General features: G+C 62.5%; 818 protein-coding genes, 14 tRNA genes, 1 other RNA gene, 42 pseudogenes and 3 riboswitches (1 of these 878 only partly in view). Of the genes and pseudogenes, 378 read left to right on the top strand and 497 right to left on the bottom strand.

Annotated elements, in window-relative coordinates; all coding sequences use genetic code 11:
* A protein-coding gene (locus V4R08_RS15330) for a YihY/virulence factor BrkB family protein (protein ID WP_442935671.1) crosses the window boundary here: on the bottom strand, positions 1 to 1046 show its 5' portion. Its footprint begins 34 nt before the window's first position; the window shows 1046 of its 1080 coding nt (coding positions 1–1046); it begins with the start codon at positions 1044 to 1046; its stop codon lies beyond the left edge, outside the window.
* 440 nt (positions 1047 to 1486) lie between these two features.
* Here V4R08_RS15330 and V4R08_RS15325 point away from each other — a divergent pair, with 440 nt between their 5' ends.
* The 4 genes from V4R08_RS15325 to V4R08_RS15310 are packed head-to-tail and all read left to right on the top strand — an operon-like array spanning position 1487 to position 4126.
* Entirely contained in the window at positions 1487 to 2488 is a 1002-nt protein-coding gene (locus tag V4R08_RS15325; protein WP_442935689.1) for a DUF3618 domain-containing protein, read from the top strand.
* Positions 2485 to 3024 carry a hypothetical protein gene (locus V4R08_RS15320; protein ID WP_335580117.1) on the top strand — a complete coding sequence of 180 codons (540 nt, stop codon included), beginning with the start codon at positions 2485 to 2487 and terminating at the stop codon, positions 3022 to 3024. The genes V4R08_RS15325 and V4R08_RS15320 overlap by 4 nt, the downstream gene beginning before the upstream one ends.
* Positions 3024 to 3419, top strand: a complete 396-nt coding sequence (locus V4R08_RS15315) for a phage holin family protein (protein WP_335580116.1) — start codon at positions 3024 to 3026, stop codon at positions 3417 to 3419. Before V4R08_RS15320 ends, V4R08_RS15315 begins: the two co-directional genes overlap by 1 nt.
* On the top strand, positions 3416 to 4126 hold the full coding sequence (locus tag V4R08_RS15310) for a hypothetical protein (RefSeq protein ID WP_335580115.1): 711 nt from the start codon (positions 3416 to 3418) through the stop codon (positions 4124 to 4126). The genes V4R08_RS15315 and V4R08_RS15310 overlap by 4 nt, the downstream gene beginning before the upstream one ends.
* A gap of 296 nt (positions 4127 to 4422) precedes the next feature.
* On the opposite strand, the gene V4R08_RS15305 is transcribed toward V4R08_RS15310, so the two are convergent.
* The gene (locus V4R08_RS15305; protein WP_335580114.1) at positions 4423 to 5574 is read right to left on the bottom strand and encodes an IS4 family transposase; all 1152 of its coding nucleotides are present in this window, start codon (positions 5572 to 5574) and stop codon (positions 4423 to 4425) included.
* 172 nt (positions 5575 to 5746) lie between these two features.
* Here V4R08_RS15305 and V4R08_RS15300 point away from each other — a divergent pair, with 172 nt between their 5' ends.
* Positions 5747 to 6169 carry a low affinity iron permease family protein gene (locus tag V4R08_RS15300; RefSeq protein ID WP_335580113.1) on the top strand — a complete coding sequence of 141 codons (423 nt, stop codon included), beginning with the start codon at positions 5747 to 5749 and terminating at the stop codon, positions 6167 to 6169.
* Between the two features lie 327 nt (positions 6170 to 6496).
* On the opposite strand, the gene V4R08_RS15295 is transcribed toward V4R08_RS15300, so the two are convergent.
* Genes V4R08_RS15295 through V4R08_RS15285 form a run of 3 tightly spaced genes read right to left on the bottom strand, consistent with a single transcriptional unit; the run spans position 6497 to position 11953 of the window.
* Positions 6497 to 9760 carry an error-prone DNA polymerase gene (locus V4R08_RS15295; RefSeq protein WP_335580112.1) on the bottom strand — a complete coding sequence of 1088 codons (3264 nt, stop codon included), beginning with the start codon at positions 9758 to 9760 and terminating at the stop codon, positions 6497 to 6499.
* A complete protein-coding gene (locus V4R08_RS15290) occupies positions 9757 to 11277 on the bottom strand; it encodes a Y-family DNA polymerase (protein WP_335580111.1) in 1521 nt (506 codons plus the stop codon). The genes V4R08_RS15295 and V4R08_RS15290 overlap by 4 nt, the downstream gene beginning before the upstream one ends.
* Positions 11198 to 11953: an ImuA family protein gene (locus V4R08_RS15285; protein ID WP_335580110.1), complete on the bottom strand. Its 756-nt coding sequence runs from the start codon at positions 11951 to 11953 to the stop codon at positions 11198 to 11200. The genes V4R08_RS15290 and V4R08_RS15285 overlap by 80 nt, the downstream gene beginning before the upstream one ends.
* A 177-nt stretch (positions 11954 to 12130) precedes the next feature.
* Here V4R08_RS15285 and V4R08_RS15280 point away from each other — a divergent pair.
* Positions 12131 to 14193: pseudogene (locus tag V4R08_RS15280) on the top strand (ATP-dependent helicase).
* A gap of 166 nt (positions 14194 to 14359) precedes the next feature.
* Here V4R08_RS15280 and V4R08_RS15275 read toward each other — a convergent pair.
* On the bottom strand, positions 14360 to 15397 hold the full coding sequence (locus tag V4R08_RS15275) for an IS5 family transposase (protein ID WP_335580109.1): 1038 nt from the start codon (positions 15395 to 15397) through the stop codon (positions 14360 to 14362).
* Positions 15398 to 15481: 84 nt separating this feature from the next.
* On the opposite strand from V4R08_RS15275, the pseudogene V4R08_RS15270 reads away from it, so the two are divergent.
* From V4R08_RS15270 to V4R08_RS15240, 7 genes and pseudogenes are all read left to right on the top strand, one after another.
* A pseudogene (locus tag V4R08_RS15270) lies at positions 15482 to 15775 on the top strand (SOS response-associated peptidase); the annotation flags it as partial.
* A 387-nt stretch (positions 15776 to 16162) separates the two neighbouring features.
* Positions 16163 to 16429 (top strand): hypothetical protein, encoded by a 267-nt coding sequence (locus V4R08_RS15265; protein ID WP_335580308.1) that lies wholly within the window; start codon positions 16163 to 16165, stop codon positions 16427 to 16429.
* Positions 16430 to 16533: 104 nt separating this feature from the next.
* Positions 16534 to 18021, top strand: a complete 1488-nt coding sequence (locus V4R08_RS15260) for a DNA cytosine methyltransferase (RefSeq protein ID WP_335580108.1) — start codon at positions 16534 to 16536, stop codon at positions 18019 to 18021.
* Complete coding sequence (locus V4R08_RS15255; protein WP_335580107.1) at positions 17978 to 19522, top strand: ATP-binding protein; 1545 nt, start codon at positions 17978 to 17980, stop codon at positions 19520 to 19522. The genes V4R08_RS15260 and V4R08_RS15255 overlap by 44 nt, the downstream gene beginning before the upstream one ends.
* Positions 19519 to 22299, top strand: coding sequence for a Z1 domain-containing protein (locus V4R08_RS15250; RefSeq protein ID WP_335580106.1), 2781 nt, complete (start codon positions 19519 to 19521; stop codon positions 22297 to 22299). The genes V4R08_RS15255 and V4R08_RS15250 overlap by 4 nt, the downstream gene beginning before the upstream one ends.
* Positions 22296 to 23273, top strand: a complete 978-nt coding sequence (locus tag V4R08_RS15245) for a PD-(D/E)XK motif protein (RefSeq protein WP_335580105.1) — start codon at positions 22296 to 22298, stop codon at positions 23271 to 23273. The genes V4R08_RS15250 and V4R08_RS15245 overlap by 4 nt, the downstream gene beginning before the upstream one ends.
* A complete protein-coding gene (locus V4R08_RS15240) occupies positions 23270 to 24589 on the top strand; it encodes an AIPR family protein (protein ID WP_335580104.1) in 1320 nt (439 codons plus the stop codon). The genes V4R08_RS15245 and V4R08_RS15240 overlap by 4 nt, the downstream gene beginning before the upstream one ends.
* 76 nt (positions 24590 to 24665) lie before the next feature.
* Here V4R08_RS15240 and istB (V4R08_RS15235) read toward each other — a convergent pair whose 3' ends face one another.
* Positions 24666 to 25427, bottom strand: coding sequence for an IS21-like element helper ATPase IstB (gene istB / locus V4R08_RS15235; protein ID WP_335578154.1), 762 nt, complete (start codon positions 25425 to 25427; stop codon positions 24666 to 24668).
* Between the two features lie 15 nt (positions 25428 to 25442).
* The gene (istA, locus tag V4R08_RS15230) at positions 25443 to 26981 is read right to left on the bottom strand and encodes an IS21 family transposase (protein ID WP_335578153.1); all 1539 of its coding nucleotides are present in this window, start codon (positions 26979 to 26981) and stop codon (positions 25443 to 25445) included.
* A gap of 171 nt (positions 26982 to 27152) precedes the next feature.
* Between istA (V4R08_RS15230) and V4R08_RS15225 the strand changes: the two are divergent.
* A pseudogene (locus V4R08_RS15225) lies at positions 27153 to 27965 on the top strand (AIPR family protein); the annotation flags it as partial.
* On the opposite strand, the gene V4R08_RS15220 reads toward V4R08_RS15225, so the two are convergent.
* Both V4R08_RS15220 and V4R08_RS15215 read right to left on the bottom strand, forming a co-directional pair.
* On the bottom strand, positions 27962 to 29110 hold the full coding sequence (locus V4R08_RS15220) for a restriction endonuclease (protein ID WP_335580103.1): 1149 nt from the start codon (positions 29108 to 29110) through the stop codon (positions 27962 to 27964). The pseudogene V4R08_RS15225 and the gene V4R08_RS15220 overlap by 4 nt on opposite strands.
* A gap of 133 nt (positions 29111 to 29243) precedes the next feature.
* Positions 29244 to 29537, bottom strand: coding sequence for a hypothetical protein (locus V4R08_RS15215; RefSeq protein ID WP_335580102.1), 294 nt, complete (start codon positions 29535 to 29537; stop codon positions 29244 to 29246).
* A gap of 212 nt (positions 29538 to 29749) precedes the next feature.
* Here V4R08_RS15215 and V4R08_RS15210 point away from each other — a divergent pair, with 212 nt between their 5' ends.
* Both V4R08_RS15210 and V4R08_RS15205 read left to right on the top strand, forming a co-directional pair.
* Positions 29750 to 30607 carry a L,D-transpeptidase family protein gene (locus V4R08_RS15210; RefSeq protein WP_335580101.1) on the top strand — a complete coding sequence of 286 codons (858 nt, stop codon included), beginning with the start codon at positions 29750 to 29752 and terminating at the stop codon, positions 30605 to 30607.
* Positions 30608 to 30878: 271 nt separating this feature from the next.
* Positions 30879 to 32126, top strand: a complete 1248-nt coding sequence (locus tag V4R08_RS15205) for an IS256 family transposase (protein WP_335580307.1) — start codon at positions 30879 to 30881, stop codon at positions 32124 to 32126.
* A gap of 632 nt (positions 32127 to 32758) precedes the next feature.
* Here V4R08_RS15205 and V4R08_RS15200 read toward each other — a convergent pair.
* Positions 32759 to 32854, bottom strand: a pseudogene (locus V4R08_RS15200) (AAA family ATPase); the annotation flags it as partial.
* Positions 32855 to 32865: 11 nt separating this feature from the next.
* On the opposite strand from V4R08_RS15200, the pseudogene V4R08_RS15195 reads away from it, so the two are divergent.
* The 8 genes and pseudogenes from V4R08_RS15195 to V4R08_RS15160 form a co-directional block, all read left to right on the top strand.
* Positions 32866 to 33509, top strand: a pseudogene (locus V4R08_RS15195) (IS1380 family transposase); the annotation flags it as partial.
* A gap of 368 nt (positions 33510 to 33877) precedes the next feature.
* A pseudogene (locus V4R08_RS18245) lies at positions 33878 to 34303 on the top strand (IS21 family transposase); the annotation flags it as partial.
* A 545-nt stretch (positions 34304 to 34848) separates the two neighbouring features.
* Positions 34849 to 36387 (top strand): IS21 family transposase, encoded by a 1539-nt coding sequence (istA, locus tag V4R08_RS15185; protein ID WP_335578153.1) that lies wholly within the window; start codon positions 34849 to 34851, stop codon positions 36385 to 36387.
* 15 nt (positions 36388 to 36402) lie between these two features.
* Positions 36403 to 37164: an IS21-like element helper ATPase IstB gene (gene istB, locus V4R08_RS15180; RefSeq protein ID WP_335578154.1), complete on the top strand. Its 762-nt coding sequence runs from the start codon at positions 36403 to 36405 to the stop codon at positions 37162 to 37164.
* A 147-nt stretch (positions 37165 to 37311) separates the two neighbouring features.
* Positions 37312 to 37803, top strand: coding sequence for a recombinase zinc beta ribbon domain-containing protein (locus V4R08_RS15175; protein ID WP_335580306.1), 492 nt, complete (start codon positions 37312 to 37314; stop codon positions 37801 to 37803).
* 96 nt (positions 37804 to 37899) lie between these two features.
* Positions 37900 to 38667 carry a hypothetical protein gene (locus V4R08_RS15170; protein ID WP_335580099.1) on the top strand — a complete coding sequence of 256 codons (768 nt, stop codon included), beginning with the start codon at positions 37900 to 37902 and terminating at the stop codon, positions 38665 to 38667.
* Positions 38663 to 38860, top strand: a pseudogene (locus tag V4R08_RS15165) (ATP-binding protein); the annotation flags it as partial. The gene V4R08_RS15170 and the pseudogene V4R08_RS15165, both read left to right, overlap by 5 nt.
* 222 nt (positions 38861 to 39082) lie before the next feature.
* Positions 39083 to 39292, top strand: a pseudogene (locus V4R08_RS15160) (transposase); the annotation flags it as partial.
* Between the two features lie 428 nt (positions 39293 to 39720).
* On the opposite strand, the gene V4R08_RS15155 reads toward V4R08_RS15160, so the two are convergent.
* The 3 genes from V4R08_RS15155 to V4R08_RS15145 all read right to left on the bottom strand — a co-directional run bounded on the left by V4R08_RS15155 (position 39721) and on the right by V4R08_RS15145 (position 41296).
* On the bottom strand, positions 39721 to 39882 hold the full coding sequence (locus V4R08_RS15155) for a hypothetical protein (protein WP_335580098.1): 162 nt from the start codon (positions 39880 to 39882) through the stop codon (positions 39721 to 39723).
* Complete coding sequence (locus tag V4R08_RS15150) at positions 39879 to 40121, bottom strand: hypothetical protein (protein ID WP_335580097.1); 243 nt, start codon at positions 40119 to 40121, stop codon at positions 39879 to 39881. Before V4R08_RS15150 ends, V4R08_RS15155 begins: the two co-directional genes overlap by 4 nt.
* 812 nt (positions 40122 to 40933) lie before the next feature.
* Positions 40934 to 41296 carry a PRC-barrel domain-containing protein gene (locus tag V4R08_RS15145; RefSeq protein ID WP_335580096.1) on the bottom strand — a complete coding sequence of 121 codons (363 nt, stop codon included), beginning with the start codon at positions 41294 to 41296 and terminating at the stop codon, positions 40934 to 40936.
* A 425-nt stretch (positions 41297 to 41721) separates the two neighbouring features.
* Between V4R08_RS15145 and V4R08_RS15140 the strand changes: the two genes are divergently transcribed.
* On the top strand, positions 41722 to 41877 hold the full coding sequence (locus V4R08_RS15140) for a hypothetical protein (RefSeq protein WP_335580095.1): 156 nt from the start codon (positions 41722 to 41724) through the stop codon (positions 41875 to 41877).
* 575 nt (positions 41878 to 42452) lie between these two features.
* Here the strand turns inward: V4R08_RS15140 and V4R08_RS18240 are convergent.
* From V4R08_RS18240 to V4R08_RS15120, 5 genes and pseudogenes are all read right to left on the bottom strand, one after another.
* A pseudogene (locus V4R08_RS18240) lies at positions 42453 to 42583 on the bottom strand (IS256 family transposase); the annotation flags it as partial.
* Positions 42584 to 42772: 189 nt separating this feature from the next.
* Positions 42773 to 42961 (bottom strand): hypothetical protein, encoded by a 189-nt coding sequence (locus tag V4R08_RS15135; RefSeq protein ID WP_335580094.1) that lies wholly within the window; start codon positions 42959 to 42961, stop codon positions 42773 to 42775.
* Between the two features lie 164 nt (positions 42962 to 43125).
* Positions 43126 to 44997, bottom strand: a complete 1872-nt coding sequence (locus tag V4R08_RS15130; RefSeq protein WP_335580093.1) for a PAS domain-containing HWE histidine kinase family protein — start codon at positions 44995 to 44997, stop codon at positions 43126 to 43128.
* A 784-nt stretch (positions 44998 to 45781) separates the two neighbouring features.
* On the bottom strand, positions 45782 to 45976 hold the full coding sequence (locus V4R08_RS15125; RefSeq protein ID WP_335580092.1) for a hypothetical protein: 195 nt from the start codon (positions 45974 to 45976) through the stop codon (positions 45782 to 45784).
* 461 nt (positions 45977 to 46437) lie between these two features.
* Positions 46438 to 46731: a hypothetical protein gene (locus tag V4R08_RS15120; RefSeq protein WP_335580091.1), complete on the bottom strand. Its 294-nt coding sequence runs from the start codon at positions 46729 to 46731 to the stop codon at positions 46438 to 46440.
* 108 nt (positions 46732 to 46839) lie between these two features.
* Between V4R08_RS15120 and V4R08_RS15115 the strand changes: the two genes are divergently transcribed.
* Positions 46840 to 47196, top strand: coding sequence for a hypothetical protein (locus tag V4R08_RS15115; RefSeq protein ID WP_335580090.1), 357 nt, complete (start codon positions 46840 to 46842; stop codon positions 47194 to 47196).
* A gap of 5 nt (positions 47197 to 47201) precedes the next feature.
* Here the strand turns inward: V4R08_RS15115 and V4R08_RS15110 are convergent.
* Together V4R08_RS15110 and V4R08_RS15105 are read right to left on the bottom strand one after the other, a co-directional pair.
* Positions 47202 to 47861: pseudogene (locus V4R08_RS15110) on the bottom strand (IS3 family transposase); the annotation flags it as partial.
* Positions 47862 to 47959: 98 nt separating this feature from the next.
* Complete coding sequence (locus V4R08_RS15105) at positions 47960 to 48667, bottom strand: IS630 family transposase (RefSeq protein WP_335580089.1); 708 nt, start codon at positions 48665 to 48667, stop codon at positions 47960 to 47962.
* Positions 48668 to 49213: 546 nt separating this feature from the next.
* Here V4R08_RS15105 and V4R08_RS15100 point away from each other — a divergent pair.
* Positions 49214 to 49708 (top strand): annotated as a pseudogene (locus V4R08_RS15100) (IS110 family RNA-guided transposase); the annotation flags it as partial.
* A gap of 116 nt (positions 49709 to 49824) precedes the next feature.
* Here V4R08_RS15100 and V4R08_RS15095 read toward each other — a convergent pair.
* The 3 genes and pseudogenes from V4R08_RS15095 to ku all read right to left on the bottom strand — a co-directional run.
* A pseudogene (locus tag V4R08_RS15095) lies at positions 49825 to 50033 on the bottom strand (zincin-like metallopeptidase domain-containing protein); the annotation flags it as partial.
* 39 nt (positions 50034 to 50072) lie between these two features.
* Positions 50073 to 50392 (bottom strand): annotated as a pseudogene (locus V4R08_RS15090) (hypothetical protein).
* Between the two features lie 5 nt (positions 50393 to 50397).
* Positions 50398 to 51330, bottom strand: a complete 933-nt coding sequence (gene ku, locus V4R08_RS15085) for a non-homologous end joining protein Ku (RefSeq protein ID WP_335580087.1) — start codon at positions 51328 to 51330, stop codon at positions 50398 to 50400.
* Between the two features lie 384 nt (positions 51331 to 51714).
* Here ku and V4R08_RS15080 point away from each other — a divergent pair, with 384 nt between their 5' ends.
* A complete protein-coding gene (locus V4R08_RS15080; RefSeq protein WP_442935670.1) occupies positions 51715 to 51915 on the top strand; it encodes a hypothetical protein in 201 nt (66 codons plus the stop codon).
* Between the two features lie 15 nt (positions 51916 to 51930).
* Here the strand turns inward: V4R08_RS15080 and V4R08_RS15075 are convergent, their stop codons facing one another.
* Complete coding sequence (locus tag V4R08_RS15075) at positions 51931 to 52128, bottom strand: DUF3606 domain-containing protein (protein WP_335580086.1); 198 nt, start codon at positions 52126 to 52128, stop codon at positions 51931 to 51933.
* A gap of 117 nt (positions 52129 to 52245) precedes the next feature.
* On the opposite strand from V4R08_RS15075, the gene ligD reads away from it, so the two are divergent.
* Positions 52246 to 53166 carry a non-homologous end-joining DNA ligase gene (gene ligD, locus V4R08_RS15070; RefSeq protein WP_335580085.1) on the top strand — a complete coding sequence of 307 codons (921 nt, stop codon included), beginning with the start codon at positions 52246 to 52248 and terminating at the stop codon, positions 53164 to 53166.
* A 630-nt stretch (positions 53167 to 53796) separates the two neighbouring features.
* Here the strand turns inward: ligD and V4R08_RS15060 are convergent.
* The 7 genes and pseudogenes from V4R08_RS15060 to V4R08_RS15030 form a co-directional block, all read right to left on the bottom strand.
* Positions 53797 to 54033 (bottom strand): annotated as a pseudogene (locus V4R08_RS15060) (HAD hydrolase-like protein); the annotation flags it as partial.
* Between the two features lie 69 nt (positions 54034 to 54102).
* A complete protein-coding gene (locus tag V4R08_RS15055) occupies positions 54103 to 54342 on the bottom strand; it encodes a hypothetical protein (protein WP_335580084.1) in 240 nt (79 codons plus the stop codon).
* Positions 54343 to 54588: 246 nt separating this feature from the next.
* Positions 54589 to 54759, bottom strand: a pseudogene (locus tag V4R08_RS15050) (helix-turn-helix domain-containing protein); the annotation flags it as partial.
* Positions 54760 to 55133: 374 nt separating this feature from the next.
* On the bottom strand, positions 55134 to 55595 hold the full coding sequence (locus V4R08_RS15045; protein WP_335580083.1) for a low affinity iron permease family protein: 462 nt from the start codon (positions 55593 to 55595) through the stop codon (positions 55134 to 55136).
* A 337-nt stretch (positions 55596 to 55932) separates the two neighbouring features.
* The gene (locus V4R08_RS15040) at positions 55933 to 56160 is read right to left on the bottom strand and encodes a transposase (protein WP_335580082.1); all 228 of its coding nucleotides are present in this window, start codon (positions 56158 to 56160) and stop codon (positions 55933 to 55935) included.
* On the bottom strand, positions 56144 to 56563 hold the full coding sequence (locus V4R08_RS15035; protein WP_335580081.1) for a hypothetical protein: 420 nt from the start codon (positions 56561 to 56563) through the stop codon (positions 56144 to 56146). The genes V4R08_RS15040 and V4R08_RS15035 overlap by 17 nt, the downstream gene beginning before the upstream one ends.
* A 179-nt stretch (positions 56564 to 56742) precedes the next feature.
* Positions 56743 to 58038, bottom strand: a complete 1296-nt coding sequence (locus V4R08_RS15030; RefSeq protein WP_335580080.1) for a hemolysin family protein — start codon at positions 58036 to 58038, stop codon at positions 56743 to 56745.
* Positions 58039 to 58545: 507 nt separating this feature from the next.
* Here V4R08_RS15030 and V4R08_RS15025 point away from each other — a divergent pair.
* The 6 genes from V4R08_RS15025 to terL all read left to right on the top strand — a co-directional run bounded on the left by V4R08_RS15025 (position 58546) and on the right by terL (position 65355).
* On the top strand, positions 58546 to 58956 hold the full coding sequence (locus tag V4R08_RS15025; protein WP_335580079.1) for a DUF3489 domain-containing protein: 411 nt from the start codon (positions 58546 to 58548) through the stop codon (positions 58954 to 58956).
* A gap of 61 nt (positions 58957 to 59017) precedes the next feature.
* Complete coding sequence (locus tag V4R08_RS15020; protein WP_335580078.1) at positions 59018 to 59473, top strand: DUF2924 domain-containing protein; 456 nt, start codon at positions 59018 to 59020, stop codon at positions 59471 to 59473.
* Positions 59470 to 61128: a recombinase family protein gene (locus V4R08_RS15015; RefSeq protein ID WP_335580077.1), complete on the top strand. Its 1659-nt coding sequence runs from the start codon at positions 59470 to 59472 to the stop codon at positions 61126 to 61128. The genes V4R08_RS15020 and V4R08_RS15015 overlap by 4 nt, the downstream gene beginning before the upstream one ends.
* A gap of 465 nt (positions 61129 to 61593) precedes the next feature.
* A complete protein-coding gene (locus V4R08_RS15010) occupies positions 61594 to 63030 on the top strand; it encodes a site-specific DNA-methyltransferase (protein WP_335580076.1) in 1437 nt (478 codons plus the stop codon).
* Positions 62945 to 63409, top strand: coding sequence for a DUF5681 domain-containing protein (locus V4R08_RS15005; RefSeq protein WP_335580075.1), 465 nt, complete (start codon positions 62945 to 62947; stop codon positions 63407 to 63409). The genes V4R08_RS15010 and V4R08_RS15005 overlap by 86 nt, the downstream gene beginning before the upstream one ends.
* Positions 63409 to 65355 (top strand): phage terminase large subunit, encoded by a 1947-nt coding sequence (terL, locus tag V4R08_RS15000; protein ID WP_335580074.1) that lies wholly within the window; start codon positions 63409 to 63411, stop codon positions 65353 to 65355. The genes V4R08_RS15005 and terL overlap by 1 nt, the downstream gene beginning before the upstream one ends.
* 593 nt (positions 65356 to 65948) lie before the next feature.
* Here the strand turns inward: terL and V4R08_RS14995 are convergent.
* Positions 65949 to 66503, bottom strand: a complete 555-nt coding sequence (locus V4R08_RS14995; protein ID WP_335580073.1) for a thioredoxin family protein — start codon at positions 66501 to 66503, stop codon at positions 65949 to 65951.
* Between V4R08_RS14995 and V4R08_RS14990 the strand changes: the two genes are divergently transcribed.
* Positions 66478 to 67248: a hypothetical protein gene (locus V4R08_RS14990; protein WP_335580072.1), complete on the top strand. Its 771-nt coding sequence runs from the start codon at positions 66478 to 66480 to the stop codon at positions 67246 to 67248. The genes V4R08_RS14995 and V4R08_RS14990 overlap by 26 nt on opposite strands.
* Before the next feature lie 4 nt (positions 67249 to 67252).
* Here the strand turns inward: V4R08_RS14990 and V4R08_RS14985 are convergent, their stop codons facing one another.
* Positions 67253 to 67729 (bottom strand): GNAT family N-acetyltransferase, encoded by a 477-nt coding sequence (locus tag V4R08_RS14985; protein WP_335580071.1) that lies wholly within the window; start codon positions 67727 to 67729, stop codon positions 67253 to 67255.
* Positions 67730 to 67764: 35 nt separating this feature from the next.
* On the opposite strand from V4R08_RS14985, the pseudogene V4R08_RS14980 reads away from it, so the two are divergent.
* Positions 67765 to 69159 (top strand): annotated as a pseudogene (locus V4R08_RS14980) (DEAD/DEAH box helicase); the annotation flags it as partial.
* Between the two features lie 599 nt (positions 69160 to 69758).
* On the opposite strand, the pseudogene V4R08_RS14975 reads toward V4R08_RS14980, so the two are convergent.
* Positions 69759 to 70748: pseudogene (locus V4R08_RS14975) on the bottom strand (IS3 family transposase); the annotation flags it as partial.
* A gap of 369 nt (positions 70749 to 71117) precedes the next feature.
* Between V4R08_RS14975 and V4R08_RS14970 the strand changes: the two are divergent.
* On the top strand, positions 71118 to 71771 hold the full coding sequence (locus tag V4R08_RS14970) for an integrase core domain-containing protein (protein WP_335580070.1): 654 nt from the start codon (positions 71118 to 71120) through the stop codon (positions 71769 to 71771).
* On the opposite strand, the gene V4R08_RS14965 is transcribed toward V4R08_RS14970, so the two are convergent.
* Complete coding sequence (locus V4R08_RS14965; protein WP_335580069.1) at positions 71763 to 71912, bottom strand: hypothetical protein; 150 nt, start codon at positions 71910 to 71912, stop codon at positions 71763 to 71765. The two genes, V4R08_RS14970 and V4R08_RS14965, sit on opposite strands and share 9 nt — an antisense overlap.
* A gap of 89 nt (positions 71913 to 72001) precedes the next feature.
* Here V4R08_RS14965 and V4R08_RS14960 point away from each other — a divergent pair, with 89 nt between their 5' ends.
* Positions 72002 to 72535: a hypothetical protein gene (locus tag V4R08_RS14960; RefSeq protein ID WP_335580068.1), complete on the top strand. Its 534-nt coding sequence runs from the start codon at positions 72002 to 72004 to the stop codon at positions 72533 to 72535.
* An 81-nt stretch (positions 72536 to 72616) separates the two neighbouring features.
* Positions 72617 to 73571, top strand: a protein-coding gene (locus tag V4R08_RS14955; protein WP_442935650.1) for an IS630 family transposase whose coding sequence is annotated in 2 segments (ribosomal slippage) — positions 72617 to 72936 and positions 72935 to 73571 — 957 coding nt in all. Because the reading frame shifts where the segments join, the coding sequence is not laid out codon by codon here.
* Positions 73572 to 73676: 105 nt separating this feature from the next.
* Here the strand turns inward: V4R08_RS14955 and V4R08_RS14950 are convergent.
* Positions 73677 to 73979 carry a cupin domain-containing protein gene (locus tag V4R08_RS14950; protein ID WP_335580067.1) on the bottom strand — a complete coding sequence of 101 codons (303 nt, stop codon included), beginning with the start codon at positions 73977 to 73979 and terminating at the stop codon, positions 73677 to 73679.
* Between the two features lie 494 nt (positions 73980 to 74473).
* On the opposite strand from V4R08_RS14950, the gene V4R08_RS14945 reads away from it, so the two are divergent.
* Positions 74474 to 75268: a sensor histidine kinase gene (locus tag V4R08_RS14945; RefSeq protein WP_335580066.1), complete on the top strand. Its 795-nt coding sequence runs from the start codon at positions 74474 to 74476 to the stop codon at positions 75266 to 75268.
* Here V4R08_RS14945 and V4R08_RS14940 read toward each other — a convergent pair.
* From V4R08_RS14940 to V4R08_RS14915, 6 genes are all read right to left on the bottom strand, one after another.
* Positions 75194 to 76468, bottom strand: coding sequence for an IS256-like element ISNha10 family transposase (locus V4R08_RS14940; RefSeq protein ID WP_335580065.1), 1275 nt, complete (start codon positions 76466 to 76468; stop codon positions 75194 to 75196). The two genes, V4R08_RS14945 and V4R08_RS14940, sit on opposite strands and share 75 nt — an antisense overlap.
* 1208 nt (positions 76469 to 77676) lie before the next feature.
* Positions 77677 to 77892, bottom strand: coding sequence for a hypothetical protein (locus V4R08_RS14935; RefSeq protein WP_335580064.1), 216 nt, complete (start codon positions 77890 to 77892; stop codon positions 77677 to 77679).
* A gap of 37 nt (positions 77893 to 77929) precedes the next feature.
* On the bottom strand, positions 77930 to 79228 hold the full coding sequence (locus V4R08_RS14930; RefSeq protein WP_335580063.1) for a glycoside hydrolase family 130 protein: 1299 nt from the start codon (positions 79226 to 79228) through the stop codon (positions 77930 to 77932).
* Between the two features lie 43 nt (positions 79229 to 79271).
* On the bottom strand, positions 79272 to 81548 hold the full coding sequence (locus V4R08_RS14925) for a glycosyltransferase family 4 protein (protein ID WP_335580062.1): 2277 nt from the start codon (positions 81546 to 81548) through the stop codon (positions 79272 to 79274).
* Positions 81545 to 82504 carry a class I mannose-6-phosphate isomerase gene (locus tag V4R08_RS14920; RefSeq protein ID WP_335580061.1) on the bottom strand — a complete coding sequence of 320 codons (960 nt, stop codon included), beginning with the start codon at positions 82502 to 82504 and terminating at the stop codon, positions 81545 to 81547. Before V4R08_RS14920 ends, V4R08_RS14925 begins: the two co-directional genes overlap by 4 nt.
* A gap of 442 nt (positions 82505 to 82946) precedes the next feature.
* On the bottom strand, positions 82947 to 83156 hold the full coding sequence (locus V4R08_RS14915) for a cold-shock protein (RefSeq protein WP_011509387.1): 210 nt from the start codon (positions 83154 to 83156) through the stop codon (positions 82947 to 82949).
* A 265-nt stretch (positions 83157 to 83421) separates the two neighbouring features.
* Between V4R08_RS14915 and V4R08_RS14910 the strand changes: the two genes are divergently transcribed.
* The 7 genes from V4R08_RS14910 to V4R08_RS14880 all read left to right on the top strand — a co-directional run bounded on the left by V4R08_RS14910 (position 83422) and on the right by V4R08_RS14880 (position 85820).
* A complete protein-coding gene (locus V4R08_RS14910; protein ID WP_335580060.1) occupies positions 83422 to 83673 on the top strand; it encodes a hypothetical protein in 252 nt (83 codons plus the stop codon).
* Complete coding sequence (locus V4R08_RS14905; RefSeq protein WP_335580059.1) at positions 83670 to 83921, top strand: hypothetical protein; 252 nt, start codon at positions 83670 to 83672, stop codon at positions 83919 to 83921. The genes V4R08_RS14910 and V4R08_RS14905 overlap by 4 nt, the downstream gene beginning before the upstream one ends.
* Before the next feature lie 44 nt (positions 83922 to 83965).
* Entirely contained in the window at positions 83966 to 84094 is a 129-nt protein-coding gene (locus tag V4R08_RS14900) for a hypothetical protein (RefSeq protein ID WP_335580058.1), read from the top strand.
* 532 nt (positions 84095 to 84626) lie between these two features.
* Positions 84627 to 84878: a hypothetical protein gene (locus tag V4R08_RS14895; protein ID WP_335580057.1), complete on the top strand. Its 252-nt coding sequence runs from the start codon at positions 84627 to 84629 to the stop codon at positions 84876 to 84878.
* The gene (locus V4R08_RS14890) at positions 84875 to 85144 is read left to right on the top strand and encodes a hypothetical protein (protein WP_335580056.1); all 270 of its coding nucleotides are present in this window, start codon (positions 84875 to 84877) and stop codon (positions 85142 to 85144) included. The genes V4R08_RS14895 and V4R08_RS14890 overlap by 4 nt, the downstream gene beginning before the upstream one ends.
* Positions 85137 to 85433, top strand: a complete 297-nt coding sequence (locus V4R08_RS14885) for a hypothetical protein (protein WP_335580055.1) — start codon at positions 85137 to 85139, stop codon at positions 85431 to 85433. Before V4R08_RS14890 ends, V4R08_RS14885 begins: the two co-directional genes overlap by 8 nt.
* Positions 85434 to 85544: 111 nt before the next feature.
* The gene (locus V4R08_RS14880) at positions 85545 to 85820 is read left to right on the top strand and encodes a DUF1488 family protein (RefSeq protein ID WP_335577866.1); all 276 of its coding nucleotides are present in this window, start codon (positions 85545 to 85547) and stop codon (positions 85818 to 85820) included.
* Between the two features lie 130 nt (positions 85821 to 85950).
* Here the strand turns inward: V4R08_RS14880 and V4R08_RS18235 are convergent, their stop codons facing one another.
* Together V4R08_RS18235 and V4R08_RS14875 are read right to left on the bottom strand one after the other, a co-directional pair.
* Positions 85951 to 86106 (bottom strand): KTSC domain-containing protein, encoded by a 156-nt coding sequence (locus tag V4R08_RS18235; protein WP_442935688.1) that lies wholly within the window; start codon positions 86104 to 86106, stop codon positions 85951 to 85953.
* Positions 86107 to 86220: 114 nt separating this feature from the next.
* Positions 86221 to 86750 (bottom strand): annotated as a pseudogene (locus V4R08_RS14875) (IS3 family transposase); the annotation flags it as partial.
* A gap of 604 nt (positions 86751 to 87354) precedes the next feature.
* Here V4R08_RS14875 and V4R08_RS14870 point away from each other — a divergent pair.
* Positions 87355 to 87573 carry a hypothetical protein gene (locus V4R08_RS14870; RefSeq protein WP_335580047.1) on the top strand — a complete coding sequence of 73 codons (219 nt, stop codon included), beginning with the start codon at positions 87355 to 87357 and terminating at the stop codon, positions 87571 to 87573.
* Positions 87563 to 89635 (top strand): recombinase family protein, encoded by a 2073-nt coding sequence (locus V4R08_RS14865; RefSeq protein ID WP_335580054.1) that lies wholly within the window; start codon positions 87563 to 87565, stop codon positions 89633 to 89635. Before V4R08_RS14870 ends, V4R08_RS14865 begins: the two co-directional genes overlap by 11 nt.
* 11 nt (positions 89636 to 89646) lie before the next feature.
* Here V4R08_RS14865 and V4R08_RS14860 read toward each other — a convergent pair whose 3' ends face one another.
* Both V4R08_RS14860 and V4R08_RS14855 read right to left on the bottom strand, forming a co-directional pair.
* Positions 89647 to 89820: an integrase core domain-containing protein gene (locus tag V4R08_RS14860; RefSeq protein WP_335580305.1), complete on the bottom strand. Its 174-nt coding sequence runs from the start codon at positions 89818 to 89820 to the stop codon at positions 89647 to 89649.
* Positions 89754 to 90191 (bottom strand): hypothetical protein, encoded by a 438-nt coding sequence (locus V4R08_RS14855; protein ID WP_335580314.1) that lies wholly within the window; start codon positions 90189 to 90191, stop codon positions 89754 to 89756. The genes V4R08_RS14860 and V4R08_RS14855 overlap by 67 nt, the downstream gene beginning before the upstream one ends.
* A 276-nt stretch (positions 90192 to 90467) precedes the next feature.
* On the opposite strand from V4R08_RS14855, the pseudogene V4R08_RS14850 reads away from it, so the two are divergent.
* A pseudogene (locus V4R08_RS14850) lies at positions 90468 to 90749 on the top strand (DDE-type integrase/transposase/recombinase); the annotation flags it as partial.
* Positions 90750 to 90878: 129 nt separating this feature from the next.
* On the opposite strand, the gene V4R08_RS14845 reads toward V4R08_RS14850, so the two are convergent.
* From V4R08_RS14845 to V4R08_RS14835, 3 genes are read right to left on the bottom strand one after another with little or no spacing between them, the layout of a single operon-like run.
* Positions 90879 to 91034: a hypothetical protein gene (locus tag V4R08_RS14845; protein WP_335580313.1), complete on the bottom strand. Its 156-nt coding sequence runs from the start codon at positions 91032 to 91034 to the stop codon at positions 90879 to 90881.
* On the bottom strand, positions 91016 to 91378 hold the full coding sequence (locus V4R08_RS14840; protein WP_335580053.1) for a class I SAM-dependent methyltransferase: 363 nt from the start codon (positions 91376 to 91378) through the stop codon (positions 91016 to 91018). Before V4R08_RS14840 ends, V4R08_RS14845 begins: the two co-directional genes overlap by 19 nt.
* A gap of 17 nt (positions 91379 to 91395) precedes the next feature.
* Positions 91396 to 92106: a class I SAM-dependent methyltransferase gene (locus tag V4R08_RS14835; protein WP_335580052.1), complete on the bottom strand. Its 711-nt coding sequence runs from the start codon at positions 92104 to 92106 to the stop codon at positions 91396 to 91398.
* 220 nt (positions 92107 to 92326) lie between these two features.
* Here V4R08_RS14835 and lpxD point away from each other — a divergent pair, with 220 nt between their 5' ends.
* Positions 92327 to 93367 (top strand): UDP-3-O-(3-hydroxymyristoyl)glucosamine N-acyltransferase, encoded by a 1041-nt coding sequence (gene lpxD, locus V4R08_RS14830; protein WP_335580051.1) that lies wholly within the window; start codon positions 92327 to 92329, stop codon positions 93365 to 93367.
* A 45-nt stretch (positions 93368 to 93412) separates the two neighbouring features.
* Positions 93413 to 93667: pseudogene (locus V4R08_RS14825) on the top strand (transposase); the annotation flags it as partial.
* A gap of 206 nt (positions 93668 to 93873) precedes the next feature.
* On the opposite strand, the gene V4R08_RS14820 reads toward V4R08_RS14825, so the two are convergent.
* From V4R08_RS14820 to V4R08_RS14805, 4 genes and pseudogenes are all read right to left on the bottom strand, one after another.
* Entirely contained in the window at positions 93874 to 94698 is an 825-nt protein-coding gene (locus tag V4R08_RS14820) for an IS5 family transposase (RefSeq protein ID WP_335580050.1), read from the bottom strand.
* 65 nt (positions 94699 to 94763) lie between these two features.
* Positions 94764 to 94940: pseudogene (locus V4R08_RS18335) on the bottom strand (DsrE family protein); the annotation flags it as partial.
* Between the two features lie 463 nt (positions 94941 to 95403).
* A complete protein-coding gene (locus V4R08_RS14810; protein WP_335580049.1) occupies positions 95404 to 95649 on the bottom strand; it encodes a hypothetical protein in 246 nt (81 codons plus the stop codon).
* Positions 95650 to 95730: 81 nt separating this feature from the next.
* Positions 95731 to 96162 carry a hypothetical protein gene (locus tag V4R08_RS14805; RefSeq protein ID WP_335580048.1) on the bottom strand — a complete coding sequence of 144 codons (432 nt, stop codon included), beginning with the start codon at positions 96160 to 96162 and terminating at the stop codon, positions 95731 to 95733.
* A gap of 513 nt (positions 96163 to 96675) precedes the next feature.
* Between V4R08_RS14805 and V4R08_RS14800 the strand changes: the two genes are divergently transcribed.
* Positions 96676 to 96894, top strand: coding sequence for a hypothetical protein (locus tag V4R08_RS14800; protein ID WP_335580047.1), 219 nt, complete (start codon positions 96676 to 96678; stop codon positions 96892 to 96894).
* Positions 96884 to 98956: a recombinase family protein gene (locus tag V4R08_RS14795; RefSeq protein ID WP_335580046.1), complete on the top strand. Its 2073-nt coding sequence runs from the start codon at positions 96884 to 96886 to the stop codon at positions 98954 to 98956. The genes V4R08_RS14800 and V4R08_RS14795 overlap by 11 nt, the downstream gene beginning before the upstream one ends.
* A 34-nt stretch (positions 98957 to 98990) precedes the next feature.
* Here the strand turns inward: V4R08_RS14795 and V4R08_RS14790 are convergent, their stop codons facing one another.
* Positions 98991 to 99683 (bottom strand): hypothetical protein, encoded by a 693-nt coding sequence (locus V4R08_RS14790; RefSeq protein WP_335580045.1) that lies wholly within the window; start codon positions 99681 to 99683, stop codon positions 98991 to 98993.
* Positions 99684 to 100014: 331 nt separating this feature from the next.
* The gene (locus V4R08_RS14785) at positions 100015 to 100239 is read right to left on the bottom strand and encodes a hypothetical protein (protein ID WP_335580044.1); all 225 of its coding nucleotides are present in this window, start codon (positions 100237 to 100239) and stop codon (positions 100015 to 100017) included.
* A gap of 248 nt (positions 100240 to 100487) precedes the next feature.
* Between V4R08_RS14785 and V4R08_RS14780 the strand changes: the two genes are divergently transcribed.
* Both V4R08_RS14780 and V4R08_RS14775 read left to right on the top strand, forming a co-directional pair.
* A complete protein-coding gene (locus V4R08_RS14780; RefSeq protein WP_335580043.1) occupies positions 100488 to 100688 on the top strand; it encodes a hypothetical protein in 201 nt (66 codons plus the stop codon).
* An 84-nt stretch (positions 100689 to 100772) separates the two neighbouring features.
* The gene (locus V4R08_RS14775; protein ID WP_335580042.1) at positions 100773 to 101009 is read left to right on the top strand and encodes a hypothetical protein; all 237 of its coding nucleotides are present in this window, start codon (positions 100773 to 100775) and stop codon (positions 101007 to 101009) included.
* Between the two features lie 43 nt (positions 101010 to 101052).
* Here the strand turns inward: V4R08_RS14775 and V4R08_RS14770 are convergent, their stop codons facing one another.
* Positions 101053 to 101334, bottom strand: coding sequence for a DUF3551 domain-containing protein (locus V4R08_RS14770; RefSeq protein WP_335580041.1), 282 nt, complete (start codon positions 101332 to 101334; stop codon positions 101053 to 101055).
* A 449-nt stretch (positions 101335 to 101783) separates the two neighbouring features.
* Between V4R08_RS14770 and V4R08_RS14765 the strand changes: the two genes are divergently transcribed.
* Positions 101784 to 102224: a hypothetical protein gene (locus V4R08_RS14765; protein WP_335580040.1), complete on the top strand. Its 441-nt coding sequence runs from the start codon at positions 101784 to 101786 to the stop codon at positions 102222 to 102224.
* Between the two features lie 208 nt (positions 102225 to 102432).
* Here V4R08_RS14765 and V4R08_RS14760 read toward each other — a convergent pair.
* A pseudogene (locus V4R08_RS14760) lies at positions 102433 to 102831 on the bottom strand (helix-turn-helix domain-containing protein); the annotation flags it as partial.
* 68 nt (positions 102832 to 102899) lie between these two features.
* Between V4R08_RS14760 and V4R08_RS14755 the strand changes: the two are divergent.
* Positions 102900 to 103931, top strand: a complete 1032-nt coding sequence (locus V4R08_RS14755) for an IS110 family RNA-guided transposase (protein ID WP_335580039.1) — start codon at positions 102900 to 102902, stop codon at positions 103929 to 103931.
* Between the two features lie 255 nt (positions 103932 to 104186).
* On the opposite strand, the pseudogene V4R08_RS14750 reads toward V4R08_RS14755, so the two are convergent.
* A pseudogene (locus V4R08_RS14750) lies at positions 104187 to 104531 on the bottom strand (transposase); the annotation flags it as partial.
* Positions 104532 to 104690: 159 nt separating this feature from the next.
* Between V4R08_RS14750 and V4R08_RS14745 the strand changes: the two are divergent.
* The 4 genes and pseudogenes from V4R08_RS14745 (at position 104691) to V4R08_RS14730 (ending at position 106731) form a co-directional block, all read left to right on the top strand.
* On the top strand, positions 104691 to 104945 hold the full coding sequence (locus V4R08_RS14745; protein WP_335580038.1) for a hypothetical protein: 255 nt from the start codon (positions 104691 to 104693) through the stop codon (positions 104943 to 104945).
* A 498-nt stretch (positions 104946 to 105443) separates the two neighbouring features.
* A pseudogene (locus tag V4R08_RS14740) lies at positions 105444 to 105602 on the top strand (ATP-binding protein); the annotation flags it as partial.
* A 310-nt stretch (positions 105603 to 105912) separates the two neighbouring features.
* A complete protein-coding gene (locus V4R08_RS14735; RefSeq protein ID WP_335580037.1) occupies positions 105913 to 106260 on the top strand; it encodes a Vch_cass14 family protein in 348 nt (115 codons plus the stop codon).
* A gap of 60 nt (positions 106261 to 106320) precedes the next feature.
* On the top strand, positions 106321 to 106731 hold the full coding sequence (locus V4R08_RS14730) for a DUF2237 family protein (RefSeq protein WP_335580036.1): 411 nt from the start codon (positions 106321 to 106323) through the stop codon (positions 106729 to 106731).
* Positions 106732 to 107357: 626 nt separating this feature from the next.
* On the opposite strand, the gene V4R08_RS14725 is transcribed toward V4R08_RS14730, so the two are convergent.
* On the bottom strand, positions 107358 to 107546 hold the full coding sequence (locus V4R08_RS14725) for a hypothetical protein (protein ID WP_335580035.1): 189 nt from the start codon (positions 107544 to 107546) through the stop codon (positions 107358 to 107360).
* A 472-nt stretch (positions 107547 to 108018) separates the two neighbouring features.
* On the opposite strand from V4R08_RS14725, the gene V4R08_RS14720 reads away from it, so the two are divergent.
* A complete protein-coding gene (locus V4R08_RS14720) occupies positions 108019 to 108195 on the top strand; it encodes a hypothetical protein (protein WP_335580034.1) in 177 nt (58 codons plus the stop codon).
* A gap of 106 nt (positions 108196 to 108301) precedes the next feature.
* Here the strand turns inward: V4R08_RS14720 and V4R08_RS14715 are convergent, their stop codons facing one another.
* Positions 108302 to 108715 carry a transposase gene (locus tag V4R08_RS14715; protein ID WP_335580033.1) on the bottom strand — a complete coding sequence of 138 codons (414 nt, stop codon included), beginning with the start codon at positions 108713 to 108715 and terminating at the stop codon, positions 108302 to 108304.
* A gap of 194 nt (positions 108716 to 108909) precedes the next feature.
* Positions 108910 to 109194, bottom strand: a pseudogene (locus V4R08_RS14710) (transposase); the annotation flags it as partial.
* Positions 109195 to 109574: 380 nt separating this feature from the next.
* Here V4R08_RS14710 and V4R08_RS14705 point away from each other — a divergent pair.
* Positions 109575 to 109715 (top strand): hypothetical protein, encoded by a 141-nt coding sequence (locus V4R08_RS14705; protein ID WP_335580032.1) that lies wholly within the window; start codon positions 109575 to 109577, stop codon positions 109713 to 109715.
* A 926-nt stretch (positions 109716 to 110641) separates the two neighbouring features.
* Here the strand turns inward: V4R08_RS14705 and V4R08_RS14700 are convergent.
* A pseudogene (locus V4R08_RS14700) lies at positions 110642 to 110784 on the bottom strand (IS5/IS1182 family transposase); the annotation flags it as partial.
* Between the two features lie 159 nt (positions 110785 to 110943).
* Here V4R08_RS14700 and V4R08_RS14695 point away from each other — a divergent pair.
* Positions 110944 to 111874: pseudogene (locus V4R08_RS14695) on the top strand (IS701 family transposase); the annotation flags it as partial.
* A gap of 223 nt (positions 111875 to 112097) precedes the next feature.
* On the opposite strand, the pseudogene V4R08_RS14690 reads toward V4R08_RS14695, so the two are convergent.
* The 7 genes and pseudogenes from V4R08_RS14690 to V4R08_RS14660 form a co-directional block, all read right to left on the bottom strand.
* Positions 112098 to 112323, bottom strand: a pseudogene (locus tag V4R08_RS14690) (IS256 family transposase); the annotation flags it as partial.
* A gap of 48 nt (positions 112324 to 112371) precedes the next feature.
* Positions 112372 to 112671 (bottom strand): annotated as a pseudogene (locus tag V4R08_RS14685) (ABC transporter permease subunit); the annotation flags it as partial.
* Between the two features lie 81 nt (positions 112672 to 112752).
* Positions 112753 to 114045: a phospholipase D-like domain-containing protein gene (locus V4R08_RS14680; RefSeq protein ID WP_335580031.1), complete on the bottom strand. Its 1293-nt coding sequence runs from the start codon at positions 114043 to 114045 to the stop codon at positions 112753 to 112755.
* 55 nt (positions 114046 to 114100) lie between these two features.
* Positions 114101 to 114877 (bottom strand): hypothetical protein, encoded by a 777-nt coding sequence (locus V4R08_RS14675; RefSeq protein ID WP_335580030.1) that lies wholly within the window; start codon positions 114875 to 114877, stop codon positions 114101 to 114103.
* Between the two features lie 502 nt (positions 114878 to 115379).
* A complete protein-coding gene (locus V4R08_RS14670) occupies positions 115380 to 118715 on the bottom strand; it encodes a UvrD-helicase domain-containing protein (protein ID WP_335580029.1) in 3336 nt (1111 codons plus the stop codon).
* Positions 118712 to 121363, bottom strand: a complete 2652-nt coding sequence (locus tag V4R08_RS14665) for a PD-(D/E)XK nuclease family protein (protein ID WP_335580028.1) — start codon at positions 121361 to 121363, stop codon at positions 118712 to 118714. The genes V4R08_RS14670 and V4R08_RS14665 overlap by 4 nt, the downstream gene beginning before the upstream one ends.
* A gap of 303 nt (positions 121364 to 121666) precedes the next feature.
* Positions 121667 to 127087 carry a PDDEXK-like endonuclease domain-containing protein gene (locus V4R08_RS14660; RefSeq protein WP_335580027.1) on the bottom strand — a complete coding sequence of 1807 codons (5421 nt, stop codon included), beginning with the start codon at positions 127085 to 127087 and terminating at the stop codon, positions 121667 to 121669.
* A gap of 632 nt (positions 127088 to 127719) precedes the next feature.
* Here V4R08_RS14660 and V4R08_RS14655 point away from each other — a divergent pair.
* The 3 genes from V4R08_RS14655 to V4R08_RS14645 are packed head-to-tail and all read left to right on the top strand — an operon-like array spanning position 127720 to position 130256.
* Positions 127720 to 128127: a DUF3489 domain-containing protein gene (locus V4R08_RS14655; protein WP_335580026.1), complete on the top strand. Its 408-nt coding sequence runs from the start codon at positions 127720 to 127722 to the stop codon at positions 128125 to 128127.
* Between the two features lie 3 nt (positions 128128 to 128130).
* A complete protein-coding gene (locus V4R08_RS14650) occupies positions 128131 to 128625 on the top strand; it encodes a DUF2924 domain-containing protein (RefSeq protein ID WP_335580025.1) in 495 nt (164 codons plus the stop codon).
* On the top strand, positions 128622 to 130256 hold the full coding sequence (locus V4R08_RS14645) for a recombinase family protein (protein ID WP_335580024.1): 1635 nt from the start codon (positions 128622 to 128624) through the stop codon (positions 130254 to 130256). Before V4R08_RS14650 ends, V4R08_RS14645 begins: the two co-directional genes overlap by 4 nt.
* 819 nt (positions 130257 to 131075) lie before the next feature.
* Here the strand turns inward: V4R08_RS14645 and V4R08_RS14640 are convergent.
* Together V4R08_RS14640 and cpdR are read right to left on the bottom strand one after the other, a co-directional pair.
* Positions 131076 to 131150: transfer RNA gene (locus V4R08_RS14640), tRNA-Val, on the bottom strand.
* A 74-nt stretch (positions 131151 to 131224) separates the two neighbouring features.
* Complete coding sequence (gene cpdR / locus V4R08_RS14635) at positions 131225 to 131584, bottom strand: cell cycle two-component system response regulator CpdR (protein ID WP_009797255.1); 360 nt, start codon at positions 131582 to 131584, stop codon at positions 131225 to 131227.
* A 188-nt stretch (positions 131585 to 131772) separates the two neighbouring features.
* Between cpdR and V4R08_RS14630 the strand changes: the two genes are divergently transcribed.
* Entirely contained in the window at positions 131773 to 132657 is an 885-nt protein-coding gene (locus V4R08_RS14630) for an N-formylglutamate amidohydrolase (protein WP_335580023.1), read from the top strand.
* A 522-nt stretch (positions 132658 to 133179) separates the two neighbouring features.
* A complete protein-coding gene (gene hisN, locus V4R08_RS14625; RefSeq protein WP_335580022.1) occupies positions 133180 to 133962 on the top strand; it encodes a histidinol-phosphatase in 783 nt (260 codons plus the stop codon).
* Positions 133963 to 134270: 308 nt separating this feature from the next.
* Here the strand turns inward: hisN and V4R08_RS14620 are convergent, their stop codons facing one another.
* Complete coding sequence (locus V4R08_RS14620) at positions 134271 to 135302, bottom strand: PcfJ domain-containing protein (RefSeq protein ID WP_335580021.1); 1032 nt, start codon at positions 135300 to 135302, stop codon at positions 134271 to 134273.
* 578 nt (positions 135303 to 135880) lie between these two features.
* On the opposite strand from V4R08_RS14620, the pseudogene V4R08_RS14615 reads away from it, so the two are divergent.
* Both V4R08_RS14615 and mobA read left to right on the top strand, forming a co-directional pair.
* A pseudogene (locus V4R08_RS14615) lies at positions 135881 to 136021 on the top strand (sulfurtransferase FdhD); the annotation flags it as partial.
* Positions 136011 to 136664, top strand: a complete 654-nt coding sequence (gene mobA, locus V4R08_RS14610) for a molybdenum cofactor guanylyltransferase MobA (RefSeq protein ID WP_335580020.1) — start codon at positions 136011 to 136013, stop codon at positions 136662 to 136664. The pseudogene V4R08_RS14615 and the gene mobA, both read left to right, overlap by 11 nt.
* A 203-nt stretch (positions 136665 to 136867) precedes the next feature.
* On the opposite strand, the gene V4R08_RS14605 is transcribed toward mobA, so the two are convergent.
* Genes V4R08_RS14605 through V4R08_RS14595 form a run of 3 tightly spaced genes read right to left on the bottom strand, consistent with a single transcriptional unit; the run spans position 136868 to position 139546 of the window.
* Complete coding sequence (locus V4R08_RS14605) at positions 136868 to 138256, bottom strand: ATP-binding protein (RefSeq protein ID WP_335580304.1); 1389 nt, start codon at positions 138254 to 138256, stop codon at positions 136868 to 136870.
* 19 nt (positions 138257 to 138275) lie between these two features.
* Complete coding sequence (locus V4R08_RS14600) at positions 138276 to 139004, bottom strand: response regulator (protein WP_335580019.1); 729 nt, start codon at positions 139002 to 139004, stop codon at positions 138276 to 138278.
* Positions 139001 to 139546, bottom strand: a complete 546-nt coding sequence (locus tag V4R08_RS14595; protein ID WP_335580018.1) for a MarR family winged helix-turn-helix transcriptional regulator — start codon at positions 139544 to 139546, stop codon at positions 139001 to 139003. Before V4R08_RS14595 ends, V4R08_RS14600 begins: the two co-directional genes overlap by 4 nt.
* Positions 139547 to 139981: 435 nt before the next feature.
* On the opposite strand from V4R08_RS14595, the gene V4R08_RS14590 reads away from it, so the two are divergent.
* A complete protein-coding gene (locus tag V4R08_RS14590) occupies positions 139982 to 141094 on the top strand; it encodes a branched-chain amino acid aminotransferase (RefSeq protein ID WP_335580017.1) in 1113 nt (370 codons plus the stop codon).
* Positions 141095 to 141129: 35 nt separating this feature from the next.
* Here V4R08_RS14590 and V4R08_RS14585 read toward each other — a convergent pair whose 3' ends face one another.
* From V4R08_RS14585 to uvrC, 6 genes are all read right to left on the bottom strand, one after another.
* Positions 141130 to 142560, bottom strand: coding sequence for an MATE family efflux transporter (locus tag V4R08_RS14585; protein ID WP_335580016.1), 1431 nt, complete (start codon positions 142558 to 142560; stop codon positions 141130 to 141132).
* Between the two features lie 17 nt (positions 142561 to 142577).
* The gene (gene prmB / locus V4R08_RS14580; RefSeq protein WP_335580015.1) at positions 142578 to 143603 is read right to left on the bottom strand and encodes a 50S ribosomal protein L3 N(5)-glutamine methyltransferase; all 1026 of its coding nucleotides are present in this window, start codon (positions 143601 to 143603) and stop codon (positions 142578 to 142580) included.
* Positions 143603 to 144070, bottom strand: coding sequence for a molybdenum cofactor biosynthesis protein MoaE (locus tag V4R08_RS14575; protein ID WP_335580014.1), 468 nt, complete (start codon positions 144068 to 144070; stop codon positions 143603 to 143605). Before V4R08_RS14575 ends, prmB begins: the two co-directional genes overlap by 1 nt.
* A 22-nt stretch (positions 144071 to 144092) precedes the next feature.
* A complete protein-coding gene (gene moaD / locus V4R08_RS14570; protein ID WP_335580013.1) occupies positions 144093 to 144344 on the bottom strand; it encodes a molybdopterin converting factor subunit 1 in 252 nt (83 codons plus the stop codon).
* Positions 144341 to 144958, bottom strand: coding sequence for a CDP-diacylglycerol--glycerol-3-phosphate 3-phosphatidyltransferase (gene pgsA / locus V4R08_RS14565; protein ID WP_335580012.1), 618 nt, complete (start codon positions 144956 to 144958; stop codon positions 144341 to 144343). The genes moaD and pgsA overlap by 4 nt, the downstream gene beginning before the upstream one ends.
* A 136-nt stretch (positions 144959 to 145094) precedes the next feature.
* The gene (gene uvrC / locus V4R08_RS14560; protein WP_335580011.1) at positions 145095 to 147170 is read right to left on the bottom strand and encodes an excinuclease ABC subunit UvrC; all 2076 of its coding nucleotides are present in this window, start codon (positions 147168 to 147170) and stop codon (positions 145095 to 145097) included.
* Between the two features lie 274 nt (positions 147171 to 147444).
* On the opposite strand from uvrC, the gene V4R08_RS14555 reads away from it, so the two are divergent.
* Positions 147445 to 148065 (top strand): outer membrane protein, encoded by a 621-nt coding sequence (locus V4R08_RS14555; RefSeq protein ID WP_335580010.1) that lies wholly within the window; start codon positions 147445 to 147447, stop codon positions 148063 to 148065.
* Between the two features lie 155 nt (positions 148066 to 148220).
* Here the strand turns inward: V4R08_RS14555 and V4R08_RS14550 are convergent, their stop codons facing one another.
* From V4R08_RS14550 to V4R08_RS14530, 5 genes are all read right to left on the bottom strand, one after another.
* A complete protein-coding gene (locus tag V4R08_RS14550; protein WP_335580009.1) occupies positions 148221 to 148436 on the bottom strand; it encodes a cold-shock protein in 216 nt (71 codons plus the stop codon).
* A gap of 261 nt (positions 148437 to 148697) precedes the next feature.
* The gene (locus V4R08_RS14545; protein WP_335580303.1) at positions 148698 to 149552 is read right to left on the bottom strand and encodes a 23S rRNA (adenine(2030)-N(6))-methyltransferase RlmJ; all 855 of its coding nucleotides are present in this window, start codon (positions 149550 to 149552) and stop codon (positions 148698 to 148700) included.
* Positions 149553 to 149981: 429 nt separating this feature from the next.
* The gene (locus V4R08_RS14540; RefSeq protein WP_335580302.1) at positions 149982 to 150899 is read right to left on the bottom strand and encodes a 4-(cytidine 5'-diphospho)-2-C-methyl-D-erythritol kinase; all 918 of its coding nucleotides are present in this window, start codon (positions 150897 to 150899) and stop codon (positions 149982 to 149984) included.
* Between the two features lie 136 nt (positions 150900 to 151035).
* Positions 151036 to 152817: a tetratricopeptide repeat protein gene (locus V4R08_RS14535; protein ID WP_335580008.1), complete on the bottom strand. Its 1782-nt coding sequence runs from the start codon at positions 152815 to 152817 to the stop codon at positions 151036 to 151038.
* 196 nt (positions 152818 to 153013) lie between these two features.
* On the bottom strand, positions 153014 to 154675 hold the full coding sequence (locus V4R08_RS14530; RefSeq protein WP_335580007.1) for an electron transfer flavoprotein-ubiquinone oxidoreductase: 1662 nt from the start codon (positions 154673 to 154675) through the stop codon (positions 153014 to 153016).
* 190 nt (positions 154676 to 154865) lie between these two features.
* Here V4R08_RS14530 and V4R08_RS14525 point away from each other — a divergent pair, with 190 nt between their 5' ends.
* On the top strand, positions 154866 to 155735 hold the full coding sequence (locus tag V4R08_RS14525) for a uracil-DNA glycosylase (RefSeq protein ID WP_335580006.1): 870 nt from the start codon (positions 154866 to 154868) through the stop codon (positions 155733 to 155735).
* Positions 155736 to 155746: 11 nt separating this feature from the next.
* Here V4R08_RS14525 and V4R08_RS14520 read toward each other — a convergent pair whose 3' ends face one another.
* The 5 genes from V4R08_RS14520 to ypfJ form a co-directional block, all read right to left on the bottom strand.
* Entirely contained in the window at positions 155747 to 157255 is a 1509-nt protein-coding gene (locus V4R08_RS14520; RefSeq protein WP_335580005.1) for a glycosyltransferase family 39 protein, read from the bottom strand.
* Between the two features lie 104 nt (positions 157256 to 157359).
* Entirely contained in the window at positions 157360 to 158088 is a 729-nt protein-coding gene (gene rnhB / locus V4R08_RS14515) for a ribonuclease HII (protein WP_335580004.1), read from the bottom strand.
* 112 nt (positions 158089 to 158200) lie between these two features.
* Positions 158201 to 159364, bottom strand: a complete 1164-nt coding sequence (locus tag V4R08_RS14510) for a PA0069 family radical SAM protein (protein WP_335580003.1) — start codon at positions 159362 to 159364, stop codon at positions 158201 to 158203.
* A 62-nt stretch (positions 159365 to 159426) separates the two neighbouring features.
* On the bottom strand, positions 159427 to 159990 hold the full coding sequence (gene moaB, locus V4R08_RS14505) for a molybdenum cofactor biosynthesis protein B (protein WP_335580002.1): 564 nt from the start codon (positions 159988 to 159990) through the stop codon (positions 159427 to 159429).
* A 102-nt stretch (positions 159991 to 160092) separates the two neighbouring features.
* The gene (ypfJ, locus tag V4R08_RS14500) at positions 160093 to 161016 is read right to left on the bottom strand and encodes a KPN_02809 family neutral zinc metallopeptidase (protein ID WP_335580001.1); all 924 of its coding nucleotides are present in this window, start codon (positions 161014 to 161016) and stop codon (positions 160093 to 160095) included.
* 383 nt (positions 161017 to 161399) lie between these two features.
* On the opposite strand from ypfJ, the gene V4R08_RS14495 reads away from it, so the two are divergent.
* Together V4R08_RS14495 and V4R08_RS14490 are read left to right on the top strand one after the other, a co-directional pair.
* The gene (locus V4R08_RS14495) at positions 161400 to 162530 is read left to right on the top strand and encodes a site-specific DNA-methyltransferase (protein ID WP_335580000.1); all 1131 of its coding nucleotides are present in this window, start codon (positions 161400 to 161402) and stop codon (positions 162528 to 162530) included.
* Between the two features lie 168 nt (positions 162531 to 162698).
* Complete coding sequence (locus V4R08_RS14490; protein ID WP_335579999.1) at positions 162699 to 163385, top strand: glutathione S-transferase family protein; 687 nt, start codon at positions 162699 to 162701, stop codon at positions 163383 to 163385.
* A gap of 401 nt (positions 163386 to 163786) precedes the next feature.
* Here V4R08_RS14490 and V4R08_RS14485 read toward each other — a convergent pair whose 3' ends face one another.
* Complete coding sequence (locus V4R08_RS14485; protein WP_335579998.1) at positions 163787 to 165001, bottom strand: A/G-specific adenine glycosylase; 1215 nt, start codon at positions 164999 to 165001, stop codon at positions 163787 to 163789.
* 28 nt (positions 165002 to 165029) lie between these two features.
* Between V4R08_RS14485 and V4R08_RS14480 the strand changes: the two genes are divergently transcribed.
* The 4 genes from V4R08_RS14480 to V4R08_RS14465 all read left to right on the top strand — a co-directional run bounded on the left by V4R08_RS14480 (position 165030) and on the right by V4R08_RS14465 (position 171451).
* Positions 165030 to 165509 (top strand): DUF721 domain-containing protein, encoded by a 480-nt coding sequence (locus V4R08_RS14480; protein ID WP_335579997.1) that lies wholly within the window; start codon positions 165030 to 165032, stop codon positions 165507 to 165509.
* A 134-nt stretch (positions 165510 to 165643) separates the two neighbouring features.
* Positions 165644 to 166306 (top strand): DsbA family protein, encoded by a 663-nt coding sequence (locus V4R08_RS14475; RefSeq protein WP_335579996.1) that lies wholly within the window; start codon positions 165644 to 165646, stop codon positions 166304 to 166306.
* 420 nt (positions 166307 to 166726) lie between these two features.
* Positions 166727 to 170233, top strand: a complete 3507-nt coding sequence (gene smc / locus V4R08_RS14470) for a chromosome segregation protein SMC (RefSeq protein WP_335579995.1) — start codon at positions 166727 to 166729, stop codon at positions 170231 to 170233.
* Between the two features lie 147 nt (positions 170234 to 170380).
* Positions 170381 to 171451 carry a small ribosomal subunit Rsm22 family protein gene (locus V4R08_RS14465; RefSeq protein WP_335579994.1) on the top strand — a complete coding sequence of 357 codons (1071 nt, stop codon included), beginning with the start codon at positions 170381 to 170383 and terminating at the stop codon, positions 171449 to 171451.
* A gap of 19 nt (positions 171452 to 171470) precedes the next feature.
* Here V4R08_RS14465 and V4R08_RS14460 read toward each other — a convergent pair whose 3' ends face one another.
* A complete protein-coding gene (locus tag V4R08_RS14460; protein ID WP_335580301.1) occupies positions 171471 to 171824 on the bottom strand; it encodes a YbaN family protein in 354 nt (117 codons plus the stop codon).
* A 268-nt stretch (positions 171825 to 172092) separates the two neighbouring features.
* Between V4R08_RS14460 and V4R08_RS14455 the strand changes: the two genes are divergently transcribed.
* The 4 genes from V4R08_RS14455 to V4R08_RS14440 all read left to right on the top strand — a co-directional run bounded on the left by V4R08_RS14455 (position 172093) and on the right by V4R08_RS14440 (position 175828).
* Complete coding sequence (locus V4R08_RS14455; protein WP_335579993.1) at positions 172093 to 172653, top strand: LemA family protein; 561 nt, start codon at positions 172093 to 172095, stop codon at positions 172651 to 172653.
* 175 nt (positions 172654 to 172828) lie between these two features.
* Entirely contained in the window at positions 172829 to 173986 is a 1158-nt protein-coding gene (locus V4R08_RS14450; protein ID WP_335579992.1) for a M48 family metallopeptidase, read from the top strand.
* A 202-nt stretch (positions 173987 to 174188) separates the two neighbouring features.
* Positions 174189 to 174944: a P-loop NTPase family protein gene (locus V4R08_RS14445; protein ID WP_335579991.1), complete on the top strand. Its 756-nt coding sequence runs from the start codon at positions 174189 to 174191 to the stop codon at positions 174942 to 174944.
* A gap of 215 nt (positions 174945 to 175159) precedes the next feature.
* Positions 175160 to 175828: a hypothetical protein gene (locus tag V4R08_RS14440; protein ID WP_335579990.1), complete on the top strand. Its 669-nt coding sequence runs from the start codon at positions 175160 to 175162 to the stop codon at positions 175826 to 175828.
* A 41-nt stretch (positions 175829 to 175869) separates the two neighbouring features.
* On the opposite strand, the gene V4R08_RS14435 is transcribed toward V4R08_RS14440, so the two are convergent.
* Positions 175870 to 176409, bottom strand: coding sequence for an adenine phosphoribosyltransferase (locus V4R08_RS14435; protein WP_335579989.1), 540 nt, complete (start codon positions 176407 to 176409; stop codon positions 175870 to 175872).
* Between the two features lie 130 nt (positions 176410 to 176539).
* On the bottom strand, positions 176540 to 178702 hold the full coding sequence (locus tag V4R08_RS14430; protein ID WP_335579988.1) for an anthranilate synthase component I: 2163 nt from the start codon (positions 178700 to 178702) through the stop codon (positions 176540 to 176542).
* 286 nt (positions 178703 to 178988) lie between these two features.
* Here V4R08_RS14430 and V4R08_RS14425 point away from each other — a divergent pair, with 286 nt between their 5' ends.
* Positions 178989 to 179486: a YbhB/YbcL family Raf kinase inhibitor-like protein gene (locus V4R08_RS14425; protein ID WP_335579987.1), complete on the top strand. Its 498-nt coding sequence runs from the start codon at positions 178989 to 178991 to the stop codon at positions 179484 to 179486.
* A 76-nt stretch (positions 179487 to 179562) separates the two neighbouring features.
* On the opposite strand, the gene V4R08_RS14420 is transcribed toward V4R08_RS14425, so the two are convergent.
* A complete protein-coding gene (locus tag V4R08_RS14420; RefSeq protein ID WP_335579986.1) occupies positions 179563 to 181629 on the bottom strand; it encodes a cytochrome c1 in 2067 nt (688 codons plus the stop codon).
* A gap of 63 nt (positions 181630 to 181692) precedes the next feature.
* Positions 181693 to 182220 (bottom strand): ubiquinol-cytochrome c reductase iron-sulfur subunit, encoded by a 528-nt coding sequence (gene petA, locus V4R08_RS14415; protein WP_335579985.1) that lies wholly within the window; start codon positions 182218 to 182220, stop codon positions 181693 to 181695.
* A gap of 197 nt (positions 182221 to 182417) precedes the next feature.
* On the opposite strand from petA, the gene V4R08_RS14410 reads away from it, so the two are divergent.
* Genes V4R08_RS14410 through V4R08_RS14400 form a run of 3 tightly spaced genes read left to right on the top strand, consistent with a single transcriptional unit; the run spans position 182418 to position 183925 of the window.
* Positions 182418 to 182888, top strand: a complete 471-nt coding sequence (locus V4R08_RS14410) for a tRNA (cytidine(34)-2'-O)-methyltransferase (RefSeq protein ID WP_335579984.1) — start codon at positions 182418 to 182420, stop codon at positions 182886 to 182888.
* On the top strand, positions 182885 to 183517 hold the full coding sequence (queE, locus tag V4R08_RS14405) for a 7-carboxy-7-deazaguanine synthase (RefSeq protein WP_335579983.1): 633 nt from the start codon (positions 182885 to 182887) through the stop codon (positions 183515 to 183517). The genes V4R08_RS14410 and queE overlap by 4 nt, the downstream gene beginning before the upstream one ends.
* Positions 183518 to 183559: 42 nt before the next feature.
* Positions 183560 to 183925, top strand: coding sequence for a 6-carboxytetrahydropterin synthase (locus V4R08_RS14400; RefSeq protein ID WP_335579982.1), 366 nt, complete (start codon positions 183560 to 183562; stop codon positions 183923 to 183925).
* Here V4R08_RS14400 and V4R08_RS14395 read toward each other — a convergent pair.
* Positions 183922 to 184515: a tetratricopeptide repeat protein gene (locus V4R08_RS14395; RefSeq protein WP_335579981.1), complete on the bottom strand. Its 594-nt coding sequence runs from the start codon at positions 184513 to 184515 to the stop codon at positions 183922 to 183924. The two genes, V4R08_RS14400 and V4R08_RS14395, sit on opposite strands and share 4 nt — an antisense overlap.
* A gap of 470 nt (positions 184516 to 184985) precedes the next feature.
* On the opposite strand from V4R08_RS14395, the gene hemF reads away from it, so the two are divergent.
* The gene (gene hemF / locus V4R08_RS14390) at positions 184986 to 185873 is read left to right on the top strand and encodes an oxygen-dependent coproporphyrinogen oxidase (protein WP_335579980.1); all 888 of its coding nucleotides are present in this window, start codon (positions 184986 to 184988) and stop codon (positions 185871 to 185873) included.
* 7 nt (positions 185874 to 185880) lie between these two features.
* Here hemF and V4R08_RS14385 read toward each other — a convergent pair whose 3' ends face one another.
* From V4R08_RS14385 to V4R08_RS14370, 4 genes are read right to left on the bottom strand one after another with little or no spacing between them, the layout of a single operon-like run.
* Positions 185881 to 187137: a CCA tRNA nucleotidyltransferase gene (locus V4R08_RS14385; protein ID WP_335579979.1), complete on the bottom strand. Its 1257-nt coding sequence runs from the start codon at positions 187135 to 187137 to the stop codon at positions 185881 to 185883.
* Positions 187134 to 187397, bottom strand: a complete 264-nt coding sequence (locus V4R08_RS14380) for a DUF6111 family protein (protein WP_335579978.1) — start codon at positions 187395 to 187397, stop codon at positions 187134 to 187136. Before V4R08_RS14380 ends, V4R08_RS14385 begins: the two co-directional genes overlap by 4 nt.
* The gene (locus tag V4R08_RS14375; protein WP_442935669.1) at positions 187394 to 188071 is read right to left on the bottom strand and encodes a CoA pyrophosphatase; all 678 of its coding nucleotides are present in this window, start codon (positions 188069 to 188071) and stop codon (positions 187394 to 187396) included. The genes V4R08_RS14380 and V4R08_RS14375 overlap by 4 nt, the downstream gene beginning before the upstream one ends.
* Complete coding sequence (locus V4R08_RS14370) at positions 188068 to 188673, bottom strand: DUF1285 domain-containing protein (protein ID WP_335579977.1); 606 nt, start codon at positions 188671 to 188673, stop codon at positions 188068 to 188070. The genes V4R08_RS14375 and V4R08_RS14370 overlap by 4 nt, the downstream gene beginning before the upstream one ends.
* Positions 188674 to 188897: 224 nt before the next feature.
* Here V4R08_RS14370 and V4R08_RS14365 point away from each other — a divergent pair, with 224 nt between their 5' ends.
* The 6 genes from V4R08_RS14365 to V4R08_RS14340 all read left to right on the top strand — a co-directional run bounded on the left by V4R08_RS14365 (position 188898) and on the right by V4R08_RS14340 (position 198905).
* Positions 188898 to 189923 carry an AAA family ATPase gene (locus V4R08_RS14365; RefSeq protein ID WP_335579976.1) on the top strand — a complete coding sequence of 342 codons (1026 nt, stop codon included), beginning with the start codon at positions 188898 to 188900 and terminating at the stop codon, positions 189921 to 189923.
* On the top strand, positions 189923 to 190864 hold the full coding sequence (locus V4R08_RS14360) for a DUF58 domain-containing protein (protein WP_335579975.1): 942 nt from the start codon (positions 189923 to 189925) through the stop codon (positions 190862 to 190864). The genes V4R08_RS14365 and V4R08_RS14360 overlap by 1 nt, the downstream gene beginning before the upstream one ends.
* Positions 190864 to 193677, top strand: coding sequence for a DUF4159 domain-containing protein (locus tag V4R08_RS14355; protein WP_335580299.1), 2814 nt, complete (start codon positions 190864 to 190866; stop codon positions 193675 to 193677). The genes V4R08_RS14360 and V4R08_RS14355 overlap by 1 nt, the downstream gene beginning before the upstream one ends.
* 128 nt (positions 193678 to 193805) lie before the next feature.
* Complete coding sequence (locus V4R08_RS14350) at positions 193806 to 195869, top strand: hypothetical protein (RefSeq protein WP_335579974.1); 2064 nt, start codon at positions 193806 to 193808, stop codon at positions 195867 to 195869.
* Between the two features lie 175 nt (positions 195870 to 196044).
* Positions 196045 to 196476, top strand: a complete 432-nt coding sequence (locus tag V4R08_RS14345; protein WP_335579973.1) for a DUF2946 domain-containing protein — start codon at positions 196045 to 196047, stop codon at positions 196474 to 196476.
* A 218-nt stretch (positions 196477 to 196694) separates the two neighbouring features.
* Positions 196695 to 198905 carry a TonB-dependent receptor gene (locus V4R08_RS14340; protein WP_335579972.1) on the top strand — a complete coding sequence of 737 codons (2211 nt, stop codon included), beginning with the start codon at positions 196695 to 196697 and terminating at the stop codon, positions 198903 to 198905.
* Positions 198906 to 198978: 73 nt separating this feature from the next.
* On the opposite strand, the gene V4R08_RS14335 is transcribed toward V4R08_RS14340, so the two are convergent.
* Both V4R08_RS14335 and V4R08_RS14330 read right to left on the bottom strand, forming a co-directional pair.
* Positions 198979 to 199512, bottom strand: coding sequence for a GNAT family N-acetyltransferase (locus V4R08_RS14335; protein WP_335579971.1), 534 nt, complete (start codon positions 199510 to 199512; stop codon positions 198979 to 198981).
* Between the two features lie 69 nt (positions 199513 to 199581).
* Complete coding sequence (locus V4R08_RS14330) at positions 199582 to 200070, bottom strand: NUDIX domain-containing protein (protein WP_335579970.1); 489 nt, start codon at positions 200068 to 200070, stop codon at positions 199582 to 199584.
* Positions 200071 to 200182: 112 nt separating this feature from the next.
* Here V4R08_RS14330 and mbfA point away from each other — a divergent pair, with 112 nt between their 5' ends.
* The 3 genes from mbfA to V4R08_RS14315 all read left to right on the top strand — a co-directional run bounded on the left by mbfA (position 200183) and on the right by V4R08_RS14315 (position 202877).
* Complete coding sequence (mbfA, locus tag V4R08_RS14325) at positions 200183 to 201139, top strand: iron exporter MbfA (RefSeq protein WP_335579969.1); 957 nt, start codon at positions 200183 to 200185, stop codon at positions 201137 to 201139.
* Positions 201140 to 201233: 94 nt separating this feature from the next.
* Complete coding sequence (locus V4R08_RS14320) at positions 201234 to 202139, top strand: metallophosphoesterase family protein (protein WP_335579968.1); 906 nt, start codon at positions 201234 to 201236, stop codon at positions 202137 to 202139.
* Between the two features lie 102 nt (positions 202140 to 202241).
* Positions 202242 to 202877: a nucleoside deaminase gene (locus V4R08_RS14315; RefSeq protein WP_335579967.1), complete on the top strand. Its 636-nt coding sequence runs from the start codon at positions 202242 to 202244 to the stop codon at positions 202875 to 202877.
* 158 nt (positions 202878 to 203035) lie between these two features.
* Here the strand turns inward: V4R08_RS14315 and V4R08_RS14310 are convergent, their stop codons facing one another.
* The 4 genes from V4R08_RS14310 to V4R08_RS14295 all read right to left on the bottom strand — a co-directional run bounded on the left by V4R08_RS14310 (position 203036) and on the right by V4R08_RS14295 (position 204558).
* The gene (locus tag V4R08_RS14310; protein ID WP_335579966.1) at positions 203036 to 203392 is read right to left on the bottom strand and encodes a DMT family protein; all 357 of its coding nucleotides are present in this window, start codon (positions 203390 to 203392) and stop codon (positions 203036 to 203038) included.
* A 130-nt stretch (positions 203393 to 203522) separates the two neighbouring features.
* A complete protein-coding gene (locus V4R08_RS14305; RefSeq protein ID WP_335579965.1) occupies positions 203523 to 203780 on the bottom strand; it encodes a DUF3297 family protein in 258 nt (85 codons plus the stop codon).
* The gene (locus tag V4R08_RS14300) at positions 203777 to 204253 is read right to left on the bottom strand and encodes a glutathione peroxidase (RefSeq protein WP_335579964.1); all 477 of its coding nucleotides are present in this window, start codon (positions 204251 to 204253) and stop codon (positions 203777 to 203779) included. The genes V4R08_RS14305 and V4R08_RS14300 overlap by 4 nt, the downstream gene beginning before the upstream one ends.
* Before the next feature lie 47 nt (positions 204254 to 204300).
* Positions 204301 to 204558 (bottom strand): DUF6894 family protein, encoded by a 258-nt coding sequence (locus V4R08_RS14295; RefSeq protein WP_335579963.1) that lies wholly within the window; start codon positions 204556 to 204558, stop codon positions 204301 to 204303.
* A gap of 425 nt (positions 204559 to 204983) precedes the next feature.
* Here V4R08_RS14295 and V4R08_RS14290 point away from each other — a divergent pair, with 425 nt between their 5' ends.
* The 6 genes from V4R08_RS14290 (at position 204984) to V4R08_RS14265 (ending at position 212719) form a co-directional block, all read left to right on the top strand.
* Positions 204984 to 207836, top strand: a complete 2853-nt coding sequence (locus tag V4R08_RS14290; protein ID WP_335579962.1) for a bifunctional transaldolase/phosoglucose isomerase — start codon at positions 204984 to 204986, stop codon at positions 207834 to 207836.
* A 282-nt stretch (positions 207837 to 208118) separates the two neighbouring features.
* Positions 208119 to 209132: a phosphogluconate dehydrogenase (NAD(+)-dependent, decarboxylating) gene (gene gnd / locus V4R08_RS14285; protein ID WP_335579961.1), complete on the top strand. Its 1014-nt coding sequence runs from the start codon at positions 208119 to 208121 to the stop codon at positions 209130 to 209132.
* Positions 209132 to 210646: a glucose-6-phosphate dehydrogenase gene (zwf, locus tag V4R08_RS14280; RefSeq protein ID WP_335579960.1), complete on the top strand. Its 1515-nt coding sequence runs from the start codon at positions 209132 to 209134 to the stop codon at positions 210644 to 210646. The genes gnd and zwf overlap by 1 nt, the downstream gene beginning before the upstream one ends.
* Positions 210643 to 211383, top strand: coding sequence for a 6-phosphogluconolactonase (gene pgl, locus V4R08_RS14275; RefSeq protein WP_335579959.1), 741 nt, complete (start codon positions 210643 to 210645; stop codon positions 211381 to 211383). The genes zwf and pgl overlap by 4 nt, the downstream gene beginning before the upstream one ends.
* On the top strand, positions 211380 to 211916 hold the full coding sequence (locus tag V4R08_RS14270; protein ID WP_335579958.1) for a gluconokinase: 537 nt from the start codon (positions 211380 to 211382) through the stop codon (positions 211914 to 211916). Before pgl ends, V4R08_RS14270 begins: the two co-directional genes overlap by 4 nt.
* Positions 211913 to 212719, top strand: a complete 807-nt coding sequence (locus V4R08_RS14265; protein ID WP_335579957.1) for an HAD family hydrolase — start codon at positions 211913 to 211915, stop codon at positions 212717 to 212719. The genes V4R08_RS14270 and V4R08_RS14265 overlap by 4 nt, the downstream gene beginning before the upstream one ends.
* Before the next feature lie 54 nt (positions 212720 to 212773).
* Here V4R08_RS14265 and V4R08_RS14260 read toward each other — a convergent pair whose 3' ends face one another.
* The 5 genes from V4R08_RS14260 to V4R08_RS14240 all read right to left on the bottom strand — a co-directional run bounded on the left by V4R08_RS14260 (position 212774) and on the right by V4R08_RS14240 (position 220359).
* On the bottom strand, positions 212774 to 214567 hold the full coding sequence (locus tag V4R08_RS14260; RefSeq protein WP_335579956.1) for a glycoside hydrolase family 15 protein: 1794 nt from the start codon (positions 214565 to 214567) through the stop codon (positions 212774 to 212776).
* Between the two features lie 282 nt (positions 214568 to 214849).
* The gene (locus V4R08_RS14255; protein WP_335579954.1) at positions 214850 to 216640 is read right to left on the bottom strand and encodes a putative bifunctional diguanylate cyclase/phosphodiesterase; all 1791 of its coding nucleotides are present in this window, start codon (positions 216638 to 216640) and stop codon (positions 214850 to 214852) included.
* A 323-nt stretch (positions 216641 to 216963) separates the two neighbouring features.
* Complete coding sequence (locus tag V4R08_RS14250) at positions 216964 to 217422, bottom strand: carboxymuconolactone decarboxylase family protein (protein WP_335579953.1); 459 nt, start codon at positions 217420 to 217422, stop codon at positions 216964 to 216966.
* Positions 217419 to 219077 (bottom strand): MDR family MFS transporter, encoded by a 1659-nt coding sequence (locus V4R08_RS14245; RefSeq protein WP_335579952.1) that lies wholly within the window; start codon positions 219075 to 219077, stop codon positions 217419 to 217421. Before V4R08_RS14245 ends, V4R08_RS14250 begins: the two co-directional genes overlap by 4 nt.
* A 124-nt stretch (positions 219078 to 219201) precedes the next feature.
* Entirely contained in the window at positions 219202 to 220359 is a 1158-nt protein-coding gene (locus V4R08_RS14240; protein WP_335579951.1) for an HlyD family secretion protein, read from the bottom strand.
* A gap of 150 nt (positions 220360 to 220509) precedes the next feature.
* Between V4R08_RS14240 and V4R08_RS14235 the strand changes: the two genes are divergently transcribed.
* Complete coding sequence (locus V4R08_RS14235; RefSeq protein ID WP_335579950.1) at positions 220510 to 221421, top strand: LysR family transcriptional regulator; 912 nt, start codon at positions 220510 to 220512, stop codon at positions 221419 to 221421.
* 223 nt (positions 221422 to 221644) lie between these two features.
* Here the strand turns inward: V4R08_RS14235 and V4R08_RS14230 are convergent, their stop codons facing one another.
* The 6 genes from V4R08_RS14230 to V4R08_RS14205 form a co-directional block, all read right to left on the bottom strand.
* Positions 221645 to 222595: a multicopper oxidase domain-containing protein gene (locus V4R08_RS14230; RefSeq protein ID WP_335579949.1), complete on the bottom strand. Its 951-nt coding sequence runs from the start codon at positions 222593 to 222595 to the stop codon at positions 221645 to 221647.
* Positions 222596 to 222660: 65 nt separating this feature from the next.
* Positions 222661 to 223017 (bottom strand): c-type cytochrome, encoded by a 357-nt coding sequence (locus V4R08_RS14225; protein ID WP_335579948.1) that lies wholly within the window; start codon positions 223015 to 223017, stop codon positions 222661 to 222663.
* Positions 223017 to 223694, bottom strand: a complete 678-nt coding sequence (locus V4R08_RS14220; protein ID WP_335579947.1) for a c-type cytochrome — start codon at positions 223692 to 223694, stop codon at positions 223017 to 223019. Before V4R08_RS14220 ends, V4R08_RS14225 begins: the two co-directional genes overlap by 1 nt.
* A 22-nt stretch (positions 223695 to 223716) precedes the next feature.
* The gene (locus V4R08_RS14215) at positions 223717 to 224793 is read right to left on the bottom strand and encodes a multicopper oxidase domain-containing protein (RefSeq protein ID WP_335579946.1); all 1077 of its coding nucleotides are present in this window, start codon (positions 224791 to 224793) and stop codon (positions 223717 to 223719) included.
* 314 nt (positions 224794 to 225107) lie between these two features.
* Complete coding sequence (locus V4R08_RS14210) at positions 225108 to 225758, bottom strand: tetratricopeptide repeat protein (RefSeq protein ID WP_335579945.1); 651 nt, start codon at positions 225756 to 225758, stop codon at positions 225108 to 225110.
* A 341-nt stretch (positions 225759 to 226099) separates the two neighbouring features.
* A complete protein-coding gene (locus V4R08_RS14205; protein WP_335580298.1) occupies positions 226100 to 226528 on the bottom strand; it encodes an RrF2 family transcriptional regulator in 429 nt (142 codons plus the stop codon).
* Positions 226529 to 226955: 427 nt separating this feature from the next.
* Here V4R08_RS14205 and V4R08_RS14200 point away from each other — a divergent pair, with 427 nt between their 5' ends.
* The 3 genes from V4R08_RS14200 (at position 226956) to narH (V4R08_RS14190) (ending at position 232278) form a co-directional block, all read left to right on the top strand.
* A complete protein-coding gene (locus V4R08_RS14200; protein WP_335579944.1) occupies positions 226956 to 229301 on the top strand; it encodes a molybdopterin-containing oxidoreductase family protein in 2346 nt (781 codons plus the stop codon).
* Between the two features lie 279 nt (positions 229302 to 229580).
* Positions 229581 to 230375 (top strand): hypothetical protein, encoded by a 795-nt coding sequence (locus V4R08_RS14195; RefSeq protein WP_335579943.1) that lies wholly within the window; start codon positions 229581 to 229583, stop codon positions 230373 to 230375.
* A gap of 361 nt (positions 230376 to 230736) precedes the next feature.
* Complete coding sequence (gene narH / locus V4R08_RS14190; protein ID WP_335579942.1) at positions 230737 to 232278, top strand: nitrate reductase subunit beta; 1542 nt, start codon at positions 230737 to 230739, stop codon at positions 232276 to 232278.
* Positions 232279 to 233238: 960 nt separating this feature from the next.
* Here the strand turns inward: narH (V4R08_RS14190) and V4R08_RS14185 are convergent.
* Both V4R08_RS14185 and V4R08_RS14180 read right to left on the bottom strand, forming a co-directional pair.
* Positions 233239 to 233631: a hypothetical protein gene (locus tag V4R08_RS14185; protein ID WP_335579941.1), complete on the bottom strand. Its 393-nt coding sequence runs from the start codon at positions 233629 to 233631 to the stop codon at positions 233239 to 233241.
* Positions 233631 to 235931, bottom strand: a complete 2301-nt coding sequence (locus V4R08_RS14180) for a TonB-dependent receptor (RefSeq protein WP_335579940.1) — start codon at positions 235929 to 235931, stop codon at positions 233631 to 233633. Before V4R08_RS14180 ends, V4R08_RS14185 begins: the two co-directional genes overlap by 1 nt.
* Positions 235932 to 236215: 284 nt before the next feature.
* Between V4R08_RS14180 and V4R08_RS14175 the strand changes: the two genes are divergently transcribed.
* Both V4R08_RS14175 and V4R08_RS14170 read left to right on the top strand, forming a co-directional pair.
* Positions 236216 to 236881 (top strand): response regulator transcription factor, encoded by a 666-nt coding sequence (locus tag V4R08_RS14175; RefSeq protein ID WP_335579939.1) that lies wholly within the window; start codon positions 236216 to 236218, stop codon positions 236879 to 236881.
* A gap of 38 nt (positions 236882 to 236919) precedes the next feature.
* Positions 236920 to 238176 (top strand): ATP-binding protein, encoded by a 1257-nt coding sequence (locus V4R08_RS14170; protein WP_335579938.1) that lies wholly within the window; start codon positions 236920 to 236922, stop codon positions 238174 to 238176.
* On the opposite strand, the gene V4R08_RS14165 is transcribed toward V4R08_RS14170, so the two are convergent.
* Both V4R08_RS14165 and V4R08_RS14160 read right to left on the bottom strand, forming a co-directional pair.
* Positions 238157 to 239554 (bottom strand): sensor histidine kinase, encoded by a 1398-nt coding sequence (locus V4R08_RS14165; protein WP_335579937.1) that lies wholly within the window; start codon positions 239552 to 239554, stop codon positions 238157 to 238159. The two genes, V4R08_RS14170 and V4R08_RS14165, sit on opposite strands and share 20 nt — an antisense overlap.
* On the bottom strand, positions 239555 to 240229 hold the full coding sequence (locus V4R08_RS14160) for a response regulator transcription factor (protein WP_335579936.1): 675 nt from the start codon (positions 240227 to 240229) through the stop codon (positions 239555 to 239557).
* A 306-nt stretch (positions 240230 to 240535) separates the two neighbouring features.
* Between V4R08_RS14160 and V4R08_RS14155 the strand changes: the two genes are divergently transcribed.
* The 3 genes from V4R08_RS14155 to V4R08_RS14145 all read left to right on the top strand — a co-directional run bounded on the left by V4R08_RS14155 (position 240536) and on the right by V4R08_RS14145 (position 246534).
* Entirely contained in the window at positions 240536 to 241792 is a 1257-nt protein-coding gene (locus tag V4R08_RS14155) for an efflux RND transporter periplasmic adaptor subunit (protein ID WP_442935668.1), read from the top strand.
* A gap of 20 nt (positions 241793 to 241812) precedes the next feature.
* A complete protein-coding gene (locus V4R08_RS14150; protein ID WP_335579934.1) occupies positions 241813 to 244965 on the top strand; it encodes an efflux RND transporter permease subunit in 3153 nt (1050 codons plus the stop codon).
* A gap of 126 nt (positions 244966 to 245091) precedes the next feature.
* The gene (locus tag V4R08_RS14145; protein ID WP_335579933.1) at positions 245092 to 246534 is read left to right on the top strand and encodes an efflux transporter outer membrane subunit; all 1443 of its coding nucleotides are present in this window, start codon (positions 245092 to 245094) and stop codon (positions 246532 to 246534) included.
* 396 nt (positions 246535 to 246930) lie between these two features.
* On the opposite strand, the gene V4R08_RS14140 is transcribed toward V4R08_RS14145, so the two are convergent.
* The 3 genes from V4R08_RS14140 to V4R08_RS14130 all read right to left on the bottom strand — a co-directional run bounded on the left by V4R08_RS14140 (position 246931) and on the right by V4R08_RS14130 (position 248403).
* Positions 246931 to 247536: a heme-binding beta-barrel domain-containing protein gene (locus tag V4R08_RS14140; protein WP_335579932.1), complete on the bottom strand. Its 606-nt coding sequence runs from the start codon at positions 247534 to 247536 to the stop codon at positions 246931 to 246933.
* A 430-nt stretch (positions 247537 to 247966) separates the two neighbouring features.
* Positions 247967 to 248042: transfer RNA gene (locus tag V4R08_RS14135), tRNA-Ile, on the bottom strand.
* 157 nt (positions 248043 to 248199) lie between these two features.
* Positions 248200 to 248403 (bottom strand): hypothetical protein, encoded by a 204-nt coding sequence (locus V4R08_RS14130; protein ID WP_335579931.1) that lies wholly within the window; start codon positions 248401 to 248403, stop codon positions 248200 to 248202.
* Positions 248404 to 248856: 453 nt separating this feature from the next.
* Here V4R08_RS14130 and flhA point away from each other — a divergent pair, with 453 nt between their 5' ends.
* Both flhA and V4R08_RS14120 read left to right on the top strand, forming a co-directional pair.
* On the top strand, positions 248857 to 251094 hold the full coding sequence (gene flhA / locus V4R08_RS14125) for a flagellar biosynthesis protein FlhA (RefSeq protein ID WP_335579930.1): 2238 nt from the start codon (positions 248857 to 248859) through the stop codon (positions 251092 to 251094).
* A gap of 323 nt (positions 251095 to 251417) precedes the next feature.
* Positions 251418 to 251618, top strand: a complete 201-nt coding sequence (locus V4R08_RS14120; RefSeq protein WP_335579929.1) for a hypothetical protein — start codon at positions 251418 to 251420, stop codon at positions 251616 to 251618.
* Positions 251619 to 251818: 200 nt separating this feature from the next.
* Here the strand turns inward: V4R08_RS14120 and fliJ are convergent, their stop codons facing one another.
* Positions 251819 to 252238: a flagellar export protein FliJ gene (gene fliJ, locus V4R08_RS14115; RefSeq protein ID WP_335579928.1), complete on the bottom strand. Its 420-nt coding sequence runs from the start codon at positions 252236 to 252238 to the stop codon at positions 251819 to 251821.
* Between the two features lie 109 nt (positions 252239 to 252347).
* Positions 252348 to 253676, bottom strand: a complete 1329-nt coding sequence (fliI, locus tag V4R08_RS14110; protein WP_335579927.1) for a flagellar protein export ATPase FliI — start codon at positions 253674 to 253676, stop codon at positions 252348 to 252350.
* Positions 253677 to 253893: 217 nt separating this feature from the next.
* Here fliI and V4R08_RS14105 point away from each other — a divergent pair, with 217 nt between their 5' ends.
* Together V4R08_RS14105 and ctrA are read left to right on the top strand one after the other, a co-directional pair.
* Positions 253894 to 254061 carry a hypothetical protein gene (locus tag V4R08_RS14105; RefSeq protein ID WP_335579926.1) on the top strand — a complete coding sequence of 56 codons (168 nt, stop codon included), beginning with the start codon at positions 253894 to 253896 and terminating at the stop codon, positions 254059 to 254061.
* Positions 254046 to 254747 carry a response regulator transcription factor CtrA gene (gene ctrA / locus V4R08_RS14100; RefSeq protein WP_335579925.1) on the top strand — a complete coding sequence of 234 codons (702 nt, stop codon included), beginning with the start codon at positions 254046 to 254048 and terminating at the stop codon, positions 254745 to 254747. Before V4R08_RS14105 ends, ctrA begins: the two co-directional genes overlap by 16 nt.
* Positions 254748 to 254949: 202 nt before the next feature.
* Here ctrA and V4R08_RS14095 read toward each other — a convergent pair whose 3' ends face one another.
* The 6 genes from V4R08_RS14095 to chpT all read right to left on the bottom strand — a co-directional run bounded on the left by V4R08_RS14095 (position 254950) and on the right by chpT (position 261674).
* Positions 254950 to 255816 carry a CheR family methyltransferase gene (locus V4R08_RS14095; RefSeq protein WP_335579924.1) on the bottom strand — a complete coding sequence of 289 codons (867 nt, stop codon included), beginning with the start codon at positions 255814 to 255816 and terminating at the stop codon, positions 254950 to 254952.
* On the bottom strand, positions 255813 to 256964 hold the full coding sequence (locus V4R08_RS14090) for a protein-glutamate methylesterase/protein-glutamine glutaminase (protein ID WP_335579923.1): 1152 nt from the start codon (positions 256962 to 256964) through the stop codon (positions 255813 to 255815). The genes V4R08_RS14095 and V4R08_RS14090 overlap by 4 nt, the downstream gene beginning before the upstream one ends.
* A 77-nt stretch (positions 256965 to 257041) precedes the next feature.
* On the bottom strand, positions 257042 to 257407 hold the full coding sequence (locus V4R08_RS14085; RefSeq protein WP_335579922.1) for a response regulator: 366 nt from the start codon (positions 257405 to 257407) through the stop codon (positions 257042 to 257044).
* A gap of 68 nt (positions 257408 to 257475) precedes the next feature.
* The gene (locus V4R08_RS14080) at positions 257476 to 257946 is read right to left on the bottom strand and encodes a chemotaxis protein CheW (protein WP_335579921.1); all 471 of its coding nucleotides are present in this window, start codon (positions 257944 to 257946) and stop codon (positions 257476 to 257478) included.
* An 11-nt stretch (positions 257947 to 257957) separates the two neighbouring features.
* Positions 257958 to 260696 (bottom strand): hybrid sensor histidine kinase/response regulator, encoded by a 2739-nt coding sequence (locus tag V4R08_RS14075; RefSeq protein ID WP_335579920.1) that lies wholly within the window; start codon positions 260694 to 260696, stop codon positions 257958 to 257960.
* A 330-nt stretch (positions 260697 to 261026) separates the two neighbouring features.
* A complete protein-coding gene (gene chpT / locus V4R08_RS14070) occupies positions 261027 to 261674 on the bottom strand; it encodes a histidine phosphotransferase ChpT (protein WP_335579919.1) in 648 nt (215 codons plus the stop codon).
* A gap of 189 nt (positions 261675 to 261863) precedes the next feature.
* On the opposite strand from chpT, the gene V4R08_RS14065 reads away from it, so the two are divergent.
* Complete coding sequence (locus V4R08_RS14065; protein WP_335580297.1) at positions 261864 to 262643, top strand: 3'(2'),5'-bisphosphate nucleotidase CysQ family protein; 780 nt, start codon at positions 261864 to 261866, stop codon at positions 262641 to 262643.
* A gap of 116 nt (positions 262644 to 262759) precedes the next feature.
* On the opposite strand, the gene V4R08_RS14060 is transcribed toward V4R08_RS14065, so the two are convergent.
* Complete coding sequence (locus V4R08_RS14060) at positions 262760 to 263266, bottom strand: YHS domain-containing (seleno)protein (protein WP_335579918.1); 507 nt, start codon at positions 263264 to 263266, stop codon at positions 262760 to 262762.
* A gap of 115 nt (positions 263267 to 263381) precedes the next feature.
* Here V4R08_RS14060 and V4R08_RS14055 point away from each other — a divergent pair, with 115 nt between their 5' ends.
* From V4R08_RS14055 to V4R08_RS14040, 4 genes are all read left to right on the top strand, one after another.
* Entirely contained in the window at positions 263382 to 264011 is a 630-nt protein-coding gene (locus V4R08_RS14055; protein WP_335579917.1) for a DUF1134 domain-containing protein, read from the top strand.
* A gap of 118 nt (positions 264012 to 264129) precedes the next feature.
* Positions 264130 to 265395 carry a coiled-coil domain-containing protein gene (locus V4R08_RS14050; RefSeq protein WP_335579916.1) on the top strand — a complete coding sequence of 422 codons (1266 nt, stop codon included), beginning with the start codon at positions 264130 to 264132 and terminating at the stop codon, positions 265393 to 265395.
* A gap of 236 nt (positions 265396 to 265631) precedes the next feature.
* Positions 265632 to 265706 (top strand) — tRNA-Val (locus tag V4R08_RS14045).
* Positions 265707 to 266026: 320 nt separating this feature from the next.
* Positions 266027 to 267130 carry a GTP pyrophosphokinase gene (locus tag V4R08_RS14040; RefSeq protein ID WP_335579915.1) on the top strand — a complete coding sequence of 368 codons (1104 nt, stop codon included), beginning with the start codon at positions 266027 to 266029 and terminating at the stop codon, positions 267128 to 267130.
* A 198-nt stretch (positions 267131 to 267328) separates the two neighbouring features.
* Here the strand turns inward: V4R08_RS14040 and V4R08_RS14035 are convergent, their stop codons facing one another.
* The 4 genes from V4R08_RS14035 to putA all read right to left on the bottom strand — a co-directional run bounded on the left by V4R08_RS14035 (position 267329) and on the right by putA (position 273213).
* Positions 267329 to 267586, bottom strand: coding sequence for a hypothetical protein (locus tag V4R08_RS14035; RefSeq protein WP_335580296.1), 258 nt, complete (start codon positions 267584 to 267586; stop codon positions 267329 to 267331).
* A gap of 117 nt (positions 267587 to 267703) precedes the next feature.
* Positions 267704 to 268378, bottom strand: coding sequence for a metallophosphoesterase (locus tag V4R08_RS14030; protein ID WP_335579914.1), 675 nt, complete (start codon positions 268376 to 268378; stop codon positions 267704 to 267706).
* Positions 268379 to 268464: 86 nt separating this feature from the next.
* Positions 268465 to 270012 (bottom strand): acetolactate synthase large subunit, encoded by a 1548-nt coding sequence (locus tag V4R08_RS14025; protein WP_335579913.1) that lies wholly within the window; start codon positions 270010 to 270012, stop codon positions 268465 to 268467.
* A 192-nt stretch (positions 270013 to 270204) separates the two neighbouring features.
* A complete protein-coding gene (gene putA / locus V4R08_RS14020; protein ID WP_335579912.1) occupies positions 270205 to 273213 on the bottom strand; it encodes a bifunctional proline dehydrogenase/L-glutamate gamma-semialdehyde dehydrogenase PutA in 3009 nt (1002 codons plus the stop codon).
* 264 nt (positions 273214 to 273477) lie between these two features.
* Between putA and V4R08_RS14015 the strand changes: the two genes are divergently transcribed.
* Positions 273478 to 274062, top strand: coding sequence for a hypothetical protein (locus V4R08_RS14015; protein WP_442935667.1), 585 nt, complete (start codon positions 273478 to 273480; stop codon positions 274060 to 274062).
* Between the two features lie 217 nt (positions 274063 to 274279).
* On the opposite strand, the gene V4R08_RS14010 is transcribed toward V4R08_RS14015, so the two are convergent.
* The 4 genes from V4R08_RS14010 to V4R08_RS13995 form a co-directional block, all read right to left on the bottom strand.
* Complete coding sequence (locus V4R08_RS14010) at positions 274280 to 274480, bottom strand: cold-shock protein (RefSeq protein ID WP_011511778.1); 201 nt, start codon at positions 274478 to 274480, stop codon at positions 274280 to 274282.
* Between the two features lie 273 nt (positions 274481 to 274753).
* On the bottom strand, positions 274754 to 275086 hold the full coding sequence (gene sorB / locus V4R08_RS14005) for a SorB family sulfite dehydrogenase c-type cytochrome subunit (RefSeq protein WP_335579910.1): 333 nt from the start codon (positions 275084 to 275086) through the stop codon (positions 274754 to 274756).
* Between the two features lie 11 nt (positions 275087 to 275097).
* Positions 275098 to 276306: a SorA family sulfite dehydrogenase catalytic subunit gene (gene sorA / locus V4R08_RS14000; RefSeq protein WP_335579909.1), complete on the bottom strand. Its 1209-nt coding sequence runs from the start codon at positions 276304 to 276306 to the stop codon at positions 275098 to 275100.
* Between the two features lie 220 nt (positions 276307 to 276526).
* A complete protein-coding gene (locus V4R08_RS13995) occupies positions 276527 to 276775 on the bottom strand; it encodes a hypothetical protein (protein WP_335579908.1) in 249 nt (82 codons plus the stop codon).
* Positions 276776 to 277145: 370 nt separating this feature from the next.
* On the opposite strand from V4R08_RS13995, the gene V4R08_RS13990 reads away from it, so the two are divergent.
* Positions 277146 to 278768, top strand: a complete 1623-nt coding sequence (locus tag V4R08_RS13990) for a glycosyltransferase family 39 protein (RefSeq protein ID WP_335579907.1) — start codon at positions 277146 to 277148, stop codon at positions 278766 to 278768.
* Between the two features lie 142 nt (positions 278769 to 278910).
* Here V4R08_RS13990 and V4R08_RS13985 read toward each other — a convergent pair whose 3' ends face one another.
* Complete coding sequence (locus V4R08_RS13985) at positions 278911 to 279963, bottom strand: YcjF family protein (RefSeq protein WP_335579906.1); 1053 nt, start codon at positions 279961 to 279963, stop codon at positions 278911 to 278913.
* Positions 279960 to 281429 (bottom strand): YcjX family GTP-binding protein, encoded by a 1470-nt coding sequence (locus V4R08_RS13980; protein WP_335579905.1) that lies wholly within the window; start codon positions 281427 to 281429, stop codon positions 279960 to 279962. The genes V4R08_RS13985 and V4R08_RS13980 overlap by 4 nt, the downstream gene beginning before the upstream one ends.
* A gap of 222 nt (positions 281430 to 281651) precedes the next feature.
* Between V4R08_RS13980 and trhA the strand changes: the two genes are divergently transcribed.
* Both trhA and V4R08_RS13970 read left to right on the top strand, forming a co-directional pair.
* Entirely contained in the window at positions 281652 to 282323 is a 672-nt protein-coding gene (trhA, locus tag V4R08_RS13975; protein WP_335579904.1) for a PAQR family membrane homeostasis protein TrhA, read from the top strand.
* Between the two features lie 196 nt (positions 282324 to 282519).
* The gene (locus tag V4R08_RS13970; RefSeq protein ID WP_335579903.1) at positions 282520 to 283695 is read left to right on the top strand and encodes an isovaleryl-CoA dehydrogenase; all 1176 of its coding nucleotides are present in this window, start codon (positions 282520 to 282522) and stop codon (positions 283693 to 283695) included.
* A gap of 162 nt (positions 283696 to 283857) precedes the next feature.
* On the opposite strand, the gene V4R08_RS13965 is transcribed toward V4R08_RS13970, so the two are convergent.
* Complete coding sequence (locus tag V4R08_RS13965; RefSeq protein ID WP_335580295.1) at positions 283858 to 284667, bottom strand: DUF2927 domain-containing protein; 810 nt, start codon at positions 284665 to 284667, stop codon at positions 283858 to 283860.
* A gap of 215 nt (positions 284668 to 284882) precedes the next feature.
* Positions 284883 to 285446, bottom strand: coding sequence for a L,D-transpeptidase (locus V4R08_RS13960; RefSeq protein WP_335579902.1), 564 nt, complete (start codon positions 285444 to 285446; stop codon positions 284883 to 284885).
* Positions 285447 to 285979: 533 nt separating this feature from the next.
* Here V4R08_RS13960 and V4R08_RS13955 point away from each other — a divergent pair.
* The 4 genes and pseudogenes from V4R08_RS13955 (at position 285980) to V4R08_RS13940 (ending at position 294928) form a co-directional block, all read left to right on the top strand.
* The gene (locus V4R08_RS13955; protein WP_335579901.1) at positions 285980 to 287806 is read left to right on the top strand and encodes an autotransporter assembly complex protein TamA; all 1827 of its coding nucleotides are present in this window, start codon (positions 285980 to 285982) and stop codon (positions 287804 to 287806) included.
* Entirely contained in the window at positions 287806 to 292263 is a 4458-nt protein-coding gene (locus V4R08_RS13950; protein ID WP_335579900.1) for a translocation/assembly module TamB domain-containing protein, read from the top strand. The genes V4R08_RS13955 and V4R08_RS13950 overlap by 1 nt, the downstream gene beginning before the upstream one ends.
* Positions 292264 to 292278: 15 nt before the next feature.
* Positions 292279 to 292374, top strand: a pseudogene (locus V4R08_RS13945) (integrase catalytic domain-containing protein); the annotation flags it as partial.
* A 154-nt stretch (positions 292375 to 292528) separates the two neighbouring features.
* Positions 292529 to 294928 carry a glucan 1,4-alpha-glucosidase gene (locus tag V4R08_RS13940; RefSeq protein WP_335579899.1) on the top strand — a complete coding sequence of 800 codons (2400 nt, stop codon included), beginning with the start codon at positions 292529 to 292531 and terminating at the stop codon, positions 294926 to 294928.
* Positions 294929 to 295004: 76 nt separating this feature from the next.
* Here the strand turns inward: V4R08_RS13940 and V4R08_RS13935 are convergent, their stop codons facing one another.
* The 6 genes from V4R08_RS13935 to V4R08_RS13910 form a co-directional block, all read right to left on the bottom strand.
* Complete coding sequence (locus V4R08_RS13935; protein ID WP_335579898.1) at positions 295005 to 295601, bottom strand: hypothetical protein; 597 nt, start codon at positions 295599 to 295601, stop codon at positions 295005 to 295007.
* Positions 295598 to 296215, bottom strand: a complete 618-nt coding sequence (locus tag V4R08_RS13930) for an SCO family protein (protein WP_335579897.1) — start codon at positions 296213 to 296215, stop codon at positions 295598 to 295600. Before V4R08_RS13930 ends, V4R08_RS13935 begins: the two co-directional genes overlap by 4 nt.
* Positions 296212 to 297666 (bottom strand): cbb3-type cytochrome c oxidase subunit I, encoded by a 1455-nt coding sequence (locus V4R08_RS13925; RefSeq protein WP_335579896.1) that lies wholly within the window; start codon positions 297664 to 297666, stop codon positions 296212 to 296214. The genes V4R08_RS13930 and V4R08_RS13925 overlap by 4 nt, the downstream gene beginning before the upstream one ends.
* Before the next feature lie 22 nt (positions 297667 to 297688).
* Positions 297689 to 298225 carry a cupredoxin domain-containing protein gene (locus tag V4R08_RS13920; RefSeq protein WP_335579895.1) on the bottom strand — a complete coding sequence of 179 codons (537 nt, stop codon included), beginning with the start codon at positions 298223 to 298225 and terminating at the stop codon, positions 297689 to 297691.
* Between the two features lie 391 nt (positions 298226 to 298616).
* Entirely contained in the window at positions 298617 to 299933 is a 1317-nt protein-coding gene (locus tag V4R08_RS13915) for an ATP-binding protein (protein ID WP_335579894.1), read from the bottom strand.
* Positions 299927 to 300589: a response regulator gene (locus V4R08_RS13910; RefSeq protein WP_335580294.1), complete on the bottom strand. Its 663-nt coding sequence runs from the start codon at positions 300587 to 300589 to the stop codon at positions 299927 to 299929. The genes V4R08_RS13915 and V4R08_RS13910 overlap by 7 nt, the downstream gene beginning before the upstream one ends.
* Before the next feature lie 437 nt (positions 300590 to 301026).
* On the opposite strand from V4R08_RS13910, the gene V4R08_RS13905 reads away from it, so the two are divergent.
* Positions 301027 to 301809, top strand: coding sequence for a COG4705 family protein (locus V4R08_RS13905; RefSeq protein ID WP_335579893.1), 783 nt, complete (start codon positions 301027 to 301029; stop codon positions 301807 to 301809).
* A gap of 16 nt (positions 301810 to 301825) precedes the next feature.
* Complete coding sequence (locus tag V4R08_RS13900) at positions 301826 to 302635, top strand: transporter (protein ID WP_335579892.1); 810 nt, start codon at positions 301826 to 301828, stop codon at positions 302633 to 302635.
* A 263-nt stretch (positions 302636 to 302898) separates the two neighbouring features.
* On the opposite strand, the gene V4R08_RS13895 is transcribed toward V4R08_RS13900, so the two are convergent.
* The 15 genes from V4R08_RS13895 to V4R08_RS13825 all read right to left on the bottom strand — a co-directional run bounded on the left by V4R08_RS13895 (position 302899) and on the right by V4R08_RS13825 (position 316755).
* Positions 302899 to 303720 (bottom strand): S1 family peptidase, encoded by an 822-nt coding sequence (locus tag V4R08_RS13895; protein WP_335579891.1) that lies wholly within the window; start codon positions 303718 to 303720, stop codon positions 302899 to 302901.
* Between the two features lie 5 nt (positions 303721 to 303725).
* Positions 303726 to 304358, bottom strand: coding sequence for a hypothetical protein (locus tag V4R08_RS13890; protein ID WP_335579890.1), 633 nt, complete (start codon positions 304356 to 304358; stop codon positions 303726 to 303728).
* 13 nt (positions 304359 to 304371) lie between these two features.
* Complete coding sequence (locus V4R08_RS13885) at positions 304372 to 306732, bottom strand: nitric oxide reductase activation protein NorD (RefSeq protein WP_335579889.1); 2361 nt, start codon at positions 306730 to 306732, stop codon at positions 304372 to 304374.
* A 91-nt stretch (positions 306733 to 306823) separates the two neighbouring features.
* Complete coding sequence (locus tag V4R08_RS13880; protein WP_335579888.1) at positions 306824 to 307747, bottom strand: CbbQ/NirQ/NorQ/GpvN family protein; 924 nt, start codon at positions 307745 to 307747, stop codon at positions 306824 to 306826.
* A gap of 19 nt (positions 307748 to 307766) precedes the next feature.
* Complete coding sequence (locus V4R08_RS13875; protein ID WP_335579887.1) at positions 307767 to 307985, bottom strand: hypothetical protein; 219 nt, start codon at positions 307983 to 307985, stop codon at positions 307767 to 307769.
* Positions 307982 to 308617, bottom strand: a complete 636-nt coding sequence (gene parA / locus V4R08_RS13870; protein ID WP_335579886.1) for a ParA family partition ATPase — start codon at positions 308615 to 308617, stop codon at positions 307982 to 307984. The genes V4R08_RS13875 and parA overlap by 4 nt, the downstream gene beginning before the upstream one ends.
* Positions 308618 to 308620: 3 nt before the next feature.
* Complete coding sequence (locus V4R08_RS13865; protein ID WP_335579885.1) at positions 308621 to 308887, bottom strand: 4a-hydroxytetrahydrobiopterin dehydratase; 267 nt, start codon at positions 308885 to 308887, stop codon at positions 308621 to 308623.
* Between the two features lie 420 nt (positions 308888 to 309307).
* Complete coding sequence (gene csoS1, locus V4R08_RS13860) at positions 309308 to 309658, bottom strand: alpha-carboxysome major shell protein CsoS1 (protein ID WP_498038906.1); 351 nt, start codon at positions 309656 to 309658, stop codon at positions 309308 to 309310.
* A 40-nt stretch (positions 309659 to 309698) separates the two neighbouring features.
* A complete protein-coding gene (gene csoS1 / locus V4R08_RS13855; protein WP_335579884.1) occupies positions 309699 to 309995 on the bottom strand; it encodes an alpha-carboxysome major shell protein CsoS1 in 297 nt (98 codons plus the stop codon).
* A 101-nt stretch (positions 309996 to 310096) separates the two neighbouring features.
* Positions 310097 to 310345 carry a carboxysome peptide B gene (locus tag V4R08_RS13850; RefSeq protein ID WP_335579883.1) on the bottom strand — a complete coding sequence of 83 codons (249 nt, stop codon included), beginning with the start codon at positions 310343 to 310345 and terminating at the stop codon, positions 310097 to 310099.
* Positions 310345 to 310602 carry an alpha-carboxysome shell vertex protein CsoS4 gene (csoS4, locus tag V4R08_RS13845; protein WP_335579882.1) on the bottom strand — a complete coding sequence of 86 codons (258 nt, stop codon included), beginning with the start codon at positions 310600 to 310602 and terminating at the stop codon, positions 310345 to 310347. The genes V4R08_RS13850 and csoS4 overlap by 1 nt, the downstream gene beginning before the upstream one ends.
* A gap of 13 nt (positions 310603 to 310615) precedes the next feature.
* On the bottom strand, positions 310616 to 312127 hold the full coding sequence (locus tag V4R08_RS13840; protein ID WP_335579881.1) for a carboxysome shell carbonic anhydrase: 1512 nt from the start codon (positions 312125 to 312127) through the stop codon (positions 310616 to 310618).
* A gap of 11 nt (positions 312128 to 312138) precedes the next feature.
* Positions 312139 to 314823, bottom strand: a complete 2685-nt coding sequence (locus tag V4R08_RS13835) for an alpha-carboxysome scaffolding protein CsoS2 (protein ID WP_335579880.1) — start codon at positions 314821 to 314823, stop codon at positions 312139 to 312141.
* 104 nt (positions 314824 to 314927) lie between these two features.
* Positions 314928 to 315254, bottom strand: coding sequence for a ribulose bisphosphate carboxylase small subunit (locus V4R08_RS13830; protein WP_335579879.1), 327 nt, complete (start codon positions 315252 to 315254; stop codon positions 314928 to 314930).
* A gap of 79 nt (positions 315255 to 315333) precedes the next feature.
* Positions 315334 to 316755, bottom strand: a complete 1422-nt coding sequence (locus tag V4R08_RS13825; protein WP_335579878.1) for a form I ribulose bisphosphate carboxylase large subunit — start codon at positions 316753 to 316755, stop codon at positions 315334 to 315336.
* A 211-nt stretch (positions 316756 to 316966) separates the two neighbouring features.
* On the opposite strand from V4R08_RS13825, the gene V4R08_RS13820 reads away from it, so the two are divergent.
* Complete coding sequence (locus tag V4R08_RS13820) at positions 316967 to 317899, top strand: LysR family transcriptional regulator (RefSeq protein WP_335579877.1); 933 nt, start codon at positions 316967 to 316969, stop codon at positions 317897 to 317899.
* Here the strand turns inward: V4R08_RS13820 and V4R08_RS13815 are convergent.
* Genes V4R08_RS13815 through V4R08_RS13800 form a run of 4 tightly spaced genes read right to left on the bottom strand, consistent with a single transcriptional unit; the run spans position 317889 to position 323772 of the window.
* Positions 317889 to 318215, bottom strand: coding sequence for a P-II family nitrogen regulator (locus V4R08_RS13815; protein WP_335579876.1), 327 nt, complete (start codon positions 318213 to 318215; stop codon positions 317889 to 317891). The genes V4R08_RS13820 and V4R08_RS13815 overlap by 11 nt on opposite strands.
* A complete protein-coding gene (locus tag V4R08_RS13810) occupies positions 318212 to 321325 on the bottom strand; it encodes a DUF2309 domain-containing protein (RefSeq protein WP_442935666.1) in 3114 nt (1037 codons plus the stop codon). Before V4R08_RS13810 ends, V4R08_RS13815 begins: the two co-directional genes overlap by 4 nt.
* Positions 321310 to 322068, bottom strand: a complete 759-nt coding sequence (locus V4R08_RS13805; protein ID WP_335579874.1) for a hypothetical protein — start codon at positions 322066 to 322068, stop codon at positions 321310 to 321312. The genes V4R08_RS13810 and V4R08_RS13805 overlap by 16 nt, the downstream gene beginning before the upstream one ends.
* Positions 322069 to 322074: 6 nt before the next feature.
* Complete coding sequence (locus V4R08_RS13800) at positions 322075 to 323772, bottom strand: proton-conducting transporter transmembrane domain-containing protein (RefSeq protein WP_335579873.1); 1698 nt, start codon at positions 323770 to 323772, stop codon at positions 322075 to 322077.
* A gap of 226 nt (positions 323773 to 323998) precedes the next feature.
* Here V4R08_RS13800 and V4R08_RS13795 point away from each other — a divergent pair, with 226 nt between their 5' ends.
* Positions 323999 to 324292 carry a hypothetical protein gene (locus V4R08_RS13795; RefSeq protein WP_335579872.1) on the top strand — a complete coding sequence of 98 codons (294 nt, stop codon included), beginning with the start codon at positions 323999 to 324001 and terminating at the stop codon, positions 324290 to 324292.
* Positions 324293 to 324548: 256 nt separating this feature from the next.
* Here V4R08_RS13795 and V4R08_RS13790 read toward each other — a convergent pair whose 3' ends face one another.
* The 9 genes from V4R08_RS13790 to V4R08_RS13750 form a co-directional block, all read right to left on the bottom strand.
* Positions 324549 to 326231, bottom strand: coding sequence for a methyl-accepting chemotaxis protein (locus V4R08_RS13790; protein WP_335579871.1), 1683 nt, complete (start codon positions 326229 to 326231; stop codon positions 324549 to 324551).
* A 390-nt stretch (positions 326232 to 326621) separates the two neighbouring features.
* Positions 326622 to 327680 carry a class I SAM-dependent methyltransferase gene (locus V4R08_RS13785; protein ID WP_335579870.1) on the bottom strand — a complete coding sequence of 353 codons (1059 nt, stop codon included), beginning with the start codon at positions 327678 to 327680 and terminating at the stop codon, positions 326622 to 326624.
* 187 nt (positions 327681 to 327867) lie between these two features.
* Complete coding sequence (locus tag V4R08_RS13780) at positions 327868 to 329112, bottom strand: class I SAM-dependent RNA methyltransferase (RefSeq protein WP_335579869.1); 1245 nt, start codon at positions 329110 to 329112, stop codon at positions 327868 to 327870.
* A gap of 123 nt (positions 329113 to 329235) precedes the next feature.
* Complete coding sequence (locus tag V4R08_RS13775) at positions 329236 to 329970, bottom strand: TlyA family RNA methyltransferase (protein WP_335579868.1); 735 nt, start codon at positions 329968 to 329970, stop codon at positions 329236 to 329238.
* A 144-nt stretch (positions 329971 to 330114) separates the two neighbouring features.
* Positions 330115 to 332043, bottom strand: a complete 1929-nt coding sequence (gene dxs, locus V4R08_RS13770; RefSeq protein WP_335579867.1) for a 1-deoxy-D-xylulose-5-phosphate synthase — start codon at positions 332041 to 332043, stop codon at positions 330115 to 330117.
* Positions 332044 to 332612: 569 nt separating this feature from the next.
* On the bottom strand, positions 332613 to 332864 hold the full coding sequence (locus tag V4R08_RS13765) for an exodeoxyribonuclease VII small subunit (protein WP_335579866.1): 252 nt from the start codon (positions 332862 to 332864) through the stop codon (positions 332613 to 332615).
* Positions 332865 to 332934: 70 nt separating this feature from the next.
* A complete protein-coding gene (locus V4R08_RS13760) occupies positions 332935 to 333864 on the bottom strand; it encodes a histone deacetylase family protein (RefSeq protein WP_335579865.1) in 930 nt (309 codons plus the stop codon).
* 106 nt (positions 333865 to 333970) lie between these two features.
* Entirely contained in the window at positions 333971 to 334732 is a 762-nt protein-coding gene (locus tag V4R08_RS13755; RefSeq protein ID WP_335579864.1) for a crotonase/enoyl-CoA hydratase family protein, read from the bottom strand.
* Positions 334733 to 334760: 28 nt separating this feature from the next.
* Positions 334761 to 336545, bottom strand: coding sequence for an acyl-CoA dehydrogenase family protein (locus V4R08_RS13750; RefSeq protein ID WP_335579863.1), 1785 nt, complete (start codon positions 336543 to 336545; stop codon positions 334761 to 334763).
* A gap of 311 nt (positions 336546 to 336856) precedes the next feature.
* Between V4R08_RS13750 and V4R08_RS13745 the strand changes: the two genes are divergently transcribed.
* From V4R08_RS13745 to V4R08_RS13735, 3 genes are all read left to right on the top strand, one after another.
* Positions 336857 to 336931, top strand: a tRNA-Gln gene (locus V4R08_RS13745).
* Positions 336932 to 337132: 201 nt separating this feature from the next.
* Entirely contained in the window at positions 337133 to 337789 is a 657-nt protein-coding gene (locus tag V4R08_RS13740; RefSeq protein ID WP_335579862.1) for a TULIP family P47-like protein, read from the top strand.
* Positions 337767 to 338240 (top strand): TULIP family P47-like protein, encoded by a 474-nt coding sequence (locus V4R08_RS13735; protein ID WP_335580292.1) that lies wholly within the window; start codon positions 337767 to 337769, stop codon positions 338238 to 338240. The genes V4R08_RS13740 and V4R08_RS13735 overlap by 23 nt, the downstream gene beginning before the upstream one ends.
* A gap of 84 nt (positions 338241 to 338324) precedes the next feature.
* Here V4R08_RS13735 and aroC read toward each other — a convergent pair whose 3' ends face one another.
* Both aroC and V4R08_RS13725 read right to left on the bottom strand, forming a co-directional pair.
* Positions 338325 to 339425: a chorismate synthase gene (gene aroC, locus V4R08_RS13730; RefSeq protein ID WP_335579861.1), complete on the bottom strand. Its 1101-nt coding sequence runs from the start codon at positions 339423 to 339425 to the stop codon at positions 338325 to 338327.
* Positions 339426 to 339552: 127 nt separating this feature from the next.
* On the bottom strand, positions 339553 to 340146 hold the full coding sequence (locus V4R08_RS13725; protein ID WP_335580291.1) for a histidine phosphatase family protein: 594 nt from the start codon (positions 340144 to 340146) through the stop codon (positions 339553 to 339555).
* A 38-nt stretch (positions 340147 to 340184) separates the two neighbouring features.
* Between V4R08_RS13725 and V4R08_RS13720 the strand changes: the two genes are divergently transcribed.
* Positions 340185 to 341180 carry an alpha/beta fold hydrolase gene (locus tag V4R08_RS13720; protein ID WP_335579860.1) on the top strand — a complete coding sequence of 332 codons (996 nt, stop codon included), beginning with the start codon at positions 340185 to 340187 and terminating at the stop codon, positions 341178 to 341180.
* A gap of 122 nt (positions 341181 to 341302) precedes the next feature.
* On the opposite strand, the gene V4R08_RS13715 is transcribed toward V4R08_RS13720, so the two are convergent.
* From V4R08_RS13715 to V4R08_RS13680, 8 genes are all read right to left on the bottom strand, one after another.
* Positions 341303 to 342319 carry a WD40 repeat domain-containing protein gene (locus V4R08_RS13715; RefSeq protein ID WP_335579859.1) on the bottom strand — a complete coding sequence of 339 codons (1017 nt, stop codon included), beginning with the start codon at positions 342317 to 342319 and terminating at the stop codon, positions 341303 to 341305.
* Positions 342319 to 343380, bottom strand: coding sequence for a CobW family GTP-binding protein (locus V4R08_RS13710; RefSeq protein ID WP_335579858.1), 1062 nt, complete (start codon positions 343378 to 343380; stop codon positions 342319 to 342321). Before V4R08_RS13710 ends, V4R08_RS13715 begins: the two co-directional genes overlap by 1 nt.
* A gap of 146 nt (positions 343381 to 343526) precedes the next feature.
* Positions 343527 to 344453 (bottom strand): metal ABC transporter substrate-binding protein, encoded by a 927-nt coding sequence (locus V4R08_RS13705; RefSeq protein ID WP_442935665.1) that lies wholly within the window; start codon positions 344451 to 344453, stop codon positions 343527 to 343529.
* Between the two features lie 11 nt (positions 344454 to 344464).
* Positions 344465 to 345334, bottom strand: coding sequence for a metal ABC transporter permease (locus V4R08_RS13700; protein ID WP_335579856.1), 870 nt, complete (start codon positions 345332 to 345334; stop codon positions 344465 to 344467).
* A gap of 7 nt (positions 345335 to 345341) precedes the next feature.
* On the bottom strand, positions 345342 to 346100 hold the full coding sequence (locus V4R08_RS13695; RefSeq protein WP_335579855.1) for a metal ABC transporter ATP-binding protein: 759 nt from the start codon (positions 346098 to 346100) through the stop codon (positions 345342 to 345344).
* A gap of 1 nt (position 346101) precedes the next feature.
* Positions 346102 to 346290, bottom strand: a complete 189-nt coding sequence (locus tag V4R08_RS13690; protein ID WP_335579854.1) for a hypothetical protein — start codon at positions 346288 to 346290, stop codon at positions 346102 to 346104.
* Positions 346291 to 346431: 141 nt separating this feature from the next.
* On the bottom strand, positions 346432 to 346806 hold the full coding sequence (crcB, locus tag V4R08_RS13685) for a fluoride efflux transporter CrcB (RefSeq protein WP_335579853.1): 375 nt from the start codon (positions 346804 to 346806) through the stop codon (positions 346432 to 346434).
* Positions 346807 to 347087: 281 nt separating this feature from the next.
* Positions 347088 to 347687, bottom strand: a complete 600-nt coding sequence (locus tag V4R08_RS13680; RefSeq protein ID WP_335579852.1) for a superoxide dismutase — start codon at positions 347685 to 347687, stop codon at positions 347088 to 347090.
* Between the two features lie 248 nt (positions 347688 to 347935).
* Between V4R08_RS13680 and V4R08_RS13675 the strand changes: the two genes are divergently transcribed.
* Entirely contained in the window at positions 347936 to 348373 is a 438-nt protein-coding gene (locus V4R08_RS13675; protein WP_335579851.1) for a DUF2147 domain-containing protein, read from the top strand.
* Positions 348374 to 348398: 25 nt separating this feature from the next.
* Here V4R08_RS13675 and V4R08_RS13670 read toward each other — a convergent pair whose 3' ends face one another.
* On the bottom strand, positions 348399 to 350870 hold the full coding sequence (locus V4R08_RS13670) for a heavy metal translocating P-type ATPase (RefSeq protein ID WP_335579850.1): 2472 nt from the start codon (positions 350868 to 350870) through the stop codon (positions 348399 to 348401).
* Between the two features lie 55 nt (positions 350871 to 350925).
* On the opposite strand from V4R08_RS13670, the gene V4R08_RS13665 reads away from it, so the two are divergent.
* Positions 350926 to 351201: a metal-sensitive transcriptional regulator gene (locus V4R08_RS13665; RefSeq protein WP_335579849.1), complete on the top strand. Its 276-nt coding sequence runs from the start codon at positions 350926 to 350928 to the stop codon at positions 351199 to 351201.
* Between the two features lie 408 nt (positions 351202 to 351609).
* Positions 351610 to 351786 carry a hypothetical protein gene (locus V4R08_RS13660; RefSeq protein ID WP_335579848.1) on the top strand — a complete coding sequence of 59 codons (177 nt, stop codon included), beginning with the start codon at positions 351610 to 351612 and terminating at the stop codon, positions 351784 to 351786.
* A gap of 105 nt (positions 351787 to 351891) precedes the next feature.
* Here V4R08_RS13660 and istB (V4R08_RS13655) read toward each other — a convergent pair whose 3' ends face one another.
* The 13 genes from istB (V4R08_RS13655) to V4R08_RS13595 all read right to left on the bottom strand — a co-directional run bounded on the left by istB (V4R08_RS13655) (position 351892) and on the right by V4R08_RS13595 (position 367288).
* A complete protein-coding gene (gene istB / locus V4R08_RS13655) occupies positions 351892 to 352653 on the bottom strand; it encodes an IS21-like element helper ATPase IstB (protein ID WP_335578154.1) in 762 nt (253 codons plus the stop codon).
* A 15-nt stretch (positions 352654 to 352668) separates the two neighbouring features.
* The gene (istA, locus tag V4R08_RS13650; RefSeq protein ID WP_335578153.1) at positions 352669 to 354207 is read right to left on the bottom strand and encodes an IS21 family transposase; all 1539 of its coding nucleotides are present in this window, start codon (positions 354205 to 354207) and stop codon (positions 352669 to 352671) included.
* Between the two features lie 256 nt (positions 354208 to 354463).
* A tRNA-Met gene (locus V4R08_RS13645) sits at positions 354464 to 354540 on the bottom strand.
* A gap of 410 nt (positions 354541 to 354950) precedes the next feature.
* Positions 354951 to 355088 (bottom strand): hypothetical protein, encoded by a 138-nt coding sequence (locus V4R08_RS13640; protein ID WP_335579847.1) that lies wholly within the window; start codon positions 355086 to 355088, stop codon positions 354951 to 354953.
* Positions 355089 to 355294: 206 nt separating this feature from the next.
* The gene (locus V4R08_RS13635; RefSeq protein WP_335579846.1) at positions 355295 to 355438 is read right to left on the bottom strand and encodes a hypothetical protein; all 144 of its coding nucleotides are present in this window, start codon (positions 355436 to 355438) and stop codon (positions 355295 to 355297) included.
* 343 nt (positions 355439 to 355781) lie between these two features.
* The gene (locus V4R08_RS13630) at positions 355782 to 356855 is read right to left on the bottom strand and encodes a tellurite resistance/C4-dicarboxylate transporter family protein (protein ID WP_335579845.1); all 1074 of its coding nucleotides are present in this window, start codon (positions 356853 to 356855) and stop codon (positions 355782 to 355784) included.
* A gap of 116 nt (positions 356856 to 356971) precedes the next feature.
* Entirely contained in the window at positions 356972 to 358225 is a 1254-nt protein-coding gene (locus tag V4R08_RS13625) for an MFS transporter (protein WP_335579844.1), read from the bottom strand.
* Positions 358226 to 358485: 260 nt separating this feature from the next.
* Positions 358486 to 359163: a respiratory nitrate reductase subunit gamma gene (narI, locus tag V4R08_RS13620; RefSeq protein WP_335579843.1), complete on the bottom strand. Its 678-nt coding sequence runs from the start codon at positions 359161 to 359163 to the stop codon at positions 358486 to 358488.
* A gap of 34 nt (positions 359164 to 359197) precedes the next feature.
* Positions 359198 to 360235 carry a nitrate reductase molybdenum cofactor assembly chaperone gene (locus V4R08_RS13615; RefSeq protein ID WP_335579842.1) on the bottom strand — a complete coding sequence of 346 codons (1038 nt, stop codon included), beginning with the start codon at positions 360233 to 360235 and terminating at the stop codon, positions 359198 to 359200.
* Between the two features lie 150 nt (positions 360236 to 360385).
* Positions 360386 to 361927, bottom strand: coding sequence for a nitrate reductase subunit beta (narH, locus tag V4R08_RS13610; protein WP_335579841.1), 1542 nt, complete (start codon positions 361925 to 361927; stop codon positions 360386 to 360388).
* A gap of 65 nt (positions 361928 to 361992) precedes the next feature.
* A complete protein-coding gene (locus V4R08_RS13605) occupies positions 361993 to 362670 on the bottom strand; it encodes an FKBP-type peptidyl-prolyl cis-trans isomerase (RefSeq protein ID WP_335579840.1) in 678 nt (225 codons plus the stop codon).
* Positions 362664 to 366308: a nitrate reductase subunit alpha gene (locus V4R08_RS13600; protein WP_335579839.1), complete on the bottom strand. Its 3645-nt coding sequence runs from the start codon at positions 366306 to 366308 to the stop codon at positions 362664 to 362666. The genes V4R08_RS13605 and V4R08_RS13600 overlap by 7 nt, the downstream gene beginning before the upstream one ends.
* The gene (locus V4R08_RS13595; RefSeq protein ID WP_335579838.1) at positions 366308 to 367288 is read right to left on the bottom strand and encodes a c-type cytochrome; all 981 of its coding nucleotides are present in this window, start codon (positions 367286 to 367288) and stop codon (positions 366308 to 366310) included. The genes V4R08_RS13600 and V4R08_RS13595 overlap by 1 nt, the downstream gene beginning before the upstream one ends.
* A 623-nt stretch (positions 367289 to 367911) precedes the next feature.
* On the opposite strand from V4R08_RS13595, the gene V4R08_RS13590 reads away from it, so the two are divergent.
* The 4 genes from V4R08_RS13590 (at position 367912) to cyoD (ending at position 372408) form a co-directional block, all read left to right on the top strand.
* Entirely contained in the window at positions 367912 to 368658 is a 747-nt protein-coding gene (locus V4R08_RS13590) for a hypothetical protein (RefSeq protein ID WP_335579837.1), read from the top strand.
* Positions 368659 to 369471: 813 nt separating this feature from the next.
* Positions 369472 to 371451 carry a cbb3-type cytochrome c oxidase subunit I gene (locus V4R08_RS13585; protein WP_335579836.1) on the top strand — a complete coding sequence of 660 codons (1980 nt, stop codon included), beginning with the start codon at positions 369472 to 369474 and terminating at the stop codon, positions 371449 to 371451.
* Complete coding sequence (locus V4R08_RS13580) at positions 371448 to 372065, top strand: cytochrome (ubi)quinol oxidase subunit III (protein WP_335579835.1); 618 nt, start codon at positions 371448 to 371450, stop codon at positions 372063 to 372065. The genes V4R08_RS13585 and V4R08_RS13580 overlap by 4 nt, the downstream gene beginning before the upstream one ends.
* Before the next feature lie 37 nt (positions 372066 to 372102).
* Positions 372103 to 372408, top strand: coding sequence for a cytochrome o ubiquinol oxidase subunit IV (cyoD, locus tag V4R08_RS13575; RefSeq protein WP_335579834.1), 306 nt, complete (start codon positions 372103 to 372105; stop codon positions 372406 to 372408).
* Between the two features lie 571 nt (positions 372409 to 372979).
* Here the strand turns inward: cyoD and V4R08_RS13570 are convergent.
* From V4R08_RS13570 to coxB, 8 genes are all read right to left on the bottom strand, one after another.
* Positions 372980 to 373729 carry an SURF1 family protein gene (locus V4R08_RS13570; protein WP_335579833.1) on the bottom strand — a complete coding sequence of 250 codons (750 nt, stop codon included), beginning with the start codon at positions 373727 to 373729 and terminating at the stop codon, positions 372980 to 372982.
* Positions 373726 to 374118, bottom strand: a complete 393-nt coding sequence (locus V4R08_RS13565) for a DUF983 domain-containing protein (RefSeq protein ID WP_335579832.1) — start codon at positions 374116 to 374118, stop codon at positions 373726 to 373728. The genes V4R08_RS13570 and V4R08_RS13565 overlap by 4 nt, the downstream gene beginning before the upstream one ends.
* A 72-nt stretch (positions 374119 to 374190) precedes the next feature.
* A complete protein-coding gene (locus tag V4R08_RS13560) occupies positions 374191 to 375045 on the bottom strand; it encodes a cytochrome c oxidase subunit 3 (protein ID WP_335579327.1) in 855 nt (284 codons plus the stop codon).
* A 102-nt stretch (positions 375046 to 375147) separates the two neighbouring features.
* A complete protein-coding gene (locus V4R08_RS13555) occupies positions 375148 to 375813 on the bottom strand; it encodes a cytochrome c oxidase assembly protein (protein ID WP_335579328.1) in 666 nt (221 codons plus the stop codon).
* Between the two features lie 5 nt (positions 375814 to 375818).
* On the bottom strand, positions 375819 to 375983 hold the full coding sequence (locus V4R08_RS13550; RefSeq protein WP_335579329.1) for a cytochrome c oxidase system small membrane protein: 165 nt from the start codon (positions 375981 to 375983) through the stop codon (positions 375819 to 375821).
* Positions 375984 to 376000: 17 nt separating this feature from the next.
* Positions 376001 to 376939: a heme o synthase gene (locus V4R08_RS13545; RefSeq protein WP_335579330.1), complete on the bottom strand. Its 939-nt coding sequence runs from the start codon at positions 376937 to 376939 to the stop codon at positions 376001 to 376003.
* 156 nt (positions 376940 to 377095) lie between these two features.
* Positions 377096 to 378715, bottom strand: a complete 1620-nt coding sequence (gene ctaD, locus V4R08_RS13540) for a cytochrome c oxidase subunit I (protein WP_335579331.1) — start codon at positions 378713 to 378715, stop codon at positions 377096 to 377098.
* Positions 378716 to 378813: 98 nt separating this feature from the next.
* Positions 378814 to 379671 (bottom strand): cytochrome c oxidase subunit II, encoded by an 858-nt coding sequence (gene coxB / locus V4R08_RS13535; protein ID WP_335579831.1) that lies wholly within the window; start codon positions 379669 to 379671, stop codon positions 378814 to 378816.
* Between coxB and V4R08_RS13530 the strand changes: the two genes are divergently transcribed.
* Positions 379670 to 380095 carry a hypothetical protein gene (locus V4R08_RS13530; RefSeq protein WP_335579830.1) on the top strand — a complete coding sequence of 142 codons (426 nt, stop codon included), beginning with the start codon at positions 379670 to 379672 and terminating at the stop codon, positions 380093 to 380095. The genes coxB and V4R08_RS13530 overlap by 2 nt on opposite strands.
* Before the next feature lie 424 nt (positions 380096 to 380519).
* A complete protein-coding gene (gene tsaA, locus V4R08_RS13525; RefSeq protein ID WP_335579829.1) occupies positions 380520 to 380972 on the top strand; it encodes a tRNA (N6-threonylcarbamoyladenosine(37)-N6)-methyltransferase TrmO in 453 nt (150 codons plus the stop codon).
* A 69-nt stretch (positions 380973 to 381041) separates the two neighbouring features.
* Here tsaA and V4R08_RS13520 read toward each other — a convergent pair whose 3' ends face one another.
* Positions 381042 to 382310, bottom strand: a complete 1269-nt coding sequence (locus V4R08_RS13520) for a hypothetical protein (protein ID WP_335579828.1) — start codon at positions 382308 to 382310, stop codon at positions 381042 to 381044.
* Between the two features lie 152 nt (positions 382311 to 382462).
* Positions 382463 to 382627 carry a hypothetical protein gene (locus tag V4R08_RS13515; protein ID WP_335579827.1) on the bottom strand — a complete coding sequence of 55 codons (165 nt, stop codon included), beginning with the start codon at positions 382625 to 382627 and terminating at the stop codon, positions 382463 to 382465.
* A gap of 147 nt (positions 382628 to 382774) precedes the next feature.
* On the opposite strand from V4R08_RS13515, the gene V4R08_RS13510 reads away from it, so the two are divergent.
* The 5 genes and pseudogenes from V4R08_RS13510 to V4R08_RS13495 form a co-directional block, all read left to right on the top strand.
* Entirely contained in the window at positions 382775 to 382972 is a 198-nt protein-coding gene (locus V4R08_RS13510) for a hypothetical protein (RefSeq protein WP_335579826.1), read from the top strand.
* A 518-nt stretch (positions 382973 to 383490) separates the two neighbouring features.
* Positions 383491 to 383781 (top strand): hypothetical protein, encoded by a 291-nt coding sequence (locus V4R08_RS13505; protein ID WP_335579825.1) that lies wholly within the window; start codon positions 383491 to 383493, stop codon positions 383779 to 383781.
* 246 nt (positions 383782 to 384027) lie between these two features.
* On the top strand, positions 384028 to 385077 hold the full coding sequence (locus V4R08_RS13500) for a CobW family GTP-binding protein (RefSeq protein WP_335579824.1): 1050 nt from the start codon (positions 384028 to 384030) through the stop codon (positions 385075 to 385077).
* A gap of 804 nt (positions 385078 to 385881) precedes the next feature.
* A pseudogene (locus tag V4R08_RS18230) lies at positions 385882 to 386166 on the top strand (transposase); the annotation flags it as partial.
* 86 nt (positions 386167 to 386252) lie between these two features.
* Positions 386253 to 386576, top strand: a pseudogene (locus V4R08_RS13495) (transposase); the annotation flags it as partial.
* Between the two features lie 169 nt (positions 386577 to 386745).
* On the opposite strand, the gene V4R08_RS13490 reads toward V4R08_RS13495, so the two are convergent.
* Together V4R08_RS13490 and V4R08_RS13485 are read right to left on the bottom strand one after the other, a co-directional pair.
* Positions 386746 to 386907: a hypothetical protein gene (locus tag V4R08_RS13490; protein WP_335579823.1), complete on the bottom strand. Its 162-nt coding sequence runs from the start codon at positions 386905 to 386907 to the stop codon at positions 386746 to 386748.
* 1137 nt (positions 386908 to 388044) lie between these two features.
* The gene (locus V4R08_RS13485; protein WP_335579822.1) at positions 388045 to 388794 is read right to left on the bottom strand and encodes a hypothetical protein; all 750 of its coding nucleotides are present in this window, start codon (positions 388792 to 388794) and stop codon (positions 388045 to 388047) included.
* 771 nt (positions 388795 to 389565) lie between these two features.
* Here V4R08_RS13485 and V4R08_RS13480 point away from each other — a divergent pair.
* Positions 389566 to 389973, top strand: coding sequence for a DUF59 domain-containing protein (locus V4R08_RS13480; RefSeq protein WP_442935664.1), 408 nt, complete (start codon positions 389566 to 389568; stop codon positions 389971 to 389973).
* Positions 389974 to 390511: 538 nt separating this feature from the next.
* Here the strand turns inward: V4R08_RS13480 and V4R08_RS13475 are convergent.
* Positions 390512 to 391051, bottom strand: a complete 540-nt coding sequence (locus tag V4R08_RS13475; RefSeq protein WP_335579821.1) for a c-type cytochrome — start codon at positions 391049 to 391051, stop codon at positions 390512 to 390514.
* 189 nt (positions 391052 to 391240) lie between these two features.
* Between V4R08_RS13475 and V4R08_RS13470 the strand changes: the two genes are divergently transcribed.
* Positions 391241 to 391504: a hypothetical protein gene (locus tag V4R08_RS13470; RefSeq protein ID WP_335579820.1), complete on the top strand. Its 264-nt coding sequence runs from the start codon at positions 391241 to 391243 to the stop codon at positions 391502 to 391504.
* 20 nt (positions 391505 to 391524) lie between these two features.
* Here V4R08_RS13470 and lysA read toward each other — a convergent pair whose 3' ends face one another.
* From lysA to argH, 3 genes are all read right to left on the bottom strand, one after another.
* Complete coding sequence (lysA, locus tag V4R08_RS13465; RefSeq protein ID WP_335579819.1) at positions 391525 to 392790, bottom strand: diaminopimelate decarboxylase; 1266 nt, start codon at positions 392788 to 392790, stop codon at positions 391525 to 391527.
* 12 nt (positions 392791 to 392802) lie between these two features.
* Positions 392803 to 393081: an LPS translocon maturation chaperone LptM gene (gene lptM, locus V4R08_RS13460; protein ID WP_335579818.1), complete on the bottom strand. Its 279-nt coding sequence runs from the start codon at positions 393079 to 393081 to the stop codon at positions 392803 to 392805.
* A gap of 91 nt (positions 393082 to 393172) precedes the next feature.
* The gene (argH, locus tag V4R08_RS13455) at positions 393173 to 394570 is read right to left on the bottom strand and encodes an argininosuccinate lyase (RefSeq protein ID WP_335579817.1); all 1398 of its coding nucleotides are present in this window, start codon (positions 394568 to 394570) and stop codon (positions 393173 to 393175) included.
* A gap of 107 nt (positions 394571 to 394677) precedes the next feature.
* On the opposite strand from argH, the gene tlpA reads away from it, so the two are divergent.
* The gene (tlpA, locus tag V4R08_RS13450) at positions 394678 to 395352 is read left to right on the top strand and encodes a thiol:disulfide interchange protein TlpA (protein WP_335579816.1); all 675 of its coding nucleotides are present in this window, start codon (positions 394678 to 394680) and stop codon (positions 395350 to 395352) included.
* 113 nt (positions 395353 to 395465) lie between these two features.
* On the opposite strand, the gene V4R08_RS13445 is transcribed toward tlpA, so the two are convergent.
* From V4R08_RS13445 to V4R08_RS13425, 5 genes are all read right to left on the bottom strand, one after another.
* Positions 395466 to 396347: a 3-hydroxybutyryl-CoA dehydrogenase gene (locus V4R08_RS13445; protein ID WP_335579815.1), complete on the bottom strand. Its 882-nt coding sequence runs from the start codon at positions 396345 to 396347 to the stop codon at positions 395466 to 395468.
* Between the two features lie 101 nt (positions 396348 to 396448).
* Positions 396449 to 397393, bottom strand: coding sequence for an electron transfer flavoprotein subunit alpha/FixB family protein (locus tag V4R08_RS13440; protein WP_335579814.1), 945 nt, complete (start codon positions 397391 to 397393; stop codon positions 396449 to 396451).
* The gene (locus V4R08_RS13435) at positions 397390 to 398142 is read right to left on the bottom strand and encodes an electron transfer flavoprotein subunit beta/FixA family protein (RefSeq protein WP_335579812.1); all 753 of its coding nucleotides are present in this window, start codon (positions 398140 to 398142) and stop codon (positions 397390 to 397392) included. Before V4R08_RS13435 ends, V4R08_RS13440 begins: the two co-directional genes overlap by 4 nt.
* Positions 398143 to 398399: 257 nt before the next feature.
* On the bottom strand, positions 398400 to 398972 hold the full coding sequence (locus V4R08_RS13430; RefSeq protein WP_335579811.1) for a cob(I)yrinic acid a,c-diamide adenosyltransferase: 573 nt from the start codon (positions 398970 to 398972) through the stop codon (positions 398400 to 398402).
* Positions 398973 to 399015: 43 nt separating this feature from the next.
* Complete coding sequence (locus V4R08_RS13425) at positions 399016 to 399213, bottom strand: twin transmembrane helix small protein (protein ID WP_335579810.1); 198 nt, start codon at positions 399211 to 399213, stop codon at positions 399016 to 399018.
* Between the two features lie 145 nt (positions 399214 to 399358).
* On the opposite strand from V4R08_RS13425, the gene V4R08_RS13420 reads away from it, so the two are divergent.
* Positions 399359 to 400252, top strand: a complete 894-nt coding sequence (locus tag V4R08_RS13420; RefSeq protein ID WP_335579809.1) for a YihY/virulence factor BrkB family protein — start codon at positions 399359 to 399361, stop codon at positions 400250 to 400252.
* On the opposite strand, the gene V4R08_RS13415 is transcribed toward V4R08_RS13420, so the two are convergent.
* Both V4R08_RS13415 and gluQRS read right to left on the bottom strand, forming a co-directional pair.
* Positions 400179 to 401426 carry an ATP-binding protein gene (locus V4R08_RS13415; protein WP_335579808.1) on the bottom strand — a complete coding sequence of 416 codons (1248 nt, stop codon included), beginning with the start codon at positions 401424 to 401426 and terminating at the stop codon, positions 400179 to 400181. The two genes, V4R08_RS13420 and V4R08_RS13415, sit on opposite strands and share 74 nt — an antisense overlap.
* Before the next feature lie 104 nt (positions 401427 to 401530).
* Positions 401531 to 402403 (bottom strand): tRNA glutamyl-Q(34) synthetase GluQRS, encoded by an 873-nt coding sequence (gluQRS, locus tag V4R08_RS13410; RefSeq protein WP_335579806.1) that lies wholly within the window; start codon positions 402401 to 402403, stop codon positions 401531 to 401533.
* Between the two features lie 46 nt (positions 402404 to 402449).
* On the opposite strand from gluQRS, the gene V4R08_RS13405 reads away from it, so the two are divergent.
* Positions 402450 to 403103, top strand: a complete 654-nt coding sequence (locus V4R08_RS13405) for a DNA-3-methyladenine glycosylase family protein (protein WP_335579805.1) — start codon at positions 402450 to 402452, stop codon at positions 403101 to 403103.
* A gap of 168 nt (positions 403104 to 403271) precedes the next feature.
* The gene (locus V4R08_RS13400; protein WP_335579804.1) at positions 403272 to 404801 is read left to right on the top strand and encodes a PAS domain-containing hybrid sensor histidine kinase/response regulator family protein; all 1530 of its coding nucleotides are present in this window, start codon (positions 403272 to 403274) and stop codon (positions 404799 to 404801) included.
* A gap of 156 nt (positions 404802 to 404957) precedes the next feature.
* Here V4R08_RS13400 and V4R08_RS13395 read toward each other — a convergent pair whose 3' ends face one another.
* Positions 404958 to 406718, bottom strand: coding sequence for a chloride channel protein (locus V4R08_RS13395; RefSeq protein WP_335579803.1), 1761 nt, complete (start codon positions 406716 to 406718; stop codon positions 404958 to 404960).
* A 368-nt stretch (positions 406719 to 407086) separates the two neighbouring features.
* On the opposite strand from V4R08_RS13395, the gene V4R08_RS13390 reads away from it, so the two are divergent.
* Together V4R08_RS13390 and V4R08_RS13385 are read left to right on the top strand one after the other, a co-directional pair.
* A complete protein-coding gene (locus V4R08_RS13390) occupies positions 407087 to 407644 on the top strand; it encodes an HNH endonuclease (protein WP_335579802.1) in 558 nt (185 codons plus the stop codon).
* Positions 407645 to 407772: 128 nt separating this feature from the next.
* A complete protein-coding gene (locus V4R08_RS13385) occupies positions 407773 to 408744 on the top strand; it encodes a S1C family serine protease (RefSeq protein ID WP_335579801.1) in 972 nt (323 codons plus the stop codon).
* 83 nt (positions 408745 to 408827) lie between these two features.
* On the opposite strand, the gene V4R08_RS13380 is transcribed toward V4R08_RS13385, so the two are convergent.
* Complete coding sequence (locus V4R08_RS13380; RefSeq protein ID WP_335579800.1) at positions 408828 to 409280, bottom strand: RrF2 family transcriptional regulator; 453 nt, start codon at positions 409278 to 409280, stop codon at positions 408828 to 408830.
* 103 nt (positions 409281 to 409383) lie between these two features.
* Here V4R08_RS13380 and V4R08_RS13375 point away from each other — a divergent pair, with 103 nt between their 5' ends.
* Together V4R08_RS13375 and V4R08_RS13370 are read left to right on the top strand one after the other, a co-directional pair.
* Positions 409384 to 409578 (top strand): hypothetical protein, encoded by a 195-nt coding sequence (locus V4R08_RS13375; protein ID WP_335579798.1) that lies wholly within the window; start codon positions 409384 to 409386, stop codon positions 409576 to 409578.
* Positions 409575 to 409997, top strand: coding sequence for a group III truncated hemoglobin (locus V4R08_RS13370; RefSeq protein ID WP_335579797.1), 423 nt, complete (start codon positions 409575 to 409577; stop codon positions 409995 to 409997). Before V4R08_RS13375 ends, V4R08_RS13370 begins: the two co-directional genes overlap by 4 nt.
* Before the next feature lie 7 nt (positions 409998 to 410004).
* Here V4R08_RS13370 and V4R08_RS13365 read toward each other — a convergent pair whose 3' ends face one another.
* Together V4R08_RS13365 and V4R08_RS13360 are read right to left on the bottom strand one after the other, a co-directional pair.
* On the bottom strand, positions 410005 to 410676 hold the full coding sequence (locus V4R08_RS13365) for a DsbA family protein (RefSeq protein ID WP_335579796.1): 672 nt from the start codon (positions 410674 to 410676) through the stop codon (positions 410005 to 410007).
* A 6-nt stretch (positions 410677 to 410682) separates the two neighbouring features.
* Positions 410683 to 411156, bottom strand: a complete 474-nt coding sequence (locus tag V4R08_RS13360; protein WP_335579795.1) for a hypothetical protein — start codon at positions 411154 to 411156, stop codon at positions 410683 to 410685.
* A gap of 290 nt (positions 411157 to 411446) precedes the next feature.
* Between V4R08_RS13360 and V4R08_RS13355 the strand changes: the two genes are divergently transcribed.
* Positions 411447 to 411692 (top strand): PsiF family protein, encoded by a 246-nt coding sequence (locus V4R08_RS13355; protein ID WP_335579794.1) that lies wholly within the window; start codon positions 411447 to 411449, stop codon positions 411690 to 411692.
* Positions 411693 to 411791: 99 nt separating this feature from the next.
* Here V4R08_RS13355 and V4R08_RS13350 read toward each other — a convergent pair whose 3' ends face one another.
* Positions 411792 to 412334, bottom strand: a complete 543-nt coding sequence (locus V4R08_RS13350) for a disulfide bond formation protein B (protein WP_442935663.1) — start codon at positions 412332 to 412334, stop codon at positions 411792 to 411794.
* A gap of 294 nt (positions 412335 to 412628) precedes the next feature.
* On the opposite strand from V4R08_RS13350, the gene V4R08_RS13345 reads away from it, so the two are divergent.
* Positions 412629 to 412713: transfer RNA gene (locus tag V4R08_RS13345), tRNA-Leu, on the top strand.
* A gap of 32 nt (positions 412714 to 412745) precedes the next feature.
* Here the strand turns inward: V4R08_RS13345 and V4R08_RS13340 are convergent.
* The 5 genes from V4R08_RS13340 to V4R08_RS13320 form a co-directional block, all read right to left on the bottom strand.
* Positions 412746 to 413384 (bottom strand): hypothetical protein, encoded by a 639-nt coding sequence (locus V4R08_RS13340; protein ID WP_335579793.1) that lies wholly within the window; start codon positions 413382 to 413384, stop codon positions 412746 to 412748.
* A 377-nt stretch (positions 413385 to 413761) separates the two neighbouring features.
* Positions 413762 to 414004, bottom strand: a complete 243-nt coding sequence (locus V4R08_RS13335; RefSeq protein WP_335579792.1) for a hypothetical protein — start codon at positions 414002 to 414004, stop codon at positions 413762 to 413764.
* A gap of 174 nt (positions 414005 to 414178) precedes the next feature.
* Positions 414179 to 414367 (bottom strand): hypothetical protein, encoded by a 189-nt coding sequence (locus V4R08_RS13330; protein WP_335579791.1) that lies wholly within the window; start codon positions 414365 to 414367, stop codon positions 414179 to 414181.
* 222 nt (positions 414368 to 414589) lie between these two features.
* Positions 414590 to 415171 carry a YqaA family protein gene (locus tag V4R08_RS13325; protein ID WP_335579790.1) on the bottom strand — a complete coding sequence of 194 codons (582 nt, stop codon included), beginning with the start codon at positions 415169 to 415171 and terminating at the stop codon, positions 414590 to 414592.
* 158 nt (positions 415172 to 415329) lie between these two features.
* Positions 415330 to 415734 carry a hypothetical protein gene (locus V4R08_RS13320; RefSeq protein ID WP_335579789.1) on the bottom strand — a complete coding sequence of 135 codons (405 nt, stop codon included), beginning with the start codon at positions 415732 to 415734 and terminating at the stop codon, positions 415330 to 415332.
* 222 nt (positions 415735 to 415956) lie between these two features.
* Here V4R08_RS13320 and V4R08_RS13315 point away from each other — a divergent pair, with 222 nt between their 5' ends.
* The 6 genes from V4R08_RS13315 to V4R08_RS13290 all read left to right on the top strand — a co-directional run bounded on the left by V4R08_RS13315 (position 415957) and on the right by V4R08_RS13290 (position 423618).
* Positions 415957 to 417018, top strand: a complete 1062-nt coding sequence (locus V4R08_RS13315) for an ABC transporter substrate-binding protein (RefSeq protein WP_335579788.1) — start codon at positions 415957 to 415959, stop codon at positions 417016 to 417018.
* Positions 417019 to 417039: 21 nt separating this feature from the next.
* Positions 417040 to 418836: a glucan ABC transporter ATP-binding protein/ permease gene (locus tag V4R08_RS13310; RefSeq protein WP_335579787.1), complete on the top strand. Its 1797-nt coding sequence runs from the start codon at positions 417040 to 417042 to the stop codon at positions 418834 to 418836.
* A 198-nt stretch (positions 418837 to 419034) separates the two neighbouring features.
* The gene (locus V4R08_RS13305) at positions 419035 to 420417 is read left to right on the top strand and encodes a serine hydrolase (RefSeq protein ID WP_335580288.1); all 1383 of its coding nucleotides are present in this window, start codon (positions 419035 to 419037) and stop codon (positions 420415 to 420417) included.
* 193 nt (positions 420418 to 420610) lie between these two features.
* A complete protein-coding gene (locus V4R08_RS13300; protein WP_335579786.1) occupies positions 420611 to 422293 on the top strand; it encodes a long-chain fatty acid--CoA ligase in 1683 nt (560 codons plus the stop codon).
* Positions 422294 to 422464: 171 nt separating this feature from the next.
* Positions 422465 to 423031, top strand: coding sequence for a DUF924 family protein (locus V4R08_RS13295; protein ID WP_335579785.1), 567 nt, complete (start codon positions 422465 to 422467; stop codon positions 423029 to 423031).
* A gap of 101 nt (positions 423032 to 423132) precedes the next feature.
* On the top strand, positions 423133 to 423618 hold the full coding sequence (locus tag V4R08_RS13290; RefSeq protein ID WP_335579784.1) for a peroxiredoxin: 486 nt from the start codon (positions 423133 to 423135) through the stop codon (positions 423616 to 423618).
* Positions 423619 to 423735: 117 nt separating this feature from the next.
* Here the strand turns inward: V4R08_RS13290 and rnhA are convergent, their stop codons facing one another.
* Genes rnhA through ispH form a run of 3 tightly spaced genes read right to left on the bottom strand, consistent with a single transcriptional unit; the run spans position 423736 to position 426136 of the window.
* Positions 423736 to 424191 (bottom strand): ribonuclease HI, encoded by a 456-nt coding sequence (gene rnhA / locus V4R08_RS13285; RefSeq protein ID WP_335579783.1) that lies wholly within the window; start codon positions 424189 to 424191, stop codon positions 423736 to 423738.
* Complete coding sequence (locus tag V4R08_RS13280) at positions 424188 to 425168, bottom strand: homoserine kinase (protein WP_335579782.1); 981 nt, start codon at positions 425166 to 425168, stop codon at positions 424188 to 424190. Before V4R08_RS13280 ends, rnhA begins: the two co-directional genes overlap by 4 nt.
* Positions 425169 to 425173: 5 nt before the next feature.
* Positions 425174 to 426136, bottom strand: a complete 963-nt coding sequence (gene ispH, locus V4R08_RS13275) for a 4-hydroxy-3-methylbut-2-enyl diphosphate reductase (protein ID WP_335580287.1) — start codon at positions 426134 to 426136, stop codon at positions 425174 to 425176.
* A gap of 252 nt (positions 426137 to 426388) precedes the next feature.
* Here ispH and V4R08_RS13270 point away from each other — a divergent pair, with 252 nt between their 5' ends.
* A complete protein-coding gene (locus V4R08_RS13270) occupies positions 426389 to 427084 on the top strand; it encodes a DUF1013 domain-containing protein (RefSeq protein ID WP_335579781.1) in 696 nt (231 codons plus the stop codon).
* A 289-nt stretch (positions 427085 to 427373) separates the two neighbouring features.
* On the opposite strand, the gene V4R08_RS13265 is transcribed toward V4R08_RS13270, so the two are convergent.
* The 6 genes from V4R08_RS13265 to V4R08_RS13240 all read right to left on the bottom strand — a co-directional run bounded on the left by V4R08_RS13265 (position 427374) and on the right by V4R08_RS13240 (position 433909).
* Positions 427374 to 427634 carry a hypothetical protein gene (locus tag V4R08_RS13265; protein ID WP_335579780.1) on the bottom strand — a complete coding sequence of 87 codons (261 nt, stop codon included), beginning with the start codon at positions 427632 to 427634 and terminating at the stop codon, positions 427374 to 427376.
* 143 nt (positions 427635 to 427777) lie between these two features.
* Entirely contained in the window at positions 427778 to 429703 is a 1926-nt protein-coding gene (locus V4R08_RS13260) for a propionyl-CoA synthetase (RefSeq protein ID WP_335579779.1), read from the bottom strand.
* Between the two features lie 563 nt (positions 429704 to 430266).
* Positions 430267 to 431352 carry a class II fructose-bisphosphate aldolase gene (fba, locus tag V4R08_RS13255; RefSeq protein ID WP_335579778.1) on the bottom strand — a complete coding sequence of 362 codons (1086 nt, stop codon included), beginning with the start codon at positions 431350 to 431352 and terminating at the stop codon, positions 430267 to 430269.
* A gap of 121 nt (positions 431353 to 431473) precedes the next feature.
* On the bottom strand, positions 431474 to 432346 hold the full coding sequence (locus V4R08_RS13250; RefSeq protein ID WP_335579777.1) for a phosphoribulokinase: 873 nt from the start codon (positions 432344 to 432346) through the stop codon (positions 431474 to 431476).
* Between the two features lie 20 nt (positions 432347 to 432366).
* Complete coding sequence (locus V4R08_RS13245) at positions 432367 to 433404, bottom strand: class 1 fructose-bisphosphatase (RefSeq protein ID WP_335579776.1); 1038 nt, start codon at positions 433402 to 433404, stop codon at positions 432367 to 432369.
* Between the two features lie 428 nt (positions 433405 to 433832).
* Positions 433833 to 433909 (bottom strand) — tRNA-Pro (locus tag V4R08_RS13240).
* Between the two features lie 67 nt (positions 433910 to 433976).
* Here V4R08_RS13240 and V4R08_RS13235 point away from each other — a divergent pair.
* Both V4R08_RS13235 and V4R08_RS13230 read left to right on the top strand, forming a co-directional pair.
* Entirely contained in the window at positions 433977 to 434963 is a 987-nt protein-coding gene (locus V4R08_RS13235; protein WP_335579775.1) for an L-threonylcarbamoyladenylate synthase, read from the top strand.
* 10 nt (positions 434964 to 434973) lie between these two features.
* Positions 434974 to 436410 (top strand): FAD-binding oxidoreductase, encoded by a 1437-nt coding sequence (locus V4R08_RS13230; protein ID WP_335579774.1) that lies wholly within the window; start codon positions 434974 to 434976, stop codon positions 436408 to 436410.
* A 207-nt stretch (positions 436411 to 436617) separates the two neighbouring features.
* Here the strand turns inward: V4R08_RS13230 and V4R08_RS13225 are convergent.
* Positions 436618 to 437384: pseudogene (locus tag V4R08_RS13225) on the bottom strand (SOS response-associated peptidase).
* 63 nt (positions 437385 to 437447) lie between these two features.
* Between V4R08_RS13225 and V4R08_RS13220 the strand changes: the two are divergent.
* The 4 genes from V4R08_RS13220 (at position 437448) to V4R08_RS13205 (ending at position 439412) form a co-directional block, all read left to right on the top strand.
* Positions 437448 to 437960 (top strand): hypothetical protein, encoded by a 513-nt coding sequence (locus tag V4R08_RS13220; RefSeq protein ID WP_335579773.1) that lies wholly within the window; start codon positions 437448 to 437450, stop codon positions 437958 to 437960.
* 100 nt (positions 437961 to 438060) lie between these two features.
* Entirely contained in the window at positions 438061 to 438492 is a 432-nt protein-coding gene (locus tag V4R08_RS13215; RefSeq protein ID WP_335579772.1) for an NUDIX hydrolase, read from the top strand.
* A 78-nt stretch (positions 438493 to 438570) separates the two neighbouring features.
* Positions 438571 to 438948, top strand: a complete 378-nt coding sequence (locus tag V4R08_RS13210) for a TIGR02301 family protein (protein WP_335580286.1) — start codon at positions 438571 to 438573, stop codon at positions 438946 to 438948.
* Positions 438949 to 439145: 197 nt separating this feature from the next.
* Positions 439146 to 439412, top strand: a complete 267-nt coding sequence (locus tag V4R08_RS13205; RefSeq protein WP_335579771.1) for a hypothetical protein — start codon at positions 439146 to 439148, stop codon at positions 439410 to 439412.
* 148 nt (positions 439413 to 439560) lie between these two features.
* Here the strand turns inward: V4R08_RS13205 and V4R08_RS13200 are convergent, their stop codons facing one another.
* A complete protein-coding gene (locus V4R08_RS13200) occupies positions 439561 to 440895 on the bottom strand; it encodes a dihydroorotase (RefSeq protein WP_335579770.1) in 1335 nt (444 codons plus the stop codon).
* A gap of 161 nt (positions 440896 to 441056) precedes the next feature.
* Between V4R08_RS13200 and ygfZ the strand changes: the two genes are divergently transcribed.
* The 4 genes from ygfZ (at position 441057) to V4R08_RS13180 (ending at position 443750) form a co-directional block, all read left to right on the top strand.
* On the top strand, positions 441057 to 441938 hold the full coding sequence (ygfZ, locus tag V4R08_RS13195; protein WP_335579769.1) for a CAF17-like 4Fe-4S cluster assembly/insertion protein YgfZ: 882 nt from the start codon (positions 441057 to 441059) through the stop codon (positions 441936 to 441938).
* A complete protein-coding gene (locus V4R08_RS13190; RefSeq protein WP_335579768.1) occupies positions 441935 to 442561 on the top strand; it encodes a DNA-3-methyladenine glycosylase I in 627 nt (208 codons plus the stop codon). Before ygfZ ends, V4R08_RS13190 begins: the two co-directional genes overlap by 4 nt.
* A complete protein-coding gene (locus V4R08_RS13185) occupies positions 442558 to 443169 on the top strand; it encodes a YfbR-like 5'-deoxynucleotidase (RefSeq protein ID WP_335579767.1) in 612 nt (203 codons plus the stop codon). The genes V4R08_RS13190 and V4R08_RS13185 overlap by 4 nt, the downstream gene beginning before the upstream one ends.
* A gap of 74 nt (positions 443170 to 443243) precedes the next feature.
* Complete coding sequence (locus V4R08_RS13180; protein WP_335580285.1) at positions 443244 to 443750, top strand: tyrosine phosphatase family protein; 507 nt, start codon at positions 443244 to 443246, stop codon at positions 443748 to 443750.
* A 54-nt stretch (positions 443751 to 443804) separates the two neighbouring features.
* Here V4R08_RS13180 and V4R08_RS13175 read toward each other — a convergent pair whose 3' ends face one another.
* From V4R08_RS13175 to V4R08_RS13005, 35 genes and pseudogenes are all read right to left on the bottom strand, one after another.
* Positions 443805 to 444575 (bottom strand): gamma-glutamyl-gamma-aminobutyrate hydrolase family protein, encoded by a 771-nt coding sequence (locus tag V4R08_RS13175; RefSeq protein ID WP_335579766.1) that lies wholly within the window; start codon positions 444573 to 444575, stop codon positions 443805 to 443807.
* Positions 444576 to 444855: 280 nt separating this feature from the next.
* Positions 444856 to 445446 carry a hypothetical protein gene (locus V4R08_RS13170; protein WP_335579765.1) on the bottom strand — a complete coding sequence of 197 codons (591 nt, stop codon included), beginning with the start codon at positions 445444 to 445446 and terminating at the stop codon, positions 444856 to 444858.
* A gap of 117 nt (positions 445447 to 445563) precedes the next feature.
* Entirely contained in the window at positions 445564 to 446550 is a 987-nt protein-coding gene (gene acuI, locus V4R08_RS13165) for an acrylyl-CoA reductase (NADPH) (protein WP_335579764.1), read from the bottom strand.
* Between the two features lie 48 nt (positions 446551 to 446598).
* Positions 446599 to 447852, bottom strand: coding sequence for an MFS transporter (locus tag V4R08_RS13160; protein ID WP_335579763.1), 1254 nt, complete (start codon positions 447850 to 447852; stop codon positions 446599 to 446601).
* Between the two features lie 165 nt (positions 447853 to 448017).
* Positions 448018 to 449409 carry a cell wall hydrolase gene (locus V4R08_RS13155; protein ID WP_335579762.1) on the bottom strand — a complete coding sequence of 464 codons (1392 nt, stop codon included), beginning with the start codon at positions 449407 to 449409 and terminating at the stop codon, positions 448018 to 448020.
* Between the two features lie 306 nt (positions 449410 to 449715).
* Complete coding sequence (ppdK, locus tag V4R08_RS13150) at positions 449716 to 452544, bottom strand: pyruvate, phosphate dikinase (RefSeq protein WP_335579761.1); 2829 nt, start codon at positions 452542 to 452544, stop codon at positions 449716 to 449718.
* 452 nt (positions 452545 to 452996) lie between these two features.
* On the bottom strand, positions 452997 to 454919 hold the full coding sequence (gene ftsH, locus V4R08_RS13145) for an ATP-dependent zinc metalloprotease FtsH (protein ID WP_335579760.1): 1923 nt from the start codon (positions 454917 to 454919) through the stop codon (positions 452997 to 452999).
* A gap of 389 nt (positions 454920 to 455308) precedes the next feature.
* Positions 455309 to 456346 carry a tRNA lysidine(34) synthetase TilS gene (tilS, locus tag V4R08_RS13140; RefSeq protein ID WP_335579759.1) on the bottom strand — a complete coding sequence of 346 codons (1038 nt, stop codon included), beginning with the start codon at positions 456344 to 456346 and terminating at the stop codon, positions 455309 to 455311.
* Positions 456347 to 456638: 292 nt separating this feature from the next.
* The gene (gene ybgF / locus V4R08_RS13135; protein WP_335579758.1) at positions 456639 to 457601 is read right to left on the bottom strand and encodes a tol-pal system protein YbgF; all 963 of its coding nucleotides are present in this window, start codon (positions 457599 to 457601) and stop codon (positions 456639 to 456641) included.
* Positions 457602 to 457855: 254 nt separating this feature from the next.
* Positions 457856 to 458350 carry a peptidoglycan-associated lipoprotein Pal gene (gene pal / locus V4R08_RS13130; RefSeq protein ID WP_335579757.1) on the bottom strand — a complete coding sequence of 165 codons (495 nt, stop codon included), beginning with the start codon at positions 458348 to 458350 and terminating at the stop codon, positions 457856 to 457858.
* Positions 458351 to 458630: 280 nt separating this feature from the next.
* Positions 458631 to 459374 carry an N-acyl amino acid synthase FeeM domain-containing protein gene (locus V4R08_RS13125; RefSeq protein ID WP_335579756.1) on the bottom strand — a complete coding sequence of 248 codons (744 nt, stop codon included), beginning with the start codon at positions 459372 to 459374 and terminating at the stop codon, positions 458631 to 458633.
* A gap of 298 nt (positions 459375 to 459672) precedes the next feature.
* Positions 459673 to 462006, bottom strand: a complete 2334-nt coding sequence (locus tag V4R08_RS13120) for a putative bifunctional diguanylate cyclase/phosphodiesterase (protein WP_335579755.1) — start codon at positions 462004 to 462006, stop codon at positions 459673 to 459675.
* Positions 462007 to 462190: 184 nt separating this feature from the next.
* Positions 462191 to 463549, bottom strand: a complete 1359-nt coding sequence (gene tolB, locus V4R08_RS13115; protein WP_335579754.1) for a Tol-Pal system beta propeller repeat protein TolB — start codon at positions 463547 to 463549, stop codon at positions 462191 to 462193.
* A gap of 45 nt (positions 463550 to 463594) precedes the next feature.
* Positions 463595 to 464539, bottom strand: coding sequence for a cell envelope integrity protein TolA (tolA, locus tag V4R08_RS13110; protein WP_335579753.1), 945 nt, complete (start codon positions 464537 to 464539; stop codon positions 463595 to 463597).
* A 1-nt stretch (position 464540) separates the two neighbouring features.
* Positions 464541 to 464999 carry a protein TolR gene (gene tolR / locus V4R08_RS13105; protein ID WP_335579752.1) on the bottom strand — a complete coding sequence of 153 codons (459 nt, stop codon included), beginning with the start codon at positions 464997 to 464999 and terminating at the stop codon, positions 464541 to 464543.
* Between the two features lie 31 nt (positions 465000 to 465030).
* Positions 465031 to 465744: a protein TolQ gene (gene tolQ, locus V4R08_RS13100; protein WP_335579751.1), complete on the bottom strand. Its 714-nt coding sequence runs from the start codon at positions 465742 to 465744 to the stop codon at positions 465031 to 465033.
* Positions 465745 to 466220: 476 nt separating this feature from the next.
* On the bottom strand, positions 466221 to 466718 hold the full coding sequence (locus V4R08_RS13095) for a DUF2852 domain-containing protein (RefSeq protein WP_335579750.1): 498 nt from the start codon (positions 466716 to 466718) through the stop codon (positions 466221 to 466223).
* 269 nt (positions 466719 to 466987) lie between these two features.
* Positions 466988 to 467701, bottom strand: a complete 714-nt coding sequence (locus tag V4R08_RS13090) for a TetR/AcrR family transcriptional regulator (RefSeq protein WP_335579749.1) — start codon at positions 467699 to 467701, stop codon at positions 466988 to 466990.
* A 155-nt stretch (positions 467702 to 467856) separates the two neighbouring features.
* The gene (locus tag V4R08_RS13085; RefSeq protein ID WP_335579748.1) at positions 467857 to 468279 is read right to left on the bottom strand and encodes a YciI family protein; all 423 of its coding nucleotides are present in this window, start codon (positions 468277 to 468279) and stop codon (positions 467857 to 467859) included.
* Positions 468280 to 468508: 229 nt separating this feature from the next.
* The gene (locus V4R08_RS13080) at positions 468509 to 468982 is read right to left on the bottom strand and encodes a VOC family protein (RefSeq protein ID WP_335579747.1); all 474 of its coding nucleotides are present in this window, start codon (positions 468980 to 468982) and stop codon (positions 468509 to 468511) included.
* A 136-nt stretch (positions 468983 to 469118) separates the two neighbouring features.
* Positions 469119 to 469340: pseudogene (locus V4R08_RS13075) on the bottom strand (acyl-CoA thioesterase); the annotation flags it as partial.
* Positions 469341 to 469811: a VOC family protein gene (locus tag V4R08_RS13070; RefSeq protein ID WP_335579746.1), complete on the bottom strand. Its 471-nt coding sequence runs from the start codon at positions 469809 to 469811 to the stop codon at positions 469341 to 469343. It abuts the pseudogene before it with no gap.
* Positions 469812 to 469972: 161 nt separating this feature from the next.
* Positions 469973 to 470419, bottom strand: coding sequence for a tol-pal system-associated acyl-CoA thioesterase (ybgC, locus tag V4R08_RS13065; RefSeq protein WP_335579745.1), 447 nt, complete (start codon positions 470417 to 470419; stop codon positions 469973 to 469975).
* A 14-nt stretch (positions 470420 to 470433) separates the two neighbouring features.
* Positions 470434 to 470655 (bottom strand): type II toxin-antitoxin system HicB family antitoxin, encoded by a 222-nt coding sequence (locus V4R08_RS13060; RefSeq protein WP_335579744.1) that lies wholly within the window; start codon positions 470653 to 470655, stop codon positions 470434 to 470436.
* Positions 470656 to 470894: 239 nt separating this feature from the next.
* Positions 470895 to 471935: a Holliday junction branch migration DNA helicase RuvB gene (gene ruvB / locus V4R08_RS13055; protein ID WP_335579743.1), complete on the bottom strand. Its 1041-nt coding sequence runs from the start codon at positions 471933 to 471935 to the stop codon at positions 470895 to 470897.
* 181 nt (positions 471936 to 472116) lie between these two features.
* On the bottom strand, positions 472117 to 472734 hold the full coding sequence (gene ruvA, locus V4R08_RS13050) for a Holliday junction branch migration protein RuvA (protein ID WP_335579742.1): 618 nt from the start codon (positions 472732 to 472734) through the stop codon (positions 472117 to 472119).
* Positions 472731 to 473246, bottom strand: coding sequence for a crossover junction endodeoxyribonuclease RuvC (gene ruvC, locus V4R08_RS13045; RefSeq protein ID WP_335580284.1), 516 nt, complete (start codon positions 473244 to 473246; stop codon positions 472731 to 472733). The genes ruvA and ruvC overlap by 4 nt, the downstream gene beginning before the upstream one ends.
* Before the next feature lie 187 nt (positions 473247 to 473433).
* Complete coding sequence (gene mgtE, locus V4R08_RS13040; protein ID WP_335579741.1) at positions 473434 to 474801, bottom strand: magnesium transporter; 1368 nt, start codon at positions 474799 to 474801, stop codon at positions 473434 to 473436.
* Between the two features lie 389 nt (positions 474802 to 475190).
* Positions 475191 to 475937, bottom strand: coding sequence for a YebC/PmpR family DNA-binding transcriptional regulator (locus V4R08_RS13035; RefSeq protein WP_335579740.1), 747 nt, complete (start codon positions 475935 to 475937; stop codon positions 475191 to 475193).
* A 148-nt stretch (positions 475938 to 476085) separates the two neighbouring features.
* Positions 476086 to 476619 carry a DUF488 domain-containing protein gene (locus V4R08_RS13030; protein ID WP_335579739.1) on the bottom strand — a complete coding sequence of 178 codons (534 nt, stop codon included), beginning with the start codon at positions 476617 to 476619 and terminating at the stop codon, positions 476086 to 476088.
* A 3-nt stretch (positions 476620 to 476622) separates the two neighbouring features.
* Entirely contained in the window at positions 476623 to 477444 is an 822-nt protein-coding gene (locus V4R08_RS13025) for a TIGR00282 family metallophosphoesterase (RefSeq protein WP_335579737.1), read from the bottom strand.
* Between the two features lie 2 nt (positions 477445 to 477446).
* Positions 477447 to 478037 carry a 5-formyltetrahydrofolate cyclo-ligase gene (locus tag V4R08_RS13020; protein WP_498038907.1) on the bottom strand — a complete coding sequence of 197 codons (591 nt, stop codon included), beginning with the start codon at positions 478035 to 478037 and terminating at the stop codon, positions 477447 to 477449.
* 42 nt (positions 478038 to 478079) lie between these two features.
* Positions 478080 to 478240, bottom strand: a non-coding RNA gene (ssrS, locus tag V4R08_RS13015) — 6S RNA.
* 188 nt (positions 478241 to 478428) lie between these two features.
* Positions 478429 to 478812, bottom strand: a complete 384-nt coding sequence (locus V4R08_RS13010) for a cell division protein ZapA (protein ID WP_335579735.1) — start codon at positions 478810 to 478812, stop codon at positions 478429 to 478431.
* Positions 478809 to 479141, bottom strand: a complete 333-nt coding sequence (locus V4R08_RS13005) for a DUF4164 domain-containing protein (protein ID WP_335579734.1) — start codon at positions 479139 to 479141, stop codon at positions 478809 to 478811. Before V4R08_RS13005 ends, V4R08_RS13010 begins: the two co-directional genes overlap by 4 nt.
* Before the next feature lie 281 nt (positions 479142 to 479422).
* Here V4R08_RS13005 and tkt point away from each other — a divergent pair, with 281 nt between their 5' ends.
* The 7 genes from tkt (at position 479423) to V4R08_RS12970 (ending at position 487935) form a co-directional block, all read left to right on the top strand.
* Complete coding sequence (gene tkt / locus V4R08_RS13000; RefSeq protein ID WP_335579733.1) at positions 479423 to 481414, top strand: transketolase; 1992 nt, start codon at positions 479423 to 479425, stop codon at positions 481412 to 481414.
* A gap of 147 nt (positions 481415 to 481561) precedes the next feature.
* Entirely contained in the window at positions 481562 to 482569 is a 1008-nt protein-coding gene (gap, locus tag V4R08_RS12995) for a type I glyceraldehyde-3-phosphate dehydrogenase (RefSeq protein ID WP_335579732.1), read from the top strand.
* A 138-nt stretch (positions 482570 to 482707) separates the two neighbouring features.
* Entirely contained in the window at positions 482708 to 483904 is a 1197-nt protein-coding gene (locus tag V4R08_RS12990) for a phosphoglycerate kinase (protein WP_335579731.1), read from the top strand.
* A 116-nt stretch (positions 483905 to 484020) separates the two neighbouring features.
* Positions 484021 to 485052: a class I fructose-bisphosphate aldolase gene (locus V4R08_RS12985; RefSeq protein WP_335579730.1), complete on the top strand. Its 1032-nt coding sequence runs from the start codon at positions 484021 to 484023 to the stop codon at positions 485050 to 485052.
* Positions 485053 to 485307: 255 nt separating this feature from the next.
* Positions 485308 to 486009: a thiamine phosphate synthase gene (locus V4R08_RS12980; protein ID WP_335580283.1), complete on the top strand. Its 702-nt coding sequence runs from the start codon at positions 485308 to 485310 to the stop codon at positions 486007 to 486009.
* Complete coding sequence (locus tag V4R08_RS12975; protein WP_335579729.1) at positions 486006 to 487079, top strand: tetratricopeptide repeat protein; 1074 nt, start codon at positions 486006 to 486008, stop codon at positions 487077 to 487079. Before V4R08_RS12980 ends, V4R08_RS12975 begins: the two co-directional genes overlap by 4 nt.
* Positions 487080 to 487143: 64 nt before the next feature.
* On the top strand, positions 487144 to 487935 hold the full coding sequence (locus V4R08_RS12970) for an inositol monophosphatase family protein (protein ID WP_335579728.1): 792 nt from the start codon (positions 487144 to 487146) through the stop codon (positions 487933 to 487935).
* 142 nt (positions 487936 to 488077) lie between these two features.
* Here V4R08_RS12970 and V4R08_RS12965 read toward each other — a convergent pair whose 3' ends face one another.
* Positions 488078 to 491239: a multidrug efflux RND transporter permease subunit gene (locus tag V4R08_RS12965; protein ID WP_335579727.1), complete on the bottom strand. Its 3162-nt coding sequence runs from the start codon at positions 491237 to 491239 to the stop codon at positions 488078 to 488080.
* Between the two features lie 6 nt (positions 491240 to 491245).
* Positions 491246 to 492454 (bottom strand): efflux RND transporter periplasmic adaptor subunit, encoded by a 1209-nt coding sequence (locus V4R08_RS12960; protein WP_335579726.1) that lies wholly within the window; start codon positions 492452 to 492454, stop codon positions 491246 to 491248.
* 462 nt (positions 492455 to 492916) lie between these two features.
* Here V4R08_RS12960 and V4R08_RS12955 point away from each other — a divergent pair, with 462 nt between their 5' ends.
* The 3 genes from V4R08_RS12955 to V4R08_RS12945 all read left to right on the top strand — a co-directional run bounded on the left by V4R08_RS12955 (position 492917) and on the right by V4R08_RS12945 (position 495663).
* Complete coding sequence (locus V4R08_RS12955; protein ID WP_335579725.1) at positions 492917 to 493981, top strand: flagellar motor protein MotA; 1065 nt, start codon at positions 492917 to 492919, stop codon at positions 493979 to 493981.
* 147 nt (positions 493982 to 494128) lie between these two features.
* Positions 494129 to 495157, top strand: a complete 1029-nt coding sequence (locus V4R08_RS12950; protein ID WP_335579724.1) for a peptidoglycan -binding protein — start codon at positions 494129 to 494131, stop codon at positions 495155 to 495157.
* 44 nt (positions 495158 to 495201) lie between these two features.
* Positions 495202 to 495663, top strand: coding sequence for a GNAT family N-acetyltransferase (locus V4R08_RS12945; protein ID WP_335579723.1), 462 nt, complete (start codon positions 495202 to 495204; stop codon positions 495661 to 495663).
* 110 nt (positions 495664 to 495773) lie between these two features.
* On the opposite strand, the gene V4R08_RS12940 is transcribed toward V4R08_RS12945, so the two are convergent.
* Complete coding sequence (locus tag V4R08_RS12940) at positions 495774 to 497657, bottom strand: ABC transporter transmembrane domain-containing protein (protein WP_335579722.1); 1884 nt, start codon at positions 497655 to 497657, stop codon at positions 495774 to 495776.
* A 151-nt stretch (positions 497658 to 497808) separates the two neighbouring features.
* Between V4R08_RS12940 and rpmE the strand changes: the two genes are divergently transcribed.
* The gene (gene rpmE / locus V4R08_RS12935) at positions 497809 to 498036 is read left to right on the top strand and encodes a 50S ribosomal protein L31 (protein WP_011511916.1); all 228 of its coding nucleotides are present in this window, start codon (positions 497809 to 497811) and stop codon (positions 498034 to 498036) included.
* Between the two features lie 173 nt (positions 498037 to 498209).
* Here rpmE and rcdA read toward each other — a convergent pair whose 3' ends face one another.
* On the bottom strand, positions 498210 to 498731 hold the full coding sequence (gene rcdA, locus V4R08_RS12930) for a protease adaptor protein RcdA (protein WP_335579721.1): 522 nt from the start codon (positions 498729 to 498731) through the stop codon (positions 498210 to 498212).
* Positions 498732 to 499349: 618 nt separating this feature from the next.
* Complete coding sequence (locus V4R08_RS12925) at positions 499350 to 499541, bottom strand: DUF1192 domain-containing protein (protein WP_335579720.1); 192 nt, start codon at positions 499539 to 499541, stop codon at positions 499350 to 499352.
* A gap of 133 nt (positions 499542 to 499674) precedes the next feature.
* On the opposite strand from V4R08_RS12925, the gene V4R08_RS12920 reads away from it, so the two are divergent.
* Both V4R08_RS12920 and V4R08_RS12915 read left to right on the top strand, forming a co-directional pair.
* Entirely contained in the window at positions 499675 to 500673 is a 999-nt protein-coding gene (locus V4R08_RS12920) for an NAD(P)H-quinone oxidoreductase (RefSeq protein ID WP_335579719.1), read from the top strand.
* Positions 500674 to 500890: 217 nt separating this feature from the next.
* Complete coding sequence (locus V4R08_RS12915; protein WP_335579718.1) at positions 500891 to 503767, top strand: EAL domain-containing protein; 2877 nt, start codon at positions 500891 to 500893, stop codon at positions 503765 to 503767.
* Between the two features lie 245 nt (positions 503768 to 504012).
* Here V4R08_RS12915 and V4R08_RS12910 read toward each other — a convergent pair whose 3' ends face one another.
* A complete protein-coding gene (locus V4R08_RS12910; protein ID WP_335579717.1) occupies positions 504013 to 504663 on the bottom strand; it encodes a YqgE/AlgH family protein in 651 nt (216 codons plus the stop codon).
* 136 nt (positions 504664 to 504799) lie between these two features.
* On the opposite strand from V4R08_RS12910, the gene V4R08_RS12905 reads away from it, so the two are divergent.
* Together V4R08_RS12905 and V4R08_RS12900 are read left to right on the top strand one after the other, a co-directional pair.
* Complete coding sequence (locus V4R08_RS12905; RefSeq protein ID WP_335579716.1) at positions 504800 to 505654, top strand: protein-disulfide reductase DsbD domain-containing protein; 855 nt, start codon at positions 504800 to 504802, stop codon at positions 505652 to 505654.
* Between the two features lie 133 nt (positions 505655 to 505787).
* Positions 505788 to 507164: a flippase gene (locus tag V4R08_RS12900; RefSeq protein WP_335579715.1), complete on the top strand. Its 1377-nt coding sequence runs from the start codon at positions 505788 to 505790 to the stop codon at positions 507162 to 507164.
* A 34-nt stretch (positions 507165 to 507198) separates the two neighbouring features.
* Here V4R08_RS12900 and V4R08_RS12895 read toward each other — a convergent pair whose 3' ends face one another.
* From V4R08_RS12895 to cysG, 9 genes are all read right to left on the bottom strand, one after another.
* On the bottom strand, positions 507199 to 507987 hold the full coding sequence (locus V4R08_RS12895) for a 3-hydroxybutyrate dehydrogenase (protein ID WP_335579714.1): 789 nt from the start codon (positions 507985 to 507987) through the stop codon (positions 507199 to 507201).
* Positions 507984 to 509180 carry a DUF3734 domain-containing protein gene (locus V4R08_RS12890; RefSeq protein ID WP_335579713.1) on the bottom strand — a complete coding sequence of 399 codons (1197 nt, stop codon included), beginning with the start codon at positions 509178 to 509180 and terminating at the stop codon, positions 507984 to 507986. Before V4R08_RS12890 ends, V4R08_RS12895 begins: the two co-directional genes overlap by 4 nt.
* A 91-nt stretch (positions 509181 to 509271) precedes the next feature.
* Positions 509272 to 509778 carry a CAP domain-containing protein gene (locus tag V4R08_RS12885; protein WP_335579712.1) on the bottom strand — a complete coding sequence of 169 codons (507 nt, stop codon included), beginning with the start codon at positions 509776 to 509778 and terminating at the stop codon, positions 509272 to 509274.
* A 222-nt stretch (positions 509779 to 510000) separates the two neighbouring features.
* Positions 510001 to 511050 (bottom strand): sulfate/molybdate ABC transporter ATP-binding protein, encoded by a 1050-nt coding sequence (locus tag V4R08_RS12880; protein ID WP_335579711.1) that lies wholly within the window; start codon positions 511048 to 511050, stop codon positions 510001 to 510003.
* Positions 511040 to 511909 (bottom strand): sulfate ABC transporter permease subunit CysW, encoded by an 870-nt coding sequence (gene cysW / locus V4R08_RS12875; protein ID WP_335579710.1) that lies wholly within the window; start codon positions 511907 to 511909, stop codon positions 511040 to 511042. Before cysW ends, V4R08_RS12880 begins: the two co-directional genes overlap by 11 nt.
* A gap of 11 nt (positions 511910 to 511920) precedes the next feature.
* A complete protein-coding gene (gene cysT, locus V4R08_RS12870) occupies positions 511921 to 512706 on the bottom strand; it encodes a sulfate ABC transporter permease subunit CysT (protein WP_442935687.1) in 786 nt (261 codons plus the stop codon).
* 75 nt (positions 512707 to 512781) lie between these two features.
* Positions 512782 to 513771 carry a sulfate ABC transporter substrate-binding protein gene (locus V4R08_RS12865; protein ID WP_335579708.1) on the bottom strand — a complete coding sequence of 330 codons (990 nt, stop codon included), beginning with the start codon at positions 513769 to 513771 and terminating at the stop codon, positions 512782 to 512784.
* Between the two features lie 124 nt (positions 513772 to 513895).
* A complete protein-coding gene (locus V4R08_RS12860) occupies positions 513896 to 514618 on the bottom strand; it encodes a phosphoadenylyl-sulfate reductase (RefSeq protein ID WP_335580282.1) in 723 nt (240 codons plus the stop codon).
* A gap of 38 nt (positions 514619 to 514656) precedes the next feature.
* Complete coding sequence (gene cysG / locus V4R08_RS12855; RefSeq protein ID WP_335579707.1) at positions 514657 to 516093, bottom strand: siroheme synthase CysG; 1437 nt, start codon at positions 516091 to 516093, stop codon at positions 514657 to 514659.
* Positions 516094 to 516349: 256 nt separating this feature from the next.
* Here cysG and cysD point away from each other — a divergent pair, with 256 nt between their 5' ends.
* The 3 genes from cysD (at position 516350) to V4R08_RS12840 (ending at position 521483) form a co-directional block, all read left to right on the top strand.
* On the top strand, positions 516350 to 517156 hold the full coding sequence (cysD, locus tag V4R08_RS12850; RefSeq protein WP_335580281.1) for a sulfate adenylyltransferase subunit CysD: 807 nt from the start codon (positions 516350 to 516352) through the stop codon (positions 517154 to 517156).
* A 24-nt stretch (positions 517157 to 517180) separates the two neighbouring features.
* Complete coding sequence (gene cysC / locus V4R08_RS12845) at positions 517181 to 519106, top strand: adenylyl-sulfate kinase (protein WP_335579706.1); 1926 nt, start codon at positions 517181 to 517183, stop codon at positions 519104 to 519106.
* A 205-nt stretch (positions 519107 to 519311) separates the two neighbouring features.
* Positions 519312 to 521483 (top strand): malate synthase G, encoded by a 2172-nt coding sequence (locus tag V4R08_RS12840; RefSeq protein WP_335579705.1) that lies wholly within the window; start codon positions 519312 to 519314, stop codon positions 521481 to 521483.
* 90 nt (positions 521484 to 521573) lie between these two features.
* On the opposite strand, the gene V4R08_RS12835 is transcribed toward V4R08_RS12840, so the two are convergent.
* Positions 521574 to 521729 carry a Thivi_2564 family membrane protein gene (locus V4R08_RS12835; RefSeq protein WP_335579704.1) on the bottom strand — a complete coding sequence of 52 codons (156 nt, stop codon included), beginning with the start codon at positions 521727 to 521729 and terminating at the stop codon, positions 521574 to 521576.
* A gap of 212 nt (positions 521730 to 521941) precedes the next feature.
* Here V4R08_RS12835 and V4R08_RS12830 point away from each other — a divergent pair, with 212 nt between their 5' ends.
* Entirely contained in the window at positions 521942 to 522298 is a 357-nt protein-coding gene (locus V4R08_RS12830; RefSeq protein ID WP_335579703.1) for an ElaB/YgaM/YqjD family protein, read from the top strand.
* Positions 522299 to 522421: 123 nt separating this feature from the next.
* Positions 522422 to 522865, top strand: coding sequence for a hypothetical protein (locus V4R08_RS12825; protein ID WP_335579702.1), 444 nt, complete (start codon positions 522422 to 522424; stop codon positions 522863 to 522865).
* 37 nt (positions 522866 to 522902) lie between these two features.
* Here the strand turns inward: V4R08_RS12825 and V4R08_RS12820 are convergent, their stop codons facing one another.
* Complete coding sequence (locus tag V4R08_RS12820; RefSeq protein ID WP_335579701.1) at positions 522903 to 523319, bottom strand: hypothetical protein; 417 nt, start codon at positions 523317 to 523319, stop codon at positions 522903 to 522905.
* Positions 523320 to 523645: 326 nt separating this feature from the next.
* Positions 523646 to 524452, bottom strand: coding sequence for a response regulator (locus V4R08_RS12815; RefSeq protein ID WP_335579700.1), 807 nt, complete (start codon positions 524450 to 524452; stop codon positions 523646 to 523648).
* Between the two features lie 260 nt (positions 524453 to 524712).
* On the opposite strand from V4R08_RS12815, the gene V4R08_RS12810 reads away from it, so the two are divergent.
* Positions 524713 to 524931 (top strand): NepR family anti-sigma factor, encoded by a 219-nt coding sequence (locus V4R08_RS12810; protein ID WP_335579699.1) that lies wholly within the window; start codon positions 524713 to 524715, stop codon positions 524929 to 524931.
* Positions 524932 to 525477, top strand: coding sequence for a sigma-70 family RNA polymerase sigma factor (locus V4R08_RS12805; protein WP_335579698.1), 546 nt, complete (start codon positions 524932 to 524934; stop codon positions 525475 to 525477). It begins immediately after the preceding gene.
* Between the two features lie 65 nt (positions 525478 to 525542).
* Here V4R08_RS12805 and V4R08_RS12800 read toward each other — a convergent pair whose 3' ends face one another.
* The 3 genes from V4R08_RS12800 to dapF all read right to left on the bottom strand — a co-directional run bounded on the left by V4R08_RS12800 (position 525543) and on the right by dapF (position 529601).
* Positions 525543 to 527213, bottom strand: coding sequence for a CHASE domain-containing protein (locus tag V4R08_RS12800; RefSeq protein WP_335579697.1), 1671 nt, complete (start codon positions 527211 to 527213; stop codon positions 525543 to 525545).
* A gap of 244 nt (positions 527214 to 527457) precedes the next feature.
* Complete coding sequence (mtaB, locus tag V4R08_RS12795; RefSeq protein WP_335579696.1) at positions 527458 to 528729, bottom strand: tRNA (N(6)-L-threonylcarbamoyladenosine(37)-C(2))-methylthiotransferase MtaB; 1272 nt, start codon at positions 528727 to 528729, stop codon at positions 527458 to 527460.
* Positions 528729 to 529601 carry a diaminopimelate epimerase gene (gene dapF / locus V4R08_RS12790; RefSeq protein WP_335579695.1) on the bottom strand — a complete coding sequence of 291 codons (873 nt, stop codon included), beginning with the start codon at positions 529599 to 529601 and terminating at the stop codon, positions 528729 to 528731. The genes mtaB and dapF overlap by 1 nt, the downstream gene beginning before the upstream one ends.
* A 262-nt stretch (positions 529602 to 529863) precedes the next feature.
* Between dapF and V4R08_RS12785 the strand changes: the two genes are divergently transcribed.
* From V4R08_RS12785 to leuC, 9 genes are all read left to right on the top strand, one after another.
* Positions 529864 to 530583, top strand: a complete 720-nt coding sequence (locus V4R08_RS12785) for a GyrI-like domain-containing protein (RefSeq protein ID WP_335579694.1) — start codon at positions 529864 to 529866, stop codon at positions 530581 to 530583.
* Positions 530580 to 531299 carry an SIMPL domain-containing protein gene (locus tag V4R08_RS12780; RefSeq protein ID WP_335579693.1) on the top strand — a complete coding sequence of 240 codons (720 nt, stop codon included), beginning with the start codon at positions 530580 to 530582 and terminating at the stop codon, positions 531297 to 531299. Before V4R08_RS12785 ends, V4R08_RS12780 begins: the two co-directional genes overlap by 4 nt.
* Before the next feature lie 303 nt (positions 531300 to 531602).
* Complete coding sequence (gene ffh / locus V4R08_RS12775; RefSeq protein WP_335579692.1) at positions 531603 to 533144, top strand: signal recognition particle protein; 1542 nt, start codon at positions 531603 to 531605, stop codon at positions 533142 to 533144.
* A 169-nt stretch (positions 533145 to 533313) separates the two neighbouring features.
* Positions 533314 to 533646: a 30S ribosomal protein S16 gene (gene rpsP / locus V4R08_RS12770; protein WP_335579691.1), complete on the top strand. Its 333-nt coding sequence runs from the start codon at positions 533314 to 533316 to the stop codon at positions 533644 to 533646.
* A gap of 105 nt (positions 533647 to 533751) precedes the next feature.
* Positions 533752 to 534285, top strand: coding sequence for a ribosome maturation factor RimM (rimM, locus tag V4R08_RS12765; protein ID WP_335579690.1), 534 nt, complete (start codon positions 533752 to 533754; stop codon positions 534283 to 534285).
* A 126-nt stretch (positions 534286 to 534411) separates the two neighbouring features.
* Positions 534412 to 535146 (top strand): tRNA (guanosine(37)-N1)-methyltransferase TrmD, encoded by a 735-nt coding sequence (gene trmD / locus V4R08_RS12760; RefSeq protein WP_335579689.1) that lies wholly within the window; start codon positions 534412 to 534414, stop codon positions 535144 to 535146.
* A 220-nt stretch (positions 535147 to 535366) separates the two neighbouring features.
* Entirely contained in the window at positions 535367 to 535747 is a 381-nt protein-coding gene (gene rplS / locus V4R08_RS12755) for a 50S ribosomal protein L19 (RefSeq protein ID WP_011511952.1), read from the top strand.
* A 132-nt stretch (positions 535748 to 535879) separates the two neighbouring features.
* Complete coding sequence (locus V4R08_RS12750; RefSeq protein WP_335579688.1) at positions 535880 to 536005, top strand: hypothetical protein; 126 nt, start codon at positions 535880 to 535882, stop codon at positions 536003 to 536005.
* A 76-nt stretch (positions 536006 to 536081) separates the two neighbouring features.
* Positions 536082 to 537488, top strand: coding sequence for a 3-isopropylmalate dehydratase large subunit (gene leuC / locus V4R08_RS12745; protein ID WP_335579687.1), 1407 nt, complete (start codon positions 536082 to 536084; stop codon positions 537486 to 537488).
* Between the two features lie 245 nt (positions 537489 to 537733).
* Here the strand turns inward: leuC and V4R08_RS12740 are convergent, their stop codons facing one another.
* On the bottom strand, positions 537734 to 538018 hold the full coding sequence (locus V4R08_RS12740) for a hypothetical protein (RefSeq protein WP_335579686.1): 285 nt from the start codon (positions 538016 to 538018) through the stop codon (positions 537734 to 537736).
* Here V4R08_RS12740 and V4R08_RS12735 point away from each other — a divergent pair.
* A complete protein-coding gene (locus V4R08_RS12735; protein ID WP_335579685.1) occupies positions 538002 to 538358 on the top strand; it encodes a hypothetical protein in 357 nt (118 codons plus the stop codon). The genes V4R08_RS12740 and V4R08_RS12735 overlap by 17 nt on opposite strands.
* A 68-nt stretch (positions 538359 to 538426) precedes the next feature.
* Here V4R08_RS12735 and V4R08_RS12730 read toward each other — a convergent pair whose 3' ends face one another.
* On the bottom strand, positions 538427 to 538738 hold the full coding sequence (locus V4R08_RS12730) for a hypothetical protein (protein ID WP_335579684.1): 312 nt from the start codon (positions 538736 to 538738) through the stop codon (positions 538427 to 538429).
* Positions 538739 to 538883: 145 nt separating this feature from the next.
* Between V4R08_RS12730 and V4R08_RS12725 the strand changes: the two genes are divergently transcribed.
* Entirely contained in the window at positions 538884 to 539291 is a 408-nt protein-coding gene (locus tag V4R08_RS12725; RefSeq protein ID WP_335579683.1) for a hypothetical protein, read from the top strand.
* A 107-nt stretch (positions 539292 to 539398) separates the two neighbouring features.
* Here V4R08_RS12725 and V4R08_RS12720 read toward each other — a convergent pair whose 3' ends face one another.
* Complete coding sequence (locus V4R08_RS12720; RefSeq protein ID WP_335580280.1) at positions 539399 to 539725, bottom strand: hypothetical protein; 327 nt, start codon at positions 539723 to 539725, stop codon at positions 539399 to 539401.
* 139 nt (positions 539726 to 539864) lie between these two features.
* Between V4R08_RS12720 and V4R08_RS12715 the strand changes: the two genes are divergently transcribed.
* Both V4R08_RS12715 and leuD read left to right on the top strand, forming a co-directional pair.
* Positions 539865 to 540266, top strand: coding sequence for a metallopeptidase family protein (locus tag V4R08_RS12715; protein ID WP_335579682.1), 402 nt, complete (start codon positions 539865 to 539867; stop codon positions 540264 to 540266).
* A gap of 57 nt (positions 540267 to 540323) precedes the next feature.
* Complete coding sequence (gene leuD, locus V4R08_RS12710) at positions 540324 to 540929, top strand: 3-isopropylmalate dehydratase small subunit (protein ID WP_335579681.1); 606 nt, start codon at positions 540324 to 540326, stop codon at positions 540927 to 540929.
* Positions 540930 to 541041: 112 nt separating this feature from the next.
* On the opposite strand, the gene V4R08_RS12705 is transcribed toward leuD, so the two are convergent.
* Positions 541042 to 542076 carry an aspartate-semialdehyde dehydrogenase gene (locus tag V4R08_RS12705; RefSeq protein WP_335579680.1) on the bottom strand — a complete coding sequence of 345 codons (1035 nt, stop codon included), beginning with the start codon at positions 542074 to 542076 and terminating at the stop codon, positions 541042 to 541044.
* Between the two features lie 502 nt (positions 542077 to 542578).
* On the opposite strand from V4R08_RS12705, the gene V4R08_RS12700 reads away from it, so the two are divergent.
* Complete coding sequence (locus V4R08_RS12700; protein ID WP_335579679.1) at positions 542579 to 542971, top strand: hypothetical protein; 393 nt, start codon at positions 542579 to 542581, stop codon at positions 542969 to 542971.
* Positions 542972 to 543154: 183 nt separating this feature from the next.
* On the opposite strand, the gene leuB is transcribed toward V4R08_RS12700, so the two are convergent.
* The gene (leuB, locus tag V4R08_RS12695; RefSeq protein ID WP_335579678.1) at positions 543155 to 544267 is read right to left on the bottom strand and encodes a 3-isopropylmalate dehydrogenase; all 1113 of its coding nucleotides are present in this window, start codon (positions 544265 to 544267) and stop codon (positions 543155 to 543157) included.
* A gap of 222 nt (positions 544268 to 544489) precedes the next feature.
* Between leuB and V4R08_RS12690 the strand changes: the two genes are divergently transcribed.
* Complete coding sequence (locus V4R08_RS12690) at positions 544490 to 545686, top strand: YbfB/YjiJ family MFS transporter (protein ID WP_335579677.1); 1197 nt, start codon at positions 544490 to 544492, stop codon at positions 545684 to 545686.
* A 7-nt stretch (positions 545687 to 545693) separates the two neighbouring features.
* Here the strand turns inward: V4R08_RS12690 and V4R08_RS12685 are convergent, their stop codons facing one another.
* The 3 genes from V4R08_RS12685 to V4R08_RS12675 form a co-directional block, all read right to left on the bottom strand.
* On the bottom strand, positions 545694 to 546203 hold the full coding sequence (locus V4R08_RS12685; protein WP_335579676.1) for a superoxide dismutase family protein: 510 nt from the start codon (positions 546201 to 546203) through the stop codon (positions 545694 to 545696).
* A 94-nt stretch (positions 546204 to 546297) separates the two neighbouring features.
* A complete protein-coding gene (locus V4R08_RS12680; RefSeq protein ID WP_335579675.1) occupies positions 546298 to 547083 on the bottom strand; it encodes a molybdopterin-dependent oxidoreductase in 786 nt (261 codons plus the stop codon).
* Positions 547084 to 547094: 11 nt separating this feature from the next.
* Complete coding sequence (locus V4R08_RS12675) at positions 547095 to 547724, bottom strand: cytochrome b/b6 domain-containing protein (RefSeq protein WP_335579674.1); 630 nt, start codon at positions 547722 to 547724, stop codon at positions 547095 to 547097.
* A 297-nt stretch (positions 547725 to 548021) separates the two neighbouring features.
* Here V4R08_RS12675 and V4R08_RS12670 point away from each other — a divergent pair, with 297 nt between their 5' ends.
* The 5 genes from V4R08_RS12670 (at position 548022) to V4R08_RS12650 (ending at position 553254) form a co-directional block, all read left to right on the top strand.
* Positions 548022 to 549563 (top strand): malonate--CoA ligase, encoded by a 1542-nt coding sequence (locus V4R08_RS12670; protein ID WP_442935662.1) that lies wholly within the window; start codon positions 548022 to 548024, stop codon positions 549561 to 549563.
* Positions 549564 to 549785: 222 nt separating this feature from the next.
* The gene (sdhC, locus tag V4R08_RS12665; RefSeq protein WP_335579673.1) at positions 549786 to 550184 is read left to right on the top strand and encodes a succinate dehydrogenase, cytochrome b556 subunit; all 399 of its coding nucleotides are present in this window, start codon (positions 549786 to 549788) and stop codon (positions 550182 to 550184) included.
* A 29-nt stretch (positions 550185 to 550213) separates the two neighbouring features.
* Positions 550214 to 550588, top strand: a complete 375-nt coding sequence (gene sdhD / locus V4R08_RS12660; protein ID WP_335580278.1) for a succinate dehydrogenase, hydrophobic membrane anchor protein — start codon at positions 550214 to 550216, stop codon at positions 550586 to 550588.
* Positions 550589 to 550591: 3 nt separating this feature from the next.
* Complete coding sequence (gene sdhA / locus V4R08_RS12655) at positions 550592 to 552415, top strand: succinate dehydrogenase flavoprotein subunit (protein ID WP_335579672.1); 1824 nt, start codon at positions 550592 to 550594, stop codon at positions 552413 to 552415.
* Between the two features lie 56 nt (positions 552416 to 552471).
* The gene (locus V4R08_RS12650) at positions 552472 to 553254 is read left to right on the top strand and encodes a succinate dehydrogenase iron-sulfur subunit (RefSeq protein WP_335579671.1); all 783 of its coding nucleotides are present in this window, start codon (positions 552472 to 552474) and stop codon (positions 553252 to 553254) included.
* A 232-nt stretch (positions 553255 to 553486) separates the two neighbouring features.
* On the opposite strand, the gene V4R08_RS12645 is transcribed toward V4R08_RS12650, so the two are convergent.
* Positions 553487 to 553915: a CAP domain-containing protein gene (locus V4R08_RS12645; protein ID WP_335579670.1), complete on the bottom strand. Its 429-nt coding sequence runs from the start codon at positions 553913 to 553915 to the stop codon at positions 553487 to 553489.
* Between the two features lie 182 nt (positions 553916 to 554097).
* On the opposite strand from V4R08_RS12645, the gene V4R08_RS12640 reads away from it, so the two are divergent.
* Together V4R08_RS12640 and V4R08_RS18225 are read left to right on the top strand one after the other, a co-directional pair.
* Entirely contained in the window at positions 554098 to 554331 is a 234-nt protein-coding gene (locus V4R08_RS12640; protein ID WP_335579669.1) for a hypothetical protein, read from the top strand.
* 205 nt (positions 554332 to 554536) lie between these two features.
* The gene (locus tag V4R08_RS18225) at positions 554537 to 556495 is read left to right on the top strand and encodes an OmpA family protein (RefSeq protein WP_442935661.1); all 1959 of its coding nucleotides are present in this window, start codon (positions 554537 to 554539) and stop codon (positions 556493 to 556495) included.
* Positions 556496 to 556648: 153 nt separating this feature from the next.
* On the opposite strand, the gene V4R08_RS12625 is transcribed toward V4R08_RS18225, so the two are convergent.
* From V4R08_RS12625 to V4R08_RS12595, 7 genes are all read right to left on the bottom strand, one after another.
* A complete protein-coding gene (locus V4R08_RS12625) occupies positions 556649 to 557878 on the bottom strand; it encodes an argininosuccinate synthase (RefSeq protein ID WP_335579666.1) in 1230 nt (409 codons plus the stop codon).
* A gap of 76 nt (positions 557879 to 557954) precedes the next feature.
* Complete coding sequence (locus tag V4R08_RS12620) at positions 557955 to 558743, bottom strand: phosphatase PAP2 family protein (RefSeq protein ID WP_335579665.1); 789 nt, start codon at positions 558741 to 558743, stop codon at positions 557955 to 557957.
* Positions 558744 to 558791: 48 nt separating this feature from the next.
* A complete protein-coding gene (locus tag V4R08_RS12615; protein ID WP_335579664.1) occupies positions 558792 to 559268 on the bottom strand; it encodes a hypothetical protein in 477 nt (158 codons plus the stop codon).
* 68 nt (positions 559269 to 559336) lie between these two features.
* Entirely contained in the window at positions 559337 to 560530 is a 1194-nt protein-coding gene (rlmN, locus tag V4R08_RS12610; RefSeq protein ID WP_335580277.1) for a dual-specificity RNA methyltransferase RlmN, read from the bottom strand.
* Between the two features lie 136 nt (positions 560531 to 560666).
* The gene (locus V4R08_RS12605; protein ID WP_335580276.1) at positions 560667 to 561158 is read right to left on the bottom strand and encodes an invasion associated locus B family protein; all 492 of its coding nucleotides are present in this window, start codon (positions 561156 to 561158) and stop codon (positions 560667 to 560669) included.
* A gap of 564 nt (positions 561159 to 561722) precedes the next feature.
* Entirely contained in the window at positions 561723 to 562100 is a 378-nt protein-coding gene (locus V4R08_RS12600) for a YkvA family protein (RefSeq protein WP_335580275.1), read from the bottom strand.
* Between the two features lie 102 nt (positions 562101 to 562202).
* Complete coding sequence (locus V4R08_RS12595; RefSeq protein WP_335579663.1) at positions 562203 to 562508, bottom strand: 4a-hydroxytetrahydrobiopterin dehydratase; 306 nt, start codon at positions 562506 to 562508, stop codon at positions 562203 to 562205.
* A 484-nt stretch (positions 562509 to 562992) separates the two neighbouring features.
* Between V4R08_RS12595 and fdxA the strand changes: the two genes are divergently transcribed.
* Both fdxA and V4R08_RS12585 read left to right on the top strand, forming a co-directional pair.
* Complete coding sequence (fdxA, locus tag V4R08_RS12590; protein ID WP_335580274.1) at positions 562993 to 563331, top strand: ferredoxin FdxA; 339 nt, start codon at positions 562993 to 562995, stop codon at positions 563329 to 563331.
* 54 nt (positions 563332 to 563385) lie between these two features.
* Positions 563386 to 563760, top strand: a complete 375-nt coding sequence (locus V4R08_RS12585) for a DUF488 domain-containing protein (RefSeq protein ID WP_335579662.1) — start codon at positions 563386 to 563388, stop codon at positions 563758 to 563760.
* A 101-nt stretch (positions 563761 to 563861) separates the two neighbouring features.
* On the opposite strand, the gene htpG is transcribed toward V4R08_RS12585, so the two are convergent.
* On the bottom strand, positions 563862 to 565763 hold the full coding sequence (htpG, locus tag V4R08_RS12580) for a molecular chaperone HtpG (RefSeq protein WP_335579661.1): 1902 nt from the start codon (positions 565761 to 565763) through the stop codon (positions 563862 to 563864).
* Positions 565764 to 566154: 391 nt separating this feature from the next.
* On the opposite strand from htpG, the gene V4R08_RS12575 reads away from it, so the two are divergent.
* Genes V4R08_RS12575 through V4R08_RS12560 form a run of 4 tightly spaced genes read left to right on the top strand, consistent with a single transcriptional unit; the run spans position 566155 to position 569308 of the window.
* Positions 566155 to 566889 carry a PepSY-associated TM helix domain-containing protein gene (locus V4R08_RS12575; protein ID WP_335580273.1) on the top strand — a complete coding sequence of 245 codons (735 nt, stop codon included), beginning with the start codon at positions 566155 to 566157 and terminating at the stop codon, positions 566887 to 566889.
* A gap of 10 nt (positions 566890 to 566899) precedes the next feature.
* Complete coding sequence (locus V4R08_RS12570; RefSeq protein ID WP_335579660.1) at positions 566900 to 567406, top strand: DUF2271 domain-containing protein; 507 nt, start codon at positions 566900 to 566902, stop codon at positions 567404 to 567406.
* 60 nt (positions 567407 to 567466) lie between these two features.
* Entirely contained in the window at positions 567467 to 568276 is an 810-nt protein-coding gene (locus tag V4R08_RS12565; protein ID WP_335579659.1) for a DUF4198 domain-containing protein, read from the top strand.
* A gap of 9 nt (positions 568277 to 568285) precedes the next feature.
* Positions 568286 to 569308, top strand: coding sequence for an FAD:protein FMN transferase (locus tag V4R08_RS12560; protein ID WP_335579657.1), 1023 nt, complete (start codon positions 568286 to 568288; stop codon positions 569306 to 569308).
* Between the two features lie 58 nt (positions 569309 to 569366).
* Here the strand turns inward: V4R08_RS12560 and V4R08_RS12555 are convergent, their stop codons facing one another.
* Positions 569367 to 570053, bottom strand: a complete 687-nt coding sequence (locus tag V4R08_RS12555; RefSeq protein WP_335579656.1) for a Fe2+-dependent dioxygenase — start codon at positions 570051 to 570053, stop codon at positions 569367 to 569369.
* A gap of 82 nt (positions 570054 to 570135) precedes the next feature.
* Positions 570136 to 572616: a TonB-dependent receptor gene (locus V4R08_RS12550; protein ID WP_335579655.1), complete on the bottom strand. Its 2481-nt coding sequence runs from the start codon at positions 572614 to 572616 to the stop codon at positions 570136 to 570138.
* 346 nt (positions 572617 to 572962) lie between these two features.
* On the opposite strand from V4R08_RS12550, the gene exbB reads away from it, so the two are divergent.
* The 4 genes from exbB to V4R08_RS12530 are packed head-to-tail and all read left to right on the top strand — an operon-like array spanning position 572963 to position 577660.
* Positions 572963 to 574045, top strand: a complete 1083-nt coding sequence (gene exbB / locus V4R08_RS12545; RefSeq protein ID WP_335579654.1) for a tonB-system energizer ExbB — start codon at positions 572963 to 572965, stop codon at positions 574043 to 574045.
* A gap of 5 nt (positions 574046 to 574050) precedes the next feature.
* On the top strand, positions 574051 to 574503 hold the full coding sequence (gene exbD, locus V4R08_RS12540; RefSeq protein ID WP_335579653.1) for a TonB system transport protein ExbD: 453 nt from the start codon (positions 574051 to 574053) through the stop codon (positions 574501 to 574503).
* 35 nt (positions 574504 to 574538) lie between these two features.
* Positions 574539 to 575252: an energy transducer TonB gene (locus V4R08_RS12535; protein WP_335579652.1), complete on the top strand. Its 714-nt coding sequence runs from the start codon at positions 574539 to 574541 to the stop codon at positions 575250 to 575252.
* The gene (locus V4R08_RS12530; protein ID WP_335579651.1) at positions 575249 to 577660 is read left to right on the top strand and encodes a preprotein translocase subunit SecA; all 2412 of its coding nucleotides are present in this window, start codon (positions 575249 to 575251) and stop codon (positions 577658 to 577660) included. The genes V4R08_RS12535 and V4R08_RS12530 overlap by 4 nt, the downstream gene beginning before the upstream one ends.
* Positions 577661 to 577731: 71 nt before the next feature.
* Here the strand turns inward: V4R08_RS12530 and ctaD (V4R08_RS12525) are convergent, their stop codons facing one another.
* Both ctaD (V4R08_RS12525) and V4R08_RS12520 read right to left on the bottom strand, forming a co-directional pair.
* On the bottom strand, positions 577732 to 579336 hold the full coding sequence (gene ctaD, locus V4R08_RS12525) for a cytochrome c oxidase subunit I (protein WP_335579650.1): 1605 nt from the start codon (positions 579334 to 579336) through the stop codon (positions 577732 to 577734).
* A gap of 600 nt (positions 579337 to 579936) precedes the next feature.
* Positions 579937 to 580833: a LysR family transcriptional regulator gene (locus V4R08_RS12520; RefSeq protein ID WP_335579649.1), complete on the bottom strand. Its 897-nt coding sequence runs from the start codon at positions 580831 to 580833 to the stop codon at positions 579937 to 579939.
* A 282-nt stretch (positions 580834 to 581115) separates the two neighbouring features.
* On the opposite strand from V4R08_RS12520, the gene V4R08_RS12515 reads away from it, so the two are divergent.
* From V4R08_RS12515 to V4R08_RS12495, 5 genes are all read left to right on the top strand, one after another.
* The gene (locus V4R08_RS12515) at positions 581116 to 582321 is read left to right on the top strand and encodes an amino acid ABC transporter substrate-binding protein (RefSeq protein ID WP_335579648.1); all 1206 of its coding nucleotides are present in this window, start codon (positions 581116 to 581118) and stop codon (positions 582319 to 582321) included.
* Between the two features lie 166 nt (positions 582322 to 582487).
* Positions 582488 to 583351, top strand: a complete 864-nt coding sequence (locus V4R08_RS12510; RefSeq protein ID WP_335579647.1) for a branched-chain amino acid ABC transporter permease — start codon at positions 582488 to 582490, stop codon at positions 583349 to 583351.
* Positions 583352 to 583362: 11 nt separating this feature from the next.
* A complete protein-coding gene (locus tag V4R08_RS12505) occupies positions 583363 to 584295 on the top strand; it encodes a branched-chain amino acid ABC transporter permease (protein WP_335580272.1) in 933 nt (310 codons plus the stop codon).
* Complete coding sequence (locus V4R08_RS12500; protein WP_335579646.1) at positions 584292 to 585026, top strand: ABC transporter ATP-binding protein; 735 nt, start codon at positions 584292 to 584294, stop codon at positions 585024 to 585026. Before V4R08_RS12505 ends, V4R08_RS12500 begins: the two co-directional genes overlap by 4 nt.
* Complete coding sequence (locus tag V4R08_RS12495) at positions 585023 to 585754, top strand: ABC transporter ATP-binding protein (protein WP_335579645.1); 732 nt, start codon at positions 585023 to 585025, stop codon at positions 585752 to 585754. Before V4R08_RS12500 ends, V4R08_RS12495 begins: the two co-directional genes overlap by 4 nt.
* 103 nt (positions 585755 to 585857) lie before the next feature.
* Here V4R08_RS12495 and dusA read toward each other — a convergent pair whose 3' ends face one another.
* From dusA to V4R08_RS12480, 3 genes are all read right to left on the bottom strand, one after another.
* Positions 585858 to 586856, bottom strand: coding sequence for a tRNA dihydrouridine(20/20a) synthase DusA (dusA, locus tag V4R08_RS12490; protein ID WP_335579644.1), 999 nt, complete (start codon positions 586854 to 586856; stop codon positions 585858 to 585860).
* A gap of 49 nt (positions 586857 to 586905) precedes the next feature.
* Complete coding sequence (gene metE, locus V4R08_RS12485; protein WP_335579643.1) at positions 586906 to 589242, bottom strand: 5-methyltetrahydropteroyltriglutamate--homocysteine S-methyltransferase; 2337 nt, start codon at positions 589240 to 589242, stop codon at positions 586906 to 586908.
* 108 nt (positions 589243 to 589350) lie between these two features.
* A riboswitch (cobalamin riboswitch) is annotated at positions 589351 to 589554 on the bottom strand.
* Positions 589555 to 589594: 40 nt separating this feature from the next.
* Positions 589595 to 590263 carry an epoxyqueuosine reductase QueH gene (locus tag V4R08_RS12480; RefSeq protein ID WP_335579642.1) on the bottom strand — a complete coding sequence of 223 codons (669 nt, stop codon included), beginning with the start codon at positions 590261 to 590263 and terminating at the stop codon, positions 589595 to 589597.
* Positions 590264 to 590451: 188 nt separating this feature from the next.
* Positions 590452 to 590673: riboswitch (cobalamin riboswitch) on the top strand.
* A gap of 114 nt (positions 590674 to 590787) precedes the next feature.
* On the opposite strand from V4R08_RS12480, the gene V4R08_RS12475 reads away from it, so the two are divergent.
* Both V4R08_RS12475 and V4R08_RS12470 read left to right on the top strand, forming a co-directional pair.
* Positions 590788 to 593679 carry a ribonucleoside-diphosphate reductase subunit alpha gene (locus tag V4R08_RS12475; protein WP_335579641.1) on the top strand — a complete coding sequence of 964 codons (2892 nt, stop codon included), beginning with the start codon at positions 590788 to 590790 and terminating at the stop codon, positions 593677 to 593679.
* A gap of 63 nt (positions 593680 to 593742) precedes the next feature.
* Positions 593743 to 594921 (top strand): ribonucleotide-diphosphate reductase subunit beta, encoded by a 1179-nt coding sequence (locus V4R08_RS12470; protein WP_335579640.1) that lies wholly within the window; start codon positions 593743 to 593745, stop codon positions 594919 to 594921.
* A 127-nt stretch (positions 594922 to 595048) separates the two neighbouring features.
* Here the strand turns inward: V4R08_RS12470 and V4R08_RS12465 are convergent, their stop codons facing one another.
* Positions 595049 to 595495, bottom strand: a complete 447-nt coding sequence (locus tag V4R08_RS12465) for a VOC family protein (RefSeq protein WP_335579639.1) — start codon at positions 595493 to 595495, stop codon at positions 595049 to 595051.
* 131 nt (positions 595496 to 595626) lie between these two features.
* Between V4R08_RS12465 and V4R08_RS12460 the strand changes: the two genes are divergently transcribed.
* On the top strand, positions 595627 to 596097 hold the full coding sequence (locus V4R08_RS12460; RefSeq protein WP_335579638.1) for a MarR family winged helix-turn-helix transcriptional regulator: 471 nt from the start codon (positions 595627 to 595629) through the stop codon (positions 596095 to 596097).
* 28 nt (positions 596098 to 596125) lie between these two features.
* On the opposite strand, the gene V4R08_RS12455 is transcribed toward V4R08_RS12460, so the two are convergent.
* The 10 genes from V4R08_RS12455 to soxX form a co-directional block, all read right to left on the bottom strand.
* Positions 596126 to 597166, bottom strand: coding sequence for an MBL fold metallo-hydrolase (locus tag V4R08_RS12455; protein WP_335579637.1), 1041 nt, complete (start codon positions 597164 to 597166; stop codon positions 596126 to 596128).
* Between the two features lie 90 nt (positions 597167 to 597256).
* Complete coding sequence (locus V4R08_RS12450; RefSeq protein ID WP_335580271.1) at positions 597257 to 597739, bottom strand: GlcG/HbpS family heme-binding protein; 483 nt, start codon at positions 597737 to 597739, stop codon at positions 597257 to 597259.
* A 184-nt stretch (positions 597740 to 597923) separates the two neighbouring features.
* Positions 597924 to 598376 carry a DsrE family protein gene (locus V4R08_RS12445; RefSeq protein WP_335579636.1) on the bottom strand — a complete coding sequence of 151 codons (453 nt, stop codon included), beginning with the start codon at positions 598374 to 598376 and terminating at the stop codon, positions 597924 to 597926.
* 8 nt (positions 598377 to 598384) lie between these two features.
* Positions 598385 to 598816, bottom strand: a complete 432-nt coding sequence (locus V4R08_RS12440) for a DsrE family protein (protein WP_335579635.1) — start codon at positions 598814 to 598816, stop codon at positions 598385 to 598387.
* A gap of 26 nt (positions 598817 to 598842) precedes the next feature.
* Positions 598843 to 600585 carry a thiosulfohydrolase SoxB gene (gene soxB / locus V4R08_RS12435; protein WP_335579634.1) on the bottom strand — a complete coding sequence of 581 codons (1743 nt, stop codon included), beginning with the start codon at positions 600583 to 600585 and terminating at the stop codon, positions 598843 to 598845.
* Positions 600586 to 600811: 226 nt separating this feature from the next.
* Positions 600812 to 601138: a hypothetical protein gene (locus V4R08_RS12430; RefSeq protein ID WP_335579633.1), complete on the bottom strand. Its 327-nt coding sequence runs from the start codon at positions 601136 to 601138 to the stop codon at positions 600812 to 600814.
* The gene (gene soxA, locus V4R08_RS12425; protein WP_335580270.1) at positions 601135 to 601926 is read right to left on the bottom strand and encodes a sulfur oxidation c-type cytochrome SoxA; all 792 of its coding nucleotides are present in this window, start codon (positions 601924 to 601926) and stop codon (positions 601135 to 601137) included. The genes V4R08_RS12430 and soxA overlap by 4 nt, the downstream gene beginning before the upstream one ends.
* A 98-nt stretch (positions 601927 to 602024) precedes the next feature.
* Positions 602025 to 602336, bottom strand: a complete 312-nt coding sequence (gene soxZ / locus V4R08_RS12420; protein WP_335579632.1) for a thiosulfate oxidation carrier complex protein SoxZ — start codon at positions 602334 to 602336, stop codon at positions 602025 to 602027.
* 29 nt (positions 602337 to 602365) lie between these two features.
* Positions 602366 to 602863, bottom strand: coding sequence for a thiosulfate oxidation carrier protein SoxY (gene soxY, locus V4R08_RS12415; protein ID WP_335579631.1), 498 nt, complete (start codon positions 602861 to 602863; stop codon positions 602366 to 602368).
* A gap of 25 nt (positions 602864 to 602888) precedes the next feature.
* On the bottom strand, positions 602889 to 603236 hold the full coding sequence (gene soxX, locus V4R08_RS12410; protein WP_442935686.1) for a sulfur oxidation c-type cytochrome SoxX: 348 nt from the start codon (positions 603234 to 603236) through the stop codon (positions 602889 to 602891).
* Positions 603237 to 603406: 170 nt separating this feature from the next.
* On the opposite strand from soxX, the gene V4R08_RS12405 reads away from it, so the two are divergent.
* Positions 603407 to 604081, top strand: a complete 675-nt coding sequence (locus tag V4R08_RS12405) for a DUF938 domain-containing protein (RefSeq protein WP_335579630.1) — start codon at positions 603407 to 603409, stop codon at positions 604079 to 604081.
* A gap of 261 nt (positions 604082 to 604342) precedes the next feature.
* Here the strand turns inward: V4R08_RS12405 and V4R08_RS12400 are convergent.
* From V4R08_RS12400 to V4R08_RS12385, 4 genes and pseudogenes are all read right to left on the bottom strand, one after another.
* Positions 604343 to 604633, bottom strand: a pseudogene (locus V4R08_RS12400) (amino acid ABC transporter substrate-binding protein); the annotation flags it as partial.
* Positions 604632 to 605363, bottom strand: a pseudogene (locus V4R08_RS12395) (response regulator); the annotation flags it as partial. The pseudogenes V4R08_RS12395 and V4R08_RS12400, both read right to left, overlap by 2 nt.
* A 1-nt stretch (position 605364) precedes the next feature.
* Positions 605365 to 607104 (bottom strand): ATP-binding response regulator, encoded by a 1740-nt coding sequence (locus V4R08_RS12390; RefSeq protein ID WP_335579628.1) that lies wholly within the window; start codon positions 607102 to 607104, stop codon positions 605365 to 605367.
* A complete protein-coding gene (locus V4R08_RS12385) occupies positions 607104 to 609230 on the bottom strand; it encodes a sensor histidine kinase (protein WP_335579627.1) in 2127 nt (708 codons plus the stop codon). The genes V4R08_RS12390 and V4R08_RS12385 overlap by 1 nt, the downstream gene beginning before the upstream one ends.
* A 344-nt stretch (positions 609231 to 609574) precedes the next feature.
* On the opposite strand from V4R08_RS12385, the gene ugpB reads away from it, so the two are divergent.
* A complete protein-coding gene (ugpB, locus tag V4R08_RS12380; RefSeq protein WP_335579626.1) occupies positions 609575 to 610900 on the top strand; it encodes a sn-glycerol-3-phosphate ABC transporter substrate-binding protein UgpB in 1326 nt (441 codons plus the stop codon).
* Between the two features lie 216 nt (positions 610901 to 611116).
* On the opposite strand, the gene phaR is transcribed toward ugpB, so the two are convergent.
* A complete protein-coding gene (gene phaR, locus V4R08_RS12375; RefSeq protein WP_335579625.1) occupies positions 611117 to 611728 on the bottom strand; it encodes a polyhydroxyalkanoate synthesis repressor PhaR in 612 nt (203 codons plus the stop codon).
* Positions 611729 to 612039: 311 nt separating this feature from the next.
* Here phaR and V4R08_RS12370 point away from each other — a divergent pair, with 311 nt between their 5' ends.
* The 3 genes from V4R08_RS12370 to yddG all read left to right on the top strand — a co-directional run bounded on the left by V4R08_RS12370 (position 612040) and on the right by yddG (position 615138).
* Positions 612040 to 613218: an acetyl-CoA C-acetyltransferase gene (locus V4R08_RS12370; protein ID WP_335579624.1), complete on the top strand. Its 1179-nt coding sequence runs from the start codon at positions 612040 to 612042 to the stop codon at positions 613216 to 613218.
* A 151-nt stretch (positions 613219 to 613369) separates the two neighbouring features.
* Positions 613370 to 614095: an acetoacetyl-CoA reductase gene (gene phbB, locus V4R08_RS12365; RefSeq protein ID WP_335579623.1), complete on the top strand. Its 726-nt coding sequence runs from the start codon at positions 613370 to 613372 to the stop codon at positions 614093 to 614095.
* A gap of 176 nt (positions 614096 to 614271) precedes the next feature.
* Complete coding sequence (yddG, locus tag V4R08_RS12360; RefSeq protein ID WP_335579622.1) at positions 614272 to 615138, top strand: aromatic amino acid exporter YddG; 867 nt, start codon at positions 614272 to 614274, stop codon at positions 615136 to 615138.
* A 21-nt stretch (positions 615139 to 615159) separates the two neighbouring features.
* Here the strand turns inward: yddG and V4R08_RS12355 are convergent, their stop codons facing one another.
* Positions 615160 to 616521 carry an AmpG family muropeptide MFS transporter gene (locus V4R08_RS12355; RefSeq protein WP_335579621.1) on the bottom strand — a complete coding sequence of 454 codons (1362 nt, stop codon included), beginning with the start codon at positions 616519 to 616521 and terminating at the stop codon, positions 615160 to 615162.
* Positions 616522 to 616608: 87 nt separating this feature from the next.
* Between V4R08_RS12355 and V4R08_RS12350 the strand changes: the two genes are divergently transcribed.
* Complete coding sequence (locus V4R08_RS12350) at positions 616609 to 616908, top strand: GIY-YIG nuclease family protein (protein ID WP_335580268.1); 300 nt, start codon at positions 616609 to 616611, stop codon at positions 616906 to 616908.
* Positions 616909 to 616984: 76 nt separating this feature from the next.
* Here V4R08_RS12350 and V4R08_RS12345 read toward each other — a convergent pair whose 3' ends face one another.
* A complete protein-coding gene (locus V4R08_RS12345; RefSeq protein ID WP_335579620.1) occupies positions 616985 to 618199 on the bottom strand; it encodes a DNA recombination protein RmuC in 1215 nt (404 codons plus the stop codon).
* 150 nt (positions 618200 to 618349) lie between these two features.
* On the opposite strand from V4R08_RS12345, the gene def reads away from it, so the two are divergent.
* The 3 genes from def to truA are packed head-to-tail and all read left to right on the top strand — an operon-like array spanning position 618350 to position 620571.
* The gene (gene def, locus V4R08_RS12340; protein ID WP_335579619.1) at positions 618350 to 618877 is read left to right on the top strand and encodes a peptide deformylase; all 528 of its coding nucleotides are present in this window, start codon (positions 618350 to 618352) and stop codon (positions 618875 to 618877) included.
* A gap of 24 nt (positions 618878 to 618901) precedes the next feature.
* Complete coding sequence (fmt, locus tag V4R08_RS12335) at positions 618902 to 619834, top strand: methionyl-tRNA formyltransferase (protein ID WP_335579618.1); 933 nt, start codon at positions 618902 to 618904, stop codon at positions 619832 to 619834.
* The gene (gene truA / locus V4R08_RS12330) at positions 619834 to 620571 is read left to right on the top strand and encodes a tRNA pseudouridine(38-40) synthase TruA (RefSeq protein WP_335579617.1); all 738 of its coding nucleotides are present in this window, start codon (positions 619834 to 619836) and stop codon (positions 620569 to 620571) included. The genes fmt and truA overlap by 1 nt, the downstream gene beginning before the upstream one ends.
* Before the next feature lie 137 nt (positions 620572 to 620708).
* Here truA and V4R08_RS12325 read toward each other — a convergent pair whose 3' ends face one another.
* From V4R08_RS12325 to rpmH, 10 genes are all read right to left on the bottom strand, one after another.
* Positions 620709 to 621269 (bottom strand): phosphorylase family protein, encoded by a 561-nt coding sequence (locus V4R08_RS12325; RefSeq protein ID WP_335579616.1) that lies wholly within the window; start codon positions 621267 to 621269, stop codon positions 620709 to 620711.
* Positions 621266 to 622435: a succinyl-diaminopimelate desuccinylase gene (gene dapE / locus V4R08_RS12320; RefSeq protein WP_335579615.1), complete on the bottom strand. Its 1170-nt coding sequence runs from the start codon at positions 622433 to 622435 to the stop codon at positions 621266 to 621268. The genes V4R08_RS12325 and dapE overlap by 4 nt, the downstream gene beginning before the upstream one ends.
* A gap of 13 nt (positions 622436 to 622448) precedes the next feature.
* Entirely contained in the window at positions 622449 to 623294 is an 846-nt protein-coding gene (dapD, locus tag V4R08_RS12315) for a 2,3,4,5-tetrahydropyridine-2,6-dicarboxylate N-succinyltransferase (RefSeq protein ID WP_335579614.1), read from the bottom strand.
* Between the two features lie 249 nt (positions 623295 to 623543).
* Positions 623544 to 624254: a pyrimidine 5'-nucleotidase gene (locus V4R08_RS12310; protein ID WP_335579613.1), complete on the bottom strand. Its 711-nt coding sequence runs from the start codon at positions 624252 to 624254 to the stop codon at positions 623544 to 623546.
* On the bottom strand, positions 624251 to 625147 hold the full coding sequence (gene argB, locus V4R08_RS12305; RefSeq protein ID WP_335579612.1) for an acetylglutamate kinase: 897 nt from the start codon (positions 625145 to 625147) through the stop codon (positions 624251 to 624253). Before argB ends, V4R08_RS12310 begins: the two co-directional genes overlap by 4 nt.
* A 151-nt stretch (positions 625148 to 625298) precedes the next feature.
* A complete protein-coding gene (locus V4R08_RS12300; RefSeq protein WP_335579611.1) occupies positions 625299 to 625685 on the bottom strand; it encodes a DUF423 domain-containing protein in 387 nt (128 codons plus the stop codon).
* Positions 625682 to 626335, bottom strand: a complete 654-nt coding sequence (gene yihA / locus V4R08_RS12295; protein ID WP_335579610.1) for a ribosome biogenesis GTP-binding protein YihA/YsxC — start codon at positions 626333 to 626335, stop codon at positions 625682 to 625684. Before yihA ends, V4R08_RS12300 begins: the two co-directional genes overlap by 4 nt.
* Positions 626336 to 626502: 167 nt before the next feature.
* Positions 626503 to 628332, bottom strand: coding sequence for a membrane protein insertase YidC (gene yidC, locus V4R08_RS12290; RefSeq protein WP_335579609.1), 1830 nt, complete (start codon positions 628330 to 628332; stop codon positions 626503 to 626505).
* A 70-nt stretch (positions 628333 to 628402) separates the two neighbouring features.
* Positions 628403 to 628738 (bottom strand): ribonuclease P protein component, encoded by a 336-nt coding sequence (gene rnpA, locus V4R08_RS12285; RefSeq protein WP_335579608.1) that lies wholly within the window; start codon positions 628736 to 628738, stop codon positions 628403 to 628405.
* 23 nt (positions 628739 to 628761) lie between these two features.
* Entirely contained in the window at positions 628762 to 628896 is a 135-nt protein-coding gene (gene rpmH, locus V4R08_RS12280) for a 50S ribosomal protein L34 (protein ID WP_011512070.1), read from the bottom strand.
* Positions 628897 to 629225: 329 nt separating this feature from the next.
* Here rpmH and V4R08_RS12275 point away from each other — a divergent pair, with 329 nt between their 5' ends.
* Both V4R08_RS12275 and V4R08_RS12270 read left to right on the top strand, forming a co-directional pair.
* Positions 629226 to 630704 (top strand): ATP-binding protein, encoded by a 1479-nt coding sequence (locus V4R08_RS12275; RefSeq protein ID WP_335579607.1) that lies wholly within the window; start codon positions 629226 to 629228, stop codon positions 630702 to 630704.
* Between the two features lie 245 nt (positions 630705 to 630949).
* Positions 630950 to 631026: transfer RNA gene (locus V4R08_RS12270), tRNA-Arg, on the top strand.
* 287 nt (positions 631027 to 631313) lie between these two features.
* Here V4R08_RS12270 and V4R08_RS12265 read toward each other — a convergent pair.
* From V4R08_RS12265 to V4R08_RS12250, 4 genes are all read right to left on the bottom strand, one after another.
* A complete protein-coding gene (locus tag V4R08_RS12265; protein ID WP_335579606.1) occupies positions 631314 to 632813 on the bottom strand; it encodes an efflux transporter outer membrane subunit in 1500 nt (499 codons plus the stop codon).
* Positions 632814 to 632937: 124 nt separating this feature from the next.
* On the bottom strand, positions 632938 to 636228 hold the full coding sequence (locus tag V4R08_RS12260; RefSeq protein ID WP_335579605.1) for an efflux RND transporter permease subunit: 3291 nt from the start codon (positions 636226 to 636228) through the stop codon (positions 632938 to 632940).
* Positions 636225 to 639338: an MdtB/MuxB family multidrug efflux RND transporter permease subunit gene (locus tag V4R08_RS12255; protein ID WP_335579604.1), complete on the bottom strand. Its 3114-nt coding sequence runs from the start codon at positions 639336 to 639338 to the stop codon at positions 636225 to 636227. Before V4R08_RS12255 ends, V4R08_RS12260 begins: the two co-directional genes overlap by 4 nt.
* Positions 639335 to 640597 carry an MdtA/MuxA family multidrug efflux RND transporter periplasmic adaptor subunit gene (locus V4R08_RS12250; protein WP_335579603.1) on the bottom strand — a complete coding sequence of 421 codons (1263 nt, stop codon included), beginning with the start codon at positions 640595 to 640597 and terminating at the stop codon, positions 639335 to 639337. The genes V4R08_RS12255 and V4R08_RS12250 overlap by 4 nt, the downstream gene beginning before the upstream one ends.
* 515 nt (positions 640598 to 641112) lie before the next feature.
* Between V4R08_RS12250 and V4R08_RS12245 the strand changes: the two genes are divergently transcribed.
* Positions 641113 to 642015 (top strand): efflux RND transporter periplasmic adaptor subunit, encoded by a 903-nt coding sequence (locus tag V4R08_RS12245; RefSeq protein ID WP_335579602.1) that lies wholly within the window; start codon positions 641113 to 641115, stop codon positions 642013 to 642015.
* Positions 642016 to 642030: 15 nt separating this feature from the next.
* Here V4R08_RS12245 and V4R08_RS12240 read toward each other — a convergent pair whose 3' ends face one another.
* Positions 642031 to 642909 (bottom strand): caspase family protein, encoded by an 879-nt coding sequence (locus tag V4R08_RS12240; RefSeq protein WP_335580267.1) that lies wholly within the window; start codon positions 642907 to 642909, stop codon positions 642031 to 642033.
* A 410-nt stretch (positions 642910 to 643319) separates the two neighbouring features.
* Between V4R08_RS12240 and V4R08_RS12235 the strand changes: the two genes are divergently transcribed.
* Together V4R08_RS12235 and V4R08_RS12230 are read left to right on the top strand one after the other, a co-directional pair.
* Positions 643320 to 645059: a hypothetical protein gene (locus tag V4R08_RS12235; protein WP_335579601.1), complete on the top strand. Its 1740-nt coding sequence runs from the start codon at positions 643320 to 643322 to the stop codon at positions 645057 to 645059.
* A gap of 99 nt (positions 645060 to 645158) precedes the next feature.
* Positions 645159 to 645770 (top strand): pyridoxamine 5'-phosphate oxidase family protein, encoded by a 612-nt coding sequence (locus tag V4R08_RS12230; protein ID WP_335579599.1) that lies wholly within the window; start codon positions 645159 to 645161, stop codon positions 645768 to 645770.
* A gap of 51 nt (positions 645771 to 645821) precedes the next feature.
* On the opposite strand, the gene V4R08_RS12225 is transcribed toward V4R08_RS12230, so the two are convergent.
* From V4R08_RS12225 to V4R08_RS12210, 4 genes are all read right to left on the bottom strand, one after another.
* On the bottom strand, positions 645822 to 647735 hold the full coding sequence (locus V4R08_RS12225) for an AsmA family protein (protein ID WP_335579598.1): 1914 nt from the start codon (positions 647733 to 647735) through the stop codon (positions 645822 to 645824).
* Between the two features lie 49 nt (positions 647736 to 647784).
* Entirely contained in the window at positions 647785 to 650907 is a 3123-nt protein-coding gene (locus V4R08_RS12220; protein WP_335579597.1) for an efflux RND transporter permease subunit, read from the bottom strand.
* A complete protein-coding gene (locus V4R08_RS12215) occupies positions 650907 to 651746 on the bottom strand; it encodes an efflux RND transporter periplasmic adaptor subunit (protein ID WP_335580266.1) in 840 nt (279 codons plus the stop codon). The genes V4R08_RS12220 and V4R08_RS12215 overlap by 1 nt, the downstream gene beginning before the upstream one ends.
* 206 nt (positions 651747 to 651952) lie before the next feature.
* Complete coding sequence (locus tag V4R08_RS12210; RefSeq protein WP_335579596.1) at positions 651953 to 652162, bottom strand: hypothetical protein; 210 nt, start codon at positions 652160 to 652162, stop codon at positions 651953 to 651955.
* A 191-nt stretch (positions 652163 to 652353) separates the two neighbouring features.
* Here V4R08_RS12210 and V4R08_RS12205 point away from each other — a divergent pair, with 191 nt between their 5' ends.
* The 4 genes from V4R08_RS12205 (at position 652354) to otsA (ending at position 658051) form a co-directional block, all read left to right on the top strand.
* Positions 652354 to 653784, top strand: a complete 1431-nt coding sequence (locus tag V4R08_RS12205; protein WP_335580265.1) for an MFS transporter — start codon at positions 652354 to 652356, stop codon at positions 653782 to 653784.
* Between the two features lie 44 nt (positions 653785 to 653828).
* Positions 653829 to 654593, top strand: coding sequence for a trehalose-phosphatase (gene otsB / locus V4R08_RS12200; protein WP_442935685.1), 765 nt, complete (start codon positions 653829 to 653831; stop codon positions 654591 to 654593).
* Positions 654590 to 656383, top strand: coding sequence for a glycoside hydrolase family 15 protein (locus V4R08_RS12195; protein WP_335579594.1), 1794 nt, complete (start codon positions 654590 to 654592; stop codon positions 656381 to 656383). The genes otsB and V4R08_RS12195 overlap by 4 nt, the downstream gene beginning before the upstream one ends.
* Before the next feature lie 195 nt (positions 656384 to 656578).
* Positions 656579 to 658051: an alpha,alpha-trehalose-phosphate synthase (UDP-forming) gene (gene otsA, locus V4R08_RS12190; RefSeq protein ID WP_335579593.1), complete on the top strand. Its 1473-nt coding sequence runs from the start codon at positions 656579 to 656581 to the stop codon at positions 658049 to 658051.
* A gap of 206 nt (positions 658052 to 658257) precedes the next feature.
* On the opposite strand, the gene V4R08_RS12185 is transcribed toward otsA, so the two are convergent.
* Positions 658258 to 658395, bottom strand: coding sequence for a hypothetical protein (locus tag V4R08_RS12185; RefSeq protein WP_335579592.1), 138 nt, complete (start codon positions 658393 to 658395; stop codon positions 658258 to 658260).
* Positions 658396 to 658498: 103 nt separating this feature from the next.
* On the opposite strand from V4R08_RS12185, the gene V4R08_RS12180 reads away from it, so the two are divergent.
* From V4R08_RS12180 to V4R08_RS12160, 5 genes are all read left to right on the top strand, one after another.
* Positions 658499 to 658588: transfer RNA gene (locus V4R08_RS12180), tRNA-Ser, on the top strand.
* 167 nt (positions 658589 to 658755) lie between these two features.
* Positions 658756 to 659040 (top strand): hypothetical protein, encoded by a 285-nt coding sequence (locus V4R08_RS12175; RefSeq protein WP_335579591.1) that lies wholly within the window; start codon positions 658756 to 658758, stop codon positions 659038 to 659040.
* Between the two features lie 162 nt (positions 659041 to 659202).
* A riboswitch (cobalamin riboswitch) is annotated at positions 659203 to 659421 on the top strand.
* A 232-nt stretch (positions 659422 to 659653) separates the two neighbouring features.
* The gene (locus V4R08_RS12170) at positions 659654 to 660679 is read left to right on the top strand and encodes a FecCD family ABC transporter permease (RefSeq protein ID WP_335579590.1); all 1026 of its coding nucleotides are present in this window, start codon (positions 659654 to 659656) and stop codon (positions 660677 to 660679) included.
* Entirely contained in the window at positions 660676 to 661458 is a 783-nt protein-coding gene (locus V4R08_RS12165; RefSeq protein WP_335579589.1) for an ABC transporter ATP-binding protein, read from the top strand. The genes V4R08_RS12170 and V4R08_RS12165 overlap by 4 nt, the downstream gene beginning before the upstream one ends.
* 5 nt (positions 661459 to 661463) lie before the next feature.
* A complete protein-coding gene (locus tag V4R08_RS12160) occupies positions 661464 to 662363 on the top strand; it encodes an ABC transporter substrate-binding protein (RefSeq protein WP_335579588.1) in 900 nt (299 codons plus the stop codon).
* Between the two features lie 182 nt (positions 662364 to 662545).
* Here the strand turns inward: V4R08_RS12160 and recQ are convergent, their stop codons facing one another.
* The 4 genes from recQ to V4R08_RS12140 all read right to left on the bottom strand — a co-directional run bounded on the left by recQ (position 662546) and on the right by V4R08_RS12140 (position 668288).
* Positions 662546 to 664420 (bottom strand): DNA helicase RecQ, encoded by a 1875-nt coding sequence (recQ, locus tag V4R08_RS12155; RefSeq protein WP_335579587.1) that lies wholly within the window; start codon positions 664418 to 664420, stop codon positions 662546 to 662548.
* 264 nt (positions 664421 to 664684) lie between these two features.
* Positions 664685 to 664948, bottom strand: coding sequence for a hypothetical protein (locus V4R08_RS12150; protein ID WP_335579586.1), 264 nt, complete (start codon positions 664946 to 664948; stop codon positions 664685 to 664687).
* A 68-nt stretch (positions 664949 to 665016) separates the two neighbouring features.
* Positions 665017 to 666372 (bottom strand): S41 family peptidase, encoded by a 1356-nt coding sequence (locus V4R08_RS12145; protein ID WP_335579585.1) that lies wholly within the window; start codon positions 666370 to 666372, stop codon positions 665017 to 665019.
* On the bottom strand, positions 666369 to 668288 hold the full coding sequence (locus V4R08_RS12140; protein ID WP_442935660.1) for an extracellular solute-binding protein: 1920 nt from the start codon (positions 668286 to 668288) through the stop codon (positions 666369 to 666371). The genes V4R08_RS12145 and V4R08_RS12140 overlap by 4 nt, the downstream gene beginning before the upstream one ends.
* A 405-nt stretch (positions 668289 to 668693) precedes the next feature.
* Between V4R08_RS12140 and V4R08_RS12135 the strand changes: the two genes are divergently transcribed.
* Positions 668694 to 669950, top strand: coding sequence for a cyclopropane fatty acid synthase (locus V4R08_RS12135; protein WP_335580264.1), 1257 nt, complete (start codon positions 668694 to 668696; stop codon positions 669948 to 669950).
* Positions 669951 to 670288: 338 nt separating this feature from the next.
* A complete protein-coding gene (locus V4R08_RS12130; protein ID WP_335579583.1) occupies positions 670289 to 671461 on the top strand; it encodes a PRC-barrel domain-containing protein in 1173 nt (390 codons plus the stop codon).
* Between the two features lie 286 nt (positions 671462 to 671747).
* Here V4R08_RS12130 and V4R08_RS12125 read toward each other — a convergent pair whose 3' ends face one another.
* The 9 genes from V4R08_RS12125 to V4R08_RS12085 all read right to left on the bottom strand — a co-directional run bounded on the left by V4R08_RS12125 (position 671748) and on the right by V4R08_RS12085 (position 681233).
* A complete protein-coding gene (locus tag V4R08_RS12125; protein ID WP_335579582.1) occupies positions 671748 to 672197 on the bottom strand; it encodes a c-type cytochrome in 450 nt (149 codons plus the stop codon).
* Between the two features lie 173 nt (positions 672198 to 672370).
* Entirely contained in the window at positions 672371 to 673222 is an 852-nt protein-coding gene (locus tag V4R08_RS12120) for a carbohydrate ABC transporter permease (protein WP_335579581.1), read from the bottom strand.
* Between the two features lie 2 nt (positions 673223 to 673224).
* Positions 673225 to 674196 (bottom strand): carbohydrate ABC transporter permease, encoded by a 972-nt coding sequence (locus V4R08_RS12115; protein ID WP_335579580.1) that lies wholly within the window; start codon positions 674194 to 674196, stop codon positions 673225 to 673227.
* A gap of 26 nt (positions 674197 to 674222) precedes the next feature.
* Positions 674223 to 675269 (bottom strand): ABC transporter ATP-binding protein, encoded by a 1047-nt coding sequence (locus tag V4R08_RS12110; protein WP_335579579.1) that lies wholly within the window; start codon positions 675267 to 675269, stop codon positions 674223 to 674225.
* Between the two features lie 15 nt (positions 675270 to 675284).
* Positions 675285 to 676721, bottom strand: coding sequence for an ABC transporter substrate-binding protein (locus V4R08_RS12105; RefSeq protein WP_335579578.1), 1437 nt, complete (start codon positions 676719 to 676721; stop codon positions 675285 to 675287).
* A gap of 312 nt (positions 676722 to 677033) precedes the next feature.
* Positions 677034 to 677390, bottom strand: a complete 357-nt coding sequence (locus V4R08_RS12100; RefSeq protein ID WP_335579577.1) for a cytochrome o ubiquinol oxidase subunit IV — start codon at positions 677388 to 677390, stop codon at positions 677034 to 677036.
* Entirely contained in the window at positions 677387 to 678010 is a 624-nt protein-coding gene (locus V4R08_RS12095) for a cytochrome c oxidase subunit 3 (RefSeq protein ID WP_335579576.1), read from the bottom strand. Before V4R08_RS12095 ends, V4R08_RS12100 begins: the two co-directional genes overlap by 4 nt.
* A complete protein-coding gene (locus V4R08_RS12090; RefSeq protein WP_335580263.1) occupies positions 678007 to 680049 on the bottom strand; it encodes a cbb3-type cytochrome c oxidase subunit I in 2043 nt (680 codons plus the stop codon). Before V4R08_RS12090 ends, V4R08_RS12095 begins: the two co-directional genes overlap by 4 nt.
* A gap of 65 nt (positions 680050 to 680114) precedes the next feature.
* Positions 680115 to 681233 (bottom strand): cytochrome ubiquinol oxidase subunit II family protein, encoded by a 1119-nt coding sequence (locus tag V4R08_RS12085; protein WP_335579575.1) that lies wholly within the window; start codon positions 681231 to 681233, stop codon positions 680115 to 680117.
* A gap of 700 nt (positions 681234 to 681933) precedes the next feature.
* Here V4R08_RS12085 and V4R08_RS12080 point away from each other — a divergent pair.
* On the top strand, positions 681934 to 683316 hold the full coding sequence (locus V4R08_RS12080) for an NAD(P)/FAD-dependent oxidoreductase (protein WP_335579574.1): 1383 nt from the start codon (positions 681934 to 681936) through the stop codon (positions 683314 to 683316).
* A 66-nt stretch (positions 683317 to 683382) separates the two neighbouring features.
* Here V4R08_RS12080 and V4R08_RS12075 read toward each other — a convergent pair whose 3' ends face one another.
* From V4R08_RS12075 to V4R08_RS12045, 7 genes and pseudogenes are all read right to left on the bottom strand, one after another.
* Positions 683383 to 684948: a GMC oxidoreductase gene (locus V4R08_RS12075; RefSeq protein ID WP_335579573.1), complete on the bottom strand. Its 1566-nt coding sequence runs from the start codon at positions 684946 to 684948 to the stop codon at positions 683383 to 683385.
* Between the two features lie 22 nt (positions 684949 to 684970).
* Positions 684971 to 685780 (bottom strand): SDR family oxidoreductase, encoded by an 810-nt coding sequence (locus tag V4R08_RS12070; protein WP_335579572.1) that lies wholly within the window; start codon positions 685778 to 685780, stop codon positions 684971 to 684973.
* 44 nt (positions 685781 to 685824) lie between these two features.
* Entirely contained in the window at positions 685825 to 686784 is a 960-nt protein-coding gene (locus V4R08_RS12065) for a VOC family protein (RefSeq protein WP_335579571.1), read from the bottom strand.
* Positions 686781 to 687683 (bottom strand): SMP-30/gluconolactonase/LRE family protein, encoded by a 903-nt coding sequence (locus V4R08_RS12060; RefSeq protein WP_335579570.1) that lies wholly within the window; start codon positions 687681 to 687683, stop codon positions 686781 to 686783. Before V4R08_RS12060 ends, V4R08_RS12065 begins: the two co-directional genes overlap by 4 nt.
* A 5-nt stretch (positions 687684 to 687688) precedes the next feature.
* Positions 687689 to 688078, bottom strand: a complete 390-nt coding sequence (locus V4R08_RS12055; protein ID WP_335579569.1) for a cupin domain-containing protein — start codon at positions 688076 to 688078, stop codon at positions 687689 to 687691.
* Positions 688079 to 688140: 62 nt separating this feature from the next.
* Positions 688141 to 688602, bottom strand: a complete 462-nt coding sequence (locus tag V4R08_RS12050) for a DoxX family membrane protein (protein WP_335579568.1) — start codon at positions 688600 to 688602, stop codon at positions 688141 to 688143.
* 657 nt (positions 688603 to 689259) lie between these two features.
* A pseudogene (locus V4R08_RS12045) lies at positions 689260 to 689379 on the bottom strand (IS5/IS1182 family transposase); the annotation flags it as partial.
* On the opposite strand from V4R08_RS12045, the pseudogene V4R08_RS12040 reads away from it, so the two are divergent.
* The 5 genes and pseudogenes from V4R08_RS12040 to V4R08_RS12020 all read left to right on the top strand — a co-directional run.
* Positions 689379 to 689759, top strand: a pseudogene (locus V4R08_RS12040) (IS66 family transposase); the annotation flags it as partial. The pseudogenes V4R08_RS12045 and V4R08_RS12040 sit on opposite strands and share 1 nt — an antisense overlap.
* Positions 689760 to 689816: 57 nt before the next feature.
* Positions 689817 to 690571, top strand: a protein-coding gene (locus tag V4R08_RS12035) for an IS5 family transposase (RefSeq protein ID WP_335577532.1) whose coding sequence is annotated in 2 segments (ribosomal slippage) — positions 689817 to 690150 and positions 690150 to 690571 — 756 coding nt in all. Because the reading frame shifts where the segments join, the coding sequence is not laid out codon by codon here.
* A 108-nt stretch (positions 690572 to 690679) separates the two neighbouring features.
* A pseudogene (locus V4R08_RS12030) lies at positions 690680 to 691681 on the top strand (IS110 family RNA-guided transposase); the annotation flags it as partial.
* Positions 691682 to 691830: 149 nt separating this feature from the next.
* Positions 691831 to 692436 (top strand): hypothetical protein, encoded by a 606-nt coding sequence (locus V4R08_RS12025; RefSeq protein ID WP_335579567.1) that lies wholly within the window; start codon positions 691831 to 691833, stop codon positions 692434 to 692436.
* Between the two features lie 75 nt (positions 692437 to 692511).
* A pseudogene (locus V4R08_RS12020) lies at positions 692512 to 693632 on the top strand (LA2681 family HEPN domain-containing protein).
* Positions 693633 to 693938: 306 nt separating this feature from the next.
* On the opposite strand, the gene V4R08_RS12010 reads toward V4R08_RS12020, so the two are convergent.
* The 3 genes from V4R08_RS12010 to V4R08_RS12000 all read right to left on the bottom strand — a co-directional run bounded on the left by V4R08_RS12010 (position 693939) and on the right by V4R08_RS12000 (position 695482).
* Positions 693939 to 694015, bottom strand: a tRNA-Arg gene (locus V4R08_RS12010).
* Positions 694016 to 694027: 12 nt separating this feature from the next.
* On the bottom strand, positions 694028 to 694237 hold the full coding sequence (locus V4R08_RS12005; protein ID WP_335579564.1) for a hypothetical protein: 210 nt from the start codon (positions 694235 to 694237) through the stop codon (positions 694028 to 694030).
* Positions 694238 to 694387: 150 nt separating this feature from the next.
* On the bottom strand, positions 694388 to 695482 hold the full coding sequence (locus tag V4R08_RS12000) for an HD-GYP domain-containing protein (protein ID WP_335579563.1): 1095 nt from the start codon (positions 695480 to 695482) through the stop codon (positions 694388 to 694390).
* A gap of 309 nt (positions 695483 to 695791) precedes the next feature.
* Between V4R08_RS12000 and V4R08_RS11995 the strand changes: the two genes are divergently transcribed.
* Positions 695792 to 696151 carry a hypothetical protein gene (locus V4R08_RS11995; RefSeq protein WP_335579562.1) on the top strand — a complete coding sequence of 120 codons (360 nt, stop codon included), beginning with the start codon at positions 695792 to 695794 and terminating at the stop codon, positions 696149 to 696151.
* A 173-nt stretch (positions 696152 to 696324) separates the two neighbouring features.
* Here the strand turns inward: V4R08_RS11995 and V4R08_RS11990 are convergent, their stop codons facing one another.
* Both V4R08_RS11990 and V4R08_RS11985 read right to left on the bottom strand, forming a co-directional pair.
* Entirely contained in the window at positions 696325 to 697038 is a 714-nt protein-coding gene (locus tag V4R08_RS11990) for a polysaccharide biosynthesis/export family protein (protein WP_335579561.1), read from the bottom strand.
* Positions 697039 to 697140: 102 nt separating this feature from the next.
* Entirely contained in the window at positions 697141 to 697455 is a 315-nt protein-coding gene (locus V4R08_RS11985) for a hypothetical protein (RefSeq protein WP_335579560.1), read from the bottom strand.
* 525 nt (positions 697456 to 697980) lie between these two features.
* On the opposite strand from V4R08_RS11985, the gene rpsT reads away from it, so the two are divergent.
* From rpsT to recF, 4 genes are all read left to right on the top strand, one after another.
* Complete coding sequence (gene rpsT, locus V4R08_RS11980; protein WP_335579559.1) at positions 697981 to 698247, top strand: 30S ribosomal protein S20; 267 nt, start codon at positions 697981 to 697983, stop codon at positions 698245 to 698247.
* 1410 nt (positions 698248 to 699657) lie between these two features.
* A complete protein-coding gene (dnaA, locus tag V4R08_RS11975) occupies positions 699658 to 701085 on the top strand; it encodes a chromosomal replication initiator protein DnaA (RefSeq protein WP_335579558.1) in 1428 nt (475 codons plus the stop codon).
* Between the two features lie 205 nt (positions 701086 to 701290).
* Positions 701291 to 702409 (top strand): DNA polymerase III subunit beta, encoded by a 1119-nt coding sequence (gene dnaN, locus V4R08_RS11970; RefSeq protein ID WP_335579557.1) that lies wholly within the window; start codon positions 701291 to 701293, stop codon positions 702407 to 702409.
* Positions 702410 to 702576: 167 nt separating this feature from the next.
* Positions 702577 to 703716: a DNA replication/repair protein RecF gene (recF, locus tag V4R08_RS11965; protein WP_335580262.1), complete on the top strand. Its 1140-nt coding sequence runs from the start codon at positions 702577 to 702579 to the stop codon at positions 703714 to 703716.
* 172 nt (positions 703717 to 703888) lie between these two features.
* On the opposite strand, the gene V4R08_RS11960 is transcribed toward recF, so the two are convergent.
* A complete protein-coding gene (locus tag V4R08_RS11960; RefSeq protein ID WP_335579556.1) occupies positions 703889 to 704095 on the bottom strand; it encodes a hypothetical protein in 207 nt (68 codons plus the stop codon).
* A 324-nt stretch (positions 704096 to 704419) separates the two neighbouring features.
* Here V4R08_RS11960 and gyrB point away from each other — a divergent pair, with 324 nt between their 5' ends.
* On the top strand, positions 704420 to 706861 hold the full coding sequence (gyrB, locus tag V4R08_RS11955) for a DNA topoisomerase (ATP-hydrolyzing) subunit B (protein WP_335579555.1): 2442 nt from the start codon (positions 704420 to 704422) through the stop codon (positions 706859 to 706861).
* 75 nt (positions 706862 to 706936) lie between these two features.
* On the opposite strand, the gene V4R08_RS11950 is transcribed toward gyrB, so the two are convergent.
* Positions 706937 to 708070: an FUSC family protein gene (locus V4R08_RS11950; RefSeq protein ID WP_335579554.1), complete on the bottom strand. Its 1134-nt coding sequence runs from the start codon at positions 708068 to 708070 to the stop codon at positions 706937 to 706939.
* 254 nt (positions 708071 to 708324) lie between these two features.
* Between V4R08_RS11950 and V4R08_RS11945 the strand changes: the two genes are divergently transcribed.
* Entirely contained in the window at positions 708325 to 708927 is a 603-nt protein-coding gene (locus tag V4R08_RS11945) for a hypothetical protein (RefSeq protein WP_335579553.1), read from the top strand.
* 28 nt (positions 708928 to 708955) lie between these two features.
* Here V4R08_RS11945 and V4R08_RS11940 read toward each other — a convergent pair whose 3' ends face one another.
* Together V4R08_RS11940 and V4R08_RS11935 are read right to left on the bottom strand one after the other, a co-directional pair.
* Positions 708956 to 709699, bottom strand: a complete 744-nt coding sequence (locus V4R08_RS11940; RefSeq protein WP_335579552.1) for a DUF4336 domain-containing protein — start codon at positions 709697 to 709699, stop codon at positions 708956 to 708958.
* A gap of 148 nt (positions 709700 to 709847) precedes the next feature.
* Positions 709848 to 710132 carry a DUF1330 domain-containing protein gene (locus V4R08_RS11935; protein ID WP_335579551.1) on the bottom strand — a complete coding sequence of 95 codons (285 nt, stop codon included), beginning with the start codon at positions 710130 to 710132 and terminating at the stop codon, positions 709848 to 709850.
* A 212-nt stretch (positions 710133 to 710344) separates the two neighbouring features.
* Here V4R08_RS11935 and V4R08_RS11930 point away from each other — a divergent pair, with 212 nt between their 5' ends.
* The gene (locus tag V4R08_RS11930) at positions 710345 to 711265 is read left to right on the top strand and encodes a pirin family protein (protein WP_335579550.1); all 921 of its coding nucleotides are present in this window, start codon (positions 710345 to 710347) and stop codon (positions 711263 to 711265) included.
* Positions 711266 to 711272: 7 nt separating this feature from the next.
* Here the strand turns inward: V4R08_RS11930 and V4R08_RS11925 are convergent, their stop codons facing one another.
* Positions 711273 to 712274: an adenosine kinase gene (locus V4R08_RS11925; protein ID WP_335579549.1), complete on the bottom strand. Its 1002-nt coding sequence runs from the start codon at positions 712272 to 712274 to the stop codon at positions 711273 to 711275.
* A 122-nt stretch (positions 712275 to 712396) separates the two neighbouring features.
* On the opposite strand from V4R08_RS11925, the gene murJ reads away from it, so the two are divergent.
* The 4 genes from murJ to V4R08_RS11905 all read left to right on the top strand — a co-directional run bounded on the left by murJ (position 712397) and on the right by V4R08_RS11905 (position 716578).
* Positions 712397 to 713956, top strand: a complete 1560-nt coding sequence (gene murJ, locus V4R08_RS11920; RefSeq protein ID WP_335579548.1) for a murein biosynthesis integral membrane protein MurJ — start codon at positions 712397 to 712399, stop codon at positions 713954 to 713956.
* A 209-nt stretch (positions 713957 to 714165) separates the two neighbouring features.
* The gene (gene trpS, locus V4R08_RS11915) at positions 714166 to 715209 is read left to right on the top strand and encodes a tryptophan--tRNA ligase (protein ID WP_335579547.1); all 1044 of its coding nucleotides are present in this window, start codon (positions 714166 to 714168) and stop codon (positions 715207 to 715209) included.
* Between the two features lie 105 nt (positions 715210 to 715314).
* On the top strand, positions 715315 to 715809 hold the full coding sequence (locus V4R08_RS11910) for a universal stress protein (protein ID WP_335579546.1): 495 nt from the start codon (positions 715315 to 715317) through the stop codon (positions 715807 to 715809).
* A 193-nt stretch (positions 715810 to 716002) separates the two neighbouring features.
* Complete coding sequence (locus V4R08_RS11905; RefSeq protein WP_335579545.1) at positions 716003 to 716578, top strand: NifU family protein; 576 nt, start codon at positions 716003 to 716005, stop codon at positions 716576 to 716578.
* A gap of 156 nt (positions 716579 to 716734) precedes the next feature.
* Here V4R08_RS11905 and V4R08_RS11900 read toward each other — a convergent pair whose 3' ends face one another.
* On the bottom strand, positions 716735 to 717865 hold the full coding sequence (locus V4R08_RS11900) for a tlde1 domain-containing protein (RefSeq protein WP_335579544.1): 1131 nt from the start codon (positions 717863 to 717865) through the stop codon (positions 716735 to 716737).
* Positions 717866 to 718172: 307 nt separating this feature from the next.
* On the opposite strand from V4R08_RS11900, the gene tsaB reads away from it, so the two are divergent.
* From tsaB to pnp, 18 genes are all read left to right on the top strand, one after another.
* Positions 718173 to 718871 (top strand): tRNA (adenosine(37)-N6)-threonylcarbamoyltransferase complex dimerization subunit type 1 TsaB, encoded by a 699-nt coding sequence (gene tsaB, locus V4R08_RS11895; protein WP_335579543.1) that lies wholly within the window; start codon positions 718173 to 718175, stop codon positions 718869 to 718871.
* Positions 718868 to 719350: a ribosomal protein S18-alanine N-acetyltransferase gene (gene rimI / locus V4R08_RS11890; protein WP_442935659.1), complete on the top strand. Its 483-nt coding sequence runs from the start codon at positions 718868 to 718870 to the stop codon at positions 719348 to 719350. Before tsaB ends, rimI begins: the two co-directional genes overlap by 4 nt.
* A gap of 153 nt (positions 719351 to 719503) precedes the next feature.
* The gene (locus tag V4R08_RS11885; protein WP_335579542.1) at positions 719504 to 719953 is read left to right on the top strand and encodes a Fur family transcriptional regulator; all 450 of its coding nucleotides are present in this window, start codon (positions 719504 to 719506) and stop codon (positions 719951 to 719953) included.
* Between the two features lie 149 nt (positions 719954 to 720102).
* Positions 720103 to 721524 (top strand): tRNA (N6-isopentenyl adenosine(37)-C2)-methylthiotransferase MiaB, encoded by a 1422-nt coding sequence (gene miaB, locus V4R08_RS11880; RefSeq protein ID WP_335579541.1) that lies wholly within the window; start codon positions 720103 to 720105, stop codon positions 721522 to 721524.
* A gap of 58 nt (positions 721525 to 721582) precedes the next feature.
* Positions 721583 to 722578, top strand: coding sequence for a PhoH family protein (locus V4R08_RS11875; protein WP_442935658.1), 996 nt, complete (start codon positions 721583 to 721585; stop codon positions 722576 to 722578).
* Between the two features lie 71 nt (positions 722579 to 722649).
* Complete coding sequence (ybeY, locus tag V4R08_RS11870; protein ID WP_335579539.1) at positions 722650 to 723159, top strand: rRNA maturation RNase YbeY; 510 nt, start codon at positions 722650 to 722652, stop codon at positions 723157 to 723159.
* The gene (locus tag V4R08_RS11865; protein WP_335579538.1) at positions 723160 to 724284 is read left to right on the top strand and encodes a hemolysin family protein; all 1125 of its coding nucleotides are present in this window, start codon (positions 723160 to 723162) and stop codon (positions 724282 to 724284) included.
* A complete protein-coding gene (gene lnt, locus V4R08_RS11860) occupies positions 724281 to 725885 on the top strand; it encodes an apolipoprotein N-acyltransferase (RefSeq protein ID WP_335579537.1) in 1605 nt (534 codons plus the stop codon). Before V4R08_RS11865 ends, lnt begins: the two co-directional genes overlap by 4 nt.
* Before the next feature lie 214 nt (positions 725886 to 726099).
* Positions 726100 to 726519, top strand: a complete 420-nt coding sequence (locus V4R08_RS11855; RefSeq protein ID WP_335579536.1) for a helix-turn-helix domain-containing protein — start codon at positions 726100 to 726102, stop codon at positions 726517 to 726519.
* A 32-nt stretch (positions 726520 to 726551) separates the two neighbouring features.
* Positions 726552 to 727316 (top strand): tRNA (guanosine(46)-N7)-methyltransferase TrmB, encoded by a 765-nt coding sequence (trmB, locus tag V4R08_RS11850; protein ID WP_335579535.1) that lies wholly within the window; start codon positions 726552 to 726554, stop codon positions 727314 to 727316.
* Between the two features lie 329 nt (positions 727317 to 727645).
* Positions 727646 to 728437 carry a ribosome maturation factor RimP gene (gene rimP / locus V4R08_RS11845; RefSeq protein WP_335580260.1) on the top strand — a complete coding sequence of 264 codons (792 nt, stop codon included), beginning with the start codon at positions 727646 to 727648 and terminating at the stop codon, positions 728435 to 728437.
* A 3-nt stretch (positions 728438 to 728440) separates the two neighbouring features.
* Complete coding sequence (nusA, locus tag V4R08_RS11840; RefSeq protein ID WP_335579534.1) at positions 728441 to 730051, top strand: transcription termination factor NusA; 1611 nt, start codon at positions 728441 to 728443, stop codon at positions 730049 to 730051.
* Positions 730052 to 730126: 75 nt separating this feature from the next.
* Complete coding sequence (locus V4R08_RS11835) at positions 730127 to 730810, top strand: RNA-binding protein (RefSeq protein WP_335580259.1); 684 nt, start codon at positions 730127 to 730129, stop codon at positions 730808 to 730810.
* Between the two features lie 50 nt (positions 730811 to 730860).
* Entirely contained in the window at positions 730861 to 733455 is a 2595-nt protein-coding gene (infB, locus tag V4R08_RS11830) for a translation initiation factor IF-2 (protein WP_335579533.1), read from the top strand.
* 134 nt (positions 733456 to 733589) lie between these two features.
* Positions 733590 to 734003 (top strand): 30S ribosome-binding factor RbfA, encoded by a 414-nt coding sequence (gene rbfA / locus V4R08_RS11825; RefSeq protein ID WP_335579532.1) that lies wholly within the window; start codon positions 733590 to 733592, stop codon positions 734001 to 734003.
* A 5-nt stretch (positions 734004 to 734008) separates the two neighbouring features.
* Positions 734009 to 735181: a tRNA pseudouridine(55) synthase TruB gene (gene truB, locus V4R08_RS11820; RefSeq protein ID WP_335579531.1), complete on the top strand. Its 1173-nt coding sequence runs from the start codon at positions 734009 to 734011 to the stop codon at positions 735179 to 735181.
* Between the two features lie 2 nt (positions 735182 to 735183).
* Positions 735184 to 735453, top strand: coding sequence for a 30S ribosomal protein S15 (rpsO, locus tag V4R08_RS11815; RefSeq protein WP_011508643.1), 270 nt, complete (start codon positions 735184 to 735186; stop codon positions 735451 to 735453).
* A gap of 323 nt (positions 735454 to 735776) precedes the next feature.
* Positions 735777 to 737939 (top strand): polyribonucleotide nucleotidyltransferase, encoded by a 2163-nt coding sequence (pnp, locus tag V4R08_RS11810; RefSeq protein WP_335579530.1) that lies wholly within the window; start codon positions 735777 to 735779, stop codon positions 737937 to 737939.
* Positions 737940 to 738235: 296 nt separating this feature from the next.
* Here pnp and V4R08_RS11805 read toward each other — a convergent pair.
* A pseudogene (locus V4R08_RS11805) lies at positions 738236 to 739135 on the bottom strand (LysR substrate-binding domain-containing protein); the annotation flags it as partial.
* Positions 739136 to 739392: 257 nt separating this feature from the next.
* Here V4R08_RS11805 and katG point away from each other — a divergent pair.
* Positions 739393 to 741594 (top strand): catalase/peroxidase HPI, encoded by a 2202-nt coding sequence (gene katG / locus V4R08_RS11800; RefSeq protein WP_335579529.1) that lies wholly within the window; start codon positions 739393 to 739395, stop codon positions 741592 to 741594.
* Between the two features lie 97 nt (positions 741595 to 741691).
* Here katG and fabI read toward each other — a convergent pair whose 3' ends face one another.
* The 3 genes from fabI to fabA all read right to left on the bottom strand — a co-directional run bounded on the left by fabI (position 741692) and on the right by fabA (position 744561).
* Positions 741692 to 742525, bottom strand: coding sequence for an enoyl-ACP reductase FabI (fabI, locus tag V4R08_RS11795; RefSeq protein ID WP_335579528.1), 834 nt, complete (start codon positions 742523 to 742525; stop codon positions 741692 to 741694).
* A gap of 196 nt (positions 742526 to 742721) precedes the next feature.
* Complete coding sequence (gene fabB, locus V4R08_RS11790; RefSeq protein ID WP_335579527.1) at positions 742722 to 743945, bottom strand: beta-ketoacyl-ACP synthase I; 1224 nt, start codon at positions 743943 to 743945, stop codon at positions 742722 to 742724.
* A gap of 91 nt (positions 743946 to 744036) precedes the next feature.
* Positions 744037 to 744561 (bottom strand): 3-hydroxyacyl-[acyl-carrier-protein] dehydratase FabA, encoded by a 525-nt coding sequence (fabA, locus tag V4R08_RS11785; protein ID WP_335579526.1) that lies wholly within the window; start codon positions 744559 to 744561, stop codon positions 744037 to 744039.
* 576 nt (positions 744562 to 745137) lie between these two features.
* Here fabA and irrA point away from each other — a divergent pair.
* Positions 745138 to 745629: an iron response transcriptional regulator IrrA gene (irrA, locus tag V4R08_RS11780; RefSeq protein ID WP_335580258.1), complete on the top strand. Its 492-nt coding sequence runs from the start codon at positions 745138 to 745140 to the stop codon at positions 745627 to 745629.
* Between the two features lie 121 nt (positions 745630 to 745750).
* Here the strand turns inward: irrA and V4R08_RS11775 are convergent, their stop codons facing one another.
* Positions 745751 to 746236 (bottom strand): SH3 domain-containing protein, encoded by a 486-nt coding sequence (locus V4R08_RS11775; RefSeq protein ID WP_442935684.1) that lies wholly within the window; start codon positions 746234 to 746236, stop codon positions 745751 to 745753.
* A gap of 574 nt (positions 746237 to 746810) precedes the next feature.
* Between V4R08_RS11775 and V4R08_RS11770 the strand changes: the two genes are divergently transcribed.
* Positions 746811 to 747812, top strand: a complete 1002-nt coding sequence (locus V4R08_RS11770) for a 2-hydroxyacid dehydrogenase (RefSeq protein ID WP_335579525.1) — start codon at positions 746811 to 746813, stop codon at positions 747810 to 747812.
* A gap of 151 nt (positions 747813 to 747963) precedes the next feature.
* Here the strand turns inward: V4R08_RS11770 and V4R08_RS11765 are convergent, their stop codons facing one another.
* Positions 747964 to 748764, bottom strand: a complete 801-nt coding sequence (locus V4R08_RS11765; RefSeq protein ID WP_335579524.1) for a HesA/MoeB/ThiF family protein — start codon at positions 748762 to 748764, stop codon at positions 747964 to 747966.
* Positions 748765 to 748883: 119 nt separating this feature from the next.
* Here V4R08_RS11765 and V4R08_RS11760 point away from each other — a divergent pair, with 119 nt between their 5' ends.
* Complete coding sequence (locus V4R08_RS11760; RefSeq protein ID WP_335579523.1) at positions 748884 to 750227, top strand: serine protease; 1344 nt, start codon at positions 748884 to 748886, stop codon at positions 750225 to 750227.
* Between the two features lie 143 nt (positions 750228 to 750370).
* Here V4R08_RS11760 and mutM read toward each other — a convergent pair whose 3' ends face one another.
* On the bottom strand, positions 750371 to 751252 hold the full coding sequence (gene mutM / locus V4R08_RS11755) for a bifunctional DNA-formamidopyrimidine glycosylase/DNA-(apurinic or apyrimidinic site) lyase (protein WP_335579522.1): 882 nt from the start codon (positions 751250 to 751252) through the stop codon (positions 750371 to 750373).
* A gap of 91 nt (positions 751253 to 751343) precedes the next feature.
* On the opposite strand from mutM, the gene ubiE reads away from it, so the two are divergent.
* The 11 genes from ubiE (at position 751344) to trxA (ending at position 768309) form a co-directional block, all read left to right on the top strand.
* The gene (gene ubiE, locus V4R08_RS11750; protein WP_335580256.1) at positions 751344 to 752105 is read left to right on the top strand and encodes a bifunctional demethylmenaquinone methyltransferase/2-methoxy-6-polyprenyl-1,4-benzoquinol methylase UbiE; all 762 of its coding nucleotides are present in this window, start codon (positions 751344 to 751346) and stop codon (positions 752103 to 752105) included.
* Positions 752102 to 753670 (top strand): 2-polyprenylphenol 6-hydroxylase, encoded by a 1569-nt coding sequence (gene ubiB / locus V4R08_RS11745; RefSeq protein ID WP_335579521.1) that lies wholly within the window; start codon positions 752102 to 752104, stop codon positions 753668 to 753670. Before ubiE ends, ubiB begins: the two co-directional genes overlap by 4 nt.
* A 61-nt stretch (positions 753671 to 753731) precedes the next feature.
* On the top strand, positions 753732 to 755168 hold the full coding sequence (gene coaBC / locus V4R08_RS11740; protein WP_335579520.1) for a bifunctional phosphopantothenoylcysteine decarboxylase/phosphopantothenate--cysteine ligase CoaBC: 1437 nt from the start codon (positions 753732 to 753734) through the stop codon (positions 755166 to 755168).
* Entirely contained in the window at positions 755165 to 755623 is a 459-nt protein-coding gene (dut, locus tag V4R08_RS11735) for a dUTP diphosphatase (RefSeq protein WP_335579519.1), read from the top strand. The genes coaBC and dut overlap by 4 nt, the downstream gene beginning before the upstream one ends.
* A gap of 216 nt (positions 755624 to 755839) precedes the next feature.
* Positions 755840 to 758356 (top strand): sensor histidine kinase, encoded by a 2517-nt coding sequence (locus tag V4R08_RS11730; RefSeq protein WP_335579518.1) that lies wholly within the window; start codon positions 755840 to 755842, stop codon positions 758354 to 758356.
* The gene (gene tsaE, locus V4R08_RS11725) at positions 758353 to 759876 is read left to right on the top strand and encodes a tRNA (adenosine(37)-N6)-threonylcarbamoyltransferase complex ATPase subunit type 1 TsaE (RefSeq protein ID WP_335579517.1); all 1524 of its coding nucleotides are present in this window, start codon (positions 758353 to 758355) and stop codon (positions 759874 to 759876) included. Before V4R08_RS11730 ends, tsaE begins: the two co-directional genes overlap by 4 nt.
* Positions 759877 to 759970: 94 nt before the next feature.
* Complete coding sequence (locus V4R08_RS11720) at positions 759971 to 760291, top strand: PilZ domain-containing protein (RefSeq protein WP_335579516.1); 321 nt, start codon at positions 759971 to 759973, stop codon at positions 760289 to 760291.
* 152 nt (positions 760292 to 760443) lie between these two features.
* The gene (locus V4R08_RS11715; RefSeq protein WP_335579515.1) at positions 760444 to 761166 is read left to right on the top strand and encodes a nucleotidyltransferase family protein; all 723 of its coding nucleotides are present in this window, start codon (positions 760444 to 760446) and stop codon (positions 761164 to 761166) included.
* 86 nt (positions 761167 to 761252) lie between these two features.
* Positions 761253 to 764405, top strand: coding sequence for a double-strand break repair protein AddB (gene addB, locus V4R08_RS11710; protein ID WP_335579514.1), 3153 nt, complete (start codon positions 761253 to 761255; stop codon positions 764403 to 764405).
* A complete protein-coding gene (addA, locus tag V4R08_RS11705; RefSeq protein ID WP_335579513.1) occupies positions 764399 to 767890 on the top strand; it encodes a double-strand break repair helicase AddA in 3492 nt (1163 codons plus the stop codon). Before addB ends, addA begins: the two co-directional genes overlap by 7 nt.
* Before the next feature lie 98 nt (positions 767891 to 767988).
* Positions 767989 to 768309: a thioredoxin gene (gene trxA, locus V4R08_RS11700; RefSeq protein ID WP_011508667.1), complete on the top strand. Its 321-nt coding sequence runs from the start codon at positions 767989 to 767991 to the stop codon at positions 768307 to 768309.
* A 214-nt stretch (positions 768310 to 768523) separates the two neighbouring features.
* Here the strand turns inward: trxA and V4R08_RS11695 are convergent, their stop codons facing one another.
* The 11 genes from V4R08_RS11695 to V4R08_RS11645 all read right to left on the bottom strand — a co-directional run bounded on the left by V4R08_RS11695 (position 768524) and on the right by V4R08_RS11645 (position 778531).
* On the bottom strand, positions 768524 to 769867 hold the full coding sequence (locus V4R08_RS11695; protein WP_442935683.1) for a bifunctional folylpolyglutamate synthase/dihydrofolate synthase: 1344 nt from the start codon (positions 769865 to 769867) through the stop codon (positions 768524 to 768526).
* The gene (accD, locus tag V4R08_RS11690; protein ID WP_335579511.1) at positions 769849 to 770793 is read right to left on the bottom strand and encodes an acetyl-CoA carboxylase, carboxyltransferase subunit beta; all 945 of its coding nucleotides are present in this window, start codon (positions 770791 to 770793) and stop codon (positions 769849 to 769851) included. Before accD ends, V4R08_RS11695 begins: the two co-directional genes overlap by 19 nt.
* A 186-nt stretch (positions 770794 to 770979) precedes the next feature.
* Positions 770980 to 771816: a tryptophan synthase subunit alpha gene (gene trpA / locus V4R08_RS11685; RefSeq protein ID WP_335579510.1), complete on the bottom strand. Its 837-nt coding sequence runs from the start codon at positions 771814 to 771816 to the stop codon at positions 770980 to 770982.
* A complete protein-coding gene (trpB, locus tag V4R08_RS11680; RefSeq protein ID WP_335579509.1) occupies positions 771813 to 773057 on the bottom strand; it encodes a tryptophan synthase subunit beta in 1245 nt (414 codons plus the stop codon). The genes trpA and trpB overlap by 4 nt, the downstream gene beginning before the upstream one ends.
* A 147-nt stretch (positions 773058 to 773204) precedes the next feature.
* The gene (locus V4R08_RS11675; RefSeq protein WP_335579508.1) at positions 773205 to 773882 is read right to left on the bottom strand and encodes a phosphoribosylanthranilate isomerase; all 678 of its coding nucleotides are present in this window, start codon (positions 773880 to 773882) and stop codon (positions 773205 to 773207) included.
* Between the two features lie 297 nt (positions 773883 to 774179).
* Positions 774180 to 774533 (bottom strand): LapA family protein, encoded by a 354-nt coding sequence (locus tag V4R08_RS11670; protein ID WP_335579507.1) that lies wholly within the window; start codon positions 774531 to 774533, stop codon positions 774180 to 774182.
* Between the two features lie 84 nt (positions 774534 to 774617).
* Positions 774618 to 774923 carry an integration host factor subunit beta gene (locus V4R08_RS11665; protein WP_011508674.1) on the bottom strand — a complete coding sequence of 102 codons (306 nt, stop codon included), beginning with the start codon at positions 774921 to 774923 and terminating at the stop codon, positions 774618 to 774620.
* A 167-nt stretch (positions 774924 to 775090) separates the two neighbouring features.
* Positions 775091 to 776068, bottom strand: a complete 978-nt coding sequence (gene sppA / locus V4R08_RS11660; protein ID WP_335579506.1) for a signal peptide peptidase SppA — start codon at positions 776066 to 776068, stop codon at positions 775091 to 775093.
* Positions 776069 to 776264: 196 nt separating this feature from the next.
* Positions 776265 to 777005 carry a sulfate transporter family protein gene (locus V4R08_RS11655; RefSeq protein WP_335579505.1) on the bottom strand — a complete coding sequence of 247 codons (741 nt, stop codon included), beginning with the start codon at positions 777003 to 777005 and terminating at the stop codon, positions 776265 to 776267.
* 87 nt (positions 777006 to 777092) lie between these two features.
* Positions 777093 to 777587 carry a peroxiredoxin family protein gene (locus V4R08_RS11650; RefSeq protein ID WP_335579504.1) on the bottom strand — a complete coding sequence of 165 codons (495 nt, stop codon included), beginning with the start codon at positions 777585 to 777587 and terminating at the stop codon, positions 777093 to 777095.
* Complete coding sequence (locus tag V4R08_RS11645) at positions 777584 to 778531, bottom strand: YiiX/YebB-like N1pC/P60 family cysteine hydrolase (protein ID WP_335579503.1); 948 nt, start codon at positions 778529 to 778531, stop codon at positions 777584 to 777586. The genes V4R08_RS11650 and V4R08_RS11645 overlap by 4 nt, the downstream gene beginning before the upstream one ends.
* Positions 778532 to 778876: 345 nt before the next feature.
* Between V4R08_RS11645 and V4R08_RS11640 the strand changes: the two genes are divergently transcribed.
* Both V4R08_RS11640 and V4R08_RS11635 read left to right on the top strand, forming a co-directional pair.
* Positions 778877 to 780313, top strand: coding sequence for a flavin monoamine oxidase family protein (locus V4R08_RS11640; RefSeq protein WP_335579502.1), 1437 nt, complete (start codon positions 778877 to 778879; stop codon positions 780311 to 780313).
* On the top strand, positions 780310 to 780981 hold the full coding sequence (locus tag V4R08_RS11635) for a Dph6-related ATP pyrophosphatase (RefSeq protein ID WP_335579501.1): 672 nt from the start codon (positions 780310 to 780312) through the stop codon (positions 780979 to 780981). The genes V4R08_RS11640 and V4R08_RS11635 overlap by 4 nt, the downstream gene beginning before the upstream one ends.
* Positions 780982 to 781233: 252 nt before the next feature.
* Here the strand turns inward: V4R08_RS11635 and pheT are convergent, their stop codons facing one another.
* The 6 genes from pheT to infC all read right to left on the bottom strand — a co-directional run bounded on the left by pheT (position 781234) and on the right by infC (position 787156).
* The gene (pheT, locus tag V4R08_RS11630) at positions 781234 to 783687 is read right to left on the bottom strand and encodes a phenylalanine--tRNA ligase subunit beta (protein WP_335579500.1); all 2454 of its coding nucleotides are present in this window, start codon (positions 783685 to 783687) and stop codon (positions 781234 to 781236) included.
* On the bottom strand, positions 783684 to 784169 hold the full coding sequence (locus tag V4R08_RS11625; protein ID WP_335579499.1) for an endonuclease domain-containing protein: 486 nt from the start codon (positions 784167 to 784169) through the stop codon (positions 783684 to 783686). Before V4R08_RS11625 ends, pheT begins: the two co-directional genes overlap by 4 nt.
* An 86-nt stretch (positions 784170 to 784255) precedes the next feature.
* Positions 784256 to 785353, bottom strand: coding sequence for a phenylalanine--tRNA ligase subunit alpha (gene pheS, locus V4R08_RS11620; RefSeq protein WP_335579498.1), 1098 nt, complete (start codon positions 785351 to 785353; stop codon positions 784256 to 784258).
* A gap of 162 nt (positions 785354 to 785515) precedes the next feature.
* Positions 785516 to 785875, bottom strand: coding sequence for a 50S ribosomal protein L20 (rplT, locus tag V4R08_RS11615; protein ID WP_011508683.1), 360 nt, complete (start codon positions 785873 to 785875; stop codon positions 785516 to 785518).
* Positions 785876 to 785951: 76 nt separating this feature from the next.
* Positions 785952 to 786152 carry a 50S ribosomal protein L35 gene (gene rpmI, locus V4R08_RS11610; RefSeq protein WP_011508684.1) on the bottom strand — a complete coding sequence of 67 codons (201 nt, stop codon included), beginning with the start codon at positions 786150 to 786152 and terminating at the stop codon, positions 785952 to 785954.
* Between the two features lie 464 nt (positions 786153 to 786616).
* On the bottom strand, positions 786617 to 787156 hold the full coding sequence (gene infC / locus V4R08_RS11605; protein WP_335580255.1) for a translation initiation factor IF-3: 540 nt from the start codon (positions 787154 to 787156) through the stop codon (positions 786617 to 786619).
* A gap of 224 nt (positions 787157 to 787380) precedes the next feature.
* Here infC and V4R08_RS11600 point away from each other — a divergent pair, with 224 nt between their 5' ends.
* Positions 787381 to 788154, top strand: a complete 774-nt coding sequence (locus V4R08_RS11600) for an alpha/beta hydrolase (RefSeq protein WP_335579497.1) — start codon at positions 787381 to 787383, stop codon at positions 788152 to 788154.
* A 61-nt stretch (positions 788155 to 788215) separates the two neighbouring features.
* Here V4R08_RS11600 and V4R08_RS11595 read toward each other — a convergent pair whose 3' ends face one another.
* The 3 genes from V4R08_RS11595 to V4R08_RS11585 form a co-directional block, all read right to left on the bottom strand.
* Entirely contained in the window at positions 788216 to 790456 is a 2241-nt protein-coding gene (locus V4R08_RS11595; RefSeq protein ID WP_335579496.1) for a T6SS phospholipase effector Tle1-like catalytic domain-containing protein, read from the bottom strand.
* A gap of 255 nt (positions 790457 to 790711) precedes the next feature.
* On the bottom strand, positions 790712 to 792439 hold the full coding sequence (locus V4R08_RS11590) for a PAS domain-containing protein (RefSeq protein WP_335579495.1): 1728 nt from the start codon (positions 792437 to 792439) through the stop codon (positions 790712 to 790714).
* A 283-nt stretch (positions 792440 to 792722) separates the two neighbouring features.
* A tRNA-Gly gene (locus V4R08_RS11585) sits at positions 792723 to 792797 on the bottom strand.
* A gap of 240 nt (positions 792798 to 793037) precedes the next feature.
* On the opposite strand from V4R08_RS11585, the gene V4R08_RS11580 reads away from it, so the two are divergent.
* The 3 genes from V4R08_RS11580 to V4R08_RS11570 are packed head-to-tail and all read left to right on the top strand — an operon-like array spanning position 793038 to position 794939.
* A complete protein-coding gene (locus tag V4R08_RS11580) occupies positions 793038 to 793964 on the top strand; it encodes a tetratricopeptide repeat protein (protein ID WP_335579494.1) in 927 nt (308 codons plus the stop codon).
* A gap of 57 nt (positions 793965 to 794021) precedes the next feature.
* The gene (locus V4R08_RS11575; RefSeq protein WP_335579493.1) at positions 794022 to 794696 is read left to right on the top strand and encodes an LON peptidase substrate-binding domain-containing protein; all 675 of its coding nucleotides are present in this window, start codon (positions 794022 to 794024) and stop codon (positions 794694 to 794696) included.
* A 45-nt stretch (positions 794697 to 794741) separates the two neighbouring features.
* Positions 794742 to 794939, top strand: coding sequence for a Trm112 family protein (locus tag V4R08_RS11570; RefSeq protein ID WP_335579492.1), 198 nt, complete (start codon positions 794742 to 794744; stop codon positions 794937 to 794939).
* 91 nt (positions 794940 to 795030) lie between these two features.
* On the opposite strand, the gene V4R08_RS11565 is transcribed toward V4R08_RS11570, so the two are convergent.
* The 4 genes from V4R08_RS11565 to tesB all read right to left on the bottom strand — a co-directional run bounded on the left by V4R08_RS11565 (position 795031) and on the right by tesB (position 798398).
* On the bottom strand, positions 795031 to 796371 hold the full coding sequence (locus tag V4R08_RS11565) for an ammonium transporter (RefSeq protein WP_335579491.1): 1341 nt from the start codon (positions 796369 to 796371) through the stop codon (positions 795031 to 795033).
* Between the two features lie 37 nt (positions 796372 to 796408).
* Complete coding sequence (locus V4R08_RS11560; protein WP_335579490.1) at positions 796409 to 796747, bottom strand: P-II family nitrogen regulator; 339 nt, start codon at positions 796745 to 796747, stop codon at positions 796409 to 796411.
* A 285-nt stretch (positions 796748 to 797032) separates the two neighbouring features.
* Positions 797033 to 797371 carry a P-II family nitrogen regulator gene (locus V4R08_RS11555; protein WP_335579489.1) on the bottom strand — a complete coding sequence of 113 codons (339 nt, stop codon included), beginning with the start codon at positions 797369 to 797371 and terminating at the stop codon, positions 797033 to 797035.
* Positions 797372 to 797537: 166 nt separating this feature from the next.
* Positions 797538 to 798398 carry an acyl-CoA thioesterase II gene (gene tesB / locus V4R08_RS11550; RefSeq protein WP_335579488.1) on the bottom strand — a complete coding sequence of 287 codons (861 nt, stop codon included), beginning with the start codon at positions 798396 to 798398 and terminating at the stop codon, positions 797538 to 797540.
* Positions 798399 to 798599: 201 nt separating this feature from the next.
* Between tesB and V4R08_RS11545 the strand changes: the two genes are divergently transcribed.
* Entirely contained in the window at positions 798600 to 799820 is a 1221-nt protein-coding gene (locus V4R08_RS11545; RefSeq protein WP_335579487.1) for a ubiquinone biosynthesis hydroxylase, read from the top strand.
* 141 nt (positions 799821 to 799961) lie between these two features.
* Here the strand turns inward: V4R08_RS11545 and V4R08_RS11540 are convergent, their stop codons facing one another.
* Genes V4R08_RS11540 through V4R08_RS11530 form a run of 3 tightly spaced genes read right to left on the bottom strand, consistent with a single transcriptional unit; the run spans position 799962 to position 802784 of the window.
* A complete protein-coding gene (locus tag V4R08_RS11540) occupies positions 799962 to 800573 on the bottom strand; it encodes a Smr/MutS family protein (protein WP_335579486.1) in 612 nt (203 codons plus the stop codon).
* Positions 800570 to 802069, bottom strand: coding sequence for a murein transglycosylase A (gene mltA / locus V4R08_RS11535; protein ID WP_335579485.1), 1500 nt, complete (start codon positions 802067 to 802069; stop codon positions 800570 to 800572). The genes V4R08_RS11540 and mltA overlap by 4 nt, the downstream gene beginning before the upstream one ends.
* Before the next feature lie 10 nt (positions 802070 to 802079).
* Positions 802080 to 802784: a Tim44/TimA family putative adaptor protein gene (locus V4R08_RS11530; RefSeq protein WP_335579484.1), complete on the bottom strand. Its 705-nt coding sequence runs from the start codon at positions 802782 to 802784 to the stop codon at positions 802080 to 802082.
* Positions 802785 to 803249: 465 nt separating this feature from the next.
* On the opposite strand from V4R08_RS11530, the gene secB reads away from it, so the two are divergent.
* Entirely contained in the window at positions 803250 to 803729 is a 480-nt protein-coding gene (secB, locus tag V4R08_RS11525; RefSeq protein ID WP_335579483.1) for a protein-export chaperone SecB, read from the top strand.
* A gap of 127 nt (positions 803730 to 803856) precedes the next feature.
* Here the strand turns inward: secB and dnaQ are convergent, their stop codons facing one another.
* The 4 genes from dnaQ to V4R08_RS11505 are packed head-to-tail and all read right to left on the bottom strand — an operon-like array spanning position 803857 to position 806675.
* Complete coding sequence (dnaQ, locus tag V4R08_RS11520; RefSeq protein ID WP_335579482.1) at positions 803857 to 804576, bottom strand: DNA polymerase III subunit epsilon; 720 nt, start codon at positions 804574 to 804576, stop codon at positions 803857 to 803859.
* Between the two features lie 22 nt (positions 804577 to 804598).
* Positions 804599 to 805198, bottom strand: coding sequence for a dephospho-CoA kinase (gene coaE / locus V4R08_RS11515; protein WP_335579481.1), 600 nt, complete (start codon positions 805196 to 805198; stop codon positions 804599 to 804601).
* Between the two features lie 16 nt (positions 805199 to 805214).
* A complete protein-coding gene (locus V4R08_RS11510) occupies positions 805215 to 805823 on the bottom strand; it encodes a Maf family protein (protein ID WP_335579480.1) in 609 nt (202 codons plus the stop codon).
* A 9-nt stretch (positions 805824 to 805832) separates the two neighbouring features.
* Entirely contained in the window at positions 805833 to 806675 is an 843-nt protein-coding gene (locus V4R08_RS11505) for a pyruvate, water dikinase regulatory protein (protein WP_335579479.1), read from the bottom strand.
* Between the two features lie 462 nt (positions 806676 to 807137).
* Here V4R08_RS11505 and hemJ point away from each other — a divergent pair, with 462 nt between their 5' ends.
* Positions 807138 to 807557: a protoporphyrinogen oxidase HemJ gene (gene hemJ, locus V4R08_RS11500; protein ID WP_335579478.1), complete on the top strand. Its 420-nt coding sequence runs from the start codon at positions 807138 to 807140 to the stop codon at positions 807555 to 807557.
* Between the two features lie 336 nt (positions 807558 to 807893).
* Positions 807894 to 809159 (top strand): transcription termination factor Rho, encoded by a 1266-nt coding sequence (rho, locus tag V4R08_RS11495; protein WP_011508716.1) that lies wholly within the window; start codon positions 807894 to 807896, stop codon positions 809157 to 809159.
* Positions 809160 to 809221: 62 nt separating this feature from the next.
* Here rho and V4R08_RS11490 read toward each other — a convergent pair whose 3' ends face one another.
* Both V4R08_RS11490 and V4R08_RS11485 read right to left on the bottom strand, forming a co-directional pair.
* A complete protein-coding gene (locus tag V4R08_RS11490; RefSeq protein WP_335579477.1) occupies positions 809222 to 810136 on the bottom strand; it encodes a phosphatase PAP2 family protein in 915 nt (304 codons plus the stop codon).
* Between the two features lie 144 nt (positions 810137 to 810280).
* Complete coding sequence (locus V4R08_RS11485; protein WP_335579476.1) at positions 810281 to 812332, bottom strand: thioredoxin domain-containing protein; 2052 nt, start codon at positions 812330 to 812332, stop codon at positions 810281 to 810283.
* 113 nt (positions 812333 to 812445) lie between these two features.
* Between V4R08_RS11485 and mnmE the strand changes: the two genes are divergently transcribed.
* From mnmE to V4R08_RS11455, 6 genes are all read left to right on the top strand, one after another.
* Positions 812446 to 813822, top strand: coding sequence for a tRNA uridine-5-carboxymethylaminomethyl(34) synthesis GTPase MnmE (mnmE, locus tag V4R08_RS11480; RefSeq protein WP_335579475.1), 1377 nt, complete (start codon positions 812446 to 812448; stop codon positions 813820 to 813822).
* 176 nt (positions 813823 to 813998) lie between these two features.
* The gene (gene mnmG, locus V4R08_RS11475) at positions 813999 to 815864 is read left to right on the top strand and encodes a tRNA uridine-5-carboxymethylaminomethyl(34) synthesis enzyme MnmG (protein WP_335579474.1); all 1866 of its coding nucleotides are present in this window, start codon (positions 813999 to 814001) and stop codon (positions 815862 to 815864) included.
* A gap of 254 nt (positions 815865 to 816118) precedes the next feature.
* Positions 816119 to 816817, top strand: a complete 699-nt coding sequence (rsmG, locus tag V4R08_RS11470) for a 16S rRNA (guanine(527)-N(7))-methyltransferase RsmG (RefSeq protein ID WP_335579473.1) — start codon at positions 816119 to 816121, stop codon at positions 816815 to 816817.
* Complete coding sequence (locus V4R08_RS11465; RefSeq protein WP_335579472.1) at positions 816814 to 817674, top strand: ParA family protein; 861 nt, start codon at positions 816814 to 816816, stop codon at positions 817672 to 817674. The genes rsmG and V4R08_RS11465 overlap by 4 nt, the downstream gene beginning before the upstream one ends.
* A 212-nt stretch (positions 817675 to 817886) precedes the next feature.
* The gene (locus tag V4R08_RS11460; protein WP_335579471.1) at positions 817887 to 818771 is read left to right on the top strand and encodes a ParB/RepB/Spo0J family partition protein; all 885 of its coding nucleotides are present in this window, start codon (positions 817887 to 817889) and stop codon (positions 818769 to 818771) included.
* 48 nt (positions 818772 to 818819) lie between these two features.
* A complete protein-coding gene (locus tag V4R08_RS11455; RefSeq protein ID WP_335579470.1) occupies positions 818820 to 819107 on the top strand; it encodes a GIY-YIG nuclease family protein in 288 nt (95 codons plus the stop codon).
* Positions 819108 to 819210: 103 nt separating this feature from the next.
* Here V4R08_RS11455 and holA read toward each other — a convergent pair whose 3' ends face one another.
* The 3 genes from holA to leuS all read right to left on the bottom strand — a co-directional run bounded on the left by holA (position 819211) and on the right by leuS (position 823628).
* On the bottom strand, positions 819211 to 820239 hold the full coding sequence (gene holA / locus V4R08_RS11450) for a DNA polymerase III subunit delta (protein WP_335579469.1): 1029 nt from the start codon (positions 820237 to 820239) through the stop codon (positions 819211 to 819213).
* Between the two features lie 166 nt (positions 820240 to 820405).
* Positions 820406 to 820990, bottom strand: a complete 585-nt coding sequence (lptE, locus tag V4R08_RS11445; RefSeq protein ID WP_335579468.1) for an LPS assembly lipoprotein LptE — start codon at positions 820988 to 820990, stop codon at positions 820406 to 820408.
* Positions 820977 to 823628 carry a leucine--tRNA ligase gene (leuS, locus tag V4R08_RS11440; protein WP_335579467.1) on the bottom strand — a complete coding sequence of 884 codons (2652 nt, stop codon included), beginning with the start codon at positions 823626 to 823628 and terminating at the stop codon, positions 820977 to 820979. Before leuS ends, lptE begins: the two co-directional genes overlap by 14 nt.
* 165 nt (positions 823629 to 823793) lie before the next feature.
* On the opposite strand from leuS, the gene V4R08_RS11435 reads away from it, so the two are divergent.
* Together V4R08_RS11435 and V4R08_RS11430 are read left to right on the top strand one after the other, a co-directional pair.
* The gene (locus tag V4R08_RS11435) at positions 823794 to 824498 is read left to right on the top strand and encodes a glutathione S-transferase N-terminal domain-containing protein (protein ID WP_335579466.1); all 705 of its coding nucleotides are present in this window, start codon (positions 823794 to 823796) and stop codon (positions 824496 to 824498) included.
* Positions 824499 to 824531: 33 nt separating this feature from the next.
* Positions 824532 to 825209, top strand: a complete 678-nt coding sequence (locus V4R08_RS11430) for a YggS family pyridoxal phosphate-dependent enzyme (protein WP_335579465.1) — start codon at positions 824532 to 824534, stop codon at positions 825207 to 825209.
* A 181-nt stretch (positions 825210 to 825390) separates the two neighbouring features.
* Here V4R08_RS11430 and V4R08_RS11425 read toward each other — a convergent pair whose 3' ends face one another.
* On the bottom strand, positions 825391 to 825960 hold the full coding sequence (locus V4R08_RS11425; RefSeq protein WP_335579464.1) for a L,D-transpeptidase family protein: 570 nt from the start codon (positions 825958 to 825960) through the stop codon (positions 825391 to 825393).
* A 219-nt stretch (positions 825961 to 826179) separates the two neighbouring features.
* On the opposite strand from V4R08_RS11425, the gene V4R08_RS11420 reads away from it, so the two are divergent.
* Positions 826180 to 826866, top strand: coding sequence for a response regulator transcription factor (locus V4R08_RS11420; protein ID WP_335579463.1), 687 nt, complete (start codon positions 826180 to 826182; stop codon positions 826864 to 826866).
* Between the two features lie 83 nt (positions 826867 to 826949).
* Complete coding sequence (locus V4R08_RS11415; protein WP_335579462.1) at positions 826950 to 827399, top strand: cyclic nucleotide-binding domain-containing protein; 450 nt, start codon at positions 826950 to 826952, stop codon at positions 827397 to 827399.
* A gap of 42 nt (positions 827400 to 827441) precedes the next feature.
* Here V4R08_RS11415 and V4R08_RS11410 read toward each other — a convergent pair whose 3' ends face one another.
* The 6 genes from V4R08_RS11410 to hslV all read right to left on the bottom strand — a co-directional run bounded on the left by V4R08_RS11410 (position 827442) and on the right by hslV (position 835516).
* Complete coding sequence (locus tag V4R08_RS11410; protein ID WP_335579461.1) at positions 827442 to 828257, bottom strand: exodeoxyribonuclease III; 816 nt, start codon at positions 828255 to 828257, stop codon at positions 827442 to 827444.
* Positions 828258 to 828498: 241 nt separating this feature from the next.
* Positions 828499 to 829260, bottom strand: a complete 762-nt coding sequence (locus V4R08_RS11405; RefSeq protein ID WP_335580254.1) for an outer membrane lipoprotein carrier protein LolA — start codon at positions 829258 to 829260, stop codon at positions 828499 to 828501.
* A gap of 355 nt (positions 829261 to 829615) precedes the next feature.
* Positions 829616 to 832087, bottom strand: coding sequence for a DNA translocase FtsK (locus V4R08_RS11400; protein ID WP_335579460.1), 2472 nt, complete (start codon positions 832085 to 832087; stop codon positions 829616 to 829618).
* 12 nt (positions 832088 to 832099) lie between these two features.
* Positions 832100 to 833371, bottom strand: coding sequence for an aminotransferase class I/II-fold pyridoxal phosphate-dependent enzyme (locus V4R08_RS11395; protein WP_335579459.1), 1272 nt, complete (start codon positions 833369 to 833371; stop codon positions 832100 to 832102).
* A 207-nt stretch (positions 833372 to 833578) separates the two neighbouring features.
* Positions 833579 to 834880 (bottom strand): ATP-dependent protease ATPase subunit HslU, encoded by a 1302-nt coding sequence (hslU, locus tag V4R08_RS11390; protein ID WP_335580253.1) that lies wholly within the window; start codon positions 834878 to 834880, stop codon positions 833579 to 833581.
* A gap of 81 nt (positions 834881 to 834961) precedes the next feature.
* Positions 834962 to 835516 (bottom strand): ATP-dependent protease subunit HslV, encoded by a 555-nt coding sequence (gene hslV / locus V4R08_RS11385; RefSeq protein WP_335579458.1) that lies wholly within the window; start codon positions 835514 to 835516, stop codon positions 834962 to 834964.
* Between the two features lie 270 nt (positions 835517 to 835786).
* On the opposite strand from hslV, the gene hisB reads away from it, so the two are divergent.
* From hisB to coaA, 7 genes are all read left to right on the top strand, one after another.
* Entirely contained in the window at positions 835787 to 836380 is a 594-nt protein-coding gene (gene hisB / locus V4R08_RS11380) for an imidazoleglycerol-phosphate dehydratase HisB (RefSeq protein WP_335579457.1), read from the top strand.
* A 26-nt stretch (positions 836381 to 836406) separates the two neighbouring features.
* Complete coding sequence (locus V4R08_RS11375) at positions 836407 to 836931, top strand: DUF2628 domain-containing protein (RefSeq protein ID WP_335579456.1); 525 nt, start codon at positions 836407 to 836409, stop codon at positions 836929 to 836931.
* Positions 836928 to 837578, top strand: coding sequence for an imidazole glycerol phosphate synthase subunit HisH (gene hisH, locus V4R08_RS11370; RefSeq protein ID WP_335579455.1), 651 nt, complete (start codon positions 836928 to 836930; stop codon positions 837576 to 837578). The genes V4R08_RS11375 and hisH overlap by 4 nt, the downstream gene beginning before the upstream one ends.
* A complete protein-coding gene (gene hisA / locus V4R08_RS11365; protein WP_335579454.1) occupies positions 837566 to 838315 on the top strand; it encodes a 1-(5-phosphoribosyl)-5-[(5-phosphoribosylamino)methylideneamino]imidazole-4-carboxamide isomerase in 750 nt (249 codons plus the stop codon). The genes hisH and hisA overlap by 13 nt, the downstream gene beginning before the upstream one ends.
* A 14-nt stretch (positions 838316 to 838329) precedes the next feature.
* Positions 838330 to 839106 (top strand): imidazole glycerol phosphate synthase subunit HisF, encoded by a 777-nt coding sequence (gene hisF, locus V4R08_RS11360; protein ID WP_335579453.1) that lies wholly within the window; start codon positions 838330 to 838332, stop codon positions 839104 to 839106.
* Positions 839107 to 839184: 78 nt separating this feature from the next.
* A complete protein-coding gene (locus V4R08_RS11355; RefSeq protein ID WP_335579452.1) occupies positions 839185 to 839508 on the top strand; it encodes a phosphoribosyl-ATP diphosphatase in 324 nt (107 codons plus the stop codon).
* Between the two features lie 14 nt (positions 839509 to 839522).
* Entirely contained in the window at positions 839523 to 840479 is a 957-nt protein-coding gene (coaA, locus tag V4R08_RS11350; protein ID WP_335579451.1) for a type I pantothenate kinase, read from the top strand.
* Between the two features lie 23 nt (positions 840480 to 840502).
* Here coaA and V4R08_RS11345 read toward each other — a convergent pair whose 3' ends face one another.
* The 5 genes from V4R08_RS11345 to rsmI all read right to left on the bottom strand — a co-directional run bounded on the left by V4R08_RS11345 (position 840503) and on the right by rsmI (position 847092).
* A complete protein-coding gene (locus V4R08_RS11345; protein ID WP_335579450.1) occupies positions 840503 to 842758 on the bottom strand; it encodes a response regulator in 2256 nt (751 codons plus the stop codon).
* 356 nt (positions 842759 to 843114) lie between these two features.
* The gene (locus V4R08_RS11340) at positions 843115 to 844653 is read right to left on the bottom strand and encodes a YifB family Mg chelatase-like AAA ATPase (RefSeq protein WP_335579449.1); all 1539 of its coding nucleotides are present in this window, start codon (positions 844651 to 844653) and stop codon (positions 843115 to 843117) included.
* Between the two features lie 99 nt (positions 844654 to 844752).
* Complete coding sequence (gene gshB / locus V4R08_RS11335) at positions 844753 to 845694, bottom strand: glutathione synthase (protein WP_335579448.1); 942 nt, start codon at positions 845692 to 845694, stop codon at positions 844753 to 844755.
* A gap of 49 nt (positions 845695 to 845743) precedes the next feature.
* Positions 845744 to 846151, bottom strand: coding sequence for a YraN family protein (locus V4R08_RS11330; protein ID WP_335579447.1), 408 nt, complete (start codon positions 846149 to 846151; stop codon positions 845744 to 845746).
* Positions 846148 to 847092: a 16S rRNA (cytidine(1402)-2'-O)-methyltransferase gene (gene rsmI, locus V4R08_RS11325; RefSeq protein ID WP_335579446.1), complete on the bottom strand. Its 945-nt coding sequence runs from the start codon at positions 847090 to 847092 to the stop codon at positions 846148 to 846150. Before rsmI ends, V4R08_RS11330 begins: the two co-directional genes overlap by 4 nt.
* A gap of 319 nt (positions 847093 to 847411) precedes the next feature.
* Here rsmI and V4R08_RS11320 point away from each other — a divergent pair, with 319 nt between their 5' ends.
* The gene (locus V4R08_RS11320; RefSeq protein WP_335579445.1) at positions 847412 to 848608 is read left to right on the top strand and encodes a penicillin-binding protein activator; all 1197 of its coding nucleotides are present in this window, start codon (positions 847412 to 847414) and stop codon (positions 848606 to 848608) included.
* 126 nt (positions 848609 to 848734) lie between these two features.
* Here V4R08_RS11320 and hemW read toward each other — a convergent pair whose 3' ends face one another.
* The 3 genes from hemW to rph all read right to left on the bottom strand — a co-directional run bounded on the left by hemW (position 848735) and on the right by rph (position 851346).
* The gene (hemW, locus tag V4R08_RS11315; RefSeq protein ID WP_335579444.1) at positions 848735 to 849895 is read right to left on the bottom strand and encodes a radical SAM family heme chaperone HemW; all 1161 of its coding nucleotides are present in this window, start codon (positions 849893 to 849895) and stop codon (positions 848735 to 848737) included.
* Positions 849882 to 850523 (bottom strand): RdgB/HAM1 family non-canonical purine NTP pyrophosphatase, encoded by a 642-nt coding sequence (gene rdgB, locus V4R08_RS11310; protein ID WP_335580252.1) that lies wholly within the window; start codon positions 850521 to 850523, stop codon positions 849882 to 849884. Before rdgB ends, hemW begins: the two co-directional genes overlap by 14 nt.
* 109 nt (positions 850524 to 850632) lie before the next feature.
* Complete coding sequence (rph, locus tag V4R08_RS11305; protein ID WP_335579443.1) at positions 850633 to 851346, bottom strand: ribonuclease PH; 714 nt, start codon at positions 851344 to 851346, stop codon at positions 850633 to 850635.
* Between the two features lie 178 nt (positions 851347 to 851524).
* Between rph and hrcA the strand changes: the two genes are divergently transcribed.
* Together hrcA and grpE are read left to right on the top strand one after the other, a co-directional pair.
* Complete coding sequence (hrcA, locus tag V4R08_RS11300; RefSeq protein ID WP_335579442.1) at positions 851525 to 852613, top strand: heat-inducible transcriptional repressor HrcA; 1089 nt, start codon at positions 851525 to 851527, stop codon at positions 852611 to 852613.
* 101 nt (positions 852614 to 852714) lie between these two features.
* Positions 852715 to 853308: a nucleotide exchange factor GrpE gene (gene grpE, locus V4R08_RS11295; protein WP_335579441.1), complete on the top strand. Its 594-nt coding sequence runs from the start codon at positions 852715 to 852717 to the stop codon at positions 853306 to 853308.
* Between the two features lie 56 nt (positions 853309 to 853364).
* Here grpE and V4R08_RS11290 read toward each other — a convergent pair whose 3' ends face one another.
* Entirely contained in the window at positions 853365 to 854303 is a 939-nt protein-coding gene (locus V4R08_RS11290; protein ID WP_335579440.1) for a hypothetical protein, read from the bottom strand.
* 428 nt (positions 854304 to 854731) lie between these two features.
* On the opposite strand from V4R08_RS11290, the gene dnaK reads away from it, so the two are divergent.
* The 6 genes from dnaK to V4R08_RS11260 all read left to right on the top strand — a co-directional run bounded on the left by dnaK (position 854732) and on the right by V4R08_RS11260 (position 860847).
* Positions 854732 to 856630: a molecular chaperone DnaK gene (gene dnaK, locus V4R08_RS11285; protein WP_335579439.1), complete on the top strand. Its 1899-nt coding sequence runs from the start codon at positions 854732 to 854734 to the stop codon at positions 856628 to 856630.
* Between the two features lie 155 nt (positions 856631 to 856785).
* A complete protein-coding gene (gene dnaJ, locus V4R08_RS11280) occupies positions 856786 to 857922 on the top strand; it encodes a molecular chaperone DnaJ (RefSeq protein WP_335579438.1) in 1137 nt (378 codons plus the stop codon).
* 95 nt (positions 857923 to 858017) lie between these two features.
* The gene (locus V4R08_RS11275) at positions 858018 to 858620 is read left to right on the top strand and encodes a class I SAM-dependent methyltransferase (RefSeq protein WP_335579437.1); all 603 of its coding nucleotides are present in this window, start codon (positions 858018 to 858020) and stop codon (positions 858618 to 858620) included.
* A gap of 94 nt (positions 858621 to 858714) precedes the next feature.
* Positions 858715 to 858858 carry a hypothetical protein gene (locus V4R08_RS11270; RefSeq protein ID WP_335579436.1) on the top strand — a complete coding sequence of 48 codons (144 nt, stop codon included), beginning with the start codon at positions 858715 to 858717 and terminating at the stop codon, positions 858856 to 858858.
* A gap of 241 nt (positions 858859 to 859099) precedes the next feature.
* Positions 859100 to 859915, top strand: a complete 816-nt coding sequence (dapB, locus tag V4R08_RS11265; protein WP_335579435.1) for a 4-hydroxy-tetrahydrodipicolinate reductase — start codon at positions 859100 to 859102, stop codon at positions 859913 to 859915.
* A 308-nt stretch (positions 859916 to 860223) separates the two neighbouring features.
* Positions 860224 to 860847, top strand: a complete 624-nt coding sequence (locus tag V4R08_RS11260) for a 2,3-bisphosphoglycerate-dependent phosphoglycerate mutase (protein WP_335579434.1) — start codon at positions 860224 to 860226, stop codon at positions 860845 to 860847.
* Positions 860848 to 860854: 7 nt separating this feature from the next.
* Here V4R08_RS11260 and V4R08_RS11255 read toward each other — a convergent pair whose 3' ends face one another.
* Both V4R08_RS11255 and V4R08_RS11250 read right to left on the bottom strand, forming a co-directional pair.
* Positions 860855 to 861760 (bottom strand): methylated-DNA--[protein]-cysteine S-methyltransferase, encoded by a 906-nt coding sequence (locus V4R08_RS11255; protein ID WP_442935657.1) that lies wholly within the window; start codon positions 861758 to 861760, stop codon positions 860855 to 860857.
* A gap of 56 nt (positions 861761 to 861816) precedes the next feature.
* Positions 861817 to 862341 (bottom strand): DUF2244 domain-containing protein, encoded by a 525-nt coding sequence (locus V4R08_RS11250; protein ID WP_335579432.1) that lies wholly within the window; start codon positions 862339 to 862341, stop codon positions 861817 to 861819.
* A 22-nt stretch (positions 862342 to 862363) separates the two neighbouring features.
* Between V4R08_RS11250 and nth the strand changes: the two genes are divergently transcribed.
* The gene (gene nth, locus V4R08_RS11245; RefSeq protein ID WP_335579431.1) at positions 862364 to 863125 is read left to right on the top strand and encodes an endonuclease III; all 762 of its coding nucleotides are present in this window, start codon (positions 862364 to 862366) and stop codon (positions 863123 to 863125) included.
* A gap of 192 nt (positions 863126 to 863317) precedes the next feature.
* Here the strand turns inward: nth and rpsA are convergent, their stop codons facing one another.
* The 3 genes from rpsA to aroA all read right to left on the bottom strand — a co-directional run bounded on the left by rpsA (position 863318) and on the right by aroA (position 867408).
* A complete protein-coding gene (gene rpsA, locus V4R08_RS11240; RefSeq protein WP_335579430.1) occupies positions 863318 to 865018 on the bottom strand; it encodes a 30S ribosomal protein S1 in 1701 nt (566 codons plus the stop codon).
* A 414-nt stretch (positions 865019 to 865432) separates the two neighbouring features.
* The gene (gene cmk / locus V4R08_RS11235) at positions 865433 to 866062 is read right to left on the bottom strand and encodes a (d)CMP kinase (protein WP_335579429.1); all 630 of its coding nucleotides are present in this window, start codon (positions 866060 to 866062) and stop codon (positions 865433 to 865435) included.
* On the bottom strand, positions 866059 to 867408 hold the full coding sequence (gene aroA, locus V4R08_RS11230; protein ID WP_335579428.1) for a 3-phosphoshikimate 1-carboxyvinyltransferase: 1350 nt from the start codon (positions 867406 to 867408) through the stop codon (positions 866059 to 866061). Before aroA ends, cmk begins: the two co-directional genes overlap by 4 nt.
* A gap of 145 nt (positions 867409 to 867553) precedes the next feature.
* On the opposite strand from aroA, the gene V4R08_RS11225 reads away from it, so the two are divergent.
* The 5 genes from V4R08_RS11225 to ilvD all read left to right on the top strand — a co-directional run bounded on the left by V4R08_RS11225 (position 867554) and on the right by ilvD (position 871303).
* The gene (locus V4R08_RS11225) at positions 867554 to 867976 is read left to right on the top strand and encodes a TIGR02300 family protein (protein WP_335579427.1); all 423 of its coding nucleotides are present in this window, start codon (positions 867554 to 867556) and stop codon (positions 867974 to 867976) included.
* A 181-nt stretch (positions 867977 to 868157) separates the two neighbouring features.
* Positions 868158 to 868233: transfer RNA gene (locus tag V4R08_RS11220), tRNA-Ala, on the top strand.
* Positions 868234 to 868456: 223 nt separating this feature from the next.
* Entirely contained in the window at positions 868457 to 868882 is a 426-nt protein-coding gene (locus V4R08_RS11215; protein ID WP_335579426.1) for an Hsp20 family protein, read from the top strand.
* A 91-nt stretch (positions 868883 to 868973) separates the two neighbouring features.
* Positions 868974 to 869240: a BQ00720 family protein gene (locus tag V4R08_RS11210; protein ID WP_335579425.1), complete on the top strand. Its 267-nt coding sequence runs from the start codon at positions 868974 to 868976 to the stop codon at positions 869238 to 869240.
* Between the two features lie 221 nt (positions 869241 to 869461).
* Positions 869462 to 871303: a dihydroxy-acid dehydratase gene (gene ilvD / locus V4R08_RS11205; protein WP_335579424.1), complete on the top strand. Its 1842-nt coding sequence runs from the start codon at positions 869462 to 869464 to the stop codon at positions 871301 to 871303.
* Between the two features lie 459 nt (positions 871304 to 871762).
* Here the strand turns inward: ilvD and V4R08_RS11200 are convergent, their stop codons facing one another.
* The 5 genes from V4R08_RS11200 to V4R08_RS11180 form a co-directional block, all read right to left on the bottom strand.
* Positions 871763 to 872161 (bottom strand): DUF930 domain-containing protein, encoded by a 399-nt coding sequence (locus tag V4R08_RS11200; RefSeq protein WP_335579423.1) that lies wholly within the window; start codon positions 872159 to 872161, stop codon positions 871763 to 871765.
* A 270-nt stretch (positions 872162 to 872431) separates the two neighbouring features.
* On the bottom strand, positions 872432 to 872893 hold the full coding sequence (gene ptsN / locus V4R08_RS11195) for a PTS IIA-like nitrogen regulatory protein PtsN (protein WP_335579422.1): 462 nt from the start codon (positions 872891 to 872893) through the stop codon (positions 872432 to 872434).
* A gap of 250 nt (positions 872894 to 873143) precedes the next feature.
* Complete coding sequence (gene hpf / locus V4R08_RS11190; protein ID WP_335579421.1) at positions 873144 to 873731, bottom strand: ribosome hibernation-promoting factor, HPF/YfiA family; 588 nt, start codon at positions 873729 to 873731, stop codon at positions 873144 to 873146.
* A 56-nt stretch (positions 873732 to 873787) separates the two neighbouring features.
* On the bottom strand, positions 873788 to 875428 hold the full coding sequence (rpoN, locus tag V4R08_RS11185; protein ID WP_335579420.1) for an RNA polymerase factor sigma-54: 1641 nt from the start codon (positions 875426 to 875428) through the stop codon (positions 873788 to 873790).
* Between the two features lie 214 nt (positions 875429 to 875642).
* A complete protein-coding gene (locus tag V4R08_RS11180; RefSeq protein ID WP_335579419.1) occupies positions 875643 to 876020 on the bottom strand; it encodes a DNA-directed RNA polymerase subunit N in 378 nt (125 codons plus the stop codon).
* A gap of 165 nt (positions 876021 to 876185) precedes the next feature.
* On the opposite strand from V4R08_RS11180, the gene V4R08_RS11175 reads away from it, so the two are divergent.
* The 3 genes from V4R08_RS11175 to V4R08_RS11165 all read left to right on the top strand — a co-directional run bounded on the left by V4R08_RS11175 (position 876186) and on the right by V4R08_RS11165 (position 877979).
* A complete protein-coding gene (locus V4R08_RS11175) occupies positions 876186 to 876518 on the top strand; it encodes a hypothetical protein (RefSeq protein ID WP_335579418.1) in 333 nt (110 codons plus the stop codon).
* Between the two features lie 190 nt (positions 876519 to 876708).
* Positions 876709 to 877608 carry a DUF6662 family protein gene (locus V4R08_RS11170; RefSeq protein ID WP_335579417.1) on the top strand — a complete coding sequence of 300 codons (900 nt, stop codon included), beginning with the start codon at positions 876709 to 876711 and terminating at the stop codon, positions 877606 to 877608.
* A 23-nt stretch (positions 877609 to 877631) separates the two neighbouring features.
* Positions 877632 to 877979 carry a cupredoxin domain-containing protein gene (locus V4R08_RS11165; protein ID WP_335579416.1) on the top strand — a complete coding sequence of 116 codons (348 nt, stop codon included), beginning with the start codon at positions 877632 to 877634 and terminating at the stop codon, positions 877977 to 877979.
* 88 nt (positions 877980 to 878067) lie between these two features.
* Here the strand turns inward: V4R08_RS11165 and lptB are convergent, their stop codons facing one another.
* The 4 genes from lptB to V4R08_RS11145 form a co-directional block, all read right to left on the bottom strand.
* Positions 878068 to 879072 (bottom strand): LPS export ABC transporter ATP-binding protein, encoded by a 1005-nt coding sequence (gene lptB, locus V4R08_RS11160; protein WP_335579415.1) that lies wholly within the window; start codon positions 879070 to 879072, stop codon positions 878068 to 878070.
* Between the two features lie 216 nt (positions 879073 to 879288).
* The gene (locus V4R08_RS11155) at positions 879289 to 879963 is read right to left on the bottom strand and encodes an LptA/OstA family protein (protein WP_442935656.1); all 675 of its coding nucleotides are present in this window, start codon (positions 879961 to 879963) and stop codon (positions 879289 to 879291) included.
* 8 nt (positions 879964 to 879971) lie between these two features.
* A complete protein-coding gene (gene lptC, locus V4R08_RS11150) occupies positions 879972 to 880751 on the bottom strand; it encodes an LPS export ABC transporter periplasmic protein LptC (RefSeq protein ID WP_335579414.1) in 780 nt (259 codons plus the stop codon).
* Positions 880752 to 881005: 254 nt separating this feature from the next.
* Positions 881006 to 881626 (bottom strand): ribonuclease D, encoded by a 621-nt coding sequence (locus V4R08_RS11145; RefSeq protein WP_335579413.1) that lies wholly within the window; start codon positions 881624 to 881626, stop codon positions 881006 to 881008.
* Between the two features lie 276 nt (positions 881627 to 881902).
* On the opposite strand from V4R08_RS11145, the gene V4R08_RS18220 reads away from it, so the two are divergent.
* Positions 881903 to 882667: an NYN domain-containing protein gene (locus V4R08_RS18220; RefSeq protein WP_442935655.1), complete on the top strand. Its 765-nt coding sequence runs from the start codon at positions 881903 to 881905 to the stop codon at positions 882665 to 882667.
* 408 nt (positions 882668 to 883075) lie between these two features.
* On the opposite strand, the gene V4R08_RS11130 is transcribed toward V4R08_RS18220, so the two are convergent.
* Positions 883076 to 883711: a hypothetical protein gene (locus V4R08_RS11130; protein ID WP_335579412.1), complete on the bottom strand. Its 636-nt coding sequence runs from the start codon at positions 883709 to 883711 to the stop codon at positions 883076 to 883078.
* Positions 883712 to 884218: 507 nt separating this feature from the next.
* A tRNA-Leu gene (locus V4R08_RS11125) sits at positions 884219 to 884305 on the bottom strand.
* Between the two features lie 150 nt (positions 884306 to 884455).
* On the opposite strand from V4R08_RS11125, the gene V4R08_RS11120 reads away from it, so the two are divergent.
* Positions 884456 to 885424, top strand: a complete 969-nt coding sequence (locus tag V4R08_RS11120; protein WP_335579411.1) for a complex I NDUFA9 subunit family protein — start codon at positions 884456 to 884458, stop codon at positions 885422 to 885424.
* 35 nt (positions 885425 to 885459) lie between these two features.
* Here V4R08_RS11120 and V4R08_RS11115 read toward each other — a convergent pair whose 3' ends face one another.
* Entirely contained in the window at positions 885460 to 886266 is an 807-nt protein-coding gene (locus V4R08_RS11115) for an undecaprenyl-diphosphate phosphatase (protein WP_335579410.1), read from the bottom strand.
* Between the two features lie 179 nt (positions 886267 to 886445).
* Between V4R08_RS11115 and V4R08_RS11110 the strand changes: the two genes are divergently transcribed.
* Positions 886446 to 887138 carry a glutathione S-transferase family protein gene (locus V4R08_RS11110; protein WP_335579409.1) on the top strand — a complete coding sequence of 231 codons (693 nt, stop codon included), beginning with the start codon at positions 886446 to 886448 and terminating at the stop codon, positions 887136 to 887138.
* Between the two features lie 211 nt (positions 887139 to 887349).
* Here the strand turns inward: V4R08_RS11110 and panE are convergent, their stop codons facing one another.
* The 4 genes from panE to ggt form a co-directional block, all read right to left on the bottom strand.
* Positions 887350 to 888270, bottom strand: coding sequence for a 2-dehydropantoate 2-reductase (gene panE, locus V4R08_RS11105; RefSeq protein WP_335579408.1), 921 nt, complete (start codon positions 888268 to 888270; stop codon positions 887350 to 887352).
* Between the two features lie 66 nt (positions 888271 to 888336).
* Positions 888337 to 889686: an MATE family efflux transporter gene (locus tag V4R08_RS11100; RefSeq protein ID WP_335579407.1), complete on the bottom strand. Its 1350-nt coding sequence runs from the start codon at positions 889684 to 889686 to the stop codon at positions 888337 to 888339.
* 20 nt (positions 889687 to 889706) lie between these two features.
* The gene (locus V4R08_RS11095) at positions 889707 to 890309 is read right to left on the bottom strand and encodes a DUF2239 family protein (protein ID WP_335579406.1); all 603 of its coding nucleotides are present in this window, start codon (positions 890307 to 890309) and stop codon (positions 889707 to 889709) included.
* A gap of 138 nt (positions 890310 to 890447) precedes the next feature.
* On the bottom strand, positions 890448 to 892193 hold the full coding sequence (gene ggt, locus V4R08_RS11090) for a gamma-glutamyltransferase (protein WP_442935654.1): 1746 nt from the start codon (positions 892191 to 892193) through the stop codon (positions 890448 to 890450).
* 109 nt (positions 892194 to 892302) lie between these two features.
* Here ggt and V4R08_RS11085 point away from each other — a divergent pair, with 109 nt between their 5' ends.
* The gene (locus tag V4R08_RS11085; RefSeq protein ID WP_335579405.1) at positions 892303 to 893697 is read left to right on the top strand and encodes an MFS transporter; all 1395 of its coding nucleotides are present in this window, start codon (positions 892303 to 892305) and stop codon (positions 893695 to 893697) included.
* Positions 893698 to 893712: 15 nt separating this feature from the next.
* Here the strand turns inward: V4R08_RS11085 and V4R08_RS11080 are convergent, their stop codons facing one another.
* The 5 genes from V4R08_RS11080 to V4R08_RS11060 all read right to left on the bottom strand — a co-directional run bounded on the left by V4R08_RS11080 (position 893713) and on the right by V4R08_RS11060 (position 900361).
* Complete coding sequence (locus V4R08_RS11080) at positions 893713 to 894696, bottom strand: c-type cytochrome (RefSeq protein WP_335579404.1); 984 nt, start codon at positions 894694 to 894696, stop codon at positions 893713 to 893715.
* The gene (locus V4R08_RS11075; RefSeq protein WP_335579403.1) at positions 894693 to 895355 is read right to left on the bottom strand and encodes a c-type cytochrome; all 663 of its coding nucleotides are present in this window, start codon (positions 895353 to 895355) and stop codon (positions 894693 to 894695) included. Before V4R08_RS11075 ends, V4R08_RS11080 begins: the two co-directional genes overlap by 4 nt.
* A 53-nt stretch (positions 895356 to 895408) precedes the next feature.
* Positions 895409 to 897001 carry a bifunctional phosphoribosylaminoimidazolecarboxamide formyltransferase/IMP cyclohydrolase gene (purH, locus tag V4R08_RS11070; RefSeq protein ID WP_335579402.1) on the bottom strand — a complete coding sequence of 531 codons (1593 nt, stop codon included), beginning with the start codon at positions 896999 to 897001 and terminating at the stop codon, positions 895409 to 895411.
* A gap of 101 nt (positions 897002 to 897102) precedes the next feature.
* Positions 897103 to 898857 (bottom strand): heparinase II/III family protein, encoded by a 1755-nt coding sequence (locus tag V4R08_RS11065; RefSeq protein WP_335579401.1) that lies wholly within the window; start codon positions 898855 to 898857, stop codon positions 897103 to 897105.
* A 151-nt stretch (positions 898858 to 899008) separates the two neighbouring features.
* Positions 899009 to 900361 carry an RsmB/NOP family class I SAM-dependent RNA methyltransferase gene (locus V4R08_RS11060; RefSeq protein ID WP_335579400.1) on the bottom strand — a complete coding sequence of 451 codons (1353 nt, stop codon included), beginning with the start codon at positions 900359 to 900361 and terminating at the stop codon, positions 899009 to 899011.
* Positions 900362 to 900550: 189 nt separating this feature from the next.
* On the opposite strand from V4R08_RS11060, the gene V4R08_RS11055 reads away from it, so the two are divergent.
* The gene (locus V4R08_RS11055) at positions 900551 to 900769 is read left to right on the top strand and encodes a DUF1674 domain-containing protein (protein ID WP_335579399.1); all 219 of its coding nucleotides are present in this window, start codon (positions 900551 to 900553) and stop codon (positions 900767 to 900769) included.
* A gap of 176 nt (positions 900770 to 900945) precedes the next feature.
* Positions 900946 to 901530 carry a thermonuclease family protein gene (locus V4R08_RS11050; RefSeq protein WP_335579398.1) on the top strand — a complete coding sequence of 195 codons (585 nt, stop codon included), beginning with the start codon at positions 900946 to 900948 and terminating at the stop codon, positions 901528 to 901530.
* A gap of 64 nt (positions 901531 to 901594) precedes the next feature.
* Here V4R08_RS11050 and V4R08_RS11045 read toward each other — a convergent pair whose 3' ends face one another.
* The 3 genes from V4R08_RS11045 to V4R08_RS11035 form a co-directional block, all read right to left on the bottom strand.
* On the bottom strand, positions 901595 to 902113 hold the full coding sequence (locus tag V4R08_RS11045; RefSeq protein WP_335579397.1) for a L,D-transpeptidase: 519 nt from the start codon (positions 902111 to 902113) through the stop codon (positions 901595 to 901597).
* Positions 902114 to 902356: 243 nt separating this feature from the next.
* The gene (locus V4R08_RS11040) at positions 902357 to 903988 is read right to left on the bottom strand and encodes a lysine--tRNA ligase (protein ID WP_335579396.1); all 1632 of its coding nucleotides are present in this window, start codon (positions 903986 to 903988) and stop codon (positions 902357 to 902359) included.
* A gap of 108 nt (positions 903989 to 904096) precedes the next feature.
* On the bottom strand, positions 904097 to 905017 hold the full coding sequence (locus V4R08_RS11035) for an ABC transporter substrate-binding protein (protein ID WP_335579395.1): 921 nt from the start codon (positions 905015 to 905017) through the stop codon (positions 904097 to 904099).
* 81 nt (positions 905018 to 905098) lie between these two features.
* On the opposite strand from V4R08_RS11035, the gene V4R08_RS11030 reads away from it, so the two are divergent.
* Positions 905099 to 907156, top strand: coding sequence for a glycosyltransferase family 2 protein (locus tag V4R08_RS11030; protein ID WP_335579394.1), 2058 nt, complete (start codon positions 905099 to 905101; stop codon positions 907154 to 907156).
* Here V4R08_RS11030 and V4R08_RS11025 read toward each other — a convergent pair.
* The 3 genes from V4R08_RS11025 to V4R08_RS11015 all read right to left on the bottom strand — a co-directional run bounded on the left by V4R08_RS11025 (position 907147) and on the right by V4R08_RS11015 (position 908765).
* Positions 907147 to 907740, bottom strand: a complete 594-nt coding sequence (locus V4R08_RS11025; protein ID WP_335579393.1) for an SCO family protein — start codon at positions 907738 to 907740, stop codon at positions 907147 to 907149. The two genes, V4R08_RS11030 and V4R08_RS11025, sit on opposite strands and share 10 nt — an antisense overlap.
* Before the next feature lie 66 nt (positions 907741 to 907806).
* Positions 907807 to 907980, bottom strand: a complete 174-nt coding sequence (locus V4R08_RS11020; protein ID WP_335579392.1) for a hypothetical protein — start codon at positions 907978 to 907980, stop codon at positions 907807 to 907809.
* 326 nt (positions 907981 to 908306) lie between these two features.
* Positions 908307 to 908765: a hypothetical protein gene (locus V4R08_RS11015; RefSeq protein ID WP_335579391.1), complete on the bottom strand. Its 459-nt coding sequence runs from the start codon at positions 908763 to 908765 to the stop codon at positions 908307 to 908309.
* Positions 908766 to 909050: 285 nt separating this feature from the next.
* Between V4R08_RS11015 and V4R08_RS11010 the strand changes: the two genes are divergently transcribed.
* The 3 genes from V4R08_RS11010 to V4R08_RS11000 all read left to right on the top strand — a co-directional run bounded on the left by V4R08_RS11010 (position 909051) and on the right by V4R08_RS11000 (position 910732).
* Positions 909051 to 909746 (top strand): RNA polymerase sigma factor, encoded by a 696-nt coding sequence (locus V4R08_RS11010; protein WP_335579390.1) that lies wholly within the window; start codon positions 909051 to 909053, stop codon positions 909744 to 909746.
* Positions 909747 to 909843: 97 nt separating this feature from the next.
* On the top strand, positions 909844 to 910365 hold the full coding sequence (locus V4R08_RS11005) for a DUF4142 domain-containing protein (RefSeq protein ID WP_335579389.1): 522 nt from the start codon (positions 909844 to 909846) through the stop codon (positions 910363 to 910365).
* A gap of 10 nt (positions 910366 to 910375) precedes the next feature.
* Complete coding sequence (locus V4R08_RS11000) at positions 910376 to 910732, top strand: cupredoxin domain-containing protein (protein WP_335579387.1); 357 nt, start codon at positions 910376 to 910378, stop codon at positions 910730 to 910732.
* Between the two features lie 25 nt (positions 910733 to 910757).
* Here the strand turns inward: V4R08_RS11000 and V4R08_RS10995 are convergent, their stop codons facing one another.
* Both V4R08_RS10995 and V4R08_RS10990 read right to left on the bottom strand, forming a co-directional pair.
* Complete coding sequence (locus V4R08_RS10995) at positions 910758 to 911330, bottom strand: hypothetical protein (RefSeq protein ID WP_335579386.1); 573 nt, start codon at positions 911328 to 911330, stop codon at positions 910758 to 910760.
* A 32-nt stretch (positions 911331 to 911362) separates the two neighbouring features.
* A tRNA-Gly gene (locus tag V4R08_RS10990) sits at positions 911363 to 911436 on the bottom strand.
* A 504-nt stretch (positions 911437 to 911940) separates the two neighbouring features.
* Between V4R08_RS10990 and V4R08_RS10985 the strand changes: the two genes are divergently transcribed.
* Entirely contained in the window at positions 911941 to 912303 is a 363-nt protein-coding gene (locus V4R08_RS10985) for a LysR substrate-binding domain-containing protein (protein ID WP_335579385.1), read from the top strand.
* A 310-nt stretch (positions 912304 to 912613) separates the two neighbouring features.
* Here the strand turns inward: V4R08_RS10985 and V4R08_RS10980 are convergent, their stop codons facing one another.
* On the bottom strand, positions 912614 to 913822 hold the full coding sequence (locus tag V4R08_RS10980; protein ID WP_335579384.1) for a cytochrome c oxidase assembly protein: 1209 nt from the start codon (positions 913820 to 913822) through the stop codon (positions 912614 to 912616).
* Positions 913823 to 914109: 287 nt separating this feature from the next.
* Here V4R08_RS10980 and V4R08_RS10975 point away from each other — a divergent pair, with 287 nt between their 5' ends.
* Positions 914110 to 914799, top strand: coding sequence for an SCO family protein (locus V4R08_RS10975; protein WP_335579383.1), 690 nt, complete (start codon positions 914110 to 914112; stop codon positions 914797 to 914799).
* 9 nt (positions 914800 to 914808) lie between these two features.
* Here the strand turns inward: V4R08_RS10975 and V4R08_RS10970 are convergent, their stop codons facing one another.
* The 4 genes from V4R08_RS10970 to V4R08_RS10955 form a co-directional block, all read right to left on the bottom strand.
* On the bottom strand, positions 914809 to 915225 hold the full coding sequence (locus tag V4R08_RS10970; protein ID WP_335579382.1) for a copper chaperone PCu(A)C: 417 nt from the start codon (positions 915223 to 915225) through the stop codon (positions 914809 to 914811).
* 19 nt (positions 915226 to 915244) lie between these two features.
* A complete protein-coding gene (locus tag V4R08_RS10965) occupies positions 915245 to 916366 on the bottom strand; it encodes a cytochrome c oxidase assembly protein (protein WP_335579381.1) in 1122 nt (373 codons plus the stop codon).
* A gap of 256 nt (positions 916367 to 916622) precedes the next feature.
* A complete protein-coding gene (locus tag V4R08_RS10960; RefSeq protein ID WP_335579380.1) occupies positions 916623 to 918311 on the bottom strand; it encodes a glycosyltransferase family 39 protein in 1689 nt (562 codons plus the stop codon).
* Between the two features lie 143 nt (positions 918312 to 918454).
* The gene (locus tag V4R08_RS10955; protein ID WP_335579379.1) at positions 918455 to 919258 is read right to left on the bottom strand and encodes a Crp/Fnr family transcriptional regulator; all 804 of its coding nucleotides are present in this window, start codon (positions 919256 to 919258) and stop codon (positions 918455 to 918457) included.
* Positions 919259 to 919374: the final 116 nt, after the last annotated feature.

Raw genomic sequence — 919374 nt, 5'->3', positions numbered from 1 at the left:
GTGGTCTCATGCTCCATCTCCGCGTCGAGTTCCGCCCCGAACAGGATCACAATCGCGGAGATCCACAGCCAGGTCATGAAGCCGATAACCGCGCCAAGCGAGCCGTAGGTCTCGTTGAATTTACCGAAATCGGCTGCGTACCAGGAGAACAGGGCCGATGCGACGAGCCAAAGGATCGTCGCGACCGCGCTACCCCACGTGATCCATCGCCACCGTGGCGCCTCGCGGTCGGGGCCGAAGCGGTAGATTAGCGCCAGCGCCAGCGCCAGGCCAACGAACATCGCGGGCCATCGCGCGAGCCGGACGAGAAGGTCGGCGAAGTTCGAGAGTCCAACGTAGGTCAGGACGACCGGCAAGACCACGATAGCACCGAGGGCGGCGAGAGCGAACAATATGGCGGTCATAGTGAACGCCAGCGACCGCGCGTTCAGCTTGACAAGCCCGCGCGTTTCCTTCTCGCCGTAAACGATGTTGAGTGTGTCGAACAGCGACTTCATCGCGGCATTGGCGCTCCACAGGGAGACGGCCAGGCCGATCAAAAAAGTCAGGCCCAGCGTCTGATTGCCCTTCGAAGCGACGCGGGTGAGCTGCTCGCGCGCCACATCGATGGCACCGCTCGGAATAAACCCGGAGACCTGATCGAGATGTTTTGCAATTGTACTAGGATCCGAGAACAGGCCGTAGATGGCAACCAAGGCAGCCAGCGCCGGAAAAATCGCGAGCAGGGAGTAGTAGGTCATGCCGGCAGCCAATGCCAGGATGCGGTGATTGGACATGTTGGCGTAAACGCTCAACAGGATGTCCTTCCAGCCCCGGGCCGGTATCTCCGAGGGCGTCGTCGCCGAGCGGCCAGGATTGTTGCCTTCGGTCGTTAGAGGGGCTGTCGAAGCATCCCGGCTCGCCTCCTTTCTTCGCGAGGGGACCTCCTTTTGCGCAGGTGCGTGCCGACCGGCGACAATGGCCGTCATCAACAGACCAAGTGCAGCAGCGATACGCCACCCCCCGCCCCGGGACTGTCCGCCCGGTCCGTTTCCGGTTTCAATCATGAACTCCTCCGGCCATGCTAATCGCATTCCCGAGGCGGAGTTCCGTACCTTTGGAGCGAGCGACGGTTTCGAGCATCGTAACAACTGATGCTAATGTTTCTGAGTTCTAGAACCTCAAAGTGGTCTGCAGACCAAAAACCGATGTGCTCCGGAGTCGCTTCCCGGCCAGTGGCCGACGGAAGGAACCGCGCCACCGCCGGATGGCTAATAATGTATTGGAAGTTCGGCTGCACGGTCGACCCGTCTTAATCTTGATATGCCGCCGTTACCAGTCCTTCGAAGCTCCTCCCGTCATGCAAGCGGCGCAGCGTGATCCCCGATACCGCCGAGCTATCAAAGCCATCGCGGAGAGTGCGTGTCCCGCCGACCGCCAGGCTCGCGGAGGAACGATTCACCAGAGCGGGAGTTCGCTTCAAACAAACGATAAGGCGGTGACGGCCATGACACGATCCCTTGAGGAATTAAGATCCGAGTCCGAGCGTAACCGGGCCGAGCTCGCGGCGACGGTCGATCGGCTAAGGGAGCAGATCACCGACACGGCGGAAGACCTGCGCTACAAGGTTTCACCGCAAGGGATCAAGTCGGAGGTCTCCGAGTTCGTCAGCCGAAAAACCCATAGTTGGCTTGATGCGTTCAAGCAGCAGGTCATGGAACATCCGATGCAGGCAATCGCCGCCGGGAGTGCGGTTGCGGTGCCCGCGCTGCGGCTGGCACGGGGATTTCCACTTCCTCTGCTGATGATGGGCGCAGGCCTTGCCCTGACTTCGAAGTCGATGCGCGCCCGCGCAGCGGGCGCGGCCGCTCCGGCGGTGGAAACGGTCAAGGAAATGGCAGGTGAAGCCGCCGGGCGCGTTCAATCTTTCGGCGAGGATGCGGTTGACGCGGCCTCCCAGATAGGGCGCCGGGCCACCGACCGGGTAAGCGAGGCTCAAGCTAGGGCGGCCGGAGCGGCCGACGCTATGACTGACCGGGCGGCGCGGACCACCGACAGAGTGAAGGCCGGCCTGGATGCCGCCTCGGAAACCGCGAAAGGCAAGATCGAGCAGGTTCGCTCGACCGCACGCGACAAGGCTAACGCGGCCCCGGAAACCGCCCAGCAGATGATCGGCGACAATGCCGCCCTGATCGCCGGTCTGGGAGTTGCGATCGGCGCGATCATTGCGGCTTCCCTCCCCGACACCCGGGCGGAGGCCGGAGTCCTCGGCAAGGCGAGTGGCGGCGTAAAGCGCGCGGCTGGCAAGGCCGTCCAATCCGGATTCGAAAATGCCAAGGATGCGGTGCTGTCGGCGGCCGATGCCGCCGCAAAGAGCGTGTCCCAGGCGGATCTCGGCAAATCCGCCGACGACATGACGCGAGATGTGTCCGAAAGACTGAAGGAAGCAGCCGACGACATCGTATCCGCGGCATTCAATCCTTCTCAAACCAAAGAGAACCCATCATGAGCGAATTTGATATGCATATCCGAGAAGGCGCTTCTCAGGGCCAAGACTCGACTTCCTCCCAAAGTCTGAAGAACCAAGTCGCTGATGCAGGCGCCGAAGTCAGGCAGCGCGCGAGCGATGCGCTGCGGGCGTCAACGGATGTCGCGCGCGACAAGTTCAAGGAGGCCTCCGACGCCGCTGCGGAGGTGGCGGAAGAAGCTGCGGATCGGTTCCAGGACAAGGCCGAGGAGCAGCAGCGCTCCGGTGCGGACTTCATAGGCCGGCTTGCCGGGAACATTCGGCAAGCCGCCCATGCATTCGACAACGACGCGCCGTTTGCCGCGCGCGGCATCAATTCCGGCGCCGACTACGTGGAAGATGCTGCCGAGAAGATTCGCAACGGGACCTTCCGCGATCTCGTGGACGGGGCCTCCGACTTCGCGAAGCGGCAGCCGGCCGCCTTCCTCGGACTGTCGGTGCTCGCCGGCTTCGCAGCAGTGCGTTTCTTTAGAGCTTCAGGAAAACACACCATATCCTCACACGAGGAGGACGCGTGATGAGCACCCAATCCGATCTCGGGACGATCTCAACCCTTCTCGGCGATGCGCTTTCGCAGTTCGCCAAACTTTTCCAGAACGAAGTCGAACTTGCCAAGGTCGAGCTAGGCGAGAAGGTCCAGCGGGTCGGTTGGGCGGTTGGTCTTTTGGCGGCGGGAGCGGTCCTGGTCATTCCCGCGCTCGTCATGGCCCTGTTTGCGCTCTCGGCCGTCTTGATGGCGGCCGGCTGGTCGCCGCCGATTTCATACCTTGTCTCCGCGGTGGTTGCCGCAGCGATTGCCGGCGTGTTGTTTGCCGTTGGCTTGAACCGGCTGGACCCGCGCAACTTGGCGCCTCGTGAAACGATGGGTCAGCTCGAGAAGGACAAGGCGACCGTGAAGGACATGGTGCGATGAGCAGTTTTCTGAACAATCTGACGGTATCGGTTCGCGAAAATCCGATTTCTGCCGCGCTGATCGGCGGCGGCGCGCTATGGCTCTTGATTGGAAACGAGAGGCTGAAGACCGCGGCAAATTCGGTAAGCGCGGCAACCGCACCATTCGCCGATATTGGTGCCGATCTGCGGTCGAGCGCGCCCGAATTCACAAACAGTCCGCCGACCGTTCCGGAAATAGACCATGGATCATTGCAGCATGACGGCCATACGGTGCGCGAGGCCACCAGCGCGGCATCCGAGGTGGCATCCGGTGCCGCAAACGCGATCAAAGATCGGTTCGGAGAAGGGGTCACTTACGCACGCGAGAGTTTCAGCAAGGCGGCCGAGACGCTTCCCCAGAAGGAGACCATAGCGAAGGTCCAATCCTCCCTTTCCGATCTGCTCGAGAGACAGCCGCTGGTGCTCGGCGCCATAGGTTTGGCGGTCGGTGTTGCCGTCGCAGGTGCGTTCACTGCGTCGGATCTCGAAAATGAATGGCTCGGTGAACTCGGTGACCGCGTCAAAGAGGACCTGAAGACGCGTGCCGGAGCGGTCTCGCAAAGCGTGCGGGAGGCTTCCGACTCGCTAAAAGCCGAACTTGGTGACATCGGATCGGAAGCCGTAGATCGGCTGCCCGAGACTGCCCGCTCCGCGATCAATGCAGCCCGTGAGAAGGCAAGCGCGTAACTTAAAACGACATCGACCGGGAGCAAGCGCCAAAGTGCGGCCAGCATCTCAGGGACAAGTTTACGCCGGGCCATCTGCCGGATCGAGCGCCTAACTGTGAATCGGCAAAGGGGTCAGATCACTGCAGGTGCCGGCAGTAACGTCATAAAGACAATCGAAAAAGGCGGATAGGATCGGCGCTGATAGTGACCCATTCCGACGTAGATTTCGTTGCTTCTCACGAGGAGTCACTGCTGAAAGTTTCAAGGGCTTTGTTCAGCGCCGGTTTACACCTTAGAGCTCAGGTATCCCCTCATTCACACGCATGAGAACGTTTGATTTAGCGCGGCGTGTTGATTGATGTATTCGCTAAACCGCGCGACAAGCGGGCGCAGGCGGACATCCGGCATGTTTGGGATCAACTCGTAGAGCATGCATCCCTGGCGGAACAGCGAATGAGTTCGGCGCTTGGCGGTGTTGACCTTGAGATGGCGATCCATACCGAGGCTCTCGCCGGCTGCGCCGAGCAGCGTCAAAAGCACGATGGCGAAGGCGTTCAAAAGAAGAAGCCTGTCGCGGCGTTGCGGATCGGCGATGCGAAGAAAGCCTAACCCCATGCCGAAGCGAAGGTCCTTGGTGTCGCGAAACCCCGGCTCGATCGTCCAGCGCCGGGCGTAATGGTTGGTGATTTCGCGCGCCGTCGCTTCAGCGTTGCTGGCGGCCAGACACCAGGCCGCTTTCAAGTCCCTGGCGTGCACACAGACGACCGCCCCAACCTTGTGCCGACCCGCCGTGACCTCGGCGGCGCCGAGCTTGCGCGCCCGTCCGCCCTTGCCAACCCACGCGGCGGCGGCGCGCGTCTCGCCATCGGCCGCCGTAACATGAATGTTGCCGCGAAAGCGGATAACGTAATCGAACCCCAACGTATCGAGAAAGCCGAACAGCTTCGTGTCGCCGAAGCCTCGATCAGCAAGGATGGTCACCGCGACGCCATCGGGAAGACTCTCTGCCAAGCGCGCCAGACAAAGGTCCTCGAAGTCGTTGCGGCTGTCCTTCAGTTCGTCCTTCAGGACGGTCAGCCATAACAATGGCGTCGCCCGGCCGTGGTTGGAAACGAGATTCAACGCCAGCGTCGTCTGATCGTCCGCGTCAAAATCCGTCCAGTCCATGGCGACGACAATCGCCTTTCGCTGTCCGACGATCTGGGTCACCCAGGCGGCGAACATGTCCCACACGACAATGCCCTGATTGCTCAACAGCCAGTCAACCTGCTTGATGGCGTGCTTGCCAAGCAGACCGCGCGCCTGGGCCAGCGAGTGGCCGATGATCGACACTGCGAGCGATGCACTCGTCATGACGCCGAGCGCACCATTGGCCAAGGACGCCACGCGCTTGGCATGGAGGTTATCGGCGAAGATTCCAGCGAGAAAGTCGTGAACAAAATCAATGCGCTTGATCGGACGGCTCATGGTGGCGGCTCGTAAGGATGCAATTCGCGATCCTCATGAGGTGCCGGACAAATCAGGCCCATCTGAGTCCGCCAAAATGAGGGGAGTCATGAGACCTTAGAGAGGATTATTGGAACAAGAGTTCCTCCTCCGCGTCATTCTGTCAGGCAACAAGTGCCTTGACGGAGTCCAAATGGCCAGGGCATCGCGTGTAGAACATGCAAACGAGCGGAGCAAAGATAAACAAAGCAGCAGCGCGCAGCTTTTCGGCGAGATCGCAAATAATGCGTCGCGGCAGGCTGGTCGCGCGCCAATCTTTGTCGCCGCTGTCGCGCTTGTTTTGATTTGGGCGTTTACAGGCCCGTTATTCGAATGCTCCGACACCTGGCAATTGGTGATCAACACCGGCACGACCATCGTGACGTTCCTGATGGTGTTTTTGATTCAGAACTCCCAAAACCGAGATGGTGCGGCTATTCAGGTCAAACTAGACGAGTTGATTCGGGTGAGTATGGCGCGGAATTCGTTTGTCGGAATTGAGCATCTGACCGACGAAGAACTCAAGGACATTCGCGCTTGGCCACGCTGGTCTGGCCCATCTCGATGCCAAGTTTGAGAAGTTCACCATGGATTCTCGGCGCTCCCCACAACGGATTGGCATCGCGGATCAGCCGGCGAATTTCCAACGGCACCGCCGGTCGACCGCAGCGATGCTTCGATTTCCAGCGCCAATACAATCTGAAACCGACACGATGCCAACGGATCACGGTGTCCGGTCGGACGATTGCCAGTGCATCATGCCTCAAGCGCTACTCGCGACCGCAGCAGGTCCATCACCATTCCAAAGATCAGTCTGCACAAATCCAACAGCGGGCAGCAGCATCGCCCAATTCTCGATCAACCGCCAGCCGGATTGCGTTTGCGACAGGGACACGTCTCCCCGCTACCGGAAATCCCGCGATTTCACCTTAATGCTGTCGATGAGCAGATCCGGCACGTAGATGTCCCGGGGGCTCGGCCCCTTCGGCACGCTGCGCGCGTCAATCCCAGAACTGCCGTGATGGAATTCGTCGCCGCGCCCGTGCGATAGCGGGAATGCGTCATCGCGGTCTCCAACGCCGGCGAGGTCCGCGGACAAATCCATGAGATTGTTGGCGACGAGGTGCACGACCTCGCCCTCGCGCTGAATGCGTCCCTGAACGGCAATCATCCCTGCGGCAAGGATGATGCGGCGCTGGCGTTCATAGAGCGACGGCCAGATCACCAGGTTGGCAACGCCGGTCTCGTCCTCAATCGTGATGAACATGACGCCCTTGGCGGACCCTGGCTTCTGTCGCACCAGCACCAGGCCGGCGGTCGTCAGCCACTTGCCGTCGCGGGCGTTCATCGCGGCGGCGCAGGTAACGATGCGACGGCTTGAGAGGTCCGCCCGCAAGAAGCTCGCCGGGTGTTGCCGCAGCGTGAGGCCCACGTGCCGATAATCCTCGACGACCTCGCCTCCGGACGTCATCAGCCGCAACGACACGGTCGGCTCGCGAACTTCCTGGATAGTCCGGGCCTCCCGCTGCGTGGCGGCGGCGAACAATTCCAGCGGTTCGTCCCGCAGCGCTTTGAGCGCCCACAGCGCCTCCCGCCGTGCCAGCCCCAGCGATTCATTCATCGCATCGGCTTTCGCCAACTGCACCAGCGATGCAACCGGGATATCCGCACGGCGCCAGAGATCGTCGACGGATTCGAATGGCCGGTCCGCACGGGCGGCGACGATCTCGGCACCATTCTTGTTTGATAGTCCGCGCACCTGCCGAAACCCCAGTCGGACCGCGAATCCGTCGTCGTCGATCGGCTCCAGCGTGCAATCCCACCGCGAGGCGTTGATGCAGACCGGCCGGACTTCGACGCCATGGTCGCGCGCATCACGAACAATTTGTGCAGGCGCGTAGAATCCCATCGGCTGGGCGTTCAAGAGCGCGGCGCAGAACACGTCCGGATGCCAACACTTCATCCATGATGATGCGTAGGCGATGAGCGCGAAAGACGCAGCATGGCTCTCGGGAAATCCGTAGCTCCCGAAACCTTCGAGCTGGCTGAAAGTCCTTTCGGCAAATTTCTTGTCGTAGCCGCGGTCCACCATGCCGTCGACGAGCTTGTCCTTGAATTTGGACACGCCACCGGTGAACTTAAAGGTCGCCATGGCGCGGCGAAGCTGGTCGGCTTCGCCCGGCGTGAAGCCCGCGCATTCGATGGCGACACGCATGGCTTGCTCCTGGAAGAGAGGCACACCCAGCGTCTTGCCGAGCACTTTCTCAAGCTCGGGCTTCGGAAACACCACCGGTTCCTTGCCTTCACGCCGGCGCAAATAAGGATGGACCATGTCGCCCTGGATCGGACCTGGCCGGACGATGGCGACCTCGATGACGAGATCGTAGAACGTCCGGGGCTTCATCCGTGGCAGCATCGCCATCTGGGCGCGGCTCTCGATCTGGAAGGTGCCGAGTGTGTCGGCCTTCCGGATCATGGCGTAAGTCCGAGGATCCTCGGAAGGGATCGTCGCAAGATCCAGTTCGATACCCTTGGCTTCGGCCAGGAAGTTGAAGGCGCGCTTCATGCAGGTGAGCATGCCAAGTGCCAGGCAGTCGACCTTCATGAACTTCAGGGCGTCGATGTCGTCCTTGTCCCATTCGATCACTTGGCGGTCGGGCATCGCCGCCGGTTCGATCGGCACCAGTTCGTCCAGGCGGTCATGGGTCAAAACGAAGCCGCCCGGATGCTGCGAGAGATGTCGTGGCGTCCCGATCAGTTCACGGGCGAGAACGATTGCCAGCTTGAGCCGCCGGTCGTCGAGATTCAGATTGAGTTCTTCGCCATGCTTGGGCTCGACGCCTTCCTCCGACCAACCCCAGATCTGCGACGACAGCAGCTTGATCAGGTCCTCGGTCAGTCCGAGCGCCTTGCCGACGTCGCGCAGCGCACCTTTTGCGCGGTACCGGATGACGGTCGAGCAGAGCGCCGCATGGTTGCGGCCGTAGGTCTCGAACACCCACTGCATCACGATCTCGCGGCGCTCATGCTCGAAGTCGACATCGATGTCGGGCGGCTCGCGGCGCTCCTCGGAAACGAAGCGCTCGAACAGGAGATCGTTGCGCTCCGGATCGATTGAGGTGATGCCGAGCACGTAGCAGACGGCGGAGTTCGCGGCAGACCCCCTGCCCTGACACAGGATGTCCTTAGACCGCGCGAAACGGACGATCGAGTTCACCGTCAGGAAGTATGGGGCATATTGCAGCCGCTCGATCAATCTCAGTTCGTGCTCGAGCTTGGGCCTGACCTCGTCGGGCAGGCCCTCCGGGTAGCGCTCCGCCGCACCCTTCCAGGTCAGCTTCTCCAGCGCCTGCTGCGGTGTCAGGCCCGGCATGGTCCGTTCTTCCGGATACTGATAGGCAAGCTCGTCCATGCTGAAGGTGCACCGGGCGGCAATTTCGGTCGCGCGGGCGATCGCTTCCGGATAGCGCGAGAACAGCCGTGTCATCTCGTCGGGCGGTTTCAGATACCGGTCCGCGTGCCGTTCGCGGCGAAAGCCGGCCTCATCAATCGTGACGTTGTGACGGATGCAAGTGACGACGTCCTGCAGGATGCGGCGCGCAGGTTCATGAAACAGAACGTCGTTGGTGACGACCGCCGTTACCTGCAAACGCTGCGCCAGAATGTTCAGTTCGTGAATTCGCATCTGGTCGTTCGGACGCCGGCGCAGCGTCAGCGCCATATAGGCGCGGTCGCCGAACGTGTCGCGCAGGCGACAAAGCCGCAGCGCGCAGGCATCGTCAGCCACGTCCGGAACAAGCACGGCGATCAAGCCTTCGGACCAGTCGACGAGATCTTCCCAGTTCAAGATGCATTTCGCTTTACCGCCGCGCTTCTTGCCGATTGAAAGCAACCGGCAAAGCCGTGAGTACGCCGGCCGGTCTGTCGGGTAAACCAGGACGGACATGCCGTCGGCGAGATCGAGGCGGCAGCCGACGATCAGGCGCACGCCGGCCACCTTGGCGGCCTCATGGGCGCGCACGATGCCGGCGAGGCTGTTGTGGTCCACTATCGCCAGCGCTTCGATGCCGAGCGACGCGGCATGCGCGAACAGTTCCTCGCAGGACGACGCTCCCCGCAGGAAGGAGAAGTGCGACGTGACCTGGAGCTCGGCATAACGGGACGTCATCCGAAAATCCCGTGCAGAAACCACTTGTGAGACCCGGTCGCCGCGTCCTCGCCGTCGCCAGCGCGAAAAATCCAGAAACGTTCACCGGCATCGTCCTCGACCTGGAAGTAGTCCCGGACCGCGATCAGCTCGGCGTCGCGCTTCCACCACTCGCCGAATACTCGCTCGGGACCGTCGGCTCTCCTGACGCGCCGCCGCAAACCCCGCCAGGTGAAATTGACCGGCGGATGGTCCGGAAGCAGCGCGACCGTCTCGATGAGCTCAGGCGCGGCTAATAACCGGGCAGGACGGGGCCAATGCGCGGGCCAACTCTCTTCGGAGACTGGGGCGGCTGCGGCGACTCGCCGGAATGATCGTTCCGGAACATCACTCGCCACAGGTTCGAACCGATAAAGCCGGGTCTCACCGACCCGGTTTGAGAGGATGTCGATCAGCCCGGATATATCCGCTTCCGGCTCGTCGACCAGCGACGAGATCGTCTGCTTTGTATTGAACGGATCGACCGCGGTTGCCGCGAGCCGCATGATCTCGATGCCGAAGCCGGGGTCGACCTTCTCGATCTTGTCACAGAGCAATCGCGTCAGCCGCTTCGCATCCCGCACCGGCTGGGCAGTCCCGATTCTGATCGCCTGCACCCGGTTGTCAACCAGCCCGAACAGCAGATCGAGGCGCCGGGCTCCGAGACCCCGCAACTCCATTTCCTGGCAGAGCTGTATGGTCATTTTGGCGACATAGCGGGCGATGGTCTCTGGTGCGCCGATCGGTTCGGCGAAAAGCTGCTGCGTCTCGATGATGTCCGGAGGCCGGACGGATTCGATGGGATCGCCGGTCCGGCCGGTGGCTTGGTCCATCCTGCGGCCGAGCTCGGGACCGAACCTTAACGTGAGTGGTGCACGGGGCGTGGCCAGCAGATCGGATACCCGTTCGAAACCAAGCCGGCGAAGATCGTCGACCATGTCGGCAGTCAGCCGTAGCGCCGCGATCGGCAGCGGCTTGATCCTCTCGGCGCTTTCACGTTCGGGAATAACCAAACTCGACTGGGCCGCAAACCGAGCCAGTGCGTATGCAGCACCTCGTGTGTCCGCCATCGCCGCGCGCGCCGTTATGCCGACACTTTCCAGGCGCGAAATCATGTCGGCCAGTATAGCGTCCTCGCCACCGTGGAGGTGGCTGGCACCTGTCGCATCGATGACGAGGCCGTCCGGACCGTCGATGGCGACGACCGGTGAGTAGCGCAGCGCCCAGACAGCGAGACGCTCGAGCGCCTCACCGTCTGCAGCGGGATCCGCGTGATGGATCATAAGCTCCTTCACCAGGGCCTGCGCCTTTGTCGCGGGCATTCCGACGCGCAGGCCGATCCGTATCGCGACCGCATTCGCCGCAACAACCTCGCGCCGTCGTCCGGCCTGGCCTACCAGCACAAGCGGCATCGTTGGATCAGGCGCTGCGGCGCCCATCTTGCGTCGTAGCCGATCGGTCGGCCACGTCGGCAGGTAAAGCGAGACGACCCTGGACATCACACGCATCCATTACAAAGTCCGCGCTTTCGCCGGCGCGGCATCGGATCAACTCAAGCAGCCATCGGGGGCGGCCAACGCCCGGCACAGGCAATGGACTCGATGGCAGCGTCGATACCCGCCATCTCGTCGCCGACGCCGTCGGCTGTCCGAAATCCGCCGCTTCGGTCTGCCGTCGCCACCGTCGCACCGCGATCGCGATCGAACCCGATGTTTCGGCTGCGAGCGACAATCGCCGCGACGACGTCATCGAAAGCCGCGCGACCTCCGCGACCACCGCACCCAGCCCGCCGTGACGGACGCCTTCCTCAAAACACGCGAACACGGATTTCTCGTCACAGGCGTCGACGTAGATGACACGGTCCGCAGCGAGGCCCACCTGCGCCAGGGCCGGCGCGAACAGATCCTGCCGGGTGATGCACCACAGAACCTTGCCCTTGGTGCGCGCGGCGATCCCGGCGGCGAACAAGGCGGCCGCTGCGCCGTCGATAGCGGCATTGCCACCTCCCGCCACTTCGTGCAGTGCCCCGAGCGCAAGGCCGCCGCCCGGTAGCCGGCTGTCGATGGCCTCCACGCCGAACGGAAGCACTGTCCTGGCGCGCAACGGCACGCTCTCAAAGCGTTGAATTTGCTCGCGAAGCCGCAGAACGGCGGGTGGTTGGACCGAAGCACTCATGCCCTCTTCTACATTCTCGGGACGGGATTGTTCTTGATTTGTTCGTATTGCTCGATAAGAGTCAAACGGTTCGTTTGGGTTCCAATGCGATGGGTTCGCGCAAAAAAAGCGGAAGTCGTTGTGACGACGAAGGGAATCGCGGAGTCTGTTTTTTTCTATTCAAGGACGATCACCATCGTGCAGCCAGCGGCCACCTACCTCGACAGTCTCAATCCGGAACAGCGGTGCGCCGTCGAGCACGGCGCCGCGGGACCGGGCCCCTTCGCGCCCTTGCTGGTGATAGCCGGTGCTGGATCCGGCAAGACCAACACGCTGGCGCATCGGGTCGCGCACCTGATTGTCAACGACGCCGACCCGCGGCGCATCTTGCTGATGACCTTCTCGCGCCGCGCCGCCTCCGAGATGACCAGGCGAGTCGAACGGATCGCCCGCAAAGTGATGGGCGACAATGCCGGTGTTTTGACCGACGCCTTGGCCTGGTCTGGCACCTTCCATGGTATCGGGGCGCGGCTGTTGCGCGATTATTCAGACCAGATCGGACTCGATCCCCAGTTCACGATTCACGACCGCGAGGATTCCGCCGACCTGATGAATCTCATCAGGCATGAGAAAGGATTCTCGAAAACGCAGAGCCGGTTTCCGACCAAGGGCACGTGTCTCTCGATCTATTCGCGTTGCGTCAATGCCGAGACTGCGATCGAGCAGGTGCTTGGTGCATCCTATCCGTGGTGCTCCGGATGGGCGACTGAGCTGAAGGAATTGTTCGCGGCCTACGTCGAGGCCAAGCAAAAGCAGAACGTGCTCGACTACGACGACCTCCTGCTCTACTGGGCGCAGACCATGAGCGATCCGGCGCTGGCCGACGATATCGGCGGCCGCTTCGACCACGTTCTCGTTGATGAGTACCAGGACACCAATCGACTGCAGTCGTCGATCCTGCTGGCGCTGAAGCTTGGTGGCCATGGCCTCACGGTGGTCGGTGACGACGCGCAATCGATTTACTCGTTCCGCGCGGCAACGGTGCGCAACATCCTTGATTTTCCCACGCAATTCTCGCCTCCCGCCAGCGTCATCACACTCGATCGCAATTACCGTTCGACGCAGACCATCCTCGCCGCTGCAAACGGCGTGATCGATCTGGCGAAGGAGCGCTTTACCAAGAACCTCTGGACCGAACGGGCATCGGGCTCGAAACCTCAACTTGTCACGGTACACGACGAAGCCGACCAGGCGCGCTTTATCGTCGAGCGCATTCTCGAAAACCGCGAATCCGGCACTCTGCTTAAGGAGCAAGCGGTGCTGTTTCGGACCTCGAGCCACAGCGGTCCGCTCGAAGTCGAACTGACCCGGCGAAACATTCCGTTCGTCAAGTTCGGGGGCTGAAGTTTCTCGATGCCGCGCACATCAAGGATATGCTGGCGTTGCTGCGGTTCATCGAGAATCCGCGGGATCGCGTCGCCGGATTCCGCCTGCTGCATCTGCTACCCGGTGTCGGACCGGCATCGGCGCAACGCGTCCTCGAGCACATGGCGGAAGCCGCAGATCCAATCGCCGCGCTCTCTAGTATCCTCGCTCCGCCCCGCGCCGGCGACGACTGGAAGGCTTTTATACAGGCCGTTGGCGAACTGCGCTATTCGGAATGGCCCTCCGACCTTGAGCGTGCGCGGCTCTGGTACGAACCGCATCTTGACCGCATCCACGAAGATGCGGATACCCGGCGTGCCGATTTGATCCAGCTCGAGCAAATTGCCAGCGGCTACTCGTCCCGTGAAAAATTTCTCACCGAACTAACGCTTGATCCTCCGGATGCCACCAGCGACCAGGCCGGCGTGCCGCTCCTTGATGAGGACTACCTGATCCTGTCGACGATCCACTCCGCCAAAGGGCAGGAATGGAAATCGGTGTTCGTGCTCAACGTGGTCGACGGCTGCATGCCGTCAGATCTCGGAACCGGCACGTCCGCCGAGATCGAGGAAGAACGCCGGCTTCTTTATGTCGCCATGACGCGGGCCAAGGACGATCTGCATCTTGTCGTGCCGCAGCGCTTCTTCACGCATGGCCAGCATACGTACGGCGACCGTCACGTCTATGCCTCAAGGACACGATTCATCCCGGATCGGCTGCTCGGGTTGTTCGAGAAGACGGCGTGGCCGCTTGCGATTGCCGGGGCCGCCGCGCGGACCACAGGCCAGGGCCCGCGCATCGACGTCGGCGCCCGCATGCGCGGGATGTGGCGGTAGGAATTTCAAGTGTGCAATCTTTAGGGCACCTCGAACAATGACGTTTTTATTGTTGGATCTCCCGCAGCTGTGGCGTGACGCTCGTTTTCACTGTTGATTTTCCGGGGAAGCGGTTGCGTTTACGCGATCTGCGTCCGGTTTTATGCGTACCGGGCGCACGACACCCTCATGTGGCGGCCATTCGTTCCAGCGTGACAAGACGGCGGATGTTGTAGGCGAGGTTCTGGAGGCCGATTTTGGCTTTCGCCCGAACAATGCCAATCGTCCGTATTATCCGACCACCCGGAGAGGTTTGTTGAGCGCCAAACACGTGCTCGACGCGAGCCCGAATCTTGCTCTTTTTGCGGTTCGCATTCTCCTGCGCCTTCGATAGCGGATGATTGCGGCTCGCGCGCTGATGAATCCGACTGCGCAAGCCGCGTACCTTGAGCTTCGCCTCGCTCTCGGCCGACCGATAGGCGCTGTCCGCGTAAACATCCGCAGACGTATTGGTTTTGTTCAGAAGCCCATCGAATTTCTGGCTGTCATGCACGCTCGCGTCGGTCACGTCATACTGCCGGATCAGCTTGTGCCTGGCATCGGCATTCACATGGTTCTTGTATCCATAGAAACTCTTGCCGTGCTTCTTGGTCCAGCGCGCATCCTTGTCTTTCTGCCGGTTTTTCGACGGATCTTTCTTCCAGGTCCGGGGCGTCTTGCCGGCCTTCACATCCTCATTTTCATCACGGCTATTACGCTGCTTGGGAACCGGAACAATCGTCGCATCAACCATCTGACCGCCGCGAGCGATGTAGCCTCTCGCTTCCAAATGCTGGCCAAAACGCTCGAACAGTTTCTCAATCAGACCGGCCTTCGCAAGCGTCTCCCGGAACAACCAAAGCGTCGTGCCGTCGGGAATGCTGTCCTCGATGCCAAGCCGCAGAAACCGCGTGAACGACAGGCGGTCACGCACCTGATACTCAACCTGTTCGTCGGATAGATTGTAAAGCGATTGCAACACCAGCATCCGAAACATGACCATGACATCAATCGGCTTGCGGCCGGCGTTGCTCTTCTTTTTACTCGCCGGTGTCAATGTCGCCGCCTCAATCTCGGCGCGGAAGCTCTCAAACGGCACCACCCGATCAATCATCTCAAGCGGATCGCCCTTCGCGGAAATCACCGCAAGCCGCTTGTCCGCATCAAAAAAACCGAATTGACCCATCGTATCCGCATCCCCTCCCATTGCGACAGTTAGACTCGCACAAATTCAGGAAGGGTCGCTATTTTTCGAGCTGCCCTTTATTCCATGACCACGAATGTTCAAGCCATCCGGCGACTGTTTCAGGTCGACGCTTCGAACGACACGTCCGGCAATCTGCCGGCGATGCTTGGCATTTACCCTGACTATTCCGCGCCGATCGTTCGCAACGGCGCCTCTGGACGCGAGATTGCGATGGCGCGCTGGGGCATGCCGTCGTCGCAAAAGGCGCTGATGGATGCCACCAAAAAGCGCGCAGAGAAACTGCAGGCCAAGGGCAAGACCGTCGACTTCAAGGAACTGCTGCGTATGGGGCCAGACAGCGGGACCACGAACATCAGATGCCCAAATCTCTGCCTCAAGCGTTGCCCGCGACCGAAACAGATCGACAACCGTCCAACCAATGAGCCTGCAAAGGTCCCTCATGATATGACAGCATCGCCCGATTCTCCGTCAACCGCCAGCCAGATGAGGTTTGCGACAGGGACAGCGGTAGCCGACGGTGAGAAGCGACCGAATGATATCGGCACGCGTAGCCGTCAACGAAGTGATGCCGTTTAGCGAACTGAACCGTCCCAAAAAATCGCCGCCTCAAGAATACCCATAAAACGCTTCCGTTGACATCGGCACAGGCACTGGCCAGCAAGAAGTCAAACTGGTATTCGCCGCGCCTGGCAAAAAGGATGCTGCTAAGTGGCAGATATCGTAACTCCGACTCGTCGATCCGAAATGATGAGCCGCATCCGGGGAAAGGGAACCAAACCCGAGCTGCTGGTCAGGAGCGCTGCGCACGGGCTCGGCTTCAGGTTCAGACTTCACGTGAAGAAGCTGCCCGGGTCGCCCGATGTGGTTTTCCCAGCAGAAAGATTGCTCTATTTGTCCACGGCTGTTTCTGGCACAGGCATCAGGGGTGTCCTTATTGCTATGTGCCTAAGTCGAATATACAATTCTGGCGGGAAAAGTTTAAGAACAACGTCCTACGCGACAGACGCGTAAGGACGGGGCTGGAGGAGATGGGTTGGCGCGTCGCAGTCATCTGGGGGTGCGAAACCGCGGATTCTGACAGCCTCCGAGAGGTTGAAGGAAGTGCTTGGTCGCCGATGATTACAGCTGATGCGCTGCAGATTCGCCAAAGGAAGCTCGCTCGGTTGCGCTCGGGCGGAAGCCCGCGTGCCCTGGAAATCTGTTCGGGTGCCGGCGGCCTGTCTCTGGGGTTGCAGACCGCGGGAATCGAACTTGCCGCTCACGTCGAGATCGATCCCGAGGCGGCTGAGAGCTATGCCCTCAATTTTGCCAACGGTCGTGACCTGAAGGGCCCCTGGGCTCTCCCGCGGAACATGGAATCGGTTTCGGCGGCAGAACTGATAACCGACCTGGGGCTGCCGACCTCAGCGGCAGACTCGTTCGACGTTCTGGCGGCCGGACTACCCTGCCAGGCCTTTGCCCGCATCGGCAGATCGAAGCTGCGCTCCGTATCGGGTGGCAAGGAAGATGCCTTTCAACAGGACCCACGCGCATCGCTCTATCGCCGGTTTCTGAAGTACGTCGAGGATACACAGCCTCTCGCAATCGTTATCGAGAACGTTCCGGACATTCTCAACTTCGGCGGTCACAATGTGCCGGAGGAGATATGTGAACATCTAGAAGCTGCCGGATATTCGACGGGATACACCCTGCTCAATGCTGCTTACTTCGGCGTGCCTCAGATTAGGGAACGGCTTTTCATCGTAGCGTTTGCTCACGTCCTTGGAGAACAGCCGCGCTTCCCCGTGCCCACTCATTTCGCCGAGCTGCCGAGTGGTTATCAGGGGACGCGTAGGGTAGCGCTCAAGCATGTTGACCAGAACAGCGGGCGCTTTCACCGGCTTCACGAACCCGCCGATTCATTGAAGGCAGCCGTGGGAGCCAGGGCGGCGCTTGCCGACCTTCCGCGAATAACCGAGCACGTCGATGATCCCCGAGTTATACGCCGACGCAAGCTCACCGAGGTACTGCCCTATCGTGAAAGCAAGAAGGCTTTGTCAGAATACGCCAGCATGATGCGAAACTGGGAGGGCTTCTCGACTGCTGCCGGCACGGATGGCCACCTTGTGCGCTTGACGCCGCGAGACTTCCCGATCTTCGAAGCGATGGATCATGGTGCCGACTATCCTCAGGCAAGAAAGCTCGCCGAGAAACTGTTCAAGGAAGCCCTGAGCCGAAAGCGTCTGAACGGCATCCACAAGAACTCTTCTGCCTATCGCGATCTCCGCGCGGAAATAGTGCCGCCCTACGATCCCGACAAGTTTCCGAACAAGTGGTGGAAGCTCGACCCCGCAAAGCCATCGCGCACACTGACGGCTCACATGGGCAAGGATACCTACTCGCATATCCACTACGACGGTCAGCAGTGCCGGACCATCTCCGTGCGCGAAGCTGCGCGCCTTCAGTCGTTCCCAGATGGTTTTGCCTTTGCCGGGGCGATGAACGCCGCCTTCCGGCAGATTGGCAATGCGGTGCCGCCGCTGCTCGGTCTTGCGGTTGCGCGCGTCTTGAAGGAGCAGCTTGATCGAGCTGTGCAATCTGCAGACAATCTTCAGGTTGCCTAGGGACATGGCAAGAGAGCGGCCCGTCGAGATCAAGCCGTCGGCAGCAGCTCTGATAGAGTCTCTCAGGGGTCTGGGTTATTCGCCCGAAACCGCAATCGCCGACCTGATCGACAACAGCATTGCTGCGAATGCTGCAACGATCGCACTCGAACTGCACTGGAACGATGGCAGTCCTCAGGCTGCGCTCCTGGATGACGGCAATGGCATGGATCGCCACACGCTTGCCGAGGCCCTGCGCTTCGGTGGCATCGGTCCATCCTCTGCTCGTATGGCCGGTGATCTCGGCAGGTTCGGGCTCGGCCTGAAGACTGCGTCCCTGTCGCAATGCCGACAGCTCACGATCATCAGCCGATCCGCTGGCGAGACATCGGCGCTGGTCCTCGATATTGACGAAATTACGAAGCGCGGCTGGTTTGCAACCAGGCCGGCCACGCCGTCGCAACATCCGCTGGCCGCGAAGCTGCTTAAGCTCAAACACGGCACGCTGGTCCTCTGGGATCGCATGGACTCACTTGGTGGCCTGTCGGGGCTTGAGAAGGAGACTTTCTACCTGCGCATGGAAGAAATCCGGGCTCACCTCGGCATGGTCTTCCATCGATTTATCAATGGTGACGCACGCAAGCTCACCATCATCCTGAACGGGCGACCAGTAAAAGCCTGGGACCCGTTTCAGACCGCGCATCCTGCGACGCGAGAGCTGCCCTCGGAGCGTGTCCGCCATGGTGGCTCCGCCTTCACGGTCAGACCGTATGTGCTGCCTCACCGCGATCGGTACGCCAACGAAACGGAATACGAGGCCGCCGGAGGCCCCGGCGGCTGGGCAGCACGGCAGGGATTCTATGTCTATCGCGGAAAGCGATTGCTCGTCGCCGGCAGCTGGCTGGGTCTCGGTGGTGCGCGAACCTGGACGCGCGATGAGGCCAGCCGTCTTGCCCGCATCGAAGTTGACCTCCCGACCGACCTCGACAGAGACTGGCGCATTGATGTCCGCAAATCGCAGGCACGCCCTCCGGGCGTACTCCGGGCTCGTCTGACAGCGATTGGTAGCCGTTGCCGCCGGGAGGCCGGGAAGTGTTTTGCATTCCGGGGGCATGGTCCGCATGCGCCCGGCCTGCCCCATGCCGTGCCCGCCGTCTGGGTCGCCGTGCCCGGACCGAAAGGACTTCAGTACAGGATCAATCGCGATCACCCTGTCATCGCAGCATGCCGGGACAGCGCGGGAGGCGTCCGTCCCTTCAATGCAGTTCTGTCGATCATCGAACGAAGCGTGCCGGTCGAACGTATATGGCTGGATATTTCGGAATCCGACGGCGCTGCTACGGCGGCACTCGCTCCTGACGAGATTTCGCAGCTCGGCGACCAGCTGCTTGAACTTGGCAAGGTCCTACCGGCATCCATGACGCCCGATCAACGCGCGGATGTGCTTCTCCGAAATCTTCCAGGCGATCTGACAAAACTCAGGACGGAACTGTTGCGCAGGATGCGGGGAGCGGCAGCATGACAGACGTTGTTGAAGCTCTCGCTCTCAGAGCGAGAAAAATTCTGCAGATGCAGAAGGAAGCGGGCGAGGAAATAAATCGAGACGCCATCGCCAAGCTCGTAGAGATCGACTCGCAGACATTCGCTCTGATGACTAGGCAGCCGGTCAGCGCCGAGCAGAAGGAGGCCGCCGCACGAATGCTCTGGACGATCTTCGTCACGGAGCAAGGCCCCGCACTCGCGTTGAAGGACAAGGAAAGGCCCGCCCCATGGTATCTTGGCGGTCGCCGACAACCCGGCGCATTCATGCAGCGCTACCTCTACAAACTGGAGGAGGATGGTTGGCCCAATGAATCGATCGTGCAGCTTCAGGACAGTACCGCACGCATTCTGGAAGTAATGGATGACCCGGAACGTCCGGGAAGCTGGGACTGGCGCGGCCTTGTTGTGGGTGACGTGCAATCAGGGAAGACCGCCAGCTATGCCGGCGTCGTGAACCGTGCGGCGGATGCGGGCTATCGCATCATCATCGTGCTGGCCGGGATGCACAAAATACTGCGACTCCAGACACAGAAGCGATTCGACAAGGACTTCCTCGGGTACGATACCAATCCGAAGACGCGTCGACCCAATCAGCCCATGCGCATAATTGGAGTTGGAAATTTCAACGCGCAGCTCATCGTCGACAGCCTGACCATGGCTGATCCCAATGGCGACTTCAGTCAGCGCATGGCCGATCAGTCCAACTTTTCGCCCGTAAATCAACCTTGCCTGCTTATCGTCAAGAAGAACGTAAAAGTTCTGGAAAATCTAAACAACTGGATCGCGCGTCTGCCTGGACCGGCAAAGGCAGCGCCGGTTCTTGTCATTGATGACGAGGCGGATCAGGCCTCGGTCGATACGGGAGACCAGCCTTTCCTTGAGGACGGCACGTTCGAGCCCGATTACGATCCAAAGCGCGTCAACGGCGAGATCAGACGTCTGCTCATGTCATTCGACCGCAGGGTTTACGTCGGCTACACCGCCACTCCGTTTGCCAACATCCTCATTCACGATGAGCGGTCGGCAATCGACTATGGCCCGGATCTCTTTCCATCGACCTTCATCGTTTCGCTCACGCCGCCCGATGACTACTTCGGCCCGGCCGGTGTCTTCGGCACTAACGACGACCCGGACAATCCTGGCCTGCCCCTGGTCCGGCCTTTCGATCAGACTCAGGAAGACTGGATACGACAGAAGCACGACAAGTACTTCAAACCGCGCTTCAACAATCAGGATGTCATCCCGCCAAGCCTGGAGGAAGCGATCGACGCCTTTCTCCTGACCTGTGCTGCCCGCGCGGCGCGAGGCCAGGAGCGCGAACACAATTCGATGCTGGTTCACGTATCACGCTTTGTAGATGTTCACGACGAGGTTCATCGCCAAGTCGAAAGATACTTGCGCGAGACGCGCGCGATGATTTCGAACGGCGACCGCGAAACCATGCAGCGCCTGAAGAGGATGTGGGAGTCCGACTATCTCCCGACCATGGAAGCGGTTCGACCGACCGTTTACGGACGCAACACGATTTCTGTGACCTGGGATCAGATTCTATCGGTCATCGCGGAAAGCTCCGACAAAATCCAGGTGATTACGGCGAACGGAAAGACCAAGACCGATATCGACTATGACGGTTACAAGGAAACCGGGTACTCAGTTATCGCAGTAGGTGGCGACAAGCTTTCGCGTGGCCTTACGCTTGAAGGTCTTTCCGTCACCTATTTCCTGCGCGCCTCGCAGCAATACGACAGTCTTCTCCAGATGGGCCGCTGGTTCGGTTATCGCCGGGGATTTGCCGACCTGTGCCGGCTGTTTACGACCCCGGACATGGAGGACTGGTTCCGTTACGTCGCGACTGCGCAGAGAGAATTGCGCGAGCAGTTTTTTGAAATGGCTCAGGTGAATGCCACGCCGAAGGACTTCGGGCTCAAGATAGGCGTTCATGATATTCTGGAAGTGACCGCAAGGAACAAGCAGCGACACGGCGAGCTGCGCCAAAGCAGCTATGCCGGCGAAGGCAAGGTGCAGACGGTCATGTTCCGTGACCGCCAGACCGTCGAACGCAATGCAGCGATAACCGACGATTTCATATCGAGCCTTGGAGCAGGCACCGACAGTCCACGCCGCCCGGGCCCGGGAAACAGGACAGCCGAGGGCACGCTCTGGAACAAAGTCGCCGGCCGAGAAATCGCCGAATATCTCAAGAACCTGACATTTCCACCGGAAAGCTCTCAGGTTGATGGGAAAAAGCTGGCGGACTTCATCAACGACCAGCTGGCCATGCAGCCCCCCGAATTGACCAGCTGGACTGTTTTCCTGGCCACCGGCAGTGAGAAGGAGGTTAACTTGGCGGGACGCCGCAGAAGGTGCGTCCTGCGCAACCCGAGAAAGCCGCGCAACGGTCAGCAATCGCCAGAGGATCGATTCATTATCGGGACGGCGCTGAGCCCCTTGGATCAGGCGATTGATCTGACTGATGCTGAGTTAGACCAAGCCCTCGCTACGACCAACCTGGAAAGAAGGTCCCGCGGTAACGTGCAATCTGACACCAACGTCCCGTCGGGCGAGTTCATCCGCAAGGTCCGGGGTACGCGCCCGCAGAACGGTCTCCTGATCATCTACCCTATTGATCCGGACAAGGCCGAAGTTGAGCCGACCGACCGGCCAGTCATCAGCGTGGTTGTCAGCTTCCCGGACAGTGGCGCAGCAGACAAACGGGTCTACCTGATCAACAGCGTACGGCAGCGTGAAGAGTCATGACCGCCTGGCTGGATGTCCTCAACAACGCCTGGAATGAACTCGCGCAGACGAGCCCCATTGCACGCCAATATCGGACGAAACTGATCTCGAAAGACGTTCCACTGGATATCTTTGCGGGCATGCGGGCCGCTGACGGCGCACCCTGCCTGATGCTCCAGACCATGCCGGCACCCGAAACGCTCTTCGAGCTTGGTGGAATGCGGTTGAGCACCACGGCCGACCAATCTGGGCCGTTTCTCGTATTGTCGCTGGAAGACAGAAGCAGACGTGACCTGTTCTCGACTATCTGTGCAGATGTTGTCGCTTCCGCGGCGCAGATCGGAGCGGCGGACCCGCTGAATCAGTTTGTCGCACGCCTGAATGCCTGGAGGCAGTTCCTTCGGGAACGACGCATCGGACTATCGCGACCGGAAACGATCGGTCTCATCGGAGAACTTATCGTTCTGGAAGAGCTGCTTGCGGTAAGCCCAGACAGCCTGTCCGCTTGGCAGGCCCCCGATGACGGTCTGCACGACTTCCAGCGTGGTGGTCAGGCGCTCGAAGTCAAGACCGGGCTTGGGCCATCGTCTTCGATTACGATTTCGAAGCTGGATCAGCTTGACGCTGCGGGCCTTCGGCAGCTCGAACTTCTGCATGTGAGACTTGTCGAAGCGCCCGGAGGGCGTTGCCTGCGCGACATCATGACCGCGATCGACGACCTTCTGCCGGATGAAGCGTCTCGACGCGCGTTCGCTAACGCGCTTCTGAGCCGCGGCCTCATGCCGGATGACGATGCTGCCAGACTTACACCCAGGGTTCAGCAACGGTCCATCGATGCCTATTCCGTTTCCGAAGGCTTCCCGCGTCTGCTCCGCGAAAACCTGCCGACTGCCATTACCGAAGCAACCTACACGCTTGACCTCCGATCCATCGCCGTCTTTGCCGCTGACGCGACTGCTACTCTGGGGGCGTTCATGCAAGGAGGTCACGCATGACGGACGACGTGATCGCGAAGTTCGCCGAGGAACTCGCCCGGGAAGTTGAGGGTTCACTGTCAGACGACGAACCTTTTTCGCAGGAAATCTTTACTCGACTGATTCTTGAACGCCTTGAAGACGCCAATCACCTGGACGGCACGTTTCCGCTGTTCCAGCAGGGCCGCGTCCGCAACGCAATCTATCGCGTTGATGGCTACTCATTCGATGAAGAACGGTCCCGGCTGGAGCTTTTCACAACCATCTATCGCGAGGAGCTACCTCCGACGCGGGTTCCGCAGCCCGAAGTGAACCGGGCTTTCGAACGCGCGATCCGCTTCGTCAATGCTTGCGTCGAGGGACTTGCCACGCAGCTCGAACCTTCCAACAGCGACGCGAGCGACCTTGCGAGACTTATCGAGTCTCAGGTGAAGACCCTGGGAAGCGTCAAGATCACCCTTCTCACCAATGGCGTGGTCGACAAGACCACGGGGTCTACCGACTGGCGCGACCACAGGGTCGAGTTCGATACCTACGACATCGTGCGGCTGCAAAGAGTCCTTGGTCAGGGCGAAACGCGCGCAGATATCACGGTGGATCTTCAGGCGCTCACGGGCGGCCCTGTCCCGTGTCTCCATGTCCCCAGTCAGGCCGGCGAATACGATGCCTACCTGTCGGTGCTGCCGGGCGAGGCCCTTTCGCGCATCTATGAAAGATATGGCGTGCGTCTCCTCGAATTGAACGTGCGCGCGTTTCTTGGACTGCAGGGCCGGAAGAGCGTCAACTCCGAACTCAGGCGCACCATCGCCGACCAGCCTTCGATGTTCCTGGCGTATAACAACGGCATCGTTGCAACCGTAGACGACCTTGAGATCGTAAGCGACAAGGCCGGACGACCGTCGATCAAATCACTGAAGGGCCTGCAGATTGTAAACGGCGGCCAGACGACAGCGTCGCTTCACCGGGCGCGTCGCAAGGAAAATCTCAATCTCGGCAATGTCGCCGTGCCCGTGAAGATCATCAAGGTCGGCGGCGCCGATCTGAGCGAGATGGTTGCTTCCATTTCGCGAGCAGCGAACCGCCAGAACACTGTGCAGCTCGCGGACTTCTCCGCAGGCGATCCCTTCCATCAGCTTATCGAAACTCTGGCGAACAACACGTGGCTTGACGACGGCAAGGGGCGCTGGTTCTACGAGCGCGCCAGGGGCTCCTACTTGGCTGCAGAGCAGAAGGCAGCCTACCGAAAGTCTGACCAGCAGAGCTTCCGGGCGCAGACGCCCAAGCAGCGCCGGCTGCGCATTTCGGTGATCGTGAGCGGCGATTTCACTCGATGGTGAGCGCTCGTTTCATTTGATCGTGAGCAGACATTTCAGGCGATCATGAGCAGCCGCTTTGGCCGACTTGGTGATTGGTTCAGGGGTTCGCGGCTTCGTCAAGCGTTCTGTTTCGCGCGTTCTGTTTTCGCATGCTTTCTCCGCTGAGTTGGAGGCGGTGGGCGTTGTGAACGAGGCGGTCCAGGATGGCGTCGCCCAATGTTGGGTCGCCGATGACGGCGTGCCATTGATCGACCGGGACCTGGCTGGTGACGACGGTGGAGGCGCGACCGTGGCGATCATCGAGGATCTCGAGAAGGTCGCGTCGCTCTGACGGGTTGAGCACCGACAGGCCCCAATCGTCGAGTACCAGCAGCTGCACGCGGCTGATGGTTTTGAGCAGGCGGCCATAGCGGCCGTCGCCGCGGGCCAGCGCGAGCGCCTCGAACAGGCGGGGCACGCGATGGTATTGGACCGATCGATTGTCGCGACAGGCCTTGTGGCCAAGTGCACAGGCAATCCAACTTTTGCCGAGCCCGGTTGCCCCGGTGATCAGCAGGTTCTGATGACGGGCGATCCAATCGCCGGCGATCAATTTGGCGAACACAGCGCGATCGATGCCGCGCGGCGTGCGCAGGTCGATATCTTCCACGCATGCGTTTTGCCGAAGGGCTGCGAATTTGAGGCGGGTGGTGAGACGTTTGGTGTCGCGCTCTGCGGCCTCGCGATCAACCAGCAAGCCGACGCGCTCCTCGAACGACAGCGCGTTGAGATCGGGTGATCGTCGTTGTTCCTCCATGGCCTTGGCCATGCCGGTCAAGCCGAGCGTGATCAGCCGTTCGTGGGTAGGATGTGTCAGCATAGGGATCTCCAGGGTTCAGTGGAAATAGTCCTGACCGCGGATGTTGCCGTGGCGCAGGGGGTGGTCGTCGGTTGCCTCGTCGAGGAATGCGCGATCCAGTCCGTTCTTGAGGATCGAACGGATCGAGGCGACGGAATGCGCCTTGATCAGGATGCCGCGCCGGCAGGCGGCGTCGATGCGGGCATCGTCGTAGCTCCTGGTCAGCGCCAGGATGCCGAGGCAGGTGCGAAAGCCTTGTTCTGGATGCGGCCGGGCCGCGATGACGGCCTGGAAAAACGCCGCGGTCGATGGGCCGATCTTCTCGCCGGCGGCGATCAGCCCTCCCGGCGTCCACTTGCCGTAGCGGCGATGCGCGCTCGGCATGTGGTCGGCAATTGTGGTGTGGCCGCGCCGGTTCGGCGCACGCGGGTGGCTGGCAATCCTCTGGCCCTTGTGGAAGATCTCGACCGTCTTGTCGGTGATGCGAACATCGACGAGTTCACGGATCAGGCGATACGGCGTGGAATACCAATGGCCATCGACCTCGACGTGATAATCGGGGGCGACGCGGCAACGCTTCCAGCGCGCAAAGACATAGGGCTGCTCCGGCAACTCCCCCAGCTTGGGACGGTCGACCTCGGCAAACAGTTCGGCACGGCTGGTGCCGAATCCGCGCATCTGCCGGGCGTTGAGCTCGACAACCAGGGTACGAATCGCAGCATTCAGCTCTGCCAGGGAAAAGAACCGTTGATTGCGCAGGCGCGCCAAAATCCAGCGCTGTGCGATCTGGACGGCGACCTCGACCTTGGCCTTGTCCTTCGGTCGTCTCGGCCTCGCCGCAAGGATCGCGGTGCCGTAATGACCGGCCATCTCGGCATAGGTTCGGTTGATCCCGGGATCGTAGCGATCGGGGTTGGTCACGGCGGCCTTGAGATTATCGCAGACCACGAACTTCGGCACGCCGCCGAGATACCTGAACAGGTTGGTATGCACGCCGATCCAGTCGGACAGGCTCTCGCTTGGGCAAGCCTCGGCGTAGGTGTAGTTCGAGGCTCCCATCGCCGCGACGAACAGCTTCATGGCGTGCGCTTCGCCGGTGATCGGATCGACGACGTCGATGGTGTCGCCGGCAAAATCAACGAACACCTTCTCCCCGCCGATGTGGGTCTGGCGCATCGACGGGCGCACGCGGTTCTTCCAGGCCTCGAAGGTCGTGCAAAACCAGGTGTAGCCAAAGCCGTCCGGATTGGCGGCGCGATACTCTTCCCAGAGCAGCAGGCGCGTCACGCTGCGGCGGCGAAGCTCCTTCTCGACAAAAGCCCAGTCCGGTATCGGGCGCCGGTCGCTTTGCGACGCTGACGCCGGTGCCGGGAATAGCAACAGTTCCAAGCCATCGTCGTCCATTCCTTCCGGAAGTGGCCAGGCGAGCCCCGCCAGGCGCGCTCGCCGCACGTAGCCATGGACCACGCCATTACTCACCCCCAAGGTCCGCGCGATGACCCGCTCGGTCAACCCTTGGTGCCTCAAACGTAAAACTTCTCTGATCCGGCGCATCGACAATCTCTCGGTAGGCATCGGGCTTCCTCATCGGTTGAATGAGGAACCCGTAACCCGGTTGAGTTTGTCGGCCGAAGCGTCAGGCACCCGCGAAAGGGGTGCTCACGATCGCCTGAAATCGCTGCTCACGATCCCGCGAAATCCCTGCTCACGATCATCTGAAATCGGTGCTCACGATCCCGCGAAACACGCAGCCGGCTCAGCAAGCTTGATGTGGCGCGCTATCTGACCGCGTGGGATGGCCTGCCCTACCGCGTCTGCCTCGGCGGCCAGAAGAACTTCCAGCACTACATGCAGCGCATGAAGGACAGCAATCCACCTCCGCCCGACACGACATGGTTCAAGCGGCTCGTCGCGAAAGCCATTTTCTATCGCGCGGTCGAAAAGAAGATTCGGGCGATGAAGTTTCCTGCGTACGCTGCGCAGATCACCGCCTATGCGGTGTCCGGTCTCGCCCAGAAGACCGGGGGCCGTGTCGACTTCGAGCGAATCTGGTCCCAGCAATCCGTCAGCACAGAGCTTGAAAAGCTGGTCGAGGCCTGGGCACCTCAGATTGACACGCTGCTGCGCCAGTCGGCCGGGCAAAAAAACCCCAGCGAATGGTTCAAGAAGGAGGAGTGCTGGCTCGATATCGTGAATCGGCTGCCGCCACTGTCCGACCCGCTCCCGCCAGAACTCTCGTACGCCGGGGCAGATGATGACGACGACGCATCCTCCGTGCCTGTCCGAGCCCATTCCGTCGTCGACTACGAGCGGATCGAGCAGTGCATGCATGTCCCCGCCGCAACTTGGCTTGAAATTGCCGAGCGCGGGCAGAAGGCAGGTGTTGTTCACTGGAAAGTTGCGGGGATCTGCCGAACGCTTGCCAGCTACGCCGCCGGCGGATGGGACAAGAAGCCGTCAGCCAGACAGGCAAAGCCGGCCCTTGAGGCCTTCCAGGCCTGTCAACGTGGCGGCGTGATCCAAAGTGACGCTGCGATAGTGGCGGCCATTCCCAGCTAAGCGGATTTGGGAAATTCCTCGGAAAGCCAAGCGACGACCGTCGCCGCGCTGCCCTTTCCATTTCTGCGGAGCAGCTCCACGATGTCGGCTGCAGAGACAACCACGATCGGGTGCTCGTCTTCCTTGATTTCCTTGTAGGCCTGCAGATCAACCCAACTTGTCGTTACAAGCACACCGAACTGGCGATGTCTGAGGCGGGAAATCAGGCGCGACATTTCACGGACGCCAACTGAATTCGTCGCTGAGTAGCACTTTGCTTCCAACGCAAAGTCAACGAGGATCCCGCTCGATCCCACACCCACGCGAAGCTGACCGACGCCATCGCGCCCTCCGTCCCGCGAAGGCCGCGTTACGTCGAGGGTCACGGCGTCGGGCATCATGAAGCAGGTGATCGCGGCAGCGCAGTGTTCGAACGCATGCGGGCTCCCCTCGAAGTGGTCGCGGATAGCCTGAACAATTGCCTCGCCTTCCTTGTCCGCCGGCAGCTGTTCGATCTTGCTGCGGTACTCAAGCGAACGCGTCGCCATGAGCGCCTGACGACGACCGGTCTTTACCCAGGTCTGCCAGACCTCTGGCGCAAGGCTGTCCTCAGGTTTTCCGGCAATCAGACTGTCGAGCCATGCTCGGGAAATCGTCGATGCGTTCAGTACCGTAAATCTCGCGCGATAGTTCTGAAACCGCTGCCCTTTCGCCGTTCTCCAGATGGCAACAAGCTCCTCCGACGAGTCCAGATCAGACGCCCCCGGCACCGCCAGTCCGAGGAAAATCATGTCGCGCCAGGTACCAGCTCCCGCGAAGATGAAGGTGGGCGGGACCTCGCGTCTGCCTTCGGCGCCTGACCGTGCCGCCGTGAATATCTTCTGCAGGATGAGATTGCCGTCGCGTCCGGTATCGTGCAGCTCCCGTCCGGGCTGCTTGTTGTCCCCATAGTACGTGAAGACACCCATCTCGCGGTCGAGTGAATCCGGCCAGTCCGGATCAGCGAGACTCGATGTAAGGACAAGCATGTGAAGCTTGCCCGCCACCTTTCCTCGCTTGCGGAAGCCTCCTTGACTATCCACCCGCAGCAGACTTGGCAGCGGATCGTCGCCCGCGTTGCCATGGCGGCCGCCCTGATAACATGCGTCAACGTGCAGCTCGGACACAGCCAACTGGTCGACAGGTATTGTTCGCACGTTTGCTCTCCCCTGCGCTTGTTCCCGCGACCACGAATTCTGCGCAAGCTGATGAACCGCGAGGTGCAGAGCTGTTTGCCCCACACCGGAAACGGTGTGGGGCTTAATCTATTCCCAGGCGTTTTTTTGTGATCTGCCAGCCCGCCAATTGTGTAGGCGCCTTGGCCAGCGAAGTCCCTATTTCAACTGCTCCATAGTCGCGAATCTTGATCTTGCCATCGGCTGTCTTGCCAAATGCGTTTTTCTTCACGTCGTTCAACCAAGTCGGAGGCGCTGACGTACTCTCGTACTCAGCATCGTCAAGGTCGCCCAGTTTCTCCATCATCAGAAAACGGCCTGACTCACTTATCCCGAGAATCTGTCCGAACTTCGTCTTGAACACCGTTTCCAGCCGCACTGCTTCCTGCTTGAACTCTTCGGTAATGTCCGTCCATCGCGTTTGCCGTCGGGTCCTCCTGTCGCGTCCAGCGCTACCAGAAAGCCCTCCATTTTTCCCGCGCAAGTCCAAGCGTTAACGACGACTAACGGCTCGAGCCCCAGCGAAATCGCTTCAAAGTTTATTATAATTTTCTGAGGTATTTCTACCAGGAAATGGATCTGGGGAAAAATATGAGGAAGCGGGCCAAACGTGCAAAGACCAAGCCGCTAGCACTTCCGGTGGTAGGAAGGGTTGCGATTGGCGCCATGGCCTCTGCCGCATTGGCGTACAGCTTGCTGTCTCGTCCTGCGAGCGTTCGATCCACACAGAGGCCGCCCGTGCACCAAGTCCAGGCACCGTCAACTCCAGCTCGCGTATCAATTCCAGTTCACGTAGCATCAGCTCCAGCTGCAATCTCAGTCCCGGCGCCACGGGTCGAAACACCAAAAGCCGCTGACGCTCCCGGCAGACTTGTTCGGCAGGTGGTTGACTACGTAAGCCATCAGACGCCAGGCACCGTCATCATCGATACAGGAAATACTTTCCTTTATCTCGTTCTGAACGAGGGGCAAGCGATGCGCTACGGCATCGGGGTTGGCCGCAAAGGTTTCACATGGTCCGGCGAACAGACTGTGGCTCGGAAAACTGAATGGCCGGATTGGCGTCCACCCGCGGAGATGCTGTCGCGTCAGCCTTATCTCCCGCGGTTTATGGCGGGCGGTCCCGGCAATCCGCTCGGCGCTCGGGCGATGTACCTGGGCGAGACCGAATATAGAATTCACGGTACCAACAAGCCAGATACGATCGGAAAGCGGGTTTCGTCCGGTTGTATCCGGCTGACCAATGAGGACGTCATGGACCTTTATGAGCGAGTGAAAGTCGGAGCAAAAGTGATCGTGTTTCCGGCAACCGCTGCGCGTCGAGCATCGCAGCAAACGCCGCCTGACGCCCCCATCCGATGGCCGGATCCGGCATCGCCGTCGAACCGGCCATCGGCAACCAACGCGCAGATGCCGTCATCTCGACCGAAGATGGCTGAGGCTCAGTAACTCAATTTTTCAGAGGTCTGCAACTGAACTGACGCTGATATCCAAGTCGTGAGTTTTGAATCAACTCGTGGCTGTGTGTGCCGAAAACGTCATCCGAGTTGATGATGAGACGGAAACGCCTAAGCCGGCGGAATGATCGGGTTGCTTTGTTTCGTTCGGTGCCGTCGCGGGAGTGGTTGGAATTGAAGTTGGCGTAGTCTCCGGGTGATCAACCTCGAATCATCCGACGTTGGAGCGTCGAACAGGAGACCACGCCATGACCATAACTACCATGAATACCGATGCCGATCATCGTGGGGCTGAGGCTGCCCGCTATCTTTTCGACGATTGGTTTGACCCGATCGAAGCCGGCCTGCGCGAGCGGGTGCGCGGCTTCATCGAGACGATGCTGGAGGCGGAGTTGGATGCGGTGCTTGCCCGTCCGCGTTATGGGCGGCATCCGGTCGAGCGCGATGATGAGGCCGGTGTTGCCGGCCACCGCCACGGTCGCCGGACGCGCACGTTGACCGGAACGTTCGGCGCGACCGAGATCGCGGTGCCACGAGCGCGCCTCGACGCCGGTGACGGCAAGACGGCGGAATGGAAGAGCAAGGCCCTGCGTGCTTACCAACGGCGCACACAGGCGGCCGATGCGCTGATCGCCTCGGTCTATCTTTCCGGCACCAACATGCGGCGCGTGCGGCGTGCACTTGCCGCGCTGTTCGGCGGCGCGATCGGCAAGGACGTGGTCAGCCGCACCTGGCGCAAGGTCAAGACCGACTGGGATGCATGGAACGCCCGCTCGCTGGCCAATGAGCCGATCGTGCGCCTGATCCTCGACGGCACGGTGGTCCGCGTCAGGCTCGATCGCAAGGCGACCGCGATCTCGCTGCTGGTGGTAATCGGCTTGCGCGAGGATGGCCAGAAGGTCCTGCTTTGCGTCAAGAACATGGGCGGCGAGACGGCGGAGGCTTGGCGCACCGTCCTCGATGATCTCGTCGGGCGCGGCCTGCGTCGGCCCGAATTCCTTATCGTCGATGGTGGCAAGGGGCTCGATGCCGCCATCGCCGCGTTGTGGGATGGCGTTCCCGTTCAACGCTGCACGGTTCACAAGCACCGGAATCTGCTTGCCCATGCCCCCGAGCGCCTGCATGAGGAGATCAGCGCCGATTACACCGACATGATCTATGCGGCCACGCCCGAGGAGATCGAGAGCCGTCGCAAGGCCTTCCTGCGCAAATGGCGGCTCAAATGCCGTGCGGTGGCCGACAGCCTGGAAGAAGCCGGCGAGCGCCTCTTTGCGTTCACCCGCCTGCCGCCGAGCCAGTGGAAAAGCGCGAGGACAACGAATGCCATCGAGCGTCTGCACGAGGAGTTCAAGCGGCGCATCAAGTCCCAGACGGTGCTACCTTCGGCCGAAACCGCGGCCATGCTGTTCTGGGCGCTGATGGCGTCTGGGCAAATCTCGATGGGCAAGATCGACGGATGGAGGGCGCTGCCTGCCAAGCCGCTCGATCAGCAGATTGACCTCGCCGCATGAAACGATAATCTCGACCTACCGGAGGCTGCGCCTCGAATTCCAACACAATCCGCTACGGCACCTTTCGTTCTGGCCGTCCTGGTCTCGCCATTCGAGTCGAAGTTGCGCCTTAAACGCGGTGCTTCGACATCAGTTGATTGTCTTGAGGCGCAGGCTGCATGGTCGCGTCCGACTCGTGAACCAAGATCGCTGGTTCTTTATCCAGCTGTATCACTGGTTTCTGTCGATCCTCACATGATGCCGTGCGGATTCCGATTAATTCCGGCCGGGTATTCCGATTTGAAGCCGGCCGGGTTTTTGGAAGTCGGCATTTTCGTTTGGGTCAGTCCCTCAGGCATCAAGTCCCTCGTTGACCAACGAGGGGAAGCGGATGCCGGCCAAGAGAGAACTGACCATGCGACAGATACGACAGATGCTGCGGCTTGCCCGTGATGGGGTGAGCGCCCGGGAGATCAGGCGCACGCTCGGCGTGGCGCGCAGCACGATCCAAGCGTGCCTCGACTGCCGGGCTGGCGTGGCCTTTGGCGGGCGATCTGACCGACGCTGTTCTTGAAGCGCGTGGCGTCCTTGGCCAATGGTGTGCTCCGCGTCATGACGAGTGCATCGCTCGCAGTGTCGATCATCGGCCAGTGTAGCCGAGCCAGCTTCTGGTACTCGCGCCGGAAGGTCGGAAGCTTGAGGGTTTTGAGATAATGGGAGAGCAGGATCTCGGGCACATTAGTGCTCATGCCGCTTCCTCCTCTCGCTATTCAACGCTCATTATGACGAACGCTGTTCCTGCCGATCCACGTCTACGACACGGAGAAGAGCCGGCCCGTGGCGGTCGTGCTGCGGCCCGGCAAGACGCCAGGCGGCGTCGAGGTGCGCGCCCATCTGCGAAGTCTGGTCCGGCATATCCGGACGCGGTGGCACAAGACGCGAACTACGGTCCGTGGCGACGGGCACTATGCCCGGCCGGAGGCGATGACGTGGTGCGAAAACAAGGGCATCGATTACATCTTCGGCCTGTCTGGCACCAAGCCGCTCGCCAGAAAAGTCGACGAGGTCGCTGACGACATCCGCACCCGACGCGCCATCGAGAACCTGCCGGTTCTGCGCGGCTATACCGAGACGCGCCACAAGGCCAAGCCTTGGGATCGCGAACGGCGCACCGTCGCCCGTATTGAGGCGACGATGCTCGGCCTCAACATCCGCTTCGTCGTCACCAGCCTCGATGCCGGCTCGGCCGAGTGGATCTACGACAGCCTGTATTGCGCGCGCGGCCAGGCCGAGAACCTGATCAAGCTGTATAAGACGCAGCTCGCCTCCGATCGCACCAGTTGCCGTTCGGCGCTCGCCAACCAGGTCCGTCTCGTGCTCCATACCGCCGCTTATTGGCTGATTGCGCGCTCCGGGCCATGGCGACCGGGGTTTCCGGTTGATGGCGACCAGCATTTCCAGTCGATGACGACCACCTGTTCCGGTTGATGGCGACCAGGGCAACAGGGCTGTGGGTGGGCGTGATGAACGCCGTTGGGTGATCCGCGAATCAGCCGGACCTCGCTCCTTTTTCCCAAGGAGCAGGAATGGCCCAATCGAGATTACCCATGCGCAAGATCCGCGATGTACTGCGGCTGTCGGCCGCCGGCCTATCCAAACGCCAGATTGCAGCGAGCCTGGGCATCGGCCCGACCGCTGCCGGGGCGTGCCTGCGCCGGGCGCGTGAGGCCGGTATCAGTTGGCCACTGCCCGACGATCTCGGCAACGACACGCTGGAACGCCGCCTGTATCCGGCGCCTGCGGCCGCGACCAGGGACTGGCGGTCTTTGCCGGACTGGCCGGCGGTCCATCGCGAGTTGCGCCGCAAGGGCGTGACGCTGCAGCTGGTGTGGGAGGAGTACCGCGCTACCCATCCCGACGGCTACGGCCGCAGCTGGTTCTGCGAACTCTATCGTGCCTGGGAAGGCCGCCTGTCGCCGACGATGCGGCAGGCGCACGTGGCCGGCGAGAAGCTGTTCGTCGATTATGCCGGCACGACGATCGACATTTTTGACGCGACGACTGGCGAGGTGCATGCCTGCCAACTGTTCGTCGCAGCGCTTGGTGCCTCGAGTTACACCTACGCCGAGGCGACGGCCACGCAGTCGCTACCTGACTGGATCGGCTCGCACACACGGGCTTTCGCTTTTTTCGGCGGCGGTGTCTCATTTAACGGTCGTAAACCCGCGCCACGGCCTTGCGGGTCAGCGTCTCGAGCTCGTGACGCTGCGTTCGGCACGTGGTCCGGCGCCGGTGGCTGGATGGCATATGTTCGCGCACTGTCGTGTGGCGGCGGTTGGACGACGAGCGCACATGGACGGCGACGCGATTTCCGTGGCCCCCGCTACTTCCACTGAGGAGACGACACTAATGCTGACCCATGGAGGTACAGGCGCGACTGAGCTTGGTCTTCGCTAAATTCCGCGAGCTTCGCAGTGCCCGGGCTGTCATGCGCTATCTGCGCAAAAACGATCTGCCGCTGCCGGTACGCCCTATCCTCGGGCCGGCGCCGCACGATGTGGTATGGCGTGCGTGTTTCGCGGGATCGTGAGCACCGATTTCAGATGATCGTGAGCAGGGATTTCGCGGGATCGTGAGCAGCGATTTCAGGCGATCGTGAGCACCCCTTTCGCGGGTGCCTGACGCTTCGGCCGACAAACTCAACCGGGTTACGGGTTCCTCATTCAACCGATGAGGAAGCCCGATGCCTACCGAGAGATTGTCGATGCGCCGGATCAGAGAAGTTTTACGTTTGAGGCACCAAGGGTTGACCGAGCGGGTCATCGCGCGGACCTTGGGGGTGAGTAATGGCGTGGTCCATGGCTACGTGCGGCGAGCGCGCCTGGCGGGGCTCGCCTGGCCACTTCCGGAAGGAATGGACGACGATGGCTTGGAACTGTTGCTATTCCCGGCACCGGCGTCAGCGTCGCAAAGCGACCGGCGCCCGATACCGGACTGGGCTTTTGTCGAGAAGGAGCTTCGCCGCCGCAGCGTGACGCGCCTGCTGCTCTGGGAAGAGTATCGCGCCGCCAATCCGGACGGCTTTGGCTACACCTGGTTTTGCACGACCTTCGAGGCCTGGAAGAACCGCGTGCGCCCGTCGATGCGCCAGACCCACATCGGCGGGGAGAAGGTGTTCGTTGATTTTGCCGGCGACACCATCGACGTCGTCGATCCGATCACCGGCGAAGCGCACGCCATGAAGCTGTTCGTCGCGGCGATGGGAGCCTCGAACTACACCTACGCCGAGGCTTGCCCAAGCGAGAGCCTGTCCGACTGGATCGGCGTGCATACCAACCTGTTCAGGTATCTCGGCGGCGTGCCGAAGTTCGTGGTCTGCGATAATCTCAAGGCCGCCGTGACCAACCCCGATCGCTACGATCCCGGGATCAACCGAACCTATGCCGAGATGGCCGGTCATTACGGCACCGCGATCCTTGCGGCGAGGCCGAGACGACCGAAGGACAAGGCCAAGGTCGAGGTCGCCGTCCAGATCGCACAGCGCTGGATTTTGGCGCGCCTGCGCAATCAACGGTTCTTTTCCCTGGCAGAGCTGAATGCTGCGATTCGTACCCTGGTTGTCGAGCTCAACGCCCGGCAGATGCGCGGATTCGGCACCAGCCGTGCCGAACTGTTTGCCGAGGTCGACCGTCCCAAGCTGGGGGAGTTGCCGGAGCAGCCCTATGTCTTTGCGCGCTGGAAGCGTTGCCGCGTCGCCCCCGATTATCACGTCGAGGTCGATGGCCATTGGTATTCCACGCCGTATCGCCTGATCCGTGAACTCGTCGATGTTCGCATCACCGACAAGACGGTCGAGATCTTCCACAAGGGCCAGAGGATTGCCAGCCACCCGCGTGCGCCGAACCGGCGCGGCCACACCACAATTGCCGACCACATGCCGAGCGCGCATCGCCGCTACGGCAAGTGGACGCCGGGAGGGCTGATCGCCGCCGGCGAGAAGATCGGCCCATCGACCGCGGCGTTTTTCCAGGCCGTCATCGCGGCCCGGCCGCATCCAGAACAAGGCTTTCGCACCTGCCTCGGCATCCTGGCGCTGACCAGGAGCTACGACGATGCCCGCATCGACGCCGCCTGCCGGCGCGGCATCCTGATCAAGGCGCATTCCGTCGCCTCGATCCGTTCGATCCTCAAGAACGGACTGGATCGCGCATTCCTCGACGAGGCAACCGACGACCACCCCCTGCGCCACGGCAACATCCGCGGTCAGGACTATTTCCACTGAACCCTGGAGATCCCTATGCTGACACATCCTACCCACGAACGGCTGATCACGCTCGGCTTGACCGGCATGGCCAAGGCCATGGAGGAACAACGACGATCACCCGATCTCAACGCGCTGTCGTTCGAGGAGCGCGTCGGCTTGCTGGTTGATCGCGAGGCCGCAGAGCGCGACACCAAACGTCTCACCACCCGCCTCAAATTCGCAGCCCTTCGGCAAAACGCATGCGTGGAAGATATCGACCTGCGCACGCCGCGCGGCATCGATCGCGCTGTGTTCGCCAAATTGATCGCCGGCGATTGGATCGCCCGTCATCAGAACCTGCTGATCACCGGGGCAACCGGGCTCGGCAAAAGTTGGATTGCCTGTGCACTTGGCCACAAGGCCTGTCGCGACAATCGATCGGTCCAATACCATCGCGTGCCCCGCCTGTTCGAGGCGCTCGCGCTGGCCCGCGGCGACGGCCGCTATGGCCGCCTGCTCAAAACCATCAGCCGCGTGCAGCTGCTGGTACTCGACGATTGGGGCCTGTCGGTGCTCAACCCGTCAGAGCGACGCGACCTTCTCGAGATCCTCGATGATCGCCACGGTCGCGCCTCCACCGTCGTCACCAGCCAGGTCCCGGTCGATCAATGGCACGCCGTCATCGGCGACCCAACATTGGGCGACGCCATCCTGGACCGCCTCGTTCACAACGCCCACCGCCTCCAACTCAGCGGAGAAAGCATGCGAAAACAGAACGCGCGAAACAGAACGCTTGACGAAGCCGCGAACCCCTGAACCAATCACCAAGTCGGCCAAAGCGGCTGCTCATGATCGCCTGAAATGTCTGCTCACGATCAAATGAAACGAGCGCTCACCATCGAGTGAAATCGCCGCTCACGATCACCGAAATGCGCAGTATGGCGTAAGGCAAATAGTCCACGGATCCTCAGCATTCTCCAAAATCCGGCCTATGCCGGGGCGTATGTTTATGGGCGGCGGCGGCTGGAAGGCGGGCGAATCCGTCGCGGCATTTATCGTCCGAAGACGACCAAGGTCCCCATCGCGGACTGGGAGGTTTGCCTTCAGGCTGCCCATCCTGGTTACATCGGCTGGGAGGAGTTCATGGAGAACCAGAGGCGACTGGCAAACAACATCAACCGCTACGAAGCCGGCCATTCGGGCGTGCCGCGCAAGGGAGCGGCGCTGCTGCAGGGTATCGCTGTTTGTGGACGATGCGGTCGCCGGATGAGCCTGCGCTATAGCGGTCCTGCGGGCGATTACCCCGTCTACACGTGTCGTGCTGACCGCGACCAGGATGGAGGCCCGTTATGCCAGGAAGTGCGCGCGCTACCTGTCGACGCGCGCGTCGAAAGCACCCTGCTCGAGGCTTTGACGCCGGACAAAATCGCCATCGCCATCGCCGCGTTGGGCTAGGTCGAAGCGGAGACGCGTCAGCTTGAACGCCAGTCGGCGCTGCGGCGCGAACGAGCACGCTATGAGGCGGAAAGAGCACGGCGCCAATATGATGCGGTGGAACCCGAGAACCGCTTGGTGGCGCGTTCGTTGGAGCGCGTCTGGGAAGAAAAGCTGCGCGCCGCCGAGGCGGTCGAGCAGGAGTACGGATGTTGGCGATGCGATGAGCCTCTGGTCTTGACCGAGCCGGATCGCAAAGCATTACAAAAGCTGGGCGAAGATCTGCCCGGCATCTGGCATTCCCCCTCAACGACGTCGGCCGAACGCAAAGGCATCCTGCGCCTCATCATCTGCGAAGTGATCCTCGACCAGAAACGGTTCCAAGGTCAGGTCTGGTTCAAGATCGTGTGGCAGACCGGAGCGACCAGCGAGCACCGCCTTCAAAGACGCGTCCACACCTATGGCGACTACATCGATCTGGAGCGGCTGCGGAGTCGCGTGATCGAACTCAACACCGCCGGCAAAATGGACCGGGAAATCGCCGCAACGCTCAACGTGGAAGGCTTCCTGGCGGCACGTGGCTGTAAGTTCAAGGGCGAGAACGTATGGCTGCTGCGAACACGTTGGGGCATTCCCACCGTCAAGATCAATGGAACGAGCGTCAATCCCGCCCAATGGCCGGACGGGACCTATTCCGTTCAAGGCGCGGCAGCGGCTTTGGGCATCACGCCGCAGACCGTGTTCGACTATCTCGCTCGTGGATGGATCGAGGGACGTCAATTAACGAAGGGACAGCCATGGCAAATCGAATTGTCAAACGACCGCATCACAACACTGCGGGCAAAAATCCAGCGCACCAGACGATCAAGGAAGCAGGCGTCATGACAGCTTTGGTGAGCCGACATTCGCCGACGCCATCCTCGATCGTCTCGTGCACAATGCCTATCGTCTCGCCCTCGACGGTCCCTCGATGCGGGATCCGAAGATGGCCAAACCGGATGCTGCGGCGCCGGCCACAGATACGGCGGACGCGATGACAACAATAATCGCCAAGCCAGCCAAGGGTGCAAACAAATGAACAGCACCACCAGCCGTCCACCCGTGCGCAGCGCTCCGTCTGACTCGCGGCGGTCACTGCGCGCCGCGCACGGGCTCCACCTGAAGCTTGACCGAAACCACGAATACTGAGATCAAAACATGCATCCAACGGCGCCATCTCGCTCACGCGCCGCCCTGGTCGTCATCGACCGGATCAAGTGGTCGCCATGCACCGGAACGCATGGTCGTCATCACCGGAATGCGCAGGCTGATGCTGACCGTGCGCGACGCCATTCCCAAAGGCCAGGAATTGGCCACTGCCGAGTTCGCGACGCTGCGTCTTCGTCTCTTGAAAATTGCCGCCCGTGTCGTCGAGACCGCGAGCCGCATTCGCCTCGCGTTCGCCGCGGCATGTCCCGAAGCCGACCTCTTCCGCAGCTTGCCGGGCTCGCTGCTGCCACACGGTCCTTGACCGCCGGGGCGTGCACCCCCCTTCGCCCAACCCATCCCTCAAGCGCGTTGCAAAGTACCGGTCGTCAGGCGGTGAAAAGCCGAAGGCAATCCTGTGCGCCTCGTCCGAGCAGATGTGCGGCCACATCAATCGAACCAAAAAAACCGCACTCTCACGAATAGGACGGGCTAAAGGATCATAATGACAATTGCGTCTGAAGGCACAGCACGAATTGAAAATAGAAATCCAGTGGATTTTGCGGGAGATGGTGAGAACTCCGCCACTGAAAGCACAGTGGAAACTCCCTCACGGACACCGCCACATGAGTGCGCAGCCAGAAAGCCACAGGAATTGAAAGATATTCCACAGCACGGCGCGAGGTCCAGGAGCCCTGTCTTGCGGTGGGAAGAAAGTGTCCCGTTCCAATATGGCGATTGTCGCCGGCATCGTCATCGTTGCTCTGGTTTTGTGGTTGAGGCATTAAGCTGCCGAAGTTCCTCCTCGTAGTCCTTGGCTAGTTTTAGGAGCCGTTTCTCGGTAGAGGGATCGGCACCCTTTGCCAGCCTGCGGCAACGCTCGATCTGCCTCTCAATAAATCCCTTGTCGATCATTTTGCATCGCGTCGTCCGGTACGGGGATTAAGCGGTCCCTTCGGTTCTCGAACAAGCCCCTCAGGCAAGACGGGCTCTGTACCTGGCAATGGTTCAGCGCGGACATCTGCCCCGTGCTGGGCTTTTTGATGGGGAGTTGACGTATCCTTGACTTGATCGGGCTGGGGCAGACCTTCCTTGCTCACGGGGCCGTAGGCTCCGCTGCGCTCGTCCCTGTTGTCAGTGCTGAATTCGCTCATGAGAACACTTTCGATTTCTTATGTTTTAACCCGCTCATGTGAGTTTTGCGTATGCGTATGCCGGGTTTCATCAAGCCGCAGTTGACGACCCTCAAAATGAAGGCGCCGGGCAAAGGCTACCTGCATGAGATACAAGTTTGACGGCTACTAGGTTCAAATCCATACTGGCAGCGCCCCTCGCGCCTCACTCGCAACGGCCGCTACTGGGTCAAACGCGTTTCAAGCATTGCCGGCGCGCCGGATATTCGTCCGGCCATCATTGATGGGAGGTGGTGGTCCTCCATGAGGGACGAACCAACTTCTCCGAACTGCCGGCCGAACTCGCAGGCGGGCGTCAGGATCGTTTGTTATACATACGCCTTCGACCTTCTGTGGCTCGATGCGAAAGACCTCCGCAAATCCGCCGCAGGTTGAAGGTAAGGCTGTCGCCGGTCGCGGCACGCGGTCCTGCAAGGCTGTGAGGGGGAGCACCTGCAGGGCCGTGCGAGCGGGGTTACAGGAAAAGAGACGAACTGCACGACCCGTCAGTACAAATATCGGGGCAGCGCCTAGTTCCTCTTCGTTCATAGAAGGCCGCGAGGCTGCTTGCGACCCGCCGAGTTAGCTCAGGCTGCAAAATATACGAGATAGACAATCACGAAGGCCACTACGACCAGTCCAATCCCTGCGACCAGTACGTTACGTACCGTGGGGCCACGCTCTGCACCTCGCGCTTCGATTGCAGTTTCAACTATGCGTCCGTTTTCTCGTTTCATTCGTTATCTCCTGAGTACGCCTTTTCGATAAATGGGAAAGTCGACCGAGTAGGATATTCAGCCTGGACGTATCACGACGTCGTTGTAGTAGTCGTCGAGCTCCGCATAACGGGCGTTCCAGTCAAAGACGGTCTCGGTGCCGTGCTTCGGAGCGCCTTTCAGCCGGCTCCCACTTATGTCACTGCGGTAGCCGCCTAGCTCGGAGTCGTACCTCAGGACCTTCCAAGGCACCGGATAATGATCGTCGCCGATGCCGAGAAAGCCACCAAAGCTCAACACCGCGTAGCAAATCTTCCCGCTAGTTTTGTCAACCATAACGCGTTCGATCGAACCTATCTTTTTGTCATCGGCCCCGTAGACCGCTTTCCCCGACTCTTTATCGCTGTCGATCAGGTTGCTGGCTCTGCTTTCGGTGGGCATGGGCTTCTCCTCGTTAAGGAGGAGAAAGCCGCCGGAGCAGCAAACGTTCCTTGGGCCGCGGGCGTACCTTTATGAAAAACAGCGACATTGTGCCGCGTAGATATGGCCCGTGAGTAACCGTGTAACGCACGACGCTTCAATGTGTCACCGAAATCAAGCTTTCGTCCGGAACCATGGGGGGAGATCCTTCATTGCCCTTCCGTTCGCCACAGTGCGATTGACCATGCTTCATGCGTGCTGGACGCAAGCGCTCCCGACTGGATCGACGCCCATGTCCGAAATCCGTGCTTATGATCCCGTGAGATCCGTGCTGACGATGCGGAGAATACGCACTTTTGCTCGGCACCGTACCCGTCGGCTAGCCGCGGCTTAGCGCCAGCTTCGAGAATCGCATAGACATGGTGATCAACCTTCAGGAGTGAGCAATGGCCAAAAACGCAAAGAAGTCGGCAAAGAAAACGCCGAAGGGCTATCGCAAAAAAGACGGGAAAGAAAGCCGTCAAAACGGGCGCGAAAAAGAGCGACGCTCAAAAGAAGAACGGCCGCTCAAGTCGTCGATCGTGGTCGAAAGACGATATTAAGCAGCTCAAGACCTTCATTAAGGAAAACACCCCGACCCGATTAATCGCGATGAAGCTAAAGCGCTCCGAGATATCGGTCCGTGGGAAGGTGCAGCGCGAAGGATTGTCGCTCGCGCCAACCAATCGAAGCCCGAGAGACTAGCCCTGCCCTACCACGCTTGTTACGGCGCCACCAACTAGCGAGCTGGAAGGCGCACATCCATTGCGGAACCGTCGTACAAGACCGTGCGCAAACAAAACTAAACACCATGCGAGCAATTAACTTCAGTGAGCTATTGGGGGATTGCGCTCAAGGAATTTTGCGAGTTGCGAAGACCTTTGTTCTTTTTCAAAGCGCGGGCTTCGGTGCTCCGAGTGACCGCCAGTAATGACAATCCGCGACCCGTCGGGCCGAATCACGACAATTTGGACTCCCCGCCCAACGGGGTCCTCTTCGATAGCAAACATCGGTTCTAGTTGTTTCATGGGGATTAAACGGATCAACGATAAAATGAACGTCTTAAACAACGCCGATGAGACAGTTTGGTTTCGACTGCAGCCGAGCGCCAGTGTCTCCTCGATATAAAAGCCTACGCGCCGCCGAGATGCAGCCCGTCGATTTGCCCCATCAGAAGGTCCAACGGGATAGATCGGACGTCATGAAGCCGGCCAACCGCGCCGCCGACAGCGCTACGAACCTCCGCAAGGCCGCCGACTTCGAAACCCCGAGGGCGGTGCCCCGCTTCAACCGATCGATACGGACGCTGAGCAAATGCACGTCATCCCCCGTCGGATTTCCTGCATGCGCTTCGCAAAAATGGCTTTGCCGAACGGCTAATCCGATCGATCCGGCGTGAATGCTTGCCAAGGTGAAGCTGGTGCGGCGGCCTTGTCCCGGATGCCCATGGCGCGCAAATCAGCGGGTGACGACCGCGCCATAGATTTGATCCCGATCGCGGAGCAGGCATTTTGGGGCATCATCCCAAGGGAACGCCTCCGTGATCTGACGCGCAATCCATTCCGCTGTCGGATTTGTTGTGACGTTGATCCAGACGAGGTCTGTGCTGTCGAGCCCGACGATGACGAAGGCTGTGGACCACTTCATTGTCCTGGGCGGACTGCACCATCAATATGCCAGGGTTTGATTTGCGGTAGGCACAGCCTGCGCTCGCTTGTCGCCCGGTTTAGCGAATACATCAATCAACACGCCGCGCCAAATCAGACCTTCTCATGCGTGTGAATGAGGGGATACCTGAGGGCTTGCTCCCCTTATGCTTGCGATCCTTCCTCCCAGTCGGCGGAAAGGGGAGCGACGATTTCGCAGACAATTCCGGCTCGATCATAGGTGATCTGCACATCGCCGTTAAGTTCGAAGGCCAGCACACGTTCGATCAATTGCGAACCGAATCCCTTTCGGCTGGGCTGTGAGACGGTAGGACCTTCCCGCTCCTGCCAACGAAAGCTAAATCCGGGGAAGCCGCGTTGCTCGATCCCCCACCTGATCGTGACCCTGCCGGTCGGGACCGAAAGGGCGCCATATTTGGCCGCATTCGTCGCCAGCTCGTGCAGAGCCATAGTCAACGCCAACGCGGATTTCGGCGAGAGTCGCAGATCTGGCCCGTCGATTTCGAATCGCTGACGCCCATGCATGGTAAGTATCTGCGCAACAATATCCCTCAGTTCCGCGCTATCCCATTTCTCGCGGGTGATTAGATCGTGACCATTCGACAATGCCAACAAACGCCCCTCGAATTTCCGAAAATCCTCGCTTTCACTCCCCTGGGTCTGGAAGCTTTGTCGCGCGATGGCGAGTACCGTTGACAGATTGTTCTTGAGCCTGTGCTTCATCTCACGCAGCAGCGTGATGTTTAGCCGTTCGGCTGCTTTGCGATCAGTGATATCGCGGGCAATCTTGGACGCGCCGATGATATGATCGTCACTATCTCGAATCGGTGAAATCGTCAGTGATAAATCGACCGGGCTGCCGTCCTTCCGTTGGCGGACAGTCTCGAAATGCTCGACACGCTGGCCGCTGCGCAGCCGTGCCAGAATATCGGGCTCCTCGTTCTGCCGATCCTCCGGAATCAGGATCGTAATGGGTCGACCGACGACTTCTTCGGCTGAATAGCCGAACAACCGCTTTGCTCCGGCGTTCCAACTCATAATGACGCCATCAAGATTCTTGCTGATGATTGCATCGTCAGAGGATTCGACGATTGCGGCAAGATGCCCGCTCGCTAGCTCGGCTCGCTTCCGGTCGCTGATGTCAACCGCAACGCCGGGCATCCGCCAAGGCTTGCCGGTGTCGTCATAAAAACATTTGCCATGCACTTCAAGCCAGCGGATCGTGCCATTCTTGCTCAACACGCGATATTCGAGGAGGCATTTCTCTCCTGTCACAATCGCTTGCTGTATGGCGTCGCTGACCCGCTCAACATCATCCGGATGGATAGCCGAGAGATAGTCGGCAAGCGGAGCGCCGCTGGCGGCCTTCTCAGGGTTTACCGAAAACATCGTCGCGAAGCAGGCATCCGAATAGACCGTATTCGTTCGGAAATCAGTATCAAAGGTTCCGATCATGCCGGCCGCCGCCAATGCGTAGGAGAGGCGTTCTTCTGTCATTGCCAACGCGCGCTCGGCGGAGACGCGCTCCGTCGTTTCGTCGACAATGCACAAAACGCCGTCGACGCGGCCTGTCTCGTCATGAATCGGAGAATAGGAAATGTTGAAGTAAGCGGTTTCCGGGTAACCGCGCCGCTCGATATGAAAGGGCCTGTCTCTCGCGGACATTGTTTCGCCGGTCAGCAGAACGTGTGTTAGCAACGGTTCGAGGTCGCCCCACAACTCCGCCCAGTTCTCTCGTGCCGGTCGTGCAAGCGCCGTCGGGTGCTTGTCGCCAATCGTGGAGGCGTAGGCGTCGTTATATAAAGCCAGGAATTCCGGACCCCAAAACAGCACGATTTGCGCCTTTGCCGGTAACATAAGCCCCACGGCGGCCCTCAGATGCGCGGGCCATCGGGAAATAGGCCCCAAGCTCGTCTTGGAAAAGTCGAAAGCACGAATAAGCGGACCCATCTTGCCGCCGCGAAACGGGAAAGCCTCGTTCTGGTTCCCGGCCGCTTCCGGGTTCTTGTCGAGCATGGCATGTGTCTCGAAATAGGGGCGGCGATATTACATATCCGCCATTCGAATAATAGGCTTTTCGACATGGCGAGACGCGAGGCAACCCACCTAGGCTTTTCGGTTTCTTCGTGGAGTTCACGTCGAATATCCAAACGTTAGAGCGCGCTTAAATCATCCGGCACGTCGCCAAATTCGCGCCACGCGCCGGCGCGTCGTCAACGAGCGAGACAGATTTTGAGTCAGCCCCTCGTCTCTCAAGATGTCCTCGATGACCCGCAGCGCTGAGCGCAAATTCGGCCTTTAACTTGCGCAGGTCACGCTGCGAGCCGGGACAGCAGCGCGGTTTGGATCACGCGCTTGCCACGCGCGTTCAAATTCAAGTTCACTCGCATCCACGGTCTAAAGTTCCACCGATGGAACCGACTGGAACCTTCCATGCCTCGATTTCCTATTTTGGCCGCAGAAGCCCGCCCTTCCGTCTTGTTAGCTAAACCCTGCCGCGGAGAGTATTGGAAACGCCCAAAATCGCTGTCGGGGCCACCTCGGGCGATTTAAACGCCTTCCCCGGTCAGGAGGTTGGATGTTCTCCCGGTTTCCCATGGAACTTCGCTGAAACCTGAACCGGATGCTGAGTTCCCGGTTCGATTTCATTCCGCTGCTGCTGGAATTGGCGCTGGAACTCTCTGCACGGAAACCCGTTCGCAACATCTATCCGTCATTCTCGAAGATGATAAGACCGCCTCGAAGATTAAGAAGATAATAGGGACCGCGCATTGTAGCGATGCGCGGTCCTGTAACTTTTTTACTTTTGCTGTTGGCTTTTAGTGTGCGCCTGTTCGCTTAACTGATTTGCCGTCTGCGAGTGCTGTTGGGCTGTCTTTGAATGTTCCGTCCCCTTGGCGTGGTCACCCTTGCCGTGGCTCTCGGCCGCCGAACGATGGGACTTTGCCGCGTTTTCGTGATTCTCGGCAGCTTTATTATGTGCATCTTTTGGCATTGTTGAGTCTTTCTTCTATTGCGCTCCCAGCGCGCTACAACCCGCCACTCTTCGCGTTGTTCCTGCGCATTGCACATAAGGCGATTTACAAAGCGCCCAAACCGCTCGGCACTTCACCAAACGATTTCAGCACAACCGCGTCCCCGAACTCCCGCTGCCGGATCGCCCGTGTACGACTGAACGCCACAGCACCGATATGTCCCTCAGTTCGCGCTAATCGTTCGGCGCGCATGATTGCCGCACTCGCGCTTGTACATTCATTCGCGAGGCTCAGAACCGGCTTCGCCAATGCCGAACGGCAGTGCTACATAATAGGTTACATCCGCCATGATTGGATCACCTGAAACACCCGGCCACGATGCAGGCGAACACGTCACCAGCGCCGCAACCCGTCCCGCCCGCCCGTTGAATATTCTTCCAGTCACCCACCTCAGACGATTGAAGTCGCGTTCGCCAGCCCATTAGCGCCGCGTGTCATTCACCGCGCCATGCTGTCTCAGCAGCTTCGCAGTCTCGGCTAGATGTTCGGGGCCGTCGTCACCGCTTAGTATGCCCATGAGGCGCTTTTCGCGTTCGCCGTCCGCGATCAAGTTTAAGTCGATGATTTTCTCTAAGTCGACAGCAAGCCCGTGATATGTGGCTGCCAGCATTTTGAAAATGTCGCGCTTTGTCTTATTCGCGGCAGTTTCGCTAATCGTCAGGCAGTCCTCGGCGTCGGAGCGAAGCTTCTCCAAATACAATTTGATATCTTTCATCGTCCATGCCCTCGAATGAACAGTGATCAATAACCGCAGCATATAATGCTGACCAGCGCGCCGGGTTCCGTCTTGACCGCGCGGAGAGTATGTTCTTTTTTTGTTCTCATGAAGTCAAGCGATCCAAAACGACGTTTTCCCGCACCGTGGCGAGTCCTCCGGGACGGGGCGGGACCATTCGTAATCAGCGACGCCAAGGGCGTCCCGCTCGCATACGTGCCGTTCCGCGACGATCTTCAAGGCATCGGCTTCGCGCATAACCATCTAACGTCCGATGAGGCGCGGCGCATTGCCAACGGCATCGCGCGGTTGCCCGAGTTCTTGATGCAGCGGAAGGATTTTCATCAACGCGGTGGCGGCGAATATCGGTGGAAGAGATCGCGCCCCTACCATGCCGCACTTGAAGACAGCTATTCGAACAACCCGTCACTGATCTTGCCCGGGATTAGCGTCTCCCTTGGCTAAATGGATTATGCTGCGTTCCTGTCACTCCCCGCAAGCTGCTTTTTCTCGGCAACCTGCGCCTTCTCGAAGTTCATGGGGCTGAGATAACCCAGCGTCGAATGAAGCCGACGATGGTTGTAGAATTGAAGCCAATCCATCACCTCGTCCTTCGCCTCGCGGCGCGTTTTGAACCGCATCCCGTGGAGCCGCTCGACTTTCAATGAACCGAACAGCGTTTCGGTGACGGCGTTGTCCCAGCAATCGCCCTTGCGGCTCATTGATCCCAGCATGCCAAAGGCCTTCATCTGCTTCTGGAAGTCGCCGCTGGCGTATTGGCTGCCGCGATCGGAATGGAAGATCAGGCCAGAGTCCGGATGCCGCCGGAACTAGGCCATCCGCAGGGCATCGATCACAAGCTGGCGTGTCATACGCTCGTGCATTGCAAAACCCACCACATGCCGACTGAACAGGTCGATAACGACAGCAAGATACAGCCAGCCCTCGTCCGTCCGGATATAAGTGATGTCGCCTGTCCAGACCCGGTTCGGCCGCGGCGCGTTGAAGTTCCGCTCCAGCAGATTCTGCGAGACCGGCAGGGCGTGATTGGAGTTCGTCGTTGCATTGAACTTCCGCTTTCCCCTTGCCTGAAGGCCGTCGGCCTTCATCAGCTTGCGTACTCGTTTCTCAGCGGCTTACGATCAAGGCTCCCAGCTTGTTGCTAAAAGTCCGGGAAGCGCCCTCCTGATGGCTGGTTTTATCGGCTTCGCACTAGGCGTGATCTTGACTAAAGGATCGCAACCGCCGCGGAATAGTCTCCAACGATACTACGATCGATATACTCGTTAGCGGGCGCATCAAATTCGCGACGGTGGGCACGAAGGCAATGTTTCCTGAGCGCATAGTGGCGCAAGACCGACCGGACGAATTTGAAGAAGGAGCCCTCGATGAGATTGAGCCACGAGCCATGCTTGAAGGTAAACTCGAAGCGTCCAGTCGGTCGAACGTCGAGCCAGGCTCTTGTTTCTCTCGATATGTGCGCAGAATGATTGTCGAGGATCAGCTTGATCGCGGTGCCGGCCGGATAAGCGGCGTCGGGATGCTTGAGGAATTCGATGAACTCCCGGCTGCGGTGGCGGTCTCTGACGAGCGCATAGACCTTCCCGGTAAGCAGGTCGATTCCGGCCAACAGGCTCAGCGTGCCATGACGTTTGTACTCGTAATCCCGCGCAAAGGTGGCGTGGACGCCGGGCTTGGGCGGCAAATCGGGTGCCGTCGTGGCAATGGCCTGGATTCCCGGTTTTTCGTCGTAGGAAACAATCGCCACTCGCTTGATGGCTTTGCGCGACTTGGCGGCGGCTCTCTTCAGAACCTGGACCTCGCGATAAACGCACAGAACCTCCGCCATCTTCTGTTCGAACTCGGCATCGCGACGTTCCAGATAGTGGCGCACCTTGTGCGGTTTGATTTCCTCCTGGCCGAGGATTTTGCACATCTCAAGGCCGTTGCCACCTATCTGAAATCACTGTCAGCGACGGGATCGGATCAAGCCGCGCGTGGATCTTCGCAAAGCGCATCCGGCATGGGTGCAACGATTTATGCCGATGCCTGCTCCGCCTGCCATCAACCGGGACTATTCCCGTCATTGAAGGGCGACGCCATCGTGCAATCAGCAAAACCGACGACGGTGATTCGGCTAATCCTCAACCGGGTTTCGGCTGGAAATTATCCGACGAACAAATAGCTGTCGTCGCGGGCTACATCCGAAGGGCCTGGGGCAACAAAGCCGCGTCGGTATCGGCAAGCGACGTCAGCGATCTGTGCAAAGCCGTACAGGACGCTTCGAGCGCGAATAACGAGATGGCGGGTTGAAGACTTTCTGGCCGATAAGAAAGTGCTGACGGGAACATTTATTGCGCTTTTGTGCGCACTCAAGAGTCCGCGGAGGCTCTTCGTCGCGGAAGGACTGGCGGGCCACGCTCGACGATGATGAGCACTATATCTACACCATAGCCTAGCGGAGTTATGAGCTACGCGTCCGTCCATCGCAGATCAGATCGAGGCGTTGATCGAGCAGATCGACAAACTCGAACGGGAGATTGTCGCGGGGGCAAAGCGTGACGAGGATATGCGGCGTCTGGCCACGATACCGGGCGTCGGTCCGATCACGGCGGCGCCCATCAAGGCGCTTGTTCCAGATCCCGGCGGGTTCAAATCCGGCCGTCACTTCGCCGCCTGGCTGGGATTGACGCCGAGGTCTCATTCGAGCGGGGGCAAGGAGCGGTTGGGCGGAATATCGAAGATGGGCAATCCGGAGCTCCGCTCCCTGCTTGTCCTCGGCGCGAGCTCTGTCCTGCGACGCGTGCGAGGCAACGATAAAGCGCCGAAATGGCTGAGCGCGCTTCTGGCACGACGGCCCTACAAAGTCGTGGCCGTCGCGCTCGCCAACAAGACGGCGCGGGTCATTTGGGCGCTTTTAACCAAGGCCGGGACATATCGGGGCCCGGAGCCGGCAAATGGCGTAGCGAGCGCTTGAACCGGAAGTCGGCCAAAACGAACTGACCGGCGCGGTAGCCGGCAGAGGCGAGGTGCACAAAGCAGACGATGATTCCCATGTGATCATGCTAGGCGGGTCGTTCCACATATGACACATCAGGCCGCCTCCTCGCGTTCGGCCTGCGGTTGGAGGCTGTGAAATAGGCGACGGCTCGCTGCGCATGGGCGGCAGCTGAAAAGATGGCCTGTCGGTCGTTGGCGAGCACGGCGATCCAGCTTGCCACATAGGCTGCGTGGTCCGGTCTCGGCTCGAGCTCGGGAACGATGCCGAGATCGGCGCAAACCAGGGCCGATCCTATTTCGGCAGCTACGTGAAAGATCGCAGGGAAAGGGCGAGGGAAGAGCTATGTGGGCCCGATTTTCGCGTACCATTCGGCGTATGACGTGTTTTTGGCCATGTGCCGATTGAGGTTGGCGAACCGTCGGTCCACCAGACCGGGCGACGCTCGCCGAGCGCCCGTTTTACCTCGTCCACGGCGTGGTGCGCGGCGGCCTCCGTCTTGAGATCGGTGTTCATTTTGGCATCGTGGACCGCGCGACGGGCCGCCATCAGCCGGCGGACAAGATCGCCTCGCTTTGTTTCGTCGAGGCTAGGATTCGCCATGCGCCAAAGCCTGCCACGGACGACGAAGTAGCGACCGTCCGGCGTCACGGGATGTTTCACTTGACCTATGCCGATTTCCGCCGCGACTTGACGGAGGATTTCGTCGGCGCCTCTTTGGCCGGTTTCTTTCCGGCAATCGGCATCAGCATCTCCTTTTGGCCGGATGCGGCCTTCTTCGGCTTCTTTCCCGCAGCCTTTTTGGGCGCCGCAGCAGTCGCGGTCGTGCCGCCGCCTATGCTCTTGCGCAGCGCGTCCATCAGGTCGACAACGTTCTCGCCGCGAGGCCGGTCCTTCGCTGCGATCGGCTTGCCGGCGCGCTTTTGGTTGATCAGATTGAGGAGAGCGGTTTCGTACTGGTCCTCGAACTTGTCGGGCTCGAAGTGGCCTGCCTTCTGGTTGACGATGTGCTTGGCGAGGTCGAGCATGTCCTTGGTGACTTTGACGTCCTGGATATCGTCGAAATATTCGGCCGGATCGCGGACTTCGTACGGATAGCGCAGCAGCGTCCCCATCAGTCCCTTGTCCATCGGCTCCAGCGCGATGATGTGCTCACGATTGGTCAACACCACGCGTCCGATCGCGACCTTGTTCATCTCGCGGATGGTTTCGCGGATGACGGCGAAGGCGTCATGGCCGACCTTGCCGTCCGGACGCAGGTAATAGGGACGGATCAGATATCGCGGATCGATCTCGGTGCGGTCGACGAACTCGTCGATCTCGATGGTCCGAGTCGATTCCAGCGCGACGTTCTCAAGCTCTTCCATCGACACCTCGATGAAGGTGTCGGTATCAACCTTGTAACCCTTGACGATATCCTCGTTGGCCACCTCCTCACCGGTGTCCGCATCAACCTTGGTGTACTTGATGCGGTGGCCGGTTTTTCGATTAAGCTGGTTGAACGAAACCTTTTCGGATTCGGACGTCGCCGGGTAGAGAGCTACCGGACAGGTAACGAGCGAAAGGCGCAGGAAGCCTTTCCAGTTCGCGCGAGGGTCCATTGTACGCGGTACTCCATCGAGGGGCGGCTTCGACTCAAGACAATTGGGGGATCTTGGTTCCGACAACCGCAACATCAAAAGCATCGTTTTTTGGGTTCAGCCGAATGATGCACGAATGGAAAATCGGAAATCCCAACGTCGGCGGTGGAAACGTACCTGCCTGCGTCCTGTCGCCCGGCCGACGAGAGATGCGCCTGGCAGACCGGAGGCCGCCCAGACAGTATTTCTGCCGACGCCAGACCGCGCGGGCAGATCGCGCCAGTGTTTCCTGCCTGAGCGAGCGCGAGCTTGGCAAGCGCACGCAGGATTCGTCCAGGCAGGAGCCATTGCAATGCTGAAGACAAGCGAGCGACGACCGGCGATCCGGACCTCCGGGAATGGGCGATGTCCGTGCTGCAGGAGGCGCACGCCATCCACGAGTGCGAATTCCACGGCTGGGTCAAGGACCGGGCCGATCCGCATGCCCGCGATCACAGTGTCAGCATCGCCCGGCAGCATCTGCCCACAAGCCTGTCTCCGGACGCCGCCGAAGCGGAGGTCCGGGAGGTTCTCGATTCCATCGGGGACACTTTCCCGCCGCGGTGACGGCGTGCTAGAGCGTTACTTTTTGCGGGCCAAACGTTTTTCGACCTTATTGCGGACGTTGCCGACCTTCTTGACGGCCTTCTTCACGGCCTGCGCCGAGCGGCTCGTCTTTTTGGCCTCATAGCTCACTTCGTATTTCTGACCGCCAGCGACCCGCGCCCGGTCCTGCTTTCGGCCTCGGGCCGTCTTGGTCGTCTTCTTCGCTGCTGCCATTGGTGTCTTCTCCTGACTGATCGTTCCGATACAGCAACGCGACAAGGATTCACCGGTTCCGGAACGAATCCGATTGCGCCCGATTGAGTCGGCTGTCGTGTTTGCTTGGAGTCGGTTGTGGCGTTTCAGCGTAAGAAAACTGACGCGATCGACGTCAAGGCATCTTTGCCGGGCTTCATCGAACCGGCATTAGCCTCTGTAGCCGATAAGGTACCCTCCGGATCCCGCTGGATCCACGAAATAAAGTTCGACGGCTACCGCGTCCAGATCCACTTGGCCAACCAAGCCATCAAGGTCTTCACTCGAAGGGGCCACGATTGGACGCAACGTTTCAAGAAGGTCGCGCATGATGCCTGGCACATCAAGGCCGGCTCCGCCGTCATCGACGGCGAGATCGTGGTCCCGGCCGCCGACGGCACGACCGACTTCTCCGTCCTGCAGAAAGAACTTAGAGGCAAGTCCACGCGCATCGTGTTGGTGGCGTTCGATCTGCTCTATCTAAACGGCCGCGATCTCCGGAAGCTGCCGCTATTCCAGCGCAAGGCCGAGCTGAAAAAGATCTGCGCCGGCACCAATGTCCAGCTCAGTGAGAGCTTCGAGATCGACGGACGCGAGATGTTCGCCCACGTCTGCAAGGTCGGCCTGGAAGGCGTCGTGTCGAAGGTCCGCGATAGCGCCTACCCCACCGGACGCAGCAACGACTGGGTCAAGAAAACCTGCGCGCAGCGGGAGACCCTGACCATTGCTGGATTCGTGCTCGACGGCACGAAGTGGAACGGACTCTACGTCGGCAGGCGCAACGGCGACGGCCTGATCTACGCGGGCAAGGTCGACCACGGGTTTGACAAGTCGTCCGCGGCGGATCTTCAGAAAAGACTGAAGCCGCTGATCCGGGGCACGCAGCCCTACACCAGGCGCATCGCCCACAAGGCCATCTGGGTCGAGCCGAAGCTTCTTGCAGAAATCGAATACAGGGCGAAATCCGCTGAGGGGAAGCTCCGGCATCCGGTCTTCAAAGGCCTGCGGGAAGATCTATGACGCACGCCGCCTAACGCGTCTTATGGCGGCGTCGCCAGAAAACCGCCGGTAGGGAGTGACCCGGCTTGAAAGAAGTTCGCTGATAGATGCCGTGCGTGTAGCGACGATCCGGACGTCATCGCCGCGACCATGAAGAAGCCCGGCATCGTTCTCAAGCGCCCTGTCGGATCCAACGGATCCAACGGACCGTTCAGCGAGGACGCCGACATTCCGACCATCTCGGTGATAGCAAACCAGCGAAAACATCCCCTCACTCGCGTTCCGAAGCCGAAGAAAGCTGTTGCTCGTGCCTTCGACGTTCTTCCTTCGCCGCACCCTGGCGGAAGAGATTGCTGTCGGCGCCCCAGGCATCCAACGCCGCTTCATCGATGGTGCGGCGATCGCCTTATCGAAGAACCCCAGTGAGGTCTGGTAGTTTTCTTGCCATCGGCCGTTTACCGCGCGAGCAGGGAATCTTTGAAGCGAGCCAACAATGCGGCCGGCCCCGGAATTACTTGGACGCAACCAGCCTGCCGCAACGAGCTCTTCGTGAAACCACCGCAGAGCACGCCGATGGTCGCGATCCTCGCCTTTCCCGGCTTCGGCATCGTAGGGTGTGTCGCCGATCGCGACAGCTTCCGCGCCGCCGATCTCAAGTTTCTTCAGGACCACTTCGAAGATGTCGGGCGACGGCTTCGATTGCTCGACGTCGTCCGAAGACGTCGTCACGTCGACCAGATCGCCGATGCGCGCGATGTCGAGGTACTTATCCAATTCGTCTTTCGTGGCTGAGGATGCGATGGCGCTCCTGATGCCGGCATCTCGCACACGCTGAAGCAGATCGGGGACCGCGGAGAAGGGACGCACCAAGTGGAGCTTGGTCACCATGGCGTGGAACATCAAGCGAATGTTTGCGCTCAGCAACGGTTGACCCCGCCGCTCAGCCGCGCTTGCCAATTACGATGTCGGCTGTAGCTCGACGCGGTGTGCGATGGCCCAGATGAACCCATCACCTTCGACGTTGTCGAGCCCGCGCAACAGGAACCACGCGGCGGCGGCGCGCGTCTCGCCATCGGCCGCCGTGACATGAATGTTGCCGCGAAAGCGGATAACGTAATCGAACCCCAACGTCTCGAGAAAGCGTCGCGCCGATCGGTCTTCACCGAGATGCTGGCGCGCCTTGCCCAGTACCCGCACTGCCGTCGTTCATGCTCGAACCAGATCCCGCATGGCTTCGTGCGCGACGTCCGGTACCCAGACAGCTGTCAATTCGCCCGCTCGGTTGTCGTGGCGTTCGTAGAAGCGCCAGACCGAGGTCGTACCGGTTTTCAGCCGCTTTTCGGACTTGAGCCGCGCGCGAATCTCTTCGAGCGTCAAGTCCGGCTCCGCTGCGACCAGATCAAACAGCCATTGGCGGTGCACCTCAAGCGGCGAGCGACTGTGGCCCGTGCCGGGCAATGCCGCTACACTGCCCGTTGTCGCCCAGCGCTCGATCCAATGGATTGCGGTCGAGGCGCCGAGACCGAGCACCCGCGCCGCTTCCCGTCTGCTCTCGCCGTCTTCGAAAAGCGCTACCGCCCGCACCCTGAGGTCCTTCGAGTATCCCTTCGCCATCGCGCGATACCTCGCCGTTGCTGTCAAAGCAACCGAATCTGATTTGCGCGTCTCTGGGAACCCCCTTACGGTTCCGATTCACATCAACCGAAAACCGCTCTAGCAGCAGCCTTTCAGTAGGGGCGGGCCATCCATAATGAAGGGAGTCATGAGCCTGACGACCGGTGTTGGCATGGAGGCTCTTGGGGAGGCGAATAAGCAGAAGCTATCAGAAGTTGCATTTCGGGAAGGGCTTCCAACGTCATTTGTCCGCCCGTCCGACTCCCGATCCACCTGTCCTTATCGTAAATCAAATCCGGGTATATTGATGATTCAGTCCCCCAGAATCGGACGACAGAGAATGCGTCCTGCTGTTACAGAGCGAGAACTCACAATCAATCGGAGACCCGACCGGCGGCCTGCTTAGCCTTTTTTATTGATCGCACCTCTATTTCGCTGGCCTTAGCCCGACGTTCGCACTTTTCGCGAATTTGGTCGAGCTCATCATCCGTCAGATGCTCAATTCCGACAAATGAATTATGCGCCGTACTCACTCGGATCAACTCGTCTAATTTGACCTGAATAGCCGCGCCATCCCGGTTCTGAGAGTTTTGAATCAAGAATACCATTAGGAAAGTTACGATTGTCGTGCCGGTGTTGATCACGAGCTGCCATGTATCCGAGTAGTCGAAGAACGGACCGGTGATAGTCCAAATCAGAACCACGGCGACAGCGGCGACAAAAGTCGGAGCGCGGCCGGCCGCCCGCGACGTGCTGTTCGCGATCTCGCCGAACAGCTGTGAGCTACGGCTGCGCTTCTTGTCCTCGACCCGATCGTCTGCTTGCTCTGCGCGCATACGGATCCAAGCCTCTTGTGGGACGGTTTGTTGTCGGACAGGATGACGCGCTCACGAAACTTTTGTTCCAATAACTTGCACACCGCCGCGCGGAGTTGCACTTTCCCAACCCGCGGCGTGCAAGCACCCATTAACCGGAACCGAGCCTCATTGTGCGGCTTCGCGGTTTACAGCCAAGGCGCCATCAGGCAAACGTCTGATCAGGCAGCTTTGGGCCGCCGCGCGACTGCCAGAAGCATCCCGCCTCATTCGAGGTCAGCCGCCCACCGTCGAAGGGCAGCAGCCACCTTTTTGGCGTGAACGACTGGAAACGAGAAGGGCTGAATCATATCATGGGTCATGGCGGGCGTGGCGTTGACGGTTGAAGGTGATGGTTTTGGCTTCGCAACCGAACCCTACGCCGCATCAGCGCTTTACACCACCACGCGGCGGCGGCGCGCGTCTCGCCATCGGCCGCCGTGACATGAATGTTGCCGCGAAAGCGGATAACGTAATCGAACCCCAACGTCTCGAGAAAGCCGAACAGCTTCGTGTCGCCGAAGCCTCGATCAGCAAGGATGGTCACCGCGACGCCATCGGGAAGACTCTCTGCCAAACGCGCCCAGAAGGTCCTCGAGGTCGTTGCGGCTGTCCTTCAGTTCGTCCTTCAGGACGGTCAGCCATAACAATGGCGTCGCCCGGCCGTGGTTGGAAACCAGATTCAACGCCAGCGTCGTCTGATCGTCCGCGTCAAAATCCGTCCAGTCCATGGCGACGACAATCGCCTTTCGCTGTCCGACGATCTGGGTCACCCAGGTGGCGAACATGTCCCACACGACAATGCCCTGATTGCTCAACAGCCGGTCAACCTGCTTGATGGCGTGCTTGCCAAGCAGACCGCGCGCCTGGGCCAGCGAGTGGCCGATGATCGACACTGCGAGCGATGCACTCGTCATGACGCCGAGCGCACCATTGGCCAAAGAAGCCACGCGCTTGGCATGGAGGTCATCGGCGAAGATTCCAGCGAGAAAGTCGTGAACAAAATCAATGCGCTTGATCGGACGGCTCAGGGTGGCGGCTCATAAGAATGCGATTCGCAATCTTCCTGGGGTGCCGGACAAATCAGGCCCATCTGAGTCCGCCAAAATGAGGGGAGTCATGAGGGGTACTAGTCCTTTAGGTCTGGTATTTTGGCGACTAATACCTTGGCAATACGACGACCATCGAGATCGACGATCTCGAACCGCCAACCGTGGGCGTCGATCTTTTCGCCGACATTCGGAATGGTACCGAATTGCTGCAGCAAGAAACCGGCAAACGTCTGATACTTTCGGGAAGCTGGCAGAGGGATGTCGAGCAGCTGTGCGAATTCGATCGCCGGCATCCAGCCGGAAATAAGATACGATCCACCGCCGCGCCTGACGACGGCAAGTTCTCCTGGCCCTTCTTCCGTGTGGAAGCTGCCGACAATCGACTCCAAGATGTCCGCACTCGTTACCACGCCCTGGAATGTTCCGTATTCGTCGTGAACGAGCCCCATGTGAACGGGCGAGTCCCGCAAAATTGAGACGACGTCGCGCGCATCGAGCGTCTCCGGAATGATCGGTGCCTGACGGATCAGTTGCCGCGTGTCGGGAGTTCGTCCCGACAAATAGTCGTCCAGCAGATCCTTGGCCTGCACGATGCCGAGCGCCGCATTGCGATCGCCATCGAATACGGGCAGCCGTGAATGTGGACTGTCTGAAAACGCCGCCCGAATAGCTTCCGACGTATCGGAGAGATCAATCATGCTGACTTCGTGACGCGGTGTCATGACCGCGCCGACGGGCAGATCGCCGAGCCGCATGACACCAGCGATCATTTCCTTTTCTCCCGGTTCAAGGATGCCGGCGTTCTCGGCTTCGACGACCAAGGTATGGATCTCTTCTTCGCTGATCTTCTCTTCGGCATCGCCGCGCTGTCCGAGCAGCCACAGCAGGGATTTTCCGGAGCGATCAAGCAACCACACCAACGGCAAAGAAATCTTCGCAAGGAGCACCATGTAGGGTGCGACGCGGACCGCGACCGCTTCCGGATCACGCAACGCAATCTGCTTGGGAACGAGTTCACCGACAATAAGGGATGCATAGGTGATAATCGTCACTACCGCGCCGACACCGGCCGCGTGGGCCACGCCCTGCGACAATCCAAGCTGGACGAACGAATTCGTCAGACGCAAACCGAGGGTGGCTCCCGAAAAGGCACCGGACAGTACGCCGATCAGAGTAATCCCGATCTGGACCGTGGAGAGAAATTTGCCCGGGTCGGACGCGAGCGCGAGTGCGCGCCGCGAACCCTTGACTCCCTTTTGGACGAGACCCGTCAGACGGGCTGGGCGCGAAGACACGACGGCAAGTTCGGACATCGAAAGGAGGCCATTGATCACGATCAAGGCGGTAACGATCCCGATTTCAACGGCCAACATTGTGTGCCTATCTGGCTTGTCCGGCTGCAGATCATGGTTTTAATAAGAGTTGCTAAATCCGTCCAATTGGCCAGAGGGCGCCTGAAAGCTGGCGAGCGTGGGTTGGCAAGGGCGGACGGGCGCGCAACTCCGCGACGCCGAGGTCACGGCGGGTCGGCACAAGGTTGGGGCGGTCGTCTGTGTGACATGCACGCCAGGGACATGAAAGCGGCTTGGTATCTGGCCGCCAGCGTGGCAAATGACCGGACTACTAATGCCGTGTCAAAAGAAAACCGTGAGGGTCCGACGTCCGGATGCCTACTGAAACTAAAATGCTGTCGTCGAGCGGCGGCATGGAAGGAGCAATAAGATTGCTCAGAAACCCCTGGCATTGCTGGGCGATTGGAGCGTTACTGTCGGCGCGTTAGGTACCTCCTTTGGCCACTGAACAGCCTGCCCCGCCGGTGTTTTTGCCGTGACGGGGTTCCGGTGGTGGCAGCGATGATGCTGCCCCAACGGAGACGTCACATGGCCAAAACACAGTCCCGCAAAACTGCATCCCGATCACCGGCGGCGCCCAAGCGCGCAAAGTCAACGCGCCGTGCACCGACCAAGACCGCCAAGGTTGCAGCAGTCAAGAAGAGCAGCTCAGCACCAGCTCGATCGTTGGATCCGCCGGTGCGGCATCGCGCCGTCAGCAAGCAAGCTCGGGTCATCGAGATGCTGATGAAGCCTGAGGGTACAACGATTGACAACATCATGAAGGCCACAGATTGGCAGCAACATTCGGTGCGCGGCTTCTTCGCTAGTGTCATACGGAAGAAGCTCAAGCTTACGTTGATATCAGAAGCTGCTGAAGCCGGTCGGATTTACAAAATAACTGGAAACGACGCGTCAGCCGCGTCGACCGGTTCGAAGGCCGACAAGGCTGCGGCCTGATGCCATGGCGCGAAGTCCAGGATCACGAAAGCCTGTCAGTCGACGACTTATTAGTTTGTCAATGGAAGACGGGATTGCGCATTTGCGCAGTCTCGATCTGATTGGCCTACAATCTCGCTGGCAGAGTGTTGTGGGGCGGCCGGCCCCAGAACACCTGCCCAAGCATCTGCTGTTCGGCATTCTCGCCTATCGCATCCAGGCCGATGCGCTCGGGGATCTCGATGCTGCGACGATTCAACTCCTGAAGCGTGCGGCTACCGTACAATCTTTGGACGAAATCTTGCCGCTCGTAGCGGCTCAGGATCAGCGCAAGCAAGCTATGTTGCTTGGCACTGTGTTAACGCGGGAATGGAACGGCCAACATTATCGGGTGATGGTCGTCGAAGGCGGCTTCGCTTTCGAGGGCAAGAGCTTCGACAGCCTGTCCAAGATTGCATTCGCCATCACGGGCACGAACTGGAATGGACCGCGCTTCTTTGGTCTCCGCGCCGGAAACGGCAAGGGAGTACGAACATGAAGCCGGCCGACAACCGAATCGTTCGATGCGCGATCTATACGAGGGTCTCAACTGACTCTGGCCTTGATCAGGAGTTCAACTCGCTGGATGCCCAGTATGACGCATCCCAAGCCTATATCCGAAGCCAGGCGCATGCGGGCTGGACGCTGATCAAAGCGCGATACGACGATGGTGGGTTCTCTGGCGGATCGACCAATCGCCCTGCCCTACAGCGGCTGCTCGCAGATATCATGGCACACCGGATCCACATCATTGTCGTCTATAAGGTGGACCGGCTCACCCGCTCTCTGGCTGACTTCGCCAAGCTGGTCGAACTGTTCGATGCCCATGGCACCTCTTTTGTCTCTGTTACTCAGCAGTTCAACACCACCACATCAATGGGGCGCCTGACACTAAACGTCCTTCTTTCCTTTGCGCAATTTGAGCGTGAGGTCACCTCCGAGCGCATCCGCGACAAAATCGCTTCTTCTAAACGCAAGGGGCTGTGGGTCGGCGGCATGGTGCCGCTTGGTTACATCCTCAAGGACGGTCAGCTTCACATTCACGAGGAAGAGGCCAATATCGTTCGGCTGATTTTCCAGCGCTATCTGGAACTCGGCGGCGTCAACCGCCTCGTTAAGGACCTGAAGGAGCGAGGCTTCAGGTCGAAGGTCCGGCAGCTGGCGTCAGGTGGAACGCGAGGGGGCGTTCCGTTCACGCAGGGGCCGTTGTTTTACATGCTACGGAACCGCTTCTATCTCGGCGAGGTCAAGTTTAAGGGTGAGATTTTGCCTGGACCTCAGCCTGCCCTGCTCGACCGCGCACTGTTTGATGCTGCGCAGCAAAGGCTGACCGAACAGTGGTCACATCGCACGACGACACGTATCCGAACACGCGCCCTCCTTGCTGGGCTGCTGTTTGATGACGCAGGCCATCGGATGATCTTGACCTACTCCAGTCGGGACTGCGTTCGCCATCGCTATTACGTCTCTGCGCCCTGCATCCGTGGTCAGACGGATAAGCCTGTTGGCTGTGTCACCCGCGTGCCTGCGTCAGAGATCGAAGTCACGATCTCCAAGGCGGTCATTGCCAACACGAACATAGATGAACCGCTTTCGAACGATACGTTGTCTCGAGAAACGATTGAGCGGTTCGTCACCCGGATTGAGGTTCGCAAGAACCAGTTGGCGCTCAATCTGAGGTTTGGTGAAAATGATATCCAGCGGATCCAGAGCCACCACGATCCGGATCCGGCTGAGCACCGCGCTGTCACCTCACGCATCGTCGTCGTGCCCTGGAAGAAGCCATCAAGGTCCACCCGGGAGATCTTGCTGCCGGCGAATACGCCAGAGCATCGCGCCAGGCCTATGAAGGCCGAACGCCGGTCGGCTCTCATCCGATCGATCGGCCGCGGCCGGCTTTGGCTTCAGGAAATCGTGGACGGCCGCGAGACGATCGAAAGCCTTGCCACCCGGCAACATTGCAGCACGCGACATATCAATATGACGATCTCGCTCGCCTTCCTTGCACCGGCCCTTGTGACAGCCGCCGTTGAAGGACGTTTCCCGCGCGGGGTCGGTGTCGCTGCCCTCCGCGATGCGCCGGCTGAATGGCCTCAGCAGATGAGTCGCCTCGGCTTGGCACCGACAGGCGCTCCCGATTCTGCCAATCGGTGACCGGCCCTTATTTCATCGGTCTGATTCCCAGGAACGGGAAATTGTGCGGCAGAGACAGAGCCCCAAACCCGGCCCAGACGGGTCACGGAGACCGCGCCTCCGCAGATCAAAATGCGAAAAAGCCCGCCAACAGCGGGCCTTTTTCGTCAGTCTCTGGAAATGTGAAAAATAACAGACTGGGTGGTGGCGGACGCAGTCGGATGCGAACCCGTCTTGCGACCGTGCACGCGGCGGAATGGGAAAAATAATGGGAAAAGTTAGGCAAATCACTGCGACTCGAACGGCAAAATGCAGAAAACACCTGTGCCACAGGCATATCTGAGGATTTTGAGGTAAAAAAATAAATGGGAAAACACCTCATAGAATTGGGAAAATTGGCAAAAGAAATGGGAAACTTCTCAAGGTCTTTGATTCGCAATCGGTGAGTTGCACAAACCTTTATAAACGCCATGCTTGGGGGGCGCCGTGAGGACGCTGGCTATCAAATATAAAGACCCGCGCAAGCTCAAACCTCGCCTCAAAAACCCTCGCACGCATACGCCCCGGCAGGTCAAACAGATCGCCGCCAGCATCCAGGAGTTTGGCTTTATCAATCCCGTTCTGATCGACAGCTCGGACTGCATCGTCGCCGGCCACGCACGGATTGCTGCCGCCACGTCCCTTGGCATGACGGACGTTCCGACCGTCAGGGTCGACCACCTAAGCCCGACCCAAATCCGGGCCTACGTTATCGCCGATAACCGACTTGCCGAGAAGGCAGGATGGGACCCCAAGCTGCTTGCCTTGGAACTGCAGGAGCTTTCCGTCCAGCCGAATTTCGATGTGACGGTCACCGGCTTCGAGATGGCCGAGATCGATCTGACTATCGGCGAGGCGAGCGAGAACGAACTGGACGAGGCAGACGCCATCCCCGAGGTCGATCGCTCCCTGCCCGCAGTATCGCGGCCCGGCGACTGCTGGCAGATCGGCAACCATTTTCTGCTGTGCGAGGACGCCCTCAAGCCGAACAGTTATGAACGCCTCCTCGGGGGCAAACGGGCACAGATGGTGTTCACTGATCCGCCTTACAACGTACGGATCGCGGGCAACGTTTCTGGTTTGGGCAAGAATCGGCACCGGGAATTTGCCATGGCATCGGGCGAAATGACCCGGCGGGAATTCACGAATTTCCTGCGGCGCGCTCTGACGAATCTCGCAGAATTCAGCGTCGATGGCTCGATCCATTTCGTATGCATGGATTGGCGACATATCCGGGAGTTGGCCGATGCCGCCGATGATGCATATACGGAGCTCAAGAACATCTGCGTCTGGTCGAAAAGCAATGCCGGTATGGGCTCGCTATATCGCTCCGCTCACGAGTTCATTTTTGTCTACAAGAACGGCCGCGCCAAGCACATCAACAATGTCGAGCTTGGGCGATTCGGACGAAGCAGAACGAATATTTGGCAATATACCGGTATGAGTAGTTTTGGGAAGGACCGGGACGTCACACTTGCCGGACATCCGACTCCGAAACCACTTGCACTTGTTAGCGACGCCCTTCTCGACTGCTCGAAACGAAGCGGCATTGTGCTGGATGCGTTTGCCGGCAGCGGCACCACGTTGCTCGCCGCCGAGAAGACCGGCCGGCGGGGATACGGCATCGAACTGGATTCGCACTATGCTGATCTCATCATTCAGCGATTCGAAGGGATCTATGGCTTGAGAGCCATACATGTAGAGTCTGATTTGAGTTTCGATCAAATTCGGGTCCAGCGGACGGAGCGCAACAATAATGGCGAAGCGGATGCGGTTAACGCCAGAGGGAAGAAGTCGGATGGGCAAAAACCCGTCCGGCGGAAAGCAAACACTTCGCGCAAACACAACGCGCGACAAAGAAGACCCAGCCGCAAACAAAGATGAATATTCGATTGGCCACGGCAAACCACCGAAACAAACTCAATTCAAAACGGGCGATGGCCGAGTTCGGCCCGGTCGCCCCAAGGGCAGCAAAAATATTGCCACTCTCGTACTGGACGCCGCACGTGACCAAGTCACCGTAGCCATCGATGGGAAGAAGCGAAGAATATCGAAAGCTCAGGCAGCTGCGATACACCTCGCGAACGCGGGCGCAACAGGAAACGAAAAGCTGTTGTTGAAATTCATCGATTTGATTGCAGGCATCGAAGCACGCGCCGAAGCTGCCAGACCTTCCGACTACCCTTTTAACGATACCGATAAAACGGTGATCGAGGAAATCTATCGACGCCTGCGGCCATACGACGAGCGGGGGAGCGACTGATGACCCTATCTCCTGCAGAGATGACCGCCGAAATCTACCGGCAGGACCTGCTTGCATTCATCCACCGTTCTTTTCTTGAGCTAAATCCATCGGCGACATTCGAATACAATTGGCATCAGGAAGTAATTGCGCGAGCCCTCGAAGATGTTGCTTACGGTAATTGCAAAAGGCTCATCATCAATGTTCCACCGCGACACCTGAAATCTCACTCTGTATCCATCGCGTTCCCGGCTTGGTTCCTGGGACATTTCCCGGAAAAGCAGGTGGCTTGCGTCTCTTATTCCCAGGATTTTTCCGATACTTTGGCACGCCAGTCCCGTCGCATCATGAACAGTACATTTTATCAAGCATTGTTCGACACCAGGGTTTCTCCCAGAAGAGACACCGTAGCTGACTTCGAAACCACCCAGGGCGGCTTCCGATTCTCCACCTCAGTCGGAGGTGGGTTCACGGGTCGTGGTGGAGACGTCATTGTAATCGACGACCCTTTGAAGGCGGATGAAGCGCTGTCGGATGCACGACGCGACAGCGTGAATGAATGGTTCAACAATACGCTGCGGAGTCGTCTCAACAAGCAAGTCGAAGGTGCGATCGTTATAGTGATGCAGCGGCTACACGCCGACGATCTGGTAGCTCATGTCCAAAAGACGGAGAATTGGACAGTACTGTCGTTTGCGACGATCGCCGAGGAGGACGAATCCTACGAGATTCGAACGCCGTACCAAACCAGTCGGTTTCATCGAAAGGAAGGAGTGATTCTTCAACCGTCCCTGACGCCGTCCGCGACCCTGAAGGCGCTGCGCGAGACAATGACGCCGTACCATTTTGCGGCCCAATATCAGCAAAACCCGCAACCGCCAGAAGGCCACATCGTCAAGCGCGAGTGGCTAAAGTTCTATACTCCAGACAAGAAGCCTGCCGATTTTGGAACGATTCTTCAAAGTTGGGACACGGCCGTCAAGGACACCGAGCTTGCAAATTTCAGCGTCTGCACCACCTGGGGAGTTAAGGACAACAAAGCCTATTTGCTCGACATTTTCCGTAAAAGGCTTTTATTTCCCGATCTTAAAAAATCCGTCCAAAGTCTCGCTGAACGGCACAATGCGACGGTCGTTTTGATCGAAGATATGTCATCCGGGTCTTCTTTGATTCAGCAATTGCGTGGCGAAGGCCTTTCTAAGGTGCAGGCCGCGCCCACCCTGGACGGGAACAAGATCATGCGATTGTATGGCCAAACGTCGATGATCGAAGGCGGACGCGTTCTGTTTCCGAAATCGGCAGATTGGCTCGATACCTACTTGAACGAACTGCTGTCGTTTCCAAGCTCGAACTATGACGACCAGGTCGATTCCACAGTCTACGCGCTGGCTTGGATTACCCAAAATCCGAGATGGCGCGGCAATCTTATCAAGCAGGCGTGGATTCACTATTACACTGCCCTACCTGCAGATCAGCGATACAAGCGCGTTTTCTTATCCTGGGACACTGCGATCCAGGACGGCGGGCAAAGTGACTGGACGGTGTGCACGGTCTGGATGCGCCTTGGCGACATATATTATTTGCTGCACGTAGAACGTGGCATTTACGAGTACCCCGAATTGCGGAAAGTGTTCGTTGATCTCGTACAAAAATACGATCCAGAACAGATCCAGATCGAGGAAACTGCAATAGGTATAGCGCTCAAAAGCGACCTCAACTTACCGGGGCGCTCATCAATCAAACTTCAACCCATCGAGCAAGATCGGAAAGGTCGGCTCTATACACAGCAGGTCGCATTTAAAGACGGCGCTGTGCAGTTTCCCAAACACGCGTCATTCATGTCGCAGGTCGAAAAAGAACTTCTCAGCTATCCTTACGGAGAGACCGACGACATCGTTGATAGTATCAGTCTGGCTCTCAAATACGGTGGGACGGGATATGACACCACTTTGAGCTGGGTAGGATGAGGAATGGGACCCACACCACCATTCTTGAGACCCGTCAAGATCGCGTTGCCAACGTCGGTGTGTGTTTCGGCCCGGGTTTGGACGCCGATTCGGCGCCTGGGTCACTGTTCCCGCATCAATAGAATCAAAACGTTAGATTACGCGTGCGACCGATTGAGGGGGTCAAAGTTCAATCAGCATTCACAACCGGCGTACGGCCAATGACTGATAAGCTCACCAGAGCGCAGATCGTGGCGGCAAAGTTCGAAAGTGGAAAGGTCTTTTTTGCCCTCCTCCCCTCCGTGGCTACCGGATCTGGCGGCAGAACTATTCGCTTTCCCTCAATCGCGGCACGACGATCAGGTCGACAGCATCAGCCAGGCTCTCGCCCACGAATTCAGCGGGTATGACGAGACAATGAACTGGGTCAATTTCCTTTGACAGCAGCCTGGAGCCCGCCGATGCGGGCCCTCGTGCTGCTTGCCTCTCAGATCGAATTGTATTTTGGAACGCCCGCTGCAGCCGACCAATGGTGGCGCGACAGGCCGGAACCTTGGGCGCGCAGACCGTGTTGCGGTTGCGTAGCCGGTACGGCCTATGATGAAGGATCGGCTTTATGCATCCTTCCATTTGATCGAGCAGCCAATGGACGGCTGTTGGTCAGCGGGCGCCAGACCGGTGCTCGCAATCGCGCGCATGGCCTCGACAAGCTCTCGGGGCGCCTCCGCGCGGGGCGGAGTTTTGCGGCCTTCGTCGAGCCGACCGCGGTACTTGAGTTTGCGGTCAGCGCTGTAACCGAAGAAGTCCGGCGTACACACCGCCCCATACGCTCGCGCCACTGCTTGGGTCTCGTCGTGCAGATAAGGAAATGGGAAACCATGAGCCTTGGCGAAATGCTTCATATTTTCAAATGAATCTTCGGGATGGCTCGCCGCATCGTTCGAGCAAATCGCCACAAAACCAATGCCCTCCGACATGAGCACCCGCGCGTCCGCAGCCATGCGGTCGATCACCGCTTTGACGTAGGGGCAATGGTTGCAGATGAAGACGACGACGGTGCCCTTTCCGCCCGCAAGGTCGTCCAGTCCGTAAGTCTTGCCGTCGGTCGCTGGAAGCCGAAACTCCGGCGCCGGCGTATCGAAAGTGACCTGGGTGGTTGTCATCGCCATCTCGCATCTCCTTGTGACGGAAATAGAAATATATGTAATCGCGGAAGCAGCTGGCGTTCTGTGGGCCGTGAAGGCGAAAGCGAAGCCCGGGCGAACCGAACTGGCATTTCATCACCCGGAACACGTGCTCGACCTTGGCGCGGATTTTCCGAACCACGAAAAAGTCCATCGCGGCGATCCCGTCAGCGTGATTACGAAGGAACGTCTTCCAACCCTGCGATGGAGCCCTCCTCCGCGCCATATACTTGGCCACGCTGGTCTGGCCAATCTCGATGCCAAGCTGGAGAAGCCCGCCATGGATCCGCGGCGCTCCCCACAACGGATTGGCGACGCTCATCTCACGGATCAGCCGGCGAATTTCCAACAGCACCGCCGGTCGACCGCAGCGATGCCTCGATTTCCAGCGCCAATACAATCTGACACCGACACGATGCCAACGGATCACGGTGTCCGGTCGGACGATTGCCAGTGCATCATACATCTTGCGAAACAGTCGGCAGACACCTCCCAATATCAGTCTGTCAATCGAGATGAAGGGAGGTCTTTTGGGACGGGTTCGCCGCAATACATTGATTTGTTGCCTCAAGACCAGAATTTCTGCCTCAAGCGCTGCTCGCGACCGCAGCAGGTCCATCGCCATTCCAAAAATCAGTCTGCACAAATCCGACATCGGGCAGCAGCATCGCCCAATTCTCGATCAACCGCCAGCCGGATTTCTTTTGCGACAGGGACAGCGAAGATCTGATCGATCAGTGTATTAGCGCACGGGACGTGACGCACATTGGCGAGCGGCTCATGAACCAGTTCGGTACTTCAAGAACGAGTTCCTGCTTGATCACAACAAAGCCGACACTCCGATAAAATGTCGCGTTGATTTCTAGATCCGTCTCCAGCCATGCCGAGGCAGAGAGCGCATCCATACGCTGGCAGCAGTGCATCATTAAACGCCGCCCAATTCCGTGCCGCCGATATGCCGGCAGCACGACCAAGGGACCAATGTGCCAGTGCGGCTCGCGCGGGTCGTTCCGTTCCCAGGCAGCGAGCCAACGATGGACACGCAACAGAACCGCGGGCCGGATGCTGGTCAAGAGTGCAAGGCCAATGCGCAGCCTGCCACTCAGCGTCGGACGACACCGGCCGGGCTGGATCATGCCCAGCACGCCGATTAGTACACCATGCACGTAGGCGCCCAGCACCTCCCCATTGGAATGGGCATAGCGAACCAAATGAAAAAGGAACCGTAACAGGCGCTGTCGTCGTGGTGGCGCCCGGCGATTCGGGCCGCGCCTTCCGTCTCGGCTATGCCAGGTGGTGGCTGCCGCTAGCTATCGATTCCAACCGCGAATTGCGCAGCTTCAGGCGCTTCGAGCACGAACACGCCATCGCGGACTTCAGGGAAGTCGGCGACCTCGTGCGGGCGCATGCGACCGACAAGGTGATCAGCTCGCTGGTGCATGACCTGCCTTCGTCGGCCTCAGTGCCCCGGCAGTCCGAATTAGGCTTGCTGCGTCACCAGATGGGTCTGCAGCGGCCGAGCCGTTCGATCCGCGACATGATCGGGGCGATGCCGGAGAGCTTTGGCAAGCTAGCGCCCTGCGTGCTGATGTCACCGCTGTCGATCGCGCAGTATCTGCCGACCAACCACACCCTGTTCGATGTCGTGATCTTCGACGAGGCTTCGCAGATAGCAACCTGGGATGCCGTCGGCGCTATCGCGCGTGGTCGTCAGACAATCATTGTCGGTGATCCCAAGCAACTACCGCCGACGAACTTCTTCGGCCGCAACGATGACGACAGCGACGACGTGCCGGAGTTCGACCGCGATCTCGAAAGCATCCTCGACGAGGCCGCAGCATCCGGACTGCCGACGCGCCGCTTGCGCTGGCACTATCGCAGCCGCCATGAATCGCTGATCGCGTTCTCGAACTGGCACTATTACGAAAACAATCTGATCACCTTCCCGAGCCCGGTGACGCAGGACGAAGCAGTCTCGCTCACCTTCGTGCCAACCGGCATCTATGACCGCGGCAAAAGTCGCACCAATCGTGAGGAAGCGCGCGCCATTGCCGTCGACATCCGCCGCAAGCTTGAAGCCTGGCTGGTGCTGCCGGAGACGCAGCGGCAAACCATGGGCGTGATTACCTTCAACGTGCAGCAGCAAACCCTGATTCAGGACTTCCTCGACGACGCTCGGCGCGAAAACCCGGCGCTCGAATGGTTTTTCGCCGATGACCGCATCGAACCGGTGATCGTCAAGAACCTGGAGAACATCCAGGGCGATGAGCGCGACGTGATCTATTTCTCGATCACCTTCTGCCGCGATGCAGCCGGCAAGCTGCCGATGACGTTCGGCGCCATCAACCGCGACGGCGGCGAGCGCCGTCTCAATGTTGCGGTCACGCGCGTTCGCCGGGAGCTGAAGGTGTTTTCCGGCATTCGAGCCGACGATATCAATCTCGATCGCACGAAGGCCGTTGGCGTTCGCCATCTCAAGGCGTTCCTTGATTACGCAGTACGCGGCGCCATCGCGCTGCCGGCGCAGGACAGCGGCTCGCAAGGCAAAATGGAATCGCCGTTCGAGGAGGCCGTAGCCGTGCAATTGGAGCGACGCGGTTGGCAGGTGGTCGCGCAGGTCGGCGTGTCCGGCTATCGCATCGCCGTCGCGCCGCATATTGCCTTCCGCGCGCCGCAGGGCCCGGAACACCGCCGCAGCCTGGCCGAAATCTCGATCGCCGAACTGGCTGACTTCGTGCTGTCGCACCCCCGCGTGCTCGACGAAGGCGATCCTCCGCTAGTGCTGGCACGGCTCATGCTAGTCGAACGATTGGCCGCGCCATCCCGAGATCGGCTCATGGAGGCGATCGCGCAGGCTCGGATTCTGGACGTGTAGACTTGAAACCTTGAAACTCTCTTACTAGCCCTCAATGGTCGCCTTGCATTGCCTCGATTGAACGAACTTAAATTTAGAAAATCTCGTGCGCGATCAGAGGCACAAACTCCTCCGTCTCGGGTTTCTGCAACTTTCCCAATCGTGCTCGAACACCAAAGACGATGCCTTGCCCTAAGTTGATTGAACGAGGGGACACGGGATCCCGAAAGAGCTCTGCCCAAAATGGCGTGGTGACGGGCGAATCAGCTTTGGAAAGAATGAGAGCTAATTGATCGCGGTCAAAATCTAAGTGTTTCGTCGTCAGATAATTTGAGACTGATCAGGCATTACGAGAAGGGAGGCTCTGGTTCATCAGGGGTTAGAGTTTAAGCGGCCTGCAGTCGATGCTGCAAGCGGCGGTTTGCGATGGTCTCGCGCTTGATGCGCTGACCTTCTGAGAGGATCGTCTCAGCCCTGCCGAAGTAAACGTCGGCTGGCGTGAGGTTTTTGATGCTCTCATGATAGCGAACGTGATTGTAGTGCTCGACGAAGGCGCGGATCTGTCGTTCGAGATCTCCGGGCAGGTAGTAGTTGTCGAGCAGAATGCGGTTCTTCAGGGTCTGGTGCCAGCGCTCGATCTTTCCCTGGGTTTGCGGGTGATAGGGAGCGCCGCGCACATGCTGCATGCCCTTGCCTTCGAGCCAATTGGCCAGATCGTCAGCGACGTAGCTCGCCCCATTGTCGCTGAGAAGCCTCGGCCGGTGAGCAACGGTGATGTGATCAAGGCCCGATGCTGCCAGCGCCTGGTCGAGCGTGGCCGTGACGTCGGAGGCACACATCGTGGGACCGAGCCTCCAGGTCACGATGTAGCGCGAGAAGTCGTCGAGCACGGTCGAGAGGTAGTACCAGCCCCAGCCGGTGATCTTCAGGTAGGTAAAATCCGTCTGCCAGAGTTGGTTGATGGCGGTGGTCTTGTCCTTGAACTCGTTCGCGGCCTTGATCACCACATAGGCCGGGCTGGTGATGAGGTCGTGCGCCTTCAGCAGCCGATAGACCGAAGCCTCGGAGACAAAGTACTTCCGCTCATCGGTGAACCGCACGGCCAGCTCCCGCGGCGACAGCTCGGGAAGTTCCAGCGCCAGGTCGACGATCTGGCGGCGGACATCGTCGGGGATGCGATTCCAGACGCGGTCCGGTCGGGAACGGTGGTCAGCCAGCACCTCAGGCCCGCCGCCACGATAGCGATTATACCATTGGTAAAAGGTGGCGCGGGGAATACCGAGTTTGTCCAGGGTGCGCTTGGCGGGCAGGTGTGATTGCTCGACCAACTTGATAATCTCTGCCTTCTCAGATGCAGGATATCTCATTGTGTACCGAAAACTTATCCGAGTTGATGACGTGATGAAATCACCTAAACTGGCGAAATGATCGGGCTGCTCTGTTTCGCTTTGGCCGTCCTGGCCTCGCCATTCAAGTCGAAGTTGCGGCTTGAGGCTGAGAACGCGGCGCTTCGGCATCAGTTGATGGTTTTGCGGCGCAAACTGCGTGGCCGTGTTCGACTCGCAAACAGCGATCGCTGGTTCTTTGTCCAGCTGTATCGCTGGTTCCCGTCGATCCTTCAGGTTCTCACCATCATCCGTCCCGAGACGCTCATCCACTGGCACCGGTCTGGCTTTCGCTGCTATTGGCGCTGGAAGTCACGATCTTTGGGAGGTCGGCCGCAGATCGCGACGGGACTGCGCGCGTTGATCCGGCAGATGAGCATCGAAAATCCGCTTTGGGGCGCGCCACGCATCCACGGCGAACTGCTCAAGCTTGGGTTTGAGGTCGCTCAATCAAGCGTCGCCAAGTACATGGTCAAACGGCGAGGACCGCCACGCCAAGGGTGGCGGACCTTCCTGCGTAATCACGCACCGGATATTGCCGCTATGGACTTGTTCGTTGTCCCGACTATCGGTTTCGACGTGCTTTATGCCTTCGTTATCGTCCGGCTAGACCGCAGAGACATGGTCTGGATCAACGTCACAGCAAACCCGACGGCAGAATGGGTTGCACATCAGATAACGGAGGCATTTCCTTGGGATGATGCCCCAAAATATCTCATCCGCGATCGGGACCAAATCTATGGCGCGGTTGTCACCCGCCGATTGCGCGCCATGGGCATTCGAGACAAGCCTACCGCACCGGCTTCACCCTGGCAGAACGGCTTCGCCGAACGGCTGATCGGATCGATCCGGCGCGAGTGTTTGGACCACATCATTGTCTTGGGCGAGGCGCATCTGCGCCGAATTCTGAAATCCTATGCTGGCTATTACAACGGCGTCAGAACGCACCGATCATTGAACGAAGATGCGCCGGTCTCTCGTCAAATTCAGCGGACCGGGTATGAGTCATGCTGAAGGCGCTGCCTGGGCCGGAAACGCCCGACATCCGCCGGCGAGATGAAGCTTCCCAACCAGGACCTCGTAGGGTAAGGGCAACTCCCCGAGCAGCGTCTTGCTCTTCGGCACCGTCTTGCTACCTTTCTTCCGCTTGGCCATCGGGTAACCTCCGAGGTCAGGTCAGTCCGATCCTGCGTTCGAGCGCCAGGTCGGCCGCTTTGGTCAGCATGTTATCGGAGCTTGTCGTCGTGGGGAAGAAAGAGAGCATCGCCCATCACGAGGCCGGACACGCCGTGATCGCGCGCGTGCTGGACATCCCGGTAAGCTACGCGACCCTCGATGCACTCGACGGTGCCAGCGCCGTGGTGACGACGTCAAAGGCGACGCACCTCGCCCCCGACGACCTTGAGGCGCCGGAGAAGTACGCCATTGTGGCGCTGGCCGGCCCGCAGGCCCAGCATCACTATCGTCCCATGTCCCGCGCGGCCCAGAATCGCGCGTGCGACGGTGGCTGGCGCGTGGATCGCGCCAACGCGAGCAGCCTCCTGGCGATGCTGGTTTTGCGGCAGCACGGCAAGCCGGCGGTGCCGGGCAGCTACGTCGAGTTGGACGGCCCCGAGACAGAGGACTTCGGCCGCCTGTTCAGCCTTACGACCCAAAAGACTGCCGATCTAGTCGAGGAAAACTGGCCTGCGATCCAGCGCGTCGCTGCGGCCCTGCTGAGCCGTCCCGCACTTACCGAAGAGGATATCGACGCCCTAATCGCGGCTCACGACAACTAGAGCAACGGGTTGTCAGTTGGAATCGAAAGCGATTCACAAATCAGGCTGAAAATGATTCAAAGTATGCGGAGGTGATTTGCCATGCCGTATCCTTTGTCGAACGATCTTCGTGAACGTGTTGTGGCGCATGTCGAGGCGGGGCATTCCTGCCACCATGCGGCGGAGCGCTTCGGAACTTCGGTGTCTTTCGTCGTCAATTTGATGAGGCTCTGGCGGCAGACCGGCCGGGTTGATCCACGGCCTCGCGGCGGCTTCCGGCATGGCAAGCTCGCGCCCCACCGGGACTTTATTCTCGCTGCTGTGGCGGCCCGCGATGACATCACCATGCCTGAGCTGGCGAAAGAACTGTCGAAAGCCAAAGGCGTCAAAGCCGACCCGTCGACCCTTTCGAAGTTTCTGATCGCCTGCGGGCTCAGCTTCAAAAAAAACTCTTCGGGCCAGCGAACAAGACAGACCTGAACTGGCCAAGGCCCGGGCCGAGTGGAAAGTGGGCCGCCAGCCCATCATGCGCAAGCAGCGCGAGCGGCTGATCTTCATTGACGAGACCGGCACCACCACCAAGATGACGCGCCTGCGCGGACGCTCAACAAAAGGCACACGGTTGAACAGCAAGGCTCCCTTCGGCCATTGGGGCACGCAGACCTTCGTGGCGGGCCTCAAGTGCGACGGCCTCATCGCCCCCTGGGTCATTGATGCCCCAATGAACCGGGTGATCTTCGAGACCTATGTCGAAACCCAGCTCGCGCCCGCCCTCAAGCCAGGCGACGTCGTCATCCTCGACAACCTCTCCAGCCATAAAAGTGAGCGGGCCGAAAAAGCGATCCGGGCGCAAGGCGCATGGCTCCTGTTCCTGCCGCCCTATAGCCCGGACCTCAATCCCATTGAAATGGCCTTCGCAAAACTCAAGGCCCATCTACGCGCCAGGGCTGTCAGAACCATCGACGATCTTTGGAAGGCCATCGGCAACATCTGCGCGCTCTTCTCTCCGCATGAGTGCTCAAACTACTTCAATGCCGCCGGATATGGATTTAAATGAGCGCCCGATGCTCTAGCTGGTCTATTTTGTTCCGATGCTTAAATCTGCGTTCGAGCCCTGCCTTCCCTCCGGGGCAACCGCCGTTCCTGACCGTCCCGAGTGGATTCACGAGGTCAAGCACAAGGGCTGATCCATATGCGTGCGGATCACTTCGACCAACATCAACTCCGACAGGCGGTTGAGAACAGTTTGGCTTCCGGCGCGCTTGCTGTTCGCCTCCCTCGCGGCGAAGCGAATGAAATTATCGAGCAGTCCGTCCGACGTGGCTGTCCCGCCCCCACAGCGGATGAAGCGCGGCAGCGAATCGAGCAGCGGATTGAACGGGCGCACGTCGCAACTGAAAAAGCCGCAGATCATGGGCGTCGCTTGGGCCTCCGCTGCCGGCCGTAAGCTTGAATGGCGACGCATTGTCGTCGGCCGGCAGACAGGCGGTCTCAAATCCATCTTTTCCATGAGATTCAGTAAAGAGCGTTGAACAGCCCCTGGGGCATGGGCAAGCCAACACGCAACGAACAATTCGCAAAATACTACCTTCGCGCCGCCGGCGTCGCAGCCATGTGGATCGGCGTGGAGGGGGCATGTCGGTGCGCAGGACGTGGTCTCGATCGAGATCGAGCCCTGTCGCGTCGGCTACTCGCGTCCGATGACTCGACTTCACCGAAATAACGGATCTCTCCGTTTCGGCCGCCGTCTGCAACCGCGACCGCATTCAGCCTCAATACGCGGGGTTCGTCGAGCGTTTGATGTACCAAAGTCTCGCCGGCAACTTGAGAACAGGTCGAATGACCACGGTTTTGAACGGCAAAATAACTCCTGAAGGCGATGCCCGCCGACTGGTCGCGCAAGCGCAGGGTTATGGATGGCTGCCACCTTACATTTCCATATATCGCAAAGATTGAGAGGTGTCGCTCAACGGCGCGGCACCGCCTCACGACTTTCTGGAGGCAGAGAATGTCAGCCTTCGGTTGCTGTTGGCGCAGCCCGAAATCGATGCCCAGGGTTTGCTGGCTCAGGCCGGCATTGACGCCCGCGAGCGTGAGGCATCCGACAAGCTGCAGAAGCTGATCCTGGAAGAGCTTCATCATCGCATCAAGAATACGCTCGCGACGGTCAGCGCCATCGCCACCCAGAGCCTTCGCCACGTGAAGGGCGCCGAACACGCGCAGCACGCCATCGCGGGCCGGCTGCAGGCGCTCGGACGAGCTCACGATCTCCTTCTACAGGCAAGGTGGAACAGCGCCGACCTTGGCCATATCATCCGCAGCGCCACCGAGGCCTTCGACAATCCGGACGTTCCGAAATTCTCGATTGCAGGACCGGACATCCAGATGGCGTCGGGCGCCGTGATCGCCATAGCCATGACGCTCAATGAACTCTGCACGAACACCACGAAGTTCGGAGCCCTGTCGGAGCCAACTGGGCACGTCGACGTCGCCTGGACGCTGGATCCAAAGACGCAGCGCGTGCACCTGGCATGGACCGAAATGAACGGTCCAGTAGTTCACGCTCCGGAAAACCACAGTTTCGGGACGCGCCTCATCGAGACGCTAGGCAAGCAGCTCAAAGGGGATGTCCCGATCGCTGTTGAACTACGCGTCGGGCCGACGTTGGCGGAATGGATGTTACGCAGCCCTCGTGACGTGGGCAACTGGTTTGATCGTCATGCGATTGTGGTGAGCTTGAAGGGCCGCTCGTAGTACCGATAGTTGTTTGTGCGCCTTCAATCGTCGGAAGCCCTTGTTGGCCTCGATCATGCCGGCCGCGACCCATCGCAAGGCCATACCGGCATCCCGCCAGCGTTTGACGTTGCGGGTGACGCGGCGAATGGTGCCCATCATGTTCTCGGCGATGTTGGTACAGGCGAGCGATCGACGAAGCTCCTTCGGCAGCTTCAACCGGACAATGGTCAGGATTTCGTCGAGGCCTTCGAGGATGCTGGCCGCTACGCCGGGCCATTGCTGGTCGAGTCGACGCGCGAGATTGCGGATCAATTTTTCAGCCTTGTCGGCGTCATCGAGCTCCCAAGCCTGACGCAGCACCCGACGGGTGGCCGCATGATGCTCTTTCGGCAGGCGTTCCATGATGTTGCGCGCCTTGTGGATCTGGCAGCGCTGGATCGCAGCGGCCGAACCGAAGGTGCGGCGGATCGCCTTCGACAATGCCTTCGCGCCGTCGACGATAAACAGTCTTGGCATCGTCGGGTCGAGCCCGCGCGCGACCATGTTGTCCAGCAGGGCCTGAACCGTTGCGGCGTTCTCGCTCGCCCCTTCCACCAGCGCCAGCGGATGCTTATTGCCTTCGCCGTCAACCCCGATCGCGGCGACCAGCACGAGATCGCCGCCGAGATGCAACCCGTCGATTTGCACCACCAGAAGGTCGAGCGCGGATAGATCGGCAGCCATGAAGTCGGCCAGCCGCGCCGCCGACAGCGCTACGAACCTCCGCGAGGCCGCCGACTTCGAAACCCCCGATCCGGGCGGTGCCAGCACGTCACCCTCGGGCAGCCGGACAGCGCGACCGAACCGGCGCGTCGACACATTGATCAGCATCAGGTTCATCGCCCAGCGACCGAGCCAGTCCTCCTGCGCCGCCGTTTCCCAGCTCGGGATCGTGATCTCGCGGCCGTCCACGCCCCGGGCCCGCGGGCGCTCGACCTCGATCTTGCCGCCGTGGAAGCCGATCCGTCCCCGCGTTCGGCCCCAACGGTGCGCCCGCCGCGCCGCATCGCGACCGTGGCGCGGCCCGCAGGCCGCCGTGACATCCGCCTCCATCATCGTGCCGAGCACTTCGATCCCTGCCGTAAGGCAGAACCGATCGAAGCTCGCCCGCACTTCCGCAAACGCTTCGTCCACAGCTCCGGTCGCCGGCAAACCAGCCGGTGTGATATCTCTCGTCATGGCGTTGCTCTCCTTGTGGAATCAGCACCCCGAGCCTACCGGCTCAAGGTGGGCAACGCCGACCTCTTCAAAAATTCAACAGAACCCGGGACATCCCCCTGCTCAAGGGCGACGTGCAATTGACGTATCAGCCGGCAGGTTTCGTCTACGCGATCGACATGCCGTTGGCTTCCCTGACGTCAGCGGGTGGCGGCGGAATAAGTAAATAGAGGCGTTACCCGCGGAATCGATGATGCCGACGGTTCCTTGAGAGACCAACCAACTTATCTTCCTTGACCGTCAAAGCACTTGATAATGTGTGGTGATCTCGGAATATGATCACGGCCTGTCCACATTGCCGTCATAGGCTGTTGCCCGAGAATTTCACAAATGGAGTTTCAAGCCTAAGCCGTGAATATTAATCGGCGCCGAACTTGGCAGATGACCGCTCTCAAGGGATCAAGCGGGAGACGTGCACAACTTCGCCGATCGTATTATCCCCGAGCGTGGCATCCGTTATGGCCGCGCGGCGATGATCCCAACCTCGGCTAAGGCGAAGCGCCGCCCGAAGGCATACTTGAGGCGTTGATATAGCGATTTGGGATTCTGTGGAAAGCGAGGTCGAGTCTGCATGGCGTGGCTCCTTTGTTTGCCGAAGGCGGGAGCGCAACACTCTCAGTCACCGATAAAACGCCGGAGTCCGGGCGGTGAGGAGCGCTCAGAACGCCGCAAGCGCCGTTCATTATTCGACTTTTGCGGCGAGGAAGCCGAATCAGGGAGGCTCGATCCGTTAGGTGCTGCACCAAAGGGATGCTTCCGTCGTCCACCGGGCATTGCACTTAGAGCAGTGCCATTTGTTGGTAACGGCATGGAGCGAATATTGTGAGCTCACGGGTGCTGTTACGATATACCCGCAAGCGCAGGTATCAGTCCCCTCGGGTCGCGAACTTCGAATAGGCAATTCACGAGCGACGCGGTTTGCCCATTTGCGCTCTGAGCTTCTCTGAAGATGAATTGGATAGATGATAGCGTTCATAGCTGGCTCCCTCTGTGGGCGGGGAGCACGGGAACGTCTCTCTGTCGCCGGCGCCGATGATAGTGTGCTGGCGATTATTTCTATATGGGAAGCCCGGCGGCGGTCTAAACTCTGCCGCAAAAGCTGTTCGCAGATTTTTTAGGACTTCTGGAGTTACCAACTACCGACACGACACCAGCAGCAGCCAAAATCATCATGAAGTCGGTGACGGACCGAGATTCGGCGCGGCTTGCTCACCGCGGATCGCACGGTCGAGCGCGTCCACCAATCCCTGGATCTCCATGAATTTCGTTCGAGCGCGCTCTGCCTTGTCGCGGTCAAATGGCGCGGCGAGCACCTTGGCATGGGCATCGCGGTCTTCGATCATTCGATCCCGCGCCTTCTTCAATGTATCGAGCCGTTCACTCATGTCGGATCTCCCTGACGTTGAACTGGGACGGCCATCATCACCCGCCCATGGCTTTCATCAAGGCGGCGATTTCGATGGTCGCAAAATTGGAAAAGGTATCGGAGACCGCGTAAGGAAAGATGATCTTGTCGTTGTGTCGCATTGCGCCGCACGTATAAACGACGTTCGGAACGTATCCCTCTCGTTCCGAGGGGTCGGGCCGAAGCAAGGGCTCGCGCAAACGGCCGATCACCTTCGAAGGATCATTTTTGTCGAGCAACGCTGCTCCGATCGAATACTTCCGGACCGGTCCGACGCCGTGCGTCAGCAACAGCCATCCCTCGTCGAGTTCGATCGGCGATCCGCAGTTGCCGATCTGTACGAACTCCCACGGGAATTGTGGCTTCAAGATCGCCTGCCCGCCATCCCAGGTGTACAGATCATCCGAATAGATCAGATAGACGTTCTCGTTATCTTGTCGCGCGATCATCGCGTATTTGCCACCGATCTTGCGGGGAAATAGCGCCATGCCCTTGTTGCGCGCCGCGCTGCCGTTCAGCACCGACAGGCGAAACGAAACGAAGTCGGAGGTCTCGATCAGTTCGGACCGGATCGCCCGTCCGCTGTAGGCGGTATAGGTTGCGTAGTAAGTTCTTCGGCTGCCCTCGCGGAATTCAACGAAGCGCGCATCCTCGATTCCGTTGGATTGCGATGCCGTGACGGGAAAAATCACTCGCTCGCTGATATCTTCATCGGCCTGGAATGCGACCTCGATATCGTCTTTCTCAAGATCATAGACCGGATCGACGATCTTGGGGCTCGATGCAAGGCGGGCAGCGGAATCTACGCTGACGGTTCCGTCGGCAGCGATAACGCCGGATCGAAACGTCAACGACGACACATGGCCTTCGCCGACCGCGCGAAGGCTCAGAACAAACCGCAGACTGCCTTTCGGCGTGTCCGACTGATCCGGATGCGCCACGATGCTGGGATTGAATAGCGCGGATGCCTCAAACGAATATTCATTCAGGAAGTAAGCGCCAATCAGTTGGCGCTGTACCTGCGTGAAAGCGGCGTGCTCGGCCAGCGCGCCTTCCATCTCTTCGGCGCGCGTCTCGAATACCCGCAGCAGGTTGCGGTGCCGCCCCTGAAAATTCTCCAGGACGTCGGCCAACTGGCTCGCTGCGGCATCGGCATCAAGGCTTAAAACTCTGTCCACGATATGGTTGGCGCGGGTCTTGTCCGTCGGGTTGAGGTCGCGTGGCTCGGTTGCCGGTTTGAAAGACCGCACAATTACGCGGCTCGGGTCGGGCCGCAGAGATAGCGCCTGACGGTTCAGGAATGGATGTTGAGACAAGGAATCCTCGGATTGTTTGACGAGGTGTGAACGTTCGAGTTCGTCAGGCCACGCGCGGCAGGAGATTCGCGCGGCTCTCGCTGAGGCGCGCAATCTGGCGAATTTCGCAAAGACCTAGAAGATAAGACACCACGGATTCGCCCCCGCGATTCTCGTTGGGACGATCGGGGTGCAGGCCATCGCGACAGCTCCCGGTTTCCAGATCGACCAGAGAGACCGACAGATCATTGCTGCCGAGGAACCATGCGAACACGCGCGCCGCTTCGGCCTTCCACTCCACGTCATGATCGGCGCGCCACGCCGCAAGACAGGCGGCGATGGTCGCGGCCGCTTCCAGCGGCTGTTGATCGAACGCCTGGGGCGGCTTTCGCCTGTCGGAAAATCCTTCGGTGCCGACGGGTCTGAACTGACCGGTGGTGGAGGTCTGCTGCGTCACGAGCCAGTGCAGGGATTTCAGACCGGCTTCGAGATAGGCCGATGTCTTAGTGGCGATGCCGGTCAGGATCAGTGCTTGCGGCAAGCGAGCATTGTCATAGGCCAGCCCTTCCTCGAACCAGAGCCAGTCCGGCGTCTCGACCGCGGCAAGAATCGACATTAATCTATTCACGAGAAGAAGGCGAAGGCTGATCGCCCGCGCATCATTGACAACCGCGGCGCAGTAGGCGTCGAGCCCCAGCAACACGAATGCCCACGCGCGCGGTGAACCAAGTTTCTCCGCGGTTGACATGACGTCGGCGAACAGCGCCGCCGCCCATGTCCGCCGGGACGGGTTTGCGTCAGCAAGCGCACACACGCCCAACGCCCAGAGCGTTCGGCCATGGCTATCCTCCGATCCCGCGTCTTCAAGCCAGCTGCGATTGAAGCCCATGAAATTGCGGAAACGTTTCGTGTCGGGATTCCATGCATGCTGGACAAAAGCGGCGAAGCGGGCCGTCAGCACCTCAGGCAGGCGTTGCTCGCCGGGATTGTTGAGCGCGCATGCCAACAGCAGCGCGCGCGCATTGTCATCAATGCAATAGCCGTGAGAGCGATCCGGCACGCAGTGAACGGCGTGCTGAAACAGGCCGGTATCGTCGCACATCGACAGGAAATGATCGATCTGCATTTCCGGCGGAGCATGGCTGTCTCGCAACAACGTGCTGGTGTCCGATCGGGCAATCGTCTTGAGCCGATGCCTGCGGCCGGCATTTTCAAACACGGACATGTAGCGATCCGCCGTTCGTTCCCACGTCATGGAGCGGCTGCTCGAATAGGCACGCTTTCGCATCGCCTGCCGCAGCGCGTCGTTCTTCAGCAGCTTTGCAATCTCGCTGCCGATCGCTGCAGCATCGCCAAACGGCACCAGAATGCCGCGGCCGTCAGCAAGCAATTCCCTCGCATGCCAATATGGCGTGGAAACGACGGCTTTCCCCAGCCCAAAACTGTAAGCCAGCGTGCCTGACGTCATCTGGGCTTCGTTGAGATAAGGCGTGACGTAGACGTCGCACATGGAAATGAAATCGAGCAGCGTCTTCTGATCGACAAACTGATCCAGAAACACCACGTGATCCTCGACGCCGGCCTTGCGGGCGCGCTCGATGAGACTCTCACGATAAGCCTCGCCCTGATCCCGCACCAGGTTCGGATGGGTGGCGCCGAGAACGACGTAGACGGCATCCGGCCGGCTTTTGAGAATGGACGGCATGGCATCGATCATGACCTCGACGCCCTTGTTGGGTGAGAGCAGACCGAACGTCAGAATTACCGCTCTGTTGGTGAATCCGAGCTTGGCTTTGGCTCCGTCCGGCTCGACGAATTCAAACTCCGGAATGCCGTGAGGGATGACTTCGATCTTTTCGTCGGGCACCTGATAGACCGCGCGCAACAGTTCGCGGCCCTTTTCGGCCATGACGACGATCTTGGACGAAACCGCCACGATGCGCGAAAGCACGTCGCGCTGCGCGGTTGTCGGTTCGGACAGAACCGTGTGCAGCGTCGTGACGATCGGCATGGTGAGCCGCGACAGCAGCACCATGATGCGATCGCCGGCCTCGCCTCCGAAAATACCAAATTCGTGCTGCAGAGAGACGGCCTCGAACTTACCGCCGTTCAGGAAATCCGCTGCCCCGATATAGTCTTCGAGGCGGCTATCGTTGATCTGGAAACCGACGGTGGGCGGATAATCGTAGAGCTGATCATGATCGGTCATGGCCACGATGGTAGCTTCGAGATCCGGACGAGAGTCGGCGACGGCGCGCTGGAGATCGGTGGTGAAGGTCGCAATTCCGCACCGGCGGGGCAATGAGTTGCCAATCAACGCCATGCGATTCAGCGTGGTCATGTCTGTGCCTCCTGTTCTGCGAACGGCGGCAGGTGTTCGGACGCAGTCTGCGTTGATGGCGCGCACGCAGAAACCGGACCGGTAACGGTGCCGATATTGCTCTGCTGCTCAAGCGCGCTGGAATTTACATTCGGGCCGAGATAGGCGAGCAAGCCCATCACACCCTCATCACCGGTTTCGATTCCGGCCCGATCCGCGTCCGCAAAAATGGCATCGCCGCGAGATGCGTCGATCAAACCGATCCGGGCATGGCCTCCGAGAACCAAAACCCAGGTCTCTTCCGGCGCGTCGAGCATCCAGATGGAATTTACCGGAAGATCGAACTGCTCCAGTACAAAATGCGGGCTGACGACGAGCGCGGTTCTTGCTTCGGTCAGCTTATGCGGCGGTAGCTGAGATTCGGCCGGTCCTGTTTTGGCAACGGCCACGGCATGATCGACATGCAATTCACGTTGCCGTCCATAGTCGAACAGGCGAAAGGTGGCGTCGCTTTGCTGCTGGATTTCCGCAAGAACGATTCCGGCGCCGATGGCATGAATGGTGCCCGCAGAGACGAAGATCGCATCGCCGTTACGAACCGGGCGCCACTGCACCTTATCAGCGATGGAACTGTCTTCGATCGAAGCGCGCAACTCCGCTGATGACAGCGGATGTTTCAAACCAACGGCAACCTGCGCGCCGGGCTTCGCAGAGAGAATATACCAGGCCTCAGTTTTGCCGTTCGGCAGGCCGATGGACCGCGCAAAATCGTCGTCCGGATGAACCTGAATGGATAGCGGCTCGGCTGTGAACAACAACTTGAGAAGCAACGCCGATTTTGGCGCGACGGCATCAGCACGTTCGAACCACAGCTCACCGATCGCATCTCCGTTTGCAGGTGCCGCAGCCCATGGCAGCAAATCGGTGCTTCCCCAAGGCTTGCGATGCATTTGCATAACGGCATGTTCGATCGTCACATGGCCTCCCGGGCCTCCGGCTCACAAATCGAACCGACACGAGATGGGGTAACGCCGCTCACTGCTGTGAGCGCGGCGCGATCCTGATTTAAAAGCTAAGCTAATGCGTCGTTCGCGATGCACAGCATCGCGGTTCAGGTGGCGGCAACGAAATCTTCATGCCCACATTCAGCGGACGTGTCGCGACCGAGCTTTAACAAGGTCGAATTGCTGCCGAATTCCGCGCCAGCGCTATAATTAGGCGCTTCGTATTCATGCGCTCTTTCAAGCCAAGTAGCCATGGCTATCTTGGCACAAATGCCGCCCGATAACTGAGAACCCGTCGGCTTCGCAGCCGACGGGTTCCATCACACTTCGATAACCTGGAGAACGCCTCCCATTGAGAGACGCGCAGCCGATCTAGAGGTCCCAGTACATCCGTGGGTATCTCAAATCGGCGGATTTAATCGACGCGAAGGTTTTCAGCACTGGTCTTGCCGCGCATGCTGTCGGTCTTGGCTTCGAACGAAACCTTCTGACCGTCATTGAGGGAACTCAGACCAGCGCGTTCGACCGCGCTGATATGAACGAAGATATCCTGTCCGCCACCGTCAGGCTGAATAAAGCCGAAGCCCTTTGTCGCGTTGAACCACTTCACTGTTCCAGTTGCCATTATAGTCTCCAAGATGCGCGAAAGCGCGTTCGCTCGCACGACGTCCGTGCAAGTTTGATCCGAGTTCAGCGATGTCTTGGGGAGTAGAGCCGGTTTCGGCGCGGTCAACAAGCCAGAGCGACAGTTCGAATTTGACCTACATATGGTGACTTAGGGAAAATACAAGGGCCCGGTCAAATCACGTCACATTTGGTGTCCTGCGTTATGAGGGCAGGTCCGGAATTAATAAATAGCTATTAGACCGGAAAGAGCGCACGTCTACGGAATGTCGCCTCAAACGCAATTTCTCGTGCAGGCTTTTAACGCCGCAAAAGGCGACCAGTTGAAGCCAGACAGGCCGATTGTGTGTCGATCAGCAGAGGGCGCCCGTCGGACCGCGCAGAGGCTCGCACTGTCCAAGGCAGGCGTCGTTGCCTTCTCGATAACCTCTGATGATGAAACCGGCGACTATGACGAGGAGCCGACGGTCTTTTATCGGGAAGGACAGATCCCAGACGAATTTAGTGCGATGCCATGACGGGCGCGCTGTCGATGCTATTTTCTGAAAACGGATTACCAGATCTTCCGATAACTTTGATCGAACCGCATCGAAACCGGGAAGGCGTTTGGCGCATCAAGTTCTGCTACGCAGATCGTGAACCGCTCTCCATGAGTTCGGTTCAGGCTTCGACATTGGCCGACAACCTTCATCAAATAAGTGAAACCGAGTTGGCCGACGAGATCGACGACGCAGTTCGAAGTACGAAACGCTACTGCTCGATGTGAGTGCGCTGTTTAAAGAGACGCGTTCTCAACGAGAGGAGATCCCCGTGGCAAAAAGCAATCGAGAGTCGAAGAAGCCAAAAAAGGAAAAGGCAAAGATCATCGCGGCAGCACCAAGTCAAAAGGGCACTGTGGCCTGGCAGCCAAACTTCGGTGCGGGCAAAAAGAAGCCGTGAGCCGACAGCTATCGAGGCATGACCGCCATCAAAGTTATCGAATTAGCTTCTTGCTTCATTGGGTTGAGTATTCGCGCTCCCGCTGAAGTGTACTGGGCTCTGGATGCGACCCCTGTCTTGAGCAGGTCTCGCAAAGCCGGTTTCGCGTGCGAGACAGCCAGTCGGCGGCCGCGCCATGCTGACCACCGTCACCGCGGATACCAGAAGGTTGTGCACCGCTGTGACGAGAATAGAATAGAACTTGGCGAGAAGGTTGTCCGATGCTGATTGATTGGGCGGAGTGGAAGGCGGAGCGAACTTCGGTCGCAAGCCTGATCCTGCAGACATCATAGATGACACAAATCGTCCAGCCGCCTTTGGCGCTGCGGCGTAAGGTGAGGCGGGCTGCGCCACAAATAAACGCAGTCGTCCTGTACAGGTGGCGACAAAGCCTGACGATACAAGGCCTTCACCGCACGATGACGTGGCTCGCGTTGCCTTCGGCTGAAAGTTATCGTTAGCGAGCCGGGCCGAAAGAGCGCATTATCCGGACATGTTCAACTATGACGCCAGCGCGGACCTCTACACGAAGCGCTCCGGCATGAAGGCGCACCGGAAAACGACGTACCGGCGCTTTTCGAACGCGGCCGAGGCGATCCATTTTGCCATGGAAAGCCTCACGCCAGAGTTGCTTGAGAATGCGCTGCTCGAGGTCGGCGAGGAGCGGTTCACCGTGGACCAGATTCGCAGCCTCTATGACGACATAGCATTTCCGCTGCGGCGAAACAGGCGAGACGGATCATGACGACCCGAACGCGGCGGGAAACAGTTTACTTCAAACATCCCTTCAACATGAAGGGCGTCGGTCGCCTGCTGCCCGCCGGTCCTTACGAGATCGTCACCGACGACGAGATGATCGAGGGGTTGTCGTTTTCCTGCTTTCGCCGTGTCGCCACCATGATCATGGTGCCGAGCGCAGCCTCGCATACAGCGACGATGGAAATGGTGACTATCAGTTCGGTCGATCTGTCGGACGCGCAGCGCAACGACGCGAGTGCATCACATGAGTGATACTCCTGTCGATCTCGACAAGCATCGCGGCATGGCCGCGCAAAAGGCCACCGATATCCGCCGCGTGCTGGCGGAGATCGAGACCCATGCGAAAATTCTTCGCGAACAGCAGGGCATCCTCGAAATAGAGCTACTGGCGGTTCCGGCCGCCTCGTGGCACGAGGCGGCCGCGAAGGCCCGCTACGTGCTAAACTTGTATGCCGCGAGCCTCGCCGACACCGATACCCATCATCGCGACCTCGTCGCGGCCGTGATCGCGGATTTTGCCAGGCTCTCCGGTGAAGGCTGAGGGCGAACAGGTTCGCCTGGGTCGGACGCGGACTGCTCCGCAGCGGCTCGATGAACGTGAAATCGAGCGCCGGATATCTGGTGCGCTCGCTACAGGGAAGGAAACAATGTCATGACGCTGACACGCGGAGCCTTTCGCGGCTTCGAATTCGACCGCATGGTCGTGCTGTTCTCGATGATGAACGACAAGGTGGAAATCCCCTGCGCCATCAGCACCGACGCGCTGGACAGCCTGGGAAAATCCGGGCGCATCGCGCCTGCCCAGCGCGCGGCGCAGTTCGAGCGATTACGCGACCGGATCGAGGATTGCGCGATCCGCAAGTTCCAGAACTCCGAATTCGAGGGCAAGCCGCCCGGTCTCATCCTGCGCAGCACCGACTTTCGCTGACGGGACGCGACGGCCAAACGACGGGCGCCGTGCCCATATCGCCCAACTCGTTTGCCCCTTGGCCTTCAGCCCGATGTCCACGAGCCGCCGAATGGCTTCCGGCCGCCACTCGGAAAGGACCCTGTTGACGTCAGTAGCTCGGCTTCCGATGGGTTCTACAGTCGTACGGCCCATCCTTTCCCGAACCCTTGATGTTGGCGTTATAAAACTTGCCCATCGATGGCGCCGACATGAATGTATTCAAGGTTGGCCTTGGCATCTCGCAGTAGGAATAAGCAGTAGGGATAATATGTATCCCGATATGTATCCCGAAGCTGGCTGAGATTCAGGTTACCCCAATACTTCACAGCAATGGTTTCGGTGAACCGTCCCGGGTTTGCCGGAGGCCGTTTGGTTTGAGTCAGGCTGCCATGGCTGGCTCTTGCAACATGGCGTAGTAGCGTGCCTCGGCTTCGGCTGGCGGGATGTTGCCGATGGGCTCCAGCAGCCGGCGACTGTTGAACCAATCGACCCAGGTCAACGTCGCGAACTCGACGGCCTCGAAGCTTCGCCACGAGCCGCGCCGATGAATGACCTCGGCTTTGTAGAGGCCATTGATCGTCTCGGCGAGAGCGTTGTCGTAAGCGTCGCCGACGCTGCCGACGGAGGGCTCGATAGCGGCCTCAGCCGGGCGCCCGGTGTAGCGAATGCTAACATATTGCGATCCGCGGTCCGAATGATGCATCAAGCCGCCGCGATGGACAGGCCGCCGTTCGTGCAGGGCCTGCTCGAGAGCATCGAGGACGAAGCTCGCATGTGCCGCCCTGCTCACCCGCCAGCCGACGATGCGACGGGCGTAGGCGTCGATGACGAAGGCCACGTAGACGAAGCCCGACCATGTGCTGACGTAGGTAAAGTAAAGTCCGAGAGCCAGAGCATGTTCGGCGCCGGGGTGTTAACCGGCGCCGAACTTGGCACCGTGAACTATCGGCCACAATTCCTTGTCGTAGTTGACATAATCCGGGCCGGGGTGAGGTCAACATCGGCGCCTATCGTGACCCCTGTGTGTACCGAAAACTTAAACACGGGCGTAGCGGTGATGAAGTCCGCCCAGAATGGCGCGTGACCTGATCACACCGGTTCGCTGAACCGGGCGAGAAACCGGGGCATCCTTGTTCAGGGATCGATGGGTTCTGACGCTATTGTACAACACGACGACAGAACGCCCACGGGACCGAGGAGCGCGAGCTTCTTTATCCGTGGCATCCATGGGCCGGATGCCTGGTCCATATTCATGAGGTCATCGAGAAGGCTGGCGGAGAAGTTTTCCGGTGCAGCCTCATTGGTCGGGCATCCGCGCGATGGCTGGAGATTCCGGCGTGGATGTTCGATCGGGCGGCCTGGTGTGTCGGCGCCGCACCCTATGTTGACATTGCGGTGCTGACCGCCTTGGCAACGCTGCTGCAGGATGTGACGTCCGTTTCGGGCGCACCATCGCAATTGCGGGATTCAAGCGCAGCATTGGGCTCTCACGACACGAATCGGGGAGATGTCCATGCCACGCCCGCCTACCGCTCATCGCCATCCTCACAGCAATGCACGTCAGTTCGATCTGTTCTGCGACCCGCCCTACGCCGCGGCGCAGACGCCGCAATGGCAGGCGTTGCCCGCCGAGACGCGCCATACGCTGACGAAGCTGCTGGTCCGCCTGATCTTCGGCCACGCCGACGGCGACCTCGTTCGGGAACGGGAGGAGATGCGTCATGATGTCTGAGAAGATCAGGCCGCACCATCTGGAGCGCAAGGCGATCCTGTATGTCCGGCAGTCCTCCGCCCATCAGGTTCTCCACAATCGCGAGAGCAGCGCCTTGCAATATGCGATGCGCGATCGTCTGACGGCGCTGGGCTGGTCTCGCATCGAAACGGTCGATGACGATCTCGGGCGCTCGGCGGCGGGCGGCGTCGCGCGCGCCGGCTTTGATCGAATGGTGGCCGAGGTCTGCCTGGGCAAGGTCGGTGCGGTCGCGGCGCGGGAAGTCTCGCGTTTCGCCCGCAACAGCCGCGACTGGCAGCAGCTGATCGAGATGTGCCGCGTCGTCGATACCGTGCTGATCGATCAGGAGATGGTCTATGCGCCGCGTCAGGGCAACGACCGGCTGTTGCTGGGATTGAAGGGCAGCCTCAACGAGTATGAGCTCGATCTTCTGCGCCAGCGTTCCCTGTCGGCCCGCTATGAGAAGGCCCGGCGCGGCGAACTCATCGTCGCGGCCCCGGTCGGCTTTGTGAAGGTCGGCGACAGGCTCGAGAAGGATCCCGATCGCCGTGTCCAGGAAGCCGTCATTCTGGTCTTCGACAAGGTCGCCGAGCTCGGCAGTGTCCGGCAAGCCCTGCTCTGGTTCATCGAGCATGGGCTGGACTTGCCCGCCAAGCGCAACAACGGTGACGTGGTCTGGCGCAGGCCCAATTATGCGACCATCCACCGGATGATCGAGAACCCGATCTACGGCGGCGCCTACGCCTATGGTAAGAGTCGTGTCGCGACAGGATATGACGCAGCAGGCGTGATCCGACCCAGCCGCCGTCGTAAGGCGCGAGCCGAATGGCTGGCGCTGATCCCAGGCGTCCATGTGGGTTACGTCAGCTGGGAGCGGTCGGAGGCGATCCGCAAGATGGTGCGCGACAACATGCCCACAGGCCGACATCACGGAGCGCCGAAGCACGGCGACGCTTTGCTCGCCGGCCTTGTCCGCTGCCGGCGTTGTGGACGCAAGCTGACGATTCGCTACACCGGCGCCAAGCATAACATTCCGCGCTATTCCTGTTGGCGGGGTTCGCTCGACAATGGCGAGCCACGCTGCATCGCATTCGGAGGATTGCGTGTCGACGACGCCATCGAGGAAGCTCTTCTGCGGGTTGTCGAACCGGGAGCGATAGCTACGGCCGTCGAGGCCGAAGCACAAGCGGCCAACCGCCGCGATCAGGTTCGTGAGGCGCTGGTGCGCGACCTCGAGGCGGCGCGCTACAGCGCCGATCGGGCATTCCGGCAGTACGATGCCGTCGATCCGCAGAACCGCCTGATCGCGGCGGAACTGGAGTTGCGATGGAACGGCGCGCTCACACGTGTCGGCGAGATCGAGATCAGGATTGCCGCGCATGATGCCGCGACATCGGCACCATCACGGGCGCCAGTCCACCTCGCCGCGCTGGCCGCTGATCTCAAGGCGGTCTGGTCGGCGCCGTCGACCGACGCGAGGCTCAAGAAGCGAATCGTGCGCACCGTCATCCACGAGGTGGTCGCCGATATCGATGACGAAGCGTCAGAGATCGTTCTCCTGACCCATTGGATGGGCGGCGTTCATACCGAACTGCGCCTGCCGAGGCGCCGCCGCGGACAGCGCAATAGCATCTCCGCCGACATGCTGGCCGCCGTCCGCCAACTGGTTCTCATCGCCAATGATGATCTGATCGCCGGCATTCTCAACCGGAACGGCCTGGTGACCGGCCACGGCAATCGCTGGATACGGGAGCGGGTCACCGCGCTCAGGTCGCATCATAAGATCCCGGTCTTTCGGCCGGCGCCGGATGGGAACGAGCCATGGCTTAATCTGAACAAGGCGGCGGGTTTGCTCGGCATTGCACCGAAGACGCTTAGGCTCGCCGCCGCAGCGGGCGAGATCGAGGCGGGTCATCCTCTGCCGGATGGTCCTTGGATCTTCAGCCGATCAACGCTCAGCGAACCGGCGGCTCAGCGCCTCGTTCGTCGCGCGAGGCAAAACCCAAATCACCCCACGGGATCGCATCCAGATCAGCAAAGCCTCTTCTCTCCAATCACATAGACAGATGTGTGTTATGAAACAGGATTGTAATAGTCGGCGTAGGATTGCAGGACTCGACGCAGATGCACCTCACCCAGGATAATGATGTGGTCCACACACTCACGCCGGATCGATCCGATCAGCCGTTCGGCAAAGCCATTCTGCCAGGGTGAAGCTGGTGCGGTGGGCTTGTCCCGGATGCCCATGGCGCGCAAGCGCCCCAAAGCGGATTTTCGATGCTCATCTGCCAGATCAGCGCGCGCAGCTCCGTCTCGATCTGAGGTCGCCCTCCCAAAGATCGTGACTTCCAGCGCCAATAGCGGCGAAAGCCAGCCCGATGCCAACGCACCAGCGTCTCGGGCCGGATAATCGTGAGAACCTGCAGAATCGACGGAAACCAGCGATACAGCTGGACAAAGAACCAGCGATCGCTGTTTGCGAGTCGAACACGGCCACGCAGCTTGCGCCGCAAAACAATCAACTGATGTAGCAGCACAGCATTCTCAGCCTCAAGTCGCAAATTCGACTTGAATGGCGAGGCCAGGACAGCCAGAGAGAAACAGAGCAGCCCGATCATTCCACCAGCCTAGGCGATTCCGTCACATCATCAACTCGGATGAGGTTTTCGGCACACACAAGGAATGCTACTCCCCGTTTGCGGTCAATTGGCGCTCCGTAGCCGCTTCATTCATACGATATCGCCGCCCGGAAGCTATCACCATGTCTCGACTTCCGACATATACGCCACGGCGGGCCATCAATCGAGAAACGCTCTGCGGCGGCCGGGTGTCCTTATCGCAAATCAAATCCGGGTATATTGATGATGCAGTCCGCCCTGGATCGGATGGCAGATAATGCGTCCAGCTGGCGTCTGCGGCCGGCGCGGCCCAACCATGTCTGGTCCTATGACTTCGTCGCTGACCCCACCCACGATGGCAAGGCGTTCCGGATGTTGTGCATCATCGACGAGTTCACCCGTGAGACCTGGCCATCCGTGTCGCACGGAAGCTCAAGCCGACCGATGTCATCGAAGCACTCTGCGTCTCGCGGGGCATCCCTGGGCACATACGTTCAGACAACGGCCCTGAGTTCGTCGCCGAGGCGCTCCGATTGGATCGCCATTGTCGGAGCCAAGCCGCAGGCAGATAATATCAGCGAGAGTATTGCTAGGCGCACGGGATTCCGCTCAAGGCGTTCGGCAATTGGGGGTGAGGTTCAAAGCAGAGCGGTAGCGGTGGCGCGAAGGTTCTCGCATCAGCGTGACTCAGCTGGCCGTCTTCATGGCTGCACGCTCGGCGTCGACCATAAAATCGCGGGTGATCGGCACCGCCCCACGGTTGATCGATAGCAGAATTTGAAACACCATGTGCGACCCATGCAAGAATTCCAGTTCGACGGCGGCTAGATAGAATTCCCACATCCGCAAAATCGCTCAGCGTAGATCGCCGCTGCCTTGGCTCGATTTTTGGTAAAGCGCTCTCGCCAGTGCTTCACAGTGTAGCGGTAGTGCAATCGCAGAACCTCAACGTCATCGCACCATAGTCCGCAACGTTCGGTGGCGGCGAACGTTTCCGACAGGGCCGGCACATAGGCGCCCGGAAAAATGTACTTGCGGATGAACGGCCCGGTTGTGCCCGGCTGCGACATGCGCCCGATGCAGTGAATGAATGCATAGCCGTCGGCCTTCAACAGCTCGCGAATCTTGCGAAAATATTCATCGAAATGTCCAATTCCGACATGCTCCATCATGCCGACCGAAACCACACGGTCGAATTGTCCAGTCAGATTGCGGTAGTCCAACTCGCGAAACTAACACGATCGGAAACCCCGGCGGCTTCGGCATAGCCGCGCGCCGCCTTGATCTGCTCCGGCGAGACGTTGACCGCAGTGACATGGGCGCCGGTCTCACGCGCCAGATGAATGGCAAAGGCGCGCCAGCCGGAGCCGATCTCCGCTACCGTCATTCCAGGCTTTAATTGCAATTTCGTGGTGGCGTGGATCAGCTTGTTGTGTTGCGCCTGTTCGAGCGTGTCATGCTCCAGATTGCGAGAATAGGCGCAGGAGTATTGCATCTGATCGTCGAGAAACAGACGATAAAGTTCGGTCGAGATGTCGTAGTGATGGCGCGCATGCGCAGCCGCGAGCCCGATCGGGTTGGCCTGATGCCAGCGCCGCAAGCCGCGCCAGACCCGCCGCATCAGTCTCTGTGAGCCGTACGAATAAAGCGCCGTTCGATTGACCGAGAACAGAAGCAAGAAGTCGTAAATCTGCGTGTCGTTCTCCAGCGTCAGCGTTCCATCCATATAGGCTTCGGCGGCGTAGAGCTCCGGATTGATGAACAACTTCATGTACAAATTACGATTGTGCAGGCCGATGGAGACATCGGGTCCTGGCAATCGATTGCCAAACACATGGACCTTGCCGCCGGCATCGCGGATTCGTAGGGTGCCTTGGCGGATAAAGCGCCTCAAGAGATTGGATAGAAACCACACCCGACGATCTCCCCGGTTGTTCAAACCCTATAGCAATAAATAGGAATGTCCGCTTTTTTGCATTAGCTAAATGTCATCTCGCAGCACGCCGCAGAATGCTCTCAAAGACTCATCAAGCCCTCGAGGCGACGTTCGCGCGTCCCAGCGGTTCTAAGCCTTGATCTCGTCAATGACACTATGTCAACTTATCAAGGCTGGGGCCGTACAAGGACCGCGCAACATGCCCGATGCCCGTTTCTTCCAGCGCGCCGGACCTTTCTCCCTCGCTGAGATTGCAGAGCGTATCGGAGCGCATCTGGGAGATGCGGCAAAGGGCAATCTAATCATCACGGATGTGGCGACGCTCGAAGATGCCGAAATCACACATCTCAGCCCGTTTGTAGACCCTCGATACTATTCCTCTTACATAACGACAGCAGCCGGCGCGGTGCTTACCACTCGAAACTTGAGCGAAAAATTTCCCCGGTTAGGTGTTGGTTTGATATTTTCCGAGACCGCGCGCCTACACTACGCTTCTGTAGCGTGGTTGTTCTATCCTGAGGCAGTGCGAGGCAGCGTGGTCAGGATGAGAGTCGCGGTTTGCGGTAACGCGATAGTCGGCGCCGACTGCCAAATCGAGCCGAGCGCCGTCTTAGGTACAGGCGTTGTATTGGGGTCCCGCTGCCAGATCGGCTGCAATACTGTGATCGGGCAAGGCGTCGTACTCGGCGATAGCTGTATTGTGGGTGATGGCGCTTCGGTCAGCCATGCGCTGATAGGCAATGGGGTGGAAATCTTTGCTGGCGCAAGGATTGGCACAGCCGGTTTCGGATTTGCTCCAGGACCGCGCGGACCAATCCGCATACCACAACTTGGTCGCGTCGTTATCGGAGACAATGTCGAAATCGGTGCCAACACGACAATAGACCGAGGCGGGCTTGGCGACACCGTCATTGGTGCGGGCACCGTGATCGATAACTTGGTGCAAATTGGTCATAACGCAAGAATCGGTCTCTCCTGCGTGATAGCGGCTCAGGTCGGAATTGCTGGCAGCGCTAACCTTGGCGACGGCGTGATGATTGGTGGACAAGCAGCGATAGCGGATCATATCGTGATTGGATCCGGCGCGCGCATCGCGGCGTGTAGCGGGGTGATGCGCGACGTGCCGCCTCTTATCACGGTTGGCGGCGCGCCCGCTGTACCAATCCGGCAGTTTCACAGACAGACCACAGCCTTAGGGCGAATCGCAAAATCCCATCGAAGCGACAACGCACCGAAATAGTGGTTGCGGATCGATGGGTATCTGTTGTTGCTGCCGGAGGCGCAGATGCGCCGGATTGAACCCTATTTTCCGTTGTCGCATGGGGTTGCGAGGGTTGACGGCCGGCGGGTGATCAGCGGCATCATCTTCGTCATCAGGAACGGCTGCGCTGGCGCGATGCGCCGCGTGAGTATGACCCGCACAAGACCTATAACCGCTTCGTGCGCTGGAGCCTCCTCTGTTCCCCGTCGTATCGGGTGTACGAAGGGCGGCCTGAATTCGAAGTTGCACGCCGTATGCGACGGTCAGGGGCGTCCCGTCATCATGCTGCTCAGAGGGAGATAGAGACGCATTGGGATCGCTCCTCCAGCGTTAAGTCTTGCCCCGTCTCTAGCCATTTGATTTTATTTCAGTCGAGTTTGATTTTGTTTGATTGAATTCAAAGGAGCCTGCGGTGAAGCTAGAGGCGCGCTAAGTTAAATATCGTCGATGTTTATTGGCCCGGTCCTAAGAGCCTGTTTGGAAAATCAGGGATGAGCGTTTCTGCGGATGAGGACACCGGCCATGGCGACATGGATCATGGCGGTTGAGACATCGATGCGACGTTCGTAATCACGCACGAGCCTGCGCCAGCGGATCATCCAGCCGAAAGTTCGTTCGACCACCCAGCGGCGCGGCAGGACTTCGAAGCCCTTCTGCCCGTCGCGGCGTCGGATGATTTCGAGTACGAACTGCAGATAGACGGCTTTGTCCATCAGTTTCAGTCGGTCGTAGGCGGCGTCGGCGAACAGATGTTTCACCCACGGCCAGCGTTTGCGGATCGCATCGAGGATCGCTTGTGCGCCTGCACTGTCGGAGATGTCGGCGGTTGTCAGATTGACCATCAGCAATCGCCCGTCCGTGTCGACCGCGATGTGGCGCTTTCGACCGACGATTTTCTTGCCGGCGTCATAGCCGCGCGTCTCGCTATGCGGGGCTTTGACCGACTGGCTGTCGATCACCGCAGCCGACGGGCTTGCTTCGCGCCCCTGCCGTTCCCGATCGAGCATCAGTTCGACGTCATGGATCGTCTGGAACAGGAAGCGCCGCGCCAACTCGCGGAACCAGCCATAAACCGTCCGCCAGTGACCGAAATGCACTGGCAGCATCCGCCAGCCGCAGCCCGAGCGCACGAGATAGCGCACCGCGTTGATCACTTCGCGAAATTCGACTTCACGCGGCCGGCCCCGGCGTCCTGGTTTCGGCATCAGCGGCGCGATCCGTTCCCATTCCTCGTCCGTCAGATCAGACGGATATCGCTTGGTCTTTCGGGCGATCCTGGCCATCCGGCTTCGCTGCTTACGTGTCCACATCCCAAGTGTGAATCATATTCGCTGCGATACCGGAATCCCCGCCTAGCCCAATTTCCAAACAGGCTTTCCTTGTATGTTTCCAGGATATTGGTGACGTTGTTCAACGCGATGTTCATAATAGCCGGATCGTTCTGGTCCACTTGGATTGTGACGTGGTGAGGCTTGGCATCCGCAGCTAAACTGGAAGAACAGGCCGCGGCCAGAATTGTGCAAGCCGCTATTACCCTAAAGACAAAGCGCATGTCGTATCTCCTTTCAGGGATGGACAATAATGAAACTCTTCTCCGCGGGCGCAAGCAATGTTTGCCGTAACGCTCATGCGATCGCTTTTCAGCAGATCCAGAATACGAAAACGGCAATAACCGGGACCGCCACGAGGCGGTCTGAGATATGCCAGTTTTTGAAAGTTCCGATCGCGGGTTTGCACCCGCAAATCGAAACGAGAAATTGCGCTTACAAATCACCGGCTAAACTGGCGCCATGCCAACCGACGATGACCCAACGGACGATCCAGATGTTGACTCTTCACCGCTTTCTGCGGAGATCAAACGCGACGGGATGACCGTTCGCGTGGAACTCTATCGGATATAGGGAAGCACGGAAGATTTTACAGCGGCGCAACGCGCCAGAAACGGCACGTGGGGACGATTGGCGCGGCCGGAGCTACCGCCCTGCCCGCGCGGCATTGATCCGCTGCAGGGGTGCCTATTGCGGCGAAATTGATCCGGCAGCGGCGACGGTGCTAGCATCGCTTGCCTGCGCGGGCACACCTAAACGCTCTGCCTTAAGCGTGGCGCGCGACCGTAGCAGATCAATCACCGTCCCAAAGATCAGTTTGCACAATAACCGCCCGGATGGGATTTGCGACAGGGACCACAACGGCACGCGCACCCATTTGTCATTGATCAAAGACGCGCCGAAGTCACGCGCCGCCGAGACATCTGGACGCATTATCTGCCATCCAATTCCGGGCAGACTGCACCATCAATATGCTCAGATTTGATATGTGGTAGGTCCAGCCGCCTTATGCGGTTATTTGTTGTTGGTGAAAATTCGACGCGAGAAACGGATCACGACGGCAATGATGATCAATGTCATTATTAAAGGTAGTATCCAGATCAAAAAGAAGCCAAGCAGAAGAACGACGGCTAGCATCAAAATTGCGCCGATTGCCGCAGCAAAAATGGTGATCCCGAATGGGCCAAGCCTTGTGACATAGATACGGTGAGTTCCGTGCGTCGTCTTAGAGGCCCAAATGCCGGAATCGGGTTGATTACCTGGCAGGATAATTTCAGGCTCGGATTGCGGGCGTTCACTGCTCTTCTTAGTCATTATTCCGCCTTTGGTTCGTCCACTGATGGTCCGCCCCCACGGGTGGTCTGGGTTGAATGTTAGTGCATGATCGGTTTTGGCGCCATGGCTGGTGAGGCCAGCGAAGCTGGTCCGCGTAGCAGAGCCGGCCATTACACGGCCTCTGGCGCCGGTTGTCCTTATCGCAAATCAAATCCGGGTATATTGATGATGCAGTCCGCCCAGAATCGGACGACAGCTAATGCGTCCGGCTGTCTCGGCGACGCGTGACATCGGCGCGTCCTTGTTTAATGACAAATGGGTGCGCGTGCCGTTGTACAACACGACGACAGAACGCCCACGGGACCGAGGAGCGCGAGCTTCTTTATCCGTGGCATCCATGGGCCGGATGCCTGGTCCATATTCATGAGGTCATCGAGAAGGCTGGCGGAGAAGTTTTCCGGTGCAGCCTCATTGGTCGGGCATCCGCGCGATGGCTGGAGATTCCGGCGTGGATGTTCGATCGGGCGGCCTGGTGTGTCGGCGCCGCACCCTATGTTGACATTGCGGTGCTGACCGCCTTGGCAACGCTGCTGCAGGATGTGACGTCCGTTTCGGGCGCACCATCGCAATTGCGGGATTCAAGCGCAGCATTGGGCTCTCACGACACGAATCGGGGAGATGTCCATGCCACGCCCGCCTACCGCTCATCGCCATCCTCACAGCAATGCACGTCAGTTCGATCTGTTCTGCGACCCGCCCTACGCCGCGGCGCAGACGCCGCAATGGCAGGCGTTGCCCGCCGAGACGCGCCATACGCTGACGAAGCTGCTGGTCCGCCTGATCTTCGGCCACGCCGACGGCGACCTCGTTCGGGAACGGGAGGAGATGCGTCATGATGTCTGAGAAGATCAGGCCGCACCATCTGGAGCGCAAGGCGATCCTGTATGTCCGGCAGTCCTCCGCCCATCAGGTTCTCCACAATCGCGAGAGCAGCGCCTTGCAATATGCGATGCGCGATCGTCTGACGGCGCTGGGCTGGTCTCGCATCGAAACGGTCGATGACGATCTCGGGCGCTCGGCGGCGGGCGGCGTCGCGCGCGCCGGCTTTGATCGAATGGTGGCCGAGGTCTGCCTGGGCAAGGTCGGTGCGGTCGCGGCGCGGGAAGTCTCGCGTTTCGCCCGCAACAGCCGCGACTGGCAGCAGCTGATCGAGATGTGCCGCGTCGTCGATACCGTGCTGATCGATCAGGAGATGGTCTATGCGCCGCGTCAGGGCAACGACCGGCTGTTGCTGGGATTGAAGGGCAGCCTCAACGAGTATGAGCTCGATCTTCTGCGCCAGCGTTCCCTGTCGGCCCGCTATGAGAAGGCCCGGCGCGGCGAACTCATCGTCGCGGCCCCGGTCGGCTTTGTGAAGGTCGGCGACAGGCTCGAGAAGGATCCCGATCGCCGTGTCCAGGAAGCCGTCATTCTGGTCTTCGACAAGGTCGCCGAGCTCGGCAGTGTCCGGCAAGCCCTGCTCTGGTTCATCGAGCATGGGCTGGACTTGCCCGCCAAGCGCAACAACGGTGACGTGGTCTGGCGCAGGCCCAATTATGCGACCATCCACCGGATGATCGAGAACCCGATCTACGGCGGCGCCTACGCCTATGGTAAGAGTCGTGTCGCGACAGGATATGACGCAGCAGGCGTGATCCGACCCAGCCGCCGTCGTAAGGCGCGAGCCGAATGGCTGGCGCTGATCCCAGGCGTCCATGTGGGTTACGTCAGCTGGGAGCGGTCGGAGGCGATCCGCAAGATGGTGCGCGACAACATGCCCACAGGCCGACATCACGGAGCGCCGAAGCACGGCGACGCTTTGCTCGCCGGCCTTGTCCGCTGCCGGCGTTGTGGACGCAAGCTGACGATTCGCTACACCGGCGCCAAGCATAACATTCCGCGCTATTCCTGTTGGCGGGGTTCGCTCGACAATGGCGAGCCACGCTGCATCGCATTCGGAGGATTGCGTGTCGACGACGCCATCGAGGAAGCTCTTCTGCGGGTTGTCGAACCGGGAGCGATAGCTACGGCCGTCGAGGCCGAAGCACAAGCGGCCAACCGCCGCGATCAGGTTCGTGAGGCGCTGGTGCGCGACCTCGAGGCGGCGCGCTACAGCGCCGATCGGGCATTCCGGCAGTACGATGCCGTCGATCCGCAGAACCGCCTGATCGCGGCGGAACTGGAGTTGCGATGGAACGGCGCGCTCACACGTGTCGGCGAGATCGAGATCAGGATTGCCGCGCATGATGCCGCGACATCGGCACCATCACGGGCGCCAGTCCACCTCGCCGCGCTGGCCGCTGATCTCAAGGCGGTCTGGTCGGCGCCGTCGACCGACGCGAGGCTCAAGAAGCGAATCGTGCGCACCGTCATCCACGAGGTGGTCGCCGATATCGATGACGAAGCGTCAGAGATCGTTCTCCTGACCCATTGGATGGGCGGCGTTCATACCGAACTGCGCCTGCCGAGGCGCCGCCGCGGACAGCGCAATAGCATCTCCGCCGACATGCTGGCCGCCGTCCGCCAACTGGTTCTCATCGCCAATGATGATCTGATCGCCGGCATTCTCAACCGGAACGGCCTGGTGACCGGCCACGGCAATCGCTGGATACGGGAGCGGGTCACCGCGCTCAGGTCGCATCATAAGATCCCGGTCTTTCGGCCGGCGCCGGATGGGAACGAGCCATGGCTTAATCTGAACAAGGCGGCGGGTTTGCTCGGCATTGCACCGAAGACGCTTAGGCTCGCCGCCGCAGCGGGCGAGATCGAGGCGGGTCATCCTCTGCCGGATGGTCCTTGGATCTTCAGCCGATCAACGCTCAGCAAACCGGCGGCTCAGCGCCTCGTTCGTCGCGCGAGGCAAAACCCAAATCACCCCACGGGATCGCATCCAGATCAGCAAAGCCTCTTCTCTCCAATCACATAGACAGATGTGTGTTATGAAACAGGATTGTAGTAGCTCATGTACGAGAGCAGCACGTGGCGCAGATGGCGTTCGCCGAATACCACGATATGATCAACGCATCCCTGCGGATCGATCCGTTCAGCCGTTCGGCGTATGCGTTTTGCCAGGGTGAGCGAGGAGACGTCGGGCGATCTCGAATACCGATGGACCGAACCCGACGCATGAATATTTCGCCGTATGCGCCATCGCGGTCCCGGATCAGGTAACGAGGGATTTGCTCCCAGCCACACGCCTCCGTCAGTTGGTTGGCGATCCATTCGGCTGTCGGATGCGCGGTGACCCCAAACCACAGGATCTGCCGCCGGCCATGGCCCATGATCAGCAACCCATAGACAGGACGAAAGAAGATTGTCGGCACGACGAACAGGTCCATCGCGGCGATCCTGTCAGCACGGTTACGAAGGAACGTCTTCCACCCCTGCGACGGAGGGGCCCTCCTCCGCGCCATATACTTGGCCACACTGGTCTGGCCAATCTCGATGCCAAGCTTGAGCAGCTCGCCATGGATCCGCGGTGCTCCCCACAGCGGGTTGGCGGTGCTCATCTCGCGGACCAGCCGGCGAATTTCCAACGGTACGGCCGGTCGACCGTAGCGACGCTTCGATTCCCAGCGCCGATGCGATCTGAAACCAGCACGATGCCAGCGGATCACGGTGTCCGGTCGGACGATCGCCAGTACATCATACATTTTTGGAAACAGTCCGCAGATACCTCCCAATATCAGACGGTCAATCGAGATGAAGGAGGCCTCCTGGAACGGGTTCGCCGCAGCACATTGATTTGTTGCCGCAAGACCAGAACTTCTGCCTCAAGCGCTACCCGCGACCGCAGCAGGTCCATCACCATTCCAAAGATCAGTCTGCACAGATCCAACATCGGGCAGCAGCATCGCCCGATTCTCGATCAACCGCCAGCCGGATTGAGTTTGCGACAGGGACAGACACACCGCTACGTGTGCAGCGGCGACCGCTGCATGCCGGCCGGGCTGGTGCTGACGGGCGGCGGTGGCCGCGATGCAGTCACCCCTTCAAATCAAACTCGCATCGGAGTCCTTCGGCGACCTGAAGGATCATCTGACGACGGCTCGGGTCGAGAGCCGCAGCGTCTTCCGAGATTACCACTTTCCATGTGTCGCCGTCGGGCTGAACGGAGATCGTCATGTCGGTAGGCAGGTCGCAAATGTTTTCCATCTCTACCTTGATCGACGCTTCAAGTTCTCCGGCTGTTCTGCTCGGCTTTTTCATGTTGCGAGTTCCTACCCGCCCTAGGTGAACATTAACACGAAATCAGCAGCCAATAGGGGACGCGGCAACGTGACCGCAAGAACAACTCGCCTAACAGGTTGGGCGCCGCACGGTGGGCTTTGATGCGGCCTCACCGCTATCGCTCAGCGCGTCCCGCTCAAGCCGGATGTCAGGCAAAGCGACGATCTCACCCATGGATTTTACCTCCAAAAATGAGCTAAGATCTGCCGAAATGCGGAGAAGCGCCGATGGCTGGAACGCATGTTCTCTCAGAGATCGAGGCCCGGATGGGCATCATCCGGGACAATATCCGGCAATTGATTGAACAGGCTGCCGCGACGTCAGGGGCTGAAAGCGATGCCTTGGTGTCAGACAGGATCGCTCAACAAACGGAAGAACTGGAGCGACTGGCCAACGAGCGGGACGTGCTTGCAAAGAAAACAAGTTGACCGGCGCCTCCTTTGCGCACCCGGCCCCGGCAATAGTCTCTCTCCGGGCTATTCCGCGACCGCTAACCCCACGGGGTCCACTGGATGCCAGACCTAGATCCTCTCGAATCCGTATCCGCGTCCGAATTGGTTTCGGCATCGGTGCTTGCAGCACTGATCCCGGCACTGGTCAATCGCGGCGTCCTGACTCAGCAGGATGCCAATGAGATTTATGAAAACGCCCTGATGATGATCGAAATACAACAGGGCGCCGATCCCGCCGTGCAACGCGTTTACGAGGCGGCACGGGAGTTGATCGAGGCGCATTTGCGGCCTGAATAGAAAACCCCGCCAGCCTGGACTGACGGGGACTTTGAAGCCGGTGCTACCACCCAGGAGTAGGATAGTCGTTCGACATCGGATTTCTATCGCACGTTCCGCCAATTCCTGACGCTGTCGCTCTGCATGCCTCAAAGGTCGAGAACCGGCAATCACCGGGCTGGCCCCAACCCTCGCCCTGCAAGCAGTAGGCATCATATTGAGCGATCACCGGATATTGAGCGAACGTCGCCCGAAATTGAGCCAACGTCCGATGTTGAGCTAATGCTGGCGCGCTGGCGCTAACCAGTGTTCCTATTGCCAGAACTGCTGAGAGAACTGTTTTCATGTCGCCTCTCCTTTTACAGCCTAACGGTTACGGCCCAACGGAGAAACAGTGCGTCCGTTCCCATCAAATTCTCGAGATAAAAAACCCCGCCGGAGCCAAAATCTCGGCGGCCTACTGGCGCGCGCGACGCTGCTCTCTCTCGGCGCGGTCAACCGCACAGTCGGCGACCTCACGACTTGAGATGGGTGGGCCGCCGCCGCGCACCGCGCATCCCGCCATGTCGACCTCTGTCGGGCCGGATGGACCGCAGCCAGTCAACAGCAGGAGAGCAGCGATTGCGACAAGCTTCACCGCCGACATCGTTTCACCGCCTCTATCTGTATCTGTGCCTTCGACGCCACTGCGGCCCCGGCAGCGGTTTTCGCCGACGGCCCGAAACTTAGTTCAGCCAAAGGTGTTGGGTATGCTGAGGACTGCAGATCGGGGCTGGCTCACGATGGAGGCTTCTGATGTGCGATTACAGCTTGCAGCACGTTGCTTCTCGTCCCGCCGCCGCCGGCCAGCGACTGGTAACGACCCGGTTCCCCACATCGATGACGTGCGGTTTCACCGAAATCGGTGAGCCCGCCGTCGTGATTTGCCTACTTCCGGGGACGGAAATTGCGTTCGACCGCGAGGTCAAGGCGGCGCCGAACTTTCCCTTGATGCCGAAGCATCGGATCGGCGAGCGGGTGGCGCGTTTCCGCCAGGTCGCGCTCGACAAGCCGACGGCGCATCACGACGCGCTCGAATTTGCCAACGGCGAGATCGTGCTGCTTACCCGTCTGGTCGAAGGCCAGATCGCCACCGTGCTGCAGCTTCCGCACGGTGCGGTGCGCGCGACGGCGGCCGAGCCGGGCACCATGCGGGCGCAAGGCGCGCCGGCTGCCGCGCGGCGCGAGCGGGCATAGTAGCAGCGCGAGTGGCTTGCCGTGCGCGCCATGGCCTCGACGATCTCGGCTGCTCTGGACGTACTCCATCGCCAAGCCAATCCCCCGCTATTAATCGGCGCCGAACTTGGCCCCGTGAACTATCGGCCACAATTCCTTGTCGCAGTTGACATAACCCGCGCCGGGGTGGGGTCAACACCGGCGCCTAACCCCGGCGCCGATTCACATAGATCACCACATAAGCCGGGCTGGTGATGGGGTCATGGACCTTCAACAGCCGATAGACCGAAGCCTCCGAGACAAAGTACTTTCTCTCGTCGGTGAACCGCACGGCCAACTCTCGCGGCGAGAGTTCAGGAAGCTCCAGCGCCAGGTCAATGATCTGGCGGCGGACATCGTCCGGGATGCGATTCCAGACGCGGTCCAGTCGTGAGCGATGATCAGTCAGCGCTTCAGGCCCGCCATTACAATAACGATCATACCAGCGGTAGAATATGGCCCGCGGGACGCCGAGTTTGTCCAGCGTGCGCTTGGCCGGTAGATGTGACTGCTCGACCAGCTCGATGATCTCGGCCTTCTCGGATGCGGGATATCTCATGCCTGGTCTTCCCCATCCCCGCTCATACTTATGGAATGGCTCGCCCCTCCTTCCTGGCGCATTGATGCTCAGGATCCATCAAGCATAGGAGTAGAGCAATGCAGATCGCAATTCTGGGTATCGACCTCGGGAAGAATAGCTGCAGCATGGCAGGTCTCGACGACGCGGGGCGCGTTCTCCTGCGCCGTCGCGTGCGGCGTGAGAGCGTAATTAAATTCGTTTCGGGCCTGCCGGCCTGTGTGGTTGCAATGGAGGCTTGTGGTGGGGCTCATCATCTCGGACGCCTGTTTCAGAAACAGGGGCATGAGATACGGCTAATGCCACCGGAATATGTTCGTCCTTACGTCAAAGCGCAGAAGAACGACGATCGTGACGCGGAGGCGATCGCCGAGGCCGCCAGCCGGCCAACGATGCGTTTCGTTGAACTGAAAAGCGAAGAACAACTCGACATGCAGATATTACATCGCGCGCGTGATCGCCTTGTTGCAGAGCGAACAGCGCTCATTAATCAATTGCGGGCCATCTTGCTGGAGCGTGGGATCATCATGTCTCGAGGCCGCAGAAAGCTGGAAACTAGCCTCGCGGTGCTGATGGACGCAGATATTGCTCCTGTCAGCCCAAGAATCCGAACCCTCATCGAGGACATGCAAGGTCAATGGCACGATCTGGATCGTCGCATCGCGGCGTTTGATGAGGAGTTTAAGGCTTATGCCCGCTCGGACAAAGCATGCAGGCTTCTGGTGACGATCCCGGGTGTGGGTCCTTTGAACGCAACAGCTTTCGTGGCGGCGATCGACAATGCGCAGGCCTTTGGCCATGGTCGGGATCTTGCTGCCTGGCTTGGTCTTGTGCCCCGTCAGATGACGACCGGCGGACGGCCTAAACTCTTGGGGATCAGCAAGAGAGGAAATAGTTACTTGCGAAAGATGCTGATCCACGGTGCCAGAGCAGCGTTGCCGACGCTGTCAAAAGGCCAGACAATCCTGGGAAGCTGGCTGCGGAATTTGTTGGCAAGAGCGCATATCAACAAGGTCGTCGTCGCGCTGGCTGCCAAGATGGCGCGGATTATCTGGTGTGTGCTGCGGAACGGTACCGCTTTCAAGGCAGCGGCGGTGAGAGAGCCTGCATAATCACAACCGGTCGAGGACTGTTCAACATATAAGACGTCCAAGACCTTCGAATGTCTGTGGGTGGTAGTGTGAAGATGGCCGACAGTCGAACGGCATTTCGAAAACCTGATTAAAAAAATGGCGATAATCGCCGTCATGCTTATGAGGATCGGAATGCGCGGAGCTCCATCTTGGCCAGGATACGTTCCTGAGACCGGATACGTTGGTGCAGATTGATCAGCCAAATTAACAAAACACTTGCAGACGGGGCGAGCCATACGTTTTTTTAAGCAGACGGTTCTCCAGGGTGAGATCGGCAACGACCTCTTTCAAAGCGGTGGCCTCACGGCGAAGATCCTTCACCTCGCCAGGCGTTGCGGCTCGCGCAGTGTCGCCCGCCAGCCGGCGTTTGCCAGCCTCCAGGAACTCCTTGGACCAGCCATACATCGAGGCGGCGATGCCTTCCCGGCGGCACAGCTCGGAGATGTTCTCCTCACCGCGCAGTCCTTCCAGCACGATGCGGATCTTCTCCTCCGCCGAATACTGCCGACGCGTCTGGCGCCGGATGTCCTTTAGCACTTGTTCTGCGGGCGCTTTACCCGGTCCGGATTTCTGTCTCATCTTCGCTCCCTGCGGCTACGATGAACCAGAAATCCTCCCTTCGGAAAGCCCCTCAATTTGTCTCAGGGGGCTGACGGGGAACATGCATTGCTATCGATCCTTTTCAGAATTTTGTAATCCCGTTGCGCAACACTACCCTTTCTCACAAGGGATATTGCCATGGATGACAAGGTGAAAATCCGCTGCCCGGCCTGCACTCATATTTTCTGGGAGAATGCCAGTCGCGTCCGCGATGGAGCACAGGTTAATTGCCTCAACTGCAACAAGCTGATTACTCTGACCAAAGAGACAGAAGACCCGTTTCTGCGCCGGGCGCTCAAAGTCGCACGCGAAATTAGAGCCGCAAAAGACGCGGCGGTCCACGCGGCGATATATAGCGGCGTGGCATCAGCCTCAAGGCGCGAAATGCCTTAACGGCTTCAGACGTCAGCCGTGCCGAACACTCCGGCCACCGGCACAGTACGTTGCCCATTCATCCATTAACCGCCGCCGCTTCACCAACGCATCCGAACGCCTATAAGCCGCTTCCGTTTCGTCCGCCACAGCATGGGCCAATGCTTGCTCGCACACCTCGCGCGGGAAGTTCGTCATGTCGCCAGCCCAATCGCGGAACGTCGAACGGAAGCCGTGCGTCGTCGCCTGCTCTTTAAGTGTGGCGCGCAATCGCCTTCGCGAGCGACACGTCGCTAATCGGCTTGCCGCGTCGCCTGCCGGGGAAGATTAGACCTTCGCCTCCGGTGCGCTCGCGGACCACCTCTAGCGCCTTCAAGGCCGCGTCGGTTAATCGAACAACGACGAAGGCCGGACCATGTCCCGAGCGCGGTGTCATGAGCTCGAGACGCTGACCCGCAAGGCCGTGGCGCGGGTTTACGACCGTTAAATGAGACACCACTCCGTCGAGAATGGCGGCAGCCTCTGTTGTTCGGTTCCGAGCGGCTCACCGGTGCGCCGCTCGACCGGCTGACCCACCACCCTCATATCCTGAACATGAACGGCGACAGCTACCGCCTCAAGCAATCCGCCGGCCGCCGCCGAGCAGCCACCTCGACCAACGCGGCGGGGCAAAACTAGGCCATCGCCGAAACAGACAATCAAGTCGATGCCCCTGCAGTCGATCCGGCAATCGTCTAAGCCGCAACCAGCCGACCAAATCCCACCGACCGCTCGCTCGCTACGGCGCTATCGAAAAGCGCGTTTCGCGAGCGGCCTCCGCCGCACCCGAACTGGCCTGGTTTTACGCCGCCGCAGTGGCCCGGATTCCGACCGCCATTGACAGACGCCGGTTCCTTCGGTCGAAAATGCATAAGGCCGCCGCGTGGCGCCCGCTTGCATCACCTTGCGAACAGTGTGACAAATATCCTTCTCCAAAAGAGAGCGGAACATGGCGATTCAGGTAAATGACGTCGACGCGTTAAAGAGTTACCTTGAAGCTGCAATGGGTCGGGTGAAACATCATCCGGGAAACGTGGATGGTGTGATTTTGGCTCTTACGGGCGCGATCGTCTGGAAAAAAGATGCCGATCCTATTGAGCCGATGGGTTCAGAGGGCGACACGAAAAACGTCCTTTGGGTGAAATTCAACGGAATCCGATACGCGTTTTCTTACAATCACACCGCACGAACCGTCGAGCTTCGCAAGGACAGCACAGATGGCGCGGTCCTGTATTCGTTCTCGAACGCGACCCCGTACGCAGATATCATTTCTGCGTTCGATACGCTTAAGTCTTAGGCTGCCATCGACGCCGCTTTTGATCGGTGCCAGATGCAGGGGTGAAGGCAAGGTGCGGCAATGCTAAGGGACGATCGGGATAGTGGGGGCGGCCCTCCGCGCCGTACAGGTCGGAATGTGCTCGGCGAGCCACTTCAACTCTGTTCGATCAAACCGATTACGGGGTTTTATCGGGACGGCTGCTGCGACACTGGGACAGAGGACATAGGCAGTCACACGGTCTGCGTCGTGATGACTGCCGGGTTTCTCAGTTTTTCTAAATCGCGCGGCAACGATCTCTCGACACCATTGCCGGAGTTCGGTTTCCCAGGCCTGAAACCCGGTGACCGGTGGTGCTTATGTGCACCCCGCTGGCAGGAAGCATTCAAAGCAAACCAAGCGCCACGAGTGGTCTTGCGCGCCACTCATGAGGGTGCGCTGACATATTGCTCGCTCGCCGATCTCAAACGCTTTGCAATGGATCTAGCGTGACCACCCAACGGGGTCATGATGCAGCAACACGACTTGCTCGCTTATCCACGCGCCGCCCTCGAAACCGCTGGCATCATCTTCCTGGCGGATGGCCAATCGATCGACGGCGGCCCTGGCGTTAGGCTGGCGAGACGCTAACCCCTACCCCGCGCGCGACGCTTACGTTATTCTGCGGCCATGTGTGAATGCTGATCGAAAAATGACCCCCATCGGCATCATGGAGACCCCTTCAGCCCATTGATTTCGTTGAGTTGGAATGATGGGACCCCCTTGCCGATCATGGTCGAGACCCCGCGCCGAAACACAGACTTCGATAAGTTACCGCTTGAGGCGGGTTATTGGGCCGCCCAAGAGGAGGCAAAGAGCCGCGATGCTAAGGGGGACTAGGGGGACGCCAAGGTCAATCGGCGGTCTTTAGCCGCTTCATCGTGAACTCGATCTCGCCGCTGGGCAGATCCCGCTAGGATTCGACCTCTGACATGTCGCGGCCGGCCAACGATCGAGGAATGCCTTGGCCGTTTGCCGGGCTTCGTCCTGAGGCTGCCTGAAGGTCTCCCGGACTTATTCAGCTCCGGTGGCGATTTTTATGCGGCCTTTGTTGCCATTACGAACACGGCCGACGCTCCCTACGCGGTATGTCCGGGATCAACATTCTTGGGCGTCTTTTTCTCGCGCTGAGGCGTCATTTTGGCGGGATCCGGTTTCCCCAGGACTCCGCGAGGCCCGAACTGATTCCGTTGAATATCATCCTCGGACAAGCGCGGTTTGCCGTCGTCGAGTTGTCCTCCGGGGCCGTACTTCAAATCTGATGTCATGGACTGATCCTTCGATTGCAGATCGCGCGGCGACTGGCTTACCCCGTGAGTGAGTCAATGGACCGGCCGGCGTATCGGTTCCCGCGCCACTAACGCCCCTGACACCGCCTCCGGTTCGGACTAGGATGGAGAGAGGATGATACCTGATATTGGCTCAGAGTGGATCGCGCGTGATGGGCGGCGCATGCGTGTGGACGAGGTGATTGTACCCGTCGATCCGGACGCGATGCCGTGGTGCAAGATGACAGTGTTGAACCCCGGGAAGAGGACGCGCCGTCACACCGAAATGTCGACGTCGAGCTTCGGCAGCGAAACCCACTTCGGATTTCTGAGGCCGCTGCTATGACATCACCCCTCTCCAAAATCATCAACCAGCGCCGCATTGGCTTTGTGGCGGAGCATGGCCTAGACCGGAGAATATCGAATCTTGGCACAAGGCCGAACGCGTCATGGAACAGGAATGGAGCATAGCATGGTAGTTACCAGAAAAATGGCCAGTATAACTCGCGTTTACATCGGCTGGGCCATCGGCGGCGCAATCCTCGTGCTGCTGCTCAGTTTTTCCGTTTTCTACACTGGGCGCGGCACGCATCCGAAGTCAGTCGATAATGCGCCGAACGCCGTAACACAGCCTCAACCGCAAAAATGAGCTTCTAAGCAAGCTCGCGGAGGATTACCGGATTCCGTCCGGCACGGATTACTTGCGCTCGCGCCCCCGCTCTATCTCCGCGCGATCAACCGCACAGTCAGCGACCTCACGACTTGAGATCGGTGGACCGCCACCGCGCACCGCGCATCCCGCCATGTCGGACTCGGTCGGGTCGGATGGACCGCAGCCGGCCAGGACGATCAGCGCCGCCGCGGCCAGCGGGATCAGGATGGCACGGAGGGGGATCATCAATCCATCCTCTCCGGCTCGCCGTGGGGAACCAGCGATAGACCGTGCTCCAGGGCGGAAAGTCCGCAGGAAGCAGTCGCCAGGTGCAGCCCGACCGCATGACATAGAAAATCGCGTTGACGATCTCGCGCAACGGCCAGCGCCATCGCCGTCCTCTGGTCTTCGGCTTTGGAAAAAGCGGCTCGATCACCAGCCATTCCTGATCGGTAACATCGCTCTGGTAGCGCAATGTGTGGCAGCTATACTTCTCGCGAGTGGCAGGGGTCCACATGAAGGCTCCAAAGTGGGAATCAGCAATCACCTTGGAATCACTCGGACTTCAGCCACTCAACCCTTTTCGAAACGGCCACTTAGGGAACCTCTGAGCAACGTGACTTTTTCTGAAGCAGTCGCAACAGGTTTGCGTTGGCGGTGAAGGGTTCTTTGTTTGCACCTGCCGCGGGTGGCATTCGCCCGGCGACTTTGTCAAGCGGACGCAAGTGTCCTGCGGGCAAGGAATAGGTTTGCGAGCGCGAGCAACCCGAAGACCTGTGCGCCGTTTTTGGCGATGCCGCGATAGCGAACCTTGCGATAGCCGAACTGGCATTTCATCACCCGGAACACGTGCTCGACCTTGGCACGGATTTTTCCGAAGCGGCGATTGCGCCGGCGTTGCGATATAGACAGGGGGCGTCCGGGCTTCGCTTTCGCCTTCACGGCCCACAGAACGCCCGCTGCTTCCGCCTGTCGTTGTTCGCGGTCGTTGGCATAATCGAGCGACGCGAAACTCAGCTGGCCCATCCGAGCGCCTCCCCGAATCAATGATCGAAGAGTGCCATAGTCGCCAAGTTGTTCAGAGCTTCCTTAGCACTCAGTCACAGGAAGTTGTCACCGCATCGCTGGGGTTTCGGTTGCGGTCGACGCGGATAAAGATACATTATAAATGCATCTTTAAGAGCAACCCCCGAACGTGCGGCGTCGGTGTCTCGGCTAGCCGCAGCAAGGCTTAGGCAGGATAGGTCGCGATCCTGCCTCGCCGATCGTGATCCGCGACTGAAGGAGCAGCAATGCCAGAAAGAGTCGAATGGTTCAGCCGTGAACACAATGTCTTGGCAACCGCAAGGAGCGGTCTTTCACAAAGGAGAGGTATGATGAACAGAGCTAACAGATACAATCAGTTCCATGTCGATGTACCATCGTTCGATCCTGCTGACACTTTGGTGCCGATGCTGATCGGAGGTCTTGGTCTCATTGTCGTTGGGATGATCGCAGTCGGCATATTCGTGGGATAATCGCAGCCGGCATATTTGTTTAGAAATCAGCTCAGGATGTGTACGGCGGTGACAAAGTAGGCCACGGAGCAGCCGCCAGCACACACCTGTGACAACTCATCGCCGCCAACACCGTATCAATCCGGCCGACCGCCGCCTAAGGCCTTGCGGGCGAGCGCGTGTTCGTAGCCTGGCTTGATGGCTCCGTGCTACATTGAGCAGTTACCCCTTAAAGCCTTTCAGAATTTAGTGCCCATCGTTCAGGCAGCAGCGTTGCGGACAACATAGCCCGCGCGCACCTTCGACGCATGAAGGTGCGCTCATTATTCTTTATTTTTGCAACGCTTGTCTGCGCGAGCGCTGCGGATTTTCCGCCGCATGACTCGAAGACCTATCCGCCCGGCACCAATAACTGATGATGCGCGCGCTGCTCGCGTTGCTGGTTTTGTCAGCGCTGCCAGCCTGGGCTGCCGTTGGCCCCTGTATTAGCCCGAATGCGGTGCCCGGGCGGCCTTCACTGGAACGGCAGCACCATCCGACTTTGCACGGCGGCCGGTTACGTCAGCATCACCGGCGTCGTCAGCGACACCACTTGCACCGGCCGCGGCGGCCAAGTCGATCGCTTTGGCAATGAGCAGTATTTCTGCAACAGATCGGTGTGGGTCAATCCAAGCTGCGGCACGCCCAGCGGCACCTGCGTGGCAGGCCGCGCGGGAGGGCGTGAGTATTTCAGTGGCGGGGCGCCATACTATGCGACGTGCAACGGCACCAATTGGCTGCCCTGGGCGACCACGGCATGCGCCAGTGCCTGCACCGGCAGCTATACCTGGACCGACCAAACGGCTGCAGGCTCACGGAGTTGGACCAGCATCGCCTCATCGAGCGACGGCAGCAAGCTTGCGGCGGCCGTCAGCGGCGGTGACATCTACACCTCGACCGACACTCGGACCCGCCTTGGGATAATGCGGCTCGATCAAAGCTTCGAGCGCGACCCAAGGCACCACGCCTGCCATCTCAGCCAAAACACATCTCGCTTCGTGCGCTTCTTCTTGGCCGCATAATCGAGCGACGCGAAACTCAGCTGGCCCATCCGAGCGCCTCCCCGAATCAATGATCGAAGAGTGCTATAGTCGCCAAGTTGTTCAGAGCTTCCTTAGCATTACAGTCGTAATTTTTGTTTGATGTGGGTTTTTTGAGCGACGGCCTGGTGAGCGCGTCGCCACAGCGACCATGCGATGACATAGCCAGGTTGCTGGTCGTCGACGAGACCGGCTTTCTGAAGCAGGGCAAAGCCTCCTGCGGAGTGGCGCGACAATACACCGGTTCGGCCGGAAAGATCACGAATTGCCAGATCGGGGTATTCGCGGCCTATGTGTCGCGTCACGGTCATGCCTTCATGGACCGCGCGCTCTATCTGCCGAAGAGCTAGACGGACGATCCGCGCCGCCTGAAAGCCGCGCATGCGCCAGGCGATGTCGGATTTTCGACGAAACCGCGGCTCGCGGCCAAGATGATCGCGCGGGCCATTGCGGCGCGCGTCCCATTCGTCTGGGTTGCAGGCGATACGGTCTATGGCGTCGGCGACATGGAGCGGGATTTGCGCCAGGCTGGCAAAGGCTATGTGCTCGGCGTTGCCGCCAACCACTGGTTCGGATCCTGGAGCCGGAAGCGGCTGATCGGCGGTTCGGCGGAAAAGATCGCCAAAGCGCTGAAGCCGACCGATTGGCGCCGCCTGTCGGCAGGCAGCGGAACCAAGGGGCCGCGGCTGCATGACTGGGCGTATCTCGAACTCGCCGATCTCGACGCCGGTGAGTTCAATGAGGAGCGGCTTGTGGACGCGCGGCCTGCTGATCCGACGCCATATCGTCGATGGCGAACTCGCCTACTTCACCACCTGGTGTCCCGCCGGAACGTCCATCAAGCAGCTGGTCGCCGTCGAAGGACATCGCTGGGCGATCGAAGACAGCTTTGAGACCGCCAAGAACGAGTTCGGCCTCGATCACAATGAAACGCGATCCTGGCATGGCTGGCATCGTCACGTGTCGTTTGTCATGTTGACCTTCGCCATGATGGCCGCCATTCGCCGAAAAGCCAACGCGCCGTCCCAAAAAAACACATCGCGCGCAATCCGAACGCGCGAGACCTCATCCGTTGGTCGGTCCAGGAAATCCGCAGAATAGCGCAGCGGCTCGCGCGAAAACGAATACGATTTCGATCGACACGCCCGTCGTCCATGATTGATGTCGAATCATGGTGATGCATCGAGTCAGAACTCGCTAAAGCGCGCAATACAAATTACGACTGTAATGCTAGGACACAAAAGACATAGCACGCAGGTGAGATCTTAAACAGCTCGGCATCCGCCAAAAGCTGAGCTATGCGGGATTTTGGGTGACGAGGCGATCAGGCGGTGTGGCTTGCCAGCACTTCGATGACCTCGATGCCGTCTTCGAAACTGATACCTGCGATGACTTTCGGCAACTGATATGTGCCTTTGAGCCGCCGCCAGGTCTTTGATGCGGCGCTTTGATGCGGCGCAGAGCAGCTTGAACACCATCAACCTGGCAGTCGTTGACGATAACCAACCCATTGGTGCCACCGTCCTGTGCCGGGCCGTCGCGAGGGTGGCGAATTTCGCTGGCCAGCCGCGGCGCGCCTGAAGAGACCGGACCATGCCGACGATCCCCTTGAGAAACGCAAACAGCCCGCCGCCGATTCCCGCGGCCGTTCCGGCGATCACAAACGCCGTCCATTGAATCCGCTTGTCGTCGATACCCATCGTTTTGCTGCGCGGCGCGTAGCCGAATGACGAGAACACCATAATCCGCAACGCCGTCATTAGCACGACTATGCCGAGCAACAGCATGCCGGGATGACCAACCGCCATTTGGTGCCCGGAACTCAGGATTGCCCCTTTCGAGATGATGTGCTGCGTCCCATACGCATTGTTATCTGCGACAGTTGGTCGACGCCGCATTCCAACCGATAGCCGTTATCCCACGCCGCCTTTTGCGCTCAGTTCGACAAAGCTGGGTGGGTTTTGGGGACCTGCCATTTCTTATCGACCAAAAAACGCACCGCTCTCCGGTGCGGCCTCACCTGACTCAAACAGCGTATCGATAATCGTCGGCGGCACCCGCCGCTTGATCATTATTCGCCGGAGCGATTCCAGAAAACTGGAATCTCGAATGTTCTCCGGCGCGACGTTCTTGTAGAGAATCTTGATGACTGGCGCCTCAAACGAAATTGCGCTTTTGAAAAGCTCTTCGGCCAATCGCCCCAGTTCACGTCTGATATTTTCAGAGCTGGTTTCCAGGTTCCATCGCGCAAAATACTTAGGCGGATTGTTTTCCCATCTGCGCCAAAACTCCTCTACGATTCGTTCCTCGAAGGCGGTTTTTTCCTCGACAAGTTTCTTGCTTAGCGCCTTTTGATACGCTTCGATAATTTGTTTAAACCTAGACGTTGCGTTGTCGAATGCTTCCCGGTCGCCGTAAAGGATCACCCGTCCAAAATTGTTTATCTGAAAGGTAAACTCGTCTTCGATCCGCTTTCTTTCATTTTTGAGCCAAGTATCGTCGACCTGGATTGACTCTGATTTTCCGCCGCTTTCGATCCTGATCGCCAATTTTCCGATGCCATCGAATGGTGGACGAATCCGGCTATTGATCCGATTTTTTAGATCGGCGTCATCGACGTCGATGAGCTCTGGCGGCAATGGTATTTGCCTGGTGGTCAACCGGTAGTTCGACGCTGAGAATTCAACGTATTGAACTCTTGATGAGAAAACGTTCATCTTGCGCGTGATGTCGAACGGTTTTGGAGGATTTGCCTTCAGGTCTGCTTGCATCGCGAGCACCTTGGCTGCATCAAGAGCCTTTGTTCCGACTTCCCCCGGGGGCGCATCGTCACGGCTATCTGATCCAGCCGCCGTAGCGAGGCGATTGGCAGCATTGCCAGACAGCACGATTGCATTCGGCTTGTCCATCGATGTTGAGCCCGCCTCGATGTTCCTTGAGACCGGCGAAAAGACCATTGTCGTATCATCGGCGATCACAACGCCGATCCGTACACCCCGCTGCTCGCGAAGACCGACATGGCTATCGGCACTGACTTCGCGAATCTTGTCCAAAGCGGCCTGGTCACCGAAGCCGAGACGATACACTTCGGGATCGGAATCCAGAATGATCGTTACCCTGTCGTTCAGATCGTGTAGACGTTCTGAAAGCGCGTCTGCGACAGCTTGCGTCAGCGCCGGGGCAATCACCACGAGACGATTGCGTGCCCCTAAGATCAGCTTGATAAGCGCTTCATCAGAAGCAACGACGAAGGTGCGGCCGTCCGCTACCATTACTCCAGTTCCCCTCGTTCCAGCCGACCCCACGCCTGCAACACGAGCCGCCCAGTCAGGCGGAATCCTGAGCTGCCACCGAATAGCTGATCCTTGCATCAGGATATTTCGAGATAAGCTGATCGAGATTAGAGATATAGGTGATGGACCACTGGTTGCTCAAAGCCCAAGTCTTTCCATCAGAGATAAACAGTTCTGGGTCCTCGAAGTAATACCTCCTTGAGTCGTAAAGTCCTCCACTATGCGTCCTCAGTTCCGCGACCGCTGCTCGGAATTCAGGTCCTGATAGCTTGCCTCCTACTCCGACGAATTTTCTCGCGGGAAGCACCCCCTGAAGATCTGACACCGAGGCGCCCCGTTCGACCAAAGCTCGAACCACTGCCAAGAACAGCTGCCGTTTGTAGAGCTTCGGGCAAACCTTGTCGCTGATGCGAAGATCGTAGCGCGTCCAATCCGCCCCACCCTCTTCTTTTTGACGCTCCTCGGCAGCTTTCTTCTTTAGCCTGATTTGATATTCGTTTGCTTCAGGTAATGGCACGACCTGCTGGATATCCAGCAGCACTTTGTCTATCAGCTGGTATGGAATTAGACGCACACAGCGGATATCGAGGTCGCGCTCGTTCAACCATAAAACCGACGTCGTGATCTCTTTTGAGAAATTAGCTGAGACAAGCACAATCCTAACATCTTGTGCAAATTCGCTTACCTTAGGCTCATCCCACCCGAGGAAGGTCAATATGGCATTCTCGGCACTACTCGGTTCGCCGCCTGTCTTGGAAAGAAATTTCATGTGCGCAGCAAGAGCGTCCGCATAGGTCATCTTGCTGATCATCGCCCCGTAGCGGATCGCCTCAATTCCATGTGGCCACCATCGTCCGTTCGTTTCAGCTCGACGACCACCAAATTGGCTTGTTTGTCTAGACACAACAGGTCAATGCTTCGCCAGGAGTCCTCCCAATCTGAAAACTCCTCCGCAAGAACAAACGTGTCGGGTGCTACTGCGCTTATATTAGTTCGCAGGATACGTTGTAGATCCTCCCGCTCTCGAATGCTCTGAGATGCAAACGTGACCGCCTTGAGCGGTACTAAGCCGTCGCGAGTTAACTCATGTATAGCCATTACGTTACCTTCGGCCGCCTATCGCTTTGACAATGTCCTGATACTGCTTCGTTTCAAACAACTCCTGCACAAATTCCGTCAATGCAGGGTCGTCCCCTGTGCCGTTTTGAGAACGATCGCGGCGTTCGTGGCAATGGTAATGCCTTCTTACGCGCGACGGATCCCATGGCTCCGTGAAAAGCAGCCTTGGTTCGTGGGTTATCTCGTCGATGTGATCAAGCGACATCGACGACCTGTCCCGTGGTCATGAACACCAGCAGCGCCCGCTTGGCCTTGGTCTGCCTGCGGTAGTCGCCGATCTGTTGCCGGTAGTGACCGATGCTCGACGGTTCGGGAGACACGTCGCTCTTCCAGTCGACCACGACGTCGATGGCGCCGGTCTCGTCGAACGCGACCGCATCCGCTTGGCCCGAGAGCAGGATGTCCTGGCCGTCACGCACCTCGCTGCCGAACAACGGCAATTCCGGGACAAGGCGCTGGCGCAACGCCGCGACGTCAGGAAGCATAAGCGTTCGGAGCACCGCGCCGGCCAACTCCGCCGCGCAGATTCCCCTCTTGGGGTCCGCTACCGGCTCCTGCCCCATCTGACGGATCAGGTCGGCGGCCCTGGCTTCCAGGTCCGCTTTCGCGTCTCCGGCCTCACCGGTCAGCACCTCCTCGATCAGCTTGTGAAGGATCGTGCCGCGCGTCGAACTGCCGAGGACGGCAGCCGGGGCAATCTCAATTGCTTCCGGAATTTCGGCGCTTTCGATCTTGGCTTCCCCCTGGCCGACCTGATCGAGTTCGCTTCGGCTTGGACGGCGCCAGGTCACGGTCTTGCGGCCGGCGAATATCGCGGCGGACTCGGCGGCGAAGATCTCCCGAGTCTGGCCGTTTTCCTGCGGCGATACCGTTCGCTCCTTCGCGGCACCGATCTCCTCCAGCTTGATCGGCGGCAGATCGGTAACGCCGAGATCGACGAGCTTCGCCCAGCACTTGTCGGACAGCGCGGCGGAATGCCGAGGTAGGATCAGCAGGTCGCGTGCGCGGGTCGCGGCCACGTACCAAAGCCGCACGCGCTCGCGCCGCTGCTCCTCCTCGGCGCGGGCCTCGATACCGGCATAATCCGCCGGGCAGTTGCCGAGGATCGGGATCGAGAACAAGTTCTTCGAGCGATCCTGCACCAGGCCGGATTCGGACTTCGGCTTACCGGTCATGTTGATAGGGATCACGACCGGCCACTCGAGCCCCTTGGCCGCATGTACCGTGATCAGGGAGACCGCCTCCTGCTCGGCGTCGGGCCGGCCCTCGACCTGACGGACTGCCTCCTCCCAGTTAGCGCGCATCTCGCTAGCGAAAGCCCGCAATCCGCGAACGTCGTAGGCCCGCGCCATTTCGAGGAAGAGATCCACGTTGGCGACCGCCCGCTCGGCGCCGGCCTTGAAGCGCTGACGGATCTGCGGGCGGACATGAAGCGCCGCGATCGCATCGGCGAGCAGCGCGTTTGGCGTCGTGGTCCGGACGCGCCGGCGCAGCGACGACAGCTTCATCAGGACATCTTTGGCGAGCGCATGGTTCACGCTTGCCGGATCGGTCCGGAGCGTGAGCATCGGCAGCCCCCGCCGGTCCGAAACAACCGGCAGAGCTTCCGAGATGTCGAGCAGATCGGTCTCGGTCAGGCCGACCAGCGGCCCGCGCAGCAGCGCGCCAAACGCGAGCGTGTCGCGATGGTCCGCCAGGCTACGGGTCAGCGCGATTAGATCCTGGATCTCCTGGCGGCGGAAGAAACCCTTGCCGGCCTGGGTGGAGACCGGGATCGCCAATTCCTCCAGCGCCTCCTCGAACCTCCAAAGTTCGGTGCCAACCGGTGCCAACAGCGCGATGTCGCCGAAACGACATGCCCTCATCTCGCCGGTGTGATGGTCGCGGACCTGCAGGTTGCCGACCAGCCTGTTGCAGAGATCGGCCACCGCCAGTGCTTCGCCGTCGCGTATTGCGGCGGCTTTCGGCTTCTCGCCCTCGACGACCACATCCAGCGCGCAGACGCAAGGCTTCGAACCGATCGCGGGATGGATCGACGACAACTCGGAAAAACCCGGCTGCCCGGCAGCCGACAGCACCGGCTCGAACCGCTTGTTGACGAATGCGAGGATCGGCTCGACCGACCGGAAGTTGGCCGTGATCTTGATCTGGGAGCCGGCATCGATCGCCGACCGCGCGGCGATGTAGGCGTTCACGTCGGCGCCGCGGAAACGATAGATCGCCTGCTTTGGGTCGCCCACCATGAACAGCCCGCCGGGGCGCAGCGGACGCGCCAGCGCGTCGATTCCTTCGCATTCCTCCCCGCAGATCAGCCACAGGATCTCGATCTGCAGCGGATCGGTATCCTGGAATTCGTCGACCATGACGTGTCGGAAGCGCTGCGACAGCGCCCGCCGCACCTCCTCGTGGTCCCGAAGCAGATTGCGCGCGGTGTAAAGCAGGTCGTCGAAATCCAATAGCGCCGCGTCCCGCTTGTAGTCGCGCCAGTCGTCGCGAAGACTCCGCAACTCGTTGCGCAGACGAGAAAGCAGTTCACCGGCGATGGCGCCGAGCAAGGCTTCCAGGGCCTCGTGGCATGCCTTGTATCGGGGAACGACCGCGTCGAAGGCCGCTTTTCCGTGGGTCTTGGAATGGCCCGCCTTGGCGGCGGCGTCTTGCCATTTTCCGCTGGCCTGAAGCGCTCTCGCGCTGCCCGTCTGGGTGAAGCAGGTCTCGTCGCGCTCGAAGTTCAGCGCCGCGATCAGCGCGGCGTTGCTGGGCGTCGCGTCGGCGAGCTTGTGGCCGTCGAGCAGATCGGCGAGATCGCGCAATATCCGGCAGGCGGCCGAGGTCTTCTCCTCCTGATAGCCGTAACCGCCGATCTCGGTTTCGAACTGCTTTGCCGCCGCAATCAGGTCGGTCATCGCCTTCGGTGACCATGCAGCCTGTGCACAATCGGCATCGCGATTTTTCCGCAGGAACTGGGCTACTTCGCCCACGAGCTTCAATCCGGAAGACTCGCTTGCCAGGATGAGCTCGGCGATCAAACCGTCGCCCCCCTCTCCGGACAGCCGTTCCTTCAGCCAGGCGTCGTATCGCTCCTTGAACGCCAGATCGGCCTCGGCGGGGTCGACGATGTTCGCCCCCGGATCGATGCCCGCCTCCGCAGGATAAGGCTTGATCAGCGCCTGAGCGAAGCCATGGATCGTGCTGCAGGTCAGTTGGTCGAAATTCTCGCAAGCCCGATGGACATGGGCCTTCTGCGCCTCGCTGACGCCGTCCGGAAAAGCCTGTCTCAGGTCGCGAGGCACCTCGCCCCTGGAAAGCGCCGTCGTGAACCGCTCGATCCGGAGTCGGAGCTCGCTGGCCGCGAATTCCGTGAAGGTGACCGCGGCGATGTGCTTCGGTTCGACGCCGGCGGCGAACAGCACGGCGACCCGTCCCGCCATCACCGACGTCTTGCCGGAACCAGCACCCGCCTCGACCAGCAGGGTACGGTCGACGGCGGTCAGCGCAGTCATCCGCGCAGCCAGGTCGGGAATCACATTCATGGCTCCCCCCAGACCGCTGCGGCCGGGCCGAGCTTGTCCTTCGCCAACGGCAGCTTCCGCTGCAAATAGCCGGCGTTGGCCGGCAACGCGAATGTGTGATCGTTGTAATCGCTGGCGGCATCCTCGCCGGGCGGCGCCACGCCGGACAGCAACGCATCGCGTGACGCAGCTGCCGCGGTCGACACCTTCGTTAGCGCGCCAGCAAGGTCAGCAAGCGGAAACAGCGCCTGTTCGCCCTCGCCAGCGTTCGGATAAAGCAAAGACGCCTCGATCGCCACGTCGGTGCCGAGCAAAGTCTTGACGGCGAAGGCATAGAGGCAACGCTGCAACTCGGTGCCGCCCTTGATGATCACCTCGTTCATCTTCTTCGCGAGCTTGCCCGCTTTGTAGTCGACGACGCGGGCGCGCGAGTGGTCGCCCGCGAGATCAAGCCGATCAATCTGTCCTTTGATCAGGAGGCCGGTGCCCGGGATCTCAACAGTGACGTCGGTCTTCCACGGGAGGTCCCGACCGCTCTTGTCCGGATCGGTTTCGCCGAACGGAATCTCGCACCAAGTCTGCTGCCCAGGAAACTCGCCGACGTCATAGGCAAGCGCGACCGCCGCCAGCGCATGACCGCGGGCGGTCGTGCTCCGCCAGATCACGTCCGGCGGCACCGGCTGGGCATCCTCCCAGTCCGCGATGGTCCGGTCGCGCGCAGCGGCAAGCGCAGCCTCGATCTGGTGCTGGTCAGCGCCGGCCATGCCGCCGTCTGCTTCAAGGCGCTCAACGGCAACCCGGAGCAGGGCGTGAACAAGCGTGCCGAAGGCATTGGGATCGAGCGTCAGCGGTTCGTCGGCATCCTCCGGCGCCTTCCACCCAAGACCGTAGCGCCAGACGAAGCGGATAGGATCGCGCAACAGCATCTTCAACGACGTCGCCGACAGCGGCCGCTCGAACAGTTTGGTGAGCCGCGCATGCGCCGGCGCAATTAGGCCATCATGCTCCGTGATCTCGTTGCGATGCCAGTCCCGCCAGCACGCCAGTCCCGAGACAGCGATCGGCAGCTTCATGAATTCCGACGGACGGGCCAGAAGCCGATCGGACTCGCTGGCGGCGTGGCCGGGCGTGCCGGCGTGGTCGAGATAAGTCTCCGTCATCTCCGCAATCAGCGGCGATCGGCCGAGCATGCGGCCTTCGGCGTCGCGCCGGCTGAACGAGATCGCGACGCTCCGCGCCGTCGTCACGATGGTCCGAAAATCCCGTTTGTCGCCGTCCGCCACCGGAAGCGGATCGAGCTTCTCGATTGGCAGCACGTGATCCGGAATAAGCCGGTCCTCCGAAATCCGCCGCGGCCAGCGGCCGGCATTCAGCCCCATCAGCCAGACGTGCGGGCGCGGCGACGACGCCAGCGCAATCGCCGACGTCCAGATCGCGTTGGCGGCGGGCTCGATGTTGTCGTCGATGCGCAAGCGCGCTAAGCTCACCGGAAGTGCCTGAGCCGGCCCCTCCCGCAGCGCGCGCTGCCATAGCGACCGTTGCAATCCGCTCAACAGCGTCTCGCCGGCCTCTTCCGCCGCCTCGGCGCCGCGGTCGAGGAGCCGGATCACTGCCATCACGTCGGCGGACCTATTCTTGCCGTCGGGCCAGGCGGCGACGTCCGCCTGCGTCAGCACCCGCTCCCAGCGCTCGACCGAGGTCAGCGGGGCATCGGCAGGAAGGAGCCGCGTCCACTCTCTCGGCAGATCGCGCAGCGCGGGGCCACCCCGCAGCAACGCGAGCAGTCGGCGCACCCGCTCTTGCGACAAACCTTTGACCAGCACTTCGGCGAGCGCGCTGACCGCCTGCCCTTCGGCCGTCGTCAGCGCCTTGATGCCGCCAACGAAGTGGATCGGAAGGTTGCTGTCCCGCGCAGAAGAATACACATGGTCCGCATAGTCGCCCGGGCTCGACGACGCGATCGCTATGTCCGAAGCCGGTGTCTCTTTTGCCAGCAGCGCCCTCATCCAGCGAAACGCCTCGCCCACCTCATGAAGCTGGTTCGCGCAGGAGAATAGCTCCGTCGGTGGCTCGGCCGGCGGTGCCGTCACCACCCCGACCTTCGACCCCTTTAGCCATTCCGGAACATGCCTGGGGCCGGCAATCCAAGACACCTGGACGCTCTCGGCGAGCGCGATCAGGAGCCGCCGCCAGCACGGCGACATCTCGCTGTGGCCGTGGATTTCCAGTTGACCGATCACAGCCGGTGCGTGTCCGACCCGTTGCAGCGCCAACGCCACCAGATCGCCCGGGCGCCTCATCGACGCCGGCAGGCGCTGGACGACAACCTGCTCGAGCGATGCCAGCGCCGCGGTTCGCGGGTGGCCCACTTCCGACAAATCAACGCCGGCGCGCCATGCCTTGTCGAAAGTGGCGGTAACGGCCGCCGGCATTCCCGGCAGGTCCTTGATCGGTTCAAGCTCGCCCATCTCGACGTCCGGCAACGCGCCTCGGACTGTTTCAGTGAGCACGTCGATGTCGATTGGTCGCAGGAAGCCGCCCGCGAGCCTTGCGGCAAGCTGGCCCATCGTCATGACCTGCATGCCGGTCTCGTTGCGACGGGCGGCGTCCACCCGACTCATGTGGCCGGTGAGAAGCGAATGCACGATCAAGGTTCGACGGTGCTGCATGATTACGTATTACCCCTTGCATACCGATTCCTTCGACGACGTGCATCGAATCGACTGAAAACCAAGGATACGCGTCCCATGCGCGGAATCGAAATCTCAACTACGACTTAGCAGAGAACGTGAGGTTGGTTATCTGCACAAATCCAACATCGAGCAGCAGCATCGCCCGATTCTCGATAAACCGCTAGCTGGATGGGGATTGCGACAGGGACAGCATCTAGACCGACCTCGGGACTTAGTGGTGTTACAAAACAGTGCGGCCCGAAGATCGTCGCCGCACGCAAAATAGATTGCGGCAAAGAGTCAGAATATAGAGGCTCGCGCCGCGGCGTTAGGTTCAGCTATTTCTCGCAAGCTTTCGATTTTCTGAACAAGCCGACTGAATTCTCGCTCAGGGTCGCGATACCAATCGGTCGACCATACGCGGTGAATGCGCCAGTTCAATTCCTCGAGAACGCTCTGCCGCAAGCGATCACGATCGCGCGCAGATTTTGACGAATGATACGTCGCACCGTCGCATTCGAGGCCGACGATGTAGCTGCCAGGCTTGTCTGGATGAACGATACCTATATCGATTCGGTACTTGGCTACGCCGACCTGCGGATGGGCGACATAGCCGACCGACTTAAGGCGCGAGAGAAACCACCGTTCGAAATCGCTGTCTGGTTCCTGTCCAGTTTGCCGCCCGTGCTGGAACGCGCCGCTCGCCGCATATTCGAGAAACTCTTTGAGCACACGCACGCCACGTTGCTTGCCTTCGGCGACGATTTGGGAGGGATCAAGTGAAGTAAACAGCGCAAGTCTACGCTTTGCGCGAGTGAAGAGTACGTTCAAGCGGCGATGGCCGTAGGCCTTATTAATGGGACCAAAATTTTGGTGGAAAACCCCTTCGGCCGTTTTACCGTAGACCGTCGAGACAAGGATGATATCACGCTCATCGCCTTGTACGTTTTCGAGGTTTTTCACAAAGAAGGCCTCAAGCGTGCCGTCCCAATGCTGGCGGTAGGCCTGAATCTCGAGATCGGACGCCATTAATTCGTCCATCAGCGTCTCGATCAGCTCACTCTGAGCCTTATTGACGGCGACAATACCGATGGATCGATCTATCCGCTTTCTCATGAGAGAAGCGGCTTCCGCAACTATCGCCCGTGCCTCTTCTGGATTGCGACCTTGGCCCGCTTCGTAGCCACCGTCAGCGACCTTTTGGCAGGTAACTCCGAAATCGGGGTCGTCCAGAACCGGGCTCGGATAGACCAAAAGCCTGTCGTCGTAGAATTCCCGGTTAGAATAAGCGATCAGCGATTGATGGCGCGAGCGGTAGTGGACCCCTAGCATTCGCATTGGCCGCCAACAGCGCCTCCCCAGTTCAAGTATCGATTCCTCGGGTGAGTCTTCGATCTCTTCGTCGTCCCGGCTTTCCGCCGCTACAAAAAAATCGCTCGGCGGCAATTGTTCCGGATCGCCGACCACCACCGCCTGCGTGCAGCGGATCAGCGCTCCAAGCGCATCTTCGGGGCGCATCTGCGACGCTTCGTCGATAATGAGCAGGTCGAAGTGGTGTTTGCCGGGCTCTAGATACTGCGCGACCGACATTGGGCTCATCATGATGCAGGGCTTATAAGCGCGAATCGCCGCACCCGAGTTGCCGAACAAACGACGCAGCGCGATGCGCGGCTTCTGCAAGCTTGTCTGGTGATCGAGCATCTGGTTGTCGGTATAGTCGCGTGTCGACTGCGCGCGTTGGCCGACGGGAACGGGCCGGGTGAAAAGCTTCGCGGCCACAAGGCGGCGGTTCAACGAAAGGATTTCCTTGTCGAGTTCCTGAAACCGCTTGCGAACCTGTTCATGTGTGCTTCCGGTATGCCGCATCAAAGCCGGCTGCTCGCGCATTAGGTACGCTGCCGCCGACCGATAGAATGTGGCCTCCACAGTCCATGCGACGCCTTGGTAGCGCAGACCTTCCTTAGTCCAGGCGTCGATGAGGTCGCCGAGGCCAAGACGGCGCGCCTCGTCCTCCGTGGCGAGCAAGGTGATTTGCTTTTCGAGGTCGTCCGGCGCCTGTACCGCGCGCAACGCTTTATCGACGAGCCGTTCGATGAGAACAGCGGCGAATTCCCCACCGCACCAAGCAACCGGATCAATATGCAGCAACCCGTCAGTTCTCCCGCGGACCGGAACTTCGGCCTCTATGGCGCGTCCGAGCGCCACGGCCATCTTGGTGAGCGTCTCGATACGCGACGCGTGGGCCTGATGAAGTAGCCACTTGACAACGCTGGTGGGCAGCCCAGCGCGAGTAACCTCTTTGGCACGTTCGAGCGTTGCAAGAATGGTGCGCGCCCGGGCTGCTTCGTTATCCGCGGATACCACTCCGATCGCATGCGTGACGACCGTAGGTATTGCGAGCATAGCGCGGTTTTTCAAAGCTCTTCGTAGGGTCGTCGCCGCTTCGTTCAATTTCCCAACCGCGACGCCGGGCCTCAGCCCGGTTGCATCCACTTTCTGGAGCAAAGCTTCTAGTTGACCGGTGCGCTCGAATTCGGATCGTGCTTCTTGGCTGACCGACCTTTGTTTCGCGTAGCACGCGCTGAAAATACCGATGAGGTCGATCGCATCGGCGCAACTCGCCGCATCTGCCAAACTATGAATTTCCTCGGATGCACCCTCGAAGAGCAGCCGCCGTAACGCGCGCGCGCCGGTGACGACGAGTGGGGTTACTTTCTGAACGGCACGCATCCATTCGGCTACTGCGCAAATATCGGAAAATGGAGTGGCGATGCCGCGCCAATTCCGTCCAATGGCATCCTTAGCGTTCACGCAGCCTTCTAGCGCGTCCAGCGCTTCCTTCCACTTCGCTGCTGCGACAAGCCGCGCGGCACTTGAGGTAGATACATTCCTCTCGGCGGGGAACGCTTGCCGCCATGTGGCCTTGGCGCGCCGCCAATCGCCGCTCAAGAGCTTTCCTACCCACGAGGTACTCGTAATAATAGCGGCCGCCGCACGCATATCTCGGGCGGCAGGTAGAAATGCAGCAAAAGCCGGCGTCGGGGCTTCGCCAAACTGCGCTTCTGAAGCGGCAGCGGCCGCTTGCGAAGCGATGTCCTTGGCAACGTTAATATCTTCAATGACCCCGTCGTCAGCCAGTCGTGCTGACCGCAAATGGGCCTTCGCGTGAGGAAAGGTTTGAACGTTGCGAAGGAAGCTCGCCGCTAAGGCCTCGGCCCGAATGTCGATGTCAGCCCCGGGATCCCTGTCCGTGACACTCAAGACCTGCCGTATCAAAACAACCGCACGCTCCAGCCCATCGGCTCGGGTCCGGGACTCGGTGTGATGCGCTTTTAACTCCGCCAACGTGGCGGCTTGCACGCCTAGGGTTTCCGCCCACCCCACCAAGTCTGGCACGTCATTCAACTGGGACGACAATCTTTCGCGCTCGCACACCTCGTCGATCAACGCTTCGAGTTGGAGTGCCGACAGCACTAACTCCACCCAGCGCGATAAAGCATGCGCGGAGGATGGCTCAAGCGTCAGGGACAACAACGCGGGATCGACCTCTGCCTCAAGGGGGGGCAGCGATTGGACGCTCTCGTAAGCTTGCAGCGCGTCCTCGAGATTCTCGATCCCCTCCCATTGAGTCCCGACTCGAATGGCGCGGACTGCCTGCAACACCCGATCTAGGGTAGCCAACCACTCGGTCACCGCCTCGATGGCGCTTGCCCGGTCAAAGCGGGTGATGTTGAGATTGCCGACACCGCGCCAGGCTTGCCGGGCGGGTTCGGCGAAGTCGCCCATGGCAGTCGCCTGATCGTCCAGCGCTTTCCCTGCGCTCTTGAGCTCTCGCAGCCTGAAGCGGTCGATCAAGACAGGATCGGGGAAGCGGATCTCGACCGCCGCTGGCGGCACCCCGTTCGGCGGGACCGTCCGACTGGCATCGCCCCAGAGAATGTCGTGGGTTGTAAAGCCTGTATCGCCCGCTGCGGCATTCATCACGCCGGCATAGTCAGTTAGCCGCTGGCGCGCTTGCTGGAGCGCCGTCCGCGCTCGCTCGATCTCTTCACCGTTGGAGCGGATACGGCCTGCATCCATGCGCTCTTTCAGGGCGTGGAGCACCTGCGCCTTTGACGCCTTTGCGGAATGAACTTCAAGGCAGAAGAGGCCAAGCCCCATATGATCGAGCCGATCCTTCACCACCCCGAGAGCTGCCATTTTCTCCGAGACGAACAGAACGGATTTTCCCTCCCACATCGCATTGGCTATGATGTTGGTAATCGTCTGCGACTTCCCGGTGCCGGGCGGACCTTGAATGACAAGGCTTTTGCCCCCAGCGGCATCAATCACAGCGCTCACCTGCGATGCGTCCGCGTCGGTTACGAGCACCGGCGCTCGAGGCTCAACGTCTGGGTGATCGATATCGTGTACGGGGGCGAGCGTATTCAATTCACCGACCGGCGTGTCACCATAAATCTGTTGAAGCAACGCGTGTTCATCGGGGCGCACCGCAGCAGGCCACCGGTCGGGATCGAGGTCGGTCCACATCGCCTGCCGTGAAAACGAGAAAATTCCGATGGTGACCCAACGGCGTACGTGCCAGCGCGGACGGTTGCGCACGGCCTCGGCTACAAATGCGAGGTAATGTTCCGCGCCTTGCTCCGGATCATATTCGGGCAGCTCGATTCCGTGCTGCCGCAGCTTCTCGCGCAGGGCGACGTTCGTGGTCTCGTCATCGTCGCGGCCGACGATTGAGAAGACGTATTCGCCACCGGCGACACGTTTCTCCATGTTGATTGGCAATAATAATAGAGGTGCGTAGGCCGGTGTAACACCGTCGTCGGTTTCGTACCATTCTAGGAAGCCAACCGCGCATGACAACGCGCTGATGCCCGCGTCTTCTTGCAAAGTGCGCGCGCTTGCGTGGATAGCGGAGAGCTTAGGCTCGAGCCGGTCAGGGAAAAAAAGTGTTTGAATCTTCGTCTGTCCTGCGGCCACACTCCCGTTCGCGCCGGCTTCGAGATCATAGGACGGGTTGATACCCAGTTCCTGCGCGCGAACTTTCGGATCCGTAGCCGCTCGCCATTCTGGCATCCCAAGCTGCGTGCGCAAGCGATCCCGCAGAGAACGCTCGGCAGCTTTATCTTTACTGCGACGTCGACTGCCCGCAGCGCGCTTCGCGTCTTCCGCCGCAAGCCATTCGGGATCGACGGCTTTGGCTTCCTTCAGCTTCGCGCGGAAAATATCGGTGTCTTCATCACGCGGGATGGTTTCAACCGGGGGCAACGGCAGCAGATCGATGCTTTTCTCGGACGCAAGACATTCAACCACCGCACCTGGCAATTGATGAACAACGCGGACATGGCGGCTTGAGGATTCCGAATGGCGATAATTCAACATGCCATTGCGGAGGCTCAAATCGATCAGCTTTTCGCGGGCTTTTCGAATGCCCTGCCGCACCATTCCGGCGATGGTTACATTTTCTTCGTCGGTATCGAACTCCGACGCTTTGGCCGCGCCCTGCTGCGTGAAAGACATATACGAGACTAACCTGAACGTGCGCCTGCGCTCCCCGAACGCAGGGTCACTGGTCCGATAGTACGAGATCAATTCAGCTTCAGCACGCAGAAAGCGTGCACTTGCCCAAAGTATTTTTTCATTCCGCTTTAGGATTTTGCAGCGGTCGCGCTCCCCAATCAGGCTCCATATCGAAACAAGGTGATCATCGTCTTCATCCAAGCCGGCCTTTTCCAAACGGGGCCGATTGTATTGTCATGCCACGCTTGAACTCGCTGTCGAAGACGTTGGGATTTTTGCCAAATGCAAACACTGAAACTCCTCCTGCGTGATGCTCCCGGCGAGAAGTTCAAGAATCCACGCCCGACAAAACCGGCACGCACCGCGCACCGCCTGATCCCGTCGCCGTCCGTCGCCCGCTGGCGAACGGGTGTCCGCCGCCTGGCATCTTCCCATTTTCTCCGAATGATCCGCTTGCCTGTGAATCGGCACAGGGTCAGATCGCTGCAGGTACCGGCAGTAACGCCATAAAGACAATCGGAAAAAAGCCGATCGGAGTGGGTCACGATCGGCGCCGATCGTGACCCCACTCCGACGCAGATTCCGTTACTTCTCACAAGGATTACCACTGCCAGCTTCAAGGGGTTTTGTTCAGCGCCGGTTTACAGAGCAATACGAACCAGTTGAGCAACAAGATTGCTCAGAAAGGACTGGCTTTGCTGCGGCAACGGAGCGTTACTATGGCTGTTATAGCGAGCGAATAGGCTCGTCAGGATCATGCCCCGCCGGCTTTTGGCCACTGCGGGGTCGCGGCGGTGGGGCGCGATGGATGCCCCGCAACGACGGAGATCCTCATGACGAAAGCCAAAGCAAAGCAGCCAGCTGCGACCAGACCTGCCTCAAAATTAGCTGCTACCCGATCCGTTAAAGCCAAACAAGTTGGCACCAAGACAAAAAGGCCAGCGGCATCGAAGGTATTGCCGGCTGCCGACTCATCCGCCTTGCCAACGAAAGCATCAGGCGCTCGCGCCGATTCCAAGCAAGCTCGGGTACTCGCTCTGCTGCGATCGACAAACGGCTGCACGATCGAAGCCATCGTTAAGGCGACGGGTTGGCAGCAGCATTCGGTGCGTGGATTCTTTGCCGGTGTCGTTCGCAAGAAACTGAAGCTCGATCTTGATTCCGAGCTTGTTGATGAGGTCCGACGCTATCGCATCAAACCTACAGCGGATGGGGTCAGCAAATCGGCTAAGGCCGCCTAATCGATGGTGCCTCGAAGACAATCACGTCGCACCATTGATGCGGCATCTCTTGAGATCGAGATCGCGCGTCTGGGTGATCTTGATCTCAAGGCCCTTCGCCTCCGATGGGAGGGTGTGACGGGTCGCTCGGCACCAGTTCACCTACTGAGGCATCTGCTGTACGCAATGCTCGCGTATCGCATCCAAGCCGATGCCTTCGGCGATCTTGATGCGGGGATGGTGCAGATGTTGAAGGCTGCCGTTGGATCAGGCGGACCGGCTGCGATCACCAAACTTACCGACAAGCTCGATCAGCGCAACCAGGAGCTCGCGCCCGGCGCGATCTTGACCCGCGAATGGAATGAACGAGACCATCGGGTGATGGTGCTCGCCGATGGCTTTGCCTTTGAGGGTAAAACCTATGACAGCCTGTCCAAGGTCGCCTTTGCCATCACCGGGACCAAATGGAATGGACCGCGGTTCTTTGGCCTGCGGGCAGCAACTGCGAGGCCGCAATGACGTCGGCTGGCAAATCCGCCCGGTGTGCGATCTACACCCGCGTCTCGACCGATGCTGGGCTCGATCAGGAATTCAACTCGCTTGATGCCCAGTATGATGCGTCCGAAGCCTATATCCGCAGCCAGGCGCATGCAAACTGGACGCTGATCAAAATGCGCTATGACGATGGAGGGTTCTCGGGCGGATCAACCGACCGCCCTGCCCTTCAAAAGTTGCTCGATGATGTCAGGGCACGCAAGATCAATGTCATTGTCGTCTATAAGGTCGACCGCCTGACACGTTCTCTGGCCGACTTTGCCAAGCTGGTTGAACTGTTCGACGCTCATGGCGTGTCATTCGTCTCGGTGACCCAGCAGTTCAACACGACGACATCGATGGGCCGTTTGACCCTGAATGTTCTGCTGTCTTTCGCTCAGTTCGAACGCGAGGTCACAGCCGAGCGCATCCGCGACAAGATCGCCGCCTCCAAGCGCAAGGGCTTGTGGGTCGGAGGAATGGTTCCGCTCGGTTACTCGCTCAACGATGGCAAGCTCTCCATCCACCAGGACGAAGCAAAAACCGTCCGGCTCATTTTCGAGCGTTACCTTGAATTGGGTAGCGTCAATCGGTTGGTCGCTGATCTCAAGACCAAGGGACTGACCTCCAAAGTTCGCAAGCTCTCGAGCGGTGCCATCCGGGGCGGCGTGCCGTTCACCCAAGGCCCGCTGTTCTATATGCTGCGCAACCGGTTCTATATCGGCGAGGTTACATTCAAGGGTGAGGTCCTGCCCGGACCACAACCGGCTTTGCTTGAGCGATCCCTGTTCGATGCCGTTCAGGCAAAGCTGACCGAACAATGGTCGCATCGGACGAGAGCCAAGCAAAAATCCAAAGCGCTTCTATCGGGACTGCTGTTCGACGATGCTGGCAACAGAATGGTCCCAACTCACGCGACCAAGAACCGCGTGCGGTACCGCTATTATATGTCCCAACCGCTGCAACGCGGTCATTCCGATGATCCGGTGGGGTCCATCTCTCGCGTCCCCGCAGATCAGATCGAGGCGCTGGTCACCAACGCCGTGCGTGGCCGACTGATGGAGTCAGACGACCGGTCACAGTTGCTCTCGGAACAAAATGCCGTTTCAACCCATGTCGCAAAAATCGAGGTTCGCGCCAAACGCTTGGCTGTCACCCTTAAGGCGATTGAACCGACGCCAGATCATGATCGCGAATTGGCTCAACACGACGATGCTGGCACCACGCTCGATCAAGGCGAGGTCATCCTGATTCCCTGGACCAAGCCGCCGATGCGCAAGTTCCGAGACGTGATCCAACCCGCATCCGCTTCGACCCAGCGAACACGACCGATCCGCGCAGAGCGTCGCGCTGGCCTGATCCGCGCCATTGCACGCGGCCGGCAATGGCTGGACGAGATCGTCTCCGGACGATTAACAATCGAAGACATTGCGGTCAGGCAAAAATGCAGCGTTCGGCAAATCAATCTGACGCTGTCGATGGCCTTCCTCGCGCCGCCACTGGTCAAGGCCGCAATCGAAGGTCGCCTGCCCCGTGGCATAGGCATCGCGGAACTACGCGATGCACCTCCCGAGTGGTCGAAACAGTATACAAAGCTTGGATTGCCAACGCTTTAGTTATGTTTTCCGGAAATGGCGGCTGCGCATACCAACCTTGTCACTTTTGGTGTTGGTATCGTTTCAGATTGGCGTGTTGAAGGTGCTGTCTGCGCACCCGGATGGTCGTGGCGACCCTCGACGCGATCAAGCGCAATCCGCAAACGCCGCCCTCGCGTGAATGGAGTATTCAGCTTCGGCGGCTTGCGACACTCGCTCCCAAAACCGACGCCTTCTCCGCAGGACTGATCCTTCGTATCCCGTCAAGTTTGGCAGGTCACCGAAGCAGGCCAGGACCATTCAGGCGCGGTTGCAATCCGGCGAAGCGACCGAGGCGCCAAACCCCTCGTCACAGCAAAATACCCCATCCGTCCGCAACGACCACTCGTCTGGCATCATCCAGTGTCACGCGCCGGGGATCTGCGCCACGCGTGGCAGCAGGCCGTTTATTCTGAGCCGAATGGAACCGTGCCAGGAACGGGAATTTTTGGACGAGAGACAGGGGCCCAAAAATGGACAGATCCACGAACGGAGACAGCCACCCACAAAACCAAGGTCGGAAAACCCCGCCAACGGCGGGCCTTTTCTATCAGTCTCTATACAATGACAAAATTGTAGACTGGGTGGTGGAGCTGACAGAGATCGAACTGAGTGCCCTACCACCCAGTCTTCGAACTAATCTCTCGTTCCCAGGAACGGGAATTTTTCCAACAGAGACTGACGCTGAAAAATAGCAAATTTTAGGAACAGAGACGGAGACCGCAAAAATGCGCGCGCGCCTGCCCTATAAAATAGGCCATTTGCTATTTTTACGAGAAATATCAGACACTTAGTACTGGATGGTGGGCGCGACAGGGATCGAACCTGTGACCCCTACCATGTCAAGGTAGTGCTCTCCCGCTGAGCTACGCGCCCGGAAACTTCCGCATGGGGTCGCCGCGTCCTATATCGGCTCCGGCGCGGACAGGCAAGGACGAGTAAAGCCCGAATCAGGCCGCCAGCATCTTGTTCACTTCGCTGACCAATTCTCGCAAGTGAACGGGTTTGGAGAGCACCTTGGCATTCTTGGGCGCCTCCGAATCGGAATTCAGCGCCACGGCCGCAAAGCCGGTGATGAACATGATCTTGATGTCGGGATCGAGCTCTGATGCGCGACGCGCCAGCTCGATCCCGTCCATTTCCGGCATCACGATATCCGTGAGAAGCATTTCAAATGGCTCCTCGCGCAGTCTCTGATAGGCTGACAGACCGTTGTCATAGGATGACACCTTGAAACCGGCGTTTTCCAGCGCCTTGACCAGAAATCGGCGCATGTCGTTGTCGTCTTCGGCGAGGAGGATTTTGTGCATGGCGATGGTGTCGGGGCCCGGCTTGGAGGAGCAGTCGCCCCACTAAGCCTGATGGTTGGTAAATTTGGGGTGAAGGCGAACTTTGGCTTGGCAGAATGGCTGCGATTATCGACAATGCAGGCCCATAAGACGTCTGTCCAGACGACGTTCGGCAGGCGGCGGCGCAATTTCAGGGACGACGCCCGGCGATGACCCAGTTTGACGGCGGCCAGCCGCCTCCTTTCGAGATCGCGGAGCCGGCGATATGGCGGTCTCCCATCATCTTTAATTCCCCACATTCCGGCTCGGTCTATCCGGAGCAATTCCTGGTCGCGTCGCGAATCGATCTGGCCAGCCTGCGCCGGTCCGAAGATTCGTTCATGGATGAACTGATCGGAGGCTTGGCCGCCAGCTTTCCAGTGGTTCGGGTCAACTTTCCCCGCTCCTACGTCGATGTAAACCGCGAGCCTTACGAACTCGATCCCCGGATGTTCACCGGACGGTTGCCGAGCTTCGCCAATACGCGATCGATGCGGGTCGCGGGCGGCCTCGGCACCATTCCGCGCGTGGTCGGCGACGGCCAGGAGATCTATCGCGAGCGCCTCAGCGTGGACGACGCGCTCGGCCGGATCGAGTTGCTCTACAAACCCTATCATCGCGCGCTGCGCCGGCTGATCCACAAGGCCCACCAGACGTTCGGGACGGCCATTGTTGTGGATTGCCACTCGATGCCATCGGCCGGCATCTCGCACGACGAACCGAGGCGGCCGGATATCGTGATCGGTGATCGCTATGACACCAGTTGCGCGCCGTTGCTTCCGAACGTCATCGAGGACGTGATGAGCGGCCTCGGCTATTCGGTCGCACGCAACAAACCCTATGCCGGCGGGTTCATCACCGAACATTACGGCAATCCGGCCAGCGGACTGCACACGGTTCAGCTCGAACTCAACCGCGCGGTCTACATGGACGAACGGCGGCGCGAGCGCGGTCCGCGCTTCCGGCAGGTTGCAGCGGATTTCACGACGCTCGCCGATGCGCTTGCCGCCATCCCGCTCGGCGATCTCGGGGCGTTCCGGTCTGCCGCGGAGTAGGTCGTCGGCCGCTCACGTCGCCGCCCGGCGGATCGACAAGCGAACCTCTAAATCTGAAACGGGGCGGAAAAGAAAAAGGGCCGCTCGTCAAAACAAGCGGCCCAAGTCTAGGGAGGAAACGCCCAAGGAGGGCAGCGATAGCGCAATGGCTACCGCACCGCAGCAATATGCGACTGCGCTGCACAAAACGCAAGGGGATTCGGACGATCTCTTTCAATAATTATACATAACTTCATGTCTTCGAGCGTCAACGCATACAACTAGTTTGTTAAATGATAACATATATTTAAGCAGATTCCGGCATGATTGTCACGATCCGGCCGCAATACTTGAGGCCGCGATTTCCGGTCTGCCGACCCGCGAATATAATCACATGCCACACCCACGGACGAATGATTCGAGCGCGGGATAACTACTCCGCAATGGAATTGCAGACGATGCGGCCTCCGATCTGGGCATGTATAGGAGACGTTCAGCTTGGGGCGCGCGCGCAGTGCGATCGCCGCCCGGTGAGGTAGAAGCGTGACGGTGATCGATTTTACTGCCTTCATAGATCGTCTCGCGACGGCCTCGGGCGAAACCATCCTGCCGTTCTTCAGAACGTCTCTTCTCGGCGTCGAAAACAAGTGCGTCAGCGGTTTCGATCCGGTCACGGAGGCGGACCGGGCAGCCGAGGCGGTCATGCGCCGGATGATCAAGGCGAGCTTTCCGCAACACGGCATCGTCGGCGAGGAATTCGGCAACCAGAACGAAGACGCCGAATATGTCTGGATGCTGGATCCGATCGACGGCACGAAATCCTTCATCGCCGGCTTTCCGATCTGGGGCACGCTGATCGCGTTGCTTCATCGCGGCTTGCCGGTGTACGGCATGATGCACCAGCCCTACATCGGCGAGCGGTTCAGCGGCGACAACGGCTCCGCGAGCTATCGCGGCCCTTCGAGCGCGCGCAAACTCGCGGTGCGCCGGTGCGCCTCGCTGAACGAGGCGACATCGTTCACGACCAGCCCGCTATTGATGAATCCCGACGATCGCGCAGCCTTCGGCAGTGTCGAGGCCGAGGTACGGCTGACGCGCTACGGCGGCGACTGCTATTCCTATTGCATGCTGGCCGCGGGCCATCTCGACCTCGTTATCGAGACGGAACTGAAACCCTATGACATCGCCGCATTGATCCCGATCGTCAGCGGAGCGGGCGGCTTGATCACAACATGGGAGGGCGAGCCCGCGCAGGGCGGCGGCCGCATCGTCGCCGCCGGCGACCCGCGCGTGCACGAGGCCGCGCTCAAGCTGCTGAATCGCTAGGCCCGCGCCAAGCCAGGTCCTAGAGCGAACCGACCTCGCCGCTCCGATGCGCAACCTGGCAACCGCTTGTCACTGCATCGACAGGGCTGCCTGTCCTTGTGCAGGTATTGCCAGGCTCCGGCGGCATCCAGCACCGCGGCGCGATCGTCGTTCGGGTAGCCACGGAATCTCAAGGTGAGCGATCGGTGGGCCGGACACTTGCGGTAACACAGTTGCGATCCAGCCGGGCTTTAATGCAGAAGCCCCGTTTTACGTGGACGTGACGTTATCGGCGAAAAGCTGTTCGTGCGTGATCGGCGACGACATGCTCATCCGGCGGCTCGGATTGTTTCGTTCACACCAGTAATAAAGGCATGAATCACCTTTTCGACCTCATGCGGGACCTCGGCATTATACGGTCCCTTGAGTTGAATGAGCTTGTAAGGCGGTCTTTTGCCAGATGGCAATTGAAGAAACTCGCCCGACGCAAGCAAGAAGCCTGACTTGCCGACCTCGAATGTCGCGACTCGCCGGCCGTCTCGGCGCACCGAGAAAATGCGGCTGAATCCTCGTATGACATTCCCCGCGTAGCTCGCGACGCAATGATGCATATCCGCGCTCTCGGCGTGAAGCGCCGCGCCGGACTGGAGCGCGACAATTTCGTATCCCTCGATGGTCACGCTGCCCGGCAGGTCTCCGTAATCGATCGCATCGTCCCATCCCATCTTATGGGTTAGAAAGTATGCCTTCTCGTTGCTCGCGCGCGCGAGTTCCTCATGCCATTCGAGCGCGGCCCGGAAAGCACGTTGATATCTCCACCGTCGATTGAAACTATCGATATGAAATGCCGCGTAATCCGCAACAGTGGATGCCTGATCCAGAGTGCCATCTGCCATGCTTCTCGTATGATCGCCCATTGCGCATACGGCCCAGTCAAAAAGTGCCTTGGCACTCTGCTCACGACGACACATTGCGTCGGACCATTCACCGAGCGCGCGCAGCCAGCTGTGCTGCTTGCGGATAGAGGTCGGAATCGCCTGCGCCAGCGGCGACGGCGGAATGTCGCACAAATTCGTAATGACCTGATATTCGGTCGGGCCGGCGCGGAACGCTTGCCCTTTGAGCGCCCGTAACGGGCGGACGAGTCCATAGTATCTCAAGAGATCGCGCAATTTCGGGCGGTCATGGATGATCGCCTGCCAATTCTGCAGGACAAATTCTCGTTCCGTTGGCCGGCAGCACTCCATGCCCTGCGCCGCCGCGACCACAAGGACCGGAGCTTGCCTCAGATAGTCGATCGCGAACGGTTCGACCACGACCATCGTCACGGCCGCGATAGCCAATGGCTTTACCGAGAACATGTCCTCGACCTGATGCGCGCTGATCTGGACCCACGGTTCGTTTCGCAGGACGCCGTTCGCTGCGAGTTCGGGAGCGAGCCATTGCAGCAGGCTTTTCTGTCGATCATCCTTCATGCGAGGACCTGATTACCATATGATCCGGCGCTGGAACCCGTTGACGGATGAGATTATCGGTTCGCCGGATGCCCGCGTCAAATAGTCAGCTTTTTGCTTCCTGTTCGCGTTCGCAGATAACCGTCGGTGATGCGCGGCGCCGGACGCTCGGAAACGTCGACAAACGGATTGAACCCATCCTCGCTCATGCTTTGGAAATCTCGACGTCGGAACACGCCCTTCGGACCGCGGCCGAATCCAGGCTCATCGTGTCCTCACATGAGCACATCAGGATTTTTTGGGGTCGATCCGCCATTGCCGCTACCTGCGCTTATCGCTTATCACACAGCACTCGTATCGGAAGTCGGAAGCCTATAGCTATATCGGAACGAATGAAATAGTCGCCAGAGGTCGTCTTGCCGCCGACCATGCGTGTTCGCGTAACCTGCAAACAGGTTCTCGATCAGCCGCCGCCGTTTACGCTGGTGACGCTGGTCGGACGCGCGTGGGGAAAACGCTTCATCGCGTTGTCGGGCGAAGAGCGCATCGTCTACAATCAGAACCTCACTTATGTCGAGGAAGAGTCGACGCGGCACAAGCGCAAGGGGGAAGGCGATGACGATTGAGATTCCGCCGACCCCGGGCGTGCTGCTCGCCGGCGGCCTTGCGCGACGCATGGGCGGCGGCGATAAGCCGATGCGGACGATCGGCGGCCGAACCGTTCTGGAGCGCGTCATTGCGCGGCTGAAGCCGCAATGCGACGGGATCATCCTCAACGCCAATGGCGATCCCGGAAGGTTCGCTCCATTCGGGCTCACGGTCGTCGCCGACAACGTGCCCGATTTTCCCGGACCGCTCGCCGGTATTCTTGCTGCGCTCGACTGGGCGGCCGCGAACCGCCCCGAGGTCGAATGGGTGCTAAGCGCCGCCGCGGATTGCCCGTTCTTGCCGCGCGATCTGGTCGTGCGCCTGCATCAGCGCCGCGCGGAAGAAAAGGCCCAACTCGCGGTCGCCGTGTCCGGCGGACAATCGCATCCGGTGATCGGGCTCTGGCATGTCGGCCTGCGCGAGGAACTGCGCCGTGCGCTGGTCAATGAAGGCATCCGCAAGGTCGACCGCTGGACCGCACGTTACCCGCTCGCGGCCGTAAGCTGGCCGATAGAACCGGTCGATCCGTTCTTCAATGCCAATACGGTCGAGGACATCGAAGAAGCGGAGCGGCTGGCGGCCCTCGATGGGGATGAGAGCGGGATGAGGAAAGGTGTGTAGCGGTTTTCCGCCCGCATCCCGCTCCGCATCACCGCCGTTTTCATCTATCGCCGCAGCGGATCGCGCGGTTGGTATCGTAGATCGCGGCGGCCCGGAGCGGTGAACCCGGCTGCACCAGTTCCTTCCGGCAACACTGACTTCCGCGATGCCGCATGCCGCCACCATGCCGATCTCGCGCGAACCGAGTACCGCTCCATCGATCGTTACACCGGCACCCGCACCGTTGCGCGCAGACCACCCATCGGACTGTCGCCGAGCGTGATGTCGCCGCCATGGGAGCGCGCGATGTCGCGCGCAATGGCGAGGCCGAGGCCGGAGCCGCTCTCGTCCTGATTGCGCGCGCTGTCGAGCCGCAGGAACGGCTTGAAAACTTCCTTGCGCATGTCCTGCGGGATGCCCGGACCGTCATCGTCGACCATGACCGTGAGCCAGCGATGATCGCGATGGCCGTTGATCGCGATGGAATCGCCATGGCGTGCCGCGTTCGACACCAGATTACCGAGGCAGCGCCTGAACGCCGCCGGCTTGACGGTGACAACGGGCAGTCCGTAAAAAATGCTCGTTGCGGCGTGACCGTTGCGCTCGGCGTCGCTGCGCAACTCATCCAGCGCGGCGGCCATGTCGGTCGGCTGCGCCGGCTCGCCGCTGTCGCCGCGCGCGAAGGCAAGATAGGCCTCCAGCATGCCCGCCATCTCATCGACATCCTTGCGCATACCGTCAACTTCCGGACTGTCGCCGATCAGCGCCAGTTCCAGCTTGAAGCGGGTCAGGATGGTGCGCAGGTCATGCGACACGCCGGCCAGCATCGCGGTGCGCTGCTCGATGCTGCGCTCGATACGCATCTTCATTTCGATGAACGCCTGCGCGGCGCGCCGGACCTCGCGCGCTCCGCGCGGACGGAAGTTCGGCGCGTCGCGGCCCTTGCCAAAACTCTCGGCGGCATCCGCCAGCCGCAGGATCGGCTTGATCTGATTGCGCAGGAACAGCACCGCGACGAACAGCAGGATCGAGGACGTGCCCAGCATCCAGAAGATGAAGATTTGAGAGTTTGAGGCATAGGCGGCGCTGCGCTGCGCGAACACCCGCATCACCGCGTCATCGAGCTGGATCCTGATCTCCACCAGATTGGACCGGCCGACCGTGTCGATCCAGAACGGCTTGCCGATCTGCCTGCTGATCTGCACTGAGAGCGACTGGTCGAGCAGCGAGAAGAACGGCTTCGGCCCGGGCGGCGGCATATCGCCCGGCGGCAGAAAATCGACCACGAGCCCGAGCCGCTGCTGTGCGATGCGCCGGATCGTCGCGCGATCCTTGTCCTGCGGGTAGTCCTTGTAGACATCGATCAGCGCGGCGACATCCTGCACGACCGCCGCCGACAGCCGTCGCGTCACCGTGTTCCAGTGCCGCTCCATGAACACGAAGGCCACCACCGATTGCAGCACCACCATCGGCACGATCATGATCAGCAGCGCGCGGGCATAGAGTCCCTTGGGCATCCAGTTCTTGAACGCCCGCTCGATCCGGCTATTGGCTACCGAGACGCGCCGGGACGCGGTGCGGATCAGCGTCAGGCCGGCGTCGAGCGTGCTCATCATCGGCAGCATCGGCAGCTCAAGGCGCTGCGACAAGGCGATAGCCGACGCCGCGCACCGCCTGGAGGAACAGCGGATTGGCCGGATCGCGCTCGATCTTCCGCCGCAGCCGGTTGATCTGCACGTCGACGGCGCGCTCGTTCACGGTGCCGCCGCCGTTCAGTTCGCCGCGGCGAACCGTCTCGCCGGGCGTGGCGGCGAGCACGCGCAGCATCTCGCGCTCGCGATCGGTGAGATGAACGACGTCGTCGCCCTGCCGCAGCTCGCCGCGCTCCAGATGATAGACGTAAGGCCCGAACGCGATCGATCCGGCTCGCACCGTCGGCAGCGGCATCGTACGCTTGAGGATGTTCCCGATCCGCAGCACCAGTTCGCGCGGCTCGAACGGCTTGGCGACATAGTCGTCGGCGCCGATCTGCAGGCCCTCGATGCGGCTCTCGGCCTCGTGCCGGGCCGTCAGCATGATGATCGGCACCGAGGACGAGACGCGGATGAAGCGGGCGAGATCGAAGCCGGTTTCGCCGGGCATCATGATGTCGAGGATCAACAGATCGAAATACAGCCCGAGCAGTTTCGAGCGGGCGTCCCTGGCGCTCATGGCGGTGGTGACGCGGTACCCCTCCCCCACCAGAAAGCGCGACAGCAGATCGCGGATACGCCGGTCGTCGTCGACCAGCAGCAGATGCGGGGCGTCGTCGGCCGGCCTCACCGGCGGCCGCACGACTCCTGCCGTTTGCGTGACCGTCATGCCTTCACCATTTTGCCGTCGACCCGCAGGATCGCCTCCAGCACCTTGTCGGGATCGTCGTGGTCGATCATCCCGAGCAGAAATTTGCGCACCGCCTCGGCGCCGGACGCGTCGAGGCCTCGCAACGCACGCATGATGCGGTCGGTCTGCAGACCCGCGAGTTGCGCCACTAGCGCCTCGCCTTTCGGGGTGGCGAAAAGAAGGCGCTGGCGCCGGTCGGCGTCGCCGGCCTTCTGCACGATATAGCCCTCATCGAGGAGCTGCTTGAGAACCCGCCCCAGCGATTGCTTGGTGATGCGCAGCACGTCGAGCAGATCCGCGACCGCGAGGCCGGGATAACGGTGGACGAAATGCATCACGCGATGATGCGCGCGGCCGAAACCGAATTTTTCCAGCACATGATCGGGATCGCCGACGAAATCGCGATAGGCGAAGAACAGCAGTTCGATGATGTCCCATCGCGTCTCCGCGGGTCGCCTGCCCGATGCTTCCGGACCGGCAGCAACCATGACGGTTGGGATCGAGAAATTTATGTCAGTCATATTGACATATCTTGGTTCCAATGTTACGAGGCTGCCATTCGTGGCGAAATATTATAACGCTTCGTCCCGGAGCCGGCCTGATCTTCGAACGGCGAGGCCAGGCGGCCGAGAATTGTTTCGGCCGTAACGATCGTCGGGCGGCATTTCGGCCAACATACTGGACTTCGCGCCTTCCGCCAAAGCTGAAACCGGCTTTCGGACCGGTGGGCAAGAGCCCAGGATCCGAACCGATCGGTGGCGTGGACTTGACATTCGCGACCCGCCTTGTCGAAAGGTCTGACAGCGAATGTCAATTCATAACCCCACAGGAAAACTTGCAGTTGCTGGTGGTCCGTAATTCCAGCATTTGCGAAAGTGCCTGCCGCAAGGGATGCGAATGCTAGAATCGGACCACCAGCCCGCCATCGGGACTGCTGCAAAGCCGGGAGAAGACCCATGGGAGTTTCGCTCGATACGATCGATGGTGCGATGGCGTTGAAATTCGACGTCCAGCCGACGGTCAATCCGACACTCGCGACTGCACGCGCAGAAAAGCTCGCCAACCCCGGTTTCGGCCGGGTGTTTACCGATCACATGGCCGTGGTGCGCTACAATCAGGCGAAGGGCTGGCACGGCGCGCGCGTCGAATCCCGCGCCAGCTTCCCGCTCGACCCTGCGACTGCCGTCCTGCACTACGCGCAGGAGATTTTCGAAGGCCTCAAGGCCTACAAGCGTGACGACGGCGGCGTGAACCTGTTCCGCCCCGACGCCAATGCGAGACGCTTCCGCAATTCGGCCGAGCGCATGGCGATGGCGCCGCTCCCCGAGCCCGTGTTCATCGAAGCCATCAAGCAGCTCGTGCGCGTCGACCGCGCCTGGATTCCGGGCGGTGAAGGCAGCCTGTACCTGCGGCCCTTCATGATCGCGAACGAGGTCTTCCTCGGCGTGAAGCCCTCGGCGGAGTACATCTTCGCCGTCATCGCCTCGCCGGTCGGCTCCTATTTCAAGGGCGGTCCCGCGCCGGTCTCGATCTGGGTGTCGGAAAACTACACGCGCGCGGCGGTCGGCGGCACCGGCACCGTCAAATGCGGCGGAAACTACGCCGCCAGCCTGCGCGCGCAGGCCGAAGCCATCGATCGCGGCTGCGATCAGGTGGTTTTCCTGGACGCGATCGAGCGCCGCTACATCGAGGAACTCGGCGGCATGAATATCTTCTTCGTGTTCGACGACGGTTCGCTCTCGACGCCGCCGCTCGGCACCATCCTGCCGGGCATCACCCGCGATTCGATCATCACGCTCGCAAAGGAGTCCGGTACGCGCGTGCGCGAGGAGCCCTATACAATCGACCAGTGGCGCACTGATGCCGCCAGCGGCAAGCTGAAAGAAGCCTTCGCCTGCGGCACCGCCGCTGTCATCTCGCCGATCGGCAAGGTGTGCTCGGCGCACGGCGATTTCACCATCAATGGCGGCGCCGCCGGTCCCGTCGCGATGGGCTTTCGCAAGAAGCTGGTCGACATCCAGTATGGCCGCGCGGCAGACGCGCACAACTGGACCCGCAAGGTGCTGTGAGCGCCGGCAGCGCGTTCGTTCGGCTTCTTTTGCGGTTAGGCCTCGCGATACTGCATGTCCTTTAGAGGCACCAGACCGAGCCGCTCACGTCTGATCCAGCGCGAGATCATCAGGACGGCCACCACCGCGAGGCCCGACGCCAGGCCAATCCAGATGCCGATGCCCCGAAATCCCAGTTTGAAGGCAAACAGCAAGCTCAGCGACATGCCGAAGCCCCAATAGCCAAGACCGGCATAGATCATCGGCACGCGGGTATCCTGCAAGCCGCGCAGCATACCGGCGCCGACCACCTGCGCACCGTCGGCAATCTGAAACACCGCCGCGCAGGTCAGAAACGACGCCGCGAGTCCGATCACTTCGGCATTCGCCGCATCGTTGACGTCGATGAATGCGCCGATCAACCATCGCGGCGCGGCAATCATCAACACGCTGGTGTTGGCCATGAAAGCAATCGCCAGCGCAAACGACGCCCATCCGGCGCGGGCGACCCCATCGCGGTCTCCGGCGCCGTAAGCGCGACCGACACGCACCGTTGCGGTCTGCGCCAGTCCCATCGGCACCATGAAGGAGACCGACGCGATCTGAATCGCAATGGCGTGAGCCGCGATCGAGGCCGCGCCGAACTGCCCCATCAGGAACACCGCGGCATTGAACACGGTGATCTCGAAGGCGAGCGCAGCGCCGATCGGCAGTCCGACGCGCCACAGCGTGACGAGACGCGGCCAATCGGCGCGCCACCAGTTGCCGAACAGATGATAGCGACGAAACTTATGGCCACAGCTCGCCACCAGCGCCAGCCCGACGAACAGGAAGGTATTCGACAACGTGGTCGCAATGCCGGACCCTCGGAGCCCCAGCGCAGGCAGACCGAGATGACCGAACACCAGCGCCCAGTTCGCCACGATATTGAACAGGATCGCGGCTGCGGTCACCATCATCGCCGATAACGGACGCTCCAGCGCAGCGAAGAACGAACGCAGTGCAATGAAACCCAGCGTCGGCAGCATACCCCACTGCAATGCACGCACGAACACCTGGGCGTCCGCTGCAAGCTGCGGTTGCTGATCGAACAGAATGAGGATCGCATCTGTATGCCAGAGCAGCAGCCAGCTCGGCACCGCAATCAGCACCGCGCTCCATAGCCCCTGCCGGAACGTCCGCCGCACGTCGCGCACCATGTGCAATTTGCGACCGAACGCTTCGGCCATCATCGGCGACGTCGCAGTAATGATGCCAATGCCGAAAATCAGGATCGCGAGGTACAGATTGACGCCAAGGGTTCCGGCGGCCAGCGCAGACGAACCAACGCGGCCCAGCACGATCACATCGGTGGTGGTCAGCGCGATTTGCGCGAGGTTGGTGAGGACCAGCGGCCAGCCGAGCGTCAGCGTGGCCCGGAATTCTCCGAGCCAGGCGTCGCGTGACAGCGCGCTCTTTGGCCAGAACCGAAGGCGCAGGGCGGCCATGCCGCGCCGACCGGGCGTCACGCGGACACAAAATCCGCAAGCGTCGCGGCATCGATCCAGAACACCTCGCCCTCGGACTCCTCGGTGTCGAGCCAGAGCAGATCCGCGCGCGGATAAGCCTTCTCGATCGCCGGCTTGCAGCGGCCAACCTCACACAACAACCCGCCACCGGACGCGAGATGAGTTTTGGCGCCGTCGATGATCCGTCGCACCAGATCGATGCCGTCGGCACCACCGTCGAACGCCATCCAGGGCTCCGCAAGGCACTCGCGCGGCAGGCCCGCCATGCCCTTCGCATCGACATAGGGCGGGTTCGAGATGATGAGATCGTATCGCTTGCTCCCGACGGCCGCGAACAGGTCGCCCTGTGCGAGTTGAATGCGATCCTCAAGGTCGTGTTCGCGCACATTGCGCGCGGCCACCGCGAGCGCGTCCGCCGACAGGTCGCTCGCATCGACCGTCGCATTCGGAAACGCGCGCGCGGCCAGAATGGCAAGGCATCCCGAGCCGGTGCAGAGATCGAGCACGCGGGTCACGGTTGCGGGATCGCGCAGACGCAGCACATCGTCGTCGCCGAAATGCGAGTCCAGAAGCTCCCCAATGAAGGAGCGCGGCACGATCACACGTTCGTCGACGTAGAACGCCAGGCCGCGCATATACATCCTGTTGACGAGATAGGCGGCGGGCTTGCGGGTCGCGACGCGCTGCTCGATCCAGCCGAGGATGCGCCGGCCGGCCGCCTTCGGCACGCGCCGCGCGGCCAGCGGCTCGACCTCGTCCGGATGCAGGTGCATGGCCTCGCCGACCAGGAAGGCGGCCTCGGCCACCGGATCGCTGGTGCCGTGGGCAACCGTAACGCGCGCGCGCTTGAGCCTTGTGGCTGCGAAGCGGACATAGTCGAAAATCGTTGCGAGTTCGGGAGCCGCGGTTCTGGCGGCGGAGGAGTTTGCAGCTTTGGCTGGTGCCCGCGTCGGCCGGCGTTTTTTGGCTGAACTACGGGTCGCGACTTTCGATCGTCCACCGCGCGCGGCGGTCTTCGCCATCAGGATTCGGCCCAGCGCGCCGCAGCGGAGTCATCGCGATCATGGGCGTCAACCCAACTGGATCCGGAGGCGCCCTCCTCGCGTTTCCAGAACGGCGCCCGCGTCTTGAGATAGTCCATCAGGAATTCCGCGCCCTGAAATGCCGCCTCGCGGTGCGACGATGCCGTGACCACGAGAACGATATTCTCGCCCGGTACGATCCGCCCGTACCGGTGAATGATGGTGATGCCGGTGAGCGGCCAGCGCGCCAGCGCCTCCTCGGCATGACGCGCGATCTCGGCCTCCGCCATACCGGGATAATGTTCCAGCATCAGCGCGGCGATCGCGTCACCGCCCTCGTCGCCCCGGCAGATGCCGCTGAAACTCACGACCGCACCGATATCGGTGTTGCCGCGCGACAGCGCCGCGACTTCGTGCGCGACGTCGAAGTCCGCTTCCTGTAGGCGAATGGTGACGGGAACGGTCATGGATGGCGCCGTCGTTGACAGATCAGCCGCCGGTCATCGGCGGAAAGAAGGCAATCTCGTTTGCACCCGCGATCGTCGTATCCTGCTTGACGTGCATCCGGTCGATTGCGGCGCGGATCACCTTCGGTTTGTCGAACGCATGGGCATATTCATCGCCTCGCTGCGACAACCACGCGATCAGATCGGCAACCGTCGCGACTGCCGGCGGCGGATCGAGCGCCTCCTCGGCCTTGCCGACCCGTTCGCGCACCCAGGCGAAATACAGCACCTTCATTTTTCATCCTCCTTGATGACGTGGTGGATGCCGGCGCGGAAATAGTCCCACCCGGTATAGATGGTGAAGATTGCGGAGATCCACAACAGCAGAAGTCCGATCTGGGTCACGAACGGAAATATCAGATCGCCGGCCTCGCCCGCCAGCAGGAAACCGATCGCCACCAGTTGCACCGTGGTTTTCCACTTCGCGACCTTGGTCACGGGCACGCTGACACGCAATCCCGCCAGATATTCGCGCAGTCCCGACACGAGAATCTCGCGGCACAGGATCACGATCGCCGCCCACAATGTCCAGCCATGGATGATGCCGTCCGCCGCCAGCATCAGCAGGCAGGATGCAACCAGGAGCTTGTCGGCGATCGGATCGAGCATCTTGCCGAAGGCCGACTGCTGATCCCAGATTCGGGCGTAGTAGCCGTCGAGGAAATCGGTGAGGCCGGCCGCGGCGAACACTCCCAGCGCCACCCAGCGCAGCCGCAACGGCCCGTCCATGATCGACTGCGCATAGACGCAGCCCACCACCACGGGGATCGCGGCAATCCGGGCAAAGGTGAGAATATTCGGAAGCGACAGCATAGGCCTCGCAGTCGCCTGGCTGGTTACGGTGGTCATTTTGTCTTACCAATACTGTCATGGCGCGAACGTCAACCGGCCGCGCAGCGCAATTTGCCGACTTCGCGGCTGCGGCAACCTTATCCGTTGATCTTAATACGAAAAAAACCACCGACTATCATTACAAAATCCACCCTCACCCCGGCCGGGCGTGGAAAAAATCGAAGATTTTGCGGGCGCTTTCCGCGCTGATGCCCGGAACCTTGCCGAGGTCTGCAACCGAGGCGCGCTCGATCTCCTTCAGGGTCCCGAAATGATGCAGCAGCGCGCGCTTGCGCGCCGGGCCGATACCGGGAACCTCCTGCAACCCGGCTTCGCGGATGTCTTTCCTGCGCAGCTTGCGATGCGATCCTATGACAAATCGATGCGCCTCGTCGCGCAGCCGCTGGATGAAATACAGGACGGGATCGCGCGGTTCGAGCTTGATGGCGGGGCGATCCGGCAGGAACAGGGTTTCGCGGCCGGCATCGCGGTCGGGACCCTTGGCGACCGCCATCAGCGCGACCTGACTCAACCCCAGCGCATCGAAAATCCCTCTGGCGGCATTGAGTTGGCCGAGGCCGCCGTCGATGATCGCGAGATCCGGCCATTGCGGCACCGCATCCTTATCCGACTCGTCGGCCTTGTCCGGATCGGTCGCGGCTTTCTGCGTCAGCAATCTTTTGAAACGGCGTTCCAGCACCTCACGCATCATCGCGTAGTCATCGCCGGGCGTCAGACCCTCGGAGCGGATGTTGAACTTGCGATACTGGTTTTTCAGAAAGCCTTCGGGGCCGGCGACGATCATCGCCCCGACCGCATTGGTGCCCTGGATGTGGCTGTTGTCGTAGACCTCAATGCGTCGCGGCGCCTGCGGCAAGCCGAGGGTAGACGCCAAACCCTGCAACAGCCGCGACTGCGTGGCGGTATCCGCCAGCTTGCGGCCCAGCGCCTCGCGCGCATTGGTCAGCGCGTGCGCGACCAGTTCCTTCTTTTCGCCGCGCTGCGGCGTCAAAACCCCGATCTTGTGACCGGCCTTGACCGACAGCGCATCGGCCAGCAATTCGCCCTCCTCGATCCGGTGCGAGACCAAAATCAGCTTCGGCGGCGGCTTGTCGTCGTAGAACTGCGCGAGGAACGCGCCCAGCACCTCCTCCGGCGTGAACGACTTTTCCGCGCGCGGAAAGTAGGCTCGGTTGCCCCAGTTCTGCCCGGTGCGGAAGAAAAATACCTCGACGCAGGAATAGCCGCCCTCCTGGTGGATCGCGAACACGTCGGCTTCTTCGAGCGTGCGTGGGTTGATCCCCTGCTGCGACTGGATCGCCGACAGCGCGGCCAGCCGGTCGCGGTAGAGCGCCGCGCGCTCGAAAGCAAGATCGTCGGAGGCCTGCTCCATCGCGCGGGCCAGATCCTCTTTCACGGCGCGGCTGCGGCCGGACAGGAAGTCCGTCGCCTCGCGAACCAGCGCCGTATAGCCGGGAAAGTCGATCTCGCCTGTGCAAGGGCCGGCGCAGCGCTTGATCTGGTACAGCAGGCACGGCCGCGTGCGGCTTTCAAAGAAGGAGTCGGTGCAGGAGCGCACCAGGAACGCGCGCTGCAGGGCGGTGATGGTGCGGCCGACCGCGCCCGCGGACGCGAACGGTCCAAAATAGCGCCCCGGCCGCGACTGCGCGCCGCGATGCTTGAGGATTTGCGGCGCCCAGTGGTCGCCGGTGATCAGGATGTAGGGAAACGACTTGTCGTCGCGAAGCTGCACGTTGAAGCGCGGCCGCAACTGCTTGATCAGGTTCGCTTCGAGCAGCAACGCCTCGGTCTCGGTCCCGGTCGACACGATCTCGACGGTGGACGTCGCCGCGATCATGCGCGCGATGCGCATCACCTGGCCGGTCGGCCGCGCATAGGACGACAGGCGCTTGCGCACGTTCTTGGCCTTGCCGACGTAGAGTACGTCGCGCGCGGCGTTCATCATGCGATAGACGCCGGGCGAGGTCGGCGCATGGCGAACGGCGTGCGCGATGGCCGCGCGGCCGACCGCGAGCGGCCCCTCCGCGATCGCATCGGTAAGCTCGTCCGGAACATCGGGCAGCCGCGCCTCGTCGTCCTCGTCGGTCTCGATGGTTGCGGGATCGACATCCTGTCCCGTCGCCAGCCCCCCTGGCTGCGTGTCCGCCCCGGAACCAGGCAGGTGTCCGGGTCCGGCCGGCTTTGCGGGATCGGAGGAATCGGTCGTCATATCCCTCAGTTAAGCGATGAAACCGGCCGATGCCAGCGGCGGGGCGCCGAGTTGGCCGCACGGCGAGGCAGCGTGTCGCCGGTTCCCCGCGCCGCCATGCCGGTAACACTTTTTTAAGAACAACAGACGGCGGCGGCGCCGTCTTAAGAACCGTTTAACTTAAAACTTTCGATAAATCCTACGTACGGGATTTGGGATTTCGTAACCCTATGGATCGGGTTGCGATGTCCCGGCAGTCCCGGCGGGAACGACGATAGCGGGTTGGAGAGTCGAAATGAGCGAGACAACGATCGCAGCATTGGCAGCCGTGGCATCAATGGCGCTGATCGGCACCGCGCAGGCCGCGGATTTCTCTTACCGCTCGCCCTATACCGTCAATCAGCCGCTCAACGCCTATAGCTGGGCGGGCCCGTATCTGGGCGGCAACCTCGGTTATGCCTGGGGCAGCGTCCAGAACAGCGCCACCAGGCCGGACGGCGTGTTCGGCGGCGTGCAGGCCGGCTACAACTGGCAGAGCGGGCCGCTGGTGTTCGGTCTCGAAGGCGACATCCAGGCCAGTGCCGCCGACGATACCTTTGCGCCGTGGAAATTCTCCAATCCGTGGTTCGGCACGGTGCGCGGCCGCCTCGGTTATGCCTTCAACAACGTACTGGTTTACGGCACCGGCGGCCTTGCCTTCGGCGCACTGCGCGCTGAAACGTTTGGCCTGTCGGAATCCCACACCAATGCGGGCTGGACCGTGGGCGTCGGCGCCGAATTCGGCATCTACCAGAACTGGACCGCGAAGGTCGAATATCTCTACGTCGACCTGTCGAGCAGCAACTTCACGATCACCGCCGCTCCCAACAGCTACCAGTTCGGACTGGTCCGCGCCGGCGTGAACTATCACTTCTAACAAGAACAACAACAACCACGCTTTTAACTCCCGGCCGTTCGCGGCCGGGATTTTTCGTGATGGCAACGTGTCGCCGTCCATCGCGAGCGCAGCCGCGCTTGACGCACCTTTCGCAGCACGAACGCCGCGCCTTGCAGGCCCAGGTCAGAACGAGATCAGGACGAGAGCACGAGATTGACCGCCTTGGGGCCCTTGCCCTTTTTGTCCGGCTCGACCTCGAACGTGATGCGCTGTCCTTCGGACAGTTCCGTCAATCCGGCCAATTCCACAGCCGTGATATGAACGAAGACATCGCGGCCGCCATCGTCGGGCTTGATGAAGCCGTAGCCGCGCTCCCCGTTGAAGAACTTGACCGTTCCAGTCATGGACATGGGCAGACTCCTCTCCCCTTGCTGCGCCGCCGCGCCCCCGCGCGCCGACTCGACCGGACATTCACTTTCCAGACAACACGGCCGTCACGGCCATAACCGACAACGAAGCCTGTTTCGACAGGTGACGCATCAGATGGCGTTGTCACTTAGCCACCTCCATTCGCGGAAGCGGAACGTAAAGCCAGTCGCAACGGCGGCAGCTTAATACGGTTCCCTTCGAACTGACTACGACGAAATAGGACCTTTCAAAACGGGAATGCCTCAGCCCCGGATCGCATCGAGCCTGAACCTGGCGGCGCCGCCCTGACCCAGCGGCTTCTCCAGTTCGGGAAGGATGGCCTTCAACTCGGCCATCAGCGTCCACGGCGGGTTGACGATCAGGAGCCCGGCCGAGGTGAGCGGCCCGTCCGCGGTCTGCGGCGCCACGCTGAATTCCAGCCGCAGGCATCTGTCGGCCCCGCCACCGGTGGCAGCGCCGACCCTGCGGGCCAGATCGTCCGCAGTCCGGCGGCTTTTCGCCGGATACCACAGCAGGTAACTGCCGGTCGGCCATTTCGCGAAGGCTCCGGCAAATCCGCCGGCGAGCCGTTCGAACTCGTCCTTGCGCTCGAACGGCGGATCGATCAGCACCAGCCCGCGCCGTTCCTTCGGCGGCACGAAAGCCGGCAGCGCCACCCAGCCGTCGAGATCGACGACGTTTGCCTGGGCGTCGCGGCGCAGCGCGCCGATCAGGTGCTTGCGGGCGACGGGTTCGAGTTCGCACGCGACCAACCGGTCCTGTGGCCGCAGCAAAGCGCGTGCGATCAGCGGCGACCCCGGATAGGACCGCAGGCCGCGCTGCGGATTGAAGGCCCTGACGATATCGAGATAGGGCGCGACCAATGCGCCGGCGGCGTCCGAAAACCGCGCCTGCATCACCCGCGCAATGCCGGTCAGCCACTCGCCGCCGCGTCCCGCCTCCTCGCCGGAGAGATCGTAAACGCCGGCGCCTGCATGGGTGTCGATGACGCGGAACGCAGCCGGCTTCTCGTGCAGATAGGTCAGGATGCGGACCAGCACGATATGCTTGATGACGTCGGCGAAGTTACCGGCGTGGAAGGCATGGCGGTAGTTCATGGCGCTGGTTACGCCATCCCGCAATGAAAGTAACCCATCATGCGCAACGGCCTTGCCGGGGGACGACGGGTATGCGGAGCGTCTCATCCCTTGGTCGTCCCTGCGAACGCAGGGACCCATACCCCCTGACGTCAGTGACGCGGCGAAGAGATCCCCGACGCACGGGCATGACATTGTTCTTCAATTGCAACGACACGGAATATGGGTCCCCGCGTTCGCGGGGACGACAGCAACCATGTTGGCTCGCCTCGCGCTTTCGAGGAGGCGAGCGCCCGCTGCGACGAACCTCGATTGACCGCACATAGAGCGCGTTTTCGAGCGAAGCATGTCCTCGGGCTTGACCCGAGGATGGGCACCGGTTCGCGTGAAGAAAACGCGTCAAACAAAATCATAGAGCCCGCTTCTGATTCCATCAGAAACGAAAAGGCTCTAGCTCAGCGTCCCCGCATGAGCCCACCATTGCGGACGATCGAGCCGGATCGTTTGCGCGGCGCGACGCGCGTCGGCCTCGTTGCCGAAAATCGCAAAACACGTCGCGCCCGAGCCAGACATCCGCGACAGCCGCGCGCCGGTTGCCCGTAGCCTCGCGAGCACCTCGCCGATCACGGGCTGAACGCGGATCGCGGGCGCTTCGAGATCGTTGGTGCCGTCCGCCAGCATGGCCAGCCAATCGTCCGTCGGCGCCCCGGTCTTCGGCCACACGATCGCTTCGATCACATCGGAGACGCCGAGGTGCAGTTCGCCTTTCCGAAGGCCGAGCGCGGCGAAAACGTCCTTCGTGGCGACGGGAACGCGCGGATTGACCAGCACGGCCGGCATCGCCGGCAAACCCAACGGCTGCAGGGTCTCGCCGACACCCGTCATCACGCAGGCTTCCGAACGGACGCAAACCGGCACATCGGCGCCGGTCAGTCGCGCCACTTCAATCAAGCGCCGATCACCGATCGCAATGCCGTTGGCCCTCGCCAGCAGCCTCAACGCCGCAGCCGCATCCGCCGAGCCGCCGCCGATGCCGGCCGCGACCGGCAAATGCTTGTCCAGCGCGAAAACGCCCGTCTTCAGGTTTGTGACCCTCTCGCCGAGCAGCCGCGCCGCCTTGAGAACGAGATTGTCGGCTGTTTGACCGCACTCCTGCGCGCCCGGGCCACCGGCGACGAGCGACAGCTCCGTGCCCGGCGTCAGGGTGAGGCGGTCGACGCAATCGGCAAACGCGACCACGCTTTCGAGATCGTGAAAACCGTCGGCGCGCCGGCCCACCACCCGCAGGGTCAGGTTGACCTTGGCGCGCGCGGTCTCGCTCAGCGCCGGTTCGGTCGATTTCATGTTCATGGCGCCGGTGACGATCATGGCCGATGTCAAATCCAAAAACGCGCACGAATCAAATGATTTTTGCGATTGCGTTCGGCCTCGCGATCCGCAAGGGAAACGGAAGCGACAGAGACATCTTGATCGGACCGAAGGCGCGAGCCGTTTCGCCGTGCGTTCAGCCGCCCTTGCCGTCTTCCTTTTTCTTGTCCGCCGACGCAGCCGCCGGGGTTTCGTCCGCCGGCAGGCCGTTTTCGATCTTGGCCTCGATCTTCGGCAGCTCGTCCGGCTCCGGCTTCAGATCGCGCGCATGGGCCCACTGGAATTTCGCCTCCAGCGTCCGCCCAACGCGCCAGTAAGCGTCGCCGAGGTGATCGTTCACCGTCGGATCCTCCGGCTTGAGGTTGATGGCGCGCTCGAGCGTCTTGACCGCCTCCTCGTAGTTACCGATGCGGTAATAGGCCCAGCCAAGGCTGTCGACGATATAGCCGTCGTCCGGCCGCTGATCGACGGCGCGCTTGATCATCTTCATGGCTTCGTCGAGGTTGAGGCCGCGATCGATCCAGGAGTAGCCGAGATAGTTCAACACGTGCGGCTGCTCGGGCTGAATCTCGAGCGCCTTCTTCATGTCGACTTCCGCTTTGTCCCAGTTCTTCGACCGCTCTTCGCAGATGCCACGGAAATAGTAGTAGACCCAGTTCGGCTTGTCCTTCGCCTCGGCGATCACGTCGATGCCTTTGGCGTAGGTCTTTGTGCAATCGGCGAACTTCTTGTGACCGCGCTCGATGTTGCCGAGCGCCATGATAGCTTCAAGGTCCTTCGGGTCCTGCTCCGTGACATCCTTGAGAATCTTGATCGCCTCGTCGCTGCGATCGACGGCATCGAGGTCGGTCGCGAGTTGAACCTGCGCATTGCGCTTCAGTGGCGAATTGGCAGGTACGCGCTGATAGACGCCGATCGCCATCTCCGGCTTCTTCACCGATTCATAGAGGTCGGCGAGCGACAACAGCGCCATCGGATGATTGGGCGCGAGATAAAGCGCGAGTTGCAGATAGACCAGCGCGAGATCCTCGCCGCCGCGCCGGGTCAGAGACGCGCCAATGCCGTAAAGAGCTTCGGCGGCGCCGGTTTGCGGCGAACTGACGAGCTGCGGCAGTTTCTTGCCGGCCTTGGTCTCCTTGATGCCTTCCAGAATCAGCGGATGCCGCGCCAGTTTCTTGTCGAACGACTCATACACCGCCAGAGCCGCTGCGTCGTCCTTGTTGCGCGACAGCCACCGCGCATAGGCATCGGCAACGCGGAGCGCGGAGTCGTCGAGTTTATAGGCACGCTCAAGGCGTACGCCGGCGTCCTTTTCCCGGCCGGCAAGATCGAGCAACATCCCCGAATGCAGGTCCTTGAAGATTGGATACCATTCCGGGCCGGTTAGCTTGTCGATATTGGCGACAGCCTGCTTGACGTTGCCGGCGCCATAGTCGGCCCAGCCCGACAGCAACGTCGCCACCAGATCGGTGATCGGCCCGCGGACGGACTGATTGATGTTCTTCCGGGCGGCGGCGTACTTCTTCAGCTTGAGGTAATGGACGCCGATGACCAGCCGGGCGACGCGATTGGATTTGTCGACGGTCAGGATGCGGTCGGCGAGTTTCACGGCGGCGGCGATCTCGCCCTCGGCCAGCGACGAGATGAACGCGCGGTCCAGAAGCTCGTTGTTTTTCGGATCGGTGCGCAGCGCCGAGCGATAGAACGCCGCCGCGGACTTGGCGTCGCGCTCCACGCTGGCATGGCGCGCGGCGAGATAGCTGCCCGCCCTCGTCATGGTGCGCAAATCGTGGGCACTGGGAAACTGCGCGGTGTCGGTCGGATGCTCGGGTGTCTGAGCCGCCAGCGGACCGGACAGCACTAACGACGTCGCGGCGGCAACGGCCATCGCCAGGCGATTGAAACGAATGGACAACATCGGGATTCGCGTAGCTCCAGGTTTCACGGCACGACCTTCAGGCGATCTCGATGCGCAACCGGATCGCCAGCATTGCACGATCCGCTTCTAACATTCGCGTCAGGTTTGCGCGAGTGTCTTTGCGAAAGCACCTCTACTGTGGCGGCATCGTGGCCGCCGCAGAACGCCATGCCGTCAGGCTCTCACGAGATTGTGGTCACATCGCCTCATAATTAGGTCCGCCGCCGCCCTCGGGTGCAACCCAGGTGATGTTGCCGTTGGGATCCTTCACATCGCAGGTCTTGCAGTGGACGCAGTTCTGGGCGTTGATCTGATAACGCGGGCCGGCCGTGTCCTCGACCCACTCATAGACGCCCGCCGGACAGTAGCGATTCGACGGTCCGGCATAGACGTCGTGCTCCGAGGTCTTTTGCAGGGCCATGTCGGCGACCTTCAGATGAACCGGCTGGTCCTCCTCATGATTGGTGTTGGAGAGGAACACCGAGGACAACTTGTCGAAGGTCAGCTTGCCGTCCGGCTTCGGATAGGCGATCCGCACGTGGGCCGTGGCTGGATCGAGCGTCTTGCCGTCCGGCCTGGCGTGCGACCGGGTGCCGAACAGCGAGAACCCGAACAGCGTGTTGGTCCACATGTCGAGGCCGCCCAGCGCCACGCCGGCAATGGTGCCGAACTTCGACCATAGCGGCTTGACGTTACGGACCTTGAACAGGTCCTTGCCGACCGCGGAATCACGCCAGGCATTCTCGTACCCGGCGATCTCGTCGTTGGCGCGCCCGGCGTCAAGCGCCGCCGCGACGTGCTCCGCGGCCAGCATGGCGCTGCCCATGGCATTGTGAACGCCCTTGATGCGCGGGACGTTGACGAATCCGGCCGCGCAGCCGATCAGCGCACCGCCCGGAAATGTCAGGCGCGGCACCGACTGGTAGCCGCCCTCAGTGATGACGCGCGCGCCGTAGGCGAGCCGCTTGCCGCCCTCGAACACGCCGCGGATCGCGGGATGGGTCTTGAACCGCTGGAATTCCTCGAACGGCGACAGGTACGGATCGTCATAGTTCAGGTGCACGACGAAGCCGACGGCGACGCGATCGTCGTCGTAGTGATAGAGAAACGAGCCGCCGCCGGTGGAACTGTTCAGCGGCCAGCCCAAAGAGTGCTGGATCAGCCCGTTCCGGTGCCTGGCCGGATCGACCTGCCAGACTTCCTTGAGGCCGATGCCGAATTTCGGCGGCTGGCTGGCCTTGTCGAGTCCGAATCTGGCGATCAACTGCCTGGACAGGCTGCCGCGGGCGCCTTCAGCGAACAGCGTGTACTTGCCGCGCAGTTCCATGCCGCGCACGTAGGAACTCTTGTGCGATCCGTCGCGCGCGACGCCCATGTCGCCGGTCGCGATGCCGCGGACCGCGCCGCTGTCGTCGTAAAGTACTTCGGCGGCGGCGAAGCCGGGATAGATCTCGACGCCGAGCGCTTCCGCCTTCTGCGCAAGCCAGCCGCAGACGCTGCCGAGCGAGCCGATGTAGCAGCGATGATTGTTCATCAGCGGCGGCATGAGGACGTTGGGCAACCGGATCGCGCCTCCCCGCGTCATCCAGTAGAATCGGTCGTCGTTGACTTTGGTCTTGAGCGGGCAGTCGGCGTCGTCGCGCCAGTCCGGCGCCAGGGCGTCGAGCCCGGCCGGATCGATCACCGCGCCGGACAGAATATGCGCGCCGACCTCGGACCCCTTTTCGACGACGACGATGCTGAGATCGGCATTGAGCTGCTTGAGCCGAATCGCCGCCGACAGGCCCGACGGTCCCGCGCCGACGATGACGACGTCGAAATCCATCGATTCACGGGGCGGCAATTCGTCGCTGCTCATGATCTGCTTCCGCAACCGGCGACCTTTGGGTCTGTAATGTTTCCCAAGGCTTGGCCGTCTCAAAGCTTGTTGTTTCCGATTTTTTTCCCGAGAACAACCATGGAAAGCGCCCCTTTCGGCGTTCCATGCAGAGTCCTGTCCAGGTTAATTTTCGGCAAAACCCAAAAACCTTGTATGCATGCATGCCACCATGACCTCCGATCACGCACCCACCGTCCGAGAACTTATGACCTTTTATCTCGAGGCCGGGGTGGATTGTGCGCTGGGGGATGAACCGGTCGACCGCCTGTCCGCCCCCGACTTGGCCGTCCTCGATTTGGCCACCCCCGACCGGCCGGTCGTGGCGCCGGCCGGAACCGCTCCCGTTCCGGCGCGGCAGCCGCCAAACCGCGCGGTCACGGCAGCGCCTCGCGCCGGGATCGCGCCGCCTCCGGAGATTGCCATCGAATCCGCGCGCGAGGCCGCGCGCACCGCACCCTCGCTCGAAGCGTTGCGGACATTGCTCGACAGCTTCGACGGCTGCGCGCTGAAATTCACCGCGTCGCGGCTGGTGTTCGCCGACGGCAATCCGCAAGCGCGCCTGATGTTCGTCGGCGAGGCGCCAGGACGCGACGAGGATATCGAGGGCCTGCCGTTCGTCGGCCGTTCAGGCCAGCTTCTCAACCGCATGATCGCGGCGATCGGCCTCAAGCGCAGCGACGTCTACATCGCCAACGTCATTCCATGGCGGCCGCCCGGCAACCGGACGCCAACGCCGCAGGAAACCCAGATTTGCCTGCCGTTCATCCAGCGCCAGATCGAACTGGTGAACCCCGACGTGCTGGTCACGCTCGGAAACCCGTCGACGCAGGCGCTGCTGCCGACCCGCGAGGGAATCATGAAGACCCGCAGCAAATGGTTCGACTACGATACCGGCACACGAACGATCCGCGCGATGGCGACGTTCCATCCGGCATACCTGCTGCGGTCGCCGTCCTCCAAGCGGTTGGCGTGGCTCGACCTGCGCGCCATCGCCAAGGCGCTGGAAGATATGGCGCTGGAGCAGTCAGCGCAGGCTTGATCGATCTGGCGTCACGGCGCTTTCGGCCGGACGATGGCCCAGCCGATCCGCAACGAGGGCAGCCGGCCGTTGACGAGGCGCTCGAACGCGCGCGGAATCTCCGGAACGATGCCCGGAAACCGCTTGGCGATGGCGTCGGGGGGCGTGCCCGCGGTATCGGACGCGCGCCAGACCACGACGCCGCCAAGTTCGTTGAACCTCGCAAACGTCATCCACGGCGTGCGCTCAGGCGCCGCGTCGAGCAGGAGATGCGGCCGCGACGGACCGAGTGCGACGAGGGCCGCGAGTTGCGGATCGCCCGCGACCGCCTGCAGCGGATGATTGGTGCGGCGCTGGAAATTCTCGCCGAAGAAACGGCCGATCGCCGGCGCGGGAATTGACGTCGTAACCTCGGTGCTTGCGAACCACGGCTGAACAACGATCGTCGCGATCACCGCGAGAGCCGGAGCCACGACCGCGGCGAGCCACGCCACGCGCAGCACGCGCAGACGGCGCAGATGAATCAACTCGCCGGAGAACAGCACGACCGCAAGACCCGACATCAACAGCGCAATTGCCGCGCCTCCGACGACGTGATCGACCCCGAACAGCGCCGCAACGAGACTTCCACCGAGCGCCGGCGCGAGGGCGAAGACGTAGACGAAATTCTGCGCCAACGGATCAACCGGCGGCCGGACGATCACCGGCGCGTCTTCAGGCCTCCAATTGACGAGATTGGAATTGAGGACAATCAGCAAAACAAGGCCGGCCATCGCGATCATGAGTGAGAAGATCAGTTCACCCCAACGCAATAGCCGCAGGTGCAACTCGTCCAAAGCAGGCCAAGGCGGCGCACCGAGTGCGTCGGCGCGCACCAGCCAGATCAGGTAAGGCAGCGCGAGCACCCCGATCACCAGCAGCGCGAACAGCCAATCGATCGATTCCAGGGCATTTCGGCCCCGCTCCGTCGCCAGGGCGAACACGATCAGCGCCAGCAACAACCCGACCGCCGACCATGTGGTCAGCAACAGCAAGCCGGCTTCGATCGACAGCGCAAACCACGCATTGCGGCGACCCTGCCCGACGATCTGCCAGGAATGCAGCAGCAGCAACGCCCACAGCGGGAAGGCGAGCACCAGCGGGCCGAATGTCAGGCCGGGTGCCCCGAACGCGGTGACCGTCATGGTCAGCAGGACGGCAAGAACCGCCTGCTGGCTGCCGACAATGGTCTGCGCCAGTTCGTACAGAACCCGGAATGCAACGATGAAGCAGAGCTGCGACAGCACATAGACGCCGAACATGTGGTTGCCGGCGGCGCGATAGACGATGTCGGCGAGCCAGAACGCAAGCGGCGGCCCGAGATCCGTTCCGACCTGATATTCCCGGCCGAACGACAGCGCCGTCGCGAGATCACCAGGCGGACCTCGGTACAGCAGCAGCGGCACCAGCAGCCAGATCGCCGCCTGAAACAGCGCCACGATCCAGAACACCAGCAGCGGCCGGGCGCGGATCAGTTCGACAACCAGCGAGGTGAAGCGCATGAAGGGCCTGATGGCGGCGGGTCTTGCGGAGTTCCGGGTGCGCGTGAGTGAGGTGCCCGCGAGTGATAAGGCGCGCGAGCCGGCGAGGCAACCGGCCCGACCGGTCAGATCGCCGCCTCGACCGATATCCCGCCCGATGTTTCGCTCACAGAGGCGCTCTCCCCGATCGGTGGCGCGCGGTGACGTTCGCGTGCTGCAACCACCGGCGCGAAGAAGCTGCGATGATGCGGACTCGGTCCGAGACGGCCGAGCGCCTCCAGATGCGCCGGTACGCCATAACCCTTGTGACTCTCAAAGCCGTAGCCGGGGCAGTCCTGCGCCAGCTTGCACATCAGCCGGTCGCGCGTAACCTTGGCGACGATCGAGGCGGCCGCGATCGACAGCACGAGGCCATCGCCGCCGATCACCGGCTCGCACGCGCAAGCGATCTCGATCCGGTCGCGGCCATCGACGAAGACATGCTTTGGCATGTCCGGCAGTGCATGAACCGCGCGCGCCAGCGCCCACAGCGACGCGCGCAGGATATTGTCGCGATCGATCCGCGCGGTCGACGCGCACGCCACCGCGAAAGACGCGGTTGCGATGATCTCCTCGAACAATTCCTCGCGTCGCGCCGCCGTGAGGCGCTTGGAATCGTCGATGCCTTTGGGAATACGCTTCGGATCGAGCACCACCGCCGCGGCTACCACCGGACCCGCCAGCGGCCCGCGCCCGACCTCGTCGCAACCCGCGACCGGCCAGACGCCGCGCTTGATGAGCGCGCGCTCATGCCGGAAGCTCGGGGCGATGGCCGGCGATTTTCCTGGCTTGTCTCTGGATGGTTCCCGAATCATTCGGGGATGGTGCGGACGGAACGGCCTCAAGACAATCCCGAAATGCATTTATGCCCGCTGTCCGCGCCCCGGTTCCGCGATTCGCGGGCCGTCGCCACGGCGGAAGTTCGGTTCAGAACAGACTTAACTGCTGCCCGCTGCGTTTCGGCTTCGCGAAATGGTCCGTCGTCAGTCTCAAACGCCGCTTGTTGAGGCCGAGCTTTTCGCAGGCGATCTCGAAGCGGCGACCGATCATCCACGCCATCGGCCCGGCGCCTTTCATCCGCGCGCCCCATTGCGAATCGTAGTCGCGGCCATTGCGCATGTCCCGGATCAGCGCGAAGACATGGCGGTAGCGGTCGGGGTAGTTCGCCATCAGCCATTCGCGGAACAGATCGCGCACCTCGAGCGGCAGGCGCAGCAGCACATAGCTCGCTTCCCTGACGCCAGCATGGGCAGCGGCATCCAGAATCCGCTCGATCTCGGAATCGTTCAGAGCCGGGATCACCGGCGCCACCATCACGGTGGTCGGAATGCCGGCCTCCGACAGCATTCGCAGCGCTTCCAGCCGCCTCATGGGCGTCGATGCCCGCGGCTCCATGGAACGCGCGAGCCTGGAATCGAGCGAGGTCACCGAAATCGCCACCTTGGCGAGGTTGCGCTTCGCCATGCGCGACAGGATGTCGATATCGCGCGTCACCAGCGCCGATTTCGTCACGATGCCGACCGGATGCGAGGTGCGCTCCAGCACTTCGAGGATGCCGCGCATGATCTTCTGGTCGCGCTCGATCGGCTGGTAGGGATCGGTGTTGGTTCCGATCGCGATCATCTTCGGTTCGTAGCCGTCCGCGGCCAGTTCCTTCTCCAGCAATGCCGGGGCGTCCGGCTTCGCGAACAGCTTCGATTCGAAATCCAGCCCCGGCGACAGGCCGAGATAGGCGTGGCTGGGCCGCGCGAAACAGTAGACGCAGCCATGCTCGCAGCCGCGATAGGGATTGATCGAGCGGTCGAAGCCGATGTCGGGCGAGTCGTTGCCGGTGATGACTTTTCGCGCGGCATCGACGGCGACCGTGGTCTTGAACGGTGGCAGCTCGTCGAGGCTCTGCCAGCCATCGTCGAAGGCTGTCCGCGCCTCAGTCTCGTAGCGGCCGCTGACGTTGGATTGCGCGCCGCGCCCCCTCCGCCGCTCGCGGTCGATGGCGACCTCAAGCCCGGTAAAAGGCGACACGGCACCCGCCGATCCGGGGGGCGGCGTGATCGGCGGGTGCCCGAGGGCAACAGAAGATGCTCTGCTCATGGCGAGACTATAGCACCTGAACAGAACAAATCAAGAACATAACCCGACGTTCTTAAGAGCCGTCAGGCCGACGCGCCCTTGGCCTTCGGGCGGCGCAGGTGTTCATCGAGTCGCGGCATGATCTCGACGAAGTTGCAGGGACGCGAGCGGTAATCGAGCTGGTGGGCGAGGATACTGTCCCAGCCGTCGCGGCAGGCTCCCGGCGAGCCGGGCAGGCAGAAGATGAAAGTCGAGCCAGCGGTGCCGGCGGTGGCGCGGCTCTGGATCGTCGAGGTGCCGATCTTGGCGTGGCTCAGCATGTGGAAAACGATCGAGAAGCCATCCATCCGCTTCTCGAACAGCGGCTCGACGGCCTCCGGCGTGACGTCGCGCCCGGTGAACCCGGTTCCGCCGGTCGTGATGACGACATCGATGCCCGCGTCCGCGATCCATTTTCTCACCAGGATCTGGATCGCCTCGACGTCGTCGGTGACAATCTCGCGCGCGCCGAGCTTGTGACCGGCGGCGGTCAACCGCTCCGCCAGCGTCGTGCCCGACTTGTCGTCGGCGAGCGAGCGCGTGTCGGAAACGGTCAGCACCGCGATGTTGAGCGGGATGAAGGGCTTTGTCTCGTCGATGGAGGGCATGGACCTAATTCCTTCGCGCTCGCTTTGAGGCAACCTCACCGTCACATTGCGAGGAACTCAAGGGCGACGCGTAGCATCGCAATGACGGATTGAACTGTGCCTTCACAAACGATCCGTCGCGAAGGTATTGCAGGCCTGCACGGTGCCCTGCTGGTAGCCGGTCATGAACCAGCGCTTGCGCTGCGCCGCCGAACCGTGCGTGAACGAGTCTGGCACCACACGGCCGGTCGCCTGCCGCTGCAGCGTATCGTCGCCGATCGCCGACGCCGTGGTCAGCGCCGCGTCGATATCGCCTGCTTCGAGGAAGCCAGGACGCTTCTTCTCCTCGCGATTGACCCAGACGCCGGAAAGGCAATCCGCCTGCAATTCGACCCTCACCTGCAGCGCGTTCGCCTCGGCCTTGCTGTTGGCCTGCTGCTGCAATCGCGTCACGCGCGGCAGGATGCCGAGCAGGTTCTGAATGTGGTGCCCGGCCTCGTGCGCAATGATGTAGGCCGCGGTGAACTTGCAGGCGTTGCCCGAGCAGCCATGGAAGCGCGTTTCCACTTGTTTGAAGAAATTGGTGTCGAGGAATATCTGTTTGTCCGGCGGGCAATAGAACGGACCCATCGCGGACTGCGCCATGCCGCAGCGTCCGCCGTTGGTGACGTTGCGAAACAGCACGATTCGCGGACCGTGATATTTTTGACCGCTAGCCGCGAAGATTTCGCTCCAGCGGTCGTCGATTTCGCCGAGCACGCCGGAGATCATGCTGCCCATTTCGTCGGACGGCGCACCGGCCTTGCCGGACGACGAGCGGCTGCCGGTCTGATGGGTCGGTGCCTGGCCGCCGGTCAGGATTTCCGCGCCGCCGATCAGGATGCGCGGGTCGATGCCGAATGCGTAGCCGACCAGGCCGAGCACCAGAATGGTGCCGACGCCGAGGCCGCCGCGTCCCATTCCGAATCCACCCCCTCCGCCCATGCCGCCGCCGTCGTCGCGACGGTCGTCGATGTTGTCGCTGCGGCGAAAATCGTCATAACGCATGGCGTTCGTCCTCGTGTCCGATCGATCGTGACATCGCCGCAAGGGCGACACCAACGTAAAATTTCCACCTCGTTTATCAATAGCCTGCCCGGCAATAATTGCCTAGTGGAGTGAATTTGATAGTCGCGTCCCGGGAACGCGGCGATACCCCGACCGGCGCCGACGATGAAGCGCAGCGACCGCAACCGCGCACATGAATCGGAAACGATATCGGTCATCGAAAACGATGTCGGTCTGCGCACCAGGTTGCGAAAACGCATCTGCATCAAACGAAAGATGTCCTGCAGTTAAGTCGATTTTTACTTTGGCAGGTCACTGTAACGCCAGTCGGTTGTTAGGTCCCGCGTCGCCGACAGCGTCGCCTGAGTCAGAGTAGTCGAGTCATGGGTGTGTCGCGTCGCGGGGCGTCTGCAAGGGCGCCCCGCACCAAATTTGACTCTCCCGCTTCGCGCATCATCGTTGGCGACTGCGTCGCCGGGATGTCGAAGCTTCCATCCGGATCGGTCGATCTGGTGTTCGCGGATCCACCCTACAATTTGCAACTCAAGGGCGATCTCAAGCGTCCCGACGAATCGCACGTCGATGCCGTCAACGACGACTGGGACAAGTTCTCGTCCTTCGCGGCATACGACGATTTCACCCGCGCCTGGCTGCTCGCCTGCCGCCGCGTCATGAAGCCGTCGGCCACCATCTGGGTGATCGGATCGTATCACAACATCTTCCGGGTCGGCGCGATCATGCAGGACCTCGGCTTCTGGGTCCTCAACGACATCGTCTGGCGCAAGACCAACCCGATGCCGAATTTCCGCGGCCGTCGCTTCACCAATGCCCACGAAACCATGATCTGGGCCGCGCGCGACGAGAACGCCAAGGGCTACACGTTCAATTACGAGGCGTTGAAAGCCTCCAACGAGGACGTGCAGGCCCGATCAGATTGGCTGATTCCGCTGTGCACCGGCAACGAACGGCTGAAGGACCAGGACGGCAGGAAAGTTCATCCGACCCAGAAGCCCGAGGGCCTGCTGGCGCGGGTGCTGCTGTCGTCGTCAAGGCCCGGCGATCTTGTCATCGATCCGTTCAACGGCACCGGCACCACAGGCGCCGTCGCCAGGCGTCTCGGCCGCAACTACATCGGCTTCGAGCGCGACCGGACCTACGCCGCCGCCGCCGAGAAACGCATCGCGGCGGTCGAACCGCTCCCGGAAGCCACCCTCGCCCCGTTCATGACCGCGCGCGAAGCGCCCCGCGTGGCGTTCTCCGAACTGATCGAGCGCGGCATGATCTCGCCCGGCGCGAAACTCGTCGACGCCAAGAAGCGTCATGGCGCGCTGGTGCGCGCCGACGGCGCCATCATGCTCGGCGACAAGGTCGGATCGATTCACCGCATCGGCGCGGTGGCGCAAGGTGCGGGCGCTTGCAACGGCTGGACCTTCTGGCACGTCGAAACCAGCAACGGCCTCAAGCTGATCGACGAGTTGCGCGCCGAGATCCGCAGCGAGATGGCGGCGGGCTGAAGCCTTTGGCTCGAATTCCGATCTGACAGCGGTCGGCTCTGCTGACAACGCATAGCCGTGCAAGCGACTCGTCGGTTGCATTGATCGAAAAATCCGAGCATGGAATGCTCCTTCGCGGACATCCGCCCGCGTCCCAATTCATACCAAGAACAAACAGGGAATCTTTTGATGCTCACGTTCTACTTCAATGGCGCGCCGAACCCGAACAAGGTCGCGCTGTTCCTGGAAGAAGCCGGCCTGCCCTGCGAGCTCGTGCCGGTCGATACCCGCAAGGGCGACCAGTTCAAGCCGGAATTCCTGAAAGTGAATCCGAACGGCAAGGTGCCGGCGATCGACGACGACGGCGTGTTCGTGTTCGACAGCAATGCCATTCTTCTTTACCTCGGCGAAAAGACCGGCAAGTTCATGCCGGCGAATACGCCGGCCAATCGCGCGCAACTGCTGTCGTGGCTGATGTTCATCGCGACCGGCCTCGGGCCGTATTCCGGCCAGGCCGTGCATTTCAAGGATTATGCACCGAAAGGCATGGAGTACGCGCACAACCGCTACCAATTTGAGGCGCATCGTCACTACAAGGTTCTCGACGATCATCTCGCCAACAGCCGCTACATGGTCGGCGACACCTACACGATCGTCGATATGGCGTTCTGGGGCTGGGCGCGCATGGCGCCGCGCGTGATCGGCGAGAGTGCCGTTGCCAAATATCCCAACTTCAAGCGGCTGCTCGACGAGGTCTCAGTTCGGCCGGCCGCGGCGAGGGCGATCGCGCTGAAGGACAAGTTCACCTTCAAGACCGAGAACGACGACGAAGCCAAGGGCTTCCTCTACCGTCACATGACGACCAAGGTGGCATGATCGTCCTTCATCAACGGTAACGAGGCCTTTCGGCGCACGCCGGAGGGCCTTTCAGATCGAAGCTCTCAACGCCAAGCCGCCGATGGTAATGCTGCCGGAACCAACGCAGATTTCCAGCGCGGGTTATAGCGTTTTCGAGCGAAGTGGATACCGGTTCGCGTGAAGAAAACGCGTCAAATCAAAATCATAGAGCCTCGCTTCTGATTCCATCAGAAGCGAAAAGGCTCTGGTAGCCGTCATCCCGGCCAAGCGCTCTTGCGCGCGAGCCGGGACCCATACGCCGTGTCATTTCGTTTGAGGAAATGCAGTAGCCGCCTTCTGCCCTCACTGACGTCAGGGGTTCTGGGTCCCGGCTCTGCGTTCGCTGCGCTCACTTGGCCAGGACGACGTTGAATTAACTTTCACTCGCCCAACCCGTGCGCGATGACCTTGCGCATCAGGTTCGGCAACGCTTCATCCTTCAGCGTTGCGATCGGCACCCAGCGCATACCCTCGGGCGCGCGGGCACGCGCGGCAGCGCTCGCGGTATAGACCGTAAGCTCCAGCGGAAAATGCGTGAAGACGTGCGTGACCGTGCCGGCCTTGCGCCGCCAGCGCGAGGCGCTCCCAAGTAACGGCGCCTGCTTCAGCGCGGTCGCATCATCCTGCGCGGCAAGCCAGACCGAGGTCGGCACTTCCGTCATGCCGCCGAGCAGACCCTTTTCGGGGCGGGTGCGGACCAGCAGGTGATCGCCGCGCGTCACCACGAAGGCCGCGCCGCGCCGCAACGCGCCTGCCTTCTTCTTCGCCTTGCGCGGAAACGTCTCCGGATCGCCGCGTAGCCGCGCGGCACACTCGTCGCCGAGCGGACACAGCACGCAGGCCGGCTTCCGCGGCGTGCAGATGGTGGCGCCGAGATCCATCAGCGCCTGCGCGGAATCGCCAGCGCGGCTCTTGCCGTCGCCAGCGCGGCTCTTGCCGTCGCCAGCGCGGCTCTTGCCGTCGCCAGCGCGGCTCTTGTCGTCGCGACCGGCGCGTGTCTTCACGTCGCTCGATCGCGAGGGCCCGAGCAGCGTCGCCGCAAGCTCCCGAATGCGCGGCTTCGCCTTCGGCAGCGGCTCCTCAACCGCGAACAGGCGCGACACCACCCGCTCGATGTTGCCGTCGACCGGCATGGTGCGGCGGCCGAAGGCGATGGCAGCGATCGCCGCCGCCGTATAAGCGCCGATCCCAGGTAGCACGCGCAAGCCGTCTTCCGTATCGGGAAACGTGCCGCCGTGATCGCGCCGCACCGCCACCGCGCAGGCATGGAGATTGCGCGCGCGCGAATAGTAGCCGAGTCCGGCCCACATCCGCAGGATATCGTCGAGCGACGCGCGCGCCATCGCGTCGACATCCGGCCAGCGCGCCAGGAACTTTTCGAAATAAGGCCCGACCGCCTTCACGGTGGTCTGCTGCAACATGATCTCGGACAACCAGACCCGATAGGGATCGGCGACCTCGTCGGGCAGCGCACGCCACGGCAGGCGACGGCGGTGCCGATCGTACCAGGCAAGCAGGAGTCCGGGCCTGTCCGGCAAACGCGGAGCGGCAGCGGCTGGTTTCTTTCGCTTGTTGGCCGCACCTGCTAGGATCATGCCCTTATCTATTGCAAAGCGTCAGTGCATGTCCAAGCCCGGCCCGATCTCGGCCAAGCCGCTCTCCACGCTGCTCGGCGATGTCTTCTCCGACGCCTATGCGCGGCAGGGATTTGCGTCGCGCGAACTGGTGACGCGCTGGGCAGAGATCGCAGGACCCGAGATCGCCGCGCATTCCGAACCGATGAAAATCCAGTGGCCTCGCCCCGTCGACGGGCAGCCGCGGGAACCGGCGACGCTGGTGCTGCGGGTCGAAGGCCCGGTGGCGCTGGAGATCCAACACACCTCCGATGTCATCCTGCAACGGGTCAACCGCTTCTTCGGCTGGAACGCGGTCGGCCGGCTGGCCTTGCGGCAAGCGCCCTTGTCGCGCAAGGCCTCGCGAAAAGCCGCCCCGTCGCCGGACGAGACGGATGTTGCCAGCATCGCGGGAACGCTGTCATCGATCGAGGACGACGATCTGCGCACCGCCCTGGCCAGGCTCGGCGCCTCGATCAAGCGAAATTGACGCTGCGGTGGCGCTGGCCGCCGACGGCGCGCCATTGCCACAATTGTCGTTTCAAGCTAGCGAACAAATTCTGGTTTAAAGCTAGCGAACAAATGTGTTTTCAGGCGCGCTTGCGCCGTTTCGGGAGCAGACCCTTGATCATCACGCGCCGCGCCTTTAACGCCGCCCTCTCGCTCACCGGGCTCGCCGCCTTCGCAGCTCTTTCGCCCTGGCACCTGATCGGCGAGGCCATGGCCCAGAACGCCACCGCCGCGGAGGTTGCCAAACCGGTCTCGCTGCCGGACATGGCGCTCGGTCCCAAGGACGCCGCCGTCACCATCACCGAATACGCCTCGATGACATGCCCGCACTGCGCGCGCTTTGCGGAAGACGTGTTCCCGAAAATCAAGGCGGCCTATATCGACACCAACAAGATCCGCTACGTGTTCCGCGAGTTCCCGCTCGATATCAAAGCCGCCGCCGGCTCGATGCTGGCTCGCTGCATCGCCAAGGACGACGCGGGGAAATATTTCGCCATCATCAACGCGCTGTTCAAGTCGCAGGATGAATGGACCGGGTCGAAGACCACGGAATCGCTGAAACTGATCGGCAAGCAGGCCGGCTTCAGCGGACCGGAGGTCGAAACCTGCCTGAAGGATCAGGCCCTGCTCGACAAGATCGCAGCCGACCAGAAGTATGCCAACGAGGTTTTGAAGGTGAACTCGACGCCGACGTTCTTCATCAACGGCGAGATGGTGAAGGGCGAGATATCATTCGAGGAATTCAAAAAGAAGATCGATCCCTTGTTGAAAAGCTGACGAACGAAACGCTCCCTGCCGTCGTCCCCGCCTCGTGCGCAATTGCGCACCGGGGCGGCGGACCCATAACCCATGACGACTGTGGTACAACGAAGCGGCTTACCGCATGTCAGATCGTTGTCGCTTCTGTGCTTCTATAGCGAGGACACGGTGTATGGGTCCCGCCTTCGCGGGGACGACGCTAACAGTTTTGGTTGGCACCCTGACCAGCTCTGACTCAATTTTCAAACAGCGCGGCGCGAGTTCCCGCATAACTCCTGCAAAAGCCTCTGGAAAAGCCCGTTTGCGCGGTTGCCCTGATGCGCCGCCCTCGCCATTGTCGAACCTCGCGAGATGCGCGACTCGGGAGCTGCCGGCAATACTGCGTATGGTATTGTAACCGTGGGCTGATTCGCGTCTTGCCAGTACAGCAGAGTGGCCATGAAACTCACGCGCCTTCGCCTTCACGGTTTCAAGTCGTTCGTCGAACCCACGGATTTCGTGATCGAGCCCGGCCTCACCGGCGTGGTCGGGCCGAACGGCTGCGGCAAATCCAATCTGGTCGAGGCGCTGCGCTGGGCGATGGGCGAGACTTCGTACAAGTCGCTGCGCGCCGCCGATATGGAAGCGGTGATCTTTGCAGGCTCCGGCAACCGTCCGGCGCGCAACCACGCCGAAGTGGTGATGTCGATCGACAATTCCGATCGCACCGCGCCGTCGGCCGTCAACGATTCCGAGACGCTGGAGATTTCGCGCCGCATCGAGCGCGAGGCCGGCTCGGTTTATCGCATCAACGGCCGTGACGTTCGTGCGCGGGACGTGCAGATCCTGTTCGCCGACGCCGCCACCGGCGCACGCTCGCCGGCGCTGGTGCACCAGGGCAAGATCGGCGAAATCATCCAGGCGAAACCCGAGCAGCGCCGCCGCGTTCTGGAAGACGCCGCCGGGGTCGCCGGCCTGCACGCGCGCCGTCACGAGGCCGAGCTGCGGCTGAAGGCCGCCGAAACCAATCTCACCCGCGTCGAGGATGTGATCGGCCAGCTCGCAGGCCAGATGGAGGGTCTCAAGAAGCAGGCGCGGCAAGCGATCCGTTATCGCGACGTCGCGGCGAAAGTCCGCAAGGCCGAGGCCATGCTGTTCCACCTGCGCTGGCTGGACGCTCAGACAGAGGTAACGGAAGCCGCCAGGATCCACGACCTCAATGTTCGCGAACTGGCCGAACGCACCCGCGAGCAGGCCGAAGCCGCTCGTCTCCAGGCGGAGCGCGCCTCCGAATTGCCGTCGCTGCGCGAGGCGGAAGCCCGCGCCGCCGCCGGTCTGCAGCGCCTCACCAGCGCGCGGGAAGCGCTCGACCGCGAGGAGGAGCGCGCCAGGGAGCGCGCCGCCGAGCTTGATGGCCGGCTGATGCAATTTACCTCCGACATTGAGCGCGAGCAGCGGCAATCATCCGATGCCGACGACGCCTTGCGGCGTCTCGACACCGAGGACGTCGAGCTGAAGGACGAGATCAAGTCGCGCGTGGAGACACGCAGCGGCGTCGAGGAGCGCTGCACGCAGGCGGAAACGACTTTGGCCGCGACAGAGGCCACATTCGCGGAGCTGACCCGCGTGCTGGCCGACCTCACCGCCAGGCGCAACCAGCTTGAAGCCAACGTGCGGACCCATCGCGACCGTCTCGCGCGCATCGATCAGGACATCGCGGGCGTCCAGCGCGAGAGCGAAGCGTTGGCGCAGCAGACCAGCGGTTTCGGCGATCTCGATGCACTGACTGCGGCGATCGAAGGCGCACAGCAGGCGCTGGCGCAATCGGAAAGCCTGAGCCGCGAGCGCGAGGCCGAACATGCCGCCGCACGCAGCCGGCTCGACATGGCGCGCTCCGGCGTCGAAGCGGCGCGCGGCCCGCTACAGGATGCCGACAAGCGCGCCCAGCGGCTCGAGACCGAAGCCAAGACCATCGCCAAGATTCTCAACGGCGAAAGCAAGAACCTGTGGCCGCCGATCATCGACGGCATCAGCGTCGGCAAGGGGTACGAGAAGGCGCTCGGCGCGGTGCTCGGCGACGACCTCGATGCGCCGGTGGATCCGTCCGCGCCGATGCGCTGGACCGGCGCGGCGGTCACGACGGACGATCCGGCGCTGCCCGAGGGCGTCGAATCGCTTGCGACCCACGTGCAGGCGCCGCCGGAACTGGCGCGGCGGCTGGCGCAGATCGGCGTTGTCGCCAAAGAGCGTGGCGCGGAGCTGGTTGCGCATCTGAAGACCGGTCAGCGGCTGGTGTCGCTCGAAGGCGATGTCTGGCGCTGGGACGGCTTTGTGACCGCGGCCCACGCGCCGACCGGCGCGGCGCGGCGTCTTGCCGAGCGCGCACGGCTGGCCGATATCGAGAGCGAGATCGAGCGCGCGCGCACCGACGTCGCTGAGCGGCGGCAGGTGCTGGAAACGGCCCAGCAGGCCGTCGCCGCCGCCGGTCAGGTCGTCAGCGCCGCCGCGTCAGCCGAGAGCGAGGCGCGCAATGCCTGGCGCGCGGCGCAGCGCGAAGTCGATGCCGCGCGCGAACATCATGCGAGCGCCGAGCGCGAGATCAACCGCCACGCGGCGCGCCGCTCGGCGTTGACCGAAGCGCACAGCCGCCTGACCAACGACCGCCTTGAGGCCGCCGCCGCCCATGAGGCCGCGACGGCGGCTCTTGGCGCGTTACCGCCGAGCCTCGGCACCGAGACGAAGCTCGGCGAGGTGCGGGCCGAGATCGACGGCCATCGCCGCCTCGCCGCGCAGGTTCGCGCCGAAGCCCAGGCGCTGGCGCGCGAAGCTGAACTCGCGGATCGCCGTCTGCAGGCAATATCGGCCGAACGCAACGAATGGCAGGCCCGCAGCCGGAGCGCGGCCTCGCAGATCGCTACCATCGAAGCGCGCGTCACCGAGGTGAAAGCCGAGCGCGCCGACCTCGACAACGCGCCGGCTCTGTTCGCGGAAAAGCGCAGCGCCGTCATCAGCGAGATCGAGCACGCCGAGAAGGATCGCCGCGACGCGGCCGACGCGCTCGCATCAGCCGAAGCCGTGATGGCGGAAACCGATCGCGCTGCGAAAATCTCGCTTGAGGCGCTGTCGAGCGCGCGCGAAGCCACCGCACGCGCCGAGGAACGCATGGACGGCAGCAAGCGCCGTCTCGAGGATACCGAACGGGAAATCCGCGACATGCTCGAGGTCGAGCCCGACGCGGTCGCCTCGCTGGCCGAGATTCAGCCCGGCGTCGAACTGCCGCCGCTACTGGGGATCGAAGCCGATCTCGAAAAGCTGCGCCGCGACCGCGAGCGATTGGGCGCCGTTAACCTGCGCGCCGAGGAGGAACTGCGCGAGGTCGAGACCCAGCACACCTCGCTCGCCACCGAGCGCGACGACCTCGTCGAAGCCATCAAGAAGCTGCGCACCGGCATCCAGAGCCTCAACCGCGAGGCGCGTGAGCGGCTTCTGACCTCGTTCGAGACCGTCAATACCCACTTCAAGCGGCTGTTCACCGAACTGTTCGGCGGCGGCGAAGCGGCGCTGCACCTGATCGAGAGCGACGATCCGCTCGAAGCCGGGCTTGAGATCATCGCCAAACCGCCAGGCAAGAAGCCGCAGACGCTGTCGCTGCTCTCGGGCGGCGAGCAGGCGCTGACCGCGCTGGCGCTGATCTTCGCGGTGTTCCTCACCAACCCGTCGCCGATCTGCGTGCTGGACGAAGTCGACGCGCCGCTCGACGACCACAACGTCGAACGCTTCTGCAATCTCCTGCACGAGATGACATCGTCCACCGAGACGCGCTTCATCATCATCACCCACAATCCGATCACGATGGCGCGGATGAACCGGCTGTTCGGCGTCACCATGGCCGAGCGCGGCGTCTCGCAACTGGTGTCGGTCGATCTCGAAGACGCGGTGAAGATTCTCGACCAGAACGTGGCGTGAGACTTGTCGCCCCCGCGAACGCGGGGATCCATACGTCGCGGCGCGAATTGCTGCTGCAGCGCGCTGTTTCCTGCTCGTTGCAATCTTGGTACGCTGAATTCAGTCTGGGGTTATGGGTCCCCGCGTTCGCGGGGACGACACTGGTTCATGATCGCTCCCGATCTCCCTGCCGAATTGAAGGTCGCATTGCAGCGGAAGGCTGAAGGCCTCTCCCGCAACGATGCCGCGGTTCGCGCGGCGGCGATCTCGCAAACTTATCGCGGCGGCGGCGGCTCGGGAGCGATCCGGAGCGAATCCGACGCACTTGCCTATGCGCTGGCGCGGATGCCCGCGACCTATGCGGCCGTCGTCGCCTGCCTCAATGCGCTCCGCGAGATACGCCCGGACTTCGCGCCGGACAGCCTGCTCGATGTCGGCGCCGGACCCGGCACCGCGACATGGGCGACGGCGCAGGCGTTCGATTCTCTCTGCGAATTCACCGCGATCGACGCCAATCCGGCGCTGCGGACGCTTGCGCTCGACCTCGCCGCCGATCAGGCGCGGCTACACGACCTCCGCTATGCGCAAAGCGAAGCATCAGGCGGGCTCCGCGATGCGGCCGCGAGCGCCGATCTCGTCGTCGCGAGCTATGTCATCGGCGAAATGAATGCCGACCGGCAGGCTGCACTCGCCGATCTCATGTGGGCGGCCAGCCGCGACATGCTGCTGGTCGTCGAACCCGGTACGCCCGCGGGCTATCAACGCATCCTCGACCTACGCCGCCGGCTGGTTGCCCAAGGCGCGTATGTCATTGCGCCCTGCCCGCACAACGAAGAATGTCCGCTCGTAACGTTTTCAGCGAAGCATGTCCTCGGGCGTGACCCGAGGATGGATACCGCTTCGCGTGAAGAAAACGCGTCAAAACAAAAAGCCGCGCCGGACTGGTGCCATTTCGTGCAGCGACTGCCGCGATCGCGCGCGCACAAGTACATCAAGGGCGCGGAGCTTCCTTTCGAGGATGAGAAATTCAGCTATGTCGCGCTGGCCCGAACGCCCGCCCGGCAACATCCGGCGCGGGTGCTGGCGCCGCCGCTGGTCACCAAGGCGGGGATGCGCGTCAAGCTATGCCAACCGGACGGGCGCGCCGGCCTCACGACATTTTCCCGTCGCGACAAGGCCGCCTATGCCCGCGTACGCCGGATCAGTTGGGGCGACACCGTCAACCTGGCCGAGACGTGATTCCCGTTATTCCCGTCGGCTATGACGGCCGCGTAAAGACGTAAGTCAGCCCGGTCAGCATCAGCAGCGCCACTGCCGCCGTGAGCCACGGTCCCGGATGGCTGCCGAACCAGAAACCCGCAAAACCGATAGCCGTGCCGCCCAGTGCCATCAGCTTGGCCTTAACGGGAATCGCGCCGCGCTCGCGCCAGCCGCGCAGCAGCGAGCCGAAACGCGGATGCTGCAACAGCCAGTTTTCCAGCCGGGGCGAGGAACGCGCGAAACAGGCGGCGGCCAGGATCAGGAATGGCGTCGTCGGCAGCACCGGCAGGAACGCGCCGATGAAGCCGAGTGCGACGAGCCCGATACCCAGCACCAGAAAGACACCGCGCATCATCCGCGGCGTGGCGGCACGCGGACCCACGGCGCCGGCCACCCCCGCGCCGAAAGACTGCTCGTCCACGATCATGCGCTCGCCGTCCTGATCCGTCACATCCAAATCCTGCAAATCATCCTTCACACAGAACAAAATACCGGACAACTTGAACTTTTCTAAGGTTTTTCCAGACCAAAAGGTGCCGCCTCCCGGCGGAACCTGCCGTTTGCGCGGAATATCGTCTACGGTAGCCGTCCTCGCCTCGTCTTATTCAGGAGCCCTTCTCATGTCGACCGGCTGGATTGTTCTCGGCGCCATCGTCGTTCTCGCTGTGTTCGCGCTCCTCGCTTATAACCGGCTGGTCGCACTCAGCCAGCGCGTCGGCCAGGCCTTCGCCGACATCGACGTGCAGCTCAAGCAGCGTCACGACCTGATCCCGAACCTCGTCGAAACCGTGAAAGGCTATGCAGCGCACGAGCGCGGGACGCTGGACGATGTCGTCAAGGCCCGCAACGCCGCGCTGTCAGCGCAGGGCCCGGCGCAGGTCGGCGCCGCCGAGAACCAGTTGAGCGGCGCGCTTGGCCGCCTGATCGCGTTGTCGGAGGCCTATCCGGACCTCAAGGCCAACGCCAACTTCCAGCAGCTCGCCGGCGAACTGTCCGACCTCGAGAACAAGATCGCCGCCAGCCGCCGCTTCTTCAACAACGCGGTCCAGGAATACAATACCGCCATCCAGCAGATGCCGGCGGCGCTGTTCGCCGGGACGTTCGGTTTCACCCGCAAGGAGTTCTTCGACCTCGGCGCCAGCCGCACCGCGGTGGAGCAGACGCCGCAGGTGAAGTTCTGAGGGCAGGACCACCCTGTCGGTCCGGGGCGCGCGAAGCGCGAGCCAGGAATCCGTAATCACCGCAGAGAGTATGGATTCCCCGATGTGCAATTGCGCATCTGAGGCCCGCGCCAAGAGGCGCATCCCGGCATGACGACCGAGGATATGTCCACGCCGACGTTCGAGGACTAACCTGATGGCAGCCTACGGTCTCTACACCCACATCGCATCGAACAGGATCCGTTCGATGTTTTTGCTCGCCGGGCTGTTCGTCCTGATTTACGTGATGGTGTTCGCCGGCGCGCTGATCGCCGAGGTCTTGCAGTTCGACACCGGCCGCACCGCGGCGTTCTATCTCAGCCAGGCCTGGCACGACCTGATCGTCGCCTTTCCCTTCGCCACGGCGGGTTCCGCGCTGTGGATCGTCATCGCCTATTTCTTCCATCAGTGGATGATCGACGCGGTCACCGGCGGCCATGATGTCAGCCGCAAGGACCAGCCGCGGCTCTACAACCTGCTGGAAAACCTCTGCATCTCGCGCGGCATCCCGATGCCGAAGCTGAAGGTGGTGGACACCGACGCAGTCAACGCCTTCGCCACCGGCCTGAACCGCCGCCAATACGCCATCACCGTCACCACCGGCCTGATGAAGGCGCTCAATGATCGGGAAATGGAAGCGGTGCTCGGCCACGAGCTGACCCACATCCGCAACGGCGACGTGCAGTTGATGGTGGTCGCCGTCGTCATCGCCGGCGTAGTTGGCTTCGTCGCCGAACTGTTCTTCCGCATCTTCTTCAACAGCGGCACGCGGGTCGGCGGCGGAGGCTGGCGTTCGTCCCGCTCTTCCTCCTCCGGCGGCAACAGCAAAGGCGGCGGAGGGGGCGCCATTATCGCCGTGATTCTCGCAGCCGCCCTGATCGCGTTGGCCTGGCTTTTGTCGCAGATGGTGCGGATGGCATTGTCGCGCTCGCGCGAACTGATGGCCGATGCCGGCTCGGTCGAGTTGACCAAGGATCCGGATGCCATGATCTCGGCGCTGCGCAAAATCGAGAACCGCGGCGAGCTTCCGGGCGCGACCTCGGCCGTGATGGAAATGTGCGTCGACAACCCGCGCGAAGGCTTCTCCGACCTGTTCGCCACCCATCCATCGATCGAGACGCGAGTGCGCGCGCTGGTGACATATGCCGGCGGCCACGATCCCGGCCCGATGCGGCCGCACAACCAGCCCGAGCGCGCCGCGACCGATCCAAAGCTGCCCGGCGGACAGGAATTCCCGCCTGGGCCGTGGAGCGAGCCCACGCCGCCGCCCAGCGCGACGCCGCCCGCTCGCGGCCCTTGGGGCAATCACTCCTGATTTTTGCCGTTTCGAAGTCGGTTCCTGCTTGCGCAGTGCATAAGCGCCCGCGATTTCGTCACGCCTTAACGAATTTTACCGGATTTAACATATCGAATTGAATTCTCCCTCGTTTCTGCCATGGTCGCGCCCCAAGCACACATTGGGGGACATTCCGGCCGCGCGACAATGCGCGGGTTGCGGATTTCAGCTTGGGGGTCTCATGGCGAAGCCAGCAGTGATTGTGGTCGGTGCGGACAAGGGCGGGGTCGGCAAGACCACGGTTTCGCGCACCGTGCTCGACTATTTCAACGCCAATAACGTGCCCACCCGTGCCTTCGATACCGAATCGCCGCGCGGTACGCTGAGGCGCTTTCACCCTGATATCACCGAGATCGTCGACATGACGACGACCGCGGACCAGATGAAGATCTTCGACACGCTGAACACGGCCAAAGCCAGCGTCACCGTGATCGACGTCCGCGCCGGAATGCTGTCCCCGGCGCTGGGTTCGCTTCGCGACATCGGATTCCTCGATGCGGCGAAGGCCGGGCAGATCACCTTCGCGGTGTTCCACATCCTCGGCCCCTCGATCGCCTCGCTGGACGAGATCGCGGAGACCGCGAACTTCATGTCCGGCGCGAAATATTTCCTGGTGAAGAATTTCATCAACAACACGAGCTTCTTCGAGTGGGACCAGGCGACCTACAACTCCTACTTCCACAAGATCAAGGATGCGACCGAGATCACCATTCCGAAGCTCAACGAGATGGCCTACGAGCAGGTCGAGGTATCGTCGGTGCCGTTCCTCAAGTTCGTGGCCAACAAGGGACCGAAGAACGAGTCCGCGAACTACTCGTTCGTCCTGCGCGGCTATGTCCGCCACTGGCTCGCCAATGTCTGGCGCGAGTTCGACCGCATCAAGCTCACCGACATCGTCGCCTCGAAGAAGGGCAACTCCCGCACCTCGGGCGGCTAAAAGTAGCTTAACGCAGCTGGTTTCGATCTGACCGCACGCGTCCTCCAACTGTTGCGTCATGCGCGGGCTTGACCCGCGCATCCATCCCCCTTCAATGATGGATAGCCTGGTCATAGACGAACGAAGCGACGCCGTTCTTCGAGCGGCTACGCCCCGCAATGACTATGGTATTGTATCGACACCGCTGGCGCTCGCTCGTTGATGTATCGCTCCGTATGCCCCGCACGCCTGTCTACATCATCTGTTCGCCACGTCCGCAGGTCGGCAAGACACTGATCGCGCGGCAGCTCAGCGAGTATCTGCGCTTGCAGCGGGGCGATGTCCTTGCGTTCGACGTCAACCTGAAGGAACCCTCGCTGGTCGACTACCTGCCGCGCCTCACCGAGACCGCGGAGATCGACGACACCTTCGGCAAGATGGCGCTGATGGACCAGCTGATCGTCGATGACGACCTCGCCAAGGTGATCGACCTCGGCTACCACGCCTTCGATGAATTCTTCAGGATGATCGAGGAAATCGGCTTCATCAAGGAAGCCGCCCGGCGTGGCGTGGCGCCGGTTATCCTGTTCATGGCCGACAGCGACCGCGTTTCCGCGCGCGGCTATGAGACCCTGCGGGCAACGCTGCCGCCCGGCGCGGTCGTTACCGTCGATAACGAGTTCGTCCTGCGCGGAGACCTGCCCGAGACCTTCATGCACAGTCGGGTGATGCACATCGCAGCACTTCCGGCGTTTCTCAAGAGTTACATCGACCGGCTGACCTTCTCCTTCACCGACTATCTGCGAACGGAGAAGGATACGTCCACCGAACTGCATCAGTGGACCCGTAACAACTACTCCAGTTTTCGCGAGATCGAACTGGAACTGGCGCAACAACGGGGGTGAGCGAGTCCATCGCCTTCACCCTCCCCGGGAGGGTGAAGAATTCAATGCCCCCCGAACGCCATCAGCGTCCGCACCGGGACATCCATCGCGTGCAGCTTGGCGGCGCCGCCGAGGTCCGGCAGATCAATGATGAAGCAAGCAGCAACGACATCGGCGCCGATCTGGCGCAGCAGTTTCACCGCGCCCTCGGCCGTGCCGCCGGTGGCGATCAGGTCGTCGACCAGAATGACGCGCTGGCCCTCGGCGATGGCGTCGACATGCATTTCCATTTCATCGGTGCCGTATTCGAGCGCATAGGCCATCCGCACGGTCTGATGCGGCAGCTTGCCCTTCTTGCGGATCGGCACGAATCCGGCGGAGAGCTGGTGCGCCACTGCACCGCCGAGGATGAAGCCGCGCGCCTCGATGCCGGCGACCTTGTCGATCTTCAGGCCGGCCCAGGGATGCACAAGCTGATCGACCGCGCGGCGGAACGCGCGCGCGTCACCCAGAAGCGTGGTGATGTCGCGGAACATGACCCCCGGCTTCGGATAATCCGGAATGGTGCGGACCGAGGCCTGCAGATCGTCTTCGAAGGTCATATGACTTTTCCCAATCGGAGGTGACCGTTGCGCCCTGTCGTCATTGCGAGCGAAGCGAAGCAATCCAGTAACAAGAGGAGCGAAGCTTGGATTGCTTCGTCGCTACGCTCCTCGCAATGACGGGCTGAGATTAGGGTGCCCCCTCGCCCAGCCGGAACGCATTCTCCACGATCCGCAGGCCGACCTCGCCGCCGAGCGACATCAGCGATTCGGGGTGAAACTGCACGCCGCCGACCGGCAGCGTCTTGTGTTCGAGCGCCATCGGCACGCCGTCGTCGGTGGTCGCCGTCACCTCCAGCACGTCGGGCAAACCCTCGCGCTCGACATACAGCGAATGATAGCGGCCGATCACGATCTCGTTGGGCAGATTGCGCATCAGCCGCCCGCCGCGATTCTGCACGCGCGACGGCCGGCCATGCGCCGGCTGAGCGAGCTGGCCGAGACGCCCGCCGAAATACTCGCCGATCGCCTGCACGCCGAGGCAGACGCCGAACACCGGCAGTTTCTTCTCCAGCGCGGTGCCAATGGTTTTGGCCATGCCGAAATCCTCCGGCCGGCCGGGACCGGGCGACAGCACCAGCAGATCGTAGCTCTGTTTGTCGAGCATGTCCTGGGCGTGGACGTAACGCACCACGGTGACGCTGGCGCCGACCTGACGGAAATAATCCGCCAGCATGTGCACGAAACTGTCGTCGTGATCGATCAGCAGCACGCGCCTGCCGGAGCCGGTCGCATCCGGCGCCACCGCCGAGAGCGGCTTCGGCGCGTCGCCGCGCAGAGCCTGGAACAGCGCCGCCGCCTTGGTCTGGCACTCGCGATCCTCAAGCTCCGGCTTGCTGTCGAACAGACAGGTGGCGCCGACGCGCACCTCCGCCAGCCCGTCCTTCATGCGGATGGTGCGGATGGTGAGACCGGTGTTGATCGAGCCGTCGAAGCCGACGACGCCGAACGCGCCGGCGTACCAGCGCCGCGACGAGCGTTCGTTGTCTTCGACGAACTGGATCGCCCACTTCTTCGGCGCACCGGTCACCGTCACCGCCCAGGCGTGGGTGAGAAACGCATCGAGCGCGTCGAAGCCCGGCCGCAAGATGCCCTCGACGTGATCGACAGTATGAAACAGCTTTGAGTAGGTCTCGATCTGGCGGCGGGCAAGCACCTTAATCGTTCCCGGCATACAGATGCGCGCCTTGTCGTTGCGATCGACGTCGGTGCACATGTTGAGTTCGAACTCGTCCTTCTCCGAATTGAGCAGCTCGCGGATCTGCTCGGCGTCGCCGATGGCGTCGGCGCCGCGCGCGATGGTGCCGGAAATCGGGCAGGTCTCGATCCGGCGGCCGTCGCTGCGCACGAACATTTCCGGCGAGGCCGACACCAGAAATTCGCCGTCGCCGAGATTGACCAGCCCGCCATAGGGCGACGGGTTGATCCGGCACAGCCGCTGAAACACTTCGGCAGGCGTGCGCTCGCAAGGCTCGGCGAACAACTGCCCGGGCACCGCCTCGAACAGGTCGCCGCGCGCGAACGCAGCACGCGCCGTTTCCACCGTGGCCTGATATTCCCCGGGGGCGTGATCGGTGAAACCCTGCCGTCCGGTCTTGGTGTAGACGCTATCACCGGTGTCCGTGGGCAACCCTTCGGTGGACCGGCCGCCGAAGGCGAACTCGAAATTCAGCGTCACACCGCGGCCGGTGGCACGGTCGTAGGCGAGCAGGCGATCCGGGACGAACAGCACGATGTCGCGCTGGTCGGCCTCGCGCGCGCGCTTTTGCACCAGGTCTTCCATCTGGAACACGAGATCGTAGGCGAACGCCCCGTAGAGGCCGAGCATCGGATCGGCATCTGAGGCGAACGCCGCCACCAGCGCCCGCACCAGCGTCATCACGCTCGCGCGCCGGGTGCGCTGATCCTCCTCCACCGGCGCTTCGCCGCGCACGATGTGGCCGGCGATCCGGCGCGCGGTCTTTTCGGTGACGACCGCACAGGGTTCGCTTAAGGTATCGCCGAGGAAGGCGATCAGCACCTCGCCACGGGCATTGGTGGCTTCGATGGCAAAATTCAGCCCCGTGGTTTCGATCTTGAGCGGCGGATCGGCAAAGCCGAGGTCGAAACTCTCATAACGCCCCGGCACCGTCGTGCCCGACGACAGCACCAGGCCGCGGCGGCGGTCGAGCAGGCCGATCAGATCGTCGAGCCGGCTGCCGCCGGTAAAATGCTCGATCGACCGGCTGACGGCGAGACCACCGGCGGTCGCATACTCGCTTTGCGCGGGAAGGGAAAAGACGGTCCTGTTCATGGTTCCTCTTACGAGACTTGCGGAGGGAGCGCCACACAGGACAAACGAAACAGGCCGTCGCTCTGCGTGACGGCCTTTTGACGATCAAAATTGGAGCAAAATCGCACCGGCCACCTTCAGAAGGTGGGCCACCAGAGACGGGTCAGGCGAGCGAGGGTGTTCATGGCGGCGAAATCACCACCTTGATTGCGCGATGTCAAGGGCGCTGGGGTAGCCCACCGCAATCGCGGTTGCGCACTCCACGATCCGCGCTAGATTCCCGTTCACCCTAAACCGGGAGACCATCATGGCGTTCAAGGTCGTGAGCGACAGTTTCGAGGACGGCGACTATCTCGCCAAGGATCATATCCTGTCGGCGGATTTCGGTCACGGCTGCGCGGGCGGCAACCGGTCGCCGCACCTGCGCTGGAGCGGAGCGCCGGCGGGCACCAGGAGCTTCGCCGTGACCTGCTACGATCCGGATGCGCCGACCGGCAGCGGCTTCTGGCACTGGGTCGTCATCAATATCCCGCCCTCAGTGACGGAGCTTGCGCTCGACGCCGGCAATCCCAACAGCGGCAAGCTTCCGAGGGGGGCGCTGCAGACCCGCACCGATTTCGGCTCCGCCTGCTACGGCGGCCCCTGCCCGCCCGAGGGCGATCACCCGCACCGTTATTTCTTTACCGTGCACGCCGTCGGCGGCAACATCAACGCCAACGCCGACACCTCGGCGGCGGTGGTCGGGTTCCAGCTTCATTTCAACACGCTGGCGAAATCGGCGGTGATGGGCCTGTTCAAGCGCTGACGGCGGGCCTGCGTTCCCGAAACGAAAAACGGCTCCCGCAAGAGAGCCGTTTTGACTCATCGCGTCCCACACAAATTCAATGTGCGTCGGCCCAGACCGCCTTCTTGGTGAAGTAGAGCAGCCCGGCAAACACGAGCATGAAAATCATGACCTGCAGACCGATCCGCTTGCGCTCCTCCAGCTTCGGCTCGGCGGCCCACATCAGGAAGGCAGACACGTCCTTCGCATATTGATCGACCTTCTGCGGCGTCCCGTCGTCATAGGTCACCTGGTCGTCCGACAGCGGGTTCGGCATCTTGATGGCATGGCCCGGGTAGTACTGGTTGTAGAACGAGCCCTCCGGCAGCGTGAACCCTTTCGGCGGCTCGTCCTTGAAACCGGTCAGGAGCGCATAGATGTAGTTCGGGCCTTTTTCCTGGAACTGGGTGAAGGCATCGAAGATGAACTGCGGAAAGCCGCGCTCGTAGCCCCGCGCCTTGGCCATCAGGGAGAGATCGGGCGGAGCCGCGCCGCCGTTGGCCGCGCGGGCGGCGTTCTCGTTTGGAAACGGCGCGGGAAACTTGTCGGCGAGGCGTCCCGGCCGCTCGAACATATCGCCGGCGTCGTTAGGGCCGTCCTTCACCTGGATCTCGGAAGCCAGCGCCTCGGCCTGGGCGGTCGAGAACCCAGGACCGCCGGGATCGGCCAGGTTGCGATAGTGCAGCAGATTCATCGAATGGCAGGCCGAACAGACTTCCTTGTAGACCTTGTAGCCGCGCTGCAACTGGCCCTGATCGAATTTTCCGAACGGGCCCGCGAAGGACCAGCTCAGCGAGGGCGGAGCCGGCGGGCCATGCCCGCCCGCCGCCCGCGCCGTCGAGCCGCCATCCAGCACCAGCAACCCGACGGCCGCGAGCACCGCCAGGGCCGAGGCCACATAGCGTTTCTTCCCCAGCACGTCATCGGCGATCGAATTGGGAACAGTGCGAGGCTTCTCGATGCGGCTCAGGGTCGGCAGCACGATCAGGAAATAGGCGAAGTAGCACACCGTCAGGATGCGCCCGACGATCACATAGATGCCTTCCGGCGGCTGCGCGCCCAGATAGCCGAGGCCGAGACAAACCGCGACGAAGATCCAGAAGAACTGCTTGGCGAGCGGACGATAACGCACCGAGCGGGTCTTGGCGGAATCGAGCCAGGGCAGGAATGCCAGGACCAGGATGGCGCTGAACATCGCCACCACACCCGCGAGCTTGTTCGGGATCGAGCGCAGGATCGCGTAGAACGGCAAGTAGTACCATTCCGGCACAATATGCGCGGGCGTCACGCCCGGGTTGGCCGGGATGTAGTTGTCGGGATCGCCGAGATAATTCGGGATGTAGAAGACGAACCAGCAATAGAACAGGATGAAGCAGGACAGGCCGAATGCATCCTTGGTGGTCGCGTAAGGCGTGAACGGCACCGTATCCTTCGCGGTCTTGGGCTCGACGCCGGCCGGATTGTTCTGACCGGCGACATGCAACGCCCAGACGTGCAGCACAACCACGCCCGCGATCACGAACGGCAGCAGGTAGTGCAGCGAGAAGAAGCGATTGAGCGTCGGATTGCCGACCGAATAGCCGCCCCACAGCAGGGTCACGATGCTCTCGCCGAAATAGGGAATGGCGGAGAACAGGTTGGTGATGACGGTCGCGCCCCAGAAGCTCATCTGCCCCCACGGCAGCACGTAGCCCATGAAGCCTGTCGCCATCATCAACAGGTAGATGATGACGCCGAGAATCCACAGGACCTCGCGCGGCTCCTTGTAGGAACCGTAATACAGGCCTCGAAGCATGTGGATATAAACGGCGATGAAGAACATCGAGGCGCCGTTCGAATGGAGGTAACGCAACAGCCAGCCGTAGTCGACGTCGCGGACGATGGCTTCGACCGAATTGAAGGCCATGGTCGCTTCCGGCGTGTAGTGCATCGCCAGGATAATGCCGGTCACGATCTGCACGGCGAGCATGAACGAGAGGATGCCGCCGAACGTCCACCAGTAGTTCAGGTTGCGCGGCGTCGGATAGGCGACGAACGAGGAATGGACGAGGCCGAAGATCGGCAAGCGCCGCTCGATCCATTTGATGACGGGATTTCGCGGCTGGAAGCTGGATGGTCCGCTCATGATGCGATCCTGAATGCGATCCTGAGGAATGAAACGACGCGTTCGGGGCGAGTCTTTTCGGTCTTATCCGATCTTGATCTTGCTGTCGGAGACGAAGGCGTAAGGCGGGACGGCAAGATTGAGCGGCGCCGGCCCCTGGCGGATCCGGCCGGAGGTATCGTACACCGAGCCGTGGCAGGGACAGAAGAAGCCGTCATAGGCGCCCTCATGGGCGATCGGGATGCAGCCCAGGTGGGTGCAGATGCCGATCACGACGAGCCACTGGTCATGACCTTCCTTGACGCGCGACTGGTCGCTCGCCGGATCGGGCAGGCTTGCGACATTAACGTTACGGGCGTCCTCGATCTGCTTCTTGGTGCGGTGGCTGATGAAGATCGGCTTGCCGCGCCAGAACACCTTGATGTCCTGTCCTTCGGCGACCGGAGCAAGATCGACCTCGATGGGCGCGCCGGCGGCGATCGTGGACGCATCCGGATTCATCTGGGCCACTAGCGGCCACGCCACGGCAGCTGCACCGACGGCGGCGACCGCACCGGTTGCTACGAAAAGGAAATCACGGCGGCTTTGTCCTGCCGAAGACGATGTCGTCACGATTCCAACCCCTTCTTATCCGCTGCCGGTCTTGTTGCTATTAGTGTAACCACTCCAGGGATGCATCTTGCGAGCGGCCGTTCTATTGGCACCCTCGCCGGATGAGCGCAAGTGCGCTATCGGTCTCACTCGCTCACTCGTGCAGTGCACAAAATCTGCCGGCAGCCGCGAAGCCATTTCATGAGAGCCGTGAGCCAATGCGGATTGCGCTTTTTCAACCCGACATCCCGCAGAACACCGGGACAATTCTCCGCCTGTGTGCCTGCCTCGATGTCGAGGCCCATATCATCGAGCCGGCCGGATTTCCGGTCTCGGATCGCCATTTCCGCCGCGCGGGCATGGACTACCTCGATCAGGTCGCCATCGTTCGCCACGATTCCTGGCCAAAATTCCAGCAATGGCGCGCCGGAGACGGCGGCCGGCTGGTCCTGTTCACGACCAGAGGCGCCCGGCCCTATCTGGACCATCGCTATGCCGATGCCGATATTCTTCTGTTCGGGCGTGAAAGCGCCGGTGTCCCGGACGCCGTCGCGGACGCCGCCGATGCACGTCTGGTGATACCGATAAAGCCAGGCTTGCGCTCGCTGAACGTCGCCATGGCGGCCGCAATCGCGGTGGGCGAGGCTTTGCGGCAGACAGGGCCGGCCGTCCCGGAAAGGATTTCGTGAGCTACGCGGTCAAAGAGATTTTTCTGACGTTGCAGGGCGAAGGCGCCCATGCCGGCCGGGCTGCGGTATTCTGTCGCTTCGCGGGCTGCAACCTGTGGAGCGGCCGCGAGGAAGACCGCGCCACGGCCACCTGCCGATTCTGCGACACCGATTTTGTCGGCGTGGACGGGACGCTGGGCGGGCGCTACGCCACCGCGGACGCCCTGGCCGACACCGTCGCCGCGCAATGGACCGGATCGGCTCCCCATCGCTACACAGTGTTGACGGGAGGCGAGCCGCTGTTGCAAGTGGACAAGGCACTCGTCGACGCGCTGCACGCCCGCGGCTTCGAGATCGGCATCGAGACCAACGGCACCATCGCGCCGCCCGACGGCATCGACTGGCTGTGCGTCAGTCCGAAGGCCGGCGCCGATATGCGCGTCACCAAGGGTCACGAACTCAAGCTGGTCTATCCGCAGGCGGACGCCCGGCCCGAGGACTTCATGGACCTCGCCTTCGAGCGGTTTTCGTTGCAGCCGATGGACGGGCCGGATGCGGCCGACAACACTGCGCGCGCCGTCGACTATTGCCTGCGGCATCCGCAGTGGCGGCTCAGCCTGCAAACGCACAAGACGCTGGGGATCAGGTAGATGAAGCCGCGAACTTGGATGAGATAGAGGCAGATTTCAGCGATGTGGGAGTTGACGAAATCGTTCCGCTTCGAGGCTGCGCATTCGCTGCCTGGAACGACATTTGGGACCGCTAGCATGGAGATCCACGGCCATTCTTTCCGCGCCGAGGTGAGCGTCCGCGGCACGCCCGATCCCGCGACCGGCATGGTGCTCGATCTCGGCCTGCTCGAACGCGGCATGAGCGAGGTCCGGAACAAGCTCGATCATAAGTTCCTCAACGACGTCGAAGGACTCGGCCAGCCGACGCTGGAGAATCTGGCGCGTTTCATCTGGGACCATGTCCAGCGCGCAGGACAAGTGACCCATGTCAGCGTGCATCGCGACAGTTGTGGCGAAAGCTGCACCTATTTCGGCACGCGGACCTAGGAACTAGAGGGATTCTCTTTCTGGGCGCTGTACAGGTCGGCCAGATTGCTCCGCGATTGCGCGACATCGGGGTGATCGGGGCCGAGCACGTTCTCCCGGATCGTCAGTGCCCGCTCGTAGAGCGGCTGGGCATCGGCGTAGCGGCCCTCTTCTTTGTAGACTGAGGCCAGATTGCTCAGCGCCGACGCGACAGAGGGATGATCGGGGCCGAGCACCTTGTGGAAGATCGCGTGTGCTCGCTTGTAGAGCGGCTCGGCATCGGCGTAGCGACCCTGGGCCCTGTACAGGGAGGCCAGACCGTTCAGCGATTGCACGACCTCGGGGTGATCGAGCCCGAGGGCGCTTTTCCAGGCCGACAGCGACCGTTTATAGAGCGGCTCGGCATCGGCGTAGCGACCCTGGGCGCTGTACAGTTCGGCCAGATCGGTCAGTGCCAGCGCGACAGAGGGGTGATGGGGCCCGCGCGCCTTCTCGACGATCGCCAGTGCCTGCTTGTAGAGCGGCTCGGCCTCGGCGTAGCGCCCCTTTTCTTTTAAGAGTTCGGCCTGATCGTTTAGCTTCGCCGCAAGCATGATATCGGACACAGCCATGAACGGTGCACTCCTGACGCACGGATGAGTTTAGCAAAAAAGCGGACACCGGTATGCCTTAGAGCGCTTACCGTTCTGATGGAATCAGAACGGTAAGCGCTCCAAGCTATCGAATGGCCGCATTTCCATACGGTGAACCGGTGTCCACTTCACCGGGAAATGCTCTAGTGGAGCGAATTTGACATTTGCGATCCATCTAGCCGCACGTCCCGGACGCTAATGTCAAGTTCAAAACTCCACAAGCAACTTATATTTGCTACTGGTCCTTCGATTCCAGCATTCGCAAGAAGGCGCGCTGAAACCGGATGCGAATGTTAGAATGGGACCAGTTGAGCATTTTTCGGTGAAGTGGACACCGGTTCACCGTAAACCGTAAGGAAATGCGATCACTCAATAACTTAGAGCGCCCGTTCTGATTCCATCAGAACGGTAAGCGCTCCAGCCGGTTTCATCCCATGAAGGAGACCTCGATGGAGGCAGCCCAGTGCGACGATCGCAAAATCCGCGCCCGCGCATGGTTCGAGCACCTGCGCGACGATATCTGCGCGGCTTTTGAAAAGCTGGAAGACGACGCGCCCGCCTCGCTCTACGGCGGCAGCGCGGGGCGTTTCGTCCGCACGCCGTGGGAGCGCACCGACCACACCGGCGAACCGGGCGGCGGCGGCGTCATGTCGATGATGCACGGGCGGCTGTTCGAGAAGGTCGGTGTGCACTGCTCGACCGTGCATGGCGAATTCGCGCCGGAGTTTCGCGCGCAGATTCCGGGAGCCGAGGCCGATCCCAAATTCTGGGCGTCGGGAATCTCGCTGATCGCCCACATGCGCAATCCGCATATTCCCGCGGTTCACATGAACACCCGCTTCGTGGTGACGACGAAGGCCTGGTTCGGCGGCGGCGGCGACCTGACGCCGGTTCTTATGCGGCGACGCACCCAGGAGGATGCCGACAGCGTCGCCTTTCACGCGGCGATGAAGTCCGCCTGCGATGCCCATGCCGCCATCGCGGACTATGACAAATACAAGACCTGGTGCGACGAGTATTTCCATCTACCGCATCGCAACGAGGCGCGCGGCATCGGCGGCATCTTCTACGACTGGCATGACAGCGGCGACTGGGACGCCGACCTCGCCTTCACGCAGGATGTCGGACGGGCGCTGCTCAAGGTTTACCCCGAACTGGTGCGCCGCAACTTCCACACGCCGTGGACCGCGGCCGATCGCGAGGAGCAGTTGATCCGGCGCGGACGCTACGCCGAATTCAATCTGCTCTACGACCGCGGCACCATCTTCGGGCTGAAGACCGGCGGCAACGTCGAGTCGATCCTGTCCTCGATGCCGCCCGAGGTGAAGTGGCCCTAGATCACGCTCACAACCGGTGATCGCGCGTGAAACGCGCGACGGTCTGATCCGCAATCGCCGAAAGCTGCGCGGAATCGAGCGGGAAATCCGCCGCGAGCCAGGCATCTTCCGCGATCGTCAGAACGTGTCCGAGCGCTGGACCTGCCGCTATTCCGCGGCCGACGAAGTCCTCCGCCTTCAACGGAAACGCCGGCGGCTGCCAGCGCTGCGGCAGGGTTGCGACGTTTAGCCACAGCGCCGGATCGGCGCCGAGGCCCGCCCGCGCCCAGGCCTGCATCAGCCGGTCGCGGAAGCGCGGCGCGCCAAGCCGGTACAGCCGCCGCCGCGCGGTGGCCTCGTCCATGCTGCCGAGCCGCCACCAGCGGTGGCCCATCGAATCCAGTTGCTTGGCCTCGGCATTGGAGAGCCGCAATCGCTGCGCGACCCGCCGCGCGTCTTCGGTGACCGACACCGCAAGCGCCGCGAGACGGCGGATCGGATCCGGTGCGAGCCCCAGCGCATGCTCGGCGACGATCATCGCCGCGAGCGGCCCGCGATAGGCGACGCCGCCGAGAATGGCCAGCAGCAGGCCGCCATCCTCCATCGCGACCAGCGCCTCCACCGCGCCCTCCGCAACCACCAGTTTCAGCATCTCCGCCCGCAATCGTTCGGCCGACAGCGTGGCAAGCCCGGCGCGGCCACGGATGCAGGCGAGATAGCCGGCCCGGTCGGGTTCGCCCGCGCCATAGGCGGCATGGATGCGGAAGAAGCGGAGAATACGCAGGTAATCCTCGGCGATGCGCCGGTCCGGATCGCCGATGAAGCGCACGCGCCTTGCCGCGATATCGTCGAGCCCGCCGACATGGTCGTGCACCGTGCCATCGCTGCCGACCGACAGGCCGTTGATGGTGAAATCGCGGCGCTCGGCATCGCGCGCCCAGTCGCGGCCGAACGCGACCCTGGCCTTGCGGCCGAACGTCTCGACGTCCTCGCGCAGCGTCGTGATCTCGAACGGCCGGCCCTCGACGACCAGCGTGACGGTGCCGTGCTCGATCCCGGTCGGAATGCTCTTGATGCGGGCGGCGGCCGCGCGGCGGATGACCTCCTCGGGCAGCGCCGTGGTCGCGAAGTCGATCTCGCCGACCGGTAGCCCCATCAAGGCGTTGCGCACCGCGCCGCCGACGACGCGCGCCTCCTCGCCGTTTCCACCGAGCAGCGCGAGAACGCGCACCGCAGGCCCCGATTTCAGCCAGCCCGCTTCGTGTAGCGAGCAGGCCGTGTTCACCTCTCGACTCCGGGCACGAGTTTACCGTTCTCGACATGCGCCGGGATGTAGGTCGAATCCGGCGGCGCGCCCGAAAACCGCGCCAGCAGGATGAAGCTGACGACGACCAGCAGCAGCGCCGCGAGCGTGAGCCTCTTGACGATGTGCACCGGCCACGAGGCGACGATCATGAAGTCCACACGGTTAGCGACAAGGAACGCCGCATAGATCGCAAACGGAATCAGGAAGATTCCGATCTCCATAAGAACCGGACGTATCATTTGAGATAGACTCGCTCGTACAGCACGCGCAGGATCCCGGCGGTCGCGCCCCAGATATAACGCTCCTCGAACGGCATCTCGTAGAACGAGCGCATCCTGCCGCGGGCCAGCTTCCAACCCTGCTTGTGGTTGTCCGGGTTCATCAGAAACGACAGCGGCACCTCGAATGCCTCTTCCACTTCACCCGCATTGATATGAAGGTCGAACCCCGGCCTCACCCGCGCCACCGTGGGCAGGACACGGTAGCCAAAACTCGTGCCGTAGAGATCGAGATACCCGATCGGCTCGACGAAGTCGCGGGGCAGCCCGACTTCTTCCCACGCCTCGCGTAACGCCGCGTCGACCGGCGAGGTGTCGGTCGCCTCGATCTTGCCGCCGGGAAATGCGATCTCGCCGGCGTGGTCGCTGACATGGGCCGACCGCTTTGTCAGCAACACGGTCGGCTCGTCGTGCGCCACCACCGCGATCAGTACCGCCGCCGCCCGCATCGGCTCTTCCCGGGCGGTCTCCTGGAGCACGAAATCGCGGTCCTGATCGCCGGTCAGCGGAACGGTGCCGGCGTCGGTCAGCCCCGCGGGGATATCGAATCGCAGCCGCGCCCGCGCGCGGTCGAAAAAATCCCCGGCACCGGCATCGGTGTTCGCGGCGCCTGTCTTCTCCACAGGCCCGGTCAACCTGCGTCCCTCACCTGCTCCGCATCCGCCATCGCAAAAAACTCGCCACCCGATTCGATCCCAAACATCATCCGTCCATCGATCATTCGTTGCTCGCCCATGTCAACAAGATCGTAATACAGCGCCCGCGTCACCTTGGCCCAGAGGTCGGCCCGAACGTGCAGATAGGGCTTCAATCCACCGCCCTCCGAGGGCTCGAAGCGCAACCGATGCCCAAAATCGCAGGGAACCCAATCGCCGACATTGGTGCGGAACCGCAGCAGGCGGCCGTTATCGTCCCGATCCCCGATCATCTCGACGGCCAGAAACGGCGCGTCATCGACGCGAATGCCGACCTTCTCCACCGGCGTCACCAGAAAGTGTTTGCCGTCCTCACGCTTCAGGATCGTGGAGAACAGCCGCACCAGCGCCGGCCGGCCGATCGGCGTTCTCATGTAAAACCAGGTGCCGTCGCTGGCGATTCGCATGTCCAGATCGCCGCAAAACGGCGGATTCCACAAATGCACAGGCGGCAGACCCTTGCCGGGCGAGCCGGCGGCATCACGCGCGGCGGTCGTCAGCCCGTCCAGTGTCCGGCTCTCGGATCGCCCTTGCTTCGCCATGGTTTACCCTGAGGTTGGTCGCCTGTTCTGGCACAAAGGCGGACACAAGCCCAGTAGCTGCGGGTCGGACGCCGGAACTGGCACGGCACCTCGCCACTTCGTGATGCCATAGCTCGAAAAGCCGGTATTGTGGCAATAGTTTAATTCAACGAATACATGACGTTCGCGTAATGCTTAAGAGGCGTAACGACGCAAATGGCGCGGCCTCGCGCAAGGAGTGACGGATGGCTGCGGACCCTGACAAAGGCGTCGAAAAACTGGGCGTCGAGAAACTGGAAGACGTGATCGTTCGCTCGGCCGAGCAGGTCGCGGAGCAAATCCGCGCGGCGCGGGACGCGATTTCCACCGTCATCTTCGGTCAGGACCGCGTCATCGAAAACACGCTGGTGACGATCCTCTCCGGCGGCCATGCGCTCCTGATCGGCGTTCCCGGCCTTGCCAAAACCAAGCTCGTGGAGACGCTCGGCGTCACGCTCGGACTCGACGCCAAGCGCGTCCAGTTCACGCCGGACCTAATGCCCTCGGACATCCTCGGCGCCGAGGTGTTGGACCAGAGCGGCAGCGGCAAGCGCTCGTTCCGCTTCATAGCCGGACCGGTATTCGCGCAGCTTCTGATGGCCGACGAAATCAACCGCGCCAGCCCGCGCACGCAATCGGCGCTGCTGCAGGCGATGCAGGAGCAGCACATCACGGTCGCCGGCGCGCGCCACGACCTGCCGAAACCCTTTCATGTGCTGGCGACGCAAAATCCGCTGGAGCAGGAGGGCACCTATCCGCTGCCGGAGGCGCAGCTCGACCGCTTCCTGATGGAGATCGATGTCGACTATCCGGATCGCGACGCGGAACGGCGCATCCTGTTTGAGACCACCGGCGCCGAGGAAGCCCTGGCGAAAGCCGCAATGAACGCCGATATCGTTCTCGCCGCGCAGCGGCTGGTGCGGCGGCTGCCGGTCGGCGACAGCGTGGTCGAAGCCATTCTATCGCTGGTGCGCTCCGCTCGCCCCGGCCCCGAGAGCGGTGAAACCGGAAAACTGATCGCATGGGGACCGGGACCGCGCGCCAGCCAGTCGCTGATGCTCGCGGTGCGCGCCCGCGCGCTGCTCGACGGGCGTCTTGCGCCGTCGATCGACGACGTGCTCGACCTCGCCGAGCCGGTGCTCAAGCATCGCATGGCGCTGACGTTCTCCGCCCGCGCCGAAGGCCGCACCATTTCCGACGTGATCGGGCAACTGAAGACGCGGATCGGTTGATGGTCGCCGCGGCCGAGCATGTCAGGAGGGAACTCGAAGCAGTCAGACGTGCCGATGGCGAAAGCCGCACGCTGGCGGCATCACTGCCGCGTCTCGTGCTGGAAGCCCGCCGCATCGCCGCCAATGTGATTCACGGCCTGCATGGCCGCCGGCGCGCCGGTTCGGGTGAGAGCTTCTGGCAATACCGCCGTTTCGTATCCGGCGAACCGTCGCAGAATGTCGACTGGCGCCGTTCCGCGCGCGACGATCATCTCTATGTCCGCGAGCACGAGTGGGAGGCCGCGCACACCGTGTGGGTCTGGCCCGACCGTTCGGCGTCGATGGCCTTCGCCTCCCGACAGGCGCGCGACAGCAAGCTCGAGCGCGCTTTGATCGTGACCTTCGCGCTGGCCGAATTGCTGGTGGCCGGCGGCGAGCGCGTCGGCGTTCCCGGGTTGATGAACCCGACCGCGAGCCGCAACGTCATCGACAAGATGGCGCAGGCGATGCTGCACGACGATCTTGCGCGCGCCAGCCTGCCGCCATCGTTCGTGCCGCCGGCGCGATCGGAAATCGTGGTGCTGTCGGACTTCTGGTCGCCGATCGCGGAGATAACCACCATACTCGCCGGGCTGTCGGCCTCCGGCGCGCACGGCACGCTGCTGCAGGTCGTCGATCCCGCCGAGGAGACATTCCCCTATTCGGGACGCGTCGAGTTCGTCGAACCCGAGGACGGCCGCGTCATCACCGCGGGCCGCGCCGAACGATGGGCCCGCGACTACGTCGCGCGCGTCGCGCTGCATCGCGACCAGATCCGCGCGGAGACCAAGGCGCTCGACTGGCTGTTCTCGACCCACACCACCGACCGGTCCGCAGCCGAACTGCTGCTGTTCCTCCACGGCGGCATGATGGCGAGCAAGGGCGGCGGCGCCACGTCGGTCAAAGCGGGGCGTATGGCATGATGTCGGCGCTTCCGCTGTCGTTCCTGCAACCGCTGATGCTGCTCGGACTGCTCAGCCTGCCGCTGCTCTGGTGGCTGCTGCGGGTGGTGCCGCCGCGCCCGCGGCGGATCGATTTTCCGCCAACGCGACTGCTGTTCGATATCGCCGCGAAGGAAGAAACCCCCTCGCGCACCCCGTGGTGGCTGACGGCATTGCGACTTGCGGCCGCCGCGCTGGTGATCTTCGCGGCCGCCGGACCGGTCTGGAATCCAAAGGCCGGCGCCGCCCGCAGCACCGCGCCATTGACGATCCTGCTCGACGACGGCTGGAGCGCCGCATCGAGCTGGGAGACGCGGATCAGGGCCGCGGATGAACTCATCACGGAGGCCGACAGCGACCGGCGCGGCGTCGCCATCGTGCCTTTGTCGGAGCCGGCGCGCGACATCGCGCTGATGCCGGCCGGAACCGCGCGCGTGGCGCTGCGGCAGCTTGCGCCGAAGCCTTACGCGGTTGAGCGCGTCGAGACGCTTCCGGCGATCGAACGGTTCCTGAAAGCAACCGGCGATAGCGACATCGTGTGGCTGTCCGACGGCATCGACAGCGGACGTGGGGCGGAATTCGTCGACGGGCTTCGCAAGGTGATCGGCGACCGTTCCCTGACCATTGTCGAGGGCGGCGCGCCGCCGGCGCATGCGCTGGTCGCAGCGGAAAATGCCGCGGCCAATATGACCGTGAAGGTTTTGCGCGCTACCGCGAACGGCCCGACGACCGGGATCGTCCGCGCGCTCGACCAGAAGGGGTCGCCGATCGGCGAGACGCATTATGCGTTTCCGCCGCAGGGCCGCGAAACCGAAGCCGCGTTCGACCTGCCGCTGGAGTTGCGCAACGACATCGCCCGGCTGGAAATCGCGGGCGAACGATCTGCAGGCGCGGTGCAACTGCTCGACAAGCGCTGGCGCCGTCGCGCCATCGGCGTGGTCAGCGGATCGAGCACGGATACGGCGCAGCCGTTGCTCGCCTCGACGTTCTATCTGACACGCGCGTTGGCGCCGTTCGCCGATGTGCGGCTCGGCGACAAGGGCGCCCCGCAGGAGGTCGTCACCCAATTTCTGGATCAGAAACTGCCGATGATCGTGATGGCCGACGTCGGCGCGCTGTCGCCGGAATTGCGCCAGCGCATCGACGCCTGGCTCGACCATGGCGGCGTGCTGGTGCGGTTCGCGGGGCCGCGTCTGGCGCAGGCCGATGACGATCTGGTGCCGGTGAAACTGCGGCACGGCGGCCGCAGTCTCGGCGGCAGCATGACATGGGAGAAGCCGCAGCATCTTGCAGCGTTCGCCACGGACGGGCCGTTCGCAGGCCTTGCAGTGCCGAAGGACGTCACCGTCAGCCGGCAGGTGCTGGCCGAACCGGATGCGGCGCTCCCGGCGAAAAGCTGGGCGTCGCTCGTCGACGGAACGCCGCTGGTGACCGGCGAACGTCGCGGCAAGGGCCTGCTGGTGCTGTTCCACGTCAGCGCCGACATGCGCTGGTCCGATCTGCCGATGTCCGGCACCTTCGTCGAGATGCTGCGGCGGATCGTCGATGCCTCCGGCTATACCGCGAACACCGGCAAGAGCCCCACGACGAACGCCAAAGCGGAAACCGTCGCGCCGCTGCGGACGCTCGACGGCTTCGGCGCTTTCGGACCGCCGCCCGCCACGGCCAAGCCCCTGCCGGTCGACTACCGCGGCCGCGGCTCCATCGAGCATCCGCCCGGATTCTACGGCCCCGCCGACGGACCGACCGCCGTCAACACGCTGGCGGCATCCGACCGGATCGTGCCGCTCGATACCTCGACACTGACAGCGCGGCGGGCGAGTTTCACCAATGCCGAACCACACGATCTGCGGGGCATCCTGCTATCCTCGTCGCTTGCATTGTTTCTGATCGACGCCGTCATCGTGGCGCTGCTTGGCGGCGGCCTCGCCGCATTGCTGCGTCGCCGCGCCGCCCATGCCGCGCTGGCTTTCGCGCTGGCGCTGCCGATGATCGCGGTAGCGCCCTCACCGTCGCGCGCCGACAGTGCAAGCGACGCGTTCGCGATGAAGGCCACCTCACAGACACGGCTGGCCTATGTCGTGACCGGCAACGCCGACGTCGATAACATCGTCAAGGCCGGGTTGAGCGGGCTCACATTGTTTCTGGCGCAACGCACGGCGCTTGAAGCCGGCGAGCCGGTCGGCGTCGACCCGGCCCGCGACGAACTGGCGTTCTTCCCGCTGATCTACTGGCCGGTGGTGCCGGGCGCGCCGAAGCCGCCGCAAAGCGCCCTCGACAAGATCGACGCCTACATGAAGCACGGCGGCACCGTCCTGTTCGATACCCGCGATGCGATCGATGCGCTGCCGGGACCGGACGGCGAATCCCGGACACCGGGGATGCAGGCACTGCGCGTCATCCTTTCATCGCTCGACGTCCCCGAACTCGAGCCGGTGCCGCACGAGCATGTGCTGACCAAGACGTTCTATCTGCTGCACGATTTTCCGGGCCGCTTCACCACCGGCCAGACCTGGGTCGAGGCGCTGCCGCGCAACGAGGATGACGAGGCGGCGGCGCGGCCGGCGCGCGGTGGCGACGGCGTCTCGCCGATCATCATCACCTCGAACGATCTCGCGGGCGCATGGGCGATGCGTCCCGACGGCCAGCCGATGCTGCCGCTTTCGCCGGGCGAACCGCGTCAACGCGAATTCGCCTTCCGCGCCGGCGTCAACATCGTGATGTACACGCTGACCGGCAACTACAAGGCCGACCAGGTCCACGCGCCGGCGCTGATCGAACGGCTGGGGCAATAAAGGCCAACATGAACCGTTCATTCATCATTGCGAGCGAAGCGAAGCAATCCAGCGCCATGCATGCAGGACTGGATTGCTTCGTCGCTTACGCTCCTCGCAATGACGGAAGCTGCGGTGTGAGTTAGCGCATGACCTACGGCATCGCCTTCACCCCGCTGGTTCCCGTGGTCGTGCTGTGGACCGCGCTCGCTGCGATCGTCTTGATCGCGGTGCTGCTCGTAGTCGGCCGCGCGCGGGGCGCGGCGGTGCGCGTGGCTGCGCTGGCGCTGATCCTGCTCGCGCTCGCCAATCCGTCGTTCACCCGCGAGGAGCGCGAACCGCTGTCCTCGGTGGCCGCCGTCATCGTCGACAAGAGCCCGAGCCAGAATTTCGGCGACCGCACCGACCAGACCGCGAAGGCGCGCGAGGCGCTGGTCGACCGCCTCAAGCAGATCAAGGGACTTGAAGTCCGCGTCGTCGATGCGGGCCAGGCCGACGGCGAGACCGACGGCACCAAGCTGTTCTCGGCGCTTTCCTCGACCCTGTCCGACGTGCCGACCGACCGCGTCGCCGGTGCCTTCCTGATCACCGACGGACGCGTTCACGACATTCCCGACAACGTCGCTGCCCTCGGATTCAAGGCGCCGGTCCATGCCCTGATCACCGGCCACAAGGACGAGCGCGACCGCCGCATCGCGGTCGTCGCAGCGCCGCGTTTCGGCATCGTCGGCCAGACCCAGACCATCACCTACCGGCTCGACGATCAGGGCGTCAGCGGCGAACACGCGAAAGTGGTCGTGCGCCGCGACGGCGAGGTTATCGGCGAGCGCACCGTTGCGAGCGGGGAAACCGTCAACGTCGATGTCGGCATCAAACATGCCGGGCAGAACATCGTCGAGATCGAGGCCTCGCCGCTGGCGAACGAACTGACGCCGGTCAATAATCGCGCCGTGGTGCCGATCGACGGCGTCCGCGACAAGCTGCGGGTGCTGCTGGTATCGGGCGAGCCGCATTCGGGCGAACGCACCTGGCGCAACCTCTTGAAGTCGGACCCCAGCGTCGACCTGGTTCACTTCACGATCTTGCGTCCGCCCGAGAAGCAGGACGGCACGCCGATCAACGAACTGTCGCTGATCGCCTTTCCGACGCGCGAACTGTTCCAGCAGAAGATCAACGAATTCCAGCTCATCATCTTCGACCGCTACGCGCGCCAGGGCGTGCTGCCGATCGCCTATTTCGACAACATCGCGCGTTACGTGCGTGAAGGCGGCGCGGTGCTGGTCTCGGCTGGTCCCGACTACGCCTCGACCACCAGCATCTGGCGGACGCCGCTGGATACGGTGCTGCCGGCCGAACCGGTCGGCGTCACCGACAAGCCGTTCCATGCGCGCCTGAGCGAGGCCGGCAAGCGCCATCCGGTCACCCGCGGACTCGCAGGGTCCGCAAGCGACCCGCCGCACTGGAGCCGGTTTTTCCGCGAGGTCGACACCCGCAACGCTTCGGTGCCGCCGGTCATGACCGGCGCCGACGGCAAGCCGCTGCTGTTGCTGTCGCACTATGGCGAAGGCCGCGTCGCGCTGCTGCTGTCGGATCACATCTGGCTGTGGGCGCGCGGCTACGAGGGCGGCGGCCCGTATATCGACCTGCTGCGGCGGACGTCGCACTGGCTGATGAAGCAGCCTGAACTCGACGAAGAGGCCTTGCGTCTTCAGGTCAGCGGCAAGGATCTGGTCGTGCAGCGCCAGACCATGGCCGACAGCGTCACGCCGGTCACCGTGACGTCGCCCTCCGGCAAGACCCGCGAAATGACGCTCAACGCCAGCGAACCCGGCCTCTGGAAAGCGACGCTGACCGCCGACGAACTCGGATTGTGGCAGGCGACCGACGGCACGCTGAAGGCGCTGGTCAATGTCGGCCCGGTCAATCCGAAGGAGTTCTCCGAGGTGACGTCGACCGTCGACGAACTCAAGCCGCTCGCGCAGGCCAGCGGCGGCGATGCGCGGCGGATCGCGGACGGCTCAGGCGTCGACGTTCCGCGCATCGTTCCGGTGCATTCTTCCAGCGTGTTTCGCGGCGACGGCTGGATGGGGGTACGGATGCGCGACGCCAGCGTGGTCCGCGGCGTCGGCGTGCTGCCGGTGTTCGCCGGGCTGATCGGCCTGCTGCTGCTGCTCGGCGCTTTTGCCGTAACATGGCTGCGTGAGGGACGCTGAGGACCCCCCCGATCCCGCAATCCGTTGCTCAAAACCCACAGTCTCCCGATTTGACGGTCACATCGCGAGGCCACAGCAGGCCGCCGTTGACATCGGCCCGAAACACCGATGTTATATTATAACATCTTGGCGCCGGGGGAATGACGAGCCTCCGCCGCGGGGGCCTGCTGCTGCGATGAAGTGGTTTCGGTCGAACATCAAACACGGATCGCGGATCGCGCTGCTCGCGCTTGCGATCCAGTTCGTGTTGTCTTTCGGACATCATCACGGCGCTGCGGCGCTCGCGGCACCCGCCGTGTCGGCGCAGGCGAGCGACACCGGCAAAACCCAGACCAAGACCGTTGCGACCAAAGACGCAGCCGTCAACAATTCCGCCAAGACATCGGCCACGAGTCCGGCCAAGCCTGCATCAGGTCACGATCAGGACAGCGATTACTGCGCCGTTTGCGCCGTCATGGCACTCGCGGGCACCGTGCTGTTCACCGAGCCTCCGGTGCTGCTACTGCCCGAAACGTATCATTTCCTCTACCGGGCCACCGACGCCGAATTCAATCACCTCGAATCGCGGCGCGTCGTGTTCCAGCCGCGCGCGCCTCCCGCCTCCTGACGTCGACTGCATGACGATCCGCCGGATCGGCCGGACTGCACGGGCGATCCCACGGGCCGACGTCGAACTCAACCTGTCGCACATAGACGGGAAGCCGCCTTCCAGATGAAGAAGATCGCGGCGCCGTCAGGACTGGATCAATGCCCTTCTCAATCAAACGCGCCCTTCTCGCATCCTCTTCGGCCTCCTTGCTCTGGTGTGGCCTCGGGAGCACCGCCATGTCGCAGGGCGCCCCTGCCGCCGGCGGCTCCACGCGGCTGCCGGAAATCCAGGTGACGGCGCCGCGCCATCCTCAGAAGCCGCGCCGTCCCAAGACGCATGTCGCCACACACCAGCATCGTCAGGAGCCGCAGGAGCCGCAGCATCGTCAGAAGCCGCAGGCGCCGCCGCCAACCGAAGCCGCAGCGCTGGCCGCGAAAAATTCCAGCCTCGACATGGCGCGCGACAACATCGTCGCGCCAACGGGCGCGGCATCCTACACGCTTAGCCAGCAGGCCATCGCCTCGTTGCCGCAGGGAACCAATACGACGCTGGACAAGGTGTTGTTGCAGGCGCCGGGCGTGACGCAGGATTCCGCCGCCGGCGGCGATTTTCACGTCCGCAACGAGCACGGCAATCTGCAATACCGCATCAATGGCATCGCGCTCCCCGACGGCGTCGGCGGCTTCGGCCAGATTTTCGACACCGCGCTGATCGGCAATATGTCGCTGCTAACAGGCGCGCTGCCGGCACAATATGGACTGCGCACCGCCGGCGTGATCGACATCCAGACCCGAAACGATGCGTTCAACAATAGCGGCAGCGTCAGTGTCTACGGCGGCAGCCGCGGAACGATTACGCCGAGTTTCGAATACGGCGGCACCGCCGGACAGACGCAGTATTTCGTATCGGGCCGCTACTTCGGCAGCGATCTCGGACTTGAAAATCCGACATCGGCCCGCAACGCCATTCACGATCATACCGATCAGGAAAAAGGATTCCTCTACCTTTCGACCGTACTCGATCCCACCAGCCGCCTCACCTTCATCAGCGGCGTATCGAATGGCAGCTATCAAATCCCCAACAATCCCGGACAGACGCCGGCATTTACCGCCTATGGCGTCTCGAATTTCGACTCGTCACAGCTCGACCAGCGGCAGCACCAATTCAACCAGTTCAACGTGCTGGCGTATCAGAAATCGGTCGATGATATCGACTACCAGATTTCCTACTTCAACCGTACCAGCGCGCTGCATTTCACGCCGGACGCGATCGGCGACATCGTCTTCAACGGCGTCGCCTCCGACGTCTATCGCCGCAGCATCGTCAACGGCATCCAGGAGGATACCGCCTGGCGCATCGGCTATGCCCACACTCTTCGCTTTGGCTTTACGGCAAGCGCAGAAAATTCGCTGGTCAACAACACCTCCACCGTGCTGCCGCTCGATGGAGCCGGCGATCCGTTCGACGCGCCATTCACGGTGCTCGATTCGAGTGCCAAGACTGGCTGGCTGTTCGGCACCTATCTGCAGGACGAATGGAAGATCAACAGCCAGTGGACGCTGAACGCCGGTCTGCGCTTCGACCAGATGGAGCAGTACATCAGTGCCAACCAGTTGAGCCCGCGCGTCAGCCTGACCTGGAAGCCGTTCGAAGGCACCACCTTCCATGCCGGCTATGCGCGCAACTTCACCCCGCCACCGCAGGTACTGGCGGCGCCGGTCAATCTCGCGCTAGTGCAGAACACGACGCAACAGCCATCTGTCACGACCAACGATCCAGTGCTGCCGGAGCGGTCGCATGTATTCGACGTCGGTGTGATCCAGAAGATTTATGCGATTCCCGGTCTCGAGGTCGGCCTCGACGCTTACTATAAAAAGGCTAAGGATTTACTGGACGACGGCCAGTTCGGCGCGGCCTATGTACTGACCGCTTTCAACTACGAGCGGGCGGAGAACGCTGGCGTCGAATTCAAAGCCACCTATACCAACGGCAATTTCCGCGCCTATGGCAACGTCGCGTGGGGCAAGCAGATCGCAACCAACGTCGTTTCAAACCAGTATCTGTTCAGTGCTGACGATCTTGCCTACATCGCCGGCCACTACGTCTACACCGATCACTCCCAGCTCTGGACGGCGTCGGCGGGCGCCTCCTATCTGTGGCGCGGCACGCGATACAGCGGGTCGGTCATCTTCGGCAGCGGTTTGCGCGCCGACGGCGCCGACGGCACGCCAAACGGCAGCCACGTTCCGTCCTACACCCAGGTCAATCTCGGCGTGTCGCACGACTTCAACATCGTCAGCGCAACGAAGCCGACCACGCTGCGTTTCGATGTCGTCAACTTGTTCGACACCGTCTACCAGATCAGGAACGGCTCGGGGATCGGCGTATTCGCCCCGCAGTACGGCCCGCGCCGCGGTTTCTATGCCGGCATCACGCAGAAGTTCTGAGGCGGATCGCACCAAAGACGTGGATGGCCGGAACGGGATCCGGCCATGACGTTTCGGTCTCTGCAATTTCAGGCTATTCGCCCGGGCGTGTAACTTCTTTCGCGAACGTCCAGTTCGGTCGAATCATGCCGGACACGCCCTCGAACGCACCGGGCACGAGTTCACATACCAACAGCCGGGCCCGATCGACCGGGCCCGGCATATCGACCTGCCCTTTCGGAATCGTCTTGAAGCCGACGCGGCCGTAATAGGGTTCATCGCCGACCAGCACCACCAGACGATGTCCCTTCGCCCTCGCCTCATCGAGCGCGCGATCGAGCATCGCGCGGCCGATCCCGCGGCCGCGAAACGGCGGCTCGACCGTCAGCGGGCCGAGCAGCAGCGCCGGCGTGTCACCGATGCAGACCGGCAACAGCCTGACCGAGCCGACCAGCAGCGTGCCGATGCGGGCGGTCAGGGAAAGGTCGAGCAAATGATCGACATGCTCGCGCAACCGGTATGCGCTGAGCACGAAACGGCCCGGACCGAAGGTGCGCTCGTGCAGACGCTCGATGGCCTGCGCGTCGGCGGCGGTCTCGGTCAGGATGGTGAGGGACAGATCGGACATCGGAGAGGCGAGATAGCATCTGCCACGGGCGCGGTCCATTGCCTGCCGCCGATATGGTGACCGGCCCGGTCAGCGACGCCAGGTAAGTATCGGCGGCGCATGATCGAGGACTTCCGCGATCCGCAGCCGCGTGCCGGCCGTGGTCTCCGGCGGCAGCGCGGCGGCGGCGAAAAAGCCGCAATCGACGATCTCTCGATTGGGCTCGGGCTTGCGATCCTGCCGGAAGTCCCTGACGACGTAGACCGCGACGTGATCGCGCGGCGAGACATGGCTGTTGAGAAAAATGCCGTGCAATACCGGTTCGCCGGATAGCTCGATTCGCCCCTCCTCCATCAACTCACGCCGCAGCGCCGTCCGGAACGCCTCGCCGACCTCGACACCGCCACCGGGCAGATGCCAGCCCGCCATATAGCTGTGCCTGACCAGAAACACCCTGTTGTCGCCGTCCAGCACCACGCCCCGCACGCCGAGCGTCATGCCGCGGGCGAACCGCCAGTACAGGTGAAGCAACCGGCGCAGCGCGGGCTCGAAACCGCGGCGCAGACGCTGGAAATTCACGGCGCGCAAGCCCCCGGCAACAGCGATTTCGCAATTCGTTCTCGCATGATTCCTTGCATCATAGCGCTGCTCTTGCCAAAACTTGAGAACATTCCGGGGGCACGAGGCAGCAGTGAAGCAGTTTGCCGATTTGACGGAACGCGAGATTCTGGCGCTCGCCATCTCGAGCGAGGAAGAGGACAGCCGCATCTACCACGGATTCGCCGAAGGACTTGCCGAGCCTTTTCCGGCTTCCGCCGCCGTCCTCTCCGGCATGGCGGAGGAAGAGGTTCGCCATCGCGGCAGACTGTTCGATCTCTACCGCGAAAAATTCGGCGACTACCTGCCGCTGATCCGCCGTCACGACGTCACGGGTTTCATCAAGCGAAAGCCGCTGTGGCTGACGCGGCCGCTTGGCCTCGAAGAGGTCCGCAAATACGTCCTCGGCATGGAGAAGGAGACAGCGCGGTTCTATCGCAAGGCGGCCGAAACCACACGCGATGCATCGATCCGCGAATTGCTGATCGGCCTCGCCGAGGAGGAAGACAAGCACGATTCGCTGGCCGGGCAACTTACCGCGAAACATCTCACAGAGAAGGTCAAGGCCGGCGAAGCCGACAGCGAGCGCCGCGCGTTCGTTTTGCAGTATGTGCAGCCGGGCCTTGTCGGGCTCATGGACGGCTCGGTCTCGACGCTGGCGCCGCTATTTGCAGCGGCCTTCGCGACCCACAAACCGTTCGAGACGTTTCTGGTCGGCCTCGCGGCTTCCGTCGGCGCCGGCATCTCCATGGGATTCGCCGAGGCGCTGTCGGACGACGGCAGCTTAAGCGGCCGCGGCTCGCCATTGATCCGCGGCGGCGTGTGCGGCCTGATGACGGCGGTCGGCGGCCTCGGCCACACCCTGCCCTATCTGATCCCGGATTTTTATGTGGCCACCGTACTGGCGGTCGCCGTCGTGATCGTCGAACTCGGCATCATCTCCTGGGTACGCCACCGCTTCATGGATACGCCATGGTTGCAGGCGACGTTCCAGATCGCGGTCGGCGGCGCGCTGGTGTTTCTCGCCGGAATCCTGATTGGCAGCGCCTAGCGCATGATCCGGAAAAGTGGGAACCGGTTTTCCGGAGAGATCATGCGACAAGAAAATCCCCGACATTAGCCCTTTCGATAATAGTGTCACCAAAATGGCCGCGTTCACGCTCGCACATCTGTCCGATCCGCATCTTGGGCCGCTGCCGGCACCAAAGCTGCATCAGCTCGCGGGCAAGCGCGCGCTCGGCTATCAGAACTGGAAACGCAGCAGGCACGCCATTCATCGGCGCGATGTGCTGGACGCTCTGGTTGCCGATATCAGGACGCAAGCGCCCGACCACATCGCCATCACCGGCGACCTCATCAATCTCGCGCTGCCTGGCGAATTCACGCAGGCGCGCACCTGGCTCGAGAGCGTCGGCGCGCCGCACGACGTCACCCTCGTTCCCGGCAATCACGATGCCTATGTTCGCGCGACGCAAAAACAGATATCCGAATGGATAGGATATATGCGCGGCGACGGCGCCAGCGCGGGAGCGCCGCTTTCGTTTCCGTTCCTGCGCCGCAGGGGACCGCTGACGCTGATCGGCGTGTCGTCGGCGGTGCCGACCGCGCCGTTCATGGCGACCGGCTGGCTGGGACACGCGCAGCTCGACGCGCTCGACAATGCCCTGTCGCAGCTTGCGGGCGATCCGAACTTTCGCGTGCTGCTGATCCATCATCCGCTGTCTTCGAAATCGTCGTACAAGCGGCTGACCGACGCGGAGGCGCTCTTGACGATACTGAGACGGCATCGCGTCGATTTGATCCTGCACGGCCATGATCACATCCATTCCACCATGTGGTTCGATGGGCCGCATGGCCGCGTGCCCGCCATCGGAGTGCCGTCGGCATCCGCGATGCCTTACCGGCACTATCCGGCCGCCGCCTACAACCTGTTTTCAATCACGCGCGGGGGCGACGCCTGGCGCTGCGAGCAGCGGGTGCGCGGGTTTGTCGATGGTGCGGGAGTCGAGAGTGCGGAGGTCAGGGAGTTGCAACGGGTTCAGTTGATTTAGTGGCGGTACGCCAGATTCACCTTTAATTGAACTAAGGCTCGTAAAATTGAGAACGCTCCACCAAGCAGCAAAAGTGTGGGCGACGGAAGTGCTGGAGGGGAAATGAATATCGACAAATCGCTTGATGCATTGCTCTCATCGGTGCGCGTGGTGCACCGCCGGAATTTTCTGACAGCGGGTGCAGGCCTGGCTGCGGTCACTTTGGCTGGCGGTGAAGCCGTAGCCAAGCCTGCAAATTCGGCGGCTCACACGAAGTCGGCAATTACGGAGCAGGATCGCAAACATATGTCGTTGGCGATCATGACCATGCGGCAAGCTGGCATTGTCGACAAAACCGGTGGACCGTTCGGGGCCGTTGTGGTGCGTGACGGCGAAGTTCTCGCGGCAAGCGGCAACAGCGTATTGCGTGACAACGATCCATCCGCTCATGCCGAGGTCAATGCCATCCGCCTTGCGTGTAAAAAGATCGGTGCCCCCAACTTGCGCGGCGCAACGCTGTTCACGAGCTGCGAATGCTGCCCGATGTGTTACGCCACAGCTTATTGGGCGCGTATCAGCAAGATCTACTATGCTGCCGCGTGGACAGACTATGCGGACTTGTTCGATGATTCAAATATCAGCATCGACATGAAGAAGCCGTACCCTCAGCGTATGCTGCATCCCCAACAGATGATGCAGGCGGAAGCCCGGAAAGTATGGCTGGAATTCCGAAAGCTGCCCGACCGAGCCAAATATTGATGCATGACCATTGGCGCCATCCGGGACCGCGGCGCGATCCCGGAGCCGATCGCTTTAAGCCTCTATGGCGATCTCCGTTATCAGTGTCGCGGAATCAAAGCCCGCGCCGTGACGCGGGAGGCGGATTCAGGGGCGGCCCGGGATTTTCTGAAAGTGCCTTACGACCACTTGTGGAAAATGAAGAACGCGCCGAGCGCGACGAACGCAAAGCCCAGGCCCTGATTCCAGCTCAACGGCTGTTTCAGATACAGCACGGAGAATCCGGCGAAGACAATGAGCGTAATCACTTCCTGAATGGTCTTGAGCTGAGCCGCCGAATAAACCGCGCTGCCCCAGCGGTTGGCCGGCACCGCAAACCAGTATTCGAAGAACGCGATGCCCCAACTGATCGCGATGACCAGCGGAAGCGGGCTCTCCTTGAATTTCAGATGCCCGTACCAGGCGAAGGTCATGAAAACATTCGAACAGAACAGCATCAGGATCGGCAGGAGCCACGACGGGATCGTGAGGGGCATGGTTTTCGGCTTTCGGGAATGACCGGAGGAAGGCGCCGACCGCTCACAGCGGGTATCCGCGTCAAGCAAGAGGTCGTCGCTATGTTAAACGAACTCCCCAAACGTCAAAGCCGTGAGTGCCCGACAAGGCTTAGCCCCCGGTCCGGACGTACGGCTCGACCGTGCCGCTGAGCTTGATGGTCAGCGGATTGCCACGGCGATCCCTGGCCACGCCGGCAGTGACGCGAACCCATCCCTCGCTCACGCAATACTCCTCGACGTTGGTCTTCTCGACACCTTTGAAACGGACGCCGATATCGCGCGACAGGATCTCGGCGTTGTAATAGGGGCTGCGCGGGTCCGTCGATAAACGGTCGGGCAACTGGCCGTTCACAGTCTCGTCGGTCAAAGCAGGGCCTCGATTTCTTGCGTGAGCGTTCTGGGTTTGGTGGTCGGAGCGTGGCGGGCAACGACGTTGCCCTTCCGGCCGACCAGAAACTTCGTGAAATTCCACTTGATCGAAGCGCCGAGCAATCCGGATTTCTCGCGCTTCAGGTATTTGTAAAGCGGGTGAGCATTATCGCCGTTGACCTCGATCTTCGCAAACATCGGGAACGTCACGTCGTACTTGCTGGAGCAGAACTGCTGGATATCCGCAGATGATCCTGGCTCCTGCTTGCCGAACTGATTGCACGGGAAGCCGAGCACGGAAAATCCGCGCGGCTTCATGGCCCGATGGAGATCCTCGAGGTCCTTGTATTGCGGCGTGAACCCGCAGGCGCTCGCGGTATTCACGATCAGCAGGACCTGTCCCTCGAACTGCTTCAATGCGCAGGGCTCGCCGGCCAGCGAATTTGCCGAGAAATCAAAGACACCAGACATGACACCCTCTCGATGAGACGACGACGGGATCGACCATTTCGGGCCGATCAGTGCCGCGTCGAGGACCGATCGACCGAATCAAGGATGGCTTCGGTGAACGGAAATTCGAGGACGATTTCACCGGCAGCGTCGGTGACTTCCAGCACGGCGTTGAGAATGGCGCGCTGTTCGCCGTCCGTCTGGAGGATTTCCCGGATCGTCGTCCGCGCGGCGCGCCAGGCATGGTCGGGATCGCGCAACTCCTCACCCTCCGGATCGAGGATCAGGTCGCTGCCGATGCGGGTGTTGAAAAAATATCGTGGCATGAACGAACCTTAACGACCGAGCGTGAAACCTGTTAGCGGCTGCTTCACGACTTCTTTATCGGAGACCAGGATCGGACGACAAGACCCAGGTCCCCATGGGCCTGATCTTGTCGTATCTTGTCGCGAAGTCGCGACCGCCTCGTTCCTGAACTCCTGATAAGAAGCCTCGGCATAAAGAAGCCTATGCGGCAGGATGGATGCCCGAAGCGGGCCGACGCCGCGAATTCGACGAACTCGATTTGCCATGACAAGGCGAGCCGGTCCAGCACTCTCCGCCTCTCCGGGCGGGATCAATATCCTGCCAAAAGCGTTATTTGAGTGGCAAGCCCCTTGATGAGGCCATTTTTTCCCGGCCAAATTGACAAACCCGCTGGCGGGCCGGAAAATTCCTCCGCGCGGCGCGGCGTCAGAAATAGAAGAACATCATGAATCCTGTCAGAGAACTCCAGAACCACGGCCAGGCGGTCTGGCTCGATTTCCTTGCGCGCGGCTTCATCGCCAGGGGCGATTTGAAACACCTCGTCGACAATGACGGGGTGCGCGGGGTCACTTCCAATCCGTCGATTTTCGAGAAGGCCATCGGGAGTTCTGACGAATATGACAGCGCCATAGCTCGCATTCTCGATAAAGGCGATCGATCGGTCGCCGCTCTCTACGAGCAACTCGCGGTCGAGGACATCCAGCACGCCGCCGACGTGCTGCGGCCGGTCTACGATCGGCTCCATGGCGCAGACGGCTTCGTGAGCCTCGAGGTCTCGCCCTATCTTGCCAACGACACCAGGGCGACGATCGCTGAGGCCAAAAGGCTCTGGAAATCCGTCGACCGCAAGAACCTGATGATCAAGGTACCGGCGACGCCGGAGGGCCTGCCCGCGATCCGCCACCTGATTTCCGAGGGTATCAGCGTCAACATCACGCTGCTGTTCTCCCAGAAGGTTTACGTCGAGGTTGCCGAGGCCTTTTTGTCCGGGCTTCAGGAGTATGTGCGACATGGCGGCGATCCCTCGCACGTCGCGAGCGTCGCCAGCTTCTTCGTCAGCCGCATCGACACCGCCGTCGACAAGCAACTCGACGAAAAGATCGCGCAGGCCAACGATCCCGCGGAAAAAGCCCGTCTTGCCGCGCTCAAGGGCAGAATCGCGATCGCCAATGCCAGGCTCGCCTATCAGGATTACAAGCGGCTGTTTTCCACCGACGACTGGAAGAAGCTGGAGGCGCACGGCGCCAGGCCGCAGCGGCTGCTGTGGGCCTCGACCGGGACCAAGAACAAGGACTACAGCGACGTTCTCTATGTGGAGGAACTGATCGGCACGGATACGGTCAATACCGTGCCCCCGGCAACCCTTGAGGCCTTCCGAGATCACGGCAGGCTGCGCGACAGCCTCGAGGAAAACCCGGATGAAGCACGGCAAGCGCTCGCCGGGCTCGCGGAAGCGGGAATTTCGCTCGATGCGATCACCCGGGATCTCGTGAAGGAAGGCGTGCAATTGTTCGACGATGCGGCCGACAAGCTGCTCGGCGCCGTCGCCCGCAAACGTGCGAAAATTCTCGGTTCCGCCATCGGTCAGCAGACATTATCGCTCGACCCCGCCATGGCGAAATCCGTCGCCGCACAGGCGGAAGACTGGAGGGCCGCCGGCACGATCCGCAAACTGTGGCAGCACGATAAATCCGTGTGGACCGGCGCAGACGAAAACAAATGGCTGGGCTGGCTCGCAAGCCCAGCCGCGGAATTCGATCGGGCAGCCGACTATGAGGACTACGCGCGGCGAGTGAGGAAACAGACATTCACCGATGCGGTCGTTCTCGGCATGGGCGGATCGAGCCTCGGTCCGGAGGTGCTGGCGACGACCTTTGCGAAGACGGCGGGTTTTCCGAAACTGCATGTGCTGGATTCTACCGATCCCGCCCAGATCCGCGCGCTTGAAGCCGCGATCGACGTCGCAAGGACAGTCTTCATCGTGTCCAGCAAGTCCGGCGGCACCACCGAGCCGAATGCGCTGAAAGACTATTTTCATGCGCGCGTCGCCAGGGCCATCGGCGCCGACAAGGCCGGCCACCGCTTCATCGCGGTCACCGATCCCGGCTCCTCGCTCGACAAGGCCGCGACAGAACTCGGCTACGCGCGCATCTTCCATGGCGACCCCGCGATCGGCGGCCGCTACTCGGTGCTGTCGCCGTTCGGCCTGGTCCCGGCGGCGACGGCGGGAATCGATATAACGGGATTGCTCAGGAACGCCCTCGCCATGGTGCGATCCTGCGGAGCCGAGGTGCCGCCGCATGACAACCCCGGCGTCCAGCTCGGTCTTGCCATGGGTCTCGCCGGGCGCGAAGGCCGCGACAAGGTCACGATCCTGTCGTCGCGAAAAATCGCCGATTTCGGCGCATGGGCGGAGCAGCTGATCGCGGAATCCACCGGCAAGGAAGGCAAGGGCCTGATCCCGATCGATGGCGAGTCGCTCGGCGATGCAAGCCTTTACGGCAACGATCGTTTCTTCGTCGATATCCGCACCGCGAGCGAAGACGATGCCGCTCATGACGAAAAACTGCGCGCGCTCGAGAAGGCCGGACATCCAGTGGTCCGGATCGTGATGAATTCGATCGATCAGATCGGCCAGGAGTTTTTCCGGTTCGAGATGGCGGTGGCGGTCGCCGGCGCGATCCTCGGCATCAATCCGTTCGATCAGCCAGACGTCGAAGCCGCCAAGATCAAGACCCGCGAGCTGACGGCCACGTTCGAGAAAACCGGCAGGCTTCCGGATGAGGAGCCAGCGATTTCCACCGCCGGTTTCGATCTCTACACCGACGATGCAAATGCACGCGCGTTGCGTGAAAAGGGCGCAGACGGCGACCTGTCATCGTGGCTCAAGGCGCACTTCGCGCGCACAGAGCCCGGCGACTATGTCGCGTTGCTGGCGTACATCGCACGCGACCACAACCACATCAATGATCTGCAGCGGATGCGCCTCGCTATCCGCGACCGGGAAAAAGTCGCCACCTGCGCCGAGTTCGGTCCGCGCTTCCAGCATTCGACCGGACAAGCCTACAAGGGCGGACCCGATAGCGGCGTCTTTCTTCAGATCACCGCTGATGACACAAGGGATCTGAGAATCCCCGGCCGGAAAACCAGCTTCGGTGTCATCAAGGCGGCGCAGGCGCGCGGCGATTTCGACGTGCTCACCAGGCGCGGACGACGGGCGCTTCGCGTGCATCTCAAGGGCGATCTCCGATCCGGCCTGTCGCGGCTCGGCGACGCGATCACCGGGGCTCTGGGTTGATCCGTATCCTTCGGCGCGCTCGCGACGGCGGCAAGCCCGGCGCGCTCACGTAAATGCGATAAACCGCAGCGGAACAAATGTTCCCCTGGCGCGTAAGTCTTGTACCTTGTCCCCCGTCGTCGGCTCATCCGACGATCGTCGTATTCAACGGCGTCAATGTCTCCCTGAACATATTCCGAGGCGATGTTGCGCTACACCCTGAAACGCAAGCATCATTGAGCCGTTAGACAGCACGTGGACTGTCCATACAGATTGCCGGCGCTCGGATGGAGGATCGGACGAATGCAGATAGGTATGATCGGCCTGGGGCGAATGGGGGCCAACATCGTTCGTCGGCTGATGAAAAATGGAGGCCATCAGGCCGTCGTCTACGACAAGGACAATAAGGCCGTGGCCGCGGTTGCCGGAGAGGGAGCAGCGGGCGCGAGCGATCTCGAAGACTTCGTCAGCAAGCTCGAAAAACCCCGCACCGTCTGGGTCATGCTGCCCGCCGGCGCGATCACGGAATCCACCATCGATACCATCGCCAGGCTGCTTGACCGCGATGACGTCGTCATCGATGGCGGCAACACCTTCTGGCAGGACGATATCCGGCGGGCCGGGGCGCTGCGCGAGAAAGGCATCCATTACGTCGATGTCGGGACCAGCGGCGGAGTCTGGGGCTTTGAGCGCGGCTACTGCATGATGATCGGCGGCGACAAGGCCGTCGTCGATCGGCTCGACCCGATTTTCGCGGCGATGGCGCCCGGCCGCGGCGACATTCCGAGAACGCCGAGCCGGGACGGTCGCGATCCGCGCGTCGAACAGGGCTATCTCCACGCCGGGCCGGTCGGCGCCGGCCATTTCGTCAAGATGGTGCATAACGGAATCGAGTACGGCCTGATGCAGGCCTATGCTGAAGGTTTCGACATTCTCAAGAACGCGAACATCGATGCGTTGCCGGAAGATCATCGTTTCAAGCTCGATCTCGCCGATATCGCCGAGGTCTGGCGCCGCGGCAGCGTCATCCCCTCTTGGCTGCTCGATCTCGCGGCCTCGGCGCTGGCCCGCAGCGAGACGCTCGAAGCCTATTCGGGATTCGTCGCGGATTCCGGCGAGGGCCGCTGGACCATCAATGCCGCGATTGACGAAGCCGTCCCGGCTGAAGTCCTAACGGCGGCGCTGTTTGCGCGATTCCGCTCGCGCCGGCAGCACACGTTCGCGGAAAAAATCCTGTCCGCGATGCGCGAGGGGTTCGGTGGTCATAAGGAGCCGGGAGAAGCCGATTCTTCCGCAAGGGGGAGGACCGCGAGCTGATGGCGGACGCAAGCAACAAGCCACACAAACCGGAGCCCTGCTGCTTCGTCATCTTTGGCGTCACCGGCGATCTCACCCATCGCCTCGTCATTCCCGCACTCTACAATCTTGCCGAATCCGGCCTGCTGCCGGAGCAATTCTGCATCGTCGGCATCGTCCGCAAGCAGATGTCGGAAGACGACCTCCGGCAAAGCCTGATGGAGGGATTGAACAAGCACGCCACGCGGCCGGTCAAAAAGGAAGTTGCCCAAAAGGTGCTTGGCTGCCTGACATGTCTCGAAGCCGATCCGGCCGATCCGGCCTCGTTCGATACCTTGAGCAAGGCTTTTGAGAGGCTCGAGACAGACAAGGGGACGTGCGGCAATCGCCTGTTCTATCTTGCCGTACCGCCGACAGCCTTTGCTCCGATCACCGAACAACTCGGCCGGGTCGGCCTGCTGCGCGAGGCCAACGGCGCCTGGCGCAGGCTGGTGGTCGAAAAGCCGTTCGGCACCGATCTTGCGTCGGCCCGATCGCTCAATGGCAAGCTGCTCAAGATCGCCGATGAGCATCAGATCTATCGGATCGATCATTATCTCGGCAAGGAAACCGTCCAGAACATCCTCGTCCTTCGCTTCGCCAACGGCATGTTCGAGCCGATCTGGAATCGCAACCACATCGACCATATCCAGATCACCGTCGACGAAAAGCTCGCGGTGGGCCATCGCGGCAGTTTCTACGACGCGACCGGAGCGTTGCGAGACATGGTGCCAAATCATCTGTTCCAGTTGCTGTCGCTGGTGACGATGGAGCCGCCAACACGGTTTGATGCCCGCGCGGTACGCTCGGAAAAGGCGGAGGTGCTTGCCGCGATCCAGACCCAGACTCCCGAAGAAGCGCTCAGCAACTCCGTGCGCGGGCAATATTGCGCCGGGCAAGCCGGCGACCAGACGATCGGGGATTACCGCAAGACCCCCGACGTGAAGCCAGACAGCACCACCGAAACCTATGCGGCGCTCAAGTTGACGATCGATAACTGGCGATGGGCCGGCGTCCCCTTTTACCTGCGGACCGGCAAGGCGCTCGGCATCAAGCGCACCGAGGTGGCGATCAAGTTCAAGCAGGCGCCGTTCGCGATGTTTCGCTCCACGCCGGTAGACCAGCTCTCGCAAAACTATCTTATCATCAGCATCGAACCGACCGAAGGCATCACCTTGCAATTCAACACCAAGGTGCCAGGCCCTACCATTTCGATCGACGGTGTTGAGATGAAATTCCGCTACAAGGATTATTTCAAGGCCGCACCGAGCACAGGTTACGAAACGCTGATCTACGATTGCATGATCGGCGACAACATCCTGTTTCAGCGTGCCGACGGTGTGGAGGCCGGCTGGCAGGCCGTGCAGCCGTTCCTCGACGCCTGGAAAAAAGCCGGCGCCGACGGGCTGGTCGGCTATCAGGTAGGCAGCGAAGGCCCTACTGAGGCCAACGAGTTGCTGGCGCGGGATGGCCACCAGTGGCGCAAGCTGACATGACACCTTCCGAGGCTGACCACAGGTTTCAGGTGCTGCCGGATGCGCAGGCGGTTGCATCTGAGGCCGCAGAGCATCTGATCGCCCGGGTCGCCGAGAATCAAATGCGGCCGGCGATATGCCTGACCGGCGGCTCCAGCCCGAAAGCGCTCTACGCGCTGCTGGGAAGTCCGGACTATCGTTCGCGCATTGCCTGGGATCGCATCCACTGGTTCATCGGGGACGAGCGGTTCGTGAGCGCAGACGATCCACGCAACAACATGGCGATGGCCAGGGAGATTTTCCTCAACCGCTGCGCCCCGCCGGACAATATCCATCCGATTCCGACCGACGCGCGCGATCCGGACACGGCGGCCCGGCTTTACGAGCGCGAACTTCAAGCCTTTTACGGCACGCGCGATCTGAATGCAGGTCGGCCACTTTTCGATCTTGTCCTGATGGGGCTCGGACCGGACGGTCACACCGTCTCGTTGTTTCCCGGAGACGCGGCGCTGGCCGAAACCGAGCGCTGGGTCGTCGGTGTAGATCGTGCGCACGTCGAGCCCTTCGTTCCCCGTGTCACCTTGACGCTTCCGGCGCTGGCTTGCTCACGCGAGATGCTGTTCCTCGTCAGCGGCGAAGCCAAGCGCGATATCCTTTCGAAGGTCATGGCGGGCGCCGACCTGCCCGGCACGCGTGCCCGTTCCAACGGCGTCACGACCTGGCTGACTGATGCGGCGGCCACGGGGCAAACGGCATGAGCGCGAGCCAGGACTCCGCCTTTTGCGCGCTGATCGTCATGGGCGTCTCCGGGTCGGGCAAAACCACCATCGCAAACGCGTTGGGACGACGGCTGGAATGGATGGTAGAGGATGCCGATCGGTTTCACCCCGCGAGCAACATCGAGAAAATGAGCGCCGGCATTGCGCTGACCGACGGCGACCGGTGGCCGTGGCTGCGCGCCGTTGCCGCCGAGATCGGGCGCAGGCGCGCAAGTGGCACGAGCATCATCATGGCATGCTCCGCGCTCAAGCGCGCCTATCGGGACATTCTCGTGCACGGTCGCCGCGACACCCGCATCGTCTACTTGCGCGGCGACAAGAATCTGATCGCAGACCGCCTTCGGGCCAGGTACGCTCATTTCATGCCGCCGGAGTTGCTCGAAAGCCAGTTCGAAACGCTGGAGGAGCCGGCGGAGGATGAGCACCCTATCGTCGTCGACATCGACGCGACGGTGGACGCCATCGCCGATCGCATCGTGACCATGCTCAGGCCGGTTCGAACAGTCTCATGAGCCGCATTTCCCTGGTGATTTCCGATGTCGACGGCAGCCTGGTGACGCCTGACAAGCGCCTCACGGAGGCCGCGATCAAGGCCGTGAAAGACCTTGCCGACAGGGATATCGGCTTCACGATCACCAGCAGCCGTCCCGCCTTCGGAATGCGGATGCTGATCGAACCGCTCGGTCTGCAGCTGCCGCTCGGCGCCTTCAACGGCAGCCTGATCGTCGACCCCGCCTTCAACGTGCTTCAAAAGACCGTCATTTCCGCGCCCGCAGCGCGAATTGCGATCGATGCGCTGATGAAGGCATCTGATGTCGACATCTGGCTGTTCACGGCGGACCGCTGGCTGATCACGCGCGACGACGGGCGCTACGTCCCGCACGAGCAGGCTACGATCCGGACGCCCCCCGTTATCGTTTCTGGTCTTGACGAATTCACAAACGATGCCTGCAAGATCGTCGGTGTCAGCGCCGATCCCGAGAAGCTGGCGCGTTGCGAAATCGCATTGCAGGCGGCGCTCGCCGGCCAGGCGTCGGCTATCCACTCGCAAAGCTACTATCTCGACATCACCCCCGCCGGACAGGACAAGGGGACTTTCGTGGAAGCGATGGCGAAGCGCCTCGATATTGCGCCGCGCAACATCGCGACCATCGGGGACATGCAAAACGATCTGGCCATGTTCGGCAAAAGCGGCCTGTCTTTTGCCATGGGCAACGCCGACGACGACGTGAAGGCGCAAGCGACCTATGTCACCGATACCAATGAAAACGACGGCTTCGCAAAGGCGGTCGAGCGGATTATCGCGATCAGGTGAGCTGCTATAGCGTTTTCGAGCGAACCGGTTAGCGTCAAGAAAAGCGGAAAGGCTCTATGCCTTCGACCGCTGCATCGCGGGTTTTCGCACCGCGTTGAGATTGTGGATCGTGTTGAGGAGCGCAATGTGCGTCAGCGCCTGCGGAAAATTACCGGTCAGGCGGCGGGCAACCGTATCGTATTCCTCCGACAGTAAACCGAGATCGTTGGCCACCGCGGCAACCCGCTGAAGCAGCGCCTTGGCGCGCTCGATATCGCCGCTCAGCACATAGGCATCGGCGAGCCAGAGCGTACACGCCAGAAAGGCTCCTTCGATCGGCGGCTGTTCGTCCGATACCGCACGCGGATCGTGCCGGAGCACGAAGCCGTCCGGCATCAGATGTTTCTCGACCGCCGCCAGCGTTCCGGCCACACGCGGGTCGGACGCCGGCAGAAAGCCGACCGACGGAATAAGAAGCGTGCTGGCGTCGAGCACCTTTGAGCCGTAGGATTCGACGAAAGTGTTTTGCTCGCGATCGAAGCCCTTCTCGCAGACGTCGCGATGGATGGTGTCGCGCAGTTCGCGCCAGCGCTCGACCGGCGCATCGAAGCCGAAATGCTCCACGCTTTTGACGCCGCGGTCGAACGCCACCCAGACCAGCACCTTCGACGACACGTAATGCCTGCCCGGCCCCCTGATCTCCCAGATGCCGGCATCCGGTTCATTCCATATCCCGGCGAGATGCTCGAGCAGCGTGCATTCCAGCGCCCAGGTCGCCTCGCCCAGCTTGAGGTTCGCCTTCCTCGACTGGTGAAACGCGTCCATCAACTCGCCGTAGACATCGAGCTGCAACTGGGCATGCGCCGCGTTGCCGATCCTGACCGGACGCGCGCCTTCGTAACCGGGCAGCCAGTCGGCCTCCCATTCCGTCAGCCGACGCTGCCCGAGAATGCCGTACATGATCTGCATGTCTGCGGGCGAGCCCGCGACGGAGCGCAGCAGCCAGCTGTGCCAGTCCGAGGCCTCGTCGTAATAACCGCCGTTCATCAGCGCCAGCAGCGTGAACGTCGCGTCGCGCAGCCAGCAGAACCGGTAGTCCCAGTTGCGCGCGCCGCCGAGTTTTTCCGGAAGCGAGGTCGTCGGCGCGGCGACGATGCCGCCCGAGGGCGCGTAGATCATCGCCTTCAGGACGACCAGCGAGCGCATCGCGAGATCACGATACGGCCCGTGATATTCGCACTTTCCGCACCACTCCTGCCAGAATGCCTCGGTCTCCTTTAGGGCGGCGGCGGCGTCGATCGGCCTCGGAATACCAAGGTGCGACGCGCCGTAGGTCATGACGAACGGAATCGTCTGCCCGGCGCTCACCTCGAAGTCGGCCACCGTCGTCATATCCTTGCCGCAGGTCTCGACGGGCGTGCGCAGCACCAGCATGTCCGGCCCGCAAACGGCGAGCAGCGCCCTGTCCTCCGTGCGACGGACCCACGGGACGTCCTTCCCGAAACCAAACCGGATCGCCATATCCATGTGCATTTTCACACGGCCGCGGTCGCACCGAACAAGCCGGACGACGTCGGACGCCGTGCCGCGTGGCGGCATGAAATCGATCAGGGTCACGGCGCCGTCGGCGGTTTCGAACCGGGTCTCGAGGATGAGGCCGTCGCCGCGATAGCCGCGAGTCGAGCGCTCGATCTCGCCCGCAGGAGCAATCCGCCAATGACCATTGCTCTCATCGCCCAGAAGGGCTGCAAAGCAGGCATCGGAATCGAAATTCGGCCAGCAGAGCCAGTCGAGCGAGCCCGTGCGGTCGACGAGCGCGACGGTCTCGCCGTCACCGATGATTCCGTAGTCTTCGATATTGCTGGGCAATGGCGAACTCGGCAGGACAGGCTGGAAGAATGACCACTATTATTCATCGTCCGGCTGTTGGCCACCCCGCTCATTGAATTTTATGTGCGGAAACAATTTTGTGAGAATGGCAACAGGCCGTCGGCGATGCCGACGGAGCCGGCGCATCGCGATCCGCGCCTAGAGCCTGTCCGCTTCTGATGGAATCAGAAGCGAGGCTCTATGATTTTGATTTGACGCGTTTTCTTCACGCGAACCGGTATCCACTTCGCTCGAAAACGCTCTAGCTAGCCGGAAAATGCTCTAGCGGCTGTAGCCGTTGGCGCGGGAATATACCGGACGGCTTTCCTGCACGGGCCGGCTGACCGAACTCATGCGGTTGTCGCTGACCGCCCGGCGGCCCGGCTCAAGTTCTTCGAGGAAGACGGGTTCGGAGAAATAGAAGCCCTGCGCGTATTTGATTCGGGTCGCGGCCTGCAAATAAGCCAGTTCCTCGAACGTCTCGACGCCCTCCGCGATCATCGTCATTCCCAGGGCCTCGCTGAGAGATTCGATCGCCTTCAGGATGCCCTGGCTACGAGGACGCTTGTGGATATCAACGATGAACGACCGGTCGATCTTGATTTCATCGGCCGTGATATCGGCAAGAGCCGACAGCGACGAATACCCGATTCCGAAATCGTCGATCGAGATTCCGACGCCGAGCCTTCGCAGGATCGGAAGGATTTCCGCCTGGAAGCGGGTTTTCGCCACGAACGCGTCTTCCGTGACCTCGACGATGAACCGCGTCGGACATCCGGTCTTCTCAAGCGCCCGTGCAAAGGATGTCATGAATGCCACATTGCCGGCCTGCTTGGCGGCAACGTTCATGCTGATGCTGACGCCGGTGCCGAAAGTATCATCGATGAGATCGATGGACCTCATGATCTCGGCCAGCACCAGATGCGTCAGTTCGTCGATCAGCCCGAGTTCGACCGCGATATCGATGAACGTACCAGGCGCCTGAATGACACCGTCGTCATTGCGCAGCCGAACCAGCGCCTCGATACCTTTGATCTGCTGGGTTCTGATGTCGACCTTGGGCTGGAACGCGCAGCAGAAACGTTTGTCGAGAATCGCGAGCCGCAGCGACTGTTCGATTTCCATCCGGGCCAGCGCCTCGCGCTGCATTCCGGAATCGAAAATGGCGGCCGCCCCCTTGCTTTCATTCTTGATGCGATACATCGCGGTGTCGGCGTTCTGGCGCAGCAACTCGTAACTGCCGCCGTGATCCGGGTAGATGCTCACCCCGATCGATGCGGATGCGAACAGCTCCGATCCGTCGATAAAAAACGGCGCCTTCAGCCGTTGCAGCAGGAATTCGATGTATTCGGCAACCTCGGCGTCGCTCTCGACCGGGTTGAGCAGAAGCAGGAACTCGTCGCCGCTGATCCGGGACAGCATATCGGTGGGACGCAGGCCGAGACCGAGGCGCCTGGCAACCTCAATGAGAAGCTCGTCGCCGGATGTATGGCCGTAGTAGTCGTTGATGTGCTTGAAATTGTCGATATCGAGAAATGCCACAGCAAATCTGAGCGGATATCTTCCTTCACGGATAAGACGGTTGGCGTGCTGCTCGATGACCCGCCGGGTCGGCAAGCCGGTCAGCTCGTCATAATATGCACAACGAAAAAGCTCCTCCTCGATAGTCTTTTGCTGGCTGATATCGACCGAGTTCGACAGCACAAGTTTTCTGTTCGAAATCAGGACTGGCTCATGCGTAGTGAGATAAACTTTTGTCGCATGATCCGTCCGAATGAGTTCTTCGGATATCCTGGTCTTGCCCGATTGCAGCACCCCGCGAGCGACATGCCTGCGATCGTTCAATGCTCTTGAGCGAAACGGCGCGCCCGACGCCGTTCCGACGATGTCACATGCCGGCACATTGAACTGCGCCGCGGCAGCGGCATTCACGAGAACGAAATTTCCCTGCTCGTCCTGAACCGTCACCCCTGCCGGAAGCAACCTGACAACTTCGCTCAGGAAATTCAGCCGCGAGGAAACGCTGTCGTCGAAACGGTCGCCTTTTCGATCGGTTTGCGAACCATCCGGCATGATCGGCCCACCCCCGCTCGCGACAACAGAAATTTCGCTTCGCTCAGGGGCACCGGACATGAATTTCCAACCTTCACCACGTTCTGAAAGGGGGAAATTTCCGGACTTTCAGGCTCTTGCGGACAGCAAACGGCGGGTCGCGGTCATGTACGGCGACGCCCGCTGCCTTCCAAAGGAAAAACGATAGTCCAGCACGTTGTAGGTTTGGTTAAATCGGACGCACAAATTCGGCCGTACTTTCCACACTGGGCACCGCGACGCCGGATATGTCTACCGTCCGCCTTTCCGCCGCCGGGGCGCTCGGCGCCGCGCTCCTCAACATATCAGGCGGCGTGAGCGGCCTTGACCGGATGAATGGACCGGAAACTGATGGCAATGCGATTCCACGCGTTGATCGCCGCAACCAGCATGGTCAGATTGACCGTTTCGGCTTCGGAGAAGTGACGGCGAACGTCGTCGTAAACGTCATCGGGCACATGGGTTTCCGACACCAGCGTCACAGCCTCGGTCCAGGCCAGCGCCGCGCGCTCCCGATCCGTGTAGAGCGGCGACTCGCGCCAGGCGTTGAGCAGGTAGAGCCGTTGTTCGGTCTCGCCCTGCTTGCGTGCGTCCTGGGCGTGCATGTCTATGCAAAATGCACAACCGTTGATCTGTGACGCCCGGGTCTTGACCAGTTCGATCAGCGGCTTCTCCAGCCCGCTCGCCTGAAGCTGCGTCTCGAGCGCCTGAAGCGCCTTCATGGTCTGAGGCGCGGCTTGATACGGATTCAATCTGGCCTTCATAATCGTTCTCCTCTGGTTGAAACAATGCGACTCTCGTGCGCGCCGCCCGCATCGCGATGGGCGGGCTTCCTCAGCAAAAGCGATGCGGCAAGCGCGACGATCAGCGCCGCGCCGAGCAGAAAGAAGGTATCGCTGAACGCCATCACAAAAGCCTGCTTCTGCACGATGTGACCGATGGCGACCACGGCCTGATGCGAAGCGGCCGCTGGGTCGATGACACCGTGGTTCATGAGGTAGTTGGTCAACTGCTCAATCCGGGTCCGCGTCGCCTGTTCCAAAGTCGAGACCGACTGCATCAACACGCTGGAGTGAAACTGCTCGCGCTTGGTCAAGAACGTTTGCAGGATCGCGATGCCGACGGCGCCGCCCAGATTGCGCATCATGTTGAACAGACCGGAAGCCGAGCCGGCGTTTTCCGCCTCGATGCCTGCGGTGGCGACCACCGACAGCGGCGTCAGGATCAGCGCCTGCCCGACGGCGCGGACCACGTTGGGCCACAGCAGTTGATCGGAGGCATAGTCCGCCGTCATGTCGATGTTCATGAAGTTGCTCGCTGCGAACAGTGCAAAGCCAACCCCGATCAGGAGACGGGGATCGAAGCGCTTCATCAATCGCGGCACCAGAGGGATCAGCAGCAATTGCGGCAGGCCGGTCCAGGCCAGCACCATTCCGATCTGCTCGGCATTGTAACCCTGAACGCGGGACAGATAAACCGGCAGGATGAAGACCGATCCGTAGAGCGCAACGCCCAGAAGGAAATTGGCGAGAATGCCGAAGCCGAAGTTGCGACGGAACAGCAGGCGAAGGTTCAAGAGCGGCCTGTCGCCCGTCAGTTCGATCCACAGGAACAGTGACAACGAGATCGCGGCAATCACCGACAGCCGGACGATAAAAGGCGAACCGAACCAGTCGTCCTTGTTGCCTTCCTCGAGCACCGTTTGCAGCGCGCCAAGGCCGATTGCCATGGTGACGATGCCGGCCCAATCGCCCTGACGCAGCAACGACAATTGCATCGGCTTGCGGTCCAGCGCGAACCAGAGCATGCCAAGCATCAACAGGCCGGGAACGAGGTTGACGTAGAAAATGAACTGCCAGCCCCAGTTCTCGGTCAGATAGCCGCCGATCGTCGGGCCGATCGCCGGCGCAAAGGTCGCCGACAGCGCGAACAGCGCCAGCCCGATCGGCTGCTTCGCCTTCGGCAGCAGCGTGATGATCAGCGTGAAGGCCATCGGGATCAGCACGCCGCCGGTGAACCCCTGGATCGCGCGCAGCACGATCATTTGCGGCAGGGTTTGCGCGAAGGCGCATGCCATGGACAGCATCAGGAACAGGACGGCATTGGTCAGCAGGTAGACCCGAACCGAAAAGACCTGCGCCAGCCAGCCGCTGAGCGGAATGACGACGATCTCCGCTATCAGGTAGGAGGTCGAGATCCAGCCTCCGTCGTCGATGCCGGCGCCGATCGCGCCCTGAATGTCGGCCAGCGAGGCGTTGACGATCTGGATGTTCAGCACCGCCATGAAGGCGCCGAGCGTCGCGCCGAACACTGCGATCCAGGTCTTGGCGGAGGTGGCGGGAGCAGCCTTGCCCGAGACTGGCGCAGGTTGCGGGATCACATTGGAAGAGTTCAGGGTGTTCGCGGTAACTGCGGTCATAGCGCTCTCTCCTGCTGACGGGAGCAGAATGCATTGGAACGGGAAGATCGATAATCCGGGGAAATGCGAAAGGATTGTCCAGCGAGGCTGGATAAAGCCCCGCTGGACGGGAGCATCCGGGGGCTCAGGATCCCGGCTGCTCCGGATTCGCGGCAAGGCGTTTGGCTGCACGGTTCAGATCGCGCGCCGCGACGGCTGCCTCCTTCGTATTCACCGTCGGTTCCGCCGACATGCCCGGACGCAGCAGCCCGGCGAGGTGATGGTCGTCGAGCACGATCTTCACCGGCACGCGCTGCACGATCTTGGTGAAGTTGCCGGTCGCGTTGTCGGGCGGCAGCAGTGCGAATTCGAGGCCGCTGGCCGGCGACAGGCTGTCGACATGCCCCTTCAGGCGGACGCCATGGAAGCTGTCGATGCGCACGTTGACCGGCTGCCCCTCACGGACATTCGTCAGTTGCGTCTCCTTGAAATTGGCCACGACATAGACCGCATCGAGCGGCACCACCGCCATCAACTGCGTGCCCGCCGTCACGTATTGTCCGACCCGCAGGGTGCGCGCGCCGACCGTGCCGTCGACCGGCGCGGTGACGGTCGTATAGGACAGGTTGAGCGCCATCTGCCGCTCGACCGCATGGGCGCGATCAACCTGCGCCACGGCCTTGCTGCGTTCGGTCGTGAGCACATCAACTTTCTTCTGCGCCGCCAGCAGCGCGGATCGACCATGTTGCAGTTGAGCGGTCTTTTCACGAAACGCTGCATCGGTCTGCTGGGCCCGCTGAACGGTGCCCGAGCCGGTTTTCATCAGGCCGTCATAACGTGCCTGCTCTTCGCTCGCGAATTTCAAACCCGCTTCCGCTGCGGCGACATCGGCCATTTGCTGCGCGATCACCGGCTGCTGAAGCGCGATCTGGGCATCGAGGTTCTCAACCGCCGCCTCCGCGGCTACGACGTCGGCATGGGCCTGGTCCAGCGCGGTCCTGAAATCGCGGTCGTCGATCCGGGCGAGAACCTGCCCGGCCTTCACCGGCTGATTGTCGCTGACCAGCACCCCGGCGATATAGCCCGACACTTTCGGCGCGATGATCGTCGAGTCGGCTTTGACATAGGCGTCATCGGTGGATTCGAGATAGCGCCCGACGGTCCAGTAATCGTACCCGAAATGAACAGCACCGGTGACCCCAACGGCGGCGACAACGGCCAGGGCGGCCCGCTTGATCGCCTGCCGGGATGGCCGGAACGTGGTTTTTACCGGTAAATCAGCAACATACGAGGTGGCGGTCATCGGTCAATCTCCTGAGCCTTAAGCGATGGCCGTTCGATCACCGAACCCTCGCCATCGCGATGCCCCGGAAGATGCACCTCAGATGCGCCTTGGATAATCCGCCAAGAAAGGAAATGATTGTCCACCAAAGCGGGATAATCGGAGGTTCAGGTGGACCGGCTGACCGGACTGACCGCATTCGTACAGGTGGTGGAAACCGGAGGTTTTTCTGCCGCCGGACGGCGACTGAACATGTCGACGACCATGGTCAGCAACCACATTCAGGCGCTCGAAGACCGTCTAGACGTCCGGCTCTTCAACCGCACCACGCGCAAGGTCAGCCTGACCGAGGTTGGGAAAACCTATTACGAGCGCTGCGTGCAGATTCTCGCCGACATCGAACAGGCCGACGATATCGCAGGCGCTTTGCAGACGAAGCCGCGGGGCACACTCCGCATCCATTGCGCCACTCATATCGTGCAGTTCGTCGCGCCCATCCTTGCGGATTATCTGAAATCGTATCCGGATGTGACGGCCAATCTGACGATCGCCGAACACGCCGTTGACGTCATCGCCGAAGGCTTCGATCTTTCAATCCGCCTGACTCCGCCGCCGGACTCCAGCCTGATCGTACGCAGCCTCGCGACCTGGCGGCACGTGCTCTGCTGCTCGCCGGACTATCTGGAGCAACACGGACCGTTGCTGCAACTTTCCGATCTCGCCGGGCACAACTGCCTCCGCCACGCGCTCTACCCTTACGAAAACGACTGGCGCTTCACCGACACCGCCGGCAAGACGGTCTCGGTCCGGGTCACCGGAAACCTGATCACGAACAGCGGCGAAACGCTTCGCGCCGCAGCCTTGCGTGGCGTCGGTGTATTTCTGGCGGCGGGATTCCTGGTCACGGACGATCTCGCCTCGGGGCGCCTGGTGCCGCTGCTGCCGGACTACACGCCGGTCGAATTCGCCATGAACGTGGTCTATCCGCACCGCCATCACCTGTCCGCGAAAGTGCGAATGTTCATCGACCTGCTGGCGCAGCACAGCACCGATCATCAGCGGCTGATGAATCCCAACGCTTGACTGCCGCCCGCAATGCAGGCTGCCCTGCCTGCAGGGCCACGACATCAGCGAGGCGATCTTGACCACTTCATTTTAGAGCGTTTTCGAGCGAAGTGGATACCGGCTCGTGTCAAGAAAACACGTCAAATCAAAATCATAGAACCCCGCTTCTGATTCCATCAGAAGCGAAAAGGCTCTAGATTTTCACGTGGAGCGCCGGCGACGCTCCACGTCAAGCCTGGCGTCAGCGCACCAGAATCTTGTCCCCATGCCCCATCGAGGGATCGGCTTTGTCGCTAAACATAATGATCGCGATCGCACCGGAAAGTGCTGCGCGCATGGAATGGTTCACCAACGCATAGGCGCCTTCCTTCGGCGAGATGAGATCGAACGTCGCGGCGTCGCCCGGCGCCAGGGTGTAATTCTGCATCCCCACCATCACGTTCTTCGGGTTGCCCGAAGGATAGACCCTGTCCCAGATGCCAGCGATCGGATGGAATCCGGAAAACTCGTTGGGACCGGCATTGACCATATAGATGCGCACGCGCTCACCAGGCTTGGCCTCAAGAGTCTGCGTGGCGTGTTCGTCATGCACGGGGTCATACTGGAACGGAACGGCGTTGAAAGCATCGCGCTTCCACTTGTTCGCCATCATGCTATCGACGTCTTCGGGATTCTCGAAGATCTGATGTTCGATCAGGACATATTCGCGATCGGCCTTGGGCATCGCTTTGGGATCCTTCGGATCAATGATCACAGCCCCGATCATACCGCGGGCAATGTGCTGGATCATCGGATCGGAACCGCAGTGATAGAAGAACACGCCGGCGTGCTCGGGAACGTACGAGAAGGTCTTGGTCTCGCCGGGCTTGATCGGCGCAAACTCCGTTAGAACATCGGCACGCGCGGAATGCATGTCGATCGAATGCGATTTCTTGTTGGCGGCATCGTTCTTCAAGGTGAATTCGATGGTGTCGCCCTCGGTCGCCCGGATCAGCGGGCCGGGAACCTGGCCGTTGAAGGTCCAGGCCGCCATTGTGTGGCCCTCGTTATCGACCGGCACAGTGACCTCTTTGGCCGTCAGTTCGACCTTGACGGTCTTGGCCTGGGCCGCGGTGATCGCGGCGCCGGCCAGAATGAGAGCGGTCGCGATGCCCCCCGTTATGGCGCTCTTCTTCAAGCCTGCAGTCGTCATTGAAATCGATCTCCCCTTCACAATCGCTCTCCGCTTCATGATTTGGTATGACGTTCTTGTTGAATTCATTTCCCGCATTTGCAGACCTGCCTCAGATACTTGGCCAGACCGTTGATCTGGTCTTTCGACAGGACGTGACCCCAGGTCGGCATCAACACCGACTTGTTGACGGCGAGTCCCCCTTCTGTGATGGCTTTGACCAGTTCGTCATCGGAGGTGTCGCCCATACTCTTGGCATCGGTGTGATCGCGCGGCTTCACCGAAAGCGCGGGCACGTTGATGCCGGTGCCGTTGCGCTTGAGGCCGTGACACTGCACGCAATAGACACCGTAAACCTGCTCGATCGACTGGTCGGCATGGCTTGTCGATGACGCGAGCAACACGACCAGGCCGGCCATAGCCGCCACCATTTGCGCTTTCATCACTTGCCTCCTTGACCCAGTTGCACCAGAAACGCGGTCAGTCGCTGGATGTCCTTATCCTTCAAGTTCGATGTCGGCATCCAGATATGCGGATCGAAACGCTGCGGATCGGCCGTGTAGGCAGCGATGAAATCCGGCTGCAGCCGCACTCCTGCATCGGTCAATCTCGGTCCGGAAAGGCCGCCTTCGCCTTTATCGCCTTGATGGCACGCGACACAGCCGCGAAACTTGACGAACGCGAGCGAACCCATGCGCGCACCCTTCATATCGCCCTTGAAGGCGCCTGCCGGAACGAGATCGGCGGGCGCTTTCAAAGCCATCAACGCCGCCGCGGCCGCTTCGGCATCCGCTTTCTTCAGCTTCGGGTGCGGCGGCATCGTGGAGGGGTCAACCTCATCATGCTTGTCGCCCTTCTTGATGTGCTTGAAATACGGATAGCCGGCGGGACGTATGGGTTTGGGATCCTGCAACCAGGAAACCAGCCAATCCTTGTTGAACTTGCTGCCCGCATACCAGAGATCGGGACCCTTGCGGGTCAGCAGCCGATCCAGCGACGTGTCGGTCGGCTTGACCAGCGCGTGGCAACCGCCACAATTCGGATCCAGTTTGTCGGCAGCGCTTGCGCAGCTCAGGAATGCCGCGGTCAAGCCCGCGACGGCGACTAAAAGCCCTTTCATATCGACTCTCCTTTCGATGGCATTAGGGCGCGGGAACGCCTTTAAGGGCAGGGCTTTCGTACATGCCGAGCGGTTTTTTCATCGACTCCTCGTAGTAAAAATCAGGTACGAACTTTTTGTTTTTCCATTTATAGAAAGCCTGGTCCTTCACCGGGATTTCCTCGTATTCGATGGTGGTCATCATGCCGCCCATCGGCGAAGTGCCATTCACCGTGTGCTTGTCGATGTGATCATGCACCATCCAGATGCCGGGATTGTCGGCGCGCAGAATCAGGTCGTAGCGCTCACCCGGCCCGAACAGGATTGTGTCGGCGAGGTAAGGATTGGCGAGCGGCCGACCATCCTTGGCATAGACCTCGAAGTCATGACCGTGGATGTGGATGGAATGCATTTCGTCACCGGCGCCGATCAGGCGGATGCGGACGACATCGCCCTTCTTGATCCGCAATGGCTGGGTGTCGGGAAAAGCCTTGCCGTTGATGGTGAAGAAATCCGGCACGTCACCGGGAATACCGCCGTAGCCGGGTTTCTTGGCCCAGGCAGAAGCCCAACTGGAGAACATCAGGATGTAATCTTTTGTAACTTCCTTTTCGATCGGCGGCGGATCTTTCGGATCGACGATCAACGGACCCCACATGCCGCGCATCGCGACATGCTCGTTGACGTTGACGTGACAGTGGTACCACATGGTACCGGACGGCTCGGCCTTGAAGCGATAGGTGAAGGTCTCGCCGGGCGGGATCGCCGGCTGCGTGACGTCGGGGACGCCGTCGTTTTTCCAGGTGCCGCGTTGAAACATGCCGTGCCAATGAATCGTGTGCGGCAGCGTCGTGTCGTTTTCGACCTCGACCTCGACGTCATCGCCCTCCTTCACATGGATCAGCGGACCAGGTGTCTGACCGTTAAAGGAGAAGGTGTGGAAGGTCCGCTTGTCGACCAGCTTGAGAATCGTATCGTCGATAGTCATCGAGAAGTGACGGGTCTCCGCGGATGCCGTGGGCGGACTGGCGACGCATAATGCGGCACTTGCGGCGAAGATGGAGGCGAAGAGAGGTGCGCGCAGCGCACAGCGTTGCAGGATCATGGGAATAACATGCATTTCAGATTGATGTTTTATGATAAGCCGCTATCGCGATTCGAAGCACGCGACCTGCTTATCCGTCAGGCGTCCAATTGTGCTGGCGCCGAAAGTGCTGAACGGTCTTGATGATCATGAAGCGGAAGCCCCTACCCGCAAGCTGATAACAATCGCTTCGTGCCATCTTTGGAGCTATAAAGCAATATCTAGAATACATCTTTTACACCAAAATTGCTGACGATAAAAAAATCCATCACGACATCAATTGCGCCTGGGTTTTCTCGAACAATTTGCGCCGGAATTGAGCGATGAACCCTCATCACCATGCACCACGACTACATCCCCGCGACACAGAGAGCTTGCAGCGCAAGTTGGTTCATGCCGACCTCCTGCGCCGCTATCGGCATCACCGTCCATAGCCGGTCATTCCAGGTCTGGTCGCTTCCCACCGTCCGCATCAAGCCCACCAATTTGACCAATGCCGGCTTTGGCTTGCCGTTCTGCAGCAGCCATTTCCCCATATAGAATCGCGCGACCAGATCGTTGGGGTCGGCCCGGAGCGCAAATTCGAATTCCGTCCTGGCGCGATCCGAAATCAGACCGCTATCCGCCAGCGTGAGCGCTTCCCCCAATGCGACATGAAGCACGCTATTGTCCGGGTTACTCTCGATCGCCCGCTCAAGCATCGGAATACTGAAACGAGCAAGGCCCACCTGCAGCAACGCTCCCCCCACGATCGCCCAGGGGCGGCTTGCATCCTGCGCAGCTACCAACTTCGGCAAATCGAACAAGCCTTCGAGCGGCACCGGCGCCTTAGTGGCCGCGCTATTCAGCGGAACGGTGACATGGTGCGTGGTGAGCGGCGACACATGCGTGAACCAAACCGCAACGGCTATACCGACCGCAACTCCGGCGGCGGAGGAAACGATGTACAGCCTTAACCAGCCCCTTGAAGGCTGCTTTTGATTGATAAGTGCTTCCGTCATGCCCCCGACGCCGCTGATAAATCAAATTTTCCGAGTTCTCGTGCAACGCGGATCAAACATGTACTTTAAATGTATGTTTTGTACAGACCCAAAATAGGTGAAAAGCAAAATTCATGTGCAGGAGTGTCGGGGCCGGCAACTTGGACGCAAGGCGCTTCTCACGCTTCAACCGAAAGCGTCCTTGCGCAGCCGCATCAGACCGCGATAACGATCACGGCGATCCGCACGGCGTTCAGCATGGCTTCAAACCTGGAAACATCGCTCAGTGCCGCTGCCTCGACCGAGCCGTCATGCCGTTATTGTTTGTCGATATGCTACGGCAACGCCGGATCGCGCGCTCATCATGCGGCCGGCGGGATCCCGAAGTCTTTCGGACTGAGGATAAGATCGGCGAGGGTATAACGATCAAGCGTCGCTGTGAACGCGGCCAGCGCTTCCCTCAATGGTGCTCGCAGGCGACAGCTCGACGAGATCGGACAGTTGTTGTTCGCTGAAAAGCATTCCACAAGCGCGAAATCCGGCTCGGTCGCGTACAAAACATCACCGAGCTTGATCCGGTTCGGCCGCTTGGCAAGCGCAAGCCCTCCCGACCTGCCACGCACGGCTTTGAGATAGCCCGCGCGCGTGAGTTGATTTGCGACTTTCATGAGATGGGTACGCGAGATGCCGTAGACGCCCGCTGCCTCTTCGATCGTGATCAACCGATCACTGTGAGTGGCCGCATACATCAGCAAGCGAAGCGTGTAGTCGAAAAAACTTGTCAATCGCATTGGAGTTCCGCCGCCGGCAAATCGCGTGGCCAGAATGTGAGCAGATCGAGGAAGGATGAACTCGTTAGGAAAGATGTGCTTGTCTGGTGTCTTTAGCAAGTATCCGTGCGGTCGAGCCATGCATCCGGGTCCGGACCGCTATCCGGCAGAGCGCGTGCTGTGATGAACCGTCTTGACGTCGTCATCATTGCGAAACCGTCCTTGGCAACGCATACCAGTTCCACGCAGGCGGATCTGGACAGCGGGCGTGATCCTGTTCGAGGATAAGCCGAGTCGGTCTCCTGTGATGTTCATGATGTTGTGATTGACGGAACCGGCTCCCCACGGGGAAGGCTATCGATACTTCGTTGCCTGGCACCGACGACTGGATCGCCTCGATAAAGGCCTCTGCTTTTTCCTACGGGATTATCGATACGGACGGCTCCCTATGACTCTGCAGCGAATCCGCGGATACTGTGCGCTGTGCATCTCGCATTGCGGGTGTATTTCCACAGTCGAAAATGGCGTTCTGACCAAGGTCGAGCCGGACCCGAACCATCCGACCGGCGGAAGCTTCTGCATCAAGGGCAAGGCAGCACCCGAGCTCGTTAACAGCCCGGATCGCCTGTTGACGCCCGTTAAAAGAACCCGCCCGAAGGGCGATCCGGACGCGGGGTGGCAAGCTATTTCGTGGGAAGAGGCGCTGAGCTTCACCGCCGGCCGCATGAAAGAAACGGCGAAACAGTTCGGCCCCGAGTCCGTCGCCTTCAGCGTCACCACGTCCAGCGGCACCGCCATCAGCGACGCGATGCCGTGGATCTACCGCCTGATCAACGGCTTTGGCAGCCCCAACGCAGTTACGACGGCCCATGTTTGCAATTGGCACAAGGATTTCGCCACCGCTTTCACCTTTGGCGCCGATAGCGGCATGCCGGACTTCAAACGTACCGGATGCCTGGTGTTGTGGGGATTCAACCCGACCAATTGCTGGCTGGCACAAACCTCGGCAATCGCTGAAGCGAAGAAGCGCGGCATGAAACTCATCGTCATCGATCCACGGCAAGTAGGATTGGCGCATAAGGCCGACCAGTGGTTGCGCGTGCGGCAGGGCACCGATGGCGCGCTGGCATTGGGCATCGCCGGCGTCATGATCGAACGCGGATGGTACGATCGTGATTTCATCTCCACCTGGAGCAACGGCCCGTTTCTGATTCGCGACGACAACGGACGTCATCTCGTCGAATCCGATTTGAAAGAAAACGGCCGTGCAGACCACTACGTGGCATGGGATGGGTCGGCCGGGCGTCCCCTGGTCTGTGGTCGTGGACCGCAACAGGATGCATCGTCGCATCAGCTTTCTCTGGCCGGCACGTTTGAACTCGACACATTGCACGGCCGGATCACCTGCCGGCCGGCGTTCGAATTATATGCGAGCTTGTGCCGGGCGTATTCCCCGGAGAGAACCCAGAAGATTACGGGTGTGCCGGCCGAACAGATTCGACTCGTCGCGGAAATGCTCTACACGCACGGGCCGGTGTCCTACTATGCATGGTCCGGGGTCGGGCAGAGCACCAATGCGACGCAGACCAGCCGCGCGATGTGCCTTTTGTATGCCCTCACCGGTCATATCGATGCACCGGGAGGAAACGTCTATTTTGCCAGGCCGAAACTGAACAACGTATTCGGCCGCAACCTCATCCCTCTCGCACAGCCCGCCAAAACCCTCGGGTTGACGGAACGCCCCGTCGGTCCGGCGAAAAGCGGCTGGATCACGACGCGTGAGCTGTATCGGGCCATTCTCGAAGAACAGCCGTACCCGGTGAAAGGGCTGGTGGCCTTCGGCTCCAGTCTTCTGCACAGCCGCCCCAGCCCCGAGGAGGGCGTGCGCGCGCTCCGAAAACTTGATTTCTATGTCCATTGCGATTTGTTCCTCACCCCGATGGCCGCCGAAGCCGACGTGGTGTTGCCGGTATCATCGGCGTGGGAGCGGGAGGGGATCGCGGATGGGTTTCGCGTCAACCAGGAAGCCGACGCGCTCTTGCAACTACGGACGGCGGTCGTGCCGCCGCGCGGCGAGTCCCGCTCGGATACGTGGATTGTTTTTGAGCTGGCGCAGCGTCTGGGTCTGAAGGATCAATTCTTCGATGGCAATATCGACGCAGGCATCGAGTCCATGCTGGAACCGTCCCGCGTGACGCTGGAGACGCTGCGGGCTCATCCCGAAGGCGTCGCGCTTCCTCTCTCGACCGAATATCGAAAATACACGCAGCACGGCTTTGCCACCCCCACCGGCCGCGTCGAAATCTATTCGCAGCTCTTGCACGATATCGGCCAGTCGGCTTTGCCGGATTATGTCGCGCCCGCCGCCAGCATCGAACAACACCCGGAATGGCAAGAACACTTTCCATTGCGGCTGACATCGGCCAAATGGACCCACTTTTGTCATAGCCAGTTTCGAAATCTCCCCAGTCTGCGTGACAAAATGCCGGATCCGCTCATCGAGGTGCATCCCGATACGGCGAGAGCACGCGACATCGATGAACATGACTGGGTCATCATCCGTTCTCCCCAAGGTGCTATCCGGGCGCGTGCAAGATTCAACCGCACTCTCGAAAAGGACGTCGTTTGCGCTCAATATGGCTGGTCCGACCAGACCGATAATGCAGCAGGCGCAGACGGCATTTCCCGGAACTACAGCAAACTGATCAGTAACGCGTTTTACGATCCCATCAGCGGGTCTTTTCCCTTGCGCGCCTATGCCTGCCAATTGGAAAGGGCTGCCCCTTTCGTTTAATTGATTGGGGTCCGTTTGATTGATTGGTGTATGTTGGGAAGCGACCACTTCCCCGTCGCGGCGACGTTTGATTTGCCGCGTGACGAAGACAGCATGCTGTGCAGGCACGATCGACGGTCGGCGGTCATTCGCGCCACAACATTCGGCTTCCCACGATAGATTTTATGAATGCCGGAAAAGTGATCGACGTCCGGGACGCAACTGGAGGAATTGTCGGAACCAAGTGCCAACGTTGATGTTGAGGCCGCAAACGGATCATTCGAATTTGAGGAGGACCTCATGTGCGACTATAGCCTGCATCACGTCTCCTCGCGGCCTGCCAGGGTGGCCGACAAGCTGGTGACGATGGAACTTGCGCGGTCAAAAGCGCGCGGCTTTGCAGCCGTGGGAGAAGTCGGTTCCAAACTAGTCGTCCATGACAGTCCACCCGAGATGGCAGTCTGCCTGCGGCCTGGAACGGAACTCGCGTTCGACGAGGATGTCCAATACGACAGCGCCTTCAGTTTTAGCTTCTTGGGCGTGAGCTTTGGCAAGGGCCGCGTGGGTCACAGGGTCGCAAGCTTCCGGCAGATCGATGTGAACGATCCCTACGTTCAGCACGACGCGTTGGAATTCCCAAATGGACAAGTTCTGAAGATCAATCGGCTGATGCCGGGGCAAACTGCCACGGTGCTGCAATTGCCGGTCGCGATGCCGCACAACGAGGACGAGCACGAGCACGTTGGTGACGAGCACGTTGGTGCTGGATCCGTTGCCCGCTTGCACGATTCGCCTCTCGTTTTGAACCGGACGCCGGTCGGATCGGGAATGGCGTCGGTCCTGGTGCCGAGCGAAGGCGCGGTGATGTTGTGGAACACGTTCCGCAGTACGGCCACCGGATTCCGGGTGGCGTTGGCGCGATCATTCGAGCGCCTGATCGCTCACAAGCAACAGCGCGAGGCCGCACTGCCTGTAGGTGCCGATGCCGGCGAGATCGAGGCAGGCTTCCAGAACGGTGCGCCCATGGTGACGTTGCCGAAGAAGCCAGTGGTTCGGACGCCGGCAAAGAAGACTAAGGTTAAGTCCGCTGCTTAGCCGGTCTAAAGCTGCTTAGTCAGCGTTAAGAAACCGGATTGAGCGCTCGTGAGAGCCAAGAGGTGGGCGAGTTCTCTCTGGTGAGATCTCGTCGCCCGACGATGCCCACCCGAGCGCGACAAGGCACGGCATCGGCGACGCAAGCGTTGCTCGCGCGGAAGCAACATTGAGCCTGTCGCCCGTGCCGCTGCTGGATAGCTGGTCTGGCTTCGCTAAAGCCAGACTGTCAGCGTTCGGTACATGCTGGCACGACCGGCAACAAGCACGAGGCAACAAGCACGAAACGCAAAGGCATAAGCAAAACCGATAAGGCGACCAGAAGCCATAGGAACGAGCTAAACGAACGAAGGGAGCACGACACATGGATATCCGATCTCAAGTTTCGATGGTCTTTCACCTGGATAAGTGCATCGGTTGCCACACCTGCAGCATCGCGTGCAAGAACATCTGGACCGATCGCAAGGGCACCGAGTACATGTACTGGAACAACGTGGAGACCAAGCCGGGTACGGGATACCCGACACGTTGGGAAGACCAGACCAAGTATCGCGGCGGCTGGGTGGTCGACGGAACCAGGCAGAAGAGCCTGCGGCTGCGGCTGCAGGGCAAGTGGGGAACGCTCACCAACATCTTCTACAACCCCTATCTGCCGACGCTCGACGACTATTTCGAGCCCTGGACCTACGACTATCAGAACCTGATCAACGCGCCTTTGGCCGACGAGCAGCCCACCGCGCGCGCCATCTCGATGGTGACCGGCAAGTACATGGACACGATCGAGGCGGGACCGAACTGGGACGACGACCTCGGCGGCTCGCAGGTCTACGCCAACAACGATCCGAACTACGATGGCGCCTCCGACGAGGAAATGCGCCAGATCAACGAGATCAACAGCACGGTGTTTTTCTATCTGCCGCGCATCTGCAACCATTGTCTCAACCCGGGCTGCGTGGCGGCGTGCCCGCAAGGGGCGATCTACAAGCGCGGCGAGGATGGCGTGGTGCTGGTCAGCCAGGAGCGCTGCCGCGCCTGGCGCATGTGCATCTCCGGCTGCCCGTACAAGAAGACCTACTTCAACTGGTCGACCGGCAAGGCCGAGAAATGCATCCTGTGCTATCCGCGCCTTGAGAGCGGCCAGCCTCCGGCCTGCTTCCACTCGTGCGTGGGACGCATCCGGTATATCGGCCTCGTGCTTTACGATGCCGATGCGATCGAGGAAACCGCCAAGGCCCAGCAAGACCAGTTGGTGATGGCGCAGCGTAACATCATCATGGATCCGTTTGACCCGAAGATCATCGCGGCCGCCAGGGCCAACGGCATCCCCGATGCGAAGATCGACGCGGCGCAGAAGTCGCCGGTCTTCCAGTTCGTCAAGAAGTGGGGCATTGCGCTGCCGCTGCATCCGGAGTTCCGCACGCTGCCGATGCTGTTCTACGTGCCGCCGCTGGGGCCGGTGCTCGCCAAGGTGGAAAACGGCGTCTACGACAACATCGCCTCGGAAGCGAGATTGGGACCGTTGATGAGTTCGCTCGAAAGGTCGCGTGTATCGCTGCGCTATATGGCGAGCTTGTTGTCGGGCGGTAATGAGGACATCATCCGCGGCGTCTACAAGAAACTGGTCGCGGTGCGCGTCTATATGCGCTCGAAGAAGGTCAAGGATATCCCGGAGGAAGAGGTGCAGCGGGCTCTGGCCGAAGGCAAGACCACCGCGGCCGAGGTCGAGGCGATCTGGCGGCTTACCTCCATGCCCACCTTCGAGGAACGCTTCGTGGTTCCGCCGATGGAGCGTGAGGAATCGGTTGATGCGCTGTTCCCGCAGCTTGATCCGGTGTCGCGCAACTACCCGGTTCGCAGAGGTGAGGTCGGCGTCGGCTTCCATACCGACCCGGCGAGAGGGCCATAGGCTTTTTTACACTAACGGGGCGCGAGACAGCGGTTGGGTTTCGGTACTCGAACCTATCTCGCGCATCCGACGCGGCTGTATAAAACTGATGAATTAAACTCTCGGGCCGCGAACCGGCCCGAGGCGTGTCCCCAATCATCGACCGAGGCGATTGTTCTTATCGTTACCGGCCGAGTCGGATCGGGATAGGGTTCGACAAAAGCATGTTGGGCTTTTGCTTGCAGACCCTTCTTGCGCCGGATCTTGCGCCGGAATGCCAGCCGCTTGAGAGGAGTGGCCGTAGGCCCGGAACTCCTCCCCTTCCCGCGCATTAACCAGCCGGAACGGGATACCCTCACCCCCGCAATTCCCGAACCCGACTTGGCCCGCCTCCCCGGCGGGCTTTCTCTTATTATCGGGTGCTCACGGCCGACTTGAAATCGGCGGTCAGGCCATCTCCACGTAACAAGAGGGCCCTGCCGTGAAACGACGGGGCGTTTTTCATGGTCTCATCAAAATGCACAGCGCCACCTGGCGGAGTATACTCGCCGGCGGCGCTGGCCTAACGACTGGGCCTGAAATTCCCCCAGCGATGATCTGTCATCGGTACCCCGTCAAAGGTTCGTTCGTCCGTCTTTCATCTGCCGTCAAATGACCGTGATTAAGCCGGCGTCCAGGAACCCCCTCCTCTCCCTGCACATTAACCGCGCGGACGGCCCTTTGGCCGGGTGCCGTCCACCTTGGTTCCTGACTTGGCCCGCTCTGCTTCCTCCTGGCGGGCCTCTCTTTGCGAATAAAATCCACGCCATTTCCATAAAGCCATTGGCGGCGTCGGCGATCCGATGTCACCCGACGTACCATCGAACGTCAGGCTCGGTGACGAGCCGTCTACGGTGACGTCATGGAATCGAAGGCCAACTATCTCGGTCATCGAATCGAAAGAGCGGTCATCGATCTGTGCGAGCAACGATAACGGCCGGCCTAATGCGGTTGCGCGTCCATCGGCACCAGAAAAGTAAAGTGATACTTGACGTCGTCGCCGCGAAACCGGTCGATAAAAAACCAGACCTCCGCCTCGCTCTGCTCTTGAAGAGATGCGGCTCGTACAACAAAGGTACTATCTGGCTCGCACAAAGGCTTTCCGCCCGTTCTCATCTGGCTCATCTCCTGAATGAACCAATCCTCTCTCACGCGCGTTTTGGCTGATCTCAATGAGGGGGCCGAGAACACCAGGACCGCCCTGCCATCGATTTCCAATGTGAAATAGCGCCCCGAAGCAGCATCGCTTTCACCCTCCTCCGACGGGGGGCGCCCGTCACGCCACTCGTCGCGCTTCGTATGAGGCTCCGCGCCACGCCTGAGCTTCAAGCGCATCAGAACTTGGCGGTAGCCGACAATCGGAATACCCGCGGTGACCCTGGCGTGATGTTATTATTTCCATCAGCCGTTGCGTAGTACTTCCGGTCAAACAGATTTTCGATGTTCAACTGAGCACGCCACGTTTCATTCAAGGTCAGGAAGACCGCACCATCCACGCGCGTAAACTCCGGAATGCGGACGGTATCGTCGGACGACGCAAAGAAATTCGAATAGTGAATCACCCCGACGGCCGCTGCCCACATTGGATTGAACTGGTATTTGTTCCAAACGGAGATCGTATTGTACGGCACGAGCGCCACCCTGTTGCCCGCCACGACCGTCGGCGACGTATTGCTCGCGATCCGTGCATCCGTATAGGCATACCCTGCGGTAATCTGCCAGGAATCTGTGACATAACCAGCAAGTGACGTCTCGAAACCGCGCGTTCTGGTCGCTCCGCTGAGGAGGTAGAAGCCAGAATTGTTCGGATCCGCAAGACGCTGGTTGGTCCGATCGAGGTCATACAATGCCGCGGCAAACTGAAGCCGAGGCAAGATGTCGTATTTGACCCCGACTTCCTTGTTCACAAACTTCTCCGGCTCTGCGATCACCAGCCCGGGATTGAGCGAGCTGAATTGATCGCCCGCGCTCGGCAGATACGACACGCTATAGCTGCCGTAGATCGAAAGATTATCGATTGGCTTGAAGATGACCCCGGCGCGAGGTGACACCAAATCGTCGACACGACCCAGTACAACGTTGGTGCGCCTGTCTCGCGACTGAAGATCGAAATGGTCGAACCGCACACCGCCGATCAATTGCAGATAGCGGGTTATCTCGACTTGGTCCTGCACATAGACCGCCCCAAGGTTAAGATTATAGGTGTTGTTCGAGTCGCCTGCATCGTTTACGAACGTCACCGGGACATAGGAGACCGGATTTCTCGGATCAACGGCGAGGGTTTTCGACACGCCGTTGAAGTAACCAGTATGACGGAAATTCAGGCCGCTTTGACGACCGACCTCGCCTCCAAATACAACAGTATGGCGCGTGATCCCGGCGTCAAACTTGTATGTCAGGTCCGTTTGATTGAAGAGGTTGGCACGATCCGTTTCGTTATTATAGGCAGATAGATTGCTGGATGTGCCAGCAACATTGACCGCACCGCCAGGATAAATGTTCTGGTAGAATTTGTCGTAGCGCGCCGCCTGGGTAGCATTGCGGACGGTGAATCCGTTTTCGAAATCATGCTCGATAACGGCGGTGCCGATGTCCACGTCAGCGAGCGCATAGTTCAAATTGGGATTGCCGAAGAAGGTCGATGCCGACGTGCTGTATGGGAGTAGCGGTAGCGCTCCGCCCGGGCGGATCTGCGAAGGTATTCCGCGATCGACGGTGCGGCGGTCGTGCAGGTGCTCGTAGCTCAGCTTGACCGTCGTGGTATCGTTTGGCGCAAACGTGACGGTTGGATTGACGGCCCAGCGCTCGAGATTCACAAAATCTCGGTAGCTCTGCGTATTTTCATACATGGCATTGAAGCGCGCCGCCCAGTTCTCGTTGACAGCCTGCCCGATATCGGTCGTCACGCGCGCGCCGGGATAGGAATTGCCGCCGACTGTCACCTCGCGAATGGTCGTGCCATCGGCCTCCTTCAGCACACGATTGATAACGCCGCCGCCGCCGCCACGTCCGAAGACCATGGCGTTGGGGCCCTTCAAGACTTCGAGCCTCTGCAAATTGTAGAAATCACGGAAATACTGCACGTCGTCCCGGATTCCGTTCGTGTAGAAGTCCGCATTGCTTCGCTGCCCGCGGATCACCAGGTCGTCTCGATGAGACTCGCCCTGATGATAGATGACGCCGGGCACATACCGGGTCGCTTCGCCGATCGAAGTGAAAGACTGGTCCTTGATGAAGTCCTTCGTAAGCACGGTCACCGACTGAGGGACGTTGATCAAAGCGGTGTTCGTTCGCGTTGCGCTGCTCGTGCTCTGCGTGACGTAACCTGTCTGTCCGGTCCTCGCGTCCTGGCTGCTCACGCTCGGAAACTTCTTCTCCGAAGGCGCGGCAACGACGGTCCGCCCTCTCGGTCGCGCCGCTCTCGATGTGTTGGGCGTCGATCGGGCTCGACGGGTTCTCTGTTGTGGCGGCGATACGTGAATCGGCGGCAACGGATTTGCAGATGACTGTTCCTGTTGCGCCAGCGCCGGGGTAGAATCGAGCAACAATCCGGTGCCAAGCACCACCGCTGCACTGGTCGACAACAAAAAGCAGCGCCAACCGTGACGCTCAACCCCTGACCCGATGTTCGTCATAAAATGCCCCGAATTCCGCGCGCCGCACTGATTCAAAGCAGCGGCCGCATGCCCAAATACAGGACGCATCTGCCGGGACAGAATTAGGTGAGGATTAAATCTCGTTTAGAATAGATCAATATTCGCTTGAACGTCGGCGCCAGCTCCGGGGTGGCCATTTTTAATCGTTCTAAATTTGACGACGGACAATAGCTTGACCGGTCGAAGGTCCCCTGACAGTCAATCGACGTCCGAGCAACGTATTAGCTGTCCAGTCCAGCCAAGTAGATCACCCGAGTGATGCCATGCGCCTCCTGTTGATCGAAGACGACGCAATGTTCGGCAAGGCGCTCGTACGAGGACTCAAGCAAAACGGCATGACCATCGATTGGGTTCGCAATGGCCCGGACGGCTTTGCCGCATTGAAACGTGCGGAACATGCGATTGCCCTACTCGACGTCGGACTTCCGGAGATGTCGGGTTTCGATGTCCTCAAGGCTATGCGCGGAACCAGCAAGGCCCCGCCCATTCTCATCATCACGGCCCGCGACCGGGTCGAAGACATGGTGACCGGCCTTGATCTCGGAGCTGACGACTACATCGTCAAGCCATTTGAACTTCGGGCTCTCCTCGCTCGCATTCGGGCCATCGTACGGCGGGTCAACGCTCGATCCAATTCCCTAGTGACGAGCAAGGAAATTACCCTGGACCCTTCCACCTACGTCGCGACTTTCCGCGGCATCGAATCTGTTCTTTCCGCACGCGAATTCTCGGTCCTGCACGCGCTAATGGAGCGCCCGGGAACGATCCTCTCGCGGTCCCAGATCGAGAGCCGTATCTACGGCTGGAGCGAGGAGGTCCAGAGCAATGCCGTCGACGTTGTCATTCATGGGCTGCGCAAGAAATACGGCAAGGATATCATTCGAAACATACGGGGCGCAGGCTGGATGGTCACCAAGGCCGGCATATGAGATCGCTTAGCAAGGCTATCATCACTCCGGTTACATCATTGCTGGCGGCATTCTGTCTGGCTGCATCAACAATGTCGTTCTTCCTTGTAGCCTTCGAGATGAACAAGTTTCTCGATGCGCAGCTTCAGGAGATAGCGATCAATGTCGCTCCAGGGGAACGCCGCGACGCCGATCCGCTGTTGGACGCGGAGCACGAGGACCAACTCGTCGTTCGCATCTGGGATCGCTCCGGCAATCTTGTTCATCGTGCAGGCCCGCCGGTCGACATTCCTTGGCGCTCTCAACCGGGGCTTACCGATGTCGTGGCCGAAGGACAGGAATGGCGTGTCTATCGGTGGAGCCACGCGCAGCATAACATACAGATCGCACAAGCCTGGAGCGCGCGCCGGGAAATTGCGAGGTTTGCGGCGGCCGGTGCGGCACTTCCACTGCTTCTGTCAATCCCTCTTGCCTGGTTCATCATACGCCGATCGATCAATCGAACCCTTCGCGGTCTTCACCGCCTGTCAAGCGACATTGGCCGCCGCAGTGTGGACGCGCGCGAACCTCTGGGACCTGCGGGAGTGCCGAAAGAGATAGCTCCTCTGATCGTAGCTATCGACGAATTGGTCGAACGCTATCGTCGGGAATTGGAAGCTCAAAGACGCTTCGTTGCCGATGCCGCACACGAACTTCGGACGCCGCTTGCGGCGCTGCAGATCCAGGCGGACAATCTGCTCGCATCGGATCTCAGCGATCAATCCCGGGAGATGGCAAACGAACTCGGCGAAGGTGTCAGGAGGTCTTCCTATTTGGCGAGTCAGCTCCTGGAAATGGCGAGGACCGAGGGCGCCACGTCTCCGGAACATCGGATGATCGACCTCGCTGCACTCATCACCTCGATACTGGCAGACTTCGTCTCCGTCGCCGAGGCGAGCGACATTCAGTTCGAACGGGAGATTGTCGCGGCGGCTTCCGTCAAGGGCGACGAGGCCGCAATCCGGAAGCTGGTATCGATCCTTCTCGACAATGCGGTTCGTTACTCCCCGCGGAACGGGCTGATTACGGTCAGACTTTTGCTCGCCGACAATCGACCGAAGATAGACATTCTGGATAGCGGTCCAGGAATTACCGACGAGGCAATGCCTTTCATCTACGACCGCTTTTTCCGTGCTGCGCCGCAGGAAATCGAAGGCACTGGCCTCGGATTGGCAATTGCGAAAACCACCGCGGATCGCCACGACCTGCAGTTGCGTCATGCAAACCGAGCAGATCAGATCGGTACGATCGCGACAATCATATTTCCGCAGGCATGATCGTTTGGCCTGAAGCGCCGCCGACGAGCGGAAAACGCATGATGAATCTGGCGCCGCGACCGGGGCCATCCTCGACAGTGATGCTCCCAAAATGGGCTTCAACAATCTTCTTGACGATAGACAATCCCAATCCTGCGCCTCCGGTCGCACGAGAGGATCGCCGCCAGAACCGCTGGAAAATCGCTTCACGATCCGCCAGCGGCACACCGTCGCCATTGTCGATAACACTGACAGATCCGTCAGGGTCGACGATGATTTCGATGGCGGTACCCTCGGGGGTGTGATGAAGAGCGTTTTCGACGACATTTCGCGTCGCGCGCCGGATCATCTCCGCGTTTCCCTTGACGAGAACGGGCTCGTCGGCGCACGTCAATTCGATGCTCTTTCCTCGCTTCAATGCCAGCGGCGCGATGAACTCGGCGACCTCAACGCAAACCTCGTGAAGATCCGCAACGGCTTCCGGATCGACAACCGCTGTCTCAAGCTCCGTCGCATCGAGCAACTGACCGACAACCCTGCTCATATTCTCGACGTCGCGCCCCAAGGCACGGCTCGCCTCGCTATGGGGGAGAGTCTCGATTCGCGTGCGGAGAATGGCAAGTGGCGTCCGCAATTCATGCGCCGCATCGGCGGCAAACTCACGCTGGCTGCGGAAACCCTGCTCCAGTCGATCGAGGGCCTGATTGACGGCTTCCACGAGAGGCAGGATCTCGGGAGGCATGTCGTCGGTTGGCAAGCGGACGTCAAGGCGCCTCGGGCTGATATGCCTCGCGCGATCGGAGGCCCTGTGTAGCGGCCCGATCGCCAGGCGGAAAATGATGATATCGGCGCCGAGCAGGAGAAGCAGAATGGGAACAATGATCCAGACGACCTGGTGCAGGAATCTCGCGAGAACATCGTCGACGATCACGTCCCGATGCGACAATTCCTCCGCGACCTGTATCCAGACAGCATGGCCGTCAATATTCTCGCGAGTGCTGGCTCCGGCGATCGTCTTTGCTCCGCCGGGGGTTCGCGCTCTGTGCGGGACAATTCCGGTCGCGTCCGGATCGATGGCAAAGAGCGGTTGCTTGTTCGCGCGCGATGAGAAAATCACCGTGCCCGCGTCGTCGATGATCGCATAAGCGTATCGACCGTACGTCTCAGAATACTGATCGCGCACGCCGGCCGGAAGGCGCAGAGACCATCCCCCTGTCGATGACGGCTCCAGGTGGCGGGCAAAGATCTCGGTCTGAGCCGCCATCGTGCCGAGCTGAAGTTTTGCGACATCCGATGCCAGCGACCAGTGCAGCACGAACCGCAGCAAAACCGCCGCAACAATCACCGCGACGACATGAAGAGCGACGATGCGGGACAGGATGGATTTTCGCAGCGCCACCTAGTCGCTCTCCATCATCACATAGCCAACTCCCCGAACGGTGGTGATCTTTACCTTTGCACCGATATCCAGAAGCTGCTTGCGCAGACGATGCACATAGACCTCGACGGCATTGGAAGCGAAATCTCCGGTGAGACCGAAGATCTGGTCTTCGAGAAGCTTTTTGGAGACGACGCTACCCTTCCGGCGCATCAGCAGTTCGAGTACCGCGATTTCCCGAGCGGAGAGGTTTTGAGGCTTCATGTCGACAAATGCCTGTCGGCCTTCGGTGTCGAACGTTACGTTCGAAAGCCGCAATGAACTGCCGAGCAACTGTCCCGGGCGCCTGAGGAGCGCCTCGAGCCGCGCCACCAGCTCGTCAAAAGCGAACGGCTTGACCAGATAGTCGTCTGCCCCGCTCCGGAGGCCGTTAACCCGATCCTCCACGCCGCCGCGCGCAGTGAGCACCAGGATCGGGATGGGGTCCTTGCGATGCCGCAGCTCGCGCAGGATCGAAAGCCCGTCGCCATCGGGCAAACCCAGATCCAGAATCAACGCGGCATAGCGAGTCGTTCCAAGCGCGCTGTATGCGTCCGACACATTGGCCAGAACATCGATCTCGTAGCCGGCCGCCTGCAATCCCTTCGCCAGAAGGTCAGCCAGTTCTTCGCTGTCCTCCACAATCAGGACTCTCATGGCTGCGATGGCCTCTTTGATCCGGCTGTTGCCGTGGTCAGCATCGGGCGGACGAATGCTGGCGTCATTCCGACCTCGCGGGGCTCCGATTGTAAGCTGTGTGTAAGGTAGCTGTCATAACCGTCGCTGTAAGGCTGCCGTAAGATGCAGCCCCTATAGCAGATATGCCGTGCATCGGGATCATGCTCGTTTCGCAAAATCGCTTGAGCTGGCAAGATCTTGTGCCAACGCAAAAATCATCGATTCTGACGAGGCGGGCTGCCTGGAGATATCCGGCAGAGCACGAGGAAGTGGAGATACGAAGTCATGCTTCGTCTGGCGTCACTCTGGCGAGCGTGGACAATTCCACGGACCGTCATCGGCCTGATGACCGCTTTGGTCACGATTGCGGCGGCCGCGATCGTTCTGAACGTCGATCGTGGCAGTGCCACCCGCAATTCAGCGCTGGACAGCGAAATCAAGCAGGCCGACGGAAAGCTGCGTCTGACGGCGGCGCAATGGGGCACCGTGACGGTGCAGCCCGTCGAGCAACATGCATTTCGCTCCGAATTTCGCACCGAAGGCAAGATCGCAATCGATCAGAACCTGTCCACCCGTATCTTCGCGCCGTATGCGGGCCGGGTGACAAAATTGATGGTTGCGCCCGGCGATGACGTTCAGAAAGGACAGCTTCTCTTTGTGATCGCGGCGGCCGACTCCGTCGACGCCCAGAAGGATTTCGTTGTCGCCCTGACGACCCGGAACAAGGCGGCTTCCCAGGTCAGGCTCGCGCAGATCGTCGAGCGAAGGATGTCGACCCTGGCCAAGGACAAGGCCGCGTCGCAGCGAGAATGGCAGGAGGCCCAGACCAATCTCACCGCCGCGGAGAACGATTCCCGCTCGGCGGAGATTGCCCTTCAGGCCGCGCGCAACCGGTTGCGGCTGGTTGGCAAAACCGATGCCGAAATTGATGCGTTCGAGAAAACGGGCGCGCTCACGCCCGATGCACCGGTGTATGCACCGCTGGCCGGGACGGTTCTGCAACGCAAGATCGGCCCAGGACAATATGTCAGCGCCGGCGGAGGCGATAGCGATCCCATTTTCCTGATCGGGGATACGTCGAAGGTCTGGATCGCGGCCTACGTGCGCGAGACCGACGTCGCCAAAGTGCGGATCGGCGAGCGGATGACGTTCAAGGTGCTGACCGAGCCGGACCGTGTGTTCGAGACGCGGATCGACTACGTTGCACCGGCAATCGATCCCGATAGCCGGCGGCTTCTGGTCCGCGCCAGCGTCGACAATGTCGACGGGCTGCTCAAACCCGAGATGTTTGCGAGCGTCACGATCGTCACCAGCGAGGGGAAGCCAACGCCAACAGTGCCTCGCGAGGCGGTGATCTATGAAGGCAGCAACGCGCGGGTCTGGGTCGCCAGTGACGACCGTTCGGTCGAATTGCGTCAGATCAAGCTCGGAGAATCGGACGGTCGATTGATCCAGGTGCTGGATGGGCTCAATCCGGGCGAGAAGATCGTCACCCGCGGCAGCCTGTTCATCGACCGGATGACGGCTTCCAAACAAACCTGACGAATACAGGTCGTTCGTAAATGATCAATCCGATCGTCGCGTTTGCGTTGAGACAGCGCGTTCTGATGCTGGTCATGTTCATCATGACGCTGGCCGGCGGGATCGCCGCGTTTAGGGTCCTGAATATCGAGGCCTATCCCGATCCCGTCCCCCCGATGGTGGATGTGATCACTCAAAGCGCGGGGCTTTCGGCCGAAGAAATCGAACGTTACATCACGATTCCGATCGAAACGCAGCTCTCCGGCGTGCCGAACCTCCATGTGATGAGAACCATCTCTCTTTACGGCCTGTCGGACGTCAAGCTGCAGTTTACCTATGACTATACCTACGACCAGGCGCTCCAGCATGTGCTCAACCGCCTGTCGCAGCTCTCCGGGTTACCGGACGGCGTTCAACCAACCATCAGCCCGGTCAGTCCGATTGGTGAAATCTATCGCTACAGGCTGGTCGGCCCGCCGGGCTATAGCGTGCTCGATCTGAAGACCCTTCAGGACTGGGTTTTGCAACGCCGTTTCCGCGCCGTTCCCGGCATTGTGGATGTCGTTGGCTGGGGAGGAAAGACCAAGACCTACGAATTGCAGGTCGACCTCGACAAGCTCATCGCCCACAACCTCACACTGTCGCAATTGCTGCAGACGTTGCGCAGCAGCAACCTGAATGTCGGCGGAAACATCGTCGATCTCGGCACGCAGTCGGCGGTCGTTCGCGGTGTTGGCCTTATTCGGTCGATCGACGACATCAACAATACCATGCTGACCCAGGCCGGCGGCAATCCGGTGCTGATCCGCGATGTCGCCACGGTGATCGTCGGCCATCGACCCCGCCTCGGTATTGCAGGCCAGGACAACGACGACGATATTGTCGAGGGTATCGTGCTGATGCGCCGCGGCCAGCAAAGCACCCCCACGATCGAGCGGGTGAAGGCGGAAGTCGAGCACATCAATACCTCCGGCATTCTGCCACCGGGTGTTCGAATCGAGCGCATCTACGACCGTCAGGACCTGATCGACACGACGACTCATACTGTCCTGCACAATATGGTGTTCGGCATTCTGTTGATCTTCGCATTGCAGTGGCTGTTTCTCGGCAATCTTCGCAGCGCCCTGATCGTAGGTGCAACGATTCCGTTCGCGCTGTTTTTCGCTGTCGGCATCATGGTTTTGCGCGGAGAGTCCGCCAACCTGTTGTCCGTCGGAGCGATCGATTTCGGCCTGATCGTCGATGCCACCGTCATCATGGTGGAGCGGATATTCCGGCAACTCGGACATGATGCTCCCGCTCCGTCATCGGTGAGCGGAAAATCATCCGGGTTCAGCGCACGGCTGTTCGCCATCTACACGGCGAGCATCAGCGTCAATCGCTCGATCATGTTCGCGACCGGAATCATTATCGCAGGATTTATTCCGCTGTTCACCATGACCGGCGTGGAGGGACATATCTTCGGCCCGATGGCGAAGACCTATGCTTACGCGATTGCCGGAGGATTGATCGCGACATTCACCGTGACTCCCGCGCTCAGTGCACTTCTGCTGCCCAAGCATGTCGAGGAAACTGAAACGTGGCTGGTGCGGACGCTTCATCGCTTTTACAGCCCGGCTCTGCGGCTCGCTGTCGCGAACCGGAGGTTGACGGCCGTTCTGGCGCTGGCGGTGTTTATTCTGGCGCTCGTCGCGATGCGCTTTCTGGGACTGGAATTTCTCCCCAAGCTGGAAGAAGGCAATCTCTGGGTGCGGGCCACGATGCCGGCGACGATCTCGCTTCAGGAAGGGAATGGCTACGCGAACCGTATGCGCAAGGTGATCCGCAGTTTCCCCGAAGTGGAAACGGTCGTCACCCAGCACGGCCGCCCGGATGACGGAACGGATGCCACGGGCTTCTTCAATGTCGAATTCTTCACGCCGCTGAAGCCGGTCAGCCAGTGGCCTCCCGGACTGGACAAGGAAAAGCTGACGGAGGAAATCCAGGCCCGGCTCAACGCGGAATTTCCTGGGATCGAGTTCAATTTCTCGCAGTACTTGCAGGACAATGTAGCCGAACAGGTGTCAGGCGTGAAAGGCGAAAATGCGATCAAGATTTTCGGCAACGACTTGCAGGAACTGACGGATACGGCCGACAAAATCAAGGCGGTGCTGGCCACTGTGCCGGGGATAGCGGACCTCGGCGTATTCACGTCGCTCGGTCAGCCAACCATACAGATCGATATCGACCGCGAGCGCGCCGCGCGCTACGGGTTGTCGCCCGGCGACATCAATTCGACGATCCGGACCGCTATCGGCGGTGAATCCGCCGGCGATGTCTACGAACCGGGAAGTGATCGGCACTTCCCGATCGTCGTCCGGCTTGCCCCGCAATATCGTCAAAGCGCGGAAGCCATCAGCAAGCTGACGATCGGCGCACCGGGGCCGAAAGGAGTTACGCAGATTCCGTTGAGCGAGGTGGCAAGCATCCGGCTCGTCTCAGGCCCGTCATATATCTACCGGGAGCAGCAACAGCGCTACTTGCCGATCAAGTTCAGTGTTCGTGATCGCGATCTGGGCAGCACCATCGAGGAGGCTAAACAGCGGATCGCGCAGGAAGTGCAATTGCCGGCCGGAACCCATCTCGAATGGGTCGGCGAATTCCGCAATCTGCAGGAGGCGATCGGACGGCTGCAGATTGTCGTGCCGTTCAGTCTTGCCATTATCGGGCTATTGCTTTGGATCAATTTCACGTCCGTGCGCGATATGCTGCTTGCAATGAGCGTCATTCCGATGGCCGTGATCGGCGGCATCTTTGCGCTGTTCGTGACCCAGATTCCGTTCAGCGTCTCGGCGGCTATCGGCTTCATCGCGCTGTTCGGCATTTCGGTGATGAACGGCATCTTGATCCTGTCGCAGTACAACCAACTCATCGAGTCGGGCCTGCAGCGGATCGACGCGATCGTGCAGGCGGGTGAGGCTCAAATGCGCCCGGTCCTGATGACGTGCGTCATTGCGGGAATCGGCCTGTTGCCGGCCGCGATGTCCACTGGAATCGGATCGCAGGTGCAGAAGCCGCTCGCGGTCGTGGTGGTCGGCGGAATGACGGTTGCTCCGCTTGTCATCCTCATCGTATTGCCCGTTCTGATCTCGCTATTTTCTCGTCGAAAAATAGTGGCTGAAGCTACCGAATCGGCACTTGAACCGGCAGAATAGAAATGGCTCCGGCGGGGCGATCGTAGAAAAGGACAAGTTGTGGGGGGAGACTGGCAGAGAGCATTGGCGTCCGGTTCTCGGGGAAGCGGACGGGCTCAGGCGCGGTCCCATGCCCGTCTCCTGATCGTGTCCGGATTACTTTTCGTCTCGCAGGTGCTGACAGGTTGTGCGGTCGGGCCTGATTTCAAGCCTCAAGCGCCGCCGGATACCAACAGCTATCTTTCCGACCCGGCCGGGGATCGCGTACCGGGGCATCCGATTGTGCACAACGCGGAAATCCCTCCCCAGTGGTGGGAGTTGTTTCGTTCTCCCGCGCTGAACCGCATCGTGGAAGATGGTATCGAGCACAATTCGGACCTCGCTGCCGCGGAAGCCGCGGTCAGAGTCGCGCAAGCTAACGCGCTGGTTCAACGCGGCGCGCTTTTTCCCAGCATTGCGGGAAATTTCGATGCGACGCGTCAGCAGGTGGCGGTCCAACTAGCGTCTCCGCTTGAGTCCGGCGCAAACATCTTCAATCTGCATACTGGCCAGGTGACCGTTTCTTACGTCGCCGATGTGTGGGGCGGGACACGTCGCATGGTCGAGTCCGCAGATGCACAGGCCGAAATGCGCGCGTTCCAGCGCGAAGGGGTCTACCTGACGTTGGCAAGCAACATTGCACTCGCTGCGATCGAGGAAGGCCGGCTGCGCGGACAGATCGCGGCAACCCGTCGGGTCGTTGGTTTGCAGTCCGAGGTCTTGAAGCTATTGAAGCGGCAACAAGAGCAAGGGCAGATCGCCCTGACCGATGTTGCCGCACAGGAAACCGCGGTTGCGCAGACCAGGCTTCTGTTGCCGCCGCTCGAAAAGCAGCTCGCGCAGCAGCGTCATCTGTTGTCGTTTTTGACCGGACGCCTGTCGAGCGACGCTCCGGGGGAGACTTTCAATCTCAGTTCGTTTCGGATGCCGCGCCGTCTTCCTCTTAGTCTTCCGGCTGATCTCGTAAGACAGCGCCCCGACATTCGTGCCGCTGAAGCCAATCTCCATGCCACCAATGCAACGATAGGGGTCGCGATCGCCAATCGTCTGCCGCAGATTTCCCTGACCGGCAATGTCGGCGCCGCAGCCGCCCGATTTGCGGACCTGGCCACGCCGGGAGCGGGGCTCTGGATGTTGGCCGGAAGCGCTGCGCAGACCATTTTCGATGCGGGAGCACTGGAAAACAAGCAGCGCGCGGCGGAAGAGGAAACCAATCAGTCTCTCGCCCAGTATCGCAGCACGGTTCTCGCAGCGTTTCAGAATGTCGCGGACGTATTGCGGGCTCTTCAGGCAGGCACGCGCGCGATCAGCGCCGCCACAGATGCGGAACGATCCGCATCCGAGAGCATTGCGTTGGTGCGCAAACAAGTGGATCAAGGCCAGATCAGCGTGCCGCTGCTTCTGGCCGCGCAGCAGGCGTATCTGCAGACATCGCTTGCCCGCCTCGATGCGCAGGCCGCGCAATTAGCCAATACGGTCGCGCTGTTTCAGGCTCTTGGGGGTGGGTGGTGGAACAGGGACGATCACAGCAAACCTGATCGATCCCTTTAATAGCCGCGGCCGCTGCATGACGGTGATGCGGTCGTGACCGGAGGCTACGCGCACTCCGTCGAGCGACGATGACGTTCGGGTCTGATGCCAAAGCATTTCCCGGTGAAGTGGACACCGGTTCACCGTAAGGAAATGCGACCACTCAAACGGAGCCGAGGTGGGCGCTTGAGGAGAACACGGGTAACCTTCACCCATCTCGTGCCCTGAGCCTCGACCAGCCCAGCCAAAATCCAGTCTGGTCGAGGCCATGCAGCGTGGCCATTTCCACATCACTTCAGAGCAGCGGAGAAGGGCAAGCCTGCGACGATGGGGCACGCGGCCATAGGTCGGCCGGTTCATCCGCAGTCTCTTTGGGCTGGCGAACGCGGCCGGAGCGCACGTTCCGTGCTGCGCCAATCAGTTATGTTCGGCACTGGGGTGATAGCGCCTGACACGATGCAGCGTATTCCTGTCCGTGTGATGCATTTCCTCGCCTGTGGCAGCGAGTTTAAGGAGCAAATCGGACACATAGCTGACGGTGCCGTCATCGTTGATCTCGAAGGCGCTCTTGAAATCGCGGATTTCTGCACGCTTGAGCAGATACTTGTTCTGCAGGACCCCGTAATGCGGCGCTCCCGGCGTAGCATTGAACGTCAGGGTCCTGTCATGTGGCTTGGCACTGCTGCCAGCAAGGATCGCGATTCCGCGCCCGAACACGACCGTGCGCATGATTTCGCCATGCGCCTTATCCCACAGCAGGAAGCCGAGTTCATCGTGGAACGGATCCATCGCCTCCTCGCCATGGCGCCACGCGGTCATGCCGTAGTTGAGGCCCCACAATTCCTGACGGCCGTTCTCCTGGATCGGAATCGGCTTGAACCAAGCTTTCTCGAAGTAAGTGGTTTCACTCGTCTGGTCATCCTTGTTGTGATATGAAAGGTCAACTCCGACATCGCCTTCCCATTCACCGACCAGCGGCGTTAGCGGTCCCAGTTTCTGTGGGCCACGAGTTTCTTTTTGCATAGTAAAACCTCGTCTTCGTGGTTGGAAGATTCTGCGCTACCACCACGAGGACGCGATGACCAATGAATCATTTCGGTGATGATGGGCGCGAGCTATCGAACGGCGAGCGTACCTTGGAAGGTCGCAGCCGCAACGGCAACCGTCGGATGGAAAATTGTCGATTTCGGATTTTAAGCTAGCCGCGAAATAAGATGTCACGTATGCGCGATGGCATGGGTGAGGGTGATGTGGACGATCCTCATTCGAAAAAACCCGCGATCCCATGCGCGCCGCAGAAGTCCGAGCGGGCCGATTCTACGCAATGACGGCGGTTCGGAAAGCGGTTCGGCGACCTGAACGTCAGCGATCACCAGTTATGGAAAACAGCAGCGAGAATCCGGCTTCCCGATTCCCACCATGCCTGAAGGCATTGGCGGCGGCGGCTTGGCTTTGGTGGGCCCGGAGGGACTCGAACCCCCAACCAGACCGTTATGAGCGGCCGGCTCTAACCATTGAGCTACAGGCCCCGGCCGGACGTCGCATACGCAACCGCCGTCGGCGCAGGCATCCCTTACAATGTCGGGCGCCGCGCGGCAATCGGCGTTCAGGCTTCCGGCCGGCTGCGACCGCGATGAGGAGATGCGGACCGTCGGCGCGCATCTCCTCCTGCCTGCGACCGCCGCCCTAGCTAGGGCTGGTCGGGCGGTTGTCATTCCACTCGGTGTGGAAATCCTGGCGATAGTGGAACGCCGCGTTCAACGTGTTCATCGGGATCAGTTCGGTGCCGGCCTCGACCGAGCCGCCGCGCGCGTTGTCGTCAGAATAGCTGTCGAAGCGGCCCTTATTCGACTGTGTCGTATAGGTGATGTCGTCGAACGCCGAGAGCACGTCCTGTCGTCGGTGGCGTTTGTGGCAACCCCGCCAGGAGCGCGCTCCTGCCCATGGCCGCCGTTGATCGTCTCACACCATCCCCCTTGCGACTCGTTATATTTATTTAAATATCTCGTGACCGGAGAAAGGTGGAAGCCTTCGACGCAGCGGCATATTGACGTTGATATAACGATATTACGAACGAACATCGCTCGACAGGGATAGCGGAGGTCCGCGGCAGCGCCCTGTTCCGCAATCGTTCGACCCGCGACATCCAAACCGCGACGTCCGAACCGCGAGTCACATACCCGCCCATCGCCCTACCTGTTGCGGCCGACGTCCGGAATCGACCGAGAATCAGCCTGTTATGGGCGCGCGTTAACCCTTTGCTAACCATACACCGGGCAAATTTTGCCCAGTGGAATCCGGGTGAAGTCGAGTGTCGTCAGCCGCGTAGAACGGGAGGAACCCGTGGACGCCAGTGCGGTGCCTCACTTTCGGAACGGCGGCCCCTCGGCCGCCGCGCAGACGTTGGGCGCGCGCGAGCGGCATTCGCGGGAAGAAACGGCGACGACGATGGGCATCACGGCGGGTCAGGATGCGGGCGCCTCAGCCTCGGGTTTTCCGAGCCTGGGCGAAATCGGGACCATGCTGCGGCGCGGCGACCTCGCGCTCGCCTTCGGCGTCCTGACGATCCTTGTCGTCCTGATCCTGCCGCTGCCGTCGGTGGTCCTCGACCTCTTTCTGGCGATCTCGATCACGCTGTCGATCCTGATCCTGATGACCGCGCTGTTCATCCAGACGCCGCTGGAATTCTCCTCCTTCCCGACCGTGCTGCTGATTGCGACCATGCTGCGGCTGTCGCTCAACCTCGCCTCGACGCGGCTGATCCTGTCGCACGGGCATGAAGGCTCGGCCGCCGCCGGCCACGTCATCGAGGCCTTCGGCAACTTTGTGATGGGCGGCAACTTCGTCATCGGCATCATCGTGTTCGCGATCCTGGTGATCGTGAACTTCGTGGTCATCACCAAGGGTTCGGGCCGCATCGCCGAGGTCGCGGCGCGCTTCCAGCTCGACTCCATGCCCGGCAAGCAGATGGCAATCGACGCCGACCTCTCCGCCGGCCTGATCGACGAAAAGACCGCCAAGGAACGCCGCAAGGCGCTGGAGGACGAAAGCGGCTTCTTCGGCGCCATGGACGGCGCCTCGAAGTTCGTGCGCGGCGATGCGGTCGCCGGCCTGCTCGTCGTCTTCATCAACATCATCGGCGGCATGATTATCGGCATCGCGCAGCAGGGCCTGAGCTTCGGCGACGCCGCGCGCAGCTACACCCTGCTGACCGTCGGCGACGGCCTCGTCACGCAGATCCCGGCGCTGATCGTCTCGACCGCAGCCGGCCTTCTGGTCTCCAAGGCCGCCGTCACGGGCGCCGCCGACAAGGCGCTGATGAAGCAGCTTTCCGGCTATCCGCAGGCGCTCGGCATGTCGGCCGGGGTGATGCTGGTGCTGGGACTGCTGCCGGGTATTCCGATGCTGCCGTTCCTCGCGCTCGGCGGCGGCGCCGCGGCGCTGGCCTGGACCTCGCGAAAGCGTCACCGCATCGCGGCCGCGGAGGCCAAGGCCGCGGCGACGCCCGACGCCGCAACAGCAGCGGCGGCCGCGGCCGCTGCGGAGGAGCCGATCTCGACCGCGCTGAAGATCGACGATCTCAAGATCGAACTGGGCTATGCGCTGCTGCCGCTGGTCAACGGACCAGACGGCCAGGATCGCCTCACCGAGCAGATCAAGGCACTGCGCCGCTCGCTCGCGATCGAGATGGGATTCGTGATGCCGGCGGTGCGGATTCTCGACAACGTGCAACTCGAGGCTAACACCTACATCATCAAGATCAAGGAGGTCGACGCCGGCTCGGGCCGGATCTGGCCGAACCAATACATGGTGATGGATCCCGGCGGCGATCAGGTCGACGTCCCCGGCATTCACACCACCGAACCGACCTTCGGCCTGCCGGCGACATGGGTCGATGCCTCGCTGAAGGAAGAGGCCTCGCTGAAGGGCTATACCGTGGTCGATGCAGCGACCGTGGTTTCGACCCACCTCACCGAACTGCTCAAGACCAATATGTCGGACCTGCTCTCCTACGGCGAGGTGCAAAAGCTTTTGAAGGATCTGCCGAAGGAACAGGGCGAACTGGTCAAGGACATCGTTCCGAGCCAGATCACGGTCTCCGGCATCCAGCGCGTGCTGCAACTCCTGCTCGCCGAGCGCATCTCGGTCCGCGATCTCTCCACCATCCTCGAAGGCATCGCCGACGCGCTGGCGTTCTCGCGCAATCCGGCGACGCTGGTCGAGCACGTTCGCGCCCGTCTCGCGCGCCAGATCTGCGCCCAGAACACCTCAGCCAACGGCTACCTGCCGCTGGTCGCGCTGTCGGCGAAATGGGAGCAGGCCTTTGCCGAATCCATCATCGGCCAGGGCGAAGAACGCAGCCTCGCGATGCAGCCCTCGAAGCTGTCCGAATTCATGACCGCGGTGCGCGACCGCTTCGAACAGGCCGCCCGCGAAGGCGAAGCGCCGGTGCTGGTGACCTCGGCCGCGATCCGGCCATTCGTCCGCTCGCTGGTCGAGCGGTTCCGTGCCCAGACCCCCGTGCTGTCGCAGGCCGAAATCCATCCGCGCGCCCGGCTCAAGACCGTCGGCAGCATCTGATCCGCCCCTGCCGAATCAAGCGGGCGCCTATGCGGCATTTTGGCATCAGACAAATGATTTATGTCTGCGGCCTATGATGGGTTCGCGAGCACGATCGATCAATCGCAATTAAGATTAACTCGCTGATATCATTGCAAAACTACAGATACGTGCCATACTGCCAGGAGTCGGGTGATCGCGCTTGTTCACACCTTTTCACTGCCTTGTGATCGCCCCTACGGAACAATAAGGCGACTTCCTACGTTTTAAAAGCGCGAGATCATGAACCTGAGCGCCGACGACGGAGACAAACTCTAAAGGAAGTTAACGGCAGGGAGGCTTCCATGAACCATTCGATTTACAGCGCGGATCGGACGACCCACCTGAAGATCGTGGTTGTGGCTCTGGTCGCAGGTATCGCGGTGGCGGGTTTCGCCATTTCAGCGCGCATGAATGCCGACGACGGCTATACGCAGAGCGCGCGCATCATCAAGGCCGGCAAGCCGATGGCGATCACCAGCTCTGGCACGATGGTCGTTCGCTGAACGAATTTCAGGAATTCACGAGGCTTCTTTAGTTGCCCCCCGAAGTCGCCGCGTGAGTACGTAGAGGACCCCACTAACCCCAAGTGGTCTACGAATGGAAAACGCCCGCCCCCCACGGGCGTTTTCTTTTGCCCGTCTCTCACAGGCAATCCGGGCAGAGCCGCTCCAAATTCGATGGATGTGAATTCTCGATGTCGCGTTCAGGCGATGACGCCCATGCGCGCCCGCATCAGGCCGATGCTGTCAAGATCGGCCTGCTCGCGGGCATTCTCTTCCGCGCGCTCGCGCGCCTGGTCGCGTTCGTCGAGCAATTCGACCTTCTTCAGTTCCTCGAAGGCCTCAGCGAGACCCAGCTTGGCGTCTTCAAGCTGAACGCGCAGTTCGTCCGCCGAGCGGGTCAGGTTTTCGCGACGCTGGATCGCCGCCTTGGCATAGGTCGGATAGGCGAAATGCGCGGGATCGTCGATCCCGGCACGATCCTGCTCGATTTCGATTTCACGCTCCAGATCCACCGACATGCGCTGGAAGTCAGCGATCATGCTCTCGATCTGAGCCACCCTCCGTCGCTTTTCCTCGACCTGGAATTTCTTCAGGCGGATCAGCGTTTCACGTGACTTCATCGACTCGTACTCCCCAGAAGTCCCAAATCTGAACGCGGGACGATACCGGCACCCTGTTCGGGTCCCGCCGGCACTACTCTTATGAGAAGCCGATGATGGCCCGACAAAGTTAGCTTTCCGTTTCCAAGGTCTTAAGGATTTGCTGCAACCGCCGATAGCCGTCCTCAATGCTGGTTACCTCGTCCTTGGCCTGGCGCAGAAAATCTTCCAGGAGCGGATTCAACCGGATCGCCTCGTCGACCTCGGCGTTGGAACCGGTCCGGTAGGCGCCGAGGCGGATCAGTTCCTCCATGTCGGAAAAGGTGGCCATCACCTGCCGCCCGCGGGTGATGACGGGCAGGAAGGCAGGATCGGCGGATTTCGGCATGGTGCGCGACACCGACTTCAGAACGTTGATCGCGGGGTAGCGGCCGCGCTCGGCGATGGCACGCTGCATCACGATGTGGCCATCGAGAATGCCGCGCACTGCGTCGGCCACCGGCTCGTTGTGATCGTCACCGTCCACCAGCACCGTGAAAATGCCGGTAATGGTTCCCTTGCCGGCGGCGCCGGGACCGGCGCGCTCCAGAAGCCTCGGCAGTTCGGTGAACACGGTCGGCGTGTACCCCTTCGTGGTCGGCGGCTCGCCGGTCGACAATCCGATTTCGCGCTGCGCCATCGCAAACCGCGTCACCGAATCCATCAGGCACATGACATCCTTGCCCTCGTCGCGGAAATATTCCGCGACGGCCAGGGTCAAATAGGCCGCCTGCCGCCGCATCAAAGCGGGCTCGTCGGAGGTCGCGACCACGACGACCGATCGTGCGAGCCCGTCCTCGCCAAGGTCGTCCTGCAGGAATTCCTGCACCTCGCGGCCGCGTTCGCCGACCAGCCCGATCACCGAAATGTCGGCGTCCGCGTTGCGCGCCAGCATCGACAGCAGCACCGATTTGCCGACGCCGGAGCCGGCGAAGATACCGAGCCGCTGGCCGCGGCAGCAGGTCAGAAACGTGTTCAGCGCGCGAACACCGAGATCGAGCGGTTTGCCAACCCGCATGCGCGAATGCGCCGGCGGCGGCGAATTGCGGAACGGCACCGGCACCGCCCCCTGCGGCAACGCTCCCTTGCCGTCGATCGGCTCGCCCATGGCGTTGAGCACGCGGCCGAGCCAGGAGGCGGCCGGGCGCACCTGGCTGGAGGCATTGGCGATCACGGCGCGGCAGCCGCGCCGCACACCGTCAAGGCCGGCGAACGGCATGGCCACGGCATTGTCGCCGTTGAAGCCGACCACCTCCGCGGGGATGACACGGCCGCCGCCGGTCTCGATCACGATGCGGGCGCCGACCGACATCGCATGGATCGGGCCGGCTATCTCGACCATCAGCCCGCGCACGCCAACCACACGGCCATAAATATTGACGCACTCGATATCGCCGACCTGTTCGGCCAGGCCCTTCACCGTGAAAACCTTAAGTTTCCGCGCATTAGCGGGCACCCTTTAACCTCGTGTTTACCCGCATCGTTAATCATTGCGTCACTGTCTTTGGTGACTGAGCGCGCCTGGCCTTCAGGACGAAGGCGAGTCGCAGGAGTCGGTTAGGTCTGACTTTTAATGTGGAGCCTGAACGCTACCGGATAAGAAAAACTGCTTCAATGCAATATCTTAGGACGATTCGATGAAAATTGCACCGATAGATCTTGCACAACAGAAACAGTTTTTGTTAACCATGGGCAGTCAGGATCCGAATCAGTTGCTTAAAGGCGTTTCCAGTGCCGCAAGTATTGCGGCCGGCCTGACGCCCGGCGCGGCGACGATTAGGGGACTGGCATGCGCGTTTTGCTGATTGAGGATGACAGCGCCGTCGCGCAGTCGATCGAGCTGATGCTCAAGTCCGAGAGTTTCAACGTCTACACGACGGATCTCGGCGAGGAAGGCGTCGATCTAGGCAAACTGTACGACTACGACATCATCCTTCTCGATCTCAACCTGCCCGACATGTCCGGCTACGACGTGCTCAAGCAGCTCCGCGTCTCCAAAATCAAAACACCCATTCTGATCCTCTCCGGCCTCGCCGGCATCGAGGACAAGGTCAAGGGTCTCGGCGTCGGCGCCGACGACTACATGACAAAGCCCTTCCACAAGGACGAGCTGGTGGCCCGCATCCATGCGATCGTGCGCCGCTCCAAGGGCCATGCCCAGTCGGTGATCCAGACCGGCGATCTCGTGGTCAATCTCGACACCAAGACGGTGGAAGTCGGCGGCCAGCGCGTCCACCTGACGGGCAAGGAATACCAGATGCTGGAGCTGCTCAGCTTGCGCAAGGGCACCACGCTGACCAAGGAAATGTTCCTCAACCACCTCTATGGCGGCATGGACGAGCCCGAGCTGAAGATCATCGACGTCTTCATCTGCAAGCTGCGCAAGAAGCTCGCCAACGCCTCCGACGGCCGCAACTTCATCGAGACCGTGTGGGGCCGCGGCTACGTGCTGCGCGAACCGCACGAGGACGAAGTTCGCATCCCGGCCTGACACCGCAATCCTGCGTTCCTCCCAGACTGACCCCGCCGCAAATGGCGGGGTTTTTGTTTTGGCCCGGCCGCGCAGCTTGCACGCTGCCTGGGTGCATCTGCTCCGGTCTTCCGGCGGCTGGCACGCCGTCGGCTTGAGAAGTCCTTGATGTGCTGTGCAGCGGATATATGCATTCGGACGAGTCCGCCTGTATGCACACTCGCTATGCGCGAGCGGCCGCTTTGGGTGACGGCATTCCCGGCACCAGCGACGGCGCGCGAACGCGATTGGGCCGATAGAGACCGCGCTTGTCCGGATGAGGCTTGAACACGTCCGTCAGCCCGACCACTGTTTCCGCGGCGCCGAGCGTGAGGAAACCATCGCCTTCCATCTGCTTCGCAAGCCGCGTGAAGATGCCGATCTTGGTCTCCTGATCGAAATAGATCAGCACGTTGCGGCAGAAGATCACGTCGAAGCTGCCGAGGTTGGAAAAATCCTGCAACAGGTTGAGCTGGCGGTGCTGAACCATCGCGCGAATGTCGGCATTGATCTGCCAAAGCTCGCCGACCTGCTTGAAATATTTGATCAGCAACTGAATGGGCAACCCGCGCTGCACCTCGAACTGACTGTAGAGACCGGCCCGCGACTTTTCGAGCACCTCGTTCGACAGATCGGTGGCGACGATCTCGGTGCGCCAGCCCGCCAGCGCCGGACCGTATTCCTTGAGGCACATCGCGATCGAGTACGGCTCCTGCCCGGTCGATCCGGCGGCGCACCAGATCCGCAGACTGCGGCGAGCCGCACGGGCCTGCAACAGCGCCGGAATCATGGTCTCGCGCAGATGCTCGAACGGCGTTTTGTCGCGAAAGAAGAAGGTTTCGTTGGTGGTCATCGCCTCGACGACGTCGACCGTCAGCGCAGCGGCGCCGCTCTTTATTTTCTGCACGAGGTCGCCGATGCCCGAAAGGCCGGCCTTGCGCGCGAGCGGAACCAGCCGGCTCTCGACCAGATATTGCTTGTCGGCGGCGAGATCGAGTCCGGACCGATCCCTCAGAAACCTGCGCAGGTACTCAAAATCAAGCGGTGTCACGAACGGTCTCCCGCAAACAGCCGAACGAGCTTCGGTGCGATCAGTTGAAGCGGCAAAACGGCCGCGCAGATTCCGGCCTGGGCGGCTGCGCCCGGCATTCCCCACACCACGCTGCTCGCTTCGTCCTGCGCGATGACATTCCCTCCTGCCGCGACGATTTGCTGGCCGCCGCGCATTCCGTCCGATCCCATTCCGGTCAGGATGACGGCCAGAACGTCTCCCTGCCAGACGTCGATCGCCGACGTGAACAGCGGATCGACGGCCGGTTTGCAGAAATTCACCGCCGCCCCGTCATCGAGCGCGATGACGGCGCCTGCGCCCTTTCTGGCCAGGCGCATGTGGCGGCCGCCGGGCGCGAGATAGATTTGACCCGGCTTTACGGTCTCCTCATCCACACCCTCGTGCGCCGGGCGTCCAGCGGCGCGCGCCAGATGCTCGGCGAGAATGGTCGTGAACGTCGGCGGCATGTGTTGCGTGATCAGCACCGGATAGCGGTCGATCACCGGCCCTATTCCTGCCACCAGCGTCATCAGCGCCTGCGGCCCGCCTGTGGACGAGCCGATCAGCAGCGCGCGCGGGGCGTGGGTGCTGAAGGGGCGCAGCGCCGGTGCCGGATGCGCCGGCGCGGCCGGGATGGAGCGCGGTCCCTGCTCGCGCGGCGCCAGCGGCGGCGAGACGACCGCCGCCGGACGACGACGTTTTGCGGCGAGGTGCCGGATCTTCTGGATCAGGTCGTGCTTGAAGATATCGGCCGCGGCGATCTCGCGGGTGCTCTCCGGCTTCGGAATGTAATCGGCAGCGCCGAGCGACAGAGCCTTGAAACTGACCTCCGCATTGCGGCGGGTCAGCGTCGAGGCCATGATGACAATGAGATTGCGTTTCTTGGCCAGCAGTTGCGGCAGCGCGGAAATGCCGTCGAGTTCAGGCATTTCGATATCGAGGACGACGACGTCCGGATTGGCGCGCTCGACCTGGTTGACCGCGTCGAGCCCGGTGCGCAGCGAGGCTGCGACCACCATGTCGGGCTCGGCCTCGATCCATCGGGAAATCAGCCCGCGAATGACGACCGAGTCGTCGACCACCATGACACGCAGCGGCTCCTGCTTCCCCGAATCCAAAGCCGCCGGACTTGCCACAGCAGTACTCATTACCCAACTCACCAGACGCAACGACGGACAAAGACGATATCGGGGCCGGCCGGAATCCGCTCCCGGCGCGGCGAGCTTCAGATCAGGCCGATTTCGTGAAACTTCGCCGTCACGATGTCCTTGTCGAACGGCTTCATGATGTATTCGTTGGCGCCGGCATGGAGCGCGCGGGCGATGTGCGCGACATCGTTCTCCGTGGTGCAGAACACCACCTTCGGCTGATCGCCGCCGGGCATCCGGCGCAGGTTGCGAAGAAACTCGTAACCGTCCATGACCGGCATATTCCAGTCCAGCAGCACGGCATCCGGCAGCTCGCGCTTGCAAATGTCCAGCGCCTTCTCGCCATCCTCCGCCTCGACGATATGAAAATCGAAGCCTTCCAGGATACGTCGCGCGACCTTACGAATGACGCTGGAATCATCCACGACCAGACATGTTTTCATTTCGGCCTCCGCCTCTCTTCAGCCTTCACGACGGGACATTTCCCGGCGACGATCACCTGCGGCCGCTCTCAGGCCGCAAGCTTGTCAGGCGCTATCTCCAGAACACGATCGATATCGAGAACGACCATCAACTGTCCCTCCAGCCGATGCACGCCCGCCGACAGCTCCGCCATCCGCGGATCGAGGTTGGCCGGATTGACCTCGCGGCCTTCGTCCGGGAGCTTCATGACCTCGCCGATCGAATCGATCAGAAGTCCGTAAGATTCGCCGCGCAGTTCGACACCGACGGCCATCGGCGGGCGATCGATCTCATCCTTCGGCAGGCCTAATCGCGCGCGCATATCGATCGCGGTGACGATGCGGCCGCGCAGATTCAAGACGCCCGCGACATCGCTCGACGCCAGCGGCACCCGGGTCAGACGTTCCGGCTTGAACACGTCGTGCACCCGCGAGATCGGCAGCCCGAACAACTGCCCGCCGATCGTCGCGGTGACGTATTCGGTGATTGCGTTTTCGCTGCCCTGATTGACGTTGGTCATGCTCTGATCCTTCATGCCGCCCGGATCATTTCGGCGGTCTGTTCCTTCAGCGCCGCAATCAGGCCGGGCCGGTCGAACTTGGCGACGTAATCGTGGAAGCCGGCCTGACGGCCGCGCTCGATCGCGGCCGGAGAAATCATCGACGACAACGCGATGATCGGCGTGCCGCTCAGGCGGCGATCGGAGCGCACGGTCTCCGCGAACTCGAAGCCGTTCATGTCCGGCATTTCGATATCGGTGAGGATCACGTCGAACCCCTGGCCCGATCGCAGCGCGACGAGACCTTCCTGCGCGTTGGTCGCGAGTCGGACCTGATAGCCTGCGGCCTTGAGAACCGGAGCCAGCATGTTGCGGAAGAAGGCGCTGTCATCCACCAGCAGCACCGACCGCGTCGCGGCCGCCGCACTCATCTCCTTGCGCTTGAACCAGTCGGCGAAGGCCATCGGCAGGAAATGACCGATGTCGATCACGTCCGTCGCCCGGCCCTTGATGATAGCGGAGCCGAGAATGCCCTGCTGGCTGCTCGCCACCTCGATGGTCAGCCGCTCCTCGACGATGTCGATGATCTCGTCGACCACCAGTCCTACCGCGCGGCCGTCGTCAGCGAACACCAGGACCGGCTGCGTGCCATCGGTCACGACCGAAACGCCATCCATCTGTACCAGCGGCATGAGCCGATCGCGGTACTGCACCATATAGCGGCCGTCGGAGATCTCGATCTTGTCGACCCCGAATTCCTCGAGTCGCGTGACCAGCGCAAGCGGCACGGCCTTGGGCTGATCCGATCCGGCGCGGAACACCAGCAGCGACGTCATCTGCTCGGCGTCGCCGGCGCCTGCCGCGTTCTCGTCGGCGAGTTCCTGCTGAGTCGCGACCGATGCGCCCAGCGCGTGCGCGATGCCGTTCGGGTCGATGATCATGATCACGGCGCCGTCGCCGAGAATGGTGTTGCCCGAGAACATGCCGATATGCCGCAGTATGGTCGACATCGGCTTGACCACGATTTCTTCGGTATGAAACACGCCATCCACGACGATGCCGAAGGTCTGGTTGCCGACCTGCGTCACCACGATGAAACCGTTCTCCGGATCGCTGGACATGCCATCATCGGTCTTCAGAATCTTCTTCAAGTGCATCAGCGGCAAAAGCTTGTTGCGCAGCCGCAGCACCGGGGTGTCCTTGATGCGTTCGATGCGGTGATCCGAATTGGCGCGCGCGCGCACCAGCTCGACCACCGAGAGCTGCGGTATTGCGAAACGCTCGCCCGCGGCCTCTACGATCAGCGCCGAGACGATCGCCAGCGTCAGCGGAATCTTGATGGTGACGCTCGAGCCCTCGCCGGCCACCGACTTGACGTCGATGGTGCCGCCGATCTGGTCGATGTTGGCGCGCACCACGTCCATGCCGACGCCGCGTCCGGAGACACTGGTCACTGCCGCAGCGGTCGAGAACCCCGGAGCGAAGATGAACTTGTGGATCTGCGCCTCGGTCATCTTCTCGAGTTCGGCCTCGGTCGCGAGGCCGTTCTGGATTGCCTTGGCCTTGATCCGCTCGGTGTTGAGGCCGCGGCCGTTGTCGGCGATGCAGATAATGATGTGGCCGCCCTCGTGATAGGCCAAAAGGCGGATGGTGCCCTGCTCCGGCTTGCCGGCCTGGACGCGCTCTGCCGGTGTTTCCAGGCCGTGATCGGCGGAATTGCGCACCATATGCGTCAGCGGATCCTTGATCAGGTCGAGAACCTGACGGTCGAGTTCGGTGTCGGCGCCATGCATCTCGAGTTCGATCTGCTTGCCGAGTTCGCCAGACAGATCGCGCACGATCCGCGGCAACTTCTGCCAGGCATTGCCGATGGGCTGCATCCGCGTCTTCATGACGCCTTCCTGCAACTCCGCGGTGACGTTGGACAGCCGTTGCAGCGGCACCTTGAATTCGTTGTCTTCGTGCCGGCGGCTGATCTCGAGCAGTTGGTTGCGCGTCAGCACAAGCTCGGACACCATCGTCATCAGGTGCTCGAGCGTATCGACGTTGACGCGGATCGACTGGTGGGCGACCCGATCGCCCTCCGGTGTCTCCGTCTCGGCAGCGGTCTTCTTCGGAGCGGCCTTGGCAACAACCTTGGCGACAACCTTGGCGACAGCTTTCGGAGCAACGGCCGGCGCGGGCGCCTCGGGCGCCGGCTGCGGAGCGGGCGCGACCGGCTCGGCCTCGGTCTCGCGGAACGCACGCTCAAGCTCGTCGAGAGAGACTTCACCCGGACGCAGCGGCCGTTCCAGCACCTGAAAGGTCATCGTCCCGATTTCCTGCGCCGGATCGGCGGCGGCGGGCTCCGGAGTAGACGCTGGCACAAGCTCGGGAGCAGCGGACGCGGTGACGCAGCCGTGCTCGGCCATGTGATGCAGCTTGTCGATCAGATCGGTATCGGCCCCCTCCGGCTCGGTCTCGGTCGCCTCAAGCTGGCTCAGGATGTCCCTGATGCGGTCGATGGTGGAGAGAATAAGCGTCACGGCGTCGCCGGTCACCGGCATGCCGTCGCGAAACTTGCCCATCAGCGTTTCCGCCGCATGGGCGAGCGCCTCTAGCCTTGGAAGGCCCAGAAAGCCGCATGTGCCCTTGATGGTGTGGACCAGCCGAAAGATATTATCCAGTATCTTCGCGTTGTTCGGATCCTGCTCGAAACTGATGAGTTGATTGTCAACGGTGTCCAGACTCTCATTGGTCTCGGTCAGGAATTCGCGGAGGAGATCATCCATAGCCTTCTGGCCTTCGAAATGCCGGGGCGACGTTGTCGCGCCTGTTCGCGGCCGGGCCAGTTTCAACCCAATGTATTTAATATTGGTTGAGCACGCGGAAAAGAACGCGCCCAACGAATGGCCAAAACGGTGGAGACGATCATTCATCGTGGATTGGCCTCGAAACGCCGGCGCGCGACGTCATTCACCTTTCGGGGTTGGGCCAGTTTCGATGCAGGTTGGTTAATATGGGTTTAGCAAACGGAAAAGGACGCGCCCGACAGTCCAACGAAAACCTTGTTTTCGCGGGCCCGGAAACCATTGGCTAACCATGTTGGTTGACGCGGAGCCTCAACGGGCAGTCGCAACCACCTTCTCGCCGTCGGCGGCGAGCGAGATGCCGATGCCGCAGGCCTCAGCAAGCAGACGGGTGTAGTAGGGCTGAACCGCATGGGCATCGATGGAGCCGGCGAAACCGGGCGCCAGAAGATCGGCGGTGGTCTGCGACAGGCGGGCGTTCAGCCCGGCAGCGGTAATCTGAAAGCCCATCGCCTCGCCCTCGCCGAGCGGATCGACCGTCAGCACGCCGCCGCGGGGGATCGTCTGCTGCGCGATCACCAACAAGTTGAGCAGGAGTTTCACCCTGTTCTTCGGCAGCAGCAGGCGCGGCAAATTCCATGCGATCGTGATCTTGCCGTCCTCAAAATGGCCTTTCGCCATGTTCTGCGCGTCGCCGAGATCGATCTGCGCGCCGGCCGAGCCAGCGGCGCCGAATGCGAGACGGCAGAACTGCAATCGCGCCGAGGCGGTTTTGGCGCTCTTGCGGATCAGATCGAGAGCGAATTCGCGATCGTCCGGCTTCGGATCGTCGTCCAGCACCTCAAGCCCGTTGACGATTGCGCCAACCGGACTAATGAGGTCGTGACAGACGCGCGAGCAGAGCAATGCCGCGAGTTCGAGCGTGTCGGGAGCGGGACCGGGAGACGATGTGTCAGACATAAAACCTGCTCCTGGGATCTGTTTCGGCCAATCCCCAGCGCGCGGACACGGCGAATCAAACGATCTTCATGGCTTGATACACCGCCGGAGCCTGTGCTGCCACCACCAGGCGGTCGCCGCCGTTCTGCGGCACCGTGCAAGGAAGCTGCGAACGTGCCGGTGATCGACGCTCAATCCGCTGCGGCGCTGATGGATGCGCTGACGGCGCTGGTCGCGAAGGCCGGCGTCGCCATCCTCTCGGTCAACCGCGATCGCATGACGATCGACGGCAAGGTCGACGGGTCTCCCGTGACAGAGGCGGATCTCGCCTCCGACCGGATCATCGCCGAAGGGCTGACGCGGCTCTGCCCCGATATTCCGGTTCTGTCGGAAGAGCGCGTGCATCTGGCGACGCCGCCTTATGCAGGCAGCTTCTTCGTGATCGATCCGCTGGACGGCACCAAGGAATTCATCGCCGGCCGCGACGAATTCACGGTCAACCTCGCGATCGTGACCGACGGATTGCCGCTGTTCGGTATCGTCGGTGCGCCGGCGCTCGGCTCGATCTGGCGCGGCCTTGTCGGCCACGGCGCCCAGCGCCTCGCGGTCACGCCGGACGGCGGCGTCGGCGCCGCGGAGCCGATCGCGACCCGACCGTTTCCCGACCGCGGCTGCCAATGGATTGCCGCCATCAGCCGTTCGCACGGCGACAGCCGTTCGGACGACTTCATCGACAGCCGCCCCGGCGCGGTGCGCAAGCCGCTCGGCTCCGCGGTCAAGTTCTGCCGGATCGCGGAGGGCGGCGCCGACATTTATCCCCGCCTCGCCCCGACCAGCGAATGGGACGTTGCGGCAGGTCACGCCCTGGTCGCCGCCGCCGGCGGCAAGGTCACGGACGGGCGCGGCGCTCCGCTGCGGTTCGGCGAAAAGCGCGAGGGATTTCTGGTGCCGGAATTTATCGCCTGGGGCGATCCCTCGGCCGCGCCTTGACGCGGACTGCAAGCTGCACGGCCGGCTCTATGATTTTGACTTGACGCGTTTTCTTCCCGCGAATCGGTGCCCATCCTCGGGTCAAGCCCGAGGACATGCTTCGGTCGAAACCGCTGCTACTGCGCCAGCGTTTCCTTCAGCACGGCCCAGCGACGTGTCGCCTCAAGCAGATAGCGCGCCGGATTGGCCGCGAAAGCCGCGCGGCTGTCCTCATGGCCGAACAGGTAAAGCCGCTGGCCGACAATCAGCCAGAGCCGTGCGGTTCCGGCGAAGGTCACGCCCCGCGCGATATCCACCGGATCATAGCCGCCGAAACCTGGGCTATACACGTCGGGGTTTGCGATAAAAAACGCGCGATTGTCGGGATTGCTGAAGCGCCAGACGGCGCCGCCCTGCGACACCTCATAGTCGGAATAGCCCTGTACCGGCCGGGCGTCGGTAAAGAAAGCCACGGGATCGAACCCGCCGATCGCCAGACCCGTATAGCGGTCGATCACGACCCGTTCGGAGGTCGCCGCCCTGGCCGCGAAGTCGACCTCGCAGCAGGCGAACCAGCACCCCAGCAAGGCGATCACGACTATTCCGCGGCGCAAGCCATTTCTTTCCTGCCGCCGTGCCGTCATAGTTGGTGCCGATAACGTACGAGTCGAGGGGGACGATCGCCGCATCATACCGAGCGCCTGTCAGCATCGGGTTAAAGACACAGCGACAAGTTTCGCTACCTTGGGGGATGCTTCCATGACTTTCATTTCGCGCCTTGCAGCGGTCGCGCTCGCTGCAGCGACGACATTCTGGATCGTGCCGGCATCCGCCCAGCAATCGGCGCCGCCATACGATGCGCCCCCGGGCCAGCAACTGCCCCCGCCGCAACGGCACGCCGGTCACGACACCTATTCGTCGGACGAATTGCTCAAATCCGGAACCAGGTTCTTCGGCAACGTCTCTCGCGGTCTGGCCTCGGTCATCGAGCGCGCCGTAAGCCAGTGGGGCCTGCCCAACGGCTACATCCTGGGCGAGGAAGGCTCGGGCGCCTTCATCGCCGGCTTGCGCTACGGCGAGGGCACCCTCTACACCAAGAATGCCGGCGACCTGAAAGTCTATTGGCAGGGGCCGTCGGTCGGTTTCGACTGGGGCGGCGACGGCGCCCGCACCATGACGCTGGTTTACAACCTGCCGGCCACGAACGCGATCTATCAGCGCTTCGCGGGCATCGACGGCTCCGCCTACATCATCGGCGGCTTCGGCATGACGGCGCTGACCGCAAACAACATCGTGCTGGTGCCGATCCGCTCCGGTCTCGGGCTGCGGCTCGGCGCCAATATCGGCTATCTGAAATATACACCGCGGGCGACCTGGAACCCGTTCTGATATCCCCGATAAGTTCGTCCGCAACCGCGGACGAACTTATCGGGGCGTAGCGCTGGCCTTTTGCCGGCCGGCCGTGGCATGGTAACCAAATCCTCATCCGGCGTGTGGAGCGTTGCCCATGGTCGAGCCGATCATGTATCTGGCGATCGGTTTTCTGGTTTCGATGCTGTGCGCGCTGATGGTCATGCCGCTCGTGCATAACCGCGCCGTCCGCCTCACCACCAAACGCCTCGAAGCAGCGACCCCGATGTCGATGGCCGAAATCCAGGCCGACAAGGATCAGTTGCGCGCCGAATTTGCGATGTCGGCACGGCGTCTGGAGATGAGCGTCGACCAGCTCAAGAGAAAGACCGCCAGCCAGTCCGCCGAGCTCGGCAAAAAGGCCGACGCAATCAACCGCCTGAAGGTCGAACTCGGCGAGAAGAACGCCACGATATTCAATCTCGATGGGCACGAGAAGACGGTCGGGGAGCATTTGCAGTCCACCGAACAGGAGCTTGCCGCCAAGGCCGAAACGTTGCGAAGCACCGAGCAGACCCTCGCCGACAGGCAGGCCGAACTCGGCCGGCTCCGTCAGGAGCTGTCGGACCGCTCGCTGACGGCGGAGACCCGGCAAAACGAATTGTTCGCGGTGCGCGCGCAGATCGAGCGATTGCAGAGCCGCGTCAACGATGTCGAAAAGGAATTCGCCGCCACGCAGGCGCTGCTCGAGCAGCAGCGCAGCGTATCGGCCGCCACGGCCCGGGAGCGCGACGAGGCGCGCAAACACGTAGAAAATCTGAGCCAGCGCGTCGTCAAGATCGACGGCGAGCTTATTGACAAGGTCAAGGACGCGGAACGGCTCGGCAGTCGTGTCAGGGAGATCGAAAGCCACCTCGCCGCGCAGACCAAGACGCTGGCCGAGCGAGACGAGAAGAACGGTCGGTTGCGGCAGGCCAACGCGGCCGCGGAACGTGCCATCAGCGAATTGCGCGAGGAGATCGCGTCGCTGAACGGCGGCAAGTCCCCGCTCATCGATGGACTGCGCCACGAGATGATCGCAGCCGAACGGGCGCTGCGCGCCGCCCACGACGAGCGAGCCAAACTGCAGCGCGACATCAATGTGATCCAGCAGCAGGCGGAATCGTCCGGTACAACCGAGCACATGGAAAACGCGCTGTTGCGTGAGCACATCAACGACATCGCCGCCGAGGTCGCCGGGCTGGCCATGACCATCGAGGGGCCGAATTCCCCGATCAAGGCCATCCTGGCGGCAGACGCGGCCCCGACCAGGGCGGCGAAAACCGTGAACGGCACAGCCGGCAGCGGCGCGATCCCCTCCGCCGGCACGCTGGCCGACCGCATCCGCGCCCTGCAATCCCTCGCCTCTCGCAGCGCGCGTTAGAGCTATTCCGACTTTGATGGAATCAAAGCCGGGCTCCGCTTTTTGTTTTGACGCGCTTTCTTGACGCGAACCGGTGCCCGCTTCGCTCGAAAACGCTATAGCCGGGTTGAACGACCTGGCGCAGGCGCAAGGTCGCTTGACACCCCTGCCCTGCATTCCCTAAATCGCGGCTTCGGTCGCTGCGCCGGGTCGGCCGAAACCGGAGCCCGGCAATTTTTACGGCAGATGCCGATCCCGGGCGCATAGCTCAGCGGGAGAGCGTTCCCTTCACACGGGAGAGGTCCAAGGTTCGATCCCTTGTGCGCCCACCAGTTAAGACCTTGCAAATGCATGGTTTTTATGTTCGCAGGAAGTTCTCATAGTGCGCTTGGATACGTTTGGAGACGTAATTTTACGTTTGATGACGCCCAAAATCCGCCCACTGGTTTTTGAGATTTCGGTATTATAATACTATTTTCGGCAATTTTGCATAGCTCACTTCAATGAAATAGAAATACCTTGTCTATTCAGCTACTTAAGTGAGTAAAACACGAGGTTCCCATTAGCCCCGCTGGGCTTTGCGACCCACACGGAACGGGATAAAGCTGGGTTAGAATCTATTCTCGGTTGTGGCCGAGTCCGCGAGGTAAATGTGCAGCCATATGCCGACCAAGATTTGCTCAAGGCACACGCCGACACCGCTGCAGTTGACTATTTGAAGCTGCAGCCGTTTTACGTCGATCTTGCTGAAGTAGTAGGTCGCATTATCAAGCAATCGTTGGAAGGCCGGGAAGTAAAAATTCACTCGGTCCAGTCACGAGCAAAGGACGCCGCGAGCTTTGCCGTTAAAGCAGCGATGCCATCCGAAGAAGATCCCTCGAAACCGAAATATACTAACCCCCTCCACGAGATCACTGATCTCGCCGGGGTTCGCATAATCACGCACTTTCTCAGTACCTTGTCTGACGTAGACGACATGCTGAGGACAGAATTCGATATCGTTGAAAAATCCAATAAGGGCATGCTCCTGATAGAGGCCGATCGTTTCGGTTATCAGAGCATCCATTATCTTCTCAAACTAAAGAACGACCGCTCTCAACTAGCGGAATACCAGCGATTTGCGGGGAGCATAGTAGAAGTACAGGTAAGAACAATTCTGCAGCATGCCTGGGCCGAGATCGAGCACGATATTCAATACAAATCCTCCCTGACGATACCGACCGAAATTCGGCGCCGATTTGTGGCCTTGGCAGGCATGCTTGAGCTAGCAGACAGGGAATTTCAGGCGATAGACGATGCAAACTCCACGCTTGAAACGGTCGCCAAAACCAGTGTTGAAGCAGGCAATCTGTCAGGCATCGAGATCACTCCGAAAGCTCTCAAGCTCTTTTTGGACGGAAAGCTAGGGCCAGACGGGCGAATGTCCGGCTGGAACTACGATTGGACGGCGAGACTGCTTAAAACGTTAGGTTTCCGAGACCTACTCCAAGTCGAAGAAGCTATTGCTCCTCACGATGATCATCGGCTTAGCATAATATTACAAGGGTCCAGGCAAGGTCAGCTCGCTCGTTTCGAAATGATGCTGCAAGCAGCGCTTGGAGAAGATTGGAATAACAAGCATCCTTGGCGAGGGTCATACTGGGAGAACCGCCGACGCATGCAATTGGAGAAGATGAAGGCCAACGGAATCACCACCGGCACTTTCAATATTGAGTCACCAACTAGCGGTACAATTGCAGACGATCAACCCAAATAGAACGGATGCAAAACATATTGGCCCAAAATCCGCCCAGTGCCTGTTTGGAAATGAGAAAAAGCCCTGCGGGACATGCATGAATTGAAACTAACCTCTCCTTTCACACGGGAGAGGTCCAAGGTTCGATCCCTTGTGCGCCCACCATTTGTCCGGCGACGGATTCCAGTCCACCGCGCCGCAATCATCCGGTCCGATCGCTCACAGCAGTTTTGTTCGCGCAAACAGCGCCCGCAACGCATCGGTCGCCTTGCGGCTCAGCATCGCGTTGCCGGCGGCGGCCTCGAGCGCTGCGCGGGCCTCCTCGTGCAGTGCGCGAAACTCCGCCCATTCGACGGTGCTCAGGTGGGTGATGAAGTCGTAGGCCTGTCCCACCGTCGCGATGGCGACGGACTCGCCGTTCACCGTGATGCGGAACGTCGCTTGCAGTTTCGTGACCGAGGTGGAGACCTTGTCCATGCCATACGAAAGACCTGCGCCGCGCGCGGCCGTCAAGACAAACGATCAGGCTATCCCACGAAAGAGGCCGGGCGCAGTCCCTCATCAATCCTTGCGCGGTTCCGCCACGCCAGAGAGTCAGCCCGACCCCTGTGCCGGGCCATGAACGACGATGAAATCGACGGGCCCGCCCGGCAACGCATCGTCGAACACGCCGGTCACGAGACGGCCGGTTCGCCAAGCCCGGGTATCGAGATTGGTGCGGCCCTGGTACGACTCCGGTCCCTGCGCAAACGAGTTGTGGCCATGCACGACATGGCGGCCCTCGAAGCCGGCCGCATCGCCTTTGGGATAGCGTTTCCAGAGCAGCGTGGTCTCAGGCTGCGCATCGGGCGCGACGCCGGGATCGAGCCCGGCGTGAACGTAGATCCGGTGCGCATCGATATGCATGAGCGGCAGCGCCTCGAGCCAGGCAATGTCCGCCTCCGGAATAACGGAGTGATCGCCGCCATAGGATTCCAGGACCGCATCGCCGCCGCGCTTCAGCCAGCGCGTCATTGTCGCGGGGTCGCGCCGCGCCGCGACCATCATCGCATCGTGATTGCCTTTGAGCGGAACGAAGGTCCAGCCGTCCGGCATTCCGCGGCGCAACCGGGCAATGACCCTGTTGCTGTCCGGCCCCTTGTCGACGTAGTCGCCCAGCATGACGAGCGTGCCGCCATTGCCCGCGGCGTAGACATGAACCCTGTGCAAGGCCTCGCTCATGAGATCGAAGCGGCCGTGAATATCGGGAATGACATAGGTCAGGCTCATCAAGGCTCTCGCACGCACGGCGCGTCCCAGTTGCGCTCAGCGCATCGACGGTTGTTTACCGGTCCGGCCGCGCCCCGCATAGGTCGTCACATCTGCACTTCGATCAGGCGCGGCCCCTTCTCGGCCATTGCCCCGGCAAGCGCCTCGTTGAAGTCGTCCGCGGTCGTCACGGTTCGCCCCGGCACGCCCATGCCTCTGGCGAGCGCAACCCAGTCGAGCGTCGGACGGTCGAGGCTCAGCATGTCCATCGCCCGCCGGCCCGGCTCGCCGGCGCCGACGCCGTCGAACTCGCCATGCAAAATCTGATAGGTTCGATTCGAGAAAATGATCGTGGTGACGTCGAGCCCTTCGCGCGCCTGCGTCCACAGCGATTGCAGCGTGTACATCGCGCTGCCGTCGCCGACCATGCAGATCACCTTGCGGTCCGGACAGGCCACCGCGGCGCCGGTCGCCACCGGCGTCGAAAATCCGATCGAGCCGCCCATGTTCTGCAGCCAGTCATGGGGCGCAGCGGAAGCGGTCGGCGGAAAGAATCCGCGCCCCGTCGTGATCGACTCGTCGACGACGATGGCGTTTTCCGGAATTGCCATCGCGATCGCCTGCGCGATGGAGGCGTGGTTGAGCGGCCCGCTCGGCCACGCGATTTCCATCGGTTTTTGCGGTTTCGTGTCCTGCGGCCTGGCGCCGACAGCACCTGCCAGCGCCTCAAGCGCGGCCACCGAGTCTTCGCCGCTCGCCGTCATGCGATGCACCTCGCAGCCCTCGGGCTTCAAGAGGCTCGGCTTGTCCGGATAGGCGAAGAACGCGACGGGATCGTTAGCCTCGACCAGGATGATGGTCCTGAAGTCTTTAAGGACAGGCAACGCCTGCTCGATCACGTAAGGGATGCGTTCGATGGAAAAGCGGCCACGGCCGCGCGCCATGCGCGGGTTATAGGTCTGCCCCATCACCTTGCAGCCGGTCTTGCCCGCGATAGCGGCGGCCAGCCCCAGTCCCTGCTCGGTCAGCGCGCCGCCCGTGAGCAAAAGCAAAGTCTCGCCGCCGCCGCCGCGCAGGATCTTGGCCGCGGTATCGACCGCCTGCGGCGAATAGCCGGCGCGCTGCGACGTCTCAGGCACCGCAGCAATGCCGTCGGCCTCGTTCCATGCGGTGTCGGCGGGCAGGATCAGCGTCGCGATCTGCGGTGGTGAGCTTTTCGCCGCCGCAATCGCCGCAGCGCCGTCACTGGCAACGGATTTCGAATCCGGCGAGGTGCGGACCCAGGCCGACATCGGCCGGGCCAGCCCCTCGATATCCGACGTCAGCGGCGCGTTGTATCCGATGTGGTAGACCGCGTGCTGGCCGACGATGTTGACGATGCCTGAATTCGCCTTCCTGGCGTTGTGAAGGTTGGCAAGACCATTGGCGAGCCCCGGACCGAGATGCAGCAGGGTGCAGGCCGGCGTACCCTTCATGCGGAAATAGCCGTCGGCGGCGCCGGTCACCACGCCTTCGAACAGCCCGAGCACGCAGCGCATGCCCTCCACCCGGTCCAGCGCTGCGACGAAATGCATCTCCGAGGTGCCCGGATTGGCGAAGCAGACGTCCACGCCGCCCTGAACCAGCGTTCGCACCAGGCTTTCAGCACCGTTCATCCTTGCGCTCCGCGCCTTCTTTCGAACGAACCCAAGATCAACATCGTTCCAGCCGCGCGTCAAAGGATTGCCGGCGCATGGCTGCCTCACGGCGGCTGGCGTTCCCGCATGAGCCGAGACTAGAGCGCTTACCGTTCTGATGGGAATCAGAACGGGCGCTTTAAGTTATTCGGTTGTCCCGGTGGATGTTGACTACCCTTCTTCCGTCATCAATGCGGCGTTGCCGCCGGCGGCTGCGGTATTCACCGTCACGGTCTGCTCGGTCGCGAAACGGGTGAGATAGTGCGGGCCGCCGGCTTTGGGCCCGGTCCCCGACAGGCCGTGACCGCCGAACGGCTGCACGCCGACCACCGCGCCAATCATGTTGCGGTTGACGTAGACGTTGCCGACCTGGAGGCGGTCGACGATCGCCTCGACCGTGTCGTCGATGCGGGAGTGGATGCCGAGCGTCAGGCCGTAGCCACTGTCGTCGATGGCTTGCAGAACCGCATCGAGGCCGGAGGCGCGATAGCGCACGACGTGAAGGATCGGTCCAAACACCTCTTCGCTCAGTTGCCGCGCGTCGGCCAGTTCAAAGATGTGTGGCGCGACGAAATTGCCGGACGCGGGCGCAAGCCCAGCGAAATGCACGCGGGCCTCGCGCGTCATGCGCGCGATATGCGCATCGAGTCGCTCCTTGGCCTCGCGGTCGATCACCGGGCCGATATGCGTGGCGGGATCGGACGGGTCGCCGATCCTCAGTTCGCGCGCTGCGCCCGCGATCATCTCGATCATGCGGTCGGCCACGTCCTCCTGCACGAACAGCAGCCGCAGTGCCGAGCAACGCTGCCCGGCCGAACGAAACGCCGAGGTCACGACATCATCTGCGACCTGCTCGGGCAGCGCGGTGGCGTCGGCGATCATGGCGTTGATGCCGCCGGTCTCGGCGATCAACGGCACGATGGGGCCGTCCTTGGCCGCGAGGGTGCGATTGATTGACCGCGCCACCTCCGTCGAGCCGGTGAAGACCACGCCGGCGATATCGCGATGCGCGACCAACGCCGCCCCGATGGGTCCATCGCCCTGGATCAGGTGGAGCGCTGCTTCGGGAATGCCGGCTTCGTGCAGCAGGCGCACGGCCTCGGCTGCGATCCGCGGCGTCTGCTCGGCGGGTTTCGCGACCACCGTATTGCCGGCTATCAGCGTCGCGGTCACCTGTCCGGCAAAGATCGCCAGCGGAAAATTCCACGGCGAGATCGCGGCAAAGACGCCGCGCCCGCGCAGCCGCAGCGTGTTGCGCTCGCCGGTCGGTCCCGGCATCGGCTGCGCATCGCCGAACAGCTTGCGGCCTTGCGCGGCATAGTAGCGGCAGAAGTCGGCGGCTTCACGGACTTCCGACACGGAATCATCCAGCGTCTTGCCGCCTTCCCGTTGCAGCAGCGCGATGAAATGCGCCATGCGCTGCTCCAGCAAGTCGGCCGCGCGTTCCAGGGCAGCCGCTCGCACAGCCGCCGGTGCCCGACTCCATGGCGAAAAGCCCTCGCGCGCCGCGGCAACGGCACGGCTCACATCTTCCGGCGCGCTGTGGTTCACCGTGACGGTCGGGGCTTGTTCGGCCGCGAGGTCGGCAACCAGCCGGCTCAGCGCCGCGCGCTCGCCGAATTCGATGCCGCGCGAATTGACGCGCTCCGGCTGCAACAGATCGCGCGGCAGTGGAATCGTCGGATGTCCGGCGTTGTCGGCATTCCCGATGATATCGGACGGTCTACGCAGCAGGGCGTCCGCCGCTACATTGGGATCGGAGGCCATCGCGACGAAGGAAGAGTTGGCGCCGTTTTCGAGAAGGCGGCGCACCAGATAGGCAAGCAGGTCGCGATGACTGCCGACTGGCGCATAGGTGCGGCAGGCGATTGCCGGACGATCCTTGCCGAGCCTGGCGTAGAGGGCCTCGCCCATGCCGTGCAGGCGCTGGAACTCGTATCCGTCGTCGGCTCCGTCAGTCAGTTCGAGAAGCGTGGCGACGGTGAGGGCATTGTGGGTCGCGAATTGCGGAAAAATACGCGGCCGCAGCGTCAGCAGTTTTTTCGCGCAGGCGATGTAGTTCAGGTCAGTCATCGCCTTGCGAGTGAACACAGGATAGCCGTCGAGCCCGCGTTCCTGCGCGCGCTTGATCTCGGTGTCCCAGTACGCGCCCTTCACCAGACGGACCATCATTCGTCGGTTCAGCCGTCGCACAAGGTCGTCGACATAGTCGATCACCGCGCAGGCGCGCTTCTGATAGGCCTGAACGGCGAGACCGAAGCCGCTCCAGCCTGCGAGCGAAGGGTCGGCGGCGATTGCGGCAACGACGTCGAGCGACAGTTCGAGCCGGTCGGCTTCCTCCGCATCGACCGTGAAGTTCAGATCGCGGACCTTGGCGCGCGCGGCAAGATCGATAACGCGCGGCACCAGTTCCGCCATCACCCGTTGTCGGCTCACCGCCTCAAAGCGCGGATGCAGCGCCGACAGCTTGACGGAAATGCCGGGGCGGTCGGGCAAGGGCCTGTCGCCGGCGGCCTGGCCGATCGCCTCGATCGCGGCGGCGTAGGACTTGAAATAGCGGTCCGCATCCGCGGCGGTGCGCGCGCCTTCGCCGAGCATGTCGAAGGAGTAGCGGGCGTATCCCGCTGAATGCGCGTGCGCCCGCTCCAGCGCTGCCTCGATGGTCTCGCCGAGCACGAAGTGACTGCCCATCAGCCGCATCGCCTGCCGCGTCGCCGCCCGGACCGCAGGAACGCCGATTCGCTTGGTGAGCCGCCCGATGGTTCCCAGCGGCGTCTCGCCCGGCTGGATAACTCGCGCCGACAACCCGAGCGCCCAGGCGGAGGCGTTGACGAGGAAGGCGCTGGATCTGGTCTCGTGATGGATGAAGTCGCCCTGCCCGAGCTTGTCCTCGATAAACCGGTCCGCGGTATCGGCATCGGGCACCCGTAGCAGCGCCTCGGCGAGCACCATCAGCGCGAGTCCTTCCTTGGTCGATAATGCAAACTCGCGCAGCATGTCCTCGACGCCGCCCAGCGGGTCGTCGTTTCGCCGGATGGCGTCGATCAGGCCGCGGGCCGTGCGATCGATCCGTGCTTCCGGTTCGGGCGTCAGCCGCACCTCGGACAGCAGGCGCGCCGCGATCGTCCGGTCGTCCGAGACGTAGGGAGCCGAAAACGGCGGTGGAAGTTCGGGCGACATCGGCGATTCCTCGGCCTTCCGCAAACTGCCGTTTGAGAACTGTCATGTGGATCGCACGCGCGCGACACGAATCTGAAATGCTGTTGCGGCCGTACGACCCTTTCTCCAACCAAACAAGCTAAGCTTAATCCGGTATGGAGCCAATGGGACCGCCGGTATCGGGAGTTTCATCGACGTATGATGGCTGGCTTTCCAAATCGACGAATTAACGGATCGCGTGCGTGCCGCCTGTCTCGTCTGTTTGCGGCGGGTGCGATGCTGCTCATGGCCCAGACGATGGACGGTCCTGCCGGGGCCGCTGAACTCAGCCCCGGCATCGCGCAGCTTTACACCTCCGTCTCGATCTATCCGCCAACCGCGAAGTCCATGACGGTCTGCTACGGCTTCGTATGCCGGCGCCGTGAAAGCCTCGATTTCACGTCTGGCGATCGGGCTGCGCTGACGCGGATTCTGGCGGCGGGCCGGTCATCGGCCGCCGCAGAGCGCCGGGCGGTCCAAAAGGCGGTGGTCTGGTTCGATCGCCGCATGGGGCCGATCCTCGGAACCGACAAGCGTGTGGCACGAGCCGATTTTCGCGCCGGCGATGACAAGCACAACTTCGATTGCTGGGACACGACGCGCAACGTCACCAGCCTCTTGCTGGTCCTCCAGGACTGGAGACTTCTCAAATTTCACACCGTGGGCAATCCGCATTATCGCGGCAACACGCTCGTGCTGCAGACCCCGCATAATACCGCGGTGCTGGTGGAGCGCGCCACGCATGTGGAATGGGTCGTCGACATGTGGCCGCGCGGCTATGCGCAACTGCCCGATGTCATGACCGTGGATCGATGGGTCAAGGAAGATTGAGGGTCAAGGAAGATCGAAGCAATGCACTCACGCGCGGCCGCGGCGCCGCGGCGATTTGCCGATACATGTGGTTCGCCGATATTCGTCGCCGGCGGATCTGGTCTGCGCGGATGGCGTAAACCTGATTACGTCGGCGAAGCCGATGTCGTTTTCCTCGGAGTGCATCCCGCCTGTCAGGACACGACTTTATCCGGGTCTTGAGAATCGCGTCGTCGCGTCAAACCTTGAGGTTTTCGGCCGAGGTCTTGCCGCGGTTGGCAACTTCCTCGAACTCAACCGTCTGGCCTTCATTGAGCGTTGAGAGGCCCGCTTTCTCGACGGCCGAAATATGGACGAATACATCCTTGCCGCCGCCGGCCGGCTGGATGAATCCGTAACCCTTGGTCGGGTTGAACCACTTCACAGTACCCTTAGCCATTCCCAAGTCTCCGCAGGATTGAAACAGTCGTCGGTCCCCGGAAACCGGCTCGTCCGACGGCGCGCACGATACGCGGTCTCGGCCCGGCTTGATAGATCAAACACAAGCCCGAAATATCTGAACCAACTCCTATCTGAATACGGTACAATTTTGCCACAATTCTGGGCATTCCCCGCGCCAGGGCGCCAAGCATCCGCCCGCCGGTGCGGCGGGCGAGGCGGGGCGATCAGCGAGAAGATCCAGAATTTCCGGCAAATATCGGCTTTCCGGACGTCAATAGGTCGCGGTCAGATAGTCGACGATCTTGCCGATGTCGGCCTCATCGATCTGCGCGCCATACACCTTGATCATCTTGTTCACTTCCGCCTGCCAGAAATCCTTTTTGAATTTCGGGCCGCGCGGCTGGGTCTGGACGTAGTCCGCCGAATGACAGGCCGTGCAGTTGTTCTTCACGATATCGAGATTAGGGCCGGGTTTGAACTCCGCCGCTTTATCGGGAAGCTTGTAGTTGACCGGCTTGGCACCGGCCGTGGTCGGAGCGAAGGCGCCGATGCCCCCGGCCAGTCCGATGGCGACTGCGAGTGCGAGAAGAGCTGGACGCGTCATGATCGTCTCCCTCAAGCCGCCGTCACGCGGACGGTCTCGATGACGTTGCGCATGTAGCCGGCCGGATTCCATGTGGCTTCCTCCGGCTGCACCTGGCCCCCATTGCTGGTCGCGCGCACCTTCAGTTCATGCGGACCGGCGGCGAGCTTGACGGGAATCTTCCATTCGCGGAACGAGTATTTGCCGTAGTTCCGGCCGAGCCGCGCGGTCTTCCAGGTCTTGCCGCCGTCGATCGACACCGCGACCTCCTTGATTCCGGTGCCGCCATCGAATGCGATCCCCTTCAGCAGCTTGCCGCCGGTCTTGAGTTTCGCGCCGTCGGCGACATTGGTGATGAAGGAACGGACATTGAACCTGTTGATAGGGACCGTCGCTTTCGGCGCGGTGCCCGGTTCGACGCAGGCACAGGCATTGTCCGGAATGCGATAGGCCGTCTTCATCCAGAAATTGTCATAGATGCTGTCGATGACGGTGATCTCGTTGAGGTGCTTGACCCAGTAGGTGCCGTAATATCCGGGAACGACGAGCCGGAGCGGAAAGCCGTTCAAAAATGGCAAATCCCGCCCGTTCATGAGGTAGGCCAGCATCACTTCGCCATCGCGCGCGTGGTCGATGTCGAGCGCCTTGGCGAAATCCGGTGTCTTGTCGCTGACGGGACCGTCCATGCCGCCAAAAACCACCTGCTTCGCACTCCCCTGCACGCCGGCCTGATCGAGCACGGCCTTGAGCGGCACGCCGCGCCAGCGGGCGTTACCCATCGCGCCGTTGCCGGACTGTCCGCCGGCGACGCGCGGATTGGAAAATCCACGGCTGTTTCCCGAACACTGATTGACGGCGACGATCTCCGTCGCCTTCATCTTTCTGATGTCCTTGAGCGACAGCTTGAGCGGACGATCGACCTTACCCTTGATCTCGAGCGTAAACGTGTCGGGATCGATGTTGAGCGGGAGATCGGCCAGGTGATAGCGGACAAAGAAGGCGTCGTTCGGAGTAATCGGGCCTTCGTTGAAAACTGAAAACGGCGTTTCGAGCTGCGGCGGGCGGCTTGTCTGGCCGATCATCAAGCGCTTCTGCGGATATTTCACCAGCGGGCGCTCGCCGTTCTCGAACGGCAAGGTCACACTGTCGAGCGCGAAGGCCTTGAACGGGGTCAGGCTGGCGGTGGCGCCGAGCGCCAGTCCGGCGCCGACGCGTTTCAGCATCTCTCGTCTGTCAAGCATGGCTTCCTCCGAAGCTTTACGGTCGAGGCCCGTCATCACGGGTCATCGATCCGCGAAGTCTCGCACCGCCAGCCTACAAGTCAATCGGTGCTTTCGATCGACAACATCGATGGATCGTCTCGCCGACTTTTGCTCGGGCGGACGATGCGGCTGCCCGCCGACGAACAAAACCCCGGCCGCTGGGCAGCCGGGGTTTTGCGATCGAGAACCGAAGGCCGGCTCAATCGCAGACGTTGATGGTTCGCAGGCGGTAGCCGAACGGGGTCGGTACGCGCCGCACCACGTAGCATCCGTCATCATAGCCGCCGACAAAGGCGACGCCATAGCCGTAGCCGTAGCCGTGACCGAAATGGCCGAAGTGGTGGTGGTGATGCCCGCCCCAGCCATGCGCAGAAGCGGCCGAAGGCGCCAGCGTCACCGCACCGAGGGAAGCAGCGGCAATAAATCCAAGAGCAAGTTTACGAAACATGGTCGTTCTCCTTGAATGAAGCGCGTGATGCGCGGGTTTCCGTTTCAATTCGTACTGTCCGGTTGCGGGCTCGTGATTGGGTGTTGCTCTTGCCCGTCGCAAGTTCGTCGCTTGCTTTGAAAAGGCGGTTCGAAGAATCTGACGGGGTGAACCGACAATTTTCTGAATGGACGTTCAGGCAGACGGGATTTCGAACCGTGTGTGCGAAATCTCACACAGCGCAAATGCCGCTGGGAAATATGCGCGAACCAGGCGGCGGCGGGCCGGCGTTGCCTCAGATTGACACCGGAGCCTGTGTGGTCAAGAAAGCGCGACCGAATGCCGGAGAACCATGCGAGGATGCGCGACGGGCGCAGTCCTCGGCATCCAGATGACAATCGCAGAGCCCGATAAACCCGCGTTGCAACCGGAACGTCCGGCACTTTCGTCGCTGTTTTGGGTCGCGGCATTGATCGCTGTGATGACGGCGATGCGATGCATCTTTGCCGGCACGCTGGATCTGCGCACCGACGAGGCCTACTACTGGACCTGGTCGAAGGAAAGCGCGTTGTCTTTCCTCGATCATCCTCCGATGATCGCGTGGTTCATTCGTTTCGGCACCGCGATTTTCGGCGATACCAATTTCGGCGTCAGGTTTGCCGGGCTGCTGGCGATGCCGGTTTCGCAATTGCTGCTGGCCGATATCGTCCGCCGCGTCACACACGACATCCGTGCCGCCATACTGGCGGTGCTGATGATGGAAGCAGCGCTGTACTACGGCCTGCTGATGGCGAAGGTCGCGCCCGACGTCGCGCTGATCCCGTTCGAGCTGGCGATGGTCTGGTCGCTGGTGCGGCTCACCGAGAGCGGCGACGCGCGCTGGTGGCTCGCGGCCGGCCTCTTCGGCGGTCTGTCACTGCTGTCGAAACTGACCGCGCTGATGCTGGTCCCCGCCATTGCCGCCTTCATTGTCGTGCCGGACTGGCGTTGGCGCTGGCTGCGCAGCCCGTATCCATGGGCCGCTGCGTTGATTGCCGTCGCGGTGTTTTCGCCGGTCCTGATCTGGAACGGGATGCACGACTGGGCTTCGTTCAGGTTTCAGTTCGTTCGCGCGACCGCGGCGCACGATTTCATGCTGCGCACGCTCGGCGACTATATCGGCCTTCAGTTCGGCCAGGTCGGGCCGATCCTGCTGCCTGTGGTGATGTTCGGCGTGGCGCTCACGGCATGGCGCGGATATCGGCATCGCGATCCGGTCGCCGTGCTGCTGTCCACGGCCGTGCTGATGCCGTTCGGGTATTTCCTCTGGAAGTCGACGACCCTTCGGATTGGCGACACCTGGCCGATGCTGATCTGGCCGTTGGGCTTCGCGGCAGCGGCGATCGACCTCGCAACGCGCCGCCGCGAAAAATGGCCGGCGGGGATGGTGAAATGGTCGGCCTTCTGGGTCAACGCCGCGATCGCGTCGGGCATCGTCCTCGTCGCCGCGGTCTTTCTGTATTACATCGTCAGCCCCTGGAATTTCATCGGCAAAACCGATCCGATCGGCGGCGAGGCCGGCTTCGCGCAAATCGCAAGCCGCGCGGAAAGCGAATTGCAAAGCTCCGGCGCGACCTGGATCGCGACCGACGATTACCGGATTTACGCGATGCTGCGCTGGCATCTCAAGGATCGCGTGCCGGTAATCCAGATCAACGAACGCAGCCGCTTCATGGACTTCCGCGATCCGGGGTTAAGCAAGATCGCAGGCCATGCGGGGCTCTACATTGCGAGGAAACCCGACGACACCTCGTTTCTGGCCTCGACATCTGCCGTGCTGACGCCGCTTGGCGAGGTTCAACGAATATGGCGCGGCCGGGTGATGGACACCTATGTTCTGGAAAAGCTGACGGGCTGGACACCCGATCTCTCGCCGCCGCCGGGCTCGCCGCTCTACAAATGGCGGCAACTGGCGGAGGGCGACGCCACGTTGCCGCGTAATGGTGGCCGCCGTCTGGCCCTTGTTAGCAGGTGAGCGGTAGTCAGAGCCTTTGAGCCTTTTCGCTTCTGATGGAATCAGAAGCGAGGCTCTATGATTTTGATTGGCGCGTTTTCTTCGCGCGAACCGGCACCCATCCTCGGGTCAAGCCCGAGGACATGCTTCGCTCAAAAACGCTCTATTTGTCGCTGCTGCGTTTGCGCAACAGGTCTTTCGCAAGATCGCCGAGCGCTGGCCGCGGCAGTGCGGTGAACGGCATCGGCCGTGTGACGTCGATCGCCGCCAGCCCGAGGCGCGCGGTCAGCAATCCGTTGAGGACGCCTTCGCCCAAGCGCGTCGACAGCTTCGCGACGATGCCCTGGCCGAGCATCTGCTGGATCACCGTGTCGCTGGCCGCCATGCCGCCGGTGATGGCGAGATGCGCGATGACGTGGCGCATCAGGCGGATCATCCCGAGCGTGCCGGGCCTTCCGCCATACAGGCGCGCGAGCTGCCGCACCAGCCGCATCGCCGCGGCGAATACGAACAGCACATCCACCACGGCGCGGGGGCTGATCGCGGTCACGATCGACACGCGCTGCGCCGCCACCGACACCAGCCGTCGCGCCTCCTGATCCAGCGGAGCCATCAGCTCGCGTTCGGCGAGCCGCACCAGATCGGCGCCGTCGATGATGTCGGTGCCGTGGCTCCGCAGCGCGGCCCGCGCCCGCGCAAGGTGCGGGTTGTCGTGGGCGAGCCTCACCAGATCGCGAACGACCGCATCGGCTTCCTTGCGATCGTCGGCCGCGATTGCGGCCAGCGCGCGCCGATGCATGCTTTCGATGGTGGAGAGACGGGCAAGGCCCGCGATCTCGCGCGCCGCGATGACGATCGACGCGACCACGAACAGCGCCGCGAGCATCAGCCCGAGGAAGCCGAGCGTCTCGTTGCGTGCAAACAGGTCGTGGATCAGATTTATAGCGCCGAGCACGGTACCGAGCACGACGAGCCCGGCGAGAGACGACCAGAACAGCACGCCCCAGCGAAATCCCTTCCGCGCCGGAACCGGAGGCATCTCCGGCAGCTCCGGCAGCAACACGGGCTCGGGCTCGGGCTCGGGCTCGGCTTCCGGCGTGATGCGAATGCTGCTGCGCACAGGCCGGGCCGCCTCCTCGTCGGGATCCAGGACCACCACATTCGGATCGTCGAGCTTAAAGGTGACGGGGCGGCGCAGGCCGGATCGCTCACTCATTGCAGTCGGTCTCCGATCAGAAACTGAAGCGCGCGGTCGAGGCGGATATGCGGCAGAGCCGGATCGCGGGTTCCGTCGTTTTGGAGGCGCGGGGGGCGAAAGCGCAGAAAGCGAAAATCGGTTTGGTCCACCGCCGTCGTGGACAGCCCGCGGAACGCGCCGTTGCCGCTGAAAAGGCCCTTGAGATCGGTGGGCAGGTCGCCCGGAAATGTCGCCACTTCGGTGTTGCCGTCAAGGGGCTGGCCATTGGCGACTTCGCCGGCCAGGGGCGTACCGAGAATGGAGGGCAGTTTTTCGCGCCCGCACCGCACCTGCGCCTCGCGGGTGGCGCGGACGGCCGCCAGGGCGACGACGTCGATGGCGGCGCCGGCGACTTCGGCCCGTGAGGCAGCGCGTTCCACAACGCGCCGCAGGATCGCCTCAAGCCGGTCATGACTGCTGTGATGCAGATGGTCGGCCTTGGTGGCGGCGAACAGGATGCGGTCGATCCGCGGCCGGAACAGCGTACCCAGGAACGTGCTGCGGCCGACACGGTAGCAATCCAGAATTCCGGCGAGGGCGGCTTCGAGGTCATACAGCGCTTCCGGCCCCGCATTGAAAGCGGCGAGCGTATCGACCAGCACGATCTGGCGGTCGAGCCGCGAAAAGTGATCGCGGAAAAACGGCCGAACCACGAGGTCCTTGTAGGCCTCGTAGCGCCGCCGCATCATCGTCCATAGCGATCCATCGGGCGCGACCCCCCCGGCTGGCAGATCGAGCGGAGCGAAGGTAAGCGCGGGCGAGCCTGCGAGGTTGCCCGGCATCAGGAAACGGCCGGGCGGCAGCAGGCTCATGGCGAAACGCTCGTCCCGACAGGCGCGGAGATAGTCGGTGAACAGCCGCGCCGCAGTGAGCGTCGCCTGCTCGTCCTCGCGGGCCGAGGGCCGGAGCGTTGCGTGATGCGCGTGCCATGCCTGTGCGAGCCGCGCGCGCGGCTGTTGCCGCGACAGTGCCAGGCTCTCGGCCGACCATTGTTCATAGCTCTTGTCGAGCAGCGGCAGATCGAGCAGCCATTCGCCGGGATAGTCGACGATATCCAGCGTCAGGGTCCGGTCCGTGCCGTTTTGCCCTTGATAGCCGATCACGAGCCGCAACTCGCTGATATCAACCGTCGAGTTCGGCCAGCGCCGCTCCGCGATCAGCGTCTGGACGTGATGTTCATAGCTGAACCGCGGTATCGCGTCGTCCGGCTGCGGGGCAAGCTGGGCGCGGGCGATGCGTCCGCTGGCGAGCGATTCAAAAACCGGAAACCGGCCGCCGCGCGACAGGCCATGCACCAGCGCCGTGATGAATACGGTTTTGCCGGCACGCGACAGGCCCGTTACGCCGAGCCTGACCGTCGGGTTGAAGAAGCTCTCGCCGTAGTCCAGCAGCGCCCGCGCCGACAAACGCGCTTCTTCAACGATATCGGAAAAGCTGGAGGCCATGTCGATGTGATGTCAACGATAATGCTAGGGGGTGGAACAGCGTGAAAATCGCGTGCGGGCAACCCGAAAGTGGCGATTTTCGGGCAGAAATCAAGTTTCGGCTTTGAGGCAACCCGTACATTATTTGTGTTCAGACTTCGTTGACGATGGACCGGCCGTCATTGTAGCGCCTTTCTGCAAGCGCAAGACATTGAAAATAGACCCAAACCCGAGTTAGGGACGTTGCAAACCGACCCCGCGAATGCCACGGCCGGCGCGATCCGCTGGAATTACGACCGCGCCGAACTGATCGCCGACGGCGTCGTGCATGTGCTCGGCGTCCTCGCCGGCCTGATCGCGGCCACGGTGCTGATCGCGTTCACTGCCGTTTATGCCGGCGGCCGCGACGTGGCGGTCGTGTCCATCTACGTCGCCGGCCTGATGGCCATGCTGGTATTGTCCGCGACCTACAACCTCTGGCCGGTGTCGCCGCGGAAATGGCTGCTGCGCCGCTTCGATCATTCCGCGATCTACGTTCTGATCGCGGCGACCTATACGCCGTTCATCATGCAGGTGAAGGACAGTGCATTTGCGCTCGCTCTGCTGATCGGAGTCTGGTGCGTGGCGATGATCGGAGTGACACTCAAGCTGGTTCTGCCGGGCCGGTTCGACCGGCTGTCGATCGTTCTCTATCTGGTGATGGGGTGGAGCGGCGTCACGATCTACGACGACGTGGTGCCGTCGCTGTCCGCGACGGCCCTATGGTTTGTGGTCGTGGGCGGGGCGCTCTACAGCTTCGGCGTGATCTTCCACACCTGGCGGCGGCTCCGCTTCCAGAACGCCATCTGGCATTCGTTCGTCCTGCTCGGTGCGGCCTGCCATTACACGGCGGTGTTCGATCTCGTCTTGGCCTGAGCTTTTTACATGCGGAGCGGGACGATACAGGCATCGCGACCCGCAAGGTCACGGACGCATCGCGCGCTCGCATCATGGAGGCATTGACGGGAGAGAGCTATCGCGCCGGTCTCTTCTCTCCGTCCCCTCTCCGTGGCATGGTCGCTGCTGGAATGAAACGCGATCGGTCTCCGGTCGTGCATACGGGAGACTTCGCGTGACCCCTTCCAACGCTCCTGGTGCTTTCAATTTCGACCTCGGCGAAACCGCCGATGCGATCCGCGAGACGGTCCGCGATTTTTCCGACAATGAGATCGCGCCGCGCGCGGCCGAGATCGACAAGACCAACCAGTTCCCGCGCGACCTCTGGCCCAAACTTGGCGCGCTCGGTCTTCACGGCATTACGGTCGAGGAGGACTATGGCGGCGCCAGTCTCGGCTACCTCGAACACTGCATCGCTATGGAGGAAATCTCGCGCGGTTCGGCTTCGGTCGGATTGTCCTATGGCGCGCACTCCAATCTCTGCATCAACCAATTGCGCCGCAACGGCAGCGAGGCGCAGAAGCGCAAATACCTGCCGAAGCTGATTTCCGGCGAGAATGTCGGTGCGCTGGCGATGTCGGAGCCGGGCGCCGGTTCGGACGTGGTCTCGATGAAGACCAGGGCGGACAAGAAGGGCGACCGCTACGTTCTCAACGGCAGCAAGATGTGGATCACCAACGGGACCATCGCGGAAACGCTGGTGGTCTACGTCAAGACCGATACCGCAGCGGGGTCGCGCGGCATCACCGCCTTCATCGTCGAAAAGGGCCTGAAGGGATTTTCGACCGCGCAGAAGCTCGACAAGCTCGGTATGCGCGGCTCAGACACCTGTGAACTGGTGTTCGAGGACTGCGAGGTGGCTGAGGAGAATGTGCTCGGCGAGGTCGGAAGCGGCATTAACGTGCTGATGTCCGGTCTCGATTACGAGCGCGCCGTGCTCGCCGCCGGTCCGCTCGGCATCATGCAGGCCTGCATGGACGTGGTGATGCCTTATGTGCATGAGCGCAGGCAGTTCGGACAGCCGATCGGCGGCTTCCAGCTCGTGCAGGGCAAGGTCGCCGACATGTACGTCACCATGAACGCGTGCCGCGCCTATGTCTATGCGGTGGCGAAGGCCTGCGATCGCGGCGAGACCACGCGCGAGGACGCGGCCGGGGCGATCCTTTACGCTGCCGAGAAGGCGACGCAGTGCGCGCTGGATGCGATCCAGTTGCTCGGCGGCAATGGCTACATCAACGACTATCCGACCGGACGCCTGCTGCGCGACGCCAAGCTCTATGAAATCGGCGCCGGCACCAGCGAAATCCGCCGCATGCTGATCGGCCGCGAGTTGTTCGAGAAGACCGCGTAGACACGGACATACATTGTCGTCGTCCCCGCGCAGGCGGGGACCCATACGCACCGTCGTTCGTGGGGCAGGCAGCGCCGGTTGGTCTCTTGCAAGGGAATAGCAAGACAACCGCGTCAGGGAGTATGGATCCCCGCGCAGGCGGGGATGACGAGACGAATCGCTTCACTCCAGCGGCAGGTCGTTGACCTTCGCAACCCATGCCCGCACATCGATCATGACCTGCGGCAGGACTGCCTTGACCTCCTGCACGGTCATGCCGGCGTTGATGCGCGGATCGTAGAGGATGTTGAGGATGTACTGGTCGTAGATGTCGAAGAAGCCCATCTGGACGCTGTCGTTGAACATGGTCCACGGCACCGAATCGGTGTCGTTGATCGGCCCCAGCGATTGCAGCAATTCCTCGTAGGCGCAGTCGAGGAAAATGAAATTGCCGTTGTCGACGGTCAGGATCACGTCGGAATGCTGGATCTCGTATTTCTCGTTCTTGCGGAAGCCGGACAGGCATTGAGGGTCGAGCGACTTGTGAATCTCGCGAGCCCGCCTGGCGCCATAGAGCGCGGCGATGGTGCGATGGAGATCGCGGTCGCGGACCAGCCGGACGGTGACGTTGGCGGCGGCGATGCTGTCGGCCATGGCGATGTCGAGATGCCGAACGCGCCGTGCGATATCGGCGACCACTTTCGCGAGTTGTGCCTTCCGGTCGGCACGCCTGATGCCGTTTGCGATCACCCGCACCGGTCCGGCGTATTTGCGGATGCGGTCGACCCGGCCGGCGAGATGGTACTCGGCGCCGAAGGCGATCTTGAAGAACCCGTCGAGAATCTCGCTGTCGGTGAATGTCCTTCTGTCGGCGTGCTGGCGCGCGGTGACACCCGCAACCTCTGCGATGGCGGGCTGCACGGCGGCGCGCGCGCAGAGCGCCGCTCCGATCAGGGTGGCGGCGACAACCTTGCGCGGGAAAGCTGAATGCATCACGGCCGGGGTCCCTTAACCCGCGCGTAGGCACAAACGCTGTGTTCGCGCGCGCATTCCGGCCGACGTTACGTCCCGCGGCCCCGACCTAGAGCCTTTTCGCTTCTGATGGAATCAGAAGCGGGGCTCTATGATTTTCAATTGGCGCGTTTCTTCACGCGAATCGGTGCCCATCCTCGGGTCAAGCCCGAGGGCATGCTTCGCTCGAAAACGCTCTAATTCTTGACGACGACCGTCGTGCCGACCGACACGCGGTCATAAAGGTCCTTTACATCTTCGTTCGTCATGCGGAAGCAGCCCGAGGACACCGCATGTCCGATCGTCTCCGGTTCGTTGGAGCCGTGGATACGGTAGAGCGTCGAGCCGAGATACAGCGCGCGCGCGCCGAGCGGATTGTCGATGCCACCTTTCATGTGGCGCGGCAGATCGGGACGCCGGCGCAGCATCTGCGCCGGCGGGGTCCAACTCGGCCATTCCTTCTTGGCGGAGATGCGGTGGACGCCGCCCCAGCGGAAGCCGTCGCGGCCGACGCCGATGCCGTATCTCAGCGCCTGGCCGTCGGGGAGGACGAGATAAAGCCGCCGCTCGGCGGTGCTTATGACGATGGTGCCCGGCGCATACCGGCTCTGGAAATGGACAAGCTGTCGCGGGATCGGATTTGCGGATGTAAAACTGGGCCCGAAATCCATGAAGCCGCGCGTATCGACGTACTGCGCGAAAGCGGACTTCGCATTGAAAACAAAGGCGGCGGCAATCAAAAGAGCCAAAACGCGCGTCATTATTTCCTCACATCAATCGATTTCATGGCGAGACAGGCCACAATTCGTTCGATTTCGCAAGCCGCAGCCGCATGAGGAGAGTACTTCCCGCACCGACGTTGCGAAAAAGTATCGCCAGGAACCTCTTCAGATGCGTGACTTTTTTCAACCGATGTGCGCTGCACCGCGGCTCCATATTTTCGCCCAACAAAATCCATCATAATGTCTACAGTTTCACGGGGGTGCCTGTTGCGCTGCAGAGGCGAGTGAATCGCCGGAGCCTGAGCGGATCAAGACGCGGGTTGAGCCGATAATAAGCTCGGGGGAGCGGAATAATTCAAGAACAGATGCTGCCACGATGCCCGGCTCCCTCGGAGTGGCCGGCAAGACGAAGAAATTTTGTCGCTGCGGCGAGGCTGTTTCTGTGTACCGGTTGTGCCGCCATCGGAACCGCGGGCTGGTCGCTATGCGAGCCTGCTCGTGCGTTCGACCTTTCCGGTCTGCTCGGTTCCGACAAGCCGCCACCGATCAGCGCAACAGCATTATCGTATCGGGTGGAAATCGAGGCCAGGACGGCCGACGGCAAGAAGGACAGCGACGCTGAACAGGCGCTGCGCGATGCCTCCGCTACCTATCGTCTTCGGCAAGAGCCGCCGCAGGACGGCGAAGGCCTCGTGCGCCGCCTGCAGGCCGACATCAATCCGCTGCTCGACGCCCTTTGGGGGCTTGGACGCTACAACGCCGAGATCGACATCACGATCGACGGGATTCCCGTCTCGCCCGACGAGACCGGTCTGGCCGCCGCAGTGCGCCGCGCCGAGAGCTTTCGCAACCGGAAAATCATTCCCGTCAAGGTCGCCGCGCGGCTCGGTCCGATATTCAAGCTGCGCACCGTTGATGTCGATTATCCCCGCGAGATGGCACCGCAGCGGCTGCCGCGTCGCGCCTTCCCGCTGAAGCCCGGCGATCCGGCGGTCTCCGCCAATTTGCGCGCCGCGCAATTGAAACTCATCGACTGGTTTCGCAGCAACGGTCATCCGCTGGCGAAGATTGCGGACGTGAAAGCCACCGTGGATCATGCCGCCGCCGCGATGGATTTTCGGCTGCGGGTCGAGCCCGGTCCCAAGGCCGGCATCGGCCATGTCGCGATTTCAGATAGCGGGGATATCGATCCGCGCGTGGTCGCCACCCATGTCCATCTGCGCGAAGGCGAGCCTTATTCGCCCGAGCGCCTGGCGCTGGTGAAAACCTCGATCGCCAAGATTCCGGCGATCGGCGGCATCCGCATCCGCGAGGGCGACAGGCTCGACGCCAACGGCAACCTGCCTATCTTCATCGACGTGACCGAAAGGCCGAAGCACGCGGCGGGTTTCTCGGCGCAGTATTCGACCATCGACGGTCCCGGCGTCTCCACCTATTACGAGCATCGCAACCTGTTCGGCAACGCCGAGCGCTTGCGGCTCGATGCATCCGCCTCGCTGCTGCGGCGGCTCGATGGCTCCTCCTATTCGAACCTCAGAGATCTCAGCGCCTCCGATTTCGGCGCACGATTCGCCGCGACTTTCATCAAGCCAGCCTTATACGGTACGCCCAACGATCTCCTCGTCGAGGCCACCGCCTTCCGCGAGCGCGTCGGCAACAACGACCTCGGCGGCTACACCAACGATGCGGTGCGCGGCACCATCGGCGTAATCCATCGCTTTTCGGAGATGGCCTCGGCCCAGGCCGGCCTCCAGGTCGAGCAATCGCAATCGCGGGACGTGCTCGGACGGGTCGATGCGACGCTGATCGGCGTCACCGCCAGCGGACGCTATGACACAACCGACAACCTGCTCGATCCCACGCGCGGCGTGCGTCTCGCCGCGACGGTCAATGCCTATCCGAAGCTGATGGGCTCGACGATCGATCTCTATGAGGCGCGGCTCGCGGGCTCGACTTATTACGCGCTCGACGAAGACGCCAAATATGTGCTGGCGGGCCGGCTGGCGGTAGGCTCGCTCGGGGGCGCGCCGCTGGCCAGTATTCCGGATGCGCACCGCTTCTTCTCCGGTGGCGGCGGCTCCGTCCGCGGGTTCGGTTTCAATACGATCTCGCCGATGATGCTCGGCAAGATCGTCGGCGGCCGCAGTCTGGTCGAAGGCTCCGCCGAGGTGCGGGTGAAGGTCACGCCGACCATCGGCATCGTGCCGTTCATCGATTTCGGCACAGCCTCCAGTTCATCGCTGCCGAACTTCGACGACTATGTCGGCTATGGCGCGGGCATCGGCCTGCGTTATTTCACGCCGGTCGGGCCGATCCGCCTCGATGTCGCGACGCCGCTGAACCCGCGCCCCGGCGACAGCCTATGGGCGGTCTATGTCAGCATCGGACAGGCGTTCTGATGCGCGCGCGGCGAACCATCCTGCTTGCCGCCGCAGCACTCGGGCTCGCCGGCGTCACGACGGCCGGCGTCGTTGCCTACAAGATGATCGGCGGGACCGGCGACAATCAGCAGGATCTGCTCGCCGGTCTCGTTTCGCGGGCGCTCTCCACGCCGGCAACCCAGGTGCATATCGGGGCCGTCGATGGCGCGCTGTCGTCCGACGCCACGATCCGCGACGTTACCATCACCGACAAGGACGGTATCTGGCTGAAGCTCGATCGCGCCCGCCTCGTCTGGCGGCGCACCGCGCTGCTGCTGGGCCGGCTGGAGATCGACCGCCTCGAGATCGGTACGCTTGAGATCCGGCGGAAGCCGCAAGCCGCCGATCAGCCCGTCGCGGAGCCTGAGCAGCCTACCGCGGAGACCGGCCAGTCCGACACCGAGCCGAGCGAACCCGCCGCACAGCCGGGGCCATCCGCAGCGGAGTCCAGTCAGCCGATGCTGCCCGACCTTCCGGTGAAAGTGCAGGTGAAGGCGTTCGACCTGCACGCGCTGGTGCTCGGTGAGCCGGTTCTCGGCGAGGCCGTAAGCTTGGCTGCGACCGGAAACACCGAACTGGGCTCGCCCTCGGAAGGGCTCACCTTCAATCTCGACGCGACCCGCAAGGATTCCCCGGGCCGCTTCAAGGTAGCGCTTGCCTTCGTGCCGCAGGGCAATGCCCTCACCCTCGATGTCACGTTGGACGAGCCGTCCCACGGGCTGTTGTCCAAGCTCGGCCGGTTTCCCGGCGAACCGCCCATCGCTTTCGCGCTTCGCGGCAAGGGCACGCTCGACAGCTTTCGCGGCGCGCTGAAATTCCAGGCCGGCCCGACGATTGATGCGACCGGCGCCATCACGCTCGACCAAAGCGGGACCGGCCGGGTTCTCGCAACCCGAGTCTCCGGTCATCTCGGGCCTTGGCTGCCGCCGCTTGCCGCCTCCGTCTTCGCTGGCGAAACCAGGCTCGATAGCGCCACGCGCATCGGCGATGACGGCAGCGTCGTCATGGACGGGCTGACGCTCACCAGCCGTCTCGCTCGGCTCGAGGTGAAGGGCGCGCTCGGCGCCGACAAGATAATGGATTTCTCGGCAACCGTTCGCTCGCTGCCGAGCAACGGCGACGTCACCGAAACCGACCAGGGCTCGATCCGCAGCCTCACCTTCGACGGCCGGGTCAACGGCCCGGCGAAGGCGCCCCGCGTTTCGGCGAAACTCGCGGTGTCCGATGCCCGTTTGCCCGACGGCAGCCTTGACGCGCTCGAAGCCTCGATCGACGCCGTTCCCGAGGCCGAACTCAGCGATCTCGCCACGACCATCGCGATCGATGCAAGCTTGCGCGCTTCCGGCATCGCGCTGCGGGACCCTGCTCTCGCGGCAGCGATCGGCGACAGCGCATCCCTCGTGCTGAAGGGCAGCACGGATCTCGGCGGCAAGGCAAAGATCGAGCGGCTGGAAGTCGGCACCTCCACGGTTCAGGCCGCGTATACGGGCGAAGCCAGCCGAGACCGGCTGCGCGGGCGCGCGACCGGCACCGTGCCCGATCTCGGCCGCTTCAGCGGCCTTGCCGGGTTGAAGCTTGCGGGCGCGGTGACGTTGGGTCTTTATCTCGACGGCGACCTTCGACACGGCCGCATCGACGCCAGGCTGTCCGGCACCGGCGACCGGTTCGCCACCGGGCTTGCCGCGCTCGATGGACTTGCGGGACCGCGTGTCACCCTTGCCGCCGATCTTTCGTCCGGCGGCAACGATACCTATACCATACGCGAGGCTTCGCTCGACGGCGCCCATGTCGCGGTTCGCGCCAAGGGACGCGTGACCCGGGACGCGAGCGACCTCGCGGCGCGTATCGAACTTCCGAATCTCGCGGCGGCCGATGCGCGTCTCTCGGGTGTTGCAGCGCTCGATGCCCGGCTGACCGGAGGACTCGCGCATCCCGGACTGTCGCTCACGGCGGTGCTGGATCGCGCGACGGCGATGCAGCGCCCGATCCCGCATCTGGGACTCACGGCGACAGTCGCCGACATCAACGGACCTTGCGCCATCGACATCAAGCTCGACGGCACTGTTGATGGCAAGCCGGCGCGCGGAATCGTTCAGGCAAGCCGCCGTTCAATCGAGCGCGCTTCCGGCAACAAGGCCGATCGAGGTGAGCAGCCGACTCCCGCTTTCGCGGGATGGGAGGCCAGGACCCTCGACATCGCCATCGGGTCGGTGTCGCTGACAGGCGCGGGCGCGACCGACGCGCAAAACCTAGCGCGTGGAGAGGTTCATTTCGCGGCCGGATCGCTGGCAGACATCGCGCCGCTCGCGCTCACCGATCTTGCCGGTGCGGCCTCGCTCGATCTTGCGCTGGCCGACGACGGCGGGCGGCAATCCATCCGCCTCACCGGCAAGGGCACGGGACTCCGGGCCGCCAGCACTGTCATCCGCAACTTCGATCTGCGCGCCGATGGCGACGATCTCTACAGCCGTCCGGTGCTCAACGCGGATGCCGAGATCAACGGCGCGGAGATCGGCGGCCAGACGATCGCGAACGCAACCTTAAGCGCGAAAGGCGATGCCGACGCGAGCACGATCGGCCTGTCCGCCAAGGCTGCTGGCTTCAATCTCCACGCCGCAGGCCTGTTGACACCGAAGCAGCCTATCCGGTTCGACCTCAACCGCTTCACCGCGAAACGCGGCGCCAAGGCGGTCGCGCTGCAAGCGCCCGCGAGCTTCACGCTCGACGACGGCACCGTGCTGATCCAGCATCTGGCGATCGGGATCGGCGGCGGCCGCTTTACGCTCGACGGCAAGGCCGGCAAGGTGCTCGACCTCAAGGCCGTGGCCAGCGCGGTCCCGCTCGCCGAGGCCGAGGTCGCTGTGCCGGGCCTTGGCCTCGGCGGCACGCTCGATGCGTCGGCCGCGATCGGCGGCTCCGCGAGCGCGCCGACGGGAGAGTACAAGATCGCTGTCAAGCGGTTCACGGCGCCGCAAACCAGGAGCGCCGGCGTGCCGCCGATCGATATCACCCTGAACGGCCGCCTCGAAAAGACCCGCATAAAGCTCTATGCCACTGCTTCAGCGGGCAAGGCAGGCACCCTCACGGCGGCCGGCACCGTGCCGCTCGATGCCGCGGAGGCAATCGCGCTGACGGCGAAAGGCCGGCTCGATGCCGCGGTCGCCAATGCCATGCTGTCCGCCTCCGGCCGCACCGTTTCCGGAATCGTGCAGATCGATGCCCGCGTGGGCGGCACGCGCGCCAGGCCCCAGGTCGACGGCATCGCCACCATGAGCGGCGGCAGTTTCCGCGACAGCCTGGTCGGAACGCGGCTCGATGCCATCGAGGCGAAGGTCACGGCGCAAGGCGAGCGTATATCCGTGGAGCGACTGAGCGCGACGACGCCCAACGGCGGCACGCTCTCCGGGTCCGGCCAGGTCCGGATCGCGCCCGATGCGGGCTTTCCCGGCACGGTCTCGATCCGCGGACAACAGGCGACGCTCGCGGCGAGCGCACTCGCGACCGCTCAGGCGAATCTTGCCATCAACGTCACCGGCGCGCTTGCGCGGGATCCGAAGATAAGCGGCCGCGTCGATCTCACCCATGTCAGCGTCGATATTCCGGAGCGCCTGCCCTCGACGCTGAAGCCGATCGAGGGCATCGACCATGTCAACGCCACGGGCCAGGCCGCCACCAGGCTGGCAGCGGCGCGCAAGGCGGAGGCCGCCAGGAACAGCAAGGGCAAGGGCCGCCAGGCGCTCTTCAACGCCGCGCTCGATGTCACCGTCTCGGCGCCGAACCACGTCTTCGTGCACGGCCGCGGGGTGAATGCGGAACTCGGCGGCTCCCTTCATGTCGGCGGCACGACCGACAAGCCCGTGCCGAAGGGGGCGTTCTCGCTCTATCGCGGCAAGATGGCGGTGCTGGGAAAGACGCTGAATTTCACCAAGGGCAACCTCTCCTTCAATGGAGACTTCGCGCCCGAACTCGATTTCGCGGCGGAGATACAGGCTTCCGACATCACCGCCCAGATCGGGATCTCGGGCCCGGCGGCGGCGCCGGTTTTCGCCTTCACGTCGCGACCGGAGCTGCCGCAGGATGAAATCCTGTCGCGCATCCTGTTCGAGAAGGCCTCGGGCAGCCTGACGACGGCGCAGGCCCTGCAGCTCGCGGAAGTCGCGGCGCAGTTCGCAGGCGGTGGCGACGGGATGCTGGACCGGATGCGCCGCTCGCTCGGCGTCGACAGTCTGGACGTCGGCGTCGGCGCCGGCGGCCCGACGGTCGGCGCGTCGCGCGCGATCGGCGACAGGCTGAGCGTGGGCGTCCGGACCGGTGCGACCCCCAGCCAGTCCGGCCTCTCGGCCAATGTGGACGTAACGCGCCATATCCGCGTGGAATCCGATGTCGATGCGAAGGGCTCGACATCGGTGGGGCTCGGCACACGATTCGAATGGTGAGGCAAGACTGATTTACCGCGGCTCCTCTCGGATAACGGTTCGTCATACGTGGCGAGCGATCTGGCCGCGTGGCTCGAAGACAAGGGCATAGAGCATGTACGCGGCGCCCCGTACCCATTCTGCCAACATCGCGGTGCCGGGAACAATCGGCGCGCCACAATCTTAAGCTTTATGAGACCCTGCCCGAATAAATCCAATCAAGAGCGCGACGACCGTCCGATCGTTCCGGCTATCGCTCACCTGTCACCCGAATGGGAGAATGCAGATGCCCTTGGACAAGCCCGCACCGGGGTGGCCCGGCAGCCCGGCGCGGTGGACGTCGAGCGCCAAAAGCGGTGTCGGCACGGCGCTGGAGCCACGCAGCCGCGTCTGGTTTACAGTGAGCCACGGTATCCTCAACGAGATCTATTATCCTCGAATCGACCAGGCCTGCACCCGGGATTTAGGCCTCATCGTCACTGACGAACACGGGTTTTTCTCGGAACAGAAGCGCGACGCACGCAGCACCATTCGATCGATCGCTGAAGGTGTGCCTGCTTTCGCCATTACCAGCACCTGTACTCAGGGCCGTTATCAAATCGAGCAATTGGTGTTCGCCGATCCTCGCCGCGATGTCGTGCTTCAGCGTATCTCATTGCAGGCGCTCGTGGGCTCGACGGCGGAATACCGGCTCTATGCGCTGCTTGCACCGCACCTAGTCAATAAGGGAGCGGACAATACTGCCTGGGTCGACGACTACAAGGGCGTGCCGATGCTGTTTGCCGAAGGCGGCGGAACCGCGCTTGCTCTCGGTTGCTCGCCGCCTTTCGTGGCGAGATCGGTCGGCTTCGTCGGCGTCTCGGACGGCTGGCAGGATCTGCGGCAGCATTCCGAACTGCGCTGGCATTACGATGTCGCACGGAACGGCAATGTTGCCCTGGTCGGCGAAATCGGCCTGGCGACAGGCAACGACATCGTCCTGGCCCTGGGTTTCGGCAGAACGGCTGCCGAGGCAGCACTCCGCGTTCGCATGAGTCTCGACGACGACATGGAGACGAAGATCGGAGAATACATCGCCGGATGGCGCAGCTGGCAGGACACGCTTCTGCCGCTCGACCCCGCCGGCCATGCGACTAACCACAATAGCTACAGAGTGAGCACCGCCGTGCTGCGCACCCATGAGGCCAGTTCCTTTGCCGGCGGCTATATTGCGAGCCTGTCGGTGCCCTGGGGCTTCGCCAAGGGGGACGGCGATCTCGGCGGTTATCATCTGGTCTGGCCACGCGATCTCGTCGAGAACGCGGGCGGGCTGCTTGCCGCGGGCGCGAAGAAGGAAGCACGGCACGTCATCGCCTATCTTCAGGGAGTCCAGGAGGCGGACGGCCATTGGCCGCAGAATTGCTGGCTCGACGGCACGCCCTATTGGAATGGGGTGCAGCTTGACGAATGCGCCTTTCCCATCTTGCTCGTTGACCTTGCCTTTCGTGAGGGCGCGTTATCGGAGGCGGAGTTGCCGGGCATCTGGCCGATGATCGAGAAAGCAGCCACGTTCATCCTCGGCAACGGGCCTGTTACGGGGCAAGATCGGTGGGAGGAAGACAGCGGTTATTCACCCTTCACGCTCGCGGTTGTGATCGCGGCGCTTTTGGTTGCTGCCGATATTGCCGACCGCCTGTCCGCGCCCGGGAAAGCAGCCTATCTCCGCGAAACCGCTGACGTCTGGAACAGCTCGATCGAGCGGTGGACCTATGCCACCGGCACATCGCTCGCCGAAAAGATAGGCGTTGACGGCTATTACGCTCGCATCGCTCCGCCCGAGGTCGCCGATGCCGCGTCGCCCCTGGACGGATTCGTTCCGATCAAGAACCGCCCGCCCCAGTCGAGCCGCCTGCAGGCCTCGCTGCTGGTGAGCCCCGATGCGCTGGCGCTGGTGCGCTTCGGGCTGCGCGCTGCCGACGACCCGCGCATTCTGAACACCGTGCGCGTCATCGATGCCTTGCTGAAAGTCGATTTGCCTGCGGGTCCGTGCTGGCATCGCTACAATGGTGACGGCTACGGTGAACACGAGGACGGCCGGCCGTTCGACGGCACCGGAACGGGGCGATGCTGGCCCCTTCTGACCGGCGAGCGCGCGCATTACGAACTCGCAGCCGGCCATCGGGCCGAGGCCGAGACCTTGCTGGCGGCGCTCGAAGGCTTCGCGAGCGACGGCCATCTCATCCCCGAGCAGATTTGGGAAGCCGCAGACATTCCCGAGCGGGAGCTTTTTTTGGGCCGCCCTTCCGGGTCGGCGATGCCGCTGGTCTGGGCGCATGCGGAGCATGTCAAGCTCCTGCGCTCGCTCAGGGACGGCCGCGTCTTCGATATGCCGCCGCAGCCCAGGGAGCGCTATCAGGTTGAAGGCAAGCGCCCGCGCCATGCCATCTGGCGCTTCAACAACAAATGCCGCCGCATACCGGCGGGGCGCGTTTTACGAATCGAACTGCCGTCGGAGGCCCTTGTCCATTGGAGCGCGGACGATTGGCGTAACATCCGTGACACGGCGACCGCGGACAGCGGCCTCGGCATTCACTTTGCCGACCTCGATACCGCAACTCTCAAACCCGGGAGCGCCATCGTCTTCACCATCCGCTGGTCGGCGCAAGATCGCTGGGAGGGTGTCGACTACAGGCTTGACGTCGTCTGATCGTTGCCGGGGATGAGCCGATATTGGACGAGTTCTTGCCATGATCGACAACGAGCAGGATAAGGCCAAGGAACCCTCATGGAGGTGCAGCCGGCGAGAGCTGTCGCAGCCCACGCGCCGGCCAGCCGACGAACGCGACGATGAACCATAGCGTGCCCAGCACGACAGCGAGGACGATCAGCGTCCAGCCGGCCACGGCCTGCTGGTCGAGACGATAATAGGCGCAAAGCCGCGTTGGCGCCGCCAGGTAGAGGCCGCCGATCGCGCCCAGCTTGGGAATGAAATTGGCCCAGATGAACGCGCGTCCGAGCGGCGGCATACGGCGCCAAGACAGGCCCAGGGGTAAGCCCACCAGCAGCGGCAGGCTAAGGAACTTGGCTGCGTCCACCAACGGATCAGCGACCGCACCATCGAGGGCGCGCGGCAGCATCCAGAAAGACGTGCCCAACACTACCATCACAATGCCGGGAATACCGAGCCAGTCGGCATCGGCGAGCCAGTGCGGCTCATGTGCGCGGACACCGCTCGCAAGAAACAAGCCGATGCCGATCAGCAGAGGCACCTGTATCGTCATATGCACGGCCATGTCGCTCTCGAGTGCGATGCGCACCGGCCATAGCCACAAGGCAAGCCATGATCCGATGGCGGCCACGAAACACAAGCGCGGGCTCATGGCGACGACACGCGCAACGCGTCCGCGAGGAGCTGTGGAGGCGAATCGGGATCGAGGATGCGGGTCAGACGCCCTCGTGCGTCGACGAGATAGACGGCGCTGTTATGAATGAAGCCGCCCATGCCGTCGGGGATAACAACGACGCCGAAGCTTTGCTTCAACGTGGCGAGGCCACGCTCGTCGGCGAGCGCGGCGATCCGCCAGCGCGGCGCCTTCGCGCCATAGCGCTCGCCGTAAAGCTGCAACGCCTCCCGATCGTCGGTTTGCGGATCGAAGCTGATGCTGAGTAAGTCGAGCGGCGCGCCGGCTCCCGCGTCGCGCATGAGCTGCAGCACGCCATGAAAGTCATCGCCGAGCACGCGGCACAGCGTCGGGCAGCGGGTGTAAATGAAGTCGACCAGAACGGCCCTGCCCTTGTATGAACTCAACGAGAAGGCATCACCGTCCTGATCGACCAGTCGCACGTCGGGGAGGAGGCGTGGCGTGCGTTCGATGGACAATTGCCGCGCGCCGGCGCTGGTGACGACGCGAAATCCATCGGTCTCCCACGCCAGCGCGGCGATTCCCGTCGCAGCAACGATCGCAAGCAGAGGAAGAAAGCCGCGCGTCATCATGCTTCGGCTTCCTCGCGCATTGCCGATGGCAATCCGATGACGAAATTAAGCACCAGGATCAATGCCCCCAGCACCGCCAGCGTCGCGCCGATCGAAGCCACCCGGTCATAAGGCAACCACTCCGGCAGATGCACCGCGTAGCGGCGCGGTACGCTGACGCTTCCGGCGGCGAGGAAGCAAAGCACAAATACCGAGCCGCCGACGAGGTAGAGCCAGAAGCCGAACGGCAGCAAAGCACCCGTCGTCCTTGGGACGAGGTAGGTCATGAAGCCGAAGAACATCGCCACCATGCCAAGCAGCAGATAGGTATGGAAGTGGCCGGGCACCCATTGCGTGTTGTGCATGAAGCTGTTCACCTCGATGGTTCCATCGGCGATCGCCGGGATGACGCCGATCGCCCAGCCAGCCACTCCGACGAAGACAAGGCCCGACGCTACGGTCCACTTGATCCCGGAACGATAGACATTGGTGAGCGCGCCGAAGGCGGTCACCAGCAGAACCGGCAGGCCGCTCAGCCAGGAGATGATCTGGCCGGCGATCAGCGCCCAGGTCGGCATGGCAAAGTCCATCAGCAAGTGATGCGGGTAGACCGTCAGCACCATCACCGTCGAGAGCACCCAGGCAAAATAGAATGCGCGGTTCGTCTTCCACTTGCGATGGGTAAAGACAGGCAAGATCTCGTAGACCGCGATCACCGCCATGTAGATCGTGGCGTTGATAAAGACGTGGCCGAAGAAATAGATCATGTTCTTCGCCGCCAACGCGTTGAAGGTGAAGCTTGGCACATACAAATTGACCAGCGAGACGACGAGCACAGCGGCGCCGAGCAGAATGCCGAGGATGTTGATGATCAGCACCATCGTCGAAGCTGTGACGGCAGCCGGCGGCCCTTCATCTTCCGGCGCCAGACCAAAGGCTTGTTTGACACCGAGCGCCGCGCCCAGCCCGCCATAGACGGAAAGAATGCCGCGGGCGATGTCGAGATGCAGCAGCAGAAAGCCGACGCCGACGAACAGCAAGCCCACCATGTAGGAAGCGGCTGCATTGACCGACCAAAGCTCGCCGGAATGTGCGGGCAGCGGGAACAGGAAGGTCCAGGCGGCGGCGAATCCGCCGATGAAACCGCTACCGAGAATGAGTACGGCGCCGATCAGGAAGAACACCAGATTGGCGACGAACACCGCCGTCGACACCGGCACGTGACGACGCACAAAATACCACATCACCGCAGCGCCGCTCAAGCCGGCGATGCCGACCATGCCGGCGCCATGCATAGTCATGATGACGTAGAAGAAATCCGGCTGGATACTGATCCATTGCGCCTGCGCCAGGCGCATCGTCAGTCCGAGCAGCATCATCAGCAACAGAACAAGTCCAGACACGACTATGTAGGCGAGAACAGCAGCGCGTGCGCTCGTCGCGCTCCGGCTTTGCACGGCTTGGACGGTCATAGCATCCTCCTGGCTGCGCCGCTTAATGCGTGGAGACTTTGATTTCCGCCGTCATCTCGTGATGCGCGACCCCGCAATATTCGAGGCACAACACCCGATAAACGCCCGGTTCATTGAAGGTGTAGCGCAGCACGTTGATGTATCCGGGCATCGCCTGGGTTTGAGCAACGATGCGCATGTCTGGATCGTAGAGCGCAAAACCGTGGTTCACGTCCTTGCTGGCGACGTGAAATTCCGCCGTCTCTCCGACCCGAAACGCGTCTGGTTTGATACTCCACGACCACTGCTCGGCGACGGCCTCGACGGGCTGCGCCGCTTTGGCGGACGTTGGCGCAGACATACGCGACACGTAGGGAAGTTTGCCGAGGGTGTAATAGTTCGTTCCTATCAGGACGATGATAGCGAGGCCGAACAGCCATGTGCGCAGTCGGTATGCCGACGCGATGATAGGGCCGTAATCAGCGAGCGCGACATTGGCGCCTATCGCCACCCAAGCGAATACAGCGGCGAGCGTCCCCATCAGCACGATTGAGACGCCCCAGACGACTTCCTGAACCATAACCCCTCCCCAGCGTTTTCCAGCAGGTAGGCGATTCACGCAGAGCCGACGAAATCAGGTGTCACTTCTTACAGCGCGGCGAGGTTAGAGAAATCCTTTGTGCCGCATCATCGTCAAATAAAAATACATATCCTTCATATATCTTATACTACAAACTCGGCCGGGTCAAACGTCTTCATCGATCGTCGCGCGTCAATTCATCGCCGCGGTTATGCCTGCTCTGCCGACACCTTCGCCGGCATAGCTGGAGGCGCGGTCGCGCGGGGTTGGTCTCCCCTCGAAAGCTTAGGCAGAATGAGGTTCGAAACGACGGAAGAACATACGGCACCAACTGATGTTCGGTACCGCGATCGAACGCACAGATTCCTTTTACAGCGCAACCCATTGCGCTTCATTTCTGCGGGAAGGAGACTGTCGCCCGCAGGCCAGACCCTTCAATGCCTGGCTTATTTTGAAGTCTGATTAATCCGTGACATCGATCGACGATGCGCCGTACGATCGAAAGACCAAGACCGACCCCCTCACCGCGAGCATGACTTCCCCGAAAGAAGGGCTCGAATATCCGACCAAGATCAGCATCCGGAATTCCGGATCCGGTATCTTCAACCCTGAAAACCACAAGCTCCTTTTCAGCAAAAAGACTTACGTCCACCCGTCCGCCCGGGGGCGTGTGTCTCAAGGCATTGTCGAGCAGATTTCGAGCAAGGACCGTAAGGGCGACCGGTTCGACCCCAACCGAAACCGGTTCGATGCAAGCAAAACCAAGATCAACCGACTTGTCCCGCGCGGCGGGAAGAAGATCGGCGACCACCTCCTTAAGGACGTGACCAAAGTCGGTTTGCGGATCGTCTGCGGAAGTGTCGTTGTCGTACCTCGCCAACGCGAGCAGTTGCTCCAACAGGTGCCCCATCCTGCGAATACCGGTCTTGAGGGAGTTGAGACGATCGCGCCCGTCCTCCGAAAGATCGGCCTGCCCCAGATTCTCGGCCTGGACGACCAGGGCGGTGATGGGTGTGCGAAGCTCATGCGCGGCATCGGCGACGAACCGCCGCTGTTTGTCGAACATCATCGCGATGCGTTCGAGGAGGCGATTGATCGATGCGACAAATGGCACCAATTCGGTTGGAATGGCGTCCGTCGGCAGTTTTTCCAAATGGTCCGATTTCTTCGCGTCAAGATGCCTTGCCAACCGGGAAAGCGGGCGCAGGCTCCGATCCACCACGACGGCAATCAGCACCATGAGGCAGGGAACAAGGATTCCCAGTGGCACGATCGTCCGCAGCGCGCTGTCCTGCGCGACTTCGTCACGGTTGGCCGTCGGTTGACCGACGGCGACGCGACTTCCATCGGAACGTGTCCGGACGAGGATCCGCCATTGCGTCCCGCCCCGCATGACAGTCTGGAACCCGTCCGGGAGATCGCTCGAGAACCGCGACTGCGCATTTCCCCGCGTAGTCGTATCGCCGTTCGGCTTGATCTCCTCGATAAGAACCTGCGCCTCACCGTCAATATTTCCTTCCGGCGGAAGTCTGGTCGACAGATGGTTGTTTGCCGCCAGCGATCCCACCTGCAACAGGATCGCGTCCTGAAGTTCGATCGCCTCATCGAACGCCCACCGGTAGGCGAGATAGCCCGCTGCGAGCGCCATCCCGACGGTGAGTAGGGCGAGCCCCGTGAAGAGTCGCCCGCGCAGCGAGGCGATCAACATGACCGATCGACCATCCAGCCGACGCCCCTGACGTTGCGGATCGACGACGCTCCGAGCTTTTTGCGGATCGCATGGATCAGGAACTCCACGGCGTTGCTCTCGACCTCCTCGTTCCAACCGTAGATGTGCCGTTCAAGATCGACTCGCGACAGGATCGTGCCCGGGCGAAGCATGAGAGCCTGAAGAAGAGCGAACTCCCGTGCCGTCAGGCGTGCCGCGCCGCCACCGTGAGTGACCTCGTGGGTCGCCGGATCGAGACTTATCGTGCCATTGCTCAAGATTGCGGAGCTTCCGCTTCCTTGCCGCCGCAGGATGGCCCGCATGCGCGCGAGAAGCTCCCGGATTTCGAAAGGCTTGACGAGGTAATCGTCCGCGCCGAGGTCAAGTCCGTTGATACGATCGTCGATCGCATCGCGGGCAGTCACGATGATGACGGGCAACTGCCGGTTCATCTTCCGGAAGGCGCGCAGCACTTCGGTGCCGTCTGGAGATGGCAATCCGAGGTCGAGCAATGTGAGATCGTAGGTTACCGCATGCGCTGCTTCGATCGCGGTTTGGCCATCTTTCACCCAATCCACCGCATAGGCGGCGTCTTTGAGCGCCTGCGTCACCGCCGCCCCGACCATTCGGTCATCTTCAACCAAGAGGATACGCATGAAACACCGTACCGACGGCCCGTCGAAACGTCCCTTTATACCAGTCGCCCTGGCCAGTTCGGCCTTTTTCAGCGGCGACATGCCGGTTTCCCCGAAGGCGATCCCCACCTCCATGTTGGGAACGTTTCGATCTGAATTCATCAGGGCACTTAGCGGCGCCTTAGCACGATACCTCAATTCTCCCGTCAACCGCTCGATTTCTAAGTTCCCCCTAAGTCGGCTGGCTCATTCGGAATCCACGTTGGCGATCGACCTCACCGACTCCTGTCTGGGAAAGCCACTAGAGCCATTCCGCTTCTGATGGAATCAGAAGCGAGGCTCTATGATTTTGAATTGACGCGTTTTCTTCACGCGAACCGGTGCCCACTTCGCTCGAAAACGCTCTAGATTCGACACGTATGGCCGGAAGCAAAAGCAGCGATTGAAGGTAATTACTCATGAAAAACGAAGTCTCTGCCAACTTGAGCAAGGTCCCCGCCGTCACGCTCGGGTTCTGGATCATCAAAATTCTTGCAACGACGCTTGGGGAGACCGGCGGCGATGCGGTGACAATGAGCGTTTTTCACGCTGACAAAAATGCGCACAATGGCGGATATCTGATCGGCACAGGCATATTTCTCGTGATATTTGTCGCCGCGGTTGCAGCCCAAATATCAACGAAGAAATTCAACGCCTGGGTCTATTGGATCGCCATCGTGGCGTCGACGACAGTCGGCACCGCCATGGCAGACTTTTTCGATCGCTCCTTAGGTATTGGCTATACCGGTGGCGCGTCGATTCTCTTTTGTCTTGTCCTGGCCTCCCTTGCGATCTGGTATTTTGCCATGGGCACTGTGGACGTGATGACAGTTGCATCCCCAAAAGTCGAAATCTTCTATTGGGTGACGATTACCTTTTCCCAAACGCTCGGCACCGCACTCGGCGATTGGCTCGCCGATACTGGCGGGCTCGGCTATCAGGGCGGCGCTCTGGTCTTCGGCGCCGCGCTCGCAGTCGTTGCTGCGCTCTATTACTGGACGAGTGTATCGCGCGTTTTCTTGTTTTGGACCGCCTTTATTTTGACGCGACCGCTCGGAGCGACCGTCGGTGACTTCCTCGACAAACCGATCAACCATGGCGGTCTTGACTTGAGCAGGCCACTCGCTTCGGCGATGCTGGCGGCGGTCATCGTTGGCCTGATTTTTCTGCTACCCCAGCGAGCGGGCCAACATCCTGCATGATCCCGGACGAAATGGTATGCTGCCTCGCGCCGACGAAAGGTTGGAAACTGCGGCCATTGTGAGCAAAATGTCGAAAAGACGCATCGGGCGCCGGACTGGTTTTGTTACCCTGACTGCTGGGCTCACGGTCATGCACGCCTTCCCAGCCATTGCAGGCCCTCCCTATCAGTCCGACGATCCCGAACCGACCGATTATCATCACTATGAAATCTACACTTTCAACAAGGGAACCCGCTCGAAAGGAGGCCTCTCGGGGGCGAGTGGAATCGATTTCAACTATGGTGCGGCCCCCGACCTGCAACTCACCGCAACGCTACCCGTCGGCTTCGACTTTCCCTCGAACGGGCCAACTGCCATCGGCCTCAGCAACATCGAACTCGCGGCAAAGTACAGATTTCTCCACCAGGATACGTTCGGGTTTGACGTCGCCGTGTTTCCGCGAGTCTTCCTGCCAAGCGGCTCCCGATCCGTCGGCGATCGCCAGGCGTCTTTTCTGTTGCCGATCTGGGTGCAGAAGGATTGGGGCAAATGGTCGGCGTTCGGAGGAGGCGGCTGTCAGTTTAGTGCCGCCGGACGATCTCACGATTTTTGCATCTATGGCGGCACCTTAACGCGACAGGTCTTGCCCAAGCTACAGCTTGGCGTCGAAGTCTTTCATCAAACCGCTGACCGAGCGGGCAACCTTGCGACGACAAGCCTCGGTATCGGGGCGAAATACGATCTGGATGAAAACATCCATCTCCTCGGCTATGCCGCGAAAGGCATTCAGAACGCACCGGCCACAAATCAGTATTCTTGGTATGCGGCGGTATTATTCACATTCTGAGCTATTGGCCTCTTCCAGCCGTTCCGGCGACCAAGTCTGCCGCTGGACTTCGATCGTCACGTGTGAAAGATCGGAAAATCCAGCCAACCTCTCGCGTTAAAAAACCAGCGCCGCCTCGCTGTAGCGATTTCGCGAAACCACTGTCCTCCAATTGGCGAAACTGCTGTCCCGCTTTTGCGAAATACGCAACCACCACGACCGAAACCGCGGACAGGGCGTCCAGTGCATTCATGCCCGACATCGTAGCCGCGGCGCGGGCGGATTCAGTCAGACAGCCATTTGTGTACGTATGCGTCGATGAGCTCGCGTACGGATTCGGACTTGATCACTAGGCCGAGGTCGATCATCTCCGCGCCGACGGACTGGGGCTGCGCCGGCACCGGCCCGGGCACGAGCTGGTTGGCCTCTTCGCGGAAGAACACCTCCGCCACCACCCCGGCGAACCAGATGGTGCGCGCCGAGTCGCCGCGCGGGCGCAGCGGATCGTCGCGCACCACGAATACCGGGCTGCCGCTCGATCCGGGATACACTGCGGCGTCGATCAGGAATTGCTTGTGCCCCTCGAAGTCGAGTTCCAGCGGCGTGGCCGTAGTGCCGCGTCGCAGGATGGGCATGAGGTTGACCTGATCCCACACCCCGCTGGGATAGCCGACGAACAGCACCTCCTCGAGTGCGTCGAAACCCCGCACCGCGGCCGCATCGGGAATGCTCTGGCTGTCGATCGCGTGGTAATACAGCTGCACGCCAAGATCGCGCGCCGCACGCTCGAGCGGTCGCAGCGGCACGATGGCCAGATCGACCTCGGGATCGGGATGGACGAACCACGCCGCGGGGAAGTCGTCGATATTGAGCTGAAAGCGCTGGCCGAATGCCGGCTTGCCCTCACTTGTCTGGGTGAACACCAGGCCGCCGCGGCGCACGCCCTCGACCAGATGGCGGTTCGTGACGATAAACGGCGTGCTGCCCCGGGCGTGGGCGTGGCTGAGGATGAAGGCCGTGCCCGAGCCGGTGCTGCCATCCTCGAGTTCGGTATCCACTCGCACAGTGGAAAACAGCAGCTTTTTTGCGATGGAGTCGATTTCCATGGGGCTCACATGTGTGGGACGGCGCGCTGGTTCAGGCGCTCGATCGCGGCAAGCGCTGCGCGCTGCGCTTCCTCAGCCTCGGCCTCGTTGCCCATCATGGTCAGGCGGCCGAAAGAACCGAAGGCCTTGACGTCGACCAGGGTGATGTGCGCGGCCTTCTCGGCCTCGTTGGCGGCATAGACGATATAGCCCGCCGGCTCGACTTCCAGGATGAACATGCTCTTGCCAGGCAGGATCATCGAGCCCTTGCGCAACTGGCGATTAATCAGCGTGGCGTGGTCGGGAGTGATGGCGCGGATGATCTCGTTCCACGCCACCTTGCAGCGCAGCCGCGACTCCATGGTGGTGTTGAGCTGCCGCAGGATCAGTTCGCCCGCAGCGAGCACCTCGCTCTGGTTGCGGAAGTGGAGCTCCATCGAGCCGAAAGCGCGCTCGACGACCTGCTCGCCCATGCGCACATTGGTTTTTTTCAGCGCGATGTCCGAGAGGTTGTGCACCGCCATGCCGGGCGCGACCTCGATCCACATGCAGGCATCGCCGGGCACCGGCAGAAAGCCTTGCGAAGACGTCGCGATGTAAGACGCCAGCTGCGGCTGCAGCGCGTCCATGAACACGTAGGTGCGCAGGGTGATCTTCATCTTCAGCCCGCCCTCACCGCGTCAGGCTCATGTAGAGCATGGGCAGTTTTTCCGGCAGGCGCTCGACCTGGTCGATGACGGTGAAGTTCTTCATGCCGAAGATGCGCGACACATATTGGTCGGCATGCGGGTCGAGCGACAGTGCATACACCGTGATGCCCTGGCGGCCGAGTTCTTCCACTGCGGCTTTGGCGTCGTGGCGCAGGTATTGCGGATCGGTCACATCGTTGTCGGCCGGCTCGCCATCGGTGACGACGAACACCACGCGCTTGCTCTTGGGCTGCTGCGCCAGGTAATGGGCGCCGTGGCGCAGCGCTGCACCCATGCGGGTGGAGAGCCGCCCTTTCATCCCCGCCAGCCGCGCCTTGACCGAATCGTCATACGGCTGATCGAAGTCCTTGAAGCGTTGATAGTGCACATCGTGCCGGCCGTCAGAACAAAAGCCATGAATGGCAAACGGGTCGCCGATGCGGTCGAGCGCACCGGCCAGCAACACCGTGGCGGCGCGGGTGAGGTCCATCACCGTGTAGTCGTGGCCGCGCACCTTGTCGTTGGACGACTCGGACGTGTCCAGCAGAACCAATACCGCCAGATCGCGCAGCGCACGCTTGTAGCGTATCATGATGCGCGGATCGTGCTGCTGGCCGATGCGGATGTCGATCATCGCGCGCACCGCGGCGTTGATGTCGATCTCGTCACCGTCCTCCATGTGGCGGATGCGCTGCATGCCCTGCGGCACCATCGACTCGATCAGGAACTTGAGCCGCGAGATCACCGGCTTGTGCTCGAGGATGATGCCCTCGATCACCTCCAGCTCGCCCATCAGCGGGTGGTACTCAAGCAACGTCACCCAATTGGGCCGCTCCAGTTGGATCTGATAGTCCCACTCGGGATAGTGGAAGGGCTCGGAGACCGGCGGGCGGCCTTCGAGCGAGTTGATGGTCACGTCTTCCTGGTCGAGATAGAACTCGGTGGGGAGCTCCCACACCTCCTGCGCATCGTCGCCGGCGAACTCGCTGTCCACCTCGTTGACCATCTCCATCACGTTGACTTTTCTGCGCACCTGCTGGCGGGTCTCCCAGGTGGCGGCCAGCACCTGCGCCTCGTCGTATTCCTCCAGATGCCAGACGGCACGGTTGTCGTCGCGATAGATGGCGCTGAGCGCATCGGTGAGCTTGTGGTAGGTCGGCAGGTCGAGTTCGAACAGGCGATGCGATAAATCCACGCCCAGATTCCAGCTCACCTGATTGCTGTCCAGATCGGACTGGGCACGAAACGCGGCCACGCCCTGCCGCACAAACGGGTGCGGGTCGGTCGAGTCGAGGTCGAGCAGGGCGCGGGCAAGGCGGTCAAGCAACTCGCCGACGGTCTGCGGCTGGGCCGAATAGTCGAACACCGGATGCAGCGCCAGCCAGGCTTGGCGCATCCCGGGGAAGCTGCGGATCGCCAGCTCCTCCACCCGCGCATCCTCGAAAAGCTCGATCACCGCCATCTGCACCGGCAGCAGCTGCTGCATCGACAGCGGCGTCTGGGTGAAAACCAGATGCGCGGCGCAGTGGTTGGCGGCGGCGCGGTAGATCTCAAGCGCGCTGACGACCTGCTCGGGCGCGGTCGCATCGCCCCGGGGTTTGTAGTCGTCATAGGCGTCTGCGATGTGGATGACATAATGCTCGATGTACGGCCTGAGCCCGTCGCGGCTCTCGTAATCGCCGGCGGTGGGGCGCAGAAAAAAATCGCGGCCCCAGATCGCGCGCATGTAGATGTTGAGCCGCCGCTGGATGTCGACGAACAATGTGCCCTTGCGCTCCTGCTGCAGCACGGCCTGCGCATCGGCGCTCTGCAGCCCGAAATAGGCCGCCTGCCCTTCGAAATCGGTCCTGTACGCCTGCGCACCCCATTGCACCCAGCGGCGCAGCCCGCCCAGCGTAAGCTGATTGAGCAGACGGTCGAGGTTTTCCAGCATCGGCCGCAGGCCGCGCGGAACCTGCGCCGCCACGATCTCCAGCACCTTCAGATAGCGGCGAAACAGATCAGCATCGCCCACGCGGTGCGCCACCAGCGGCGCGGTGCCGGCGATCAGCGCCAGAACCTGCCCCGAGGTTTTGGACGCCATGCCCAGCAGGAAGTTGACCAGATCGGGCAGCACGTCCTCACCGATCGCGCGTCCCACCTCCGGCATGGACTGGATGAAACTGACCACCAGCTCCTCGCCGCGACCGAGCTGGTGCAGCGCCACCGCACCCTTGAGATAGTTGTCCAGCCCGCGCGAGCTAAGGGCTCGCGCCGCCTCGTTCCATGACGCGCGCAGCAGCTCCTGCGCACCGCCGGGCAGTTCGTCGAGGAGTTCCTGGAATTCGTCGAGGTGGATGGCCATGATGTGTAAATTCGGACTGCCTGGCGATGCTGCCTTGGCCGACCTCAAGTTTCCTTTCCCACCTCACGGCTCGGAAGCCGCTCGGAGACGCTCAAAAATAAGTCGTCACCGCGGAATCGAGCGCGTCGCGCATATCGGGATCATCGGTGATCGGGCGCACCAGCGCCACGCGGCAGGCCGCCAGCGGCGCGACGCCGCGGGAAATCAGCGAGCCGGCGTAGATCAGCATGCGGGTCGAGATGCCCTCATCCAGCCCATGGCCTTTGAGGTTGCGCGCATGTTCGGCGATGTGCACCAGCTTTTTCGCCGCGTCCAACGCAACGCCGCTCTCGTGCACGACGATCTCGGCCTCAACCTCGTGCTCGGGGTAGTTGAAGTCCAGCGCGCCGAACCGCTGCTTGGTCGACTGCTTCAGATCCTTCATCAGCGACTGGTAGCCGGGGTTGTACGAGATGACCACCTGGAAATCCGGATGGGCCTCGACGATCTCGCCCTTTTTCTCCAGCGGCAGAATGCGCCGCGCGTCGGTCAGGGAGTGGATCACGACCGTGGTGTCCTGCCGCGCCTCGACCACTTCGTCGAGATAGCAGATCCCGCCGAAACGCGCGGCCATGGTCAGCGGCCCGTCCTGCCAGCGGGTGCCGCTGGCGTCGAGCAGAAAGCGGCCGACCAGGTCGCTGGCGGTCATGTCTTCGTTGCAGGCGACCGTGATCAGCGGCTTGCCGAGTTTCCACGCGATGTATTCGACAAAGCGCGTCTTGCCGCAACCCGTCGGACCCTTCAGCATCATCGGCATGCGGACCGAATAAGCGGCTTCATACAGCCCGACTTCATCGGCCACCGTGCGGTAGTATGGCTCCTTGGTGACGCGGTAGGCATCGAGTACGGCCGCAGTGCCGGCCGTATCGGTTACCGCACGCAGGGCCACGCCGCCGGGCGCGGTAGAAGCCGCGGGCATGTGAAAGGCAGGGTCGCGTCGCGGCAGGTAGCCGCGCAGAGAGGGATCGTCACGCATGATCAGGTTCCTGAAATACTCAATCCGGCCAAATGCGGTCGGGAAACAACTCCTGCACGCTCGACGGCGGCTCGGCCGCCAATGAATCTGCAGGCGCTGGCTCGGCGGCGGCCGCCTTGGTGGCCGAAGCTGAGCGCGACGTCTTGTGTACCTCCGCCTTGTCGGCGTTGGGGGCGGAATCGGCAGCGGTCTTGGCCTGACGCACGCTGCTGGCGAGCTTATCTTTGATGCTGGTCATGCAAGGATCTCCTCTATGAGGCCTTCGATCTCCGCGACGGCACTTTGCCCGCGCGCGCCCAATTGGTATGCCGACACGCCCTCAAGCGCAGCGGTCTTGTAGATGCCGCGGCGGCGCACCGGGGTGCGCAGCACTGGCAGGCCGAACTCGGCCAGCGCCTCCTGCATCGCCGCCGACAGCGCGCTGCGCGCCTCGATCTGGTTCAGCAGCAGGTAGGCGCGCAGCCGGGGATTGAGTTGCCCGGCCTCATCGATGTCCTGCGGCAGCCGCAGGCTGGCCCACAGATCCACCGGCGACGGCAGCACCGGGATGACAGCCACGTCGCAGCTTTGCAGCGCCAGCGCCGCCGCGCGGCTGTCGACCGAGGGCGGGCAGTCCAGCACGACGAAGGGGTAGGCGCGAAAGTCCCGCCGCAGATCGATCGCAGCCGCGCCCACGCGCAACTGCTTGACCGTGGCAGGAAAGGATTGTGTGCCTGCCGCAGCCCATTGCGTGGCCGAGCCCTGCGGGTCCAGATCGACCACCACCGCCGGCGCGCGCCGCGCCAGACCCGCGCCGAGATGCATGGCCACGGTGGTCTTGCCGGCGCCGCCCTTCTGGTTGATCACAGCGATGATCCGTGGGCTGCCCATAGCTCACTCCCCGTGCTCGGCCAGAGCGGCGATTCGCCGGGCGAACAGCTCGTCCTCGGAGCTGAGCGTGGCGTCGTCGGCCGCCCCCAAGGTGACGTTGACGTAGGTGGTGCCGAAGTTGATGTTCTGCGGATGGCGCTGCATCTCCTCGGACAGCGCCGATAGCGCGTCGAGGAAGGCGCGGGTCTGTGCATATTGCGCAAACGCGAAGCGACGAAACAACGTAGGCGGCTTGTCGCGACGCTCCCAGCCTTGGAAATCATCAGTCATGGATGTCCTACCCCGGTTCGATCTGGGTGACGACGTAGTCGAGATGCGCTCGCGCCTCCTGTAGAAAACCTTCGAACAGCGACGCGGTGTCCTTGCCGCGTAGCCTGCGCGTATACGTCAGCGCGTCTGCATAACGCTGCCGGGCCTCGACTCCGAGCCGTTGTCCGGCCCGGCCGCGCCGCGGGCAACCGCCCGCTGCAAGGTGTCATACCCAGCAGGATCTGCCGCTCCATCGAAGGCTCGGCATAACCCGGTCGCTCCGCCCCGGCGCGCAGATTGCGCGCCAGCTCGGTATCTCCCGACCGGCGTGCGAGCACGCTCGGGCGAGATACTGCCGCACGCCGCCAACTCGTGGCTGAGCGCGCGCGTGTGCCCGCCCAGGATTCGCCGATCGACTGCCATAATGCGCTCCGCGCAGGATCAGCTGCGAGTGGACGTAATCTCGGCGTCGCGACCGCCGCGGCTGCCGCCGTTGGAATCCGGCTGGGTCGGCAGGATGCCTTCGACCTCGTTGTGCACGCGGGCGATGATGTGCGCGGCCACCAAGCCGTCGCCCACGCGCTCGCAGGCGTCGGCCCCGGCGCGCACCGCCGCGTTGACCGCGCCGGTCTCGCCGCGCACCAGCACGGTGACGTAGCCGCCGCCGACGAATTGCCGGCCGATCAGCCGCACTTCGGAGGCCTTGGTCATCGCGTCGGCTGCTTCGATCGCGGGAACCAGCCCGCGGGTTTCAATCATGCCCAGGGCAATGCCGTTCACGTGTGTTGCCATGTCGTTGTCCTTCCAGTTACTAGCAGTAAAAAAGCCGGGCTTAAGCGCTCGGCGTCTTCGGCAGAATGCCCTCGACCTCGCTGTGCACGCGGGCGATGATGTGCGCGGCCACCAGGCCGTCACCAACGCGCTCGCAGGCATCAGCCCCGGCCCGCACCGCCGCGTTGACCGCACCAGTCTCGCCGCGCACCATCACGGTGACGTAGCCGCCGCCGACGAATTGACGCGAGATCAAGCGCACTTCAGCGGCCTTAGTCATCGCATCCGCCGCCTCGATCGCGGGAACCAGTCCGCGAGTTTCGATCATGCCCAGGGCAATACCCATAATTTCAGCCATTCGTTCGCTCCTTGTTGTCGAAAAAAAAGAATCTCAAGCCAGTCACTGCACCCTGACGCCCGCTGCGCGCGCGCCGTTTTGCTCTTTGCTCACCGCGTCGGTCACTCCTCCTCCCAACCATCGATGATGCCGCAGATGGTCAGGTCGGTGGCCACTGTTCGATCAGGCATGGCCATACGTGCGGCGGTGCCCGCGGCGGTGAATACCCATTTGCCAGGCGGCGCTCCGACCGGGTCGGTCGCCACCGAGATTTCTCCCTTCTGGCCTTTCAGGATACGAAGCGAAGCCGAACTCATCCCCGGCACACGCCGGGTGCATACCAGATCGTCCACCACGCGCCAGACTTCCATCACGCCCCCTCCGGATTCCAGTGGTCGATGATGCCGACGATCGTGAGATCGGACGGATAATCCCTGGCCCCGGCAGCATCGCGCGCCGCGGAGGACCCGACACAGATCACCCAGTCTCCCGGAATGCAGCCGACGGCGTCGACCGCGACGCTGCGCGGTCCATTCGGCGTTTCCTGCACGACCAGCAACGGACGGTGGCCCATGGCATGGATGCGATTGGTCGACACGAGGGTGGTTTTCACACGCATGATTCTCATGACGCATACATCCTCAATGATCGTCGACGGCGTCGGCGGCGACAAAGGCGCAGCACTCGTCGCCGGCGCGGTCACTCACCGCAATCGCGCAATTGAGCAGACCCCTTGCGGCCAGATCGGGATAGCGCGCCTCGATCGCGTCACGCACCCGCCGGCCGCGCGCGATCGCCCGCTCGCGTGATTCGGGGATCCGGGCGTCATATTCGAAGTGCACCAGCACCGGGACCGGAAGACCGTGCGCGACATTGAGCTTGGCGAAGATCTCGATCCCGACATCCATGTCAGGCGCGCCTTCCTCGACAGTGTCGAGGTGGGCGAAATAAAACAGGTTGCGCAATTGCAGCGGCCGCACCGCTTCGCCGGCGACGATGCATTCCTCGTCGTGACCAATGGTCGCGTAGCGCCCGGTATGATGCCTGATGACGTACTCGATCTGCGACAGATTGGCTTCGGCCAGCGCCAGCACCAGGCGGCGCATGCCCTCATGCATGCGGCCGTTGCCCTCGCCCCAACCGCCCATGCCCTCGGCATCGGCGACGATCTCGGCGATGCGCTTCCGCGCCGCTTCGGGCGCAAGCCCGAGAGTGTCGCGATAGACTTGCGCGGTCTCAAAATAGCGATGCGCGTTGACCTCGCCGAAGCTGTCGGGCAGATGGATGCGCAGGGCATCCAGATCCGTGTCCACGCCGATGAGCAGCACATCGGGCGCGGCGCCCGCGCCGAACGTCTGATCGATCGCCGCGCGCAGTTCATTCTGCAAGCGCTGCAACGCCGCCTCGGTCGCCTGGCGATCGTCGCTGCCGTGCGCGGCGCAACCGTGACCGTTGGGCGAAGAGCTGCTGAAGTGGTAGACGGCGATCTTGAGATAGTTCAGGCGCTCGCCATCGACCATCGCGCCCGACAGTCGCTCGACTTCGCGCTGCGCCCAGTCGCATACATCGACCTCGACATCGAACAACGCGCCGGCATAGGCCTTCACTCGCACGTTCGGTCCGGGCAGAATGCGCAGCACATAAGGGCTGACGCCTTGCAACCGCCCATCCGAGCAGGGGCTGATGTCCACTGTATGATAGCCGCAGGACCGCAGGAAGTTCTCATCGAGCGGCATGCGCTGACGCCAGCCGGCCTGCTCGGTCTGCGCATTCTCGACGCAGGATTTCAGGCCGCTGAATATACAGCGCGAATGCAGCGCGGATAAATCCAGCCCGCACACCCAGGCATCCTCGAGCACCTGCGATGGCAGATCGAAACCGAGTTGCTCGCTCGCGAGCTGCTGCGCGCGCTCGGTGAAGTTCTCGTCGTGCTGATGCGTGGAGATGCGCTTGAGCACGTCAACGATGCGGGTGAAACGCGAGCGCACTGTCCGCTCGTAGTCGAACAACAGGCGGTTGAGATCGCGATCGACCAGCGCATGCTCGCACGTCTGCCCGCCGCCGATCATGCACGCCGGATGATCGGGCACGGCCGCCGCGGCAACCGGGTTGGCCTCTCGTTGCAGGGCCTGAAGGCGTTTGCGCGTGTCCATCTCCGCGATCCTCAGCCGCGCGCCCCGCCGGAGACGGTCACCATGGCGCCGCCCCGGGTATTGCCGGCCGAGCCGGTGATCACCGATTCAGGCACTTCAGGTCGCTCAACGCTGCGAAACGCCATGGCGCTGGCACCGGTCCCACGTGACTGCCCGCGCATCGAGGGATTGCGCGACAGGCTGGACGAACCTTCGGTGCCGGTGACACGGCTGTTACCGTCCCAGGCGTCTCCCGAGACGCGCCGGCCCTGCTGGCTGCCTTCGCCGCTCAAGCGGCGCGCGGCGGGGAGCGACTGCTCATCCTCGCGTGGACGGCGCACATGGTCGCCGTGGCGGAATTCGGGCGTGCCGGTGATCAGGCCATCGGCCTTGTTGTTCGGGCCGGTGATCCGCGAGTTACTCATGCCGCTGCCGGTGATGACCTCGGTTTGCCGCTCCTCGCGAGCCTGCCGCGCCGGAATGCTGATACTGAAATCCCGGGGAGCGGACGGACGTTGATCCACAACGTGCGTGCGGAAGCGGTCGCTCATCGCACATTGCCCGGACACGATATTGTCCAGCCCGAGATAGGGCGTTCCCGAAATCGGTTCACAAGCGCCGCGCTCGTCGCCGGTGACTTGCGATCCGCCCGCGCCCGGCCGATCGCCGGTGACCACGGTGGCCGGGATCACTGCGCTGTCGCGCACTCGCGCGGCCTGCTGCTGGCGCTGCGGCGTCTGGCAGAACGCGGCGTACTGGCCCTGGCCGATGTATGGAGTGCCGCTGATCGGCGAACACGCTCCGGCCTCGTTGCCGGTGACGTGGTCCGCACGTCCCGCGGCGACGCCCGTGACCGTCTGGCCGTTCAGCGTGGTGTCGACCACGACCTTGCTCACCGGAGAGACGGCAGGCGCTGCCGGACAGACCGCAGCCAACTGGCGGGTGCCAATGTAGTCCGTGCCGGTGACGGGTTCGCACCCGTATGACTCGTCACCGGACAATTTTGGGCTGGGCGCAACCTCCGAACCAGTCACGGTCCGACCGCGCAGCGTCAGCATCTCAGACACTTTCCTGGGGTTAGGCGTCTTGCACAGCCCCGCGAAATCAGCGGTGGTGTAGTACTGACTGCCAGTGATGCTGCGGCAGGAGCCGACTTCGTTGCCGGTCACCTTGCCCGACCGATCGACGGCCGTCCCCGAGACGGTCTGATCGTCGCGGGTGGACATCACGCTGACCTTTCGCGGGCCTCCTCCTGGGGGCGGCGTCCGGCAAAAATCGCGAAACTGCTCGACGGTATGATACTCGGTGCCGGTAATCGGGCGGCAGCTCCCGGCCTCATCGCCGGTCTGCCGCTCGCTGCGGCCCACTACCGTGCCGGTCACGGGTTTGCCCGCAGCCGTATGAGTGACCGCCACTTTGGGTGGAGCGTCATCGGTCTCGGCCTGGCTGTAGCGTGTACCGGTGATAGCGCGGTCGGCGCCGTACTCAACTCCGGTGACGCGGCGCGGACGATCGACCAGCGCACCGGTGACGGTTTGGCCCTTGTCGGTACGGGCGAGAGCCACCTTCCCCAGCGGCGCGGACGGCCGCGTCGAACAGAACTGCTCAAAGCGCTCGCTCGAGAGATATTCGGTACCGGTCACGGAACGGCATGCGCCATGCTCATCGCCGGTGGTCTTGGTGGATCGGCCCAGCGCGGTGCCGGTGACGCGTTGCTCGCGCAGCGTGCTACTGACCGCGACCTTGGGCGCCGTCGGCTCGGGCCGTGTACCGCACAGGGTCTGGAACTGCTCGAAGCCAATGTATTCAGTGCCGGTGACCGCGCGGCAGGAGCCCGGCTCGTTGCCGGTCACCTTGACGCTGCGCTCGACCTGGGTGCCAGTGACGGCTTGCCCCGATAGGGTATGCCCCTGCTCGACCTTGGCCGGCGCCGGGACCACGTCGCGGGCACGCATCCGGCCGGTAGGGCGAGTGCTGGCGCCGGAAGTCTTGTCGACCCGGCCCGCCAGCGCCTGCACCAGCCGGCGCTGCATCGCGACCTGACGGCCGGTTGCGCCTTTGAGCATGGCACTCTGCCAATCCTGGCCCGGCATCGCCGCGGCGATCCGCGTGGCCTGGGCGACGCGCTTGAGGCCCGTTTTGCCATCCTGATTCAGCGCAGCGCGGCGCATCTTGGCCAGCGCGCGGCCGGTAGCGGCCCCTTGCACGTTCAGCGCGGGGCGCTCCACCGCGGGCGTGCCGACTTGCGCCGCTTCAATCTGCGCCGCCTCCTTGCGCTGCGCGCCGCCGGTGTCGCAACCGCATTGCCCGCCGCAACCGCAGCCGCCATCAGAGCCACGCACCTCGGCCGGCACCGCCCGGCCGGGGCGCAGATGCGCCGCGGGGCGGGTTGCCGCGCCCTGCCCAGCATTTTGCAACGCCGCCCGACCTGTAGTGGACAGCGCCTGCCGCCGGGATCGTGCCGCGGACTTCGACGCCACCGGAGTGAGCGTAGACGCCGTGCCCGCCGCCGACGATGCGGCTGGAACACCACCGTGATGGGCGCTCGCGATCTGTGCCGCATTCAGTTGCAGGCGGCCGGCCGCGGAGCGCTTGTCGGTTTGCGCGGTCTGGATGACGCGGGCCTTGCCGTGACGCGCCATGGCCTGCCGGCGCTGGAGCGCCAGCTCGCGGCCGGATAGGGTTGCAGTAGCATGACCGGGGGCGATGTTTGTCATACGAACCTCAGCACAAAGAACTCGATGAAGGGTACGGCGCCGATGCGCCGCGCCGCGTTCAAATCAGGGGCGCCGAATCGAGTCTGGCTCCAGCGCCCACCTCATCAGCGATACACCACGAACGCCATGCCCTGGCTCTGGGAGTAATTGTCGTATGCGAGGAAACGCACCATCTGATCCGGGAACTCGCGGTGGCAGGCCTCGATCTCAGCCATCACGGCATCGACGGACTGCTCGCCGAACAGCGGCAGTTTCCACATATACCAGTAGCTCGTCTTTGCGGGCGTGCCCTTTTCGGTGTGCTCGACCGCCGGGTTCCAACCCTGGGCGATGGCGTAGGCGATCTGACGGCGCACCTGATCGGGCGTCATCGGCGGCAGATAGGAGAAGGTCTCGTACTTTTTCATCGAGCGGTAGGCTTGAACTGCCATGACTTATGTCCTTTCGAAAGCGGTTGTGCTGGCGGCGGCGCGGCCCATCGGGCGCTGCCGACCGCAGCCGGCGAAGCGATTACTTGTTGGCGATGGCGAGCTGGTCCACGGCCTCGAACTCGAACTTGATCTCTTTCCACGTTTCCATGGCGATCTTCAGTTCGGGCGAGTGGGCGGCGGCAGCGGTGAGAATCTCCTTGCCTTCCTTCTCCAGATGACGGCCTTCGCCGCGCGCCTGGACGCAGGCTTCGAGCGCCACACGATTGGCGTGCGCGCCGGCGGCGTTGCCCCAGGGGTGGCCCAGTGTGCCGCCGCCGAACTGCAGTACCGAGTCGTCACCGAAGATGGTGACCAGCGCTGGCATGTGCCAGACATGGATTCCGCCAGACGCCACGGCGAAGCAGCCGGGCATCGAGCCCCAATCCTGGTCGAAGAAGATGCCGCGCGAGCGGTCTTCGGGCACAAAGGATTCACGCAGCAGGTCGATCCAACCCAGGGTGGAGGCGCGGTCGCCCTCGAGCTTGCCCACCACGGTGCCGGTGTGCAGATGGTCGCCGCCCGACAGACGCAGGATCTTGGTCAGTACGCGAAAGTGGATGCCATGGTGCGGGTTGCGGTCGATCACGGCGTGCATGGCGCGGTGAATGTGCAGCAATATCCCGTTGTCGCGGCACCAGTTCGCCAGGCCGGCGTTGGCGCAAAGGCCCCCTGCAAGATAATCGTGCATGATGATGGGAGCGCCGATTTCCTTGGCATGCTCGGCGCGCTTGTACATCTCCTCGGGCGTCGGCGCGGTCACGTTGAGATAGTGACCCTTCCGCTCGCCGGTTTCGTGTTCGGCTTTCTGGACCGCCTCCATCACGAAATCAAAACGGTCGCGCCAGCGCATGAACGGCTGCGAGTTGATGTTCTCATCGTCCTTGGTGAAGTCCAGACCACCCCGCAGGGCTTCGTAGCAGGCGCGGCCGTAGTTCTTTGCGGACAGGCCGAGCTTGGGCTTGATGGTGCAGCCCAACATCGGGCGGCCGTATTTGTTGAGCCTGTCGCGCTCGACCTGGATGCCGTGCGGCGGACCGCCGCAGGTCTTCACGTAAGCGATGGGGAAGCGCAGATCCTCCAGACGCAGCGCCCGGACGGCCTTGAACCCGAACACGTTGCCCACCAGCGAGGTGAACACGTTGACCACCGAGCCTTCCTCAAAAAGGTCGATGGGATAGGCAATGAAAGCGTAATAGCAGGTATCGTCGCCCGGCACGTCCTCGAGACGGTAGGCGCGTCCCTTGTAGTAATCGAGGTCAGTCAGCAGATCGGTCCACACCGTAGTCCAGGTGCCGCAGGACGACTCGGCGGCCACCGCCGCCGCCGCCTCCTCGCGATCCACCCCGGGCTGCGGCGTGATCTTGAAACAGGCCAAGATATCGGTGTCGAGAGGCACGTAATCCGGCTGCCAGTAGCTTTCTCGATATTGTGTGACGCCGGCATTGTACGTTTTGACTGCCATCTTCGAGGACTCCTTCATGCGCGCTTTTGCGGTAGCGAACGACGGGTGAGGACCTACCGCGATGCGGGGGCCATCCCCCCACTCGGCCCGGGGATGACGTTCGTGCGTTTCAGCACAGCCCGTCGATTCACGAGCCGTGATAAAGGAGTCTCGGCATAAACGCGAATTGTTATTTTTGATTAAATGCATTAGACCCGCTTATGTATCAGCCATGTACCTGACCCTCAGACAGCTCCAGATCTTCGACGCGGTGGTGCGTCAGCGGAGCTTTACGCGCGCAGCCGACGCGCTACACCTGACCCAGCCAGCGGTCTCGATGCAGATGCGACATCTGGAAGAGCAGATCGGCGTGCCGCTGTTCGACCACGTCGGAAAACAGATCCAGCCGACCGACGCCGGTCGCGAGTTGCATCGCCACGCCACGCTCATCGGCGCCAAGATGCGCGACCTCAAGTCCGCGATGGAGGAGTTCCGTGGCATCCATCGCGGGGAGCTCGACCTCACTGTGGCCAGCACGGCCAACTACTTCATGCCCAAACTGATTGCAGCCTTCTGCGCCTGCCACGCCAAGGTGCAGGTGCGGCTGCAAGTGTCCAACCAGACGCATATCCTAGAGACGCTCTCGGCGTCGAACCAGGATCTGGCCATCATGGGACAACCGCCAGAGGACGCCGAGCTGGTCGCGCGCGGGTTCCTCGACAACCCGCTGGTGGTCATCGCCTCGCCCACGCATCCCCTGGCCGAACGCCGGCAGATTCCGCTGGTACAACTAGGTTACCAGCGCTTCATTACCCGCGAGCCGGGCTCTGGCACGCGCAATGCGGCAGAGCGGCATTTTTCGCGTCACGGCGTGGAATTCCATTCGGTGATGGAGATGAGCAGCAACGAGGCCATCAAGCAGGCAGTTGAAGCCGGGTTGGGGTTGGGCGTCCTGTCGCTGCACACCCTGGAACTGGAGCTGGCGACACGCCGCCTGGTCACCCTCGACGTGGAGAACTTTCCGATCGTGCGGCAATGGTTCGTCGTGCACCGCAAGGGCAAGCGGCTGTCGGCGGTGGCGCAGTCCTTCCTGGCGTTCCTTACCCAGCAGGCACGCCCGCTGGCCTCGCCCAAGCATCCGCAGCCCGTCCCGCTCACGCCATGAACTTGACCGGGCGGCCGACCTGGATGTCGCTGACGAAAATCACCCCTGAGTGGGCCTCGAAAAACGGCTGAAAACCCTCGAGCAGCGAATCGGCCAGGCTTTGCGGCACCGCGGCGATGATCATGATGAGGACGTCATCCTCGTTGAACATCAGGTGCCCGCCGTACAAGCCGTGGCTGCCCTTGCCCGACAGATTGCCGACGATGGTGTAGCCCTTGACTCCGGCGCGATCGAGCAAGTCGGTGACGAATTCCTTGTGCACGCCTTCGAGAATGAACTCCAGCTTTTTCAGCGGATGCAGTTTGATCGCGTTCATGCGGCGTGTTCCTCCTCGGTCGGAGCGACCAAGGGCGGACGCTCCTCCCACTGGCCATTGTTGAAGACGAAAGGCTTGTAGCCCTGGGTTGGGTCGATGACGATGGCGCGGATCCACCCGCCGAGCACCAGGCTCTTGGTCTTGACCACGCTTTGCAGCGCGCGGCCGGCAAAGTCCAGCGGCGCCTCGATCAGCGCGATCATGCGCATCGGCTCGTGGTAGGGCTGGCCCTCGCGCATCACCGTCTGCGTCGGCAGGCCGGTGCGCAGATCGCTCAGGTTACCGGTCATCACGCCGAAGCGCCCGGCCACGTTGTGATAGACCTTGCTGCCGCTGCCCAGATGAGCATTGTCCACGGTGGAGAAGAAGTGTTCGAGGTTGATCCACTGGCCCACCACCACTGCCGCTGCCAACAGGTTTTCGAGCAAGCGACCTTTGGGGTCGCAGCGCCAGTCGTACGACATCAGGAAGGGGCGCCCCTGCAGATCGGCACGCTCTGAAAGCGAGCGCCGGCCGACGATGCCGTACACGTTCTTCGACAACCCCCATTCCGGCCGCACCTGCGCCCAGTCCACCGCCAGGCGGTGTGCCAGGCGCCAGGCCTGCGCCGGCTCGATCGCCTGCGCCTCGGGCAGCAGCATCGGCATGCGCTCAGCCGCGGCCAGCTTGGACGCGGCGAGCAGGCCGTTGCACAGACGATCCAGATAGACCAGGTGGCGCGGCGGCAGCAGGTCGAGGTCGGACAGCTCGATGGCATCGGTGGTGGTGATGTGCAGCGCGGGCAGGAACCAGGTGTCATCGGGAATGTCGATGCCCATGCCGCGCAGGCGCTCGCGCACCGCGGCCTTGTTGGCCATCTGCGCCAGCACCCGGGCGTTGACCAGGCCGCTGGCGCCACCGCAGGCGCCGCAGTCCAGCGCCGCTTCATACGGGTTGTTCTCGGTCTTCCCGCTGTGACCCACGATGAGCACGAAGCGCGAGAAGGTCTTGGTCAGCCCGATCATGGTCAGGGCCGTGTGCACGTAGTTGACCTGCTCGTCGAGCGAGTAGCCGATGCGCCCCAGCCGTACGAGCTGATAATTGGCGTAGTCGGCATCGACGCGGTAGCCCTCGCGCAGCTTGTCGATGAACTCGGCCTCCTGCTTGTCCGGCACGCCGAAGGCCGTGCGCAGCCGCGTCGGCCCCTCGCGGTGGCGCAGCGCGGTTTCGCGCAGTTCGCGGATCATGTCGTCATCCACCCGCTCGCGCTCGATATGCAGCTCGGCCTGCAGCGCCTTGACGATCATCGCCCGCTGCAGCGTGCGGATGATGGAGTCGGCCTGCTCGCGGGTGAGCTTGTCCACCAACAGGCGGGTGACTGGCTTTTCGGCATCGATGCGGCTGCGCCAGCGGCTGTAGCTCAGCGGCGCCAGGGTCTTGCCGAATAGGTCCAGCCCGAACAGCATGCCCACCGCCTCCACCGTGACGTAAGGCGAGAGCACCGAGCTCTTGAGATCGTGCAGCACATGGCCGAGGGTGCTGACGAAATCTTCGTCGTTGGGGTCCAGTGCGGCGGGCAGTTCCAGCACCAGGTTCTTGGGCGTGACCACCGCCGGACAGAAGTGACTCTCGCTGCCCTTGCCGTAGCCGAGGAAGCCCACGGGCACGCCAAAGAAGCCAGCGATGCCGAAGGTCTGGTAATCGCCCACGCGCTCCAGGTGGCGGCGGATGGGCTCGGCGCGCACGTCGATGCAGAACCAGGCCTGCGCGAACGGCCGCTTGCCGGCTGCAAGATCCTGCGGCACTTGCACCTGCGTGAGCAGATAGTCGATGGAGTGCGCCTCCATCGCCAGGGTCCAGACCATGCCCTCCTGCGGCGCGAATTCCTGCAGCCCCTCAATCAGTCCCGCGATATCCTCGGGCGAGAGCGCCTCAAGCGCCGCGGTCGCGTCCGCCGCGGTGGCGAGTTCGCGCAAGGCGGCGGCCTGATCCTGTCCCTGGCGGGCTTGCCACAATGGCCAGTAGCGTTGCAGCAGAGCCTCGCAACGCTTGCCGCCGCCGCGCGACAAGGTGTCGTCGATGCGCTGCGCCCAATCGGGCAACACCTCGCCGCTGTGCAACGCGTTGCGCAGAAGGCATTCCGCGCCGCGTTCGTGCAGCAAGGCGTCGAGCTGCTCGCGCCGAACCGGCGTACGGCGATGGCGCGCGCTTTCCTGCAGCAGCGCCAGCCCCACCACCAAACGAACGGCCAGAAGATCGACGACCTCGGCGGGGTAGCGTTGCGCCCAGTAGTAGTGCTTGGCCGACGAACGCCAGCGCACAAAGCCGGTCCAGCCGTGCAGCCGGGTGAGTTCGCGGGTGAAGTAGGCCGACCAGTCGTCGGCGTCGATGCCCATCTCCTCCATGACGTGCACAACCGCGCTCTCGGCGTCCTGCACCCGATCGAGGATGCGGCGCACGTGCAGCCCGCGCAGAAACATGCGCGCATTGCGCCGCGCGATCTCGCTCCAGGCAGCGAACAGGCCGCGCTCGCGCCCGGGCATGCGCCAGGAAGACTGGTCTTCGTCGAAGAAATCCAGGCAGCTCTTGATCACCAGCTCGTCGAACTCGTCGGCCAGGCGGGTGCCCCACAGTGCATCGACCGCTTCGGGCAGCGTGCGCGCGTGCAGGCGCTGCTCCAGATCTGGCAGCAGCGCGGCAACGTCCACCGCCTGCGTGGAAGGCGGCTGGCCGTGCAGCGCGGCGTGGACGTCCTGCGCCCGCACGCGCGGCACCACCACATCGCGGTCATGCGCCAACCGCATCAGCGCCTGCAGCCAGCGTGGCCAGTCGATGCCCGGCACCGCGGGCAAGGCCTGCGAGCGTCGCGCGATCTCCTCGGTGAGGGTGTCCTGCCGCACCTTACCCTCGCGCTGCCAGTGCTGGTAGTTGCTGCGCGGCAGGAACATGCGCGCGTGGAACAGCTCCGCACCGCGGCGCACCGCCTGCTCGAAAGGCATGTGCTCGAGGCCGTAGAGCGGGTTGTGGTGAATGAAGTTGCGCATCGGCCAGAAAAACGGCACCGGCTCACCCGCCACGTAGGCGGTCGAGCGCACCCGCAGACGCTGCCCGAGGTTCAATGCATCCACCATGACCATCCTCCGATCGAACCCAACACCGCAACAGCGGCGAGCGCCAGCCACAGGGCAGCACCGCTGCGCGACAGGTCAACCGTGCCCGTTGCGCGCGGCCATTCGTCGCCGAACAGGCCGTGCTGCCACAGCACCCCGGCCGCCCAGCTCCACAAAAGCCACACCGCGAGCACCACAGCCGCCAGTCCCGCGGGAACCTGCTGCAGCACAGCGAGCATGGCGAAGAATCCGGGAAACGGCGGCGCCGCCAGTGCCGCGATCAGCGCCACCACAAACACGGCGGTCAGGCGCGGAAAGGCCGCGCCGATACGTCCGCGCAGTCCGAGATATGCCCCTCCGAGGCGGCGGCTCAGACTGCAGCCGAGAATCATCAATACCGCAGCGGGAATTGTCACCGCCAGGGCCACGAGCACGAGTACCACACCACTCATGCCATGCAGCCAGGCCAGCCACACCAGCGGCCAGGCCGAGGTGGCCTGCAGCCGTGCCCAGATAAACACCTCGCGCACCGCGAGCAGCCGCCAAGCATAGAGCAGCGCGGTGAACGCCGCGAGGACCTCCAGCGCGGTAGCCAGCGGCGCGGGTGGCGCGGTCGCCTGACCGAGCAGCAGTGCGCCCGCTGCGGGTAAAGCCAGCAGCACCGGGACGCGCAGCCACACGGGCAGCGCCTGGAGCACGGCATTGACCAACAGGCTCAGGGGAAACAGCGGCAGCAGGATCAAGGCAAGGAGAAGTGCGATCATGGCGGTTCAGACCCAGCGCAGCCAGATATTCACCCGCTTGCTTGCGGCCAGCGCGCCGCGTGCCAGTTGGGCGTAAACGTCGGGCACGTAGAACTCTCGCGAAAACAGGGTGTAGAGATTGAGGTAGATGGCGTTCCACAGCGTGCCTGGCTTCCCCTCCAATTCGAGCGACTGGGCATAAAAAGTCACCAGCCAGGCGCCGACCAGCACCACGGTGAGGAACACCACCAGGACGTCGAAAGCCAGGACGTTGATGCCCGCCGCGGCATAGATGGCGTCGCGCAGCACCGGATCCGGGTAGAGGAAGGTCTCGAACGCATGCGCGATCAGGGTGTAGCCTACCACCACGATGAAGAAGGACAGAAGGATCATGGTCATCGAGCGCCAGGGGTTCTCGCTGGGCAGCTTGTGAATGGAGAAGAACACCTGCGCGCCGGTGACCCAGCCGAAGAACAGCAGCACCACCGCGCCCTGCTTGCGGTAGAAGTCCTCCGCCACCAGCCAGTGCGACAGGCCCAGCATCAGCGCCGGCACCAGCACGGTGATGAGCGCAGCCAACAGCCATGGCACCTTCACCGCACGCAGCGGACGGCGCTCGACCACGAAGGTGTAGATGTCGTCGGGCGGCACGCCATCGTCGCGGCGGGTGTCGCCGATCACATTGCCCGCGTTTAGAAACAGCGTAGCTTTGAACAGCCCGTGTGCGATGAGGTGATAGACGGCGAGCGAAAATGCGCCCAGCCCGCATTCCATGATCATGAAGCCCATCTGCCCCATGGTGGAATAGCCCAGGGATTTTTTGACGTCGTTCTGCGTCAGCATCAGCGCCGAGCCGATCAGCGCCGTCACCACCCCGACGACGAAGGCGAGGTGCAGCGCCTCGGGCGCGTGGATAAACACCGGAGCGAAGCGATTTAACAGGAATCCCCCGGCGTTGACGATGCCCGCATGCATCAGCGCCGACACCGGTGTGGGGCCGTCCATGGTGTAAGGTAGCCAGGTATGCAACAGGAACTGGGCCGAGCGGGCAAACGCCGCCAGCGCCAGCAGCAGCGCCGCCAGCGGCACCACCGCCATCCCTCCGAGTTGCACGCCCGGATCGGCGCCGATCCGCGCGAACAGCTCCGGCAACTGCGCCGTGCCATAGCCATGCCACAACAGCAGCGCCGCGCCCACCAGCGGCAGATCGCCCACGCGATAGGTCAGGAACGTCCAGAAGGCATAGCGGCCGCTAGCCTTGCGGCTGGTGTCGAAGCCCAGCAGGAAGAACAGCAGCACCCCGATCAAAAACCAGGCGGTCAGCAGTGTGAGCAGATCGGCGGCGGTGACCATCAGCAGGATCACGGCCGTCATCAGGTCCAGCAGGGCGAAAAACCGTGCGTAGCCGGGCTCGTCGGCCATGTGGCGCACGGCGTAGACATGCACTATCAGGCTGATAGCTGCCACCAGAACCGCCATCGCCACGGCGAGATGGTCGAGCAGCAGAGCCGCTGGCCCGAACTGCGCCAGCGCCACCTCGGTCTGTGGCGCCCGCAGCACCGCTACCAGCAACGCCAGTGCGACCGCGCAGGTGGCAAAGAGCATGGCCACGCTGATGCGCGCTGCCCGTGCCCGGCGGCCGGCTCCGGCCAGCGGGGCGACGATCGCCGATAGCGCCGGCAGCGCCGGCAACGCCACGAGACACCAAGAGACCCACTGGTCCACGGCAGACACCTCCTCGCTCGATCGGGATGGCACACAATGTCGAAGCGGCCAGCGGCCCCCTCTTCCCGTCAGCCCCGGCTGGCTGCCGACGACCGGTCGTAACACCCTAAGGGATGGATTGAATAAGAAAAAATTTGATTTTCTTATTCAAAACCTAAGGCGAACTGATATATCATCCTTGGCGACCGCCCGCTCTGCAAACTCGTTTTTATCCAAGCGCTCTCCCATGAACAAATACGTCGGACTCGATCAGGACAGGCACGGCATCACCCAGCTCGGGCGCATCGTGCTCGATGCGCGCGTGTTCGGTCTCATCCCCGAGACGCAAGACTGCGCGGGTTGGAGCATTGGCCAGATGCAGGTGCTAAAGAACAGGGTGGAGCAGCTCTGGGATCAGTACGGCAATCTGCCCAGCGCGCTGCCGCCGGAGTTGGCCGAGCGCCACAACCGCGTCTATGCCGAGGCCATCGCCCGCGCCAAGGCGCGTGGCTGGGACGCCGAGCTGTCGGAGGAGGAATAACCGCGGCCGGCAGCGGGTGGGACATCGATATGATCTTGTCGTCGAGGCCCGGAAAGCGGCGCTGGTAACCTTGGACTGGAACGCTTCGTGCGAGGCATGTCCTCGGGCTTGCCCCGAGGATGGACACCGGTTCGCGTGACGAAAACGCCTGTGATCGCCAGAATATCCAGAACATAGCGTCGGAGGTCGCTGCGAAAAGGGCGGCATTGCCCATCCGCGACCGCGCGGGCGGCGGATGCCGCCCGCGTTTCCGCGATCAGGCCGCGCGGACCGTGTGCAGGAACGTTTCGACTTCCGTTTTCAGGCGGGTGCTTTCGGTGGACAGCATCTGCGCCGATGACAGGACCTGGCTCGAAGCCGAGCCGGTTTCGCCGGCGCCGCGGCTCACTTCGGTGATGCTGGAGGCGACCTCGCCGCTGCGCTGGGCCGCGTGCTGGACGTTACGGGAGATCTCCTGCGTGGCCGCGCCCTGCTCTTCGACCGCGGCGGCGATCGTCGAGGAAATTTCGGAAATCAGCTTGATGGTGGTGCCGATTTCGCGGATCGCCGCCACCGAGTCCCGGGTCGCGGACTGCATGCCCGCGATCTGCGTGCCGATCTCGTCGGTTGCTTTCGCGGTCTGCGCCGCCAGCGCCTTGACTTCCGAGGCGACCACCGCGAAGCCGCGGCCGGCATCGCCGGCCCGCGCCGCCTCGATGGTGGCGTTAAGCGCCAGCAGGTTGGTCTGCTCGGCGACGGCAGTGATCAGCTTGACGACATCGCCGATCCGGGCCGCCGCCTGCGACAGCTCCGCGATGCTGGTGTCGGTTTTTTCAGCCTGCCTGACGGCGTCGCCGGCGACGCGGCTCGCCTCCTGGACCTGCCGGCTGATCTCATGAACGGAGGAGGTAATTTCCTCGGTGGCGCTGGCGACCGACTGCACGTTGGAGGAAACTTCCTGCGAGGCAGCGGCCGCTTCGCCGGATGTCCGGCCGGTGGCCTCTGCCGTTGTCGTCAGGGTGTTGGCGGCTGCCTCGAGTTCGGTCGAGGACGACGACAGCGAGCCCACCAGTTCGCCGATCATCGATTCGAACTGGCCGGTGATGGTATCGACGCGCTGGGCGCGCCGGAGTTTGGCGTCGGCGTCATGCGCCGCGGCTTCGTCGGCGGCCTTCTTGGCGATCAGCGCGGTTTTGAAGACCTGAAGCGCGTCGGCCATCGTGCCGACTTCGGTCTTTTCGCCCTGGTGCGGAACGGCGGCGGAAAGATCTCCGGCGCCCAGTTTCCGCATCGGCGCGACGATCGAGGCGATCGCGCGCGAGATGTCGCGCACCAGGTAGATTCCGATGCCGATGCCGATGATCAGCGCCAAAGACGCGATGACGACCACGATCGTGAACGCCGAGTTGTAGCTTCGGCTGGCCGCGTGGCCGGCGGCGTCGGCTCCCTTGTTGTTGAGTTCGATAGCCTTGCGCAAGGTTTCATCGGCCTTAAGTCCGATCTGATTGACCTTAGCGTTGTTGACATCGAGGCGGGCGTTGACGTCGCCCTTCCGCGATACGGCAAGCAGATCCCGAACGCCCGCGACATAGGACGCCCATTGCTCGGAAAACTCGTTGTATATCCGCCCTTCTTCGGGAGAAGTCATCATGGCCTCGTAGGCCTTGCGGGTCTTGTTAATGGCCTGTCCGACGGTATCCAGCGTTTTCTCGGCGGCGTCTTTGCCGGCGGCGTCGGCAGCGAGCAGGTGGGAGTGGACCGCGATTTCGTAGGTCATGGTATTCGCGCGCAGCTCGCCGAGTTCGCGGACGCTGGGAAGCCAGTTGGTCCGGATGTCGGTCGCGTTGGCATGGATGGATTCCATTTCAAGCAAGGACAGTACGCCCATTCCGGCCATGGCCAGCAGGAGAAACGAGATGATGGAGATGATCTTGGCGCGAATTGATAGGCGGGAAAGCATCATTCTGATCCTTGGGTTTTCTAACCCGATTTTGCCGAGTTGAACGTCAAGGGGCGTCTGACTGGGCAGGAGCGCGCGAAGCGCGGAAATATGGAAGTTCCAGTCGAAGGCCGCTGCCCGCTGCGGGGTACCGGGATTCGCGCTCATATCATGAACAAGTTAAGTGAAATGTTCGTAAACAAAGTGTAGGCCGCGCGCTTTTAAATCATGCGTTGCACACGTAGAACGTGCGCGGAACGCATGTTCCATATCGTGGGCGGCCGGTTGTCGGCGTCCGCACGCCAATCGACGGGAGATCCGCGACGCGCTGGAGTGTCTCTCAATCGGAGCGGTGACGACACAGCACAAGGCCGTTCGACGCTGTTCGTCAGGGTTGGCAGTAAGGCGGTCTCACACCTTCGCTTCAAGCACCAGATTGAAGGGCGTCTCCGCGGCGCGGCGAACGCGGGAGAAACCGCTCTTTTTGGCCACCTCGCTGAGCCGCGCTTCACCGGCCTGCGCGCCGAGCGCGAGGCCGACTTCCTGCGCCAGCGACGCCGGCGTGCAGACCATGGTGGAAGCCGCATAGAACAACCGGCCGACCGGATTGAGGTTGTCTTCCAGCTTGTCGTTGGCGAACGGCTCGACCAGCATGCAGGTGCCGTCTTTGGCCAAGGCCTCCCTGACGTGGCTGAGGGCGCCGACAGGGTCGCCCATGTCGTGCAGGCAATCGAAGAAGCACACCAGATCGTAGTCATTCGCCGGATAAGTCTTGGCGGTGGCGACGGCGAAGGTGACGCGTTCGCTCACACCCTCGCTGGCTGCGGCCGCTTGCGCTGCGGCGATCGAAGCCGGATGCGTGTCGAAACCGAAGAAATGCGAATTCGGATAAGCCTTGGCCATCAGCAGCGTCGAAATGCCATGGCCGCAACCGATATCGGCGACCTTGGCGCCGCGCTCCAGCTTGGCAACCACGCCATCGAGCGCGGGCAACCATTCCTGCACCAGATGATGTTTGTAGGTCGTACGGAAGAAGCGGGCGGTGCCGCAGAACAGGCATTCGGCGCGGTCGTTCCAGCCGACACCCTTGCCGCTCTTGAAGGCATTCGAGATCTTCGGCTCATCGAGCATGATCGCCGCCATCATGTCGCCGATTGCGCCCATGAACACCGGGCTGTCTTCGTCGGCGAACACCATCGCCTGTTCCGGTTGCATCGAGAATGTCTTCGTCGTTGCGTCATACTCGACGTAGCCAGATGCGGCCTGCGCCGACAGCCATTCGCGCACGTAACGTTCGGTGGTGCCGGTGGCTTGCGCCAGTTCGTCCGGCGTCATCGGCCCTTTGCCGGCCAGCGCCTTGTAAAGCCCGAGGCGGTCGCCGGTCCGGATCAGCGCGGCGTTGGCGGCGGCGCCGATGTCGCTGACCATCTTGCCCATGAATTGATGCAGGCGATCCATATTCACGTCCATGAAAGCCTCCTGTGAGGGTTCATTGGTGAGGATGCATCATGTGAAGTCGGAGGGAGCCGGCGTCTCCAGCGGCGCGATCATGCCCGGGGGAATGGCCGCGGCGTCAGAGGGAGCGACAACGCCGGATGACGAACGGAGTCCCTCGGTCGCAAGTCTCGATCGTCAGTCATTGTACGCCGCGGGAGGTTCAATGCCGACGTAAAAATTTCGCGACCAGCTCGACATGCGGCGAATGCCGGAACTGGTCGACGGGGGTCACGGTTTCGAGCCGGTAGCCGCCATCGATCAGGATACGCGCGTCGCGGGCGAATGTCGCGACGTTGCACGACACTGCAACAATGACGGGAATCCTGCTGGCGGCGAGTTGCTTGCTTTGCTCTTGAGCGCCCTGCCGCGGCGGATCGAATACCGCGACGTCGGTGTCTCGAAGTTCCTGCGTCAGCAGCGGGCGGCGGAACAGATCGCGGGCCTCGGCCTTGACCGGCTTTAGGCCGGTGGCGCTGGCAGCCGCCTTTTGCAGTGCCGTCACCGCCGTCGCATCGCTGTCGAAGGCGGCGACCCGCGCCCCGGCCGCAAGCCGCAGCGCGAACGGGCCGACGCCGCAGAACAGGTCGGCGATATGCCTGGCCTTGCCGCAATGCGCAGCCACCAGCGCCGCCAGCGCTTCCTCGCCGGCGACGGTCGCCTGCAGGAACGAGCCCGGCGGCAGCACGAGCCGGGCGGCGCCGATGCCGATCACCGGCGGCGCACGCATCAGCACCAGTTCGCCGTGACGGGTCAGCCGCGCCAGCCGGTGCGCCTCGGCGACGCGCGACAGTGTCGCGATCAGCGCGGCAGACAGCGGTCCGGAGCCGCGGACGTCGACATCGAGGCCATTGTCGGCGGCGGTCACCTGGATGTCGAGCGGCTTGTTCGCAGGCTTCAGCACATCGGCCAGAGCGCGCGCCGCATCGAGCGCGCCGTGCAGGGCGGGATCGAGAATCGGGCAGGCGTCGATGGGCACGATGGCACGGCTGTTCGGCGCGGCGAATCCGACGTGCAGCCCGCCGTCCTCGCCGCGCCGGGCATGGACGGTAATCCGCCGTCGTCCCGCGCCGTGCGCGTCGATCAGATCGGTCACCTCGCAACCGATGCCGGCCTGCGCCAGCGTGTCGATCACGATCTGCCGCTTCCAGGCGCGGTAGGCCTCCGGCTGCCAGTGCTGGATGGCGCAGCCGCCGCAGAAACCGAAATGCAGACAGAACGGCGCGATCCGCTCGGGGCTCGGCGTTGCGACAAGGAGGAGACGCGCGCGGTCGGGACGGCCCGCGAGCGGCTCGACCTCCACGGTTTCGCCGCCGAGCGCGTAGGGGACGAAAACGTTGCCGCCACCCGTCAGCGCGACGCCGTCGCCACGATGGCCGACATGATCGATGGTCAGGTGTTTGGTCATGCGGTGCGCGAGTTCTGGAAGAGAGACGTCGTCATTGCGAGGAGCACTTGCGACGAAGCAATCCAGATTTTTGCTACAACAATCTGGATTGCTTCGCTGGCGCTCGTAATGACGGCAATGTGTTCAGCCACGACAGGCCCCGAGGAAGAATTCGATGTTGCCGTCACCGCCGGTGATTTGGGAGGGGAAGACGTCGATATCGGTGCATCCGAGCGTCGCCGCGAAGGCGGCGATGTCATCGCAGACTGCCCGATGCACCGCCGCGTCGCGGACGATGCCCTTCTTGATCGCGGCGCGCGGCGCCTCGAATTGCGGCTTGATCAGCGCCAGCAGATGCATCGGCGCCGCCGCCAGCGCCAGCGCGACCGGCAGAATGGCCTTCAGCGAAATGAAGCTCGCATCCATCACCACCACGTCCGGCCGCTGCGGCAGCCGCTTGCCTTCGAACGAGCGGATGTCGGTGGACTCCATTGACACCACGCGGGGATGGCCGCGCAGGCTCGGATGCAGTTGATCGCGGCCGACATCGACCGCGAAGACCAGGCTCGCGCCGCCCGCGAGCAGCACCTCGGTGAAGCCGCCGGTCGAGGCGCCGACATCGAGACAGACATGGTTCTCGATCTCGATCGGATAGCGTTCAAGCGCGCCGGCAAGCTTCACGCCGCCGCGCGACACGTAGGGGTGCGCAGGTTGAGCTTCGAGCGTGGTATCGACGGGAATCGTTTCGGAGACTTTGGTCACAGCCTTGCCGTTGGCGGTGACGAGCCCGGCCTCGATCGCAGCCTGCGCCCGCGCCCGGCTCTCGAACAGGCCGCGCTCGACCAGCAGCACGTCGGCGCGTTTGCGGGGAGAGGGCATGGTGCTGTCATCCAGGTATTTCAGTGCGTCATGCGCGGACTTGATCCGCGCATCCCTCCCTATTCGAAAGATGGATTGCCGGGCATAGGCAAGCGGAAGCGACGCCGTTCTTCGAACGGCTATGCCCGGTAATGACGAACAGATTCACGCCAGCTTGACGGTCTCGGTGTTGACGTCCTTGCCGATCGCCTCGAACACCTTGGCGACGATGCCCCTGGCATCGAGCCCGGCGCTGGCGTACATCGCATTCGGCGTGTCGTGGTCGAGAAACTCGTCCGGCAGCACCATCGCGCGCACGCGCACCAGGCCGCTGTCCAGCGCGCCCTGTTCCGCCAGCGTCTGCATCACATGGGAGCCGAAGCCGCCGATCGAGCCTTCCTCGATCGTGATCAGAACGTCGTGGTCGCGCGCGAGCTTCAGCACCAGATCGACGTCGAGCGGCTTCATGAAGCGGGCGTCGGCGATGGTGGTGGACAGGCCGTGCGCGGCAAGCTCGTCGGCCGCTTTCTCACAGTCGGCAAGGCGGGTGCCCAGCGACAACAGCGCGACCTTGCTGCCGTGGCGGACGATGCGGCCCTTGCCTATGGGAAGTGGAACGCCGACCTCGGGCATTTCGACGCCGCGGCCTTCGCCGCGCGGATAGCGCACCGCGCTCGGGCGGTCGTTGATCGCAACCTGCGTTGCGACCATGTGCACCAGTTCGGCCTCGTCGGAGGCGGCCATGATGACGAAGTTCGGCAGGCAGCCGAGATAGGCGTTGTCGAACGAGCCCGCATGGGTCGCGCCGTCGGCACCGACGAGGCCGGCGCGGTCGATGGCGAAGCGAACCGGCAGCGACTGGATCGCCACGTCGTGCACGATCTGATCGTAGCCGCGTTGCAGGAAGGTCGAATAGATCGCGCAGAACGGCTTGAAGCCCTCGGTGGCGAGGCCGGCGGCGAAGGTCACCGCGTGCTGTTCGGCGATGCCGACGTCGAAAGTGCGCTTCGGAAACGCCTTGTTGAAGATGTCGACGCCGGTGCCGGACGGCATCGCCGCGGTGATGGCGACGATCTTGTCGTCCTTCTCGGCTTCCTTGACGAGACTCTGGCCGAATACGTTCTGGTAGGCGGGCGCGTTCGGCTTGGACTTGGATTGCGCGCCGGTGGAGACGTCGAACTTGACCACCGCGTGATACTTGTCGGCGGCGGCCTCCGCCGGACCGTAGCCCTTGCCCTTTTGCGTTACGACGTGAAGCAGGATCGGGCCGTTCGCCATGTCGCGGACGTTCTTCAGCACCGGCAGCAGGTGATCGAGGTTATGGCCGTCGATCGGGCCGACGTAGTAGAATCCGAGCTCCTCGAACAGCGTGCCGCTATTGACCATGAAGCCGCGCGAATATTCCTCGACGCGCTCGGCGCGGTCGGCGATCATTTTCGGCAGGTGCTTGCCGAGCTGCTTGGCGGCCTCGCGCAGCGAGCGGTAGGTCTTGCCGGAATAAAGCCGCGACAGGTAGGCCGACATGGCGCCGACCGGCGGTGCGATCGACATGTCGTTGTCGTTGAGAATGACGATCAGCCGCGAATTCATCGCGCCGGCGTTGTTCATCGCTTCATAAGCCATGCCCGCGGACATCGCGCCATCGCCGATCACGGCGATGACGTTGTTCTTGGCGCCGGAGAGGTCGCGCGCCACCGCCATGCCGAGGCTGGCCGAGATCGAGGTCGAGGAGTGCGCGGCGCCGAAAGGGTCGTAGTCGCTCTCGGTGCGCTTGGTGAATCCGGATAGTCCGCCGCCGGTGCGCAGCGTGCGGATGCGGTCGCGGCGGCCGGTCAGGATCTTGTGCGGGTAGGCCTGGTGGCCGACGTCCCAGATCAGCCGGTCGCGCGGGGTGTCGAAGATGTAGTGGATCGCCGTGGTCAGTTCGACCACGCCGAGACCGGCGCCGAAATGCCCTCCCGTCACCGACACCGCATCGATGGTCTCCTTGCGCAACTCGTCCGCAACCTGCCGGAGTTGCTCGACCCTGAGCTTGCGCAAGTCGGCGGGGGTGCGGATGGTGTCGAGAAGCGGGGTCTTACTGAAATCGGTCACTGCGACATTCCAATTTTGCATGTCCGGGAGCCTCGAACGGTGATCGGACGCCAGCGCCACCGCGCAGCAGACGCCCATCGATCGCAAAACCTCCCGGGCTGGGAAGCTTGAGTCCGAAGTTTGGCTGATGCTCCGGCCGAGAACTGATAGAAGTCACTATTTATCGTGTCACCCGGTTCAATCATTTTTTGCAAGCTGCCTGAAGCGCTTACCGCCGCTTGAGCGCCGGCTGCGGAGCGGGTTCGGCAGCGCATAGTTCCAGAAGCGTTTATACCAAACCCGCAGCCAAAGCCAACGGGCAGGCCTTCTACTTGAGGCAACCCTTCCACTTAAGTAGGGACGGCTCTGCCGAAGGTTCAAGGCTTTCCGGAAGCCGGCCTGCCGGAAATCGGAACATTAACGCGGTCGAGGGGCTGAAGTTCAGCCCTGGAAACCGCTATCGGACGACAATCAATGACAATTAGTTCAGGGACACTTAATTAGTGATGTCGTTAACAATGTCGTTCCGGATGACCGGAGGGCGGACCACGCAGCGATCGGCCGGAGCAACTGCGGCGCGGGGTGACGCTTTATTGCACGTCGAGCGGTTCCGTGCCCGTAACCTGGCCGGAAGCGTCGGTGGTGATCTTCTCCACCCGCGCTTCGGCCTGGCGCAACAGTTCCTCGCACCGCCGCTTCAGCGCTTCGCCGCGTTCATAGATCGCGACCGATTCCTCAAGCGGGACCTTGCCGTCCTCCAGGCGCTTGACGATGGATTCGAGCTCCTCGATGGCATGCTCGAAGGAAAGTGTCTTCACGTCGGCAAGGGCATCTTCGGCCATCTGAGTTTTCCGGAATCGATTGCTTGCACGGGGTCATGAGGCGGTTTTTCGGGCATCACGCGACAGAATGTCACGCGCCCATCAATGCGGTGACATGCGCGGCCACCGACGCCTGCAACCCCTGCAAATCATAGCCGCCCTCGAGCACCGAGACAATTCGGCCTCCCGCGCTGGCGTTGGCAACATCCATCAATTTGCGGGTCACCCATCCGAAATCGCTCGCGCCAAGAACGAGACTTGCCAGAGGATCGCGACTGTGGGCGTCGAAGCCCGCGGAGATGATGAGGAGTTCGGGGGCGAATTTCCTGAGCCGGGGCAGAATCAGGTCCTCGAACGCGGCACGAAATTTGGCCCCGCCATCGCCCGCCGCCAGCGGTGCGTTGACGATGGTGTCGTGATCGCCGCGCTCGCTGGCGGCGCCGCTGCCGGGGAATAGCGGCATCTGATGCGTCGAGCAGTACATTACCGTTCGGTCGGCCCAGAAGATATCCTGCGTGCCGTTGCCGTGATGCACATCGAAGTCGACCACGGCCACGCGGCCGATCCCGTGCTTGCGCTGGGCGTGGCGCGCCGCGATCGCCGCCTGGTCGAAAAAGCAGAAGCCCATCGCTCTGCCGGTCTCGGCATGATGTCCCGGCGGGCGCGTGGCGACGAACGCGTTGCTTGCGTTGCCGGCGATGACGGCCTCGGTCGCCGCGATTGCGCCGCCGACGCCGCGCATCACCGCCTCCCATGTCCCCGGCGACATCGAGGTGTCGCTGTCGAGATAGACCAGACCGTCCGACGGCGCGATATGCCGGAGTTCGCCGATATAGTGCTCGTTGTGACAGAGTGCGACCGAATCCAGCGATCCTTCCGGCGCCTCGCCGCGCGCCAGACTTTTGAAACGATCCTCGGCCAGCACCTCATCGATGGCGCGAATCCGGTCCGCCCGCTCCGGGTGGCCGGGCGGCGTCAGATGATCGAGACTGGCGCGATGCGTGAGAACGAGAGTTGTCATGCCATATCCTGACCGCCGCGCTGGCATCGCGCGCGGCGGCGAAGGGTCAATCTACCCGGTTGCGCGAGGTTCCGAAAGGGTGCCATGTGCTCCCGCGCCGAGGCTGTCATTCCTTCTTGCGCGTGAAAAAGGCCTGGAACGCGGCGATCGCTTCCTCCGAGCGCAGCCGCTCGGCGAACAGGTGACTTTCCTGGTCGATCCGGCGCGTCAGCTCCTCCGGCGGCGGTTTCAAAAGCTTGCGCGAAAGGGCGACGGCTTCTGCCGGCAGCGTGCAAATCTCGCGGGCGACTTTTCCGGCCTCGGCCTCGGTGTGACCCGGCGCGACCACGGTATTGACGAAACCCGCCTCGCGGGCCTCGTCCGCGCTGAGCGTGCGGCCCATTACCAGCATGGCGAAGGCGCGCTGATGCCCCATGGTCCGCGGCGCCAGCAGACTGGACGCGCCTTCCGGCACCAGACCGAGATGAATGAAGGGCGTCGAGAACGTCGCCGTCCTGCCGGCGAGGACGTGGTCGCAGTGGAACAGCATTGTGGTGCCGATGCCGATGGCGATGCCGTCCACCGCTGCGACCAGCGGCTTGGTATTGTGCGCCAGCGAGTAAAGGAACGTTACGGCGTCGGAGGCGCGGGGCGCGCCGCCGCCGGACGTGCCGTCGTTCAGGAAGTCGTCGAGGTCGTTGCCCGCCGTGAACACGCCCGCGCCGCCGGCGATGACGATGCAGCGGATCGCCGGATCGTTTTGCGCGCTGTCGATCGCGTCGCTCATCGCGCGATACATCTCCCGGGTGATCGCGTTCTTCTTCTCAAGGCGCCGCATGGTGATGACGCGGATGGCGTCGGCGTCACTGACGATGAGATGACCGGTCATGACGTACTCGCTGTCCCGTGTGCGCGATTCAAGAGAGCAAAACCGCGTCGGCGCCGTTCACGGCATCGGCGCCGTCGATCACGGTGCGCTCCAGCGCTGGTGCCTGCACCGCGATGTTTTCGGCGAAGAAGCGTGCCAGCGTGACAAAACGCCGACAATCGCCGAACTCGTCGCCGAGATCGCGCGCCGCGAGCGCTTCTTGCGCGAGTTTGCATCCGCCGAGCGTCGATCCGAACAGCTGCAGATACGGGGTCGCGCCGGCCAGCGCATCGTTCGGCGACGACGTCAGCCGCTCCAGCAGCCATCTGCTGGCGCGTTCGAGCGACCTGAGCGCGTCGTGCAGTTTCGCGCCCGTGGTGCCGAACGCGGGGTCGTTCGAGGCTTCCACACGCTTGACGGTCTTCGACAGTTCGTCGAGCAGCGCCCACACCGCCGCGCCGCCGTCGCCGCCGAGTTTCCGCGTCACAAGGTCGATCGACTGAATGCCGTTGGTGCCCTCATAGATCGAGGTGATGCGCGCGTCGCGATAATGCTGCGCCGCGCCGGTCTCCTCGATAAAGCCCATGCCGCCGTGAACCTGAATACCGAGAGAAGCGACCTCGTTGCCGATGTCGGTCGAGAACGCCTTTGCGACCGGCGTCAGCAGCGCGCCGCGGGCGGCGGCGGCTGCGCGCACGTCAGGATCGGTGGCGCGCGCCGCCACATCGAGCGCGACGGCCGTGGCGTAGCTGATGGTGCGGGCGGCGGCGGTGAGCGCGCGCATCTGCATCAGCATGCGCTTGACGTCGGGATGAACGATGATGGCGTCCATGCCGTCGCCGGATTTGCCGACCGCGCGGCCCTGCTTGCGCTCCCGCGCATAGGCCAGCGCCCGCTGGTAGGCGCGTTCGGCGACACCGACGCCCTCGAGTCCGACACCGAGCCGGGCCTGATTCATCATCGTGAACATGCACTGCATGCCGCGATTTTCCTCGCCGATCAGGTAGCCGACGGCGCCACCGTCGTCGCCCATGGTCATGGTGCAGGTCGGCGAGGCGTGGATGCCGAGCTTGTGCTCGATGCCGCTGGCGTGGATGTCGTTACGCGCGCCGAGCGAGCCGTCCGCGTTGACGAGAAATTTCGAAATCAGGAACAGGGAAATTCCCCTGGTGCCCGCCGGCGCATCGGGCAGGCGCGCGAGCACGAAATGCACGATGTTGCCGGTCATGTCGTGGTCGCCATAGGTGATGAAGATCTTGGTGCCGAAGATGCGATAGCTGCCGTCGGGTGCGCGTTCGGCCCGGCTGCGTAAGCTGCCGACATCCGAGCCCGCTTGCGGCTCGGTCAGTTGCATCGTGCCGGTCCATTCGCCGGACACCATCTTTTCGAGATAGATTGTCTTCAGCGCGTCGCTGCCATGGGCGGCGAGCGCCTCGATCGCGCTGAGCGTCAGCAGCGGGCATAGACCGAACGCGATATTCGACGCGCTCCAGATCTCTGTGCAGGCGGCGTTGATTGCGAGCGGCAATCCCTGTCCGCCAAAATCCTCCGGCCCCGAGACGGCGTTCCAGCCCGCCGCCGTCCAGCGCCTGTAGGCATCGGCCCAGCCCGGCGCGGTCGTGACGCGGCCGTCCTGCAGCCTGGCGCCGTGCTGGTCGCCAGTACGGTCGAGCGGCGCCAGCACCTCGCTCGCGAACCGGCCGGCTTCCTCCAGCACCGCCGCCGTGATCCCGGTATCGTAGTCGCCGTAGTGGCCGGCCTCGACCGCGGCCTTCAGCCCGGCGCCATGGTTGAGAGCAAGGAGCATGTCGCCGATCGGTGCGCGATAGGTCATCATGGTGCCTCGCGAGCAATGGTCTGACAGGGTAGGTCCCTCCTGTCATATTTACATATAAATATGAACTATGAGCCCACTTCCTGCGAACCGGGCGGCCCTCAACTCTTTCAGGCAAGTGCGGCGATGCCGCCCGGCCTCAAGGTCGGTTCCGGCCGGGCTACCATTCCAGACCGGACAACTCGGCGCAGGTTTGAAGCGGGCCAAACCGCCTTCGGGCGTCTCTAGCCGGTTGAAAAAACAGGGCTCTCTCTATAGACCGTCGAGGCCCGAGGAATCCGCGACACCACGTTCCGCGCCTTCCGGGCCGTTGGGGCGTAGCCAAGCGGTAAGGCAGGGGATTTTGATTCCCCCATGCGGAGGTTCGATTCCTCCCGCCCCAGCCAGTCAGTCGTGCTCTCGGCCAAGCTCTCCAAGAACCGCGAGAATGGACCGGAAATCTCGGCTTTTCGCGCATTCAATTTTGTCTCCGGACACCCGGTTCGTGTGGCACGCAAGTTCGTATGGCGCTATCCGGGATAGTCCGGGATTTGCCGGTAACCCGTGGGAAGTTGCTGCCGAGCGGAATACCGACGTCGCAAAACCTGGTGCCAGATATTAAGAGGGTCAGCCAGCAGACCGGCCCCGGCCTGCCGACACCGGTTAATCTGCTCGATCCGGGCAAGCATCTGAGCCCCGCGCAGCATGCGCTGGTGTTTGCCCTTCTGCCGCAGTTTCTGGTGAGCGTCGCCCCGCAAATCACTTTCGTTCTGGCGACGGTCAACTTTGCCAGGCCGGCAACGGATTCCTGGCTTGCGCCGGTCAAGGCCGACTACGCGTTCATGCACAAGAACGACGGCAGCAACTATCTGGGCATTCTGGCGGTGACCACCGACCGCGACGTGTCCAGGTTACAGCGAACCATCGATGACCAGATCGTCTCTGGATCGAACAATGCCGGACTGTTCATCTCCGAATCTTTATTCATGGAGAATGTCATCATTCCGGTTCTGGAGAGGGCCTATCCACACGCGGGAAAGTCGAATTTCTACTGGACCGGACGCGAGATCAAGGCACACCGATCGTTCGGAGCCGGGTCGGTCAAGAAGGGTGCCATCACCTACCATCCGAAGATCAACTCTTTCGACCTGACGCTTGTCGGTGGGACTCTCGATACATCGCTGTCCGGGGACTGCGATCTGAAAGCTGGAATCCACATGAGCTACAACGCCAGCTCCAGCAATTCGTCGCGGTTCGGCCAGTAACCCGCTTGGCGATGGCACTTCCCTTTCTGGCAATTTCGCTGCCTGGCAACTGACCACCGGTGCGGACGGAGAAAATGTCAATGTGCTGGTGCCTGCAAGCTCGGGCACGTTCATCTTCGGCGGCAAGAACTATGATCTGACCGGCGTGACCGCCACGGCACAGTATCATCTCAATGTGATCCCACCGAATGCACCTCCCACCAAGCCGACAAAAACCGGCACCAAGCACAATATCGTCGTCAGTGACCAGGCGCCCGGTCCCAACGTTTCCCCGGTCTCTGTCGTTTTTATCGATGTTCCGGCAGCGACTTCGGCCAAATGGCCGAGCGGAATGTCAGTAGAGGCGGTGAAGAGGCTTCTCCTCGCCGCCATGGGGATCTACCTCAATGCCAACATAAAGGACTTCACACAGAATATAGCGTTTTCGAGCGAAGCATGTCCTTGGGCTTGACCCGAGGATGGATACCGGTTCGCGCAAAGAAAACGCGTCAAATCAAAATCATAGAGCCCCGCTTCTAGCTAGCCGCGAGAAACCTCAGCGCGGGCCGACCTGCCCGCGATGACGCAAGAAATGATCGGCCAGCACGCAGGCGACCATGGCCTCGCCCACCGGCACCGCGCGGATGCCGACGCAAGGGTCGTGGCGACCCTTGGTGAGAATATCGGTGTCTGCGCCGTTGCGATCGACGGTCTTGCGCGGCGACAGGATCGACGAGGTCGGCTTCACCGCGAACCGCGCCACGACCGGCTGGCCGGTCGAGATGCCGCCGAGAATGCCGCCGGCGTGGTTGGACAGAAACACAGGGCCGTTGTTGCCCATATTGGACGAAGAACTGCGCATCTCGTCGGCATTGTCCTCGCCGGACAATTCCGCAGCGCCGAAGCCGGCGCCGATCTCGACGCCCTTGACCGCGTTGATGCTCATCAACGCCGCAGCGAGGTCGCCGTCGAGCTTGGCATAGATCGGCGCGCCAAGTCCCGCGGGCACCCCTTCGGCCACCACCTCGATCACGGCGCCGATCGACGAACCGCTCTTGCGGATGCCGTCGAGATAGCTCTCGAAGAACGCGGCCTTATCCTTGTCGGGACAGAAGAACGGATTCCTCGCGATCTCGTCCCAGTCCCATTTCTCGCGGTCGATTCTGTGCGGCCCCATCTGCACCAGCGCGCCGCGCACGGTCACGCCAGGCACGATCTTTCGCGCTATGGCGCCGGCAGCAACGCGCGTCGCGGTCTCGCGCGCCGAGGAGCGGCCACCGCCGCGATAGTCGCGCAGGCCGTATTTGGCTTCATAGGTGAAGTCGGCGTGGCCGGGGCGAAACTTGTCCTTGATGTCGGAGTAATCCTTCGAGCGCTGGTCGGTGTTCTCGATCAGCAGCGCGATCGGCGCGCCGGTGGTGACCTGCCCGCTCGCGGTTTCCATCACGCCGGACAGGATTTTAACCTGATCGGCCTCCTGCCGCTGCGTGGTGAAGCGCGACTGGCCGGGGCGACGGCGATCGAGATCGCGCTGGATCTCTTCAACCGTCAGGGCCAGCTGCGGCGGGCAGCCGTCGACCACGCAGCCGATCGCAACCCCGTGGCTCTCGCCAAAGGTCGTGACCCGGAACAGATGGCCGAAGGTATTGTGGGACATAAACAATCCGCAGCAGCGAAATCACTACTTCTCGTAGCGGCATGTTGCGAAAATCGCAACATTCGTCACCGCCGGGTTCGTCCAGGCTTGATCCGGGCATGACGGCGATCTTCATGCGGAACACATATCAGCTATGCTTCGCCAGACCGTCCTTGCCGAACACATACACCGCGCCCTGCTCTATCCGCAGGCTGGCGGCGGCTTGCGGCGTCTGAAGGCCGAGCACGACCATCAGCGCCCGCGCCGTGCCGCTATGCGCCACGGCGACGGTGCCCGACTTCAGCGAGCGATACCAGTCGCCCAACCGCGAAGTGGCCGAGGCGTAGCTTTCGCCGCCCGGCGGCGCCACGCTCCATTTGTCGACCTCGCGGGCCGCGAAGACATCGGGATGGGCGGCCTGCATCTGTGTCAGGGTCAGGCCTTCCCAGTGTCCGTAGCCGACTTCGCGCAGGCGGTCGTCGACCGAATAGTCATGCGGCGGCAGACTCAGCACGCCGCGCATCAATTCCATGGTTTTGCGCGCGCGGGACAGCGGGCTCGTGACGAAACCCAATCCAAAGGGGTCGCGGCCCTCGCGCGCAAACAGTTCGCGCAGAATATCGCCCGCCTTCACCGCCTCGGTACGGCCGAGATCGTTGAGCGGAATGTCCTGCAAGCCCTGGAAGCGGCCAACGGCGTTCCATTCGGTCTTGCCGTGGCGGATGTAGTAGATGGTGTGCATGTCAAGGGTAGTCGAGGTGGGCACGACGGCGAGAATTGATGCGCCGAGATATACACTATTTCGAGTTCAGCGAAATACGGGGCAGCGATGCAACGCTGACCCATATCGCATCCGGGACACGCGAGGCGGCGGCCCTCTTCCGCAGCCGGCGTTTTCAGGTCATCTTCCCGCCGCAGCATCATCACAACCGGAGGTTTGATCGAATGGCGACCGGAAGCATCACCACGGACGCGGGCCGGATCGCGTATCGGCAATCCGCCGGCACCGGAAGCGCCATCGTTCTGGTTCATGGCAACTCGGCGTCGTCGAAGGCTTTTGCACGACAACTGGATGGACATCTCGGCCGGACCCATCGCATGATTGCGTTCGACTTGCCGGGCCACGGCGAGTCCGACGATGCGGCCGATCCCGCCGCGACCTACACCCTGCCGGGCTATGCACGCGTGCTGCACGATATCGTCGCGCATCTTGACGCCACGGATGCGGTTTTCGTCGGCTGGAGCCTCGGCGGACATATCGTGCTGGAGGCCGCGCCCGACCTACCGCAGGCCAGGGGTTTTGCGATCTTCGGCACGCCGCCGTTTGGGTTTCCGCCCGCGGTCAAGCAGGCATTCCTGATGCATCCGGCGATGGCCTGCACCTTTTCGCGCGAGCTTTCCGAAAAGCAGGCGCGGGGCTATGTCGCCGCGGCCTTCAGACCCGGCGTCGCCGATCTGCCGGCTTTCATGATCGACGACGTGCTGCGAACGGACGGCCACGCTCGCAAGAATCTCGGCGCAAGCATCACGCCGGGCGGCTTTCGCGACGAGGTCGCGGTTATCGCCGGCCTGACCCGGCCGCTCGCGGTGCTGCACGGCGCAGAGGAGCAACTCATCAACGGCGATTACGTCAAGACGCTGGCGATGCCGACGCTGTGGCGCGGCGCCGTCCAGAGCATCTCTGGCGCCGGGCATATCCCGCAGTGGGAGCAGGCGGAAACCTTCAACACGCTGCTTGATGACTTCGCGCGTGACTGCGGACAACGCCGGAGCTAGAGCGTTTTCAAGCGAGCATGTCCTCGGGCTTGACCCGAGGATGGCTACCGGTTCGCGTCAAGAAAATGCGTCGAAACAAAAACTTAGAGCCCGCTTCTGATTCCACCAGAAGCGGAAAGACTCTAGAGATCCACCAGCCCCGCATCGCCGTTCTGCAGGGCGAAAGCCAGTATCGAGCCCTTCGCATTCCAAGCCAGCGCGGCGACAGGTGCAGCACCGTCGCGGCGGACGACAACCTTGGCGCCGTTGGTGAGCCGCACCATCAGGATGGTGCCGTTGTCGTAACCGGCGGCGAGGAAGTCCTGCGTCGGATGGCAAGCGACCGCGGTGACGCGCGCCTCCAACTGCGCCAGCATAGCCGGTTCCTTGTCCATCGGACCGTCTTTGCTGGCGAACGGCCATACCACCACCCGGTCCGCGCCGGACGTGGCCAGAAATTTTCCACCCATGCCCCATGACATGGATTTGACGCGGCTGGGATAGCCGGTCATCTGCATGTGCTGCGCATCCGCCAGCCGCCAGCCGTGCAGCGCCGACTCGTGCATGGTGGTGATGAGAAACCTGCTGTCAGGACTGAACGCGACGCCAAGGTGCGAACCGGCCCATTCCAGCCGCTCCGGCTTCGCCGTCATGTTCGGAAACCACAGCGACACGCCGTTGTAGTGCGCGAGCGCGAGCCGCAGGCCCTTCGGCGCGAACGCAAGTCCTCCGACGCTCGATGGCGCTTCGAGCGACTTGTCCTCACCCTTGAGCCCGCGCACGAACGCGGTCTTGCCGGCGGACCATGCAAGCGTGCCATCGGGATGGAGCGCGACGTTGTCGATCCAGCGGCGTTTTTCGTCGGTCACAAGAACCGACCTCTCGCCCTTCATATCAAGCGCGACAACCTTGCCGTCGTCGCCGCCGGTGACGATCCGCGTACCGTCCGAAACCGACGACAGGATCGCGCCGCCATGAACGGTCACCGCAATTTTCTCGCCGTCACCGGAAACAAGCGTGATCGTTTCCTCGTCCCCGACGAATGCGGCGCGATCGCCGATGAAGTACAGGGCTCCGACGGGCGTACCGATGGCTACGGGACGCACGCGCTCGCCGACCGAGGCGATGGAATTCTGCTGGGAAGCGTTGGATACGGTCATCACGCGGCGATGCAGTTCTGGAAGCCATCGCGGATCAGCGCTTCCGGCAATTCACGGCCAATGAAGACGAGACGGCTTTGGCGCTTCTCGTCCGGCTTCCATTCGCGCTGGCGGCTGCCCTCCAGCATCATGTGGACGCCTTGGAAGACGTAGCGATCGTCATCGCCGCTGAACGCCATAATACCCTTCGAGCGCAGGATCTTCTGCCCCTCCGCCGCCAGAAGCTCCTGTAGCCACGGCATGAACTTGTCCTGATCGAGCGGCTTGTCCGAATGCAGCGACAGCGACTGCATGTCCTCGTCGTGATAATGCTTCAACCCGTGATCATGCCCATGATTATGGTCGTCGTGATCGTGGTCGTGATGATCGTGGTCGTGATGATGATCGTGACCGTCATCCTTGAGGAAATCCGGCTCGAGTTCGAGGATACGGTCGAGGTCGAACGCGCCGCGTTCCAGAACATCCGATAGCGCCACCTGGCAGCGCTCGGTGCGATGCAGCTTGGCATAGGGATTGATGCCGCGAATCCGCGCTTCCACCTCGGCCAGTTCCGGCTTCGATACCAGGTCGGTCTTGTTCAAAACGATGACGTCGGCGAAGGCGATCTGGTTTTTGGCCTCGGGCGCATCCTTCAGCCGCTCGCTCAGCCACTTGGCGTCGGCCACCGCCACCACGGCATCGAGCCGCGCATTTTTCTGCACGTCCTCGTCGACGAAGAAGGTCTGCGCCACCGGCGCCGGATCGGCGAGGCCCGTGGTCTCCACGATGATGGCGTCGAACTTGCCCTTGCGCTTCATCAGTCCTTCGAGAATGCGCACGAGGTCGCCGCGCACCGTGCAGCAGACGCAGCCGTTGTTCATTTCGAACACTTCCTCGTCGGCGCCGATGATCAGGTCGTTGTCGATGCCGACTTCGCCGAATTCGTTGACGATCACGGCGTATTTCTTGCCGTGATTTTCGGACAGGATACGATTCAAGAGCGTGGTCTTGCCGGCGCCGAGATAGCCGGTCAGCACGGTTACGGGGATTTTCGTCGAGGCGGGAGCGTTTACATCGGACATCAGCTGAACTCGGGGCTGCTCCCCTCCCTTTGCAGGGAGAGGTTGGGGGGGTCAATAGCGCGCGCAGACATTCATTCAGCGACCGCCCTGGCCGCTTCGCGACCGACCCTCTCCTAGGGGAAAAGGCAAAAGAAGGCGCCGCCCGACTATTCCGCCAGCGCGCTCGTCAGCGCCTTTATATTATGCCTGACCATGTCAATGTAAGTGGGGGCATCGCCCTTTTCGTCACTCAAACTGTCGGAATACAGGGTCCCGCCGATCCGCGCCCCGGATTCGGCGGCGATTTGGCGGATCAGCCGCGGATCGCTGAGATTTTCCAGAAAAATGGCCGGGATTTTTGCGGTTCTGATCTGCGTGATGGTCGCAGCGATGTCGCGTGCGCTCGGCTCGCTGTCGGTCGAGACCCCCTGCGGGGCGATGAAGGCGATCCCGTAGGCCGCCTCGAAATAGCTAAAGGCATTATGGGTCGAGATCACCTTGCGGCGCGCAAGTGGAATCCGGGCCACCGCCTCACGAACCTCGCGATCCAGCGCATCCAGTTTCGCCAGATAGGCCGCCGCGTTGGCCCGATAGACCGCCTCGCCGGCGGGGTCGGCCGCGATCAGCCCGTCGCGAATATTGGCGACATAGATTTTGGCATTGACGACGGACTGCCAGGCATGGGGATCGGCCGAACCATCGCCGTGGCGCGTGCCGGACGTTTCACCGGCAACGATCCCGCGCGACGGAACGCCGGTGGTCGCAACCACGATCGTCGCATTGCCGCCCGAGGCCTGCACCAGCCGCGGCAGCCAGCCTTCGAGGCCGAGGCCGTTGACAATGACCAGTTTCGCGGCCGCGACCTTCCTGGCGTCTGCCGGCGCCGGGGTGAACACATGCACGTCGCCGTCGGTCCCGACCAGCGTTGTGACATCGGCCCGCGCGCCGCCGACGGCCCGCGCGAAATCGCCGAGGATCGAGAAGCTCGCAACGACGTCGATGCGGTCATCGTTGTGACTTTGGGCGCGGGCGGGAGCCAATGCCGCCAGCACCATCGCGATCAACCAGAATCCGAGAACGCGAGACCGCACCATGGCGTTCATCGTCACGCTTCGAGATGGGGTGCGGGGAAGAACCGCCGAAGCATCCCGCCGACGCTTCCAAACAGCACCGACACCACATAGAGCACTGAGGCCACCAGGATGATCGCCGGACCGGACGGCACCTTGCTGTGAAACGACAGCACCAGTCCGGCGTAGCCGGACAGCATCGCGCTGACCACGGCGATCACCATCATGCCGGTGATGTCGCGCGACCAGAATCGCGCGATTGCCGCCGGCAGCACCATCAGCCCGACCGCAAGCAAGGTGCCGAGAGCATGAAAGCCATTGACCAGATTGACGACGATCAGTGCCAGAAACGCCAGATGCGCCGGCGCCCCGGCGCGGCTCACCGTGCGCAGAAACAACGGATCGACGCACTCGATCACCAACGGGCGATAGATCACCGCGAGCACCACAAGCGTCATGGTGGCATTGACCGCGATCACCAGCAGCGTCTGGTTGTCCATCGCAAGGATGTTGCCGAACAGCACATGCAGCAGATCGATGTTGGTGCCCTTGACCGACACTATGGTGACGCCTAGCGCCAGCGACGCCAGATAGAAGGTCGCCAGCGAGGAATCCTCTTTCAATTCGGTGACGCGCGACACCACCCCCGCCAGAATCGCAACTGCGAATCCCGCGATCAACCCGCCGACGGTCATCGCAAACAGATTGAGGCCCGACAGCAGGAAACCCACGGCCGCACCCGGCAGGATCGCGTGCGCCATCGCATCGCCGACCAGACTCATCCGCCGCAGCATCAAAAACACGCCGATCGGCGCGGCGCCGAGCGCGAGCGCAATCGCCGCCGCCAGCGCACGGCGCATGAATTCGAAATCGGCGAAGGGAGCGACCAGAAAGTCGTAGGCCATGAATGCCTCAAGCCGCGCGCGGCGGCAGCACAGGCGCCGCGCAGGCGGCCGCCCCATCGTCGAAGGCTTCGCACATCTGCCGGGCCCGCGACAGGTTGTCGGTCGTCAGCACCTGCGCCGTCGGCCCCCATGCCACCGCGCCGCGCGCGAGCAGCAGCGTCTCGGGAAAATTCGTGCGCACCAGATCCATGTCGTGCAGCGCCGCGAGCACAGTGCGCTGCTCCTCATGCCATCGCCGCACCAAAGCGAGCAGATCGGCCGACGTCTTGGCGTCGATAGCGTTGAACGGCTCGTCGAGCACGATCACGCCGGCATCCTGCAACAGCACCCGTGCGAACAGCATCCGCTGCATCTGCCCGCCCGACAGCGTGCCGATGGGACGGTTTTCGAACCCGTTGAGGCCGACGGCCGCGAGAGCTTCAACAACCCGCCGACGCTCGCGCCTGCCGAGTCCGCCGAACGCACCGGTGGCGCGCCACAACCCGGAGCCGGTGAAATCGAACACCGAAATCGGAAAGCTGCGGTCGATCTCCGCGCTCTGCGGCAAATAGGCGATGTCGCGGACGTCGAGGTCACCGCAGGCGATCGATCCGGCCAGCGGCTTCAGGATGCCGACGATGCCGCGAAACAGCGTCGACTTGCCCGCGCCGTTCGGGCCGACCACCGCCAGCAGGGCACCGGACGCGATCTCACCGCTCAGATGATGCACAGCCGGATGCCGGTCATAGCCGAGGGTGACGTCGCGGAATTGCAGTTGCGCTGCCATCTCACCGCATCGCCAGCAGCACGGCGGCCCAAAGCCCGGCGCTGGCCGCAAGCGCAGTCCCGAGCCGTGCAACCAGCGCCATCCGCAGGATCGACCACGGCACCGCCTGGGGCGGATGCGGCGACGCCGATCCATGGATGTGTCCATGCCCATGGGCCTGACCATGGTCGCGATCGTGAGAATGGAGCACTTGAATACGCTTTCCGACCCCGGAACGAGATTAAGGAGTCAAACCGTCGAAATCCGGCCTACAACCGTTATATTATAACATCACAGGTGTCCAGCGGACAACCCGGCTTCGCGACCCGAGGCGCGTTCAACAACCCCCGCCTCAGGTCAGATGGCGGACCAGCGCGAGACCGGCAAACAGGCCTGCGACCGCCAGAACGACCGATCCGGCCGCGTAGAGGGCCGCGAGACCGATCTCGCCGCGCTGGTACAGCAGCGCGGTATCGAGCGAGAATGTCGAGAAGGTGGTGTAGCCGCCGAGAACACCGGTCATGACGAACAGCCGCCACGGCTGCGCGACGCTGCCCCTGAATGCAAGATAGCCGGCAATCAGGCCCATCACGACCGAGCCCGAAACATTGATGAGAAACGTGCCGAACGGAAAATGCGTGCCGAAAGCGCGGGCACACAACACGTTGACCGCGTGGCGCACGGTCGCGCCGAGGCCGCCGCCGACAAAAACCAGGAGGTAATTCATCGTTTGTCCCCGCCATCGAGGCGACGCATCGGCAATAGCGTCGTTTTGCCGAAAATCACCAGATCACGATGATTTTGGATCGAATCGATCCAAAATCATAAACGTGATCGATACCAATATTTAGAGCGGAATGCGGGCGGAAAACCGCCACGCACTTTTCCTTATCCCGCTCTTCGCGGCAAGGCGAAGCGCCGCCGCCACGCTTTCAGGGCCGATTAAAAAAGGCGGCACCGCCGCGCCGCCTTTTTGAGTTCTCACACCGGGATTCGCCCGCGCGGTTGTCAGCTGGCCTTGGAGAACAGTTCGTCGACGTAGTCCCAGTTCACCAGATTATCGAGGAACGCCTTGAGATAATCGGGGCGACGATTGCGGTAGTCGATGTAATAGGAGTGCTCCCAGACATCGCAGCCGAGAATCGGAATCGCGCCTTGAACCAGCGGATTTTCGGCGTTCGCCGTCTTGGACACCTGGAGCTTACCATTCTTCACTTGCAGCCACGCCCAACCCGAACCGAACTGTCCGGCGCCGGCCGCGGCGAAATCGGTCTTGAATTTGTCCAGACCACCCAAATCCTCGTTGATCTTCTTCTCCAGACGGCCGGGCAGTTTGTTGCCGCCGCCCTTTGGCTTCATCCATTTCCAGAAATGCAGATGGTTGTAGTGCTGACCTGCGTTGTTGAAGACTGATGGGTTCTTGCCGTGCGAACTCTTGACGATGTCCTCAAGCGATTTTCCCTCGTACTCGGTCCCCTTGAGCGCGTTATTGCCGTTGGTCACATAAGCCTGATGATGCTTATCGTGATGATATTCCAAGGTTTCCTTGGACATATAGGGCGCTAGCGCGTCATGGGCATAAGGAAGGTCCGGAAGCGTGAAGGTCATGGGTTATTGTCCGAATTATGGAGATTAAAGGGGGCCTGACGGGATCCCCCGATCAGGGGTTCTCAGCCAGTACATGCTACAATAGCCGTTACATACCATAACATAAGGGTGGTCAACGCTGAGTATCCAGTCTTGCAGGCTGCGTATTCATGAGACGCGCGGCTGACCGTTCCCTGCCGCCGCCACAGCCGGGCGTTGCACAACTCGGTTTTTTTGTTATGCACACCGGAATATATCCGGAGGTTGTCATGCTCGTGCGATCTGGTTTTGCGATTGCAATCCTTGCCGTCCTGTTATCTGTCGCCGACGCACAGACACCGGCCGACCCCACCGGCATCTGGTTGACACAAGCCGGTGACGCCAAAGTCCGTGTCAGCAGATGCCGCGGCGGAATTTGCGGCGTTGTGGTCTGGTTGCGCAGCCCGATCGATCCCGCGACGGGAAGGCCGGCCGTCGACGACAAGAATCGCAACCCGGCGCTGGCTAGGCGACCGGTAATCGGGTTGCCGCTGTTCCATGGCATGTCGCAAAGCGGCCCGAACAAATGGTCCGGCAGGATCTACAACGCCGATGACGGCAACACCTATGCCAGCAACATCTCCGTCGCGGGACCCGGCGCTCTGCGCGTCGAAGGCTGCGTCGGTGTACTGTGCAGCGGAGAAATGTGGACACGTTCCCGCCGCTGACGAACAGGAGCGACCGGCACCGCCCTCAAAGCCTCGCAGCGCGCAGCCGCAGCGCGTTGCCGACGACGCTCACCGATGACAGCGCCATCGCCGCCGCCGCCACGATCGGGGACAGCAACAGGCCGAAGATCGGATAGAGAACTCCGGCCGCTATCGGGATCCCGGCGGCATTGTAGATGAAGGCGAAGAACAGGTTCTGCCGGATGTTGCCCATTGTCGCCTCGGAGAGACGGCGGGCGCGAACGATCCCCATGAGATCGCCCTTGAGCAGCGTCACCCCGGCGCTCTCCATGGCGATGTCGGTCCCGGTGCCCATGGCGATACCGACATCGGCGGAGGCGAGCGCCGGCGCATCATTGATGCCGTCTCCGGCCATCGCCACGACATGCCCCTCAGTCTGAAGTCGGGTGACGACGGCGCTCTTCTGCTCGGGCAGAACATCCGCCTCGACATCGGCGATGCCAAGCTGCTTTGCAACCGCGTTGGCGGTGGTGCGATTGTCGCCGGTCAGCATGATGACCTTGATGCCCTCGCCCGCCAGCGCTTTCAGGGCCTCCGATGTCGACGGCTTCACGGGATCGGCGACCGCGAGCAGACCGGCCAGCTTGCCGTCGAGTGCGATGTTGATGACGGTGGCGCCGTCGGCGCGCAGTTGTTCGGCCCGAGGGGCCATGCCGTGAACGGCAACGTGCCCGGATTCAAGAAACGCGGCCGAGCCGATCAGCACCGTCCTGCCCTCGACCTTTCCGATCACGCCCTTGCCGGCCGGTGCATCGAACTCCTGCACCTCGCCCAACGGCAGATCGCGTTGCCTTGCGGCGGCCACGATAGCCTCCGCCAGCGGATGTTCGCTGGATCGCTCGACGCTTGCGGCAAGCCGCAGCAGGTCGTCTTTCTGAAAACCTTCCGCCGCCTCGATGGCGACGAGCCTCGGCCTGCCTTCGGTCAAGGTGCCGGTCTTGTCGACCACCAGCGTGTCGACCTTCTCCATGCGCTCAAGCGCTTCGGCGTTCCTGATCAAAACGCCGGCCTGCGCACCGCGTCCAACTCCCACCATGATCGACATCGGCGTGGCGAGTCCGAGCGCGCACGGACAGGCGATAATCAGCACGCTCACTGCTGCAACCAGGCCGAAGGCCAGACGCGGCTCAGGTCCGACGAAGGCCCAGACCGCGAATGCCACAACGGCCGCAGCGATCACGGCGGGCACGAACCAGCCGGCCACCCGATCGGCCAGACGCTGGATCGGCGCGCGGGACCGCTGCGCCTGCGCGACCATCTGCACGATCCGGGACAAGAGCGTATCGCGGCCAACCTTTTCGGCCTGCATGACGAAGCTGCCGGAGCGGTTGATGGTGCCGGCGATCACGCTGGCGCCCGCCTCTTTGCTGACCGGCATGGATTCACCGGTCACCATGGATTCATCGAGCGACGATCTGCCCTCGGCGATGACGCCGTCCACCGGCACCTTCTCGCCGGGACGAACCCGGAGCCGGTCGCCGACGGCCACGTCATCGAGCGCCACGTCGTGGTCCGCGCCTGACAGATCGACACGGCGCGCGGTCTTCGGCGCGAGATCGAGCAGCGCCTTGATCGCGCCCGAAGTCGCCTCGCGCGCGCGCAGCTCAAGCACCTGCCCGAACAGCACCAGGATCGTGATGACCGCCGCCGCCTCGAAATAAACCGCGACCGCACCGTCGTGTCCGCGAAAGGCCAGCGGAAACATCGTGGGCGCAAAGGTGGCGGCAAGGCTGTAGATATAAGCGACGCCGGTGCCCATCGCGATCAGCGTGAACATGTTGAGGTTGCGGGTCATCAGCGACTGCCAGCCGCGCACGAAGAACGGCCAGCCGGCCCAGATCACCACCGGCGTAGCAAACGCGAGCTGGATCCAGTTCGACAGCGTTTGTCCAACCCAGCCATGCGTTCCGGCAATATGCCCGCCCATGTCCAGCGCGACCACAGGCAAAGCGAGGATCAATCCGATCCAGAACCGGCGCGACATATCTGCGAGTTCAGGATTGGGCGCGTCGTCCAGCGACACCAGCTCAGGCTCCAGCGCCATGCCGCAGATCGGACATGCGCCGGGGCCGACCTGGCGGACGTCCGGATGCATCGGACAAGTGTAGATGGTGCCTTCGGGCACATCCGCCGGCGGCGCCCTGGACTTGTCGAGATACGACTGCGGCGCGGCGGCGAATTTGGTTCGGCAGCCGGCAGAGCAGAAATGATAGGTGGTGCCGTGATGATCGAAGCGATGCTTGCTGGTTTGCGGATCGACGGTCATGCCGCAGACGGGATCGAGAACCTTTCCATCATTCGTGTCAGCGTGATGATCGTGATGATGTGCGTGCGCGCCGGGGGCATGTGCCGTCGCAGCTTCCCCGCCGCAGCAGCCCGATCCGCTTGATGCGCTGACGGATGATGCGGCCTGCTTCTCGGCTGCGCAGCCGCAGCCATTTCCATTTTTGGACTCTGTCTGCCCCGCTGTGCTCATCCGGATCTCCGCAATCGGCCTTGCAGTATATACCCTGGTGGGGTATATAGACCGGATGCGCGAGAGTATCAAGACATCCTGCCGGAAGCGCCTCAATCGGATCGAAGGCCAGGTGCGCGGCCTGTCCCGAATGGTGAACGAAGACCGCTATTGCATCGACATCGTGACGCAGATCTCGGCAGTTCGCGCCGCGCTGCGGCGCGTCGAGGAGGAAGTGCTGAAGGATCACGTGGCGCATTGCGTCGAGCACGCGATCACAAGCGGCGACAAGGCCGATCAGCGCCGCAAGATCACAGAACTAATGGCCGTTATCGAGCGGGCTAACAGATAGTTTGAGGGAATGTCACCGACGGCCGGATGCGGCTTGACAGCTTGGTAGGCGGTCATCATCGCGATCGGCGTTTTCCATGACCGGGCAAAGCGCGGGCGGAATAAGTACTGAAGGGAACTCGGCGCCAGCACGCGCCATCCCTCAATTTGTCTCATCGGCGCGGACGGCAAACAGAACTTGTCGAAGCGCCGTAGCCGGCCTTCGGCAACTTCGCCGGGATAATAGACGTCGACACGGCCGGGGCCGAGATGAAGCGAATCGACGGGAGCTGGACAAGCTAATGAAGCTCCTCCTGCCGTCGGACAACGACGACGCCCTCACCCGAATGAAGGAGCTTGAGGCTCGCGCGAAGGAAGCGAAAGCTTTCCTGCAAGAAGTGGAGGAACCGCCATCCTCCTGCATCCGAACATGACACATCATTATGTCCAGGTCGACGAGCTCTATGCGACGCTTCGGGAGGATTCAGAAGAAAAGCGGATGGTCTTAGCCGACCTGACCCGGTCACTGGTGAATGAAATCACCCCCACGCCCGAGAATGGTGAGCTTCAGATTGGTGTCCGCGGCGATTTGTGCGCATTTCGGTGATCGTGAGCGGCGATTTCACTCGATGGTGAGCGCTCGTTTCATTTGATCGTGAGCAGACATTTCAGGCGATCATGAGCAGCCGCTTTGGCCGACTTGGTGATTGGTTCAGGGGTTCGCGGCTTCGTCAAGCGTTCTGTTTCGCGCGTTCTGTTTTCGCATGCTTTCTCCGCTGAGTTGGAGGCGGTGGGCGTTGTGAACGAGGCGGTCCAGGATGGCGTCGCCCAATGTTGGGTCGCCGATGACGGCGTGCCATTGATCGACCGGGACCTGGCTGGTGACGACGGTGGAGGCGCGACCGTGGCGATCATCGAGGATCTCGAGAAGGTCGCGTCGCTCTGACGGGTTGAGCACCGACAGGCCCCAATCGTCGAGTACCAGCAGCTGCACGCGGCTGATGGTTTTGAGCAGGCGGCCATAGCGGCCGTCGCCGCGGGCCAGCGCGAGCGCCTCGAACAGGCGGGGCACGCGATGGTATTGGACCGATCGATTGTCGCGACAGGCCTTGTGGCCAAGTGCACAGGCAATCCAACTTTTGCCGAGCCCGGTTGCCCCGGTGATCAGCAGGTTCTGATGACGGGCGATCCAATCGCCGGCGATCAATTTGGCGAACACAGCGCGATCGATGCCGCGCGGCGTGCGCAGGTCGATATCTTCCACGCATGCGTTTTGCCGAAGGGCTGCGAATTTGAGGCGGGTGGTGAGACGTTTGGTGTCGCGCTCTGCGGCCTCGCGATCAACCAGCAAGCCGACGCGCTCCTCGAACGACAGCGCGTTGAGATCGGGTGATCGTCGTTGTTCCTCCATGGCCTTGGCCATGCCGGTCAAGCCGAGCGTGATCAGCCGTTCGTGGGTAGGATGTGTCAGCATAGGGATCTCCAGGGTTCAGTGGAAATAGTCCTGACCGCGGATGTTGCCGTGGCGCAGGGGGTGGTCGTCGGTTGCCTCGTCGAGGAATGCGCGATCCAGTCCGTTCTTGAGGATCGAACGGATCGAGGCGACGGAATGCGCCTTGATCAGGATGCCGCGCCGGCAGGCGGCGTCGATGCGGGCATCGTCGTAGCTCCTGGTCAGCGCCAGGATGCCGAGGCAGGTGCGAAAGCCTTGTTCTGGATGCGGCCGGGCCGCGATGACGGCCTGGAAAAACGCCGCGGTCGATGGGCCGATCTTCTCGCCGGCGGCGATCAGCCCTCCCGGCGTCCACTTGCCGTAGCGGCGATGCGCGCTCGGCATGTGGTCGGCAATTGTGGTGTGGCCGCGCCGGTTCGGCGCACGCGGGTGGCTGGCAATCCTCTGGCCCTTGTGGAAGATCTCGACCGTCTTGTCGGTGATGCGAACATCGACGAGTTCACGGATCAGGCGATACGGCGTGGAATACCAATGGCCATCGACCTCGACGTGATAATCGGGGGCGACGCGGCAACGCTTCCAGCGCGCAAAGACATAGGGCTGCTCCGGCAACTCCCCCAGCTTGGGACGGTCGACCTCGGCAAACAGTTCGGCACGGCTGGTGCCGAATCCGCGCATCTGCCGGGCGTTGAGCTCGACAACCAGGGTACGAATCGCAGCATTCAGCTCTGCCAGGGAAAAGAACCGTTGATTGCGCAGGCGCGCCAAAATCCAGCGCTGTGCGATCTGGACGGCGACCTCGACCTTGGCCTTGTCCTTCGGTCGTCTCGGCCTCGCCGCAAGGATCGCGGTGCCGTAATGACCGGCCATCTCGGCATAGGTTCGGTTGATCCCGGGATCGTAGCGATCGGGGTTGGTCACGGCGGCCTTGAGATTATCGCAGACCACGAACTTCGGCACGCCGCCGAGATACCTGAACAGGTTGGTATGCACGCCGATCCAGTCGGACAGGCTCTCGCTTGGGCAAGCCTCGGCGTAGGTGTAGTTCGAGGCTCCCATCGCCGCGACGAACAGCTTCATGGCGTGCGCTTCGCCGGTGATCGGATCGACGACGTCGATGGTGTCGCCGGCAAAATCAACGAACACCTTCTCCCCGCCGATGTGGGTCTGGCGCATCGACGGGCGCACGCGGTTCTTCCAGGCCTCGAAGGTCGTGCAAAACCAGGTGTAGCCAAAGCCGTCCGGATTGGCGGCGCGATACTCTTCCCAGAGCAGCAGGCGCGTCACGCTGCGGCGGCGAAGCTCCTTCTCGACAAAAGCCCAGTCCGGTATCGGGCGCCGGTCGCTTTGCGACGCTGACGCCGGTGCCGGGAATAGCAACAGTTCCAAGCCATCGTCGTCCATTCCTTCCGGAAGTGGCCAGGCGAGCCCCGCCAGGCGCGCTCGCCGCACGTAGCCATGGACCACGCCATTACTCACCCCCAAGGTCCGCGCGATGACCCGCTCGGTCAACCCTTGGTGCCTCAAACGTAAAACTTCTCTGATCCGGCGCATCGACAATCTCTCGGTAGGCATCGGGCTTCCTCATCGGTTGAATGAGGAACCCGTAACCCGGTTGAGTTTGTCGGCCGAAGCGTCAGGCACCCGCGAAAGGGGTGCTCACGATCGCCTGAAATCGCTGCTCACGATCCCGCGAAATCCCTGCTCACGATCATCTGAAATCGGTGCTCACGATCCCGCGAAACACGCAGCGATTTGGTCGAAATCCTTTGCTTATCGATCAAAAGCAGCAAAAGGCCCGCCACAAGGGCGGGCCAATCGTAAGTTGAGATGGTTGCGGGGGCAGGATTTGAACCTGCGACCTTCAGGTTATGAGCCTGACGAGCTACCGGGCTGCTCCACCCCGCGCTAAGCTTCTGCGCGCCTTCGAAAATCCATGTCGGATGGTGCTTCATCGGCACTCAAAGCACCGATTAATTCCGTCCTTAGGATCCTGAGAAGGCGACCCGGGCAAACGCCCGCAGCGCGAAGCGTATGTACCAACACAGGTTTGCTTTGGAAAGGGCTGCAGCTCATATTTTCTGAGTTTTATGATGCCCACAGGCCAACCCATACCGTCTTGGCCATCCCGCGCAGGTTTCCCTCGATCTTGCGGGCGACGTCGCGAACCACGCGACCGAGAAAAGGTGCGCAAGCTTTTTGAGCCTCCGGCTGGCACGCTTGAATGCCTGAACATGGGCATGGCGTGATGCTCGATCACAGGGTGAGCTTGCCCACCATCGCATAAGGCTCGCGCAAAACCACCCGATGGCGGAGCGTCAGCCACCCCAGTTCTCGCGCGCCCGGTTCAAAAGCTTCGCATCGGTGGGGAACGTCACGTTCTTGATCTGCATCGTGGTGTCGACGATCACCCGCGGCAACTCCGACAGGCAGGATCGCCTTGGTCCAGGTGTCAACCGACGGGCTCCCCTGGATCGTCGCAGCAACCACTCTTCGCCCATTCGGTTGCGCCAGCACGTCAGCGACGGGCGATCAAACACCAACCGTTGCTGGAAGAACTCTTCGCCGCAGAAGTATTGGTAACAGGTGTCTCGACTTGCCGTTCGCACAGCACCTCGTCGGACAGATCAATAAGTGTGTTTGAGATCGCCAGGCCCCGCCATCAAGCGGGTCGGCAACGGTGGCCGGCCTCTCCGGTGTAGGTCTCGCCGAACTGCTCCTCCAGAAGCCCCCAACTCACCGTGCGGCCGAGCGTCACCAGCGAGTCCTCATATGTCGATGATTTGATCGAACCGAGAGCGGCCAAAGATCCTGCTCTCCCGTCTCGCCCTGCTCCCGCGGTCGCATAGCCCCCTCGATCACCCAAAGCAGTCCGACGCGAGGGAATGCACAAATCAAGTTTGCAAGGAATCTTGCTCCAAAGCCCCCACGTTCCAGCAAATCCAGTTACACAGAAATGCCGTTTTCGGATTCCAAATCAGCGGCTTGGGACGTCTTCACGGACGAGAACGCCTTCATGCATCTTCCGGATCGAAATATTTCCGTCCAAGCGGCAACTGCGTCGTAAATTCCAGGTTCAGGGCATCCAAGCCGTTGGCGTCGGATTCCGAAACTGGCCTTTGGCCGGAAGCCGCATGAAAGCATCGTCATTAGCGGGGATTGAGCGCGGAGATCAGATTACCGCCGAGCTTCTTGACAAGACCGATGAAGGCGGCCGTCCACGCCAACAGCGCAACGTAAACGAACACGTCCGCGATCGGGCGCAGGAATTCCAGTCTCATGGCGCCGGCCATTTCGTAGGTACAGACCGTATACATACCCAACGGAAAGACAGCGCTCCAATACGCCGGATCGTATCGGAGCGGGAATCTCCGATGGAAATGCCGCCAAAAGACCAAGATGATAAGCAGCGGGATCCACCAGGTTCCGGCGGCCCAAAAGAAGATCGTGAATCCCTTCAGAAAGGGAAGCAACTCTTCGAGGAACCACGCATCCGCGGCATTCTCAATCAAGACCGAGCCGGCGAGCGTCGAAATGGCCATCGCCCCCATGTTGATCCAGTATGAGGGCACGAAATCGGCCGGCGAAAACTTAAAAAACATGTAGCGATAGAAAATCAGTGAGATGATCGAGATGTACATCATGCCGCCCCACAGCAACATCGACAGGGCGAGGAAATTGACATCCAGACGGAGAGGCTGACTGATATGGCGCGCGAGGAGCGCGCTGAGGAGCGAGATTGCTTGGGTCGAGACAACCGCGAGCAACCAAGCTCCGGTGATCCCCTGATCGATCGTGGGCTTGGATTCCATGATCGTCAGGTTAGCGAAAATCGTATAAGTCAGGGTGATCCAGAGGAAAATGCCAAAAATCCAGAGTCCCATGGCAACGTCCACGGCGCCAGCGAGTACCAGCTGATTTGCCATTACGCCGGTAGCGGCCACTGCGGAGAGGAATCCTGGCGCCGATCGATGGTCCGTCAAATCGGCAATCAGTGCCCGACGGTAGCGCACGAGTCGCCACGACGTGAGAACCCAGAGCACCACAAACTGGGTCGCGTTCAGCCACAGGAGAGCAACGGCGATCCAATGGAATCCAGCTTTCTCCGAGGCGATGGAGACGATCCCGGTGGCCATGACCAACGCGAAATAAGCCGGTGAAAGGCGGCGGGCACCGCGCATGCGAAGCCGAAAGCGACGTTTCGATTTGTCGAACGGCTGCACTAGATTTTATTGACCTTGAGCTTAAGCACCGCTGCGGCGCTACCACCCCGTCGCCGGGGCGGTAGCGATGCTTGAATAGACCGACATCAAATTCGAGGCAATCCTAATGGACGGCTTCAATGTGCGGGAGCGACTGCAATCGTTCCGTGGAGCGGTTTCGCATCCCTGAAGCCGACTCGCGAGAACGAGACGTAGAACGCAGCGATGTTCATCAGTGCCCAGACGACGAAACCCAAAGTGTAGCTGCCCAGAAGAAAGTTGCTGGCGGCCAGAATCGCAGTCATCGTGAAGCCGCAGGCCGCGCCGGCGGCTTTCGCCAAGCCGCTGACTGCGCCGACGTGCTCGAAGTAGATCGGGATGAGCTTGATGACCGCCGCCGCGGCGGCGCCGGACAGCAACGCAAGCCCATAGAACGCGAATAACTCGGCGCTCAATGATATCTGCAAGGCCATCAGCACGGCCAGAACGGACATAACACCGAACATCCAGCTCAGAATTGACAGAACATCGTACCGATCAGCGAGCCAGCCACCAAGTGGCCGGGTAATGGCAATGCAGACCACAAGCAGCGGGGTATAAAACGCGACCGCGCTGGTCGCGTCCACATGCCAATAGTCGACCAGATAAGTCGGCATCATCGACGCGAAGAAAACCAGGGTGCCAAAAGCCACCCAGTAAAGACCAGGCACCAGCCAGACGATCACGCCCGAGCGGTATACCGCGAAGATCTCACGCATCGACGTGTTTTTGAGCTTTCGATTCGGCGGATCGGACGTAAAAAACATGTAGATCGCCGCCATTAACAGCGTAGGAATGGCGAAGATCGGGAATATGATACGCCATCCCTCAGGATCGTTCGCGTCCACGACGCTGGTAATTATGAACGTGACCGCCACCATCCCGATGGTAATCCCGATGTTGCCCAGAGCGAAGAGGCCCAGGGCCATCCCCTGCCTCGATTTGGGATACCAGCACGAGACGTGAGCGTTACCGACCACGAACGTCGCGCCTCCCAGTCCGAGCATCGAACCCAGAAACAGGAATGAGTAATAGCCCTCGGCAAAGGTTCCGCAAATCAGAACCACGGAAAGGCAAACCAGCAAAATCGTAAAAACTGTTCGGCCGCCGTACTTATCAGTCCAGATCCCAAGCGGGATGCTGATGGCTGCCGCGAAAAGCGGTTCCATCGCTGCCAATACCAGCACCTGGGTGCTCGTGAAATGGTACCACTCAATCAGAAACGGGGCGAGCGCCGAAAACATTCCCCAAATCGCAAAACCGAGCGAAAACGCCATGGTCGATATAAACAAAACCCTGCTGTTGCCCTGCGGCTCGTCAGTCGCATTAACCCCGACAACTGGATGTTCCACCGGTAGCTCCTACAAGAAATGTATCTAGCTGGTTAGCGCTGCGTGCTTCATAAAGACTATCTAGATAAAGACAATCTAGATACTGGCTGAGTCTTAAGCTATCGGCTCAACGCTTCGGTTGCCCTAACGGTTTAGCCGAGCCTCACTCCTTCCTTCTATTTGGTGCCGGCGCACAATACTCGCCGGCGAGTAAAACTCGCCGGCGAGGCTCATGATATACTTCCGTTATTTTATCAGATCTGGATCACGTCACAAAGCGTTTAGTGAGCAGACCTCACGGTGTTTCTAATCTGAAGCTGATATGGGCGCCACAGGTACCAGAACGGGAACATGATCAGATGCACCAACCGAGAGAATGGGAACAGCGCGATCACCACAAACCCGGTCAACATGTGTGCCTTGACAGCAAGCGGCAGCGCCGAAACGTAATGGGTCTGGGGATTTAGCGACACGAGCGAGATAAGCCACGGTACGGCCGTGTCGATATACCAGTCAGCACCCCAGCGATATGCCAACGAAACGTAGAATCCTAGCGCCACCTGCACGAGCAGCGCAAGTAACAACACGCCATCCATTGGGCTGGTGACAGCTAAGATACGTTCCGTTGTAAAACGGCGTACAATCAGCACGCACAACCCGATCAGTGCAGACAGGCCGAAAGTAAAACCTATCAACTCGATCGTATATAAGGCTGTCGATGTAGCCGTGAGGCTCGCCCACATGCCGGGCACAAGAAACCCTATTAGATGAGCCAAAAGAACAACAACAATGCCATAATGCCATGGCACCGAGCCCCAGAACAATCGACGGTTCTCGAGGAGCTGTGAGGACAGCGTAGAATAGGAGAAGCGATTATTGCGGTAACGGTAGACACCTCCAACCACCGCCACCCCAATCGCCAAGTATGGCACGACCGAAAATAGGAACACGTCATACATCTAAGTTGCCTCCGTCATACATAGGATGTGCCTCTCACGCCCGCCAATCCAGCAGGTCGTCTGCGGCGACCTCCGCAAGTGGCTTGAAAACCTTGAAGTGTTGTCGCCCGGCCTGCGTCCAGAACACGACATGCGTTTCGACCGGCGGGCAACCGGGGTCGGAACAGGGAAGTTCCGACACCATAATGGTTTCGTCCTCGTCGAGGTTGAAACGCTCACGCGTCCAACCAAGAACACGCTCCTGCTCGACCGTGCGGTCGGCGAGCTTCTTCGTCATACCTTCATGTAGCAACAGACGAAGCGCATCAAGCACCTGATGGTACGGATGTGTACGTTTTTCCGCCTCTTCGAGATCGTAATCCTCGCTCATCGCTAACAGGAATCCGCCTTCTAGCACGTCACCCTGGCTTTGACCCTTGAGCTGTTGACGATCGTCGCCCTGACTCTGTCCCTCAAGCACCTTTCGTGCTTCACGTGCTTCGCGCTGCTGTTCTTTTTGCTGCTTGCGCAGCTCTCTATCGTCCAGCTTGGCTCGCTCTATACCGGTGTCGCCATCAATGTCAGCGTGGCCGTGCTGGTGCCCCTCGGTTTCCGGCTTCGTTGTCATGCGCTCAAGCGCGGGCAACAGCCCCTTGTTCAGGAGCGCATCAATCTCGTCGCCATCACTCTGCGCAGCAAAACGCAGCATGATCGACAGCCGGTCCGGAATTTCAGAAGCATCGGATTCAAATCCAGCTGCTCGGTAGCTTTTCTTGAGCTCGACCAAAAAAACGCTACGTTTGTAGTTCTCACCGAACAGCTGATAGCCGACGTACGGATGACATATCGAATTCAGGTCAAAAAAGCCGCTATAAACCTCCTGCAACTTTCCAACCGTAGTCTCTCCGGCAAAACTCCGGAAGCTCTCCAGCAAGGCAGCCGCCTGCGGTTGAACACCGCGAACCAATGCGCCACACTCGGAAGCCTTACGTTCCAAACCCAGCTCGGGATAATCGAGAAGATCAGCAAACAACTCCAAAACCTTGGAGCGGTTCGAATACAAAACCTCTGCGCGATGCGAAAAGCGACTCATGGTCTTCTACGTCTTCTACAAGAGACTCTTCTACAGAGACTGACGCGACAACAAACACCGACTACACCTTCGCGAGCCGGCGACTGCACAAAACCCGGTTGGGCATCCGAAGCCCAACCGCTGTCTTGCGTCCGCATCGTGGCAAGAGGCCTATGGCCCTCTCGCCGGGTCGGTGTGGAAGCCGACGCCGACCTCGCCTTTACGAATCGGGTAGTTGTGCGACACCGGATCGAGCTGCGGGAACAGCGCATCGACCGCTGTCTCACGCTCCATCGGCGGAACCACGAAGCGTTCCTCGAAGGTCGGCATGGAGGTAAGCCGCCAGATCGCCTCGACCTCGGCCGCGGTGGTCTTGCCTTCGGCCAGAGCCCGCTGCACCTCTTCCTCCGGGATATCCTTGACCTTCTTCGAGCGCATATAGACGCGCACCGCGACCAGTTTCTTGTAGACGTCGCGAATGATGTCCTCATTACCGCCCGACAACAAGCTCGCCATATAGCGCAGCGGTATACGCGATCTTTCGAGCGAACTCATCAACGGGCCCAACCGCGATTCCGAGGCGATGTTGTCGTAGACGCCGTTTTCCACCTTGGCGAGCACCGGCCCCAGCGGCGGCACGTAGAACAGCATCGGCAGCGTGCGGAACTCCGGATGCAGCGGCAGCGCAATGCCCCACTTCTTGACGAACTGGAAGACCGGCGACTTCTGCGCCGCCTCGATCTTCGCATCGGGGATACCGTTGGCCCTGGCGGCCGCGATGATCTCCGGGTCAAACGGATCCTTGATGATGTTACGCTGCGCCATCACCAACTGATCCTGCGGCGACTTGGCGGTTTCCTCGATCGCATCGGCATCGTAGAGCACGAGGCCGATATACCGGATGCGTCCCACGCACGAGTGGAAGCAGGCCGGAGGCTGGCCGCTCTCAAGGCGCGGATAGCACAGGATGCATTTCTCGGCCTTGCCGGTCGACCAGTTGAAGTAGGTCTTCTTGTACGGGCAGCCGGAGACGCACATGCGCCAGGCGCGGCAGCGCTCCTGGCTGACCAGCACGATGCCATCCTCGCCGCGCTTGTAGAGCGCTCCCTGCGGGCAAGCCGCCACGCAGCCCGGGTTGAGGCAATGGTTGCAGATGCGCGGCAGGTAGAAAAAGACCGTGCTGTTGATCTCGTTGATCTGGCGCATTTCCTCGTCGGAGGCGCCATCGAAGTTCGGATCGTTGTTGGCGTAGACCTGCGAGCCGCCGAGGTCGTCGTCCCAGTTCGGTCCCGCCTCAATCGTGTCCATGTACTTGCCGGTCACCATCGAGATGGCGCGCGCGGTGGGCTGCTCGTCGGCCAAAGGCGCGTTGATCAGGTTCTGATAGTCGTAGGTCCAGGGCTCGAAATAGTCGTCGAGCGTCGGCAGATAGGGGTTGTAGAAGATGTTGCTCAGCGTTCCCCACTTGCCCTGCAGCCGCAGCCGCAGGCTCTTCTGCCTGGTTCCGTCGACCACCCAGCCGCCGCGATACTTGGTCTGGTCTTCCCAACGTGTCGGGTATCCCGTACCCGGCTTGGTCTCCACGTTGTTCCAGTACATGTACTCGGTGCCCTTGCGATCGGTCCAGATGTTCTTGCACGCGATGCTGCAGGTGTGGCAACCGATGCACTTATCCAGGTGAAAGACCATCGAAACTTGAGCTCGGATGTCCATGTGTAGTACTCCTTCGTTCCTATGGCTTCGTTCTTATGGCTTCATTTTCGATTATCGCTGAGAGCTTATGCGTTGCCGTCGACAGCGCCAGGCTCAGGCGGTTCCAGTGATTCATCACTCGCTCGCTTGCGCCGCGAATCGACCGTCGCTTGCGCGGCAGCCAGAGCAAGTCCATCACCCATGCTGGCCATCGCCGGATCGACATGTCCCGCCGGGGTTGGAGTGTCGCGCACCGCCACGATGCTACCCTCAAACTCGAGCGTCATGCCAGCGAGCGGATGATTGGTATCGACCACCACGTACCCGTTATCCTCATCGACCTCGGTGACAATCACGTTCTCAACTCGACGTTCGTCGTCGCTATGCGCGAGGAAACACATTCCCGGCTCGATCTGATCAACACCGCCAAACGTTTCAGCTGGCACGCGCTGCTGCAACGCCTTGTCTCGTTCTCCGTAAGCCTCCTCGGGAGGCAAAGTCACCTCGAAGCGCTCGCCCGCAACCCTACCCTCGAGCGCTCGCTCGAGGGCGGGCAGCAGCCGCCCACTACCCTGCTGATATTCCAACGGCTCGTCGCCCCACACAGCAGACCGAATGTGGCGGATCGTACCGTTGGTACGCAGCGTGTAGTTAATGGTCACGTATTTCCCGACGCTAACCCGCTCAGGCGCACCGAAATGCGCCGGAGCCGGTTCATGATCATGCTCGTGATCATGATCATGCGTCGCGAGATCACCTACCATTCCAGCTTCTCCATCTTGCGCACGACGACGTGGGTGTCACGCGTTAAGATACCAGTCGGACCCCAGTAGTTCCAGCCGTATGTGAACTGGGCATATCCACCGGCCAAAAACAGCGGGTTGATACGAGTACGCGTCAGACTGTTGTGTCCGCCACCACGCCACTTACGCTCCTGCGACTTCGGAATGTACACCGTACGCTCGACCGCGTGGTAGTACATGCAGGTGCCAGGCTGAATTCGGCGGCTCACGTTGGCGCGGGTGACGACCACACCGTTGTCGTTGTAGACCTCGACCCAGTCGTTATCCTCAATGCCTACCTTCTCTGCGTCTCTGTCATTGATCCACACCGGATCCATACCGCGAGACAGCATCAACATGCGGTGGTTATCTTTGTAGGTCGAGTGAATGTTCCACTTTCCGTGCGGCGTGATGTAGTTCAGCACCAGAGAGCGGTCATCGACCCGGCTTTTCACGATATCGCCGGTCTTGCGCGGATTGAGCCGCGGCTTGTAGGTCGGAATATGCTCGCCGAAGTCGAGGTACCACTGGTGGTCGAGGTACAGCGACTGCCGGCCGGTGAGCGTACGCCAAGGCACCAGGCGCTCAACGTTCATGCACCAGGCGGAGTAGGCACGCCCGTCGTTCACCATGCCCGTCCAGCAGGGGCTGGTAATGATCCGTCTCGGTTGACGCGTAAGGTCATAGAACGTCGCCGCAACGTTTCGGTTAGGCTCCGCAAGATCGACGAGCGGGAGGCCGACGTGATGCTCTTCGTGATGGAAGGCCTGATAGCAAGCCTCGCCGTTCGCCTCCGGAGCACACAACAACACCACATTACAGGCATCCAGCACGTCTTCGAGACTCGGGTAACGCTTGCCACCCCACTCGACGCACCGCATATGCCTTGGATCAGGCATCGGCATGACGGGATTGTCGAGCATCTGGTCGTACTGCTTCTTGATCGGGATATTCACCCCGACCGCAGAAACGCCATCCTCCCGCGCCTTCGGTCCGAACGAGATGAACTTGTTGTACAAGTTCGCGTAGTCACGCTCGACCACCCGCACGTGCGGGAACGACTTGCCCGGCACCGCCTTGCACTCACCCAAGGTCCAGTCGAGAATCTCCGGCTGTGCCAACTCGTCGGGCGTGTCGTGCATGAGCGGTTGAAGGACCACATCGCGCACAGGCTTGGAGAACGCCAGCGGAGCCAACTCACTGACCTTCTTGGCGATCAGCTTGAAGATCTCCCAGTCCGTCTTGGACTCCCACACCGGCGGAACCGCCTGTCCCAGCACGTGCAGGAACGAATGCAGATCTGTCGTGTTGAGGTCGTTCTTCTCGTACCAGAACGCCGTCGGCAATACGATGTCGGAGTAGAGCGACGTCGTATTCATGCGGAAGTTAAGGTCGATAACCAGGTCGTACTTCCCGCGCGGCGCCGTCTCGTGATATTTTACTAACTGCGCCTTGCCTTTGGCTCGATCCTCAGCGATCGCGTTATCGTGCGCCCCAAGGTAGTGGCGCAGGAAGAACTCATGCCCCTTGGCGCTCGACTGCATCGCGTTGCCGCGCCAGATGAACCATATCCGCGGCCAGTTCTCCGGAGCATCGGGATCCTCGATCGCCATCTGAATCTTCTTAGTAACGACCTGATCGAGAACGTGAGCGGCAATGTCCTCAGTGCTCTTCGCGCCAGCACGCTCGGCTTCAGCCACGACGTCGAGCGGATTGCGGTTGAAGTGCGGCGTAAACGGCATCCAGCCGTTATGCACCGCTTTCGCCTCGAGGTCGATCGAATGACCCTTGGCCCATTTCGGATTTGGTGCCGTCAGGCCGTACTCGGTAAACTCCTGCTCGTAGCGCCACTGACAGCTATGGGCGTAATGCCAGGTCGACGACTGCACGAGCCGTGCCGGCTTGGACCAGTCGAGAGCCAGCGCAACCGTGGCCCATGGCGCAACGGGTGCAAGCTTTTCCTGACCCACATAGTGGTTGATACCACCGCCATTGACGCCGCAACAACCGCACAGGATCAAGGCGACCGTAGCCGACCGGTAACAGAGGTTGTTGTAGTACCAGTGATTGGCGCTGGCGCCCACGATCACCATGGATTTGCCGTTGGTGAGTTCTGCGTTGGTCGCAAACTCACGCGCAAACCTTATGGCTGTCTCGCGGCCGATACCGGTGTGACGCTCCTGCCATGCCGGCGTATAGGGCGCATCTTCGTCGTCATAGCTTGTCGCAAACGCGCCTTCCAGGCCCCGGCTGTGGCCGAACTGGGACATCATGATATCGAAGCCGGTCGCGCACAGAATCTCGCCCTTATCCGTAGCGACACGCCGCACCGGCACGCCGCGCGAGACGACGCGACCGTTCGCGAAATCGTCGAACCCGACCTGCACCACGTCATCGGATCGATCGATAAAGCTCAGCACCGGATCGAGCGGACTATTGTCCAGGGTGTCCTCGCCGGACAGGTTCCATTTACCGTGTACAGAACCCCAGCGATCACCGACCTGACCCTTCGGCGCCCGCAGCTCACCGCTGTTGGCGTCAAGCAACAGCATCTTCCAGTCGCCGTTCTCGACATCCTTGTAGCGAGGAACGCGGTTGGAACGCAGCAAGCGACCCATCTTGTACGTGTTCCCGTTGGGCTCCAGCTCCACCAGGAACGGAAGGTCGGTGTAACGCTTGATGTAGTCGACGAAATACGGAACCTGACGATCGATGTAGTATTCCTTGAGGATGACGTGGTTCGCCGCCATCCACAACGCCGTGTCCTGTCCCGCCTGGATCGGAATCCACTCGTCGCAGTATTTGGCGATCTGGCTGAAGTCCGGCGCAAGAACCACAAACTTGGTTCCCTCGGTGCGCGCCTCCGCGATGAAATGCACGTCAGGGGTACGGGTCATGTTCATGTTCGACGCCATCGAAACGATGAACTTGCTGTTGTACCAGTCCGCGCTTTCGCACACGTCGGTCTGATCGCCCCAGATTTCCGGGAACGAGGTCGGCAGATCGGCGTACCAGTCGTAGAAGCTCATGAGCGCGCCGCCCATAAGCGACAGGAAGCGCGTACCGGCCGCAAACGACAGCATCGACATCGCCGGAATAGGCGAGAAGCCCATGATCCGGTCCGGCCCGTGCTTGCGCGCGGTGTGCAAGTTGGCCGCAGCGATCAACTCGACCAACTCTTCCCACTTGGCGCGGCGGAAGCCGCCCTTGCCGCGCGCTTTCTGAATGCGCTGCCGCTTTTGCTCGTCTCCGATCAGCGCGCCCCAGGCCTGCACCGGATCCGGATACGAGGCCTTTGCTTCCTTCCACATGTCGAACAGCGGGCCGCGGACGTATGGATACTTCACCCTGATCGGGCTGTAGACATACCACGACGCGGAGATGCCACGCTGGCAGCCTCGCGGTTCATAGGGAGGCAGACTGCGCTCAAGGAGCGGGTAGTCGGTCTGCTGCATCTCCCAGGTGATGATTCCGTCTTTTACGTAAATCGCCCAAGAACAGCCGCCGGTGCAGTTGACGCCATGCGTGCTGCGGAAAACGTTATCGTGGGACCAGCGGTTGCGGTAGAACTCTTCCCACTTACGCTCCCGGGGATTAACTAGGTCAAGTATCCAGCTCATTAGTGTCTCCTCGGTGCGTTCGTCCGGCCGCCGCGGGGCCTATTACCGTCAGTTCCCTTAAACCTGGCAATCCAGCCGTCAGGATACGTACCCGTAAACCAACCGCCGTTGTATGGGCCGGAGCTTCGTCCGGTCGTAGGCGAAGCCATCATCGGACGCCGTACCCCATACTTTAATCGGTTCCGCCATCTGAAGCCTGCGAGTAGGAACAGGATCAGAGCACCCAGCCCGGTCAGGCCCAGCAACTGCCATACCGCCGAAGCCGTGCGCACAGCCAACCCTTCTTGAGCAAGGAAAGCGACAACGTCGGCGCGCTCCTGCGGGGTCGGCGGCTGCTTCGTCCACACCGCTTTCATGGTCGGCGTGGGCAAGCCCGCGAGCCAGCCGGAAAGTCCGTTTATTCCACCCAAGCGCTTTGCCACTTCGGTCAAATCGGGGCCCAGATGTCCGCCGCCGAAAGCCCCAAGGCCGCCGGTGCTGTGACAGGCCATGCACGGCGGACCACCATTCGCGAAGCGGTCATTGCCCGTGAACAGATCCTTGCCTTTCTCGGCGTCACCCTTGAGAGCGGGCGCCGCAGGGGCCGATGCCGCCCCACTCGCAGCCGAGCCCAGATATGCAAGGATTGAGTCGACATCCGTGGAGCTAAGCCCCAGGTTCGGCATCTCCATGCCGTTATATTTCTTGACCAACTCGAGCGCGACCGGATCTTTCTTAGCGATCACTGCGTCGGGCGCGGTAATCCACGCATGCAGCCACTCGTGCGAGCGCTCTTTCGTGACGCCCTTCAGGTCGGGACCAACAAGATCCCCACCACCGACGGTATGACATGCATTGCATGTCTTTTCATCGAATAATTTTTTTCCTGCCGCTGCATCGGCCGCGTTAGCCACGGTCGGCAACGCTGCCCATATGGCTGTAGTCGTAACTAGCGCAACAAGAGGCAATATTTGCCGTGACGCTAGGGGCTTTTTGCTCATGATCCCTCGTCCTCAGATCCATATGATCGGGCGGGCGTTAAGTTTATGTTAGACAAACAGACGTTTCCCGCTCGTGACCCGCCGTTCTCAGATCCACATGATCGGCGACGGTAGGTTTATGCTAGACTAGAATCGTTAGAAAGCGCAAGGGCGTTGATCCCACAAATGTGTATTTTTTTCCCGCTCGATTAAGCACCGCTATCGTGCGATCAGCGAAAGAGCCATCGCCGCGATCGATGCCCGGCAAACCCGTATATTTTCGGCCTGCGCGAGCATTGATAACCTAGTGTGCAAGGCTCAGATTGCGCTTCCTGCTCATCGACTTATCACGTATTTACTCGCAGATCGAGGACGACGGCGCGCCACAGCCACGGTGAACCAAGTATCCGCAACAGACGCGCCGATTGATGGAGCGGCCGGAGACCATTCCGAAGAAGTTTGCCATCGGCCACGTCGCGGCAATGAGACGCAGAACACAACCGCAGCGCAAATCCAGTTCCGTCGATCGCGGTGGACACGCGGGCCATTCGAAATGGCCGACAATCCATCAATTACATTGAAGCCCGGCGCGGAATACTGAATCATGCGCCGGAATTCCCCTCCCCACCGCCTAGGAGACCATCATGGCTAAGTCGCACTTGCCCGCGTTCCTGCAGGACCATCCGGGTCTTGGCAGTCTTGGCAACGTGGAAGTGCCGCGACTGAAACTGCTTCAGGCCTCGTCGCCCGAGCTTGCACAATCCGAGGACGCCAGGCAGGGCGAGTTTTGGCACAGCCTGCTTGGTAAAAGCATCGGACCGAGCATTCGCATCTGCCCGGTTTTTATCAACTGGTGCTTCATTCTGTGGCGCCCGCGGGAGGCGGGCGGCGGAATTCTTGCTCGCGCCGACGACGGCAAGCATTGGGCGCCCGCCGATACCGAATTTACGGCCAAGCTCAAGAGCGGCGACGAAGTGACGTGGCGGACCGGTCGCACGGTGGCGGCATCGGGTCTCAATAAACGGGGCAGCTATAATCCGAACGACCCCAATTCGCCGCCTGCCGCCACGCGGATGTATTCGATCGTATGCTCATTTCCGGATCACCAAAATTGGCCACCTGCGGTGCTGACTTTGCAGCGGACGTCCGTCAAGGCGGCAACCAAGCTGATCGATCAATTGAGGGTCCTGCGCGCCCCGTCTTTTGGCGTGATTTTGGAAATGGCCTCGGTCAAGGACGAGTCGCCATCCGGCGAATTTAACAACTACGCCTTTGAGCTGTACGGACCAGTAGAAGACAAACCGTTCTACGAGGAAAACTCCAGACAATATCGCTTTTTCATCGAGCACGGCCTCAAGGTGAAAGACCTGGAGGGCGCGCAAGACGACTAGAACCATTCCGGTTTTGATGGAATCAAAGCCGGGCTCCAGCTTTTTGTTTGACGCGTTTTTCAGACGCTAACCGCTGCTTATGTCCTCGGGTCAAGCCCGAGGACATGCTTCGCTTGAAAACGCTATAGCTAGAGCCTTTCCGCTTCTGATGGAATCAGAAGCGAGGCTCTACGATTTTGATTTGACGCGTTTTCTTCACGCGAACCGGTATCCACTTCGCTTGAAAACGCTATAGCTATTTCCCGGTGAAGTGGACACCGGTTCACCGCAAGGAAATGCGACCGCTCGATAGCTTGGAGCGCCCGTTTCGATTCCATCAGAACGGTAAGCGCTCTAACGGGAAGAGCGTGCAATTCGTGATGAATTTAGCGACCGGAATGGCTCGGTGATCGCCCTTTCGCTCGACCCGCTTCGAATATAAACCCTTCGCGGTCGATGGCGAACGCGAATTGATGGCGGTCTGCGAATCCAATTCGGCTCCTCTTTGAGCCCGCGTCGTCTTTCGACAGGGGCCGCGACAACAGCAGCCGAGCCTGTTCCGTTTCATTGACGATTGCGACGAGCCGCGAACCAGCGGGTGACCCGTCGCGGCCGGACTCTGCAGTTCAGCATCCCGCGAAGACAATATCGATTGCGTAAAATCAATAAATATTTCAATAACATAGACATACGTTGCGCCGCCCTGCGCAACCGCCCGCGATTTCAATTGACCTCGTGGTCCTACTCGGTACTCTCGAAATGCTGGAGAACGCATCGTCCGATTCCGATTCATAGATCGCGACAGCATCCCTCCCTGTCCGAAGATAAATTGATATGCTCGGTAAGCTGACGATTGACGCCCTGCCGTTTTATAGCGGCATCGCCATGGCAGGTGCGCTGGCTGTCGTGTGCGGCGCACTAGGCGTGGTCGCGCTCATCACGTGGCTCGGTCGATGGCGCTATCTGTGGATCGAATGGCTGACGAGCCTCGACCACAAGAAAATCGGCATCATGTACGTGACGCTGGCGCTCATCATGTTGGTGCGCGGCGTCATCGACGCCCTGATGATACGGACACAGCAGGCGTTCGCATTCGAACCGCACGGCTATCTGCCGCCGGAGCATTTCGATCAGATCTTCACGTCCCACGCCACCATTATGATGTTCTTCGTGGCGATGCCGTTCGTGCTTGGGCTGTTCAACATCGTCGTTCCGCAGCAGATCGGCGCGCGCCGGGTGGCGTTTCCGTTTATGAACGCGGCGAGCCTGTGGCTGACCGCGTCCGGTGCCGCCCTGGTGATGATCTCGCTGGTCGTCGGCAAGTTCTCCGCCGCCTATTGGACCGCTTACCCGCCCCAATCGGGAGTGCAGCTCAGTCCGGGCGTCGGCGTCGACTATTGGATCTGGGCAATCCTGCTCAGCAGCGTCGGCGCGATGCTGAGCGGATTCAATTTTCTTGTCACCATCGTCAAGCGTCGCGCACCCGGCATGCGGCTGATGATGATGCCGCTGTTCACATGGACGGCCCTATGCACCGGCATATTGATAATATTCGCCTATCCGGCCTTGATCGTTGCCGCCGCACTGCTTGGTCTCGACCGCCATCTCGGCATGCACTTCTTCACCGGCGGTGAAGGCGGCAACGTCATGAACTATGTCAGCCTGTTCTGGATCTGGGGCCATCCCCACGTCTACATCCTGATTTTGCCGGCGTTTGGCATCTATTCCGAAGTCGTGGCAACTTTCTCGGGCAGGCGATTGTTCGGCTATACCTCGCTCGTCTACTCCACCGTGGCCATCACCGCGCTCTCGTTCGTGGTCTGGCTGCACCATTTCTTCACCATAGGTTCCGGCGCCGACGTGAACGCCTTCTTTGGCAGCGCCGCCCCGCTCATCGCCGTGCCGACAATCGTGACGATCGTCGTCTGGTTGCTCACGATGTATCGCGGCCGTGTGCAATTCTCGGTGCCGATGCTGTTTACGCTCGGGTTCATCGTAACGTTCCTCGTAGGCGGCATGACCGGCTTTTTATTCGCGGTCGCACCGGCTGATATGCACAACACCACTTTCCGGGTGGCGCATTTTCACAACCTTCTGATCCCCGGCGCGCTGTTCGGCTATTTCGCCGGCTACCAGTATTGGTTTCCCAAGGCGTTCGGCTTTCGTCTCGAGGAAAAATGGGGCCGTCGGGCCTTCTGGTGCTGGATCGTCGGCTTCTGTATGGCCTTCATGCCGCTGTATATTCTCGGCCTCATGGGCATGCCGGAGCGCCTCAATCACACCGATGTCGCCGACTGGCAGCCGTATCTCATCGTCGCGCAATTCGGCGTCCTCTTCATCACATGCGGCATCGCCTTTCTCGCCATCCAGATCGCCGTCAGCATCCGCGACCGCGCGGCGCTTGCAGCCTCGAGCAGCGATCCGTGGAACGGCAGGACGCTCGAATGGGCGACCGCCTCACCGCCGGCGGCCTACAATTTCGCCGTCGTGCCTCACGTGCACGGCATCGATCCATGGTGGGCCATGAAGCAGGCGGGAACGGCGGATCGCCGACCCGGCCGCTTTCACGACATCATCATGCCCGACGATAGCCGTGCCGCAATCGTGCTCGGTGCGATGTCGTTCGTGTTCGCCTTTGCAATGATCTGGCAAATCTGGTGGCTGGCCGCCATTGGCGGGCTAGGCATGTTTGCCGTGGCGCTGTCGCAGACGTTCCATGATCATGCCGGGCATCGCATCCCGGCGAGCGAAGTCGAAACAATCGAAAGCCGGCGCGCCATATCCCCCGCACTCGCACTTGAGGCGCCGACGTGACCGACGCCGTCATCACCGCCGATCACGGCGATGAAACCGAAGCCGAAGCAGCCCAACGCGCCATCGAGGAGAAGACCTACGGCTTCTGGCTCTGCTTAATGAGCGACGCGATCATCTTCGCGCTGCTGTTCGCAATCTTTGTGGCGATGGCGCATAGCACCGCTGACGGGCCTGCCGGACACACGTTATTCCGGCTCCCGCGCATCTTTGCCGAGGCCATGCTGCTGCTGACGAGCAGCATGACCTTCGGCTTCGCCAGCGTTGCGATCGCAGCCGGACAACGCCGGCGCGCGGTGGTCTGGCTGGGCGTGACGTTCCTGCTCGGACTCGGCTTCGTCGCCATGGAGGTTTCGGAATTCTATAGCATGACCGCCGCCGACGCCGGCCCGTGGCGGAGTGGTTATCTCTCGGCCTTCTTCACGCTGGTCGGCACCCACGGCGCTCACGTCAGCGTCGGTCTGGTCTGGATCGCTCTGTTGGGATGTGAGGTCGCATTGCGCGGGCCAACCCCGTTCGTCGCCTCGCGCCTCTACCGGCTGGGCCTGTTCTGGCATTTCCTCGTTATCGTCTGGATCAACATCTTCTCCCTCGTTTACCTGCCGGGGCTTCTCTAGCATGGCGACCGCGCCGCGATCGTCGGAAAGACCGAGCTTGCCACGCCGCGAGGATGTCACGATCAAGTCGTACCTGGTCGGTTTCGTTCTGGCACTGGCGCTGACCGCGATTCCATTCGGCCTCGTCGCCGCTCGCACGCTGCCGCCGATACAGACTTTTGTCCTCATCGGCGTCGCTGCGATTGCACAGGTCGTCGTCCACTTGCGGTACTTCCTGCACCTCGACTTGAAACCGTCATCGCAGAATAAGCTGGTCGCGCTCTGCTTCGCCGCCGTCGTGCTCCTTATTGTGGTCGGAGGCACGCTATGGATCATGTTCAATCGCTATTACCTCGTGACGTAAGCGGCGGAGATGCGACCACGCCATCTCGAGGGACCGCATGACCGACGGCGAATCTTGACCGTCCCGCGCGCCATGACCGGATCTGCGACCCGGACCAACCGAACGAGCTGATCAACGACCGAACTTTCAAGCCTCTGTCGAGCCCGTTTTGGTGCCAGCACTGGAACCGGCGACATAAGTATTATCGACACGCACAGTTGTTATGACTATCGGTCAAGCGTCTTTCCGCGGGAGCCGTTCGGGACGACAGCGCTTCGCTCCATGTCCCGGCCATCCACTCCCTGGTCCGGTTCACATGTCAAAACGCCTGCCCGGCAAGATCCGGACATCACAAACGAGCCACGTCCCGCTTCCGGTTACGAGACACCCGGGATGCGAGATTGTTGCGGCGGAGGTTTGCGCTTGTCCTTTCGCGCTTCCCTTTGCGGGGAAGCAGCATTTCGGACGGGCCGTTTCGCTCAGGACGTCTGGCGATCGGGGAATGGATCCAGGGCATACGGCCCCGGATCCTGACCGAAATTCGCGGCACGGTGACCATCATATAAGCCGCCCGTCGGGGAGAATTTGCCAGCTACGTGGAGCGTCGCTGGCTGCGCCACCACACGCCAAAGGCGACCAGCAGGGCGGCGGCGAGGCCGAACCAGGTGATGGCGTATTGCATGTGATCATCCTTCAGATGCACCTCGAGCGGCCCGGGCTTCGGAACCCCGCTCGCAGGCACTGGCGTCTCGAGATCGATGTAGAAGGGTGCAACCTTTTCCCAGCCGAGAGCCTGCACCATCTCGCCAATATCGCGGGAAAACCACAGCCGCTTGGCGCGAGTCGGTGACGCCGACAGCAGACCGGCTTTCTCCGGAAACCGAAGATAGCCGGTCATCGTGACAGGCTGGCCGGTCACCAGCGGCCTCACGGCGCGATCCTGCTGGCCGCGGTCCTGCATGGTGTTTTGCACGAAGCCCGCATTGACAACAACCGTGCTGCCGTTCGGCAGTTGAGCAGGAAGAAATGCCCAAGTGCCAAGTCCGACATCGGGGCGCACCGCCGAGCCGGAACTGTAGACCATTGCGTCGGGCAGCGACTCGTAGGTCGCCGAAAAGCTCACGCGGCGAAACTCGTCCTTGGTCGGCGACAATGCCGCCCAGTCTGCCGGCTGGGGCAATGCGCCGGGCGTAGCAGCCAGCCGCTCGGTGAGCGCCGCGATCAGCGCGTGCTTCTCGACCCGGCGCTGCAGCTGCCACACGCCGAGGCCGATGAACAGAGCCATCACGGCCAGTGTGAAGAGACCGAGGCCGACCCCGTGGCGATTGGCGACCTGGGTCATAGGGCGTCGCGCCGGATGGATCGGCCTTCGGCGGCCTTGTGGTGGAATTGCAGGCTGATCAGGAGCGATTTCATGGCGCGCAACGGTGCCAGGGTGACGGCAAGGATCAGGGGGATCCACAGCACGGCGTGAACCCAGTACGGCGGCTGATACTTGACCTCGACGATCAGGGCGCAGCCGACGACGATGAAGCCGCCGATCAGGATGATGAACACCGCGGGTCCGTCGCCGGAATCGATGAAGGTGTAATCCAGTTCGCAGCGCTCGCAGGACGGCCGCAGCGTCAGGAACCCGGCAAACAGCTTGCCCTTGCCGCAGCGCGGGCATTTGCAGGCGATCCCGCGCAGGATGGCTTGAGACAAGGTCGCCCGGGCGTAAAAATTGGACATCGGTGTTTCCCGGAAGAGAAAAAGGGCGGCCGCGCGGCCGCCCTTTTCATGATTGAGTTGCTTGCGTCCCGATCAGTGCGCGGCGTGCGCCATGGCCGAGGCGCCGTTGCCCCAGACATAGATGCAGATGAACAGGAACAGCCACACCACGTCGACGAAATGCCAGTACCAGGCGGCGAATTCGAAGCCGAGGTGCTGCGTCGGCGAGAAGTGTCCGGCATTGGCGCGGAACAGGCAGACGATCAGGAAGATGGTGCCGACCAGCACATGGAAGCCGTGGAAACCGGTGGCCATGAAGAAGGTGGCGCCATAGACGTTGCCGGCGAAGTGGAAGGCCGCTTCAGAGTATTCGTGGGCCTGCACGGCGGTGAAGGTGGCGCCGAGCGCGATGGTCAGGATCAACCCCCACTTCAGTCCCTTGCGGTCGCCGTTGAGCAGGGCGTTATGCGCCCAGGTCACGGTGGTGCCCGAGGTCAGCAGGAGCAGGGTGTTGAGCAGCGGCAGGTGCCAGGGGTCGAAGACCTCGATGCCCTTGGGCGGCCAGACGCCGCCGAACAGCGCGTCGCGGGTGGCGTGCACGGGATCGCCCGGGAACAGCGCGGAATTGAAGAAGGCCCAGAACCAGGCAACGAAGAACATCACCTCGGAGGTGATGAACAGGATCATGCCGTAGCGATGGCTGATCTGCACCACGCGGGTGTGGTCGCCCTTGTGCTCGGCCTCGCGGATCACTTCCGCCCACCAGTTCGCCATGGTGTAGAGCACGCCGACCACGCCGATGCCGAAAATGATCGGCGCTGCCGCGGTCAGGTGATGCATCCACAGGATGGCGCCGACGGCCATGACGAAGGCCGCGGTCGCGCCTATGATCGGCCACGGACTCGGGTCGACAAGGTGGTAATCGTGCTTGACTTGCGCCGTAGCCATTGCGGTCTCTCTCCGTCTGCGTTAGCGGTGCCGGCTGAATTGGCACCTAATCCATCCCAAAAACAAAACGCGTCAGCAACCAAACGCGTCAGCCGTCGAAGGTCAGATGCTTCCCCCTGGCCGGTCCGGTTCGCTCGCCGCCACCGGCTTCGGCGCGGCATCCCTCACCGGGAAGAACGTGTAGGACAGGGTGATGGTCCTGACGCCGTCGTTCTCGCTGTCGGCGGCGAAGGCCGGGTCGACATAGAAGACGACGGCCATCTCCCGCTTCTCACCGGCCGCCAGGGTCTGCTCGGTGAAACAGAAGCAGTTGATCTTGGTGAAATACGATCCGACCGTCAGCGGCGTGACGTTATAGGCCGCCTGCCCCGCCGTGGCGGTCCCCGCCTGGTTGGTGACGGTGTAGTATACGGTGGTGACCTCGCCGATCCGGACCTTGATTTCGGTCTGTTCCGGCTCGAACTTCCACGGCAGCCCGCCGGAGACGTTGGAGTCGAAGCGCACGGCCACCGTGCGCGCCAGCGGCGCCGCACTCGGCGCGACTTTTGCGACCTGCGTGGTTCCGTTGAAGCCGGTGGCGCGGCAGAACCAGTTGTAGAACGGCACCGCCGCATAGGCGGCGCCGACCATGAGCGCGACCAGCAGGCCGCAGGTCGCGCCGATCTTCACGTCGCGGCTCACGCGCGGCGCAGCCTTCGGCGCGGCGGGAGCCGCCGGTGCGACTGAGGCCGTGGCGGGTTGCTGCGGGTGCTGTGGCGCGTCGGTCATCTCAATCACATCGGACGGACGACAACGCCCGGCCCCTTGACGAATGTGACCGCGAAGAACAGCACGACCAGGATTCCGAGCGCGACGGCGATCGCGATCGAGCGCTCGCGCCGGCGCTTTTTCTGCGCCTCGGTGAGCACGATTTCGTCCGGCTTCGGCTTGTTGTCCATCGCTCCATGCGTCCCCACTACCAGATCAACGGCGCGACGGCCTTCGCAACCACATCGAGCAGCAGAACGGCAAACAGCGCGAACAGATAGAGGATCGAAAATGCGAACAGGCGCCGCGTCGCGCGCAGCGCCACGCTACCGGTGCGATGGCGGTAGACATTGATGGCGAGCACCAGCATGCCGAAGCCGAGAACCAGCGAGGTGACGCCATAAACCCAGTCGAAATAGCCGAGCGGCCAGGGCGCGGCGGCGATCGCCACCAGCACGATGGTATAGAGCAGGATCTGCAGCCGCGTCGCATCGGGCCCGGCGACCACCGGCAGCATCGGCACGCCGGCGCGCGCATAATCGTCAGAGCGGAACAGCGCCAGCGCCCAGAAATGCGGCGGCGTCCAGAAGAAGATGATCAAAAACAGCAGCAGCGGCTCGACCGACAGCGACCCTGTCGCCGCCGCCCACGCCACCACCGGCGGCAGCGCGCCGGCGGCGCCGCCGATCACGATGTTCTGCGCGGTCCGGCGCTTCAGCCCCATGGTGTAGATCACCACGTAGAAGAAGATCGTAAAGGCGAGCAACCCCCCGGCGTACCAGTTAACCAGAGCGCCGAGCGTCATCACCGAGAAAAACGACAGCGTGAGGCCGAACCCCATCGCCTCGCCGCGGGTGATGCGGCCGCGCGGGATCGGCCGGTTGGCCGTGCGCGACATCAGCACGTCGATATCGCCTTCGAGCGCCATGTTCAGCGCGCCGGAGGCGCCGGCGCCGACCGCGATGCACAGGATCGCGGTGAAGCCCAGCACCGGGTGAACATGACCCGGCGCAATCATCAGTCCGACCAGCGCGGTGAAGATCACGAGCGACATCACCCGTGGCTTCAGCAGCGCGAAGTAATCGGCGACGCTCGCCTCCGATATCCGGGGCGGCAGCTCAATGGCGTTTCGATCGACTACCGGCAAGACACAACTCACTTTGTTGGCGCCCGGCGCGGCGGGCGCGTCGCGCACAGTTCGCTTGTTGGGTACGCGGCGCGCACGGTTCGCTTTGTCGGGTGCGCGTCGCGTAAGTTGCCTTGTTGGGTGCGCGGCGCGCCAGGCGCGCCGCGCACAGTCACATTACTGCACCTTCGGCAGCGTTCCGAACTGGTGGAACGGCGGCGGCGAGGACAGCGTCCATTCCAGCGTGGTGGCACCTTCACCCCACGGATTGTCCGCAGCCTTCTCCTTGCGCGCGAAGGCATCGACCAGGCCGTAGAGGAAGACCAGAGCGCCGGCCCCCGCGATGAACGCGCCGTAGGACGAGATCTCGTTCCAGCCCGCGAACGCATCCGGATAGTCGACCGAGCGCCGCATCATGCCCTGCAGTCCGAGGAAATGCTGCGGGAAGAACAGGATGTTGGCGCCGATGAACATCAACCAGAAGTGCAGCTTGGCGATGGTCTCGTTGTACATGTAGCCGGACATCTTCGGGAACCAGTAGTACCAGCCCGCGAAGATCGAGAACACCGCGGCAATGCCCATCACGTAGTGGAAGTGCGCGATGACGTAGTAGGTCTCCTGCATCACGCGATCGACGCCCGCATTGGCCAGCACCACGCCGGTGACGCCGCCGACCGTGAACAGGAAGATGAAGCCGACCGCAAACAGCATCGGCGCCCTGAACTCGATCGAGCCGCCCCACATGGTGGCGATCCACGAGAACACCTTCACGCCCGTCGGCACCGCGATCACCATGGTCGCCGCGACGAAATAGGCCTGCGCCGACGATGCCATGCCGACCGTGTACATGTGGTGCGCCCACACCACGAAGCCGACGCCGCCGATCGCGACCATCGCATAGGCCATGCCGAGATATCCGAAGATCGGCTTCTTCGAGAAGGTCGAGATCACATGGCTGACCATGCCGAAGCCCGGCAGAATCAGGATGTACACCTCGGGATGACCGAAGAACCAGAACAGATGCTGGAACAGCACCGGATCGCCGCCGCCGTCGGCAGCGAAGAACGTGGTGCCGAAGTTACGGTCGGTCAGCAGCATCGTGATCGCACCCGCCAGAACCGGCAGCGCCAGCAGCAGCAGGAACACCGTGACCAGGATCGACCACACGAACAGCGGCATCTTGTGCATGGTCATGCCCGGCGCGCGCATGTTGAAGATCGTGGTGATGAAGTTGATCGCGCCGAGAATCGAGGAAGCGCCGGCCAGATGGATCGCCAGGATCACGAAATCCACCGACGGACCCGGATGACCGCTGGTCGACAGCGGCGCATACAGCGTCCAGCCCGTGCCAGCACCGATGGCGCCCGGCTCGCCCTCCATGAAGTTCGACAGCAGCAGCAGCGCAAACGCCGCCGGCAGCAGCCAGAACGAGATGTTGTTCATGCGCGGAAACGCCATGTCGGGCGCCCCGATCATCAGCGGCACGAACCAGTTGCCGAAGCCGCCGATCATCGCCGGCATCACCATGAAGAAGATCATGATCAGGCCGTGCGAGGTCACGAACACGTTGTATTCGTGAGCAGGATGGAAAACCTGCACGCCGGGAAACATCAGTTCCGCCCGGATGCCCATCGACATCAGGCCGCCGATGACCCCCGCAACGATGGCGAACACCAGGTACATGGTACCGATGTCCTTGTGATTGGTCGAATACGCAAAGCGCCGCCACCCGGTCGGGTGGTGCGCATGGTCGTCGTCGTGATCGTGGTCGTGAGCAGATGCTGCGGTTGTTGCCATTGTCCAATCCTGTCTTTACGTCCCTTGAAGTCCTTCAAACCCTTGCGGTTGCGCCCGCGTCAGAAAACCTCCCGACGCCGGCGCCTGCCGCATCACGTCTACTGCATCACGTCGGCAGCCGAGGCCACCGCGTTCGCCGGGTTCGAAGCAAACTTCTTCTTTGCGGTTTCAACCCAGGCCGCAAAATCCTGCTCGCTCACCACCCGCACCGCGATCGGCATGAAGGCGTGATCCCGGCCGCACAGCTCCGAGCACTGGCCGTAGAACACGCCGGTCTTGGTGGCCTTGAACCAGGTCTCGTTGAGACGACCCGGAATCGCATCCACCTTGATGCCGAACGCCGGTACTCCAAAAGAATGAATGACATCGGCCCCGGTCACCTGAACCACGACCACCTTGTTCACCGGAACCACCAGCTCGTTGTCGACGGCCAGCATCCGCGGCTTCTTGTCTTCCGCGATCAGCGAGTCGAACTCAAACTTGCCGTTGTCCGGATAGGTGTAGCTCCAGTACCACTGCTTGCCGGTCGCCTTCACCGTCAGGTCGGCCTTCGGAATGTCAAGCTCCTCGAACAGCAGCCGGAACGACGGCACCGCAATGCCAACCAGAATCAGAACCGGGATGATCGTCCACGCAACCTCGATCAACGTGTTGTGGGTCGTCTTCGACGGCACCGGGTTGGCCCGCGCGTTGAACCGCACCATCGCCACAACCAGCAGCCCCGTCACCAGCAGCGTGATCAACGTGATGACAACCATAAGCCCGTTATGCATCCGCTGGATGCTGTCCATCACAGGCGTCACCCCCGCCTGAAGATCCAGCGCCCACGCATTCGGTTGACCGACCAGCTCCTCTGCGGAAACCGATCCACCAGCGGCCAGCGCCGCTATTCCAAACGCTAATCCCAGAAACCGGCGGCTAAACCGGCGACCAACCTGGCCCTTCGACATCTTCATGCCGCTCGCGCTCCTTGTCATAAAACTGCACCAGCACCTGGCGACCTTCGATACGGGCCCAACAAGCGCGTTACGTACCGGCCGTTTTCTTAAAGGAGTATATTTTAAGATGCAAGCCTCGTTCATGCTGCTATGCGGCAACGACGAAAGCCGTTTAATCACGAGAACTGATTGCATCTTTGCGGCAGCATCAAGCGTCTCGTCGAGGTTTTTAAGTCAATACGTGAAGGTGTGCGTCGGCAATCAGTCTGAGATCAGTTTCGATCACGTAATCAGCGCCCGGACTCCTTACTCTTTCTTGACCAAGTCCCGAATTCTAGTCATCGTTCGACCGATCATACAGCGCAATGCGGTCGCTGTTAATGAGATAGGCATGTTCGAACGCTGGATAGCTGTTCGGCAACACATCCGCCGGGTTATTTGAAAAGCCGTTTGCCGAAGCGCAAATGCAACGCTCATCGCCTTGAGGCCTGAAGGCCTTAAAGACAGGGTCTTCAAGCATAGGCTCGCGACACATTTCATTTCATGCCGCGGGAATCGCATGCCTCCACTGCGCGCTCGACATCGCGACCCGCGAGCGGAACGGGCACAACCTCGGCTCCGACTGACGCGATCATGAGCAGCCAGGATGTACAAGGCCGCTCAAAACTGGAGTTCCAAGCCTCCGCGCAACAGCTTCGATAAGGTACGAAAATCACGGATCCCACACGAATCTCTTATTTTGTCGGGACGCTCAACCTTAAGCAAGGTAATTGTAAAAGTGCGGCCGGCAGAGGCCGCGAACCGCAGACACCTCCCAAAGCCGGACAAATATCTCCGGCTCAAACATCCGCACCCGGTAGTCCTAAATGACGATTTGCATGCAATCCATCGCCACCGTGCGCAGCCGGTTCACAAACGGTGTGCGAATATCCCGTCGCGACATCGTCGCGGAAATCGTCGTGCGCGAGAACCTTGCGGCTTCCCTCACCGGCATTGAGGAATGGTCGCACTTGATCATCCTGTTCTGGATGGATCAGCTCGTCGGCAAGCCCGTTCCGTTAACCACGCATCCCCGGCATCGCGCCGATCTGCCGGAAGTGGGTGTGTTCTGCGCCCGCGGCCCGGAACGGCCCAATCCGATCGGATTGGCCATCGTCGAGTTGCTGAAGCGCGACAACAACGTTCTGACCGTCAAGGCACTGGACGCCTACGACGGCACGCCCGTTCTCGATATCAAACCCTATGACGACTTCGACGCCGTCACTGGACTCCGCGCGCCGGAATGGTGGCTGATTGCAACGGGCCGCTTAAAACCGTAACAGGCGCTCCCGCGCTTGCATGAGACAATAAAACATCGGCAGAGCGCCACCGACTCGAACCTCGCACGATCAACGCGACGGCCCACGCGTTGGTGCCGACTGACGCCATTGTCGCGACAGGCTTATCAGGCGCTCTCGGGAAATCGACGTGCCGTGATAAACGGCACGCGACACAGTGGCCGAACCCAAGACGGCATCTCCAAATTCGTGCTGCCGCATGAAGGGATGATGCGGCAGATAGGTTCGGACCATTTCTCTGTATTTTTCCATGTCGGATGGCGAGAGCCTGACGCGACCGGCGCCCTCCAGCGGCTTCGAGCTGACATACTGAGCAAGCAGCGACAATTGCTCCTCTACGTCATAAACTGAATTCGGCAGCGCGGACTCGCATTGCACGCTCAGTACGTCCCGCAACTTATTCTGTTCACGACCCAGAATTTCGTACAGAACCGCCTCGATCACGCCCCATGCCTCGCGGCCTCCATCTGCTTTAAGATTTTTGGTCACATTGGTGAAATCGTCGATGGCAGCCAGGATCGACCCCAACGCCGCAAGCACCGGCGCGTAGCCGGCGAATACCTTGCCTCGCTCGTTCTTCCACAATTCCCCCGCCGGCAAGCCAAGAAAGGTTTCGATTGCGTCAAAAAAGGTGGCGATGAAATCTCGCGCCTGTTCCGGGTGCTGCTGATAGTAGGAGCCTGGTCTGGCGGCGATCGCCGCGTAGGCGTGGATCAGTTGCTCGGCTCCCTCCTCGTCGAAGAATTCGACATTGGCCGTGACATGCGTCACTCCCGGCGCGTTGCGTTCAAACTGCTCCCTCGCCAATTCGGTCGACTCAAATCTCCCCAGGAAAATGAGCTTGGGCCGCGAGGCAACAGTTCGGTCGCTCCGCAAAAGCTCTGCGGTGGATTCCAGAAACTGCTCGATGCCCGTCTCGCTCGACAACAATCTCCCTTCATCGAGAGCGTCCACGATGACTGGAATCCTCCCCTCATGAAACGCGGCTATGGGGTCGCTTTTGTCGGCGGCTTCCAGATCAGCCAGCAAAGTCCGCAGAGAGCCAGCCGAAACGGGGACATTGGCCAGGTCAAGAATCGGCGCCTTGAGTGTCGCCGACAGTTCCCTCGCCAACGTGCTCTTGCCGGCCGCCGCGGACGCCTCGATGAAAACGATCTCCTTCTCCAAGGCCGATGGATCGCTCCCCTCGATTTCCAGTCTTGGCGTCACGAATGGCGTTGGCTGCTCCCCGACGAAGAGGCATCCGGCCTGATCGACCTTCGGGAAATGGACGGGGCGGTTCAACACGTTGACGAGTGCGCTCAGCGCAGTTTCCGACATCAGATGACCTCTTGGGGCGAAGGCCGCACGTTTACAGTCGCGAAACCTCCGGTTCAATGGCAATGGTGTCCGGCTGACGAAGGTCACGCGTAATACGCTCGAAAACAGCGCGGCTCGTCGGCCGGGCGGCTGGTTTACCGCTCATAGCCGGTTCATCTGCAACGAGCTTGCGGGCAAGCGATATCCAGCGGCTGCACCACCGCCAGCGGGCGCCGGTTAATCGAAATCAGAGCGAACGAGGCGGCCAGGCGTTGTTTGTTGCGACGCAATATGATCGAAGGTTCGGCCTTTGTCTCGATCCGCGGCAACTGGATCATCCTTAAAAAAGCAAACTTAAAAAAGCAAAGCGGACATCGGCAAAGTGGGCGATCGTGGTGCGAAAAGCGATTGCCCAACCGGATATATACGCGCGCGCGAATCCATGTCATATCTTGGCTATGATAAAAGGTTGGAAGATCAGCTCCGTGAGGCCAGGCAGAGGCGCCAGTGGTGCATTGCGCCAGGAGTTCATCCTTGTCGCCATCGCCGACCAGGCCAAGGCTCTCCAAGCGGTCAAGGAGTGCCTTCCTGACGCGGAAATTACGGTCGATTCGGAAGCCAGTCAGGATCTTCTGGCCGAATATCAGGTCGTCGACGGCGAAATGGTTGTGCTCGCGGAGTGATCCCGGGCTTGCGCGGGAAGGCGCACGCTCGCATCGCGGCTTGAAAATCGGTGACGGATTGCGGGATGTGCCGGGCGCCCGGGAAACCGGCAGCGCAGCGAAGATTCAATCGCAATTTCGTATCCGGCACCGCTTTGGCATTTGACCGATCGGCCGGCGGCGCATAGCGGCGGTTCGCGCCGGGCGATCACGATCTTCACCATTTGGTTGCGGCCGGCGGCGGACGCTCAGACCCCACCAGGGGCGCAGGTCCCGCCAAGGGTAACGGTGAAATCATATTTTCAGTCGACAGGATCAGAATTTCTTCATAGCAACGGCTGGAAACTTATCGTCGGTCGTGGCGGGCGCGATGCCGGGACAATAAATGGCCTGGATTGGCAACAACGAAATCCGGCGCTATTGCGATAGTTCCCGCGCACCAGGCTGATCAGACCGCCCTCATGAACAAAGCCGTGGGCGCCTGTGATTAAGGCTAACGCCAAAGACGCAGAAACAGCTGCCTAAGGAGAGAATAGTCAATGCGATACCGTACCAACCAGGGGCTGCTGATCGAGGCCGAAACGTCGGCCGGTGTAATCCGCCGCCTGCGAGAGTCGAGCTGGAATGAACAGAACCTCAGCGATGATGCGTACATGGAAGCGGTTGCGGATCGCATGTTCCAGGAGGGTATCCACGTTTCAACGCTCAGCCCGGACATGTTCATTGCCGGGTTGTTGAGCGGCGGGCTGCTCACGCGCGAAACCGACGAAACGCAGCCGAACGACGATACGCAGCCGAATGCGGCGAAGCAGAAAACAGATCGTAACTAGAGCGTTTTCGAGCGAAGCATGTCCTCGGGCTTGACCCGAGGATGGATACCAGTTCGCGTCAAGAAAACGCGTCAAATCAAAATCATAGAGCCTCGCTTCTGGTTCCACCAGAAGCGAAAAGGCTCTAGATAAAGGCGAACTGCTATACAAGCGACGGCCAGCAAGACCACGCCGAGGAACGAGCCCTCACGGTAATTGATGCGAGACGGCTGGATGCCTATATAGACAGACCAGCGGAGGAACAAAATGACTGATAAAATTCCGGTCACCGTGCTGACCGGCTATCTCGGCGCCGGCAAGACCACATTGCTCAACCGCATCCTCTCGGAGGAACACGGCAAGAAGTACGCCGTCATCGTCAACGAATTCGGCGAGATCGGCATCGATAACGACCTCGTCGTCGGCGCCGACGAGGAAGTGTTCGAGATGAACAACGGCTGCATCTGCTGCACCGTGCGCGGCGACCTCATGCGCATCCTCGCCGACCTGATGAAAAAGAACGGCAAGTTCGACGCCATCATCGTGGAGACCACGGGGCTCGCCGATCCGGCGCCGGTGGCACAGACCTTCTTCGTCGACGAGAATGTCGGGAAGCAGACCAGGCTCGATGCGGTTGTCACCGTTATTGACGCCAAGTGGCTCAACGACAGGCTCAAGGACGCCCCGGAAGTCAAGAACCAGATCGCCTTCGCCGACGTGATCCTCATCAACAAGACCGATCTCGTCTCGCCCGAAGAACTCAGCGAGGTCGAAGCGCGCATCCGCGGCATCAATCCCTACGCGAAGCTGCACAGGACCCAGCGGGCGCAGATCCCGCTCAATGAAATTCTGGAACGCAACGCCTTCGATCTCGACCGCATTCTCGACTTCGAACCGGCCTTCCTCAAAGCCGAGGATCACGATCACGAGCATGGCCACGATCACGGCAATGGCCACGATCATGACCATGATGACCACAAGCACGCGGACCACGAGGGCGGGCTCAAGCACCACCACGACGAGGAAATGCAATCGATTTCACTCAAAACCGACAAGCCGCTCGACGCGGATAAATTTTTCCCGTGGGTGGAAGACCTGGTGCAGAAGGAAGGCCCGAGCATTTTGCGGAGCAAGGGCATCCTTTCCTTCAAGGACGAAGATCGGCGCTTCGTATTCCAGGGCGTGCATATGATTCTCGACGGCGACCATCAGCGGCCCTGGAAAGAAGACGAAAAGCGCCAAAGCCGCATCGTCTTCATCGGTCGCAATTTGCCGGAAAAAGCGATCACCGAAGGGTTCGAAAGCTGTATCGCCTGATATAAGCGATACCCTGCGTACTGCCACCGGGAGCAGACGCACGCACCCGGATGCCGCGAACGGCGTGGTCGTCAGCCCAGTCTGTTCGACCGTGCCAGCATCTTCCAGTCCGCCAAAAGGCGCAGCCGTTTTCCGAACCGGGGATGGCGGCGCTGGGGCGGGACGGGAGCGCAGGGCGACGCCATTGGCCGCGGCGATACCGGCGAAGAAATATGCCCTTGAGCTTCGAGGTTGGAGACTTGCCGCCGAGAGCAGCCGGAGGTCTTGTGATGTTCGAAATCACAGCGCCAGGCCGACATCGCGGCGGCACGGTATTTCGAACGGCGCGGCATGGATCCTCCATTCGTAATGAGGTCCGGAAACCGCTTGGCCTTGCCAATAGTCACAGGATGTAGGGTTGGTGGCGAATGCTGCTGTCGGCGAGGGCCTTTCGGAACAACTGATGTCCTGACAGGCTGAGCCGTTGTCGGTCGTCATCCGCCCGACACTGGAGCCGCGCCAATCGAAGAAGGCGGCAGCGGTAGAGCGGTAGCGGTAGCGCTCGCCTCCTTCGCGTCGGGCAGGATTTCGGTGGTAGGCAGCACGGCTGCGAAGCGGTTTGGCCGGCGCGGTCGCTTACGGGCGAACGCGACCGGCTTTTGACGCGTCTTGGCGCGGTGCCCGGTCGGACATTGCGCGCCGGCTCAACCGCTGGAAGACACATCAGCACCGGCTGGACCCCGTCCGGCTAAGACCAACATGATGCGGTTGCGCGGCTGGTCGCTCCGCTCCGCAGCGAGAATCCTGTGACCAAGGTGATGCCGCATGGTCATTGGCAATCCATGGCCTCGCAGCCATACACAGCGGGCGCATCGCTGCCCGGCTGGTGCTCGAAGGGTCGATCAACGGAGACAGCTCCTGGCCTATGTCGAAGTTACTATCCCCACGCTGTCACCTGGCGACATCGTCGTGATGGACAACCTTGGCAGTCACAAGGGCCGCGCGGTCCGGTGCGCTATCCGCGCGGCCGTAGCGCACCTCTTCTTCTTCCTGCCACCCTATAGTCCCGACCTCAACCCGATCGAGCAGGTCTTCGCCAAACTGAGAACTCTGCTGCGCAAGGTGGCCAAACGCACCGTCGAGGCGAGCATCGCGACGTATCGAAACTCTGCTTCAAACGTTCTCATCGGACAAGTGTGCCAGCTACATCAGAAACGCCGGATACGTTTCAAAATGGATGGACCAGACTCCAGCGCGGCCCACGCACGGATAATCGCAAATTTCTGGACGCGCTGTTGTGGGTGGCCCGCTCGGACGGCCGACGGCGGGACCTGCCGGAGCGACTTGGCGACTGCCGCTCGGTGAAACGGCGCTACCATCGTTGGATCGAGATCGGCGTGCTGGACGACATGCTTGCGGTATTGGCCCGCGAAGCCGACCTGGAGTGGCAGACGATCGACGCGACCATCGTGCGCGCTCATCAGCACGCCGCCGTCCATCCACCCTCAAGAGGCTCCGCCATCAGCGGCATTCGACTGCGCGCGGCTCAGGAGTTCTCGTGGATGATGATCCGGGGCATTTGGAATAATGGGTGCATGTTTGCCCACCAGCATGCCTCCCAGCCATGGCACGGACCACGTCCATGCGAGCGAAAGCAGATGCCCTCGCCCTACCCGCACGACACCGACTCTACGGTTCCTCGGAGGGTCGTGAGAAAATGATGAGCAAAAACCCGATCACGGCCATCCCCGCGCCGTAATAGACCCATTCCGTATGCCTGACCATGATGCTATCGGCGGGGAAGCTGTAGAAGCGGAAGCCCTGCCCCATAAAGCCCAGTCCGGCGACCAAGGTGATGACTCCGACGATTCTCAGTAGAGCATGCATTCTAGGGCGTTTTCCCGGATGTTGTTGAATGTGACCAAACAGCGAGTACGCTATACTATGCGGCCTCGGGTTTCGCTTCAACTCTATTTGCAGCCGGGATATTGATTGTCCCAAATGCGGCGAGCGGCTTTGAGGAGCGGCAGGATCTCGTAAGCTTTTCAATCGACGAGACTTGTTCGCATACACGGCTTTTTTCGCACCTATGAAGCGCCAATGGCCGGGTGGTGTCATGCCCTACTTCGCGTGCTTTTCGCACCGTGTCAGATGACTATGCACTTTCCCCGGCAGCTTTCGGTTCAGTCAGAGCGCTTACCGTTCTGATGGAATCAGAACGGTAAGCGCTCTAAGCCATTGAGTGGTCGCATTTCCTTACAGTACCGGTGTCCACTTCACCGAGAAGTGCTCTAGCGAAGGCGACGAACCATGCAGCGTTGGCTTAAGGCAGGGACGAGATCGTTCTACTCGCCGTGTCCCGAGCAACCTTAGGATTTAGGTTCTGCACTAGGATGGCCGGGGCGATCACCGCGACGCCCTTGACTGGGCAATAGTGCCGCCGAGCTGCGACGCGTCGAGGTTTATCAATGTCCTTTTTCCCGGTTCGCGGAAGCGCTCAACACAAGGCGCCGCTACCGTCGGCAGACCGACTTATCAACACCTTTTTTCATGGTTCGCCGAGTGCGTACACCGGGCATCTGGAGATCGGCCCTCACCAGCCCTCCGTCGAAGACGTGCACCAAGCCGTACAACGGCCAATGCACATTGCGGGTTCGCTTACCGCCAGATCGCGGTGGACCTGGCCACACGAACGTTATGCGTATACTTAAAATTGAGCAGAACACGCGTGCCGGGAGCGAGGTTCGGTTCGGATGCCCTGGGCTATTGCCGGACCGTTGGCCTCCCGCCGTCCAGCTAGGTGCTTCACCGCACGAGTTCTTGCTGGATAGGGAGGCTTTTGTCAGGTCTTGCACGAAGAACGCTGTCGCTCACGTTCTGATACCAGACATAATACGACCGCAGTAAACGCTGCCTCGTTTCCGAGATCGGCACGTTACACCGCGGTCGCAGATGAACACTACTCTTTAAACTCGTCAACCGCCTTAGCTAGGCGGCAGACCTAGCCGTAACCTTCTTCTCTGGCTTCTGAGCCGAAGGCGTCTTCGACGAAGTGACCGTTGGCACACCATTCTCGAAGCTCACCTCACCAGCTGAAGCCAATTCAGCCTCAAGAAGCGAAGGTTGCTTGGGAGCCGTTAAACGCTGGAACGACTCCGTCAATGAGATCGAAAGGTCAATGGCTTTGCCGCGGAAAGTATCCCACAACATCACCGCACCCTGATTCGGCACCAACATTCCCTGCCTGGCCGAAGACCGGTTCAAGGCAAGACGCGAATCGCGCGCGCGCCGATGCCCGACATGTGTATGCTCGTGCTCGTCATGCTGTGCGTTAACGGGCAACTGCAGAACCGTAGCGGTTTGCCCAGCGGTGAGCTGTGCAATCTTCAGAACCTGCCCGTTCGGGAATTCCAACGCATCGTGCGGAACGTATGGATTATCCTCATCAACTTTTCGGAAGCTCGCGACCTTGTGGTCCACACGAGCCTTGCCCGAGAATTTCATGCCAAAAAAGCTGCGAGGGCACTCGTACTGAACGTTCTCGTCAAAGGCGAGTTCCGTTCCAGGCAACAGGCAGACCGCCAGTTCGGGCGGACTATCATGAATCACAAGCTTCGGGCCGAGCTCGCCAACGGCAGCAAAACCGTGCACGTTTGATTTCGCAAGCTCCATCGTGACCAGCTTATCGGCGACCTTGGCAGGCCGCGAAGAAACGTGATGCAGACTGTAGTCGCACATGAAGGGCTCCTCTGGTTGGGACTACGCGCTCCTCACATCAATAACAACACTTGCGATGCGAACTCGTTCCACCGACTTCTCACTTCGGCGGCTGCGTATCTTAGTCCAACGATCCAACCATGCTAAATTGGTGTAGCCAAAAGCTACCACGGCAAGACCGTTCGCGTCAACTCTATTCCGAAGAGACGCCTGGAGATGCGAACGACGATTCCACGCTGAAATCAGCCGGCGAACCGGCAACGACCGAGCCGGCCGCCCTCCTTATAGGGGCCGATTTTAACATTCGCATCCCGTTTCAGCGAGCCTTCCGCGAATGTTAGAATTGAACGACCCACTAGCAAATATAAGCTGCTAGCGAGATTTTGAATTCGACATTCGCGCTCCACCTGGCCACGCGGGGGATGCGAATGTCGAATTCACTCCACTCGCTTGAACAAGTCGAGGTTGAGCGAGGTGGCGCGGCCATAGTGCACCGATACACGGCGACGATGGGTGACGGTTACATGGTATCGGTCCCGCGCTGGCGAATCGACCTCGGTACGGCCCGGGTTCCACCGCTGGCAGGGCAGACATCGAGCGGGCGCCCTCTTGCCGCTTGGAGAAGGCTTGCAACTGCACTATGTTATGTGAGTAAATGCGCTGCCTTAAGGCAGCATTGGCGAACGCTTTGGCGACGTTCGAGCGGAACACAAATCCGAAACGGAACCTATATAGAGCACGCGGGCCAAGCCTTTGGCGCGGGCCGTTCGCCAAAGCGCAGGAGTTCTTTGTATGATGGACGATGCAAACATAGCTGGAACGGAAAGCGTTTCGCCGGTTGACGCTGGCGCCCCCGATGCCACGAATCGGCCATCGAGCATCCCGACGGACGAAATGGAGCGCATGGGAGAAGGAATCGTAGGCGCACTCAAGACGGTCTACGATCCGGAAATTCCGGCCGATCTCTACGAGCTTGGTCTGATTTATAAAATCATCATCGACGACGACCGCATGGTCAATATCGAGATGACGCTGACGTCGCCAGCTTGTCCGTCCGCGGCGGAACTGCCGGGCCAGGTAAAGAACGCAGTCGCGAGCGTATCCGGCGTGCGCGATGCCAAGGTAGCCATCGTCTGGGAACCGCCGTGGGACCCCAGCCGCATGTCGGACGAGGCGCGCACGGTGCTCAATATGTGGTGATGAACGTATCATCACCGAGTCGTGCCGGGTTCATTTTTTAGGCTGTTTGCATGTGGCTGACGCGTCAGCCCATGTCAGGTCGTAGGCGGGTCAGGTTGCAGGCGGGAAACTCCACCTTGCCGGCAGCGGCCGCTCGACCGTTGCCTGTCGCTTAGCCATTGCCGCCCCCGGGGCGCGCAGTTCAACGCAGTTCAACTGTATCGAAGACATCGAAGCTGTCGCAGACGACATGCCCTCTCTTCTCTTTTGGCTGAGACTGAACTTTGCGGCCACCGCCTAATATTCTGGCTGAGCTTAAACGCCCTACCCACCGTGGCAAACGCGAGCGGGATGCTCGCGAGCGCCATGGGTCTTGACATGCTTAACTCAGCAAGCCCGTCGTGCTGCTTATAGCGTTTTCGAACGAAGCATGTCCCCGGGCTGACCCGCGGATGGATACCGGTTCGCGTGAAGAAAACGCGTTTAACTAAAACCTTAGAGCCCCAGTTCTGATTCCATCAGAACTGGGGCTCTAAGTCATCGGCCTGTGTTCGGCGGCCTACTTCGGCAGCGGCACAGGGTTCTTCGAGAGCGTGGTGAGATAGGCAACCAGGTCAGCGCGCTTGCTCTCGCTCTTCAGGCCGGCGAAGCTCATGGACGTACCCTTAACGTAGGCACGCGGATCCGTGATCCATTCGTTGAGCTCGGCGAAGGTCCATTTGCCGCCCTTGGCCTTCAAGGCCGCGGAGTAGCTAAAGCCCGGCTGCGAAGCGACCGGCCGGTCGACCACATTATAAAGGTCGGGGCCGATCTTGGGACCTTTGCCTTCCTCGGTGTTGTGGCAAATCTGGCACTGCTTGACGAGCCCCGCACCGCGCTCAACATTGGCGCTGGCAAGCGCCTTGTTGAACGACGCAGCGTCAGCCGCCGCCGAATGCGCCGGCTTGGCGGTGGCTTCCTTGACGTCAGCTTTCTGGGCAGCTTCAGAGTGCGACTTCTCTGGCCCGCTGAACGACTCGTCGATGATGCGTACTACTTGCACAAACAACAATGTTCCCAGCAGTGCGCCGAGAATAGCGTTGGTCCGGTTTGAATGCACTGTATCACTCCCAGAGGTCATTACTGAAGTACTCCCAGCGGTAGAGGAGCCAAAGAAACCCGGGATACCCCGGACGAACTGAAAAGATCGATGGCAGCGGCACCCCCTGGCTCATCGATCTTGTAACAGCCCCACTCTAGCCCGTTTTGCGTGCCTAAGGGGAGCGGCGGGCACACACATATCAAATAGATGTTTGTCGTGCAACGGTTCACCCGACGCCTGACGCTGACGGATTTTGCACTGCGAATGGTGTCTTTGACAGGCACCCTTGGGCCTTTTTCTGTTGTGCCGAACGCAGCTTGCCGGGTCCTCGCAACGCCGCCGGAAAGCGCCTTCATGGTGCAGCGCACCGACGCTATTGACGATGACAACCGGGATCGAAAGGCCGCGCTCGATCTGGAGCCGCTTGCGCAGCGATTTGAACCTGCCGCATGGACTGTTCGATCGGATTGAGTCGAGCGAGGCCGCCGCGATCATAGCCAGGGCGCGGACATATCCATCGCAATGAGTTGCTCGGCCTCGATGCGTGGGCGGACCACCGCATACAGGTCGTCCTTGACCAGCACCTCGGGGATCAGCGCACGAGTGTTGTAGGTCCCGGATTGCACCGCGCCGTAGGCGCCCGCGGTCATGATCGCGAGAAGATCGCCGGCTTGCGGCTCCGGCAAATTGCGCCCGAGCGCCAGATAATCCCCGGTCTCGCAGACCGGACCGACCACATCCGCAACCATCACCGGGGCATCCTTGGGCGCCGCGCGCACCGGCACGATCTGGTGATAGGCCTCGTACAGCGTCGGGCGAATCAGATCGTTCATGGCGGCGTCGATGATGATGAAATTCCGGGCGTCGCCATGCTTCACGTAGATCACGCGCGTCACCAGAATGCCGGCGTTGCCGACGATCATGCGGCCCGGCTCGAACATCAGCGTGCAGCCGAGATTGTGGGTCACGCGCCTGACCATTTCGGCATAGGCAAGCGGCTCCGGCGGTGCCGCACGGTCCTCGTAATAGGGAATGCCGAGGCCGCCGCCGAAATCGACGTGGCTGATGGTGTGGCCGTCGGCGCGCAGCGCGGTGACGAAATCCGCCAGCAGACGGAAGGCCGCCTCCATCGGGCCAAGATCGGTGATCTGGCTGCCGATATGCATGTCGGCGCCGGTGACCGCGATGCCCGGCAGCTTCGCCGCCCGGGCATAGACCGCACGCGCCTGTGCGATCGGAATGCCGAACTTGTTCTCCAACCTGCCGGTCGAAATCTTGGCATGGCTGCCGGAATCGATGTCAGGATTGACGCGCACCGAAATACGCGCCGTGCGCCCGGTTTCCGACGCAAGCGTCGACAGCAGGTCGAGTTCGGGCTCGGATTCCACGTTGATGCAGAGAACGTCCGCGGCCAGCGCCGCGCGCAATTCGGCTTCGGTCTTGCCGACGCCCGAGAACAGGATCTTGCTCGCCGGAATGCCCGCCGCCAGCGCGCGCTTCAGTTCGCCGCCGGACACCACGTCCGCTCCGGCCCCGAGCTTCGCCAGCGTCCGCAGCACCGCCTGATTGGAGTTGGCCTTCACGGCGTAGCAGACCAGGTGGTCGACCCCTGCGAAAGCGTCGGCAAACACGCGGTAGTGCCGCTCCAGCGTCGCGGTCGAGTAACAATAGAACGGCGTGCCGACGGCCTCGGCCAGCGTCGAAAGATTCACGCTTTCGGCGTGGAACACGCCGTCGCGGTAATCGAAGTGGCGCATGAGCGTCGCGTCTCAGTGGCTGTCGAGCAGCGGGTCGAGGATGAAGGACTTCTTGGTGCCCCTGGCCGCCGCCGGGTCACTGTTCATGCCGTAGGACGGATCGAACAGGCTGCCCTTGGCCGCGGCGCCGCGATCGTGGTCATCCGCCGCCGCTGCGGCACGCGACTGTTCTGAGGCGGTCGGCGGCAAATCGAGGCCGCCCTTGCGCCCGCAACCGGCCAGCGCCAACGCAGCGGCTGTCAGAAAAACCAGTGCCCATCTCGCGGAGACGGAGCTTGAAGAACTGTTCACGGCGATATCCCCAATGCAGCCGCACCATACAAAGAACGCCCTGTCCTGGCGAGACCCGGAAGTCCAGAAAAATTCGAGCTGACTTTTCGGGTCAGCCCGCTTTTCGCTCTTTTTCCAGCCGCTTGAGCCAGGCGTTGGCTTGCCCGCGGACGTTTTTCGGCGCGGTCCCGCCATAACTCGTCCGGCTTTTCACCGACGCCTCGACGGACAGCACCGCAAGCGCATCGCGGGTGATGCGCGGCTCGACCGCCTGCATGTCCTGGAGCGGCAGTTCATGCAGCGCCACGCCCTGCTTCGATGCGGCGGCGACGATCCGCCCGGTGACATGATGCGCATCGCGGAACGGCATCTTCAGCGTCCGCACCAGCCAGTCGGCGAGATCGGTCGCGGTAGCGTAGCCGTCGCCGGCCGCGGCCTTCATTCGCGCCTCATCCGGCACAAGGTCGGCGACCATGCCGGTCATGGCACGGATCGCCAGCGAGAGCGCGCCGAACGCCTCCATCGCACCCTGCTTGTCTTCCTGCATGTCCTTTTGATAGGCCAGCGGCAGTCCCTTCATCACGATCAGCAGCCCCGTGAGCGCGCCGACCACACGGCCGGTCTTGGCGCGCACCAGTTCGGCGGCGTCCGGGTTGCGCTTCTGCGGCATGATCGACGAGCCGGTGGTGAACTTGTCGGAGAGCCGCACAAGACCGACCAGCGGCGAGGTCCAGATCACGATCTCCTCGGCGAAGCGCGACAGGTGCATGGACGTGATCGCCGCGGCCGAGAGTGTCTCCAGCACGAAATCGCGATCGGACACCGCATCGAGCGAATTCGCCATCGGGCGAGCGAAACCGAGTGCCTTCGCGGTGGCGTCGCGATCGATCGGAAAGGATGTGCCCGCCAGCGCGGCCGCCCCGAGCGGGCTTTCATTCAGACGCTTGCGCGCGTCGGCAAAGCGGCCGCGGTCGCGCGCCGCCATTTCGACATAGGCCATCAGATGATGGCCGAAGGTCACCGGCTGCGCGGTCTGCAAATGCGTGAAGCCCGGCATCACCGTCCCGGCGTGCTCCAGCGCGCGCGTCACCAGAACGTGCTGAAAGGCCGCGAGCGCCGCATCGGTCTCGTCGATGACGTCGCGGACATAGAGGCGGAAATCGGTCGCAACCTGATCGTTGCGCGAACGCGCGGTATGCAATCGTCCGGCCGCAGCGCCGATCAGTTCCCCAAGCCGACCCTCCACATTCATGTGAATGTCCTCAAGCGCCCGCTTGAAGTCGAAGGAATCCGTGCGGATCTCTGACAAAATCGTGTCTAGACCCTTGCCTATGTTTTTTGCATCATCCGCCGTAATGATGCCTTGAGCGGCGAGCATGGCAGCGTGGACCTTGGACGCGGCGATGTCCTGGGCGTAGAGATGGCGATCGACGTCGATAGAGACGTTGATTTCTTCCATGATCGCATCGGGACCTTCCCCGAAACGGCCACCCCACATCTTGTTGCTCATGCGCGCCGCTCATTTCATGCCTGCCGGACAACCGGTCGGCCCGGTTCGTTCCGACGGTCTAAAGCCGAAGCCTGCATACCCGCATCTTATACAGGATGACAAACGATATGACTGAAACCACTCCGCCGCCGCCCCGCCGCGCCGAAAGCAGGCTTCCCGTAGGCCCACTGGTCGCGGTCGCCGTCGTCGCCGTGGTCACGGCCTTGCTTTTAGGCGCCGGGCACTTGAAGTCCGCGAGATACGCGGCTAACGCCAGTGTGCCCTGTGGCCACGCTGTGGAACTGTCCAGGAAGCTTGCCCCCCGGGCCATCGGCGAAGTGGCAGCCCTGACGATGGCGTCGAAGCCGCGCCAGATGCCGGACCTGGCCTTTATGGACGGCGACGGCCAACCCAAGAAGCTTTCGGACTGGAAGGGGAAAACCGTTCTCTTGAACCTATGGGCGACCTGGTGCGTGCCCTGCCGCAAAGAGATGCCCGCGCTGGACAAGCTTGAGGGCAAGCTCGGCAGCGATAAATTCGCTGTGGTCGCCATCAACATCGACACTCGCGACGCCGACAAGCCGAAGGCCTTTCTAAAAGACGCCAACCTGACCCGCCTCGGCAATTTTCATGATGCAAAAGCCGAGGTCTTTCAGGATCTTAAAAGCATAGGTCTGGCGCTCGGTATGCCCACCTCGGTGCTGATCGACGGCCGCGGTTGCGAAATCGGCAACATGGCCGGACCGGCCGAATGGGACAGCTCCGACGCGATCAAGCTGATTCAGGCATCGTTGGCGCCTTAGAGTATTTCCCGGTGAAGTGGACACCGGTTCACCGTAAGTAAATGCGACCACTCAATAGCTTGGAGCGTCCGTTCTGATTCCATCAGAACGGACGCTCTAGCGTCATTCTGCTCTCAGCGCGTCGGAACCGGTTTTTCGCCGCGATAGTCGTAGAAGCCGCGCTGGCTCTTGCGGCCGAGCCAGCCGGCCTCGACGTATTTCACCAGCAGCGGACAGGGCCGGTACTTGGAGTCGGCGAGCCCTTCGTGAAGCATCTGCATGATCGACAGGCAGGTGTCGAGTCCGATGAAATCGGCGAGTTCAAGCGGTCCCATCGGATGATGCGCGCCGAGCTTCATGGCGACATCGATCGCCTCGACGTTGCCGACGCCTTCGTACAGCGTGTAGATCGCCTCATTGATCATCGGCAGCAGAATACGGTTGACGATGAAGGCCGGGAAATCCTCGGACACGGCGATTTGCTTGCCTAGTCCGGTGACGAATTCCTTGGCCGCATCGAAGGTCGCATCACCGGTCGCGATGCCGCGGATCAGTTCGACCAGTTCCATCAGCGGCACCGGATTCATGAAGTGAATGCCGATGAACTTCTCCGGACGATCGGTGGACGCGGCAAGCCGCGTAATCGAGATCGATGACGTGTTCGAGGCGATGATGGCCTCTGGCTTCAGCACCGCGCACAGATCGTGAAAGATTTTGCGCTTGACCTCCTCCTTCTCTACGGCGGTCTCGATCACCAGATCGCAATCGGTAAGCCCGTCGAGGGTTTCAGTTTGCCCAATCCGTGCAAGCGCTTTCTGGCGAGCATCCTCGGTGATGATCTTCTTCGACACCTGACGCGACAGGTTGCCATTGATGGTGACCATGGCCGACTTCAGTTGATCGGGGGAAAGATCGTTGAGCACCACGTCGAGCCCGGCGAGGGCCGCCACATGCGCAATACCGTTGCCCATCTGACCCGAACCGATTACGCCGACTTTTCTGATCATTGCCGCCATTTTACCATCTCACCGGGTGCCGAACCGCGCAGCGGTCTGCCCATTCTTGCACAAACACCGGCCGAAGTCCGTTGCTCCGGCGAGCCTTCTTCGGATCATCGTTAGCGTCCGGGCTTTCCAAGTTCTTCGGTGAGTTCGGGGACCGCCTGATACAGGTCCGCCACCAGGCCGTAATCGGCCACCTGGAAAATGGGCGCATCCCCGTCCTTGTTGATCGCCACGATCACCTTGGAATCCTTCATGCCGGCGAGATGCTGGATCGCGCCGGAGATACCGATGGCGATGTAAAGGTCCGGAGCCACGACCTTGCCGGTCTGACCGACCTGCCAGTCGTTCGGCGCATAGCCCGCATCTACGGCGGCGCGCGAGGCCCCGACACCGGCGCCGAGCTTGTCCGCCAGCGGCTCGAGGTATTTGGTGAAGTTCGCGCGACTGCGCATGCCGCGGCCACCGGAGACGATGATCCTGGCCGAGCTCAGTTCGGGGCGATTGTTCTTGGCGACCGCCTCGCCGACGAAACTCGACAAGCCCGGATCGGCCGCCGCGGCGACGGCCTCCACCGGAGCATTGCCGCCGTCGCCGGTTGCGGCGAAGATCGAGGTCCGCACCGTGATGACCTTCTTGGCATCCCTGGACTTCACCGTCTGAATCGCATTGCCGGCGTAGATCGGCCGCTCGAAGGTATCGGGCGCGACCACCTTGATGATTTCGGAAACCTGCATCACGTCGAGCAGCGCCGCGACGCGCGGCATCACGTTCTTGAAGCGCGACGTCGCCGGCGCGACGAACGCATCGTAACCCGGCGCTAGCGAGCGGATCAGCGCGGCGAGCGGCTCGGCGAGATCGTGGGCGTAGACCGGGTTGTCCGCGAGCAGCACTTTCGCGACGCCGTTCAATTTCGCGGCGGCTTCGGCGGCGCTCCTGGCGTTTTCGCCCGCGACGAGTATGTCGACCGGCGCACCGAGTTGAGCGGCCGCGGTCAGCGCCTTGTTGGTCGCATCCTTCAGCGATGCGTGATCATGTTCGGCAATCAGCAACGTGGTCATCGGATTACCCCGGCTTCGTTCCTGAGCTTGGACACCAGTTCGGCGACATCCTTGACCTTGACGCCCGCCTTGCGACCCGGAGGTTCGGTTGTCCGGAGGACTTCGAGGCGCGGCGCGAGATCAACGCCGTACAGGTCGGCGGCCCTCTCCACGATCGGTTTCTTCTTTGCCTTCATGATGTTCGGAAGGGTGGCATAGCGTGGCTCGTTGAGCCGCAGGTCCGTCGTCACGATCGCCGGCCCTTTCAGCCTGACCGTCTGCAAACCGCCGTCAACTTCGCGCGTCACCTTGAAATAGGCCCCGTCGACCTCAAGCTTCGACGCGAAGGTCGCCTGCGCCCATCCGAGCAGCGCCGCCAGCATCTGGCCGGTCTGGTTTGAATCGTCGTCGATAGCCTGCTTGCCGAGAATGATCAGACCGGGGCCTTCCTCTTCGACAACAGCCTTGAGAAGCTTGGCGACCGCCAGCGGTTCGACGGGGGCTTCGGACCTGATCAGGATACCGCGGTCGGCGCCCATGGAAAGACCGGTGCGGATCGTTTCCGCGGCTTCAGCGGGGCCGATCGACACCAGCACGACTTCGGTCGCCTTGCCAGCCTCCTGAAGACGCAGGGCTTCCTCGATCGCGATCTCGTCGAACGGATTCATCGACATCTTGACTCGGGCGAGATCGACGCCGGACCCGTCGCCCTTGACGCGGATTTGCACGTTGAAATCGACAACCCGCTTGACCGGCACCAGAATCTTCATCGACCCTCTCTCGAACCGAGCTTTGGCTGGATCAACCGGGAGTGTGAGTTTCGGCGCGGAACCTGGAGCTATTCCGGCTTTGATGGAATCAAAGCCGGGCTCCAGCCTTTTGTTTTGACGCGTCTTCTTGACGCGAGCCGGTACCCACTTCGCTCGAAAACGCTATAAAGGTCCCGTTTCCGGCGGTCAACGCGCGACGGTCAAAAATCGCGGTCCCTCACGGTCCTGGCCAAGCCAGGAAGCTATCGGTTTCGCCGTCATCTGTTTTGACCTGGCACCCAGAGGACATCGCCCGCGCCCTTGTCGTTCATGAAGCGGCTGGCCACAAACAGGAAATCCGACAACCGGTTCATATACTGGACCGCGGCAGCGTTGACCGGCTCGCCGGGTTGCGCGGCGAGTTCCACCATCATGCGTTCCGCGCGGCGGCAAATGGTTCGCGCCAGATGCAGATATGCGGCGGCAGGCGTCCCTCCCGGCAGCACGAACGATGTCAGTTCGGCAAGCCCGGCATTGAGTTTGTCGATATCATTCTCCAGGCGCAGCACCTGGCCGGACACCATGCGCAGCCGTTCGGCTTTGCCCTCGCGCTGGGGCACCGCCAGGTCGGCGCCGAGATCGAACAGATCGTTCTGGATGCAGCTCAGCATCCCATCGAGATCGGGCGCACTGGAAAGATGCAGCCGGACCACGCCGATTGCGGCGTTGGTCTCATCGACGGTTCCGTAGGCGCCGACACGGAGGTCGTATTTCGGGCGGCGCTCACCGGTGCCGAGCGCGGTGGTGCCGTCGTCGCCGGTACGCGTGTAGATTCGGTTGAGAACGACCATCGGTCCCCCGGTGCCGGTCCATCAATCCGTCATTGCCCCATCATCAAGACCGCCCCATCATCCAGATCGTCACCATGGTGATGACGATCGCAACGAACTGCAGAAAGATCCGCCATCGCATCAGGTTCTGCGAGCGGTTGGGATTACCGCCGCGCATCATGTTGATCAGGCCCATCAGCAACACGGCAGCGACCGAGGCCACCGCGATCGGAATCAAAATCGTGCTCAGGAATACTGTCATTTTTTTTATATATCACCACAGCCGCGGCTGCGCCATTGCTTGCAACGAGATTCAGCCTTGCGCAACAATTTGGCCTTTTATGTATTGATATCAGATAGTAAACGGCGCCGGCGAAGCCGCCATTCGGCCTGGACCAGGGTGAAACGTGAGACATATCCGCTACGTCTACAAGATCGGAACGGACGCCTTCTACACGTTCCTTGCCGACGATGGCTGGGCGATCGCAAGCCATATCGCGCTATCCGCACTGATGGCGCTGTTCCCGTTTCTTATCGTCCTGACATCGCTGGCGGGCTTCCTGGGGTCCAAGGAGCTTGCCGACCAGGCGGCCGAACTGATGCTCCAGATCTGGCCGGATCAGGTCGCCAATGCGTTGTCCGGCGAAATCCATGACGTGCTGACGACGACGCGCGGCGATGCGCTGACCGTCGGCGCCGTGTTCGCGGTCTACTTCGCGTCGAACGGCGTCGAAAGCCTGAGGGTGGCGCTCAATCGCGCCTATGCGGTAATCGAGCCGCGCCGCTGGTACTGGCTGCGGCTGGAATCGATCGGCTACACGCTGATTGCCGCGGTGACGGCGCTGGCGATGGCGTTCCTGATCGTGCTCGGTCCGCTGATCATCGCCGCCGCGAAGCGCTACGTCCCGCTGATTGTCGAATCGAATGAAAGCCTGCTCAACATCGCCCGCTACGGCATCACCGTCCTTGCGATGTTCATCGCGCTCGTGATCCTGCACGCGTGGCTGCCGGCAGGCCGGCGATCCTTCCTCCAGATCATCCCCGGCATCATCTTCACCGTGCTGGCGTCGCTGGCCTCGGGCATTGGCTTCGGCCTTTATCTTGCGCGCTTCGCCAACAACTACGTCACGATGTATGCGGGTCTGGCCTCGGTCGTCATTGCGCTGGTGTTTCTGTACTTCATCGCCGCGATCTTCGTGTTCGGCGGCGAATTGAACGCGGCCATCATCAAGTCGCGGCTGCCGCGCGGCGTTTCGCTTCAAGCAGCGCAGTCGCTAGAGCCCGCGGAGAAACAGGCTTGACCAAAAACGCATCGCCGCCGGCCGCGCGCGATACCGCCTCGTCGTCGCTTCTGCCGGAGACGCCGATAATCGCGATCCGCCCGGCCGGCGGATCGAGGGCCCGGATACGCCCGATCGCCTCGATCCCGCTGATGCCAGGCAGCACCATATCCATCAGCACCACATCGAAGCCCCCTTGCGCGATGCGCTTGACGGCATCCTCGCCTCGTCCGACGAACTCGGCCTGATGGCCGAGTTCGGTGAGAATGGTGTTGAGCACGACGCGGCCGAACGGATTGTCCTCGACGCTGAGAACCCGCAGTCCGCCCGAAAAATCCGATGACGCATCGGGGGCGTCGCCGGACTGGATCGTCCTCGGCCCCTCGGCCGGCGCCAGCAGAACGGTGAACGTGAACGTGGTGCCGCCGCCGCGCCGCTGTGTCACTGTGACGTCCCCGCCCATCGCGCGCGCCAGTTGCTTCACCGAGGACAGCCCGAGGCCAGCGCCGCCGAAGCGCGATGCAATCGAGACGTTGGCCTGCGAGAACGGCCGGAACAGCCGTCTGATCTCGGCGAGCGACAGGCCGATGCCGCTATCGGATACCACGAACGTCACGCAGATTTTTCCCTTCGGCCGCCGCGACGCCGTGGCCTTGAGCACGACATCGCCCTGCTCGGTGAACTTGACGGCATTGTCGATCAAATTCTCCAGCGCCGCGCGCAGGCGAACGGGATCGCCGGTCACGAACACCGGCAGCCTGTCGGAAATTTCGACTGCCGAGCGCAGGCCCTTGGCCGTCGCACGGCCGGCGAGCGAATCGCCGGCGTTGCGCGCCAGCGCGCGCAAATCGAAGAAATCCTGCCGCCCGCCGGGCGCGGATTGACGACTTCTCGCCGCATCGACGAATAGCGTCGCCAGACTGGCGAGATGGTCGGCGCCGGCCTTGATGGTCTCGACCCAGCGCCGCTCGCGCTCACCGAGATCGGAGGTGGCGAGCAGATCGCTGATGGCGAGAATTCCGGTGAGCGGCGTGCGTACCTCGTGCGCGAATGCCGCCAGCGCGGTCTCGACAATGCCGGACGACGATTGCGCAGACGCTCGCCTGGTCTTCGCCGACTTCGCGGCCTTCTTCGAACTGCGCTTTTTTGCCGGTCGCCTTTTAGACTTGCGCAACGCGCGCGATGTCGGCGCCATGATGTCCTTCCCCCAGCCCGCGCCAGCATGCCACGGCCCGGGCGCGGGAGTCACGCGGGAGGCGGTTTTGAATCCAAGGTAACCATTACGGCGTTGCGGCAATTTCAGGGCAGGCCGGTCAGCCTCCTGACCTCCCCGGCCGTCACCCCGCGGGCGCGCAATTGCCGCAAGCCGGTCGCCTCGGACGACTTGGACAGCTTCGCCCCGGCGCCATCGCGGATCAGATCGTGGTGACGATAGAGGGGTTGAGGCAGGTCGAGGATTTTTTGCAGCAGCCTGTGCACGGCGGTCGACCAGAACAGGTCCTGCCCGCGCACTACATCGGTGACGCCCTGCAGGGCATCGTCGATCACCGCCGACAAATGATAGCTGGTCGGCGTGTCCTTGCGCGCGAGGACGACGTCGCCCCAGGCTTCCGGCCGCGCGACGATGTCGCCGGTTTCCCCGTCGGGGCCGCAGCCCCGCTCGGTCCACGCGAGACCGCCGGCAAGCCGGCGCGCGGCGTCCATATCGAGCCGCAGCGCGTAAGCCGCGCCGGATCGCAGCCGCCGTTCGCGCTCGGTGGCGGAAAGCGATTTTGCCGTGCCGGGATAGAGCGGCGCGCCGTCAGGATCGCGCGGCCAGACACCATCCGCCTCGCGCGCCTTCACCAACGCCGCGATCTCGGCGCGGCTCTCGAAACTCGGATAGAGCAACCCCAGCGCGGCCAGCCGGTCGAGCGCCGCGCGGTAATCGGCAAAATGGTCCGACTGCCGCCGCACCGGCGTCTCCCACGCAATCCCGAGCCAGCCGAGGTCTTCGTAGATCGCCGCCTCGAATTCGGGGCGGCACCGGGTCGCATCGATATCCTCGATCCGCAGCAGAAAGCGTCCGCCGCCCTCTCGCGCGGACTCCAAATTCAGCAACGCCGAATAGGCGTGCCCGAGATGGAGAAAGCCGTTCGGTGACGGCGCAAAACGGAAAACGGGTGGCGGCATCGATCTTTGCTTGCATAACCGGGCCGTGACGCAGAACTACTAACGAATGACCGTCCACCTGAAAACCCAATCCGATCTCGACGAGGCCGTCAACGCGCTGGTGAAGCAGGATCCGCGGCTAAAGCCGATCCTGGATCGCACCGGGCTTCCCGCTCTGCGGCAGCGCGAGCCGGGCTTCGAAGGGCTCGCCGCGATCGTCTGCGGCCAGCAACTGTCGACCGCGAGCGCTGGCGCGATCTGGGGACGGCTCAGTACCGCCTTCGTGCCCTTCCATCATGATGCGATCGGCAAAGCGCGCGCCGACCGGCTCGGCCGGCTGGGATTGTCGGCGGCAAAGATCGCCACGCTGAAACTGCTCGCGCGCGAGATCGCGGCGGGGCGGCTCAATCTCGACGTGCTCGCCGAGGAAGATGCCGACGCCGCCCATGCGACGCTGGTCCGGCATCGCGGCATCGGACCGTGGACCGCCGACGTCTACCTGCTGTTTTGTCTGGGCCACGGCGATGCCTGGCCCGCGGGCGATGTCGCGCTTCAGGAGGCGATCAAGGTCGGCCTCGGGCTGACGACGCGACCCACGCCAAAACAGATGGCTCCACTGGCGGAGCCATGGCGTCCGCTGCGCGGAGCGGCCGCGCATCTGTGGTGGGCCTATTACAAGGTCATCAAGAACCGCGAAGGCGTGATCGCCGGGCCGAAGTGAACGGACTTGCCGGGCCTCACAGGCGGCAGCGCAGCGTGCCGAAGCGCATGATTTTCAGGCGAGGATCAAGGCCCGCAAGGCCACGCTATCCGTTCAGGCCGGGGCCTTGATCGGCTGGAACACATCGATTGCGAGGTCGTTATCCTCCGCGAGGACTGCGAGGCTTAAATGCCGGACACGTCAAAAAACGACGACAAAAACGCCAAAGACCTGTTCGACAGCGAACACCGGTTCCGGCTTCTCGTCGAAGGTGTCATCGACTACGCGATCTACATGATGGACCCCACGGGGATCATCACCAACTGGAATGCAGGCGCGGAACGCATCAAGGGCTATCGCCCAGACGAAATCATCGGCCAGCATTTTTCGCGGTTTTATACCGACGCGGACCGCGCTGCGGGGCGCCCGGCCCGCGCATTGCAGATTGCCAGCGACACCGGGCATTACGATGAGGAAGGCTGGCGGGTTCGCAAGGACGGATCGTTCTTCTGGGCCAGCGTCGTCATCGACGCCATCCGCGACGACTCCGGAAACCTCATCGGCTTCACAAAGATCGCGCGGGACATCACGGAGCGCCACGAGGCCCAGCAAAAACTCGAGCGCGTGCAACGGCAGCTCGCGGAATCGCAGAAGATGGACGCACTCGGCCAGCTCACCGGCGGAGTCGCTCACGACTTCAACAATCTACTGATGATTGTCAGCGGAAACATCCAGACCCTGAAAACAATCGTCGAGAACGACCCGAGGGCCCTGCGGGCAGTTCACGCCATCGAGACCGCGACCCAACGCGGAGGCGCGCTCACCCGGCAACTCCTGACATTCTCCCGGCGGCAGAGCGTCAACCCGCTGCCGACCGCCGTCGCGGATCGCATTCGATCGATCGCCGACGTTCTCGATAGCGGCCTCGGCAACACCATCGCCCTGCATATCGACACGCCTGACGACTTGTGGCACGTCACGATCGACGCCGCCGAATTCGAAACGGCGCTGCTCAATCTGGTCATCAACGCACGCGACGCCATGACAGACGGCGGACACGTCGTCGTGCGGGCGCGAAACATAGCCCCACAGGACGAGGCCGAAGAACGCTATCTTGCGATTTCAGTCGAGGATACCGGACAAGGTATCCCGGCGGACATCCTGGCCAGGGTATTCGATCCGTTCTTCACGACGAAATCTGTCGGGAAGGGAACAGGTCTCGGACTGTCGCAGGTGCATGGTTTCGCTCATCAAGCCGGCGGCCATGTCGGCATCAACAGCGAGCTTGGCCGCGGCACCGTGGTTACGATCTATCTTCCGCCGACCGAAACGCCGGGTGCCAAGGGCAACGGGCAGAGCCACCGCGACGCAAGCGGCACCGTCCTGCTCGTCGAGGACAATCCGGATGTGGCAAATGCGAGCGCCGGATTGCTTGAACAGCTCGGCTATCGCGTGCGAATCTCCAACAATGCCGAGGCGGCGTTGCTGGAGATCGAACGCAATAGCGTCGATCTCGTCTTCAGCGACATCGTGATACCGGGAAAAATGGACGGCCTCGGTCTGGCCAAGGCGCTTCGCGCGACCCATCCGCATTTGCCGGTGTTGCTGACCACCGGTTACAGCGAGGCTCTCGCCGGAGGCCAGACGGATTTTCACGTTCTCCGAAAACCCTACGCCATTCACGAACTCAGCCAGGCCCTCGCCAAGCTGTCCGACTGAGGCTGACGGCCCGGCCGCTTTCGCGGACACTTGAGAAGGCGGAAAAACCCGCCGGATGGGAGCGGCGGGCGCCTGACGAACCGCATGGCATCGTGCGGAAGCGACGACAGCTTGCCGCGCGATGAGGTATTCAATCGGAGACCGGCGGCATCGGCCTCACATCTCACCTAAGGCCTCGCGGCGGCAGCGCTCGGATTCTTCCGCATAACGCCGCATGGCGTGGGCCTCGGTGAGAACTCCTACCGGGCGTTTGTCGCCATCGGCCTCGACCACCGCCAGCGTCTCGGCTTCGGCTGCATCGAACACGGCGACCGCCTCTTGGATGTTCATCGCAGGACGCAGGACCGCGTCCTTGTAGTGCAGGATGCTTTCGAGACAAACGACCTCCCGGATTTCCGGCGTATACGCGTCGGCGACCAGCACCAGACCGGCATAGTGACCGTCGGCATCCACCGCGATCACCTGGGTTTTCGAGCCGAGCGGAAACTTTTCGCGAAACTCCTCCATCGACATCGTTGCATCGACGGTCACCGTCTCGGGACGCATCAGGGTCTTCACCGTGAGATCACGGATCCACCCGACGTCGGCGGCGCTGCGTATCGTTTCGCCGCGCAGATGCATCCGCCAGGTCGCGAAGGAATAGCCGAACAGTTCCCGGGTGATCTGGGTCGAGATGATAACCGCGATCAGCACCGCCGAGGTCAGCCAGAGGTTGCCTGTCGATTCCAGGGCGATGAACGACATCGTCAGCGGACCGCCGATCACGGACGCCGACAGCGCGCTCATTCCGATCACCGCGTAGACATCCGGATTGAGATCGAGACCCGGCCACGCCCCTTCGAACCCGGCGGCGAACAACCGCCCGCCGAGCGCGCCGAGAAAGAGCGTGGCAAAGAACAGGCCGCCGCGGAAGCCGCTGCCGAGCGAGATGATCGACGCCAGCGATTTCAGCAGGAACACCGCGGCCATCGTGCCGACGCTCATCGTCACCAACCCCGAGTAGAACAGCGCGCCATGCCCTGACGACATCACCTGCGGCGTCACCAGCGCCAGCAACCCGACGCCGAGCCCGCCGACCGCCAGCCTCAGCGGCGGCCCGATCCCGATGCTCGTCAACGCCGCCTCGCACAACGCGACCCCGCGCATGATGCCGATGCCAACCAGAGCCGCGAACAGGCCGAGCAGCGCGGCGATAGCGAGATCGTGGCCAAAAATCACGCCAAACGGCCCGACCGTGACCCCGAGCGACAACGGCAGGAACCCGTGCGCGACGAGATAGCCGACCACGGCCGCGACGCCCACCGGCGTCAGGCTCGCAGGCGTGTAGCCGCCGATAACCAGCTCGAAGGCATAGAACGCGCCGGCCAGCGGCGCACCGAACGCGCCCGCGATTGCGGCCGCCGCGCCGCAGCCGACCATGATGCGCTGGTCGGCGCGGCGCAAATGAAAGCCGCGCCCGATCGAAGCGCCGAGACCGCTCGCAAGCTGGGTATAACCCGCCTCGAGGCCGACCGATGCGCCGACGCCGCTCGACCAGATCGCCTGCAACGCGACGATAACGCTGCCGCGGAACGACATCCGTCCACCGTGCAGGGCGTTGGCTTCGATCGGATCGACCTCGCGTGCCGGCCGCCAGCGCAGCAGCAGCAGGAAAGCGCCCCCGAGCGCCATTCCGCCGATGCCCGGCACCAGCATGGCGCGCAGCGGATCGATATTGTTCTGGCTGGACAGACGCTCCCCGGCCGGAATTAGGAACAGCACCTCGTGGAGCTTTAAGACAGCGGTCCCCATGACTGCGACCACCAGTCCGCCAATAACGCCGATCAGCGCGGCCAGCAGGATGAGGCTCGCCTCATGCGCGCGAACAAAGGCGCGGAGCCGTCGCGGCGCTTCAATGTAACGGAAACCAGCTGACATTCGTCGGGTCCGGACAGTATCGGGCGCGGGCAATCTAGACTGAAGCGGTTTAGCCGCGTCGGAGCTCGCGAACCAGCCGGCCACATGAAGATTCATGACCGTGGCCGCGAAGGGTTCCGACCATCCGGCAACCGTGGCCCGACGGAAAAGCAGGGCTTGCGCTCTTCACAATCCCGTCACGCTGCCTGTAGTATGCCGGCCCAGGCCGCCTCAAAGCCGGTGCGGCCGAAAATGGAGATCTGGCGCTCCGCAAAAATGCCGGCTTTGCGACCAGGGTGCGCTCGGTCATAACTATTGGATGACTATTGGATGCATTTTCCGCGGCAAACCGGCGTCCGCTTTGCCGGAAAGTGCTCTGGAGGCGCTACTTGAACGCGCATGTCTCCCAAGGCGGCTGGCCGGTGCTGGTCCTGAACGCGGACTTCCGGCCGCTGAGTTACTATCCGCTGTCCCTTTGGTCGTGGCAGGATGCCATCAAGGCGGTCTTCCTTGAGCGCGTCAACATCGTCGAACATTACGACCGCGCCGTGCGCAGCCCCTCATTCGAAATTCAGCTCCCGAGCGTGGTGTCGCTGAAATCCTTCGTGAAGCCGTCGACCCATCCCGCCTTCACCCGCTTCAACGTATTCCTGCGCGACAGGTTCATGTGCCAGTACTGCACGGCGAGCGAGGACCTTACCTTCGACCACATCATCCCGCGCAGCAAGGGCGGCCAGACCACGTGGGATAACGTCGTCGCGGCCTGCTCGCCATGCAATCTGCGCAAGGGAAACCTGACGCCGCATCAGGCGGGGATGTTCCCGCGCCAGGCGCCGTTCGCGCCGACCGTGCATCAATTGCATCGCAACGGCAGGCTGTTCCCGCCGAACTATCTGCACGATAGCTGGCTGGACTATCTCTATTGGGATACCGAGCTCGATCCGTAAGATCGGCAGGCCGCCTGTGTGTCGCCATGCCGCTTTCGCCGCGAACGTTTGGCGCATAAGATCGTTGATAAGGCAGGCTTCTGATCGGCGACAGGCTGGCCGCACGCTGCGTCGAACGGAGAATCCGCATGGCTTCATTGACCGAATGGAAGGTGCCGGCCGCGGCGCAGCCGCGCCAGGACGACTACGAATTCGATCTGGACCGCGCGCTGTCCGCGGTGGTCGGGCTGCATTCGATCATTCCGGCCGACGCCTTTACCGCGGACACCCTCGGCGCCGAGCGCGCGGGCAACGGCGTCGTGATCGACGATGGCCTCGTTCTGACCATCGGATACCTCATCACCGAGGCAGAAACCGTGTGGCTGCATCTCGCCGACGGCCGCGCGGTGCAGGCAGACACGCTCGGCATCGACGCCGAGAGCGGCTTCGGTCTGGTGCAGGCGCTCGGCCAGCTCGACCTCGAGCCGCTGCCGCTGGGTTCGTCGGCCGCGGCCGGACTGAACGACCGGGTCGTGGTGGGCGGCGTCGGCGGCCGGACCCGCTCGCTCGCCGGCCGTATCGCCGCCAAGCAGGAATTTGCCGGCTATTGGGAATACCTGATCGACGACGCCATCTTCACCCACCCGGCCCATCCCAACTGGGGCGGCGCCGGCGTGATTTCGGCCGCGGGCGAACTGATCGGGATCGGCTCGCTGCAACTCGAACGTGAGCACGGCGGCCAGAGCGAGCACCTCAACATGAACGTGCCGATCGATCTGCTGAAACCTGCGCTCGGCGACCTGCGGAAATTCGGACGGGTCAACAAGCCGGCCCGGCCCTGGCTCGGCATCTACGCCACCGAGATCGAAGACAGGATCGTCGCGGTCGGAATCGCGCCGAAGGGACCGGCGGCCCGCGCCGAACTCCGCACCGGCGACGTGATCCTCGCGGTGAAAGGAGAAAAGGTGTCGGACCAGGCCCAGTTCTACCGAAAATTATGGGCGCTGGGTCCCGCAGGCGTCGACGTGCCGCTGACGCTCTATCGCGAGGGGGACATCTTCGACGTAGTGGTGGCATCGAACGATCGCGACCGGATGCTGAAGAAGCCGCAATTCCACTGACACGGCGCCGCCAACAAGGCCTCACCACGTCGATCCCGGGCGTAACGCCGGTGGTGACGATCCAGTCGGTCTCGTCCCGCTTTTTATTGCGGCGACGCACCCGGCGGAATACCGAGCAGACCCGCAAGACGCGCGCGGGGCGCCACCAGATCGGCCAGCGTATATCCTTCAAGGACCTCCATGAACGCTTCCCGCGCCCGTTCCAGCGCGCGCTTGAGCACGCAGCTCGGATTGATCATGCAGGGCGCGTTGACCGGCTTGAAGCAGGTCACGATCGCCATATCCGGCTCGGTGGTGCGAATGACCTCGGCAAGACTGATCGCCTCGACCGGCTTGGCGAGGCGCAATCCGCCGCCCCGGCCGCGCACAGTCTCGATGTATCCGGCCACGCCCAGTTGATGAACCACCTTCATCAGATGAGCCTCGGAAATATCGTAGCTTCCGGCGATCTCGGCGATTGTCGACAGGCCCTCGGATTTGAGCGCGAGGTACATCAGTACCCGCAACGCGTAGTCCGAATAGGTGGTGAGTCGCATGCCATGTCTCCCGTGAGGGCGGTCACGTAAAAGCTATATTTCAAATATTGCTTTTACACAACCGCGGATGTATAGCGGTGTTGTCCTTTGAAAGGAGGGCTCCATGAGCTCAACAACCAAGAACCATACGATCAGCGATACCATTGCAAAGCCCTTTCTGCTGCCGGGAACGCTTGTTTGCAACGCTATCGGAATCCACGGCGACAATCCCGACGATTATTCCGACCTGGTCCGGATGTTGGTCAACTCGTTGGTCTGGACAGTAGCCGGAGTCATCGTTATGGCTTTCTTCGCATGACGCTCGCGTTCGAAAAAATGGATCATGTGTCCGAGGACGGCATCCGCAGGCTGGTCGACGCCTTCTATGCGAAGGTGCGCGTCGATTCCGAGCTGGGGCCGATCTTCGACAACAAGATCAAGGACAACTGGCCCCATCATCTCGAGAAGATGTACGCGTTCTGGTCGTCGGTGATGCTGACCACCGGCCGCTACAAAGGCAACCCCATGATGAAGCACATGGTGATACCCGGCTTGAGGCCGGAGTTGTTCACCCAATGGCTCGCGCTGTTCGACGAGACCTGCCGCGAGCTGTGCGACGATACGATCCGCGCGGCCTTTAAGGAAAAGGCCGAGCGCATCGCGGAGAGCCTGAAAATCGCGGTGTTCTATCGTCCCGACCGGCCGTGGCCGCCGCAGGCCTCCGCGGGTCCGACCTGACGCCGCATCACTTCTTTTTCGCGGTGGCCGCCTTGCGCGCGTCCGCGATGGCCAGATCGAATTGCGCCATGGTCAGCGGACCGGGCACGCGGAATTTTCCGATGATGAACGCCGGCGTCCCGTTGAATCCGAAGGCGGACGCCTGATCGTTGTTGCGTTTCAGAATGGCATCGATCGTGCCGGCGTTGGCGGCCATGTCCTTGAGCGCGCGATCGACATCGATCTTCACGTCGGCCAGCAGCTCGCGGACACGGGGCTCGGTCAATCGTGAACTGGTGCTCATCAGGGCTTCGTGCGCGGCAACGAACTTGCCCTGGTACTTGGACGCCAGCGCCAGACGCGACGCATAGACAGAGACGGGCCCGAGGATCGGCCAATCCTTGAAGACCAGCCGAACCTTGCCGTCGTCGTGCACCACCTGCGCCAGTTCCGGCGCGAGCTTGCGGCAGTACGGACAGTTGTAATCGAAATACTCGACGATGGTGACGTCGCCGTGTTCGTTGCCCGCCGGGGGAATCTCCGGATCGCGCAACACTCGCGCCTCGGTCAGAACCTCGTCGGAGACGTCGGCAAGCGCCGGCGCGCGCCCAAGACCCGCCATTGCCGCCCCCAGGCCGAGGGCGCCGAGCATCCGGCGCCTGGTCGTCGGGATGCCGATCCGGTCTCGCGATTTGAGCATTGTCGATCAGACGCCCTTCAGCCGCTTGTTGCATTCGCTGTAGTAGCCACCGCCCTTCATGATCCACTTCAACCCGCCATTGGTGTTGGTAGCCTTGTTGGCCTTGTATTGATCGAGACAGGTGTGCTCGCGCGCCTTGCCTGCGGACTCGTTGGCATACTTCGGCGACACCGCCGACGGGAAGATCGCATTGCCGACCGGCGCGGCGGGCGCCGTCGCGGTTCTCGGCGCAGACCTGGCCGCAGGTGCCGCCGGCGCACCGGCAGGAGTAGCAGCAGGTGTTGCTGCGGCGGTGCCGCCCGCTCCGCACTGGCTCTTGCGGAAGTCATTCCACTTCTGGCCGTTGAGCGTGCCAGCGGATTTCGCGGCCTTATATTTCGCGCTGCATTCCTGTGCGGTCAGCGCCTTGGCGGGCAACACCGAAAGCGCAAGCAGGCCGGACGCCGTCAGGGCGCCGAGCAGTTTCAGGTGACCTGTCATGTCTGTGTCCTCCCGGGACATCGAGGATGGGACGATATCCTAGCGCATGATCCGCCAAAGTGTGAGCGGTTTGGCCAATAGATCGTTCTCAATATTTTAGGGCGCGGTCGGGAGGCAAAACCGGAATCCACTTTTGCCGGTCGCGTTCGAGCGACTGCCGCCGTTTCAACGGCAAGCCCGAACCGGCGGTCCAAAATCGACCTCATGTTTCAGATCGCCCCGATTCCGTTCAGCCGCCGTTCAGCCGGGCTCCGCGACGGTGACGCTCTCAACAACCCGAGGGACTTCCCATGACCATGTCTTCCCGTGTCATCGCGATCGTCGCCGCATCGCTGCTGCTTGGCGGAACGGCATTCGCACAAACGATGGCGCCCGCGCCGGCTTCAAAGATGGCGCCCGCCACCAAGAAGGTCCAGAAGCCACACACCGCGGCTTCGCTCGAATGCTCGAAGGAAGCCGACGCCAAGGGTCTGCACGGCAAGGCGCGCAAGAAATTCCGCTCCGACTGCAAGGCCAAAGCAGCCAAGCCGAACTAATCCCGCACGTCCGATAGTGTCGGTCGGTCAACCGACCACCGACACCATCGGGCTTGCCATCCGGCAGCCCGGACAAAAGCGGTTGATACCGGACCAAGGTTACCTGACCCTGCCTGCCAAGGCTGCGGTGCCCCACCCTGCAATCGCCGCCATCAGCAGCGAGATCACTGCGTTGTAGCCGGCGAGCGACAGGCCGAGGAAGCGCCACTGCACCTCGTCGCAGCGCACGACCTTTACCTTGTCAAGGTTGTCGAGCAGGCCTGCTTTGCCGAGATCGAGCACCGGTCCGGTGCAATCGGTCGGTCCCGGCCAGAAGCCCCATTGGATGCCGGCGTGATAGGCGCCGAGCCCGGCATTGCCAAGCGTGGCCAGCGCGAGAACGGCGAGAGCCGGGATGATGAGGCAACGCGGCGCGCCCTTCGCTGCGGCAAACGCCACCAGCAGGCCGAGGGGGATCGCAAGATAGTAAGCGTAGCGCTGCTCGAGGCAGAGCGGACACGGCCGGATATCCAGCACGAGCTGGAAAAACCACGCGCCCGCGATCGTCGCCGCAGCGATGAGGGCCACGGCCAGCGCGGCGGCGAAGGCGGTTTTTTTGCCGCGGGCCGCAGAGGAGGTTTTCACGGCGGCATCGGTGTTCACGGCTGGCTCCGGCTGACTACTTCGCTTGCGCCATGGGTCGTAACCTCGCGCCTTGCCGCTGTCGAGCCGGTGGCCTTCACACTGCGGTGTTTCCAGCCGTTGTCCCCGCGTGCGCGGGGACAACGGCAAGATGTGTGGCGCTGCGCATAGCGTGCCCCATATCACCGGGTCAAGGCGGCAAGCATCTCTCGGACCGCTAACGCAGCTTGCCGCGCCGGGTTGACCGGTAGGGAACGACCGCTATAGTCCGCCCGCTTCGCAAGGTCCCCGCCTCTTTCGGCGCGGCCCGCGAATGCCCCTGTGGCGGAACTGGTAGACGCGCTCGACTCAAAATCGAGTTCCGCAAGGAGTGCTGGTTCGATTCCGGCCAGGGGCACCAAGCGCTATCGCTTTCGAGGTGCCCATGACCTCTCAAATCAGCGAGGCGACCGCCTCCAGCCCGATGATGCGCGCGAGCGTGCGGGCCTCGCGCTTCTGGTCCTCGCGCAGCCTCGACAGCAACGGTCGGACCGCGGCCTTGATCTGCTCGATCTCGCCTGGACTGAGAGCGGCCTGCCGTCCCGGTACCGCGCGCCGCTCGTGGATTTTGCGGGCGACGTCGCGCAACGCGCTTTCGGCGGCCGGCCAGTAGGGCTCCTGCGCGGACGTGAGTTGCAGCCGCCCTTTCAGCGCCGCGATCTGCATGTCGCTAAGCAGCGAATAATTCTTCTGAACGAGCTGGTTTGCGAGCTTCGGCCGGGAACGCGGCAGCGGCGGCTCCTCGATCGGCGCTGTCGGCGGCAAAACCTCGGCATCGACGGGACCGTCGGTCGCAACCGCCTGCCGCAGCGGTACAGCCAACGCCGAATCCTCGCCGGCATCAGGGACCGCGGCCTGCGTCGCGACCGCAAGCTTGTCGGCCTTGCGCGCGCGGTTGGCGGCCGGTTCGGCTTCCGCAGGCAGCGGGGGCGGCACTGCAGAAAACCGGACGACCAGAACGTTGCCGCGGCCGAAAACCTCCGCCAGCGCCACCCCGGTGACGATGCAGCACGCAAGCGCCAAAATCGTCATCGTCCGTGTCAAAAAAGATCTCCGGTTCAGCTCATGAACGGCGGCCGATTGTCCTCACAAATCGATACGAATTAAGGCCTGCCCATGCAAGGCGAGGGCTCTGCGGCTGTTTTTCACGCAAATTTTTGCAGAGCCTCGACCGCACCCGTCGGCCGTCAGAGCGCGGTCGGCAAAAGTGGATACCGGTTTTGCGTTCGATCGCGCTCTATAGCGTTTTCGAGCGAAGTGGATACCGGTTCGCGTGAAGAAAACGCGTCAAATCAAAATCATAGAGCCTCGCTTCTGATTCCATCAGAAGCGAAAAGGCTCTAAAATATAATTTTGAGAAATGCGCATGATCGTTTCGCCAAACCGCTCGCACTTTGGCGGATCATGCATTAGGCCGCCAGAATATAGGCGTTCTGGATGTCGGCGATGAGTTCGGACGCCTCCCAGATCGCGTCGGGCGGGATCGCGCTCATGCTGACGGTCCAGTTGGCACCGCTACGGGTCTTCGGCGTGCTGACGATGGCGAACTGCACGTCGCGACACAACGGATGCCTGCCGAACGCAGCGGCGACCCGAGCCTGCAGTTCCCTGATGGTCGCCGGTGTCTTTTCCGGCGCGATGTCGCGATCCATCGCTTTATGCCCGTCGCGGCCGGTGTCTGGCGCCTCTCGCGGCAAATCCAGACCGGCCTCGGGGACGAAGGTGTCTCAGTAGTAGTTAATGAGTCGTTAACCCCGGAACCGCCGAAACCGGCACGAGGTCAAATCCCCCATCTGCCAACGCAGTTCGGAGCACATGCAGAACAATTACTTGGTCCGTTCGAGTTCCGCCAGCACCTCATCGATGGTCGCAAGATGCGTTTCCACGGCCTGGCGGACCAGCGTGTAGGGTTTGGGGTCGTCCGGATCGTCGGCCCTGCGAACGACAAGACCACGTTTGAACGCTATCGCCCTCGCTTGTCTGAATTTTTCCAGGTCGTCACTGATCGTCATCATACGGTTCTCCCTGCTCCGCCGAAGCTAAAAGCATAGTCTCGCCTTGATTGGAACTGCGGCCTCTCGTCCATCTAGTCCAACTCCGGCTTGTTCATCAACGCAATGGTTTCCGCACGATGCGCGGACCGCGTCAAATGAAGGGTTGGGTCGGATCGCCTCGTCAACGCCTGATGGTATTGATCTTTCCCGCCGCAACGGAATGCAATTGCCAGAATCGGACCACTAGATCAGGCGGAACGCGATCACGAATCCGAGGACGATAATGGCGGCGCCGAACGCCACCCACAGACCGAGCCGCTTCTCGATCTCCTGCCGGATGACGTCGCCATAGCGATTGAGCACAATTGCGACGATAAAGAAGCGGCCGCCCCGGGCGATGATCGAGCACAAGATAAACAGCCAGATATCATATCCGGCGAAGCCGGACGTGATGGTGACGAGCTTGTAGGGGATCGGCGTCAGCCCCTTCCCGATGATGATCCAGGCCCCCCATTGCGCGTACGACTCGCGAAACGCCTCGACCTTGCCACCGAGTCCGTAGAGATGAATGAGCCACTGGCCCAGCGAGTCGTAGAGCAGCGCCCCGATCGCATAGCCGAGCACGCCGCCGGCGACCGAGGCGACCGTGCAGAGCGCCGCAAACAGCCAGGCGCGTTTCGGCCGCGCCAGCGCCATCGGCAGCAGCATGATGTCGGGCGGCACCGGAAAGAACGAGCTTTCCGCGAAAGCGATCGCTGCCAGAATCCATAGCGCGTAGGGCTTGTCGGCGGCGGCGATGCACCAGTCGTAGGTCCGTCTCAGCATGGCGCGATCAACCATTGCGCGGTGGATTTGTCCATGGCTGAGGTGAGAATTTCAGCGGAGAACGAAACACTCATGGCAACCACGTCGGTGGCCGGCGGGTTAACGGCCGGCGGTCAAAAACGCGACGCCGGCCGCTCTTGGCCTGAACGGAAAGACCCTCAGTAAGGGGCGTAATAACCGCCGCCATATGGATAGCGGGGCCCGCCGTAGTAGTAGCGAGGCGGCGGAGCATAGTATCCCGGACCATAGTCATAATAGGCGTCGCGACGAGCCTGGGATGCTGCAATCGCACCGACGGTGCCGATGATCCCGGCGAACGCGGCGGCTGCCGCAGCATCGCCACCGCCGCGATGATGACGGCGACGATGATGATGTCGGCGCGCCGCATGATGCCGGCGTGCCGCGCTGAAATCCGTGACGCCGCTGCCGTCCGAGATCGTTTTGGCCGCCGGCGCAGACGATCGGGCGAAAGAGGGGCCGGCCGCCGTCAGAGCCATCGCCGCAACCGTTGCCAAAATGACGCTCCGGCCGGTCGACGATTGGAAGTTCCTGCGCGTCAACATCTGAAATACCTCTATGATGTTTCCGGGCCGTTTCAGGCCGTTCTGGAGATAACCGACGGTTTCACGTCGGGTTCCGGGCTTCAAAATGTAATCTGAACAATCCGCGGCAAATCGTGGCGGTCATCGCGCATTCAGATTACCTCTGCTAGAGTGCATCCGTCCTATGGAACCCGCGCGCGTTCGCACGAACTCCCGCAACCCGCTCAATCGCCGCAAGATCCCATGCAAGCACGTTCGATGCGTCGTCTCTGGTTTGCCTTGCTTGTGCTACTAGGCACAGTCGGCGTTGCAGGCCTTGGCCTCGCGGACAGCCGGGCCGATGCCGCCGCGCCGACCCAGATCGAGTTTTCGCTCGATCGCCCGATCGATGCTGCCGTGGCCCCCCTAGTGCTGGCATCGACCCGGGGGCTGTTCCGCGCGGAGGGCCTGAACGTCACGACGATGGTCGCGTCTGACACGACGGACGCCATTGCGCGCGTCGCGGTCGGCACGAGCGAACTGGCGCTCGTCGACCTCAATGCCCTGATCCGCTTTCGCGACGAGCCGGGCGCGCCGCCTGTCAAAGCTGTATTCGTGCTGTTCGACAAGGCGGCCTATGCCTTCATTGCGCGCAAGAACCGGGGTATCAACACGCTTGCCGACATCGAGGGCAAGACGGTCGGCGTCACCGACGGCGACCTGTCCATCAGGCTGTGGCCCGCGCTCGCCCGAAAAAACGGATTGCAGCTCAAGACCGTGAAGCTGCAGCCAATCGGTCCCGCCGTTCGCGAACCGATGCTGTCGGCGGGCCAGCTCGATGCCATATCTGGCCTGTCGTACCTGTCTGCGATCGACCTGCGCGATCGCGGTATTCCGGCCGACGATCTCACCGTGCTGCGATTTGCCGACTACGGCTGCGCCGCCTACGGCAAGGTTCTGATCGTCAACCCGGATTTCGCCGCCGACAAGCCGGAAGCCGTCAAGGCGTTTGTGCGCGCGGTGATTGCCGGTCTGCGCCTCACCATCAAGGAGCCCGAGCAGGCCGTCGACGATGTGCTGGCTCAGATGGATAACGGATCGCGCGCTGTCGAGCTGGAGCGCCTGCGCGCGGTCCTGAGCGACAACATTCTGACCGGCGAGGTCAGGCACAGCGGCATCGGGGATATCGACCCGGTCCGGTTCGAGACGTCGCTCGACCAGATCGCCGAAGATTTCAAATTCCGCAAACGCCCGACGGTCGCGGATATTTTCGACGACAGTTTTCTGCCGCCGGCCGGCGACCGCAAGGTCACACAGGCCGAATGAAAACGGCAAGAGCGTTTTCCGATGCCGATGCTCCGCCTTTATACGCGCGTTCTTGAACTGCTCGGCAAGGAAGCGCGGCTTGGCTGGATCCTGGCGGGCGCCAATCTGCTGCTGGCCGGCGGGCAGTTCGCCGAACCGGTGCTGTTCGGCCGCATCGTCGACGTCCTCTCCGGCAATCCCGCCGCGGGTCCTTTCGGGATGACGTCGACGTCGCCGTGGCCGCTGCTCGCGGTTTGGGTGGCCTTCGGCCTGTTCACGATCCTGTGCGGCGTGATCGTGGCGTTGCAGGCCGACCGTCTTTCGCATCGCCAGCGCCAGGCGGTGCTGACGGGCTATTTCGAGCACATCATGCAGTTGCCGCTCACCTACCATGCCGGCACCCATTCGGGCCGGCTGATGAAGGTGATGCTGCAGGGCACCGACGCCCTGTGGCGGCTGTGGCTCGGATTCTTCCGCGAGCATTTCGCGGCGATGATGTCGCTCGTGGTGCTGCTGCCGCTGTCGCTCGCCATCAACTGGCGGCTGGCGATCCTTTTGTTCGCGCTCTGCATCGTGTTCACGATGCTGACGACGCTGGTCGTTCGCAAGACCTCCGACAAGCAGAACGAGGTGGAGGCGCATTTCAGCGATCTCTCCGCGCGCGCCTCCGACGCGCTCGGCAACGTCGCGCTGGTGCAGAGCTTCGTGCGCGTCGATGCCGAGGTTCAGGGCCTGAGGTTCGTCGTCGACAAGCTGCTGGCGGCGCAGATGCCGGTGCTGTCGTGGTGGGCCGTCGTCACCGTGACGACGCGCGCCTCGACCACCATCACCATTCTGGCGATCTTCGCCGTCGGCATCACGCTGAACCGGCGGGGGATGACGTCGGTCGGCGAGATCGTGATGTTCGTGAGCTTCGCCACCATGCTGATCCAGAGGCTCGAGCAGGTCGTCTCCTTCATCAACAGCGTTTTCATGGAAGCGCCGCGGCTCAAGGAGTTCTTCAACGTCCTCGATGCCGTTCCGGCGGTGCGTGACCGCCCCGACGCCATTGATGCCGGGCGATTGCAGGGTCTCGTCGAATTCCATGACGTGTCGTTTTCCTATGACGGCAAGCGGCCCGCGGTGGAGGATCTGTCGTTCGTCGCCTTGCCCGGCCAGACCGTTGCGCTGGTCGGCCCGACCGGCGCAGGCAAGTCCACCGCCGTCGCACTGCTGCATCGCGCGTTCGATCCGCAGTCCGGCATCATCAGGATCGACGGCATGGACATCCGTGGCCTGACGCTGACTTCGCTGCGGCGAAACATCGGCGTGGTGTTTCAGGAGGCGCTGCTGTTCGACCGCTCGATCGCGGAGAACCTGCGCGTCGGCAAGCCCGATGCCTCCGAGGAGGAGATGCGGCTCGCGGCCGAACGCGCCCAGGCGCTGGACTTCATCGAACGCGCCGACAGAAAGTTCGACACCCATGCCGGCGAGCGCGGACGCATGCTGTCCGGCGGCGAGCGGCAACGGCTGTCGATCGCTCGCGCGCTGTTGAAGGATCCGCCGATCCTGATCCTCGACGAGGCCACCAGCGCACTCGACGCCGTGACCGAGGCCAAGGTCAATGCCGCGCTCGACGAGGTGATGAAAGGGCGCACGACATTCGTCATCGCACACCGGCTGTCCACCATTCGCAACGCCACCCGCATTCTGGTTTTCGAGAACGGGCGCGTGATCGAAAACGGAACCTTTAACGAACTGCTGGCGCGCGGCGGCCATTTCGCCCAGCTTGCGAAAGCGCAATTCATGACCCAAACCGCGACGACCGTCGAAATTCAGCCCCTTTCGTCGGGGAATTAGGCTGCGGACCACTGTTCTGGATTGCCAAGCCGGTATAGGTTGGAGCCGCCGCGACCGACGGCGCCGGACACGCTTGAAACCCGAAAAGCAGGCCTCCTTGCCAAAGGCGGGTCTCAAAGGACCGGAACGACCGTGCATTCTTTCATCGTCCCGCTTCGCAAACCCATCGCCCTGTTTCGGAAATCCTTGCTGGTCTGGATGGTCCTCGCGGCCGGATTGATCGTTGCGATCGCGCCGTTGCGTGCGGCTCACGCCACCGAAGCACATCTCCTGATCGAGGCCGATACCGGCAAGGTGCTTGAGGCCGAGAACGCCACCTATCCCTGGTATCCGGCCTCGCTCACCAAGATGATGACCGCTTACGTCACGCTGACGGCGGTCAAGCAGGGACGCATCACGCTCGACACGCTGTTCACGGTATCGCCGACCGCAGCCGCGCAGGCGCCTTCGAAGATGGGCTTCCGGCCGGGCACGCAGGTGACCGTCGACAACGCGCTGAAGATGATGCTGGTGAAATCGGCGAACGACATGGCCTACGTCCTAGCCGAAGGCGTCGGTGGCGGCTCGGTCGACAATTTTCTGACCGAAATGAACGCGACCGCGCAACGGCTCGGCATGACGCAGACGAGCTACGTCAATCCGAACGGGTTGCCGGCCGACGGCCAGATCACCTCGGCGCGCGATCTCGCCATCCTCGCACGCGCGATCATTCACGATCTTCCCGAGTACGAATATTTCATGCACATCCCCTCGATTCGCTATGGCCGCAGGGTGACGCACAACTTCAACAAGCTGATCGGGCGTTTTCCCGGCGCCGACGGCTTCAAAACCGGCTTCATCTGCGCGTCCGGCTACAATCTCGTCGGCTCGGCCACGCAAAACGGCAAACGCCTGATCGCGGTGGTGCTCGGCGCGTCGTCCGGCACGATGCGCGCGGTGCGCGTCGCACAGATGCTGGAGCGCGGCTTCGCCAACAACACGCTGTCGTGGCTGCGTCCGGCGCTCGGCACGGTCGACAAGCTGGCGCCGATCGCGGCCGCACCTCCCAATCTGCGCGATGAAATGTGCGGGCCGAAGCGCAAGCATCCTGCCAGCGACGAGGACGACGATGTGGCCGCCAACACGAGGACGACCGGCGCCGCCGTGATGTCGTTCTTCGCAACCGGCGTGCAACCGCCTGCGCTGCGGCCGATGGACATGATCGCGGCGGCGCCGGCGCCCTCGGAGCCCGTTGTCGTCTATACCGGCCCGACACGAACCGGCGCCGCCATCGCCGCCGCCGCAGAAGCCGATGCCGCACGCGACGCTCCGCCAAAAGCCAAGAAGCGCAGCAAGACCGCCCACAGCAAGCGCAACGGCAAAGCCGCGCCCAAAGCCGAAGCCAGCGCCGACCCGAAATCGAAACACCGGGTTTCGGTGACGATCAACCCCAAGGCGGCGAAGCCTGCGGCCAACAACAAGCGCGCTGCCGGCAAGAAGGGCGCCGACGCCAAGCGGGCCGATGCCCAGCCGGCTGCCGCCGCCGGTTCGTCCGCCAGGAAGAAACCGGCCAAAAACGCCAAGGACAAACCCAAGCCGTAGAGCGCCGGCACCAGGCGCTCCGGCGACCGGACGCCACCCATCTGGGCGGCCGCCGGGACAGGTCGCGCTCAAGGCCGCAGCGGCGTTGATGCGTCGTTACCGCACAGCTGCTTGCCTTGGACAACCGCCTTGCTCAATACTCCCTGCACAGGACAATCCCCCCTTGAACGACGGGATGACCCCGGGGAGTCACATGGATCGCATCTGGCTCAAGCAATATCCCGCAGGCGTGCCCACCGACATCGACGCGTCACAGTACGCCTCGCTGGTCGCGTTGCTTGAAGAGAGCTTCGCCAAATTCCGCGATCGCAAGGCCTTCATCTGCATGGACAAGGCGGTCACCTATCGCGAGCTCGACGAGATGTCGCTTGCGCTCGGCGCCTGGCTGCAAGGCCGGGGACTGAAAAAGGGCGCGCGCGTCGCGCTGATGATGCCGAACGTGCTGCAATATCCGGTCTCGACGGTGGCCGTGCTGCGCGCCGGCTATGCCGTGGTCAACGTCAATCCGCTCTACACGCCGCACGAGCTTGAGCACCAGCTCACGGATTGCGGCGCGGAAGCGATCATCGTGCTGGAGAACTTCGCACAGACGGTGCAGCAGGTAATCGGCAAAACCGCCGTCCGGCACGTCATCGTCGGCAGCATGGGCGACCTGCTCGGCTTCAAGGGCTTGATCGTCAATTTCGTGGTTCGCCATGTCAGGAAGATGGTGCCGCCGTCGTCGATTCCGGGCGCGGTCAAGTTCAACGACGCCCTCGCGGCCGGGCGCGGCATGACCCTTGCCAGGCCGGACCTCGCGCCCGACGACGTCGCCTTCCTGCAATATACCGGCGGCACCACCGGCGTGTCGAAGGGCGCGACGTTGCTTCATCGCAATATTCTGGCCAACATGCTGCAAAACGACGCCTGGCTGCAGCCGGCGCTGAAGAAGCCGCCGGTAGTCGATCAGCTCTTCATCGTCTGCGCACTGCCGCTCTATCACGTCTTCGCGCTGACGGCGTGCTTCATGCTGGCGATGCGCGCGGGCGGCGTCAATCTGCTGATCCCGAACCCGCGCGATATGCCTGGCCTCGTCAAGGAGCTGATGAAGTATCAGGTCAACTGCTTCCCGGCGGTGAACACGCTGTATAACGCCCTTCTCAATGCGCGCGGTTTCGACAAGGTCGACTTCTCGAAACTCAAGGCCTCGGTCGGCGGCGGCATGGCGGTCCAGAAGGCGGTGGCGGAGAAGTGGCTGAAAATGACGGGGTGCCCGTTGCTGGAAGGCTATGGTCTTTCGGAAACCTCGCCGACGCTGACCTGCAATCCCGCCGACAGCGACAAATTCTCCGGCTCGATCGGGCTTCCCGTGCCGTCGACATACATTTCCATCCGCGACGATGCGGGCTGCGAGGTGCCGCTCGGCGAGACGGGCGAAGTCTGCGCCAAGGGTCCGCAGGTGATGCCGGGCTACTGGAACCGGCCGGACGAGACCGCGAAGGTGATGACGGCGGACGGATTCTTCCGCACCGGCGACATCGGCGTGATGTCGGCCGACGGCTACACCAGGATCGTCGACCGCAAGAAGGACATGATCCTGGTCTCCGGCTTCAATGTCTATCCGAACGAGATCGAGGACGTGATCGCGAGCCATCCGGGCGTGCTGGAATGCGCGGTGATCGGCGTTAAGGACAAGAGGTCGGGCGAGGCGGTGAAGGCTTTCGTGGTCAGAAAGGACCCGACCCTCACGCGCGCGGACATTATCAAGTTCGCGCATACGCAACTGACCGGCTACAAGGTGCCCAGACAGATCGAATTCCGCGACTCCCTGCCGAAAACCAATGTCGGCAAGATCCTTCGCCGCGAACTGCGCGACGAGAAAAAAGCGGCGGCGTGAGTAGCATTTGAGGATGAAGTCGTCCCGGCCAAGTGCGATCTTTGAACGCGCGCGCTGGGACTCATACGCGGACTCCGATTTCGGTCGATGACGTCGACTCTTTCCATCTCGATTGACCACAGGGGTTATGGGTCCCCGCGTGCGCAGGGGCGACGACAGAAAGTATGTGTGATGAACTCCGATAATCCGCCCGCTTCCATCCCCACTCCCGGCGACGTCCTCGCCTTCTGGCGCGCTGCCGGCCAGAGCAAATGGTACATCAAGGACGACACATTCGACGCCGAGGTGCGCCGCCGCTTTCTAGGGCTTTGGGAAGCGGCCCGTGCGGGCGAACTCGCCGGATGGGAGGAGACCGACGACGGCGCGCTGGCGCTCATCATCGTGCTCGACCAGTTTCCGCGCAACATGTTCCGTGGCGATGCCCGCAGCTTTTCGACCGACGACAACGCTTGCGCCGTCGCCGATCGCGCCATCGCCCGCGGCGCCGACATGCGCATCGAGCCGGACCTCATCGAATTCCTCTATGTGCCTTTCATGCATTCCGAACGGCTTGCTGACCAGGAGCGCTGCGTTGCGCTTTTTCGCAGCCGTGGACGGCCCGACAACCTCAAATTCGCGGAAGTCCATGCCGACATCATTCGCCGGTTCGACCGCTTTCCGCATCGCAATCGAATGCTCAACCGCACGACGAGCGCGGAAGAACAGGCCTTTCTCGATGGCGGCGGTTTCGCGGGTTGATGACGGAACGGTGAACGGCCTGTTGCCGTTTTGAATTCACCGAGTATCGTGCCGGACGCCTGCCCGGTTTGGACACACCGACATTTCAAGGAGATTTGACCATGACCATCAAAGTTGGCGACCGCCTGCCCGACGCGACATTCCGCATCATGACGGAAGACGGCGTTCAGACCAAAACCACCGGCGATATCTTCAAAGGCAGGAAGGTGGCGTTGTTCGCGGTGCCCGGCGCCTACACCGGCACCTGCCACAAGCAGCATCTGCCGAGCATTTTTCTCAGCGCCCGTGGCATCAAGGACAAGGGCGTCGACGATATCGCCATCGTCTCGGTCAACGACGTTTTCGTCCTGAACGCCTGGAAACGCGACACCGACCAGCGCAACGAAGCGGTGTTCCTTGCCGACGGCAACGCCGACTTCGCAAAAGCGATCGGCATGGAGTTCGATGGCTCTGAGAAGGGCCTCGGCATCCGCTCCAAGCGCTATTCCATGCTAGTCGAGGACGGCGTGGTGAAGAAGCTGAACCTCGAGGACTCGCCCGGCAAGGTCGAGGTCTCCGGCGGCGACACGCTGCTCGGACAGCTTTGAGCCGAAAGTAAGCATCGCCTACCGTCATTGCGAGCGAAGCGAAGCAATCCAGAATACCGCATGGAAAGCTGGATTGCTTCGTCGCTGCGCTCCTCGCAATCACGAACGATATCGCAATCACTTCAACTTCGCCATCGCGACGCCTTCACGCGCGAGTTGATCGGCGCGCTCGTTCTCGTCATGGCCGGCGTGGCCCTTGATCCAGTGCCAGCGCACGTCATGAGGCTTCAGCGCGTCGTCGAGCCGCTGCCACAGGTCCGCGTTCTTCACCGGCTTTTTGTCGGCGGTGCGCCAGCCGTTGCGCTTCCAGTTGTGAATCCAGCTCGTAATGCCTTGCCGCACGTACTGGCTGTCGGTGGTGAGATCGACCGACGCCGCTTTCTTCAAGGCCTCCAGCGCGGAGATCGCCGCCAGCAACTCCATCCGGTTGTTGGTGGTGTGCGGTTCGCCGCCTTTCAATTCCTTCTCGATCTCGCCGAACCGCAAGATCGCGCCCCAGCCTCCAGGCCCCGGATTGCCCGAGCAGGCGCCGTCGGTGAAAATCGTGACATGCGGCAGCGCGGGTGAATTCACACGAGCAGCCCCGACGCGGCGACGCCGTACTCGCGGATGTTGCCGACGCTTTGCTGGAAGCGAAGCTTGCGGACGTATTCGAGCGGGTCCTTCGGCTTCACCAGCGCGCCGGCGGGCACGTTGAGAAAATCGACCAGCCGCGTTAGCAGGAACCTCAGCGCGGCGCCGCGCGCCAAGAGCGGCAACGCCGCCTGTTCGGCTCCCGACAGCGCGCGCTCGCGATTGTAGGCGCCGAGCAACGCACGCGCCTTGGTGACGTTGAAGGAATGATCCGGCTCGAAACACCAGGCGTTGAGGCAGATCGCGACGTCGTAAGAAAAAAAATCATTGCACGCGAAATAGAAATCGATCAGCCCCGACAGCCTGTCGCCGAGAAATAAAACGTTATCCGGAAACAGGTCGGCGTGGACGATGCCGGCCGGCAGATTGTCCGGCCAGCGCCGTTCGAGGTAGTCGAGTTCGGCCTTGAGAAAATCGTGCAACCCATGCTGCACGGTATCGACGCAAGGCGCGGCCTGTTCGAACAGCGGCCGCCAACTGGACACCGAAAGCGCGTTGGCGCGCCGCATGGGGAAATCGCGGCCGGCGAGATGCAGTTTCGCCAGCGCTTCGCCGGCAGCGGCGCAGTGGGTGACGTTCGGCTTGCGCGGCCACACGCCCTCAAGGAAATCGATGATGGCGGCTGGTCGCCCTGCGAGGTAACCGAGGGTTTCGCCGCTGCGGGCCTTAACCGGCTGCGGACACACGATGCCATGCATAGCCAGATGGCCCATCAGGCCGAGAAAGAACGGCAGATCGTCAACCGCGACGCGCTTTTCATATAGCGTCAGGAAAAATGATCCGGCGGTGGTGTGCAACAGATAGTTGGAATTCTCGACGCCTTCGGCGATGCCCTTGTAGGACAGCAGTTCGCCGATGTCGTAGGCCTTCAGGAAGTCCGCGAGTTCCTCGGCGGCGACGTCGGTATAGACCGCCATTTTGTTCAGGCCGCATCGGGCCGCAGCGAGCGCGGCAGCGGGAAGAACTCGTTCTCTTCCGCAGCCGAGACCGTCTCGACATCGAGGTCATAGCGCGCCGCGAACGCACCCATGATTTCCTCGACGATCACTTCCGGCGCCGAGGCGCCTGCGGTGATGCCGAGGCTCCTGATGCCCTCGAAGATGCTCCAGTCGAGATCGGCGGCGCGCTGCGCCAGCACCGACACCCTGCAGCCCTCGCGCTCGGCGACCTCGCGCAGCCGCTGCGAGTTCGACGAGTTCGGTGCGCCGACCACGATCAGCGCATCCACCACCGGCGCCACTTTCTTGACCGCGAGTTGGCGGTTGGTGGTGGCGTAGCAGATGTCCTCCTTGTGCGGGCCGGAAATGTTCGGGAACCGCTGTTTCAGCATCGCAACGATCTCGGCGGTGTCGTCGATCGACAGCGTCGTCTGGGTCACGAAAGCGAGGTTTTCGGGATTCTTCGGCGTGAATGTCGCGGCATCTTCGGCGGTCTCGATCAGCGTCACCGCGCCTGCCGGCAATTGCCCGACCGTGCCGACGACTTCCGGGTGATGGGAATGGCCGATCAGCAGGATCTCCCGCCCGCGCTTGAAATGGATCGCCGCCTCGCGGTGAACCTTGGTCACCAGCGGGCAGGTCGCATCCAGCGAAAAGAAATTGCGCTTCTGCGCGTCGGCCGGCACCGATTTCGGCACGCCATGGGCGGAGAACACCACCGGCGCCTTGGTGTCATCGGGGATTTCCGCCAGTTCCTCGACGAAAATCGCCCCCTTCGCACGCAGGCTGTCGACCACATAGCGGTTATGGACGATCTCGTGGCGCACATAGACCGGCGCGCCGTACAGCGTCAGCGCCCGTTCCACGGTATCGATCGCCCTGACCACCCCGGCGCAAAAGCCACGGGGCGAACAAAGCACGATTTTAAGCTTCGGTTTGGCATTCATGGTGGCATTCATGAGGTGATCCGGGGGGACCGAATCACCCCACGCTGGCGGGGCGGAAACGGCCAATATGGGTAACGACTTTGGACGGCTTTCAGGCGCTGTCAAGGCTGTTCCGTTAAGCCATGGACCGGACAGGAGCAAACCATTGCGCGGCCGGCCCCGGCCGGCTTATATAGACCCCAATTCCCGTCATCGTCGATAACCAACAAGCTTTGTCCCTGAGGGGTTGGCGGAGCGCAAAGGAGATTTGCCATGAGCAATGCACCGCTGATGCCAAAGGCGACTGCCGTGTGGCTCGTCGAAAATACCGCCCTGTCGTTCGATCAGGTCGCCGATTTCACCAAAATGCACCCTCTGGAGGTCCGCGCGATCGCCGACGGCGACGCCGCCCAGGGCATCAAGGGCATGGACCCGATCTCGACCGGCCAGCTCACCCGCGACGAGATCGAGAAGGGCGAGAAGGACCAGGACTACCGCCTCAGGCTCAGCGAGAGCCGGGTGGTGCTGCCGCCCGCCGCCAAGAAGAAGGGTCCGCGCTACACCCCGGTGTCGCGCCGCCACGAGCGGCCGAGCGCGATCCTATGGCTGGTTCGCAACCACCCGGAGTTGAAGGACGCGCAGATCATGCGTCTGGTCGGCACCACCAAGACCACGATTGCCGCGGTCCGCGACCGCACCCACTGGAACGCCTCGACCCTGACGCCGATGGACCCGGTGACGCTCGGCCTCTGCTCGCAGATCGAACTCGACTTCGAGGTGCAGCGCGCGGCCAAGGAAAAGCCAACCGATCAGCAATATGGCGGCGCCACCCTGCTGCCGGCGTCCGAGACCACGCGCAAGGACGCCGAATTCGAGCCGACGGAAAAACAGCGCGACGATCTCAACGTCGACGCCGTGTTCGCCAAGCTGAAAACCATCGGCGGCAAGAAAGCCGAGGACGACGAGTGACGTAGCGTCCCTCGCCTGCATCGTGCCGTCATCCCGGCGCGAGCTGTCGCTCGCCGCGCCATCGGCGTCGTCCCCGCGCAGGCGGGGACCCATACGCCGTGTCCTTGCCATTACGGTCGGAGCGTCGTCACGGTTGCCCGTAAACCGCTTCATCACGTCACGCGCGACAGGGTTATGCGTCCCCGCCTGCGCGGGGATGACGCTGGTAATTCGGGTGGCGCCTTGCGCCTGTTCAATCTCAAACAACGCGTGAGCGCTTGCTCGTCGCTGGCGCGAGCTTTCGCGGAGTCTACTGCCCGTTCAGCATCCGCTCGGCGAGATCGCGGTGGGTGCGCTCCATCCGGTCCGATCGGGTGGCGGCGACGTCACGGTCCTTGCGGCAGGCGGTATAGGCCGCGGAGCCCTGCGGGCCGCCATGCGCCTGGCAATAGGCGTCGTCATCGGTCTGCGATACCGCGCTCGGATTGTGCCGCTCCAGATTGGCGCAGCCTTCGAGCGACAGCGCGGTCAGGACGAGAGCCGCGAGATGCAAGAATGTCTTCGGTCGCATGATTGTTCCCGGATCGCCGTAGCCTGGCGACTGTTCGAACCCAATTGCGGGGATTGTAAGTCCTGATGAACCGGCCATGGATTCCGGGTTCGCGCTTCGCGCGCCCCGGAAGGAGGAAACAATGCCAGCCCAGGGTCGCGTTGCTACATCCTTTTTTTCAGCGTGCCCTGAATCTCGTCGAGCACCTTCGGATCCTCGATGGTCGCGGGCATGGTCCATTGATCGCCATCCGCGATCTTCTTGATGGTGCCGCGCAGGATCTTTCCGGAGCGCGTCTTCGGCAGCCTGTTCACCGTGATCGCCAACTTGAATGCCGCGACCGGACCGAGCTTTTCGCGCACCAGCGCCACGACCTCCTTCTCGATCTCGGCGGGATCGCGCGTCACGCCGGCCTTGAGCACCAAGAGACCGCACGGCACCTCGCCCTTGATGGTGTCCCTGATGCCGAGCACCGCGCATTCGGCGACATCGGGATGCGAGGCGAGAATCTCCTCCATGCCGCCGGTGGACAGCCTGTGACCGGCGACGTTGATGATGTCGTCGGTGCGGCCCATGACGAAGATGTAACCGTCCTTGTCCTTGTAGCCGGCGTCGGAGGTTTTGTAGTAGCCGGGGAACTCGTTGAAATAGGCTTCCTTGCAGCGTTCGTCCTGCTGCCACAAGGTCGGCAGGCAGCCCGGCGGCAGCGGCAGCTTGATGACGATGGAGCCCATGGTACCGGCCGGCAGTGGCTTCGCCGCTTCATCGACGACATCGACCTGATAGCCCGGCATCGCCACCGTGGGCGAGCCGTGCTTGACCGGCAGTTGCCCGAGCCCGACCGGGTTGCCGACGATGCCCCAGCCGGTTTCGGTCTGCCACCAGTGATCAATCACCGGCACCTTCAACTGCTGCTCTGCCCATTCCACCGTCGGCGGATCGGCGCGCTCGCCGGCCAAAAACAGCGTGCGGAATTCGGACAGATCATATTTGCGGATGAAGGCGCCCTCCGGATCCTCTTTCTTGATGGCGCGGAACGCGGTCGGCGCGGTGAAGAACGCCACCGCCCTGTGCTGCGAGATGACACGCCAGAACGCGCCTGCATCCGGGGTACCGATCGGCTTGCCCTCGTACATGATCGTGGTGGTGCCGTGAATCAGCGGCCCGTAGACGATGTAGCTGTGACCGACCACCCAGCCGATATCGGAGCCGCACCACCAGATCTCGCCGGGCTTGACGCCGTAGAGATTGAACATCGACCATTTCAGCGCGACCAGATGGCCGCCATTGTCGCGCACCACCCCTTTCGGCACCCCGGTGGTGCCGGAGGTGTAGAGAATGTAGAGCGGATCGGTGGCGAGCACCGGCACGCAAGGCGCGGATTTCTTCGCCGCCATCGCGGTATCGCGCAGCGCCGCCCAGTCGTGATCGCGGCCCGCGATCAGGTCGCAGCGCTGCTGCGGCCGTTGCAGGATGATGCACGCGCCGGGCCTTGCGGTGGCCAGTTTCAGCGCCTCGTCGAGCAGCGGCTTGTACTGCACGATGCGGCCCGGCTCCAGGCCGCAACTCGCCGAAAAGATCAGCTTCGGCTTGGCGTCGTCGATCCGGGTCGCAAGCTCCTTGGCCGCAAAGCCGCCGAACACCACGGAGTGCACCGCGCCGATCCGCGCGCAGGCCAGCATCGCCACGACCGCCTCGGGCACCATCGGCATGTAAAGAACGACGCGGTCGCCCTTGGCGACGCCGAAATCCTGCATCACGGCGGCGAGCGTCTGCACTTCCTTGAGCAGTTCGGCGTAGGTGAAGGTGGTAATGACGCTCGGTCCGCCCGGATTGGCCAGCGGCGAATCATGGATCAGCGCGACCTGATCGGCTCGGCCGGCGGCGACATGGCGGTCCAGCGCATTGTAGCAGGTATTGACCACCGCGCCGGCGAACCAGCGGCCATAAAGCCCCATCGCGGGATCGAAGGTCTTTTTTGCCGGCTCGATCCAGTCGATGTCGCCCGCGGCATCGGCCCAGAACCCCTCGGGGTCGTTGAGCGCGCGGGCGTAAACCTCGCGGTAGCGGCTTTTTTCCCGAATGGTCATGACATTCTCCGGTCATTCATTGTCACGGGATGCGTCCCCCATTTCAAGGGCGGCGGTCTCGTTCTTACGGAGCATCTCGTTCTCAGAGACCATCCCGCGCCCCTGCTCCGGTTCCCGCAGTGGCGATCGATAAAGCAGGATGAGGTTTGATTGAATCGCCATGCCGGGCGTTATGGCAGGCATGGGACGCGGCTTTCGAGGGCAGCGACCGACGCCGTGCGGTTCGGATGCCCGACGGAAAAGCCGATCAACGGCGTGGCGGGCGGCACGAAAATGCCCGCGCGATCCGTTCACCGGCAGCGCACACCGAATGAGCGCATCCACACTGTCGCCGATGATTTTTTCGAGTTGTCTTCGCCGAAACGGGAATGCGCGGCGTCGCCGAGCAGCCGGCTATTCATCGCACCGCCGCTCGGGGAGAAAAGCTCCGTCGCCATTCGAGACGACGGAGCAGTACATCCGGGGCTGGACGATCGGGAGGATGAATCGTCCCAGTTTTAACCGGATGGAATCATGTCACGAGGTGTAACGCGGGCCCTCGGGACGTGCGGTTCGAATCAAATTCACTCCGCCGCAACGGCCGTTTCACCGATACGCGGATCAAGTTTGCCGGCGCGATAAAGCTTGGCCATTTCGGACAACGGGATCACCCTGATCTTTGCGGCATTTCCGGCGGTGCCGAACTGTTCGAAGCGCTCGCGGCAAAGGTCGCGCATCGCATCCATCGCCGGTTTCAGGAACTTGCGTGGATCGAATTCGCTACTGTTGCTGGTCGCAACTTTCCGAAACACCGCCGTCATCGCCAGGCGGCAGTCGGTGTCGATGTTGACCTTGCGAACGCCATGCTTGATGCCGCGAACGATCTCCTCGACCGGCACGCCCCAGGTCTGCGGCATCTCGCCGCCGAACTTATTGAATTCATCCTGCAGATGCTGCGGCACCGAGGACGAGCCGTGCATCACCAGATGGGTATTGGGAAGGCGGCGGTGAATCTCCTCGACCACTTTCATGGCGAGAATGTCGCCGTCCGGCTTGCGCGAGAACTTGTAGGCGCCGTGCGAAGTGCCCATCGCGATCGCCAGGGCGTCGACCTTGGTCGCGCGGACGAAATCGACGGCCTGATCCGGATCGGTCAGCAATTGATCGTGGCTGACCGGGCCTTCGACGCCATGCCCGTCCTCCTGCTCGCCGCCGCCGTGTTCGAGCGAGCCGAGCACGCCCAGTTCGCCTTCCACCGAAGCGCCGACCCAGTGCGCCATGTCGACGACGCGGCGGGTGATATCGACGTTGTAATCGTAGTCCGCGGCGGTCTTGGCGTCGGCCTTGAGCGAGCCGTCCATCATCACCGAGGTGAAGCCGAACTTGATCGCGGTGGCGCAAGTCGCTTCCTCGTTGCCGTGATCCTGATGCATGCACAGCGGAATGTGCGGATACATCTGCTCCAGCGCATCGATCATTTTCGCCAGCATGATGTCGTTGGCGTAGGAACGCGCGCCACGCGAGGCCTGGAGGATGACCGGAGCGTCGACGGCGGCCGCCGCCTCCATGATGGCAAGCCCCTGCTCCATATTGTTGATGTTGAACGCCGGTACGCCGTAGCCGTGCTCTGCGGCATGATCCAGCAACTGTCTTAGAGTTATGCGCGCCATGTCGGTTCCCTCCCCATTTGGCTGCCCTGATAAGAAGTCGCGCTGAGCGCGATCATATTTTTAGTCACGCCCCGTTTCGACGCGGCCGAGGTTGCCGCTTGCTGAAATGCGATCGGTTCACTCATGCCCGCTTCTTCCGCTCGATGAGCTGAAGGATCAGCGGCGTCAGAATCAACTGCATCGCGAGATCCAGCTTGGACCCGTGAATGACAATCGAGTTCGCGCGCGACATGAAGCTGTTCGGGATCATCGACAGCAGGTACGGGAAGTCGATGCCGCGCGGGTTCTTGAGACGGATCACGACCATCGATTCGTCGGGCGTGGGTATCCACCGGGCGATGAACGGATTTGACGTATCCACCGTCGGCACGCGCTGGAAGTTGATGTCCGTCTCGGCGAACTGAGGACAGATATAGTTGACGTAATCCGGCATCCTCCGAAGGATGGTGTCGGTAACCGCCTCGGTGGAATAGCCCCGCGCGCTGCGATCCCGATGCAGCTTCTGGATCCATTCGAGATTGATTACGGGAACAACGCCGATCTTGAGATCCGCATATTGGGCGACATTCACCTTGTCGGTCACGACCGCCCCGTGCAGACCTTCGTAAAATAACAGGTCCGAGTTCTCGGGCAGCGGCCGCCAGTCGGTGAACGTCCCGGGTGGGACCCCGTGCTTCGCGGATTCCACATCGTCGTGGATATAGTAACGCGTGTTGCCGGTTCCGGTTTCGCTATAGCTCCGGAACACAGTCTCCAGTTCGGCGAACAAATTGGTGTCGGGACTGAAGTGACTGAAATGCTTGTTGCCCCGATCCGATTCCTCGGCCATTTGGGTGCGCATTTCGACACGATTGTAACGGTGGAACGCGTCTCCTTCGATATAGGCGGCGACGACATTCTCGCGGCGGAAAATCTGCTCGAAAGTCCGCTTGACGGATGTCGTGCCTGCGCCCGACGAACCCGTGATTGAAATGATTGGATGCTTCCTGGACACGATTGCGACAGCCCTTCAATTCAAACGCGAAACAGGCCGCGATACCCGAACAACGGCGCATTTGCTTCCAAAGCGACGTCGGGGACCGTGTGCATGTGTTCAAGCCGCTGGACGTTCTTGATCGAACCCATGATCAGTGGAACTCGCTGATGGAGGCTGTGGGGCACGATATCGAGAATTCGTTTTCGTCCGGTGGAGGCGCCACCGCCCGCTTGCTCGATGATGAATGCCATCGGATGCGCCTCGTAGACCAGGCGCAGGCGCCCTTCTTCGTAGCCATCCCGAGCATCACCGGGATAGAGGAAGATGCCGCCGCGAATGAGAATGCGGAAAGCCTCCGCGACCAGCGAGCCGATCCAGCGCATGTTGAAATCCTTGCCGCCCGGTCCATCGGCTCCCATGAGGCATTCATCGATATAGGCGCGAACCGGTAAATCCCAGTGCCTCCTGTTCGAGGTGTTGGCCGCGAACTCGCTTGCATCCGCCGGGATCTGCATCATCGATCCCGTGAGCTTGAACACCCTCTCGACGCGATCGAGCGTAAAGATATCGACACCCTGCCCGAGGGTAAGGACGAGAGAGGTTTGTGGGCCGTAGACAACGAAACCAGCCGCAAGCTGCGCGCTGCCGGCCTGGGTAAAGGCGGCGCTGGCATCGGGCGGCGTGGGCATGATTGAAAAAATCGTGCCCACCGACATGTTCGTGTTGATGTTCGACGAGCCATCCAGCGGATCGAACGCAACGCTGATCGGCGCGCCCGGATTCAGAATGTCCAGTCCCGCCATTTCCTCCGAGGCAAGCACGGCGATCGGCAGGGCACTGAGAGCGTCGCGGATGATTTGATCGGCGCGAACATCGAGATCCTTCTGAACATCCCCGTCGCTGTTGCGTCCTTGTGCCTCTCCGGTGATCCCGGCCAAGGCGCCGCGGCACGTCAGATCGGAAATATCGATCGCAGCCTGCGCAAGCGCAGCCACGGCTTCCTTCACTGCCTGGCGAAGCGGATCCGGCCCCGCTTCTGCGTCCATCCTGTTCTGCAGTGTCAGCTCTCGGCTCATTCAGTTGCCTCCCCTCGGCCATGATCGGCAGACTGTCGATTTGCCGTTTTCCAGAGCGTTGATGATGTTTGACTCGTTACACGTAGTAAGTACAATTTCAATATCCTTCATCGAACCAAAATTCTTCTTATATGATCCCGAATTCTTCATTATATGATCGCGTTTGACCCAACCCGCGGTCACGCTCCAGCTTCGGTCAACGCTTCGGATGCGACCGCATCGAAAGGCCGGAGTCCACGCATATCGAGGTCTTAAAACCGGGAATGCATTCGCGTCCGCCTCGACCGGCGATCCGACCCGTATACGAGCACTAGCGCCTAGCATACCGCCCAAATACGCGTGACAGGTCAATTCGTCGCGCGCGGCGTTGCGCGGCCGATGCATCGAAATTATAAGTCATTGAAATAACGGTCGGAGTGGCGAAATAATGGTCGGAGTGGCAGGATTCGAACCTGCGACCCCTGCGTCCCGAACGCAGTGCTCTACCGGGCTGAGCCACACTCCGACAAGACGCGGCTTATAGCCTTGGGTTTCGCGCACCGCAAGAAGCTGAATCGAGAGCCGAGATTCCCATGGCCGTGGACCTGACAACGCAGATTCGACCGGCCGGCGAGGCCGCGACGGCGGCAGCCGCGCGGGTGCTCCGCGACGGCGGGCTGGTCGCGTTCCCCACCGAGACGGTCTACGGGCTCGGCGCCGACGCCGCCAATGCGGAAGCCGTCGCGCGACTTTACCAGGCCAAGGGCAGGCCCGCATTCAATCCGCTGATCGCCCATGTCGGCGATCTCGCCGCCGCGCAACGGATCGCCCGGTTCGATGCAACGGCCCTCGCGCTCGCCAGCGCACTCTGGCCAGGCCCGCTGACGCTGGTGCTGCCGAAGGCCCCACGCTGCTCGGTGGCCGATCTTGCCACCGCGGGCCTCGGCACGATCGCGCTGCGGGTTCCCGCCCACCCGGTGGCGCGCGATATCCTGCGCGGATTCGGCGGCGCGGTCGTCGCGCCGTCCGCCAACCTGTCCGGCCATGTCTCGCCGACGACAGCGGCGCATGTGCAGAGCGATCTCGCGGGGCGGATCGACCTCATCGTCGATGGCGGACCGGTCGAGGTCGGGGTCGAATCCACCATCGTCGGCTGTTTCGACCGGCCGACATTGCTGCGTCCCGGCGGAATTCCGCGCGCCGACATCGAGCGCGTGCTCGGCAGCACTCTGGCGCCGCCCGATCCCGGCGCGGCCGATGGACAACCGCTGGCGTCGGGGATGCTGGCCTCACACTACGCGCCGCGCGCCAGGGTGCGGCTCAATGCCGCCAGCCTTAGGTGCGGCGAGGCGCTGCTGGCCTTCGGCCCAGTCGATCCGGCGGGCATCGACACCGCGGCCGCCGTGATGAATCTGTCCGAGCGCGGCGATCTCAAGGAGGCCGCGACCAATCTTTTCGGCTATCTTCGCGCCCTCGACGCCAGCGGCGCGCAGACCATCGCGGTGATGCCGGTTCCCGACGACGGACTCGGGGAAGCCATCAACGACCGGCTGCGCCGCGCCGCCGCGCCGCAAGGCTGATCGGCACTCCATGACTATCGCTCCGCCAAAAACCGCGCTGCCGCCGCTGTCGCCCGATCTGATCGCGCGCTTTGCGGCCATCGTCGGCGACAAATACGCGGTGACCGACGCCAGCGAGCTGGCGCAATACCTCACCGAGGAGCGCAACCTGTTTCATGGCCGCTCCCCGCTGGTGCTGCGCCCCGCATCAACAGTAGAGGTGTCCGCGATCTGCAAGCTCGCGACCGAACACCGGATCGCGCTGGTGCCGCAGGGCGGCAATACCGGTCTCGTCGGCGGACAGACGCCGCACAACAGCGAGGTGGTGGTCTCAACGCGGCGGATGGACAAAATCCGCGAGATCGATACCGCGTCCAACACCATGACGGTCGAGGCCGGCGCGGTGCTGCAGACCGTCCAGCGGCGCGCCAGCGAGGCCGATCGCTTGTTTCCCCTGTCGCTCGCCGCCGAGGGAAGCTGCACCATCGGCGGCAATCTCTCGACCAATGCCGGCGGCACCGGCGCGCTGGCGTTCGGCGTGGCGCGCGACCTGGCGCTCGGCCTCGAAGTGGTGCTGGCCGACGGCCGCATCCTCAACGGCCTGTCGAAGCTGAAAAAGGACAATACCGGCTACGACCTGCGCAACCTGTTCATCGGCGCCGAGGGCACGCTCGGCATCATCACCGCCGCGGTCCTGAAGCTGTTTCCAACACCGCGCGCGGTGGAAACCGCCTTTGTCGGCCTGACATCGCCGGCCGATGCCCTGAAACTGCTGGCCATCTCTCAGGCCGAAGCCGCCGGCAGCCTGACCAGCTTCGAGTTGCTCGCCGAGACCTGCGTCGACATGTGCGTCAAGCACGGCGCCGACGTCCGCGATCCCCTTCAAAACCGTCATCCCTGGTACGTGCTGATGGAAATCTCGTCGTCGCGCGACGATGCCCGCGCCATGCTGGAAGCCATTCTCGGGCGCGGCATGGCGGACGGCATCGTCGAGGATGCGGTGATCGCGGCCAGTCTTCAACAGCGCGCGGCGTTCTGGAAACTGCGCGAGACGATCTCGCCGACGCAGAAGCGGGAGGGCGGCTCGATCAAGCACGATATCTCGGTGCCGGTCGCCGCCGTGCCCGCCTTCATCGCCGAGGCCGATGCCGCCGTGAAGAAGCTCATTCCGGGCGCGCGTCCGGTCCCGTTCGGCCACCTCGGAGACGGCAACATCCACTACAACGTCAGCCAGCCCGTGGGCAGGATGACGGCGCAGGAATTTCTCGATCGATGGCACGACGTCAATGCCGTCGTCTTCGCCATCGCGCTGCGGATGGGCGGCTCGATTTCCGCCGAGCACGGTATCGGCGTGCTGAAGCGCGATGACCTGCCCGGCGTGAAGGACAAGACGGCGATCGAATTGATGCGCGGCATCAAGGCGCTGCTCGATCCTCTCGGCATCATGAATCCGGGCAAGGTGCTGTAACCGGGTTCGCAAAGGTTGTGTTCGCGACATGGCTCAACAGCGGCAAGCCCGACGCTTGATAGCGCGGGATAAAAGGAGTTTGAATCATCGTCATTGCGAGGAGCGCAAGCGACGAAGCAATCCAGTCTTTCGAAGTGACTCCTGGATTGCTTCGCTTCGCTCGCAATGACGGGGAAGCTGATCTGACCTCAATTCATCACTGGCGGGTCAAAACAACGATCCCTGACCGTCGTCGCCAGAGGCCACAGGCGCAGCTTTGCGCGCTATGGCCTTCTTTGTGACCTTCGACGCCTCGGCTTCCGCCTGCTCCTCGGAGATCGGCAGCAGCAGTTGCGCGTCGTCGTTGGCGACACGGTTCACGCGCGTCGACACCTCATGCCAGACGAATGCGCCGTCATCCGGCGCACGCAGCAACCGCATGGCCGCTCCGGCGTCGGTGGCATCGCCGTCGAGCCAGCGCGCGTAATCCTGAGGCGCGATCACCACTGGCACTCGCGGGTGCAGGATCGCGAGAGCGCCGCGCGCCGCCGTGGTAACGATGGCGACGGTATCGAGTTCCTCGCCGTTCGGCCCGACCCAGGTCTCGGAAAGTCCCGCGAAGGCAATCAACCCGCCGTTGTGCGGCCGGATGAAGAACGGCCGCTTGCGCCCCTCCGATTGATGCCATTCGTAGTATCCGTCGACTGGCAACAGGCAGCGGCGACGTTTCATTGCGTTTTTGAAAGCGGGCTTGTCCAGCACCGTCTCGGCGCGGGCGTTGATGACGAGGGCGAACTGCCGGGGCTCCCTGACCCAGGCCGGAATCAGGCCCCACCGCATCAGGCGAAAATGCCGGCCGCCATTCTCGCGGATAACCACCGGAACCGGCTGAGTCGGCGCAATATTATACCGGCCGGGAAATTCGGCTGTTCGGCGTAGCCAAAAGCCTGACGCATCGCCTCCGGCGGCGACAGGATCACGTAGCGTCCACACATTTCGTCATCCAAACAGGTGCGACATTCAGTCCGTTTTAATCCCGGCGTCCAACACTGGGACGAATGACATCGACGGCCGACGAATCATCCCTCTCTCCGGCGATCGCGACGCAGACCGACCTGAACAGGGCCGGCAGGGCGGCCATGCTGTCGGCCGCCAACATCAACCCGCAAACGGGTCTTGCGACCGACTATCTCAATCATTTCAACGAAGCCATCATGATGCTCGAGATGATTCCGGACATCCCCGATTGCGCTGAGGATTTCCTGAGCTGGCAACCCCTGACTTACCGCGAGCATTTCATGGCCTCTAATTTCAAGGCGCGCGATCTCGCGATCGAGGCCTATGATCAGGCCGCCCCCGACATTCGCGCCAAATTCGACAAGCTGACCGCCACCATGACCTTCATCCTGACCGCCGTGGCTTCGGCGATGCAGCAAGCCCGTCAGGACAAGACCCGCGCAGCGCTGGCGACCGAGGCGTCCGGCTGGGTCAAGCCGCTGGTCGCACGGGCCGGCGGCATCATCAACGGACAGGGTGGCGAAGCCGACGTCGATTATATCATGAGCCACTAGAGTCTGATCCAACTGCGTTGAATCAGACTCTAGCCCTTACCCTTTTGATTGAGCATGATCTTATCCGAAAACTGTTTCCACTTTTCGGGATCATGCCCTGATGCCGCCGGTTCCGCCCGCGCCGCCTCAAAGACCCCGGCTCGCCGTCAGCGCCGCGATCTTTCGCGACGGCAAGATTTTACTGGTGCGCCGCGCCCGGCCACCCGGCAGGGGCTTGCATTCCCTGCCCGGCGGGCGCGTCGAATTCGGCGAGACCATGGCCGAGGCACTGCATCGCGAGGTGGCCGAGGAAACCGGCCTCACGGTCGAGATCGTCGGTCTCGCGGGCTGGCGGGAGGTGATTCCGACCCAACCCGGCCACGGACATTACCTGGTGATGTCGTTTGCGGCGCGCTGGATCGCCGGCGAGCCCGTTCTCAACGACGAACTCGACGCCTTCCGTTGGGTCGCCCCGGAACTGCCGGGCGATCTGCGGCTCACCGAGGGGCTGCAAACCATCATCGATTCGGCGCGGCGGCTCGTCGGCGCTTGAGCCGTGGCGTCGAAAGCCCTACGCCGACTTGCTTCCATCGCATTGAAAAGGCATATCACGACGGATTCTGGACCCTTTATGCGCAAATCGGTTTTTGCCGTTGTTCTGGTGACTGCACTCTGTGGCGCGCTGCCCGCGCGCGCGCAGGAAGGGGCTGCGCCGTTCGACGGCGACCTGCAGCGGCTGGCCGAGATCCTCGGCACGCTGCATTATCTGCGCGGCATCTGCGGCGCCAACGAAGGCGCGAAATGGCGCAATGAAATGCAGGCCCTGATCGACGCCGAAACGCCTTCCGGCGAGCGCCGCGCCAGAATGATCGCTGGCTTCAACCGCGGCTATAACGGATTCCAGCAGACCTACCGGGTCTGCACGCCGGCCGCGAATGTCGCCATCCGCCGCTATATCGCGGAAGGCGCGAAGATTTCCCGCGACCTGACCGCCAGATACGCAAACTGATCTCCGGCCTGTCGCACATTAGGCCCGCGGACCCGCATCTCAGGTTCTTTTCGATTTCCACTGAATGCCTCCCGGATTCCGCGTCAAATACGAAAAGCCGCGTTAACCTTTCTTAAAGAACTGGCTGTCCGGCCCCGATTCGCGTGCTAAACCACGGCCGTTAAGCGCTTCGTTTCGTCAAACGCCCCGGAATTTTCATGCGCCAGCCATTTGCATTCAGCCCGGCCCGCGATCCGCTGCCCGATCAGGAGCAGAAACAGGCTGCGCTGAGTTACCTCAACGAAGCGTGGGCCGAGGCGCGGCATGACGGCGTCGACGGCGATTGTCTGGCGCAGGCGAGCTTGTTTGCGGCTTTCGCGGAACTCGTCAGTACCTATGGCGAGGACGCCGTGGCGACGTTCGTCGAAGGTCTTGCGGGCCGCGTCCGGAACGGCGAGTTCTCCATCGCGCTCGCGAAGCAATAAACCCCGGTCTGGCTTCTATAGCGTTCATGTTTGACGGAAGCTTTGAATGTCATTGCCGGGCTTGACCCGGCAATCCATCCTCCTTCAAAGAGATGGATGCGCGGATCAAGTCCGCGCATGACGCGTCATTCGTCAAAGCAAAAAGACTTTAAGGTTTCAGCGTCTCCATGAAGCGCACCGGTTCGCCCGTGGATGCCGTCGCCAGTTCGCCCTGCCACATCACGCGGCGGCCGCGCACGAAAGTACCGACCGGCCAGCCCGTCACGTCAACACCGTCATAGGGCGTCCAGCCTGCGCGCGACGCCACCCATTCGTTGGTGATGGTCTCGGTCCGCTTGAGATCGACCACGGTGAAGTCGGCATCATAGCCGGCCGCGATCCGCCCCTTGCAGGCGATGTTGAACAGCCGCGCCGGCCCGGCGCTGGTGAGGTCGACAAAGCGCGCCAGCGACAGCCGGTCCGCATTGACGTGATCCAGCATCAACGGCACCAGCGTCTGCACACCGGTCATCCCCGACGGCGATGCGGGATAGGTCTTCCGCTTTTCTTCCAGCGTGTGCGGCGCGTGATCGGAGCCGAGCACGTCGATGATGCCCTGCTTGATGCCTTTCCAGATGCCGGCGCGATGACCGGCATCGCGCACCGGCGGATTCATCTGCGCCAGCGTGCCCAACCGCTCGTAGCATCCGGGCGCGGCCATCGTCAGATGATGCGGCGTCGCCTCGCAGGAGGCGACATCCTTATGGTCGCGCAGATATTCGATCTCCTCGCGGGTCGAGATATGCAGCACATGAATGCGCTTTCCGGTCTCGCGGGCGAGAGTGACGAGCCGCTGCGTCGCCAGCAGCGCGGCGGTCTCGTCGCGCCACACCGGATGCGAGCGCGGGTCGCCCTCGATACGCAATCCCTTGCGATCGTTGAGGCGGTACTCGTCCTCGGCGTGAAACGACGCGCGACGGCGAATCACCTTGAAGATTTTTCGCAGGCTGTCGTCGTCCTCGACCAGCAGCGCGCCGGTGGACGATCCGATGAACACCTTGACGCCGGCGCAGCCCGGCGCGCGCTCCAGATCGGGCAGGTCCTGCACGTTCTCGCGGGTGCCGCCGATGAAGAAAGCGAAGTCGCAATGCATCCGATGGTGACCCGCCCTCACCTTCGCGGTGAACGTCTCCTCGGTCACGGTCAGCGGATTAGTGTTCGGCATCTCGAACACTGCGGTCACGCCGCCCATCACGGCGCTGCGCGAACCGGTTTCGAGATCTTCCTTGTGCGTCAGCCCCGGCTCGCGGAAATGCACCTGGGTGTCGATCACGCCGGGCAGGATATGCAGCCCCCGGCAGTCGATCACCTCGCCCGCGTCGGCGTGGCCCAGCCCGCCGATGGCGGCGATGCGGCCGTCGGAAACAGCGATGTCGGCAACGCCCTCGCCGTCCTGATTGACGATGGTGCCCGATCTCAGAATCACGTCAAATGTCTTGGTCATCGTTCCCGACAGCTTTTTCCGCACGCCGCGGCGCCACGCGGACCTTGTTGCCGGCACCTTAGCGGCTTACGTTCCGAAGCGAAATCCGGCACGCAGGTTTCCCCGGGACACTGCACAAGACCGACAAGAAAACAACGCCCGGCCAAGACAAGAGAAGTATCATGAAAGCAGCGTTTCTTCCCGACCGGGGAGTGGTCAAGGTTAGCGGCGACGACGCACGCAATTTTCTCAACGGTCTCGTGACCACGGACGTGACCAAGGTCCAGCCGGGGTTCGGGCGGTTCGGCGCGCTGCTGACGCCGCAGGGCAAGATCACGTTCGATTTCCTCATCACCGAAGCGCAGCCCGGCCACGGAGGCGGCTTTCTGATCGACTGCCCGTTGCCGCTGGCGCAGCCGCTCGCGACCAAGCTCGGCTTCTACAAGCTGCGCGCCAAGGTCACGGTCGACAACATCTCCAGCACGCTCGGCGTGCTGGCAGCCTGGGACGGCGAGCCCGCCATGAAGCCGGACCTGACCTTCGCCGACCCGCGTAGTGACAAGCTCGGCTGGCGTGTTCTCGCGCCGGAGGAACTCGCAGCCCGGGCGGCCACTGTGATCGGCGCCGAACTGGTCGAAAGCGCCGACTACGAGGCTCACCGGATCGCAGCGGGCGTGCCGAGCGGCGGAACAGATTTCATGTTCGGCGACGCCTTTCCGCATGAAGCCAACATGGACCGGCTGCACGGCGTCGATTTCGACAAGGGCTGCTATGTCGGTCAGGAAGTGGTTTCGCGCATGGAGCATCGCGGCACCGCGCGCAGCCGGATTGTGCGAGTGCTCTTCGACGATGCCACGCCGGAGGCCGGCACGGCCGTCGTCGCGGCTGACAAGCCGGTGGGCACCATGGGATCAACGGCCGCGGGCCACGGTCTCGCGCTGCTGCGGCTGGATCGCGCCGCGGACGCCATCGAGGCCGGGATTGCCTTGACCGCGGGCGGCATTCCGGTCCGTGTCGCCGATCCGGACGACCTGAAGCTCCCGGCGAAGACGACCATTGCATGACGCAATCCGCGCGCCTGCATGCCGACGGCGTGATGCGCTGTCCGTGGCCCGGCGACGACCTGCTCTACCTCGCCTATCACGACACCGAGTGGGGTATACCCGAATATGACGATCGCGCGCTGTTCGAAAAGCTGATCCTCGACGGCTTTCAGGCGGGCCTGTCGTGGATCACGATTTTGCGCAAGCGCGACAATTTTCGCCGCGCCTTCGACGATTTCAATCCCGAGACAATCGCCCGCTACGGCGAGAACAAGATCCACGCGCTGATGAACGATGCCGGCATCGTGCGCAATCGGGCAAAAATCGGGGGCGCCGTCACCAGCGCGAAATCCTATCTGGCGATCATGGAGCAGGGTCCGGGCTTTTCCGCATTGCTGTGGGATTTCATGGACGGCAAGCCAAAGATCAATCGGTTCAAGACCACGGCGAGCGTACCGGCCTCGACGGCGCTCTCGATCAGGATATCGAAGGAACTGGCGGCGCGCGGATTCAAGTTCGTCGGACCCACGATCGTGTATGCCTTCATGCAGGCGACCGGCATGGTCAACGACCATCTGGTGACCTGCCATTGCCATGAGACATGCGGCAGGCAGACGCGCAAACCGCGTCTCAAGACGACATGACGGCACGGGCCGCCCCAAAAGCCGCGCCGCGCGCATGGCAGCGGATGCTGTCCGGCCGGCGGCTCGACCTGCTCGACCCCTCGCCGCTCGACATCGAGATCGCGGATATCGCGCATGGCCTCGCTCGGGTCGCGCGATGGAACGGCCAGACCCGCGGCGCGCACATTTTCTCGGTCGCGCAGCACACGCTGCTGGTCGAGGCCGTGATGCGCGAGCACGCGCCGCGCGTCGATATCCGGGTGCGGCTGGCGGCGCTGCTGCACGACGCGCCGGAATATGTCATCGGCGATATGATCTCGCCGTTCAAGGCGGTGATCGGCGGTTCCTACAAGGTGGTGGAGAAGCGGCTGTTGTCGGCGATCCATATCCGCTTCGGACTGCCGCCGGCGCTGCCCGCCGACATCGAACGGCAGATCAAGGATGCCGACATAGGCGCAGCCTATCTCGAAGCGACACACCTCGCAGGCTTCGCGGAAGCCGAGGCCAGACGCCTGTTCGGCACCGACCCCGGCCTGCCGGCGGCGATGATCGACGACTATCTAACGCCGTGGTCAGCCAGCAAGGCCGAAAAGCGGTTCCTGGCGCGATTCAAGAGCCTGCACGTTTGATCGTATCGGCGCTCGTAGACCGGCTTTCGTACGCGAAGGCATGGGCCTATAATTTCGGAAAACTCAGGGACACCATGATCCACGTCTGCTCGCTTGCCGCGCTTGCCGAAACCGTGAGAACCACGGGCGCCAGTCATATCCTCACCGTGATGGCCAACGTCGATCAGGTGCGGCGTCCGACGTCCGTTCTCGAAGCCAATCATCTGAAGGTGTCGATGGACGACATCGACGAGCCCGCGGACGGCTTCGTCGCGCCGAACGACGGCCATATCCTGCAGCTTCTCGCCTTTGTGCGCGGCTGGGATCGCAAGGCGCCGCTGGTCGTGCATTGCTACGCCGGGATCAGCCGCTCGTCCGCGAGCGCTTTCACCGCCGCCTGCGCGCTCAACCCGCATCGCGACGAGGTCTCCATCGCACGGCAAATCCGCGCAGTTTCGCCGATCGCGCAGCCGAACCGCCTGATCGTGGCGCTGGCGGACAAAGTCCTCGGCCGCGAGGGACGGATGCTGCGGGCACTCGATGCGATGGGACCCGGCAACATGACGATCGAAGGCCGGCCGTTCCGCGTCGATCTGGAATAGGTGTTAACAGTCTGCGCCCGTCCGGCCCCGATCCGCCGTCGCGCAGCGTCGCGATCAGGCCGCGCGTCGCCGCGCAAGCAGCGCCTCTCCGAACGCTTCAAACAGCGCCCGATTGACCGGATTGCGTTGCGGATCGTATTCGGCGTGCCATTGCACACCGAGCGCGAACGCCGGCGCATCCGCGATGCGGATCGCCTCGATGGTGCCGTCCTCGGCCACGCCCTCGACGACGACACGCTTGCCGGGTTCGAGGATGGCCTGGCCGTGCAGCGAATTGACTCGGATGGTCTCGCGGCCGAGCAATCGCGCGAACACTCCGCCCCGGACGAGACGGACCTCATGGCGGTCAGCGAACACCACGGTCATATCCGGATGAATGTCGCCGTTCTCAAGCCGCGCCATCCGATGATTCAGGCGTCCCGGCAATTCGCGAATCTCCGGATGCAGCGAACCGCCGAATGCGACGTTCATCTCCTGGACGCCGCGGCAGATGCCGAAGATCGGGACGCCGCGGGTTACACAGGCTTCCGCCAACGACAATGCGAGACCGTCGCGGTTGACGTCGTAAGGCTCATGCCGGGGATTTGGCTCGGCGCGGAAACGGCTCGGATGGACATTGGCGCGCGCACCCGCCAGCACGACACCGTCGACCACATCGAGCAGCGCTCCGATCTCGGTAATCTCCGGACAGCCCGCGAACATCAGCGGCAGCGCACCGGCGACCTCCGAAACCGCCCGCAGGTTCCGCTCGCTGACCATCTGCACCTCGAACCGGTTCTCGACGCGGTGCGAACTCCCGATCATGCCTACCACCGGCTTTCTCATCGCCAGACACCCAACGCTGTCAGCGGGCCGTCGATCCGGATATGCATTTTAGGGTTTTTCGCGGAGGGAGCGGCTCGCGGCAAATCGATTCCGACAGATTGTTTTGACGATCATGCCTCCCGACCGAATCCGGATCAACAGCTTAAGATTGACGCCAGCTATGCCCGCTGATCGGGGACGGCCGCCGCACGCCGCTCATGGCAGACGATTTGCGCCGTAAAAGGCGGGCCGCCACGCGTGAGGCTACAAACCCGGCACGAGTCGATGCGCACGGCCGGAATTACTCGGTGGAAGGGCGAAGCCCCAAGGCGCCTTCGACCTTGGCCGGCTTCGCTTCCGGCTTGACGGGGTCGAGCCTGGCGCTTTCGACCCGCGGGGTTTCGACACGCGCGGTCACCTCCGTCTTCGACGCGTCGGCCGTGCGCGAACGATGCCGACGGGCGCGCGGGCGCGCGGCGGCACGCGCCAACAGCATCTGCCTGCCGCCCTGATGGTTGAAATCGCAATAGGCGAAGCCCATGCCGGAAACCGAACCGCGGAAGCTGCGATCGCTCTTCTTGTCGAGGTTGAAGCACGGCTCGAACGGGAGGCCCTTGATCGATGCGCAAACGGACTGACCATGCACCTGAAGCGTATTACTCGGCAGCCTCATGTGGCGAACCGGACCCTCGCCGCTGAACTGCACCGCGCCGGCCGCGCCGCCGTCCTCGAACACCCGGCCGGCGCCGCGCGTGCCATCGAAGCAGGTGAAGGCGAAAACCTTGCCGGCTACGAACCGCCTGGCCTCGTCGGCATTCATCACCTGACCGGCCATTGCCGGTACCGCGATCGCACCTGCAACCAGGGCTCCTGACACGAAACGCGTGAGCATACTGCAACTCCGACAGACTTGAGCGCGGGTAACCACCGATGGCTGACGCCTTTACCCCGTGCTTACCATACCAACCGTGGCAACATTGGAGCAGCTTGGTTGGTAAAGTCTGAACAACTACAGAATTTTGACCACGATGCGCCCGCGAACCTCGCCAGCGAGAATCCGGACGCCAGCCTCGATAACCTCGTCCAGACCGATTTCGTGAGTGATTTCAGCTAACTTTGACCGATCCAGGTCGGTCGCGAGCCGCGTCCATGCGGTGTTCCGGAGTTCGATCGGACACATCACGGAGTCGATGCCGAGCAGACACACCCCGCGCAAAATGAATGGCGCCACCGAGGACGGCAGGTCCATGCCTCCCGCCAGACCGCAGGCGGCGATGGCGCCCCGGTACTTCGTCATCGACAGCAGGTTGGCGAGCGTGGTGGACCCGACGCTGTCGATCCCTCCCGCCCAGCGCTCCTTCGCCAGCGGCTTGGCCGGACCCGACAGTTCGTTGCGGTCGATCACTTCAGACGCGCCGAGATCCTTGAGGTATCCGGCTTCCGCCATGCGGCCGGTGGAGGCGATGACATGGTAGCCGAGCTTGGAGAGCACGGCGGTGGCCACCGACCCGACACCGCCGGCGGCGCCGGTCACGATCACGGGGCCATCCTGCGGCATCAGGCCATGCTTTTCCAGCGCCAGCACCGCCAGCATCGCGGTGTAGCCTGCCGTCCCGATCGCCATTGCGTCGCGCGCCGTCAAGCCGGCAGGCAGCGCCACCAGCCAATCGCCCTTGACCCGTGCCTTTTCCGCATAGGCCCCGAGATGGGTTTCTCCCATGCCCCAGCCGTTGCAGACGACCTTGTCGCCGGCCTTCCAGGAGGGATGCGACGACTGCTCGACGGTGCCTGCGAAATCGACGCCTGCGATCATGGGAAAGCGCCGCACAACCGGCGCCTTGCCGGTGACCGCCAGGCCGTCCTTGTAGTTCACCGTGGACCATTCGACGCGAACGGTGACATTGCCGTCCATCAATTCGGCCTCGTCGAATTGGGTCAGCGCGACCGTCGTGCCTGTCTCGGCCTTGTCGATCCGGATCGCCTTGAATGTCGCCACGCTGCCGCTCTCCGAGGTTTGGACGAGCCTTCCGGAAGATTGAACCCATTATGCAGGCTGCGCAACCGCCCGCCGGACCGGGGCTTCGACGATCGGCAAGTTGATCAATGCGGACAGCACGCCGAACAACACCGACAGCCACCAGACCGGGGTGTAGGAACCGAAACGGTCGAACACCACGCCGCCCAGCAGCGCGCCGAGAAACCCGCCGACCTGATGGCTGAAGAACGCGAAGCCGTAGAGCGTCGCGAGCCAGCGGGTGCCGAACATCAGCGCCACGAGGCTCGTGGTTGGTGGCACCGTGGACAACCAGGTCAGGCCGGTGACGACGCCGAACGCAACCGCGGAGAGCGTCGTCATCGGGGTTGAAATGAAGACCACGATCGACAACGCGCGGATGAAGTAGATCGCCGACAGGATGTAGCGCTTGGGCATCCTGGTCGAGAGCCATCCGACGCCCAACGAGCCGATGATGTTGAACAGGCCGATCGCCGCCAGCACCCATCCGCCGGCCTGAACCGACAGCCCGCGATCGACCAGATAGGCCGGCAGATGCGCGGTGATGAAGGCGAGCTGGAACCCGCAGGTGAAGAAGCCGAGCACCAGCAGCACGTAGGAGCGATGACCGAAGGCTTCCGCCAGCGCGCTCTTGAACGATTGCTCCGGCACCGCGGCAGCCGTGCTGCCGGCATCGCCGGGCGAGGTCGACAACACCAGCGCGAACGGCACCACAAACAGCATGAGCACCGCAAATACGATCAGCGCCGGTTGCCAGCCGAAATTGTCGATCAGCGCAACGCTGAACGGCGCGAACACGAATTGCCCGAACGATCCCGCCGCGGTGCCGGCACCGAGCGCGATGCCACGCCATTCCTCCGGCAACAGCTTGCCGAAGGCCGACAGCACCAGATTGAACGAACAGCCGGACAGGCCGAAACCGATCAAAAATCCGGCGCCGATATTGAGCGACAACGGCGTGTTCGCATAGCGCATCACCGACAGGCCGGCGGCATACATCAGCGCGCCGACGCATATCACCCGCACGCTGCCGAACCTGTCGGCAATTGCGCCGGCGAAGGGCTGGCCGATACCCCACAGCAGGTTCTGAACCGCGAAAGCCAGCGCGAAAACGTCACGACCCCACGAAAACTCGCGGCTCATGGGTTGCATGAAGAAGCCGAAGGTCGAACGTGGCCCGAACGTCAGCATCCCGATCAGGCAACCGCAGACGATGATCACCAGCGGCGTGCGCCACCCCGCTTCGCGCCCTGGCCGCCGAATGCTCTCTTCGGTTGTCGCCATCGGAAATATCCCTTTGCCGATGCCAGCCGCAACGGGATTGCGGCCATCAGCGCTACCTTGCCAGCATGGGCCGTGCGCGCAAGTTAATGCGTCTGCATGGAAATGCCAACTCGCGCGGGCGACTGAAAATAACACGCAACTCAGCGATGTGTGGGAACCTCGGCCTTACCGCCGGGCGCGGAGTTCGGCCGAGCTATGCGCGGCCTCGGCCAGTCTGGCGGAGATTGCGACGGTCTGGGCCGTCGAGCCCCAACTCGGCGCATCGCTGCCATCGCCCCACGCGCGCGGACGGTAAAAGGTATGAACGCCGGTGCGGTACATCTTCTTCATTTCGTGGACCCATGACGGGTGCACCCAGTAGGCGTGATAGTGCGTCGACTTGCCGACTTCCGGCAGCCACAGCCGCCCGTCGAGCGTGGCCTTCGCAATCCTGCGGGCGCGGTCCCACATGTCCGGCTCGGTGACGACGTCGCGAATGCCGTCGCAGGCGAACGTGAACTGGCACGCCAGATGACGGTTCGCATTCTGATAGACCACGCCGCACACGGTGGTCGGATAGTAGCCCGAGAACACGCGGTTCATGACCACCTGCGCCACCGCGATCTGGCCGCGAACCGCTTCGCCGCGCGCTTCGAAGTAGACCGCTTCGGCAAGGCATTTTTCCTGCTTGGCGCGTTTTTTTCCGTCCCGCAGGCCGAGCCGCTCGGCCGGCGTTTTGACCTCGCCCTTGCCGACCACGGTTTCACCGGCCTTCGCCGAATCCTGCTGCTGCGGCACCGATGCCTTCATGTCGGGATCTGCCGCCGGGCCCGGCGCCACGATCGTCGGTTCCTCGCCGGGCTGCCAGCGTTCCAGACCGCCGCTCGCGACACCCAGCGACGAACCGCCGAAATACAGGCTTGCCGTCTTGACGGAGAACCCGTCGGTGGAAGGTTGCGGGTCGATGGCCGCATCGGCGGCTTCGCTATGCCGCTTGAGATCGTCGAGTGGCCGCGCCTCAAGCGACAGCGAAATATCGTACTGCGGCAGCGGCGGTGCCTTCAGGGCTTCCGCCAGCTCGGGATCGAGGGTCGCCGCCTCCGCGGCTGTCGCCGTCTTCGCACCGGCTACCGACGCATTGGATGTCGCGGGATCCAGCTGCGGCGAGCCCCCCGGCGCAGCGGGTGGCGCCTGCGGCGCCGCAATGGCCAGACGGTCGCCTTTCAACGTCCGATCGACCTTGGGGAAATCCGAAGCGCGATAGCGCGGCGGCGGTCGCGTCAGCCGGTTGCGGATGACCGCGCCGGCGTCCTGACCGTCGATACTCGCAAGCAAGAGCGCGGCCGCGCGCGGCACCGAGGTGCCTACGGGACGTACGAAGCTGAAGGTTGCGACCTGTATGGAGCTGACGGCGGAGGCGAAAACACGTTTCTGCCAGCGTTCGGCAACGCCGGGCTGTCGCGCAAGCAGCGAGGCGATATCCTGATAGCCGGTTTCGTTCGGGATCAATGCGAAGAAGCAGAGACCGAAACCGAAGAGCGCAAGACGTCTCTTCTGCTCGTTACGCAACACAAACATCGATACGCTCACGCAACGCCACACACGCGATCGATCCGCACGTTTGGTGCATTTCGATCGATTTCGGTAATATCCAATTAAAGTTGCGAGGGCGTTAACCGGCGATGCGCGCGCACCACAGGCAAGAGCGCATCGCGAAACACGCGCAGATACCGCAAACGTTGGTAAACAACGACTTCGGCCGAATGGTAAAGATCAGGTCAACGCCGGCGACGGTGAACGGCGCGTGCGGACATGCGCGCGAAGACAAAAGCCGCGGTTATTATCCACGATACGGCCGGAAAATTCCCGAATCGAGACAGGCGATCACGCCCGGTTTGCGGCGGTCTTTCGGAGCGCGGCCTGCGCGGCGGCAAGACGCGCGATCGGCACGCGGTACGGCGAGCACGACACGTAGTTCAATCCGATCTCGTGACAGAATGCCACCGAAACCGGATCGCCGCCGTGTTCGCCGCAGATGCCGACCTTGAGGTCCGGACGGGTCTTGCGGCCGCGCGCGACGCCGATCTTTACCAGTTCGCCGACACCGCTGCGGTCCACCGAGATGAACGGATCGATCTCCATAATCCCCTTGGCGATATAGGCGCCGAGGAAGCTCGACGCGTCGTCGCGGCTGATGCCAAAGGTGGTCTGCGTCAAATCGTTGGTGCCGAACGAGAAGAACTCCGCGGTCTCGGCGATCTCTCCCGCCACAAGGCAGGCGCGCGGCAACTCGATCATGGTGCCGACCTGATAGCTCAGCTTGGTGCCGGTCTCGCGCATCACCGACTGCGCGGTCGCATCGATCCGCGCCTTGATCAGATCGAATTCCGCTTTGGTCGCGATCAGCGGCACCATGACTTCGACGGCGACGGCCTTTCCGGTGCGTTTGCCGGCCTCGACCGCGGCCTCGAAGATCGCCCGCGCCTGCATTTCAGCGATCTCGGGATAGACGACCGCGAGGCGGCAACCGCGAAACCCGAGCATCGGATTGAATTCGGCCAGACTGCGGGCGCGGTCGGCCAGCCTGCGCGGGTCGGTGTTCATCGCGCGCGCGACTTCCTCGATCTCGGCTTGCGTATGCGGCAGGAACTCGTGCAGCGGCGGATCGAGCAACCGGATTGTGACCGGCAGGCCCTTCATGATCTCGAACAGCTCGACGAAATCGGCGCGCTGCATCGGCAGCAGCTTCGACAGCGCGGCGCGGCGCGCCTGCTCGTCTTCGGCCAGGATCATCTCACGCACGGTGCGAATGCGGGTTTCCTCGAAGAACATGTGCTCGGTGCGGCAAAGGCCGATGCCTTCGGCGCCGAATTTGATCGCGGTGCGTGCGTCGGCGGGGGTATCGCCGTTGACGCGGATACCGAGCTTGCGCACCTGATCGGCCCAACCCATCAGCGTGCCGAATTCCCCCGACATTTCCGGCTCGATCATCGGCATCTGCCCCGCCAGCACCTCGCCAAGCGAGCCGTCGATAGTGATGACGTCGCCGACCTTGAAGGTGCGGTCGCCGACGGTCATGGTGCCGCGGCCATAGTCGACGCGGATGCTGCCGCAGCCGGAGACGCAGGGCTTGCCCATGCCGCGCGCGACCACCGCCGCGTGCGAGGTCATGCCGCCGCGTGTGGTCAGGATGCCCTCGGCGGCGTGCATGCCGTGGATGTCTTCCGGGCTGGTTTCTATCCGCACCAGGATGACCTTGCGTCCGTCGGCCTGCAGCTTGGTCGCCTCATCCGGGGAAAACACGATCTCGCCGGCCGCGGCGCCGGGCGAGGCCGGCAGGCCGGTCGCAACCACGTCGCGCGCCGCGTTGGGGTCGATGGTCGGATGCAGCAACTGGTCGAGTGAGGCCGGATCGATACGGGCCACCGCATCCTTCTTCGAGATCAGGCCCTCATTGGCGAGTTCGACCGCGATGCGCAGCGCGGCGCGCGCGGTGCGTTTGCCGCTGCGGGTCTGCAGCATCCAGAGCTTGCCGTCCTCGACGGTGAACTCCATGTCCTGCATGTCGCGATAGTGCCTTTCGAGCAGGGTGTAGATGCGCGTCAGTTCCTTGAAGGCTTCGGGCATCGCCATTTCCATCGACGGTTTGTCGGAGCCGGACTCCTGGCGCGCCGCCTCGGTGATGTCCTGCGGCGTGCGGATGCCCGCCACCACGTCCTCGCCCTGGGCGTTGATGAGAAACTCACCGTAGAGCCGGCCCTCGCCGGTCGACGGATTGCGCGTGAACGCCACGCCGGTCGCCGATGTCTCGCCCAGGTTGCCGAACACCATGGCCTGCACGGTGACGGCGGTGCCCCATGATTCCGGAATGTTGTGCAGGCGGCGATAGGTGACCGCCCGCGCATTCATCCACGACGAAAACACCGCGCCGATCGCGCCCCACAACTGCTCATGGGGATCCTGCGGAAAATCCTTGCCGGTCTCGCGTGCAACGGCCGTCTTGTACTTACCCACCAACTCGATCCAGTCGTCGCCGGTCAGGTCGGTATCGAGCGAATAGCCCTTGGTGTCCTTGAATGTATCCAGAATGTCTTCGAAATGATGATGCGCGAAGCCGAGCACGACATCCGAGTACATGGTGATGAAGCGGCGATAGCTGTCATAGGCAAATCGCCGGTCGCCGGACATCGCGGCCAGCGCCTCGACGGTCTTGTCGTTGAGGCCGAGATTGAGCACCGTGTCCATCATGCCGGGCATCGACGCGCGTGCGCCCGATCGTACCGAGACGAGCAGCGGATTCTTCGCGTCGCCGAATACCTTTCCGGCAATCTTTGCGACGTGGTCCAGCGCCTTTCCGACCTGCGGCTTCAGTTCCTTCGGATAGGATTTGTCATGCGCATAGAAAAACGCGCATACCGAGGTCGGAATCGTGAAGCCGGGAGGCACCGGCAGACCGAGATTGGCCATCTCGGCGAGATTGGCGCCCTTGCCGCCGAGCAGTTCCTTCAGCGCAGCTTTACCGTCCGCCCGGCCATCCCCGAACGTATAGACCCACTTGTCACTCACCGGCGCCGCCGCTTTTGTCGCCTTGTTCGTCGCTGCCTTATTCGTGGCCTTGGGCGCGCCACCGGAACCTGCGGCCTTCGCCCGAGGTGTTGCAGATGGTTTTGATTTCGTTGCAGGCTTCTTGGACTTCGAGGCGGTTTTGGCCATGCGATGAAACCATTCCACATGAAGGAAAGCGTGCGCGCCTTACACCACGTTTTGACGACTCCGCGCAAGCTAGCGCCGTTTCCTTTCCGCTGCCGGAGATCTCCGCACGACTCCGCTCACATCCGATTCGAGCCTTTAGAGCGGGATGAGGAAAAGTGTGCAGCGGTTTTCCGCCCGCATCCCGCTTCTCAAAATATTAGAATCGATCACGTTCATGATTTCGGATCGATTCGATCCAAAATCATCGTGATCTAGCGCGTATTCCGTAAAAGTGGATCGGTTTTGCGATCAGAATACGCGCAAGGTATTCGTTGAGAGCATTTTCTTCACGTGAACCGGGTTCCACTTCACCGGGAAAGGCTCTAACCACGGTGCGAGTCGCGAAAACAGCCCGGCTTACGCCAGGCTGTTTCGTTTGCAGTTCGTCAGATGACCCGCCGAAGGGACGGTAATCAAGCCTGCGGCTGTGGTTCGAGGCCCGAATCGGGATCCGGCCGCGGGTGCGGCTTTCCGGCCGGCGGCACCGCCGAGGTGCGCGGGGTCGACGGCTCCAGCACCGATTCCCGGTTCGGCTTCTTACCGTTGAGCAACCCGGTGATCTCGTCGCCGCTCAGCGTCTCGAACTCAAGCAGGCCCTTGGCAAGCGCCTCCAGATCGGCCCGCTTCTCGGTGAGAATGCGGGTCGCGTCGGTGTAACCGGTCTCGACCAGACGCCTGACCTCGGAGTCGATCTTCTGCGCGGTCGCCTCCGACACGCTCTGCTGCCGGTTGACCTGCATGCCGAGAAACACCTCGTCATTGTTTTCGCCGTAGGACACGGTGCCGAGTTCTTCCGACAGACCCCAGCGCGTCACCATCATGCGCGCAAGACGCGTCGCCTGATCGATGTCGGACGCAGCACCGGACGTCACCTTCTCGCGACCGAAAATCATTTCCTCCGCCACGCGCCCACCCATCATGATGGCAAGCCGCGAGGTCATTTGCTCACGCGACATCGACAGCTTGTCGCGCTCGGGGAGCTGCATCACCATGCCCAGCGCCCGACCGCGCGGAATGATGGTCGCCTTGTGGATCGGATCGGTGGCGACGACGTTGAGGCCGACGATGGCGTGACCACCCTCGTGATAGGCCGTCAGCATCTTTTCTTCCTCGGTCATGACGAGCGACTTGCGCTCGGCGCCCATCATCACCTTGTCCTTGGCTTCCTCGAACTCGGCCTGCGTCACCATGCGCTTGTTGCGGCGGGCGGCCGTCAGCGCTGCCTCGTTGACGAGATTCATCAGGTCGGCGCCGGAGAAACCGGGCGTGCCTCGGGCAACGGTCTTGAGATTGACATCGGGCGCCAGCGGCACCTTGCGGACATGCACCTTCAAAATCTGCTCGCGGCCGACGACGTCGGGATTCGGCACCACGACCTGACGATCGAAGCGACCGGGACGCAGCAGCGCGGGATCGAGCACGTCGGGGCGGTTGGTCGCGGCAATGAGGATGACGCCCTCATTGGCCTCGAAGCCGTCCATCTCGACCAGCAACTGGTTCAGCGTCTGCTCGCGCTCGTCATTGCCGCCGCCGAGACCGGCGCCGCGGTGACGGCCGACCGCGTCGATTTCGTCGATGAAGATAATGCAGGGCGAGTTCTTCTTGGCCTGCTCGAACATATCGCGGACACGGCTCGCGCCGACGCCGACGAACATCTCGACGAAGTCCGAACCCGAAATGGTGAAGAACGGCACATTGGCTTCGCCGGCGACCGCGCGCGCGATCAGCGTCTTACCGGTGCCGGGCGGGCCGACCAAGAGCACGCCGCGCGGAATCCGTCCGCCGAGGCGCTGGAATTTGCTGGGGTCGCGCAGGAACTCGACGATCTCCTGCAGGTCCTGCTTGGCCTCATCGACGCCCGCGACGTCCTCGAATGTGACGCGGCCGTGAGCCTCCGTCAGCATCTTGGCGCGCGACTTGCCGAAACCCATCGCCTTGCCGGCGCCGCCCTGCATCTGGCGCGACAGGAAAATCCACACGCCGATCAGCGCGATGAACGGCAGCCACGAGATCAGCAGCGAAACGAACCACGGCACGCTGTCGCCGGGCGGCTTCGCGGTGATCTGCACCTTGGCGTCATAGAGCTTTTTCACCAGCCCCGGATCGTTTGGCGCGTAGGTCTGGAAGTTGGAGCCATTGGTGAAGGTGCCGTGAATGTCCTGCCCCTGGATCACGACATCGCGAACATTGTTCTGATCGACGTCCGTCAGCAACTGCGAGAACGAGATATCCTGTGCGGTCGTGTGGTGACCAGGATTCTGGAACAGCGTAAACAATGCCAACAGGAGCAAGACAATGATGATCCAGAGGGCGAAGTTGCGCATATTGGCGTTCATCGATCTTCCTTCGAGGCCGCGCGGATCGCAGCCGGATAATCCCTGCATCGACTGACATAGATGGGGCGGGCCGACACGTATACAATCTAGGCGCGGCCGTTGCCTCTGCCAAGAGAACCGCGCCAGACTATTATTAAAATCGTGTTCAGCCAGGACAAATTAATAGGCCAAATTGATAGGCCAAGTTGACATAAAGCCTCTCAACGCGTCAGGATCGGGGCTATTCTGTCCATCACCTCTTTGATCCGCCTCACCTTTCGAGAAAGCGGGGCCGGCAGGGTTGGATCAGAGTCTGGTGCATGATAACGCATGATGGAACCCGTTCCGGCTCAATCATGGCGCCGGCATTTTCTGCGCAACGGTTAACGCCACCGCGACGCCCGGCCGCATCAGCCGGTTCGGCGCCGCAGCGGCGCCGGCTCGACGCTGATCCACTCGGAGGTGAGCGTCACCAGCGCCCCCGCCAACGTCCTTCTCAGCAGAATACGGCGGCGGGGACCGCCGTTATCTGCGAACGCGCGGTCGAGCGCCCCTAGCAAGACCTCGATCTTGCCCAGTTCGGCCGGCCCCTCGCAGCCGACGCGATCGATCGCCCGCAGCAGCAAACGCACCTTGATCTCCTCGGACAAGGCGACAAAGGCTTTTGCTTGAAAGCCGGGACGCTGCGCACCGCGACCCAGCAGCGCGAGATAACGCTCGGCGCCATCGGCTAGGAGTTCCAGCGCCGTATTGGCCCGCGCCAGACGCGATGCCAGCCGCGCCAGGTTGCGGGCATCGCATCCCTCCTCCGCCAGTGCCGGCATCAGAGCGCGCAGGCGCGGACGAGTAAAGCTGATGTCGCGATTGGTCGGATCCTCTGCATAGGCAATACCGGCCTTTTCGAGCGTCGCGATCAGCCGCGATTTCGGAACATGCAGGAACGGGCGGGCCAGGATGAACCCATCGCGCATCGTTTCGCGCGCCATCGCGGAAAGACCGGTAATGCCGCTGCCGCGCGATATCCGCATCAGAACCGTTTCGGCCTGATCGTCGCGAGTGTGGGCCGTAAGGATATGCAATGCGTCATTGGCGCGGGCGGTCTTCGCCAGCAGGCGGTAGCGGGCGTCTCGCGCCGCCGCAGGCAGCCCGGATTTCGGTTTCGTGCCGCTCCAGCGCACGATGCGGTGCGTCACCCCGAGCGAGGTCGCGAGACGCTTGACGTCCCGCGCCTCGCGCGCGGAGCCGCACCGCAGGCCATGATCGACGGTGACGGCGATGAGATCGGGGCCGCGCGTCATGGCGCGCCGCCAGCGCGCCGCGAGCCACATCAGCGCCATGGAATCGGGGCCGCCGGATACACCAAGGACGAGCGCACGGGCAGCTTTCCAGTCCGCAAACAGCCGCTTTGCTTCCGTTGCCGAGATCGGCAAGGCGTCGTCCTCGATCATGCCGCAATGCCTGGATCACGATGATTTTGGATCGAATCGATCCAAAATCATGAATGTGACCGACTCTAATATTTCAGAGCGGATGCGGGCGGGAAACCGCTGCACACTTTTCCTCATCCCGCTCTATAGCGTTTTCGAGCGAAGTGGATACCGGTTCGCGTGAAAAAAAACGCGTCAAATCAAAACCATAGAGCCCCGCTTCTGAATTCTATCAGAAGCGGAAAGGCTCTAGGCGCATCGGCAAAGCCTACACCGGCAGAATGCGGATGTAAGCGTCTCCGGCGTCAATTCCTCAGCACTTTATCCGCTTCTGCTCGCGGTCCACGGCCTGCTTCACGCCCGCCGAAGCGCGGGGATATTTGCGCGTGACCTCGCCGAGCGCGGCGCAGGCGGCTTCCTTTTCCTTCAGCGCGGCCAGCGATTGTCCAAGCCGCAGCAAGGCATCGGACGCCTTCGCCGAGGTGTCGAATTTCGTGGTGACGCCGAGGAAAGCTTCAGCCGCCTCGCGATATTTCTGGCGCTGAAACAGGCTTTCGCCGAGCCAGTACTGCGCATCGCCCGTCAGCGCATCGGACGGGTATTTCTGGGTAAAATTGCGCATGGTTTCCTCGGCAAGCGCATAGTCCTTGCGCTCCATGTAGCCGATGCCCAGATCGAATTCGTCGCGCGGCGTCGCCGATGGCGGCAGCGTCGTCAGGCCGCCGGTATTGGGCGGAGCGTTGTCGGGCACCGGATAGCCCTCGGGACGGCGTGGACTGGTATTGGCGAGATCGAGCGGTGCGCCGGCTTCTCGGCCGCCGGGCGAACCCGCGGCTTCCGTCGGAACCGGCATCTGTCCACCGCCCAGCGCGCGCGGGGCACCCGGTGCGTTGGGATTCTGGCTGGGATCGAAGGCATCGCCGCGATGACCTTGCGCAGGCACGGTTACAGCCTGTTCCTGCACGAGGGGCGCCTGGCCTCCCCGCTGATCGTAGGCCGGCTGACCGTAACCCGGGGCCGGTTGCACCGGCGAAGCGGCCGCGACGGCGGGCGGCGCCGCTCCCGGCTGCAACTGCTGCAACTGTTGTTCGAGCATCCGATTCCGGTGCTGCAGTTCCTCGTTCTGTCCGGTCAGCGTTCGCAGCTGCTCTTCCAGTTGCTGAACGCGGATTTCAGGGTCGGTGCCGAAGTCGGATTGCGCGAAGGCGTGTGATGACAGAACAAGCGTCGCGGCAACGGCCGCTGCGCGCGCAAGCATCGGGGCTGTGGATGACATTTTGGCCTGACGATTGAAATGAACATCACATCGAAAGCGCACCCATTGAAAACCTGAGTACGCCGAAAATGTGACTTGGTCCAACACCACCAGTCACTTTACGATGATCTTCTTGGCCAGTCTCGTTCTTATATTCGGGCGAAGCATGTCCTCGGGCTTGACCCGAGGATGGGCCCTTGTTCGCGTTGGACGGTTCCGGTCCAAAACAAAACCGGCGCCCGAAGGCGCCGGCTGTAACCGAAAATGCGGACGCTTCAGGAACTGGCGTTCAACACCGTGACGGCACGGCGATTCTGAGACCAGCAGGAGATGTCGTTGCAGACTGCGACCGGGCGCTCCTTGCCGTAGGAAATGGTCCGCATCCGCCTCGGGTCGATGCCGCGCGACGCCAGGAAAGAACGAACCGTCTGCGCGCGGCGGGCGCCGAGCGCGATGTTGTACTCGCGGGTTCCGCGCTCGTCGGCATGGCCTTCGATGGTGAAGGAATAGCGATTGTAGGTTTGCAGCCAGCGCACCTGCTTCTCCAGGGTCGTGATCGCCTGCGGCGACAGATTGGTCTGGTCGCTATCGAAGAAGACGCGGTCGCCGACGTTGACCACGAAATCCTGCTGGCTGCCCGGGGTCGCCGCATTGGCCATCCCGCCGCCACCGTTCAAAGGATTCTTGTTGGCGCAGGCGCCCATCGACAGCGCCACCGCGAGCACGGCAGCCAGCTTCATTCCCCGGATGAATCGCTTCTGATGTAACATTCCGGAGCCTCCACGCTCACGTTTTTCCACTGTTATCCGCTCTACAGCGTGATGGTTAAGCGAACGTTCCGTCAACCTTGATGAGACGTTGCCTGACTGCATCAAATGCCACGTTTTCGGAAGAAGCGCCCGCGATGGTTAATGAGTTGCAAATGTGGCGCGAGGGTGAACCGACAGCCGGTTTTCCAGCGCTGCGAATTCGGAGCCGGCAATATCAGGTCATTCGCACTGGAAAGAGCGGGCGGCCCCGGATCTTCGGTGCCGACGCACCGGCACCGAATCAAGCCCTCGGGACAATCGAGGCCCGCGCAAACGGAAACGCAGAACCGGTCAGCGCGGACGCCGCGGCTCCAGCCCTGCGTTCGAACAACATCCGCCGTTCGAAATAGCTCGAACGCAGATAAGGATAGCGGGCGAAGACCTTTTCGCGCGACGCCGGAAAATCGACCGCCATCAGGCATAAAGGCTTGGTCAGCCCCAGGCACAGGCGCGGCGGGCTCAACGGCTGATGGTTGAACAGGCGCGTATAGAATGACCGGTGCTCGGCGCGCACGATGGCGAGGCCGAGATCGGCATTGAAGAAATTGCAGGCTACGAAGCAGAGCCGGAGCGTGAGATACGGCAACTCCGGAAATCGCCCCGCGAATTCGGGATCTGCGACAAAGCGGGTAGGATCGACCATAACCTTGCCTCGATCCACCTCCGGCTGAAGATAGTCGCGGAACGCGTCCACCGACGGGCAGAGAGGATGTTCCGGCGATGAAATGCTGAGACGGATAGAACTGGCGAGCGCACCATCCAGGTAGGCACCGAAAATCCACGCGTTCGGCATATCGTCGTAACGATCGGTGATTTTGTGGTCGCGGTTGGGCTCGATCGCGCCTTCATTCAGGTAGGCGCGATATCGAAGACGGTAGATGGTATCCTTATCCGCCGGAGTTTCCACCAAACGATAATCGATGCGATCGAGAAGCTCGATGCCACGTTCCGCAGGTTTGGCGGTTGCTTGTTGAGCTGAACTCATTGGAACACCCCCGAGCCACCTTGAATTCCAGCCGGCTGTCGAAGGTTAACGCTTTGCTAACTGATGTGCAAAGATAATGAGGTATTAATGTTAACCGGGATTCTCGATATCCCACACATTCACATTCCCCGGCGCAGGTCCACTTCGGATTAGAGCGTTTTCGAGCGAAGTGGATACCGGTTCGCGTCAGGAAACGCGTCAAATCAAAATCATAGAGCCCCGCTTCTGATTCCACCAGAAGCGAAAGAGCTCTAGAAGAATTCAATTCGGCGCAGCAGGCGGATTGTAGAAAAAAATTTCAAGCGATCGACCGGGACGGGAGGACCTTCACATTGTCGTCACGCAGATGACGCCCATGGGAGGCATCCAGCAGTTGACGAATGCGAGCCGAGGCCACCGGCCGGCTGAACAGGTAGCCTTGCGCCTCCGTCACCGTGCCGTCGGCACTGATGAGTTCAAGCTGCTCGTTGGTTTCGATGCCTTCGACGACGACGGACATGCCGAGATCGGCGCTCAGCCGCGCCACGCCGCGCAGCAGCATCAGCGGCCGGTCTGCGTCGATCCCCTCGAGGAAAGAGCGGTCGATCTTGACCTTTTGAAGCGGGAAATTATGCAGATAACTGAGGCTCGAATAACCGGTTCCGAAGTCGTCGAGTGAAATCCTCACGCCAGCCGAGCGCAACTGCGTGAGTGCATCGTGGGTCCACTGGGTGTTGCGCAGCAAGGACGATTCCGTGATTTCGATTTCAAGGCGGTGTGCCGGAAGACCGGAGACCTCGAGCGCATAACGGACTTCGCTCAGGACATCGCGCTGGTGGAACTGCTGCGACGAGAAATTGACGGCGACACTGACAGCGTCCGGCCACGTCATGCATTCCATGCAGGCCTTGCGCAAAATCCAGCGGCCGAGATCGATAATGAGGCCCATCTCCTCCGCCACCGGAATGATGTCCATCGGCGACACGGTTCCGCGCGTGGGATGATTCCAACGCAGCAGCGCCTCGCAAGTGGTGATCCGTCCCGACTTCAGATTGACCAACGGCTGATAGAACAGCTCGAACTCTTCGTTGGCCAGCGCCTTGCGCAGATCGAGTTCGAGGACGCGGCGCGTTTCGACGATCTCGGCCATCTCGTTGCGGAAGAAGCAGAAGGTTCCGCGGCCGCCCGCCTTGGCGCGATAGAGCGCCATGTCGGCGTTCTTGAGAAGGTTGTCGGCCGTGGCGCCCGGCGATGTCAGCGCAATGCCGATGCTCGCGCCGATCTCGACCAGATGGCGATCGACCTCGTATCTCTCGGTAAGCCGCTCGACGACGCGGCGGGACAGCGCGGCAGCCTCCTCCGCCGACTGAATGTTTTGCTGGAACACGACGAACTCGTCGCCGCCGAATCGCGCGACGAAATCCTCCGGGCGCAGCATTCCGCGGAGCCGGTCGGCGACGATGCATAACAGGCGGTCGCCGCAAGGATGGCCGAGCGTATCGTTGATCTGCTTGAATTGATCGAGATCGATGAATAGCAACGCCGACAATCGCGACTCGCTATCTGATAGCGCCAGCAGGCGTTCGATTTCGTCGCGAAAGCTGAGCCTGTTGGGCAGTTCCGTCAGCGAATCGAAGCGAGCCAGATGGCTGATTTTCGCTTCCGCCTTGCGCCGCTCCGTGATGTCCTCGACGAGAACGACCGTGCCTCCGCCGGCCATCGGCTGGAACGTCCACGACAGCGCTCGACCGTGTTCCCTATCCAAGTCGGCGGTCACGATTGCGCCGGCCTCTGAATTCTCGATCTCCGAGACAATCGCGCTTCCGTTTTCGGGTGACATCGTTCCGACCGCCACGCATGCCGCGATGACATCCGCCGCACCGACGCTGCGATGCACGAAGCTGGCGGCGAGATGCATCATCTCGCCGAACCGATAATTCATCACGCCAAGGCGGCCATCGGCGCCGAACATGCACAAGCCGTGTGGCATGTTGTTCAGCGCGGTGTCGAATTGACTGGCGAGCGCCGCTTCGCGTTCGCGTGCGATCAGCGCGTTGACGTATATCCGATGCAGCCGCAACGAAATGCGCCGCAGGCCGATAAAGAAAAAAACGTTGAGAAGGCCGAAACCAAGGTAGTAGGGATCGCCGCGCAACATCAGCCCGATCGACATCGGGCCGCAGGCAAGCGCGACCTGCGACTGCGCGATCACCGGCCGACCGAACGTGCGCCCCGCCCCCGCCGCGGTGTAGGCAACTGTCACCGACACGCAGATCAGGTGCGCCACCGCATCGTCACTGCCCGCGAGCACGACGAGGCACCACAGGCCCAGAGCGCCGGCGTACATCGAACCGCCGATCATGTACTGCATTTCCCAGCGCCGCACTTCCTCGATCTGGAAATCGCCGCCGTCGCGCTGGTAGCGGCGAAGCTGAAGCGCGCGGACTATGCCGATTGAGACAATGAGCAGCGCGCAAGGCCAGATCAGCTGATTGCCCGTACGCAAGGCCGTCATCAGCGCGGCGATACCGGTTGAGACGCAGCCTGCAAGCATCGGCGCGGGGTTTTCGAACAACGAACCTACCAGCGCCGCATAGAGTGCGGACGACGGCACATTCCGATCTGCGTCTCTATGGTGATCGGTCAATTGCATCGGGGCGCGCGCATCCTTTTCCGGACGCACAGTGTTACCGACTGCTGGTGAAGCTTTTCTGAGCGAACATCGTTAGCGAGACCTTGAGCCGATCGCCGAAAAGTCGAATTTGCCTCCTGAATCAGCAGGCTAGGCAAGTTTTTCCGGTTGCAGACCGGTCCGCGTGCCCGCTAGGCGACTGGACTTATGAGAGCAGGGGCGACCATGCCGGATCGGATGCGTAACCGGGCGTGGGTTCCTTCAATTCGTTGCGGCCGGAGACGTCGATCGTATAGAGCGACGGCCCGCTGTTGCCGCCGGGGTCGCGGAAAAACATCAGGACCCGGCCGTTCGGCGCGAAGGTCGGACCCTCGTTGTGAAATCCCGACGTCAGGATCCGCTCGCCCGAACCATCGGGCTTGATGATGCCGATGGAAAACTGGCCGCCACCCTGCTTAGTGAAGGCGATGTAATCGCCGCGCGGCGACCAGACCGGGGTCGAGTAGGTGCCCTCGCCGAACGAGATGCGCTGCGCGGCACCGCCGGTCGCCGCCATCACATAGATTTGCGGCTTGCCGCCGCGATCCGATTCGAAACAGATGCGTCCGCCGTCGGGCGAATAGGACGGCGACGTGTCGATGGCCGGCGTGTCGGTCAGGCGCGTGGTCGACTTCGAGCGAAGATCCATCACGAAAAGGTTCGAGTTGCCGCCTTGCTGCAAACTCAGGATGATGCGCTGGCCATCGGGCGCAAAACGCGGCGCGAATGACATGCCGGGAAAGTTGCCGACGATTTCGCGCTGTCCGGTTTCGATGTTGAACAGATAGACCCGCGGATCGCCCTGCCCGAATTCCATGTAGGTGATTTCCTGGGTCGAGGGCGAAAAGCGAGGCGTGATCACGAGGTCGGCACCGCGCGTCAGATAGCGCACGTTGGCGCCGTCCTGATCCATCAACGCCAGGCGCTTGATGCGGTGCTGCGCTGAGCCGGACTCATCGACGAACACCACACGGCTATCGAAGTATCCTTTCTCGCCGGTCAGACGCTCGTAGATCTGATCCGAGATGATATGCGCGATCCGCCGCCAGTATTCCGGCGACGTGAAATATTGCTGGCCTGCGAGCTGCTGGCCGGTTGCGACGTCCCACAGGCGAAACTCGGCCTTGAGCCGCCCGTCGCCCTGACGCGTCATGCGTCCGGTCACCAGCGCCTGCGCGTTGATGGTCTTCCAGTTGGCGAACTGCGGCGGCACGTCGATATTGGTGATCTTCTCGATATACGCGGCCTGGTCGATCGGCGCGAACAACCCGCTGCGCTTGAGGTTGTTGGTGATGACCTTGGCGACGCCGGCGCCGACCTCGCTATCCGACGGCGAACCGGCAACGAAATTCGGAATGGCGATCGGGAGCGGCGCAACGTTGCCTTGATCGATCTGCACCCGCGCCTGCCCGAATGCGGAACGCATCGAACTGGCCAGCAGTATACCAGCCGATGCCATTCCGGTCATGATCTGGCGGCGGCTCGGGCGAAACAATATCTTGGGCAGATCGTCTTGATCAATCATCGGCTTTGTTTTCTTCCATCTCAGCGCGTTCGCGGCCGCGGCGCCTTACGATTTTCGTTCAGTGAATACCGGTTCGAAGAATTTCCATTCGTCGAAAAACTGCGCCGGCAGATTATACGGCTGGCATTCGATGATCGCGCGCAGCGCGCTCTCCTGATAGACGCGGAAGTACGGCGTCGACGGATTGCTGATCGCGGTCGGTGTGGTCTCCAGCGTGCCGTCGCGCTTCAGCTTGATGCTGAACACCGCCTCCGTCATCTGCGCTTCGAGCCCGCCATAGGGCTTCTTCCAGCAACGCTCGACCTGAGACTTGAACATCGCGCCCCAGGTCGCGGAGTTGTCGGCGGCCTTGCCATGCGCGAGGCCGAGCGCGGCGTTCGAATTCAGCGTGTCGCCTGCCACCGAGCGGCGGGTCGGATCGCGCTTGTCGAGCAGCGCCGCGATCTTCGATTCGTCGAACACCCGCTCGGCTTTCGGCCGTTCCGGCTTTGGCGGTGCCGCTTTCGCGCGCGGCTTCGGCTTGGGTTTCTTCGCTTCTTCCTTCTTCAGCGCCTCCGCAATCGGATCGACCTTGGGCGGATCGGGTTTCTTCTCGATCGGCTTCGGTTCTTCTTTCGGCTTGTTCTCGACGACCGGCTTGGGCGGCTCCGGCTTCTTCTCGACCGGCCTCTTCACAGGCTTCGGCACCGGCGGCGGCGCGGTTTCGGTCACGACCGGGGGCTTCTTGTCGTCGATCTTGCCGACGGTGTCCTCCGGCGGCGGCGTGGCCTCGGCGACCTTCTCGACCAGCGGCTTCGGATTTTCCTTCTTGCCGGTTTTCATACCCGCCGTCACATGGGCGAGCTGATCGGCGGAAATGATGTCGACCGGCAGGGATTCCTCTGGCACCGATTCGAAGGCCTTCGACGAAAACGACACCAGTCCCCACCCGATCACGAGCACGTGCAGGGCAATCGACGCCGCCAGTGTCTTGTCGACCTTGACCTTCAATCTAGCTTCCCTGATCCACTTCCGTCACCAAGGCGAGGCGCTTGAATCCCGCGCCCGAGAGCAGGCCCATCACCCGCGCCACCGTGCCGTAATCGGCCTTTTTGTCGGCGCGCATGAAGATGCGCTCGTCGAGACCACCGCGGGCATCCGTGATCGCCTTCATTTTCGGAATCAGTTCTGCCATCGTGACTTCGGTGTCGTTGATGAAAATCCGTCCCTTGACGTCGACCGACAACTGCAGCGGCGTCTTGTCCTGCTCGAGGCTCTTGGCCTGGGTTTGCGGCAGATCGAGCGGCACGCCAACGGTCAAAAGCGGCGCCGACACCATGAAGATGATCAAAAGCACCAGCATGACGTCGACCATCGGCGTGACGTTGATCTCGGCCATCGGTTGCGACCGCCGCCGCCGCCCGCGCCGTCCACCGCCACCAGAGGAGGCCGCTGCCGGATTCATCGTCATAATGGACCGTCCGTTTCCATGCCGTCCAACATCAAGCCCGCTCGTCGATCTGGCGTGACAGGATCGCGGAAAATTCGTCGGCGAACCCCTCAAGCCGCTGAGCCTGACGATTCACTTCCGAGGTGAATTTATTGTAGAAAATAGTCGCCGGAATGGCGGCGATAAGGCCGACCGCCGTTGCGAACAGCGCTTCGGCGATGCCCGGTGCCACCACCGCCAGCGAGGTATTCTTCGACGCGGCGATCGACTGGAAGCTCGACATGATGCCCCACACGGTGCCGAACAGACCGACGAAGGGGCCGGCCGAACCGACCGTCGCCAGCACCAGCAGCCGCCGTTCCAGCCGTTCGATCTCGCGCGCGATCGAGACGTTCATCACCTTCTCGATCCGCATTTGAAGTCCGGCGAACGAGCGCGCCTGACTTTCGAACGAGCGTTTCCACTCGCGCATCGCCGCGACGAAGCAGGCGGCCATCGACTGCGTCGGCTTGGCCGACAGCGCCCGGTACAGATCCTCGATCGACTCGCCCGACCAGAAGGCCTGCTCGAAACGGTCCATCGCGCGCTTGGTGCGGGCGTAGAGAAACATCTTGTCGATCGCGATCGCCCAGACCCACACCGAACAGCTCAGCAGGCCCAGCATGACCGCCTTCACGATCCAGTGAGCGTGGAAAAAAAGCGTAATCAGCGACACGTCGGCTGAGGCCAGGGGCAAGGCTGACTGCGCCACGTCGGCCGGATTCATGAGCAGTGTCCTCTCAACGCAAGATATCCCTTTGACCCGGGGGCGATTTCCGCCGCCGGTTTCGCGGCCACGAAGCGCACGCGGCGTAAATTGCCACGCGAAAAGCCGGTTGAGTCACATGGGGGGCCCGTCCAAAGCCAGAACCTGCATCCCCTGCCAACATGTCAAAACGAGGGCTATCAGCGCGTCTTAACGACTGTAACCAAGCGCTAATCACGGTTAAGGCCGAGTTACCAAAGAAGAATTGCTACGGCGGAACCGCTCTGTTGTCCGGCCCTTGCACACCGATGGCAGTCACGGCCCGACCGGGCAGACGCCAAGGCCGCAATTATCGGATCGTTGCGATTGGCTTCAACGTGGCGTTGCCGCACGCAAAAACCGCCCGCCTATTGTGCAGGCGAGCGGTCTTGTCGGCGGCGTCGGTTCTTATGGCGGCATCAAAGCCGCGGAGATCGGCGTGTCGTTACTGGCCTTGATTACTGGCCTTGCGGCTGATCGTTCGGCGGCGTCGGGCGTGGACGTTGCTGCGCCATGAACGCGTCGAACTCTTCCTTGTCCTTGGCGTGACGCAGGCGGTCCAGGAAGTCCTTGAACTCGGTCTGCTCTTCCTCGAGCCGCCGCAGCGTCTCCATGCGATACTCATCGAAGGCGCGGTTGCCGCTGGAGGGCGCGCCGAAGCCGCGGAAGCCAAAGCCCCGGCGTTCCATGTGATCGCGCATCCGCTCCATCTTGTACTGCATCCGCTGCATCTTGTTTTCGAAACGATCGTTGCTCCAGCAACCCATTTTTCTGCTCCCGAGTGTGAAGAAGAGAATTGCGAGGCCGATCGGCCACCACAACATGAAACCCAGTACGATCAGGACGATCCGGAGCGGATGCCAGGGCGCACCCATGAAGCGGGGATACTGATGGCAACCCTGCCCCGGCACGTTGTTGGAGCCGTTCCAGCGATCGTAGTCAGCGGTGTTGGCCATGGGCCTTCTCCATGAACGGCATCGCGCCGTGTGAATGTAAATAACATTTACATAGCTAGATCGTTGCGGATTTTTGTCAAGCGCAAGTTCGCACGAAAAACGCCGACGCGGACGGCGGCGGGTTCCCGATGTTACGGCTGATAACATTCGGCCCGGCTGACGCGGCACGTTGAAAACGGAAAAACACGATCCGTCAGAAGCCCTTGGCCGCCGCCTGCCCGCGCGAACCCGACGATCTGGTCACCGCGCGTGCACACCCGAACCGATCGTCAGGTCGCGGATTTGTGACCCCACGGATCCGGCGGCGGCTGGGCCGGAGCGCCGGTCTGGTCCGGCGGCTTGCGCCCGGTGGGAAAGCCGAGCCCGCGCAGATAAATCAACACGCCGGCTTCGAGCAGATCTTCCGCGGACATCGGCAGCTTGCGGCGTGCCGCATCGCCGCGGCCGAACAAAGAGGCGATGCCGTGCGACATCGACCAGATATGCAGCGCCATCATCAGCGCCGGCGGTCGCGCGACGCCGGGCGGCGTCAGCGCGGCAAGCCGTTCCGCCGCAGCGCGAATGATGCCGAAGGCGCGCTCGCTCGCGGCCGACAGCATCGGATTGACGTCGACCGGCACCCCGGATTCGAACATCGCCGAATAATATGCGGGCTGGTTGCGGGCGAAGGAGAGATAGGCCCGCCCGACCCGCTCGAACGCGCTGACGGTATCGGGGCGGCCGTCATCCCAGGCTTTGGTCAGCACCGCCTCGAATTGCTCGAAGCCGCGCTGCGCAATGCTGGATAACAATTCATCGCGGTCGCGAAAATGCCGGTACGGCGCCGCCGGGCTGACGCCGGCCGACCGCGCGGCATCGGCGAAGGTGAAACCGGCAGCGCCTTTCTCGGCGATCAGGCCGAGCGCCGCCTGCAGCAACGCCTCCTTCAGATTGCCGTGATGGTAGCCGCGCTCGGGGCGGCGATGGTCCTTGCGCCAGCTCATGTGAAGGGTTTTTACATGAGCCGTGGCAGAACGTCACTGGTTTCGTCGTTGCCGACCGCGCGGGCCAGCCGGAATTCCGGGCCAAATCGGCCCGCGAACCCGCTGCGGCAAACCCAAGGCAGCCTCCGGGCAGCTAAAACGCGGCAGCTTCGCTATTAACCCTTACGCGACTGGCGCGGCAAAGCCTCGAATCCAGCGGCGGCGACTTCCTGCACGTCGGCGGAAAAGTCGGCCATCTCCTGCACCTGCCGGATTTCGATGACCTCATTGTCCGAGGCCGGGCAGCGCTTCGCCCAGGCGATCGCCTCGTCGCGCGAGGCGACGTCGATCATCCAGTAGCCGCCGAGAACCTCCTTGGCCTCGGTGAACGGACCGTCGGTCACGAGCGGCTTGCCACCAGCAAAACTGACCCGCGCGCCCACCGACGGCGGATGCAGGCCGTCGAGCGTGATCAGCACACCGGCCTCATGCAGCGCCTTGTTGTAAGCCATCATGATTTTCACACGCTCGGGATCGAGCTTCACGTCGGGCGCCGCAGTCTCATAGCCCTTCGGGATCATCAGCATCATGAATCGCATGATCGTCTGTCCTTTGCTCAATGCCGAAAAGCTTGCTGTCATTCTCCGATGCGCAATTGTGCACATGAAAATGTGCGAGGCAAGGCGAGGCGCCAGCCGGCTGTCATGCCCGCACAGGCGGGCATCCAGTATTCCGCTCGATCGATATCGACATGATGCGATTGTATTTACTGGATCGTCCGGTTAAGCCGGACGATGACGGCCGGGTCATGCTTTCTTCGCGAGAAGATCATCCCTGCGCCGCCGCCTCGATATCGGCGATGATGATCTTTTTCATCTTCAGCATCGCCTTGATGGCGCGGCTGGCCTTGGCGCGATCCGGATCCTGCAACAGGCGCGGCATCATATCCGGCACCACCTGCCATGACACGCCGAACCGGTCCTTGAGCCAGCCCCCCTTGAGCGGACCGCCGCCATCGGCGGTGAGTTTGTTCCAGTAGTAATCGATCTCGTCCTGCGACTTGCAGTCGATGCTGAACGAGGTCGCCTCACTGAACTGGAAATGCGGGCCGCCGTTCAACGCCAGGAAGCGGGTGCCGTCGAGTTCGAACTCGACGGTCAGCACCGTTCCGGCCGGCTGCGAGCTGCCTTCGCCGTAATACGACGTTTCGACAATCTTCGAATTGCCGAACACCGAGACGTAGAACTTTGCGGCTTCCTCGGCCTGCGTATCGAACCAAAGGAAGGGAGTGATTTTGGGCATGGCGCGCTCCAATCGTTGCATGCAAGTTGATGCTTGCAAGGCAACTCGCCAGCAACCGACGGGTTCCGACGAGGCATGATCTTCGCGCCCCGGCGCGGCCTGAACAATCCGATTTTGTGAACGTGATCGCCGGTGATCAGAGTTGATCCGCCTTCATTGCCAGCCGCAACGGCTTCGGTATAGGCTTCGCCTGCCCGCCGGAAACAAACGCCACCTTCACTCTGGCATCCAGCAGCAGTGCCTCGCCGCGCCTCACCTCCTGATGCAACGTGATCGAGGCGCCGCGGACATCCAGCGGCCGCGTTACGATGTCGAGCACGTCGTCCATCCGCGCGGGTTTCAGAAACTCAAGCCGCATCTACCCCCGCGCCGCCGCCTCGATATCGGCGATGACGATCTTCTTCATCTTCATCATCGCCTGCATGGCGCGGTTGGCCTTGGCGCGATCGGGATCTTTCAGAAGGCGCGGCATCACATCCGGCACGATCTGCCAGGACACGCCATACTTGTCCTTGAGCCAGCCGCACTGCACGGGTGCGCCGCCGTCCGCCGTCAGCTTGTCCCAGAAATAGTCGACCTCTTCCTGCGATTTGCAGTCGACACTGAGCGAGATCGCCTCGTTGAACTTGAACTGCGTACCGCAGTTGAGCGCCTGGAAGCCGTTCCCGTTCAGCTCGAAGCCGACCATCAGGACGGTGCCGGCAGGCATGGGGCCGCTCTCGCCGTAATACGACGTTTCGGTGATTTTCGAGTTCTTGAACACCGAGACATAAAACTTTGCGGCCTCTTCGGCCTGCGTGTCGAACAAAAGGCATGGGGTGATCTGCATTGCATGCTCCAGTTGATGGCGCGAGGCGATCTCGCCAGCCAAAATGGCAGGTTCCGCCGGGATATTCACCCGAGGACGAATGGACCCGCCGCAATCCGACATCACATGAAGGATTTTTTCGGCTCCATCATGGCCGGATTTCGAAACCCGATCGCCGGTGATCAGAGTTGATCCGCCTTCATTGCCAGCCGCAACGGCTTCGGAATTGGCTTCGCGCGTCCCTCCGAAACGAACGCCACCTTCACCCTGGCGTCCAGCAGCAGCGCCTCGCCGCGCCTCACCTCCTGATGCAGCGTGATCGAGGCGCCGCGGACATCCAGCGGCCGCGTCACGATGTCGAGCACGTCGTCCATCCGCGCGGATTTCAGAAACTCAAGCTGCATCGAGCGCACCACGAAGGCAAAACCCGGCGCCTCGCTTTCGGCCTCCGCGAACAGCGCGCGCTGGTCGGCGCCGAGCAGCCGCAGATAATTGCTGCGCCCGCGCTCCATGAAGCGCAGATAGTTGGCGTGATAGACGAGGCCCGTAAAATCCGTGTCCTCATAGTACACGCGGATCTGCATGTGATGCCTGCCGGCGCGGATCGCACCGTCGAGGTGGGCGGTCATCGATATCCGCTGTCCTATCCGGCGCGGGCCAGCGGCGGCGCAGGCTTGGGCACGTCCTGCTTCCATTCCTCGGCGGATTCGATCCACGACGCGATGGCTTGCTGCACATTCCGGAGCGCTTCTTCGGGGGTAGCCCCGTCGGACATGCATCCGGGAAGTTCGGGCACAGTCGCAAGATAGCCCCCGCCGTCAGTATCCGCCAACCGGTCTATCCGAACGGCATATTCGAGTTTCATCGCAAGCCTCCGTAGGTCTCTATATAGTGCACGAGCTTGCGAATGTAGACCGGTTTGATCGGACGTCGTGCCGGAATTGTCAGGATTTCGGCGGCGGCCGGAATGCTTCGCGTGACAATCCGACGTGCCCTTGCCAGCGCGAAATTGCAAGCCGTGGACGCAGCATAGTTTCTCCACGTCGCCGATCGTCCAGTCCCCGGACGGATTTCGCCGCATCTGCTCAAGCAGATCGCCAGCTATCACTCCTCCCCGCCGAACAATCCGAACTGCGACGGATCGCGCGAGGGCTCAGTCAGGCCGAGATGGCGGAAGGCGTGCGAGGTGAGCAGCCGTCCGCGCGGGGTGCGCTGCAGGTAGCCGCACTGGATCAGGAACGGCTCGATGATGTCCTCGATGGCGTCGCGCGGCTCCGACAGCGCCGCCGCCATGGTCTCGACGCCGACCGGCCCGCCGCCGTAATTCAGCGCGATGGTGGTGAGATAGCGGCGGTCCATCGCATCGAGACCGGCCGCGTCGACTTCCAGCGCGCCGAGCGCATGATCGGCGATCTTACGGTCGATCGACGCCGCATCGGCGGCGGAAGCAAAATCGCGCACGCGGCGCAACAGCCGCCCTGCGATCCGCGGCGTGCCGCGGGCGCGGCGGGCGATCTCGTTGGCGCCGTCCGGTGTCATGCCGACATCGAGAACACGGGCGCCGCGGCTGACGATCTTCTCCAGTTCACCCTCGGTGTAGAAATTCAGCCGCACCGGAATCCCGAAACGGTCGCGCAGCGGATTGGTGAGAAGGCCCGCGCGCGTGGTGGCGCCGACCAGCGTGAACTTCGAAAGCTCGATCTTGACCGAGCGGGCCGCCGGCCCCTCGCCGATGATGAGATCGAGCTGGAAATCCTCCATCGCCGGATAGAGCACCTCCTCCACCGCCGGCGAGAGGCGATGAATCTCGTCGATGAACAAAACGTCGCGCTCCTCTAAGTTGGTCAGAAGCGCTGCGAGATCGCCGGCCTTGGCGATCACGGGGCCGGAAGTGGCGCGAAAGCCGACGCCGAGTTCGCGTGCGACGATCTGCGCCAGCGTGGTCTTGCCGAGGCCGGGGGGACCAACAAACAGCACGTGATCGAGCGCCTCTTTGCGCTTGCGCGCGGCATCAATGAAGATTTGCAGATTGGCGCGGGCCTGCGCCTGGCCGACGAACTCGGACAGCTTTTGCGGCCGCAGCGTGGTGTCGCCGACATCATCGGACCGGCGCTCAGGCGTGACGATGCGGGGGGGTGTTGTCATGCGATGGCTTCCGCGCGGCGTTTCCGTTCCCTCCCCCCTTGTGGGGGAGGGTCAGGGAGGGGGGTAAACCACACATGCTGAGTTTGAAACTTACCCCCCTCTCCACCTCTCCCCCACAAGGGGGGAGAGAGCAGGCCACCCTGCGCCGCGACGATGCATTCCACGTCCAGAGCGCACACACTCACTTCGCCAGCTCCTTCAAGCCCAGCCGGATCAGTTGCGCGGCCTCGGCATTCTCACCGGCGCTGCGAGATGCGGCGGCAATCGCCGCGGCCGCCTGCGGCTGGCCGTAGCCGAGATTGACCAGCGCGGAGATCGCATCCCGCACCGGACCCGGCGCGCGCTGATCGTCGAGGGCGCCTGCAAGATGCACAATGGCGGGATCGACGTTGGCGAAGGCCGGCGCCTTGTCCTTCAGTTCGGTGACGATGCGTTCGGCCACCTTCGGGCCGACACCCGGCGTGCGCGCCACCGACGCCTTGTCGCGCAAGGCAATGGCATTGGCGAGGTCGGCCGGCGACAGCGTGCCGAGCACCGCGAGCGCCACCCGCGCGCCGACGCCCTGCACCGTCTGCAGCAGGCGAAACCATTCGCGCTCGTGGTCGGTGCGGAAGCCGAACAGCTTGATCTGGTCCTCGCGCACATAGGTCTCGATCGACAACACCGCCGCCTCGCTCGGCACCGGCAGCGCCTGCAGCGTGCGCGATGCGCAATGCACCTGATAGCCGACGCCGCCGACATCGAGGATCACGTAATCCTCGCCGTAAGAGTCGATGATCCCCTTGAGTTTGCCGATCATGCGCCCGCCACCTTCCGCCGCAGCGCCGCAGCGCCACGGTGATGCGCGTGGGTGATGGCGATGGCGAGCGCGTCGGCGGCGTCGGCGCTCTTCGGGTCGGCTTTGGGCAGCAGGATTTTCAGCATGGCCTGGATCTGGGTCTTGTCGGCGTGGCCCGCGCCGACCACGGTCTTCTTCACCTGATTGGGCGCGTATTCCGAAACCTCGATGCCGAACATCGCCGGCGCCAGCATCGCGACGCCGCGCGCCTGTCCGAGTTTCAGCGTCGCCACGCCGTCCTTGTTGACGAAGGTCTGCTCGATCGCCGCCTCCGCCGGGCGGAACTCGTCGAGTACCCGGCCGAGCCCTTCATGGATCGCCAGCAGCCGGCTCGCCAGCGCGATACCTTCGCGCGTCTCTACCGAGCCGCAGCCTACGAACATCAGCCGGTTGCCCTCGACGTCGAGCACGCCCCAGCCGGTGCGGCGCAGGCCGGGGTCGATGCCCAGAATGCGAATCGGTGACGAGATCATGGCCCATGTTAGCGCAAGCGGTGCTTCACGTCCGCCCCGGCAATTTGTCTGCAACAGCACGGTTTCACGTTGAAACACTGACCTCTCCCGTCATTGCGAGCGAAGCGAAGCAATCCAGTCTCGCTTGTGGCTGCTGGATTGCTTCGCTTCGCTCGCAATGACGGGAATAGTGGTTTGGTTTGATCGCCTACAGCAGCGTCCCGCGCAAAATCAGCAGTGCGACGCTGAAATAGATCATCAGGCCGGTGACATCGACCAGCGTGGCGACGAACGGCGCCGAGGCGCTGGCGGGGTCGAAGCCGGCGCGTTGCAGGATGAACGGCAGCATCGATCCCGCCACCGAGCCGAAGGTCACGACACCGATCAGCGCGGCCGCGACGGTCAGCCCGACCAGTATCCAGTGCTCGCCATAGTCGTAGATGCCGAGCTTCTGCCAGGCCACGACGCGAACGATACCGATCGCGCCCAGCATGGCGCCGAGGATCAGTCCCGTCGGCAGTTCGCGAAAGGCGACGCGCCACCAGTCGCCGAGTTTCACTTCACGCAGCGCCAGCGCCCGGATCAGCAGCGAGGTCGCCTGCGACCCGGAATTACCGCCGGAACTCATGATCAGCGGTATGAACAGCGTCAGCACGATGGCCTTTTCCAGTTCGCCCTCGAAGTGCTGCATGGCGCTGGCGGTCAGCATCTCGCCGAGAAACAGCACCGCGAGCCAGCCGCCGCGCTTGCGAATCATCGCCGCGAGCCCGACCTGCAGATAAGGCTCGTCGGTCGCCGCCATGCCGCCGAACTTCTGCACGTCCTCGGTATTTTCCTCGATGATGGCGTCGATGATGTCGTCGACCGTGACGATGCCGAGTACATGCCCGGCCTTGTCGATCACGGGCACCGCCAGCATGTCGTGCCGCGAGATCAGCCGCGCCACCTCCTCGCGGTCTATCAGCGGCGAGGTGGTGATCGGCGAGCGCGCCAGATCGGCGATCCTGGCCGAAGGCTCGCCGGCGATCAACCGCCGCAGCGACACCGCGCCGACCAGGCGTCGGGTGAAGGCATCCAGGACATAAATGGCATAGACCGTCTCGCGGGTGCGCTCGACCTGGCGGATGTGCTGCAAGGTGCGCTCCACGGTCCAGGTCGCGGGCACGCTGACGAACTCGGTCGTCATCATCGCGCCCGCGGTGTTTTCCGGGTAGGCGAGCAGGCCCTCGATGGTCGTGCGCGTTGCCGCGTCGAGCCCCTGCATCAACTCGGTACGGGCCGGCTCCTCGAGCTGCTGCACGATGTCGGCGGCCATGTCGGCCGACATACCGGCCAGCATGAGGGTCGCGGTCTGCCGCGGCAGCGCCTCGACGATCTCGGGGCCGAAGTTCAGTTCCGGCTTGTCGAGAATCTCGACCGAAATATCGACTGGCAGCAGCACCAGCACCGCGGCTGCGTCCCGCGGCTCGAGCTGGTTGAGGATTTCGACGTTGTCGGCGACATGGCCGTCGCTCAGGCGCGAGGCCAGCGCGAACACATCGAGGTCTCCGTCCGTGGCGGTGTAGGTATCCATCATAGCTCACCTTCGGGGTCTGCCGGCAACGGCAGGCCTGGTGAGCTCATCAAGCTCTCAGACCGGCGCCGCTGTCGGCAAGGTACCTGGCAAAGTACCTGGACTGTCGCTTGGCATAATGTCGTGGTTTCCAGTGATGGGCGCGCGACCGAGGCCGCAGCATCCCGCTGTGGCTGACATGGTCCTTCAGCCGGACGGCGTCAAGAAAAAATCGCGTGGTGGTTATATCAAGCGTCATTGCCGGGCTTGACCCGGCAATCCATCCCTTTTGATGATTGATGGATACGCGGGTCATAGGCGAGCGGAAGCGACGCCGTTCTACGAACGGCTATGCCCGCGTATGACGCCGAAATTCTGGTGACGATGTTGTCACAGTCACCCGCGGAAGAAGGCTACCCGCCCAGCTTCGCCATCAGCGCGTCGGACACTTCGAAATTGGCATAGACGTTCTGGACGTCGTCGTGTTCGTTGAGGAGGTCGATCAGCTTGAGGAGCTTCTCGCCGGTGTTGTCATCGACAGCGACGGTGTTCTGCGGCTTCCAGATCAGGGCCACCTTGCGCGCCTCGCCGAACTTGCCTTCGAGCGCCTTGGCGACGTCGCGGAAGGTTTCCTGCGACGCATAGATTTCGTGGCCGCCCTCGCCCGACACCACGTCGTCGGCGCCGGCCTCAACGGCGGCCTCCAGCATGTCGTCGGCCGAGGCCTTGTCCGCGCCGTATTCGACGACGCCGAGCCGGTCGAACATGAACGATACCGAGCCGGTTTCACCGAGATTGCCGCCACACTTGGTGAAATACGAGCGGATGTCGGAGGCGGCGCGATTGCGATTGTCGGTCAGCACTTCCATGATGACGGCGACGCCGCCGGGGCCGTAGCCTTCGTAACGCAGTTCGTCATAGCTCTCGGCGTCGTTGCCGCTGGCCTTCTTGATGGCGCGCTCGATATTGTCCTTGGGCATGTTTTCCGCCCGCGCCGCGATCATGGCGGCACGCAGCCGCGCATTCATCGCCGGATCGGGCGTCCCTAACTTGGCGGCCACCGTGATTTCGCGCGCGAGCTTGCTGAACAGCTTCGACTTCTGGGCATCCTGCCTGCCCTTGCGGTGCATGATGTTCTTGAATTGGGAATGTCCGGCCATCGGCAGGTCTCTCTCATATTCCGGGCGAGCCCGGCTGCGGCGCACCGGGCGCCCTCAACAGAAGGTGTATGCGGCGCGGCGTTATAATCCTGGACACGGGCCGAATCAAAGGCTTGCTCGGAGCATCCGGCCAAAATCGCCATTCCCGTCATATCGCGGGGTATGTGAGAACTCCATCAGCCACGGGTCTTGCGCCCTCGGTCATCCGCGCCGCTTCGACGTGACCATGACCCATGATATGGAATACCACGTCGCCGGCGAGGATCAGGTAGTCCGCGATGATCCGCCGGTGGCATCGCCACCACACCGCTTCCGCGCACATCACCGCACACGGCGTACGGCGGCCGAGATCCAGCAACTGAGCCAGGCCGGCACGAAAATCCGCGCTCATGGCGTAGTCGGCATAGTTGTGGAAGCTCCGGTTCTGCCAGAAGGCATTGGTGGCGTCCGCTGTGTCGCGCTTGTGCCCGCGCAGGCCGCCGAGCGCCGCGATATGTTCGTAGCCGATCTGAAAATCGGCGAGCGTGCCGGGCAGTTCATCCCGATTGTACTGCGGATTGGTCCGCGAGCGTGGAACGGTACGGACATCGACCACGAGGCGCACACCGGCCGCATTCAGCAAATCGACAAACTCCGCGATGGTACGCGTTGAGTGGCCGATGGTGAAAAACGGATGCGCCATCCCTCAGGTCCAGAACGACGGCTCCGCTTGTTCGAGCCGTCCGCCGAGCCGCACCGGTGCGATTCGGAGCGCGAGCCCCGTCGCGTCGTCGGTCTCGACCGCGACGCCGCTTAAGGTGGCGACGCCGTTGGCCGGCTCGAACCGGCCGCTCGGAATACCCGTGGTGAAGCGGTGCAGCGGCTCCCCCTTCTGCATTCCGATCACGGAATCATAGTCGCCGGTCATGCCGGCATCGCTCATATAGGCGGTGCCGGCGGAAAGGATCCGGTGATCCGCCGTCGGCACATGGGTATGGGTCCCGACCACGAGGCTGGCGCGGCCGTCGCAGAAGAAGCCCATGCTTTGCTTCTCGCTGGTCGCCTCGCCGTGGAAATCCACGACGATCGCGTCCGCCGTCTCGCGCAGCGGACAGGCATCTAACTCGCGCTCGATGGCGCGGAAGGGATCGTTGAACGGCTCCATGAAGATGCGCGCCATGGTATTGATGACGAGCGCGCGGCGGCCGTCCTTGGTGTCGATCAGCGCGGCGCCGCGTCCCGGCGTATGACGCGGGAAATTCAGCGGGCGAACGAGCCGCGGCGCCCGCTCGATAAACACCAGCGCCTCTTTCTGATTCCAGGCGTGATTGCCGAGCGTGACCGCGTCGGCGCCGGCGTCGAGAAATTCCTGGTAAATCGCCTCGGTGATGCCGAAACCGCCGGCCGCATTCTCGCCGTTGACGACGACAAGATCGAGCTTCCATGCGGCAATCAGCGCCGGCAGGCGTTCGTTGACCGCGGTGCGCCCGGTCTTGCCGACGACGTCGCCGATAAAAAGAATTCGCAACCTTATAAACTCCGGAAGTCGAACAGATCGGTTTCGGTTACCACATAATTCAGCCGGACGTCGTGGGGCAACGCCGGCACCTGCGCAATTTCCTGCACCGCGAAAGCGAGACCGATGGCGGTGACGGTCTTCTGCCGGCGCAGGCTCGCAAGCGTGCGGTCGTAATAGCCGGCGCCATAGCCGATCCGATGGCCGGCGCGGTCAAACGCCACGAGCGGCACCAGCACGATATCCGGGACCACCTCGGTCGCGGCGACGGGCGGCTCGGAAATCCCGAACGCGCCGGGCACCAGCGCGTCGCCCGGCGTCCACGCGCGGAACGCCAGCGCGGCGTCGCGCGCTGAAATCGCCGGCATCGCAAGCGCCGCGCCGGCTGCGGCAAACCTCTGCATCAGTTGCGCGGGATCGATCTCGCTGCGGATCGGGGCGTAGCCGGCGACGACCATTGACGGCGTAATATCGAGCGGCGGCATCCGCGCCGCGATCGCGCGCACGGCGCCGGCGCGCTGGCGCACACTCAGGGCGTCGCGCCGCGCCAATGCGGCAGCGCGCAGCATCGCTTTATCGGATTGTTGGACTGGACTCGCCACTATGTCCGGGCATGACGACAAAGGAAACGAAGGAAAAAGGAGAAGCGCGAAGCCGCATTCGCCGTTGGAGCGCTCGATCCCGGAGTTCCCTACGAAAGTAGGTGGGCACCATATGACCGGATCCACGGACCCGGTCAGGGACAGTTCCCTTAAGGATCGATAAGGCCCCGGGGATGTGTGGCTCCTGACGCGCGGCGCAGCCTCGCAAGGCTCAATGTAAGCGCAATGGCGGCGAAGCGCCAGCGGCAATGGATTATTCTCACAATTCGCGTCATACGCGGGCTTGACCCGCGTATCCATCCATCTTCGTAAACCCTTCGAAAAGATGGATTGCCGGATCGTAGGCGATCGAAGCGACGCCGTTCTTCGAACGGCTATGCCGGCAATGACGATCTCACCCCATGGCGATGCCGCCGCCGACAGTGCGGTTCAAGGTCTGCGTCGTCTTCTCGATCCGCTGCGCCGCCATGTTCAGCGCGGCGGCCACGGCCGTTTGCGTGGCGCGCGCGTGCTCGCCGGCCGCAGCGCGCACGTCGCCCAATGCGTTAAGCTCGTCCTCCAGCGCGCGGATGCGTTGGCGCGCATCCATCAGTTCGTCGGAGGCCGTCAGCGCCGCCATCACCTCGAGCCGCTGATCGCCGATCTCGCCGAATTTGGCGCGCAACTCGCCGATCCGGCTTTCCAGGTCGCCCGCAAGTTTCAGCAGCCGGTCTTCCTGCCCGTCCTCGCAGGCCATGCGGTACTGGCGGCCGTTGATGGTGACGTTGACGTAGCTCATGGCTTCTCCCCCGCCGCGTCGAGCAAGGACTTGATGGTTTCGATCGCCGCATCGAGTTTTTCGGCGATTTCGCGATTGGTGCGTTCGAGCTTGCGCGTACGCACCAGCGCGCCGTCGAGTTCGTCCGCAAGCCGCGAACGGTCCGCGCCCAGCGCCTGAATGCGGCTCGCCAGCTCGTCCTCGTCGCGGTCCGCCTCGCGCCGCCGTTCCACCGCGCGTTCCAGCGCATCGAGTGCGGCCGTCAGCCGCCGGGTCGCCGCGTCGATCTCGACCGCGCCGCTATTGGCCGGCTCGGAACTGGCGGGGCGGTTGGCGGGTCGGTCGTTCATGGTCGTCCTGCGCGCCTTTCAGCCGGCTGCCGGCCGGACTACAAAGCTACGGCTCGGCAAGCCTTTAGGGACCGAAATTTACGTGGCAGACGAGGCCAGCGCAACGCCGACGCGAGGCTATGCACTGCAAAACATTCTCTCTGTGAGCAGGGCCTCCCCGCACTTGGACTCCGCCTACGCAGGTGCTATGCCCCCGGCACGCCAGTCATTCTCCCCTTGGACCCCATTGGATTCCCATGCAAACCGTCAGCCCTCCTCCCCATCTGGACCGGATATCCAACATGCCGACCGTCGATTCCTCCCATATGGCGAATGCAGTCCGCGCGCTCGCGATGGACGCTGTAGAAAAAGCAAAATCGGGCCATCCCGGCCTGCCGATGGGCATGGCCGACGTCGCCACGGTGCTGTTCACCAAGTTCCTGAAGTACGACGCCGCCGATCCGCACTGGCCGGACCGCGACCGCTTCATTCTCTCCGCCGGCCACGGCTCGATGCTGCTTTACGCGCTCTTGTACCTGACCGGCTACAAGGAGATGACGCTCGATCAGATCAAGAATTTCCGGCAACTCAACTCCAAGACGCCGGGCCATCCCGAGAACTTCGTCACCGAGGGCGTCGAGACCACCACCGGCCCGCTCGGCCAGGGCGTCGCCACCTCGGTCGGCTTCGCGCTGGCGGAACGCCTGCTGGCCGCCCAGTTCGGCACCGACGTGGTCGACCATTACACCTATGTGCTGTGCTCCGATGGCGACCTGATGGAGGGCATCAGCCACGAGGCCATCGCGCTGGCCGGCCATCTCAAGCTCAACAAGCTGATTTTCCTTTACGACGACAACGGCATCACCATCGACGGCCCGATCTCGCTGGCCGACGACGTCGATCAGGTGGCGCGCTTCAAGGCGTGCGGCTGGGACGCAAGGCGGATCGACGGCCACGATCCCAAGGCGGTCGCGGCCGCGATCCGCCGGGCGCAAAAGTCCGACAAGCCGTCGCTGATCGCCTGCAAGACCATTATCGGCTTCGGCGCCCCCACCAGGGCCGGCACGTCCAAGGCGCACGGCGAAGCGCTCGGAGCGGAAGAACTCGCAGGCGCGAAGAAGGCGCTCGGCTGGAACTACGGCCCGTTTGAAATTCCCGACGACGTCCTCAAGGCGTGGCGCAGCGCCGGACGCAAGGGCAAGCGACACAACAAGGAGTGGCGCGCGCGGTTCACGGCGAAGTCCGAGGCGGAGCGCGGCGAATTCACGCGCCGCGCCATCGACCGCAAGCCGCCGCAAAACCTCGACGAGGTGATCCGCAAGCTCAAGGACAAGCTGGTGGCCGAGCCGCCGACGATCGCCACCCGCAAGGCCAGCGAACTGGCGCTCGAGGTGCTGGTGCCGGCAGTGCCGGAATTGCTGCTCGGCTCCGCCGACCTCACGCCCTCCAACAACACCCGCCCCAAGGGTCTGAAGGAAGTGCAGCCCGGTCACGACGACGGCCGCTACATCCACTACGGCATCCGCGAGCTCGGCATGTCCGCGGCCATGAACGGCATTGCGCTGCATGGCGGATTCGCGCCGGCCGGCGGCACCTTCATGTGCTTCACCGACTACGCCCGCCCGGCGATGCGCATTTCGGCGCTGGCGCATATCCCGGTGATCTACATCATGACCCACGACTCGATAGGGCTCGGCGAGGACGGTCCCACCCACCAGCCGGTGGAGCATCTGGCGAGCTTGCGCGCGATGCCGAACATGCGCGTGTTCCGCCCCGCCGATGCGGTCGAGACCGCCGAGTGCTGGCAGCTCGCTCTGGAGCGGCCGAAGGGACCGACGGTTCTGGCGTTGTCGCGGCAGAACCTGACGCCGGTGCGCAAGACCGCGCATCCGGACAACCGCTGCGCGCACGGCGCCTACGAGCTGGTCGCGGCCAACGGCGAGGCGAAAGTGTCGATCTTCGCGTCAGGATCGGAAATCGAGATTGCGGTCGCGGCGCAACAACAGCTCGCCGGACGCGGCATTGCGTCGCGGGTGGTCTCGGTGCCCTCGCTGGAACTGTTGCTGGAGCAGCCAGAGGAACGGCGGCAAGCCATCATCGGCAAAGCGCCGGTCAAGATTGCCGTTGAAGCAGCCGTCCGCTTCGGCTGGGACGCCGTGATCGGGTCCGACGGCCTCTTCGTCGGCATGCACAGTTTCGGTCACAGCGCTCCCGCCAAGGATCTGTACAAATTCTTCGGCATCACCGCCGAGGCCGTGGTCGATGCAGCGGAGACGCGCCTTCGTCGAGGTTGAGATTGCCTCGAAATTAAAAAGGCGCTAGCTAAACGGAACTACCAATGGTCGCTGCCCGGCAGAACCGGGCGACAAGGCGTTGACGCTGCGCGCTGAAACTTGCGGTTGCGCGGAGGGAATGCCTTTTATTTGAAGGAGAATGAAGACATGGCTGTCCGGGTCGCAATCAACGGGTTTGGCCGCATCGGTCGCAATGTTTTGCGCGCCATCTACGAGGCCAAGCGCGACGAGATCGAGATCGTCGCCATCAACGATCTCGGCCCGGTGGAAACCAACGCGCATCTGCTGCGCTTCGACTCGGTGCACGGCCGCTTCCCGTTCGAGGTGAAGGTCGAAGGCGACTGCATCGTGATCGGCAAGAACAAGATCAAGGTGACCGCCGAACGCGATCCCTCGAAGCTGCCGTGGAAGGAACTCGGCGTCGATATCGCCATGGAGTGTACCGGCCTTTTCACCGCCAGGGACAAGGCCGCGGCGCACCTGACCGCCGGCGCCAAGCGCGTGCTGGTGTCGGCTCCGGCCGACGGCGCCGACATGACCGTGGTCTACGGCGTCAACCACGACAAGCTGACCAAGGACCATCTGGTCGTCTCGAACGGTTCCTGCACCACCAACTGTCTCGCTCCGGTGGCGAAGGTTATCAACGATCTGGTCGGCATCGAGACCGGCTTCATGACCACGATCCACGCCTATACCGGCGACCAGCCGTCGCTCGACACCATGCACAAGGACCTCTACCGCGGCCGTGCCGCGGCGCTCTCGATGGTCCCGACCTCGACCGGCGCCGCGAGGGCGATCGGCCTGGTGTTGCCGGAACTGAAGGGCAAGCTTGACGGCGTCGCGATCCGCGTGCCGACGCCGAACGTCTCGGTGATCGATCTCAAGGTGATCGCCAAGAGAGAGACCACCGCCAAGGAGATCAACGAGGCGATGAAGCGCGCCGCCTCGCAGGAGCTGAAAGGCATCCTCGGCACCACCGACCAGCCCAACGTGTCGAGTGATTTCAACCACGATCCGCATTCCTCGACGTTCCACATCGACCAGACCAAGGTGCAGAATGGCACGCTGGTCCGCGTGCTGTCGTGGTACGACAACGAATGGGGCTTCTCCAACCGCATGAACGACACCGCCGTGGCGATGGCGAAGCTGATCTGAGACGACGCGCCCCGGGCACATCGCGGCGCAAGCGCCGCGATGCAGAACGGGGACCGTTCAATACCGCAACTTTTCCTGCGTAGCGGTCCCGGCTCTGCGGTGCACCGTTCACGCTGCACCGCGTCCGGGACACCAGCCATGACAAACTCCTTCCGCACTCTCGACGACGTCGACGTCAAGGGCAAGCGCGTGCTGCTGCGCGTCGATCTCAACGTCCCCATGGAGCAGGGCCGCGTCACCGACACCACGCGGCTGGAGCGCGTGGCGCCGACGATCACGGAAATCGCGGACAAGGGCGGCAAGGTGATCCTGCTGGCGCATTTCGGACGGCCCAAGGGCCCCGACCCCAAGGATTCGCTGAGACCGGTCGCGGCGGAACTGGCGAAAGTGCTCGGCAGGCCGGTTGCCTTCGCCGACGACTGCATCGGCCAGCCGGCGCAACAGGCGAGCGCCGCGATGAAGGATGGCGACATCCTCTGCCTTGAGAACACGCGCTTTCATAAAGAGGAAGAGAAAAACGATCCGGCGTTCGTCGCCGAACTCGCCAAGCTCGGCGACATCTGGGTCAACGACGCCTTCTCCGCCGCGCATCGCGCCCACGCCTCGACCGAGGGTCTCGGCCATAAGCTGCCGGGCTATGCCGGACGCACCATGCAGGCCGAACTCGAGGCGCTCAACAAGGCGCTGGAGGCGCCGGCCAAGCCCGTCATCGCCATCATCGGCGGCGCGAAAGTCTCGACCAAGATCGACCTTCTGGAAAACCTCGTCAGCAAGGTCGATGCGCTGGTGATCGGCGGCGGCATGGCCAACACCTTCCTGCATGCGCAGGGCGTGAATGTCGGCAAGTCGCTGGCGGAAAAAGATCTCGCCGCGACCGCGCTGCGCATCATCGAAAAGGCCACGGCCGCCAACTGCGCCATCATCCTGCCGGTCGACGCCACCGTGGCATTCCATTTCGCCGCCAACGCACCGTCCCACGCCTACGGGCTGGACGCGATCCCGGCCGATGGCATGATCCTCGATGTCGGGCCGCAGTCGGTGGAGCGCGTTCATTCGGCAATCGACGATGCGGCGACGCTGGTCTGGAACGGCCCGCTTGGCGCGTTCGAGCTGCCGCCGTTCGATCGCGGCACCGTCGTCGCCGCGAAACACGCGGCGGCCCGTACCAAGACCGGAAAGCTGGTGTCGGTCGCCGGCGGCGGCGATACGGTCGCGGCGCTGAACCAGGCCGGGGTGGCCGGCGATTTCAGCTACGTCTCGACCGCGGGCGGCGCCTTCCTGGAATGGATGGAGGGCAAGCCGCTGCCCGGCGTGGATGTGCTGCGGGCTAAATGACGCTGCTCCTCGCGTCGAAATGAGTTGCGGCGCCAGAAAACCGCAATTCTCATGCCTGCATAACCCTTGAATCCGATATCTTCGTTTCGGAAGAGAGCACGCAGGAGGAGACGCTGATGAATCTCGCTGACCTCAACACAGTGGCGCAGGCCATGGTCGTGTCCGGCAAGGGCATTCTCGCCGCCGACGAATCCTCTCCCACCATTACGAAACGGTTCGACGCGATCGGCGTGACATCCACCGAGGAAAGCCGCCGCGACTACCGCGAGATGATGTTCCGCGCCACCGACGCCATGACGAAATGCATCTCCGGCGTCATTCTCTACGACGAGACCATCTGGCAGAACGCCAGGGACGGCACGCCGCTGGTCAAGCTGATCGAGCAAGCAGGCGCCATTCCCGGCATCAAGGTCGACGAGGGCACGCAACCCCTGTCCGGATGCCCCGGCGAACTCGTGACCGTCGGACTGGACCGGCTCGCCGAGCGCCTAAAGAAATATTACGCGCAAGGGGCACGCTTCGCCAAATGGCGCGCGGTGATCGACATCAACGCGGCTGGCCGCATCCCGAGCATGACGGCGATCGGCGTCAACGCCCATGCTTTGGCGCGTTATGCCGCGCTGTGCCAGGCCGCTCAGATCGTGCCTATCGTCGAGCCGGAAGTGCTGATGGACGGCGATCACGACATCGAGCGCTGCTTTGAGGTCACGACGCGCGTGCTCAACGTGACGTTCCAGGAGCTGCGGAAGCAGCGCGTCGCGCTGGAAGGCATGATCCTGAAACCGAACATGGCGATCTCAGGCAAGAAGTGCGCGAAGAAGGCCTCGGTGGAGGAGGTCGCGGAAAAGACCCTGCGTATGCTGAAGGCCTGCGTGCCGGCCGCCGTCCCCGGCATCGCCTTCCTGTCCGGCGGCCAGTCCGACGAGGAGGCCACCGCCCATCTCAACGCCATGAACGGGATGGCCAACCTGCCGTGGAAGCTCACCTTCTCCTATGGCCGCGCGCTGCAGGCAGCGCCGCAGAAGGTGTGGTCAGGAAAGGCCGAGAACGTCGCCGCCGGGCAACGGGCTCTCAATCATCGTGCCCGGATGAATTCGCTCGCCAGCAAGGGCGAGTGGAAAGCCGATCTGGAAAAGAAGGTCGCGTGAGGGATTGTTACCCAAACGCCTGTTTATGATCTGTCATTGCCGGGGGTGACCCGGTAATCTCTCGTTTTGAAGATCGATGCGCGGGTCACAGGCGCGGGAGCCGGCACTCCTTATCCTTTTGATTGAGCATGATCTATCCGAAAACCGGTTTCCACTTTTCGGGATCATGCTCAAAGCCCGCGCATGACGTCCGCGACAGTGTTCCGGTATTGATTCCCCCTCACTTTCGCCGGTTTGACCGCCCAAGGCCTTGCGATGCTCGCGAAACCCGTTCCTCCCCGCCCGGCGCCGCGTCTCTATCTCGCGACACCGGGCGTCGATGACCCGTCGCAACTGGTGGCCCGGCTTCCCGCGCTGCTGGCTGCCGCCGACGTCGCAGCCGTCCTGGTGCGGCTTTCGGCTGCCGATCCGCGCACGCTGATTTCGCGCATCAAGGCGCTGGCGCCGATAATCCAGGGTGGCGGCGCCGCGCTTCTGCTCGACGGCCACGCCGATCTGGTCGCCCGCTCCGGCGCCGACGGCGCCCATCTCACCGGTATCGAGGCGATGCAGGAGGCGCTGCCATCGTTGAAGCCCGATCGCATCGCCGGCGCCGGCGGGCTGTCCACCCGTCACGATTCCATGATCGCGGGCGAAGCCGGCGCGGATTACGTGCTGTTCGGCGAGCCGAATGAGGCCGGCGAACGGCCGTCCGCGGAGGCGATCGCGGAACGGCTGCAATGGTGGACCGAACTGTTCGAACCGCCCTGCGTCGGCTATGCCGCGAGCGTCAATGAGGCGCGAACCTTCGCGGCATCCGGCGCGGATTTCATCCTTGCGGGCGACCTGATCTGGAACGATCCGCGCGGCGCGGCGGCGGCGCTGATGGAGACCATTGACGCGATCAGGCAGGGTCACGGATCGCAAGGCGACCGGGCGATGCCCGCAACGAAGCCGGACAGAGGTGACGCCGGATGACGTTCTTGCGTCCTGTTGCCCGATCTGTTGCCATTGTCGCGGGCGTTCTCATGCTCGGTGAAAGCGCGCTGGCGCAGCTCCAGTTGGCGCCGGCGACCGACGGGCCGTCCAAGGCAAGCAAGAGCGTCAGGACAAAGACGATCAAGCCCCCGCCGCCGCCGAAAGAAGCCGCGCCGCCTTTGAAACCGTCGCACACCCCCGACGCCAAGGCAGACGCTCCGGCAACCGACAACCCGAACGCGGATATGGTCTACGGCGCCTATCAGCGCGGCCTGTACAAGACAGCGTTCGATCTCGCGATGAAGCGGGCGCAGGAGAACAAGGACCCCGCCGCCATGACCATGCTTGGCGTGCTCTATGCCAACTCGATGGGCGTCAAGCGCGACTACGGCAAGGCGATCGAATGGTACCAGCGCGCAGCCGATCTCGGCGACCGCGAAGCGATGTTCGCACTCGCCATGCTTCGCATCAGCGGGCGCGGCAGCCCGCCCGACAAGGAGGCCGCCGTTAAATTGCTGGCCTCGTCCGCCAAGCTCGGCGAGCCCAAGGCTGCCTATAACCTCGCGCTGCTCTATATGGACGGCCAGACGCTGCCGCAGGACTTCAAACGCGCCGCCGAATTGCTGCGGTTCGCCGCCGATGCCGGTAGCCCGGAGGCGCAATATGCGCTGGCGACGTTCTACAAGGAGGGCACCGGCGTCGAAAAAAATCTCTACAAGTCGGTGCGGCTGCTGCAGGCGGCCTCGCTCGCCGGTAACGTCGATGCCGAAGTCGAGTATGCGATCGCGCTGTTCAACGGCACCGGCACCGAGAAGAACGAGACCGCCGCGGTGTCGCTGCTGCGCAAGGCCGCCAGGCAAAACAGTGCGATCGCCCAGAATCGTCTCGCGCACGTCCTCGTCTTCGGCATCGGCGCGCCGGTGGACAAGGTCGAAGGCCTGAAATGGCATATCGTTGCGAAAACCGCCGGCAAGGGCGATCTGCAACTCGACGAGGCCATGGCGCAGGCAACGCCCGAAGAACGCGACAAGGCCAAGGACGCCGCGCGTAAATGGCTTGGCCTCAAATGAACCGCCTTGACGGCGGCGTGTCCGCAGGGCACCCAGTGCTCACCATCCATCCCGAGCCGAAATCATGCTGCAATCCGCCCTCATGAACGTCATGGTCAAGGCCGCGCGCCGCGCAGGCCGCAGCCTGAAGCGCGATCTTGGCGAGATCGAGAATCTTCAGGTGTCGCTGAAGGGACCGGCGAATTTCGTGAGTCTCGCCGACAAACGCGCCGAGGAGATGCTGTACGACGATCTCAGCAAGGCGCGCCCCGGCTACGGCTTCCATGGCGAGGAAGGCGGCAACCGCGAGGGCACGGACAAGAGCCACACCTGGATCGTCGATCCACTCGACGGCACCACCAACTTCCTGCACGGCATTCCGCATTTCGGAATCTCGATCGGCCTGCAACGTGACGGCGTGCTGATAGCAGGCCTGGTCTACAATCCCGCCAACGACGAACTCTACACCGCCGAGCGCGGCAAGGGCGCCTTTCTCAACGATCAGCGGCTGCGCGTGGCCGGGCGGCGCCAGATGCACGACTGCGTTATCGCCTGCGGGCTGCCGCACATCGGGCGCGGCGACCATGAACTGTCGCGGCGGGAGATGGCGGCGCTTCAGCCGAAGGTGGCCGGCCTGCGCCGCTTCGGCGCGGCATCGCTCGACCTCGTTTTCGTCGCCGCGGGCCGCCTCGACGGTTACTGGGAACGCAACCTGCAGCCGTGGGATATCGCGGGCGGACAGATCATCGTGCGCGAGGCCGGCGGCATCGTCAGCGGCATCCAGGGCGACGACGATCCGCTCACGACCGGCCATGTGGTCTGCGGCAACGAGTTCGTCCACGCCGAACTGGTGAAAATCCTCAAGCCGCTGGGATAATAAAAATATGCGCGAGCGAAGCGAAGCAATCCAGCTCTTTCGTATGGCTTCTGGATTGCTTCGGCGCGGTGCGCCTCGCAATGACGTTAAGGGGTTACGGACAATCGTTCGAGGGTAGCCCACTCATCCGGATCGCTCCGCGTTACTCGGCGGCACGCATCGGCGCCGGCGGCCCGTGAATTTCGAGTTCTCCCACCGGCACCAAGCCGCTTTTGTCGCGTCCGAGCACGCGCATCACGACGACGAAGAACACCGGCACCATCAACAGCGCCAGCACCACCACCGCAATCATGCCGCCCATCACGCTGGTGCCGAGCGCCTGCTGGCTCGCCCCGCCTGCGCCTTGGGCGACAACCATCGGCAGCACGCCGGAGACGAAGGCAAGGCCGGTCATCAGAATCGGGCGGAAGCGCAGCGCGCACGCCTCGATCGTGGCTTCCCTGAGCGGCTTGCCCTGCGCGCGCAAATCCTTGGCAAACTCAATGATGAGGATGGCGTCCTTCGCAGCCAGGCCGATGATGGTGACGAGACCGACGGTGAAATAGACGTCGTTGGCAAGCCCGCGCGTAGTCGCCGCCAGCACCGCGCCGCAAATGCCGAGCGGCACCGTCAGCAGCACCGCGAGCGGAATGGTCCAGCTTTCATAGAGCGCGGCAAGGCAGAGGAACACCACCAGCGCCGAGAGCCCGAGCAGGAACGGCGCCAGCGATCCTGACAGCTTTTCCTGCAACGACTGGCCGGTCCACTCGTAGCCGAAGCCGCGCGGCAGGTGGCTCGCAAGCCGCTCGATCTCGGCGATAGCGTCGCCGGACGTAAAGCCCGGCCGCGCCTCTCCGGTGATGCGCATGGCCGGATAGTAGTTGAATCCGACGATCTGGGTGGGGCCCTTCGACCATTCGATCGAGGCGAACGACGAGAACGGGACCAGCCGGCCGCTGCTGTTCTTGACGTTGTAGTTGAGGATGTCGTCCGCAGTGGTGCGGCCGTCACGGTCCGCCTGCACGATCACGCGCTGCATCCGTCCGCGGTTGGGGAAGTCGTTGACGTAGGTCGAGCCGAGATTGGTCGACATGGTGTCGTTGATGTCCTGGAAGGTGACGCCGAAAGCGCTGGCCTTCTCGCGGTCGATCACGAGATTGATCTGCGGCGCCGACGGCAAGCCCTCGACATAGACATTCTTCAAGACCGGACTGGCATTGGCCTCCTTGATCAACTGATCGGTCGCCTGCATCAGCGCCGCGTACCCCTTCTGGCCGCGGTCCTGCAGGCGGAAGCTGAAGCCGGAAGAGTTGCCGAGGTTGTCGATCGGCGGCGGCTGCAGCGCGGTGATCTTGGCGTCGCGCAGCGAGGACAGATCGCGGTTGGTGTCGGCCACGATATTGGCGGCGGACTCCTTCTCAGGCCGTTCCGACCAGTCCTTCAGGGTGATGAACGCTTGCGCCGTGTTCATGCCCTGCCCCGAATAGGCGAAACCGGTAAGGAACGTGACATCCTGAATGCCGGGCCGCTTGGCCAGATATTTCTCGACCGCCTCGACCGCAGCTTCGGTCCGGCCATGGGACGAATCCGATGGCGTCTGCACGTCTGTCGTGATGAAGCCCTGATCGTCCACCGGCACGAAGCCGGCGGGCAGGCGGACGAAGGCCCAGGCCAGAACGCCAACCAGCACGACGTAAATCAGCATCAGCCGTCCGGTCCGCCGCAGCGACCAGCCGACGGTCGAGACATAACGGCCGCGCACGCCGTCCAGCGTGCGATTGAACCAGCCGAACACGCCCTTGCGCGCGTGGCCGTGCCCGGCCTCCACCGGTTTCAGCAGCGTGGCGCACAGCGCCGGCGTCAGCGACAGCGCCATCAGGGCGGAGAAGCCGATCGCTGCGACCACGGTGACGGAGAACTGCCGGTAGATGATGCCGACGGAGCCCGGAAAGAAGGCCATCGGCACGAACACCGCCATCAGCACCAGCGTGATGCCGATGATGGCGCTTGTGATCTGCGACATCGCCTTGCGCGCGGCCTCCTTCGGCGGCAGCCCCTCCTCGGCCATGATGCGTTCGACATTCTCGACCACGACGATGGCGTCGTCGACCAGAATGCCGATCGCCAGCACCATGCCGAACATCGTCAGCATGTTGATGGAGTAGCCCGCGACCAGCAGCACCGAACAGGTGCCGAGCAGCGCCACCGGCACCACGATGGTCGGAATGATGGTGTAGCGGATGTTCTGCAAAAACAGGAATATCACGAGGAACACCAGCACCACCGCCTCGATCAGGGTATGCACGACCTTTTCGATCGAGGCCTTCACCACCGGCGTGATGTCGTAGGGGATATCGTAGGCGATGGTCGCCGGGAAGAACTTCGACAACTCCTTCATCTTGGCTCTCACCGCTCTCGCGGTCGCGAGCGCGTTGGAGCCGGGCGCGAGCATCACCGACAGACCCGCGGTCGGCTTGCCGTTGAGGCGGGTGGTGAACCGGTAGTCCATGCCGCCGATCTCGATCCGCGCCACGTCGCGCAGCCGCACCGTGGAGCCGTCGCGATTGGCGCGCAGCACGATGGAGCCGAATTCCTCGGGCGTGGTGAGCTGCCCCCTCACCAAAACCAGCGCCGCGGTTTTCTGCCCGGCCCTGCTCGGCGGCGCGCCGATGCTGCCCGAAGCCACTTGCGCGTTCTGCGCCGCGATCGCCTTGGTGACGTCGTCCGAGGTTAGATCGTAGCCGACGAGCTTTTCGGGATCGATCCAGACGCGCAGCGAGCGTTCGGTGGAAAACAGCGTGGCGCGGCCGACGCCGGGAATACGCCGGATCTCGCCGATAATGTTGCGCATGATGAAATCGCCGAGGCCGACCTCGTCGAGACTGTTGTCGGTTGAGCGCAGCGTAACGATCTGCAGCGTGTCGCTGGACGCTTCCTCGACCAGGATGCCTTCCTTCAGCACGACAGCCGGCAGGCGCGCCTCGATGCGCTTGATACGGTTCTGCACGTCCACCGACGCCATATCGAGTTGGGTGCCGGGAACGAAATACGCGGTGATCTCGACCTGCCCTAAGGAGTCGCTGGTGGATTCAAAACTGAGGATGCCCGAGGCGCCGTTGAGCTGTTCCTCGATCAGACGCGTGACGCTGTTGTAAAGGTTCTGCGGCGAGGCGCCGGGATAGGCGGTCGAGATCGAAATCGAGGGCGGCGCGATGATCGGATACTGCGCCACCGCCAGCAGCGGAATCGAGATCGCGCCGATCAGACAGATGAAAAGCGCGATCACCCAGGCAAAGACAGGCCGGTCGATGAAGAAAGCCGGCATGATCCGCTACTGCCGGGCGACTGTGGTCTTGCCCGTCAGCGCTCCGGTCTCCCGCGAAGCATCGGCTTCCGCCCACATCACGGTGCGAACCTTGTCGCCGGCCGCGAATTTCTGGAAGCCCTCGACCACGACGCGGTCGCCGGCCTTGAGTCCCTGGCTGACCATCGACAGCCCGTCCTGGACGGAAGCTGTCCGGATCGGGCGCGCGATCACGCGACCGTCGTCCTTGACGACAAAGACCTCGCTGCCGCCGCCGGTGTCGCGCTGCACCGCCTGCTGCGGAACGGCGATCGCATCGCTGTCAACGCCCTGCTCCAGCAGCACGCGGACGTACATACCCGGCAGCAGTTCGCGCTTCGGATTCGGAAATTCGCCGCGCAGCGTCACCTGCCCGGTCGAGGCATCGACCTTGGCTTCGGAAAACAGGAATTTTCCGGGCAGCGGGTAGAGCGTTCCATCGTCGAGCACGAGGCGGACTTTCGCCGCGCCGGGTGCGATGCGCTCCAGTTCGCCGCTCTCGAATGCACGGCGCAGGTTGTTGAGTTCGCCCACCGACTGGGTGAAGTCGGCGTAGATGGTGTCGAGTTGCTGCACCGTCGTAAGGCTGGCCGTCTCGTTCTGGACGACGAGTGCGCCCTCGGTGACCTGGGCCGCACCAACCACGCCGCCGATCGGCGCGCGGATGGTGGTGTAATCGAGATGGAGCCGCGCCCGCTCGAGGTCCGCCTTGCGGCCGGCGACATCGGCCTCGGCCTGGCGCATGTTGGCGATCGCTTTCTCGTTTTCGGCCTCGGAGGTGGCGTGCCGGGCCGTCAGTTTCTCGATGCGCCTCGCATGATGCGACGCCTGCTCGCATACGGCATTGGCCTTTGCCAGCGCCGCCTCCGCCGCCTGCACTTCGACCGCGAACGGTTTTGGATCGATCTGATACAGCGAATCGCCAGCCTTGACCTCGCTGCCCTGCTCGAACAGGCGCTTGGTGATAATGCCGGACACGCGCGGGCGCACCTCGGCAACGCGCAGCGGCGCGATCCGGCCCGGCAGTTCGCGCACCATCGCATGAGGTTTCGGAACCACCGTTACGACGCTGACTTCCGGGGTAATCGCTCCGGTCGAGGCCTCCGCCGTGGCCGGCTCGTCGCAGCCGCCAAGGAGCGGTGACAATCCGGCGAGCAAAACAGCGACGGACGTCAGTCGTGAATTAAATCTTGGCATTGATATCTTGGAACCCCGTGATGCGGACGCACAACCTCGCATTCCGCGAAGCATGACGCCTCGCAGTGTCGTATGCGAATCCGCACGAACTGATGCGTTTCAGATTAGCCAGCAACGATTGCGATGCAATACGCTTTGGCGGCGGCGCAATGTCACACAACGCTATCGTCTTGAAGTCACGTCCGTTTTGCGGATTCACACAGTCGTGAGCCGGGTTCCATACAAATTGAAACAAATTGGTAAGCAGACGCGCGCCTATGCATCCGAGCCGTCGTCCCGAGATGTTCCGTAGACGAAATTATCGGTGGGCAAAACAGCTACGCCACGATTCAAACCCGGTTCGCGTGCACACAGCAACAGCAGGCAAAGCCGCTGGAACGGCTATTTTTTGCCGGCGACGTCGTGCCATAATGCGGCTGGTCTCGACTCTCAGCCTCTCCTAACGGGTAAGCACGCTCACTCATGGCGCAAGGCACGGCCCCCCGCTCCGCACCGGAGATCGAACTGACCAAGCTGTCGCCACCACGGATATTCCTGGTGCGCATGCTGGTGTTCGTCGTGCTGTGTACCCTGGTGCTGGTGATCCTGTACAAGCAGATCGTTTCAGCGTTCTTCGCCAATCCCGGCCTTAACGCGCTGATCGCAGGGGTGCTGGCGGTCGGAATCATTTTTGCCTTCCGGCAGGTGATCCGGCTTTATCCCGAGATCGCGTGGGTCAACAATTTCCGCGTCGGCGATCCGGGGCGGGCTTCCGACCGGAAGCCGCGGCTACTGGCGCCGATGGCCGCGATCCTCGGGGGCGAACGCACCGGGCGGATGTCTATCTCGCAGCAGACCATGCGGCATCTGCTCGATTCCATCGCCACCCGGCTCGATGAAGCCCGCGATATCTCCCGCTACATGACGGGCCTTCTGGTGTTCCTCGGCCTGCTCGGCACGTTCTGGGGCCTGATCGAAACCGTCGGCTCGGTCGGCAAGGTGATCGACGGCTTGAAGGTCGGCGGCGACGCCGGGTCGCTGTTCGACACGCTGAAGGAAGGCCTCGCCGCGCCGCTTGGCGGCATGGGCATTTCGTTTTCGTCGTCGCTGTTCGGCCTCGCTGGATCGCTGATCCTCGGTTTTCTCGACCTGCAATCCAGTCAGGCGCAGAACCGCTTCTATACCGACCTCGAGGACTGGCTCGCCACCACCGTTCGCGAGTATGGCGACGAGACCAGGGCCGATCCGTCGGCCGAGATAAAGACCGCGATCGACCAGCTTCGCGCCAGCGTCGAGCAGGCGGGATCCGGCCACGACACAACCTCCGCAATGGCCAGCCTCGCGGCGGCCATTCAGGGGCTCGTCACCCACATGCGGAGCGAACAGCAGATGATCCGCGAATGGGCCGACGGACAGGGCGAGCAAAACCGCGAGATCAAAAAGCTGCTGGAGTATCTCGCACAACAGCCGGAAGAAGAACTGACAGTCCCGCTTTCCCCGGCCGACGCTTCGCGCTCGACGTCTCCCTTGGCCGGGGGAGAGGCCTAACCGGAGCCTTTCCGCTTCTGACGGAATCAGAAGCGGGGCTTTATGATTTTGATTTGACGCGCTTTCTTCGCGCGAACCGGTATTCGCCCTCGGGTCAAACCCGAGAACATGCTTCGCTCGAAAACGCTACAGCATAAGAGACATATGATGGCCCTTGCACGCGGGCGCCGGAACGAGAGCGGATTCAACTACTGGCCGGGATTCGTCGATGCCCTCTCGACGCTGGTGCTTGCCGTCGTCTTTCTGCTGTCGGTGTTTCTGGTGGTGCAGTTCTTCCTGTCGCAGCAAGTCACCAGCAAGGACAAGGCGCTCGAACAGCTCACCGCCCAGATCGCGCAGTTGAACGATCTGCTGTCGCTGGAAAAACTCGGCAAGATCAGCCTCAGCGACGAGGTTGGCCAGTTGCGCGCGGGGCTGGCGTCGGCGGAGGCCGAGCGCGACCGGGTCAAGGGCCTCTATGACGGCCTCGCCAACGCCGGCAACAATGCCGCCGGCCGCAACACCCAACTCAACAAGGCGCTGGATTCCGAGAAGCAGATCTCGGCCCGCGCGCTGGCGCAGGTCGAGGTGCTAAACCAGCAGATCAGCGCGCTGCGCCGGCAACTGGCGGCGCTGGAGGACGCGCTCGATGCCTCCGAGAAAAAAGACAAGGAGTCGCAGAATCGCATCGCCGATCTCGGCCAGCGACTGAACGTCGCGCTGGCGAAGCGGGTGCAGGAACTGTCGCGCTACCGATCGGAATTCTTCGGGCGCTTGCGCACCATTCTCGGCAACCGGCCGGATATCCGGGTCGTCGGCGACCGCTTCGTGTTCCAGTCGGAGGTGTTTTTCGATACCGCACAGGCGACGCTGCTGCCGGAAGGAAAAGCCGAGCTCGACAAGGTGGCCGGCGCGCTGATCGATCTCGACAAGCAGATCCCGCACGAGATCGCCTGGGTGCTGCGGGTCGACGGCCACACCGACGTCCGGCCGATCAACAGCCCGGTCTTCAAGTCGAACTGGGAATTGTCGTCGGCGCGCGCGATCTCGGTGGTGCAGTATCTGGTGTCGCGCGGCGTGCCGCCGCAGCGCCTGGTCGCCGCCGGGTTTGGCGAATTCCAGCCGCTCGATACCGGCACGACGGAGGAGGCCTACAAGCGCAACCGCCGCATCGAGCTGAAGCTGACGGAACGGTGAGGGCATGATCTCGACAAGCGGGCTTGCGGTTTTCGGGTAAGATCATGCCCCAACAAGAGACCGAGTCGTTCAAACTTCGTCCCTACGCCCCCGCCGACGAAGACGCCGCCATCGCGTTGTGGCAGGCAACGTGGCAGCGGGCCTATCCCGCGATCGATTTCGCGGCCCGCGTGCCGTGGTGGCGCGAGCGCTGGCGCAACGAGCTGGTACCGAACGCCGACATCGTCGTCGCCGAGCACTCCGGCGAATTGGCCGGCTTCGTCACCATCGATGCGGCGGGCTATCTCGACCAGCTCGCGGTCGCCCCCGCGCATTGGGGCGGTGACATCGCCGGCGCGTTGATGGATGAGGCGAAACGGCGGTCGCCGGCGGGAATTACGCTGCTGGTCAACGCCGACAACGAGCGCGCCATCCGCTTCTACACGCGCAACGGGTTCGCGCACGCAGGCGACGACGTCAATCCGACGTCGGGACGGCCGGTCAAGCGCATGGAATGGAAGCCCTGAAGCCTTCCATATCGTCATTGCCGGGCTTGACCCGGCAATCCATCGTTTGAAAAGGTTTTTCAGAGGGGATGGATGCCCGGATCAAGTCCGGGCATGACGCAGCATATGCCTCACACCCCTTCGAACTGCAGCCGCGCCAGCCGGGCATACAGTCCGTTCGCGGCCACCAGCGAGGCGTGTGTCCCCTGCTCCACGATCCGCCCCTGATCCATCACCATGATCCGGTCGCAGGACAGCACCGTTGCGAGACGATGCGCGATCACCAGCGTGGTGCGGTGGCGCATCAGTTCTTCCAGCGCGGTCTGCACCAGGGTCTCGGATTCAGCGTCAAGCGACGACGTCGCCTCATCCAGCAGCAAGAGCGGCGCGTCGCGCAGGATCGCACGGGCGATGGCGATGCGCTGACGCTGGCCGCCGGACAGCGTCACGCCGCGCTCGCCGAGCAGCGCCTCGAAGCCGCCGGGCAAGCGGCGGATGAACTCGGTGGCATGGGCGAGATCGGCGGCACGCTCGACATCGGCGTCGGACGCATCCGGCCGCCCGAAGCGGATGTTCTCGCGGGCGGACGCGGCAAACACCACCGAATCCTGCGGCACCAGCGCGATCCGCGCGCGAATCTCGCGCGGATCGGCCGAGCGCAGCGGAACGCCATCGAAGGAGATGGTCCCAGTGGCCGGATCGTAGAAACGCAGCAGCAAGTGAAATATTGTGCTTTTTCCCGCGCCGGACGGGCCGACGATGGCAACCTTCTCGCCGGCCTTCACCGCCAGAGAGACGCCGTCGAGCACCTTGACCTGCGGCCGCGACGGATAGGCGAAGCTGACGTCGTCCAGCACGACATCGCCGCGCGGCGGCACCGGCAGCGCGCGCGGCGCCGGCGGCGCCGCGATCACCGGCTTGACGCGAAGAAGCTCGAACAGGCGCTCGGCCGCGCCGGATGCGGCGGCGACCTCGCCCCAGACTTCGCTGAGCTGGCCGAGGCCGGTCGCGGCGAACGCGGCATACAGCACGAACTGGCCTAGCCGGCCCGGCGTCATGTCGCCGGTCAGAACGTCGCGCGAGCCGATCCAGAGGATCAGGACCACGCTGGTGAAGACGATGAAAATAATGATCGCGGTCAGCACGGCGCGGGCGCGCGCCGAATTGCGCGCCGCCATATAGGCCTGCTCGACCTCGCCGCCGAAACGGACATCGGCGAGCCGTTCGTTGGTGTAGGCCTGCACCGTCCTGATCCCGCCGACCAGTTCGGAGGCATAGGCCGTGGCTTCCGCAAGATTGTCCTGCGCGCTCCGCGACAAGCGGCGCACCCAGCGTCCGAATGCGACCAGCGGCAGCACGATCAGCGGGATCGCCGCCAGCACCAGGAGGGACAGCCGCGGGCTGGTGATGACCATCATCGAAGCCGCGCCGAGGAACAGCACCACGTTGCGCAACGCGACCGATATCGAGGAGCCGACCGCGGACTTGATCTGGGTCGTATCCGCGGTCAGACGCGAGACCAGTTCGCCGCTGCGGGCGGTGTCGAAGAACACCGGCGACAGCGAGATCAGATGGGCGAAGACGTCGCGCCGGAGATCGGCGACGATGCGCTCGCCGGTGGTTGTCACCAGAAAATAACGCGCCGCGCTGGCGCCGGCGAGGACGGCCACGACGCCGATCATCATGCTGAAGTAGTTGTTGATCATCGCGACGCCTTCGGACGTGAAGCCGAAGTCGATGATCCGGCGTACCGCGAGCGGCACCACCAGCGTCGTCAGCGCGGCGACGACCAGCGCGACCAGCGCCAGCAGCGCCCGTCCGCGGTAGCGGGCGATATAGGGCATGAGCGCAAGCAGCGGGCGCAACGGGACACGGCGGGCGGCGCTGGTCGGCGGCGCGGTCTGATCGGCCACGGCAGGTTCGGCCGCTGCGACTCCGGCCTTCGGAGCGCTATCGGGCGGCAGCGCAATGGCCGCGGCCTTCGAGGTATTCTCACGCACTTCTACCGAACTCATCCGCCTGACCACGCTATTGCTGATGGAAAGCACCTAATAGGCCCCGCTGCCCGCGCTGGCAAATGCGCAGGCGCGGCTTGTCCGTCAACCCTTGGTGCGATATAGAGCGGCCCAAATCTGCCGAAAACTCTTCGCATCGCAAGGACAAGCCATGAAAGCCGAAATTCACCCCGATTATCATACGATTAAGGTCGTGATGACCGACGGGACGGAATATATGACCCGTTCCACCTGGGGCAAGGACGGCGACACGCTGAACCTCGACATCGATTCCAAGTCGCACCCGGCCTGGACCGGCGGCTCCCAGCAGCTCCTCGATCGCGGCGGCCGCGTCTCCCGGTTCCAGAAGAAGTTCTCGGGCTTCCTCAAGAAGGACTGAGCGGTTTCAGGTTGCGGGTTTTCAGAACGCTTCCGCCACGCGAGAGCGTTTTCGCCGCACTTGAGCTTTCGCCGAACCTGGGTTCTCTGGGCTTGAGGCGTCAACCCGGGACGTCAGGATTTCCGGACGATACGGCCGAAACCTTCTCAATGGCCTGTCAGCCTCAATGCCTGTCAGCCGATCTGGCGCTCGAAGGCTTCCCTGAGACGGTTGAGTTGCGGCACCAGCGGATTGCCGGCCGGTCCCCGCTCGGCGGCCGGCGCATGGATGGTGGTGTCGAGACGGCGCACCCGCGTCTGCAAGTTCATCGACCGCGCGATCAGGTCCTGCAACGGCCCGGGCAGTTTCCCGACCATGTCCTGCGAACCGGGATCGGCCGCCGTCAGCTTGACCCTGGTCTTTTCGCGGTTGGCCTGCGCCAGCGTCATCTCGCCTTCCTTCACGGCGCGATGCAGCAAGAGCCACGATGCGAGCTGCATCAGCCGCGTGGTCAGACGCATGCTTTCGGTCGCATAGGTCAGGCTGATGGACCGTTCGAGCGCCCTGGCGTCGGTGCGGCCGTCACCGTCGAGATAGGCGGCGGTTTCCTCGACCAGATCCATGCCCTCCCGGAACAGGGCGGTAAACGCGGAAGAGCCGGCGAGATGCTCGCTGAACTGGACAAGACCGGTGTCGCAGACCGATGGATCGGACATGGTTCACGCCTCACACAACTAGATCACGATGATTTTGGATCGAATCGATCCAAAATCATCGTGATCGATTCCAATATTTGAGAAGCGGGATGCGGGCGGAAAACCGCTCCACACTTTTCCTCATCCCGCTCCAGAGCATTTTCCGGCTCAGTGGCATCCGGTTCACGTCAAGAAAATGCTCTCAACCAATACTTGCGCATATTCTGATCGCAAAACCGGTATCCACTTTTGCGGAATACGCGCTAACGCCGCTTGCCGGCTTTTTCGGGCGCCGGCTTATCTTATGATGAACAAATCATTGCCTGCCCGACGGCGGGAGTCCAGCGAAGGTGTCCGCAAAGGTTAATTTATACGGCGCGCAACGCTGTCGCGGGCGGATGACGCAAAGCAAAAAAAGTCGCAAAGCAAAAAAAAGCCGCCGTTTCCGGCGGCCGAAGTTGATAACAGGGAGGCGTCAAACAGAGTGGACAGGAAGCCACTCGGCGTCCAATCAAGGACATCCCAGTCATAGTCCAGAAAGCTTAATCAATCGTAAACGAACGATTATCTTCAGCTTTCGTTTGCAATTTGGGCAACGCGGTTCTGTCTTCCCCTCTCCTTGAGGAGGCGCAAAATTTCTCAGGATTTGAAAAAGCTGTCGGCGGCGTCCTTCGAGGCGCGCTTCTTAACCTCTGCGGAGCGCAGGCGCTCGATCTCGGCCGTCAGCAGCGCGATACGCTCGCCGAGTTCCTCCACCGAGAGCAGCGAAAGATCCTGTCCGATTTCGTGGGCGATCTTTTTCTTCGGCTTGTCGTCATCCTCGATGGCCATGCATCCTGCCCCCGCTTGTGCTCAACGGTCCATGATTGACACGTTTTCTTGACGCGAACCGGTGCCCGCTTCGCTTGAAAACGCTATAATCGGGGACCTCGTCGAATTTCCCGCGTTTTGCCGGTGACAAACCATGGAAAAGCTCCCTGAGCAAATGACCGTGATCGGCATCGACAGGCCCGGCGGCCCCGAGGTCCTGGTGCCGGAAACCCGCCCGGTTCCCGCACCGGGTCCGAACGAAATTTTGATCAAAGTCGCAATCGCCGGCGTGAACCGGCCGGATGTCATGCAGCGATCCGGAACCTATCCGCCGCCGCCCGACGCCAGCGATCTGCCCGGCCTCGAAGTCGCCGGCGAGGTGGCGGCGCTCGGCGCAGGCGCGAGCAAATACAAGCCCGGCGACAAGGTGATGTCGCTGGTCTCCGGCGGCGGCTACGCACAATACTGCGTCGCGCATGAATCGGTCGCGATGCCGATCCCCGCCGGGTTGTCGATGCTCGAAGCCGGCGCCACGCCGGAAACGCTGATGACGGTGTGGCACAACGTGTTCGAGCGCGGCGCTTTGAAGGCCGGCGAGACGCTGCTGATCCACGGCGGCTCGTCGGGCATCGGCACCATGGCGATCCAGCTTGCAAAGGCCTTCGGTGCGAAGGTGATCGTGACCGTCGGCTCAAGGGACAAGGCCGACGCCTGCCTCGGGCTCGGCGCCGATCATGCCGTCAACTACAAGACCCACGATTTCGTCGTAGAGGTGAAGGCACTGACCGGCGGCACCGGCGCCGATCTCATCCTCGACATGGTCGGCGGCGACTACATCGAGAAGAATTACGACGTCGCTGCGATCGAGGGCCGCATCGTCCAGATCGCGTTCCTCAATGGTGCGAAGGCAACCGCCAATTTCGCCAAGCTGATGATGAAGCGGCTGCATCATACCGGTTCGACGCTGCGGCCGCGCTCAGTAGCCGACAAGGCCGCGATGGTCAGCGCCATCGAGGCCAGGGTGCTGCCGCTGATGCACGAGGGACGAATCAAGCCGCTGATCGACAGCAGCTTCCCGCTCGAAAAGGCGGCGGACGCGCACCGGCGGATGGAAACCGGCGCACATATTGGCAAAATTGTGTTGACGGTTTAGACCCCTGCGAACCTGCTAAAGCCTATAATTTCCTTCGCAATTATGTCATCTATCGCGCGCGGCCGGCGGGTTCGGCGAAGGCGGACGGCGGCTTCGCGCGAATTCGCTTTCATTCTGTGACATCCAGCGTCGTCTTGCAGCGTCGTGTTGGCGCGGGTCCCGATTCGTCTCGCGCGCAATGCGGCGGGAGTGTCTGTTGAACGTGGGGGATTTGACATTGCGTCCGGTCAGGTGGCTTGCGTGTCTCGCGCTGGCCCTCATGATTTTTGTCGCGGCATCGCCGGCACGCGCGATCGACGCCGTCAGCGTCCGCAGCGACGCGCCCGCAATCGACCTCACCGCCGTCCTCGATCATCAGCACAGCGACTCCGACCGCATTCAGGTCTCGACCGCGCCGGGCACCGACGGCATCGTCCGCCGCGTCGAGGTGCGCGCGCGCGAAGGCGGCCAGAACTGGGTGGTGTTCGCGCTCGCCAACAATACCGACGATCAGCTCGACCGCCTGATCGTGGCGCCGCACTATCGCCTGGTGTCGTCGGGATTGCTCTGGCCGGACCTTGGACAATCGCGCATCGCGACCATCACGCCCTCGACCGGCGATCGTCCGGAGCGGCAGGAGAGCGCCACCGCCGACGTCTTCCGCGTCACGCTCGATCCCGGCGCCGTCATTACTTTCGTCATGGAACTGCGCACCGACAAGCTGCCGCAGCTCTATCTCTGGGAACCCGACGCCTACAAGGACAAGATCAATTCCTTCACCCTGTATCAGGGCATCGTCATCGGCATCTCCGGGCTGCTGGCGTTGGTGCTGACCATCCTGTTCGTGGTCAAGGGCAGCATCATGTTCCCCGCCGCCGCCGCGCTAGCCTGGGCCGTGCTGGTCTATATCGGCGTCGATTTCGGCTTCTGGGGCAAGGTGCTGGACATGTCGGCCGGCGCCGAGCGGATCTGGCGTGCCTCGGGCGAGGCGATGCTCGCGGCAACGCTGCTGGTGTTCCTGTTCGCCTATCTCAATCTCAACCGCTGGCACGTCCGCTATTCGCACATCACCCTGGGCTGGCTCGCGTTCCTCGGCTCGCTGGTGGCGCTGGCTTTGTTCGATCCCGCGGTCGCCTCCGGCATCGCGCGGATGTCGCTCGCGCTGATTGCCGTCTTCGGCTTCGGGCTGATCGTCTATCTCGCGATTCACGGCTTCGACCGTGCGGTGTTGCTGATCCCGACCTGGTTCCTGCTGGTGGTGTGGGTCGGCGCCGCCGGAATGACCGTTGAAGGCTACGTCACCAACGACATCGTCGGCCCGTCCCTGCTCGGCGGCCTCGTGCTGATCGTAATGCTGATCGGGTTCACGGTGATGCAGCACGCTTTCGCCGGCGGCGGCGCCATCGCCGGCGTGGTGTCGGACGTCGAGCGCCGCGCGCTGGCGCTGACCGGCTCGGGCGATCTGGTCTGGGACTGGGACGTCTCCGCCGACAAGGTCTTCACCAGTCCCGAGACCGAAAGCCTGCTCGGCCTGAAACGCGGCACGCTCGAAGGCCCGGCGGCGAGCTGGCTGGAGGTGCTGCATCCGCTCGATCAGGACCGGTTCCGCGCCGCGCTGGACAGCGTGCTCGATCAGCGCCGCGGACGGCTGGTGCAGGACTTCCGGCTGCGCACCCCCGACGGCCACTTCATGTGGTTCGCGCTGAAGGCGCGCCCGGTGGTCGGGTCCGACGGCGAGGTCTCACGCGTGGTCGGCACCCTCACCGACGTCACCGAGGCCAGGAAAGCCGAGGAGCGGATGCTGCACGACTCGGTGCACGACAATCTGACCGGCCTGCCCAACCGCAAGCTGTTCATCGACCGCCTCAACGCGGTCGCGACCTTCGCCAAGACCACGCCCAGCCTGCGGCCGACCCTGATGGTGATCGATCTCGACCGCTTCAAGCAGGTCAATGATTCCGTCGGCGTCGCGGTGGGCGATTCGATCCTGCTGACGCTGGCGCGGCGGCTGACGCGTATCCTTAAAGCCCAGGATACGCTGGCACGGCTCGCCGGCGACCAGTTCGGCCTCATCCTGCTGTCGGAGCAGGACCCGGCGCGCATTACCGCGTTCGCCGAAACCATCCGCAAGACCATCCGCGCGCCGATCGCCTTCAACGACCGGGAGATCTTCCTGACCGCATCGATCGGGCTCGCGCTGAGCGACCCGCAGACGCAAGTGACGGAGGAGATCGTCAAGGACGCCGAACTGGCAATGTACCATTCCAAACGCATCGGCGGCGATCGCATCGACGTCTACAAGCCGGCGATGCGGGCCCGGAAAACCGACCGGCTGACGCTCGAAGCGGAGTTGCGGCGCGCCATCGAGCGGCGCGAAATCGCCATCCTCTACCAGCCGATCGTCCGGCTGGAGGATCGCGCGATCGCCGGATTCGAAGCGCTGGCGCGCTGGGATCACCCCAAGCTCGGGCGAATGGCGCCGGACGAGTTCATCACCATCGCCGAGGAAGCCGGCCTGATCGTCGATATCGGCGCCTTCGTGATGGACCAGACCGCGCGCCAGCTCGCGGTCTGGCAACGCGCCATGCGGTCCCAGACGCCGATCTTCGCCAGCGTCAACGTCTCCTCGCGCCAGTTGCTACGGCACGACCTGATCAACGACATCCGCGCCGTGCTGTCGCGCTCGTCGATCGCTCGCGGCACGCTGAAGCTGGAACTGACGGAATCGCTGGTCATGGAAAATCCGGAACATGCCGCGCAAATGCTGCAACGGATTCGCGAACTCGGCGTCGGGCTGGCGCTCGACGACTTCGGCACCGGCCATTCCTCGCTGTCCTATCTGCAGCGCTTCCCGTTCGACACCATCAAGATCGACCAGTCGTTCGTCCGCACCACAAGCCGCGGGACCCGGCCCGTCATTCTCAAGTCGATCATCGCGCTGGCGCACGATCTCGGCATGGATGTGGTCGCCGAAGGCGCCGAGACCGACTCCGATGCGGTGGAACTCTATCAACTGGGCTGCGAATACGCGCAGGGCTTCGCCTTTGGCGAGCCGATGGACGCCGATGCAACGATGCGGCTCCTGGCCCAGGAACGGCTTGAAGCAGCGAACTAGAGCGTTTTCGAGCAAAGTGGATACCGGTTCGCGTCAAGAAAACGCGTCAAATCAAAATCATAGAGCCCCGCTTCTGATTCCGTCAGAAGCGAAAAGGCTCTAGACTGCCTTGCCCGAGTTCGTTCAGACTCCGTCATTGCGAGCGCAGCGAAGCAATCCAGTGCCGTGAACTCAGACTGGATTGCTTCGTCGCTTCGCTCCTCGCAATGACATGGAAAAAGCCAGTCAAATTCAAATCTGCCCGCTCAGGCGTGGCCGGCCTCGTTCGACAACATGCCGGGGTCGATGCCGATCTTGTGCAGCGCGCGGGCATATTTGTCCTCGATATCGCGGCCGAAGATCAGGTCCGGATCGGCCGGGCAATGCAGCCATCCATTGTCCTGGATTTCCGTCTCGAGCTGGCCCGGCGCCCATCCGGCATAACCGAGTGCCAGGATCGCATGTTTCGGGCCGGCGCCTTTCGCAATGGCTTCCAGAATATCCAGCGTCGCTGTCAGGCAAACGCCCTCGTCGATCGGCAGCGTCGCATCCTCGATGAAGAAATCGCTCGAATGCAGGACGAATCCGCGGCCGGTTTCGACCGGGCCGCCCTTCATCACTTTCATCGCCTCGGCGGTTTCCGGCAGCTTGATGCTGTCGGATCTCTTGATGATATCGAGCTGCACCAGCAGATCGGTGAAATCGAGGCTTCCGGCGGGCCGATTGAGGATGATACCCATCGCTCCCTCGGACGAGTGCGCGCAAACGTAGATCACGGAGCGCGCGAACCGCTCATCTTCCATGACCGGCATCGCGATCAGCAACTGGCCGTCCAGATAGCTCTGGTCCGGAACGCCGGTGTCCGCGTCGTCAGTCTGGCGACGGCCCGTGCCGGGCCTTTTTCGCGCTGCACCCATCAGCAAATGACCCTCATGTTGCCTCCATCCTGATATTGGATGCCTGTTCTGTCAATCAACCTCCCCGCCGCCGCCAAACACCCGGATCACAAGCAATTCAATGGTTTGGCGCGGCACCAGCCGGTAAAGACATCGCATGATCACTAAGGTTCCCCTCCACGCGGTGCCCGGCGTTGCGGTCGCGTTGCTGGCCTGTGCGCTTTCCTGTGCGCTTTCGACCGCTGCGACGGCCGAGGATGCCTCGCCATGGCAGCAGGGCAGCCACGCCGCGGTCCGCCTGCTCGCGGGCTCGCGCAGCGGTGCTGTGCTGCTCGGCGGCGTCGCGTTTCAGCTCGAACCGGGTTGGAAAACCTATTGGCGCACGCCGGGCGACTCCGGCGTGCCGCCGCGTTTCGATTTCTCCAAGTCGGACAACATCGACGCCGTGACCGTTCTGTGGCCCGCGCCGTCGAAATTTCCCGATGGCGCGGGCGGACACTCGCTCGGCTACAAGAATCATGTCGTGCTGCCGCTACGCATCGTCGCCACGAATGCCGACAAGCCGATCACGCTCCGCGCGACCGTCAATTTCGCTGTGTGCGACAAGCTGTGCATTCCCGCCGAAGCCAGCATGGAGCTTGCTTTCGCCAGCGTCGCCAGCGCGGAAGACAGCGCGCTGGCCGCGGCGCTCGATACGGTGCCGAAGCCGGCCCGGATCGGCGATCCCAACCCGCTGACGATCCGTGACGTCAAGCGCGAGGGACAGTCCACCGTGACGGTCGATGTCGCAAGCGCGAGTCCCAAGGACGACGTCAGCCTGTTCGTCGAAGGCCCGACGCCGGACTGGGCGCTGCCGATTCCGACGCAGCTCAATCACGCCCCGCGCGGCGTGAAACGGTTTTCGTTCAAGCTCGACGGCCTGCCGGCGAACACGAGCCCGGAAGGCGCCGCCCTGAAATTGACGCTGGTAGGCGGCAAGCAGGCCTACGAATTCAATACCAATCTGCAATAAAGCAATAGAGCGGCTGCAACATACGATCCGACTTCATCCATCGCCGATGATCGCGCGACGCCCAACCGAATCTTAATGAATCGTTGCTAGGTCCGGATCGTGGCACGCTTCCCGCGTTCACGAGGATTTCGCCGTGGCCGTAACGGACACCCCAACCGCACCTGCGAGGCGATCGTCCGGCCTGATCGGGCGGTTGCGCGCAACGCTGGACGGCTCGAACGAGGCTTCGCTGACCAAGCGCCTCGCCGGCACGATCTTCATCATTCGCGTCATCAGCGCCGGCCTCGCCTATGTCGCGCAGATCCTGCTCGCGCGCTGGATGGGCGGCTCCGACTACGGCATCTACGTTTACGTCTGGACCTGGGTGCTGTTGCTCGGCAGCATGATGGACTTCGGCACCTCGGCCTCCGCGCAGAAGATCATTCCGGAATATCGTGCGAGCGGCGACGACGCCCGGCTGCGCGGATTTTTGAGCGGCAGCCGCTGGATGACATTCGTCGTGTCTTCTCTGATTGCGCTGCTGCTCGCATATCTCGTGACGACGCTATCGCCAAGGCTCGACCCGGCGAGCGTCATGCCGCTCTATCTCGGTTGCCTGATACTGCCAGCCTTCGTGGTCGCCAACATGCAGGACGGCATTGCGCGCTCGCACGACTGGATGCGACTCGGGCTGATGCCGCAATTCATTGTGCGGCAGTCGCTGATCATCGGCTTCACGGCTGGCGCGTTCGTGCTCGGCTTCCGTCTCGGCGCCACCATCGCGATGCTGGCGAGCGCGGCCGCGGTATGGTTCGCCATGATCGGCCAGATGATCGTGCTCAACCGCCGGCTCGGCACCGTCATTACACCGGGACCCAGGGCCTATGATTTCCGCGGCTGGCTCTCGGTCTCGCTGCCGATCCTGCTGGTCGAAAGCTTTTATCTCTTGTTGTCCTACACCGACGTGCTGGTGTTGCAGCAGTTCCGCTCCTCCGAGGAGGTCGGCGTTTACTTCGCCGTCGTCAAGACGCTGGCGCTGGTCTCGTTCATCCACTATGCGATGTCGGCGACGACGGCGCACCGCTTCACCGAATATCACGCGGCCGGCGACCGCGAGCGGCTCGCGGCCTATGTCGCACATGCGATCAAGTGGACGTTCTGGCCGTCGCTCGCCGCGACGCTGCTGCTGCTCGCGCTCGGCAAGCCGATGCTGTGGCTGTTCGGCCCGCAATTCGTCACCGGCTACAGCATCATGTTCATTGCCGCGATCGGGCTCGTGGTCCGCTCCGCGATCGGCCCGGTCGAGCGGCTGCTCAACATGCTCGGCCACCAGCACGCCTGCGCGGCGGCCTATGCGCTGGCCTTCGGCATGAACGCCGCGCTGTGCTTCGCGTTTGTCCCGCGCTACGGCGGCCACGGCGCCGCCGCCGCCACGTCGATATCGCTGGCATTCGAGACGGTGCTGCTGTTCTGGATCGTGCGCCGCAAGCTCGGACTGCATGTGCTGGCGTTCGGGAAGCGGCGGGGCTGATCGAGGCTCTCCCCGAAACGCAATGCCTCGTCGCCTACTCCGCCGTCCAGCCGCCGTCGATCGACAGGTTGCTTCCGGTGATCTGGCTGGCATCGTCGCCGCACAGATAGAGCGCCAGGGCGGCAACCTGCTCCACGGTGACGAACTGCTTGGTCGGCTGCGCGGCGAGCAGCACGTCGTTGATAACCTGCTCCTTGGTCATGTCGCGCGCCTTCATGGTGTCGGGGATCTGCTTCTCGACCAGCGGCGTCCAGACATAGCCGGGGCTGATGCAGTTGCAGGTGATCTTGTGGGTCGCAAGCTCCAGCGCCACCGTCTTGGTGAGGCCGGCGATGCCGTGCTTGGCGGAGACGTAGGCCGACTTGAAGGGCGACGCCACCAGCGAATGCGCCGAGGCGGTGTTGATGATGCGGCCCCAGCCGCGCGTCTTCATGCCGGGAACGGCGGCGCGGATGGCGTGGAACGCCGACGACAGGTTGATGGCGATGATCGCGTCCCACTTCTCGACGGGAAACTCCTCGATCGGCGCCACGAACTGGATGCCCGCATTGTTGACGAGAATATCGACCGAGCCGAAGGTGGTTTCGCCGAGCGCAATCATGCCGGCGATCTCGGCAGGCTTGGTCATGTCGGCGGGCGAATGGACCGCCCTGACCTTGAACTCGGTCTCGATGGCGGAGCGCTCCTTCTCGATGTCGGCCGGCGCACCGAACCCGTTGATCACGATATTGGCGCCGGCGCCGGCGAAGGCGCGGGCATAGGCGAGGCCGATGCCGCTGGTCGAGCCGGTCACGACCGCGGTCCTGCCTTTCAGGTTCGTCATTCTGTTCTCCTGTCCGATTCAGATGATGTGCCCGAACTGTGCGACGGCTGGCCATAATCCTCGGCGGTGAGGTCGTAGGTCACCATGGTGTCGCCGGCCTGCGGACGCCGGAGCCACTCCGGATGACGCATCGAGAGATCGACGTCATGTTCGCCGGAGGACCAGTGCTCGGTCATGTTGAGGCGCGAAAAATCGTAATCCTTCAGCGAGGCCTCGTAATTCTTGCGGCGATAGATCAGGTGAACCACCGTGACGGTGTTTTCCCTGGCCGCGCGCCTGAGGAATTGGACCGAAGGATCGTCCTCGAGATCGGCCGGCAGTTTCGAAATCAGGTCGCGCACCGCCTTGCGCGCGTTGTGGATCTGCTTGTTCTTGTCGGTGTTCATGCGGGTCCGGCTGGAGTAGCGAATGTCCTTTTCGCGCTCGGCGGCCTCCAGCAGCGTGGTCGGCAACGGCCCGCGCGCGCTGAACAGATCGACCTGAAAGATCAAAAGATCGGACGCGGCCCCCTGATCCAGCACGTAATCCAGCGGCGTGTTCGAGGCGATGCCGCCGTCCCAGTAGTATTCGCCATCGATCTCGATTGCCGGGAAACCGGGCGGCAGCGCGCCAGATGCCAGGATATGCTCGGGACCGATCTTCTGCCGGGTGTTGTCGAAATAGGTGAAGTTGCCGGTCGCGACATTTACCGCGCCGACGCTGAGCCGCGTCGCCCCGCGATTGATGCGGTCGAAATCCACCAGCCGCTCCAGCGTCGCGCGCAATGGCGCGGTGTCGTAATAGCTCAGGGATTGCGGGTTGGCCGACGGCCAGAACTGCGCCGGCGGAAGGCGCGGCGTGAAAAAGCCGGGCACACCGAATGCCGCGATCATGGCGGCGCTGGTCTCGCTGAACAGCGAATGCGCGCGGTTATCCGGCAGCATCGCCTGCAATGGGGCCGGCGACGAGGCCAGTTCCCAGAATTCCCTGAGACGTTCGACGCGCTTGTCGCGCGGGTTGCCCGCGATGATCGCGGCGTTGATCGCGCCGATCGAGATGCCGGCGACCCATTCCGGCTCGAAATCGTGCCGGCCGAGCGCCTGATAGGCGCCGGCCTGATAGGAGCCGAGCGCGCCGCCACCCTGAAGCACCAGCACGCACCGCGCCCGCGCCGGTATTGCCGATGAAGCCGGTTCGGGGGACATGGAATCCATCAGACCCGCAAGTCAATTGCCGCAGGCCTACCGTGGCGTCGGTTCGCGCTCGCGTCAATCAGCGCAGAGCTGACCGCGTATCACGCAACGGTTATCGCTCGTCGGTGGAAGCCAGAACCAGCGCCCAGAACACCTTGTATTTGGTGCCCGGAGCATAGGTCGCGGCAATGCCCAATTTTGTGACGCCGTTCTTCAGCATATTCGCCCGGTGGGGGGGCGAATCGCGCCAGCCCGAGAACGCCTCGGCGAGGGTGTGATAGCCGGCGCCGATATTCTCGACCGCCAGCGTCGCCGGATAGCCCGCCGCCGCCAGCCGCTTGGGCAGCTTCCCGGCCACGTCGTGATCCATCTTGTTGCGTTTGGCCATCGCCATCGATTGCGTTTCGGCGACCTGCATCAGTTCCGGATCGACCGTCACCGGGCCAAGGCCGTTATTGGCGCGATAGCCGGAAATCATCGACGCCGCGACAGCGGAATCCAGCTTGGCTCCGCCGTGGGCCATGTCGAGATAGAACGCCGGCTGCTCCGGAGGCGGCTTGTCCGCGGCGCATCCGGCCAGAGCCAGAAGGCCGAGAATCGCGGCAAAGGTGCGGATCATTCTCGTGTCCCGAATCCGAAGTTCGCCTCACTGCGCTGCGCCCTCCGTAGCGAACTTCGGATTCAAAAGGACACGAGCAACTTATATTTGCTAGTGGTCCTTCGATTTCTAACATTCGCAAGAAGACGCGCTGAAACGAGATGCGAATGTTAGAATCGGACCGCTAGTTCCCCAATCAACCGGAGTTGTTGCATACCAACCGTGGCTGAAAGGTGAACGATCTCACCTCGGGTCCGCGAAAATGCGGTAGCGCCGGGGTCGCAGGCCGACGACCTCGCCATCGCGAAGCTCGCGGTCGCGCGGCGCGTCGATTTCAACGATGGTTTCGCTCCGGCCGTCGGACACTGCGATATCGGCCCGCTGGATCGGACCGAAGGTCCGCACCCGCCGCACGGTTCCTTCGAGACCGCCCCAGCCGGGCGGACTGATCTGCATGTCGTGGCGGCGAACGAACAGTTTCGACGGCCCCGAACTGCCGTGCTCCGCGGCGATATTCAGCGGCGTGTCGCCGAGCCGGACAAAGCCGTCATCAACATCGACCGGCAGAACGATCGACTCGCCGATAAAGCCGTGCACGAACGCCGTCTGCGGATTGTCATAGACATCGCTCGGCGTTCCGATCTGCTCGATGCGCCCCTTGTCCATCACCACCACGCTGTTGGCGACTTCGAGCGCCTCCTCCTGATCGTGGGTCACGAAGATGGAAGTGACGTTGATTTCCTCGTGCAACGAGCGCAGCCACGTCCGCAGCTCCTTGCGCACCTTGGCGTCGAGCGCGCCGAACGGCTCGTCGAGCAACAGGACGCGCGGCTCGATCGCAAGCGCGCGCGCCAGCGCGATACGCTGACGCTGGCCGCCCGAGAGCTGGCCCGGGTAACGGCCGGACAGCCAGTCGAGCTGGACGAGGTCGAGCAGTTCCTTGACGCGCGCGCGGATGCCCGCTTCATCCTTGCGAACGGCGCGAGGCTGGACCCGCAAACCGAATGCGACGTTCTCGAACACCGTCATGTGGCGGAACAGCGCATAATGCTGGAAGACGAACCCGACGTTCCGCTCGCCTGCGCCGCGCGCCAGCGCGTTCTCGCCGTCGAACGAGACATCTCCGGAATCCGGCCAGTCGAGCCCCGCGATGATGCGCAGCAGCGTGGTCTTGCCGGACCCCGACGGCCCGAGCAGCGCCATCAGTTCGCCGTGCGGAACCTTGAGATCGACATGGTCCAGCGCGGCGAAGGTCCCGAACTTTTTCACGATATTGCGGACTTCAATGGTCACTCGGTCGTTGTCCTTCGTCGAGATTTCGTTCCAGAACGGTCTTCGCCACCAGGGTGACCAGCGCCAGCATGGCCAGCAGCGAAGCGACCGCGAACGCCGATACGAACTGATATTCGTTGTAGAGGATTTCGACCAGCAGCGGCATGGTGTTGGTCTCGCCGCGGATGTGACCGGAGACGACGGACACCGCTCCGAATTCGCCCATCGCGCGGGCATTGCAAAGCAGCACGCCGTACAGCAACCCCCACTTGATGTTCGGCAGCGTGACGCGGAAGAATGTCTGCAACCCCGAAGCGCCAAGCGACAGGGCCGCCTCCTCTTCCGCCGTCCCCTGCTCCTGCATCAGCGGAATCAGCGCGCGCGACACGAATGGAAAGGTCACGAAGGTCGTTGCCAGCGCGATGCCCGGCAGCGCAAACAGAAGCTGGATGTTGTGGTCCTGCAACCATGGTCCGACAAAGCCCTGCGCGCCGAACAACAGCACGAACACCAGACCGGAAATGACCGGGCTCACCGAGAACGGCAGATCGACCAGCGAGATCAGGAGCGTCTTACCGCGAAACTCGAATTTTGCGATCGCCCAGGCGGCGATCACCCCGAAAAATAGATTGAGACCGACCGAAATCGCCGCGACGATCAGCGTCAGCACGATCGCCGACTGCGCTTCGGGATCGGCAAGCGCGGCGAGATAGGCGTGCGCCCCTCTGGCGAATGCTTCCGCGAACACGATCGCCAGCGGCAACACGATGAACACCGAAAGAAACAGGATGGTGAGGCCGATCAGCAGACCGCGCACCCAGCGCGGTTCGGAGCGGGCGTCGGTGCGCTCAAGCGGAATCGCGATCGCGGTTTCGGACATCGGCGTCACCTCTAATGCGCCGGGACGCGCAGTTGCGCCCAGCGTTGCAGGCGATTGATGACGAAGATGACCAGAAACGCCACCACCAGCATCACGACGGCGATCGCGGTGGCATCGGCATAGCGGAATTCGGACAGCCGTATCACGATCAGGAGCGGCGCAATCTCCGACACGTTCGGCAGATTGCCGGCGATGAAGATCACCGAACCGTATTCGCCGACCGCGCGTGCGAATGCGAGCGCAAAGCCTGTCAGCAGCGCGGGAAAAAGGCTCGGCAGAATCACCCGCCACACCGTCTGCCAGCGGCTGGCGCCGAGGCTCGCGGCGGCCTCCTCGATCTCCGGATCGAGATCGATCAGCACCGGCTGCACGGTGCGCACCACGAAGGGAATGCCGATGAACACCATCGCGACGAAGATGCCGAGCGGCGTGAACGCGACCTTGATGCCGAGCTCGGCCAGCGGCGCGCCGAGCCAGCCGTTCTGCGCAAACAGCGTCGTCAGCGCGATGCCCGCGACGGCGGTCGGGAGCGCGAACGGAATGTCGACGATCGCGTCCAGGATGCGACGCCCGGGAAACCGGTAACGCACCAGCGCCCAGACAATGATGCTGCCCATCACCAGATTGACCAGCGCGGCGAGAAACGCGAGCCCGAACGAGATCTTCAGCGCATTCAATGTTCGCCGGCTGGTGACGATGTCAACGAACTGGGCGAAGCTCAATTCGAACGATTTGAGAAACAGCCCGGCGAGAGGAATCAGAACGATAATCCCGAGCCATGTGAGCGTCAGCCCCATGGTGAGGCCGAATCCCGGCAGGGTCCGTCGTCGTCCCGATCCTCCTTTCACGTTGTTCTGCTCCGCCCCGTCGCATCAGTTCTGGTAGATCTGATCGAAGACGCCGCCTTCGCTGAAGTGGACCTTCTGCGCCTTGGTCCAACCGCCGAACACGTCGTCGATCGTGAACAGCTCGACTTTGGGAAATGCATCGGCATACTTCTTCATCACTTCGGGATCGGTCGGACGGTAGAAATTGCGCGCGGCGATCTCCTGCGCTTCCGGGGTATACCAATACTTCAGATATGCCTCGGCAACGGCGCGCGTTCCCTTCCTGTCCACTACTTTGTCGACGACGGCGACCGGCGGTTCCGCCAGAATGGAAATCGACGGCACCACGATCTCGAATTTGTCCTTTCCGAACTCCTTGAGCGCCAGAAAGGCTTCGTTCTCCCAGGCGAGCAACACGTCGCCGACACCGCGCTCGACGAAGGTGACGGTCGAACCACGCGCGCCGGTATCGAGCACCGGGACATGTGTGTAGATATCGGCGACAAATTGTCTCGCCTTGTCCTCTCCACCGAATTTCTTCAACGCATATCCCCACGCGGCCAGATAATTCCAGCGCGCACCGCCAGAGGTCTTCGGGTTCGGCGTAACGACGCTGACGCCGGGCTTGATCAGATCGTCCCAGTCCTTGATACCCTTGGGATTGCCCTTGCGCACCAGGAAAACGATAGTCGACGTATAGGGCGAGGAATTCCGCGGCAACCGCTTCTGCCAGTCCTTGGCCAGCAGTCCCCGCTCGGCAATCGCGTCGATATCATAGGCGAGCGCGAGAGTAACCACGTCGGCCTGCAAGCCGTCGATCACCGATCGCGCCTGCTTTCCGGACCCGCCATGGGACTGCTTGATCTCGACGCTCTTGCCGGTTTCTTTCTGATAGTGCGTCGCAAACGCCTTGTTGAACTCCACGTAGAGCTCGCGCGTCGGATCGTATGAGACATTCAATAACGACACGTCGGCAGCATACGCAGAACCGGCCCAGATCAATCCGGCGAGGACAACAAGGATGCGACGAAGCATTTTAGTCTCCATAAGGCCCGCTCATGCGACAATCGCCAGAGGCGTATGAATAAAACTCCTCAAACGGCGCGCCTTAGTCAACGAAACCACATTTCAATGTTTACAGCGCCGCAGAGTCATTCCTCTACGAAGTCTTCATCGTGTGGATGCCGCATTCGGTCTTGGCTCTGCCGCGCCAGCGACCGGCGCGCGCGTCTTCGTCCGCGGTCGCGCGCGAGGTGCACGGCATGCATCCGACCGAGAGGAATCCCGATGCGACGAGCGGGTGCGGCGGCAGCTTCGCCGACGCATAGATCGCCTCGATGTCAGCGCGCGAGGCGTTCGCGAACGGATTGAACTTCAGCCGGGCGCCGTCATCTTCCACGAATGGAATGTCGGCGCGCAGGCCACCCTGAAACCGCTTGCGGCCGTTGATCCAGGCGTCGAACGGCTGCAGCGCGCGCGCAAGCGGCTCCACTTTGCGGATGCGGCAGCAGGCATCCGGATCGGAGAACCACAACTCGCGATCGGGATCTTCGCGGTTCAGCACATCCTCAGATGGCTGAATGGACCGAACATCCGTCAAACCGAGCGCGGCGATCAAGGTGTCGCGATAGGCCAGCGTCTCCTCGAACAACCATCCGGTGTCGAGAAAGATCACGGGAATGGCCGGATCGACGTCCGCCATCACCTTCAACAGCGCCGCCGACTCGGTGCCGAACGACGACACCAGCGCCAGCCGGTCGCGCCCGACCGTGCGCAGCGCCGCGGCGATCACGTCCGCAGGCCGGGCGTCGCGCAACGCGTCGTTGAGCGCCGCCGCGGGCGGCAATGCGGGAGTCCCTGCCGCTGCTGCGGGTTGCGCCATGGCGCCTACCGCAACGCCCTTCTGTTCGAGCGAAGGAGTCATTCGGCGGCCATCTGAAATGCATGAAACAGGGGATTCGAACTCGCGTTGCGCCATGGCGCGGAGTGCGATACGACGTCGCCGATCACGAGGATGGCAGGTCCGCCGTCGACGTCGCGAACCAGCGCCGGCAGACGATCCAGCGTGCCGACGACGGATTTGGCATCGGGACGGGTGGCGCGCGCGAACACGCCGACCGGAGTTTCCGGCGAACGCCCGGCCGCCAGCAGGCCGTCACGAATCGCGCTGGCCGCCGTGATTCCCATGTAGACGACCACCGTCATCTTGCGGTCGGTCAGCGCCGACCAGTCGACGCTCGAAGCATCCCGCGCCTTGTGCGCGGTGAGGAAGGTGACGCGCAGCGCCTCATGGCGGAAGGTCAGCGGCAGTTCGGATTCCGCAGCCGCGCCGAGCCCGGCCGTAATTCCTGGAATGACCGAACACGCGACGCCTTCCTCGCGCAGCGCCTCGATCTCTTCGCCGCCGCGGCCGAAAATGAAGGGGTCGCCGCCCTTGAGGCGCACGGCACGCTGCCCGGATTTTGCGGCATCGATCAGCAACCGGTTGATGGCGTCCTGCCCGATGCCGGGCTTGCCGACGCGGCGCCCCACCGGGACGCGCACCGCGTCGCGGCGGGCGCGATCGAGAATCTCCGGCGAGACCAACTCGTCGTAGAATACGATGTCGGCGTCCTGTAACGCGCGCAGCGCCTTGATGGTGAGCAGATCCGGATCGCCCGGCCCGGCGCCGACCAGGGTGACGCAGCCTTCGATATCGCCGGGAGCAGATGCGCCCGCATAGACGGACGGATCGGCAATCGCTTGCAGCGAGCCTTCGGCCTCATCGGAGTGGCCGGCGAGAACCGCCGCGCCGATCGGGCCATCGACCACGCGCTCCCAAAAACGGCGGCGCAACGGCATGTCGGGAATGCGGTCATGAATCGACCTGCGCCAACGCCCGATCAAGGCCGCGAGGTCGCCGATTCGCGCCGGCAACAGCGCTTCGATGCGTTCGCGCACGCGGCGCGCCACGACGGGCGACGCACCGCCGGTGCCGACCGCCACCACCACGTCGCCACGATCGACGATCGCCGGAACGATGAAACTCGAATGCGCGAGGTCATCCATCACGTTGACGGGCAGACCGGACGCGCGCGCGCGCGCCGCTACCGTCACGCCGATCTCGCCGGCGCCGGCGCAAAATACCGCAATGATCCCGCCGAAGTTGCCCGTGCCGGGATCGGCTTCCACACGCTCGATGCGCGATGCGGCGGCGGCATCGAGACCGGCGACCGCGAAGTCGCCGTCGGTTGCATGCCAGCGCACGCGCGCGCCCGCGGCGAGCAAGAGGCGCAGCCTGGCCCGCACCGGATCGCCCGCTCCGACCAGAAGGATCGGACCGGCATGGGAATCAAGAAAGATCGGGAGGAATTTCATTCGACTCTGTCTGCTTTTCTTCTGCTTTGCGTCGGCAAGGGTTGACTGAAATTATTTTCTATTTATGTATCTTGCAAGCTCATCAAACAGAAAATTATTTCTTCCATGCGGGTACAAAAGTATAGAATTTTCTACTTCCAAACACCGCACGGAAGAGATGCATCTTCTCACCCTCCGAAATCCACAATTCTGGCGGCCGCTGACCTCGACGGTCAGCGGCACGGCAGTCGACCGCGCACGAAGCAAGGAGCAGGCCATGCAGCCTGAAATGGACCACCTCGATGCGCTTGAAGCGCAGAGCATCTACATTTTCCGGGAAGCCTTCGCCCGCCTGAAGAAGCTTGCGCTGCTGTGGTCGCTCGGCAAGGATTCCAACGTGATGATCTGGCTGGCGCGCAAGGCCTTCTTCGGCCGGGTGCCGTTCCCGGCGCTGCACGTCGACACCGAGAAGAAATTCCCCGAGATGTACGCGTTTCGCGAGCGCTACGCCAAGGAATGGGGTCTCGACCTCAAGGTTGATTACTGCCCGCCGATCGAGGCGATCGACCCGACCTTGCCGCCGGCCGCGCGCTCCGCCGCACGCAAAACCGAGGGGCTGAAGCTTGCGCTGAACAAATACGGCTTCGACGGGCTGATCGCCGGCATCCGCCGGGACGAGGAAGCGACCCGCGCCAAGGAGCGGGTGTTTTCGCCGCGCGGCACCGAAGGCGGATGGGACGTGCGCGACCAGCCGCCGGAGTTCTGGGATCACTTCAACGCCTCGCCGCCACCGGGCGCGCACTTACGCATCCATCCGATCCTGCAGTGGACCGAGGCGGATATCTGGGCCTACACCAAGCGCGAGAACATCCCGATCATTTCGCTCTATCTGGCGAAGGACGGCAAACGCTACCGCTCGCTGGGCGACTCCGACATCACCTTCCCCGTCGCTTCGACCGCGACGACCATCGACGAGATCCTGATCGAACTCGACGGCACCAAAATCCCCGAACGCGCCGGACGCGCGCTCGACCATGAAACCGAAGACGCTTTCGAGCGACTTCGCGTCGCCGGCTATCTCTGACCTGTATCGAATCGAGCGCTTCCGATGAACATGATCGCCCCCACCATCGCGCCGAACGCCGCCCTCGCGACGCCGAACGGCACCACCCGTCCCCAGGTCAGCATCGTCATCGTCGGCCACGTCGATCACGGCAAGTCGACGCTGGTCGGACGGCTGCTGCACGAGACCGGCAGCCTGCCCGACGGCAAGCTCGAAATGCTGAAAGCCGTCAGCGCCCGGCGCGGCATGCCGTTCGAATGGTCGTTCCTGCTGGATGCGCTGCAGACCGAGCGCGATCAGGGCATCACCATCGACACCACGCAAATCCGCTTCCGCACCCGTTCGCGCGACGTGGTTCTGATCGACGCCCCCGGCCACGCCGAATTCCTGCGCAACATGATCACCGGCGCGGCGCAAGCCGACGGCGCCGTGCTGATCATCGACGCGCTGGAAGGCGTGCGCGACCAGACCCGGCGGCACGGCTATCTGCTGCATCTGCTCGGCGTCAGACAGGTCGCTGTCGTCGTCAACAAGATGGACCGCGTCGATTTCAGCGCGGAACGCTTCAACGCCATCCGCGACGAGATTTCCGCGCATCTGACCGGCCTTGGCCTCGCGCCGACGGCGGTGATTCCGATTTCGGCCCGCGATGGCGACGGCGTGTCCGAACGAACCGCGAAGATCGGCTGGTACAGCGGTCCCACCGTGGTCGAAGCCCTCGACGCGCTGCAACCGGCACGCCCACTGAATGAGCTGGCGCTGCGTCTGCCGGTGCAGGCGATCTACAAGTTCGACGACCGGCGGATCGTGGCCGGCCGCATCGAATCAGGTGGTTTGACCGCTGGCGACGAGATCGTAATCATGCCGGCCGGCAAGATCGCAAAAATCCGCAGCGTCGAAGGCTGGCCCTCAAGCCCGACGGGCGCGCAAGGCGCCGGCCGATCCGTCGGCATCACGCTCGACCGTGAACTGTTTCTCGAGCGCGGCGACGTCATCGCCCATGTCGGGTCGGCGCCGCGCGATACGCGACGGATTCGCGCGCGCATCTTCTGGCTGCACGAGACGCCGCTCGCGGCCGGCGCATCCATTCTGCTGCGACTCGGCAACAAGGAAACGCGCGCCGTCGTCGTGGCGATCGAGAAAGCCGTCGATCCCGGCGAGCTGTCGAGCGCCGAGGCAAAGGCGATCGCGCGCAATCACGTCGGCGAAATCGACATCTCGCTGGCGCAGCCGCTCGCCGCCGACCCCTACCTCGACAATCCCCGCACCGGTCGCCTCGTGATCGAAGTCCAGGGACGCATCGCCGGCGGCGGTCTCGTGCTCAGCGTCGATGCGGGACAGCGCGCGGTTCCGGTCGATATCGTGCCGGTGGAATCCGCGCTGCGGCCGGACGAGCGGTCCGCCCGCTATCGCCACAACGGCGCCGTGATCTGGCTGACGGGATTGCCGGGCTCGGGCAAATCGACCCTGGCCCGCGCGCTCGAACGCAAACTGTTCGGCGACGGCGGCTCGCCGGTTCTGCTCGACGGCGACACGTTGCGCGCCGGGCTGAACGGCGACCTCGGATTCTCGCCGCAAGACCGTGCCGAAAATATCCGCCGGCTCGCGGAGGTCGCCACGCATCTTGCGCGCAACGGTCACGTCGCGATTGTCGCCGCGGTCTCCCCGGCGCGCGAGGATCGCGCCGCGGCGCGACGCATCGCCGATACCGCCTTCCGAGAGATTTATGTCGCGACGCCAGCCGACGTCTGCGAGCGCCGCGATCCCAAGGGGCATTACGCCAAGGCGCGCGCCGGCGTCCTGCACGGCTTCACCGGCATCGGGAACGACTATCAGGCGCCGGAAACCGTGGAGCTGACCATCGATACCTCATCGTGCACGGTGGCCGACGCCACTGAGGAGATCGAGCGGATGCTGATCCGAACCGGCATTCTGTTCGACGACCTGACCGACGTCGCCGCCAACATCTGAGCTTGCGACATTCTGCAGGCGTTCGACCGGATGACCGCCGCCAATCGTAGGGGGGACGGCACCCGGTTGACTCTGTATGCGATTATTCACCTTTTGTAGGGGCTCACGGCGCCCGCTTTGGCGCTAAAAGGCAATGGAAGCCGAATTTCGGCAACCCGACCTTGAAACCGCGCACCTGTCGCCGTTTCACGCGAGAAGCCCGACAATGACCCGCATTGACGCCCACGGACTGAAGATCGCGCCGGTCCTGTTCGATTTTATCGCCAGCGAGGCCACGCCCCGGACTGGCATTGCCCCGGATGCCTTCTGGGCCGGGCTTGCCGCCATCGTCCGCGATCTCGGACCGCGAAACCGCGCGTTGCTCGCGGTGCGCGATATGCTGCAAGCGAAGATCGACGGCTGGCATCGCGCCGGCAAGGGCAAGCCGTTCGACATGGCCGCCTACACGGCGTTCCTGAAAGAGATCGGCTATCTGTTGCCAGAGCCCGCGACCCATGCGGTCGAGACCGCCAACGTCGACGACGAGATCGGAAAAATCTGCGGACCGCAACTGGTAGTGCCGCTGACCAACGCCCGTTACGCGCTGAATGCCGCCAATGCGCGCTGGGGCAGCCTCTACGATGCTTTGTATGGCACCGATGCCATTCCACACGAGCCCAATGAGGCGAAGGGATACGACAAGGCACGCGGCGACAAGGTGATCGCCAGGGCCAAGGGCTTCCTCGATTCCGCCGCACCGCTTTCGGCCGGCAGCCACGGCGACGTGACCGGCTACAGCGTCGCCAACGGACGCCTGTCGGCGAAACTCAACAACGGTGACGCCACCGGCCTGAAGACGGTTGCGCAATTCGCTGGCTATCAGGGCGATGCGGGCGCGCCGTCCGCGATCCTGCTCGTCAACCACGGCCTGCATATCGATATCCAGATCGATCGCGTCCACGCGATCGGCAAGGACGATCGCGCCGGCGTCGCCGACGTGATCGTCGAGGCCGCCGTCAGTACCATCCTCGACATGGAGGACAGCGTCGCCGCCGTCGACGCCGACGACAAGGTTGTGGTGTATCGCAATACGCTCGGCCTGATGAACGGCACCCTCACCGACACTTTCGAAAAGGGCGGCAAGACCGTCATCCGCGCCCTCAACGCTGACCGCATCTACACGTCAGCCAATGGCAAGGAGATCGCCCTGCACGGGCGCAGCCTGCTCTTGATGCGCAACGTCGGCCATCACATGGTCACCGATGCGGCGCTGGATGAAAACGGCACTGAAATATCGGAAGGTATGCTGGACGCCGCGGTATCAGGCCTGCTCGCGATCCACGATCTCAACGGCAACTCGAAGACGAGGAACAGCCGGACAGGCTCGGTCTACATCGTCAAGCCGAAGATGCACGGCCCCGATGAAGTCGCGCTGACCTGCGAGTTGTTCGCCCGCGTCGAGACCATGCTCGGACTGCCGGAGAACACCCTCAAGATCGGCATCATGGACGAGGAGCGCCGCACCACCGTCAACCTCAAGGCCTGCATCCAGAACGCCTCGAAGCGCGTCTGCTTCATCAACACCGGCTTCCTCGACCGCACCGGCGACGAGATCCATACCTCGATGGAAGCCGGTCCGATGATCCGCAAGAACGAAATGAAGACGCAGCCGTGGATGAAGGGCTACGAGGACTGGAATGTCGACATCGGTCTGATCGACGGCCTGCCCGGCCACGCCCAGATCGGCAAGGGCATGTGGGCCGCGCCCGACCGAATGGCCGACATGCTGGCGCAGAAAATCAATCACCCGCAAGCCGGCGCCACCACCGCATGGGTGCCCTCGCCGACCGCGGCGACGCTGCACGCCCTGCACTATCATCAGGTCGACGTGCTCAAGCGCCAACAGGAATTGAAAGCCGGCGGCCGGCGCGCAAAGCTGTCCGACCTCCTCACCATCCCGGTGTCGCAATCGAACTGGGCGCCCGACGATGTGAAGCAGGAGATCGACAACAACTGCCAGGGCATTCTCGGTTACGTGGTGCGCTGGATCGACCAGGGGGTCGGCTGCTCGAAGGTGCCTGATATCCACGACGTCGGCCTGATGGAAGATCGCGCCACGCTGCGCATCTCCAGCCAGCATCTCGCGAACTGGCTGCATCAGGGCATCGTCACCAGCGATCAGGCGATGGACTCGCTGAAGCGCATGGCCGTCGTCGTCGACAAGCAGAACGCCGGCGATCCCCACTATATGCCGATGGCGCCGACGTTCGACGGCGTCGCCTTCAAGGCGGCCTGCGATCTCGTGTTCAAGGGTCGCGAGCAGCCGAACGGCTATACCGAATTCATCCTGACCGAGCGGCGGCGCGAGGCCAAGGCGGAGTCCAAGGCGGGCGGCTGACAGGTCGGTCCTGCGAATAAAATGAAATGCCCCCGGTGCGATGCCGGGGGCATTTTTGTTTGTCTCACCTCGGCGCCGTCGGCACTTGCCTCAGAACAGCGGAAGATATCTCAGTGCCGAGACGATGCCGATCCCGATGACGACGGCGCGAGCGATCTGCTTGGCGCGGCCGTCGAGCGGCGTCAGACTGATGAAATACAGAACAAGAACAACGACAAGCAGCGTAATCAGGATGCTGATGAGCATTGTTGCTCCCCAAAATTGATCGCAAGATTTCAAACGGAGAAAGCGCCCTCGCGATATTTGGCGCGCGAGGCAATCCAGATAAGGCCTGAAAGTTCCATCGAAAGGCGCACAACGCGGTGGAGGCAACCTGCCGGGCAGACGACCGCATCGCGGAACCTAAGCCGCGACGGCACGTTGGTTTGCCATATCCCTTCAGTTTTCAGGAGCATTGGATGGCGAGCAGCGACGGCGAGGATGCGATGAAAGCGACCTACGAACGCCTTGAAAAGGATTTATCATCCGTGAAAAGCGATATTGCCGCCTTGGCCGATCAGGTCTCCGACGCGCTCGGTACGTTGACCGGCACCGCCAAGAAGCAGACTCGCCGCGGCTACAAGCAGGCCAGGGCCAACGTGGACTCCGTCCTCTCCGACGTGTCGGAGCGCGGCAACGCGGCCATCGATGCGGCGCAAAACGCCGTATCCTCGATCGAGGACACGCTCGAGGAGGCGATCCAGCAGCGGCCCCTCGCAACAGTGGGACTTGCGATCGGACTGGGATTTTTGATCGGCGTAACCTGGCGCCGATGATTTTTGGCGCTGGTGATTTCTGCTGATCGGGTTGGCGGGGCCGCGGATATCCTGTGGTCGCCGCCGGCTTGGTCGCGCGAGCGGTTTATCCGAACAGTTGATTTCGAGTCGGGCGAGGCATTGATGTTTCAGCGGGCAATCGATGACTTCAAGGAGAGCGCAGGCAATGCCCTGCGGCTCACGTCCCTCGCCGGGGTGGCGGTTTTCGCGGGCTTCGTCACACTCCTGTTCCTGTGTGCCGCCGCGTTCGTCTTCGTGCTCCAAAACTACGGTCTGATCGAGGCTTGCCTGACCGGCGCGGCGATCTTCTTCCTGATCACCCTGATCGCGGTCGCGACCTATGCGATCCGGCGAAATGCCATGAAGAAACGCGCGGCCAAGACAGCCAAGTCGGCGGCACAAAGCCTTCTCGCCGATCCGATGCTGGTGACGGCGGGGCTTCAGCTGGTGCGCGCGATCGGCGTCAAGAAGCTGATTCCGATCCTGGCCGTCGGCGGCCTGGCGCTGGGACTGCTCGCGGGCCGACGGGACCGCGATGACGATGGCGATGCCAGCGACAACACCTGATTTTCGGACAACGACAAAACTTCCCGACAGCAAAACCTCACGTCATGCAACGACCGGGCTGAAGCTGCCTGGCAATGTCAGTCAGAGCACTCACCACCGGTTCGCACGCGATCATCCGTCTGACCTGCGTCGCGGGCACGCGGCCGGAGTCCGGCTTCATGACGCCCGGCTTCATGACGTGGTCGCCTGCTTCCAGGCGGGAGCTTCCCGGAATCCGCAATACGATCGACGTATCCGGCAGACTTTCCAGCCGAACGGAAACAGTCCGGCCCTCGCTGTGCGACAACCGAACAATGCCGCGATCGGCCTTGACCGCGCGATTGACAACCTCAGCGGCGACATCGTTACCGCTGGCGAGATCGCCCGCGAACTGCACCGCACCGAGAGGCAGCACTACCGCTGCCAAAGCACCGAGAACTCCCACCGATACCTGAAACATCGTTGCCTCATCCATTGTCCTCTCGCCGCCACGACACCAAGTTGTCGCGCATCGCGATTGTGGATCAGAACCGCGAAGCAACAACGCGGTTCGCAAGACATCGTTCAGTTAACGGTTTCGAAAAAGCGCGGTGCGGAACGCTTCTCGGGTGCTCGCGTTGTCTCGGCAGCCAGTCGTTCTCCAGCCCCCCACCGACCGGCGATAAAGACGCGGCTATTGGCAATGCCAGCCGCGTCTTTTTTGCGCGCGCGGCGGCCGGACGTTTGAAACCTTAAGGACGGGACACGGTCCGTGCCGCAAGCTGGATACGCAGGCTGGATAACGATGGTGTGCAGCCGCGATCAGGATGCGGCGGCGCGTGGCTCCCGGTTGCGCGAATTCCGCTGGAAAAACAGCGCCTGGCTGGCTACCGCCGAGACCATGGCGGGCTGGAATGGCTTGGAGATGAGGAATGCCGGCTCGGGCCGCTCGCCGGTCAGAAAGCGTTCGGGATAGGCCGTGATGAAGACAACCGGCACCTCGGCGCCGCGCAGGAGTTCGTTAACGGCGTCCAGTCCGGAACTGCCGTCGGCGAGCTGGATATCCGCCAGAATGAGACCGGGTTTCCTGGTTTTCGCCAGGGCAACCGCGTCGGCATGGGTGCGTGCGACGCCGATCACACGATGTCCGAGATTCTTGACAAGACTCTCCAGATCCATCGCGATGAACGTCTCATCCTCGATAATCAGGACGTCGGTTGCGATTTCCGCCGCCATTTCGCGGCCGGCAATATCGCTCAGCTTGCGAACTTCGGCGACGTCGGCATGCAGAACAAACGCAGCCTCCTCCTCCGAAAAACCTTCCAGCGACAGCAGCAGGAACGCCTGACGCGGCAGCGGCGTGATATTCGTCAGCCGCCGCTCCGTCGGTGCCGCCGCCGGCACCTCGTCGGTGTCGTCGTTGATCGAAACCGAATTCCAGATTTGGGTGAACAGCCGAAACAACCCCGCCCGCGGCCCATGCCGCTCGTCGAGCAGCGCAGGGTCCTGGAGCAGTGCCTCCAGCATGGCTCCGACATAGGCGTCTCCGGACGCCTGATTTCCCGTCAGGGCGCGGGCATACCGTCGCAAGAGCGGCAAATGTTCGGCGACGACCTGTGATCGAAACATCCCCATCCATCCTTTTTGAAAACAGCTCTCGGGATCAAGCCTCTCGTCTTTAGACGACGCACGGCTTTAGGCGACGCACGGCGCAACGGCGGATCCCGATCCGCCGCCGCGTAGTCTACGCCCCAGCATGACAAAAGTTCCCTGCCCCCGGAACTTTCGCTCCGGCTTTGAATTAGGCTCCATACAAGTTCCGTGAAAACGGTGTAACAAAACGGGGAATATCTCGGTTTTTCAATATCTTGAACCCTGGGCGCGCAATGATGAAAGATACAAAGCCATCGACCGGCAAAAGCGGCCTCAATGCCGAGATTCAGTCCAGAATCGGGCATCAGCTTCGCGCCATGTATGACGATGTCGTGAGGCAGGGTGTCCCGGACCGGTTCGCAGAATTAATTCGAAAGCTCGATGCATCGGGGCCGGAAAATCCACAAATAACCTCTACGGGCGACTTCGATACAAAAAACGACGGGAGGGACTAAATGCCTCTCACAGATTCACTACGCGAGGACATCCTGGCATCGGTACCGAATCTGCGCGCATTCGCGATTTCGCTGAGCGGAAATGGCGACCGTGCCGACGACCTGGTGCAGGAAACCCTGCTCCGCGCGCTCGCCAACATCGATTCGTTTCAGCCGGGGTCGAACCTTCCGGCGTGGCTGTTCACGATCCTGCGCAACCTGTTCCGCTCGGACTACCGCAAGCGGCGGCGCGAGGTCGAGGATTCCGATGGCAGCTATGCGAAAACGTTGAAATCGCAGCCGAACCAGAACGCCCATCTGGAATTCGAGGAATTCCGCGCGGCGCTCGACAAGCTGCCGCAGGATCAGCGCGAAGCCTTGATCCTCGTGGGCGCTTCGGGATTCTCCTACGAGGACGCCGCGAAGATCTGCGGATGCGCTGTCGGCACCATCAAGAGCCGCGTCAACCGCGCGCGATCGAAACTGAGCGCCCTGCTTTACGTCGACGGTACCGAGGATTTTGGCCCGGACGACACCGTCCGGGCCGTGATCGGCAGCGGCCGATAGCCCAAACATCAAGGCCCCACGGCAACAACCGCTCGGGACGGCTGCGATCCCTGCGGCCCACCTCTTTAACCGGCTTGATCGGTAACGGACGTGATAGGCGCGGATATTTGCGTCGTGCGATCTCTCTCAGTCACATCCACGACGGTCTCCATGGGAGCGACGAGTTCATAGACATAGCTCGCCTCGGTGAAATACCGCTTGGAAATGCCGCCCAACGCCTCCGGGGCAACGCGGTCCAGCAGGATGATGCCAAAATCGCTGTCCTCGCGGCGGGTCGCTGCACTGGTATTGAATTCCTCCCACCGAAAACGAAACATCGCCTCGCTGCCCTCGCCCTCAACTGCCCAATGCACGACGATATGCGGATGCTTGCCGACCAGCGACAGTCCCTCGTCGGAATGCGACGCCAGTTCGAAGAACAACAATGAGAGGCTTTGCGCTGCGCGCGCGCTCACGGAGATGTCCGGACCGTTGACCGCGATGCGGTCGGCGTTGGGGATTGCGCGCGCCTCGAACAGTCCCTTGAGTTTCACCCCCTGCCACTGGCTCTCGCTGAGCAGCGAGACCACGTTGGACATGGCATGGATCCGGCCGATCAGCAGTTCGCGGGCGACTTCGATGTCGGAGCCGTGCCGCAGCGTACGCGTGACGATCGATTGAATCACCGCAAGAATGTTTTTGACCCGGTGATTGAGTTCATCGATCACGGCGGTCAACCGCCGCTCGAAGCCGATCCGAACCTGGATTTCGCGGCTCAGCCGCAGGTTGTTATAGGCGACATATCCGAACAGGCCGCAAATGATGCTTGTCAGCGCAAGACCGATCGCGGCCACCACCGCGGCCAGTCTTCGCGCGCGATGGATCGCATTGTTTTTCGGGTAATAGCCGAGCGACCAGTCCCGTCCGCCGAAGGTCTCCGTCCGGAGCACCAGCGGAACGGGATCGCCCGGCTGCCTGAGGCGTGACGTGACATTGCCGCTGTCGTCGGCGATCAATTCCGAGCGTGGATTTCGCGGATCTTTCAGGACAACGGAGAACAGCGACAGCTCGTCGTTTGTCAGCATCAACGACGCGAGTCGATATGAAAAGGTAATAAAGCCTGCCGGCGTCTCGCTTCCCTCCTCGAAAACCGGCGTGGCGATAACCAGCCCGATCGGCCCATCGGGCCGCAGCAGATGGATCGGATCCGATACGACCGACGTTTTCGTCTGCATCGCATGGGCGAACATCGGCCCCAGGATCGGGTCCTGGTCGAGCGAGCGGCCCGGAAATGCGGCCGTTTCCGCGTTTTGCGGCTCAACGTCCATCACCACGTCGATCGGTTTGTCGAGCGAACGCAGATCGCGCGGCTTGTCGTCAAAACTCCGGATTTGCGGATTCGGAAATCCAGCCGACGCCAGCGCGGCATGAGCCTGCGGGAGTTCGCCCGGATGAAGACGTGCAACCCAGCCGGCGACAGCGAAATCGGTCTTGAAGGCATAAATCGAAGTGCGCAACGGATGGAGCATATTGGCTCTCACCGCCGAGGGCGACCGAAACAATCCCGATGCGACCCGCGCCAGCAGTTCTCGCTCGATGAGACGCTCCTGAACCAGGCTGGCATGGACGTCGATCGCGCGTGACAGCGCGATCCTGTCGACTGCCAACTCCTGTTCATACCCACGCCAGGCCGCAATTCCGGAGAGCAAAACTCCGATGACCGCGATAAAGCCGATAACGAAACCCAGCCGAACCACATGCCCACCCGGAAATCATGGAGAATGAAGCCGTTCGCAACTTTGGCCGGCCTTTACTATTTAACAGCCGCGCCCCGCCCTGACGATGTCCCACATCAATCGCGCCGCGCCGGCCTGGTTCCGTCCAGGCCGGCAAAACTCGGAGACGATCGTTAACAGAGTCCGGCCAACCGGCTCTGAGATTCACCATGACGACAGGCCGCTCGGCGCGCATTCGCCGTCGCGCCGAAACGCAAGGCCTAAATCACACCAGCAGTCGCGCACCGTCGTGCCCGACCACCCTCAGCGTTCGCACCGCGCCGGGGGTCTCTTCCGCTATCGCCACAGGCAAAAAATGCTCGGTGCGGCCCTGGGTGGCGCTTTCGATCAACACCTGACGCGTCGCGCCGACCTCCGCGGCAAGCCGCCGCCGCAGCGCGGCTCCGGCGGCGGCACGCAACCGCCCGGCGCGGTCTTTGATGACCTCGCCCGCGACCTGTGGCATCCGCGCCGCCGGCGTCCCCGGACGCCGCGAGTAGGGAAACACATGCAGGAAGGTGAGATCGCAGTCCGCGACAAGGTCGAGCGATCGCGCGAACATGTCATCGGTCTCGGTCGGAAAACCGGCGATGATGTCGGCGCCGAAGACGATGTCCGGCCTCAGCCGCCGGATCTGCGCACAGAAATCGATGGCGTCCCGACGCGAATGCCGCCGCTTCATCCGCTTCAGGATCATGTCGGCGCCGGATTGCAGCGACAGATGCAGATGCGGCATCAGCCGCTCCTCGTTCGCGACTGCATCGAGCAGATCCCCGTCCGCCTCGATCGAATCGATCGACGAGATTCGCAGTCGCCTCATTTCCGGCACATGCCGCAGTATCCGCTTGACCAATCCGCCCAGTCTCGGCGCGCCCGGCAGATCGGCGCCGTAGCTCGTGAGATCGACGCCGGTCAGCACGATCTCGGCATGACCGGCCTCGACGAGCGCGCGCACCTGATCGACAACCGCGCCCATCGGCACCGAGCGCGAATTGCCGCGCCCGAAAGGAATAATGCAGAAGGTGCAGCGATGGTCACAACCGTTCTGCACCTGCACGAAGGCGCGCGGCAGGCCGCCTTGAAAGCCATCGACGAGATGCGGCGCCATCGCGGTCACCGCCATGATGTCGGCGACCGCGATTTTTTCCTCGTTCGCGATCCCGAAATCGGCCACTGCCGCGAATGCGGTCCGCGCGTCGCGCCAGGTGTCACCGCGCATCTTGTCGTCGTTGCCGATCACGCGATCGACCTCGGTCATCTGCGCGAACATCGTCGGCTCGATCTGCGCCGCGCAGCCGGTGACGACGATGCGCGCCGACGGCCGCTCGCGCTTCAGCCGGCGGATCGATTGCCGCGCCTGGGCTACCGCCTCGTTGGTGACGGCGCAACTGTTGATGACGATGACATCATCAAGTCCGGCATCGTCCGCGTTGCGGCGGATGACTTCGGATTCGAAGGCATTGAGCCGGCAGCCGAAGGTGACGACGTCGACAGACATCAGGCCACGGACGCAAACAGCGCCGGATCGAACGTGCCGGCATATTCGAACACCGCCGGACCGGTCATCAGCACATGATCGTCGCGCTCGCGCCACTCGATGGTCAGGTCGCCACCGGGGAGCACCATCTCGACAACGCGGTCGGCGCGCTTGAGCCGCGCCGCCGCCACCGCGGTCGCGCAGGCCGCCGACCCGCAGGCCTTGGTCAGGCCCGCGCCACGCTCCCAGGTCCGCATCACGATGCGATCGCGACCCTCGATATGCGCCAGCGTGATGTTGGCGCGCTCGGGGAAGATCGGATGATTCTCCAGCAGCGGCCCGAAGCGTTCGAGGTCATGGGCGTTCACGTCGTCGACCCAGAAGATCGCGTGCGGATTGCCCATGCTGACTACCGACGGCGAATGCAGCACCGGCGCATCGATCGGCCCGACCTGCAATTCGATATAGCGGGTATCGCGGAATTCCTCGGCCAGCGGAATATCCTGCCAGCCGAACTTCGGCGGTCCCATGTCGACCGTGTAGAGGTCCGGCGCCGGACCCTGCCAGCAATTCAAAAGCCCGGCGCGGGTCTCGAAGGTCAGCGCCGCCTTGCCGGTGGCATTGAACAACTGGCGCGCCACGCAACGCATGCCGTTGCCGCAGGCATTCGCTTCCGAGCCGTCGTTATTGTAGATGCGGACAAAAGCCTCGGTGCCGGGCAGGCGCGGGGGCTGCAGCACCATCAGCTGATCGTAGGGCACGCCGGCCGGCGAGGCGACCGCGCGCGCCTCCTCGGCTGTCACCGTCGCAGGACGGTCACGCAGATCGACCACGACGATCTCGTTGCCGATGCCGTTCATCTTGCTGAATGCGTGGTTTGCAAGCGCGCCCATATCCGGCGTCCAATTTTTCCGACATCCGTCTTCCGCGGCTTTATATGGCGAACGCACGGTGGTTGGCCAGTGCGACCGGCATCCGCGCTCGTTAACACAAATCCGTCTCAGTGCCCCACACCCGCCACGATGCGGCATGACATATCTGTCATGGGACGGATATCAGAGCCGCGTGTTAAGCATCGCATGATTCCGCCCGTAACAGCGGCTAAGGGCCGGGTCTCGCGGACATCGGCCAGCACGATCAGGGAGACCTTCTATAATGAATTGCCCCCGCCTCTTTCGCCGCCTCGCGATCGCGATGATTCCGGCGGTCTTGTCGCTCGGGTTCTCCGCCGTGCTGGCCCAGACGCCGCCCGCGACCCCTCCCGGCGCGACGGCACCCGCAACCCCTGCCGCGCCAACCCCGCCCGGAACGACAACGCCGGCCACACCGACCCCGCCCCCGGCCGAGGTGCAGACGCCGGAGAACCCGACCGCTGAGGCGCCGAAGCCGCCGGTCACCGCGCCGGTGCAGACCGCCGATCCCTTCGGCGAGGAATTCACGCTGACGCCGAAGACTGTCCTGACTTTCAGAAACAACGCCACCTGGGACACCGCATTCGAGACGCTGATCGATTCCTTCAAGTCGCTGACGGCCGTTCTCGACAAGCAGGGCGTCAAGGCCGCCGGCAACATGATGATCGTCTATACCTCGACCGACGACACCGGCTTCTCGTTTCTGGCGGAAGTCCCGGTCGATCAGGAGCTGAAGGACCTGCCCAAGGACATGCGCATGGGCAAATCACCCGAGGGCAAGGCGCTGAAGTTCGTGCATCGCGGCTCCTACGACAACATGGACAACACCTATGAGGCGATCACCAACCACCTTGACGACAAGAAGCTCGAGGCCAAGGATACCTTCATCGAGGAGTACATGACCGATCCGCTGAAGACCGAGGAAGACAATCTGGTCATCAACGTCTATGTGCCGCTGAAATGAGAGCCGTCATGCAGAACCGGATTCTCCTCACGATCGCCGCTGCCGCCATCGCCGCTTTGGCGGCGATGCCGGCGCAAGCCGAAGCGGCGGCGCCGCCAACGGTCTCGGTGACCGGCGAAGCCACGATCTCGGTGCCGCCCGATCTCGCGCGGATCGAAGCGGGCGTCACCACCGACGCCAAGACCGCGCGCGAAGCCTCCGACGCCAACAACGCCGCCATGGGCAAGGTGCTGCTGGCGCTGAAAAGCGCGGGAATTGCCGAGAAGGACTACCAGACCTCGCGACTGTCGCTGCAGCCGCAATATGCCAATCAGAACCGCTCGGGTCCGAACGTCCTTACCGGCTATCGCGCCACCAACCGTGTCACCGTCAAGCTGCGCGACGTCGCCAAGATCGCCGGCGTGATCGACGCGGTGACCGCGGCCGGCGCCAACGACATCGGTGGCATCAATTTCATGGTGTCCAACGCATCGAAGCTGCTCGACGACGCGCGCGCCCAGGCCATCGCCGACGCGCGGCGCAAGGCGGAAATCTATGCCAAGGCGGCGGGTGTCACGCTCGGCGCCCCCTTGAGCATTTCGGAAGAAGGATCACCCGGGCCGGTGATGTACCGCCGGGCCGCCGCGCCGATGGCCGCGGACATCGCCATCGCGCCCGGCGAAGAGACGCTGCGCGTCACGGTCGGCGTCTCCTGGGCGATCAAGGAGGGACCGTGACGCCGTCGTCGCTCCGAAGCGGTCGCGCGGAATACTGGTTCCGTCGGCCATGCGAGCTGAAAACCAGGCAACTGCCGCGCCAATCGGCTTGACTCCGGCGGGCCGACGCCTGTAAATCCGTCCGAATTCTCGAAGAGATGTTCTTTTCGACCCGCCGACCGGCCGCAGGGGCCGGAGGTCAACGTCCGACAGCGCTGTGCGCCCTCGGGCGCAAACGTGTTTTGGAGTTTGGCGCCGGCGAGCGCCAAGATGTCCTCGCGGCCCCCTCTCCCATGGGGCGAGGTAAAAAACCAGGAACGGCTCATGTTCGACAATCTGTCGGAAAGGCTCGGAGGCATTCTCGATCGGCTGACGCGGCGCGGCGCGTTGACGGAAGCCGATGTCGATGCCGCCATGCGCGAGGTGCGCCGGGCGCTGCTCGAGGCCGACGTCTCGCTCGATGTCGTCAGAAGCTTTACCGACAAGGTCCGCGAGCAGGCGATCGGCGCCACCGTCGTCAAATCGGTGACGCCGGGCCAGATGGTGGTGAAGATCGTCCATGACGAACTGATCGCCACGCTCGGCGACGACGGCCAGACCATCGACCTCAATGCGGTGCCGCCGATCACCATCATGATGGTCGGCCTGCAGGGCTCGGGCAAGACCACCACGACAGCAAAGCTGGCGCGGCGGCTGACCGAACGCGACAAACGCAAAGTCCTGATGGCCTCGCTCGACATCTATCGTCCGGCCGCGATGGAGCAGCTCGCGGTGCTCGGCCGCGATCTCGAAATCCAGACGCTGCCGATCGCCGCGGGGCAAAAGCCCGAGCAGATCGCACGCCGCGCGCTGGAAGCCGGCAAGCTCGGCGGTTACGACGTGGTGTTGCTCGACACCGCCGGCCGCACCACGCTCGACGAAGAGATGATGTCCGAGGCGGCGAACATCAAAGCCGTGGCCCAGCCGCATGAAGTGCTGCTGGTCGCGGACTCGCTGACCGGCCAGGACGCCGTCAACCTCGCGCGCTCGTTCGACGAGCGCGTCGGCCTCACCGGCATCGTGCTGACTCGAGTGGACGGAGACGGCCGCGGCGGCGCCGCGCTGTCGATGCGTCAGGTCACCGGCAAGCCGATCAAGCTGATCGGCACCGGCGAAAAGACCGACGCGCTGGAGGATTTCCATCCCTCCCGCATCGCCGGCCGCATCCTCGGCATGGGCGACGTGGTCACGCTGGTCGAAAAGGCCGCCGCCAATATCGATGCCGAAAAAGCCGCGCGCACGACCGAGAAGATGCGCAAGGGCCAGTTCGACCTCAACGACATGCGCGAGCAGTTGTTGCAGATGGCGAACATGGGCGGCGTATCCGGCCTGATGGGCATGATGCCCGGCGTCGCCAAGATGAAGAACCAAATCGCCGCAGCCGGTCTCGACGACAGGATCATCAAACGTCAGGTCGCGGTGATCGATTCGATGACGCGGCAGGAGCGCAAGCATCCCGATATCCTGAAGGCCAGCCGCAAGCGGCGCATCGCTGCCGGCGCCGGCCAGAAGGTCGAGGAGATCAACAAGCTGCTCAAGATGCATCGCAGCATGGCCGACATGATGAAGATGATGGCAACCGGCAAGCGCGGCGCGCTCGCCGGCATCGCGCAGGCCATGGGCTTCGGCGGCGGCATGCCGATGCCCACGCCCGAACAAATGAAAGCGCTGGCGGATAAAATGCCGAAAGGCGCCGACGGCCTGCCGCAAATGCCGAAGGATCTGCCGGCGGGATTGCGCGGCGGTCTGCCCAACCTTCCCGGCCTCACCGGACTTGGCGGCAAGCCGACGCTGCCCGGCCTCGGCTTCCCCAGGAAGAAGAAATGAGAATCCCCCTCTCTACCCGTCATTCCGGGACGCGCGTCTTTGCGCGGGCCCGGAATCCATACTCCCTGTCGTGGTTATGGATTCCGGGCTCGCTCGCAAGCGCTCGCGCCCCGGAATGACGTGAGCAAATCGATCAACCTTTTCAATCGAACCACATCAGGAGAACCTTATGCCCGTCGTGATCCGCCTCGCCCGTGCCGGCACCAAGAAGCGGCCGGTCTATCATCTCGTCGTCGCCGATTCGCGCTATCCGCGCGACGGCCGTTTCATCGAGCGGCTCGGCTACTTCAATCCGCTGATGCCGAAGGACAATGCCGACCGGCTCAAGATCGACCTCGACAAGGTCAAGGCCTGGCTCGCCAAGGGCGCGCAGCCGTCCGACCGCGTGGCGCGTTTCCTGGATGCCGCCGGCGTCAAGAAGCGCACGGCGCGCAACAACCCGGAGAAGGCCGTGCCGCGCAAGGAGCGCAAGGCGCAGGCCGAAGCCGCCGCGAAGGCGTAAGACAAATGCCTTCGTCATTGCGAGCGAAGCGGAGCAATCCAGAGCAAGCGCGCAAGACCGGATTGCTTCGTCGCTCCGCTCCTCACAATGACAGAAGTTGACCAGATGCCGTGCGCGGAGGTACGGCGCGTCTGCGTGGCCCGGATCGGCGCCGCGCATGGCCTGCGCGGCGAGGTGCGGCTGTGGACGTTCACCGAAGATCCGCTGGCCGTAAAGCATTACGGCCCGCTCGCGACCAGGGACGGCGCGCGTCAGTTTGAAGTGACACACGCTCGTCCGACGAAAGACCACCTCATCGCGACATTGAAGGGCGTCACCACGCGCGACGAGGCCGAGCGGCTTAACGGCACCGACCTCTACGTCGCACGCGACAAACTTCCCGCGACAGACGAGGGCGAATTCTACCACGCCGACCTGATCGGCCTCACTGCGGTCGATGCGGCCGGCACGCCGCTCGGAACCGTCGCCGCCATCCACAATTTCGGCGCCGGCGACATCATCGAGATCGCGCCCGCGCACGGTCCGACGCGGATGCTGCCGTTCACCGATGCCGTGGTGCCGACCGTGGACATCGCGGGCGGACGTGTGGTGATCGAGATGCCCGGCGAAATCGAGGGCGAGGAGCCTGATCAGGCATAATCATTTCGTCATTGCGAGGAGCGCAGGGCGACGCATAGCGTCGTCCCGACAGCGACGAAGCAATCCAGCTCTCGCACCAGACTCTTGGATTGCTTCGCTTCGCTCGCAATGACGGCGGTTTGGCTCATGACACCACAGCAAATATCCTGGCGCGCGACCGTCCTGACCCTGTTTCCCGAGATGTTTCCGGGGCCGCTCGGCGCCAGCCTCGCCGGGAGGGCGCTGGCCGCCGGCCTGTGGGCGCTGGACGTCCGCGATATCCGGGATTCCGCCACCGACCGCCACCGCAGCGTCGATGACACCCCGGCCGGCGGCGGCCCGGGCATGGTGCTGCGCGCCGATGTGCTTGCCAAAGCCATCGACGCGGCGGAGGTGTCGCCGGACAGGCCACGCCTGCTGATGAGTCCGCGAGGTCGGCCATTGACCCAGTCACAGATCGTGGAACTGGCCGCGGGGCCAGGGCCGCTGATCGTCTGCGGGCGGTTCGAGGGGGTGGACCAGCGGGCGATCGAGGCCCGCGGGCTCGAGGAAGTGTCCATCGGTGACTATGTGCTGTCCGGGGGCGAAATCGCCGCGATAACGCTGATCGATGCGTGCGTCCGGCTTTTGCCGGGGGTGATGGGCAAGGCGGAATCCAGCGCGGACGAGAGTTTTTCGCACGGACTGCTTGAATACCCCCAATACACCCGCCCGCAGGAGTTCGAAGGCCGCCCGATCCCGGACATCCTTCTCTCCGGCGACCACGCCAAGGTGGCCGCCTGGCGGCGGGCCGAGGCGGAAGCCCTGACCGAGGCGCGCCGTCCGGACCTCTGGACGGCATGGGCCAGGCAAAATCCGCCAAAAAACACGACGGATGGGTGACAACGCTCCGGCTTTGCCGTATATGAGCGCCAAATCCGCGCAGCGAGCGTTTTCAGGCAAAGTGGAATCCGGTTTGCCGTTCGAAAATGCTCTAACCAATTGAGTTGCGCGTATTCTTTTCGCAAAACCGGTATCCACGTTTGCGGAATATGTGCCGCTGGATAAAAGAATTCCGCGCAGCCCCCTCAAACGGCCGGGCGCGCCGCCGATGGAGATTGCAATGAACATCATTCAGCAGCTCGAAAAAGAGCAGTTCGACAAACTGTCGGCGACCAAAACCATTCCGGAGTTCGGCCCCGGCGATACCGTGATCGTCAACGTCAAGGTGGTCGAAGGCGAGCGCACCCGCGTGCAGGCCTATGAAGGCGTCTGCATCGGCCGCTCCGGCGGCGGACTCAACGAGAGCTTCACGGTCCGCAAGATTTCCTACGGCGAGGGCGTCGAGCGCGTGTTTCCGGTGATGTCGCCGATGATCGACTCGATCAAGGTGGTGCGCCGCGGCAAGGTGCGCCGCGCCAAGCTTTATTACCTGCGCAACCTGCGCGGCAAGTCGGCCCGCATTGTCGAGAAAAAGACGGACCGCGCGGCAGCGACGAGCTGAGCGCACCCGGCCCCGCTTCCGAAGCCTTTCGAAAGCGCGGCACCGGCCGCGCTTTTTTGTTGCCGCGCTCGCGCCTATCTATCGCGGATGCAGGGCGCCGCGGCGCGATTGATTGTCGCGGCGGATGCCGCCATGTTAGAAGATGGAATGGTCCCAGATCAGACCAGCATCGGCCGCCTCGTCGCGCGCATCGTGATCGACGACCGCAGCCGTTTGCCCGGACGCTTCTTCGGACGGTTCGCGACCTCGGCGACCTGACGCCGCGTTCCCGTCAGCGATTGTCTCGCGCGCCCACGGCGCGACCCGTTCAAAGAATTCCAATAGGTTCACGTCCATGTCCAAACCGACAACCCTGTACGACAAGATCTGGAACGATCATCTGGTCCACGAGGCCGAGGACGGCACCTGCCTGATCTACATCGATCGCCACCTCGTCCATGAAGTGACCTCGCCTCAGGCGTTCGAGGGTCTGCGCGTGGCCGGCCGCAAGGTTCATGCGCCGGAGAAGACGCTCGCGGTGGTCGATCACAACGTGCCGACGACCGATCGTACAAAACCCAATCCCGATCCGGAGAGCGCCGAGCAGATCGCGACGCTGGCGCGGAACGCCAAGGATTTCGGCATCGAATACTACAACGAGTTCGACAAGCGTCAGGGCATCGTTCACGTCATCGGCCCCGAGCAGGGCTTTACCCTGCCCGGCACCACCATCGTCTGCGGCGACAGCCACACCTCGACCCACGGCGCATTCGGGGCGCTGGCGCACGGCATCGGCACCTCCGAGGTCGAGCATGTGCTTGCGACCCAGACGCTGATCCAGAAGAAGGCGAAGAACATGCGCGCGGTGGTCGACGGCACGCTGCCGGACGGCGTCACCGCCAAGGACATCATTCTCGCCATCATCGGCGAGATCGGCACCGCCGGCGGCACCGGCTTTGTGCTGGAATATGCCGGCGCCGCGATCCGCGCGCTGACCATGGAAGGCCGCATGACGGTCTGCAACATGTCGATCGAGGGCGGCGCGCGCGCCGGCCTGGTCGCGCCGGACGAGAAGGCCTACGAGTTCCTGAAAGGACGCCCGAAAGCGCCGAAGGGCGCCGACTGGGATGCGGCGATGCGCTACTGGGAGAAACTGCGCAGCGACGACGGCGCGCACTTCGATCACGAGATCCGGCTCGACGCCGCCAAGCTGCCGCCGATCGTGACCTGGGGCACCAGTCCTGAAGACGTCATTTCGGTGACCGGCAAGGTGCCCAATCCCGCCGACATCGCCGACGAAGCGAAGCGGCTCTCCAAGGAGCGCGCGCTGCACTACATGGGCCTGACTGCGGGCACCAGGATCACCGACATCACGCTCGACCGCGTCTTCATCGGCTCCTGCACCAACGGCCGCATCGAGGATCTGCGCGCGGCGGCGAAGATCGCGGACGGCAGAACGGTGAACGGCAACGTCAATGCCATGGTCGTGCCGGGCTCAGGGCTCGTGAAGGAGCAGGCGGAAGCCGAAGGCCTCGACAAGATCTTCATCAAGGCCGGTTTCGAGTGGCGCGAGCCGGGCTGCTCGATGTGCCTTGCGATGAATCCCGACAAGCTGAAGCCGGAAGAGCGCTGCGCCTCGACCTCCAACCGCAACTTCGAAGGCCGGCAAGGTTTCAAGGGCCGCACGCATCTGGTGTCGCCCGCGATGGCGGCGGCGGCCGCGATCGCGGGTCACTTCGTCGACGTCCGCGAGTGGCATTGAGAACCTTCGCCAAATGGACTCATGCCCGGCACTCGGGTTCCGCGACCTTAAATTTCTCGGGCGCAAGAGTGACATGCCGCTGCCAGTCGTGCTGCGCGACGGCCTTGCACCCAGCGCCGCAATGAAGCAAACCATCAGAACTTTAGAGCGAGTCGAGTCGCTTTCTGCCGCACGAAATTTTTGCGATGCCCGAAAAATCCGCGCGCATTGCCCGGCAAAAGCAGGGCGTTGCGATCAGGCCGCTGCTATCCGGTCAGCCGATCGAAAAAAACATCAACGAGGATGCGATGGCGAATCCGGCCTGCCTCGACTGGTGGGTTGCCTTCGCCGGAAAATTCCGTCAGTCGTAATGATGTCATGAAAAAAGCCACGACCAAAACCCCTGCCCGCAAGGCAGTAAAAACGTCGCGTCCATCCGCGAAGGCATCGGCAAAGGCGGCCACAAGGACGCTTCCCAAGACGCCTGCAAAGCCGGCGTCCGCAAAGGGCAAAGTCGCGAAGCCGGCGGCGGTCATGAAGAGCAGCAGCAACACCGTATCGTGCGCGACTGAAATGCCGATCGCGACCGCGCCGCGCAAAGCTCTCACCTTGCCGCCGAAGCCGGCTCCCGCCGTCACCGCGCCGATTATTCCGGCGCCCACAGTCGTGCCGACGCCTGCCGCGGCGACGACCAAACCGGTATCCAGTCCTGCGCCGCGCGCCGACGTGCCGCCCGCAACCGGCTTTACGCTGCTGGTCGACGGGCATTTCAAGAACCAGTTCGAGACGCTGGCCCAGGCAAAGCAGGCCGCCACGGAATTGAAGTCGCGTTTCCCGATCCTTCGGATCGCGGTCTATGACGCTGAGAACAAGGCACGGCTGCCGGTCTGATCGGCATCACGGCGTCGGCGCGCAACGGTCGTGGCGCGCTAAGCGGCCGCGCATCGAGTAGCCATCACTCACCAGGACGGATCGAGGCCGTAACCGAAGCCGAACGGAAAGAACGGCGCCGGTCCCTGCGGCACGTAGTAAGACGGCCGCTCATAGTAGGGCTGATAAGGACCACGGACATAGACGCGGGGACGATGGTGCCGATGGCGATGTCTCCGATGCACGCGATGGGCGCGCCGCGCCGCACCGACGTCAGTCAGCGCCATGGACCGCGTGGCGACAGCGTCGGAGCGCGAGCCCGCCTCCGCGCCTTCGATGGATGTTGCGCCGGACAACGCCACGATTGCCGCCGCAAGGCCGACGCCGAGATATGTTTTCATGGCAATTTCCGCGATCAAACGATCCTGCTGATTATGTCGGTCGATTATATCGGCGCGGTTGTCAAAAAAACAGGCCCGCGATGCGGGCCTGCTCGACTATGGGCGGGGCTCGCTTTGGCCAACCACCCGGATCGGATCAACGCTAGTGGCGATGACGGTTATGGCGATGATGACCCTGGTGACGATGCCCATGGTGATGATGCCCATAGTGATGATGATGGCGATAAGGCCGCCAGTGCTGATGATGGTGATGATGGCGAGGCCGCCAGTGGCGATGGTGGTGATGCCCCCACTGCACGTTGGTCGTCAGCTTGCCGGCGTCGCTCTGCGCGGTGGTGGCGATGCCCGGACCGACCGGCGTTGCCGCTTGCGCCTGCTGCGCGGGAGCCGCGACAACCAGGAGCGCACCGAGGGCGGCAAATCCCAGAATTTTCTTCAAAAGCATGTGGACCTCCATGGAATACAACACGTAACAGCGAACCGCAGCAGATGGTTCCATCGCCGCCGCGATGCGAGCGACGAAGCTAGAAGCGCAGATGTGAATGCGACGTGAATGCACCTGCCGCGATCATGAGCGGCGACGATGCGCCGCACGCTTACACTGAACCGTTGAAAACCGATACATGGAGGACGGGCCGAACGACGCCCCGCGCGGTGCCGTCAGCCGTGGCGCCAGTAACAGTTCATCCGCGGAACGATCACCGTGCCGCTCGGCCGGAATTCCTGCACATAATGCGCGGTGCAATCGCGTACGGCGTCGGGACCGGGATTATAGCTCGGATAGACCCCGCGTTCGTCCTCGCGGTAGATGCGCACGCGCGGCCGCCGCTTGCGCGCCTGCGCCGAGACATCGGTTGTTACGGCGCGTTCAGTGTTCAGCGCTGTTTGCGCCTCCGCGCGGTCCTCAAACAGAATCGTACCCGGCAGCAGAAGCAGAAGCACTGCCGCGCCCATCGCCAGCCTCACCGCTGTCATCCTGAGGTCCATCACAGCGCCCCGGTTTTCGTGTTCGTAGCCGACGGTCTCCGATTGCCGCGCCCGCGTCAACCGTGACATCGCCCGGATCTTAAAAGCCCGGATCTTAAAAAACGGTGCCCCCGCGGCAAAACACGGTTAAACAGGCGCCATGTGGACGTCCGTCAAAGCCCCCTCGCTGGCTGACATGGAGGCCATGGCGCACGAGGCGTTCGCGCGCCTGCCCGAGCATTTCCGGCGTCTGTGCGCGGGTCTCATCATCCGCGTCGAGGATTTCCCGACCGACGAGGTGCTGGACGAGATGAAGGCCGACAGCGAATACGACCTGCTGGGACTGTTCCAGGGCACGGGCCTGCCGTTCCAGAGCTACGATGACGTTGCCAGGCTGCCCAATCTGATCTGGCTCTACCGCCGTCCCATCATCGACTACTGGGCCGAGCATGACGAAACGCTCGGCCGCATCATCACCCATGTGTTGATCCACGAAATCGGCCACCACTTCGGGCTGTCCGATGCCGACATGGAGGCGATCGAGGCGCAGGCGGCAGGATAGGCCCCTTGGATCGAGGCCGGGATCGGGATAGAACGGCCGCTCACGAGGACTCCGGTCATGGACAAGTTCACAACGCTGGAAGGCGTCGCGGCGCCGCTGAAGATCATCAATGTCGACACCGACATGATCATTCCGAAGCAGTATCTGAAGACCATCAAGCGCACCGGCCTTGGCAAGGGGCTTTTCTCGGAGCAGCGCTACAGGGACGACGGCTCGGAGAATCCGGACTTCGTTCTCAATAAGCCGGCCTATCGCAACGCCAAGGTTCTTGTCGCCGGCGACAATTTCGGCTGTGGCTCGTCGCGCGAGCACGCGCCGTGGGCGCTGCTCGACTTCGGCATCCGCTGCGTGATCTCCACCTCGTTCGGTGACATCTTCTACAACAACTGCTTCAAGAACGGCATCCTGCCGATCCGCGTGACGCAAGCCGACCTCGACAAGCTGTTCGACGACGCCGAGCGCGGCGCCAACGCAACGCTGACCATCGATCTCGCCAATCAGGAAATCCGCGGCCCCGACGGCGGCAAAGCGACATTCGAGATCGACGCGTTCCGCAAGCACTGCCTGCTAAACGGCCTCGACGACATCGGACTGACGATGGAAAAGAAGGCGGCGATCGACAGCTACGAGGACAAGGCGAGGCGCGAGCGCGCCTGGGCCTGACGGCTTCCGCCGGCAACGAGAGCCGGTCACCGGCTCCGCAACGTCGTCTCGCTTCGAATCGAATCAGAAGCGAGGAATGTCCGTCCGGCCCTTCGCTCGAAAACGCTACCGGTCAGGCGGCTTTCTGTTTGGCCTGGATCAGCTTGCGGTTGATCAGGCACTCGGCGATCTGGATCGCATTCAGCGCCGCGCCCTTGCGCAGGTTGTCGGACACCACCCACATCGACAGCCCGTTCTCCACCGTCGCATCCTCGCGAATGCGGCTGATGTAGGTGGCGTCCTCGCCCGCCGATTCGTACGGCGTGACGTAGCCGCCCGGCTCGTGCTTGTCGATCACGAGACACCCCGGCGCGTTGCGCAGGATGCCGCGCGCCTCGTCGGGCGTGATCGGCTTCTCGAACTCGATGGTGACGGCTTCCGAATGGCCGATGAACACCGGCACACGCACACAGGTGGCGGTCAGCCTGATTTTGGGATCAAGAATCTTCTTGGTCTCCATCATCATCTTCCATTCTTCCTTGGTGTAGCCGTCCTCCATGAACACGTCGATCTCGGGGATGACGTTGAAGGCGATACGCTTCGGGAATTTCTTGTTCACGAGTTCGCTCGCGGTGTAGACCGCCTTGGTCTGCGCGAACAATTCGTCCATGGCGTCCTTGCCGGCGCCTGAAACGGACTGATAGGTCGCGACCACGACGCGCCTGATGACGGCCTTGTCATGCAGCGGCTTCAGCGCCACCACAAGCTGCGCGGTCGAGCAGTTCGGATTGGCGATGATGTGCTTTTTGGTGAAACCAGCGACCGCGTCCGCGTTGACCTCGGGCACGACCAGCGGCACGTCCGGATCCATCCGCCATGTCGACGAGTTGTCGATCACGACCGCGCCGGCCGCCGCGATCCTCGGCGACCATTCCTTCGACACGGCGCCGCCGGCCGACATCAGGCAAATGTCGGTGTCGCCAAAATCGTAATTCTCCAGCGCTTTGACTTTCAGGGTTTTGTCGCCATAAGAGACTTCGGTGCCGACGCTGCGGCGCGAGGCCAGCGCCACCACCTCGTCCGCGGGGAATTTCCGCTCGTCCAGGATGTTGAGCATTTCACGCCCGACATTGCCGGTCGCTCCGACCAGCGCGACTTTGTAACCCATCGTTCACTCTCCGAAGAAAAATGCCTCCCTTATCGCCCGCGCGCAAAACAAGGGAAGACGGTGCGCTTCTATGCGAGAAACGCCCTCAAGACAACGTCGGACCCTGGTTCCGACGTGACCGATTCGGCCGGTGCAGCCTGCCGAAATCCATTCGGTCATGCGCGGCTTCGCCGACATAGGTGCAAGGGTCATCAGGGGAGCTGCTCCGGCACATCATGTGGGTTATATAGGCGCATGTCTGCGCGCGCCGTGATGGAGGTAGATAGTTAATTAAAACCAGAGACTTATAACCGTATCGACCCGACCGGGCGAGCGGTCCACCCCCTAACCGCGGCATGGTCTTAATTCCCGTTTTCGCCGAACCTTCCGGACCCCTCGCGTTGGATTCGAAGAAACATTTCGTCGTCACCGGCATTATTCTCGCAAGGTGTGGCCCAATTGGGCTTGTGGCGCCCGCCCGCCGGACGGTAAAAAGGTTGTCACTCGGATCTATGAGGACGCGATGACTTTGAAATTCCCCGCCGCGACCCGGGCTGCGAAAAGCCTCGCGCTGTTGCTTGCGGCGGCTGCCTTCGTTGCGGTCGGCTTCAGCGCCACCGACGCGAGCGCGGCCAAGCGCAAGCACTATGACCGCAGCGGCGCTTATGGCCCGACCGGACCCAACGTGTCGTACCAGTCCGGCCCACGCACCCGCGTCTACATCTCCAAACGCTCCTGGCTGGATGCCGGCACCGAAGTGCTGCCCGGCGAGCGCAAGTTCACCGACTACGCTTTTCCGCCGGCTCTCGGCTATCCCTCGTTCGCCCGCGAAAACCTGAACCGGCCGATCGACAGGCAACCGCTCAGTGCGCCGGCCGATCTCGGCGGATATCCGACCGAATTTCCGCTGTACTGATCGTTCTGCCCCGCGCGCGCTCGTAAACGGCAGCAACATGAAAAATGCCCGGGACAGCCGGGCATTTTTATTGAAGGCTTTCGACGGGTCGTCCCCGCGAACGCGGGGACCCATAACCCCCGCCACTTCGGCCTAATCGAGACTCCTCGACGTATGGGTCTCTGCCTGCGGGGGGGGTGGCACTCAGGCGTATAGCGCTTGAAGCTCCTTCACGATCGCCTCACCCATCTGCGATGTGCTGACGACGGTCGAGCCATCGGACTTCAGATCGGCCGTGCGCAGGCTTTTCGCGAGCACCGCCGCGATCGCGGCGTCGAGCTTGTCCGCGAGATCCCCCATATCGAAGGAATAACGCAGCGCCATCCCGAACGAGGCCATCATCGCGATCGGATTGGCCGCCCCTTGCCCGGCGATATCGGGCGCCGAGCCATGCACCGGCTCATAAAGCGCGCGACGCTTTCCGGTTTGCGGATCGATGTCGCCGAGCGACGCCGACGGCAGCATCCCGAGCGAGCCGGTCAGCATCGCCGCGATGTCCGAGAGCATATCGCCGAACAGGTTGTCGGTGACAATCACGTCGAACTGCTTGGGGCGACGCACAAGCTGCATCCCGCCGGAATCGGCGAGCTGGTGATCGAGCGCGACGTCCTTGTATTCGCGCTGGTGAACCTGCGTCACCACCTCGTGCCAGAGCACGCCGGACTTCATGACGTTGCGCTTTTCCATCGAGGTCAGCTTGTTGCGGCGCTTGCGGGCGAGATCGAAGGCCACGCGCGCGATGCGCTCAATTTCATAGGTGTCGTAGACCTGAGTGTCGATGGCGCGCTTCTGGCCGTTGCCGAGGTCGGTGATGGCTTTCGGCTCGCCGAAATAGACGCCGCCGGTGAGTTCGCGCACGATCATGATGTCGAGGCCCTCCACGAGGTCCCGCTTGAGACTGGAGGATTCCGCAAGCGCCGGATAGCAGATCGCCGGGCGTAGGTTGGCGTAGAGCCCAAGGTCCTTGCGCAGCCGCAACAAGCCAGCCTCGGGCCGCACCTCGTAGGGCACCGGGTCCCACTTCGGGCCGCCCACCGCACCGAACAGCACGGCGTCGGCGGCGAGCGCCTTGGCCATAGTGGCGTCGGTGATGCTGACCTTGTCGGCGTCATAGGACGCGCCGCCCACCAAGCCTTCCTCGGTCTCGAACGTGGCGATACCCTGCGCATCCAGCCAGCCGATCAGCCGCTTCACCTCCGCCATCACCTCGGGGCCGATGCCGTCGCCGGGCAGGAGAAGCAGCTTGTAGATCGCCATGACAAGTCCTCGGAATGTCGTCATCGCGGACGCCGAGCGCAGCAAGGCAATCCGGAATCCAAAGTCAGACACTAAAGGTGGATTCCGGGTTCGCGCCTTCGGCACGCCCCGGAATGACGGAAATGCCGATTGCTAGGACGGCGTCGCGCCGTTGGCAAGACGCCTTTGCGCTAATTGCCCCGCCGTCGAAAGCTGCCACAATGCGCGCTACCGGAGGTTTCTGTGAACGCACCAGAGCGACCAACCGCGCCCGCCAACCCCGCGCGGCTGATTCTGATCCTCTCGCTTACGGCCACCGTCGGCCTTGGCCTCGGCCGCTTCGCCTACTCGCTGGTGCTGCCGGACATGCGCGACAGTCTCGGCTGGTCCTATTCGTCGGCCGGCTTCATGAATACGATCAACGCCGCCGGTTATCTCGCCGGCGCGCTGATCGCGTCCTCGGTCGCGAAGCGCTTCGGGCCGACCGCAAGCACACGCTGGTCGACGGCGGCTGCCGCCGTTTCGCTGGCGCTCTGCGCGCTGACGGGCAACTTCATCGTTCTCAGCTTCGCCCGATTGATCGTCGGAATCGCCGCGGCGATCGGATTCGTTGCCGGCGGAACACTGGCGACAACGATCGCGCAAGCGCAGCCGGCGCGATCGAATTTCCTGATGAGCCTGTTCTACGTCGGTCCCGGCATCGGCATTCTCTCGTCCGGACTCATCGCGCCATTCGTGCTGCAATATTTCGGCCCGGGATCGTGGTGGATCGTGTGGTGGACGATGACCGGACTCGCCATCATGATGACAGTGCCGATGTTCGTCGCGCGCTTCGATATCGCCGCGAGCGGCCCGCAGACGGCGCAGGGACGCTTCGCGATTCGCCCTGTCATCATCTTCCTCGCCGCCTACTTCCTGTTCGGTGCGGGCTATATCGCCTACATGACGTTCATGATCGCCTATGTCCGCGACGGCGGCGGCGGCGCACTGGCGCAAAGCGCGTTCTGGAGCCTGATCGGACTGAGCGCGCTGGCGACGCCCTGGATCTGGCGGCGCACGCTCGGCCTCGACCGCGGCGGCCTCAGCATGACCATCGTCCTCGGTGTCAATGCCATTGGAGCCGCGATACCGCTGCTGGGCCATACGCCGCTTTTGCTTGAATTATCGGCGCTGGTGTTCGGCGTGGCGTTTTTCGCGGTGGTGACCTCGACCACGGCGTTCGTGCGCTTCAACTATCCGCTCGCGACATGGCCGACCGCGATCGCGGCTATGACAATTTCGTTCGGCATCGGTCAGACGCTGGGGCCGGTCGTGGTCGGCGCGATCACCGACGCCATGGGCAGCCTGTCCTATGCGCTCAACGTCTCGGCGGCGATGCTGGCGGTCGGTGCGATCCTCTCCGCCTTCCAGCGCCCGCTTCCGCGTCCCGCGCCGTCCTGACGGGGCGCTACTCGATGACGCCGCAGGCGATGCGGCCGCCGGCATCGCCGGTCGGATCGGTTTTGTAGTCGTCCGCCGCCGCGTGGATGACGATGGCTGTGCCACCTGGCTTCAGGACCGAATTCGGTTTGTCCTTGTCGAGCGTGATGGCGGTATTGACCACCTCAAGCTTCAATTCGCCCGAGGCGGGCACGACAAGGTTTGGCATGTCTCCGGCGTGATGACCATCGGCCGCCATCATGCCGTGCTTCTTGTTGCCGGGATTGAAGTGGCCCCCCGCCGAAGTGAACGGCGGCTCGCATTTGCCGACCGCGTGAATGTGGAATGCGTGCTCGCCGGGCGGCAGGCCCTTCAGGGCCGCTTTCAGCAGAACCCCGTCATCGACCTGCGTCAATTCGACACTGCCGACGTCGGCGCCCTGGGCGTTTTTCAGCAGAGCCTTGGCGGAATTGGCCGACGCCGCAGTCACGGTCAGGACAAGGAGCGTCGCCGCCGTCAAAAGGATGCGGGCTATCATGAAAACCTCCGGCTTAGGGAAATCAGGGCTTCGGCCATAATGGGCGTCGACGGCGCCCGCTTATAACAGCCGGGGACAACAGCGGCCAGTCATCTCAGAGGCCGCTGAAGGAATTGTAACCCTGGTCTTCCCAGTAGCCGCCCTTGTAGTCGTTGGTGACTTCCATCGAGAGCACGTATTTCGGATTCTTGAAGCCGAGCTTGGTCGGGACCCTGATCTTCATTGGGTAGCCGTACTTGCGCGGCAGGATTTTCCCGTCGAACTTGAATGTCATCTGGGTCTGCGGATGCAGGGCGGTCGCCATGTCCAGCGGACTGTTGTAGCCGTCGACATCGGCGCACTGGAACCAGCAATATTTCGCGCTTGTATCGGCGCCGATCAATTTGAGGAAATCGCGCAGCGGCGTCCCGCTCCAGCTTCCGATCGCGCTCCAGCCCTCGACGCAGACGTGCCGCGTGATTTGCGTGACCTCCGGCAGCTTGTAAAGTTCGTCAAGCGTCCATGATTTCTTGTTGTCGACGAGACCCCGCACCTCGAATTCGTAGTCCTCGCCGTCGACGTCGGGCGCCTTGTCCTCGGTATAGTAGCCATTGAACGGAAACGGCCGCGTGATGTCGGCTTCCGTATAGGTCGGCGCCAGCGTGTTCGGATTGAAGATCGCGGCCTGCACCTTGTCGTTGAACTTCGAAATCTGCACCAGAAGGTTTTCCGCTGAGAAACCGTCGGACACGTCGCATCCCGTCAGCAACGTCAACGCGCCGAGGCTGGCGCCGCCGGCGATGAAACGGCGGCGGGCCGGATCGGGCAGCAATTTCGCAGCGTCCCTGACCAGCAGCTTCTTGTCGACGCCCGGAATCAGAAGTGAACGGAGACGGCGCATGGCAGCCTTTCCTACCGACCTATAATCATCGCGCGCAGGCTTCTCGGCACCAGCAGCGCGAGCGTGACATGCACGACGAGAAATGCGACGATCAGCGCCATGCAGGTGAAATGCACATAGCGGGCGACGTCGTAACCGCCGAACACCGCTGTCAGCCACTGAAACTGGACCGGCTTCCAGATCGAGAGGCCCGACAGCACGACCACGATCCCGGCGACGATAACGAGCGCGTACAAAAGCTTCTGCACCTGGTTGTATCGCGACAGATCGTGATGCGAGAGCTTGCCGGTCAGCGCCGCCCTCGTATCGGCCGCAATGCCCGACGGCGTGATCGGCAACAGCTTACGGCGGAAGCGTCCGGTGGCGAGGCCAAGCACAAGATAGACGAGACCGTTGACCATCAGCAGCCACATCGCCGCGAAATGCCACAGCAGCCCGCCGGCGAGCCAGCCGCCGAGCGTAATCGAACGCGAGAAGGTGAAGTCGAACAGCGGCGAGGCATTGTAGATCTGCCAACCCGACATGATCATCATGATCATCGCCACGGCATTGATCCAGTGGACGACGCGGACCCACGCCGGCTGGATCGCCCTCGCAGGTCGGGATGCAAAGCGCCCATCGCCGGCTGAAATGCTCGTCATGACCAGGTCCACATATTTCGCCCGCCAGCGACGGGCGAGGAAAGCCTTGCGGATATTCTACGACAGAACTCGCAATTTGTTATCGCATTCCCCGCATGTCACCCCGAACTAGCGCAACATCTCCTTCACAAAAAAGCGAGCCGGATCGCCCTGTCCCGCCCGCGCCCGGCGCACCGTTCGGCGGCTTTCCCGAAATATCGCCGGCTTTTGCGCAACGACTGTCTTCGTTGCCTCGTAAAGCTGGTCCTTGCTATTCAACACCTGTCGGCCAATCAGCCGTCCGCGCCGAGACGATGCATGAATGCCAGCGGGAACTCCATCATGAACGCCAACCTGTTTTCACGCCTGTTCGACGATCTCAACGACGCAGGCCGGCTCGCGATCGAAACGCTGGACGGCCGACGCATCACCTATGGCGACCTGATCGCGTTCTCGGGACGGCTGGCGAACGTGCTGGTGGCGCATGGCGTCAAACCGGGCGACCGCGTTGCGGTACAGGTCGAAAAGTCGGTGCCGAACCTCGCGCTCTATCTCGCGGCGGTGCGCGCCGGCGCGGTCTACCTGCCGCTCAATACAGCCTATACCCTCAACGAACTCGACTATTTCATCACCGACGCCGAGCCGGCGTTCGTGGTCTGCGACCCATCCAAGGCGGATGGCATCAAGGCGATCGCGGCGAAGGTCGGCGCGAAGGTCGAAACGCTCGGCGCCGACGGCAAGGGATCGCTGACGGAGGCGGCGATGACGGCGAAGCCGGAGTTCACAACCGTCGCGCGCGCCGACGACGACCTTGCGGCTATCCTCTACACCTCGGGAACGACCGGCCGATCCAAAGGCGCGATGCTGACCCACGACAATCTGGCGTCGAACGCCTGCAGCCTCGTCGATTGCTGGCGCTTCACCGACAAGGACGTGCTGATCCACGCGCTGCCGATCTATCACACCCATGGACTGTTCGTGGCGTGCAACGTCACGCTGCTCGCGCGCGCCTCGATGATTTTCCTGCCGAAGTTCGATCCCGACCTCGTCATCGGGCTGATGGCGCGCGCCACCGTGCTGATGGGCGTGCCGACCTTCTATACCCGCCTGCTGCAAAATCCGGCGCTGACGAAGGAATCGACCCGCCACATGCGGCTGTTCATTTCGGGATCGGCGCCGCTGCTCGCCGACACCCACCGCGAGTGGTCGGCCCGCACCGGCCATGCCGTGCTCGAACGCTACGGCATGACGGAGACCGGCATGAACACCACGAACCCCTATGACGGTGAGCGCGTTCCCGGCGCCGTCGGCCGCGCGCTTCCCGGCGTCTCCGTTCGCATCACCGATCCGGAAACCAGCCAGGAACTGCCGCGCGAGAGCATCGGCATGATCGAGGTCAAGGGTCCGAACGTGTTCAAAGGCTACTGGCGGATGCCGGAGAAGACCAGGGCTGAATTCCGCGCCGACGGCTTCTTCATCACCGGCGACATCGGAAAGATCGACGGCAAGGATTACGTGCACATTCTCGGCCGCGGCAAGGACCTCGTGATCTCGGGCGGTTTCAATGTCTACCCGAAAGAAATCGAAAGCGAGATCGATGCCCTGCCGGGCGTGATCGAGACCGCGGTGATCGGCGTGCCCCATGCCGATTTTGGCGAGGGCGTCACCGCGGTCGTGGTCTGCAGCAAGGACGCCGATATCAGCGAGGCCAAGGTACTCGGCGCGCTCGATGACCGGCTGGCGAAATTCAAGGTGCCGAAGCGCGTGATTTTCGTCGACGAGCTGCCACGCAACGCCATGGGCAAGGTGCAGAAGAATATTCTGCGCGACACCTATGCCGGTCTCTACGAGGGAAGCTAGGCTATTGCGAGCCGTGCGAGCTATGAATCACGCTTCAGACATACCGCCTCCCGGCGCGTTATGTTAAGGAAGCGTCAACGCCGTAGTCCTGAACGGCCATTCTCAAAGAGCGATTTGAACGTTGCGCCGACTGTTTCGAATCCATAGATATATGCATAGAATTTGCTTGTCGCGGATTTCAACCGGGCTGGCGCCGCGCGCCCGCAACCAGCGAAGGCATCGATGACTGTCAGAATCGAACGTCCGCTTTCGCCACACCTACAGATTTACCGCTGGACCCTGACGATGGCGCTGTCCGTCGTCCATCGCGCGACCGGCATGGCACTCTATTTCGGGACGCTGCTGCTGGTCTGGTGGTTGATTGCGGTGTCGTCCGGGCCGGGCGCCTACGCCGCGGTCCAGTCGTTCACCGCGAGCTGGATCGGCCGGCTGATCGCATTCGGATACACATGGGCGCTGATGCACCACATGCTGAGCGGCGTTCGCCACCTCGTCTGGGACCTCGGTTACGGATTCAAGCCGGCGGAGCGTGAATGGCTCACCCGGGCAGCGCTGATCGGCGGCATTTTGCTCACGGTGCTGCTGTGGATCGTCGCCTATGCGATCGGAGGCGGACGATGACCATGGAGCCGCTATCCGGCCCGAAGCCGATGCGGACACCGCTGTCGCGGGTTCGCAACCTCGGCGCCGCCCATTCCGGAACCAAGGACTTTTGGCGGCAGCGTGTGACCGCGGTCGCCATGATCCTGCTGATCGTCCCGATGATCGTGGTCATGATGATCCTGCTCGGCCGCAACCAGGCCGGGGCGGCGCAGATTCTCGGCTCGCCGCTGATCGCCATCGTCATGCTGCTGTTCGTCGTCGCCAGCATCTGGCATATGAAGATCGGCATGCAGGTGATCATCGAGGACTACGTGCACGACGAGAAGACGAAACTGGCGTCGATCATGGCGAACAACTTCTTCTCCGCCACGCTGGCGCTGGCCGCCGCTTACGCCATCTTCAAACTGTCATCCGGAGTTTAGTTCATGGCCGTAAACGGCAGCGCGGCGGCGGCCGCCAACGGCAAGGCCTATCCCATCGAAGACCATACTTACGACGTCGTTGTCGTCGGCGCCGGCGGGGCCGGCCTGCGGGCCGTTGTGGGTTGCGGCGAGGCCGGCCTGCGCACCGCTTGCATCACCAAGGTCTTTCCGACGCGGTCCCATACCGTCGCCGCGCAAGGCGGCATCTCCGCCTCGCTCGGCAACATGCACAAGGACGACTGGCGTTGGCACATGTACGATACCGTCAAGGGATCGGACTGGCTCGGCGATCAGGATTGCATCGAGTACATGGTGCGTAACGCACCGGAGGCGGTCTACGAACTCGAGCACTGGGGCGTGCCGTTCTCGCGCACCGAGGAGGGCAAGATCTACCAGCGCCCGTTCGGAGGCATGACCATCGATTATGGCAAGAGCCAGGCCCAGCGCACCTGCGCCGCCGCCGACCGCACCGGCCACGCCATGCTGCACACGATGTACGGCCAGGCGCTGCGCCACGCCGCCGAGTTCTTCATCGAGTTCTTTGCCATCGACCTCATTATGGACGATCAGGGCGTCTGCCGCGGCGTGATCGCGCTGAAACTCGATGACGGCACGCTGCACCGCTTCCGCGCCCAGACCACCATTCTCGCAACCGGCGGCTACGGACGCGCCTACGCCTCCTGCACCTCGGCGCATATCTGCACCGGCGACGGAGGCGGCATGGCGTTGCGCGCCGGCCTGCCGCTACAGGACATGGAGTTCGTCCAGTTCCACCCGACCGGCATCTACGGTTCGGGCTGCCTCGTCACCGAGGGCGCGCGCGGTGAAGGCGGCTACCTCGTCAACGCCGAGGGCGAGCGCTTCATGGAGCGCTACGCGCCCTCCGCCAAGGACCTCGCTTCGCGCGACGTCGTCTCACGCGCGATGACGATCGAAATTCGCGAAGGCCGCGGCGTCGGCAAGAAGAAAGACCACATCTTCCTGCACCTCGACCATCTCGACCCGAAAGTGCTGCACGAGCGGCTGCCCGGTATTTCGGAGTCGGTTAAGATCTTCGCCGGCGTCGACGTGACCCGCGAGCCGATCCCAATCCTGCCGACCGTGCACTACAACATGGGCGGCATCCCCACCAACTACCACGGCGAAGTCGTCACCAAAAAGACCGGCGATGACAATGCGGTCGTGCCGGGCCTGATGGCCGTGGGCGAAGCCGCCTGCGTCTCCGTGCACGGAGCCAACCGCCTCGGCTCCAACTCGCTGATCGACCTCGTGGTGTTCGGCCGCGCCGCCGCCCTGCACTGCGCCGAAAAGCTCGCCGCCAACGCCAGGCAGCCCGATCTCCCCGCCAACTCCAGCGAGATGGCGCTCAGTCGCCTCGACCGGTTTCGCTATGCCTCCGGCGGCACGCCGACCGCCAGGCTGCGCGAGAGCATGCAGCGCGTGATGCAGGCCAACTGCGCGGTTTTCCGCACCAGCGACATCCTGACCGAGGGTCAGAAACTGATCCACAAAGTCCATGACGGGATTGCCGACGTCGCCGTGTTCGATCGCTCGCTGGTGTGGAACACGGACCTGATGGAGACGATGGAATACGACAACCTCATCTCCCAGGCGGTGGTGACGATGGATTCCGCCGCCAACCGCACCGAAAGCCGCGGCGCCCATGCGCGCGAGGACTATCCCGATCGCGACGATCGGAACTGGATGAAGCATTCGCTGGCGCGGCTGAGCGATCGCGGTGTCACCACGATCGACTACCGCCCGGTGCACGACTACACGATGACCAACGACGTTCAGTCCATTCCGCCGAAGGCGCGGGTGTATTGAACTGAAACGAAGCATCATGCGCTGGCTTGACCCGCGCATCCATCAAAGGCAGACCGATGGCTAAATTCGCGCTTCCGAGAAATTCAAAGGTCACCGGCGGCAAGACCTGGCCGAAGCCGGAAGGCGCGACCGAAACGCGCGAATTCAAGGTCTATCGCTGGAACCCCGACGACGACGAGAATCCCAGCGTCGACACCTATTATGTCGATGTCAACGAGTGCGGCCCGAGGGTGCTCGACGGTCTGATCTGGATCAAAGACCACATCGACCCGACGCTGACCTTCCGCCGTTCCTGCCGCGAAGGCGTGTGCGGCTCCTGCGCCATGAACATCGACGGCCAGAATACGCTGGCCTGCACCACGTCGATGCACGACCTGGCCAACGGCACGGTGAAGATCAACCCACTACCGCACCAGCCTGTCGTGAAGGACCTCGTTCCCGACCTGACAAATTTTTACGCGCAATACGCCTCGATCGAGCCGTGGCTGAAGACCACCACGCCGACACCGCAGAAGGAATGGCGGCAGAGCCACGAGGACCGCGAAAAGCTCGACGGCCTCTACGAGTGCATCCTGTGCGCCTGCTGCTCGACAGCATGCCCGAGCTATTGGTGGAACAGCGATCGCTTCCTCGGCCCCGCCGCGCTGCTGCAGGCGGCGCGATGGGTCACCGATTCGCGCGACGAAGCCACCGGCGAACGTCTCGACTATCTAGAAGATCCGTTCCGGCTCTATCGTTGCCACACCATCCTGAATTGCACCAAGGCCTGTCCGAAAAAACTGAATCCGGCGGAGGCCATCGCCATGCTGAAGCGAAAGCTGGTCGAGCGGCAGGTCTGAGCGCCGAGACGGCGCGCCCGTCCTGAATCGCGCTCGCACAGTTCGCCTGACGGTTCCTGAAACAGGATGAATTACGTCATCGTTATTGCGAGGAGCGCAAGGGGCTAAGCAATCCAGCCTGCTCCGTTAAGATCTGGATTGCTTCGCTTCACGCGCAAAATTGGCAAGAGCCAATTTTGTCGCGAGCGCGCAATAACGATTTGAAGGCTTCGGCATCTCAATTCGTGCTGCCTCAATCCGTGATCACCATGGCCCAGAATCGCCGATAGGGCGATGACGGCTTTGCGACCGACGCGACGCCGACACGCCGCGCGCCCGGCATCCGAAGATTGGCGCGATGCCCGCTGCTCGCATCCCATTGCCTGATCGTTTCCGCGCAGGTCGGGAAACCGGCCGCGACATTCTCGGCAGCCAACCGGCGATGGACGGGCGCGATCCGAGCAAAGAAATTACCATTCACGTTATGGCTGACCGTTTCCGCCCGCGCCATCGCCGCGGCCTGCCGCCGCGCGATCCGATCGAGCGCCGCATCGGCGCGAACGGCTGACAGCCCGTGCGCGCGGCGATAGGCGCTGATCTCGGCCGCGCAGCCGCCCGCATGAGCCGCGCTGTTCGCGATCATGGCCAACAGCACGACCGTCGCCAGTGAAACGGACTTCATGCAAAGCGCCCCCCGTACGTTCCATGACGCCGGCGTATGGCCCGCAAGGCGGCAGCCGGCTCCGGAACATCACGCCACGCGGACCGTTAGCACAGCAAGAGGTGGTGGAAATCAAGAGACCATGGAAATAACGGTCAAAGGTGCTGCAAAGACCTGTCAACTTCGGAAAATGGAGACACGCTATGGGTGATGAACCGACGGAAGTGCCGCCCGTCGAACCGGGCCGTCCGGCGGAGCCACCCCGCGAAGACCCGCCGGGTCATCCGCAGCCGGGTCCCGATGTGCCACCGCCGATGCACGAGCCGGAGTCGCCGGTGCCTCCGCGGGAGTTGCCCGGCCAAATGCCGGACGAAGTGCCGACACAGGCCCCGCCGACCCCGCCCGCGCAGCCCCCTGCGACCGATATACTCACGTAGCAAGGCATCGCTGCGAGTGCGTACGATCTGAATGCGCCATGAATGCAGCACGCATGTTATCAGCGCATCCGATAATAAAATCGGTGTTCGCTACCTATAGCTGCCACATTACAGCCTCATCGCTATTTGTTGATTGGCACCCCGCCACCATCGGCCAGCAGGCTTCGCGTTTGTTGCCGAAATTTTTGTTGGGATAATGATTGTCATGACGAACTTTCGCCTGGTGCTGCTGGCCACGTCGGCTCTCACTGTCGCGTCGTTGACGACGACGCCATCGCACGCACAATCCGCGCCGGTCCAACTCGCGCAGGCTGCGCCATCCGCCGAAAGCGGAAATGAGACAAAGCGGAAAGAGCGGAAAGAACCGCAGCCGAAAGGTCCTGCACCGAAAGCTGCACCCGCTCATCCGACGCCGCCGCCCGGCGCACCCGCGCGACCCGCGGCTCCCCCGCCTCATGCAGCGCCGCCCCACGCGCCGTCGCCTCCGCATGTGGCCCCGCCGCCGCACGCAACGCCTCCCGCTGCTCCGGCCGCGCCGAAAGCCGCACCCTCGCCAAAGCCGGCGGCGCCTCCGACGGCCCCGAAGCCGCCCGCGCCCCCAGCCGCCGCACCGCCGTCATCCCCGTCGAAGGGCGCGACACCTCCGCCGGCCGCGAGAAAATCAGCCCCGACGACGCCCGCTCCGGCCGTGCAGCCACAAACCACGAGACCCTCGACGCCGCCTGCCAATGGGGAGCCGAATGCGACACGTCGCGACGAGCGAGGCCGTGGTGGACCCGGCCACGACCATGGCGGGCCTGGAGATCGCGGTGACCATCACAAGGGCGCGGCGCCCGCGCAAACGACCCCGGCGCCCGGCACGACTCCGACCAAACCATCCGCACCGGCGGCAGAACAGCGTCGCGCGCCGGGTCAGACTTCTCCGGCGGAGGTCAAGCCGGCGCCCAAATCATCTTCTGAAACCCAAAAACCTGCTGCGCCGAGCGGCGGCGCCGCCACTCCATCGGCTACTGCTCCCGGTGGCCAGTTGGGAACCAAGGCTGGACCACATTCGCCAGCGCTCGGCGGCCAGGCCGCCGCACCGGCGCAGCCGGTGAAGCCACCGCAGGTCAATGCCCCGCTACCGCCGCCACCGACGAGCGCGCAGGATCTGAAGCCGATCGCGCCGGGCGCCGCACGGCAGGGGCCGCGCAACATCGAGGCCTTCCGCAGCGAGCGCCGCGAAACCAAGCAGGGCGGTCGCACCATCATCACCGAGCCGGGCCGCGTCATCGTGCGCGATCCGAGCGGCCGGTCGTTCATCCGGCACAACGAAGAAGATCGCTTCCGCTATGGCGCGCGCGATATCCGGCAGGAGCGTGTCGGCAACGACACCCGGACCGTTGTGGTGCGGCCGGACGGCGCGCAGATCATCACCATCAACGATCGCGACGGCCGGATGCTGCGGCGAATCCGCCGTGACCGGCGTGGTCATGAAGTCGTCATCATCGACAACAGCTATCACGATCATGATCACCGTCGCGATGGCCGGGGCGGTTCGATCGCGGCCGGTGTCGCCGCCGGCCTGGTTGCCGGTGCGATCGGCGGCTACTTCGTGACGCTGCCGCCGCCGGTGATCACCATCCCGCGCGATCGCTACATCGTGGAGGCGGAGGACGCTCCGCCTGAGCTGATCTACGACACGCTGGTCGCGCCGCCGGTGGAACGGATCGACCGCCGCTATACGCTCGAGGAAATCCGCTACAGCCCGATGGTGCGGGCGCGGATGCCGAGCATCGATCTCGACACCATCACCTTCGAGACCGGATCGTGGGACATCCCGCCCGATCAGGCCGCGAAGCTGCGGGTGATCGCGGACGGCATCAATCGCGCGATCTCGCGCAACCCGAGCGAGGTGTTCCTGATCGAGGGCCACACCGACGCGGTAGGCAACGACGTCGACAACCTGTCGCTGTCGGATCGCCGCGCGCAGTCGGCCGCGGAATTGCTGACGCAGCAATTCCAGGTGCCGCCGGAAAACCTCGTCACCCAGGGCTACGGCGAGCAGAACCTGAAGGTGCAGACCGATGGTCCCTCGCGGGAGAATCGCCGCGTCACAGTACGTCGCATCACGCCGCTGTTGGACGGCGGTCAGGCGTCGGCGTCTCCGCCGCCGCGCCGCTGATCGAGAACAAATATCAAAATGAAAATGGCCGGGAACAATCCCGGCCATTTTTGTTCAGTCATTGCGAGCAGAGCGAAGCAATCCAGTTTTTCAGAAATCAACTACACTGGATTGCTTCGCTCCGCTCGCAATGACGACTACTCTCGGCTGCCACTACAGCCCCAGCTTCTTCTTGCGCTGGCCGAGCGTGCGCAGCCGCAGCGCGTTGAGCTTGATGAAGCCGGCCGCGTCGCGATGATCGTAGGCCACCGCCCCTTCCTCGAAGGTGACGAGATCCTGATCGTACAGCGAATACCTGCTGTCCCGGCCGACAAGGATGACATTGCCCTTGTAGAGCTTCAGCCGCACCTGCCCGGTGACGTATTGCTGCGAATGATCGATCGCGGCCTGCAACATCTCGCGCTCCGGCGCGAACCAGAAGCCGTTGTAGATCAGCTCGGCATATTTCGGCATCAGCTCATCCTTCAGATGCGCCGCGCCGCGATCGAGCGTGATCTGCTCGATGCCGCGATGCGCGACAAGAAGGATAGTGCCGCCGGGCGTCTCGTACATGCCGCGCGACTTCATGCCGACGAAACGGTTCTCGACCAGATCGAGCCGGCCGATGCCGTTGGCGCGGCCGAGTTCGTTCAGCTTCGCGAGCAAGGTGGCGGGGGACAGCTTCTTGCCGTCGATGGCAACGGCGTCGCCCTTCTCGAAATCGATCGTGATGTAGGTCGGCTGGTCCGGCGCGGCCTGCGGATCGATGGTGCGCGAATACACATAATCCGGCACTTCCTGCGCCGGATCTTCCAGCACCTTGCCTTCGCTGGAGGCGTGCAGAAGGTTGGCGTCGACCGAGAACGGCGCTTCGCCGCGCTTGTCTTTGGCGATCGGGATCTGATGCTGCTCGGCGAACGCGATCAGCTTCTCGCGCGACTTGAAATCCCACTCGCGCCACGGCGCGATGATGGTGATATCGGGCTTGAGCGCATAGTAACCGAGTTCGAAGCGGACCTGATCGTTGCCCTTGCCGGTCGCGCCGTGCGACACCGCATCGGCACCGACCTTCTCGGCGATCTCGATCTGCTTCTTGGCAATCAGCGGCCGCGCGATCGAGGTGCCGAGCAGATACTGGCCCTCATAGACCGCGTTAGCGCGGAACATCGGGAACACATAGTCGCGAACGAACTCCTCGCGCAGATCCTCGATGAAGATGTTCTCAGGCTTGATGCCGAGCAACAACGCCTTCTGGCGCGCCGGCTCCAGTTCCTCGCCCTGGCCGAGATCGGCGGTGAAGGTCACGACCTCGGCACCGTAGGTGGTCTGCAACCATTTCAAGATAATCGAGGTGTCGAGCCCGCCGGAATAGGCAAGCACCACCTTCTCCACCTTCTTGCTCATGAAAATCCTGTGGAATGACGTGAATTCGGCGGGGACTATAGGCGGAACCGGACCTCGTGCAAGGTCCCGGAGACGCTCACGCCGGCTTCTTCGGCACGGGTGCTGGACCGACATCGCGGCCTTGCCACCGCTGCCGCATCCGATAGCCGGGCCAGGCGAACCGCGTCAACGCGGCATCGATCTCGGCGTCGCTCTTCCGCGTCGATGGCCAGCGGTAGATGTAGCCATGAACCAGCCAGATCACCAGAAACGCGACGATTGCGGCCGCCGCCACATCGGTGAAGAAATGACCGCCGAACGCCATCCGCAGCACACTGGTGACCGCGCCAAACGTGATCGCGCCCGCATAGGCCAGCGGCCGCCACACGGGCGGCGTCAGCGCGGCCGGCGCCAGTGTCCAGAATGCGGTCGCGCCCTCGCCGGAGAAGAAGGAACAATTCCTGCCGCACTCGCCGCGCGGATCCCACCACGGCATGAATTTCCATGGGCCGTTGAATTCCGTCACCATCACGGGCCGCGGCCGGGCCCAGAAGGTTTTGAACGTCAGGTTGGTCAGAATCCCCGCGCTGAGCAGCATGGTGATGAGCAGAAACGCGACGGTCCGGCCCGACATCATCAGCGGGCGGTCCGGGCGAAACATCTTCACAGTCAGCGCGACGATCGCAGGGACCGCGAACGCCCATGCCACCCACATCGCGGCATAGCGCGCAAACGAGGCCAGTGCGTCCGATTTGAGCGGAAAGGTTTTCGTCGCGGGATCGTAGAACAGCGCCGCGAGACGCAGATCGTATTCGGGATGAATCCCGAACACGATTCCGATCATGAGCCCAAGTCCGAGCGCTATGACTAATCCGGTTCGGTTCATGACGCGCGGTTTAGCCGACGACGACCGCCATGAAAAGGCCGGGCATTTTCAAGTCCGAGCCGGCGGATCAGGGGGCCGCTGGCCGCGCGGACGCTCACGCCACGCGCCGGCATTGCGCCCCGCGATCAGCCAATAGGTGAAGCCCGCGACGACCCCGGCGCCGGTCATGATTTCGAGGTGGCGGCGCACGATGCCTTCGAAATGCATGGTCGCCGGGTCGAACGGGATCAGGCCGAGGTAGCAGCCGGCACCGCAAATCGCGCCGCCGGCGGCGTAAGCCAGTATGCCGCGGATATAAAAGGCTTCGGTGACGAGAACCACGATCATTGCCGGCAGCAGCGCAAAGCCGCTGACGAAGATGAAGCCGAATCCGAGCACGATGTTGAGCGTATCGGGATCGGGCGGCTCGAAGCCGAGATCGGTGAATTCGGGATACAGCAACGCGATGACAACGACCATCCCGGCAACGAAGCAGGCAGCCACCAATCCGAACAGGATCGCAAACAGCCGGCCGATCAGCGCCATGAGAAACTCAATCGATCCCTGGGCATGATCTTATCCGAAAACCGGTTCCCACTTTTCGGGATCATGCCTCAATCCGTCATCGCCATGGCGCGAAGCGCCTGACGTTCGCGGGCCGACAACTTCTCGGTTTCGGACTTGAGCTGGCCGCAGGCGGCCAGAATGTCGCGGCCGCGCGGCGTGCGCACCGGCGAGGAGTAGCCGGCGTTGAAAACGTATTCGGAAAACTTCTCGATCTGATCCCAGTCCGAACATTCATAGCGCGTACCCGGCCACGGATTGAATGGAATCAGATTGATCTTGGCGTGGATGCCCTTGAGCAGTTTCACAAGCCGCTTGGCGTCGTCGAGCGAATCGTTGACGCCCTTCAGCATTACATATTCGAACGTAATCCGTTTGGCGTTGGAAGCTGCCGGATAATCGCGGCACGCCTGCATCAACTCAGCGATCGGATATTTGCGGTTCAACGGCACCAGTTCGTTGCGCAAGTCGTCGCGCACCGCATGAAGCGAGATCGCCAGCATGACGCCGATCTCCTCGCCGGTGCGGACGATGTTCGGCACCACCCCGGACGTCGACAGTGTGATGCGGCGCTTCGAGATGCCGATGCCTTCGTTGTCGGCGACGATCAACAGCGCGTCGCGCACCGCGTCGAAATTATAGAGCGGTTCGCCCATTCCCATCATCACGACGTTGGTGACGAGGCGATTGCCATGCGGCGTCTCGCGGTCGGCCCAATCGTTAAGCCGATCGCGCGCCACCATGATCTGGCCGACGATCTCGCCCGCCGTGAGATTGCGCACCAGGCGCTGAGTGCCGGTGTGGCAGAAGGAACAGTTCAGCGTGCAGCCGACCTGCGATGAGACGCACAGCGTGCCGCGATCGGTCTCGGGGATATAGACGCACTCGACTTCATGCGGCTTTTCCAGATTGCTGCCGCTCGGCAGCCGCAGCAGCCATTTGCGCGTTCCGTCGTTGGAAATCTGTTCGGCAACCACTTCGGGCCGATCGACTGTGACGTGTTTCTCAAGCGCGGCGCGCATGTCTTTCGAGACACTGGTCATCTCGCCGAACGTCTTCGCACCGCGGACATAAATCCAGTGCCAGAGTTGCTGAGTGCGCATCCTGCGCTGCGCCGGCGCGACGCCGGTGGCGGCGAGACGTTCGGAAATCTCCGCGCGCGACAGGCCGATCAGCGACGGCTTCGCCGGCGGCACATAGGTTTCGAGCGCGATTTTTTCCAGAGGAGCGCCGCCGGCCGCTATTCCGCGCGCACCCGGAATGCTCGCGGCGGCGGCTACGGCCTCGGTCGGAACGGTGCTCACGGTACGAGACGCTTCACTCATGCCACATGACATAAGCCTTCCGCGGCCCGCTGAAAAGCCGGCAGATTCTGCGACGTTAACGCCTGCAATCCTGCGCGACCTTGTCCAGCGCCTGGGACAGGCCCTTGAGGGAAAAGACGTCCGTGGTTTTCGTCCCCCTGGACGACACGCCCTTGACGGTCGCATCGGCGGACTTGCGCATGGCATCGACCAGCCGGTCTTCCTCGGCGGCGTTCTTGATCCAGATGCCGTCGCCCTGAGGGTACATCTCGAAGCTCGCGCCGCCGACATCGAGCGTGGCTTCCGAGCCCGGCTTGAGCGGATAGCCGACCGTGACCGACACCTCGTTCGTCACTTTCTCCGCTGGCCGGGTCGAGACGAAGGCGTAGATCGGATCGCGCGGTCGGTTCGGCGGATTGGTTTTCGAGGACGACGGCTTGGCAAGAGCGAAGCAGACCTTCTTGCCGTTCGGCGATGCGGTATAGGCGCCCCACGCGCCGAACTGTCCGAGCAGCGTCGGCTCCGAACTGCCGGCTGTCGGCGCACTGAATGCGGGAGCAAGGCCCATTCCGCCTGCAAGCAGGCTTCCCACCAGAACTGTCAGCAATTGCCGCATGGACATCATCAAATCTCGTCCTTTCATCATTGTGACTGGAAGATGGCTTGATGTGCGCGGATCACACATCATCGGGGAATAACCGGAAATGCCTGATTTGTGAAGGCGGCCCCCATCCTTGCGGCTCGCATCGCGATTCGCAACCTGGTGGAGTGAATTTGACACTCGCAACGCACCTTGCCGCGCATCGGGGACGCGAGTATCAAATTCAAAACTCCGCCAGCACTTATATTCGCTAGTGGTCTTTCGATTATTAACATTGGCGGGAACGCCTGCCGCAACGGGATGCAAATGTTAGAATCGGACCGTTACGATAGCATCGACCAAAATATTGGTGCGCATCCGGAACGCTATGCTTGCGCCGAAACCGCGCGCCCCCGAATTCAGCCGCAGCCGTGCAGATTGCCGGTGTGATCGAAAGTGTGGACGGGCGATCGGCCCAAAACCCGGCGATCACGCGATGGCGTCATCCGGTCATAACGGCGCGTGGATGATCCGCATGTTGCTTTAAGGCAGTCACACCACTTCGTTCTCTATTCCGCGCTTCAACACCGTGCGCGCAGCCTCGCGATGCTCCGGCGTGATGTGGGAAGCCACGATCCTGATCGCCGTCGCAAGCACGGCGGCATCGTCGGTGAAACCGAGCACCGGCAATACGTCGGGAACAAAGTCGAACGGCAGGATGAAATAGGCGATGGCACCGAGCAGCGACGCCTGCACATGGCGCGGCGTCTGCTTGTCGAAGGCGCAGTAGTAGGCTGCCAACAGGTCTTCTGCGAATGGCACGTTGGCGACGACGCGCTTCAGCTTGCTCCAGAACCGCCGGCGCACGCTGTCGCGGTCCTGCGCCAGCCGGTCGGCCGGCTCGAATCCCACACTGTGTTCGGATGCCATCGTCAGAGTTCCCGAAATGTCATGGCGGCGGATTGTCGACATCGCCGCTCCCTCCCACGTGGGAACTCTGTTTCTCCACTGCAAGGCCGGCATCGGGGGCGTTCAGGCCACGCCGAACTGCCTTGCAATCGCGTTCATCGCCTCCGCGAGCCTGATATCGCGCTCGGTCACGCCACCGGCGTCGTGGGTGGCGAGCACAACCTCTACCGTCTTATAGACATTGCGCCATTCCGGATGGTGGTCGTTCTTTTCGGCGACCAGCGCCACGCGCGTCATGAAGCCGAAAGCCTCGTTGAAATCCCGGAACGTGAATACGCGCGCGATGGCCTCGCGGCCCGCGACCTCCGACCAACCCGACAACGCCTTGATCGCTGCTTTTCGTGCCTCCGCCGACAACCGCTCCGCCATATTCGTCTCCTTTATTGATCGGACCTGGTGGTCCGGTTCTAACATTTCCATCCCGTTGCGGCAGGAGTTCTTGCAAATGTTGGAATCAATGGACCACTAGCAACTATTCGTTTCTAGCGGAGTTTTGAATTTGACATTCGCTTGCCGGGTTGGCCGCAAAGCGGGTAGCGAATAATTCAATCCACTCGTGTGGAGCTCAGAGGTCTCGCTCCTCTTTGGAGCGTTTTAGGGAACTGCCATGCTCGAAAATCCCCTATAGAATATTGATTTAAGGCGGGATCTGGCATATAAAGAAACATCAAATATGTATCTTATGGAAGGAACATGTGACGACCTCTGCTGCCGGAATCTTGGCGTGGTCGTGGCGAAATGATCTTCTTTGCTGCTGAGCTTGTCATATAATGGTATTCGCGGGATCGTTGATGCGTTTGCGCCAGGGTTAACGCCGATCCAGCTCCTGTTCCCGCCTCGCGGAGTCTTCGAGATGACTTTCGTTGTCACCGACAATTGTATCAAGTGCAAATACATGGATTGTGTGGAGGTATGTCCCGTGGACTGCTTCTATGAAGGCGACAATATGCTCGTCATCAATCCCGATGAGTGCATCGACTGCGGCGTCTGCGAGCCGGAATGTCCGGCCGAGGCCATCCTTGCGGACTCCGAGCCGGGCCTGGAAAACTGGCTCAAGCTGAACGCCGAATATGCTTCGGTTTGGCCGAACATTACCATCAAGCGCGATGCCCCCGCCGACGCGAAAGCTTTCGACGGCGTTGCCGGCAAGCTGGAGCAATATTTCTCGGCAAATCCCGGGACAGGCGACTGAGGGAACGCACCGCGCCCTCAGGCAGAGCGCGATCAGCGAAGGATCCATGACGCCATGACGCGGCTTGCGGCCAAAAACGTCAACCTGAAGCGAGCCTATAAGCCTCCCGCGGCAGACGACGGCACGCGGATACTGGTTGACCGTCTATGGCCCCGGGGCCTTCGCAAGGCGGACGCCGCTATCGATCGGTGGATAAAAGACATCGCGCCCAGTACCAACCTGCGCAAGTGGTTCGGTCATGATCCCGCTCGCTGGCAGGAGTTTCGACAACGATACACAGATGAGATCCACGGGCACCCGGAACAGCTTGACGAACTGCGCAGCCGCGCTCGGTCGGGCCGGATAACGCTCGTCTTCTCGGCCCATGATGAAGCACACAACGATGCGGTCGTTTTGAGGGATGTCCTTCTGGGCCGAATCGGCGTGTGATCTCCCCCTTCCGCCCCCACCTAGCAAACTGTCGAAAACGTCTCGCTGTCATTTCCGGACGCCGCCGCAATAGCGGCGATGCACCGCCAATCCACCACGAACTACGCGGTCGAACCGCGCAGTCCCCGCTCGACGATTCGGGCAAGACGCCTGGAAAACTCAAGCGCGTCGCTGGGCCGGTCGCCGTCAAGGACGCGCGCGTCATCGAGCAGCATTCGTGCCGTGTCCTCCTTGAACGCGTGATCGCTATTCCCGAGCGCCGCCAGTGAAGCGATCAGCGGATGCCTCGGATTCACCTCGAGCACCGGCCTGGATGCGCCGGTCAGTTGCCCGACGCCAACGAGAATTTTTTCCAGTTGCCGATCAGGCCCCGACTCGACCGCTACGAGGCAAACGGGGCTATCGGTGAGGCGCTCGGACGAGCGCACGTCGGAAACCAGGTCCGCGAGCGTCGTCTTGAGAAAGGCGAGGAACTCGGTAACGCTCCCGCTGACCTCCTGCGGGGTTTCGGCGCTGGCGTCGACGCGCGGGATCGCCGCCAGATCCGCCGCACCCTGCGTCACGGATTTGAACGGCTTCCCCTCGAAGCTCGGCGCGGACGTGACCCAGAAGCTGTCGACCGGATCGGACAGCAGCAGGACCTCCATACCGCGGGCACGGAAACCCTCCAGATGGGGCGAGGCTTCGAGACCCGCGGCGTCCTGCCCGGCGAGATAGTAGATCGAGGTCTGATTGTCCTTCAGGGCGCCCACATAGTCCTTGAGGCTTCGCAACGATCCCGCCGTGGTCTTGAAGCGGCAGAGCGAGAGAATGGCGTCGCGCCGGTCGGCGGCATCGTAGATGCCTTCCTTGAACATCGGACCGAAGGCCTCCCAGATTTTTCCGTAAGCCTCCGCGTCTTTCTCGGCGAGTTTCTCGAGCTCGCTCAGGATACGGCCGGTGATACTCTTCTTGATCGCGGCCAGGATCGGGCTTTCCTGAATCATTTCGCGCGAGATATTGAGCGGAAGATCCGCCGAGTCGACGACGCCGCGCACGAACCGCAGATAGCGGGGCAGCAGATCGGCATCGTCGGTAATAAAGACGCGCTTCACGTAAAGCTTGATCGGTCCCTTGCGGTCGGTCTCAAACAGATCGAAAGACCGGGTCTGCGGCACGAACAGCAGCGCCGTGAACTCCTGCCGCCCTTCGGCGCGGAAATGCACCGTCAGCGCCGGTTCATCGAAATGGCCGGCAACGCTGCGGTAGAAATCGGCGTATTCGGAAACGCCGATCTCGCCGCGCGGCCTGGTCCACAGCGCCGCGCCATCGGCAATCTCGGTCGGGGCGGCTCCGGGCTGCTCGACAAGCACGATCGGGACCGGCACATGGCCCGATTGCTCCCTGACGATCTGCTCTAGCTTGAGCCGATCCGTATATTCCTTGGCGTCTTCCGTAAGATGAAGCATCACGCGGGTGCCTCTCGCAGGAGCTTCGCTCTCATCCACGGGCGTGACCGTGAACGTTCCCTTCCCGTCCGACGACCAGCGCCAGGCTTCGCCTGCGCCCGCGCGTCGCGAGATCACATCGACCTGATCCGCCACCATGAAGGCCGAGTAGAAACCGACCCCGAACTGACCGATCAGCGTTACACCGTCGCCGCCTTCCGCCGCCTTGGCCTGCTCGATGAAAGCCTTGGTGCCCGACCTAGCGATCGTGCCCAGCGCGTCGACCATCTCATCCCGGCTCATGCCGATGCCGTTGTCCTCGACGCTCAATTGCCGCCGCTCCGCATCGATGGTTATGGCAATCTGCGGCCTGGTGTCGTCCGTCAGCAATGCGGGGTCGCTGATCGCGTCATAACGCAGCCGCTCGCAGGCATCGGCTGCGTTCGAAATCAGTTCTCGCAAGAACACGTCCTTATCGGAATAGACCGAGTGCACCATCATCTGGAGCAGCTTGGCGACATCCGCTTCAAACACCCGGCTTTCGGCCGCGCCATCACTGTCGTTTGTCGAGGTCATAGTCGCATTACCCTTGATCGTTTGACGCAAGAAACCCGCGCCGGACGGTATAGAAAATATGCGACCGGCATGCCAGTGCGCAGTCATACTCCGCCCGCTTCTCAGTCCGCCAGCCAGCCGGCGGGATCGTGAACCGATCCGATCACTCTCGCCGGTCGTGAAGGAATTTCTTCCGACAGTCGGCGGCTGTCAGCATCGACGCCACACGAGCAGCAGACACAATGGTCAGGAGCAACCGCTCCGCGTTCTTATGCCGCATCTATCGTATCGCCGTGCCTCAGCCAATAGCCCATCGGGGCTCTGCCGGCTGCCGGCAACGACACCGCACGGGTTCAGTTTAGAGCGAACCTAATCTCGTCCTGTAGTAAAGCGATGTCGGCTTCGGTAAACAATTTGCGCTGATCTGACGGGTGTCATTCACACCTCGTCGATTTGCGAGATCTGGCAACAGCGACGGGACGAATGGACAATTCCGGATTGGTTAATGGTCGACGGCGATGAACTCTGGCAGCGAAAGAAGCGTCGCGCTTTCGTTATCAACCAGCTTTATCAATGGCACTGGATCACCTCGGGGCTCTGCCTGATCGGCATGTTGTTGTTCGCGGTTACCGGAATCACGCTGAACAATTCCGGGAAGATCGAAGCCAAGCCGACGGTCGTGATGCGCGAGGGGCAATTGCCACAGGCGCTGATCGTCGACCTCAAGCCTGAGCCCGGCGCAGCCAAGGCGGCTTTGTCGCCGGGCATCACCGGGTGGCTGCAACGCGAGATCGGCGCCGATACCGCCGACCGCGACACCGAATGGTCGGACCAGGAGATCTATGTGGCCCTGCCCCGGCCCGGCGGCGACGCATGGCTCAGCATCCAGCGCGACAGCGGCGCGGTGTCCTATGAAGTCACGGACCGCGGCTGGATCGCCTATCTCAACGATCTGCATAAGGGTCGTCATGCCGGCAAGGCGTGGAGCTGGTTCCTCGACGTATTCGCGACCGCCGCGATCATCTTCTGTGTCACAGGCCTGCTGCTTCTGCAGCTTCATTCCAAGCGGCGCCCGGCCACATGGCCCGTCGTCGGCATGGGGCTGGTTATCCCGATGCTGCTCGCCGTTCTCCTCATTCATAGCTAGAAGGTCAACAATGCGCCTCCTGATTTCCGCCGCACTCACCACCCTCGCCGCAGGCCCGTCGCTGGCCTCCGAGGCCACGATCAGCATCGATATTCCGCAGCTCAACGTCGTCGAGTACCACAAGCCCTACGTCGCGATGTGGGTCGAGGCGGCCGACGGCGGCAAGGTCACCAACCTCGCCGTTTGGTACGAGGTCAACAACAAGAAGAATGAGGGCACGAAATGGCTCAAGGACATGCGGCAATGGTGGCGCCGCAGCGGCCGCGAGCTGACGATGCCGGTCGATGGATTGTCGAGTCCCACCCGCGCGCCCGGCACCCATCAGGTCAAGTTCGCCGGCAAACCCCTCGATGGGCTGACGCCGGGCAGCTACCAGCTCGTCATCGAGGCCGCTCGCGAGGTCGGAGGTCGGGAGTTGCTGAAAATCCCGTTCGAATGGCCGCCGAAAGCTCCCGCAACCGGCGAGGCCAAGGGCGAACGTGAGCTTGGCGCGGTCACATTGAAATTGACCCCCTAATCCAGCCCCCGCTGCGCCACGCATTTGTCGCCCCACAGCTTTCATGGAAAGGATTTCGCCATGACCAACCATCTCAAGCTCGCGTTGATCGCAGCCGCTGTTTCGCTGCTTGCCCTGCCCGCGCAGGCTCACCGCGCCTGGCTGCTGCCATCGGCCACCGTATTGTCCGGCTCTGACGTCTGGATCACGGTCGATGCGGCCGTCTCCAACGACCTGTTCTACTTCGAGCATAACCCGTTGCAGCTCGACAACCTGTCGATCGAAGGACCTGACGGCAAGGCTGTCGCGCCGGAGAACCGGGCAAAGGGCCGCTTTCGCAGCACCTTCGATTTCAAGCTGACGCAGCCGGGCACCTACAAACTGACGGTGGCCAATCAGGGCGTGTTCGCCAACTACAAATTGGAGGGCCAGAAAAAGCGCTGGCGTGGCAAGGCCGAGGAACTCGCAACGGCTATCCCCGCCAAAGCAACTGACGTGAAGGTCACGGAAAACCGCAGTCGGATCGAATCCTTCGTCACCTCGGGCAAGCCCTCGGTTGACACGCTGAAACCAACCGGCGTCGGGCTTGAAATGGTGTCGGTCACCCACCCGAACAATCTGGTCGTTGGTGAGAAGGCAACGTTCCGCCTGGTGCTGGACGGAGAGCCCGCCAGCGGCGTCGCGGTCGAGATCGTCCCGGGTGGAATCCGCTATCGCGACAAGTTGAACGACAGCAAGGTCACCACCGACGACTCCGGCACCTTCAGCGTCACATGGCCGGGACCTGGATTCTACTGGATGAGCGCATCGGTGCGCGACGACAAGAGCAAGATCAAGAACGCGCAGCGCCGTAGCACTTACACCACCACGGTCGAAGTGCTGCCGCAGTAAAAAACGCCGATGGCGGCGTCAGCCTTCCGGCGTGTGGCGATCCCGGCAGTGCCGGCGATGCTACACGCCATTCCTTCAGGCGAGTGCATTCGGGAAATGTCCGGCACGACCATGGGCACCACATGGTCGGTCAAGTTCGTCGGCTCAGCCGCCAGCCTGCAAACGCTTCGCCGGATGATTCCCCTCGCGCTCGCTCGCGTGATCGCGCAGATGAGCCCGTGGGAAGGCCAATCCGACATCAGCCGGTTCAACCGGTTGCCACTGAGCCAATGGCAGGAACTGCCGCGGGAGCTGAGCCGGGTCATAGCAAGCGCGCTGCGCATCGCGCGGGAGTCCGGCGGCGCCTACGATCCGACCATGGGAGCGCTGGTCGACCTCTGGGGTTTTGGCCCGAGTGGACCTCGCGGAGCGCCGCCGCCGCCGGATGAGATCGCTCGTCTTCACCAGGCTTGCGGATGGCGGCAACTCGACCTCGACACCGACGCCCGCCGCCTGCGTCGACACAATCGCGGGCCGATCGATCTCTGCGGCATCGCCAAGGGCTTTGCCGTCGATCTGGTGGCGGAAACGTTGCTTGAGTTTGGCATTCACCACGCGCTGGTTGAGATCGGCGGCGAATTGCGGGGGCACGGGGTCAAGCCCGACGGCAGTCCTTGGTGGATCGGGATCGACCGACCGGCCCAGGCCGCGGCGTGCGTCGCCGCCGAGCCGATACTGGTGGCATTGCACGACCTCGCGATCGCCACATCCGGCTGCGAGCGCGGCTTCGCTCGTGGTGCGCAGCACTTCTCCCACACCCTGGATCCGCGAACCGGATGGCCGATCGCCAATGGCATGGTCACCGCGACCGTCCTGCATCGCTCCTGCATGGAAGCCGATGCGTATGCGACGGCGCTGATGGTGCTGGGGCCGGACGCCGCAATCGATTTCGCCGTCGAGCACCAACTCGCGGCAGTTGTTCGCTTCACGGGCAACGACGACGACAGCATCGCTGAACGGACCACGCCGGCCCTCGACGCCATGCTGGCGTGAAAGCCAGACTTAAAGTCTTCGTGAACGATGCCGCTGCCTTCCAGTCAGACGCTGCACTTCAGGTCAGCGCCCATTGTCGCAGCAGATTATGATACAGCGAGGTCAACGACACCACGGACGGGTGCTCGGGATGATCGGCGTTGAGGCGAATGATCGACATATCCAGGTCGAACATCATCGCGCGTTTCGTGACGTCGGCGATCATGCTCTCGGTCCAGAAGAATGACGCGACGCGCGAACCCCGAGTCACCCTTGTGACATGATGGACGCTGGTGCCGGGATAGACGATCATATCGCCGGCCGGCAGCTTCACGGAATGCGTGCCGTAGGTGTCCTCGATCACCAGCTCGCCGCCGTCGTATTCTTCGGGCGATGACAGAAACAACGTCGACGACACGTCGGTCCGCACCCGCATTCCGGTGCCGGGAATGGTGCGGATGGCGTTGTCGACGTGCGAGCCGAAATTCATCTCGCCATCGGCGTCGTAGCGATTGAACAGCGGCGGGAAGATCGTCTTCGGCAGTACGGCCGACACGAATAGCGGATTCCGGTTGAGCGCCGCGAGCACCATGTCGCCGAGTTCGCGGGCTTCCGGCGTTCCCTCCGGCGATTGCAGGTTGCGCTTGACCTGGGCCGATTGGTGCCCGGCCGTGACGCGCCCATCCACCCAGGCGGTGCGCGCCAGCACCTCGCGGCAATGCTTGACCTGCTCCGACGTCAGGACATTCGGAATTCGCACCAGCACCAGGATGCCCTTTCAGATAAAGAGCCGGCGCCTCGCGACGCCGGCTCCGATATTGTTGCTTCTGCGATCGGCAAAACGCCGGTTACTTGCTCACGTAGCGGGCAGCCTTGACCGGATAATCGGGCACCGGCGGCGGCGGCTCGAAGTGATAGCGATAGGTCAGGATCGCCGAGCGGCCGGACGCCGGGACGGCATGGCCGCCATAGTATTGCGCGTAGTAGTGCTCGTCGGTCAGGTTGTAGATGTTGAGCTGCAATGTCGATTCCTTCGTGACCTTGTAGCTCGCCATCACGTCGAACTTCCAGTATTCGGGCACGTAGATGGTATTGTCGGTGCGGGCATAGGCCATCGATTGATAGGTGGCGCCGGCGCCGACCGTCAGTTGCGGCGTGAAATCATAAGTCGTCCACAGGCTGAAGGCGTGCTGCGGAGTATTCGGCAACTGCTTACCGACCGTGTAGCGATCCTCCAGCGAGGCCGTTGCGGGAACGCTGACGATCTTGGAATCCTGGTAGGTATAGCCGGCGAAGATCTGCCACAGGTCGGTCAGCTTTCCGGCCAACCCGGTTTCGAAGCCCTGGACCCGCTGCTCGCCCGCCAGAATGGTCGGCATGGTCGCGGAATCCGGCCCGGCATTGGCGATGCGCGCGTTGTCCTTGAGGATATGGAATAACGCCGCCGTATAGCTCAACCGCCCATTAAGAAAATCGATCTTGGTGCCGACTTCCGTCGTGGTGCTGGTCTCAGGCGCCAGCGACACCGTGCCCGACGTCAGCGATCCGAACTCCGCTGAAGGATTGAACGACGTGCCATGCGCCACATAGACGCTTGATTGCTGGGTGGGGTGGAAGACGCCGCCGACACGCCAGCTTGTCTGCCGGTCATGCGAGGCAAACGGACCGCGGTTGGCGGGCGTTGCGTTCAGCGGATCGCGGTAAGACGCGCGCACATCGTCGTATCGGACCGCCCCGAGCAATTCGAAATACTGGTTGATCTTGATCTGATCGGACGCATAGACCGCAATAGTATCGATCTTGGTATGATTCACGGGGCCGAACGGCCCCTGATAGACCGGCTGCGACACCGGGTCGATCACGCTGGTCCGGCAATAGGCTCCGGGCGTTGACGCACACCAGAAATTGGTGCGCCCTCGCTGATAGCGCGTCTGATGGCTGGCTTCGATGCCGGTGGCGAAAGTATGCGTCAGTCCCCAGGTATCGAACTTCCCGACCAGGTCGGTCTGATTAAGCAGCAAGGCGTCATTGGTCTGCGTATTCCAATGCTCCTGCGTCAGCGTCATCTGATCGACCGGATAGCCAACCGGAATCGGCATGTTCCCGGCAGTCGCCAAGCCGCGCGGCGGCGTCGGCGCGGCATACCGCTGGTTATCGACGTACCGCGTGGCATTGGTCAGCTTGAAACCGTTGTCGAACTCGTGCGACAGCTTGAGCGTCGTGATGTTGGTGGTGGTCTCCACGATATCGCGATACGGCCCCAGCGTATTGCCGTAGAAAGTGTTGCGCGGCACCGGTATCGGCGTCACGGCACGGCCATCGCCATAATAGCCGCCAGTGACGGCGGTGCCGGCCCCGTTCAGCGTCGGTCGCGGCAACCATGGGTGGCCGTAGTCGGGAACGCTTTGCTCGCCCTGATAGATATGGCTCAACGTGACTTTGTCGCGGTCTGTCACGTCGAAACTGACCGACGGCGCGACACCCCATCGCCGGGTAAAGACGTTGTTGCGGTCCGGCGTCGGCACGTCCTGGTAAAGCGCCGCGATGCGCCCGGCGACGTTGCCCTGCTTGCCGCTGGCGTCGAGAGTGCTGCGATAGCCCGCAGCGCTGGTGCCGCTGATCGCCCCGTCGAAGAACGTCGCACCGGTCGGCAGCTTGGAGACCGTATTGATCGCGCCACCGGTCGAGCCGCGGCCGAACGCGAACGACGACGGTCCCTTGAGAACCTCGACGCGATCATCGCTGAACAGATCGCGATTGTACCAGCCGGGATCGCGCAAGCCGTCGCGGTACATGTCGCCACGCGCGGTAAAGCCGCGAATAAACGGGCTATCGCCCTGCTGCCCGCCCTCGCCGGCGCTGAAGGTGATGCCCGGCACCGTTCGCAGCGCTTCTTCCATGCTGGTGAGGTGCTGATCCCGAATGACCTGCTGCGTCACCACGTTGACGGTTTGCGGAGTATCGCGCAGCGGCACACCGAGACGCGCGATCCCGGCCTGCGCGGGAGCCTGATAACCGGTGACGCCATGCCCGTCGCCGACGATGGGATTGACCTGAACGTTGCTCGGCGGGGCAGCAACCGGCGCAGGCGCGGCTCGCACCGGCGCTCGGTGTACGGTTCTTTTCTTGGCCTGCCGCTTTGGCGCGGTGACGCGAACCTGCGGAAGATCATCGGCGCCGGTCACCGGCTGGGCGTCGGCGGAATCCGGGATCAGCATCACCGCGGCGACACCGATCATCGCCTTGCCCCAGCCGACGACCGATGAATGTCCTGCTGCTCCAACGCCGCTACTCGTATCGCTCGTGTGATCTACCGATAAAATGCCCATCCGCCCCATCCATTGATTTGCCGACATCGCGGAAACAAATCGGTAGCCGCGACATGTCGCTCGTCATTAACTAAAAAATTTTTGTGAGCAACATATCGGCATCGCAATTCGACGCAGTTTACAGAGGTTCTAGCTCGCGCCTCTCGATGAAGTATCAATGAGCGCAGCGCGCGACAGCACATCCACCCCGACGACAAATGAACTGCGTCATCGCGCCGCATGTTTTAAAGAGATTCTAAAAATCCTCGCCGGTTTGCCTGTTTGATTCGGAAAGCGCAGACGCTAGACCGAACGCAGATGCCTGCGCATTTGTTTCTCGGCTCGCGCGGACAGTGCAGACCGGCGCATGATTATAGAGTTCACCCACATGAAGCTGTCTCTGAATTTCTCCCGAACGACGGGCCGCAACGACCGAACGCGAACCGCAAAAGCTTCAGCGATCGCGCTTGCATCTGTTTTGATGTTGTCGTTCGCACCGCACGCCGTTCATGCCCAGTCCTTGACGCGGTCCGGCGCCTCCGGGACAAACTCTTCCACGCAAGCTCCTCCGACGGTCACGCAGTCAACGCCGTCTGTGACACAGACAGCGCAACCTGCATCTCAGCAGCCCGCATCTCAGGTATCGCCTGACGCCAATACATCGCCGGCCGAGCAGCAGGCCATGCCCGCGGCAACGGCCGAACAGCAAACCCCGCCCGCAACAGAACTAGCCGAGGCTCCTGAATCAAGTCCGATCCTGCCGCATGAACTGACGCCCATCGGCATGTTCATGGCCGCCGACTACATCGTGAAATCGGTGATGGTCGGCCTGGCCCTTGCGTCGGTCGTGACCTGGTCGGTATGGCTTGCCAAAACCATCGAGTTGCTCAGTGCGCGGAGCAAACTCATGCGGGATATCCGCAGCGTGGAAGGCGTGCGGTCCCTCGAAGAGGCGAACAATACATTGCAGCGCGCCGGTAGCGATATCGCGATCCTGACCCACGCCGCGCGCGACGAGATTCGCCGTTCGCAGGACGCCATGAACCATGACGGCATTAAAGAACGGGTCGCTTCGCTGTTCAGCCGCATCGAGGCGGCCGCGGCGCGGCGAATGACCCGCGGAACCAGTATTCTGGCCACCATCGGATCGACCGCGCCGTTTGTCGGGTTGTTCGGCACGGTCTGGGGCATCATGAATGCCTTCATCGGCATTTCGAAATCGCAAACCACCAATCTTGCCGTCGTCGCGCCGGGCATTGCCGAGGCCTTGCTGGCGACAGCGATGGGACTGGTCGCGGCGATTCCGGCGGTGATGATCTACAACATGTTTTCGCGCTCCATCACCGGCTATCGCGGCTTGCTGGCAGACGGCTCAGCGGAGTTGATGCGCATGGTGAGCAGGGACCTCAACCGGGCGGAGATGGTCCCTCATCAGCGGGCCGCGGAGTAACTCGGGTGGGCGTTTCGCTTCAGCAAGCATCGTCCGAGGACGATATGATGCCGGTCAGCGACATCAACGTGACGCCGTTCATCGACGTCATTCTCGTGCTGCTGATTATCTTCATGATTGCCGCGCCGCTGGCGACGGTCGACATTGCTGTCGATCTGCCGGCATCGACGGCGACAAAACAGCCCCGGCCCGACAAGCCAGTCTACGTCACCATGAAGGCCGACCGCACGCTCGCCGTCGGCGAAACTCCGGTCCCGCGCACCGGTCTGGGCGGCTCACTCGACGCCATCACGTCGTCGGATCGAACCAAGCGGCTGTTCGTTCGCGCCGACAAGACCATCCCCTACGGCGAGGTGATGACGCTGATGAACGATCTGCGGGCTGCGGGCTATTTGAAGATTGCGCTGGTCGGGCTTGAGTCCGCGAGCGGGGCGCCATCCGGCGGAGCCGCGCAATGAACAATCCCTATCGCAGCGCGACCCGACGCGACCTGTTGCTCTGGAGCGTCTGCTTTATCGCGATGCTGTCGCTGCACGGCGCGGTGGCCGCGGCATTGCTGCAGGCTCCGGCGGAAGAAGGCGATACGTTCGATACCGTCACGGCAATCGAGGTGGATTTTACCACCGAGTCTTTCCGCGACGCCGAGGCACGAGACGTCGCGCCGGGCGAAGAGCAAATGCAGACCGACGAGGCTCCTCCACCTCAGGAGAAGTCCGAAGTCAAGACGGAGAAGGAGCCGGAGCCAGAGCCGCCGCTTCCGCAAGTCACCGAACCCGACGTTGCGCTGGAAACCCCTCCCGAGCAGAAGAAACAGGAAGAAGAGAAGAAAGAAGACAAGGAAAAGACGCCGAACGCAACGCCGCCGCTGGTCGCCGCGTCGGCCACGACGGCGCCGACCGCAGCGGCCGCACGCAAGGCGCAGCTCGTGAGCTGGAAACGGAAGTTGGCTCTTCACCTGCAGCGCAGCAAGCGATATCCGCGCGAGGCTCAGATCCATCGCGAGACCGGCACTTCGAAGGTGTCCTTCGTCGTTGATCGGCACGGTCATGTCGTCTCCAGCAGAATCATCAAAGGCAGCGGGTCTAAGGTCCTCGATCGCGAAACGCTCGAGCTCCTGCAACGCGCCCAGCCGTTGCCCGAACCTCCCAAGGACGTCGGCGGTACACAGTTTGCTTTTACGATGCCGATCCTTTTTGAATTTCGATGATCCCGCGCCTGGCGAGGCGCGCGCTGAATTTCGGCACTCGCCGGAAACTGACACAATACGAAACGACGGCCGGCCGGATTCTCGCCATGGAGCCCGACCATCGACGGCTGTCTGCCGACGGCTTGCGTGATCGCGTCTCCGAATTGCGGCAGCGAGTCCGGGCCGGCACCGCCCTCGACGAGATCAAGGAGGAGGTCTTCGCACTGGCTCGCGAGGCCTCGCGCCGTGCGCTGAACCAACACCCCGTTCCAGTGCAGACCATCGGCGCCCTGGCGCTTCATGATGGCCATATCGCCGAGATGAAGACCGGCGAAGGCAAGACGCTGACCGCCACGCTGGTCTGCGCGCTCCATGCCTTGAGCGCTCAGGGCGTCCATGTTGCCACGCCGAACGACTATCTGGCCGAGCGCGATGCCGGCTGGATGCGGCCGGTCTACGACGTGCTGGGATTGAGTACCGGCGTCATCACCCGGGAGATGGACGACGACAGCCGGCGCGAAGCCTATCGTTGCGATATCACCTACGGAATCGCCAGCGAGTTCGGCTTCGACTATCTGCGCGACAACATGAAGTTTTCCGCCGCGGAAACCGTCCAGCGTGGCCATGCCTTCGCTTTGGTCGACGAAGCCGACGCCACGCTGATCGACGAGGCCGCCATGCCGCTGGCGTTGTTCGGCCCGCTTGGCGATCACTCGGGCCTTTATCAGACGGTCGATGCCGTCATCGCCTCATTGCAGCCCTCGCATTATGAGATCGATCCTCGGCGGCGCGTTGCGCTGACCGAGGCGGGATACAGCGAAGTCGAGCAGCGGCTGCAACAGCAAGGACTACTGAAGACCCCAACGACGCTGCATGACATCGCATCGATTTCGATGCTCCACCACGTCGTGCAGTCGCTGCGGGCTCATGTCCTGCTTGCACGCGACCGCGATTATGTCGTTGTAAACGGCAGCGTGACCCTTGTGGACGGGCTGACGGGACGACCGATACCGGGACGACGCTATGACGAAGGACTGCATCAGGCCCTGGAAGCCAAGGAAGGATGCGCCATCGGCGAGGAAACGCACACGCTGGCCGCGATCACGTTCCAGACCTACTTCCGTCGTTACGCCAGGCTAGCCGGCATGACCGGAACCGCGAAAGCCGACGCCGAAGAATACAACGATATCTACGGCCTTGATGTAATCTCCATCCCGACACACCGTCCGATGGTCCGGGTCGACGAATCCGTGCTCCACGCCTCCGCCGCCGGCAAGTTGCGGGCGATCCTGCGGGAACTGGAAGACGCCGCCGCGCGCGGCCAGCCGGTGCTGATCGGCGCTCCATCGATCGAACGATCGGAAGCGCTGGCGGCAATGCTTGAAGCCAACGGCTGGCGGCAGCGTAACGACGAGACCAAGAGCGACGGCACAACCCGCACCTTCGCGGTGCTCAATGCCAAACATCATGCCCGCGAAGCCCAGATCATCGCCGAGGCCGGCGCCCCCGGCGCAGTGACGATCGCCACTGCAATGGCCGGCCGGGGCACCGATATCCGGCTTGGCGGAGAGAATGCCGACGTCGCCAGGCGCGCGCAAGTCATTGCCGCCGGCGGGCTGCTGGTGATCGGCACCACCCATCACGATCACGGACGAATGGACGAACAGTTGCGCGGCCGTGCCGGCCGGCAGGGCGATCCGGGGCGATCCATTTTCCATGCCTCGCTGGAAGACGAGTTCCTGACCAATGCGGCAATCAGCGTAGCTCAACCCGAACAGGCCGCCACGATCGCACCCTCGGTCGCCAGCCGCCTGATCCGCGCGGCGCAGAAGCGGCATGAGGTCCGCAGCTTCGATCGACGTCTCGGGCTTCTGCGATTCGACACGATCATTCAAAGCCAACGCGATCATGTCTACGATTTGCGCCACACGATCCGCGACGGCAACGATACGCTCACATTGGCGACGCGGTTGCGCCATGAGACGATCGACGATCTGATCGCCCGTTTCGCAACGCCGAGCGCCCCATGGGACCTCGCCGGGCTGGATCACGCGATCCGATCGGTCCTGACTCTCGCCGTCGATATCAGCCCTCCATCCGCCGATCCCAAAGCCGATGCAAAGGCTCTCGCACAGCGTATACGCGCCACGGCCGACCGCTGGATCGACGGCAAGATCGCCAGCATGGGCGAGGCCATGTTTGTCGATATTCTTGGCCGGCTGATGATGGCGCTGATCGATCACCTCTGGTCGGAGCAATCCGCACGCCTCGATCATCTCAAGCGCCGGATCGGCGACCGCCGGCTGCCATCGCATCAGATCGTCGCGGAATTTCAGCTTGAAGCGTTCGCCCTGCTCGAACGGATGATCGCCGATTTCCGTCGCGACGTGACGGCTTATGCCATGCGCGTGGGCATCCGTCCGACGTGATGAGGCGCACCCCGGGGAAAAAGGTGCGCCTCGTCCTGGCCGCCTCGCGGCGTAAGTCACTGAGCGTTGAATCACTCTATACGCGGCAAAACGTTGAATTGATGAAATGGCGGCGGCGAAGACAGCGTCCACTCGAGTGTGGTTGCACCGGCCCCCCACGGATTGGCCGCAGCCTTCACCTTGCGAACGAAGGCATGGATCATGCCGACGACAAACACGATCGTGCCCGCTGCCGATATGTAGGATCCGATTGATGCGATGTGGTTGAAGCCGGCGAATGCATCCGGATAATCGGCGACGCGCCGTGGCATTCCCTCCAGACCGAGGAAGTGCATCGGGAAGAAAGCCAGATTAACGCCGATCAGGGTCAGCCAGAAGTGCAGCTTGCCGAGAAACTCCGAATACATGTATCCGGTAATTTTCGGAAACCAGTAATACCAGCCGGAAAAGATGGCGAACACCGCGCCGAGAGACAGCACATAGTGGAAATGTGCAACGACGTAATAGGTATCTTGCAAGACCCGATCGACGCCCGGATTAGCGAGCACCACACCGGTGACGCCGCCGATCGTGAACACAAGCACGAAGCCGGTCGCCCACAACATCGGCGTTTTGAAGCTTATCGAGCCGCCCCACATGGTGGCGATCCACGAGAACACCTTCACCCCGGTCGGCACCGCGATCACCATGCTGGCGAGAGCAAAGTAAGCCTGGGCCGAACTCGACATTCCGACGGTGTACATGTGATGGGCCCAGACCACGAAGCCAATGAACCCGATCGCCACCATGGCATAGACCATTCCGAGGTAGCCGAAGATCGGCTTTCGGCTGAAGGTCGAGATCACATGGCTGACGATCCCAAAGCCGGGCAGAATCATGATGTAGACCTCAGGATGGCCGAAGAACCAGAACAGGTGTTGATACAGCACCGGATCGCCGCCACCCTCGGGAGCAAAGAACGTGGTGCCGAAATTACGATCGGTCAGCAGCATCGTGATCGCGCCGGCGAGCACCGGAAGCGACAGCAGGAGCAGGAATGCCGTCACCAGGACCGACCATGCAAACAGCGGCATCTTGTGCATGGTCATGCCCGGTGCGCGCATATTGAAAATCGTGGTGATGAAATTGATCGCGCCGAGGATCGAAGACGCTCCGGCAAGATGCAACGAGAGGATCACGAAATCCACCGACGGGCCGGGATGGCCACTGGTCGACAGCGGCGCATAGAGTGTCCAGCCGGTGCCGGCCCCATCCGTGCCGGGCTCGCCTCCGACGAACAGCGAAATGATGAACAGTGTAAACGATGCCGGCAGCAGCCAGAACGAAATGTTGTTCATGCGCGGAAACGCCATGTCCGGCGCACCGATCATCAGCGGCACCATCCAGTTGCCGAACCCTCCCATCAGCGCCGGCATCAGCGTGAAGAAGATCATGATCAGGCCGTGGCCTGTGAGGAATACGTTGTAGGCATGCGGATTGGAGAAAATCTGGAGACCTGGCTCCTGCATCTCCATCCGAATCAAGACCGAGAAGGTCCCGCCAATCAATCCCGCGCAGATCGCGAACACGAAATACATCGTGCCGATATCCTTGTGGTTCGTCGAATACACGTAGCGTCGCCAGCCGGTCGGGTGAGCGTGGATGTGGGAATCGTTCGTCGTTGCAGCGGATGTCATATCGACCCTTCCCAATCAGTAACCTCGGATGACGTCGTAACTTCCTTCGAAGTTAAAACCTCATCTCGAGATAGTGGGTTCATTCCGAGTCAAATATTCGAATCCGCAGTTCGATCGCTTGAACCGGATAAGTTCCTTTCACGGTTCGGTCCCTAACGTGCAAAAACGTGAGAGAGCAAAACCTGTGTCGCAAGACTAACGCCATACGCGCTGGTCTTAGTTCACTCTCGACCGTTCTTGTTTTTTTTCAAGCGAGAAATATTGCACGTTAAATTCAAGAAAGCAGATACATCAACACGAACGCGCGAGCGTTATCGCCGCTAACAAATGCGGGCCTGAATACGTTGACGGATTGCGAATCGATCTGCCGATACGAAGATGCGCTATCAATATCAGGGATTCTGACCTTGAATTCGAGCCGACTGACTCACTTGGTGATGCCGGCGCTTCGGTTGGCGAATGCGTTCCTGCGACGAGGCACCGCTTCGCATTCCTCTAGTCGTCCGATTCTCACATTTGCATCCCGTTGCGGCAGGAGTTCTTGCACATGTTAGAAACAATGGACCACGAGCAACTTCGGAACGGGATCTCGAGATAGATCTAGCGCTGTCGTACTGCCCGCTTTGCGCCTTTCGCCGTTGCCGCCGTTTTCGGTTTCGAGTTGGCAACCTGGTGCATGATCTCGATTGCGCTGGCAAACAGATCGCGATCCCCCTCAAGAGGGTAAACGACGTATGCGGGCATTGAAAACTCAGGCGTGTCGCTCACCAGATTGAGGCGCCCGGTCTTCAGATGAGGCATGACGATCCGCTTTGGGAAATAACCGGATCCTCCGTTCTCCAGCACGTGCAGCAATCCCAGCCAGCCGATATTCGCGCTCAGCGGAGGGCTGCCAAAGTTCGGAAAGCAGGCATTGTGCCGCGCATAGAACTCAGGCCCCCAATCGACATACACATAGCCGGATCGAGGTTCGTGTTTGCCATTCGGATCCGTTGAAACCAGGATGAGGTGCTCTTCGAACAATTGCTCGATCTTCAATCCCGGACGAACCTGCGGAGTGTACATAACGCCAATGTCTATCCGCCCCTCGATAAGCCCCTGCATCAATTCCGGCTCGTGCCCGCTTTCGGCGCGAATGGATATTTCCGGCCTGGCCTCCCTCATGAGCTGAAGCCACTGCAGCAGGAATTCTTCCCACAGGCCGATACGGCAACCGACAACCAGCGTTCCGCTAAATCCTTCCGGAATGCCTATGTCGTGTCGCGCCTGTTCCATTGTCCGCACCAGCGTAGCCGCGTGCCGCTGGAATTGCCGGCCGGCAGACGTCAGCGTCGTGCCAGCCTTGTTGCGGACGAAGAGCATGCAGCCCAACTGCTCTTCGAGCGTGTGAATGCGCGTGCTGACCGTCGACTGGCTGACGTGAAGCTGATCCGCGGCACTGATGAAATTCCCCGCTGTCACGACGGTGAGGAAAGTTCTGGCCAGTTCCGTGTCCATTGAAGCGGTCTCCCGATAGCTATCGAGCCGATATCGAGCCGCAGTCTTATTCGTTTGTCAAAAGCCAGGATACGAGGTGAACGCGGATTCGATCGTTATCGGGGCACCGGGAACCAAGTGCTTGCGTGCTGGTTGTATAGCGCGACCGAGACATCCATCCCGCATCACCCCTACAGGTGCTGATCGCGGGAAGTAAGAAATATTACCGGAAGCTAGGGCGCAGAACCAGGACAGCCGCGGGACAGAGTGTCATTATAGAGTGCCATTATAGAGGGTCATTTCATGTTGAAAATTTCCGGTTTGTCGGCCGCTTTGGTCGCGGCTGCGGTTGCGATGTCGTCTGGCTCGGCCGCGGCAAAGGACATTGTGCTGGGGGCGTCCGTACAATTGACGGGACCCGTTGCCAATACCGGCCGGTATTATCGTGACGCCTATCAACTCGCGGTCGACAAGATCAACGAAGCTGGCGGGGTCAAGGTCGGTAATGAGACCTACAAGCTCGCACTCAAACTTTATGACAATCAGTCGGACGTCAATTTGAGCGTGCGTCAGTACACGCAACTGGTTTCACGGGACAAGGTGAATTTTCTGCTGGGGCCGTTCGCAAGCAATTTCGCGCTGGCGGATTCGGCTGTGTCCGAAAAGTACCAGATTCCGATGGTCCAGGGCGGCGGCGCGTCGGACCAGATCTTCGCGCGCAAGTTCAAGTATATTTTTGGAACGCTGGCGCCGGCCAGCCACTATTTCGGCTCGACGGTGGAGATGATGAAGGGGCTCGATCCGGCCCCGAAATCGGTCGCCCTGCTGTATGCCGACGATGCCTTCGACGTCTCGGTGGCGGAGGGCACGCGGCCCAAACTGAAAGAGGCTGGCTTCACCCTGGCCATGGACGAGCGTTACAGCACCAATGCGACGGACTTCAACTCGCTGCTCTCGCAGGTCAAGAGCAAGAACGTCGATGCGGTGCTGGTGGCGGGCCACGAAACCGAGATTCTGAATTTCGTGCGGCAGGCCAAGAGTCTTGCGGTCGCCCCGAAGATGTATTCCTTCACGGTGGGCGTCCCGAGTGAAGACTTCCGCAAGGCTCTCGGCAAAGATGCGGACTACGCTTTCGGCATGACGGCCTGGCTGCCTTCCGCCGACCTCAAGGATCAATGGTTCGGCGACGCCGCGCAATTCGCTGCGGCCTTCAAGGCGAAGTTCAACTACGATCCCGACTATCATGCCGCGTCCGGCGCGGCCGACGTCGAGGCCGTGGTGAAAGCCGTGGAAAATGCGGGCACGATCGACCCCGTAAAGGTCAGGGACGCATTGTCCAAGGTGGATTTCGACAGTCTTTACGGGCGGATTGCGTTCAATGCGAACGGCCAGATCGATCTGCCGCAGACCGTGATCCAGATCCAGGATGGCAAACTGGTCGCAATCCAGGGCGTCCACGGCAAAATCGCGGCGCCGAAATATCCGATGCCGGCCTGGGACGCGCGTTAGAGATGATCCCGACGCGAAGGGCCGCGCCAGCGCATAGTGGAAACCGGCTTTCGAATAAGATCATGCTCAATCAAAAAAATAAGGTTAGAGTCAGATTCAACGTCGTTGGATCTGACTCTAGCGCGAATCGCGAACGATCCTCTGGCTGAAAAGGGGCGGGACGACGTTGGATCTGCTGGGACAAGTCCTTATCAACGGCACCCTTCTGGGCGGGCTGTATGCCATGATGGCGCTCGGCCTCGCGCTGGTCTGGGGCGTGCTGAATATCGTCAACCTGGCGCACGGCGCATTCATCATGCTCGGCGCCTATGTATCCTTGTATCTCTTCACATACCTGCATATCGACCCGTTTCTGGGCCTGCCGATCACTGCGGCGGTGATGTTTGCGGTCGGCTACTGCGTCCAGCGCGGCCTTTTGAATTTGATCGTGCGCGCGCCGATGTTCAACACGTTGCTGATAACGTTCGGGCTGGAGGTTGTGCTGACCTATCTTGCGCAACTCGCATTCTCGGCCGACTTTCGCACCATCAATCCCACCTATGCGGGCGACAGCATCGTGCTGGGGCCGGTCGTCTTGCCGCTGGCGCGGCTGCTGGCCTTCGGCGTGGCCATCGCGCTGACAGTCGGGATGTGGCTGTTCCTGCTGCACACAAAGCTCGGACGCGCCATCCGCGCCACCGCGCAGAATCTGGTGGCGGCCCGCCTCTACGGCGTTGAACCTCGGCATCTCTACGCCGTGACGTTCGGCATCGGAATCGCGCTGGCCGGCGCAGCCGGAGGCCTTTATGGAACTGTGTCGCAGATCAATCCGTATATCGGCGCGGCGTTGACCGCGAAGTCGTTCGCCATTTCGATCATCGGAGGATTGGACAATCCGCTCGGCGTGATCGTCGGAGGCCTGTTTCTGGGAATCCTCGAATCGCTGACCGCACTTTATATAGGGCCGACCTACGCCGACGTGGCGAGCTTCGGCGTGCTGGTGCTGGTCCTGATCGTGCGGCCGACCGGCCTGCTGGGGAAAGCGGCGTGAAGACGCTCCGCATCGCGCTCATCCTGGCGGCGCTCGCCGTTCTCGCGGCGGTGCCGTGGTTCGGATCGGACGTCCTGATCCAGTTCGGAATCAATGCCCTGCTGCTCGCCGTTCTGGCGCAGGGCTGGAATATCATTGGCGGCTACACCGGCTATGCGTCGTTCGGCAATTCGGTGTTCTACGGGCTCGGCAGCTACGGTGTGGGCATCGCGATGGCGCAGTGGCACTTGCCGTTTCCCGTTGGCCTGGTGTTCGGCGTGGCACTTGCGGTCACTTTTGCCGTTCTCCTCGGGATTCCGGTCCTGCGGCTGAGGGGCCACTACTTCGCGATTGCGACGCTGGCGCTGGCTCAGGTCATGACCGCAATCGTCTCCAACGTGGGCCTGGCCGGCCAGAATATCGGGCTTGTCTTGCCGCCCCTCAACAACGATCCTCTGTTTTACGAGTTGTCGCTTGGGCTGCTGGTGCTGGCTACGCTGACGGTTTTCTGGTTGACGCGCAGCCGCTTCGGTTTTGGATTGATTGCTATCCGCGAAAACGAAGAGGGCGCGGAAGTGATGGGTGTCAATACGACGTTGTATAAGACAATGGCCTTCGCTCTTTCCGGCGTTTTCAGCGCGCTGGCCGGAGGCATTCATGCCTACTGGGTTACGTTCATCGATCCGGAAAGCGCGTTCGATATCAGCCTGAACGTCAAGATGATCATCATGGCGGTATTCGGCGGGCCCGGCACGATTCTGGGACCGGTTGTCGGAGCGCTTTCGCTGTCGGCGATCTCCGAATTTCTGTCGAGCGAGATCACCAGCCTTGCGAGCCTTTTCTTTGGCATCGTCGTCGTGGTCGCGGTTGTCCTCATGCCGCGCGGACTGGCGGACATGTTGCGGCGGTTCCGCAAGACGGGCTGGCGGTATTTCGCCGAAAACATCCGGACGCACCGGCTGTGACCCCGATACTCGAAATCAGACACGTGACCCGCCGCTTTGCCGGCCTGATCGCGGTCAACGATGTCAGCTTTCTGTTGCAGCCCCGGGAAATTCTCGGCGTGATCGGTCCGAACGGCGCCGGAAAAACCACGCTCATCAGCCTGATCAGTGGGACGCTCGCGCCCAGTTCGGGCGATATCTTTTTTGAAGGACAGTCTCTTGCCGGCATGGCCGCCTACCGTCGTGCCCGGCTGGGCATCGGGCGCACGTTCCAGATCATGCGGCCGTTTCCCGGTCTGTCGGTGTTGGACAACGTCGCCGTCGGCGCCCTCTTCGGTCACGGAGGAGGACATGCCAAGTTGGCTCAAGCCCGCGAGCAGGCGCGCGCTCAACTGGACTTTGTCGGGCTCGGCAAGTTCGTCGATCAACGCGCGGACGAGTTGGGCGGCCCTGGCCGCAAGCGGCTGGAACTGGCAAAGGCTTTGGCGATGCAGCCGAAGGTTTTGCTATGCGACGAGGTCATGGCCGGACTGAATCTGGTCGAGATCGAAGAGGTGATCGCGGTGATCCGCAAGGTTCGCGACACAGGGATCAGCGTTCTCGTGATCGAGCACGTCATCAAAGCCATCAAGAGTCTGTCGGACCGGCTGCTGGTATTGCACCATGGCGAAAAGATCGCAGACGGCGAACCCGCCAGCGTGCTCGCAAACCAGACCGTCATCGAGGCGTATCTCGGCAAGAGGCGGATATGAGCACAAAGCCAGCGGTCAAGGAGCCTCTGCTTGACGTCCGCTCGGTCAGCGCGGGCTATGGCGGGATGCCGGTCTTGCACGACGTCACCCTGACTGTCTATCCGGCCGAGATCGTGGCGCTGGTCGGCAGCAACGGCGCCGGCAAGACCACCTTGCTGCGCACGCTGTCGCGCGTGCTTTCCGCCACCGGCGGCATCGTCATGAACAGCCAAGATCTGATGCCGATGACGTCCGATCAGGTCTTTGCGGCCGGTCTGGTTCAGGTTCCGGAAGGCCGCCAGTTGTTCGACCGCATGAGCGTCCAGGACAACTTGCTGATGGGCGCCTTCAGGCGAACCGACAAAGCTGCCGTCGCACGCGACCTCGACAGGATGTATGCGCTGTTTCCGCGCATGGCGGAACGCCGCCGGCAGCTCGCCGGAAGCATGTCGGGCGGAGAGCAGCAAATGTGCGCGATGGCGCGAGGCCTGATGGCGGCGCCGATCGTGCTGATGATCGACGAGATGAGCCTGGGATTGGCACCCGTCATCGTCGAACAGTTGATGGATGTCCTGACCACGATCCGCGACGAAGGCGTAACGGTGCTGCTGGTCGAACAGGACGTCAATCTGGCGCTATCGACGGCCGACCGGGGTTACGTGATGGAAACCGGCAGCATCGTTCATAGCGGCCCCGCCAAACAGCTCATCGACGACCCGGAAGTACAGCGCGCCTATCTCGGACTTTGAGCAGCCATTTGGCGATGGAAGGACCGTCGTGCCTCAGCCGATTTCGGTCGGCTCTCGCAGATCGATGATACGTTGCGCCGGCCCGAGCTTGTTTGGCAGCGCGTCATGCCGCGATGGACGACACCGCAGGTTCATCCACCAGCGCCATCGCCTCCCGCAAGACATCGACGCCAGCATCGGCCTTCACGCCGTTCTCGGCGAGATAGCGCCGAAACGCCCGCGCCCCCGGCGCGCCATGAAACGCGCCGACAAGATGCCGGGTGATGGAATGCAATCGCACGCCGCTTGCAAGTTGATCCTCGATGTAAGGTATCATGGCCTCGAGCGCGCGCTTCATCGTGGCGTGCAGTGCCGCCTCGCCGAACAGTTCGGAATCGACCTTCAGCAACCGCCATGGATCCTGATAGGCGGCGCGGCCCAGCATGACGCCATCGCCATGCGCCAGATGTTGTTTCGCTTCTGAAATCCCGCCGATGCCGCCGTTGACGATCACGGGCAGATCGGGAAGCGACGCTTTCAACCGGTAAATCCTGTCATAGTCCAGCGGCGGAATATTCCGGTTCTCCTTCGGAGATAATCCCTGGAGCCACGCTTTTCGCGCATGGACGATCAGGGCATCGACGCCGGCCGCCGCCACCTTGCGCGCGAAGCCGTCGAGGCCGGTTTCGGAATCCTGATCGTCGATCCCGATCCGGCATTTCACGGTGACCGGAACGGACACCGCGCGTTTCATGGCGTGAACGGCCTCGGCAACGACATCCGGCTCGGCCATCAGGCAGGCGCCGAACCGGCCATCCTTCACCCGGTCGGACGGACAGCCGACGTTCAGATTGATTTCGTCGTAGCCGAAATCCTCACCGATGCGCGCGGCCGCCGTGAGATCGCCCGGATGCGATCCGCCGAGCTGGAGCGCGACCGGATGCTCGATATCACTGAACCCAAGCAAACGGTCGCGCGCGCCATGGATCACCGCGCCGGTCGTGAGCATCTCGGTGTAGAGCCGCGCACGACGCGTGAGCAGGCGATGGAACACCCGGCAATGCCGATCGGTCCAATCCATCATGGGCGCGACGGAAAATCTATGCGATTGATTCGGCAGCATTTTTCAGTACATTCAAATCGTCAGGTCTCGTCGAGTACACTCAACCTTTCTAACGCATCAGTCTCGCCGCCTCCACCATGTTGACGAGCGCCGGCCTGACCTCCTCCCACTTGCGGGTCTTCAGTCCGCAATCCGGATTGATCCAGAGCTGGCCGTCGGACAGGCGCTGGCGCGCAAGTTTGAGCAGGCCGGTCATCTCGTCGACCGCCGGCACGCGCGGAGAGTGGATGTCGTAGACGCCGGGACCGATCTCGTTGGGATATTTGTAATCCTTGAAGGCGTCGAGAAGCTCCATCCTGGAGCGCGACGTCTCGATCGAGATGACGTCGGCATCCATCGCCGCGATCGCATCGATGATGTCGTTGAACTCCGAATAGCACATGTGGGTGTGGATCTGGGTCGCGTCAGCGACGCCGCTCGCGCACAGACGGAAACACTCCACGGCCCAGTCGAGATACGTCTTCCATTCGGAACGGCGCAGCGGCAGCCCCTCGCGCAGCGCGGCCTCGTCGATCTGGATCATGGATGCGCTGGCCGTTTCCAGGTCAGCGACCTCGTCACGGATCGCGAGCGCGATCTGCCGGCAGGCAACGCTGCGCGGCACGTCATCGCGCACGAAGGACCAGTTGAGAATGGTGACGGGGCCGGTGAGCATCCCCTTCATCGGTTTCGCGGTCAGCGATTGCGCGTATTTCCACCAGCCGACGGTCATCGGCTCGGGCCTGGACACGTCGCCGAACAGGATCGGCGGGCGGACGCAGCGCGAGCCGTAGCTCTGAACCCAGCCGTGCTTGGTGAAGGCGAATCCGGAAAGCTGTTCGCCGAAATACTGAACCATGTCGTTGCGCTCGAACTCGCCATGCACGAGCACGTCGAGGCCGATGTCTTCCTGCCAGCGGATGGTTCGGGCCGTCTCGTCCTGCAGGAACTTCTCATAGTCGGCATCGCTCATCATGCCTTTGGCGTGCGCCGAACGCGCCTTGCGGACCTCGGCGGTCTGCGGGAACGAGCCGATCGTGGTCGTCGGGAACGACGGGAGGCCGAAGCGCTCGTGCTGCAACTTGGCGCGACCTGCGAAGACGCTCTTGCGCCTGGTCATGTCAGGCGTGATGGCTGCGATCCGTGCTGTAACTCTGGTGTCATGGACCTTCGGCGATGTCTTGCGCGCCGCCGCGGCGTTTGCGGAGGCTTCCAGCGCATCGCCGACCGAGTCGCGGCCTTTGGCGAGAGCTTCACCGAGCGTTGCCAGCTCGCTCATCTTCTGCACCGAAAACGCAAGCCAGCTCTTCAGCTCCGCATCGAGGTCGGTCTCCAGCGACACGTCGATCGGCACGTGCAGGAGCGAGCAGGACGGCGCGATCTGCACACGGTCGATGCCACGCCTGGCGACCACGGGTTCGAGCCGGTCAAGCAGCGCCGGCAGGTTGGCGCGCCAGATGTTGCGGCCATCGATGACGCCGAGCGACAGAACCAGATCTTGCGCCGCCTTTGCCGCGATGGGCTCAAGCTGCTCGGGAGCGCGAACAAGATCGAGGTGTAGGCCGGCGACCGACAGCGAGAGGGTGGTATCGAGATTGTCACCGATGCCGCCAAAATAAGTGGTCAGCATGATCTTCAGGTTAGGCAAAGCGCGCGCGACCTGCTCATAAGTCTTGCGCAGCGCATCGCGGGTCGCATCATCGAGATCGAGAACGAGACAGGGCTCGTCGAGCTGCACCCAGTCGGCTCCCTCTGCGGCAAGGCGCTTGAGCACGTCGATATAGACCGGTAGCAGATCGGGAAGTAGAGACAGGGAATCGAAATTCGCGTCCTTGCTCTTGCCGAATTTCAGATAGGTGACGGGGCCGAGCAGCACTGGCCGGGTCTGGTAGCCGAGCGCCTTGGCCTCGCGATATTCATCAATCGCCTTGAGCGAGGAGAGCGCAAAGCGCTGGCCCTTGCTGAATTCAGGAACCATGTAGTGGTAGTTGGTGTCGAACCACTTGGTCATCTCCTGCGCCGGCGCGCCATGAACGTCACCGTCGCCATGATGGCCATGCGCGCAGGATGGATCGTGATCTCCACCCTGGGCGCCGCGCGCCATCGCGAAATAGGTTGCGAGCGGCACCGGCCCGCTTTTCCATCCGTAGATCTCCGGTATCGCGCCGACCATGACGCTGGTGTCGAGCACATGGTCGTAGAGCGTGAAATCGTTCGACGGAATGACGGTGACGCCGAGCGACTTCTGGCGCGCCCAGTTCACGGCGCGCAATCCGGCCGCCGCTTCAAGCAGCGCGGTTTCGTTGGACTTGCCCGACCAGTAGCTTTCGAGCGCGGTTTTCAGTTCGCGGCGCGGACCGATGCGCGGCGTGCCGAGCGTAGCGACAGGAAGAGAGGAAACAGACACGGCTTAACCCCATATGTTGGAGGCTGGGCCTTAGCGACGCGGCATGGGAATCCTGGCGACGAGCCGCCATCGAGACCGCAACCGCACCACCGGGACACCCCGCCCGAGGACGACTATGTTGCCGGGGCAGGTCTCCTGGCTCGCGGGTCTCAGCTTTGGTCCAGCCTTCCCGGGACGACACCCAGTGGCATGATGGACCACGGCTCACCGCTTACAGTTGCGGGGGCAGCGCCGGTCTTGCTCAAGAGCGCACCGGCTTCCCTCTTAGCTCCAGGCACGAATACCCGGAGAACCTCGACGGCCCCACCTATGGGCCAGCGTCCACGGGTCGTCAACCGGCCATAGCGGAATCTTATTTCGAATCCGGATCGTCATCGCTCCCGTAGAATTGCGTGCCGATCACGATGGGCGGACGGCCCTGATACCTGCGGTGTTGATTGGTGTCGCGCAGCGAATAGACGCAGCCGCAATACTCCTGCTGATAGAATTCCTCGCGCTTGCTGATCTCGATCATCCGCTGCGACCCGCCGCCCTTGCGCCAGTTGAAATCCCAGTACGACAGGCCGTCATAGCGTCCGGCCGCGCGATGGCCGCAGTCATTGATCTGCGCCATGTTCTTCCACCGGGAGATGCCGAGCGACGATGTCATCACCGGAAAATCGTGCTCATGCGCATACAGCGCGGTGCGCTCGAATCGCATGTTGAAACACATCGTGCAGCGCGCGCCGCGTTCGGGTTCCCACTCCATCCCCTTGGCACGGGCGAACCAGTTGTCCTTGTCGTAATCGGCATCGACGAACGGCACGCCGTGCTTCTCCGCGAAGCGGACGTTCTCGTCCTTGCGCAGCAGGTATTCCTTCAGGGGGTGGATGTTGGGGTTGTAGAAGAAGATCGTGTAATCGACCCCCGAGGCCAGCATCGCTTCCATCACTTCGCCCGAGCAAGGCGCGCAACAGGAATGCAGAAGCACCTTTTTTTGCCCGTTCGGGGGCGTCAGATTCGGTCGGACGAATTGGTTCACGGCAGACTCGACGGTTGGGCCGCGAGAAAAACGCTGCGGCATATCTCTTGGAATAATGGGCTGTAGGATCGAAGCGTCAAGGGTCGGGCAGACCGATGATCCATAGAAGCGCTTCGACGGAACTGTGAATTACGAGAATTTAGCGACCGCGGTCGAAACGATCTATTGACACCAAGTTCGGTAGAACTACTAGATATGGTGGTCACGGTCTCTCGAGTCGCAAAATCGAGAGCTAAGAGGGAAGCCGGTGCGCCCGAGTCTTAATCGCGGGCAATGCCGGCGCTGCCCCCGCAACTGTAAGCGGTGAGCTGAAGTCCATTATTGTGTCACTGGGGCCGCACGGCCCTGGGAAGACCGGACCGACGCATGGACCCGCGAGCCAGTAGATCTGCCGCGACAACAGAAACGTCCCTGGGCGGGGTGTCCCGGTGGATCGCGTGGCGGGATCGCGGCGTCTGTCGCGGGATGTCCCTGCCCGCGTCTCCGCTCGGCCCCGGCTCACAACAAACTGGGGTCCTGAGCCGATGTCTCTCGCAACCGAAGCTACTGCGCGTGCCGTGCGTCCGTCCTTGCCTGCTGCGATCGCGATGCCGCCCAGCGAACCCGCGTATCAGGTCATTCGACGCAACGGGTCGGTATCGCCGTTCGATTCCTCGAAGATCGCCGTCGCGCTGACCAAGGCGTTTCTCGCGGTCGAGGGCAACAGCGCCGCCGCTTCGCGCCGGGTCCACGACATCGTCACTGAACTGACCGACCAGATCGTCGCCAGCCTGACGCGGCGCACTGATGCGGGCCGCACCTTCCACATCGAGGATATTCAGGATCAGGCCGAACTCGCGCTGATGCGGAGCGAACATCACAAGGTCGCGCGCGCCTATGTGCTCTATCGCGAGGAGCGGACACGCGAACGGGCTAAGGCGCAGGAGTCGAAGGCAGAGGGCGGTTCGGCAGTCGCAGCGCAGACGCTGCGGATGAAGTCGGCCGACGGATCGATGGCGCCGCTCGATACCAGGCGCCTCGCTGCCGTGGTGGAGGAATCTTGCGCCGGACTCGACGGCGTCTCGGCCGAGGCCATTCTGACCGAAACCCATCGCAACCTTTATGACAGCATCAGCGCGGATGAGTTGGCGTTGGCTCCGATCCTCGCAGCGCGCACGCTGGTCGAGACCGACCCGGACTACGCCAAGGCGAGCGCGCGGCTCCTGCTCGACAAGCTGCGCTGCGAGGCGTTGGGCCTCATTACCGGCCGGCCGGAGCAGGCGACCCAGACGGAGATGACGGAGCGCTACGCTGAGTATTTCCGTGCGTATGTACGAACCGGCATCGCGAATGAGCTGCTCGATCCCGAGATCGAGCGCTTCGACCTCGACCGGCTCGCGGCGGCGCTGAAGCCGGAGCGCGACCTGCAGTTCGACTATCTCGGATTGCAGACCCTCTACGACCGCTACTTCCTGCACGTCCGCGGCACGCGTTTCGAACTGCCGCAGGCATTCTTCATGCGCGTCGCCTGCGGCCTTGCACTGCGCGAGATCGACCGGGAGGAGAAGGCGATCGCGTTCTACGACCTGCTCTCGTCGTTCGACTTCATGGCCTCGACGCCGACACTGTTCAACGCCGGAACGCTGCGGCCGCAGCTCTCGTCGTGCTTCCTCACGACCGTCGCCGACGATCTTGACGGCATCTTCAAGGCGATCAAGGACAACGCGCTACTCTCCAAATACGCGGGAGGACTTGGCAACGACTGGTCGCGCGTGCGCGGGCTCGGCGCGCACATCAAGGGCACGAATGGCGAAAGCCAGGGCGTTGTGCCGTTCCTGAAAGTCGCGAACGACACGGCGATCGCCGTCAATCAGGGCGGCAAGCGCAAGGGCGCGGTGTGCGCGTATCTGGAGACGTGGCACATCGATATCGAGGAGTTCCTCGACCTGCGCAAGAACACCGGCGACGACCGCCGCCGCACCCATGACATGAATACGGCGAACTGGGTGCCGGACCTCTTCATGCAGCGGGTCGAGGAAGACGGCGTCTGGACGCTGTTCTCGCCGGACGAGACGCCGGACCTGCACGATCTCACCGGCAAGGCCTTCGCCGACCGCTACGCCCTCTATGAGAAGAAGGCCGCGCGCGGCGAAATGCGGGTGACCAAGCAGGTTCGCGCCGTCGAGTTGTGGCGGCGGATGCTGACCATGCTGTTCGAGACCGGGCATCCCTGGATCGCCTTCAAGGACCCGTGCAACCTGCGCTCGCCGCAGCAGCATTGCGGCGTCGTGCATTCCTCGAATCTCTGCACCGAGATCACGCTCAACACGTCAAATACCGAGGTCGCGGTCTGCAATCTCGGCTCGGTCAATCTCGTCAACCACTTGCACGACGGAAAGCTCGATCACGAGCACCTCGCGCACACCGTGAAGACCGCGATGCGGATGCTCGACAATGTGCTCGACGTGAACTTCTACACCATCCCGGAGGCGCGGACCTCGAACCTGCGGCACCGGCCGGTCGGACTCGGCATCATGGGCTTTCAGGATGCGCTCAACATCCTGCGGCTGCCCTATGCCTGCGATGAAGCCGTGTCCTTCGCGGACGTGAGCATGGAGGCGATCTCGTACTGGGCTATCTCGGGCTCGGTCGATCTTGCGGCCGAGCGCGGCCGCTATCCCTCGTATCGGGGATCGCTGTGGTCGAAGGGCATCCTGCCGCTCGACTCCCTCACGCTGGTCGATGACGCGCGCGGCGCGCCGGTCGACCTCGACCGTTCCAGCCGGCTCAACTGGGACGCGCTGCGCCAGCGCGTCATGACCGTCGGCATGCGCAATTCGAACTGCATGGCGATCGCGCCGACCGCGACGATCTCCAACATCTGCGGCGTCTCGCAGTCGATCGAGCCTGCCTATCAGAACCTCTACGTCAAATCCAACATGTCCGGCGACTTCACCGTGGTGAACGCCCATCTCGTGCGCGATCTCAAGGCGCGCGGGCTATGGGACGAGGTGATGATCTCGGACCTCAAATACTTCGACGGCGGCCTGGGCCGGATCGACCGGGTCCCCGACGATCTCAAGGCGCTCTATGCAACCGCCTTCGAGATCGACTCGGCCTGGCTGATCGACGCCGCGGCGCGCCGGCAGAAGTGGATCGACCAGGCGCAGTCGCTCAACCTCTACATCGCCGATCCGAGCGGCAAGAAGCTCGACGCGCTCTATCGCCATGCCTGGAAGCGCGGCCTCAAGACCACCTATTACCTGCGCTCGCGCTCGGCGACCCACGTCGAGAAATCCACGCTGAAAGGCACCGACGGCAAGCTCAACGCCGTCTCGGCGTCAGTGTCAGCAGCACCATTGAATGGTCACGCCGCCGAGAGCGAAGGCTGGAAAGCGTGCCGCATCGACGATCCGACCTGCGAAGCGTGTCAGTAAGCCTCACCGCCATGCCCGCGCTCGTCGCGGGCACGAAAGTAAAAGCAATTCAGGAACACCCTCATGCTCGATTGGTCCGACACCTCGCCTTCCGCACCGGCGCAACCCATTTCGCCGCAGACGCTTGCGCATGACAACATGGCGTCTCCTGATCCATCGCCTCGCGTGGCAATGACCGACACCCCCACCGACGCCACCGGCCTCGGCGACATCGATCGCGGCGCCGCGCGGGTGCGCGTCGACGACAAGCGGATGATCAACGCCCGCGCCGACGTGAACCAGATCCTGCCGCTCAAGTATCGCTGGGCCTGGGAGAAGTATCTCTCCGGCTGCAACAATCACTGGATGCCGACCGAGGTGTCGATGCAGGCCGACATCGCGCTGTGGAAGTCGAAGGACGGCTTGACCGACGACGAGCGGCGCATGGTCAAACGCAACCTCGGCTTCTTCGCGGCCTCCGAATCGCTCGTCGCCAACAACATCGTTCTGGCGATCTACCGCCACCTCACCAACCCGGAGTGCCGGCAATATCTCTTGCGCCAGGCTTTTGAGGAAGCCGTCCACACCCACACCTTTCAGTACATCGTCGAAAGCCTCGGTCTCGACGAGGGCGAGCTGTTCAACATGTATCGCGAGGTGTCCTCCATCACCGACAAGGCGGCCTGGGCGCTCCAGCACACCCGGCATCTCGACGACCCCGGCTTCAAGACCGGCACACCGGAAGCCGATCAGGCGTTCCTGCGCGACCTCGTCGCGTTCTACGTCGTGTTCGAAGGGATGTGGTTCTATACGGGCTTTGTGCAGATCCTCTCGCTCGGCCGGCGCAACAAGATGGTCGGCATCGCCGAGCAGTACCAGTACATCCTGCGCGACGAGTCGATCCATCTGAACTTCGGCATCGACGTCATCAACCAGATCAGACACGAGAACCCGCATCTCTGGACCACGCCATTCCAGGAAGAGGTGCGGGCCATGCTGAAGAATGCCGCCGAGCTCGAAGCCGCGTATGGGCGGGACACCATGCCGCGCGGATTCCTCGGCCTCAATGCGGCGCTGTGCGAGACCTACATGCACGTCATCGCCAACCGCCGCTGCGCCCAGCTCGGGCTCGCGCCGGTGTTCGCGGAAGCCGACAATCCGTTCCCCTGGATGAGCGAGGCGATGGATCTGAAGAAGGAGAAGAACTTCTTCGAAACCCGTGTCATCGAATACCAGAACGGCGGTGCGCTTGCGTGGGATTGACGGCGATCGCAGAGCACCGACAGAAAGCTCTACGCTACAGCTATCTGCCGATGTCTCAACGACACATCAGCACCGTCGGTGCCGACATCCGATTCCGTTTTTCTATCGCCGTCGCCTGGGCAAGCGATCAGCCCTGTGGCGGCTTCCAGTCGGCCGATGGGACGACGTTGACCATCCAGGGGACACCGAACTTGTCAATCAGGGTACCGAAGCCCGGGGACCAGAAGGTTTCGCCGAACGGCATGCCTGCTTTGCCGCCTTCGGACAGTTGATCGAACCAGCGCCGGCCCTCGGCCATGTCATTGGTGTGCAGGGTGACGTCGAAACCGTTCTTGGGTTTGTCGATGTTGGATGCCCATCCGACATCCATATCGGCGCCCATCAGCGCCTGATCGCCGACGTCGAGCCAGCAGTGCATCAGCCAGGTCTTGTACTTCTCGTCGGTGATCGGCATGCCCGGCGGTGCATCGCCATAGGGTATGGCCGCCTTGATCGTCCCGCCGAGGACTTTGGCGTAGAACTCGAACGCCTCGCGGCACTGGCCCCGGAAGCTGAGGCTGGTCACGATCTTCATGGCTGTCTCCTTGTCTGACTGGGGTCTTGACTCGTCGGATCCTTGGGAGTGGTCGCCGGTGCTGATTGACGGCCTCTTATGTAAGTTGATATCAACGTAATGTGACCCTGGAATGGATGTCAACCTTCCCGATGCGTATGCGTTCCGATCCTGCTTTCGAAACCACGATTTTGGTGCGCGACACCTGCCTGTGCCTGCATGCACAGAGGGCAGCGCGAGCGATCGCACGCCGCTTCGATATCGCGTTGAAGCCGGCTGGCATCACCAGCGGGCAGTTCTCGCTACTCATGTCGCTCAACCGGCCGAAGCCACCGAACCTCAGTAGCGTGGCAGCGCTGCTGGCCATGGACAGGACGACCCTGACTGCCAATCTCAAACCGCTGGAGCGCCGCCGCCTCATTGAGACGGCGGCCGATCCAACGGACAAGCGCGCTCGATTGCTGCGGCTGACGCCGGTTGGCCGGGTGGTTCTGGCCGAGGCGGTGCCGATCTGGCGGCATCTTCATGCGGAGATCGAAAAGGAGCTGTCAGACCCGGATCATCTGCGCTTCGAACTCAACATTCTCTCGAAATCCGACGATCGCAACGGTGTCGCCGGGTAAAGCCGGGACGGCATTGCAGCGCGCCCTTTCAGCCTGCGACCACCGGTCCGCCGGCCTTCCTCCAGGCATCGATTCCGCCCTCGATATGCGCCGCGTTGGTCAGGCCAGCCTCCTTTGCCGCGGTAACGGCCATGGCCGAGCGCTCTCCGAAGGCGCAGAAGAATACGATGCGGCGCCCGGTCGCCGCGGCCACCTCGCGCAGCATGCCGCCGGGTTTCAGATTGTCGACGATGTCGGGATAGGGCGAATGCAGCGCGCCGGCCAGCGTGCCATACTTGGCGCGTTCGTGGGCTTCGCGGAGATCAACCAGCAGGATGTCGGGCTGGCCGAGCCGGGTGATCGCCTCGCGCGGCGTCAGCGCCAGACCCTGCTTGGCCAGATCGTCCTGCCTGAGGCCGACATGCATGTTGGCGGGGATCACCACGTCCATCAGCTTCGGGTTCGGCAGTTTCAGATTGTTCATCACTTCGATGTATTCATCCACCGAGCGCACCTGAAGCCGCGGGTTGTAGCGCCTCTCCTCGCCGATGGTGGAGACCGTGTCGCCCTTGTAGTCGTGCGCGGGAAACACCATGGTCTCGTCAGGCAGCCTCAAGAGCCGGTTGAAGATCGAATCGTACTGCGCCCGCGCGCTGCCGTTCTGGAAATCGGTGCGGCCGGTGCCCCGGATCAAGAGCGTGTCGCCGGTGAAGACGCGATCGCCCATCAGGTAACTGTAGGAATCGTCGGTGTGGCCCGGTGTGTACATCACGTCGAGGCCGATGCCCTCGATCTTGAGCGTGTCGCCGTCGCTGACGCGCATCGAGACCACGTCGGCCTTGGTCTGCTCGCCCATCACGGTGACGCAATGGGTGCGGTCGCGCAGTTCGCCGAGCCCGGTGACGTGATCGGCATGAAGATGCGTATCGACGGCCTTCACCAGCTTGAGGTCGAGTTCGCGCAACAACTGGCAGTAACGGTCGACCTTCTCCAGCACCGGATCGAGGATCAGCGCCTCGCCGCCAGCGCGGCTTGCCATCAGGTAGCTGTAGGTTCCGGAGACGCTGTCGAACAGCTGGCGAAAGATCATGATCGTGCAACTCTGCTTCGCGGCGCAAACATTCTTTACCCGCTCGGTATCGTAGCAGATTTATGCTGTCTGCGCGCGATTGCAACGAGGTCAGAAATCCAGCTTGTCGCGGATCGCGGCGAGCCCTGCTCTGGCGCAGGCCTCGTCTTTGTCGCCGCCCGGTGCGCCGGAGACGCCGATGCCGCCCACAAGCGTCCCGCCGGTTTCGATCACCAGCGCGCCGGCCAGCATTGCGATGCGCGGCATACGCGCCAGGCTGGCGTCGAGCCGGCCGTCGCTCACCATTTTGGCCAGTTCGGAGGTGTCGCGGCGAAAGCTCAGCGCCGTATAGGCCTTGGCGGTGGCGATGTCGGCCGCGGGCAAGCCGGCATAACGGTCGCGCAGCAGCACCTGCGGCTGGCCGAAGCGGTCGACCACGGCCACGGCAACCTGATATCCGTTGTCGCGGCATGTCTTCAGCGCGGCCTGCGCGGCCTCCAGCGCGACGTCCGGGGTCAGTGACTTGTAAGTGACAAGCGCATCGTCGCCGGCACGGGCGGAGAAAGGAGAAAGAACAACACCTGCGAACACCATCGCAGCGGCAACCCTGATGGCGAGTCGTCCCTGCGCACGCAGGGACCCGTCGGTCTTTCTGTGTGTAGGAGGATGTGCCAGCCGCACTGCCAAACCGAAGTTCCTCACCGTATGGGTCCCCGCTTTCGCGGGGACGACATCAGGTCAGGCTGGAAAGCGCCGCCGCATGCTTTTGCGATGCATTTCACGGCCGCACATAACTCCAGCCCTGTTCCTGCAACTCCATCAGCCGCACCACGCCCAGGGGCACGACCGTCGTTCCGGGCAACATCTGGAGCGGATGGCCTTCCTTCTTCTCCATGTCCCGCTTGGTGTTGTTGCAGGCCGAGAACTGGATCTTGCTGGGGGATGCGCTCTCCCGGATACGCTTGATGCGCTCCTTCACCGGCGAGGTGTCTTCGCGCAGCATGTGGAGGCCCGGTCCGCATGCCATGATCTCGACGACCACCGTCTGGTTCATGCCGCGATAGTACCCGATCACGTCGGTGGCGTTGGTCAGCGCGAAGTCCATGGTATTCCGATCGTTCTGGTCGACCTGGATCACAAGGCGATGCTTCGGCTCGGCGGCGGAACCATTCGAGGTGAACGCGAGCAACAGGCCCGCGGCGGCGACGAGATGACGGAGAAATCGGTGCATAAAAGCTCCTATGGTCTGACCAGAGTGTAACCGTTTTCCGTGAGTGACAGGATTTGTCCGACGCCGACCTGAACCGGCGTCGCGGACGGGATGATGGCCGGCCGCTTGCCGGTCTCGCGCTTGATGGTGTCGAGCGTATTGACGCAGACGTCGAACCTGACGCCCTGCGCGATCAGGCTCTCGACGCGGGTGCGGCTGGCGTTCTCCGTCCGCAGCAGATCGATGCCCGGGCCGAAGGCGACCACCTCGATGGCGATCCTGTCGGGACCGTAGGCCTTGATCAGGTTGTTGGCGACGCTGAGGACGAGGCTCTGTTTTTTCGGATCCTCATCGGACAATTGCAGGACGACGCGATGCTCGGCGAAGGGTTTGTCGGGCAGCGGAGCAGGCTGGGCCCGCAGCGTGAGCGGCAGCAGCGTCAGCGTGACCGCCGCTGCCATCGCGCCTCTTCGTGTCAGCCTGTCGGTCATCCGGCCAAGCCCGGATTGCCGTCGACGCCTTTCAGCGTCACGCTGTCGCGACGGACCTCGCTCGTGATGCCGGCGCGCAGATGCCCGGCGAAGACATCCCAGACCGGCGCGCCCTTCTGTTCGTTGACCGAGGCCCAGCCGGCGACTTTATAGCTCTTGCCGGCCTCGAGCGGGCGACCATCGTTCAGCGTCAGGTCGGAGATACGATGGCCCACGCTCTCCGTGGGCGCGCAAGTATAGGACAGGCCGCCGGTGCGGACCATGTCGCCGCCCTGCTGATAGTAGGGATCCGGGTTGAAGAGATTGTCGCAAACGTCTTCCAGAATATCCTTGATCTGGCCGCCGGTCATGCTCTGGACGTAGGTCTCGGGATAGGTGCAGGCGGTTTCCGCGAGCACATCGTCCATCGTCACGGACTGTCCGGGTAGCACGCTGGTGCCCCAGCGGAAGCCCGGCGACAGCGCGATCTCCGCATCGAATGCCCCGCGCAGCGCGTCGCAGATCAGCATGTCCATGGTGCCGTTGAAATTGCCGCGACGATAGAGCAGACGATCCGTGGTCGCGATCTTCCGGGCATAGGCCGCCGCATAGGGCGCGCGCATCGTCTCGATCAGAGCCTCCATTGCAGGATCTGGCTTGAGCAGCTCGGAGAACACCGGCAACAGATGATAGCGTACGTCGCGCACCTTGCCTTTGGCAAGCTCGAGGTCGAGCACGCCGATGAATTTTCCGTTCGAGCCGGCATTGGTGACGAGCGTCTTGCCGCCGGCATTGCTGACAGCGACCGGCTGCGGCACGGCGTCGTGGGTATGGCCGCCGAGGATGACGTCGATGCCGCTGACGCAGCTTGCGAGCTTGAGATCGACATCCATGCCGTTGTGCGACAGCAGAACGACCGCATCGACCCTGTCGGCATCGCGCAGCGACCGGACCAGCTTCTGCAATTCCTCGTCGCGAATGCCGAAGGTCCAGTCCGGCGTGAAGCGTTTCGGATGCGCGATCGGCACATAGGGAAACGCCTGACCTATCACGGCGACGCGATAGCCGCCGAGTTGCTTGATTGTCGCCGGCTTGAATACGCGGCCCGAGGCGGCATCGAACGCCGGCGCGTCGTTGAACGCGGCTTCCTCGGTGAGAAAAACATTCTGCGCCAGAAATTCGCCGTTGAAGCGGGACAGGTTGTCGCGCAGCGTTTTTTCGCCGTAGGTGAATTCCCAATGGCCGGTCATTGCTTCGATGCCGAGCAGGTTGGCGGCGTCCACCATGTCGGCGCCGCGCGTGACGTTGGCGAGCCCGGAGCCCTGCCAGAGATCGCCGCCGTCGAGCAGCAGCGAATTGTTGGGCCCGGCCTCGCCGCGCAGCCGGTCGATCAGCGTCTTGAGGTGGGCGAAGCCGCCGAGCCTGCCGAAACGCGCGGCCGATTTCTCGAAATCAAGGCAGGTGAAGGCATAGGCGTCGGCGCTGCCTGGCCTGATCCGGAAGCGATCGAGGAAGGCGCGGCCGACCAGGTGCGGCGGCTGCCCCTGCATCGCGCCAACGCCCAGATTGACGCTAGGCTCGCGGAAGAACACCGGCAGCAACTGCGCGTGGGTGTCGGTGATGTGCAGGATACGGGCGTTGCCGAAGCCGGCGAGGTCATACGCCGCGAGATCGCTGGCCGCGCGGGTGATGCGCGGCAGCGCGCCGGAAAGACCAGCAGCGCCGGCGGCTTTCAGCAGATCACGGCGGCGGAGGGGCATGTGATGCTTTCGGATATATGAAACGCGTTCGTCTCGGCAAAACGTCATTCCCGCGCAAAAGCGCGAAGCGCGTCTTCGCACAGACGTCGCGGACATCCACCTCTTAAACACCTCTTGAAGAGAACGGTATGGACGGCCGGGACATAGGCCAACGAAGCGACGCCATTGTTCGAACGGCTATGCCCGGCCATGATGAAATGAAGCGGCGAGAGACGAGATTCGGTGGTCAGCGGATCTCCATCTTCCTCCAGGCGTCCTTTTGCTCGTTGAACTGGAAGATCGCAGCCTTCGACAGCGTTTCGGATGTCTTCGATTGCTCGACCGCCTTGTCGAAATCGCCCGCTTCGGCAGCGGCCTTGGCATTCTTCAGCGCCTTGACCGCCGTGGTCCACTGGTTGCGCAGCTTGCCGGCTTCGGTGTTGGCCGCTTCGGCCGCGGCATAGGCTGCCTTGTAGTCGGCTTCGGTGCTTGCCGCCCGGACGGCTGTCGCGGCGGCGGCCAGCGCCATCGAAAATGCCACGAGAGCGGAGAGACGCATCATGCCGTTGCTCATGGCCGTGCTCCCGGGCCTGAAATCGGCAGACCGTTGCTGACATAGGACAGATAGTATTCGAGGTCGCGGTATTCGTCGTCCTGCGGCGTCAGCGGCACCGCGCGAACCTGGCTGTTGCACGAGGTGAAACGGCGGCTGGTCGTGCCCATGCCGCCCCATGCGGAGCGGTAGATCGGCATCGCGTTGAGAATGCCGAGCGCGGGCGCGAGAACCTCGGCCCGGATATGGTCGCCCGGTATCTGCACGTGGCAGGACGCGCAGGAGAAATTGAGCTGGCCGCGCCGCGTATAGAAGTAGCGCTTGCCGTTTTCAAAGGCCGCGAGCGCTCGCGGATCTTTCGGAATCTTGATGTTGAAAGGCTTGCCGCGCGAGGTGAAGGCCATATAGGCCGTCACCGACGCCATCTCGTCCTTGGTGTAGGAGAAGGGCTTTTCGCCGTTGTTCTCGAGACACTGGTTCACAGCGAGTTCGAGCGTGACGACCTTGCCCTGCTTCTCGTCGAAGGTGGGATAATTCTGGCGAATGCCGATGCCCTTATTGGGGAAACAGTCCGCGAAGGTCTTGCCGTTCTTGAACGGCTTGTTGAACAGTTCCTTGCCGGCGGCGAGCGCGAATTCGTAAGGGGGAAACTCCTCCTTCTCCCTCCACTGCTTGTACAGGCCTTCGTCCATCGAATACGGCCCGTTGACGAAATCCTTCAGCTTCAGCTTGGGAAACTTGTCGGTGAAGTATTTCTGGAATGCCTTGAGGTCGGCCTTCGGATTCGGGCTGTCGGCGGCATGAGACATCCGCGCTCCGGCGAATGTCAGCGTCGCCAGCACCAATCCCGTTGCCGCCGTGCGGAAGGTCAATCGCATGTCTGTTCTCCGCCCGCCGCACGCCGCCATTACTGAATCTTTGCCGTGGAGCTGTCGGTGGCGCCCTTGTTGTCGACCCAACTGATCTTGAGGTCGCCGCCCTTCTTGCCGCCCTTGAAGCTGAATTTCACATACGGATCCTTCGAGACCGCCGGTCCCCAGTCGGCGATGAAAACCGGCTTGCCTCCGTATTCGAAGGTCAGTTGCTGAATGAAGTGCGGTGGGATCAGCTCGCCAGCGGAATTCTTGACGAAGCCAGAATCCATCGGATGCTGAATCAGCGCCTGGACCTCGGTCGTATCGCCACTCGACGTTGCACGGATGCGGATTGTCGATGCCATGACTGTCTTCCTTAAACCTTTCGCCTCCACTAGCCGCCGCAGCCGCCGATGGTGACCTTGACTTCCTTGCTGGCGCTATAGAGCTTGCCGCCGGCTTCCACGACCGCAATGACGTTGCTCGTCTTCGCCATCTTCAGGCGGTTGGCTACGCTCGGCATCGTCCCGGCCGGGATGCGGTACGACGCGGCCAGCGCGTTCGGATTTTCCGCCACCAGGATCGAGATCGAGGTCACGTCGGGCAGGCTCGTGGTGATGGAGATAGGGACGACCGCGCCGTTCTCGGCGATCGCCGGCGCATCCATGCTGACTTTATCGGATTTCTCCGCGGCCCTGCCGTAGAGCGCCTGGATCGCGCCGTCGGCTCCCTTTACCTTGAAAGCGGCGTCGGGATATTTGTCGTTGGCGGCGGCAAGCGCAGGCACAAGCCCGAAGCGGATGCCGGCAAGGCCTGCCAGCGCAACGACCGCCGCACCTTTCAGGACTTGCCGCCGCGCCTCATCAACGCTGCCGGGTAATGGATGGATCATTCGGGTCTCCTTGGGCGCGGCAGGGTCACAGCGTTTGCAGGAAGTCGACGACCGCGTCGATTTCCTTGTCAGTGAGAATGTGGTTTCGTCCGAACGGCGGCATCACCGTGAGAGGATTTCGCTTGGTCTCGTCGGTGACGATCGCGACGAGGTCGGCGCGGTTCGGATATTTTTTCTTGATATCGGTGAGGGCCGGCCCGACGTTCCCGGCCAGGTCGCCGCCCTTGATCTCGTGACAGGTCAGGCAATTGCCCTTGCTGCGATCGAGCGCGAGCTTCTGCCCTTCGTCGGCGGCGGACTGCGCGCGCGCAGGACAAGACGTGACGGCGACGGCAAGCAGCAGGGAGGCCGCCAGCGCCGGCAGCGCCGGCAGCGAGACGGACTTCGTCAAAGGGATTATCGTCAAAGGCGTTTCCTGCGGTGCTCTATTGATTGCATCGTTATCCGGCGGCCGCGTCGTTGCGCGGGGTAAGGGCTTTGCCTTCCGCCGTGACCTTAATTTTCACATCCCCGGCCTTTGCACAAGCGCTCATGCATGGCAGAATGACCACTATCGCATTCGGCAAGGATGGACGGCACGTGGGATCCGGTGACCGTCTCGACGCCGCTGCGTTTCATCGCAACCATGCCGCGATCTGGGCGGTGCTCGAAGAATTCCTGCGCGGCAAGACCGGCGACGTGGTCGAGGCCGGCAGCGGCACCGGGCAGCACGTCGTTTTCTTCGCGCGGCACTCGCCCGCCATCACCTGGTGGCCGAGCGATCTTAACGACAATCACCTCCGCAGCATTGCGGCGTGGACCGCTCACGACAATCTCGCCAACGTCCGCCCGCCGCTGCGGATCGACCTGTCGAATCCGCAGCGGTGGGCGGAGATGAGCGACAGTCGCGGACCCGGCGCGCTGCTCGCGGTGTTCTGCGCCAATGTGATTCATATCGCGCCGTGGCGCGTCGCCGAGGGCCTGATCGCGGGCGCGGCACACTGTCTGCGTCCTGACGGGCGGCTGTTTCTCTACGGACCGTTCAAGCGCGGCGGCCGGCACACCGCGCCGAGCAACGCGGCGTTCGACGCCAGCCTGCGCAACAACGATCCCGAGTGGGGCGTGCGCGATGTCGACGAGGTGGCGGTGCTGGCGCAGCGCAACGGTTTGGAGCTTGCGGAGATTATCGACATGCCGGCCAACAATCTGATCCTGACGTTTGAACGACATGCAGGATGACGATTGCTCGCGCTGTTGTCCCTGCGGAAGCACCCGCGTCGGTCAGCACCTTGTGTTCCTGTGGTGACGGGCGGACGCGTCTATAGCCTTTTCGAGCGAAGCATGTCCTCGGGCTTGACCCGAGGATGGATACGCGGGTCAAGCCGCCTATGAAACCGTACTCTTTGCGCGTTGCTCAGCTCGCTATGGCCGGTCGAGCGATCCCGTCAGGCGGCATCCCCAAATCATGCCCCTCAACCCGGCCCTCTCCGGCAGGACAAATTACCGCAACGGCGGGGCATACATGATGCCGCCGGCGTTCCAGAGCTGGTTGAGGCCGCGCGGAATCTTCAGCCTCGAGTCGGCGCCGATATTACGGTCGTAGACCTCGCCGTAATTGCCGACGTGGCGAATGATGCGCGCCGCCCAGTCCTTACTCAGCCCGAGAGCCTCGCCGTATTTGCCCTCGGTGCCGACCAGCCGCATCACGTCGGGCTTCTTGGACTTCATCGCCTCGTCGATGTTCTTCGAGGTGACGCCGAGTTCCTCGGCGTTGATCATCGCGTAGAGCGTCGCCGGAGGGTGAAAACAGATAGCCGCCGCCCCGGATGGTCCGGATCACCGCCGGCCTCGCGGGGTCGGGCTCGATCTTGCGCCGAATCCGCATGATTCGCAGATCGATCGCGCGATCGAAGGCTTCGCTGTCGCGGGCATTGGCCAATTCCAGCAGCCGCTCGCGCGACAGAACCCGCTTCGGGTTGGCGGCGAAGACTTTCAACAGGCCGAATTCCGACGCCGTGAGCGGATGCTCGTTGCCTTCATCGTCACGCAAGGCCTGGGCGTCGAGATCGAGCCATTTGACGCCGAAGCGGACGAACTGCCCGGCCGCGGGTTTGGCGACTGCGGCGTTCGACGGCGCGGCCTCCGTCTTCGGCGCACTCCGCCGCAGGACCGAGCGGATGCGCGCCATCAGTTCGCGCAACTCACAGGGTTTTGCCACGTAGTCGTCGGCGCCGAGTTCGAGGCCGACCACGCGATCGATCGGGCTGGCCGTCGCAGTCAGCATGATCACCGGTACGTTGGTGCGGCTCTTGAGGTCGCGAATGATCGAAAGGCCGTCCTCCTCCGGCATGTTCAGATCGAGCACGACGAGATCGGGCGTGGCAGTGCCGATGGCCTCGCGCAGGCTCTTGCCGCCCTCGCACAGCGTAATGGTAAAGCCGTGCATCTTGAGATAGTCGCCGACCATTTCGCGAGCGGGAGCCTCGTCGTCGACGACAATGATATGCGGGTTCCGGCTCATGTCAGACCATCGCGGGCAGGATGATGGTGAAGGTCGATCCCTGTCCGGGGCCGCTGCTGTCGGCGCTGATCTGGCCGTCATGCATGTCGACGATCCGTTTCACGATCGACAGACCGAGGCCGGTGGAGCTTTCGCCGGCGGTGGGTTTTGCGGACAGCCGCTGGAAGCGGACGAACAGCCGTCCCAGGTCCTCCGGCGACAGGCCGGCGCCCTCATCGGTGATACGGATGATGGTGGTGTCCGCGTCGTGGTCGACCAGCAGCGTGATCCTGCCGCCGACCGGGCTGTACTTGATGGCGTTGCTGACGAGATTGTCGATCGCCTCGCGCATCCGGTCCTGGTCGCACATCGTGATGCGTCCGGTGGGCGCCGAGACGGCGAGGGTCTGCTGCTTGTTGACCGCGGACGGCTGGTTGGCTTCGGAAACCTCGGCGACCAGCGCCGCGACATCGACCGGCTCGCGCCGGATGGTGATGTCGAAGGCGTCGGCCATGGCGTCGGAAATCAGATGATCGACCATCGTAATCAGACGCTTGGTGGCGTCGCGAATATGATCGACCTGCGAGGTGACGGTGTCCCTGGGCGAGCTCGCGCCGATAAGTTCGGCAAGAATTTCGGTGCGGCCCAGGATGACGCCAAGGGGATTTTTCAGGTCGTGCGCAACGGTGCCGAGAATCTCGTTCTTGAATCCGTTGGCCCGCTGCAGCCGCAGCCATTGCGTGGAAAGCCTGCGATTGGCTTGCATCAACGCGCGGGTGCGCTGCGCGACCCGGTCTTCAAGCCGCGTGTTGGCGTTCTGCAATTGCTGGTAGAGGATCACATTGTCGAACGCGATCGACAGCCGGCTGCCGAAGATTTCGACCAGCGACCGATCGGTATCCGACAGATCGCACTCAGCCTGCAGCAGCACGACGACCTCGCGGCCGCTGCCGGTGCGGATATAGAGCACGGAGCGGTGATCGACGAATTCGTGCTTGCGCCGCCTGAAGGCGGCTTCGACCGTCTGTTTGAGCTCGGAATCGAGCGATGCCTGCCCCGCGACGCCGATGAAGCGGCTGTAGCAGCCGGATCCCGCCAGCACCGAAAAGTCGTCGTCGACCGCGCCGCCGTCGCGCAGCACCAGAATGCCGGCGCAATCGACGTTCAAGAGCGAGGCAATCTGCGTCAGGACGCCTTCGGCGAGACGCTGCATCGACTTGAAATCGTAGAGCGTCGAGGCGGCCTCGATGACGATCTCAAGGCCGCGGCGGGTCTGCACCATGCGCTCGAGCTGCTGATAGCTGCGCAGCGCCGCGGTCAGCGAGGTGAACAGCTTGTCGGCGGTGAGTTCGGTTTTCGCCTTGTAGTCGTTGATGTCGTGGTCGACGATGACGCGGCGCTCCGGCGCCTGTCCGGGCTGTCCGGTACGTAGGATGATGCGTACGGTTTCGTTCTTGAGTTCGTTCCGGATGAACTCGACGAGGTCGAGGCCGGCGGCATCGGTCTCCATGATAACGTCGAGCAGTACCGCCGCGATGTCGGGATGCGCGCGCATCAGTTCCTGACCCTCGGCGGCGGAATAGGCCGACAGGATGTCCAGGGTCTGGCCGTTGAGGCTGTAGTCGCTCAACGCGAACCGCGTGCCATCGTGCACGGCCCGATCGTCGTCGATCACGGCGATCTTCCATTTGCGCGTCGAAGCGTCCGGACGATCGACTTCGGAATCGTCGATCAGGTGGAGGACGTCATCCTGGTCGGCCATTACGTGGTCCCGCTGTCTGTTTCACCCCTGCCCGCGCCGCCGGCGACGGCTCGCGGCATGATAATGCGAAAAATCGTGCCTTGTCCCGGCTCTGACTCCACCATCATCCGGCCGCCAAGCTGCTGGGTGACGAGATTGTAGACGATATGAAGACCAAGGCCGGTGCCACCCTCGTTGCGGCGCGTGGTGAAGAAGGGATCGAACGCTTGCCGCTGGACGTCCGACGTCATGCCGACGCCATTGTCGGCAAAAATGATCTCGATGTCACCATTGGCGCGCGGTTTCGCCGTGATGGAAATCGTGCCGGACCGTTCGTCCGGAAACGCGTGATTGGCGGCGTTGAGAAAGAGGTTGGTCAAAATCTGCCCGTATGAGCCGGGAAAACCGTCGATAATCAGACCTTCCGGGACGTCGACGGCGATGCTGATCGGAGACCGCTTGAGCACCGGGCGCAGGCTCCTGACGATCTGGTCGGTGGATTCGCTCAAATTGAACTGGCGGCGTTCGGCATGGGACCGGTCCACGGCGACCTGCTTGAAGGACTCGATCAGCTCGCCCGCGCGGTGCAGGTTTGCCACCAGTTGCTGGGCGGCATCGCGGCAGGTCCGCACGAACTCCTCGAGCTGCGACCGCCTCAGCGGCACGGCGGATCGCAACTCGGCGTCGAACGTGTCGGCGCGTCGCGCGAAACTCGATGCAACCGTCAGGCTGATTCCGATCGGGTTGTTCACCTCGTGCGCCACGCCTGCGACCAGCCCGCCAAGCGCGGCAAGCCGCTCGGCATCGATCAGGTTCCGCTGCGCGGCGCTCAATTCCAGCAGGGCGCTCTCGGCCCGTTCCTTCGATGCCCGCAATTCGTCCTCGGCATCGCGCTTGGCGATGGCGTTCTTGCGGAACACCTCGACGGCGCGCGCCATGGCGCCGATTTCGTCCCGCGCGTCGGTGCCGGCGACCTTGCGATCGTAGTCGCCGGACATGATCGCGCGCATCGACGTAATGATCTGCCGCAAAGGCAGACGGATGCTGAGCGCGATGACGACGCCCGCGACGACGATGATGGCGAGGAAGGTCGCGGCGATCCACAGCATCTTGCGGGAGATGTCCGCGAGCGTATGGTCGAACGTCATTTGCGCGCTCTGCTCGCGCTGTCGCATCTTGACCGACAGGCCGTCGATCGCGCCGATGGTCTCCGCCTGGCTGGCGTCGATGGAATTGCGCAGCAGGTCCGTCCGCTTGGCGAGCAGTTCGGCGAGCTTGCCAATGCCGTCGTGCAGCGCGGATGTCCGGGTTTTGAGCCGCTGCAGCGCGCCGCGCTGAAGGTCGTTGTCCGAAAAATCGATCATCGCCGGAATGGTGCGCTCGATCGCATCGGCACTCTTGCGGACCTCGTCCGCGCTGGTCGATGCCGGCGCCAGATAGTAGGCGTTCGCGGCCACCAGCATCGCTGTGAAGGTCTCGCGGGATTTCCCGAGTGTCGGCCAGATCCGGGCGTCGCGGCGGCCGGTCGCGCCCTCGATGGTCGAGTAGAGTCCCGCCATGTCCTTGGCGGGCGCCAGGATCTGGTCCTCGTAGGTTTTGGTAATCGTCGTCTGTAATGCGCGCAGTTCCCCGAAGCCGCTGAGGAAACGTTCGGTGGCGCGTTCCAGCTCCTTGACCGAGCCCGACAGCATCGGGTCGGTCGAGGCGCGCGTGCTCAAGGTGCCGAGGACGGCCTCGCGCAACAGCAGGATTTCCGCAAACAGATCGGGACTGGGCTGGTTGATGTAGCGGTGGATCAGATTTTGCAGCCGACCGGTCTCGCTCTCGAGAACCGCGAGGATCTTGTCGGATTTCCTAACCTGACGCACGTCGTCCCACGCGGATCCCAGGGTCTTGGCGCCGCTCCATATCAACAGCGCCAGCACCAGCACCACCGCAGAATTCAACGCCGCGATCGAGAGAATGCGCCACCGGATCGGAATCGCACGAACCAGGCCCACGATGCCCGAGCGCCCCTGCGCCGCCAGACCGTCCTGCTCCTGCTGCGCCGCACCTGTGCCGCTCCGGGGCTCGGCTGAAACCAAGTCACTGACCTTGCGGATTCGTGCGATGTCGCCTGTCGTCTGCAATCCGCACTGTGCCTTCATCGAGTCGTGCCTTCATAACTCCGGCGACAGCGGCTTGCCCGAAAACGACTGCCAGACGACGACTTTAGCGCCCCCAGGCTTGGTCTGTCGATGCGAGCCGGCCCGTCCGGAAAGCCACGACATAACGGCGCGTTGGGACCCCGCAATGGGACATCGACGCTCGTCCCCTTTGAGGAAGTCATCAATCCGGAGAAAAGGTTCAACGCGGTGGAATCCCGGCATGGCCGCTTGATAACGGCCGCTTGCCGCGCCGGTCGTGAATTGCAGCGGCCGCGCGTTGGTCTTATCAGAAACGCATGGCAGCGGGGCAGCCCGGCCCTGCCGTGCGCGGAGGGCGAGGCACGATGCGAACACCGGCATGGAGACTGGCGCTACTGTTCTGCGCGCTGCAATTCACTGCTGCACTGCCGGCTCCGGCACGCGCCGTCACCGAGATCGCGTGGTGGCACGCGATGTCCGGCGAACTCGGCCGGCAGCTCGGACGGCTCGCCACCGAATTCAACGGGTCTCAATCCGAGTACCGGATCGTGCCGACCTACAAGGGCAACTACACCGAGACCGTGACCGCAGCGATCTTTGCGTTCCGCTCGCGGAGCCAGCCGGCGATCGTGCAGGTCAATGAAATCGCCACCGGCACCATGATGGCGGCTCAGGGGGCGATCTATCCGGTTTTCGAGCTGATGCGCGACGAGAACGAAGCGTTTTCTCCGACGGCCTATCTTCCGGCCATCACCGGATACTATGCCGATGTCGCGGGCAACCTGCTGTCGTTTCCGTTCAATGTCTCGACCCCCATCCTCTATTACAACAAGGACCTGTTCCGCGCCGCCGGTCTCGATCCCGAGAGGCCGCCGCAGACCTGGCCGGAGCTCGGCGAAGCCGCCAAGACGCTGCGCGAGGCCGGGGCCGCTTGCGGCTTCACCACGTCGTGGCCGTCATGGGTCAACGTCGAGAGCTTTCTCGCCTTGCACAATCTGCCGATCGCAACGCGTGCCAACGGGTTCGGCGGGCTCGACGCCGTCCTCATTTTCAACAATCCGCTGATGGTCCATCACGTTGCCCAACTCGCCGAATGGCAGAAGACCAAGATTTTCGACTACAGCGGCCGGGGGACGACTGCCGAGCCCCGTTTCCAGCGTGGCGAATGCGGCATCTTCATGGGCTCTTCGGCGACGCGCGCGGATATCATCGCCAATTCCAAATTCGCCGTCGGCCACGGCATGCTGCCGTATTGGCCGGATGTCGAGGGCGCGCCGCAGAACACCATCATCGGCGGCGCCACCTTATGGGTGCTGCGCGATCGCCCGCGCGAGGAATACAAGGGTGTCGCAAAATTTTTTGCCTATCTGTCGAAGCCCGAAGTGCAGGCAGCCTGGCACCAGCACACCGGCTACCTGCCGATTACCCGCGCAGCATTCGACCTCACCCGCGCGCAGGGCTTTTACGATCGCAATCCCGGGTCCGCGATCGCGATCGAACAGATGACGCTGAAGCCGCCGACCGGTAATTCAAGGGGGTTGCGACTCGGATCGTTCGTTTTGATCCGCGGTGTCATCGAGGACGAACTCGAACAGGCCTTCAGCGGCAAGAAGAGCGCGCAGGCCGCGATGGATTCGGCGGTGGCGCGCGGCAACACGCTGCTACGCCAGTTTGAGCGCACCAATCCGTAACGAGTGTCGGGCAGTCGTTGCGATTGTCATTTGCCGGGCATAGCCCATTCTAGAAACGGCGTCGCTTCCGCTTGCCTATGCGAAGAACAGCGTCGCTTCGCTCGCCTGTGCCCCGGAAATCCATCCCTTTTGAGAAGATGGGTGCCCGGATCAAGTCCGGGCATGACGACCTTCTGATTCCATCAATACGATCAGCACTCGCGGACTCGTGCGCGCCTACTCCTTCTTCGGCTCTTTCGACATCCGTTCGAGGCGCTCCTGCATCTCTTTCATCTGACGGCGAAGATCCTCGATATTATCGCCGGCATTATTGTCGCCGGCATTTGAGGCGTCGGGCGTTTTCTCCGGTTCGGAAGCGGCGGTCCCACTGCGCGGCGGCACGAACGGCTTGAACATCGAGAAGGTGCGTTCGAACAATTCCATGTTGCGGCGGACATGCTCTTCGAGCGGCGCGAGGGGGGTGCCACTGAAGGTGCTGGTCATCTGCTTGCGAAACTTCTCCTGCTCGCGGGTCAGCATGTCGATCGAGCGTTCGAGATATTTCGGCACCACCATCTGCATGCTGTCGCCATAGAAGCGGATCAACTGCCGCAGGAACGCGGTCGGGAGCAGGTTCTGTCCGGCCTTGTTTTCCTGCTCGAAGATGATCTGCGCCAGCACCGAGCGGGTGATGTCGTCGCCGGTCTTTGCATCGAAGACCAGGAAATCCTCGCCCTGCTTGACCATCGCCGCGAGATCTTCGAGCGTCACATAGGTGCTGGTGCCGGTATTATAGAGCCTCCGGTTCGCATATTTCTTGATTGTCGTTGGTGTCTCTGATTTCGCCATAGGTCCCACACGTCCATACCGAGGACAAGAAACCCCGCCGGCGTCCACGAGGGGGTTAACAAGTAGCGCATTGCAGCAAAGCACTTTCGGCAGGCCTCGGCTACCGTTTTATGAAGGACGGTCAATTCCAAGGCATAGAGACTGCTCACGAATATGCCCGGCGCAACTTCTGGTCATTGGAGCGATTGACACACTCTCGTGAGGTTAATTGACACACTCCCGTGAGGTTAACAGGTTAGAACCCATACACGGGGTCGCCGGCGCGGCGGCCATCGTCCAATTTCAAGTCACTCAAGTTCCAGGAGGTGTCCATGTCAGACGATGTCGTCATCGTCAGCGCCGCCCGCACTCCGGTGGGGAGTTTCAACGGTGCGTTCGCCACCACGCCGGCCCACACTCTCGGCGCTGTCGCCGTCAAGGCCGCGCTGGAGCGGGCGGGTATCGAGCCAGGACGCGTCTCCGAGGTCATCCTGGGCCAGATTTTGACCGCGGCGCAGGGCCAGAACCCGGCGCGGCAGGCGTCGATCGCCGCCGGCGTTCCGGTAGAAATCCCGGCCTGGGGCGTCAACCAACTCTGCGGCTCGGGTCTGCGCACGGTCGCGCTCGGCTATCAGGCCATCCTCAACGGCGACTCCGACATCGTCGTCGCCGGCGGACAGGAATCCATGAGCATGGCGCCGCATGCGCAGTACCTGCGCGGCGGCGTCAAGATGGGCGGCCTCGAACTGATCGACACCATGATCAAGGACGGCCTGTGGGATGCGTTCAACGGCTACCACATGGGCAACACCGCGGAGAATGTCGCCCGTCAGTACCAGATCACCCGCCAGCAGCAGGACGAATTCGCCGCCGGCTCCCAGAACAAGGCGGAAGCCGCGCAGAAGGCCGGCCGGTTCAAGGACGAGATCGTGCCGGTCACCGTCAAGAACCGCAAGGGCGATATCGTCGTCGACACCGACGAATATCCGAAGGCGGGCGTGACGGCCGAGTCCATCGCCAAACTGCGCCCGGCCTTCGAGAAGGAGGGCACGGTCACCGCGGCCAACGCATCGGGAATCAACGACGGCGCCGCCGCCGTGGTGCTGATGTCAGCCAAACAGGCGGCGAAAGAGGGCAAGCCCCCCCTCGCCCGCATCGTCTCGTGGGCTCATGCCGGCGTCGACCCGAAGATCATGGGCACCGGGCCCATCCCGGCATCGCGCGCCGCGCTGAAAAAGGCGGGCTGGACTATCGGCGATCTCGATCTGATCGAGGCCAACGAGGCCTTTGCCGCGCAGGCCTGCGCCGTCAACAAGGACCTCGGCTGGGATACCTCCAGGGTTAACGTCAACGGCGGCGCCATCGCCATCGGGCATCCGGTCGGCGCCTCGGGCGCGCGCGTGCTGGTGACGCTGCTGCACGAAATGCAGAAGCGCGATGCCAAAAAGGGCCTCGCCACGCTGTGCATCGGCGGCGGCATGGGTATCGCCATGTGCGTCGAGCGCGGCTGAGCGGATCGGGCGAACGGTGCTAAACGGACATCGAGTCACCGCAGTTCGCTCTGACAATAAAATGCCCGGCATCGTGCCGGGCATTTTATTGCGCAAGGTTTTGTTTCAACGACCAGGATAATTCCGGCTTGCTGCCCAGGAGGACGACACAATGGCAAGAGTGGCACTGGTGACGGGGGGGACGCGAGGCATCGGCGGCGCGATCAGCAAGGCGCTGAAAGCGGCCGGATACAAGGTCGCGGCGAGCTATGCCGGCAACGATGCAGCGGCGGAGAAGTTCAAGACGGAGACCGGCATCCCCGTCTACAAATGGGACGTCACCTCCTTTGAGGCCTGCACCGAGGGCGCCAGGAAGGTCGAGACAGAACTCGGCCCCATCGAGGTGCTCGTGAACAATGCCGGCATCACCAGGGACGGCGCCTTCCACAAGATGACGCTGGAACAGTGGAATTCGGTGATCAACACCAATCTCGGCTCGCTGTTCAACATGACACGCCCGGTGATCGAAGGCATGCGCGCGCGCAAGTTCGGCCGCATCATCAACATCTCCTCGATCAACGGCCAGAAAGGCCAGTTCGGCCAGGTGAACTATTCGGCGGCGAAGGCCGGCGACATCGGTTTCACCAAGGCCTTGGCTCTGGAGAACGCCAAGGCCGGAATCACCGTGAACGCGATCTGCCCGGGTTACATCAACACCGAAATGGTGCAGGCGGTGCCCAAGGACGTCGTCGAGAAAAACATCCTGCCGCAGATTCCGGTGAACCGTCTCGGCGAACCCGAGGAGATCGCGCGCGCGGTGGTGTTCCTCGCCGCCGACGACGCCGGCTTCATCACCGGATCGACGCTGACCGTCAACGGCGGGCAGTATCACGCGTGAGGAATAGCGCATAGGGTGGCAGGCCGCTTCTTTCTTCCCTCTCCCCTCGCGGGAGAGGGTGGACGGGTACCAGCGCGGCCGGGTGAGGGGACAGCATCAACGTGACGGAAAGCCCCCTCATCCGAGGCGGACCTCGTCTGCGCCACCTTCTCCCGCGAGGGGAGAAGGAAGAAATCATGACCTCCCGCACCGCTACGCTTATCGGCCTCACCGCCATCGTCATGTGGTCGCTGCTCGCGGTCATGACGGTCGCGACCGGGCGCGTTCCCGCGTTTCAACTGGCGGCGATGACGTTTGCGATCGGTGGCCTCGCCGGCTGCGCGAGCTGGCTGTTTCGCCCCGAAGGCGCCCGCGCGTTGCGACAGCCGCCGGTGGCGTGGCTGGTCGGGGTCGGCGGGCTGTTCGGCTATCACGCGCTGTATTTCATCGCGCTGCGGCGCGCGCCGCCCGCAGAGGCCGGCCTGCTGAATTATCTCTGGCCGCTGCTGATCGTGCTGTTCTCATCGCTGCTGCCGGGCGAACGGCTGGCGCCGCATCATCTAATCGGCGCGATCCTCGGGCTCACTGGGACGGTGCTGCTGGTCGCGGGCAACAGCTCGATCCAGTTCGAGCGCGCCCAGATTTCGGGTCTCGCGGCGGCGTTCATCGCGGCGTTTGTCTGGGCGGCGTATTCGGTGCTGTCGCGGCGGCTGGCCTCGGTTCCGACCGATGCGGTCGCGGGCTTCTGCCTGGCGACAGCCGCGCTGGCGGCAATTTTGCACGTGCTTGTGGAACCGACGGTGTGGCCGGACAGCGGCGCGCAGTGGCTCGCGATCACAGCACTCGGCATCGGTCCGGTCGGTCTCGCCTTCTATGTCTGGGACATCGGCATGAAGCGCGGCGACATTCGCGTGCTCGGCGCGGCCGCCTATGCAACGCCGCTGCTCTCGACCGGGTTCCTGATATTGGCGGGCTTTGCTAAACCGACCGCTGCGCTTGGCGTCGCGGCGGTGCTGATCGCGGGCGGCGGATTGATCGCGGCGAAGGACATGATCTGGAGATGAACGGTCAGGTCCCGCCACCGTTTAGGTCTGCAGCGCGGCAAAGTGCCCTCGCCGCTGCAGCCAGGCCAGCAGGACCAGGCTTGGCAGCGCCACCAGCATGCAGATCACGAAGAATAGCGGCCATCCGGTCGCCTCGGCGACGAACCCGGCGCTGGCGGACAGATAGGTTCGACCGACGGCGGCAAGCGCCGTGAGCAGGGCATATTGGGTAGCGGTATGCAGCGGGTTGCGGCACAGCGCCGAGAGATAGGCGACGAAGATCACCGTGCCGATGGCGCTGGTGAAATTCTCCGCCGTGATCGCAAACGCCAGTGCCCATTGATTGACGCCGGCCAGCGCCAGCCACGAGAACGACAGGTTGGCCACCGCCTGCAGAATGCCGCCGATCCACAGGCTTGCCGCCAGCGGATAGCGACGCGCCACGAAGCCGCCCGCGAAGCCGCCGATCAGGGTGGCGGCAAGACCGACGCCCTTGACGATGGCGGCGTAGTCGTTGCGGGTGAAGCCGAGATCGATGACGAACGGCGCGGTCATGGTGCCTGAGAACGCATCGGTGAACTTGAACAGCACGATGAAGGCCAGCGCCGCCAGCGCGTCCTTCCTTGCGAGAAACTCGGAGAATGCGCCGATCGCGGCGTGCGTGACGCGCGCAAAACCGCCCTCGGTTCGCGTGGCTCGCTCGGCGCGCACGGATTGCTCGGGCTCGGTGGCGGCAAGTGCGGTGATGGTGCCGATCAGGACCATCGCCGCCATGCTGACATAGCCCCATGACCATGCGGCGGCGCGGACCAGGCCTGTGCCTTCGAATGCGCTGACCAGGAAGAGAGCGCCGGCGGTCGAGACCAGCATGCCGATGCGATAGGCGGCGACGTAGCCCGCCATGCCGGCGGCCTGCTCGCTTTCCGGCAGGCTCTCGACGCGAAAGGCATCGACCACGATGTCCTGCGTCGCCGATGTCGCCGCCACGAGCAGCGCGCCGAGCGCGACGAACCACGGCGCCTTCACCGGATCGGTCGAGGCCAGCAGCAGGATCGCCGCGATCAGCAGCAGTTGCGAAAACACGAGCCAGCCGCGGCGGCGGCCGAATCGCCGCGTCAGCAGCGGAATGTGCAGGGCATCGACCAGCGGCGCCCATAGGAACTTCAGCGTGTAGGGCGTGCCGACGAGGACGAACAGACCGATGGCGCGCAGGTCGATGCCGGATTCCGTCATCCATATCTGCAGCGTCGAGCCCGACAGCGCCAGCGGCAGGCCGGACGAGAAGCCGAGCAGCATCACAATGAGAACGCGCGGTTGCAGATAGACCGCGATGCTCTCGCGCCATGACGCGCGGGGCGCGGCGTCGGATTCATTCGGCGGGGCGGCGGCGTCCGGAGCGGTCATGCCGCAGTGCTAGCAGATTCGCAGGCGTTACGAACTGACGTCATCGCCCGGCTTGACCGGGCGACCCAGTACTCACAATCTCACATTATGGGGCCACGCTGTTTTTACGTATACATCCTCGCTAGCCGTATCGGTGGAACACTTTATGTCGGCGTGACCAATGACCTTTTACGGCGTTTAGCCGAACACAAATCGAAAATCGCTGAGAGCTTTACAAAAACGTACGGAGTAGATCGGCTTGTGTATTTCGAATGTTTCGATGACATAGAACAGGCGATCCACCGCGAAAAAAGACTGAAGAAGTGGGAACGCCTTTGGAAGGTGCAATTGATCGAAAAAGACAATCCAAATTGGGATGATCTCTACCCTGGCGTCGCTGGAAGATGACGGCGAGGATACAGTCTGAAAGGCAAGCCATCTGGATACTGGGTCGCCCGGTCAAGCCGGGCGATGACATCCATAATCACTCGCCCGCCTGGATTTTACGGCCGAACGGCGGCGGATACAGTTCCGGTTCACCGGGCCTGACGATCCGCGGCGTCTCCGCGGCCGCCTCATCCTTGCTGAAATCGAGGTCCTCGATCCTCACCGCGCGCTTGCCGATCTTGCCGGCCGAGATCAGGACCTGCCTGACATCCTCGCTGACCTGATCGAAATGACTGCCGAGCTTGCTGACCCGGTCGCGCAGGCGCTCGACATCACCCATCATGGTCATGACCTCGATCCGTACCTTGTCGGCGGCATCGCGCATCCGCGCGTCCTTGAGAAGCTGCTGCATCACCTGGATCGCCAGCATCAAAAGCGATGGCGACACCAGCACGATCCGGGCGCGATAGGCTTTCTGGATCACATCGTCGAAGGCGTCATAGATCTCGGCATAGACCGACTCCGACGGCACGAACATCAGGGCGTTATCCTGAGTCTCGCCCGGGATCAGGTATTTGCCGGCGATGTCGGTGACGTGTTTCATGACGTCGGCGCGCAGCCGCTGGCTTGCGAACTTCCTTTCCTCGTCGGTGCGGGCGTCGTGGAGTGCCGTCATGGCCTCCAGCGGGAATTTCGCGTCGATGCAGAGCGGGCGTTGGTCGGGGAGGAAGATCACACAGTCCGGCCGCTTGCCGTTCGACAGCGTGTACTGGAAGGCAAACGAGTCTTTCGGCATGCCGTCCTGCACGATCGCTTCCATCCGCGCCTGTCCGAATGCGCCGCGCGACTGCTTGTTGGCGAGCACCTCGCGCAGCGTGGTCACCTGCGCCGTCAGGTCGGTCAGGTTCTTGTGCGCGTTGTCTATAATTCCGAGCCGCTCGTGCAGTACGCGCAGGCTGTCCATGGTGTTGCGCGTGGTCTGCTCCATCGACTGGCCAACCCGATGGGTGACCGAATCGAGCCGCTCGCTGACGGCGCGCGCCATCTCCGCCTGACGCCCCGCAAGCGCCCGACCCATGGCGTCGACGCGGCCGGTGGCCTCCGACTGCGCGCGCATCATGTCGTCGAGACGTTCCTCCAACTCGTCGGCGCGGCTCGTCTGCGCCATCGCCATTTCGGTTCCCCGGCGCCCGGAGCGCGCGATCACAATGGCGATAATCAGCAGTAGTACCAGCGCCAGCGCGCCGAACGCGATCAGCACGGTGCCTGTTCGCACCGATACGTCGCCCAGGATGAAAAGGATGTGGTTCATCCGGTCCTTGTAGCCGATTCGACCGTCAATGAGAACGAAGCACGAACATATTGAGTTAACGAAAGCTCAATTTTTATGGTTAACACACGCTTAACGACCCGAAATCGCTATGGATTGACCGCGGCAGACCGGGGGATTACATCGCCCGCCATGGCTATTCGCGAAATCATCATTCTGCCGGACAAGCAGTTGCGTCTGGTTTCCAGGCCGATCGAAACGGTCACGCCGGAGATCCGCAAACTCGCCGACGACATGTTCGAGACCATGTACGACGCCCCGGGCATCGGGCTCGCCGGCATCCAGATCGCGCAACCGTTGCGCATCATCACCATGGACCTCGCCAGGCGCGACGAGGACGGCGAACTCACGCCGCGGCCGCGCATCTTCATCAACCCGGAAATCCTGTCGGCGTCCGAGGAACTCTCGACCTACGAAGAGGGCTGCCTGTCGATCCCCGAATATTACGAGGAGGTCGAACGCCCGGCGCGGGTGCGGGTCCGCTTCATCGATCTCGACGGCAAGGTCCACGAGGAAGATGCCGAGGGGATCTACGCCACCTGCATCCAGCACGAAATCGACCATCTCAACGGCGTGCTGTTCGTCGATCACATCTCGAAACTGAAACGCGACCGCGTGGTGAAAAAATTCACCAAGGCTGCGAAGCTCGCCGCGAAATAGTCTCGCAAACAGATCGGCTCGTTCATGCCGCTTCGCCTGATCTTCATGGGCACGCCGGAATTCGCGGTGCCGACCCTGCTGCAACTCGTCGCCCATGGCCAGGAGATCGCGGCCCTATATACCCGCGAGGCGAGGCCCGCGGGCCGCGGCATGAAGCTGCAACCGAGCCCGGTGGCGCGGGAAGCGCACCGCCTCGGCATTCCCGTGCTGACGCCGAAAACGCTGAAGACCCCCGCCGCGCTGGATGAATTCCGCTCGCATGGCGCCGACGCCGCGGTCGTCGTCGCCTACGGCATGATCCTGCCGCAGGCGATCCTCGATGCGCCGCCGCTCGGCTGCTTCAACCTGCATGGTTCGCTGCTGCCGCGCTGGCGCGGCGCCGCGCCGATCAACCGCGCCATCATGGCGGGCGACGCCGAAAGCGGCGTCATGGTCATGAAGATGGATGCCGGCCTCGACACCGGCGACGTCGCCATGGCCGAGCGGATCGCCGTGACCGATGCGATGACGGCATCCGATCTCCATGACGCGCTGGCGCCACTGGGGGCCGATCTCATGGTGCGTGCGATGGCCGCGCTGGCGCGCGGCGGCCTGCAACTGACGAAGCAGAGCGAGCACGGCGTCACCTACGCCGCAAAAATCGACAAGGCCGAGGCGCGCATCGACTGGAGCAGGCCAGCCCGAGAGCTGCTGCGGCATATCCACGGCCTGTCGCCGTTTCCGGGCGCCTGGTGCGAGATGCCCCTCGACGGCGAGCGAGTGCGCGTGAAGGTCTTGCGTTGTGAGGTCGCGAAAGGCTCCGGCGAAGCCGGTGAACTGCTCGACGATCGGCTGACCATTGCGTGCAAGGACGGCGCGATCCGCGTCCTCGAATTGCAGCGCGCCGGAAAGCCGCCGATGAAGGCCGAGGCCTTTCTCAACGGCACGCCGCTTCAGCCGCCCATGCGGCTCGTCTGATGCCCCGCTACAAGCTCACCATCGAATATGACGGCGGCCCGTTCTGCGGCTGGCAGTATCAGGACAACGGCCCCTCGGTGCAGGGCGCCTTGGAGGCGGCGGTCAAAGCGATCTGTGGCGATGCCGTTCGCGTGCATGGCGCCGGCCGCACTGACGCCGGCGTCCATGCGCTGGCGCAGGTAGCGCATTGCGACATCGCCAAGCATTTCGCGCCGAACCGGTTGCGCGACGGCCTCAACGCCCATCTGCGACCGCATCCGATCGGCGTGCTAACGGCCGAAATCGTGCCCGAAACTTTTGAGGCGCGCTTCTCGGCACTCAGGCGGCATTATGTCTATCGCATCGCCAACCGCCGCGCGAACCTCGCCATCGATGTCGGCCACGTCTGGCGCGTGCCGCGGCTGCTCGATGCGGAGGCAATGCACGCGGCGGCACAGCGGCTGATCGGCAAGCACGACTTCACGACGTTTCGCGACACCGAATGCCAGGCGAAATCACCGGAGAAGACCCTCGACCAGCTCGACGTCGTCAGGAACGGCGACAACGTCAACGTCGTCACCTCGGCGCGGTCGTTCCTGCACAGCCAGGTGCGCTCAATGGTGGGATCGCTGGTCTGGGTCGGACATGGCCGCTGGAGCGCCGACGATCTTTTCAACGCGCTGGCCGCGCGCCGCCGCGAGGCCTGCGGCCCTGTCGCGCCACCCGACGGGTTGTATCTGGTGCGGGTGGATTATTGAGTCATTTGCTGTTTTTACGAAATCTGTGCTCGTCATGCGCGGACTTGATCCGCGCATCTATCTTTTGAACGAAGATGGATTGCCGGGTCAGGCCCGGCAATGACCTTTCAAAAATCTTCTGTCTAAACACGACGCCCTTAGGAACGAATTCGGTCCAGCGCATCCCAGAACAGGCTCTCACCGTCCTTCACATTGGCGGTCCAGTCCTGGTGCGCGAGGTCGTTGGCGTCGTCTGTGATGAATTTGAACGCACGCCACGGCAGGCTGTGGCGCTGGCAGACCTGCGCGACCGCGAACAGCTCCATGTCGACGATGTCGATCCCGTTCTCGACCAGCCACGGGTCGGAGGTCGTGACAAAGCTGTCGCCGGTGCCGCAGACGACGCCGGCCTGCCCCGAGGTCAGCCGGTCGAGTTCCGGCGAGAACGGCGTACGTCCGCGCGGCGCCAGCGGCATCGCCATCATGTCGCGCTGGACAACACCGGACACCTCCACCAGACCATGGAGCGTCTCGTTGATCTTTCCCGCGGTGCCGTAGTTGATGACAAGTGCCGGGCGCATCGTCAGCAGCGCCAGCGTGGTTGCGCCGGCCGCGTTGATCTTGCCGACGCCGGTGTAGATCACCCTGACGCCGTCGGGCGCGCGCGCCTTGTCAAGTTCGTCATCGATAGCGGTGAGGACGAGGATCTTGCCGCTCATGCGAAATAGCGATCCAGCACGCCGCGGTAGATACGACTCAGCTTTTCGAGATCGGCCACCGGCGTGCGCTCGTCGATCTGGTGCATGGTCTGTCCGACCAAGCCGAATTCGATCACCGGGCAGTAGTCCTTGATGAAGCGCGCATCCGAGGTACCGCCGCCGGTGTTCAGCTCCGGTCTGCGGCCGGTTACCTCCTCGATCGCCGCGACCACGAGATCGGTGAACGGGCCCGGTCTGGTGACGAACACATCGGCGTTCGAGGGCTCCCACACGATCCGGGTCCGAATGCGATTGCCCGCGGCCTTGACGACGCGCGCCTCGATCAGCGCGCGCAGCGATTCCTGATTATGATGATCGTTGAAGCGGATGTTGAACTTCGCCCGCGCCTGTCCGGGAATTACGTTGCCCGCTGGATTGCCGACATCAACCGAGGTGAATTCCAGATTCGACGGCTGGAACTGGGCGCTGCCCCGATCCAGCGGCTCGCTCACAAGCGCGATGATCAGCGCGGCGATGTCCGGAATCGGATTCGACGCGCGATGCGGGTAAGCGACGTGGCCCTGCACCCCATCGACATACAGCGTGCCGGATAGCGAGCCGCGGCGGCCGATCTTGATGCAATCGCCGAGTTCGGCGACATTGCTGGGCTCGCCGAGTACGCAATGATCGAATTTTTCACCGCGCGCGGCCGCCCATTGCATCAGCTTGACGGTGCCGTTGACGGCGATGTCTTCCTCGTCGCCGGTGATCAGGAACGAGATCGAACCGTTGCCGTCCCGCCCCGGCTTGCCGCCATGCGCCGCCAGATAGTCCAGCGCGGCGGCGACGCTGCAGGCGATTCCGCCCTTCATGTCCACGGTGCCGCGCCCGTAGAGGAAGCCGTCCTTGACGTCTCCGGAGAACGCGCCATGGCTCCATGCCGACTCGTCGCCGGGAGGCACGACATCGGTATGGCCGGCGAACGCGATGTGGGGGCCGGCGGTGCCGATGCGGGCATACAGATTGTCGATGTCGGCGGCGCCCGGTTCGCTGAAGGTGACGCGGTGCACCTCAAACCCGGCGGTCCTGAGCAACGTCTCAAGCACGCCGAGAGCGCCGGCGTCCGCGGGCGTCACCGACCGGCAGCGGACGAGGTCACGGGCGATGGAGAGAGCGTCGGCGGCCATCAGTGACAGACCATCAATCCCGCAGCAGTTCGTTGATGCCGGTCTTGGAGCGGGTGCGTTCGTCGACGCGTTTGACGATGACCGCGCAGGCGGTGGACGGACCTGGCTGGCCGTTCTTCAACGGCTTGCCCGGCAGCGCGCCCGGCACCACCACGGCATATTCCGGCACTTCGCCCATGAAGATCTCGCCGGTTTCGCGATCGACGATCTTGGTGGAGGCGCCGAGGAACACGCCCATCGACAGCACCGCTCCCTTGCGCACTATCACGCCTTCCGCCACTTCCGAGCGCGCGCCGATGAAGCAATCGTCCTCGATGATCACAGGTCCCGCCTGCAGCGGCTCCAGCACGCCGCCGATGCCGGCGCCGCCGGAGATATGGACGCGCTTGCCGATCTGGGCACAGGAGCCGACCGTGCACCAGGTGTCGACCATGGTGCTCTCATCGACATAGGCGCCGAGATTGACGAACGACGGCATCAGCACCGCGTTCTTCGCGATGAAGGCGGAGCGGCGGACGATCGCGCCGGGCACGGCTCGAAAGCCGGCGTCGCGAAACCGGTTCTCATTCCAGCCCTCGAATTTCGACGGCACCTTGTCCCACCACACAGCCTTGCCCGGTCCGCCGGGAACGACGCTCATGTCGTTAAGACGGAATGACAGCAGCACGGCCTTCTTGAGCCACTGGTTGACGTTCCACTTGCCATCCGCCGCGCGCTCGGCGACGCGCACCTCGCCCTTGTCGAGCAGGTCGAGCGCATGATCCACCGCCTCGCGCACCTCGCCTTTGGTCGCGGCAGTGACGGTCTCGCGCGCGTCGAAGGCGTCGTTGATGGTGGTCTCGAGAGAGACGAGAGACATCGCTATTCCTTATTGAAACAGGCCGCGGAACCGGATGGCAAACGGCGCTTTTGTCGGGATTCGGCGGCGGAGAGTCAAGCGGCGGCACACGTCGTCCCCGCGAAAGCGGGGACCCATAACCACCGGCGTTCATGGTGACAAAGGAATCTGACATCGAGTCCAAGACGATAGGACACGGCGTAAGGGTCCCGGACCGCGTTCGCTGTGCTCACTTGTCCGGGACGACGTGCTGAGATGTGAATGCCGAACTTACCGCGCCGCACTCAACCCTTCCAAAAATCTCGCCAGATCGTCGGTGACATGGTCGACATGCGCCGCGCCGCGTCCCTCCAACTCCCAGTCCTCGCGCTCCACCTCTCGTGTCTCGTCCGGCACCACCAGAACCGTGGTCATGCCGAGTTCATGAGGGACGGCGAGATTGCGGGCGAGGTCCTCGAACATCGCGGTCTTTGCCGCATCGACGCGATGCCGTTCGAGAAAGCGGCGATAGGTCTGCGGCGCCGGCTTCGGCTCCATCTCTGCGGCGATGATGTCGAACACCGCCTCGAAGTGATGGCCGAAGCCGAGCCGTTCCAGCACCTTGCCGGCGTGAGCGGTCGAGCCGTTGGTGAGGATCAGCTTGCGGCCCGGCAGCCTTTCGAGCGCCGCGCCCATCGCCGGATCGGGTTCGAGCGGCGAGTGGTCGATCCGATGGACGTATGCGAGATAGTCATCGGCTGACACGCCATGCTCGGTCATCATGCCGCGCATACTGGTGCCGAAGCGCTTGTAGTAATCCTTCTGGATCCGCCGGGCCTCAATCGGATCGACGTCCAGGAATTGTCCGATGTATTCGCCGATCCGGGCGTCGACCTGCTGCCAGAGGTTGACGTGATGCGGATAGAGCGTGTTGTCGAGATCGAACACCCAGGTGTCAATGTGGCTGAAGCCGCGTTGCGGTCGTGGTCGCGCGTCGGTCACTTGTGGATCAGCGTCCCTGTGCCCTGGTCGGTGAAAAGCTCGAGCAGCACCGCATGGGGGGTCTTGCCGTCGATGATGACGACGCCGCCGACGCCCTGTTCGAGCGCGTAGATGCAGGTCTCGACCTTCGGAATCATGCCGCCCGAAATGGTCCCGTCGGCGATCAGCTTGCGCGCGTCGCTGATCGATAAATCCGGAATGAGCTTCTTCGACTTGTCGAGCACGCCGGGAACGTCGGTCAGGAGCAGCAGACGCTTGGCTTTCAGGGCGCCGGCCACTGCGCCCGCAAAGATGTCGGCATTGACGTTGAAGGTCTGGCCGCCTTTTGAGGTGGCCAGCGGCGCCAGGACCGGGATCAGTTCGTGGCCGATCAACTGGTTCAGCAGCGTCAGATCGACGTTATCGGGTTCGCCCACGAAGCCGAGATCGACGACCTTCTCGATATTCGAATCCGGGTCGGCCATGGTGCGCGTCGCCTTCGAGGCGGAGACCATGTTGCCGTCCTTGCCGCAAAGCCCGACCGCCTTGCCGCCGGCTTCGTTGATGTAGCCGACCAATTGCTTGTTGATCGAACCGGCCAGCACCATCTCGACGATCTCGATGGTCGCGGCGTCGGTAATGCGCAGGCCGGCCGCGAACTCGGACTTGATCCCGAGCCGTTGCAGCATGGTGGCGATCTGCGGGCCGCCGCCATGCACCACCACCGGATTGATGGCGGTCTGTTCCAGCAGCACGATGTCGCGGGCGAACTTCCGCGCCACATCCTCCGAGCCCATGGCATGGCCGCCGTATTTGATGACGATGGTTTCCTCGTCATATTGCTGCATGTGCGGCAGCGCCTCGGACAGGATGCGGGCCTGATCGAGCGGGCTGATTTGGGAGGCGTCAGACATGAAACGGGTCTCTTGGCCGGCGGGATGGGGCGGGTTCTAGCGCGTATTCCGCAAAAGCGGATACCGGTTTTCCGATCAGAATACGCACATCCACTCCACTAGCCGATTGGCGGCGGGACCGCAAAGCCGCTCCGGACCGGTATCGCGACTGTCAGGGACGGGTCACGGCGCGAGGCCAGATGGCGGCGATCGCGAGCAAAAACCAGCCCAGGATCATCAGCGTTCCGCCGGACGGAGCGGCCATCGGGAAAAGGTGGTGTTCGAGGAACTGCCGCACCGTCAGGTCGGTACTGAACAGGATCGCGCCCACGACAAAACCGCCGGCGGCAGCAAAACCGAGGCGCGGACGAATGATCTGCCGGTCCGCCAGAAGCATTGCCAGCAGCGCGGCGGGGGCATGAAACAACAGCATCGACGAGGCCGAGTGGAGAAGCGTGCCCCCCGTCTTGTGCGCCGCGACCGCGGCCAGGATGACGCCGGCCGCGCCCATCAGCCCCGCCGCAAAGACGACGATCCGAAACCAGCCAAACTGCGTCATCGTTGATGCTCTCCGATCAGGCGGGCCATGGCCGCGCGCAACTCCGGCACTCCGTAGCCCGTGCGCGACGATGTGACCAGTACATCCGGGAACGCCGCCGGATGTTTGGCGAGCAGCGCCCTGGTCGCATCACGACGCTCCGCCATCTCAGTGGCCTTCACCTCGTCGGCCTTGGTCAGCACGATCTGGTAGCTCACGGCGGACCTGTCGAGGGTGGTCAGAATAGTATGGTCGATGTCCTTGATGCCATGGCGCGAGTCGATCAGCACATAGACTCGCGCAAGGCTCGCCCGGCCGAGCAGGAATTTGTGGATCAGCGACGTCCACGACGCGATTCTGGCTTTCGGCGCCGACGCAAAGCCGTAGCCGGGCATGTCGACCAGCCGGACACCGGCGTCCTTCGGACCCTCGAAGAAGATCAACTCCTGGGTGCGACCCGGAGTGCGGGAGGTTCGGGCCAGCGTGCTGCGCCCGGTCAGCGCGTTGATCAGGGTAGACTTGCCGACATTGGAGCGTCCGGCGAATGCGACCTCGACGCCAGCCATCGGCGGCAGCGTCTCGATCGACGGCGAGGCCCAGATGAATTGCCAGTCTCCGGCAAACAGCCTTCGGCCCCGCTCGATCAGCTCCGCATCAAGGCCGGTGGTCATGCGTGGGTTCTCACAGGCATCATTGCGAGCTCGCTACAAAATTGGCTTGCCAATTTTGCGCTGAGCGAAGCAGTCCAGCATAGCGCGGTCGGAACTGGATTGCTTCGTCGCTGACGGGACGACGCGAACGTCGCCCTTGAGCTCCTCGCAATGACAATGGAAGGATTCTATGTCGTCTTCGCCGGCTTGTCGGAGGATTTGCGGCGGAAGGTCGACTTCACATTGTCGAACAGTACCACCTTCACGCCGTTGCGGCGCATGATGTAGCTCTGCTGGAGCACCGACAGGGTGTTGTTCCAGGCCCAGTAGATCACGAGGCCGGCCGGGAAGCCAGCGAGCATGAAGGTGAAGATCAGCGGCATCCAGTCGAAGATGATCTTCTGGGTCGGGTCCGGCGGCGTCGGGTTCAGCTTCATCTGGAACCACATCGTGATGCCCATGATGATCGGCCACGCGCCGATTGCGAGATAGTGACCGATGAACGGCACCGCCGAGGGATCGTAGGGCAGCAGCCCGAACAGGTTAAAGATGTGGGTCGGATCGGGCGCAGACAGGTCCTTGATCCAGGCGAAGAATGGCGCGTGACGCATTTCGATGGTCACGAACAGAACCTTGTAGAGCGAGAAGAACACCGGGATCTGCAAGACGATCGGAAGACAGCCCGAGATCGGGTTGATCTTCTCTTTCTTGTAGATTTCCATCATCTCCTGCTGCAGCTTCATCTTGTCGTCGGGGAAGCGCTCCTTTAGAGCGGCGACCTGCGGCTGGACCGCCTTCATCTTCGCCATCGAGGCGTAGGCCTTGTTGGCGAGCGGGAAGAAGATCAGCTTGACCAGCACCGTCACAACCAGGATCGCGATGCCGAAATTGCCGAACACATGGAAGAAGAAATCCAGCGCGAGGAACATCGGCTTGGTGATGAAGTAGAACCAGCCCCAGTCGATCAACAGGTCGAAATGGTTGAGGTGAAGCTGCTTGTTGTAGCCGCCGAGGTCCACCAAGGGAAAATTGAGGCCGACGACGCTGGCTTCCTTGGCTCCGGCGAACAGGCGCGCGTTGACCGAACCTGTGCCGCCGACCGGGATGGTCTGCGCATCCTCCAGATAGTCGGTCTGGTAGGTCTTGACCGAGTTAGCCTCGTTGGACGAGAAACGCGCCTGCAATTGCGCGCTGGTGTCGGGCAGCAGAGCCGAGGCCCAATATTTGTCGGTGATGCCGAACCAGGCGTTGGTGACCTTGAAGCTGACCGACTTGGCTTCGTCGATCTTCTTATAGGTATATTCCTGCAGCTTCTGATCACCGAGATAGCCGATAAGGCCTTCATGCAGGAGATAGTAGCCGGAAACCACCGGCGTGCCGTGGCGTGAAATCAGCGCAAACGGGTACAACGTCACCGGCGCGCCGCCGGCGTTCGTGACCTCATCCTTGATCGTGAACAGATAGTGGTCGTCCACCGCGATGGTACGGCGGAACGTCAGCCCTTCGCCGTTGTCGTATTTCAGCGTGACCGGGGTGGACTGTGTCAGCGCGCCCGACCCTTCCTGCTGCCATACCGTGTTCTGGTCCGGCACCCGTGCGGTCGATCCGGTAGCCGCAACCCAACCGAATTCGGCATAATACGGAGCGGCCGTGCCGGAGGGCGAAAACAGCTCGATCGCGGGCGAAGCGGGATCGACCGTCTCGCGGTATTTGGTCAGGGAGAGATCGTCGATGCGCGCCCCCTTCAGCGAGATGCTTCCGCTCAGGCGAGAGGTGTCGATCTTGACGCGCGGCGTGGCCGCAATCGCAACGGCGCGGGCAACCACCGCCTCCGCCGCAGGGTGATCCGGCTTGGGCGAATTTGGCCCCGGCTCGGTCTGGGATTTTGCCGTCTGGCTTTGCGCCTGCTGCGCGGCGCGATCCTTTTCCATCTGCGGAATATTGTAGAAATACTGCCAGGCGATCAGGATGAGGCCCGACAGAACGATGGCGATGATGGTATTGCGGTTGTTAGACATCATTCAGGTCTCGTCATTCGGTTCGGGTTGCAGCGATGCGCCGTTAATGCCGCCGATCTTGACGCCGCGATCATCCTGGATGCTGGCGATCGAGGCGATGGAACGCCGAACGCAGATCATCGAGCATGACGGCGAAACCCCGGTTGAGCGCAGCACGGCGGCCGATTACCACATAATCGCTGTGCGGTCGCATGGATACGGCGTCCACGCGCTTCACCAATTCGCGAAGCCTGCGGCGGATGCGGTTTCGTTCGGTCGCGGTGCCATTCTTTTTGGTCACCGTGAAGCCGATCCTGATCGGGCCGTCGTCGTTGCGGCGGCGATTTTGCACCACGAAGGCGGAGGTGTTGACCCGCAGCCCGTTGGCAGCGGCGAGGAAGTCCGCCCGCTGCCTCAACCGGTCCATGACGATATCTCGGGGAGATTGGCTCAGGCGCTCAAGCGCTTGCGGCCGCGCGCGCGCCGCGCGGCAAGAATCTTCCGGCCGCCGGTGGTCGCGAGGCGGGCGCGAAAGCCGTGACGGCGCTTGCGCACCAGTTTGCTGGGTTGATAAGTCCGCTTCACGGGTATCTCCGCTGACCGGGCAAGTCGCCTGATATTGGGGTTAAGTCCGGTCATGCCGACCCGAACCAGGCCGCTTTCGGCCCGAACGAGCCGCCCCGGTTGAAACCGGATCATCGCGGACAGTTGGCGCGGCTTATACGGGAGCGGCCTCTTTTCGTCAATCTTGCGCTTTAGCGTTTCCCGGCTCGACCGAATTGGCCAAATCTCGCGCCGGGCCTATATTAGGGATGTGTTCCAGTGATTTGCCCGAAGCCGGCACCGGCGGCCGGTTCGGGACAAGCGCGGATCACTGTCAGTTTTGCCGCAGGGTTAGTCCGCGGAGGGCAGTCGTGTCACAGGCGATCGAACAACTCCGGGTTCGGGCAGCGCGGCTGTCGTTGCGCGGCCGGCTCGGCCTTTCCGGCAAGCTCCTGCTGCTGACGATCCCGCTGGTGATGATCGCCGAAATCCTGATCTACGTCCCTGCGATCGCCAACTTCCGGGCGAACCGGCTCAACGACCGGCTGGCCGCCGCGAACACGGCCGCGCTGGTTCTCGACGCGGCGCCGTCGGGCATGGTGCCCGATTCGCTCGCCCGGCAAATTCTCGGCAGCATCGGCGCGCGGGCCGTCGCCATCAAGATGGGCCAGCAGCGCCGCCTGCTCGCCAGCGCGGATCTGCCGTCAGCGATCGATCATGACATCGACATGCGCACCATGACGCCGTGGTCGGCCATCGTCGGCTCGTTCGAAACCATGCTGGAGAGCGGCAACCAGGCGATCCGCATCATCGGACCGGGGCCGCGCGGCGCGCAGTTCATCGAAGTCGTCACCGACGAACTGCCGCTGCGCCAGTCGATGTACCGTTTTTCGCGTAACCTGTTGCTGGTCTCGCTGGCGATCGCGGTTCTGACCGCGGCGCTGGTCTATCTGGCGCTGCACTACCTGTTCGTCCGCCCGATGCGGCGCCTGACCGCGAATCTCGTGGGCTTTCACCAAAACCCCGAAAGCTCGGCGCGGATCATCGTGCCGTCGCAGCGCGGCGACGAGATCGGCGTCGCCGAACGGGAACTCTCCGACATGCAGCGCGATCTCGTCTCGATGCTGCATCAGAAGAGCAGGCTCGCCGCACTCGGCCTCGCGGTCTCGAAGATCAATCACGATCTGCGCAACCTGCTGGCGTCCTCGCAGTTGCTGTCCGATCAGTTGGCCAGCGTGCCCGATCCGCGGGTGCAGCGGTTCGCACCCAAGCTGATGCGCTCGCTGGAACGCGCCATCGCGTTCTGCCAATCGACGTTGTCTTACGGACGCGCTCAGGAGGCCGCCCCCGACCGGCGGATGATGGCGATCGAGCCCGTCGTCAACGAGGTGCGCGAGTCGGCAGGACTGGCGCCGGAAGGGTCGATCACCTGGATCAACGCGATCGAGCGCGGCCTCACGATCGATGCCGATCCGGATCAGCTTTTCCGCATTCTGCTCAATCTCGTGCGCAACGCCGCGCAGGCTCTGGAGAGCCAGCCACAAAGCGATGCCGCGACCCGGCAGATCAGGGTCACCGGCCGCCGCGAAGGCGCAGTGACCATCATCGAGATCTCCGATACCGGACCGGGCGTTCCGCAACAGGCGCGCAACCACCTGTTCGAGGCTTTCCAGGGATCGGTCCGTCCGGGCGGCAGCGGCCTCGGTCTTGCGATCGCGGCGGAGTTGGTGCTTGCGCACGGCGGCGACATCCATCTGGTGGAAGGCACCATCGGCGCGACGTTCCGGATCGCGATTCCGGATCGCCCGGTGGAGTTGCAGGCTATCCGCAACGAACGCGCGCGAGCGTAGGCCTGCTCTTAAGGTCGGCGCGCGGCCCGGTGCATCAGGATCTCGCTTTTCGGCCAGAAGGTTAGCACGCGCGCCCTTGCACCGATCGCCGAGGTGATCCCATGCGATTTTCCTGTCGCACGGGACAGTCGGTGCAGCCGCGCCGCTTGCAAAGCCGACCGGGAGCCGTTAGCAATGGCCCGCCTTCGGGACGCCTGCTTCCGAACGCAGTTGCTTTTAACTTACCCGCGATTTCCACGACAAACGCGCCCGTAGCTCAGCTGGATAGAGCACCAGACTACGAATCTGGGGGTCAGGAGTTCGAATCTCTTCGGGCGCGCCACTTGCGTACAAAACTGCGAACGTTTGGACCCGCGTTTTGGTCCCCGGCAATCACTTGCTCCAGGGTTGCCTGCTCCCCAATAATTCGAATCGCGTGATCATCGCCCTCGATCCGGTCCACAATCGACTTGATGTAGGCCGTCCTGAACGGAATCGGACCCGTCGCGCCTCATGATCTGTCCGAAGCGCTCGATGGCCTCAGCATTGAAGACGTCCAGCCTTGGGTGGATGGTGATCCGGGCGAGCGCCTCCTTGGCGCGGTCCCGATCCGATTTGAGGGTCGACGTTTTAAAGAGGACCTGGCGCGGAGTCTTTGTTCAGGGATACAGTTCGCTCCGGTGACCACCCCCCGCCCAGCGCCTGAAACAGACTGCTGGCGGCGAGCAGCTTCGTCAGCCGCACCTGCACCAGCACATTCTCGGCGGTGAAAAGAGTTTGCTCCGTCTGCAGAACGGTCAGAAGATTCACCGTGCCGCCGCGAAATTGCGTTTCCGAGACTTCGAAAGCTTTGCGGGAGGCCGACACGACGTCGTTTTGCAGCCGCTCCTGCAGCGTATATTGCCGAAGCGCGACAAGCGCTTTTTCAACGTCGGCGAAGGCCGAGAGCACGGCTTTGCGATAAGCTTGCAGATACTGAAGCTGCAAGCCCCTGGCTTGCTTCAGTTGATTTTCCAGAAGGAAGCCGTCGAAGATCGGCTGTGTCAGGCTTGCGGCGAGCGTGTAATACCATGCGCCCGGTCCGAACAACGCTGCAAGCGCCGCGCTTTGCGATCCGTTTTGACCCGTGAGCTGGATTTGCGGAAAGAACGCGGCGCGCGCCGCCTCGACGCTGAAATTGGAGGATGCAAGCTGCGCCTCGGCCAGACGGATGTCCGGTCGCTGAGTCAGCAATTCCGAAGGCAGGCCCGGCGTGACGCGCGGCGCCGTGATTTGCGTCGTCGCTCCGCCGCTCACCTTGAAATTCGCGGGCGCGCGCGCAACGAGGACCGCGAGCGCGGCGATATTCTGCCGCAAGGTCACCTGCAGCGGCGGAATGGCGGCCCGCTGGGTTGCCACCAGCGCTTGCTGTTGCGACAGATCGAGTTGCGACGCCGTTCCGCCGGCGAACTGTTTCTTGATCAGTTCCAGAATACGTTCCGCCGCCGCCAGATTCCGACGGACGACGCGGAGTTGATCCTGGGCCGCCAGTATCTGGAAATAGGTATTGGCGACCGTCACGATCGTTGTGAGGGTCACGACGTCACGGTTGTATCGGGCGACCGTCGCATTCTCCTCGGCGGCATAAAGCGTCGCGCGGTTCTTGCCCCAGAAATCGATCATATAGCTGGCGGTAAGGCCGACGTTGTATTGCGAGAACGTGGCCGGAGCGGAGGACACGCCGCCGATCGCGGAGGCCGCGCTGCGCGCACGCTCGGCCGTTGCCGTTCCCGTCACCGACGGCAGCAAGGGCGCTCCCGAAATGCCCGCTTGCGCGTCGGCCTGGATGATCTGCGCATAGGCGACAGCGATATCCAGGTTGGCGGTTTGCGCGGCTTCCATCAGCGACGTCAGTTCCTTGGAACGAAACCCGCGCCACCAGTCCAGGGACGGAACGGCCGCGTCCGGGGCCGCGCGACTTGCCTCGCGGTATGTACTCGGGATTTCGAGATTGAGATCGGGTCGCTCGGAGCCGAGGATGCAGCCGGACAATGCCGGAACGAGCAGCAACACGGAGAAGAAAGACGCAAAGCGTGCCTTGCCGCCGAGCCGTTCGATCACAGAAATCGACTTCAACGCAGCGCCGAACATTGAGCCCCCAAAATCACCTGTCGCAATCGTGTCCCAGCGCCTCGGCATCTGCAACAAGGATATCAACCCGGTGTCGATATCCTCCGCACTTTTCCGGTCATTGTGGCTGTTGAGGCATCGTCGTCTATTCACTCGGCTGCAACGGAGCATCGGGAGCCCTTTGCGCGGGACCGCCCTGCCTGAGGCGCCGGCACCACAGCCGGAATCGGTCGATGTAAAGATAGATAACGGGCGTCGTATACAGCGTCAGCATCTGGCTCAGGACAAGGCCGCCGACGATGGCGATGCCGAGCGGCCGCCGCAACTCGCTGCCTTCACCCATGCCGATTGCAAGCGGCAGCGCGCCCAGCATGGCGGCCATCGTTGTCATCATGATCGGCCTGAAGCGGAGCAGGCAGGCTTCGTAGATCGCATCGCGCGAGGAAAGACCCCGCTCGCGTTCGGCATCGAGCGCGAAATCGATCATCATGATGGCGTTCTTCTTCACGATGCCGATAAGCAGAATCACGCCGATAAGCGACATGATGCTAAACTCCGTGTTGAACGCCATCAGGGCCAGCAGCGCTCCCACGCCCGCAGACGGGAGCGTGGATAGAATCGTCAGTGGATGAACGTAGCTTTCATACAGAACGCCGAGAACGATATAGATCGTGATCAGCGCGGCAAGAATGAGATAGGGCTGGCTGCTGAGCGACTCCTGAAACACCTTCGCCGTGCCCTGGAAGCTGCCGTGGACTGTTGCCGGGACGCCGATCCGGTTCATCGTCGTCTCGATCGTGGCGACAGCCGTGCTCAATGACACGTTGGGCGGAAGGTTGAAGGAAATCGTGTTGGCGACAAGCAGTCCCTGATGGTTGACTGCGAGCGGCGCCGCGCCTTGTTCGAAATGGGCGACGGCGGACAACGGAATCATCGTTTCCTGGCCGGTGCTCACGGCGGAACCCGTCGAGGATGCTCCCTTGCCGGTGGCGCCGATCGAGTTGGTGGCGAGGTTCCGGGCCGCGTTTGCATTGGCGGAACTGGCGGAAGCCGATTGCCCGCTCGCGACGACCGTGCCGGCGACGGCGTTGGTCGCCTGCGAGCCGCCGACGGAGCCGCCGGAGGTGCTGATGTAGACATCCTTCAGCGTTTCCGGATTCTGCCAGTAGCGCGGCGCGACTTCCATAACGACGTGATACTGGTTGCGCGCGACATAGATGGTCGAAACCTGACGCTGGCCGAATGCGTCGTAAAGCGTGTTGTCGATCTGGCTGACCGTAATCCCGAGCCGGGCGGCGGCATCCCGGTCGATCACGAGATTGGCCTCGAGCCCCTTGTTCTGCTGGTCGCTGTTGACATCGGTCAGCGTGGGCTCGCGCTGAAGTGCGGCCGCTATCTTGGGGGTCCATTCATCGAGTTCTTCCAGCGTCGGGCTCTGCAGGGTGTACTGATATTGCGCGTTGCTGGCGCGTCCCCCCGCACGGATGTCCTGGACCGCCTGCAGGAAGAGTGTTGCTCCGGGTACGACCGCGAGTTCGCGCCGCAGGCGGCCGATGACCCTGTCTGCGGATAACTTTCGCGTCTCGAGAGGCTTCAGCGCGACGAACATGAAGCCGGAATTGATCTGCCCGCCGCCAGTGAAGCCGACAGCCGTCTCAACCGCCGGGTCTTTGGTGATGATCGAGACGAACTGGGTGAGCTTTTTCTGCATCAACTGAAATGAAGTGCTCTGATCCGCCTGGATGATGCCGATCAGCCGGCCCGTATCCTGCTGTGGGAAGAATCCCTTCGGAATGACGTCGTACAGGTAGAAATTGAGGCCAAGGATCGCGAGCAGGATCGTCATCACCGAGCGCGGGTGCCGCAGCGCGACGTTGAGCGAACGCCGGTAGCCATTCAGCATTGCAGTAAAAACGTGCTCGCTCGCCTGATAGAGCCGCCCATGGCTGCGACCGGATTGTCTTCGAAGCAGAATGGCGCACATCATCGGCGTGGTCGTCAGCGAGATCGCCAGCGAAATCATGATGGCGATGGAGATCGTCATGGCAAATTCGCGGAACAGGCGGCCGACGATGCCGCCCATCAGCAGGATCGGAATGAAGACGGCGATCAGCGATACGCTCATCGACAACACGGTGAAGCCGACTTCCCTGGCGCCCAGCAGCGCGGCATCGAGGCGTGACATGCCGGCTTCGAGGTGGCGCGTGATGTTTTCGAGGACCACGATGGCGTCGTCCACGACGAAACCGGTCGCGACCGTCAGCGCCATGAGCGAGAGGTTGTCGAGGCTGTAGCCCATCAGATACATGACGGCGAAGGTCGCGACCAGCGACACCGACACCGCGACGACGGGAATTAGCGTCGCGCGGCCGTTCCGCAAAAATGCGAAGACCACCACAACGACGAGAAAGATGGCGATCAGCAGCGTGATTTCGACATCCCGCAACGACGACCGGATGGTCGTCGAACGATCGACGGCGATATCGAGGTCGATGGCCGGCGAGACCGAAGCCCGCAATTGCGGCATCAACGCTGTCACCCGATCGACGATACCGATGATGTTGCGGCCGGGTTGCCGGTAAAGCACAAGAAGGACAGCCGGCTTGCCGTTGGCGAGGCCCGCATTGCGGAGGTTCTCGACCGAGTCCGATACCTCGCCGACGTCGGAGAGGCGGACCGCCGCCCCGTTGCGGTAGGCGATGATCAGCGGCTTGTATTGCTCCGCCGTGTTGGCCTGATCGTTGGCGTAGATCTGGTAGCGCCGGTCGCCGACGTCGATGCCGCCTTTCGGGCTGTGTGCGTTGGCGCTGGCGAGCGCGGCCCGCACATCTTCGAGACCGATGCCGTATTTGTAGAGCGCCTGCGGGATGAGTTCGGCTCTGACGGCAGGCAACGAACTGCCGCCCACGACCACTTCGCCGATTCCCTCGACCTGGGAGAGCTTTTGCGACAGCACCGTGGATGCGGCGTCATAGAGCTGGCCGCGCGACAGGGTGTCGGACGTCAGCGTCAGCACCATGATCGGGGCGTCGGCGGGATTGACCTTGCGGTAGGTCGGGTTCGCTCGCAGGCTGGTCGGCAAGTCCGCACGGGCGGCGTTGATGGCGGCCTGCACGTCGCGCGCCGCGCCGTTGATGTCGCGGCTCAATCCGAATTGCAGCGTGATGCGCGTCGACCCCGCCGTGCTCGACGAGGTCATCTCGGTGACATCGGCGATCTGGCCGAGATGGCGTTCGAGCGGGCTGGCGACCGTGGTGGCCACATCCTGCGGGCTGGCGCCCGGCAAGGTCGCCCGAACCAGGATGGTCGGGAAATCGACCTCCGGCAGCGGGGATACCGGAAGCTGGAAAAAGGCGACCATGCCCACCGCCGCGAGTCCGAACGTGAGCAGGGTCGTCGCGACTGGGCGGCGGATAAAGGGACTCGACAGGCTCACGGCTCGATTCCGTCTGCCGCCGGACGGCCGCTGGATGACCGTCCGGACATGCGCAACGAGAGGCGATCGAACCAGAGATAGATAACGGGTGTGGTGAACAAGGTCAGTAACTGGCTGACCAGCAGGCCACCGACGATGGAGATGCCAAGCGGATGCCGCAGTTCGGAGCCGGCGCCGGTGCCGAGCATCAGCGGCAAGGCGCCCAGCACCGCCGCCATCGTCGTCATCAGAATGGGGCGGAATCGCAACAGGCAGGCTTGATAGATCGCCTCGCGCGGCGGCCTGCCTTCATTCCGTTCCGCATCGAGCGCGAAATCGATCATCATGATGGCGTTCTTCTTGACGATTCCGATGAGAAGAATGATGCCGATGATCGCGACGATGGTGAGATCCTGGCCGGCGAGCATCAGCGCCAACAGCGCGCCAATCCCGGCCGAGGGAAGCGTAGACAGAATGGTAAGCGGATGGATGAAGCTCTCATAGAGAACACCCAGCACGATGTAGACGGTGATGATCGCCGCGAAGATCAGAAAGATCTGATTTGTGAGCGATGATTGAAAAGCCAGCGCGGCTCCCTGAAAACTGCTGATCACGCTGGGCGGGAGTCCGACATCGCGCTGCGCCTGTTTGATCGCGGCCACCGCCTCGCCCAGCGACGCCCCCGGAGCGAGGTTGAACGAGATCGTGGTTGCAGGAAACTGTCCGAGATGAGAGACCTGCAGCGGCGCGGTTTCTTCCCGAATTTTCGCGAGCACCGAGAGCGGGACCGGCGCGCCGCCGACCGAGGAGGGAAGGTAGATCGCGGACAGCGATTGCAGCGATGTTTGAAGCGTCGGATCGGCTTCCAGGATGACGCGATACTGGTTTGAGTTCGTGAAAATTGTCGAGACGATCCGCTGTCCGTATGAATCGTAAAGTGCATTGTCGATGGTGGCGGGGGTGATGCCGAAACGTGCAGCCTGGTTGCGGTCGATATCCACGAAGACCGCGAGCCCTTGCGCCGAGATGTCGCTGGTCACGTCGGCAAGCTGCGGAAGCGCGTTCAATCGATCGATCAGCCTGGGGGCCCATTCGGTCAACTGCGCCGCGTCGGCATCCTGAAGAATGAATTGATACTGTGTCCGGCTGACGGTGCCCTCGATCGTCAGGTCCTGCACCGGTTGCATATATAGCGTGATGCCGGGGAGAGCGGCCGCGCGCTCCTTCAGGCGTTGCATCACCGCTGTAATGCTGGATGTGCGCAGATCGTGCGGTTTGAGGTTGATCAATATCCGGCCGCTGTTGAGCGTCGTATTGGTCCCGTCCACGCCGATGAACGAGGACAGGCTGTCGACGTCCGGGTCCTCAAGAATGGCGCTCGCAAGCTTTTGCTGCCGCTCCGCCATCGCGGCATAGGACACCGATTGCGGCGCTTCGGAAATCGCCTGGATGACGCCCGTATCCTGAAGCGGAAAGAACCCCTTGGGAATGATAACGTAGAGTGCCCCTGTGAGTACGAAGGTGCCCAGCGCCACCAGCAGCACGAACGTCTGACGATCGAGCACCCAATTGAGCGCGCGGCCGTAAGCCGCGATCAGCCGATCGGAGCCTTCGCGACTGTAGCGTTGGAACAGGTTCTCGCGATCGTCCGCCGTGGCTTTCAGAAGCTTGGCGCAGGCCATCGGCACCAGCGTGAGCGAGACCACGCCCGAGATGAGTATGGTGACCGACAGGGTGATGGCAAATTCCCGGAACAGCCGGCCAACCACATCGCCCATGAACAGCAGCGGAATCAGCACCGCGATCAGCGAGACGGTGAGGGAGATGATCGTAAAGCCGATCTGTTCCGAGCCGCGCAGCGCGGCCTGCAACGGTGTCTCCCCCTGTTCGATATAGCGCGAAATATTCTCGATAACGACAATGGCGTCGTCGACCACGAATCCGGTCGCGATGGTGAGCGCCATCAAGGAAAGATTGTTGAGACTGAATCCGAACAGATACATTGCGCCGAGCGTGCCGACCAACGAAAGCGGTACCGAGAGGCTCGGAATCAGGGTCGCCCGCGCGCTGCGCAGGAAGACGAATATCACCAGCACGACCAGGATAACCGCGAGCGTAAGCTCGTATTCCACATCCCGCACCGATGCGCGAATGGTGACGGTGCGGTCGGTGAGAACGGCGACGTTGATCGCGGGGGGAAGCGAGGCCTGGAGCTGCGGCAGCAGGTTCTTGATCCCCTGCACTACGGAAATCACATTGGCGCCCGGCTGCCGCTGAATGTTCAGAATGACTGCTGGAACCTTGTTCATCCAGGCACCCAGCTTGTCGTTCTGCGCGCCATCGACCACATCGCCGATATCGCTCAGCCGTACAGGGGAACCGTTTTTGTAGGCTACGATCAACGACTTGTAACCGGCGGCGCTCTTGATCTGATCGTTGGCGTTTATCGTATAGGCGCGCATCGGCCCGTCGAAATTTCCTTTCGGTGTATTGATGTTGGCATTGCCGAGCGTGGTACGGAGATCGTCGATATTCAGGCCGTAGGCGGCGAGCTTGCGAATGTCGGCACGAACGCGCACGGCCGGTCGCTGCCCGCCGCTGATGCTGACCAGCCCGACCCCCGGAAGCTGGGAAATCTTCTGCGCCAGGCGAGTGTCGGCGAAATCCTCCACCTGCGTCAGCGGCATCGTCGCCGAGGTCAGCCCCAGCGTCAGGATCGGCGCGTCGGCCGGATTCACCTTGGCGTAGATCGGCGGCGCCGGCAGGTCGGCGGGCAGCAGATTACCGGCTGCATTGATGGCGGCCTGCACTTCCTGCTCCGCCACGTCGAGGGAAATGCTGAGGCCGAATTGCAGCGTGATGACCGATGCGCCGGCTGAACTCACCGAACTCATTTGATTGAGATTCGGCATCTGGCCGAGTTGCACCTCCAGCGGCGCGGTAATGGACGATGTCATCACGTCGGGGCTGGCGCCGGGATAAAAGGTCTGAACCTGGATGGTCGGATAATCGACTTCGGGCAGCGCTGCGACCGGCAGGAAACGAAAGGCGAGCAGGCCCGACAACATGATTGCGACCATGAGCAGCGTGGTTGCCACTGGCCGCAAAATGAACGGTCGCGATGGGCTCATTGCTTCTGCCCGCTCTCCAAAGGCTGTTTCTTGCTTCCTGATTTGTCTGATGCCGGATTGCTGCTGTTACCGGCTTCCGTACGAATGGCGATCTTGGCGCCGTCGCGCAGCTTGTCGGCGCCGTCGACGACGATACGATCACCGGGGACCAGTCCCGAGCGGACTTCCACACGCTCGCCGTCCGTTACACCCAGCACCACCTTGCGGACCGATACGGTGCTATCGGGATTGACAAGATAGACAAAGGTACCCGGAACGCCGCGCTGAATACCGGCCGTCGGCATCACCGTGACGTCGCGATGCGTATCGACCAGCAGCCGGACATTGACGAACTGATTTGGGTAGAGGGCTCTCGTGTCGTTTGGAAACTGGGCCCGCAGCTTGATCGTTCCGGTGGTCGGATCGATCTGGCTGTCGAAAGTTTGCAGCACGCCATCCGCGATTTTGTTGGCGCCGCTACGGTCGTAAGCGGTCGCGGGCAGCGTGGCGCCGGCCTGAATCCGCTTTGAAATGGCTTGTAGATTGTCTTCCGGCAGCGTGAACAGCACGCTGATCGGCTGCAACTGCGTGATCACGACGAGGCCGTTGGTATCCCCTGGCGTCACGTAGTTGCCCTGATCCACCTGGCGCAATCCGACCCGGCCATCGAGCGGCGAAACGATATGGCAATATTGCAGGTTGAGCTGAGCTGCCTTCACCGCTGCACGGTCGGCCTCAATAGTACCCTGGTATTGGGCGACCAGGGCAACCTGGGTATCGAGGGTTTGACGGGGCACGGCGTTCTGCGCCGCCAGGCCCCGGTAGCGGGTCAGATCGACCTGGGCGCCTTTCAGGAGCGCTTCGTCGCGCGTCAAATTTCCGTTCGCCTGGGCCAGCGCGGCCTCATACGGACGCGGATCGATTTCCGCGAGCAGGTCGCCTTTCCTGACTTCCTGCCCCTCCTTGAAATCGACCTTCATCAGGTAACCGCTGATCTGGGTCCTGATAGTGACCGTGGCCAGCGAGGTAACGGTGCCGAGCGCGTTGAGGTTGATGCCGATATCGCCCTTGCCGACGGTCTCCGGGACGATCGACATCGGCGGAGCGCTCCTGCCCGCCGGTTGCGGTGCTGGTGTGCGCTGGCGCCACAACGCAACGCCGGCGACAACCGCCAAAACCAGCAGCAGGATCCATGCGAGACGCCAGCGCGACTTCCGCTTGGTCCCCTCTGCGGTCTCGGTAAGCGGAGCGTCTTTGAGAGATTTGATTGGCTGGTTCATGAACGGGCCGTCGAAGACCTCTTGTCTATAGACGCTATCCGACGTGGGTTGCGATAATTCGAGTGTTTAAAAAATGGGCCGTTCCGATTTATAGAAACCGTCCGAATGACTTTGATCGCGACAATCATGGCGCTTTGTTGCCTGATCTTATCATACCCGACTGAGCGGGACTGAGGTCGTCTCTTAATAATCTGTAAGGAACGACGCATTTCAGAATGCGCCCTCGTCGGCGGTTTGCGAGGTCGTGGATCGCGCTGCGACGGCCAGGAGCTTCGCAGGGGTGATTTCTTGAAGCCGGCTCACGTCCATTTGATCTCTGCCCGACGCCGACGGCGTGATGATGCCGTTCAACGCTCCGGTCCCGATTCCGGATCGCACCCCGCGCGCCATCCGGATGGCGTCCGAGTGCCGGTGTTGAATCGACATTCCGGCTTGAATAGGCTTTTCGTTCCATCGGTCCTGAAGCAGTCGCAAACCATCGCCGCGACCTTCGATTTTTCGGAAAGAATTGTTCAATGCCGACGGAATTCCCGCGCCCGCGCTCCAGTGCAAGGCAGGCGATTGCTCTCGCCGTCGTGCTCGGGACGACCGTCGTCACTCATCAGGCATTCGCGGCCGACGAGCAGGATACCCCGAACGGCGCCGCCGTTACCGTGCTGAAAGCGACGAGGTCCTGCTTCTCCGCCACCGTGGAGGTCACCGGAATCCTGATCCCTAAGAACGAGACGGCCGTGCGCCCCGAGCGGCCGGGCTTGAAGGTCGCCGAGATCATGGTGGAGCCGGGACAGAGCGTCATCGCCGGGCAGGTGCTTGCCCGCCTCAACCGTCCCGAAGGCGGGTCGACCCAGGTTCACTCCCCGGTGGCCGGACTGGTCAGCAAGTCGTCCGCCGAGATCGGGGCGGTCGCCTCGGGCAAGGGCGAGGCACTGTTCAATATCGTCACCGGCAACGAGTTCGATCTGGTCGGTCAGGTGCCGACCACCGATCTGGCGAAACTCGCCGTCGATCAGACTGCCAAGGTCAAGGCCGTCGGCGCCGGCGACATCGACGGCAAGGTCCGGCTCGTCGCACCGACGATCGACCCGGACAGCCAGCTTGGGCAGGTCTTCATATCCGTCGACCCGAGCCGGCATTTGCTCGTCAATGCGTCCGGCCGGGCGATCGTCAAGACCGGCGAGAGCTGCGGCATCGCGGTGCCCCTGACGGCGATCCTGTATGGGAGCGCGGGCACCGTTGTTCAAGTCGTCCGGCACCAGCGGGTCGAAACGCGGCGCGTCGAGGTGGGATTGCTGTCGGGCGGACAGGTCGAGGTCCGCAAGGGATTGTCGGAAGGCGACGTAGTGGTGGCGCGCGCCGGCGCCTTATTGCGCGAAGGCGATCCGGTCAGGCCGGTGGCCGCGGCAGCGAGCGCGAAGTAAAGAAGCGAAATGGCTCTAGCTGCCGGCCTTGCGCGAGGCCATCGCCGCATCGGACCTGAGCGGCACGTCTTGAGCCAGCGACGACGACACCGTCGGGACCTGCTCTCCTTTGCTCGCGCGGGAAACCGCGACCCGCGTCTTGCTGAACACGGTTTCGGCCTTCGCATCCGGCGCATCGAGGCTCTTGAGCAATTCCGTCACCAGCAGACTGTATTGCCCGCCGGACTCGTCGACGACCTGTCCCGGCATGGCCGATGACAGGATCAGCGCGTTGTTCGGCGCATTGATCGGCGCAAGGCCGTGGGAGTACGAGCGGAAGCGCCGCTCATACGGGTTGCGCCGCGATGCATCGATCACCGCGAGCTTGACCTTGGCGGCGCGCTCTTTCATCGCGCCGAGAACGGTTTCGATGGAAAGCCCGTCGCGCCGGACGTCGGCTTCCTTCCAGATCTGCGCATCGACCGGGATCATGTAGCTCTCGCGGCCGGACTGAATGCCGAAGCCGCTGAAAAACAGCAGGGCCGTTGTATCGGGACCGATTTTCGATTCCAGACGGCGGACCGCGCGGCGCATATCGTCCTTGTCGGCATCCTCGACCATGATGACGTCGAAGCCGTCGCGCCGCAGAATCGTTGTCAGCGCCCGGGCATCGCTGATCGACTGCTTCAACGGCCGGTTCGCATCCGGATAGTGCGCGTTGCCGATGACCAGCGCGACCCGCGACGACTTGACGGCGATGCTGCCGGTGGTGTCGGCGACAGCGAGGGCCTTCGCGACCTCCAGGCTGCGCTTGTTGAGCGCGGCATGGGCTCCGATCGCCAGCGATACCATCCCGACGAGGACGGCGGCCAAGGTGGCCGACCGGGGCGAAACGCGAAACTGCCCGAACTTCATAACGATCAATTCCTGGTCATGCCCGACGGCGCTCATAAGTCGCGCCAGCGCCAGATTGGTTTTAGGGAGTCCCTGACTTATCGCGGGCAAATACGCTCGTTTTGCGGCACCGCAGCATAAGAAGGTCATACCCCGCGGGTCCCCCCATGGGCAACATGAAACCTTTATTTATTGGAAACACAATTGGTTAAGCACGCCGCAGTCATCATGGCCGCCTTTCGGAAACGAGGAGGCGAGCGTGTAAATTGGGCGGCCGGACATCACGGCAAACCTACCGCCGCCTTCCGGGCGGATGCCGTGACTTCGGCCGAGTTTGTGTTTTCTGCCTATTCGTATAGTTTTTCAACGACTTGGCTGAAACAAGCCTTGATGAGATGCCGGAACGCGGATGGGGGCGCGGAAAGTAAATCATGACTGTTCGCCATGTCGCCGGCGCCGTCTACCGCGCGCTGACGAACCGCAAAGACGGCCCCTCGCTGTACGACCTGTGCGACCCCGTGCTGTTGCGCCACCGCGGCGGCGACGCTCACCTGGCCAAATTCTACAGAACCGCGCTCGCCAATCCGGCCCTGCGCCCGCTGCTGCGGCGGGCCGGTCTGCCCGAACTGCGGGACGAGACCCGTTTTCGGGAACTTCAGGACGCACTGCGGCACGCGCGGGACGATGAATCCCCGGACTGGGCGGCGATCGGCCGGCCGGTGGCCGCCCTGCTGGACACTGTGACCTTGCGCCATCCTCGGCCCGGACCTGTGGCCTCGTCGGGGCCGACGCCGGACCTTGCCGACATCGAGCGCGTCATCCGGACCTGCGGCGCGCATCTGCTCCAGTCGTTTCGCAAGAATGGCTTCATCCCGACCTTCGCCGCGTTCAACCTGATCGGCGACCCCGATCTGCACGGCCGGGGTTTTCTCGCCGCCCTCACCGGCCTCGATTCGCGCGGCTACAAGAACTCGACCCTGCTTTTTAATCTGGCGCGGGTCTTCATCGCACGCTCGCCGGCGCGCGACTTTATCAATCCGCCGTGGAGCGGCGTCGCCGAACCGATGTGGGAGCCGGTGCAGATCCGCCATCGCTCGGCCTATTACGACGCGTTCTTCACCGAGGCGCTTTTGAGTTTCGCCGAAACCGGTCTCGCCACGCCTGCGGAAACCGAGGCGATCCGCCGCGCCAGCACCGAGATGGTCGATTTCTGCCTCAGGACCAGTCGCGAGGAAGTGTTCTCGCGCGACGGCGACCGCGTCAGCGTAATCACCGCGCTGGCGCCGAATCCCCATCCGCGCTTCAACCGCTTCTTCGCGCAGATCAAGCAGGACCTCGGCTTCGGCATCTACGTTCCCGACTGCGACACCACCGCCTGCTCGTTTTCGGCCGCGACGCAAGCCGGCTCGACGGACCCGATCCTCGATCAGCCGCTGCTCGACTTTTATGCGGGCTATCAGGTCGGCTGCGGCGCCAACGAACCGCTTGTCACCGTGCCGCTGAACGACAACATCGATTACGACGGCGGCATCGTCACCTGGATCGACAATCTTGCGGGCGACCGCCCGTACGGCAACGATCTCGACCCCACCCTCAACCTCGATGTTCTCGAGGTCAGCTTCCGCAACTGTTTGCGATGGAGAATTCTCGAAACGCCGCAGCGGCTGCAAACCGTGCAGCGGATAATCGGATTTCAACGACGGCTGGTGGAGAGCGGCGCGTTCAGCAATCCGCGATCCCATATCTACTATTTGCCCGAACTTTACTGCGCCTACTTCGGACGCTGCTACGCTGCGTTAGCGGCGCTGCCGCCCGCCGCCCGGCAGGCGATCGATCCCGATGACAGTTTCGGTTTCATCCGCGGCCGGGTTCTGGCGTATGTGCAGGACACCCTGATGTCAGCCGAAATGAACGTATTCGATGCGGCGCTGGCGTTGATCGCGCTGGGTCATCTCGGCGCCGATCCGGCGACGTTTACACCCGCGCTGAACTGCATCATCGGCCACGTTGGCGAAGGCGGGCGGCGCGGCCCCTTCAAGGCCTATGAATGGAACAAGATGAAAACGCCGACGCGCATTGTGGTGGGCGGCCCGGAAGTGACGTCGGCCTTCGTGCTGATGGGACTGGCGCTGGCCCGCAAGACAATGCGGCAACCCGCCAAGCACTCGTAAGTCTCGTGGTTTCGCAGACGCGCACCTCGCTGTATACAATCTGCTCGGGCCGTTAACTGCGGAAAAAGGCCGTCTCAACGCAAGGGAGCAGCAATTGTGGTGACCGCCATCGAGACGATCGAACAGCTCGAGGCTATTTACGGCCAGCCCGGCGAGGCGGCGACCATCAAGGTGGCGCAGCGGATCACGCCGTCCTATCGCGCGCTGATCGAAAGTTCACCCTTCGCGATATTGGCGACCTGCGGCCAGGAAGGGCTCGATTGCTCGCCGCGCGGCGATCTGCCGGGCTTCGTCCGCGTTCACGACGACCACACGCTGATCATGCCGGATCGGCGCGGCAACAACCGCATCGATTCGCTGCGGAATCTCATACGCGATCCCAGAGCGGCGCTGTTGTTTCTGATCCCGGGGTCCGGCACCACCCTGCGCATCAACGGCCGCGCGCTGGTGTCCGCCGATCCCGATCTGCTGGCGTCGTTCGGGGTCGAGGGCAAAACGCCCCGTTCGGTCGTGGTCATGACTGTGGAGGAAATCTACTTTCAGTGCGCGCGCGCCATCATCCGCTCGCACCTCTGGGATCCCGACAGGCGCGTCGATCCCAAGAGCCTGCCGACGCCGGGTCAAATCCTTTCGGAAATGAGCAAAGATCGGGTTGGCGGCGAGGACTATGACAGGACGTGGCTGGAGCGCGCGCGGCAGACGATGTGGTAGATGCTCAGGCGGGATCGGTATCGCCCCGTCATTGCGAATGCAACCTCACAGCTAGCGGCCGAACAGCTTCTTCATGATGTCGTCGATGGGCGGGGACTTGTCCTGGGACGGCTTGTCTTGGGACGGTTGACCCTGGGATGGCCGGCCGGAAGCGGGCGGTCCGCCCGTGCCGGCGCCGAGACCCTGCCGGATCAAGGTATCAAGAGTCTCTCCGAGATTGGGGCCGGATTTGTCAGACCTTCCAAGTCCGCTCTGGCCGAACAGGCCCTGTCCCAATTCCCGGAGCTTCGCATAGGCCGCGCCGGGATCGTCCAGAATACCCGCCACATCCGGATAGATGCGCGGCTCGCTCCACGGCCCCTGCACGACGACCGGAATGCCGAGACCAATTGGATCGGCGCGCCCTCCTTGACCCTCCGCGGTCATGACGAGTTTCGGCTCGACCCGGAAAGCCAGCGTCTTCGAGGCGAGATCGACAGTGCCGGCGCCGGTCATCCGCACCAGCGGCCCGGCCAGAAACAGGTCGGTGGTGGCGGCCTGTCCTTTCGCGATGGTTGCGGTCGCGCTGAGTTGCGACAGGTCGGTGGTCTGGTCCGGGCGCTCCTGCCATCCCGACAGGGTGCCCGACGTCAACGCGCGGATCATTTTGGCGATGTTGAGATTGCGGATCGCACCGTCGCGGACGTCGATCGAAGCTGTTCCAGTCAGGCTCGCCATGATCGCACGCAAATTGTCGCCGGTGCCCCGCACGTCGGCCGTCGCCCGCATCCTGCCATCGACAGTGGAGAAATCCGCAAGGCTCGACAGCAGCGGCAGCGCGCGAACGCCGGTCACGTTGGCCCGGAGCGCGTAGGACGGATTGTTTGTGGACGCATCGATCGACAGGATACCATTGACTTGCCCGTCATATGCGCCAAGGTTCGACAATGAGGTCTTCAGCACGCCGCTGGCGATGGTGGCGTTGCCCGCGGCCGGCGCAAAGCGCCCTTCCCCGATATTCAGTTCGGCCGCGGAAATCCTCACCGTCGCATCGACGTAGTTCAGCCCGCTGATATCGAACGGCGCATTGCTCCACGGCTGCGCACCCGATTGCGGTACGGGAGTCGGCTGGCGCGGCGCCGCGCCAACATCGAGCCGCTGAAAATCGAGATCGACCTTCACCAACGGCTTGCTCGCCAGATCGACCGATGCCCAGCCGCTGAACTTGCCGTCGTCGAGCGATCCCGACAGGCCATTGATGAGAAGCGTCCGCCCGTTGATCCGGACCTCGGCCCTGGCGGTCAATTCGCGCATCAGCAGGCCGGGAACGTCAAGCGTCAGTTCCGTCGGGATATTCCGACGCCCGAGCGGACCTGCGGGCGGTGTCGCCTTGATCGTGAACTTCAGCGAATGATGCCCGGGGTGCGCATCGCCAGCGATGTTGATTGTCCGGTCGGCACTGAGAATCGCGCTCGCGTTAACGTCGCCGACCCGGTTTTCCGAGCCGGTTTGCGGATCGAAAAAAACGATCGTGCCGTTGGAAACCGTCACCCGGTCGATTGGAAATGCCGTGTCGTCTTCCGCCGTATCGTCCGAGCTGGCCGGCCGAGACGGGATATTGGTGCGTTCGCGCAGCAGCGGCAGCCGCAGCGTCGGATGGTCGATCGTCAGTTCCGATATTTTCGGAGTTCCCGACAAAAGGCTCGGAAATTCGAGAGCGGCGCGGACGTCCCCCACGGCAAGCTGCACATCGGTCGCGGCGTTCCCGGGACTTTCGAGCGTGACATTGTGCAGCACGAGGCTGAACGACGGCCATACATCGATCGTGGCCTTGCCGTTGATCGCGATCCGGTAACCGGTCTCGCGTTCGATCCGGTCCCGCGCGAGCGAGGCGATGAAACTGGAGGGGATACCGGTCACGAGCAGCACGATCCCGAGCGCGATCAGGCAGATTGCGACGGCGCCTGCGATTTTCAATGCTCTCATCTTGCCATCTCGGACTATGGGGTTGGCACGCAACGCGTAGCGCTGCGGACTATTCTGCGCCGGGCAACCGGACATTCGGCGGTTCGTGTTGGGCCGCGGACGGATCGGCGACTTCAGTGCCCGAGGTCAACAACCGCTTGCCGTAGCGCCAGATGAAGGCGCCGACGTCGTCCATCATCAGGAACATCGCGGGGACGAACACCAGCGACAGGATCGTCGAAAACAGCAGACCGCCGATCACCGCCAGCGCCATCGGCGAGCGGAATTCACCGCCGGCGCCAAACGCCAGCGCGCTCGGCATCATGCCGGCGACCATCGCAACGGTGGTCATCACGATCGGGCGCGCGCGTTTCATGCCGGCATCGATGATCGCCTCTTCCCGCGCGCGGCCGGCGCGAATCGATTCGATGGCGAACTCCACCAGCATGATGGCGTTCTTGGTGACGATGCCCATCAGCATCAGGATGCCGATCCAGACCGGCGTCGTAAGCTGCTTGCCGGTGAGCAGCAGGGCCATGATCGCGCCGCCGATCGACAGCGGCAGCGAGAACAGAATGGTGATCGGTTGCAGGAAGGTGCCGAACAGCAGCACCAGCACGGCATAAACCATCATCAGCCCCGCCGTGATCGCGGTGGCAAATCCTTCCGACAACTCGTTCAGGCTCTCGGCGTCGCCGGAGGGATTGACCGTCACGCCCTTCGGCAGGGTCTTCATCACGGGCAGTTCGTTGATCCTCTTGGTCGCGTCGCCGAGCGCGGCGGTGCCGACGAGGTCGGCCGCGACGGTGGCCTGGCGCTGGCGGTCGTAGCGGTTGATGCTGGTCGGACCCTGATCCAGCCTGATATCGGCGACGACGGACAGCGGGACATGACCGCGGCCGCCGCCGACCGGCACGCGCATCTGCTCCAGCATCTTCAGATCGGCGCGGGCACTGTCTTCGAGTTGCACGCGGATCGGAACCTGGCGGTCGCCGGCATCGAACTTCGCCAGCGCCGGGCCGACGTCGCCGATCGTTGCGACGCGAATGGTTTGCGACAACTGCTCGGTCGAGACGCCAAGGCGCGCGGCGAGATCCGCGCGCGGCTGGATCCGCAGTTCGGGGCGGTCGAGCGAGGTCTCGGGCGTGATGTTGGCGAGCAGCGGAATGCGCTTCATCTGCGTCGCTAGCTCGCTTGCGACATTGCCGACGATGCCGATGTCGGGTCCGGTCACCACGAGCGAGACCGCGCGCAGGCCGTTCTCGTCGAGGAACCAGTAACGGATGTCGGGAACGCTTTTGAGTTCCTGTCCGATCGAGAGTTCGAGTTCGCGCTGGGTGATGCTGCGGTCTTGCTTGGGTGTATAGTTGATGATCAGGGATGCGCGGCGCACCTCCTGAAGTCCGGGCGGCACGCGTCCGCCGTCAACGAATACGCTTTTCACCTCCGGCCGCTTGCGCAGCCGCGCCGCGATATTTTCCGTCACCTTCTCGGTATAAGCGAGCTGCGATCCCGGCGGCAGCTCCATCACCAGCAGCGAGTGTGCGGTGTCCTGCGCCGGCAAAAAGCCCCGCGGCAGCAGCTTGATGCTCCAGATCGAGGCCGCGAAGACCGCAAATCCGATCAGAACCGTAATGATGTAGTGCCGCACCGACCAGGTCACGAGGCTGGCATAGGCGCGCAGCACGGGGCCGGGCTGCGGAGCCTCGTGCGGATGATCTTTCATGAAATAAGCGGCGAGCACCGGCGTCACGAAACGCGCGGCCAGCAGCGAGAAGAACACCTGCACCGACACGGTGATGCCGAACTGCTTGAAGAACTGCCCGGCGATGCCGGACATGAAGCTCGCCGGCGCGAAGATCGCAATAATGGTGAGGCTGATCGCGATCACCGCGAGGCCGATTTCGTCGGCGGCTTCCAGCGCGGCGCGGTAGGCCGATTTGCCCATCCGCATGTGGCGCACGATGTTCTCGATCTCGACGATGGCGTCGTCGACGAGAATGCCGGTTGACAATGTAATGGCGAGGAAGCTGACCAGGTTCAGCGAGAAGCCGAGCATGTCCATCGCCCAGAAGGCAGGAAAAATTGACAGCGGCAGCGAGATCGCGGCGATGACGGTGGCGCGGATGTCGCGAAGAAACAGGAAGACGACGATGACGGCGAGAATCGCGCCCTCGAACAGGGTCGAGATCGCCGCGTCATAGTTGCCTTTGGTGAACGCGACAGAGGTGTCGATCAGCTTCAGATCGACGTCGGGGTATTGCTCTTTCAGCGCGTCGATCCGCTCCTGCACGGCCTTCGCCACCACGACGTCGCTCGCTCCCTTGGAGCGCTTGATGCCGAGCGCGACGACCGGCTCGCCATTGAAGCGGGCGAAGGTCCGGCGGGCCGCGATGGTGTCGGTCACTGTGCCGAGATCGTCGAGCCGCAGCTCGCCGCCGGCCGGCAGCGAGATCATCGTTCCCGCCAGCTCGTTGATGGTCTTGGCGCCTGCAAGGGTCCGGATGACCTGATCGTTCCGGCCGATTTCCGCCCGTCCCCCGGCGACATCGACGTTGATGCTGCGCAGGCGCTGGCTGACATCGACCGCCGTCAGACCCGACGCGCGCAGGCGGTCCGGATCGAGCGACACCAGGATTTCGCGTTCGACACCGCCGATGCGTTCGACCTGGGCGACGCCGCGCACCCCCTGCAGCGCCCGCTTGACCACGTCGTCGACGAAATACGACAGTTGCTCGGGCGTCTTGCCCGGCGAGATCGCGGCATAGGTGACGATCGGCAATCCGATGACGTCGACGCGCTGGATCAGCGGCTCGTTGACGTTCTGCGGGAGATTGGCGCGAACCCGGGTCACGGCGTCCTTGACGTCGTTCAGCGCCCGGTCGGTATTGGTCTCCAGCGCGAACTGGATCGTGGTCAGCGATAGGCCGTCGGTGATCGACGATGAAATATGCCGGACGCCCTCGACGCCCGAGACGCCGTCCTCGATGGTCTTGGTGACCTGCGCCTCCAGTTCCGCCGGCGCGGCGCCGAACTGCGAGACCGCCACCGAGATCACGGGGATATCCGCGCTCGGCAGCCGCGTGATGGCGAGCTTGGTGAAGCTGACCCAGCCCAGCGCCAGCAGAATGATCGAGAAGAGGACGGACGGGAGCGGGTGTCGAATCGACCAGGCGGAAACATTGAGGGCCATCAACGTACCCGCGACCGATCGAGGTCATCCGCAAACATCGTCCTGACCCGGTCGCCGTCATGCAGCGAGGTGCCGGCATCGGCGACGACGATTTCGCCGACTTTCAACCCTTCGAGGATTTCGGTGTCGGTGTCGGAGGTCAATCCGATGCGAACGCGCCGCGTCTCCACGATATCTCCGTTGACCACCTGAACAGTCAGGTGATCGATCGCGGAGCGGGGAACGGCCACGCCGCAACTGCGCCTGGCGTCGATGCTGGCGCGGGCGAACATTCCGATTCTTAAGGTCGGATCTTTGGCCAGGGACAGCCGGACGTGACCCATCTGGGTCTTGCGATCGATTACCGGCGACACCAGCCGGACGCGCCCGACCAGGTCGGGCCCGTCCTCGCGGCTGACGCGCGCGCTTGCGCCCGGATTGAGCTTGAGCACTTGGATCGAAGGCACCTCGGCATCCAGCTCGACCTCGTTGTTGATCGCAATTCGAAACATCGGCCCGGCCTGCGGCGAAGCCGGCGCTCCGACGGCGGTGCGAACCTCCGTGACCAGTCCGGCCGCGGGCGCACGCAGGACGATCGATCGCGATTTGCTCCCCGGTGGCGGCGTCAGTTTCGCCAGTTCCTGATTCAGCGTGACGATGTCGCCCTCGCGGACCAGCACCGCGGTCACGCGCGATCCCTCCTGGTCCGGGCTGACCACCGCTTGCTGGCGCGGGACCACGAAGCCGGTCACGCGGACCATGTCGGAAAAGCAGGCGTTGGTCGCGCGGGCGACGGTCACGAGAGCGCTTCCTGACGGCCCGCTGTCGTCGGCGGACCGCGACGGGCTCACGACACCGATCGTCGCCGCCAGCACGCCGAAAAACAGGCCGCAGGCGACCTCACGCACGCATCGCGCTCCATAGCCAGAATCCGAAAGTCGCCTCACCTTGCAATTCTCTCATTGGCGCGTCGCTGCGTCGATACGGTGGCAATCGAAACCCTTTCGGTTCCAGTGTCCCGATTTTGGGGAAACGCTTCAGCGCACGCCGTAACCGGCAAACTCTTTCACGATGTCAGGGGTCCATTGCCTGGCATTGGCGGTGTCCCGGTTAACTTCCGCGAGAGCGCCGCTGCGCTGTCCGGGTAGCTGGCGTTGCCGATCACGAGCGCGACCCGCACTCTGCTGTTTTCCGTCGCGGCCGATGCGCCCGCCGGCGCCATCGCGGGCATCATCGTCAGCATCGACACGGCCAGCACGGCAACCCGAATGTTCATGCGGCGCCAGTCCAACAGTCGAACGCCATTCCAGCCCGCATCGTCGCGACCTTATCTTACGCGAACCGCATTTTCAAACCGGCGGGTGCGGCCGAGGGAACTCGGGAGCCGGGTTGCGCGTTTCCACGATCCAGCCGAAGACAGCGCCCGTCAGGCAGCATCCGATCGAAGGACCATCCTTGCAGGACCGTATGGACCGGATCGTCGAGACAGACATTCCCGCGCGTCTCGACGGCCTGCGCTGGAGCACGTTTCATACGCGGGTCGTAACCGCCCTCGGAATCACCTGGATACTGGATGGGCTGGAGGTGACGCTCACCGGTGCGTTATCCGGCGCGCTCAAGGACAGTCCCACGCTGCGCTTCACCAACCTCGATATTGGCCTCACCAGCAGCGCCTATCTTGTCGGGGCCGTGCTCGGGGCACTGGGCTTCGGCTGGTTGACGGACCGCATCGGGCGAAAGAAACTTTTTTTCGTCACGTTGACGCTCTATCTGCTCGCGACGGCGGCAACCGCGCTGTCATGGAACGTCGGCAGCTTTGCGCTGTTCCGGTTTCTCACCGGTGCAGGCATCGGGGGAGAGTACACCGCAATCAACTCGACGATTCAGGAACTGGTGCCGGCGCGTTACCGCGGATGGACCGATCTGACCATCAACGGCAGCTTCTGGATCGGCGCGGCCATCGGTGCGGTCGGCGCGATTGTGCTGCTCGACCCGCAAGTGATAGATCCGGAATTGGGCTGGCGGCTTGCGTTTCTGACCGGCGCAGTGCTGGGACTTGTGGTGTTTGTGATGCGGCTATGGATTCCGGAAAGCCCGCGCTGGCTGATGATTCACGGACGGCCGGATCAGGCGGCCGGCATCGTCGCCGGCATCGAACGGATGGCGGTTCGCCATTCGGATGCGCCCGCTGACGGTGTCTGGCCCACAATCAGGATTCGAATGCGCGACCATACACCGCTGCGCGAGGTGGCGCGGACGCTGTTCTACGCATACCGGCAGCGGTCGCTGGTCGGTCTTGCGCTGATGGTCGCCCAGGCGTTCTTCTACAATGCGATCTTCTTCACTTATGCGCTGGTGCTGTCGACCTTCTACAACATCCCGTCGGGCCGGATCGGCTGGTACCTCCTCCCTTTCGCGGCAGGCAACTTTCTCGGACCGCTGTTGCTCGGGCGGCTATTCGATACGGTCGGGCGCCGCGCGATGATCGCCTTCACCTACGGGATATCCGGCGTTTTGCTGGCCGCATCGGGCTATCTTTTCGCCGCGGGCGTTCTGACTGCGCAGACGCAGACGATCGCGTGGATGGTGATTTTTTTCTTCGCATCGCCGGCCGCCAGCGCGGCCTATCTGACCGTCAGCGAGACGTTTCCGCTTGAGGTGCGGGCGCTGGCGATCGCAATGTTTTATGCCATCGGGACAGGAATCGGCGGCGTCGCCGGTCCTGCGCTGTTCGGCGCCTTGATCGACAGCGGCTCGCGTGACAGCGTGTTTGTCGGATATTGTCTCGGATCGGCATTGATGATCGCCGCCGCACTGATCGGCTGGCGATACGGGATTGCCGCCGAACGGCGCCCACTCGAATCGGTGGCGTCGCCGCTTGCCGTTGTGGAGTCATGATGAATCAGGATTTAGTGGAACCCGTGCCGAAGAAGACCGCTTCCATGGCCGACGGCCCCGGATCTCACATGCTGCCGCTCGGCAAATCCGCCCTGCTGCTCGATATCGACGGCACGCTGCTCGATCTCGCGCCGTCGCCGAGCGAAGTTCGCGTGCCGCCAAAGCTCGCGACCTCGCTGGCGCGGCTGCTGGCGCGGACGGATGGCGCGCTGGCGCTGGTCAGTGGGCGTTCGCTCAGCGATATCGACCGGATTTTCGCGCCGATGCTGTTTCCCGCGGTCGGCGGCCACGGCGCGGAGATGCGGATTTCGGCCGAAAGCGAGGCAGTGGCTGCGCACGCGCCGCCGATGAACGCGGATCTGATGCGGCGTTTTGCGGCCATCGCCGAGTTGCATGCCGGCATCCTGGTGGAGAACAAAGGTTACTCGCTGGCGCTGCATTTCAGGAAGGCGCCGGATACCGAGCAGGCGATCTACGACGCGGTCTCGGTGATACGCGCCGACCTGCCGAATGCGCCGATCGAGGTGCTGCCTGGCAAGTTCGTGTGCGAGATCAAGCATTCCGGATTCACCAAGGCGACCGGCGTAACCGAATTGATGGCGCATGAGCCGTTCAAGGGACGGCGGCCGGTCTTCATCGGCGACGACGTGACCGATGAAACGGTGTTTGCGATCATGCCGGACATGAAGGGCCTCTCGTTCTCGGTGGGCCGGCGCGCCAAGGGCGTCGACGGCCACTTTCACGCGCCCCGCGATGTCAGGGCCTGGCTGGCCCGCCTTCTCGATGACGAACGCGCTGTCGCGGAATGAGCGATCATGGCCTCGATCTCGCCGTCATAGGCAACTGCCGCACGGCCGCGCTTGTCGATCCGACAGCGCGGCTGGTGTGGTGGTGCTTTCCGCGCTTCGACGCCGACCCGGTGTTTTCGCGCCTGCTTGCGGGGGATGAAGAAAAGGGCTTCAGCGATGTCGTGCTGGACGGCATGGCCGATTTCCAGTCGGACTATGTCCGCAATACCGCGATCGTGTCCACGGTCCTGACCGACAGCCGCGGCAATGCGGTGCGCATCACCGACTTCGCGCCGCGCTTCCGGCAGTATGGCCGCATATTCCGGCCGCCGCAGTTGTTTCGCATCATCGAGCCCGTCGCGGGCCTGCCCCGGATCACGATCCGCATACGGCCAACGCACGCCTATGGCAAGCCGCTCAAGCGGCACTCGACGGGAAGCAATCATATCCGCTACTTTGAAGACGACGATACGGCGATCCGCGTGACCACCGACGCGCCGCTGGCCCTGATCGAAAACGAAACGCCGTTCGTTCTGACCCGGCCGATGCATCTGGTGTTCGGCAACGACGAAGCCTTCCCCGGCGATCTGGCGTCGACCGCCCAGCGTTTCGCCGAGGAGACCAAAACCTATTGGCTGGGCTGGGTACGGCGCCTCTACATCTCCTACGAATGGCAGGAAGCCATCATCCGCGCGGCCATCACGCTCAAGCTGTCGAACTTCGAGGAGACCGGCGGCATCATCGCCGCGCACACCACCTCGATTCCGGAGGCGCCCGGCTCGGGCCGCACCTGGGACTATCGCTATTGCTGGCTGCGCGATGCCTATTTCGTCGTGAAGGCACTCAATCGCGTCGGCGCGACGCGGACGATGGAGGACTTCATCGGCTTCACGCTGTCGCTCGCATCGAATACGGAGGAGGATCTGAAGCCGGTCTATAGCGTGGTCCCGAATCTGCCGCTGGACGAGTGGATCGCCGCAGATCTTCAGGGCTACCGCGGCGACGGGCCGGTGCGCGTCGGCAACGCCGCGGTCGACCAGACCCAGCACGACACCTACGGCAGCGCCATCCTGGCGGCCTTGCCGCTGTTCTTCGATCGGCGGTTGCCGCGCCCCGGCGACGAAAGTCTGTTTGCCCTGCTTGAATCGCTCGGCCACAAGGCGGCCAGGGTTGCGATGACGAACGACGCCGGCATCTGGGAATATCGCGGTCGCCAGCGCATCCATACCCACTCCGCGGCGATGTGCTGGGCCGGGGTCAATCGGCTTGCGGCCATTGCGGAACGGCTTGGCCTGCCGGAACGCGCGGCGCACTGGAATGCGGTCGCCGATCCGTTGCACGCCGAACTGATCGATCGCGCCTGGAACCCGAAGCGCGAGGCCTTCACCGCCGCGTTCGGGTCCGACGATCTCGATGCGAGCGTGCTGTTGCTGCCCGAACTCGGCGTTTGCGAGGTCGACGATCCGCGTTTCGTGAAAACCGTCGCCGCCATGGAGCGCGAGTTGCTGCGTGAGAAGCATGTCATGCGCTACGCCGCGGAAGACGACTTCGGTGTTCCGGTGACTGCGTTCCTGATCTGCCGGTTCTGGCTGATTGATGCGTGGTGGGCGCTCGGACGGCGCGAGGAAGCGCGGGAGGCGTTCACGGATGCGCTGGCGCATCGCAATCGCTACGGGCTCTTGTCGGAGGACATCGATCCGAAAACCGGCGCGCTATTCGGGAATTTCCCGCAGACATACTCCATGGCGGGATTGATCCTCACCGGCATGAGATTGTCGCGGAACTGGGAAGATCGATACTGGCGCAGTTGATCGAATGTTAAAGACACATGCAGTAAAAATCGCTGTGACAGCGAATTCTTTACTTCAATGACTGACTTCACTGACTGGAACTTTGAGTATCGCTCTATATTGCCCGAATTTGGCGTCAATTTGGTTGGAAGGAGGCAGGAACCATATTGATGAACGAGCGTTTATCTGACGGGTGCAAAACCAGGAGGGGACCCTGTGAACCTCGTTGTCGTTTCGAATCGCGTGGCGCGCGCACGGGCCAATGAGCCCTTGACGGGCGGTCTCGCGGCGGCGTTGTTGCCAGTTGTAGAGAAATCGGGCGCGATCTGGGTAGGTTCCAGCGGTCGTGTGCGCGACGGGTCGCACAAGGATTCATTTGCAGAAGTTCAAGCCCTGGGCGCCGGGGCACTGGCCTTGCTCGATCTGCCCGCGGCGCATTACGGCGGATATTATGAGGGCTTCGCCAACTCGGCGCTATGGCCGGCGCTTCACTCCCGATCCGATCTCATTCGCGTGTCGCAGGACGACTATCAGTCGTACCGCGAGGTCAACGCCTTCATGGCGCGGGCCTTGATGCGCTTCCGCAAGCCGGACACCGCCTTCTGGATTCAGGATTATCATTTTCTGTCGCTGGGCGCCGAACTGCGCGATCTCGGCGTCCAACATCCGATCGGTTTCTTCCTGCATACGCCGTGGCCGACCCGCACCATCATCGACGCCGTTCCGCATCATCGCGAATTGGTCGAGGCGATGCTGGCTTACGATCTGATCGGATTCCAGACCGATGACGACTGCGAAAATTTTCTCGGCTATCTTCAATCCGAACTCGGCCTCACGATCGAGGACGGCGCCGTGACCTCGCGTTACGGCAAGTCGCGATGCGCCGTATTTCCGATCGGGATCGATGTGGAGAAATTCGCGTTGCAGGCCGCCAAGGCGTCCTCGCATCCGGACGTCTCGCGGTTGCGGCGCAGCCTGAACGGAGAACAGCTGGCGATCGGCGTCGACCGCCTGGATTATTCGAAGGGACTGGTGAATCGGATCAGTGCATTCGACCGTATGCTGACCGCGCAGCCCGCGCTGAAGCGCACGGTGACGCTGTTGCAGATTGCGACCCCCTCCCGCGGCACCATCGAGGCCTACGGCAACCTGCAGAGCGAACTTGCGAAACTCGTCAGCGACGTCAATGGCCGTCACGGCGAAACCGACTGGATGCCGATCCGCTACCTCAACCGGGGGTACAGCCAGACCGTGCTGGCCGGTCTCTATCGCACGGCGCGCGTGGGCGTGGTGACGCCGCTGCACGACGGGATGAATCTCGTCGCCAAGGAGTATGTCGCCGCGCAAAATCCGGCCGATCCGGGCGTGCTGGTATTGTCCAAATTCGCAGGCGCCGCAAATCAGTTGCAGACAGCGCTCCTCGTTAACCCGCACGAAATCGACGGGATGGCGCGCGCCATCGCGACCGCGTTTTCGATGCCATTGACGGAACGCAGGATGCGCTGGGAAGCCATGATGCGAAAGCTGCGCGCCAGCACCGTCCAGCAGTGGTTTGCGGATTTTTCCGACGCGCTCGAGGACGCACAGGCGTCCGACAGGAAGGTCGCAAGCGAAAGCGTCGCTGTCGAATCGCCGAAACCATGGCCGCTGCACGCGGTCGGCTCGGGGAGCAGCGCGCGCGTTCATTAGAGCGCTTACCGTTCTGATGGAATCAGAACGGGCACTCCAAGCGATTGAGTGGTCGCATTTCCTTACGGTGAGCCGGTGTCCACTTCATCGGGAAGTGCTTTAGATGAGCTGACGATGAAGCGTTTCAACGCGTCACGGCCATCAAGAGATTGAATCATAATTCAGCCCCGCGCAAAACCCCATAACCCGATTTTCAAAATAGCCTCTCAGAAGTTGGCCCAACCAAAAGTTCGTCCAACAGATTCGCCGGACATGAAGCGAACTGCTGAACCACCACACGGGCAGGCATCGGCCGTCCGATCGATGCCCGATGGCAGCAGCAAATCGTCGGAACGGATGGCCATGGCCCGAAAATACTTTATATCATTCATATATTTATGAAAAATCCCGGCGCCACGGCGTCGCTCTCTTGCAAAAACCGGCACGCCCCGTCATGAGAAGACGCCCGGAGAGATGGCCGAGTGGCTTAAGGCGCACGCTTGGAAAGCGTGTGTGCGGGAAACCGTACCGTGGGTTCGAATCCCACTCTCTCCGCCATTTTTATCGTGACGAACATTCTTTACGGTTGCGAGCGCGGGTGAGAGCCCAATAACGCCAGGCTTTGGGCCGGAGCAGTTCGCAAACATCCTGGCGGCGGCCGGGCGGCGTATGCGGTGCGCAGGGAGAACAGTTGCGCCACCGACTGTTGAAACGGGGATGATCGTATGATCGAGGTTCAGCGTGTCGGTGAGGGCGACCCATTCGATTTCGAGGTCGTGGTCCGCGAAGGAAAGAGTGAGACTCGTCATCGCGTCACAATGTCTGAAGTGAAGAGCAAGCAACTGACAGCCGGCAAGCACACGCCTGAGCGCTGCCTCGAGGCCGCCTTTCGCTTCTTGCTCGACCGGGAGCCCAAGGAGTCGATCCTCGCTCGCTTCGATATTTCTGTGATTTCGCGCTACTTCCCTGAATTCGAGCAGGAACTGCCTCGTTATCTCTCGCGGTTCTGATGGTATTGCGTACTCGCTGTATTGCGCGGCAACGCAGGCGAACGCGTTCGCGGTTGCATGGGGTGTGCCGCTGTGCTTGTTTGGAGCGTCATCGGTGCCTCCCCTGGAGCATGATCCCGAAAAGTGGAAACCGGTTTTCGGATAAGACCATGCTCAATCAAAAGGATAAGGCTAGATTCCGGTTCAACACGGTTGAATCGGAATCTAGGAGGTGAAACGGGAATACGGTGCGGGGATACTGCCCCCAATACCGCGGCTGCCCCCGCAACTGTAAGCGGCCATCCGCATCCATTCAGCCACTGACCATGCCATGCATGGGCGGGAAGGCGGATCCGGATACCGGCCGCGAGCCAGGAGACCGGCCGGTGACGCATTCTTCGAGCGCTTATCGTTCTGATGAAATCAGAACGAGCGCTCCAACCTATTGAATGGTCGCATTTCCTTACGGTGAACCGGTTTCCACTTCACCGGGAAATGCTCTAGGCGTTGAAATGCTCTAGGCGTTCGACGGCGGGTCGGCGGAAAGGGTCGTCATGGGTCTCCCGAAATGTGTTGCCGGGCCGGCCGGGCCCGCGATTTGCACGGCTTTCAACGCCACATCTTTCAACGCCAGATGGTGACGACAGGCATCGCGGACCGCCGACGAACGATCGTGACGGTCGCGCTGTGCGCGGCGGTCGCGGTGCTGACGCTGGTGTCGCTGGGAGTGGGTCCTGTGAGGTTGTCGCCGGTCGCCGTTCTCGATGCCTTGTTCGGCAGCGGCGGCGAGGTCCAGCGGATCATCGTGCAGGAGATCCGCCTGCCGCGCGCGATCCTCGGGGTCGCCATCGGCGCCATTCTCGGTTTGTCGGGCGCGGCTTTGCAGGGCCTGCTGCGCAACCCCCTGGCGTCGCCCTCGCTGTTCGGCGCGCCGCAGGCGGCGGCGTTCGGCGCGGTGCTGGTCATCGCGCTCGGGTCGGCCGACGTGCGTTCCTTCGCACTGCCGGTCGCGGCCATCGTCGCGGCATTCGTTTCAGTGTTCGCGCTGCTCGCGATCGCGGGGCGTCATGCGAACCTGCTGATCCTGATTCTTGCGGGGCTTGCGATTTCGTCGTTGGCCGGTGCCGCGACATCGCTGACCATGAACATGTCGCGCAATCCGTTCGCGGCGCTGGAGATTGCATTCTGGCTGTTGGGTTCGCTGGAAGACCGCAGCTTTCGCCACGTGATACTGGCGCTGCCGTTCATCGTCGCGGGAGCCGCGATCCTGATGAGCCAGCGCCATGCGTTTCGCGCGCTCAGTCTTGGTGAGGAATCCGCGCAGAGTCTCGGCGTCGATGTCGGCCGGTTACGGCTGTGGGCGATCCTCGGCGTTGCGCTCGGCGTCGGCGGCGCGGTTGCGGTAGCCGGCGCCATCGGCTTCATCGGCCTGGTCGCGCCGCATCTGATGCGACCCCTGATCGGCTACGACCCGGCGCGGCTGCTGGTGCCGAGCGCGCTGACCGGCGCGGCGCTGCTGCTCGCGGCCGATATCGCGGTGCGCGTTATCCCATCGACCTCGGACATCAAGGTCGGCGTGCTGACCGCGCTGATCGGCGTGCCGTTCTTTCTCTACCTGATCGTGCGCGAGCGGCGCGCGCTGGGTGGAGGCGTCGCATGAGCGAAGTCGCCATTCTCGTCGCATCGTCGGTGTCGGCCAGCCTCGGAAAGAGAGTTGTCCTGAGCGATATTTCGCTGGCGCTCCCAGGCGGACATCTTGTCGCGCTGGTCGGGCCGAACGGCGCCGGCAAGACCACGTTGCTGCGGGCGCTGGCGGGCCTTCTGCCATCGGAAGGGACCATCGAGGTTTGCGGCGACGCGCTGCCATCGCTCACCCTTCGAGAGCGCGCGCGCCGTTTCGCCTACCTGCCGCAGGGCCATCAGATGCATTGGCCGTTGCCGGCGAAGGATATCGTGGCGCTTGGACGTTACCCACATGGCGCGGTCGATCCGGCACGGCTGACAGAGAAAGATGCCGCGGCGGTGATGCGGGCGATGCAGGCGACCGACGTGGTAGTTTTGAGCGATCGCCGCGTGACGGAATTGTCCGGCGGCGAACGCAGCCGGGTGGCGCTGGCACGGGTGCTGGCCGTGGAAGCGCCGGTGCTTTTGGCCGACGAGCCGACCGCATCGCTCGATCCGCGCTATCAGATCGAAGTTCTCACCAAACTGCGGAGCGCCGCGGACCAAGGGACGCTGGTCGTCGTGGTGACGCACGATCTCGGGCTCGCGGCGCGGTTTGCGGATATCGTTCTCGTGCTGTCCGACGGGCGCCTGGTGTCGCAGGGACCGCCTGCCGACGCGCTCTCGGAGACCGTCATAGCCAACGTCTTTCGCGTCAGGACCTATCGGGCCGACTATCAATGCGAAACCGTGATCGTGCCGTGGGCGGAGGTTTGATCGCGATGTCGCTGTTTGCACGGGTGCAGCGCCTCAGTGAGGCGATCCGGGCCGCCATCGTCGGGCGCAGATGCAGCGGTCTTGCCGCGATCGTTCTGACATTGACCGTCGGAGCCGTCACGCGGGCGCAGGCCGCCGATCTGCTGCGCGTCGCCTCGATCAATGTCTGCACCGATCAGCTTCTGATGACGCTTGCCGATCCCGCCCAGATCCTCGGCCTCAGCCCTTATTCGCGGGATGCCGCGCGCTCCTGGGCCGCGGCGGAGGCGAAGAAGTATCGGCGGCTTTCCGGCGAGGCGGAGGATGTGCTGATGCTCAGGCCGGATGTTGTCGTCGCCAGCCTTTACATGAAGCGAACGACGCGCGAGTTGCTGAAGCAGCAAGGAATGAGGGTCGCCGAATTCGATATCGCAAAATCGATCGACGACGTGAAAGGCCAAATTCGCAGGATGGGCGATCTTGTCGGGCATCCGGATCGCGCGCAAGCCCAGATCGCCCGGCTCGATGCCGCCATTGCCCGCGCGAAGAAGGCGGTCGCGCGCAAGCCCTATCGGGTGCTGGCGCTGTCGCGGCGTGGCTGGGTTTCGGGCGATGACACCGTCACCAGCGCGTTGCTCTCGATCACCGGGTTGTCGAATGCCGCGTCCGGCCTGGACATCGGCTCCGGCGGGTTTGCCAAGCTGGAAACGATTGTTGCAGATCGGCCGGACTTTATCCTGGTATCCAACGACAGCGATGTCGCGGAAGACGAGGGCAGCGCGCTGTTGTTGCATCCGGCGCTGGAAAAACTGTATCCGCCGTCGCGGCGCATCGTGATTCCCGAAGACCTCACGGTGTGCGGCGGGCCGATGCTCGCCGATGCGCTGGACCGGCTGGTCGCGGAGCTGAAGCGCGTCGGGGGCTAGAGCCTTTTCGCTTCTGATGGAATCAGAAGCGGGGCTCTATGATTTTGATTGACGCGTTTTCTTGACGCGAACCGGTATCCACTTCGCTCGAAAACGCTCTAGGAGCCTGATGTGGAATAGGCTTGGGCAGACTGTGGTCTTTGGCGGTCCGCTGTCCCTGGTAAAGAAGATGACGATTCTTCTCAGCGAGCTTCCTTTTCCACCAACGCGATCAGCGCATCGCCGTAGCGTTCAAGCTTCTTGTCACCGATACCGGCGACGGCGTGCAGTTGAGCGTGGGTGCGCGGCTGTAACGTCGCGATGCCTTCCAGCGTCGTATCGTTGAAGACAACATAGGCGGGAACGCCGTGCTTGCGGGCCATCTCTGAACGCCAGGCGCGCAAAGCTCCCATGAGACCGGCGGATTGCGAGGACACATCGCGCGAGACTGAGACAAACTTCGACCCTCGCTTCGATCTGGACGTGCCGCGTTGAGCGATGGCATCGGCGGATTCTTCGCGCAGCATCACTGCGGTGATGCCCTTCAAGACGTCTCGTGCTGATTCCGTCAGCTTGAACGCACCGAACGCCTCGCTGTCCGGCCGAAGATGACCCAACGCGACTACCTGGCGCAGGGCCGCGCGCCACTGCTTGTCGTTGAGGTCGGCGCCGATCCCGAATACCGACAATCGGTGATGCCCGAACTGCTTGACGCGATCGGTCTCACGACCGGTCAGGATATCGATGAGATGGACCGCGCCGAAGCGCTCGCCGGTTCTATAGACACAGGACAACAGCTTTTGCGCGATGACGCTACCGTCGCGAACCTTGGGCGGCGAGAGGCAGTTGTCGCAATTGCCGCACTTCATGGCTTTGAGCGTTTCGCCGAAATAGCCGAGCAGGCGCGTTCGCCGGCAATGGGTGGTTTCGACAAGGCCCACCAGCGCGTTGAGCTTATCGAGCGACACGCGCTTGAACGCTTCCGCACCTTGCGATTCATCGATCATGCGCCGCTGCTGCACGATATCCGCCAGGCCATAGGTCATCCAGGCATCGGCAGGTTTGCCGTCGCGTCCGGCGCGTCCGGTTTCCTGATAGTAGGCCTCGATGCTTTTCGGCAGATCGAGATGCGCAACGAAGCGCACATCGGGCTTGTCGATCCCCATGCCGAACGCCACGGTGGCGACGATGACGACGCCATCCTCATTGAGGAAGCGATCCTGATTGCGGGCACGCAAGCTCGCATCCAGGCCGGCGTGATAAGGCAGCGCCGCAATGCCGGCCCTGGTCAGCGCGGCGGCGGTATCCTCGACCTTGGCGCGCGACAGGCAATAGACGATGCCGGCATCGCCGGCATGGCGCTCGTTGATGAACGCCTTGAGTTGCATCCGGGCGTTCTTCTTGTCGATGATCTCATACCGAATATTCGGCCGGTCGAAACTGGCCACGAAGCTCGGCGCGCCATTCAGTGCGAGGCGCTCGACAATCTCGCGCCGGGTGAGGTCATCTGCGGTCGCGGTCAGCGCGATGCGCGGCACCCCGGAAAAGCGCTCCGCGAGCACCGACAGTCCGATGTATTCGGGCCGAAAATCGTGCCCCCACTGCGATACGCAATGCGCCTCGTCGACGGCGAACAACGCCAACCGCGCGCGGCTCAGCATCGCGAGGCAACGTGGCGTCAGCAGCCGTTCCGGAGCGATGTAAAGCAGGTCGAGGTCGCCGGCCAGCAGGCGCTGCTCGATCTCGGAGGCATCGTCCCAGGATAGCGTTGAGTTCAGCACCGCCGCCTTGACGCCCGCCTCGAGCAGGCCCGCGACCTGGTCGCGCATCAGCGCAATCAGCGGCGACACCACGATGCCGCAGCCTTCACGCAACAACGACGGTAACTGGTAGCACAGCGACTTGCCGCCACCGGTCGGCATCAGCACCAGGCAATTGCCGCCTGTCGTCACGTGCCGGACGATTTCCTCCTGGGCACCGCGAAAGGCAGGCAGCCCAAAGACGGAATTGAGAACCGATAGCGCTGTTGGAGCGGTGGCGGACTTTTGCTCGCTGGCGGCAATGGCGGGTTGGGGCATGCTGCGTCGATGGGTCCGAATATATATGTTGAGGATAGTCTGCGACGACCAAGCTTCCGCGCCGGGCCACGGCAAACGAAAACGGCCACGGTCGCCTGATTCGGACCCGAGTGTACATCGATACGCGCAACGCTGCGTTCTGGGCGCATCATGTATATCCTTCAAGAGCCAGATTGGCGGACTACTCCGGTTCGCCACTTGTCATGGTTTCATGATTGCGCATCAAACGGTCCTTCCGTCGCTGCGCCGGATCATCTTGGCGTCTCAAGGACTCCGGCCAACGAACAGCCGCCAAAGGCATTCGAACAATGCCATCAGGATAAACAGCGTCGACGACGACATCAGAAGTCCCGCCGCAAGCTGATGATATTGCGTTCCTTCGGTGAGCCAGAAGGCGATCAGCGACGCGATGATCAGGCCTATCCAACCCCCGAGTGCGCGCAAATCCTCTCGCATCAGCGCGGACAACTCGCCGGGAATCGTCCTTCTTCCCTTTCCGGAGCGAGTGGCGGGCTCATCGCTGGTCATGGGCGTGGTTTATGCAGAGACATTTATGCAGAGACATGGACGTTCATCCTGCGTGCGTGGGCGCCGCCTCACAACGGCATTGCTCCCGATCCGCTCGCACCGGCGGTCGTGGAATTTGGTGCTGGCGGTCGCTCGAGATGGTTCAGCGCGGCCGTGAGTTGCGCGTCTTGATTGGTTCCGATCAATTGTTCCTTGATGGGTGGGGATGTCGTTTCAGCGGACCCGTGCTTGCCGTATGATCCGACTTTGGATTTTGTGAGTGGCCCGGGATTTGCGAAAGCGCCTTGGAGTTGATCTTCGCGCCGGACCATGGAATTTGCGACTTGTTCGTCTTTCGGCGCCTGGACGACGATATCGGGCGTGATGCCATCCTCCTGAATGGAGCGGCCCGACGGCGTATAGTAAAGGGCAGTCGTCAGTCGCAAGGCGCCATGGCCCTTGATCGTGATGATGGATTGAACCGATCCCTTGCCGAAACTCTGGGTCCCCATCACGGTCGCACGGTGACGGTCCTGCAGTGCGCCCGCCACGATTTCGGACGCCGACGCCGAGGCGCCGTTGACGAGAACCACCATTGGTGTGTCCGGCAATAAGGCTCCCGTTTCAGGTGCCTTAAACGAACGATCGTCGCTGCTGTTACGCCCCCGGATGGAGACGACTGTACCGCCGTTCAGGAAGTTGCCGGACACGTCAACCGCAGATGAGAGAAAGCCGCCCGGGTCATTTCTCAGGTCCAGGACGAGGCCCGCCAGCTTGCCGCCGGCGTCAGACTTCAGCGTCGAGATCGCTTGCCGGAGTTCGTTTGGCGTGTCCTGGCCAAACTCGCTGATTCGTACGTAACCGATGTTATCCGGCTCCAGCTTTGACTTGACGCTATGGACTTTAATGACTTGCCGGGTGAGGGGTACGTCGAACGGCGATTTACCGCCGCGGACGATCGTCAGTTTGACCGTCGTTTCCGGCTTTCCGCGAATCTTCCTGACAACCTCCATCAGATTCGCGCCATGCGTACTTTGGCCATCGACCGAGACGATCGCGTCGCCCGGCTGTACGCCCGCCCGGGCCGCCGGGGTGTCGTCGATCGGAGAGATGACGGTTGGTAGTCCGTTACGATCCGAGATCTTCAGGCCGACGCCGCCGAACTTTCCGTTCAGGTCCTCCACGGACTCGCGGAATTCCGGCTCGGTCATATAGGAGGAATGCGGATCGAGGCGAGAAAGCATTCCCTTCAGGGCATCGTCGGTGAGCTGGCTTGAGGTGACTGGATGCACATAGTCTCGCTGAACGAGCTGCATCACGCCGGCGACGAGTCCCAGATCGGTTTTCGGAGGACCGGCAGCAACCTCGGGCCCCTGTCCAAGATAAACGATCGCAGCTGATATCGCGCAGGCAATTCCCACGGTGCGCAAAAGCGATTTCTTCATGTGAGCCTCTTGCCTCTCTGGTTGATCTTCCCGTTCGTTATCGACCGCTGCTTCGCGATTCCCTCCTCCTCCCGCCACCAAAGTGTGGGGAAGGCGGCCATACCGTATTTCGGCATCTGTTCGGGATGACCAAACCGGTCCCAGCGTGCGGTGCGTTCGTTGAAGAGGGTCCATTGCGGCACGACAAAATGGTTCCACAACAGCACCCGATCCAGCGCCCTGGCGGCGGCGACAAGTTCGTCCCTGGTATCCGCGAAGATGATGCGCCCGATAAGCGCGTCGACCGCAGGGTCCTCGATGCCGATCAGATTACGCGATCCATGCTGGCTTGCTGCGCGTGACCCCCAATAGTCACGCTGTTCGTTGCCGGGCGTGAGCGATTCCTGCCAGTTGGAGACGATGATATCGAAGTCCCATTCGCGCAGACGGTTGGTGTATTGTATGTCGTCGACCAGGCGGACACTAACCTTTATTCCTATCCGCTCCAGTGCCGGCTGATAGAACAAGATCACTCGCTCGAGGTCCTTGTCTCCAATGAGGAACTCGACGACCATCTGTTCTCCGGTGTCGGGATCGACCAGACCGAAGTCCTTTATCTCGAACCCTGCCTGCGAGAGCAGATTGACCGCCTCCAGGAGATTGGCGCGTTCCGCCTCGTTATCCGGATTCACCGGATTCCAATAGGGTGTGGTGAACACCTCGGGCGGGACCTGGGAGCGCATGGGCTGCAATAGCTCCAGTTCGCGCCCTTGTGGAAGCCCTGAACAAGCGAGCTCCGTCCCGGCGAAATAGCTTTTAATGCGCGAGTATTCGCCGTAGAAAAGCTCCTGATTCAGCCTCTCGAAGTTGAAAGCGAAGTTGAAGGCCCTTCGCACGCGCCTATCCCTGAATTTGGCGCGCCTCAGATTCATTGCGAATGCCTGCATCATTCCGACGCTGCGGATCGGAAATTCCTCCAAGACGACACGGCCTTGTGAAACCGCCGGGAAACCGTATCCGGCCGCCCAATTCTTGGCGGCATTCTCGGTGCGCCAGTCCAGCACGCCGGCCTTGAATGCTTCGAAGGCAACATTCGGATCGCGGAAGTAATCGAAGCGCAATTCCTGGAAGTTGTTGGTCCCGACATTGACGGGGACCTCGTTGGCCCAGTAGTCGGGCACCCGTTCGTAGCGCACGAAACGGTCGGGCTCGAATTGCTTGATCTGGTAAGCGCCTGAGCCGAGAGGAGGTTCGAGCGTGGTCTTTGAAATGTCCCGCCGCTTGCCGGACTTGTCCGTTCCCTCCCACCAATGCTGCGGCAATACGAGAAGCTGTCCCATGACCAGCGGCAGCTCCCGGATCCCCGGGGTATCGAACTGAAACTTGACCTCTCGGTCTCCGGTTTTTTCGGCATGCACGACATGGTTATAATAGGTCGACAATTGCGGGTGATACTTCCTGAAAGCATTGAGCGAGAATAGCACGTCCTCAGGCAGGATCGGCCGGCCATCATGCCACTTTGCCGCCGCTCTCAGCCGGAAGCTTACCCATGAGAAGTCTGCCAGGTAACACGCAGCCTCCGCGACGAGCCCGTAGACGCTCGCGGCTTCGTCGAGCGAGGGAGCCATCAAGGGATCGTAGATGAGTTCGATGCCCTCGACCAGATCGCCCTTCACCCCGGCAACCACCATGTTGAAGCTGTCAAAGGTCCCCAGTGCCGCCCGGCGAACCAGGCCGCCGCGCTTGGCGTTTGCATTCACGTAGTCAAACTGCCTGAAGTTTGGAGGGTATTTCAGATCGCCTAGCAGACATACGCCGTGTTTCCAGGGAAGAGCTTGAGAAGCTGTCACCTGCGTGGACTGCCGTTCCGCCATCAGAAGCGGCGTGAAAGCGGAAAACGCCGTTGCCCGAAGTACATCTCGTCGACTGAGGATCACGGGAGATCCAGTGAATGGCGGTATCGCTCCCCGTCTATCGAACGAATTCGGCGATGGAAGGTTCCCGCAGCGCCAAAGCTTGTCCCTTGGCAAGACGGAATAGGATCAGCCACGCGGGTGCCGCGCGACGATTGATGAGGTCGACGACCTAACTTGTTGCAGGATTCGACCAAAAGCTTCCTTCGCACCGAACAGAGAAAACGTGCGTCCGCCATATCCAGCAGTCCGAATAAGGAACGCCAAAGCGACCGGGCCGTTAACTGTTGTGGTTGTCGGCAGTTGAAAGGCCGTCCTTCGATCGGGGTGATTGCACTCCCAAAGCTTTGGGCGCTTTCCCTCTGCCGCCTATTACGCCCCGGCGCGGAAAGCACGACAATGACAATTAGCTTGAATGTACGCCGACGGATGGACGGACTGCTGCCCGCCATCCTGAGAGCCTTCATACATCGCGGCAATCTGAACCTGACGATGCCAGCCGGCACTACCTTCAACTTGGGCGACGGTAGCGGCAAGCCGATTACAGCAGGTTTGACGACGGCTGCCGCCGTGCGTGGAATTCTGCTCGACCCCGAATTGCACCTTGGCGAATGCTACATGGACGGGACGCTTGTGATGGAGGAAGGCACGATCCTCGATCTGCTGGACCTGCTGTTACACCAAGAGCGCGACAAAATGCTGCCCCATTGGGCACGCCCGCAATGGGTGATGCGATATCTCTGGCGCCGGCTGCAACAACTGAATTACAGGACCCGCGCACGCGAAAACGTTGCACATCATTACGATCTCGATGAACGGCTCTACTCACTTTTTCTTGATTCCGATCGACAGTATAGCTGCGCCTATTTCGAGGCGCCCCAACAGTCTCTTGATGATGCGCAGCTTGCCAAAAAACGCCACCTCGCGGCCAAGCTTATTTTGCGACCGGGCAAGCATGTGCTCGATATTGGTTGCGGCTGGGGCGGCCTTGCAATCTATCTCGCGCAGTTTTGCGATGCCCAAGTCACCGGCATCACGCTCTCGGAAGAGCAACTGCGCCGGGCACGCGAACGGGTGAGCGAAACGGATCTTTCGCGAAAGATCCGGTTTTACCTGCGGGATTATCGTGACGCACGGGGTCCGATGGACCGCATCGTCTCGGTCGGTATGTTCGAGCACGTCGGCATCGGCTTCTACGACCATTACTTCCGCAAATGCGCCGACCTTCTTGCGGGAGACGGTGTCATGCTGCTGTCTTCCATCGGGCGTTCCGAGGGACCAAACGTGACGAGCCCATGGATAGCAAAATATATCTTTCCCGGCGGCTATATCCCGGCTCTATCCGAAGTCATGCCATCCATCGAACGAGCCGGTCTGCTCGTAACCGATATCGAGATTCTGCGCTTGCATTACGCCGAAACGCTCAGCGCGTGGCGCACGCGTTTTCTCGCTCACGCCAAAGACCTCAGGCCCATTTATGACGAGCGTTTCCTGCGGATGTGGGAATTCTATCTTGATGCATCGGAAGTGGCTTTCCGTGAGCAGGCGATGATGGTCATGCAGATTCAATTGACCAAGCGGCAGGGCATCGTACCGATGACTCGCGGTTACATTGAGCGTGAAGAGCACCGCATGAGAAAACTCGACAACGTGCCGCAAAGTCCGCTTCGAATTGCGGGCGAGTAGTAGGAGCGATAACACGATGAGAACGTTGTCGGCGGCTGATCGCATCGCACGAATAACGCTCCCGGTGGTGCGAGTACGCCTCATTACCTCGGTCAAAAGCCGACCTCTCTCATCTCATCGGCGGTGTAATGACCTGGGGGATCAACCCCCGCCGGAATCCAGCGAATTAGAAATTCAAGCAGCCGGATCGGAACCGCGTCTCGTTCTTTGCGTTTTCGCGATACCAGCCGCAGCAGAACGAACTCTGGACGACAACGCAGTTGTCAGCGCGACAGGCTTCGAATTGGTGAGCTTATAAGAGTCGCGCGCAACGGCGACCGGATATCGAGATCACAAAAATGGGAAAGCGAGCGATAACAATAGCAGCGGCCGCAGCGGCTATCGGTTGGTCGCTGGCAATAGTGCCATCGGTCACTCATGCAGCGCAGCCTGCGACGCAAAGCCCAAGCGAGCATTCCCGGATTCCGGTTGTTCCCGCCGCGGACATTGTCGGGAAACTCATCAGCGATCGGAACGGAAACGAGGCGGGCCGTATCGCTTCACTGATCATCGACAGCACCAACGGGAAGATCAAATACGTTCTGATCGACGGAAGCCAAAACTTCGATTTGGGCGGCCACCTCGTTGCGGTGCCTTGGTTGTTGATGGCTCCCAAGCCTGACGCCAGGACGATCGGCATCAATGTCACCGCTGACGAACTACGCCACGCTCCCCTGATCAATCGCAGTCTTGTCTATCCGCTGGTTGCATCGAATTCACAAACCAGACTTTACGGTTATTGGGGGTACCCGAACGGCGTCGATCCCCATGGTTACGGCGATCTCGGTCCAGGCGACCCTGATCTGCTCGGGTTCTCGCACGCGGATAACGGTTCCGCGTCTCTTCCTGGGTCCCCGGGGGTCCAGACAAAGAGAAGCCGACGCGATCGGCTAACTGAGCTTGAGCACCAAACGGATAGCCATGCTGAAGCGCAACGTAAGAGCGATCAAAAATCAGGTGCCACAGGTAATCAGTCACGAAACGGTCAGCAAACCCGGAATGATCCAGTCGACAGTCTCATGATCGACCAAAACACTGTCATTTCGACGCTCATGTCTCCGACGATCACATCGATATCCGGGCTGAGGTCTGCGACCGTGTATTCGGAAAATGGCAGTTTGATAGGTCATATTGATCAAGCCGTCATCGATGCCAAGCGCGGCTATATTGCGTACCTCCGGATAAGGCGCCATGGGTCTTCCCAACACAATGGATCTTCACACAATGGGTCTTCCCAACACAGTCCAACCGTGTTTGCATTGCCGCTTCAGGCGCTCACCTGGACGCGGCATGAGCCAGGGGATTATCGCCTGAGGGTGAGCGAGCGGCTCCTTCGAAACGTTCCTTCTCTTCCAGCCAACAAAAAGAGCCGGTCGACATTCGTTCCGACGCAGCAACTTACGGAACTCTACGCGCACTTCGGCATCGTGCCGTATTGGCAAGAGCAGAACGCGACGAATAACCCGCAATAAATCAGGAGACGACCGGCGCCGTCACGCTGACAGCGCCCCGGGCATCAATCAACACCGTCGAGCCCGAGCATGTCGAGATGAATATGCGAGCGATGCGCTCGTGGGTGCTGGGCAACCAACACCCACTGTGAGAGAAGCCCGCAAATGGACCCAAACAACCCCACCGGAGTCCGAAGAGAGTGACCGACAGGGCGCCCCCGACAGAGGCTACGTCCATCAGGCCGGGTTACGTTGGGCTCAAATTGGCGGTTCTGGATTTTCGAATCCGGCGGCAGCAGGAATTTCCCTATTTCGGCAGCGGCGCCGGACTCTTAGAGAGCGTATTGAGATAGGCAATCACGGCAGCGCGTTTGCTCTCGCTCTTCAGGCCGGCGAAAGTCATCTTAGTGCCCTTAACGTCGGCACGCGGATTGGTCAGCCATTTGTCGAGCTCGGCGAAGGTCCATTTGCCGCCCTTGGCCTTCAAGGGGGCGCTGTAGTCATAGCCCGGCATTGAAGCGACCGGCCGATTGACGACGCCGTAGAGATCGGGTCCGACCTTGGCACCTTTGCCTTCCGCAACGTTGTGGCAAATCTGGCACTGCTTGGCGATCCGCGCACCGCGTTCGACCGAGGCGCTCGCAAGCGCCTTATCGAACGACTGTGTGTCAGCAGCGGCGAGCGCAGTGTTTTGGGCCATCGCCATGGGCGACGCGAGGGCGGTGCAGGCCAGAAGCACTGTCGGGATCAATCGCATTGAAATCTCCTTGGTTGATGGTCAAGCCACCATCAACCTGAGCGCGGTGCGATAGTTTCCTAACGTCACCTGCGATCACCGACTTTTGACGCTGCGTCGGCAGGTAATTCGCTACGACAGGGTCAACCGAGCCGGCAGCGGCTCACGCTTCAAGAGGCAGATCCAGCGGGCTGTCAGGCCCGCGGGGAGCGGGGAAGTTCGACCTGGAAGCCTCGGACCAGCCAGTCGAACAACAGCCCGTAAATCACCGCGAGCGGAATTCCGACAATTGCCGTCGCCGCCATCAGTGCCTGCCAATAGTAGATGTCGCCTCGGATCAGTTCGGTCGGCACCCCGGCGCTCACGGTGCGGCTCGCGGTCGAGCTGACGAACACCGCAGCATAGATGTAGTCGCTCAATGACAATGCAAAGGCAAAGACGATGCAGGTGGTTATGCCGCGGACCGCCAACGGCAGCGCCACGCGGAAGAACACGCCGACCCGACTGCAACCGTCGGTCAGCGCCGCTTCCTCCACCTCCCGCGGAATCGAGCGAAAGAAACTCAGCAAAAGCCACGTGCAGAATGGAACGGTGATGGTCGGATAGACGAGGATCAGAGACCAGACCGTATTGGCGACGCCCAGGGCGGTCACGATTTCATAGAGCGGGATAAAGAGGAGTGTCGGCGGAATCAGATAAACGAGGAAAATCGCAATGCTCGAATGCTCGCCCCAATGTCCCATCAGCCGCGCCAGGCTGTAGGCCGCGGGCACCGCGAGCACCAGCGTGATGACGACCACGACCACACCGATGAACAAGGAATTCCAGAGAAAGATCGGGAAATTGGTCTGCGTGAACAGAAATTCGATGTTGCTCAGGGTCGGCGGCAGATTGAACAGGAACGGATTGTTGTTCGGATCGTAGAGATCTGTGTTCTGCTTGAAGGCGGTGATCACCATCCACAGCGCCGGGAAGGCGGCGAACAGGCACAGCAGCACGAGCGCGGTGTAAAAGCCGACGGTGCGGAATGCGGATGTCGTTCGCATTGTCACGCTCCTTCCCTGCGATAGGCTATCCGCAAGACAAGGACGGAAGCGGCCAGCAGCACCGGAAACAGAAACAGCGCGATCGCGGCGCCCTGGCTGAGCGCGCCGCCCTGGATGCCCTTGAGGTACGCCCAGTAGGGCAACACTTCCGTGGTGTAGCCCGGACCACCGCGGGTGGTCAGCGCAACCACGGTCATGTCGCCGAAGATAACGAGGACGGTGAAGAGGATGGCGACCGTAAGCAGGATCCCCAGCGCCGGAAGCGTGATCCGGAACAAAACGCGGAAGTATCCGGCGCCGTCGAGCGCGGCCTGCTCAAACAGTTCGTTCGGGATAGCGGTTCGGCCCGCGAGCACGATGACGGCGGATAGCGGCAGCGTACGCCACACGTTGATAACCACGATGACGCCGAGACCGAGCCATTCGCGGCCCAGATAGTAAAGATTGTTCGCAGGCCCGAGCACGCTGCCCGGACCGAGCAGGCCGACGGTGCGCAAAATCCAGTCGATAGGGCTGAATTCCGAATCGAGCAGCCACAGCCAGCCCACCGCGGCCAGCGCCGCCGGCATGGCCCAGGGCAGGATGATGAGAATCTCGGCAAGCCGCTTGCCGGGAAACGGGCGGGCCAGCAATTCAACAAGAACGATGGTCAGGACGGTAAGCAGCACCAGTGTCGCCAGCGTCACGATGATGCTGTTGCGCAACGCGAACAAAAACGCGGATTCGCGCACAACGCTAATAAAATTGGCCAGGCCCACGAAATGGTGGATGGCGGGGTCGCCGACGGTGGCGTCGCTCACGCTAAGCGCGATCGCGAGAAAGAACGGGACCGCGACCAGCGCTACCACATAGAGCACGGCAGGCGCGAGCATGATCGTGCCGACAATACCGTCGCGATCGGCGATGCCGATCCGCGCGCGCGGCCCGGGCGCCTTGCGCTTACCTGCCGCGGCGAGGGTCTTGTCGTTTCTCACGTTTACATCCTTGCCGTGATGTCCGTTCATATTGCCGCGGGCGCCGTGCGCCGGCCGCTCGTCCGGTCGAAGAAGCGCAGCCGCGCGCGCGGCACCATGAAATCCTGCACCTCGCCCACCTTGACCGTACCGACGGCGTCCTGTCGCAGCCTGCACAACACCCTGGCGTTCTCGAACGCGCCATCGACGCGGCCATAGGCAAGCCATTCGGAGCCGAGGAACTCGATCCGCACGACATTCACCTGGAACGCGAAGGCATCCCCGCAGACGTTATCCCCGGACTTGGACATGGCCGCGCGCGGCAGCGCGTCCTCGGGACGGAAGCCGACGGTCACCTCGCCATGCGCCAGCAGGTTCATCGGCGGCGTGCCGATGAACCCGGCGACGAAGGTGCTGGCCGGCTCGTTGTAAAGCTCCTGGGGCGAGCCGATCTGGCGCAGCACACCCGCTTCCATCACCGCGACACGATCGCCGAGGCCAACCGCCTCGATCTGATCGTGGGTGACATAGACCGTGGTGACGCCCGTGCGCTCGTGGAGTTGACGGAGTTCCGCGCGGGCGATCGCCCGTACCTGGGCGTCGAGCGAACTGAGCGGTTCGTCGAAAATGAACAGCGCAGGCTTGCGCACGATCGCACGCGCGAGTGCCACCTTCTGCTTTTCGCCACCGGACAGCCGCGCCGGTCGGCGTTGGAGCAGGCTCTCGATGCCGAGAGCGCCCGCCGCCCAGCGGATCAACCGGTCCTGCTCGGACCTCGGCACACCGCGCGCCTTGAGCGGAAAGGCGATGTTGTCGACGACCGACATGTGCGGATAGAGCGCGTAGCTCTGAAACACCATGGCGATGTTGCGCGCCCGTGGCGGCAGCGACGTGATGACCTTGCCGTTGAGAACGACATCGCCGGCCGTGGGTGTTTCCAGGCCGGCGATCAATCGCATCAGGGTCGTCTTGCCGCAGCCGGACGGCCCGACGATCGTGAGAAACTCGCCTTCGCCGGTCTTCAGATCGACCCCTTTCAGGGCCTTGAAGTCACCGAAGTGTTTGGCGAGACCCTTCACCTCGAGCACGGCCACGGCTGCGATCCTCAGCTATTTCTTGTCGGCCTCCCGGCCACAGCCCACATAGCCGAGCTTCTTCCATTTCTCGACGATCTGCTGCATCTGAGTCGCAGTGCTCTTGACCGCTTGCTCCGGCGTCTTCTCGCCGCGTGCGGCCTCGGACATCATCGTCGACAGCAGGAACGTGTTGTAGATCTCACTGGTCGCCGGATTGGCATAACCGGGATAACCGAGCCATGCGGTCCAGGCCAACGCACCACGCATCACTGACAGCTTGTCCGGCGGCTCCGATCCCCACGGATCATGGTCGATCCATCCGGCCTTCTCGTCGAGCTGAGGGACGGTCTTCGGATAGGCCGGGAAGTCATACAGTTTGCTATAGTAGGTGTCGTTCGAATAGTTTGCCGTGAGGTCGAGCATGAACTTCTTGGCCGCTTCGATCTGGTTCTTGTCGGTCACATATTTGGGTACGACATAGATGAACCAGACATGCGCGGTCTGGTGCACCTTACCGGTCGGTCCCTTGAGTCCTGGCAGAAGGCCGGTGTCAGCCGCGGTCTTCGGGTTGGACTCCTGCGCCGTGCGATAGAACGAGATCGAGTTCTGGATGTAGGACGCGCGACCCGAAACGAAGGCCTGATTGTTCGACGCCGCGTTCCATGAAAACACCTCCGGCGTTTCGGCCGCATGGAACAGCTTGGCCTGATATTTCACCGCATCGATCACCTCAGGGGAATCAAGCGTGACATTCCCGCAGGCATCCTGCAGCTTGCCGCCAAACGACCAGATCAGCGAGCGGGCGTAGAATTCCGAGTCGATCTCGGGCGACATGCCGACGCCAACCGGGACCCCGGTTTCCTTGAAGATCTTGGTGCCGCCCTTGAGGAGATCGTCATAGGTGGCAGGCCCGTTCGGATACCCCGCAGCCTTCCACATCGAAATGCGATAGTCGCCCGGATCGACCACCCAGCCGACACAATAGGCGTACCATTCCTGCTTGGTCGGGAGATAGGTCTGGTGGGTGCAGGGGGCGACGCCCTTCCCGTAGGTCGCCTCGGCCGCCTCGTTAACGTCGTTCAGGGGCTGCAGGCCCTGGACGAAGGCCGCGGGCGTTGCGTTCATCTGCACCAGGGTAGGTCCGCTCTTGGCGGCAATCGCGGCCGCAAGCGTCGAATTCAGATCGGCGTAGCTGATGTGCTGTACCGTAACCTTGACGTTGTTCGCCTTACCCCAATCCTGCGCATATTGATCGAACCATTTGTCGTAACGCGGAACGAAATGGCTCCATTGCGTAATCGACAGGGTTGTGCCCTCGGGGAATTTTTCAGGAAAGGTGAGCGAACCGAACTTTGTCGGAAACGCCACCGGCGACGGTTTGATGCTGGAACTTCCTTCATCGGTGGCGCCAGCGGCGAGTACGCTTGCGCTCCCACCGAGCACACATAGCGCCGCGGCAGCGATTGACACGGCTATCCTTCTTAAGCGGCTGCGCTCCTTGGGCATGGCTTGTCTCCTGTCACTGGGTACTCCGTTGGATTAGATCGAACCCCAGCCCAAGCGCTTGGATGCTTTGTTTCATGCCGCAAAAGAAACAGACTTCAGCCAAAAAGGTTCCTGGCGCTCCTGGTACCCGCGCGGACGCTGCGCAAACGCCGTATTACGATCGAGGCGACCCGATCTTGCGATGCCGAACACCGCTTGCGCGATCCACCGCGACCGGACGCTGAAGCCGCTCCGGATACGTCCGTCACTGAGAAACAGTTCGAACTCCTGGATTACTCAAAGACGATCCGGCATCACCATGCGCGCCGCCAGACTGGCCATGATCCAGACGGTGCCCGCCACCATGATCGTCAGCAGCAGGGCCGAGAACAGGATCAGTTGCAGATCCTCGCGTTTCTGAATGAAGCCGATATGCAAGAAGAAGCGGAAGTGCACCAGCATCTGCACGACTGCAAAGACGCCGATGACGATCAGCAGCGAAAATCGTGGAATCGCCGCCCAGTGCACCAGCGCAAACGGTGCCACAGTCAGCAACAACGCCAGACCGATGCCCCACACGTAGGAGCGGAATTCGCGGCGTTCCTGCTGCTTCCATTCGGCCGGCGCTTGGTTGTCGACGATCCGTTCGCTCATGTCAGCCCCGCCAGATAAACCACCGAAAATATCGCGATCCAGACGATGTCCAGGAAGTGCCAGAACAGCGCCAAGCGCATGATGCCAAGCTTGGTCTCGGTATCCAGGCCGTAGCGCGCGATCTGCCCCACCAGGCAGACCAACCAAATGCAGGCCGCGGTGACGTGCAGGCCGTGCAAGGGAACAAGGCCGAAGAATGCCGACAGAAAGCCGCTGCGGCTTGGCACGCCGCCCTTGGCGAACATCGCAATGAAGTCGTGCAGCTCGAAACCGAGAAAGCTCACGCCCAGCACCAGAGTCACCGCCAGCCATCCGATCAGCCGTGTCTTGCTGTGCTTGTACTTGAGTGCCAGCGAGGCCATGCCGAAGGCGAAGCTGCTGGTCAGCAGCAGCATGGTTTCGATGAACGCGCTCTTGATGTCATAGAGATCGTGCGGCCCCGGGCCGCCGGCGGTGGCGTGGATCGATGTCACGTAAGTGGCGAACACCATGCCGAACAGGATGGCGTCACTCATCATGAAGACCCAGAAGCCGAACATCACGGTTTCGGCCGCCTCGTTATCCTTGCCGTGCGCGGGTCCCAGGTTCAGACCGGGATGCTTCATGACTTCCTGACTCATGAAACCGCTCCCTGGGGCTCACGTTCGGCGAGTCCTGCGTTGGCCGGCTCACGCTCCTTGGAGCGGGAAACGGCGGTGGCCATGGCCACGGCATTGAGCCAACGACGGTGCTCCTGGCGCACTTCGTGCGCGGTGACAATGCAGGTCGTATCACGCGCGAAGCCACGAATGATCATCGTCGCGATCGCGGCCAGGACGGCCAGAATGACCAGCCACCAGATATGCCAGACCAGGCCAAAGCCGAGGGCAAACCCAATCGCTGCAATCACAGGGCCCATCGCGCTGTTTTTAGGCAATTCGATATCCGCATAAGCATCCGGCGGTTGGAAGGCAGTGCCTTCCTCCTTGGCCAGGGCGAACGCATCGCGGCCTTTGACCGCAGGAATCAAGGCGAAGTTGTATTTCGGCGGCGGAGCCGACATCGACCATTCCAGACTGCGACCGTCCCAGGGATCGCCGGCGAACACGCGGTTCTCGTCGCGATGCTTGATCGACACCCAGAGTTGCCAAAGCAGCAAGGCCAGCGCTGCAAGGATTAGCAAGGCGCCCAGAAATGCCACCCATTCGAACGGCACGTACGATGGTTCCGTATAGGCCACGGTGCGGCGCGGCAGACCCATGATGCCCAACGCATATAACGGGAAGAACGCCAGCATGAAACCGAAGATCCAGCACAGCGCCGAGAACACGCCCCAGCGCTCGTTGAGGCGGAAGCCGAACGCCTTGGGAAACCAGAAATGGTACCCCGCGATCATGCCGAAGAGCACGCCGGGCACCGCCACGTTGTGGAAATGAGCCACCAGGAACACCGTGTTGTGCACCTGATAATCGATCGTAGGGCTGGCCAGCAGAATGCCGCTTATGCCGCCCAGTACGAACAGCAGGATGAAGCCGATCGAGTAAATCATCGGCACGGTAAATCGCACCCTGCCGCGAAACATCGTCAGCATCCAATTATAGACCTTCACGCCGGTAGGAATGCCGATCAGCATCGAGGCGATACCGAACACCGCATTGATGTCGGCGCCCTGTCCCATGGTAAAAAAGTGATGCAGCCAGACGGTGAAAGACAGCACCGCGATCGCCATGGTGGCCATCACCAGCGATCGGTATCCGTAAAGCACCTTGCTGGAGAAGGTCGAAATGACCTCGGAGTAGACGCCGAACGCTGGCAGGATCAGTATGTAGACCTCGGGGTGACCGAACAGCCAGAACAGGTTGGCGAAATGCATCATGTTGCCGCCAAGCGCGTTGGTGAAATAGTGAAAGCCGAGATAGCGATCAAGCGCCAGTTGCGCCGTGGCTACGGTCAACGGCGGCATCGCGAAGATCATCAGGATGCTGGTGCAAAGAGCCGTCCATGTGAACAACGGCATGCGCATCATCTTCATGCCGGGCGCACGTTCCTTGTAGATGGTGACGGCGAAGTTGATGCCGGTGAACGTCGATCCCAACGACGCCAGACTCAGTGCCCAGATCCAGTAGTCAGGTCCCACGCCGGGGCTGAAGTTCGCCTCCGTATAGGGCGGATAGCCGAACCAGCCTCCGGTGGAGAACTTGCCGATCACCAGCGAAATCATCACCAGCGCGGCGCCCGCCGCGGTCAGCCCCAGGCTGATGGAATTGAGCACGGGAAACGAGACGTCGCGCGCGCCAATCTGCATCGGCATGACGTAGTTGATGACGCCGGTGAGAAACGGCATCGCCATGAAAAAGATCATAATGGTGCCGTGGGTGCTGAACAGCTGCGCAAAGTGGTCCGGTGACAGAAAGCCGCCACCCAGGCCGAAAGCCTGCTGCCCCCGCATCAGCACCGCCTCGATCAGTGCCCGCACCAGCATCACGAAGGCGATCACGACATACATGATGCCGATTTTCTTGTGATCGGGACTGGTCACCCAGTCAGACCACAGTACGCTCCACAACCTGTATTTGGTAAGCAGCGCGACGGTCACGATCGCGCCGATCATCACCATTGATGCCGCGGCCGTGGCGATACAACCGTTGACGATGTTCGCTTCGGTGGGATGTTGCAGCATCTGCCAGAACGGCAGCGAGTGCAGGCTTAGGCGCCCCAGCGGGTGCTCAAAAATGCCGGCGATACTCATTGCGGTTGCTCTGTCACGGATGCAACGGGATTGCTGCCAGCGTGCGGCGCGTCCGTCGCCTGGCCGAACGCCTGCGCCGGCAACGTGGGCGTACCGTCCATGGTGGCCTTGACCACGGCCGGAAACAGCGCGCTGGTTGCGCCGGTGAAGTACAGGTTGCCGTCCCGCACCCCGGTGCTGGGCAGGGCATCGATCAGGGCGGTGCGGGTGGTTCGCTGGGAGATCAACTGCAAGGTCTGTGCGTCCAGTGGTATACCGTGAGTGCGCACCTGTTGTTCCCACGCCTTGAAATCACTCGCCGCCATGCCGACTGCGGTGAATTGCTGCTGATGAAAGCCGTTGCCGTTGTACATGGTGTTTTCGCCCAGGAACCGTCCCGGCTTGCCCGCCTCCAGGTTCAATTGGGTTACCATGCCGCCCATGGCGTACATCTGGCTGCCGAGCGCCGGAATGAACAGCGACTGCATCACCGTCGCGGAGGTGATCTGCATCGCCACCGGGCGTCCTGCTGGCATGGCCAACATGCCGATGCTGGCGATGCCCTGGTCGGGATAGATGAACAGCCATTTCCAGTCGTAGCCGATGACCTGCACTCGCAGCGGCTGCTGGTAGGAGGTCAGCGGCCTATAGGGGTCCAGCGTGTGCGCGTCGCGCCACACGATGAACGACAGCACCGCCACGATCACCACCGGACCGAACCAGGCGGTGAACTCCAACAGCCGGGAAAACTCCCACTTAGGCGTATAGCGGGACGCGTTGTTGCCATAGCGGTAGCGCCAGGCAAACCACGGCAGGAGCAGAAATATCGGCCCCGCGACGAAAATCATCAGGATCGCCAGCACCTCATAGAAATGCCAGCGCTGGACATTGGCCACTGGCCCCTGGGGATTGAGGAAACTGAGATGGGTATCGCCGTCGCAAGCGCTGAGCACCATCGCGGCGGTCAAAAGGACAGCCCAGCGGAAGATAGCCATACCTTTGGCTGGCTTCCCTTTGGCTGGCTTCGTCGAGCACTTTAGGCTGCCGCGATGATCACTCAGCAGCCTGTCGGCGCAACTCTGCTGATCGGACAACACAAGACCGCGGTGATGATCGCCGCCATTCACCGCCTTCATTATCCTTGCACCACACCGTAGCAGGAATCTCTGACAATTTCGCAATGCCGTCATTCCAGCGGAAGCCGGTTATTCGAGGCTCCCCCGTAGCTGGCGTTCACGAGCGTTCCTCTGGCGAGTCGGTGCGACAAGTTGAAAAAACGCGAAAGGGATGTGTTTCAACGGCGCGGTCCGACAATAGTTCCATGAAGAATAAATCGTCAGCGACCCGGGGCGTCTGGCGAAGTGGACGGCCAGGAGGAAGGCATGACCATGCCCTTACTCCAGCCTTGGCTCTCGGTTGCATCTCAATGCAGGCGTCGGCGCAGATGTCGCAAATCGCTAGGCCTTCGAGCAGGTGCGTATCTGATCCAACGGTCCGTTGCTGAACTCGCCGCTATCGTTATGCTTGGCTCAATTCGTTCCCGGCCATAACAATATTGGGACAATATTTGGATTGTCGTCTTACAGGATTTGTCAGGCTTCAAAGACGGGAACGCTGTGGGCCGCAACGTGTTGACAATTTGGCTTCGTGACCTCCGCCGGCGGAATGGGCTTGAGGTAGTCGCACATGGGGTGAGGTTGCTTCCCAAACGGCCATCGTCATAGAGGCGCTCAACCGGCTGGTGGTTCCATGGCTCCGTCGTCCGTAGCTCCCGAAGCCAGCAAACCGCCTTCAATCGACACTCGTCCGGCGCGAGCCAGCTCGGGAGAGTCGGTCGTGGCGTCTTCCGACGACGAGGACGCAACATTGTCCCGATCGACTTGCGTCGTGATTGTCGGTGGCGGCTTTGCCGGAATCGAGGTGGCAAAAGCGCTGCAAGATAGCCCAGCCTGCGTGACGATGATCGACCGCCGCAATTACACCCTGTTCCAGCCGTTGCTTTATCAGGTGGCTACCGCGGCGCTCTCACCCGCCGACGTCGCAACTCCAATCCGGGGTCTGCTCCATAGCCCGAACACCGAGATTTTGCTCGACGAGGTGGTCGGCGTGGACCTTGGTCGCTCCCGCATCAGGACCATCGCGGGCCGCGAGATTGATTTTGGCTTTCTCGTGCTGGCAACAGGATCACAATACGACTACTTCGGTCACGACGAATGGGCGCGTCTGGCTCCAGCACCCAAGACCCTGGAAGACGCAGTGGCGATTCGCCGTCGCCTGCTGCTCGCCTTTGAAGAGGCCGAGATGTGCGACGACGATGAGGAGCGTCAAGCGCTCATGACGTTTGTCGTTGTCGGAGCCGGGCCGACCGGCGTCGAGATGGCGGGCGCAATCGCGGAACTGGCCAAGGCGACGCTCGCTCGGGACTTTCGCCGCATTGACCCGGCGGCGTCACGCATCCTTCTGATCGAGGCCGGCTCCAAAGTTCTGGGGACGTTCCCCGAGAAGCTTGGCGCTTATGCGCACCGGGAGCTAACAAGACTGGGCGTTAAAATCCTGCTCAACACGAAGATCGAACAGATTGATGACAACGGCGTCCTTGCGGGCGGACGGCGGATTGCCACGCGAGCCGTGATTTGGGGTGCCGGAGTAAAGGCGACGCCCGTCGCCGCGTGGCTCGGGATGCGACCCGGTCCGCACGGCACCGTCAGCGTCAACCGCGACTTCTCAATCGCCGCGCATCCAAACGTCTTCGTTATCGGCGATGCGGCTGCTGCATCGCGGGCAGACGGCAAACCATTGCCGGGCTTGGCAGCGGTTGCCAAGCAGGAGGGCCGGTACCTCGGAAATCTCATTAAACATCGCATCGAGGAGGCAGGCACAACGACCGTCTTCCGATATCGGGACTATGGAACGATGGCGACCATCGGGCGCTCGGCTGCGGTTGCCGACCTTCGAGGCTTCAGACTCACGGGAACCTTTGCCTGGCTGCTCTGGGGCCTCGTTCACATCTACTTTCTCATCGGATTTCGTAACCGGTTTACAGTGTTCGTGAACTGGTGTTGGGCGTGGCTGACTTACGCGCGCGGGTCACGCCTGATCACCGGAACTGAGGGATCCGGATTTGCTCCGAAGCCACGACGGTTGGCGCCGACCGCCGGTGAGACAAGTGCATCCATCTCGTCGCGCGAAACATCGGGAGGGAACGCGGAACGGCATTGAGCGCCCGGCGACTACGGGAATGAGCAACCGAAACCCACCAGACTGGTCCCGATGTCATCCGGGGCCTTACGCAACGATCCGTTGCTTTATCCTGTCGGCGACGCGAAGCGCGTTTGCGATGATGGTCAGCGTTGGGTTCACCGATCCGATGGATGGAAAGAAACTGGCATCCGCGACGTAAAGGTTCTCAACCTCATGCGCCTTGCAATCGATATCTAGAACAGAATTTGCCGGATTCGTTCCAAAGCGTGCCGTTCCGGCCTGGTGCGCAGTGCCGCCGATCGGAATATTTTTTCCTAAATACAGACTCCGTTCCAAAAGCGCAGGATGAGCCCCCGCCCTGCCCAGCATCTGCTCCAGCTTTTTCTTGAGGCGATGGTGAGCTTCCATATTACCTTCGGTGACATCCAGCACCACGCGACCGCCATCATACGAGATCCGATTTTCCGGATGCGGCAGGTCTTCGCTGGACAGCCAGAAGTCCATCGAGTGTCGCGCCATTTCCTCGAATGGCATCTTAGGCACCCATTCCAGCCAGGCTGGAAGCGCCTCACCCCGAATTTGAGCGCCATGCGAAGTCGCGCACATCTGAATCAAGCCAAGCGGATAGTCCCAGTCGTCAGAACCGAAATAATAGTCGCTGACGGCAAGCGTCTTCTGGAAAACCGTATCGTTCGGCTCGCGCATCAACGCCATCAGAATCGATTGATTGTGGCGCATGTAATTCCGCCCGACCTGATCGGAGCCGTTGGCGAGGCCTTTTGGGTGCTTGTCATTGGCCGATCGCAGCAGTAGCAACGCGGAAGACAAAGCGCCACATGCCACCACGACAATGTCAGCCGAGTAGCGTTCCTGTCGGCTCTGTCGGGTGACATGAACGCCGGTGACAGTTCTGCCGGCAGCATCCGTCTCAAGTTTCGAAACATAGGCGCCTGTCAATAGCGTGAGATTTCGGTGTGCTGCCAACGCCGGATCGACACACACCACCTGAGCGTCGGCCTTGCCGTTCAAGAGACAGGGAAAACCATCAAAGGCATCGCAACGGATGCAAATACTTGTCGGAGTGGGTTTGCCATCCCTCTCATCGAGCAGAATGCCCAATGGAAGATGAAACGGATGCAGGCCCTCCTTCGTCAGACTGTCGCTGAGTGCCTGAATGCGCGGTTCGTGCGAAACGGGCGGATAAGGAAACGGGCCGCTCGAAGGCGGCTCGCTCGGATCTTCGCCGCGTAGTCCATGGACATGGAACAGACGTTCCGCCTCGGTATAGTACGATTCGAAAATATCGTATTTTAGAGGCCACGCCGGGGAAATCCCGTCCTTGTGCTGAATCTCGTCGAAATCCCGCTCGCGCATTCGGAACAACGCGGCGCCGTAAACCTTGGAGTTTCCACCAACGTAATAATGCAGGCCCGGATGAAAGCTGCGGCCGTCCTTGCCATACCAGGTTTCGGGCGATTGATAGGCACCATCGACGAAAACCGTTTGCGCATCCCAGTTCGCGCGCGATCGAGGCAGATAGTCGCCCCGCTCCAGCATCAGAATCCGTTTCCCGGTCGGCGCCAGTTTGTGTGCGAGCGACGCCCCGCCAGGACCGCTGCCGATAACGATGACATCATAATGATCGGGCATGCTATCTTCCCTGCAAGCTTTCTCAGCCGCCTGTTGAGAAACCAGGGTACAGTGTCATGCCCCCGTCGACGAACAGCGTGGTGCCGACCACGTAGTCGGAGTGATCCGACGCAAGCCACACGGCGGCGCGGGCTATATCTGCCGGCTCGCCGATCCGCCCATAAGGCACCAACTTCATGAGTTGATTGTAGGCATCCCTGGTCTGCCATGCCGACGTATTGATCGGCGTCCGGATCGCGCCTGGTGCGATAGCATTGACGCGAATTCGGTGCGGCGCCAGCTCCTGAGCCAGACTTTCCATCATCAGCTTGATGCCGCCTTTCGACGAGGCATAGTTTACATGCCCAGCCCAGGGAATCTCCTGATGCACGGAACTCATGCAGACGATCTTTCCAGCCGCGCACGATACCGCTGGAACCACGCCCCGGCGCAGAAATTCGCGGGCCGCCTCGCGGGCGCACAGGAACTGACCGGTTAGATTGACGCTAAGCACCTTGTTCCATTGCGCCAACGTCATGTCATGGACCGCCGCATCGCGTTGCAGACCGGCATTGTTGATCAGAATATCGATGGCGCCGAACTCCTGGACTATCCGCTTGAACATGCCGGCGACATCTTGTTCGGACGATACGTCCGCCTGATGCGCATACGCGTTGACGCCGAACCGGCGAATATCGTCCACCACTTTGTTTGCTGCGTCGTCGCCTTCGATATAGTTGACGACCACATCGGCGCCGGCTTGTCCCAAAGCTATCGCAACGCCTTGGCCGATTCCGGAATTAGCGCCGGTAACAAGCGCTTTCTGACCCGTCAGCACTTTGTGAACGGCCACGGGCGGGGCGGTCGATGCGGAGGATGGTGTTGCAGGCGAAGTGGTCACATGCGTGCTCCGTTTTGATGAACCTGGTCGAATGTCGCGGGATTCGTTGGGTCAACCCCGGAAAGCCACTCTGCCGCGCCCGGCGACACAATCACGAGATGATGACCATCCGGATCAAGCACGCTCTGTCGGAGTTCGCCGCCAGCGTCCGCAAGCGGTTGCCGATCGGTTACCAGTACAAGGCGTGTCGCGGCGATATCGTTGTTCCGCAAAACGGTGCCATTTCCACGGACGACTGACCGGTAGCACAGCAACTCGATATGAGGTGTCTGTTGATTCGGCGACAGCGCCGTAACTTCCACGCTCGGGTTTCGCACGGCGTCGAGGCGCTCCTGCTCCGGTCCTTGATTGAGCGATCGCGCCGAAACCCGCAATCCAAAGGATTCAAAGAACGTGATGCTGCGATCACTCTCCGAGACACAGATCGCGGAATGGTCGATGCCAAGACAGATATCGCTGCTCGAACAAGCCTTCCAGCGCGCGGGCGCCTTTCCGTCTGGAAAAGCGAGCAACTCGAGCGGATGGCCATCGGGATCGCGAAACTTGAAAGCCGTGACCCCGCCCGACGATTCCGGCAATCGCTGCGGACCGTCACGTGAGATCGCGCTCCATCCACCGACTGTTGAGAGTCGTTGAAAGGCTTGTGCGATGTTCGTAACCACGATCGCCAGGTGCTGGAACGTCAAATCCGACGAGGTTCTGTTTTTCGGATAAGGTTCGCCCGGGACATCGAATTCCAACAGTTCGACCACTTCCTGTCCGAGGCCAAGCATGATGCAGGTTGCTCCGCCCTCTACGTCCATCAATTTCTCGAAATTCGCGCCCGAGAGACGGCCCACAGCAAGCCGGCGGAAGCCGAATGCACGCTCGTAGAACGCCGCCAGTCGATCCGCATTTGTCGTTGTCAGTCCGAAGCACGCCAGTTTACGGACCGTCATGCGGGGTGCAGGAGTCATGGCCACGATACTCCGCGCCGATTGAGGAAGATCGCGTAGAGCGTATGCGATCCTCCAATGAACAGCCGGTTTTTCAGAATGCCGCCGAAGCACAAATTCGAAACCCGATACGGAACAAACACCTTTCCCAGCAGATGCTCATCCGGAGCGATGCAGTGAACGCCGTCGGCGGCACTGCTCCAGAGATTTCCGTCTTCGTCCACACAGAGCCCATCAGCGTAACCGGGCTCGACCTTGTGGAAGACATCACCGCCGCTCAGTCGTCCGTCAGGTGCGACATCGAACACGCGGATATATTGTTTCGGATCGTCGCTCGTTTGGTCGCCGGTCTCGGAAACGTAAAGACGCTTCTCGTCAGGCGAGAAGGCCAGCCCGTTGGGCCCGTCGAAGTCTCCGGCAGCGACAGTAATGCTGGCGCTTTCGGGATCGAAGCGATAAAGCGCGGGCGGCTGCTCCGACGATTGCCGGCCGCCCTCATAGTCTGTCTGAATTCCGTAGAGCGGATCGGTGAACCAGATCGAACCGTCGGATTTGACTGTCACATCGTTCGGAGCATTGAGCAGGCGGCCGTCATGACGGTCGACGAGCCGGGTGACACGACCGTCGAGTTCGGTGCGGAACAGACAGCGTTCGCGATGTGAGCACGAAATCAGTCGGCCTTCCCGGTCGCGGGCCTGCCCGTTGGCATAGCCGGAGGGGGAGCGATAAATGGATATGCCACCGTCTTCGATCCAGCGCATCGTGCAATCGCGTGGTAAATCCTGGAACAACAGGCAGCCGGCGTCACCCATCCACACCAGCCCTTCCAGCCAGCGAAAGCCGGTCGCGAGTTCCTCAAGCGACGCGTTGCCCAGGATGTAATGGGCGAAACGAGGATCGCGGACGTCGAAGCCGTCCATCCGTGTCACCGGAATTCGCAAGGCGACCGAGGGACGGGCGCATCGTTAAGCTGAATCAGCACGAGGACAGCCGGAACGTCACCCACCGTGCCAGACCGGTGACCGCGCTTGCCGTCCACCTCGCGGCAATTCTGGTCGCCGCCGAACGAAAGTTCGCCGGCTCCCATCTCAACGCGTGTCCCGTCCATTGCCTCCACGAACCAGCGCCCCGACAACGGGACGATCCATTGCGGCTTGGGATTTTCGTGCCATGCGCCTATCCAGCCGACCGGGAGCACGGTGACCATCTCCGTCATCGCGCCGCTCGTCTTCTGGCCCTGCCATTGCGGATCCGCTTGCGGTTTGATCGACTTCAGGTCGAAATCGGTCATGGCGCATCGTGCTTGACGGCTCATGCCGTCAGCATCCGTCCACAGATGCCAATAGAGAACGGTAGGCTTTTCGATCATGGGGCACCTTATCGATCAACCGCATAAGGATGCGTGGATGCAAGCGGATGCGCCAGAAAGCTCTGCAAGCTTGCCGGGTTTGCGCCGAACGCCAACACAAAAAAACCTCCGGCAAGCGCGAGGTTTTTCAGGAAATCCCAGAACACTTCTCGCCCGCGGCTGTCACCTTTCAAGCGAAAATCTGCGACCCTCCAGAATTGTTTCCACAACATGGCGGTGACGATGCAATAGCCGGCAAGAACAAAAGCTGCGAGCCGATCGGCAACCCCGGTCAAAATCGCCAGCGACATCACGACCTCTACGCCAAAACCCGCGAAGATCAGAACTGCACCGATCGAACTTACGGAGACCGCCTGTGAAGCCTGCTTCTGGGCTTGCTTGAAATTCAGAATTTTGTCGAGCGCGCTGAATGGGAGAAACAGCATGACGAGGAGCGTGCGCACCAGAACGATTACAAAAATACTCAGCACAATCTTCCTCGCGCCCGCTCACGACGGGCCCCTTCGACTTATGTAGAGACTTTTTTGTAGAGAAACTTTCGGAGCTAATACGGAGGGTCGAAAATAGTTCCAATTTGCCCATCGTCGCGAATTTCGGCCGCACTTAAACGCTCCAAGAAAGCCCAGGCTAATCTTGTTTGCGAGGATCAATGCTGCGGTCAGCCGTGGTTTTTAACAAGCCAAATTTGTCAAATCGCTCACGCTGCAAAAGGTCTACCCGCCTGAAGAAATTTACGAAATTCCTTTGCGGTAACCGCACAAGAGCGGATGGACGCCGCCGAACACCGGAAATGAGTACGGCGACGAATATACGGCCTTAGCAGGCTGTTGAAGAAGTAGCCGACCGGCGGGCGATCATCCGGCGGCGGCTGACCAGTTCATGGCATCCTTCAAATCATCAAAGCAGGTTTGGCAGACCCACTCATAGCAGGCGCCTTTCGGGTAGTCATCGCGAGTGGCGTACCCCTCGTGCTGGATGTCTGGGCCTTCGAACTCCGCGAATTTGACCCAACAGGCAGCGCAGTGATCATGATCCCAGCTTTCGCTCCATCGGGCATAGCGGCGGAACTGCAATTGCAGCCCCTTGAGGTGGCTGGCGTTGTCGATCCTGTTTATCTGGGTTTGCCGTCATGGCGACGCCGCCAGCAGCTTGGGCAGCCGCACAAGATTGTAGGCGGCAGCGGTGAAGGCGAAAGCCCAATCCACCCTGTCGAGGCCGCGCAGCTTGGTCTTGCCCAGCCCGGCCACTGCGTGCCAAGCTCGACCTGATCAGCCAGAAGACCAAACTCGCCGAGGCGATCAGCTACGCGCTGTCGCGCTGGGAGGGGCTCACGCGATACCTCGATGACGGCCGCATCGAGATCGACAGCAACGTCGTCGAACGCTCAATCCGGCCGATTGCGCTCAACCGCAAGAACGCGTTGTTCGCCGGCTCCGACAGCGGCGGCGAGCACTGGGCCGTCATCGCCTCGCTGATCGAGACCTGCAAGCTTTGCAGCATCGAACCGCATAACTATCTGGCCGACGTCATCACTAGGATCGTCAACGGCCATCCCAACAGCCAGATCGACGACCTGCTGCCTTGGGCCTATACCGCTGCGCTGGATACCAGGATCAGGACCCATTAATTTTCTTGCGGTTTGCCTGATTGGCTGATTCACTGGTGTCGTGAGGGGGCCGCCGCCATGACTGATTTGTTTTTGCTGTCAGAGGCGCAGATGCGCCGGATCGAACCGTATTTTCCGTTATCGCACGGGATCGCGAGGGTCGATGACCGGCGGGTGATCAGCGGCATCATCTTCGTCATCAGAAACGGGCTGCGCTGGCGCGATGCGCCGCGCGAGTATGGCCCGCACAAGACCATCTACAATCGGTTCGTGCGCTGGAGCCGGCTCGGCGTGTTCAATAAAATCTTCGCCGAACTGGCCCGCAAGGCCGGCAAACCATCCCGGTTGATGATCGATGCCACGCATTTAAAGGCGCATCGCACCGCTGCGAGCCTTTTTAAAAAGGGCCTGTTCCCAGGCGTATCGGGCGCACCAAGGGCGGCCTGAACTCGAAGCTGCACGCCGTATGCGATGGTCAGGGACGTCCCGTCATCCTGCTGCTCAGCGAAGGCCAGATGAGCGATTACAAGGGCGCTGCATTGATGCTCGATGCGTTACCGCCCGCTAGGCAGTTGCTCGGCGACAAGGGCTACGACGCCGACTGGTTCCGCCAGGCGCTTGCCGCGCGCGGCATCACGGCATGCATTCCGTCGAAGTCCAATCGCAAGACGCCGATCGAGCATGATCGTGTGCTCTATCGCCAGCGCCACAAGATCGAGAACATGTTCGGCAGGCTGAAGGACTGGCGGCGCATCCATACACGCTACGACCGATGCGCCCATACCTTCTTGTCAGCTATCTGCATCGCAGCCGCCGTCATCTTTTGGCTCTGATCAATGAGATGCCGTAACGGGTCCTGCGTCGCGCACTGCTCGTTACCGCTTGCAAGATCATGGCAAGCTGTCGCTGTTCCCGTATCGAACCAGAAGGAGGACTGCGGGATGAGACTGTTTGTCGGGCTGGATGTGTCGTTGGCGAAGATCGCGATCTGCGTGGTCAGCGAGCACGGGAAGATCGTGAAGGAGGCACAGGTCGCCAGTGAGCCCGAGGTGCTGGTGAGTTGGATCGGAGAACAGAATGGCAGCATTGCCGCCATCGGCCTCGAGGCCGGCCCCTTGTCGCAATGGCTTCATCGTGGATTGACCGAGGCAGGTCTGGACGTCGTTTTGATGGAAACTCGGCAGGTCAAGGGCGCCTTGAAGGCCATGCCGATCAAGACTGACCGGCGCGACGCAGAGGGGATTGCGCGCCTGCTGCATCTCGGTTGGTTCCGCCCGGTTCACTGCAAATCCGTTTCGGCGCAGGAGGTCCGTGCCGTGCTCGGAGCTCGGAAAGCGGTCCAGCAGGGCATGATCGCACTGGAGATGTCCCTGCGTGGGCTCTTGCGGAACTTCGGGCTGAAGGTCGGTGCCATCTCGCGCGGCCAGTTCGAGCATCGCATCCGCGAACTGGCGGTCGGCAATCTAATGCTCGAAACCGCGACGGAACCGATGCTCCGAGCGCGGGCCTCTCTGCGGCGCGAACTGGCGGAACTGGAACGACGCGTCCGCCAGCTCGCCCAGGATGATGCGGTATGCCATCGGTTAATGTCTATGCCCGGGATCGGCGCAGTCGTGGCGCTGACTTTCCGCTCTGCCGTAGATGATCCTGCCCGATTCACGTCGTCGAAAAAAATTGGCCCTTGGGTCGGCCTGACCCCCTCACGCAATCAGTCTGGCGAACGTGATGTATCGGGCGGTATCACAAAGGCCGGAGACATCAACCTGCGCCGCGCGCTTTGTCAGGCCGCGACCGTCATGATGAATCGGGGGCGCTCGACATGGCTCAGAACATGGGCAACACAGATCGCACGCCGCCGCGGTCGGAAGCGCGCCATGGTGGCGCCTGCTCGGCGCATCGGAGTGATCCTTCACCGAATCTGGGTCGATGGTATCGCCTTCCAGGCAGAGGCACCGATCATCCCGCAGGCGATCAAGAATTTCGACAGGTTCGACGGGTCTGCTTTGACGCCCTTGGCCTTGGCGAGTTTTTCCGCCAGTTCAGGCATGGTGATGTCGCTCTCGGCCGCGACTGTCGCAAGAATGAAGTCGCGGTGCTGACCGAGCTTGCCATGCCGGAACCCGCCACGCGGACGCGGATCGACCCGACCCGTCTCCCGCCAGCGCCGCATCAGGTTCACCGCAAAAGATACCGAAGTCCCAAAACGGGCAGCAGCCCCATGGCACGAGTTCCCCGCCTCGACATAGGCAACAACACGCTCACGCAGATCGTTCGACAAAGGATGCGGCATGGCAAATCACCTCCGCAGACTCTGAATCACCTTGAGCCTCGTTTGGGCCAAGCCGCTTGCGCGGCGATGAACGGGGCTGAATTTCCGATGTTCGTTAAGTTCAGCACATTCGCGAAGCACGCCGCGCTCGACCATATCGGTGTACTGATCGACGCTTCAAACGACGCGCGTTTCGCGCGGGGCGCAGACCGTGCGATCTACTTGCTCGAAGAGCTGGAAAAGCGCGATCTGGACGCCAGACACGGCGCGATTCTCGAATATTTTCGAGCGAACGCGTGGTCTTGGGCTTGGGAGCATCCCGAACGGGAACAGCAGATACTCGCCCTGTCGCGCGCTGTCACCCATCCTGGCTTCGTCGAACTCGATGTCATGCGTCGCTGCCAGATCCTGACTAACCGGGCGAATTAACTCAATGCAATCGGGCGCATCATCGACGCCATTGAAGGATGGGACGCAGCGCTACGCATCATCCCCAAATTCGCTATGGCGCAGGCCAATAGCGGTTATGGCCTCAAGCATTATGGTGGGCTGTTGGATGATGATCGCGAACGCGCAATTCTATTGCTGCACGCCCATGACGGACTGATCGCCGCCACTGCCGCCGATGCAGTACACGACTCCATCTACCCAGACGCATTGGTGCAACGTTTCGCTGAAGAGGCTAAAAGATATGCTGCGGCAGGCAATCTGGATCGAATACGCGAGTTACAGGATTTCGGCGTACCTCCGCTCGGAAAGAGCAAAGCTGAGCGGAAGTACCGGCAGTGGTGCCTCGACCGTCGCCTATTACTGAATCCGCTCAATGACCTTGGGCCGCAGGCGAGAGCGGCATGTGACGATCTCGTCCTGCCGCCCATAAGCGAAAGGTTCGATGAGAGACCGGGCATCGTGACGCCACCGCCAGTTATCGGTTTCTTTAACCAGATGAAACAGGAGTATGTGTCGGCCCGTTTCATGCTCTACGAGGGTCTTTGCGACACCAAGCTGCACTTTTCCGATCGTGGCGTTCGGCTATTCGACACGCTGGACTATCCTATGCATTCACTGGCCATTGAACGGGTGCGCACGGCCTACCGCATTGCCTATTCGCTGCTGGATAAGGTGGCATTCCTCGTTGACCACTATTGGAAGCTGGGAAAATGGCGGACCGCATCAATTTCAAGAATGTTTGGATGGTCGAAGGAAAGCCGCGGCTCCTCGATCGCTTCAGAGATTACCTGAATTGGCCGCTACGCGGACTTTTCTGGCTTTCGAAGGAGCTGTTCGACGACCAACTAAAGCACACGACTGGACCTGATGCGCGAGAGCTCCACGACATCCGTAACGCGCTCGAACACAAATTCCTGCAGGTCCACGAGGACTGGGCACGACCGTTTATGCGGGCCGCACCAAGCAGCGAAGGCTTGGGGTTCTCGATCGACAGTGATTTTCTCGAGACTAAGGCTCTGCGTGTGATGAAGATAGCTCGTTCCGCGCTCATCCAATTGGCCTTGGCAGTCGGCGTCGAAGAACGAGCGCGAGCGCGGGAGCGACCTGGAACTTTTGTTGCATCGATGTCTCATTTTGGCCTCGACGATCGTCGCAAACGACGTGACCCGGTGTAGCTGCGATCGGCTGATGAGCATAAGCATCTTCGCTTACAGACGACGGCAATGGTTGCCTCCACGGCGGAGACTGGGGGCGAATTCGTTCCGTCGATGGCCCGGGCATCGGATCGCTGTAGAAATGGTGCTGGCAGAGAGGATTGAACTCCCGACCTTCGGTTTACGAAACTGCTACTGGGATGGCGACCGGCGACGTCGCATAAAGTCCGCGCACCGAAAACGGTACTTATCCGGTACTTGCTCTGAGCGATGTCTCGAAGGCCGAGGTGGCCGGCGACCTGAGCGCCTGATCCGACTCGGTAAAGATGGCGCACCCGACACGATTCGAACGTGTGACCTTTGCCTTCGGAGGGCAACGCTCTATCCAGCTGAGCTACGGGTGCGAGGCATTCCGTTTAGCCGATTGACCGGGCGGCGGCAACGTCCCCTGACGTGGCGATTCGGAAATTGCTGCCCGATCCCGGGGCGATGGGCTGTCCGCCGGAGCCGCAGCGACCCGTGCCGGATCTGCGCCGCCATATTTTTTCGTCGCGCGCCCCGCGCCGGGTCGGATGGCCGCCCTGCTCCCGCCGCGCGCCCTGCGGGTCGAGCAGCTTGTCCATCATGGAGTCCTCCGAGGTGCCGCGGTCGCAGCCGGAATAGGCGTGGGCGATATTGCCACGGTCATCCCGTGCGAAGGAGGAGCCAGGCGGCGAGAACACGCAGGTCTTGCCGGCGCCTGATCCCAAGCTTTCGTGGGCGCGCGGCGCGGCCGGTCAACAGCCCAGCGCCACCGGGCGGAAGGCCTGCAGCAAGTGCTGATCGAGCTTGTCGCCCATTTCTTCCATCATCGCGAAGGACTTGGCGTGCGTGAACGGGAGGCGATAGGCCCGCTTCTCGACCAGCGCCGCATGAATGTCCACGATCGTGATCAAGCGCACGATGTCGCTGATCTGATCGCCGCGCAGACCATCGGGATATCCCGAGCCATCGAGGAACTCATGATGGTGCAGGACGACATCGAGCATCTCGGGCGGGAAGCCGCCCTGCTTCAGCAAGGCCTCATAGCCGAGGCGCGGATGCCGGCGAATTTCGTTCTTCTCCTCGTTGCTGAGCTTGCCCGGCTTGTCGAGGATCGCAACGGGGATGAAAGCCTTGCCCACATCATGCAACAAGGCGGCGCGCGCCAGCCGGCGCTGATCGTCCTCGCGCATCCCGAGACGCTGCGCAAACGCGGCGGCGAAGCCTGTGACAAAAAGGCAGTGGCGATAACTGTGGTCGTGATGGCGGCCGACGGCGGCCAGCCAGTCACGCAACGAGGAACGCTTGATAGCCCTCAGAATCTCGCCCTCAACCTCCAGCACGTCGCTGAATGCGAGTGGAACTCCGGCCGGAAGCCGCTCGAATATCTTCACCAGCACGGCATGAGCCGCGGCAATGCCCCGGTTCAGAGCCTTGGTGCTTGCCGCAGCGTCACGGCCGTCGTCTCCGGGGAATGCGGAGCGGATACGTTGCAGGATGGCTTGCGCGTCGAATGGACGCGAAATCGTGTCGGTGGCGCCGAGCGCCCACGCCTGCATCGACCCGTGGTGAAGCGCATCCGCAAGAACGAACAGCCGTGGCACCGATCGATAGGCCTCGGCGCACAGCTTGTCGCGCACCCGCAATACGCTTTCGGCCGAACGCAAATTGATGTCGACGACGATGCCGGCAAACCGGCCCGCCGGAGTGTCCGGAATCTCGGACGTCAAGGTGGTATCGACGTCGCCGACGCGTTGCAAAATCGCCCCGAGGTCGTCGCTTCGATCGCTCCGGTCAGACGCCAGCAGCAGGCGGCGTCTTGCGTGCGATCCGGTTGTGAGCGTCGTCATTGATCCTCATCGGTTTGCAGTTCGGCGCTGCGCGAACTTTAGCCGATAAGTAGATTCGCGAGGATTAAGGGGTATTATTAATGCTCACGTAGCAACCCTCCTACAATTCGACGGAAACCGCTGCCTTTTGGCAATTTGCCGGGAGGCTCCGGCATCCGGCGGACCGATGAGGTAAACGGTGACGGTCATTGGCAAAGGCTGCAATCACTCGCGGAAGCAAAGTGCAAATGTGTTGGCATCGGCCATCGAAGCCGGCAGAATTCCGGACGACCTCAAACCTGACGTGTCAGCAAGCACAAAGGCGGCATCATGAAGCAGCGGACATTCCTCTTCGCCTCGACATGCGCTGTTGCGTTGTCCGCGGCGTTGATCGCGCCGGGATACGCGCAGCAAGCAATCGTGGATCCGTCACATTCGTCACCCTTTACGGCGACGCTGTCGAACACCACCCCGCTGGCTTTCGGCATGGACGAGGCGACCGCAGCGGGAGCGCTCGGCGTGCCGCTGATCACCATCAGCGGACGCCCGGGCAACGAGGTGTTTCTGGCGTTTCGAAGTTACGGCGGCAGCGGCTTCTTCAACCGCAAGGACCGGCTCTATCTGCAATTCCGCAGAGGTCGTCTCACGGGCTGGAAGGGCGATTGGGGCCATAACTGGATGTGGCGATAATGGCGATGCCGGCCGTCGGGGAATGATGACTTCCGCCCTGCGGCAGGATCGAATCGGTTCACGGCCAGCACGAACCTTGCGATGCGCGCGCAAGCTGCGACAAGACCAATGCCGATCTCGCCGGCCGGCCGCCTCGCCTTCTTCGCCAGGCATCGCAAAAAACAAGAACGTCCTCAGAACCAGCGTTCGCCGACGAGGATGGTGTCGCCGGGGCTGAGCAGAGTTGCGGTGGACACGACGAGACGGACGGTGCCGCGGGCATCGGTGTGGGTGACGGTGACGCGGTCGCGCTTGGCGCGGGGCGAGAAGCCGCCGGCGATGGCGACTGCGCTCTCAACGGTCATGTTGGGCACGAACGGATACTGGCCGGGGGCCGCGACCTCGCCGAGAATGAAGAACGGCCGGTAGGCCTCCACTTCGGCGGCGACATAGGGCTGGCGGATGTAGCCATTGCGCAGCCGCGCGGCGATCGCCGCGGACAGTTCGGCGGGCGTGCGGCCGCGCGCGGTGACGGCGCCGATCAAGGGCATGGTGATGCTGCCGCCGGCATCGACCAGATAGCTGTTGGTGAGGCCTTCCTGGCCATAGACCACGATGCGCAGCCGGTCGCCGGCATCGAGGCGGTAGGCGGGATCGCGCGCGACGGGCGGCGGAGCCGCGGCGTAGACAACGGGCGCGACCGCGGCGGCGCGGGCCGCTCGAATCCGTGTGTCGCGGCGGGAGGCCGGCGGCGGCGCAACGGCCAGCCGCCCGCCATAGGCCAGCGCATCGAGATCGTTATGCGGGCGCACCATCGCCACCGGCGCCGGGTGCCGCATGCACCCCGACAGCGCCAGCGCGGTCAGCGCGGCCACCGTCGACATTGCAAACGCACGCGCGAGTTGCACCGGACCTGTCCCCTTGTCACGAGATGGCCGGTTCTGCACCCGTTATGGTTAACAAAAAGTATTTTTCGCGGTGACGAGCGGGGGCGTCGATGTCCCGGCGATTCAATCCCGGGAGTAGCCGATCAGCGGCCGTCGCGGCCGGAACAGCAGCATCAGGAGAATGCCCGCAACCGCCAGCACTGCGAAAGCGGGCTGGTTCAGGACCAGCTTGACGAGATCCCACATCCAGGGCGCCGTCGCTTCGATCTGGGTGCGAACCGCTTGCTGACTGGCCTGGTGAATATCGTTCCAGAATTCGCCGAGCCCGGTCAGCCGCACGGTCTGGTCGGCGATCGACCGCGCGCCGTCGTAGACCAGAAAAATGAAACCGCCCGCGAGCAGAAGCAGCCCAATCGAGCGAAAAATCCCGCGGATCATGCCGTCACCTGCTCTTTCCGCCTGCCGGATCGCTGGCCGCCGCCCCTTGTAAGCGTTTTCGAGCGAAGTCTGTCCTCGGGCTTGACCTGCGGATGGGATACCGGTTCGCGTGAAGAAAACGCGTCAAATCAAAATCGTAGAGCCTTTCCATTTCTGATTCCATCAGAAGCGGGCGGAAAGGCTCTAGCTGTCGAACGCGGGAAATTCAACCTCGCAAGCGCCTAAGAAGTCCTCAAGGAGGCCTTATAATGCCGCGCCTGCTCGCAGGTAAGGCGTTGACGCTCGAAAACAGGGCCTCTATAAGACCGCCAACTGGCGGCGGGGGCGATCCTGCCGCCGCTGTTCTTTGAACGGCGCCGCCTCGCGAACCTGTTCGCTCCGAGCGTGGCCTTTTCAGGAACAACCGAAACACATTCAGGCTCACTTACACTCAGGCTCACTTGCAGGCTCGCCCGCGCAATCGAATAACCGGCGCCGCTAGCCGGCCTCTCGCGGTGGGACACTGCCGAAGGATACGTCGAGACCATGGCCAATACGCACTCCGCCAAGAAAGCGACCCGCAAGATTGCCCGCCGCACCGCCGTCAACAAGTCGCGGCGGACCCTGATGCGTGGCTCGGTCCGGATCGTCGAGGAAGCGATCGCAAAGGGCGATCGTGACGCCGCAATCCAGGCGATGAAGCATGCAGAGCCGGAATTGATGCGGGCTGGCCAGCAAAATATCGTTCACAAGAACAGTGCGAGCCGCAAGGTTTCGCGGCTGACGCATCGAATCGCCAAGCTCGCGAAATAATTTGATACAAGACGTTATTCGTCAGTATTCCGCAGCAAAGGCCCGGCCGATCGCCGGGCCTTTTTGTTTTTGCGCAGCAATTGCGCACGGGGTCTTCAGTCAGGCCCGAAGCAAGGTGACGAGGAAGCGTTTCAGCGCGTCACAGCCGCATCGCCTTTCGAAGGCACGCCGCATTGATCGCCGATGTCATGCTGTTGATCCGCTTCACGTTCCGGGACGGAAATACCGCGCACGAAGCCGGGCACGGCGATTCAACCAAATCTCATCCCGCTCAAGACCGTCCGGTTGATCTCGGCTTGCCCCGCCGGCCGACACTCCTGCCCGGGGAGACGTCAGTTTGCTACCGGGGCGACGCCGTTATACCCGATATGTTCGTACAAATATAACATGGACACGGCTGAACGAGTACATGGCCGGCGCGGGTTACCTGCAAAAACAGCCAGAAAAAAATGCGCGTCGATAATCACTTATCCACATAGTGTGATGAAGCACTTCCAAAATGACGCGACGCATCCTCCACTTTACGGTTTCTTAAAATATTTTAGACAGCCGCTGCAAATTTGTAACACCGCACGGAGGCATCGAATCCGCGCGCAGATTCAAAACGTTGCCGATTGACGCAATGAATGTGCCCCGTGTTGCAGGCACTCATTCGATTTGCGCGACGCAGCCGCGACGTGAAAGCCATTGCGAGAATTGGGGGGTGGTGTATCTCTTTGGTGGCTCGCGGCGCTCACGGCTCTCATAGTGCGGATTAGAGAACCTTGGGTGGACGTGCATATCGGCGGATATGTACGTTAGTGAAGCTTTCCAAGTAGTGAAGCTTTCCAAGTGATGGCGAATGACGACTCATAGCAACATGAGAACGGATGTTCTGTGCCGAATTTCTTCGACTGCGACGTTGACCTCGAACGTTGCCACGCAAGAGAGAGATACGCTCAGGCCATGCCGCATGTCCGCCGCGGGAAGCGGACGGGTTGACTTGGTGAGTTAGAGTGCGCGGCGTAGCGATCCCGACACTGACGTCGGGTTTCGCAGACTAAGTTTGAAATTGATGTGAGAGGGCATCTCGGCGCGGTTCATCGCAGCGAGGAGGGGGTTATATGTCAAACAAAAACAACACCACCAGATTTCATCCTTTGGATTATCTCACTGACATTTTCCTCACTGACATTTTCACGACCAGGATCGCTTTTCTGCATTTCCCCATACAGCCTCCAAGCAGCCTATCCGGTCGTCGCTGACCTCGCGTTCGTTCCGTTTCCCGCCATCTGAACCGCTTGCGGCGCTCGGCCGAACGGCTGGTCATGGCTGAAACGAATCACGCCGGAGAATCACGACGAAAACGCGCGACCTCCCCCAAGAGCAGTCGCATCGCAACTTCATTCAATCAGAAAAGTCGCAAAAAAAATGTCAGACATAGAACAGGAACGCTGGTCGCGGGTGAAGGGCCGGTTGCGCTCGACCGTCGGGGAGGACATCTATTCGAGCTGGTTTGCGAGAATGGATCTGGAGAGCGTCCATGGGGAGAGCGTCCGCCTGTCGGTTCCGACCCGGTTCCTGAAGAGCTGGATTCAGGCGCATTATGCCGAGCGGGTGCTTGCCTGCTGGCAGGCCGAACTGCCGGACGTTCACCGGATCGACCTCTTGGTGCGGTCGGCCATGCGCTGCGCCGCGCCCGTCAAGGAAGCGCCCGCGGCCGATCCGCGGCGTCCCGAGCATGGCGACGGCCGAGCCAGCGCCGAATTGAAGATGGTCGCGACCGCGCCGGCGTCCGCGAACCACGACGCGCTGGGCGGTTCGCCGCTCGATCCGCGGCTGACGTTCGCAAGCTTCGTCACCGGTCGCTCCAACACACTTGCGCACGCGGCGGCGCGTCAGGTGGCCGAGGGCCGGCGCGGCGACAGCATCATGTTCAATCCGCTTTACATCCATGCCGGCGTCGGCCTCGGCAAAACCCATCTGCTGCAAGCCGTCACCTGGGCCGGCAACGCCGGAACCGAGCGCAAGGTGCTCTATCTGACCGCCGAGAAGTTCATGTACGGCTTCGTCGCCGCGCTCAAATCGCAGACGGCGCTGGCCTTCAAGGAAGCGCTCCGCGGCATCGACGTTCTGGTCATCGACGACTTGCAATTCCTGCAAGGCAAATCGACGCAGGCCGAATTCTGCCACACGCTGAACGCGCTGATCGATGCCGGCCGCCAGGTGGTGGTCGCCGCCGACCGGCCGCCGTCCGACCTGGAAAGCCTCGACGATCGCGTGCGCTCCCGACTCGCCGGCGGCCTCGTGGTCGAGATGGGCTCGCTCGGCGAAGAGCTTCGGCTCGGCATCCTGAAATCGCGCATCGACGTCGCGCGGGCGCACCATGCGAGTTTCGACGTGCCGGAGCCGGTGCTGGATTATCTGGCGAAGGCGATCACGCATAACGGACGCGACCTCGAAGGCGCGATCAACCGGCTACTGGCGCACAGCAAGCTCAACGCCCAGCCGGTCACCCTGGAGATGGCGGAGCGCGAGGTCCGCGACCTGATCCGTCCGCAGGAGCCCAGGCGCATCAAGATCGAGGACATCCAGCGGGTGGTCGCCCGGCAATACAATGTGAGTCGCTCCGACCTTCTGTCCTCGCGCCGGACCGCCAACGTGGTGCGGCCGCGGCAGGTGGCGATGTATCTGGCGAAGACGCTGACGCTGCGTTCGCTGCCCGAGATCGGCCGCCGGTTCGGAGGCCGCGATCATACCACCGTGCTGCACGCCGTGCGCAAGATCGAGGCGCTGGTATCGAAGGACGCCACCCTCTCGGACGAGGTCGAGTTGCTGAAACGTCAGCTTCAGGAATAGGCGCGGCGCGGGGAGAATTTTTCCCGCAAAATGCCGGGAAAAAGCCGGCCCGGGGCGAGCCGCAGGCTTGCACCGGACGGCCATCCGCGTCACGTTATGGTCCCGCCGGATTTAAGCAAAATCGGCCATGAGCTTCGGGGTCTCGGTGCCGCAGTCCACCCGGCATTTTCATCCGACGTCGTGAATTTGGATCGGACGGATTGCTATGAAGGTCACCGTCGAACGCGCGCAACTGCTGAAATCGCTTGGCCACGTGCATCGCGTGGTCGAGCGGCGGAACACGATCCCGATCTTGGGAAACGTGCTGGTTCGCGCCGAAAGCGCCAGGCTGTCGCTGAAGGCCACCGATCTCGATCTGGAGGTGACGGAAACACTGGCGGCGGAAACCGGAACCGGCGGCTCGACAACGGTTCCGGCGCACATGTTCTACGACATCGTCCGCAAACTGCCCGACGGCGCGCAAATCGTGCTGGAAGGCGACGGCGACCGCTCGGTGCTGGCGATCCGCGCCGGACGCTCGCGCTTCACCCTGCAGACCCTGCCTGAAAACGATTTCCCCGATCTCGCGGCCGGCGAGATGACGCATTCCTTCACGCTCGCAGCCACCGACATCAAGCGGCTGATCGACCGTACTCAATTTGCGATCTCGACCGAGGAGACCCGCTATTATCTCAACGGCATCTACCTGCACAGCGCCGGCAGCGCCAAGAACGCAACGCTGCGCGGCGTCGCCACCGACGGTCACCGCCTCGCGCAGGTCGATCTCGCGCTGCCCAAGGGCGCTGAGGGAATGCCCGGCGTCATCATCCCGCGCAAGACGGTCGGCGAGGTGCAGCGGCTGATCGAGGACAACGAGGCCGAGGTCGGGATCGAACTGTCGCAGGGCAAGATCCGCTTCACCATCGGCAACGTCGTGCTGACCTCGAAGCTGATCGACGGCACCTTCCCGGACTACGGCCGTGTGATCCCGCAGAACAACGACAAGGAACTGATCGTCGACAAAAAGGATTTCGAGGCGGCGGTCGATCGTGTTTCGACGATTTCCAGCGAGCGCGGCCGCGCAGTGAAGCTGGCGCTGTCGGCGGGCAAGCTCGTTCTGTCCGTGACCAACCCCGATTCCGGCAGCGCCACCGAGGAGCTCGAGGTCGAATACGCCTCCGAAGCGCTCGATATCGGGTTCAATTCGCGCTATCTCCTGGACATCGCCGCGCAGATCGAGGGCGAGGGCGCGGTGCTGAAGCTCGCCGACCCCGGTTCGCCGACGCTGGTGCATGACAAGGATTCCAAGGGCGCGCTCTACGTGCTGATGCCGATGCGGGTGTGATGGTCCTTTAGCCGCCGCGCCCGGCCACAGCGAAGCAACATCTGAGTCATGCTCGCGAAGGCGGGCATCCAGTATTCCGTTGCACATCCATTGTCCGCATCGCGCGTTACGGCCTACTGGATCATCCGCCTTCGCGGATGATGACCGGGACGTGATAATCCTTGCCCATGATCCCCTCCCGCATTCGTCGTTTGAGCCTCACGCACTTCCGCAACTACCGCGCGGCTGCGCTTGAGACGCAGGGCAACGTGGTCGTGCTGGTCGGGCCTAACGGCGCCGGCAAGACCAATTGCCTTGAGGCGATATCGCTGCTGTCGCCGGGACGCGGATTGCGGCGCGCCACACGCGAGGATATCGCGGATCGCCGGGGCGACGGCTCCTGGGCGGTTTCGGCCGAGGTGGAAGGTGCGCTCGGTCTGGCGACGCTCGGCACCGGCATCGACGCACCTGACAGCGAGGCGGCGTCGAGCGGCCGGCGCTGCCGGATCGACCGCGAGCCTGCAGGCTCCGCGGCGGCATTTGGCGACCACCTGCGCATGGTGTGGCTGACGCCGTCGATGGACGGCCTGTTCGGTGGCGCGGCGTCGGAACGGCGCCGCTTCCTCGACCGCCTGGTGCTGGCGATCGACAGCGATCATTCCGGCCGCGCCTCGGCGCTGGAGCGCAGCCTGCGCTCGCGCAACCGCCTGCTCGAGACGCGCAACTATGACGGCCGCTGGTGCGACGCCGTCGAACAAGAAACCGCGGAGCTTGCGGTTGCGGTCGCGGCGATGCGCGCGCAAACCGTGACGCGGCTTGCGGCCGCGCTGGAGGCACGCGGCGCGGCCTCGGCATTTCCCTCGGCAAGGATCAGGCTCGACGGCTGGATGGAAAACGCGCTGCTCACCGAGCCGGCGACGGCGGTGGAGGACCGCTACCGCGATATCCTGCGCGCCAACCGCGCCCGCGATGCCGCGGCCGGCCGTACGCTGGATGGCCCGCACCTCACCGATCTCGAGGTGATCTATGCGCCCAAGGACATGCTGGCGAAGGACGCCTCCACCGGCGAGCAGAAAGCGCTACTAATCGGACTCGTGCTCGCCCATGCGGGTCTCGTGGCCGAGATGACGGGAATCGCGCCGCTGCTGCTGCTCGACGAGGTCGTGGCGCACCTCGATCCCGACCGTCGCGGCGCTCTATTCGGCGAACTCAAAGGCCTCGGAGCCCAGGTCTGGATGAGCGGAGCCGACCCGGCCGCGTTCGCAAACGTTGGCGCCGGCAGCGAGATTTTCGACGTGGACGCGGGACGGATCGCACGGCGCGGCTAGAGCGGGATGAGGAAAAGTGTGTAGCGGTTTTCCGCCCGCATCCCGCTTCTCAAAATATTGGGGTCGATCACGTTCATGATTTTGGATCGATTCGATCCAAAATCATCGTGATCTAGGGCGTTTAACGGCGCTGATACCGATGCTTCGCGCAAGCGGCGGCCGAGTCCGACGATCAAACCAGCCGGCTGATCTGTTCCTCGGTGACGACCCGCTCGATATTGTCGGTCTTGCTCTTGATGCGGTAGCGCGGGCGACCGTCAGCCTCGATCGGCAGGCGAGAAACAACGGTATAGATACTGCGTTCCTTCACATCGGCGCGGCCCTGCGGGCCCTGAAGCTGATGGTGGACGTCATCGTTGATCGCGTAGTTGTGGGCCATCGTCTCTGATCTCGCTGAAAGAGCGGCTTGTAGGCGCTGCGGTTCCGAGATGCAACAAAGGAGCTGCACCTCGTCGGCAACGCGCCCATCCGAAACAAGGCCAAGACCGGGTTCCAGAGCCCAAGCGCGGTCACCCGGATCGCACTTTTTCGAGCCTCCGGAATCCGGCTCTCCCGGCCTTGAAAAATGAGTTAAAAACCCTATTTATTCAAAGGTTTGGCAAAGGCCACTTTGCGCTAGGCGCGATGCCGCTTTCATGTCAGAAATAAAGCTTCTCAGCCGTTAGTTTTCGCGCTGATTCGGGACATTTTCCAAAGGCCCTCCATGACAGAACCCGCCCGGCAACCGATCGCCGATCCTGAGCACGTTGCGCCGATCGAATACGGCGCGGAATCGATCCGGGTTCTCAAGGGGCTCGACGCCGTGCGCAAGCGGCCGGGCATGTATATCGGCGACACCGACGACGGCTCCGGCCTGCATCACATGGTGTATGAAGTCGTCGACAACGCCATCGACGAAGCGCTGGCGGGGCACGCCACCGTCGTTGAAGTCATTCTCAACGCCGACAATTCGGTGACGGTGCGCGACGACGGCCGCGGCATTCCCGTCGACATCCACAAAGGCGAAGGCATCTCCGCGGCCGAAGTCATCATGACGCAACTGCACGCCGGCGGTAAGTTCGACCAGAATTCCTACAAGGTCTCCGGCGGATTGCACGGCGTCGGCGTCTCGGTCGTCAACGCGCTGTCGAGCAAGCTGGCCCTGCGCATCTGGCGCAGGGACAAGGAGCACCTGATCGAATTCGCCCACGGCGACGCCGTGGCGCCGTTGAGAGTCGTCGGCGAGGCCAACGGCAAGCGCGGCACCGAAGTCACCTTCCTCGCCTCGACGGAGACCTTCACCAACGTCGAATACGATTTCGCCACGCTGGAGCATCGCCTGCGCGAACTCGCGTTTCTGAACTCCGGCGTCAACATCCTGCTCTCGGACCTGCGTCATGCCGTCGAGCGGCGCGAGCAGATGATATACGACGGCGGTGTCGTCGAGTTCGTCAAATACCTCGACCGCAACAAGAAGGCGATGGTGCCGGAGCCGATCATGATCCGCGCCGACATGAACGGCATCGGTGTCGAGGCGGCGTTGTGGTGGAACGACAGCTACCACGAGAATGTCCTGTGCTTCACCAACAACATTCCGCAGCGCGACGGCGGCACCCATCTCGCCGGTTTCCGCGGCGCGCTGACGCGGCAGGTCAATGGCTATGCCGACGCCATGGCCAAGAGGGAGAGGATCGCGCTGACCGGCGACGACTGCCGCGAGGGCCTGACCGCGGTGCTGTCGGTGAAAGTGCCGGACCCGAAATTCTCGTCGCAGACCAAAGACAAGCTGGTGTCCTCGGAAGTGCGGCCGGTGGTCGAGAACGTCATCAACGAAGCCTTGGCTGCATGGTTCGAGGAACATCCGACCGAGGCGAAGCTCATTGTCGGCAAGGTGGTCGAGGCGGCGGCGGCCCGCGAGGCCGCGCGCAAGGCGCGCGAACTGACGCGGCGCAAGGGTGCGCTCGACGTCGCTTCGCTCCCCGGCAAACTCGCCGATTGCCAAGAACGCGACCCGGCGAAGTCGGAGTTGTTCATCGTCGAGGGCGACTCGGCCGGCGGCAGCGCCAAGCAGGGCCGCAACCGCGAATTCCAGGCCGTCCTGCCGCTCCGTGGCAAGATCTTGAACGTCGAGCGCGCGCGCTTCGACAAGATGCTGTCGTCCGAGCAGATCGGCACGCTTATCACCGCGCTCGGAACCGGCATCGGTCGCGAGGATTTCGACCTGTCGAAGCTGCGCTATCACAAGATCATCGTGATGACCGACGCCGACGTCGACGGCGCGCATATCCGCACGCTGCTGCTGACCTTCTTCTTCCGCCAGATGCCGGCGCTGATCGAGGCCGGCCATCTCTATATCGCCCAGCCGCCGCTCTACAAGGTGACCCGCGGCAAGTCCGAGCAGTATCTGAAGGACGAGCGCGCGCTGGAAGACTATCTGATCGAGACCGGGCTCGACGACTGCGTGTTCAAGCTCGCCACCGGCGAAGACCGCAGCGGCCGCGACCTGCAGGCCCTGGTGGAAGACGCCCGCGTCATCCGCAACGTGCTGCACAACATGCACGGCCGTTACAACCGCAGCGTCATCGAGCAGGCGGCGATCGCCGGTGTGCTGAGCCCGCGGGTGACGGCGGATGTCGCGACCGCCAACGCCGCCGCCGATTACATCGCCAGGCGGATGGATGCGCTGGCCGACGAGGTCGAACGCGGCTGGGTCGGGCGTTTCACAGAGGGCGAGGGTTTTTTCTTCGAGCGCACCGTGCGCGGCGTCAAGGACGTTGCCATGATCGACGACGCGCTGATCGGCTCGGCCGATGCGCGCAAGCTCGACGAATACGCCGCGAAGCTGCAGGAAGCCTATCCGCGGCCGGGCCTGTTGCGCCGCAAGGATACCGAAACCGCGATCCACGGTCCGGTCGGCCTGTTCGAGGCGGTGACCGACGCCGGCCGCAAGGGCGTGGCGCTGCAACGCTACAAAGGTCTCGGCGAGATGAACCCGGACCAGCTCTGGGAAACCACGCTCGATGCCGGCGAGCGTTCGCTGCTGCAGGTGAAGATCAAGGAGGTCGACGAGGCCGACGACATCTTCACCAAGCTGATGGGCGACGTGGTCGAGCCGCGCCGCGAGTTCATCCAGGACAACTCGCTCAGCGCCAACGTCGACGTGTGAGTCGGCCGCGCCTGTTGTCGCGCCGTCCCCACACGCGTCCTGGTCGCCGTCATTGCCTGGCCGAAAGGCCGAAGGCTATCCCGTCCCCGCAGCGCCCTCATCGTTTTTGGCCGCCGATTTCGGCCGGTCGGTCCATTCCCGGATGTATCGTTCGAGGTCTCCCAGATTCTGCCGCATCTGTTCCAGCGAAAAGCCTAGCGCAAAAAATCGCTCGGTCATGTCGCCCGGCAATCCGCGCGTCAGCCCCTCCCGACGCATCGCCGCGATCTCCGCGGCATAGGCCTCGAGCGCCGTCTGCACCGGCAAGAGCGCCGGCGCGGGCGCGCCAAGCCGCAATGCCTCGGCAGAGGCCTTCAGATAACTGTTCATGGCATCGCTAAGCCTCGCGAGCGGCTGCGCGAGCCGCGACTGAAGATTGATCGGAAGCGGCGTCACCGTGGCGCGTCCGATCATCACGACGTCATGCCGCAGCCGTAACACGGTACGCAACAACGGGCCGGTATCCGGCCCATGAGACAGCCGCGCCGAGCGCTCGCGTTCGGCCTCGATACCGATCGCGTTCAGCCCGTTGATGGCATGCCCTATTCCATCCTGAAGCGCGTGAAGCGCGTCATTGTCGCGGCCGCGCGTGAGGCCCGCGAGCAATTCCTGCAGTGCGTCGGCAAGGAGGTTCAGCACGCGCGCCGCATTGACGCGAATCTGGCCGTAGGCACGTGATGGCAGCACCAGGAATGACACCAGAAGCCCGGTGATCGCGCCGACCGTCACCTCCAGGATGCGGTCGATGGCGGATTCGAGCGGCGACATCTGCCCCATCGTCGGCAGCAGCAGCACGATGATCGCGGTCACGGTTGCGACATTCAGGCTCGGATTGATCGCCGCCAGGAAGGCCAGCGGCGCCACCGCCAGCACCAGCACCGCGAGCAGCCCGCTTTCGCCGGAATGCGGGATCAGGATCGCGATCGCCCCGCCGTAGAGCGCACCGCCGATGGTGCCGATGAGATAGTCGCGCGTTGCTTTCAGCGAACGGCCGACGCTCATCTGCGTCACGATGATCGCTGTCAGCACAGCCCACAGCGGCAGCCGCAGATGCAGCGCGATCGCGACGACGAGTGCGGCGAAGGCGGCCGCCGTGACCCGGACGCCCAGGCCCAACTCCACCTTTCGCGACCACAGTCGCGTTGCCGTGCGTTTCAAATATGAGATCATGCGCCGCAGGGTTGGGTTGTCCAGCCGTCCTGACGTTAAAGCTACTCACTTATCTTTCCGCAACTGCCCGGCTTGCCGGGCAGAGCGCTAACGCATGGTCTCGCGGTCACATATTCGTGGCAACTGGCGGCAAAACATTCCGAATTCCAACGCGTGAACCATATTCCCGAGATTGGCTTGAACCTAAACCCGCCTTGGGGGAACTTACTGCTGCGGGCGGCGTTTTGTTTGTTTGAGTAGGCGTTGGTGTTGTGATGCCGGTTTTTCGTTATTTTCTGGTAATGGGTTGCTGTCTGGTCGGCCTGCTTTTTGTCGCCAACTGGATGTGGCCCGGCGATGCGGGCACCGACGCGCATCCGGCGACCGTTGCATCCGCAGGTGCGGGATCGACCGGCCTGAAATCCGAGGACTCGAAATCCAAGGAACTGGCTTCCAAGAACTTGGTACCAAAGGACTTGAAATCAAAGGACTTGGCATCGACGGATTTGGGGGCGGCATCGACAGTTCTCAGCTCGATCGATGACTGGCGGCGCTCCGAGAAACGCTTCGAGCGGTCGAAGCATGATCCTCAACCTATCGTCTATCCGGATGTCGCTACCCTCGCTCCCACCGCCGACCGTCTGCAATGGGAACGCCAGCTCCGCTATCTGCCGGCGAATCACGTCTACGAAGCGCGGGCGGAAATGCCCAAGGGAACGACCGTCGAACACCCGAAGGTCGCTGAGAAGACCAGGCCGCCGCGCAAGCACATCGCTCACGCCCGCAGCCGCGCGAGGATTGCAACAAACGCCGAGCGGCCTCCGCCTCCCCGCTACGCCCGCAACACCGGCTGGAATCCATTCGGCCTGTTCGACTGACCGGGTCTCCCGGGAATCGCGCGGACGCCTATCCCAACAGCCAGCGGAACGCGCGACGCAGTTCGTCCGTACCGTTGCAATCGTACCAGCGGCCGTGGGCCAAAACGATCCGTTCCGGATTCCAGCCGATCATGGTTTCAACCGCACCCCTCAGTCCCGCCTTGTCGCGATAGGATAGGCGCATGTCGCGCGGCATCGATCCGTCCGGATCCTGCGCGCCGCCGAGCCACGTCAGCACGCGCGCGAGCAATGAACCCAGCTTGGGCGGCTCGAAGTTCTCGATCAGGTCGGTCAGCACCAGCGTCCGGCTTTTGCGGTGGAAGAAGACGACCTCCGTCATGTAGTTCCCCTCGACCGGAAGCGTGGCGACGTCGCTATCCCAGGGATAGCCCCGGCCGCGATCAAGCGCCTGACAATCGAAATCGATGCGGCCGCCTGCCTGCTCGCGGATGCGCGGCGCCAGATAGACCCCCGCGCCGGGAAAGACCGTATGCCAATCCGGAATCCACGAGTAGTGGATCCGGTTCGGTCCGACGATCCAGCGCGGGCGGCCGAGGCCTTCGACTTCCGTCTTGAGTTCAGCCGTCAGCAGCGTCGGCGAATGGATCAGCAAATCGCCGCCGATGCGGATGATCGTCATGCGGGTCGAAAACGGCATCTTCAGCAACGGCGGGCCGAACCGGATCACAGGGCCATCGACGATCCAGACATCGTCGGCCACGCGCTTGAGCGTGTCGAGCGGCGGATAGGTAGCGAGCGAATCCCGTTCCATGATGCGACCTGTGATGCGGCACGACCGTCAGCGCAATGCCGCCGCCAGAGCATGATCCCGAAACGTAGGAACCGGTTTTCGGATAGGATCATGCTCCATCAAAAGGATATCAAAAGAATAAGGCGTTCCCGCGCCGGCGCGCGGCGGATCAGCCTTCGATGATAATGAAGTCGGCTTCCGAACATGTCTGGCGGATTGCCTTCGCGGCCTGATATTCGGAACTTTGATAGCACGCCTTCGCGGTGGCGAGGTCCTTGAACTCGACCACCACATTGCGGTCGCGCGAGGTGCCTTCCATCGAATCGAATGGACCGCCACCCACGATGAAGGTGGCGCCGAATTTTTCAAACGCGGGCTTGGCGGCGGCGAGATAGTCGGGATAGCGCGCGGAATCGTGAACCGAGACGCGCACGACCCAATAACCTTTTGCCATGATCGGTTCCTCCGTGTGATGCAAGTTTGTATCAAAACGGCCTGCCAAAGGCGCTCCGACTTTATGATGGGGCCCGGCGGCTGCGCGCCGCACCTCGTGCATGGCGACCGTTTCGTGAAGCCGGAACCGGGCGGCGTCCGGTGAACGCTGTTGTCAGCGCGGCAGTCGCGCACGATAATAGAATTCAACCGTCATGCTTTCACGGAGGCGACATGAGCTGGCTTCCCTCCAACGATCCCGTTCTCGGCGATCCCCTGACATGCGACGCGCTGGAGCTTGTCATCGTGCCGCGGATTCGCGACCTCGGCGACGGCTTCGCCGTGCGCCGCGCGCTGCCGCACGGCAGGCGACAGATGGTCGGTCCCTTCATCTTCTTCGACCATTTCGGTCCGGTGCAGTTCGTCTCCGGCAAAGGCATGGACGTGCGGCCGCATCCGCATATCGGGCTCGCCACCGTCACCTATCTGTTCGATGGCAGCATCATGCACCGCGACAGCGAGGGCAACATCCAGGAGATACAGCCCGGCGCCATGAACCTGATGACCGCGGGCGGCGGCATCGCACACTCGGAGCGCACGCCGGATGCGCAGCGCGCAAGCGGGCAGAAGATGCTCGGCCTGCAAAGCTGGATCGCGCTGCCCAGGGGCAAGGAGGAGATCGCGCCGTCGTTCCAGCACTACGGCGCCGACAGCCTGCCGACCGTGCAGGACAAGGGATTCCGCGCTCGCGTCATCGCCGGCAATTCGTTCGGCGCGGTCTCGCCGGTCGAGATGGTGTCGCCGTGGTTCTACGTCGAGGTCTCACTCGATGCCGGCATGAGCGCGCCGCTGGATGCGGATCACGAGGAGCGCGCGATCTATATCGTCGATGGCGAGATCGAGATCGCGGGCGACCGTCACGAAGCGCCGCAACTCCTCGTTTTCCGTCCCGGCGACCGCATCACGGTGCGGGCGACAAAGCCCACGCGGATGATGTTTCTGGGCGGCGACGCGCTGGAGGGGCCGCGCCACATCTGGTGGAATTTCGTCTCCTCCAGCAAGGAACGCATCGAGCAGGCCAAAGAAGACTGGAAAACCGGCCGCTTCGCCCATGTGCCGAACGAGCACGAGTTCATTCCACTGCCGGAAAACTGACCTGCTCTCACACCGGCAGCCCGTTTTCCTGCGCCAGTTGCTTCAGCGACACCTGCGGCCGGGCGCCGATGTGCTGGATCACCTCGGCCGCGGCGAGCGCGCCGAGCCGGCCGGCGTTTTCATGGCTCGCGCCGCGCACCAGTCCGAACAAAAATCCTGCCGCGAACAGATCGCCGGCGCCGGTGGTATCGACCAGACTGTCGATCGGATATGCCGGCACCGCGGCGACGCTATCTGTCGTCGCGACCACGCAGCCCTTCTCGCTACGGGTGACGACGCCGAGCGCTATGTCCTTGCGCAATTGCGCCAGCGCCATATCGAAGTCCGAGGTCTGGTAGAGCGAACGCAGCTCGGTCTCGTTGGCGAAAAGCAGATCGACCGCGCCGGTTCGCATCAACCCGAGAAACTCGTCGCGGTAGCGATCGACGCAAAACGCATCCGACAGCGTCAGCGCGACCTGGCGCTGCGCCCCATGCGCGATCTGCGACGCCTTGAGGAACGCCTCCTTGGCGGCCTTGGGGTCCCAGAGATAGCCCTCGAGATAGAGGATCGACGCCGCTGCGACGGCATCCTCATCGATATCGGCCGGCGACAAATCCTGCGCGGCGCCGAGATAGGTGTTCATGGTGCGCTCGCCGTCCGGCGTCACCAGAATGTAGGAGCAGCCGGTGGCCGGACCGCCGGATGCAGGCGGCGTATCGAACGCCACCTTCGCAGCGCGAATGTCATGCGCATAAAGCCGGCCGATCTGATCGTCCTTCACCTTGCCAACATAGGCGGCGCGCGCGCCGAACCCGGCGAGACCGACGATGGTATTGGCGGCCGATCCGCCCGACATTTCGGTCGCAGGCCCCATATCGGCATAGATCGATGCGGCACGCGCCTCGTCGATCAGCGCCATGCCACCCTTGACCATGCCGTGGGCGGCAAGAAAATCCTCGTCGGTCCGCACCAGAACGTCGAAAATCGCATTGCCGATCCCGAGCACGTCGTATTTCGCTGAAGTCATTAAGAATATCCCGTTCTGGCAATTGCGGTGAAGCGAGGAATCCGGTCAGACTCCTCGGCCAGTGAAGGTGCCGCCTATCACGGCGCCTCCCTGCCATCAAGCACGGCCCGGCCGACATTGCCATGATCCGCTCCGTCCTCACCGTCTCCTCGGGCACGCTGGCCTCGCGTCTGCTCGGATTTGCGCGCGATGCCCTGACCGCGGCGCTGCTCGGTGCAGGCCCGGTCGCCGATGCTTTTCTGATGGCGTTTCAGCTCATCACCGTGATCCGCCGGATGCTCGGTGAAGGCGCTCTGAATGCGGCGCTGGTGCCGGCATGGATGCGGCTGCGCGACGGCAGCGGCCTTGCCGCAGCATCGGCCTTCGCAGGCGCCGTGCTCGGAACCGTGAGCGCAACCCTGATCGCGTTGGCCGTGATCGCCGGCGTGGCCATGCCGCTTCTCATGACGGTGCTAGCGCCGGGTTTCGTCGGCCGCGACAGCTTGCAGCTCGCGATCACCGATGCGCGGCTGATGCTGCCTTATCTGGCTTTCGCGGGCCCCGCGGCCGTCATCATGAGCCTGATGAACGCCCGACATCGCTTTGCGGTCACATCCTTCTCACCGCTACTGTTCAACCTCGCCCTGATTCTCGTTATCTCGGTGCTGCTTCTGTTGCATCGGGACTCGCATTCCGCCGCAATGACGATGGCGGCAACCGTGGGCGCCGCGGGCCTGCTGCAACTGCTGGTTCTTGCTATCCCGGGTCACCGCGACAACCTCGCAAGTCCCTTGCGACTATCGTTCGATGCCGGGATGCGGGATTTTGCCCGCAAGGCCGTCCCCGGCATGATCGCGAATTCAGGACCGCAACTGCTGATCGTGGCCGGCGCGATCGTCGCATCGACATCGCCGTCGGCCGTGGCGTGGCTCTACTTCGCCAACCGCCTGATCGAGTTGCCGCTGGGGATGGTCGGCGTCGCCATCGGCACCGTGCTGGTGCCGGAAATGAGTCGCGCCCTCAACAAGGGTGACAGGCCCGCGCTGGTCCATGCCGAGTCGCGAGGGATCGAACTGGCGGCGGGCTTGGCTTTGCCCGCGACGCTCGGTCTGATGATCCTCAGCGAGCCGATCGTGCGGGTGCTGTTCGAGCACGGCGCGTTTACCGCGGCGGACACCCAAGCGACGGCGCTGGCGCTCGGTTGCCTCGGCCTCGCCCTGCCCGCTTATGTCCTGATCAAGGCGCTGTCCCCGGCTTTCTTCGCGCGCGGCAATACCATGACGCCGCTTCTGGCGGCGCTGACGGGGATTGCGGTCGCGATCGTTCTCGCACTCGTATTGGGACGACTGTTCGGTGTCGGCGGAATCGCCGTCGCCGTGGCGGTCGGAGCCTGGAGCAATGCAGCGAGCCTGGTCCGCAGCGTCGCCGCGACGTTCGGATTTTCCATTGATGCCGAGGCACGGCGGCGGCTGCCGCGCATTGTGCTGGCCGCGGTGCTGATGGGCGGGCTTTTGTGGCTGGCCGTTCGGCTGCCGCCCTCGATACCGAGCGCGCACGAATTGCTGCAGGCGGCCATGCTCGTCATCCTGATCGCCGCCGGCATCGCGATCTATGGTCTGCTTCTGCTGCTGTTTCGGGTGATCGACCGGAACGACATACAGGCCGCGCTGATGCGCTCGCGATCCGGCGGCTTGCGCGCCTAGCGCGTATTCCGCAAAAGTGGATACCGGTTTTGCGATCAGAATACGCGCGAGTTATGGATTGAGAGCATTTTCTTCACGCTAATCGGATTCCACTTAGCCGGAAAATGCTCTAAAGCCGCGCGTGGCAATGGACGACGCGACGCACCGACGCATCGGGCCACGTTTCGCAGCCCTTCGACGGACCGCGCAGGCAAGCAGGAACTGAAGCGATGACGACACGGGTTTTTTCGGGCGTTCAGCCGACCGGCAATCTGCATCTCGGCAATTATCTCGGCGCCATCGTCAATTTCGTGAAATTGCAGGCCGACCACGAATGCCTCTATTGCGTGGTCGACCTCCATGCCATCACCGTTCCCGTCGCCGTCTGGGGCGGCCCGGATGAATTGCGCCGCAACACCCGCGAAGTGACGGCAGCCTTCATCGCCAGCGGCATCGATCCGAAGCAGCACATCATCTTCAACCAGAGTCAGGTGGCGGGCCATGCCGAACTGACCTGGGTGTTCAACTGCGTGGCGCGGCTCGGCTGGCTCAACCGCATGACCCAGTTCAAGGAAAAGGCCGGCAAGGATCGCGAGAACGCGTCGATCGGCCTGTACGATTATCCGGTGCTGATGGCCTCGGACATCCTGCTCTATCGCGCCACGCACGTTCCGGTGGGCGAGGACCAGAAACAGCACCTCGAACTCAGCCGCGACATCGCGCAGAAATTCAACAACGACTTTTCCGCTTCAATTGCCGCCAACGGCCACGGCGACAGTTTCTTTCCGCTGCCGGAGCCCGTGATTACCGGACCTGCGACGCGCGTGATGAGCCTGCGCGACGGCACCAAGAAGATGTCGAAGTCGGATCCGTCGGATTATTCGCGCATCAATCTCACCGACGACGCCGACACCATCGCGCAAAAGATCCGCAAGGCCAAGACCGATCCGGAGCCGCTGCCGTCGGAGGAAAAGGGGCTGGAAAGCCGCCCCGAGGCCGACAATCTCGTCGGCATCTATGCGGCATTGTCAGGGAAGGCCAAACCCGAGGTGCTCGCGCAGTTCGGCGGCGCGCAGTTCTCAGGCTTCAAATCCAACCTCGTCGATCTCGCAGTCGCAAAGCTGTCGCCGATCGCAGCAGAGATGAAACGACTGACCGGAGATCCGGCCTATGTCGACGGGATTCTGATCGAGGGCGCCGACCGCGCCCGCGCCATCGCCTCGGAAACCATGAACGCGGTGAAGGACATCGTCGGTTTCATCCACAAGCGATAAAGCGTCTTCGCACAGGCAGTTCTCCGGCATCATGGCCGGACTTGTCCCGGGCGCCCGCGCCGTGGCAGCATAGCGGGGTTCGCGTGGTTCAGCACCGGGACATGCATGAGCGCACAACGTCGAAGCTACGAGACGGGCCACAAGCCGAAGTATCTGGTTGTCGTCGATGACAGCGCGGAATGGGACCGCGCGGTCTACTATGCGAGCCGCCGCGCCATCCGCGTCGGCGGCGGCATCGTCATGTTGCGGGTGATCGAGACGGAAGACCGCAATCAGGAATGGCTCGGCGTCGCGGAGGTGATGCGCGCCGAGGCCTATGAAGGCGCCAACGCGGCGCTCGATCGCGCCTCCGGCCGGGCCAACGGCATCGCCGCGATTACGCCGGAACGCGTCATTCGCGAAGGCAACCCGCTCGAACAGATTCTCGATGTCATCGTCCAGGACGTCGATATTTCGATGCTGGTGCTGGCCGCCGCCGGCGGTCCCGAAGGCCCCGGCCCGATCATCACGACGCTGGCCAAAACCGCCGGGAACTTCCCGATTCCGGTGACGATCGTGCCGGGCAGCCTGACCGACGACGAGGTCGATGCACTGTCCTAGCGCCTGCGGCGACGAGAACTCCTCTCCCGTGGGGAGAGGCGGGGAACGGTCCCGATTCCACCTGACCGCAATCGGCTCCAAGACCCCATTCGGCCGCACGGCCGCCCCGAGCGCCCTTGATCGTGCTTTTGCGATTGCTATCTGCTAAGGGAACCTACGCGCCGGCCTTGAACCGGCGACGACGGAGAGACCCATGTTCATTCAGACCGAAGCCACCCCCAATCCCGCCACCTTGAAGTTCCTTCCGGGCCGCACCGTGCTCGGCAAGGGCACCATGGAATTCACCAGCCCCGACTCGGCCGGCCGCTCGCAGCTTGCCGTAAGGCTGTTCGCCGTGCACGGCGTCACCGGCGTATTCTATGGCTCGGACTTCATCACGGTGACGAAGGACGCCAGCGACTGGCAGCATCTCAAGCCGGCCATCCTCGGCGTGATCATGGAACACTACATGTCGGGCGCGCCGCTGTTGACGGACGGCGAAACTGCGGGGAATGACGAAGCCAACAAAGATGAGGCCGTTGAATTCTTCGAGGAAGCAGACGCCGAGACCGTGACCTTGATCAAGGATCTGCTCGAGACGCGGGTGCGGCCGGGAGTCGCCGACGACGGCGGCGATATCACCTTCCGCGGCTTCAAGGATGGCGTCGTCTATGTGAACATGAAGGGCTCGTGCTCCGGATGCCCGTCATCGACCGTGACCTTGCGGAACGGCATCCAGAACCTGCTGAAACATTTCGTGCCCGAGGTGGTCGAGGTTCGGCCGGTGTAGCGGCGCGGCTTCCTGCGGCGGACTTTGGAGCCTTTCCGCTTCTGATGGACTCAGAAGCGGGCTCCATGATTTTCATTTGACGCGTTTTCTTCACGCGAACCGGTACCCATTCTCGGGTCAAGCCCGAGGACATGCTTCGCTCGAAAACGCTATAGTTCAGAGCTTTGCGACGACAACCATCCGCCTGACCCGGCCGCTCTTGTATGCGCGAAGGAAAGCGGTGTAATTCTTGAACGACACGCAGCCGTTGGAGGCGCCGTTCGGCCCGAGCATGTAGGTGTGCGCGAGCAAACCGGTGCGCCCGTATATCTTGTCTTCGCCGCCGACCGGTTTCAGCCGGATCGCTTCCACGCCGTGGAAAGGGCGTTCGCGCAGCGACAGTTCGTAGGTGTGCGGTGGCGTCACGCCGCGCATTTTTCTGTCGGCATAGCGCGGATCGTCCATCATTTTGCCGAGCCCCGAATGCGCCTCGAGCTTGGTGCCGTCCGGCAGATAGACCGTGCGCGCGGAAATATCGTAGACGGCGGTGAACTGGTCGTATTGCGGGATGCGGCCAAGCGTCAGACTCTCGCCGTCGCTCGTCACCCCGCCGTCGGGCGCAGCGAACGCGAGTTGCAGCCCATCGGACGCGGATTTGCCGAACAGCCTCTCGAAGATGGACGGCTTCTTCGGCTCTGGCTCCGGCTCCAGCGCGGCAGGTGCATTGGCCTGCGCGACCTCGCGGCGGGATGGACCGGCCGCCTGCAACTGACGCAGTTCGGCCGGACGCGGCGCCGGCGTCGGCACGACCGCCGCGACCTGATGCGGCTGTGGAAGCGGCAGGGTCTCCGGTCCAGCCTGCGCGGGAAGCGAGGCAATCTCTTGCGCAGCCTGAGCCGGCTCCGCCAGCGGCCGGAAGGTTCCCGGCTGCGGGCCGAGGAAGCGCGGACCGTAGAGCAATGCCGTGCGGGCCCGCGCGGCCGGATCGTCGGTGCGGGCGTTCACCGTCGCGCGGGCTTCACGCGTCGCCTGTACGGCTTGCGGCGCGGGCATCTGGCGCAACGCCTCGTAGGCGGCCGCGATGCGATCGGCCGGTTCCACTGAGCTGATGAATGCGGCCGGCGGCAGCGATGCCGTGACCAGTTCCGAACTTCCGCCGGAAACGTTGGCGTAGAGCGTCCAGGCGCAGGCCAGCGCAATGCAACCGAGCGCGGCGGCGCCAAGTATATTTTGAGGAACGGCCTTGCGGGGCGAGCCGGCGGAATAAGCCCCCCCATCATAATAACGCGTGCCCGTAACGTCCGTCATTCGCCCCACGTCCAGAGTCACTCAACGTCCGATCGTTGCAGACGGCGCCCGAAGGGCTGCATGCCGCCGGCATGTGCGGATAGCAAGACTGCGCATTGCTGGATTCGCTGACCCCAAAGTTCCGGCGAACCTGTCGCAGACTTGCGGAGCCATTAAGGCGAGTTTTAGTTAAATGCGGATTAAGTGTGAGGCGGAACTCGGGCGCGCTGGAAAATGGCCGGGACCGTGGCAATCTGGTGTCCAAAACCCGGCTTCGGCTTCCGGAACCGGAGGTAATCCGCCGGGAACGGTGCTAAACTAGCTTCCGATGCTTGTTCTCGCGATCGACACTGCACTCGATGCCTGCGCCGCCGGCGTGCTGGACACCAAAGCCGGCCGGCTTATCGCCTATGAATCGCTGCCGATGAAGCGCGGGCACGCCGAAGCGCTGATGCCGCTGATTGCCCGTGTCATCGAATCCGCCGGTATCGCCTTCGCGGCGCTGGACCGCATCGCCGCGACCACCGGCCCCGGCAGCTTCACCGGCCTGCGCGTCGGACTGTCGGCCGCGCGCGGCATCGCGCTTGCCGCCGACAAACCGGCGGTCGGCGTGACGACCCTCACGGCCTATGCCGCGCCGTTGATCGGCGAGAACCGCGAGCCGCCGGTGATCTCCGCGATCGATGCCCGTCACGACCACGTTTATTTCCAGGCGGTGAGCGGCAACGGCTCCATGCTGGTCCGGCCGCAGGTCGCGCCGGTCGAGGAGGCACTCGCCGCATCGCGTTTCGGCGCGCCGCATCTGGTCGGCAATGCCGCGAAGCTTCTCGCCGACCGCTGGCCCGCACACGCCCCGCCGCCGGTTGCGGTCCATCCGCAAGCAGCGCCCGATATCGCCTGGGTGGCATGGCTCGGAGCCGCGGTCAGTCCGGATGCCGCGCCGCCGCGTCCGTACTACCTGCGCGCGCCCGACGCCAAGCCGGCTGGCAATCTCCTGCACAAAACAGCGAAGCCGGCCGCATCATGATGACCTGGTTCTCAGGCAAAGAGCGCGCAACGCCCGTGGTCGAGGCAGCCAGCCCGCACGACGCCGAACGCCTTGCGGCGATTCACGGTGCATCGTTTCACCGTGGATGGGGCGAAAGCGAATTCGAGACCATGATCGCGGAGCGCAACACGCTGGTTCAGCGTCTGCGGCTGCGATCGACCGTGATCGGCTTCGCCGTGTCGCGCATCGGGGCGGATGAGGCCGAAATCCTTTCGATCGCAATCGACGCCGGCCACCGCGGTCAGCGATTCTCGCGCGATCTGCTGTTCACGCACCTCGGCTACCTCGCCGGGCGCGGCGTACGCACCGTGTTTCTCGAAGTCGAGGAAAATAATCAGCCGGCGCGGCGCCTCTATGAACGCGCCGGCTTTGCCGTCACCGGACGTCGCGAACGCTATTACCGCGAGGCCGGCGGCCAGGAACTGAATGCATTGGTGATGCGCCGCGACTTGTCGTAATCTGTGCGCGGTGGCAAAAGGAACCCGGAAGACGATCGGCAAGGTGGAATCGGTTTTGCGTCCGGTCGCACTCCCGACTATCATTCGTGCGCATTATCTTCACGCCGGGCGACCTACACCGGCGGATCATGCGCCATCGGAACCGGACACGTCATGACGGCCCTGAAACCGACGTCTGCGCAGACACCCACCACGATCGAGGCGCGTTGCGCCGCCACCGGAATGCGCATGACCGAACAGCGCCGGGTTATCGCGCGGGTGCTGGCGGAAGCCTCCGATCATCCGGACGTCGAGGAACTCTATCGCCGCTGCGTCGCGGTGGACGACAAGATCTCGATCTCGACGGTCTATCGCACGGTCAAGCTGTTCGAGGACGCCGGCATCATCGAGCGGCACGACTTTCGCGAAGGCCGCGCGCGCTACGAGCAGATGCGCGACAGTCACCACGATCATCTCATCAACCTGCGTGACGGCAAGGTGATCGAATTCACCTCGGATGAAATCGAGAAACTGCAAACCGAAATAGCCCGCAAACTCGGCTACAGGCTGGTCGATCACCGGCTCGAACTCTATTGCGTCCCGATGGACGACGACAAGTCCTGAGCGCCGATCGACATGCCGCAAAGGCGGGCGACCCCGGACCGGAGGCTGTGTCCGCGCCGGGACGGCCGGCCGGATGCTGGATTTTCCGCGTCCTCGTCTATAAGTGAACTGAGCGCCGATGGCGCATCACGTCCACCGAGCCAGGTTCCATGACGCCGCCGCGCAAGCTGCACATCAAGTCCTACGGTTGCCAGATGAACGTCTACGACGCCCAGCGCATGGCGGATACGCTGGCGGCGGAAGGTTTCGTCGAGACCGGCAGCGCCGAGGAGGCGGATCTCGTCATCCTCAACACCTGCCACATCCGCGAGAAGGCATCCGAGAAGGTCTATTCCGAACTCGGCAGGCTGCGCGCCGCCAAGGACCGGGCGGCACGCGACGGCCGCGGGATGAGCGTTGTCGTCGCCGGCTGCGTCGCGCAGGCCGAGGGCAGTGAGATCATTCGCCGCGCGCCCGTGGTCGATGTGGTGGTCGGTCCGCAGAGCTATCATCATCTGCCGCAGCTGCTAGCGCGCGCGAAGGCCGATGGCCGTGCGCTCGAGACCGAGTTTCCGGTCGAGGACAAGTTCGGCTTTCTGCCGCAGCCGTCGCGGCAGGCGATCCGCGCTCGCGGTATCTCCGCGTTCGTGACGGTGCAGGAAGGTTGTGACAAGTTCTGCACCTTCTGCGTCGTGCCCTACACGCGCGGCGCCGAGGTGTCGCGTCCGGTCGCGAAGATCGTCGAGGACGTGCAGCGCCTCGCCGACAACGGCGTGCGCGAGATCACCCTGATCGGGCAGAACGTCAACGCCTATCACGGCGACGGCCCGGACGGACGGCCCTGGCCGTTCGGCAAGCTGCTGCATCGCCTCGCCGACATTCCGGGGATCGTCCGGCTGCGCTACTCGACCAGCCATCCGCGCGACGTCGAGGACTCGCTGATATCAGCGCACCGCGATCTCGACGCGCTGATGCCGTTCGTGCACCTGCCGGTGCAGTCCGGCTCCGACCGCATCCTCGCCGCCATGAACCGCAGGCATACCGCTGATGACTACCGTCGCGTCATCGACCGGTTTCGCCAAGTCCGGCAGGATATTGCGTTCTCGTCGGACTTCATCGTCGGCTTTCCGGGCGAAACCGAGGAAGATTTTGCCGCGACCCTCGCGCTCGTCACGCAAATCGGATACGCTGGCGCCTATTCGTTCAAGTACTCGCCGCGGCCAGGCACGCCGGCGGCGGAGATGAAGGAGACGGTGTCAACGGCCGACATGGACGAGCGACTGGTGCGGCTTCAGAGCCTGATCGACAGCCAGCAATCCGCCTTCAACAGGGCTGCGATTGGCACGACGGTCGATGTGCTGTTCGAACGCGCCGCGCGCAATCCCGGCCAGATCGTCGGCCGCACCGCTTATCTGCAACCCGCGCATGTCGTGGCGTCAGCGGACATTATAGGACAGATCCTGCCCGTGACGGTCGCGAGCCTCGAACGTTACAGCCTGCTCGGAACGCTGGCCTCCGCGCCGCCATCCCGCGCGTCCGCCGACGGTGCTCCGCCGGTGCACGCGTCGTCTCAGGCGATCACGGGAGTCTGAACCCTTGCCCAAGAGCGCATCGGATTCGCCCTCGCTTGTCCCCAGCCGGAAACTCGACATGCAAGCCCCGCCCGAAACGCAAGTCGTCATCGATTTCGACGACAATCGCGCGGTGTCGGCGCTGGTCGGCCCTTACGGACAGAATCTCGCGCAGCTCGAACGGCGGCTCGGAGTGGTCGTCGATTCGCGCGGCAACCACATCACCATCGCCGGATCGCGCGACGGCTGCGACGCGGGACGGCGCGTGCTGGAAACGCTCTATACCCAGGCGGCGCAGGGCCATGATCTCTCGCAGGGCGAGGTCGAGGGCGCGATTCGCGCCGTGATCGCACAAGGCTCGCTGTTCGAATACGACGCCAAGGCGCCGCGCTCGACGTTTGAGGCCATCAACCTGCGCAAGCGTCCGGTGCGGGCGCGCACCGCCGCGCAGGATCTCTATATCCGCGCCCTGAAACGTCATGAACTGGTCTTCGGCATCGGCCCCGCCGGCACCGGCAAGACCTGGCTCGCGGTGGCGCAGGCCGCGCAACTGTTCGAGCGCAAGGAAGTCGATCGCATCATCCTGACGCGGCCCGCGGTCGAGGCCGGCGAGCGGCTCGGCTTCCTGCCGGGGGATCTGCGCGAAAAGGTCGACCCCTACCTGCGGCCGATCTACGACGCGCTGTATGACCTGATGGATTCCCGCATCGTCGAACGCGCGCTGCAAAGCGGCGAAATCGAGATCGCGCCGCTCGCCTTCATGCGCGGCCGCACCCTGACCAACGCCGCGATCATCCTCGACGAGGCGCAGAACACCACCGCGATGCAGATGAAGATGTTCCTGACGCGACTGGGCGAGAACAGCCGCATGATCGTCACCGGCGACCCCTCGCAGGTCGATCTGCCGAACGGCCAGACGTCGGGACTGGCGGAAGCGACGCGGCTGCTCGACGGCATCGAGGGCGTGGCTCAGGTGAAATTCACGGCCGGCGACGTGATCCGTCATGAACTGGTGGGGCGGATTGTCGCCGCCTATGAAGGGTTGTCGCAACGGCCGGCAGCCGGCAAGCCTTGATGCCGGACATGAGTGTTGAAAACGGCCGGCCTGCGCGACGCGGTGCTGCCGGTGAAAGAAATTCCGGAACGATGGTCAGCCCTGCTTTGCCTGCAACCGAAATTCTCATCGTCGCCGACTGCTGGCGGGCGGAGGCGGACGCCGAGGCGATCATTCTTCGCGCCGTCGAGACCGCCGCCGGGATGGTCGATACCGACACCGGCGACGCCGAACTCGCGATCATGCTGACCGACGACGCCGGCATCCGCACGCTCAACGCCAACTGGCGCGGCATCGACAAGCCGACCAATGTGCTGTCGTTCCCGGCGTTGCAGCCGACCGGCACACCGTCGCCCGACGATGCGCCGCGTATGCTCGGCGATATCGCGATCGCCTTTGAAACCGTGCGCCGCGAGGCCTGCGACGAGCACAAACCGTTCGCTCACCACCTGAGCCATCTGGTGATTCACGGGTTTTTGCATCTGATCGGTTACGACCACGAAACCGATCGAGAGGCCGGGGAAATGGAAAACCTCGAGCGCAAAATTCTGGCGCGGCTCGGCATCCCCGACCCCTATGCGCCGCAAGAACGGATGGCCTGAGTGGCTCCGGAGGAAGAACCCAGCGACACCAGACCGCCGCAGGACAACCGCAACCTGCCGGTGCCGGTCCACAACGGCGAGGTGTTGCGCCCGGCCTCCGAGCGCTGGCTGATGCGGGCGATCCGCTCGCTGTTCGGGTGGAAAGCGGGATCGGTTCGCGCCGATCTTCAGGTGGTGCTCGACGCCTCGACGCCGGACGAGACCAGCTTCTCGGCCATCGAGCGCACCATGCTGCGCAATATCCTCAACCTGCACGAACGACGCATCGCCGACGTCATGGTCCACCGCGCCGATATCGTCGCGGTCAAGCGCGACGTCCCGCTCGGCGAGCTGATCAACCTGTTCGAGAGCGCGGCGCATTCCCGTCTCGTCGTCTACCACGAAAACCTCGACGACCCCGAAGGCATCGTTCATATCCGCGACCTGCTCGCGTTCATGGCTGCAAGGGCGCGCACCGCGATGCCGTCCAAGGCGAAGCGCAAAAAGGCGCCGCCGGCCGGCCTCGACCTGCGCGCCATCGATCTGGCACTGCCGCTGAGCGAAGCCAACATCACCCGCAAGCTGCTCTACGTGCCGCCGTCGATGCCGGCGATCGACCTGCTGGCGCAGATGCAGGCAACGCGCATCCATCTGGCGCTCGTGGTCGATGAATATGGCGGCACCGACGGGTTGGTGTCGCTCGAGGACATCGTCGAGCAGATCGTCGGCGAAATCGACGACGAGCACGACGGCGACGAGCCGCCCTCCATCGTGCGCCAGGCCGACAATTCCTTCATCGCCGATGCGCGCGCCAGCCTCGAGGACGTCCGCGCCATGATCGGCGACGAGTTCGTGATCGGTGAAGCGGGCGAGGACGTCGACACGCTCGGCGGCTTTCTCGTCACCCATGTCGGCCGCCTGCCGGTGCGGGGCGAGGTCATTTCAGGGCCGGGCCCGTTCGAGATCGAAGTGCTCGATGCCGACCCGCGCCGCGTCAAGCGGCTGCGGATCGGGCTGCGCAAGGAGCGGCCCATCGTCCGTCCGCGCGACGGGCGGCGGCGCGAGGCCGCGCCGGATGCGCCCTCGCAACCGCAAGGCGAGCCGGCCTCTCGGCAATCGCCGGACGATGGAGGCGAAACCCCGTGAGCATTGCAGGCAGCGTCCGAACCGCCGGCCTTGCCGTCACGCTGTCATGGGGCTGGAAGCGCGCCGTCATTGCGCTTCTCGCCGGCGCGGTGTCTTCGCTTGCGATGGAACCGTTCAATGCCTGGCCGTTGCTGTTCGTCACCTTTCCGATCGCGATCTGGCTGATCGACGGCGCCGGCGCTGGGCGGCTCGGCGGCGTGCCGGCCGCGGCGCTCGCGGGGTGGCTGTTCGGCTTCGGCTATTTCGTTCCGGGGCTGTACTGGATCGGCAACGCTTTTCTGGTCGATGCGCAGACCTTCGCATGGCTGATGCCGTTCGCCGTCATCGGCCTGCCGGCGTATCTCGCACTCTTCACGGCGCTCGGCTTCGCCCTGGCGCGCCTGATCTGGACCAAAGACGCCTCGCGCATTCTCGCGCTCGCCGTGGCGCTCACGGTCGGCGAATGGCTGCGCGGACATGTCCTGACCGGATTCCCGTGGAATGCATTCGGCTATGCGCTGACCGAACCGCTGGTGCTGGCGCAAACCGCGTCGCTGATCGGACTATGGGGTCTGACATTCCTCAGCGTCGCGATCTTCGCAAGCCCTGCCGTGCTGATCGACGGACGCAGCCGAAGCCGAAGACTATGGATCGCCCCCGCCGCCGCCGTCAGTGTGCTCCTTGCCATGGGTGTCTACGGCGCGGTCAGGCTGTCGCGTCATCCGACGGCATTCGTGGACAAGGTCAAACTGCGCATCATGCAGCCCGATCTGACGCAGGACGCACGCTTCAACTATTCCGCCAAGGCGGCGGTGATGCACAAATATCTGACGCTCTCCGACCGCGCCACCGGACCGCATTCGACCGGCGTCAGCGGCGCCACCATCCTGATCTGGCCGGAATCGGCGTTCCCGTTTTTTCTCACCCGCGAAGCCGACGCCATGGCCGAGATCGCCGATCTCTTGCCGAAGGGCACGATCCTGATTACCGGCGCGGTGCGCGCGCCCGACCTGCCGCCGGGCGTCAGGATCACGCGAGCCTACAACTCGATCTATGTCATCGGCGACGACGGCACGATCCTTTCAACCTACGACAAACTCCACCTGGTGCCGTTCGGGGAATTTTTGCCGTTCCAGGGCCTGATGGAAAAGCTCGGCTTCGTTCAGCTCACCAAGGTCCAGGGCGGTTTCATACCGGGAACGATACGGCGGACCATCGAACTTCCGAACGCGCCGAGCGTGCTCCCGCTGATCTGCTATGAGGCGATCTTTCCGGGCGACATCGGATCCCGCGGCGGCCGGCCCGGCTGGATCGTCAACCTCACCAACGACGGCTGGTTCGGGATCAGCACCGGGCCCCATCAACACCTTCAGCAAGCGCGGATGCGGGCGATCGAGGAAGGATTACCCCTTGTGCGCGCGGCGAACACCGGTATTTCGGTGGTCACCGATCCCGTAGGGCGTATTGTTGCACGGCTCGATCTCGGCGTCGAAGGCGTGCTGGATTCCCGCCTGCCCGTCGCGATTGCGCCGACGCCCTACGCCCGCGCGGGGGATATTCCCGCCGCAATCATAGTGACCATCGCGCTTGTTGTGGTGATTCGACGGCGGCGCGGGCACTAGCGACGACGCGTATAGACGCCGATGGAAACTTGATGCGCGCTTTCGCACGATCGATATAATTCGTGTAACTATTTGCACGACTGGTATAATGCGGCGGGCTGGAGCCATCCGATATTGACTGCGAATTTTTATCACGTGATCGAGCTGAGTTTGACGATAATGGCACGGGGAGCGTATCCCATGGATCGCGGCCCCATCCGAGGAGACCAACGAGATGTCGACCAAGGCGCCCAATCCTGTTGACAAACATGTCGGCAGCCGTGTGCGCATGCGCCGCATCATGCTGGGCATGAGCCAGGAAAAGCTCGGCGAGGCACTGGGGCTGACATTCCAGCAGGTTCAGAAGTACGAGAAAGGCACCAATCGCGTCGGCGCGAGCCGCATCCAGCAGATTTCCGACATCCTGCAAGTTCCGGTCTCGTTTCTGTTCGAGGGCAACCCCGGTACGGGCATCGCCGTGGCCGGCGGTCTGAGCGAGGCGCCCTCTCCTGCCTACGTCTCCGACTTTCTCGCAACCTCCGAAGGTCTCGCGCTGACCCGCGCATTTACGCGGATCACCGACGCGAAACTCCGCCGCAGCATCGTCGACCTGGTCGAGCAGATCGCGGCCCGCGAACCGCCCGACCGGCGCTAGTGGTCCTTGCACCATCTCCACCGAACGTTGCGATGACGGCTGCCGCTTCCGATTTTTATGACCCTCGCGCTTCTGCCGACGACGCATCGCTTCGCCGCGAATGCGCTCAAGGTTCATTTTTCGGGCGCCGCAAGGGACACAGGCTGCGGCCGCACCAGAGCGACCTGATCGCGCATCTGCTGCCACGCCTCAGCCTCGATCCCGGCGGGAGCGGACCATCGGACCCGGCTACGCTGTTTGGCCGGCCGGTTGAGGAGATGCGTATCGAGATCGGCTTCGGCGGCGGCGAGCATCTTGTCGCCGAGGCGCTGGCGTTTCCGCACACCGGCTTCATCGGCTGCGAACCCTACGTCAACGGCATGGCCAAGATCCTCACTCAGATCGAGGCGCACGATATCGGCAACATCCGCCTGCTCGCCGGCGATGCGTCGGAACTGCTGGCACGGCTGCCGCGGGCGTCGTTGGCGCGGATCGATCTGATCCATCCCGATCCGTGGCCCAAGCGCCGCCACTGGAAACGCCGTTTCGTTCAGGACGCGACCGTCGCGGAGATGGCGCGCGCGCTTCGGCCGGGCGGCGAATTCCGCTTCGTCAGCGATATCGCCGACTATTGCGCATGGACGCTGTCGCATCTGGCGCGATCACCCGATTTCCTTTGGCTCGCCGAACGCGCCGCCGACTGGCGCAACCCGTGGCCGGACTACACCATGACGCGCTACGGCCGCAAAGCGATGCGCGAAGGCCGCAGCGCGGCGTATCTGCGGTTTCGACGCGAAAGCAACGCCGCGCAGACTTGACACCTTTCAGACCGGTGCCCGCCTCCTCTTCGCATGGCGACAGTCCCCGGCGCAGCGGCCACAGCGACGAAATCCGCCCCTCACGGCTTCGTCGGGCCTTGCCGAGGAGCGCGAAAACGGCTATATCGGTGCTAACTTTTCTCATACGACCACGTATCGAGAGTGGGGCCCACCGGGACCCGCTCTTTTTTATTACCTGAACGGACCTCATGCGCCGCGGCGCATCCAGGTTCCTTTCAGTCAGCAACCGCCGACCGGGCGACAACACGGTCCGGCACAGCCCGTGACAGTCAGACTCAACCTTTGCAGACCGATCCTTGACCCTGGATATGACCGATCCCGTTGCCCAGATCCCCGACTATGAGCTGCTCGACGAGCCGCGTCTGGTGGTCGAGCCAGGCGTCGCCGCGCGCGTCTCGTCGGTCGTCGCCCCGGTCCTGCAAGGCATGGGATACCGCCTGGTCCGCATCAAGGTGTCGGGCGAATTCGGCTGCACGGTCCAGATCATGGCCGAGCGGCCCGACGGATCGATGCAGATCGAGGATTGCGAGGCGATCTCGAAGGCCCTGTCGCCGGTGCTCGATGTCGCCGATCCGATCGACAAGGCCTATCGGCTGGAAATCTCCTCGCCCGGCATCGACCGGCCGCTGGTGCGCCGCTCCGACTTCGAACGCCACGCCGGCCACCTCGTCAAGGTCGAAATGGCGGTCGCCCATCAAGGCCGCAAGCGGTTCCGCGGCATCCTTCAGGGCGTCAAGGACAATGCAATACGCCTGCATCGGGACGACGTGCAAAATGACGACGAAGGCGAGGTCCTGCTCGTCATGGAGGATATCGCCGACGCCCGGCTGGTTCTGACCGACGAATTGATCGCGGAATCGATGCGGCGGGGCAAGGTCGCGGAACGCGAGATGAAGCGGGATCTCGGCATTCTGCCCCCGCCTCCGCCGCACGCGAAAAACGATCCGGCCAGGAACCCGGCGCGGCGCAACGCGCCGAAACCGAAACTCAAGAGCACGGCGAAAGCCCCCGGGAAGAAGCCGCCGAAGAACACCAAGGAACATCGTCTGGCCGCAGAAAGACTGCGGCGCGGCGACATCGATCCCATCGAAGGAGACTAAGTCATGGCCGCTGTCAGCGCCAATAAACTCGAACTGCTGCAGATTGCAGATGCGGTGGCGCGGGAAAAGTCCATCGACCGCGGCATCGTGATCGCCGCGATGGAGGACGCCATCGCCAAGGCGGCGCGGGCGCGCTACGGCAGCGAGACCGATGTTCATGCGGAGATCCACCCCAAGACCGGGCAGCTTCAGCTCACCCGCCACATGCTGGTGGTCGATGAGGTCGAGAATGCCGCGAACCAGATCTCGCTGAAGGACGCCCAGAGAGCCAACCCGGGCGCACAGATCGGCGACACCATCGCCGACACGCTGCCGCCGCTGGAATATGGCCGCATCGCCGCGCAGTCCGCCAAACAGGTGATCGTGCAGAAGGTGCGCGAGGCCGAGCGCGACCGGCAGTATCAGGAATTCAAGGACCGCATCGGCGACATCGTCAACGGCATCGTCAAGCGTGTCGAATACGGCAGCGTCATCGTCGATCTCGGCCGCGGCGAGGCCGTGGTGCGACGCGACGAGATGCTGCCGCGCGAGGTGTTCCGCAACGGCGACCGCGTCCGCGCCTATATCTTCGACGTGCGGCGCGAAACCCGCGGTCCGCAGATCTTCCTGTCGCGCACCCATCCGCAATTCATGGTGAAGCTGTTCACGCAGGAAGTGCCGGAAATCTACGACGGCATCGTCGAGATCAAGGCGGTGGCGCGCGATCCCGGTTCTCGCGCGAAGATCGGCGTGATTTCCAGGGATTCCTCGGTCGATCCCGTCGGCGCCTGTGTCGGTATGCGCGGCTCGCGCGTTCAGGCGGTCGTCAACGAGCTGCAGGGCGAGAAGATCGACATCATCCCGTGGTCGCCGGACATTGCGACGTTCGTCGTCAACGCGCTGGCGCCGGCGGAAGTCGCCAAGGTCGTGATCGACGAGGACCGTGAGCGGATCGAGGTCGTGGTCCCCGATACCAACAACCAGTTGTCGCTGGCGATCGGACGGCGCGGACAGAACGTGCGCCTCGCCTCGCAACTGACCGGCTGGGATATCGACATCCTGACCGAGCAGGAGGAATCGGAGCGGCGTCAGGCCGACTTCGAGAACGCGACCCGCATGTTCATGGAAGCGCTCAACGTCGACGAGGTCGTCGGCCAGTTGCTGGCGTCGGAAGGATTTACGTCGGTTGAAGAGCTGACGCTGGTCGAACCGCGGGAACTCGCCGGCATCGAAGGATTCGACGACGAAACCGCAAACGAGTTGCAGAGCCGCGCCCGCGAATATCTGGAGCAACTCGAGGCCGAACTGGACAACAGGCGCAAGGAGCTTGGTGTGGACGATGCCCTGAAGACGGTGCCCGGCGTGACATCGAAGATGCTGGTGAAACTCGGCGAGAACGAGGTCAGGACCGTCGAGGATCTGGCTGGCTGCGCCACCGACGATCTGGTCGGCTGGACCGAGCGCAAGGACGGCGAGGCGGTCAAGCACGCGGGCTACCTCGACGGCATCGAGGTCGCGCGCGAGGACGCGGAAGCCATCATCATGCAGGCGCGCCTGATCGCCGGCTGGATCACCGAAGCCGACCTTGCAAAACCGGCGGAGGAGGTCCCCGCCGCCGAAGATCAACCGGCTTGAGGCCCGTGTTCCACGAAAGCAGACATCGGCTTGGCGCGAAGACCTCGCGCCAATGACAAGGAGAACGCCCCAGACATGCTCGCCATCGCCGACCCGGCAGATCTTGACGACGGACCGCGGACCAACAGGCCCGCGACGACGCGGATGTGCGCGGTCACGCGCGAGGTGCGCCCGATCGACGAATTGATCCGGTTCGTGGTGTCGCCCTCGGGCGAGGTTATCGCCGACCTGAAACGCAAGCTGCCGGGCCGGGGCCTCTGGATTTCGGCCTCCCATGCTACCGTTGCGGAAGCGGCCCGTCGTCACCAGTTTAGCCGAGGCTTCAAGCGGGACGTCCGCGTATCGGCGTCTGTGGCCGAGGAGACCGGGCAGTCGCTGGCCCGTAGCGCGATCGACGCGCTGGCCATGGTCGCCAAGGCCGGGCAGGTGGTCGCCGGTTTCGCCAAGGTCGAGGATGCACTGCTTCGGCGTCAGGCGGTCGCTTTGCTCCACGCCGCGGATGGCGCCGCCGACGGAATCCGGAAATTGGACGCTATCGTTAAGAAAACAGCCGCGGGGTCCCACGAAACGCAGGAAATCCCCGTGATCGGCGCGCTGGCGTCGGCAGAATTGGATTTGGCACTAGGCCGGTCAAATGTGATACATGCAGCCGTGCTCGCAGGCCCGGCGGGCAGAACGTTCCTATCGCGCAGCCAGACCCTGGTCCGATACCGGGATGGCGGGCAGCGGCAAGGCAGTTCAAAACGGCAAGAACTCTAACGACACGACCTGTGCGAACGCGTACAGCGCAACAAGATTGGGACCGCTGAATGGTTGATACGAAAAATCCTGGCGACAAGACTCTGAGCGTCGGCCCGAGCAAGACCTTGACGCTCAAGCCGCGCGTCGAGCAGGGCACCGTGCGCCAGAGCTTCAGCCACGGCCGTACCAAGCAGGTGGTGGTCGAGAAACGGGGCAAGCGCCGGATCGGCGGCGACGCTCCCACCGCGGAACCCACGGCGACCCCGGAGCCGACAGTCGCGAGAGCGCCCAGGATTCCGGTCCGTCCCGCGCCGCCCGCCGCTTCGCGCGCCAATTCGGGCGTGGTGCTGCGCACATTGACCGAGGACGAGCGCACCGCGCGCGCGAGCGCGCTGGCCGAAGCCAAGGTCCGTGCCGAGGAAGAGCGCCGGCTCGCCGAAGCCGAGGCTGCGCGCCGCAACAGCAAGGAAGGCATCGAACAGGCCGAGCGCGAGGCCGCCGAGGCCCGCCGCAAGGCCGAGGAAGACCGTCACCGTCAGGAAGAGGAAGCCAAACGCAAGGCCGAACTCGAAGCCAAGCGTCGTTTCGGCGAATCCGAGACCAAGGCCGCACCGGCCACGACCACGCGCGCGGCCCCCCCGGCGCGCCCGGCTGCTGTCGCCGCCGACGGCAGCGACGAGGAGGAAGCTCCGCGCCTGGTCCGCCGTCCCGGTGGCGGCCCCGCACGTCCCGTCATCGCACCGAAGCCGGCCGCCAAGCCGGCGCCCGCCAAGCAGCGCGGCCGTCTGACGCTGGTGACGGCGTTGAGCGCCGACGATGTGCGCGAGCGATCGATCGCCTCGTTCCGCCGCCGCACCCAGCGCCTGAAGGGCCATGCCTCGAACGAACCGAAGGAAAAGCTGATCCGCGAGGTCATCGTCCCGGAGGCAATCACCATCCAGGAACTTGCCAACCGCATGGCCGAGCGTGCGGTGGACGTGATCCGGATGCTGATGAAGCAGGGCGCGATGCACAAGATCACCGACGTGATCGACGCCGATACCGCGCAGCTCATCGCCGAAGAACTGGGCCACACCGTCAAGCGCGTCGCCGCGAGCGACGTCGAGGAAGGCCTGTTCGATGCGGACGACGATTCCACCGTTGCCGAACCGCGCTCGCCGGTCGTCACCGTGATGGGTCACGTCGATCACGGCAAGACCTCGCTGCTCGATGCAGTGCGTCACGCCAATGTGGTGTCGGGCGAAGCCGGCGGCATCACCCAGCACATCGGCGCCTATCAGGTCACCTCGCCGGACGGCAAGAAGATCACCTTCATCGACACGCCGGGCCATGCGGCGTTCACCGCGATGCGCGCCCGCGGCGCCAAGGTCACCGACATCGTCGTTCTGGTGGTCGCAGCCGATGACGGCGTGATGCCGCAGACCATCGAGGCCATCAATCACGCCAAGGCCGCGAAGGTGCCGATGATCATCGCGATCAACAAGATCGATAAGCCAGACGCGAAGCCGGAGCGGGTGCGCACCGAACTGTTGCAGCACGAGGTGCAGGTCGAATCGATGGGCGGCGAGGTGATCGACGTCGAGGTCTCCGCCAAGAACAAGACCAATCTCGACAAGCTGCTGGAAATGATCTCCCTGCAGGCCGACCTGCTCGCCCTCAAGACTAATGCCGCGCGGCCAGCCGAAGGCACCGTGATCGAAGCCAAGCTGGATCGCGGCCGCGGCCCTGTCGCCACCGTGCTGGTCCAGCGCGGCACGCTGCGGGTCGGCGACATCATCGTCGCCGGCGCCGAAATGGGCCGCGTCCGCGCGCTGATTTCGGATCAGGGCGAGACGGTCGACGAGGCCGGCCCGTCGGTGCCGGTCGAGGTGCTGGGCTTCAACGGACCGCCGGAGGCCGGCGACCGGCTTGCCGTGGTCGAGAACGAGGCCCGCGCCCGCCAGGTCACGAGCTATCGCGCCCACCAGAAGCGCGAAAATGCCGCGGCCAGCGCCTCCGGGATGCGCGGCTCGCTCGAGCAGATGATGTCGCAGCTCAAAACCGCGGGCCGCAAGGATTTCCCGCTGGTCATCAAGGCCGACGTGCAGGGGTCGCTGGAAGCCATCCTCGGCTCGCTGGAAAAGCTCGGCACCGAGGAAGTCGCCGCCCGCATCCTCCATGCCGGCGTCGGCGGCATCAGCGAATCCGACGTCACGCTGGCGGAGGGCTTCAACGCCGCGATCATCGGCTTCAGCGTTCGCGCTAACAAGGAAGCCGCGGCCGCCGCCAAGCGCAACGGCATCGAGATCCGCTACTACAACATCATCTACGACCTCGTGGACGACGTTAAGAAGGCGATGAGCGGCCTGCTCGCGCCGACGCTGCGCGAAACCATGCTGGGCAACGCGGAGATCCTGGAAGTGTTCAACATCTCCAAGGTCGGCAAGGTGGCGGGTTGCCGCGTCACCGACGGCAACGTGGAACGCGGCGCCAATGTCCGCCTGATCCGCGACAACGTCGTGGTGCACGAAGGCAAGCTGTCGACGCTGAAGCGCTTCAAGGACGAAGTGAAGGACGTGCAGTCGGGCCAGGAGTGCGGCATGGCGTTCGAGGGCTATCACGACATGCGCGTCGGTGATGTGATCGAGTGCTATCGCGTGGAGACCATTCAGCGCTCGCTGTGAGTTCGAATCTCACAGAGCGCTAGTCTCTTTTCGTCATTGCCGGACTTGATCCGGCAATCCAGCCGCCGCAAGCGGACTCTTGAAAATGAACGATGGATGCCCGGTTCAAGCCGGGCATGACCCCGGTGACTTGAATGCCGCGCCACCACAAAAAAGATTCCACGTCCGGCGCCTCGCAGCGCCAGTTGCGCGTCGGCGAAACCGTGCGCCACGCCATCGCCGATATTCTCGCGCAGGGGCACGTTCATGACCCCGTGCTTGAAGGACATCTCATCACCGTGCCGGAAGTCCGCATGTCCGCCGACCTCAAGCTCGCGACGATCTACGTGATGCCGCTCGGCGGCCACGACACCACTGACGTGATCGACGCGCTCGACCGCAACAGGAAATTCCTGCGCGGCGAAATCGCGCGGCGCGTTAACCTGAAATTCGCACCTGATATTCGCTTCCGCGCCGACGAGCGATTCGACGAAGCGGAACGTATCGAGAAATTATTGAGAACACCCGCGGTGCAGAGAGACCTCACACCGGATTCGGACGAAAGCTGACGATCATGACTACGCCTGACGCCGCCATCGATTCGAAAATCGGCGAACCGAACGGTGCTGACAAAAATAAATCTGCCCTACCTACCCCCCTTCCCAACCCTCCCCCCTCGCAAGTCGAGCCTGCCCGACTTGCGCAAGAAGAAAACCAACCCGGGCAAGCCCGGGTTGTCGGGAGCAGGGAGCAGGGAGCGGAAGAGGGAAGAAAGAAACAGAACAAACAGCCGCGCCGCGACAAGCGCGATGTGCATGGCTGGGTCGTGCTCGACAAGCCCGTCGGCATGACCTCGACCCATGCGGTGGCGGTGGTGAAACGGCTGTTTTCGGCGAAGCGCGCCGGGCACGCCGGCACGCTCGACCCGCTGGCTTCGGGCGGCCTGCCGATTGCGCTCGGCGAAGCCACCAAAACCGTTCCTTTCGTCATGGACGGCCGCAAGCGCTACCGCTTCACGGTGCAATGGGGCGAGGAGCGCGACACCGACGATACCGAGGGCCGGGTCACGGCGACCAGCGAGAGCCGCCCCGATGCGGACGCCGTCCGGGCGCTGCTGCCGCGCTTCACCGGCGTGATCGAGCAGATCCCGCCGCAATATTCCGCGATCAAGATCCAGGGCGAACGGGCCTACGACCTCGCCCGCGACGGCGAGACCGTCGCGCTGCAGCCGCGACCGGTCCAGATTCACCAATTTAACCTTGTCGAACACACCGGTGACGGCCGATCTGAGTTCGAGGCCGAATGCGGCAAGGGAACCTATGTGCGGGCGCTGGCCCGCGACATCGGGCGGATTCTCGGCTGTTACGGCCATATCAGCGCGCTGCGGCGGACGCTGGTCGGCCCATTCGACGAAGCCGACATGATTCCGCTGGAAGAACTGGAGGCTTTATGCAATAGAGCCGCATCCGGCGAGGGGAACCTCGCCGATGCGCTTTTGCCCGTTGAGACCGCGCTGGACGACATCCCGGCGCTGGCCGTCACTCGGGCTGATGCGGCAAGGCTCCACCGGGGCCAGGCCGTCTTGTTGCGCGGAAGGGATGCGCCTCAGAGTAGCGGCACGGTCTATGTCACGGTGGCGGGCCGGTTGCTGGCTCTCGCCGAACTAGGGCACGGCGAACTCATCCCCAAGCGCGTGTTCAACCTGACCGGGCTGACAGCCAGTTCCGGCCGCAACGAAAGAGCTTGACGATGTCGATTACCGCCGAACGCAAAGCGGAAGTCATTAAGACCAATGCCCGCAAGTCGGGTGATACCGGTTCGCCGGAGGTTCAGGTCGCGATCCTGTCGGAACGCATCGTCAACCTCACGAACCATTTCAAAAGCCATGGCAAGGACAATCATTCGCGCCGTGGTCTTCTGAAGCTCGTCTCCACGCGTCGTTCCCTTCTCGATTACGTCAAGAAGAAGGACGAAGCGCGTTACAGGGCTCTGCTCGAAAAGCACAACATCCGCCGCTGAGCAAAGTCCGCGCGCATCTCCGCGCGCTGTCATGCGCGGACGTCAATGTCCGCGCCATGTGTGATCTGCAAAAAGCGAAATCCGGTTTTTGCAGACAGATCATGCCCAAAGGAGAGCGTGTCCAGCAGCAATCCGGCGGCTGGGCGATGACGGGTCAAATGCCCGTACCATCGGAAGGATGGACGCCATTCAAGTCGTGAAAACCATGGCAGGATCGCCGGACGCCGCCGCCGCAACGATGGTTGTGGCCAGCGTCTCGCAATCTTGCGCATGGTTTTTGCGTCTGGCGTCCGTGCTTTCCTGAACCCAAGAAAGACAACAAGATGTTCAACAAGCATTCAGTCGAGATCGACTGGGGCGGGCGTCCGCTCAAACTCGAAACCGGCAAGATCGCCCGCCAGGCCGACGGCGCCGTGGTGGCCACCTACGGCGAGACCGTCGTGCTCGCCACCGTCGTCGCCGCCAAGACGCCGCGCGAAGGCGTCGACTTCCTGCCGCTCACCGTCGATTATCAGGAGAAGACCTACGCCGCGGGCCGCATTCCCGGCGGCTACTTCAAACGCGAAGGCCGCCCGAGCGAAAAGGAGACGCTGGTCTCCCGCCTGATCGACCGCCCGGTCCGTCCGCTGTTCGCCGACGGCTGGCGCAATGAGACCCAGGTGATCGTCACCGTGCTCTCGCACGACATGGAGAACGATCCCGACGTGCTGGCGATGGTGGCCGCGTCCGCGGCGCTGACGCTCTCCGGCGCACCGTTCAGGGGCCCGATCGGCGCCGCCCGCGTCGGTTTCATGAACGACGAATACGTCCTCAATCCGACGCTCGACGAAATGGTCGACACCCAGCTCGAGCTGGTCGTCGCCGGCACCGCGGACGCCGTGCTGATGGTCGAATCGGAGGCCAAGGAGCTGAGCGAAGACATCATGCTCGGCGCCGTGATGTTCGGCCACCGTCACTTCCAGCCGGTCATCAACGCCATCATCGAACTCGCCGAGAAGGCCGCGAAGGAGCCGCGTGAAGTCAGCCAGGCCGACGACAGCGCGCTCGAGAAGGACATGCTCGGCCTGATCGAAGGCGACCTGCGCCCGGCCTACGCCATCGCCGACAAGCAGCAGCGCCAGAACGCCGTTGCCGCGGCCAAGGCCAAGGTCATCGCGCATTACTTCCCGGAAGGCCAGGAGCCGAAATACGACAAGCTCCGCATCGCCGGCGTGTTCAAGCACCTCGAGGCCAAGATCGTGCGCTGGAACATTCTCGATACCGGCAAGCGCATCGACGGCCGCGACGTCAAGACCGTGCGCAACATCCTCGCCGAAGTCGGCGTGCTGCCGCGCGCTCACGGCTCGGCGCTGTTCACCCGCGGCGAGACCCAGGCGATGGTCGTGACCACGCTCGGCACCGGCGAAGACGAGCAGTACATCGATGCGCTATCGGGAACGTACAAGGAGACGTTCCTGCTGCACTACAACTTCCCGCCCTACTCGGTCGGCGAGACCGGCCGCCTCGGCAGCACCAAGCGCCGCGAGATCGGCCACGGCAAGCTGGCGTGGCGCGCGATCCATCCGGTGCTGCCGCCGCACCACGAATTCCCCTACACCATCCGCGTGGTTTCGGAGATCACCGAGTCCAACGGCTCGTCGTCGATGGCCTCGGTCTGCGGCGCCTCGCTGTCGCTGATGGATGCGGGCGTTCCCTTGAAGCGGCCGACGGCGGGCATCGCCATGGGCCTCATTCTCGAAGGCAGCCGCTTTGCCGTGCTCTCCGACATTCTCGGCGACGAGGACCATCTCGGCGACATGGACTTCAAGGTGGCCGGCACCGAGGTCGGCATCAGCTCGCTGCAGATGGACATCAAGATCGCGGGGATCACCGAGGAGATCATGAAGGTCGCGCTCGCCCAGGCCAAGGACGGGCGCATCCACATCCTCGGCGAAATGGCGAAAGCCCTGACCAACGCCCGCGCCGAGCTTGGCGAATACGCGCCGCGCATCGAGACCTTCAAGATCCCGACCGACAAGATCCGCGAAGTGATCGGCACCGGCGGCAAGGTGATCCGCGAGATCGTCGAGAAGACCGGCGCCAAGATCAACATCGAGGACGACGGCACCGTGAAGGTGGCGTCGAACGACGGCGAGGCGATGAAGGCCGCGATCAAGTGGATCAAGTCGATCGCCTCCGATCCGGAAGTCGGCCAGATCTACGAGGGCACCGTGGTCAAGGTGATGGAGTTCGGCGCTTTCGTGAACTTCTTCGGCGCCAAGGACGGCCTCGTCCACATCAGCCAGCTCGCCGCCAGCCGCGTGCAGAAGAGCTCAGACATCGTCAAGGAAGGCGACAAGGTCAAGGTCAAGCTGCTCGGCTTCGACGATCGCGGCAAGACGCGGCTGTCGATGAAGGCGGTCGATCAGCAGACCGGCGAGGACCTCGAGGCGGCCGGACACAAGGCGGAAAAAGCCGACGCGCCGCGCGAGGCCGCGGGCGAGTGATCGCTACCGAAAATGGTGAATTGCAAAAGGGCGGCTTTCGAGCCGCCCTTCTTGTTTGACCTGTCCGGCTCTCAGCGCTTCCCATCCTTTGACGACGATCGAGCATCTGACTGTTCCCTCCCCCCTTGTGGGGGAGGGTCAGGGAGGGGGTATGCTCCGCATGCTGCGACGCTGCTGACCCCCCTCTCCACTTCTCCCACCCTCAGGGCGTTCACGCCCGTCTTCGACGGGCTATGGGGGGAGAGAGCCGGCTGCGACTTGCCAGGACCGCTCTGCTCACCCGCAGGCACGTTGGCGTTCACACACCCCTTCACCACCTCGCCCAACGCCGCAAAATCGGCCTTGCGCGGCGAAGTTCTGCGGAACGCCAGCCCGATGCTGCGTCCGGGCTGCGGCTCTTCCAGCCGCAGGATCTTGACGCGCTGGTCGCGCGCCTCGACATCGGCGGCGATCTGCGGGATCAGCGTCACGCCGTAACCGCCGGCCACCATCTGCATCACAGTGGCGAGGCTGGATGCGCCGAACGTCATGCCGGTGCTGCCCGGCGCCGGTGTCCGCGGGATCGTGGCGCAGAAGGCCAGAGCCTGGTCACGCAGGCAGTGGCCGTCCTCGAGCAGGATCAGGCGCGACTGATCGATGTCGCGCGCCGCCACCCGGCGTTGGCACGGCCGCGGATCGCTCGCGGGCACCGCCAGCAGGAACAGATCGTCGAACAGCATCATGGTGTCGATGTCGGGCTCGCCGAGCGGCAGCGCCAGCATCGCGGCATCGAGCGCGCCGCCCTTGATCTCCTCGACCAGCAGCCGGGTCTGCGTCTCGCGCAGTTCCAGTTGCAAGTCCGGAAACTGCGATTGCAGCGCCGGCAGCATGCGCGGCAGCAGGTACGGCGCGAGCGAAGGGATGATGCCGAGGGTCAGGCGTCCCGTCAGCGGTCTGGACCGATGGCGGGCGAAATCGGCGAGATCGCGCACTGAGGCCAGCACATCCTCGGCGCGGCGGGAAATCTCCCGGCCGATTTCGGTTAGCATCACCTCGCCCGGCCGCCGCTCCACCAGAGTGACGCCGAGAAATTGTTCCAGCTCCCGGATCTGCATCGACAGCGCTGGCTGGGTGATGGCGCAGGCTTCCGCGGCGCGTCCGAAATGGCTGTGGCGCGCGAGCGCGACGAGGTAGCGGAGCTGTTTGAGCGTGACCATTACCGATCATATAAACTTATCATGATGCGAAGACAATACGACTGGACCTTATCGTTGATATCTCCCAAACTCGGCTCATCACTCTCGCGTTGCCGAAAGGACTGCGGCCTTGGCTGACCAAACCCTATCGCGCACCGGCGCCGTGCCCGGACAGGCAGACGCAGCCTTGCGCTGACGTCTCCATCGCGGGCGGCGGCAGTTTCGGTGTCGCCACGGCGGCCATTCGGCAACGTGACAGCACAGCATCGGAGACAATCATGGACGCAAAAACGGACGACAAGGGCGCGGGCAAATGCCCGTTCACGGGCAGCAGCGGCCACCGAAACCGCGACTGGTGGCCGGGCCAACTGGACGTTCAGGTCCTCCATCGCAACTCGAAACTGTCCGACCCGATGGACAAGGACTTCGACTATGCCAGGGAGTTCAAGAGCCTCGATCTGAACGCCGTCATCAAGGACCTGACAGCGCTGATGACGGACTCGCAGGAGTGGTGGCCGGCCGATTTCGGTCACTACGGTGGACTGATGGTCCGCCTGGCGTGGCACAGCGCCGGGACCTACCGCATCACCGACGGCCGCGGCGGCGCCGGTGCCGGTCAGCAGCGCTTCGCACCACTGAACTCATGGCCGGACAACGTACTCCTCGATAGAGGACGCCGCCTGTTGTGGCCGATCAAGCAGAAATACGGCCGCAAGATTTCCTGGGCCGACCTGCTGGTGCTCAGTGGCAACGTCGCGCTGGAATCGATGGGCTTCAAGACCTTCGGCTTCGCCGGCGGCCGCACTGATGTGTGGGAGCCGGAAGAACTCTATTGGGGTCCGGAAGGAACGTGGCTGGGCGACGAGCGCTATAGCGGCGAACGTCAGTTGGCCGAACCGCTCGCCGCCGTGCAGATGGGCCTGATCTACGTCAATCCAGAAGGACCGAACGGCAAGCCGGATCCGCTCGCGGCGGCCACGGACATCCGCGAAACGTTCTTCCGCATGGCGATGAACGATGAGGAGACCGTCGCACTGATCGCCGGCGGCCACACCTTCGGCAAGACCCACGGCGCCGGCGATGCATCGCTGGTCGGACCGGCGCCGGAATCCGCTCCCCTTGAGGATCAGGGTCTCGGCTGGAACAGCAAGTTCGGCACAGGCAAAGGAGGCGATTCGATCGGCAGCGGCTTAGAGGTCACCTGGACGCAGACGCCGACGACGTGGGACAACAACTTCTTCGATACGCTGTTCAAGTACGAATGGGAGCTGACCAAGAGCCCGGCCGGCGCCTATCAGTGGCAGGCGAAAGACGCCCCCGCCATCACTCCGGATGCCCACGACAAGTCGAAGATGCACGTGCCGACCATGCTGACGACGGACCTGTCGCTGCGCTTCGATCCGGCCTACGGCAAGGTCTCGAAGCACTTCCACGAGAATCCGGACAAGTTCGCGGACGCTTTCGCCCGCGCCTGGTTCAAGCTTACGCATCGCGACATGGGACCGCGCGAGCGTTATCTCGGCCCGCTGGTGCCGAAAGAAACGCTGATCTGGCAGGACCCGATCCCGGCCGTAGACCATGCGCTGGTCAACGACAACGACATCGCCGAGCTGAAGGTGAAAATTCTCGCCTCCGGCCTCACGGTGCCGCAACTGGTCTCGACCGCCTGGGCCTCGGCCTCGACGTTCCGCAACTCGGACAAGCGCGGCGGCGCCAACGGCGCGCGCATCCGGCTTGCTCCCCAGAAGGACTGGGAGGTCAACCAACCGCCCCAACTGAAAACGGTGCTGGCGAAGCTCGAAGCGATCCAGAGCGAATTCAACGGTGCACAGACCGGCGGCAAGAAAATCTCGCTCGCCGACCTGATCGTGCTCGCCGGCTGCTTCGCGGTCGAGAAGGCCGCCAGGGCCGCCGGCATCGACGTCAAGGTGCCGTTCACGCCGGGCCGGATGGACGCGTCGCAGGACCAGACCGACGTCGCGTCTTTCGCGCCGCTGGAGCCGCGCGCCGACGGCTTCCGCAACTACGTCGGTAGCCGGCACCAGTTCATGGCCCCCGAGGAGGCGCTGGTGGATCGCGCGCAATTGCTGAAACTGACCGGACCGGAAATGACGGTTCTCGTCGGCGGCCTGCGCGTGCTCGGCGCCAACGCCGGAGACTCCAGGCACGGCGTCTTCACCAAGCAGGTCGGCACGCTGACCAACGACTTCTTCGTCAATCTGCTCACCATGGATACGGTGTGGCAGCCGGCCGGCGACGGGGTCTATGAGGGCCGCGATCGCAAGACCAATGCGTCGCAGTGGACCGGCACCCGCGTCGACCTCATCTTCGGCTCGCACTCCCAACTCCGCGCGTTTGCGGAAGTCTATGCATGCACTGATGCCAAGGAAAAGTTCGCGAAGGACTTCGTCGCCGCATGGGCCAAAGTGATGAATGCCGACCGCTTCGATCTCGTCGCACAGGGCAAGAAAGCGGCATAAGCGGACTTGCAACACAAATGAAACGGCCGGGACATTGCCCCGGCCGTTTTTGTTTGTCTGGTTTCTCTCATGGTGAGGAGCCGGCTCCTTCAGCGCACTACTTCGCGGCGTCGTTCGGCGTGCCGTTGCCCATGCCATCGCTGCGCAACGCGTCCGGCTGCGGCATCGCGATGATGTTGTAGCCGGAATCGACGAAATGAATCTCGCCGGTGACGCCGCCGGACAGATCCGACAACAAATAAAGCCCGGCGCCGCCGAGCTCGTCGAGACTGACGCCGCGCCGCCGCGGCGAATGCTTCTGCTGGAACGCGAACATGAAGCGCGCATCGCCGATGCCGGCGCCGGCCAGCGTGCGGATCGGCCCGGCCGAAATGGCATTGACGCGAATGTTCTGCCCGCCGAAATCGACCGCCAGGTAGCGCACCGACGACTCGAGCGCCGCCTTGGCTACACCCATGACGTTGTAGTTCGGCATCGCACGGTCGCCGCCATTGTAGGTCAGCGTGATCATGCTGCCGCCATCCGGCATCAGCGCGGCGGCGCGTTTCGCGGATTCGGTGAAAGCGAAGCAGGAGATCAGCATGGTGCGCACGAAATTCTCGCGCGTCGTGTCGGCGTAGCGGCCGATCAACTGGCTCTTGTCGGAGAATGCGATGGCGTGGACCAGGAAATCCATCTTGCCCCAGGCGTTGCCGATATCGGCGAACACCTTGTCCACCGAGGCGATGTCCTCGACATCGCAAGGCAGCACCAACCCGGTGCCAACCGATTCGGCGAGCGGCCTGACCCGCTTGGCCAGCGCCTCGCCCTGGTAGGTGAAGGCCAGTTCCGCGCCATGCGCAGCCAGTGTCTTGGCGATGCCCCAGGCGATCGAATGGTCGTTGGCGACCCCCATGATCAGGCCGCGCTTACCTTGCATCAGTTGCTGCATCGTGACTCTCTGCGTTTTGGTTTCCTCCCCCCTTGCGGGGGAGGGTTAGGGAGGGGGGTTCGCTGCAGCGAGAAGGGCGATTGCGAAACAGGGGGTTCACCCCCCTCCCGATGCTTCGCATCGACCTCCCCCACAAGGAGGAGGCAAAAAACAAAAACAACACACGCTTCGCGCTACTCTCTAAACACTGGAAACCTCACGCATCCAATCGCTTGAACACCAGCGTGGCATTGGTCCCGCCGAAACCGAACGAATTCGACATCACCGTGCCGATCCTGGCGTTGTCGATACGCTTACGCACGATCGGCATGTCCGCGAACGCCGGATCGAGTTCGGTGATGTTGGCGCTTTCGCAGATGAAGCCGTTGTTCATCATCAGCAGCGAATAGATCGCCTCCTGCACGCCGGTCGCGCCGAGCGAGTGCCCCGTCAGCGACTTGGTGGCGGAAATCGGCGGACACTTCTCGCCGGTGCCGAACACCTTGCGGATCGCCTCGATTTCCGGCGGGTCGCCGGCCGGCGTCGAGGTCGCGTGCGGGTTGATGTAGTCGACCTTCGTTTTCACCGTCGACATCGCCATCCTCATGCAGCGCTCGGCGCCTTCGCCCGACGGCGCGACCATGTCGTAGCCGTCCGAGGTCGCGCCATAGCCGACGACTTCGCCGTAGATGCGCGCGCCGCGGGCCTTGGCGTGTTCGAGTTCCTCCAGAACCACCACGCCGGCGCCGCCGGCGATCACGAAGCCGTCGCGACTGACGTCATAGGCCCGCGAGGCCGTCGCCGGGGTGTCGTTGTATTTCGAGGACATCGCACCCATGGCGTCGAACAGCACCGACAGCGACCAGTCGAGTTCCTCGCAGCCGCCGGCGAAAACGATGTCCTGCTTGCCGATCTGAATGGTCTCAAAGGCATTGCCGATGCAATGATTGGAGGTCGCGCAGGCCGACGAGATCGAGTAGTTGACGCCCTTGATCTTGAACCAGGTGGCGAGCGTCGCCGACGCGGTGGACGACATCGCCTTCGGCACCGCGAACGGACCGACGCGCTTGGGTCCCTTGCTGCGGGTGATGTCAGCCGCTTCCACGATCGTGCGCGCGGACGGGCCGCCGGAGCCCATGATGATTCCGGTGCGCTCGTTGGAGATGTCGGTGGGCTCCAGACCGGAGTCGCGGATTGCCTGCTCCATCGCGACGTGATTCCACGCCGCGCCCTCCGCCAGGAAGCGCATCGCGCGGCGATCGACCACATCGGCCGGATTGAGCGTCGGCGCACCCTGCACCTGGGAGCGAAAGCCGAGTTCCGCATACTTGTCCGCGCGCGTGATGCCGGACTTCGCCTCAAAGAGACTGGATAGCACTTCCTGAGTGTTGTTTCCGATGGACGAGACAATGCCCATCCCCGTGACGACAACCCGCCTCATGATCTCCTCGCACGATCGTTACGCTGTCCCATGAAGGCACCCTCGTCAAAAATCCGAAACCTGCATCGACCCGGCCGAAGCCATTGGGCTCTCATGCCCCAGGCGCAGCATCCTGCTTGAACAGACCGACCTTCAGGTCTTTCGCGCGATAGATAATGTCGCCGTCGGCGGAAAGCCACCCGTCCGCGATCCCGAGCACCAGCTTCGAGCGCATCACGCGCTTGATATCGATGTTGTACACGACCTTGCGGACGTGCGGCAGCACCTGACCGGAAAACTTCAGGTCGCCGAGGCCGAGTGCGCGGCCACGGCCTTCGCCGCCGGTCCAGCCGAGATAAAATCCGACCATCTGCCACAGCGCGTCGAGGCCAAGGCAGCCGGGCATCACCGGATCGCCCTTGAAGTGACAGCCGAAAAACCAGAGGTCGGATTTCACGTCGAGTTCGGCGCGGATCAATCCCTTGCCGAACTCCCCGCCATCTTCGGTGATTTCGGTGATACGGTCGAACATCAGCATCGGCGGCAACGGCAACTGGGCGTTTCCGGGTCCAAACAGTTCGCCCCGGCCGCAAGCCAGCAAACCCTCATAATCATAGCTGCTGCGCCGGTCCTGCATACTGCGTGGCCTTTCTCTCTTCGAGCAATGACGGTTCGAAAGGCGCGCGAAACACGGGCCTTCGCCTGCACGGGCGTCGGTCATGGGGGTCGGCGCCGCGGAGGCTCTCTAACACAGGGTCTGGAAGGGGCAAAGCGAGGCCAGCGGTCCGATTCCAACATTTGCATCCTGTTGCGGCAGGAGTTGTTGCAAATGGTTAGAATCAAAGGACCACTCGTGTCCCGAATCCGAAGTTCGCATGTGGCGGCGGCAACCTTTGTGATGCAAGGCTTCGAATCAGGGAGACGCCGGCCGGTTTCGTTTCGCGTGCGGCCGGGTCTGGCATCCGCAGAGAGAATCCCGCGAACGTCGGAGCCGCCCCCCGCCCGCAGCCCAGGCTCATGAAAATACGGAAACGATTGATTTATATCGCCAATTTCATCATCACGCTGCCCGGCATCCGGCGAAACCCCTTGCTGCGGCATCAGTTTGGAGCCGTTCTAGTTGCGAAAAACTTGCATCTAAACGCCTTTTTTCCTATAGTCCGGGGCGAAAAACCTATACGCGGTAATGAGCTTTCAGGTGCATGGCGTGAGTATGAACGAGAACATCGTGATTGTAGCCGAGGAAGACGTTGACGTTGCGGCGATCCGTCACGGACGGCAGCCGACGCTGACGGGTTGCCCGTGGCACGACGTCAATGAAATGCTGCAATCGGTTGGCCTACGGCCGACCCGGCAACGCATGGCGTTGGGCTGGCTGCTGTTCGGCAAGGGCGCGCGGCATCTCACTGCGGAAATGCTCTACGAAGAAGCGACCATCGCGAAGGTTCCGGTTTCGCTCGCCACGGTCTACAACACGCTCAACCAGTTGACCGACGCCGGATTGCTGCGGCAGGTCAGCGTCGACGGCACCAAGACCTATTTCGATACCAACGTCACCGCGCACCACCATTTTTATCTCGAGAACAATCACGAGTTGGTCGACATCCCGGACCCGCATCTGGTGTTGCAGACGATGCCGAACGTGCCGGAGGGTTACGAGATCAGCCGCATCGACATGGTGGTGCGGCTGCGCAAGAAGCGCTGACCGGTTCGACTTGATCGATGTTCATTATGCCCGGCCACGCGCCGGGCATCTGTTTTATGACAGGCTGTTTTATGACAGGCGGCCTGACCAAACGATCCCGGCAATCACGACCGGACTGCCTTCAATTGATTTTTTCGTCGGCGTAGACGCCCCAGAGCCGCTGCTGCTGGATCCAGCCGTCAAAGCCGTCGCCCGCAACATGGCACCATCCCGCGGCGCAATGCTTGACCTGCGTCACCACGCCGGCCTGCAAGCGGGCCGCCACCGCGCTCGCGGTGTCGGCGCTGGAATACAACTGCGCCAAGTCGTCCTTGTGCTTCATCGTGACAACCGCGGTGCGGCGGCCTGACAGCAGCGAGTGATAGACCCAGCCCTCGGCTCCTTCGGAATCGCGGATGCGGCGCCAGTTCTCGAATTCCGCAGTGATTTCGACGGGGAGTCCGGCCTTGGTATAGACCCAGGAGACGTCGTTGTCCTTGGTCGGACCGACGCGGACGTTCACATGGTCGGACTTCAGGCTCACATAACGCGGAATCGGGAGCCCGCTCGTGGACAGCGCGGATTCCTTGGCATTGGCGACCGCTTCGATCCCGATCGCATTCAGCATCGCAGCCGCGAACACCATGGAAGCGAAAAGCCGTTTCACCATCATCACTCGTCCCCTGCGGAAGCCCACCATGCCGCCCGATCCCGGCCGGCCCATGTTCCGGGCCGGGGTTCTTGTCTTGGCCCGGCCTTCTGCTAGAGAGGACCAAACACCGGGCGACCGGGGAAACCCGGGAAACTGCACGGAAGATGCGAGGGACCCGGGAAACCAAGGAGACAGACGCTGAGATCAGCAGGCGGCTTGCAGTTTCGAGCACGCGGGTTAACGACAACTGAACGGTCCGTCGGCCGAAGCTGAATTCGCCGGATTGCGCGGCTATCCCGGAGCCGGTTGGGAGTGTAGCGGTTCGACGTTCGCTTCATGTCTGTGCAAGCTCCTCGGGGGAACGTCTGCATCCAAACCCAGTTGCTGCAAGGACGTGCGAACTTCGAAAATCGGAAATCGGAACGCTAGAGCGGGATGAGGAAAAGTGTGCAGCGGTTTTCCGCCCGCATCCCACTCAAAAATATAGGAATCGATCACGATGATTTTGGATCGATTCGATCCAAAATCATCGTGATCGAGAGAGCAAAAGATGTCGGTGAAGAAGAAGCCTCTGGTTGTCGTCACGCGCAAGTTGCCGGACTCGATCGAGACCCGCATGCGCGAACTGTTCGACGCGCGGCTCAATCTCGACGACAAGCCGCTGACGCCCGAACAGCTCACGGACGCCGTCCGTACCGCGGATATCCTCGTTTCAACGGTGACCGATGAGATCCCCGGGACCATCCTGAAACAGCCGGACTGCAAGCTGAGGCTGATCGCGCAGTTCGGTAATGGCGTCGACAATATCGATGTCGTCGCCGCGCACGAGCGCGGCATCACCGTCACCAACACGCCGAACGTTCTCACCGAAGACACCGCCGACATGACCATGGCACTGATTCTCGCGGTGCCGCGCCGCTTCATCGAGGGCGCCGCCATGCTGACCGCCGGCGGCGACTGGCCGGGCTGGTCCCCGACCTGGATGCTCGGCCGGCGGCTCGGCGGCAAGCGGCTCGGCATCATCGGCATGGGCCGTATCGGCCAGGCGGTGGCGCGCCGCGCCCGCGCCTTCGGCCTGCAGATTCACTACCACAACCGCAAGCCGGTGGCGCCGAAGATCGCCGACGCGCTCGGCGCGACCTATTGGGATTCGCTCGATCAGATGCTGGCGCGGATGGACATCATCTCGGTGAACTGTCCGCATACCCCGGCCACCTTCCATCTGCTGTCGGCGCGCCGCCTCAAGCTGATCCGCAAGGACGCCTATGTCGTCAACACCGCGCGCGGCACGGTGATCGACGAGGACACGCTGACCAGGCTGATCGAGGCCGGCGAGATCGCCGGCGCTGCCCTCGACGTGTTCGAGCACGAACCCGCGGTCAACCCGAGGCTGGTCCGCCTCGCCAAGGCCGGCAAGGTGGTGCTGCTGCCGCACATGGGCTCCGCCACCATCGAGGGTCGGGTCGAGATGGGCGAGAAGGTCATTATCAACATCCGCACCTTCCTCGACGCCCACAAGCCGCCGGACCGCGTGCTGCCGAGCATGTTGTAAGAAGCGCTTCCGCAAAACCCGTCATTGCTAGCAACACAAGACCGGCGGCGCCCGGTTTACGTCAGCGAAGCAATCCAGCACACAAAGAACCGGATTGCTTCGTCGGCTTCGCCTCCTCGCAATGACGGCAAGCGACCCGCACCATCATCCGTCAGCGATATCCGCTCAAATCCCTGATCGTCGGGTGATCGCCGTTGAGCGGATTTGCCGGATCGCGCCTGTAATTCAGCGTCTCGAACCGCATCGCGCGCGCGTCCACCATCAGCAGGCGTCCGACCAACCCCTCGCCGAATCCGACGATCTCGCGAATGACCTCCAGCGCCGTCATCGAGCCGAGCACGCCGGCCAGCGCGCCGAGAATGCCTGCTTGCTGGCAGCTCGGCACCGTGCCCTCCGGCGGCGGTTCGGGAAACAGGCAACGGTAGGTCGGGTTGAACTCGCCATCGGCGTTTTTTTCGTGGGCGCGGATCGTCGTCAGCGACCCGTCGAACACGCCTAACGCGGCGGTCACCAGCGTCTTCTTTGCGAGAAAGCACGCATCCGCCACCAGATAGCGCGTGGTAAAATTATCCGAGCCGTCGGCGACGATGTCGTAGTCAGCAAAAAGCTCCACCGCGTTCGACGCATCCAGCCGCATATTGTGCGCGCGGAATGCGACGTGCGGGTTGAGCGCGCGGATTTTGTCCGCGGCGCTCTCGACCTTGGGACTGCCGATATCAGGCGTCGCATGAATGATCTGGCGCTGCAAATTCGACAGCGAGACCGTGTCGTCGTCGATCACGCCGAGCGTGCCGACGCCGGCGGCGGCCAGATACATCAGCGCCGGCGCGCCGAGACCCCCGGCTCCGATCATCAGCACGCGTGCGTTGCGCAGCGCGTTCTGGCCGGGGCCGCCGACCTCGCGCATCACGATGTGGCGGGCATAGCGTTCAAGTTCGTCGGCGCTCAGCATCGTCCTGTCGTTCTCGTGTCTCGATCCAGCGCCGCAACATGGCCTGAACCCGATAGCCGCTGTTACCGACCCAGCAGATGTGTTTCAATAGCGCCGTTTCAACGGAGACGAAAGCTGTCATGCGAGCGACGGTCGCCGCGGCATTGATAATCGTGACCACCGCGATTTACGCCCACGCGCAGCCGGCCGGCACCAACGGGCGCGCTGGGACGAAGCCGGCGGCCGCCCACCCCGCGGCGCAAACTCCGGCCGATACCGCCAAGGCGATGACGCAGGCGGAGTTGCAGGCGCTTCAGTCCGACCTGGCGTGGACCGGTCACTATAACGGCATCATCAACGGCGAGGTCAGCGACCGGCTGATCGCTGCAATCAAGGCGTTCCAGAAGGATCGTGGCGGCAAGCAGACCGGCGTGCTCAACCCGCAGGAACGCGGTGTGCTGGCCGCGACCGCGCGGAAATCGCGGGGCAATGCCGGATGGAAGATCGTTGCCGATACCGCAACCGGCGCCCGGCTCGGCCTGCCGGCGAGGCTGGTGCCGCAGCGCTCAAGCGAGGGCGACGGCACGACATGGCGTTCGTCCACCGGCACCATCCAGATCCTGGTGACGCGCCGCAAGGACGCCGACCTCACGACCGCCAGGCTCGCCGATCACGAACGCAAGCAGCCCGCCGGCCGCAGGATCGACTACAGCGCGGTCAAGCCTGATGTCTTCGTGCTTTCGGGCATGCAGGGCCTGAAGAAATTCTACGTGCGCGGCCAACTCCGCGGCAACGAGGCGCGCATCCTGACCGTCCTCTACGATCAGGCCACCGAAGGCACCATGGCGCCCGTGGTGATCGCGATGTCGAGCGCGTTCGACCCGTTTCCCGCGGACGGCCCGCCGCCGCGCAAGATCGTGGAGTACGCAACGGGCGTGAGCGTCAGCCGCGACGGCGCGATCGTCACCGGTGGCGACGTCACCAATGGATGCAAATCGATTGTCGTCGCGGGCCATGGCAACGCCGACAGGATCGCCGACGACAAGGATCACGGCCTCGCACTGCTGCGCATCTACGGCGCGCGCGGATTGCAGCCGATCGCGCTCGATGGCGGCGCGGCCAAAGGCGGCCTCACACTCGTCGGCATCACTGATCCGCAAAACCAGGGCGGCGGCTCCGCCGTGAGCCGGGTCAAGGCATCGGTTACGCAAGGAGCTGGCGGTGGCGAACTGGCGCTGTCTCCGGCGCCCGCATTGGGTTTTTCCGGCGCGGCAGCGCTCGATGCCAACGGAAAGTTCGCAGGCCTTGCGCTGCTGAAACCGGCTGATGTCGCCGGCCTTTCGGGTTCAGCGCCCGCCGCACAGGCCGTGCTCGCACCAGTCGAGGTCGTGCAGGCTTTTCTGAAGGCGAACAAGGTGACGCCCGCGAGCGGATCGTTCGACGCGAAAGTCGCGGTGGTCCGCGTCATCTGCGTGCGGAAGTAGGCGACTGAAAATTAAGAGCGTCACGGTCATTGCGAGGAGCGTAGCGACGAAGCAATCCAGACCTCCTGTTGCCTCTGGATTGCTTCGCTACGCTCGCAATGACACGTTGAAGCTCTTCAACCGTAACTCATCTCGATTTGCTGCTACTTCTGACAAACCGGGCACCAGAACGTCGAGCGTCCGTTCTGGGTGAAGCGCTTCACCGTGCCCCTGCACGTCGGCGTCCGGCATTTTTCGCCCTCGCGGTCGTAGACCCGAAACGAATGCTGGAAGTAACCCAGTTCGCCCGTGGTCTGGCGATGATCGCGAAGCGACGAGCCGCCGGCCTTGATCGCCTGATTGAGCACGTCGTGAATGGCCTCGACCAACCGTTCGGCGCGATCGGCCGGCCCGCCCGTTCTCGAAGCCAGCGTCGCCGCGAGACGGCGCGGCGACAGGTGTGCGCGAAACAGCGCCTCGCACACATAGATGTTGCCCAGCCCCGCGACCACGCGCTGATCCAGCAGCGCGGCTTTCAGGCTGGTCTTCTTGTCGCGGCAGGCGCGCGCCAGCATTGCCGCGTCGAATTCGTTGCCGAGCGGCTCCGGGCCGAGTCCTTTCAGCAGCGGTTCGTCGTCGAGCACCTCGCGGGCGATGACCTTCATGCAGCCGAAGCGGCGCGGATCGTTGAAGATCACGCTGGCGCCCGACGACATCGTAAAACTCACGTGGTCGTGGGCGCGGTCCTCGTTGCGCGGATGGTGACAATCGCCCGGAGCCGTGGCGCCGGCCGCCTCTACCACGCGGAACGATCCGGACATGCCGAGATGCATCAGGAGCACGTCGCCGGATGCGAGGTCCGCCAGCAGGTATTTGGCCCGCCGCCCGAGCCCGGTCACGGTCTGGCCCTCCAGGCGGGCGACAAAATCCTTCTGGAACGGAAACCGCAGGTCCTTGCGACGGGTCTCGGCGCGAACGATGGTGGCGCCCTCCATGGCAGGCTGCAAGCCGCGACGAACGGTTTCGACTTCGGGGAGCTCGGGCATCGTCGGCGTTCACCTTGGGGAATGGACGTGATAGCGCCATTGCGGCAGGCGCGCTATGGTCCGCCCAGTCAGAGCAACGGGATTGATGAGTATGGATCAGCCGGGCGACACCACGCATTTCGGCTTCAGGGACGTCCCCTTGGGGGACAAGCAGACGCTGGTGAACGGCGTGTTCCACAACGTGGCGCAGCGCTACGACCTGATGAACGATCTGATGTCCGCAGGGCTGCATCGGGTCTGGAAAGACGCGACCATCACGGCCCTCAACCCGCCGCGCAACGATGCGCCGTTCGCGCTGCTCGACGTCGCCGGCGGCACCGGGGACATCGCCTTCCGCGCGGCAAAAGCCGCAGGGCTCGGATTTCGGGCCACCGTCTGCGACATCAATCCGGACATGCTCGCGGTCGGCCACGAGCGCGCGGTCAAGCAGCATCTCGATCATCAGGTATCGTTCGTCGAAGGCAACGCCGAGACGCTGGCGTTCGCGGATCGCGGTTTTGACGCCTACACCATCGCGTTCGGCATCCGAAATGTGCCGCGGATCGACAGCGCGTTGCGCGAGGCGTTTCGTGTGCTGAAACCGGGCGGCCGGTTTCTCTGCCTCGAATTCTCGACGGTCGATGTGCCCGGGCTAGACACAATCTACGACCTGTTTTCCTTCAAGGTGATTCCGCCGCTCGGCCGCGCCGTCACCGGCGATGCCGACTCCTATCAGTATCTGGTCGAATCGATCCGCAGGTTTCCGAAGCCGAACGCCTTCGCCGACATGATCCGTGACGCCGGCTTCGCCCGCGTTAGCTGGCAAGCCCTCTCCGGCGGCATCGTCGCACTGCACTCGGGCTGGCGTTTGTGATCTCCGCACTGACCCATGCCGCGCGGCTGGCCCGCGCCGCGTTCGTTTTTGCGCGCGAGGGCGTGTTCGGCGTCGTCGATCCGTCGCTGGTGCCGCCGCCGGGGCAACTCGCGTTGCGCATGGCCCGGCTGATCGAGCGCCGCGGCGCGAAATCCGGACCGCGGCTGACGCGCGCGCTGACGCGGCTCGGGCCGGCCTATCTCAAGCTCGGGCAGTTCCTGGCCACGCGTCCCGATGTCATCGGCGTCGCCATGGCCCGCGATCTAGAAAGCCTGCAGGACCGGCTGCCGCCGTTTTCGCAAGGCGAGGCCGAAGCGGTGGTCGCGGCCGCGCTGGAACGGCCGGTGGCACAGGCCTTCGCAAGTTTCGGACCCGCGGTGGCGGCGGCTTCGATCGCACAGGTCCATCGTGGCGAGGTCGAGAAGGACGGCGTCCGCAAACAGGTTGCGGTCAAGGTGCTGCGGCCCAACGTCGCCTCTCGCTTCCGACGCGACCTCTCCGATTTCTTTTTCGTCGCCAACAAGGCGGAAGCGCATTCGGCCGAAGCGCGGCGGCTGCGCCTTGTCGAAGTCATCAACACCATGTCGCGATCGGTGGCGATGGAAATGGACTTGCGGCTGGAGGCGGCCGCGCTGTCGGAGATGGCGGAGAACACCCGCGACGATCCCGACTTCCGCGTCCCCACGGTGGACTGGGACCGCACCACCCACAACGTGCTGACGATGGAGTGGATCGACGGCATCGCGCTGAACGATCATGCGCGCCTTGCGGAATCGCAGATCGACCTGCCCGAGCTAGGCCGTAACGTGATCCAGAGCTTTCTGCGTCATGCGCTGCGCGACGGCTTCTTTCACGCCGACATGCATCCTGGCAACCTGTTCGTCGACGATTCGGGCCGTCTGGTCGCCGTCGACTTCGGCATCATGGGGCGGCTTGGGTTGAAGGAACGGCGTTTCCTCGCGGAGATCTTGCTCGGCTTCATCACCCGCGACTATCGGCGTGTCGCCGAAGTGCACTTCGAGGCCGGCTACGTGCCGGGACATCACTCGGTGGAGAATTTCGCGCAAGCCATCCGCGCCATCGGCGAGCCGATTCACAGCCGCACCGCCGAGGAAATCTCGATGGCCAAGCTGCTGACGCTGCTGCTCGAGGTCACCGGCCTGTTCGACATGCAGACGCGCCCCGAACTGATCCTGCTGCAAAAGACCATGGTGGTGGTGGAAGGCGTGGCGCGCAGCTTCGATCCCAAACTCGACATCTGGACGGTGGCCGATCCCGTGGTCCGCGAATGGATCACGCAAAACCTCGGACCGCTCGGACGGGTGCAGGGCGCGCTGGCCGGCGCCGGCGAGCTTGGCCGCGTGCTCAGCGGGCTACCCGCGATCGCCGCGCGCACGGTCTCTCTCATCGAGCAGTTCGAAACGATGGCGCGCGAAGGGCTGACATTGGGACCCGACACCATCGCGGAGATCAAGCGGGCCGAAGCGCGCAGCCAGCGCTGGAGCATTCTGGCGCTGTGGGTCATCGCGGCGGCGCTGGTGGGACTTCTTTTGAAAACCCATTGATTTGATTGCAATGCAATCATTGTGATGACATCAATGCTATCTATACGATAGCGTAAGCATCATGGCCAGCCTGACCATCCGCAAACTCGACGAAGCCATCAAGGCGGAGTTGCGGCTGCGCGCCGCACGCAACGGCCGTTCGGTCGAGGATGAGGTCCGCGTTATTCTGAGGGAGGCGGCAACCGCAACGCCCCCGACCGCTGCCACAGGCAATCGGGCATCCCGCAACGCAGCAATTTCAAGCGATCTGAATTCATTACGTAAATCCAGTGGTTTGCGGAACGTGACGCTGATTATCGGCGGCGGCATTGCCGCCTACAAGGCACTCGATCTGATCCGGCGACTGAAGGAGCGCGGGTTTATTGTGCGATGCGTCATGACGAATGCTGCGCAGCAATTCGTCACGCCGCTGAGCGCCGGCGCCCTGTCCAGTAGTCGCGCCTACACCGACCTGTTCGATCCCGGCAGCGAATTCGATGCGGGCCATATCCGGCTCGCGCGCGACTGCGACCTGATCGTGGTGGCGCCCGCCACCGCCGACCTGATGGCCAAGATGGCGCATGGCGTGGCCTCCGATCTCGCCAGCGCGATCCTGCTCGCCGCCGACAAGCCGATCCTGCTGGCGCCGGCGATGAACCCGCTGATGTGGAACAACCCGGCGACGCGCCGCAACGTGGCGCAGCTCGCGCGCGACGGCGTCGCGATGATCGGTCCCAATGCGGGCGAGATGGCTGAAGCCGGCGAGGCCGGCGTCGGCCGCATGGCCGAGCCGACGGAGATCGCGACCACCGCTGAACGGATGCTCGGGCCCACGCGACCGCAACCGCTCAAAGGCCGCCGCGTGCTGGTCACGGCGGGGCCGACGCGTGAGCCGATCGATCCGGTGCGCTATATCGCCAACCGCTCCTCGGGCAAACAGGGGTTTGCCATTGCTGCGGCGGCGCGGGCGGCGGGGGCGGAGGTCACGCTGATTTCAGGCCCGGTCGATCTCGACGATCCCGCAGGCGTCACGGTGGAGCACGTCGAATCCGCGCGCGCGATGCTGGCGGCGGTCGAGGCGGCGCTGCCCGCCAATATCGCGATTTTCACCGCCGCGGTCGCCGACTGGCGGGTCGCCCGCGAAGGCGCGCAGAAACTGAAGAAGACCGCGGCCGGGATGCCGCCGCTGCAACTGGTCGAGAACCCGGACATTCTGGCAACGATCTCGAAGCTACGCGACAAGCGCCCGCCCCTCGTTATCGGTTTCGCCGCCGAAACCGAGCATCTCATCGACAACGCCAAGGCGAAGTTCGCGCGCAAGGGCTGCGACTGGATGGTCGCCAATGACGTGTCGCCCGAGACCGGCGTGATGGGCGGCGACCGCAACACGGTGCATTTGCTGACGCGTGACGGCGGCGGCGAGATCAAGGCCGAGTCCTTTCCCGTCATGACCAAGGAAGAGGTTGCCGCAATGCTGATCGAACGCATCGTCTCTACCGTGACGGATTCGCCGGCATGAGCGGCCCGGTCAAGGTTGAGGTCCAGCAATTGCCTCACGCCGAGGGTCTTCCGCTGCCGGCCTACCACAGCAGCCAGGCCGCCGGTCTCGACCTCGTGGCCGCGGTTCCCGAACAGACGCCGCTGGTTCTCGCAGCCGGACAGCACACGATGGTCCCGACCGGGCTCGTCATCGCATTGCCCGACGGGTTCGAGGCGCAGGTGCGGCCGCGCTCCGGCCTCGCCGCCCGGCACGGCGTCACCGTGCTGAATTCGCCGGGCACCGTGGACGCCGACTATCGGGGCGAGATCAACGTGCTCCTCGTCAACCTTGGGGATGCGCCGTTCACGATCCGGCGCGGCGAGCGCATCGCGCAGATGATCGTGGCGCCGGTGACGCGCGTGGAACTCGCGCGCGCGGAATCGCTGTCGGCTACGACGCGCGGCAGCGGAGGATTCGGTTCGACCGGGCGCTAGTGATTCTCGAAAGACACGCCCCATTCGCTCGCGAAAACCGATTCAATTTTACAACAATCGTCTCGGAAATGTCGCGACCGCGCATTTTTCCATCGCCGGACTCCCGTTCACGGTCTGGACTCTTACCCCCCGAGTCCGCTTAAGCATAATGTTGGTCGATTCGCGAACGGCGAGCGTTTTACCGGTCGTATATCGTCGTGCGGTTTTGGGGCAAACATGTCGGACGTAGTCGCGGTGATGCGTCGGACCTTGCTGTCATGCACCTCGCTGGTGCCGGGCGGCATCGCCGGCGCTGGCGCGGCATGTCTCGTCGACATATCGCCCGCGTGGGCCGCGGAGCCGGGCTTGTCCGAGCGGCTGATCCAGACCTTCATGGATCTCAGCCGGCAGGATCTGACTGCGCTGGCGATGGCGCTGGGCGTGCTCGGCTTCTCGGTGGTCGCCGCTATCCTGCTGATGCGCACGCGCATCCGCGCCGCCGCGAACGAGCAGCGGCTGCGCACCGAACTCCGCGAACTTCAATCGGAAGCCGACCGCTTTCGTGCGCTGCTGTTCGCAGAGCCGCAGATTTTGATTTCCTGGGGCGCGGGCGAGGATCGTCCCCAAGTCAGCGGCGACACAGCGCTGCTGTTGCCGCAGGATGCAAAACAGCCTTTGCGGGTTCTGGCGTTCGGAACCTGGCTGCCGCCGGAACCGGCGTTGCAGATGGATCATGCGGTCGATGCGCTGCGCAACGCCGGGGAAGGTTTTCTGCTCAATCTGGTCACGTCGGCCGGGCGGACCGTGGAAGCCATGGGCCGCGCCATCGGCGGCCAGGCCATCGTGCGTATCCGCGACCTCGGCGGATTGCGGCGCGACCTCGCCGAGACGACGCTGCGCCACAACAGCCTGCTGGAAGAAACCGGGATGCTGCGGGCCTTCGCAGCCGCGGCGCCATGGCCGCTCTGGGCTCGCGGCGAAGACGGCAACCTCAATTTCGCCAACGCCGCCTATGCCCGCGCCACCGAAGCCGCTGGTGCAGCCGACGCAATCCAGCGCAATCTCGAACTGCTCGACAGCGACGACCGCATCGCGATGGCGCGGGCGCTGAACGACCATGCCGCCTTTGCCGCGCGACTGCCGATCGTGATCGGCGGCGAGCGGCGCATGTATGACGTTCATGCGCTCCGGGCCGCCGGCGGAAGCGCCGGCATCGCGCTCGACGCCAGCGAAGCCACCGCGCTGAGCCAGGCACTGGAGCGGATGGCGGAGGCGCATCGCCGGACCCTCGACCAGTTGTCATCCGGTGTCGCCGTGTTCGACGGCCAGCGGCGGCTTGCGTTCTACAACGATTCCTACCGCCGGCTGTGGGATCTCGACCGCACCTTTCTCGACGCCAATCCCAACGATTCCAGCGTGCTCGACCGCCTGCGTGCGGCGCGCAAATTACCGGAGCAGCCAGACTTCCGCGCCTGGAAGGCCCGCCTGCACGAAGCCTATCGCGCCAATGAAGCCGCCAAGGACGTCTGGTATCTGCCGGACGGACGCGCGCTCAGCATCGTCACCACGCCGAACCCCGAAGGCGGCGTCACCTATCTGTTCGACGATGTCACGGAAAGTCTCGAGCTTGCGCGGCGTTACGACCGGCTCATCACCGTGCAGCGCGAGACCCTGGACAGCCTGACCGAAGCAGTCGCGGTATTCGGCAGCAACGGCCGCGCGCAGCTTTTCAACCCGGCCTTCGCCCGGATGTGGAAGCTTTCGTCCGAGGCGCTCTTGCAGCAGCCACATATCGATACCGTCGAGGCCTGGTGCAAGCCGCTGTTCGACGACGCCGCCGCATGGCAGACCATCCGCAACGCCGTCACCGGCATCGACAATCGCAGTGCAGTACGGCTCAAGCTCGAGCGCAAGGACGGCAGCGTGCTGGACTGCATGACCATGCCGCTACCCGACGGCGCCACCATGCTGACGTTCCACGACATCACCGACAGCGAGAACGTGGAACGCGCGCTGCGCGAGCGCAACGACGCGCTCGAGACCGCCGACCAGATGAAGGTCGATTTCGTCCATCACGTCTCCTACGAGCTGCGTTCGCCGCTGACCACCATCATCGGCTTCGCGCACCTCATGAACGATCCCGGCACCGGGCCGCTCACCGAAAAGCAGACCCAGTATATCGACTACATCACCTCGTCGACCGACGCGCTGCTCGCGCTGACCAACAACATTCTCGACCTCGCCACCATCGACGCCGGCGCCATGACGCTCGAGCTCGGGCCGGTCGATGTCCGCAAGACCATCGCGGCGGCGGCGGAAGGCATTCAGGACCGCCTGACCCGCGAGCGAATCGTCTTGATGGTCGACGTCGATCCGGCCATCGGCAACTTCATCGGCGACGAGCGCCGCATCGTTCAGGTCCTCTATAACCTGCTTGCCAACGCTGCCGGCTTCTCGCCGCCGGACGCCGTGATCGCGGTGAGCGCCCGGCGTACCGAGCACAATGTCAGCTTTGCCGTCACGGACGAAGGCCCCGGCATTCCGCCTGAGGTCAAGGACAAGGTGTTCGACTGGTTCGAGAGCCGCGCCAACGGCTCGCGCCATCGCGGCGCGGGCCTCGGCCTGTCGCTGGTGCGCTCCTTTGTGGAGCTCCATGGCGGGCGGGTGCATTTCGATCCGACCGTCAGACGCGGCACCAGGGTCGTTTGCGATTTTCCGCTCGACCAGACCGCGCATCGCAACGCCGCGGAATGACGGAGCCGTCGACATTTGCAACCGCGCTCGCCAACGAGACCGCGACCACGCATCTCATGGCCGACCTCGCGCTGCTGATCGGCCCCGGCGATGTCATTACGCTGTCGGGCGATCTCGGCGCGGGCAAGACCGCCGCCGCCCGCGCCATGATCCGCTACCTGGCGGGCGACGACACGGTCGAGGTGCCGAGCCCGACGTTCACGCTGACGCAGCATTACGATCTGCCGTGCTATCCGCTGCTCCATGCCGACCTCTATCGCATCAATGGCCCCGGCGAACTCGAGGAGATCGGCCTTGCGCCGCTGCCCGACGCCACGGTGGTCTTGATCGAATGGCCGGAGCGCGCAGCCGGCACCTTGCCCGCCGATCGGATCGACATCGCCATCAGCCACCGCCCGGCGCTCGGATCGGCGGCGCGCGCGGCCGAAATCACAGGTTATGGCAACGCCGCGGCGCAGGTTGCACGGCTGGCAGCGCTGCGGCAGTTTCTCGACGACGCCGGATATCTCGACGCCACACGGCAGCACATGGCGGGCGATGCCTCGACACGGTCCTATGCCCGTCTGATCCGCAGCGACGGCAGCGTCATCCTGATGAACGCGCCGCGGCGGCCCGACGGACCTGCAATCTATAACGGCAAGTCCTACAGCGCCGCGGTCCACCTCGCCGAAGACGTCAAACCCTTCGTCGCCATCGCGCGCGGCTTGCGTGATCACGGCTTTTCCGCGCCGGCGATCCATCATGCCGATCTGGAGTCGGGATTCCTCGTCACCGAGGATTTCGGCAGCGCGGGCTTCGTCGAAGGCACGCCGCCGGCGCCGAGCGCCGAGCGCTATCAGGCCGCCACCGACATGCTGGCCGCGCTGCATTGCTGGACGCTGCCCGACACCCTTCCCGTCGCGCCGCATGTGACCTACGCCATCCCGGTGTTCGATACCGAAGCGATGCTGGTTGAGGTCGGCCTGATGCTGGACTGGTATCTGACCGACCGTGGCCTTGAGCCGGACGGCGATCTGCGCGCGGAATTCACGGCGATGTGGCGCGCGTTGCTGGCGAAGCCGATGGCTGCGCCCAGAACCTGGGTGTTGCGCGATTTCCATTCGCCCAACCTGATCTGGCTGGAGCAGCGGCGCGACACCGGAAAGGTCGGCGTCATCGACTTTCAGGATACCGTGCTTGGTCCCGCCGCCTACGATCTGGTCTCGCTTTTGCAGGATGCGCGGGTGGACGTGCCGGAATCGCTCGAACTCGCTTTGCTGGCCCGCTACATGAAGGCGCGGCTGGGATCGGGTCAGGCGTTCGATCCCGCCGGCTTCGCCGAACTTTACGCCATCATGTCGGCGCAGCGCAACACGCGGCTGCTGGGCACGTTCGCGCGGCTCAACCGGCGCGACGGCAAACCGCACTATCTACGCCATCAGCCCCGGATCTGGACCTACCTCACTCGCTCTCTGGCCCACCCCGCATTGTCGGCTGCCCAAGCCTGGTATCTAGCTCACGTTCCGCCTCCGGCGGCTTGAACTCATTTGCTTTACGGCTTGTTAGCGGTCGTGTCCTAACCTCCGCGACTCTAAGCCGCACCGCGGTGCGGTTCCTCGACGACGGGAGCGAGCCATGGGTGCGGAACGGCGCAAGGGCGAACGCGTCACCTTCGAACGCGGATACAGCGCGCATATGATGGGCATCGACGGCACTTGGCGCCGCGACTGCACCATGGAGGATGTGTCGGAACATGGCGCCAAGCTGACCGTCGAAGGTTCCATCGAAGGCCTGCATCTGAAGGAATTCTTCCTGCTGCTGTCATCGACCGGTCTCGCCTATCGCCGCTGCGAGCTGGCCTGGGTCAATGGCGACCAGATCGGTGTCAATTTTCTGAACCTGAACGACAAAAAGAAAAAGGCCGCCCGGCGCAACGGCGTTACCGCGGACGCCTGATCCGCGCAGTGGAGATTCGCGCCGCATCTCCGTGTCACGCCCGCGTCGCGAAGGCGTCATGCTTGGTGGCTATCGCCTGATCAATGCGATTCGCGAATCGCCGTGATATGATCTCTTGAATCGACCAGCGAGCGCCGGAGACCTTGCCCAGGATGCCCGTCACCCCGACCACAGCCATGGTGCTCGCCGCGGGCCTCGGCCTGCGGATGCGGCCGCTGACGGAGCGGATGCCGAAGCCCATGGTGCCCGTGGCCGGCAAGCCGCTGCTCGATCACGTACTCGACAAGCTGGCGGATGCGGGCATCGGTGAAGCGGTCGTCAACGTGCGCTATCTGCCGGATCAGATCATCGATCACGTGGCGCACCGCAGCCGTCCGCGGATCGTCATTTCCGACGAGCGCGACGAGGTGCTTGGCACCGGCGGCGCCGTGGTGAAGGCGCTGCCGCTGCTCGGCGCGGCGCCGTTCTTCCATCTCAATGCCGACACGATGTGGATCGACGGCGCGCGTCCCAATCTGACGCGGATGGCTGAAGCGTTCGATCCCGCGCGCATGGACATCCTGCTGCTGATGGCGCCGACGGCGAGCAGCATCGGCTATGGCGGCAGCGGCGACTACGCGATGCTCCCCGACGGCGCGCTGCGCAAGCGGAAAGAGAATCAGGTCGTTCCGTTCGTCTATGCCGGCGCCGCCGTCATGTCACCCGCGCTGTTCGCCGGCGCACCCAGCGGCGAGTTTTCGCTGACGACAATGTTCGATCGCGCCAACGAGCAGGAGCGCCTGTTCGGGCTGCGACTCGACGGCGTCTGGATGCATGTCGGAACGCCGGATGCCGTCCAGGCCGCCGAGAATGCGGTCCTCGCCAGCGTCGCCTGATATCCGCCTTGCAGCCGAACTTGCAGCCGGTCGTTGTCCATCCCTTCCCGTGTCATGATATGCCTGATCCCGAATCAGGGTCTTTCATGCACGTCCGCAACGTCCCCGCGTCAGTGCCGTTTCTGCGCACCGTCATCACCGCGCTGGTCGACGGCGTGCTGATCGAGGGGTTTCGTCCGCGCGCGCAGCCCGAACGGCTCGCAGAGGTCACGCTCTATCTGCCGACCCGTCGCGCCGACCGCATGGCGCGCGACATTTTCCTCGATGTGCTGGATGTCGATGCCGTGATCCTGCCGCGCATCGTCGCGCTCGGCGACATCGACGAGGATGAACTGGCCTTTTCGCAAGCCACCTCCCCTTCGGTAGAAGCGCTGCAACTGCCTCCGGCGCTCGACGGGCTCTCCCGCCGCCTGGCGCTTGCGCAACTCATCGAAACATGGGCGAAGCAACTGAAGCCCAGCGATCCGGCGCAGGTCCCACTGGTTCTCGGCGGCCCGGCCTCGACGCTGGCGCTTGCCGACGACCTCGCGCGACTGATGGACGACATGGCGACGCGCGGTGTGGACTGGCGCGCGCTCGACGGGCTGGTGCCTGACGCGCTCGACAAATACTGGCAGCTCACGCTCGGTTTCCTGAAAATCGCGCGGGACCATTGGCCGGCTCATCTTGAGGAAAACGGCCGGATCGAACCGGCCGTACGGCGCAACCGCCTGATCGAGGCCGAAGCCGCGCGTCTCGCCGCGCAGGGTGCGGGGCCGGTGATCGCGGCCGGCTCCACCGGTTCGATGCCGTCGACCGCAAAACTGCTGCATGTCATCGCTAACCTGCCGCAAGGCGCGGTCGTGCTGCCGGGGCTCGACACCGACCTCGACGAAGATGCGTGGCAACTGATCGGAGGCGTCAAGGACCGCAGCGGCGCATTCACCGCGCCGCCCGCCGCCGGCCATCCGCAGTTCGCGCTGCATGGACTGCTCAAACGCCTCAGAATCGCGCGCCGCGACGTGGAGACGCTCGGCACGCCTGCGCCATACGGGCGTGAGATGCTGGCGTCCGAGGCGATGCGGCCCTCGGACGCGACGGCGCAGTGGCATACGCGGCTTGCCGAACCCGAGGTCGCGGAGAAAATCGCAACCGGTATGCAGAACCTCGCGGTGATCGCCGCCGCCAATCCGGAAGTCGAAGCGCTCGCGATTGCCGCCGCCATGCGCGAGGCGCGCGAACTGAACAAGACAGCGGCGCTGGTGACGCCCGACCGCGCGCTGGCACGGCGGGTGATGGCCGCGCTCGGCCGCTGGAATCTCGCGTTCGACGATTCCGGCGGCGACGCGCTGATGGATACGCCAGCCGGAATTTTTGCGCGGCTGGTCGCGGGTGCGGCCTGCAACGGTCTGGAGCCGCCGACCCTGCTGGCGCTGCTCAAGCATCCGCTGTGCCGGCTCGGTCGGGTGGCCGGCGGATGGTCGCGCGCGGTCGCGACGCTGGAGCTTGCGATCCTGCGCGGCACCCGGCCGCCGCCGGGCAGCAGGGGATTGGCGGACGAGTTCGCACGGTTTTGCGGCGAACTCGACAAGCTCAATCATAAGGACAATTCGTCGCTGCATCGCTCCGAGCCTCGCGCCGCGCTGAAATCATATCACCTCGATGATATCAGCGAGTTGATCGCGGCCTTGCAGGCGGCGCTCGCGCCGCTCGAAGGTGACGGCGCATCTGTTTCGGCGGACTTTAACGCTTTCGCCACGCAGCATCGCGACGCGATCGAGGCGCTGTCGCACGACGATCAAGGTGTCGCCGCGGCCTTCGACGGCCAGCACGGCCTTGCGCTCGCCGCAGCGTTCGACGACCTCAGCAAGACCGGTGCGCGCAGCGGCCTGACGGTCAAGATCGCCGATTATCCCGAGGTGTTCGAAACCGCGTTCGGAGACTGCATCGTGCGCCGGCCGCAAGCCGCGGCGGCAAGCTTGCGGATCTACGGTCCGCTCGAGGCGCGCCTCACCCAAAGCGACCGCGTCATTCTCGGCGGGCTCATCGAGGGCGTCTGGCCGCCCGCGCCGCCCAGCGATCCCTGGCTCAGCCGTCCGATGCGGCACGAACTCGGGCTCGATCTTCCCGAGCGGCGCATCGGACTTTCCGCGCACGACTTCGCGCAAATGCTCGGCGCCGAGGATGTCATCCTCAGTCATGCCGCCAAGTCAGGCGGCGCGCCGGCGGTGGCCTCGCGCTTCCTGCACCGGCTCGAAGCGGTCGCAGGCAGCGAGCGCTGGGCAGCCGCGCAGCAAGCCGGCACGCGATACGTTCAATACGCCGAGGCGCTCGACCGGCCGGACGAGGTCACCCCCGTCGCCCAGCCCGCGCCAAAGCCGCCGCGCGCCGCGCGGCCGACGCGCTTGTCGGTGACCGCGATCGAGGACTGGCTGCGCGATCCCTATAGCATCTATGCCAAACACATTTTGAAGCTCTTGCCGTTAGAGGCCGTCGATATGCCGCTGTCGGCGGCCGATCGCGGTTCTGCGATCCACAATTCGCTCGGCGATTTCACAAAACTCTATCCGGCGAAATTGCCGGACGATCCGGCGAACGTGCTGCACGCCATCGGCGAGAGCCGTTTCGCGCCGCTGATGCAGCGTCCCGAAGCGCGGGCGCTGTGGTGGCCGCGCTTCCAGCGCATCGCGGCGTGGTTCGCGGAATGGGAGCAGTCGCGCCGGGCGCAACTCGTGAGAATCGACGCCGAGATCCGCGGCGAGATTTCGATTCCGATCGACGGCGAGCGCAGTTTCATCCTGTCGGCGCGCGCCGACCGCATCGAGCATCTCGGCGACGGCCGCTTCGCCATCCTCGACTACAAGACCGGCAGCCCGCCGAGCAGCAAGCAGGTGCGGCTCGGCCTGTCGCCGCAGCTCACGCTGGAATCCGCGATCCTGCGCGAAGGCGGCTTCGAGGGCATCCCGGCCGGCACGTCGGTGAGCGAACTGGTGTATGTCCGGCTCAGCGGCAACAGCCCAGCCGGCGAACCGAAGCCGGTCGATCTCGACAACAGCAAGACCGACATGCAATCGCCGGATCAAGCCGCCGATCGCGCCCTTGAAGAACTCAACGCCCTGATCCGCGCTTTCGACAATGAGGCGCAGGGCTATCCGTCGCTGGACCTGCCGATGTGGAAAACGCGCTACGGCACATATGACGATCTCGCGCGGATCAAGGAATGGTCGGCTGCGGGCGGGCTGGGGTTAGAGGAATGGTGAAGGCGCCCCGCCCCGTTCATCCCGACGCCAGCGCGCGCCAGCAGCGAGCGTCCGATCCGGCGACGTCGGTGTTCGTCTCCGCCAACGCCGGATCGGGCAAGACCCATGTGCTGGTGCAGCGCGTGATCCGCCTTTTGCTTAATGACGTTGATCCGGCGCGCATCCTCTGCATCACCTTCACCAAGGCGGCCGCCGCCAACATGTCGGAGCGGGTGTTCTCCACGCTCGGGCACTGGGTCACGCTCGACGACGACGCTCTGAATGCGGCGCTGCGCGACACCGGCATCGCGCAGCCCGATGCCGGGTCGCGGCAGCAGGCGCGAAAACTATTCGCGGCGGCGCTGGAAACGCCGGGCGGCCTCAAGGTGCAGACCATCCACGCGCTCTGCACGCGGCTATTGCAGCAGTTTCCGTTCGAGGCGCGGGTGCCGGCGCGTTTCACCGTGCTCGACGAGCGCGACCAGACCGAGATGATGGAACGCGCGAGCCTCGGTGTCATGCTTCAGGCCTCGCAAAATCCGGACAGCCCCGCCGGCCGCGCGCTGCAATACGCCATGGGTGCGGCGGCCGACATGACGCTGCGCGACGTGGTCAACCAGGCCTGCCTCAGTCGCGATCACTTCATGGCCTGGACCGAGGGTCGCAGCATCGAGCAGGCGATCAGGGATGTGGCGGATGCGGTCGGCGTCGATCCTGCCGAGCGCATCGAGGATGTCGAGCGCGAGATCGTCGACGGACCGCATTTGCCGCGATCTGAATGGAATGCACTCGCCGCGATTCTGGAAACAGGCAACAAATCCGATATCGAGCAGGCCAGACGCTTGCGCGAGGCGCATGCCATGATCGGCGAGGCGGCGCAAGCCGATCGCTATCTCGACGTCTTCCTGACCGGCGATCGCAGCCCACGCAAATCCTTCGTTACAAAGAAGATCGGCGATGTCAGGCCCGCCATCGCCGCGATGCTCGACCGGGAAAGCCAGCGTGTGATCGCGCTGCTCGAACGCCGCCGCGCGCTCGCCATCCGCGACCGCACGCAATCCCTGCTGGTCATCGCGACCGCGGTCGCCGCCAACTATCGGCGCGAGAAGCGGGAGCGCGGCCTTCTTGATTATGACGATCTGATCGACAAGGCGCTGGAGATGCTGGACCAGACCTCGCCCGGCTGGGTGCACTACAAGCTCGACCGCGGCGTCGATCACGTGCTGATCGACGAGGCGCAGGACACCAGCCCCAAGCAATGGGACATCGTCGAGCGCATCATCGCGGATTTCACCACCGGGGAAGGGGCGCGCGAGGGTGTCAGGCGGACGGTGTTCGCGGTCGGTGACGAGAAGCAGTCGATCTTCTCGTTCCAGGGCGCGGCCCCGCGCGAATTCGACGAGCGGCGGAGCAAGCTGGAGAGGAAATTCAGGGACGCCAAACTTCCGTTTCGCAAGGAGGATTTCATCTACTCGTTCCGCTCCGGGAAGACGATCCTGGAGTCCGTCGACTACGTATTCCGCGATGCCGCGATCTATACGAGCATTCATGCGGTCGGCGCTCATCCGGTGCATGAATCGCTGGCGGACGCAGCGCCGGGCATCGTCGATCTCTGGAGTCTGGAGGAGCGCGATGCGCGGCAGGAGATCGAGGGCTGGCGCGCGCCGTTCGATGCGGTGTCCGCAACCAGCCCCGAGGTCAAGCTAGCCCGGCGCATCCAAAGCGAGATCAAGGCGCTGATCGCGCAGGGCACCATGACGGGGCATCTGGGCGACCGCCGCCCGCTCCGCCATGGCGACATTCTGGTGCTGGTGCGGCGGCGCGGCAACGCCTTCGACGCCATCATCCAAGCGCTGAAGCAATCCGGCATTCCGGTCGCCGGCGCCGACCGCCTCAAGCTGACCGAGCACATCGCGATCATCGATCTGATGAACCTTGCGGATGTGTTGCTGCTGCCGCGGGACGATCTTGCGCTGGCGGTGGCGCTGAAGAGTCCGCTGTTCGGCCTTGACGACGACGACCTGTTTGCCATTGCGCACAATCGCAAGGGCTCGCTGCGCGATGCGCTCGCCGGCCACGCCGCGGCCGACGACAAATTCCGCGACGCGCTGGAGCGCCTGATGGCCTGCGAACGCCGCGCCACGCACGAATCGCCGTTCGCGTTCTTTGCATGGCTCCTGGGTGGAGATGGCGGGCGGCTGCGAATCCTGCGCCGGCTTGGCCATGAAGCAAACGACGCGCTCGACGAATTCCTCGAACTGGCGCTGACCTATGAGCGCAAGGCGCCGGCGGCGCTGCAGGGGTTCATGGCGTGGCTGCGCGCGGCCGACACCGACGTGAAGCGCGACATGGAGATTTCGCGCGACGAGGTGCGCGTGATGACCGTGCACGGCGCCAAGGGACTCGAGGCCTCCGTGGTGTTTCTCGCCGATACCGTGACGTCGCCGGCCGATACCGAGCGCCTCAGCCTGATCCGTATGGCGCGCGGCAACGCGCCCGCTCATGCGGCAGGCGTCACGGTCTGGGCCGGCAGGAAGGCCGAGGATCCGCCTGACGTGGTGAATGCCCGCGCGGCCATGATCGCGGAAACCGAACACGAATATCGCCGCCTGCTTTACGTGGCGATGACGCGGGCGGCGGACCGCCTGATCGTCGGCGGCTGCAAACCCGGCAACCGCAAGGACGTGCGCAAGCACGCATGGTACGACCTGATCGCCAAAGGTCTCGGCAACTCCGGCCTCGCGATGCAAGAGATCGAGACCGCCGCCGGTACGGTCAAACGTTTCACGCGGCCAGGGGAAATCGAACCACTCGCCGCCGGCTCCGCAACGCAGGCCGCCGCCGCACCAATCACGTTGCCGCCATGGCTGCGCACCATGGCCGCGCCGGTAGCGCCCGCCAGACAATCGCTGCGGCCGTCGGATGCGGACGATAACGCGCATCATCGTATCCGCCCCGGCGAACCCCCGGACCAGCGCAACCGCGCGCTGTTGCGCGGCAAGCTGGTGCACCGCCTGCTGCAATCCCTGCCTGATGTGCCGGTCGATCGCCGCCGCGACACCGCGCTGGCCTATCTCGGGCGCAATGCGAGCGACTGGAGCGAGGTCGAGCGCGAGGCCTTGGCGGCGCAGGTGCTGGCGCTGACCGACGATGCCCGATTCGCACAAGTGTTCGCGAGCGGCAGCCGGGCCGAGGTGGCGATTGCCGGACGGCTGACGACGCGGCGGGGGCATCCCGTGCTGGTGTCCGGCCAGATCGACCGGCTCGTGGTAACGCCGGAAGCGGTTCTGATCGTCGACTACAAGACCAACCATGCCCCGCCCCGAAACCCCGCCGATGCACCATCGGCCTATGTCCGCCAGCTCGCGCTCTATCGCGCGGTGCTGGCCAGGCTGTACCCGGACTTGCCGGTCAAGGCGGCGCTGCTCTGGACCGAGACGCCTGAAATGATGGAGATTTCGTCCCCGGTGCTCGATGCCGGGCTGGAAGCGATCATCTCGGTGTGAGAAACCTTGACCCGGCAAGGTCGCCTTCTTAACTTGGCACATAGTTTCAGGCGCATTCTTTTGCAGTGCGCGATCTCATCGAGGCAACGAGGTATTCCATGGCTGTTGGCAAGGTTTCGGACGCCAATTTCGAAGCGGAAGTGCTCAAGGCGACTGGCCCGGTCGTGGTCGATTTCTGGGCCGAGTGGTGCGGCCCCTGCCGCATGATCGGTCCGGTGCTGGACGAGATTTCCGGCGCGATGGGCGACAAGGTCAAGATCGTGAAGCTGAACGTCGACGAGAGCCCGCGGACGGCCTCGAAATACGGCGTGATGTCGATTCCCACCCTGATGATCTTCAAGGGCGGCGAGCTGGCCTCGCGTCAGGTCGGCGCCGCGCCGAAGCAGAAACTGGAGCAGTGGATCACCGCCACGGTCTGATTTTTACACGTTGGAATTTGCTGCAAACGGCCGGCTCATCGCCGGCCGTTTTTGTTCGCGCCTGCTTTCTTTCTCCCTTGTGGGAGAGGGTGTTTTATCGGCGTCATTGCGAGGAGCGCAAGCGACGAAGCAATCCAGCTATTACTGTTGTCCTGGATTGCTTCGCTTCGCTCGCAATGACGGTGGGTTCGATCCAACCTGAATTCAACAAACGTCAGATCGGCGGCGTGCCGTTCTCCGCCAGCACGCGCCCGGCGAGATACAGCGATCCCGCGATCAGGATGCGCGGCGGGATTTCATAGGCGAGCCGTGCCAGCGATTGCAGGGCGGCCTTGACGTCTGCCGCGGTGTCGGCGCGCATGTCGAGCGCGCGCACCGCATCCGCCAGCACGTCCGGCGGCATCGCGTTCTCCATATCCGGAATCGGCACCGCGATGACGTGGCGCGTCAACCCGGCGAAGTTGGCAAGAAAGCCCTTCGCGTCCTTGTTGCCCATCATGCCTGCGATCACCACCAGCGGCCGCGATACCCGCTCCTCGAGATCGCCGAGCGCCGCTGCCGCCACGCGGCCGCCATCGACATTGTGCCCGCCGTCGAGCCAAAGCTCGGCGTCGCGTGGCGCCTGATCCACCAGACTGCCGGATGTCAGCCGCTGCATCCGCGCCGGCCATTCGGCGCCGGTGACCCCGCGCTCGAACGCTGCGGTATCGATGCTGAAACGGTCCTGCGCCCGCAGCGTCGCAATCGCGAGACCGGCGTTGTCGAACTGATGCCGGCCGAACAGCCGCGGCGCGGCGAGATCGAGCAGCCCGCGCTCATCCTGATAGACCAGCCGCCCGTGCTCCACACTGACGTGCCAGTCCTGGCCGGCCGCGTGCAGAGGGCTGCGCATCTGCTTCGCCCGCTGCTCGATCACGGCTTGCGCCTCCGGCATTTGCTCCGCGCAGATCACGGGCACGCCGCGCTTGATGATGCCGGCTTTCTCGCCGGCAATCTGCACCAGCGTATCGCCGAGAAATTCGGTGTGGTCGATGCCGACCGGCGTGATGACGCTCGCCAGCGGCGTCCCGACCACATTGGTGCTGTCGAGCCGACCGCCGAGGCCGACCTCCAGCAGCAGCGCATCGGCGGGAATTTTCGCGAACAGCAGAAAGGCCGCAGCGGTCTTGATCTCGAACTGGGTGAGGGGCTCGCCGCCGTTGGCGCGCTCGCATTCAAGCAGCGCGTCGCGCAAGTCGTCGTCGCCGACCAGCGTTCCGGCCAGCCGCACGCATTCGTTGAGCCGCACCAGATAGGGCGAGGTAAAGACGTGTACGCGCAAGCCGGCGGCCTCAAGGATCGCGCGCAGGTAGGCGACCGTCGAACCCTTGCCGTTGGTGCCGGCGACATGAATGACCGGCGGCAGCCTGCGTTCGGGATGATCGAGCCGTTCGAGGATGCGCCACATCCGATCGAGCGTGAGATCGATCTTTTTCGGATGCAGCTTCGAGATCCGCGCGACGACCTCGCCAAGCGGCGTTTGTTGGGGCGGAGCAGCGCTCACGCGGGAGGCGCAGATGGCGCAGCCGCTTCCGGGGCGGGCATCGGCTCAGCCGGCTCCTCCGCGGCGGGCGACGGTTCCGGCACCGCATCGATCTTCGGCGCCTTGGTCAAGAGCCGGCACAGCCGCGCCAGCGTCGGCCGCAAATCGTGACGATGCACCACCATGTCGACCATGCCATGGTCCTTAAGATATTCGGCGCGCTGAAAACCGTCCGGCAGTTTTTCGCGGATGGTCTGCTCGATGACGCGCGCTCCGGCGAAGCCGATCAGCGCGCCGGGTTCAGCGATCTGGACGTCGCCGAGCATCGCATAGGATGCCGTGACGCCGCCGGTGGTCGGATTGGTCAGCACCACGATGTAGGGCTGGCTGGCCTCGCGCAGCATCTGCACCGCGACCGTGGTGCGCGGCAGTTGCATAAGCGACAGAACGCCTTCCTGCATCCGCGCACCGCCGGACGCCGCGAACACGATGAACGGGCATTGCTTCTCGACCGCGAGTTCGAGCCCGCGCACGATGGCCTCGCCAGCCGCCATGCCGAGCGAGCCGCCCATGAAATCGAAATCCTGCACCGCGACCACGACGCCAGCGCCTTCCAGCTTGCCAAAACCGACCTTCACGGAATCATTGAGCCCGGTCTTGGTGCGCGCATCCTTGATGCGGTCGACATACTTGCGCTCGTCGCGGAATTTCAGCGGATCGGCGGTCACCTCGGGCAACGCGACGTCGTACCAGGTCTCGTTATCGAAGATCGACCGCAGCCGCGCGTCCGCGCTCATGCGCATGTGGTAGTTCGAGCCGGGGATGACGAACTGGTTGCTCTCGACGTCCTTGTAGAACACAAGCTGTCCGGTATCCGGACACTTGATCCAGAGATTCTCCGGCGTCTCCCGCTTGAGGATGTTGCGGATTTTGGGTCGGACGACGTTGGTCAACCAGTTCATGCTTTGCTCCGTAACGTCGCACCATCGAGCGACGGTCCGAACCGGGTGAAAGGTTTCTATCGCGATTATGGCGAGGAGGCGACCCCTTACAGAATCAGCCTCAACCCCGGGGCGAACTTCGAATTCGGGATGCTGCATAGATGCGGTTCGGGCCCCTCTCCCGCAAGGGGCGGAGGATCAAACCGGCTATTCCGCGGCCTGCCTGGCGGACCGTACGCCCGCGGCCAGCGCCGCCGCGAGATCGGCGACCGCGTTAACCGTTTTGGCCGTTGCCTTGCCCTCGGCGTCGAGGCTGCCGCTGAGCGCATCGACCAGCGCCGAGCCGACCACCGCGCCGTCGGAGCGCTCGGCGATGCCGCGCGCGGCATCCGGGGTGCGGATGCCGAAGCCGACGCAAACCGGCAAAGTGGTATGACGCTTGATGCGCGCGACGGCCGCGCCGACGGCTGTCGAATCCGCCGCCGCGCTGCCGGTGATTCCGGTGATGGAAACGTAGTAAACGAAGCCGGACGTATTCGCGAGCACCGCCGGCAGCCGCTTGTCGTCGGTGGTGGGTGTCGCCAGCCGAATGAAGTTCAGCCCGGCCTTCATCGCCGGGATGCACAGCTCCGAATCTTCCTCCGGTGGCAGATCGACGACGATGAGGCCATCGACGCCGGCGGCCTTCGCATCGGTGAGAAATTTCTCGACGCCATAGATGTAGATCGGGTTGTAGTAGCCCATCAGCACGACCGGCGTCGAACCCTCGCCTTTGCGGAAGTCGTGGATCATCTGCAGCGTCCCGGTCACGGTCATGCCCGCATTGAGCGCGCGCCGGCCGGCGGCCTGGACCGCCGGACCGTCCGCCATCGGATCGGTGAACGGCATTCCGATTTCAATGATGTCGGCGCCGGCCTTCGGCAGCGCCTTGATGATGGCGAGCGAGGTTGCAGGGTCCGGGTCGCCGGCCATCAGAAAGGTGACGAAGGCCGAGCGGCCCTGTTTCCGCAACTCAGCGAAGCGTGTGTCGATACGGGTGGTCACTTTTTCCTGCCCTTCAGGATGTCGCCGACCTGCGGCACGTCCTTGTCGCCGCGGCCCGAGAGATTGACCACCATCAGGTGATCCTGCGGCCGCTCGGGTGCGAGTTCGACGACGCGCGCAATCGCATGCGCGGATTCCAGCGCCGGGATGATGCCCTCCAGCCGCGACAGCAACTGAAATGCGCTCAGCGCTTCCTCGTCGGTCGCGGAAAGATAGGTCACGCGGCCGGTCTCGTGAAGCCATGAGTGCTCCGGCCCGATGCCGGGATAATCCAATCCTGCGGAAATCGAATGCGCGTCCTGGATCTGGCCGTCGTCATTCATCAAAAGATAGGTCCGGTTGCCGTGCAGCACGCCGGGCCGTCCGCCGGTGAGCGAGGCCGCGTGCAGCTTGTCGAGGCCGTGGCCCGCCGCCTCGACGCCGAAAATCTCCACCGAGGAATCGTCGAGGAAAGGATGAAACAGTCCCATCGCGTTGGAGCCGCCGCCGATGCAGGCGACCAGCGAATCCGGCAGGCGCCCTTCCGCCTCCTGCATCTGCGCGCGGGTCTCGTCGCCGATGATCGACTGGAAGTCGCGCACCATCATCGGATAGGGATGCGGCCCCGCCACCGTGCCGATGCAATAGAAGGTGTTGTGCACGTTGGTGACCCAGTCGCGCAGCGCCTCGTTCATCGCGTCCTTCAGCGTGCGGGTGCCGGACTGCACCGGCACCACCCTGGCGCCGAGCATTTCCATGCGGATGACGTTCGGCTCCTGCCGCGCCACGTCCACCGCACCCATGTAGACCACGCATTCGAGGCCGAAGCGTGCGCATAGCGTTGCGGTCGCCACGCCATGCTGGCCGGCGCCGGTCTCGGCGATGATGCGCTTCTTGCCCATGCGCCGCGCCACCAGAATCTGGCCGAGGACATTGTTGACCTTGTGCGAGCCGGTGTGATTGAGCTCCTCGCGCTTGAGGTAGATCTTCGCGCCGCCGGCGCGGCCCGAGACCGCGGCGATGTCCCGAAGATGCCCGGTCAGACGCTCGGCGAAATACAGCGGCGACGGACGACCGATGTAGTCCTTGCGATAGCCGGCCATCTCGCGCTGGAACGCGGCGTCGGCCCTGGCCTCAGTATAGGCCTTCTCCAGATCGAGGATCAGCGGCATCAGCGTTTCCGCCACGAAGCGGCCGCCGAATATGCCGAAGTGCCCGCGCGCGTCGGGACCGGAGCGGAAGGAATTGGGGAGAGAATTCATTGTCACCCTTCGTCGTGGCCGGATTTGTTCCGGCCATCCACGTCTTGCTTGCTGTGAATCACGACAGACGATGCCAGGCACACCGACAAGCTTGCGCAGCCTGCGACTGCTATGGCCGGGCATGACGGCTGCTGTCGTTCTACGAGACTACCCCACATGCGAGGTCGCTTCGCGCAGGTTGATTTCCGCCGCTCGTGCCGCCTGAATGAAATCCCGGATCATTCCGGCGTCCTTGACTCCCGGTGCGCTTTCTACGCCCGAGGAGACATCGACGCCGCCGGCGCGCGTGATCTGCACCGCTTCCTGAATATTACCTGCGGTGAGGCCGCCCGACAGCACGAACGGAATTCCGGGAGCCAGGTTTTCCAGAAGGCGCCAGTCGAAGGGCACGCCGAGTCCGCCGGGCCGCGTGGCGTCCTTCGGCGGACGCGCATCGAACAGCAGGCGGTCGGCTGCGGCGGCATAGCCGGGCAGCGCCGCAAGGTCGGCGGCGACCTCAACACCGATCGCCTTCATGACGGGGAGCCCGAACGTCCGCTTGATCTCGCGGATGCGGGCCACGGTTTCCTTGCCGTGCAATTGCAGCAGGTCCGGCCGCAAGGCCTCGACGATGCCGCGCAGCGTCGCGTCGTCGGCATCGACGGTCAGCGCGACCTTGCCCGCACGGCCTCGCACCTGCGCGCCGAGATGTCGCGCGCGCGAAAGATCGAGATGCCGCGGCGACGGCGGAAAGAATACGAAGCCCACCATATCGGCACCGGCCTGCAGCGCCACGTCGAGCGTCGCAGGGGTGGACAGGCCGCATATCTTGACGATCAGGGACATGATCTCGCAGGAACAAGGTCTCGAACGATCCGGCGCAAAGCCGGACAAACCGGCGGAAACCGGCCGGTCCGGGCATCAGGCGCGATGGGCGGGTTCTACAACGTCGCGCGCGGGTTGTCTCGCCTGCGCGTGGGGCCGTTCGGACGTTCTCTTCCCGTTGCGGCTGGATACTCGATCACGATGATTTTGGATCGAATCGATCCAAAATCATGAACGTGATCGGTTCCAGTATTTTGAGAAGCGGGATGCGGGCGGAAAACCGCTGCACGCTTTTTTTCTCGTCCCGCTCCAGGATCGCTATCCGGCCCGGCGCGTCAGGTCCGACAGCGGCAGCCGCGGCGTATCGCGCGACTCCCAACGGGCTCGCAAATCGGCGAGTTCCACACGCGCCTCCCGCGCATCGGCCTCGTACTGGTGCGCGACTTGACGCCAGCGGCGCTGCCGGAACCAGGTCGCGACGCTCCCCGCCACCACGCCGACAATCGCAACCGCAATGATGAGGATGAACAGCGGCAGTGTGACGCCGGCCAGTGAATCGCTCGCATCGAAGGGATCGAACGTCACCGTCACCAGATGACGGTTTGCGAACGCAAACACGATGAAAAGGACACCAAGCGGAATCAGGATCAGGCCGGTCAGGAATTTACGCATGATCTCTCTCGCGACGGCAGCGGCAAGCAGCGCTCATGCTGGCAGGTTCGCTTGCCAATTCATGGGCCACTCCCGTGAATATTCCTATGCGCTCGCTTCGCTCGTCGCGTTCTCGCGATTGAGCCGCTCGCGCATTTCCTTGCCGGTCTTGAAAAACGGTACGCTCTTCTGATCGACCGGAACGTGTTCTCCCGTGCGCGGATTGCGGCCCGCGCGCGCAGGACGATGCTTGACAGAGAACGCACCGAAACCACGCAGTTCGACGCGATCACCCCGCGCAAGCGCGGTAACAATCTCGTCGAGAATCGCGTTCACGATGTTCTCCACATCCCGCTGATAGAGGTGCGGGTTGTGTTCGGCGATGCGCTGAACGAGTTCGGATTTGATCATCAAGACTGGGACCCGTGCGTGGGAGAGTCCATTTCCGTGAAAATGGCCAGGACTGTCAAGCCGCTAAATGCGATTCGGACAGTTGTGAGAATCCGGCGCGCGGCCTGCGCCGCAGCATCGAAGGTTTTCGCAGCGCAAAAAACTCCGGCACGCGCCCGATTCGAGCCTCAATTCGACGACGCAGGCTGCCATAACGCCAGCATCCCGTCGAGACCCAGCCGATCTGCCGCCCGCGCGATGCCGGTCTGCTCGACCTGCCGCGCGACGCTACTCAATCCCAGCGCATCGAAGGCCACGGAGGCGGCGGTGCGCAGAAACGTCATGTCGCCGAAGCGCGGCGACAGCTTGAAATCGCGCACCGGAAGGTCGGGCGCGACTTTCTTCTCGGCCACAAGCCACGCGATCGCGGCCTTTTCGTCGCCAAGCTGATCGATCAACTTGAGGTCGACCGCCTGCCGGCCGGTGAAGACACGGCCGTCGGCGACCTTTTCGAGTTGCCCGTTGTCCATGCCGCGCCGCTTCTGCACCAGACCGCGGAACCAGGCATAGGAATCCTTCACCAGCGCGTCGAGCGCGGCCCGCGCCTCCGGACTGGTCGGCTCAAAGCCGTTCGGGGCCGCCTTCAGCGGCGACGACTTCACTTCCTCGACCTTGACCCCGACCGTTTTCAGAAGGTCGGTGAAATTCGGATACTGAAACAGCACACCGATCGAGCCGACCAGCGCCGTCTGCTGCGCGACGATGTGGTCGGAGGATAGCGCGGCGATATATCCGCCCGACGCGCAGAGCCCATCCACCACCACCACCATCGGCTTCTTCGCCTTCAGCCGCACCAGGGCATCGTAGAGCTGTTCGGATCCGGCGGTGGTGCCGCCCGGCGAATTGATGTGGACGATGACCGCGGGCGCGTTCGACTTGCCCAACCGCTCCAGCGCCTCGACGCGATTCTGATCGTTGCGGATCAGGCCTTCGATGTTGACGCGCTGGATCGCACTCGCGCCGGTCAGCTTGCGGCCCCACGGTGTGGCATAGACGCCGACGGCGACGACCGCGGCGATCACGATCACTGCCGACGCCACGCGCCAGAAGGTGAGCTTGCGGCGCAACCTGCGGCGATCGACGATCACATCGGACTCAATCGACATCGAAATTCTCCTCAAGGACTGCGATCAGGGCTCGCACCGTGGCGTTGGTTGGCCCACAGCCAACCAAGACGTGGGCTTACCAAGACTTGGGCTCATCAAAGACTCACCAAAGACTTGGGCTCAAGCTACACCAATTGCGGCGCAATATGAAGAAAGCAAGGCCGATCCTGGGCCGTCGCCGCAAGGGCCGGAAACGCTACCGGCTGCGACGATCCGGCGCGATCAGTTCGGGCCGCGGCCCCGACAACCGCTTGTGCATGTGGACCATGAAAGCCATGCCGAACAGCGGTGTTGCCAGGTTGACGATCGGAATCGCCACAAAGGCCGCGATGATGAGGCCGGCCAGGAACACCGTCGAGGCGTTGTCGCGGCGCATCGCCTTGGCCTCCGCCGGCGAGCGGAACCGCATCGCCGCGAGTTCGAAATATTCCCGGCCGAGCAGCCACGCGGTGGCGATGAAGAAGGCGATGAAGCCGGCACCGGCCACGAACACGAACGGCAGCGCGATCAGGTAGACGAGCAGCGTCAGCAGCGCGGTCTTGATGCCCTCGGTCATGGCGAGGCCGAACGGCAGCGCCGCGCCTGAATGCTCAGCCGGATAATGCTCGCGCTCGACGATCTCGCCGACGTCGTCGACGAACACGCCCGCGACCAGCGAACTGATCGTCGGCATCAGAAACACCGCGCCGAACACGATGCCGAAGCCAGCGGCGATCGAAACGATCCAGGCCAGGATGTTGAGCGGCGTGTGGAAGCTCGGCCCGAGCGCGGTCTCGGCCCAGTGCTCGCCGGAGCCGGCAAGCCAGCTCAAAAGCCGCTGCAGCCCGACGGCGGACACGGCGATCAGCACCAGCGCGAGCCCGATGACGCGCCACAGGATGGCGCGCATCGGCGGCGACAGAATCTGCGTGAGGGCCTTGACGGCGGCGCCGATCATGACGGTCAGTTTCCGGTGAACCCTGCGCTCAGATAAACGCAGCGGCGCGCGCCGGCAAGGGCGCGGATGCCTCAGCCGGACTGACGGTCACGCCTTGGCGGCGTAGGTCTGCGCGCCCGCGAGTTCGGCCGCGATCATGGCGCCAAGCGCCATGTCGCTCTGCTGGCCGAAACCGTGATGAACGATGCGGCCGTCGCGGCCGATCAGGATGCTGGTCGGCGTGCCCTGCATGGCGTAGCGGCTCATGGTGACCGGCAGCAGGGTGCCGTCGCCGGCGGCGTCGACACCGATCGGAAACGTCAGCCCGTATTCGTGAATGAAGGCTTCGAGCGAAACCGGCGTCATAGCGGCGTGATGTTCGAACACCGTGTGCAGGCCGATCACCTGAAGGTCGGTCGCCTTGAACAGCTCAAAGGCGCGCTGCGTCTGCGGCGTTCCATGCGCGACGCAGCCGGGACACAACATCTGGAAGGCATGGAGCAGCACCGGGCGACCGCGCAGCGCGGCCAGCGTCAGCGATTCGCCGGTATTGAACCATCGCGACACGGCAAGTTCGGGAGCGGGGACGTCGGCACCGGTCATGGATTGCCTCGCGCGGACTGCGGCCGTAGCGGCGCCCGTTCGACGCGCGGATGGTACTCCGCGACGGTGGCGCGCTCGATCGCGCTCACCCCTTCGACCTGAGCCGGCACCGGCGCATCATGCGGCGCAGGAACCGACACCGGCGATAGGCCGTCGGCTTGAAACGGACCGAACACGCCCGCTCCCTCCGCGAGCGGCTTCTGCCTGTCGGCCCAATGGAGTGAGAGGTAATCGAAACCCTCCTCGATCGTGGGCTTGACGATCTGAAAATAGGGCGAGATGTCGAAGTCTCGCGGCATGTAGAGCGAGGAATCGCGGATGTGCAGAATCTCGCGCCGCGCTTTGCGGCTGCCGGCGCGGGTGATCTTCGGCAGGATCGGATAACGCACCGCCTCGAACGCCTGCGCGATCAGCGCCGAGCAGATGATCTTGGTCGGATCGCCCGAGCCGAACGCGATCATCCGCCGCCGCCAGCGCTGCGGCACAGGCAGCGGAATCAGGTAGCGCATCAGGTCGACGATGTTCTTGGTGTCGTAGCCGAAGCCGATCCGGTTGATGGCATAGCGGCACACCGTGACGCGGTCCTCGTGAGACAGCCCGACCGGGCGGCACAGCCGGGTGTGATACGGAAAATATTTCGACAGCGGCGCGGAGGTGACGCCCTCGCCGATATCGGCCTCGATCAGCACATGCGGCTCGCCGTCGGGCTCGACGGCGCCGTCGACCGGGCCGACATAGAGCGCGGCGTGCGACCATGTCGATTGCGTCAGATACTTGATGATGCCGGAGATGCGGCTGTTGCCTTCGATCAGGAGAACATCGCCCTCCTGAATGAGATCGCGCAGATGCTCCGGATCGCTCGGCGTGAACGGCTCATACCCCAGCACCTCCTTCTGGAGATATGCCGCAATCCATTTTCCGACCGTATCGAGCACGAGGCCCATGGCAGTCTCTCTCCGCCGTTCGTCCTGACCGGTTTTTCCCTCCTTACCATGGTCAAAAGCCATTGCAATTTGGTTCATGCTGACAATTGCGAAATTACGATCGATTCACCATGACGGTTGCCGCAGGCGCATCAATGCGGCAAGTTCGCCGTGTTTCGAATCCAGGGCTCGTCGGTCTTGCCGTGCTGTTTTTCGAACTTCGGATTCGAAGGACACTGAAAATCTACGATTCTCGTGTGGGTTAGGTACAAAAGCTCTCTTGCCGGACGTGCCGCAAGGACGAAGAGAACTTTCGAACCGCCACACGAGGGGTTCCTTATATTTTCAAGCGTCGGAAACCATGCCATGAGAATGACGCGCCGCGATTTCCTGTCGGCGTCCGCCGCCTTCGCGGCAGGAATGGGGCTCGGCCGCGCGCGTACCGCGCCGCTGCCGCGCGAGGCTGACGTCGTCGTGATCGGCGCGGGGGCCGCGGGCATAGCGGCGGCGCGGCGGATCCGGGCTGCGAACCGCAAAGTAATCGTGATCGAAGCGACGGACCGGACCGGCGGACGCTGTCATACCGATATCAAGACATTCGGCACGCCGTTCGATCGCGGCGCGCGCTGGCTCTACGACCCCGACACCAACCCGATGATCAGGCTGGCGCGAAGCGCGGGGACCGGTGTGTTTGCGGCACCGCCCGGCCAGAAAATCCGCATCGGACGGCGTAACGCGCGCGCCGGCGAAACCGAGCAGTTCCTTGCAGCGCTGGTGCGCGCGAAACGCGCCATCGGCGAGGCCGCGCGCGGCAGGACCGACGTCGCCTGCGCCTCGGTCCTGCCCGGCGATCTCGGTGTCTGGACCGGGACGATCGACTTCGTGCTCGGCGCCGGCGCCACCGGAAAGGATCTGAAAGACCTCTCGGCGATGGACCGGGCGCGCGCCGCCGAGCGCAACGCCGCGATTGGCTGCAAGCAGGGCCTCGGCACGTTGCTCGCGGCGCTCGGCCAAAACCTGCCAGTGAGCTTGTCGACGCCCGCAAACCGGGTGTCGTGGGCCGGCCGCGACATCGGAGTCGAGACGCCCGCAGGACGCATCAGTACGCGTGCCGTCATCGTCACCGTGTCCACCAGCGTGCTGGCCTCCGGCAACATCCGCTTCACGCCCGAGCTGCCGAAGCGCCAGCTCGATGCCGCGGCAAGGCTGTCGCTCGGCAGCTACGACCGCGTCGCGCTGTGGCTGCCCGATAATCCGCTCGGTCTCGGGCGCAACGAGACCATGATCGAGCAGAGCAGCGACGGAAACACCGCGCTGCTCGCGGCGAACGCCAATGGATCGTCGCTGTGCACGATCGATGTCGCGGGCAGCTTCGGCCGCGATCTCTCGGCGCAGGGCGAGGCCGCGATGGTCGCGTTCGCCACGGAATGGCTGACGAAACTGTTCGGCAGCGATGCGGCGGCTGCGGTGAAACGGTCCGCCGCAACCCGCTGGAACGCCGCGCCCCATGTGCTCGGCGCGATGTCGGCGGCGGAGGTAGGCGGGCAGCCGTCGCGGACAATTCTGATGGAGCCGCTGGGCAGTCTATTCTTTGCCGGCGAGGCCGCGCACGAGACGCTGTGGGGCACCGCCGGCGGCGCATGGGAGAGTGGCGAGCGCGCGGCCGATGCCGCGCTGCGGAAGATCAGCGCGATCAAGGAGCCGGCACAACCCTCGGCGTCAAAGCATAAGCGGTCGCGACACCACAGACGGGCCCCGTCGCGGCGGTCGCAGGACGCCTACGGCTTTCCGCTGCCCAGATGACACGACCGAGGGCTCTGATTTCATGGTCGTCAGGCAAGGACAGCGCCTTTGCGCTGCATGAGGTCCGCCGCGCGGGCGCGTTCGATGTCGTCGGCGCGCTGACCACGGTAAACGAGAGCTTCGGCCGCGTCTCGATCCACGGCGTGCGCGAGGAGGTCTTGCACGCGCAACTCGCGGCCGCAGGGCTGCCGCCGCGCGTGGTGCCGATTCCCTATCCCTGCTCCAACGAGGTGTATGAAGCACGAATGGGAGCCGCGATAACGGACGCAAAGCAGGCCGGCATCACGCACGTCATCTTCGGCGATCTGTTTCTCACCGATGTGCGCGCCTATCGCGAGCAGAAGCTCGCCGGCACCGGCATCGCGCCGGTTTTTCCGCTGTGGGGCCGGCCGACCGCGGCGCTTGCGCGCGAGATGATCGCAAGCGGACTGCAGACGCGGCTCGTCTCGATCGACCGGGCCAAGCTCGACCTCTCGTTTGCCGGCCGCAGCTTCGATCTGACATTGCTGGCCGACCTTCCGGCCGGAATCGATCCGTGCGGCGAAAACGGCGAGTTCCACACCTGCGTCACAGCCGCACCCGTGTTTTCGCATCGGATCGAGGTCGCGTCCGGCGATGTCGTCGAGCGCGACGGGTTTGCGTACTGCGATCTGTTGCTGGCGGAATAGAGCGGGATGAAAGAGGTTTGAGATCGTCATTGCGAGGAGCGCAAGCGACGAAGCAATCCAGTCTTTTCGGAATAGCTCCTGGATTGCTTCGCTCAGCGCAAAATTGGCAAGAACCAATTTTGTCGCGAGCTCGCAATGACGGGAAGCCGATCCAACCTCAACGAAGTTGGATCAGACGCTAGCACGACCGCAGTGGTGCGTGCTCCGGACACGGTGCAGCGAGCTTAGCGCGATCGCCTATGTTAGAGACCGCTATCCGCGTAAGCTCCCGCCGGTTCTCTTCGCGACCTCGGCGACGACCTTCGCCGCCACCGCTTCGATCTCCTGATCGGTGAGCGTCTTGTCTCGCGGCTGCAGCGTCACCGCGATAGCGACAGATTTCTTGTTCGCGTCGATGCCCTTGCCTTCGTAGACATCGAACACGGCGACGCCGGAGACCAGCTTTCTGTCCACGTTTTGCGCCGCGCGCACGATATCGGCCGCTTTCACACCGCGATCGACGATGAAGGCGAAGTCGCGCGACACCGGCTGGAACGCCGGCAGTTCCAGCACCGGCCTGGCGCGCGTCGGCTTCTGCTTGCCTTCCGGGATGCGGTCGAGGATCACCTCGAATGCGAGCAGCGGGCCGTCGGCCTTCAGCGCTTCGAGCACGCGGGGATGCAGTTCGCCGAAATAGCCTAGCACGTTCTGCGGTCCGATCTGGATCGCAGCCGAGCGTCCGGGATGCAGCCATGCCGGAAAGTTCTTCGATTCGCTGCTGGCTGCGACCTGCAACGCCTGCGCGGGCGCGCCGGCCGCGGCCAGCACAGCGAACGCATCGGCCTTTACATCGAAGGTATTGGCGTCGAGCGCATCCGCCATGGCCGAGCCCGACCAGTGCCGCCCGATGCCTGCCGACGAGGCAACGCCGCGGCGAACCCCTGCGGCGGCCATGAATTGATCCTGCGGACCGTCGCCCTTGAATATCTGTCCGACCTCGAACAGCGCCACGTCCGGGAAGCCGCGGTCGGCATTGGCCTGCGCGATGGCGACGAGACCCGGCAACAGGCTCGGCCGCATGTCGGAGAGATCCGACGCGATCGGATTGGCGAGCGCCAGTTCCTTAGCTCCGCCGCCGAACAGTTCGGCCTGCGGTTTTGCGATGAACGACCACGTCACGGCCTCGACTATGCCGCGTACCGCCAGCGCGCGCCGCGCGCGGCGGGTGCGCGACTGGATCGGGGTCAGGACAGGTTTACGCGGCGCGTCGCCGCGATCGAACGGCGTCATCGGCACCTTGTCGACGCCGACGATGCGCACGATCTCCTCGACGATGTCGGCCTTGCCCTGAACGTCGGTGCGCCAGGTGGGAATCGCGACCTTCACCACGGAGCCATTGCCGGCCACCATGAAGCCGAGATGACCAAGGATGCGGCGAACTTCCGCCAGCGGCACGTCGACCGCCGCGAGACGCTTGATTTCGCTGAGCGGGAAATCGACCACCCGATCATCGGGCAGCGCCTGCCCGACCACGACGGTCTCCGACGGCGTGCCGCCGCACAGTTCCATCACGAGCCGCGTCGCCATCTCAAGCCCGGGCACCATGAAGGCGGGATCGACGCCGCGCTCGAAGCGGTAGCGCGCGTCGGAATTGATGCCGAGCCTGCGGCCGGTCTGCGCGATATTGATCTCACTCCACAGCGCCGATTCGATCAGCACCTCGGTGGTGGTCTCGTCGCAACCGGACTCCTCGCCGCCCATGATGCCGGCGAGCGATTCGACACCCTTATCGTCGGCGATGACGCACATGCTCGGGTCGAGCGCGTAGGTGCGGCCGTCGAGCGCCAGCAGCGCCTCACTGTTGCGGGCGCGCCGCACCGTGAGATTCCCGTGCACCTTGTTCGCGTCGAACACGTGCAGCGGGCGGGCGCGGTCGTAGGTCATAAAGTTGGTGATGTCGACCAGCGCGTTGATCGGGCGCAGGCCGATCGAGGTCAGGCGCTTTTGCAGCCATTCCGGCGACGGGCCGTTTTTCACGCCGCGCACGAGCCGCAGCGCGAAGCCGGGGCACAGCGCGGCGTCCTCCACCGTGACCTTTACCGGACAGGGGAATTCGCCCTTGACCGGCTTGATGCTCGGGTCCTTGAAGCGGCCCATGTCGGCGGCGGACAGGTCGCGCGCGATGCCGTGCACGCCGGTGCAGTCCTGCCGGTTCGGCGTCAGGTTGATCTCGATCACGGGATCGCCGAGCCCGGCCCATTCCGCATAAGCAGTGCCGATGGGCGCATCGGCTGGCAGCTCAAGGATACCGTCGTGATCGTCGGAGATCTCAAGCTCGGCAGCCGAGCACAACATGCCGCGGCTCTCGACGCCCCGGATGGTGCCAACGCCGAGCGTTATGTCCTTGCCTGGAATGCGGGTGCCCGGCGGCGCGAACACGCTGACGAGGCCGTCGCGCGCGTTCGGCGCACCACACACCACTTGAATCGGCGCCGGCTCGCCCTTGTCGTTGGTCTCGCCGGTATCGACCATGCACACCCTGAGACGATCCGCGTTGGGATGCTGCACAGCGGAGATCACGCGCGCGACGGTGAACGGCGCAAGCGCCTTCGCCTTGTCGTCGATGTGCTCGACCTCGAGCCCGATCATGGTGAGCTTGTCGGCGAGCTTTTCGAGCGGCTCGTCGGTATCGAGATGGTCTTTCAGCCAGGAGAGGGTGAATTTCATGGCTGTGAACCTCGAACTAATGAAGCGGCGATTTCGGAAGGTTGGATATTTTCGGAGACGGACGCCTTGCTGTTCCCTCCCCCCTTGTGGGGGAGGGTCAGGGAGGGGGGTAAGCCGCCCATGCGGGAGGCTGCCGTTTGCCGAATTACCTCGACTACGCCTTCCAGACTCGACATCACCTCACCGTTGGTGAAACGCAGAACTTGAAAGCCTTCGGATGCAAAGAATGCGTCGCGAATCCGGTCAGCCTCTTGCTGATCCGCAAAATTATGAGATTCACCGTCGAGTTCGACGACTAGCTTTGCTGCCAGACAAGCGAAATCGGCAATGTAGCTTTGGAACACGACTTGTCTACGAAAGCCTAATCCTTCGATTCGATGTGCCTTGATGTAACGCCACAACAAGGTCTCGGCAGGCGTCATCGTCTGACGCAATTGTTTTGCGCGACTGCGCTGCTGCTTGTTGACTGACGCGTGAGGCATTCGCGCTCACCCCCCTCCCTGACCCTCCCCCACAAGGGGGGAGGGAACAGAAAGCAAGCGCGACCTACCGCAGGTGCAAACAGCAATCACAAACTCAATCCCCCCGCCAGCGTCGGCACCTCGAGCGGCTTGAAGCCGTAGTGATTGAGCCAGCGCACGTCGCCTTCGAACAACTGCCGCAGGTCGGCGATGCCGTATTTCAGCATGGCGATGCGGTCGATGCCCATGCCCCAGGCAAAGCCTTGGTAGACCTCGGGATCGAGACCGCACAGTTTCAGCACGTTCGGATGCACCATGCCGCAGCCGAGAATCTCCAGCCAGTCCTCGCCTTCGCCGAAGCGAATCTCGCCTCTGTCGCGGCGGCACTGGATATCGACTTCCAACGACGGCTCGGTGAACGGAAAGAACGACGGGCGGAAGCGCATGTTGACATTGTCGACCTCGAAGAACGCCTTGCAGAACTCGTGCAGGATCCATTTGAGGTGGCCGAGATGCGACGACTTGTCGATCACCAGCCCCTCGACCTGATGGAACATCGGCGTGTGGGTCTGGTCGCTGTCGCTGCGATAGGTGCGGCCGGGGCAGATGACGCGAATCGGCGGCTTTTGACTCAGCATGGTGCGCACCTGCACCGGCGAGGTGTGCGTTCTCAACAACAGGCGCGAACCATCGTCCTTCGGGTTGAAGTAGAAGGTGTCGTGCATTTCGCGCGCCGGATGGCCTTCCGGAAAATTCAGCCGGGTGAAATTGTAGTCGTCGGTCTCGATATCGGGGCCTTCGGCGACCGCAAATCCCATGTCGGCGAAGATCGTGGTGACCTCATCCCATACTTGGCTCAGCGGATGGATGCGGCCGGCTTCCGCAGGGGTCTCGCGCAAGGGCAGCGTGACGTCGATGGTTTCCGAGGCGAGGCGCGCATCGAGCGCGACAGCTTTCAGCACCTCGCGGCGCGCGATCAGTGCCTGCGTCACCGCGTCCTTGGCGAGGTTGATCGCCGCGCCTTGCGTCTTGCGCTCGTCGGGCGACATCTTGCCAAGCGTTGAGAGCAGCGCCGAGATCGAGCCCTTCTTGCCGAGCGAAGCGACGCGCACCGTCTCCAGCACGGCCTCGTCGGCGGCGCTCGCGATGTCGGCGAGGATTTGGGATTGGAGAGAATCGAGATTGGACTTTTCGGAATCGGACATGGGCGACCACCACTTGCACAGCGTCATGCCCGGACCTGATCCGGGCATCCATCTTGTGAAGAGCGATGGATCGCCGGGTCAAGCCCGGCGATGACGCCACTGTTGAAGCCAACGCGGCGTCATGCGGCGCCGACCCTCCCTCCAGGAGAGGGTAATAAACGATCAGGCCGCGAGCGCGGCCTTGGCCTTCTCGGCGATCGCCTGGAACGCGGCGGGCTCGTTGATGGCGAGGTCCGACAGCACCTTGCGGTCGACGGTGATGCCCGACTTCGACAGCCCGTTGATGAACACGCTGTAGGTCATGCCGAACGGCCGCACCGCGGCGTTGAGACGCTGGATCCACAGCGCGCGGAAGGTGCGCTTCTTGCGCTTGCGGTCGCGGAAGGCGTACTGGCCGGCCTTGTCGGCGGCCGCCTTGGCGGCGCGAATGGTGTTCTTCCGGCGACCGGAAAAGCCCTTGGTGATCTTGTAGACTTTTTTGTGCTTGGCATGAGCCGTCACACCGCGCTTGACGCGAGCCATGACCGATCTCCTTCAAATGACTGGGGAATTTTGAGCCGCGCGGGCGCGGCTGGGTGGCAATGATGGCGTTCGGCCGTCAGGCGTTCGGCAAGAAGTACTTCTTGATGTTATCGCCGTCGGTCTTGAACAGGATGCGGGTTCCGCGAAGCTGACGAATCTGCTTCTTGGTCCGCTTGATCATGCCATGTCGCTTACCGGCGTGGGCGGACACCACCTTGCCGGTCCCGGTCACCTTGAAGCGCTTTTTAGCGCCCGATTTGGTCTTCAGCTTGGGCATTTGGCTCTCCTGTTGCCACGAAAAAATGCGCCCCGAGGGGCGCTTTTTGCGGCGAAATGCTCGCTAGAGCGTTGAAAATGCTCGACTACTTTCTGATATGAAAGTCGCCGGCACGGTCGTCGCCACGGCAGCCCTAAATCAGCCGGGCGGCGAAAATGGGCTTATGGCAGAGGATGGCCGGATTAGCAACGGCGAACGGGCGTATCCCGGGCGCGGAGCGATCTCGCAAACCGCTTCCGCGAGTCGTCCCTGCGAAAGCAGGGACCCATACGGGGCGGACTCGCGATGGAATCGGGGCGGCGTATCTTTGCCGCCATCGATCGCCGGGGTTATGGGTCCCCGCCTTCGCGGGGACGACGAACATTCCGTCATGCGCGGGCTTGACCCGCGCATCCATCAATTTTTGAGACGGATTGCCGGATCACGTCCTGCAATGACACACTATGACTGGAAGGCCGCCACGCTCAGCGCGGGGCCAGCACCATGACAACCTGGCGGCCCTCGAACCTGGCGTCCTGCTCGACCTTGGCGTAGGCGGCAACGTCGGTCTTCACCTTGTCGAGCAGCTTGGTGCCGATCTCCTGGTGAGCCATCTCGCGGCCGCGATAGCGCAGGGTGATCTTGACCTTGTCACCCTCCTCGAAGAACCGCTGCATCGCCTTCATCTTCACGTTGTAATCGTGATCGTCGATCATCGGACGGAGCTTGATCTCCTTGATCTCGACGATCTTCTGGCGTTTGCGGGCTTCCGCGGCTTTCTTCTGGGCCTGAAACTTGTATTTCCCGTAGTCCATGATCTTGCAGACGGGAGGGCTGCTGTTCGGAGCGATCTCGACCAGATCCATACCGGCATCCATGGCCATCTTGATCGCAGAGATCGTTTCCACGGTCCCTTGGTTGATGCCTTCCTGGTCGATCAGTTGAACCTGGGCATTGCGGATTTCATCGTTGGTGCGCGGCCCGTCTTTCGCGACGGGCATTGGCGCTCTATTGGGACGGCGAATGGGTGGATCTCCAATGTTGTGAAAGAAGCGCCTATTTAGAAGGAATAAGCGCCTGTGGGCAAGCGGCGGAATGCACCGCGCGGGCAAAACGGTCAGATGCGAGGTAATTTGGTCACGCCGATCAACTCAAACCCCAGAATCCGCTACTTGTTCCGTGCTTTCGCCAACATTCATTGACGGCTAGCGGCTGGCCGCGAGATACAACGCAAAACGGGACGGGCGGCATGACGAACGGAACGGCAGCGCAATTCATCGAGGTCGGCAGCGGGAACGCGATGCGCCGGATCGCCGTGCGTGCGCGGGCCGGCAGCTTCCCCGGCCTGTTCTGGCTCGGCGGTTTCAGGTCCGACATGGCGGGCACCAAGGCGCTCGCGCTCGATGCGTGGGCGGCCGAACGCGGCCGCGCCTGCGTGCGGTTGGATTACTCCGGCCACGGGATAAGCGGCGGCCAATTCATCGACGGCACCATCGGCCGCTGGCTCGAGGAAAGCCTCGCGGTGTTCGATGCCTTTTGCGAGGGCCCACAGGTCGTGATCGGCTCGTCGATGGGCGGCTGGATCGCGCTGTTGCTGGCGCGTGCGCTCGCCAGACGCGAAGCCCCGCGGGCGCCGCTGGCGGGTCTCGTTCTGATCGCACCGGCGCCCGACTTCACCGAGGAGCTGATGTGGAAAAACTTCTCGCCGGAGATCAGGCGCGCCATCGAGACCGAGGGCATGTGGCTGCGGCCCTCGGACTACGGCGACCCCTACCCGATCACCCGCAACCTGATCGAGGACGGCCGCAATCACCTGCTGCTCGGCGGCAGCATCTCGACCGGCTGCCCGGTGCGCATCCTGCAGGGCGCGCAGGACCTGGACGTACCGTGGCGGCACGCCTTCGCGCTGACCGAGCGGTTGCCGAGCGACGACGTGGTGCTGACCATGATCCGGGACGGCGATCATCGGCTGTCGCGTCCGCAGGACATCGCGCGCATCCTGGCGGCGGTGGCGGAGTTTTAGACCAACCGCCGAAGCGCATCCCCGGACTTGCAGTCGTTCCGGGCCCCGGAAACTAACCATTTCACTTGCGCGTCACGACCAGTTTGGCGGAGCCTTCATTGTTGCGATAAAACGCATCATAGAGTCCGGGAATGCCCAGCACCGCATCGTTGACGAAGATGAAAAGTTCGCCGCTGCGCGTCGGCCGGATCACCGTCTCGACCTTGCCGTCCTCCGGATCGGGATCGAGAAAGACCTCCTCGCCGCCGGTCGTGCCGTAGCGCAGCACCAGGCGGAACCACGGCCGCGTCAGTTCGCGGCGCAACGGCACGCCGAGCATCAGCCATAAGCGTTGCGACCAGCGCGGCGCGTCGGTGGTGTAGAATCCGCCTAGCGGCGAGGGGATATCTCCGTCGCGGAACGGCTGCGTGGTCTCGACCTTGACCAGATAGCGCGCGCCGAAACCGTCCACCGCGATGCCGGTGCCGGCGCAGGGCTGCGACGTTTTGAAATCGAACGTCGCCTGCTCGCCGCGCGCGAGCCCATGCATCTTCGGGCTTTCATCGCATGTGAAGCCGGCGACGTCCTGCACGTTGTAGATAAGATGGCTACCGAGGGTGACGCCGAGATAAACGAACAAGCCTGCGAAGAACGTCGGCGCCCAGCGGCGCTTCAACTGCCGGTGAAACCAGATATAGGGCCCGCTCGCGCGCAGCCGGTAGATCCAGTTGGTCGGCAGGCCTGTCGGCGCCGTCGGCAAGCGTTGCCAGATCGCATTCATCGAATCCGAGATGCGGGTCGCGAGCCGCGTCCCCCAGAACGTCAAACCACCCGCGAGTGCGAGCAGCGCGAGAAACTGGCCCGGGCTGCGCGCATAGGCGTTGATCCAGGTTTGCGCGAAACCCGGAAGAAACCCGCCGACAACGCGGATGATGTCCGACACCCAGCGGATCGGGCTGGTGTATTCGTCCGCCGCCGGCAGCGAGCGCGCCAGCGGATAAAGCAACAGCCACGCGGTGGCGCCGACGGTGGCGAAATAGACCAGCCGCCGTTTCCAGATCGTGTTCCAGACGTACTCCTGCGTCTCGGAGCGAGCGAGCGCCTTGGCGCTGCTTTCGAAGCCGTATTGATCCGGCGTCAACACCAGCCCGTCGTCGGTCGCGACGTCATAAATCTTCGGCAGCCCGACCGGCGCATAGTCTTGCGAGCGGCTGGCGATGCGCTTGAACGCGCTGACATGCACCTTCGGCCGCGTGACGACGACTTCGTCGTTCCTGGAGAAGCGAAAGTTGCAAAGTTCGGCCAGTTTGCGCGGGCCGTAGCGATAGTAACTGCCGAGCCCCTTGCGCGGATCGTAGAGCCGGCCGTCCTTGTCGCACATCGAGATGGCGTTCTTGAGCGGATCGGGATCGGCCGGCGGCGTCGCCCGATCCGACTTGAGGCGCAGACCGCAGGCCTCCGCCTGCCTCAGCATCCAGACCAGCGGGATGAAGGCCAGCGCATCGTCCGGATAGCCGCCGCCGACATTGGAATGCACGCCGGCGAACCACACCTGGCTGATCTGCTCGTCCGCGAGATGGCGGTTGCCGTCGTCGCGCGGGGCGAGCGGCGGCGCGCCGCGCTCATCCCACAATTCGGGATGGAAAGTGGTGCGCGGCTCGTCGAGCGACAGCGCCTGACAGGCGCGCCTGACGCGCGTGCGGTCGAGCGTGTGGTTGGGTAGTTCCAGCGGCCAGATCCATTTGCTGACGCCGCGCGTCATCTCGTCGAGCGGCAGGCCGTAGGCGGCGACGGTGTCCCACACGCCGATGAAGCGGATATGGTCCACCTGGCGATTGTCGCGCTTGTCGTAGCCTTTCCGCAGAAACAGGTCGCGGAGGCCGCGGAAGATGTCCTCGATGTGCCAGAACGTATGGAAACGCTCGCGCCGATACTGGCGATAGGCGGCCTTGGCCTTTCGCGACAGCTCGGCCTCATTGTCGGCGGCGACAAGACCCTGATTGAGGATCAGTCCCATCACCACGCGGATGGTGAAGCCGCCGCGGCTGAAGCCGAAGCCGAACAACTCGTCGCTGTCGTCGCGCCAGTTGCGGCAGGCGAACTTGTAGATATCGATGACGTTGCGCTTCAGCCCGAAGCCGAAAGCGCCGCCGAGAATGGCGAGCGGCTTGAACGACGAGGTGCCAACCCCGTCGTCGTAGAACGCCACCTGATCCGACCCCGAAAGATCGATCGCTTCGAACGTGCGCCAGACATTGGTGCGCCAGACTTTTGCGGCGGAGTTTCCGGTGCCGTCGGACAGCAGAACGATTTTCCGGCCCATGCCCGCCCCCGGAAACGATGTCGCCCGACGTTGATCCGCCTTTTATTCAAAACCAACGACGCACGCGACGGACGTCGTTTCTCAGCGCACTCGATCGCGGCAAAATTCAGCTTGCCCGATCGAGGCGGGAAAAGTTGGCGGCTGCTCGATAGAGACGACCAGTCGCCAAACTCGTTCTCGGTTGTGACATTCAGCGACGGGATCGAGGTCATCGCCAGCCGGCCGACCTCCATTCCCGCCACCGCCTGACGGCCGTCACAAAAAGTTGGTCACAGCCCTCGCCGAGGACACCATCGCGTTGCTCAATCCGTCCCGAAGATTCGTCAGGAGATTGGAGAATAGAGACGGACCAGCGCTCGCGGTCTTGCGGTTCGCCTCCAGCCGCCTCATGCTCAAGCTCGGCCCGACGGACTCTGAGGTTATGTCATCAGCAGCCTGATTGGCCAACGACACGGGTGTCTCCTGGATGGAAAGACTCGCCTCTTCGCTACCGGCCGCGACCGATTCGATCACCGTGGCATATTCGACAACCTTGATCGGCTTGCCCTTGAGGTCGAGTATCGGGGTGTACGAGGCTTGGATCCAGACTTCCCGGCCGTCCTTGCCGATACGCTTGTATTCGGCCGATTGAGCCTCGCCGCGATTCAAGCGCGCCCAGAAATCGCGATCAGCAACGCCTGCCCGCTCCGATGGCTCCACGAACATGCCAACGTGCTTGCCCCGCACTTCGCCGAGGGTGTAGCCCATCTCCTTGAGGAACTTGTCGTTGGCGGTAATGATCGTGCCGTCCAGGTTGAATGCGGCCACTGCCTGCGCGCGGTCGATGGCGGCAAGCTGACCTGCATTGTCGAGAGCCTCGATCTTCCTGGCGGTGATATCGGTCGCGAGCTGGATAACTTTCGTCGGTTTTCCCTTCGCGTCCAGGATCGGATTATAGGAAGCCTGAACCCAGATCTCCCTGCCGTCCTTGCCGATACGCTTGTACTCGGCCGATTGCGACTCGCCCCGATTGAGCTTGGCCCAGAAATCGCGGTATGCGGTGCTGCCTCGCTCGCCCGCCTCCACGAACATGCTGTGGTGCTTGCCCTGGATCTCCTTGGCGAGGGAGTAACCAAACGTTTTCAGGGAATTATCGTTGGCAGTAATGACCTTTCCGTCCATGCCGAATTCGACGACCGCCTGCGACTTTCCGATGGCTGTGATCTGGCTTTCCAGGTTGGCCATCTTCAATTTCTGGCTGGTTATGTCAGTCGCGAACGTGACGACCTTGAAGGGCTTGCCGTTCTCGTCTGCGATCGGGTTGTAGGTCGCCTGAATCCAGACCTCGTTTCCGGCTTTACCAATGCGCTTGCATTCAGCCGACTGCGCCTGTCCCTGATTCAGCCTGGCCCAGAATTCGCGATAGGCAGCACCTGCTCGCTCCGTGGGCTCCACGAACATGCGGTCATGCTTCCCCTGCACTTCGCCAAGGGCGTAGCCCAACGCGTTGAGGAAGATTTTGTTTGCGGTAATAATCGTGCCGTCGAGGTTGAATTCGACCACCGCCTGCGTGCGGTCCATAGCGGAAACCTGACCCGCATGGTCCAGAGCCTCGATCTTTTTCGCGGTGATATCGGACGCGATCTCGATAACTTTTGTCGGTTTCCCCCTCGCATCCAGCACGGGAAGATAGGAAGCCTGAACCCAGACCTCCTCGCCGTCCTTGTCGATACGTTTGTACTCGGCCGATTGCGACTCGCCCTGATTCAGCCTGGACCAGAAGTCGCGGTATGCGGCGCTGGATCGTTCGTCGGCCTCCACGAACATGCTGTGGTGCTTGCCTTGAACGTCCGCCAGCCTGTAACCGAGGATGTTGAGAAAATTCTCGTTGGCGGTGATGACCGTTCCGTCAAGACCGAACTCGATTACGGCCTGAGATTTGCTGATTGCTGCGGTTTTCGCAGCATTTTCTTTTGCGATTGACCATTTTTTGAAGAAAAACATTCTTCCCCTCCCAAGAACCAGGTCCAAAGAACATCAAAGCTTCCGACTCGCGGGCGAAAGCTTGGTTTACTGACCATGAAGGGGTTCGGTTAAAGCGAGGTTAATGCGTCTCGTAGATTTACTAAAAGCTGGCCTCAGTTTTCTCGCGCCAGGTCGCTTCAGGCACGGCATCCGGGGCCGCAAAATCTCGACAGGACTTATCGTGCGGCGGACCGCGCCGCGTGGCCACTCCCGCCGCAAGCGAGGGCGCCTCGCATACGCTATTGTTGTGCCATGAAAAATCTGGAGCGGGCGAAGGGATTCGAACCCTCGACCCCGACCTTGGCAAGGTCGTGCTCTACCCCTGAGCTACACCCGCATCCGATAGCCGGCGACCGATTACCGGCCGCCGGAGCGCAGAGCTATGCCAAATGCAGCCTGCGAATGCAACAGCCAGATATCGCCGATTGTTCCCTGAGTCCGGCCCTGGCCGGGATACCCGTTGCGCCGGACGGTCCGGTGGGCGTTCCACCGATTGCAAAATTTCCACGCAGGGACCAATTAAGAGTTCGGGCCGCAGTAGGACCGGCCCATTCCGGGGACATCAGGCGAGGATCATGTGACCATAGTCGAGCAAGCCAGCGGGCCGCAGGCGTCGGATCTGATCAGGGAGACGACGACCCAGACCTTCATGAATGACGTCGTCGAGGAATCGACGCACCAACCGGTGTTGGTCGATTTCTGGGCGCCGTCATGTGCACCGTGCCGCCAGCTCACCCCGATCCTGGAAAAGGCCGTGCTCGCCGCCGGCGGCAAGGTCAAGCTGGTCAAGATGAACATCGACCAGCATCCCGCCATTTTCCAGCAGCTTGCGGCACAGATCGGCAATCAGTCGATACCGGCGGTTTTTGCTTTTGCCGGCGGCCGACCGGTCGACTACTTCATGGGCGCGGCGCCCGAGAGCCAGATCAATGCCTTTATCGGCAAGCTGACTCAGGGCGCGGCGGCGCCCGGCGGTCCGAATGTCGAGGAAATCCTGCAAGAGGCGGAGGCCGCGCTCGCCGCAGGCGATCCGACCACGGCGGCCTCGATCTACGCCGAGGTTGTCGGTTTCGACGCTGCCAATCTTCCGGCAATCGCGGGACTTGCGCGCTGCTATGCAACCACGGGCGCACTCGACAAGGCCAAGCAGACGCTGGCGCTGGTGCCGGAATCGAAGCGCGGCGACGCCGCCGTGACCACCGTGCAGGCCATGATCGACCTCGCCGAACAGGCGAGTTCGCTTGGCCCTGTCGCCGAACTCGAACGGAAAGTGACAGAAAATCCGCTCGATCATCAGGCGCGATTCGACCTCGCGACCGCGCTGAACGCCGGCGGCAAACGTAGCGATGCCACCGATCACCTGCTCGACATCGTCAAGCGCGACCGCAAATGGAACGACGACGCCGCCCGCAAGCAGCTCGTGCAATTCTTCGAAGCGTGGGGCGCCGCCGACGAAGCCACCGTCGAGGGACGCAAACGCCTGTCGACGATCCTGTTTTCCTAGTGGTTTGATTCTCACATTCGCATCCGCAGGGATTTCTCGAAAGCACCGGATCCGCCCATGCCCATCAATGCCGACTATCGCGGTCCCGGTGACCTTCCCGAAGTGATACCGGTCTTTCCGCTGCCCGGCGCGCTGCTGCTGCCGCGCGGGCAGATGCCGCTCAATATCTTCGAAATGCGTTATCTGGCGATGGTCGACGACGCGTTCCGCGACGGCCATCGCCTGATCGGCATGATCCAGCCCGACATCACCAATTCCGCAAGCGAGGACCGGCCGAAGCTGTTCGGCGTCGGCTGCGTCGGGCGCATCACCCAGTTCGCCGAATCCGGCGACGGCCGCTACATTCTCGAACTCACCGGCGTCTCGCGTTTCCGGGTCGCGGAAGAGCTGACGGTGTTGACGCCCTATCGCCAGTGCAAGGTGGATTTCTTCGCGTATGCCGATGATCTGACCGCGCGCAAGGGCGAGGACGCCGTCGACCGCGAGCGGCTGCTCGAAGTGCTAACCGATTTTCTCAAGGTCAACGACCTGAAGGTGGATTGGGAGGGCATCGAGACCGCGCCGAACGAGGCGCTGGTCAACGCGCTGGCGATGATGTCGCCCTACGGCTCGCCGGAAAAGCAGGCGATGCTGGAAGCGCCCGATCTGAAAACGCGCGCGGAAATTCTGATCGCCGTCACCGAAATGGACCTCGCGAAAAAGCGCACCAGCGGCGACCCCGGGCTGCAGTAGCCTGCCTGCGAGCACCCCGACCATAATCTTTCGAAGAGACCGCGCATGACCGCCCCCTCCGATCGCCCCGAAGATACCGTCGATCCAAAGCTTCTGGAGATTCTGGTCTGCCCGGTGACCAAGGGACCGCTGGAATTCGACGGCGCGCGGCAGGAACTGATTTCGCGCTCGGCCAAACTCGCCTACCCGATCCGCGAGGGCATTCCGATCATGCTGCCGGAAGAGGCCAGGAAGATCGAGTAAGGGTGACGTCGGTTCGACCAGGCCAACGGAGCGCGTGCCGCGCCGGTGGCTGCGCGCGCGCCGCGAAGCGCCGCGGGCCCGTGTTGTCGCGTCATTGCACGACCTCGCCGTGCTGGGTGATGTCGAGACCTTCGCGTTCGTTCTCGCCGCTGACGCGCAGGCCGATCACCGCCTTGATGGCCAGCAGGATAATCAGGGTGACGATGGCGTCATAAACGACGGTTGCGAGGATGCCGTAGATCTGGACGATCACCTGATGGACGTTGCCGTCGATCAGGCCTGAGCCGGCCTTGTTGATGGCGGTGCGGGCGAACACGCCGGTGAGCAGCGCGCCGATGATGCCGCCGATGCCGTGGACGCCGAAGGCGTCGAGGCTGTCGTCATAGCCCATCATGTGCTTGAGGCCGGTGGCGCCCCAGTAGCAGCCGATGCCGGCGACCGCGCCGATCACCAGCGCCCCGGTTGGGTCGACGAAGCCCGAGGCCGGGGTGATGGCGACGAGACCGGCGACCGCGCCGGAGCAGATGCCGAGCACGCTCGGCTGGCCGCGCAGACCCCACTCGACGGCCATCCAGGCCAGCGCCGCGGCGGCGGTCGCGATCTGCGTCACCGCCATCGCCATGCCGGCCTGTCCGCCGGCCGTCACCGCTGAACCGGCGTTGAAGCCGAACCAGCCGACCCACAACAGCGACGCGCCGATCACGGTCAGCACCAGGTTATGCGGCGCCATGTTCTCGCTGCCGTAGCCCTTGCGCTTGCCGAGCACCAGCGCGCAGACCAGCCCCGCGACGCCGGCGTTGATATGAACCACGGTGCCGCCGGCGAAGTCGAGCACGCCGAGACCGCCGAGAAATCCGCCGCCCCATACCCAGTGTGCGATCGGCGCATAGACCAACAGCGACCACAGGCCCATGAACCACATCATCGCCGAGAACTTCATGCGATCCGCGATCGCGCCGCAGATCAGCGCCGGCGTGATGATCGCGAACGTCATCTGGAAGCACATGAACACCGATTCCGGGATCGTCGGCGCGGCGGCGGCGACGGAGTCGGTGCCCATGCCCATCAGCAGCATGCGCGAGACGCCGCCGAGAAAGTTGGTGCCTTCGGTGAACGCCCAGCTATAGCCGATCACCATCCAGAGCACGGTAACAAGGCAGGTGATGGCGAAGCTCTGCATCACCGTGGCGAGCACGTTCTTCTTGCGCACCATGCCGCCGTAAAACAGTGCGAGGCCGGGGATCGTCATCATCAGCACGAGCGCGGTGGCGGTCAGCATCCATGCGGTGTCGCCCGAATCGATTTTCGGCGGCGATGCCGCGGCAGCAGCAGTGGTCTGGGCCAGTGCCGTGTCGGCGAATCCCGCAAGGCCGACTGCTGCGAGTATCGCCGCGACGGCCAGTCCTGCGCGGGCCGGGCGTTCGAACCTCATGTGCTTTGCTCCCGATTGAGGATGGATGACCGCGAAATCAGACCGCATCAGCATCGAGCTCGCCGGTGCGGATGCGAACCGCGTGATCGAGGCCGATGACAAAGATCTTGCCGTCGCCGATCCTGCCGGTCCGCGCGGTTGAGGCGATGGCTTCGATGACCGCATCGACCTGGCCGGAATTGACCGCGACCTCGATCTTGACCTTCGGGAGAAAGCTCACCGCGTATTCGGCGCCGCGATAGATTTCCGTATGGCCTTTCTGGCGGCCGTATCCCTTGACTTCCGTCACCGTCATGCCGTGCACGCCGATCGCGGTTAGGGCATCGCGGACCTCTTCGAGCTTGAAGGGCTTGATGATCGCCATAACGATTTTCATGCGTCCGATTCCTGCTTAGTCTAGCCCGACTGCACCATGCCAGGCGGTCTCGGCTGGGACTCGCCATGCCGAGAATTGTCGCGGCGCGAGCACAGCCGGACTCATGCAATCAAATGCCGTGCCAGACCGGCATTTATCTCATAACTAACTGGAAGTTATAGTCTTTTCGCGGTGTTCGAGGAGCCGCGTTTATTGCCAGGTCAGGCCACGCCTAAAAAACCGGCCGGCCGTGCCCAATGCAAGAGCAGGTCTCCCGCCCGAGGTATCAGCGATCCTCAACATCGTTCACAGCGCGTCGTCGTCGGTCTCGCCGGTGCGGATGCGCAGCGCGTGATCGATCGGAATCACGAAAATCTTGCCGTCGCCGATCTGGCCGGTGCGCGCGGCCGCGGTGATGACCTCGACGGTCTTGTCCGCAAGCTCCGAGGCGACCGCGACCTCGATCCGCAGCTTGGGCAGGAAATTCACGACGTATTCGGCGCCGCGATAGATCTCGGTATGGCCTTTCTGACGCCCGTAGCCCTTGACCTCGGTCACGGTCATACCGTGCGCGCCGACCGCGGTCAGCGCCTGGCGGACCTCGTCAAGCTTGAAAGGTTTGATAATGGCGACGACGAGTTTCATGGTCCGACCTCTTCATCCCCTTGGCAACCCGGTTTTGACCGGATCCGTTCCCGGCCAAATCTGGCATCTTTCCGAGAGGATGGCACAGGAAACTTGCAGAAAAAGTGCGGGGAAGCATGGTCGCCTCCGTGCCAGCCGGTTTTCGCGTCCTTTGCCAGCACGAACCTCAGCGGCGTTCGCGCACCGCACCTTCCTGCGCCACGGAAGCGACCAGCGTGCCGTCCCGCCGAAAGATCAGCCCGCGGGCGAGGGCGCGGCCGTTCCGGGCGCTCGGCGAATCCTGCGCGTAGAGCAGCCATTCGTCGGCGCGGAAGGGGCGGTGAAACCACATGGCGTGATCGAGCGAGGCCGCCATCATGCGCTTGTCGAACAGGGTGCGGCCGTAGCGCGCCATCACCGCATCGAGCAGCGCGAAATCCGACGCATAGGCCAGCGCGCACATGTGCAGCGCCGGATCGTCGGGCAGTTTCGCCGCGGTGCGAATCCAGACATGGATGCGGCCGTCGTCGATCCTCTCACCGAAGTAGCGGTTGAGTTCGACGGGGCGCAGTTCGATCGGCCGGTCGGATTCGTAATAGCGGCGGATGAAGTCCGGCATCTCCCTGAACATCGGCTGCTTGGCGAATTCCTCCGGCGACAGCTTCTCCGGCGGCGGCACCTCGGGCATCCGTTCCTGATGGTCGAACGCGCCCTCCTCGTCCGCGTGGAACGACACCATGGTCGAGAAGATGGCGTGACCGTGCTGGATCGCGGTGACGCGCCGCGTCGAATAGCTCTTGCCGTCGCGCAACCGCTCCACCTCATAGATGATCGGGATGGCAGGATCGCCCGGCAGGATGAAATAGCAATGCAGCGAGTGCGGCAGGCGGCCTTCGACAGTGCGGCAGGCCGCCACCATCGCCTGCCCGATCACCTGCCCGCCGAATACCCGCTGCCAGCTCGTCTTCGGGCTGTTGCCGCGGAACAGGTTTTCCTCAATCGGCTGCAGATCGAGGATGGAGATCAGGTCGATCAGGCTTTTGGACATGGAAATCTCGTAGTTAAGCCATACGCGGACATCAATCTATCCGTCATTGCGAGCGGAGCGAAGCAATCCGGTTTTATGGCGTAGGACTGGATTGCTTCGTCGCTTCGCTCCTCGCAATGACGGCAGGACTCGCTAGTTTCTCCCGTTTGGTGAACCTGTTTCGGCCGGCTATACTGCCGGCGCAGGAAAGTAAGGCGTACCATGACGACACAACAGAGCATTGTCATCTGCGGCGGCGCGTTCGCCGGCCTGGCGCTGGCGCTGGCGCTGCGGCAGGGGCTGGGCGCCGAGGTTCCGATCGTGGTCGCCGATCCCGCACTGGCGAACCGGCCGAGCCGCGATCCGCGCGCCACGGCAATCGTTGCGGCGTGCCGCCGCCTGTTCGAGGCGCTCGGGGTCTGGGACGAGGTGGCCGGGACCGCACAGCCGATCCTCGACATGGTGATCACGGATTCCAAGCTCGAGGACGCCACCCGCCCGGTCTTCCTGACATTTGCCGGCGACGTCGAGCCCGGCGAGCCGTTCGCCCACATGATCGAGAACGGTTATTTGATCGAGGCGCTGGCATCACGCGCGCGCGCCGAAGGCGTCGATTTGCGCGCCACGGCGGTGACGGGAAGCGACCTGCGGCCCGGCGGCGTCACCGTCTCGCTCGCCGACAGCTCGACGATCGATGCGAGCCTGCTGGTGGCTGCCGACGGTGCGCGTTCAAAGCTGCGCGAGCGCGCCGGGATCGCCACCCATGGCTGGGAGTACGACCAGTCTGGCATCGTCGTCACCGTCGGTCATGAGCGCGATCATAAAGGCCGCGCCGAAGAACATTTTCTCCCCGCCGGGCCGTTCGCGATCCTGCCGCTGACCGGCCGCCGCTCGTCGCTGGTGTGGACCGAGAAGCGGGCGGATGCCACGCGCATCGTCGCGCTCGCGGAAGAGGACTTTCATGCCGCGCTGGAGCAGCGCTTCGGCCTGCACCTCGGCGAGATCAAGGCGCTCGACAAGCCGCGCGCGTTTCCGCTTCATTATTTCGTCGCGCGCTCGTTCATAGCGGAGCGACTGGCGCTGGTCGGCGACGCCGCGCATGTGATTCACCCGATCGCGGGCCAGGGCCTCAACCTCGGACTAAAGGATGTCGCGGCGCTCGCGGAAACCGTGGTCGATGCCATCAGGCTCGGCATCGATCCGGGGCAGGCCGACGTGCTCGAGCGTTATCAGCGCTGGCGGCGCTTCGACACCGTGGCGATGGGCTTCGCCACCAACACACTCAACGTGCTGTTCTCGAACGAGTCGACGCTGCTGCGCGGCGTGCGCGACATCGGGCTCGGCCTGGTCGACCGGATGCCGCCGCTGAAGAATGCATTCATCCGGCAAGCGGCCGGACTGACCGGCGAGGTGCCGCGGCTCCTGAAGGGCGAGGTGCTGTAGGCTTCGCAAAATCGTTGTCCCCGCAAGCGCGGAACCTCGGCCCTCGACATTATTGTTTCGGGAATCGGCGCAGAATCCGATCGCGCTGCACGGGCACCCCGCTGAGGCGACGTCTTTGCAGAACGGTGAACCGGGTCCACTTCACCGGGAAATGCTCTGACGGCGGCGCCGCATTCGCACATAAAGCGCGCCTTCGCCGCCGTGGCCGATATGGGCCTGTTCGAAACCCACCACGAGCGTGCGAAACTCGGGAAGCCCGAGCCATTCCGGCACCTGCTGGCGCAGGATGCCGCGGCTGGAATCGAGACTCGCCGTCCGTCCCTTGCCGGTGATGACGAGGACAAACCGCAGGCCGTCGGCGCTGGCGCGCAGCAGGAAGTTGTGCAGCGCACGATGGGCGCGGGCCTGCGTCATCCCGTGCAGATCGATCCGCGCCTCGATGTCCTGTTTGCCCCGTGACAATCGCGCGCGTTCGCGCCGGCTGAGCAGCGTCAATGGCGGCGGCACCGGTCTTGAAGGTTTGAGGTCCGCTGGAGCGACTGCAACAGCTTTCGCTGCCGCTGCCACTTTGCGGGCCGCGTCGGGCGCGCCGGACAAAGCCCCTTCGAGCGAACTCCCTGGCCGGGTGGTTTTCCGTAGCGGCTTTGCTTGTTTCGCGACGCTTTCCCACAATTCGCGCTCTTCGCCGGTCAACGCACGGCGACGACGCAACGGCGCTGGCGGATCCGATATTCGAGGGGGCAACCGTTTCATCGTGGGTTGCGATGTCGCTCATGACGATAGTGGCGGCGATGGTAGTGACGTCGCGCTTGATGGCGACTGGACCCGACCTCGGGCCGCGCCGCCGGCAGCGGAGTGGCTTCTGACGAGGCAGCTTTCGCCGCGGACACGGGCGCAGCCCCGGCCGGCTCGCCCGCCGGGGCGAGGGTGGACGGTGCTGACGGTTGCGGGCCGGCCTTGCGGTCGGCCGGCTTCTGAGCCTTCGGCGGAAACAGCTCTGCGATCCTTGCCGACGGCCGGGTTTCCGGAAGCGGCATGGTTCTGCCGCGAGCGACCGGATCGAGGCTGTTCGGAACAAGCATCACGAAGTGCATATTATGCCGCAGGCGGCCCGACACGCGCCCCGCTTCCGGACCTGCGCCGAAGTAGAGGTCCGCCCGGGCCGGACCAAGAATCGCCGAGCCGGTATCCTGCGCGATCATCAGTCGATGGAACGGCGTTTTCGCTTGCTCGGATTCGATCGGCAGCTCGCCTTCGATGAAGAACGGCGTGCCATAGACATGCAGCGATTTATCGACCGCGATCGACCGGCCCGGCGCCAGCGGCACGCCCTGTGCGCCGACCGCCTCGTCGTTGTCCGAGAGCTTTACCTCGCGGAAGAAGATATATGACCGGTTTTGGCGGCGCAGCTCGGTGGCGCCATCCGGATTTTCATTCATCCACTGCCTGATGCGCTGCATCGACATCTGATCCTTTGGGATGATGTTGCGCTCGATCAGGATACGACCGACCGCGGTATACGGATATCCGTTATAGGAATCGTAGTTGATGCGTATGGTCGAGCCGTCCTCGAGCTGAACCCGCGCGGAGCCCTGGATTTGCGTGAAAAGCAGATCGGTCTGACTCTTCAGCCAGCAGATTTCGAGGCCACGGCCTGCGATCGCGCCATCCTCGATTTCAGCGCGGTCGTAGTAAGGAACCAGCTTCCGGCGGCCGATCTTGCGATACACCGGTCCGCTGTTTGGCAAGCTCGGCGCGCTCTGCGTAAACCCCCGGACGAAAAGATTCGAGGGACGCCGATAAACCGGCACGGTGTAAGCATCCGTCCTGATGCGCGATCCCTCGATGATCGGCTCGTAATAGCCCGTGACAAAACCGTCGGTTTCGCCGAGACGTGAAATGCGCACCGCCCGGAAACGGGTCTCAAAGAAGGCGCGGGCTTTGGCATCGCCCGAGATAGCCGCATTCTTCGCGGCGTGACACGGCGCCCGCAATGACGTGCCGAGTGCCTTTTGGCTGACAGCCGAAATCCGCCGTGCGGTGACCGCACGGCAGCTCGCACGAAAAGCCTTGAATGCATCGAGATGATTGTCGTCGTTCCAGCCGGCGATCTCGGCCCATGAGACCGGCATATATTGGCCGCCCGCGATCTCGATCGGCCAGGCCGGACGATGACGGGTGTCATGAGCTTCGACCGCGACAGGTACAAGCGCCGCGGCGATGCAAAATCCGACGGCGCACCTTTTCAATCGATAAAGGTCAGTCGGTGCTTCCGGTGCCAACCAGTTTCCAGTTCGGATCGCGCGAAGGGATATCGCGGGCAAAGGTCCAAACATCGGTGATATCGGAAATCTTCTCGGGGTTTCCGTCGACGACCGCTCCGGTCTTGTCGCGGGTCATCGAAATCATCTGCGAAGTGAAACGAACCGTCAGCTGCTCCGCACTATCCCGCAATTCCGCACCGATCAGTTCGACTTTGTCGATTGAGACAAATCGCGTTTCCGTTTTCTGCTCAAGTTTCTCCCGATCCTTGATAGCGGCATCAAAGCTTTCATAGACATCCGACGACAGAAGATCCTTCAAGGTCCGGCGATCGCCGTTGGCGAATGCCAGAACAATCATCTCATAGGCGCTACGCGCGCCGTTGAGGAAATGCTTCGGATCGAAGGACGAATCCTGAGCCGCAATGGCATCGAGCCCGAGGGCGAGGGGCGTACCGGGCTCGGCCAGATTTTTCCAGCGGTCGGGGGTGGACGCTGCATCGCCCGTGGGCGCCGACGACGCCTGGTCGATCACGGGACCTGCCATCGGGACAACGTTGTTGTCCTGCGTACCATGCAGGACCTCTCGCGTAGCACGGTCGTAAGGCGGACGCTCATTTCCCGTGCGCTGTCCCAGGACACTGCGCAGACGCAGGAAGATAAAGACCGCCAGCGCCAGGAAAATGATGGTGTAAATATCCACGTCGTCTTCACTTTCTGATCGGTCTGGATCTCGTCCGGCGAACAAACGTCCAGCGGGGCCACAGGTTCGCGTCAGACGGCCCTATTGATGTAGGTACGAAACCCGATCTAGCCAAGGGCGCCTGGCACAACGAACCGGGTCAGGGAGCGGTCCTCTCCTTAACTGCCAACTTCAATAAATAATAGCGCGTTTCCGATCAAAGGGGAAATTCAGATTGCAAGGGAGAAAACGCGCTCCCCTCAACAGTTTGAGCCATCGGGCCACGTAAACGGCGGCGGTTTCCGAAGGTCCGAGGCTACGCGAGAACGCGGCGCCGGTCGAGGGACCGAAGGCAGCCCGGCCGCAGTCGCCGTCCTTGTGGACAGCGGCAGGCTTATGATAGCCACTCGCCCCGACGCGGCACTTTGCCCCCTCGAGCAGGCGCATCATCACAGGCCTCGCTTGAACGTTCCAGGAGAGACATCCATGACCAACGGCAACGGCACACCTCCCGAGGGAGCCCCTTCACCCCAGCTGAATGTGCTGGCTCAGTACACCAAGGACCTCTCTTTCGAGAATCCCAATGCGCCCTCTTCGCTCGCCCCTCAGCAGAAGCCGCCGGCGATCAGCGTTCAGATCAATGTTGGCGCCAACAATGTGGCGCAGGACGAATTCGAAGTGACGCTCACGGTCGAGGGCAAGGCCGAACATGACGGTAAGCTGATGTTTCGCTTCGAGCTGGCCTATGCGGGCCTGTTCCGCATCGTTAACGTCCCGCAGGAAAACCTGCCCCCGCTGGTCATGATCGAGTGTCCGCGGCTTCTGTTCCCGTTCGCTCGCGAGATTATTGCGACGGCGGTTCGCGACGGCGGATTTCCGCCACTGATGCTGGACCCGGTCGACTTCGTGAGCATGTTTCGGCAAAATATGGAACGGCAGGCTGCGGTGCAACAAAAGCCGAGCTAGAACCTTTTCGCTTCTGATGGAATCAGAAGCGGGGCTCCATGATTTTGATCTGACGCGTGTTCTTCACGCGAACCGGTATCCATCCTCGGGTCAAGCCCGAGGACATGCTTCGCGCGAAAACGCTCTACTAATCTGAAACGGCCTGCTTCAAAGCCTCGGTCCCGGCGAATTCCTTCCAGATCGCCTTCTCGCCGAGCGTGGCGACAAAGTCCCGATGCGCAATGCGGTCGGCATCGGTAACGCGCGGCGCAAGAGGCACAGTTCGTTGCCGTCTTGGCATATCCAGCGTCCCGCCGGTTCGACGGGACGCGGTTTCCGCCAGGATCAATTGCGACTGCCGCGCACCGATCAGATCGATATAGACCTCGGCAAGCAGTTCGGCGTCGAGCAACGCGCCGTGTTTGGTGCGGCGGGAGTTGTCGATGGCATAGCGCGAGCAGAGATCGTCGAGCCGGTTCGACACGCCCGGGTGCTTCCGCCGCGCCAGCAGCAGCGTATCCACCAACCGGTCGCGTCCGATCGTCCGCATTTTGAGGCGATCAAGCTCAGCATTGATAAAGCTGATATCGAACGATGCATTATGGATGACCAGCGGCGCGTCGCCAATAAATTCCAGGAATTCATCCACGACATGGGTAAATAGCGGTTTCTCGGCAAGGAACTCACTCGACAGGCCATGCACCGCGAACGCCTCCTGCGGCATGTCGCGTTCCGGATTGATGTAGCGGTGAAATGTCTGCCCTGTCGGCATGCGATTGAAAATTTCGACACACCCGATCTCAACCACACGATCGCCGCGCAGCGGGTCCAGTCCGGTCGTTTCGGTATCGAGGACGATTTCGCGCATGGATTACCGCTGAACTTGAGAATCAGAGCCGTCGCCGCGGCATTTTAGCAGCCCCGGCCAGGATTTCCCTGATTCGCTCGCGCACGTGATCAAGACCGTGCGAGGTATCCACTACGAAATCCGCCCGCTTGCGCTTTTCAGCGTCCGGCAACTGCCGGGCCAGGATCGCATCCAGCTTTTCGCCCGTCATGTTGCCGCGGGCCAGAATGCGCTCGCGTTGAACTTCCGGTGTCGTGGAAACGACGACGACCGCGTCGACACACTTTTCGCCGCCGGTTTCAAACAGCAGCGGCACGTCCACAACCGCCACCTCAGCACCCGATCGCTCGGCCCGGTCGAGAAACGCCTGACGGTAGGCGCGCAACATCGGATGCACGATCTGTTCGAGCCGCTTCATGGCCGCGGCGTCATGCACGACCTTTGCCGACAATTTCTCGCGGTCGACTTTGCCGTTGAGGGTGGTTCCGGGAAACGCCGCCTCGATAGCCGGAGCCGCTTCTCCTTCATAGATTTCGTGAACGGTCGCATCCGCATCGTAAACCGGCACCCCGGCTTCCGAAAAAAGCTTCGCGGTGGTCGATTTTCCCATTCCGATCGATCCGGTCAGCCCAAGCACCAGCATGTCCGAACTTCCGACGTCACAATAACAGCAGCCCCTGATCGCGCAGAAAAGCAAGCAGCGGAAGCAGCGGCAAGCCCAGAATGGTGAAATGATCGCCTTCGATCCGGCTGAACAGATGGATGCCCAGGTTCTCGAGCTGATAGGCGCCGACGCTGGCCATGGCCGCATCGCCAACCGCGTTCAGATAGGCTTCGATCGTGCCCTCGCTCAGCTCCCGCATCGTCATGCGGGCAACCGATACGTCTTCAAAGAGCAGCCTGCCGTCGCGCACGACAGCGACACCGGCATGCAAGGTGTGAGTCCGGCCGGACAGCGCACGCAGATGTGCCGCCGCCCCCGCGCGTCCGGCCGGTTTGTTGAACAGGCAACCATTGCATTCGAGCGTCTGATCCGCCCCGAGGACGTAGCGGCCGGGCGAGCGCAACGAAACGTCACGAGCTTTTTCGCAAGCCAGGCGAACGGCGATCTCGGCGCCAGTCGTCAGGCCACAACTCCGCTCAACGGCTCGCTCGTCGATCGCGGCCGGAATTGTCTCGAACGACAGGCCGGCATTGGCAAGCAAGGCCTGACGCACCCGGCTTTGCGATGCCAGGATCAAGGGTTTTGGTTCGCGCCAGACCGCCATCGCCGGTGCTTACTCGGGCTGCCGCTGCCGTTGCCGGTCGGCAAACAGCTTCATGATCGCCGCGGCGGTCTCCTCGATCGACCGACGCGTGACGTCCAGTTGGACCCAGTCGTGCTTCGCGCTCAGGCGGCGGGCATAGGTCACCTCATCGGCAACCGATTGACGATCGATATAGGTGTCGTTGCCCGCCCTCGTCCCAATGCTCAACAGCCGGTTCTGCCGGACCTGAATGAGACGCTCGGGCGCGGCATGAAGGCTGACGACCAGGGGCGTCCTCAACGATTCGAGTTGATGCGGAATCGCAATGCCGGGCACCAGCGGCACGTTAGCGGTACGGATGCCGCGGTTGGCAAGGTAGATCGACGTTGGCGTTTTCGACGTGCGCGATACGCCGACCAGAACGACATCCGCCTCCTCCAGGCCTTCGACGTGCTGTCCGTCATCATGCATCATGGTGTAGTTCAAGGCGTCGATGCGCCTGAAATAGTCCGCGTTCAGCGTGTGCTGCGCGCCGACGCGGCCGATCGTGGCGGCGCCGAGATAGGCCTGAAACAACTGCATCACGGGGCCGATAATCGAGAGGCTGGGACTGTTGATCTCCTGGCACTTGGCCTCGAGGCGCGCCACCAGATCCTTTTCCAGGAGCGTGAACAAAACGATTCCCGGCGCTTCCTCGATTTCCGCGAGAACGCGGTCGAGTTGCTTCTGGCTACGGACCAGCGGGTAGACGTGTTCGACAGGCGTGACATTGGCATATTGGGCGGCCACCGCGCGCGACACCGTGATCAGCGTTTCGCCGGTCGAATCGGACACCAGATGAAGATGAAAATTGCTGCCGGTGATGGGCGCCATGACCCTGTATACCCTGTGTATCGCTGTGGAGTTTGAGCCGCAATACCGCTGATCCGGCGAAAGCCTCGGGATAACCGGGATTTTTCTTCACAGGCCTCGCGGTTGGAAAACTCCACCACACGCCACCGATGATAATGAGGTCGTGTGGACTTGTCTCTTGATAATCATGTGCGAAGGAGGGGTAAGTATTTGAGGCCGCGATGGTCTTTGGATTTATCGCTGAATGCCATGGATCCTCGGGCAATGTGAGCAAGCTTTTGAAAAAGCGAGGACAGCATTGCGCCGGCGCAATTCACCGTCACTTAGACTCTAACCCTAGAATCTAAAAATTTACTTTTAGAAAAGAGTCGCTTGCGGATATCGCCATGATCGGGTCTCTATCCATCACTGTTGCAACGCTGACGCGGGTCGGACGTTCCAGCGGATCGGATAATGGTTGGGACACCCTGAGCGAGATGGCCGATGTACGAGTGGATCAAGGCGTTTCATGTGATTGCCGTCATTTCCTGGATGGCGGGGATGCTCTATCTGCCAAGGCTGTTCGTTTATCACTGCGATGCAGAGATCGGCTCGAAGCAATCCGAGACGTTCAAGGTGATGGAACGGCGGCTCTTCAAGGCGATCATCAATCCCGCGATGATGGTAGCCTGGGGGCTCGGGCTTTATATGATGTGGGCGCACCATTGGTATTCGGTGGGCTGGTTTCAAGGGAAGCTGGCGCTCGTGATCGTGATGTCCGCCATTCACGGCTACTTCGCCCGCCGCGTGCGGGATTTCGCGGCGGACCGCAATGTGATGAGTCAGAGATTCTATCGTATTATCAATGAGGTAGTGACTGCCTTAATGGTCGGTATTGTTATTCTGGTCATCGTCAAGCCTTAAGGTCGCGCAGGCCGGGTGCCTTGATGACAGGTATCTGTTCCGGCCATCGGCGAGCCATTTGAGGACGGCGGCGGTCGACAAGGAGACAGGTTCGCTCCTCCTTGCGCGAAGGCAGCCGATTTTCTATATTACAGACATCCCACCCCAAGCAGGCGGATGTGGTCGCATTCCGGTTTCCTTATTGAGCCGGCCGCCACGTCAGGTTTGAAGCCTTTCGGCGCCTTCCTCGCTCGAGGTTTTTTTACGGTCAGGACCTGCGGACTTCCCCTTCAGCCGTCCGCGTCGTCATGAAACCACCTGGCAATCCCCCTCAAGCATTCCACAGGACCATCCCAAATGCGGGAAATGAAACTTCAAGACCTCAAGGCCAAGACGCCAGCTGAACTCGTCTCGTTTGCGGAAGAGCTTGGGGTCGAAAATGCCAGCACCATGCGCAAGCAGGAGCTGATGTTCGCCATTCTCAAACAGCTGGCCATTCAGGAAATCGATATCATCGGCGAAGGCGTCGTCGAGGTTCTCTCCGACGGATTCGGATTCCTGCGCTCGCCGGACGCCAACTATCTGCCGGGCCCCGACGATATCTACGTCTCGCCATCGCAGATTCGCCGCTTCGGCCTGCGAACCGGAGACACCATTGAAGGTCACATTCGCAGCCCCAAGGAGGGCGAGCGTTACTTCGCGTTGTTGAAGGTCAACACACTCAATTTCGAGGACCCCGAGAAGTCAAAGCACAAGGTCAATTTCGACAACCTGACGCCGCTGTTCCCCGATCAGCGGTTCCGGCTCGAACTGGAAGACTCGACACGCAAGGATCTGTCGGCGCGGGTCATCGATATCGTTGCTCCGATCGGCAAGGGTCAGCGTGCGCTGATCGTGGCGCCGCCGCGCACCGGCAAGACCGTGCTGATGCAGAATATCGCGCACTCCATCACCGCCAATCATCCCGAGTGCTATCTGATCGTGCTTCTGATCGACGAACGCCCGGAGGAAGTCACCGACATGCAGCGCTCGGTGAAGGGCGAAGTCGTGTCCTCAACTTTCGACGAGCCGGCCGTGCGCCATGTCCAGGTCGCCGAGATGGTCATTGAGAAGGCCAAGCGCCTGGTCGAGCACGGTCGCGACGTCGTCATTCTGCTGGATTCGATTACGCGTCTGGGCCGCGCCTACAATACCGTGGTGCCGTCCTCCGGCAAGGTGCTGACCGGCGGCGTCGATGCCAACGCCTTGCAGCGGCCGAAGCGATTCTTCGGCGCGGCGCGCAACATCGAGGAAGGCGGCTCGCTGACCATCATCGCCACCGCGCTGGTCGATACCGGCAGCCGCATGGACGAAGTGATCTTCGAGGAGTTCAAGGGCACCGGCAATTCCGAGCTTATCCTCGACCGCAAAGTCTCCGACAAGCGTACCTTCCCGGCGATCGATATCTCGCGCTCGGGCACGCGCAAGGAAGAACTCATCACCGATCCGCAACTGCTCAAGAAAATGTACGTGTTGCGGCGTATCCTCAACCCGATGGGCACCATGGATGCGATCGACTTCCTGCTCGACAAATTGCGCAACACCAAGAATAACGCGGAATTCTTCGAGTCGATGAATACCTAAAGCGCAAGCGGCTTTACTCCGACTTCAATCATCGACGCCCGGCCTGTGTGCCGGGCGTTTTTTTATGCCGGCCTGGAGGAAGGCAAGCTATCGTGTTTCGATAGCACATCTGACTTTTCTTCAATTCCACGTGTCATGCGATTGGTTAGGCCAATCGCAATGATGGCGACACCGATTCCGCCGATGATGTCGATGGCATAGTGTGCGCCGTCGATGGGCGTCGATGCGACCATCAGGAGATTGAGAGCGACGGCGGGCCAACGCAGGCACCGAATCGGCCACTGAGCCCAGATGTAGAGCAGCGCCGAGACGGTGTGAAAGCTTGGGAAGGTGATCAGGCCTTCGAGGTCATTGAAGCGGACAACATGCACGAGTCCATTGCGGATTCCCTCAAGATGCCGAATGTGAGCATAAGGAGTCGAAGGGTGAAGATTAGCGAAATCCGACGGCTGAATTCCGAGATAGGCATAGTAGGCCACCGCCGGCACGAAGGTGAAGATGGCAAGCGTGATGATGAGCGATGCCGCGGTCGCGATGATGAACTGCTGCAGTTTCGCAATTCTCGATGTCGCCAGCAAAACAATCAGGACAATTGGAATCTGTAGCTTCATCGAGAAGTAGACGATGTTGCCAATATAGCCCAACGCAGGATGCGCGTTAAAGAACGCGAGGTAAGATCGCCAGTCGAAATGAAGTATCCTGTCCGCGGCATAAAGTTCGGCGTCGCGATATGGAAACGCTGGAGCGGCGGCGGCATAACTTAAGAGTGTGCCAAGCAACAGGATCAGGGTAAATTGAGCAGCCGATTCCGCGCCCGTTGCTATCCAAGGGTCAACCCGGCGGTAGCGGTAGTACCACGCCACCGAGAGACACACCGGGATGACGATCAGGATCTTCCAACCGCTTTGGAGATCAAGTGACAAGCCGGCGGCCCAATAGCTTACGGCGAGCGCGCCGATCATGGCCAGGATGATCAACCAGATAATCCGGTTTGCTGGTCTGAATGCCGTAAGGTCCAAGGAGTCCGATGACATGGGCAAACGCTAACCGGATCGCATTAAGGGCGGCTTACCAGTCATGAGGACCTATACCGGGCCCGCTGTTGCTTAAGACTCCCTAAACTAAGAACCTGTGATTTGATTCGCTACCAATGCAATCAGGTTTGCTGGTTCAGCGACGGGCAGTGAGCAACTTTGATTGCGGCACACGAATGCCGCCGCGCCTTGCACGGAATCGGCCTTGGCGCGCGCGGGATGTTCGGCCGGCAGCGTATCGGCGTTCGGCACGTGCAACACGATGCTCGTGGCGTGCGGCAGTGCGCGTGCGGCGTTGAGCAGCGCGTCGGCTTGTGCACCCTCGCCGACCACGACGATTTCCGCGCCGGTCAGACGGAGATCGAGCGCACTCAGCAGCGCCAGATGGCCAAAGCCGTTCTCGGCCGCGCGGGACAAAAGGGCGCCGAACAGGGCGTCGATCCGGTCGCGCCACTTCGGATCGCCGGTCAGTGTCGCGAGGCGCACCAGGTTTTGCGCAATCAGTCCGTTATAGTTCGGAATGGCATCGTCGATCGTCGAGTGCGGCCGCACGATCAGCCCCTCCGCGTCGTCGGCCGTGAGATAATAGCCGCCATGCTCGACGTCGGCATAATGTGTGTCGAGGGCAGCCTGCCAGCGCAGCGCCTGCTCGAGATACGCGTTGTCGCCGATCGCCTCATACAACGCGAGCGCGGCGCGGACCATCGCGGCATAGTCGCAAGCCAGCGCCGGCACCAGCAGCCTGCCCTCGCGCCAGGAATGGCCGAGCCGGTCGCCGCGCGTCATTGTCTTCCGAATGAACGCGAAGGCCGTGCGGGCGGTTTCCAGCCAGTCCGGCAAATCGAAGGCGCAGGCTCCGTGAACGAGTGCCGCGATCATCAAGCCGTTCCAGTCTGCGAGAACCTTGTCGTCGAGTCCCGGACGGACGCGACCTGCGCGGCGCGCCAGAAGTTTCGCGCGCAGCGTCCGCATGTGGGCGCCGTCGTCGCTGCCGAGGCCGGCGCTCTTCAACCGATTGAGAATGTTGCGGCCTTCAAAATTGCCGTTTTCGGTGATGTCGTATCGCGCGGCAAAATCGGCGGCGTCGGCAGCGCCGAGCACCTCTTCGAGTTCGCTCAGCGACCAGACATAGAACTTGCCCTCCTTGCCTTCGGAGTCGGCGTCGAGTGAGGAGGCAAAGCCGCCCTCGCCCGTCAGCATTTCCCGGCGCAGCCAATCGACGGTCTCGATCGCGCGTTCGCGGTACAGCGGGTTTTTGCTGCGTGCGTAGTCGAGCGCAAGCAAATCGAGAATCTGCGCGTTGTCGTAAAGCATCTTCTCGAAATGCGGCACCAGCCATCTGTCGTCGACCGAATAGCGCGCGTAGCCGCCGCCGAGGTGATCGTAGATGCCGCCCTGACTCATCCGCGTCAGGGTCAGCGTGGTGGCTGCGAACAAACGTTCGTCGCCGGTGCGCGCTCCGGCGCGCCAGAGAAATTCCAGCACGGAGCATTGCGGAAACTTCGGCGCGCCGTGCAGGCCGCCGTTCACCGGATCGGTTGAACGCGCAATAGAGGCGGCCGCATTGTTGAGTTCGGCGATGCCGAGATTCGCCGGGCTTTCCGCCTTGGTGCGTTCGGAGAGCCGCGCGATCACCGCATCGCGGTTCAGCGTGACTCTCTCGGGTTTGTCGTGAAAAACCCGCGCCACTGATTGCAGCACATCGGTAAATGCCGGGCGGCCGAAGTCAGGTAGTTTCGGAAAATATGTACCGCCCCAGAACGGCGATCCATCGGGTGACAGGAACATCGTCATCGGCCAGCCGCCCTGCTCGCCGAGAAGATGCAGTGCGTTCATGTAGATCTGATCGATATCCGGCCGCTCCTCGCGGTCGACCTTGATACAGACGAACAGTTCGTTCATCACCGCGGCGACCTCGTCGTCCTCGAAACTCTCATGCGCCATGACATGGCACCAGTGACAGGCAGCGTAGCCGATCGACAGCACGATCGGACGGTTGGTCCGCTGCGCCTCGGCGAGCGCCTCGGGTCCCCACGGCCACCAGTCGACCGGATTATGCTGGTGCTGCAGCAGATAGGGGCTCGTTTCCGCAGCCAAGCGATTCACGGGACGGCCCGAACCTGTAGCGGCGTGATTCATATCGAGGCGTCCTTCTTTCGAATATGCGATAACGGAAAGCTTGCGGTGTAAAGGTTTGCCGCTGTCGTTCTGAATTTTCCGTCTGTCGCCGAAGCTGGACAAGACAATAAGCAATGCATCCGCGAGAGCAAACGATCTTCGCCCTGTCATCGGGCCGGCCGCCGTCGGCGATCGCCGTCGTGCGAGTCTCGGGCACGGAGGCTGGCACCGCACTTCAAAAAATCGCAGGCGCAATTCCCGTGGCGCGCTCGGCGAAGCGGGTCTTGCTGCGCGATCGGCGGGGAGAAGCCATTGATGATACAGTTGTTTTGTGGTTCGCTGGGCCTGTGAGCGCGACCGGCGAAGATGTCGCGGAGTTTCACGTTCACGGCGGCCGCGCGGTGCTGAATGCCTTGTCCGCGGCGCTGTTGTCGATTGACAATGTGAGACCTGCCGAGCCGGGAGAGTTTACCCGGCGTGCGTTCGAGAACGGCAAGATCGATCTCACCGAGGCCGAAGGGCTCGACGATCTCATCCATGCCGATACCGACCGGCAGCGCCGGCAAGCGCTGCGGCAATTGCAGGGACTGCTCGGCGACCGCGCGAGGGAGTGGCGCAGGGAGTTGATCGAGGCGTCGGCCCTGATCGAGGCCGGAATCGATTTTGCCGATGAAGGCGACGTGCCGGATGACCTGTTGAAGCCCGCGATGGCGAAGATCGCGCGGCTTCGGCGCGAGATCGAAGAAACCCTTGCGGCATCGGCACAAAGTGAACGGCTGCGCGACGGCCTGACGGTCGCGATCACAGGCCCGCCCAACGCCGGCAAGTCGACGTTGCTCAATCGTCTCGCCCGTCGCGAGGCGGCGATCGTGTCGCCGCATGCCGGAACCACGCGCGATGTCATCGAAGTGCATCTCGATCTCGATGGTTATCCGGTGACGTTGATCGATACCGCTGGCATTCGCGAGACCGACGATCCGGTCGAGCAGGAGGGTGTGCGGCGCGCGCGCGACCGGGCAGCGTCCGCGGATCTGGTGCTGTGGCTTGCGGATGACGACACGGACGATGTCGGTCCATCGCAAACGATCGGCGAAGGCGGAGCGCCGCTCTGGCTGGTGCGCAACAAGGTCGATCTTTCGGGCCCTGAAAACGATGGGGCGAACCCGAGGCAGCTAGAGGCGGACCTGGGGCAGGGTGTCTCGACGCGGCGTTTCCGGATTTCGGCGTCGCGCGGCGATGGCGTCGATGAACTGGTGGCGGCACTGACTGCGTTTTCGGACACCTGGTTCGGTTCGGGCGAAGCCGCCGTCATCACCCGTTTACGGCACCGCAACATATTGCGGGATGCCGCAGCATCGCTTGCGAAGGCGGAAGACCTGGTCGGGCAGGGCGACGAGCTGGTGGCGGAGGAGATCAGAACTGCGGTCCGATTGATCGGGCGGCTGCTCGGGCGCGTCGATATTGATGATATTCTAGATTCACTCTTTCGCGATTTCTGCATTGGTAAGTAATGTGTAACGATTCATTTGTTAAACCGGCGAGGCAGCGTCGCGAGAACGCGCTACCGAGATACGTCTCGGCAGATGTTTCACGTGAAACCCCCGTGCTTCTTCTCACCATAAATTCCGACCTTCCGGAACGGGCGGGTCTGCGATAGAAGTCGGGCCGGATATCGCAACAAAAGCCCATGACAGCATCATTCGACGTCATCGTGATCGGGGGTGGCCACGCTGGCTGCGAGGCAGCGACCGCGGCTGCGCGAATGGGCGCACGGACGGCGCTCGTGACCCATCGGTTCGCGACCGTCGGTGCGATGTCCTGCAATCCCGCGATCGGCGGACTTGGCAAGGGCCATCTGGTCCGCGAGGTCGATGCGCTGGACGGATTGATGGGTCGCGTCGCCGATGCCGCCGGCATCCAGTTCCGGATGCTCAATCGCCGCAAGGGTCCGGCCGTCCGTGGTCCGCGCGCCCAGGAAGACCGTAAGCTCTATGCCGCCGCGATGCAGGCTGCGATTCGTGAGGCCGCGAATCTGGCGGTGATCGAGGGCGAGGCGGACGACCTGATTGTTGCCGACGGCAGGGTGGCGGGCATTCGCCTGATCGACGGCCGTGCGTTCAAGGCCGGTGCTGTGATCGTCACCACGGGCACGTTTCTGCGCGGTTTGATCCATCTCGGCGAAAAGAGCTGGCCCGCGGGGCGGGTCGACGAAGCGCCGGCGCTCGGCCTGTCCGCGTCCTTCGAGCGCATTGGCTTCACGCTTGGCCGGCTCAAGACCGGGACGCCACCACGGCTCGACGGCGCCACCATCGACTGGGCGGCTGTTGAAATGCAGCCAGGCGACGATCCGCCGGAGCCGTTTTCGGTGATGACCGGCCGAATCACCACGCCACAGATCCAGTGCGGCATCACCCGCACCACGCCGGCGACTCACGAGGCGATCCGGGCCAATGTGCACCGTTCGCCGATCTATTCCGGCCAGATCAGGAGTTCGGGACCGCGCTATTGCCCGTCGATCGAGGACAAGGTGGTCCGCTTCGGCGATCGCGACGGGCACCAGATCTTTTTGGAGCCGGAAGGTCTCGACGTCACCACGGTTTATCCCAACGGGATTTCGACCTCCTTGCCGGAGGAGGTGCAGCGCGCGATTCTGGCAACCGTCCCCGGCCTGACGAAAGTCCGGATGATCCGGCCGGGCTATGCTATCGAATACGACCATGTCGATCCCCGTGAACTCGATCCGACCTTGCAGACCAGGCGGATGCCGGGGCTTTTCCTCGCCGGCCAGATCAACGGGACGACCGGTTATGAAGAGGCTGCGGCTCAGGGGCTTGTTGCGGGGCTGAACGCGGCCTTGGCCGCGGGCGGCGGCGATCCGGTCGTGTTCGACCGCGCCGACGGCTATCTCGGCGTAATGATCGATGACCTCGTAACCCGCGGGATCACCGAGCCCTATCGGATGTTCACCTCGCGCGCCGAGTACCGGCTGACACTGCGCGCCGACAATGCCGATCAGCGGCTCACGGACAAGGGCATTGCAATGGGCTGCATCGGGCCAGGACGCGCGGCCCATCATCGGGCCAAGAAGGCGGCCTTGAGCGCGGCGAAGGCGTTGGCGACATCGCTGTCCATCACGCCAAACGAGGCCGCCCGGCACGGGCTTTCGCTCAACCGCGACGGCCACCGGCGGTCCGCGTTCGAGCTTTTGGCCTATCCCGAGATCGGGTGGGGCGAGGTGGCCGCGATCTGGCCGGATTTGACCGCAGTCGATCCGGGAATCGCCGTGCATCTGGAGATCGATGCCAAATACGACGTCTATCTGAAGCGCCAGACCGCCGATGTCGCAGCATTCCGCCGTGACGAAAGCCTCGTGCTCGCCGATATCGATTACGATGCCGTGCCGGGGCTGTCCAACGAGGCGCGGGCCAGACTGGCGCGCGCCCGGCCCCGGACGGTTGGGCAGGCGGGCCGTCTCGACGGCATCACCCCGGCGGCACTTGGGATTCTGGCGGCCTATTTGCGCCGGGAAGCGCGTAAAGCAAAGTCGGCATAGCCGAAGCCTCAAATCGCGGGACGCCTGTTTCACGTGAAACAACGCTACGGGCGTTGAGCATGACCATCCGGACCTGCCCCGTTCATCCTTCGTCAAGATGGATGCCCCGGACCACGTCCGGGCATGACAACCATAAGCGCCAGGCCCCGGCCGGGCTTGTCGGCCAATGACCGACCGACCGCAGAATGCGGGCAGGCGATTGCAAAACAGATGTGGCCGGGAATCGCACGGTCCCGTATGCTGACGATGACACCATGCCGGGACATCGACAGGCTCAATCACATCTTTCGGCCTCCGACAAGGCGGCCGCGCTGGCGCTGACGCCTGTTTCACATGAAACGGAGGCGCGGCTTGATGCTTACGTCGATCTGCTGGTCCAATGGCAGACAAAAACCAATCTCGTTGCGCCGTCGACTCTGCCGCAGCTCTGGACCCGCCATATTGCGGATTCGCTTCAGCTTCTGGCGCTGGCGCCGCAGGCGAAACGCTGGGCCGACTTCGGCAGCGGCGGCGGTTTTCCCGGCGTGGTGCTGGCCTGCGCGCTGGCCGACGTCGAGGGCGCCCGAATCGATCTGGTCGAGCGCAACGCCAAGAAGGCGGCATTTCTTCGCGAGGCGATCCGGATCACCAAGGCGCCGGGAGTCATTCACCCGACGGATATCGGGGATTATGTGGACAGGTTGGAGGGCCGGATCGATTGTGTCACCGCCCGGGCGCTTGCGCCTCTACAAATGCTGCTCGGCTTCGCCGAACCTGTGGTGAAGCAGGGCGCCAAGGCATTGTTGCTCAAGGGTCAAGATGTAGAAGCAGAATTGACGGAAGCTACTAAATATTGGAATATTGAGCCTCGTCTTCATTCCAGCCGCACCGGCGGACAAGGCTGGATCGTCGAACTCGATCGCATCGAGCGGCGCGACCGTCCTCCGACCAAGCAGGCATGGCGTCGCGCATGACGATAATTGATGAGATTTATCAAGATGATGGCAAGGATTCCGGGTCCACTGCCGGCCATCCCCGGATCATTTCGCTTGCCAACCAGAAGGGCGGCGTCGGCAAGACCACGACGGCGATCAATCTCGGCACCGCGCTCGCCGCAATCGGCGAGCGCGTGCTGATCGTCGATCTCGATCCGCAAGGCAACGCCTCGACCGGCCTCGGCATCGACCGCCGCGATCGCAACGTCTCCACCTACGACGTGCTGATCGGCGAAGCGCCGCTGCGTGATGCCGTGGTGCCGACCGCGGTGCCGCGTCTGCACATCGCGGCATCGACCATGGACCTCTCCGGTCTGGAACTCGAGCTCGGCACCACCAAGGATCGCGCCTTCCGCCTGCGCGATGCGATCGCCGCGCTCAACGGCAACGCGGCCGACAACAGCGATTACACCTATGTGCTCATTGACTGTCCGCCGTCGCTCAACCTTCTCACGGTCAACGCCATGGCGGCGTCGGATGCGATCCTGGTGCCGCTGCAATGCGAGTTCTTCGCGCTTGAGGGCCTGTCGCAACTGTTGCAGACGGTCGAGCAGGTGCGCTCCACGCTCAATCCGAATCTGTCGATCCACGGCATCGTGCTGACCATGTTCGACTCGCGCAACAACCTGTCGAACCAGGTGGTTGCCGACGTGCGCCAGTTCATGGGCTCGAAAGTCTACGACACCATGATCCCGCGCAACGTGCGCATTTCGGAAGCGCCGTCCTACGGCAAGCCGGTGCTGGTCTACGATCTCAAATGCAGCGGCAGCGAAGCCTATCTGAAGCTCGCGACCGAGGTGATCCAGCGCGAGCGCGAGCTGCGCACGACGCATTGAAGGAACCACTACCTCCGGTCACGGAGGTGGATGAACAAAACGAAACATGCAGGACGTCATTGCGAGCGCAGCGAAGCAATCCAGAAAGCCGCACGAGAACTGGATTGCTTCGTCGCTATCGTTCCTCGAAGGCGAGGAACTGAGCTCCTCGCAATGACGACGCCTGGACAAGCAGGTGTGGAGTGCTGCGCGTGAATCCAAGGGAGCTGGCGATGGCCGACGAAGCGCGTTCGCGACTGGGCCGCGGTCTTGCAAGTCTGATCGGTGACGTCGGCGGCGAGGCCGCACACGCCGAACGCCCGCGCGCGCAGCGCAAGGTGCCGATCGAATTTTTAAAACCCAATCCACGCAATCCGCGCCGCGCATTTGCTGAGGCCGAACTCGGCGAATTATCCGACTCCATCAAACAGCACGGCGTGATCCAGCCGATCGTGGTGCGCCCGGTGAAGGGTGCGCAGGATCGCTTTGAGATCATCGCCGGCGAGCGCCGCTGGCGCGCGGCGCAGTCGGCGGGGCTGCACGAGGTTCCGATTGTCCCGGTGGATGTCACCGATAATGTCGCGCTCGAGATCGCCATCATCGAGAACGTGCAGCGCGAAAATCTCAACGCGATGGAAGAGGCGCAGGGCTATCACGCGCTCGCCAGTGAATTCAAACGCACTCAGGACGATATCGCAAAAATCGTCGGCAAGAGCCGCAGCCATGTCGCCAACATGATGCGGCTGACGAAACTGCCTGACGATGTGCAGGCGCTGATCGCCTCCGGCGAGCTGTCGGCGGGCCATGCGCGCGCGCTGATCGGCGTGCCCGATCCGTCCACGGCGGCGCGGCGAATCGTCGCCGAAGGCCTCAACGTGCGGCAGGCCGAAGCGCTGGCGCATGAGGAGGGCGTACCGGAGCGCAAGCCGCAGAAGGCGCGCGCCGACAGGGTGCAGAAGGACCCCGATACGCTCGCGCTGGAAAAACGCGTCAGCGATGCGCTCGGCCTCGCCGTGACAGTCGATCACAAAAATCCCGGCGGCCTCGTCCAGATCCGCTATCGCGACCTCGATCAGCTCGACGAGATTTTGAAACGGCTGGATTCGAAGGGGTCTTAGCCTCCCTGCTCGTCATTGCGAGCGAAGCGAAGCAATCCAGGCTGCAGTATGAAACAGCCGTGCGTTTATATTGTAGCGAGCAAGCGCAATGGCACGCTTTACACCGGCGTCACGGCGAATTTGCAGCGTCGCATTTTCGAACATCGAGAAAGTTTGGTTGCGGGCTTTTCAAAGAAATACGGGTGCAAAATTCTCGTTTGGTACGAGACGCATGAGATCATGACCGACGCAATTACACGCGAGAAGCAGATAAAGGCCGGTAGCCGTGTGAAGAAGCTTGCGTTGATTGAAGGTCTCAATCCCAAGTGGAACGATCTCTTCGAAACGCTTTTCTAAAGCAGGATGAGGCTGAACCATCATTGCGAGGAGCGCATGCGACGAAGCAATCTAGCTTTTTCTTGTGTCCCTGGATTGCTTCGCTTCGCTCGCAATGACGAAGCTATCCCCTTCTCCGCGCATTCACCGCGATCGACATCAGCGCGCGCTGCGCGATCACCGGCGCCAGCACCGCCTGCTTGCGCGCCTCCAGCGCTGCGACCGCAAGCTGATCCATCACCTGGACCAGCCGCGCGGTGCTGAAGTTGCGCAACGCCGTTTCCACCGCCGTCTTGCGCGAAAAATGCAGCCGCGGAAATCCGCTCTCGGCTGCCGATGAGGCCGACGCGCCGCCCGCCATCGCCAGCGCCGCCTTGTGCAGGGAGGCGACCTGACGTTGCGCGGCCAGAATGACGAGGCCCGGATAGGTGCCGGCGACCATGGCCTTGGCGAATTCGGTTTCGACCGCGGCCGGCTGTCCGGTGAACGCAGCATCGACGATGGGATCGAGCTTGAAATCGGATGCATCGGAGACGACAGCCATCACGTCAGTGAGCGTGATCTCGCGCTGGCCATGGGCATAGAGCGCGATCTTGCGCAGCTCGTTGCGCGAGGCCTGACGGTCGCCGCCGAGCAGCGACATCAGCATGGCGCGGGCGTCGGGTGCGATCTTCAGGTTCGAGAGGCGCAATTCCTCGTCGATCAGGCGTGCGAGATCGCGCTCGGTGTCGGGATAGCAGGCGATCGCCACCGCGTTCTTCGCGCGCTCGCAGGCCTTGCGCAGCGGCGCTTCGGGCCGTAGCTCGCCGGCCTCGATCACGATCCGGCAATCCTGGATCGCGGAGTCCACAAGCGCATCGACGCCGCCGGCAAAACTGCGCGATCCGGCCTTGACGCGGATGGCGCGGCGGCCGCCGAACAGCGGCACCGTCATGGCTTCATCGACAAGACGCGACGGCTCAGTGGCGAGATCGTCGCCGTCGAGCCGCACCAGCGAAAACGGATCGTCGGGATCGTCGACGGCCGAGGCCATCAGGGCGTCGGCGCGCTCGCGCACCAGACCGGCGTCGGGGCCGTAGAGCAGGATGATCGGGCGTCCGGGATCGGGCCGGGCGAGAAAGCTGTCGACGTCTTTTCCGCGCAGCGCGACCATGTTCAGCCTGTACTTATCATTCGGTCATTGCGAGGAGCTCAGTTCCTCGTCTTCGAGGAACGATAGCGACGAAGCAATCCAGTCCTTCTATGCGGCCCCTGGATTGCTTCGCTTCGCTCGCAATGACGAAACAGCAAATGCTGCCCATCGAAAAACTGTAATTGGATCAGGTGCCGGCGTAGAAGAACGACGCCAGCCGCGTGTTGATGTTGTCGGCGATTTCCTGCGCGGCGCGGTCCTCCGCATCACGGAACGCGCGGGCACGCGCGAAACGCTGGAGCTGGCCGGGAATGTCGTAGGAGGTGCGGGCAAAGGTGCTCGCGCTCAGGACGGTCTTGCCGGTTGCGACCTCGATCAACTGGTAGCTCGCGTCGATGCCGTAGCTCTCGTTGGAGGGCAGGGCGGTGCGAGGATCGAGCATCAGCGACGAGCGGCTGGTGGTGAAGCGGATCTTGAGCTGGTGCGTCGGCGGTGCGCCGGTGGCGCCGCCGTAAAGCTTGAACGCGAGCGCGTTGCGGATGGCGACCCCGATCCGGGCATCGCGGGACGCGTTGGGCTTGTCGATCGGCAGAAGTTCGACGCCCATCAGCTTGTCGCGAAGGGCAGGGCTGCCGTCCGCGTGCTCGGCATACATCGGATGGAAGCAGCCGGCCGTCAGCGCCGCCAGCACGGCAACGACGCCCAGCCGGGCCGCGATGCGCGGATTGACCCATGATCGAGCCGGTCGAGCCGACACCCTACCCCACCACATTCACGATCCTCTGCGGGACGATAATAATCTTTCGGGCCGGCTTGCCGCCCAGGGACTGTTTTACTGCATCAAGCGCCAAAACGGCAGCCTCAATTTCCGGATTCCCGGCGCCGCTCGCCACCGTCACCTCGCCCCGCTTTTTGCCGTTGACCTGCACCGGCAGCTTGACGGTGTTTTCAACCAGCAAATCGCGCTCGATTTGTGGCCAACGGGCCTCCGAGACCAGGCCGGTGTGCCCAAGCGCCTGCCAGCATTCCTCGGAGAGATGCGGCATCATCGGGCTGAACAACTGGACCAGAATGGTGGCCGCCTCGCGCAGGCTCCAGGCCAAATCCGGCGCAAGGTCGGGCTCAACAAGATCGGACTTGCGGGTGCCGGCGCGGGCGAGAGTCTCCGCCAGCGTGTTGGCGAACTCGCGGATGTTGGCGAGACAGACGTTGAAGTGCAGCCGCTCGATGCCGGTGGAGACCTTGTCGAGTGCGCCGTGGGCCGCCTTGCGCAACGCCAGCGCATCAGTGCCGAACGCCGCCGGCTTGGCTTGCGGCGCGGTCTTGCCGGCCTCGGCCGATTCGTTGACCAGCCGCCATAGCCGCTGCATGAAGCGCGACGCGCCCTGCACGCCTTCCTCGCTCCAGATCACGTCGCGATCCGGCGGCGAGTCCGACAGCATGAACCAGCGCGCGGTATCGGCGCCGTAGCTGCCGATGATGTCGTCGGGATCGACGGTGTTGCGCTTCGACTTCGACATCTTCTCGACCGCGCCGATCTCGACCGGCTCGCCGGTGGCGGTCAGCGTGGCGCGGCGTCCGCTGCCGGCGACTTCGATCCTGACCTCGTCCGGCGAGGCCCAGCCGCCGCCGGGTTTGCGGTAGGTTTCGTGCACCACCATTCCTTGCGTGAACATGCCCCTGAACGGCTCGTCCATACTGAGGTGGCCGGTGGCCTTCATCGCGCGGGTGAAGAAGCGCGAATAGAGCAGATGCAGGATCGCGTGCTCGACGCCGCCTATGTACTGATCCACCGGCATCATGCGGTTGGCGATTTCAGGTGTGGTTGGCGCGGTCTCGTTCCACGGATCGGTGAAACGCGCGAAGTACCACGACGAATCGACGAAGGTGTCCATGGTGTCGGTTTCGCGCGTGGCGTTGCCGCCGCATTGCGGACAGGCGACGTGCTTCCAGGTCGGATGATGGTCGAGCGCGTTGCCGGGTTTGTCGAACGTCACATCCTCCGGCAGCGTCACCGGCAGATCCTCGTCCGGCACCGGAACCACGTCGCATGTCGGGCAATGGATCACCGGGATCGGGCAACCCCAGTAGCGCTGGCGCGAGATGCCCCAGTCGCGCAGGCGGAAGTTCACCTTGCGCTCGCCGACCGGCATGTTGCCGCGCACTTCGCTTTCCAGCCGCTTCGCGACTTCTTCCTTCGCCGCCTCGGCGGTCATGCCGTCGAGGAAGCGCGAATTGATCATGCGGCCGTCGCCGTCGTAAGCGGTGTCGGTAATGACGAAGCTCGCAGGGTCCTGTCCCTCGGGGCAGACCACCGGCGTGTTGCCGAGGCCGTACTTGTTGACGAAGTCGAGGTCGCGCTGGTCGTGCGCCGGACAGCCGAAGATGGCGCCGGTGCCGTATTCCATCAGCACGAAATTCGCGACATAGACCGGCAGCGTCCAGTTCTCGTCGAACGGATGAATGGCGCGGATGCCGGTGTCGAAACCCATCTTCTCCGCGGTGTCGATCTCGGCCTGCGCGGTGCCGCGCTGTTTGCATTCAGCGATGAATGCGGCGAGCGCGGGGTTGTTCTTCGCTGCCGCTTGCGCCAGCGGATGATCCGGCGCGATCGCCATGAACTTCGCGCCGAACAAGGTATCGGGCCGCGTGGTGAAAATCTTCAGTTCACTTTCGCCGGCAGGCGTTGTCGCCGGATCGAGCGCGAAGCGGATCAACAGGCCCTCGCTGCGGCCGATCCAGTTGCGCTGCATCAGCCGCACCTTGTCGGGCCAGCGGTCCAGCGTGTCGAGCGCCTCTAACAGTTCCTGCGAATACTTGGTGATCTTGAAGACCCACTGGTTCATCTCGCGCTGCTCGACCACGGCGCCGGAGCGCCAGCCGCGCCCGTCGATCACCTGCTCGTTGGCGAGCACGGTCATGTCGACCGGATCCCAGTTGATCTTGCGCTTTTCGCGTTCGGCGAGACCGGCGCGGAGGAAATCCAGGAACATCTTCTGCTGATGCTTGTAGTAGGCGGGATCGCAGGTCGCGAATTCCCTTGCCCAGTCGAGCGAGAGCCCGATCGACCGGAGCTGCTTCTTCATTGCCTTGATATTGTCGTAGGTCCACGCCTTGGGCGCGACCTTGCGCTCGATCGCGGCGTTCTCGGCGGGCAGGCCGAAAGCGTCCCAGCCCATCGGGTGCAGCACGTTGTAGCCCTTGGCGCGCATGTAGCGCGCGATCACGTCGCCGAGGGTGTAGTTGCGGACGTGGCCGATGTGAATGCGCCCGGACGGATACGGGAACATCTCCAGCACGTAGTATTTTTCGCGCGGGTCGTCGTTCTTGGTCGCGAAGATCGCCTGCTCGTCCCACGCGGCTTGCCAGCGCGGTTCGGCGTCACGGGCGTTGTAACGGTCTGAGGTCATGGAATCGCAGTGTTTTTCGTGATTTGCGGGCGTCAAAAAGATGGCGCGACTAGGCCATGAAAGCGGACCGGGGGTCAACGGGGCGGACGCGCGTTGCGGTGCGGTTTGCAACCGGTGTGGTTTTGCGGTGTAAGCGGGAGACCTCCCCCTTTCCCGAGTGACCCAATGGCCGACCTCTCCGCTTTCCCGATCACCCGCCGCTGGCCGGCCGCCTATCCGGATCGTCTTCAGCTCTATTCGGTGCCGACGCCCAACGGGGTGAAGGTCTCGATCATGCTGGAGGAGATCGCGCTGCCCTACGAGCCGCATCTGGTCGATTTCGGCAAGGACGAGCAGAAGAGCCGTGAATTCCTGTCGCTCGATCCCAACGGCAAGATCCCGGCGATTCTCGATCCCGACGGCCCCGGCGGCAAGCCGCTGGGCCTGTTCGAATCTGGGGCGATCCTGCAATACCTCGCCGAGAAGACCGGACAATTGCTGCCGGCGGACCCGGCGCGGCGCTGGCAGACCATCCAGTGGCTGCACTTCCAGATGGGCGGCGTCGGGCCGATGTTCGGTCAGGTCGGGTTTTTCAACAAGTTCGCGGGCAAGGATTTCGAGGACAAGCGCCCGCGCGATCGCTATGTGGCGGAATCGAAGCGGCTGCTCGGCGTGATGGACGCGCATCTGGCGACACATCGGTGGTTTGCCGGCGGCGACTACTCCATCGCGGATATTGCGATGCTCGGCTGGGTGCGCAATCTGATCGGGTTTTACGAGGCGCGCGAGATCGTCGGGTTCGACCGCTTCCGCCATGTCGCGGCCTGGCTGGACCAGGGCCTGGCGCGGCCGGCGGTGCAGCGCGGCCTCGCGATTCCGGCGCGGGTGTAGGCGGGGCGGCTTAATCAAGGCGGCTGAATCAAAATGACCACTGCTGACGGGGTGCCCGCAACAAGCAGTCTTGCTTCTGTGGAAGCCGGTATCGTCCGCGCCTGCCGGGATGCGCGGCGCGAACGCTGCTCGGTGACGCTGGTGGCGGTGTCGAAAACCTTCGATACGGACGCGATTGCGCCGGTGATTGCAGCGGGGCAGCGGGTTTTCGGCGAAAATCGCGTGCAGGAGGCCAAGGGAAAGTGGCCAGCTTTGATGGCGAAGCATCCCGGCATCGCGCTGCATCTGATCGGTCCGCTGCAATCGAATAAGGCCAGGGAAGCCGTCGCTCTGTTCGATGCCATCCATTCGGTTGACCGCCCGAGCATTTGCGGAGCCTTGGCCACGGAAATCGCCCGGCAAAACCGGCGGCCGAACCTGTTCGTGCAGATCAACACCGGCGAGGAGCCGCAGAAGGCCGGCATCGCGCCAGCGGATGCCGACGATTTCATTGCGCGATGCCGCGACACCTATGGCCTCACGATCGCCGGCTTGATGTGCATTCCGCCGGTGGATGACGCGCCGGCGCCGCATTTCGCGCTCGCCGCCAAGATCGCCAGACGCAACGGGCTGACACAGCTCTCGATGGGCATGAGCGCGGACTTCGCCGTCGCGATTGCCCTGGGCGCGACCCACGTGCGGGTCGGCTCGGCGATTTTCGGGACGCGGTGATCTATAGCTGACCGTCATCCCGGCAAAGCGCACTTGCGTGCGAGCCGGGACCCATAACCACCGGCGTTTGTCGGTTGGAAAGTGTCGGCCACGAGTGCCGGTTTTCAGCCGCGATGGTTCGGCGTATGGGTCCCTGCTTTCGCAGGGACGACGCGGAGTGTGTGGCGATGCCCTCGGTAAGTCACCCGATCTCGATCCGTGTTTGCGGCCCGATCCGCCGCAACAGCCGCAGCATTGCGGGCTGCGTCATCGCCACGCATCCGGCGGTCGGGCCGAAGTTGTCGCGCGCCAGATGCAGGAACACGGCGCTGCCGCGCCCGGCGATGCGGGGGCGGGTGTTGTGGTCGATCTCGATAATGAAATCGTAGAGATGATCCTCGCGCGTCAGCCGGTCGCCGGTCGCGTTACGCGTCAGCCGGATCGGCCGGTTGTAGCGCCGGTCGGCGGGGTCTTCACACCAGGCGTCGGTTGGCGTGATGGGGCGCACCGGCAGCAACGTCCGCGGCCGCGGGTGCCGGTCGGGGCGCCACCATAGCCGGATGGGCCGGAAAATCCCCTTTGGGGTGCCGCCATCGCCCTCGCGTTTGTTGGCCCGGATGCCACCTCGGCCGAGCGCCACCGGAGAAGCCTGACCCTCCGCGATCAGCCAGCCCCGCTCCGGCCGGCCGGCCGCGGCCCGGACAAGGATCGCCGCGAGCGGCCGATCACGGAAATGTGTCGTGCAAGGCGTTGAAAAACCTGAGTTTCGCATGGAATGAGAAGGTCTCCGCCCGCTCTGCGGCCGAAACATTGGTCCTGCACGTCATTACAGCAACATTCGTCCAAATTCCCGCCGGTTCTGGAGTAGACTCCATTCGGATCGTGAATCGCATCAGGTTCATAGGTCCGGACGAATCACGACTTGCACACCTGATTATGAAGTGTGGCTGGTGTTGTCGCCGGCTGTTCCGCCGCCAGAAGGATCGCATCAATGGCCAACGCCCGCAAAATCCTGATCGTGGACGACGATACCGATCTGCGCGACACGCTGGTCGAGCAGTTGTCGCTGCATGAGGAATTCGAGGCCTCCGCGGTTGACACGGGCGCCAAGGGCGCCAGCGCCGCCAAAGCCCATTCGCCCGATCTCGTGCTGATGGACGTCGGCCTGCCCGATACCGACGGGCGCGAGGTGGTGCGCAGCCTGCGCAAGGGCGGATTCAAGGCGCCGATCATCATGCTCACCGGTCACGATACCGATTCGGACACGATTCTGGGTCTTGAATCCGGCGCCAATGACTATATCGCCAAACCGTTCCGCTTCGCGGTGCTGCTGGCGCGCATCCGCGCGCAGTTGCGCCAGCATGAGGCCAGCGAGGACGCGGTGTTTTCGGTCGGGCACTACAGTTTTCGGCCCGGCTCCAAGATGCTCACGACCGCCAACGCCAAGAAGGTGCGGCTGACCGAGAAGGAGACCGCGATTCTGCGCTTCCTGTACCGGGCCGGGCAGATGCCGGTGTCGCGCGAGACGCTGCTGCAGGAGGTGTGGGGCTACAACTCCGGCGTCACCACCCACACGCTGGAAACCCACATTTACCGGTTGCGCCAGAAGATCGAGAAAGACGCCGCCAATCCGGAGATTCTGGTGACGGAAGCCGGTGGCTACAAGCTGGTGCCGTGATACTTTTGGGTTGACGATTCGTATCAGCTCTCGTCAAAACAGCTTTTAGGCGGTCCCCGCATGGATCGCCGAACCGGTTTGGCATGTCGATCGACGATGACGTTGTCCTGCTTGAGCGCGTTGCGACCCTGCGCCTGTTGGGCGCCGAGGCGTTGCGCGTGCTCGCCATCGGCGCCGAACAGCAGCAGTTCGCCCGCGGCTCGATCCTGTTTCGCGCCGGCGACGAGGCGGACGCAGGATACGTCGTTCAGGAAGGCGGCTTTCGCATTCATGTCGGGGACGGCGGCGATCGGGAAGTCGTCGCCGAACGCGGCACGCTGATCGGCGAGCTGGCCCTGATCGTTCCGATGTCGCGGCCGGCCACCGCGACCGCGCTGGAATATTCGATGGCGATTCGCATTCCGCGCACCCTGTTCCTGCGCGTGCTCGACAGCGATCCCGCCGCCGCGCGCCGCCTTCGCGACGAACTCGCCAACCGCACCCGGCAGGCGACCGACGATATCCTGACGGCATCGGCGAAGCTGAGTAGCTAGACTAGAGCCGGGCTGCGTTGCGTATCCCAACCGGTGTCGAAGTTAGACCTCGATCACCGCCGTCACCGGCACGTGATCGGACGGACGCTTCCAGCCGCGGGCGTCGCGGGTGATGCGGAAGTCCCGGATTCCGTCGCGCAGCGCCTCCGAGACCCAGATGTGATCGAGCCTGCGGCCGCGGTTGGCGGCAACCCAGTCGGCGGCGCGATAGCTCCACCACGTATAGACTTTCTCCGACATCGGAATCCGTTCGCGCGCGATGTCGACCCAGTTGCCGTGATTCTGCAAGCCGAGCAGCTTCTCGCATTCGACCGGCGTGTGCGAGACGATCTTCAGGAGCTGCCTGTGCGACCAGACGTCGTTCTCATGCGGCGCGACATTGAGGTCGCCGACCAGGACATGCCGGTCGCCGCCCTGCGGATGCAGCGGTGCGCAGGCTTTCATCTCGTCGAGGAATTGCAGCTTGTGGGCGAACTTCGGATTGAGCGCGGGATCGGGAATGTCGCCGCCCGCCGGCACATAGAAATTGTGCAGCAGCAGCGGCGCGGCGAGACCCGCCTCGCCGCCGAAGGTCACGCCGACATGGCGCGAGTCGATCTTGTCGCAGAAGGTGCGGATGTTGCTGGCGTCGAACGGCAGCTTTGAGACCACGGCGACCCCGTGATAGCCCTTCTGCCCGTTGAGCGCGACGTGCTCGTAGCCGAGCCGGCGGAAGCGTTTCAGCGGAAAGGCGTCGTCGGGGCATTTGGTCTCCTGCAGGCACAGCACGTCGGGGCGTTGCGCCTTCAGAAACTTCGCAACGAGGTCGATGCGCAGCCGCACCGAATTGATGTTCCAGGTCGTGAGGGTGATCTGCATGGATTTCTGGCGAAGCCGTCGACAAGTCCAGAGCTATTCCGGCTTTGATGGAATCAAAGCCGGGCTCCAGCTATTTGTTTGACGCGTTTTCTTTATGCGAACCGGTACCCACTTCGCTCGAAAACGCTATAGTGCCGTCATACGCCGGCCTGACCCGCGTATCCATCACTATTCGACCTGTGAGATTTTTGGATGGATCACCGGGGCAAGCTCGGTGATGACCTTGTGCGCGTCGCCGCGCTCAATTGTTCGGCGTCGGATACCGGGTATAGTCGATCTTGAACAAGGCGGGATCGAGTTTCGCCGTGGTGTTCAGATTGTAGATCGCCACCGTGGTGTCGTACCCTTGCGGATCGGTCACGGTCCACTGCTTGAGCTTGCCGTCCTTGGCGCCGACCATCAGCATGAGGCGGGAGGTGCCGACCAGTGCCTGCTTCTCCTCGATGGTGACGCTGATGTAGAGATTGTCCGACGTCACGCTGACGACGTTGGTGTCCTTCATCAGGTCGATGCGATCCGACAGCAGATAGCGCAGCGGCGTCTGCGACAGCGGATAGATATCCTGGGTCGCGAGCTTGGTGTCGCGAACGACGAGCGAGGTGCCGTCGGAGATCATCGCGATCGGCGACGGAGGATCGTATTCGAACCGTACCTTGCCCGGCTTCTGGATGTAGAATTCGCCGGTCGAGCGGCTGCCGTCGGGGCCGACCTGCACGAAGTTTCCGGCCAGCGTGTGCAACGAGGACAGATAGGCGCTGACTCGCGCCGCCGCCGCCTTCTGATCCGCGCTGAAGGTTGCGAACATATTTGCCGGCACGTTGCGGCGCCGGTCGGGAATGATCGGGTCGGGCGGTTGCGTGGTCCCGGTGACCGCCGGTTCGACGCTGCCCAGAAGTTTCGCCGTGGGCGCGCTGTCGCGAGCCTTCGGGGCCGGGTGCGGAATCGGAACGGCCTGCGCCAGGGCAGGCAGAATTACGGGCGGAATTAAAAGACCTGCGGTCAGCGCCGCAGCGAGCCAGACCGCACCGGCGCGCGCGCGAATGCGGATCGGACGGCGGGCCGCGGATGAATGTGTCACGTGTCTGCTCAATGTCTCGTCCTGTCCGCCCGAAGTGTTCCTTTTACAGCGCTTCGCGCCGCCGCGGATATCGCTTTTTCCCGGGCGAGGTCTAACAGATGTCGCTGCCGCGTGAGAGCATTTGTGGAATCCGGTTCACGTGAAGAAAATGCCCTCGATCAATAACTTGCGCGCATTCTGATCGCAAAACCGGTTTCCACTTTTGCGGAATACGCGCTAGCGCGGCGCTGTGGCGATTTCGCGACTCCGAAGCGGGAGCCCCCATCGTTCCGGTCATGGGTCAGAAGTGGCTTTCTTCTTCCTCGATCAGGATTTCGCGCTTTCCTGCGTGATTGGGCTGCCCGACGATGCCTTCGAGTTCCATGCGCTCCATCAGCGAGGCGGCGCGATTGTATCCGATCTGGAGGCGACGCTGGATGTAGCTGGTCGAGGCTTTGCGGTCGCGCTTCACGATCGCCACCGCCTGCGAGAACAGATCGCCGCCGCCGTCGCTGCCCATGCTCGTGCCGTCGAACACCGCGCCGTCCTCGTCGGTCGGCTCGTCTGCCGTGACCGCCTCGAGATATTCGGGGGCGCCCTGGGTCTTGAGGTGGCGAACCACCTTCTCGACCTCCTCGTCCGACACGAAAGGTCCGTGGACGCGCGAGATGCGGCCGCCGCCCGCCATGTAGAGCATGTCGCCCTGGCCGAGCAGTTGCTCCGCGCCCATTTCGCCAAGAATGGTGCGGCTGTCGATTTTCGATGTGACCTGGAAGGAAATGCGGGTCGGGAAGTTGGCCTTGATGGTGCCGGTGATGACGTCGACCGACGGGCGCTGCGTCGCGAGGATGACGTGCAGGCCGGCGGCGCGCGCCATCTGCGCCAGCCGCTGCACCGCGCCCTCAATGTCCTTGCCCGCGACCATCATCAGGTCCGCCATTTCATCCACGATGATGACGATATAGGGCAGCGGCTCGAAGTCGAGTTTCTCTTCCTCATAAATCGCCTTGCCGGTTTCCTTGTCGAAGCCGGTGTGCACCGTGCGTGTCAGCTCTTCGCCCTTGCCCCTGGATTCGACGAGGCGCTGGTTGTAGCCGTCGATGTTGCGCACGCCGAGCTTGGACATTTTCTTGTAGCGCTCTTCCATCTCGCGCACGGCCCACTTCAGCGCCACGACCGCCTTCTTCGGATCGGTCACGACCGGCGTCAGCAAATGCGGGATGCCGTCATAGACCGAGAGTTCGAGCATTTTCGGATCGACCATGATGAGACGGCATTGATCGGGCCGCAGCCGGTACAGCAGGCTGAGGATCATGGTGTTGATCGCGACCGATTTGCCCGAGCCCGTGGTGCCGGCGATCAGAAGATGCGGCATCCGCGCAAGGTCGACGATGATGGATTCGCCGCCGATATTCTTGCCGAGGCACAGCGGCAGCTTGGCGACGGTCTCGCTCGCCTCCTTCGCGGTGAGCAATTCGCGTAAGTAGACCTTTTCGCGATGCGCATTCGGCAGTTCGATGCCGATGGCGTTGCGGCCGGCGACCACCGCGACGCGCGCCGACAGCGCGCTCATGGAACGGGCGATGTCGTCGGCGAGGCCGATGACGCGTGACGACTTGATGCCGGGCGCGGGCTCCAGTTCATACAGCGTGACGACCGGCCCCGGATTGGCTTTCACGATTTCGCCACGTACGCCGAAGTCGCCAAGCACGCCTTCGAGCGCGCGCGAATTGGCTTCCAGCTCAGACTTGCTGAGCGGCTGGCGGTCGGCGGCGCGCGGCGCGGACAGGACGTTCACCGACGGAAGATCGAACTTGCCGGATTTTTTTGCGGGCGCGCGCGGCGCGGCCTTGCGGCGCGGCGCGCGGACGACCGGCGCATCGTCCTCCTCCTCCTCGTCGTCCTCCGCATCCTCGTCGTCGATGTTGCCGTGGGCCGGCACCAGGGACGGAGCGGTTGGCCCGCCACCGAGGCTCGGTTCCTGACGCTCGAACGCCAGCGCTGCCGTTTTCCGCGGCGCGCTCGACACCAACGACTTGTAGGCCAGCGCAACAAGCGCCCCGAGCCTGAGGCGCTTGAACCGCGCCTTCGCGCTCATCAGCGCGTGAACCACCCAGCCGAGCGAGACCGAAGCGCGGTCGCTGCCGTCATCGAACGGCGCGTCGTCGTCGTCGATCCCGGCGGACTCGTCGCGAGGCTGCGACCCCATTCCGCCGGCCCAAAGGAAGGTCGCGGCCATGACCGCCAGGAAAATCGCGCCGAACGCGATACGCTGCAGCACGCTCGCCGGGCCGAACAGAATTGCAGGCGCCCGCACCAGCGCATCGCCGACCACGCCGCCCAGCCCCGTCGGCAGCGGCCATGCACCGTTGTGCGGCCAGCAACTGGCGAAACCGGCGGCAGCACTGGTGCAGAGAATCCAGCAGGCGAGACGGGTGGCCTCGCGATCGAAGGGGCGATGGGTCAGCATGCGCCAGCCCCAGATCGCCATCGGCAGGATCAGCATGATCGCGCCGAGGCCGAGAATCTGCATCAACAGATCGGCGCCGATCGCACCGGGATAGCCGAGGACGTTGTGGATCGCGCGCGAGGTGGCGTGGCTGAGGCTCGGATCCTGCACCGACCACGTCATCAGCGCGGCCGCCGCAGAGCCGGACAATCCGATCAGGCCGAGCCCGGTCAGTTCGCGCAAGCGACGCGCGAGCGGGTCGCGGATCGACGGCGGTAAATGATCGACGATGGGAAGAAGGCGTTCGATCGCTGCCATGCTCATGGGGCCCCGCGACTAACCGAGAGTTTTCACCAGCCGGTGCAACGCATCGGCTGTGGTTTCAGTGTCCGGCACCAGCGCCAGACGGATGTATCCTGCGCCGGGATTTAAGCCGTCGGCTTGCGGACGCGCCAGATAGCTTCCGGGCACGACGCGCACGCCGGCCTCCTTGTAGAGCCTGACGGCCGCGGCCTCGTCGCCGCCATGGGCGGAGACATCCAGCCAGACGCAGAAGCCGCCGGCGGGCCTCGCATAGCCGTAGCGACGGCCGAGGATCTCATCGGCGAGATCGAACTTGAGCCGATAGAGCCGGCGGTTTTCCTCGACATGCGCCTCGTCGCCATAAGCCGCCACGGCGACATGCTGCAGCGGCACCGGCACCTGGGGGGCCGCGACGTTGCGCAATTCATGAAACGCGGCGAGGAAGTTTCGATCGCCGGCGGCGAAGCCGACCCGGAGGCCCGGCAGGTTCGAGCGCTTCGACAGCGACTGGAACGCGACGACGCCCGCGAAGTCGGGCCCTGCGCACTCCAGCGCGCTGCCGGGCGCGTCCCGCGTGTAGATTTCCGAATAGCATTCGTCCGAGAGCACGAGGAAACTGTGGCGGCGCGCCAGCGCGATCAGGCGCGTGAAGTAGTCGGATGAGGCCACCGCTCCTTGCGGGTTGGCGGGGGAGGCGAGATAGATCGCGACCGTCCGCGCCAGCGTGCTCTCATCGAGCGCATCGAGGTCGGGCAAAAATCCGTTGGCGCGCGTCGTCGGCAGGAAGATCGTCTCGCAATGGGCGGCGCGGGCGCCGGCGCCATAGGCCGGGTAAAATGGATTCGGCACCAGAATGGCCGGCGTGCCCTTGCGGGTCGCCACGTAGCGGACGGCGGCGATCGCGGCGAGAAACAGCCCCTCGCGGCTGCCGTTCAGCACCAGAATCTCGGTGTCGGGATCGACCGCGCGGGGCAGGTCGAAGCGCCTCGATAACCAGTTCGCAGCAGTGCGGCGGAACGGCTCGATCCCCCTCGCCATCGGGTACCGTCTGAACTCATTGATATGTTGGGATAATATCGGAGCGACGAAATCGGGCGGGGGGTGTTGCGGCTCGCCCACCGACAGCGTGATCGGAGACTGTCCCGGCTGGTAGGGTGCGAGCAGCTCCGCTGTCCGCGCGAATGGCGACCGCTCGCACGCCGTCGTCGACGCGGCCCAGCTGGCGGCGGACTCGGCCGGGCTGGCGGCGAACTCAGTCGGGCCGGCGGTGCCTTGCGCCGCGCGCGATGAAGCGGTGGTTGCCATCGGTTAAGCGTCAACACTTTCAAGACGTTCGGCCACACCTTGAGGCCGGACGAAAGACGGATGAGCAGCATAGGTACGGCGAGGTTAAGACGCGATTAACCATCGGTGGGAGAGCGTGTTTTCTCGATTTGCTCTGGTTATCTATCCAAAATGGCTCTAGTCTAATGGAATCAGAACGGTGAGCGCTCCAGGTGTTCAGTCACGCTCTCAAAGAATGAACCGGCTCAGATCGGCATTCTTGGCCAGATCGCCAATGTGCTTCTGGACATATCCGGCGTCGATGCGAACCGTTTCGCCGTTGCGGTCAGGGGCAGCGAACGAAATATCGTCGAGCACGCGTTCCATGACGGTCTGTAGCCGTCGCGCACCGATGTTTTCGACCGTCGAATTCACCGCGACCGCGATATCCGCCAGCGCATCGATGGCATCGTTAGTGAAGTCGAGTGTGACGCCCTCGGTCTGCATCAATGCAACGTACTGCTTGATGAGCGAGGCCTCGGGTTCGGTCAGGATGCGCCGCATGTCGTTGCGCGTGAGTGCTTCCAGTTCGACGCGGATCGGCAGCCGGCCCTGCAACTCGGGCAGCAAATCCGACGGCTTGGCAATGTGAAACGCCCCTGACGCGATGAACAGGATATGGTCGGTCTTCACCGCACCGTGTTTGGTGGAGACCGTCGTTCCCTCGATCAGCGGCAGCAGGTCGCGCTGCACGCCTTCGCGCGACACGTCGCCGCCGCTGCGGCCGTCACGCACGCAGATCTTGTCGATCTCGTCGAGAAACACGATGCCGTCGTTCTCGACGGCGGCGATCGCTTCCTGCGTGAGCTGATCGCTGTCGAGCAGCTTGTCGGATTCCTCGTTGACCAGAATCTCGTAGGAGTCTTCGACGGTCAGCCGGCGGGTCTTGGTTCGTCCGCCCATCTTTCCGAAAATATCGCCGATCGAGATCGCGCCGACCTGCGCCCCGGGCATGCCCGGAATCTCGAACATAGGCGCGCCGCCGGACGATTGCGTCTCGATCTCGATTTCCTTGTCATTGAGTTCGCCGGCCCGCAGCTTCCTGCGAAAGGAATCGCGCGTTGCGGCGCTCGCATTGGCGCCGACCAGGGCATCGAGAACGCGCTCCTCCGCGGCAAGCTGCGCGCGCGCCTGAACGTCCTTGCGCTTGCGCTCGCGGGTCTGGCCGATCGCGACCTCCACCAGATCGCGGACGATTTGCTCGACGTCGCGTCCGACGTATCCGACTTCGGTGAACTTCGTGGCCTCAACCTTGATGAAGGGCGCGTTGGCAAGCTTTGCCAGCCGTCGTGCGATCTCGGTCTTGCCGACGCCGGTCGGGCCGATCATCAGAATGTTTTTCGGCAGCACTTCCTCGCGCATCGGTCCGGTCAACTGCTGGCGCCGCCAGCGATTGCGCAAGGCGATGGAGACGGCGCGCTTGGCGTCGGTCTGGCCGACGATGAAGCGGTCGAGTTCGGAAACGATTTCGCGAGGAGAGAAGTGCATCATGATCTCGAAGATATGTTGAATCGTGGTGGGAACAAGCAATCGGTCGTTCGCGTGCGAGCGGAATGCACAGTCCGGCATCGCTCAATCCGTGGACAACGTCTCGATCGTCAGGTTTCGGTTGGTATAAACGCAGATGTCGGCGGCGATATCGAGCGAACGGCGGACAATCGTTTCCGCATCGTTGTCGGAATCGATCAAGGCCCGCGCGGCGGAAAGCGCGTAGTTTCCCCCCGATCCGATCGCCATCACGCCGGCCTCCGGCTCCAGAACGTCTCCGGTGCCGGTCAGGACCAGCGACACATCCTTGTCTGCGACGAGCATCATGGCTTCGAGCCGCCGCAGATAGCGGTCGGTGCGCCAGTCCTTGGCGAGTTCGACCGCGGCGCGGGTGAGCTGGCCGGGATACTGCTCGAGCTTGCTCTCCAGCCGCTCGAACAGGGTGAAGGCATCGGCGGTGGCGCCGGCGAACCCGCCGATGACGTCGCCTTTTCCAAGCTTCCGGACCTTCTTCGCGTTGGATTTGATGACGGTCTGTCCGATCGAGACCTGGCCGTCTCCGCCAATGACGACCTTGCCGCCCTTGCGGACGGTCAGGATCGTGGTGCCGTGCCACACCTCCGGCTGTGATGCTTGCATCTGAACCCCTTCATGATCCGCCAGATTTAGGCGTTGCGGCGCGGCGTTGCAATCGGCGTTCGATTTACGCGCATTCCGGTCACCATAGTCCGAAGAACACCGGCAAAATGCATTATCCCGCAGTAGCGAAGGGGACGTGAGCCTGTTAAAAGAGCCCGGTTTTACCAGAGCGCGCTCAGACTGCGCTCCGGATCGTTGAATGGCGCATGATCTTATCGCCGAACCGCTCACACTTTGGCGGATCATGCGCGACGTGGAGAGCCCTTTTTCATGCGTACGGCGACCATCAAGCGCAAAACCAAGGAAACCGACATCGAGGTCGCGGTGGACCTCGATGGCTCCGGTGTGTCCAGCATTGCGACCGGTATCGGCTTTTTTGACCACATGCTGGATCTGCTTGCCCGCCATTCGCGCATCGACATCACGGTCAAGGCCGACGGCGACCTCCATGTCGATTATCACCACACCACGGAAGACGTCGGCATCGCGCTGGGCCAGGCGGTGAAGCAGGCGCTCGGCACGATGGCCGGCATCACCCGCTATGCCAGCGCCGATATGCCCATGGACGAGACGCTGTCCCGTGTCGTGATCGACATTTCGGGGCGCCCGATGCTCGTGTTCAAGGTCGAATTCCCACGCGACAAGATAGGTGAATTCGACACGGAGCTGGTGCGGGAATGGTTCAATGCCTTTGCGGTCAATGCGGGTGTGACTTTGCACGTTGAGACCCTATATGGCGAGAACAGCCATCATATCGCCGAATCCTGCTTCAAGGGTCTGGCGCGGGCGCTTCGTGTAGCGGTGGCGATCGATCCGCGCGCTGCGGGCGAAGTGCCATCAACGAAGGGTCAGCTCGGCGGCTGACCGTGCTGTTGTCGGCGGAGAGTGCAATGTCGGTCTATACAGTCCATGCGCCACCGGTCGACGGGACGGACGTGCGCGGCACCACGGACAAATTCGTGTTCGTTCGCGATGGCTTTTCGTTTTGGGCTTTTGTGTTCGGTCCGGTGTGGCTCCTTTATCAACGGCTTTGGCTGGCGTTCACTGGATATGTGGTCCTGTCGATCGCGCTGGAAGTCGTGCTGACGCTGCTGCGCGCCAGCGGGGGGACACGCTTTGCGGTGATGGCAGTCATCGCCGTGTTGATGGGACTGGAAGCGGCGAGCTTACGGCGCTGGACGCTGTCGCGGCGCAAGTGGCGTCAGCTCGATGTCGTTGTCGCGGACGACGAAGAGGCCGCCGAGCGGCGTTTTTTCGATCGCTGGACGTCGATGCGAGGTGTGAACTTCGATCCGTCAACCGTCGATCGCGGCGCGCCGCCGCCGACCCGTAACGGACCGGGCCAGCCATTCCCGCCGTCAATGCCGCGTAGCGACATCGTCGGCCTATTCCCGCAACCCCGGTTTCCGCGGTGAGCGCTGCGATCATCGACTATGGCTCCGGCAATCTTCATTCGGCCGCGAAGGCGTTTGAGTGCGCGGCGCGCGGCATGGAAAGTCTGGAAAAGATCGTCGTGACCCGCGATCCCGACGTGGTGTTCCGGGCCGATCGCGTGGTGCTGCCCGGCGTCGGCGCGTTCGCCGATTGCCGCAGGGGACTCGATGCGCTCGATGGCATGGTCCAGGCCCTGACGGAGGTCGTACGCGACAAGGCGCGCCCGTTCTTGGGCATTTGCGTCGGGATGCAGCTGATGGCGACGCGGGGCAGGGAGCACGTCACGACCGGCGGACTCAACTGGATCGCGGGTGACGTCGAAAAAATTTCGCCGCGCGACGAGAGCCTGAAGATTCCACACATGGGCTGGAATACGCTCGATCCGGTGCGGGAGCATCCGGTGCTTGAAGGCCTCCCGCTGGGACCGAAAGGCCGTCACGCCTACTTCGTGCATTCCTATCACCTGAACGCCGCCAACGAGAGCGATGTGCTCGCGCGTGCCGACTACGGTGGTCCGGTGACGGCTATTGTCGGTAAGGATACCGCGATCGGCACCCAGTTTCACCCGGAGAAGAGCCAGCGGTTCGGGCTGGCGCTGATCGCCAATTTCCTGAAGTGGAAGCCGTGATTCTTTTTCCCGCCATCGATCTCAAGAACGGTCAGTGCGTTCGCCTCGAGCAGGGCGACATGGCGCGCGCGACTGTGTTCAATCTCGACCCCGCGGAACAGGCGCGCGCCTTCGCGTCGCAAGGCTTCGAGTATCTCCATGTGGTCGATCTTGACGGCGCCTTTGCCGGCAAACCGGTTAATGCGGACGCGGTCGAGCGGATGCTGAAAAGCGTCGCGATGCCGGTGCAGCTTGGCGGCGGCATTCGAGACCTGAAGACCGTCGAGGCATGGCTCAAGAAAGGCATCACACGGGTCATCATCGGCACCGCGGCGGTGCACGATCCCGTTCTGGTCAAGGAAGCTGCCAGGGCATTTCCGGGACGTGTGGCGGTCGGTCTCGATGCGCGTGACGGCAAGGTCGCGGTCGAGGGCTGGGCCGAGACATCGGAAGTGACCGCGCTCGACATCGCGCGACGGTTCGAGGACGCCGGCATCGCGGCGATCATCTTCACCGACATCGCCCGCGACGGCTTGCTGAAGGGGCTGAACCTCGACGCCACCATTGCGCTCGCCGACAGCATTTCAATTCCGGTGATTGCGTCCGGTGGCTTCGCTTCCATCGCGGATGTGAGAGCGCTGCTCGCGCCGCGCGCGAAGAAGCTCGCCGGCGCCATTGCGGGGCGGGCGCTCTATGACGGTCGGCTCGATCCGGCTGAAGCGCTGGCGCTGATCCGCGCTGCGCGTGCTGCGGCCTGAGGTATCGGGACGCGATGTTCAAAGTCCGTGTCATACCCTGTCTTGATGTAAAGGATGGCCGGGTCGTCAAGGGCGTCAACTTCGTGGACTTGCGCGATGCCGGCGACCCGGTGGAAGCGGCGGTCGCATACGATGCTGCCGGCGCCGACGAACTCACCTTTCTCGACATCACCGCGACGCATGAAAATCGCGGCATCATGCTCGATGTGGTCCGGCGCACGGCGGAAGCCTGCTTCATGCCGCTGACCGTGGGCGGCGGCGTCCGCACCATCGATGACATCCGCACCTTGCTACGCTCCGGTGCGGACAAGGTCTCGATCAACAGCGCAGCGGTCAGCCGGCGCGAGTTCGTCAAAGAGGCCGCGGAAAAGTTCGGCGACCAGTGCATCGTGGTCGCGATCGACGCCAAGCGGGTGTCGAAGGCCGGCGGCTCGGACCGCTGGGAAATCTTCACCCATGGCGGCCGCAAATCCACCGGCATCGATGCGATCGACTATGCCCAGGAGGTGGTATCGCTCGGCGCCGGCGAGATCCTGCTGACCTCGATGGACCGCGACGGCACCCGCCAGGGTTTTGATCTGCCGCTGACCCGGCTTGTGGCCGACAGCGTTTCCGTGCCTGTGATCGCGTCCGGCGGTGTCGGCAATCTCGATCATCTGGTCGACGGGATTCGCGAAGGCCATGCCACGGCGGTTCTTGCCGCATCGATCTTTCATTTCGGAGAATTTTCCATCCGCCAGGCCAAGGACCATATGGCCCGCGCCGGGCTGCCGATGCGGCTCGATCCCTGACGACTCCTGATCGGAGAGGTGCTAAGCATCCGGATTATCGCATTTCCAGGCGCTGCCAGTGCGCAGACGAGTAGTAGCATGCCGCGTTTCACGATCCATGATCTTGCCGCCACCATCGATGCTCGGGCTGCATCCGGCGGCGATGCGTCCTACACCCGAAAGCTGCTCGACAAGGGCCCCGGGCATTGCGCCAAGAAGTTTGGCGAGGAAGCCGTCGAGACGGTGATCGCGGCGATCGAGAATGACCGGCATCATCTGATCGCCGAGGGTGCCGATCTGATGTTTCACTTCCTTGTGCTGCTGAAGGCCCGGGGTGTGACATTCGAGGATGTCGAAGATGCCCTGGCGCAGCGCACGACGATGTCGGGAATCGAAGAGAAAGCCGCACGCAATCGCGAGTAGCCGGGGCGAGCTTGATGGATTTGCGAGCCGAACAGCAACAATATAATCCGTACCGGATTTTCTCCCGTTCCGAGTGGGCGAAGTTACGCGACGACATGCCGATGACGCTGGCTGCGGACGAAATCGCGGCATTGCGGTCGATGCATGACCGCCTCGATCTCACGGAGGTCGAAGAAATTTATCTGCCTTTGTCCAGGCTGCTCTCGATCTATGTGGCGTCGATGCAGCGGCTCTTTGTCGCCCAGCGCCGGTTTCTCGGCATCCATGATCGCAAGATGCCGTACATCATCGGCGTGGCCGGATCGGTCGCGGTCGGAAAATCGACCACGGCCCGCGTGCTGCAGGCGCTGCTTGCACGATGGTCTCCAGGCCCCAAAGTCGATCTCATCACCACCGACGGCTTTCTGTTTCCGAACGCGGTGCTTGAACGACAAGGCCTGATGCAGAAAAAAGGTTTTCCGGAGAGTTACAATCTGCCGGTGTTGCTGAAGTTTCTCAGCGACATCAAGGCGGGCCGCACCCCGGTGCGCGCGCCGGTTTACTCGCATCTGACCTATGACATCGTGCCCAAGAGCTGGATCGAGGTCAGTCAGCCCGATATTTTGATCGTGGAAGGCGTCAATGTCCTGCAGACCGGCCGGTTGCCGCGCGACGGCAGGGCCGTTCCGGTCGTATCCGACTTCTTCGACTTCTCGGTCTATCTCGATGCTGGAGAACCGGTGCTGCGGGACTGGTACGTGAAGCGGTTCCTCGCCCTGCGGGACACGGCCTTCCACGACCCGCGGTCCTACTTTCACCGCTACGCGCTGCTGTCGGACGAGGAGGCGACCGCAACGGCCATCGCAATCTGGGAACGCACCAACCGCGCGAATCTCGAGGACAACATCCTGCCGACGCGGCCGCGTGCGACCCTGATCCTCAAGAAGGGCGCCGACCATGTCGTCGAGCAGGTCGCGCTAAGGCGGCTTTAGAGATTCCTTTTTGCGCTGTTGCCTCAGGCCGGGACGTGGCAGCCCGCCGCCAATCTCGCAAGCGCGTCAGCCAGCTTGTCCCGGTCGAGCGGCTTGACGAGAAAGCCATCCATGCCGGCCTCGAAGCAGGCAGAACGATCGTCAAGCAGCGCGTTAGCCGTCAGCGCCAGAATGGTCGTGCGACGACCACGGTGGCCGGCTTCCCGTTCGCGGATTTTCTTGGCGGTTTCTATGCCATCGAGTTTAGGCATCTGCACGTCCATCAAAACGAGATCGTAGGGCGCATCCGAGGTTTCGGCGGCGACCCACGATTCCAGCGCTTCCTCGCCGTTTGCGGTGACGATCACATCATGCCCGAGGCGGGTCAGGAGCGAGCGTATCAATAACGCGTTGATCTCGTTGTCCTCCGCCACGAGGATCGAAAGGCTTTGCGTGGGCGCCGTGGTCGGCGCCTCGGACTCTTCGAGCGTATCGCAATCACGCCGGCCTTCGGTCGCCCGGAGCGCGGTCGAGCCGTCGGCCGGCGCCGCCAATCGCGCCGCGATCGACGCAGTTCGCAGAGGCTTGACCAGAAAGCCTGTAAACGCCGCCGCGCCGGGGGTCTGAAGGTCGTGCCGCGTCGACGGCGTGACCATGACGATCCGCCGCACTGCGTGCTGGCAGGCGGCCTGACCGAGCCGCCAGACATTCTCCGCGCCCATGGCATAATCGACGAGTACGGTGTGCCACGACCGCTCCGGAAGCAGGGCGTGGGCAACAGCGATGTCCGATATCGTGCGGGTCTCGGCGCCCCATCGCTCCAGCCGCCGGGCAAGCAGCGACGCCTCGATGGTTTGAGGGGCCACCAGCATGATCGGGTGCCCTGTCAGGTCCGGCGCGGAGAAGCGCTTTCGCTCCGGTGCGCTGTCGTGAGCGGGGAGGGGTATCGACACCTCGAATGTCGAACCGGCACCCGGTTTGCTCTCAAGCGTGATGCGTCCGCCCATCTGTTTGACGAGGCGCTCGCTGATACTCAATCCCAGGCCCGTGCCGCCGTAGTTGCGCACTATTTGTTCGTCAGCTTGCTCGAACTCGCGGAAAATCCGCGCCTGCACGTCCGGTGCGATGCCGATTCCGGTGTCGTAAACCATGAAGCGGATGTCCTCCGGCCGGATGCCGGGCTCGACGATCAGCGCAATGCTGCCGGATGGCGTGAACTTGATGGCATTACCCGCAAGATTGAGCAGGATCTGGCGCAAACGTGCGGCGTCTCCGGTCACCTCGATCGGCAGCTTCTCGTCGATATAGGCGGCGATTTCAAGCTGCCGTGCCTGCGCACGCGGCGCCAGCAGCTCGGTAATGTCCTCGATCAGGTCGGACAGGATGAAAGGACGACTTTCAAGGTCGATCTTGCCGGCCTCGATCTTGGAATAGTCGAGCAATTCCTCGATCAGCGACAGCAGTGCGTCGCCGGACGCCTTGACCGCCTTGACGTAGGTCGTCTGTTCGGGCGTGAGCGGGGTGTCGAGCAACAATCCACTCATGCCGATAATGCCGTTCAGCGGCGTGCGAATCTCGTGCGAGGTCATCGCCAGAAAACGCGATTTGGCCCGGTTGGCCGCGTTCGCGTGATCCCGCGCTTCACCGAGCGCGCGCTCGGTCTCGGTTCGGTTGGTGACATCGCGGCCGACGCATTGCTGTTCCGCCGGATGGTTGGCGTCGATCCGCACGAGGCCTTCGCGCCACGCGATCCAGCGCGGCCCGAGCGCCGTTTCGACGCGCTGATCGTGGATGCGCGTGCCGTTCGTTTCAATCGCGCTCTCGCCCTGCTCAAGAACGGGGAGCGCGAAGGTGTTGCCGAGCAACTCCGCCCGTGATCGCTGGGCCAGAACACAATAGGCATCGTTGACCGAGGTGATGAGGCCGTCCGCGTCGCGCAGGACGATCAGATCGCCCTGCGATTCGAAGAGGCCGCGCGCTCGTTCCTCGGCTTCCTTCAGCTCCCAGTTCCGGTCCGCGAGCGCTTCATTGTGAAGTGCGACCTTGCGAAGTTGTCTGCGCATCCAGCGCAACCGCATGCTGAGGATCGCCAACGCGACACACGCCAGCGCGAACAGGAAGCTCACGCCGATTGCGAAGGTGTTCGGATCGTAATCGGCGCTTCTGCTTCCGGAAATGAAGCCGTAGGCGCCCCCGAACGCGATCGAGAAAGTCGTGAAGGTCCGAAAGGCAAGATTCAGGCGGGGATGTCGTCGGACCAACCGGCGCAGCCGTGCCCTGATCCGGAACAATCGCGCCATCATCACTACCCCAAATTAGAGCCTTTTCGCTTCTGATGGAATCAGAAGCTGGCTCTATGATTTTGATTTGACGCGTTTTCTTCACGCGAACCGGTATCCACTTCGCTCGAAAACGCTCTAGAATTATGCCCGGCCATTTTTCGCCGGAGGCCGGGAGCCGCCGGGCAAGGGCCCGCACGTTTCTGTTCCGCGTCAGCATGGGACGATGACATTGCGAAGTGCTTGAGGGTCGCGGCTAAATCCTGTCCGATGCGAACAGGGTTAACGACATCTTATCGACGATCTCGCAGGAAGCTGTCGCAAGGCGGGTCGCTGCGGTGACCTGACGACGGTTCGTGGACGGAAGCAAACCGCGATCAGGCGGCGCGTTTGATGTCGTCCGCGAGCGCGCGATAGGAGAGAGCTTCGGCGAGGTGCAGCCGGCCGATCTTGTCAGCGCCGTCGAGGTCCGCAAGCGTGCGGGCGACGCGGAGCACCCGGTGATAGCCGCGCGCCGACAGGCGCATGCTTTCCGCGGCGTCGCGGAGCAGCTTCAGCCCCTGTGCATCCGGCTGCGCGATGTCTTCCAGCGCGGCGGCCGGGGCTTCGGCGTTGGTACGGACACCCGGGAGTCCGAGCGCGGCATAGCGCTCCGCCTGAATGTCGCGTGCCGCGGCCACACGGGCGCCGACTTCGGACGATCCTTCCGAGGCGGGCGGTAGAATAAGATCCGAAGCCGTCACGGCCGGCACCTCGATTCGCAGATCGATTCGATCCATGAGGGGTCCGGAAATGCGTGTCTGGTAATCTGCTGTGCAGCGGTCGATGCGGCCGCGCTTGCAGGCATAGCCGGGTTCATAGGCGTGGCCGCAGCGGCATGGGTTCATCGCCGCAACCAGCATGAAACGCGCAGGATAGGTCACGCGATGATTGGCGCGAGAGACCGCGATCTCGCCGTTCTCAAGCGGCTGCCGGAGCGAATCCAGCACCCGCGGATCGAATTCCGGCAATTCGTCGAGAAACAGCACGCCATTATGCGCCAGCGAGATTTCACCGGGTTTGGCGCGCGTGCCGCCGCCCGTCAGCGCGGCCATGCTGGCGCAATGATGCGGCGCGCGAAACGGCCGGCGCGAGGTGAGCGCCCCGCCGTCGATTTCTCCGGCCACGGACGCGATCATCGACACTTCCAGCAGTTCGGCCGGCGACAGCGGCGGAAGGATCGAGGGCAGGCGCGCTGCGAGCATCGATTTGCCGCTGCCGGGGGAGCCGATCATCAGTAAGTGATGTCCGCCGGCGGCTGCGATCTCGAGCGCACGCTTGGCGCTCTCCTGTCCCTTGATGTCGCGAAGGTCGAGAGCGGTGCCCTGAGTTTCGCGAATCCGGGGCTGCGGCCGGGAAAGAATCTGGGTCCCCTTGAAATGATTTGCGATCTGGATCAGCGAACGTGCAGCGACGATCTGGATGTCCGGGCTCGCCCACGCCGCCTCCGCACCGCAGGCCGCAGGGCAAATCAGCCCCTGGTCGCGCGCATTCGCGCCGATTGCGGCGGGAAGAACCCCGGCCACGGCCGCGATCGAGCCGTCCAGGCCCAGTTCGCCGAGCACCGAAAACCCGGACAAGGCGTCGGAGGGAATGGCGCCGATCGCCGCCATCAGGCCGAGCGCGATCGGGAGATCGTAGTGACTGCCTTCCTTGGGCAGGTCCGCCGGCGCCAGGTTGACGGTGATTCGTCTGGCCGGCAGCGCAAGACCTGAAGCGATCAGGGCGGCCCGCACCCGCTCCCGGGCTTCGGAAACGGCTTTGTCCGGCAGACCGACGATGTTGAAGGCGGGCAGACCGGGCGCAACCTGCACCTGCACGTCGACCGCGCGCGCCTCGATGCCCTCAAATGCGACGGTGGATACCCGCTGAACCATGGCCGCCCCCTCTGCCATAGCGAAACTAGCTTACAACTCTCCCGAGTACAAGAACATTAAGAGAACGCAAATCGCAGGATTTGCATCCGCTGGGAGCCGCTACGACCGTTTCGCCTCGATCCGGTCCCAGATTTTTGCTGCGACGTCCGGACCCCCGAAGGCGGCGATCGCCCGAATGCCGGTGGGAGAGGTGACATTGATCTCGGTGAGGTTGCCGTCGATCACGTCGATGCCGACAAACAACAGCCCGCGCTCGCGCAGCGCCGGACCGATGCGCTCGCAGATCTCGCGCTCGCGGGGCGTCAGATCGGTTGCCTGTGCGGCGCCGCCGCGGACCATGTTGGAGCGCAGATCGTCCGCGGCAGGCACGCGATTGACAGCGCCGGCGAATTCGCCGTCGACGAGGATGATGCGTTTGTCGCCCTGCTTCACCCCCGGCAGGAAGCGCTGGATCACCCACGGCTCGCGAAACGTCACCGAGAACATGTCGAACAGCGATCCGAAGTTCATGTCCTGCGGCATCACGCGAAAGACCGCGGCTCCGCCGTAGCCATGCAGCGGTTTCATCACGACCGCGCCGTGCTCGGCACGAAACGAACTGATCTCGTCGAGATCGCGCGAAATCAGGGTCGGCGGCATCAGTTCGGGAAAATCCATCACGAACAGTTTTTCCGGCGCATCGCGCACGCTCGCCGGGTCGTTGACCACCAGCGTCTTGGGATGAATGCGCTCGAGCAGGTGGGTCGTCGTGATGTAGGCCAGATCGAATGGCGGGTCTTGCCGCAACAACACGACGTCAAAGGATTCCAGATACGCGCGCGTTGCTTCACTGAGCGTAAAATGATCGCCGTCGTGATCGCGCACGGTCAGCGACTGAGCCGGCGCGACCAGGTCCTTGCCGCGCAGGGATAGCTTGTCCGGTGTATAATACGAGACCGCGTGGCCGCGTCGTTGCGCCTCCAGCAACAACGCAAACGTCGAATCGCCGCGGACGTTGATGCGTGCGATGGGGTCCATCTGAACGGCGACTTTCAGTTTCATCGTGCTTGGTCCCGGTTGATTGCAGTCGAAGACACCTGAACGCCTCACGCTACGTGCTGGCGTCGAATGCACCTGACAGATGGCGCGGCAGACGTCGCGGCGCAATCAGCATTGCGTCGAAACGAAGCTCGAACGTTGCATGCTCGGGATGCGTCATCAGCCAGGCCTGAGCGGTGGCGATGATCCGTTGCTGCTGCCGGGGCGTGACTGCATAGGCGGCCTCGTCGAGGCTGCGGCGGGCCTTGACTTCGACGAAGGCGAGAAGCTGTCGCCGGCGCGCCACGATATCGATCTCGCCGTGAGGGGTACGAAACCGGCGCGCCAGAATCCGGTAGCCTTTAGCGATCAGATAGGCGGCGGCGCGGCTTTCTGCCGAAAGACCGGTGCGGAAGGCTGCGACGCGCTCGGGCGCCGCTGCCCCTGCGCCTCCCCGGGGGGCTTGCTTACCCGCTGTCATTTGTCGGACCTCGCCCGATTTTGTCCGGCGAGCTCAAGCGCGCGGGCATAGACTTCGCGTCGCGGGCGGCCCGAGATTTCGACCGCGCGAGCGACGCTGTCCTTTACGCTGCTTTCCTTCAGCGAGGCCAGCAGCAGATCGTCCAGATCGTCGGATGACATCATGCCTGCATCTGCCGGGGGAGGTCCGACCACCAGCACGAACTCGCCCCGCGTTTCCAGTGTGGCGGCGGTTTGCGCGAACTCCGCAAGGGTCGCGCGGTGGATATCCTCGTGCAGCTTCGTCAGTTCGCGGCAGATCGCGGCGTCGCGATTTCCGAGGATGGCCGTGAGATCGTGCAAGGAATTCCGGATGCGACTGCCGGACTCGAACACGACCAGCGTCGCATCGATTCGCGCGAGTTCGGCAAGGCGCGTGCGGCGCGCGGCCTCTTTTGCCGGCAGGAATCCCTCGAAGAAGAACCGGTCCGTCGGCAGCGCGGCTACCGCAAGCGCGGCCAGCACGGAAGACGGCCCCGGCAGCGCGATCACCTGATGACCGGCGGCGCAAACCTCGCGCACCAGCTTGAAGCCGGGATCGGAAATCAAAGGCGTTCCGGCATCGGAGACCAGCGCGATGGAGGCGCCCTGAGCCAGTTGCTCCAGGATTTTGGGCCGGGCCGTCGCAGCGTTATGGTCGTGGTAAGGCTTGAGCACGCCCGTGATCGAGAAGCGTTCGGTCAGGCGGCGGGTGATCCGGGTGTCCTCGCAGGCAATGATGTCGACACCGGCGAGTGTCTCCAGTGCGCGCAAGGTGATGTCGCCGAGATTGCCGATCGGCGTAGCCACCAGATGAAGACCCGGTGCAGCCTTGGGGGCAGCCAGTTGATGACCCGCGATGGAAAAGGTCCGGATGCCGGGAGTTTCGGCGTCCGATTTCAGAGAGGCGGATTTTGCGCGCATACCGCGATACTCTATAGTGTTTTCGAGTGGAGTGGGTACCGGTTCGCGTCAAGAAAACGCGTCAAACAAAATGTTGGAGCTGGGCTTTGATTTCATCGAAGCCGGGATAGCCAAGGGGGAATTGCGTAAAAAGGGTCCCGTTTTACGTGTTTCTGCAACGCGACGTCGGCTGGTTCCGTGACTCCCAAGAATGGGGACGGTGCAAAAGTCGAGGCGGACACGCCCCTTTTGTTTGGTTAACTATTGGCCAGCGCTATGCTTGATTCTCTCCGGAGATTGCGCTCGGACCCATCCGGATGGGTCCATGGTAAGGATAAGAATGACGGACCCGTTCAAACCGAAACCTGAGCGCCCGGGCGCGACCCGTCGAGCGGCGTTGGGTTTTGTCATTGGCGCGCCCTTGCTCGGTGCCTGCTCGGGCATCCAGCAAACGCTGACCGGTTCTCCCACGCAGCCGGCGCCGTCCGGACCGGCTCAGCAGGCCGTTACCATCGGAACGGGCCAGGTCAAGGTCGGGCTGATTCTCCCGCTGTCGGCTGCGGGCAATGCGAGCATTGCGGCGCAGTCGATGAAGAATGCGGCTGAAATGGCACTGTCGGAGTTTCAGAATCCGAACGTTCAACTGCTGATCAAGGACGACGCCGGCTCTGCGCAAGGCGCGCAGCAGGGAGCGCAACAGGCCCTCGATGAAGGCGCCGAAATCATTCTCGGTCCGTTATTCGCAGCGTCGGTGCCGGCGGTCGCCCAGGCGGCCCGGACCCGCGGCACTTCGGTGATCGCGTTCTCGACCGATTCAAGCGTTGCGGGCCGGGGCGTCTATCTTCTGAGCTTTCTCCCTGAATCGGACGTGAACCGGATCGTCGAATATGCCGTGAGCACGGGAAAACGCTCGTTCGCCGCCATGGTGCCCGAAAACGCTTATGGCAATGTCGTCGAGGCCGCCTTCAAGCAGACGGTCGGCCGACGCGGCGGGCGTATCGTCGCATTTGAGAAATATGGCGCCGATCGTGCCGGCGCGGCGCGGAAGGTGGCGCAGTCGCTTCGTTCAGCCGATGCGCTGCTCATCGCCGATGACGGCGATGCGGTGGTCTCTGTTGCCGGAGCGCTCACGGCGGCGGGCGCCAATCTGCGCAATGTCCAGCTTCTTGGAACGGGTCTGTGGGACAATCCTCGCGTATTCGCCAGCGCGGCGCTGCAAGGCGGTCTCTATGCCGCTCCCGACCCGTCCGGCTTCCGCAGCTTCGCAGGCCGCTACCGCGCCAAATTCGGCGGCGAGCCGGTGCGTACGGCGACCCTTGCCTATGACGCCGTCGCGCTGGTGGCGGCCCTTGCGCGAACCCAGGGTGCGCAACGCTTCGCGGCGGAGACGCTAACCAATCCGTCGGGCTTCGCCGGCATCGACGGGTTGTTTCGATTCCGTTCCGACGGCACCAATCAGCGCGGTCTCGCCGTCATGCGCGTCGCATCTAGCGGTGGCCAGCCGGTCGCGGGCTCGCCAAAGAGTTTCGAAGCCTAACCTCGGACCGTCGTCCCGGTCATGACGAAGCAATCCGTTCTTCGCTTTGGTGCTTCTTTGCTTCGCTTCACGCGCAAAATTGGCAAGTGCCAATTTGTCGCGAGTTCGCAATGACGCTTGCTTAAATCAAGCGGCGAGATCGGCCACCACGGCGTCGAGGACGGGAAAGCCATCCTGCGTGACCCGCAAGCGGCCATCGGGGCTGATCGTGATCGCGCCTTCCTCGCGCAGGATTGCGATTCGCTGCGGATCAAGCGGGCGGCCGGACAGCGCCGCATAGCGCTGCGGATCGATGCCCTCGCGCAAGCGCAGTCCCATCAGCAGGAATTCGTCGGCGCGCTCTTCGCTGTTCAGGAGATCGTCGGCGACGATCCCGTCACCGCTCGCCTCGACCCGCATGAGCCAGGCCTCGGGCCGCTTTTCGGTGGCGATGGCGTGCCTGTCGCCGTCGATGTCGAGACGTCCGTGCGCCCCGGGGCCAATGCCTGCATATTCCTGGCCGCGCCAGTAAACCAGGTTGTGCCGGCATTCCGCGTCGGGCCGCGCGTGATTCGAAATCTCGTAGGCGGGCAAGCCATGACGCGCGCAGATCTCCTGCGTGACATCATACAAAGCGCGCGCGGTTGCCTCATCGGGTGTCTTGAGCTTGCCGGCCGCGTGCAGGCCGAAAAACGGCGTACCCTGTTCGATGGTCAATTGATAGAGCGACAGATGCTCCGCGGCTTCCGAGATCGCGCGCTGCAATTCCTCGGTCCATATCGCCGGCGTCTGGTCGGGGCGCGCGTAGATCAGATCGAAGGAATAGCGATCGAAAATCGAGCGCGCGATCGCGACCGCATCCAGCGCCTCGCGCGCGGTGTGCAGGCGTCCAAGTGCTTTTAGCGAAGCGTCGTCGAGCGCCTGCACGCCGAGCGAGACGCGATTGACGCCCGCCGCGCGATAGCCGCGGAACCGGGTGGCCTCGACGCTGGTCGGATTGGCTTCCAGCGTGATCTCGGCGTTATCGGCGACGCGCCAATGCTTCCCGATCGCTTCGAGGATGGCGTCGACGGTCTGCGGCTGCATCAATGACGGCGTACCGCCACCGAAGAAGACCGAGGACACGTCGCGGCCGGGCGAGCGCGCGGCGGTGGTCTCGATCTCGCGCGTGAAGGCGCGAACAAAGCGCTCTTCATCGATCGGCGCGTGGCGCACATGACTGTTGAAATCGCAATACGGGCATTTCGACAGGCAAAACGGCCAATGCACGTAGACGCCGAAAGCGGGATTGGAGTCAGCGCCGATCAAGAGCAACCTCCGCCAACTTCACGAACGCGCGGGCGCGATGCGACAGACCGAGGCCGCGAGGTGGAAGCCCGTGCTTCTCCATGCCGGTCATCTCGCCGAAGGTGCGTGTGTGCCCGTCCGGCTGGAACGCAGGATCATAGCCAAATCCGGCCGTGCCACGCGGCGGCCAGACCAGCGTGCCGTGCACACGGGCTTCGACTTCCTCGAGATGGCCGTCCGGCCAGGCAACGCACAGTGCCGAGACGAAGTGAGCCTTGCGCTGCTCCGCAGTCGTCGCGCCGCGCTCCTGCAACAGCCGCTCGATCCTGGTCATCGCTGCGGAAAAATCCGCAGGTTTGCCGGCCCAGCGCGCGGAGTAGATGCCCGGCGCGCCGTCGAGCGCATCGACGACCAGACCGGAATCATCGGCAAAGGCTGGAAGGTTTGCGCTCCGGGCCGCGGCGGCGGCCTTGATCCGGGCATTGGCGCGGAAATCGTCGCCGGTTTCCGCAGGCTCGCCGAGCCCGAGTTCGCCTGCGGAGACGGCCTCGATGCCGTATGGCGCGAGCAACTCGCGCATCTCGGCGAGCTTGCCGGGATTGTGGGTGGCGATCACCAGCTTGCCAGCGATTCGACGATGCTGAGTCATGGACATTTATAACCCGTCATGGCCGGGCTCGTCCCGGCCATCCACGTCTTATTCAAAAAGCAAGGCGTGGATATCCGGCACAAGGCCGGGCATGACCGCATTTTGTAGATCACGCCACCGCCATTTTCTGCAAATCCACCAGCCGCGCGACACCTTTTTTCGCGAGCGCCATCAACGCGAGAAATTCATCCTGCGAGAATGGCGTCTTCTCCGCGGTTCCCTGCACCTCGATGATGCGTCCGTCGCCGGTCATGACGAAATTGGCGTCGGTGTCCGCCTCGGAGTCCTCCGCATAATCCAGATCGAGGACGGGCGTGCCGTTGTAGATGCCGCATGAGACCGCCGCGACGTTATCGCGAAGCACGCTGGTCTTGATCATATTGCGGGCCTTCATCCAGCCGATGCAGTCGGCCAGCGCGACCCAAGCGCCGGTGATCGACGCGGTGCGGGTGCCGCCGTCGGCCTGAATCACATCGCAATCCACCGTGATCTGGCGCTCGCCAAGCGCCTCGAGGTCGACTGCGGCGCGCAACGAGCGGCCGATCAGGCGCTGGATTTCGACGGTGCGACCGCCCTGCTTGCCGGTGGAGGCCTCGCGCCGGGTCCGCTCCAGCGTGGCGCGCGGCAGCATTCCGTATTCGGCCGTGACCCAGCCGCGGCCCTGGCCCTTGAGCCACGGCGGCAGCCGTTCCTCCAGGGTCGCGGTCACCAGCACGTGGGTATCGCCGAATTTCACCATGCAGGAACCCTCGGCGTATTTGACGACGCCGCGCTCCAGCGACACGGCGCGCAGTTCATCGGGTGCACGGCGGCTTGGCCGCATGGGAAACCCTCCAGCTATTTCATGAAAAATCGTCGTCTTGCGGTGCTTTTAGGGGCGGGGAGCCGCACCGGCAAGGGCCGGCAACAGCGATTGCCGCAAAGCCTGCTTGTAACCGGTGCGCCGGAGAGACAAGTTAGACCCGGTTGTCAGGCGCAACCAGTATGCGCAGGAGATATCGTTGGCCCATCACGATCCGATTGGTCTGATTGCACCGAACGCCGGGCTTGCCCAGCTGAACGAGCGATCGCGCGACATTTTTCGTCAGATCGTCGAGAGCTATCTTGCGACGGGCGAGCCCGTGGGCTCGCGCAACATTTCCCGCCTGATCACGATGCCGCTCTCGCCGGCGTCGGTCCGCAATGTGATGTCGGACCTCGAGCAGCTCGGGCTGATTTATGCGCCGCATACCTCCGCCGGGCGCTTGCCGACCGAACTCGGCCTGCGGTTCTTTGTCGATGCCTTGATGCAGGTCGGCGACCTGACCGAGCCGGAGCGCCAGTCGATCCAGACCCAGCTCGCATCGGTCGGCAAGGCGCAATCGGTCGAGGCCGCGCTGGGCGAAGCCTTGACACGGCTGTCGGGATTGACCCGGGCCGCGGCGGTGGTTCTGACGGCGAAATCCAACGTGCGCTTGAAGCATATCGAATTTGTCAGGCTGGAGCCGGAGAAGGCGCTGGTGGTGCTCGTCGCCGAAGACGGACAGGTCGAGAACCGCGTGTTGTCGCTTCCGTCCGGCGTCCCGGCATCGGCGCTGATCGAAGCGTCGAATTTCCTGAATGCGCGAATCCGTGGGCGGACGCTCGCCGAGGCGCGCCTCGAGCTCGAGACCGCGCTGGCGCAAAGCAAGGCGGAACTCGATCAGCTCACCCAGAAGGTCATCGCGGCCGGGATTGCGAGCTGGTCGGGCGGCGACAGCGACGATCGGCAATTGATCGTGCGCGGCCACGCCAATCTGCTGGAGGACCTGCACGCGCTGGACGACCTCGAGCGGGTGCGGCTGCTGTTCGACGACCTCGAAACCAAACGCGGCGTGATCGACTTGCTCGGCCGCGCCGAACGCGCCGACGGCGTCCGCATCTTCATCGGTTCGGAAAACAAGCTGTTCTCGCTGTCCGGGTCCTCGACGATCATCGCGCCCTACAGCGACGGCGCCGGCCATATCGTCGGCGTTCTCGGCGTGATAGGACTGACCCGGCTGAACTACGCGCGCGTGATCCCCATGGTGGATTACGCGGCCCGCATTGTCAGCCAGATGCTCGGCGGCTGAGCCGGACCCGCCGCCCGCGGCGCTTGATTTTTACGCCTGAACCACGATATCCCGCACAACCATCCCTTTCAGTTCGAGACTATTTGCAAGAAGGCTGCGTAATGACCGATTCCGACGGCAAAACAGACAATTCCGGCGATCCGGTCCCGGAGGCCGAGCCGGTGGTATCCAAGCCTTACATCATGCCCGACGATCCCGAGGAAGGGGCGCTGGACGCGCTGGCCAAGGAACTCGCGGAGGCGAAGGACCGGATGCTGCGCACGTTGGCGGAGATGGAAAACCTGCGCAAGCGCACCGCGCGGGAGGTGTCGGACGCGCGAACCTACGGCATCTCGGGGTTCGCACGCGACGTGCTGGATATTGCCGACAATCTGCAACGCGCGCTGGATGCGGTGCCCGCCGAGGCGCGCGCGGCGGCCGACCCCGGACTCAAAGCCCTGATCGAGGGCGTGGAGCTGACCGAACGCTCGCTGCACAATGCACTGGAAAAACACGGTGTGAAGAAGTTCGATCCGGCCGGCGAAAAGTTCGATCCGAACGTCCATCAGGCAATGTACGAGATTCCAGATCCCTCAGTCCCCGTCGGCACGATCGCGCAGGTCATTCAGGCCGGCTACACGATCGGCGAGCGGGTGCTGCGTCCGGCGCTTGTGGGTGTTGCGAAGGGCGGAGCCAAGGCGGCCGCGTCCGAATAGAATCAGCTCCGTTTCGAGGGCTTATGCTCGATCGGGCGATGTCGCTCGAAAACGCGCTAGCGCGGCCGGATACCGTCACGAACCGCGCGAAAGCGCGGAAACGCGGCGGACCACCCGTCCCGCGGCGTACTGCCGATCAGCCGCATTGCCGTATTGCCGCTGCCAAACACCAGCCATTGGACGACGGTCACCGGCGTATTCGTTCGCGTGTTGGTGGCATCGATCCGTGTTTCGAAACCGGGCGATCCGTTGATCCGGATCGGCTCCGACATGGTGATACGCCCATCGCGCAAGTTTGGGATCGTGGCTGCGATGTCGCGCGCAAACCGGCCGCGATCGTCCGGCCGTTCAGGGGCCGACCCGACCAGGTTGATGATCAGGAAGGCCTTGGCGTCGATGTCGTTTTCCGTTTCGGCGTCGGAGAGGAGGATGGCGGCTCCCGGCGCCAGCGTACGAACCATTTTGAAGGAGCTCAATTCGGTCAACTTGAAGGGTAGCAGGCCGAGTTGCTCCTCGACCGGTACTTCCTTGCGCAGGGCCACCGTTGCGAACATCTTTTGCATGGCCTGGTCGGAATAGATCTTCTCGACGTTCTCGGGCACCTGCGCGGCGATGTATCCGGAAAACGTGCCGCCCGAAACCACCATCGAATAGCGCCGGACGGTATCGTTGCCGTTCTTGGCGGTCTCGATAATGAAATAGCCCTGTCCGCTCGCGGTTTCGATACCTTGGGGTTTTGGGCCCTGGGCGTTGACCGTGTCGGATTTGGCGACGGCCTCCACGTCTCTGAAGGCGGCGGCGGGGAGTTCTGCGACGATGACCTTGACCCGATGATCGGCGGTTTCGAAGCCAGGAAATGTCTTTGACGGAGAAAGGCCTATCAGGGGAACCAGCCCGATCCGTGTCCCCGGCGCATAGACCGGGTCGTCGGCGAAGGCGGGAGCTACGCCGCTCAGCACACACAGAACGACCATCAGTTGCGTGAGATGTCTCATGGGAGCCTATTGGATTTGCATTAAGGCCGTTCAATGATCGGCCGGGCGCGCGGTCGCGGCGGTGGTGATGCGAACGATGTGTTTCACGAAAACCTGACTGCTGCCTCTATAACGTCTTCGATGGTCGGCATAATATCGTACGACGAAGACGAGACAGGGCGTGGCGATGCACAGATTGTCTTTGGTCGACCGCGCCAGTTCGCCGGATCGATCGGATGCAGCCGCTCAATCCTGGTCGAGCCTGCCCGCGGACGCAAAAGAATCGCGTTTTCATGTGGCGGAGAGAGGTCCGGTCCTTGCGGCCCCCACCCCCCCTCCTATATGAGGCTCACCATCGCTAGATCGCGAGTAATTGATATCTGGGGGGTCTGGATGAGGGTGCCGCCAGGGCCCGGCCGGACTGCCGCAACAAGAAGGATATAAGGACCATGGGAAAGGTCATCGGGATCGACCTCGGCACCACAAATTCGTGCGTGGCCGTAATGGACGGCAAAACGCCGAAAGTCATCGAAAACGCGGAAGGGATGCGGACCACGCCGTCCATTGTCGCCTTTAGCGATGACGGCGAGCGCCTGGTCGGGCAGCCGGCCAAGCGCCAGGCCGTGACCAATCCCGAGCGGACCATTTTTGCCGTCAAGCGCCTGATTGGCCGCCGTTACGACGATCCCACGGTCGAAAAGGACAAGCACCTCGTCCCTTACAAGATCGCGAAAGCCGGCAACGGCGACGCCTGGGTCGAGGTCGACGGCAAGACCTATTCGCCGTCGCAGATTTCGGCCTTTACCCTTCAGAAGATGAAGGAGACCGCCGAGGCCCATCTCGGTCAGAAGGTCGATCAGGCCGTCATCACGGTTCCCGCCTATTTCAACGATGCACAACGTCAGGCCACCAAGGATGCCGGCAAGATCGCCGGCCTCGAAGTGCTGCGCATCATCAACGAGCCGACCGCGGCCGCGCTCGCCTACGGCCTCGACAAGGCGAAGACCGGCACCATTGCCGTGTATGATCTCGGCGGCGGCACGTTCGATGTGTCGATCCTCGAGATCGGCGACGGCGTGTTCGAGGTGAAGTCGACCAACGGCGATACGTTCCTTGGCGGCGAAGACTTCGACATGCGTCTGGTCAGCTATCTGGCCGACGAATTCCAGAAGGAGCAGGGCATCAACCTGCGCAACGACAAGCTGGCCTTGCAGCGGCTGAAGGAAGCCGCAGAGAAGGCCAAGATCGAGCTGTCGTCGACCACCCAGACCGAAATCAACCTGCCGTTCATCACAGCCGATCAGTCCGGCCCGAAGCATCTGACGATGAAGCTCACCCGCGCCAAGTTCGAGGCGCTGGTCGACGACCTCATCCAGAAGACCATCGAGCCGTGCCGCAAGGCGCTGAAGGATGCCGGCCTGACGGCGGGCGAGATCGGCGAAGTGGTGCTGGTCGGCGGCATGACGCGCATGCCGAAGGTCCAGGAAGTCGTCAAGCAGTTGTTCGGCAAGGAGCCGCACAAGGGTGTCAACCCGGACGAGGTTGTCGCGATCGGCGCGGCGATCCAGGCTGGCGTGCTGCAGGGCGACGTCAAGGACGTGCTGCTGCTCGACGTCACCCCGCTCTCGCTCGGCATCGAGACGCTGGGCGGCGTGTTTACCCGCATCATCGATCGCAACACTACCATTCCGACCAAGAAGAGCCAGGTATTCTCGACCGCCGAGGACAACCAGAACGCCGTCACCATCCGCGTCTTCCAGGGCGAGCGCGAAATGGCGGCCGACAACAAGATCCTCGGGCAGTTCGATCTGATGGGCATTCCGCCGGCCCCGCGCGGCATGCCGCAGATCGAGGTGACGTTCGATATCGACGCCAACGGCATCGTCAACGTGTCGGCGAAGGACAAGGCGACAGGCAAGGAACAGCAGATTCGCATCCAGGCCTCGGGAGGTCTGTCGGAGACCGACATCGACAAGATGGTCAAGGATGCCGAGGCGAATGCGGCCGACGACAAGAAGCGCCGCGAAGCCGTCGACGCCAAGAACCAGGCCGATGGTCTGGTGCACTCAACCGAGAAGGCGCTCGCCGAGCACGGCTCGAAGATCGAGGACAGCGAGCGCCGCGCCATTGAGGATGCCGTCAGCGATCTGAAGGAGGCGTTGAAGGGCGACGACGCCGAGGCGATCAAAACCAAGACCAACACGCTGGCGCAGGTGTCCATGAAACTCGGCGAGGCCATGTACAAACAGCAGGCGGAGGCTGATGCGGCCAAGGACGCAGCGAAGGACGATGTCGTCGATGCGGAGTTTACGGAGGTCGACGACGACAAGAACAAGAAATCTGCTTAAGCGGCGAGAATGACCATGATCTCTGTTTCCTCGGAGCACGCAGCGCGTCTCGAAGGGCGGGGGTCATGGTTCCTTAAGCGGGACGCTGCACCCTTCGACGAACGCATCTTTCATGCGTCTTCCGGGATGAAGCGACGTTCGGGCGGAATGGACTGATGTCGACCAAGCGCTGTTACTATGAAACCCTTGAGGTCGACCGAAGCGCGGATGATTCCAAACTCAAGGCGGCCTTTCGCAAGCTGGCTATGAAATGGCATCCGGATAGAAATCCGGGCGATGCGACCAGCGAAATGCGTTTCAAGGAAATCAACGAAGCCTACGAAGTGCTGAAGGACGGCGACAAGCGCGCCGCCTACGATCGCTTCGGTCATGCCGCATTCGAGCATGGCGGTATGGGCGGCGGCGGCCCCGGCTTCGGGGCGGGCTTCGCTTCGTCGTTCTCCGACATTTTCGAAGACCTGTTCGGAATGGCCGGGCAGCGCGGCCGCGGTGGCGGCCGGGAGCGAGGCGCGGACCTTCGCTACAATATGGAAATCTCGCTGGAGGAGGCTTTCCAGGGCAAGACCGCCCAGGTCGAAATTCCGGTCTCGGTCACTTGCGAGTCCTGCTCGGGTACGGGCGCCAAGGCCGGGACCAAGCCGAAGAACTGCGCGATGTGCGGCGGCGGCGGCCGGATTCGCCAGGCCCAGGGCTTCTTCACGCTGGAGCGCACCTGTCCCGGCTGTCAGGGACGCGGCCAGATGATCGAGGATCCCTGTCCGTCCTGCGGCGGCTCGGGCCGTGTCAACCGGGAGCGTTCGCTTTCAGTCAATGTTCCCGCCGGTGTCGAGGATGGCACCCGCATCCGCCTGGCCGGCGAGGGCGAGGCCGGAATTCGTGGCGGGCCGTCGGGCGACCTCTACATTTTCCTCTCCCTCGCCTCGCATGAATTCTTCCAGCGAGACGGTGCCGATCTGCATTGCCGTGTCCCGATCTCGATGGTCACCGCCGCGCTTGGCGGAGAATTCGAGGTGCCGACCATCGACAAGAGCAAGACCAGGGTGAGGGTGCCCTCCGGGACTCAGTCGGGCCGCCGATTCCGCATCGCATCAAAAGGGATGCCGGTGCTACGCTCGCGCCAGACCGGTGATATGTATGTGCAAGTGATGGTTGAAACGCCGCAAAATCTGACCAAGAAACAGCAGGAACTTCTGGCCGAGTTCGAGAAATTATCGTCGGGTGCAACTCAACCCGAGGCGGCGGGTTTCTTCACTAAGGTCAAGGACTTCTTTGGCACCCGCGCGGGTCCGTAATGGTCGTTTAGCTTGACCGTTTCGATTGCCGGCTGTACCTGTGTATAACTCAAGTTTGATCTCCTGCCAGTAGTTGACCCCCACCTGGGTGCAAAATGCCTCTGCAATTGTCTGCGCGTGCGTTGAAGAAACCACTCCGTCTCGACGACGAGGTCCGCTTTCTCCGCTCGTGGATCGAAAAACCGCTTCATATGGGTGCTGTCATGCCGTCCGGCCGCATCCTGGCCCGCACCATGGCGCAGTACGTCGATGTCGGATCGACCGATCCGGTTGTCGAACTGGGGCCGGGAACCGGCGCGATCACCAATGCGCTGATCGAGCACGGCGTCGATCAGAAGCGCCTCGTGCTGGTCGAATACGATCCGGGGTTTTGCGCCCTGCTTCGCGACCGCTACCCGCAGGCGACGGTGGTTCAGGGCGATGCCTACACGTTGCGGGATTCGCTATGGAACGTGCTGAGTAAGCGCGCCTCGGCGGTCGTTTCCGGCCTGCCGCTTGTCACCAAGCCGATGTTGACCCGGCTCAAGCTGATTCGGGATGCCTTCGCGGCGCTCGCCCCCGGCGCGCCGTTCGTGCAGTTCACCTATTCGGTCGTACCCCCAATCCCCAAATCGCTGCCCGGTATTTCGACGGAAGCGTCCGAGCGGATCTGGATGAACCTGCCCCCTGCACGCGTCTGGGTATATCGCAGGGGCTGATGGGTCGGTGCAGCGGCCGGTTTCCCGGCAATGCGACCGATGTTCGCGCCGAAAATCCTCGTCATTCCGGGTTCGCTTCGCACCGGATCGCACAATGCGAGATCCCAATCAGCTTGCGCTGTCGTTCGCCGGCGACGCCTATGACGACATGGAACGGCTGAAGCATCCGGCCGACGCCGATGCGCTGAAAGGCGACGGTGCGCCAGTTGATATCGGCCGGGACCACGCGGTGAGATGAACTGAAGGGACGGCGATCGTCTGATCACCGCGCTTGATGCGACCGGCATTGCCGACGCCGCTTTCGCTCGCCGGAATACCAGACGGCGATCATGGCTCGCACGCCGCATTCCAAAGACGGGATTGGGATCGTCGAGCCTTACGACGTCCCTCAACCCGGCGCGCGGGCCGATGCGGAGCCTGATCGGTTGCCGGGAAACGCAGCCCCCGCTATACCCGGAGAGTATTTTGAGGACTCGGTCGTGGCCGGCATGCGTTTGATTGTTGCAGGAGCAGGCGGCCGGATGGGCCGCGCATTGGTGCGCGCGATAGCGGAAACCGGTGGTGCGGTGCTGGCGGGCGCGCTCGAGTCGCCGGGCTCCGAGTTGATCGGAAAAGATGCCGGTGTTCTGGCCGGCCTTCCCGCCAACGGAATCGAAGTATCGGCAGATCTCTGGTCGCTGTCGGCGAATGCCGACGGTATCCTGGATTTTACGGTTCCGGCCGCGACCATCGCGAATGTTGCCATCGCCGCCGAGCGCAGACTGGTTCATGTCATCGGCACCACCGGCCTGTCGGCTTCGGATATGGCGGTGATCAAGAGCGTGACCTCGCGCACGGTTGTCGTGCAGTCGGGCAATATGAGTCTGGGCGTCAATCTGCTCGCCGCGCTGGTGAAGCGGATGGCGCAATCACTGGATGAGAGTTTCGATATCGAAATTCTTGAAATGCATCATAGGGCCAAGATCGACGCGCCCTCCGGCACGGCGCTGATGTTGGGGCAGGCGGCGGCCGACGGCCGCAAGATCGTGCTGGATCAACACGCGGTCCGTGGACGCGACGGGTTCACCGGCGCCCGCAAATCGGGCGATATCGGTTTTGCCTCGCTCCGCGGCGGCACCGTGTCCGGAGATCATAGCGTCATCTTCGCGGGTCCGTCTGAGCGCATAACGTTGTCTCATCATGCCGAAGACCGGATGATTTTCGCGCACGGTGCGTTGAAGGCCGCGAAGTGGGCGCACGGCAAGACACCCGGCCTCTATTCGATGGCCGACGTGCTCGGGCTGGGCGACATCTAATGGAGTGAATTTGACATTCGCGACCCACTTGGCCGCGAGCTTCTGGACGCGAATATCAAATTCAAAACTCCACCAGCAACTTATATTTGCTAGTGGTCCTTCGACGCCGACATTCGCAAGAGGCCCGCTGAAACGGGATGCGAATGTTATAGCGTTTTCGAGCGAAGTGGATACCGGTTCGCGTCAAGAAAACGCGTCAAATCAAAATCATAGAGCCCCGCTTCTGATTCCATCAGAAGCGAAAAGGCTCTAGAAGCGGACCACTAGCATTTGCGGCTTTCGGAATTGAAAAAGCGGGAACAGGCAGAATGAGCGAACGTCTTCTGGTGCTCGTGCGTCACGGCCAGAGCGAATGGAATCTGAAGAACCTGTTCACGGGCTGGAAGGATCCGGATCTGACCGAGCTTGGTGTGACCGAGGCGAAAGATGCAGGACGCAAGCTGAAGGCGCAGGGCTTTGCGTTCGACATAGCCTTTACCTCGGTGTTGATCCGTGCCGAGCACACGCTCGATCTCGTGCTGGCGGAATTGGGCCAGACCGGAATTCCGGTCAGGAAAGATCAGGCGTTGAACGAACGGGATTACGGCGATCTTTCTGGTCTCAACAAGGATGAGGCCCGCAAGAAATGGGGCGAAGAACAGGTGCTGATCTGGCGCCGCTCGTATGACGTGCCACCACCCGGCGGCGAGAGTTTGAAGGATACGCTGGCGCGCACGCTGCCGTACTTCGTGCAGGAAATCTTGCCGTGCGTGCTGCGCGGCGAGTGCACGCTCGTCGCGGCGCACGGCAATTCGCTGCGCGCGCTTGTCATGGTGCTGGAAAAACTGTCGCCCGAGCAGATTCTCAAGCGCGAACTTGCGACCGGTGCGCCCGTGATCTATCGGCTGAACCCCGATGCGACCGTGGCCTCGAAGCTTGATCTGGCGGCCTGAAAAGCTTTCAGTCGAGGCCGACCTGCCCGGCTTCCCAACCCAGTATCGCCTGCTTGCGGGTGATTCCCCAGTGATACCCGGTCAGTGCGCCGCTCTTGCCGATCACGCGATGGCAGGGAACGACGAACGACACGGGGTTCTTGCCGACCGCGGAGCCGACGGCGCGCGAGGCTTTCGGGCGGTCTATGTTGGCGGCGATGCCTGAATAGGTCGCGGCGTTGCCCATGGGAATTCTGAGCAGGGTCTCCCAGACCCGCACCTCGAAATCCGTCCCGATCAGAACCACACGCAACGGCTGATCCGGCCGCCAGAGTTTTGTATCGAACACGCGCTGCGCAAGCGCCGCCGTTCCGGCATGATCCTCGACATAAGTTGCGTTGGGCCAGCGCCGTTTCATATCGGCCAGCGCGGTCTGCTCCTCGCCGGCGTCGGCGAAAGCGAGTCCCGCGAGGCCGCGGCTGCTGGCGATCACAATCGCGGTGCCGAACGGCGAGGGGTGGAAGCCGAAAGCCAGTCTTGTGCCGGCGCCGCCGTTCTTCCATTCGCCGGGGGACATCGCCTCATGCGTGACAAACAGGTCGTGCAGGCGGCCCGGACCCGAGAGGCCGGAGTCGAGGGCGGCGTCGAGCACGCTGGCGGACTTGCGCAATAGCCCCCTGGCGTGGTCGAGCGTCAGCGCCTGCATGAAGGCTTTCGGCGTCAGGCCCGCCCAGCGGCGGAAAAGATGATGCAGTTCATCCGGCGTCACCGCGGCGGCGTCGGCCATCGCTGCGATGGTCGGCTGCGTGCGCCAATTTTCCGAGATGAAAGCGATCGCGCGCCGCACCGTATCGTAGTCGCGCAACGCCGCACTCTGCGCGCCCGGCTGTGTGAGGCGCGCATCATTCAGAGCAAGACTTTTTGCAAACGTCATCATAACCGACTGTAGGACGGCTGCTGTGTCGCAGCCACCCGATTTCCGGGACGGCTTCAAGTGAGCGGATTGTAGGTCGGGCCACGTTTCGCGAGTTGGAGCGCTGCCGATAAAGCTTCGACAAAACTTAATTTCTCGTCCGGACCAAGAAAACTCGCGATCGAGATCCGGCGGCCGCGCGAAACCAGATAGAGCCGCTCAATGCCATACTCCTCGTGGATTTTCTGGTCGAGTTGCACCCAGAGCGGGTTCGAAACCCACTCGACGATATGACCGCGGTGACTGGTGCGGCGCACCCGCAACTCGAAATGGGTGATAAAAATTTCCTCGGTGGCTCTCGCCCGCAGGAAATTGATCCGGAACGCCCAATAGATCATGAAAGCGTCGAGGCCGAAAAACAGAAACACCGGCCAGGCGCCCATCATCAGGAACACCATCCCTGCGACAAAGCTCGCCACGGTCACGATCGTCATCAGCACCATGAAACCGGCTCGAGTCAACGAGCGGTGCGGCGTCAGAAGCGCGGAAAAAAGCGTCTGCTCCATAAGTTCCGGACTGGTCGGGTTATTGTCTAATGTCATTGGAAGTCACTATACCACGATTATGTCGAAAAACACCCGCCGCACCTTTGCAACGCTGAAGTCCGCTCGCGTCGGGACCGCCGCCAAGCGGCCCGCCAGGCCGGCACGCGGGTCGGCGGCTCTCCCACCGCCCCCGCCGCCTCTCAGGCCCTGGACGGGGGCCGAAATCCGGGAAGCCTTCGCGCGGTTCCGCAACGCCAATCCCGAGCCGAAAGGCGAACTCGAGCATCTCAACCCCTATACGCTGCTGGTCGCGGTGGTGCTGTCCGCGCAGGCGACCGATGCCGGTGTCAACAAGGCGACCCGCGCCCTGTTCGCGGTCGCCGATACGCCCGCCAGGATGCTGGCGCTCGGCGAGGAGAAGGTCCGCGATACCATCAAGACCATCGGGCTCTACCGCAACAAGGCGAGGAACATCATCGCGCTGTCGGAAAAACTGCTTGCGGATTTCAATGGCGAAGTCCCGCGCAGCCGTGCCGGAATCGAATCGCTGCCCGGCGCGGGCCGCAAGACCGCAAACGTCGTGCTCAATATGGCGTTCGGGGAGCACACCATGGCGGTTGACACCCATGTCTTTCGTGTCGGCAATCGCACCGGCATGGCGCCGGGCAAGACGCCGCTCGAGGTTGAACTCGGACTTGAGCGCGTGATCCCGGACGAGTTCATGCTGCATGCGCATCACTGGCTAATCCTGCACGGACGCTACACCTGCCTGGCGCGATCGCCGCGCTGCGCGGTGTGCCTGATCAACGACCTGTGCCGCTGGCCGGAAAAAACGATCTAAAGCCCGATCGTTCATCCATCGTTTCCGCGAAGCCGGGAGCGATAACCCCGGCCCGCTCGCTGCGGAAGACTTTCGTACCATAGGAAACGCGAGTACCGCGCATGGGTTCCAGCGCCGCACCACTTACTGCAAAACAAAAAGGCTCCGGTCGAAACCGGAGCCTTTGGTCGGCTGCAATAAAGAAGCTGACGCTTACTTGTCGGTGCGCTGCTTCAGCGCGGTGCCGAGGATGTCGCCCAGCGTCGCGCCCGAATCGGAGGAGCCGTATTGCGCAATGGCTTCCTTCTCTTCGGCGACTTCAAGCGCCTTGATCGAGACCTGCACCTTGCGGGCCTTCCTGTCGAACTGGATGACGCGGGCATCGACCTTCTCGCCGACGGCGAAACGCTCGCTGCGCTGGTCGTTGCGGTCGCGCGCCAGTTCCGAGCGCTTGATGAAGGTCTGGAACTCGGTGCCGGCGATCTGCACCTCGATGCCGCCGTCCTTGATTTCCAACACCTCGCAGGTCACGACCGCGCCCTTCTTGACGTCGCCCGGCTCGGCGAACGGGTCGCCTTCGAGCTGCTTGACGCCGAGCGAGATGCGCTCCTTCTCGACGTCGACGTCGAGCACGACGGCCTTGACCATGTCGCCGCGCTTGAAGTTGTCGATGACCTGCTCGCCGGGCTGTTTCCAGTCGAGGTCGGAGAGATGGACCATGCCGTCAACGTCGCCCTCAAGGCCGAGGAACAGGCCGAACTCGGTTTTGTTCTTGACCTCGCCCTCCACGGTCGAACCGACCGGGTGCTTCTCGACGAACGCTTCCCACGGGTTGCGCATGGTCTGCTTGAGGCCGAGCGAAATCCGGCGCTTGACGCTGTCGACCTCGAGTACCTGCACCTCGACTTCCTGCGAGGTCGAGACGATCTTGCCGGGGTGCATGTTCTTCTTGGTCCACGACATCTCGGAAACGTGGATCAGGCCCTCGATGCCCGGCTCCAGTTCGACGAACGCGCCGTAGTCGGTGATGTTGGTGACGCGGCCGGTGTAGCGGGCGTTGAGCGGATACTTCGCCTCGATCCCCTGCCACGGATCGTCGAGGAGCTGCTTCATGCCGAGCGAGATGCGGTGGGTCTCGTGGTTGATCTTGATGATCTTGACCTTCACCGTCTGGCCGATGGCCAGCACCTCGGTCGGATGGTTGACGCGGCGCCAGGCGATGTCGGTGACGTGCAACAGGCCGTCGATGCCACCGAGATCGACGAACGCGCCGTAGTCGGTGATGTTCTTGACGACGCCGTCGATCACCTGACCCTCTTCGAGGTTCTGCACCAGTTCCTGGCGCTGCTCGGCGCGGGTCTCTTCCAGAACCGTGCGGCGGGAGACGACGATGTTGCCGCGGCGGCGATCCATCTTGAGGATCTGGAACGGCTGGGTGTTGTTCATCAGCGGGCCGACGTCGCGGATCGGGCGGATGTCCACCTGCGAGCGCGGCAGGAAGGCCACCGCTCCGTCGAGATCGACGGTGAAGCCGCCCTTGACCTGATTGAAGATGACGCCGTGGACCTTCTCGTTGTTCTGGAACGCCTTTTCGAGCTTGCCCCAGCTCTCCTCGCGGCGCGCCTTGTCGCGCGACAGCACGGCCTCGCCGAGCGCGTTCTCGATGCGATCGAGGAACACCTCGACCTCGTCGCCGACCTTCAGGGAATTCTCGCGGCCGGGTCCGGCGAATTCGCGCAGCGCCACGCGGCCTTCGGTCTTGAGGCCGACGTCGATGACGGCCATGTCCTTCTCGATCGCAACCACCTTGCCCTTGATGACGGAGCTTTCCTGCAGGCTGCCGCCGGCGAAGGACTCATCGAGCATCGCGGCGAAATCGTCGCGGGACGGGTTGTAGGTATCAGTCGAAGCCATTTGTTCTCCAATGCGGGATACTTGCCGGCTGTTCGGGTTGATGGGCGTATCGCGCGGGAAGGGTCAGGGGTCCGCAATCCTGACGACCGTCGTGCGGGAACATGCAACAATGGGCCGGCAGCAAGCCTTCACGCTCGAAACGTTGATGTGGTCCGGGGTCTTTCAGGCGCGATCGACCGCAGAACGATCGACATCGAGACTGAGCGGACGTTCCTCCAATGACGGCGGGAGTTTGAAACTCCGGCCGGCCCGCTCGGGCGGTCTCGACACTATCGGTGATGGCCCGGACGCGCAGGATATAACGGCCAAGCGCCACTGCGGCAAGCCCGGAATCCGCGTCCCGCAGCGTCGTGATGGCGCGGACAGTCTTAAAAGTCCCGATTTCCCGGTGATTCCGTCAAAACCGGAATAGCGCTAGCGGGCCGCCTTCACCGCCTCGACGATGGCGATGGCGGCTTTCAGGCCGGCCTCGATGTCGAGGTTGGAATTATCCAGCACATGGGCGTCGGCGGCCGCCTTCAGCGGCGCGATGGACCGGTTGCGGTCGCGTTCGTCGCGCTTGAGGATATCCGCCAGAACCACCGCCTCGTCGGCGTCCTCGCCGCGCGAGCGCGCCTCCAGCGTACGCCGCCGGGCCCGCACGACCGGATCGGCCACCACGAAAATCTTCACGTCGGCATCGGGACAGATCACGGTGCCGATGTCGCGGCCGTCGAGCACCGCGCCCGGCGGTTCGGCGGCGAACTGGCGCTGGAACGTCAGCAGCGCCTCGCGCACCCGGGGAAACGCCGACACCACCGAGGCGACCTCGCCGACTGTCTGGGTTTTCAGGGCCGGATGGCCGAATTTTTCCGGATCGAGCTCAAGCGCGGCCGCGACCGCGAGCGCCTCGTCGGCCGGGTCCGCGCCGGCGTCGAGCAGGGCCTTGGCAACCGCGCGATAGATCACCCCGGTATCGAGATGGCGAAAGTGATAGTGATGCGCCAGCCGCTTGCCGAGCGTGCCTTTCCCCGATGCTGCAGGTCCGTCGATGGCGATGATCATGTGAAATCCGCTCCCAGCCGCCGCATCATCGGCACGAAATCCGGAAAGCTCGTGGCGATGAAGGCGGTGTCGTCGACCTTGACCGGCGCATCCGACGCGCAGCCCATCGCCAGCGCCGACATCGCGATGCGATGATCCATGTGAGTGGCGACCAGACCGCCGCCGGGCACGCGGCCGCGGCCCTCGACGATCAGGTCGTCGCCGGCGATCTCGACCGCGACGCCGTTGACGCGCAGCATGGCGGCGGCGGCTTCGAGGCGATCGGATTCCTTGACGCGCAATTCGTGCAAACCGCGCATCACGGTGGTGCCTTCGGCAAACGCAGCCGCGACCGCGAGCACGAGATATTCGTCGATCATCGACGGCGCGCGCGCGGCCGGCACCTCGACGCCGCGCAGCTTCGAGGCGCGCACCCGCAGTTGCGCCATCGGTTCGCCGGCATCAAGGCGCGTCTCGCTCTCCTCGATCGAGGCGCCCATCTCGCGCAGCGTGGCCAACAGGCCGGTTCGCAACGGGTTGGTCATGACGTCGGTCAGCACGATGTCGGAGCCTGCGGTGATCAGCGCGGCGACGATCGGAAACGCCGCCGACGACGGGTCGGCCGGCACCGTGACGGCGGCGCCGTGCAGTTCGGGCTGTCCGGTTAACGAGATTTTGCGCCCGTGTGCGCCGTCGGACACGGAAACGATGTCCGCGCCAAAATGCTTCAGCATCAGCTCGGTGTGGTCGCGGCTGGCCTCGCTCTCGATGACGGTGGTGATGCCCGGCGCCGACAATCCCGCCAGCAGCACCGCCGACTTGATCTGCGCCGATGCGACCGGGGTGCGGTACACGATCGGCAGCGGATCGCGCGCGCCCTGCAACGACAACGGCAGCCGGCCGCCGTCGCTTTGCGAGACCACCCGCGCGCCCATCAGTTCCAGCGGATCGAGAATGCGCCGCATCGGCCGCGAGCGCAGCGAGCCGTCGCCATCGAAGGTCGCGACTATCGGGCAACCGGCCACCGCGCCCATCACCAGGCGGCATCCGGTGCCGGAATTGCCGAAATCGAGCGGCGCGTCGGGCGGCGCGAACCCGCTTGTGCCGACGCCGCGCACCGACCAGACGATCCCGCTTTTGTCGCCGGTCCGCCGCTCGACCTTTGCCCCCAGCGCCCGCATCGCCTTGGCGGTGTTGAGTACGTCCTCGCCCTCGAGAAGCCCCGCGATTCGGGTTTCCCCGACCGCCAGCGCGCCCAGAATCAGGGCCCGGTGAGAGATCGACTTGTCGCCCGGCACCCGGACGCGTCCGGTCAGGGACTGGCATTTTCGCGCCTCGAGCGGCGCCGGCTGGCCGGAATGAGTCAAGAGTGCGGGTTCCTTTGTCGGCGGCTGGTATCACAGGGGCGTCGGCGCGTCACGCCTTCGGCTTCGTCTGCAAAGCGCTATTGACAGGGCCGTCCCAACTAGCCAAGTGAAGCACCGCTTTTCAAGAAATCCCAGGATTCCACACGTGGCCAAATCCGAGCTCGGAACCAAGCGCATTTGCCCGACGACCGGCAAGAAGTTCTACGATCTGAACAAGACCCCGGTGATCTCGCCCTACACCGGCGAGGTCGTACCGATCGTCGTGGCGCCGGTCCGGGTCCCCCGCGGCGAGGCCGCCCGCGCCGCCGCTGCCACGGCTTCCGCGTCCGATGCGCCGCCGGAGCCCGCCGAAGCCGAAGGGCTGGTCTCGCTGGAGGAGGCCGACGCCGAGGAGAATACCGGCAAGGTCAAGAAGGCCGTCGTCCCGGAGTCCGAGGATGATATCGAGGTCGACGACACCCTCGACGATGACGAGGACGATGACTCCACCTTTATCGCCGACGAGGAAGAGGGCGATGAGGACGTGACCAACATCATCGGCGACGTCGGAGACGACGAGGAGACTTGAGATCGGCCCTGAACTGTGGTCAGGGTCTTTGAGACCGCGCCGCACTGATCTGGTGCGGATAGGTCTAGAGCGGGATGAGGAAAAGTGTGTAGCGGTTTTCCGCCCGCATCCCGCTCTAAAATATTGAACTCGATCACGTTCATGATTTTGGATCGGTTCGATCCAAAATCATCGTGATCTAGGGGCCATAGCTCAGCTGGGAGAGCGCTTGCATGGCATGCAAGAGGTCGGCGGTTCGATCCCGCCTGGCTCCACCACGCCCCCACCCGATCTTTCAAGACATTGAAGATCTTTCAAGACATTGAATTTGGCCGCAAACGGCTTGTTTCCTGAGCCGATTTCAAAGCGTTGGACGGCCGGACAGCTTGAACCGCGCGAAAATCATCGCCATATTTGACCTGACCGGCTGGGCCACCAGATGGTCAAAGCGGGGTGCCGCAAGGGCCCCAATTCAAAGTCGCTTCGAGAGGACTTTGTGAAATGTCTCGTGTTCCTTCGTTGTCCAGTCCGTTCCTTTTGGGATTCGACGAGATCGAGCGTGCGCTCGACCGCGTCGTCAAAGGCGCCGACGGCTATCCTCCCTACAACATCGAGCGGTGCGACCGGAACAACGGTGAGCCCGAGCGCCTGCGGATCACGCTGGCGGTAGCTGGATTCACCCGCGACCAACTCGATGTAACCATTGAGGAAAATCAGCTCGTCATCCGCGGCCGGCAGCAGGACGACAAGACCCGGCAATACATCCATCGCGGCATTGCCGCGCGCCACTTCCAGCGCACCTTCGTGCTGGCGGAGGGGATGTTGGTGCTGGGCGCGGACCTGAAAAACGGGCTATTGTCCGTCGATCTGGCCAGGCCGGAACCTGAAAGGGTCGTTAAGACAATCGCGATCAATGAACACGAATAATGCATGGCCGGGATTTTCCGACCAAGGCCACGCATCCGGGTACAACGAGTAGCGGACTCGACCGCTTAGTCTAGCAGAAGGAGTCGAGACCATGAGTGAAGTGATTTCCACGTTCCGACCCGAAGACGTCTCGATCGAGACGCTGGCGCAGCTCGGCGAAGGCCATATCGCCTATGTGAAGCAGGTCCGTTCCGAGGACGTGCCGGACCTGTTTCCGCAGGCCCCAAAAATCGCGCCCGGCCTGATGCTGTTCGCGCTGCATGCCGCCGACGGCACGCCGATCATGCTCACCGATTCGCGCGAGGCCGCGGTCGCGAGCGCCTGGAGCAACGAGTTGCAGGCCGTCAGCGTGCATTAGCGCGTATTCCGCAAAAGTGGATACCGGTTTTGCGATCAGAATACGCGCAAGACATCGGTCGCGAGAGGCGCGCCATCGCGCGACAGAGTTAGCGAAAAAGCGGCGGCGCGTCGGGCGCTGCCGCTTTTTCGTTTACGCCCCGCCGGTCGGCGGGTTGCATTTGACCTTGAGCGGCGGGCCTGTATGGTCGCGCCAACCCATTGAACCTTCGGGAAAACCCCATGCCCGCCTATCGCTCCCGCACCTCCACCCACGGCCGCAACATGGCCGGCGCCCGCGGCCTGTGGCGCGCCACCGGCATGAAGAACGAGGACTTCGGCAAGCCGATCATCGCCGTGGTCAACTCCTTCACCCAGTTCGTGCCCGGCCACGTCCACCTCAAGGATCTCGGCCAGCTCGTGGCGCGCGAGATCGAAAAGGCCGGCGGCGTCGCCAAGGAATTCCATACTATCGCGGTGGATGACGGCATCGCCATGGGCCACGACGGCATGCTCTACAGCCTGCCCTCGCGCGAGGTCATCGCCGACAGCGTCGAATACATGGTCAACGCGCATTGCGCCGACGCCATGGTCTGCATCTCCAATTGCGACAAGATCACGCCCGGCATGCTGATGGCGTCGCTGCGCCTCAACATTCCATCGGTGTTCGTCTCCGGAGGCCCGATGGAATCGGGCAAGGTCACGCTCAACGGCAAGATCAGGTCGGTCGACCTGATCGACGCCATGGTCGCCGCCGCCGATGACAGCGTGAGCGATGCCGATGTCGAGGCGATCGAGCGCTCCGCGTGTCCGACCTGCGGTTCGTGCTCGGGCATGTTCACCGCCAACTCGATGAACTGCCTGACCGAGGCGCTCGGCCTCGCATTGCCCGGCAATGGCTCGGTGCTCGCCACCCACGCCGACCGCAAGGGCCTGTTCATCGAAGCCGGCCACCTGATCGTCGATCTGGCGCGGCGCTATTACGAGCAGGATGATGAGAGCGCTCTGCCGCGTTCGATCGCGAGCTTCAAGGCGTTCGAGAACGCGATGACGCTCGACATCTCGATGGGCGGCTCCACCAACACCGTGCTGCATCTGCTCGCCGCCGCTTATGAGGGCGAAGTGCCGTTCACGATGAAGGATATCGACCGGCTGTCGCGCCATGTGCCGGTGTTGTGCAAGGTCGCGCCCTCAGTGGCGGATGTGCATCTGGAAGACGTGCATCGCGCCGGCGGCATCATGGCCATCCTCGGCGAACTCGATCGCGCGGGCCTGATCGACGCCAGCCTGCCGACGGTTCACAGCGCCTCCATGAAGGACGCGCTGGAACGCTGGGACATCAAGCGGACAAAAAGCGACAGCGTGCGCAGTTTCTATATGGCCGCGCCGGGCGGCGTGCGAACCGAAGTCGCGTTCAGTCAGGACAGGCGCTTCGAGGAGCTCGACGCCGACCGCAGCTCTGGCTGCATCCGCGACGCCGAGCACGCCTTCTCGAAGGACGGCGGCCTCGCCGTGCTCTACGGCAACATCGCGCGCGACGGCTGCATTGTGAAGACCGCCGGCGTCGACGACAGCATTCTGAAGTTCTCCGGCCCCGCGCGCATCTTTGAGAGCCAGGACGCCGCGGTGGACGCCATCCTCACCAACAGGATCAAGCCGGGCGACGTGGTGCTGATCCGCTACGAGGGACCGCGCGGCGGTCCCGGTATGCAGGAAATGCTGTATCCGACCAGCTATCTGAAATCGAAGGGCCTCGGCAAGCAGTGTGCGCTGATCACCGACGGCCGATTCTCTGGCGGCTCGTCGGGCCTGTCGATCGGTCACGTCTCGCCGGAAGCGGCGGAGGGCGGCGCGATCGGTCTCGTCGAGGAAGGCGACCGCATCGCGTTCGACATTCCCAACCGCACGGTGCATCTCGACGTCAGCGACGCCGAGCTCGAGCGCCGCCGCGCCGCGATGGAGGCGAAGGGCGACAAGGCGTGGAAGCCGGCGCCGCGCAAGCGCCGCGTGACGATGGCGCTGAAGGCCTACGCCGCTCATGCCACCAGCGCCGCGCTCGGCGCCGTGCGGGTGGTGAAGGATTAGATCACGATGATTTTGGATCGAATCGATCCAAAATCATCGTGATCGATTCCAATATTTTGAGAAGCGGGATGCGGGTGGAAAACCGCTACACACTTTTCCTCATCCCGCCCTATAGCGTTTTCGAGCGAAGTGGATACCGGTTCGCGTGAAGAAAACGCGTCAAATCAAAATCATAGAGCCTCGCTTCTGATTCCATCAGAAGCGAAAAGGCTCTAGTCTAGACCGAACGCATTCATTCAGACGTCATTGCGAGCGAAGCGAAGCAATCCAGTTCTTCCTTCTGGTCTTTCTGGATTGCTTCGGCACCAGGCGCCTCGCAATGATGGTATCTTGATTCCGTTTAAATGGTTCTCGTCCCGGCTGCTCCGCCGAGCAATTGCGCTGCCGAGCAATCCGACCTCTCTCCAGTGGGAGAGGTGAAGAGGCAATGGTCTCTGTTCCGTGAAGATTGAGAACCGCTCAATCCCACAGCCCGTATTTGGGCCACTTCGATTTCGGGATCACTGCGCCGACGCGATAGGTGAACGACAGCACGTCGAGATGGTCGGGCGACCCCTTGCATTTGAACGAGAACGCATACCATTTCCCGCCGCTGCGGAATGCGCCGCCGCTGGCAACGATGGTGTCGCCGTGATGCCGTGGTGGGGAAATGACGTTGGATTTGGCGCGATCCGGTTTCGGAAGCTTTCCGCTCTTGCCGATGTGTTTGACGGCCGCGAGGTCGCAGATCTGTTCCAGCCGCGTTTGCGGATCGAGTTTGCCGAGGCTTGCGATGAATCGCGGGTCCGTCGCGCCGGCCGGCGCCATGACGGTGAGAGCGAAGGCGCAGATCAGCAGGATGGATTTCGCGGACGGCATCATGGCTCCGAACAGATTGAGAGCGTTTTCAAGCGAAGCGGATACCGGGTCGCATGAAGAAAACGCGTCAGATCAAAATCATAGAGCCCCGCTTCTGATTCCATCAGAACTGAAATGGCTCTCGAACGATTGCGGTCCGGGCCGGTCCATGCTTGCGCGAAATCATAACGAGTAACCCGTCATCTCTCCCATTTGGGGAGCGCCCGCAATGCTCCGATGATCCGTTCCGTCGAAATGAGAATCGCCCTAATCCGCGCGATTCGCAACAGCTCAGGTCACTGTCGCCGGCGGCAGCGCCAGCACCGAGTAGATCGCCTGCGCATCGCGCGAGGCGCGCAGCTTGTTGGCGATGTCCTGATCGCGCAGCAGCCGCGCGATCCGCGCCAGCGCCTTCAGATGATCCGCACCGGCGCCCTCGGGCGCCAGCAACAGGAAAATCAGATCGACGGGCTGGCCATCCATTGCCTCGAAATCGATCGGGCGGTCGAGTCGTGCGAACAGGCCGAATATCTTGTCGAGTTTCTGCAGCTTGCCGTGTGGGATCGCGACGCCGTAGCCGACAGCCGTGGTTCCGAGCTTCTCGCGCCGTAACAGCACTTCGAAAATCGCGCGATCGTTCTGCCCGGTCAATTCAGCGGCGCGTGCAGCCAGTTCCTGCAGCGCCTGCTTCTTGCTGTTGACCTTCAATGCAGGAAGGATCGCCTCGGGTGCGACCAGATCAGTAATCATCATATCACGTTCCGAGGTGAGGTTTGCCGTCAGGGTTGCGGAAGACACGTCAGATACAGCAACAAGCGTAAGCCCTCATACGGGCGAACGCACATGGTTGGCGGTCCGCGGCCCTCCGGCCGGGAATGCCCGGGCTTATAGTCTAACGCAAGCCCAATGCCAATTCCTGAACTTTTGTCCCGGCCGGTGGAAAACCGATCCGGAAAGGTCGCGGACCATAGGGATCGCTGTTCCGGGCGTCAATGGCGGCTGGTCACGCAGAGCCGTTAACCGCCGGCGGGTCGATCCAGCCCACATTGCCGTCCGGCCTGCGATAGATCACGTTCACGCGGCCGCTGGAGCCATGCTGGAAAACCAGCACCGGCACGCCGGTGAAATCGAGTTCCATCACCGCTTCGCTGACCGAGAGCCGTCTCAGCGAGGTCGTGGCCTCCGCGATGATGACTGGATTGAAGGCGGTGACCTCGTCTTCGCCGTCCACGTTCGGCGCCTCGATGACGTAACTCGGCGCGTCGACCGCTTCCGTCACGGCGTGGATCTTGCGGGCCGAGCGATCCTTGAGGCGGCTCTTGTAGCGGCGCAGTCGCTTCTCGATCTGCAACAGCGCCTGATCGGCGCTCGCATAGGCATCCGCGGCATTGGATTCGGCTTCGAGCGTCACTCCGGAATCCAGATGCAGCGCGCAGTCGGTGCGGAATCCGAAGCCGTCCTTGCACAGCGTGATGTGGCCAGAATACGTTCCGTCAAAATATTTGCGGAGAACTTCGTCGGTGCGACTGTTGAGACGCCCGCGCAGCGCCTCGCCGACATTGATGCTCTTGCCCGAGATTCGAAGTGTCATGGCAGGCCTCATCCATCATGAGTAGGAACGGATTATCGGGCGTCGCGCGCGCGCAATCAAGCCGGTGCGGTGTCGCGGGAGCCGCCGGGCGAGGGGGCAGGCGCCGTCCGCGCGTTGCCAAGCACGCTCTGCTTGTCGCGGCGGCGCTGCACCGAGGAAGGAATTCGCAGGGCTTCGCGATATTTCGCGACGGTGCGGCGGGCAATATCAATGCCGGCCTGGCGCAATCGTTCCACGATGGTGTCGTCGGACAGAACGGCCGACGGGTCTTCCGCATCGATCAATCGCCGGATGTGGTGACGGACGGTCTCCGCCGAGTGGGCGTCGCCGCCGTCGGCTGAGGCGATCGACGCGGTGAAGAAATACTTCAGCTCGAAGATGCCGCGATTTGTCGCCATGTATTTGTTGGCGGTGACGCGCGATACGGTCGATTCATGCATCTGGATCGCGTCCGCCACGATCTTGAGATTGAGCGGCCTCAAGTGTGCGATGCCGTGCGTGAAAAAGCCGTCCTGCTGGCGCACGATTTCGGTTGCGACCTTGAGAATGGTGCGGGCGCGCTGATCGAGCGCGCGGACCAGCCAGGTCGCATTCTGCAGGCAATCGGTGAAGTAGGTCTTGTCGCCGTCCTTGCGGATGGTCTTCGACAGTTCGGCATAATAGGTCTGGTTGACCAGCACCCGCGGCAGCGTATCGCTGTTGAGTTCCACAAGCCAGCCGCCGTCCGGGCCCGGCCGCATGTAGACGTCCGGCACCACGGTTTGCGTGCGCGCGGTGCCGAACCTCAAGGCCGGCTTGGGATCGAGATGACGGATTTCGCCGATCATCCCGGCGAGGTCTTCGTCATCGACGCCGCAGACCTTGCGCAAACCTGCGAAGTCACGCCTGGCCAGCAGGTCGAGATGTTCGACCAGCGCCTGCATCGCCGGATCGTAACGATCTTTCTCGCGCAACTGGATCGCAAGACACTCGCTCAAATTGCGGGCGCAGATTCCCGGCGGATCGAACGTCTGTAGCACCGCGAGAACGGCCGCTACGTCGCTCATCTCGGCGCCGAGCCTGTCGCCGACCTCGCCGAGGTCGGGGGGCAGGTAACCGGCGTCGTCGACGAGGTCGATCAGATAGCGTCCGATCATGCGCTGCGCCGGCGCCGTGACGGCGACCGCGAGTTGCTCGGCCAGATGCTCACTGAGCGTCACCTCGGCCGCGACGAAGGCCTCGAGATTGTAGCTGTCGTCATTCGAGGCGCCGCCGCCCCATTCGGTGAACGCGGTCGGCGCGGAATCCTGCGCGGTCCGCGCCGCAGCCTCGGACGGTTCTTCCGGAAAGACGTTTTCGAGGCCGCTGTCGAAGGTCTGCTCGATCTCGGTGCGGCTGCCGAGTTCGCGCTTCATCCACTCGTCGGATGCGGGTTCGGAAGGCTGGCCGCCGGAGCGCTCGGTGGTGCCATCACCCCCCAAAGCCGCCGCGTCGTCGCCTTCTGAAAATTCGGTACCGCGGGTGGCGGGTTCCCCGGCGACCAGCGGCTCGGGGCCGTCGCTGGCGCGCTCCAGCAGCGGATTGCGCTCCAGTTCGTCCTCGACAAACGCGGTGAGATCGAGGTTCGACAGTTGCAGCAGCTTGATCGCCTGCATGAGCTGCGGCGTCATCACCAGCGACTGGGACTGTCGGAATTCGAGTTTCTGCGTCAGCGCCATGGAAGCAACATTCGGTCCGGAAGTTGGTCCGATTCTTGCTTAACTGTTTTGCGGCCGGATGTACACGCCTTGAGGGCGACGAAAGTCCACTCCGGCAGCAACTCCGGTCTCGAACACGTCTGGCCGCATTGCTATCGCGGCGCGCAGCCGGTGTGGTCTGCGCACCCGGTCGCCACAAGGCTTGTCAATTCAAGGCTCGTCATTCCAAGGCTGTTTATTCCAAGGTTTGCACCGGGGGCATCGCCGGCTCGGGATCGACCGTGCGCGGTGCAGCCGCTGTCGGTCTCGGTTTCGGGCTTGCCGTCTGCACACCTGGCGCGCGTCGGCTATCGTTGACCGTCGTCAGCCGCCGCTGCGATCGTTTGGCGGATTGCCGGTGCCGCCTGGTCGATGAGCGACGCAGGCCCCACGAACGCGCGATCGACGGCCCGGCGGTATAGCCGACCACCGCGCCGGCGAGCGCTCCGACCGGACCCAGCACCACCGCACCCGACAGCGCGCCCAGCGCGGCGCTGCCGGCACGCTCCTGCGCCAGCGCCGCCGACGAAAGCAGCGGCAATGCCAACGCAACCACGGCAACGATTGTCTTCATTTCATGCTCCCCGTTTGCCGGCGAGCAAGACCGAGAAATGCGGCGACACGAGGAATGTCAGGTCTTCGATCCGCCGGCTGAAGCTCCAAATTCGGCCATCGATACGGTTCAGCTTCGGCCGGCTTGGCCGGCTCCGCCGCGCAAGGCACCACGAGGAAACTTCACATGGTCAAGACGAGCCTCCTTGTTGCCGCCGCGAGTTTGCTGCTCGCGCTCCCGGCGTCCGCCGCGGACCTCTCCTTCACGGGCGAGGCTCCACAAGTCGCGCCGATCGCTCAGGCTCATATGATTTGCGACGACGACGGCAATTGCTACCGCACACACGCGCGGCGTTACGTCCAACGCTGGCATGACGACGACGATGATGACGATGATGGCGCCGTCTACGAACGCCGCGACTATCGTCCGCGCTATTACGCCCCGCGCGCCGGCATCTATCGGGGCTATGGGTATGATGGCCCGGCATTTGGCTTCAGCATCGGCACAGGCCGGTGGTGATCGAATCCGATTCCGCCCACTCGCTGGATTTTTCCTTCCGTACCCATCCGTTGCCGGCGTCGCAGCGCAGTTGGGCTGCCGCTTAACCGGCTACTGGAGAGCGACTCGAATCGTTCCAGTTTAGAATGGTTCTTTTTGCCTGCGACACTTTGTCGTGCCACTCCATGCGCACCTAATCGAGGGGGGAAGCATGGGAAAGAAAAGAACGCTGGCGCGGACCGCGCTGCCGGCGGGGATCCTGTTGTCTGGTTTCATGGCGCTAAGTAGTGCCGCACAGGCAGAGGACTACACGGCATGGCGCGACATCGAAACCAAGTACATCTTCGGATTCACCACCGGCTCCGGTATCGGACTGGAGGGTGAAAAGGAGTTCACGGTCGATGCCATCGGCCGTTTTGGCAAACGTGACGGCAGCTATGGGGCCAGTGAAACCAAATATGAGTTCGAGTTCACGCCGACGCAGTTCATCCAGATCGAGTTCGGCGCGCTGGGATCGACGCACGACATCCGCAACGTGACGGGTCTGGAAGACCGAAGGCAGCTGGCCCTCGGCGGCGGGTTTGCCGAATTCCGCTATCTCGCGCTCGAGCGTACGTCGAGCAATCCGCTCGCGGTGACCTTGGCAGTCGAGCCGACATTCCGTCGTATCGATGAAACCGGCGGCGAGCGCGTCCGCAACTTCGAACTCGAAACCACCATCAATGCCGATCTCGAGCTGGTTAAAAACCGGTTGTTTGCGGGCTTCAATTTCCTTTACGAACCCGAGATCACGCGCACCGCGCTGGACGAAACCGTGCGCGAAGCCAAGCTCGGCGGATCGGCCGCGCTGTCGTGGCGAATCGCGCCAAACGTCGTGATCGGCGGCGAGGCCTGGTACCTGCGCCACTACGACAGCATCGGCCTGCACGACTTCACCGGCGACACGGTAATGCTCGGACCCACCCTCTACGTCCGCCTCGCGCCGAAGATGTTCATGACCGCAGCTTGGAACACCCAAGTTTGGGGCCGCGAGATCGGCAATCCGGTTTCGCTCAATCTCGCCGAATTTCAGCGCAATCGCGCGCGGCTCAAGTTCGCTGTCGAATTCTGACACCCAACACCGGAGATATTTTCATGTCATTTGCACGCGCTTTTCTTCTCGTCGCGACTTCGGCCGCCCTCGGTCTCGCCACGTCCCTGCCGATCGCTCACGCACAACAGACGGCGAGCCTAACGGTGACCTATAGCAACGGCAAATTCCAGCCCTCGACCTTGCATGCGCCGGCCAACACGCCGCTGGCGCTGACGGTCAAGAACCTCGATGCCAAGTCGATGGAGTTCGAAAGCGCCTCCCTGCGCGTCGAGACCGTCATCAACGCGAAAAGCGAAGGCGTGATCAAGCTGCGGCCGCTCCAGCCGGGGAAGTATGAATTCTACGACGACTTCGGCGGCAAGGCTGACGGCACCCTGACGGTCCAGTGACCGGTGCCGCTTTCAGCGGATTCGGCACGAATCAGAAACGTCATGCGAGGGCCACGCTCCGGCATGGCCGCCGGCCTTGTCGAACGCGCTACAGCCGGAATTCCTCGCCGAGATAGAGGCGCCGCACGTCGGGATCGTTGACGATCTCGTCGGGGCTGCCCTCGGTCAGGATTTCACCGGCGTAGACGATGTAGGCGCGGTCGGTCAGCCCCAGCGTTTCGCGGACGTTGTGGTCGGTGATGAGCACGCCGATGCCGCGATTGGTCAGGTGGCGCACGAGGTCCTGGATGTCGCCGACCGCGATCGGGTCGATGCCGGCGAACGGCTCGTCCAGCAGCATGTAGTTCGGGCGCGTCGCCAGTGCGCGCGCGATTTCCACGCGTCGCCGCTCGCCGCCGGACAGTGCGATCGACGGCGTCTTGCGTAAGCGGCTGATGTTGAATTCCTCGAGCAGCGCATCGAGCTCGACCTCGCGCTTCTTCTTGCTGGGCTCGACGACCTCGAGCACGGCGCGGATGTTCTGCTCGACGCTGAGGCCGCGGAAGATCGAGGCCTCCTGCGGCAAATAGCCGATGCCGAGCCGCGCCCGTTGATACATCGGCAGCTTGGTCACGTCGTGACCGTCGAGTTCGATCGCGCCGCGATCCGCCGGGATCAGGCCGGTGATCATGTAGAACACGGTGGTCTTGCCTGCGCCGTTCGGACCCAGCAGCCCGACCGCCTCGCCGCGGCGGACATAGATGCTGACGCCGCGCACGACATGACGCGAGCCGAAACTTTTTTCCACGCCGTGCACGGCGAGGTAACCGGGACGCTTTGCCATCCGCGGCGCGGCGGCGCCGTTGGCGGCGGTGCGCGGACGGGGAGCTTCCGGCGCGCGTCGCGCCGGCGGCCGGGATTGCGGAACGGGCGGGGCGGCCGGCGGAACATCGCGCGGAGCCCCGCGCGCGATCGGCGGCGCATCGCGCACCGGGCTGGTCAGCATGTCGCCGATGGTATCGCCGAGCGCGGTGATGTCCGCCTGGGTCCGCGCAAACGCTTGCGGTCCACGCTTTTGCGGCCGTTTGCGGAACACGTTGAAGATATCCACCATGGCGCTTCGCTCAGCCTCTCACGGTCATCCGCCTGCACGCCACGACGCTCGACCGATTCGCCGCATCACCATGAATGAGGAAACGGACGTTGCCCAGCGAAACACGGGAACTCGACACCCGACTCCGTCGCCGCCTCAAGTCGGCTCGCGGAAGATACGGACGGGCTGCCGCGGGTTCAACCTCTCGCCGCCCAGTTCTCTGGCAATCTTCTGATATCATTTAGGCTTTTGCGATGGTCCGGAGAGCGGCATCGGTCCGGACAGCGGCCCTCCCTGTCCGGACGACTGAAACAGGCCCTGCACCCGCCCGCTGTTCGATTCGACGCGGGACACGCCCGTGGTCATGTCCACGACCAGCTTGTCGCCGCGCAGCACGTTCTTGCCCTGGGTCAGGACGACGCCGCCGAGCATGGTGACCAGGTTGGTCCTGGTGTCGAACACGGCGGTCTGGCCGGTGACGACCTGATCCTTCTGGGTCACCACCACGTTGCCCTTGGCCTCCAGCCGCTTGATCGAGGATGCGCCCGATGGTCCCGGCGTCGCCGAGGCCATCGCCGTCTTCGCCGGCGCCTTGCCTTTGCCATTGGCCGAATTGCCGCTCTCATAATAGACCACGAGAATCTTCGACGTCATGGTGGTGTCGCCCTGCACCACCTTGACGTTCCCGGAGAAGGTTGCCTCTTTTTTCTTGTCGCGCATCTCCAGCGCGGCGGCCTCGATCTGGATCGGCTGATCGCGATTCTGGGAAAAGCCCTGCATCGCGTTGGGAACGCCTTGCACCGCGCTTTGCCCCGCCGCTTCGCCGGCCGCCATCACGGCGACGGCGATCAATCCGCTGCACAGCATGCCGGCGATGCGGACCACCCGCGGGAGATGGCGAGGACTCTGCATGGCCGGATTCATTTCGTTTCGCCGCCCGAATTGCGTTGTATGTGCGACGGACGGCGCGAGGTGTGCGTGCGCTTCGCGCCCGCAGGCGGCGGCGCCGTCTCCTCGGCGGCGGCGGGCTCCGCGGTCGGGAGCGGACGGTCCATCACCAGATGCATCACGACATTGTTTTCGAATCGCACCACGTCGCCCTTTTCGGTGACCTTCATGGTGTCGGCGGTCAGCGTCCCGTTCAGCAATTTGACATCGACGGGCTGGTCCGACGTGACGGTGCCCTGTCCCATATCGACCAGCGCATGGGTCAGCCGCGCCTCGTATCCCGTCGAAGAGCGCATGAGAATATCCTTGTGCAGGTCGAGCATCTGCGTTTTCGTATCGAACAATCCGGTGCGGGAATTCAGCGTCACCGTCGAGCGGTCCTCCATCAGCACCTTGGCGCGCAAGGTATGCAGTTCGACATGATCGGGATCGGTGATGTCCTGCGTCGCCGTCGTGGCCTGCATCTCATAGGGCCGATTGTCCGGTGTGAAGCCGGAAAGATGCGGCGCCTCCATCGTGATTTTGGTGCCGGAGACGACGAGATTGTCCATGTCGAGCGGCAGCTTCGCCAGCGCACGGAAGGGATTGAAGACCGCGATCGCGATCAGCGCGGCCATCACCAGACCAACCACCGCCGGCACCGCGATCCGCAACGCCCGCACCATGCGGCTGTGACGCGCCGCGCGGGCAAAACGTACCTCCAGACCGGCCTGCATTCCGGCCTGATAGGTGGGGTTCTGAACCGAATACACCGCTGCTCCAGGCGCCTGTTCTGGTTATTCTACCCCGAACCGCGGGGTTTCGCAGCCCTGACATCGTGCGACGACGTAACCTCGCGTTCGGCATCACGATCCGCGCTGCCACCGGGGACTTCGGAAACGCAGTTGCCGAACTTGCCCTGACGACCGCCGCAAGCCCGGCGTTACCGAGGACGAGGAGTGTGACCGAAACGGGGCGGAAGCGGGTTGCGGCGCCCCGCCTGGCGGCCATCGCCGCCTGGCGCGGCTCACGAATGCGCGAAGATGTCCTCGGCTCCCCAGCCGGAGAGATCGAGTCTGGCCCTGGTCGGCAGGAACTCGAAACACGCTTGCGCCATCCCGGTGCGATCCTCGCGCGCCAGCATGGCGTCGAGCCTGTCGCGCAGGGCGTGCAGATGCAGCACGTCGGAAGCGGCGTAGGCGAGCTGCGCATCGCTCAGCGTCTGCGACCCCCAGTCGCTCGATTGCTGCTGCTTCGACAGATCGATGTTGAGCAGCTCGCGCACCAGATCTTTCAGGCCATGCCGATCGGTGTAGGTGCGGATCAGCCGCGAGGCGATCTTGGTGCAGTAGACCGGCTGCGGCATCACGCCGAATGCGTTGGAGAGCGCGGCAAGATCGAAGCGCGCGAAGTGGAAGATCTTCACGATGGTCGGATCGGCCAGGAGTTTTTTCAGGTTGGGCGCCTCGCGCTGGCCCTGCGCGATCTGGATCACGTCGGCCGAACCGTCGCCCGGCGACATCTGCACCACGCACAAGCGGTCGCGATGCGGATTGAGACCCATGGTCTCGGTGTCGATCGCAGCCGAACGGGTGTAGCGCGCAAGATCCTGGTCCGGCAGATCGCCGCGGTGCAGGCGGATGGTCATGGATGAAGCCTCGTCGAATCGATGGGAGTGCTAAACTATCGTTGAAATCGTCAACAAACGAGAGGCGGAACTTTCGAAAAGCCCAGACACAGGCTCACCTGGGAACGCGACGCCAAACGGCTAACGAATACTTTTCAATGCACTGATAAATTTGGATTATTTTGGAAGTTCTCGCTGACCTTAGCCGGCCTTGTACGCCCTGCGGCGAGCCATCTTTCAGTAATATCAAGAAAACCGCGGCAGTGTTGGCGGATTGCGATATTACAAGGGGGCCGGATGAAAGCCGAACCACGACAGCGGTCGCCGCGTTTTGCCATCCTGATCGATGCTGAAAATGTTTCGCCGAAATTTGCCGACGGACTCTTCAAGAAAATCGCCCGACTGGGTGACGCGCCGGTCCGGCTCATCTATGGACATTTCTCGGGTCCGAACTTAAAGGGCTGGGCCAGCGTATTACCTGATCATGCGCTCGAAAGGCGTGATCAAATTCGCGCGGCGAAAGGCAAGAATTCTGCGGACATGGCGATGGTCATCGACGCTATGGACCTCTTGCATGACGGTCGGATCAATGGATTTTGTCTGGTCTCGTCCGATAGCGATTTCACGAATCTTGCTGCCCGGCTTCGGCGTGAGGGCGCCAATGTTTATGGGTTCGGCGAAAAGAAAACACCGGACTGCTTTCGGCGGGCCTGCGATAGGTTCATCTCGCTTGAAGGTCTCCTTCCGAAAACGTCCGAACTCAAACCCGGAGTTGTTCCGCCACCGATATTGCCCAGCTCCAAATCCCCAAAGCCGCCGAGCGCCGCCATTCCGATTCTGAACAAGGCGATTTCGCAGATCGAGAGCGAGGACGGCTGGGCACTTCTCGGCCCTGTGGGACAGCAAATATCGAAGCTGTTCTCGGATTTCGATGTTCGCAGCTATGGCTTCGGAAAACTCAGCAGCCTTGTCAGGAAGACGGGCGCATTCGAGATCGACGAGAACAACGGACCGATGCGCATCCGCACCCGGCCCCGCGCGGGCCGGAAACCGGCGTCCTGATGGCTGCGATCGTGAAACTGCGGGGCTCGCCGAAAAACCGATAGTGCCCGGGAAAGGATTGCGCAGTCCGACGCGGCTACCATTGGTTATCAAGTCTTTTTGTATCCAGGCGCGGGGCCGCCTCAAGCGGATCAGGTTCGATTGCAACGCTAGAGCGCTTACCGTTCTGATGGAATCAGAACGGGCGCTCCAAGCTATTGAGTGGTCGCATTTCCTTACAGTGAACCGGTGTCCACTTCACCGGGAGATGCTCCAGGCCACGGCTTTATGCCGGACATCCCACGCCTTGAAATGTTGAAGTCTTCAATCGGTGAATCGGATCAAAACGGCGGATGGCCGGGATGGCTGCGTGAAGACAGGCTCCGTGCTTTCCCGGGCACCGTCGGTTTTTCGGCGAGCCCCGCAGGTTCATGATCGCAGCCATAGCAGGGGATCGGGCTGTCCCTCAGACAAGGGTCGGTCCTTTAACGTCCATTCGCGCTCTATCTCGTGCACATGGACGTCGCGAGCGCCGGCCTTCGTCAATATTTCGACCGCGCGCTTCTCTGCGTCGTCGTCCCGCACATTCACCCACACGACCGTCCCGCCTCGCGAAAGTTGTTTCGAAACGCTGGCGCGGTGGTGGTGCGCTACCGCGCTGGCCAAAAGAACGCCAAGTCCGCCTCCTGCCGCGGCGCCGACAATGATCGTGCCGATTGCCGGCACCGCCAGACCACCGGAGCCGGCAGCGACCGCAGCGGCTGCGACGCAGCCGATATAGAAGGGGATACCTACAAGCGCCGCTTCGCCCTCGACGCGAGATTCCTTTTCGGCAAAGGCTGTCCCCGGCGCCCGGCCGTCGTCCTCGATCTCAATGAGAGTGGGGTAAAGGCCGTCCATTCGCTCCTTGATCTTCTGATCGCTTGCGAGCACGGAAACCGCCGCTCTGTCGAAACCCGAAACCTCGAGTTCGTCAACTGCGGTTTCCAGCGCTTCGAAGTCGGAAAAAACTCCCACGGCTTCGCGCGCGCTATAATTCACCGTCCCGCTTGTGTTTTCGGACATTTTCGGAAACTCCTGTCGGTTTTGTCATTTTCAGCGGCGCTGCTTTGGCAACGCGCCCAGCTAACCGATAGAACTCAGTGCAAGACGACAATGTTCCCGGGTCGAGGCGGCAAAGAAAAGCCGGCGATGGCTCGACGGACATAATCGGTTGCCGTTCGCCAAAATTCGTTCCCGGTATGTCACGTTCACCGACGGGACTCGTATCGGCGCGCCTCGATCGTCCCTCGATGACATAAGCCGACGACATGGCCCGATGACATGGGCCGCGGTCTCGACGATGGGGGGTGTATGCGATGCTGTGTTCGCGGACTTCGATGTCCGTACCTACAGGCTTGGATTTATGGCTTTGGCAGGCTCAGCAGTCCGGTGCGCAAAACCGGTGCAAGTCGAAACCGGCCACTCCAAAAACGGGTCGATGCATCAGGGCGAGGCCCAGCCGTGGACCGGAGTCCGAAAGCTCGCCCCGGACGTGACGACGACAGGTTGTCAACCAGGATTTCCAAACAATGGTGCCCAGGAAAGGACTCGAACCTTCACGACCTTGCAGCCACTGGCACCTGAAGCCAGCGCGTCTACCAATTCCGCCACCTGGGCACGGACCGGGTTAGTAGGCATCGGCCGCGCGCTTGTCAAATCCTTGAATCGGCGTCTGAATGCGGGTGTGTCATCCCGCCGGTTGACGTGCCGAGGAACGGCGGAATATCCATATTTCGACCTGAGACCAACGCCCTTGAGGATCAGACCATGGCATCGAACACGGATACCCTCGTCACGGTTTTCGGAGGCTCGGGCTTCCTCGGCCGGCATGTGGTTCGCGCGCTCGCCAAGCGGGACTACCGTATCCGGGTCGGCGTCCGGCGCCCCGAGTTGGCAGGGCATTTGCAGCCGCTCGGCAAGGTCGGCCAGATCCATGCCGTGCAGGCCAATCTGCGCTATCCGGCGTCGGTCCGCGCGGCGATGCGCGACTCCCATGTGGCGATCAACCTTGTCGGCATCCTGAGCAAGAGCGGCGCGCAGACCTTCGACGCCGTGATGGCCGGGGGCGCCGCGACCGTCGCGAAGGAGGCCGCAGCCACGGGCGCGCGCATGGTGCATGTCTCGGCGATCGGCGCCGACGACAAGTCGGCCTCGGCCTACGCCCGCGCCAAGGCGGCCGGCGAAAAGGCGGTGCTGGCGGCCGTGCCGTCCGCGACCATCCTGCGGCCGTCGGTGATCTTCGGCTCCGAAGACCAGTTCGCCAACCGGTTCGCCGCGCTGGCGCTGATGTCGCCGGTGCTGCCGCTGATCGGCGGCGGCGCGACGAAAATGCAGCCGGTCTATGTCGGCGATGTCGCCGCCGCCGTCGCCGACGCGGTCGACGGCAGGACCAAGGCGGGCGCGGTCTACGAACTCGGCGGTCCCGAGGTGCTGTCGATGCGCGAGATCATCCAGATTGTCCTGCGCGTCATCGAGCGTGAGCGGATGCTGGTGCCGCTGCCTTTCCTGATTGCCCGCTTCAAGGCGATGTTCCTGCAGTTCGCTCCGGGGGCGCTTAAGTTGACGCCGGATCAGGTCGCGCTGCTCAGGACCGACAACGTCGTTTCCGACGCGGCGACGGCCGCGGGCCTGACGCTGCAGGGACTCGGAATCTCGCCGGACTCGATGGAGGCCGTGGTGCCGCAGTATCTCTGGCGTTTCCGCAAGGCCGGCCAGTTCGCGCCGAACGGGGCGTGACGATCCCGCGGGCACGAACGACAGCGCGGATGGGATTATCGCCCCAGCGCCAGCGCGATCAGGCCGAGCGTGCCGACGATCACCCGCCACCAGGCGAAGAACGTAAAGCCGTTGCGGGTGACGTAGCTCAGGAACGCCTTCACCACGACGATCGCCGTGACGAACGACACCACGAAGCCGATCGCGACGATCCCGAGATGGTCGGTCGTCATGTCGGCGCGGTTCTTGTAGAAATCATAGGCGAAGGCCCCGATCATGGTCGGGATCGCGAGGAAGAAGGAAAATTCCGCCGCCGCGCGCTTGTCGGCGCCGAGCAGCATCGCCGAGACGATGGTGGCGCCGGAGCGCGACACGCCGGGAACCATCGCGAGGCACTGCGCGATGCCGATCCAGACATACATCGGTAACGGAAAGGTGGTGGCGTCGTGTTCGTGCGGCTTGTGGTCGAGCTGATCGACCCACATCAGCACCGCGCCGCCGACGATCAGCGAGAAGCACACCACCCACGGATTGAACAGCAGTTCCTTGATGTACTTGCCGGCGATCAGGCCGACCACCACGGCCGGAAGGAAGGCCGCGAGCACGCCGATGACGAAGCGCCGGTCCGCGTCATTGGAGAACATCCCGAGCGCGATCCGCCACAGTTTCGCAAAATAGATCACGACGATTGCGAGAATTGCGCCGAGCTGGATCAGCACCGTGAACGTGTTCCAGAAGTTCCCCGAACCGAGATCGAAGAAACGCTCCGCCAGCAGCAGATGGCCGGTCGAGGACACCGGCAGGAATTCGGTGACGCCTTCGACGATTCCGAGAATGACGGCTCTGATCGCATCGGAAAACATGGAATGGCCTGCTCCGAATCGCATTCGACGCCAGACGGCGAACCCTTCTCGCTTATTCGCCGCATCGCGGCAATGCCGAAATTCGTCGGATCGGCAATCAGGCTCCAGCGCGTTGAAGGCCTGCGCCGTTAACGCATTAGAGATACTTTCTTAAGCATCGCAAACCTATCAAGGGCGCCATGTTCACGCTGTTTCACCACCCGTTCTGTCCGCAATCGCGCTTCATTCGCCTCGCTATCGGCGAGCATGGCCTCGACGTGCGGCCGGTGGAGGAGCGGGTATGGGAGCGGCGTGAAGCATTTCTGGCGCTCAATCCAGCCGGAACCACGCCGGTACTGATCGCCGAAGGCGTCCCCGCGGTCCCCGGCGCCGCCATCATCGCGGACTATCTCGACGAGACCTATGGCGAACGGATCGGCGACCGGCGGCTGCTGCCCACGTCGATGCCCGAGCGCATCGAGGTGCGCCGCCTGATGGCATGGTTCAACGAGAAGTTTTTCGAGGAGGCCTCCGGTCCGCTGGTGACGGAACGCATTTACAAGCGCTTCATGGGCGAGGCCGTCGGCGGCGGCTCGCCTGAGACCGACGTCATGCGCGCCGCCCGGACCAATGTGCGCTATCATCTGGCCTATATCGGCTGGCTGGCGCGGACCCGGAACTATCTCGCCGGCGAGCGGCTGACCTATGCCGATCTCGCCGCCGCGGCGCACCTGTCGGCGATCGACTATCTCGGCGACGTGCCATGGGCCGAGGACGACGCGGCAAAGGCGTGGTACGCGCGAATCAAGTCGCGGCCGTCGTTCCGTCCGTTGCTGAGCGAATGGCTGGCGGGCGTGCCGGCGTCGCGCACTTACGTGGACCTGGATTTTTGAAAACGCCTCGTAGAGCAGTTCATATTGAGATGGAGCTTGCCGTCATTGCGAGCGGAGCGAAGCAATCCAGTTCTTGCTTTAAAAGTATCTGGATTGCTTCGTCGTTCCGTTCCTCGCAATGACGAGAACGGGGCCCGATTCCATCAAAGCCGGAATAGTTCTAGCGGGAGGGGGCTCACCGTTGAACAGTGGCCGGTCGCGGGCATGGCGGTCATCCCCGCCGGTTCTCGTAGGCCTTCAGATGCGCATAGATCGTGTGCAGCTTCGGCACCGGCAGCTTCGCGGCCTCGGCGCGACTGATGAGATCGCCGATGATCTGGTCGGCCTCGACCCGCGCACCGGCTTCGATGTCGCGGAACATGGATGCGGTCAGCGGCGAGCCCTCCGCCGTCAGCATCGCCGTGGTGCGGGTCAGGAATTGCTCGCGCGGCGCGTGACCGGCCGCCTTCGCGATCCCTGCGATTTCGTCGAGTGCGCTGAGGATGAAATCCCGGCCGCCGGGCGCGGCGACGATCTGTCCGATGGACGCGCGCATCAGGCAGGTGGCGCCGGCCAGCGTCGCCAGAAACACCCACTTCTCCCACATGTCCTGGATGATGTCGTCGGACGGGCGCGATCCGCAATTGCCGCTGGCGAAGACCTCAGTGATGGCCTTGACCCGGTCGCTCGTGCCGCCGTCGCGCTCGCCGAAGCCGAGCGACTGCATCGGCGCGAGCTGGACGATCTCGCGCTTGTCGTTGAGCGTGGCCGCGATCGAACACAGGCCGCCGAGCACGCGTTCACGACCGAATGTCGCGTCGAGCGTCTCCAGGTGCCGCATCCCGTTGAGCAACGGGATGATCGCCGTCCGCTGTCCGACCGCGGGCGCGAACGACGTGATCGCGTCATCGAGATCGAACGCCTTGCAGCTCAGCACGACGACGTCGAAGCTCTCGCTCAAGCCGCCGGCCTGCACCGTCGGCGGATTCTTCAGCGTGAAGTCGCCGAGCGGACTCTTGACGACGAGACCGGCGCTCGCCAGCTCAGAGGCGCGTTTGGGGCGCACCAGGAAGGTGACATCCTGACCGGCGTTGAGCACTCTGCCGCCGAAATAGCCGCCGGTCGCGCCGGCTCCCACAACGAGAATGCGCATCGATTTGCTCCGTATTATGTCTTGGGTCCTTCGGTCCCGGTTCGTGCGATGGACTGCTCCCGCCGTTCAGATCAGCCGCTTGATCTCGCGCTTGCGCCAGACCATCAGGTAAAACGCCATTTGCAGCGCCATCATGGTGCAGAACGCGGCGGGATAGGCGATCCAGACGCCCTCGACGCCGATGCGATGGCTGAGGACCATCGCAACGGGCACCTCGACCGCGACGATCGCGAGAATCGACAGTAGCGTCGGCACCAGCACCGTGCCGCTGGCGCGCATGGTGGCCGAGAACACGCCGGCCATGCCGAACGGAACCGTGCTCCAGAGCACGATGAACAGCAGCGTCTGCGCCAGATCGAGCACCTCGGGGCTGGTGATGAAAAGTCCGATGATGATCCGCGACAGCAGATAGCCGAGCGCGACAAGGCCGCCGGTCAAAAGCAGGTTGAGCCAGATCCCGGTGCGGACGATCGCGCCGATCCGCCCGGTCTGGCCCGCGCCGATTGCCTGCGCCGCGAAGATCGACGCGGTGATGGCGATCGAGATCGCCGGGAATTGCACATAGCTCAGCACCTGGTTGACCGCGCCATAGGCGGCGGTGGCGTCGGAGCCGAACCTGTTGACGATGCCGAGCAGGACGATTTCCGCGAGCGACATCACCACCATCTGCACCGCGGTGGGCACTCCGATGCGCAGCACCTTGCCGAGCAGTTCGCGGTCGAGCCGCATGGCGCGCAGAAGCGCTGCATCCGGCGCCAGCGGATGATTCATCCGTCGCATGTGCAATCCGAGCCACAGCAGCGTCACGACCGCCGAGATCGCGGACGCGACCGCGGCGCTGGCGACGCCGAGTTCGGGCAGTCCGAACCACCCCCGGATCAGCGCCGGCGTGACCACGAGCCCGATCAGCGTCGAGATCGCAAGCGCCCACAACGGCGTGACGGTGTCGCCGACCCCACGCATCATCGCGGTGGCGAGCAGGAAGGTGAACGTCGCCGGCATGGTGATCATCATGATGCGGGCGTAGTCGGTCGCGGCGTCGAGAATGTTGGGCGGCGTCGCCAGCGCCATCATCAGATCGCGCGCGAATACGCCGCCGCCGATCGCGATCACGCCGCCGCCGAGCAATGTCAGAGCCAGCGTGGTTCCGGCGATCGCCTTGGCCTTGCCGACGGCGCGCGCGCCCCAGGCCTGACCGATCAGCACCGACGAGCCCGCGCCGAGCCCGATGATGAAGGAGATGAAGAAGAACATCATCGGAAAGAAAATCGAGGCGGCGGCGAGCGCATCGACGCCGATCATCTGGCCGAGGTAGATGCCGTTGATGGTGCCGAACAGCGCCTGAAGCACATTGCTCAGCATCATCGGCATCAGGAAGGCGAGGTACGCCCGCCACAGCGGTCGCGCGGTGGTCATGATCGGATCCTTGCCGGAGTTCAGGCGGCACCGCCGAAAGCAAGCTTGACGATGTGATCGCGGATGTCGTCCGGCCAGCCGGCGATCAGGCCGGCCAGCCGCCGCCGGTCGCCTGCGAACAGCGCGCGCGCGGCCTCCTCGAAGTTTGCAAGATTGCCCGCCATTGCGGACATGAAGTGATAGGCGGCGTCGCGTGCCGCACGGCTGCGATCCCGGTCGCCATTGGCGCGGCGCGCTTCGTCGACCAGCTTGCGCAAGGCGACCGACGCGCCGCCGGGCTGCGCGCTCAGCCAGTCCCAGTGCCGCGGCAGCAGCGTCACCTCGCGGGCGACCACGCCGAGTTTCGGCCGTCCGCGGCCGCGCGGTTCGGCCGGTTTGGAGGCCTCGCAGGCTTCCGCCGTTTCGACCGGCAAGGTCCGCCGCAGGCGAGCCGCGATCTCCTCGTCGGACCCGCGCAGATCGAGGTCGATCGGCCGCCCGGTCGCGTCGCTGTAGATCGCGATCGGATCGGTCGTGCGCGTGCCCGCGCGCTTGACCGCAAGCGCGACGTCGGCAAGCGGACCCGAGACGATGCGCCGCTGGCCCTCGAACGCGGTGAAACAGGAGGTTGGGTCGTGAATCATATGGCGGGTCCGATTGCCGGTTGGTCGGCATTTATTACCCGGATATAATTGGCGCGTCAATATTACCCGGATAAATATTACGAGCGACGGCGTTGAGCTATGCCCCGGCGGGGTGACGGCTTGAAAGACCTGTCCGCCTCAATATCCCGCAGCACTCGATCCGCGGGTTCGCGGATCCGCCGCCCCGAAGAAGCCTTCCGGTGTGATGGCGATGGAGTTGGCCGAGGTCTGCCCCATCGGCATAACGACGGTGTGGCCCCTCGCCCGCAATCCCGCGATGATGTCCTCGGGGAAGCCGCGTTCGGCACGGACCTGATCCGGCAGCCATTGATGATGCAAGCGCGGTGCACCGACCGCAGCGGTAACATTCATATCGTAGTCGAGCACGTTGACGGTCACCTGCAGGACCGTAGAGATGATGCGGCTGCCGCCGGGCGATCCCGTCACCAGCACCGGCTTGCCGTCCTTCAGCACGATGGTTGGGGTCATCGAAGACAGCGGGCGCTTGCCGGGGCCGGGCAAATTGGCCTCGAAGCCGATAAGGCCGTAGGCGTTCGCCGCGCCCGGCGCGGCGGTGAAATCGTCAAGCTCGTTGTTGAGCAGAACGCCGGTGCCCTCCGCCACCAGCCCGACGCCGTAGCTGAAGTTGAGCGTATAGGTGTTGCTGACGGCGTTGCCGAAGGCGTCGGCCACGGAAAAATGCGTGGTGTTGTCGCCCTCATGCGGTGGCGGCAGCGGCACGGCGGCGGCGGGCGTCGCGTGCATCATGTCGATCGAGGCGCGCTGCTTCGCGGCATAGTCCTTGGCCAGCAGCTTTGCGATCGGCGCCTTCACGAAGGCGGGATCGCCGAGATAACGCGCGCGGTCGGCATAGGCGCGCTTCATCGCCTCGATCAGAAGATGCAGCGAATCCACTGAGCCCTGATGCAGGTCGCGCATCGGGAAGCCTTCGAGAATATTGAGCGATTCGACCAGCACCGTGCCGCCGGACGACGGCAGCGGCATCGAGACGATGTCATAGCCGCGGTAGCTGCCGCGCACCGGCTCGCGGACCAGCGGCCGATAGGACCTGAGATCGTCCAGCGTCATGATCCCGCCGGCGGCGCGGATACCCTCCACCAGCTTCGAAGCCACCGGGCCTTCATAAAAACCGCGCGGCCCGTGGTCGGCGATCGCGGTCAGCGTCGCCGCCAGATCGGTTTGAACCAGAAGATCGCCCTCGCGCAGCGAACTGCCGTCGGGGCGCGAAAATATCGTCATCGATGACGGCCAGTGCGCCAGACGCTTGTGCCATCGCGGCAGCGTATCGGCGCTGTCGTCCGTGACTTTGAGCCCGTCGCGCGCCAGCGCGATCGCGGGCTTGAGCAGATCGGCGAGCGTGAACTTGCCCGAACCGTATCCGTCGAGCGCCAGCGCCAGTCCGGCGACGGTGCCGGGCACGCCGATGCCGAGCGCCGAATCGCGCGACTTCGCAGGATCAGGCTTGCCGCCGGCGCCGAGGAAGATGTCGCGCCTGGTTGCGCGAGGTGCGGTCTCGCGATAGTCGATGGCGATGTCTCGATTGTGGTCGGCAAGGTGAATCACCATGAAGCCGCCACCGCCGATATTGCCGGCGCGCGGATAGGTGACCGCCATGGCGAAGCCGGTCGCCACCGCCGCATCGACCGCATTGCCGCCACGCGCCAACACGTCCGCGCCGATTGCGGCCGCGAGCTTCTCCTGCGCCACCACCATGCCGTGTTTCGCAACGACTGGGCGGATCGCACCGGAGGCGAGCGGCGCGGAGGCGCCGCGCATATCCTGCGCGGACGCCGGCGCCCAGAGCATCATCAACGCCGCGAGCGCAAGGAAGAATACGTGCCGACGTGACCTGCGGCGGATCATGCATTGCTCCAAGGGTAATGCTGGTGTCTTTCCGTCAACCAATCGATGCTATAGGGAATTCGGCGCGCGAGGCGAGATGCCCCGCATAATTCAACGGGACATATCGATCATGACGGTGACGACAGCCGTACCCGCGGGCAACGCCGATCTCGGGGCGCGCTATGCGTCGCGCACCGCGGTCGCGAGCTGGATCATGTTCGACTGGGCGGCGCAGCCCTATTTCACGCTGATCACGACCTTCGTATTCGCGCCCTATTTCGCAACCTTCGTCGCGGCGACGCCGGCCCAAGGGCAATCGCTGTGGGGGTTTGCGACTGGCGCGGCCGGCATCGTGATCGCGCTCGCCTCGCCGGTGCTCGGTGCCATCGCCGATGCCAGCGGCCGGCGCAAACCGTGGATCGCAGTGTTCGGCGCGCTGCTGGTGATCGGCTCCAGCCTGATGTGGATCGGCAAGCCCGGCGACGCCGGCGTGATCCTGCCACTGCTGATCGCCTATGGCATCGCCACCATCGGCGTCGAGTTCGCCACCGTGTTCAACAACGCGATGATGCCGTCGCTGGTGCCGCCCGAGAAGATCGGCCGCCTGTCGGGGACCGGATGGGCCACCGGCTACATCGGCGGGATCCTCAGCCTCGTCCTGGTGCTCGGTTTCCTCGCCGCCAATCCCGATACGGGAAAAACTCTGTTCGGCTTTTCGCCGCTGTTCGGTCTCGATCCCGTCGCCCATGAGGGCGACCGCATCACCGGTCCGCTGACGGGCCTGTGGTTCGTCATCTTCGTGCTGCCGATGTTTTTCCTGACGCCGGATTTCCCGGCGAAGCGTCCGCTGCGAACGGCGCTGCGCGAAGGATTGATCGAACTGCGCAGGACGCTCAGCGAATTGCCGAAGCGGAAGTCGATGGCGACCTTCCTGCTCGCCAACATGATCTACACCGACGGGCTGGTGTCACTGTTCGCGTTCGGCGGCATCTATGCCGCCGGCACCTTCGGCTGGCATACCATCCAGATCGGAACGTTCGGCATTCTGCTCGCCGTTGCCGGCGCGCTCGGCGCGTGGATCGGCGGCAAGCTCGACGATCGGGTGGGTCCGAAATTCGTCATCGCCGCGAGCATGATTGTCTTGCTGTCGGCGATTGTGGCGATCCTGATGGTCGACAGGGATTCGATCCTGTTCGTGAAGGTCGCTCCGCCCGTGCCCGGCGGCGGCTTGTTCGCAGCACCCGCGGAGAAGGCCTATCTTATCCTCGGCTGCCTGATCGGCGGTGCCGGCGGTCCGTTGCAGGCGGCCTCGCGGACGCTGTTGATCCGGATGGCGCCGAAGGATCGCATCGCGCAGTTTTTCGGATTGTTCGCGCTGACCGGAAAGGTGACGTCGTTCGTCGGTCCGCTGCTGGTCGGCCTCATCACCGCGATTACCGCGAGCCAGAAGGCGGGCATGGCGGTGCTGGTGCTTTTCTTCCTCGCGGGGCTTGTGCTGTTGTCCCAGGTTCGGGTGCGGGAGTAGCCTCGCCTTCCGCGTTCAATCCGCCGCGTTGATCGTCCCTGACGGCGGCGACTTCTCGCCCAGCAGGACACCGTTGACGACCAAACCATATTTCGATGTCGGCTGGTCGTGGAATCGCTTGCGGGTATCCGCGACCGACCCGACGAACCTCGGATCCTGCGGCCGCTCCTGACTGTCCATGTAGGTGGCGATGTCCCAAGCCTCCTGATCGCTCAGCGAGCCGCCGAGACCGAGCGGCATGTTGGCCTTGATGAAGCCTGCGGCGTTGTTGATCGAGGCCATGCCCGCTCCCCAGTTGAACGAGCGCGGTCCCCATAGCGGCGGAAACACGGTTTGTCCGTCGGCCGATTTTTGTCCCTTGCCGTCGCCGCCATGACACAGCGAGCAATGCTGTACGTAGGCCTTGGCGCCGCGATCATAGTCGGCCGGCTGTTCCGGCGCTTTCAGCTTGGGATAGCCCTGGCCCTTGACGGCGACGCCGGTCGGACCGCCCTTCGCCAGGAAGTAGGCATAGCTCTCGAGCGCCACCAGCACCTTGTCGTTGAACGGAGGCGCCTTGCCGTTCATGCTGAAACGGAAACAGCCTTGCAGCCGCTCCTGGAAGGTATTCACGTGGCCGTTCTTCGCGCGATAGGCCGGGTAAAGAAGATAGGCGGCGCCTAACGGCGCTGAGTTCGGCTGGCGGCCGCGGTCGAGGTGACAGTTCGAACACTGCAGATCGTTGCCGACGAAGCCCTTTGCATTGCGCTGGGTATCGTGGAAGATCGCCTGGCCGAGCCGCACCATGTCGCCGAATGGCCCGTTCGGAATGTCGCTATCCGCTGGGGGCGTATGGGAGGGGCGCACGGCTTCCGTCTTTGCTGCCGGAGGCCGCTCCGGCGTTGCGCCCGTCAACGGGGCCGCCGCGCTGGCGGACAGCATGTACCCGATGAAGCCGGCGGCCGCGAGGGCGAGAACAGCCGCGGCCGAGATTGAGTGTGCAACCGGATTGCGGCTCATGGCTTGGCTTCCTGGCTCTTGGCTGGTGCCGGCGCGGGCAGGCTCTCGTAGTAGGCGGCGACGCTCTTGATCTGGTCATCGGTCAGCTTGTTGGCGACATTGGCCATCACGCCCATGGGATCGTTCTTGCGATCGCCGGCCTTCCACGACCGAAGGGCTTTCTCGATATAGACGGCCCATTGTCCCGCGAGACGCGGAAAGTCCGTTCCGACGCCAAGGCCGGCGGCTCCGTGGCATTGTCCGCATCCGGGCAGGTCTTTTGACCAGTCGCCGGTCGCGGCGAGCTTCGCTCCGGCCGCGACCAAGGCCGGATCAGCCGGCGAGGTTCCCGACTTCGGCGTCGTCATATCGGCATAGTAGTTCGCCAGCGCTTTTTTATCGTCGTCCGACAACTCCGACGCGATCATCATCATGATGCGGTTCTTGCGCGTTCCGTCCTTGAAACTCGCAAGCTGACGTTGGATGTATTGGGCGTTGAGGCCGGCGAGACGTGGCACGCCGGTTGCCGGCTGGCCCTCCCCCTGCTTGCCGTGACATGGTGAGCAGGACGCCGCTCCGGCGGGTATCACGTTCGTGGTGGTGTTTTTCCCATCCGCCGCAAGCGCCGGCAGCGCCGACATGCCAAGAAGCAGAAGTGCTGCGCCTACCACCGATCTCATCCGTTTTGCCCCCACATTCGCTCTCAAGGTTTGCGTGTCGTCCGGAGCGGGCTTCAATGCCGAAAATGCCGGATGCCGGTGAACACCATGGCGATGCCGTGCTCGTCGGCGGCCTTGATCACCTCCTCGTCGCGCATCGAGCCGCCGGGCTGAATCACCGCGGTGGCGCCGGCCTCGACGCAGGCGAGCATCCCATCGGCGAACGGGAAGAATGCATCCGATGCCACGACTGAGCCTTTGGTCAGAGGCTGCGCCAATTTCAGTTCGCGCGCGGCATCCTCCGCCTTGCGCGCGGCGATACGCGCGGAGTCGACGCGGCTCATCTGCCCGGCTCCGATGCCGACGGTGGCGAGGTCTTTGGCATAGACGATGGTGTTCGACTTGACGTGCTTGGCGACGCGGAAGGCGAAACGCAGATCGCGCATTTCGGCGTCGCTCGGCGCACGCTTGGTCGCAACCTTCAGCGCCATATCGTCGACGACGGCGTTGTCGCGGTCCTGCACCAGAAGTCCGCCGGCCACTGTCTTCGCGGTCAGGCCGCGCGCGCGTGGATCGGGCAGGCCGCCGGCCAGCAGCAGCCGCAGGTTCTTGCGCTTGCCGATGATCGCAATCGCTTCCTCGGTCGCATCGGGCGCGATGATGACCTCGGTGAAGATGCCCGCGACAGCATTGGCTGCGTCGGCATCGAGCGTGCGATTGAAGGCGATGATGCCGCCATAGGCCGACGTGGTGTCGCAGGCGAGCGCCTTGCGATAGGCGCCGGCGAGATCGGCGCCTTCCGCGACGCCGCAGGGGTTGGCGTGCTTGATGATGACGCAGGCCGCGGTGCGCGTCGCATCGAACTCGGCGACGCACTCGTAGGCGGCGTCGGTGTCGTTGATGTTGTTGTAGGACAGCTCCTTGCCCTGCAACTGTCGCGCGGTGGAGACGCCGGCGCGACGATCGGGCGTACGGTAGAATGCGGCGCTCTGGTGCGGGTTTTCGCCGTAGCGCAAGGTCTGCGCCAGACGCCCGCCGAAGGCGCGATAGTCCGGCGTGTCGGTCGCAAGCTGCACCGCGAACCAGTTCGAGATCGCGGCATCATAGGCGGCGGTGCGCGCATAGGCTTTTGCGGCGAGGCGCTTGCGCAAGCCCAGCGTGGTCGCGCCCGCGTTGGCTTTGAGTTCGTCGAGCACCGCCTGATAGTCCTGCGGTTCGACCACGACCGCGACGTCGTCGTGGTTCTTCGCGGCGGCGCGGATCATCGCCGGCCCGCCGATGTCGATGTTCTCGATGCAGTCGTCGTAAGGCGCGCCTTTATCGACGGTGGCCTCGAACGGATACAGATTGACGACCAGCAGGTCGATCGCCGCGATGCCGTGGTCCTTCATCGCTTTCGCATGATCGGCGTTGTCGCGGATCGCGAGCAGGCCGCCGTGCACCTTGGGATGCAGCGTCTTGACCCGGCCGTCCATCATTTCCGGAAAGCCCGTCAATTCGGAGACGTCGCTGACCTGCAGCCCCGCTGCAGCGATCGCCCTGGCGGTGCCGCCGGTCGAGACCAGGTCTATGCCGAGGCCAGCGAGCGCGCGGGCGAACGCGATCAGGCCGGTCTTGTCGGAAACGGAAAGCAGGGCGCGGGTGACGCGGCGCGGTCGGTCGGTCATGAGGATGATCCTGGGATTAAGTCCGCCCGTTAACATGATTTCGCGGCGCATGAAACCGGCCTTGTCCGGCGTCCCGACGGCGCCGGCCACAGAACGCGCGGCTACAGCGGCAATTCCGGCTCGCGCCGCGCATTGCGGCGGGCGTTGGTGGCCGTGACCGAGGCGGTCGAACGGACGAAACTCCAGCGCACGCTGGGGGCCTCCCGGGCATTCTGATGAATCACGATTTGCGTGGTGCGGCGGGGGCCGTCGTTGCCGGCGAGAAACACGCTGTCTTCGAGGTCGACCCGGTCGTCGGGCGCCTCGAACGTCCAGACCTCGCGGTTCGGCAGCACCAGCATCACCCCGCGCGCATCGCTGAGACGGCTCGCCTTCACCGACGGATGCAGATGGAAACGCAATGCGTAATCGATCTGACTGCCCTTCATGCGGCCACCGGGCGCGGGCGCCAGCGTGTCCTCGCCCTCCAGCCGCGAGCCGTCGCGCGTTATCGTCAGAACGCGGCGATGGATCAGGCCGAACCGGGCGAGATAGCCGTCATGCGACGCCGTCAATCGTTCGACTTCGTCCACGGTCTCGCGGGAGCTTTCGACATTGGTCGGGCCGCCGACGATCGGCGCGCCTTGCAGCAGCCGCTTCATCGCCGACCGTTCGACGAACTGACATGACGATGTCGCATGGCAGGTCAGCGTGGAATGAGCCGGCGTTGAGCGCGCGAAAGTGCGCCAGTTGTCGCGGCCGGTCGAGGGCGTGCCGCAATTGGTCACGATCCGGTTCGGACCGGAGGATAGTTCGAACGACAGGCAGCCGGCATGTGCCTCCTCGCTGAGGTTCGAGGGCGGCGGCGGTCCGGTGTCGACGATCAGCGCCGTCGCTCCGGCGTCGAGCCGCTGGAAGCCGGTGTGCGGCATGTTGGCCATCGGTATGCCGCGGGTGTCGTCATAGGCCAGCAGCGTCGCCAGGAGGTCGGACGGCGCGCCGCTCATGCCGTTGAACAGTGCAACGCTGCCGTCGCCGTGGCGGAAGAAGCGCAGCATCGGCATCATGCGGTCGATGGCGTTCAGTAGCGCCGGCGGCGGCGCGATGTTGCGCGCGGCGAAGGTTTGCCGGAGCGGCAACAGGTCGATCAGCAGTTCGATCAGGGCGCCGGGATTGCGCGAGACATGGCCGCCGTCGGGCAGGATCTGCCGCCGCAATTCGTCGGACAGCTTGCGCGTCGCGGTGCGGATGGTGCGGGCCTGGTTGGCAAGACACAGCGAGGCGTAGCACAGCGCGATCAGTACCTGGAGCCGTGCCGCGCCGTCGGGGGCGTCGTGCAGACCGAAACGCAACAGGCGGATGTCGCGGGCAAGCGCGCGCAGATAGCGGCGATAGAATTTTCCGTCGGTATCGCCGAGCACGAGCGGCGCCTGCGACAACAGCGAGATAACGCGGCGCGCCATGACGTCGGCGCGCCGCCCGAGCGGCCGCCTGCGCGCCGGATTCGATATCCAGTCGTCCACCAGCGATCGCGCATTGGCGCGCGTGATCGCGGTATCGGCGGCGCGCAGATGCCGCAGCCAGCCGAAACCCAGTAGCGCAGCTTCCCAATCCTCGGACGGCGGTTCGAGGTCGAAGATCGAGCGGGAATGACAGGTGACGATCTTGCCCGCGAAAACGAAGCGGCCGGCGTAGATCTCGGCGGCGCGGGTGGCGTCGGCGGTGCGCAGGTCGTGCGGTGCGATCGTCAGCCGGTCGGTGCGGCCGGGCCACAGCCGCGACAGCGCCGCCGGCCCGTCGCTGGCGCGCGCGATCGTCCGTCGCGCGAAGCGGCGGAGCAACAGCGTTGAAATGCGTTTGCGATGAGCGATCGACACGCGTGCCTTTGGTGTGAGGATTCCCGCGAATCCCTTTGAGTTGATGGGGACTCTTTCGTGAATCCTTTTTAATCCGGAAAGGCCGGCAACGCACTATCTTGAAATGTCGCGAATTTCCCGGATTCGATTTGGGAAATCAGGAGCTGGTCAATCAGGATTTAGTCAATCGTGCCGCGTAGAAGCCGTCGAGCCCGCCCATCCTGGGGTCATCGTGCGGCAGATGGCAGGGCAGGGTGCGCAAATCGCCCGCCGGTGTCACGATATCCTCCAGTCCGGCCACTTCCGCGGCGCTAACCGGCACGCGCCGCACGCCTGCCTCAGATGCGAGCAGCGCGCCGACGACGTGCTCGCCCTCCTCGGGTTCCAGCGAGCAGGTGCAATAGACCAGCGTTCCGCCGGGCTTGAGCAGCGCGAACGCTTTTTGCAGCAGCCGCTTTTGCAGGGCCGTCAGCGCCGCGATATCCGAATCCTGCTTGAGCCAGGCCACGTCCGGATGACGGCGGATGGTGCCGGTCGCGGAGCAGGGCGCGTCGACCAGCACGCCATCGAAGCCGTCGCCGGCATCGTCGTCCTGCCATTCGACGGCGTCGGCGACGACCGCTCGCGCGCCCAGCGACAGCCGGCCGAGATTTTCGCGCAGCCGCGCCACCCGATTTGGCGACCGGTCGACCGCGGTCACGTCCGCGCCGGCCTGCGCGAGCTGCGCGGTCTTGCCGCCCGGTGCCGCGCAGAGATCGGCGACGCGCCGTCCTTTGAGATCGCCGAACAGCCGCGCCGGCAGCGCGGCGGCGGCGTCCTGCACCCACCACCGTCCTTCGGAAAATCCCGGCAGCATTGTCACCGGGCCCTGCAACGAGGTGCGAACGGTCCCGGTCGGCAGAATCTCGCCGTGCAGCCGCGTCGCCCACTGCTCCGCGTCCGCCTTGACGGTGAGATCGAGGGACGGTTCGTGGCCGATCGCCGTGGCAATGGCTTTCGCAGTGCTTTCGCCGTAGTTCACGGTCCACCGCGTCATCAGCCACGACGGAATATCGAGCGCCTCCGATCGAACCTCGTCGATCAGGGGCTGGCCTTCGCGCGCGCAGCGGCGCAGCACCGCGTTGACAAGTCCCGCATATTTCGCCGCGCGGCGGTCGGATTGCACGAGCCGCACCGACAGATCGACGGCCGCATGATCCGGCACGTCCATCCAGAGAATCTGCGCCGCGCCGATCAAAAGCGCGCTCTGCGCGCGCGGCGCATCGGTCGGAATGCCGCGATCGAGCAGCCGCGACAGCACATGGCCGAGGGTTCCGAGCCGGCGCAGGATCGTCGCAACCAGCCGCCGCATCAAGGCGCGGTCACGATCGGCGAGCGCTTTCAGGCCGGGATGCGCGGCGGCGCCCTCGAGCTGTTCGTCGAGCGTGCGGTGCTTATGCAGGACGCCGTCGAGGATATCCGCTGCGATGCGCCGGGCCGCGAGGCCGGGGACCTCGACAGGCGGTGCGAATCTGGTTGACGGCATGAGGCAGGCACATCGCTTAAGAATGAGGGATGACGGATAACGCGCGCTGCGCATCCGTTGTGGCGGGATCAGGTTCGTGACACGCGAATATGCCAAATATAAGAATCGCCACCATGTTCACGCATTTCGGGCATGATTTATGGTGGAAACAGGCGATGACGATTGGTCTCGCCGATCGGAGCCTATGATATGGCGGACAACCCCTCCGTATTGCCGCGGACCGGTCCGGCCGATGCGCGCAAGCGGCTTCCGCCGGCGGCGCGGCGAGCGCTTGCCGAGGCCGAGGCCCGCCGCGCCGCCGCGCAAACTGATGTCTCTGCCGGACCAAAAGAGGTTCAGGGGCCGAAGGGCCCCGAACCGACGCGGTTCGGCGACTGGGAGCGCAACGGGATTGCATCAGACTTTTAGAGCGCTTGTCGTTTTGATGGAATCGGAATGAGCGCTCTAAATTATTGAATGGTCGCATTTCCTTACGGTGAACCGGTTTCTACTTCACCGGGAAATGCTCTGAGCGCATCGTTTTTCCGCCTCGCTGCCGCTTGCGCGGGCTTGCCGGTTGGTCCGACTCGCTCTATGTTAGGAATATGTACCCATATACCAGAATAAATGCATCGTCAGGGCCGCGCTGGCGCAGCCGATTGTCGCCGGTTCTGCCCTGGATCTTCATTCTGGGGGTGGTGGCGGGCACCATGCTGCCGGTCCGGGACTGGGTGCATTGGCCGGCGGCGGTCGTTAACCAAACGCCGCTGCCGTCCGGGACCGACGTGCGCGCGATCTGGGCCCGCGCCGCCAATTCGGGGGTGCGGCACCCGGTCGATGTGGTCAGGACGATCGACGGCGATACCTTCGAGGCGTTGGTTCATCTGTGGCCCGGTCTCGACATGACGACGCGGGTACGGCTGCGCGGCATCGACGCGGCGGAAATGAAGGCCTCGTGTCCCGAGGAACTGCGGCTGGCGAAAGCCGCGAGCGAGCGGCTGCGCGATCTGCTCGGCGAGGGCACCGTCACGATCTACAATATAGGCCCCGACAAATATCACGGGCGCATCGTCGCCGATGCCGCCACGGCGCGAACGCCCGACGTCTCGGCGGCGATGCTGGCGAGTGGTCATGCCCGCAGCTACCACGGCGGGCATCGTGGAAGCTGGTGCAACAGCGCGAGCCGGTGAATCACCTCGCATAAAAAAAGCCGCGCGAACCGCACGGCTTTTTGCATCGACCGCTCGCAACAATCTACCGCTGCGTCACCACCACCGGCGTTCCGATCGAGACGCGCCGATAGAGGTCGTCGATGTCGTCGTTGTACATGCGGATGCAGCCGTATGACACGAAATGACCGACCGTCTGCGGCCGGTTGGTGCCGTGAATGGCGTATTGTCCGCCGCCGGACAGCGTCATCGCCGCGACGCCCATCGGATTCGCCGGCGAGCCACCGGCGATCACATCCGGAATCCGCGGATTATCGCGCTTCACCTCCGCCGGCGGCGCCCATGCGGGCTCGCGATACTTGCCCTCGATGTGCGTGGCGCCCGCCCATTGCTTGCCGGCCCTGCCGACGCCGACGGGATAGCGGATCGCACGATCGGAATCGACGATCAGGTAAAGCCGGCGCTCCTTCGTCTTCACCACGATCGTTCCCGGCGAATAGTCGCTGCGATAGCTCACCACATCCGGCCGCGCCTCGGCCGATACGATACCGAGCAGGCTCGCTCCGATCGTGGCGGCCAATGCCGCCGCAGCCCTCGTCAACATCCCTTCGCTCCAAAGCTGTACCGCAGCCGGCATCCGTCAAATCCGGGATTCTCCGGACTTGCGAGCCGTTTTCGCCGATGCATTGTTCATCCGGTTCGTTACCCAACCTCTTCCGCCGGGCGCAACGCGCTGCGCGGCGGCGGCATATAAAGAAAATCCCGCAAACAAGGTAAATGACCGGAAAACAATGCCCGGACGCCAAGCCGCCGCCGGCGCGCGGCCTGCGCCTGACAGGCGCGTGAGTTACCCCGCTCGCGCCAGCGCGCCGTCGATCATCGCAACGGCGTTCTGCACGCCATAGACCGCGACGAACGAGCCGAAGCGCGGTCCCTTCTCCTGACCGAGCAGCACCTGATAGAGCATGTTGAACCAGTCGAGCGAGACGCCGGGACGGCCGTCCTTGGCGAGCTTCTTGTGGTTGAGGAAGGGTTCGCGGCGGCCGATCTCATAGACCGCGTTCTGAATGTCTTCGGCCGAGGCGTCTGCGGGCAGTTGCGACAGCACATCGCGCAAGTCTTGCAGCGCGGCGCGCTCGCTCCCGGTCGGCTCGCGGAACTGTTTCGTCGGCGCCACGAAGTCGCGGTAATAGTTGACGGCATAGCCGACCAGCGCATCGAGCTTCGGATGGGTCTGCGGCGTGACGCCGGGCCGGTAGCGGCCGATGAAGCCCCACAGGGTTTCGGCATTCTCCGCGTTCGACGACGACACCAGCGTCAGCAGCAACTGGAACGTGACCGGCATGTCGGCCGCAGGCGGACGGCCGGCATGAATGTGCCAGACCGGGTTGGCGAGCTGCTGCCTGGCGTCCTGACGCGGATAGCCATCGAGGAACTGCTGGTAGTCGTCGACGTTGCGCGGGATCACGTCGAAATGCAGCCGCTTCGCCGCCTTCGGTTCACGATACATGAACAGCGACAGCGATTCCGGCGAGGCATAGCGCAGCCACTCGTCGATGGTGATCCCGTTGCCCTTCGACTTGGAAATCTTCTGGCCCCTGTCATCGAGAAACAGTTCGTAGTTGAACCCCTCCGGCGGCGTGCCGCCGAGCGCGGAACAGATTTTGCCCGACAGCTTGACCGAATCGATCAGGTCCTTGCCGGCCATCTCATAGTCGACGCCGAGCGCGGCCCAGCGCATCGCCCAGTCCGGCTTCCACTGCAGCTTGCAATGTCCCCCGGTGACGGGGACCGTAACCCGCTCCCCGGTTTCGGGGTCGTCGTAAGAGATCGTGCCGGCGCACGCGTCATGCGCTGATATAGGCACCTGCAGCACCACGCCGGTGCGCGGACAGATGGGCAGGAACGGCGAATAACTCGCCGCGCGCTCCTCGCGCAAGGACGGCAGCATGATCGCCATCACCTTGTCGATGTTTTCCAGCACCTTTAGAAGCGTGGCGTCGAAGCGGCCCGAAGTGTAGTAGGCCGTCGAGCTTGCGAACTCGTAGTCGAAACCGAAGGTGTCGAGGAAGGCGCGCAGCCGGGCGTTGTTGTGCTCGCCGAAGCTCGGATGGGTGCCGAAGGGATCGCGCACCCGCGTCAGCGGCTTGCCGAGATCCTGCGCCAGCAGCTCCTTGTTGGGCACGTTGTCCGGCACCTTGCGCAAGCCGTCCATATCGTCGGAAAACGCCAGCAGCCGTGTTTTGATCCTGTCTTCGGTCAGCGCGCGGAAGGCGTGGCGCACCATGGTGGTGCGCGCGACCTCGCCGAAGGTGCCGATATGCGGCAGCCCGGAGGGGCCGTAGCCGGTCTCGAACAGCACCTCGTCCTTCGGCCGCTTCTTCAGGCGCGCGACGATCTGCCTTGCCTGCTCGAACGGCCACGCATTGGATTGCTCGGCGAGCGCGCGCAGATCGCTCGCTGACATCATGTCCGACATCTCAACTCTCCATGACGCGCGGCATCAGGCGCTGCGCCACACCTTGATCTTTATTGATTGAACATGATCCTATTTCGAAAACCGGTCTCTACTTTTCGGGATCATGCTCTAAAACGGACTGACGGAAAAATAGCGCAGCCACAGGTCGGTATAGCGGCCTTTTTCCCAAACTCGGAACAGCGCCCAGTTCAGCGCCTGGCGCAGCACGTCATTGCCCTTTTTCACCGCGATGCCGACGCCTTCGCCGAAATAGCGGCTCTCGACAAAGGGGCCGCCGCTGAACGCGCAGCAACCTTCCGAATCGGTGCCGTTGATCCAGAACGCCAATGAAATGGCGTCGCCAAAAATGAAGTCGACCTCGCCCCGCCGCAGCGCCTGCCGCAGCGTCTCGGCGTTTGGATACGTGTGCAGTTCGGCGTCGGTGAAGAAAGCTTTGAGATAGGCCTCGTGCGCCGACCCCGCGATGACGCCGACCTTCTTGCCCTCGAGATATTCCGGGCGCACCTCGGCCATCACGGCGTCGCGCCGCGACACGAATCGCGCCGGCGTTCGATAGTACGGATCGGTGAAGTCCACCCGCTTGCGTAGCTCCGGCGTGACCGCGAGCGAGGCGATGATGGCATCGCCGCGGTTGCTGGTGAGCGCGTCCACCAGCGTCTCGAAGCGTCGCATCTGAATCGTGCAGGTGACCTTGATCTCCTCGCACAGGGCGCGCGCCAGATCGACATTGAAGCCGGCCGGATTGCCGTCGGGACCGGTGAAGTTGAACGGTGGATAGTCGGTCTCGGTCAGAAAGCGGATTACGGTGAGGCGTGACAGATCGGGGCGGTCCGGGCGGTGGCGCGGATCCCAGAAGCCCGGTACCGCCTGCGGCGCGACGATGGCGGTCTTCGCTGCGGTCTCCGCGCGCGCATCGTCGATCGCTGCTCCCAAAACCAGCATCCAGCCGGCGACCAGCACACAACCCAGCGTGGTCGCGCGGCGGCGGAACAATCTTTCGTTGGAGGAAACGGTAATCTGTGGTTGCATTGGCCGGGGCTTTTCGCACGGAGGGTCTTATAGACCATCCGGAGCGGGACGCGAGTATCGTTTGTTGCGTGGGGGCGTCACTTGGCGGAACTGGACCATGTTGAGGATAGCAAGCGGGTCGAGGGTCGCGGGAGGGCCGCTGCGCCCCGCTGCGACGGGCCTAAGGGGTCGCCGCTCCCGCCGCCGGCCTTTCCCGCGGGCGTTGTTCGCATTCTGCAATCGAGCAACGACAACTGGCTGCGTGACCCGGAGCCGGGCCCGGCGAGCGAACTGGATTGCCTGCGGCACGTTCTCGCTCCGACCCTGCTGCGCGCGGCCGAGGCGCGCGGCCGGGAGGTGGAAATCGGCGCGGATCAGGCGCTGATCCGGTCGGGCGTCATTAACGAAGACACTTACCTGCAAACGCTCTCCCTTCACACAGGTCTTGCGATCGAGACATTCGCAGACGCATCCCGCGCCGATTGCGCCTTGCCCGACCGCCACCTGCCCCGCGCTGCGGAACACGGACTGCTTCCGCTGCGCCGGGATGGGAAGCTGATCTGGGCCATCGCACCGCGCGGTTTCGGCGCGCGACGGCTCTGCCGCCTGACTGCTATGTATCCGTCGTTATGCGACCGGGTCCGTCTGACATCGACGCGAGACCTCAATCAGTTTCTGCTGCGGCGGACCGGCGACGTGCTCGGCCAGTCCGCCGCCAATGCGCTCGGTCGGCGATTCCCGGCCCTGTCGGCCGCGCCGGTTGCCGACGGTTCCCCCCGCGGGCTGCGCGCAATGCGGCGCCGCGCACAGACCGGCGCTCTCGCCGTCATGATGACGCTGACGCCAGCCTCCACCCTGGATATCGGGGGCAGCGTGCTGGCGGTATGGTTTCTCGCATTCATCGGCCTGCGGCTCGCGGCCAGCCTGCGGCCGTTGCGCCCGACGGTGCGACCGCCGCGCACCCCCGACGGCCATCTGCCTGTCTACACCGTGATCGCGGCGCTGTATCGCGAAGCGGCATCGGTCGCACCGCTGATGCAGGCCATCGGCGCCCTGGACTACCCGCGCGAAAAGCTCGACGTCATCATCGTGATCGAGCTCGACGATCTCGAAACCCGCGCCGCCCTTGCGAGGCTCGGCCCGATGCCGCAGGTCCAGGTCCTGCTCGCCCCGGCGATAGGGCCGCGCACCAAGCCGAAGGCGCTCAATTGCGCGCTGCCGTTCGCGCGCGGCAGTTTCACCGCCGTGTTCGATGCCGAAGACCGTCCCGATCCGGGCCAGCTTCGCGCCGCGCTCGACGCCTTTCGCACTCAAGGCACTGACGTGGCCTGCGTTCAGGCCAGCCTCTGCATCGAAAATCAGTCGGACAGCTGGCTCTCGCGCATGTTCGCCGCCGAATATGCCGGACAGTTCGACGTCTTCCTTCCCGGACTCGCATCATTCGGCGTGCCGCTGCCGCTCGGCGGATCGTCGAACCACTTCCGTACCGCGGTCCTTCGCGAGGTGGGCGGCTGGGATGCCTACAACGTCACCGAGGACGCCGACCTCGGCTTTCGGCTGGCGCGCTTCGGCTACCGCTCGACCACCTTCGTATCGACAACGTTCGAGGAGGCGCCGGTGCGTTTCGGCGGATGGTTGCGCCAGCGCTCGCGCTGGATGAAGGGGTGGATGCAGACCTGGAGCGTGCACATGCGCCGGCCCTGGCGGCTGTGGTGGGAAGCGGGTGCGAAGGGGTTTTTGACACTGAACGCCGTCGTCGGCGGCAATGTGCTAACGGCGCTGGCCTTTCCTGTTCTCGTCGTCAATGTGGCGTTCGATGCGATGGCCCGTTTTGGCATGACCGACTGGTTTGCTGCGAACCCGGTCACACCGCTGCATTGGACCACGATCGCCGCCGGTTTCGTCTCGACGATCGTGGTCGCTCTGATGGGCCTGGCGCGGCGCGGGCAGTTGCGGCAGGGCTGGATCCTGGCGCTGACGCCGGTCTATTGGGCCTGTCTTTCGATCGCGGCGTGGCGCGCACTGTATCAACTGCTGAGCGAACCATACCGATGGGAGAAGACCGAGCACGGCCTTTCCTCGCAAATCCGATCGAACGCCGCTTCGCAAACGCCCGCCTCCCGCGCCATGGCCACGCCACGGCGGCAGCGCTACAGATAGCGCTTGAGATCGGCGGCGGCCGCTTCGGGCGTGCGTTTGAGATTGAACGGCGAGACGAAGTGGCCATCGCGATCCATCAGATAGATCAGCGCCGTATGATCCATCGAGTAACTTCCATCCTGCAGCGGAATCTTTTTGGCGAAGACCCGATATTCGGACAGCATCTTCGTGACCGCCGCCTGATCGCCGGTCAAGCCTTTCAGGTGCGGATCGAAGCTGGAGAGATACTCCTTCATCGTGGCCTGCGTATCGCGCTCCGGATCGACCGTCACGAAATAGGCGTTGACGCGGTCGGCATCCTTGCCCATCGCCCGCAGCACCTGCGACATCTCGAACAGCGAGGTCGGGCAGACGTCGGGACAATGGGTGTAGCCGAAGAAGACGATCGTCGGGCGGCCCACCAGACTCTTTTCGGTGACGGTCTGGCCGGTCTGGTCGGTCAGTTGGAACGGGCCGCCGATCGAAGCCACCGCCGGTTTGCTGGTCAGCCCGCCGAGCAGCCACAGCACCACCGTGAGGCCGACGGCCAGGCTGCCGGCGAAGGCCGCAAACACAATCAGCGGGCGGGTGGCTTTATTTGTCATCGGATGTCCTTATAACTTACGCATATCCTGATCGCAAAACCGGTATCCGCTTTTGCGGAATACGCGTTAGAAGCAGGCGGCGATGCCGGAGGCAAGCATCTCGAAGAACACGGCGGTTCCGTAGTGCGCCCAGAGCGCCAGCGCTCCGAGCAGCAACGCCGCGCCGGCGGCCGCGCTGCCTGCTACGATCGTCGAGGCGATTCCCTGTTGTGAGGTCGCCAGTTGCGCCGAGCGCTGCATGGTTCCCGCGGGTTCCCGTGAATATTCAACGTCGCCAACGGTCAGCGGGCGCAATCGCGTCCTGCCGCCTCGGCTGGTTGCAGATAAGGCCAGTCGCGCCCTCAAGGCAAGCCGCAACCGTCTGCGATCACGGTGTGATGAATGGGCAATGCTGCCTGGAGCGGGATGAGGAAAAATGTGTAGCGGTTTTCCGCCCGCAGATTTTGATTTGACGCGCTTTCTTCACGCGAACCGGTGCCCACTTCGCTCGAAAACGCTCTAGAATATTGGAATCGATCACGTTCATGACTTTGGATCGATTCGATCCAAAATCATCATGATCCGGGTCAGCGCGCCGAAGACGCCCGCGCGTCGAGGTAGCATGGACGGTACATGGCAGTGAGCTGACGGCCGCGCAGGAAGATCATGTGCCGCGTCAAACCGCCGCGCTGTTTGATCCAGCGCCGGATTGCGGAAGGGTACATCAGATACAGCATGTGGGTCGCTTGGGAGTTGGTCACGGCCCGGCCGTCGGATCCGATATCCCACGCGGCATGAAATCCGAGAGCGGCATGGGAGGTCACGCAAATCCTGTCGTGTGGAACCGCGCCGAGAACGATGGTGCAGGCCGATGCGCACAGACCATCGATGATGACGGACTGGCCGGTGTCACGAAGGTTCTGGTATTTATCGACGTAGGTTCCGATCCGGCCACCCCGATCCTCGCCGATCCGGACCACGGCCTGGCTTGCAGCGACATGTCCCAGCACGAGTAGCGCTGCAAGCAATCCCGTCACGACCCTCATCGTCTGCCCCGGTGTCGATCCCGAATTTGCAGGGACCTTTGTGCGATGTCTAAGGTCTGTAGCCTCCGGCGAGATCGGCATTTTGTCCAGATGGCCGCGATCTCTCGAATCAGATTCAAATCCAGTGTTGCCGACGCGCTGCACTTCCTGGATGGATTAACCGCCGGACAGCGGATGTATGGTTAATTTCCCCATCTTGGAACCTGAGCTTGGGAACCTGATCGGCTTTGCCGCATCCATATCTGCTGAAGGTGGAGTATCCTTAAGATCGGGAGTGAGGCGCGCATGCAACAGGTTCAGTCCCGGCCGGCCGCCGGCCCGTGCGATGACGATGATGAACTGATTCGCCGCGCCCGCGTGCGTGACGAAAGCGCGATCCGCGCCATTATGCAGGCGAACAATCGCAAGCTCTACCGGATCGCCCGCGGCATCCTGCGCAACGACAGCGAGGCCGAGGATGTCGTGCAGGAAACCTACGTTCGTGCCTTCACGCATCTCGATAGCTTTCGTGGCGATTCCCGTCTTGCAACCTGGCTGGCGCGCATCGCCATGAACGAGGCGCTTGGCCGGCTGCGGCGCCAGCGCCCGAGCGTTGACTGGACTACGCTGGAGGAGTCCGGGGCGTCGAACGCCCGTATCATCCGGTTCCCCGTTTCCGCCTTCGTCGATGATCCGGAAAAAACCATGGCCCAGCGCGAAATCCAGCATATCGTCGAGCACGCGGTTGATGAACTGCCCGAGGCGTTCCGCATCGTCTTCATCACGCGCGTGATCGAGGGCATGAACGTGGAGGAAACGGCTGAGATCCTCGACCTCAAGCCGGAAACCGTGAAGACGAGGCTACATCGCGCCCGCACGATGTTGCGCGCCAACGTGGAAAAGAAGATCGGCCCGGTCGTGATGGAGGCCTTTCCTTTCGCTGGCAAACGCTGCGCACGTCTGACCGACGCGGTGCTCGGTCGGCTCGGTCTGACCAAATAATTCCGGAACCTGTTGCGTCGCGCCGCATCCAATCCTGTGTGTCTTCAAACAAAGCGCCCGGCGATTTTCGAATCGCGGCGTCACAGGAGTATCAAAAATGCTTGTTCGACTGAGCGCGGCGATCGCCGCTGCAGTGCTACTGACCGGCGTCGCCTTCGCGCAGGATGCGAAACTTACCGATCCGCAGATTGCGCATATCGCCTACACTGCCGGCGTCATCGATATCACAGCGGCGAAGCAGGCGCTGAAGAAATCCGAGAACAAGGACGTGAAGGCCTTCGCCGCCGATATGGTGCGCGATCACGAGGCGGTGAACGAGAAGGCGCTCGCACTGGTCAAGAAGCTCAAGGTCATCCCCGAAGACAACGCCACCAGCCGCACGCTGTCCAAGAACGCCGCGGCCGAGCTCGAGAAGCTGTCGAAGCTGAAGGGCGCGGCGTTCGACAAGGCCTACGTCGACAACGAGGTCGCTTATCACAAGGCAGTCGATAACGCACTCGAAACCCAGCTCATTCCGTCGGCCAGTAATCCTGAGCTGAAGAGCCTGCTGCAGACGGCGCTGAAGATCTTCGAGGGCCACGAGCAGCACGCCGAACACGTCGCGGCCGAGCTGAAGTAAGGAGCGTTCCATGAAGCGGGGCGGACATGTCCTGATCGTTGCAGTCTTGAGGACAGCAGTCTTGGGGATCGCAGTCCTGGGGATCGCAGCTTTGGGAATATCCGTCCCGGCCCGTGCGGCGACGGTTCAAATCTCGATACACGATCTTGTTTACGCGCCGGCAGAGACGACCGCCAAGGTCGGCGACACCGTCGAATGGGTCAACAACGACGTCTTCGTGCATAGCGCGACGGCACGAAACGGCGACTGGGACGTCGAATTGCCGCCGCAGAAGACTGTGACATTGGTGTTGAAGAAGCCGGGGGTGGTCGACTATTATTGCCGCTACCATCCCAACATGAAGGGCAGGCTGACAATCGCGCCATAGCGCGTTTCAGGTTTGATACGCGCGGTCAGGTGGGTTGCGTGCGCCGCAACGCCATCGCCAGGCAGATGGCGACGCCGGCCTGCCAGACCGGATAGAGCATCGACAGCAGATCGAGGTTCAGCGCGTTGTCCAGCGCGAGCAGCGTGCCGGCACTGGTGCCGATCACCAGCATCGGCAGCCACGCCAGCGGATCGAGTGGGCCGGCCGGCAGCAGGCTGATGCCGAGCGCCAGGATGCCGGAGCCGACGAACCCCCCGGCCAGACCGGACAGAACATTTCTCACGGCGTTTTCGGAATCGGACATCTGTCCGTCGATCCAGATTGCCGCGTTGACCGCACAGACGAAGGCGAGCACCGTCACCACGGCTCCGGCCAGCGCCGCCCACCGCGGATTGTCCGAGTCGATCAGGATCAGAACGAGGACGAGGATCGCGAACGGCACCGCCAGAAGCGCAATCCGCAAATCGCCCGGCGAACCATTGATCTGGTCGATCAGCGGCTGGATCAGCGGCGTCACAATGCCGGTTCCGACGCCCGCGGCACCGGTCTTGAGGAGGCCGTTACGGCTGCTGTCATGCGGCGCGGCCATCCCGGTCAAGAGCCCTCCTGGTCTGTCTCAAGCGGCGAAGCTGGAGCGGGCGAAGGGAATCGAACCCTCGTATGCAGCTTGGGAAGCTGCCGTTCTACCATTGAACTACGCCCGCATATTCATGAATGAAATCAGACTATTGTAAGAAATTTCAGTCTGATTTTCTTTTCGCATCGTTGTGTCATCGTGATGTCGGTAGGCTGATTGCCTGCCCGCGACTTTATACTGATATTCCAAGGCCGATCCAGTCCGCGCCAGTCCGTACCACGGATTTACCATGTGATCGGAAAGAAGCCGCTCCGCCGATCTCATCGCTTGTTATTCGCACCCCCTCCGACATGTTGAGCGCAATGCCTGTGTGAAGAGTGGGACTTCGACGGATTGGTCCCCGCCCGGAAGGTGGTCCGCAAACATAGGGTGCCAATCGCTTTGGCATCGCAGGGCAGGACAGAAAGCGACTGCCCAATGAATACCCGTCTCAAACGTAGCTCCGCCTCGGCGGCAGACGCAGCGTGCGCCACTGACCCAGCCAAAGTCGCCGAACAAGCCGACGTTAAATTGGTCTCCGTAAGGACGCTGATGCTGAGGCCAAGTTTCAGTCGCGGCGTCGAGGAGTGGAGTGCGCCCCTTGGGCCGAACAAAGATCACGCCGAAGAATTTGACAACGACCGCCTGGGTATTACGAGAACAAGGCTCCGGTACGAGGTCAATGTTCGAAGCAGCGCTTCGGAAATCCGGCATCAAACTTTCCGATCTTCGGATTGCGCTGGAACTTCCATCCAACGAAGCCGTGCGCGCCGCTGTCGAAACAGGCGACTGCGCCATCGCGATTTCAGACCTTGTCGTGAAGCCCTCGCTGACCGCTAGAACGCTTCACCGCGTCAAGATTGACCTACCGCAGCGACCGTTCTTCATGTTGCGGCACAAGGAGCGATATGCGAGCCACGCGGAGAAGGCCTTGCTTGCCTCCTACGGAGTATAAATTGGAGGGCACCTCAAACAATAACGTTTTTGTCGTTGGATCTTCCGCTGCTATGGCGTGACGCTTGTTTTCACTGTTGATTTTTCGGGGGAGCGGTTGCGTTTACGCGATCTGCGTCCGATTTTATGCGTACTGGGCAGACGGCTCCCTCATGCGGTGTCCGATGGTCTTCGGATCTATCCACGGTAACGATCCGTTGCGGTCGTGCGCAGACTTCCGATAGCCATGAAAAGATCGAAGAGAGGGACCCCGGCAACGGGGGCTATGTCGCCTTTTTGGCCAAGCTCCTCGGCAGAGTTCAGCTCTCGACTCATTCCACTGAGTGGCTAGTTGTCGAATGTACCGGCAAATGTTGCGCCACCAGCGGGCCACGGTTGGGGTGACGTCTATTGTTGATGTGATTGAGGATTCCTCCGAAAATCGTAAACCCGAACACGGCAATGACGAAAGCCGTCACACCGATAGCCTGCACCCGATTTTTTGGTCGCGCCAAGGCGATGAGTTGCTCACCGGTGGTCGGAAACAACAAGGCGGCAGAATTCGAAGATGACCATCCTGAATATTTTGCCCAGATTCGGTCCTCATGCCGCCCCCACAGATGGATCACCATGATGATTGCAGCGAGACAGAGCAGTGCGCTCGGCACCCAGATAATGAAACCACCGGTCGTCTCGTCCGTGAGCGGGCTGATGCCGAAGAACCGTCCGGCCGTGCCATACGCCGAATAGAGGATTTCGGTCTTTGTTGTCAGGTATGCGCCAACCGCGATATGCGAGAGTGACACGATCCACAGCATCATGAGGCGACTACCGTAGCCTGCCCCTGCCGGGAGAGGGCGAAAATCGAAGATGAAACTCCAGAACAGGAGTGCAGCGCCGAACGTCGTCACGTTCAACGCCATTTCGGTAAGTGAGTTTGTGGCAGCCGCGTTTTGAAATGGAGGATAGAGCCACACATACAGGACCCCGATGGACAACGCCGTCGCGGCCCCGTTCCACCGCCAGGAATCGGCTCGCAGTTCGGTATCATCGACCTCGAAAGGAGATGCGTTACTTCGCGATTCTCCAGATAGGCCGGCGATGAGTGCCGTCCTGGGTATCGCGAACACGATCAGGATAGGGGCTACAACGCCGAGCAGCAAATCCTGTAGCTGTCGCGCCAAAAAGAGTTGCCGTGCCAGCGTGCCCAGCGGCGCCTCCAATGCCAACAGCACCGTTCCAATGCCGACAGCAAAAGCAGCGTGACGCCAATGCCGCTGCGGGATGGTCGATGTGGCACCACGTGCTACTCCGATAGCGTAGATAGCGCAGACCAACGCAGCCGCAACAATGATGGCCGGATCGAACGTCCGGCCATGCCGAACGATGCCTTCGCGTGTGAACTGTATCCAACTCCATTCAGCCAGCAATCCTAGGATCATTGCAATTGCGCACAGCCACAAAGTCGGCTTGCGAAGAAAAAACGATAATCGGCGTTTTTGAGGAGGACAGTCGACGACGCTGGACAATGGGCTGGACAATGGCATGTGCTCGCGCTGGTGATTGCAGTCCCCGAACGGGGTCGTAAACCCTGAGCGTGGGTGAAGCAATGCAAATGCGGGCTAGCAGGGCAATAACACGGCTTTTTGATCCCCACGTTCATTAGGGCTTTGTACTGATTGGCCCGTCCCTTTACGAGGTGAAGATGTTCTACTCCGCTCCTTAAATGGATCGACAGGTACGGTCCCGTACCGACCGGACGCGTCGAACGCTGACTGAATCGGCTGCGGCGGATAACATGGTAGTTCACATTGTGCAGGAGATGTTCATGTCAAATCTGATGGGCTCGCAGAGACCGGATTCGTGGTGCGCGGTGCGCAACACGATCTGTAGAATATTTGCTGCGGGTCTGTTAGCGGCCCTGCTGGTCACCGGGTCCGAGGCAAAAGCCTGGAACTCGACCGATATGACCGGCGTTCTTCCCTCGCTTGATTTTACGATGACGCGCGCATCGGACGGCAAAACGGTCACGTCGGCTGACTTCAAGGGCAAGGTCGTTCTGCTCTATTTCGGATATACATCTTGTCCAGATGTCTGCCCGACCACGCTGCTTGACATCGGCACCATGCTCAAGACGCTCGGAAAGGACGGGGATGGTGTGCAGGTATTGTTTGTCACCGTAGACCCCAACCGCGACACACTGCCCATACTGAAAAGCTACACTACCGCGTTCGCGCCACAGGTCGTTGGTTTGCGTGGCACGCCCGATCAACTCGCCATCCTCGCCAAGCGCTATCGTGTGGCCTACTCGGTGCAGCCCGCAAGCAATGGTAATCCCCCCGAGGTCACCCATGGTTCTGCGGTTTATGTGTTCGACCGCAATGGCGCGATCAGACTCTTGTTTACGGGCCTCGCGGTACCGAATGCCAATCTCACCGGCATGACCGCCGATCTGCGACAACTGGTATCGGAGTCCGGCCATTTGAGCCTGTGGCAGTGGATCGAGAATAAGATCTGATCCGCCGCGTTATCCGCCGGGCCCTTTTACCGGGAAGTCGGCGCTTATCATTTGGCCGTCAGCGAATTTCAAAATAACGGGCACGGCGCTACCGACGGTGACTGTGCTTTGTGGGTTCATGCACATCAGGTGATAGCTTCCGGGGGTAAAGCTCAGAGTGCCATGCGCGGGCACCGTGACGCTTTTGACCGGCAGCATCTTCTCGGCCCCACCCACATCCTTGCTCTGATGTAGCATCATCATGCCGCAGCCGGTGGAGGACGCACCGGTCAATTCGATGTTCTGGTCGGTATCGTTACGCAAGGTGAAATAGCCGCTGGCCGGCCGATCCTTGATGATGAACCTCAGCCACGGCTTATCGATGGTGATACCGCCCGCGACGGCCGCCGTGCTCCCCGCAATGACAAGACCGGCGAGCGCGACCACGCCAAAAACAATCGTGTTATTACCCCGTCCACGGGCTGGCATTAATTGTAGGATCGATCTCTTTGGCGTCATTGGCGAAATTCCTTTCTTCCGACAACCGCATGGCATTCAAGACCAACAAGAGCGCGATCACACTCATCATCGCCGGCGGGATCCAGGTAATCAGACCTCCAATGGTCTGGTCGTAATGTGCTCCAAGATTTGGATAGATCCGCCCACAGAGATCGTAGAACGAATAAAGATCATGCGGATTGAACACGATGATCGCACCACCGAGAATTTGCGGGAACATGACCGCCACGGCCAGCGCGGCCCGGCCGCCGAACGATACCCGCGCCGGCGGCGATGGACGCGGATCGAGCACCAGGCACCAGAACAGGATGCCGTCGATGACCATTGTCCAGTTCATCAGCGCAAAAAGACGGGGGTCGATCATGGCGTGGAAGTGGATCGAGGGAATGAGCCAGAAAAAGAATGAACCGACGAACAGGACCGCCGCCAATATCGGCTGCTGAAGAATATAAACGATACTGATTGGGATTTTGTGCTCGACCACACGTCGCAGTGATGCCGGCATACCCCGTTTGATTTCAGCACCTGGCCAGCTCAGGGCAATCAGCAAGGGCCCGAGATGGTGCATGACGACGTGCTGAATACGGTTGAAAAAGAATTGATGTTCGGCCAGGTACTCGAAGTGGGTTTCGAGCACCGCATAGATGACGAGCATTCCGGTGAAGAAAGATATTCGCCGTAGGAGAGAGGGACGCTCATTAGCTGTTATCGAAGTAATGCCGCGGATGTACCAATAGATCGTCAGCCACACCGACAGGAATTCGAACCAGGAAAACTCCCAGGGCGCCCATAGCGGCAGGAGCGGCGCATGTGTCCGGGCAAGCCACCACAGGGAGAGCGCAGCGATTGCGATAGCGCAATATACCGCGCCGTACGCCCTGACTACTGCACTCGAAACGATAGTGGATGGACTATGGTTTTCGGCCTGAGCCATGAGCTGATGGTTAGCGTTTTTGCGATCTTCGTGCAAGATTGGGGTAAGGTCGGAGGCGTTTTCCCTGCTCTGGTCATTAAATTGTGATGAGTAGGCAAATTGAGCCAACAACGCCGAATGTGCATCGCTCCGCAATTTCAGCGGGTATTCTCCATTTCGTACGATGGACCGCGTCGAGTTGATAGGGACGAGACCGATAGGTCATTGCGGTAGAAGACTGGGCAAATCCGCAGAAGGCGAGGACTTGCTAGGCAAACTTTTCGAAGCGAATGGACAAGCGCTGCGTGCGAACACCAAGCTGACCGGTGCAAAATATCATGATGATGGTTTGATAAGATCAGCTTTATCAACCTGTATCCTTTCTTGCCTGCGCACAGCTACGAGGACTGATCTACCGCGTAGCGGTTGCCACGGGCGCGGTTAGTGCTCGCCGATCCTTGACGTAGGCGATGACGACGCCAAGACGTTTCACGGTGCCGACCACCTTGCCGTCAAGAGCGCGGTCACAATTCATATGGGTGGGCGCGATGAAAAATTGCGACTGATCCCAGCGCGGCGTGAAGCGCAACCGCGGCAGCGTGACCGTCTTCTCGAATGAGAGGCGGATTCCGCACACCGCCACCGAATAGACCGGTACCGGCCCGCGGCCCGCACCGACAGGATCAGTAGCCCGAACATAGGTTTCCAGCTCATGGATCGCCTCGGGCATGCTGTCGAACCAGTAGTCGAGGACATAGCGCCGCGACACGCCTTGGAGCCCTCCCACCAGCGGGTTGTAGAACAAGTATTCGTAAGGATGGAGTTCGACCAGCGTCAATGCGTTCCAGAGGAAGCATGCGCTCATCGCTGCGAGCGCTCCGAAAGCCATCACGCGGCTGCGCCCCGAGAGTGTCGTCGCCGCCACATCGAGACCGACGCCCGCGAGCACCGCCAGCGCTGGGATCACGAACAGGAAATGACGCAATCCGGTAAACGCCGGGCCATCGCAGATCACCTGGCAGGCTAGTGGAAAAATTACCGTCAGCCCGATCAGGATGATGTCTCTTTGCAGAGCTTGCGTCCGGCCCGCAACCAAGCGCGGTAACAGCGCGAAAGCCAAACCCAGCACCGCGCCGAACAGTGTCAGCAGCGGCACCCGAATCAGAATGTAGGTCGGAACATAGAGCCGCGGCACATGCGCCATCTCGTAGATGTTGCCGTCGAGGACGGTTCGGATGGGATAATGAAATTCCGAGAATGCGAGCAGGCCCCGGATTGGATTCAGCGGCGCCAATGCCGCCCAGGGCCATGCCAGGATCATGATGGCGTACGCAAGGAACAGCGCCGGGATCAGGCGTAGCGAAGATTCAACGACGAAATGCCAGCGCGCGCGACCCTGATTTAGCCATGGCCGCGGCAGGTAAAGAGCGATTGCGAAGCCGATATAGATGACAAGCAGCAGACCTAGGACCCGCATGCCGAGCGCCGCCCCAGTCAGCAGTCCGAAGGCAACGATGTCGCCGACGCGAGGTCTGGGCAGCGAGCGCGCAAGGCGGATCAGGAACAGCGTCGCGCCCATCATCGCCGCGGCAAACGGGATGTCCTTTGTGTGATTGAACATAGCGCCGTACCAGACGCCGCAGACACTCAAGGCGATTGCGGCGATCAGGCCGGCGCGCGGCCCTGCAATCAGTCGCGCAGTTGCTGCAGCGGCTCCGATCCCAGCGACGCCGATCAGTGCGCATAGAATATGGCGGAGTTCATACGGATCGATCGGGAGCAGGTGGCTGAGGCCGACTGCGATGATATCGAACAGCCCGCCATAGAGGTAAAGGTTGTCGAAGCCAAATACGCGCTGATCATGGAAGCCGCTGCCATAGTAGCGGAGAATCAATTCGCCGTAGTGATGTTGCACTGGTTCGTCGTTAGAGATCGCGTACTCTTTGAAGGTCAAGAGCGCGAGCACCACCAGCGCGGCGATGAGGACCGCGGTAGCGATATCACAGGCTTCAAGGCGGCTGGCCCACCTCAAGGACAAGACACGCGTGCGGCTGGAGAGGCAAGCCTCGGCCGGCTTCATTTCGGTTGCGTTGTCGATCATACCATCGGGGTGGGTCGTGAGGGCAAGGCGCCGATCAACCTTTCAGCGCTTTTTGACAATCTTGTAATCCTCGATAGATGCCGCTGCAAGGAATCCTGTCGGCTCCGAAACCGATACGAAGCTCGTTGAAGCGGCGCCGAGATCTAGTCGGAAGGACGGCTCAGCTCTCGATCCGCGGATTCTGATTGTCTCCGGGCAACGGTAGTCGTGATCGCGGCGTCCTCTTCAGGACGGGAGTCGGTATGATCCGTTGAGAGCAGATGGCGGCGATATTCGCGTTCGATTAGGCCAAAACAATCGCAGCACAGCTTCGTTAGTCCAACAGCGTCCTCCACCGTCACCCAGCCTCGCTTGGTTGAGATCATCCCTGTTTTCTGGAGGACTTCGAGACACTCGGTCACGCTGGCGCGCCGGACGCCGAGTAGTTCTGCCAGCATCACATGCGTGAGCGGCATCTCGTCCTTGCCCAGAGCATTGCGAGCAACAAGCAGCCAGCGGGCAAGCCTCTGCTTGACACCATGGTAGGCATTGCAAGCCCCCGATTGCGAGGTCTGCACCAGAACGGCGGCCAGGTATCGTTCCACGACTGAACGCAAGTGCGGGAGATCGTCGAGAATTTTCGAGAAATCACCTGTCCTGATCCGTAGCGCTTCGCCGCTCACCTGGACGGTTCTACGGTGCAGAGGTACAGTCTTAGGCGCAAGCAAGACCGGCGCACCAACCAATCCTTCTGACCCGATCAACCAGACCTCAACGAATTCTTCGTGACCTACGCGCGCTGCGACTGACACGAGTCCGCTTTCGACGAAGTAGACATGCTCCATCGGCAGTCTGTAATGATGAAGAACCTGATGTGGCCGAAGCGAAATACGCTCGCAAAGCCCGACAATGCGGGAGAGCTCGTCGCCCGGAATGAGACGAAGCAGCTTGTTCCGAACCTCTGTCACCGTTTGCGCTTTCGGTTGCCGTGCCCAGTGATAATGGGCGTAAGCATTAGCGACAAAGCGTAGAGTTTGTTGCGCGCTCAGGCAAGGCTTGCCTGGACATAAATCGGCAGCATCCA

Origin of the sequence: Nitrobacter sp. NHB1 (genome assembly GCF_036964665.1) — a bacterium.
Lineage (GTDB): Bacteria > Pseudomonadota > Alphaproteobacteria > Rhizobiales > Xanthobacteraceae > Nitrobacter.
Note: the sequence above shows the minus strand (reverse complement) of the source record. Positions and strands in the feature narration are given on the sequence as shown.

What these genes read in the sequence shown, in the direction of transcription:
- V4R08_RS15325 (WP_442935689.1), top strand. Translation starts at nt 1,487, where the DNA reads ATGACACGATCCCTTGAGGAATTAAGATCCGAGTCCGAGCGTAACCGG.
- V4R08_RS15320 (WP_335580117.1), top strand. Translation starts at nt 2,485, where the DNA reads ATGAGCGAATTTGATATGCATATCCGAGAAGGCGCTTCTCAGGGCCAA.
- V4R08_RS15315 (WP_335580116.1), top strand. Translation starts at nt 3,024, where the DNA reads ATGAGCACCCAATCCGATCTCGGGACGATCTCAACCCTTCTCGGCGAT.
- V4R08_RS15310 (WP_335580115.1), top strand. Translation starts at nt 3,416, where the DNA reads ATGAGCAGTTTTCTGAACAATCTGACGGTATCGGTTCGCGAAAATCCG.
- V4R08_RS15305 (WP_335580114.1), bottom strand. Translation starts at nt 5,574, where the DNA reads ATGAGCCGTCCGATCAAGCGCATTGATTTTGTTCACGACTTTCTCGCT.
- V4R08_RS15300 (WP_335580113.1), top strand. Translation starts at nt 5,747, where the DNA reads ATGGCCAGGGCATCGCGTGTAGAACATGCAAACGAGCGGAGCAAAGAT.
- V4R08_RS15295 (WP_335580112.1), bottom strand. Translation starts at nt 9,760, where the DNA reads ATGACGTCCCGTTATGCCGAGCTCCAGGTCACGTCGCACTTCTCCTTC.
- V4R08_RS15290 (WP_335580111.1), bottom strand. Translation starts at nt 11,277, where the DNA reads ATGTCCAGGGTCGTCTCGCTTTACCTGCCGACGTGGCCGACCGATCGG.
- V4R08_RS15285 (WP_335580110.1), bottom strand. Translation starts at nt 11,953, where the DNA reads ATGAGTGCTTCGGTCCAACCACCCGCCGTTCTGCGGCTTCGCGAGCAA.
- V4R08_RS15275 (WP_335580109.1), bottom strand. Translation starts at nt 15,397, where the DNA reads ATGGGTCAATTCGGTTTTTTTGATGCGGACAAGCGGCTTGCGGTGATT.
- V4R08_RS15265 (WP_335580308.1), top strand. Translation starts at nt 16,163, where the DNA reads ATGATGAGCCGCATCCGGGGAAAGGGAACCAAACCCGAGCTGCTGGTC.
- V4R08_RS15260 (WP_335580108.1), top strand. Translation starts at nt 16,534, where the DNA reads ATGATTACAGCTGATGCGCTGCAGATTCGCCAAAGGAAGCTCGCTCGG.
- V4R08_RS15250 (WP_335580106.1), top strand. Translation starts at nt 19,519, where the DNA reads ATGACAGACGTTGTTGAAGCTCTCGCTCTCAGAGCGAGAAAAATTCTG.
- V4R08_RS15245 (WP_335580105.1), top strand. Translation starts at nt 22,296, where the DNA reads ATGACCGCCTGGCTGGATGTCCTCAACAACGCCTGGAATGAACTCGCG.
- V4R08_RS15240 (WP_335580104.1), top strand. Translation starts at nt 23,270, where the DNA reads ATGACGGACGACGTGATCGCGAAGTTCGCCGAGGAACTCGCCCGGGAA.
- istB (WP_335578154.1), bottom strand. Translation starts at nt 25,427, where the DNA reads ATGCTGACACATCCTACCCACGAACGGCTGATCACGCTCGGCTTGACC.
- istA (WP_335578153.1), bottom strand. Translation starts at nt 26,981, where the DNA reads ATGCCTACCGAGAGATTGTCGATGCGCCGGATCAGAGAAGTTTTACGT.
- V4R08_RS15210 (WP_335580101.1), top strand. Translation starts at nt 29,750, where the DNA reads ATGAGGAAGCGGGCCAAACGTGCAAAGACCAAGCCGCTAGCACTTCCG.
- V4R08_RS15205 (WP_335580307.1), top strand. Translation starts at nt 30,879, where the DNA reads ATGAATACCGATGCCGATCATCGTGGGGCTGAGGCTGCCCGCTATCTT.
- istA (WP_335578153.1), top strand. Translation starts at nt 34,849, where the DNA reads ATGCCTACCGAGAGATTGTCGATGCGCCGGATCAGAGAAGTTTTACGT.
- istB (WP_335578154.1), top strand. Translation starts at nt 36,403, where the DNA reads ATGCTGACACATCCTACCCACGAACGGCTGATCACGCTCGGCTTGACC.
- V4R08_RS15155 (WP_335580098.1), bottom strand. Translation starts at nt 39,882, where the DNA reads ATGATCGACAAGGGATTTATTGAGAGGCAGATCGAGCGTTGCCGCAGG.
- V4R08_RS15150 (WP_335580097.1), bottom strand. Translation starts at nt 40,121, where the DNA reads ATGAGCGAATTCAGCACTGACAACAGGGACGAGCGCAGCGGAGCCTAC.
- V4R08_RS15145 (WP_335580096.1), bottom strand. Translation starts at nt 41,296, where the DNA reads ATGCCCACCGAAAGCAGAGCCAGCAACCTGATCGACAGCGATAAAGAG.
- V4R08_RS15140 (WP_335580095.1), top strand. Translation starts at nt 41,722, where the DNA reads ATGGCCAAAAACGCAAAGAAGTCGGCAAAGAAAACGCCGAAGGGCTAT.
- V4R08_RS15135 (WP_335580094.1), bottom strand. Translation starts at nt 42,961, where the DNA reads ATGAAGTGGTCCACAGCCTTCGTCATCGTCGGGCTCGACAGCACAGAC.
- V4R08_RS15130 (WP_335580093.1), bottom strand. Translation starts at nt 44,997, where the DNA reads ATGCTCGACAAGAACCCGGAAGCGGCCGGGAACCAGAACGAGGCTTTC.
- V4R08_RS15125 (WP_335580092.1), bottom strand. Translation starts at nt 45,976, where the DNA reads ATGCCAAAAGATGCACATAATAAAGCTGCCGAGAATCACGAAAACGCG.
- V4R08_RS15120 (WP_335580091.1), bottom strand. Translation starts at nt 46,731, where the DNA reads ATGAAAGATATCAAATTGTATTTGGAGAAGCTTCGCTCCGACGCCGAG.
- V4R08_RS15115 (WP_335580090.1), top strand. Translation starts at nt 46,840, where the DNA reads ATGAAGTCAAGCGATCCAAAACGACGTTTTCCCGCACCGTGGCGAGTC.
- V4R08_RS15105 (WP_335580089.1), bottom strand. Translation starts at nt 48,667, where the DNA reads ATGTGCAAAATCCTCGGCCAGGAGGAAATCAAACCGCACAAGGTGCGC.
- ku (WP_335580087.1), bottom strand. Translation starts at nt 51,330, where the DNA reads ATGGACCCTCGCGCGAACTGGAAAGGCTTCCTGCGCCTTTCGCTCGTT.
- V4R08_RS15080 (WP_442935670.1), top strand. Translation starts at nt 51,715, where the DNA reads ATGTCCGTGCTGCAGGAGGCGCACGCCATCCACGAGTGCGAATTCCAC.
- V4R08_RS15075 (WP_335580086.1), bottom strand. Translation starts at nt 52,128, where the DNA reads ATGGCAGCAGCGAAGAAGACGACCAAGACGGCCCGAGGCCGAAAGCAG.
- V4R08_RS15045 (WP_335580083.1), bottom strand. Translation starts at nt 55,595, where the DNA reads ATGCGCGCAGAGCAAGCAGACGATCGGGTCGAGGACAAGAAGCGCAGC.
- V4R08_RS15030 (WP_335580080.1), bottom strand. Translation starts at nt 58,038, where the DNA reads ATGTTGGCCGTTGAAATCGGGATCGTTACCGCCTTGATCGTGATCAAT.
- V4R08_RS15025 (WP_335580079.1), top strand. Translation starts at nt 58,546, where the DNA reads ATGGCCAAAACACAGTCCCGCAAAACTGCATCCCGATCACCGGCGGCG.
- V4R08_RS15020 (WP_335580078.1), top strand. Translation starts at nt 59,018, where the DNA reads ATGGAAGACGGGATTGCGCATTTGCGCAGTCTCGATCTGATTGGCCTA.
- V4R08_RS15015 (WP_335580077.1), top strand. Translation starts at nt 59,470, where the DNA reads ATGAAGCCGGCCGACAACCGAATCGTTCGATGCGCGATCTATACGAGG.
- V4R08_RS15005 (WP_335580075.1), top strand. Translation starts at nt 62,945, where the DNA reads ATGGGCAAAAACCCGTCCGGCGGAAAGCAAACACTTCGCGCAAACACA.
- terL (WP_335580074.1), top strand. Translation starts at nt 63,409, where the DNA reads ATGACCCTATCTCCTGCAGAGATGACCGCCGAAATCTACCGGCAGGAC.
- V4R08_RS14995 (WP_335580073.1), bottom strand. Translation starts at nt 66,503, where the DNA reads ATGGCGATGACAACCACCCAGGTCACTTTCGATACGCCGGCGCCGGAG.
- V4R08_RS14965 (WP_335580069.1), bottom strand. Translation starts at nt 71,912, where the DNA reads ATGGCCAAGCGGAAGAAAGGTAGCAAGACGGTGCCGAAGAGCAAGACG.
- V4R08_RS14950 (WP_335580067.1), bottom strand. Translation starts at nt 73,979, where the DNA reads ATGCGTCGCCATTCAAGCTTACGGCCGGCAGCGGAGGCCCAAGCGACG.
- V4R08_RS14940 (WP_335580065.1), bottom strand. Translation starts at nt 76,468, where the DNA reads ATGACGAGAGATATCACACCGGCTGGTTTGCCGGCGACCGGAGCTGTG.
- V4R08_RS14935 (WP_335580064.1), bottom strand. Translation starts at nt 77,892, where the DNA reads ATGAGTGAACGGCTCGATACATTGAAGAAGGCGCGGGATCGAATGATC.
- V4R08_RS14925 (WP_335580062.1), bottom strand. Translation starts at nt 81,548, where the DNA reads ATGACCACGCTGAATCGCATGGCGTTGATTGGCAACTCATTGCCCCGC.
- V4R08_RS14915 (WP_011509387.1), bottom strand. Translation starts at nt 83,156, where the DNA reads ATGGCAACTGGAACAGTGAAGTGGTTCAACGCGACAAAGGGCTTCGGC.
- V4R08_RS14910 (WP_335580060.1), top strand. Translation starts at nt 83,422, where the DNA reads ATGTCGCCTCAAACGCAATTTCTCGTGCAGGCTTTTAACGCCGCAAAA.
- V4R08_RS14905 (WP_335580059.1), top strand. Translation starts at nt 83,670, where the DNA reads ATGACGGGCGCGCTGTCGATGCTATTTTCTGAAAACGGATTACCAGAT.
- V4R08_RS14895 (WP_335580057.1), top strand. Translation starts at nt 84,627, where the DNA reads ATGTTCAACTATGACGCCAGCGCGGACCTCTACACGAAGCGCTCCGGC.
- V4R08_RS14890 (WP_335580056.1), top strand. Translation starts at nt 84,875, where the DNA reads ATGACGACCCGAACGCGGCGGGAAACAGTTTACTTCAAACATCCCTTC.
- V4R08_RS14885 (WP_335580055.1), top strand. Translation starts at nt 85,137, where the DNA reads ATGAGTGATACTCCTGTCGATCTCGACAAGCATCGCGGCATGGCCGCG.
- V4R08_RS14880 (WP_335577866.1), top strand. Translation starts at nt 85,545, where the DNA reads ATGACGCTGACACGCGGAGCCTTTCGCGGCTTCGAATTCGACCGCATG.
- V4R08_RS14870 (WP_335580047.1), top strand. Translation starts at nt 87,355, where the DNA reads ATGCCACGCCCGCCTACCGCTCATCGCCATCCTCACAGCAATGCACGT.
- V4R08_RS14865 (WP_335580054.1), top strand. Translation starts at nt 87,563, where the DNA reads ATGATGTCTGAGAAGATCAGGCCGCACCATCTGGAGCGCAAGGCGATC.
- V4R08_RS14860 (WP_335580305.1), bottom strand. Translation starts at nt 89,820, where the DNA reads ATGGGCATCCGGGACAAGCCCACCGCACCAGCTTCACCCTGGCAGAAT.
- V4R08_RS14855 (WP_335580314.1), bottom strand. Translation starts at nt 90,191, where the DNA reads ATGATCGGGCTGCTCTGTTTCTCTCTGGCTGTCCTGGCCTCGCCATTC.
- V4R08_RS14845 (WP_335580313.1), bottom strand. Translation starts at nt 91,034, where the DNA reads ATGTGGGAATTCTATCTAGCCGCCGTCGAACTGGAATTCTTGCATGGG.
- lpxD (WP_335580051.1), top strand. Translation starts at nt 92,327, where the DNA reads ATGCCCGATGCCCGTTTCTTCCAGCGCGCCGGACCTTTCTCCCTCGCT.
- V4R08_RS14820 (WP_335580050.1), bottom strand. Translation starts at nt 94,698, where the DNA reads ATGTGGACACGTAAGCAGCGAAGCCGGATGGCCAGGATCGCCCGAAAG.
- V4R08_RS14810 (WP_335580049.1), bottom strand. Translation starts at nt 95,649, where the DNA reads ATGCGTCCAGATGTCTCGGCGGCGCGTGACTTCGGCGCGTCTTTGATC.
- V4R08_RS14805 (WP_335580048.1), bottom strand. Translation starts at nt 96,162, where the DNA reads ATGGCCGGCTCTGCTACGCGGACCAGCTTCGCTGGCCTCACCAGCCAT.
- V4R08_RS14800 (WP_335580047.1), top strand. Translation starts at nt 96,676, where the DNA reads ATGCCACGCCCGCCTACCGCTCATCGCCATCCTCACAGCAATGCACGT.
- V4R08_RS14795 (WP_335580046.1), top strand. Translation starts at nt 96,884, where the DNA reads ATGATGTCTGAGAAGATCAGGCCGCACCATCTGGAGCGCAAGGCGATC.
- V4R08_RS14790 (WP_335580045.1), bottom strand. Translation starts at nt 99,683, where the DNA reads ATGTATGATGTACTGGCGATCGTCCGACCGGACACCGTGATCCGCTGG.
- V4R08_RS14785 (WP_335580044.1), bottom strand. Translation starts at nt 100,239, where the DNA reads ATGAAAAAGCCGAGCAGAACAGCCGGAGAACTTGAAGCGTCGATCAAG.
- V4R08_RS14780 (WP_335580043.1), top strand. Translation starts at nt 100,488, where the DNA reads ATGGCTGGAACGCATGTTCTCTCAGAGATCGAGGCCCGGATGGGCATC.
- V4R08_RS14775 (WP_335580042.1), top strand. Translation starts at nt 100,773, where the DNA reads ATGCCAGACCTAGATCCTCTCGAATCCGTATCCGCGTCCGAATTGGTT.
- V4R08_RS14770 (WP_335580041.1), bottom strand. Translation starts at nt 101,334, where the DNA reads ATGAAAACAGTTCTCTCAGCAGTTCTGGCAATAGGAACACTGGTTAGC.
- V4R08_RS14765 (WP_335580040.1), top strand. Translation starts at nt 101,784, where the DNA reads ATGTGCGATTACAGCTTGCAGCACGTTGCTTCTCGTCCCGCCGCCGCC.
- V4R08_RS14755 (WP_335580039.1), top strand. Translation starts at nt 102,900, where the DNA reads ATGCAGATCGCAATTCTGGGTATCGACCTCGGGAAGAATAGCTGCAGC.
- V4R08_RS14745 (WP_335580038.1), top strand. Translation starts at nt 104,691, where the DNA reads ATGGATGACAAGGTGAAAATCCGCTGCCCGGCCTGCACTCATATTTTC.
- V4R08_RS14735 (WP_335580037.1), top strand. Translation starts at nt 105,913, where the DNA reads ATGGCGATTCAGGTAAATGACGTCGACGCGTTAAAGAGTTACCTTGAA.
- V4R08_RS14730 (WP_335580036.1), top strand. Translation starts at nt 106,321, where the DNA reads ATGCTAAGGGACGATCGGGATAGTGGGGGCGGCCCTCCGCGCCGTACA.
- V4R08_RS14725 (WP_335580035.1), bottom strand. Translation starts at nt 107,546, where the DNA reads ATGACATCAGATTTGAAGTACGGCCCCGGAGGACAACTCGACGACGGC.
- V4R08_RS14720 (WP_335580034.1), top strand. Translation starts at nt 108,019, where the DNA reads ATGGTAGTTACCAGAAAAATGGCCAGTATAACTCGCGTTTACATCGGC.
- V4R08_RS14715 (WP_335580033.1), bottom strand. Translation starts at nt 108,715, where the DNA reads ATGTGGACCCCTGCCACTCGCGAGAAGTATAGCTGCCACACATTGCGC.
- V4R08_RS14705 (WP_335580032.1), top strand. Translation starts at nt 109,575, where the DNA reads ATGAACAGAGCTAACAGATACAATCAGTTCCATGTCGATGTACCATCG.
- V4R08_RS14680 (WP_335580031.1), bottom strand. Translation starts at nt 114,045, where the DNA reads ATGGTAGCGGACGGCCGCACCTTCGTCGTTGCTTCTGATGAAGCGCTT.
- V4R08_RS14675 (WP_335580030.1), bottom strand. Translation starts at nt 114,877, where the DNA reads ATGATCAGCAAGATGACCTATGCGGACGCTCTTGCTGCGCACATGAAA.
- V4R08_RS14670 (WP_335580029.1), bottom strand. Translation starts at nt 118,715, where the DNA reads ATGAATGTGATTCCCGACCTGGCTGCGCGGATGACTGCGCTGACCGCC.
- V4R08_RS14665 (WP_335580028.1), bottom strand. Translation starts at nt 121,363, where the DNA reads ATGCAGCACCGTCGAACCTTGATCGTGCATTCGCTTCTCACCGGCCAC.
- V4R08_RS14655 (WP_335580026.1), top strand. Translation starts at nt 127,720, where the DNA reads ATGACGAAAGCCAAAGCAAAGCAGCCAGCTGCGACCAGACCTGCCTCA.
- V4R08_RS14650 (WP_335580025.1), top strand. Translation starts at nt 128,131, where the DNA reads ATGGTGCCTCGAAGACAATCACGTCGCACCATTGATGCGGCATCTCTT.
- V4R08_RS14645 (WP_335580024.1), top strand. Translation starts at nt 128,622, where the DNA reads ATGACGTCGGCTGGCAAATCCGCCCGGTGTGCGATCTACACCCGCGTC.
- cpdR (WP_009797255.1), bottom strand. Translation starts at nt 131,584, where the DNA reads ATGCACAAAATCCTCCTCGCCGAAGACGACAACGACATGCGCCGATTT.
- V4R08_RS14630 (WP_335580023.1), top strand. Translation starts at nt 131,773, where the DNA reads ATGACCCAGTTTGACGGCGGCCAGCCGCCTCCTTTCGAGATCGCGGAG.
- V4R08_RS14620 (WP_335580021.1), bottom strand. Translation starts at nt 135,302, where the DNA reads ATGTTCTCGGTAAAGCCATTGGCTATCGCGGCCGTGACGATGGTCGTG.
- mobA (WP_335580020.1), top strand. Translation starts at nt 136,011, where the DNA reads ATGACGATTGAGATTCCGCCGACCCCGGGCGTGCTGCTCGCCGGCGGC.
- V4R08_RS14605 (WP_335580304.1), bottom strand. Translation starts at nt 138,256, where the DNA reads ATGAGCACGCTCGACGCCGGCCTGACGCTGATCCGCACCGCGTCCCGG.
- V4R08_RS14600 (WP_335580019.1), bottom strand. Translation starts at nt 139,004, where the DNA reads ATGACGGTCACGCAAACGGCAGGAGTCGTGCGGCCGCCGGTGAGGCCG.
- V4R08_RS14595 (WP_335580018.1), bottom strand. Translation starts at nt 139,546, where the DNA reads ATGACTGACATAAATTTCTCGATCCCAACCGTCATGGTTGCTGCCGGT.
- V4R08_RS14590 (WP_335580017.1), top strand. Translation starts at nt 139,982, where the DNA reads ATGGGAGTTTCGCTCGATACGATCGATGGTGCGATGGCGTTGAAATTC.
- V4R08_RS14585 (WP_335580016.1), bottom strand. Translation starts at nt 142,560, where the DNA reads ATGGCCGCCCTGCGCCTTCGGTTCTGGCCAAAGAGCGCGCTGTCACGC.
- prmB (WP_335580015.1), bottom strand. Translation starts at nt 143,603, where the DNA reads ATGGCGAAGACCGCCGCGCGCGGTGGACGATCGAAAGTCGCGACCCGT.
- V4R08_RS14575 (WP_335580014.1), bottom strand. Translation starts at nt 144,070, where the DNA reads ATGACCGTTCCCGTCACCATTCGCCTACAGGAAGCGGACTTCGACGTC.
- moaD (WP_335580013.1), bottom strand. Translation starts at nt 144,344, where the DNA reads ATGAAGGTGCTGTATTTCGCCTGGGTGCGCGAACGGGTCGGCAAGGCC.
- pgsA (WP_335580012.1), bottom strand. Translation starts at nt 144,958, where the DNA reads ATGACCACCGTAACCAGCCAGGCGACTGCGAGGCCTATGCTGTCGCTT.
- uvrC (WP_335580011.1), bottom strand. Translation starts at nt 147,170, where the DNA reads ATGACGACCGATTCCTCCGATCCCGCAAAGCCGGCCGGACCCGGACAC.
- V4R08_RS14555 (WP_335580010.1), top strand. Translation starts at nt 147,445, where the DNA reads ATGAGCGAGACAACGATCGCAGCATTGGCAGCCGTGGCATCAATGGCG.
- V4R08_RS14550 (WP_335580009.1), bottom strand. Translation starts at nt 148,436, where the DNA reads ATGTCCATGACTGGAACGGTCAAGTTCTTCAACGGGGAGCGCGGCTAC.
- V4R08_RS14545 (WP_335580303.1), bottom strand. Translation starts at nt 149,552, where the DNA reads ATGAACTACCGCCATGCCTTCCACGCCGGTAACTTCGCCGACGTCATC.
- V4R08_RS14540 (WP_335580302.1), bottom strand. Translation starts at nt 150,899, where the DNA reads ATGATCGTCACCGGCGCCATGAACATGAAATCGACCGAACCGGCGCTG.
- V4R08_RS14535 (WP_335580008.1), bottom strand. Translation starts at nt 152,817, where the DNA reads ATGTTGTCCATTCGTTTCAATCGCCTGGCGATGGCCGTTGCCGCCGCG.
- V4R08_RS14530 (WP_335580007.1), bottom strand. Translation starts at nt 154,675, where the DNA reads ATGAGCAGCGACGAATTGCCGCCCCGTGAATCGATGGATTTCGACGTC.
- V4R08_RS14525 (WP_335580006.1), top strand. Translation starts at nt 154,866, where the DNA reads ATGACCTCCGATCACGCACCCACCGTCCGAGAACTTATGACCTTTTAT.
- V4R08_RS14520 (WP_335580005.1), bottom strand. Translation starts at nt 157,255, where the DNA reads ATGCGCTTCACCTCGCTGGTTGTCGAACTGATCCGCGCCCGGCCGCTG.
- rnhB (WP_335580004.1), bottom strand. Translation starts at nt 158,088, where the DNA reads ATGATTCGGGAACCATCCAGAGACAAGCCAGGAAAATCGCCGGCCATC.
- V4R08_RS14510 (WP_335580003.1), bottom strand. Translation starts at nt 159,364, where the DNA reads ATGAGCAGAGCATCTTCTGTTGCCCTCGGGCACCCGCCGATCACGCCG.
- moaB (WP_335580002.1), bottom strand. Translation starts at nt 159,990, where the DNA reads ATGCCCTCCATCGACGAGACAAAGCCCTTCATCCCGCTCAACATCGCG.
- ypfJ (WP_335580001.1), bottom strand. Translation starts at nt 161,016, where the DNA reads ATGCGTTATGACGATTTTCGCCGCAGCGACAACATCGACGACCGTCGC.
- V4R08_RS14495 (WP_335580000.1), top strand. Translation starts at nt 161,400, where the DNA reads ATGGGTGTGTCGCGTCGCGGGGCGTCTGCAAGGGCGCCCCGCACCAAA.
- V4R08_RS14490 (WP_335579999.1), top strand. Translation starts at nt 162,699, where the DNA reads ATGCTCACGTTCTACTTCAATGGCGCGCCGAACCCGAACAAGGTCGCG.
- V4R08_RS14485 (WP_335579998.1), bottom strand. Translation starts at nt 165,001, where the DNA reads ATGATCCTAGCAGGTGCGGCCAACAAGCGAAAGAAACCAGCCGCTGCC.
- V4R08_RS14480 (WP_335579997.1), top strand. Translation starts at nt 165,030, where the DNA reads ATGTCCAAGCCCGGCCCGATCTCGGCCAAGCCGCTCTCCACGCTGCTC.
- smc (WP_335579995.1), top strand. Translation starts at nt 166,727, where the DNA reads ATGAAACTCACGCGCCTTCGCCTTCACGGTTTCAAGTCGTTCGTCGAA.
- V4R08_RS14465 (WP_335579994.1), top strand. Translation starts at nt 170,381, where the DNA reads ATGATCGCTCCCGATCTCCCTGCCGAATTGAAGGTCGCATTGCAGCGG.
- V4R08_RS14460 (WP_335580301.1), bottom strand. Translation starts at nt 171,824, where the DNA reads ATGCGCGGTGTCTTTCTGGTGCTGGGTATCGGGCTCGTCGCACTCGGC.
- V4R08_RS14455 (WP_335579993.1), top strand. Translation starts at nt 172,093, where the DNA reads ATGTCGACCGGCTGGATTGTTCTCGGCGCCATCGTCGTTCTCGCTGTG.
- V4R08_RS14450 (WP_335579992.1), top strand. Translation starts at nt 172,829, where the DNA reads ATGGCAGCCTACGGTCTCTACACCCACATCGCATCGAACAGGATCCGT.
- V4R08_RS14445 (WP_335579991.1), top strand. Translation starts at nt 174,189, where the DNA reads ATGGCGAAGCCAGCAGTGATTGTGGTCGGTGCGGACAAGGGCGGGGTC.
- V4R08_RS14440 (WP_335579990.1), top strand. Translation starts at nt 175,160, where the DNA reads ATGCCCCGCACGCCTGTCTACATCATCTGTTCGCCACGTCCGCAGGTC.
- V4R08_RS14435 (WP_335579989.1), bottom strand. Translation starts at nt 176,409, where the DNA reads ATGACCTTCGAAGACGATCTGCAGGCCTCGGTCCGCACCATTCCGGAT.
- V4R08_RS14430 (WP_335579988.1), bottom strand. Translation starts at nt 178,702, where the DNA reads ATGAACAGGACCGTCTTTTCCCTTCCCGCGCAAAGCGAGTATGCGACC.
- V4R08_RS14425 (WP_335579987.1), top strand. Translation starts at nt 178,989, where the DNA reads ATGGCGTTCAAGGTCGTGAGCGACAGTTTCGAGGACGGCGACTATCTC.
- V4R08_RS14420 (WP_335579986.1), bottom strand. Translation starts at nt 181,629, where the DNA reads ATGAGCGGACCATCCAGCTTCCAGCCGCGAAATCCCGTCATCAAATGG.
- V4R08_RS14410 (WP_335579984.1), top strand. Translation starts at nt 182,418, where the DNA reads ATGCGGATTGCGCTTTTTCAACCCGACATCCCGCAGAACACCGGGACA.
- V4R08_RS14400 (WP_335579982.1), top strand. Translation starts at nt 183,560, where the DNA reads ATGTGGGAGTTGACGAAATCGTTCCGCTTCGAGGCTGCGCATTCGCTG.
- V4R08_RS14395 (WP_335579981.1), bottom strand. Translation starts at nt 184,515, where the DNA reads ATGGCTGTGTCCGATATCATGCTTGCGGCGAAGCTAAACGATCAGGCC.
- hemF (WP_335579980.1), top strand. Translation starts at nt 184,986, where the DNA reads ATGGAGGCAGCCCAGTGCGACGATCGCAAAATCCGCGCCCGCGCATGG.
- V4R08_RS14380 (WP_335579978.1), bottom strand. Translation starts at nt 187,397, where the DNA reads ATGATACGTCCGGTTCTTATGGAGATCGGAATCTTCCTGATTCCGTTT.
- V4R08_RS14370 (WP_335579977.1), bottom strand. Translation starts at nt 188,673, where the DNA reads ATGGCGAAGCAAGGGCGATCCGAGAGCCGGACACTGGACGGGCTGACG.
- V4R08_RS14365 (WP_335579976.1), top strand. Translation starts at nt 188,898, where the DNA reads ATGGCTGCGGACCCTGACAAAGGCGTCGAAAAACTGGGCGTCGAGAAA.
- V4R08_RS14360 (WP_335579975.1), top strand. Translation starts at nt 189,923, where the DNA reads ATGGTCGCCGCGGCCGAGCATGTCAGGAGGGAACTCGAAGCAGTCAGA.
- V4R08_RS14355 (WP_335580299.1), top strand. Translation starts at nt 190,864, where the DNA reads ATGTCGGCGCTTCCGCTGTCGTTCCTGCAACCGCTGATGCTGCTCGGA.
- V4R08_RS14350 (WP_335579974.1), top strand. Translation starts at nt 193,806, where the DNA reads ATGACCTACGGCATCGCCTTCACCCCGCTGGTTCCCGTGGTCGTGCTG.
- V4R08_RS14345 (WP_335579973.1), top strand. Translation starts at nt 196,045, where the DNA reads ATGAAGTGGTTTCGGTCGAACATCAAACACGGATCGCGGATCGCGCTG.
- V4R08_RS14340 (WP_335579972.1), top strand. Translation starts at nt 196,695, where the DNA reads ATGTCGCAGGGCGCCCCTGCCGCCGGCGGCTCCACGCGGCTGCCGGAA.
- V4R08_RS14335 (WP_335579971.1), bottom strand. Translation starts at nt 199,512, where the DNA reads ATGTCCGATCTGTCCCTCACCATCCTGACCGAGACCGCCGCCGACGCG.
- V4R08_RS14320 (WP_335579968.1), top strand. Translation starts at nt 201,234, where the DNA reads ATGGCCGCGTTCACGCTCGCACATCTGTCCGATCCGCATCTTGGGCCG.
- V4R08_RS14315 (WP_335579967.1), top strand. Translation starts at nt 202,242, where the DNA reads ATGAATATCGACAAATCGCTTGATGCATTGCTCTCATCGGTGCGCGTG.
- V4R08_RS14310 (WP_335579966.1), bottom strand. Translation starts at nt 203,392, where the DNA reads ATGCCCCTCACGATCCCGTCGTGGCTCCTGCCGATCCTGATGCTGTTC.
- V4R08_RS14300 (WP_335579964.1), bottom strand. Translation starts at nt 204,253, where the DNA reads ATGTCTGGTGTCTTTGATTTCTCGGCAAATTCGCTGGCCGGCGAGCCC.
- V4R08_RS14295 (WP_335579963.1), bottom strand. Translation starts at nt 204,558, where the DNA reads ATGCCACGATATTTTTTCAACACCCGCATCGGCAGCGACCTGATCCTC.
- V4R08_RS14290 (WP_335579962.1), top strand. Translation starts at nt 204,984, where the DNA reads ATGAATCCTGTCAGAGAACTCCAGAACCACGGCCAGGCGGTCTGGCTC.
- gnd (WP_335579961.1), top strand. Translation starts at nt 208,119, where the DNA reads ATGCAGATAGGTATGATCGGCCTGGGGCGAATGGGGGCCAACATCGTT.
- zwf (WP_335579960.1), top strand. Translation starts at nt 209,132, where the DNA reads ATGGCGGACGCAAGCAACAAGCCACACAAACCGGAGCCCTGCTGCTTC.
- pgl (WP_335579959.1), top strand. Translation starts at nt 210,643, where the DNA reads ATGACACCTTCCGAGGCTGACCACAGGTTTCAGGTGCTGCCGGATGCG.
- V4R08_RS14270 (WP_335579958.1), top strand. Translation starts at nt 211,380, where the DNA reads ATGAGCGCGAGCCAGGACTCCGCCTTTTGCGCGCTGATCGTCATGGGC.
- V4R08_RS14265 (WP_335579957.1), top strand. Translation starts at nt 211,913, where the DNA reads ATGAGCCGCATTTCCCTGGTGATTTCCGATGTCGACGGCAGCCTGGTG.
- V4R08_RS14255 (WP_335579954.1), bottom strand. Translation starts at nt 216,640, where the DNA reads ATGCCGGATGGTTCGCAAACCGATCGAAAAGGCGACCGTTTCGACGAC.
- V4R08_RS14250 (WP_335579953.1), bottom strand. Translation starts at nt 217,422, where the DNA reads ATGAAGGCCAGATTGAATCCGTATCAAGCCGCGCCTCAGACCATGAAG.
- V4R08_RS14245 (WP_335579952.1), bottom strand. Translation starts at nt 219,077, where the DNA reads ATGACCGCAGTTACCGCGAACACCCTGAACTCTTCCAATGTGATCCCG.
- V4R08_RS14240 (WP_335579951.1), bottom strand. Translation starts at nt 220,359, where the DNA reads ATGACCGCCACCTCGTATGTTGCTGATTTACCGGTAAAAACCACGTTC.
- V4R08_RS14230 (WP_335579949.1), bottom strand. Translation starts at nt 222,595, where the DNA reads ATGACGACTGCAGGCTTGAAGAAGAGCGCCATAACGGGGGGCATCGCG.
- V4R08_RS14225 (WP_335579948.1), bottom strand. Translation starts at nt 223,017, where the DNA reads ATGAAAGCGCAAATGGTGGCGGCTATGGCCGGCCTGGTCGTGTTGCTC.
- V4R08_RS14220 (WP_335579947.1), bottom strand. Translation starts at nt 223,694, where the DNA reads ATGAAAGGGCTTTTAGTCGCCGTCGCGGGCTTGACCGCGGCATTCCTG.
- V4R08_RS14215 (WP_335579946.1), bottom strand. Translation starts at nt 224,793, where the DNA reads ATGCATGTTATTCCCATGATCCTGCAACGCTGTGCGCTGCGCGCACCT.
- V4R08_RS14210 (WP_335579945.1), bottom strand. Translation starts at nt 225,758, where the DNA reads ATGACGGAAGCACTTATCAATCAAAAGCAGCCTTCAAGGGGCTGGTTA.
- V4R08_RS14205 (WP_335580298.1), bottom strand. Translation starts at nt 226,528, where the DNA reads ATGCGATTGACAAGTTTTTTCGACTACACGCTTCGCTTGCTGATGTAT.
- V4R08_RS14200 (WP_335579944.1), top strand. Translation starts at nt 226,956, where the DNA reads ATGACTCTGCAGCGAATCCGCGGATACTGTGCGCTGTGCATCTCGCAT.
- V4R08_RS14195 (WP_335579943.1), top strand. Translation starts at nt 229,581, where the DNA reads ATGTGCGACTATAGCCTGCATCACGTCTCCTCGCGGCCTGCCAGGGTG.
- narH (WP_335579942.1), top strand. Translation starts at nt 230,737, where the DNA reads ATGGATATCCGATCTCAAGTTTCGATGGTCTTTCACCTGGATAAGTGC.
- V4R08_RS14185 (WP_335579941.1), bottom strand. Translation starts at nt 233,631, where the DNA reads ATGCGCTTGAAGCTCAGGCGTGGCGCGGAGCCTCATACGAAGCGCGAC.
- V4R08_RS14180 (WP_335579940.1), bottom strand. Translation starts at nt 235,931, where the DNA reads ATGACGAACATCGGGTCAGGGGTTGAGCGTCACGGTTGGCGCTGCTTT.
- V4R08_RS14175 (WP_335579939.1), top strand. Translation starts at nt 236,216, where the DNA reads ATGCGCCTCCTGTTGATCGAAGACGACGCAATGTTCGGCAAGGCGCTC.
- V4R08_RS14160 (WP_335579936.1), bottom strand. Translation starts at nt 240,229, where the DNA reads ATGAGAGTCCTGATTGTGGAGGACAGCGAAGAACTGGCTGACCTTCTG.
- V4R08_RS14155 (WP_442935668.1), top strand. Translation starts at nt 240,536, where the DNA reads ATGCTTCGTCTGGCGTCACTCTGGCGAGCGTGGACAATTCCACGGACC.
- V4R08_RS14150 (WP_335579934.1), top strand. Translation starts at nt 241,813, where the DNA reads ATGATCAATCCGATCGTCGCGTTTGCGTTGAGACAGCGCGTTCTGATG.
- V4R08_RS14140 (WP_335579932.1), bottom strand. Translation starts at nt 247,536, where the DNA reads ATGCAAAAAGAAACTCGTGGCCCACAGAAACTGGGACCGCTAACGCCG.
- V4R08_RS14120 (WP_335579929.1), top strand. Translation starts at nt 251,418, where the DNA reads ATGAACCATTCGATTTACAGCGCGGATCGGACGACCCACCTGAAGATC.
- fliJ (WP_335579928.1), bottom strand. Translation starts at nt 252,238, where the DNA reads ATGAAGTCACGTGAAACGCTGATCCGCCTGAAGAAATTCCAGGTCGAG.
- V4R08_RS14105 (WP_335579926.1), top strand. Translation starts at nt 253,894, where the DNA reads ATGAAAATTGCACCGATAGATCTTGCACAACAGAAACAGTTTTTGTTA.
- ctrA (WP_335579925.1), top strand. Translation starts at nt 254,046, where the DNA reads ATGCGCGTTTTGCTGATTGAGGATGACAGCGCCGTCGCGCAGTCGATC.
- V4R08_RS14090 (WP_335579923.1), bottom strand. Translation starts at nt 256,964, where the DNA reads ATGAGTACTGCTGTGGCAAGTCCGGCGGCTTTGGATTCGGGGAAGCAG.
- V4R08_RS14085 (WP_335579922.1), bottom strand. Translation starts at nt 257,407, where the DNA reads ATGAAAACATGTCTGGTCGTGGATGATTCCAGCGTCATTCGTAAGGTC.
- V4R08_RS14080 (WP_335579921.1), bottom strand. Translation starts at nt 257,946, where the DNA reads ATGACCAACGTCAATCAGGGCAGCGAAAACGCAATCACCGAATACGTC.
- V4R08_RS14075 (WP_335579920.1), bottom strand. Translation starts at nt 260,696, where the DNA reads ATGGATGATCTCCTCCGCGAATTCCTGACCGAGACCAATGAGAGTCTG.
- chpT (WP_335579919.1), bottom strand. Translation starts at nt 261,674, where the DNA reads ATGTCTGACACATCGTCTCCCGGTCCCGCTCCCGACACGCTCGAACTC.
- V4R08_RS14065 (WP_335580297.1), top strand. Translation starts at nt 261,864, where the DNA reads ATGGATGCGCTGACGGCGCTGGTCGCGAAGGCCGGCGTCGCCATCCTC.
- V4R08_RS14060 (WP_335579918.1), bottom strand. Translation starts at nt 263,266, where the DNA reads ATGACGGCACGGCGGCAGGAAAGAAATGGCTTGCGCCGCGGAATAGTC.
- V4R08_RS14055 (WP_335579917.1), top strand. Translation starts at nt 263,382, where the DNA reads ATGACTTTCATTTCGCGCCTTGCAGCGGTCGCGCTCGCTGCAGCGACG.
- V4R08_RS14050 (WP_335579916.1), top strand. Translation starts at nt 264,130, where the DNA reads ATGGTCGAGCCGATCATGTATCTGGCGATCGGTTTTCTGGTTTCGATG.
- V4R08_RS14035 (WP_335580296.1), bottom strand. Translation starts at nt 267,586, where the DNA reads ATGGACAAGGTCTCCACCTCGGTCACGAAACTGCAAGCGACGTTCCGC.
- V4R08_RS14030 (WP_335579914.1), bottom strand. Translation starts at nt 268,378, where the DNA reads ATGAGCCTGACCTATGTCATTCCCGATATTCACGGCCGCTTCGATCTC.
- V4R08_RS14025 (WP_335579913.1), bottom strand. Translation starts at nt 270,012, where the DNA reads ATGAACGGTGCTGAAAGCCTGGTGCGAACGCTGGTTCAGGGCGGCGTG.
- putA (WP_335579912.1), bottom strand. Translation starts at nt 273,213, where the DNA reads ATGTCGCCCGAACTTCCACCGCCGTTTTCGGCTCCCTACGTCTCGGAC.
- V4R08_RS14015 (WP_442935667.1), top strand. Translation starts at nt 273,478, where the DNA reads ATGGCCCAGACGATGGACGGTCCTGCCGGGGCCGCTGAACTCAGCCCC.
- V4R08_RS14010 (WP_011511778.1), bottom strand. Translation starts at nt 274,480, where the DNA reads ATGGCTAAGGGTACTGTGAAGTGGTTCAACCCGACCAAGGGTTACGGA.
- sorB (WP_335579910.1), bottom strand. Translation starts at nt 275,086, where the DNA reads ATGACGCGTCCAGCTCTTCTCGCACTCGCAGTCGCCATCGGACTGGCC.
- sorA (WP_335579909.1), bottom strand. Translation starts at nt 276,306, where the DNA reads ATGCTTGACAGACGAGAGATGCTGAAACGCGTCGGCGCCGGACTGGCG.
- V4R08_RS13995 (WP_335579908.1), bottom strand. Translation starts at nt 276,775, where the DNA reads ATGTTTCGTAAACTTGCTCTTGGATTTATTGCCGCTGCTTCCCTCGGT.
- V4R08_RS13990 (WP_335579907.1), top strand. Translation starts at nt 277,146, where the DNA reads ATGACAATCGCAGAGCCCGATAAACCCGCGTTGCAACCGGAACGTCCG.
- V4R08_RS13985 (WP_335579906.1), bottom strand. Translation starts at nt 279,963, where the DNA reads ATGAGTGAGCGATCCGGCCTGCGCCGCCCCGTCACCTTTAAGCTCGAC.
- V4R08_RS13980 (WP_335579905.1), bottom strand. Translation starts at nt 281,429, where the DNA reads ATGGCCTCCAGCTTTTCCGATATCGTTGAAGAAGCGCGTTTGTCGGCG.
- V4R08_RS13965 (WP_335580295.1), bottom strand. Translation starts at nt 284,667, where the DNA reads ATGCATTCAGCTTTCCCGCGCAAGGTTGTCGCCGCCACCCTGATCGGA.
- V4R08_RS13960 (WP_335579902.1), bottom strand. Translation starts at nt 285,446, where the DNA reads ATGACGCGCGTTTTGGCTCTTTTGATTGCCGCCGCCTTTGTTTTCAAT.
- V4R08_RS13950 (WP_335579900.1), top strand. Translation starts at nt 287,806, where the DNA reads ATGCGCGCGCGGCGAACCATCCTGCTTGCCGCCGCAGCACTCGGGCTC.
- V4R08_RS13940 (WP_335579899.1), top strand. Translation starts at nt 292,529, where the DNA reads ATGCCCTTGGACAAGCCCGCACCGGGGTGGCCCGGCAGCCCGGCGCGG.
- V4R08_RS13935 (WP_335579898.1), bottom strand. Translation starts at nt 295,601, where the DNA reads ATGAGCCCGCGCTTGTGTTTCGTGGCCGCCATCGGATCATGGCTTGCC.
- V4R08_RS13930 (WP_335579897.1), bottom strand. Translation starts at nt 296,215, where the DNA reads ATGATGACGCGCGGCTTTCTTCCTCTGCTTGCGATCGTTGCTGCGACG.
- V4R08_RS13925 (WP_335579896.1), bottom strand. Translation starts at nt 297,666, where the DNA reads ATGACCGTCCAAGCCGTGCAAAGCCGGAGCGCGACGAGCGCACGCGCT.
- V4R08_RS13920 (WP_335579895.1), bottom strand. Translation starts at nt 298,225, where the DNA reads ATGGTTCAGGAAGTCGTCTGGGGCGTCTCAATCGTGCTGATGGGGACG.
- V4R08_RS13915 (WP_335579894.1), bottom strand. Translation starts at nt 299,933, where the DNA reads ATGTTGATCGCCTCGCTGCGCGGGCGACTCTTCACGGGGCTCGCCCTA.
- V4R08_RS13910 (WP_335580294.1), bottom strand. Translation starts at nt 300,589, where the DNA reads ATGCGTATCCTCTTGGTTGAAGATGACCGAATGGTCGGGGCGGCGGTG.
- V4R08_RS13905 (WP_335579893.1), top strand. Translation starts at nt 301,027, where the DNA reads ATGAAAAACGAAGTCTCTGCCAACTTGAGCAAGGTCCCCGCCGTCACG.
- V4R08_RS13900 (WP_335579892.1), top strand. Translation starts at nt 301,826, where the DNA reads ATGCTGCCTCGCGCCGACGAAAGGTTGGAAACTGCGGCCATTGTGAGC.
- V4R08_RS13895 (WP_335579891.1), bottom strand. Translation starts at nt 303,720, where the DNA reads ATGGAAATCGACTCCATCGCAAAAAAGCTGCTGTTTTCCACTGTGCGA.
- V4R08_RS13890 (WP_335579890.1), bottom strand. Translation starts at nt 304,358, where the DNA reads ATGAAGATCACCCTGCGCACCTACGTGTTCATGGACGCGCTGCAGCCG.
- V4R08_RS13885 (WP_335579889.1), bottom strand. Translation starts at nt 306,732, where the DNA reads ATGGCCATCCACCTCGACGAATTCCAGGAACTCCTCGACGAACTGCCC.
- V4R08_RS13880 (WP_335579888.1), bottom strand. Translation starts at nt 307,747, where the DNA reads ATGCGTGACGATCCCTCTCTGCGCGGCTACCTGCCGCGACGCGACCCT.
- V4R08_RS13875 (WP_335579887.1), bottom strand. Translation starts at nt 307,985, where the DNA reads ATGACCAGCATCAAAGATAAGCTCGCCAGCAGCGTGCGTCAGGCCAAG.
- parA (WP_335579886.1), bottom strand. Translation starts at nt 308,617, where the DNA reads ATGGGCAGCCCACGGATCATCGCTGTGATCAACCAGAAGGGCGGCGCC.
- V4R08_RS13865 (WP_335579885.1), bottom strand. Translation starts at nt 308,887, where the DNA reads ATGACTGATGATTTCCAAGGCTGGGAGCGTCGCGACAAGCCGCCTACG.
- csoS1 (WP_498038906.1), bottom strand. Translation starts at nt 309,658, where the DNA reads ATGGCAACACACGTGAACGGCATTGCCCTGGGCATGATTGAAACCCGC.
- csoS1 (WP_335579884.1), bottom strand. Translation starts at nt 309,995, where the DNA reads ATGGCTGAAATTATGGGTATTGCCCTGGGCATGATCGAAACTCGCGGA.
- V4R08_RS13850 (WP_335579883.1), bottom strand. Translation starts at nt 310,345, where the DNA reads ATGGAAGTCTGGCGCGTGGTGGACGATCTGGTATGCACCCGGCGTGTG.
- csoS4 (WP_335579882.1), bottom strand. Translation starts at nt 310,602, where the DNA reads ATGAGAATCATGCGTGTGAAAACCACCCTCGTGTCGACCAATCGCATC.
- V4R08_RS13840 (WP_335579881.1), bottom strand. Translation starts at nt 312,127, where the DNA reads ATGGACACGCGCAAACGCCTTCAGGCCCTGCAACGAGAGGCCAACCCG.
- V4R08_RS13835 (WP_335579880.1), bottom strand. Translation starts at nt 314,823, where the DNA reads ATGACAAACATCGCCCCCGGTCATGCTACTGCAACCCTATCCGGCCGC.
- V4R08_RS13830 (WP_335579879.1), bottom strand. Translation starts at nt 315,254, where the DNA reads ATGGCAGTTCAAGCCTACCGCTCGATGAAAAAGTACGAGACCTTCTCC.
- V4R08_RS13825 (WP_335579878.1), bottom strand. Translation starts at nt 316,755, where the DNA reads ATGGCAGTCAAAACGTACAATGCCGGCGTCACACAATATCGAGAAAGC.
- V4R08_RS13820 (WP_335579877.1), top strand. Translation starts at nt 316,967, where the DNA reads ATGTACCTGACCCTCAGACAGCTCCAGATCTTCGACGCGGTGGTGCGT.
- V4R08_RS13815 (WP_335579876.1), bottom strand. Translation starts at nt 318,215, where the DNA reads ATGAACGCGATCAAACTGCATCCGCTGAAAAAGCTGGAGTTCATTCTC.
- V4R08_RS13810 (WP_442935666.1), bottom strand. Translation starts at nt 321,325, where the DNA reads ATGGTGGATGCATTGAACCTCGGGCAGCGTCTGCGGGTGCGCTCGACC.
- V4R08_RS13805 (WP_335579874.1), bottom strand. Translation starts at nt 322,068, where the DNA reads ATGATCGCACTTCTCCTTGCCTTGATCCTGCTGCCGCTGTTTCCCCTG.
- V4R08_RS13795 (WP_335579872.1), top strand. Translation starts at nt 323,999, where the DNA reads ATGAACAAATACGTCGGACTCGATCAGGACAGGCACGGCATCACCCAG.
- V4R08_RS13790 (WP_335579871.1), bottom strand. Translation starts at nt 326,231, where the DNA reads ATGCTTTCCCGCCTATCAATTCGCGCCAAGATCATCTCCATCATCTCG.
- V4R08_RS13785 (WP_335579870.1), bottom strand. Translation starts at nt 327,680, where the DNA reads ATGGACGTGAATATGGATCGCCTGCATCAATTCATGGGCAAGATGGTC.
- V4R08_RS13780 (WP_335579869.1), bottom strand. Translation starts at nt 329,112, where the DNA reads ATGACCAAACACCTGACCATCGATCATGTCGGCCATCGTGGCGACGGC.
- V4R08_RS13775 (WP_335579868.1), bottom strand. Translation starts at nt 329,970, where the DNA reads ATGCCCTCTCCCCGCAAACGCGCCGACGTGCTGCTGGTCGAGCGCGGC.
- V4R08_RS13765 (WP_335579866.1), bottom strand. Translation starts at nt 332,864, where the DNA reads ATGGCCGAAGATGCCCTTGCCGACGTGAAGACACTTTCCTTCGAGCAT.
- V4R08_RS13760 (WP_335579865.1), bottom strand. Translation starts at nt 333,864, where the DNA reads ATGACAACTCTCGTTCTCACGCATCGCGCCAGTCTCGATCATCTGACG.
- V4R08_RS13755 (WP_335579864.1), bottom strand. Translation starts at nt 334,732, where the DNA reads ATGACCGGTCATCTCATCGTCAGTGACGCCGACGCCATCCGCGTCATC.
- V4R08_RS13750 (WP_335579863.1), bottom strand. Translation starts at nt 336,545, where the DNA reads ATGACCTATCGCGCACCGATCGGCGACATGCTCCTTGCTCTCAACCAT.
- aroC (WP_335579861.1), bottom strand. Translation starts at nt 339,425, where the DNA reads ATGTCCCACAATACCTTCGGCCATCTGTTCCGGGTCACGACCTTTGGC.
- V4R08_RS13725 (WP_335580291.1), bottom strand. Translation starts at nt 340,146, where the DNA reads ATGCACACCATCTACTACATCCGCCACGGCAAGACCGAATGGAACGCC.
- V4R08_RS13720 (WP_335579860.1), top strand. Translation starts at nt 340,185, where the DNA reads ATGCGCCGAGATATACACTATTTCGAGTTCAGCGAAATACGGGGCAGC.
- V4R08_RS13715 (WP_335579859.1), bottom strand. Translation starts at nt 342,319, where the DNA reads ATGACCGTATCCAACGCTTCCCAGCAGAATTCCATCGCCTCGGTCGGC.
- V4R08_RS13710 (WP_335579858.1), bottom strand. Translation starts at nt 343,380, where the DNA reads ATGTCCGATGTAAACGCTCCCGCCTCGACGAAAATCCCCGTAACCGTG.
- V4R08_RS13705 (WP_442935665.1), bottom strand. Translation starts at nt 344,453, where the DNA reads ATGGTGCGGTCTCGCGTTCTCGGATTCTGGTTGATCGCGATGGTGCTG.
- V4R08_RS13700 (WP_335579856.1), bottom strand. Translation starts at nt 345,334, where the DNA reads ATGGCCTACGACTTTCTGGTCGCTCCCTTCGCCGATTTCGAATTCATG.
- V4R08_RS13695 (WP_335579855.1), bottom strand. Translation starts at nt 346,100, where the DNA reads ATGGCAGCGCAACTGCAATTCCGCGACGTCACCCTCGGCTATGACCGG.
- crcB (WP_335579853.1), bottom strand. Translation starts at nt 346,806, where the DNA reads ATGAATTACCTCCTGGTTTTTGTCGGCGGCGGCCTCGGCGCGACCGTG.
- V4R08_RS13680 (WP_335579852.1), bottom strand. Translation starts at nt 347,687, where the DNA reads ATGACCTTCACGCTTCCGGACCTTCCTTATGCCCATGACGCGCTAGCG.
- V4R08_RS13675 (WP_335579851.1), top strand. Translation starts at nt 347,936, where the DNA reads ATGCTCGTGCGATCTGGTTTTGCGATTGCAATCCTTGCCGTCCTGTTA.
- V4R08_RS13670 (WP_335579850.1), bottom strand. Translation starts at nt 350,870, where the DNA reads ATGAGCACAGCGGGGCAGACAGAGTCCAAAAATGGAAATGGCTGCGGC.
- V4R08_RS13665 (WP_335579849.1), top strand. Translation starts at nt 350,926, where the DNA reads ATGCGCGAGAGTATCAAGACATCCTGCCGGAAGCGCCTCAATCGGATC.
- V4R08_RS13660 (WP_335579848.1), top strand. Translation starts at nt 351,610, where the DNA reads ATGACACATCATTATGTCCAGGTCGACGAGCTCTATGCGACGCTTCGG.
- istB (WP_335578154.1), bottom strand. Translation starts at nt 352,653, where the DNA reads ATGCTGACACATCCTACCCACGAACGGCTGATCACGCTCGGCTTGACC.
- istA (WP_335578153.1), bottom strand. Translation starts at nt 354,207, where the DNA reads ATGCCTACCGAGAGATTGTCGATGCGCCGGATCAGAGAAGTTTTACGT.
- narI (WP_335579843.1), bottom strand. Translation starts at nt 359,163, where the DNA reads ATGTATGACGTGTTCCTATTTTCGGTCGTGCCATACTTGGCGATTGGG.
- V4R08_RS13615 (WP_335579842.1), bottom strand. Translation starts at nt 360,235, where the DNA reads ATGAGTCGCTTTTCGCATCGCGCAGAGGTTTTGTATTCGAACCGCTCC.
- narH (WP_335579841.1), bottom strand. Translation starts at nt 361,927, where the DNA reads ATGGACATCCGAGCTCAAGTTTCGATGGTCTTTCACCTGGATAAGTGC.
- V4R08_RS13605 (WP_335579840.1), bottom strand. Translation starts at nt 362,670, where the DNA reads ATGGTAGGTGATCTCGCGACGCATGATCATGATCACGAGCATGATCAT.
- V4R08_RS13600 (WP_335579839.1), bottom strand. Translation starts at nt 366,308, where the DNA reads ATGAGCTGGATACTTGACCTAGTTAATCCCCGGGAGCGTAAGTGGGAA.
- V4R08_RS13595 (WP_335579838.1), bottom strand. Translation starts at nt 367,288, where the DNA reads ATGAGCAAAAAGCCCCTAGCGTCACGGCAAATATTGCCTCTTGTTGCG.
- V4R08_RS13590 (WP_335579837.1), top strand. Translation starts at nt 367,912, where the DNA reads ATGGCTAAGTCGCACTTGCCCGCGTTCCTGCAGGACCATCCGGGTCTT.
- V4R08_RS13585 (WP_335579836.1), top strand. Translation starts at nt 369,472, where the DNA reads ATGCTCGGTAAGCTGACGATTGACGCCCTGCCGTTTTATAGCGGCATC.
- V4R08_RS13570 (WP_335579833.1), bottom strand. Translation starts at nt 373,729, where the DNA reads ATGACCCAGGTCGCCAATCGCCACGGGGTCGGCCTCGGTCTCTTCACA.
- V4R08_RS13565 (WP_335579832.1), bottom strand. Translation starts at nt 374,118, where the DNA reads ATGTCCAATTTTTACGCCCGGGCGACCTTGTCTCAAGCCATCCTGCGC.
- V4R08_RS13560 (WP_335579327.1), bottom strand. Translation starts at nt 375,045, where the DNA reads ATGGCTACGGCGCAAGTCAAGCACGATTACCACCTTGTCGACCCGAGT.
- V4R08_RS13555 (WP_335579328.1), bottom strand. Translation starts at nt 375,813, where the DNA reads ATGACCGACGCGCCACAGCACCCGCAGCAACCCGCCACGGCCTCAGTC.
- V4R08_RS13550 (WP_335579329.1), bottom strand. Translation starts at nt 375,983, where the DNA reads ATGGACAACAAGCCGAAGCCGGACGAAATCGTGCTCACCGAGGCGCAG.
- ctaD (WP_335579331.1), bottom strand. Translation starts at nt 378,715, where the DNA reads ATGGCAACAACCGCAGCATCTGCTCACGACCACGATCACGACGACGAC.
- V4R08_RS13530 (WP_335579830.1), top strand. Translation starts at nt 379,670, where the DNA reads ATGCCGCTCGCGCTCCTTGTCATAAAACTGCACCAGCACCTGGCGACC.
- coxB (WP_335579831.1), bottom strand. Translation starts at nt 379,671, where the DNA reads ATGAAGATGTCGAAGGGCCAGGTTGGTCGCCGGTTTAGCCGCCGGTTT.
- tsaA (WP_335579829.1), top strand. Translation starts at nt 380,520, where the DNA reads ATGACGATTTGCATGCAATCCATCGCCACCGTGCGCAGCCGGTTCACA.
- V4R08_RS13520 (WP_335579828.1), bottom strand. Translation starts at nt 382,310, where the DNA reads ATGTCGGAAACTGCGCTGAGCGCACTCGTCAACGTGTTGAACCGCCCC.
- V4R08_RS13515 (WP_335579827.1), bottom strand. Translation starts at nt 382,627, where the DNA reads ATGATCCAGTTGCCGCGGATCGAGACAAAGGCCGAACCTTCGATCATA.
- V4R08_RS13505 (WP_335579825.1), top strand. Translation starts at nt 383,491, where the DNA reads ATGCGATACCGTACCAACCAGGGGCTGCTGATCGAGGCCGAAACGTCG.
- V4R08_RS13500 (WP_335579824.1), top strand. Translation starts at nt 384,028, where the DNA reads ATGACTGATAAAATTCCGGTCACCGTGCTGACCGGCTATCTCGGCGCC.
- V4R08_RS13485 (WP_335579822.1), bottom strand. Translation starts at nt 388,794, where the DNA reads ATGTGCGACTACAGTCTGCATCACGTTTCTTCGCGGCCTGCCAAGGTC.
- V4R08_RS13480 (WP_442935664.1), top strand. Translation starts at nt 389,566, where the DNA reads ATGATGGACGATGCAAACATAGCTGGAACGGAAAGCGTTTCGCCGGTT.
- V4R08_RS13470 (WP_335579820.1), top strand. Translation starts at nt 391,241, where the DNA reads ATGTTTGTCGTGCAACGGTTCACCCGACGCCTGACGCTGACGGATTTT.
- lysA (WP_335579819.1), bottom strand. Translation starts at nt 392,790, where the DNA reads ATGCGCCACTTCGATTACCGCGACGGCGTGTTCCACGCCGAAAGCGTG.
- argH (WP_335579817.1), bottom strand. Translation starts at nt 394,570, where the DNA reads ATGAGCAACAAGATGTGGGGTGGCCGTTTCGGGGAAGGTCCCGATGCG.
- tlpA (WP_335579816.1), top strand. Translation starts at nt 394,678, where the DNA reads ATGACTGAAACCACTCCGCCGCCGCCCCGCCGCGCCGAAAGCAGGCTT.
- V4R08_RS13445 (WP_335579815.1), bottom strand. Translation starts at nt 396,347, where the DNA reads ATGGCGGCAATGATCAGAAAAGTCGGCGTAATCGGTTCGGGTCAGATG.
- V4R08_RS13440 (WP_335579814.1), bottom strand. Translation starts at nt 397,393, where the DNA reads ATGACCACGTTGCTGATTGCCGAACATGATCACGCATCGCTGAAGGAT.
- V4R08_RS13435 (WP_335579812.1), bottom strand. Translation starts at nt 398,142, where the DNA reads ATGAAGATTCTGGTGCCGGTCAAGCGGGTTGTCGATTTCAACGTGCAA.
- V4R08_RS13430 (WP_335579811.1), bottom strand. Translation starts at nt 398,972, where the DNA reads ATGGTCGTTCTCAACCGAATCTACACGCGTACCGGCGACGACGGCACC.
- V4R08_RS13425 (WP_335579810.1), bottom strand. Translation starts at nt 399,213, where the DNA reads ATGACAGTATTCCTGAGCACGATTTTGATTCCGATCGCGGTGGCCTCG.
- V4R08_RS13415 (WP_335579808.1), bottom strand. Translation starts at nt 401,426, where the DNA reads ATGGCGCCGACATCGCGCGCGTTGCGCAAGTCTAAAAGGCGACCGGCA.
- gluQRS (WP_335579806.1), bottom strand. Translation starts at nt 402,403, where the DNA reads ATGCCGCCACCCGTTTTCCGTTTTGCGCCGTCACCGAACGGCTTTCTC.
- V4R08_RS13405 (WP_335579805.1), top strand. Translation starts at nt 402,450, where the DNA reads ATGACCGTCCACCTGAAAACCCAATCCGATCTCGACGAGGCCGTCAAC.
- V4R08_RS13400 (WP_335579804.1), top strand. Translation starts at nt 403,272, where the DNA reads ATGCCGGACACGTCAAAAAACGACGACAAAAACGCCAAAGACCTGTTC.
- V4R08_RS13395 (WP_335579803.1), bottom strand. Translation starts at nt 406,718, where the DNA reads ATGTCAGCTGGTTTCCGTTACATTGAAGCGCCGCGACGGCTCCGCGCC.
- V4R08_RS13385 (WP_335579801.1), top strand. Translation starts at nt 407,773, where the DNA reads ATGGCTTCATTGACCGAATGGAAGGTGCCGGCCGCGGCGCAGCCGCGC.
- V4R08_RS13380 (WP_335579800.1), bottom strand. Translation starts at nt 409,280, where the DNA reads ATGCGACTCACCACCTATTCGGACTACGCGTTGCGGGTACTGATGTAC.
- V4R08_RS13375 (WP_335579798.1), top strand. Translation starts at nt 409,384, where the DNA reads ATGAGCTCAACAACCAAGAACCATACGATCAGCGATACCATTGCAAAG.
- V4R08_RS13370 (WP_335579797.1), top strand. Translation starts at nt 409,575, where the DNA reads ATGACGCTCGCGTTCGAAAAAATGGATCATGTGTCCGAGGACGGCATC.
- V4R08_RS13365 (WP_335579796.1), bottom strand. Translation starts at nt 410,676, where the DNA reads ATGCTCAAATCGCGAGACCGGATCGGCATCCCGACGACCAGGCGCCGG.
- V4R08_RS13360 (WP_335579795.1), bottom strand. Translation starts at nt 411,156, where the DNA reads ATGACAGGTCACCTGAAACTGCTCGGCGCCCTGACGGCGTCCGGCCTG.
- V4R08_RS13355 (WP_335579794.1), top strand. Translation starts at nt 411,447, where the DNA reads ATGACCATGTCTTCCCGTGTCATCGCGATCGTCGCCGCATCGCTGCTG.
- V4R08_RS13340 (WP_335579793.1), bottom strand. Translation starts at nt 413,384, where the DNA reads ATGACGATTTTGGCGCTTGCGTGCTGCATCGTCACCGGGGTGGCGCTG.
- V4R08_RS13335 (WP_335579792.1), bottom strand. Translation starts at nt 414,004, where the DNA reads ATGGATCGCGACATCGCGCCGGAAAAGACACCGGCGACCATCAGGGAA.
- V4R08_RS13330 (WP_335579791.1), bottom strand. Translation starts at nt 414,367, where the DNA reads ATGATGACGATCAGTGACGACCTGGAAAAATTCAGACAAGCGAGGGCG.
- V4R08_RS13325 (WP_335579790.1), bottom strand. Translation starts at nt 415,171, where the DNA reads ATGCTGAGACGGACCTACGACTGGTGCATCGCCGCCGCCGACAAGCCC.
- V4R08_RS13320 (WP_335579789.1), bottom strand. Translation starts at nt 415,734, where the DNA reads ATGTTGACGCGCAGGAACTTCCAATCGTCGACCGGCCGGAGCGTCATT.
- V4R08_RS13315 (WP_335579788.1), top strand. Translation starts at nt 415,957, where the DNA reads ATGCAAGCACGTTCGATGCGTCGTCTCTGGTTTGCCTTGCTTGTGCTA.
- V4R08_RS13310 (WP_335579787.1), top strand. Translation starts at nt 417,040, where the DNA reads ATGCCGATGCTCCGCCTTTATACGCGCGTTCTTGAACTGCTCGGCAAG.
- V4R08_RS13305 (WP_335580288.1), top strand. Translation starts at nt 419,035, where the DNA reads ATGGTCCTCGCGGCCGGATTGATCGTTGCGATCGCGCCGTTGCGTGCG.
- V4R08_RS13300 (WP_335579786.1), top strand. Translation starts at nt 420,611, where the DNA reads ATGGATCGCATCTGGCTCAAGCAATATCCCGCAGGCGTGCCCACCGAC.
- V4R08_RS13295 (WP_335579785.1), top strand. Translation starts at nt 422,465, where the DNA reads ATGAACTCCGATAATCCGCCCGCTTCCATCCCCACTCCCGGCGACGTC.
- V4R08_RS13290 (WP_335579784.1), top strand. Translation starts at nt 423,133, where the DNA reads ATGACCATCAAAGTTGGCGACCGCCTGCCCGACGCGACATTCCGCATC.
- V4R08_RS13280 (WP_335579782.1), bottom strand. Translation starts at nt 425,168, where the DNA reads ATGGCGGTCTATACCGACGTCGCCGCCGAGGAACTCGCGGACTTCCTG.
- ispH (WP_335580287.1), bottom strand. Translation starts at nt 426,136, where the DNA reads ATGAATGCCAAACCGAAGCTTAAAATCGTGCTTTGTTCGCCCCGTGGC.
- V4R08_RS13270 (WP_335579781.1), top strand. Translation starts at nt 426,389, where the DNA reads ATGAGCAATGCACCGCTGATGCCAAAGGCGACTGCCGTGTGGCTCGTC.
- V4R08_RS13265 (WP_335579780.1), bottom strand. Translation starts at nt 427,634, where the DNA reads ATGCGACCGAAGACATTCTTGCATCTCGCGGCTCTCGTCCTGACCGCG.
- V4R08_RS13260 (WP_335579779.1), bottom strand. Translation starts at nt 429,703, where the DNA reads ATGACCATTCGGGAAAAAAGCCGCTACCGCGAGGTTTACGCCCGCGCG.
- fba (WP_335579778.1), bottom strand. Translation starts at nt 431,352, where the DNA reads ATGGCGCGCATAACTCTAAGACAGTTGCTGGATCATGCCGCAGAGCAC.
- V4R08_RS13245 (WP_335579776.1), bottom strand. Translation starts at nt 433,404, where the DNA reads ATGAGCCGAGAGCTGACACTGCAGAACAGGATGGACGCAGAAGCGGGG.
- V4R08_RS13235 (WP_335579775.1), top strand. Translation starts at nt 433,977, where the DNA reads ATGGCCGTGGACCTGACAACGCAGATTCGACCGGCCGGCGAGGCCGCG.
- V4R08_RS13230 (WP_335579774.1), top strand. Translation starts at nt 434,974, where the DNA reads ATGACTATCGCTCCGCCAAAAACCGCGCTGCCGCCGCTGTCGCCCGAT.
- V4R08_RS13220 (WP_335579773.1), top strand. Translation starts at nt 437,448, where the DNA reads ATGACATCGACGGCCGACGAATCATCCCTCTCTCCGGCGATCGCGACG.
- V4R08_RS13215 (WP_335579772.1), top strand. Translation starts at nt 438,061, where the DNA reads ATGCCGCCGGTTCCGCCCGCGCCGCCTCAAAGACCCCGGCTCGCCGTC.
- V4R08_RS13210 (WP_335580286.1), top strand. Translation starts at nt 438,571, where the DNA reads ATGCGCAAATCGGTTTTTGCCGTTGTTCTGGTGACTGCACTCTGTGGC.
- V4R08_RS13205 (WP_335579771.1), top strand. Translation starts at nt 439,146, where the DNA reads ATGCGCCAGCCATTTGCATTCAGCCCGGCCCGCGATCCGCTGCCCGAT.
- V4R08_RS13200 (WP_335579770.1), bottom strand. Translation starts at nt 440,895, where the DNA reads ATGACCAAGACATTTGACGTGATTCTGAGATCGGGCACCATCGTCAAT.
- ygfZ (WP_335579769.1), top strand. Translation starts at nt 441,057, where the DNA reads ATGAAAGCAGCGTTTCTTCCCGACCGGGGAGTGGTCAAGGTTAGCGGC.
- V4R08_RS13190 (WP_335579768.1), top strand. Translation starts at nt 441,935, where the DNA reads ATGACGCAATCCGCGCGCCTGCATGCCGACGGCGTGATGCGCTGTCCG.
- V4R08_RS13185 (WP_335579767.1), top strand. Translation starts at nt 442,558, where the DNA reads ATGACGGCACGGGCCGCCCCAAAAGCCGCGCCGCGCGCATGGCAGCGG.
- V4R08_RS13180 (WP_335580285.1), top strand. Translation starts at nt 443,244, where the DNA reads ATGATCCACGTCTGCTCGCTTGCCGCGCTTGCCGAAACCGTGAGAACC.
- V4R08_RS13175 (WP_335579766.1), bottom strand. Translation starts at nt 444,575, where the DNA reads ATGAGAAAGCCGGTGGTAGGCATGATCGGGAGTTCGCACCGCGTCGAG.
- V4R08_RS13170 (WP_335579765.1), bottom strand. Translation starts at nt 445,446, where the DNA reads ATGCTCACGCGTTTCGTGTCAGGAGCCCTGGTTGCAGGTGCGATCGCG.
- V4R08_RS13160 (WP_335579763.1), bottom strand. Translation starts at nt 447,852, where the DNA reads ATGGCGACAACCGAAGAGAGCATTCGGCGGCCAGGGCGCGAAGCGGGG.
- V4R08_RS13155 (WP_335579762.1), bottom strand. Translation starts at nt 449,409, where the DNA reads ATGTTTGTGTTGCGTAACGAGCAGAAGAGACGTCTTGCGCTCTTCGGT.
- ppdK (WP_335579761.1), bottom strand. Translation starts at nt 452,544, where the DNA reads ATGGCCAAAACCGCCTCGAAGTCCAAGAAGCCTGCAACGAAATCAAAA.
- ftsH (WP_335579760.1), bottom strand. Translation starts at nt 454,919, where the DNA reads ATGAACGCCAATATGCGCAACTTCGCCCTCTGGATCATCATTGTCTTG.
- tilS (WP_335579759.1), bottom strand. Translation starts at nt 456,346, where the DNA reads ATGATCGAGGACGACGCCTTGCCGATCTCGGCAACGGAAGCAAAGCGG.
- ybgF (WP_335579758.1), bottom strand. Translation starts at nt 457,601, where the DNA reads ATGTCATCCACAGCCCCGATGCTTGCGCGCGCAGCGGCCGTTGCCGCG.
- pal (WP_335579757.1), bottom strand. Translation starts at nt 458,350, where the DNA reads ATGTTACATCAGAAGCGATTCATCCGGGGAATGAAGCTGGCTGCCGTG.
- V4R08_RS13125 (WP_335579756.1), bottom strand. Translation starts at nt 459,374, where the DNA reads ATGAGTTCAGCTCAACAAGCAACCGCCAAACCTGCGGAACGTGGCATC.
- V4R08_RS13120 (WP_335579755.1), bottom strand. Translation starts at nt 462,006, where the DNA reads ATGCAATTGACCGATCACCATAGAGACGCAGATCGGAATGTGCCGTCG.
- tolB (WP_335579754.1), bottom strand. Translation starts at nt 463,549, where the DNA reads ATGATTGATCAAGACGATCTGCCCAAGATATTGTTTCGCCCGAGCCGC.
- tolR (WP_335579752.1), bottom strand. Translation starts at nt 464,999, where the DNA reads ATGACGATGAATCCGGCAGCGGCCTCCTCTGGTGGCGGTGGACGGCGC.
- tolQ (WP_335579751.1), bottom strand. Translation starts at nt 465,744, where the DNA reads ATGAATCCGGCCGACGTGGCGCAGTCAGCCTTGCCCCTGGCCTCAGCC.
- V4R08_RS13095 (WP_335579750.1), bottom strand. Translation starts at nt 466,718, where the DNA reads ATGGCCAACACCGCTGACTACGATCGCTGGAACGGCTCCAACAACGTG.
- V4R08_RS13090 (WP_335579749.1), bottom strand. Translation starts at nt 467,701, where the DNA reads ATGAGCTGGCGCAAGGACCATCGCCGCCCCGAGCGCGGCTACCATCAC.
- V4R08_RS13085 (WP_335579748.1), bottom strand. Translation starts at nt 468,279, where the DNA reads ATGCGATTCATGATGCTGATGATCCCGAAGGGCTATGAGACTGCGGCG.
- V4R08_RS13080 (WP_335579747.1), bottom strand. Translation starts at nt 468,982, where the DNA reads ATGCCCAAAATCACTCCCTTCCTTTGGTTCGATACGCAGGCCGAGGAA.
- V4R08_RS13070 (WP_335579746.1), bottom strand. Translation starts at nt 469,811, where the DNA reads ATGCAGATCACCCCATGCCTTTTGTTCGACACGCAGGCCGAAGAGGCC.
- ybgC (WP_335579745.1), bottom strand. Translation starts at nt 470,419, where the DNA reads ATGACCGCCCACCTCGACGGTGCGATCCGCGCCGGCAGGCATCACATG.
- V4R08_RS13060 (WP_335579744.1), bottom strand. Translation starts at nt 470,655, where the DNA reads ATGAAACTCGAATATGCCGTTCGGATAGACCGGTTGGCGGATACTGAC.
- ruvB (WP_335579743.1), bottom strand. Translation starts at nt 471,935, where the DNA reads ATGACAACACCCCCCCGCATCGTCACGCCTGAGCGCCGGTCCGATGAT.
- ruvA (WP_335579742.1), bottom strand. Translation starts at nt 472,734, where the DNA reads ATGATCGGCAAACTCAAGGGGATCATCGACTCTTACGGCGAGGATTAC.
- ruvC (WP_335580284.1), bottom strand. Translation starts at nt 473,246, where the DNA reads ATGATCTCGTCACCGATTCGCATTCTGGGCATCGACCCCGGCCTGCGC.
- mgtE (WP_335579741.1), bottom strand. Translation starts at nt 474,801, where the DNA reads ATGATGGATACCTACACCGCCACGGACGGAGACCTCGATGTGTTCGCG.
- V4R08_RS13035 (WP_335579740.1), bottom strand. Translation starts at nt 475,937, where the DNA reads ATGGCCGGACATTCCCAATTCAAGAACATCATGCACCGCAAGGGCAGG.
- V4R08_RS13030 (WP_335579739.1), bottom strand. Translation starts at nt 476,619, where the DNA reads ATGGCGCATCCGTTTTTCACCATCGGCCACTCAACGCGTACCATCGCG.
- V4R08_RS13010 (WP_335579735.1), bottom strand. Translation starts at nt 478,812, where the DNA reads ATGAGCTACGTCAACGTCACCATCAACGGCCGCCAGTACCGCATGGCC.
- V4R08_RS13005 (WP_335579734.1), bottom strand. Translation starts at nt 479,141, where the DNA reads ATGAACGACCGACCCGCCAACCGCCCCGCCAGTTCCGAGCCGGCCAAT.
- tkt (WP_335579733.1), top strand. Translation starts at nt 479,423, where the DNA reads ATGCCGACCGTCGATTCCTCCCATATGGCGAATGCAGTCCGCGCGCTC.
- gap (WP_335579732.1), top strand. Translation starts at nt 481,562, where the DNA reads ATGGCTGTCCGGGTCGCAATCAACGGGTTTGGCCGCATCGGTCGCAAT.
- V4R08_RS12990 (WP_335579731.1), top strand. Translation starts at nt 482,708, where the DNA reads ATGACAAACTCCTTCCGCACTCTCGACGACGTCGACGTCAAGGGCAAG.
- V4R08_RS12985 (WP_335579730.1), top strand. Translation starts at nt 484,021, where the DNA reads ATGAATCTCGCTGACCTCAACACAGTGGCGCAGGCCATGGTCGTGTCC.
- V4R08_RS12980 (WP_335580283.1), top strand. Translation starts at nt 485,308, where the DNA reads ATGCTCGCGAAACCCGTTCCTCCCCGCCCGGCGCCGCGTCTCTATCTC.
- V4R08_RS12975 (WP_335579729.1), top strand. Translation starts at nt 486,006, where the DNA reads ATGACGTTCTTGCGTCCTGTTGCCCGATCTGTTGCCATTGTCGCGGGC.
- V4R08_RS12970 (WP_335579728.1), top strand. Translation starts at nt 487,144, where the DNA reads ATGCTGCAATCCGCCCTCATGAACGTCATGGTCAAGGCCGCGCGCCGC.
- V4R08_RS12965 (WP_335579727.1), bottom strand. Translation starts at nt 491,239, where the DNA reads ATGCCGGCTTTCTTCATCGACCGGCCTGTCTTTGCCTGGGTGATCGCG.
- V4R08_RS12960 (WP_335579726.1), bottom strand. Translation starts at nt 492,454, where the DNA reads ATGCCAAGATTTAATTCACGACTGACGTCCGTCGCTGTTTTGCTCGCC.
- V4R08_RS12955 (WP_335579725.1), top strand. Translation starts at nt 492,917, where the DNA reads ATGGCGCAAGGCACGGCCCCCCGCTCCGCACCGGAGATCGAACTGACC.
- V4R08_RS12950 (WP_335579724.1), top strand. Translation starts at nt 494,129, where the DNA reads ATGGCCCTTGCACGCGGGCGCCGGAACGAGAGCGGATTCAACTACTGG.
- V4R08_RS12945 (WP_335579723.1), top strand. Translation starts at nt 495,202, where the DNA reads ATGCCCCAACAAGAGACCGAGTCGTTCAAACTTCGTCCCTACGCCCCC.
- V4R08_RS12940 (WP_335579722.1), bottom strand. Translation starts at nt 497,657, where the DNA reads ATGAGTTCGGTAGAAGTGCGTGAGAATACCTCGAAGGCCGCGGCCATT.
- rpmE (WP_011511916.1), top strand. Translation starts at nt 497,809, where the DNA reads ATGAAAGCCGAAATTCACCCCGATTATCATACGATTAAGGTCGTGATG.
- rcdA (WP_335579721.1), bottom strand. Translation starts at nt 498,731, where the DNA reads ATGTCCGATCCATCGGTCTGCGACACCGGTCTTGTCCAGTTCAGCGAG.
- V4R08_RS12925 (WP_335579720.1), bottom strand. Translation starts at nt 499,541, where the DNA reads ATGGCCATCGAGGATGACGACAAGCCGAAGAAAAAGATCGCCCACGAA.
- V4R08_RS12920 (WP_335579719.1), top strand. Translation starts at nt 499,675, where the DNA reads ATGGAAAAGCTCCCTGAGCAAATGACCGTGATCGGCATCGACAGGCCC.
- V4R08_RS12910 (WP_335579717.1), bottom strand. Translation starts at nt 504,663, where the DNA reads ATGGGTGCAGCGCGAAAAAGGCCCGGCACGGGCCGTCGCCAGACTGAC.
- V4R08_RS12905 (WP_335579716.1), top strand. Translation starts at nt 504,800, where the DNA reads ATGATCACTAAGGTTCCCCTCCACGCGGTGCCCGGCGTTGCGGTCGCG.
- V4R08_RS12895 (WP_335579714.1), bottom strand. Translation starts at nt 507,987, where the DNA reads ATGACGAACCTGAAAGGCAGGACCGCGGTCGTGACCGGCTCGACCAGC.
- V4R08_RS12890 (WP_335579713.1), bottom strand. Translation starts at nt 509,180, where the DNA reads ATGGATTCCATGTCCCCCGAACCGGCTTCATCGGCAATACCGGCGCGG.
- V4R08_RS12885 (WP_335579712.1), bottom strand. Translation starts at nt 509,778, where the DNA reads ATGATCCGCACCTTTGCCGCGATTCTCGGCCTTCTGGCTCTGGCCGGA.
- cysW (WP_335579710.1), bottom strand. Translation starts at nt 511,909, where the DNA reads ATGTCCGAAACCGCGATCGCGATTCCGCTTGAGCGCACCGACGCCCGC.
- cysT (WP_442935687.1), bottom strand. Translation starts at nt 512,706, where the DNA reads ATGGGGCTGACGCTCACATGGCTCGGGATTATCGTTCTGATTCCTCTC.
- V4R08_RS12865 (WP_335579708.1), bottom strand. Translation starts at nt 513,771, where the DNA reads ATGCTTCGTCGCATCCTTGTTGTCCTCGCCGGATTGATCTGGGCCGGT.
- V4R08_RS12860 (WP_335580282.1), bottom strand. Translation starts at nt 514,618, where the DNA reads ATGGCGCAACCCGCAGCAGCGGCAGGGACTCCCGCATTGCCGCCCGCG.
- cysG (WP_335579707.1), bottom strand. Translation starts at nt 516,093, where the DNA reads ATGAAATTCCTCCCGATCTTTCTTGATTCCCATGCCGGTCCGATCCTT.
- cysD (WP_335580281.1), top strand. Translation starts at nt 516,350, where the DNA reads ATGCAGCCTGAAATGGACCACCTCGATGCGCTTGAAGCGCAGAGCATC.
- cysC (WP_335579706.1), top strand. Translation starts at nt 517,181, where the DNA reads ATGAACATGATCGCCCCCACCATCGCGCCGAACGCCGCCCTCGCGACG.
- V4R08_RS12840 (WP_335579705.1), top strand. Translation starts at nt 519,312, where the DNA reads ATGACCCGCATTGACGCCCACGGACTGAAGATCGCGCCGGTCCTGTTC.
- V4R08_RS12835 (WP_335579704.1), bottom strand. Translation starts at nt 521,729, where the DNA reads ATGCTCATCAGCATCCTGATTACGCTGCTTGTCGTTGTTCTTGTTCTG.
- V4R08_RS12830 (WP_335579703.1), top strand. Translation starts at nt 521,942, where the DNA reads ATGGCGAGCAGCGACGGCGAGGATGCGATGAAAGCGACCTACGAACGC.
- V4R08_RS12825 (WP_335579702.1), top strand. Translation starts at nt 522,422, where the DNA reads ATGTTTCAGCGGGCAATCGATGACTTCAAGGAGAGCGCAGGCAATGCC.
- V4R08_RS12820 (WP_335579701.1), bottom strand. Translation starts at nt 523,319, where the DNA reads ATGGATGAGGCAACGATGTTTCAGGTATCGGTGGGAGTTCTCGGTGCT.
- V4R08_RS12815 (WP_335579700.1), bottom strand. Translation starts at nt 524,452, where the DNA reads ATGTTTCGATCACAGGTCGTCGCCGAACATTTGCCGCTCTTGCGACGG.
- V4R08_RS12810 (WP_335579699.1), top strand. Translation starts at nt 524,713, where the DNA reads ATGAAAGATACAAAGCCATCGACCGGCAAAAGCGGCCTCAATGCCGAG.
- V4R08_RS12805 (WP_335579698.1), top strand. Translation starts at nt 524,932, where the DNA reads ATGCCTCTCACAGATTCACTACGCGAGGACATCCTGGCATCGGTACCG.
- mtaB (WP_335579696.1), bottom strand. Translation starts at nt 528,729, where the DNA reads ATGTCTGTCGACGTCGTCACCTTCGGCTGCCGGCTCAATGCCTTCGAA.
- dapF (WP_335579695.1), bottom strand. Translation starts at nt 529,601, where the DNA reads ATGGGCGCGCTTGCAAACCACGCATTCAGCAAGATGAACGGCATCGGC.
- V4R08_RS12785 (WP_335579694.1), top strand. Translation starts at nt 529,864, where the DNA reads ATGAATTGCCCCCGCCTCTTTCGCCGCCTCGCGATCGCGATGATTCCG.
- V4R08_RS12780 (WP_335579693.1), top strand. Translation starts at nt 530,580, where the DNA reads ATGAGAGCCGTCATGCAGAACCGGATTCTCCTCACGATCGCCGCTGCC.
- ffh (WP_335579692.1), top strand. Translation starts at nt 531,603, where the DNA reads ATGTTCGACAATCTGTCGGAAAGGCTCGGAGGCATTCTCGATCGGCTG.
- rpsP (WP_335579691.1), top strand. Translation starts at nt 533,314, where the DNA reads ATGCCCGTCGTGATCCGCCTCGCCCGTGCCGGCACCAAGAAGCGGCCG.
- rimM (WP_335579690.1), top strand. Translation starts at nt 533,752, where the DNA reads ATGCCGTGCGCGGAGGTACGGCGCGTCTGCGTGGCCCGGATCGGCGCC.
- trmD (WP_335579689.1), top strand. Translation starts at nt 534,412, where the DNA reads ATGACACCACAGCAAATATCCTGGCGCGCGACCGTCCTGACCCTGTTT.
- rplS (WP_011511952.1), top strand. Translation starts at nt 535,367, where the DNA reads ATGAACATCATTCAGCAGCTCGAAAAAGAGCAGTTCGACAAACTGTCG.
- V4R08_RS12750 (WP_335579688.1), top strand. Translation starts at nt 535,880, where the DNA reads ATGTTAGAAGATGGAATGGTCCCAGATCAGACCAGCATCGGCCGCCTC.
- leuC (WP_335579687.1), top strand. Translation starts at nt 536,082, where the DNA reads ATGTCCAAACCGACAACCCTGTACGACAAGATCTGGAACGATCATCTG.
- V4R08_RS12735 (WP_335579685.1), top strand. Translation starts at nt 538,002, where the DNA reads ATGAAGAGCAGCAGCAACACCGTATCGTGCGCGACTGAAATGCCGATC.
- V4R08_RS12730 (WP_335579684.1), bottom strand. Translation starts at nt 538,738, where the DNA reads ATGAAAACATATCTCGGCGTCGGCCTTGCGGCGGCAATCGTGGCGTTG.
- V4R08_RS12720 (WP_335580280.1), bottom strand. Translation starts at nt 539,725, where the DNA reads ATGGACCTCAGGATGACAGCGGTGAGGCTGGCGATGGGCGCGGCAGTG.
- V4R08_RS12715 (WP_335579682.1), top strand. Translation starts at nt 539,865, where the DNA reads ATGTGGACGTCCGTCAAAGCCCCCTCGCTGGCTGACATGGAGGCCATG.
- leuD (WP_335579681.1), top strand. Translation starts at nt 540,324, where the DNA reads ATGGACAAGTTCACAACGCTGGAAGGCGTCGCGGCGCCGCTGAAGATC.
- V4R08_RS12705 (WP_335579680.1), bottom strand. Translation starts at nt 542,076, where the DNA reads ATGGGTTACAAAGTCGCGCTGGTCGGAGCGACCGGCAATGTCGGGCGT.
- V4R08_RS12700 (WP_335579679.1), top strand. Translation starts at nt 542,579, where the DNA reads ATGACTTTGAAATTCCCCGCCGCGACCCGGGCTGCGAAAAGCCTCGCG.
- leuB (WP_335579678.1), bottom strand. Translation starts at nt 544,267, where the DNA reads ATGGCGATCTACAAGCTGCTTCTCCTGCCCGGCGACGGCATCGGCCCC.
- V4R08_RS12685 (WP_335579676.1), bottom strand. Translation starts at nt 546,203, where the DNA reads ATGATAGCCCGCATCCTTTTGACGGCGGCGACGCTCCTTGTCCTGACC.
- V4R08_RS12680 (WP_335579675.1), bottom strand. Translation starts at nt 547,083, where the DNA reads ATGCGCCGTCTCCGTTCACTTCTGATTCCGGGCGTCGACAAGAAGCTG.
- V4R08_RS12675 (WP_335579674.1), bottom strand. Translation starts at nt 547,724, where the DNA reads ATGACGAGCATTTCAGCCGGCGATGGGCGCTTTGCATCCCGACCTGCG.
- V4R08_RS12670 (WP_442935662.1), top strand. Translation starts at nt 548,022, where the DNA reads ATGAATGCCAGCGGGAACTCCATCATGAACGCCAACCTGTTTTCACGC.
- sdhC (WP_335579673.1), top strand. Translation starts at nt 549,786, where the DNA reads ATGACTGTCAGAATCGAACGTCCGCTTTCGCCACACCTACAGATTTAC.
- sdhD (WP_335580278.1), top strand. Translation starts at nt 550,214, where the DNA reads ATGCGGACACCGCTGTCGCGGGTTCGCAACCTCGGCGCCGCCCATTCC.
- sdhA (WP_335579672.1), top strand. Translation starts at nt 550,592, where the DNA reads ATGGCCGTAAACGGCAGCGCGGCGGCGGCCGCCAACGGCAAGGCCTAT.
- V4R08_RS12650 (WP_335579671.1), top strand. Translation starts at nt 552,472, where the DNA reads ATGGCTAAATTCGCGCTTCCGAGAAATTCAAAGGTCACCGGCGGCAAG.
- V4R08_RS12645 (WP_335579670.1), bottom strand. Translation starts at nt 553,915, where the DNA reads ATGAAGTCCGTTTCACTGGCGACGGTCGTGCTGTTGGCCATGATCGCG.
- V4R08_RS12640 (WP_335579669.1), top strand. Translation starts at nt 554,098, where the DNA reads ATGGGTGATGAACCGACGGAAGTGCCGCCCGTCGAACCGGGCCGTCCG.
- V4R08_RS18225 (WP_442935661.1), top strand. Translation starts at nt 554,537, where the DNA reads ATGACGAACTTTCGCCTGGTGCTGCTGGCCACGTCGGCTCTCACTGTC.
- V4R08_RS12625 (WP_335579666.1), bottom strand. Translation starts at nt 557,878, where the DNA reads ATGAGCAAGAAGGTGGAGAAGGTGGTGCTTGCCTATTCCGGCGGGCTC.
- V4R08_RS12620 (WP_335579665.1), bottom strand. Translation starts at nt 558,743, where the DNA reads ATGAACCGAACCGGATTAGTCATAGCGCTCGGACTTGGGCTCATGATC.
- V4R08_RS12615 (WP_335579664.1), bottom strand. Translation starts at nt 559,268, where the DNA reads ATGGCGCTGATCGGCCGGCTGTTTGCGATCCTGTTCGGATTGGTGGCT.
- V4R08_RS12605 (WP_335580276.1), bottom strand. Translation starts at nt 561,158, where the DNA reads ATGGGCCTTGCTCCCGCATTCAGTGCGCCGACAGCCGGCAGTTCGGAG.
- V4R08_RS12600 (WP_335580275.1), bottom strand. Translation starts at nt 562,100, where the DNA reads ATGGCATCCGAACACAGTGTGGGATTCGAGCCGGCCGACCGGCTGGCG.
- V4R08_RS12595 (WP_335579663.1), bottom strand. Translation starts at nt 562,508, where the DNA reads ATGGCGGAGCGGTTGTCGGCGGAGGCACGAAAAGCAGCGATCAAGGCG.
- fdxA (WP_335580274.1), top strand. Translation starts at nt 562,993, where the DNA reads ATGACTTTCGTTGTCACCGACAATTGTATCAAGTGCAAATACATGGAT.
- V4R08_RS12585 (WP_335579662.1), top strand. Translation starts at nt 563,386, where the DNA reads ATGACGCGGCTTGCGGCCAAAAACGTCAACCTGAAGCGAGCCTATAAG.
- htpG (WP_335579661.1), bottom strand. Translation starts at nt 565,763, where the DNA reads ATGACCTCGACAAACGACAGTGATGGCGCGGCCGAAAGCCGGGTGTTT.
- V4R08_RS12570 (WP_335579660.1), top strand. Translation starts at nt 566,900, where the DNA reads ATGCGCCTCCTGATTTCCGCCGCACTCACCACCCTCGCCGCAGGCCCG.
- V4R08_RS12565 (WP_335579659.1), top strand. Translation starts at nt 567,467, where the DNA reads ATGACCAACCATCTCAAGCTCGCGTTGATCGCAGCCGCTGTTTCGCTG.
- V4R08_RS12560 (WP_335579657.1), top strand. Translation starts at nt 568,286, where the DNA reads ATGGCGGCGTCAGCCTTCCGGCGTGTGGCGATCCCGGCAGTGCCGGCG.
- V4R08_RS12550 (WP_335579655.1), bottom strand. Translation starts at nt 572,616, where the DNA reads ATGGGCATTTTATCGGTAGATCACACGAGCGATACGAGTAGCGGCGTT.
- exbB (WP_335579654.1), top strand. Translation starts at nt 572,963, where the DNA reads ATGATTATAGAGTTCACCCACATGAAGCTGTCTCTGAATTTCTCCCGA.
- V4R08_RS12530 (WP_335579651.1), top strand. Translation starts at nt 575,249, where the DNA reads ATGATCCCGCGCCTGGCGAGGCGCGCGCTGAATTTCGGCACTCGCCGG.
- ctaD (WP_335579650.1), bottom strand. Translation starts at nt 579,336, where the DNA reads ATGACATCCGCTGCAACGACGAACGATTCCCACATCCACGCTCACCCG.
- V4R08_RS12520 (WP_335579649.1), bottom strand. Translation starts at nt 580,833, where the DNA reads ATGGACACGGAACTGGCCAGAACTTTCCTCACCGTCGTGACAGCGGGG.
- V4R08_RS12515 (WP_335579648.1), top strand. Translation starts at nt 581,116, where the DNA reads ATGTTGAAAATTTCCGGTTTGTCGGCCGCTTTGGTCGCGGCTGCGGTT.
- V4R08_RS12495 (WP_335579645.1), top strand. Translation starts at nt 585,023, where the DNA reads ATGAGCACAAAGCCAGCGGTCAAGGAGCCTCTGCTTGACGTCCGCTCG.
- dusA (WP_335579644.1), bottom strand. Translation starts at nt 586,856, where the DNA reads ATGCTGCCGAATCAATCGCATAGATTTTCCGTCGCGCCCATGATGGAT.
- V4R08_RS12475 (WP_335579641.1), top strand. Translation starts at nt 590,788, where the DNA reads ATGTCTCTCGCAACCGAAGCTACTGCGCGTGCCGTGCGTCCGTCCTTG.
- V4R08_RS12470 (WP_335579640.1), top strand. Translation starts at nt 593,743, where the DNA reads ATGCTCGATTGGTCCGACACCTCGCCTTCCGCACCGGCGCAACCCATT.
- V4R08_RS12465 (WP_335579639.1), bottom strand. Translation starts at nt 595,495, where the DNA reads ATGAAGATCGTGACCAGCCTCAGCTTCCGGGGCCAGTGCCGCGAGGCG.
- V4R08_RS12460 (WP_335579638.1), top strand. Translation starts at nt 595,627, where the DNA reads ATGCGTATGCGTTCCGATCCTGCTTTCGAAACCACGATTTTGGTGCGC.
- V4R08_RS12455 (WP_335579637.1), bottom strand. Translation starts at nt 597,166, where the DNA reads ATGATCTTTCGCCAGCTGTTCGACAGCGTCTCCGGAACCTACAGCTAC.
- V4R08_RS12450 (WP_335580271.1), bottom strand. Translation starts at nt 597,739, where the DNA reads ATGGTGTTCGCAGGTGTTGTTCTTTCTCCTTTCTCCGCCCGTGCCGGC.
- V4R08_RS12445 (WP_335579636.1), bottom strand. Translation starts at nt 598,376, where the DNA reads ATGCACCGATTTCTCCGTCATCTCGTCGCCGCCGCGGGCCTGTTGCTC.
- V4R08_RS12440 (WP_335579635.1), bottom strand. Translation starts at nt 598,816, where the DNA reads ATGGCAGCGGCGGTCACGCTGACGCTGCTGCCGCTCACGCTGCGGGCC.
- soxB (WP_335579634.1), bottom strand. Translation starts at nt 600,585, where the DNA reads ATGCCCCTCCGCCGCCGTGATCTGCTGAAAGCCGCCGGCGCTGCTGGT.
- V4R08_RS12430 (WP_335579633.1), bottom strand. Translation starts at nt 601,138, where the DNA reads ATGAGCAACGGCATGATGCGTCTCTCCGCTCTCGTGGCATTTTCGATG.
- soxA (WP_335580270.1), bottom strand. Translation starts at nt 601,926, where the DNA reads ATGTCTCATGCCGCCGACAGCCCGAATCCGAAGGCCGACCTCAAGGCA.
- soxZ (WP_335579632.1), bottom strand. Translation starts at nt 602,336, where the DNA reads ATGGCATCGACAATCCGCATCCGTGCAACGTCGAGTGGCGATACGACC.
- soxY (WP_335579631.1), bottom strand. Translation starts at nt 602,863, where the DNA reads ATGATCCATCCATTACCCGGCAGCGTTGATGAGGCGCGGCGGCAAGTC.
- V4R08_RS12405 (WP_335579630.1), top strand. Translation starts at nt 603,407, where the DNA reads ATGACCACTATCGCATTCGGCAAGGATGGACGGCACGTGGGATCCGGT.
- V4R08_RS12390 (WP_335579628.1), bottom strand. Translation starts at nt 607,104, where the DNA reads ATGGCCGACCAGGATGACGTCCTCCACCTGATCGACGATTCCGAAGTC.
- V4R08_RS12385 (WP_335579627.1), bottom strand. Translation starts at nt 609,230, where the DNA reads ATGAAGGCACAGTGCGGATTGCAGACGACAGGCGACATCGCACGAATC.
- ugpB (WP_335579626.1), top strand. Translation starts at nt 609,575, where the DNA reads ATGCGAACACCGGCATGGAGACTGGCGCTACTGTTCTGCGCGCTGCAA.
- phaR (WP_335579625.1), bottom strand. Translation starts at nt 611,728, where the DNA reads ATGGCGAAATCAGAGACACCAACGACAATCAAGAAATATGCGAACCGG.
- V4R08_RS12370 (WP_335579624.1), top strand. Translation starts at nt 612,040, where the DNA reads ATGTCAGACGATGTCGTCATCGTCAGCGCCGCCCGCACTCCGGTGGGG.
- phbB (WP_335579623.1), top strand. Translation starts at nt 613,370, where the DNA reads ATGGCAAGAGTGGCACTGGTGACGGGGGGGACGCGAGGCATCGGCGGC.
- yddG (WP_335579622.1), top strand. Translation starts at nt 614,272, where the DNA reads ATGACCTCCCGCACCGCTACGCTTATCGGCCTCACCGCCATCGTCATG.
- V4R08_RS12355 (WP_335579621.1), bottom strand. Translation starts at nt 616,521, where the DNA reads ATGACCGCTCCGGACGCCGCCGCCCCGCCGAATGAATCCGACGCCGCG.
- V4R08_RS12350 (WP_335580268.1), top strand. Translation starts at nt 616,609, where the DNA reads ATGGGGCCACGCTGTTTTTACGTATACATCCTCGCTAGCCGTATCGGT.
- V4R08_RS12345 (WP_335579620.1), bottom strand. Translation starts at nt 618,199, where the DNA reads ATGAACCACATCCTTTTCATCCTGGGCGACGTATCGGTGCGAACAGGC.
- def (WP_335579619.1), top strand. Translation starts at nt 618,350, where the DNA reads ATGGCTATTCGCGAAATCATCATTCTGCCGGACAAGCAGTTGCGTCTG.
- fmt (WP_335579618.1), top strand. Translation starts at nt 618,902, where the DNA reads ATGCCGCTTCGCCTGATCTTCATGGGCACGCCGGAATTCGCGGTGCCG.
- truA (WP_335579617.1), top strand. Translation starts at nt 619,834, where the DNA reads ATGCCCCGCTACAAGCTCACCATCGAATATGACGGCGGCCCGTTCTGC.
- V4R08_RS12325 (WP_335579616.1), bottom strand. Translation starts at nt 621,269, where the DNA reads ATGAGCGGCAAGATCCTCGTCCTCACCGCTATCGATGACGAACTTGAC.
- dapE (WP_335579615.1), bottom strand. Translation starts at nt 622,435, where the DNA reads ATGGCCGCCGACGCTCTCTCCATCGCCCGTGACCTCGTCCGCTGCCGG.
- dapD (WP_335579614.1), bottom strand. Translation starts at nt 623,294, where the DNA reads ATGTCTCTCGTCTCTCTCGAGACCACCATCAACGACGCCTTCGACGCG.
- argB (WP_335579612.1), bottom strand. Translation starts at nt 625,147, where the DNA reads ATGTCTGACGCCTCCCAAATCAGCCCGCTCGATCAGGCCCGCATCCTG.
- V4R08_RS12300 (WP_335579611.1), bottom strand. Translation starts at nt 625,685, where the DNA reads ATGACGCAGTTTGGCTGGTTTCGGATCGTCGTCTTTGCGGCGGGGCTG.
- yihA (WP_335579610.1), bottom strand. Translation starts at nt 626,335, where the DNA reads ATGACCACCGGCCTTGATGCGGAGCTGATCGAGCGGGGCCGAAGGCTG.
- yidC (WP_335579609.1), bottom strand. Translation starts at nt 628,332, where the DNA reads ATGTCTAACAACCGCAATACCATCATCGCCATCGTTCTGTCGGGCCTC.
- rnpA (WP_335579608.1), bottom strand. Translation starts at nt 628,738, where the DNA reads ATGGACCGGTTGAGGCAGCGGGCGGACTTCCTCGCCGCTGCCAACGGG.
- V4R08_RS12265 (WP_335579606.1), bottom strand. Translation starts at nt 632,813, where the DNA reads ATGTTCGGCGCTGCGTTGAAGTCGATTTCTGTGATCGAACGGCTCGGC.
- V4R08_RS12255 (WP_335579604.1), bottom strand. Translation starts at nt 639,338, where the DNA reads ATGAGCCCATCGCGACCGTTCATTTTGCGGCCAGTGGCAACCACGCTG.
- V4R08_RS12250 (WP_335579603.1), bottom strand. Translation starts at nt 640,597, where the DNA reads ATGAACCAGCCAATCAAATCTCTCAAAGACGCTCCGCTTACCGAGACC.
- V4R08_RS12245 (WP_335579602.1), top strand. Translation starts at nt 641,113, where the DNA reads ATGCCGACGGAATTCCCGCGCCCGCGCTCCAGTGCAAGGCAGGCGATT.
- V4R08_RS12240 (WP_335580267.1), bottom strand. Translation starts at nt 642,909, where the DNA reads ATGAAGTTCGGGCAGTTTCGCGTTTCGCCCCGGTCGGCCACCTTGGCC.
- V4R08_RS12235 (WP_335579601.1), top strand. Translation starts at nt 643,320, where the DNA reads ATGACTGTTCGCCATGTCGCCGGCGCCGTCTACCGCGCGCTGACGAAC.
- V4R08_RS12225 (WP_335579598.1), bottom strand. Translation starts at nt 647,735, where the DNA reads ATGAGAGCATTGAAAATCGCAGGCGCCGTCGCAATCTGCCTGATCGCG.
- V4R08_RS12220 (WP_335579597.1), bottom strand. Translation starts at nt 650,907, where the DNA reads ATGGCCCTCAATGTTTCCGCCTGGTCGATTCGACACCCGCTCCCGTCC.
- V4R08_RS12210 (WP_335579596.1), bottom strand. Translation starts at nt 652,162, where the DNA reads ATGAACATTCGGGTTGCCGTGCTGGCCGTGTCGATGCTGACGATGATG.
- V4R08_RS12205 (WP_335580265.1), top strand. Translation starts at nt 652,354, where the DNA reads ATGGACCGGATCGTCGAGACAGACATTCCCGCGCGTCTCGACGGCCTG.
- otsB (WP_442935685.1), top strand. Translation starts at nt 653,829, where the DNA reads ATGGCCGACGGCCCCGGATCTCACATGCTGCCGCTCGGCAAATCCGCC.
- V4R08_RS12195 (WP_335579594.1), top strand. Translation starts at nt 654,590, where the DNA reads ATGAGCGATCATGGCCTCGATCTCGCCGTCATAGGCAACTGCCGCACG.
- V4R08_RS12185 (WP_335579592.1), bottom strand. Translation starts at nt 658,395, where the DNA reads ATGGCCATCCGTTCCGACGATTTGCTGCTGCCATCGGGCATCGATCGG.
- V4R08_RS12175 (WP_335579591.1), top strand. Translation starts at nt 658,756, where the DNA reads ATGATCGAGGTTCAGCGTGTCGGTGAGGGCGACCCATTCGATTTCGAG.
- V4R08_RS12170 (WP_335579590.1), top strand. Translation starts at nt 659,654, where the DNA reads ATGGTGACGACAGGCATCGCGGACCGCCGACGAACGATCGTGACGGTC.
- V4R08_RS12165 (WP_335579589.1), top strand. Translation starts at nt 660,676, where the DNA reads ATGAGCGAAGTCGCCATTCTCGTCGCATCGTCGGTGTCGGCCAGCCTC.
- V4R08_RS12160 (WP_335579588.1), top strand. Translation starts at nt 661,464, where the DNA reads ATGTCGCTGTTTGCACGGGTGCAGCGCCTCAGTGAGGCGATCCGGGCC.
- recQ (WP_335579587.1), bottom strand. Translation starts at nt 664,420, where the DNA reads ATGCCCCAACCCGCCATTGCCGCCAGCGAGCAAAAGTCCGCCACCGCT.
- V4R08_RS12150 (WP_335579586.1), bottom strand. Translation starts at nt 664,948, where the DNA reads ATGACCAGCGATGAGCCCGCCACTCGCTCCGGAAAGGGAAGAAGGACG.
- V4R08_RS12145 (WP_335579585.1), bottom strand. Translation starts at nt 666,372, where the DNA reads ATGAAGAAATCGCTTTTGCGCACCGTGGGAATTGCCTGCGCGATATCA.
- V4R08_RS12135 (WP_335580264.1), top strand. Translation starts at nt 668,694, where the DNA reads ATGGACGGACTGCTGCCCGCCATCCTGAGAGCCTTCATACATCGCGGC.
- V4R08_RS12130 (WP_335579583.1), top strand. Translation starts at nt 670,289, where the DNA reads ATGGGAAAGCGAGCGATAACAATAGCAGCGGCCGCAGCGGCTATCGGT.
- V4R08_RS12125 (WP_335579582.1), bottom strand. Translation starts at nt 672,197, where the DNA reads ATGCGATTGATCCCGACAGTGCTTCTGGCCTGCACCGCCCTCGCGTCG.
- V4R08_RS12120 (WP_335579581.1), bottom strand. Translation starts at nt 673,222, where the DNA reads ATGCGAACGACATCCGCATTCCGCACCGTCGGCTTTTACACCGCGCTC.
- V4R08_RS12100 (WP_335579577.1), bottom strand. Translation starts at nt 677,390, where the DNA reads ATGAGCGAACGGATCGTCGACAACCAAGCGCCGGCCGAATGGAAGCAG.
- V4R08_RS12095 (WP_335579576.1), bottom strand. Translation starts at nt 678,010, where the DNA reads ATGAGTCAGGAAGTCATGAAGCATCCCGGTCTGAACCTGGGACCCGCG.
- V4R08_RS12090 (WP_335580263.1), bottom strand. Translation starts at nt 680,049, where the DNA reads ATGCTGCAACATCCCACCGAAGCGAACATCGTCAACGGTTGTATCGCC.
- V4R08_RS12085 (WP_335579575.1), bottom strand. Translation starts at nt 681,233, where the DNA reads ATGAAGGCGGTGAATGGCGGCGATCATCACCGCGGTCTTGTGTTGTCC.
- V4R08_RS12075 (WP_335579573.1), bottom strand. Translation starts at nt 684,948, where the DNA reads ATGCCCGATCATTATGATGTCATCGTTATCGGCAGCGGTCCTGGCGGG.
- V4R08_RS12065 (WP_335579571.1), bottom strand. Translation starts at nt 686,784, where the DNA reads ATGACTCCTGCACCCCGCATGACGGTCCGTAAACTGGCGTGCTTCGGA.
- V4R08_RS12060 (WP_335579570.1), bottom strand. Translation starts at nt 687,683, where the DNA reads ATGGACGGCTTCGACGTCCGCGATCCTCGTTTCGCCCATTACATCCTG.
- V4R08_RS12055 (WP_335579569.1), bottom strand. Translation starts at nt 688,078, where the DNA reads ATGAGCCGTCAAGCACGATGCGCCATGACCGATTTCGACCTGAAGTCG.
- V4R08_RS12005 (WP_335579564.1), bottom strand. Translation starts at nt 694,237, where the DNA reads ATGATGGACAAGCTGCTCGACCCGCAGGGCGCGCGGCGGGAGCAGGGC.
- V4R08_RS12000 (WP_335579563.1), bottom strand. Translation starts at nt 695,482, where the DNA reads ATGACGACGCTCACAACCGGATCGCACGCAAGACGCCGCCTGCTGCTG.
- V4R08_RS11995 (WP_335579562.1), top strand. Translation starts at nt 695,792, where the DNA reads ATGAAGCAGCGGACATTCCTCTTCGCCTCGACATGCGCTGTTGCGTTG.
- V4R08_RS11985 (WP_335579560.1), bottom strand. Translation starts at nt 697,455, where the DNA reads ATGATCCGCGGGATTTTTCGCTCGATTGGGCTGCTTCTGCTCGCGGGC.
- rpsT (WP_335579559.1), top strand. Translation starts at nt 697,981, where the DNA reads ATGGCCAATACGCACTCCGCCAAGAAAGCGACCCGCAAGATTGCCCGC.
- dnaA (WP_335579558.1), top strand. Translation starts at nt 699,658, where the DNA reads ATGTCAGACATAGAACAGGAACGCTGGTCGCGGGTGAAGGGCCGGTTG.
- dnaN (WP_335579557.1), top strand. Translation starts at nt 701,291, where the DNA reads ATGAAGGTCACCGTCGAACGCGCGCAACTGCTGAAATCGCTTGGCCAC.
- recF (WP_335580262.1), top strand. Translation starts at nt 702,577, where the DNA reads ATGATCCCCTCCCGCATTCGTCGTTTGAGCCTCACGCACTTCCGCAAC.
- V4R08_RS11960 (WP_335579556.1), bottom strand. Translation starts at nt 704,095, where the DNA reads ATGGCCCACAACTACGCGATCAACGATGACGTCCACCATCAGCTTCAG.
- gyrB (WP_335579555.1), top strand. Translation starts at nt 704,420, where the DNA reads ATGACAGAACCCGCCCGGCAACCGATCGCCGATCCTGAGCACGTTGCG.
- V4R08_RS11950 (WP_335579554.1), bottom strand. Translation starts at nt 708,070, where the DNA reads ATGATCTCATATTTGAAACGCACGGCAACGCGACTGTGGTCGCGAAAG.
- V4R08_RS11945 (WP_335579553.1), top strand. Translation starts at nt 708,325, where the DNA reads ATGCCGGTTTTTCGTTATTTTCTGGTAATGGGTTGCTGTCTGGTCGGC.
- V4R08_RS11940 (WP_335579552.1), bottom strand. Translation starts at nt 709,699, where the DNA reads ATGGAACGGGATTCGCTCGCTACCTATCCGCCGCTCGACACGCTCAAG.
- V4R08_RS11935 (WP_335579551.1), bottom strand. Translation starts at nt 710,132, where the DNA reads ATGGCAAAAGGTTATTGGGTCGTGCGCGTCTCGGTTCACGATTCCGCG.
- V4R08_RS11930 (WP_335579550.1), top strand. Translation starts at nt 710,345, where the DNA reads ATGAGCTGGCTTCCCTCCAACGATCCCGTTCTCGGCGATCCCCTGACA.
- V4R08_RS11925 (WP_335579549.1), bottom strand. Translation starts at nt 712,274, where the DNA reads ATGACTTCAGCGAAATACGACGTGCTCGGGATCGGCAATGCGATTTTC.
- murJ (WP_335579548.1), top strand. Translation starts at nt 712,397, where the DNA reads ATGATCCGCTCCGTCCTCACCGTCTCCTCGGGCACGCTGGCCTCGCGT.
- trpS (WP_335579547.1), top strand. Translation starts at nt 714,166, where the DNA reads ATGACGACACGGGTTTTTTCGGGCGTTCAGCCGACCGGCAATCTGCAT.
- V4R08_RS11910 (WP_335579546.1), top strand. Translation starts at nt 715,315, where the DNA reads ATGAGCGCACAACGTCGAAGCTACGAGACGGGCCACAAGCCGAAGTAT.
- V4R08_RS11905 (WP_335579545.1), top strand. Translation starts at nt 716,003, where the DNA reads ATGTTCATTCAGACCGAAGCCACCCCCAATCCCGCCACCTTGAAGTTC.
- V4R08_RS11900 (WP_335579544.1), bottom strand. Translation starts at nt 717,865, where the DNA reads ATGACGGACGTTACGGGCACGCGTTATTATGATGGGGGGGCTTATTCC.
- tsaB (WP_335579543.1), top strand. Translation starts at nt 718,173, where the DNA reads ATGCTTGTTCTCGCGATCGACACTGCACTCGATGCCTGCGCCGCCGGC.
- rimI (WP_442935659.1), top strand. Translation starts at nt 718,868, where the DNA reads ATGATGACCTGGTTCTCAGGCAAAGAGCGCGCAACGCCCGTGGTCGAG.
- V4R08_RS11885 (WP_335579542.1), top strand. Translation starts at nt 719,504, where the DNA reads ATGACGGCCCTGAAACCGACGTCTGCGCAGACACCCACCACGATCGAG.
- miaB (WP_335579541.1), top strand. Translation starts at nt 720,103, where the DNA reads ATGACGCCGCCGCGCAAGCTGCACATCAAGTCCTACGGTTGCCAGATG.
- V4R08_RS11875 (WP_442935658.1), top strand. Translation starts at nt 721,583, where the DNA reads ATGCAAGCCCCGCCCGAAACGCAAGTCGTCATCGATTTCGACGACAAT.
- ybeY (WP_335579539.1), top strand. Translation starts at nt 722,650, where the DNA reads ATGGTCAGCCCTGCTTTGCCTGCAACCGAAATTCTCATCGTCGCCGAC.
- V4R08_RS11855 (WP_335579536.1), top strand. Translation starts at nt 726,100, where the DNA reads ATGTCGACCAAGGCGCCCAATCCTGTTGACAAACATGTCGGCAGCCGT.
- trmB (WP_335579535.1), top strand. Translation starts at nt 726,552, where the DNA reads ATGACGGCTGCCGCTTCCGATTTTTATGACCCTCGCGCTTCTGCCGAC.
- rimP (WP_335580260.1), top strand. Translation starts at nt 727,646, where the DNA reads ATGACCGATCCCGTTGCCCAGATCCCCGACTATGAGCTGCTCGACGAG.
- nusA (WP_335579534.1), top strand. Translation starts at nt 728,441, where the DNA reads ATGGCCGCTGTCAGCGCCAATAAACTCGAACTGCTGCAGATTGCAGAT.
- V4R08_RS11835 (WP_335580259.1), top strand. Translation starts at nt 730,127, where the DNA reads ATGCTCGCCATCGCCGACCCGGCAGATCTTGACGACGGACCGCGGACC.
- infB (WP_335579533.1), top strand. Translation starts at nt 730,861, where the DNA reads ATGGTTGATACGAAAAATCCTGGCGACAAGACTCTGAGCGTCGGCCCG.
- rbfA (WP_335579532.1), top strand. Translation starts at nt 733,590, where the DNA reads ATGCCGCGCCACCACAAAAAAGATTCCACGTCCGGCGCCTCGCAGCGC.
- truB (WP_335579531.1), top strand. Translation starts at nt 734,009, where the DNA reads ATGACTACGCCTGACGCCGCCATCGATTCGAAAATCGGCGAACCGAAC.
- rpsO (WP_011508643.1), top strand. Translation starts at nt 735,184, where the DNA reads ATGTCGATTACCGCCGAACGCAAAGCGGAAGTCATTAAGACCAATGCC.
- pnp (WP_335579530.1), top strand. Translation starts at nt 735,777, where the DNA reads ATGTTCAACAAGCATTCAGTCGAGATCGACTGGGGCGGGCGTCCGCTC.
- katG (WP_335579529.1), top strand. Translation starts at nt 739,393, where the DNA reads ATGGACGCAAAAACGGACGACAAGGGCGCGGGCAAATGCCCGTTCACG.
- fabI (WP_335579528.1), bottom strand. Translation starts at nt 742,525, where the DNA reads ATGCAGCAACTGATGCAAGGTAAGCGCGGCCTGATCATGGGGGTCGCC.
- fabB (WP_335579527.1), bottom strand. Translation starts at nt 743,945, where the DNA reads ATGAGGCGGGTTGTCGTCACGGGGATGGGCATTGTCTCGTCCATCGGA.
- fabA (WP_335579526.1), bottom strand. Translation starts at nt 744,561, where the DNA reads ATGCAGGACCGGCGCAGCAGCTATGATTATGAGGGTTTGCTGGCTTGC.
- irrA (WP_335580258.1), top strand. Translation starts at nt 745,138, where the DNA reads ATGAACGAGAACATCGTGATTGTAGCCGAGGAAGACGTTGACGTTGCG.
- V4R08_RS11775 (WP_442935684.1), bottom strand. Translation starts at nt 746,236, where the DNA reads ATGCTGAATGCGATCGGGATCGAAGCGGTCGCCAATGCCAAGGAATCC.
- V4R08_RS11770 (WP_335579525.1), top strand. Translation starts at nt 746,811, where the DNA reads ATGTCGGTGAAGAAGAAGCCTCTGGTTGTCGTCACGCGCAAGTTGCCG.
- V4R08_RS11765 (WP_335579524.1), bottom strand. Translation starts at nt 748,764, where the DNA reads ATGCTGAGCGCCGACGAACTTGAACGCTATGCCCGCCACATCGTGATG.
- V4R08_RS11760 (WP_335579523.1), top strand. Translation starts at nt 748,884, where the DNA reads ATGCGAGCGACGGTCGCCGCGGCATTGATAATCGTGACCACCGCGATT.
- mutM (WP_335579522.1), bottom strand. Translation starts at nt 751,252, where the DNA reads ATGCCCGAGCTCCCCGAAGTCGAAACCGTTCGTCGCGGCTTGCAGCCT.
- ubiE (WP_335580256.1), top strand. Translation starts at nt 751,344, where the DNA reads ATGGATCAGCCGGGCGACACCACGCATTTCGGCTTCAGGGACGTCCCC.
- coaBC (WP_335579520.1), top strand. Translation starts at nt 753,732, where the DNA reads ATGGCCAGCCTGACCATCCGCAAACTCGACGAAGCCATCAAGGCGGAG.
- dut (WP_335579519.1), top strand. Translation starts at nt 755,165, where the DNA reads ATGAGCGGCCCGGTCAAGGTTGAGGTCCAGCAATTGCCTCACGCCGAG.
- V4R08_RS11730 (WP_335579518.1), top strand. Translation starts at nt 755,840, where the DNA reads ATGTCGGACGTAGTCGCGGTGATGCGTCGGACCTTGCTGTCATGCACC.
- tsaE (WP_335579517.1), top strand. Translation starts at nt 758,353, where the DNA reads ATGACGGAGCCGTCGACATTTGCAACCGCGCTCGCCAACGAGACCGCG.
- V4R08_RS11720 (WP_335579516.1), top strand. Translation starts at nt 759,971, where the DNA reads ATGGGTGCGGAACGGCGCAAGGGCGAACGCGTCACCTTCGAACGCGGA.
- V4R08_RS11715 (WP_335579515.1), top strand. Translation starts at nt 760,444, where the DNA reads ATGCCCGTCACCCCGACCACAGCCATGGTGCTCGCCGCGGGCCTCGGC.
- addB (WP_335579514.1), top strand. Translation starts at nt 761,253, where the DNA reads ATGCACGTCCGCAACGTCCCCGCGTCAGTGCCGTTTCTGCGCACCGTC.
- addA (WP_335579513.1), top strand. Translation starts at nt 764,399, where the DNA reads ATGGTGAAGGCGCCCCGCCCCGTTCATCCCGACGCCAGCGCGCGCCAG.
- trxA (WP_011508667.1), top strand. Translation starts at nt 767,989, where the DNA reads ATGGCTGTTGGCAAGGTTTCGGACGCCAATTTCGAAGCGGAAGTGCTC.
- accD (WP_335579511.1), bottom strand. Translation starts at nt 770,793, where the DNA reads ATGAACTGGTTGACCAACGTCGTCCGACCCAAAATCCGCAACATCCTC.
- trpB (WP_335579509.1), bottom strand. Translation starts at nt 773,057, where the DNA reads ATGAATTCTCTCCCCAATTCCTTCCGCTCCGGTCCCGACGCGCGCGGG.
- V4R08_RS11675 (WP_335579508.1), bottom strand. Translation starts at nt 773,882, where the DNA reads ATGTCCCTGATCGTCAAGATATGCGGCCTGTCCACCCCTGCGACGCTC.
- V4R08_RS11670 (WP_335579507.1), bottom strand. Translation starts at nt 774,533, where the DNA reads ATGCGTAAATTCCTGACCGGCCTGATCCTGATTCCGCTTGGTGTCCTT.
- V4R08_RS11665 (WP_011508674.1), bottom strand. Translation starts at nt 774,923, where the DNA reads ATGATCAAATCCGAACTCGTTCAGCGCATCGCCGAACACAACCCGCAC.
- sppA (WP_335579506.1), bottom strand. Translation starts at nt 776,068, where the DNA reads ATGTCGATTGAGTCCGATGTGATCGTCGATCGCCGCAGGTTGCGCCGC.
- V4R08_RS11655 (WP_335579505.1), bottom strand. Translation starts at nt 777,005, where the DNA reads ATGATCGGCGCCGCCGTCAAGGCCCTCACGCAGATTCTGTCGCCGCCG.
- V4R08_RS11650 (WP_335579504.1), bottom strand. Translation starts at nt 777,587, where the DNA reads ATGACCGGTGCCGACGTCCCCGCTCCCGAACTTGCCGTGTCGCGATGG.
- V4R08_RS11645 (WP_335579503.1), bottom strand. Translation starts at nt 778,531, where the DNA reads ATGGGCCTCGTGCTCGATACGGTCGGAAAATGGATTGCGGCATATCTC.
- V4R08_RS11640 (WP_335579502.1), top strand. Translation starts at nt 778,877, where the DNA reads ATGAGAATGACGCGCCGCGATTTCCTGTCGGCGTCCGCCGCCTTCGCG.
- V4R08_RS11635 (WP_335579501.1), top strand. Translation starts at nt 780,310, where the DNA reads ATGACACGACCGAGGGCTCTGATTTCATGGTCGTCAGGCAAGGACAGC.
- pheT (WP_335579500.1), bottom strand. Translation starts at nt 783,687, where the DNA reads ATGAAATTCACCCTCTCCTGGCTGAAAGACCATCTCGATACCGACGAG.
- V4R08_RS11625 (WP_335579499.1), bottom strand. Translation starts at nt 784,169, where the DNA reads ATGCCTCACGCGTCAGTCAACAAGCAGCAGCGCAGTCGCGCAAAACAA.
- pheS (WP_335579498.1), bottom strand. Translation starts at nt 785,353, where the DNA reads ATGTCCGATTCCGAAAAGTCCAATCTCGATTCTCTCCAATCCCAAATC.
- rplT (WP_011508683.1), bottom strand. Translation starts at nt 785,875, where the DNA reads ATGGCTCGCGTCAAGCGCGGTGTGACGGCTCATGCCAAGCACAAAAAA.
- rpmI (WP_011508684.1), bottom strand. Translation starts at nt 786,152, where the DNA reads ATGCCCAAGCTGAAGACCAAATCGGGCGCTAAAAAGCGCTTCAAGGTG.
- V4R08_RS11600 (WP_335579497.1), top strand. Translation starts at nt 787,381, where the DNA reads ATGACGAACGGAACGGCAGCGCAATTCATCGAGGTCGGCAGCGGGAAC.
- V4R08_RS11595 (WP_335579496.1), bottom strand. Translation starts at nt 790,456, where the DNA reads ATGGGCCGGAAAATCGTTCTGCTGTCCGACGGCACCGGAAACTCCGCC.
- V4R08_RS11590 (WP_335579495.1), bottom strand. Translation starts at nt 792,439, where the DNA reads ATGTTTTTCTTCAAAAAATGGTCAATCGCAAAAGAAAATGCTGCGAAA.
- V4R08_RS11575 (WP_335579493.1), top strand. Translation starts at nt 794,022, where the DNA reads ATGCCCATCAATGCCGACTATCGCGGTCCCGGTGACCTTCCCGAAGTG.
- V4R08_RS11570 (WP_335579492.1), top strand. Translation starts at nt 794,742, where the DNA reads ATGACCGCCCCCTCCGATCGCCCCGAAGATACCGTCGATCCAAAGCTT.
- V4R08_RS11565 (WP_335579491.1), bottom strand. Translation starts at nt 796,371, where the DNA reads ATGAGGTTCGAACGCCCGGCCCGCGCAGGACTGGCCGTCGCGGCGATA.
- V4R08_RS11560 (WP_335579490.1), bottom strand. Translation starts at nt 796,747, where the DNA reads ATGAAAATCGTTATGGCGATCATCAAGCCCTTCAAGCTCGAAGAGGTC.
- V4R08_RS11555 (WP_335579489.1), bottom strand. Translation starts at nt 797,371, where the DNA reads ATGAAACTCGTCGTCGCCATTATCAAACCTTTCAAGCTTGACGAGGTC.
- tesB (WP_335579488.1), bottom strand. Translation starts at nt 798,398, where the DNA reads ATGTCCAAAAGCCTGATCGACCTGATCTCCATCCTCGATCTGCAGCCG.
- V4R08_RS11545 (WP_335579487.1), top strand. Translation starts at nt 798,600, where the DNA reads ATGACGACACAACAGAGCATTGTCATCTGCGGCGGCGCGTTCGCCGGC.
- V4R08_RS11540 (WP_335579486.1), bottom strand. Translation starts at nt 800,573, where the DNA reads ATGAAACGGTTGCCCCCTCGAATATCGGATCCGCCAGCGCCGTTGCGT.
- secB (WP_335579483.1), top strand. Translation starts at nt 803,250, where the DNA reads ATGACCAACGGCAACGGCACACCTCCCGAGGGAGCCCCTTCACCCCAG.
- dnaQ (WP_335579482.1), bottom strand. Translation starts at nt 804,576, where the DNA reads ATGCGCGAAATCGTCCTCGATACCGAAACGACCGGACTGGACCCGCTG.
- coaE (WP_335579481.1), bottom strand. Translation starts at nt 805,198, where the DNA reads ATGCTGGTGCTTGGGCTGACCGGATCGATCGGAATGGGAAAATCGACC.
- V4R08_RS11510 (WP_335579480.1), bottom strand. Translation starts at nt 805,823, where the DNA reads ATGGCGGTCTGGCGCGAACCAAAACCCTTGATCCTGGCATCGCAAAGC.
- V4R08_RS11505 (WP_335579479.1), bottom strand. Translation starts at nt 806,675, where the DNA reads ATGGCGCCCATCACCGGCAGCAATTTTCATCTTCATCTGGTGTCCGAT.
- hemJ (WP_335579478.1), top strand. Translation starts at nt 807,138, where the DNA reads ATGTACGAGTGGATCAAGGCGTTTCATGTGATTGCCGTCATTTCCTGG.
- rho (WP_011508716.1), top strand. Translation starts at nt 807,894, where the DNA reads ATGCGGGAAATGAAACTTCAAGACCTCAAGGCCAAGACGCCAGCTGAA.
- V4R08_RS11485 (WP_335579476.1), bottom strand. Translation starts at nt 812,332, where the DNA reads ATGAATCACGCCGCTACAGGTTCGGGCCGTCCCGTGAATCGCTTGGCT.
- mnmE (WP_335579475.1), top strand. Translation starts at nt 812,446, where the DNA reads ATGCATCCGCGAGAGCAAACGATCTTCGCCCTGTCATCGGGCCGGCCG.
- mnmG (WP_335579474.1), top strand. Translation starts at nt 813,999, where the DNA reads ATGACAGCATCATTCGACGTCATCGTGATCGGGGGTGGCCACGCTGGC.
- rsmG (WP_335579473.1), top strand. Translation starts at nt 816,119, where the DNA reads ATGCCGGGACATCGACAGGCTCAATCACATCTTTCGGCCTCCGACAAG.
- V4R08_RS11465 (WP_335579472.1), top strand. Translation starts at nt 816,814, where the DNA reads ATGACGATAATTGATGAGATTTATCAAGATGATGGCAAGGATTCCGGG.
- V4R08_RS11460 (WP_335579471.1), top strand. Translation starts at nt 817,887, where the DNA reads ATGGCCGACGAAGCGCGTTCGCGACTGGGCCGCGGTCTTGCAAGTCTG.
- V4R08_RS11455 (WP_335579470.1), top strand. Translation starts at nt 818,820, where the DNA reads ATGAAACAGCCGTGCGTTTATATTGTAGCGAGCAAGCGCAATGGCACG.
- holA (WP_335579469.1), bottom strand. Translation starts at nt 820,239, where the DNA reads ATGGTCGCGCTGCGCGGAAAAGACGTCGACAGCTTTCTCGCCCGGCCC.
- lptE (WP_335579468.1), bottom strand. Translation starts at nt 820,990, where the DNA reads ATGTGGTGGGGTAGGGTGTCGGCTCGACCGGCTCGATCATGGGTCAAT.
- leuS (WP_335579467.1), bottom strand. Translation starts at nt 823,628, where the DNA reads ATGACCTCAGACCGTTACAACGCCCGTGACGCCGAACCGCGCTGGCAA.
- V4R08_RS11435 (WP_335579466.1), top strand. Translation starts at nt 823,794, where the DNA reads ATGGCCGACCTCTCCGCTTTCCCGATCACCCGCCGCTGGCCGGCCGCC.
- V4R08_RS11430 (WP_335579465.1), top strand. Translation starts at nt 824,532, where the DNA reads ATGACCACTGCTGACGGGGTGCCCGCAACAAGCAGTCTTGCTTCTGTG.
- V4R08_RS11425 (WP_335579464.1), bottom strand. Translation starts at nt 825,960, where the DNA reads ATGCGAAACTCAGGTTTTTCAACGCCTTGCACGACACATTTCCGTGAT.
- V4R08_RS11420 (WP_335579463.1), top strand. Translation starts at nt 826,180, where the DNA reads ATGGCCAACGCCCGCAAAATCCTGATCGTGGACGACGATACCGATCTG.
- V4R08_RS11415 (WP_335579462.1), top strand. Translation starts at nt 826,950, where the DNA reads ATGTCGATCGACGATGACGTTGTCCTGCTTGAGCGCGTTGCGACCCTG.
- V4R08_RS11410 (WP_335579461.1), bottom strand. Translation starts at nt 828,257, where the DNA reads ATGCAGATCACCCTCACGACCTGGAACATCAATTCGGTGCGGCTGCGC.
- V4R08_RS11400 (WP_335579460.1), bottom strand. Translation starts at nt 832,087, where the DNA reads ATGAGCATGGCAGCGATCGAACGCCTTCTTCCCATCGTCGATCATTTA.
- V4R08_RS11395 (WP_335579459.1), bottom strand. Translation starts at nt 833,371, where the DNA reads ATGGCAACCACCGCTTCATCGCGCGCGGCGCAAGGCACCGCCGGCCCG.
- hslU (WP_335580253.1), bottom strand. Translation starts at nt 834,880, where the DNA reads ATGATGCACTTCTCTCCTCGCGAAATCGTTTCCGAACTCGACCGCTTC.
- hslV (WP_335579458.1), bottom strand. Translation starts at nt 835,516, where the DNA reads ATGCAAGCATCACAGCCGGAGGTGTGGCACGGCACCACGATCCTGACC.
- hisB (WP_335579457.1), top strand. Translation starts at nt 835,787, where the DNA reads ATGCGTACGGCGACCATCAAGCGCAAAACCAAGGAAACCGACATCGAG.
- V4R08_RS11375 (WP_335579456.1), top strand. Translation starts at nt 836,407, where the DNA reads ATGTCGGTCTATACAGTCCATGCGCCACCGGTCGACGGGACGGACGTG.
- hisF (WP_335579453.1), top strand. Translation starts at nt 838,330, where the DNA reads ATGTTCAAAGTCCGTGTCATACCCTGTCTTGATGTAAAGGATGGCCGG.
- V4R08_RS11355 (WP_335579452.1), top strand. Translation starts at nt 839,185, where the DNA reads ATGCCGCGTTTCACGATCCATGATCTTGCCGCCACCATCGATGCTCGG.
- coaA (WP_335579451.1), top strand. Translation starts at nt 839,523, where the DNA reads ATGGATTTGCGAGCCGAACAGCAACAATATAATCCGTACCGGATTTTC.
- V4R08_RS11345 (WP_335579450.1), bottom strand. Translation starts at nt 842,758, where the DNA reads ATGGCGCGATTGTTCCGGATCAGGGCACGGCTGCGCCGGTTGGTCCGA.
- V4R08_RS11340 (WP_335579449.1), bottom strand. Translation starts at nt 844,653, where the DNA reads ATGGTTCAGCGGGTATCCACCGTCGCATTTGAGGGCATCGAGGCGCGC.
- gshB (WP_335579448.1), bottom strand. Translation starts at nt 845,694, where the DNA reads ATGAAACTGAAAGTCGCCGTTCAGATGGACCCCATCGCACGCATCAAC.
- V4R08_RS11330 (WP_335579447.1), bottom strand. Translation starts at nt 846,151, where the DNA reads ATGACAGCGGGTAAGCAAGCCCCCCGGGGAGGCGCAGGGGCAGCGGCG.
- rsmI (WP_335579446.1), bottom strand. Translation starts at nt 847,092, where the DNA reads ATGCGCGCAAAATCCGCCTCTCTGAAATCGGACGCCGAAACTCCCGGC.
- V4R08_RS11320 (WP_335579445.1), top strand. Translation starts at nt 847,412, where the DNA reads ATGACGGACCCGTTCAAACCGAAACCTGAGCGCCCGGGCGCGACCCGT.
- rdgB (WP_335580252.1), bottom strand. Translation starts at nt 850,523, where the DNA reads ATGACTCAGCATCGTCGAATCGCTGGCAAGCTGGTGATCGCCACCCAC.
- rph (WP_335579443.1), bottom strand. Translation starts at nt 851,346, where the DNA reads ATGCGGCCAAGCCGCCGTGCACCCGATGAACTGCGCGCCGTGTCGCTG.
- grpE (WP_335579441.1), top strand. Translation starts at nt 852,715, where the DNA reads ATGACCGATTCCGACGGCAAAACAGACAATTCCGGCGATCCGGTCCCG.
- V4R08_RS11290 (WP_335579440.1), bottom strand. Translation starts at nt 854,303, where the DNA reads ATGAGACATCTCACGCAACTGATGGTCGTTCTGTGTGTGCTGAGCGGC.
- dnaK (WP_335579439.1), top strand. Translation starts at nt 854,732, where the DNA reads ATGGGAAAGGTCATCGGGATCGACCTCGGCACCACAAATTCGTGCGTG.
- dnaJ (WP_335579438.1), top strand. Translation starts at nt 856,786, where the DNA reads ATGTCGACCAAGCGCTGTTACTATGAAACCCTTGAGGTCGACCGAAGC.
- V4R08_RS11275 (WP_335579437.1), top strand. Translation starts at nt 858,018, where the DNA reads ATGCCTCTGCAATTGTCTGCGCGTGCGTTGAAGAAACCACTCCGTCTC.
- V4R08_RS11270 (WP_335579436.1), top strand. Translation starts at nt 858,715, where the DNA reads ATGCGAGATCCCAATCAGCTTGCGCTGTCGTTCGCCGGCGACGCCTAT.
- V4R08_RS11260 (WP_335579434.1), top strand. Translation starts at nt 860,224, where the DNA reads ATGAGCGAACGTCTTCTGGTGCTCGTGCGTCACGGCCAGAGCGAATGG.
- V4R08_RS11255 (WP_442935657.1), bottom strand. Translation starts at nt 861,760, where the DNA reads ATGACGTTTGCAAAAAGTCTTGCTCTGAATGATGCGCGCCTCACACAG.
- V4R08_RS11250 (WP_335579432.1), bottom strand. Translation starts at nt 862,341, where the DNA reads ATGACATTAGACAATAACCCGACCAGTCCGGAACTTATGGAGCAGACG.
- nth (WP_335579431.1), top strand. Translation starts at nt 862,364, where the DNA reads ATGTCGAAAAACACCCGCCGCACCTTTGCAACGCTGAAGTCCGCTCGC.
- rpsA (WP_335579430.1), bottom strand. Translation starts at nt 865,018, where the DNA reads ATGGCTTCGACTGATACCTACAACCCGTCCCGCGACGATTTCGCCGCG.
- cmk (WP_335579429.1), bottom strand. Translation starts at nt 866,062, where the DNA reads ATGATCATCGCCATCGACGGACCTGCAGCATCGGGGAAAGGCACGCTC.
- V4R08_RS11215 (WP_335579426.1), top strand. Translation starts at nt 868,457, where the DNA reads ATGTCTCGTGTTCCTTCGTTGTCCAGTCCGTTCCTTTTGGGATTCGAC.
- V4R08_RS11210 (WP_335579425.1), top strand. Translation starts at nt 868,974, where the DNA reads ATGAGTGAAGTGATTTCCACGTTCCGACCCGAAGACGTCTCGATCGAG.
- ilvD (WP_335579424.1), top strand. Translation starts at nt 869,462, where the DNA reads ATGCCCGCCTATCGCTCCCGCACCTCCACCCACGGCCGCAACATGGCC.
- V4R08_RS11200 (WP_335579423.1), bottom strand. Translation starts at nt 872,161, where the DNA reads ATGCCGTCCGCGAAATCCATCCTGCTGATCTGCGCCTTCGCTCTCACC.
- ptsN (WP_335579422.1), bottom strand. Translation starts at nt 872,893, where the DNA reads ATGATGATTACTGATCTGGTCGCACCCGAGGCGATCCTTCCTGCATTG.
- hpf (WP_335579421.1), bottom strand. Translation starts at nt 873,731, where the DNA reads ATGACACTTCGAATCTCGGGCAAGAGCATCAATGTCGGCGAGGCGCTG.
- rpoN (WP_335579420.1), bottom strand. Translation starts at nt 875,428, where the DNA reads ATGGCGCTGACGCAGAAACTCGAATTCCGACAGTCCCAGTCGCTGGTG.
- V4R08_RS11180 (WP_335579419.1), bottom strand. Translation starts at nt 876,020, where the DNA reads ATGAAGACAATCGTTGCCGTGGTTGCGTTGGCATTGCCGCTGCTTTCG.
- V4R08_RS11175 (WP_335579418.1), top strand. Translation starts at nt 876,186, where the DNA reads ATGGTCAAGACGAGCCTCCTTGTTGCCGCCGCGAGTTTGCTGCTCGCG.
- V4R08_RS11170 (WP_335579417.1), top strand. Translation starts at nt 876,709, where the DNA reads ATGGGAAAGAAAAGAACGCTGGCGCGGACCGCGCTGCCGGCGGGGATC.
- V4R08_RS11165 (WP_335579416.1), top strand. Translation starts at nt 877,632, where the DNA reads ATGTCATTTGCACGCGCTTTTCTTCTCGTCGCGACTTCGGCCGCCCTC.
- lptB (WP_335579415.1), bottom strand. Translation starts at nt 879,072, where the DNA reads ATGGTGGATATCTTCAACGTGTTCCGCAAACGGCCGCAAAAGCGTGGA.
- V4R08_RS11155 (WP_442935656.1), bottom strand. Translation starts at nt 879,963, where the DNA reads ATGCAGAGTCCTCGCCATCTCCCGCGGGTGGTCCGCATCGCCGGCATG.
- V4R08_RS11145 (WP_335579413.1), bottom strand. Translation starts at nt 881,626, where the DNA reads ATGACCATCCGCCTGCACCGCGGCGATCTGCCGGACCAGGATCTTGCG.
- V4R08_RS18220 (WP_442935655.1), top strand. Translation starts at nt 881,903, where the DNA reads ATGAAAGCCGAACCACGACAGCGGTCGCCGCGTTTTGCCATCCTGATC.
- V4R08_RS11130 (WP_335579412.1), bottom strand. Translation starts at nt 883,711, where the DNA reads ATGTCCGAAAACACAAGCGGGACGGTGAATTATAGCGCGCGCGAAGCC.
- V4R08_RS11120 (WP_335579411.1), top strand. Translation starts at nt 884,456, where the DNA reads ATGGCATCGAACACGGATACCCTCGTCACGGTTTTCGGAGGCTCGGGC.
- V4R08_RS11115 (WP_335579410.1), bottom strand. Translation starts at nt 886,266, where the DNA reads ATGTTTTCCGATGCGATCAGAGCCGTCATTCTCGGAATCGTCGAAGGC.
- V4R08_RS11110 (WP_335579409.1), top strand. Translation starts at nt 886,446, where the DNA reads ATGTTCACGCTGTTTCACCACCCGTTCTGTCCGCAATCGCGCTTCATT.
- panE (WP_335579408.1), bottom strand. Translation starts at nt 888,270, where the DNA reads ATGCGCATTCTCGTTGTGGGAGCCGGCGCGACCGGCGGCTATTTCGGC.
- V4R08_RS11100 (WP_335579407.1), bottom strand. Translation starts at nt 889,686, where the DNA reads ATGACCACCGCGCGACCGCTGTGGCGGGCGTACCTCGCCTTCCTGATG.
- V4R08_RS11095 (WP_335579406.1), bottom strand. Translation starts at nt 890,309, where the DNA reads ATGATTCACGACCCAACCTCCTGTTTCACCGCGTTCGAGGGCCAGCGG.
- ggt (WP_442935654.1), bottom strand. Translation starts at nt 892,193, where the DNA reads ATGATCCGCCGCAGGTCACGTCGGCACGTATTCTTCCTTGCGCTCGCG.
- V4R08_RS11085 (WP_335579405.1), top strand. Translation starts at nt 892,303, where the DNA reads ATGACGGTGACGACAGCCGTACCCGCGGGCAACGCCGATCTCGGGGCG.
- V4R08_RS11080 (WP_335579404.1), bottom strand. Translation starts at nt 894,696, where the DNA reads ATGAGCCGCAATCCGGTTGCACACTCAATCTCGGCCGCGGCTGTTCTC.
- V4R08_RS11075 (WP_335579403.1), bottom strand. Translation starts at nt 895,355, where the DNA reads ATGAGATCGGTGGTAGGCGCAGCACTTCTGCTTCTTGGCATGTCGGCG.
- purH (WP_335579402.1), bottom strand. Translation starts at nt 897,001, where the DNA reads ATGACCGACCGACCGCGCCGCGTCACCCGCGCCCTGCTTTCCGTTTCC.
- V4R08_RS11060 (WP_335579400.1), bottom strand. Translation starts at nt 900,361, where the DNA reads ATGCCGTCAACCAGATTCGCACCGCCTGTCGAGGTCCCCGGCCTCGCG.
- V4R08_RS11055 (WP_335579399.1), top strand. Translation starts at nt 900,551, where the DNA reads ATGGCGGACAACCCCTCCGTATTGCCGCGGACCGGTCCGGCCGATGCG.
- V4R08_RS11050 (WP_335579398.1), top strand. Translation starts at nt 900,946, where the DNA reads ATGTACCCATATACCAGAATAAATGCATCGTCAGGGCCGCGCTGGCGC.
- V4R08_RS11045 (WP_335579397.1), bottom strand. Translation starts at nt 902,113, where the DNA reads ATGTTGACGAGGGCTGCGGCGGCATTGGCCGCCACGATCGGAGCGAGC.
- V4R08_RS11040 (WP_335579396.1), bottom strand. Translation starts at nt 903,988, where the DNA reads ATGTCGGACATGATGTCAGCGAGCGATCTGCGCGCGCTCGCCGAGCAA.
- V4R08_RS11035 (WP_335579395.1), bottom strand. Translation starts at nt 905,017, where the DNA reads ATGCAACCACAGATTACCGTTTCCTCCAACGAAAGATTGTTCCGCCGC.
- V4R08_RS11025 (WP_335579393.1), bottom strand. Translation starts at nt 907,740, where the DNA reads ATGACAAATAAAGCCACCCGCCCGCTGATTGTGTTTGCGGCCTTCGCC.
- V4R08_RS11020 (WP_335579392.1), bottom strand. Translation starts at nt 907,980, where the DNA reads ATGCAGCGCTCGGCGCAACTGGCGACCTCACAACAGGGAATCGCCTCG.
- V4R08_RS11015 (WP_335579391.1), bottom strand. Translation starts at nt 908,765, where the DNA reads ATGAGGGTCGTGACGGGATTGCTTGCAGCGCTACTCGTGCTGGGACAT.
- V4R08_RS11010 (WP_335579390.1), top strand. Translation starts at nt 909,051, where the DNA reads ATGCAACAGGTTCAGTCCCGGCCGGCCGCCGGCCCGTGCGATGACGAT.
- V4R08_RS11005 (WP_335579389.1), top strand. Translation starts at nt 909,844, where the DNA reads ATGCTTGTTCGACTGAGCGCGGCGATCGCCGCTGCAGTGCTACTGACC.
- V4R08_RS11000 (WP_335579387.1), top strand. Translation starts at nt 910,376, where the DNA reads ATGAAGCGGGGCGGACATGTCCTGATCGTTGCAGTCTTGAGGACAGCA.
- V4R08_RS10975 (WP_335579383.1), top strand. Translation starts at nt 914,110, where the DNA reads ATGTCAAATCTGATGGGCTCGCAGAGACCGGATTCGTGGTGCGCGGTG.
- V4R08_RS10960 (WP_335579380.1), bottom strand. Translation starts at nt 918,311, where the DNA reads ATGATCGACAACGCAACCGAAATGAAGCCGGCCGAGGCTTGCCTCTCC.